General features: G+C 60.2%; 853 protein-coding genes, 22 tRNA genes, 3 rRNA genes, 3 other RNA genes, 3 riboswitches and 3 other annotated features (1 of these 887 only partly in view). Of the genes, 509 read left to right on the top strand and 372 right to left on the bottom strand.

Annotation, left to right across the window (positions count from 1 at the left end):
* Window positions 1–195 precede the first annotated feature (195 nt).
* From thrL to thrC, 4 genes are all read left to right on the top strand, one after another.
* The gene (thrL, locus tag ATE40_RS23940; protein WP_071998276.1) at window positions 196–264 is read left to right on the top strand and encodes a thr operon leader peptide; all 69 of its coding nucleotides are present in this window, start codon (window positions 196–198) and stop codon (window positions 262–264) included.
* Window positions 203–320: a sequence feature (Thr leader region), on the top strand. It overlaps the preceding gene by 62 nt.
* Window positions 321–344: 24 nt before the next feature.
* Complete coding sequence (gene thrA, locus ATE40_RS00005) at window positions 345–2,804, top strand: bifunctional aspartate kinase/homoserine dehydrogenase I (RefSeq protein ID WP_063918132.1); 2,460 nt, start codon at window positions 345–347, stop codon at window positions 2,802–2,804.
* A 1-nt stretch (window position 2,805) separates the two neighbouring features.
* Window positions 2,806–3,735: a homoserine kinase gene (gene thrB, locus ATE40_RS00010; protein WP_063918133.1), complete on the top strand. Its 930-nt coding sequence runs from the start codon at window positions 2,806–2,808 to the stop codon at window positions 3,733–3,735.
* Between the two features lie 3 nt (window positions 3,736–3,738).
* Window positions 3,739–5,028 (top strand): threonine synthase, encoded by a 1,290-nt coding sequence (thrC, locus tag ATE40_RS00015; protein ID WP_063918134.1) that lies wholly within the window; start codon window positions 3,739–3,741, stop codon window positions 5,026–5,028.
* Window positions 5,029–5,074: 46 nt separating this feature from the next.
* Here thrC and yaaA read toward each other — a convergent pair whose 3' ends face one another.
* Both yaaA and ATE40_RS00025 read right to left on the bottom strand, forming a co-directional pair.
* The gene (yaaA, locus tag ATE40_RS00020) at window positions 5,075–5,851 is read right to left on the bottom strand and encodes a peroxide stress protein YaaA (RefSeq protein ID WP_025159625.1); all 777 of its coding nucleotides are present in this window, start codon (window positions 5,849–5,851) and stop codon (window positions 5,075–5,077) included.
* A 105-nt stretch (window positions 5,852–5,956) separates the two neighbouring features.
* Window positions 5,957–7,393 carry an alanine/glycine:cation symporter family protein gene (locus ATE40_RS00025; RefSeq protein ID WP_063918135.1) on the bottom strand — a complete coding sequence of 479 codons (1,437 nt, stop codon included), beginning with the start codon at window positions 7,391–7,393 and terminating at the stop codon, window positions 5,957–5,959.
* A 383-nt stretch (window positions 7,394–7,776) separates the two neighbouring features.
* Here ATE40_RS00025 and tal point away from each other — a divergent pair, with 383 nt between their 5' ends.
* From tal to ATE40_RS00040, 3 genes are all read left to right on the top strand, one after another.
* Window positions 7,777–8,730, top strand: coding sequence for a transaldolase (gene tal / locus ATE40_RS00030; RefSeq protein ID WP_004932982.1), 954 nt, complete (start codon window positions 7,777–7,779; stop codon window positions 8,728–8,730).
* A 151-nt stretch (window positions 8,731–8,881) separates the two neighbouring features.
* Window positions 8,882–9,469, top strand: coding sequence for a molybdopterin adenylyltransferase (gene mog, locus ATE40_RS00035; RefSeq protein ID WP_004932980.1), 588 nt, complete (start codon window positions 8,882–8,884; stop codon window positions 9,467–9,469).
* A 124-nt stretch (window positions 9,470–9,593) separates the two neighbouring features.
* Entirely contained in the window at window positions 9,594–10,901 is a 1,308-nt protein-coding gene (locus ATE40_RS00040; RefSeq protein ID WP_063918136.1) for an MFS transporter, read from the top strand.
* 42 nt (window positions 10,902–10,943) lie between these two features.
* Here the strand turns inward: ATE40_RS00040 and satP are convergent, their stop codons facing one another.
* Entirely contained in the window at window positions 10,944–11,543 is a 600-nt protein-coding gene (satP, locus tag ATE40_RS00045) for an acetate uptake transporter (protein ID WP_025159626.1), read from the bottom strand.
* Window positions 11,544–11,867: 324 nt separating this feature from the next.
* Between satP and dnaK the strand changes: the two genes are divergently transcribed.
* The 4 genes from dnaK (at window position 11,868) to nhaR (ending at window position 17,505) form a co-directional block, all read left to right on the top strand.
* Entirely contained in the window at window positions 11,868–13,781 is a 1,914-nt protein-coding gene (gene dnaK, locus ATE40_RS00050) for a molecular chaperone DnaK (protein WP_004932972.1), read from the top strand.
* 105 nt (window positions 13,782–13,886) lie between these two features.
* Entirely contained in the window at window positions 13,887–15,011 is a 1,125-nt protein-coding gene (gene dnaJ / locus ATE40_RS00055; RefSeq protein ID WP_004932969.1) for a molecular chaperone DnaJ, read from the top strand.
* A gap of 236 nt (window positions 15,012–15,247) precedes the next feature.
* Window positions 15,248–16,414 (top strand): Na+/H+ antiporter NhaA, encoded by a 1,167-nt coding sequence (gene nhaA, locus ATE40_RS00060; RefSeq protein WP_019455019.1) that lies wholly within the window; start codon window positions 15,248–15,250, stop codon window positions 16,412–16,414.
* A gap of 191 nt (window positions 16,415–16,605) precedes the next feature.
* A complete protein-coding gene (nhaR, locus tag ATE40_RS00065) occupies window positions 16,606–17,505 on the top strand; it encodes a transcriptional activator NhaR (protein WP_025159627.1) in 900 nt (299 codons plus the stop codon).
* A 71-nt stretch (window positions 17,506–17,576) separates the two neighbouring features.
* On the opposite strand, the gene rpsT is transcribed toward nhaR, so the two are convergent.
* Complete coding sequence (rpsT, locus tag ATE40_RS00070) at window positions 17,577–17,840, bottom strand: 30S ribosomal protein S20 (RefSeq protein WP_004932960.1); 264 nt, start codon at window positions 17,838–17,840, stop codon at window positions 17,577–17,579.
* A gap of 390 nt (window positions 17,841–18,230) precedes the next feature.
* Here rpsT and ribF point away from each other — a divergent pair, with 390 nt between their 5' ends.
* The 5 genes from ribF to ispH are packed head-to-tail and all read left to right on the top strand — an operon-like array spanning window position 18,231 to window position 23,947.
* On the top strand, window positions 18,231–19,169 hold the full coding sequence (gene ribF, locus ATE40_RS00075) for a bifunctional riboflavin kinase/FAD synthetase (protein WP_019455021.1): 939 nt from the start codon (window positions 18,231–18,233) through the stop codon (window positions 19,167–19,169).
* Window positions 19,170–19,201: 32 nt separating this feature from the next.
* Window positions 19,202–22,018: an isoleucine--tRNA ligase gene (ileS, locus tag ATE40_RS00080; RefSeq protein WP_063918137.1), complete on the top strand. Its 2,817-nt coding sequence runs from the start codon at window positions 19,202–19,204 to the stop codon at window positions 22,016–22,018.
* 13 nt (window positions 22,019–22,031) lie between these two features.
* Window positions 22,032–22,541, top strand: a complete 510-nt coding sequence (gene lspA, locus ATE40_RS00085) for a signal peptidase II (protein ID WP_019455023.1) — start codon at window positions 22,032–22,034, stop codon at window positions 22,539–22,541.
* Window position 22,542: 1 nt separating this feature from the next.
* On the top strand, window positions 22,543–23,013 hold the full coding sequence (fkpB, locus tag ATE40_RS00090; protein ID WP_019455024.1) for an FKBP-type peptidyl-prolyl cis-trans isomerase: 471 nt from the start codon (window positions 22,543–22,545) through the stop codon (window positions 23,011–23,013).
* Window positions 22,994–23,947 carry a 4-hydroxy-3-methylbut-2-enyl diphosphate reductase gene (gene ispH / locus ATE40_RS00095; protein WP_004932946.1) on the top strand — a complete coding sequence of 318 codons (954 nt, stop codon included), beginning with the start codon at window positions 22,994–22,996 and terminating at the stop codon, window positions 23,945–23,947. The genes fkpB and ispH overlap by 20 nt, the downstream gene beginning before the upstream one ends.
* Before the next feature lie 274 nt (window positions 23,948–24,221).
* Here ispH and ATE40_RS00100 read toward each other — a convergent pair whose 3' ends face one another.
* Complete coding sequence (locus ATE40_RS00100; RefSeq protein ID WP_025159628.1) at window positions 24,222–25,148, bottom strand: LysR family transcriptional regulator; 927 nt, start codon at window positions 25,146–25,148, stop codon at window positions 24,222–24,224.
* A 190-nt stretch (window positions 25,149–25,338) separates the two neighbouring features.
* Here ATE40_RS00100 and pvcA point away from each other — a divergent pair, with 190 nt between their 5' ends.
* From pvcA to kefC, 8 genes are all read left to right on the top strand, one after another.
* Window positions 25,339–26,307 carry an L-tyrosine isonitrile synthase gene (pvcA, locus tag ATE40_RS00105; protein WP_063918138.1) on the top strand — a complete coding sequence of 323 codons (969 nt, stop codon included), beginning with the start codon at window positions 25,339–25,341 and terminating at the stop codon, window positions 26,305–26,307.
* A 94-nt stretch (window positions 26,308–26,401) separates the two neighbouring features.
* Entirely contained in the window at window positions 26,402–27,265 is an 864-nt protein-coding gene (locus ATE40_RS00110; protein ID WP_019455027.1) for a TauD/TfdA dioxygenase family protein, read from the top strand.
* 24 nt (window positions 27,266–27,289) lie between these two features.
* Entirely contained in the window at window positions 27,290–28,549 is a 1,260-nt protein-coding gene (locus ATE40_RS00115) for a glycosyltransferase (protein WP_063918139.1), read from the top strand.
* A 262-nt stretch (window positions 28,550–28,811) separates the two neighbouring features.
* Complete coding sequence (gene dapB / locus ATE40_RS00120) at window positions 28,812–29,633, top strand: 4-hydroxy-tetrahydrodipicolinate reductase (RefSeq protein WP_019455029.1); 822 nt, start codon at window positions 28,812–28,814, stop codon at window positions 29,631–29,633.
* Between the two features lie 471 nt (window positions 29,634–30,104).
* The gene (gene carA, locus ATE40_RS00125; protein ID WP_071532848.1) at window positions 30,105–31,253 is read left to right on the top strand and encodes a glutamine-hydrolyzing carbamoyl-phosphate synthase small subunit; all 1,149 of its coding nucleotides are present in this window, start codon (window positions 30,105–30,107) and stop codon (window positions 31,251–31,253) included.
* A 16-nt stretch (window positions 31,254–31,269) separates the two neighbouring features.
* On the top strand, window positions 31,270–34,494 hold the full coding sequence (gene carB, locus ATE40_RS00130; protein WP_019455031.1) for a carbamoyl-phosphate synthase large subunit: 3,225 nt from the start codon (window positions 31,270–31,272) through the stop codon (window positions 34,492–34,494).
* A 171-nt stretch (window positions 34,495–34,665) separates the two neighbouring features.
* Window positions 34,666–35,223 carry a glutathione-regulated potassium-efflux system oxidoreductase KefF gene (gene kefF, locus ATE40_RS00135; protein WP_063918140.1) on the top strand — a complete coding sequence of 186 codons (558 nt, stop codon included), beginning with the start codon at window positions 34,666–34,668 and terminating at the stop codon, window positions 35,221–35,223.
* Window positions 35,216–37,078, top strand: a complete 1,863-nt coding sequence (gene kefC, locus ATE40_RS00140) for a glutathione-regulated potassium-efflux system protein KefC (RefSeq protein ID WP_019455033.1) — start codon at window positions 35,216–35,218, stop codon at window positions 37,076–37,078. Before kefF ends, kefC begins: the two co-directional genes overlap by 8 nt.
* 36 nt (window positions 37,079–37,114) lie before the next feature.
* Here the strand turns inward: kefC and ATE40_RS00145 are convergent, their stop codons facing one another.
* Window positions 37,115–37,729: a LysE family translocator gene (locus tag ATE40_RS00145; RefSeq protein WP_019455034.1), complete on the bottom strand. Its 615-nt coding sequence runs from the start codon at window positions 37,727–37,729 to the stop codon at window positions 37,115–37,117.
* A gap of 127 nt (window positions 37,730–37,856) precedes the next feature.
* On the opposite strand from ATE40_RS00145, the gene ATE40_RS00150 reads away from it, so the two are divergent.
* The 4 genes from ATE40_RS00150 (at window position 37,857) to ATE40_RS00165 (ending at window position 41,815) form a co-directional block, all read left to right on the top strand.
* Entirely contained in the window at window positions 37,857–38,657 is an 801-nt protein-coding gene (locus tag ATE40_RS00150) for a threonine/serine exporter family protein (RefSeq protein ID WP_019455035.1), read from the top strand.
* Window positions 38,654–39,118 carry a threonine/serine exporter gene (locus ATE40_RS00155; protein WP_019455036.1) on the top strand — a complete coding sequence of 155 codons (465 nt, stop codon included), beginning with the start codon at window positions 38,654–38,656 and terminating at the stop codon, window positions 39,116–39,118. Before ATE40_RS00150 ends, ATE40_RS00155 begins: the two co-directional genes overlap by 4 nt.
* A gap of 143 nt (window positions 39,119–39,261) precedes the next feature.
* Window positions 39,262–39,744: a type 3 dihydrofolate reductase gene (folA, locus tag ATE40_RS00160; RefSeq protein ID WP_019455037.1), complete on the top strand. Its 483-nt coding sequence runs from the start codon at window positions 39,262–39,264 to the stop codon at window positions 39,742–39,744.
* Between the two features lie 181 nt (window positions 39,745–39,925).
* Window positions 39,926–41,815 carry a PhoX family protein gene (locus ATE40_RS00165; RefSeq protein ID WP_063918141.1) on the top strand — a complete coding sequence of 630 codons (1,890 nt, stop codon included), beginning with the start codon at window positions 39,926–39,928 and terminating at the stop codon, window positions 41,813–41,815.
* Window positions 41,816–41,863: 48 nt separating this feature from the next.
* Here the strand turns inward: ATE40_RS00165 and apaH are convergent, their stop codons facing one another.
* From apaH to lptD, 6 genes are all read right to left on the bottom strand, one after another.
* Complete coding sequence (gene apaH, locus ATE40_RS00170; RefSeq protein WP_019455039.1) at window positions 41,864–42,712, bottom strand: bis(5'-nucleosyl)-tetraphosphatase (symmetrical) ApaH; 849 nt, start codon at window positions 42,710–42,712, stop codon at window positions 41,864–41,866.
* Window positions 42,713–42,714: 2 nt separating this feature from the next.
* Window positions 42,715–43,092, bottom strand: coding sequence for a Co2+/Mg2+ efflux protein ApaG (apaG, locus tag ATE40_RS00175; protein WP_019455040.1), 378 nt, complete (start codon window positions 43,090–43,092; stop codon window positions 42,715–42,717).
* A gap of 12 nt (window positions 43,093–43,104) precedes the next feature.
* Window positions 43,105–43,923: a 16S rRNA (adenine(1518)-N(6)/adenine(1519)-N(6))-dimethyltransferase RsmA gene (gene rsmA, locus ATE40_RS00180; protein WP_063918142.1), complete on the bottom strand. Its 819-nt coding sequence runs from the start codon at window positions 43,921–43,923 to the stop codon at window positions 43,105–43,107.
* Window positions 43,916–44,917 (bottom strand): 4-hydroxythreonine-4-phosphate dehydrogenase PdxA, encoded by a 1,002-nt coding sequence (gene pdxA, locus ATE40_RS00185; RefSeq protein WP_019455042.1) that lies wholly within the window; start codon window positions 44,915–44,917, stop codon window positions 43,916–43,918. Before pdxA ends, rsmA begins: the two co-directional genes overlap by 8 nt.
* Window positions 44,895–46,196, bottom strand: a complete 1,302-nt coding sequence (gene surA, locus ATE40_RS00190; RefSeq protein ID WP_025159631.1) for a peptidylprolyl isomerase SurA — start codon at window positions 46,194–46,196, stop codon at window positions 44,895–44,897. The genes pdxA and surA overlap by 23 nt, the downstream gene beginning before the upstream one ends.
* Window positions 46,197–46,261: 65 nt before the next feature.
* On the bottom strand, window positions 46,262–48,622 hold the full coding sequence (gene lptD, locus ATE40_RS00195; RefSeq protein ID WP_063918143.1) for an LPS assembly protein LptD: 2,361 nt from the start codon (window positions 48,620–48,622) through the stop codon (window positions 46,262–46,264).
* A 228-nt stretch (window positions 48,623–48,850) separates the two neighbouring features.
* On the opposite strand from lptD, the gene djlA reads away from it, so the two are divergent.
* Window positions 48,851–49,672 (top strand): co-chaperone DjlA, encoded by an 822-nt coding sequence (djlA, locus tag ATE40_RS00200; RefSeq protein WP_019455045.1) that lies wholly within the window; start codon window positions 48,851–48,853, stop codon window positions 49,670–49,672.
* 45 nt (window positions 49,673–49,717) lie between these two features.
* On the opposite strand, the gene rluA is transcribed toward djlA, so the two are convergent.
* The 3 genes from rluA to ATE40_RS00215 form a co-directional block, all read right to left on the bottom strand.
* Entirely contained in the window at window positions 49,718–50,368 is a 651-nt protein-coding gene (rluA, locus tag ATE40_RS00205) for a bifunctional tRNA pseudouridine(32) synthase/23S rRNA pseudouridine(746) synthase RluA (protein WP_004932866.1), read from the bottom strand.
* Between the two features lie 57 nt (window positions 50,369–50,425).
* A complete protein-coding gene (rapA, locus tag ATE40_RS00210) occupies window positions 50,426–53,332 on the bottom strand; it encodes an RNA polymerase-associated protein RapA (RefSeq protein ID WP_063918144.1) in 2,907 nt (968 codons plus the stop codon).
* A 247-nt stretch (window positions 53,333–53,579) separates the two neighbouring features.
* Window positions 53,580–55,946 (bottom strand): DNA polymerase II, encoded by a 2,367-nt coding sequence (locus ATE40_RS00215; protein ID WP_063918145.1) that lies wholly within the window; start codon window positions 55,944–55,946, stop codon window positions 53,580–53,582.
* A 214-nt stretch (window positions 55,947–56,160) separates the two neighbouring features.
* Between ATE40_RS00215 and ATE40_RS00220 the strand changes: the two genes are divergently transcribed.
* Window positions 56,161–56,931, top strand: a complete 771-nt coding sequence (locus ATE40_RS00220; protein ID WP_063918146.1) for a DedA family protein — start codon at window positions 56,161–56,163, stop codon at window positions 56,929–56,931.
* A 29-nt stretch (window positions 56,932–56,960) separates the two neighbouring features.
* Here ATE40_RS00220 and ilvN (ATE40_RS00225) read toward each other — a convergent pair whose 3' ends face one another.
* The 7 genes from ilvN (ATE40_RS00225) to sgrR form a co-directional block, all read right to left on the bottom strand.
* On the bottom strand, window positions 56,961–57,254 hold the full coding sequence (gene ilvN / locus ATE40_RS00225; RefSeq protein WP_016929110.1) for an acetolactate synthase small subunit: 294 nt from the start codon (window positions 57,252–57,254) through the stop codon (window positions 56,961–56,963).
* Window positions 57,255–57,257: 3 nt separating this feature from the next.
* Window positions 57,258–58,952, bottom strand: coding sequence for an acetolactate synthase large subunit (gene ilvB, locus ATE40_RS00230; protein WP_019455049.1), 1,695 nt, complete (start codon window positions 58,950–58,952; stop codon window positions 57,258–57,260).
* Between the two features lie 111 nt (window positions 58,953–59,063).
* Window positions 59,064–59,177, bottom strand: a complete 114-nt coding sequence (ivbL, locus tag ATE40_RS24535) for an ilvB operon leader peptide IvbL (RefSeq protein WP_154747116.1) — start codon at window positions 59,175–59,177, stop codon at window positions 59,064–59,066.
* 88 nt (window positions 59,178–59,265) lie between these two features.
* The gene (gene thiQ, locus ATE40_RS00235; protein ID WP_063918147.1) at window positions 59,266–59,970 is read right to left on the bottom strand and encodes a thiamine ABC transporter ATP-binding protein ThiQ; all 705 of its coding nucleotides are present in this window, start codon (window positions 59,968–59,970) and stop codon (window positions 59,266–59,268) included.
* Window positions 59,957–61,564, bottom strand: a complete 1,608-nt coding sequence (gene thiP / locus ATE40_RS00240) for a thiamine/thiamine pyrophosphate ABC transporter permease ThiP (RefSeq protein ID WP_063918148.1) — start codon at window positions 61,562–61,564, stop codon at window positions 59,957–59,959. Before thiP ends, thiQ begins: the two co-directional genes overlap by 14 nt.
* A complete protein-coding gene (gene thiB, locus ATE40_RS00245) occupies window positions 61,540–62,526 on the bottom strand; it encodes a thiamine ABC transporter substrate binding subunit (RefSeq protein WP_063918149.1) in 987 nt (328 codons plus the stop codon). The genes thiP and thiB overlap by 25 nt, the downstream gene beginning before the upstream one ends.
* A gap of 56 nt (window positions 62,527–62,582) precedes the next feature.
* A riboswitch (TPP riboswitch) is annotated at window positions 62,583–62,701 on the bottom strand.
* Window positions 62,702–62,738: 37 nt separating this feature from the next.
* Complete coding sequence (sgrR, locus tag ATE40_RS00250) at window positions 62,739–64,400, bottom strand: HTH-type transcriptional regulator SgrR (RefSeq protein ID WP_063918150.1); 1,662 nt, start codon at window positions 64,398–64,400, stop codon at window positions 62,739–62,741.
* An 87-nt stretch (window positions 64,401–64,487) separates the two neighbouring features.
* Here sgrR and sgrT point away from each other — a divergent pair, with 87 nt between their 5' ends.
* The 3 genes from sgrT (at window position 64,488) to ATE40_RS00260 (ending at window position 67,631) form a co-directional block, all read left to right on the top strand.
* The gene (gene sgrT / locus ATE40_RS23955) at window positions 64,488–64,664 is read left to right on the top strand and encodes a glucose uptake inhibitor SgrT (RefSeq protein ID WP_019455054.1); all 177 of its coding nucleotides are present in this window, start codon (window positions 64,488–64,490) and stop codon (window positions 64,662–64,664) included.
* 153 nt (window positions 64,665–64,817) lie between these two features.
* Window positions 64,818–66,014 (top strand): sugar efflux transporter, encoded by a 1,197-nt coding sequence (locus tag ATE40_RS00255; RefSeq protein WP_019455055.1) that lies wholly within the window; start codon window positions 64,818–64,820, stop codon window positions 66,012–66,014.
* A gap of 144 nt (window positions 66,015–66,158) precedes the next feature.
* Window positions 66,159–67,631, top strand: coding sequence for a DASS family sodium-coupled anion symporter (locus ATE40_RS00260; protein ID WP_063918151.1), 1,473 nt, complete (start codon window positions 66,159–66,161; stop codon window positions 67,629–67,631).
* Window positions 67,632–67,668: 37 nt separating this feature from the next.
* Here the strand turns inward: ATE40_RS00260 and leuD are convergent, their stop codons facing one another.
* The 4 genes from leuD to leuA are packed head-to-tail and all read right to left on the bottom strand — an operon-like array spanning window position 67,669 to window position 72,351.
* Entirely contained in the window at window positions 67,669–68,271 is a 603-nt protein-coding gene (gene leuD / locus ATE40_RS00265; RefSeq protein WP_025159634.1) for a 3-isopropylmalate dehydratase small subunit, read from the bottom strand.
* A 9-nt stretch (window positions 68,272–68,280) separates the two neighbouring features.
* Window positions 68,281–69,681: a 3-isopropylmalate dehydratase large subunit gene (gene leuC / locus ATE40_RS00270; protein ID WP_044029698.1), complete on the bottom strand. Its 1,401-nt coding sequence runs from the start codon at window positions 69,679–69,681 to the stop codon at window positions 68,281–68,283.
* Window position 69,682: 1 nt separating this feature from the next.
* A complete protein-coding gene (leuB, locus tag ATE40_RS00275) occupies window positions 69,683–70,774 on the bottom strand; it encodes a 3-isopropylmalate dehydrogenase (RefSeq protein ID WP_025159635.1) in 1,092 nt (363 codons plus the stop codon).
* Window positions 70,775–70,776: 2 nt separating this feature from the next.
* On the bottom strand, window positions 70,777–72,351 hold the full coding sequence (gene leuA / locus ATE40_RS00280) for a 2-isopropylmalate synthase (protein WP_004932820.1): 1,575 nt from the start codon (window positions 72,349–72,351) through the stop codon (window positions 70,777–70,779).
* Between the two features lie 871 nt (window positions 72,352–73,222).
* On the opposite strand from leuA, the gene leuO reads away from it, so the two are divergent.
* From leuO to cra, 5 genes are all read left to right on the top strand, one after another.
* Window positions 73,223–74,170: a transcriptional regulator LeuO gene (leuO, locus tag ATE40_RS00285; RefSeq protein ID WP_019455060.1), complete on the top strand. Its 948-nt coding sequence runs from the start codon at window positions 73,223–73,225 to the stop codon at window positions 74,168–74,170.
* Window positions 74,171–74,635: 465 nt separating this feature from the next.
* On the top strand, window positions 74,636–76,444 hold the full coding sequence (locus ATE40_RS00290; protein WP_019455061.1) for an AMP-dependent synthetase/ligase: 1,809 nt from the start codon (window positions 74,636–74,638) through the stop codon (window positions 76,442–76,444).
* A 316-nt stretch (window positions 76,445–76,760) separates the two neighbouring features.
* On the top strand, window positions 76,761–78,479 hold the full coding sequence (gene ilvI, locus ATE40_RS00295) for an acetolactate synthase 3 large subunit (RefSeq protein WP_025159636.1): 1,719 nt from the start codon (window positions 76,761–76,763) through the stop codon (window positions 78,477–78,479).
* A 2-nt stretch (window positions 78,480–78,481) separates the two neighbouring features.
* Complete coding sequence (gene ilvN, locus ATE40_RS00300; RefSeq protein WP_025159637.1) at window positions 78,482–78,973, top strand: acetolactate synthase small subunit; 492 nt, start codon at window positions 78,482–78,484, stop codon at window positions 78,971–78,973.
* Between the two features lie 217 nt (window positions 78,974–79,190).
* Window positions 79,191–80,195, top strand: a complete 1,005-nt coding sequence (gene cra / locus ATE40_RS00305; RefSeq protein ID WP_063918152.1) for a catabolite repressor/activator — start codon at window positions 79,191–79,193, stop codon at window positions 80,193–80,195.
* Window positions 80,196–80,235: 40 nt separating this feature from the next.
* Here cra and ATE40_RS00310 read toward each other — a convergent pair whose 3' ends face one another.
* Window positions 80,236–80,676 carry an L-alanine exporter AlaE gene (locus tag ATE40_RS00310; protein ID WP_019455064.1) on the bottom strand — a complete coding sequence of 147 codons (441 nt, stop codon included), beginning with the start codon at window positions 80,674–80,676 and terminating at the stop codon, window positions 80,236–80,238.
* A gap of 864 nt (window positions 80,677–81,540) precedes the next feature.
* On the opposite strand from ATE40_RS00310, the gene mraZ reads away from it, so the two are divergent.
* The 16 genes from mraZ to lpxC all read left to right on the top strand — a co-directional run bounded on the left by mraZ (window position 81,541) and on the right by lpxC (window position 99,392).
* On the top strand, window positions 81,541–81,999 hold the full coding sequence (gene mraZ / locus ATE40_RS00315) for a division/cell wall cluster transcriptional repressor MraZ (RefSeq protein ID WP_025159638.1): 459 nt from the start codon (window positions 81,541–81,543) through the stop codon (window positions 81,997–81,999).
* 2 nt (window positions 82,000–82,001) lie between these two features.
* Window positions 82,002–82,943: a 16S rRNA (cytosine(1402)-N(4))-methyltransferase RsmH gene (gene rsmH, locus ATE40_RS00320; RefSeq protein ID WP_004932794.1), complete on the top strand. Its 942-nt coding sequence runs from the start codon at window positions 82,002–82,004 to the stop codon at window positions 82,941–82,943.
* Window positions 82,940–83,260, top strand: a complete 321-nt coding sequence (gene ftsL, locus ATE40_RS00325; RefSeq protein ID WP_015376645.1) for a cell division protein FtsL — start codon at window positions 82,940–82,942, stop codon at window positions 83,258–83,260. Before rsmH ends, ftsL begins: the two co-directional genes overlap by 4 nt.
* Window positions 83,261–83,302: 42 nt before the next feature.
* The gene (locus tag ATE40_RS00330) at window positions 83,303–85,066 is read left to right on the top strand and encodes a peptidoglycan glycosyltransferase FtsI (RefSeq protein ID WP_019455066.1); all 1,764 of its coding nucleotides are present in this window, start codon (window positions 83,303–83,305) and stop codon (window positions 85,064–85,066) included.
* On the top strand, window positions 85,053–86,540 hold the full coding sequence (gene murE / locus ATE40_RS00335; protein ID WP_063918153.1) for a UDP-N-acetylmuramoyl-L-alanyl-D-glutamate--2,6-diaminopimelate ligase: 1,488 nt from the start codon (window positions 85,053–85,055) through the stop codon (window positions 86,538–86,540). Before ATE40_RS00330 ends, murE begins: the two co-directional genes overlap by 14 nt.
* Window positions 86,537–87,898, top strand: coding sequence for a UDP-N-acetylmuramoyl-tripeptide--D-alanyl-D-alanine ligase (gene murF / locus ATE40_RS00340; RefSeq protein ID WP_063918154.1), 1,362 nt, complete (start codon window positions 86,537–86,539; stop codon window positions 87,896–87,898). Before murE ends, murF begins: the two co-directional genes overlap by 4 nt.
* A complete protein-coding gene (gene mraY, locus ATE40_RS00345) occupies window positions 87,892–88,974 on the top strand; it encodes a phospho-N-acetylmuramoyl-pentapeptide-transferase (RefSeq protein ID WP_004932782.1) in 1,083 nt (360 codons plus the stop codon). Before murF ends, mraY begins: the two co-directional genes overlap by 7 nt.
* 2 nt (window positions 88,975–88,976) lie before the next feature.
* Window positions 88,977–90,296, top strand: a complete 1,320-nt coding sequence (murD, locus tag ATE40_RS00350; RefSeq protein ID WP_063918155.1) for a UDP-N-acetylmuramoyl-L-alanine--D-glutamate ligase — start codon at window positions 88,977–88,979, stop codon at window positions 90,294–90,296.
* Window positions 90,293–91,495, top strand: coding sequence for a cell division protein FtsW (ftsW, locus tag ATE40_RS00355; protein WP_063918156.1), 1,203 nt, complete (start codon window positions 90,293–90,295; stop codon window positions 91,493–91,495). The genes murD and ftsW overlap by 4 nt, the downstream gene beginning before the upstream one ends.
* A 3-nt stretch (window positions 91,496–91,498) precedes the next feature.
* Window positions 91,499–92,563, top strand: coding sequence for an undecaprenyldiphospho-muramoylpentapeptide beta-N-acetylglucosaminyltransferase (gene murG / locus ATE40_RS00360; protein WP_025159642.1), 1,065 nt, complete (start codon window positions 91,499–91,501; stop codon window positions 92,561–92,563).
* 84 nt (window positions 92,564–92,647) lie between these two features.
* Window positions 92,648–94,123, top strand: coding sequence for a UDP-N-acetylmuramate--L-alanine ligase (gene murC, locus ATE40_RS00365; RefSeq protein ID WP_063918157.1), 1,476 nt, complete (start codon window positions 92,648–92,650; stop codon window positions 94,121–94,123).
* A complete protein-coding gene (locus ATE40_RS00370) occupies window positions 94,116–95,036 on the top strand; it encodes a D-alanine--D-alanine ligase (protein WP_019455073.1) in 921 nt (306 codons plus the stop codon). The genes murC and ATE40_RS00370 overlap by 8 nt, the downstream gene beginning before the upstream one ends.
* Window position 95,037: 1 nt before the next feature.
* A complete protein-coding gene (ftsQ, locus tag ATE40_RS00375; protein ID WP_019455074.1) occupies window positions 95,038–95,889 on the top strand; it encodes a cell division protein FtsQ in 852 nt (283 codons plus the stop codon).
* A complete protein-coding gene (ftsA, locus tag ATE40_RS00380; protein WP_004932758.1) occupies window positions 95,886–97,142 on the top strand; it encodes a cell division protein FtsA in 1,257 nt (418 codons plus the stop codon). Before ftsQ ends, ftsA begins: the two co-directional genes overlap by 4 nt.
* 74 nt (window positions 97,143–97,216) lie before the next feature.
* Complete coding sequence (gene ftsZ, locus ATE40_RS00385; RefSeq protein WP_004932757.1) at window positions 97,217–98,371, top strand: cell division protein FtsZ; 1,155 nt, start codon at window positions 97,217–97,219, stop codon at window positions 98,369–98,371.
* A gap of 103 nt (window positions 98,372–98,474) precedes the next feature.
* Window positions 98,475–99,392 (top strand): UDP-3-O-acyl-N-acetylglucosamine deacetylase, encoded by a 918-nt coding sequence (gene lpxC / locus ATE40_RS00390; RefSeq protein ID WP_025159644.1) that lies wholly within the window; start codon window positions 98,475–98,477, stop codon window positions 99,390–99,392.
* 113 nt (window positions 99,393–99,505) lie between these two features.
* Here lpxC and ATE40_RS00395 read toward each other — a convergent pair whose 3' ends face one another.
* Window positions 99,506–100,021, bottom strand: a complete 516-nt coding sequence (locus ATE40_RS00395) for a DUF721 domain-containing protein (protein WP_063918158.1) — start codon at window positions 100,019–100,021, stop codon at window positions 99,506–99,508.
* A gap of 26 nt (window positions 100,022–100,047) precedes the next feature.
* On the opposite strand from ATE40_RS00395, the gene secM reads away from it, so the two are divergent.
* The 3 genes from secM (at window position 100,048) to mutT (ending at window position 103,854) form a co-directional block, all read left to right on the top strand.
* The gene (secM, locus tag ATE40_RS00400; RefSeq protein ID WP_043128869.1) at window positions 100,048–100,578 is read left to right on the top strand and encodes a secA translation cis-regulator SecM; all 531 of its coding nucleotides are present in this window, start codon (window positions 100,048–100,050) and stop codon (window positions 100,576–100,578) included.
* A gap of 82 nt (window positions 100,579–100,660) precedes the next feature.
* Window positions 100,661–103,369 carry a preprotein translocase subunit SecA gene (secA, locus tag ATE40_RS00405; RefSeq protein ID WP_025159645.1) on the top strand — a complete coding sequence of 903 codons (2,709 nt, stop codon included), beginning with the start codon at window positions 100,661–100,663 and terminating at the stop codon, window positions 103,367–103,369.
* Window positions 103,370–103,449: 80 nt separating this feature from the next.
* Window positions 103,450–103,854, top strand: a complete 405-nt coding sequence (mutT, locus tag ATE40_RS00410; protein WP_019455079.1) for an 8-oxo-dGTP diphosphatase MutT — start codon at window positions 103,450–103,452, stop codon at window positions 103,852–103,854.
* A 39-nt stretch (window positions 103,855–103,893) separates the two neighbouring features.
* Here mutT and yacG read toward each other — a convergent pair whose 3' ends face one another.
* From yacG to coaE, 3 genes are read right to left on the bottom strand one after another with little or no spacing between them, the layout of a single operon-like run.
* The gene (gene yacG, locus ATE40_RS00415; protein WP_025301578.1) at window positions 103,894–104,085 is read right to left on the bottom strand and encodes a DNA gyrase inhibitor YacG; all 192 of its coding nucleotides are present in this window, start codon (window positions 104,083–104,085) and stop codon (window positions 103,894–103,896) included.
* Between the two features lie 51 nt (window positions 104,086–104,136).
* On the bottom strand, window positions 104,137–104,889 hold the full coding sequence (zapD, locus tag ATE40_RS00420) for a cell division protein ZapD (protein WP_019455081.1): 753 nt from the start codon (window positions 104,887–104,889) through the stop codon (window positions 104,137–104,139).
* 5 nt (window positions 104,890–104,894) lie between these two features.
* On the bottom strand, window positions 104,895–105,509 hold the full coding sequence (gene coaE / locus ATE40_RS00425; RefSeq protein WP_063918159.1) for a dephospho-CoA kinase: 615 nt from the start codon (window positions 105,507–105,509) through the stop codon (window positions 104,895–104,897).
* Between the two features lie 362 nt (window positions 105,510–105,871).
* Here coaE and ATE40_RS00430 point away from each other — a divergent pair, with 362 nt between their 5' ends.
* Window positions 105,872–106,915: a GMP reductase gene (locus tag ATE40_RS00430; protein WP_063918160.1), complete on the top strand. Its 1,044-nt coding sequence runs from the start codon at window positions 105,872–105,874 to the stop codon at window positions 106,913–106,915.
* Window positions 106,916–106,969: 54 nt separating this feature from the next.
* Here ATE40_RS00430 and hofC read toward each other — a convergent pair whose 3' ends face one another.
* The 4 genes from hofC to nadC all read right to left on the bottom strand — a co-directional run bounded on the left by hofC (window position 106,970) and on the right by nadC (window position 111,132).
* On the bottom strand, window positions 106,970–108,169 hold the full coding sequence (hofC, locus tag ATE40_RS00435; RefSeq protein ID WP_063918161.1) for a protein transport protein HofC: 1,200 nt from the start codon (window positions 108,167–108,169) through the stop codon (window positions 106,970–106,972).
* Window positions 108,166–109,608, bottom strand: coding sequence for a type II secretion system protein GspE (gene gspE / locus ATE40_RS00440; protein ID WP_019455084.1), 1,443 nt, complete (start codon window positions 109,606–109,608; stop codon window positions 108,166–108,168). The genes hofC and gspE overlap by 4 nt, the downstream gene beginning before the upstream one ends.
* A gap of 5 nt (window positions 109,609–109,613) precedes the next feature.
* Window positions 109,614–110,051 (bottom strand): prepilin peptidase-dependent pilin, encoded by a 438-nt coding sequence (gene ppdD, locus ATE40_RS00445; protein WP_063918162.1) that lies wholly within the window; start codon window positions 110,049–110,051, stop codon window positions 109,614–109,616.
* A 190-nt stretch (window positions 110,052–110,241) separates the two neighbouring features.
* Window positions 110,242–111,132: a carboxylating nicotinate-nucleotide diphosphorylase gene (nadC, locus tag ATE40_RS00450; RefSeq protein ID WP_019455086.1), complete on the bottom strand. Its 891-nt coding sequence runs from the start codon at window positions 111,130–111,132 to the stop codon at window positions 110,242–110,244.
* A gap of 84 nt (window positions 111,133–111,216) precedes the next feature.
* On the opposite strand from nadC, the gene ampD reads away from it, so the two are divergent.
* Both ampD and ampE read left to right on the top strand, forming a co-directional pair.
* Window positions 111,217–111,813: a 1,6-anhydro-N-acetylmuramyl-L-alanine amidase AmpD gene (gene ampD, locus ATE40_RS00455; RefSeq protein WP_063918163.1), complete on the top strand. Its 597-nt coding sequence runs from the start codon at window positions 111,217–111,219 to the stop codon at window positions 111,811–111,813.
* On the top strand, window positions 111,813–112,667 hold the full coding sequence (gene ampE, locus ATE40_RS00460; RefSeq protein ID WP_063918164.1) for a beta-lactamase regulator AmpE: 855 nt from the start codon (window positions 111,813–111,815) through the stop codon (window positions 112,665–112,667). Before ampD ends, ampE begins: the two co-directional genes overlap by 1 nt.
* A 60-nt stretch (window positions 112,668–112,727) precedes the next feature.
* Here the strand turns inward: ampE and hemL are convergent, their stop codons facing one another.
* Window positions 112,728–114,017, bottom strand: a complete 1,290-nt coding sequence (hemL, locus tag ATE40_RS00465) for a glutamate-1-semialdehyde 2,1-aminomutase (protein ID WP_015376661.1) — start codon at window positions 114,015–114,017, stop codon at window positions 112,728–112,730.
* A 174-nt stretch (window positions 114,018–114,191) separates the two neighbouring features.
* Here hemL and clcA point away from each other — a divergent pair, with 174 nt between their 5' ends.
* Together clcA and erpA are read left to right on the top strand one after the other, a co-directional pair.
* Window positions 114,192–115,631 carry a H(+)/Cl(-) exchange transporter ClcA gene (gene clcA / locus ATE40_RS00470; RefSeq protein ID WP_063918165.1) on the top strand — a complete coding sequence of 480 codons (1,440 nt, stop codon included), beginning with the start codon at window positions 114,192–114,194 and terminating at the stop codon, window positions 115,629–115,631.
* 89 nt (window positions 115,632–115,720) lie between these two features.
* Complete coding sequence (gene erpA, locus ATE40_RS00475) at window positions 115,721–116,065, top strand: iron-sulfur cluster insertion protein ErpA (RefSeq protein WP_019455090.1); 345 nt, start codon at window positions 115,721–115,723, stop codon at window positions 116,063–116,065.
* 56 nt (window positions 116,066–116,121) lie between these two features.
* On the opposite strand, the gene ATE40_RS00480 is transcribed toward erpA, so the two are convergent.
* The 4 genes from ATE40_RS00480 to mtnN all read right to left on the bottom strand — a co-directional run bounded on the left by ATE40_RS00480 (window position 116,122) and on the right by mtnN (window position 118,680).
* Window positions 116,122–116,355, bottom strand: coding sequence for a hypothetical protein (locus ATE40_RS00480; protein WP_063918166.1), 234 nt, complete (start codon window positions 116,353–116,355; stop codon window positions 116,122–116,124).
* Between the two features lie 201 nt (window positions 116,356–116,556).
* On the bottom strand, window positions 116,557–117,171 hold the full coding sequence (locus ATE40_RS00485) for a TRIC cation channel family protein (RefSeq protein WP_019455092.1): 615 nt from the start codon (window positions 117,169–117,171) through the stop codon (window positions 116,557–116,559).
* Window positions 117,171–117,926 carry a vitamin B12 ABC transporter substrate-binding protein BtuF gene (gene btuF, locus ATE40_RS00490; protein WP_420819981.1) on the bottom strand — a complete coding sequence of 252 codons (756 nt, stop codon included), beginning with the start codon at window positions 117,924–117,926 and terminating at the stop codon, window positions 117,171–117,173. Before btuF ends, ATE40_RS00485 begins: the two co-directional genes overlap by 1 nt.
* A gap of 52 nt (window positions 117,927–117,978) precedes the next feature.
* A complete protein-coding gene (gene mtnN, locus ATE40_RS00495) occupies window positions 117,979–118,680 on the bottom strand; it encodes a 5'-methylthioadenosine/S-adenosylhomocysteine nucleosidase (protein ID WP_019455094.1) in 702 nt (233 codons plus the stop codon).
* A 128-nt stretch (window positions 118,681–118,808) separates the two neighbouring features.
* Here mtnN and dgt point away from each other — a divergent pair, with 128 nt between their 5' ends.
* Window positions 118,809–120,326: a dGTPase gene (dgt, locus tag ATE40_RS00500; RefSeq protein WP_063918168.1), complete on the top strand. Its 1,518-nt coding sequence runs from the start codon at window positions 118,809–118,811 to the stop codon at window positions 120,324–120,326.
* 181 nt (window positions 120,327–120,507) lie between these two features.
* Window positions 120,508–121,947, top strand: a complete 1,440-nt coding sequence (degP, locus tag ATE40_RS00505) for a serine endoprotease DegP (protein WP_019455096.1) — start codon at window positions 120,508–120,510, stop codon at window positions 121,945–121,947.
* Between the two features lie 66 nt (window positions 121,948–122,013).
* Here degP and barA read toward each other — a convergent pair whose 3' ends face one another.
* On the bottom strand, window positions 122,014–124,740 hold the full coding sequence (gene barA / locus ATE40_RS00510; protein ID WP_019455097.1) for a two-component sensor histidine kinase BarA: 2,727 nt from the start codon (window positions 124,738–124,740) through the stop codon (window positions 122,014–122,016).
* A 66-nt stretch (window positions 124,741–124,806) separates the two neighbouring features.
* On the opposite strand from barA, the gene rlmD reads away from it, so the two are divergent.
* The 3 genes from rlmD to mazG all read left to right on the top strand — a co-directional run bounded on the left by rlmD (window position 124,807) and on the right by mazG (window position 129,292).
* Window positions 124,807–126,156: a 23S rRNA (uracil(1939)-C(5))-methyltransferase RlmD gene (rlmD, locus tag ATE40_RS00515; protein ID WP_063918169.1), complete on the top strand. Its 1,350-nt coding sequence runs from the start codon at window positions 124,807–124,809 to the stop codon at window positions 126,154–126,156.
* Between the two features lie 9 nt (window positions 126,157–126,165).
* Complete coding sequence (relA, locus tag ATE40_RS00520) at window positions 126,166–128,397, top strand: GTP diphosphokinase (protein ID WP_025159647.1); 2,232 nt, start codon at window positions 126,166–126,168, stop codon at window positions 128,395–128,397.
* A 100-nt stretch (window positions 128,398–128,497) separates the two neighbouring features.
* The gene (gene mazG, locus ATE40_RS00525) at window positions 128,498–129,292 is read left to right on the top strand and encodes a nucleoside triphosphate pyrophosphohydrolase (protein WP_063918170.1); all 795 of its coding nucleotides are present in this window, start codon (window positions 128,498–128,500) and stop codon (window positions 129,290–129,292) included.
* Between the two features lie 97 nt (window positions 129,293–129,389).
* On the opposite strand, the gene ATE40_RS00530 is transcribed toward mazG, so the two are convergent.
* Window positions 129,390–129,950, bottom strand: coding sequence for a recombinase family protein (locus tag ATE40_RS00530; RefSeq protein ID WP_063918171.1), 561 nt, complete (start codon window positions 129,948–129,950; stop codon window positions 129,390–129,392).
* Between the two features lie 279 nt (window positions 129,951–130,229).
* On the opposite strand from ATE40_RS00530, the gene xyeA reads away from it, so the two are divergent.
* The 10 genes from xyeA to ATE40_RS00575 all read left to right on the top strand — a co-directional run bounded on the left by xyeA (window position 130,230) and on the right by ATE40_RS00575 (window position 142,272).
* Window positions 130,230–130,385 carry a XyeA family cyclophane-containing RiPP triceptide gene (xyeA, locus tag ATE40_RS23960; RefSeq protein WP_071891933.1) on the top strand — a complete coding sequence of 52 codons (156 nt, stop codon included), beginning with the start codon at window positions 130,230–130,232 and terminating at the stop codon, window positions 130,383–130,385.
* A gap of 65 nt (window positions 130,386–130,450) precedes the next feature.
* On the top strand, window positions 130,451–131,629 hold the full coding sequence (gene xyeB, locus ATE40_RS00535) for a cyclophane-forming radical SAM/SPASM peptide maturase XyeB (RefSeq protein WP_063918172.1): 1,179 nt from the start codon (window positions 130,451–130,453) through the stop codon (window positions 131,627–131,629).
* Window positions 131,626–132,489 carry a hypothetical protein gene (locus ATE40_RS00540; protein ID WP_063918173.1) on the top strand — a complete coding sequence of 288 codons (864 nt, stop codon included), beginning with the start codon at window positions 131,626–131,628 and terminating at the stop codon, window positions 132,487–132,489. The genes xyeB and ATE40_RS00540 overlap by 4 nt, the downstream gene beginning before the upstream one ends.
* Window positions 132,490–132,493: 4 nt before the next feature.
* Window positions 132,494–133,711, top strand: coding sequence for an HlyD family secretion protein (locus ATE40_RS00545; RefSeq protein WP_063918174.1), 1,218 nt, complete (start codon window positions 132,494–132,496; stop codon window positions 133,709–133,711).
* A gap of 3 nt (window positions 133,712–133,714) precedes the next feature.
* Window positions 133,715–135,838, top strand: a complete 2,124-nt coding sequence (locus ATE40_RS00550; RefSeq protein ID WP_063918175.1) for a peptidase domain-containing ABC transporter — start codon at window positions 133,715–133,717, stop codon at window positions 135,836–135,838.
* A 303-nt stretch (window positions 135,839–136,141) separates the two neighbouring features.
* Complete coding sequence (gene pyrG / locus ATE40_RS00555; RefSeq protein ID WP_004932674.1) at window positions 136,142–137,779, top strand: glutamine hydrolyzing CTP synthase; 1,638 nt, start codon at window positions 136,142–136,144, stop codon at window positions 137,777–137,779.
* A gap of 81 nt (window positions 137,780–137,860) precedes the next feature.
* The gene (gene eno / locus ATE40_RS00560; protein ID WP_004932670.1) at window positions 137,861–139,156 is read left to right on the top strand and encodes a phosphopyruvate hydratase; all 1,296 of its coding nucleotides are present in this window, start codon (window positions 137,861–137,863) and stop codon (window positions 139,154–139,156) included.
* 297 nt (window positions 139,157–139,453) lie between these two features.
* The gene (locus ATE40_RS00565; RefSeq protein ID WP_049242070.1) at window positions 139,454–140,644 is read left to right on the top strand and encodes an NAD(P)/FAD-dependent oxidoreductase; all 1,191 of its coding nucleotides are present in this window, start codon (window positions 139,454–139,456) and stop codon (window positions 140,642–140,644) included.
* Complete coding sequence (locus ATE40_RS00570) at window positions 140,641–141,045, top strand: hypothetical protein (RefSeq protein WP_080286892.1); 405 nt, start codon at window positions 140,641–140,643, stop codon at window positions 141,043–141,045. Before ATE40_RS00565 ends, ATE40_RS00570 begins: the two co-directional genes overlap by 4 nt.
* A gap of 30 nt (window positions 141,046–141,075) precedes the next feature.
* A complete protein-coding gene (locus ATE40_RS00575) occupies window positions 141,076–142,272 on the top strand; it encodes a methionine gamma-lyase (RefSeq protein WP_063918176.1) in 1,197 nt (398 codons plus the stop codon).
* A 36-nt stretch (window positions 142,273–142,308) separates the two neighbouring features.
* On the opposite strand, the gene ATE40_RS00580 is transcribed toward ATE40_RS00575, so the two are convergent.
* From ATE40_RS00580 to ATE40_RS00595, 4 genes are all read right to left on the bottom strand, one after another.
* Window positions 142,309–143,703 (bottom strand): amino acid permease, encoded by a 1,395-nt coding sequence (locus ATE40_RS00580; protein WP_025159648.1) that lies wholly within the window; start codon window positions 143,701–143,703, stop codon window positions 142,309–142,311.
* A 102-nt stretch (window positions 143,704–143,805) separates the two neighbouring features.
* Window positions 143,806–145,341, bottom strand: a complete 1,536-nt coding sequence (gene hutH, locus ATE40_RS00585) for a histidine ammonia-lyase (protein WP_019455102.1) — start codon at window positions 145,339–145,341, stop codon at window positions 143,806–143,808.
* Entirely contained in the window at window positions 145,338–147,029 is a 1,692-nt protein-coding gene (hutU, locus tag ATE40_RS00590) for a urocanate hydratase (protein WP_025159649.1), read from the bottom strand. The genes hutH and hutU overlap by 4 nt, the downstream gene beginning before the upstream one ends.
* A 376-nt stretch (window positions 147,030–147,405) precedes the next feature.
* On the bottom strand, window positions 147,406–148,746 hold the full coding sequence (locus tag ATE40_RS00595; protein WP_019455103.1) for an MFS transporter: 1,341 nt from the start codon (window positions 148,744–148,746) through the stop codon (window positions 147,406–147,408).
* Window positions 148,747–149,069: 323 nt separating this feature from the next.
* Between ATE40_RS00595 and queE the strand changes: the two genes are divergently transcribed.
* Entirely contained in the window at window positions 149,070–149,741 is a 672-nt protein-coding gene (queE, locus tag ATE40_RS00600) for a 7-carboxy-7-deazaguanine synthase QueE (RefSeq protein WP_063918177.1), read from the top strand.
* A 30-nt stretch (window positions 149,742–149,771) separates the two neighbouring features.
* Here queE and queD read toward each other — a convergent pair whose 3' ends face one another.
* Window positions 149,772–150,131: a 6-carboxytetrahydropterin synthase QueD gene (gene queD, locus ATE40_RS00605; RefSeq protein ID WP_004932638.1), complete on the bottom strand. Its 360-nt coding sequence runs from the start codon at window positions 150,129–150,131 to the stop codon at window positions 149,772–149,774.
* Window positions 150,132–150,567: 436 nt separating this feature from the next.
* Here queD and cysJ point away from each other — a divergent pair, with 436 nt between their 5' ends.
* The 3 genes from cysJ (at window position 150,568) to ATE40_RS00620 (ending at window position 154,881) form a co-directional block, all read left to right on the top strand.
* Window positions 150,568–152,370 (top strand): NADPH-dependent assimilatory sulfite reductase flavoprotein subunit, encoded by a 1,803-nt coding sequence (gene cysJ, locus ATE40_RS00610; RefSeq protein ID WP_063918178.1) that lies wholly within the window; start codon window positions 150,568–150,570, stop codon window positions 152,368–152,370.
* Complete coding sequence (cysI, locus tag ATE40_RS00615; protein WP_063918179.1) at window positions 152,370–154,085, top strand: assimilatory sulfite reductase (NADPH) hemoprotein subunit; 1,716 nt, start codon at window positions 152,370–152,372, stop codon at window positions 154,083–154,085. The genes cysJ and cysI overlap by 1 nt, the downstream gene beginning before the upstream one ends.
* A 61-nt stretch (window positions 154,086–154,146) precedes the next feature.
* A complete protein-coding gene (locus ATE40_RS00620; RefSeq protein WP_016929052.1) occupies window positions 154,147–154,881 on the top strand; it encodes a phosphoadenylyl-sulfate reductase in 735 nt (244 codons plus the stop codon).
* A 56-nt stretch (window positions 154,882–154,937) separates the two neighbouring features.
* Here ATE40_RS00620 and ATE40_RS00625 read toward each other — a convergent pair whose 3' ends face one another.
* Window positions 154,938–156,008 carry an aminopeptidase gene (locus ATE40_RS00625; protein WP_025159651.1) on the bottom strand — a complete coding sequence of 357 codons (1,071 nt, stop codon included), beginning with the start codon at window positions 156,006–156,008 and terminating at the stop codon, window positions 154,938–154,940.
* Window positions 156,009–156,268: 260 nt separating this feature from the next.
* Between ATE40_RS00625 and cysG the strand changes: the two genes are divergently transcribed.
* From cysG to ATE40_RS00650, 5 genes are all read left to right on the top strand, one after another.
* Window positions 156,269–157,699 (top strand): siroheme synthase CysG, encoded by a 1,431-nt coding sequence (cysG, locus tag ATE40_RS00630; RefSeq protein ID WP_019455108.1) that lies wholly within the window; start codon window positions 156,269–156,271, stop codon window positions 157,697–157,699.
* A 22-nt stretch (window positions 157,700–157,721) separates the two neighbouring features.
* The gene (gene cysD, locus ATE40_RS00635) at window positions 157,722–158,630 is read left to right on the top strand and encodes a sulfate adenylyltransferase subunit CysD (RefSeq protein WP_004932620.1); all 909 of its coding nucleotides are present in this window, start codon (window positions 157,722–157,724) and stop codon (window positions 158,628–158,630) included.
* An 11-nt stretch (window positions 158,631–158,641) separates the two neighbouring features.
* Complete coding sequence (gene cysN, locus ATE40_RS00640) at window positions 158,642–160,069, top strand: sulfate adenylyltransferase subunit CysN (protein ID WP_019455109.1); 1,428 nt, start codon at window positions 158,642–158,644, stop codon at window positions 160,067–160,069.
* Entirely contained in the window at window positions 160,008–160,697 is a 690-nt protein-coding gene (cysC, locus tag ATE40_RS00645; protein WP_080062264.1) for an adenylyl-sulfate kinase, read from the top strand. Before cysN ends, cysC begins: the two co-directional genes overlap by 62 nt.
* A gap of 84 nt (window positions 160,698–160,781) precedes the next feature.
* Window positions 160,782–161,108: a DUF3561 family protein gene (locus tag ATE40_RS00650; protein WP_004932611.1), complete on the top strand. Its 327-nt coding sequence runs from the start codon at window positions 160,782–160,784 to the stop codon at window positions 161,106–161,108.
* 52 nt (window positions 161,109–161,160) lie between these two features.
* On the opposite strand, the gene ATE40_RS00655 is transcribed toward ATE40_RS00650, so the two are convergent.
* From ATE40_RS00655 to ATE40_RS00665, 3 genes are all read right to left on the bottom strand, one after another.
* Window positions 161,161–161,883 carry an amino acid ABC transporter ATP-binding protein gene (locus ATE40_RS00655; RefSeq protein ID WP_063918180.1) on the bottom strand — a complete coding sequence of 241 codons (723 nt, stop codon included), beginning with the start codon at window positions 161,881–161,883 and terminating at the stop codon, window positions 161,161–161,163.
* Window positions 161,867–162,586 (bottom strand): amino acid ABC transporter permease, encoded by a 720-nt coding sequence (locus ATE40_RS00660; protein WP_050487541.1) that lies wholly within the window; start codon window positions 162,584–162,586, stop codon window positions 161,867–161,869. The genes ATE40_RS00655 and ATE40_RS00660 overlap by 17 nt, the downstream gene beginning before the upstream one ends.
* Window positions 162,587–162,700: 114 nt before the next feature.
* Window positions 162,701–163,471, bottom strand: coding sequence for a basic amino acid ABC transporter substrate-binding protein (locus tag ATE40_RS00665; RefSeq protein ID WP_063918181.1), 771 nt, complete (start codon window positions 163,469–163,471; stop codon window positions 162,701–162,703).
* Window positions 163,472–163,874: 403 nt separating this feature from the next.
* Here ATE40_RS00665 and ftsB point away from each other — a divergent pair, with 403 nt between their 5' ends.
* The 8 genes from ftsB (at window position 163,875) to rpoS (ending at window position 170,180) form a co-directional block, all read left to right on the top strand.
* Window positions 163,875–164,195, top strand: coding sequence for a cell division protein FtsB (ftsB, locus tag ATE40_RS00670; protein WP_016929043.1), 321 nt, complete (start codon window positions 163,875–163,877; stop codon window positions 164,193–164,195).
* 3 nt (window positions 164,196–164,198) lie between these two features.
* Complete coding sequence (gene ispD / locus ATE40_RS00675) at window positions 164,199–164,906, top strand: 2-C-methyl-D-erythritol 4-phosphate cytidylyltransferase (RefSeq protein WP_019455114.1); 708 nt, start codon at window positions 164,199–164,201, stop codon at window positions 164,904–164,906.
* A gap of 10 nt (window positions 164,907–164,916) precedes the next feature.
* Window positions 164,917–165,390, top strand: a complete 474-nt coding sequence (ispF, locus tag ATE40_RS00680; protein WP_004932594.1) for a 2-C-methyl-D-erythritol 2,4-cyclodiphosphate synthase — start codon at window positions 164,917–164,919, stop codon at window positions 165,388–165,390.
* A 4-nt stretch (window positions 165,391–165,394) separates the two neighbouring features.
* On the top strand, window positions 165,395–166,441 hold the full coding sequence (truD, locus tag ATE40_RS00685) for a tRNA pseudouridine(13) synthase TruD (protein WP_063918182.1): 1,047 nt from the start codon (window positions 165,395–165,397) through the stop codon (window positions 166,439–166,441).
* Window positions 166,422–167,183 (top strand): 5'/3'-nucleotidase SurE, encoded by a 762-nt coding sequence (gene surE, locus ATE40_RS00690; protein WP_063918183.1) that lies wholly within the window; start codon window positions 166,422–166,424, stop codon window positions 167,181–167,183. The genes truD and surE overlap by 20 nt, the downstream gene beginning before the upstream one ends.
* Window positions 167,177–167,803, top strand: a complete 627-nt coding sequence (locus ATE40_RS00695) for a protein-L-isoaspartate(D-aspartate) O-methyltransferase (RefSeq protein WP_019455117.1) — start codon at window positions 167,177–167,179, stop codon at window positions 167,801–167,803. Before surE ends, ATE40_RS00695 begins: the two co-directional genes overlap by 7 nt.
* Before the next feature lie 325 nt (window positions 167,804–168,128).
* On the top strand, window positions 168,129–169,127 hold the full coding sequence (gene nlpD, locus ATE40_RS00700) for a murein hydrolase activator NlpD (RefSeq protein WP_019455118.1): 999 nt from the start codon (window positions 168,129–168,131) through the stop codon (window positions 169,125–169,127).
* Window positions 169,128–169,181: 54 nt separating this feature from the next.
* On the top strand, window positions 169,182–170,180 hold the full coding sequence (gene rpoS / locus ATE40_RS00705; protein ID WP_019455119.1) for an RNA polymerase sigma factor RpoS: 999 nt from the start codon (window positions 169,182–169,184) through the stop codon (window positions 170,178–170,180).
* Between the two features lie 80 nt (window positions 170,181–170,260).
* Here the strand turns inward: rpoS and mutS are convergent, their stop codons facing one another.
* From mutS to ATE40_RS00725, 4 genes are all read right to left on the bottom strand, one after another.
* Window positions 170,261–172,816, bottom strand: coding sequence for a DNA mismatch repair protein MutS (gene mutS / locus ATE40_RS00710; RefSeq protein ID WP_025159653.1), 2,556 nt, complete (start codon window positions 172,814–172,816; stop codon window positions 170,261–170,263).
* Between the two features lie 310 nt (window positions 172,817–173,126).
* Entirely contained in the window at window positions 173,127–174,119 is a 993-nt protein-coding gene (locus ATE40_RS00715) for a Vgb family protein (RefSeq protein WP_244889060.1), read from the bottom strand.
* Window positions 174,120–174,149: 30 nt separating this feature from the next.
* On the bottom strand, window positions 174,150–175,121 hold the full coding sequence (locus tag ATE40_RS00720; RefSeq protein WP_063918185.1) for an aldo/keto reductase: 972 nt from the start codon (window positions 175,119–175,121) through the stop codon (window positions 174,150–174,152).
* 12 nt (window positions 175,122–175,133) lie between these two features.
* Window positions 175,134–175,934 carry an SDR family NAD(P)-dependent oxidoreductase gene (locus tag ATE40_RS00725; RefSeq protein ID WP_063918186.1) on the bottom strand — a complete coding sequence of 267 codons (801 nt, stop codon included), beginning with the start codon at window positions 175,932–175,934 and terminating at the stop codon, window positions 175,134–175,136.
* Window positions 175,935–176,040: 106 nt separating this feature from the next.
* Here ATE40_RS00725 and ATE40_RS00730 point away from each other — a divergent pair, with 106 nt between their 5' ends.
* The 6 genes from ATE40_RS00730 to chbG all read left to right on the top strand — a co-directional run bounded on the left by ATE40_RS00730 (window position 176,041) and on the right by chbG (window position 182,244).
* Window positions 176,041–176,934 carry a LysR family transcriptional regulator gene (locus tag ATE40_RS00730; protein ID WP_019455123.1) on the top strand — a complete coding sequence of 298 codons (894 nt, stop codon included), beginning with the start codon at window positions 176,041–176,043 and terminating at the stop codon, window positions 176,932–176,934.
* A 415-nt stretch (window positions 176,935–177,349) separates the two neighbouring features.
* Window positions 177,350–177,667, top strand: coding sequence for a PTS sugar transporter subunit IIB (locus tag ATE40_RS00735; RefSeq protein WP_004932561.1), 318 nt, complete (start codon window positions 177,350–177,352; stop codon window positions 177,665–177,667).
* Window positions 177,668–177,679: 12 nt separating this feature from the next.
* On the top strand, window positions 177,680–179,041 hold the full coding sequence (gene chbC, locus ATE40_RS00740; RefSeq protein WP_063918187.1) for a PTS N,N'-diacetylchitobiose transporter subunit IIC: 1,362 nt from the start codon (window positions 177,680–177,682) through the stop codon (window positions 179,039–179,041).
* A 43-nt stretch (window positions 179,042–179,084) separates the two neighbouring features.
* Window positions 179,085–180,470, top strand: coding sequence for a glycoside hydrolase family 1 protein (locus ATE40_RS00745; RefSeq protein ID WP_063918188.1), 1,386 nt, complete (start codon window positions 179,085–179,087; stop codon window positions 180,468–180,470).
* A 15-nt stretch (window positions 180,471–180,485) separates the two neighbouring features.
* Complete coding sequence (gene chbR / locus ATE40_RS00750; protein WP_063918189.1) at window positions 180,486–181,334, top strand: transcriptional regulator ChbR; 849 nt, start codon at window positions 180,486–180,488, stop codon at window positions 181,332–181,334.
* 148 nt (window positions 181,335–181,482) lie between these two features.
* Entirely contained in the window at window positions 181,483–182,244 is a 762-nt protein-coding gene (chbG, locus tag ATE40_RS00755; protein ID WP_063918190.1) for a chitin disaccharide deacetylase, read from the top strand.
* A gap of 9 nt (window positions 182,245–182,253) precedes the next feature.
* On the opposite strand, the gene ATE40_RS00760 is transcribed toward chbG, so the two are convergent.
* Window positions 182,254–183,633, bottom strand: a complete 1,380-nt coding sequence (locus tag ATE40_RS00760; protein ID WP_063918191.1) for an MFS transporter — start codon at window positions 183,631–183,633, stop codon at window positions 182,254–182,256.
* Between the two features lie 243 nt (window positions 183,634–183,876).
* Between ATE40_RS00760 and pncC the strand changes: the two genes are divergently transcribed.
* From pncC to luxS, 13 genes are all read left to right on the top strand, one after another.
* Window positions 183,877–184,365 carry a nicotinamide-nucleotide amidase gene (gene pncC / locus ATE40_RS00765; RefSeq protein ID WP_019455129.1) on the top strand — a complete coding sequence of 163 codons (489 nt, stop codon included), beginning with the start codon at window positions 183,877–183,879 and terminating at the stop codon, window positions 184,363–184,365.
* A 111-nt stretch (window positions 184,366–184,476) separates the two neighbouring features.
* Window positions 184,477–185,541 (top strand): recombinase RecA, encoded by a 1,065-nt coding sequence (gene recA / locus ATE40_RS00770; protein ID WP_004932541.1) that lies wholly within the window; start codon window positions 184,477–184,479, stop codon window positions 185,539–185,541.
* Between the two features lie 60 nt (window positions 185,542–185,601).
* Window positions 185,602–186,114, top strand: a complete 513-nt coding sequence (recX, locus tag ATE40_RS00775) for a recombination regulator RecX (protein WP_063918192.1) — start codon at window positions 185,602–185,604, stop codon at window positions 186,112–186,114.
* Window positions 186,115–186,247: 133 nt separating this feature from the next.
* A complete protein-coding gene (alaS, locus tag ATE40_RS00780) occupies window positions 186,248–188,875 on the top strand; it encodes an alanine--tRNA ligase (RefSeq protein ID WP_025159655.1) in 2,628 nt (875 codons plus the stop codon).
* 252 nt (window positions 188,876–189,127) lie between these two features.
* Window positions 189,128–189,313: a carbon storage regulator CsrA gene (gene csrA / locus ATE40_RS00785; RefSeq protein ID WP_004091602.1), complete on the top strand. Its 186-nt coding sequence runs from the start codon at window positions 189,128–189,130 to the stop codon at window positions 189,311–189,313.
* A gap of 310 nt (window positions 189,314–189,623) precedes the next feature.
* Window positions 189,624–189,716, top strand: a tRNA-Ser gene (locus ATE40_RS00790).
* Window positions 189,717–189,719: 3 nt separating this feature from the next.
* A tRNA-Arg gene (locus tag ATE40_RS00795) sits at window positions 189,720–189,796 on the top strand.
* 61 nt (window positions 189,797–189,857) lie between these two features.
* Window positions 189,858–189,934 (top strand) — tRNA-Arg (locus ATE40_RS00800).
* A 52-nt stretch (window positions 189,935–189,986) separates the two neighbouring features.
* Window positions 189,987–190,063, top strand: a tRNA-Arg gene (locus ATE40_RS00805).
* A gap of 178 nt (window positions 190,064–190,241) precedes the next feature.
* Complete coding sequence (gene yqaB, locus ATE40_RS00810) at window positions 190,242–190,808, top strand: fructose-1-phosphate/6-phosphogluconate phosphatase (protein WP_004932523.1); 567 nt, start codon at window positions 190,242–190,244, stop codon at window positions 190,806–190,808.
* A complete protein-coding gene (locus ATE40_RS00815; protein ID WP_025159656.1) occupies window positions 190,805–191,233 on the top strand; it encodes a YqaA family protein in 429 nt (142 codons plus the stop codon). Before yqaB ends, ATE40_RS00815 begins: the two co-directional genes overlap by 4 nt.
* 82 nt (window positions 191,234–191,315) lie before the next feature.
* Window positions 191,316–192,878, top strand: a complete 1,563-nt coding sequence (gshA, locus tag ATE40_RS00820) for a glutamate--cysteine ligase (RefSeq protein ID WP_025159657.1) — start codon at window positions 191,316–191,318, stop codon at window positions 192,876–192,878.
* A gap of 166 nt (window positions 192,879–193,044) precedes the next feature.
* The gene (gene luxS, locus ATE40_RS00825; RefSeq protein WP_019455133.1) at window positions 193,045–193,560 is read left to right on the top strand and encodes an S-ribosylhomocysteine lyase; all 516 of its coding nucleotides are present in this window, start codon (window positions 193,045–193,047) and stop codon (window positions 193,558–193,560) included.
* A 66-nt stretch (window positions 193,561–193,626) separates the two neighbouring features.
* Here luxS and ATE40_RS00830 read toward each other — a convergent pair whose 3' ends face one another.
* Together ATE40_RS00830 and ATE40_RS00835 are read right to left on the bottom strand one after the other, a co-directional pair.
* Window positions 193,627–194,916 (bottom strand): HlyC/CorC family transporter, encoded by a 1,290-nt coding sequence (locus ATE40_RS00830; protein ID WP_019455134.1) that lies wholly within the window; start codon window positions 194,914–194,916, stop codon window positions 193,627–193,629.
* Window positions 194,917–194,956: 40 nt separating this feature from the next.
* A complete protein-coding gene (locus ATE40_RS00835) occupies window positions 194,957–195,748 on the bottom strand; it encodes a cytochrome C assembly family protein (RefSeq protein WP_004932506.1) in 792 nt (263 codons plus the stop codon).
* Window positions 195,749–195,917: 169 nt separating this feature from the next.
* Here ATE40_RS00835 and ffh point away from each other — a divergent pair, with 169 nt between their 5' ends.
* The 5 genes from ffh to rplS all read left to right on the top strand — a co-directional run bounded on the left by ffh (window position 195,918) and on the right by rplS (window position 199,534).
* Window positions 195,918–197,279: a signal recognition particle protein gene (gene ffh, locus ATE40_RS00840; RefSeq protein WP_004932504.1), complete on the top strand. Its 1,362-nt coding sequence runs from the start codon at window positions 195,918–195,920 to the stop codon at window positions 197,277–197,279.
* A 214-nt stretch (window positions 197,280–197,493) separates the two neighbouring features.
* A complete protein-coding gene (rpsP, locus tag ATE40_RS00845; protein WP_004932501.1) occupies window positions 197,494–197,742 on the top strand; it encodes a 30S ribosomal protein S16 in 249 nt (82 codons plus the stop codon).
* A gap of 18 nt (window positions 197,743–197,760) precedes the next feature.
* Window positions 197,761–198,309, top strand: a complete 549-nt coding sequence (gene rimM, locus ATE40_RS00850) for a ribosome maturation factor RimM (protein ID WP_019455135.1) — start codon at window positions 197,761–197,763, stop codon at window positions 198,307–198,309.
* Window positions 198,310–198,361: 52 nt separating this feature from the next.
* Entirely contained in the window at window positions 198,362–199,129 is a 768-nt protein-coding gene (trmD, locus tag ATE40_RS00855; protein ID WP_004932485.1) for a tRNA (guanosine(37)-N1)-methyltransferase TrmD, read from the top strand.
* Between the two features lie 48 nt (window positions 199,130–199,177).
* Entirely contained in the window at window positions 199,178–199,534 is a 357-nt protein-coding gene (gene rplS, locus ATE40_RS00860; protein WP_019455136.1) for a 50S ribosomal protein L19, read from the top strand.
* A gap of 143 nt (window positions 199,535–199,677) precedes the next feature.
* On the opposite strand, the gene ATE40_RS00865 is transcribed toward rplS, so the two are convergent.
* The 4 genes from ATE40_RS00865 to ATE40_RS00880 form a co-directional block, all read right to left on the bottom strand.
* Complete coding sequence (locus tag ATE40_RS00865; protein WP_063918193.1) at window positions 199,678–199,905, bottom strand: ogr/Delta-like zinc finger family protein; 228 nt, start codon at window positions 199,903–199,905, stop codon at window positions 199,678–199,680.
* Window positions 199,906–199,969: 64 nt separating this feature from the next.
* Complete coding sequence (locus ATE40_RS00870; RefSeq protein WP_019455137.1) at window positions 199,970–200,485, bottom strand: lysozyme; 516 nt, start codon at window positions 200,483–200,485, stop codon at window positions 199,970–199,972.
* Complete coding sequence (locus tag ATE40_RS00875) at window positions 200,469–200,690, bottom strand: HP1 family phage holin (RefSeq protein ID WP_019455138.1); 222 nt, start codon at window positions 200,688–200,690, stop codon at window positions 200,469–200,471. Before ATE40_RS00875 ends, ATE40_RS00870 begins: the two co-directional genes overlap by 17 nt.
* A 246-nt stretch (window positions 200,691–200,936) precedes the next feature.
* A complete protein-coding gene (locus ATE40_RS00880) occupies window positions 200,937–201,701 on the bottom strand; it encodes a DUF481 domain-containing protein (protein ID WP_025159658.1) in 765 nt (254 codons plus the stop codon).
* Window positions 201,702–202,207: 506 nt separating this feature from the next.
* On the opposite strand from ATE40_RS00880, the gene ATE40_RS00885 reads away from it, so the two are divergent.
* Together ATE40_RS00885 and tyrA are read left to right on the top strand one after the other, a co-directional pair.
* Window positions 202,208–203,284 carry a 3-deoxy-7-phosphoheptulonate synthase gene (locus ATE40_RS00885; RefSeq protein ID WP_019455140.1) on the top strand — a complete coding sequence of 359 codons (1,077 nt, stop codon included), beginning with the start codon at window positions 202,208–202,210 and terminating at the stop codon, window positions 203,282–203,284.
* A gap of 3 nt (window positions 203,285–203,287) precedes the next feature.
* Entirely contained in the window at window positions 203,288–204,409 is a 1,122-nt protein-coding gene (gene tyrA / locus ATE40_RS00890; RefSeq protein WP_019455141.1) for a bifunctional chorismate mutase/prephenate dehydrogenase, read from the top strand.
* A 55-nt stretch (window positions 204,410–204,464) separates the two neighbouring features.
* On the opposite strand, the gene pheA is transcribed toward tyrA, so the two are convergent.
* From pheA to bamD, 4 genes are all read right to left on the bottom strand, one after another.
* A complete protein-coding gene (pheA, locus tag ATE40_RS00895) occupies window positions 204,465–205,622 on the bottom strand; it encodes a bifunctional chorismate mutase/prephenate dehydratase (RefSeq protein ID WP_042783716.1) in 1,158 nt (385 codons plus the stop codon).
* 42 nt (window positions 205,623–205,664) lie between these two features.
* Window positions 205,665–205,791, bottom strand: a sequence feature (Phe leader region).
* Window positions 205,743–205,790: a hypothetical protein gene (locus ATE40_RS24545; protein WP_101428074.1), complete on the bottom strand. Its 48-nt coding sequence runs from the start codon at window positions 205,788–205,790 to the stop codon at window positions 205,743–205,745. (Overlaps the previous feature by 48 nt.)
* A gap of 122 nt (window positions 205,792–205,913) precedes the next feature.
* Window positions 205,914–206,255: a ribosome-associated translation inhibitor RaiA gene (gene raiA / locus ATE40_RS00900; protein ID WP_004932457.1), complete on the bottom strand. Its 342-nt coding sequence runs from the start codon at window positions 206,253–206,255 to the stop codon at window positions 205,914–205,916.
* Between the two features lie 311 nt (window positions 206,256–206,566).
* Window positions 206,567–207,298 (bottom strand): outer membrane protein assembly factor BamD, encoded by a 732-nt coding sequence (gene bamD / locus ATE40_RS00905; RefSeq protein ID WP_004932456.1) that lies wholly within the window; start codon window positions 207,296–207,298, stop codon window positions 206,567–206,569.
* Window positions 207,299–207,429: 131 nt separating this feature from the next.
* Between bamD and rluD the strand changes: the two genes are divergently transcribed.
* From rluD to dkgB, 10 genes are all read left to right on the top strand, one after another.
* The gene (gene rluD / locus ATE40_RS00910; protein WP_025159659.1) at window positions 207,430–208,407 is read left to right on the top strand and encodes a 23S rRNA pseudouridine(1911/1915/1917) synthase RluD; all 978 of its coding nucleotides are present in this window, start codon (window positions 207,430–207,432) and stop codon (window positions 208,405–208,407) included.
* Window positions 208,407–209,138, top strand: a complete 732-nt coding sequence (yfiH, locus tag ATE40_RS00915; protein WP_019455144.1) for a purine nucleoside phosphorylase YfiH — start codon at window positions 208,407–208,409, stop codon at window positions 209,136–209,138. Before rluD ends, yfiH begins: the two co-directional genes overlap by 1 nt.
* Window positions 209,139–209,268: 130 nt before the next feature.
* Window positions 209,269–211,842 carry an ATP-dependent chaperone ClpB gene (clpB, locus tag ATE40_RS00920; protein ID WP_004932446.1) on the top strand — a complete coding sequence of 858 codons (2,574 nt, stop codon included), beginning with the start codon at window positions 209,269–209,271 and terminating at the stop codon, window positions 211,840–211,842.
* Between the two features lie 522 nt (window positions 211,843–212,364).
* Window positions 212,365–213,906 (top strand): 16S ribosomal RNA (locus ATE40_RS00925).
* 74 nt (window positions 213,907–213,980) lie between these two features.
* Window positions 213,981–214,057: transfer RNA gene (locus ATE40_RS00930), tRNA-Ile, on the top strand.
* A 38-nt stretch (window positions 214,058–214,095) separates the two neighbouring features.
* Window positions 214,096–214,171: transfer RNA gene (locus ATE40_RS00935), tRNA-Ala, on the top strand.
* A 207-nt stretch (window positions 214,172–214,378) separates the two neighbouring features.
* A 23S ribosomal RNA gene (locus ATE40_RS00940) occupies window positions 214,379–217,286 on the top strand.
* Between the two features lie 175 nt (window positions 217,287–217,461).
* Window positions 217,462–217,577: ribosomal RNA gene (gene rrf, locus ATE40_RS00945) — 5S ribosomal RNA — on the top strand.
* The 16S, 23S and 5S rRNA genes sit together here with 3 tRNA genes alongside, the layout of an rRNA operon.
* Before the next feature lie 93 nt (window positions 217,578–217,670).
* Window positions 217,671–217,747 (top strand) — tRNA-Asp (locus ATE40_RS00950).
* Between the two features lie 213 nt (window positions 217,748–217,960).
* Entirely contained in the window at window positions 217,961–218,764 is an 804-nt protein-coding gene (gene dkgB / locus ATE40_RS00955; RefSeq protein ID WP_063918756.1) for a 2,5-didehydrogluconate reductase DkgB, read from the top strand.
* A 46-nt stretch (window positions 218,765–218,810) separates the two neighbouring features.
* Here dkgB and yafC read toward each other — a convergent pair whose 3' ends face one another.
* Window positions 218,811–219,698: a DNA-binding transcriptional regulator YafC gene (gene yafC, locus ATE40_RS00960; RefSeq protein ID WP_019454339.1), complete on the bottom strand. Its 888-nt coding sequence runs from the start codon at window positions 219,696–219,698 to the stop codon at window positions 218,811–218,813.
* A gap of 347 nt (window positions 219,699–220,045) precedes the next feature.
* Between yafC and ATE40_RS00965 the strand changes: the two genes are divergently transcribed.
* Window positions 220,046–220,840: an endonuclease/exonuclease/phosphatase family protein gene (locus tag ATE40_RS00965; protein ID WP_025160092.1), complete on the top strand. Its 795-nt coding sequence runs from the start codon at window positions 220,046–220,048 to the stop codon at window positions 220,838–220,840.
* Between the two features lie 52 nt (window positions 220,841–220,892).
* Here ATE40_RS00965 and mltD read toward each other — a convergent pair whose 3' ends face one another.
* Complete coding sequence (mltD, locus tag ATE40_RS00970) at window positions 220,893–222,275, bottom strand: murein transglycosylase D (RefSeq protein ID WP_139285506.1); 1,383 nt, start codon at window positions 222,273–222,275, stop codon at window positions 220,893–220,895.
* Between the two features lie 71 nt (window positions 222,276–222,346).
* The gene (gloB, locus tag ATE40_RS00975) at window positions 222,347–223,102 is read right to left on the bottom strand and encodes a hydroxyacylglutathione hydrolase (RefSeq protein ID WP_019454337.1); all 756 of its coding nucleotides are present in this window, start codon (window positions 223,100–223,102) and stop codon (window positions 222,347–222,349) included.
* A 44-nt stretch (window positions 223,103–223,146) separates the two neighbouring features.
* Here gloB and ATE40_RS00980 point away from each other — a divergent pair, with 44 nt between their 5' ends.
* A complete protein-coding gene (locus ATE40_RS00980; RefSeq protein ID WP_019454336.1) occupies window positions 223,147–223,866 on the top strand; it encodes a class I SAM-dependent methyltransferase in 720 nt (239 codons plus the stop codon).
* Here ATE40_RS00980 and rnhA read toward each other — a convergent pair.
* Complete coding sequence (rnhA, locus tag ATE40_RS00985; protein ID WP_019454335.1) at window positions 223,863–224,330, bottom strand: ribonuclease HI; 468 nt, start codon at window positions 224,328–224,330, stop codon at window positions 223,863–223,865. The two genes, ATE40_RS00980 and rnhA, sit on opposite strands and share 4 nt — an antisense overlap.
* A 72-nt stretch (window positions 224,331–224,402) precedes the next feature.
* Between rnhA and dnaQ the strand changes: the two genes are divergently transcribed.
* A complete protein-coding gene (gene dnaQ / locus ATE40_RS00990) occupies window positions 224,403–225,146 on the top strand; it encodes a DNA polymerase III subunit epsilon (RefSeq protein ID WP_063918757.1) in 744 nt (247 codons plus the stop codon).
* Window positions 225,147–225,290: 144 nt separating this feature from the next.
* Window positions 225,291–225,367: transfer RNA gene (locus ATE40_RS00995), tRNA-Asp, on the top strand.
* A gap of 105 nt (window positions 225,368–225,472) precedes the next feature.
* Here the strand turns inward: ATE40_RS00995 and ATE40_RS01000 are convergent.
* Window positions 225,473–227,713, bottom strand: coding sequence for a TonB-dependent siderophore receptor (locus ATE40_RS01000; RefSeq protein ID WP_019454333.1), 2,241 nt, complete (start codon window positions 227,711–227,713; stop codon window positions 225,473–225,475).
* 234 nt (window positions 227,714–227,947) lie between these two features.
* On the opposite strand from ATE40_RS01000, the gene ATE40_RS01005 reads away from it, so the two are divergent.
* From ATE40_RS01005 to hpxK, 4 genes are all read left to right on the top strand, one after another.
* Complete coding sequence (locus tag ATE40_RS01005; RefSeq protein WP_063918758.1) at window positions 227,948–228,826, top strand: siderophore-interacting protein; 879 nt, start codon at window positions 227,948–227,950, stop codon at window positions 228,824–228,826.
* Window positions 228,827–228,962: 136 nt separating this feature from the next.
* On the top strand, window positions 228,963–229,802 hold the full coding sequence (locus ATE40_RS01010) for a MurR/RpiR family transcriptional regulator (RefSeq protein WP_019454331.1): 840 nt from the start codon (window positions 228,963–228,965) through the stop codon (window positions 229,800–229,802).
* A 209-nt stretch (window positions 229,803–230,011) separates the two neighbouring features.
* Window positions 230,012–231,256 (top strand): pyridoxal-phosphate-dependent aminotransferase family protein, encoded by a 1,245-nt coding sequence (locus tag ATE40_RS01015; RefSeq protein ID WP_025160089.1) that lies wholly within the window; start codon window positions 230,012–230,014, stop codon window positions 231,254–231,256.
* Window positions 231,253–232,497 (top strand): allantoate amidohydrolase, encoded by a 1,245-nt coding sequence (gene hpxK, locus ATE40_RS01020; protein ID WP_063918759.1) that lies wholly within the window; start codon window positions 231,253–231,255, stop codon window positions 232,495–232,497. Before ATE40_RS01015 ends, hpxK begins: the two co-directional genes overlap by 4 nt.
* On the opposite strand, the gene ATE40_RS01025 is transcribed toward hpxK, so the two are convergent.
* On the bottom strand, window positions 232,498–233,271 hold the full coding sequence (locus ATE40_RS01025) for an amidohydrolase (protein ID WP_019454328.1): 774 nt from the start codon (window positions 233,269–233,271) through the stop codon (window positions 232,498–232,500).
* The gene (locus ATE40_RS01030; RefSeq protein WP_063918760.1) at window positions 233,259–234,419 is read right to left on the bottom strand and encodes a pyridoxal phosphate-dependent aminotransferase; all 1,161 of its coding nucleotides are present in this window, start codon (window positions 234,417–234,419) and stop codon (window positions 233,259–233,261) included. Before ATE40_RS01030 ends, ATE40_RS01025 begins: the two co-directional genes overlap by 13 nt.
* A gap of 142 nt (window positions 234,420–234,561) precedes the next feature.
* Between ATE40_RS01030 and ATE40_RS01035 the strand changes: the two genes are divergently transcribed.
* Genes ATE40_RS01035 through ATE40_RS01045 form a run of 3 tightly spaced genes read left to right on the top strand, consistent with a single transcriptional unit; the run spans window position 234,562 to window position 236,401 of the window.
* Window positions 234,562–235,176 (top strand): methylthioribulose 1-phosphate dehydratase, encoded by a 615-nt coding sequence (locus ATE40_RS01035; protein WP_063918761.1) that lies wholly within the window; start codon window positions 234,562–234,564, stop codon window positions 235,174–235,176.
* Complete coding sequence (gene mtnC / locus ATE40_RS01040) at window positions 235,173–235,862, top strand: acireductone synthase (protein WP_063918762.1); 690 nt, start codon at window positions 235,173–235,175, stop codon at window positions 235,860–235,862. The genes ATE40_RS01035 and mtnC overlap by 4 nt, the downstream gene beginning before the upstream one ends.
* A complete protein-coding gene (locus tag ATE40_RS01045; RefSeq protein ID WP_063918763.1) occupies window positions 235,859–236,401 on the top strand; it encodes a 1,2-dihydroxy-3-keto-5-methylthiopentene dioxygenase in 543 nt (180 codons plus the stop codon). Before mtnC ends, ATE40_RS01045 begins: the two co-directional genes overlap by 4 nt.
* A gap of 17 nt (window positions 236,402–236,418) precedes the next feature.
* On the opposite strand, the gene mtnA is transcribed toward ATE40_RS01045, so the two are convergent.
* Window positions 236,419–237,447, bottom strand: coding sequence for an S-methyl-5-thioribose-1-phosphate isomerase (mtnA, locus tag ATE40_RS01050; protein ID WP_019454323.1), 1,029 nt, complete (start codon window positions 237,445–237,447; stop codon window positions 236,419–236,421).
* Between the two features lie 146 nt (window positions 237,448–237,593).
* Between mtnA and mtnK the strand changes: the two genes are divergently transcribed.
* From mtnK to ATE40_RS01100, 10 genes are all read left to right on the top strand, one after another.
* A complete protein-coding gene (mtnK, locus tag ATE40_RS01055; protein WP_063918764.1) occupies window positions 237,594–238,793 on the top strand; it encodes an S-methyl-5-thioribose kinase in 1,200 nt (399 codons plus the stop codon).
* A 509-nt stretch (window positions 238,794–239,302) separates the two neighbouring features.
* Window positions 239,303–239,605: an urease subunit gamma gene (locus ATE40_RS01060; RefSeq protein ID WP_025160087.1), complete on the top strand. Its 303-nt coding sequence runs from the start codon at window positions 239,303–239,305 to the stop codon at window positions 239,603–239,605.
* Window positions 239,606–239,655: 50 nt separating this feature from the next.
* Window positions 239,656–240,102: an urease subunit beta gene (locus ATE40_RS01065; protein ID WP_019454320.1), complete on the top strand. Its 447-nt coding sequence runs from the start codon at window positions 239,656–239,658 to the stop codon at window positions 240,100–240,102.
* A gap of 3 nt (window positions 240,103–240,105) precedes the next feature.
* On the top strand, window positions 240,106–241,821 hold the full coding sequence (locus ATE40_RS01070) for an urease subunit alpha (protein ID WP_019454319.1): 1,716 nt from the start codon (window positions 240,106–240,108) through the stop codon (window positions 241,819–241,821).
* Window positions 241,822–241,833: 12 nt separating this feature from the next.
* On the top strand, window positions 241,834–242,430 hold the full coding sequence (locus tag ATE40_RS01075; protein WP_063918765.1) for an urease accessory protein UreE: 597 nt from the start codon (window positions 241,834–241,836) through the stop codon (window positions 242,428–242,430).
* The gene (locus tag ATE40_RS01080; protein ID WP_063918766.1) at window positions 242,427–243,113 is read left to right on the top strand and encodes an urease accessory protein UreF; all 687 of its coding nucleotides are present in this window, start codon (window positions 242,427–242,429) and stop codon (window positions 243,111–243,113) included. The genes ATE40_RS01075 and ATE40_RS01080 overlap by 4 nt, the downstream gene beginning before the upstream one ends.
* A 19-nt stretch (window positions 243,114–243,132) precedes the next feature.
* Window positions 243,133–243,768: an urease accessory protein UreG gene (gene ureG / locus ATE40_RS01085; protein ID WP_019454316.1), complete on the top strand. Its 636-nt coding sequence runs from the start codon at window positions 243,133–243,135 to the stop codon at window positions 243,766–243,768.
* Complete coding sequence (locus tag ATE40_RS01090; RefSeq protein WP_019454315.1) at window positions 243,765–244,712, top strand: urease accessory protein UreD; 948 nt, start codon at window positions 243,765–243,767, stop codon at window positions 244,710–244,712. Before ureG ends, ATE40_RS01090 begins: the two co-directional genes overlap by 4 nt.
* A gap of 19 nt (window positions 244,713–244,731) precedes the next feature.
* A complete protein-coding gene (yut, locus tag ATE40_RS01095) occupies window positions 244,732–245,709 on the top strand; it encodes an urea transporter (RefSeq protein ID WP_063918767.1) in 978 nt (325 codons plus the stop codon).
* A 40-nt stretch (window positions 245,710–245,749) separates the two neighbouring features.
* Window positions 245,750–246,793 carry a HoxN/HupN/NixA family nickel/cobalt transporter gene (locus ATE40_RS01100; protein WP_063918768.1) on the top strand — a complete coding sequence of 348 codons (1,044 nt, stop codon included), beginning with the start codon at window positions 245,750–245,752 and terminating at the stop codon, window positions 246,791–246,793.
* A gap of 73 nt (window positions 246,794–246,866) precedes the next feature.
* On the opposite strand, the gene ATE40_RS01105 is transcribed toward ATE40_RS01100, so the two are convergent.
* Both ATE40_RS01105 and fadE read right to left on the bottom strand, forming a co-directional pair.
* Complete coding sequence (locus tag ATE40_RS01105; RefSeq protein WP_063918769.1) at window positions 246,867–247,019, bottom strand: Hok/Gef family protein; 153 nt, start codon at window positions 247,017–247,019, stop codon at window positions 246,867–246,869.
* 289 nt (window positions 247,020–247,308) lie between these two features.
* The gene (gene fadE / locus ATE40_RS01110; RefSeq protein WP_063918770.1) at window positions 247,309–249,765 is read right to left on the bottom strand and encodes an acyl-CoA dehydrogenase FadE; all 2,457 of its coding nucleotides are present in this window, start codon (window positions 249,763–249,765) and stop codon (window positions 247,309–247,311) included.
* Window positions 249,766–250,011: 246 nt separating this feature from the next.
* Here fadE and lpcA point away from each other — a divergent pair, with 246 nt between their 5' ends.
* Entirely contained in the window at window positions 250,012–250,593 is a 582-nt protein-coding gene (gene lpcA, locus ATE40_RS01115) for a D-sedoheptulose 7-phosphate isomerase (RefSeq protein ID WP_004930220.1), read from the top strand.
* A 97-nt stretch (window positions 250,594–250,690) separates the two neighbouring features.
* Window positions 250,691–251,494, top strand: coding sequence for a class II glutamine amidotransferase (locus ATE40_RS01120; protein ID WP_019454310.1), 804 nt, complete (start codon window positions 250,691–250,693; stop codon window positions 251,492–251,494).
* Here the strand turns inward: ATE40_RS01120 and dpaA are convergent.
* Entirely contained in the window at window positions 251,429–252,196 is a 768-nt protein-coding gene (gene dpaA, locus ATE40_RS01125; protein ID WP_019454309.1) for a peptidoglycan meso-diaminopimelic acid protein amidase, read from the bottom strand. The two genes, ATE40_RS01120 and dpaA, sit on opposite strands and share 66 nt — an antisense overlap.
* 553 nt (window positions 252,197–252,749) lie before the next feature.
* Here dpaA and ATE40_RS01130 point away from each other — a divergent pair.
* Genes ATE40_RS01130 through nqrM form a run of 8 tightly spaced genes read left to right on the top strand, consistent with a single transcriptional unit; the run spans window position 252,750 to window position 259,859 of the window.
* The gene (locus ATE40_RS01130) at window positions 252,750–254,099 is read left to right on the top strand and encodes a Na(+)-translocating NADH-quinone reductase subunit A (RefSeq protein WP_063918771.1); all 1,350 of its coding nucleotides are present in this window, start codon (window positions 252,750–252,752) and stop codon (window positions 254,097–254,099) included.
* Window positions 254,100–254,102: 3 nt separating this feature from the next.
* Complete coding sequence (locus tag ATE40_RS01135) at window positions 254,103–255,344, top strand: NADH:ubiquinone reductase (Na(+)-transporting) subunit B (RefSeq protein ID WP_063918772.1); 1,242 nt, start codon at window positions 254,103–254,105, stop codon at window positions 255,342–255,344.
* Window positions 255,334–256,128 (top strand): Na(+)-translocating NADH-quinone reductase subunit C, encoded by a 795-nt coding sequence (locus ATE40_RS01140; protein WP_063918773.1) that lies wholly within the window; start codon window positions 255,334–255,336, stop codon window positions 256,126–256,128. The genes ATE40_RS01135 and ATE40_RS01140 overlap by 11 nt, the downstream gene beginning before the upstream one ends.
* Window positions 256,121–256,750: an NADH:ubiquinone reductase (Na(+)-transporting) subunit D gene (locus ATE40_RS01145; RefSeq protein WP_004930232.1), complete on the top strand. Its 630-nt coding sequence runs from the start codon at window positions 256,121–256,123 to the stop codon at window positions 256,748–256,750. The genes ATE40_RS01140 and ATE40_RS01145 overlap by 8 nt, the downstream gene beginning before the upstream one ends.
* Window positions 256,751–256,756: 6 nt before the next feature.
* Complete coding sequence (gene nqrE, locus ATE40_RS01150) at window positions 256,757–257,353, top strand: NADH:ubiquinone reductase (Na(+)-transporting) subunit E (RefSeq protein WP_015376732.1); 597 nt, start codon at window positions 256,757–256,759, stop codon at window positions 257,351–257,353.
* Window positions 257,354–257,368: 15 nt separating this feature from the next.
* Window positions 257,369–258,592 carry an NADH:ubiquinone reductase (Na(+)-transporting) subunit F gene (gene nqrF / locus ATE40_RS01155; protein ID WP_025160084.1) on the top strand — a complete coding sequence of 408 codons (1,224 nt, stop codon included), beginning with the start codon at window positions 257,369–257,371 and terminating at the stop codon, window positions 258,590–258,592.
* Entirely contained in the window at window positions 258,593–259,624 is a 1,032-nt protein-coding gene (locus tag ATE40_RS01160) for an FAD:protein FMN transferase (RefSeq protein WP_063918774.1), read from the top strand.
* A gap of 7 nt (window positions 259,625–259,631) precedes the next feature.
* Window positions 259,632–259,859, top strand: coding sequence for a (Na+)-NQR maturation NqrM (gene nqrM / locus ATE40_RS01165; protein ID WP_004930244.1), 228 nt, complete (start codon window positions 259,632–259,634; stop codon window positions 259,857–259,859).
* A 31-nt stretch (window positions 259,860–259,890) separates the two neighbouring features.
* On the opposite strand, the gene ATE40_RS01170 is transcribed toward nqrM, so the two are convergent.
* Window positions 259,891–260,787, bottom strand: coding sequence for a glycerophosphodiester phosphodiesterase family protein (locus ATE40_RS01170; protein ID WP_019454303.1), 897 nt, complete (start codon window positions 260,785–260,787; stop codon window positions 259,891–259,893).
* Window positions 260,788–260,970: 183 nt separating this feature from the next.
* Between ATE40_RS01170 and dinB the strand changes: the two genes are divergently transcribed.
* Window positions 260,971–262,032, top strand: a complete 1,062-nt coding sequence (gene dinB / locus ATE40_RS01175; protein ID WP_019454302.1) for a DNA polymerase IV — start codon at window positions 260,971–260,973, stop codon at window positions 262,030–262,032.
* A gap of 41 nt (window positions 262,033–262,073) precedes the next feature.
* On the opposite strand, the gene pepD is transcribed toward dinB, so the two are convergent.
* A complete protein-coding gene (gene pepD, locus ATE40_RS01180; RefSeq protein WP_063918775.1) occupies window positions 262,074–263,534 on the bottom strand; it encodes a beta-Ala-His dipeptidase in 1,461 nt (486 codons plus the stop codon).
* 339 nt (window positions 263,535–263,873) lie between these two features.
* Between pepD and gpt the strand changes: the two genes are divergently transcribed.
* The 5 genes from gpt (at window position 263,874) to proA (ending at window position 268,828) form a co-directional block, all read left to right on the top strand.
* Entirely contained in the window at window positions 263,874–264,332 is a 459-nt protein-coding gene (gene gpt / locus ATE40_RS01185) for a xanthine phosphoribosyltransferase (RefSeq protein ID WP_019454300.1), read from the top strand.
* 303 nt (window positions 264,333–264,635) lie between these two features.
* A complete protein-coding gene (gene frsA, locus ATE40_RS01190; protein WP_019454299.1) occupies window positions 264,636–265,883 on the top strand; it encodes an esterase FrsA in 1,248 nt (415 codons plus the stop codon).
* Window positions 265,884–265,943: 60 nt separating this feature from the next.
* The gene (crl, locus tag ATE40_RS01195) at window positions 265,944–266,345 is read left to right on the top strand and encodes a sigma factor-binding protein Crl (protein ID WP_025160082.1); all 402 of its coding nucleotides are present in this window, start codon (window positions 265,944–265,946) and stop codon (window positions 266,343–266,345) included.
* A gap of 116 nt (window positions 266,346–266,461) precedes the next feature.
* Window positions 266,462–267,565 (top strand): glutamate 5-kinase, encoded by a 1,104-nt coding sequence (gene proB / locus ATE40_RS01200; protein ID WP_033634090.1) that lies wholly within the window; start codon window positions 266,462–266,464, stop codon window positions 267,563–267,565.
* A gap of 9 nt (window positions 267,566–267,574) precedes the next feature.
* A complete protein-coding gene (gene proA / locus ATE40_RS01205) occupies window positions 267,575–268,828 on the top strand; it encodes a glutamate-5-semialdehyde dehydrogenase (RefSeq protein WP_063918776.1) in 1,254 nt (417 codons plus the stop codon).
* A 108-nt stretch (window positions 268,829–268,936) separates the two neighbouring features.
* Here proA and ATE40_RS01210 read toward each other — a convergent pair whose 3' ends face one another.
* Entirely contained in the window at window positions 268,937–269,185 is a 249-nt protein-coding gene (locus ATE40_RS01210) for a helix-turn-helix domain-containing protein (protein WP_047572523.1), read from the bottom strand.
* A gap of 104 nt (window positions 269,186–269,289) precedes the next feature.
* On the opposite strand from ATE40_RS01210, the gene ATE40_RS23975 reads away from it, so the two are divergent.
* Window positions 269,290–269,514, top strand: a complete 225-nt coding sequence (locus ATE40_RS23975) for a helix-turn-helix domain-containing protein (RefSeq protein WP_071892049.1) — start codon at window positions 269,290–269,292, stop codon at window positions 269,512–269,514.
* 162 nt (window positions 269,515–269,676) lie between these two features.
* Window positions 269,677–269,752: transfer RNA gene (locus ATE40_RS01215), tRNA-Thr, on the top strand.
* Window positions 269,753–269,964: 212 nt separating this feature from the next.
* Here ATE40_RS01215 and ATE40_RS01220 read toward each other — a convergent pair.
* The 7 genes from ATE40_RS01220 to ATE40_RS01250 form a co-directional block, all read right to left on the bottom strand.
* Complete coding sequence (locus tag ATE40_RS01220; protein ID WP_063918777.1) at window positions 269,965–271,071, bottom strand: SAVED domain-containing protein; 1,107 nt, start codon at window positions 271,069–271,071, stop codon at window positions 269,965–269,967.
* A 1-nt stretch (window position 271,072) separates the two neighbouring features.
* Window positions 271,073–271,627, bottom strand: a complete 555-nt coding sequence (locus ATE40_RS01225) for a 3'-5' exonuclease (RefSeq protein WP_063918778.1) — start codon at window positions 271,625–271,627, stop codon at window positions 271,073–271,075.
* Entirely contained in the window at window positions 271,617–272,096 is a 480-nt protein-coding gene (locus ATE40_RS01230; protein WP_244889061.1) for a type II CBASS E2 protein, read from the bottom strand. The genes ATE40_RS01225 and ATE40_RS01230 overlap by 11 nt, the downstream gene beginning before the upstream one ends.
* A 1-nt stretch (window position 272,097) precedes the next feature.
* Window positions 272,098–273,321, bottom strand: coding sequence for a nucleotidyltransferase domain-containing protein (locus ATE40_RS01235; RefSeq protein WP_063918780.1), 1,224 nt, complete (start codon window positions 273,319–273,321; stop codon window positions 272,098–272,100).
* A 132-nt stretch (window positions 273,322–273,453) separates the two neighbouring features.
* Window positions 273,454–273,738: a DUF3892 domain-containing protein gene (locus ATE40_RS01240; RefSeq protein WP_063918781.1), complete on the bottom strand. Its 285-nt coding sequence runs from the start codon at window positions 273,736–273,738 to the stop codon at window positions 273,454–273,456.
* A 693-nt stretch (window positions 273,739–274,431) separates the two neighbouring features.
* Window positions 274,432–274,899 carry a hypothetical protein gene (locus ATE40_RS01245; protein ID WP_063918782.1) on the bottom strand — a complete coding sequence of 156 codons (468 nt, stop codon included), beginning with the start codon at window positions 274,897–274,899 and terminating at the stop codon, window positions 274,432–274,434.
* On the bottom strand, window positions 274,896–275,717 hold the full coding sequence (locus ATE40_RS01250) for a winged helix-turn-helix domain-containing protein (RefSeq protein ID WP_063918783.1): 822 nt from the start codon (window positions 275,715–275,717) through the stop codon (window positions 274,896–274,898). The genes ATE40_RS01245 and ATE40_RS01250 overlap by 4 nt, the downstream gene beginning before the upstream one ends.
* A 413-nt stretch (window positions 275,718–276,130) precedes the next feature.
* On the opposite strand from ATE40_RS01250, the gene ATE40_RS01255 reads away from it, so the two are divergent.
* The 15 genes from ATE40_RS01255 (at window position 276,131) to ATE40_RS01330 (ending at window position 292,044) form a co-directional block, all read left to right on the top strand.
* Entirely contained in the window at window positions 276,131–276,655 is a 525-nt protein-coding gene (locus ATE40_RS01255; protein WP_063918784.1) for a fimbrial protein, read from the top strand.
* A gap of 84 nt (window positions 276,656–276,739) precedes the next feature.
* A complete protein-coding gene (locus ATE40_RS01260; RefSeq protein ID WP_063918785.1) occupies window positions 276,740–277,285 on the top strand; it encodes a fimbrial protein in 546 nt (181 codons plus the stop codon).
* Window positions 277,286–277,338: 53 nt separating this feature from the next.
* Window positions 277,339–279,885, top strand: coding sequence for an outer membrane usher protein (locus ATE40_RS01265; protein WP_063918786.1), 2,547 nt, complete (start codon window positions 277,339–277,341; stop codon window positions 279,883–279,885).
* 7 nt (window positions 279,886–279,892) lie between these two features.
* Complete coding sequence (locus ATE40_RS01270) at window positions 279,893–280,639, top strand: fimbria/pilus periplasmic chaperone (protein WP_063918787.1); 747 nt, start codon at window positions 279,893–279,895, stop codon at window positions 280,637–280,639.
* Between the two features lie 29 nt (window positions 280,640–280,668).
* Window positions 280,669–281,322, top strand: a complete 654-nt coding sequence (locus tag ATE40_RS01275) for a fimbrial protein (RefSeq protein ID WP_063918788.1) — start codon at window positions 280,669–280,671, stop codon at window positions 281,320–281,322.
* Window positions 281,323–281,332: 10 nt separating this feature from the next.
* Window positions 281,333–281,830 carry a fimbrial protein gene (locus ATE40_RS01280; protein ID WP_063918789.1) on the top strand — a complete coding sequence of 166 codons (498 nt, stop codon included), beginning with the start codon at window positions 281,333–281,335 and terminating at the stop codon, window positions 281,828–281,830.
* 14 nt (window positions 281,831–281,844) lie between these two features.
* Window positions 281,845–282,321, top strand: a complete 477-nt coding sequence (locus ATE40_RS01285; protein ID WP_063918790.1) for a fimbrial protein — start codon at window positions 281,845–281,847, stop codon at window positions 282,319–282,321.
* Between the two features lie 14 nt (window positions 282,322–282,335).
* A complete protein-coding gene (locus ATE40_RS01290) occupies window positions 282,336–282,863 on the top strand; it encodes a fimbrial protein (protein WP_063918791.1) in 528 nt (175 codons plus the stop codon).
* Window positions 282,856–283,836, top strand: coding sequence for a reverse transcriptase domain-containing protein (locus ATE40_RS01295; protein WP_063918792.1), 981 nt, complete (start codon window positions 282,856–282,858; stop codon window positions 283,834–283,836). The genes ATE40_RS01290 and ATE40_RS01295 overlap by 8 nt, the downstream gene beginning before the upstream one ends.
* A gap of 2,201 nt (window positions 283,837–286,037) precedes the next feature.
* Window positions 286,038–286,250 carry a hypothetical protein gene (locus tag ATE40_RS01305; protein WP_156785394.1) on the top strand — a complete coding sequence of 71 codons (213 nt, stop codon included), beginning with the start codon at window positions 286,038–286,040 and terminating at the stop codon, window positions 286,248–286,250.
* Between the two features lie 489 nt (window positions 286,251–286,739).
* On the top strand, window positions 286,740–287,321 hold the full coding sequence (locus tag ATE40_RS24460; RefSeq protein WP_177342833.1) for a helix-turn-helix transcriptional regulator: 582 nt from the start codon (window positions 286,740–286,742) through the stop codon (window positions 287,319–287,321).
* Between the two features lie 176 nt (window positions 287,322–287,497).
* Window positions 287,498–288,484: a fimbrial protein gene (locus ATE40_RS01315; RefSeq protein ID WP_156785395.1), complete on the top strand. Its 987-nt coding sequence runs from the start codon at window positions 287,498–287,500 to the stop codon at window positions 288,482–288,484.
* Between the two features lie 73 nt (window positions 288,485–288,557).
* Window positions 288,558–289,889 carry a polymerase gene (locus ATE40_RS01320; RefSeq protein WP_156785396.1) on the top strand — a complete coding sequence of 444 codons (1,332 nt, stop codon included), beginning with the start codon at window positions 288,558–288,560 and terminating at the stop codon, window positions 289,887–289,889.
* Window positions 289,890–290,591: 702 nt separating this feature from the next.
* The gene (locus ATE40_RS23980) at window positions 290,592–291,371 is read left to right on the top strand and encodes an alpha/beta hydrolase (protein WP_071891938.1); all 780 of its coding nucleotides are present in this window, start codon (window positions 290,592–290,594) and stop codon (window positions 291,369–291,371) included.
* A gap of 454 nt (window positions 291,372–291,825) precedes the next feature.
* Window positions 291,826–292,044, top strand: a complete 219-nt coding sequence (locus ATE40_RS01330) for a TM2 domain-containing protein (RefSeq protein WP_019454291.1) — start codon at window positions 291,826–291,828, stop codon at window positions 292,042–292,044.
* Between the two features lie 51 nt (window positions 292,045–292,095).
* Here ATE40_RS01330 and ATE40_RS01335 read toward each other — a convergent pair whose 3' ends face one another.
* Window positions 292,096–292,629, bottom strand: a complete 534-nt coding sequence (locus ATE40_RS01335) for a hypothetical protein (RefSeq protein WP_019454290.1) — start codon at window positions 292,627–292,629, stop codon at window positions 292,096–292,098.
* 493 nt (window positions 292,630–293,122) lie between these two features.
* Between ATE40_RS01335 and ATE40_RS01340 the strand changes: the two genes are divergently transcribed.
* Window positions 293,123–294,223 carry a hypothetical protein gene (locus ATE40_RS01340; RefSeq protein ID WP_063918799.1) on the top strand — a complete coding sequence of 367 codons (1,101 nt, stop codon included), beginning with the start codon at window positions 293,123–293,125 and terminating at the stop codon, window positions 294,221–294,223.
* Between the two features lie 3 nt (window positions 294,224–294,226).
* Here the strand turns inward: ATE40_RS01340 and ATE40_RS01345 are convergent, their stop codons facing one another.
* The 5 genes from ATE40_RS01345 to ATE40_RS01365 form a co-directional block, all read right to left on the bottom strand.
* Window positions 294,227–294,931 (bottom strand): hypothetical protein, encoded by a 705-nt coding sequence (locus tag ATE40_RS01345; protein WP_063918800.1) that lies wholly within the window; start codon window positions 294,929–294,931, stop codon window positions 294,227–294,229.
* Between the two features lie 16 nt (window positions 294,932–294,947).
* Window positions 294,948–296,123, bottom strand: a complete 1,176-nt coding sequence (locus tag ATE40_RS01350; protein WP_019454285.1) for a hypothetical protein — start codon at window positions 296,121–296,123, stop codon at window positions 294,948–294,950.
* A complete protein-coding gene (locus ATE40_RS01355) occupies window positions 296,120–297,406 on the bottom strand; it encodes a hypothetical protein (protein WP_063918801.1) in 1,287 nt (428 codons plus the stop codon). Before ATE40_RS01355 ends, ATE40_RS01350 begins: the two co-directional genes overlap by 4 nt.
* A gap of 53 nt (window positions 297,407–297,459) precedes the next feature.
* The gene (cybB, locus tag ATE40_RS01360; protein ID WP_019454283.1) at window positions 297,460–297,984 is read right to left on the bottom strand and encodes a cytochrome b561; all 525 of its coding nucleotides are present in this window, start codon (window positions 297,982–297,984) and stop codon (window positions 297,460–297,462) included.
* 276 nt (window positions 297,985–298,260) lie between these two features.
* Window positions 298,261–299,862, bottom strand: a complete 1,602-nt coding sequence (locus ATE40_RS01365) for an ABC transporter substrate-binding protein (RefSeq protein ID WP_019454282.1) — start codon at window positions 299,860–299,862, stop codon at window positions 298,261–298,263.
* A gap of 174 nt (window positions 299,863–300,036) precedes the next feature.
* On the opposite strand from ATE40_RS01365, the gene ATE40_RS01370 reads away from it, so the two are divergent.
* Window positions 300,037–300,618, top strand: coding sequence for a flavin reductase family protein (locus tag ATE40_RS01370; RefSeq protein ID WP_019454281.1), 582 nt, complete (start codon window positions 300,037–300,039; stop codon window positions 300,616–300,618).
* Here ATE40_RS01370 and ATE40_RS01375 read toward each other — a convergent pair.
* Complete coding sequence (locus ATE40_RS01375) at window positions 300,615–300,995, bottom strand: winged helix-turn-helix transcriptional regulator (protein ID WP_063918802.1); 381 nt, start codon at window positions 300,993–300,995, stop codon at window positions 300,615–300,617. The genes ATE40_RS01370 and ATE40_RS01375 overlap by 4 nt on opposite strands.
* Before the next feature lie 84 nt (window positions 300,996–301,079).
* Between ATE40_RS01375 and ATE40_RS01380 the strand changes: the two genes are divergently transcribed.
* Window positions 301,080–301,847, top strand: a complete 768-nt coding sequence (locus ATE40_RS01380) for an NAD(P)H-dependent oxidoreductase (protein ID WP_063918803.1) — start codon at window positions 301,080–301,082, stop codon at window positions 301,845–301,847.
* Here ATE40_RS01380 and ATE40_RS01385 read toward each other — a convergent pair.
* On the bottom strand, window positions 301,844–302,092 hold the full coding sequence (locus ATE40_RS01385; protein ID WP_019454278.1) for a hypothetical protein: 249 nt from the start codon (window positions 302,090–302,092) through the stop codon (window positions 301,844–301,846). The genes ATE40_RS01380 and ATE40_RS01385 overlap by 4 nt on opposite strands.
* A 195-nt stretch (window positions 302,093–302,287) precedes the next feature.
* Here ATE40_RS01385 and ATE40_RS01390 point away from each other — a divergent pair, with 195 nt between their 5' ends.
* Window positions 302,288–302,692: an Exc2 family lipoprotein gene (locus ATE40_RS01390; RefSeq protein WP_019454277.1), complete on the top strand. Its 405-nt coding sequence runs from the start codon at window positions 302,288–302,290 to the stop codon at window positions 302,690–302,692.
* Between the two features lie 108 nt (window positions 302,693–302,800).
* Entirely contained in the window at window positions 302,801–303,442 is a 642-nt protein-coding gene (locus ATE40_RS01395) for a protein disulfide oxidoreductase DsbA (RefSeq protein WP_019454276.1), read from the top strand.
* 35 nt (window positions 303,443–303,477) lie between these two features.
* Here the strand turns inward: ATE40_RS01395 and ATE40_RS01400 are convergent, their stop codons facing one another.
* Window positions 303,478–304,200: an acid phosphatase gene (locus ATE40_RS01400; RefSeq protein WP_019454275.1), complete on the bottom strand. Its 723-nt coding sequence runs from the start codon at window positions 304,198–304,200 to the stop codon at window positions 303,478–303,480.
* A gap of 225 nt (window positions 304,201–304,425) precedes the next feature.
* Between ATE40_RS01400 and feaR the strand changes: the two genes are divergently transcribed.
* Window positions 304,426–305,325, top strand: a complete 900-nt coding sequence (feaR, locus tag ATE40_RS01405; protein WP_019454274.1) for a transcriptional regulator FeaR — start codon at window positions 304,426–304,428, stop codon at window positions 305,323–305,325.
* 33 nt (window positions 305,326–305,358) lie between these two features.
* Here feaR and ATE40_RS01410 read toward each other — a convergent pair whose 3' ends face one another.
* On the bottom strand, window positions 305,359–306,858 hold the full coding sequence (locus tag ATE40_RS01410) for an aldehyde dehydrogenase family protein (RefSeq protein WP_019454273.1): 1,500 nt from the start codon (window positions 306,856–306,858) through the stop codon (window positions 305,359–305,361).
* A 159-nt stretch (window positions 306,859–307,017) separates the two neighbouring features.
* Window positions 307,018–307,656, bottom strand: coding sequence for a leucine efflux protein LeuE (leuE, locus tag ATE40_RS01415; RefSeq protein WP_016928933.1), 639 nt, complete (start codon window positions 307,654–307,656; stop codon window positions 307,018–307,020).
* Window positions 307,657–307,893: 237 nt separating this feature from the next.
* On the opposite strand from leuE, the gene ada reads away from it, so the two are divergent.
* Entirely contained in the window at window positions 307,894–308,949 is a 1,056-nt protein-coding gene (gene ada, locus ATE40_RS01420) for a bifunctional DNA-binding transcriptional regulator/O6-methylguanine-DNA methyltransferase Ada (protein ID WP_063918804.1), read from the top strand.
* Window positions 308,946–309,659 carry a 2OG-Fe(II) oxygenase gene (locus ATE40_RS01425; protein ID WP_063918805.1) on the top strand — a complete coding sequence of 238 codons (714 nt, stop codon included), beginning with the start codon at window positions 308,946–308,948 and terminating at the stop codon, window positions 309,657–309,659. Before ada ends, ATE40_RS01425 begins: the two co-directional genes overlap by 4 nt.
* Here ATE40_RS01425 and tehB read toward each other — a convergent pair.
* The gene (gene tehB, locus ATE40_RS01430) at window positions 309,654–310,517 is read right to left on the bottom strand and encodes an SAM-dependent methyltransferase TehB (RefSeq protein ID WP_063918806.1); all 864 of its coding nucleotides are present in this window, start codon (window positions 310,515–310,517) and stop codon (window positions 309,654–309,656) included. The two genes, ATE40_RS01425 and tehB, sit on opposite strands and share 6 nt — an antisense overlap.
* A gap of 179 nt (window positions 310,518–310,696) precedes the next feature.
* Here tehB and ATE40_RS01435 point away from each other — a divergent pair, with 179 nt between their 5' ends.
* On the top strand, window positions 310,697–311,803 hold the full coding sequence (locus ATE40_RS01435) for a DUF1615 domain-containing protein (protein WP_063918807.1): 1,107 nt from the start codon (window positions 310,697–310,699) through the stop codon (window positions 311,801–311,803).
* Between the two features lie 11 nt (window positions 311,804–311,814).
* Here the strand turns inward: ATE40_RS01435 and ATE40_RS01440 are convergent, their stop codons facing one another.
* On the bottom strand, window positions 311,815–312,657 hold the full coding sequence (locus ATE40_RS01440) for an alpha/beta fold hydrolase (protein ID WP_063918808.1): 843 nt from the start codon (window positions 312,655–312,657) through the stop codon (window positions 311,815–311,817).
* Window positions 312,658–312,726: 69 nt separating this feature from the next.
* On the opposite strand from ATE40_RS01440, the gene ATE40_RS01445 reads away from it, so the two are divergent.
* Complete coding sequence (locus ATE40_RS01445; RefSeq protein ID WP_244889062.1) at window positions 312,727–313,635, top strand: LysR family transcriptional regulator; 909 nt, start codon at window positions 312,727–312,729, stop codon at window positions 313,633–313,635.
* Between the two features lie 19 nt (window positions 313,636–313,654).
* On the opposite strand, the gene ATE40_RS01450 is transcribed toward ATE40_RS01445, so the two are convergent.
* Window positions 313,655–315,334, bottom strand: a complete 1,680-nt coding sequence (locus ATE40_RS01450; RefSeq protein ID WP_063918810.1) for an alpha-keto acid decarboxylase family protein — start codon at window positions 315,332–315,334, stop codon at window positions 313,655–313,657.
* A 675-nt stretch (window positions 315,335–316,009) separates the two neighbouring features.
* On the opposite strand from ATE40_RS01450, the gene ATE40_RS01455 reads away from it, so the two are divergent.
* The 4 genes from ATE40_RS01455 to ATE40_RS01470 all read left to right on the top strand — a co-directional run bounded on the left by ATE40_RS01455 (window position 316,010) and on the right by ATE40_RS01470 (window position 318,171).
* A complete protein-coding gene (locus ATE40_RS01455) occupies window positions 316,010–316,438 on the top strand; it encodes a universal stress protein (RefSeq protein ID WP_019454264.1) in 429 nt (142 codons plus the stop codon).
* A gap of 207 nt (window positions 316,439–316,645) precedes the next feature.
* A complete protein-coding gene (pagP, locus tag ATE40_RS01460; RefSeq protein WP_025160075.1) occupies window positions 316,646–317,236 on the top strand; it encodes a lipid IV(A) palmitoyltransferase PagP in 591 nt (196 codons plus the stop codon).
* 126 nt (window positions 317,237–317,362) lie between these two features.
* On the top strand, window positions 317,363–317,854 hold the full coding sequence (locus ATE40_RS01465; RefSeq protein ID WP_063918811.1) for a YjjA family protein: 492 nt from the start codon (window positions 317,363–317,365) through the stop codon (window positions 317,852–317,854).
* A 53-nt stretch (window positions 317,855–317,907) separates the two neighbouring features.
* On the top strand, window positions 317,908–318,171 hold the full coding sequence (locus ATE40_RS01470; protein WP_019454261.1) for a putative hemolysin: 264 nt from the start codon (window positions 317,908–317,910) through the stop codon (window positions 318,169–318,171).
* 35 nt (window positions 318,172–318,206) lie between these two features.
* On the opposite strand, the gene ATE40_RS01475 is transcribed toward ATE40_RS01470, so the two are convergent.
* Window positions 318,207–318,824: a hypothetical protein gene (locus tag ATE40_RS01475; RefSeq protein ID WP_019454260.1), complete on the bottom strand. Its 618-nt coding sequence runs from the start codon at window positions 318,822–318,824 to the stop codon at window positions 318,207–318,209.
* Between ATE40_RS01475 and ATE40_RS24845 the strand changes: the two genes are divergently transcribed.
* Complete coding sequence (locus ATE40_RS24845) at window positions 318,730–318,951, top strand: hypothetical protein (RefSeq protein ID WP_162136464.1); 222 nt, start codon at window positions 318,730–318,732, stop codon at window positions 318,949–318,951. The genes ATE40_RS01475 and ATE40_RS24845 overlap by 95 nt on opposite strands.
* On the opposite strand, the gene ATE40_RS01480 is transcribed toward ATE40_RS24845, so the two are convergent.
* Window positions 318,931–319,620 carry a ZIP family metal transporter gene (locus ATE40_RS01480; RefSeq protein ID WP_019454259.1) on the bottom strand — a complete coding sequence of 230 codons (690 nt, stop codon included), beginning with the start codon at window positions 319,618–319,620 and terminating at the stop codon, window positions 318,931–318,933. The two genes, ATE40_RS24845 and ATE40_RS01480, sit on opposite strands and share 21 nt — an antisense overlap.
* A 138-nt stretch (window positions 319,621–319,758) precedes the next feature.
* Between ATE40_RS01480 and ATE40_RS01485 the strand changes: the two genes are divergently transcribed.
* On the top strand, window positions 319,759–320,541 hold the full coding sequence (locus ATE40_RS01485) for a DeoR/GlpR family DNA-binding transcription regulator (RefSeq protein WP_063918812.1): 783 nt from the start codon (window positions 319,759–319,761) through the stop codon (window positions 320,539–320,541).
* Window positions 320,542–320,543: 2 nt separating this feature from the next.
* Window positions 320,544–320,927, top strand: a complete 384-nt coding sequence (locus tag ATE40_RS01490; protein WP_063918813.1) for a glyoxalase/bleomycin resistance/extradiol dioxygenase family protein — start codon at window positions 320,544–320,546, stop codon at window positions 320,925–320,927.
* Here the strand turns inward: ATE40_RS01490 and ATE40_RS01495 are convergent, their stop codons facing one another.
* Entirely contained in the window at window positions 320,928–321,836 is a 909-nt protein-coding gene (locus ATE40_RS01495; RefSeq protein ID WP_019454256.1) for a LysR family transcriptional regulator, read from the bottom strand.
* A gap of 125 nt (window positions 321,837–321,961) precedes the next feature.
* Here ATE40_RS01495 and ATE40_RS01500 point away from each other — a divergent pair, with 125 nt between their 5' ends.
* From ATE40_RS01500 to ATE40_RS01520, 5 genes are all read left to right on the top strand, one after another.
* The gene (locus ATE40_RS01500; RefSeq protein ID WP_019454255.1) at window positions 321,962–322,843 is read left to right on the top strand and encodes a pirin family protein; all 882 of its coding nucleotides are present in this window, start codon (window positions 321,962–321,964) and stop codon (window positions 322,841–322,843) included.
* A gap of 117 nt (window positions 322,844–322,960) precedes the next feature.
* Window positions 322,961–323,587, top strand: a complete 627-nt coding sequence (gene ycaC / locus ATE40_RS01505) for an isochorismate family cysteine hydrolase YcaC (RefSeq protein WP_004928476.1) — start codon at window positions 322,961–322,963, stop codon at window positions 323,585–323,587.
* Between the two features lie 154 nt (window positions 323,588–323,741).
* Complete coding sequence (locus ATE40_RS01510) at window positions 323,742–324,071, top strand: hypothetical protein (protein ID WP_019454254.1); 330 nt, start codon at window positions 323,742–323,744, stop codon at window positions 324,069–324,071.
* A gap of 75 nt (window positions 324,072–324,146) precedes the next feature.
* Window positions 324,147–324,599, top strand: coding sequence for a thiol-disulfide oxidoreductase DCC family protein (locus tag ATE40_RS01515; RefSeq protein WP_019454253.1), 453 nt, complete (start codon window positions 324,147–324,149; stop codon window positions 324,597–324,599).
* Window positions 324,600–324,685: 86 nt separating this feature from the next.
* A complete protein-coding gene (locus ATE40_RS01520) occupies window positions 324,686–324,937 on the top strand; it encodes a hypothetical protein (RefSeq protein WP_063918814.1) in 252 nt (83 codons plus the stop codon).
* Here the strand turns inward: ATE40_RS01520 and ATE40_RS01525 are convergent.
* From ATE40_RS01525 to ATE40_RS01535, 3 genes are all read right to left on the bottom strand, one after another.
* Window positions 324,928–325,473: a GNAT family N-acetyltransferase gene (locus tag ATE40_RS01525; RefSeq protein WP_019454251.1), complete on the bottom strand. Its 546-nt coding sequence runs from the start codon at window positions 325,471–325,473 to the stop codon at window positions 324,928–324,930. The genes ATE40_RS01520 and ATE40_RS01525 overlap by 10 nt on opposite strands.
* Window positions 325,474–325,570: 97 nt before the next feature.
* A complete protein-coding gene (locus ATE40_RS01530) occupies window positions 325,571–326,320 on the bottom strand; it encodes a DUF2076 domain-containing protein (protein ID WP_063918815.1) in 750 nt (249 codons plus the stop codon).
* 125 nt (window positions 326,321–326,445) lie between these two features.
* Window positions 326,446–327,231 (bottom strand): helix-turn-helix transcriptional regulator, encoded by a 786-nt coding sequence (locus tag ATE40_RS01535; RefSeq protein ID WP_063918816.1) that lies wholly within the window; start codon window positions 327,229–327,231, stop codon window positions 326,446–326,448.
* Window positions 327,232–327,348: 117 nt separating this feature from the next.
* On the opposite strand from ATE40_RS01535, the gene ATE40_RS01540 reads away from it, so the two are divergent.
* Window positions 327,349–328,119 carry a class I SAM-dependent methyltransferase gene (locus ATE40_RS01540; RefSeq protein WP_063918817.1) on the top strand — a complete coding sequence of 257 codons (771 nt, stop codon included), beginning with the start codon at window positions 327,349–327,351 and terminating at the stop codon, window positions 328,117–328,119.
* Window positions 328,120–328,175: 56 nt separating this feature from the next.
* On the opposite strand, the gene aqpZ is transcribed toward ATE40_RS01540, so the two are convergent.
* Complete coding sequence (aqpZ, locus tag ATE40_RS01545; protein WP_004940529.1) at window positions 328,176–328,871, bottom strand: aquaporin Z; 696 nt, start codon at window positions 328,869–328,871, stop codon at window positions 328,176–328,178.
* A 427-nt stretch (window positions 328,872–329,298) separates the two neighbouring features.
* Between aqpZ and ATE40_RS01550 the strand changes: the two genes are divergently transcribed.
* Window positions 329,299–330,660, top strand: coding sequence for an esterase-like activity of phytase family protein (locus ATE40_RS01550; RefSeq protein WP_063918818.1), 1,362 nt, complete (start codon window positions 329,299–329,301; stop codon window positions 330,658–330,660).
* A 199-nt stretch (window positions 330,661–330,859) separates the two neighbouring features.
* Here the strand turns inward: ATE40_RS01550 and ATE40_RS01555 are convergent, their stop codons facing one another.
* Complete coding sequence (locus tag ATE40_RS01555) at window positions 330,860–332,035, bottom strand: low temperature requirement protein A (protein WP_063918819.1); 1,176 nt, start codon at window positions 332,033–332,035, stop codon at window positions 330,860–330,862.
* 309 nt (window positions 332,036–332,344) lie between these two features.
* Between ATE40_RS01555 and ATE40_RS01560 the strand changes: the two genes are divergently transcribed.
* Entirely contained in the window at window positions 332,345–332,629 is a 285-nt protein-coding gene (locus ATE40_RS01560) for a YdgH/BhsA/McbA-like domain containing protein (RefSeq protein ID WP_019454243.1), read from the top strand.
* A 241-nt stretch (window positions 332,630–332,870) separates the two neighbouring features.
* The gene (locus ATE40_RS01565; protein WP_025160073.1) at window positions 332,871–333,428 is read left to right on the top strand and encodes a class I SAM-dependent methyltransferase; all 558 of its coding nucleotides are present in this window, start codon (window positions 332,871–332,873) and stop codon (window positions 333,426–333,428) included.
* Here the strand turns inward: ATE40_RS01565 and ATE40_RS01570 are convergent, their stop codons facing one another.
* A complete protein-coding gene (locus ATE40_RS01570; RefSeq protein WP_019454241.1) occupies window positions 333,429–333,890 on the bottom strand; it encodes a GNAT family N-acetyltransferase in 462 nt (153 codons plus the stop codon).
* A 217-nt stretch (window positions 333,891–334,107) separates the two neighbouring features.
* On the opposite strand from ATE40_RS01570, the gene ATE40_RS01575 reads away from it, so the two are divergent.
* From ATE40_RS01575 to aroL, 4 genes are all read left to right on the top strand, one after another.
* Window positions 334,108–335,223, top strand: coding sequence for an ABC transporter substrate-binding protein (locus tag ATE40_RS01575; protein ID WP_019454240.1), 1,116 nt, complete (start codon window positions 334,108–334,110; stop codon window positions 335,221–335,223).
* Complete coding sequence (locus tag ATE40_RS01580; RefSeq protein WP_063918820.1) at window positions 335,216–337,339, top strand: TonB-dependent siderophore receptor; 2,124 nt, start codon at window positions 335,216–335,218, stop codon at window positions 337,337–337,339. Before ATE40_RS01575 ends, ATE40_RS01580 begins: the two co-directional genes overlap by 8 nt.
* Before the next feature lie 53 nt (window positions 337,340–337,392).
* Complete coding sequence (locus ATE40_RS01585) at window positions 337,393–337,911, top strand: GNAT family N-acetyltransferase (protein WP_019454238.1); 519 nt, start codon at window positions 337,393–337,395, stop codon at window positions 337,909–337,911.
* A 109-nt stretch (window positions 337,912–338,020) separates the two neighbouring features.
* Window positions 338,021–338,545 (top strand): shikimate kinase AroL, encoded by a 525-nt coding sequence (gene aroL, locus ATE40_RS01590; protein ID WP_063918821.1) that lies wholly within the window; start codon window positions 338,021–338,023, stop codon window positions 338,543–338,545.
* A 36-nt stretch (window positions 338,546–338,581) separates the two neighbouring features.
* Here the strand turns inward: aroL and ATE40_RS01595 are convergent, their stop codons facing one another.
* Window positions 338,582–339,322, bottom strand: coding sequence for a helix-turn-helix domain-containing protein (locus tag ATE40_RS01595; RefSeq protein ID WP_063918822.1), 741 nt, complete (start codon window positions 339,320–339,322; stop codon window positions 338,582–338,584).
* 98 nt (window positions 339,323–339,420) lie between these two features.
* On the opposite strand from ATE40_RS01595, the gene ATE40_RS01600 reads away from it, so the two are divergent.
* The 10 genes from ATE40_RS01600 to ppnP all read left to right on the top strand — a co-directional run bounded on the left by ATE40_RS01600 (window position 339,421) and on the right by ppnP (window position 349,658).
* Window positions 339,421–339,825 carry a nuclear transport factor 2 family protein gene (locus ATE40_RS01600; protein ID WP_025160072.1) on the top strand — a complete coding sequence of 135 codons (405 nt, stop codon included), beginning with the start codon at window positions 339,421–339,423 and terminating at the stop codon, window positions 339,823–339,825.
* A 47-nt stretch (window positions 339,826–339,872) separates the two neighbouring features.
* Window positions 339,873–340,073, top strand: a complete 201-nt coding sequence (locus tag ATE40_RS01605) for a YaiA family protein (protein ID WP_004940491.1) — start codon at window positions 339,873–339,875, stop codon at window positions 340,071–340,073.
* A 144-nt stretch (window positions 340,074–340,217) separates the two neighbouring features.
* Window positions 340,218–340,718, top strand: coding sequence for an RNA polymerase sigma factor (locus ATE40_RS01610; protein WP_019454234.1), 501 nt, complete (start codon window positions 340,218–340,220; stop codon window positions 340,716–340,718).
* A 76-nt stretch (window positions 340,719–340,794) separates the two neighbouring features.
* Window positions 340,795–341,748 carry a FecR family protein gene (locus tag ATE40_RS01615; protein ID WP_063918823.1) on the top strand — a complete coding sequence of 318 codons (954 nt, stop codon included), beginning with the start codon at window positions 340,795–340,797 and terminating at the stop codon, window positions 341,746–341,748.
* A gap of 156 nt (window positions 341,749–341,904) precedes the next feature.
* On the top strand, window positions 341,905–344,592 hold the full coding sequence (locus ATE40_RS01620; protein ID WP_063918824.1) for a TonB-dependent receptor: 2,688 nt from the start codon (window positions 341,905–341,907) through the stop codon (window positions 344,590–344,592).
* Window positions 344,593–344,670: 78 nt separating this feature from the next.
* A complete protein-coding gene (locus tag ATE40_RS01625; RefSeq protein ID WP_004940479.1) occupies window positions 344,671–345,237 on the top strand; it encodes a heme acquisition protein HasA in 567 nt (188 codons plus the stop codon).
* Between the two features lie 72 nt (window positions 345,238–345,309).
* Window positions 345,310–347,094, top strand: coding sequence for a type I secretion system permease/ATPase (locus ATE40_RS01630; protein ID WP_063918825.1), 1,785 nt, complete (start codon window positions 345,310–345,312; stop codon window positions 347,092–347,094).
* Entirely contained in the window at window positions 347,091–348,422 is a 1,332-nt protein-coding gene (locus ATE40_RS01635) for an HlyD family type I secretion periplasmic adaptor subunit (RefSeq protein WP_019454230.1), read from the top strand. Before ATE40_RS01630 ends, ATE40_RS01635 begins: the two co-directional genes overlap by 4 nt.
* Before the next feature lie 2 nt (window positions 348,423–348,424).
* The gene (locus ATE40_RS01640; RefSeq protein WP_063918826.1) at window positions 348,425–349,216 is read left to right on the top strand and encodes an energy transducer TonB; all 792 of its coding nucleotides are present in this window, start codon (window positions 348,425–348,427) and stop codon (window positions 349,214–349,216) included.
* A 151-nt stretch (window positions 349,217–349,367) separates the two neighbouring features.
* Window positions 349,368–349,658 (top strand): pyrimidine/purine nucleoside phosphorylase, encoded by a 291-nt coding sequence (gene ppnP, locus ATE40_RS01645; protein WP_004940463.1) that lies wholly within the window; start codon window positions 349,368–349,370, stop codon window positions 349,656–349,658.
* Between the two features lie 65 nt (window positions 349,659–349,723).
* Here ppnP and rdgC read toward each other — a convergent pair whose 3' ends face one another.
* Window positions 349,724–350,635 carry a recombination-associated protein RdgC gene (rdgC, locus tag ATE40_RS01650; protein ID WP_004940461.1) on the bottom strand — a complete coding sequence of 304 codons (912 nt, stop codon included), beginning with the start codon at window positions 350,633–350,635 and terminating at the stop codon, window positions 349,724–349,726.
* Window positions 350,636–350,852: 217 nt separating this feature from the next.
* On the opposite strand from rdgC, the gene mak reads away from it, so the two are divergent.
* The 3 genes from mak to ATE40_RS01665 all read left to right on the top strand — a co-directional run bounded on the left by mak (window position 350,853) and on the right by ATE40_RS01665 (window position 352,485).
* A complete protein-coding gene (gene mak / locus ATE40_RS01655) occupies window positions 350,853–351,767 on the top strand; it encodes a fructokinase (protein ID WP_063919577.1) in 915 nt (304 codons plus the stop codon).
* Window positions 351,768–351,868: 101 nt separating this feature from the next.
* Entirely contained in the window at window positions 351,869–352,102 is a 234-nt protein-coding gene (locus ATE40_RS01660; RefSeq protein WP_019454227.1) for a type II toxin-antitoxin system Phd/YefM family antitoxin, read from the top strand.
* Window positions 352,099–352,485, top strand: a complete 387-nt coding sequence (locus tag ATE40_RS01665) for a type II toxin-antitoxin system VapC family toxin (protein WP_019454226.1) — start codon at window positions 352,099–352,101, stop codon at window positions 352,483–352,485. The genes ATE40_RS01660 and ATE40_RS01665 overlap by 4 nt, the downstream gene beginning before the upstream one ends.
* Here ATE40_RS01665 and licT read toward each other — a convergent pair.
* The 3 genes from licT to sbcD all read right to left on the bottom strand — a co-directional run bounded on the left by licT (window position 352,482) and on the right by sbcD (window position 358,043).
* Entirely contained in the window at window positions 352,482–353,330 is an 849-nt protein-coding gene (licT, locus tag ATE40_RS01670) for a BglG family transcription antiterminator LicT (RefSeq protein WP_063918827.1), read from the bottom strand. The two genes, ATE40_RS01665 and licT, sit on opposite strands and share 4 nt — an antisense overlap.
* Before the next feature lie 232 nt (window positions 353,331–353,562).
* Entirely contained in the window at window positions 353,563–356,814 is a 3,252-nt protein-coding gene (gene sbcC, locus ATE40_RS01675; protein WP_063918828.1) for an exonuclease subunit SbcC, read from the bottom strand.
* Entirely contained in the window at window positions 356,811–358,043 is a 1,233-nt protein-coding gene (gene sbcD, locus ATE40_RS01680) for an exonuclease subunit SbcD (RefSeq protein WP_063918829.1), read from the bottom strand. Before sbcD ends, sbcC begins: the two co-directional genes overlap by 4 nt.
* Before the next feature lie 215 nt (window positions 358,044–358,258).
* Here sbcD and phoB point away from each other — a divergent pair, with 215 nt between their 5' ends.
* From phoB to proY, 5 genes are all read left to right on the top strand, one after another.
* On the top strand, window positions 358,259–358,948 hold the full coding sequence (gene phoB, locus ATE40_RS01685; protein ID WP_004940438.1) for a phosphate response regulator transcription factor PhoB: 690 nt from the start codon (window positions 358,259–358,261) through the stop codon (window positions 358,946–358,948).
* 24 nt (window positions 358,949–358,972) lie between these two features.
* The gene (gene phoR, locus ATE40_RS01690; protein WP_019454221.1) at window positions 358,973–360,289 is read left to right on the top strand and encodes a phosphate regulon sensor histidine kinase PhoR; all 1,317 of its coding nucleotides are present in this window, start codon (window positions 358,973–358,975) and stop codon (window positions 360,287–360,289) included.
* A gap of 14 nt (window positions 360,290–360,303) precedes the next feature.
* Complete coding sequence (locus ATE40_RS01695; protein WP_019454220.1) at window positions 360,304–361,266, top strand: PstS family phosphate ABC transporter substrate-binding protein; 963 nt, start codon at window positions 360,304–360,306, stop codon at window positions 361,264–361,266.
* Window positions 361,267–361,751: 485 nt separating this feature from the next.
* The gene (brnQ, locus tag ATE40_RS01700; protein WP_038873241.1) at window positions 361,752–363,068 is read left to right on the top strand and encodes a branched-chain amino acid transport system II carrier protein; all 1,317 of its coding nucleotides are present in this window, start codon (window positions 361,752–361,754) and stop codon (window positions 363,066–363,068) included.
* Between the two features lie 73 nt (window positions 363,069–363,141).
* On the top strand, window positions 363,142–364,548 hold the full coding sequence (gene proY, locus ATE40_RS01705; protein WP_063919578.1) for a proline-specific permease ProY: 1,407 nt from the start codon (window positions 363,142–363,144) through the stop codon (window positions 364,546–364,548).
* A gap of 31 nt (window positions 364,549–364,579) precedes the next feature.
* Here proY and ATE40_RS01710 read toward each other — a convergent pair whose 3' ends face one another.
* Window positions 364,580–364,843, bottom strand: a complete 264-nt coding sequence (locus tag ATE40_RS01710; protein WP_063918830.1) for a hypothetical protein — start codon at window positions 364,841–364,843, stop codon at window positions 364,580–364,582.
* Between the two features lie 132 nt (window positions 364,844–364,975).
* Window positions 364,976–366,232 carry a mechanosensitive ion channel family protein gene (locus ATE40_RS01715; RefSeq protein WP_063918831.1) on the bottom strand — a complete coding sequence of 419 codons (1,257 nt, stop codon included), beginning with the start codon at window positions 366,230–366,232 and terminating at the stop codon, window positions 364,976–364,978.
* Between the two features lie 246 nt (window positions 366,233–366,478).
* On the opposite strand from ATE40_RS01715, the gene malZ reads away from it, so the two are divergent.
* A complete protein-coding gene (malZ, locus tag ATE40_RS01720; protein WP_063918832.1) occupies window positions 366,479–368,302 on the top strand; it encodes a maltodextrin glucosidase in 1,824 nt (607 codons plus the stop codon).
* Between the two features lie 53 nt (window positions 368,303–368,355).
* On the opposite strand, the gene ggt is transcribed toward malZ, so the two are convergent.
* The 3 genes from ggt to ATE40_RS01735 form a co-directional block, all read right to left on the bottom strand.
* Complete coding sequence (gene ggt / locus ATE40_RS01725) at window positions 368,356–370,119, bottom strand: gamma-glutamyltransferase (protein ID WP_063918833.1); 1,764 nt, start codon at window positions 370,117–370,119, stop codon at window positions 368,356–368,358.
* Window positions 370,120–370,352: 233 nt separating this feature from the next.
* Window positions 370,353–370,955: a peroxiredoxin C gene (locus ATE40_RS01730; protein WP_019454212.1), complete on the bottom strand. Its 603-nt coding sequence runs from the start codon at window positions 370,953–370,955 to the stop codon at window positions 370,353–370,355.
* A gap of 229 nt (window positions 370,956–371,184) precedes the next feature.
* Window positions 371,185–371,766, bottom strand: coding sequence for an acyl carrier protein phosphodiesterase (locus tag ATE40_RS01735; RefSeq protein ID WP_019454211.1), 582 nt, complete (start codon window positions 371,764–371,766; stop codon window positions 371,185–371,187).
* A 120-nt stretch (window positions 371,767–371,886) separates the two neighbouring features.
* Here ATE40_RS01735 and queA point away from each other — a divergent pair, with 120 nt between their 5' ends.
* The 5 genes from queA (at window position 371,887) to secF (ending at window position 377,371) form a co-directional block, all read left to right on the top strand.
* Window positions 371,887–372,957 (top strand): tRNA preQ1(34) S-adenosylmethionine ribosyltransferase-isomerase QueA, encoded by a 1,071-nt coding sequence (gene queA / locus ATE40_RS01740; RefSeq protein WP_004940394.1) that lies wholly within the window; start codon window positions 371,887–371,889, stop codon window positions 372,955–372,957.
* 72 nt (window positions 372,958–373,029) lie between these two features.
* Window positions 373,030–374,154 (top strand): tRNA guanosine(34) transglycosylase Tgt, encoded by a 1,125-nt coding sequence (tgt, locus tag ATE40_RS01745; RefSeq protein WP_016928877.1) that lies wholly within the window; start codon window positions 373,030–373,032, stop codon window positions 374,152–374,154.
* 33 nt (window positions 374,155–374,187) lie between these two features.
* The gene (gene yajC, locus ATE40_RS01750) at window positions 374,188–374,520 is read left to right on the top strand and encodes a preprotein translocase subunit YajC (protein ID WP_004940391.1); all 333 of its coding nucleotides are present in this window, start codon (window positions 374,188–374,190) and stop codon (window positions 374,518–374,520) included.
* 24 nt (window positions 374,521–374,544) lie between these two features.
* Window positions 374,545–376,392 carry a protein translocase subunit SecD gene (secD, locus tag ATE40_RS01755; RefSeq protein ID WP_025160068.1) on the top strand — a complete coding sequence of 616 codons (1,848 nt, stop codon included), beginning with the start codon at window positions 374,545–374,547 and terminating at the stop codon, window positions 376,390–376,392.
* Between the two features lie 10 nt (window positions 376,393–376,402).
* Entirely contained in the window at window positions 376,403–377,371 is a 969-nt protein-coding gene (gene secF / locus ATE40_RS01760) for a protein translocase subunit SecF (protein WP_019454209.1), read from the top strand.
* 64 nt (window positions 377,372–377,435) lie between these two features.
* Here the strand turns inward: secF and ATE40_RS01765 are convergent, their stop codons facing one another.
* Window positions 377,436–377,996, bottom strand: coding sequence for a SadB/YajI family lipoprotein (locus ATE40_RS01765; RefSeq protein WP_063918834.1), 561 nt, complete (start codon window positions 377,994–377,996; stop codon window positions 377,436–377,438).
* Window positions 377,997–378,172: 176 nt separating this feature from the next.
* Between ATE40_RS01765 and nrdR the strand changes: the two genes are divergently transcribed.
* From nrdR to pgpA, 6 genes are all read left to right on the top strand, one after another.
* The gene (gene nrdR / locus ATE40_RS01770) at window positions 378,173–378,622 is read left to right on the top strand and encodes a transcriptional regulator NrdR (protein WP_004940387.1); all 450 of its coding nucleotides are present in this window, start codon (window positions 378,173–378,175) and stop codon (window positions 378,620–378,622) included.
* A 10-nt stretch (window positions 378,623–378,632) separates the two neighbouring features.
* On the top strand, window positions 378,633–379,742 hold the full coding sequence (ribD, locus tag ATE40_RS01775) for a bifunctional diaminohydroxyphosphoribosylaminopyrimidine deaminase/5-amino-6-(5-phosphoribosylamino)uracil reductase RibD (protein ID WP_033642057.1): 1,110 nt from the start codon (window positions 378,633–378,635) through the stop codon (window positions 379,740–379,742).
* A 107-nt stretch (window positions 379,743–379,849) separates the two neighbouring features.
* A complete protein-coding gene (ribH, locus tag ATE40_RS01780) occupies window positions 379,850–380,320 on the top strand; it encodes a 6,7-dimethyl-8-ribityllumazine synthase (RefSeq protein ID WP_004940385.1) in 471 nt (156 codons plus the stop codon).
* Between the two features lie 20 nt (window positions 380,321–380,340).
* A complete protein-coding gene (nusB, locus tag ATE40_RS01785; protein WP_063918835.1) occupies window positions 380,341–380,757 on the top strand; it encodes a transcription antitermination factor NusB in 417 nt (138 codons plus the stop codon).
* A 51-nt stretch (window positions 380,758–380,808) separates the two neighbouring features.
* The gene (thiL, locus tag ATE40_RS01790; protein WP_063918836.1) at window positions 380,809–381,801 is read left to right on the top strand and encodes a thiamine-phosphate kinase; all 993 of its coding nucleotides are present in this window, start codon (window positions 380,809–380,811) and stop codon (window positions 381,799–381,801) included.
* Window positions 381,794–382,288 carry a phosphatidylglycerophosphatase A gene (gene pgpA / locus ATE40_RS01795; protein ID WP_019454205.1) on the top strand — a complete coding sequence of 165 codons (495 nt, stop codon included), beginning with the start codon at window positions 381,794–381,796 and terminating at the stop codon, window positions 382,286–382,288. The genes thiL and pgpA overlap by 8 nt, the downstream gene beginning before the upstream one ends.
* Window positions 382,289–382,321: 33 nt before the next feature.
* On the opposite strand, the gene ATE40_RS01800 is transcribed toward pgpA, so the two are convergent.
* The 4 genes from ATE40_RS01800 to xseB all read right to left on the bottom strand — a co-directional run bounded on the left by ATE40_RS01800 (window position 382,322) and on the right by xseB (window position 386,493).
* Entirely contained in the window at window positions 382,322–383,296 is a 975-nt protein-coding gene (locus tag ATE40_RS01800; protein ID WP_063918837.1) for an aldo/keto reductase, read from the bottom strand.
* A 107-nt stretch (window positions 383,297–383,403) separates the two neighbouring features.
* The gene (dxs, locus tag ATE40_RS01805) at window positions 383,404–385,269 is read right to left on the bottom strand and encodes a 1-deoxy-D-xylulose-5-phosphate synthase (RefSeq protein WP_063918838.1); all 1,866 of its coding nucleotides are present in this window, start codon (window positions 385,267–385,269) and stop codon (window positions 383,404–383,406) included.
* 34 nt (window positions 385,270–385,303) lie between these two features.
* A complete protein-coding gene (gene ispA, locus ATE40_RS01810; RefSeq protein ID WP_019454202.1) occupies window positions 385,304–386,224 on the bottom strand; it encodes a (2E,6E)-farnesyl diphosphate synthase in 921 nt (306 codons plus the stop codon).
* A gap of 5 nt (window positions 386,225–386,229) precedes the next feature.
* The gene (xseB, locus tag ATE40_RS01815) at window positions 386,230–386,493 is read right to left on the bottom strand and encodes an exodeoxyribonuclease VII small subunit (RefSeq protein WP_015376838.1); all 264 of its coding nucleotides are present in this window, start codon (window positions 386,491–386,493) and stop codon (window positions 386,230–386,232) included.
* Window positions 386,494–386,653: 160 nt separating this feature from the next.
* On the opposite strand from xseB, the gene thiI reads away from it, so the two are divergent.
* Entirely contained in the window at window positions 386,654–388,102 is a 1,449-nt protein-coding gene (gene thiI / locus ATE40_RS01820; protein ID WP_004940377.1) for a tRNA uracil 4-sulfurtransferase ThiI, read from the top strand.
* Window positions 388,103–388,168: 66 nt separating this feature from the next.
* Here the strand turns inward: thiI and yajL are convergent, their stop codons facing one another.
* Complete coding sequence (gene yajL / locus ATE40_RS01825; protein ID WP_063918839.1) at window positions 388,169–388,759, bottom strand: protein deglycase YajL; 591 nt, start codon at window positions 388,757–388,759, stop codon at window positions 388,169–388,171.
* A complete protein-coding gene (gene panE / locus ATE40_RS01830) occupies window positions 388,722–389,633 on the bottom strand; it encodes a 2-dehydropantoate 2-reductase (protein ID WP_063918840.1) in 912 nt (303 codons plus the stop codon). The genes yajL and panE overlap by 38 nt, the downstream gene beginning before the upstream one ends.
* Window positions 389,634–389,815: 182 nt before the next feature.
* Between panE and ATE40_RS01835 the strand changes: the two genes are divergently transcribed.
* Window positions 389,816–390,307 (top strand): YajQ family cyclic di-GMP-binding protein, encoded by a 492-nt coding sequence (locus tag ATE40_RS01835; RefSeq protein ID WP_019454198.1) that lies wholly within the window; start codon window positions 389,816–389,818, stop codon window positions 390,305–390,307.
* Between the two features lie 34 nt (window positions 390,308–390,341).
* Here ATE40_RS01835 and ATE40_RS01840 read toward each other — a convergent pair whose 3' ends face one another.
* The 8 genes from ATE40_RS01840 to ATE40_RS01875 form a co-directional block, all read right to left on the bottom strand.
* Entirely contained in the window at window positions 390,342–391,706 is a 1,365-nt protein-coding gene (locus ATE40_RS01840) for an MFS transporter (protein WP_063918841.1), read from the bottom strand.
* A 198-nt stretch (window positions 391,707–391,904) separates the two neighbouring features.
* Window positions 391,905–392,795, bottom strand: coding sequence for a heme o synthase (cyoE, locus tag ATE40_RS01845; RefSeq protein WP_019454196.1), 891 nt, complete (start codon window positions 392,793–392,795; stop codon window positions 391,905–391,907).
* Window positions 392,796–392,812: 17 nt separating this feature from the next.
* A complete protein-coding gene (locus tag ATE40_RS01850; protein ID WP_019454195.1) occupies window positions 392,813–393,151 on the bottom strand; it encodes a cytochrome o ubiquinol oxidase subunit IV in 339 nt (112 codons plus the stop codon).
* Window positions 393,151–393,765 (bottom strand): cytochrome o ubiquinol oxidase subunit III, encoded by a 615-nt coding sequence (locus ATE40_RS01855; RefSeq protein ID WP_019454194.1) that lies wholly within the window; start codon window positions 393,763–393,765, stop codon window positions 393,151–393,153. The genes ATE40_RS01850 and ATE40_RS01855 overlap by 1 nt, the downstream gene beginning before the upstream one ends.
* Window positions 393,755–395,746, bottom strand: a complete 1,992-nt coding sequence (gene cyoB / locus ATE40_RS01860) for a cytochrome o ubiquinol oxidase subunit I (RefSeq protein ID WP_004940366.1) — start codon at window positions 395,744–395,746, stop codon at window positions 393,755–393,757. Before cyoB ends, ATE40_RS01855 begins: the two co-directional genes overlap by 11 nt.
* A 3-nt stretch (window positions 395,747–395,749) precedes the next feature.
* Complete coding sequence (gene cyoA, locus ATE40_RS01865) at window positions 395,750–396,700, bottom strand: cytochrome o ubiquinol oxidase subunit II (RefSeq protein ID WP_004940365.1); 951 nt, start codon at window positions 396,698–396,700, stop codon at window positions 395,750–395,752.
* A gap of 440 nt (window positions 396,701–397,140) precedes the next feature.
* Complete coding sequence (gene ampG / locus ATE40_RS01870; RefSeq protein WP_063918842.1) at window positions 397,141–398,619, bottom strand: muropeptide MFS transporter AmpG; 1,479 nt, start codon at window positions 398,617–398,619, stop codon at window positions 397,141–397,143.
* Window positions 398,620–398,670: 51 nt separating this feature from the next.
* On the bottom strand, window positions 398,671–399,249 hold the full coding sequence (locus ATE40_RS01875) for a lipoprotein (RefSeq protein ID WP_025160064.1): 579 nt from the start codon (window positions 399,247–399,249) through the stop codon (window positions 398,671–398,673).
* Window positions 399,250–399,563: 314 nt separating this feature from the next.
* Between ATE40_RS01875 and bolA the strand changes: the two genes are divergently transcribed.
* The 9 genes from bolA (at window position 399,564) to ATE40_RS01920 (ending at window position 410,205) form a co-directional block, all read left to right on the top strand.
* Window positions 399,564–399,878 carry a transcriptional regulator BolA gene (gene bolA / locus ATE40_RS01880; protein WP_004940361.1) on the top strand — a complete coding sequence of 105 codons (315 nt, stop codon included), beginning with the start codon at window positions 399,564–399,566 and terminating at the stop codon, window positions 399,876–399,878.
* Window positions 399,879–400,245: 367 nt separating this feature from the next.
* Entirely contained in the window at window positions 400,246–401,550 is a 1,305-nt protein-coding gene (gene tig, locus ATE40_RS01885; RefSeq protein ID WP_025160063.1) for a trigger factor, read from the top strand.
* Window positions 401,551–401,988: 438 nt separating this feature from the next.
* Window positions 401,989–402,612, top strand: a complete 624-nt coding sequence (clpP, locus tag ATE40_RS01890) for an ATP-dependent Clp endopeptidase proteolytic subunit ClpP (protein WP_016928858.1) — start codon at window positions 401,989–401,991, stop codon at window positions 402,610–402,612.
* Window positions 402,613–402,755: 143 nt separating this feature from the next.
* Complete coding sequence (clpX, locus tag ATE40_RS01895; RefSeq protein ID WP_004940354.1) at window positions 402,756–404,027, top strand: ATP-dependent protease ATP-binding subunit ClpX; 1,272 nt, start codon at window positions 402,756–402,758, stop codon at window positions 404,025–404,027.
* Window positions 404,028–404,221: 194 nt separating this feature from the next.
* Complete coding sequence (gene lon / locus ATE40_RS01900) at window positions 404,222–406,576, top strand: endopeptidase La (RefSeq protein ID WP_004940352.1); 2,355 nt, start codon at window positions 404,222–404,224, stop codon at window positions 406,574–406,576.
* 216 nt (window positions 406,577–406,792) lie between these two features.
* Window positions 406,793–407,065: a nucleoid-associated protein HU-beta gene (hupB, locus tag ATE40_RS01905; RefSeq protein WP_004940351.1), complete on the top strand. Its 273-nt coding sequence runs from the start codon at window positions 406,793–406,795 to the stop codon at window positions 407,063–407,065.
* Window positions 407,066–407,243: 178 nt separating this feature from the next.
* Window positions 407,244–409,127 (top strand): peptidylprolyl isomerase, encoded by a 1,884-nt coding sequence (ppiD, locus tag ATE40_RS01910; protein ID WP_063918843.1) that lies wholly within the window; start codon window positions 407,244–407,246, stop codon window positions 409,125–409,127.
* A gap of 138 nt (window positions 409,128–409,265) precedes the next feature.
* The gene (locus ATE40_RS01915; RefSeq protein WP_019454187.1) at window positions 409,266–409,649 is read left to right on the top strand and encodes a ComEA family DNA-binding protein; all 384 of its coding nucleotides are present in this window, start codon (window positions 409,266–409,268) and stop codon (window positions 409,647–409,649) included.
* A gap of 154 nt (window positions 409,650–409,803) precedes the next feature.
* Window positions 409,804–410,205 carry an acyl-CoA thioesterase gene (locus ATE40_RS01920; RefSeq protein WP_019454186.1) on the top strand — a complete coding sequence of 134 codons (402 nt, stop codon included), beginning with the start codon at window positions 409,804–409,806 and terminating at the stop codon, window positions 410,203–410,205.
* Window positions 410,206–410,252: 47 nt separating this feature from the next.
* Here the strand turns inward: ATE40_RS01920 and queC are convergent, their stop codons facing one another.
* A complete protein-coding gene (gene queC, locus ATE40_RS01925; RefSeq protein WP_063919579.1) occupies window positions 410,253–410,951 on the bottom strand; it encodes a 7-cyano-7-deazaguanine synthase QueC in 699 nt (232 codons plus the stop codon).
* A gap of 115 nt (window positions 410,952–411,066) precedes the next feature.
* On the bottom strand, window positions 411,067–412,782 hold the full coding sequence (locus ATE40_RS01930) for an SgrR family transcriptional regulator (RefSeq protein ID WP_063918844.1): 1,716 nt from the start codon (window positions 412,780–412,782) through the stop codon (window positions 411,067–411,069).
* 104 nt (window positions 412,783–412,886) lie between these two features.
* On the opposite strand from ATE40_RS01930, the gene cof reads away from it, so the two are divergent.
* A complete protein-coding gene (gene cof, locus ATE40_RS01935) occupies window positions 412,887–413,711 on the top strand; it encodes an HMP-PP phosphatase (RefSeq protein ID WP_019454183.1) in 825 nt (274 codons plus the stop codon).
* 60 nt (window positions 413,712–413,771) lie between these two features.
* Here cof and ATE40_RS01940 read toward each other — a convergent pair whose 3' ends face one another.
* On the bottom strand, window positions 413,772–414,812 hold the full coding sequence (locus tag ATE40_RS01940) for a PLP-dependent cysteine synthase family protein (RefSeq protein ID WP_004940335.1): 1,041 nt from the start codon (window positions 414,810–414,812) through the stop codon (window positions 413,772–413,774).
* Between the two features lie 122 nt (window positions 414,813–414,934).
* Between ATE40_RS01940 and ATE40_RS01945 the strand changes: the two genes are divergently transcribed.
* From ATE40_RS01945 to amtB, 5 genes are all read left to right on the top strand, one after another.
* Window positions 414,935–415,396, top strand: coding sequence for an Lrp/AsnC family transcriptional regulator (locus tag ATE40_RS01945; RefSeq protein WP_004940330.1), 462 nt, complete (start codon window positions 414,935–414,937; stop codon window positions 415,394–415,396).
* A 92-nt stretch (window positions 415,397–415,488) separates the two neighbouring features.
* Window positions 415,489–417,264: a multidrug efflux ABC transporter permease/ATP-binding subunit SmdA gene (gene smdA, locus ATE40_RS01950; RefSeq protein WP_063918845.1), complete on the top strand. Its 1,776-nt coding sequence runs from the start codon at window positions 415,489–415,491 to the stop codon at window positions 417,262–417,264.
* On the top strand, window positions 417,257–419,035 hold the full coding sequence (gene smdB / locus ATE40_RS01955) for a multidrug efflux ABC transporter permease/ATP-binding subunit SmdB (protein WP_063918846.1): 1,779 nt from the start codon (window positions 417,257–417,259) through the stop codon (window positions 419,033–419,035). The genes smdA and smdB overlap by 8 nt, the downstream gene beginning before the upstream one ends.
* Window positions 419,036–419,313: 278 nt before the next feature.
* Window positions 419,314–419,652, top strand: coding sequence for a P-II family nitrogen regulator (glnK, locus tag ATE40_RS01960; RefSeq protein ID WP_004940327.1), 339 nt, complete (start codon window positions 419,314–419,316; stop codon window positions 419,650–419,652).
* 36 nt (window positions 419,653–419,688) lie between these two features.
* Entirely contained in the window at window positions 419,689–420,975 is a 1,287-nt protein-coding gene (gene amtB / locus ATE40_RS01965; protein WP_063918847.1) for an ammonium transporter AmtB, read from the top strand.
* Between the two features lie 95 nt (window positions 420,976–421,070).
* Here the strand turns inward: amtB and tesB are convergent, their stop codons facing one another.
* Window positions 421,071–421,934, bottom strand: a complete 864-nt coding sequence (gene tesB, locus ATE40_RS01970) for an acyl-CoA thioesterase II (protein ID WP_063918848.1) — start codon at window positions 421,932–421,934, stop codon at window positions 421,071–421,073.
* Window positions 421,935–422,165: 231 nt separating this feature from the next.
* On the opposite strand from tesB, the gene ATE40_RS01975 reads away from it, so the two are divergent.
* Entirely contained in the window at window positions 422,166–422,657 is a 492-nt protein-coding gene (locus ATE40_RS01975; protein WP_004940318.1) for a YbaY family lipoprotein, read from the top strand.
* Between the two features lie 64 nt (window positions 422,658–422,721).
* Here ATE40_RS01975 and ATE40_RS01980 read toward each other — a convergent pair whose 3' ends face one another.
* Window positions 422,722–423,036 carry an MGMT family protein gene (locus ATE40_RS01980; protein WP_019454177.1) on the bottom strand — a complete coding sequence of 105 codons (315 nt, stop codon included), beginning with the start codon at window positions 423,034–423,036 and terminating at the stop codon, window positions 422,722–422,724.
* A 156-nt stretch (window positions 423,037–423,192) separates the two neighbouring features.
* Here ATE40_RS01980 and ffs point away from each other — a divergent pair.
* An RNA gene (gene ffs, locus ATE40_RS01985) (signal recognition particle sRNA small type) lies at window positions 423,193–423,289 on the top strand.
* A 322-nt stretch (window positions 423,290–423,611) separates the two neighbouring features.
* Here the strand turns inward: ffs and ATE40_RS01990 are convergent.
* From ATE40_RS01990 to ATE40_RS02000, 3 genes are all read right to left on the bottom strand, one after another.
* On the bottom strand, window positions 423,612–423,815 hold the full coding sequence (locus ATE40_RS01990; protein WP_004940313.1) for an HHA domain-containing protein: 204 nt from the start codon (window positions 423,813–423,815) through the stop codon (window positions 423,612–423,614).
* A 50-nt stretch (window positions 423,816–423,865) separates the two neighbouring features.
* Window positions 423,866–424,234 (bottom strand): Hha toxicity modulator TomB, encoded by a 369-nt coding sequence (gene tomB / locus ATE40_RS01995; RefSeq protein ID WP_004940312.1) that lies wholly within the window; start codon window positions 424,232–424,234, stop codon window positions 423,866–423,868.
* Between the two features lie 158 nt (window positions 424,235–424,392).
* Complete coding sequence (locus tag ATE40_RS02000; protein ID WP_019454176.1) at window positions 424,393–424,746, bottom strand: hypothetical protein; 354 nt, start codon at window positions 424,744–424,746, stop codon at window positions 424,393–424,395.
* Window positions 424,747–425,152: 406 nt separating this feature from the next.
* Between ATE40_RS02000 and ATE40_RS02005 the strand changes: the two genes are divergently transcribed.
* Genes ATE40_RS02005 through ATE40_RS02015 form a run of 3 tightly spaced genes read left to right on the top strand, consistent with a single transcriptional unit; the run spans window position 425,153 to window position 427,624 of the window.
* The gene (locus ATE40_RS02005; RefSeq protein WP_063918849.1) at window positions 425,153–425,866 is read left to right on the top strand and encodes a metal ABC transporter ATP-binding protein; all 714 of its coding nucleotides are present in this window, start codon (window positions 425,153–425,155) and stop codon (window positions 425,864–425,866) included.
* The gene (locus ATE40_RS02010; protein WP_019454174.1) at window positions 425,863–426,720 is read left to right on the top strand and encodes a metal ABC transporter permease; all 858 of its coding nucleotides are present in this window, start codon (window positions 425,863–425,865) and stop codon (window positions 426,718–426,720) included. Before ATE40_RS02005 ends, ATE40_RS02010 begins: the two co-directional genes overlap by 4 nt.
* 25 nt (window positions 426,721–426,745) lie before the next feature.
* On the top strand, window positions 426,746–427,624 hold the full coding sequence (locus tag ATE40_RS02015) for a metal ABC transporter substrate-binding protein (RefSeq protein ID WP_019454173.1): 879 nt from the start codon (window positions 426,746–426,748) through the stop codon (window positions 427,622–427,624).
* A 106-nt stretch (window positions 427,625–427,730) separates the two neighbouring features.
* Here ATE40_RS02015 and ykgO read toward each other — a convergent pair whose 3' ends face one another.
* The 4 genes from ykgO to sdeX form a co-directional block, all read right to left on the bottom strand.
* A complete protein-coding gene (ykgO, locus tag ATE40_RS02020; RefSeq protein WP_004940304.1) occupies window positions 427,731–427,871 on the bottom strand; it encodes a type B 50S ribosomal protein L36 in 141 nt (46 codons plus the stop codon).
* Between the two features lie 12 nt (window positions 427,872–427,883).
* The gene (locus ATE40_RS02025) at window positions 427,884–428,138 is read right to left on the bottom strand and encodes a type B 50S ribosomal protein L31 (protein WP_004940303.1); all 255 of its coding nucleotides are present in this window, start codon (window positions 428,136–428,138) and stop codon (window positions 427,884–427,886) included.
* Between the two features lie 186 nt (window positions 428,139–428,324).
* On the bottom strand, window positions 428,325–431,471 hold the full coding sequence (gene sdeY, locus ATE40_RS02030) for a multidrug efflux RND transporter permease subunit SdeY (RefSeq protein WP_019454172.1): 3,147 nt from the start codon (window positions 431,469–431,471) through the stop codon (window positions 428,325–428,327).
* A 17-nt stretch (window positions 431,472–431,488) separates the two neighbouring features.
* The gene (gene sdeX, locus ATE40_RS02035) at window positions 431,489–432,676 is read right to left on the bottom strand and encodes a multidrug efflux RND transporter periplasmic adaptor subunit SdeX (RefSeq protein WP_025160059.1); all 1,188 of its coding nucleotides are present in this window, start codon (window positions 432,674–432,676) and stop codon (window positions 431,489–431,491) included.
* Window positions 432,677–432,818: 142 nt separating this feature from the next.
* On the opposite strand from sdeX, the gene acrR reads away from it, so the two are divergent.
* The 3 genes from acrR to mscK all read left to right on the top strand — a co-directional run bounded on the left by acrR (window position 432,819) and on the right by mscK (window position 437,370).
* Entirely contained in the window at window positions 432,819–433,502 is a 684-nt protein-coding gene (acrR, locus tag ATE40_RS02040) for a multidrug efflux transporter transcriptional repressor AcrR (protein WP_025160058.1), read from the top strand.
* Between the two features lie 30 nt (window positions 433,503–433,532).
* Entirely contained in the window at window positions 433,533–433,886 is a 354-nt protein-coding gene (locus ATE40_RS02045) for a DsrE/DsrF/TusD sulfur relay family protein (protein ID WP_004940282.1), read from the top strand.
* A 100-nt stretch (window positions 433,887–433,986) separates the two neighbouring features.
* Window positions 433,987–437,370: a mechanosensitive channel MscK gene (mscK, locus tag ATE40_RS02050; protein ID WP_019454169.1), complete on the top strand. Its 3,384-nt coding sequence runs from the start codon at window positions 433,987–433,989 to the stop codon at window positions 437,368–437,370.
* Between the two features lie 42 nt (window positions 437,371–437,412).
* On the opposite strand, the gene rsmS is transcribed toward mscK, so the two are convergent.
* Window positions 437,413–437,592 carry a pleiotropic regulatory protein RsmS gene (gene rsmS / locus ATE40_RS02055; RefSeq protein ID WP_016928837.1) on the bottom strand — a complete coding sequence of 60 codons (180 nt, stop codon included), beginning with the start codon at window positions 437,590–437,592 and terminating at the stop codon, window positions 437,413–437,415.
* Window positions 437,593–437,698: 106 nt separating this feature from the next.
* On the bottom strand, window positions 437,699–438,235 hold the full coding sequence (gene priC, locus ATE40_RS02060; RefSeq protein ID WP_063918850.1) for a primosomal replication protein PriC: 537 nt from the start codon (window positions 438,233–438,235) through the stop codon (window positions 437,699–437,701).
* 134 nt (window positions 438,236–438,369) lie between these two features.
* Between priC and ATE40_RS02065 the strand changes: the two genes are divergently transcribed.
* From ATE40_RS02065 to ATE40_RS02120, 12 genes are all read left to right on the top strand, one after another.
* Entirely contained in the window at window positions 438,370–438,750 is a 381-nt protein-coding gene (locus ATE40_RS02065) for a DUF454 family protein (RefSeq protein ID WP_019454167.1), read from the top strand.
* 153 nt (window positions 438,751–438,903) lie between these two features.
* Window positions 438,904–439,455: an adenine phosphoribosyltransferase gene (apt, locus tag ATE40_RS02070; RefSeq protein WP_019454166.1), complete on the top strand. Its 552-nt coding sequence runs from the start codon at window positions 438,904–438,906 to the stop codon at window positions 439,453–439,455.
* A gap of 92 nt (window positions 439,456–439,547) precedes the next feature.
* On the top strand, window positions 439,548–441,506 hold the full coding sequence (gene dnaX, locus ATE40_RS02075) for a DNA polymerase III subunit gamma/tau (RefSeq protein ID WP_063918851.1): 1,959 nt from the start codon (window positions 439,548–439,550) through the stop codon (window positions 441,504–441,506).
* Window positions 440,839–440,903 (top strand) — a sequence feature (DnaX frameshifting element). It overlaps the preceding gene by 65 nt.
* A 41-nt stretch (window positions 441,507–441,547) precedes the next feature.
* Entirely contained in the window at window positions 441,548–441,877 is a 330-nt protein-coding gene (locus ATE40_RS02080) for a YbaB/EbfC family nucleoid-associated protein (protein WP_004940264.1), read from the top strand.
* Complete coding sequence (gene recR / locus ATE40_RS02085) at window positions 441,877–442,482, top strand: recombination mediator RecR (protein ID WP_004940263.1); 606 nt, start codon at window positions 441,877–441,879, stop codon at window positions 442,480–442,482. The genes ATE40_RS02080 and recR overlap by 1 nt, the downstream gene beginning before the upstream one ends.
* Before the next feature lie 235 nt (window positions 442,483–442,717).
* On the top strand, window positions 442,718–444,583 hold the full coding sequence (gene htpG / locus ATE40_RS02090; protein ID WP_019454163.1) for a molecular chaperone HtpG: 1,866 nt from the start codon (window positions 442,718–442,720) through the stop codon (window positions 444,581–444,583).
* Window positions 444,584–444,785: 202 nt separating this feature from the next.
* Window positions 444,786–445,430 (top strand): adenylate kinase, encoded by a 645-nt coding sequence (gene adk, locus ATE40_RS02095; RefSeq protein WP_004940261.1) that lies wholly within the window; start codon window positions 444,786–444,788, stop codon window positions 445,428–445,430.
* A 166-nt stretch (window positions 445,431–445,596) separates the two neighbouring features.
* Complete coding sequence (locus ATE40_RS02100) at window positions 445,597–446,730, top strand: sugar diacid recognition domain-containing protein (RefSeq protein ID WP_063918852.1); 1,134 nt, start codon at window positions 445,597–445,599, stop codon at window positions 446,728–446,730.
* Between the two features lie 119 nt (window positions 446,731–446,849).
* A complete protein-coding gene (locus ATE40_RS02105; RefSeq protein ID WP_016928831.1) occupies window positions 446,850–448,115 on the top strand; it encodes a GntP family permease in 1,266 nt (421 codons plus the stop codon).
* A 9-nt stretch (window positions 448,116–448,124) separates the two neighbouring features.
* A complete protein-coding gene (locus tag ATE40_RS02110) occupies window positions 448,125–449,288 on the top strand; it encodes a glycerate kinase (protein WP_019454161.1) in 1,164 nt (387 codons plus the stop codon).
* A gap of 119 nt (window positions 449,289–449,407) precedes the next feature.
* Window positions 449,408–450,370, top strand: coding sequence for a ferrochelatase (gene hemH / locus ATE40_RS02115; protein WP_019454160.1), 963 nt, complete (start codon window positions 449,408–449,410; stop codon window positions 450,368–450,370).
* A 90-nt stretch (window positions 450,371–450,460) separates the two neighbouring features.
* Window positions 450,461–451,765 carry an inosine/guanosine kinase gene (locus ATE40_RS02120; RefSeq protein ID WP_019454159.1) on the top strand — a complete coding sequence of 435 codons (1,305 nt, stop codon included), beginning with the start codon at window positions 450,461–450,463 and terminating at the stop codon, window positions 451,763–451,765.
* A 56-nt stretch (window positions 451,766–451,821) separates the two neighbouring features.
* Here ATE40_RS02120 and ybaL read toward each other — a convergent pair whose 3' ends face one another.
* Entirely contained in the window at window positions 451,822–453,513 is a 1,692-nt protein-coding gene (gene ybaL, locus ATE40_RS02125; protein ID WP_025160055.1) for a YbaL family putative K(+) efflux transporter, read from the bottom strand.
* 246 nt (window positions 453,514–453,759) lie between these two features.
* Entirely contained in the window at window positions 453,760–454,980 is a 1,221-nt protein-coding gene (locus tag ATE40_RS02130; protein ID WP_063918853.1) for an MFS transporter, read from the bottom strand.
* A gap of 178 nt (window positions 454,981–455,158) precedes the next feature.
* On the opposite strand from ATE40_RS02130, the gene ushA reads away from it, so the two are divergent.
* Window positions 455,159–456,811 carry a bifunctional UDP-sugar hydrolase/5'-nucleotidase UshA gene (gene ushA, locus ATE40_RS02135; protein WP_063918854.1) on the top strand — a complete coding sequence of 551 codons (1,653 nt, stop codon included), beginning with the start codon at window positions 455,159–455,161 and terminating at the stop codon, window positions 456,809–456,811.
* A gap of 78 nt (window positions 456,812–456,889) precedes the next feature.
* Here ushA and ATE40_RS02140 read toward each other — a convergent pair whose 3' ends face one another.
* Window positions 456,890–457,657 carry an AraC family transcriptional regulator gene (locus tag ATE40_RS02140; protein WP_019454155.1) on the bottom strand — a complete coding sequence of 256 codons (768 nt, stop codon included), beginning with the start codon at window positions 457,655–457,657 and terminating at the stop codon, window positions 456,890–456,892.
* Between the two features lie 100 nt (window positions 457,658–457,757).
* On the opposite strand from ATE40_RS02140, the gene ATE40_RS02145 reads away from it, so the two are divergent.
* Entirely contained in the window at window positions 457,758–458,921 is a 1,164-nt protein-coding gene (locus ATE40_RS02145) for an MFS transporter (RefSeq protein ID WP_063918855.1), read from the top strand.
* A gap of 85 nt (window positions 458,922–459,006) precedes the next feature.
* Window positions 459,007–460,473, top strand: coding sequence for a D-alanyl-D-alanine carboxypeptidase/D-alanyl-D-alanine endopeptidase (gene dacB / locus ATE40_RS02150; RefSeq protein ID WP_063918856.1), 1,467 nt, complete (start codon window positions 459,007–459,009; stop codon window positions 460,471–460,473).
* A gap of 10 nt (window positions 460,474–460,483) precedes the next feature.
* Here the strand turns inward: dacB and ybaK are convergent, their stop codons facing one another.
* The 17 genes from ybaK to pigA all read right to left on the bottom strand — a co-directional run bounded on the left by ybaK (window position 460,484) and on the right by pigA (window position 485,988).
* The gene (gene ybaK, locus ATE40_RS02155; RefSeq protein ID WP_019454152.1) at window positions 460,484–460,963 is read right to left on the bottom strand and encodes a Cys-tRNA(Pro)/Cys-tRNA(Cys) deacylase YbaK; all 480 of its coding nucleotides are present in this window, start codon (window positions 460,961–460,963) and stop codon (window positions 460,484–460,486) included.
* A 228-nt stretch (window positions 460,964–461,191) separates the two neighbouring features.
* The gene (locus ATE40_RS02160) at window positions 461,192–461,998 is read right to left on the bottom strand and encodes a TraB/GumN family protein (protein ID WP_063918857.1); all 807 of its coding nucleotides are present in this window, start codon (window positions 461,996–461,998) and stop codon (window positions 461,192–461,194) included.
* Between the two features lie 131 nt (window positions 461,999–462,129).
* Complete coding sequence (gene copA, locus ATE40_RS02165) at window positions 462,130–464,841, bottom strand: copper-exporting P-type ATPase CopA (protein ID WP_063918858.1); 2,712 nt, start codon at window positions 464,839–464,841, stop codon at window positions 462,130–462,132.
* 205 nt (window positions 464,842–465,046) lie between these two features.
* Window positions 465,047–465,775 (bottom strand): DUF1295 domain-containing protein, encoded by a 729-nt coding sequence (locus ATE40_RS02170; RefSeq protein ID WP_019454149.1) that lies wholly within the window; start codon window positions 465,773–465,775, stop codon window positions 465,047–465,049.
* Between the two features lie 18 nt (window positions 465,776–465,793).
* Window positions 465,794–466,852, bottom strand: a complete 1,059-nt coding sequence (locus tag ATE40_RS02175) for a nitroreductase family protein (protein ID WP_019454148.1) — start codon at window positions 466,850–466,852, stop codon at window positions 465,794–465,796.
* A complete protein-coding gene (locus tag ATE40_RS02180; RefSeq protein WP_019454147.1) occupies window positions 466,849–467,496 on the bottom strand; it encodes a 4'-phosphopantetheinyl transferase family protein in 648 nt (215 codons plus the stop codon). Before ATE40_RS02180 ends, ATE40_RS02175 begins: the two co-directional genes overlap by 4 nt.
* Window positions 467,480–467,794, bottom strand: a complete 315-nt coding sequence (locus ATE40_RS02185) for a RedY-like protein (protein ID WP_004940233.1) — start codon at window positions 467,792–467,794, stop codon at window positions 467,480–467,482. Before ATE40_RS02185 ends, ATE40_RS02180 begins: the two co-directional genes overlap by 17 nt.
* 13 nt (window positions 467,795–467,807) lie before the next feature.
* Entirely contained in the window at window positions 467,808–470,096 is a 2,289-nt protein-coding gene (gene pigJ / locus ATE40_RS02190) for a prodigiosin MBC biosynthesis protein PigJ (protein WP_063918859.1), read from the bottom strand.
* Window positions 470,093–471,568 carry an L-proline--[L-prolyl-carrier protein] ligase PigI gene (pigI, locus tag ATE40_RS02195; protein ID WP_244889063.1) on the bottom strand — a complete coding sequence of 492 codons (1,476 nt, stop codon included), beginning with the start codon at window positions 471,566–471,568 and terminating at the stop codon, window positions 470,093–470,095. The genes pigJ and pigI overlap by 4 nt, the downstream gene beginning before the upstream one ends.
* Before the next feature lie 4 nt (window positions 471,569–471,572).
* Window positions 471,573–473,519, bottom strand: coding sequence for an aminotransferase class I/II-fold pyridoxal phosphate-dependent enzyme (locus ATE40_RS02200; protein ID WP_063918861.1), 1,947 nt, complete (start codon window positions 473,517–473,519; stop codon window positions 471,573–471,575).
* A complete protein-coding gene (locus tag ATE40_RS02205; protein WP_004940224.1) occupies window positions 473,516–473,779 on the bottom strand; it encodes an acyl carrier protein in 264 nt (87 codons plus the stop codon). The genes ATE40_RS02200 and ATE40_RS02205 overlap by 4 nt, the downstream gene beginning before the upstream one ends.
* Window positions 473,780–473,802: 23 nt before the next feature.
* Complete coding sequence (locus ATE40_RS02210) at window positions 473,803–474,819, bottom strand: methyltransferase (RefSeq protein WP_063918862.1); 1,017 nt, start codon at window positions 474,817–474,819, stop codon at window positions 473,803–473,805.
* Window positions 474,820–474,829: 10 nt separating this feature from the next.
* Window positions 474,830–477,391: a prodigiosin MAP biosynthesis aminotransferase PigE gene (pigE, locus tag ATE40_RS02215; RefSeq protein WP_019454142.1), complete on the bottom strand. Its 2,562-nt coding sequence runs from the start codon at window positions 477,389–477,391 to the stop codon at window positions 474,830–474,832.
* Window positions 477,388–479,991: a prodigiosin MAP biosynthesis protein PigD gene (gene pigD / locus ATE40_RS02220; RefSeq protein WP_019454141.1), complete on the bottom strand. Its 2,604-nt coding sequence runs from the start codon at window positions 479,989–479,991 to the stop codon at window positions 477,388–477,390. The genes pigE and pigD overlap by 4 nt, the downstream gene beginning before the upstream one ends.
* 170 nt (window positions 479,992–480,161) lie before the next feature.
* Window positions 480,162–482,828, bottom strand: a complete 2,667-nt coding sequence (gene pigC, locus ATE40_RS02225; RefSeq protein WP_019454140.1) for a prodigiosin ligase PigC — start codon at window positions 482,826–482,828, stop codon at window positions 480,162–480,164.
* Window positions 482,825–484,834: a prodigiosin MAP biosynthesis oxidoreductase PigB gene (gene pigB / locus ATE40_RS02230; RefSeq protein ID WP_244889064.1), complete on the bottom strand. Its 2,010-nt coding sequence runs from the start codon at window positions 484,832–484,834 to the stop codon at window positions 482,825–482,827. Before pigB ends, pigC begins: the two co-directional genes overlap by 4 nt.
* Window positions 484,831–485,988, bottom strand: coding sequence for a prodigiosin MBC biosynthesis dehydrogenase PigA (gene pigA / locus ATE40_RS02235; protein ID WP_063918864.1), 1,158 nt, complete (start codon window positions 485,986–485,988; stop codon window positions 484,831–484,833). Before pigA ends, pigB begins: the two co-directional genes overlap by 4 nt.
* A 406-nt stretch (window positions 485,989–486,394) precedes the next feature.
* On the opposite strand from pigA, the gene cueR reads away from it, so the two are divergent.
* On the top strand, window positions 486,395–486,796 hold the full coding sequence (gene cueR, locus ATE40_RS02240; RefSeq protein ID WP_019454137.1) for a Cu(I)-responsive transcriptional regulator: 402 nt from the start codon (window positions 486,395–486,397) through the stop codon (window positions 486,794–486,796).
* Here cueR and ATE40_RS02245 read toward each other — a convergent pair.
* From ATE40_RS02245 to allS, 3 genes are all read right to left on the bottom strand, one after another.
* On the bottom strand, window positions 486,793–487,254 hold the full coding sequence (locus ATE40_RS02245) for an NfeD family protein (RefSeq protein WP_019454136.1): 462 nt from the start codon (window positions 487,252–487,254) through the stop codon (window positions 486,793–486,795). The two genes, cueR and ATE40_RS02245, sit on opposite strands and share 4 nt — an antisense overlap.
* Before the next feature lie 2 nt (window positions 487,255–487,256).
* Entirely contained in the window at window positions 487,257–488,162 is a 906-nt protein-coding gene (locus tag ATE40_RS02250; RefSeq protein ID WP_004940203.1) for an SPFH domain-containing protein, read from the bottom strand.
* A 72-nt stretch (window positions 488,163–488,234) separates the two neighbouring features.
* Complete coding sequence (gene allS / locus ATE40_RS02255; RefSeq protein ID WP_019454135.1) at window positions 488,235–489,149, bottom strand: HTH-type transcriptional activator AllS; 915 nt, start codon at window positions 489,147–489,149, stop codon at window positions 488,235–488,237.
* A gap of 354 nt (window positions 489,150–489,503) precedes the next feature.
* Between allS and ATE40_RS02260 the strand changes: the two genes are divergently transcribed.
* The 7 genes from ATE40_RS02260 to ATE40_RS02290 all read left to right on the top strand — a co-directional run bounded on the left by ATE40_RS02260 (window position 489,504) and on the right by ATE40_RS02290 (window position 497,238).
* The gene (locus tag ATE40_RS02260) at window positions 489,504–489,989 is read left to right on the top strand and encodes an ureidoglycolate lyase (protein ID WP_063918865.1); all 486 of its coding nucleotides are present in this window, start codon (window positions 489,504–489,506) and stop codon (window positions 489,987–489,989) included.
* A 70-nt stretch (window positions 489,990–490,059) separates the two neighbouring features.
* Entirely contained in the window at window positions 490,060–490,875 is an 816-nt protein-coding gene (allR, locus tag ATE40_RS02265; RefSeq protein WP_015376892.1) for an HTH-type transcriptional repressor AllR, read from the top strand.
* A gap of 119 nt (window positions 490,876–490,994) precedes the next feature.
* Entirely contained in the window at window positions 490,995–492,776 is a 1,782-nt protein-coding gene (gene gcl / locus ATE40_RS02270) for a glyoxylate carboligase (protein WP_063918866.1), read from the top strand.
* 11 nt (window positions 492,777–492,787) lie between these two features.
* A complete protein-coding gene (gene hyi, locus ATE40_RS02275; RefSeq protein ID WP_019454133.1) occupies window positions 492,788–493,567 on the top strand; it encodes a hydroxypyruvate isomerase in 780 nt (259 codons plus the stop codon).
* 10 nt (window positions 493,568–493,577) lie between these two features.
* The gene (gene glxR, locus ATE40_RS02280) at window positions 493,578–494,459 is read left to right on the top strand and encodes a 2-hydroxy-3-oxopropionate reductase (protein ID WP_063918867.1); all 882 of its coding nucleotides are present in this window, start codon (window positions 493,578–493,580) and stop codon (window positions 494,457–494,459) included.
* Window positions 494,460–494,713: 254 nt separating this feature from the next.
* On the top strand, window positions 494,714–495,967 hold the full coding sequence (locus ATE40_RS02285) for an MFS transporter (protein WP_232094001.1): 1,254 nt from the start codon (window positions 494,714–494,716) through the stop codon (window positions 495,965–495,967).
* 128 nt (window positions 495,968–496,095) lie between these two features.
* Complete coding sequence (locus ATE40_RS02290) at window positions 496,096–497,238, top strand: glycerate kinase (protein WP_019454130.1); 1,143 nt, start codon at window positions 496,096–496,098, stop codon at window positions 497,236–497,238.
* A 53-nt stretch (window positions 497,239–497,291) separates the two neighbouring features.
* Here ATE40_RS02290 and allE read toward each other — a convergent pair whose 3' ends face one another.
* From allE to allD, 4 genes are all read right to left on the bottom strand, one after another.
* Window positions 497,292–498,077 carry a (S)-ureidoglycine aminohydrolase gene (gene allE, locus ATE40_RS02295; RefSeq protein ID WP_019454129.1) on the bottom strand — a complete coding sequence of 262 codons (786 nt, stop codon included), beginning with the start codon at window positions 498,075–498,077 and terminating at the stop codon, window positions 497,292–497,294.
* Between the two features lie 57 nt (window positions 498,078–498,134).
* Complete coding sequence (locus ATE40_RS02300; RefSeq protein ID WP_019454128.1) at window positions 498,135–499,394, bottom strand: MFS transporter; 1,260 nt, start codon at window positions 499,392–499,394, stop codon at window positions 498,135–498,137.
* Window positions 499,391–500,638, bottom strand: coding sequence for an allantoate deiminase (gene allC / locus ATE40_RS02305; protein ID WP_019454127.1), 1,248 nt, complete (start codon window positions 500,636–500,638; stop codon window positions 499,391–499,393). Before allC ends, ATE40_RS02300 begins: the two co-directional genes overlap by 4 nt.
* A gap of 172 nt (window positions 500,639–500,810) precedes the next feature.
* A complete protein-coding gene (allD, locus tag ATE40_RS02310; RefSeq protein ID WP_063918869.1) occupies window positions 500,811–501,860 on the bottom strand; it encodes an ureidoglycolate dehydrogenase in 1,050 nt (349 codons plus the stop codon).
* A 358-nt stretch (window positions 501,861–502,218) separates the two neighbouring features.
* Here allD and ATE40_RS02315 point away from each other — a divergent pair, with 358 nt between their 5' ends.
* The 5 genes from ATE40_RS02315 to cfa all read left to right on the top strand — a co-directional run bounded on the left by ATE40_RS02315 (window position 502,219) and on the right by cfa (window position 508,318).
* Window positions 502,219–503,886: an acyl-CoA synthetase FdrA gene (locus tag ATE40_RS02315; RefSeq protein ID WP_063918870.1), complete on the top strand. Its 1,668-nt coding sequence runs from the start codon at window positions 502,219–502,221 to the stop codon at window positions 503,884–503,886.
* Between the two features lie 9 nt (window positions 503,887–503,895).
* On the top strand, window positions 503,896–505,161 hold the full coding sequence (locus tag ATE40_RS02320; RefSeq protein WP_015376903.1) for a YlbE family protein: 1,266 nt from the start codon (window positions 503,896–503,898) through the stop codon (window positions 505,159–505,161).
* 16 nt (window positions 505,162–505,177) lie between these two features.
* Complete coding sequence (locus ATE40_RS02325) at window positions 505,178–506,047, top strand: oxamate carbamoyltransferase subunit AllH family protein (protein WP_063918871.1); 870 nt, start codon at window positions 505,178–505,180, stop codon at window positions 506,045–506,047.
* A 21-nt stretch (window positions 506,048–506,068) separates the two neighbouring features.
* Window positions 506,069–506,971, top strand: a complete 903-nt coding sequence (locus ATE40_RS02330; RefSeq protein ID WP_019454123.1) for a carbamate kinase — start codon at window positions 506,069–506,071, stop codon at window positions 506,969–506,971.
* 195 nt (window positions 506,972–507,166) lie between these two features.
* Entirely contained in the window at window positions 507,167–508,318 is a 1,152-nt protein-coding gene (cfa, locus tag ATE40_RS02335; RefSeq protein WP_019454122.1) for a cyclopropane fatty acyl phospholipid synthase, read from the top strand.
* Between the two features lie 281 nt (window positions 508,319–508,599).
* Here the strand turns inward: cfa and ATE40_RS02340 are convergent, their stop codons facing one another.
* The 3 genes from ATE40_RS02340 to tesA form a co-directional block, all read right to left on the bottom strand.
* Window positions 508,600–509,454, bottom strand: a complete 855-nt coding sequence (locus ATE40_RS02340; protein ID WP_025160052.1) for a co-chaperone YbbN — start codon at window positions 509,452–509,454, stop codon at window positions 508,600–508,602.
* A 78-nt stretch (window positions 509,455–509,532) separates the two neighbouring features.
* Window positions 509,533–510,309: an SDR family oxidoreductase gene (locus tag ATE40_RS02345; RefSeq protein ID WP_063918872.1), complete on the bottom strand. Its 777-nt coding sequence runs from the start codon at window positions 510,307–510,309 to the stop codon at window positions 509,533–509,535.
* A gap of 26 nt (window positions 510,310–510,335) precedes the next feature.
* Window positions 510,336–510,974 carry a multifunctional acyl-CoA thioesterase I/protease I/lysophospholipase L1 gene (gene tesA / locus ATE40_RS02350; RefSeq protein ID WP_177342846.1) on the bottom strand — a complete coding sequence of 213 codons (639 nt, stop codon included), beginning with the start codon at window positions 510,972–510,974 and terminating at the stop codon, window positions 510,336–510,338.
* Here tesA and ybbA point away from each other — a divergent pair.
* Window positions 510,945–511,631, top strand: a complete 687-nt coding sequence (gene ybbA, locus ATE40_RS02355) for a putative ABC transporter ATP-binding protein YbbA (RefSeq protein WP_004940192.1) — start codon at window positions 510,945–510,947, stop codon at window positions 511,629–511,631. The two genes, tesA and ybbA, sit on opposite strands and share 30 nt — an antisense overlap.
* Window positions 511,628–514,060 (top strand): putative ABC transporter permease subunit YbbP, encoded by a 2,433-nt coding sequence (gene ybbP / locus ATE40_RS02360; protein ID WP_019454119.1) that lies wholly within the window; start codon window positions 511,628–511,630, stop codon window positions 514,058–514,060. The genes ybbA and ybbP overlap by 4 nt, the downstream gene beginning before the upstream one ends.
* Window positions 514,061–514,129: 69 nt before the next feature.
* Here the strand turns inward: ybbP and purK are convergent, their stop codons facing one another.
* From purK to ppiB, 4 genes are all read right to left on the bottom strand, one after another.
* Entirely contained in the window at window positions 514,130–515,197 is a 1,068-nt protein-coding gene (purK, locus tag ATE40_RS02365) for a 5-(carboxyamino)imidazole ribonucleotide synthase (RefSeq protein ID WP_063918874.1), read from the bottom strand.
* The gene (gene purE, locus ATE40_RS02370) at window positions 515,194–515,718 is read right to left on the bottom strand and encodes a 5-(carboxyamino)imidazole ribonucleotide mutase (RefSeq protein ID WP_019454117.1); all 525 of its coding nucleotides are present in this window, start codon (window positions 515,716–515,718) and stop codon (window positions 515,194–515,196) included. Before purE ends, purK begins: the two co-directional genes overlap by 4 nt.
* A gap of 149 nt (window positions 515,719–515,867) precedes the next feature.
* On the bottom strand, window positions 515,868–516,590 hold the full coding sequence (locus tag ATE40_RS02375; protein WP_019454116.1) for a UDP-2,3-diacylglucosamine diphosphatase: 723 nt from the start codon (window positions 516,588–516,590) through the stop codon (window positions 515,868–515,870).
* 10 nt (window positions 516,591–516,600) lie between these two features.
* The gene (ppiB, locus tag ATE40_RS02380; RefSeq protein WP_004940183.1) at window positions 516,601–517,095 is read right to left on the bottom strand and encodes a peptidylprolyl isomerase B; all 495 of its coding nucleotides are present in this window, start codon (window positions 517,093–517,095) and stop codon (window positions 516,601–516,603) included.
* A gap of 309 nt (window positions 517,096–517,404) precedes the next feature.
* On the opposite strand from ppiB, the gene cysS reads away from it, so the two are divergent.
* Window positions 517,405–518,790 carry a cysteine--tRNA ligase gene (gene cysS / locus ATE40_RS02385; RefSeq protein ID WP_063918875.1) on the top strand — a complete coding sequence of 462 codons (1,386 nt, stop codon included), beginning with the start codon at window positions 517,405–517,407 and terminating at the stop codon, window positions 518,788–518,790.
* Window positions 518,791–518,856: 66 nt separating this feature from the next.
* On the opposite strand, the gene ybcJ is transcribed toward cysS, so the two are convergent.
* Window positions 518,857–519,069 carry a ribosome-associated protein YbcJ gene (gene ybcJ / locus ATE40_RS02390; RefSeq protein ID WP_019454114.1) on the bottom strand — a complete coding sequence of 71 codons (213 nt, stop codon included), beginning with the start codon at window positions 519,067–519,069 and terminating at the stop codon, window positions 518,857–518,859.
* A 10-nt stretch (window positions 519,070–519,079) separates the two neighbouring features.
* Complete coding sequence (gene folD / locus ATE40_RS02395; protein ID WP_004940177.1) at window positions 519,080–519,946, bottom strand: bifunctional methylenetetrahydrofolate dehydrogenase/methenyltetrahydrofolate cyclohydrolase FolD; 867 nt, start codon at window positions 519,944–519,946, stop codon at window positions 519,080–519,082.
* A 206-nt stretch (window positions 519,947–520,152) separates the two neighbouring features.
* Here folD and ATE40_RS02400 point away from each other — a divergent pair, with 206 nt between their 5' ends.
* The 6 genes from ATE40_RS02400 (at window position 520,153) to ATE40_RS02420 (ending at window position 523,184) form a co-directional block, all read left to right on the top strand.
* Window positions 520,153–520,362, top strand: a complete 210-nt coding sequence (locus tag ATE40_RS02400) for a hypothetical protein (protein ID WP_025160050.1) — start codon at window positions 520,153–520,155, stop codon at window positions 520,360–520,362.
* Complete coding sequence (locus ATE40_RS02405; RefSeq protein ID WP_156785397.1) at window positions 520,341–520,667, top strand: hypothetical protein; 327 nt, start codon at window positions 520,341–520,343, stop codon at window positions 520,665–520,667. Before ATE40_RS02400 ends, ATE40_RS02405 begins: the two co-directional genes overlap by 22 nt.
* A gap of 96 nt (window positions 520,668–520,763) precedes the next feature.
* Window positions 520,764–520,840, top strand: a tRNA-Arg gene (locus tag ATE40_RS02410).
* A 133-nt stretch (window positions 520,841–520,973) separates the two neighbouring features.
* Window positions 520,974–521,300 (top strand): gamma-glutamylcyclotransferase family protein, encoded by a 327-nt coding sequence (locus tag ATE40_RS02415; protein WP_025160048.1) that lies wholly within the window; start codon window positions 520,974–520,976, stop codon window positions 521,298–521,300.
* Window positions 521,301–521,382: 82 nt separating this feature from the next.
* Window positions 521,383–521,526: a hypothetical protein gene (locus ATE40_RS24850; RefSeq protein ID WP_015376917.1), complete on the top strand. Its 144-nt coding sequence runs from the start codon at window positions 521,383–521,385 to the stop codon at window positions 521,524–521,526.
* A gap of 125 nt (window positions 521,527–521,651) precedes the next feature.
* Window positions 521,652–523,184 (top strand): glycosyltransferase family 39 protein, encoded by a 1,533-nt coding sequence (locus ATE40_RS02420; protein WP_063918877.1) that lies wholly within the window; start codon window positions 521,652–521,654, stop codon window positions 523,182–523,184.
* A gap of 180 nt (window positions 523,185–523,364) precedes the next feature.
* On the opposite strand, the gene ATE40_RS02425 is transcribed toward ATE40_RS02420, so the two are convergent.
* Window positions 523,365–524,429: an aldo/keto reductase gene (locus ATE40_RS02425; RefSeq protein ID WP_019454107.1), complete on the bottom strand. Its 1,065-nt coding sequence runs from the start codon at window positions 524,427–524,429 to the stop codon at window positions 523,365–523,367.
* 97 nt (window positions 524,430–524,526) lie between these two features.
* Here ATE40_RS02425 and ATE40_RS02430 point away from each other — a divergent pair, with 97 nt between their 5' ends.
* From ATE40_RS02430 to ATE40_RS02445, 3 genes are all read left to right on the top strand, one after another.
* Window positions 524,527–525,432 carry a LysR family transcriptional regulator gene (locus tag ATE40_RS02430; RefSeq protein ID WP_063918878.1) on the top strand — a complete coding sequence of 302 codons (906 nt, stop codon included), beginning with the start codon at window positions 524,527–524,529 and terminating at the stop codon, window positions 525,430–525,432.
* A gap of 118 nt (window positions 525,433–525,550) precedes the next feature.
* Entirely contained in the window at window positions 525,551–526,102 is a 552-nt protein-coding gene (locus ATE40_RS02435; protein ID WP_019454105.1) for a flavodoxin family protein, read from the top strand.
* Window positions 526,103–526,736: 634 nt separating this feature from the next.
* Complete coding sequence (locus ATE40_RS02445) at window positions 526,737–528,185, top strand: GGDEF domain-containing protein (protein WP_063918880.1); 1,449 nt, start codon at window positions 526,737–526,739, stop codon at window positions 528,183–528,185.
* Window positions 528,186–528,208: 23 nt separating this feature from the next.
* Here ATE40_RS02445 and ATE40_RS02450 read toward each other — a convergent pair whose 3' ends face one another.
* Window positions 528,209–528,688 (bottom strand): cold-shock protein, encoded by a 480-nt coding sequence (locus tag ATE40_RS02450; RefSeq protein WP_019454102.1) that lies wholly within the window; start codon window positions 528,686–528,688, stop codon window positions 528,209–528,211.
* Window positions 528,689–528,853: 165 nt separating this feature from the next.
* Here ATE40_RS02450 and ATE40_RS02455 point away from each other — a divergent pair, with 165 nt between their 5' ends.
* Window positions 528,854–529,363, top strand: coding sequence for a VOC family protein (locus ATE40_RS02455; protein ID WP_063918881.1), 510 nt, complete (start codon window positions 528,854–528,856; stop codon window positions 529,361–529,363).
* 33 nt (window positions 529,364–529,396) lie between these two features.
* On the opposite strand, the gene ATE40_RS02460 is transcribed toward ATE40_RS02455, so the two are convergent.
* The 6 genes from ATE40_RS02460 to ATE40_RS02485 form a co-directional block, all read right to left on the bottom strand.
* A complete protein-coding gene (locus tag ATE40_RS02460) occupies window positions 529,397–530,224 on the bottom strand; it encodes an amino acid ABC transporter ATP-binding protein (protein WP_019454100.1) in 828 nt (275 codons plus the stop codon).
* Between the two features lie 9 nt (window positions 530,225–530,233).
* Window positions 530,234–531,121 (bottom strand): amino acid ABC transporter permease, encoded by an 888-nt coding sequence (locus ATE40_RS02465; protein ID WP_019454099.1) that lies wholly within the window; start codon window positions 531,119–531,121, stop codon window positions 530,234–530,236.
* A 30-nt stretch (window positions 531,122–531,151) separates the two neighbouring features.
* A complete protein-coding gene (locus tag ATE40_RS02470; protein WP_063918882.1) occupies window positions 531,152–531,679 on the bottom strand; it encodes a GNAT family N-acetyltransferase in 528 nt (175 codons plus the stop codon).
* A 9-nt stretch (window positions 531,680–531,688) separates the two neighbouring features.
* Entirely contained in the window at window positions 531,689–532,609 is a 921-nt protein-coding gene (locus ATE40_RS02475) for an ABC transporter substrate-binding protein (protein ID WP_047728556.1), read from the bottom strand.
* 26 nt (window positions 532,610–532,635) lie between these two features.
* Entirely contained in the window at window positions 532,636–533,961 is a 1,326-nt protein-coding gene (locus ATE40_RS02480; RefSeq protein ID WP_063918883.1) for an LLM class flavin-dependent oxidoreductase, read from the bottom strand.
* 189 nt (window positions 533,962–534,150) lie between these two features.
* Window positions 534,151–535,314, bottom strand: coding sequence for a M20 peptidase aminoacylase family protein (locus tag ATE40_RS02485; RefSeq protein WP_063918884.1), 1,164 nt, complete (start codon window positions 535,312–535,314; stop codon window positions 534,151–534,153).
* A 345-nt stretch (window positions 535,315–535,659) separates the two neighbouring features.
* Here ATE40_RS02485 and cspE point away from each other — a divergent pair, with 345 nt between their 5' ends.
* Window positions 535,660–535,869, top strand: a complete 210-nt coding sequence (gene cspE, locus ATE40_RS02490) for a transcription antiterminator/RNA stability regulator CspE (RefSeq protein WP_004940030.1) — start codon at window positions 535,660–535,662, stop codon at window positions 535,867–535,869.
* A gap of 57 nt (window positions 535,870–535,926) precedes the next feature.
* Here cspE and ATE40_RS02495 read toward each other — a convergent pair whose 3' ends face one another.
* From ATE40_RS02495 to crcB, 3 genes are all read right to left on the bottom strand, one after another.
* Entirely contained in the window at window positions 535,927–537,117 is a 1,191-nt protein-coding gene (locus ATE40_RS02495) for a multidrug effflux MFS transporter (RefSeq protein ID WP_019454094.1), read from the bottom strand.
* A 6-nt stretch (window positions 537,118–537,123) separates the two neighbouring features.
* On the bottom strand, window positions 537,124–537,720 hold the full coding sequence (locus ATE40_RS02500; RefSeq protein ID WP_063918885.1) for a TetR/AcrR family transcriptional regulator: 597 nt from the start codon (window positions 537,718–537,720) through the stop codon (window positions 537,124–537,126).
* Between the two features lie 288 nt (window positions 537,721–538,008).
* The gene (crcB, locus tag ATE40_RS02505; RefSeq protein WP_019454092.1) at window positions 538,009–538,392 is read right to left on the bottom strand and encodes a fluoride efflux transporter CrcB; all 384 of its coding nucleotides are present in this window, start codon (window positions 538,390–538,392) and stop codon (window positions 538,009–538,011) included.
* A gap of 79 nt (window positions 538,393–538,471) precedes the next feature.
* Window positions 538,472–538,534: riboswitch (Fluoride riboswitch) on the bottom strand.
* Window positions 538,535–538,617: 83 nt separating this feature from the next.
* On the opposite strand from crcB, the gene ATE40_RS02510 reads away from it, so the two are divergent.
* A complete protein-coding gene (locus ATE40_RS02510; RefSeq protein WP_063918886.1) occupies window positions 538,618–539,043 on the top strand; it encodes a GNAT family N-acetyltransferase in 426 nt (141 codons plus the stop codon).
* Window positions 539,044–539,047: 4 nt separating this feature from the next.
* Here ATE40_RS02510 and ATE40_RS02515 read toward each other — a convergent pair whose 3' ends face one another.
* Window positions 539,048–540,115: a diguanylate cyclase gene (locus ATE40_RS02515; RefSeq protein ID WP_063918887.1), complete on the bottom strand. Its 1,068-nt coding sequence runs from the start codon at window positions 540,113–540,115 to the stop codon at window positions 539,048–539,050.
* A gap of 218 nt (window positions 540,116–540,333) precedes the next feature.
* Here ATE40_RS02515 and tatA point away from each other — a divergent pair, with 218 nt between their 5' ends.
* Window positions 540,334–540,552, top strand: coding sequence for a Sec-independent protein translocase subunit TatA (tatA, locus tag ATE40_RS02520; RefSeq protein WP_019454089.1), 219 nt, complete (start codon window positions 540,334–540,336; stop codon window positions 540,550–540,552).
* A 94-nt stretch (window positions 540,553–540,646) separates the two neighbouring features.
* Here the strand turns inward: tatA and lipA are convergent, their stop codons facing one another.
* The 13 genes from lipA to leuS form a co-directional block, all read right to left on the bottom strand.
* Window positions 540,647–541,612: a lipoyl synthase gene (gene lipA, locus ATE40_RS02525; protein ID WP_025160046.1), complete on the bottom strand. Its 966-nt coding sequence runs from the start codon at window positions 541,610–541,612 to the stop codon at window positions 540,647–540,649.
* Window positions 541,605–542,273 carry a lipoyl(octanoyl) transferase LipB gene (gene lipB / locus ATE40_RS02530; RefSeq protein ID WP_025160045.1) on the bottom strand — a complete coding sequence of 223 codons (669 nt, stop codon included), beginning with the start codon at window positions 542,271–542,273 and terminating at the stop codon, window positions 541,605–541,607. The genes lipA and lipB overlap by 8 nt, the downstream gene beginning before the upstream one ends.
* Window positions 542,274–542,407: 134 nt before the next feature.
* The gene (gene ybeD, locus ATE40_RS02535) at window positions 542,408–542,674 is read right to left on the bottom strand and encodes a DUF493 family protein YbeD (protein ID WP_004940012.1); all 267 of its coding nucleotides are present in this window, start codon (window positions 542,672–542,674) and stop codon (window positions 542,408–542,410) included.
* Window positions 542,675–542,778: 104 nt separating this feature from the next.
* Window positions 542,779–543,990, bottom strand: a complete 1,212-nt coding sequence (gene dacA, locus ATE40_RS02540; protein ID WP_019454086.1) for a D-alanyl-D-alanine carboxypeptidase DacA — start codon at window positions 543,988–543,990, stop codon at window positions 542,779–542,781.
* Between the two features lie 180 nt (window positions 543,991–544,170).
* Complete coding sequence (gene rlpA, locus ATE40_RS02545; RefSeq protein WP_019454085.1) at window positions 544,171–545,256, bottom strand: endolytic peptidoglycan transglycosylase RlpA; 1,086 nt, start codon at window positions 545,254–545,256, stop codon at window positions 544,171–544,173.
* Window positions 545,257–545,266: 10 nt separating this feature from the next.
* Window positions 545,267–546,379 carry a peptidoglycan glycosyltransferase MrdB gene (gene mrdB / locus ATE40_RS02550; protein ID WP_004940006.1) on the bottom strand — a complete coding sequence of 371 codons (1,113 nt, stop codon included), beginning with the start codon at window positions 546,377–546,379 and terminating at the stop codon, window positions 545,267–545,269.
* Window positions 546,380–546,387: 8 nt separating this feature from the next.
* Window positions 546,388–548,283: a peptidoglycan DD-transpeptidase MrdA gene (gene mrdA / locus ATE40_RS02555; protein WP_019454084.1), complete on the bottom strand. Its 1,896-nt coding sequence runs from the start codon at window positions 548,281–548,283 to the stop codon at window positions 546,388–546,390.
* Between the two features lie 38 nt (window positions 548,284–548,321).
* Window positions 548,322–548,792 (bottom strand): 23S rRNA (pseudouridine(1915)-N(3))-methyltransferase RlmH, encoded by a 471-nt coding sequence (gene rlmH / locus ATE40_RS02560; RefSeq protein ID WP_004940002.1) that lies wholly within the window; start codon window positions 548,790–548,792, stop codon window positions 548,322–548,324.
* A 3-nt stretch (window positions 548,793–548,795) separates the two neighbouring features.
* Window positions 548,796–549,113, bottom strand: a complete 318-nt coding sequence (gene rsfS, locus ATE40_RS02565) for a ribosome silencing factor (protein WP_016928774.1) — start codon at window positions 549,111–549,113, stop codon at window positions 548,796–548,798.
* A 194-nt stretch (window positions 549,114–549,307) separates the two neighbouring features.
* A complete protein-coding gene (nadD, locus tag ATE40_RS02570; protein ID WP_063918888.1) occupies window positions 549,308–549,970 on the bottom strand; it encodes a nicotinate-nucleotide adenylyltransferase in 663 nt (220 codons plus the stop codon).
* Entirely contained in the window at window positions 549,960–550,994 is a 1,035-nt protein-coding gene (gene holA, locus ATE40_RS02575) for a DNA polymerase III subunit delta (RefSeq protein WP_063918889.1), read from the bottom strand. Before holA ends, nadD begins: the two co-directional genes overlap by 11 nt.
* The gene (lptE, locus tag ATE40_RS02580; protein ID WP_063918890.1) at window positions 550,991–551,551 is read right to left on the bottom strand and encodes an LPS assembly lipoprotein LptE; all 561 of its coding nucleotides are present in this window, start codon (window positions 551,549–551,551) and stop codon (window positions 550,991–550,993) included. The genes holA and lptE overlap by 4 nt, the downstream gene beginning before the upstream one ends.
* 14 nt (window positions 551,552–551,565) lie before the next feature.
* Complete coding sequence (gene leuS, locus ATE40_RS02585; RefSeq protein WP_025160042.1) at window positions 551,566–554,148, bottom strand: leucine--tRNA ligase; 2,583 nt, start codon at window positions 554,146–554,148, stop codon at window positions 551,566–551,568.
* A gap of 285 nt (window positions 554,149–554,433) precedes the next feature.
* Between leuS and ATE40_RS02590 the strand changes: the two genes are divergently transcribed.
* Window positions 554,434–554,916 carry a zinc ribbon-containing protein gene (locus ATE40_RS02590; protein ID WP_019454079.1) on the top strand — a complete coding sequence of 161 codons (483 nt, stop codon included), beginning with the start codon at window positions 554,434–554,436 and terminating at the stop codon, window positions 554,914–554,916.
* A gap of 40 nt (window positions 554,917–554,956) precedes the next feature.
* Here ATE40_RS02590 and ATE40_RS02595 read toward each other — a convergent pair whose 3' ends face one another.
* The 12 genes from ATE40_RS02595 to miaB form a co-directional block, all read right to left on the bottom strand.
* Window positions 554,957–555,661 (bottom strand): FMN-dependent NADH-azoreductase, encoded by a 705-nt coding sequence (locus ATE40_RS02595; RefSeq protein ID WP_063918891.1) that lies wholly within the window; start codon window positions 555,659–555,661, stop codon window positions 554,957–554,959.
* A 148-nt stretch (window positions 555,662–555,809) separates the two neighbouring features.
* The gene (gene rihA / locus ATE40_RS02600; RefSeq protein WP_063918892.1) at window positions 555,810–556,742 is read right to left on the bottom strand and encodes a pyrimidine-specific ribonucleoside hydrolase RihA; all 933 of its coding nucleotides are present in this window, start codon (window positions 556,740–556,742) and stop codon (window positions 555,810–555,812) included.
* Between the two features lie 113 nt (window positions 556,743–556,855).
* Window positions 556,856–557,581: an amino acid ABC transporter ATP-binding protein gene (locus tag ATE40_RS02605; protein WP_019454076.1), complete on the bottom strand. Its 726-nt coding sequence runs from the start codon at window positions 557,579–557,581 to the stop codon at window positions 556,856–556,858.
* On the bottom strand, window positions 557,581–558,255 hold the full coding sequence (gene gltK, locus ATE40_RS02610; protein ID WP_019454075.1) for a glutamate/aspartate ABC transporter permease GltK: 675 nt from the start codon (window positions 558,253–558,255) through the stop codon (window positions 557,581–557,583). Before gltK ends, ATE40_RS02605 begins: the two co-directional genes overlap by 1 nt.
* Window positions 558,255–558,995: an amino acid ABC transporter permease gene (locus ATE40_RS02615; protein ID WP_019454074.1), complete on the bottom strand. Its 741-nt coding sequence runs from the start codon at window positions 558,993–558,995 to the stop codon at window positions 558,255–558,257. The genes gltK and ATE40_RS02615 overlap by 1 nt, the downstream gene beginning before the upstream one ends.
* A gap of 213 nt (window positions 558,996–559,208) precedes the next feature.
* On the bottom strand, window positions 559,209–560,105 hold the full coding sequence (locus tag ATE40_RS02620; protein ID WP_019454073.1) for an amino acid ABC transporter substrate-binding protein: 897 nt from the start codon (window positions 560,103–560,105) through the stop codon (window positions 559,209–559,211).
* Window positions 560,106–560,496: 391 nt separating this feature from the next.
* Complete coding sequence (lnt, locus tag ATE40_RS02625) at window positions 560,497–562,026, bottom strand: apolipoprotein N-acyltransferase (RefSeq protein WP_063918893.1); 1,530 nt, start codon at window positions 562,024–562,026, stop codon at window positions 560,497–560,499.
* Window positions 562,027–562,033: 7 nt separating this feature from the next.
* Window positions 562,034–562,912 (bottom strand): CNNM family magnesium/cobalt transport protein CorC, encoded by an 879-nt coding sequence (corC, locus tag ATE40_RS02630; RefSeq protein WP_004939973.1) that lies wholly within the window; start codon window positions 562,910–562,912, stop codon window positions 562,034–562,036.
* Window positions 562,913–562,996: 84 nt separating this feature from the next.
* Window positions 562,997–563,470 (bottom strand): rRNA maturation RNase YbeY, encoded by a 474-nt coding sequence (ybeY, locus tag ATE40_RS02635; RefSeq protein ID WP_063918894.1) that lies wholly within the window; start codon window positions 563,468–563,470, stop codon window positions 562,997–562,999.
* Window positions 563,467–564,522 carry a PhoH family protein gene (locus tag ATE40_RS02640; protein ID WP_004939969.1) on the bottom strand — a complete coding sequence of 352 codons (1,056 nt, stop codon included), beginning with the start codon at window positions 564,520–564,522 and terminating at the stop codon, window positions 563,467–563,469. The genes ybeY and ATE40_RS02640 overlap by 4 nt, the downstream gene beginning before the upstream one ends.
* Window positions 564,523–564,756: 234 nt before the next feature.
* On the bottom strand, window positions 564,757–565,092 hold the full coding sequence (locus tag ATE40_RS02645; RefSeq protein ID WP_004939967.1) for a zinc ribbon domain-containing protein YjdM: 336 nt from the start codon (window positions 565,090–565,092) through the stop codon (window positions 564,757–564,759).
* 120 nt (window positions 565,093–565,212) lie between these two features.
* Window positions 565,213–566,637 (bottom strand): tRNA (N6-isopentenyl adenosine(37)-C2)-methylthiotransferase MiaB, encoded by a 1,425-nt coding sequence (gene miaB / locus ATE40_RS02650; protein WP_038877474.1) that lies wholly within the window; start codon window positions 566,635–566,637, stop codon window positions 565,213–565,215.
* A 197-nt stretch (window positions 566,638–566,834) separates the two neighbouring features.
* Here miaB and ubiF point away from each other — a divergent pair, with 197 nt between their 5' ends.
* Entirely contained in the window at window positions 566,835–568,016 is a 1,182-nt protein-coding gene (gene ubiF / locus ATE40_RS02655; RefSeq protein WP_063918895.1) for a 3-demethoxyubiquinol 3-hydroxylase, read from the top strand.
* A gap of 87 nt (window positions 568,017–568,103) precedes the next feature.
* Here ubiF and ATE40_RS02660 read toward each other — a convergent pair.
* From ATE40_RS02660 to nagB, 12 genes are all read right to left on the bottom strand, one after another.
* Window positions 568,104–568,178: transfer RNA gene (locus ATE40_RS02660), tRNA-Gln, on the bottom strand.
* Window positions 568,179–568,182: 4 nt separating this feature from the next.
* Window positions 568,183–568,259 (bottom strand) — tRNA-Met (locus ATE40_RS02665).
* A 41-nt stretch (window positions 568,260–568,300) separates the two neighbouring features.
* A tRNA-Gln gene (locus ATE40_RS02670) sits at window positions 568,301–568,375 on the bottom strand.
* Window positions 568,376–568,419: 44 nt separating this feature from the next.
* A tRNA-Gln gene (locus ATE40_RS02675) sits at window positions 568,420–568,494 on the bottom strand.
* Between the two features lie 30 nt (window positions 568,495–568,524).
* Window positions 568,525–568,609, bottom strand: a tRNA-Leu gene (locus ATE40_RS02680).
* 16 nt (window positions 568,610–568,625) lie between these two features.
* Window positions 568,626–568,702: transfer RNA gene (locus tag ATE40_RS02685), tRNA-Met, on the bottom strand.
* Between the two features lie 218 nt (window positions 568,703–568,920).
* The gene (gene asnB, locus ATE40_RS02690) at window positions 568,921–570,585 is read right to left on the bottom strand and encodes an asparagine synthase B (protein ID WP_019454068.1); all 1,665 of its coding nucleotides are present in this window, start codon (window positions 570,583–570,585) and stop codon (window positions 568,921–568,923) included.
* 284 nt (window positions 570,586–570,869) lie between these two features.
* Window positions 570,870–572,312: a chitinase ChiC gene (chiC, locus tag ATE40_RS02695; protein ID WP_063918896.1), complete on the bottom strand. Its 1,443-nt coding sequence runs from the start codon at window positions 572,310–572,312 to the stop codon at window positions 570,870–570,872.
* 189 nt (window positions 572,313–572,501) lie between these two features.
* On the bottom strand, window positions 572,502–573,254 hold the full coding sequence (locus ATE40_RS02700; protein WP_019454065.1) for an HAD-IIA family hydrolase: 753 nt from the start codon (window positions 573,252–573,254) through the stop codon (window positions 572,502–572,504).
* Between the two features lie 67 nt (window positions 573,255–573,321).
* A complete protein-coding gene (nagC, locus tag ATE40_RS02705) occupies window positions 573,322–574,542 on the bottom strand; it encodes a DNA-binding transcriptional regulator NagC (RefSeq protein WP_019454064.1) in 1,221 nt (406 codons plus the stop codon).
* Window positions 574,543–574,569: 27 nt separating this feature from the next.
* On the bottom strand, window positions 574,570–575,709 hold the full coding sequence (nagA, locus tag ATE40_RS02710) for an N-acetylglucosamine-6-phosphate deacetylase (RefSeq protein ID WP_025160041.1): 1,140 nt from the start codon (window positions 575,707–575,709) through the stop codon (window positions 574,570–574,572).
* Window positions 575,710–575,727: 18 nt separating this feature from the next.
* Window positions 575,728–576,528 carry a glucosamine-6-phosphate deaminase gene (gene nagB / locus ATE40_RS02715; RefSeq protein WP_004939952.1) on the bottom strand — a complete coding sequence of 267 codons (801 nt, stop codon included), beginning with the start codon at window positions 576,526–576,528 and terminating at the stop codon, window positions 575,728–575,730.
* A 334-nt stretch (window positions 576,529–576,862) separates the two neighbouring features.
* On the opposite strand from nagB, the gene nagE reads away from it, so the two are divergent.
* The 5 genes from nagE (at window position 576,863) to ATE40_RS02740 (ending at window position 585,827) form a co-directional block, all read left to right on the top strand.
* Window positions 576,863–578,899 carry an N-acetylglucosamine-specific PTS transporter subunit IIBC gene (nagE, locus tag ATE40_RS02720; RefSeq protein WP_025160040.1) on the top strand — a complete coding sequence of 679 codons (2,037 nt, stop codon included), beginning with the start codon at window positions 576,863–576,865 and terminating at the stop codon, window positions 578,897–578,899.
* 240 nt (window positions 578,900–579,139) lie between these two features.
* Entirely contained in the window at window positions 579,140–580,804 is a 1,665-nt protein-coding gene (gene glnS, locus ATE40_RS02725) for a glutamine--tRNA ligase (protein WP_019454061.1), read from the top strand.
* A gap of 575 nt (window positions 580,805–581,379) precedes the next feature.
* Window positions 581,380–582,783 carry a chitoporin ChiP gene (chiP, locus tag ATE40_RS02730; protein WP_063918897.1) on the top strand — a complete coding sequence of 468 codons (1,404 nt, stop codon included), beginning with the start codon at window positions 581,380–581,382 and terminating at the stop codon, window positions 582,781–582,783.
* Window positions 582,784–582,829: 46 nt separating this feature from the next.
* On the top strand, window positions 582,830–583,156 hold the full coding sequence (chiQ, locus tag ATE40_RS02735; protein WP_004939944.1) for a ChiQ/YbfN family lipoprotein: 327 nt from the start codon (window positions 582,830–582,832) through the stop codon (window positions 583,154–583,156).
* A gap of 13 nt (window positions 583,157–583,169) precedes the next feature.
* The gene (locus tag ATE40_RS02740) at window positions 583,170–585,827 is read left to right on the top strand and encodes a beta-N-acetylhexosaminidase (protein ID WP_019454059.1); all 2,658 of its coding nucleotides are present in this window, start codon (window positions 583,170–583,172) and stop codon (window positions 585,825–585,827) included.
* A 248-nt stretch (window positions 585,828–586,075) separates the two neighbouring features.
* Here the strand turns inward: ATE40_RS02740 and fur are convergent, their stop codons facing one another.
* The 4 genes from fur to ybfF all read right to left on the bottom strand — a co-directional run bounded on the left by fur (window position 586,076) and on the right by ybfF (window position 588,973).
* Entirely contained in the window at window positions 586,076–586,522 is a 447-nt protein-coding gene (gene fur / locus ATE40_RS02745; protein WP_019454058.1) for a ferric iron uptake transcriptional regulator, read from the bottom strand.
* 329 nt (window positions 586,523–586,851) lie between these two features.
* Window positions 586,852–587,391 (bottom strand): flavodoxin FldA, encoded by a 540-nt coding sequence (gene fldA / locus ATE40_RS02750; RefSeq protein ID WP_004939938.1) that lies wholly within the window; start codon window positions 587,389–587,391, stop codon window positions 586,852–586,854.
* Between the two features lie 264 nt (window positions 587,392–587,655).
* Complete coding sequence (gene ybfE / locus ATE40_RS02755) at window positions 587,656–587,943, bottom strand: LexA regulated protein (RefSeq protein WP_004939936.1); 288 nt, start codon at window positions 587,941–587,943, stop codon at window positions 587,656–587,658.
* Between the two features lie 256 nt (window positions 587,944–588,199).
* Window positions 588,200–588,973 (bottom strand): esterase, encoded by a 774-nt coding sequence (ybfF, locus tag ATE40_RS02760; RefSeq protein ID WP_019454057.1) that lies wholly within the window; start codon window positions 588,971–588,973, stop codon window positions 588,200–588,202.
* A gap of 224 nt (window positions 588,974–589,197) precedes the next feature.
* On the opposite strand from ybfF, the gene seqA reads away from it, so the two are divergent.
* The 4 genes from seqA (at window position 589,198) to ATE40_RS02780 (ending at window position 592,598) form a co-directional block, all read left to right on the top strand.
* Window positions 589,198–589,740 (top strand): replication initiation negative regulator SeqA, encoded by a 543-nt coding sequence (gene seqA / locus ATE40_RS02765; RefSeq protein ID WP_019454056.1) that lies wholly within the window; start codon window positions 589,198–589,200, stop codon window positions 589,738–589,740.
* A 76-nt stretch (window positions 589,741–589,816) separates the two neighbouring features.
* Window positions 589,817–591,460, top strand: coding sequence for a phosphoglucomutase (alpha-D-glucose-1,6-bisphosphate-dependent) (gene pgm, locus ATE40_RS02770; RefSeq protein WP_063919580.1), 1,644 nt, complete (start codon window positions 589,817–589,819; stop codon window positions 591,458–591,460).
* Between the two features lie 191 nt (window positions 591,461–591,651).
* The gene (locus ATE40_RS02775) at window positions 591,652–592,299 is read left to right on the top strand and encodes a PadR family transcriptional regulator (RefSeq protein ID WP_063918898.1); all 648 of its coding nucleotides are present in this window, start codon (window positions 591,652–591,654) and stop codon (window positions 592,297–592,299) included.
* Window positions 592,299–592,598 (top strand): DUF3861 domain-containing protein, encoded by a 300-nt coding sequence (locus ATE40_RS02780; protein ID WP_019454052.1) that lies wholly within the window; start codon window positions 592,299–592,301, stop codon window positions 592,596–592,598. Before ATE40_RS02775 ends, ATE40_RS02780 begins: the two co-directional genes overlap by 1 nt.
* A gap of 27 nt (window positions 592,599–592,625) precedes the next feature.
* Here the strand turns inward: ATE40_RS02780 and kdpE are convergent, their stop codons facing one another.
* From kdpE to ATE40_RS02810, 6 genes are all read right to left on the bottom strand, one after another.
* Complete coding sequence (gene kdpE, locus ATE40_RS02785) at window positions 592,626–593,315, bottom strand: two-component system response regulator KdpE (protein ID WP_019454051.1); 690 nt, start codon at window positions 593,313–593,315, stop codon at window positions 592,626–592,628.
* Window positions 593,316–593,331: 16 nt separating this feature from the next.
* Entirely contained in the window at window positions 593,332–596,034 is a 2,703-nt protein-coding gene (kdpD, locus tag ATE40_RS02790) for a two-component system sensor histidine kinase KdpD (RefSeq protein ID WP_063918899.1), read from the bottom strand.
* 73 nt (window positions 596,035–596,107) lie between these two features.
* Complete coding sequence (gene kdpC, locus ATE40_RS02795) at window positions 596,108–596,677, bottom strand: potassium-transporting ATPase subunit KdpC (RefSeq protein WP_063918900.1); 570 nt, start codon at window positions 596,675–596,677, stop codon at window positions 596,108–596,110.
* Between the two features lie 18 nt (window positions 596,678–596,695).
* Window positions 596,696–598,765: a potassium-transporting ATPase subunit KdpB gene (kdpB, locus tag ATE40_RS02800; protein WP_063918901.1), complete on the bottom strand. Its 2,070-nt coding sequence runs from the start codon at window positions 598,763–598,765 to the stop codon at window positions 596,696–596,698.
* A gap of 26 nt (window positions 598,766–598,791) precedes the next feature.
* Window positions 598,792–600,480: a potassium-transporting ATPase subunit KdpA gene (gene kdpA / locus ATE40_RS02805; RefSeq protein WP_019454047.1), complete on the bottom strand. Its 1,689-nt coding sequence runs from the start codon at window positions 600,478–600,480 to the stop codon at window positions 598,792–598,794.
* On the bottom strand, window positions 600,480–600,569 hold the full coding sequence (locus tag ATE40_RS02810; RefSeq protein WP_016928742.1) for a K(+)-transporting ATPase subunit F: 90 nt from the start codon (window positions 600,567–600,569) through the stop codon (window positions 600,480–600,482). The genes kdpA and ATE40_RS02810 overlap by 1 nt, the downstream gene beginning before the upstream one ends.
* A 441-nt stretch (window positions 600,570–601,010) precedes the next feature.
* Here ATE40_RS02810 and ATE40_RS02815 point away from each other — a divergent pair, with 441 nt between their 5' ends.
* From ATE40_RS02815 to nei, 12 genes are all read left to right on the top strand, one after another.
* Window positions 601,011–601,220, top strand: a complete 210-nt coding sequence (locus ATE40_RS02815) for a YbfA family protein (RefSeq protein WP_004939916.1) — start codon at window positions 601,011–601,013, stop codon at window positions 601,218–601,220.
* 141 nt (window positions 601,221–601,361) lie between these two features.
* The gene (locus ATE40_RS02820) at window positions 601,362–602,318 is read left to right on the top strand and encodes a YbgA family protein (RefSeq protein WP_063918902.1); all 957 of its coding nucleotides are present in this window, start codon (window positions 601,362–601,364) and stop codon (window positions 602,316–602,318) included.
* A 15-nt stretch (window positions 602,319–602,333) separates the two neighbouring features.
* Complete coding sequence (phrB, locus tag ATE40_RS02825) at window positions 602,334–603,764, top strand: deoxyribodipyrimidine photo-lyase (protein WP_063918903.1); 1,431 nt, start codon at window positions 602,334–602,336, stop codon at window positions 603,762–603,764.
* A 22-nt stretch (window positions 603,765–603,786) separates the two neighbouring features.
* A complete protein-coding gene (locus ATE40_RS02830; protein WP_063918904.1) occupies window positions 603,787–604,767 on the top strand; it encodes an MBL fold metallo-hydrolase in 981 nt (326 codons plus the stop codon).
* A gap of 18 nt (window positions 604,768–604,785) precedes the next feature.
* Window positions 604,786–605,529 carry a type 2 GTP cyclohydrolase I gene (locus ATE40_RS02835; protein WP_063918905.1) on the top strand — a complete coding sequence of 248 codons (744 nt, stop codon included), beginning with the start codon at window positions 604,786–604,788 and terminating at the stop codon, window positions 605,527–605,529.
* A gap of 158 nt (window positions 605,530–605,687) precedes the next feature.
* Complete coding sequence (pxpB, locus tag ATE40_RS02840; protein ID WP_156785398.1) at window positions 605,688–606,344, top strand: 5-oxoprolinase subunit PxpB; 657 nt, start codon at window positions 605,688–605,690, stop codon at window positions 606,342–606,344.
* Window positions 606,338–607,270: a 5-oxoprolinase subunit PxpC gene (pxpC, locus tag ATE40_RS02845; RefSeq protein ID WP_063918906.1), complete on the top strand. Its 933-nt coding sequence runs from the start codon at window positions 606,338–606,340 to the stop codon at window positions 607,268–607,270. The genes pxpB and pxpC overlap by 7 nt, the downstream gene beginning before the upstream one ends.
* A complete protein-coding gene (pxpA, locus tag ATE40_RS02850) occupies window positions 607,260–608,000 on the top strand; it encodes a 5-oxoprolinase subunit PxpA (protein ID WP_063918907.1) in 741 nt (246 codons plus the stop codon). The genes pxpC and pxpA overlap by 11 nt, the downstream gene beginning before the upstream one ends.
* Window positions 608,001–608,054: 54 nt before the next feature.
* Complete coding sequence (locus ATE40_RS02855) at window positions 608,055–608,786, top strand: DUF969 domain-containing protein (RefSeq protein ID WP_016928734.1); 732 nt, start codon at window positions 608,055–608,057, stop codon at window positions 608,784–608,786.
* The gene (locus ATE40_RS02860) at window positions 608,783–609,802 is read left to right on the top strand and encodes a DUF979 domain-containing protein (RefSeq protein ID WP_019454039.1); all 1,020 of its coding nucleotides are present in this window, start codon (window positions 608,783–608,785) and stop codon (window positions 609,800–609,802) included. Before ATE40_RS02855 ends, ATE40_RS02860 begins: the two co-directional genes overlap by 4 nt.
* A gap of 8 nt (window positions 609,803–609,810) precedes the next feature.
* Window positions 609,811–610,455 carry a pyroglutamyl-peptidase I gene (gene pcp / locus ATE40_RS02865; protein WP_019454038.1) on the top strand — a complete coding sequence of 215 codons (645 nt, stop codon included), beginning with the start codon at window positions 609,811–609,813 and terminating at the stop codon, window positions 610,453–610,455.
* A 54-nt stretch (window positions 610,456–610,509) separates the two neighbouring features.
* A complete protein-coding gene (gene nei, locus ATE40_RS02870) occupies window positions 610,510–611,301 on the top strand; it encodes an endonuclease VIII (RefSeq protein WP_063918908.1) in 792 nt (263 codons plus the stop codon).
* Between the two features lie 56 nt (window positions 611,302–611,357).
* Here the strand turns inward: nei and ATE40_RS02875 are convergent, their stop codons facing one another.
* A complete protein-coding gene (locus ATE40_RS02875; RefSeq protein WP_016928730.1) occupies window positions 611,358–612,650 on the bottom strand; it encodes a citrate synthase in 1,293 nt (430 codons plus the stop codon).
* A gap of 729 nt (window positions 612,651–613,379) precedes the next feature.
* On the opposite strand from ATE40_RS02875, the gene sdhC reads away from it, so the two are divergent.
* From sdhC to sucD, 8 genes are all read left to right on the top strand, one after another.
* On the top strand, window positions 613,380–613,769 hold the full coding sequence (sdhC, locus tag ATE40_RS02880; protein ID WP_004939893.1) for a succinate dehydrogenase cytochrome b556 subunit: 390 nt from the start codon (window positions 613,380–613,382) through the stop codon (window positions 613,767–613,769).
* Complete coding sequence (gene sdhD / locus ATE40_RS02885; RefSeq protein WP_004939891.1) at window positions 613,763–614,110, top strand: succinate dehydrogenase membrane anchor subunit; 348 nt, start codon at window positions 613,763–613,765, stop codon at window positions 614,108–614,110. Before sdhC ends, sdhD begins: the two co-directional genes overlap by 7 nt.
* The gene (gene sdhA, locus ATE40_RS02890; protein WP_015376974.1) at window positions 614,111–615,877 is read left to right on the top strand and encodes a succinate dehydrogenase flavoprotein subunit; all 1,767 of its coding nucleotides are present in this window, start codon (window positions 614,111–614,113) and stop codon (window positions 615,875–615,877) included. It abuts the gene before it with no gap.
* 16 nt (window positions 615,878–615,893) lie between these two features.
* On the top strand, window positions 615,894–616,610 hold the full coding sequence (locus tag ATE40_RS02895; RefSeq protein ID WP_015376975.1) for a succinate dehydrogenase iron-sulfur subunit: 717 nt from the start codon (window positions 615,894–615,896) through the stop codon (window positions 616,608–616,610).
* 275 nt (window positions 616,611–616,885) lie between these two features.
* Entirely contained in the window at window positions 616,886–619,693 is a 2,808-nt protein-coding gene (sucA, locus tag ATE40_RS02900; RefSeq protein ID WP_004939884.1) for a 2-oxoglutarate dehydrogenase E1 component, read from the top strand.
* A gap of 64 nt (window positions 619,694–619,757) precedes the next feature.
* A complete protein-coding gene (gene odhB, locus ATE40_RS02905; protein WP_015376977.1) occupies window positions 619,758–620,975 on the top strand; it encodes a 2-oxoglutarate dehydrogenase complex dihydrolipoyllysine-residue succinyltransferase in 1,218 nt (405 codons plus the stop codon).
* Window positions 620,976–621,097: 122 nt separating this feature from the next.
* Window positions 621,098–622,264, top strand: coding sequence for an ADP-forming succinate--CoA ligase subunit beta (gene sucC, locus ATE40_RS02910; RefSeq protein ID WP_063918909.1), 1,167 nt, complete (start codon window positions 621,098–621,100; stop codon window positions 622,262–622,264).
* Window positions 622,264–623,136, top strand: a complete 873-nt coding sequence (sucD, locus tag ATE40_RS02915; RefSeq protein ID WP_004939878.1) for a succinate--CoA ligase subunit alpha — start codon at window positions 622,264–622,266, stop codon at window positions 623,134–623,136. The genes sucC and sucD overlap by 1 nt, the downstream gene beginning before the upstream one ends.
* A gap of 72 nt (window positions 623,137–623,208) precedes the next feature.
* Here sucD and ATE40_RS02920 read toward each other — a convergent pair whose 3' ends face one another.
* Window positions 623,209–625,107, bottom strand: coding sequence for a bifunctional metallophosphatase/5'-nucleotidase (locus tag ATE40_RS02920; RefSeq protein WP_063918910.1), 1,899 nt, complete (start codon window positions 625,105–625,107; stop codon window positions 623,209–623,211).
* 683 nt (window positions 625,108–625,790) lie between these two features.
* Here ATE40_RS02920 and cydA point away from each other — a divergent pair.
* The 21 genes from cydA (at window position 625,791) to pnuC (ending at window position 637,969) form a co-directional block, all read left to right on the top strand.
* Window positions 625,791–627,359: a cytochrome ubiquinol oxidase subunit I gene (gene cydA / locus ATE40_RS02925; RefSeq protein WP_019454034.1), complete on the top strand. Its 1,569-nt coding sequence runs from the start codon at window positions 625,791–625,793 to the stop codon at window positions 627,357–627,359.
* Between the two features lie 14 nt (window positions 627,360–627,373).
* Entirely contained in the window at window positions 627,374–628,513 is a 1,140-nt protein-coding gene (gene cydB, locus ATE40_RS02930; protein WP_019454033.1) for a cytochrome d ubiquinol oxidase subunit II, read from the top strand.
* Window positions 628,514–628,530: 17 nt separating this feature from the next.
* Window positions 628,531–628,644, top strand: a complete 114-nt coding sequence (gene cydX / locus ATE40_RS02935; protein WP_004939868.1) for a cytochrome bd-I oxidase subunit CydX — start codon at window positions 628,531–628,533, stop codon at window positions 628,642–628,644.
* On the top strand, window positions 628,644–628,940 hold the full coding sequence (gene ybgE / locus ATE40_RS02940; protein ID WP_019454032.1) for a cyd operon protein YbgE: 297 nt from the start codon (window positions 628,644–628,646) through the stop codon (window positions 628,938–628,940). The genes cydX and ybgE overlap by 1 nt, the downstream gene beginning before the upstream one ends.
* Window positions 628,941–629,070: 130 nt before the next feature.
* Window positions 629,071–629,475, top strand: coding sequence for a tol-pal system-associated acyl-CoA thioesterase (gene ybgC, locus ATE40_RS02945; protein WP_025160034.1), 405 nt, complete (start codon window positions 629,071–629,073; stop codon window positions 629,473–629,475).
* Window positions 629,472–630,155: a Tol-Pal system protein TolQ gene (tolQ, locus tag ATE40_RS02950; RefSeq protein ID WP_063918911.1), complete on the top strand. Its 684-nt coding sequence runs from the start codon at window positions 629,472–629,474 to the stop codon at window positions 630,153–630,155. The genes ybgC and tolQ overlap by 4 nt, the downstream gene beginning before the upstream one ends.
* Before the next feature lie 12 nt (window positions 630,156–630,167).
* Complete coding sequence (gene tolR / locus ATE40_RS02955; RefSeq protein WP_004939859.1) at window positions 630,168–630,596, top strand: colicin uptake protein TolR; 429 nt, start codon at window positions 630,168–630,170, stop codon at window positions 630,594–630,596.
* 81 nt (window positions 630,597–630,677) lie between these two features.
* Window positions 630,678–631,901: a cell envelope integrity protein TolA gene (gene tolA, locus ATE40_RS02960; protein WP_063918912.1), complete on the top strand. Its 1,224-nt coding sequence runs from the start codon at window positions 630,678–630,680 to the stop codon at window positions 631,899–631,901.
* Between the two features lie 136 nt (window positions 631,902–632,037).
* Window positions 632,038–633,330, top strand: a complete 1,293-nt coding sequence (gene tolB, locus ATE40_RS02965; protein ID WP_004939856.1) for a Tol-Pal system beta propeller repeat protein TolB — start codon at window positions 632,038–632,040, stop codon at window positions 633,328–633,330.
* A gap of 44 nt (window positions 633,331–633,374) precedes the next feature.
* Window positions 633,375–633,884 carry a peptidoglycan-associated lipoprotein Pal gene (gene pal / locus ATE40_RS02970; protein WP_025160033.1) on the top strand — a complete coding sequence of 170 codons (510 nt, stop codon included), beginning with the start codon at window positions 633,375–633,377 and terminating at the stop codon, window positions 633,882–633,884.
* A 9-nt stretch (window positions 633,885–633,893) separates the two neighbouring features.
* Complete coding sequence (gene cpoB, locus ATE40_RS02975) at window positions 633,894–634,688, top strand: cell division protein CpoB (RefSeq protein WP_063918913.1); 795 nt, start codon at window positions 633,894–633,896, stop codon at window positions 634,686–634,688.
* Between the two features lie 178 nt (window positions 634,689–634,866).
* Window positions 634,867–634,942, top strand: a tRNA-Lys gene (locus ATE40_RS02980).
* Between the two features lie 29 nt (window positions 634,943–634,971).
* Window positions 634,972–635,047, top strand: a tRNA-Val gene (locus ATE40_RS02985).
* A gap of 7 nt (window positions 635,048–635,054) precedes the next feature.
* A tRNA-Lys gene (locus ATE40_RS02990) sits at window positions 635,055–635,130 on the top strand.
* Between the two features lie 15 nt (window positions 635,131–635,145).
* Window positions 635,146–635,270, top strand: a non-coding RNA gene (locus tag ATE40_RS02995) — RtT sRNA.
* A 153-nt stretch (window positions 635,271–635,423) separates the two neighbouring features.
* Window positions 635,424–635,499: transfer RNA gene (locus ATE40_RS03000), tRNA-Lys, on the top strand.
* A gap of 13 nt (window positions 635,500–635,512) precedes the next feature.
* Window positions 635,513–635,635, top strand: a non-coding RNA gene (locus tag ATE40_RS03005) — RtT sRNA.
* Window positions 635,636–635,680: 45 nt separating this feature from the next.
* Window positions 635,681–635,756 (top strand) — tRNA-Val (locus ATE40_RS03010).
* Window positions 635,757–635,762: 6 nt separating this feature from the next.
* Window positions 635,763–635,838: transfer RNA gene (locus ATE40_RS03015), tRNA-Lys, on the top strand.
* Window positions 635,839–636,161: 323 nt separating this feature from the next.
* Window positions 636,162–637,223, top strand: coding sequence for a quinolinate synthase NadA (gene nadA, locus ATE40_RS03020; protein ID WP_019454028.1), 1,062 nt, complete (start codon window positions 636,162–636,164; stop codon window positions 637,221–637,223).
* A 20-nt stretch (window positions 637,224–637,243) separates the two neighbouring features.
* Window positions 637,244–637,969, top strand: a complete 726-nt coding sequence (pnuC, locus tag ATE40_RS03025) for a nicotinamide riboside transporter PnuC (protein ID WP_063918914.1) — start codon at window positions 637,244–637,246, stop codon at window positions 637,967–637,969.
* A 35-nt stretch (window positions 637,970–638,004) separates the two neighbouring features.
* On the opposite strand, the gene zitB is transcribed toward pnuC, so the two are convergent.
* From zitB to ATE40_RS03040, 3 genes are read right to left on the bottom strand one after another with little or no spacing between them, the layout of a single operon-like run.
* Complete coding sequence (gene zitB, locus ATE40_RS03030; RefSeq protein ID WP_025160031.1) at window positions 638,005–638,967, bottom strand: CDF family zinc transporter ZitB; 963 nt, start codon at window positions 638,965–638,967, stop codon at window positions 638,005–638,007.
* Window positions 638,967–642,167, bottom strand: coding sequence for an ATP-binding protein (locus ATE40_RS03035; protein WP_063918915.1), 3,201 nt, complete (start codon window positions 642,165–642,167; stop codon window positions 638,967–638,969). Before ATE40_RS03035 ends, zitB begins: the two co-directional genes overlap by 1 nt.
* On the bottom strand, window positions 642,164–642,769 hold the full coding sequence (locus ATE40_RS03040; RefSeq protein WP_063918916.1) for a response regulator: 606 nt from the start codon (window positions 642,767–642,769) through the stop codon (window positions 642,164–642,166). Before ATE40_RS03040 ends, ATE40_RS03035 begins: the two co-directional genes overlap by 4 nt.
* Before the next feature lie 212 nt (window positions 642,770–642,981).
* On the opposite strand from ATE40_RS03040, the gene aroG reads away from it, so the two are divergent.
* From aroG to ATE40_RS03055, 3 genes are all read left to right on the top strand, one after another.
* Complete coding sequence (gene aroG / locus ATE40_RS03045; RefSeq protein ID WP_019454023.1) at window positions 642,982–644,034, top strand: 3-deoxy-7-phosphoheptulonate synthase AroG; 1,053 nt, start codon at window positions 642,982–642,984, stop codon at window positions 644,032–644,034.
* A gap of 265 nt (window positions 644,035–644,299) precedes the next feature.
* Entirely contained in the window at window positions 644,300–645,490 is a 1,191-nt protein-coding gene (locus ATE40_RS03050) for a YjgN family protein (RefSeq protein ID WP_063919582.1), read from the top strand.
* A gap of 7 nt (window positions 645,491–645,497) precedes the next feature.
* Window positions 645,498–646,538, top strand: a complete 1,041-nt coding sequence (locus tag ATE40_RS03055) for a M48 family metallopeptidase (protein WP_063918917.1) — start codon at window positions 645,498–645,500, stop codon at window positions 646,536–646,538.
* Window positions 646,539–646,590: 52 nt separating this feature from the next.
* On the opposite strand, the gene gpmA is transcribed toward ATE40_RS03055, so the two are convergent.
* The 9 genes from gpmA to modE form a co-directional block, all read right to left on the bottom strand.
* The gene (gpmA, locus tag ATE40_RS03060; RefSeq protein ID WP_019454020.1) at window positions 646,591–647,343 is read right to left on the bottom strand and encodes a 2,3-diphosphoglycerate-dependent phosphoglycerate mutase; all 753 of its coding nucleotides are present in this window, start codon (window positions 647,341–647,343) and stop codon (window positions 646,591–646,593) included.
* A gap of 215 nt (window positions 647,344–647,558) precedes the next feature.
* The gene (locus ATE40_RS03065) at window positions 647,559–647,906 is read right to left on the bottom strand and encodes a PsiF family protein (protein ID WP_025160028.1); all 348 of its coding nucleotides are present in this window, start codon (window positions 647,904–647,906) and stop codon (window positions 647,559–647,561) included.
* Window positions 647,907–648,103: 197 nt separating this feature from the next.
* Window positions 648,104–649,147 (bottom strand): galactose-1-epimerase, encoded by a 1,044-nt coding sequence (galM, locus tag ATE40_RS03070; RefSeq protein ID WP_063918918.1) that lies wholly within the window; start codon window positions 649,145–649,147, stop codon window positions 648,104–648,106.
* Window positions 649,141–650,292 (bottom strand): galactokinase, encoded by a 1,152-nt coding sequence (gene galK, locus ATE40_RS03075; protein ID WP_019454017.1) that lies wholly within the window; start codon window positions 650,290–650,292, stop codon window positions 649,141–649,143. The genes galM and galK overlap by 7 nt, the downstream gene beginning before the upstream one ends.
* Complete coding sequence (gene galT, locus ATE40_RS03080; protein ID WP_063918919.1) at window positions 650,289–651,341, bottom strand: galactose-1-phosphate uridylyltransferase; 1,053 nt, start codon at window positions 651,339–651,341, stop codon at window positions 650,289–650,291. Before galT ends, galK begins: the two co-directional genes overlap by 4 nt.
* Before the next feature lie 285 nt (window positions 651,342–651,626).
* Window positions 651,627–652,448: a CPBP family intramembrane glutamic endopeptidase gene (locus ATE40_RS03085; protein WP_063918920.1), complete on the bottom strand. Its 822-nt coding sequence runs from the start codon at window positions 652,446–652,448 to the stop codon at window positions 651,627–651,629.
* 167 nt (window positions 652,449–652,615) lie between these two features.
* Entirely contained in the window at window positions 652,616–653,188 is a 573-nt protein-coding gene (locus ATE40_RS03090) for a cysteine hydrolase family protein (RefSeq protein ID WP_019454014.1), read from the bottom strand.
* A 95-nt stretch (window positions 653,189–653,283) separates the two neighbouring features.
* Entirely contained in the window at window positions 653,284–654,771 is a 1,488-nt protein-coding gene (gene modF, locus ATE40_RS03095; protein WP_063919583.1) for a molybdate ABC transporter ATP-binding protein ModF, read from the bottom strand.
* Window positions 654,772–654,861: 90 nt separating this feature from the next.
* Complete coding sequence (modE, locus tag ATE40_RS03100; protein WP_019454012.1) at window positions 654,862–655,653, bottom strand: molybdenum-dependent transcriptional regulator; 792 nt, start codon at window positions 655,651–655,653, stop codon at window positions 654,862–654,864.
* Window positions 655,654–655,841: 188 nt separating this feature from the next.
* Here modE and ATE40_RS03105 point away from each other — a divergent pair, with 188 nt between their 5' ends.
* The 9 genes from ATE40_RS03105 to modC all read left to right on the top strand — a co-directional run bounded on the left by ATE40_RS03105 (window position 655,842) and on the right by modC (window position 664,541).
* Window positions 655,842–658,004 carry a TonB-dependent receptor gene (locus ATE40_RS03105; RefSeq protein ID WP_063918921.1) on the top strand — a complete coding sequence of 721 codons (2,163 nt, stop codon included), beginning with the start codon at window positions 655,842–655,844 and terminating at the stop codon, window positions 658,002–658,004.
* Window positions 658,005–658,008: 4 nt separating this feature from the next.
* Complete coding sequence (locus tag ATE40_RS03110; protein WP_084799105.1) at window positions 658,009–659,004, top strand: ABC transporter substrate-binding protein; 996 nt, start codon at window positions 658,009–658,011, stop codon at window positions 659,002–659,004.
* A gap of 1 nt (window position 659,005) precedes the next feature.
* The gene (locus tag ATE40_RS03115) at window positions 659,006–659,761 is read left to right on the top strand and encodes a class I SAM-dependent methyltransferase (protein WP_019454009.1); all 756 of its coding nucleotides are present in this window, start codon (window positions 659,006–659,008) and stop codon (window positions 659,759–659,761) included.
* A gap of 1 nt (window position 659,762) precedes the next feature.
* A complete protein-coding gene (locus ATE40_RS03120; RefSeq protein WP_063918922.1) occupies window positions 659,763–660,776 on the top strand; it encodes a FecCD family ABC transporter permease in 1,014 nt (337 codons plus the stop codon).
* Window positions 660,773–661,561 (top strand): ABC transporter ATP-binding protein, encoded by a 789-nt coding sequence (locus ATE40_RS03125; RefSeq protein ID WP_063918923.1) that lies wholly within the window; start codon window positions 660,773–660,775, stop codon window positions 661,559–661,561. Before ATE40_RS03120 ends, ATE40_RS03125 begins: the two co-directional genes overlap by 4 nt.
* Window positions 661,562–661,705: 144 nt before the next feature.
* Window positions 661,706–661,855, top strand: a complete 150-nt coding sequence (locus ATE40_RS03130) for an AcrZ family multidrug efflux pump-associated protein (protein WP_004939813.1) — start codon at window positions 661,706–661,708, stop codon at window positions 661,853–661,855.
* Between the two features lie 158 nt (window positions 661,856–662,013).
* Window positions 662,014–662,787 carry a molybdate ABC transporter substrate-binding protein gene (modA, locus tag ATE40_RS03135; protein ID WP_063918924.1) on the top strand — a complete coding sequence of 258 codons (774 nt, stop codon included), beginning with the start codon at window positions 662,014–662,016 and terminating at the stop codon, window positions 662,785–662,787.
* The gene (gene modB, locus ATE40_RS03140) at window positions 662,784–663,473 is read left to right on the top strand and encodes a molybdate ABC transporter permease subunit (RefSeq protein WP_019454005.1); all 690 of its coding nucleotides are present in this window, start codon (window positions 662,784–662,786) and stop codon (window positions 663,471–663,473) included. Before modA ends, modB begins: the two co-directional genes overlap by 4 nt.
* Entirely contained in the window at window positions 663,474–664,541 is a 1,068-nt protein-coding gene (modC, locus tag ATE40_RS03145) for a molybdenum ABC transporter ATP-binding protein ModC (protein ID WP_063918925.1), read from the top strand.
* 31 nt (window positions 664,542–664,572) lie between these two features.
* Here modC and ATE40_RS03150 read toward each other — a convergent pair whose 3' ends face one another.
* Complete coding sequence (locus tag ATE40_RS03150) at window positions 664,573–665,391, bottom strand: pyridoxal phosphatase (protein ID WP_025160025.1); 819 nt, start codon at window positions 665,389–665,391, stop codon at window positions 664,573–664,575.
* A gap of 96 nt (window positions 665,392–665,487) precedes the next feature.
* A complete protein-coding gene (locus tag ATE40_RS03155) occupies window positions 665,488–667,458 on the bottom strand; it encodes an acyltransferase family protein (RefSeq protein ID WP_063918926.1) in 1,971 nt (656 codons plus the stop codon).
* Window positions 667,459–668,155: 697 nt separating this feature from the next.
* Here ATE40_RS03155 and pgl point away from each other — a divergent pair.
* The gene (gene pgl / locus ATE40_RS03160) at window positions 668,156–669,151 is read left to right on the top strand and encodes a 6-phosphogluconolactonase (RefSeq protein WP_063918927.1); all 996 of its coding nucleotides are present in this window, start codon (window positions 668,156–668,158) and stop codon (window positions 669,149–669,151) included.
* A 64-nt stretch (window positions 669,152–669,215) separates the two neighbouring features.
* On the opposite strand, the gene ATE40_RS03165 is transcribed toward pgl, so the two are convergent.
* On the bottom strand, window positions 669,216–669,698 hold the full coding sequence (locus ATE40_RS03165; protein ID WP_063918928.1) for a kinase inhibitor: 483 nt from the start codon (window positions 669,696–669,698) through the stop codon (window positions 669,216–669,218).
* Between the two features lie 32 nt (window positions 669,699–669,730).
* Window positions 669,731–670,702: a CDF family Co(II)/Ni(II) efflux transporter DmeF gene (gene dmeF, locus ATE40_RS03170; protein WP_071891942.1), complete on the bottom strand. Its 972-nt coding sequence runs from the start codon at window positions 670,700–670,702 to the stop codon at window positions 669,731–669,733.
* 78 nt (window positions 670,703–670,780) lie between these two features.
* Between dmeF and ATE40_RS03175 the strand changes: the two genes are divergently transcribed.
* Together ATE40_RS03175 and ATE40_RS03180 are read left to right on the top strand one after the other, a co-directional pair.
* On the top strand, window positions 670,781–671,056 hold the full coding sequence (locus ATE40_RS03175) for a metal/formaldehyde-sensitive transcriptional repressor (RefSeq protein ID WP_019453999.1): 276 nt from the start codon (window positions 670,781–670,783) through the stop codon (window positions 671,054–671,056).
* Between the two features lie 2 nt (window positions 671,057–671,058).
* Complete coding sequence (locus ATE40_RS03180) at window positions 671,059–671,460, top strand: YkvA family protein (RefSeq protein WP_019453998.1); 402 nt, start codon at window positions 671,059–671,061, stop codon at window positions 671,458–671,460.
* A gap of 3 nt (window positions 671,461–671,463) precedes the next feature.
* Here the strand turns inward: ATE40_RS03180 and bioA are convergent, their stop codons facing one another.
* Entirely contained in the window at window positions 671,464–672,738 is a 1,275-nt protein-coding gene (bioA, locus tag ATE40_RS03185; RefSeq protein ID WP_019453997.1) for an adenosylmethionine--8-amino-7-oxononanoate transaminase, read from the bottom strand.
* A gap of 88 nt (window positions 672,739–672,826) precedes the next feature.
* Between bioA and bioB the strand changes: the two genes are divergently transcribed.
* The 4 genes from bioB to bioD are packed head-to-tail and all read left to right on the top strand — an operon-like array spanning window position 672,827 to window position 676,439.
* Complete coding sequence (bioB, locus tag ATE40_RS03190; RefSeq protein ID WP_025160023.1) at window positions 672,827–673,864, top strand: biotin synthase BioB; 1,038 nt, start codon at window positions 672,827–672,829, stop codon at window positions 673,862–673,864.
* On the top strand, window positions 673,864–675,015 hold the full coding sequence (gene bioF, locus ATE40_RS03195) for an 8-amino-7-oxononanoate synthase (RefSeq protein ID WP_019453995.1): 1,152 nt from the start codon (window positions 673,864–673,866) through the stop codon (window positions 675,013–675,015). The genes bioB and bioF overlap by 1 nt, the downstream gene beginning before the upstream one ends.
* The gene (bioC, locus tag ATE40_RS03200; RefSeq protein WP_063918930.1) at window positions 674,999–675,766 is read left to right on the top strand and encodes a malonyl-ACP O-methyltransferase BioC; all 768 of its coding nucleotides are present in this window, start codon (window positions 674,999–675,001) and stop codon (window positions 675,764–675,766) included. The genes bioF and bioC overlap by 17 nt, the downstream gene beginning before the upstream one ends.
* Entirely contained in the window at window positions 675,759–676,439 is a 681-nt protein-coding gene (gene bioD, locus ATE40_RS03205) for a dethiobiotin synthase (protein WP_063918931.1), read from the top strand. Before bioC ends, bioD begins: the two co-directional genes overlap by 8 nt.
* 53 nt (window positions 676,440–676,492) lie before the next feature.
* Here bioD and ATE40_RS03210 read toward each other — a convergent pair whose 3' ends face one another.
* Together ATE40_RS03210 and ATE40_RS03215 are read right to left on the bottom strand one after the other, a co-directional pair.
* A complete protein-coding gene (locus tag ATE40_RS03210) occupies window positions 676,493–678,127 on the bottom strand; it encodes a hypothetical protein (protein WP_063918932.1) in 1,635 nt (544 codons plus the stop codon).
* 129 nt (window positions 678,128–678,256) lie between these two features.
* Window positions 678,257–678,967, bottom strand: a complete 711-nt coding sequence (locus ATE40_RS03215; protein WP_063918933.1) for an ATP-binding cassette domain-containing protein — start codon at window positions 678,965–678,967, stop codon at window positions 678,257–678,259.
* A 1,103-nt stretch (window positions 678,968–680,070) separates the two neighbouring features.
* Between ATE40_RS03215 and uvrB the strand changes: the two genes are divergently transcribed.
* Both uvrB and ATE40_RS03225 read left to right on the top strand, forming a co-directional pair.
* Complete coding sequence (gene uvrB, locus ATE40_RS03220; RefSeq protein WP_063918934.1) at window positions 680,071–682,083, top strand: excinuclease ABC subunit UvrB; 2,013 nt, start codon at window positions 680,071–680,073, stop codon at window positions 682,081–682,083.
* Window positions 682,084–682,182: 99 nt separating this feature from the next.
* Window positions 682,183–682,449 (top strand): VF530 family protein, encoded by a 267-nt coding sequence (locus ATE40_RS03225; RefSeq protein WP_063918935.1) that lies wholly within the window; start codon window positions 682,183–682,185, stop codon window positions 682,447–682,449.
* 6 nt (window positions 682,450–682,455) lie between these two features.
* Here ATE40_RS03225 and yvcK read toward each other — a convergent pair whose 3' ends face one another.
* Window positions 682,456–683,373, bottom strand: a complete 918-nt coding sequence (gene yvcK / locus ATE40_RS03230) for a uridine diphosphate-N-acetylglucosamine-binding protein YvcK (RefSeq protein ID WP_063918936.1) — start codon at window positions 683,371–683,373, stop codon at window positions 682,456–682,458.
* Window positions 683,374–683,632: 259 nt separating this feature from the next.
* A riboswitch (molybdenum cofactor riboswitch) is annotated at window positions 683,633–683,777 on the top strand.
* On the opposite strand from yvcK, the gene moaA reads away from it, so the two are divergent.
* From moaA to ATE40_RS03260, 6 genes are all read left to right on the top strand, one after another.
* Entirely contained in the window at window positions 683,764–684,750 is a 987-nt protein-coding gene (gene moaA, locus ATE40_RS03235; protein WP_063918937.1) for a GTP 3',8-cyclase MoaA, read from the top strand. It overlaps the preceding riboswitch by 14 nt.
* A gap of 24 nt (window positions 684,751–684,774) precedes the next feature.
* Complete coding sequence (moaB, locus tag ATE40_RS03240) at window positions 684,775–685,290, top strand: molybdenum cofactor biosynthesis protein B (RefSeq protein WP_019453987.1); 516 nt, start codon at window positions 684,775–684,777, stop codon at window positions 685,288–685,290.
* Window positions 685,291–685,293: 3 nt separating this feature from the next.
* Window positions 685,294–685,773 carry a cyclic pyranopterin monophosphate synthase MoaC gene (gene moaC / locus ATE40_RS03245; protein ID WP_019453986.1) on the top strand — a complete coding sequence of 160 codons (480 nt, stop codon included), beginning with the start codon at window positions 685,294–685,296 and terminating at the stop codon, window positions 685,771–685,773.
* On the top strand, window positions 685,770–686,015 hold the full coding sequence (gene moaD, locus ATE40_RS03250) for a molybdopterin synthase sulfur carrier subunit (RefSeq protein ID WP_019453985.1): 246 nt from the start codon (window positions 685,770–685,772) through the stop codon (window positions 686,013–686,015). Before moaC ends, moaD begins: the two co-directional genes overlap by 4 nt.
* Before the next feature lie 2 nt (window positions 686,016–686,017).
* A complete protein-coding gene (gene moaE / locus ATE40_RS03255) occupies window positions 686,018–686,485 on the top strand; it encodes a molybdopterin synthase catalytic subunit MoaE (protein WP_019453984.1) in 468 nt (155 codons plus the stop codon).
* Window positions 686,486–686,615: 130 nt separating this feature from the next.
* Window positions 686,616–687,326: a Bax inhibitor-1/YccA family protein gene (locus ATE40_RS03260; RefSeq protein ID WP_063918938.1), complete on the top strand. Its 711-nt coding sequence runs from the start codon at window positions 686,616–686,618 to the stop codon at window positions 687,324–687,326.
* Between the two features lie 70 nt (window positions 687,327–687,396).
* On the opposite strand, the gene ATE40_RS03265 is transcribed toward ATE40_RS03260, so the two are convergent.
* Genes ATE40_RS03265 through ATE40_RS03285 form a run of 5 tightly spaced genes read right to left on the bottom strand, consistent with a single transcriptional unit; the run spans window position 687,397 to window position 693,115 of the window.
* Window positions 687,397–688,503, bottom strand: coding sequence for an ABC transporter permease (locus tag ATE40_RS03265; protein ID WP_019453982.1), 1,107 nt, complete (start codon window positions 688,501–688,503; stop codon window positions 687,397–687,399).
* 12 nt (window positions 688,504–688,515) lie between these two features.
* Window positions 688,516–689,670 (bottom strand): ABC transporter permease, encoded by a 1,155-nt coding sequence (locus tag ATE40_RS03270; protein ID WP_063918939.1) that lies wholly within the window; start codon window positions 689,668–689,670, stop codon window positions 688,516–688,518.
* Window positions 689,667–691,403 carry an ATP-binding cassette domain-containing protein gene (locus ATE40_RS03275; RefSeq protein ID WP_063918940.1) on the bottom strand — a complete coding sequence of 579 codons (1,737 nt, stop codon included), beginning with the start codon at window positions 691,401–691,403 and terminating at the stop codon, window positions 689,667–689,669. The genes ATE40_RS03270 and ATE40_RS03275 overlap by 4 nt, the downstream gene beginning before the upstream one ends.
* An 8-nt stretch (window positions 691,404–691,411) precedes the next feature.
* On the bottom strand, window positions 691,412–692,398 hold the full coding sequence (gene hlyD / locus ATE40_RS03280) for a secretion protein HlyD (RefSeq protein WP_019453979.1): 987 nt from the start codon (window positions 692,396–692,398) through the stop codon (window positions 691,412–691,414).
* 18 nt (window positions 692,399–692,416) lie between these two features.
* Complete coding sequence (locus ATE40_RS03285; RefSeq protein ID WP_019453978.1) at window positions 692,417–693,115, bottom strand: CerR family C-terminal domain-containing protein; 699 nt, start codon at window positions 693,113–693,115, stop codon at window positions 692,417–692,419.
* Window positions 693,116–693,412: 297 nt separating this feature from the next.
* On the opposite strand from ATE40_RS03285, the gene rhlE reads away from it, so the two are divergent.
* The 3 genes from rhlE to dusC all read left to right on the top strand — a co-directional run bounded on the left by rhlE (window position 693,413) and on the right by dusC (window position 696,876).
* Window positions 693,413–694,786, top strand: coding sequence for an ATP-dependent RNA helicase RhlE (gene rhlE, locus ATE40_RS03290; RefSeq protein WP_063918941.1), 1,374 nt, complete (start codon window positions 693,413–693,415; stop codon window positions 694,784–694,786).
* Between the two features lie 113 nt (window positions 694,787–694,899).
* Complete coding sequence (locus tag ATE40_RS03295) at window positions 694,900–695,859, top strand: D-2-hydroxyacid dehydrogenase family protein (protein ID WP_019453976.1); 960 nt, start codon at window positions 694,900–694,902, stop codon at window positions 695,857–695,859.
* A gap of 84 nt (window positions 695,860–695,943) precedes the next feature.
* Entirely contained in the window at window positions 695,944–696,876 is a 933-nt protein-coding gene (gene dusC, locus ATE40_RS03300) for a tRNA dihydrouridine(16) synthase DusC (RefSeq protein WP_025160021.1), read from the top strand.
* A gap of 42 nt (window positions 696,877–696,918) precedes the next feature.
* On the opposite strand, the gene ATE40_RS03305 is transcribed toward dusC, so the two are convergent.
* The 8 genes from ATE40_RS03305 to ATE40_RS03340 all read right to left on the bottom strand — a co-directional run bounded on the left by ATE40_RS03305 (window position 696,919) and on the right by ATE40_RS03340 (window position 706,111).
* Window positions 696,919–697,185 carry a hypothetical protein gene (locus ATE40_RS03305; RefSeq protein WP_049201133.1) on the bottom strand — a complete coding sequence of 89 codons (267 nt, stop codon included), beginning with the start codon at window positions 697,183–697,185 and terminating at the stop codon, window positions 696,919–696,921.
* A 246-nt stretch (window positions 697,186–697,431) separates the two neighbouring features.
* Window positions 697,432–698,478: a ferric ABC transporter ATP-binding protein gene (gene fbpC / locus ATE40_RS03310; RefSeq protein ID WP_063918942.1), complete on the bottom strand. Its 1,047-nt coding sequence runs from the start codon at window positions 698,476–698,478 to the stop codon at window positions 697,432–697,434.
* Between the two features lie 11 nt (window positions 698,479–698,489).
* A complete protein-coding gene (locus tag ATE40_RS03315; RefSeq protein WP_025160020.1) occupies window positions 698,490–700,568 on the bottom strand; it encodes an ABC transporter permease in 2,079 nt (692 codons plus the stop codon).
* Window positions 700,569–700,635: 67 nt separating this feature from the next.
* Entirely contained in the window at window positions 700,636–701,667 is a 1,032-nt protein-coding gene (locus ATE40_RS03320) for an ABC transporter substrate-binding protein (protein WP_016928667.1), read from the bottom strand.
* Window positions 701,664–702,992, bottom strand: coding sequence for an MFS transporter family glucose-6-phosphate receptor UhpC (gene uhpC, locus ATE40_RS03325; RefSeq protein ID WP_275507219.1), 1,329 nt, complete (start codon window positions 702,990–702,992; stop codon window positions 701,664–701,666). The genes ATE40_RS03320 and uhpC overlap by 4 nt, the downstream gene beginning before the upstream one ends.
* A gap of 60 nt (window positions 702,993–703,052) precedes the next feature.
* On the bottom strand, window positions 703,053–704,594 hold the full coding sequence (locus tag ATE40_RS03330) for an MASE1 domain-containing sensor histidine kinase (RefSeq protein ID WP_063918944.1): 1,542 nt from the start codon (window positions 704,592–704,594) through the stop codon (window positions 703,053–703,055).
* A complete protein-coding gene (locus ATE40_RS03335; protein WP_063918945.1) occupies window positions 704,594–705,223 on the bottom strand; it encodes a response regulator transcription factor in 630 nt (209 codons plus the stop codon). The genes ATE40_RS03330 and ATE40_RS03335 overlap by 1 nt, the downstream gene beginning before the upstream one ends.
* A 123-nt stretch (window positions 705,224–705,346) precedes the next feature.
* Window positions 705,347–706,111 carry an arylamine N-acetyltransferase family protein gene (locus ATE40_RS03340; protein WP_063918946.1) on the bottom strand — a complete coding sequence of 255 codons (765 nt, stop codon included), beginning with the start codon at window positions 706,109–706,111 and terminating at the stop codon, window positions 705,347–705,349.
* Window positions 706,112–706,262: 151 nt separating this feature from the next.
* On the opposite strand from ATE40_RS03340, the gene ATE40_RS03345 reads away from it, so the two are divergent.
* On the top strand, window positions 706,263–707,015 hold the full coding sequence (locus tag ATE40_RS03345) for an SDR family NAD(P)-dependent oxidoreductase (protein WP_019453967.1): 753 nt from the start codon (window positions 706,263–706,265) through the stop codon (window positions 707,013–707,015).
* Here the strand turns inward: ATE40_RS03345 and ATE40_RS03350 are convergent.
* The gene (locus ATE40_RS03350; RefSeq protein WP_019453966.1) at window positions 707,000–707,896 is read right to left on the bottom strand and encodes a LysR substrate-binding domain-containing protein; all 897 of its coding nucleotides are present in this window, start codon (window positions 707,894–707,896) and stop codon (window positions 707,000–707,002) included. The genes ATE40_RS03345 and ATE40_RS03350 overlap by 16 nt on opposite strands.
* Before the next feature lie 116 nt (window positions 707,897–708,012).
* On the opposite strand from ATE40_RS03350, the gene ATE40_RS03355 reads away from it, so the two are divergent.
* The gene (locus ATE40_RS03355) at window positions 708,013–708,792 is read left to right on the top strand and encodes a HalD/BesD family halogenase (protein ID WP_019453965.1); all 780 of its coding nucleotides are present in this window, start codon (window positions 708,013–708,015) and stop codon (window positions 708,790–708,792) included.
* 37 nt (window positions 708,793–708,829) lie between these two features.
* Here the strand turns inward: ATE40_RS03355 and ansP are convergent, their stop codons facing one another.
* Window positions 708,830–710,296, bottom strand: coding sequence for an L-asparagine permease (gene ansP, locus ATE40_RS03360; RefSeq protein ID WP_019453964.1), 1,467 nt, complete (start codon window positions 710,294–710,296; stop codon window positions 708,830–708,832).
* Between the two features lie 435 nt (window positions 710,297–710,731).
* A complete protein-coding gene (locus ATE40_RS03365) occupies window positions 710,732–711,169 on the bottom strand; it encodes a PACE efflux transporter (protein WP_019453963.1) in 438 nt (145 codons plus the stop codon).
* 112 nt (window positions 711,170–711,281) lie between these two features.
* On the opposite strand from ATE40_RS03365, the gene ATE40_RS03370 reads away from it, so the two are divergent.
* A complete protein-coding gene (locus ATE40_RS03370; RefSeq protein WP_019453962.1) occupies window positions 711,282–712,175 on the top strand; it encodes a LysR family transcriptional regulator in 894 nt (297 codons plus the stop codon).
* A gap of 16 nt (window positions 712,176–712,191) precedes the next feature.
* On the opposite strand, the gene ATE40_RS03375 is transcribed toward ATE40_RS03370, so the two are convergent.
* Together ATE40_RS03375 and ATE40_RS03380 are read right to left on the bottom strand one after the other, a co-directional pair.
* Complete coding sequence (locus ATE40_RS03375; RefSeq protein ID WP_063918947.1) at window positions 712,192–712,755, bottom strand: DedA family protein; 564 nt, start codon at window positions 712,753–712,755, stop codon at window positions 712,192–712,194.
* A gap of 50 nt (window positions 712,756–712,805) precedes the next feature.
* Window positions 712,806–713,483 carry a DJ-1/PfpI family protein gene (locus ATE40_RS03380; protein WP_019453960.1) on the bottom strand — a complete coding sequence of 226 codons (678 nt, stop codon included), beginning with the start codon at window positions 713,481–713,483 and terminating at the stop codon, window positions 712,806–712,808.
* A gap of 91 nt (window positions 713,484–713,574) precedes the next feature.
* Between ATE40_RS03380 and ATE40_RS03385 the strand changes: the two genes are divergently transcribed.
* The 3 genes from ATE40_RS03385 to pbpG all read left to right on the top strand — a co-directional run bounded on the left by ATE40_RS03385 (window position 713,575) and on the right by pbpG (window position 716,749).
* Entirely contained in the window at window positions 713,575–714,519 is a 945-nt protein-coding gene (locus ATE40_RS03385) for a GlxA family transcriptional regulator (RefSeq protein WP_063918948.1), read from the top strand.
* A 45-nt stretch (window positions 714,520–714,564) separates the two neighbouring features.
* A complete protein-coding gene (locus ATE40_RS03390; RefSeq protein ID WP_019453958.1) occupies window positions 714,565–715,668 on the top strand; it encodes an adenosylhomocysteinase in 1,104 nt (367 codons plus the stop codon).
* A gap of 151 nt (window positions 715,669–715,819) precedes the next feature.
* Window positions 715,820–716,749 (top strand): D-alanyl-D-alanine endopeptidase, encoded by a 930-nt coding sequence (pbpG, locus tag ATE40_RS03395; protein WP_025160019.1) that lies wholly within the window; start codon window positions 715,820–715,822, stop codon window positions 716,747–716,749.
* Window positions 716,750–716,783: 34 nt separating this feature from the next.
* On the opposite strand, the gene ATE40_RS03400 is transcribed toward pbpG, so the two are convergent.
* Complete coding sequence (locus ATE40_RS03400; RefSeq protein ID WP_063918949.1) at window positions 716,784–717,239, bottom strand: GNAT family N-acetyltransferase; 456 nt, start codon at window positions 717,237–717,239, stop codon at window positions 716,784–716,786.
* A 76-nt stretch (window positions 717,240–717,315) separates the two neighbouring features.
* On the opposite strand from ATE40_RS03400, the gene ATE40_RS03405 reads away from it, so the two are divergent.
* The 5 genes from ATE40_RS03405 (at window position 717,316) to ATE40_RS03425 (ending at window position 721,896) form a co-directional block, all read left to right on the top strand.
* Complete coding sequence (locus ATE40_RS03405; protein ID WP_019453955.1) at window positions 717,316–717,720, top strand: VOC family protein; 405 nt, start codon at window positions 717,316–717,318, stop codon at window positions 717,718–717,720.
* Window positions 717,721–717,836: 116 nt separating this feature from the next.
* On the top strand, window positions 717,837–718,757 hold the full coding sequence (locus ATE40_RS03410; RefSeq protein WP_063918950.1) for an alpha/beta fold hydrolase: 921 nt from the start codon (window positions 717,837–717,839) through the stop codon (window positions 718,755–718,757).
* A gap of 169 nt (window positions 718,758–718,926) precedes the next feature.
* Window positions 718,927–719,931, top strand: a complete 1,005-nt coding sequence (locus tag ATE40_RS03415) for a TauD/TfdA family dioxygenase (protein ID WP_019453953.1) — start codon at window positions 718,927–718,929, stop codon at window positions 719,929–719,931.
* A gap of 11 nt (window positions 719,932–719,942) precedes the next feature.
* Window positions 719,943–720,860 (top strand): AEC family transporter, encoded by a 918-nt coding sequence (locus ATE40_RS03420; protein ID WP_019453952.1) that lies wholly within the window; start codon window positions 719,943–719,945, stop codon window positions 720,858–720,860.
* Between the two features lie 115 nt (window positions 720,861–720,975).
* On the top strand, window positions 720,976–721,896 hold the full coding sequence (locus ATE40_RS03425) for a DUF808 domain-containing protein (RefSeq protein ID WP_025160017.1): 921 nt from the start codon (window positions 720,976–720,978) through the stop codon (window positions 721,894–721,896).
* A gap of 33 nt (window positions 721,897–721,929) precedes the next feature.
* On the opposite strand, the gene ATE40_RS25080 is transcribed toward ATE40_RS03425, so the two are convergent.
* The 7 genes from ATE40_RS25080 to ATE40_RS03455 form a co-directional block, all read right to left on the bottom strand.
* Window positions 721,930–722,013: a small membrane protein YohP gene (locus ATE40_RS25080; RefSeq protein WP_016928643.1), complete on the bottom strand. Its 84-nt coding sequence runs from the start codon at window positions 722,011–722,013 to the stop codon at window positions 721,930–721,932.
* Window positions 722,014–722,116: 103 nt separating this feature from the next.
* Window positions 722,117–722,656 (bottom strand): GNAT family N-acetyltransferase, encoded by a 540-nt coding sequence (locus ATE40_RS03430; protein ID WP_063918951.1) that lies wholly within the window; start codon window positions 722,654–722,656, stop codon window positions 722,117–722,119.
* A 314-nt stretch (window positions 722,657–722,970) separates the two neighbouring features.
* The gene (locus ATE40_RS03435; RefSeq protein WP_063918952.1) at window positions 722,971–723,420 is read right to left on the bottom strand and encodes a type II toxin-antitoxin system PemK/MazF family toxin; all 450 of its coding nucleotides are present in this window, start codon (window positions 723,418–723,420) and stop codon (window positions 722,971–722,973) included.
* 152 nt (window positions 723,421–723,572) lie between these two features.
* Complete coding sequence (locus tag ATE40_RS03440; RefSeq protein ID WP_019453948.1) at window positions 723,573–724,385, bottom strand: MetQ/NlpA family lipoprotein; 813 nt, start codon at window positions 724,383–724,385, stop codon at window positions 723,573–723,575.
* A gap of 131 nt (window positions 724,386–724,516) precedes the next feature.
* Window positions 724,517–725,359, bottom strand: a complete 843-nt coding sequence (locus ATE40_RS03445; protein WP_063918953.1) for a DUF1460 domain-containing protein — start codon at window positions 725,357–725,359, stop codon at window positions 724,517–724,519.
* Between the two features lie 104 nt (window positions 725,360–725,463).
* Window positions 725,464–726,006 carry a GNAT family N-acetyltransferase gene (locus tag ATE40_RS03450; protein ID WP_019453946.1) on the bottom strand — a complete coding sequence of 181 codons (543 nt, stop codon included), beginning with the start codon at window positions 726,004–726,006 and terminating at the stop codon, window positions 725,464–725,466.
* A complete protein-coding gene (locus ATE40_RS03455; protein WP_019453945.1) occupies window positions 726,003–726,473 on the bottom strand; it encodes an acyltransferase in 471 nt (156 codons plus the stop codon). The genes ATE40_RS03450 and ATE40_RS03455 overlap by 4 nt, the downstream gene beginning before the upstream one ends.
* Window positions 726,474–726,678: 205 nt before the next feature.
* Here ATE40_RS03455 and ATE40_RS03460 point away from each other — a divergent pair, with 205 nt between their 5' ends.
* Window positions 726,679–727,269, top strand: a complete 591-nt coding sequence (locus tag ATE40_RS03460) for a Yip1 family protein (RefSeq protein WP_019453944.1) — start codon at window positions 726,679–726,681, stop codon at window positions 727,267–727,269.
* Window positions 727,270–727,326: 57 nt separating this feature from the next.
* Here ATE40_RS03460 and ATE40_RS03465 read toward each other — a convergent pair whose 3' ends face one another.
* The gene (locus ATE40_RS03465) at window positions 727,327–728,178 is read right to left on the bottom strand and encodes a DMT family transporter (protein WP_063918954.1); all 852 of its coding nucleotides are present in this window, start codon (window positions 728,176–728,178) and stop codon (window positions 727,327–727,329) included.
* Window positions 728,179–728,793: 615 nt separating this feature from the next.
* On the opposite strand from ATE40_RS03465, the gene ATE40_RS03470 reads away from it, so the two are divergent.
* From ATE40_RS03470 to ATE40_RS03480, 3 genes are read left to right on the top strand one after another with little or no spacing between them, the layout of a single operon-like run.
* Window positions 728,794–729,510, top strand: a complete 717-nt coding sequence (locus ATE40_RS03470) for an ABC transporter ATP-binding protein (protein ID WP_063919585.1) — start codon at window positions 728,794–728,796, stop codon at window positions 729,508–729,510.
* Window positions 729,511–729,526: 16 nt separating this feature from the next.
* Window positions 729,527–730,483 carry an ABC transporter substrate-binding protein gene (locus tag ATE40_RS03475; protein ID WP_063918955.1) on the top strand — a complete coding sequence of 319 codons (957 nt, stop codon included), beginning with the start codon at window positions 729,527–729,529 and terminating at the stop codon, window positions 730,481–730,483.
* The gene (locus ATE40_RS03480) at window positions 730,480–731,487 is read left to right on the top strand and encodes a FecCD family ABC transporter permease (RefSeq protein ID WP_063918956.1); all 1,008 of its coding nucleotides are present in this window, start codon (window positions 730,480–730,482) and stop codon (window positions 731,485–731,487) included. The genes ATE40_RS03475 and ATE40_RS03480 overlap by 4 nt, the downstream gene beginning before the upstream one ends.
* A 3-nt stretch (window positions 731,488–731,490) precedes the next feature.
* On the opposite strand, the gene ATE40_RS03485 is transcribed toward ATE40_RS03480, so the two are convergent.
* The 5 genes from ATE40_RS03485 to ATE40_RS03505 all read right to left on the bottom strand — a co-directional run bounded on the left by ATE40_RS03485 (window position 731,491) and on the right by ATE40_RS03505 (window position 736,495).
* A complete protein-coding gene (locus ATE40_RS03485) occupies window positions 731,491–733,014 on the bottom strand; it encodes a flavodoxin domain-containing protein (RefSeq protein ID WP_063918957.1) in 1,524 nt (507 codons plus the stop codon).
* A 5-nt stretch (window positions 733,015–733,019) separates the two neighbouring features.
* Complete coding sequence (locus ATE40_RS03490) at window positions 733,020–733,445, bottom strand: PAS domain-containing protein (protein ID WP_063918958.1); 426 nt, start codon at window positions 733,443–733,445, stop codon at window positions 733,020–733,022.
* Window positions 733,446–733,668: 223 nt separating this feature from the next.
* The gene (gene dld / locus ATE40_RS03495) at window positions 733,669–735,375 is read right to left on the bottom strand and encodes a D-lactate dehydrogenase (RefSeq protein WP_063918959.1); all 1,707 of its coding nucleotides are present in this window, start codon (window positions 735,373–735,375) and stop codon (window positions 733,669–733,671) included.
* 125 nt (window positions 735,376–735,500) lie between these two features.
* The gene (map, locus tag ATE40_RS03500) at window positions 735,501–736,295 is read right to left on the bottom strand and encodes a type I methionyl aminopeptidase (RefSeq protein WP_063918960.1); all 795 of its coding nucleotides are present in this window, start codon (window positions 736,293–736,295) and stop codon (window positions 735,501–735,503) included.
* Entirely contained in the window at window positions 736,292–736,495 is a 204-nt protein-coding gene (locus ATE40_RS03505) for a ParD-like family protein (protein ID WP_006324220.1), read from the bottom strand. Before ATE40_RS03505 ends, map begins: the two co-directional genes overlap by 4 nt.
* A gap of 168 nt (window positions 736,496–736,663) precedes the next feature.
* Here ATE40_RS03505 and ddlA point away from each other — a divergent pair, with 168 nt between their 5' ends.
* Window positions 736,664–737,767 carry a D-alanine--D-alanine ligase gene (gene ddlA / locus ATE40_RS03510; RefSeq protein WP_015377061.1) on the top strand — a complete coding sequence of 368 codons (1,104 nt, stop codon included), beginning with the start codon at window positions 736,664–736,666 and terminating at the stop codon, window positions 737,765–737,767.
* 34 nt (window positions 737,768–737,801) lie between these two features.
* On the opposite strand, the gene ATE40_RS03515 is transcribed toward ddlA, so the two are convergent.
* Both ATE40_RS03515 and ATE40_RS03520 read right to left on the bottom strand, forming a co-directional pair.
* Window positions 737,802–738,581 (bottom strand): ABC transporter substrate-binding protein, encoded by a 780-nt coding sequence (locus ATE40_RS03515; RefSeq protein WP_063918961.1) that lies wholly within the window; start codon window positions 738,579–738,581, stop codon window positions 737,802–737,804.
* Between the two features lie 34 nt (window positions 738,582–738,615).
* Complete coding sequence (locus ATE40_RS03520; RefSeq protein WP_063918962.1) at window positions 738,616–739,770, bottom strand: pyridoxal phosphate-dependent aminotransferase; 1,155 nt, start codon at window positions 739,768–739,770, stop codon at window positions 738,616–738,618.
* A 118-nt stretch (window positions 739,771–739,888) separates the two neighbouring features.
* On the opposite strand from ATE40_RS03520, the gene ATE40_RS03525 reads away from it, so the two are divergent.
* From ATE40_RS03525 to ATE40_RS03535, 3 genes are all read left to right on the top strand, one after another.
* A complete protein-coding gene (locus tag ATE40_RS03525) occupies window positions 739,889–740,809 on the top strand; it encodes a LysR substrate-binding domain-containing protein (RefSeq protein WP_063918963.1) in 921 nt (306 codons plus the stop codon).
* Window positions 740,810–740,921: 112 nt separating this feature from the next.
* Window positions 740,922–743,219: a beta-glucosidase BglX gene (gene bglX, locus ATE40_RS03530; protein ID WP_063918964.1), complete on the top strand. Its 2,298-nt coding sequence runs from the start codon at window positions 740,922–740,924 to the stop codon at window positions 743,217–743,219.
* A gap of 72 nt (window positions 743,220–743,291) precedes the next feature.
* The gene (locus ATE40_RS03535) at window positions 743,292–744,215 is read left to right on the top strand and encodes a DUF7916 family protein (protein ID WP_063918965.1); all 924 of its coding nucleotides are present in this window, start codon (window positions 743,292–743,294) and stop codon (window positions 744,213–744,215) included.
* On the opposite strand, the gene ATE40_RS03540 is transcribed toward ATE40_RS03535, so the two are convergent.
* Complete coding sequence (locus ATE40_RS03540; protein ID WP_019453930.1) at window positions 744,212–745,240, bottom strand: methyltransferase; 1,029 nt, start codon at window positions 745,238–745,240, stop codon at window positions 744,212–744,214. The genes ATE40_RS03535 and ATE40_RS03540 overlap by 4 nt on opposite strands.
* 345 nt (window positions 745,241–745,585) lie before the next feature.
* Between ATE40_RS03540 and ATE40_RS03545 the strand changes: the two genes are divergently transcribed.
* From ATE40_RS03545 to ATE40_RS03565, 5 genes are all read left to right on the top strand, one after another.
* Window positions 745,586–745,978: a hypothetical protein gene (locus ATE40_RS03545; RefSeq protein WP_019453929.1), complete on the top strand. Its 393-nt coding sequence runs from the start codon at window positions 745,586–745,588 to the stop codon at window positions 745,976–745,978.
* Window positions 745,979–746,162: 184 nt separating this feature from the next.
* On the top strand, window positions 746,163–747,212 hold the full coding sequence (locus tag ATE40_RS03550) for an ABC transporter substrate-binding protein (protein ID WP_063918966.1): 1,050 nt from the start codon (window positions 746,163–746,165) through the stop codon (window positions 747,210–747,212).
* Window positions 747,209–748,210: a FecCD family ABC transporter permease gene (locus tag ATE40_RS03555; protein WP_019453927.1), complete on the top strand. Its 1,002-nt coding sequence runs from the start codon at window positions 747,209–747,211 to the stop codon at window positions 748,208–748,210. The genes ATE40_RS03550 and ATE40_RS03555 overlap by 4 nt, the downstream gene beginning before the upstream one ends.
* Complete coding sequence (locus ATE40_RS03560; protein ID WP_063918967.1) at window positions 748,203–748,982, top strand: ABC transporter ATP-binding protein; 780 nt, start codon at window positions 748,203–748,205, stop codon at window positions 748,980–748,982. Before ATE40_RS03555 ends, ATE40_RS03560 begins: the two co-directional genes overlap by 8 nt.
* A complete protein-coding gene (locus tag ATE40_RS03565) occupies window positions 748,975–749,700 on the top strand; it encodes a substrate-binding domain-containing protein (RefSeq protein ID WP_080356215.1) in 726 nt (241 codons plus the stop codon). The genes ATE40_RS03560 and ATE40_RS03565 overlap by 8 nt, the downstream gene beginning before the upstream one ends.
* Before the next feature lie 28 nt (window positions 749,701–749,728).
* Here the strand turns inward: ATE40_RS03565 and ATE40_RS03570 are convergent, their stop codons facing one another.
* Window positions 749,729–750,529 carry an alpha/beta fold hydrolase gene (locus ATE40_RS03570; RefSeq protein WP_084799109.1) on the bottom strand — a complete coding sequence of 267 codons (801 nt, stop codon included), beginning with the start codon at window positions 750,527–750,529 and terminating at the stop codon, window positions 749,729–749,731.
* A gap of 236 nt (window positions 750,530–750,765) precedes the next feature.
* Between ATE40_RS03570 and ATE40_RS03575 the strand changes: the two genes are divergently transcribed.
* Complete coding sequence (locus ATE40_RS03575) at window positions 750,766–751,521, top strand: CDP-diacylglycerol diphosphatase (RefSeq protein ID WP_025160012.1); 756 nt, start codon at window positions 750,766–750,768, stop codon at window positions 751,519–751,521.
* 48 nt (window positions 751,522–751,569) lie between these two features.
* Here ATE40_RS03575 and ATE40_RS03580 read toward each other — a convergent pair whose 3' ends face one another.
* The 7 genes from ATE40_RS03580 to lsrK form a co-directional block, all read right to left on the bottom strand.
* Window positions 751,570–751,872 (bottom strand): hypothetical protein, encoded by a 303-nt coding sequence (locus tag ATE40_RS03580; protein WP_063918969.1) that lies wholly within the window; start codon window positions 751,870–751,872, stop codon window positions 751,570–751,572.
* Window positions 751,869–752,504: a division plane positioning ATPase MipZ gene (locus ATE40_RS03585; RefSeq protein WP_019453916.1), complete on the bottom strand. Its 636-nt coding sequence runs from the start codon at window positions 752,502–752,504 to the stop codon at window positions 751,869–751,871. Before ATE40_RS03585 ends, ATE40_RS03580 begins: the two co-directional genes overlap by 4 nt.
* A 270-nt stretch (window positions 752,505–752,774) precedes the next feature.
* Complete coding sequence (gene yajD, locus ATE40_RS03590) at window positions 752,775–753,116, bottom strand: HNH nuclease YajD (RefSeq protein WP_004939576.1); 342 nt, start codon at window positions 753,114–753,116, stop codon at window positions 752,775–752,777.
* Between the two features lie 54 nt (window positions 753,117–753,170).
* The gene (locus tag ATE40_RS03595; RefSeq protein ID WP_019453915.1) at window positions 753,171–753,635 is read right to left on the bottom strand and encodes a GNAT family N-acetyltransferase; all 465 of its coding nucleotides are present in this window, start codon (window positions 753,633–753,635) and stop codon (window positions 753,171–753,173) included.
* A gap of 54 nt (window positions 753,636–753,689) precedes the next feature.
* Window positions 753,690–754,583: a LysR family transcriptional regulator gene (locus ATE40_RS03600; protein ID WP_063918970.1), complete on the bottom strand. Its 894-nt coding sequence runs from the start codon at window positions 754,581–754,583 to the stop codon at window positions 753,690–753,692.
* Between the two features lie 59 nt (window positions 754,584–754,642).
* On the bottom strand, window positions 754,643–755,827 hold the full coding sequence (locus tag ATE40_RS03605; protein ID WP_063918971.1) for an MFS transporter: 1,185 nt from the start codon (window positions 755,825–755,827) through the stop codon (window positions 754,643–754,645).
* A 220-nt stretch (window positions 755,828–756,047) separates the two neighbouring features.
* A complete protein-coding gene (lsrK, locus tag ATE40_RS03610) occupies window positions 756,048–757,613 on the bottom strand; it encodes an autoinducer-2 kinase (protein WP_063918972.1) in 1,566 nt (521 codons plus the stop codon).
* A gap of 193 nt (window positions 757,614–757,806) precedes the next feature.
* Between lsrK and lsrG the strand changes: the two genes are divergently transcribed.
* The 3 genes from lsrG (at window position 757,807) to ATE40_RS03625 (ending at window position 759,767) form a co-directional block, all read left to right on the top strand.
* Window positions 757,807–758,100 (top strand): (4S)-4-hydroxy-5-phosphonooxypentane-2,3-dione isomerase, encoded by a 294-nt coding sequence (gene lsrG, locus ATE40_RS03615; protein ID WP_063918973.1) that lies wholly within the window; start codon window positions 757,807–757,809, stop codon window positions 758,098–758,100.
* An 87-nt stretch (window positions 758,101–758,187) separates the two neighbouring features.
* Window positions 758,188–759,093: an EamA family transporter gene (locus ATE40_RS03620; protein WP_063918974.1), complete on the top strand. Its 906-nt coding sequence runs from the start codon at window positions 758,188–758,190 to the stop codon at window positions 759,091–759,093.
* A gap of 83 nt (window positions 759,094–759,176) precedes the next feature.
* Window positions 759,177–759,767: a LysE family translocator gene (locus tag ATE40_RS03625; RefSeq protein ID WP_063918975.1), complete on the top strand. Its 591-nt coding sequence runs from the start codon at window positions 759,177–759,179 to the stop codon at window positions 759,765–759,767.
* Here ATE40_RS03625 and ATE40_RS03630 read toward each other — a convergent pair.
* Window positions 759,743–760,570 carry an AraC family transcriptional regulator gene (locus tag ATE40_RS03630; protein ID WP_063918976.1) on the bottom strand — a complete coding sequence of 276 codons (828 nt, stop codon included), beginning with the start codon at window positions 760,568–760,570 and terminating at the stop codon, window positions 759,743–759,745. The genes ATE40_RS03625 and ATE40_RS03630 overlap by 25 nt on opposite strands.
* Before the next feature lie 69 nt (window positions 760,571–760,639).
* On the opposite strand from ATE40_RS03630, the gene ATE40_RS03635 reads away from it, so the two are divergent.
* A complete protein-coding gene (locus tag ATE40_RS03635) occupies window positions 760,640–760,858 on the top strand; it encodes a DUF7661 family protein (protein WP_019453902.1) in 219 nt (72 codons plus the stop codon).
* A gap of 9 nt (window positions 760,859–760,867) precedes the next feature.
* Here ATE40_RS03635 and ATE40_RS03640 read toward each other — a convergent pair whose 3' ends face one another.
* From ATE40_RS03640 to ATE40_RS03660, 5 genes are all read right to left on the bottom strand, one after another.
* Complete coding sequence (locus ATE40_RS03640; protein WP_019453901.1) at window positions 760,868–761,716, bottom strand: PA4780 family RIO1-like protein kinase; 849 nt, start codon at window positions 761,714–761,716, stop codon at window positions 760,868–760,870.
* A 120-nt stretch (window positions 761,717–761,836) separates the two neighbouring features.
* A complete protein-coding gene (amyA, locus tag ATE40_RS03645) occupies window positions 761,837–763,327 on the bottom strand; it encodes an alpha-amylase (protein WP_063918977.1) in 1,491 nt (496 codons plus the stop codon).
* A gap of 112 nt (window positions 763,328–763,439) precedes the next feature.
* Window positions 763,440–764,096: a DUF799 domain-containing protein gene (locus ATE40_RS03650; protein WP_060421088.1), complete on the bottom strand. Its 657-nt coding sequence runs from the start codon at window positions 764,094–764,096 to the stop codon at window positions 763,440–763,442.
* Window positions 764,093–764,449, bottom strand: coding sequence for a DUF4810 domain-containing protein (locus tag ATE40_RS03655; RefSeq protein ID WP_060421091.1), 357 nt, complete (start codon window positions 764,447–764,449; stop codon window positions 764,093–764,095). The genes ATE40_RS03650 and ATE40_RS03655 overlap by 4 nt, the downstream gene beginning before the upstream one ends.
* Before the next feature lie 18 nt (window positions 764,450–764,467).
* Entirely contained in the window at window positions 764,468–765,139 is a 672-nt protein-coding gene (locus tag ATE40_RS03660; protein WP_004939528.1) for a CsgG/HfaB family protein, read from the bottom strand.
* Between the two features lie 481 nt (window positions 765,140–765,620).
* Between ATE40_RS03660 and ATE40_RS03665 the strand changes: the two genes are divergently transcribed.
* Both ATE40_RS03665 and ATE40_RS03670 read left to right on the top strand, forming a co-directional pair.
* Window positions 765,621–766,526 carry a bifunctional helix-turn-helix transcriptional regulator/GNAT family N-acetyltransferase gene (locus ATE40_RS03665; protein WP_084799111.1) on the top strand — a complete coding sequence of 302 codons (906 nt, stop codon included), beginning with the start codon at window positions 765,621–765,623 and terminating at the stop codon, window positions 766,524–766,526.
* An 85-nt stretch (window positions 766,527–766,611) separates the two neighbouring features.
* On the top strand, window positions 766,612–767,910 hold the full coding sequence (locus tag ATE40_RS03670; protein ID WP_063918979.1) for an SLC13 family permease: 1,299 nt from the start codon (window positions 766,612–766,614) through the stop codon (window positions 767,908–767,910).
* On the opposite strand, the gene dapF is transcribed toward ATE40_RS03670, so the two are convergent.
* The 3 genes from dapF to bhsA (ATE40_RS03685) all read right to left on the bottom strand — a co-directional run bounded on the left by dapF (window position 767,885) and on the right by bhsA (ATE40_RS03685) (window position 769,582).
* Entirely contained in the window at window positions 767,885–768,760 is an 876-nt protein-coding gene (gene dapF, locus ATE40_RS03675) for a diaminopimelate epimerase (protein WP_063918980.1), read from the bottom strand. The two genes, ATE40_RS03670 and dapF, sit on opposite strands and share 26 nt — an antisense overlap.
* Before the next feature lie 113 nt (window positions 768,761–768,873).
* Entirely contained in the window at window positions 768,874–769,131 is a 258-nt protein-coding gene (gene bhsA, locus ATE40_RS03680; RefSeq protein WP_004939517.1) for a multiple stress resistance protein BhsA, read from the bottom strand.
* Window positions 769,132–769,324: 193 nt separating this feature from the next.
* The gene (gene bhsA, locus ATE40_RS03685; protein WP_019454708.1) at window positions 769,325–769,582 is read right to left on the bottom strand and encodes a multiple stress resistance protein BhsA; all 258 of its coding nucleotides are present in this window, start codon (window positions 769,580–769,582) and stop codon (window positions 769,325–769,327) included.
* Window positions 769,583–769,758: 176 nt separating this feature from the next.
* Here bhsA (ATE40_RS03685) and ATE40_RS03690 point away from each other — a divergent pair, with 176 nt between their 5' ends.
* Window positions 769,759–770,403: a TetR/AcrR family transcriptional regulator gene (locus ATE40_RS03690; protein ID WP_019454707.1), complete on the top strand. Its 645-nt coding sequence runs from the start codon at window positions 769,759–769,761 to the stop codon at window positions 770,401–770,403.
* Between the two features lie 35 nt (window positions 770,404–770,438).
* Here ATE40_RS03690 and ATE40_RS03695 read toward each other — a convergent pair whose 3' ends face one another.
* The 4 genes from ATE40_RS03695 to ATE40_RS03710 all read right to left on the bottom strand — a co-directional run bounded on the left by ATE40_RS03695 (window position 770,439) and on the right by ATE40_RS03710 (window position 773,674).
* Window positions 770,439–771,257 (bottom strand): MetQ/NlpA family ABC transporter substrate-binding protein, encoded by an 819-nt coding sequence (locus tag ATE40_RS03695; protein WP_019454706.1) that lies wholly within the window; start codon window positions 771,255–771,257, stop codon window positions 770,439–770,441.
* A 19-nt stretch (window positions 771,258–771,276) separates the two neighbouring features.
* On the bottom strand, window positions 771,277–771,945 hold the full coding sequence (locus tag ATE40_RS03700; RefSeq protein ID WP_019454705.1) for a methionine ABC transporter permease: 669 nt from the start codon (window positions 771,943–771,945) through the stop codon (window positions 771,277–771,279).
* Window positions 771,938–772,963 (bottom strand): methionine ABC transporter ATP-binding protein, encoded by a 1,026-nt coding sequence (locus tag ATE40_RS03705; RefSeq protein ID WP_019454704.1) that lies wholly within the window; start codon window positions 772,961–772,963, stop codon window positions 771,938–771,940. The genes ATE40_RS03700 and ATE40_RS03705 overlap by 8 nt, the downstream gene beginning before the upstream one ends.
* Before the next feature lie 267 nt (window positions 772,964–773,230).
* Window positions 773,231–773,674: an acetyltransferase gene (locus tag ATE40_RS03710; RefSeq protein ID WP_004939500.1), complete on the bottom strand. Its 444-nt coding sequence runs from the start codon at window positions 773,672–773,674 to the stop codon at window positions 773,231–773,233.
* Between the two features lie 241 nt (window positions 773,675–773,915).
* Here ATE40_RS03710 and ATE40_RS03715 point away from each other — a divergent pair, with 241 nt between their 5' ends.
* From ATE40_RS03715 to ATE40_RS03725, 3 genes are all read left to right on the top strand, one after another.
* Complete coding sequence (locus ATE40_RS03715) at window positions 773,916–774,788, top strand: oxygenase MpaB family protein (RefSeq protein ID WP_025160004.1); 873 nt, start codon at window positions 773,916–773,918, stop codon at window positions 774,786–774,788.
* A 163-nt stretch (window positions 774,789–774,951) separates the two neighbouring features.
* On the top strand, window positions 774,952–776,055 hold the full coding sequence (locus ATE40_RS03720) for a suppressor of fused domain protein (RefSeq protein WP_063918981.1): 1,104 nt from the start codon (window positions 774,952–774,954) through the stop codon (window positions 776,053–776,055).
* 25 nt (window positions 776,056–776,080) lie between these two features.
* Window positions 776,081–776,608 carry a cysteine hydrolase family protein gene (locus tag ATE40_RS03725; protein ID WP_063918982.1) on the top strand — a complete coding sequence of 176 codons (528 nt, stop codon included), beginning with the start codon at window positions 776,081–776,083 and terminating at the stop codon, window positions 776,606–776,608.
* 33 nt (window positions 776,609–776,641) lie between these two features.
* On the opposite strand, the gene ATE40_RS03730 is transcribed toward ATE40_RS03725, so the two are convergent.
* Window positions 776,642–777,517 carry an NAD(P)-dependent oxidoreductase gene (locus ATE40_RS03730; RefSeq protein ID WP_063918983.1) on the bottom strand — a complete coding sequence of 292 codons (876 nt, stop codon included), beginning with the start codon at window positions 777,515–777,517 and terminating at the stop codon, window positions 776,642–776,644.
* A 290-nt stretch (window positions 777,518–777,807) separates the two neighbouring features.
* Here ATE40_RS03730 and trpS point away from each other — a divergent pair, with 290 nt between their 5' ends.
* From trpS to ATE40_RS03815, 16 genes are all read left to right on the top strand, one after another.
* Window positions 777,808–778,815, top strand: a complete 1,008-nt coding sequence (gene trpS, locus ATE40_RS03735) for a tryptophan--tRNA ligase (RefSeq protein ID WP_063918984.1) — start codon at window positions 777,808–777,810, stop codon at window positions 778,813–778,815.
* Between the two features lie 117 nt (window positions 778,816–778,932).
* A complete protein-coding gene (phnC, locus tag ATE40_RS03740; RefSeq protein ID WP_019454697.1) occupies window positions 778,933–779,766 on the top strand; it encodes a phosphonate ABC transporter ATP-binding protein in 834 nt (277 codons plus the stop codon).
* A gap of 41 nt (window positions 779,767–779,807) precedes the next feature.
* Window positions 779,808–780,740, top strand: coding sequence for a phosphonate ABC transporter substrate-binding protein (gene phnD / locus ATE40_RS03745; protein ID WP_019454696.1), 933 nt, complete (start codon window positions 779,808–779,810; stop codon window positions 780,738–780,740).
* A 78-nt stretch (window positions 780,741–780,818) separates the two neighbouring features.
* The gene (gene phnE / locus ATE40_RS03750; protein WP_019454695.1) at window positions 780,819–781,682 is read left to right on the top strand and encodes a phosphonate ABC transporter, permease protein PhnE; all 864 of its coding nucleotides are present in this window, start codon (window positions 780,819–780,821) and stop codon (window positions 781,680–781,682) included.
* Window positions 781,679–782,578 carry a phosphonate ABC transporter, permease protein PhnE gene (gene phnE, locus ATE40_RS03755; RefSeq protein ID WP_019454694.1) on the top strand — a complete coding sequence of 300 codons (900 nt, stop codon included), beginning with the start codon at window positions 781,679–781,681 and terminating at the stop codon, window positions 782,576–782,578. The genes phnE (ATE40_RS03750) and phnE (ATE40_RS03755) overlap by 4 nt, the downstream gene beginning before the upstream one ends.
* A gap of 109 nt (window positions 782,579–782,687) precedes the next feature.
* On the top strand, window positions 782,688–783,152 hold the full coding sequence (locus ATE40_RS03760) for a YehS family protein (protein WP_019454693.1): 465 nt from the start codon (window positions 782,688–782,690) through the stop codon (window positions 783,150–783,152).
* Window positions 783,153–783,342: 190 nt separating this feature from the next.
* Window positions 783,343–786,486, top strand: a complete 3,144-nt coding sequence (locus tag ATE40_RS03770) for a right-handed parallel beta-helix repeat-containing protein (RefSeq protein WP_071891945.1) — start codon at window positions 783,343–783,345, stop codon at window positions 786,484–786,486.
* Between the two features lie 253 nt (window positions 786,487–786,739).
* Window positions 786,740–788,569 carry an allophanate hydrolase gene (atzF, locus tag ATE40_RS03775; RefSeq protein ID WP_063918987.1) on the top strand — a complete coding sequence of 610 codons (1,830 nt, stop codon included), beginning with the start codon at window positions 786,740–786,742 and terminating at the stop codon, window positions 788,567–788,569.
* Between the two features lie 2 nt (window positions 788,570–788,571).
* On the top strand, window positions 788,572–792,192 hold the full coding sequence (uca, locus tag ATE40_RS03780; RefSeq protein ID WP_063919586.1) for an urea carboxylase: 3,621 nt from the start codon (window positions 788,572–788,574) through the stop codon (window positions 792,190–792,192).
* 14 nt (window positions 792,193–792,206) lie between these two features.
* Window positions 792,207–792,917 carry a GntR family transcriptional regulator gene (locus ATE40_RS03785; RefSeq protein WP_063919587.1) on the top strand — a complete coding sequence of 237 codons (711 nt, stop codon included), beginning with the start codon at window positions 792,207–792,209 and terminating at the stop codon, window positions 792,915–792,917.
* A gap of 35 nt (window positions 792,918–792,952) precedes the next feature.
* Window positions 792,953–794,221, top strand: a complete 1,269-nt coding sequence (urtA, locus tag ATE40_RS03790; protein ID WP_019454688.1) for an urea ABC transporter substrate-binding protein — start codon at window positions 792,953–792,955, stop codon at window positions 794,219–794,221.
* A gap of 56 nt (window positions 794,222–794,277) precedes the next feature.
* Window positions 794,278–795,858 (top strand): urea ABC transporter permease subunit UrtB, encoded by a 1,581-nt coding sequence (gene urtB, locus ATE40_RS03795; protein WP_063918988.1) that lies wholly within the window; start codon window positions 794,278–794,280, stop codon window positions 795,856–795,858.
* Entirely contained in the window at window positions 795,858–796,934 is a 1,077-nt protein-coding gene (gene urtC / locus ATE40_RS03800) for an urea ABC transporter permease subunit UrtC (RefSeq protein WP_063918989.1), read from the top strand. The genes urtB and urtC overlap by 1 nt, the downstream gene beginning before the upstream one ends.
* Window positions 796,931–797,737 (top strand): urea ABC transporter ATP-binding protein UrtD, encoded by an 807-nt coding sequence (gene urtD / locus ATE40_RS03805; protein WP_019454685.1) that lies wholly within the window; start codon window positions 796,931–796,933, stop codon window positions 797,735–797,737. Before urtC ends, urtD begins: the two co-directional genes overlap by 4 nt.
* Window positions 797,738–797,749: 12 nt before the next feature.
* Window positions 797,750–798,448 carry an urea ABC transporter ATP-binding subunit UrtE gene (gene urtE, locus ATE40_RS03810; RefSeq protein ID WP_063918990.1) on the top strand — a complete coding sequence of 233 codons (699 nt, stop codon included), beginning with the start codon at window positions 797,750–797,752 and terminating at the stop codon, window positions 798,446–798,448.
* Window positions 798,449–798,566: 118 nt separating this feature from the next.
* Window positions 798,567–799,079 (top strand): DUF2165 family protein, encoded by a 513-nt coding sequence (locus tag ATE40_RS03815; RefSeq protein WP_019454683.1) that lies wholly within the window; start codon window positions 798,567–798,569, stop codon window positions 799,077–799,079.
* A 22-nt stretch (window positions 799,080–799,101) separates the two neighbouring features.
* On the opposite strand, the gene ATE40_RS03820 is transcribed toward ATE40_RS03815, so the two are convergent.
* The 3 genes from ATE40_RS03820 to ATE40_RS03830 form a co-directional block, all read right to left on the bottom strand.
* Window positions 799,102–799,614, bottom strand: coding sequence for a GNAT family N-acetyltransferase (locus ATE40_RS03820; protein WP_019454682.1), 513 nt, complete (start codon window positions 799,612–799,614; stop codon window positions 799,102–799,104).
* A gap of 41 nt (window positions 799,615–799,655) precedes the next feature.
* Window positions 799,656–800,873 carry an FAD-dependent oxidoreductase gene (locus ATE40_RS03825; RefSeq protein WP_025159999.1) on the bottom strand — a complete coding sequence of 406 codons (1,218 nt, stop codon included), beginning with the start codon at window positions 800,871–800,873 and terminating at the stop codon, window positions 799,656–799,658.
* Window positions 800,874–800,955: 82 nt separating this feature from the next.
* The gene (locus ATE40_RS03830; RefSeq protein WP_019454680.1) at window positions 800,956–801,519 is read right to left on the bottom strand and encodes a DUF4865 family protein; all 564 of its coding nucleotides are present in this window, start codon (window positions 801,517–801,519) and stop codon (window positions 800,956–800,958) included.
* A 105-nt stretch (window positions 801,520–801,624) separates the two neighbouring features.
* Between ATE40_RS03830 and ATE40_RS03835 the strand changes: the two genes are divergently transcribed.
* Window positions 801,625–802,494 (top strand): LysR substrate-binding domain-containing protein, encoded by an 870-nt coding sequence (locus ATE40_RS03835; protein WP_063918991.1) that lies wholly within the window; start codon window positions 801,625–801,627, stop codon window positions 802,492–802,494.
* Here ATE40_RS03835 and sseA read toward each other — a convergent pair.
* Entirely contained in the window at window positions 802,491–803,336 is an 846-nt protein-coding gene (gene sseA / locus ATE40_RS03840) for a 3-mercaptopyruvate sulfurtransferase (RefSeq protein ID WP_063919588.1), read from the bottom strand. The genes ATE40_RS03835 and sseA overlap by 4 nt on opposite strands.
* A gap of 106 nt (window positions 803,337–803,442) precedes the next feature.
* Between sseA and ATE40_RS03845 the strand changes: the two genes are divergently transcribed.
* A complete protein-coding gene (locus tag ATE40_RS03845; RefSeq protein ID WP_063918992.1) occupies window positions 803,443–803,865 on the top strand; it encodes an NUDIX hydrolase in 423 nt (140 codons plus the stop codon).
* Between the two features lie 10 nt (window positions 803,866–803,875).
* Here ATE40_RS03845 and ATE40_RS03850 read toward each other — a convergent pair whose 3' ends face one another.
* The 4 genes from ATE40_RS03850 to ATE40_RS03865 all read right to left on the bottom strand — a co-directional run bounded on the left by ATE40_RS03850 (window position 803,876) and on the right by ATE40_RS03865 (window position 807,976).
* A complete protein-coding gene (locus tag ATE40_RS03850; protein WP_019454676.1) occupies window positions 803,876–804,541 on the bottom strand; it encodes a Rossmann-fold NAD(P)-binding domain-containing protein in 666 nt (221 codons plus the stop codon).
* Window positions 804,538–805,563 carry an AraC family transcriptional regulator gene (locus tag ATE40_RS03855; protein ID WP_063918993.1) on the bottom strand — a complete coding sequence of 342 codons (1,026 nt, stop codon included), beginning with the start codon at window positions 805,561–805,563 and terminating at the stop codon, window positions 804,538–804,540. The genes ATE40_RS03850 and ATE40_RS03855 overlap by 4 nt, the downstream gene beginning before the upstream one ends.
* A gap of 10 nt (window positions 805,564–805,573) precedes the next feature.
* Window positions 805,574–806,458 (bottom strand): oxidoreductase, encoded by an 885-nt coding sequence (locus ATE40_RS03860; RefSeq protein WP_063918994.1) that lies wholly within the window; start codon window positions 806,456–806,458, stop codon window positions 805,574–805,576.
* Window positions 806,459–806,539: 81 nt separating this feature from the next.
* Complete coding sequence (locus ATE40_RS03865) at window positions 806,540–807,976, bottom strand: aminotransferase-like domain-containing protein (protein ID WP_019454673.1); 1,437 nt, start codon at window positions 807,974–807,976, stop codon at window positions 806,540–806,542.
* Window positions 807,977–808,152: 176 nt separating this feature from the next.
* Here ATE40_RS03865 and ATE40_RS03870 point away from each other — a divergent pair, with 176 nt between their 5' ends.
* The 3 genes from ATE40_RS03870 to ATE40_RS03880 all read left to right on the top strand — a co-directional run bounded on the left by ATE40_RS03870 (window position 808,153) and on the right by ATE40_RS03880 (window position 810,333).
* Window positions 808,153–808,341 (top strand): DUF1127 domain-containing protein, encoded by a 189-nt coding sequence (locus ATE40_RS03870; RefSeq protein ID WP_019454672.1) that lies wholly within the window; start codon window positions 808,153–808,155, stop codon window positions 808,339–808,341.
* Between the two features lie 9 nt (window positions 808,342–808,350).
* Window positions 808,351–808,974: a glutathione S-transferase family protein gene (locus ATE40_RS03875; protein ID WP_063918995.1), complete on the top strand. Its 624-nt coding sequence runs from the start codon at window positions 808,351–808,353 to the stop codon at window positions 808,972–808,974.
* Between the two features lie 228 nt (window positions 808,975–809,202).
* Complete coding sequence (locus tag ATE40_RS03880; protein WP_063918996.1) at window positions 809,203–810,333, top strand: Gfo/Idh/MocA family protein; 1,131 nt, start codon at window positions 809,203–809,205, stop codon at window positions 810,331–810,333.
* Window positions 810,334–810,435: 102 nt separating this feature from the next.
* Here ATE40_RS03880 and ATE40_RS03885 read toward each other — a convergent pair whose 3' ends face one another.
* Genes ATE40_RS03885 through ATE40_RS03895 form a run of 3 tightly spaced genes read right to left on the bottom strand, consistent with a single transcriptional unit; the run spans window position 810,436 to window position 813,568 of the window.
* The gene (locus ATE40_RS03885) at window positions 810,436–812,307 is read right to left on the bottom strand and encodes an amidohydrolase (RefSeq protein ID WP_063918997.1); all 1,872 of its coding nucleotides are present in this window, start codon (window positions 812,305–812,307) and stop codon (window positions 810,436–810,438) included.
* Between the two features lie 21 nt (window positions 812,308–812,328).
* Window positions 812,329–812,874, bottom strand: coding sequence for an antibiotic biosynthesis monooxygenase (locus tag ATE40_RS03890; protein ID WP_019454668.1), 546 nt, complete (start codon window positions 812,872–812,874; stop codon window positions 812,329–812,331).
* A gap of 49 nt (window positions 812,875–812,923) precedes the next feature.
* Window positions 812,924–813,568: a hydrolase gene (locus ATE40_RS03895; RefSeq protein ID WP_004939390.1), complete on the bottom strand. Its 645-nt coding sequence runs from the start codon at window positions 813,566–813,568 to the stop codon at window positions 812,924–812,926.
* Between the two features lie 140 nt (window positions 813,569–813,708).
* On the opposite strand from ATE40_RS03895, the gene ATE40_RS03900 reads away from it, so the two are divergent.
* From ATE40_RS03900 to ATE40_RS03940, 9 genes are all read left to right on the top strand, one after another.
* A complete protein-coding gene (locus ATE40_RS03900) occupies window positions 813,709–814,620 on the top strand; it encodes a LysR substrate-binding domain-containing protein (RefSeq protein WP_063918998.1) in 912 nt (303 codons plus the stop codon).
* Window positions 814,621–814,663: 43 nt separating this feature from the next.
* Window positions 814,664–815,038 (top strand): cell envelope integrity TolA family protein, encoded by a 375-nt coding sequence (locus ATE40_RS03905; protein ID WP_025159996.1) that lies wholly within the window; start codon window positions 814,664–814,666, stop codon window positions 815,036–815,038.
* 140 nt (window positions 815,039–815,178) lie between these two features.
* A complete protein-coding gene (locus tag ATE40_RS03910; RefSeq protein ID WP_019454665.1) occupies window positions 815,179–815,655 on the top strand; it encodes an OsmC family protein in 477 nt (158 codons plus the stop codon).
* 90 nt (window positions 815,656–815,745) lie between these two features.
* Complete coding sequence (locus ATE40_RS03915; protein WP_019454664.1) at window positions 815,746–816,804, top strand: fatty acid desaturase; 1,059 nt, start codon at window positions 815,746–815,748, stop codon at window positions 816,802–816,804.
* Between the two features lie 13 nt (window positions 816,805–816,817).
* Window positions 816,818–817,747, top strand: a complete 930-nt coding sequence (gene osmF, locus ATE40_RS03920; protein ID WP_063918999.1) for a glycine betaine ABC transporter substrate-binding protein OsmF — start codon at window positions 816,818–816,820, stop codon at window positions 817,745–817,747.
* A gap of 61 nt (window positions 817,748–817,808) precedes the next feature.
* A complete protein-coding gene (locus ATE40_RS03925; protein ID WP_063919000.1) occupies window positions 817,809–818,969 on the top strand; it encodes an ABC transporter permease in 1,161 nt (386 codons plus the stop codon).
* Window positions 818,966–819,901 carry an ABC transporter ATP-binding protein gene (locus ATE40_RS03930; protein ID WP_019454661.1) on the top strand — a complete coding sequence of 312 codons (936 nt, stop codon included), beginning with the start codon at window positions 818,966–818,968 and terminating at the stop codon, window positions 819,899–819,901. The genes ATE40_RS03925 and ATE40_RS03930 overlap by 4 nt, the downstream gene beginning before the upstream one ends.
* On the top strand, window positions 819,898–820,671 hold the full coding sequence (locus ATE40_RS03935) for an ABC transporter permease (protein ID WP_019454660.1): 774 nt from the start codon (window positions 819,898–819,900) through the stop codon (window positions 820,669–820,671). The genes ATE40_RS03930 and ATE40_RS03935 overlap by 4 nt, the downstream gene beginning before the upstream one ends.
* A 28-nt stretch (window positions 820,672–820,699) precedes the next feature.
* Window positions 820,700–821,461 carry a phosphate/phosphite/phosphonate ABC transporter substrate-binding protein gene (locus ATE40_RS03940; protein ID WP_019454659.1) on the top strand — a complete coding sequence of 254 codons (762 nt, stop codon included), beginning with the start codon at window positions 820,700–820,702 and terminating at the stop codon, window positions 821,459–821,461.
* Between the two features lie 6 nt (window positions 821,462–821,467).
* Here the strand turns inward: ATE40_RS03940 and ATE40_RS03945 are convergent, their stop codons facing one another.
* From ATE40_RS03945 to ATE40_RS03955, 3 genes are all read right to left on the bottom strand, one after another.
* The gene (locus ATE40_RS03945) at window positions 821,468–822,187 is read right to left on the bottom strand and encodes an SDR family oxidoreductase (RefSeq protein WP_019454658.1); all 720 of its coding nucleotides are present in this window, start codon (window positions 822,185–822,187) and stop codon (window positions 821,468–821,470) included.
* A gap of 106 nt (window positions 822,188–822,293) precedes the next feature.
* Window positions 822,294–822,671 carry an HVO_A0114 family putative DNA-binding protein gene (locus tag ATE40_RS03950; protein WP_043128674.1) on the bottom strand — a complete coding sequence of 126 codons (378 nt, stop codon included), beginning with the start codon at window positions 822,669–822,671 and terminating at the stop codon, window positions 822,294–822,296.
* Between the two features lie 2 nt (window positions 822,672–822,673).
* Entirely contained in the window at window positions 822,674–823,039 is a 366-nt protein-coding gene (locus ATE40_RS03955; RefSeq protein WP_019454656.1) for a toxin-antitoxin system TumE family protein, read from the bottom strand.
* 98 nt (window positions 823,040–823,137) lie between these two features.
* On the opposite strand from ATE40_RS03955, the gene ATE40_RS03960 reads away from it, so the two are divergent.
* Window positions 823,138–824,049 (top strand): LysR family transcriptional regulator, encoded by a 912-nt coding sequence (locus ATE40_RS03960; RefSeq protein ID WP_019454655.1) that lies wholly within the window; start codon window positions 823,138–823,140, stop codon window positions 824,047–824,049.
* Here the strand turns inward: ATE40_RS03960 and ATE40_RS24855 are convergent.
* The 4 genes from ATE40_RS24855 to ATE40_RS03975 all read right to left on the bottom strand — a co-directional run bounded on the left by ATE40_RS24855 (window position 824,037) and on the right by ATE40_RS03975 (window position 826,676).
* The gene (locus ATE40_RS24855; protein WP_016928550.1) at window positions 824,037–824,213 is read right to left on the bottom strand and encodes a hypothetical protein; all 177 of its coding nucleotides are present in this window, start codon (window positions 824,211–824,213) and stop codon (window positions 824,037–824,039) included. The two genes, ATE40_RS03960 and ATE40_RS24855, sit on opposite strands and share 13 nt — an antisense overlap.
* Window positions 824,214–824,319: 106 nt before the next feature.
* Window positions 824,320–825,240 (bottom strand): drug/metabolite exporter YedA, encoded by a 921-nt coding sequence (gene yedA, locus ATE40_RS03965; protein ID WP_025159994.1) that lies wholly within the window; start codon window positions 825,238–825,240, stop codon window positions 824,320–824,322.
* Window positions 825,241–825,348: 108 nt separating this feature from the next.
* The gene (locus tag ATE40_RS03970; protein WP_063919001.1) at window positions 825,349–825,843 is read right to left on the bottom strand and encodes a DUF2878 domain-containing protein; all 495 of its coding nucleotides are present in this window, start codon (window positions 825,841–825,843) and stop codon (window positions 825,349–825,351) included.
* A gap of 179 nt (window positions 825,844–826,022) precedes the next feature.
* A complete protein-coding gene (locus tag ATE40_RS03975; RefSeq protein ID WP_025159993.1) occupies window positions 826,023–826,676 on the bottom strand; it encodes a helix-turn-helix transcriptional regulator in 654 nt (217 codons plus the stop codon).
* A gap of 103 nt (window positions 826,677–826,779) precedes the next feature.
* On the opposite strand from ATE40_RS03975, the gene ATE40_RS03980 reads away from it, so the two are divergent.
* From ATE40_RS03980 to ATE40_RS04005, 6 genes are all read left to right on the top strand, one after another.
* Window positions 826,780–828,234, top strand: a complete 1,455-nt coding sequence (locus tag ATE40_RS03980; RefSeq protein ID WP_063919002.1) for an MFS transporter — start codon at window positions 826,780–826,782, stop codon at window positions 828,232–828,234.
* A 30-nt stretch (window positions 828,235–828,264) separates the two neighbouring features.
* Complete coding sequence (locus ATE40_RS03985) at window positions 828,265–829,113, top strand: AraC family transcriptional regulator (protein WP_063919003.1); 849 nt, start codon at window positions 828,265–828,267, stop codon at window positions 829,111–829,113.
* Window positions 829,114–829,184: 71 nt separating this feature from the next.
* Window positions 829,185–829,895 (top strand): AzlC family ABC transporter permease, encoded by a 711-nt coding sequence (locus ATE40_RS03990; protein ID WP_063919004.1) that lies wholly within the window; start codon window positions 829,185–829,187, stop codon window positions 829,893–829,895.
* Complete coding sequence (locus tag ATE40_RS03995) at window positions 829,892–830,203, top strand: AzlD domain-containing protein (RefSeq protein ID WP_019454648.1); 312 nt, start codon at window positions 829,892–829,894, stop codon at window positions 830,201–830,203. Before ATE40_RS03990 ends, ATE40_RS03995 begins: the two co-directional genes overlap by 4 nt.
* A gap of 69 nt (window positions 830,204–830,272) precedes the next feature.
* Window positions 830,273–830,842 (top strand): helix-turn-helix domain-containing protein, encoded by a 570-nt coding sequence (locus tag ATE40_RS04000; RefSeq protein WP_063919005.1) that lies wholly within the window; start codon window positions 830,273–830,275, stop codon window positions 830,840–830,842.
* Window positions 830,843–830,844: 2 nt separating this feature from the next.
* Window positions 830,845–831,363, top strand: coding sequence for a GNAT family N-acetyltransferase (locus ATE40_RS04005; protein ID WP_019454646.1), 519 nt, complete (start codon window positions 830,845–830,847; stop codon window positions 831,361–831,363).
* 3 nt (window positions 831,364–831,366) lie between these two features.
* Here ATE40_RS04005 and ATE40_RS04010 read toward each other — a convergent pair whose 3' ends face one another.
* From ATE40_RS04010 to ompC, 3 genes are all read right to left on the bottom strand, one after another.
* Window positions 831,367–832,197, bottom strand: coding sequence for a 5'-nucleotidase, lipoprotein e(P4) family (locus ATE40_RS04010; RefSeq protein WP_063919006.1), 831 nt, complete (start codon window positions 832,195–832,197; stop codon window positions 831,367–831,369).
* A gap of 16 nt (window positions 832,198–832,213) precedes the next feature.
* Window positions 832,214–833,062, bottom strand: a complete 849-nt coding sequence (locus tag ATE40_RS04015; RefSeq protein ID WP_019454644.1) for a GNAT family N-acetyltransferase — start codon at window positions 833,060–833,062, stop codon at window positions 832,214–832,216.
* A gap of 179 nt (window positions 833,063–833,241) precedes the next feature.
* Window positions 833,242–834,339: a porin OmpC gene (ompC, locus tag ATE40_RS04020; protein WP_019454643.1), complete on the bottom strand. Its 1,098-nt coding sequence runs from the start codon at window positions 834,337–834,339 to the stop codon at window positions 833,242–833,244.
* A gap of 241 nt (window positions 834,340–834,580) precedes the next feature.
* Here ompC and ATE40_RS04025 point away from each other — a divergent pair, with 241 nt between their 5' ends.
* The 4 genes from ATE40_RS04025 (at window position 834,581) to dinG (ending at window position 838,341) form a co-directional block, all read left to right on the top strand.
* A complete protein-coding gene (locus ATE40_RS04025) occupies window positions 834,581–835,237 on the top strand; it encodes a glutathione S-transferase family protein (protein WP_063919007.1) in 657 nt (218 codons plus the stop codon).
* 124 nt (window positions 835,238–835,361) lie between these two features.
* Window positions 835,362–835,694 (top strand): carboxymuconolactone decarboxylase family protein, encoded by a 333-nt coding sequence (locus ATE40_RS04030; protein WP_019454641.1) that lies wholly within the window; start codon window positions 835,362–835,364, stop codon window positions 835,692–835,694.
* Window positions 835,684–836,076: a tautomerase family protein gene (locus tag ATE40_RS04035; RefSeq protein ID WP_063919008.1), complete on the top strand. Its 393-nt coding sequence runs from the start codon at window positions 835,684–835,686 to the stop codon at window positions 836,074–836,076. The genes ATE40_RS04030 and ATE40_RS04035 overlap by 11 nt, the downstream gene beginning before the upstream one ends.
* A gap of 66 nt (window positions 836,077–836,142) precedes the next feature.
* On the top strand, window positions 836,143–838,341 hold the full coding sequence (gene dinG, locus ATE40_RS04040; protein ID WP_063919009.1) for an ATP-dependent DNA helicase DinG: 2,199 nt from the start codon (window positions 836,143–836,145) through the stop codon (window positions 838,339–838,341).
* Here dinG and ATE40_RS04045 read toward each other — a convergent pair whose 3' ends face one another.
* A complete protein-coding gene (locus ATE40_RS04045) occupies window positions 838,342–838,776 on the bottom strand; it encodes an Lrp/AsnC family transcriptional regulator (protein WP_038880548.1) in 435 nt (144 codons plus the stop codon). It lies immediately after the preceding gene.
* 136 nt (window positions 838,777–838,912) lie between these two features.
* On the opposite strand from ATE40_RS04045, the gene ATE40_RS04050 reads away from it, so the two are divergent.
* Window positions 838,913–839,821 (top strand): DMT family transporter, encoded by a 909-nt coding sequence (locus ATE40_RS04050; RefSeq protein WP_063919010.1) that lies wholly within the window; start codon window positions 838,913–838,915, stop codon window positions 839,819–839,821.
* Window positions 839,822–839,824: 3 nt separating this feature from the next.
* Here ATE40_RS04050 and prpR read toward each other — a convergent pair whose 3' ends face one another.
* A complete protein-coding gene (prpR, locus tag ATE40_RS04055) occupies window positions 839,825–841,423 on the bottom strand; it encodes a propionate catabolism operon regulatory protein PrpR (RefSeq protein ID WP_063919011.1) in 1,599 nt (532 codons plus the stop codon).
* A gap of 245 nt (window positions 841,424–841,668) precedes the next feature.
* Between prpR and prpB the strand changes: the two genes are divergently transcribed.
* From prpB to ATE40_RS04075, 4 genes are all read left to right on the top strand, one after another.
* Window positions 841,669–842,559 carry a methylisocitrate lyase gene (gene prpB / locus ATE40_RS04060; protein ID WP_063919012.1) on the top strand — a complete coding sequence of 297 codons (891 nt, stop codon included), beginning with the start codon at window positions 841,669–841,671 and terminating at the stop codon, window positions 842,557–842,559.
* Window positions 842,560–842,592: 33 nt separating this feature from the next.
* Window positions 842,593–843,756, top strand: coding sequence for a bifunctional 2-methylcitrate synthase/citrate synthase (gene prpC / locus ATE40_RS04065; protein WP_063919013.1), 1,164 nt, complete (start codon window positions 842,593–842,595; stop codon window positions 843,754–843,756).
* Between the two features lie 50 nt (window positions 843,757–843,806).
* A complete protein-coding gene (locus ATE40_RS04070; protein WP_063919589.1) occupies window positions 843,807–845,258 on the top strand; it encodes a bifunctional 2-methylcitrate dehydratase/aconitate hydratase in 1,452 nt (483 codons plus the stop codon).
* Window positions 845,259–845,337: 79 nt separating this feature from the next.
* Window positions 845,338–845,967 (top strand): LysE family translocator, encoded by a 630-nt coding sequence (locus ATE40_RS04075; RefSeq protein ID WP_063919014.1) that lies wholly within the window; start codon window positions 845,338–845,340, stop codon window positions 845,965–845,967.
* Here ATE40_RS04075 and ATE40_RS04080 read toward each other — a convergent pair.
* Complete coding sequence (locus ATE40_RS04080) at window positions 845,964–846,803, bottom strand: helix-turn-helix transcriptional regulator (RefSeq protein ID WP_063919015.1); 840 nt, start codon at window positions 846,801–846,803, stop codon at window positions 845,964–845,966. The genes ATE40_RS04075 and ATE40_RS04080 overlap by 4 nt on opposite strands.
* A 99-nt stretch (window positions 846,804–846,902) precedes the next feature.
* Between ATE40_RS04080 and ATE40_RS04085 the strand changes: the two genes are divergently transcribed.
* The 4 genes from ATE40_RS04085 to ATE40_RS04100 are packed head-to-tail and all read left to right on the top strand — an operon-like array spanning window position 846,903 to window position 851,915.
* Entirely contained in the window at window positions 846,903–848,327 is a 1,425-nt protein-coding gene (locus tag ATE40_RS04085; protein WP_063919016.1) for an MFS transporter, read from the top strand.
* A 57-nt stretch (window positions 848,328–848,384) separates the two neighbouring features.
* The gene (locus tag ATE40_RS04090) at window positions 848,385–849,014 is read left to right on the top strand and encodes an FMN-binding negative transcriptional regulator (protein WP_019454631.1); all 630 of its coding nucleotides are present in this window, start codon (window positions 848,385–848,387) and stop codon (window positions 849,012–849,014) included.
* Window positions 849,015–849,052: 38 nt separating this feature from the next.
* A complete protein-coding gene (gene ybiB, locus ATE40_RS04095) occupies window positions 849,053–850,012 on the top strand; it encodes a DNA-binding protein YbiB (protein WP_063919017.1) in 960 nt (319 codons plus the stop codon).
* 46 nt (window positions 850,013–850,058) lie between these two features.
* A complete protein-coding gene (locus ATE40_RS04100) occupies window positions 850,059–851,915 on the top strand; it encodes a M3 family metallopeptidase (protein ID WP_063919018.1) in 1,857 nt (618 codons plus the stop codon).
* Window positions 851,916–851,977: 62 nt separating this feature from the next.
* Here ATE40_RS04100 and ATE40_RS04105 read toward each other — a convergent pair whose 3' ends face one another.
* The 3 genes from ATE40_RS04105 to ATE40_RS04115 all read right to left on the bottom strand — a co-directional run bounded on the left by ATE40_RS04105 (window position 851,978) and on the right by ATE40_RS04115 (window position 853,959).
* Window positions 851,978–852,613, bottom strand: a complete 636-nt coding sequence (locus ATE40_RS04105) for a carbonic anhydrase (protein ID WP_004939270.1) — start codon at window positions 852,611–852,613, stop codon at window positions 851,978–851,980.
* Between the two features lie 288 nt (window positions 852,614–852,901).
* Window positions 852,902–853,162 carry a multiple stress resistance protein BhsA gene (bhsA, locus tag ATE40_RS04110; RefSeq protein ID WP_060432705.1) on the bottom strand — a complete coding sequence of 87 codons (261 nt, stop codon included), beginning with the start codon at window positions 853,160–853,162 and terminating at the stop codon, window positions 852,902–852,904.
* Between the two features lie 167 nt (window positions 853,163–853,329).
* Window positions 853,330–853,959 (bottom strand): flavin reductase family protein, encoded by a 630-nt coding sequence (locus ATE40_RS04115; RefSeq protein WP_019454627.1) that lies wholly within the window; start codon window positions 853,957–853,959, stop codon window positions 853,330–853,332.
* Window positions 853,960–854,077: 118 nt separating this feature from the next.
* Between ATE40_RS04115 and rlmF the strand changes: the two genes are divergently transcribed.
* The 5 genes from rlmF to ATE40_RS04140 all read left to right on the top strand — a co-directional run bounded on the left by rlmF (window position 854,078) and on the right by ATE40_RS04140 (window position 859,041).
* Window positions 854,078–855,043 (top strand): 23S rRNA (adenine(1618)-N(6))-methyltransferase RlmF, encoded by a 966-nt coding sequence (rlmF, locus tag ATE40_RS04120; protein ID WP_177342834.1) that lies wholly within the window; start codon window positions 854,078–854,080, stop codon window positions 855,041–855,043.
* A 293-nt stretch (window positions 855,044–855,336) separates the two neighbouring features.
* Entirely contained in the window at window positions 855,337–856,641 is a 1,305-nt protein-coding gene (locus ATE40_RS04125) for a methyl-accepting chemotaxis protein (RefSeq protein WP_063919019.1), read from the top strand.
* Between the two features lie 182 nt (window positions 856,642–856,823).
* Window positions 856,824–857,393: a TetR/AcrR family transcriptional regulator gene (locus ATE40_RS04130; protein ID WP_019454624.1), complete on the top strand. Its 570-nt coding sequence runs from the start codon at window positions 856,824–856,826 to the stop codon at window positions 857,391–857,393.
* A gap of 11 nt (window positions 857,394–857,404) precedes the next feature.
* Complete coding sequence (locus ATE40_RS04135) at window positions 857,405–858,043, top strand: GNAT family N-acetyltransferase (protein WP_063919020.1); 639 nt, start codon at window positions 857,405–857,407, stop codon at window positions 858,041–858,043.
* Window positions 858,031–859,041 (top strand): alpha/beta hydrolase family protein, encoded by a 1,011-nt coding sequence (locus ATE40_RS04140; protein ID WP_063919021.1) that lies wholly within the window; start codon window positions 858,031–858,033, stop codon window positions 859,039–859,041. Before ATE40_RS04135 ends, ATE40_RS04140 begins: the two co-directional genes overlap by 13 nt.
* Here ATE40_RS04140 and ybiO read toward each other — a convergent pair.
* The 6 genes from ybiO to dps all read right to left on the bottom strand — a co-directional run bounded on the left by ybiO (window position 859,038) and on the right by dps (window position 864,893).
* Complete coding sequence (gene ybiO / locus ATE40_RS04145; protein WP_063919022.1) at window positions 859,038–861,263, bottom strand: mechanosensitive channel protein; 2,226 nt, start codon at window positions 861,261–861,263, stop codon at window positions 859,038–859,040. The two genes, ATE40_RS04140 and ybiO, sit on opposite strands and share 4 nt — an antisense overlap.
* A 153-nt stretch (window positions 861,264–861,416) precedes the next feature.
* Window positions 861,417–862,139 (bottom strand): glutamine ABC transporter ATP-binding protein GlnQ, encoded by a 723-nt coding sequence (gene glnQ, locus ATE40_RS04150; protein ID WP_025159986.1) that lies wholly within the window; start codon window positions 862,137–862,139, stop codon window positions 861,417–861,419.
* Entirely contained in the window at window positions 862,136–862,795 is a 660-nt protein-coding gene (glnP, locus tag ATE40_RS04155; protein ID WP_019454487.1) for a glutamine ABC transporter permease GlnP, read from the bottom strand. The genes glnQ and glnP overlap by 4 nt, the downstream gene beginning before the upstream one ends.
* Window positions 862,796–862,898: 103 nt before the next feature.
* On the bottom strand, window positions 862,899–863,642 hold the full coding sequence (gene glnH, locus ATE40_RS04160; RefSeq protein ID WP_019454486.1) for a glutamine ABC transporter substrate-binding protein GlnH: 744 nt from the start codon (window positions 863,640–863,642) through the stop codon (window positions 862,899–862,901).
* A 338-nt stretch (window positions 863,643–863,980) separates the two neighbouring features.
* On the bottom strand, window positions 863,981–864,247 hold the full coding sequence (locus tag ATE40_RS04170) for a DksA/TraR family C4-type zinc finger protein (protein ID WP_019454484.1): 267 nt from the start codon (window positions 864,245–864,247) through the stop codon (window positions 863,981–863,983).
* Between the two features lie 142 nt (window positions 864,248–864,389).
* On the bottom strand, window positions 864,390–864,893 hold the full coding sequence (gene dps / locus ATE40_RS04175) for a DNA starvation/stationary phase protection protein Dps (RefSeq protein WP_016928514.1): 504 nt from the start codon (window positions 864,891–864,893) through the stop codon (window positions 864,390–864,392).
* A 368-nt stretch (window positions 864,894–865,261) separates the two neighbouring features.
* Between dps and ATE40_RS04180 the strand changes: the two genes are divergently transcribed.
* Entirely contained in the window at window positions 865,262–865,813 is a 552-nt protein-coding gene (locus tag ATE40_RS04180; protein ID WP_019454483.1) for a shikimate kinase, read from the top strand.
* On the opposite strand, the gene ATE40_RS04185 is transcribed toward ATE40_RS04180, so the two are convergent.
* Together ATE40_RS04185 and rhtA are read right to left on the bottom strand one after the other, a co-directional pair.
* Window positions 865,795–866,262: a YhcH/YjgK/YiaL family protein gene (locus ATE40_RS04185; RefSeq protein WP_063919023.1), complete on the bottom strand. Its 468-nt coding sequence runs from the start codon at window positions 866,260–866,262 to the stop codon at window positions 865,795–865,797. The two genes, ATE40_RS04180 and ATE40_RS04185, sit on opposite strands and share 19 nt — an antisense overlap.
* A gap of 131 nt (window positions 866,263–866,393) precedes the next feature.
* Window positions 866,394–867,281, bottom strand: coding sequence for a threonine/homoserine exporter RhtA (gene rhtA, locus ATE40_RS04190; RefSeq protein ID WP_019454481.1), 888 nt, complete (start codon window positions 867,279–867,281; stop codon window positions 866,394–866,396).
* A 400-nt stretch (window positions 867,282–867,681) separates the two neighbouring features.
* On the opposite strand from rhtA, the gene ompX reads away from it, so the two are divergent.
* Window positions 867,682–868,200 (top strand): outer membrane protein OmpX, encoded by a 519-nt coding sequence (ompX, locus tag ATE40_RS04195; protein ID WP_019454480.1) that lies wholly within the window; start codon window positions 867,682–867,684, stop codon window positions 868,198–868,200.
* An 87-nt stretch (window positions 868,201–868,287) separates the two neighbouring features.
* On the opposite strand, the gene ATE40_RS04200 is transcribed toward ompX, so the two are convergent.
* On the bottom strand, window positions 868,288–869,271 hold the full coding sequence (locus ATE40_RS04200) for a nitrilase family protein (RefSeq protein WP_063919024.1): 984 nt from the start codon (window positions 869,269–869,271) through the stop codon (window positions 868,288–868,290).
* Between the two features lie 91 nt (window positions 869,272–869,362).
* Here ATE40_RS04200 and ATE40_RS04205 point away from each other — a divergent pair, with 91 nt between their 5' ends.
* A complete protein-coding gene (locus ATE40_RS04205) occupies window positions 869,363–870,235 on the top strand; it encodes a LysR family transcriptional regulator (RefSeq protein WP_063919025.1) in 873 nt (290 codons plus the stop codon).
* Window positions 870,236–870,239: 4 nt separating this feature from the next.
* Here ATE40_RS04205 and ATE40_RS04210 read toward each other — a convergent pair whose 3' ends face one another.
* Window positions 870,240–870,770, bottom strand: coding sequence for a GNAT family N-acetyltransferase (locus ATE40_RS04210; RefSeq protein ID WP_063919026.1), 531 nt, complete (start codon window positions 870,768–870,770; stop codon window positions 870,240–870,242).
* A 690-nt stretch (window positions 870,771–871,460) separates the two neighbouring features.
* Between ATE40_RS04210 and ATE40_RS04215 the strand changes: the two genes are divergently transcribed.
* The 7 genes from ATE40_RS04215 (at window position 871,461) to ATE40_RS04245 (ending at window position 879,730) form a co-directional block, all read left to right on the top strand.
* Window positions 871,461–872,300, top strand: a complete 840-nt coding sequence (locus tag ATE40_RS04215) for a winged helix-turn-helix domain-containing protein (RefSeq protein ID WP_063919027.1) — start codon at window positions 871,461–871,463, stop codon at window positions 872,298–872,300.
* A 165-nt stretch (window positions 872,301–872,465) separates the two neighbouring features.
* Window positions 872,466–873,095: a helix-turn-helix transcriptional regulator gene (locus tag ATE40_RS04220; RefSeq protein WP_019454475.1), complete on the top strand. Its 630-nt coding sequence runs from the start codon at window positions 872,466–872,468 to the stop codon at window positions 873,093–873,095.
* 427 nt (window positions 873,096–873,522) lie between these two features.
* A complete protein-coding gene (ecpA, locus tag ATE40_RS04225) occupies window positions 873,523–874,110 on the top strand; it encodes a common pilus major fimbrillin subunit EcpA (protein ID WP_004939148.1) in 588 nt (195 codons plus the stop codon).
* Between the two features lie 76 nt (window positions 874,111–874,186).
* A complete protein-coding gene (locus ATE40_RS04230; protein ID WP_063919028.1) occupies window positions 874,187–874,855 on the top strand; it encodes an EcpB family pilus assembly chaperone in 669 nt (222 codons plus the stop codon).
* A 17-nt stretch (window positions 874,856–874,872) separates the two neighbouring features.
* Window positions 874,873–877,425, top strand: coding sequence for a CS1-pili formation C-terminal domain-containing protein (locus ATE40_RS04235; protein WP_275507220.1), 2,553 nt, complete (start codon window positions 874,873–874,875; stop codon window positions 877,423–877,425).
* Window positions 877,415–879,052, top strand: coding sequence for a fimbrial adhesin EcpD (ecpD, locus tag ATE40_RS04240; protein WP_063919030.1), 1,638 nt, complete (start codon window positions 877,415–877,417; stop codon window positions 879,050–879,052). Before ATE40_RS04235 ends, ecpD begins: the two co-directional genes overlap by 11 nt.
* Window positions 879,053–879,061: 9 nt before the next feature.
* Window positions 879,062–879,730 (top strand): fimbrial biogenesis chaperone, encoded by a 669-nt coding sequence (locus ATE40_RS04245; RefSeq protein ID WP_063919031.1) that lies wholly within the window; start codon window positions 879,062–879,064, stop codon window positions 879,728–879,730.
* Here ATE40_RS04245 and ATE40_RS04250 read toward each other — a convergent pair.
* Window positions 879,727–881,193, bottom strand: coding sequence for a sensor histidine kinase (locus tag ATE40_RS04250; protein WP_063919032.1), 1,467 nt, complete (start codon window positions 881,191–881,193; stop codon window positions 879,727–879,729). The genes ATE40_RS04245 and ATE40_RS04250 overlap by 4 nt on opposite strands.
* A 3-nt stretch (window positions 881,194–881,196) precedes the next feature.
* The gene (locus ATE40_RS04255) at window positions 881,197–881,910 is read right to left on the bottom strand and encodes a response regulator transcription factor (protein ID WP_019454469.1); all 714 of its coding nucleotides are present in this window, start codon (window positions 881,908–881,910) and stop codon (window positions 881,197–881,199) included.
* A gap of 150 nt (window positions 881,911–882,060) precedes the next feature.
* Between ATE40_RS04255 and ATE40_RS04260 the strand changes: the two genes are divergently transcribed.
* The 4 genes from ATE40_RS04260 to ATE40_RS04275 all read left to right on the top strand — a co-directional run bounded on the left by ATE40_RS04260 (window position 882,061) and on the right by ATE40_RS04275 (window position 884,345).
* On the top strand, window positions 882,061–882,672 hold the full coding sequence (locus tag ATE40_RS04260; protein ID WP_063919033.1) for a cytochrome b/b6 domain-containing protein: 612 nt from the start codon (window positions 882,061–882,063) through the stop codon (window positions 882,670–882,672).
* A 10-nt stretch (window positions 882,673–882,682) separates the two neighbouring features.
* The gene (locus ATE40_RS04265) at window positions 882,683–883,459 is read left to right on the top strand and encodes a molybdopterin-dependent oxidoreductase (RefSeq protein WP_063919034.1); all 777 of its coding nucleotides are present in this window, start codon (window positions 882,683–882,685) and stop codon (window positions 883,457–883,459) included.
* Window positions 883,460–883,518: 59 nt separating this feature from the next.
* Window positions 883,519–883,809 carry a pentapeptide MXKDX repeat protein gene (locus tag ATE40_RS04270; RefSeq protein ID WP_019454466.1) on the top strand — a complete coding sequence of 97 codons (291 nt, stop codon included), beginning with the start codon at window positions 883,519–883,521 and terminating at the stop codon, window positions 883,807–883,809.
* Between the two features lie 65 nt (window positions 883,810–883,874).
* On the top strand, window positions 883,875–884,345 hold the full coding sequence (locus tag ATE40_RS04275) for a YkgB family protein (RefSeq protein ID WP_019454465.1): 471 nt from the start codon (window positions 883,875–883,877) through the stop codon (window positions 884,343–884,345).
* Between the two features lie 43 nt (window positions 884,346–884,388).
* Here ATE40_RS04275 and ATE40_RS04280 read toward each other — a convergent pair whose 3' ends face one another.
* Window positions 884,389–886,428, bottom strand: a complete 2,040-nt coding sequence (locus ATE40_RS04280; protein ID WP_025159984.1) for a choline transporter — start codon at window positions 886,426–886,428, stop codon at window positions 884,389–884,391.
* Window positions 886,429–886,828: 400 nt separating this feature from the next.
* Here ATE40_RS04280 and betI point away from each other — a divergent pair, with 400 nt between their 5' ends.
* The 3 genes from betI to betA all read left to right on the top strand — a co-directional run bounded on the left by betI (window position 886,829) and on the right by betA (window position 890,722).
* Window positions 886,829–887,431, top strand: a complete 603-nt coding sequence (gene betI, locus ATE40_RS04285; protein WP_025159983.1) for a transcriptional regulator BetI — start codon at window positions 886,829–886,831, stop codon at window positions 887,429–887,431.
* Window positions 887,432–887,445: 14 nt separating this feature from the next.
* Window positions 887,446–888,918: a betaine-aldehyde dehydrogenase gene (gene betB / locus ATE40_RS04290; protein ID WP_063919035.1), complete on the top strand. Its 1,473-nt coding sequence runs from the start codon at window positions 887,446–887,448 to the stop codon at window positions 888,916–888,918.
* A gap of 136 nt (window positions 888,919–889,054) precedes the next feature.
* A complete protein-coding gene (gene betA / locus ATE40_RS04295) occupies window positions 889,055–890,722 on the top strand; it encodes a choline dehydrogenase (protein WP_063919036.1) in 1,668 nt (555 codons plus the stop codon).
* 110 nt (window positions 890,723–890,832) lie between these two features.
* Here the strand turns inward: betA and ATE40_RS04300 are convergent, their stop codons facing one another.
* The 3 genes from ATE40_RS04300 to ATE40_RS04310 form a co-directional block, all read right to left on the bottom strand.
* Window positions 890,833–892,458: an FMN-binding glutamate synthase family protein gene (locus ATE40_RS04300; protein ID WP_063919037.1), complete on the bottom strand. Its 1,626-nt coding sequence runs from the start codon at window positions 892,456–892,458 to the stop codon at window positions 890,833–890,835.
* A 183-nt stretch (window positions 892,459–892,641) separates the two neighbouring features.
* Window positions 892,642–893,232 (bottom strand): LuxR family transcriptional regulator, encoded by a 591-nt coding sequence (locus ATE40_RS04305; protein ID WP_025159982.1) that lies wholly within the window; start codon window positions 893,230–893,232, stop codon window positions 892,642–892,644.
* Window positions 893,233–893,253: 21 nt separating this feature from the next.
* A complete protein-coding gene (locus tag ATE40_RS04310) occupies window positions 893,254–893,970 on the bottom strand; it encodes an EAL domain-containing protein (RefSeq protein WP_019454458.1) in 717 nt (238 codons plus the stop codon).
* Between the two features lie 514 nt (window positions 893,971–894,484).
* On the opposite strand from ATE40_RS04310, the gene ATE40_RS04315 reads away from it, so the two are divergent.
* Genes ATE40_RS04315 through ATE40_RS04330 form a run of 4 tightly spaced genes read left to right on the top strand, consistent with a single transcriptional unit; the run spans window position 894,485 to window position 899,451 of the window.
* A complete protein-coding gene (locus ATE40_RS04315) occupies window positions 894,485–895,027 on the top strand; it encodes a fimbrial protein (protein ID WP_033647475.1) in 543 nt (180 codons plus the stop codon).
* 48 nt (window positions 895,028–895,075) lie between these two features.
* Window positions 895,076–895,762, top strand: a complete 687-nt coding sequence (locus ATE40_RS04320) for a fimbrial biogenesis chaperone (protein ID WP_063919038.1) — start codon at window positions 895,076–895,078, stop codon at window positions 895,760–895,762.
* Between the two features lie 12 nt (window positions 895,763–895,774).
* Window positions 895,775–898,369, top strand: coding sequence for a fimbria/pilus outer membrane usher protein (locus tag ATE40_RS04325; RefSeq protein ID WP_063919039.1), 2,595 nt, complete (start codon window positions 895,775–895,777; stop codon window positions 898,367–898,369).
* Between the two features lie 14 nt (window positions 898,370–898,383).
* Window positions 898,384–899,451 (top strand): fimbrial protein, encoded by a 1,068-nt coding sequence (locus tag ATE40_RS04330; RefSeq protein ID WP_370520183.1) that lies wholly within the window; start codon window positions 898,384–898,386, stop codon window positions 899,449–899,451.
* A gap of 76 nt (window positions 899,452–899,527) precedes the next feature.
* Here ATE40_RS04330 and ATE40_RS04335 read toward each other — a convergent pair whose 3' ends face one another.
* From ATE40_RS04335 to ATE40_RS04355, 5 genes are all read right to left on the bottom strand, one after another.
* Complete coding sequence (locus ATE40_RS04335) at window positions 899,528–899,986, bottom strand: helix-turn-helix domain-containing protein (protein WP_019454454.1); 459 nt, start codon at window positions 899,984–899,986, stop codon at window positions 899,528–899,530.
* 205 nt (window positions 899,987–900,191) lie between these two features.
* Window positions 900,192–901,772, bottom strand: coding sequence for a malate:quinone oxidoreductase (locus tag ATE40_RS04340; protein ID WP_063919041.1), 1,581 nt, complete (start codon window positions 901,770–901,772; stop codon window positions 900,192–900,194).
* 461 nt (window positions 901,773–902,233) lie between these two features.
* Window positions 902,234–903,661, bottom strand: a complete 1,428-nt coding sequence (gene phoA, locus ATE40_RS04345; RefSeq protein ID WP_019454452.1) for an alkaline phosphatase — start codon at window positions 903,659–903,661, stop codon at window positions 902,234–902,236.
* A gap of 130 nt (window positions 903,662–903,791) precedes the next feature.
* Window positions 903,792–904,499: a glutathione S-transferase N-terminal domain-containing protein gene (locus tag ATE40_RS04350; protein ID WP_063919042.1), complete on the bottom strand. Its 708-nt coding sequence runs from the start codon at window positions 904,497–904,499 to the stop codon at window positions 903,792–903,794.
* A gap of 74 nt (window positions 904,500–904,573) precedes the next feature.
* Window positions 904,574–905,257: an ArsR/SmtB family transcription factor gene (locus ATE40_RS04355; RefSeq protein WP_063919043.1), complete on the bottom strand. Its 684-nt coding sequence runs from the start codon at window positions 905,255–905,257 to the stop codon at window positions 904,574–904,576.
* Between the two features lie 80 nt (window positions 905,258–905,337).
* Between ATE40_RS04355 and ATE40_RS04360 the strand changes: the two genes are divergently transcribed.
* A complete protein-coding gene (locus ATE40_RS04360; RefSeq protein WP_063919044.1) occupies window positions 905,338–906,357 on the top strand; it encodes a cytochrome P450 family protein in 1,020 nt (339 codons plus the stop codon).
* 12 nt (window positions 906,358–906,369) lie between these two features.
* Window positions 906,370–906,717, top strand: coding sequence for an antibiotic biosynthesis monooxygenase family protein (locus tag ATE40_RS04365; protein WP_063919045.1), 348 nt, complete (start codon window positions 906,370–906,372; stop codon window positions 906,715–906,717).
* Between the two features lie 33 nt (window positions 906,718–906,750).
* Here the strand turns inward: ATE40_RS04365 and ATE40_RS04370 are convergent, their stop codons facing one another.
* The gene (locus tag ATE40_RS04370) at window positions 906,751–907,482 is read right to left on the bottom strand and encodes an isochorismatase family protein (RefSeq protein WP_084799113.1); all 732 of its coding nucleotides are present in this window, start codon (window positions 907,480–907,482) and stop codon (window positions 906,751–906,753) included.
* A 132-nt stretch (window positions 907,483–907,614) separates the two neighbouring features.
* Here ATE40_RS04370 and ATE40_RS04375 point away from each other — a divergent pair, with 132 nt between their 5' ends.
* On the top strand, window positions 907,615–907,875 hold the start of the coding sequence (locus ATE40_RS04375; protein ID WP_025159980.1) for a LysR family transcriptional regulator. 636 nt of this gene lie beyond the right edge of the window; the window shows 261 of its 897 coding nt (coding positions 1–261); it begins with the start codon at window positions 907,615–907,617; the stop codon falls past the right edge of the window.

Below are 907,875 nucleotides of genomic sequence, written 5' to 3' on the forward strand. Positions count from 1 at the left end.
GGTTACTCAGTGTGATCTACTGGTAAATTGCCGCTAAGTCGTGTTTTTGTTCTGTCATCTTGCTTTTTACCTGCGATATCGCGCAATGATGCCGTTGAACGGAAAATAAGCAAAAAAAAGAAATCGTTTGACTTGGGATAGCGATTGCTTTAACCAATAGAGGGGACAGAACATTTCATGAGACAGACAGACAACATGCGCAACATCAGCCTGAATACCACAATTATTACCACCACCGATACCACAGGTAACGGGGCGGGCTGACGCGCACAGGAAACACAGAAAAAAGCCCGCACCTAATCAGTGCGGGCTTTTTTTTCGGCTTAAATTCGGAGAGATCACAAATGCGAGTGCTGAAATTTGGCGGAACCTCGGTAGCGAATGCAGAACGTTTTCTGCGCGTCGCCGACATCATGGAGAGTAACGCGCGTCAGGGACAGGTAGCCACGGTCTTGTCCGCCCCCGCAAAGATCACCAACCATCTGGTGGCGATGATCGACAAAACGGTGGCGGGTCAGGACATTCTGCCGAATATCAGCGACGCAGAGCGGATCTTTGCCGACCTGCTGAGCGGCCTGGCGCAGGCGCTGCCGGGCTTTGAGTACGATCGCCTGAAAGGCATGGTCGAGCAGGAGTTCGCGCAGCTCAAGCAGGTGCTGCACGGCGTCTCGCTGCTGGGGCAGTGCCCGGATAGCGTCAATGCGGCGATCATCTGCCGCGGCGAAAAGCTCTCCATCGCCATCATGGAAGGGGTGTTCCGCGCCAAGGGCTACCCGGTCACGGTAATCAATCCGGTGGAGAAACTGCTGGCGCAGGGCCACTACCTGGAGTCCACCGTGGACATCGCCGAATCCACGCTGCGCATCGCCGCCGCGGCGATCCCGGCTGACCACATCGTGCTGATGGCCGGTTTCACCGCCGGTAACGACAAAGGCGAGCTGGTGGTGCTGGGCCGCAACGGCTCCGACTATTCCGCCGCGGTGTTGGCCGCCTGCCTGCGCGCCGACTGTTGCGAGATCTGGACCGACGTCGACGGCGTTTATACCTGCGATCCGCGCACCGTGCCAGACGCCAGGTTGCTGAAATCGATGTCGTACCAAGAGGCGATGGAGCTCTCCTATTTCGGCGCCAAAGTATTGCACCCCCGCACCATCACGCCGATTGCCCAGTTCCAAATCCCTTGCCTGATTAAAAACACCTCCAACCCGCAGGCCCCCGGCACGCTGATCGGTCAGGACGGCACCGATGACGCGATGCCGGTGAAAGGCATCACCAACCTGAACAACATGGCGATGATCAACGTCTCCGGGCCGGGCATGAAAGGCATGGTCGGCATGGCCGCCCGGGTGTTCGCCGTGATGTCGCGCGCCGGCATTTCGGTGGTGCTGATCACCCAGTCCTCTTCCGAATACAGCATCAGCTTCTGCGTGCCGCAAGGCGAGCTGCAGCGCGCCCGTCGGGCGCTGGAAGAGGAGTTTTATCTGGAGTTGAAAGACGGCGTGCTGGATCCGCTGGATGTGATGGAACGCCTGGCGATCATCTCGGTGGTCGGCGACGGCATGCGCACCCTGCGCGGCATCTCCGCGCGCTTCTTCTCCGCGCTGGCGCGCGCCAACATCAATATCGTCGCCATCGCCCAGGGGTCTTCCGAGCGCTCAATCTCGGTGGTGGTCAGCAATGACTCCGCCACCACCGGCGTGCGCGTCAGCCACCAGATGCTGTTCAATACCGATCAGGTGATCGAAGTGTTCGTCATCGGCGTCGGCGGCGTCGGCGGGGCGTTGATCGAGCAGATCTACCGCCAGCAGCCGTGGCTGAAGCAAAAGCATATCGATCTGCGGGTGTGCGGCATCGCCAACTCGCGCGTGATGCTGACCAACGTGCACGGCATCGCGCTGGACAGCTGGCGCGACGAGCTGGCCGGCGCGCAGGAGCCGTTCAATCTCGGCCGCCTGATCCGGCTGGTGAAAGAATATCACCTGCTGAACCCGGTGATCGTCGACTGCACCTCCAGCCAGGCGGTGGCCGATCAATACGCGGACTTCCTGGCGGACGGCTTCCACGTGGTGACGCCGAACAAAAAGGCCAACACCTCGTCGATGAACTATTATCAGCAACTGCGCGCGGCCGCCGCCGGTTCGCATCGCAAGTTCCTGTACGATACCAACGTCGGCGCCGGTCTGCCGGTGATCGAGAACCTGCAAAACCTGCTGAACGCCGGCGATGAGCTGGTGCGTTTCTCCGGCATCCTGTCCGGTTCGCTGTCCTTTATCTTCGGCAAGCTGGACGAAGGGTTGTCGCTGTCGGCGGCGACTCTGCAGGCCCGGGCCAACGGTTACACGGAGCCGGATCCGCGCGACGATCTGTCCGGTATGGACGTGGCGCGCAAGCTGCTGATCCTGGCGCGCGAGGCCGGTTACAAACTGGAGCTGAGCGATATCGAGGTCGAGCCGGTGCTGCCGCCGTCCTTCGACGCCTCGGGCGACGTGGATCAGTTCCTGGCGCGGTTGCCGGAACTGGATAAAGAGTTTGCGCGCAACGTGGCCAACGCCGCCGAGCAAGGCAAGGTGCTGCGCTATGTCGGCCTGATCGACGAAGGGCGCTGCAAGGTGCGCATTGAGGCGGTGGACGGCAACGATCCGTTGTATAAAGTGAAGAACGGCGAGAACGCGCTGGCCTTCTACAGCCGCTACTATCAGCCGCTGCCGCTGGTGCTGCGCGGCTACGGCGCCGGTAACGATGTGACCGCAGCGGGCGTGTTCGCCGATCTGCTGCGCACACTGTCATGGAAGTTGGGAGTTTAATATGGTTAAGGTGTATGCACCGGCCTCGATCGGTAACGTCAGCGTCGGTTTTGATGTGCTGGGCGCGGCGGTTTCGCCGATCGACGGCACGCTGCTGGGCGACTGCGTCAGCGTGGAAGCCGCCGAGACGTTCAGTCTGCAAAACGCCGGGCGCTTCGTCAGCAAGCTGCCGGCCGATCCGAAAGAGAACATCGTCTATCAATGCTGGGAGCGTTTCTGCCAGGAGATCGGCCGCGAAGTACCGGTGGCGATGCGTTTGGAAAAGAATATGCCGATCGGTTCGGGGCTGGGTTCCAGCGCCTGTTCGGTGGTCGCCGGGCTGATGGCGATGAACGAATACTGCGATCGCCCGCTGGACAAAAACACGATGCTCGGGTTGATGGGCGAGCTGGAAGGGCGCATTTCCGGCAGCGTGCATTACGACAACGTAGCGCCTTGCTACCTGGGCGGTCTGCAGCTGATGCTGGAAGAAGACGGCATTATCAGCCAGGAAGTGCCGTGCTTCGACGATTGGCTGTGGGTGATGGCCTATCCGGGCATCAAGGTCTCCACCGCCGAAGCGCGCGCTATTTTACCCGCGCAGTACCGCCGCCAGGATTGCATCAGCCATGGCCGTTATCTGGCCGGCTTTATTCACGCCTGCCACACCCGGCAGCCGCAGCTGGCCGCCAAATTGATGAAGGACGTGATCGCCGAACCGTACCGCACCCGGCTGCTGCCGGGCTTCGCCGAAGCGCGCAAGGCGGCGCAGGAGATCGGCGCGCTGGCCTGCGGCATCTCCGGCTCCGGCCCGACGCTGTTCGCCGTCTGCAACGACGGCGCCACCGCGCAACGCATGGCCGCCTGGCTGCAACAACACTATCTGCAAAACGACGAAGGTTTTGTTCATATTTGCCGTCTGGATACCGCAGGCGCTCGACTACTGGGATAACGCATGAAACTGTACAACCTTAAGGATCACAACGAGCAGGTCAGCTTCGCGCAGGCGATCAAACAAGGCCTGGGCAAGCAGCAGGGGCTGTTTTTCCCGCTGGAGCTGCCGGAGTTCGAACTGACCGAGATTGACCAGCTGCTGGAGCAGGACTTTGTCACCCGTAGCAGCCGCATTCTGTCGGCCTTTATCGGCGAAGAAGTGCCGGAGGCGGCGCTGAAGAAACGCGTGCAGGCCGCCTTTGAGTTTCCGGCACCGGTAGCGAAAGTGACCGAGGATGTCTCTTGCCTGGAGCTGTTCCACGGCCCGACGCTGGCGTTCAAAGACTTCGGCGGCCGCTTTATGGCGCAGATGCTGGCGGAAGTGGCCGGCGATCAGCCGGTGACCATTTTGACCGCCACCTCCGGCGACACCGGCGCCGCCGTGGCGCACGCCTTCTATGGCCTGAAGAACGTTCGGGTGGTGATCCTCTACCCGCAGGGCAAAATCAGCCCGCTGCAGGAAAAGCTGTTCTGCACCCTGGGCGGCAATATTCACACCGTGGCGATCGACGGCGATTTCGACGCCTGCCAGGCGCTGGTGAAGCAGGCGTTCGACGATCAGGAGTTGAAAGAGGCGCTGCACCTGAACTCGGCCAACTCGATCAACATCAGCCGCTTGCTGGCGCAGATCTGCTACTACTTCGAAGCGGTGGCGCAGTTGCCGCAGGAAGCGCGCAATCAGCTGGTGATTTCGGTGCCGAGCGGCAACTTCGGCGATCTGACCGCCGGGTTGCTGGCCAAATCGCTGGGCCTGCCGGTGAAGCGCTTCATCGCCGCGACCAACGCCAACGACACCGTGCCGCGCTTCCTGACCAGCGGCCAGTGGCAGCCGCACGCCACGGTAGCGACGCTGTCCAACGCCATGGACGTGAGCCAGCCAAACAACTGGCCGCGCGTGGAGGAGCTGTTCCGTCGTAAGGTCTGGCAACTGAAAGAGCTGGGGCACGCGGCGGTCAGCGATGAGACCACCCAAGACACCATGCGTGAACTGGCTGAGCTGGGCTATATCTCCGAACCGCATGCGGCCATCGCTTACCGCGCGCTGCGCGATCAGCTGCAGGAAGGGGAGTTCGGGCTGTTCCTCGGCACCGCGCATCCGGCCAAGTTTAAAGAGAGCGTGGAAGCGATCCTCGGCCAGGAACTGCCGTTGCCGAAAGCGCTGGCGCTGCGGGCCGATCTGCCGCTGCTGTCGCACACGCTGCCGGCCAATTTCGGCGAGCTGCGCAAATTCCTGATGGGGCTGCCGGCCTGACGTTCGGCCGGCTAAAATGCGAAAAGCCGTCTTGCGACGGCTTTTTTTATGCCTGTTCCGGGCGTTTGAACACCAGCTCGTTGCCCTGCGAGGCGGCTTCGTCGAAGGCGTAGCCTTCCAGATTGAAGTCCACCAGCTGCTCGCTGCGCGTCAGGCGGTTTTTGATGATAAAGCGGCTCATCAACCCGCGCGCTTTTTTGGCGTAGAAGCTGATGACCTTGTACTTGCCGTTCTTCTCGTCGAGGAACACCGGCTTGATCAGCGCGCCATGCAGTTTGGCCGGCTTCACCGCCTTGAAATACTCGTCGGACGCCAGGTTGACCACCACGTCGTCGCCCTGCTGCTCCAGCGCTTCGTTGAGTTTTTGGGTGATCTGATCGCCCCAGAAGCTGTACAGGTCTTTGCCTTTCGGGTTTTCCAGCTTGATGCCCATCTCCAGCCGGTACGGCATCATCAGATCGAGCGGGCGCAGCACGCCATACAGGCCGGACAGCATGCGCAAATGCTGTTGGGCGAAGTCGAAATCGGCTTCGTTGAAATCCTGCGCCTGCAGGCCGGTATAAACATCGCCCTTGAAGGCCAGCAGCGCCTGGCGGGCGTTGTCCGGGGTAAATTTCGGCTGCCATTCGCTAAAGCGCGCGGCGTTGAGCCCGGCCAGCTTGTCGCTGATGCTCATCAGGCTGGCGATTTGCGCCGGCGTCAGCTCGCGGCAAATTTTGATAAGCCGCTGAGACTTGTCCAGCAGTTCGGGCTGCGTGAAGCGTTGTGTCGCCAGCGGGCTTTCGTAATCGAGCGTTTTTGCAGGGGAAATAATAACGAGCATGGCCAGATCCTGTTTATCCAAGTGCGCATACTGTAGCAAAAAGCGCGTAAAAAAGGGGCAATCGGTCCAATAGGCGGGGCGCGCATCGCACACGCCCCGGAAAATTCAGCGCGGCGGCTGTTGATCGTCCCACACGCCCGGCTCCAGCTGCGACTTCAGCTCCGGGTAGCGGTTGGCATCGAAGGTCGGCAGTTTGCCCAGGCGGCGCTGACGGTGGTAATCGTCGGCCAGCTTCAGCGCCACCCGCGACAGCAGCAGGATCGCCGTCAGGTTGGTGATCGCCATCAATGCCATGGAGGTATCCGCCATTTTCCACACCAGCGGCAGCTCCGCTAGCGCGCCGAACATCACCATGCCCAGCGCCACGCAGCGGAAGATCAGCAGGCCGCCCGGGTGGTTGTGCTCGAGGAACACCAGGTTGCTCTCGGCATAGGCGTAGTTGGCGATGATCGAGGTAAAGGCGAAGAAGAAGATGGCGATGGCGACGAACGGCGCGCCCCAACTGCCGACGGCGGTCGACAGCGCGCGCTGGGTCAGATCGATGCCGCTGATGCTGTCGGTCGGCTGATCGAGAATGCCGGAGGAGAGGATGATCGCCGCGGTGGCGCTGCAGATGACGATGGTATCGATAAACACCCCGAGCATTTGCACGTAGCCCTGTGAGGCGGGATGCGGCGGATAAGGCGAGGCGGACGCCGCGGCGTTGGGCGCCGATCCCATGCCGGCTTCGTTGGAGAACAGGCCGCGCTGCACGCCCTGAGTCATCGCCTGAGAAATGCCGTAACCGACCGCGCCTGCCGCGGCTTCCTGCAGGCCGAATGCACTTTTGAAGATCAGCGTCAGGATCGCCGGCATGTGTTCGATGTTATGACCAATCACCCAGAGGGCCAGCAGCAGGTAGGCGCCGGCCATCAGTGGCACCACCAGCTCGGCCACTTTGGCGATGGAGCGGATGCCGCCGAAGATCACCACGCCGCTCAGCACCACCAGGCCGATGCCGACATGCAGCGGCTGTAAGTGGAAGGCGACGGCGGAGGCCTGCGCGATGGAGTTGGCCTGTACGGCGTTGAACACCAGACCGAAAGCGATGATCAAGAAAATGGAAAACAACACGCCCATCCAGCGCATGCCAAGGCCTTTTTCCATGTAGTAGGCCGGGCCGCCGCGGTAGTTGCCGTTATCGTCCTTGGTTTTGTAGAGCTGCGCCAGCGAGCTTTCCACAAATGAGGTGGCCATGCCGATAAACGCTACCACCCACATCCAGAAGATGGCGCCGGGGCCGCCGGCGGTCAGGGCGATGGCGACGCCGGTCAGATTGCCGGTGCCGACGCGCGCGGCCAGCGTGGTGCACAGCGCCTGGAAAGAGGAGATGCCGGCGCTGTCGCTTTTATTGCTGTTTTTCAACACCGAGAACATGTGGCTGAAGTGGCGGAGCTGAATAAAGCGGGTGCGCAACGTGAAGTAAATGCCGGTGCCAAGCAGCAGATAAATCAGCACCGACCCCCACAAAATGTTGTTTATAAAATTCATCAGGTCCGTCAAGGGATCCCTCCTCTTATCGAAATTTAATGCGCACCTGGCAGCATCCACCGCAGGTGAAAAACATTGGCCTATTTTTTACAAGAGCTTAGCTGGAATCGGTCCGGCGTCAGTCGATTAAGATTTTTCGCAGATTAGCGGACGAATTGCATCAATTTTTTCGAATTTAACATAATTTATTCGGGTGATAGCACGTTATTGCCTTTTCATCCGCTCGGTAATGGCGAAAGATATCGGCGTAAACGGTTGCTCGCCCAAGGATAAAACAGATGCTTGCGCGCCGCGGTTTTCCAGCCTTGCACCGGGCTTGGCGCATGTTATTATCAGGGCAGGGCATGGTTGAACAATGCCAAAAGTTCATGCACAAACGATGAGATAATGCCAACATGACCGACAAATTAACTTCCCTGCGCCAGCTGACTACGGTGGTTGCAGATACGGGTGATATCGCGGCAATGAAGCTGTATCAACCGCAGGACGCCACAACCAACCCTTCGCTGATCCTCAATGCAGCCCAAATTCCTGAATACCGCAAACTGATTGACGAAGCCATCGCCTGGGCGCGCGGCCAGAGCAGCGATCGCGAGCAGCAGATCGCCGACGCCGCCGACAAGCTGGCGGTCAACATCGGTCTGGAGATCCTCAAACTGGTTCCGGGCCGCATCTCCACCGAGGTGGACGCGCGTCTGTCTTACGACACCGTGGCCAGCGTGGCCAAGGCCAAGCGCCTGATCAAGCTGTACAACGAAGCCGGCATCAGCAACGATCGCATCCTGATCAAACTGGCTTCTACCTGGCAGGGCATCCGCGCGGCGGAGCAGCTGGAGAAAGAAGGCATCAACTGTAACCTGACCCTGCTGTTCTCCTTCGCTCAGGCTCGCGCCTGCGCCGAAGCTGGCGTTTACCTGATCTCGCCGTTCGTCGGCCGTATCCTCGACTGGTACAAAGCCAACGGCGACAAGAAAGAGTTTGCGCCGCATGAAGATCCGGGCGTGATCTCCGTGACCGAGATTTACCAGTACTACAAACAGCACGGTTACAACACCGTGGTGATGGGCGCCAGCTTCCGTAACGTCGGCGAAATCATCGAGCTGGCCGGCTGCGACCGCCTGACTATCGCCCCTGCGCTGCTGAAAGAGCTGGCGGAGAGCGAAGGCGCGCTGGAGCGCAAACTGTCTTACACCGGTGAAGTGAAGGCGCGTCCTGCCGCACTGACTGAACCTGAGTTCTACTGGCAGCACAACCAGGATCCGATGGCGGTTGAAAAACTGACCGACGGCATCCGCAAGTTCGCCGTAGACCAGGGCAAACTGGAAAAAATGATCGCCGACCTGCTGTAATCGCCGCAGATCGCACAGTAAAAAGGTGGCTCAGGCCACCTTTTTTTATGCCCGGCGCTCCCGCCGGCGGGGGAAGCCCTTATACTCTCGGCAATGACAACAGAGCGGGGGACGAACCCGTTCGGACCCCATCAGGCAGTAGAGGTTACGCATGGATATTTTACGTATTGGTTTGGTTTCCGTTTCCGACCGCGCTTCCGGCGGCGTTTACCAGGATAAAGGCATCCCGGCGCTGGAAGAGTGGCTGAGCGGCGCGCTGGCAACGCCGTTCAAGCTGGAAACCCGACTGATCCCCGATGAGCAGACGCAGATTGAACAAACGCTGTGTGAGCTGGTGGATGAAATGGGCTGCCATCTGGTGCTGACTACCGGTGGCACCGGGCCGGCGCGCCGCGACGTCACCCCCGACGCCACGCTGGCGATCGCCGATCGCGTGATGCCCGGCTTCGGCGAGCAAATGCGTCAGATCAGCCTACACTATGTGCCAACGGCAATTCTTTCTCGTCAGGTGGGCGCGATCCGTAAACAGGCGCTGATCATCAACCTGCCCGGTCAGCCGAAGTCGATCAAGGAGACGCTGGAAGGGGTGAAGGATGAGCAGGGCAATGCGGTGGTACACGGCATCTTCGCCAGCGTGCCTTATTGCATTCAACTGCTCGACGGGCCTTACGTCGAAACGCACGCCGCGGTGGTAGCAGCATTTCGGCCAAAGAGCGCGCGCCGCGAGATAAACCTCTAAATTTCAGCGTTCTGCGACATCGGCTTCAGTCCGTCTGGTGTGAAAATAATTTGCCGCTATAGTAAGGATTCTTTTACAAAAAGCCTGCGGCTTTTATTTTTACAGCCTTTACCGACGGTGCCCTATGCCTCACGACACTAATCGCCGGCTGAACCGGCAAGACTACAAAACGCTGACGTTGGCCGCGTTGGGCGGCGCGCTGGAGTTTTACGACTTCATCATCTTCGTGTTCTTCGCCGCCGTGGTCGGCGATCTGTTCTTCCCGGCGGACATGCCGGAGTGGCTGCGGTTGGTGCAGACCTTCGGCATTTTCGCCGCCGGCTATCTGGCCCGCCCGCTGGGCGGCATCGTGATGGCGCACTTCGGCGATCTGGTCGGCCGCAAAAAGATGTTTACCCTGAGCATTCTGCTGATGGCGTTGCCGACGCTGGCGATGGGCCTGCTGCCGACCTACGCCAGCATCGGCATCGCCGCGCCGCTGTTGTTGCTGTTGATGCGCGTGCTGCAAGGGGCGGCGATCGGCGGGGAAGTGCCAGGCGCCTGGGTCTTCGTCGCTGAACACGTGCCGCGCCGGCGCATCGGCTTCGCCTGTGGCACGCTGACCGCCGGGCTGACGGTCGGCATCCTGCTGGGTTCGGTGGTAGCGACGGTGATCAACACCACGCTCAGCCCGCAGAGCATCGCCGGCGGTGGCTGGCGCATTCCTTTCCTGCTGGGCGGCATGTTCGGCCTGGTGGCGATGTACCTGCGCCGCTGGCTGCAGGAAACGCCAATTTTCATCGAGATGCAGGCGCGTAAAGCGCTGGCCGAAGAACTGCCGTTGAAATCGGTGGTGCTCAACTACAAACGGGAAGTGGCGGTATCGATGCTGCTGACCTGGCTGCTCTCCGCCGGCATCGTGGTGGTGATCCTGATGACCCCGACCTATCTGCAAAAACAGTTCGGCATCGCGCCGGCGTTGACGCTGCAGGCTAACAGCATCGCCACCGTCATGCTGATCGCCGGCTGCATCGTCGCCGGCGTGTCGGCCGATCGTTTCGGCGCCAGCAAAACGCTGGTGGTCGGCAGTTTGCTGCTGGCCGGCTGCAGCTGGCTGTTTTATCAAACGGTGGGCGTACGCCCGGAAATGCTGTTCGCCTGCTATGCCCTGGTGGGGTTCAGCGTAGGCGTGGTGGGGGCTGTGCCGTACGTGATGGTGCGGGCATTCCCGGCGGAAGTGCGGTTTACCGGCATCTCGTTCTCATATAACGTCTCGTACGCTATTTTCGGCGGTTTAACCCCTATTTTTGTGACGCTGATCATGAAATTAACCCCGTTAGCGCCCGCTTACTACGTACTGGCGCTGTCGCTGATCGGGCTGCTGCTCGGTGTCTACCTGCATCGCGACCTCAACAGCGAAGCCGGAGAGCGGCAAGCCGATTCTTACAGCTAAAAAAAAGCCCTGCATCGCAGGGCTTTTCGTTAAGGGGGGCGATTACGCCGTGACCGGCGATGCCGCGACGCGAGCCGTAGCCGGTTCGCCAATCGGCAGCACGGTGCGGCCATACTGCTCGTTGAGCACTTCTGCCATCGCCAGGTAGATGGCGCTGGCGCCGCAGATGATGCCTTCATAGCCGGCGAAGGTCAGCAGCGCGTGGTTGCCGGTGATGTTGCCGACGGCCAGCAGGGCGAACAACAGCGTCAGGCTGGCGAACACGAACTGCAGCACGCGGTTGGCGCCGAGAGTACCGAAGAACATGAACAGGGTGAAGACGCCCCACAGCGCCAGGTAGATGCCCAGCACGTGCGCCTCGGTGGCTTCAGCCAGGCCCAGGCGCGGCAGCAGCAGCAGGCCGACCAGGCTCAGCCAGAAGCTGCCGTAGGCGGTAAACGCGGTCATGCCGAAGGTGTTGCCCTTCTTGTATTCCAGCAGACCGGCCAGGATCTGGGCCAGGCCACCGAAGAAAATTCCCATGCTGATGATGGCGGAGTTCAGTGGGAAAAAGCCCGCGTTGTGCAGGTTCAGCAAGACGGTGGTCATCCCGAAGCCCATCAGGCCGAGAGGGCCGGGATTCGCCAACTTGTTGGTGTGCATAAGTCCTCTGCGATAACAGAAAATTAACGGAAACAGCGAAGTAAAATAATAAATGGTCTGAATGGCCAAAAAATCGAAGTTTTCCATCAGAGCGCGCGCATCATAATGATCCCCGCAGCCGGAAACAATGATCTGAATGACGATAAAAAAAGAAATTTTTTTCGCCTTGCCCCTTGATGCCGGATTGTATGGCCCCATCTTATTTGCAACCGCAGTTGCTAACCGCGGGTCGCACTGAGATATCGGGCAGTTGAAAAGTAAAAAATCGCCCGCATATAGGTTAGCAACCTGACTGATTATGAATTTTTTAGTGGAGACGTTTAGATGGGCAAAATTATTGGTATCGACCTGGGTACTACCAACTCTTGCGTAGCAATTATGGATGGTGCCAAGGCACGCGTGCTGGAAAACGCCGAGGGCGACCGCACTACTCCTTCTATTATCGCATATACCCAGGACGGTGAAACTCTGGTTGGCCAGCCGGCTAAGCGTCAGGCAGTGACCAACCCTGAAAACACCCTGTTCGCCATCAAGCGCCTGATCGGTCGCCGCTTCCAGGATGAAGAAGCGCAGCGCGACAAAGCGATCATGCCGTACAAAATCGTCGAAGCCGACAACGGCGACGCCTGGCTGGAAGTGAAAGGCCAGAAAATGGCTCCGCCGCAGATCTCTGCGGAAGTGCTGAAGAAAATGAAGAAAACGGCGGAAGATTACCTGGGTGAACCGGTAACTGAAGCGGTTATCACCGTACCGGCTTACTTCAACGACGCCCAGCGTCAGGCGACCAAAGACGCCGGCCGCATCGCGGGTCTGGAAGTAAAACGCATCATCAACGAACCGACCGCTGCGGCCCTGGCCTACGGTCTGGACAAAGAAGTCGGCAACCGCACCATCGCGGTTTATGACTTGGGCGGCGGTACTTTCGATATCTCCATCATCGAAATCGACGACGTTGACGGCGAAAAAACCTTCGAAGTGCTGGCGACCAACGGTGACACCCACCTGGGCGGCGAAGACTTTGACAGCCGTCTGATCAACTATCTGGTGGAAGAGTTCAAGAAAGATCAGGGCATCGATCTGCGCAACGATCCGCTGGCGATGCAGCGTCTGAAAGAAGCCGCTGAGAAAGCGAAGATCGAGCTGTCTTCCGCGCAGCAGACCGACGTCAACCTGCCGTACATCACCGCAGATGCGACCGGTCCAAAACACATGAACATCAAAGTGACTCGCGCCAAACTCGAGTCGCTGGTTGAAGATCTGGTGGCGCGCTCCATCGAGCCGCTGAAAGTGGCACTGAAAGACGCAGGCCTGTCGGTTTCCGACATTCAGGACGTGATCCTGGTGGGCGGCCAGACCCGTATGCCAATGGTGCAGAAGAAAGTTGCAGACTTCTTCGGCAAAGAGCCGCGTAAAGACGTGAACCCGGACGAAGCGGTTGCCGTGGGCGCTGCGGTACAGGGCGGCGTGTTGGCCGGTGATGTGAAGGACGTTCTGCTGCTGGACGTGACCCCGCTGTCGCTGGGTATCGAAACCATGGGCAGCGTGATGACACCGCTGATCACCAAAAACACCACTATCCCGACCAAGCACAGCCAGGTGTTCTCTACCGCTGAAGACAACCAGTCTGCGGTAACCATCCACGTGCTGCAGGGTGAGCGTAAGCGCGCCAGCGATAACAAATCTCTGGGCCAGTTCAACCTGGACGGCATCCAGGCGGCACCGCGCGGCATGGCGCAGATCGAAGTGACCTTCGATATCGATGCCGACGGCATCCTGCACGTGTCTGCCAAAGACAAGAACACCGGCCGTGAGCAGAAGATCACCATCAAGGCATCTTCTGGCCTGAACGAAGACGAAATCCAGAAAATGGTGCGCGACGCCGAGCTGAATGCTGAAGCGGACCGCAAGTTCGAAGAGCTGGTGCAGACTCGTAACCAGGCGGATCACCTGATCCACGGCACTCGCAAGCAACTGGAAGAAGCGGGCGACAAACTGCCGGCGGAAGACAAAACGGCGATCGAAGCAGCGCTGAAAGATCTGGAAGCGGCGGTGAAAGGCGAAGACAAAGCCGAGATCGAAGCGAAGACTCAGGCGCTGGTGCAGGTTTCCGGCAAACTGCTGGAAATGGCTCAGGCGCAGCAGGCTCAGCAGGGTGCTGACGCCGGCGCGGACAACGCGGCGCAGAAAGACGACGACGTGGTTGACGCCGAGTTCGAAGAAGTTAAAGACAAAAAATAATCGCCCTTAAGCGGGCACGGGGCGGCGAGATGCCGCTCCCGGAAACCAGCACGGGCGTCGAGGCAACTCTGCGCCCGTGCACGCATGTTAAGGGTAAGCGAAAGAATGGCGAAGAAAGACTATTACGAGATTCTCGGCGTCAGTAAGACGGCGGATGAACGTGAGATCAAAAAGGCGTACAAGCGCCTGGCGATGAAATACCATCCTGACCGCAACCAGGAACAAGACGCCGAAACCAAGTTTAAAGAAGTTAAAGAAGCTTACGAAGTCCTGACCGACGATCAGAAACGCGCGGCCTACGACCAGTATGGGCACGCGGCCTTTGAACAGGGCGGCATGGGCGGCGGCGGCTTTGGCGGCGGTGCCGACTTCAGCGATATCTTTGGCGACGTGTTTGGCGACATCTTCGGCGGAGGCCGCCGTCAGCGCGCCAGCCGCGGTTCCGATCTGCGCTATAACATGGAGCTGACCCTCGAGGAAGCGGTACGTGGCGTCACCAAAGAGATCCGCATCCCGACGCTCGAAGAGTGCGACGTCTGCCACGGCAGCGGCGCCAAGCCGGGCAGCTCACCGGTTACCTGCCCAACCTGTCATGGTCAGGGGCAGGTGCAGATGCGCCAGGGCTTCTTCACCGTGCAGCAGGCGTGTCCGCACTGTCATGGTCGCGGTCAGATCATCAAAGATCCGTGCAACAAGTGCCACGGTCATGGCCGGGTAGAGAAATCCAAAACGCTGTCGGTGAAAATTCCGGCCGGCGTGGATACCGGTGACCGCATCCGCCTGGCGGGTGAAGGCGAAGCCGGCGAGCACGGCGCACCGGCGGGCGATCTGTACGTTCAGGTGCAGGTGAAAGCGCACCCGATCTTCGAGCGTGAAGGCAACAACCTGTACTGTGAAGTGCCGATCAACTTCGCCATGGCGGCGTTGGGCGGCGAGATAGAAGTGCCGACGCTGGATGGCCGGGTGAAACTGAAGGTGCCTTCGGAGACCCAAACCGGCAAGCTGTTCCGCATGCGCGGTAAGGGCGTGAAATCGGTGCGTGGCGGCAGCCAGGGCGACCTGCTGTGCCGCGTAGTGGTGGAAACCCCGGTCAATCTGAACGACAAGCAAAAGCAACTGCTGCGTGAGCTGGAAGAGAGCCTGGGTGGCCCGTCCGGTGACAAGAACAGCCCGCGTTCGAAGAGCTTCTTCGACGGGGTGAAAAAGTTCTTTGACGATCTGACTCGCTAACCTTCTGTTTATGTTGGCTTATGTGCGAACCCCGGGCTTTTGTCCCGGGGTTTTTATTTGTGCGCCAAACCGCTAATTCCCTAATATAAATGTGACTTATTCGTGCTTTCGGTCGGTTTTTTCGAGTTATTTAGCATTTATAAACTTATTTTTTCGAACTAAAACGCCATCTATACTCACTTCATGACTGTGGTTCGCAGGGCGCTGCGCCTTGCACAGATTTGGAGAGACGTATTGTGACCAACATTATTCGTCAATTTTTACGTCAGGAAGCCGCGGGCGGCATCATCCTGATCGCGGCGGCGATCGTCGCCCTGATTATGGCCAACACCCCGGCGCAAGGGATCTATCAGGCCTTTCTTAATCTGCCGGTGATGGTGAAGGTCGCTTCGCTGGAGATCGCCAAGCCGCTGCTGCTGTGGATCAACGACGGGCTGATGGCCATCTTCTTCCTGGTGGTGGGGCTTGAGGTCAAGCGCGAGCTGATGCAAGGTTCGCTGTCCGGACGCGACAAGGCGGTGTTTCCGGCGATCGCCGCGCTGGGCGGCATGCTGGCGCCGGCGCTGATTTACCTGCTGTTCAACGGCGCGGACGAAGTCACCCGCCAGGGCTGGGCGATCCCGGCCGCGACCGACATCGCCTTCGCCTTGGGCGTGATGGCGTTGCTGGGCAATCGCGTCCCGACCAGCCTGAAAGTGTTCCTGCTGGCATTGGCGATCATCGATGACCTGGGCGTGATTATCATCATCGCGCTGTTCTATACCCACGAAGTGTCGATGGTGGCGCTGGGCGTGGCGGCGGCGGCGACCGCGCTGCTGGCGGTGATGAACTGGCGTGGCGTCGGCAAGACCTCGCTGTACATGATGGTCGGCCTGGTGTTGTGGGTGGCGATCCTCAAGTCCGGGGTGCATGCGACGCTGGCCGGGGTGATCGTCGGCTTTATGATCCCGCTGAACGTGAAGAAGGGGCCATCGCCGTCGGAGACGCTGGAGCATGAGCTGCACCCGTGGGTGGCGTTTATGATCCTGCCGCTGTTCGCCTTCGCCAACGCCGGGGTGTCTCTGCAGGGCGTATCGCTGGAAGGGTTGACGTCGCTGCTGCCGGTAGGGATTGCGGCCGGCCTGTTTATCGGCAAGCCGCTGGGTATTTTCCTCTTCAGCCTGCTGGCGGTGAAGATGGGTATCGCCCGCTTGCCTGAGGGCATCGGCTTCAAACAGGTGTTTGCCGTTTCGGTGCTCTGTGGTATTGGTTTCACCATGTCGATTTTCATCGCCTCGCTGGCGTTCGGCGATGCGGATGCGGCGCTCAGCACCTATTCCCGTCTGGGGATCCTGTTGGGCTCCACCGCTGCGGCGGTGGTCGGGTACGGATTACTGCGATTGGCGTTGCCGCGCGTGCGTTAATCCTGAATGCGCCCGACAGGGGCGCATAAAAAATGGCTGGTCGGAGCTGTGCGGTATAAAATATGTGCAGCTTCGGCCGTTCTTCGTTGGGACTAATGGGGTTATACGTTGTCTGAAGCAGGGAAAGGAAGTTTGTCGCTCGTCACGGCACACCGTTTGCCGCTGCGAAACGTTGTTAAGGAGAGCCGCTCGTGAGGATGTCGCATATCAACTTTAATCACCTTTACTATTTCTGGCAGGTCTGCAAGGCCGGCTCCGTGGTCGGCGCCGCCGAAGCGTTGTTCCTGACGCCGCAGACCATCACCGGCCAGATCAAAGCGCTGGAAGAGCGGCTGGACGGCAAGTTGTTCAAGCGCCAGGGGCGCGGCTTGGTGCCTTCGGAACTGGGGCAACTGGTGTTCCGCTATGCCGACAAGATGTTTATGCTCAGCCAGGAAATGCTGGATATCGTCAACTACCGCAAAGAGTCCAACCTGCTGTTCGACGTCGGCGTGGCGGATGCGCTGTCGAAGCGGCTGGTCAGCCAGGTATTGGAGGCGGCGGTGGTGGTGGACAACGAACAGATCCACCTGCGCTGTTTTGAATCGACGCACGAGATGCTGCTGGAGCAGCTCAGCCAGCACAAACTGGATATGATCCTGTCGGATTGCCCGGTGGACTCCAGCCAGCAGGAAGGGCTGTTTTCGCTGAAGCTGGGCGAGTGCGGCATCAGTTTCTTCTGCCGCCAGCCGGCGCCGGAGCTGCCGTTCCCGGCCTGCCTGGAACAGCGCAAGCTGCTGATCCCCGGCCGCCGTTCGATGCTGGGGCGCAAGCTGCTCAACTGGTTCAATACGCAGGGCATCCAGGTGGAGATTCTGGGCGAGTTCGACGATGCGGCGCTGATGAAGGCCTTCGGTATGTACCACAATGCGATTTTCGTGGCGCCGACGCTGTATGCGCAGGATACCTACAACGATGACAACGTGGTGGAGATCGGACGCATCGACAGCGTGCAGGAGGAGTATTACATCATCTTCGCCGAGCGCATGATCCAGCACCCGGCGGTGCAGCGCGTGTGCAACAAAGATTTCTCGGCGCTATTTTCCTGCTAGCGGTTCGCTGAACGCAGGGCGTAAAAAAACCGGCCTGAGCCGGTTTTTTTATCAAGCAGATAACGAAATGCTTATTGCATTGCGTTGATGCGTGCAGTCAGGTTTGACTTATGACGCGCTGCTTTGTTTTTGTGGATCAGGCCTTTAGCTGCCTGACGGTCCACCAGTGGCTGCATTACCAGGAATGCATTTTGTGCTGCTTCTTTGTCGCCAGCTGCGATAGCTGCGTCTACCTTCTTGATGAAGGTACGCACCATTGAGCGACGGCTTGCGTTATGCTTGCGGCGTTTCTCAGACTGTACGGCGCGTTTCTTAGCTGATTTGATATTAGCCAAGGTCCAACTCCCAAATATATTCTATTGAGGACAATTCAAAGGCCGAGGAATATGCCCTTTTAGCCTTCGTTTGTCAATGGATTTGTGCAAATAAGCGCCGTTTGTACAGGCGGCACTCGCTACGTTGTGATGGCGCAGGATTTTACCAGCTTCGCTCTTGGGAATACAGTGTTTCGCGAGAAAATTCGCCAATGTTTTGCCGCACCGGGCGCAAGCCGTTGGCCGCGGTCGAGAATCGGCCCGGCGGCGCCGGATAAACTGCGGCGAAGCCGTTTCACGCGCAGATTATCTCCGGTATGGTATGTCTATTACATAAAGGCACCAATCGCGGGTTAACCTTACCGGCTGTACAAGGTATAATCCGCCGATTTCCACTGTTTTGAGCCAGCTATGGAGCTAATTCGCGGCATTCACAATATCCGGGCGCGCCACCATGGTTGCGTGCTCACCATCGGCAACTTTGACGGCGTGCATCGCGGCCATCAGGCGTTGCTGGAACAGTTGAAGCAACAGGGGAAACGCCTCGGGCTGCCGGTGATGGTCATGATCTTTGAGCCGCAGCCGCTGGAGATGTTCGCCGCAGACAAGGCGCCGGCCCGTTTGACGCGCCTGCGCGACAAGGCCAACTACCTGGCGCAGGCGGGTGTCGATTACCTGCTGTGCGTCAAATTCGATCCGCGTTTTGCCGCCAACACCGCGCAGGCGTTCGTCGCCGAGCTGCTGGTGGAAAAACTGGGCGTCAAATTCCTGATGGTGGGGGATGATTTTCGCTTTGGCGCCGGGCGTCAGGGCGATTTCCCGCTATTGCAGCAGGCCGGAAAAGAGTACGGCTTCGAGGTGGTCAGCACCCCGACCTTCCGCGAGGGCGAGCGGCGCATCAGCAGCACCGCGATCCGCACCGCGCTGAGCGAGGACGATCTGCCGCTGGCGGAGACCCTGCTGGGCCACCCTTACAGTATTTCAGGGCGGGTGGTGCATGGCGACGAGCTGGGGCGCACCATCGGCTTCCCGACCGCCAACCTGCCGCTCAAGCGCCTGGTGGCGCCGGTGAAAGGGGTATATGCGGTGGAGGTGTACGGCCTGGGGCCGCAGCCGCTGCCGGGCGTGGCCAACATCGGCACGCGCCCGACCGTCGCCGGCGTGCGCCAGCAGCTGGAAGTGCATCTGCTGGATGTCACAATGGATCTTTACGGGCGCCATATTGAGGTGGTGCTCCGCGCAAAATTGCGCAATGAACAGCGGTTTGCTTCGCTCGATGCCCTGAAGCAGCAGATCGCCAATGATGTGGTGACGGCCCGGAAGTTCTTCGGGCTACAGACACCGGTTTAATCTCTATAGCCGAAAACGGAACCGAGAATCTAATGAGTGACTACAAGAATACCCTGAACTTGCCGGAAACAGGGTTCCCGATGCGCGGCGACCTCGCCAAGCGTGAACCTGGCATGCTGCAACGTTGGTATGAACAGGATCTGTACGGGATTATTCGTACTGCCAAAAAGGGCAAAAAAACCTTCATTTTGCATGACGGCCCTCCGTATGCGAACGGCAGCATTCACATTGGTCACTCGGTTAACAAGATTCTCAAAGACATTATCATCAAGTCGAAAGGGATGGCCGGCTTCGACTCGCCTTATGTGCCGGGTTGGGACTGCCACGGCCTGCCGATCGAACTGAAGGTTGAACAGCTGTATGGCAAGCCGGGCGAGAAGCTGACGGCGGCCGAGTTCCGCCAGAAGTGCCGCGAATACGCGGCCGAGCAGGTTGAGGGCCAGAAGAAGGACTTCATCCGTCTGGGCGTGCTGGGCGATTGGGATCGTCCTTACCTGACCATGGACTTCAAAACAGAAGCCAACATCATCCGCGCGCTGGGCAAGATCATCAGCAACGGCCACCTGTTGAAAGGCGCCAAGCCGGTTCACTGGTGCACCGACTGCGGATCGTCGCTGGCGGAAGCGGAAGTGGAGTACTACGACAAGACTTCGCCGTCGATCGACGTGAGCTTCCATGCGGCCGATGCGGCTGCCGTGGCGGCCAAGTTCGGCGTGAGCAACTTCAGCGGCTCCATCTCCCTGGTTATCTGGACCACCACCCCGTGGACCCTGCCGGCCAACCGCGCGATCTCGCTGCACCCGGACTTCACCTATCAGCTGGTGCAGGTTGACGGCCAGTGCCTGATCCTGGCGGCCGAGCTGGTGGAAAGCGTGATGAAACGCGCCGGCATCACCGAGTGGACGGTGCTGGGCAGCTGCAAAGGCGCCGATCTGGAGCTGCTGCGCTTCAAACACCCGTTCATGGACTTCGACGTGCCGGCGATCCTCGGCGAGCACGTGACGCTGGACGCCGGTACCGGTGCGGTGCACACCGCGCCAGGCCACGGCCCGGACGACTTCGTGATCGGTCAGAAATACGGTCTGGAAGTGGCCAACCCGGTGGGGCCGAACGGCTGCTACCTGACCGGCACCCACCCACTGCTGGACGGCAAGTTCGTCTTCAAGGCCAACGATCTGATCGTCGACCTGTTGCGTGAGAAAGGCGCGCTGCTGCACGTCGAGAAGTTCCTGCACAGCTATCCGTGCTGCTGGCGCCACAAGACGCCGATCATCTTCCGCGCCACGCCGCAGTGGTTCATCAGCATGGATCAGAAAGGCCTGCGTCAGCAGTCGCTGGAAGAGATCAAGGGCGTGCAGTGGATCCCGGATTGGGGCCAGGCGCGCATCGAAATGATGGTCGCCAACCGCCCGGACTGGTGCATCTCGCGTCAGCGCACCTGGGGCGTGCCGATGTCGCTGTTCGTGCATAAAGAGACCGAGCAGCTGCACCCGCGCAGCGTCGAGCTGATGGAAGAAGTGGCCAAGCGCGTCGAGCAAGACGGCATTCAGGCCTGGTGGGATCTGGACGCGGCCGACATCCTCGGCGCGGAAGCCGCCGACTACGTGAAAGTGCCGGATACGCTGGACGTGTGGTTCGACTCCGGCTCCACTCACGCTTCGGTGGTTGACGTGCGCCCTGAGTTTAACGGTCACGGCGCCGACATGTATCTGGAAGGCTCCGACCAGCATCGCGGCTGGTTCATGTCATCGCTGATGATCTCCACCGCGATGAAGGGCAAAGCGCCTTACAAGGAAGTGCTGACCCACGGCTTCACCGTCGACGGCCAGGGCCGCAAGATGTCCAAGTCGATCGGCAACACCGTCAGCCCGCAGGACGTGATGAACAAGCTGGGCGGCGACATTCTGCGTCTGTGGGTGGCGTCGACCGACTACACTGGCGAGATCGCGGTGTCCGACGAGATCCTCAAGCGTTCCGCCGACTCTTATCGCCGCATCCGCAACACCGCGCGCTTCCTGCTGGCCAACCTGAACGGGTTCGAGCCGAGCACCGATTGCGTGGCGCCGGAAGACATGGTGGTGCTGGATCGTTGGGCGGTCGGCCGTGCGCTGGCGGCGCAGCGGGATATCGAGCAGGCTTACGCCAACTACGATTTCCACGAAGTGGTGCAGCGTCTGATGCAGTTTTGTTCGGTCGAGATGGGCTCGTTCTATCTGGATATCATCAAGGATCGCCAGTACACCGCCAAGAGCGACAGCGTCGCCCGCCGCAGCTGCCAGACCGCGCTGTATCACATCGTGGAAGCGCTGGTGCGCTGGATGGCGCCGATCATGTCGTTCACTGCGGACGAGATCTGGGGCTTCATGCCGGGCAAACGCGCGCAGTACGTGTTCACTGAAGAGTGGTACGACGGCCTGTTCGGGCTGGCGGAAGGCGAGCCGATGAACGACGCTTTCTGGGCCGAGTTGCTGAAAGTGCGCGGCGAAGTGAACAAGGTGCTGGAGCAGGCGCGTGCCGACAAACGCCTCGGCGGTTCGCTGGAAGCGGCGGTGACGCTGTATGCCGACAGCGAGTTGGCGGCGCGTCTGAACAGCCTGCAGGATGAGCTGCGCTTTGTGCTGCTGACCTCTGCGGCAAGCGTTGCGCCATTGGCGGATGCGCCGGCCGACGCACAGGCTTCCGAGCTGCTGAAAGGGCTGAAGATCGCCTTCAGCACGGCGCCGGGTGAGAAGTGCCCGCGCTGCTGGCATTACACCACCGATATCGGTCTGGTGGCGGAGCATGCAGACATCTGCGGCCGCTGTGTAAGCAACGTCGCCGGTGACGGCGAGAAACGTAACTTTGCCTGAGAATTCGCGCCTGATGAGTAAACCAATTTGTTCGACCGGCCTGCGTTGGCTGTGGGTTGTGGTGGCGGTGCTGGTGCTGGATTTCGGCAGCAAACAGTGGATCCTCGCTAACTTTGCGCTGGGCCAGTCCCAGCCGTTGATCCCGTCGTTCAACCTGTTTTACGCGCGCAACTACGGCGCTGCGTTCAGCTTCCTGGCCGACCATGGCGGCTGGCAGCGCTGGTTCTTCGCCGGCATCGCCATCGCCATCGTCGCGGTGCTGCTGGTGATGATGTATCGCAGCACTGCGCAGCAGAAGCTGAACAACATCGCCTACGCCTTTATTATCGGCGGGGCGTTGGGCAATCTGTTTGATCGCCTGTGGCACGGTTTCGTGGTCGACTTCATCGACTTCTACGTCGGTGATTGGCACTACCCGACCTTCAATCTGGCGGACAGCTTTATCTGCGTGGGTGCGGCGATGATCGTGCTGGAAGGTTTCCTGTCGCCGGCGAGCAAAGGCGCAAAGAGTAAAGGTGAGTAATATGACGGCTCAGGTTATCAGTGACAGCGCGGTGCTGGTTCACTTTACGCTGAAACTGGAAGACGGTTCGACCGCCGAATCCACCCGCAGCAGCGGCAAACCGGCGCTGTTCCGTCTGGGTGACGGCAGCCTGTCGGCGCCGCTGGAAGCGCATTTGCTCGGCCTGCGCGCGGGCGACAAATGCGCCTTTACCCTGCAGCCGGAAGCGGCGTTCGGCGCGGAGAACCCGGATCTGGTCCAGTTCTTCTCGCGCCGCGACTTCGCGGAAACCGGCGTGCCGGACGTGGGCACCATCATGCTGTTTACCGCCATCGACGGCAGCGAAATGCCGGGCGTGGTGCGCGCGGTGGCGGAAGACTCGATCACCGTCGATTTCAACCATCCGCTGGCGGGTCATCCAGTGACCTTCGATATCGAAGTGCTGGAGATCGATCCGCAGCAGGAGGAGACGCATGCAAATATTGCTGGCTAACCCGCGCGGCTTCTGCGCCGGGGTCGATCGTGCGATCAGCATCGTGGAACGCGCGCTGGAGCTGTATGGCGCGCCGATCTACGTGCGGCATGAAGTGGTGCACAACCGCTACGTGGTCGACAGCCTGCGTGAGCGCGGCGCGGTGTTTATCGAAGAGATCGCCGAAGTGCCGGACGGTTCTATCCTGATCTTCTCGGCGCACGGCGTTTCTCAGGCGGTGCGCGCCGAAGCCAAGGCGCGCGATCTGACCATGCTGTTCGACGCCACCTGTCCGCTGGTGACCAAGGTGCATATGGAAGTGGCGCGCGCCAGCCGCCGCGGCACCGAAGCTATTCTGATCGGTCACGCCGGGCACCCGGAGGTGGAAGGCACCATGGGCCAGTACAGCAACCCGCAGGGCGGCATGTACCTGGTCGAGTCGCCGGATGATGTGTGGAAGCTGCAGGTGAAGGACGAAAATAACCTGTGCTTCATGACGCAGACCACGCTGTCGGTAGATGATACCTCGGACGTGATCGACGCGCTGCGGCAGCGTTTCCCGAGTATTATCGGCCCGCGCAAGGATGATATCTGTTACGCCACCACCAACCGTCAGGAAGCGGTGCGCAATCTGGCCGGCGATGCGGACGTGGTGCTGGTAGTGGGGTCGAAAAACTCCTCCAACTCCAACCGTCTGGCGGAGCTGGCGCAGCGCGTCGGCAAACCGGCTTATCTTATCGACTCGGCGGCGGATATTCAGGAAAGCTGGCTGAGCGAAGCGCGCAACATCGGCGTCACCGCCGGTGCTTCAGCGCCGGACGTGCTGGTGCAGGAGGTGATCTCTCGCCTGAAAGCGCTGGGCGGCCTGGACGTGCATGAGATCAGCGGGCGTGAAGAGAATATCGTGTTTGAAGTGCCGAAAGAGCTGCGCGTGGATGTGCGTCAGATCGATTAAGGTGCGTGAATAGCGATAACCACGGGGAGCTCAGGCTTCCCGTTTTTTTTTGGCAGGCTGCGGCGTTAAAAATAAAATCCTGCGAATATTCAAATTTTCTGCTAACTAAAGCCAAATTTATTCTGAGTATTTGAAATAGCTTCTGCGTAATTAATTATATGGTCTGATAATAAAGTCATTAATCAGAATATCATTAGCCTGCAATCTAAATGAGCCTGGTGTTGGCAGCGCGATTACAATAATTACAATAGTGGTGTTGCAGATGTTTCTTATTTTATTCTTGGCGAATCTGTTCTAGAGCGTTTAATCCTTTCTTCTGTAAATAGATCTTCATATGCTCCAGTAATCGTCGCACTTTTAATGGCTGAATCTCCCTGCGCGGCATTATGGCATAGCAATTAATTTCCGGTAATCGCCAGTCGGGCAATATTTCTATCAGTTCGCCGCTGCGCAATTCTCGCTCAACGTTGGCGAAGAAATTGCGAATGATGCCTTTGCCGGTCAGCGCCAGTTCCTTCATCGCCATGCCGCTGTTGGTGAACAAGCGACCGGTCATGCGCATGCGGTGCTCGCCGCCGTCGCGGTGGATCAGACGAACAAACTGCGGGTTGCCGAGCGGTGTAAAGGTGACCCATTGGTGGTGCGTCAGCGCCTGTGGCGAATCCGGCACGCCGTGATGCGCCAGGTAAGCCGGCGAGGCGCACAGCACTTCGCGGCAGCGCGCCAGCCGCGTGGAAACGTAGCTGGAGTCCGCCAGCACGCCGCCGCGTATCGCCAGATCGATGCGCTGCGTGATGAGATCTATCTTCTCATCATGGATTTCCAACCGCAGCGTGAGGCGGGGATGTTCGTCGAGAAAACTTTGCAGCGCCGGCACCAGGTAGTGAGTGGCGAATTCGGTGGAGGTGGCGACGCGCAGCTCACCGACCAGTTCGCCGCGCAGCGCGGCGATCCGTTGTTGGCCTCGTTCGGCGGCGTGGATCATCAACAGGCAATCTTCATAAAAGCACAGCCCGGCTTCGGTCAGACTCAATGAGCGCGTCGAGCGCAGCAGTAATTGAATGCCCAGATGTTCTTCCAACTGGCGAATATGCTGGCTAACGGCGGAAGTCGTCATGCCCAATTCTTTTGCCGCCATGCTGAATGCGCCGCAATCGACCACTTTTGAGAAAATGGCCATACGTCTTAAAATATTGCTCATAGTTTGTTAAGCACAAATTAACCAAGATTGTGAGTTATACGGGCTAATAATATAGCACCATCTCTTCTATATTGCCTGAAGCATATAAACGCCGGGCTGGTTATTATTCCGCAGGGATTTTTCTCTTTTTGATAAATCTTATTGCGCTTATCAATAATACACCCGCGCCACATCGCAACAGGAGCTCATTGTGGACAGCGCTCAGAAAGAAGAAATATCGTTAAAGATACTACGTGAATTATTGCAATACCGTCGCCGCTTCCCCGGCGGTGATGGCACCTCGATTGCCGATGAAGAGCGGCGGGTCACCCAGGTGCAATTGCCGCGCATTCGGGCATTCATTGAAAACGAACAGCGCATCGAGTTCGTGCTGCCCGCCTTTCCGACCAAATCGCCTAATGCCAACAAGGTGATCGGCGCGGTGCCGGACATGGCGGAGCGTCTGTCGCTGATCTTCCTCAATTCGCTATGCCAGCGCATTCAACTCTACTACCCGCCGGGCGCGCATATCGTTATCTGCTCCGACGGCCACGTGTTCGGCGATCTGATCCGCGTCAGTGACGAAGCGATCAACCACTACCAGCGCGAAATTGAAAACCTGCTGCATGAAGTGGGCGCGACGCATCTCAGCGTATTCAACCTCGGGGATGTCAAAGGCCTGGCCGAACATACCGATGATTACGATCTGCTGCGCCAACTGTTGGTGGAAGGCTATGCCGAACCGGAGGAGGCGATCAAGCAACAGCTGATGCAGGACGAACAGGGCTTACTGCTTTATCGCGCCATCACGCGCTTCCTGTATGAAGATAGCCAACTGCCGGGTTACAGCGGTTCCAACGCCGCACTGCAGAAAGACGCCAAACAGCGCGCCTGCGGGGTTATTCAGCGCAGCTGGGCCTGGGGCAACCTGCTGGCGCAGCACTTCCCGGCGGCGATCCGCCTGTCGATTCACCCGCAGCCGGTCGACAGCCTGAAGATGGGTATCCACATGATGCCGACCAAAGACGACTGGTTGACGCCGTGGCACGGCGTGGCGGCCAACGTGAACGGCCAGTTCGTGCTGATGAAGCGCAAAGACGCGCAGAGCCTGGACGGCGAACTGGTGGAAATCCGCGGCACGCCGAGCCATTACCTGATCGAACAGCCGCAGATGGCCTGAGCCTCTGCAGGCCTTGCGCCCGAAATCCTGGCGGGCGCGTTTTTGACGGCACGTTGCCGTGTGAGCAGCACATTCGATGCAAGGAGAATCACCGATGAACAACCAACCGCTTGATTGCCACATTCAACTGAATACCCCGTTCGGCGCGATCCTGACGCCGCAGCACCCGGGGCAAAAGATCGGCGAACTGCCGGTGGCGGCACTGCGGGCGCTGGCGCAGGAGCACCACTTGCTGGTGCTGCGCGGATTCGACTCCGGTTTCAGCGACGCGGATGTCCTGACTCGCTATGCCGAACGCTGGGGCGAGATCATGATGTGGCCGTTCGGCGCGGTGCTGGACGTGAAAGAACATCCGGACGCCAAGGATCATATCTTCGACAGCAGCTACGTTCCGCTGCATTGGGATGGCATGTATAAGCCGACCATCCCCGAGTTCCAGCTGTTCCACTGCGTGGCGGCGCCATCGCAGGATGAAGGCGGATGCACCACCTTCGTCGATACCACGCGACTGTTGGCCAACGCGGACGAAGCGCTGCTGGATCAGTGGCTGTCGGTGTCGATCACTTACCGCATTAAGCAGGTGGTGCACTACGGCGGTGAAGTCTGTTCGCCGCTGGTGGTGCAGCACCCGAACGGCAGGGGATTGATCATGCGCTACAATGAACCGCCGACGGAAGGCAAAAAATTCCTCAACCAGCATGCGCTGGAATATCACGGTGTGCCGGAGCAACAGCAGGAACAGTTCCACCACACCCTGCAGCAGCACCTGTACGATCCGCGTCACTATTATGCCCACCAGTGGCAGCAGGGCGACGTGGTCGTGGCGGACAACTTCTCGCTGCTGCACGGCCGTGAGGGCTTTACCGCCCGTTCCGCGCGTCATTTGCAGCGCGTGCATATTCAGAGCAACCCGGTGTGCGCCAATCTGGCGCTGAAGCCGGCCAACGCAGAAGCGTAAAGGAGCATTATGGCAAGGATACTGATGGCGGCGGTCGCCACTCCGGGGCACGTCTACCCGATGTTAGCTATCGCTCGTCACCTGATCGCCCAAGGGCATCAGGTGCGGGTGATGACCGGCGCGCTGTTTCGCGAACGCGCCGAAGCGGCTGGGGCGAACTTCGTACCGTTCGACGCGCAGGTGGACTTCGATTATCGCCACCTGGAAGAGCACTTTCCGCAGCGCGCCGCGCTGCCGCCGGGCAATGCGCAGATGGCGCTGGCGCTGAAGGATTTCTTCGCCGCGCCGATCCCGCTGCTGGATCGGCAGCTGCGTGCGGCCATTGCCGCCGAAAAGACCGATTTGTTGATGGTGGAGAACTGCTTCTACGGCGTATTGCCGCTGTTGCAGTCCGCCGAACGGCCACCGGTCTTCGGTATCGGCGTTACGCCGCTGTCGTATTCTTCGCGTGACGCCATTTTTTACGGCCCGCGCATCCCGCCGGCGCTGTTGCCGCAGGCGCTGACCCGCGAGCAATTGGTGGATGAAGAGACGCGCGTGTTGCTTGATGAGGTGCAGCGGAGCTTCGATGCGGCGCTGGTGCAAGCGGGCGGGCGGGCGCTGACTCGCCCGTTTACCGATGCGCTGATCGGCGGCTGCGAGCGTTTCCTGCAGTTGGCCACCACGGCGCTGGAATATGAGCGCGACGATCTGCCGAGCGGCGTGCGCTTCGTCGGTCCGCTGCGTAGCGGCGGTCAACCGGCGGCGGAAGAGACGCTGTGGGAGGCGGACGATGATCGGCCGCTGGTGATCGTGTCTCAGGGCACGTTGGCCAACGTCGATCTGCATCAGCTGATCGTGCCGACGCTGCAGGCGCTGGCGCATCTGCCGGTGCGGGTGTTGGCCACCACCGGCGGGCGGGCGACGGCAGGGCTGATGGACGCGTTGCCGGACAACGCCAGAGTGCGGGAGTTTATCTCCTTCGAACGCTGGCTGCCGCATGCGTCGCTGCTGATCACCAACGGCGGTTATGGCTCGATCAACTATGCGCTGGACAGCGGCGTGCCGCTGATCGTCGCCGGCACCGGCGAGGATAAGCTGGAGGCGGCGGCGCGCGTGGTCGCTGCCGGTTGCGGCATCAGCCTGCACACCAGCACGCCGAGCGCAGAACAGATCCTGGCGGCGGCGTCGCGTATTCTGCAGCAGCCGATCTACCGCCAACGCGCGGCGCTGGTGCGTGAAGATTATGCCCGCCACGATGCGCTAACGGCGATAGCCAACGAAGTGGCGGCTATTACCGCCTGATCTCGCTGCACCTCCTTCCCAGGCGCCGTTTTCGGCGCCTTTTTTCTGCATTTTTTCTCAATGGAAACTGCATGATTATGTACAATCGCCGCAGGCCGCCAAATCGGTTGAATGTTAATCTTATGACAGCGCCGCTGATGGAAGCGGGGGAATATCATCATTTTCTAATGATGTCATGAATCCTCTGGCGGCGCGCAAGCGGGGCAGTTACCCTGAATCGATGGATTAATGGGATACGCGTTAAATCAAGAAGAGAGCAAGCATGAAAGATTCACAAATCCGCATTGCGATTGCGGGCGCCGGCGGCCGGATGGGCCGTCAATTGATCCAGGCGGTGCAGCAGGCGGAAGGCGTAGTGTTGGGCGCGGCGCTGTCGCGACCGGGCTCCAGCCTGATCGGCGTCGACGCCGGTGAGCTGGCGGGCATCGGCGCGCTGGGTGTCAAGGTAAGCGACAGCCTGGAGAAAGTGGCGAGCGAGTTCGACATTCTGATCGACTTCACCCGTCCGGAAAGCACGCGGAGCTACCTGGATTTTTGCGTGGCGCACCACAAGGCGATGGTGATTGGCACCACCGGCTTCGATGACGCCGGCAAGCAGGCGATCCGCGATGCGGCGCAGCATATCGGCATCGTGTTTGCCGCCAACTTCAGCGTCGGCGTCAACCTGGTGTTGAAACTGCTGGAGAAGGCCGCGCAAGTGATGGGCGACTATACCGACATCGAAATCGTTGAGGCGCACCACCGCCACAAAGTGGATGCGCCATCGGGCACGGCATTGGCGATGGGCGAAGCGATCGCCGGCGCGCTGGGGCGCGACCTGAAAAGCTGCGCGGTCTATGCGCGCGAAGGCCATACCGGCGAGCGCGATCCGAAAAGCATCGGCTTTGCCACCATTCGCGCTGGCGACATCGTCGGCGAGCACACCGCGATGTTTGCCGACATCGGTGAGCGGGTGGAGATCACCCATAAAGCTTCCAGCCGCATGACTTTTGCCAGCGGCGCGGTGCGTGCGGCAGTCTGGCTGTATAATCGAGATAAAGGCCTGTTTGATATGCGAGATGTGCTGAATCTCGAGCAGTTATAATTGATTTGCATACCATAGTGATGTGGGTGTATTGATCATAATGCTATGATAATCGGACAATAATTTTATTGTCCTTTTTTTTTAACATGATAAATGTGGCTTTGGTTTATTTTTTGTTTTAAAGGTTGTGTTTGTTGATGTTTATCTTGCTAATTACCTTGTTTTTCTCCGCCTGAGGCTATTTTAACGTCTATTTTAGCCCGTTCCGGCGCCGTTTTCCGTCATTCGGCCTCGCAACCGTTTTCCAGCCCCGGTTTTCTGTGTTTTTATCGCCGCTCAAGCCGCTTGGGCACCGAAAACTGCAAAAATAAAACAAAAAATGGCAGTTTGGGTAGACAAGCCGAACACTCATCATTAAAATGCGCCCAATTTGCCAAAAATTGGCCTCGCGGACGGTTTTTGCATTGATTTAGATCGCGATATCTGAATTAATATGCAAATATTGTGATTGATTATTCCTCGGAGGATGTTTTGATTAAGTCAGCGCTATTGGTTCTGGAAGACGGAACCCAATTCCACGGTCGGGCCATCGGGGCAGAGGGAACGGCAGTGGGGGAAGTGGTCTTCAATACGTCGATGACCGGTTATCAAGAAATCCTCACTGATCCTTCCTATTCCCGCCAGATCGTTACTCTTACTTATCCTCATATCGGCAATGTCGGCACCAATGCTTCCGACGAAGAATCCTCCGCAGTACACGCCCAAGGCCTCGTCATTCGTGACCTCCCGCTGATCGCCAGCAACTACCGCAACGAAGAAAGCCTGTCCGACTACCTCAAGCGTCACAACATCGTGGCGATCGCCGATATCGATACCCGTAAATTGACCCGCCTGCTGCGCGAGAAGGGCGCCCAGAACGGCTGCATCGTCGCCGCCGATACGCCGGACGCCGCGCTGGCCCTGGCCAAGGCGCAAGGTTTCCCGGGGTTGAAGGGCATGGATCTGGCGAAAGAAGTCACGACCCAAGAGGCCTACAGCTGGCAGCAAGGCAGCTGGACGCTTGAAGGCGACCTGCCTGAAGCCAAAACCGCCGCGGAACTGCCTTTCCACGTGGTGGCTTACGACTACGGCGCCAAGCGCAACATCCTGCGCATGCTGGTGGATCGCGGCTGCCGCCTGACCGTGGTGCCGGCGCAGACCCCGGCCGACGAGGTGCTGAAAATGAATCCGGACGGCATCTTCCTGTCCAACGGCCCGGGTGACCCGGAGCCGTGCGACTACGCCATCGCCGCCATCAAACAGTTCCTGGAAACCGACATTCCGGTGTTCGGCATCTGTCTGGGCCACCAGCTGCTGGCGCTGGCCAGCGGGGCGAAAACCATGAAGATGAAGCTCGGCCACCACGGCGGCAACCACCCGGTGAAGGATCTGGACAACAATACCGTGATGATCACCGCGCAGAACCACGGCTTTGCGGTAGACGAGAATAACCTGCCGGCGAACCTGCGCGTGACGCACAAATCGCTGTTCGACCACACGGTGCAGGGCATTCACCGCACCGACAAGGCGGCGTTCAGTTTCCAGGGGCACCCGGAAGCCAGCCCTGGCCCGCACGACGCCGCGCCGCTGTTCGATCACTTTATCGAACTGATTGAGACTTACCGTTCTAACGCCAAATAATCAGGAGCAGTAAAAAATGCCAAAACGTACAGACATAAAAAGCATCCTGATCCTCGGCGCGGGCCCGATCGTTATCGGTCAGGCGTGTGAGTTCGACTACTCTGGCGCCCAGGCGTGTAAAGCGCTGCGCGAAGAGGGCTACCGCGTCATTTTGGTCAACTCCAACCCGGCGACTATCATGACCGACCCGGAAATGGCCGACGCTACCTACATTGAGCCGATCCACTGGGAAGTGGTACGCAAGATCATCGAAAAAGAGCGCCCGGATGCGGTGCTGCCGACCATGGGCGGCCAGACGGCGCTGAACTGCGCGCTGGAGCTGGAGCGTCAGGGCGTACTGGCCGAGTTCGGCGTCACCATGATCGGCGCCACCGCCGATGCGATCGACAAGGCCGAAGACCGTCGCCGTTTCGACGTGGCGATGAAGAAGATCGGTCTGGATACCGCGCGCTCCGGCATCGCGCACACCATGGAAGAAGCGCTGGCGGTTGCCGCTGACGTCGGCTTCCCGTGCATCATCCGTCCTTCCTTTACCATGGGCGGTACCGGCGGCGGCATCGCTTACAACCGTGAAGAGTTCGAAGAAATCTGCGAACGCGGTCTGGATCTGTCGCCGACCAACGAGCTGCTGATCGACGAATCGCTGATCGGTTGGAAAGAGTACGAGATGGAAGTGGTGCGTGATAAGAACGACAACTGCATCATTGTTTGCTCCATCGAAAACTTCGACGCCATGGGCATCCACACCGGCGACTCGATCACCGTCGCGCCGGCCCAGACCCTGACCGACAAGGAATACCAAATCATGCGCAACGCCTCGATGGCGGTGCTGCGTGAGATCGGCGTCGAAACCGGCGGCTCCAACGTGCAGTTCTCGGTCAACCCGAAAACCGGCCGCCTGATCGTCATCGAAATGAACCCGCGCGTATCGCGCTCTTCGGCGCTGGCGTCGAAAGCCACCGGCTTCCCAATCGCCAAGATCGCCGCCAAGCTGGCGGTGGGTTACACCCTCGATGAGCTGATGAACGACATCACCGGCGGCCGCACCCCGGCGTCGTTCGAGCCGTCCATCGACTACGTCGTCACCAAGATCCCGCGCTTCAACTTCGAGAAGTTCGCCGGCGCCAACGATCGCCTGACCACCCAGATGAAGTCGGTCGGTGAAGTGATGGCCATCGGCCGCACCCAACAGGAGTCGCTGCAGAAAGCGCTGCGCGGCCTGGAAGTGGGCGCCACCGGTTTCGACCCGAAAGTGAGCCTGGACGATCCGGAAGCGCTGACCAAAATTCGCCGCGAGCTGAAAGACGCCGGTTCCGACCGCATCTGGTACATCGCCGACGCCTTCCGCGCCGGTCTGTCGGTCGACGGCGTCTTCAACCTGACCAACGTCGACCGCTGGTTCCTGGTGCAGATTGAAGAGCTGGTGCGCCTGGAAGAGCAGGTGGCCGACGCGGGCATCAACGGCCTGAACAAAGAGTTCCTGCGCACCCTGAAGCGCAAAGGCTTCGCCGATGCGCGCCTGGCCAAGCTGGCCGGCGTCGCCGAGAGCGAAATTCGCAAGCTGCGCCACAGCCACGGTTTGCACCCGGTGTACAAGCGCGTGGACACCTGTGCGGCGGAATTCGCCACCGACACCGCCTACATGTACTCCACTTATGAAGAAGAGTGCGAGTCCAATCCGACCAACGACCGGCCGAAAGTGATGGTGCTGGGCGGCGGGCCGAACCGTATCGGCCAGGGCATCGAGTTCGACTACTGCTGCGTGCACGCCTCGCTGGCGCTGCGCGAAGACGGCTACGAGACCATCATGGTCAACTGTAACCCGGAAACCGTCTCCACCGACTACGACACCTCCGACCGTCTGTACTTTGAGCCGGTAACGCTGGAAGACGTGCTGGAAATCGTGCGCATCGAGAAGCCGAAAGGCGTTATCGTACAGTACGGCGGCCAGACTCCGCTGAAGCTGGCGCGCGAGCTGGAAGCCGCAGGCGTGCCGATCATCGGCACCAGCCCGGACGCCATCGACCGCGCCGAAGACCGCGAACGCTTCCAGCAGGCGGTAAACCGCCTGGGCCTGAAGCAGCCGGCCAACGCCACCGTCACCGCCATCGAGCAGGCAGTGGAGAAGGCGGCGGGCATCGGCTATCCACTGGTGGTGCGCCCTTCCTACGTGCTGGGCGGCCGGGCGATGGAAATCGTCTATGACGAAACCGACCTGCGCCGTTACTTCCAGACCGCGGTCAGCGTGTCCAACGATGCGCCGGTGCTGCTGGACCGCTTCCTGGACGATGCGGTGGAAGTGGACGTCGACGCCATCTGCGACGGCGAGCGTGTGCTGATTGGCGGCATCATGGAGCACATCGAACAGGCGGGCGTGCACTCCGGCGACTCCGCGTGTTCGCTGCCGGCATACACCCTGAGCCAGGAAATTCAGGACGTGATGCGTCGCCAGGTGGAAAAACTGGCGTTCGAGCTGCAGGTGCGCGGCTTGATGAACGTGCAGTTCGCGGTGAAAGACAACGAAGTCTACCTGATTGAAGTCAATCCGCGCGCCGCGCGTACCGTGCCGTTCGTGTCCAAAGCCACCGGCGTGCCGCTGGCCAAGGTGGCCGCGCGCGTGATGGCGGGCAAAACGCTGGTTGAGCAGGGTGTGACCGAAGAGATCATCCCGCCGTACTACTCGGTGAAAGAAGTGGTGCTGCCGTTCAACAAATTCCCGGGCGTCGACCCGATTCTGGGGCCGGAAATGCGCTCTACCGGGGAAGTGATGGGCGTGGGCCGCACCTTCGCGGAAGCCTTCTCCAAAGCGATGCTGGGCAGCAACTCGGGCATGAAGAAACAGGGCCGCGCGCTGCTGTCGGTGCGCGAAGGCGATAAAGCCCGCGTGGTCGACCTGGCCGCCAGCCTGCTGAAGCAGGGCTTCGAGCTGGACGCAACCCACGGCACCGCGGTGGTGCTGGGCGAAGCGGGCATCAACCCGCGCCTGGTCAACAAGGTGCACGAAGGGCGTCCGCACATTCAGGACCGTATCAAGAACGGCGAGTACACTTACATCGTCAACACCACGGCCGGCCGTCAGGCGATTGAAGACTCCAAGCTGATTCGCCGCAGCGCCCTGCAGTACAAGGTGCACTACGACACTACGCTGAACGGCGGCTTCGCCACCGCGATGGCGCTGAAAGCGGATCCGACCGAGCAGGTCACTTCGGTGCAGGAAATGCACGCGCGCATCGGCAAGTAACCGTGCGATAACGCTATGTCAGGGGCGCTGCAATGCAGCGCCCCTTTTTTATTCAGCAAATTTGTCGGCTGGCGTTAAAAATTTCCGCTATCAATCAGTGGGCAAACTGTCACTCTGTGTGATTGGTATATGCTTGGTGTATTGGCAAGGAACGAAGGAACGACGATAACAATGATTTTGATAATTTATGCTCACCCGTATCCCCGGCATTCGCATGCCAATCAGCGCCTGCTGCAGGCGGTGAAGGATCTCCCCGAGGTAGAGGTGCGCTCGCTGTATGAGCTGTATCCCGATTTCAATATCGACATCAATGCCGAACAGCAGGCGCTGGAGCGCGCCGACATGGTGGTGTTGCAGCATCCGATGCAGTGGTACAGCTTTCCGCCGCTGTTGAAGCTGTGGATCGATAAAGTGCTGGAGCACGGCTGGGCCTATGGCCACGACGGCAATGCGCTGGTGGGCAAAGACTGCCTGTGGGCGGTAACCAGCGGCGGTGACGAGCACCATTTCGAACTGGGCGATTTTCCCAACTTCGCCGCGCTGGCGCAGCCGCTGCAGGCCACGGCGATCTATTGCGGCATGAACTGGCAGCCGTATTTCGCCCTGCACAACACCTTTACCTGCAACGAACCGGCGTTGCTCGCCGCCGGTGAAGCCTACCGGCAGCGGTTGGTCGACTACCTGATGGAACACGCCGAAGCGGAAACCGGGGAGGCCAGCCATGGATAATCACCATATGATGATCGAGGGGCTGATCTATCTCGGCTCCGCCGCGTTATTTGTACCGATCGCGGTGCGGCTGGGGCTGGGCTCGGTGCTCGGTTACCTGATCGCCGGCTGCATCATCGGCCCCTGGGGGCTGAAACTGGTGTCGGACGCCGAGTCGATCCTCACCTTCGCCGAGATCGGCGTGGTGCTGATGCTGTTTATCATCGGTCTGGAGCTGGATCCCAAGCGGCTGTGGACGCTGCGCGCCTCGGTGTTCGGCGGCGGCAGCATTCAGATGGTAGGCTGCGGCCTGGCGCTGAGCGCTTTCTGTTACTTCCTTGGCCTCAACTGGAAGGTGGCGCTGCTGATCGGTTTGACGCTGGCGCTCTCATCCACCGCCATCGCCATGCAGGCGATGAGTGAACGCAATTTGACGCCGTCTCCGATCGGCCGCAGCGCGTTTGCGGTGCTGCTGTTCCAGGACATCGCGGCGATCCCGCTGGTGGCGATGATCCCACTGCTGGCCAGCAGCGGCGCCAGCACCACGCTGGGCGCATTCGTGCTGTCGGCGGCCAAGGTGGTGGGCGCGCTGGTGATGGTGGTGCTGCTCGGCCGCTACGTCACCCGCCCGCTGCTGCATTTCGTCGCCCGCTCGGGCATGCGCGAGGTATTCAGCGCCGTGGCGCTGTTCCTGGTGTTCGGCTTCGGCATCCTGCTGGAGATGGCCGGGCTGTCGATGGCGATGGGGGCGTTTCTCGCCGGGGTACTGCTGGCGAGCTCGGAATACCGCCACGCGCTGGAGAGCGATATTCAGCCGTTCAAAGGACTGCTGCTGGGGCTGTTCTTCATCGGCGTCGGCATGTCGATCGATTTCGGCACCCTGTTCCATCATCCGCTGCTGATCGCCTCGCTGCTGCTGGGCTTTATGCTGATCAAAGCGGCGCTGCTGTGGCTGATCGGGCCGCTGCTTGGGGTGCCGAAACGCCAGCGCGGCCTGTTCGCCATTTTGCTGGGCCAGGGCAGTGAGTTCGCTTTCGTTATCTTCAGCGCGGCGCAGCTGGCCGGCGTTTTGCCGGTCGAGTGGGCCAAGTCGCTGACGCTGGCGGTGGCGCTGTCGATGGCGGCCACGCCGCTGCTGTTGGTGATCGCCGCGCAGCTGGAGAAAAATGCGCCGAAAGAGGAGCGCCCGGCTGACGTCATTGACGACGAAAATGCCAGCGTGATCATCGCCGGTTTCGGCCGTTTCGGTCAGATCGCCGGTCGTCTGCTGTTGGCCAACGGCGTGCACACCGTGGTACTGGATCACGATCCGGATCATATCGAAACGCTGCGCAAATTCGACACCAAGGTGTTCTACGGCGACGCCACGCGGGCCGATCTGCTGGAGGCCGCCGGCGCCGCCCATGCCAAGGTGCTGATCAACGCCATCGACGATGTGGAGGACAGCCTGGCGTTAACCGAGCTGGCCAGGCAGCACTTCCCGCATCTGAAGGTGGTGGCGCGGGCGCGCGACGTCGACCACTGGTATCAGCTGCGGCAGCTGGGGGTGGAAAAACCGGAGCGCGAAACCTTCGAAAGCTCGCTGCGCATCGGCCGTGAAACGCTGGAATTGCTGGGACTGGACGCCTATGAAGCGCGCGAGAAAGCGGACACTTTCCGTCGCTATAACCTGAAGATGCTGGAAGATACGCTGGAGAATTATCAGGACACTGAATTCCGTATCGCCAGCCTGCAACGGGCCAAGGAGATGCTCAGCGCGGCCATCGAGCAGGATCAGAATCGGTTGGCGCGGGTGCAGCAGACCGGTTGGCGCGGCAGTATCGACGGCAAGGCGCCGGAAGACGAAGTGGTGGAAGCCAAAGAAGCCAAAGGATAACAACAGGGGCGCCGCGATGGCGCCCCGTTTTTTTGTTCAGCTCAGCGCGACCTTGATGCCTAAGGCGATCAGCATGCCGCCCAGCAATTTGTCGACGACCTTCTGTGCCTTCTCCAGCCCGCGGCGTACCGGTCCGCTTTGGATCAGGAATACCAGCAGCGGCCACCAGATGACCGACAGGCCGAGAATAATCCCCGCGTACCACAGTTTGTCGCCCAGGCCAGAATCGATCTGCAGCACCTGGGTGAACACCGCCAGGAAGAACAGGGTGGCCTTTGGGTTCAGCAGATTGCACAGGTAGCCTTGCGCAAAGGCGCTCTTCAGGCTGACCTGCTGCTGCGGCAGATTGCTGACGTTCATTTTGCCGCCGCCGCGCGACAGCAGCGCCTGGATGCCGATCCACACCAGATACACCGCCCCAGCGTATTTCAGCAGGTTGAACAGCCACGGCGTAGTGGTGATCACCACCGCCAGCCCGGCGACGCAGTAGGACATGTGGGTGGCGACGCCGCAGATCACGCCGAAGGCGGTCATCATGGCGGCCAGGCGCGGGTAGCGGGCGGCGTTTTTAATCACCAGGAAAAAATCCGGGCCGGGGGAGAGCATGCCAAGGGTGGCGATGCCGGCGACGAACAGCGAAGTTTCAAGCATGGGAGCGTCTCGCGCAAAAGGCAGAATTCTGGCGATAATAACGCCGCTTCCTCTGATGCGCATCAACCCAATGAGGTATTGTTAGGCTCTATGATAATAATTCATCTACCACCCGCGACGGAGCACCATGCAGCAGACTACCGCCACAGACATGCCGGAACCGCATCGGCAACAGCGTGAAATCACCCGCCTGTGCATTCAATGCGCGTTGCTGCTGTTGCAGCACGGCGCCGAGAGCACGGTGGTGGAACAGCTGTCGACCCGCCTGGGGTTGGCGCTGGGGATGGACAGCGTGGAAAGTTCGATCTCCGCCAATGCGGTGGTGCTGACCACCCTCAGCCACGGCGCTTGCCTGACCACCACCCGCAAGAACGTCGATCGCGGCATCAATATGCAGGTGGTGACCGAAGTGCAGCATATCGTGATCCTCGCCGAGCACCACTTGGCGGATGCGCACGACGTGGCGCGCCGCTTTGAAAGGATCCGGCCGCTGCGCTATCCGCGCTGGCTGGTGGTGCTGATGGTGGGGTTGTCCTGCGGGTGCTTCAGCATGCTCAACGGCGGCGGTGGCGACGCCTTCCTGGTGACCTTTATCGCCAGCGGCACGGCGATGTTGGTGCGCCAAATCCTCACCGCCCGCCATATGAATCCGTTGATCAATTTCTGCCTGACGGCGTTTGTCGCTACGTCGATCTCCGGATTGCTGCTGCGCCTGCCGGCGTTTAAAGACACCTCGAGCGTGGCGATGGCCGCCAGCGTGCTGCTGCTGGTGCCGGGCTTTCCGTTGATCAACGCGGTGGCCGACATGTTCAAAGGGCATGTGAATACCGGGCTGGCACGCTGGGCGATGGCCAGCCTGTTGACGTTGGCGACCTGTATCGGCGTGGTGATGGCGATGTCGCTGTGGGATCTGCGGGGGTGGTCATGAATCTGCTGTGGGCCTTGTTGCAGGAGATGCTGTTGGCGGCGGTGCCGGCGCTGGGCTTCGCCATGGTGTTCAACGTGCCGCTGCGTGCGCTGCGCTATTGCGCGTTGCTCGGGGCTATCGGGCGCGGTTCGCGCATGCTGATGATGCACGGCGGCATGAACATCGAGTGGGCCTCGTTGCTGGCGGCGATCCTGATCGGCATCATCGGCATCTATTGGTCGCGCTGGCTGCTGGCGCACCCGAAGGTATTCACCGTGGCGGCGGTGATCCCGATGTTCCCCGGCATTTCCGCCTATACCGCGATGATAACTGTGGTAGAGATCTCGCATCTGGGCTACAGCGAGGCCTTGATGGAGACCATGATCACCAACTTCCTTAAGGCCAGTTTCATCGTCGGCGCCTTGTCGATCGGCCTGTCGTTACCGGGTCTGTGGCTGTACCGCAAACGCCCCGGCGTGTGAAATTTCCCGGCGGAAGAACGTTGGTTATTAGATATGCTGATAAGAGCTATCTTATATATTCATCTTGCTTGATTAGCCTATCGACGGCACTCAGGCCTTTACGTATAGTGTCACCAATTTTGCTGCCTACACAGGGTTAAACAATGATTATCAGCCTGATCGCTGCCTTGGCGGCGGATCGCGTTATTGGCATGGAAAACGCCATGCCGTGGCACCTGCCGGCGGACCTTGCGTGGTTTAAACGCAACACGTTGAATAAGCCGGTTATTATGGGCCGTAAGACCTTCGAGTCCATCGGCCGCCCGCTGCCGGGCCGCCACAATATCGTTTTGAGCAGCCGCCCGGGCAGCGAAGCCGGGGTGACCTGGGTGACTTCGCTGGATGAGGCGCTGGCCGCCGCCGGCGACGTGGAAGAAGTGATGGTGATCGGCGGCGGGCGCATCTATACCCAGCTGCTGCCGCGCGCCGATCGCCTGTACCTGACGCACATCGACGCCGAAGTCGGCGGCGATACCCACTTCCCCGACTACGAGCCGGACGAGTGGGAAACCACCTTCAGCGAGTTCCACGACGCCGACGATCTGAACTCGCACAGCTACTGCTTCGAGATCCTGCAGCGCCGCTGATTTCAGCGCGTTAGCCAGGCTATCCCCGGGGGCGCAAGCAATTGCGCCCCCGGTCTTTTTGCGTCCGTCATGCGTAACCTTTCCGTCACATTACCTGATTAGTATGAAGCCCAACTCCGAGCGCCTCGGCAACTCTGGTGAATCTTGATCGCGGCGCCATAACTAAAAAGGTAACCACGCTATGACCAAGCAAATTGAGCAATTAGACGCCGATCGCCTGATCGATCCCACTCGCCGCAAACTGCTGCTCGGCAGCGCCGGCGCCGTCGGTCTGGCCGGTTTTCTCGGCGGCGGCATCTGGTCGGTCTCCGCCGAGGCGTTGGCCGAGGATCTGCCGCCGAACAGGCTGCTGGGCTTTCAGGGCATCGCCGCGTCGACCGCCGATGAGGTGACCATCACGCCGGGCTACCGGGCCGAGGTGCTGATCTCCTGGGGCGAGCCGTTGGTGGACGGCGCGCCGGCCTTCGATCCGCAGGGCAACAACAGCGCCGCCGATCAGGAAAAGCAGTTTGGCGACAACAACGACGGCATGAGCTTTTTCCCGATCGATGACAATCACGGCGTGATGGCCATCAACAACGAATACGTCAACGAGCAGTACCTGTTCGCCCACGGCGGCACCAAGGCCACTAGCCTGGAAGAAGTGCGCAAGTCGCAGGCGGCGCACGGCGTCTCTATCGTGGCGGTCAAACGCGTCGGCGATGGCCAGCGCTGGGAAGTCGAGCGCCCGTCGCGCTATAACCGCCGCATTACCGCCAACAGCGACATGCAGTTCAGCGGCCCGGCTGCCGGGCATCCGCTGCTGCAGACCGCCGCCGATCCGAGCGGCCGCAAGGTGTTGGGCACCTTCGGCAACTGCGCCAACGGCAAGACGCCGTGGGGCACTTACCTGACCTGTGAAGAAAATTTCGATACCTACTTCGGGACTCACCAGGCCGATTACCCAACCACCCCGGAACAGAAACGCTACACGCTGAAGGCCAACGAGCCGGAGCGCAACTGGCCGGACTACGACGAACGCTTCGACGTGGCGAAGAACCCCAACGAATTCAACCGCCACGGCTGGATCGTGGAGATCGATCCGCTGGATCCAACCTCGACGCCGATTAAGCACACTGCGCTGGGCCGCTTCAAACATGAGAACGCGGCGGTGACCGTCGCCAAAGACGGCCGTCTGGTGGTGTATATGGGGGACGACGAGCGCGGCGAGCATATCTATAAGTATGTCTCCAAAGGCGTGGTCGACATCGCCAATCCGGCCAACAATCGCACGCTGCTGGACGAAGGGACGCTGTATGTGGCGCAGTTCGACGGCGACGAAGCCGGCACCCCGCTGAAGGGCAAAGGGCGCTGGATTGCGCTCGAGTTCGGCACGAACGGCCTGACGCCGGAGAACGGTTTCCGCGATGAGGCTGAAGTGCTGATCTTCGCCCGTAAGGCGGCGCAGCAGGTCGGCGCCACTAAAATGGATCGCCCGGAGTGGATCGCGGTGAACCCGCATGATGGCCGCGCGTACTGCACGCTGACCAACAACAGCAAGCGCGGCGAGGAAGGGATGCCGTTGAACGCCGCTAATCCGCGGCCGAACAATGTCTATGGCCAGATTATTCGCTGGGACGAGGGCGGCGACGCCACCGCCGACGCTTTCACCTGGGATATCTATGCGCTGTGCGGCAACCCGATCGCCCACCCGGAAGGCGTTAACCGCGGCACGCCGAACATCACGGCGGATAACACCTTCAACAGCCCGGACGGGCTGGGATTCGATCGCGCCGGCCGCCTGTGGATCCTCACCGACGGCAAGTACAGCAACAAGGGCGACTACGTCGGGCAGGGCAACAACCAGATGCTGGTGGGCGATCCGGTCAGCGGCGAAATTCGCCGCTTTATGGTGGGGCCGAAGTCCTGCGAACTGACCGGCATCACCTTCACTCCGGACTACAGGACGATGTTCGTCAACGTGCAGCATCCGGGAGAAGAGGGCGATTCGCACTTCCCAAACAACAGCCCGCGCCCGCGTTCATCGGTATTGATGATCACGCGTGAAGATGGCGGGGTGATTGGGGCGTAAGGCGATAATATAGAAAACAAAGGCGGCCACGGGGCCGCCTTTGTATTTTCAGGATGCGGCTAATCTGCCGGCGTCAGGCGCTTCGCTGCGATTAGCTGGCTGGGTGAAATAACGACGGTCTTCCCAGCGCAGCATCGTCAGATCGCCGCCCCAGCAGCAGCCGGTATCCAGCCCGATCACGCCTTCCGGCGTGCCCTTGCCTTCGAGCGAGGCCCAATGGCCGAAGATGATGGTGTATTCGGGGTCGATCAGGCGCGGCAGTTCGAACCACGGTTTCAGCGGCGCAGGTGCGCTGCCCGGCGCATCTTTGCAGATCATGTCGAGCTGGCCGTTGGGGAAGCAGTAGCGCATGCGCGTGAACGCATTGGTGCTGAAACGCAGGCGCGCCAGGCCGCTCAACTCCGGCGCCCAGTTGTTCGGCATATCACCGTACATGGCGTCGAGGAACAGCGGGTAGCTGTCGCTGCTCAATACCGCCTCCACTTCGCGCGCACACATTTTCGCGGTGTCGATATCCCACTGCGGGGTGATGCCGGCGTGCGCCATCACCAGCTTTTGCTCATCATCCACCTGCAGCACCGGTTGGCGGCGCAGCCAGTTGATCAGCTCGTCGGCGTCAGGCGCTTCCAGCAGCGGTGTGATGCGATCTTTGGGTTTGTTGCGGCTGATGCCGGCGTAAACCGCCAGCAGGTGCAGATCGTGGTTGCCCAGCACCATGCGCACCGCCGGGCCGAGCGAGCGCACGTAGCGCAGCACGTCCAGCGAGGCGGGGCCGCGCGCCACCAGATCGCCGGTCAGCCACAGTTGATCGCGCTCGGGATCGAAAGCAGCCTGAGCCAGCAGCGACTTCAGTTCATCAAAACAGCCGTGAACGTCGCCGATAAGGTATGTCGACATAATTAATGGATCAGCGTTGGAATGGCTAAGCGGAACACGGGAATAGCGGTGCGGAACGGCTGACCCTGATGATCAACCATTTCGTAATGGCCTTCCATGGTGCCCAGCGGCGTTTCCAGAATGGCGCCGCTGGTATACTGAAACTCTCCGCCGGGCGGAATGACGGGCTGTTCGCCGATCACGCCTTCGCCCTGGACTTCGGTTTGGCGGCCGTTGCTGTTGGTGATCAGCCAGTAACGGCCCAGCAGTTGCACGTCGCTCCGCCCCAGATTGCGGATAGTGATGGTATAGGCGAAGACGTAACGCTCTTCTTCAGGGATCGACTGTGATTCCACATAGATGCTCTGAACCTGAATACACACGCGGGGCGAATCAATCATGACAACAACTCCTTATTGCTGCGGCGCCGGATTGGCTGACAGCCAGTTCGCCAGCTTGCAGTACTGCGCCACAGAAATATTCTCTGCTCTGAGCGAAGGATCGACACCCAGTTCCGTCAGCTGCTCCGGCGTGAACAGGTCGCCCAGGCTATTGCGGATGGTTTTCCGCCGCTGGTTGAACGCCTGCGTGGTGATGCGGCTCAGCATACGCACGTCGCCCACCGGGTTTGGCAGCACGCGGTGCGGCACCAGGCGCACCACGGCGGAATCGACCTTCGGCGGCGGCGCGAACGCGGTCGGCGGCACTTCCAGCACCGGAATGACGTTGCAGTAGTACTGCGCCATCACGGTCAAACGCCCGTAGGCCTTGCTGTCAGGGCCGGCCACCAGACGGTTGACCACCTCTTTCTGCAACATAAAGTGCATGTCGCGGATTGCCTGAGTATAGCTGAAAAGGTGGAACATCAGCGGCGTCGAAATATTGTACGGCAGGTTACCAAATACGCGCAGCGGTTGGCCAGCTTCCTCGGCCAGTTCGGCGAAATTCACCGTCATGGCGTCCTGCTGGCGGATGGTCAGCTTGTCTTTCAGCTGCGGATGATTCTCCAGCCGGGTGGCCAGATCGCGGTCCAGTTCGATCACCGTCATGCGGTCCATGCGCGCGCCGACCGGCTCGGTCAAGGCGCCGAGACCGGGGCCGATCTCAACCACCGCTTCGCCCGGCTGCGGGTGAATGGCGGAGACAATGCTATCGATGACAAACTGATCGGTTAAAAAGTTTTGTCCAAAGCGTTTGCGGGCAAAGTGCCCTTGGTGGACTCTGTTATTCATTACAATTAATTATCATTTTAATGGCGAGATTCAGGGCCGTTTGGAAACTGCCGACATCGGCGGTGCCGGTGCCGGCCAGTTCCAGAGCGGTGCCGTGGTCGACCGAGGTGCGTATGAAAGGCAAACCGAGGGTGATATTCACCGCGCGGCCGAACCCTTGGTATTTTAGCACCGGCAGCCCCTGATCGTGATACATCGCCAGCACCGCATCGGCATCTTGCAGATATTTGGGCTGGAACAGGGTGTCCGCCGGCAGCGGGCCGACAAGATGGATGCCGTCAGCGCGCAGCGCATCGAGCGCCGGGATGATGGTGTCTATCTCTTCGCGCCCCATATGGCCGCCTTCCCCGGCGTGGGGATTCAGACCGCAGACGTAAATGTGCGGCTGGGCGATGCCAAATTTGGTTTTCAGATCGTGGTCGAGAATGCGGATGACTTCGAACAGGCTCTGCTGCGTGATGGCGCCCGGCACCGCCAGCAGCGGCAGGTGGGTGGTCGCCAGCGCCACGCGCAGCTCTTCGGTCGCGAGCATCATCACCACGCGATCGCAGCGGCTGCGATCGGCAAAGAATTCGGTATGGCCGATAAACGGCACGCCGGCGTCGTTGATCACGCCCTTGTTCACCGGGCCGGTGATCAGTGCGGAAAACTCGCCGTTCAGGCAGCCGTCGCAGGCGCGCGCCAGGGTTTCCACCACGTAGGCGCTGTTGCCGACGTTCAACTCACCGGCGGTAACCGGGTGAGCGAGCGGCACCGGCAGCACGGTCAGCGTGCCGGCGCGTTGCGCTTCGGCCGGTTGCTGCGGTTGGTAGTCGCGCAGCGTCAGCGGCAGGCCCAGGCGTTCGGCGCGTTCAAGCAACAAGGCCGGATCGGCGCACACCACCAGCTCAACAGGCCAATCCTGTTGCGCCAGGGCAGCTACCAAATCCGGCCCCACCCCGGCGGGTTCGCCGGGGGTAATGACGACGCGTTTATTGCTGTGCATCGCTGCCATCGAGGATCTTCACGTAGGCCTGGGCGCGCTGTTCCTGCATCCAGGTCTGCGCTTCTTCGGCGAACTTGCGGTTGAACAGCATGCGGTAAGCGCGATCTTTCTGCGCGGCGTCGGTTTTATCCACCTGACGGGTATCCAGCAGCTGAATCAGGTGCCAACCGAAGGAAGAGTGTACCGGCGCGCTGATTTCACCCTTGCTCAGCTTCAGCAGCGCATCGCGGAAGGCCGGATCGTAGATGTCCGGAGAAGCCCAGCCCAGATCGCCGCCCTGCATGGCGGAACCCGGATCTTGCGACAGCTGTTTGGCTTCGTCGGCGAATTTGGCGCGGCCGCTCTTGATGGCTTCCGCCACGGATTGCAGCTTGGCGCGCGCCTGATCGTCAGTCAACACCACGGAAGGCTTCAGCAGGATGTGACGGGCGTGCACTTCGGTGACCGAGACCGACTGGCTGGCGCCGCGGATGTCGTTCACTTTCAGAATGTGGAAGCCGACGCCGGAACGGATTGGCCCGACGATGTCGCCTTTCTTGGCGCTCACCAGACGTTCCGCGAACAGGGTCGGGATCTCTTGCAGTTTGCCCCAGCCCATGTTGCCGCCTTTCAGCGCCTGAGAGTCAGCGGAGTAGGTGATCGCCAGCTTGCCGAAGTCGGCGCCGCTGTTGATCTCGCCCACCAGACGTTTGGCCAGTTCTTCGGCTTTGTCGACCTGCTGCTGCGACGGGTTCTCAGGCAGCGGGATCAGGATGTGGCTGATGTTCATTTCGGTGTCGCTGCCGTTCTGCGCACCCACCTGTTTGGCCAGCGAGTCCACTTCCTGCGGCAGGATGGTGACGCGGCGACGCACTTCGTTGTTACGCACTTCGGAGATCAGCATCTCTTTGCGGATCTGCGCGCGATAGGTGTTGTAGTTCAGCCCTTCATACGACAGGCGGCTGCGCAGCTGATCGACGCTCATGCGGTTTTGCGCGGCGATGTTGGCGATCGCCTTGTCCAGATCGGCGTCGGACACGGTGATGCCCATTTTCTTGGCCATCTGCAGCTGGATGTTATCCATGATCAGACGTTCGATGATCTGATGGCGCAGCGTCTTGTCGTCCGGCAGCTGTTGGCCGGCCTGCTGGGCGTTGAGTTTCACCGACTGCAACAGTCCGTTGACGTCGCTTTCGAGTACCACGCCGTTATCCACGACGGCGGCGACTTTATCCACTTCTTGGGGTGCTGCGAACGCGGCATTGGCGCAAACCACCAATCCGAGAATAAGCGTTCTCCAGTTCTTCATACATTTCCCATTATGTAATCCGCAAATGCGGGTGAAAGTTCTCGTTTTCAAAGTGTTGCAAAGCGTCAGAATGCGCGCTGATACGGCAGAATGCCGGAGCGCAGCATTTCCGCGGAGCCGAGACTATGATCGCTGCTCAGGCCACGCAGTTCGACGTTGAACGAAACTCTGTTGTCGTAAACGCTGGTATTGTTGCTGGTGTTCCAGTCGGTGATCTTGCGCTCATAGCCCAGGGTCACTGCCCAGCAGCAGGTGTTGTACTTCAGCCCCACCAGCTGATCGGCGGATTGTTTGGCGCGGGTGTCGTAGTAATACGCCCCGACGACCGCCCAACGATCGGCGATCGGCCAGCTGCCGGTAATGCCCACCTGCGAGATGCCGTCCTGGAAGGCCGGAACCGTCTTGGTGTTCAACGCCGTCTGGATGTATTCCGGCGTGGCGTAACGGTAGTTCAGCTGCACCACGCGCTCGGCGTCCTGGCGGTATTCCACCACGCCGTTGCCCAGCGAGACGCTGCTCAGGCGGGTGTCGTACTGCAGGCCGCCGCGCAGACCCCAACGATCGTCGATCTTCCAATAGGTATCGCCGGCCCAGGCCACGCTGCCGGTATTATCGTTGTTATCGAAACTCGTCATCTGGTCGCCGGTACGCGAACGGCTGAAGTAGTAGATTTGACCCACGGAAGCGTTAAAACGTTCAACCAGCGCGTCATCATAAATACGGGTGGTCAAACCGGTGGAGACACGGTTCTGCGAAGCGATGCGATCCAGGCCGCTGTAGGTGCGGTCGCGGAACAGGCCGGAGTAATCGGTCTGCAGCAGCGTAGTGTCGTAGGTGTAGATGTTGCTCTGATCGCGATACGGCACGTACAGGTACTGCACGCGCGGCTCCAGGGTCTGGGTAGCGCCTTCTGCCCAGATCATCGGCCGCTCGAACACCAGCTTGCCGTCGACCTTGAACTGCGGCAATACGCGGTTGACCGAATCGTCAAGATCCGGCGCGGCGGCGCCTTTGCGGCTCTGGTAGTTGGCGGCGAAACCGTCAGGAATATCCTGCTGGTAGTGGGTCGCCATCACCTTGGCTTCGGTGTTCAGGCTGGCCCAGCCGTTGGTTAGCGGCAGGTTGAGCGTCGGTTCCATATGCAGACGGGTGGCGTCCGGGCTATACGGGTTGACGCTGGTGAACTTGGCCGCCTGGCCGTAGATATGGAAATCGAACGGGCCGAGGTCGTTCTTGTAGTAGTTCAGGTCCAGCTGCGGCTGCACCTTGTAGGTCTGCGACCAGGTACGATCGGTATTGTCGAAGATCTGGAACTGCTTGGAGCTCAGCGTGGCGTTCCAGTTCTCGTTGGCGTAGCCGAGGCTGAATTTTTGCGTGGCGTAGCCGTCGGTGGTGGACCCGTACTTGGAGTCCAGATCGGTGAAGTATTTGTAATCGCTGACCTTGGTGTAGTCGACGTTGAAGCGCCACACCTGGTCCATGACACCGTTGTGGTTCCAGTAGAACAGCCAGCGTTTGCTGTCGTCATTGTCTTTGCCGTATTCCCGATCTTTCGGCAGCCAGTCCAACTCCATCAGGCCGAGACCCGGCTGCACCAGGTAGCGGAATTCGGTCTGCCACTGCAGGCCGCGCTTGGACATATAGTGCGGCGTGATGGTGGCGTCGTAGTTCGGCGCGATGTTCCAGTAGTACGGCAACATGAATTCGAAGCCGTTGTTGCTGCCGTACTTGGCGTTCGGGATCAGGAAGCCGGAGCGGCGCTTGTCGCCGACCGGCAGCTGCAGATACGGGCTGTAGAACACCGGCACGCCGCCGATGCGGAAGCGGGCGTTCCACACTTCTGCCACTTGTTCTTCACGATCGTGGATCACTTCGGAGCCGACTACGCTCCAGCTGTCGTCACCTGGCAGACAGGAGGTAAAGGTGCCGTTTTCCAGAATGGTGTAACGGTTGGCGCCGCGCATTTTCATCTTGTCGGCGTCGCCGCGCCCCTGACGACCTACCATCTGGTAGTCGCCCTCATAGACGTCGGTATCTTTGGTGTTCAGGTTCGACCAGGCCTTCGGGCCTTTCAGTTTGATCTGATTGTCGCTGTAGTGCACGTCACCGGTGGCCGTGACGGTGCGCACGGGCTCCGTCTGACCCGGGTTTTGCGTCTGGTTCAGCTCAACTTCTTTGGCGGTCAGGGTGCTGTTGCCCTGCTCGACACGCACGTTGCCGCTGAACAGGGCGCTTTTCGGGTAGTCGGCGCGCGAGTCGTCGGCATTGATGGTCACAGGCTGGCTGTTTGGATCGCCGCTGACCAAAGGCTTGTCGTAAACGGGAACGCCAAGCATGCATTGCTCGGCCAGATCAGCCAGCGCATGCTGACTGTAGAGTGCCGTCCAAATCATCGTGGCCAGCAGGGTTGGGAAACTTTTTTTCATACGCGGTTTTGGTGTTCCGTCATCAGAGGCGTCGTGTCCGGCAAACGGTCAGAGACTATATTACTCATCTGCGTTGCGCTAGTGCTAAATCCAGCCGTTTACTTGCGTCGTCGTTAGGCGCAAAGATAAATGACAGGTATGATAATCCAAATTCTGGGAAAAATCGCCTGCGCCCTTTCCTGAAACGGAGGAGAGCGGGCGGCTTTCGGCATGATAATTGAGGAGTATATGCAGTATTGGGGAAAACTGCTCGGCGTCATCGTCGCCATCTGGTCTGGCGCGGGATTCTGGGGTGTAGTTCTGGGGCTGATTATCGGTCATATGATCGATACGGCGCGCAGCAACAAGCGCAGCCGGGGTTTTTTCACCGACCAGCAAACGCGGCAAACGCTGTTTTTCCGCACCACTTTTCAGGTGATGGGCCACCTGACCAAATCCAAAGGACGCGTCACCGAGGCGGATATCCAGATTGCCAGCCTGTTCATGGATCGCCTGCAGCTGCACGGCGAAGCGCGCACCGCGGCGCAGCAGGCGTTCCGCGAGGGCAAACAGAGCCAGTTCCCGCTGCGTGAGACGCTGCAGCAGTTCCGCAGCATCTGCTTTGGCCGCTTTGATTTGATTCGGATGTTTCTGGAAATTCAGATTCAGGCGGCGTTCGCCGACGGCTCGCTGCATCCGAATGAACGTCAGGTACTGTACGTCATCGCCGAAGAGCTGGGCATTTCGCGCGCGCAGTTCGATCAGTTCCTCAGCATGATGGAGGGGGGGCGCCAATTCGGCGGCGGTCAACAGGGCGGGTATTCGCAGGGCGGCTATCAGCAGGCTCAGCGCGGCCCGACGCTCGACGATGCGTGCAAGGTGCTCGGCGTGAACAGCAGCGACGATGCCGCCACCATCAAGCGCGCCTACCGTAAGCTGATGAGCGAACACCATCCGGATAAGCTGGTGGCGAAAGGCTTGCCGCCGCAGATGATGGAAATGGCCAAGCAAAAAGCGCAGGAGATTCAGGCTGCGTACGACCTGATCAAACGCGAGAAAGGTTTTAAATAGGCGATGAAAGCGGGCCCGGCATGCCGAGCCCGTTTAACATATGATTCAGAAATCCGGCTCGGCGCGAAAGTGCATCGGCGTCTGGAAGGCGGGATGGGTGATGCGCAACTCTTGCGCATGCAGCTGCAATCGCGGCGCCATCGCCTTGGCTTCCGGCGGGGCGTAGAAACCGTCGCCGAGTATCGGGTGCCCCAGCGCCAGCATGTGCACCCGCAGCTGATGTGAGCGGCCGGTGATCGGCGTCAGCTTCACGCGCGTGCTGCCATCGGCGTCGCGCGACAGCACCAGATACTCGGTTTGCGCCGCTTTGCCGGTGTCAAAACACACCTTTTGCAGCGGCCGATTCGGCCAGTCGCAGATCAGCGGCAAATCCACCAACCCCTCGTCATGTTCCATATGCCCCCAAACGCGGGCGATATAGGATTTCTTCGGTTCGCGTTCGCGGAACTGCCGCTTCAGCTCACGCTCGGCGGCCTTGTTGAGCGCCACCACGATCACCCCGCTGGTGGCCATGTCGAGCCGGTGCACCGATTCGGCGGCCGGATGATCGGCCTGAATGCGGGTCATCAGGCTGTCTTTGTTTTCCGGCGCGCGGCCGGGCACCGACAGCAAGCCGCTGGGCTTGTTGACCACCATGATGTGTTCATCCTGATACAGGATGTGCAGCGGGTCCTGCGGGGGATTATAGGGTTCCATCTTGGCTCCGCGAAAAGGGCCGAACGGGGAGGCGGCTGCCTCCCCGCGTCGCGCCGGTTACTGGTGGGTGACCACCACCAGACGAATGGCATCCAGGCGCCAGCCGGCTTCATTGAGGTTGGCCAGCACCTGACGGCGGTTGAACTCCAGCGTTTCGACTTCGTCGTCGCGAATGTTCGGGTTGACCGCTTTCAGCGCTTCCAGACGCGTCAGCTCGGCGCTCAGCTTGTCGTCCGCCTCTTGTTTGGCTTGCTCGATAAGCGTGCGCGCCTGTGCTTCGACCAGGCTTTCCGCCTGCTGCAGCATGGCGTGCACGTCTTGCTGCACGGCGTTGACCAGCTTGCTGGAGGTGTGGCGGTTGACCGCGTTCAACTGGCGGTTGAAGCTTTCGAACTCGACCTGCGCCGCCAGGTTGGTGCCCTTGCGATCCATCAGCATGCGGATCGGCGTCGGCGGCAGGAAGCGGGTCAGCTGCAGGTGCTTCGGCGCCTGGGCTTCCACCACGTACACCAGCTCAACCAGCAGGGTGCCGACCGGCAACGCTTTGTTTTTCAACAGGGACACCGCACAGCTGCCGGTATCGCCGGACAGGATCAGATCCAGGCCGTTGCGAATGATCGGGTGTTCCCAGCTGACGAACTGCGCGTCTTCGCGCGACAGCGCCTGATCGCGGTCGAAGGTGACGGTGCAGCCGTCCTGCGGCAGGCCCGGGAAGTCCGGCACCAGCATATGGTCGGACGGCGTCAGCACGATCAGGTTGTCGCTGCGGTCTTCCTGATTGATGCCGACGATGTCGAACAGGTTGAGCGCAAAGCCCACCAGGTTGACGTCGTTATCCTGCTCGGCGATGGCGGCGGCCAGCGCCTGGGCTTTATCGCCGCCGTTGGAGTGCATCTCCAGCAGGCGGTCGCGCCCCTGTTCCAACTGCGCTTTCAATTGATCGTGCTGTTGGCGGCAGGCGTGGATGAATTCGTCCAGCCCTTCCTGCTCGGTCGGCGCGGCCAGAAAACCGATCAACTGCTCATAGCAGCTGTCGTAGATGGTGCGGCCGGTCGGGCAGGTGTGCTCGAAGGCGTCCAGCCCTTCGTGGAACCAGCGGCCCAGCACCGCCTGCGCGGTGTGCTCCAGGTAAGGCACCATGATCTGGATGTCGTGCATCTGGCCTATACGGTCCAGACGGCCGATACGCTGCTCCAGCAGGTCCGGGTTGAACGGCAGATCGAACATCACCAGCTGGCTGGCGAACTGGAAGTTGCGGCCTTCGGAACCGATCTCGGAACACAGCAGCACCTGCGCGCCTTCCTCTTCGGAGGCGAAGTAGGCGGCGGCGCGGTCGCGCTCGATGATCGACAGCCCTTCGTGGAACACCGCGGCGCGGATCGCTTCACGTTCGCGCAGCACCTGCTCCAGCTGCAGCGCAGTGTCGGCCTTGGCGCAGATCACCAGCACTTTTTCGTTGCGGTTGGCCAGCAGGTAATCCAGCAGCCATTCGACGCGCGGGTCGAAGTTCCACCAGGTGGCGTTTTCGCCTTCGAATTCCTGGTAGATTTGCTCCGGGTACAGCATGTCGCGCGCACGGGCTTCGACGGACTTTTTAGCGCCCATGATGCCGGAGACTTTGATCGCGGTCTGATACTGGGTCGGCAACGGCAGCTTGATCTGGTGCAGGTTGCGGTGCGGGAAGCCCTTCACGCCGTTACGGGTGTTGCGGAACAGCACACGGCTGGTGCCGTGGCGATCCATCAGCATCGAAACCAGCTCCTGGCGCGCCTGCTCGGCGTTGTCGCCTTCGCTGTTGGCGGCTTTGAGCAGCGGCTCGATGTCCTGCTCGTCGATCAGCTCGCCCAGCAGGTTCAGCTTGTCGTCAGCCAGGCGCTCACCGCTCAGCAACAGGGTGACGGCGTCGGCCACCGGACGGTATTTCTGCTGCTCGGCGACGAACTCGCCGTAGTCGTGGAAACGGTTTGGATCGAGCAGGCGCAGGCGCGCAAAGTGGCTCTGTTGGCCGAGCTGTTCCGGGGTGGCGGTCAGCAGCAACACGCCGGGGATATGCTCGGCCAGCTGTTCGATCACCTGATATTCGCGGCTCGGCGCTTCTTCGCTCCAGGCCAGGTGGTGCGCTTCATCGACCACCAGCAGGTCCCACTGGGCGTCCGCCAGCTCTTCCAGACGCTGCTTGTTGCGGCGCACGAAGTCCAGCGAGCAGATCACCAGCTGTTCGGTCTCGAACGGGTTGCTGCTGTCGAGCTTGGCTTCGGCGTAGCGGCTGTCGTCAAACAGCGAGAAGTAGAGGTTGAAGCGGCGCATCATCTCCACCAGCCACTGGTGCTGCAGCGTTTCCGGCACCACGATCAGCACGCGCTCGGCGCGGCCCGCCAGCAGCTGCTGGTGGATGATCATGCCGGCTTCGATGGTTTTGCCGAGGCCGACTTCGTCCGCGAGCAGAACGCGCGGCGCATGGCGCTGGCCGACTTCATGGGCGATGTGCAGCTGGTGCGGGATCAGACTGGCGCGCATGCCGCGCAGGCCGGCGAACGGCAGGCGATACTGCTCGCTCTGGTATTTGCGCGCGCGAAAACGCAGCGCGAAACGGTCCATGCGGTCGATCTGGCCGGCGAACAGACGATCCTGCGGTTTGCTGAAGGTCAGTTTGCTGTCCAGCAGCACTTCGCGCATCGCCACGCCGCTTTCCTGGGTGTCCAGACGGGTGCCGATATAGGTCAACAGACCGTTTTCCTCTTTCACCTCTTCCACCTGCAGCTGCCAGCCCTCGTGGCTGCTGACGGTATCGCCCGGGTTGAACATCACGCGGGTGATCGGCGAATCGTTTCTGGCATAGAGGCGGTTTTCACCGGTGGCGGGGAAAAGCAGGGTAATCATGCGCGCATCCAGCGCCACGACGGTTCCCAATCCTAATTCGCTTTCCGTGTCGCTGATCCAGCGTTGACCAAGAGTAAAAGGCATATATTGTCGGCTCGATTCTTTGTAAGTAAGTCTTGTTACCGGGCGGGAAAGGCCGCGGCACCTGTACTGAACGTCAGCTAATCCCGGTTTGTTTTAAATTTGGCGGGCAATAGCCGTTCACGCCATGCAGACGTCGCGAGACGGCAGGGCTAAGCGTGGTTCAGTTTTGGGAAGGGCGCTATGGTAATGGAAGGCGGCGCGTTCGTCACCTGCAAAACCCGATGATTTTTCTTAACCTGGCGCAATCTCAAAACAGCCCCATTTGCCCGGTGACCAGCGTGGTGAAATCGTCGTGCAAGAAAGGGAGTATAGCGTCTGCCACCGGTTGCAGCTGACGTTCGAGGTAATGCTGATAGTCGATGGGCGAATGGCGGGTTTCCAGCGGTTCCGGCCCGGCCACGGTCATCACGTAGCTGATCCAGCCGCCGTTCTGATACTGCAGCGGCCGCCCTTGTTGGCGGTTGTAGTCGTCGGCGATGCGCGCGGCGCGGGCATGTGGCGGCACGTTGCGCTGATAGTCGTCGAGCTTTCTGCGCAGGCGTTTGCGGTACACCAGCTGATCGTCGAAGTCGCCGTTCAGGGTTTTGCCGACGTAGTCGCGCACATAGTCCTGATAGGGCTGCCGTTTGAAGATGCGCTGATAGAGCTGTTGCTGGAACTGCTGCGCCAGCGGCGTCCAGTCGGTGCGCACCGTTTCCAGCCCTTTGTACACCATCTCTTCCTCGCCGTCGGCGCGTGCGATCAGGCCGGCGTAGCGTTTTTTGCTGCCCTGTTCGGCGCCGCGAATGGTCGGCATCAGGAAACGGGAGTAGTGGGTTTCGAACTCCAGCTCCAGCGCGTTCTCCAGCCCGAACTGCTGCTGCAGCTGTTGCCGCCACCAGGCGTTGACCCGTTGCACCAGCGCCCGGCCGATCTGCGCCGCCTGTTGCTCGTCATGCGGCTGTTTCAGCCACACGAAGGTGGAGTCGGTATCGCCGTAAATTACCTGGTAGCCTTCGGCTTCGATCAGCTCGCGGGTTTGCCGCATGATCTCGTGGCCACGCAGGGTGATCGACGACGCCAGCCGCGGATCGAAGAAGCGGCAGCCGCTCGATCCCAGCACGCCATACAGCGCGTTCATGATGATTTTCAGCGCCTGCGACAGGGGCTTGTTGTGCTGGCGTTTGGCGGCCTCGCGGCCCTGCCAGATCTGCTCGACGATCGCCGGCAGGCAGTGTTTGCTGCGCGAGAAGCGGGCGTTGCGAAAGCCGGGCACCGAGTCGGCGTCGCCTGGATGGCGCATGCCCTCCACCAGCCCGACCGGATCGATCAGGAAGGTGCGGATGATCGACGGGTACAGGCTTTTATAGTCCAGCACCAGCACCGAGTCGTACAGGCCGGGCCGCGAATCCATCACGAAGCCGCCGGGGCTGTGCTCCTCCGGCTGTTCGCCGAGGTTGGGGGCGACAAAGCCCAGGCGATGCATACGCGGCATATAGAGGTGGCTGAAGGCCGCCACCGAGCCGCCGCTGCGATCGGCCGCCAGCCCGGTGACGGTGGCGCGCTCCAGCAGGAAGTTCAGCAGATCGGCCTTGGCGAAGATGCGCGTCACCAACTCGCAGTCCTTCAGGTTGTAGCGGGCCAGCGCCGGCTTGTCTTCAGCGAAGCGCCGGTCGATCTCCGCCATGCGCTGATAAGGGTTGTCGATCGCCTTGCCTTCACCCAACAGTTCCTGTGAAACGTATTCCAGGCTGAAGGAGGGAAAGTTCCAGGTGGCGGATTTCAGCGCTTCGATGCCGTCGATGATCAGCCGGCCGGCGGCGGCGGCGAAAAAGTGGTTCTGTTTGAAGCCGTGCTCGCGCCACTCCAGCAGGTTGCCGCCGCGCCCCAGCCGCAGCGGGATCTGGTAGCGCTCGGCGTGCTTTTGCAGCACCCGCAGATCGAACTGCACCAGGTTCCAGCCGATGATGGCGTCGGGATCGTGGCGTTCCAGCCAGGCGTTCAACCGTTCCAGCAGTTGGGGGCGGCTGGCGCAATATTCCAGATCGAAATCCAGCGGCTCATCGCCGCCGTTGGCCGGCCCCAGCATGTACACCTGCCGCTGGCCGCAGCCTTCCAGCGCGATGGAGTAAAGTTCGCCGTGGGCGGTGGTCTCGATATCCAGCGATACCAGCTTGAGCGTTGGGCGGTACTCCGGCGCCGGCTTCATCTGGCCGTTGAGCAACAGGCCGCCGCCGTTGGGGTTGCCGTTGAACCACACCGGCGCGGTGATGAAGCGCTCCATCAGGTAGCGCTCCGGTGGGCGAATGTCGGCCTCGTAGACCGCAACGCCGCCTTCCCGCAGCAGTTTTTCCAGCTTGATGAGCTGACGGTGCTGGCGGCAGTAAAGCCCCAGCATCGGGCGGTGGTGAAAATCCGTCAGTGCCAGCGGTTTCAGTTCGACTTGCCGCTCTTCCCGCAGCAGCAGTTCCGCGCGCTGCCGGTGTTCGGCGGGGATAAACGCCACCGAGGTTTGCGGCGACAGACGCAGCTGACGCGGGCCCGCGTCGGTCGCCAGCCAAAATTCGACCTCGGTGCCGGTGGGCGTGTCGCGCCAGTGGCGAGTGAGCAGGAAACCCTGTTGCAGTGCTGTCATAACCCCTTCGTCTTCCGCCGGGTGGCGTGCGCGACATTCAGCGAGATGTCGGTTTTGGCGCTAATATAGATAAATTATAGTATGGGTTTTTATACAGTGATTGTCCATTGCCGCGCGGTGTTGCCAAATACGCATACAATTCATCGATTGACTCGTCTGCGGCGGCACTGGAAAATCCTCCGCCCGTTTGGCCCGAATAATCCACAGAGGTGTAATGGAAGCCTATTTACAAGATTTGATCACCCAGTCACTGGCTTTCACCCTGATGGTCGTCCTGCTGGTCGCTTTTCTGGAGTCGCTGGCGCTGGTGGGGCTGCTGCTGCCCGGCACGGTGATGATGGCCAGCATCGGCGCGTTGATCGGCAGCGGCAAGGTGGACTTTTACTACGCCTGGGCGGCGGGCATCGTCGGCTGCCTGCTCGGCGACTGGATCTCTTATTTCGTCGGCCGCGCGTTCAAGGGGCCTTTACACCGTTGGTCTTTCCTGAAGAAGAACAAGGCGCTGCTCGATAAAACCGAGCACGCCTTGCACCAGCACAGCATGGCGACCATTCTGATCGGCCGTTTCGTCGGCCCGACGCGCCCGCTGGTGCCGATGGTGGCCGGCATGCTCGATCTGCCGCCGTACAAGTTCGCGCTGCCGAACATCATCGGTTGCCTGACCTGGCCGCCGGTTTATTTCTTCCCCGGCATTCTGGCGGGCGTGGCGATCGATATTCCCGCTGGTGCCGACAGCGCGATGTTCAAGTGGCTGCTGCTTGCGGCGGCGCTGCTTGTCTGGCTGGCGGTATGGTTGAGCTGGCGCTGGTGGCGTGAGGGCAAGCGCAACGCCGATCGGCTGAGCCGTTGGCTGACGCCGCTGCGGCTGCGCGTGGTGTGCGGATTGAGTTGGCTGGTGGCACTGGTGGCCGGTTATGCGCTGAGCCAGCAGCCGCTGATGCCGGTGTATCGCCACCTGCTGTGGAAGGTGTTGTCGGGTCAATGACAAAAGGGGGGCGAAAGCCCCCGTTCGCCTTACTGGAAGAACGCTTCCAGCTGTTCAAATACCCGCACGTCTTCGCTGTGGCGCTTCACCTGCAGCACATCCTCCAGCTTTTCCACCTGGCTTATCATCTGCTCCAGCCGCTGATCGTCGGCGACCAGTAGCCAAATGCGGCTTTGCTGGCCGTCTTTCAACGGCAAACACAAAATGCCTTCGACGTTGAACGCGCGGCGAGCGAACAGCCCGCAAACGTGCGACATCACGCCGGGATGGTTGCGCACCGCCAGCTCCAGGATCACCTGGGGTTTATCTTGTGGTTGCAGCATGGCTTATTCTCCAATCATGTCGATGTTGGCGGCGCCCGGCGGCACCATCGGGAACACTTTTTCATTAATATCTATCAGCGCGTGGATCAGACAGGGGCCCGGTCGTTGGATCGCCTCGGCCAGCGCCGCCTGCGGATCTTCCGCAGCATTCAGATCGCAGGTATCCAACCCGAATCCGGCGGCGATTTTCAGGAAGTCGGTGCGCTTCGGATAGGCGGCGGCGAAGATGCGCTGCTGGTAGAACAGGGTTTGCTGCTGGTGCACCAGCCCCAGCGCCTGGTTGTTCATCAAAATGATTTTCACGTCCAGATCGTGCTCGACCGCGGTGGCCATTTCCTGAATGTTCATCATCAGGCTGCCGTCGCCGGAGAAGCACAGCACTTTGCGCTCGGGCTCCGCCAACGCCGCGCCGATAGCCGCCGGCAGGCCGAAGCCCATGGTGCCCAGGCCGCCCGAAGTCAGCCACTGGCGCGGCCGGCTCAGCGGATAGGCCTGCGCCACCCACATCTGATGCTGGCCCACGTCGGTGGTGATGATGGCGTTGTCGTCCACGCAGCGCGCGGCGGCCAGCACCAGGCCGTAATGGCTCAGCGGATCGTCGGCGTTCGGCATGTTGAACGGGAATTCGCGCTTCAGGTCATTGACGGTGTTCAGCCACGCGCTGCGCGGCTGCGTGTCGATCTGCGGCAGCAACTGTTGCAGCACCTGGCCGACGTCGGCATGGATCGCCACGTTGGCCTGTTTGACCTTGCCCAGCTCGGCGCGATCGATATCCACGTGAATGATGGCGGCGTTAGGGCAGAACTGCTCGGTTTTGCCGATTGCCCGGTCGTCGAAACGCGCGCCCAGCACGATCAGCAGATCGGCCTCCTGCAGAATGAAGTTGGTGCTGCGCGCCGCGTGCATGCCCAGCATGCCCAGCGACAGCGGGTGTTCCACCGGCATCGCGCCCAGCGCCATCAGCGTCATGGTGGTGGGCAGGCTGGCGCGCTCGGCCAGTTCCAGCGCCTGCCGGTGGGCGTCGGCGCAGATGATGCCGCCGCCTAGGTAAAGGATCGGGCGTTTTGCCTGATTGATCATCGCGGCGGCCTGCGAAACCAGTGCCGGATCGAAGCTCGGGGCGGCGTCCGGCACGGCGATCGGCGGCAGCTCTTCCAGCGTGATGGTGGCGGTTTGCACGTCTTTCGGCACATCGATCCAGACCGGGCCTGGGCGGCCTGACTCGGCGATGCGGAACGCGTCGCCGATCACCTGCGGCAGCTCGCGGATATCACGCACCAGATGGTTGTGCTTGGTGATCGGGATGGAAATGCCGTAGGTGTCCACTTCCTGGAAAGCGTCGGTGCCGATCATTGAGGAGGGCACCTGCCCGGTGATGCACACCAGCGGAATGGAATCGAGCTTGGCGTCGGCGATGGCGGTAACCAGGTTGGTGGCGCCCGGCCCGCTGGAGGCGATGCACACCGCCGCCTTGCCGTTGGCGCGCGCCATACCCTGCGCCATAAAGCCCGCGCCCTGTTCGTGGCGCGCCAGCACGTGGTGAATGCGGGTGCTTTGGCTCAGCGCGTCATACAGCGGCAGCGCGGCGCCGCCGGGAATGCCGGCGACGGTAGTGATGCCCTGACGCTCCAGCAGATGAACGATCAATTGTGCGCCGGTAAAGCTGGTGCCCGGTTGAGGCGTGCCCGAAGTTGCCATGTTCCTGTCCTTTCTCAAGGCCGGTGAGCTTTGCTGGGCAGGGTGCTAAAACAAGAAACCCCGCCCGGTTTGCGCCGGCGGGGTTTGGGAATCGATGCGTTGATTCGGACCCTACGGCGCATTGCCGACGACCACCACCACACGCACGACGACCACCGCGGCTGGTAGCGCGGTAACTAGTAGGGTCGAAGTCAGCGAGGATGCGATCACAGGGAACCTTATCATCAGTAAAAAAAGTCAGGTTTTTATAAAAACACAGGCGCAAAATTCGCACAACAGGTTTATTGGCGCAGCATAAAAAACGAGCGTCAGATCACGCTTTACCCGAAATGCCCAGCACGCGCGCTTCGGGCGCGCTGCCGTCCAGCAGGGCCTGCGTCGGGCCGTCGTAGTAGATGCGGCCGTCGACCACCAGCAGCGTGCGCGGCGCGATGCGCGCGGCGTCGTCGAGGTTGTGCGATACCATCAGCAGCGTCAGGTTGCGCTGTTCGCACACCGTCCGCAGCAGTTGCAGCATCTCGTTGCGCAGCGCCGGGTCGAGCGCCGAGAAGGGTTCGTCGAGCAGCAGGATCGGCCGCTGGCGAATCAAACAGCGCGCCAGCGCGGCGCGCTGACGCTGGCCGCCCGAAAGTTGCGACGGCAGGCGTTCCAGATGCTCTTCCAGGCCGACTTGCCGGGCGATTTGCGCCCGCTGTTGGCGCTGCTGCGCGTTCAAGCGCAGGCCGGGATCCAACCCCAATCCGATGTTCTGCGCCACCGTCAGGTGCGCGAACAGATTGTTTTCCTGAAACAGCATCGACACCGGCCGTTTGGCCGGCGGTGTGGCGGTGTGATCCTCACCGTTCAGCAGCAGCCGGCCGCTGGCCGCCGGCAGAAAACCGGCGATCAGGCTCAGCAAGGTGCTTTTGCCGGCGCCGCTGGGGCCGAGCACCGCGACGCGCTCGCCCGGCTGGATGCGCAGGTCAAAGCGCATCGGCAGGTGGTCATACAGATAGGTCAGTTTTTCAAGCGTCAGCATGGCGGCCCGGTAAGCGTTCGATCAGGGTAAACAGCAGGAAGCATAACAGCAGCAACAGCAGCGCGGTCACCGCGCCGTCATGGCTGCGGTAGGCGCCAATCTGCTGATACAGATAAAAAGGCAGGGTACGGAAATGCTCGTTGCCAAACAAGGCGACCACGCCGAAATCGCCGATCGACAGCACGCAGGCGAAGGCCAGCGCCTGCGCCAGCGGGCGGCGCAAGGCGCGCAGCTCAATCAGCCGCAGCCGTTGCCAGCCGCGGATATCCAGCGACAGGCACAGCGGGTTGTAACGTTCGGCGAGGTCGCGCATCGGATTCTCCAACACCTTGAGCGCATAGGGCACCGCCATCAGCGCATTGGTGAGGATCACCAACGCATAGGGCGACTGCGGCAACCCGATGGTATCGCTCAGCAGCAGGAAGAAGCCGGTGGCCAGCACGATGCCCGGCATCGCCAGGATCACCATGCCGCTCAGCTCCAGCGCCTGGCCGCCGCGCAGCTGCTGCCGCAGCTTCAACTCGCGGCTGCTCCACAGCAGCATCAGGGTGAGCGCCACACACAGCAGCCCGGCGCCGAGGGCGATGCGCAGCGACGTGAACAGGGCCTGCCACAGCACTGGCTGGCGCAGTACGCTGAGGATAGCCTGGTTGGTGCCATCGGCGATCACCGCCAGCAAGGGCGGCAGCAACAGCAACAGCGCGGCGGCGATCAGCAGGGAATCGCCGATGCGTCGCCACAGGCTGTCTTCCGGATTGCGCCAGCGCTGGGCGTGGGTATGCCCTACCGGCAATGCCTGGCTCAGGCGCTGACTGATCAACACCAGCCCGAGACAACAGCCCAGCTGGATCAGCGCCAGCATGGCGGCGCGTCCCAGATCGTAGTCGTAACTCAGCGCCTGGTAGATCGCCAGTTCGATGGTGGTGGCCTGCGGCCCGCCGCCCAGCGACAGCACGGTGGCGAAGCTGGCGAAGCACAACATGAAGATCAGCGCGCCGCTCGGCAGGATTTGGCGGCGCAGCGCCGGCCATTCGACGAAGCGGAACTGCTGCCAGCCGCTCATGCCCAGTTGGGCGGCCAATTGGCGCTGTTCCACCGGAATATTCTCCAGCGCCTGCAGCAACAGGCGGGTCGCCAGCGGCAGGTTAAAGAACAGGTGCGCCAGCAGAATGCCCTGCAGGCCGTAAGGCGAGAAGCCATACTCCACGCCCAGCCAGCCGCACAGCGTCGCCAGCCAGCCCTGGCGCCCATAGACGCTGAGCAGGCCGAATACCGCCACCAACACCGGCAGCACCAGCGTCATGGCGCACAGCCGCAGCAGCAGTTGCCGGCCGGGGAAACGGCGGCGATAGAGCGCGCGCGCCAGCGGGATGGCGGGCAGCACCGAGATCAGCGCCGACAGCAGCGCCTGCCAAAAGGTGAAGCGCACCACGTGCCACAGATAGCTGTCCTGCCAAAGGCCGCGCCAGTCGCTGTCCGGCGCGTGACGCCACAGCGAACCCATCGCCAGCGCGGCGACCAGCAGGATCACGCTGGCGGCCAGCAGCCCCGGCCAGAGCCAGCGGGGGATCAGCGGCTGACGGCGGTTTGCCATGCCCGGATCCAGCCGCCGCGTTGTGTGGCCACCTCTTCGGCGCTGTACTGCAGCGCGGTATGCGGTACGTTCATCTGTTCAAAGCCGACGGGCAGCGGAGTGTTGATCACCGGGTACATCCAGTTGCCGGTCGGGATGGTGTTCTGGAATGCCGGCGTCACCATGAACTGCATGAAACGTTCCGCCAGTTCGGGCTGTTTGGCGGCCTTCAGCTTGCCGGCCACTTCCACCTGCAGGTAGTGGCCTTCGCTGAACATGGCGGCGGCGTAGAGGTCTTTTTTCTCTGCGATCAGGTGATAGGCGGGAGAGGTGGTGTAGCTGAGCACCAGATCGCCTTCGCCTTTCAGGAACAGGCCGTAGGCTTCACTCCAGCCTTTGGTGACGGTAACGGTCTTCTTCGCCAGCTGCTGCCAGGCGGCCGGCGCCTTGTCGCCATACACTTTCTGCATCCACAGCAGCAGGCCGAGCCCCGGCGTGCTGGTGCGCGGATCTTCGTAGATCACTTTCCAGTTACGATCGCTGCTGACCAGCTCCTGCAGGCTTTTCGGCGGGTTCTTCAGTTTTTCTTTGTTGTAGACGAAGGCGAAGTACCCGTAGTCGTAAGGCACGAAGGTCGCGTCCTGCCAGCCGCCCGGCACCGTCAGCCTGGCGGTGTCGACGCCGCTCGGCGCGAACAGGCCGGTTTGCTGCGCCGCCTGCAACAGGTTGTTGTCCAACCCCAGCACCACGTCAGCGGCGCTGTTCTTGCCTTCCATACGCAGGCGGTTCAGCAGCGAAACGCCGTCTTCCAGCGCGACGAACTTCAGTTCACAGTCGCACTCGGCCTCGAAGGCTTTCTTCACCGCCGGGCCAGGGCCCCAGTCGGCGGCGAAGGAATCGTAGGTGTAAACCGTCAGCGTTGGCTTGGCGAACACCGGCGCGGCGCACAGCAGCAATAAGCAGGGCAGATATGTTTTGACCACGTTGCACTCCTGAGAAATAAGGGGCAAGGGCATCTGAGGGGGCGAGGCGGCGTCGCCGGTTCGCTGGGCTCAAATCCCTCCGCCGGTATTGACCGGATCAGGTTCGACGGGTGTGCTCTCAGCGGAAAATCGGGCGTGTGATACGCAGCGAATTTCCGCACCCCGTTGAGACGGCGCTATTGTAAAGATTAACCGGCCTTGACGAAAGGCGCTTATGCCTCCGGCGGGGCAAACCAGGCGGACTTGAAGTCGAACCAGCCGAGGGTGTTCATCCGCACGCCGCGCATGCTGCGCTGGCCGTGCAGCTGCAGCCAGTGGTGGAACAGCGGATGCAGTTGATGATCGCTGACCAGACGTTGGCAAAACTCCGCCAGCGGCAGGCGGTTGGCTCGCCACAGCGCGGCGTCCTGCGCCAGATCCTCGTTCATGCAGTGCTGCATCAGCGGCAGTTCATACAGTGTGGCGAACAGCGAAAACTCCAGCGGCAGATAGAAGTTGGCGCTGCCGAGCCACAGATCGCTGCGCGCGTCCCCCTGGTGCCAGGTGGCGTAGTCCACGCTTTGCACGATCAGGCGGATGCCGTGCTGCGCCAGCAGCGGCTCGATCGCCTGACGGATGGCGTGAAACTCCGAATGCTCATTGAAGTGGGTCATCGTCAGTTCGGTCAGACCCGGCGGCTTGGGCTGCTGCGCCAGCGCGCGGTTGTGGTGCCAGCGCGGCAGCAGGCCGTACGCCGGCGACCAGTAGCGCTGATAGAGCGGCCCGGCGTGGCTCAGCAGCGAAATGGGATTGATCAATTCGCACAGCCAGCTGCGAATGGCGGGATCGGCCGCCAATGGGGAGCGCCGATCGAACAGCAGGAAATAACAGCCCTCTTCCAGCCGGCTTTCCAGTTCATTGTTGGCGGTTTCATCGCCCTGCAGCTGTACGCCTGAGTGCACCAGCTCTTCGGAGAATTCCGGCAGCACCCAGATATTCACCTCATCGATCAGCGCCCGGTAGCCGAAATAGTCGTCGAAGGCGTGGATCTTCATCTGGCTGGGGAGATTGCGCACCACGCGGTATGGGCCGGTGCCGATCGGATGGCGGGCGAAGTCCGGCAGCTCGCGCCATTCGCGCGGCAGGATCATGGCGTGTACGCTGCCTAATAGCCAGGGCAGCCAGTGATCGGCGCTGCGCAGATGCACGTCGACAACGAACGGCGTCGGCGAGGTGACGCTTTCGATATGCGAGAACAGCGGTTGCGAGGTCAGACGCGAAAGCGAACTGATGACGTCCGCCATCTCCAGCTCGCGGCCGTGATGAAAATGGATCGCCGGGCGCAGGTAAAACCGCCAGTGCAGCGGCGTCAGCATTTGCCAATGGTGGGACAGGTCGGACTCCAGTTCCCCGTTTTCCTCATTTATGCGCGTCAGGCCGTTGAAGATCTGGCGCGCCAAATGGGTCTCCGAACGCCGCAGCGCCGAGCCGGGCAGCAGGTTGTACAGCTGCCGGTAGTAGAGCACCCGCAGGATGTGTTTCCCCTGGCGGAAGCTGCGCCCCAGCTGCGACAGCAGCATCTGGCGTACCACGTCTTTGTCGCCTACCAGTTGCACCAACTGATCGATGCGATCCTGTTCCAGCAGCTCCTCGGCCCGCTGTTGCTGCAGCGCCAGGCCGGTGTAATGGAAGGTGAGCCGCGAACGCTTGCCGCGCCCCGATTCCGCCTGCCAGGTGAGCCAACCCTCCCGTTGCATGGCACTCAGCAGGGAGCGCACATGCCGCCGCGAGCAGCTGAGCGCCTCCGCCAGCGCCTGCAGCGTGGTGTCGGTGGTTTCACCGTGGCAGCGCTGCCACAGACGGATGAACTGCTGCTGCAATCTGGACGTGGACATAAAAGAGGAACACTCCCGCCTCAAGTCGTCAATTTTTCTTTCCCTATATTACGCCGATAATTTTCATCAATGAAAGGGGAGGGCGTAATGATGAAAGCTTTCTTATCCAAACAGTTCTATCAGCGCTATTTCCGCGCGGTGCGCCGTCAGCATGCCGACTGGCTGAGCGTGGTGCCCGAACAGGCGCGGCTGGCGATGCTGGCGCACCTGACGCAATGGGACATCAAAGAGATGACCGACAAGCAGTACCGCGAGCACCTGTAGGGGCTGCGGTGACAAGTTTCTGAGTAATGGTGCTGTTTCACCAGCCAGTGGGGCGACCCACTGGTTTTTTTATGCGTGGTCAGGGCGATGCGCTTGCATTTTTCTCGCCGTGGCCTAAGGTTTCACTTTCGTTTTGAGGTCAGGGAAGACGATATGCAACGCCTGAGCCGGCTGACACTGCGCATCAACCCCATCTTTGCCGCATTCCTGCTGATCGCTTTTCTTTCCGGCATCGCCGGCGCGTTGCTGACGCCGACGCTCAGCCTGTTTCTGACCACCGAGGTGAAAGTGCGGCCGTTGTGGGTCGGGCTGTTTTATACCGCCAATGCGGTGGCCGGCATCCTGGTCAGCTTCCTGCTGGCCAAGCGCTCCGACACCCGCGGCGATCGACGCCGATTGATCCTGCTGTGCTGCCTGATGGCGGTCGGCAACTGTCTGTTGTTCGCTTTCAATCGCGATTATCTGACGCTGATCACCGCCGGGGTGTTGCTGTCGGCGATCGCCAACACCGGCATGCCGCAGATTTTCGCGTTGGCGCGTGAATACGCCGACAGCGAGGCGCGTGAAGTGGCGATGTTCAGTTCGGTCATGCGTGCCCAGCTTTCGCTGGCGTGGGTGATTGGCCCGCCGCTGTCGTTTGCGTTGGCGCTGAATTATGGGTTCACCGTGATGTTTCTGATCGCCGCCGCCACCTTCGTGATTTGCGCGCTGCTGGTGTGGTTCACGTTGCCATCGGTGCCGCGCGCGGCGGAGCGCAATGAGCTGCATGGCGGTGCCTCTGCGCCGATCGCGCCCGCCGGCGCCTGGCGCAATCGCGACGTGCGGCTGCTGTTCATCGCTTCGATGCTGATGTGGACCTGCAACACCTTGTACATCATCGACATGCCGCTGTATATCACCGCCGATCTCGGGCTGCCGGAAGGGCTGGCCGGCGTGTTGATGGGCACCGCCGCCGGGTTGGAAATCCCGGCGATGCTGCTGGCCGGTTACTACGTCAAGCGCTTCGGCAAACGCAATATGATGCTGTTGGCGGTGACGGCGGGCGTGCTGTTCTACCTTGGGCTGACGATGTTGGCGACCAAGCCGGCGCTGCTCGCTCTGCAGCTGCTCAACGCGGTGTTTATCGGCATTGTCGCCGGTATCGGCATGCTCTATTTTCAAGATTTGATGCCGGGCCGACCGGGCGTCGCCACCACGCTGTTCACCAACAGCATCTCCACCGGGGTGATCCTGGCCGGGGTGCTGCAGGGCGCACTGGTGGAGAACCTCGGTCACTACTCGGTGTACTGGCTGGCGGCGCTGCTGGCGCTGGCGGCGCTCTGGATGAGCGCCAAAGTGCGTGAAGTGTGAGGTCAAACGGCGGCATTCTTGATGCAAGTCATTGAGAATGCTAAACCGGACGCCCAAGCTGAAGGCATATGGAGCGCGATCGTTGCGTCCACGCCCGTCTCGCTATTGAGACGCCGCCTCGTTGTTTAGAACAGTGGGAACGTTATGGATAAACTCACACCGCTCAAACCGCTTCCTTCCCTGTGCGCGCTCGCCGCCACGCTGATCATCTGGTTCCTCATTCCCGTCCCCGAAGGCGTTGCGCCCAACGCCTGGCAGCTGCTGGCGCTGTTTATCGGTACCATCATCGCCATCATAGGCAAGGCGATGCCGATCGGTGCGGTCTCGGTGATCGCCATCGCTCTGGTGGCGGTGACCGGCGTCACCAACCCCGGCAAGCCGGGCGCGGCGCTGGACGACGCCCTCAGCGGCTTCTCCAACCAGCTGATCTGGCTGATCGGCTTTTCGATCATGATCTCCCTCAGCCTGAACAAAACCGGACTGGGCGCGCGCATCGGCTACTATTTCATCTCGCTGTTCGGCAAGAAAACGCTGGGCATCGCCTACGCGCTGACGCTGGCGGAAACCACGCTGGCGCCGGTGACGCCGAGCAATACCGCGCGCGGCGGCGGCATCATTCACCCGATCATGAAGTCGATCGCCGACAGCTTCGGCTCTAAACCCGAACTTAATACCTCCGGCAAGATTGGCCGCTATCTGTCGCTGGTGAACTACAACATCAACCCGGTCACCTCGGCGATGTTTATCACCGCCACGGCGCCTAACCCGCTGATCGTCAGCCTGATCGCCAAGGGCACCCACGGTAACTTCGAACTGTCCTGGTCGATGTGGGCGGTCGCCGCCCTGGTGCCGGGGCTGTGTTCGCTGATCGTGATGCCGCTGGTTATTTACCTGCTGTATCCGCCCGAGGTGAAAAGTACGCCGGACGCGCCGCGCTTCGCGCGCGAAAAACTGCAGGCGCTGGGGCCGGTGACGCTGCCGGAAAAAATCACCCTCGGGGTGTTCGCGCTGCTGCTGGTGCTATGGGCCGGCATCCCGGCGATGATCTTCGGCCCGGCGTTGGCGGTTAATCCCACCACGGCGGCGCTGATCGGCCTGGCGGTGCTGCTGGCCACCGGGGTGCTGAGCTGGGAAGACGTGCTGAAACATAAAGGCGCCTGGGATACCGTGGTGTGGTTCTCGGCGCTGGTGATGATGGCCAGTTTCCTCGGCAAGCTGGGGCTAATAGGCTGGCTGTCGCAAACCGTGGGCAACGGCATCGACCATATGGGCATGAGTTGGGTGGGCGGCACGATCTTGCTGACCATTATCTATTTGTATTCTCACTATTTCTTCGCCAGCACCACCGCGCACGTGACGGCGATGTTCGCCGCCTTCTTCGCCGCCGGCATCGCGCTCGGGGCGCCGCCGGCGTTGCTGGGCCTGATCCTGGCGTTCTCTTCTTCGCTGATGATGTCGCTGACCCATTACGGCACCGGCACCGCGCCGATCATCTTCGGCTCCGGCTATGTGACGCTGGGGGAGTGGTGGAAAGCGGGATGGGTGATGAGCGTGGTTAACCTGCTGATCTGGATGCTGATCGGCGGGGCATGGTGGAAGCTGCTGGGCTACTGGTGAGGAAAAAATTCACCCGCCGGGCGGCGGGTGAAAGGGATCAGTTCAGAAATGCCGGCTGCTGCGCTTCGTAGCGGGAGATGTCCGCTTCGTGCTGCAGCGTCAGGCCGATGCTGTCCAGTCCGTTGATCATGCAGTGGCGGCGGAAGCTGTCTATTTCGAACGGATAGCTTTTGCCGCCGGCGTTGACCGTCTGGTTCTCCAGATCCACCACGAACTCTGTTCCCTCGTTGGCGTCCACCAGTTTGAACAGCTCGTCCACCTGCTGCTCGCTCAGCGTCACCGGCAACAGCTGGTTGTTGAACGAGTTGCCGTAGAAGATATCGGCGAAGCTCGGCGCGATCACCACTTTGAAACCGTAGTCGGTCAGCGCCCAGGGGGCGTGTTCGCGCGAGGAGCCGCAGCCGAAGTTTTCGCGCGCCAACAGGATGCTGGCGCCTTTATAGCGCGGTTTGTTCAGCACGAACTCCGGGTTCGGTTGCTGGCCGGCGTCGTCGAGGAAGCGCCAGTCGTTGAACAGGTGCTGGCCGAAACCGGTGCGGGTGACCTTCTGTAAAAACTGCTTGGGAATAATGGCGTCGGTGTCGACGTTGGCCGCATCCAAAGGCACCACTAAGCCGGTATGTTGAGTAAATTTAGCCACGTTAGCCCCTTAGTGAATATCACGGATGTCGGCGAAGTGACCGGCGACGGCGGCCGCGGCGGCCATCGCCGGGCTGACCAGGTGGGTGCGCCCACCGCGGCCCTGACGCCCTTCGAAGTTACGGTTGCTGGTGGATGCGCAGCGCTCGCCCGGATTCAGGCGGTCGTTGTTCATCGCCAGGCACATCGAGCAACCCGGCAAACGCCATTCGAAACCGGCTTCGATAAAGATTTTGTCCAACCCTTCGGCTTCCGCCTGGGCCTTCACCGGGCCGGAGCCAGGCACTACGATAGCCTGCACGCCGCTGGCGACCTTGCGCCCCTTGGCGATAGCCGCCGCCGCGCGCAGATCTTCGATGCGTGAGTTGGTGCAGGAGCCGATGAACACTTTGTCGATCGGCACCTCGGTCAATTTGATGCCCGGTTTCAAATCCATGTAGGCCAACGCTTTCTCGGCGGAGGCGCGCTCGACCGGATCGCTGAACGATTCCGGCGCCGGGATCGCCTGATTGACGGCGATCACCTGGCCGGGGTTGGTGCCCCAGGTGACCTGCGGCGCGATCTCTTCGGCGTGCAGCGTCACTACGGTATCGAATTGGGCGTCGGCGTCGGACTTCAGCGTACGCCAGTAAGCGACCGCCTGCTCCCAGTTTTCGCCGGTTGGCGCAAACTGGCGCCCCTTCAGGTAGGCGAAGGTGGTGTCGTCCGGCGCCACCAATCCGGCTTTGGCGCCCATTTCGATCGCCATGTTGCACAGGGTCATGCGGCCTTCCATGCTCAACGCTTCGATCGCCTTGCCGCAGAATTCCACCACGTGGCCGGTGCCGCCGGCGCTGCCGGTTTTGCCGATCACCGCCAGCACGATGTCTTTGGCGGTAATGCCCTCGGCGGCGTCGCCGGTCACTTCAATCTTCATGGTTTTGGCGCGGCCCTGCTTCAGGGTCTGGGTCGCCAGCACATGCTCCACTTCCGAGGTGCCGATGCCGAACGCCAGAGAGCCGAAAGCGCCGTGGGTGGCGGTGTGCGAGTCGCCGCAGACGATGGTCATGCCCGGCAGCGTCATGCCTTGTTCAGGCCCAATCACGTGCACGATGCCCTGGAACGGGTGGTTCAGGTCATACAGCGAAACGCCGAATTCCGCGCAGTTCTTGATCAGCTCCTGCATCTGGATACGCGCCATTTCGCCGCTGGCGTTGATGTCTTTGGTCTGGGTCGACACGTTGTGATCCATGGTGGCGAAGGTTTTGCCGGGCTGGCGTACCTTGCGGCCCATGGCGCGCAGGCCGTCGAACGCCTGCGGCGACGTGACTTCGTGCACCAGGTGCCGGTCGATATACAGCAACGGCGTTTCGTTCGGCGCTTCGTGCACCACGTGGGCGTCGTACAGCTTCTGGTATAAGGTCTTGGCCATGTTATGCCCCCTGAGCTACAAAGCGAGCGATGATGTCGCCCATTTCATCGGTGCTGACGGCTTTGCCGTCACCGGCCAGATCGGCGGTGCGGTAGCCCTGTTCCAACGCCTGGTTGATGGCGCGTTCTACGGCGTCGGCCGCTTCATCGGCGCCCAGGCTGTAACGCAGCAGCAGGGTGGCGGACAGGATTTGCGCAATCGGGTTGGCGATGCCTTTGCCTGCAATATCCGGCGCGGAACCGCCCGCCGGTTCGTACAGGCCGAAACCTTGTTCGTTCAGGCTGGCGGATGGCAGCATGCCCATCGAGCCGGTGATCATCGCGCATTCGTCGGACAGGATGTCGCCGAACAGGTTGGAGCACAGCAGCACGTCGAACTGGGACGGATCTTTGATCAGCTGCATGGTGGCGTTGTCGATATACATGTGCGACAGCGACACGTCCGGGTAATCCTTGGCGACCTGATTGACTACTTCACGCCACAGGATGGAGCTTTGCAGCACGTTGGCCTTATCGATCGACGTCACCTTGTGGCGACGCTTGCGGGCGGACTCGAAGGCGATGCGCGCGATGCGCTCAATCTCGAAACGGTGGTACACCTCGGTGTCGAAGGCGCGCTCCTGCATGCCCTGGCCTTCACGGCCCTTCGGCTGGCCGAAGTAGATGCCGCCGGTCAATTCGCGCACGCACAGAATGTCGAAGCCGCGGGCGGCGATGTCGGCGCGCAGCGGGCAGAACGCCTCCAGCCCTTGATACAGGCGCGCCGGGCGCAGGTTGCTGAACAGTTTGAAGTGTTTGCGCAGCGGCAACAGCGCGCCGCGTTCCGGTTGCTCGGCCGGCGGCAGATGTTCCCATTTCGGGCCGCCCACCGAGCCGAACAGGATGGCGTCGGCCTGCTCGCAGCCGGCGACGGTCGCCGCCGGCAACGGGCTGCCGTGGCGATCGATGGCGATACCGCCGACGTCGTACTCGGCGGTGGTGATGCGAATGTCAAAGCGTTGACGCACTGCGTCCAACACTTTGCGCGCCTGAGCCATTACTTCCGGGCCGATGCCGTCTCCGGGCAAGACGGCAATGTGATAAGTCTTCGTCATGTTCACACCGTTTCCTGATTATTTTGATGTTTGTTTTGCTGCAGGCGCTGCTTTTCTTTTTCTACCTGCTGTGAGCGCCAAATATTGTTCAACACGTGCACCATCGCCTTGGCGGAGGATTCGACGATGTCGGTCGCCAACCCCACGCCGTGGAAGCGGCGGCCATTGTAAGAGACCACGATATCCACCTGGCCCAGCGCGTCGCGGCCATGGCCTTTGGCGGTCAACTGGTACTTCACCAGCTCGATCGGGTAGTCGGTGATGCGATTGATCGCCTGATAGACCGCATCGACCGGGCCGTTGCCGGTGGCGGCTTCGGCTTTCTCTTCGCCGCCGCAGATCAGTTTCACCGAGGCGGTGGCCATGATGCTGCTGCCGGATTGCACGCTGAAGTAACCCAGGCTGAAGTGCTCAGGCTCTTCCTGTTGTTTGTTGATGAAGGCCAAGGCCTCCAGATCGTAGTCGAACACCTGGCCCTTTTTGTCGGCCAGCTTCAGGAAGGCGGCGTACAGGGTATCCAGGTTGTAATCCTGCTCCTGGTAGCCCATCTCTTCCATGCGGTGCTTCACCGCCGCGCGGCCGGAGCGGGAGGTCAGGTTCAACTGCACATCCTTCAGGCCGATCGACTGCGGGGTCATGATTTCGTAGTTTTCGCGGTTCTTCAGCACGCCGTCCTGGTGAATGCCGGAGGAGTGGGCGAAGGCGTTGGAGCCGACGATCGCCTTGTTGGCCGGGATCGGCATGTTGCACAGCTGGCTGACGATCTGACTGGTGCGGAAAATTTCCTGGTGATTGATGTTGGTGTGCACATTCATGATGTCCTGGCGCACTTTAATCGCCATGATCACTTCTTCCAGCGAACAGTTGCCGGCGCGTTCACCAATGCCGTTCAGGGTGCCTTCCACCTGGCGGGCACCGGCCTGCACTGCGGCGATGGAGTTGCCGACCGCCATGCCCAAATCATCGTGGCAGTGCACGGAGATGATGGCTTTGTCGATGTTCGGCACGCGGTCATACAGGGTAGTGATGATGCCGCCGAACTGGTTCGGGGTGGTGTAACCGACGGTGTCCGGGATATTGATGGTGGTGGCGCCGGCGTTGATGGCGGCTTCAACCACGCGACACAGATTGTCGATCGGCGTGCGGCCGGCGTCTTCACAGGAGAATTCCACGTCGTCGGTGTAGTTGCGGGCGCGTTTTACCGAGCGCACCGCCATCTCCAGCACTTCATCGAATGAGCGTTTCAGCTTCGATTCGATGTGCAGGGTTGAGGTCGCCAGGAACACGTGGATACGGAAAGCTTCGGCGACGCGCAGCGCTTCGGCGGCCACGTCGATGTCTTTGTCCACGCAGCGGGCCAGGCCGCAGACACGACTGTTTTTGATTTGGCGAGCGATGGTTTGCACCGATTCGAAGTCGCCCGGTGAAGAGACCGGGAAGCCGACTTCCATCACGTCTACGCCCATTCTTTCCAGCGCCAGCGCAATCTGAATCTTCTCTTTTACGCTCAGGCTGGCCTGCAGCGCCTGCTCGCCATCACGCAGCGTGGTATCGAAAATAATGACTTGTTGGCTCATCGGTGCATTCCTTATCGTGTTGATTTCACGCTAAGCGGGCAAAAAAAAACCCGCGCAGTAGCGCGGGTTTCTTATGGGTGATCGGCTGAGTCAGCTCCGAACGTCGTCCACAGGCATACCGCGCAAGCAAGATGCGTTGAGTAGTAGGCCTAGTAGACGGTGAGTACGGATCATAATGGTTCAGCTTCTCTTAAATTGGGTGTCTGCCTAATTTGATACGTGATTGGTCTGGCGATGTCAACACCTGATTGAATGCGGGGACAATGCGCCGGTTAATCTGCCGGACAGAGGATCCTTCGGCAAAAAAGCAGTGCGACAGAGAAAAAACGAAGGGCAGTTTGCGCGTTGCTTAGCATAAACGAATCGAATATATACTGCGCTAATTGCTTCTGGATTTCGTTGAGTTAAAATTCATGATGAAAAAATAAGCGGGTTAATCACGGAGGGCAATAAAATAACATTTTTAATACAAATGGTTTGCGTTGAATTCATATGATTAATTGATTGTTTTGGCCTTAAAATAACAAAATAATGCGATTTAACACAAAGTGAGCGATGTTTTTAGATGGTTTGATGGCTTGCGATGTGTTTTTATAGTTTGTCTCACACGGCACGGTTACGTTGTTTAATTGTATTAATCATTGTTGATACCTAATTATTAGTACCACCCAGGTAGCATTCTTCCTCTGGCGGTAGAAGCTGCTGACATGCATTCCATATACGACTTATATCGTGTCGGTAACACGAGGTTTTTTATCGGCTGATGGCGGTAATGGCAGGATTTTTCGTGCAAAGATAAGACAATGCGGAGTTTCATTGTTTGTCGAGCATAAGGATTAGATTATCTACACAGGATTTAGTGGAGTGAAATATGGCTGAATATGATTCAGAAATCGCCATGGTCAAAGAGCCGGCGGACATCCATTTGCGCAGTGTCGATCTTAATTTGCTGACGGTGTTTGACGCCGTAATGCAAATGCAAAATATTACGCGAGCCGCTAATTCGTTAGGCATGTCGCAGCCGGCGGTGAGCAACGCGGTGGCGCGCCTGAAGGTGATGTTCAACGACGAGCTGTTCGTGCGCTGCGGGCGCGGGATCCAGCCCACCATGCGGGCCAGGCAGCTGTTTGGCCCGGTGCGGCAAGCGCTGCAGCTGGTGCAGAATGAGCTGCCGGGCGCAGAGTTTGAGCCGTTGACCAGCACGCGGGCGTTCTCGCTGTCTTTGTGCAGTCCGCTCGATTTGCGTCTGGGGGCCGGGATAATCAATCACGTCAAACAGATCGCGCCGCAGCTTAATCTGCAAGTAAAGTCATATATTAACAATAATATTGAACACCAATTACGCTATCAGGATGTTGAATTTGTCATTGGCTACAGCCGTTTCGAATCGGCGGAGTTCCGCAGCCTGGCGATGTTCGACGACGAATTAGTGCTGGTGGCCGCGCAGGCGCACCCGAGAATAGGTGAAGAGACGACGTCGGAACTCATGTTGGCCGAACAGCATGCCGCGGTTTCCCTGGAAAGTTTTGGATCGTTCAGTAAACCTTTTTATTCCGAGGAGCCGATGCTGCGCGCCGTGACGCAACAGTGCACCGATCTCTATAGCGTACTGAATATGGTGTCGCAAACGGACATGGTGGCGATTGCGCCCGCCTGGTTGGTGCGGCAACAGACGGAAACGTTGAAAATAAAGGCGGTTCCTTTATGCGGCAATGACAATAAAGCCACTTGCTATCTTTCCTGGCATGAATCTTCCGAACGGGATAAAGGGCACCAGTGGATGAAATCTGTTCTGATTGAGGCGGGAAGCCAAAAGTAACGCGATAAAAAACCGGGATTATATAAAGATAATATTTAACCGAGCGATTTTTCTCATGATGAAAACTAAGAACTATCTGTGTTTTTATTAAGATGTTTCTTGGTTTTACGGCGATTAAATAACTTATTTTCAGGGTGAGTTGGTTCGTTTGCCAAAAATAATTAATATAAATTTATATTCTGATTTTGTCTTTCCGACTGGAATTTTAAACTAATCTGATGCGGCGGTCCGAATGGACCGCATTTTATCGGCATCACCCCCTCTTTTCCCCGCCGTTTTGTCCTGGCGATGAAAGCGACGAAGTTAGCCCGTGTTTTAGCTCACACTTCTACGCTGAAATCGCTTTTCCCTCTGTCTGAGAGTAGGTAGACTGCGCAGAAAAAAGTAAACACGTGTAAGCTGAGATGAGAACCGCAAGGCGTCGTTCTGGCTTAACTGTTTGATTCATTTCAGGCTTAGAGCACTATGATCAATAATCTGCTGCAATACCATTTGATCCATCGTATACAGCATCAAATTACCCACCGCGCGGATCGCACAGCGTTTCGCCAATGGTCGCCCAACGGTGAGCTTCAACTGACCTGGGGAGAGGCCGCTGCCCGTATTGATCGCATTGCCGCTGGGCTGCTGGCCCTGGGGGCCGAAGTGCAAGAGCGCATCGGCATTTTCGCCAACAACACCATGGCCTGGTCGCTGGCCGATCTCGCGATCCTGCATCTGCGCGGCGTCAGCGTACCGCTCTATTCCACCAATACGCCGGCGCAGGCGGCGTTCGTCATCAATGACGCCGACATCCGCATCCTGTTCGTCGGCGAGCAGGCGCAGCTGGATGCCGCCATCGCGTTGCGCGGCGTCTGCCCGCAGCTGAGTCATATCATCGTGTTCGACGAGGGCGCCGATCTGCGTGGCTGCGAGATCGCACAACATCTGAGCGCCTTCGAGCGCGCTGCCGATCCGGCGGCTTTTACCGCTCAACGTCAGCAGCGCATTGAAGAGTGCGACCTGCAGGATCTCTTTACCCTGATCTATACCTCGGGCACCACCGGCGAACCGAAAGGGGTCATGCTGGACTACCGCAACCTGGCGGCGCAGCTCTACCTGCATGATGAACGACTGACGGTCGGCGAAGAGGATGTGTCGCTCAGCTTCCTGCCGCTGTCGCACGTATTCGAGCGAGCCTGGAGCTTCTTTGTCATGCATTCCGGCGCGCAGAACGTCTTCCTGCCGAACACCGACTGGGTGCGGGAAGCGATGGGCCAGGTGCGCCCGACGCTGATGTGCGCGGTGCCGCGATTCTACGAGAAGATTTTCAGCGCGGTGCATGAGAAAGTGGCGCGCGCCCCTTGGCTGCGCCGCGCGCTGTTCCACTGGGCGATCGTTTGCGGCGAACGCAAGTTCCTGCAGGAGCGCGCCGGCAAACCGTTGGGCAAACTGTTCGAACTCTCCCACCGCTGGGCCGACAAGCTGGTGTTGAGCAAGCTGCGCGGCATTCTCGGCGGCCGGGTGCGCTTCTTGCCGGCAGCGGGTGCCAAACTGGATGACAATGTGATCCTGTTTTTCCAGGCGATGGGCGTCAACATCAAGTACGGCTACGGCATGACCGAAACCTGTGCGACCGTGTCTTGCTGGGAAGAGGGGCATTTTCGCTTCGGCTCTATCGGCAAGCCGCTGCCGGAGGTTGAGGTGCGCATCGGCGAGGAAAATGAAATCCAGGTGCGCGGGCCGATCGTGATGCGCGGCTATTTCAACAAGCCGTTGGAAACCGCCGCGACCTTTACCCAAGACGGCTGGCTGAAAACCGGCGACGCCGGGGCGATCGATGAAGAGGGCAATCTGTTCATCACCGAGCGCCTGAAGGATTTGATGAAAACCTCCGGCGGCAAATATATCGCGCCGCAGATGCTGGAAGGCACGCTGGCGCAAGATCGCTTTATCGAGCAGGTGGCGATCATCGCCGATGCGCGCAAGTTCGTTTCCGCGCTGATCGTACCGTGCTTTGAGTCGCTGGAAGAGTACGCGAAGTCAGTCAACCTGAAATACCAGGATCGCCTGGAGCTGCTGCGCAACGGTGAGATCCTTGAGATGTTCGAGAAGCGCCTGCGCGAGATGCAAAAGGAGCTGGCGCGTTTCGAGCAGGTGAAGAAGTTCACTTTGCTGCCGGCGGCCTTTTCCATGGAGCTGGGAGAGCTGACGCCAACGCTTAAGCTGCGTCGCAAAGTGATCCTGCAGCGCTATCAGAGCGAAATCGACTCGATGTACCGGGAACAGGCCTGAGGCCGATGCCAGGCCGCGAGCCCGGCGAAAAAATCGGCATATTCTTCGCCTGATTTAGTTCTGTAATTTCCCCTCTGTTCGAAACAATGCCTAGCCTGACAACCCCAGGGCTAGCGCATTGTTTTTATAAAGCCGCGATCTCCAGCCGCTTGGCAATAACCCCGCTGCGGTTAAGCCATTTTGCCGTTTGCCTGCCCCATATTCTGACGTTATGTTAATTCGATAGCGACAACCCATAAAAATTTTGGGGCATTGCCCCGCAGTAGGCGCTACGTTCCAGCGCCAGAGAAGAATAAGCAAGCCTGGAGGCAAACCCATGGAGATGTTGTCAGGAGCCGAGATGGTCGTCCGATCGTTGATCGATCAGGGCGTTAAACATGTATTCGGCTACCCCGGCGGGGCGGTGCTCGATATCTACGACGCCCTGCATACGGTCGGCGGAATCGATCATATTCTGGTGCGTCACGAGCAAGGGGCGGTGCACATGGCCGACGGCTACGCGCGCGCCACCGGCGAGGTGGGCGTGGTGCTGGTGACGTCCGGCCCGGGCGCCACCAACGCCATTACCGGCATCGCCACCGCCTATATGGATTCTATCCCGATGGTGGTGCTGTCAGGGCAAGTGCCCAGCTCGCTGATTGGCTACGACGCCTTCCAGGAGTGCGATATGGTGGGCATTTCACGGCCGGTGGTGAAACACAGCTTCCTGGTGAAACGCACCGAAGACATCCCGGCGGTGTTGAAGAAGGCATTTTACCTGGCTTCCAGCGGCCGGCCCGGCCCGGTGGTGATCGACCTGCCGAAAGACATCGTCGGCCCGGCGGTGCGGATGCCTTATGCCTACCCGCAGGACGTGAGCATGCGTTCTTACAACCCGACGGTGCAGGGCCACCGCGGGCAGATCAAACGTGCGTTGCAAACCATTCTGGCGGCCAAAAAGCCGGTGATGTATGTCGGCGGCGGCGCGATTAACGCCGGTTGCGAAGCCGAACTGCTGTCGTTGGCGGAGCAATTGAATCTGCCGGTGACCAGCAGCCTGATGGGGTTGGGGGCCTTCCCCGGCACTCATCGTCAGAGCATCGGCATGCTTGGCATGCACGGTACCTATGAAGCCAATAAAACCATGCACCATGCCGATGTGATCTTCGCCGTCGGCGTGCGTTTCGACGATCGCACCACCAATAATCTCGCCAAATACTGCCCGGATGCCACCGTGCTGCATATCGATATCGATCCGACCTCGATCTCCAAAACGGTGGATGCCGATATCCCGATCGTTGGCGACGCCAAACAGGTGTTGGTGCAGATGCTGGAGCTGTTGGCACAGGATGACAAGGCGCAGGATCACGATGCGCTGCGCGACTGGTGGCAGTCTATCGAGCAATGGCGTGCCCGCGACTGTTTGGGGTACGACAAAAACAGCGGCACCATCAAGCCGCAGGCGGTGATCGAAACCCTGCATCGTCTGACCAAAGGCGACGCCTATGTGACCTCGGACGTGGGGCAGCACCAGATGTTCGCCGCGCTTTATTATCCGTTCGATAAACCGCGCCGTTGGATCAACTCCGGCGGCCTCGGCACCATGGGCTTCGGCCTGCCGGCGGCATTGGGCGTCAAGCTGGCGCTGCCGGAAGAAACCGTGGTGTGCGTTACCGGCGACGGCAGCATCCAGATGAACATTCAGGAGCTGTCCACCGCCCTGCAATATAACCTGCCGGTGGTGGTGGTGAACCTCAACAACCGTTATCTGGGCATGGTGAAGCAGTGGCAGGACATGATTTATTCCGGCCGCCACTCGCAGTCTTACATGGATTCGCTGCCGGACTTCGTCAAGCTGGCCGAGGCCTATGGCCATGTCGGTATCGCCATTCGCACGCCGGATGAGCTGGAAAGCAAGCTGGCGCAGGCGCTGGCGGAAAAAGAGCGGCTGGTGTTCGTCGACGTGACCGTCGATGAAACCGAACATGTTTACCCGATGCAGATCCGCGGCGGAAGCATGGACGAAATGTGGCTTAGCAAAACGGAGAGGACCTGATCATGCGCCGTATTTTATCTGTCTTGCTGGAAAACGAATCCGGCGCCTTGTCGCGCGTGGTCGGGCTGTTCTCCCAGCGCGGTTATAACATCGAAAGCCTGACGGTGGCGCCGACCGACGATCCGACGCTGTCGCGCATGACGATCCAGACCGTCGGCGACGAGAAAGTGCTGGAGCAGATCGAAAAGCAATTGCACAAGCTGGTGGACGTGCTGCGCGTCAGCGAACTGGTGCAGGGCGCTCACGTCGAGCGCGAGATTATGCTGGTGAAGCTGCAGGCCAGCGGCTATGGCCGTGAAGAGGTGAAACGCTGCGCCGACATCTTCCGCGGGCAGATCGTCGATGTGACGGCAACGCTGTACACGGTGCAATTGGCCGGCACCAGCGACAAGCTGGACGCCTTCCTGAGTGCGGTGCGTGACGTGGCGGAAATCGTGGAAGTGGCGCGCTCCGGCGTGGTCGGCGTGTCGCGCGGCGACAAAATCATGCGCTGAGCGCGGTCTGCTGGCGAATAATCGGGGCGCGGCGTGGCTGCGCCCTTTGTTTTTCGGTATTTTTTGCCCGATTGCTGGCACCTTTCGGCAAAAGCGGTTGCTAGGCAGTGTTTTCTGCTGTTAGATCGCAGAGGCTGGATTGAATAACCGCACGGGATGTCATGGTTAATCCGAGCACAGCCTTCACTTCTATTTTCAGCGTCATTAAGGGGTTAATGTGAAACTGGATGAAATCGCGCGTCTCGCGGGCGTTTCGCGCACGACGGCCAGTTACGTCATCAACGGCAAGGCGAAGCAGTATCGTGTCAGCGATAAAACCGTCGAGAAAGTGATGGCCGTGGTCAGGGAGCATAACTATCACCCGAATGCCGTCGCGGCGGGGCTGCGCGCCGGGCGTACCCGTTCTATCGGTCTGGTGATCCCGGATCTGGAAAACACCAGCTATACCCGCATCGCCAACTACCTGGAGCGTCAGGCGCGCCAGCGCGGTTACCAATTGCTGATCGCCTGTTCCGAAGATCAGCCGGACAACGAAATGCGCTGCATTGAACACCTGCTGCAGCGCCAGGTGGACGCCATCATCGTTTCCACCGCGTTGCCGCCGGAGCACCCTTTCTACCAACGCTGGGCCAACGATCCGCTGCCGATCATCGCGCTGGACCGCGCGTTGGATCGCGAGCATTTCATCAGCGTCGTGGGCGCCGATCAGGAAGACGCCTTTGCGCTGGCGCAAGAGCTGCGCACCTTCCCGGCGGAATCGGTGCTGTATCTGGGCGCCTTGCCGGAGCTATCGGTCAGCTTCCTGCGTGAGCAGGGCTTCCGCCAGGCCTGGCAAGAGGACCCCCGCCACGTCGATTACCTGTACGCCAACAGCTACGAGCGTGAAGCCGCCGGAGCGCTGTTTGCCGAATGGCTGAAAACTCACTCGATGCCGCAGGCGTTGTTCACCACCTCGTTCTCTTTGCTGCAGGGTGTGATGGATGTGACGTTGAAGCAACGCGGCCGTTTGCCGACCGATCTGGCGATCGCCACCTTCGGCGATCATGAACTGTTGGATTTCCTCGAGTGCCCGGTGCTTGCGGTGGCGCAGCGCCATCGCGACGTGGCCGAGCGCGTGCTGGAGCTGGTGCTGGCCAGCCTGGACGAACCGCGTAAACCTAAACCGGGGCTGACGCGTATTCGTCGCAATCTGTTCCGCCGCGGCAGCCTGAGCCGCAAATAGTTCGCCGTCGAGCAGGGGCCCGCATGACCGGGCTCCTGTCTTAGACGTAACCCGTCACCCGAAACAATCGCCGGCAATACTCCAGGAAGTAGCCATACACCACACCCATCGCCATGGAGACCAGCGCATTGCTGGTTACTGCCGCCAGCATTTGCTGGCCGTCGGCACCGACGCTCCACAGAATGGCGGCATAAACCGGCGACTGAAAGCTGACATAGGCCAGCAAATCGGCGAGATTGCGCAGCAGGAACTGGCCGCGCGGGCTGCGGCGCGCCGTGCGAATAAACAGATCGCGATAGCGGCCATAAGGCCAGGCGATCAGGATGTTGACCGGGATCGACAGCAGGCGGGAAGAGAGGGATTGCTGGAAGCTCATGCCGGAGATCAACACCTCGATCGCCATGCCGGCGATAAAGCAGTACACCACCAACGCGAACGTATCGGCGGCGGCGCTGCGCCAGTGGGCGGCGGGCGAAAGCATGAGTGTCTCCTTTTATGGTTAAAATACCGTTAAATTATTATTTTTTGGTTGTTAATTCTGAGTTTTTGCTTTTTTAGTAGTTTACTAATCTACATTGTGTTTTTTAACTAGTTTTATATTTTTATTTTTAACATTTGTTCGGTTTTTGTCCCGCAGAACCGGGGGGCAGGATGGGGCGGAGAGATTAAAATCGGTGTTTTTAAATAAATTCATTAAAAACATAGTGTTGCGATTTTTCGGGCCGGGTGGGGATTTTTTCCGGGAAAAATTGTGGAAATAAAGGTGTAAGAAAATGAAACCATAATTGTAAACAGGTATTTTGGGAATAATCTTACCAAATTGATTTAAATAGAAATTGCTTCTGCTCGTAATATCCGAGCCATTTATTTTTGTCGCGGCCTCATCATTGGTGCACGAATTGAAGTAAAATAGCGCGCGGTTTGACGGTGAATAACGATTGAGCGTTATTAACTCAAGGAGTTATGGCCTTATTCCGCGAACGGTTCGCCAAACGCCGAGCCTTGGCGGGCGCGGCTCGCCAGCGGTTACAGCCCTGAGATTGCCGAGCTGAAAAATGAGACATGGCTTGCAGAAGGAAGTAATGAGTTAATTAATCGCCAGTTCGTCAGGTTTTTAATCAGATTCTTTCCGCTTAGAAAATTCTCTCCGTTTATCATGGTGTTAATTTTTAATCGTCGAATAATCAGAGTTTCTTTCGCGAGTCAGCTCCCAAAATGACCAGAGAAATATTGCCAAAGCGCTGCCGCTCTGGCTTGACAAGGTTTTCATACCCTCCGTAAACTCCATTGTGTGGGAATTTGTGGGGTAAAGTGGTGAAAACGGTCACTAAGGGGTAGCTCAGGAATGTTCCGTGGAGCGACGATGGTCAACCTCGACAGCAAAGGGCGGCTCGCCGTACCTACCCGATATCGGGAATTGCTCAACGAGGAATCGCAAGGCCAAATGGTCTGTACCATTGACCTCCATCAGCCCTGCCTGCTGCTTTATCCTTTGCCCGAATGGGAAATTATTGAACAAAAATTATCACGTCTGTCGAGCATGAATCCCGCCGAGCGCCGCGTTCAGCGCCTGCTGCTGGGGCATGCCAGTGAGTGTCAGATGGATAGTGCCGGTCGTTTGCTGCTCGCCAATACGCTGCGGCAACACGCCGGGCTCACGAAAGAAGTGATGCTGGTCGGTCAGTTCAACAAGTTTGAACTGTGGGATGAACAGACCTGGTATCAACAAGTCAAGGATGATATTGACGCTGAACAGTCGACTCAGGAACCGTTGTCTGAGCGGCTACAGGACTTGTCGCTATAAGCATGTTGGAAAACTATAAACACACCACCGTCCTGCTGGACGAAGCCGTCAACGGCCTCAATATCCGCAGCAACGGCATATATATCGACGGTACTTTTGGTCGCGGTGGCCATTCTCGTCTGATTCTGTCCCAGCTGGGGCCGGAAGGGCGCTTGCTGGCGATTGACCGTGACCCTCAGGCGATTGCAGCCGCCAAATCTATTGAAGATCCTCGTTTTACCATCGTACACGGCCCATTCTCCGAGTTGTCGCACTATGTGCGGGAGCGCGAACTGGTGGGCAAGATCGACGGCGTTCTGCTCGATCTGGGCGTTTCCTCGCCGCAGCTTGACGACGCAGAGCGCGGGTTTTCCTTTATGCGCGACGGTCCGTTGGACATGCGCATGGATCCGTCCACCGGCCTGTCTGCCGCAGAATGGCTGATGAAGGCTGAAGCGGACGACATCGCCTGGGTGCTGAAAACCTTTGGCGAAGAGCGCTTCGCCAAGCGCATCGCGCGCGCCATCGTGGAAAGAAACCGCGTGGAGCCGATGACGCGCACCAAAGAGCTGGCGGATCTGATCGCCGATGCCAGTCCGTTCCGGGAAAAGCATAAGCACCCGGCGACGCGCAGCTTCCAGGCGATCCGCATCTATATCAACAGCGAGCTGGAAGAGATCGAGCGTGCGCTCGACGGCGCGCTGGAAGTACTGGCCCCACAGGGCCGTTTGTCGATCATCAGCTTCCACTCGTTGGAAGACCGCATCGTCAAACGCTTTATGCGTCACCATAGCCGCGGCGCTCAGGTGCCGGCCGGCATTCCGTTGACCGAAGAACAACTGCGCGGCATGGGCGGCCGGACGCTGAAAGCGCTGGGCAAAATGATGCCGTCGGAAGCGGAAGTGGCGGACAACCCGCGTGCGCGCAGCTCGGTGCTGCGTATTGCTGAGAGGATGCCCGCGTGATCGGCAACGAACGTCACGGTCTGGTTGGGGTCATTGGCGGCGATCTGCTGCGCAACGCCAAGATCCCTCTGATTTTACTGATTGCGTCACTGGTCTCCGCGATTTTCGTGGTGACCACCGCGCACCGCACCCGCCTGCTGACCGCCGAGCGCGAGCAGCTGGTATTGGAGCGCGATGCGTTGGACATCGAGTGGCGCAACCTGATTTTAGAAGAGAACGCCCTCGGCGATCACAGCCGGGTTGAACGTATCGCGACAGAAAAACTGCAGATGCAACATGTTGATCCATCGCAGGAAAATATCATCGTTAAACAATGAATGGTTTAACCGGAATAATGACACGGAGTAGAAAGGAAACGCATGAAAGCAGCGCGCCCCGGTAAGATGAGACGCCAGGAAGATCAGGCCAGCTTTGTCAGCTGGCGTTTTGCGTTGCTGTGCGGCTGTATTTTGCTGGCGATGGTCGGTCTGATGCTGCGCGTCGCTTACCTGCAGGTTATCAATCCCGATCGCTTGGTGAAAGAAGGCGACATGCGTTCGCTGCGCGTACAGGAAGTGCCAACCGCGCGCGGCATGATCAGCGATCGCGCCGGCCGCCCGTTGGCGGTCAGCGTGCCGGTCAATGCGGTGTGGGCCGATCCGAAAGAGCTGAACGAGCGCGGCGGCATCACGCTGGACAGCCGTTGGAAAGCGCTTTCCGATGCGCTGAACATCCCGCTGGACCAACTCTCCAACCGTATCAACGCCAACCCGAAAGGGCGCTTCGTTTATCTGGCTCGCCAGGTTAACCCGGCGATCGGCGACTACATCCACAAACTCAAGCTGCCGGGCATCTACCTGCGGCAGGAATCGCGCCGTTACTACCCGGCGGGGCAGGTGACGTCGCACATCATCGGCGTGACCAACATCGACGGACAAGGCATTGAAGGCGTCGAGAAGAGCTTCGACCGCTGGCTGACCGGGCAACCGGGCGAGAGAACGGTGCGCAAGGACCGCTTCGGCCGCGTGATCGAAGATATCTCCTCCGTCGACAGCCAGGCGGCGCACAACCTGGTGCTGAGCGTCGATGAGCGCCTGCAGGCTCTGGTGTATCGCGAGCTGAACAACGCCGTGGCGTTCAACAAGGCCGAATCGGGCACCGCGGTGCTGATCGATGTGAACACCGGCGAAGTGCTGGCGATGGCCAACAGCCCGTCTTACAACCCGAACAACATGGCCGGTACGCCGAAAGAGACCATGCGTAACCGCGCTATCACCGATATTTTTGAACCCGGTTCAACCGTGAAGCCGATGGTGGTGATGACCGCGCTGCAAAACGGCGTGGTGCGAGAAAACAGCGTGCTGAACACCATCCCGTACCGCATTCAGGGCCACGAAATCAAAGACGTGGCGCGGTACTCGGAGCTGTCATTGACCGGGATCTTGCAGAAGTCGAGTAACGTCGGTGTTTCAAAGCTGGCGTTAGCGATGCCGTCCTCAGCGTTAGTAGATACTTACTCTCGCTTTGGGCTGGGAAAAGCGACCAATTTGGGGCTGGTCGGAGAAAGCAGTGGCATATACCCAAAAAAACAACGGTGGTCTGACATAGAGAGGGCCACCTTCTCTTTCGGCTACGGGCTGATGGTAACTCCGTTACAGTTGGCGCGAGTCTATGCAACGATCGGCAGCCTGGGCGTGTATCGCCCATTGTCGATCACCAAGGTTGACCCTCCGGTCGCCGGCGAACGCGTTTTCCCTGAACCTCTGGTGCGCACCGTGGTGCACATGATGGAAAGCGTGGCCTTGCCGGGCGGCGGCGGCGTGAAAGCCGCCATCAAGGGATACCGTATCGCCATCAAGACCGGTACCGCGAAAAAAGTGGGCCCGGACGGCAAATACGTCAACCGATACATCGCTTATACCGCCGGCGTTGCGCCGGCAAGTAACCCCCGTTTTGCCCTGGTGGTCGTCATCAACGACCCGCAGGGTGGGAAGTACTATGGTGGCGCAATCTCCGCGCCGGTGTTCGGCGCGATCATGGGCGGCGTATTGCGCACCATGAACGTCGAGCCTGACGCGTTGCCTACCGGTGACAAAAGCGAATTAGTGATTAACAAGAAAGAGGGTTCAGGTGGCAGATCGTAATTTGCGCGACTTACTCGCCCCGTGGGTGCCGACGGCACCCGGGCGCGCGCTGCGGGAAATGACATTAGACAGCCGTGTGGCGGCTGCCGGGGATCTGTTTGTCGCCGTTGTCGGCCATCAAACGGATGGGCGCCGCTATATTCCGCAGGCCATCGCGCAGGGCGTCGCCGCTGTGATCGCCGAGGCTGACGGTCAGGCCGAAGACGGCGCCATCGTTGAGATGCACGGCGTGCCGGTGATCTACCTGAGCCAATTGAACCAGCGACTTTCCGCGCTGGCCGGGCGTTTTTACCACCAGCCGGGCGAGCGCCTGCGCCTGGTCGGCGTGACCGGCACCAACGGCAAAACCACCACCACGCAGCTGCTGGCGCAGTGGAGCCAACTGCTGGGCGAAACCAGCGCGGTGATGGGCACCGTCGGCAACGGCCTGCTGGGCCAGGTGTGTCCGACCGAGAATACCACCGGTTCTGCGGTGGATGTTCAACACGTATTAAACGATTTGGCGGAACAGGGCGCGACCTTCGCCGCCATGGAAGTTTCTTCCCACGGTTTGGTGCAACACCGGGTGGCGGCGCTGCCGTTCGCTGCGGCGGTCTTCACCAACCTGAGCCGCGATCACCTGGATTACCACGGTGATATGGCCAATTACGAAGCGGCCAAATGGTCGCTGTTCGCCGCCCACAACGTGGGGCAGGCGATCATCAACGCCGACGATGAAGTCGGTCAGCGCTGGCTCGGCAAATTGCCGGATGCGGTAGCGGTGACGATGCAGGACAACCTGCAGCCGGGCTGCCACGGCCGCTGGTTGAAAACCACGGCGGTCGACTATCACGACAACGGCGCGACTATTCGTTTCAGCTCCAGCTGGGGCGACGGCGAGATTGAAAGCCGCCTGATGGGCGCTTTCAACGTCAGCAACCTGCTGTTGGCGCTGGCGACGTTGCTGTCGCTGGGCTATCCGCTGGCGGCGCTGGTGGAAGCCGGCAACCGTCTGCAGCCGGTCTGCGGCCGCATGGAAGTGTTCAACGCGCCGGGCAAACCGACGGTAGTGGTGGATTACGCCCACACGCCGGATGCGCTGGAGAAAGCGTTGGAAGCCGCGCGCCTGCACTGCCAGGGGCAGTTGTGGTGCGTCTTCGGTTGCGGCGGCGATCGCGACAAGGGCAAGCGCCCGCTGATGGGCGGCATCGCCGAGCAGTTCGCGGATCGCGTGGTGATCACCGATGACAACCCGCGCACCGAAGAGCCGCGCGCGATCATCAACGACATCCTGACCGGATTACTGGACGCCGGGCAGGCGTTGGTGATCCACGGCCGCGCCGAAGCGGTGACCAGCGCCATCATGCAGGCGCAGGAGCAGGATGTGGTGTTGGTGGCGGGCAAAGGCCACGAAGATTATCAGCTGGTGGGCAACCGCCGCCTGGATTACTCCGACCGCACGACGGTCGCCCGACTGCTGGGGGTGCTGGCATGATCCCTGTCTCTCTTCAGACACTGGCTGAGGTATTGAGCGCTGAACTGATTGGCGCCGATTGCCAAATTGTCGAGGTGACGACAGACACCCGCAAGGTGACCGCCGGTTGCCTGTTTGTGGCGCTGAAAGGCGAGCGTTTCGATGCGCACGACTTCGCGGCGGATGCCGTAGCCGCAGGCGCCGGGGCGCTGCTGGTCAGTAAGCGCTTATCAGTGGACGCACCGCAGCTGGTGGTGAAAGACACCCGTGTGGCGCTGGGCCAGCTTGGCGCCTGGGTGCGTCAGCAGGTGCCGGCGCACGTGGTTGCGCTGACCGGTTCCTCGGGCAAGACGTCGGTGAAAGAAATGACCGCCGCCATTCTGCGTGAATGCGGCGAAGTGCTGCATACCGCCGGCAACTTCAATAACGATATCGGCGTGCCGCTGACGCTGTTGCGTCTGGAGCCGCAGCATGATTTTGCCGTGATAGAGCTGGGCGCTAACCACATTGGCGAAATTGCTTACACCACCGCATTGACGCGTCCGCAGACCGCTTTGGTGAACAACCTGGCGGCTGCGCACCTGGAAGGCTTCGGCTCGCTGGCCGGCGTCGCCCAGGCGAAAGGTGAAATCTTTACCGGCCTGCCGGCCGACGGCGTGGCGATCATCAACGCCGATAACAATGACTGGCCGCACTGGCAGAGCATGCTGGACGGCAAAACCGTCTGGCGCTTCTCACCGCAGGCCGCCGAAGGCGTGGACTTCTTCGCGGACGAGGTGCGGGTGAACGGCGCAGGCACGCAGTTCACGCTGCACAGCCCGTTCGGCAGCGCCGAGATCGCACTGCCGCTGCCGGGGCGCCACAACGTGGCCAACGCGTTGGCGGCCACGGCGCTGGCGATGTCGGTAGGCGCCACTCTGGAAGCGGTGCGTCAGGGGTTAAAACAATTGCAGGCGGTGCCGGGACGTTTGTTCCCGGTGGCGCTGGCCGAAGGCAAGCTGCTGCTGGACGACAGCTATAACGCCAACGTCGGGTCGATGACCGCGGCGGCGCAGGTGCTGGCGGAAATGCCGGGCTACCGCGTGATGGTGGTCGGCGATATGGCCGAGCTGGGCGCAGAAGCGGAAGAGTGCCACCGTCAGGTGGGCGAAGCCGCCCGTCTGGCCGGAGTCGACAAAGTCATCAGCGTCGGCGGTTTGAGCCGCGTACTGAGCGAAGCCTCCGGCAACGGCGAACATTATCAGGACAAGACAGCAGTGATCGCGCGCGTGGCGGAATTACTGTCGGAACATGCGGTCATCACCGTGTTAATCAAAGGTTCACGTAGTGCCGCAATGGAGCAGGTAGTACGCGCGTTACAGGAGAAAGCACCATGTTAGTTTGGCTGGCCGAGCATTTGGTCAAATATTACTCAGGCTTCAACGTCTTTTCTTACCTGACGTTCCGAGCCATTGTCAGCCTGCTGACCGCGCTGTTCCTGTCGCTGTGGATGGGCCCGCGGGTGATCAAGCGTCTGCAAGAAATGTCCTTCGGCCAGGTGGTGCGCAACGACGGCCCCGAGTCGCACTTCAGCAAGCGCGGCACGCCGACCATGGGCGGCATCATGATCCTGACCTCCATCACCATTTCGGTGCTGATGTGGGCTTACCCGTCCAACCCCTATGTCTGGTGCGTACTGTTCGTGCTGGTGGGTTACGGTATCGTCGGTTTCGTCGACGACTACCGCAAGGTGGTACGTAAGGACACCAAGGGGCTGATTGCCCGTTGGAAGTATTTCTGGCAGTCGGTGATTGCGCTGATCGTCGCATTCGCCATGTACGCCGTAGGAAAAGACACGCCAGCCACCGAGCTGGTTGTGCCGTTCTTTAAGGACGTGATGCCGCAGCTGGGCCTGCTGTACATCCTGCTGGCCTATTTCGTCATCGTCGGCACCAGCAACGCGGTCAACCTGACCGACGGTCTGGATGGCCTGGCGATCATGCCGACGGTATTCGTGGCGGCCGGTTTTGCGCTGGTGGCCTGGGCGACCGGCAACATGAACTTCGCCAACTACCTGCATATCCCGTATCTGCGTCATGCCGGTGAATTGGTGATCGTGTGTACCGCCATCGTCGGCGCCGGCCTCGGGTTCCTGTGGTTCAACACTTACCCGGCCCAGGTGTTTATGGGCGACGTCGGTTCGCTGGCGCTGGGCGGCGCGCTGGGCACCATTGCGGTGCTGCTGCGCCAGGAGTTCTTGTTGGTGATCATGGGCGGCGTGTTCGTGGTAGAGACGCTGTCGGTGATCCTGCAGGTGGGATCGTTCAAGCTGCGCGGGCAACGCATTTTCCGCATGGCGCCGATTCACCACCACTATGAATTGAAAGGCTGGCCGGAACCGCGCGTGATCGTGCGCTTCTGGATCATTTCGCTGATGCTGGTGCTGATTGGCCTGGCAACGCTGAAGGTGCGTTAATCATGGCAGACTATCAGGGTAGAAAAGTCGTCATCATCGGGTTGGGCCTCACCGGCCTGTCCTGTGTCGATTTCTTCATGGCGCGCGGCGTGACGCCGCGCGTGATGGATACCCGTATCGCGCCGCCAGGGTTGGACAAACTGCCTGAAAGTGTGGAGCGCCATCTGGGCGATCTGAATCAGGACTGGCTGCTGGCGGCGGATCTGATCGTCGCCAGCCCGGGCGTCGCGTTGGCGACTCCGGCATTGAGCGCTGCGGCGGATGCTGGCGTGGAGATCGTCGGCGACGTCGAGCTGTTCTGCCGTGAGGCGCAGGCGCCGATCGTGGCGATCACCGGCTCCAACGGCAAAAGCACCGTCACCACCCTGGTGGGCGAGATGGCGAAAGCCGCCGGTTGGGCGGTAGGCGTGGGCGGCAATATCGGCCTGCCGGCACTGAGCCTGTTGCGCCAGGAATGCCAGCTGTATGTGCTGGAGCTGTCCAGCTTCCAGCTGGAAACGACGTATAGCCTGCGGGCGGCGGCGGCGACCATTCTGAACGTGACCGAAGACCATATGGATCGCTATCCGTTCGGCCTGCAGCAGTACCGCGGCGCCAAGCTGCGCGTTTATGAAAACGCCGCAGTGTGCGTGGTGAACGCGGACGACGCGCTGACCATGCCGGTGCGCGGCGCCGACGAGCGCTGCGTGAGCTTCGGCGCGGATGTGGGCGACTATCACCTGAACCGTCAGCAGGGGGAAACCTGGCTGCGGGTGCGCGGTGAGAAGGTGTTGAATACGCGCGAGATGAAGCTGACCGGCCGCCACAATTACACCAACGCTCTGGCGGCGCTGGCGCTGGCGGATGCGGTCAACATTCCGCGCGCGTCCAGCCTGAAGGCGCTGACCACCTTCACCGGCCTGGCGCACCGCTTCCAGCTGGCCTGGGAGCACAACGGCGTGCGTTGGATCAACGATTCCAAAGCCACCAACGTCGGCAGCACCGAAGCGGCGCTGAACGGCCTGCAGGTGGACGGTACGCTGCATCTGCTGCTGGGTGGCGACGGCAAGTCCGCCGATTTCTCGCCGCTGGCGCGTTATCTGCAGGGCGACAACGTGCGTCTGTACTGCTTTGGCCGCGACGGCGCCCAGCTGGCGCAGCTGCGGCCGGAAGTGGCGACGCTGACCGAGACTATGGAGCAGGCGATGCGCGCCATCGCCGGCCACGTACAGCCCGGCGATATGGTGTTGCTGTCGCCGGCCTGCGCCAGCCTCGATCAGTTCCGTAATTTTGAAGTGCGCGGCGACGAGTTCGCCCGCATGGCGCAGGAGCTTGGCGGATGAAACTACGCTTGCCGAACTTCGGGCTGACTGAACGGCTGAAAGACTGGGTGACCGGCGCGCGCGACAACGACGCGGTCAACATGGTGCTGTACGACCGCACCCTGCTGTGGCTGACCTTCGGGTTGGCGATCATCGGCTTCGTGATGGTGACCTCGGCGTCGATGCCGATCGGCCAACGCCTGGCGGACGATCCGTTCCTGTTCGCCAAACGTGATGCGCTGTATCTCGGCCTGGCGTTCGGCCTGTCGCTGGTGACGCTGCGCGTCCCGATGGAAGTTTGGCAGCGCTACAGCAACATTATGTTGCTGATGTCGATAGTGATGCTGCTGATCGTACTGGTGGTGGGGAGCTCGGTGAACGGGGCATCGCGCTGGATCGCGCTCGGCCCGTTGCGTATTCAGCCGGCGGAGCTGTCCAAGCTGTCGCTGTTCTGCTACCTGGCGAGCTACCTGGTGCGCAAGGTGGAAGAGGTGCGCAGCAACTTCTGGGGCTTCTGTAAGCCGATGGGCGTGATGGTGGTGTTGGCGGTGCTGCTGCTGGCGCAACCGGACCTCGGCACCGTGGTGGTGCTGTTCATCACCACGCTGGCGATGCTGTTCCTGGCCGGCGCGAAAATGTGGCAGTTCCTGGCGATCATCGGTTCCGGCGTGTTCGCCGTGGTGCTGCTGATCATCGCGGAACCGTACCGTATGCGCCGCGTGACCTCGTTCTGGAACCCGTGGGCCGACCCGTTCGGCAGCGGCTACCAGTTGACCCAGTCGCTGATGGCGTTTGGCCGCGGCGAGTTCTGGGGACAGGGGCTCGGCAACTCGGTGCAGAAACTGGAGTATTTGCCGGAAGCACACACCGACTTCATCTTCTCCATTTTGGGGGAAGAACTGGGCTATATCGGTGTGGTTTTAGCCCTGTTAATGGTATTCTTCGTCGCTTTTCGCGCGATGTCCATCGGGCGCCGCGCGTTGGAGATCGACCAGCGCTTCTCCGGCTTCCTGGCCTGTGCGATCGGCGTATGGTTCAGTTTCCAGGCGCTGGTTAACGTCGGCGCCGCCGCGGGTATGCTGCCGACCAAAGGTCTGACGCTGCCGCTGATCAGTTACGGCGGTTCGAGCCTGCTGATTATGTCGACGGCCATCGTGCTGTTGCTGCGAATTGATTATGAAACGCGCCTGACCAAGGCTCAGGCGTTTGTGAAGAGGTAAGGGATGAGCGGGAAACCTAAGCGTTTAATGGTGATGGCAGGCGGTACCGGCGGGCACGTGTTCCCGGGGCTGGCGGTCGCGCATCATCTGATGGCGCAGGGCTGGCAGGTGCGCTGGCTCGGAACCGCAGACCGAATGGAAGCCGATCTGGTGCCGAAGCACGGGATCGAGATTGATTTTATCCGTATCTCCGGCTTGCGCGGCAAAGGCCTGAAGGCCCAACTGACCGCGCCATTGCGCATCTGGCAGGCGGTGCGCCAGGCGAAAGCCATCATGCGCAGCTATCAGCCGGATGTGGTGCTGGGGATGGGCGGTTACGTTTCCGGCCCCGGCGGCCTGGCGGCCTGGCAGTGCGGCATCCCGGTGGTGTTGCACGAGCAGAACGGCATCGCCGGCCTGACCAACCGCTGGTTGGCGCGCATCGCCGCCAAAGTGATGCAGGCCTTCCCCGGCGCGTTCCCGAACGCCGAGGTGGTGGGCAACCCGGTGCGTACCGACGTGCTGGCGCTGCCGTTGCCGGCGGAGCGGTTGCAAGGGCGCGAAGGCCCGATCCGCGTGCTGGTCATTGGCGGAAGTCAGGGCGCGCGCGTGCTGAATCAGACAGTTCCTGAAGTCGCGGCGCGTTTGGGCGATAGAATTACGCTCTGGCATCAGGTGGGCAAGGGCGCGCTGGAAACGGTGCAGCGTGACTACGAAAGGGTAGGGCAGACGCAGCACAAGGTGACCGAGTTCATCGACGATATGGCCGCCGCCTATGCCTGGGCCGATGTGGTGGTCTGCCGTTCCGGCGCGTTGACCGTCAGCGAAATCGCGGCGGCGGGGCTGCCGGCGATCTTCGTGCCGTTCATGCATAAAGATCGTCAGCAGTACTGGAACGCGCGTCCGCTGGAACAAGCCGGCGCGGCGAAGATTATCGAACAGCCGCAGTTCAACGCCGATGTGGTGGCCGAACTGCTGGCGAGCTGGGATCGCAAGACGCTGCTGGCCATGGCCGAGAAAGCGCGCGCGGTCGCCATTCCTGACGCCACCGAGCGCGTGGCGGCGGAGCTGGTGCGGCTCGCCAAGTAACGAGTGCAGGGGTTCGGTGCGCCGAACCTGAATAAAAGCAATGTGATGTAGGGCCGGGATACCGGGTCCGGATTAGAGAGAGTGATGAATACACAACAACTGGCGAAACTACGTACTATCGTGCCCGAGATGCGTCGCGTCCGGCACATTCACTTTGTCGGCATCGGTGGCGCCGGCATGGGTGGTATCGCCGAAGTGTTGGCAAACGAAGGGTATCAGATCAGCGGCTCCGACCTGGCGCCGAATCCGGTCACCCAACAGCTGAGCGCGCTCGGGGCGACGATTTACTTCAATCACCGCCCGGAAAACGTGCTGGATGCGAGCGTGGTGGTGGTTTCTACCGCCATCTCTGCCGACAACCCGGAGATCGTCGCCGCTCGTGAAGCGCGTATCCCGGTGATCCGCCGCGCTGAAATGCTGGCGGAGCTGATGCGTTTTCGTCACGGCATCGCTATTGCCGGCACGCATGGCAAAACCACCACCACGGCGATGGTCTCGAGCATTTATGCCGAAGCTCGCCTGGACCCGACCTTCGTCAACGGCGGGCTGGTGAAGGCGGCGGGCACCCACGCGCGACTGGGGTCCAGCCGTTATCTGATCGCGGAAGCGGATGAGAGCGATGCGTCGTTCCTGCATCTGCAGCCGATGGTGGCCGTGGTCACCAACATTGAAGCCGACCATATGGACACGTACCAGGGCGACTTCGAGAACCTGAAACAGACGTTTATCAATTTCTTGCACAACCTGCCGTTCTACGGCCGCGCGGTGATGTGCATCGACGATCCGGTAGTGCGTGAGCTGTTGCCGCGCGTGGGTCGCCATATCACCACCTACGGCTTCAGTGAAGATGCCGATGTGCGCATCGAAGACTACCGGCAGATTGGGCCGCAGGGGCACTTTACCCTGAGCCGTCAGGACAAGCCGTTGCTGACGGTAACGCTGAACGCGCCGGGCCGCCACAATGCGTTGAACGCGGCGGCGGCGGTGGCGGTAGCGACCGAAGAAGGCATCGACGACGCAGATATTCTGCGCGCGCTGGCGGGGTTCCAGGGCACCGGGCGCCGCTTCGACTTCCTCGGCGAGTTCCCGCTGGAGCCGGTCAACGGCAAAGCGGGCAGCGCGATGCTGGTGGACGATTACGGCCACCATCCGACCGAGGTGGACGCCACGTTGAAAGCGGCGCGCGCCGGTTGGCCGGACAAGCGTCTGGTGATGATCTTCCAGCCGCACCGCTATACGCGTACCCGCGACCTGTATGACGATTTCGCCAACGTGCTGTCGCAGGTGGATGTGCTGCTGATGCTCGACGTGTACGCCGCCGGCGAAGCGCCGATCCCTGGCGCGGACAGCCGTTCGCTGTGCCGCACCATCCGCAGCCGTGGCAAGCTGGATCCGATTCTGGTTTCCGATGCCGACACCGTGCCGGAAACGCTGGCGCAGCTGCTGCAGGATGAAGATTTGGTGCTGGTGCAAGGCGCCGGCAACGTGGGCAAAATCGCGCGTAAACTGGCTGAGCTGAAGCTGCAGCCGCCGAAGAAAGAGGAGGAGCACCATGGCTGATAAAGTTGCAGTTCTGCTGGGCGGCACCTCCGCTGAGCGTGACGTTTCCCTGCAATCCGGCGCCGCCGTGCTGGCCGGGTTGCGCGAAGCCGGTATCGATGCGCACGGCGTCGATACCCGCGATTTCCCGGTGACCCAGTTGAAAGAGCAGGGATTCACCAAAGTGTTTATCGCGCTGCACGGCCGCGGCGGCGAGGATGGCACCCTGCAAGGGCTGCTGGAGTTCCTCGAGCTGCCTTATACCGGCAGCGGCGTAATGGCCTCGGCGCTGACCATGGACAAATGGCGTACCAAGATGGTGTGGCAGTCGATGGGCTTACCGGTGGCGCCTTACGTGGCGTTGAATCGCCAGCAGTACCTTGGCGCCGATAAAGCGGCGCTGCTGACGCGCGTGGCGGATCTCGGCCTGCCGCTGATCGTCAAGCCGAGCCGCGAAGGCTCCAGCGTCGGCATGAGCAAGGTCACCGAGAGCGCCGCGTTGGAAGCCGCGTTGGAAGAGGCCTTCCGCCATGACGACGACGTGCTGGTGGAGAAGTGGCTGAGCGGCCCGGAATACACCGTAGCGATGCTGGGCGACCAGGTGCTGCCGTCGATCCGCATCCAGCCGGCCGGCGTGTTTTACGACTACCAGGCCAAGTATATTTCGGACGACACGCAGTACTTCTGCCCGAGCGGTTTGAGCGCCGAGCAGGAAGCCGAGATGGCAGCGTTGGCGCTGCGCGCTTACCGCGGTCTGGACTGCAGCGGCTGGGGCCGCGTCGACGTGATGCAAGACAGCGATGGCAGCTTCTATCTGCTTGAGGTGAACACCTCTCCGGGCATGACCAGTCATAGCCTGGTGCCGATGGCGGCGCGCCAGTTTGGATTAAGCTTCTCGCAGTTGGTGGCGAGAATTTTGGAGTTGGCCGACTGATATGTCGCAAGCTGCCCTGAATGCGCGCGATCGCGAGGTGGATAACGGCCCGCGCCGCAGCAATGGAACCCAGTTGGCGGGGATGATTTTCCTGCTGATGGTGTTGGGAACGGTCGTGTGGAGCGGTTGGGCGGTGCTTGGCTGGATGAAAGACGCCAGTCGCCTGCCGCTCTCAAGGCTGGTGGTGACCGGCGAACGCCATTACACCACCAACGATGATATTCGTCAGGCGATCCTGGCGCTGGGCGCGCCCGGCACCTTCATGACGCAGGATGTGGACGTTATCCAGCAGCAGATCGAACGTCTGCCGTGGATCAAGCAGGCCAGCGTGCGCAAACAATGGCCGGATGAGCTGAAGATCCATCTGGTGGAGTACGTCCCGGTGGCGCGCTGGAACGATTTGCACATGGTGGACGCCGAAGGCAAAGCGTTCAGCGTGCCGGCGGAGCGGGCAGGCAAACAGAAGTTGCCGCTGCTCTACGGGCCGGAAGGGAGCGAGCAGGATGTGCTGGACGGCTATCGGGCGATGAGCGCCACGTTGGCGGCCAGCAAATATACGCTGAAAATGGCGGCGATGACCGCGCGCCATTCCTGGCAGCTGGCGCTGGACAACGATGTCCGGCTTGAGCTGGGGCGCGATGACCGCAACGGGCGTTTGCAGCGGTTTATCGAGCTTTACCCGGTATTGCAGCAGCAGGGCCAGGCGGAGAGCAAGCGTGTCAGCTATGTCGATCTGCGCTACGAGTCCGGCGCTTCGGTAGGGTGGGCTCCGGTGTTGGTCGATCCGCAGGCGCTTGGCGGTCAGCAAAACAGTAATCAGCAACAGAATCAGGCACAGGCAAAACAACAATGATCAAGTCGACGGACAGAAAACTGGTAGTTGGACTGGAGATCGGTACTGCAAAAGTCTCCGCGTTGGTAGGGGAAGTTCTGCCCGATGGCATGGTCAACATTATCGGGGTGGGCAGCTGCCCGTCTCGCGGCATGGATAAGGGCGGCGTAAACGACCTGGAGTCGGTGGTGAAGTGCGTGCAGCGCGCCATCGATCAGGCCGAGCTGATGGCGGACTGCCAGATCTCTTCGGTGTACCTGGCGCTGTCGGGCAAACACATCAGCTGCCAGAACGAAATCGGCATGGTGCCTATTTCGGAAGAGGAAGTGACGCAGGACGACGTGGAGAACGTGGTGCATACCGCCAAATCGGTGCGCGTGCGCGACGAACACCGTATCCTGCACGTGATTCCTCAGGAATACGCCATCGATTATCAGGAAGGCATCAAAAACCCGGTTGGGCTGTCCGGCGTGCGCATGCAGGCCAAGGTGCATCTGATTACCTGCCATAACGATATGGCGAAGAACATCGTCAAGGCCGTGGAACGTTGCGGCCTGAAAGTTGACCAACTTATTTTTGCCGGTCTGGCCGCGAGTTACGCGGTGCTGACCGAAGATGAACGCGAACTCGGCGTTTGCGTGGTGGATATCGGCGGCGGCACCATGGATATGGCGGTGTACACCGGCGGTGCGCTGCGCCACACCAAAGTGATCCCTTACGCCGGGAACGTGGTCACCAGCGATATCGCTTACGCCTTCGGCACGCCGCCGACCGACGCGGAAGCGATTAAAGTTCGACACGGCTGTGCGCTTGGGTCGATTGTTAGCAAGGATGAGAATGTAGAGGTGCCTAGCGTCGGGGGACGTCCTCCGCGCAGTCTGCAAAGACAGACGCTGGCTGAAGTCATTGAGCCACGCTACACCGAACTGTTGAATCTGGTTAACGATGAAATTTTGCAATTGCAGGAGCAACTGCGTCAGCAAGGGGTGAAGCATCATCTGGCGGCAGGTATCGTGCTGACCGGTGGTGCCGCCCAGATTGATGGCCTGGCAGCCTGTGCGCAACGGGTGTTCCACACTCAGGTACGCATCGGCCAACCCTTGAACATCACGGGTCTGACGGATTATGCGCAGGAGCCTTACTACTCAACGGCGGTAGGTCTGCTGCACTATGGAAAAGAGTCTCACCTGAGCGGTGAGACAGAAGTAGAAAAACGCGCCTCGGTGGGCAATTGGTTTAAACGCATCAATAGCTGGCTGAGAAAAGAGTTTTAATGTTTCAACAAAGAGATCATGCTGAGTAATCTTTTTATGATCTCGCAGCGACAGGCACAAAACGGAGAGAAACTATGTTTGAACCAATGGAACTAACCAATGACGCGGTGATTAAAGTCATCGGCGTCGGCGGCGGCGGTGGCAACGCCGTTGAACACATGGTGCGCGAGCGCATCGAAGGTGTTGAATTCTTCGCTGTGAACACGGACGCCCAGGCGCTCCGCAAAACGGCGGTTGGCCAAACCATCCAGATTGGTAGCGGTATTACCAAAGGTCTGGGTGCGGGCGCGAACCCTGAAGTGGGTCGCAATTCAGCGGAAGAAGACCGCGAAGCCCTGCGCGCAGCGCTGGACGGCGCAGACATGGTCTTCATCGCGGCCGGCATGGGCGGCGGTACCGGTACCGGTGCGGCGCCAGTGGTGGCTGAAGTGGCTAAAGATTTGGGTATTCTGACCGTGGCCGTGGTGACCAAGCCTTTCAACTTCGAAGGCAAAAAGCGCATGGCATTCGCGGAGCAGGGTATCGCTGAACTGTCCAAACACGTGGACTCGCTGATCACCATCCCGAACGACAAACTGTTGAAAGTTCTGGGTCGTGGCATCTCTCTGCTGGACGCGTTCGGCGCGGCCAACGACGTGCTGAAAGGCGCGGTGCAGGGTATCGCCGAGCTGATCACCCGTCCGGGCCTGATGAACGTCGACTTCGCCGACGTGCGCACCGTGATGTCCGAAATGGGCTACGCGATGATGGGTTCCGGCGTCGCTTGCGGTGAAGACCGCGCCGAAGAAGCGGCCGAAATGGCGATCTCCAGCCCGCTGCTGGAAGACATCGATCTGTCTGGCGCGCGCGGCGTGCTGGTCAACATCACCGCCGGCTTCGACCTGCGTCTGGATGAGTTCGAAACCGTGGGTAACACCATCCGCGCGTTCGCCTCCGACAACGCGACCGTGGTTATCGGTACCTCGCTGGATCCGGAAATGAACGACGAACTGCGCGTCACCGTGGTGGCGACCGGTATCGGCATGGACAAGCGTCCTGAAATCACCCTGGTGACCAATAAGCAGGCCAGCCAGCCGGTGATGGATCACCGTTACCAGCAGCACGGTATGTCGCCTCTGCCGCAGGAAGTGAAACCTGCCGCCAAGGTGGTCAACGACCAAGCTGCGCAGCCGAATAAAGAGCCCGACTATCTTGATATTCCAGCCTTCCTGCGTAAACAGGCAGACTAAGAATATCCTGAGAATTTGGAATCTCCGCTCTTTGTGCTAAACTGTCCCGCCAGCCTTGCTGTATGCTTGGCTGGTAGGATGGATAACATTGCGAGATAAAACGATGATCAAACAAAGGACATTAAAACGTATTGTTCAGGCGACTGGTGTCGGTTTGCATACCGGCAAGAAAGTCACGCTGACAATGCGCCCAGCGCCGGCTAATACCGGGGTCATCTATCGTCGCACTGACTTGAATCCACCGGTTGATTTTCCGGCTGATGCAAAATCCGTGCGTGATACCATGCTCTGTACTTGCCTGGTGAATGAGCATGACGTGCGTATTTCGACCGTTGAGCACCTCAACGCCGCGCTGGCTGGGCTGGGCATCGACAACATCGTCATTGAAGTCGACGCCGCTGAAATCCCAATCATGGACGGCAGCGCCAGTCCGTTCGTGTTCTTGCTGCTGGATGCCGGCATCGAAGAACTGAACTCGGCGAAGAAATTCCTGCGTCTGAAAGAGACCGTGCGCGTTGAAGATGGCGACAAGTGGGCCGAGCTGTCCCCGCATAACGGGTTCCGCCTGGACTTCACCATCGACTTCAACCACCCGGCTATCGACGCCAGCTCTCAGCGCTATCGTCTCGATTTCTCGGCTGAGTCGTTCGTGCGTCAAATCAGCCGCGCGCGTACCTTCGGGTTCATGCGTGACATCGAATACCTGCAGTCCCGCGGTCTGGCCCTGGGCGGCAGCTTCGATTGCGCCATCGTGGTGGATGATTACCGCGTGCTGAACGAAGACGGTCTGCGTTTCGAAGACGAGTTCGTACGTCACAAAATGCTGGACGCCATCGGCGACCTGTTCATGTGCGGCCACAACATCATTGGCGCGTTCACCGCGTACAAGTCTGGCCACGCGTTGAACAACAAACTGCTGCAGGCCGTGCTGGCCAAGCAGGAAGCGTGGGAATACGTGACCTTCCAGGACGAAGCCGAAATGCCATTGGCATTCAAGGCACCGTCTACCGTATTGGCGTAAGGTCTGAATTCCTCGCCTGCGAGTAACGGCAGGCGTATCCCCTGAGAGCCTGAGCATTCAGGCTCACGAGGGTGTGATGTCGGCTGCCCGATGTTTTGCAGTTGTGTCGCTGATTACTTATCACGACTGGTTGTGTTGGTACCCTCTCCGGCCAATGCAGCCAGCCGTTCCAATATCTTGCGCAGTTTCTCCGGGCTACGGCTCGCCAATCCCCTCAGCTCTTCTGCACTTTCCAGACTCAAATGGCGCATCGTCACGGGTTTTTCCGGCGCTTTTTCGGCGCTTTGCACTTGGTTGCTGCCTTTCGCCATCAAGGCCGGATTAATCCTGATGTCGATCGACGACAATGATGGTAGAATTTGCGCTCGTAGTGCAGACAGCAAAGCGGGTTGTTCGTAGCGCAAGCGCATCATCCAACTGGCATTTGCTGTTTCGAGCACTAAAATACCCTGTCGGAAATTCGCGACGCGGCACCAGGGATGCAGGGGAGCGGGCAACAGGCCCTTCACTGCACGGTTAAGCTTGAGCAGCGCCACCGCGCGTTGCTGGACGTTATGCAGCGGCCCTTTGCTGCCGGCAGACGCGTCGTCGAACAGGACATCTAATAATTGTGGACGGCTATCGCGCATAATGGGCTCCGGCGGATTATAAACTCGTGATCGGTATTCTAAATCGTTGGCGACAATTTGGCAGACGTTATTTCTGGCCCCATCTCCTGTTAGGGATGGTTGCGGCCACGCTTGGCGCGTCTTCCAATTTGTCCGGCGCTCCCGATCAGGCCGCACTGCCGAGCACATCGTCCAGCCTTAACCGGCAAAATTCGGCCAACGGCGCCTTCAACAGCCTGGCCCTGCTGCAGGACGCGCATCGCCGCCCTACCTTCAGCGTAGATTACTGGCAGCAGCATGCGCTGCGCACCGTCATTCGTCACCTCTCTTTCGCGCTGGCGCCGCAGGCGGTTTATGCGCGGGTGCAGGAGAGCGAAGCCGAAGCGGAACCCCCTTTGCAGGTGGCGCAACTGGCGCTGCTTTCTACTCTCAACGCGCTGCTGACGCACGAGCCGAAGCCGCCGACCATCATTCGTCACACACACCTTGAGGTGCTGCCAACGCTGGCGCGGCACCAGACCGGCCTGTGGGTGGCGCAGGTACAGGGCATTCGTGCCGGGCCTGCCGCGCTCGTCTGACTCCGCCCTTAGGGCACAAAAACCATAAATAATAGCAAGTTGACTGCCGTATTCGGCCGTCATGACAGAGATATCAAACATCATGTTAGTGAAATTATTAACCAAAGTTTTTGGTAGCCGTAACGATCGTACCCTGCGCCGCATGCGCAAAGTGGTTGAGCAGATCAACCGCATGGAACCGGACATGGAAAAACTGTCCGATGACGAGCTGAAAGCGAAAACCAACGAGTTCCGCGCGCGCCTGGAAAAGGGCGAGTCGCTGGAAAGCCTGATCCCCGAAGCCTTCGCCGTGGTGCGTGAGGCGAGCAAGCGCGTGTTCGGCATGCGCCACTTCGACGTGCAGCTGCTGGGCGGCATGGTGCTGAACGACCGCTGCATCGCCGAGATGCGCACCGGTGAAGGTAAAACCCTGACCGCGACGCTGCCGGCTTATCTGAACGCCCTGAGCGGCCGCGGCGTGCACGTCGTGACCGTCAACGACTACCTGGCGCAGCGCGACGCCGAAAACAACCGTCCGCTGTTCGAGTTCCTCGGCCTGAGCATCGGCATCAACCTGCCGGGCATGCCGGCGCCGGCCAAGCGCGAAGCTTACGCCGCCGACATCACCTACGGCACCAACAACGAATACGGCTTCGACTACCTGCGCGACAACATGGCGTTCAGCCCGGAAGAGCGCGTGCAGCGCAAACTGCACTATGCGCTGGTGGATGAGGTGGACTCCATCCTGATCGATGAAGCGCGTACGCCGCTGATCATCTCCGGCCCGGCCGAAGACAGCTCCGAGATGTACATCAAGGTCAACAAGCTGATCCCTAAACTGATCCGCCAGGAAAAAGAAGACTCCGACACCTTCAAGGGTGAAGGGCACTTCTCGGTGGATGAAAAGGCGCGTCAGGTGCACCTGACCGAACGCGGCCTGATCCTGATCGAAGAGATGCTGGTGGAAGCCGGCATCATGGATGAAGGCGAGTCGCTGTACTCACCGACCAACATCATGCTGATGCACCACGTGACCGCCGCGCTGCGCGCCCACGTGCTGTTCACCCGCGACGTCGATTACATCGTGAAAGACGGCGAAGTGATCATCGTTGACGAACACACCGGCCGTACCATGCAGGGCCGCCGTTGGTCCGATGGTCTGCACCAGGCGGTGGAAGCCAAAGAAGGCGTGGAGATCCAGAACGAGAACCAGACGCTGGCTTCGATCACCTTCCAGAACTACTTCCGTCTGTACGAGAAGCTGGCCGGCATGACCGGTACCGCCGATACCGAAGCCTTCGAATTCAGCTCGATCTACAAGCTGGACACCATCGTGGTACCCACCAACCGTCCGATGATCCGTAAGGACATGCCGGATCTGGTGTACATGACCGAGAAAGAGAAGATCGGCGCCATCATCGAAGACATCCGCGAGCGCACCGCCAAAGGCCAGCCTGTGCTGGTGGGCACCATCTCAATCGAGAAATCCGAAGTGGTTTCCCATGAGCTGACCAAAGCGGGCATCGAGCACAAGGTGCTGAACGCCAAATTCCACGCCATGGAAGCGGACATCGTCGCCCAGGCCGGCCAGAGCGGCGCGGTGACCATCGCCACCAACATGGCGGGCCGTGGTACCGATATCGTGCTGGGCGGCAGCTGGCAGGCCGAAGTGGCGCTGCTGGAAGCGCCGACCGAAGAGCAGATCGAAGCCATCAAAGCCGCCTGGAAAGTGCGCCACGACGCGGTGCTGGCGGCGGGCGGCCTGCATATCATCGGTACCGAGCGCCATGAATCGCGCCGTATCGATAACCAGCTGCGCGGCCGTTCCGGTCGTCAGGGCGACGCCGGTTCATCCCGCTTCTACCTGTCGATGGAAGATGCCCTGATGCGCATCTTCGCCTCGGATCGCGTGTCCGGCATGATGCGTAAACTGGGTATGAAAGAAGGCGAAGCGATTGAGCACCCGTGGGTGACCAAGGCGATCGCCAACGCCCAGCGCAAGGTGGAGAGCCGCAACTTCGACATCCGTAAGCAACTGCTGGAATACGACGACGTCGCCAACGATCAGCGTCGCGCCATCTACAGCCAGCGTAACGAATTGCTGGACGTGTCCGATGTGAGCGAAACCATCGCCAGCATCCGTGAGGACGTGTTCAAGAGTACCATCGACAACTACATCACACCGCAATCGCTGGAAGAAGAGTGGGACATTCAGGGGCTGGAAGAGCGCCTGAAGAACGACTTCGATCTGGAGATGCCGATCGCACAATGGCTGGACAAAGAGCCGGAGCTGCACGAAGAAACGCTGCGCGAACGCATTTTGGAGAACGCCAAAGAGCAGTACCAGCGTAAGGAAGAAGTGGTCGGCAGCGAAATGATGCGCAACTTCGAGAAGGGCGTGATGCTGCAGACGCTGGACTCCCTGTGGAAAGAGCACCTGGCGGCGATGGACTACCTGCGTCAGGGCATCCACCTGCGCGGTTATGCGCAGAAGGATCCGAAGCAGGAGTACAAGCGTGAATCCTTCAACATGTTCGCCACCATGCTGGAATCGCTGAAATACGAAGTGATCAGCGTGCTGAGCAAGGTACAGGTGCGGATGCCGGAAGAGGTGGAGGCGCTGGAACAGCAGCGTCGTGAAGAGGCTGAGCGCCTGGCACAGCACCAACAGCTGAGCCACCACGACGAAAACGCGCTGGTGACCGAAGATCCGAATGCCCCGGCGATCGCCGAGCGTAAAGTGGGCCGCAACGATCCTTGCCCATGCGGCTCCGGCAAGAAGTTCAAGCAGTGCCACGGCCGCCTGCAGTAATGCCGGCCGCGGTTAACCGATAACATCCAGGGGTTCAGCTTGCTGAGCCCCTGTTTTTTGGCACCCATCAGGAGGGTGAGATGAAACATCTGAATATCGCCGTGGGCATTATCCGCAATGCTCAACAGGAGATCTTTATTACCCGCCGCGCCGCCGATGCGCACATGGCCGGTTTTTGGGAGTTTCCCGGCGGCAAGATCGAACAGGGTGAAACACCTGAACAGGCGCTGAGCCGTGAGCTGCGTGAAGAGACCGGTATCGAAGCCGAGCGCGCCGAACTGCTGGAGGTGGTGGAGCATCGCTTCAGCGATCGCATCGTGACGCTGAATTTTTATCTGGTTGAGCGTTGGGCGGGCGAGCCGTTTGGCCGCGAGGGGCAACCGATGCGCTGGGTCAAACAGGCGGAGCTGCAAGAAGAGGAGTTCCCGGAAGCCAACGCCGGTATTATCCAACTGCTGGTGGCACAGGCGAACGCCGCGCAATAACAAGATTGGCCTGGCGGGCGCCAGGCCTTCAACCGGCGACTAGCGGTCGTCGAGTTCGCTCCAGTCTTCGCTTTCCGACAGATCGCTGTTGCTCGGAATACGCTTCTCTTCATCGGCCCATTCGCCAAGATCGATCAGCTGGCAGCGCTTGCTGCAAAACGGCCGGAACGGGCTGACTTCGCCCCAAACCACGCCGGTGCCACAGGTTGGGCATTTCACTACGGTCGTCATAACGGTTCCTTACGCCTTCTGACAGTGCTGAGAAGGCTTTCTTTCACGGGTTCAACAACAGGCCAGTTCGAACGTCAGGCGTTCAGGCACCACGCCGTTTTCACTGTCGAGCGGCAGGAAACGGATGGCGTAACGCGTCTTGTGGCCGGAAATCTGCGGATAAAGCTGCGGCGCCAGATGGAGACGCAGACGCAGCAGATCCGCCCCTTCGGCGTTGTCCTGGAAAAAGCCGTTCAGGCTGATTTGGTTGCGGAACGGCCCGGATTGACGGATCAGATCCAACACCATGATCAACGCTTGATTCAGCGGCTCCAGCGATTGCAGCCAGGCGGCGACGTCGGCGTCGCGATCCTGCTGCGGCGCGTGCATCCACATGTGCAGGGTCGGCAGATCGAAGCTGCAGCAGCCGCCAGGGATGTTCAGCCGCTGGCGTACCAGGGCGATCAGCCGATCTTCACGCAGCGCCTGACCGAGGCGCGGTGCCGCCATCAGCGCTGATGAACGCGACTTCAGCTGGCCGCGCAGCTGATCGATCAGCGCCATATCCACGCCCGGCACATCGGCCCAGGCCAACAGTTTCTGCTGCTGACGTTCCAGCTCCTTGAGCAGTTCGGTGCGCACCTCGCCACGCTCCAGTACGTCCAGCAAATCGGAGACGGTACGGAAAAAGGTGAGGGCGATGGCGGTTTCACTCAGGGCACGTTGGCCGTGCAGCTGTTGCAGCAGAAATTCGATGCGCAGCCAGGTGCGCATCTTCTCATTCAGCGGGTGTTCAAAGAGAACGGTTGGGGAAACATCACTCATGCAGTTTAATCCTGTTGGGGCGCTGTTGCCGCCAGTTCAAGGTAGCGACGATGCAGTGCGGCGACCCGTGGCTCTATCCCCTGAGCGGCGCCGCTGTTGTCAATAATGTCATCCGCCACGGCGAGGCGCTGCTGGCGCGTGGCCTGGGCGGCGAGAATGCTTTGCGCTTGCTCACGGCTGACGCCGTCGCGCGCGATGGTGCGAGCCAACTGGGTTTCGGCATCGACGTCGATCACCAGTACGCGATCGGCATGATCCTGCAGGCCGTTTTCCACCAGCAGCGGCACCACCCACAGCGCGTAAGGGCTGGCGGCCTGCGCCAGCTGGCGCTGGGTTTCGCGGTGTATCAGCGGATGCAGCAGTTGGTTCAGCCAGGCTTTGTCATCGGGGTGGCTGAAAATGCGCTGGCGCAGCGCAGCGCGGTTCAATGCGCCGTCGGGCAGCAACATTTCATTACCAAATCGTTCGGCGATCGTGGCCAAAGCAGGGGTGCCCGGCTCGACGACCTGACGGGCGATCACGTCGGCATCGACGATGGTTGCGCCGTGGCGCGCGAAGGCGTTTGCGACGGTCGTTTTGCCGCTGCCTATGCCCCCGGTCAACGCAACAATGTAGGCCATGGTGTTAGGTGCATCCGATGTTCATAAAAAAATAATAGACGAATCATAAAGCGATCGCGCAGAAGTGCAAGTCGACAGGCGGCGCTTGCGCGTCGGGCCTGCCAGGATGGCGAGAAAAAGCGCAGCGGCACGGCAAAAATGAGCGGACAATCACACTGCGGTTATGCAGGTAAATTTGTCGGATTGTAGCGTAAATAAAGGCGAATTCGCAGTCTTGTTCGGCGATTATTAGCGCGTATTATAACGTCACTGGAACTGGCATTAATCTCGCCGCCGCCTTTCCGCGTCACTGGAAAGCCGTCGGGCAGAGGTGCGAATATCCTCCTTGCGATCCGTCGCCATTAACCAGGAAATCATGAGTCATGCGTATTGAAGAAGATTTGAAGTTAGGCTTTAAAGACGTGCTGATCCGCCCTAAGCGTTCCACGCTGAAAAGCCGTTCAGAAGTTGAACTGGAACGCCAGTTTACCTTCAAGCATTCAGGTTGCAGCTGGTCCGGCGTGCCGATTATCGCCGCCAACATGGACACGGTAGGCACCTTCCGCATGGCCGAGGCCCTGGCTTCTTTCGACGTTCTCACCGCCGTACACAAACATTACAGCGTCGAGCAATGGGCTGACTTCGTGCAGCGCATGCCGGAATCGGTGCTGCGCCACGTGATGGTGTCCACCGGCACCTCCGAAGCCGATTTCGCCAAAATGCAGCAAATCCTGGCGCTGTCTCCGGTGCTGAAATTCATCTGTATCGACGTGGCCAACGGCTATTCAGAGCATTTTGTCGCCTTCCTGCAAAAAGCGCGCGAAGCCTGTCCGAATCACGTGATCTGCGCCGGCAACGTGGTGACCGGCGAGATGGTGGAGGAGCTTATCCTTTCCGGCGCCGACATCGTTAAGGTCGGCATCGGCCCGGGTTCAGTATGCACCACTCGCGTGAAAACCGGCGTGGGCTACCCACAGCTGTCGGCGGTGATCGAATGCGCCGACGCGGCCCACGGGCTGGGTGGCCAAATCGTCAGCGACGGCGGCTGCTCGGTGCCGGGCGATGTCGCCAAAGCCTTCGGCGGCGGCGCTGACTTCGTGATGCTGGGCGGCATGCTGGCCGGTCACGACGAATGCGAAGGCACCGTCGTGGAAGAGAACGGCGAGAAGTTCATGCTGTTCTACGGCATGAGCTCCGAGTCGGCGATGAAGCGCCACGTCGGCGGCGTCGCGGAGTATCGCGCGGCCGAAGGCAAAACCGTCAAGCTGCCGCTGCGTGGCGAGGTGGAGTTTACCGTGCGCGATATCTTGGGCGGCCTGCGTTCCGCCTGTACCTACGTCGGCGCCGAGCGCCTGAAAGAGCTGACCAAGCGCACCACCTTCATCCGCGTGGCGGAGCAGGAAAACCGCGTCTTCGGCAGCAAATAAACCGCACCTTGCATTCGGGCGTCGCACAGCGCGGCGCCCGCTATCCTTTTTCCCTTATCCCAACACGCTGCCCAGTTGAAAGATAGGCAGGTACATGGCGATCACCAAAGCGCCGACAATGCCGCCTACCACCAGCATCAGCAGCGGCTCCAGCGTTTGCGCCAGCGTATCGGCCAACTCGTGGGTCTGCTGTTCATACCACTGCGCCAGTTTATCCAACAAGGCGTCCAGCGAACCGGACTCCTCGCCCACTCGCACCAACTGCCGACACAGCGGTGGAAACAGCGGTTGCAGGCCCAGGGCATGATGAAACGCTTCGCCTTCGGCGATCTGGCGCTGCACCTGTTCCAGCGCCTGCCGGTACAGCAGGTGGTCTGCCGCCAGTGCCGCCGCGTTCAAGCCTTCTACTAGCGTCAGCCCTGCGCGTTGGGTCATGGTCAGGATGCGAAAGGTTTGGCTCAGTGCGCCGCCGCTCACCAGCCGGGCGAGCAGCGGCAGCTTCAGCAAGGCCGCCTGTTCACGCCGGCGCCACGGCGGGCGCGGATGCAGCCAGCGACAATAGCCGAACAGCAACGCGCCCAGCAGCAGCGCCAGATAGGGGCCGACGGCGATCAGTTGCGCAGACAACGCCAATAGCCCCAGGGTAAACCAGGGCAGCGGCGCATCGAACGACTGATAAACCTTGGCGAATTCCGGCAGCACCATCACCAGCATCAGCACGCTGACCAGCAGCGCCACTGCGCAGATGAACAGGGGATAACGCAGCGCTTTGGTCACTTTGCGGCGCAGCAACAGCTGGGCTTCCTGCTGCTGTGCCAGCTGCAGACAACAGCCATCGAGGTTGCCGGTCAGTTCACCGATGGCGATCAACTGGCGATAGATAAGCGGAAAAATCCCCGGTTGTTCGGCGAGGGTTTCGGAAAGCGGTTGTCCTTCTCGCACCTGTTCCGTCAACTGGCGCAACAGGCAACGCCAGGCTGCCGAGGGATGTTCTGCCGCCAGCAGCCGCAGCGCATCGACCAGCGATAACCCGGCCTGCAGCAGAGTGGCGAGCTGGCTGGTGAAGTGGATTAAGGGCTCTCCGCGCCACTGGCCGGGCGGGACGCGTTTGCCGTGCCCAATCCGCCAGGGTTGCAGGCCTTGTTCGATCAGCCACTGGCTCACCTGGCGTTTTTCATCACTCATCAGTTCGCCACGGCGTAAGGCGCCCTGAGCGTCGAGAGCCTGCCAAAGGAACAGCCGGCGCGCTTTCATGGCGCGATTGCGCCGGGCTGGACGACGTCGATCACGCGGTACAGTTCTTCCAGTGAAGTCGTGCCTTCGGTGGCCAGCGCCAGACCCGCCTGCAGCAGCGAAAGCTGCCCCTGCTCGCGGGCGATATCCGCCAGCAGAAGAGGGGCGGCGTTCGCCAGCAAGGCCGCCTGTATTTCCGGCGTAATGGCCAGCAGCTCATACACGCCGATGCGACCATAGTAACCGCCGAAGCAGTGCTCACAGCCATCGGCGCGCCAGGCGGTCAGCGGTTCCGGCCAGATCGAGGCGGGAAAATGCGCCGGCTGGCTGTGCGGATAGCGGCAGTGGCGACACAGCCTGCGTACCAGCCGCTGCGCGACGACCAGCTTCAGGCAGCCGGCGAGCAGGTAGCCGGGGATCCCCATATGCATCAGCCGCGTCAGGGTTTCAGCCGTGGAGTTGGTATGCAGCGTCGACAGTACCAGGTGGCCGGTTTGTGCGGCCTTGACTGCGATCTCGGCAGTTTCCGCATCGCGGATCTCGCCGATCATGATGACATCCGGATCCTGGCGCAGCAGGGCGCGCAGCACCCTGGCGAAGCTCAGATCCGTTTTGGCGTTGATCTGGGTCTGATTGACGCCGAACAGCGGGATCTCGACCGGATCTTCGACGCTGCACAGGTTGCTTTGCGCATCGTTCAACTGGCGCAGCCCGCTGTACAGCGTTACCGTCTTGCCGCTGCCGGTTGGGCCGGTCACCAGGATCAAACCTTGCGGGCAGGCTAACGCCGCCGCGTAGCGCGCCAGATCCGCCCGACTCATGCCCAGTTGATCCAGCGGCAGATCCTGTTGCTCTCCCTGTTGAACGCGCAGCACCACCTTCTCGCCATGCAACGTCGGCAGGGTGGCGATGCGCATGGCATAGCGCGCACCGTCCAGCGTCAGGCTGAGCTGCCCGTCCTGAGGCTGCCGGCGTTCGGCGATATCCAACTGGCCGAGGATCTTCAGCCGGGCGATAAGGCGCGCGGTCAGCTGCGGCGGCGGTGAGGCGAAGGTTTGCAGCACGCCGTCGATGCGCAGGCGCAGGCGAAAATGCTGCCGAAAGGGTTCGAAGTGGATGTCCGAAGCGCGGCGTTGGATGGCCAGGCGCAGCGTCTGGTTGATGAACTGCACTACCGGTGCATCGCCGTCGTCGGCGTAGGCGATGTCGGCGGCGTCCTCTTCGGCCGCCAGCGGCGCCGGGAGCGGCTCGTGGCGTTGGTTCAGCGCCAGCTCAAGCCTGGCCGCCGGCCACTGTTCCAGGTGGATGCGTTTGCCGGTAGCGAAGCGCAGCGCCGCCAGCAATCCTTGCGGCGCTTCTTCGCTGAGCGCGACCGTCAGGGTGGTCGGGTCTTCGTTCAGCGCCAGCGCCTGATAGCGCCGGCACAGGGCGTGAACCTCCTCGCTGATTTGTACGCTCATCGCCGTTACTCCGCTGCGTTATCGAAGCGGAAGACTTCCTGGCACACCTCAACCAGCGTGGCGTTTTCGCTGCTGCACAGTCGGCTCCAGCGGGTCAGCCCTTCGGCGTTCGCTGTGGGGGTTAACGCCACCGCCAGCCCCTGCAGCGTCTGAGCGCCGGTCAGCGTGATCACGCCTTTGACGACCTTCACTCCGCTGACGTAACGCGATGTGCCGCCGGTGGGAATGCCTTTGCTGCCGGCCTCGCAGCCGGCGGGGGCGCCTTCATCCAGCACGCACAGCTCAACCGCCAGCTTATACGGCGCCATGGTTTGCAACATGTCGGTCATCGCCGCTTTCTGAATGTAGCGCTGGTAGGCGGGAATGCCGATGGCGCTGAGGATGGCGATGATGGCGATCACCACCATCAGTTCTATCAGGGTAAAGCCGCGTTGCGTTTCCATACGTTGTTTCCTCCATTGGGGTGTGGAAGGCAACGGTAGCGGCTTGCTTGGGGGCACGGCGAGGGGCTTTTGCGCGTTTCTCGGCGCGCTTCCATCAGTAATGACGTTGTTTGCAGCGGTAAATAAAACAGTGCGAGGGGGGTCGCAATTTTACGGTAACGCCCCCGACAGCGGCCGGGGGCGAGGGGGATCACTTGAAGCGCATCGACAGATCGAGCGCGGTCACATGCTTGGTCAGCGCGCCGACCGAAATGTAATCCACGCCGGTTTCGGCGAAGGTGCGCAGCGTCTCGCTGGTGACGTTGCCGGACACTTCCAGCTGGGCGCGTCCCTGGGTCTGGGCGACCGCCTGGCGCATCATCTCGACGCTGAAGTTGTCCAGCATGATGATGTCGGCGCCGGCGTCCAGCGCCTGCTGCAGTTCATCGAGCGATTCGACCTCCACTTCCACCGGCACATCGGCGTGCAGCCAGAAGGCTTTTTCCACCGCGTTCTTGATAGAACCGGAGGCGATGATGTGATTTTCCTTGATCAGGAAGGCGTCGGAGAGCCCGAGCCGGTGGTTGCTGCCGCCACCGCACAGCACGGCGTATTTCAGCGCGGTGCGCAGGCCGGGCAGGGTCTTGCGGGTATCGAGCAGGCGAGTCCGGGTGCCTTCCAGCAGGGCCACATAGCGGCTGACCTCGGTCGCCACGCCGGAGAGCGTCTGCACGAAGTTCAGCGCGGTGCGCTCGCCGGTCAGCATCACTCGCGCGGGGCCGCGCAGCCGGCAAAGCGGCTGGTTTGGTGTCAGACGATCGCCGTCCGCCACCAGCCACTCCACCTGCACCTGATTGCCCAGTTGAATAAAGACCTCATTCAGCCAACGGCGGCCGCAGAACACACCGGCTTCGCGGGTGATGACGGTGGCTTCGGCCTGCTTGTCAGCCGGTAACAATTGCGCGGTAATATCGCGCCCGGCGTCGACTTCACCCCCCAGGTCTTCGCGCAGCGCCTGGGCGACGGCATAGGGAATATCACTTTCAATTCGTTCAAGAAGCTCGGTGCGGCGACTGTCGGCACTGTAGCGGCGTGTCGGCATGGAAAACTCCGAAATGGACGGTTAGATCGTAGGGGAACATGCTACTCTGTTGCAGGAATAAGTACCACCGCAGAGAGGTGTCTGATGCAGTTGGAAAATGGCTGGATTGTCGGGGCGACGCGAGTGGTCTCGCCGCACTGCGATCGTCGCCCGGATGATGAGCTCCCCTCGCTGCTGGTCATCCACAATATCAGCCTGCCGCCCGGCGAGTTCGGCGGCCCCTATATCGACCAGCTGTTCACCGGCACGCTCGATCCTGCGCAGCATCCTTATTTTGCTGAAATCCATCAGCTGCGGGTGTCGGCGCACTGTCTGATCCGCCGCGACGGGACGATCGTGCAGTATGTGCCCTTCGACCAGCGCGCCTGGCACGCGGGCGTGTCCCTGTATCAGGGGCGCGATCGGTGCAACGATTTCTCCATCGGCATCGAGCTGGAAGGCACCGATCGGCTGCCCTACACCGAGGCGCAATACCGCGCGCTGCAGGCGGTCACCGCGCTGCTGGCCGAACATTATCCGCCGCTGGCGGAAAATATCGTCGGGCATTGCGATATCGCCCCCGGGCGCAAGACCGATCCCGGGCCGGCGTTCGATTGGGATCGCTATCTGGCATCTCTGGAACAACGCGGCGCGCCCGCCGACGCTATGCTTGAGACAAGAAAAAGGGAGAGGAATCGCTAATGACGCTGTTTACGCTGTTGCTGGTTTTGGCCTGGGAGCGCCTGTTTAAGCTGGGTGAACACTGGCAGCTGGATCACCGTCTCGAAGTGGTGTTTCAGCGGCTGCATCGGGTTTCGCTGGCGCAGACGCTGGCGATGACGGCCGCCTGGATGGTGATCGTCTGGGGCATTCTGTGGTTGTCGCACGGGTTATTCTTCGGCGTGGTGACACTGTTGCTGTGGATCGTCATCGATCTGCTGTGCGTCGGCGCCGGCATCAAGCGTAAACACTACCGGGCTTATCTGAAAGCAGCGCGGCAGGGGGATACTCACGCCAGCGATCAGATGGCGGAAGAGCTGGCGTTGATCCACGGCTTGCCGGTGGACTGCAGCGAAGAGCTGCGCCTGCGCGAGCTGCAAAATGCGCTGCTGTGGATCAACTTCCGTTATTACCTGGCGCCGCTGTTCTGGTTTGTGGTGTTTGGGCCTTATGGGCCGATAGCGCTGGCGGGTTATGCTTTCCTGCGCGCCTATCAAACCTGGCTGGCGCGCCACAATACACCGCTGGAGCGTTCGCAGTCGGGCATCGATCACCTGTTGAACTGGCTGGACTGGATCCCGGTGCGTTTAGCCGGGGCTGCCTATGCGCTGTTCGGCCATGGCGAGCGCGCGCTGCCGGCCTGGTTCGCTTCGTTGGGGGATCTGCACTCGTCGTCGTATCAGGTGTTAACGCGGCTGGCGCAGTTCTCGCTGGCGCGCGATCCGCATATGGATCCGGTGCAAACGCCGCGGGCGGCGGTGACGCTGGCGCGCAAGGTGACGATGATCATCGTGGTGGTAGTGGCGCTGCTGACCATTTACGGCACGCTGCTTTAAGCCGCTGCGAAAAGCAAAACGGGCGCCGAGGCGCCCATTTTTTTGGCCATTCGGCCGGGATTACAGCTTGGCGAAACAGCGACGCGCGGCGTCGATGGTGCGCTGGATGTCTTCCTTGCTGTGCGCCACGGACATAAAGCCCGCTTCGAAGGCGGACGGCGCCAGATACACCCCTTCTTCCAGCATCAGGTGGAAGAAGCGCTTGAAGCGCTCCACGTCGCACTGCATGACGTCCTGGTAGCAGGTGACCGCCGGCGCGTCGGTGAAGAACAGGCCGAACATGCCGCCGACGTTGTTGACCACCAACGGGATGTTCTCTTCCTGCGCCGCGTGCAGCAGGCCCGCGGCCAGCATTTCGGTCAGTTCGGTCAGCGTCTGGTGCACGCCGACCTGCGACACTTCGGTCAGGCAAGCGTAGCCCGCCGCCATGGCGATCGGGTTGCCGGACAGGGTGCCCGCCTGGTAGACCGGGCCGGTCGGCGCCAGCGCGTCCATCACCTCGCGACGGCCGCCGAAGGCGCCCACCGGCATGCCGCCGCCGATGATTTTGCCGAGGCAGGTCAGATCAGGCTCGACACCGTAATAGGATTGCGCGCCGGCCAGCGCCACGCGGAAGCCGGTCATCACTTCGTCGATGATCAGCAGCGCGCCGTATTTGTCGCACAGGGCGCGCAGGCCCGGCAGGAATTCCGGCAGCGGCGGCACGCAGTTCATGTTGCCGGCGACCGGCTCGACGATGATGCAGGCGATCTCGGACGGGTATTGCTCGAAGGCGGCGCGCACCGAGTCCAGATCGTTATAGGTGCAGGTCAGGGTGTGTTTGGCGAAATCGGCCGGCACGCCCGGTGAGTTCGGCTGGCCGAGGGTCAGTGCGCCGGAACCGGCTTTCACCAGCAGGCAGTCGGCATGGCCGTGGTAGCAGCCTTCGAACTTGATGATTTTATCGCGGTTGGTGTAGCCGCGCGCCAGACGAATAGCGCTCATGGTGGCTTCGGTGCCCGAGTTCACCATGCGCACCATATCCATGGTCGGCACCAGTTCGGTGACCAACTGCGCCATTTTGACTTCCATCTCGGTCGGCGCGCCGAAGCTCAGGCCGCGCTGCGCCGCTTCGATTACCGCGTCGCGGATAGCCGGGTGGTTGTGCCCCAGCACCATCGGCCCCCAGGAACCGACATAGTCGATATAGGCCTTGCCGTCGGCATCGAACAGGTAAGCCCCGTCTGCCCGCTCGATAAACAGCGGCACACCGCCCACGCCGGTGAATGCACGCACCGGAGAGTTCACCCCGCCGGGGATCAACTGTTGCGCCTGGGCGTACAGACTTTCGGACTTGCTGTGTAGGCTCATAAATCGGCTCCTGGATTCTCTTTTGAATGATTTGACCGCGCTATTCTAGAGGAGAGCGCCGCGTTATGAAACGATCACAGTCAGATACCATTAACGGCAGCGCCCGCCGCCGGGTTGGGGTAGAATAACCGCCTTGCCTATTTGTATTACAAATTACCTGACGAATCACTCGCGATGACTGAATCACAATCACAGCCTGCAGGGGCATTGAGCCCGCGTCTTAGCCGCAGCGATGCGGTGCGCCAGTTTATCCGCCGCGATAAAACGCCGGTGGCGATCCTGTTGATGGCCGCGCTGGTGGGTACGCTGGCCGGCTTGCTCGGCGTGGCCTTCGATAAAGCGGTGGAGTGGGTGCAGCAGCAGCGGCTGGCTTCACTGGCGCAGGTCGCCGATTCCTGGCTCCTGGTGTGGCCGCTGGCGTTTATCCTGTCCGCCGCGCTGGCGGCGCTGGGTTATTACCTGGTGCGCCGCTTTGCGCCGGAAGCGGGCGGCTCGGGCATTCCGGAGATCGAAGGCGCGCTGGAGGAGCTGCGGCCGGTGCGCTGGTGGCGCGTGATCCCGGTGAAATTCATCGGCGGCATGGGCACGCTGGGGGCGGGTATGGTGCTGGGGCGCGAAGGGCCCACGGTGCAGATGGGCGGCAACGTCGGGCGCATGGTATTGGACATGCTGCGCATTCGCGGCGCCGAGGCGCGCCATTCGCTGCTGGCGACCGGGGCCGCCGCCGGCTTGTCCGCCGCGTTCAACGCGCCGCTGGCCGGCATCCTGTTCATCATCGAAGAGATGCGGCCGCAGTTTCGCTACAACCTGATCTCGATTAAAGCGGTATTCATCGGCGTTATCATGTCGAGCGTGGTGTTCCAGCTGTTTAACGGCCAGGGATCGGTGATCGAAGTCGGCAAGCTTTCTTCGGCGCCCATCAATACCCTGTGGCTCTATCTGGTGCTGGGGGCGATCTTCGGCGCGGTGGGCGTGGGATTCAACGCGTTGATCTTCCGCACCCAGGACATGTTTGCGCGCCTGCACGGCGGCAGAATGCGCAATGTCTTGCTGATGGGCGGGCTACTCGGCGGCGTGTGCGGCATTCTGGGGCTGATTCAGCCGGAGGCGGCGGGCGGCGGCTTTGGGCTGATCCCGATCGCCGCGGCGGGCAATTACAGCGTCGGCATGCTGATGTTTATCTTTATTACCCGTATCTTCACCACACTGCTGTGCTTCGGTTCCGGCGCGCCGGGCGGCATCTTCGCGCCGATGCTGGCGTTGGGCACGCTGTTCGGCACCGCCTTCGGGCTGGCGGGGGCGCACCTGTTCCCGCAATACGGCATCGAGGCGGGCACCTTCGCCATCGCCGGCATGGGGGCATTGTTCGCCGCGACGGTGCGCGCCCCGCTGACCGGCATCGTGCTGGTGCTGGAAATGACCGACAACTACCAGCTGATTTTACCGATGATCATCACCTGCCTCGGCGCCACGGTGGTGGCGCAACTGCTCGGCGGCAAGCCGCTGTATTCGTCGATCCTGGCCCGCACGTTGCAAAAACAGGAGGCGCAGCTGGCGCGAGAAGCGGCGGAGAAAACAGGTAAGGAAAATACAACAAATGCGGTGAATACTTGAACGCAACACTCAGGTATCGGATAATCGTTAATATTAATCAGGCGGCCATAGTAGCGATCTGATGCTGAACAATGTTGGGAGTAAAGACTATGAGTGATGAAACGGCACTGCCCCTGCAATTTACCGAGGCAGCAGCAAACAAGGTGAAGTTCCTGATTGCTGACGAAGAAAACCCGAACCTGAAGTTGCGGGTTTACATTACCGGTGGCGGCTGCAGCGGATTCCAGTACGGCTTCACTTTTGACGACAAGGTCAACGATGGCGACATGACCATCGAGAAGCAGGGCGTAGCGCTGGTGGTCGATCCGATGAGCCTGCAGTATCTGGTGGGCGGTTCGGTGGACTACACCGAAGGGCTGGAAGGGTCGCGCTTCGTGGTGACCAACCCGAATGCCAAAACCACCTGCGGTTGCGGTTCTTCGTTCAGCATCTGAGTTCGCCTGTCAGAATATCAACCCGCTCGCCTGCCGGCCGGCGGGTTTTTTTATGTCTACCATTCCACCAGGATCACTTCCGCGCCGTTCTCCTGGGTCGGTGGGGTGCGGATGACCTTGGGCTGCGCCGCCGCATGGCTGCATTCGGCCTGTGGCGCAGCGGCTTCGAGGCGCACGGCGCATTGCGGTTCAATGGTCAGGGTAACGCCGATCTGGCCGCTGACGGCATCGGCATAGACGGCGCCACTCAGCAGAGCGCCACAGCAGGCAAGCAGAATTTTTTTCATCATTGCGGGAATAGCCATCCGTAAGCAATCTTGTGATGACTTATCGGCAAAAAGTTAAAAAGTTTTAACAGCGCGGGGAAAGCCTTAACCTGAGGGTTACAGAATTTTACATCGTCACTACGCTATTTTTCGGGCGAAAATAATACCAACAAACACGTTTTTAGTCTAATAAATCACCAGGCCGCCGTCCCGAAGGACGACGGCTCAGCGTTCGAGGATAAAGGCGGGCAGTTTGAGATGCCAACGAATGGCCGCCAGCCGAATGGCCAGGGTGATGAGCATGCCCAGCATCATGGCCTGCTGCAGTGGCATGCCGAAGGTATAAAACGCCGTGGCGTGCACGATACCGCCGATGATGCAGGCGGTGGCGTAAATTTCGGTGCGCAGGATCATCGGGATCTCGCGCGCCAGCACGTCGCGGATAATGCCGCCGCCGACGCCGGTGATCACCCCCATGCAGATCGCCACCAGCGGGCCGGTGCCGGCCGCGAAGGCCTTGTTGACGCCGATACCGACGAACACCGCCAGCCCGACGGCGTCCAGCACCGGCAGCACCCACTTCGGCAGGCGGCGCGGCTGGCGTACCAGCAGCAGCGTCAAGACGCAGGTGATCATCGCCACCACCAGGTCGGTGGGATCCTTGACCCAGAATACCGGGCCGTTGGCCAGCGCCATATCGCGGATGGTGCCGCCGCCGACCGCGGTGACCACGCCCAATACCAGCACGCCGAACGGATCCATGCGCAGCTTGCCGGCCAGCAGTACGCCGGAGACGGCGAACACCGCGGTGCCGAGAATATCCAGCCAGAACACCAACATCAGCGGATCTCCGCCAACGGGTGGCACAGCTGCTGCGCTGCCAACAGGATGCGCGGCCCGCCGCGATTGAACCAGTCTTCGTTCAGCGCGATCACCGGCACCTGCAGCTGCGGCGCCCAGAAGGCCTTCACATTGGCGGCCTCTTTTGCGCCGCCGGTGATGACGATGGCCTGCGGTTGACGCGCCAGCACCTGCTCGCGGCTGATCTGCGGCCAAGGGGTGCGGCTGTCGGCGAAGACGTTCTGCGCGCCGCACAGCGCCAGCACCTGGCTCTGCAGCGTGGCGCCGGAGCTGGTGAACAGCGGCTGGGTGCCGAACTGTAGCAGCACCCGCCGCGGCGGGTTGGCGGCGTACTGTTGCTTGAGAGCGGCGAACTGGCGGCGAAGGGCATCCGCCGCCTGATGCGCCTGGTCCGGGTGCGGGCTGTAGCGCGCCAGCTTGTCCAACAGGCCGGCGAGCCCCTCGAGATTGTCGGCGTCCGCATAGAAGATCGGGATGCCGAACGCGGCGAGCTGATCGAGCACGCGCTGCGGATTGCCGCCGCGCCAGGCGAGGATCAGGTCCGGCTTCAGCGCCAGCACCCGTTCCAGATTGATGCCCTGCCAGGAAGCTACCTGCTCCAGCCTGGCGGCCTGTGGCGGATAATCGGAATAGGCGCTCGCCGCCACCAAGACATCGCCCATGCCGGCGGCATAGGCGAGTTCGGTGGCGTTGGGCGCCAGGCTGATCACCCGCTGGGCGGCGCCGGCCGGCATGGCCAGCCAGAGCGCCAGCAGCCAGAACGCCGAGGTGAAGCGCAGCCTCACATCAACCGCGCTTGGCCAGGGTTTGCAGCATGGCGTTGACCATCAGCGTAGACTGTTTGGCCGCCACCACCAGGAACTCGTCAAAGCTCATGTGCGACTCGCTGTCGGCGACGTCGGAAATGGCGCGCACCACCACGAACGGCGTGCCGAACAGATGGCAGACGTGGGCGATCGCTGCGGCTTCCATTTCCACCGCGGCGACGCGCGGGAAGGTAGCGCGAATGCGCGCCAGCGGCTCGGCGCCGTTGATGAAGGCGTCACCGCTGCAAATCAGGCCGCGCACCGCGTGCAGATCCAGCTGTTTGATGCAGCTTTCCGCCAGCGCGATCAGCGCGTCGTCGGCGACGAACGCCGCCGGGCAGCCGGCCATCTGGCCCGGCTCGTAACCGAAAGCGGTAACGTCGGCGTCGTGGTAGCGTACTTCTTCCGATACCACGATATCCCCCACGCGCAGCGTGCTGGCCAGGCCACCGGCGGAGCCGGTGTTGATCACCACGTCCGGGCTGCAGTGTTCCAGCAGCAGGGTGGTGCCCATGGCGGCAGAGACTTTGCCGATGCCGGATTTCAGCAGGGCCACTTCAACGCCGCCGATCTGGCCGGTGTAGATTTCGCAGCCCGCACGTTGGATGGTTTGACGGTTTTCGATTTGATCGCGCAGCAGGGTGACTTCCTGCTCCATTGCGCCGATGATGCCTACTTTCATAAATAACACTCGCTGATTGGCCGTGAGAATTGCGGCATAGTCTATCATGGCTGTGTGTGAGAGATAATGCGTTGCATCCGCCGCCGGGAATTGTTATCACGGGGCAGGGCGTAACGGCGGAGGAACAGATGTCCGGGATCGACTTCAAGCAAAAAATCAGTTTCCAACGGCCTTTCAGTAAACCGATCGAGGCTGAGGAAGAGTACGACATCGTGCGGCAGTTCGAGAGCGATCGCGGTCGCATCGTCAACTCGGCCGCCATTCGCCGTCTGCAGCAAAAAACCCAGGTGTTTCCGCTCGAGCGCAACGCGGCGGTACGCAGCCGCCTGACGCACTCGATGGAGGTGCAGCAGGTCGGGCGCCACATCGCCAAAGAGATCCTCAACCGCTTCAAACAGGCAGGGAAGATCGATGAACTCGGCCTGGCTCGGCTGCTCGATCCGTTTGAAAGCATCGTGGAAATGGCCTGTCTGATGCACGATATCGGCAACCCGCCGTTCGGTCACTTCGGCGAGTCGGCGATCAACGACTGGTTTGCCCAGCGCCTCGATCCCGCCAGCTGCGGCAGCGAACCTGGCAGCCACGATCGCTGCCAGGTGGCGGCGCTGCGCCTGCATGAAGGGGAGAGCGATCTGAACCGGCTGCGCAGCCGGATCCGTCAGGATCTCAGCCACTTCGAGGGTAACGCCCAGGCGATTCGCATGGTGTACAGCCTGTTGAAGCTCAACCTGACCTACGCTCAGGTCGGCTGCATTTTGAAATACACCCGCCCGGCTTATTGGGCGGGCGATATTCCCGCCAGCCACAGCTATCTGATGAAAAAGCCCGGTTACTATCTGGCGGAAGAGGCCTTTGTCGATCGGCTGCGGCGAGAGCTGCACATGGGCGAGTTCGATCGTTTCCCGCTGACCTATATTATGGAGGCCGCCGATGATATCTCTTACTGCGTGGCCGATCTGGAAGACGCGGTGGAGAAGAGCATTTTCACCGTCGAGCAGCTGTATCAGCACCTGATTCAGGAGTGGGGCGAGGTGGTGCCGGGCGATCTGTTCGACAAGACCGTCGCCAGCGCGTTTCGCAAGATCGATCGCGGCGGCGCGCGGCGCAGCGCAGAAGATCAGTTCTTCATGTATCTGCGGGTGTTTACCGTGGCGCGGCTGGTGCCGCACGCGGCGCAGCGCTTTATCGACAATCTGGACGCGGTTTATCAGGGCAGTTTCAATCAGGCGCTGCTGGAGGATTCCAGCCCGGCCTATCGGCTGCTGAAAATATTTAAAAATGTGGCGTTCAAGCATGTGTTCAACCACCCCGAGGTCGAGCAGCTCGAGCTGCAAGGCTACCGGGTGATCAGCGGCCTGCTGGACATTTACAGCCCGCTGTTGGCGATGTCGCTGGCGGACTTCAGCCAGCTGGTGCGCGAGGACAGTCATCGCGCTTACCCGATCGAAACGCGCCTGTTCCACAAGCTGTCCACCAAGCATCGGCTGGCGTATGTGGAGGCGGTAGAAGGGCTGCAGCATTTATCGCCGGAGCAGCAAGCCATTCGGGAATATTATTTCCGCGCGCGTTTATTGCAGGACTATATCAGCGGAATGACCGACCTGTATGCCTATGATGAATATCGTCGATTGATGGCGGCGGAATAATTAAGCTGAGGAATAATTGTTAGCAATTCCAACCGGTTGGCTGTCTCGAGTTTTGTAAAGACGGACAATATTTGTTTACTATTGCCAATCATCTGTGCCGGAACTTCAGGCTATTAATTAACTCTGAATAAGCACGCAAGACGGCCATTCTTTTTTGAACGACTTTATAAGAGACACACAGATGAAAAAAACCGCATTAGTTCTGAGCGCACTGGCATTCAGCATCGGTATGGCGATCGGCCCGGTCACGGCCAGCGCCGCTGAAACCGCCTCTTCCAGCACCCAGCAGTTGCCGAGCCTGGCGCCGATGCTGGAAAAGGTGATGCCTTCCGTCGTGAGCATTAACGTTGAGGGCAGCACCACGGTCAATACGCCGCGCATGCCGCAGCAGTTCCAACAGTTCTTCGGCGAAGATTCGCCGTTCTGCCAGGACGGTTCGCCGTTCCAGGGTTCGCCGATGTGCCAGGGCGGCGAACAGCCCGGGCCGGATGGCCAGCCGCAGGGTACGCAGCAGAAATTCCAGGCGCTGGGCGCCGGGGTGGTCATCGATGCCGCCAAGGGCTATGTGGTGACCAATAACCATGTGGTGGACAACGCCAACAAGATCCAGGTGCAGCTGAGCGACGGCCGCCGTTTCGACGCCAAGGTGATCGGCAAGGATCCGCGTTCCGATATCGCGCTGATCCAACTGAAAGATTTCAAGAATCTGACGGCGATCAAGATGGCCGACTCCGATCAGCTGCGCGTCGGCGATTACACCGTGGCGATCGGCAACCCGTACGGGCTGGGTGAGACCGCCACCTCGGGCATCGTTTCCGCCCTGGGGCGCAGCGGCCTGAACATCGAAAACTACGAGAACTTCATCCAGACCGATGCGGCGATCAACCGCGGCAACTCCGGCGGCGCGCTGGTTAACCTGAACGGCGAACTGATCGGCATCAACACCGCGATCCTGGCGCCGGACGGCGGCAACATCGGCATCGGCTTCGCTATTCCGAGCAACATGGTGAAAAACCTGACGGCGCAAATGGTTGAGTATGGCCAGGTGAAACGCGGCGAGCTGGGCATCATGGGCACCGAGCTGAACTCCGAGCTGGCCAAGGCGATGAAGGTCGACGCGCAGCGCGGGGCCTTCGTCAGCCAGGTGATGCCGAAGTCCTCCGCCGCGAAGGCGGGCATCAAGGCCGGCGACGTGATCGTCACCATGAACGGCAAGGCCATCTCCAGCTTCGCCTCGTTCAGGGCGGAGATCGGCACGCTGCCGGTCGGCAGCAAAATGTCGCTGGGCATTATCCGCGACGGCAAGCCGGTAACGATTGACGTTACGCTGGAACAAAGCGCGCAGACCCAGGTGGCCTCGGGCAATATTTACACCGGCATCGAGGGTGCCGAGCTGAGCAACACCCAGGTCGGCAACCAGAAAGGCGTCAAGGTCGACAGTGTGAAAGCCGGCAGCGCCGCGGCGCGCATCGGCTTGAAAAAAGGCGATGTGATCCTGGGAGTGAACCAACAGCCGATCCAGAACCTGGGCGAGCTGCGTAAGATTCTCGACAGCAAGCCGTCGGTGTTGGCGTTGAATATTCAGCGCGGCGAGAGCCAATTGTACCTGCTGGCGCAGTGATAAGCGTCCGGCTTTAAAAAATAAAGGCACGCTGCGGCGTGCCTTTTTGCGTTATGGCCTGCGGATTCAGGCGGGCTGCGTCAGATGCGCGCGCGCCGCGTGGATCACCAGTTCAATCTCATCCAACAGCTCCAGCCACTCCGGCTCCAGCTCGTCGTTGGTGACGCCCTGGCGCAGCTGCCGCTCGAGGTAGAAACACAGCTGTTTGAGACGCGGCACGCCGCTGTAGCTGCAGCTGCCGTGCAGCTTATGCACCAGATCGAGGATCTCGTCGTCATGCTGTCCGTCGAGCAGCGTCTGCACCCGTTCGCGCACCTGCGGCAGGAAATCGAGCAGCATTTGCAGCAGATCGCGCGCCAGATCCGGTTTGTTGGCCGCCTGGCGCAGCGCCAGCGGCCAGTCGAGCGACAGCGGTGCATCGTCGGCGACGGCGCTTTCCGCGTCGCCGCTGTGGTAGCGCGACAGCACGCGGGTCAGCATTTTCTCGTCGATCGGTTTGGCCAGGTAGTCGTCCATGCCAGCCTGCAGCAGGTGCTCGCGCTCGCCGCTGGCGGCATGGGCGGTGACGGCGACGATCGGCGTGGAGTTGTGATGCGGCAGTTGGCGAATCAGCTCGCTGGCGTGAATGCCATCCATCTTCGGCATCTGAATGTCCATCAGGATCAGATCCAACACGTTGTCGCGCGCCAGCTCCAGCGCTTCCTCGCCGCTCTCGCAGAGCAGGGTTTTCTCCACCTGTTCACCCAGCAGCGTGCCGATCAGCTTCAGGTTGGCCGGATTGTCGTCAACCGCCATCACCGTCAGCGGCAGGCGTTTACGCTCCGGCTGCGCGGTGAGGCGCGCCGGCGCCTCCATCCTCAATAGCGGGAACAGCCGGGTGCTGGTGATCGGTTTGATCAGACAGCCGAGCGCGCCTTGCTGCTTAAGCAGCTCGGCGTCGATCTGCGCCTGGCACGGCAGCGCCAGAATCACCCTATCGGCCAGCTTCAGCGAGGCCAGCAATTTGTCCTCGTGCTGCGCCATGTTGTCGCGGAACGGGATCGGTACGCCGGCCAGCAGGAAGTCATAGTGGCCTTGCGGCAGCTGGCCCAGCGTCGGCGAGTGGGTGATCACCAACTGCGTGACGCTGAGCATGTTGAGCGTCGCCTGCGCCGCCGTCGGGTTGGACTCGATATAGGCCAGCGTTTTGCCGTTCAGATCCGGCAGGCTCGGTGCCAGCGACAGCATGCCCTCGTTCAGATCCAGCGTGATGTGGAACCAGAAGGTCGAGCCGCGATTCAGCTGGCTGTGGAAGCAGATGTCGCCTCCCATCTCCTTCACCAGTTTTTGTGTGATCACCAGCCCCAGCCCGGTGCCGCCGTGGCGGCGGGAGATGCTGGCGTCCGCCTGGCGGAATGCCTGGAACAGCTGCGACTGCTGGCGTTCGGAAATGCCGATGCCGGTGTCGTGGATCTGCACTTCCACTTCTACCCGGCGCTCCAGCTGTTTGCGCAGCTCGACGCGAATGTCGATATTGCCGGTTTCGGTGAATTTGATGGCGTTGCCCAGCAGGTTGGTGATGATCTGCTGCAGGCGCAGCGAGTCGCCGATCACCTGCTCCGGCACGTCGTTGTGCACATCCAGCGTCAGCTCAAGACCCTTGTCGTGGGCGCTCGGCGCCAGCAGCACCACCACTTCGTCCAGCGTTTCACGCAGGGCGAACGGAATGTGTTCCAGCACCAGCTTGCCGGCCTCCAGCTTGGAGAAATCCAGCACGTCGTTGATGATGGTCAGCAGGTTGTTGGCCGAGCGTTCGATGGTCTGCAAATAATCGGTCTGGGTCGCGCTCAGATCGGTTTTCAGCATCTGGCGGGTGAAGCCGATCACGCCGTTGAGCGGGGTGCGCAGCTCGTGCGACATGTTGGCCAGGAATTCGGACTTGATGCGCGCCGCCTCCTGCGCGCGTTTTTTCGCCAGATCCAGCTCGACGTTTTGGATCTCCATCTGCTCCAGCGTTTCGCGCAGATCGGACGTGGCCTGATCGATATTCTGCTGCATCTCTTCGTGGTAGGCGGTGAGCGACATCGCCATCGAGTTGATGCCGTTCTTCAGCATGTGCAGCTCGCCGAGCATGTAGCCCTCCACGCGGCTGTCGAGCTGGCCGCGGCGGATGCGGTCGACGGTGTTCACCATGTTGCGGATCGGGCCGGTCACGTCGCGCATCAGCCGGTAGGCGAACAGGATGGCGATGCACATGCACAGCAACAACAGCAGGGTAGAGACAAAGACCTCTTTATATTGCTGCAGCCGCACCGACTGCAGATCCAGCTCGATCGCCACATAGCCCAGGTTGTTGTCGGGATGGCTGCCGCCGTCGGCGTTTTCATCCGGATATTGGTTTTCCGACAGGATCGGCGTGCGCAGGATCAGCGAATCGCCGCGCCGGGTGAGCATCAGGTCGGTGGGCAACGGTACGCCTTTCGGCAGCTGCAGCTGGGCGAAGTTGTGATGATAATTGGAGGTGACGAACAGGTTGTTCTGCGCATCGAACACGGTGATCGAACGCACGATGTCCGAATGGCGGCGATGCAACAGACTGACCAACTGCCTGACCGACTCGCGGCTGCGGAACGTCATGCCGTACTCGCTGGCCACCGCCAGCGGCTCGATGATGCTGGCGCCGGCGTCGACCAATTGCTCCTGCAGCTCGTTGTAGCGATGCACCACGAAGAAGGTGCTGAGCAGCAAACCAATCAGCAAGGTCGGGGCCAGAATCAGGATCATCATGCGCGCACGCAGGCTGTATTTGGTCATGGGATTCCAATGTGGGAGAATTGACAGCTGACACTAGCTTAATGAACCAGCACACAATCGACAAATATGGCGCAATTCTACTCTCCCAAACGCCGCGTGACGACCCGGCAGAGCTCACAAATCTTCACCGTGACGGTGAGCGATCTCGATCCTTTCGGCCAGGGCGTGGCGCGCCACGACGGCAAAGCGGTGTTCGTGCCGGGCGTACTGCCGGGCGAGCAGGCAGAAATTCAGCTGACCGAAGACAAGCGCCAGTTCGCCAAAGGCAAGCTCAAGCGCCTGCTGAGCCGCAGCCCGCAGCGGGTGGAACCGCGCTGCCCGCATTTTGGCGTATGCGGTGGCTGCCAGCAGCAGCACGCGGATGAGGCGCTGCAACAGCAGAGCAAGGCGGCGGCGCTGGTGCGCATGATCGCCCGCGAAACCGGGGTAACTCCCCAGCAGGAACCGGTGATCGCCGGCCCGGAATACGGCTATCGCCGCCGCACCCGCCTTAGCCTGGCGTGGCAGCCGAAGCAGCAGCGCCTGATGATGGGTTTTCGCCAGGCGGCCTCCAGCGAGCTGGTGGCGGTGGCGCACTGCCCGGTGTTGCGGCCGGAGCTGGAACAGCTGCTGGCGCCGGTGCGCACCTGCCTGAGCGGGCTGCAGGCGGTGCGGCGGCTGGGGCATGTGGAGCTGGTGCTGGCGGATAACGGTCCGCTGCTGGTGCTGCGCCATCTCGATGCGCTGAAGGACGCGGATCGGCAGGCGCTGTTGGCGTTTGGCGAGCGGGAAAACGTCGCCGTTTACCTGGCGCCGGACAGCGAGCGGTTGGAAAAACTGTGCGGTGACGCGCCGTATTATCAGGTTGACGGGCTACGCTTAGACTTCAGCCCGCGCGACTTTATTCAGGTCAATGACGCCGTAAACCAACAAATGGTGGCGCAGGCCCTTGAATGGCTCGACATTCAACCCAATGATCGGGTGCTGGACCTGTTCTGCGGCATGGGCAACTTCACTCTGCCGCTGGCGCGCCGCGCTGCTGCGGTGGTGGGCATCGAAGGTGTTGCCACGCTGGTAGCGAATGGGCAATATAATGCACATAAGAATAAGCTGAATAATGCGTCGTTTTTCCATGAGAATCTGGAGGACGACGTGGAGCGGCAACCTTGGGCAGCACAAGGGTTTGATAAGGTGATGCTGGATCCCGCCCGCGCCGGTGCGGCCGGGGTGATGTCACATATTGTAAAACTGGCGCCGGCGCGGGTGGTTTATGTTTCCTGTAACCCCACCACGCTGGCTCGCGACAGCAAAGTGCTGTTGAGCGCCGGTTATCGTCTTGCGCGCGTGCGGATGTTGGATATGTTTCCGCACACGGGGCATCTTGAATCAATGGCGCTGTTTATCAACGAGCGCGCGCCAGAGGTCGCTGCAAAGTAGGGAGAGGTTATGGTTGCGGTAAGAAGTGCACATCTGAATACGGCGGGTGAGTTCGCTCTCGATGAGTGGATCGCCAGCTTGGGGCTACCTAACCCGCAGTCATGTGAGCGATTGGCCGCAACCTGGCGTTATTGTGAGCAGCAGACCCAAAACCATCCCGACGCCTCGCTGCTGCTGTGGCGCGGCCTGGAGATGGTGGAAATCCTCTCGACGCTGAGCATGGACAACGACAGCATGCGCGCCGCGCTGCTGTTCCCGCTGGTGGACGCCGGTATCGTGCAGGAAGAGATCCTGACCGAAGCGTTCGGCAAGGGCATCGTCGCGCTGGTGCACGGCGTGCGCGACATGGACGCCATTCGCCAACTGAAAGCCACCCAAAACGACTCGATGGCCTCCGAACAGGTCGACAACGTGCGCCGCATGCTGTTGGCGATGGTAGAGGATTTCCGCTGCGTGGTCATCAAGCTGGCGGAGCGCATCGCCCATCTGCGCGAGGTGAAAGACGCGCCGGAAGACGAGCGCGTGCTGGCGGCGAAAGAGTGTTCCAATATCTACGCCCCGCTGGCTAACCGGCTCGGTATCGGTCAGCTGAAATGGGAGCTGGAAGATTTTTGCTTCCGCTACCTGCACCCGGAAGAATACAAGCGCATCGCCAAGCTGTTGCACGAGCGCCGCATCGATCGCGAACAGTTCATCGACGATTTCGTCGCCGGGTTGCGCGCCGAGATGGCCAGCGAAGGCATTCGGGTAGAGATCTACGGCCGGCCGAAACACATCTACAGCATCTGGCGCAAGATGCAGAAAAAGCACCTGGCATTCGACGAACTGTTCGACGTGCGCGCGGTGCGCATCGTGGCGGAGCGTCTGCAGGATTGTTATGCGGCGTTGGGCATCGTGCATACCCACTTCCGCCATCTGCCGGACGAGTTCGACGACTACGTCGCCAACCCGAAACCCAACGGCTACCAGTCGATCCATACCGTGGTGCTGGGGCCGCGCGGCAAAACCGTCGAGATTCAGATCCGCACCCGGCAAATGCACGAGGACGCCGAGCTGGGCGTGGCCGCGCACTGGAAGTACAAAGAGGGCGCGGGGGTTACCGTGCGCTCCGGCTACGAAGAGCGCATCGCCTGGCTGCGTAAGCTGATCGCCTGGCAGGAAGAGATGGCGGACTCCGGCGAGATGCTCGACGAAGTGCGCAGCCAGGTGTTCGACGATCGGGTCTATGTGTTTACCCCGAAAGGCGACGTGGTGGATCTGCCGGCCGGCTCCACGCCGCTCGACTTCGCCTACCATATTCACAGCGACGTCGGTCACCGCTGCATCGGTGCCAAGATCGGCGGCCGCATCGTGCCGTTCACCTATCAGCTGAAGATGGGCGATCAGATTGAGATCATCACCCAGAAGCAGCCGAACCCGAGCCGCGACTGGCTGAACCCGAACCTGGGCTACGTCACCACCAGCCGCGGGCGCTCGAAGATCCACAACTGGTTCCGCAAGCAGGATCGCGACAAGAACATTCTTGCCGGCCGCCAGATGCTGGACAACGAACTGGAACACCTCGGCATCAGCCTGAAAGAGGCCGAAAAGCTGCTGATCCCGCGTTACAACATGAACTCGCTGGACGAAGTGTTGGCGGCGATCGGCGGCGGGGACATTCGCCTGAACCAGATGGTGAATTACCTGCAGGGCAAGTTCAACAAACCGAGCGCCGAAGAGCAGGATCGCGAGGCGCTGCGCCAGCTGGTGCAGCAAAAAGCGCCGCCGCCGACCCGCAACAAGGACAACGGCCGAGTGGTGGTGGAGGGGGTGGGCAATCTGATGCACCACATCGCCCGCTGCTGCCAGCCGATCCCGGGCGACGACATTGTCGGCTTTATCACCCAGGGGCGCGGCATCTCGATCCACCGTGCGGATTGCGATCAGCTGGTCGATTTGCAATCCCACGCGCCGGAACGCATTGTCGACGCGGTATGGGGCGAAAGCTACTCCAGCGGCTATTCGCTGGTGGTGCGTGTGATGGCCAATGACCGCAGCGGCTTGCTGCGCGATATCACCACTATTCTGGCCAACGAAAAGGTCAACGTGCTGGGCGTCGCCAGCCGCAGCGACACCAAGAAACAGCTGGCCACCATCGACATGGATATCGAAATCTACAACCAGCAGGTGCTGGGGCGGGTGTTGGCGAAGCTGAACCAGCTGCCGGACGTGATAGACGCCAAGCGTCTGCACGGCAACTAAGCCCACGGCACTTTTCGGGCCGCATCCGATGTCGATGCGGCCCGAACTCCATCAGTTCCGGCGGGCATATCAGCACGCCCTTTTTTCTCAGAGATTTTTTATGACCCAATCCACTCCGCTGCAGCGTCTGTTGAACATCATGAAAACGCTGCGCGACCCACAGGTCGGTTGCTCGTGGGACCGCAAGCAAACCTTCGCTACCATTGCGCCCTACACGCTGGAGGAAACTTACGAGGTGCTGGACGCCATTGAGCGGCAAGATTACGCCGATCTGCGCGACGAGTTGGGCGATTTGCTGTTCCAGGTGGTGTTCTACGCCCAGATGGGGCAGGAACAGGGGCTGTTCGATTTCGATGAGGTGTGCACCGCCATCAGCGATAAGCTGGAGCGTCGTCATCCGCATATCTTCGGCGACGCCGAGGGCGGAGACAGCGAAACCGTCGCGGCGCGTTGGGAGCAGCTGAAAGCGGGCGAGCGCGCCGAAAAAGCGCTGCACTCGGTGCTGGACGATATTCCGCAGGCGCTGCCGGCATTGATGAAAGCGCACAAGATCCAAAAACGCTGCGCCTCGGTCGGCTTCGACTGGAACACTCTGGGCCCGGTGCTGGACAAAGTGTACGAAGAGATCGATGAAGTGATGCACGAAGCCCGCCAGGCGGTGGTCGACGAGAGCAAGCTGGAAGAGGAGATCGGCGATCTGCTGTTCGCCACGGTGAACCTGTCGCGTCATCTGGGGCACAAGGCGGAGAACGCGCTGCAGGCGGCGAACCGCAAGTTCGAACGCCGCTTCCGCCAGGTGGAAGAGATCGTTCAGCAACGCGGGCTGCGGTTGGAAGACGCCACGCTGGAGCAGATGGAAGAGGCCTGGCAGCAGGTGAAAAAATCTGAAATCTGAATGGATGGAGGCACACGGCGAGTGAGTTTCTTGACCCGCCGGTTCAACATCAGTCGATATCGCTCTTCTGCGTAGGGGACCTGTCGCAGAAGAGCCATTAACCGCATCTTTTCAGGTATTGGTAAAGCGTCTCTCTGCTGATGCCAAATTCGCGAGCAAGCTGCGTTTTCCTCTCACCGTTTGTTGCGCGTAACCGCAATTCAGCCTGTTGCTCGGAGGACAGCAATTTTTTTCTACCCCGGTAAGCGCCGCGCACTCTGGCCAGCGCGATGCCTTCGCGCTGGCGTTCACGAATTAAAGCTCGTTCGAATTCGGCAAATGCGCCCATGACAGACAGCATTAGCTTATCCGCTGATGAATCTTTACCGGTAAACGTCAAACTCTCTTTCACAAACTCAACGGTGACGCCTTTATCGGTCAGTCTGTGGACCTGACGTTGCAGATCATTCAGGTTGCGTGCCAATCTATCCATGCTCTGAACCACCACGGTATCGCCGTTGCGCACTGCCGAGAACAGGGCATCCAGCTCTGGGCGTTGTAGATCCTTGACTGACGCGTTATCAATGAAAGATTTATCTACCAGAGTTCTTTCCAGTTGCTGTTCGGGACTCAGTTCACAGTGACTAATCCGAATGTAGCCAATACGTTGACCGTTCATACGCCTCCGATGCTGAATATGTCATGAATAATCTATGACTTTAATTTCCTGTGTCAGTAAATAATATTTAAACCTTATTCTGACACTTTTAGTTTTTGGCTTTATATTGCGTTAGAGGTATAGCTCAACTTTTTGAAATAGTCTTTAAATTATCAATCCAGTAACAAAAAACTTATCCTGTGTAACATTTTTGGTTTTTTCTTCTTTATCTTTAACAATGTTTAAGTAAAGGTAATTGCGCACATCAATTCCGGTGTGCAATACAAAAAGGATTATGTGATGTCTAAATTAGCCAAAGAAATTAGCATGAATAAAGCAGCCGTCACCGTTGCAGCTGATAAAAAAGACGCACGAAAAGCACTGGCTCAATCTATGCTGGATAGCGTTTCTGGCGGTTGGGTCAACGCCTTTGCGCGTTGGTCTAAGAGTTTCTAATTAGTCTTGGTGCAGGGTGGGAAACCACCCTGCATTTCCTCATTTGTTGAACCGTGGTGCAGGCAATGACGAATAAGAAAAAAATAAAGCATCTTGAAATAATTCTAAAGGTTAGTGAACGATGCAACATTAACTGCACGTATTGCTATGTATTCAACCTGGGCAATGATTTGGCAATAAATTCAAAACCAATTATTTCTCATAACATCATTAAAGACCTGAGGGGGTTCTTCGAGCGGGCCTGTCAGGAGTATGAAATAGAAACGGTACAGGTTGATTTTCATGGTGGCGAACCATTAATGATGGGGAAAGAGCGTTTCGATAACGCCTGCAAAGAGCTTATTTCAGGTGATTACCAAGGCGCCAGGCTCAACCTGGCCTGCCAAACAAACGCTATCCTTATTGATAATGAGTGGATTGATATTTTCTCGAAATATAATATCAGCGTGGGTATTTCTATTGATGGTCCTAAGCACATTAACGACAGGCACCGTCTGGATAGAAAGGGCCGCAGCACCTACGAAGGTACGGTAAAAGGGCTGGAGATGCTACAGGCAGCCTGGAAGGCGGGTCGGCTTATCGATGAACCCGGTATCCTGTGCGTCGCCAATCCCTCGGTAAAAGGTGCTGAGATTTATCGCCATTTTGTTGATGTGCTGAAATGCAAAAAATTTGACTTCCTCATTCCTGATGAAAGCCATGATACGTGTACCGATCCTGACGGACTGTCAGATTTTTATTGCTCAGCGTTGGATGAGTTCTTTTTGGATGCGGATAAAGAGGTGTATGTACGCTACTTCCATACGCACATTCAATCCATGTTGAGTTCAGAATTCAGTCCAGTAATGGGGGTGAGTAAAGCCGGAAGCGACACTCTCGCTTTCACGGTGAGCTCCGATGGCGATCTGTATGTGGATGATACGCTCAGAACGACTAATGACGCTATATTTACGCCTATTGGCAATGTTCAGGATTTAATGCTGTCAGGCACGTTGGCTTCATGGCAGATGAAAAAATATATGGCGGTGAATAATCAGCTTCCTACCGTTTGCGCTGATTGCGTATGGCAAAAAGTTTGCGGCGGTGGCCGCCATATTCAACGCTATTCCTCAGGCGATGATTTCAACCGTGAAACCGTGTTCTGTCCGTCGATAAGAAAGATTATGAGCCGCGCGGCTTCGCATTTGATTGAATCGGGTGTGAGTGAAGATATAATCATGAAAAACCTAGAGGTTAACTCATGATCAAACGGCTATCCTTGTTGGCATTCTTTTTTTCCGGCATTAGCATGGCGGATCCACCCGCTGATTTTGGGCGTTTGCGGTATGATGAGCGTGGGTTGCCGCTAATTGATGTGCGGATCGATAACCGCCTTCATACCTTAATGCTGGATACCGGCAGCGGGGAGGGGATGCATCTTTATAAACACGATCTTGACAACTTGGTGGCTAATCCGAGTCTGGAAGTGTCGAAACAAGCGCCTCGTCGGTTGATGGATGTTTCCGGTGGAGAAAATAATGTCTCCGCCTGGAAAATTAGCCGGTTATTTATTTCAAACATTCCTTTCGATAATGTTGAAACGGTCAGTTTCAAACCATGGGGATTAAGCATTGGCGGTGATGTCCCCGTGAATGAAGTTATGGGATTGGGGCTTTTTCGAGAGCGCCGGGTGCTGATGGATTTTAAAAACGATCGGTTGCAACTGTTGGCCGATTTGCCTTCTGACATAAAGAAATGGTCATCTTACCCTATTGAACCCACCGCCTCTGGGCTACGCGTTATCGCCTCTGCAGGCGATACGTCTTTGCATCTGATTGTCGATACGGCGGCCAGCCATTCTCTGTTGTTTTCCGACCGTTTGCCGCCAGGCCTCCTGTTTTCTGGCTGTCGCGATATTGAACCTGAAGCATCAAACCTGGATTGCAGGGTGACAAAAATCGCTTTTACGGATCGTGAAGGGACGACTCGTGATGATCTGGCCGTTGTCACCCTTGGCGCAACGCCTCAGGAACTGGATTTCGACGGCTTGTTGGGAATGAAGTTCATGCGGGGACATCAGGTGATCATCGATATGCCTGAGCGCCTGCTCTATATCAGCCGTTAGCGCGATGGACAAAGAAAACTCTCTTTTCCGCCCGGAGGCGTTGCAGCATAAAAAAAATGCCTGGCTGGGCGATTTTACCGTGTCGGCACCATCAGTGTTGCCAATTGCCTTATGGAGCGCCGCTGCTGTTTTGCTGGTGGCTATTCTCCTGTTATTTACCACCTATGCCAAAAGGGTCCCTGTCACCGGGCGAGTGATCTATACCCCCTCCGCAGCGGAGGCGGTATTCAATCATGAAGGCATCATCGGCCGCATCGAAGTCCGCCAGGGAGAAAGGGTGAAAAAAGGCGATGTTATCGCAACGTTTTCACGCGACGTCGCCTATGCGGGGGGAGGAATGAATCAGGCGTTGCAAGATGCGGCTCAGCGTCAACTTACTGAATTGCAAAAGCGTGCGGAAGAACGGCGTAAAGAGGGGGAAGAAGAACGCCTGCGTTTGCGTGAGAAAGTCGGCGCCAAAGAACGGGAAATGGTGGCGATTCAAGCCGCGGCGGCGGCAGAGTCGGAGCGTGTCGCCGGTTTGAAGAAGCGCATGGAGCTTTATCAACAGCTGTTACAGAAAGGTATTACGACCGTACAAGAGAAAATTGAGCGGGAGAACGAATACCATGATTCCATCGCGCAGTTGAACACGCATCGAATCAATATCGCGCGGGTGAAAGGCGAGCTGCTGCAATTCCTGGATGAGCTGGCTCGCTCTGAATCGCAGGAAAAACAGTCTATTACTGACATTCAACAGCAGAAGGTTACGCTGCAACAACAGGTGATTAATGCTTCTGCGGTCGTGGAGTCGCGGGTAGTGGCTCCACTTGATGGCGTCGTCGCTTCAATGAGCATTTTGGAAGGGCAGAGAGTGGCTGCGGGTGCCGTTGCTGCGGTCGTGGTGCCGGAAAACGCGCGCCCATTCGTGGAAATGTGGATCCCGCCTTCCGCGTTGCAGGAAGTGAAAGCGGGTCAGCATGTTTTCATGCGTGTCGCATCATTGCCTTGGGAGTGGTTTGGGAAAGTGTCCGGTACGGTTGCTGCCATCAGCGCAAGTCCTGAGGCCCTAACGGGAAACAACCGGCGCTTTCGCGTGTTGATAACGCCCGATGTGGGCACGCGTGCGCTCCCGGTGGGCGTGGACGTCGAGGCCGATATCTTGACGACGCATCGGCGCATCTGGGAATGGCTGTTTTTACCATTAAAACAAAGTATTAACCGTATGACGGCTGAGAGTTGACACATGGTTTTTTCCTGGCAAAAAACGCCGCTTATCCTGCAGTCGGAAATGAATGAGTGCGGGCTGGCCTGTTTGGCCATGATGGCCGGCTATTTCGGCAAACGCATCGATCTCGCCTCGGCGCGCACCCTCCACGGCGCAAGCAGCCATGGGATGACGCTGCGGGATCTCATTACGGCGTTTGAACGGGTGGGGATGACGGCTCGCGCTTCGCGCGTGGAGCTCGATGAACTGCGTTCGCTGACCCGCCCCGCAATTCTTCATTGGTCATTCAATCATTTTGTGGTGCTGGTGAAAGTCACGCGTCGAGGCGCCGTGATCCTCGATCCCGCCATTGGTCGGCGCAGTATCTCCCTGCGCGAACTTTCCGATAAGTTCACCGGCATTCTGATGGAGGCCTGGCCGGCGGAGACCTTCGATAAAAAACCGCTGGAAATGAATGTTACCGTATCCGATCTTTTTCGTGGCGTACGGGGCTTAAGACGCATTTTTACCGGCGTTCTGATGCTTTCGGTTTTGGTGGAACTGCTCTCAATTGCCGTGCCGGCCGCTTCGCAATTTACTATCGATACATTAGTGCGTTCATCGGATCGTGAAGGGATATTTTTTGTCGGTATCGTGGTCATTGCAGCATTGCTGATTAAGTCCGCCTTTTCCGTGGTACGTGCCTGGATTTTGATGAACCTTCGCTATACGCTGGGCGTCAAATGGGCCGAAATGTTCTTTAACCGGCTTATCAGGCTCACGCTGTCATTTTTTGAAAAGCGCCATACCGGCGATATCGCGTCGCGTTTCCAATCGTTGACCGCCATTCAGGAAGCGTTCACGGCCGATATGGTTGCCTCGCTCCTTGATGCGATTGTGATTGTTATTTCGATGGCGATTATTTTTACCTATTCTCCTGTGCTCGCTATCGGTCCCCTGATCGCCGCCTGTGCATATGCCGCCTTAAAAGCGGGCCTGTTCTCGACATACCGCAATCGTAAAATCGAACATATCGCTTTTGAAGCGGTGCAATCCTCCCACTTCCTTGAGACGGTTAGAGCGATAAGCGCGATCAAAATGTTGAATTTGACGCCGGTTCGCCGCCGCGAATGGGTCAACCATGTGGTCAACAGCACACATGCAGGGAACCAACTGTTTAAACTTGATTTGCTGACCAATACGGCGGCTGTATTGCTTGTGGGTTTTTCCGGGATTTACGTACTTAGCGTCGGCGCCATCGGGTTCGATAAAGGCATTACGACTGGCGCCTTGTTGGCTGTGATGCTTTATGCCGATATGGTGATTACCCGCACGGTGAAGTTAGTCAATGCGGTTTCCGACTTCTGTCTGGTATCCATGCATAGCCAGCGTCTGACAGACGTGGCGGTTTCACCTGTGGAACGGGATGAAGGGGAGCATGTATCGCCACAGCTGAATGGGCATATCGTGATCCGCAACTTAGCGTTCCGCCATTCCCAGGCCGAGCGCAACATCTTCGAGGGGATCAATCTTGAGGTCATGCCAGGGGAAAACGTGGCGATTGTCGGGCCGTCCGGGTGTGGCAAGTCAACATTCCTCCATGTGTTGGCGGGGTTGTACGAATCTACCGAAGGGGATGTTTTCATCAATAATGTGGGGATGTCCGGCATGGGCAAACGAGACATTCGTGAACATGTCGCTTTTGTCATGCAAGACGACAAACTCCTGGCCGGAACCATACAGCAGAATATTACCGGTTTTACCGCATCACCCGATATGGAACGCATGGCTGAGTGTGCCAACCATGCGTCCATTGACGAGGAGATCAGCGCATTTCCGCAGGGATACGATTCGATGATTGGTGATATTGGCAGCACGCTTTCTGGCGGGCAACGCCAGCGTATTTCTATCGCCAGAGCGCTGTACCGGCAACCTCATGTGCTGTTGCTTGATGAGGCAACCAGCGATCTTGATATTGATAACGAAAAAAGGATCACTCGCGCTATCGGGCAATTGCCAATAACCCGCATTTTTGTTGCCCATCGCCCGGAAATGATCAAGTCAGCGGATAGGGTCTTTAATCTTCATTTGAACGCTTGGGTAAAGCAGGAAAGCCGGGGGACCGCTACAATGTTGATCGCCGACAAGGTTCACTCAAGCTGAAACGGTTAAGCTCGTGGTCAGGTCAGAGGCGCATGGCTGCCGTCGGCAGCAAAAGGCCAACAAACTGAAATCTAAGGCGTTTTATCGCTCCTGAGGGGCGGTAAAAAGAAATATTCTCCGCTAACTCTTTGTATTTCCTGGAGGGTTTGCGGGGCGCCGGCGGAGTAAACCCTGATGAACACGGGAGGGCGGCCGAGATGATGGACAGCAAAACGATCGTTTGTAGGTCAGGAGAGGTTCGGGTATACTACTTTCCCGTCCTGGTTCTTCCATCGTCTTTAAACCTAAACTCTCAGGTTCAGCATGACAACTAATTATATTTTTGTGACCGGCGGGGTCGTATCCTCTCTGGGTAAAGGCATTGCCGCAGCCTCTCTGGCGGCTATTCTTGAAGCCCGTGGCCTCAACGTTACCATCATGAAACTGGACCCGTACATCAACGTGGATCCGGGCACCATGAGCCCGATTCAGCATGGGGAAGTTTTCGTCACCGAAGACGGCGCAGAAACCGATCTGGATTTGGGTCACTACGAGCGCTTCATCCGCACCAAGATGTCGCGTCGCAACAACTTCACCACCGGCCGCATCTACTCCGACGTGCTGCGTAAAGAACGCCGCGGCGACTATCTGGGCGCGACCGTGCAGGTCATTCCGCACATCACCAACGCGATCAAAGAACGCATCATCGAAGGCGGCGAAGGCCACGATGTGGTGCTGGTGGAGATCGGCGGCACCGTCGGCGATATCGAATCGCTGCCGTTCCTCGAAGCCATCCGTCAGATGGCGGTGGAAGTGGGCCGCGAGCACACCCTGTACATGCACCTGACGCTGGTGCCATACATGGCGGCGGCCGGCGAAGTGAAAACCAAGCCGACCCAGCATTCCGTAAAAGAGCTGCTTTCCATCGGTATCCAGCCTGATGTGCTGATTTGCCGTTCCGATCGCGCTGTTCCTGCTAACGAACGCGCTAAAATCGCACTTTTCTGCAACGTGCCGGAAAAAGCGGTTATCTCTCTGAAAGACGTTGATTCTATTTATAAAATCCCAGGCCTATTGAAATCTCAGGGGCTGGACGATTATATTTGTAAACGATTCAGCCTGAACGCGCCGGAAGCCAACCTGGCCGAATGGGAACAGGTGATCTACGAAGAAGCCAATCCGGGCGGCGAAGTGACCATCGGTATGGTCGGCAAATACGTTGAGCTGCCGGATGCTTACAAGTCGGTGATCGAAGCGCTGAAGCACGGCGGGCTGAAAAACCGTTTGACCGTGAACATCAAGCTGATCGACTCGCAGGACGTGGAAACCCGCGGCGTGGAAGTGCTGAAAGGGTTGGATGCGATCCTGATCCCGGGCGGCTTCGGTTACCGCGGCGTGGAAGGCAAAGTGATGACCGCACGCTATGCGCGCGAGAACAACATTCCTTACCTGGGCATTTGCCTGGGCATGCAGGTGGCGTTGATGGAGTTCGCTCGTAACGTGGCCGGCATGGAAAACGCTAACTCCACCGAGTTTATGCCAGACTGTAAGTACCCGGTGGTGGCGTTGATCACCGAATGGCGCGACGAAGACGGCAACGTCGAAGTGCGCAGCGAAGAAAGCGATTTGGGCGGCACGATGCGCGTAGGTGGCCAACAGTGCAACCTGAGCGACAACAGCCTGGTGCGTCAGCTGTACGGCGAACCGACCATTGTCGAGCGTCACCGTCACCGTTACGAAGTTAACAACATGCTGTTGAAGCAGATCGAAGCCGCAGGGCTGCGTGTCGCCGGCCGTTCCGCCGACAACAAGCTGGTTGAGATCATTGAACTGCCGAATCACCCGTGGTTTGTAGCCTGTCAGTTCCACCCGGAATTTACATCTACTCCGCGCGATGGGCATCCGCTGTTCGCCGGCTTCGTGAAAGCCGCTGGCGAGCATCAGAAGCGCCAGGTGAAATAAAATATTTGGTAGGCGGCGCGCGGTGAGAACCGCGCGCTGTTTGTCTGGAGTTTTAGTTTAACTTGTACTGAGGAAAACCTAATGTCCAAAATCGTTAAAGTCATCGGTCGTGAAATCATCGACTCCCGCGGTAACCCGACTGTAGAAGCCGAAGTTCATCTGGAAGGCGGTTTCGTCGGCTTGGCTGCTGCGCCGTCAGGTGCTTCTACCGGTTCCCGCGAAGCGCTGGAACTGCGTGACGGTGACAAGTCTCGTTTCCTGGGTAAAGGCGTACTGAAAGCCGTTGCTGCAGTAAACGGTCCGATTGCTCAGGCAGTACTGGGTAAAGATGCCAAAGACCAGGCGAACATCGACAAGATCATGATCGAGCTGGACGGCACCGAAAACAAATCCAACTTCGGCGCCAACGCCATTCTGGCGGTTTCTCTGGCAGCAGCGAAAGCAGCCGCAGCCTCTAAAGGCATGCCGCTGTACGAGCACATCGCTGAACTGAACGGCACCCCAGGCAAATTCTCCATGCCACTGCCGATGATGAACATCATCAACGGCGGCGAGCACGCTGACAACAACGTCGACATTCAGGAATTCATGATTCAGCCGGTTGGCGCGAAAACCCTGAAAGAAGCGGTGCGCATCGGTTCTGAAGTGTTCCACCACCTGGCGAAAGTTCTGAAAGCCAAAGGCATGAACACCGCTGTGGGCGACGAAGGCGGCTACGCGCCAAACCTGGGTTCCAACGCCGAAGCGCTGGCGGTTATCGCTGAAGCGGTAAAAGCGGCGGGCTACGAGCTGGGCAAAGACGTTACTCTGGCGATGGACTGCGCGGCTTCCGAATTCTACAAAGACGGTAAATACGTGCTGGCTGGCGAAGGCAACAAAGCCTTCACTTCCGAAGAGTTCACTCACTTCCTGGAAGAGCTGACCAAACAGTACCCAATCGTGTCTATCGAAGACGGCCTGGATGAATCCGACTGGGCGGGCTTCGCTTACCAGACCAAAGTACTGGGCGATAAAATCCAGCTGGTTGGCGACGATCTGTTCGTGACCAACACCAAGATCCTGAAAGAAGGCATCGAGAAAGGCATCGCTAACTCCATCCTGATCAAGTTCAACCAGATCGGTTCTCTGACCGAAACCCTGGCAGCTATCAAGATGGCGAAAGACGCCGGTTACACTGCGGTGATCTCTCACCGTTCCGGTGAAACCGAAGACGCGACCATCGCTGACCTGGCGGTAGGGACTGCGGCTGGTCAGATCAAAACCGGTTCCATGAGCCGTTCTGACCGCGTTGCCAAGTACAACCAACTGATCCGTATCGAAGAAGCGCTGGGTGACCGTGCGCCGTTCAACGGCCTGAAAGAAGTTAAAGGCCAGTAAGTTCGACCGATTCGGTTGCTAAATAAAAACCCGCCGCGGCGGGTTTTTTTATGTTTTAAATTCGTGATGATTGTCATTTTAATAATAAGTTTTTTATTGAAAGCGTGGTTTTGTTTAACCCGATAATTTCATTAAAGATAGTAAACGCGATTATTTTATATTCCCATTTTGTTTGCTTTATAACTATTCGTTACTAGACTGCCAATAAGGCAGTTTATTTTCGCCGTTCTGCCGTAGACCTTGAACATCACCATACCTTAATACTGCCGGCTTGCTGGCCGGTTGAGCGAGGGCTTGATGCGACAACGAATCATCATTGTCGGCGGTGGAACCGGCGGCACCATCCTGGCCAATTTATTGGCTGCAAAATTACACCGGGAAATTATTAATAATAAAGTCGAGTTATTAATGATATCGGATTCACCGCTGCATTATTACAAACCGGCGTTTATGTATGTGGCATTCAATTCTTTTTTCAAGCAGGAGCTTACGCGCTCACAGCGGAGTTTATTGCGGCCTGAAATACAGTTTATTATTGATAAAGCAGAATCTTTCGATTTAAAACAGCGAAGTATAGCGACACAAAGCGGTAAATTTTATTCCTATGATTTTCTGGTTTTCGCCACCGGCTGCGTACCCTGGCCAGAGCGCATCGAAGGGTTGGCGCAGGCGGGCGATCATTTCTACCAGTATCAGGCCGCGCAGCAGTTGGCGCATAAGCTGGCGACGATCGAGAAAGGCCGCATTTTCATCACCGTGTCCTTCCCTGAAACGCCCAACGTGCCCCACCAGTGCGGCATCGCCCCGATCGAAACCACCCTGATGCTGGACGACTACCTGCGGCGGCGCGGCGTGCGCAAGGCGGTGGAGATCGTTTATACCTACCCAACCATTTCTCAACTGCTGCGTAACTGCCTGTTTTTACAGCGCCCGACCGGCGAAGCGTTGCCCGCCATTTTTGCCGCACGTGACATTCTCCACCAGCGTGGGTTTACCCTCAGCCGGGTAGACGCCCAACGTAACATCGCCTATTCCGCTGAGGGGGAAGAGCAGTCGTTCGACATTCTGATGGCAACGCCGCCGATTCGCGCAGTCGAAGCGGTGCGCAATACAGGGTTGAGCGAGAGTCAAAACGGTGAAGGCTGGCTGCCGACCGATCATCAAACGCTGCAGGTCTACGGCCAGCAGGGCGTGTATGTCATAGGCGATACCGTGGATTTGCCGGTCAGCAAGGCCGGCGGCTCTTGCCATAATCAGGCGCCGGTCATTGCCGACAACATCGTGGCGGAAATGCGGCTGGGCCAAACCGTGAGCCATTATGACGGCAAGGTGCAGGCGGTCGCGCAAATGGGGCTGAATGCCGGCATGCCGCTGGTGTACGACTACCGTCACGACGTGCTGCCGACGCCCGCCACCAAGGTGGGCGGCATGCTGCGCAATGGGTTTAACCGCGGCCTTTACTGGGCCACGGTAAGGGGGCTGATATGACGGAAAGCACGGTGCATGCGGCTGACCTGCAATCATTGGCGGCGTTGCTCGAGAAACTGCAGCCGCTGCTGGCGGGTGGCCGGTTGGATAACGTGGTCGATCTGTTGTCGCTGTTGTCGGACGTGGTGGATATTGCCGACAACGCGCTGGTGGAGAAATTAGCCGGCGTCTTTGAAGGTTTGGTGACCCTCGGCTGGGAAGGCGGAACGGCGCTGCAGATGGCGCACAGCGAGCTGCAGTTGAATCCACCACCGGCCAGTTTTCGCGCGCTGTACGCCTTGCTGAAGCAGCCGGATACCCTGCTGGGGTTAACGTTGCTGCTGCGTACTTTACAAATCATCGGCCAGCGCACGCGAGACAGCGCGTTGCCGTCAGCCCTGCCAGATGAATCGTCGAATTAAGCTTCACCCACTCAGGTAAGGAGTTGTGTTATGTCCGCTACAGCAGTTGGCCACGACTTTGCCACCCGGGCTATTCATTACGGCTACGATCCTCAGCGGTATCAGGGGGCACTGTCTCCGCCGGTGTTTATGAGCTCTACGTTTGCTTTTCCCACGGCGGAATACGGCGGCGCCTGCTTTGCCGGCACCGAGCCGGGGTACTTTTATTCGCGTATCGCCAACCCGACGTTAAACCTGCTCGAGCAACGCATCGCCAACCTGGAGGAAGGGGAAGCTGCGGTGGCGTTCGCTTCCGGTATGGGGGCGATCACCGCGTGTTGTTGGACGCTGCTCAGACCGGGTGATGAGCTGATTGTCGACGAAACCGTCTATGGTTGCACCTTCAGCTACTTTCATCATGGTCTGGCGCGCTTTGGCGTCAAGATAACCCACGTTGATCTGACCCGGCCGGAGCGGTTGGCGGCGGCTATTGGACCGCGTACCCGCCTGGTGTATTGCGAAACGCCGGCCAATCCCAATATGCGTTTGATCGATATCGCCGCCGTGGCGGAGATTGCCCATCGGCATCAGGCGCTGTTGCTGGTGGACAACACCTACTGTACGCCCTATCTGCAGCGGCCTTTGGCGCTAGGCGCCGATATCGTGGTGCACTCGGCGACCAAGTACCTCGGCGGGCATGGGGATCTCCTGGCCGGGATCGCGGTGACGCGTCAGGCGTTGGCCGAGGCGATCCGTCTGGAGGGGCTAAAGGACATGACCGGGGCGGTACTGTCGGCGCAGGATGCCGCGCTGGTGCTGCGTGGGATGAAAACCCTGCCGCTGCGCATGGATCGTCATTGCGATAATGCGCAGCGCCTGGCGGAGATGTTGGCGGAGCATCCGGCGGTCGAGCGGGTATATTACCCCGGCCTGGCGAACTTCCCGCAGCATGCGTTGGCGCAGCGGCAAATGGCGCGCCCCGGCGGCATGCTGGCGTTTGAGCTGCGGGGTGGCCTGCATGCAGGCATTCGTTTCCTCAACGCGCTGCAGCTCATCTTGCGCGCGGTCAGCCTGGGCGATTGCGAAAGCCTGGCGCAGCACCCGGCCAGCATGACGCACTCGGCCTACACGCCGGAAGAGCGGAAACGGCACCATATCAGCGAGGGGCTGGTGCGGCTGTCCGCCGGGCTGGAGGCGTTTGACGATCTGCAGGCGGATATCCTGCAGGCGTTGGCGCAGGCGCAATAAAAAACCCGCCGCAGCGGGTTTTACCTTCAGCGAACGCTACATCTGCTGCGTTGCCGCAGTGACCGGCGAGCCACCGCCTTTCTTGCGCACCCACAGCCAGTAAGCCACGGTGAGGAGGGCTATCCATACCAGCCCGACGTACAGCGCGATGCGGCTCTCTTCGAAGTAGCCGAGCAGGCCGATGACGAACGCCATAAAGGCGGTCGCCAATGCCGGCGCTACCGGCCACCACGGTACCGGGAAGCTTAACTGACGAGCTTCTTCCGGCGACAGCGTGCGGCGCATGACGATCTGCGACAGCAGGATCATCAGCCATACCCAGACGGTGGCGAAGGTGGCGATCGAGGCGATGATCATGAAGACTTTCTCTGGAATCAGATAGTTGAGCACTACCGCCAGCAGCAGAGCGACCGACATCACCAGCACCGTCATCCACGGCACGCCGCTGGCGGTCAGTTTGGTGAAGCTGCGCGGCGCCTGGCCGTCCTGCGCCATGCCGTACATCATGCGGCCGGCGCCGAAGATGTCGCTGTTGATGGCCGAGATGGCGGCGGTGATCACCACCACGTTCAGCACGTTGGCGGCGGAGCTGATGCCGAGGTTGCTGAAGATCTCAACGAACGGGCTGCCGTTCTGGCCGATGCTGTTCCACGGGTAGATCGCCATCAGCACCGTCAGCGTCAGCACGTAGAACAACAGAATGCGCACCGGCACGGCGTTAATCGCTTTCGGCAGCACTTTGGCGGGGTCTTTCGCCTCGCTGGCGGTGATGCCGATGATCTCGATGCCGCCGAAGGCGAACATCACTACCGCCAGCGACGCGACCACGCCGCCGATGCCGTTAGGCATAAAGCCGCCGTGTTGCCACAGGTTGCTGATGCCGGTGGCGTGCTGGGTCTGTCCGAAACCGAACAACATCACCGCCGCGCCGCCGACGATCATCGCCACGATGGCGGCGACCTTGACCAGCGACAGCCAGAATTCCATTTCACCGAAGACCTTGACGCTGCACAGGTTGAGCGCGCCGATAAACAGGATGATGCTGAGTACCCAGACCCACTGAGCGACGTCCGGGAACCACAGCCCCATATAGATGCCGAAGGCGGTGACGTCCGCCAGGGCGACGATCACCATTTCAAAGGTGTAGGTCCAGCCGGTGAGGAACCCGGCCAGCGGGCCGAGGTAGTGGCTGGCGTAGTGGCCGAACGAGCCGGAGACCGGTTGGTGCACCGCCATTTCACCCAGCGCGCGCATCACCATGAACACCGCCGCGCCGCCCACCAGGTAGGCCAGCAGCACGGCCGGACCGGCCAGCTGAATGGCGCCGGCGGAGCCATAGAACAGACCGGTGCCGATCGCCGAGCCGAGAGCCATGAAACGGATATGCCGCGCGTTTAGTCCGCGTCTGAGTTGTGTTGTTTCGTTACGCATGTTGCTTCCCGTTAAGTGTTTGCCGAACAGGCACGCGCTGCCCGCGCCGGGTGGAACGCACCCGGCGGGGCAGAACAAACTGCGTGATTCAGTGTGTGATGATTATGCCTGGCTAGGCAGCAGCGCCGCAGGCAGCAGCGATGTCAGGTGACCGGCCGCCAAGAGTTGGCTGGCGGCTTCAATGTCGGGGGCGAAGAAACGATCCTTGTCATAGAAACTGACATGCTCGCGCAGCAGACGGCGCGCCTGCTCCAGACCTTCCGAGGTCTTCAGGCCGTTGCGGAAATCCAGGCCCTGGCAGGCGGCCAGCCATTCGACCGCCAGAATGCCGCGTACGTTGTCCGCCATGCTCCACAGGCGGCGGCCGGCGGCCGGTGCCATGGAGACGTGGTCTTCCTGGTTGGCGGAGGTTGGGATGCTGTCGACGCTCGATGGATGTGCCAACGCTTTGTTTTCGCTGGCCAGCGCCGCGGCGGTGACCTGGGCGATCATGAAGCCGGAATTCACGCCGCCGTTCTCCACCAGGAACGGTGGCAGCTGCGACATGTGTTTGTCCATCATCAGCGAGATGCGGCGTTCGGACAGCGAACCGATTTCGGCAAACGCCAGCGCCAGATTATCGGCGGCCATCGCCACCGGTTCGGCGTGGAAGTTGCCGCCGGACAGCACGTCGCCCTGTTCGGCGAACACCAGCGGGTTATCGGAGACGGCGTTGGCTTCGATCTCCAGCACCTCGGCGGCCTGGCGGATCTGCGTCAGGCAGGCGCCCATCACCTGTGGCTGGCAGCGCAGGGAGTAAGGATCCTGCACTTTTTCACAGTTGCGGTGTGAGTCGGAGACTTCGCTGCGTGCGCCGAGCAGGTGGCGGTAGGCGAGGGCGGCGTCGATCTGGCCGCGCTGGCCGCGCACCTCGTGGATACGCGCGTCAAACGGGCTGCGGGAGCCCAATGCCGCTTCCACCGTCAGGCTGCCCGCCACGGTCGCGGCGGCGAACAGGTCTTCCGCATCGAACAGGCCGCGCAGCGCGAAGGCGGCGGAGACCTGGGTGCCGTTCAGCAGCGCCAGGCCTTCTTTCGCCGCCAGCGTCAGCGGTTTCAGGCCGGCTTTGGCCAGTGCTTCGGTCGCCGGCAACCATTGGCCCTGATGGCGCGCCTGGCCTTCACCCAGCAGCACCAGGCTCATGTGTGCCAATGGCGCCAGGTCGCCGGAAGCGCCGACCGAGCCTTTCAATGGGATATGCGGATAAACTTCGGCGTTGACCAGCGCGATCAGCGCCTGAATGACTTCCAGACGAATGCCGGAGAAGCCGCGCGACAGGCTGTTGATCTTCAGCACCATGATCAGGCGCACCAGATTGTCGTCGGTCGGCTCGCCCACGCCGGCGGCGTGTGACAGCACGATCGAACGCTGCAGGTTTTCCAGATCGTCGCGGGCGATGCGCGTCGAAGCCAGTAGGCCAAATCCGGTGTTGATGCCGTAAGTAGTGCGGTTTTCTTCAACGATGCGCTCTACGCAGGCCACGCTCTGCTGGATAGGGGCATAGGCGTTGTCGTCCAGCGTCAGCGTCACCGGATGTTGGTAGACGTCGCGTAGCTGGGCCAGCGTCAGTTTGCCTGGGCGAATAGTCAGCGCTTTCATGCTTTTTCTCCTTGGGTGGCGGCAACCATCGGCAGGTTCAGGCCTTGCTCGCGGGCGCAGTCGATAGCGATATCGTAACCGGCGTCGGCGTGACGCATGACCCCGGTAGCCGGGTCGTTGTGCAGGACGCGGGCGATGCGCTCGGCGGCCTCATCGGTGCCGTCGCAGACGATCACCATGCCGGAGTGTTGGGAGAAGCCCATGCCGACGCCGCCGCCGTGGTGCAGGGAAACCCAGGTGGCGCCGCTGGCGGTGTTCAGCAGGGCGTTCAGCAGCGGCCAGTCGGAAACTGCGTCGGAGCCGTCTTTCATCGCTTCGGTTTCACGGTTCGGGCTGGAAACGGAGCCGGAATCCAGGTGGTCGCGGCCGATGACGATCGGGGCGGACAGTTCGCCGCGGCGCACCATCTCGTTGAACGCCAGGCCCAGTTTGGCGCGCTGGCCGAGGCCAACCCAGCAAATGCGCGCCGGCAGGCCCTGGAAGCTGATGCGCTCGCGCGCCATGTCCAGCCAGCGGTGCAGGTGTTCGTCATCCGGGATCAGCTCTTTCACCATGGCGTCGGTTTTGTAGATGTCCTGTGGATCGCCGGACAGCGCCGCCCAGCGGAACGGCCCGATGCCGCGGCAGAACAGCGGACGGATGTAGGCCGGCACGAAGCCCGGGAAGTCGAAGGCGTTGTCGACGCCGGTTTCTTTTGCCATCTGGCGAATGTTGTTGCCGTAGTCGAAGGTCGGCACGCCCATCTGCTGGAAGGCCAGCATGGCTTTGACGTGATCGGCCATCGACTGTTTGGCGGCGGCGACCACTTTAGCCGGCTCGGTCTGGGCGCGCTGGCGATACTCTTCCCAGCTCCAACCCTTCGGCAGGTAGCCGTTCAGCGGGTCGTGGGCGCTGGTCTGGTCGGTGACCATGTCCGGGCGCACGCCGCGGCGCACCAGCTCCGGCAGGATTTCCGCCGCGTTGCCGCACAGGGCGATGGAGATGGCTTTGCCTTCTGAGGTGTATTTTTTGATGCGGGCCAGCGCGTCGTCCAGATCTTTGGCCTGCTCATCGACATAGCGGGTTTTCAGACGGAAATCGATGCGGCTCTGCTGACATTCGATGTTCAGCGAGCAGGCGCCCGCCAGCGTGGCGGCCAGCGGCTGCGCGCCGCCCATGCCGCCCAGACCGGCGGTCAGCACCCAACGGCCCTGCAGGCTGCCGTCGTAGTGCTGGCGGCCCGCTTCGACGAAGGTTTCGTAGGTGCCCTGAACGATGCCCTGGCTGCCGATGTAGATCCAGCTGCCGGCGGTCATCTGGCCGTACATGGCCAGGCCTTTGGCATCCAGTTCGTTGAAGTGTTCCCAGGTCGCCCAGTGTGGCACCAGGTTGGAGTTGGCGATCAGCACGCGCGGCGCGTTGCTGTGGGTTTTGAATACGCCGACCGGCTTGCCGGACTGCACCAGCAGGGTTTCGTCTTCTTCCAGCGTTTTCAGGGTTTCGACGATCTTGTCGTAGCAATCCCAGTCGCGCGCGGCGCGGCCGATGCCGCCGTACACCACCAGCTCGTGTGGGTTCTCCGCAACTTCAGGATCGAGGTTGTTCATCAGCATGCGTAACGGCGCTTCGGTCAGCCAGCTTTTTGCGTTTAATTGTGTGCCGCGTGGCGCGCGTACATCGACATTGCGAACTTTGTTATTTGTAGTCACAGCATTTTCCTCAAACAGTATCGGTGCAGATTCCATGCCGCGGTGGGGATGAGAACCACGGCATAACAATGCGTAGGGCTTATTAACATATACTTGTATGTACAAGCATATGCAACACTGACCAGTTGCCGCTGAAAAGTGGCATAAGAAAAAGTTATTTTCTTTTTATATCAGGTTGATATGCGTTTTTTTATCACCGGCCTCATGTGCACAAGGCCGGAGAAAAGTGAGCTATTCGGCAAAAATGAATTAAAAATGACTCATTTTTGGGCGGCTAGTCACAATATTTTTACAGACTGATTACAGTTGGCGGCGGAGGATAAACAACCCCTATCACCGCAGGAAAAAAAGCCCGCCATGAGCGGGCTGGCAAGGATCAGGCGGCCGGTTGCAGCGTCGGTTTGCGGCTCATCTTGCATACCGTCGCGATGGCGGCGATCAGCGCCGGCACGCACAGGAACATCAGGATGCTCTGCACTTCCCATTGCATGGCCAGCAGTTGAGCCCCCATCATGGTGCCGGCGACGCCGCCGAAGCGGCCGATGCCCTGCATCCAGGCGATGCCGGTGGCGCGGCTGTGGGTGGGGTAGAAGGTGGCCGCCAGCGTTTGCAGGCCGGACTGCGCGCCGTTCATGGTGACGCCCATCAGGAAGATGAAGGCGCCAAGCAGCACGATCTGCTTGTCTTCGGTGGCCATCGCCACGATCAGCAGGGCGGTGACGACAAAGCCGCTCGAGACCACCTTATGCGCATTCCAGCGATCCATCAGCCAGCCGGCCACCAGAATGCCCAGCGTGCCGCCGAAGGTGAACAGCGAGGTGAGCATCGCCGATTGCTCCAGCTGATAGCCCAAGCCCTGCATCAGGATCGGCATCCAGCTCAGCAACACGTAGTAGATCACCAGCCCCATGAAGTAGGTCACCCACAGCATCAGCGTGCCGAGCAGGTAAGGGCGACTGAACAGCAGGCCGATGCTGGTCTTGGTCTGCGCCAGCTTCTCTTCGTACAGGTAAAAACGCGTCACGCCGTCGAGGCTCTGGCTGACGAAACGCTGCGCGATGCGTTTGATCTTCGCCGCTTCCTGTCCACGGTTAACCATATACTTGACCGATTCCGGCAGCAGCAGGATCAGCAACACCGTCAGCGCCAGCGGCGCGATGGCGCCGAGCAGCAATACGCTGTGCCAGCCGTAGTTCGGGATCAGCCACGACGAAATGGCGCCGCCGCCGGCCGCGCCCAGCGGAAAGCCGCAGTACATGGTGTTGATCGCCAGCGAACGGCAGCGCTGCGGCGCGTATTCGGAGATCAGCGTGATGGCGTTGGGCATCGCCGCTCCCAGCCCGAGGCCGGTGAGGAAACGCCACAGCGTCAGGCTATTGAGCGAACCGGCGTAGGCGGTGGCCAGGCTCGACAGGCCGAAGAACAGGCAGGAAAACACCAGCACGCGCTTGCGGCCGATGCGGTCGGAGATCGGCCCGGCGATCAGCGCGCCGAGCGATAGCCCCAGCAGCGCGGCGCTCAGCACCGGCCCCAGGTCCTGTTTCACTATGCCCCAGTCTTTGGCGACCGACGGCGCGATATAGCCCATAGCGGCGGTATCAAAACCGTCGATGGCGAGGATCAGGAACCCGAGAATGATCAGTGTCCAGTGAAACAGCGAAAACTTGCTGTCGTCGATGGCCTGTTGAATGTTTAACTCGCTGGTGGAATGAGTCATGGCACCCTCTAAACGCAGATGTAGTCGTGATGGAACGTGGCCGGAACTGTCGCCCGGCTTGTGTTTGCTTGTATATACATCTGCGCGTCGGCGCTTTATGTCAAATATAATTATCTTATTTGTTAACTGCGTGTTGTTTTCTGTGGAGCAGCTTGCACCGCCGATGAAATGCCGAAGGCCGGTTAACAAATTAAATGAACGCCATTAGCGGTGAGATATGCTGACGGCGGCGCCGAGGATAAAATTTAATACATTTTTGGCCGTTTGGTCGCCGGGCCGGAATCTGCGATAATCGCTTTTTACTTTTCCAGATTGAGAAACCGATGCAGTACCCGATCAATGAGATGTTCCAAACCTTGCAGGGCGAAGGCTTTTTCACCGGCGTGCCGGCCATTTTCATCCGCCTGCAGGGCTGCCCGGTAGGGTGCAGCTGGTGCGACACCAAACATACCTGGGAAAAGGAAGCCCATCGGGAAGTAGACCTGCAACGGATCCTGGTCAAAACAGAAGAGAGCGACGCCTGGGGCAACGCCACCGCCGAACGGCTGTTGGCGGTAATGCGCCAGCAGGGCTACACCGCGCGCCATGTCGTGATCACCGGCGGTGAACCCTGTATCTACGATCTGACGCCGCTGACCGAGCTGTTCGAACAGCATGGCTACAGCTGCCAAATTGAGACCAGCGGCACCCACGAAATCCGTTGTTCCGCCAACACCTGGGTGACGGTTTCGCCGAAGGTGAACATGCGCGGCGGCATGAAGGTGTTGGATCAGGCGCTGCGGCGCGCCGACGAGGTGAAACATCCGGTGGCGCGTGAGCGCGACATCGAGGCGCTGGATGCGCTGCTGGCGACGTTGCAGGACGACAAGACCCGCATTATCGCGCTGCAGCCGATCAGCCAAAAAGAAGAGGCGACCCGCCTGTGCATCGAAACCTGCATCGCGCGCAACTGGCGGCTGTCGATGCAGACCCACAAGTATCTGAACATCGCCTAAAATCAGGGCGCCATTGCGGCGCCCTTTCTTTTAACCTTTATATACGCATCCCGCAGTACAGGTCTCTTTCACCATCACCGCCGTCAATTCCGGCAGCTGGGGCTTGAGCTGCTGCCAAATCCAGGCGGCGAGCACTTCGCTGGTGGGATTTTCCAATCCTGGAATATCGTTCAGATAATGGTGATCCAGCCGTTCCCAGATCGGGGAAAACACAGCCTTGAGCTCGGCGAAATCCATCACCCAACCGGTGTGGGGATCCACTTCACCGGTCACTTCCAGACGCACCATAAACGAATGCCCATGCAGACGGCCGCATTTATGGCCCTCCGGCACGTGCGGCAAACGGTGTGCGGCTTCAAACTGAAAATCTTTAAACAGCGTGGTTGCCATTATTACGGCCTCATTGACTCAAAAACCGCCGCATAGTACCGGAAAGCGCGTCTGCTTGCCATTTATACCGTTATGGTCTACCGCCACGGCCAACGCGCCCGGTTAACACTTTTTTTGTTTGGTGTTTGCGGCACCTATCGGCTGGGGTTATGAGCCGAAATGTTGAACGGTGAAAAAATGATGAAAAAAAGTGCTTTATTTTCATCTGGATAAAAAACTTTGTTTAACGGTTTAAGCGTTATCCCTTACCGGAAAAACAGCTTAGTCATTTTGGTTATGATTTATTGCTATCCCTTATTTAATCGTTGCTATTCTGCTCGGTAACCTTACAAACTCTCCTGATCTTTTCCGCACACCCGACGCAGCGAAGAGACAGCGACTGACACTGGCGCGCGCCTGGCAGCAAAGGCGCTAAGTATAGGAAATAAGTACAGCAATGACGACTCAGGCTCCTCCAACATCTTTGCTCCCGCTGACGCCCGAACAGCTGGCGCGCCTGCAGGCGACGATCGGCGATTATTCGCCGACGCAGCTGGCGTGGCTGTCCGGCTATTTTTGGGGAATGGTCAATCAACAGCCCGGAGCCGTGGGCATTGCGCCTGTCGCCCCAGCGGCGGCTGCCGGCATCACCATCATTTCCGCATCGCAGACCGGCAATGCGCGCCGCCTGGCGGAGCAGCTGCGAGACGATCTTTTGGCCGCCAATCTGAGCGCCACGTTGGTCAGCGCCGGCGACTACAAATTCAAACAGATAGCGCAAGAGCGCCTGCTGGTGATCGTCGCCTCTACGCAGGGGGAGGGCGAACCGGCGGAAGAAGCGGTGGCGCTGCATAAATTCCTGTTCTCGAAGAAGGCGCCGAAGCTGAATGATACCGCTTTTGCGGTGTTCGGGCTGGGCGACACCTCTTATGAGAATTTCTGTCAGTCTGGTAAAGATTTCGACGGCAAACTGGCCGAACTGGGCGCCGAGCGCCTGGTGGAGCGTGTGGACGCCGACGTGGAGTACCAGGAGCTGGCCGCCGCCTGGCGCAAACAGGTGGTGTCGGTGCTGAAGGCGCGCGCGCCGGCGGAAAGCGCCGCGCCGGGCGTGTTGGCCAGCGGCGCGGTCGATCTGATCGACAGCAGCCCGTACAGCAAGGAACAGCCGCTCACCGCCCAACTGGCGGTCAATCAGAAAATTACCGGCCGTGCGTCGGATAAAGACGTGCGCCATATCGAGATCGATCTGGGCGACTCCGGCCTGCGCTATCAGCCGGGCGATGCGCTCGGCGTATGGTTCGACAACGATCCGGCGCTGGTGGACGAACTGGTGCAGCTGTTGTGGCTGAAAGGCGACGAGCCGGTCGAGGTGGAAGGGCAAACCCTGCCGCTGGCGCAGGCGCTGCGCAGCCATTTCGAACTGACGCAGAACACCACGCCGATCGTCGATAAATACGCCGCGCTGTCGCGCGACGAAACGTTGATCGGCCTGCTGGCGGATAAAGCTGCGCTGCAGCATTACGCGCACAACACGCCGATCGTCGACATGGTGCGCCAGGCGCCGGCGGATCTGAGCGCCGAACAGCTGGTCGGCCTGCTGCGCCCGCTGACGCCGCGCCTGTACTCCATCGCCTCTTCGCAGGCGGAGAACGAAAGCGAAGTGCACATCACCGTGGGCGTGGTGCGTTACGACATCGACGGGCGCGCCCGCAGCGGCGGCGCCTCCGGTTTCCTGGCGGATCGCCTGGAGGAGGACGGCGACGTGCGAGTGTTTATCGAACACAACGATAACTTACGCCTGCCGGCCAACCCGGAAGCGCCGGTGATCATGATCGGCCCGGGCACCGGCATCGCGCCGTTCCGCGCCTTTATGCAGCAGCGCGATGCCGACGGCGCCGGCGGCAAAAACTGGCTGTTCTTCGGCAACCCGCACTTTACCGAAGATTTCCTGTATCAGGTCGAATGGCAGCGCTACGTGAAAGACGGCCTGCTGACCCGCATCGATCTGGCCTGGTCCCGCGACCAACAACATAAAATATACGTACAAGACAAACTGCGCGAACAGGGCGCGGAAGTGTGGCGCTGGATTCAGGAAGGCGCGCACATTTACGTCTGCGGCGATGCCAATCGCATGGCAAAAGACGTGGAAAACACATTACTGGAACTGGTGGCCGAGCACGGTGGCATGGATACCGAGCAGGCGGATGAATTTTTAAGTGAGCTGCGCCTTGAGCGCCGTTATCAGCGAGATGTTTACTGATGAGTGATAAACACCCCGGGCCTTTGGTAGTCGAAGGCAAACTGGCCGATGCGGAGCGCATGAAGAAGGAGAGCAACTTCTTGCGCGGCACCATCGCCGAAGATTTGAACGACGGCCTGACCGGCGGCTTCAACGGCGACAACTTCCTGCTGATCCGTTTTCACGGTATGTACCAGCAGGATGACCGCGACATTCGCGCCGAACGCGCCGAGCAGAAGCTGGAGCCGCGCCACGCCATGATGCTGCGCTGCCGCCTGCCGGGCGGCGTCATCAGCCCGCAGCAGTGGCTGGGCATCGACAAGTTCGCGCAGGAAAGTACGCTGTACGGCAGCATTCGCATCACCAACCGCCAGACGTTCCAGTTTCACGGCATTCTGAAAGGCAACGTCAAACCGGTGCACCAACTGCTGAACCGTCTGGGGCTGGACGCGCTGGCGACTGCCAACGACGTGAACCGCAACGTGCTGTGCACCTCCAACCCGGTGGAGTCCGAGCTGCATCAGGAAGCCTACGAGTGGGCGAAGAAGATCTCCGAACACCTGCTGCCGCGCACCCGCGCCTACGCAGAAGTGTGGCTGGATCAGGAGAAGGTGGCCACCACCGACGAAGAGCCGATTTTGGGATCGACCTACCTGCCGCGTAAATTCAAAACCACGGTGGTGATCCCACCGCAAAATGACGTCGATCTGCACGCCAACGACATGAACTTCGTGGCGATCGCCGAAAACGGCAAGCTGGTGGGCTTCAACCTGCTGGTGGGCGGCGGGCTGTCCATCGAGCACGGCAACAAGAAAACCTACGCGCGCCAGGCCAGCGAGTTCGGCTACATTCCGCTCGAGCATACGCTGGCGGTGGCGGAAGCGGTGGTGACCACGCAGCGCGACTGGGGCAATCGTACCGATCGCAAGAACGCCAAGACCAAATACACGCTGGAGCGCGTCGGGGTGGACGTTTTCCGCGCCGAAGTGGAAAAGCGCGCCGGCATCACCTTTGCACCGATCCGGCCGTATGAATTCACCGGCCGCGGCGATCGCATCGGTTGGGTGAAGGGCATCGACGATCAGTGGCACCTGACGCTGTTTATCGAGAACGGTCGCCTGCTGGACTATCCGGGGCGCCCGCTGAAGACCGGTATGGCGGAGATCGCCAAGATCCATAAAGGCGACTTCCGTCTGACGGCGAACCAAAACGTGATCATCGCCGGCGTGCCGGAAAGCGAGAAGGCGAAGATCGAAGCCCTGGCGCGCGAACATGGCCTGATCGACGACCAGATCAGCGAGCAACGCAAAAACTCGATGGCCTGCGTGTCTTTCCCGACCTGCCCGCTGGCGATGGCGGAGGCCGAGCGCTTCCTGCCGCAATTCGTCACCAAGGTGGAAGGGATCATGCATCGGCACGGGGTGGGCGACGAGCATATCGTGCTGCGCATCACCGGCTGCCCGAACGGCTGCGGCCGCGCGCTGCTGGCGGAGCTGGGGCTGGTGGGCAAGGCGGTCGGCCGCTATAACCTCCATTTGGGCGGCAACCGCGAAGGCACGCGTATTCCGCGCATGTACCGCGAGAACATCAACGAAGACGAGATCCTGAGCGAGATTGACCTGCTGGTGGGGCGCTGGGCGAAGGAGCGCAACGCCGGCGAAGGCTTCGGCGACTTCACCGTTCGCGCGGGCATCGTCAAACCGGTGCTGGATCCGGCGCGGGATTTCTGGGAGTGAGGCCGGGCGGCCTCTGGGCAGAGGGGCCGCACAGGCAATTTCAAGTAGCAGGAGAGACAACATGGCTGAATTCGATCTGGCGGCGCTGAACGCGTTGCCCAAATCCGGGCAGGCGCTGGCATTGGCGGTGGTCAACGGCCAACTGGAGACCCTCAGCGCCGAACAGCGCGTTGCATGGGCGCTGGAGCATCTGCCCGGCGAGTTCGTACTCTCGTCCAGTTTCGGCATTCAGGCGGCGGTATGTCTGCACCTGGTGACGCGCATCCGGCCGGATATCCCGGTGATCCTGACCGACACCGGTTACCTGTTCCCGGAAACCTATCGCTTTATCGATCAACTGACCGACCAGCTGAAGCTGAATCTGCAGGTGTTCCGCGCCGAACAGTCTCCCGCCTGGCAAGAGGCGCGCTACGGCAAGCTGTGGGAACAGGGCGTGGAAGGGATTGAAAAGTACAACCAGATCAACAAGGTTGAGCCGATGAATCGCGCGCTGGAGACGCTGGGCGCGCAGAGCTGGTTCGCCGGCCTGCGGCGCGAACAGTCCGGCAGCCGCGCCAATCTGCCGGTGCTGGCGGTGCAGCGCGGGGTGTTCAAGATCCTGCCGATCATCGACTGGGACAACCGCAAGATTTACCAGTATCTGACCGAGCACGGACTAAGCTATCACCCGCTGTGGGAGCAGGGCTACCTGTCGGTAGGCGATACCCACACCACCCAGAAGTGGGAGCCGGGCATGAGCGAGGAAGAGACGCGTTTCTTCGGGCTGAAGCGCGAGTGCGGTCTGCACGAAGGCTAAACGAGGCGAATCACACGACAGGGCTCAGCAATGCTGGGCCCTGTTTTTTTTGCGGGCTACTTTTTCTTTTTCGCTTTCGGCGGGTGCGCCTGCGCCAGCTCTTTGATCAGCGGCAGCAGGATCTGCACGCTGTCGCGGCTGCGTTTATCGATCCGCCCCGGCAGGTAGCGATCCAGATACTGCAGGTTGTCATACTGCGGGCGGTGCCAGGTGACGCCCTGCGGGAAGTGCGGGCTGACGGCGCGTTGCTGGTAACCGTCCTTGTCGCCCAGCGACCAGTTGGTGGCTTCCACCGACAGCACCGGGATGCCCGCCGCATCGAATACCTCTTGATCGGAGCAGCAGCCGGTACCCTGCGGATGCTGTGCATTGCCAGGGTTGGTGGCGGCGGCGATGCCGTAGCGGTGGGCGATATCCAGCGCGCGATCGCGGGAGCGCTTCGCCATCTGCGGCGGCGTGTTGCGCCCGGCGTTGAAGTACAGGCGATCGCCGGTGATCAGACTGTCGAGGTTGATCACCAGTACGGTGTTGCTTTTCTCTTCCGCGCTCATGCGCTGCAGGTAGTTCTGCGCCCCCAGCGAACCGATCTCTTCGGCGCTGGTGGCGACGAAGCGCAGGCCGTAGGCGGTGGGGATGTTCTTCAGGCGTTCCGCCAGTTCCAGCATCACGCCGATGCCGGAGGCGTTGTCGTCGACGCCCTGCAGCGTCAAGCCGCCGAGATTGTTATCCAGATCTTCGTCGCTCTGCGGCGTATAGGTGTCGAAGTGGGCGACGATCACTATCTGTTTCGGGCTGTCGCCGTTGCGGGCGGCGATCACCGAGCTGGCGGTGACGTTGTTCCAGTTCTTCTTGCCGTCTTTGCTGGTGTAGAGATAGCGCGTATTGACGCTGCGAATATCGCTTTGGTAGCCCATCTTGCTGAACTGCTGCTTCAGGTAGTCGGCGGTGAGCAATTCGGCCGGGCTGCCCGCCATGCGGCCGGGGAAGTAAGTGGCGATGTGGCGGGTCTGTTCGGCGGCGAAGCGGCCCATTGGCGCGTCTTTGGCGGGCTGTGCGGCACACACGCTGAAGACGCCGCCGAGTGCGAGGGCCAGCAGGCTGGTCTTCAGGTAAAAACGGGAAAACATACCGAAAAATCCTTCTTTGCTATCGGCGCTGCCGATCATTTTTCTGCGGCACCCAGTATGAGACGCCGGGCGGCATTACACAATTTCCCTGTCTCTTAATTTCGCGCGAACGCGCAAAGCATCGCCTCGATTATCACCGTTTGCCTCCTGCGCTGCGGCCTATATTCCATAAAGGAACTAATCATTCCTTTTCGTCATTTCAGAGGCTAAATCTCAGCCCGTATAGTCACACTATCTTTCTGTTATATGAAAAGGCTGTTGTGGACTATCTACCAATATTCGCCGACCTGAAACAACGTCCGGTGCTGGTCGTTGGCGGTGGTGACGTGGCTGCGCGCAAAGTCGATCTGCTTCAGCGCGCCGGGGCTGAAATACGGATAGTTGCGCAGTCGCTCTCACCGGAACTGGAACAACAACGTCAGCTGGGGCGGGTGCTCTGGCTGGGGGAAAGCTTTGACCCGCAGCAGTTGGACGACGTGTTTCTGGCGATCGCCGCCACGGACGACAACGCCCTGAACGCCGCGGTGTTCGCCGAGGCGGATAAGCGCCGGGTGTTGGCCAACGTGGTGGACGATCAGCCGCGCTGCTCGTTTATCTTCCCGTCGATCATCGATCGCTCGCCGCTGGTGGTGGCGGTGTCGTCCAGCGGCCAGGCGCCGGTGCTGGCGCGCCTGCTGCGCGAAAAGCTGGAGGCGTTATTGCCCGCCAGTTTGGGGCAGATGGCGCAGGTAGCGGGCCGCTGGCGCGGCCAGGTCAAACAGCGGTTGGCTTCGATCGGCGAACGTCGCCGTTTCTGGGAGAAAACGTTCGGCGGCCGTTTCGCCACGCTGGTGGCCAACGGCCAGACGGCGCAGGCGGAACGGCAGCTGGAGCAGGATTTACACCACTTCGCCGCAGGCGATGAAGGCGCACAGGGCGAGATCGCCCTGGTGGGCGCCGGGCCGGGCGACGTGGGGCTGTTGACCCTGCGCGGGCTGCAGGTGATGCAGCAGGCGGACGTGGTGCTGTATGACCATCTGGTCAGCGGCGAGATCCTCGATCTGGTGCGGCGCGACGCCGAGCGCATCTGCGTGGGCAAGCGCGCCGGCGCGCACTCGGTGATCCAGGAAGAGACCAACCGGCTGCTGGTGGAGCTGGCGCAGCAGGGCAAACGGGTGGTGCGCCTCAAGGGCGGCGATCCGTTCATCTTTGGCCGCGGCGGCGAAGAGCTGCAGGTGGCCGCCGCCGCCGGCATTCCGTTCCAGGTGGTGCCTGGCGTCACGGCCGCCGCGGGCGCGACCGCCTACGCCGGCATTCCGCTGACGCATCGCGATCACGCGCAGAGCGTGACCTTTATCACCGGCCACTGCCGCCCCGACGGCGATGGCCTGGACTGGGCCGATCTGGCCCGGGCGCGGCAAACGCTGGCTATCTACATGGGCACCATGAAGGCGGCGGACATCAGCCAACGCCTGATCGCCCATGGCCGCGACGCTGCGACGCCGGTGGCGGTGATCAGCCGCGGCACGCGCGCCGATCAGCAGGTGCAGATCGGCACGCTGGATCAATTGGAACACCTGGCCCAACGGGCGCCGTTGCCGGCGCTGTTGGTGATCGGCGAGGTGGTGGAACTGCACCATCAAATCGCCTGGTTCGGGCATCAATCGCAGACGGAAGGGGCCGCGCGCCCGGCCGTCGTGAATTTGGCATAGGCAAGGCTTTTAAGGACCTGTTATGGACGAAAAACGACTCACTCATTTGCGGCAATTGGAGGCGGAGAGTATCCATATCATCCGTGAAGTCGCCGCTGAATTCGCTAACCCGGTGATGCTGTACTCCATCGGTAAAGACTCTTCCGTGATGCTGCATCTGGCGCGCAAGGCGTTCTTCCCCGGCACGCTGCCGTTCCCGCTGCTGCACGTCGATACCGGCTGGAAATTCCGCGAAATGTACGAATTCCGCGATCGCACCGCGAAGGAGTACGGTTTCGAGCTGTTGGTGCACAAAAACCCGGAAGGGGTGGCGATGGGCATCAACCCGTTCGTGCACGGCAGCGCCAAGCATACCGACATCATGAAGACCGAGGGCCTGAAGCAGGCGTTGAACAAGTACGGTTTCGACGCCGCCTTTGGCGGCGCGCGGCGCGACGAGGAGAAATCGCGTGCCAAAGAGCGCATCTATTCGTTCCGCGATCGCTTCCACCGCTGGGATCCGAAAAATCAGCGGCCGGAGCTGTGGCACAACTATAACGGCCAGATCAACAAAGGGGAGAGCATCCGCGTCTTCCCGCTGTCGAACTGGACCGAGCTGGATATCTGGCAGTACATCTTCCTGGAAAAGATCGACATCGTGCCGCTGTACCTGGCGAAACCACGCCCGGTGGTGGAGCGCGACGGCATGCTGATGATGGTGGACGACGATCGTATCGATCTGCAGCCGGGGGAAGTGATCAGCCAGCGCATGGTGCGTTTCCGCACCCTGGGTTGCTGGCCGCTGACCGGCGCGGTGGATTCGCAGGCGCAAACCCTGCCGGAGATCATCGAAGAGATGCTGGTCTCCACCACCAGTGAACGCCAGGGGCGGATGATCGACCGCGATCAGTCCGGCTCGATGGAGCTGAAAAAGCGTCAAGGGTATTTCTAAGGAGCCGCCGGATGAACAACGCAATTGCACAACAAATCGCTGACCAGGGCGGCGTCGAATCCTATCTGCACGCGCAGCAGCACAAGAGCCTGCTGCGCTTTCTGACCTGCGGCAGCGTCGACGACGGCAAAAGCACCCTGATCGGCCGCCTGCTGCACGATACCCGCCAGATCTACGAGGATCAGCTGTCGACGCTGCACAGCGACAGCAAACGCATCGGTACCCAGGGCGAGAAACTCGATCTGGCGCTGCTGGTGGACGGCCTGCAGGCCGAACGCGAGCAGGGCATTACCATAGATGTGGCCTATCGCTATTTCTCGACCGAAAAGCGTAAATTTATCATCGCCGATACCCCGGGACACGAGCAGTACACCCGCAACATGGCCACCGGTGCCTCCACCTGCGATCTGGCGATCCTGCTGATCGACGCGCGCAAAGGGGTACTGGATCAGACTCGCCGCCACAGCTTTATCGCAACCCTGCTGGGCATTCGCCATCTGGTGGTCGCGGTAAACAAAATGGATCTGGTGGATTATCAGGAAGCGGTGTTCGAACAGTTCAAACAGGATTACCTGACCTTCGCCCAGCAGCTGCCGGGCGATCTGGATATCAAATTCGTGCCGCTGTCGGCGCTGGACGGCGACAACGTGGCGAGCGAAAGCGCCCATATGCCGTGGTACAGCGGCCCGACGTTGTTGGAAGTGCTCGAGAGCGTCGACGTGGTCAGCGAGCGTGAAAACCAGCCGCTGCGCTTCCCGGTGCAGTACGTCAATCGCCCGAACCTCGATTTTCGCGGCTATGCCGGCACGCTGTCCGCCGGCGTGGTGCGGGTGGGGCAACGGGTCAAGGTGCTGCCTTCCGGCGTGGAGTCCAGCGTGGCGCGCATCGTGACCTTCGACGGCGATCTGCAAGAGGCGGTGCCGGGCGAGGCGATTACGCTGGTGCTGAAGGATGAGGTGGACATCAGCCGCGGCGATCTGCTGGTCGATGCCGGCGAAAGCCTGCAGGCGGCGCAGAGCGCGCTGGTGGACGTGGTGTGGATGGCCGAACAGCCGCTGGTGCCGGGCCAGAGCTACGACATCAAGATCGCCGGCAAAAAGACCCGCGCTCGCGTGGAGAGCATCCGCCATCAGGTGGAGATCAATACGCTGGCGCAGCACCCGGCTGACACCCTGCCGCTCAACGGTATCGGGTTGGTTGAGCTGACCTTCGACGAACCGCTGGTGCTGGACAGCTACCAGAGCAACCACGACACCGGCGGGCTGATCTTCATCGATCGCATGAGCAACGTTACGGTCGGTGCCGGTCTGGTGCGTGAAACGCTGCAGGCCGCCTCGGCGGCGCGCGGCGAGTTCAGCGCCTTCGAGCTGGAGCTGAATGCGCTGGTGCGCAAACACTTCCCGCACTGGGGTGCGCGCGATCTGCTCGGTGGCCAGTAAGGTGGCCGTGGAACTGAGGGCGAGCGGGCCGGACGATGAGAACGTGGTTTGGCATCCGCATGCGGTGACGCGTGCGGATCGCGAAGCGCGCAACGGCCACCGCGGCGTGGTGTTGTGGTTTACCGGGCTGTCCGGCTCGGGCAAATCCACCGTCGCCGGCGCGCTGGAGCAGGCGTTGCACGGTCTCGGTGTCAGCACCTATCTGCTGGACGGCGATAACGTGCGGCACGGCCTGTGTCGCGATCTCGGCTTCTCCGACGAGGATCGGCGCGAGAACATTCGCCGGGTGGGGGAGGTGGCCAAACTGATGGTGGACGCCGGGCTGGTGGTGCTGACCGCGTTCATTTCGCCGCACCGCGCCGAGCGGCAGATGGTGCGCGAGATGCTCGGCGAGGAGCGCTTTATCGAGGTGTTCGTCGACACGCCGTTGGCGATCTGCGAGGCGCGCGATCCGAAGGGATTGTATAAGAAAGCGCGCGCCGGCGAGCTGCGCAATTTCACCGGCATCGACGCGGTTTACGAGGCGCCGCAACAGCCGGAAATTCACCTCGATGGCCAACAATTGGTAACAAATTTGATTGCGCAATTGTTAGACGTGTTGCGTGGTCAGGCTATTATCAAACCCTGAATTCAAAAAAAGCGTGTGGCGTTTTTCGCCATGCGCTTTTTACTCTAAGCCGCCGCAGAGCGAGCCGAATAACCAGGGATCACTATGCAAAATGTCACGCCTATCTTGATCGACTCCAAGCAGTCAAAACAGGAGAGAGAGGAGCCGTCTTATTCTTTCCTGGGCGGCGTCAGCGGCTTTGTTTTCTACTGGCTGGCATTCGCGTTGCCGTTTCTGGTTTACGGTTCCAACACGCTGTTTTTCCTGCTCTATACCTGGCCGTTCTTCCTGGCGCTGATGCCGCTGTCGGTGCTGATCGGCATCACCCTCAGCATGCTGTTGCGCGGCCGTCTGATCCTGACGCTGCTGCTGACCGGCGCGATCGTGCTGTGCTTGTTCTGGCTGGTGTTCAGCTTCCTGACCGGGTGGTGAGAGAGCGGGCGCCGATGCCGGCGCCCGAAGGATTGCAAAGCCGTGCCGAAGGTTACAAAACTTTGCTCAGAAACGCCTGAGTGCGCGGATTGGCCGGCTGGCTGAAGATCTGCTGCGGCGCACCCTCCTCCTGAATGATCCCCTGATCGATAAACAGCACCCGGTCGGCCACCTCGCGGGCAAAGCCCATCTCATGCGTCACCACCACCATGGTCATGCCCTCGTGGGCCAGTGATTTCATCACCGCCAACACTTCGCCCACCAGCTCAGGATCGAGCGCGGAGGTCGGTTCGTCGAACAGCATGATCTTCGGCTCCATCGCCAGCGCGCGGGCGATCGCTACCCGCTGCTGCTGGCCGCCGGACAGGCTGTTGGGGTAGGCGTCGAGCTTGTCGAGCAGGCCGACCTTGAGCAGCAGCTGTTCTGCTTGCGCGATAGCTTCGGCGCGCGGCTGTTTCTTCACGCTCATTGGCGCCATGATGATATTTTCCAACACCGTCATGTGCGGGAACAGGTTGAAACGTTGGAATACCATGCCCACGCTTTCCCGCATCTTGTTCAGGTCGGTTTTCTGATCGTGGACGGCGAAACCGTTGACCTCGATCTCGCCGCCGGAGAGCGTCTCCAGCGCATTGATGCAGCGCAGGAAGGTGCTTTTGCCCGAGCCTGAAGGGCCGATGACGCACACCACTTCGTTGGCGGCGATCCGGCAGGAAATGCCGCGCAGCACGTGGCTTTCGCCGAACTGTTTTTGCAGATTATGTACGCGAATCACTTTTACCGAACCTCTTTTCCATGTGTTGCACCAGCAGCGAGAGCAGGAAGGTGATGACCCAATAGACCAGCGAAATGGTCAGATAGGGCTCCCAGTAGGTGGCGTAGGCGCCGGAGACGGTACGGGCGGCATAGGCCAGATCCGCCAGGCCGATGGCGGAGGCCAGCGACGAATCCTTGACGATGGCGATGGCGTTGTTGCCCAGCGGCGGCAACATGCGGCGGAAAGCCTGCGGCAGGATCACCTGGCGCATGGTCTTGCCATAGCTCATGCCCAGCGAACGCGAGGCCTCCATCTGGCCGCGGTCGATCGACTGGATCCCGGCGCGAAAGATCTCCGAGACATAAGCGCCGGCATTGAGGGTGATCGCCACCACGCAGGAGAGAAAGGCGCCGTAGTCGGCGCGCAGCGCACGGGCGAAATCGACGCTCATCAGGCCGCTGGTGACCAGCAGGCCGTCGCGCGGATTGATGAACAACGGCACCAGCGCAAAGTGCACCACCATGATCTGTACAAACAGCGGCGTGCCGCGAAAGGCGCTGATGTAGATGCGCACCGGCCACTGAACGCCGTAACGCAGGATGGGTTTCCAGATGCCGTGCGGCGCCTGCGCCAGGCGGCCCAGCCCGAGGATCAATCCCCAGGTGGTGCCCAGCAGCACGCAGATAATGGTGCATTTGATGGTCATCCAGGCGCCTTCCATAAACAGCGGCGCGTATTCCTGGATGATCTCCCAGCGGAAGTTCAAGGGGTATTCCTTCTTGGTAGGCTGAAACGGTGGTGCGCCGGCGGCCTGGTGGGCGCCGGCAACAGGGGATTATTCCGCCGGCAGCGTCGGTACGTTGCTGTCGAACCAGGTTTGGTAGATCTTGGCGTAGGTGCCGTCGGCGACGATCTTCTTCAGACCGGCGTTGATCTTGTTGCGCAGATCATCGTTGCCTTTGGCGACGGCGATGCCGAAATACTGGCGTTCGAACTTGGCGTCGGGCACCAGCTTGAAGGCTTTCTCCGGGTGAGTTTTGATATAGAACTTGGCTACGCCGACGTCGCCGACCGCCGCGCCGATGCCGTCTTCATACAGCTCCTGCAGCATCAGCGGGGTATTGTCGAAGCGTTTGATGGCGGTGCTGTTCTTACCCAGCACGTCGGACACCACGATGTCGCCGGTGCTGGAGTTCACTACGCCGACCTTCAGCGCTTTCAGCGCGGCGATGGAGTCCACTTTCGAGTCTTGCGGCACGACGATGGCCTGTTCCGCCGGGAAGTAAGGCGCGGAGAAATCAACCATCTGCTTGCGCTTATCGGTGATGGTGATGCCGGAAATGATGATATCGCGATCGCCGGAGTTCAGCGTGGCGAAGATGCCTTCCCACGGCGTATTGATCAGTTTGATCTGGAAACCCTCGGCCTTGGCTACCGCTTTGATGATGTCGATGTCGAAACCTTCCAGCTGCTTTTGACTGTTTTCAAATTCGAACGGCCGATAGGTGCCGCCGGAGCCGACGACATAGGTAGGCTCAGCCGCCAACGCGGCGGTGGAGAAGGTGGCGGCCAGGCAGGCGCCGATCAGAACTAAACGTTTTAACATCGCGATCCCCGATAATGAAAGGTTATATATTGGAATTATTTATGCACTATGAGTGCATAAAAATAAGCTTATGTGAATGAAAGTGCAACCGCTGCATGATGATTATTATTTCTATGGTGTTAAATATTCACTTTTGGCACGGTAACGGTGAAAGCGATGGGGCAGAGGGCGGCGGTATAGTGATTCTTGCTGCATAATGGGAAAAAGACAGTGTGCGCCTTACCGGAAAACACGTCGCGCACGCCGGGCAAAAGGGGCTTTTTTTGCCGCTTTGGCAGCGGAATTAGGCTATAAACTCGAGAACCCTTCATCCGTATTCTGAATTTGGCGTTGAAATGCCGCTCTCAGTGTGGAGTCCAACGAGAAGTTGTGGGATGATTGGTCGGTTTTTCAGGGGGCGGAGATGGGAAAACTTACGCTGCTATTGCTGGCATTGCTCGGTTGGTTACAGTATTCACTGTGGCTGGGCAAAAATGGTATTCACGATTACGTGCGGGTCAATGAAGACGTTGCGGTCCAACAGGGCAACAACGCTAAGTTGAAAGCGCGTAACGATCAGCTGTTTGCCGAAATCGATGATTTGAACGGCGGTCAGGAAGCGATCGAAGAGCGAGCGCGTAATGAACTGGGCATGATCAAGCCCGGTGAGACTTTCTATCGTCTGGTTCCTGACCAATCCAGACGCAACGCGGCGTCTTCCTCGCAAAATAACGCACAAAAATAACGCATGAATCACTCCGCAGGCACCTTTCCCTCGGTGATTGCCGTCTTGCCCGCTGCCGGTATCGGCAGCCGCATGCAGGCGGAATGCCCGAAGCAATATTTAACCATCGGCCGGCACAGCATCGTCGAACACGCCATCCACGCCCTGTTGCGCCACCCGCGCATTGAGCGGGTGATCGTGGCGATCGGCCCGGAAGATCGTCAGTTCGAACGGTTGCCGATCGCCCAGGATCCGCGGGTGATCGTCACCGAGGGCGGCAAACAGCGCGCCGATTCGGTGATGGCCGGGCTGAAGCTGGCGGGCGATGCGGACTGGGTGCTGGTGCATGACGCCGCGCGCCCCTGCCTGCACGCCGACGATCTTGAACGCCTGCTGGCGATCACCGCGCACAGTAAGGTCGGCGGCATACTCGCCGCGCCGGTGCGTGACACCATGAAGCGCGCCGAACCCGGCCGCGAAACCATCGCCCATACCGTCGAACGGCAGGATCTGTGGCACGCGTTGACGCCGCAGCTGTTTCCGCTGCCGCTGCTCAAACAGTGCCTGCAACGCGCGCTGGATGAAGGCGCGAACGTCACCGACGAAGCCTCGGCGCTGGAGCATTGCGGTTATCATCCGCTGCTGGTCGCCGGGCGGGCGGACAATATTAAAGTAACGCGGCCGGAGGATTTGGCGCTGGCGGCGTTCTATTTGACCCAGTTAGACAATTAAGGAGCGCACCATGCGTATCGGTCACGGTTTTGACGTACATAAATTCGGCGGCGAAGGCCCGTTGGTGATCGGTGGCGTTCGCATCCCTTACGATAAAGGTTTGCTGGCCCATTCCGACGGCGATGTTGCGCTGCACGCCGCAACCGACGCCTTGTTGGGCGCGGCGGCGCTGGGCGATATCGGCAAGCTGTTCCCCGATACCGATCCGGCGTTCAAAGGCGCCGACAGCCGCGAGCTGCTGCGCGAAGCCTGGAAACGCATTCGTGCCAAAGGCTATCGCCTTGGCAACCTCGATATCACCATCATCGCCCAGGCGCCGAAAATGGCGCCGCACATCCCGCAGATGCGCGTGTTCCTGGCGGAAGATCTGCAGTGCCATATGGATGACGTCAACGTGAAGGCCACGACGACCGAGCAGCTCGGCTTCACCGGGCGCGGCGAGGGCATCGCCTGCGAAGCGGTCGCCTTGCTGATCAAGGAATAACGGTATGGATATGGCGAATCTGACCTGGCTGCATGGCCGCCCGCAGAGCACCGGGGTGCTGAAAGCCAATCCGGAAGATTTCGTGGTGGTGGAAGACCTGGGTTTTGCACCGGACGGCGAAGGCGAGCACGTGCTGGTGAACATCCGTAAAAATGGCTGCAATACCCAGTTCGTGGCCGACTATCTGGCGCGCTTCGCCGGCATTCACGCCCGTTCCGTCAGCTATGCGGGCTTGAAGGATCGTCACGCGGTGACCGAACAGTGGTTCTGCCTGCATATGCCGGGCAAGGAAACGCCGGACTTCTCCCGCTTTACGTTGGAAGGCTGCGAGGTGCTCTCGTATGCCCGTCACCTGCGCAAGATGCGCATCGGCACTCTGAAGGGCAACCACTTTACGCTGGTGCTGCGCCAGATTTCCGATCGGCAGGACGTGGAGCGCCGCTTGCAGGCGATCGCCGCACAGGGCGTGCCGAACTACTTTGGCAGCCAGCGTTTCGGCCGCGGCGGCAACAACCTGGTGATGGCGCGCCGCTGGGCGAATGACGAAATCCGCGTCAAAGAGCGCAGTAAACGCAGCTTCTACCTGTCCGCCAGCCGCAGCGCGCTGTTCAATCAGATTGCCGGCCGGCGCCTGGCCGATGGACTGCAGCGCACCGTGCTGGAAGGGGATGCCCTGCAGCTGAGTGGGCGCGGCAGCTGGTTCGTTGCCAAAGCCGATGAGCTTGAGACGTTGCAGCAACGGCTGGATGCCGGCGAGCTGGCGATCACGGCGCCCTTGCCGGGTGACGGCGAGCCGGGCACCGCCGGCCAGGTATTGGCTTTTGAACAACAATGCTTGGCGGAACAACCGGAATTGCTTACGCTTTTAAAGCGCGAGCGTGTCGAACCCGCTCGTCGGGCCCTGCTGCTGCAGCCGCAAAATATGCTGTGGAACTGGTGGGATGACGTTACCGTGGAGCTGCGTTTCTGGTTGCCGGCAGGCAGCTTCGCGACCAGCGTGGTTCGCGAGATCATGCAGCAGGATGACAGCGATGCGGATATTACTGAGTAACGATGACGGCGTTAGCGCCCCGGGCATTCAGGCGTTGGCGGCGGCGCTGCGGGAGTTCGCCGAGGTGCAAGTGGTGGCGCCGGATCGTAACCGCAGCGGCTCTTCCAATGCCCTGACGCTGGAGTCGCCGCTGCGTACGCAGACGCTGGCCAACGGCGATATCGCGGTGCTGCAGGGGACGCCGACCGACTGTGTCTATCTTGGCGTCAACGCGCTGATGCGCCCGGCGCCGGACATCGTGGTCTCCGGCATCAACGCCGGGCCGAATTTGGGCGACGACGTCATCTATTCCGGCACCGTCGCGGCGGCGATGGAGGGGCGGCACCTGGGGCTGCCCGCGCTGGCGGTGTCGCTGAACGGCCATCAGCACTATGCGACCGCCGCCGTCATTACCTGCCACATCCTGCGCGCGCTGCAGCGCGAGCCGTTGCGTACCGGAAAAATCCTGAATATCAACGTGCCGGATCTGCCGCTGGCGGAGATCAAAGGCCTGCGCGTCACCCGTTGCGGCAGCCGCCATCCCGCCGATAAGGTCTTCTGCCAGCAGGATCCGCGCGGACAAAATCTCTACTGGATCGGGCCGCCTGGTGATAAATTTGATGCCGGGCCGGATACCGACTTTGCGGCGGTGGAACAAGGCTATGTGGCGATCACGCCGCTGCAGGTGGATTTGACTGCCTACGCGGCGCAGGAAGTCGTAAAAACATGGTTAACCAAGGCAGAGGTTAGCGGGGAATGGTGAACAAGCGTATGCAAACATTGCTGACGCAGCTGCGGCAGCAGGGGATCCGGGACGAAAAGTTGCTGCAGGCGATCGAAGCGGTGCCGCGCGAACGTTTTGTCGACGAGGCGCTGGATCACAAGGCCTACGAAAATACCGCGCTGCCGATCGGTTCCGGCCAGACCATCTCCCAGCCTTATATGGTGGCGCGCATGACCGAACTGCTGAACCTGACGCCCACTTCGAGGGTGCTGGAGATTGGCACCGGTTCCGGTTATCAAACCGCCATTCTGGCGCATTTGGTGCAACACGTTTGTTCCGTCGAACGCATCAAAGGGTTGCAATGGCAGGCCAAGCGCCGTCTGAAGCAGCTCGATCTCCATAATGTTTCTACCCGCCACGGCGACGGCTGGCAAGGCTGGGCGTCGCGCGGTCCGTTCGATGCAATCATCGTCACTGCCGCGCCGCCGGAAATTCCGCAGGCGCTGGTGGAGCAATTGGACGACGGCGGTATTTTGGTGCTGCCGGTCGGCGAACAGGCCCAAACCCTCAAACGCATTCAGCGTCATGGCAACGAATTCGTTGTCGACGCGGTGGAAGCGGTGCGTTTTGTGCCGCTGGTGAAAGGCGAATTGGCCTAGCGATTGTCTGATTTTTAGACCGCCCGCAAAATCTGTTGCACTTTCATCACGTCCAGATAAGGTTTTCTCGTTCCAATCAGGCTAATTTTCACTAGAATTGGCCTTTCTACGTAGTTGTCTTATGGTGCGACATCGCCAATGTGGTTAGCATTGGCGCGCATTTTGATGCTCCGGCGGGAGATAACCTGGCGTTCAGGGATCGGCCGGCGGCGCCTTTGCATCGCAGAAACTGGGAAGTGGCAAAAGCTCGGCTACGATGTAAAGGGTATTTTGGATATATCACTGATATTGCTGTCATGGGGGAAGCATGAGCACGGGAAGCCCAATGATTACGTTACGCCGGGTAGCGGTGTGTACGATGGTAAGTTTGTGGTTGGCGGGGTGTACGAATACTGCCTCGACGTCGGCCCCTATCAGCAGCGTGGGCGGCGGCGGCGCCGTTCCATCCGGCAATAATAATGGCGGAGCGCAGCAGGTCAGCCCAGAAGGCCGCATTGTCTATAACCGCAGTTATAACGCCATCCCTAAAGGGAGCTACAGCGGCGGCGACACCTATACGGTCAAGCGCGGCGATACGCTGTTTTACATCGCCTGGATCACCGGCAACGATTTCCGCGACCTGGCGCAGCGCAACAATATTCCCGAGCCGTACAGCCTGAATGTTGGCCAAACCATTCAGCTTGGTAATGGTTCTGCCAACGGCGGCGGCGGTATGCTGGCGACGACAGACGCTACCAAAGGCGGCGTTCCGAAGCCACCTTCCACTACCCAGATCCAGACGGCAACGGTTGATTCTCAATCAACTAACGCGTATTCTGAAAACTCGGGTAAACAGAATGTAGGTAAGATGTTACCTGCAGCGGGTGCCGCAGCGGTTGGGACCGCGACTGCGCCTGTTACCGCACCGGAAGCCGCTCCACCAGTGAGCAGCACCGTCAGCAACAGTTCTCCGGTCAGCACTTGGAGATGGCCGACTGACGGTAAGATTATTGATAACTTTTCCTCATCAGAAGGTGGGAATAAGGGCGTCGATATCGCCGGTTCCCGTGGGCAGCCTATCTTCGCTACCGCCGATGGCCGCGTAGTGTATGCAGGCAACGCTTTACGGGGTTACGGTAATCTAATCATCATCAAACACAATGATGATTACCTGAGCGCCTACGCTCATAACGACACAATGCTGGTCCGGGAACAACAAGAAGTGAAGGCGGGTCAAAAAATAGCCACCATGGGTAGCTCCGGTACCAGTTCAGTACGTTTGCATTTTGAAATTCGTTACAAGGGGAAATCCGTAAACCCGCTGCGTTATCTTCCGCAGCGATAGATTGGGCAGAATACGCTGAGATTCTGCTCGCGGTATCACGGGTAGGAGCAGCATATGAGCCAAAATACGCTGAAAGTTAACGAGTTACATGATGATGCGGATTTCGACGAGAATGGAGCTGAGGCTGAGTCGTTTGATGAAAAAGCGCTGGTAGAAGAAGAGGCCAGCGAGAACGATTTAGCGGAAGAAGAGCTGTTGTCTCAAGGCGTTACGCAACGCGTATTGGATGCGACGCAGCTCTATCTGGGCGAGATCGGTTATTCCCCTCTGCTGACCGCAGAGGAAGAAGTCTATTTTGCGCGGCGTGCTCTGCGCGGTGACGTGCCGTCCCGCCGCCGCATGATTGAAAGCAACCTGCGGCTGGTAGTGAAAATTGCCCGCCGCTACAGCAACCGCGGTCTGGCGCTGCTGGATCTGATCGAAGAGGGTAACCTCGGTCTGATTCGCGCAGTGGAAAAATTTGACCCGGAACGCGGTTTCCGCTTCTCCACTTATGCAACCTGGTGGATCCGTCAGACGATTGAGCGGGCGATCATGAACCAAACCCGTACCATTCGTTTGCCTATCCATATCGTCAAAGAACTGAATGTCTATCTGCGCACCGCGCGCGAGCTTTCTCATAAACTGGATCATGAACCGAGCGCTGAAGAGATTGCCGAGCAACTCGACAAGCCGGTAGATGACGTCAGCCGCATGCTGCGCCTGAATGAGCGCATCACCTCGGTGGATACGCCGCTGGGCGGGGATTCGGAGAAAGCGCTGCTGGACATTCTGGCCGACGAAAAGGACAACGGGCCTGAAGACACCACGCAAGATGACGATATGAAGCAAAGCATCGTCAAATGGTTGTTCGAACTGAACGCCAAACAGCGTGAAGTGTTGGCGCGTCGTTTCGGCCTGCTGGGCTATGAAGCGGCGACGCTGGAAGACGTGGGCCGGGAGATTGGCCTGACGCGTGAACGCGTCCGTCAGATTCAGGTTGAAGGTCTGCGCCGCCTGCGTGAGATCCTGCAGATGCAGGGTCTGAGCATTGAGGCGCTGTTCCGCGAATAATGCCGGTTGTTGAACCGCATCAAATAAAAACGGTGAGCATGATGCTCACCGTTTTTTTATGCCTGCGTTTATCGCCTCAACTACACCATATTTTTCAGCCGATAGAGCCATTCCAGCGCCTGACGCGGCGACAGGGAATCCGGATCCAGCGCCTCCAGTGCTTCTACCGCCGGCGAAGTCTCTTCCTGCAGCAGCGTCATCTGGGTGGCATCGACACTGCCCGATGCGGTGTGGCTGGAGATAGACTCCAGTTCGCGCAGCTTCTGGCGGGCGCGCTTGATGACGTCGCGCGGCACGCCGGCCAGCGCGGCGACCGCCAGGCCATAGCTTTTGCTGGCGGCGCCGTCCTGCACGGTGTGCATGAAGGCGATGGTGTCGCCGTGTTCAAGCGCGTCCAGATGCACGTTGACCACGCCTTCCATTTTCTCCGGCAGGGTCGTCAGCTCGAAGTAGTGGGTGGCGAACAGCGTCATTGCCTTGATGCGGTTAGCCAGGTTCTCGGCGCAGGCCCAGGCCAGCGACAGGCCGTCGTAGGTGGAGGTACCGCGGCCTATCTCATCCATCAACACCAGGCTGTGCTCGGTGGCGTTGTGCAGGATGTTGGCGGTTTCAGTCATCTCCACCATGAAGGTGGAGCGGCCGGAAGCCAGATCGTCCGCCGCGCCGACGCGGGTGAAGATGCGATCCACCGGGCCGATGGTGGCCTTGGTAGCCGGCACATAGCTGCCGATGTGCGCCATCAGCACGATCAGCGCCGTTTGCCGCATATAGGTACTTTTACCGCCCATGTTTGGGCCGGTGATGATCAGCATGCGACGCTGTGGCGACAGGGTGAGCGGGTTGGAGATAAACGGCTCGCTCAGCACCTGCTCCACCACCGGGTGGCGGCCTTCGGTGATGCGGATCCCCGGCTGCTCGCTCATGGTCGGGCAGGCGTAGTTCAGGGTATCGGCGCGCTCGGCCAGGTTGGCCAGCACGTCCAGCTCGGCCAGTGCGGCGGCGCTTTGTTGCAGTTCCGCCAGGTGCGGCAGCAGCAGGTCGAACAGCTCGTCGTACAGGCTTTTCTCGATCGCCAGTGCCTTACCCTTGGAGGTGAGCACTTTGTCTTCATACTCTTTCAGTTCCGGGATGATGTAGCGCTCGGCATTTTTCAGCGTCTGGCGGCGCACATAGTGGATCGGCACCAGGTGGCTTTGGCCGCGGCTGACCTGAATGTAGTAGCCGTGTACGCCGTTGAAGCCGACCTTGAGCGTATCCAGCCCCAGCTTTTCACGCTCGCGGATCTCCAGCCGGTCGAGGTAGTCGCTGGCGCCGTCCGCCAGCGCGCGCCACTCGTCCAACTCGCTGTTGTAGCCGGGGGCGATCACGCCGCCGTCGCGCACCAGCACCGGCGGTGATTCAATGACCGCGCGTTCCAACAATTCGCGCAGTTCGTCGAACTGGCCCACCTGCGACAGTAGCTGCTGCACGTGCGGCGTCTCTACGTCTTGCAGCAGCGCGCGGATGTCCGGCAACTGTTGGAAAGCATGGCGCATGCGCGCCAGATCGCGCGGACGGGCGGTGCGCAGCGCCAGACGCGCCAAAATACGTTCCTGATCGCCCACCTGACGCAGCGAAGGCTGCAGATCCGCGAACAGTTCCTGCAATGCGCCGATCGCCTGCTGGCGGGCAGTCAGGACCTTGATGTCGCGGGTTGGCATGTGCAGCCAGCGTTTCAGCATGCGGCTGCCCATTGGCGTCACTGTGCGATCGAGGATCGCCGCCAGCGTGTTGTCGCTGCCGCCGGATAGGCTCTGCGTCAGCTCCAGATTGCGGCGGGTGGCGGCGTCCATGATGATGCCGTCCTGCTGGCGCTCCATGGTGATGCCGCGAATGTGCGGCAGCGAAGTGCGTTGGGTATCTTTGACGTACTGCAGCAGACAGCCTGCGGCACGCAGCGCCTGGTGCGCCTGCTCGACGCCAAAGCCGGTCAGATCGCGGGTGCCGAACTGCAGGTTGAGCTGCTGGCGTGCGGTCTCCAGTTCGAATTCCCACAGCGGGCGGCGGCGCAGGCCATGGCGCTGTTCGATCAGCGTCATCTGTTCGAAGGTTTCCGGGTAGAGCAGCTCGGCCGGATTGGTGCGCTGCAGCTCGGCGGCCATGGTTTCCAGATCCTGCGGCTCGGCGACGCGGAAACGGCCGGAGCTGACGTCCAGGGTGGCGTAACCGAAGCCGCGCGCGTCTTGCCAGATCGCCGCCAGCAGGTTGTCCTGGCGTTCTTGCAGCAGCGCTTCGTCGGTGATGGTGCCGGGGGTGACGATGCGCACCACTTTGCGCTCGACCGGCCCTTTGCTGGTGGCCGGATCGCCGATCTGTTCGCAGATCGCGACGGATTCGCCGAGCTGCACCAGCTTGGCCAGGTAGTTCTCTACCGCGTGGTGTGGCACGCCGGCCATCGGGATCGGCTCGCCCGCCGAGGCGCCGCGTTTGGTCAGCGAGATATCCAGCAGTTGGGAAGCGCGCTTGGCGTCGTCGTAAAACAGCTCGTAGAAGTCACCCATGCGGTAGAACAGCAGGATTTCAGGATGCTGGGCCTTGAGGCGCAGGTATTGCTGCATCATCGGCGTGTGCGAATCGAGTTTATCGGTGCTATTCATACGATTATTTTTCCAATCCATTGAATGTAAAGGTCACTGTGATTTTCATTGTCGTCATTCGCTATCACATTGTTTCAGCAGGCGTCGCCCCATTCAGCGCTTTGGCGGGCGGCGCAAATCAAGTCATCAAAACGCCAAACGGCGTGTTCAAACCCAAGGTTTGCACAGACGCTTATACTAGCCCAGCGGGCAATCGGCTGTCACAGGTAAAAATGGGAAGCGCTGCGCAAGGCGGGTTGGTAACGAAGCGAGATTGTCGTTCGTCTGCGGGCAACAACACAAGTCGCCGCCCGCAGTAGTGGTGGAGAGGTTATTGCGCGGTGGTGAGAGGCAAGGGCAGTTGATAGAGACGGAAGCTGTCGGGCACGTCAGTTTCATGGCCGGGCAGCAGGCGGTGGCGGATGCGCGACTCGCTGACGAAGGCGCAGCCTTGCGGGGTGATAGTCAGGTTGACCGGCGATTCCATACCTTCGCGCAAGACCTCAAGTTGGTGCATGCCTGCCGCCTTCGGCAACGCGATCCGCAGGATCCGCCCGTGGCCGCTCTGGATCGCGTTTTCCAGCACGATCAGCGCGCCGTCCGGTGCCAACCCCATTCCGTCCGGGTTTTCGATGAGGCGCGGCAGCTGCATTTCCGTCAGCTGCGGCTGGGGATCGTTATAGCTGAGGGTGTAGAGCTTACCGGTACCGAAATTGGCGACTGCCATCAGCCGATCGTCGAGCAGCACGATCCCGGCGGCGCCCAGCCCGCTAGGGGCCGCTAACTGCGGATCCTGAAACAGCGTACTGAATGCCGTCTCGCCTGGCCGCAGGCGCAGGATGCCGCCGCCGCGGGTTTCCGTCACGTACACCGTACCGTCTGCGCCGAGCACGATATCGTTGCCCATTTCGCCCGCCGGCAGCGCCAGGCTGCGGTCGAGCGTGCCATCCGCGACGTTCAGCGCGTAGATGCGGTTGGCTCGCGCTTTGCCGCCGGAGAGGAAGTCCGGCGAATTGCCCCACAGCAGCCCGCGTTTTTCGTCCAGCCTCAGCGCGTTTGAGGCGAACACCGTGTCAGCGCCGGGGAAAAAGGTTTCCCACGCTTTACCCGGCCGTTTACGCAGCACATTGCCGCTGGTGACAAAGCCGACATACAGGGTGCCGTCCGCCGCGCGGGCGATGCCGTTGGGGTAAAGCGCGCCGGGCGGCAGCGTCATGCTGCTTGCGGCGCAGGCTGCGCTGATGGCGGCCTGTGCCGGAACGCTAAGGGGAAGTGTGGTGGCGAGGGTGAAAAACACCGCTCGCACGGTAACAGCGTATGACATGTCTTCTCTCCTGCAATGAAGGCAAATGGGCTACCAGCGCTCGGGGCGGGCAACGCGCGCGATAGGCGCCTCCAGCGCGGCCACGTCTTCCGGCGATAGCCTGAGGGTGAGCGCTGCCAGGGCATCCTGCAGATGATGCGGCTTGGACATGCCCACCAGCGGCGACGCCACGCCGGGTTTGGCCAACAGCCAGGCCAGCGCGATCTGTGCCGGAGGAACGCCGTGCGCGGCGGCCACCTCCGCTACCGCAGCGACGGTACGCTCAACTTCGTCTCTGCTGCCGTACCAACGAGGTGCCTGTTCGTCGGTGGCGGCGCGCAGCGTGCCGGCCGTACCTGAACCGGCCAGCACGCCGCGCGCCAGCGGCGACCAGGGCGTCAGGCCGAGCCCTTCTTCCAGACACAGCGGGATCAGCTCCTCTTCGTCTTCACGCGTCACCAGGTTGTATTGGCTCTGCAGCGAAATAAACGGCGCCAGGCGGTGCTGACGTTGAAAGGCCAGCATTTTCATCAGGCGCCAGGCGTGCAGTGAAGACGCGCCGAGATAGCGGATCTTGCCCGCCCGCACCAGGGCGTCGAGGGTGTCGGCGGTTTCTTCGATCGGCGTTTCGGTATCGAAGCGGTGCAGCACGAACAGATCCAGGTAATCCGTTCCCAATCTCTGCAAAGAGGCGTCGACGCTGTGCAGCAGGTGCTTGCGCGACAGCCCGCGGCTGTTCGGCTGCGCATCCATCGGGAAGTAGGCCTTGGTGGCGATCACCACGTCTTCACGACGGGCGAACGCTTTCAGTGCGCGACCGAGGAGACGCTCGCTTTCTCCGCCGGAGTAAATGTTGGCGGTATCGAAGAAATTGATGCCCGCTTCCAGCGCTTCGCGAATAAAGGGGCGCGCCTCGTCTTCCTTCAGCACCCAGGGGCGCCAGGCCGGATCGCCGTAGGTCATGCAGCCCAGGCAGAGGCGGGACACCTTCAGGCCGCTGTCGCCAAGCCGAACGTAGTTCATGGCGTCGCCTCCTCAGCGCATGCCGGCGATGGTGTAACCGCCGTCCACCAGCAGGCTTTGGCCGGTGATGAAGCGGGCCTCGTCCGTCGCCAGCCACAGTGCCACATCGCCGATATCTTCCGATTCGCCCAGGCGGCCGGCGGGCGTATGGGCGATAAAGGGCGCGAACGCCGCGCTGTCGGCCACGCTGCTGCGCGCCATCGGCGTGTCGATGATGCCGGGGTTGATGTTGTTGACGCGGATGCCCTGGCCGCTGTATTCGAGCGCCACTGCGCGGATCATCGCATCGAGCGCCCCTTTGCTGGCGGAGTAGCTGGATGAACCGGCCAGTGCGCCGTGGGTCAGCCAGGAGGAGGTGTTGATGATCACGCCGCCCGAGCGTTGAGCCAGGAAGGTTTCAATCTCGTATTTCATCGCCAGCCAGACGCCTCTGAGGTTAATGGCGATAACCCGGTCAAAATCTTCGCTGGTCTGTTCGGTGATGGGGGCGAAGTTGCCGATGATGCCGGCGTTGTTGAGGGCGACGTCGAGTCGGCCGTAATGGGCGGTCACCGCGGCGAGCAGCCGGCGGATATCACCCTCCTGGGCGACGTCGGTCACGATGGGCAGGGCGTCGCCGCCGGCCAACGCGATATCGCGCGCCGTGGCTTCGATCTCCGCCGCGCGCCGGCCGGCCAACGCCACTTTGGCGCCCTCGCGGGCATAGGCCAGCGCTGCGGCGCGGCCGATGCCGGTGCCGCCGCCGCTCACCAGTACGACTTTACCCGCCAGCCTGCGCGGCGTTTCATGAGTTGGAGCTGTAGCATTAATCATCGCATCGATACCTGGTAATGGGTTCGATCGCAATGCTATGTTGTTAGATGACGGATAACTATCCGCTAAAAATTCATCTCACTATTAGATAATTTATATCAATAGCATGAAGAAACCCGAACTGTCCGGCCTGGCGGCCTTCGTGGCTATCGCCAGTGAACGCAGCTTCCGCCGCGCCGCCGCTCGGCTGGGCGTAACGCCGCCGACGCTGACCCACACCCTGCGCGAACTGGAGGCGCAGGTGGGCATTCGCCTGCTGAACCGCACCACCCGCAACGTCTCGCCGACGGAGGCCGGTGAGCATCTGTTGGCACAGCTGGTGCCGGCCTTTACCGATATCGACGCCGCGCTGGAAAGCCTGAATGCGTTTCGCGACGGGCCGCGCGGCCTGGTGCGCATCAACGCGCCGCGTTCGGCCATCGAGCTCGCCATCGTGCCGCTTCTGGGGCGCTTGGCCAGCGAGTACCCCGGCATTACGCTGGAAGTGGTGGCGGACGAGGGGTTCGCCAACATCGTCGAACAAGGCTTTGACGCCGGTATCCGACTCGGTGAGGATCTGCACAACGATATGCGCGCGGTGCGCGTGACGCCAGATCTGCGTTTTGCCATCGTCGCCACGCCGGACTATTTTCAACGGCATGGCGAACCGGCGCATCCGCAGGATTTGCTGCAGCATCGCTGCATCGGTTGGCGCAAGGCCTCTTCGGGCGAGCGCTACAAATGGGCGTTTCAGCAGGGCGAGCAGCGATTTTCCGTGGCGGTCAACAGCCCGCTGATCGTGGATGACGCCAGACTGTTGCTGCAGGCGGCGTTGGCGCACGTCGGCATCGCTTTCGCCATCGAGCAGGAGGTGGAAGAACACCTGGCGAGCGGGCGGCTGCGGCGAGTGTTGGCCGACTGGTGCGCGCCGTTTCCCGGTTTTTACCTCTATTATCCCAATCGTAGAAATCACCCCGTGGCGTTGACCACGGTGATCGAGTTGCTGCGTCTGCCCACGTAATCCTCCCCACGCCACCGCGTGCGGGATGGCAGGGGGGAATCAAGCCTGAACTATTTTTATATCCTCTCCATTTGTTCCGGCTCAAATAAACCCTTAAATTCTCAGCGCGTTCATAACTGGCTGTTTATAATTGCTATTTGAGTATTTATTGCGAATATTCTGAGTTTTTATCGGTTATTTGAGAGCCCGGTCACACTATTTTTTTGTGCGAAATGTGAAGAGGGTCAATCCGCCAGGTCAATGAGAGACGGTTATGTTACCTCCTGGCTTACCGATCCGTTTTTCATGCTCCGTATACTGTCCGTAACCAGGGCAACGTGACGGAAATTTTCATAAGGAATGTGCGTGAAGCAATCGTGATTGCATCTGGCATACAAATAACACGGGGTTTTTTTGATTATCTGAGGTGCTTGGTATGGAAAAGAAAAAAATCTATCTGTTTTGTTCTGCCGGTATGTCCACTTCCCTGTTGGTATCAAAAATGAAGGCGCAGGCCGAGAAATATGAAGTGCCGGTGATCATCGCCGCTTACCCGGAAGCGCTGGCCGCCGAGAAGGGCGTTGAAGCGGATCTGATCCTGCTGGGGCCGCAGATCGCCTACACCTTGCCGGAAGTGCAAAAACAGCTGCCCAACAAACCTGTGGAAGTCATCGATCCGCTGCTGTACGGCAAGGTCGATGGGCTGGGCGTACTGAAGGCCGCGGTGGCCGCCATCAAGAAAGCCAACCAATAACAGGAGGCCGCCGTGAATACCCTCATTGCCTCGCTCGAGAAGGTTATCCTGCCTTTCGCCGTAAAAATCGGTAAGCAGCCCCACGTCAACGCCATCAAGAACGGCTTTATCCGCCTGATGCCGCTGACCTTGACCGGGGCGATGTTCGTGTTGATCAACAACGTGTTCCTCAGCTTCGGTGAGGGATCGTTCTTCTATTCGTTGGGCGTGAGGTTGGACGCCTCCACCATCGAGACGCTTAACGGCCTGAAGAGCATCGGCGGCAGCGTTTACAACGGTACGCTGGGGATCATGTCCCTGATGACGCCGTTCTTTATCAGCATGGCGTTGGCCGAAGAGCGCAAGGTCGATCCGCTGGCCTCGGCACTGCTGGCGGTGGCGGCCTTCATGACCGTCACGCCGTTCAACGTCGGCGAGGCCTATGCGGTGGGCGCCAACTGGCTGGGCGGCGCCAACATCATTTCCGGTATGGTGATCGGGTTGGCGGTGGCTGAGATGTTTGCTTTCATCGTGCGGCGCAACTGGGTGATCAGCCTGCCGGACAGCGTGCCGGCTTCGGTGTCGCGCTCTTTCTCGGCGCTGATCCCCGGCTTCATCATCCTCTCCATCATGGGGCTGGTGGCGTTCGCGCTGGCGCATTGGGGCACCAACTTCCACCAGATCATCATGGACGGCATTTCGGCGCCGCTGGCCAAGATGGGCAGCGTGGTGGGTTGGGTGTACGTGCTGTTCTCTTCGCTGCTGTGGTTCTTTGGGGTGCACGGCTCCATGGCGTTGGCGGCGCTGGACAGCGGCATCATGACACCGTTCGCGCTGGAAAACGTGGAGCTGTACAACAAATACGGTTCTGTCGAAGCGGCGGTGGCCGCCGGTAAAGAGTTCCACATGTGGGCGAAACCGTTCGTCGACTCCTATATCTACCTCGGCGGCACCGGCTCGACGCTGGGCCTGATCATCGCCATCTTCATCGCCTCGCGCCGCGAGGATTACCGCCAGGTCGCCAAGTTGGCGACACCATCCGGCATTTTCCAGATCAACGAGCCGATCCTGTTCGGCCTGCCGGTGATCATGAACCCGGTGATGTTCATTCCGTTTATTCTGGTACAGCCGGTGCTGACCATTATCACTTCGCTGGCTTATTACTCCGGACTGATCCCGCCGATCACCAACATCGCGCCCTGGACCATGCCGGTCGGCCTGGGGGCGTTCTTCAACACCAACGGCAGCATCATGGCCATGTTGCTGAGCCTGTTCAACCTGGCGGTCGCCACCGTGATTTACCTGCCGTTCGTGGCGATCTCCAACAAGGCGCAGAGCCAGATCGATGCGGCGACAGAAAGCGAAGAAGACATCGCCAACGCGCTGAAATTCTAACTGTGGAACGGGGCGGCGTGGCCGCCCCGCGAGGGACGCGAGTATGGAATATCAATTTGCCGACGGGTTCTGGTGGGGCAGCGCCACCTCCGCGCCGCAGTCTGAAGGGGCGGCCGCGCGGGACGGCAAGAGCCGCAACATCTTCGACTATTGGTACGAGATCGCGCCTGAGCGCTTTCACGATCGGGTGGGGCCGGCTGAGGCCTCGACCTTTTATGACCATTTCCGCACCGACATCGGACTGCTCAAAACGTTGGGCCACAATACCTTCAGAACGTCGATCTCGTGGTCGCGGCTGATCCCGGACGGCGACGGCGAGGTGAACCCGCAGGCGGTGGCTTTCTATAACGCGATGATCGACGAGCTGCTGGCGCAGGGCATCACCCCGTTTATCAATCTCTATCACTTCGATATGCCGCTGTGCATGCAGCAGCGCGGCGGCTGGGAAAGCCGGGCGGTGGTCGAAGCCTACGCGCGTTACGCCGATATGTGTTTCGCTCTGTTTGGCGATCGGGTCACCCACTGGTTCACCTTCAACGAGCCGATCGTGCCGGTGGAGGCCGGTTACCTGAATGACTTGCACTACCCTTGCGTGGTGGACTTCAAACGGGCGGTCACCGTGGCGTATCACAGCGTACTGGCGCATGCCATGGCGGTGCAGCGTTTCAGAGCGCGCGGGTTGCCGGGGAGCATCGGCATCATTCTGAATCTGAGCCCGACCTATCCGCGCTCCGATGCGCCGGAGGATCTGCAGGCCGCACACGACGCCGATCTGCTGCTCAATCGCAGCTTTCTCGAGCCGGTCGCCAAGGGACGTTATCCGACGGCGCTGCTGCACCTGTTGGAGCAGCATGGGCTGATGCCGCACTGCGAGCCGCAGGACGCGCAGCTGATCGAAGGCGGCGTGGTGGATATCCTCGGCGTCAACTACTACCAGCCGCGCAGGGTGCAGGCGAAAGAGGGGCGTTGCGCCGCGGGGCCGATCGCATCGCCGGAGGATTTGTTCAGCTACTATGCAATGCCGGGCCGCAAAATCAATCCGCATCGCGGTTGGGAGATCTATGAGAAGGGGCTGTACGACATCCTGATGGATCTGAAAGAGAACTACGGCAATCTGCCTTGTTATATTTCGGAAAACGGCATGGGCGTCGAGGGCGAAGAAGCGTTTATCGGCGCAGATGGGCGGGTGGAAGACGACTACCGCATCGACTTTATTCGCGAGCACCTGAAGTGGTTACACCGCGCGCTGGCGGAAGGTTCGCAATGCAAGGGCTATCATCTGTGGACCTTTATCGACTGCTGGTCCTGGTTGAACGCCTACAAGAATCGGTATGGGCTGGTGCGGCTAGATCGGGCGGATCAGCGGCGCACCATCAAGAAAAGCGGTTACTGGTTTGCCGAGGCGGCCAGACGCAACGGATTTGACTAACGGGAGGCCGGCGCCGTGTCCGATAACCAAATTTCACTGAGCGCAAACGACGTGAAGCTGATTCGCGAGCAGGATTTCTTTAACTGCAAAGATTTTCACCTGTTTATCTACAACAAGGTGGAAAGCGCCACCGGGCTGCATCAGCACGACTATTACGAGTTCACCATCGTGCTGAGCGGCAAATGCTATCAAGAGATCAACGGCAAACGGGTACTGCTGGAACGGGGGGATTTCGTCTTTATTCCTATCGGTTCCTACCACCAGAGCTTTTACGAGTTCGGCGCGACGAAAATCTTCAACGTGGCGGTCAGCAAAGCGTTCTTTGAAGAGCATTACTTGCAACAGCTGCCGCGTTGTTTCGTCGCCTCGCAGGCCTATAGCCTGAGAAGCGAGTTTTTGGCCTATATCGAATCGGTGGTGAGCTCGCCGCAGTTTCGCGAGGACGACTTCGCCGAATTCCTCGAAACATTGACCTTCTACGTGATCAGCCGCATCCGACATTATAAAGAAGAAAACGACGGCGGCGATGATATCCCGCAGTGGCTGAAGAACACCCTGGCCGGCATGCATGACAAGGCGATGTTCGGCGAAAAGGCGTTGGCGAACATGGTGGCGCTGTCGGGGAAAACTCAGGAGTACCTGACCCGAGCGATGCGGCGCTACTATCAGAAGACGCCGATGCAGGTGATCAATGAGATTCGCATCAACTTCGCCAAGACGCAGCTGGAGGTCACCAACTATTCGGTCTCCGACATCGCTTTTGATTCCGGCTATGGCGATGTCAGCCTGTTCATTAAAAACTTCAAGCGGCTCACCGACGTGACCCCAGGTAACTACCGAAAAAAGTGTTACGGCCCTCTTTAGGGCCGCTCCCGATCAGTATCAACGCCGATATGCCGATGAGCTTCAGGGCGCCGGTCGGTTAATCATTTGATTTTTACCTTAACGAAGGGGAATGCCGCGCCGAGCGGTCGGCCTTCCCTCGCCAAAAATCTATCCCGCGGGAGCCTCTATGGAAAAACTACTGATCGTGAATGCCGACGATTTCGGCCTGAGCAAAGGGCAGAACTATGGCGTCATCGAGGCGTATCAGCATGGCGTCGTTTCCTCCACCACGGCGATGGTGAACGGCGGCGGCGCGCAGCATGCGGCGGCGCTCAGCCGGCAATATCCGGGGTTGCCGATCGGGCTGCATTTCGTTTTGACCCATGGCAAGCCGCTGGGCGCCATGCCTTCGCTGGTCAACGAACATGGCGAACTGGGCAAATGGCTGTGGCGCCGCGCCGAGGCCGGCGAGCTGCAGCTGGACGAAATTCACGAGGAGCTGCAGCGCCAGTTCGCGCGGTTTGTGACGCTGTTCGGCCGAGCGCCGACGCATATCGATAGCCACCACCATGTGCATATGCAGCCGCAGATTTATCCGCTGGTGGAGGCGTTCGCGCAGGCGCAGGGTCTGCCGCTGCGCCTCGATCGCGAAGAGGCGAAACGGCGCGATATTACGTTGCAGATGCCCTGCAGCACCGATGCCTTTGACGCGGGATTCTACGGTGAGGCGATCTCCGAAGCCTTGTTCCTGCAGAGGTTGGCGCGTGCCGACGAGCAGGGCGTCGAGTCATTGGAAATAATGTGCCACCCGGCGTTTCTCGATGCGACCATTCTGCAGAGCCAATACTGCCACCCGCGTCTCGTCGAGCTGGATGTGTTGACCGCGCCGACGCTGAAAGCGGCGATCGCCGAACGCGGTTTCCTGCTGGGCTCCTTCCAGGATCTGTAACGCCGCCGTTTACAGCATGGCGTGCGCCTTTTTCAGGCCGGTGTCCTCTTCCGGATCGGCGCCCTGAGGCAAAGGCTCCACCTCTTGTTCTTCGGGCTGCGGATCGTCGACCTCGGGCGCCACTTCCGGCGGCGGCATGGTGTCGTGAATGATCTGTTCATCGAAGGTCGGGTTGAGCGCCGGCGACAGCGGCGAGCTGGCGAGGCTGTCCGGCAGCGGGATGTGCGGCACCGGCGCGTCCTGCGCCAGCTGCGGTTCCTCCGCTTTCGTCGTGCGGCTGAGGGCCGCCAGCAGCACGCCGCACAGGGCGAAGAAGGCGTACAGGATATTGCCGCCCAGCGGTTCGATCAGCGCGCCGACCGCCAATGGCCCGATGCTGGCGCCGACGCCGAACGCCATCAGCAGACAGGCGGCCAGCGAGACGCGGCGCTCCGGCTCTATCAGATCGTTGGCCAGCGCCACCGCCAGCGGGTAGAGCGTAAATTGCAGCATGCTGACGACGAACCCGACTGCCAGCAGCAGCGGGAAATCGATGTGCGGCAGCAGCGCCAGCGGCAGCGCCGCTACGATCAGCAAAATGGCGTTGAGGCGCATCAGCAAGGGGCGGTTGTAGCGATCCGACAGCCAACTGAGCGGAAACTGCGCCACCAGCCCGGCGAAGATGGACAGCGCCATGAACAGGCCGGTTTGCTGAGTGGTTAAGGATTGCAGGCTGGCGTAGACCGGCGCCAGGCCGTAAAACGAGCCGACCACCATGCCGATCACCAGCGTGGTGGCCAATACTTTGGGGATGGCGCCGACGAAGTAACGCAGTTCCATCGGTGCCGGCGACATGTGGCGCGCATTGGTGCGGGTAGTGAGGGCGATCGGCACCAGGCAGAGCGCGAAGCACAGTGCGATCACCAGCAGCGTGGCGATACCCAGGTTGCTTTGCAGCATCAGCACGATTTGGCCCAGCGACATGCCGAGATAGGTTGCCGCCATATAGAAACCGAACACCATGCCGCGCTGGTTGGATTCCGCCTGGTCGTTCAGCCAGCTTTCCAGCACCATGTACTGGCACATCATGCACAGCCCGATCACCAGACGCAGCGCGACCCAGGCGGGAATGAACTCCGTCAGGCCGTGCCCCAGCACCGCGGCGGTGATGATGCCGGCGCAGGCTACGTAGGCGCGGATATGCCCGACGCGGGCGATGAGAAAGTGGCCGACCTTGCCGCCGATCACCAATCCGATGTAGTTGGCGGCGATGATGGCGCCGATCAGCGCGCTGCTGACATGGATGGAGGTCAGCCGCAGCGAAACGTAGGTAGTGAGCAGGCCCGAGCCCAACAGCAGCAGCAGGGTGGTGGTGTACAACGGCAAGAATACGCCCAACGTTTTTTTCACTCTATCATCCTAATCTCTTCGGGTGCGCCCTGAGGCCGCCGCCGCAGCGTGCCGCCTCCGTGATGTTCCTTGTGCTGGTGCGCCGCCGCTCGATGGGGCGCTTCTTTTGATACTAGCAGCTTGACCGGGCGCTTAAAACCGCACCGCCTGCGAGGCGCTGCGCATTTCCACGCGCCGGCCGCCGCGTCGCCTTGATAAATGCTACTATCGGGCGCATATACCTGAATTCGCGAAGGAGGGGTTATGAGTGAAAACCAACTGCGCCGGCTCAGCGTGCTGGCGGGGGAGAAGCTGAAGGCGCAGAACCGCTGGATCACCTGCGCGGAATCCTGCACCGGCGGCGGTATTGCCAAGGCCATTACCGACATCGCCGGCAGCTCTGCCTATTTCGATCGCGGTTTCGTCACCTACAGCAACGCGGCGAAGCATGATCTGCTGGGGGTGAGCGAAGCCACGTTGACGGCGCACGGCGCGGTCAGTGCAGAGGTGGTGCGCGAGATGGCGATAGGGGCGCTGCGTGCGGCGCGGGCCGATCTGGCGCTGTCGGTGAGCGGCATCGCCGGCCCGGACGGCGGCAGCGAGGAAAAGCCGGTTGGCACCGTGTGGTTCGGCTTCGCCAACAGCGATGGCCGGGGGCTGGTGCGCAAGATGCAATTCAAGGGCGACCGCGATGCGGTGCGGCTGCAGGCGACGATCTTCGCGCTGCAAACCGCCATTGACGAATTTTTGTAAATTAGGCTTGATACTGTATGACCATACAGTATAATTAGTGACATTTCCTGCACAACATACATTCAGTGGCAGTGTGGGGTAACACCGGCATTGCGAAACGAAGGAGCAAAAATGGCTATTGATGAGAACAAGCAAAAGGCGTTAGCTGCGGCACTGGGCCAGATTGAGAAACAGTTCGGCAAAGGCTCCATCATGCGTCTGGGTGAAGACCGCTCCATGGACGTGGAAACGATCTCCACCGGCTCACTGTCACTCGATATCGCCCTGGGCGCCGGCGGCCTGCCGATGGGCCGCATTGTAGAAATCTACGGCCCGGAATCGTCCGGTAAAACCACGTTGACGCTGCAGGTGATCGCCGCTGCGCAGCGCGAAGGCAAAACCTGTGCGTTCATCGACGCCGAGCACGCGCTGGATCCTATCTATGCGAAAAAGCTGGGCGTCGATATCGACAATCTGCTGTGCTCTCAGCCGGACACCGGCGAGCAGGCGCTGGAAATCTGTGATGCTCTGACCCGCTCCGGTGCGGTTGACGTTATCATCGTCGACTCCGTGGCGGCGCTGACGCCGAAGGCGGAAATCGAAGGTGAAATCGGCGATTCGCACATGGGCCTGGCGGCGCGCATGATGAGCCAGGCGATGCGTAAGCTGGCCGGCAACCTGAAAAACGCCAACACCCTGCTGATCTTCATCAACCAGATCCGTATGAAAATCGGCGTGATGTTCGGCAACCCGGAAACCACGACCGGCGGTAACGCCCTGAAGTTCTATGCTTCGGTGCGTCTGGATATCCGCCGCATCGGCGCCATCAAAGAGGGCGATGAAGTGGTGGGTAGCGAAACCCGCGTGAAAGTGGTGAAGAACAAAATCGCTGCGCCATTCAAGCAGGCTGAGTTTCAAATCATGTACGGCGAAGGCATCAACAGCCGCGGCGAGCTGGTCGATCTTGGCGTTAAGCACAAGATGATCGAAAAAGCCGGCGCCTGGTACAGCTATAACGGCGAGAAGATCGGTCAGGGCAAGGCGAACGCCTGTAACTTCCTGAAAGAAAATCCGGCGATCGCCGCCGAGCTGGACAAGAAGCTGCGCGACCTGCTGCTGCACAGCGGCGGTGAACTGGTGGCCGCTTCCGGTGACGACTTCGAAGACGACGAAGCGGAAACCAGCGAGCAGTTCTAATCGCTGAAGGTATGCGCCGCCGCTTGTGTGGCGCATATCCCATAAATTCAGGCTTGAATGATGAATGATTTGCTAAGCCGCGCCATGCGCCTGCTGTCGCAACGCGATCATAGTGAAGCTGAACTGCGCCGCAAACTTGCGGCGCAGCCGTTTGTGGCGAAAGCCCGTTTTGGTGGCAAGGGGCCACATGCGCCGGCATCATCGCCGGTGGCTGAAGAGCCGGTGGATCCTGCGCAGATCGAGCAGGTTATCGCCTACTGTTATCAGCATAACTGGCTGGACGATCGGCGTTTCGCTCACAGTTACATCGGTAGCCGCAGCCGCAAGGGTTATGGCGCGCAGCGTATCCGCAGCGAACTGATGCAAAAGGGCGTGGATAAAGCGCTGGTGCAGGACGCGCTGGCGGAATGCGACATCGACTGGTGTGAACAGGCTAAACAGGTGGCGCAGCGAAAATTTGGCGATGTATTGCCAACCGACTGGAAAGAGAAAGCCAAAGTGCAGCGTTATCTGCTCTATCGCGGCTTCTTCCAGGAAGAAATTCAGTCAATTTACCGTGATTTTGCGCAATGAGCGCACACGGGGTTTTACTTCCCTCTGAAGAAAATTTATCTTATCCCCACTTTTTGTTCGTGAGCTGGTTGTCATCGTCGGGATGACGCGTCGCCGGCTCACGTGTCGTTATTCTAGCCTTTCCAGGAAAATTATGAGCAAGAGCACCGCTGAGATCCGTCAAGCGTTTCTCGATTTCTTTCATAGTAAGGGTCACCAGGTTGTAGCAAGCAGCTCCCTGGTGCCTAACAATGATCCGACATTGCTGTTTACCAATGCCGGCATGAACCAATTTAAGGATGTTTTCCTGGGGCTCGACAAACGCGCCTATTCCCGCGCCACCACCTCGCAGCGCTGCGTGCGCGCAGGCGGCAAGCATAACGACCTGGAAAACGTCGGTTATACCGCTCGTCACCACACCTTCTTTGAAATGCTGGGCAACTTCAGCTTCGGCGATTACTTCAAGCACGACGCTATCAGCTACGCGTGGGAACTGCTGACCGGTGAAAACTGGTTCAACCTGCCGAAAGAAAGACTGTGGGTCACCGTATATGAAACCGATGACGAAGCCTTCGACATCTGGCAGAAGCAAATCGGCGTTCCGGCCGAGCGCATTATCCGCATCGGCGACAACAAGGGCGCGCCTTTCGCTTCCGATAACTTCTGGCAGATGGGCGACACCGGCCCATGCGGCCCGTGCACCGAGATTTTCTACGATCACGGCGATCACATCTGGGGCGGCCCTCCAGGCAGCCCGGAAGAAGACGGCGACCGTTACATAGAGATCTGGAACATCGTTTTCATGCAGTTCAACCGTCAGTCCGACGGCACCATGCTGCCGTTGCCGAAACCTTCGGTGGATACCGGCATGGGTCTGGAGCGCATCGCGGCGGTGTTGCAGCATGTGAACTCCAACTATGAGATCGACCTGTTCCGCACCCTGATCGCCGCCGTAGCGAAAGTGACCGGCGCGACCGATCTGGACAACAAATCCCTGCGCGTTATCGCCGACCACATCCGTTCTTGCGCCTTCCTGGTGTCTGACGGCGTGATCCCGTCTAACGAAAACCGTGGCTACGTGCTGCGTCGCATCATTCGGCGCGCGATCCGTCATGGCAACATGTTGGGCGCGAAAGACACCTTCTTCTACAAGCTGGTGGCACCGCTGATTGAAGTGATGGGCCCGGCGGCCGACGAGCTGAAACGCCAGCAATCCTTGGTTGAGCAGGTGCTGAAAACCGAAGAAGAGCAGTTTGCCCGCACGCTGGAGCGTGGCCTGGCGCTGCTGGACGAAGAGCTGGCCAAGCTGCAGGGCGATACCCTGGACGGCGAAACCGCTTTCCGTCTGTACGACACCTACGGCTTCCCGGTCGATCTGACCGCTGACGTTTGCCGCGAGCGCGGTCTGAAAGTCGACGAAGCAGGCTTTGAAGAGGCGATGGAAGCGCAGCGCCGCCGCGCGCGTGAGTCCAGCGGTTTCGGTGCCGACTACAACAGCCTGATCCGCGTGGACGGCAGCAGCCAGTTCAGCGGCTACGATCACGACGAGCAGCAGGCGACGGTCATCGCACTGTTCCGCGACGGCCAGCCGGTCGATCAGATCAGCGCCGGCGAAGAGGCGGTGGTGGTGCTGGATGAGACGCCATTTTACGGTGAGTCCGGTGGCCAGGTCGGCGATAAAGGCGTGCTGAAAGCCGCCGGCGCAGAATTTGTGGTCAACGACACCCAGAAATACGGCCAGGCTATCGGCCATCAAGGCAAGCTGGCGCAAGGTTCGCTGAAGCTGAACGATCGCGTTGACGCGCAGATCGATACCGAGCGTCGCAACAGCATCCGTCTGAACCACTCCGCAACCCACCTGTTGCACGCCGCGCTGCGCCAAACGTTGGGCGACCACGTTGCGCAGAAAGGCTCGCTGGTTAACGACAAATACCTGCGTTTCGACTTCTCGCATTTCGAAGCGATGAAACCAGAGCAAATCCGCGCGGTGGAAGATCTGGTGAACCAGCAGGTGCGCCGCAACCTGCCGGTACAGACCGAGCTGATGGCGTTGGAAGATGCCAAAGAGAAGGGCGCGATGGCGCTGTTCGGCGAGAAGTACGATGACAACGTGCGCGTGCTGACCATGGGCGACTTCTCCACCGAACTGTGCGGCGGTACCCATGCCAGCCGCACCGGCGATATTGGCCTGTTCCGCATTCTGAGCGAGTCGGGCACTGCGGCGGGCATCCGTCGTATCGAAGCGGTGACCGGCGCAGGCGCTATCGCCACGCTGCACCAGCAAAGCGATTTGTTGCAAGACGTTGCGCAGCTGGTCAAGGGCGACAGCAACAACCTGACCGATAAAGTGCGCTCGGTGCTCGATCGCACCCGCGCGCTGGAAAAAGAACTGCAGCAGTTGAAAGATCAGCAGGCGGCGCAGGAAAGCGCGTCGCTGTCCAGCCAGGCGAAAGTGGTTAACGGCGTGAAGCTGTTGGTCAGCCAGTTGGATAATGTCGAAGCCAAAATGCTGCGCACCATGGTGGATGACCTGAAAAACCAATTGGGTTCGGCCATTATCGTGTTGGCAACGACGGCTGACGACAAAGTCAGCCTGGTCGCAGGCGTGACCAAGGATCTGACTGACCGCGTAAAAGCCGGCGAGTTGATCGGCAACGTGGCGCAGCAGGTAGGCGGCAAGGGCGGTGGCCGCCCGGATATGGCGATGGCGGGGGGGACGGATATCAACGCCCTGCCAGCGGCGTTAAACAGCGTAGAAGCCTGGGTGGCCTCGAAGCTGTGAACATAAATAAATAGCACGGACAAACGCCATAATACTTTGTTGATTATGGCGTTTTCATACTGTGCTAACACAATTTAGTTACAATTGCGGGAACAAAGTTTTTCAGGTCGGCTAAACTTACCATTATCTGAGGTGGGACCAAGTCTGCTTACACTTATTGTGGATTGCGCGGCTTACGTTTTCACCACATATGATGGATAATGACGGGGAAACTGAGAGACCCGACTCTTTTAATCTTTCAAGGAGCAAAGAATGTTAATTCTGACTCGTCGAGTTGGTGAAACCCTCATGATTGGCGATGAGGTTACGGTCACTGTGCTAGGGGTAAAAGGCAACCAGGTGCGTATTGGTGTGAACGCCCCCAAAGAGGTTTCGGTTCACCGTGAAGAAATCTATCAGCGCATTCAGGCAGAGAAGTCTCAGCAGACGACTTACTGATTCCGAAGCAGCGTCTCGTTGCCAGACGAGACGCTACTGCATCGTTTTAGCCACTTCTTTCGTTCTCCCCTCTTTTTTTCGTGATTATTTTCCCGGTTAGTTTCCTGCTTTGTTGCGACAAACGCTGCGGTTGCCTGTTGATAAAACGCCCTTTTTGCCGTGAAATCGCCCATGTTGGGTGTGAATTGTGCAAACGCGCATGAGTTGGGAAAAATTGTTTGACTTAAAAGTCGGAGAAAGTAATATGTGCGCCACGCAGTGCCGATGAGCTTCTCTAAAGCAAGTTAGGCACAATTCGAAAGAAGCGTATGGTGAGGTGGCCGAGAGGCTGAAGGCGCTCCCCTGCTAAGGGAGTATGCGGTCAAAAGCTGCATCCGGGGTTCGAATCCCCGCCTCACCGCCATTTGCATCCATAGCTCAGCTGGATAGAGTACTCGGCTACGAACCGAGCGGTCGGAGGTTCGAATCCTCCTGGATGCACCATATTTTGCAGTATGGTGGGGTAGTAACAACATACCATACGGTATCAAAAAAGAATTCCTGTGCATCCATAGCTCAGCTGGATAGAGTACTCGGCTACGAACCGAGCGGTCGGAGGTTCGAATCCTCCTGGATGCACCATTCTTTCCGTCATGCTTCGTTAGTGAAGCAGGCGAGCAGTAAAAATAGACATGCATCCATAGCTCAGCTGGATAGAGTACTCGGCTACGAACCGAGCGGTCGGAGGTTCGAATCCTCCTGGATGCACCATCTAAGAGAAACCCGCTTCGGCGGGTTTTTCGCTTTTCAGCATTCAGCCATTCTCTCTTCACTCCTTTCCTTCTTTGCACCCGAACGCTCACAGCACATTCCGCTATGACGCAGTCAGCGACAACCCAACGGCTTTACGCTAAAGTAGTTTTCTTTCCTCAACGATCATGGAGTAACGATGTACGACCGCTATCAGGGTCTTATTTTCGACATGGACGGCACGATTCTGGACACCGAGCCAACGCACCGTAAAGCGTGGAGTGAAGTGCTGTCCCGTTATGGCATGACGTTTGATGAAGCGGCGATGGTGGCGCTGAGCGGTTCACCAACCTGGCGCATCGCTCAGGCGATTATCGCCAGCCATCAGGCCGATCTCGATCCCCATCACCTGGCCGCGGAGAAAACCCGCGCGGTGGAGGCGATGCTGTTGGACAGCGTGCGCCCGTTGCCGCTGATCGAGGTGGTAAAATCCTATCACGGTCGCCGTCCGATGGCGGTCGGTACCGGCAGCGAGCACCGCATGGCGGAAATGCTGCTGCGTCATCTCGGCCTGTTCAACTGCTTCGACGCGATCGTCGGGGCGGACGACGTACAGCGCCACAAACCGGAGCCGGACACCTTCCTGCGCTGCGCTGAACTTATCGGCGTGCCGCCGGAAAAGTGCGTGGTGTTTGAAGACGCCGAGTTCGGCATTCAGGCGGCAAAAAGCGCCGGTATGGACGTGGTAGACGTTCGCACGCTGTGAGTAGTACGCTAGCCGTAATATCGTTATTTGGCAGCAGCTTCCTCAGTGCGACGCTGCTGCCGGGAAATTCAGAAATCGTTCTGGTCGCTTTGCTGACCCAGAGTCGCGTCTCGCCGGAATTGCTGGTGCTGGCCGCGACCCTGGGCAACACGCTGGGCGGCTTGACCAATGTCATTATCGGGCGCCTGTTACCGGCGTTGAAACCACAGCGGGGGCTGGCAACGGCGCTCGGGTGGCTGCAACGCTTCGGCCCGGCTGCGCTGTTGCTCAGCTGGGTGCCGGTGGTGGGCGATTTGTTGTGCGTGTTGGCAGGTTGGCTGCGCATGCCCTGGGGCTCTGTCGCGCTGTTTCTGTGTATCGGAAAGGCGCTGCGTTACATCGTTTTGACTATGATAACGGTACAGGGCATCGCCTGGTGGCAGTAACCAAGTGAATATAACTCAATATTCTCTCGGGTGCGGATTCAGTATGCTTACGAGTTATTGTTTTTAGAAGCGGGAGGTCAATTTGATCCCGGACGTATCACAGGCGCTTTCTTGGTTGGAAGCCCATCCTCAGGCATTAAAAGGCATTCGTCGCGGCATCGAGCGTGAAACGCTGCGAGTCACGCCGAACGGCACCTTGGCGACTACCGGGCATCCGGAAAAGCTGGGGGCGGCATTGACGCACCACTGGATTACCACGGATTTCGCCGAGGCGCTGTTAGAGTTCATTACGCCGGTTGATGACAATATCGATCACCTGCTGACGTTCTTGCGCGATATTCATCGCTACGTGGCGCGCAATATTGGCGATGAACGCATGTGGCCGCTCAGCATGCCGTGCTTTATCGAAGCCGAACAGGATATCGAGCTGGCGCAGTTCGGTTCGTCGAACATCGGCCGCATGAAGACGCTGTACCGCGAAGGGCTGAAGAATCGCTATGGCGCGCTGATGCAGACCATTTCCGGCGTGCACTACAACTTCTCGCTGCCGCTGGAGTTTTGGCAGGCCTGGGCCGGCGTGCAGGATGCCGAAAGCGGTAAAGAGCAGATCTCGGCGGGCTATTTCCGCCTGATCCGCAACTACTACCGTTTCGGTTGGGTGATCCCATATCTGTTCGGCGCATCGCCGGCGATCTGTTCTTCGTTCCTCAAAGGGCGCGAGACCAATCTGCCGTTCGAGCGCACCGAACAGGGCATGTGCTACCTGCCATACGCCACCTCGTTGCGTTTGAGCGACCTGGGTTACACCAACAAATCGCAGAGTAATCTGGGCATTACCTTCAACGATCTGCACAGCTATGTGGCCGGTCTGAAGCGGGCGATCGCCACGCCTTCGGAAGAGTTCGCCAAGCTGGGCGTGAAAGAGGGCGATCGCTATCTGCAGCTGAACAGCAACGTGCTGCAAATCGAGAACGAGCTGTATGCGCCGATCCGGCCGAAGCGCGTGACCAAAAGCGGCGAGACGCCGTCGGACGCGTTGCTGCGCGGCGGCATCGAATACATCGAAGTGCGCTCGCTGGACATCAACCCGTTCTCGCCGATCGGCGTGGATGCGGTGCAGGCGCGTTTCCTGGATCTGTTCCTGGTGTGGTGCGCGCTGGCGGATGCGCCGGAGATGAGCAGCGATGAGCTGCTGTGCACGCGCAAAAACTGGAACCGAGTGATCCTGGAAGGGCGCAAGCCGGGCCAGACCATCGGCATCGGCTGTGGCGCCAGCCATGAGCCGCTGGAGAAAGTCGGCAAGGCGTTGTTCGCCGATCTGCGTCGGGTAGCGGAAGTGCTGGACGGCGAAGCCGGCAATCGTCAATACCAGCAGGTGTGCGATGAGTTGGTCGCCGCGTTCGACGATCCGGAACTGACTTTCTCCGCACGCATTCTGAAGGCGATGAAGGCGGAAGGCACCGGGCGCGTCGGTCTGCAGTTGGCTGAACGCTATCGCGAGATGCTGCTGGAAGAGCCGTTGGAAATTCTGAACGAAGCTGAGCTGGATAAAGAGCGCGAGGCTTCGTGGCAGCGCCAACGCGACATAGAAGCCAATGATACGCTAAGCTTTGAAGCGTTCCTGAAGCAAAACGGCGGAAGCTGAAAAAGAAAAAGGCCACATCAATGTGGCCAAATATGCATCTCTGATGACAGGGATGATGATAACAAATGCGCGTCTTTCACATACTCAGACTCGCAGGGTTGGAAAAGGTTTCCCGGTTAGGAAAAAAAGTTTCGAAATAAATGCTCTTTTACGAGGAGGTAGCGAAATGCCATTGCTGGATAGCTTTACCGTCGATCATACCCGTATGGCAGCTCCGGCTGTCCGCGTTGCAAAAACCATGAAAACGCCTCATGGCGATACCATCACGGTGTTTGACCTGCGCTTTTGCCGCCCGAACCTGGAAGTGATGCCCGAGCGCGGCATTCACACGCTGGAGCACCTGTTCGCCGGCTTTATGCGTGACCATCTGAACGGCCAGGGCGTGGAAATTATCGACATCTCTCCGATGGGCTGTCGCACCGGTTTCTACATGAGCCTGATCGGCGTGCCTGAAGAGCAGCGCGTTGCCGATGCCTGGAAAGCGGCGATGGCCGACGTGCTGAAAGTGACCGATCAGCGCAAGATCCCTGAGCTGAACGAGTATCAATGCGGCACTTACCATATGCACTCGCTGGAAGAAGCGCAGGAGATCGCCAAGCACATTCTGGATAACGATGTGGTGGTGAACCACAACGACGAGCTGGCGCTGCCGAAAGAGAAGCTGCAGGAACTGCATATCTAGTCGTACGTGGCCCGCAGAGATAAAAAAAGACGCGATTTCGCGTCTTTTTTACGTTCAGGCCGACGGTCAGTGATGACCGACGCTGGCCTGCAGCGAGGTGATTGGCGTGACCCGCACCTGTTTGATCATGTTGCCCTGTACGTCGAGAATGTCGATATCGTAATGGCCGATGCGCACTCGAGTGCCGGTTTCGGGGATCTCTTCCAGCTCTTCCAGCAGCATGCCGTTGACGGTGCGCGCCTCGTTGGCCGGCAGAGTCCAGTTGAAGGCCTTGTTCAGCTCGCGCACGTTGGCGGTACCGTCGATCAAGACCGAGCCGTCGCTCTGCGGCGTGACTTCTTCCGCCAGCGTCGGCGACATCGAGGTGGTGAAGTCGCCGACGATCTCTTCGAGGATGTCTTCCACCGTGACCAGCCCCTGAATGTCGCCGTACTCGTCGACCACGATGCCGACCTTCTCTTTGTTGCGCTGGAACTTCACCAGCTGCACGTTGAGCGGCGTGCCTTCCGGCACGAAGTAGATCTCATCGGCGGCGCGCAGCAGGTTTTCTTTGTTGAACTCTTTTTTCTCGGTCATCAGACGGTAGGCTTCGCGCACGCGCAGCATGCCGATCGCATCGTCCAGAGAGCTGCGATACAGCACGATGCGGCCGTGCGGCGAGTGGGTCAGCTGACGCATGATCGACTTCCAGTCGTCGTTGACGTCGATGCCGACGATCTCGGTGCGCGGCACCATGATGTCGTTGACCGTCACCTTTTCCAGATCCAGCACCGAGATCAGCATGTCCTGATTGCGACGGGAGATCTGCGACTGGGATTCGCGCACGATGGTGCGCAGCTCATCTTTGCTGACGGCGTCGCTGATGCGCACATTGGTGCGAATGCCGAACAGACGTAGGGTCAGGCTGGTGATGCCGTTGAGCAGCCAGACCAGCGGGAACATCACCTTTTGCAACGGCGCCAGCAAGACGCTGCTGGGGAAGGCGATGCGTTCCGGGTAAAGCGCGGCGAAGGTTTTCGGCAGCACTTCAGCGAACAGCAACACGGCGAAGGTCAGCACACCGGTGGCGATCGCCACGCCGAGATCGCCATACAGCCGCATGCCGACGATGGTCGCCAGCGCCGAGGCGAGAATGTTGACCAGGTTGTTGCCGATCAGCACCAGACCGATCAACCGATCCGGTTTTTGCAGCAGTTTCTCCACCCGACGCGCCGAGCGGTTGCCCTGTTTGGACAGATGACGCAGGCGATAACGATTGAGCGTCATCATGCCGGTTTCGGAGGCGGAGAAGTAAGCAGAGACCACGATCATGATCACCAGGATAATGATGAGGGTCCCCGTCGACACATGCTCCAATGCAGTATTCCTTATATAGGGAGAATTGAACCGGGCTGGCTTAGCGCACCATCACCTGCTGAATCAGACGGCTGCCGAAATAGGCGAGTGTCAACAGGAAGGCGCCGGCGAAGCTGAACCAGACGACGCGGCGACCGCGCCAGCCCTCATGGTAGTGGCCCCACAACAGCACGATATACACGAACCAGGCCATGATCGACAGCACGGCTTTATGCACGTTCTCTTTACTGAACAGATTATCCATGTACAGCAGGCCGGTGCACAGGGTGAGCGTCAGCAGCACCACGCCGATCTGGGTGATATGGAACATTTTGCGCTCGATGCTCATCAGCGGCGGCATGTCGGCGCTGAAGGTCAATTTCTTGTTTTTCAACAGGTAGTCGAGCCAGGCGAGCTGCAAGGCATAGAGCGCGGCGATGATCAGAGTAGCGTAAGAGAACAACGCCAGGCCGATATGCACCATCAGTTCCGGGCTGGCTTCCAGATGAGTGATGAACTCGCCGGGCATGAAGCTGGCGAAGGCCAGGTTGATCATCGCGAAGCTGTAGACAATCGGCAGCAGGAACCAGCCGCGATCGCGCGAGGCGACGAAGGTCATCACCGAGCAGATGATCAGGCTGACGATAGAGCCAATGTTCAGCAGGCTGAGATTTTGCCCGGCGCTGACGTCAAAGATGCGCTGCTGCAGTGCGATGGCGTGGCAAATCAGTGCCACCACCGCCGAGACGAGGGCAAGCCGACGGTATGCGCTGTTCTTCCGCAACAAACTGGGAATGATCAGTCCAAGGCTGAGCAGGTAGGCCATCAAAGCCACAATGGAGAAAACTGGCATAGCGTTTAATTTTGCTTCGGCGTGGTTAATTGGAGTGTCAGTATAACGTTGCGCGCGTTTCACTCCAACCGATCTCCAACGCTGAGGCAGAGATCCTGCGCGCTTCGTGTTATCATCGGCGCAATTGTGTCGCCGGAGCGGCCTGTCATTACACGTTGAGCATGAGACGATGTTTGAAAATTTAACCGATCGATTGTCGCGCACGTTGCGCAATATCAGCGGCCGCGGGCGGCTGACCGAAGAGAATATCAAGGAAACCCTGCGTGAAGTGCGCATGGCATTGCTGGAGGCGGACGTTGCGCTGCCGGTGGTGCGCGACTTCATCAACCGCGTCAAAGAGAGCGCGGTCGGCCATGAAGTCAACAAAAGCCTGACGCCGGGGCAGGAATTCGTCAAGATCGTCAAAGGCGAGCTGATCGCCGCGATGGGCGAAGTGAATACCGAGCTGAACCTGGCGGCACAGCCGCCGGCGGTGGTGCTGATGGCGGGCCTGCAGGGCGCCGGTAAAACCACCAGCGTCGGTAAGCTCGGCAAGTTCCTGAAAGAAAAACAGAAGAAGAAAGTGTTGGTGGTTTCCGCGGACGTTTATCGCCCGGCGGCGATCAAACAGCTGGAAACGCTGGCGGAAGGCGTCGGCATCGACTTCTTCCCGTCTGATGTCAAAGAAAAACCGATCGACATCGTCAATCGCGCGCTGCAACAGGCCAAGCTGAAGTTCTACGACGTGCTGATCGTCGATACCGCCGGCCGCTTGCACGTTGACGAAGCGATGATGGACGAGATCAAACAGGTGCACGCGGCGATCAAGCCGGTGGAGACCCTGTTCGTGGTCGACGCCATGACCGGGCAAGATGCCGCCAATACCGCCAAGGCGTTTAACGAAGCGCTGCCGCTGACCGGCGTGGTGCTGACCAAGGTCGACGGCGACGCGCGCGGTGGTGCCGCGCTGTCCATCCGCCACATCACCGGCAAGCCGATCAAGTTCCTCGGCGTGGGCGAGAAGACCGAAGCGCTGGAACCGTTCTATCCGGATCGCGTGGCATCGCGCATCCTGGGCATGGGCGACGTGCTGTCGCTGATCGAAGATATCGAAAGCAAGGTCGACCGCGAGCAGGCGGAGAAGCTGGCCAACAAGCTGAAGAAGGGCGACGGTTTCGATCTGACCGACTTCCTGGAGCAGCTCAAGCAGATGCGCAACATGGGCGGCATGGCCAACATGTTGAGCAAGCTGCCGGGCGCGGGCCAGCTGCCGGACAACGTCAAGTCGCAGATGGACGACAAAGTGCTGGTGCGCATGGAGGCGATCATCAACTCGATGACGCTGAAAGAGCGCGCCAAACCGGAAATCATCAAGGGCTCGCGCAAGCGCCGCATCGCGATGGGGGCCGGCATGCAGGTGCAGGACGTCAACCGCTTGCTGAAGCAGTTCGACGAAATGCAGCGTATGATGAAGAAGATGAAGAAAGGCGGTATGGCGAAGATGATGCGCGGCATGAAAGGCATGATGCCGCCGGGCTTCCCAGGCCGCTGACGGGCCCCCGCACGCCGAGTGCGGGCGCTTTCAGCATTCGCCGTTCGCGGTGAAAACCGCCCGAAATTTGACAGGCTGCAAAAGTTGTCCCCTGCGATTGACGCTTTAGATTGCTTTTTGCGCCAAAATGAGTAAAATTTTCGGGCTTTTTATATTGCAACCGGGCCCCGTCCCTCAATGGGGCCCGGCTGTTTTATTAACTAAAGAGGATGTTATGGTAACAATTCGTTTGGCACGTGGCGGCGCTAAAAAGCGTCCGTTCTATCAAGTAGTAGTGACCGACAGCCGCAACGCTCGTGATGGTCGTTTCATCGAGCGCGTAGGCTTCTTCAACCCGATCGCTTCCGGTCAGGCTGAAGCACTGCGTCTGGACCTGGACCGCATCGAGCACTGGGTTGGTCTGGGTGCAACCGTTTCTGATCGCGTTCACGCGCTGATCAAAGACGCTAAGAAAGCAGCTTAATCTGTCGCGGTGGTGGCAATGAGCAAGCAACTCAAACCGGTAGCGCCTAAGCAGCCGATTGTACTCGGTAAAATGGGGTCCGCTTACGGCATTCGTGGTTGGCTCAGAGTGTTTTCATCCACCGAGAACGCCGAAAGCATTTTTGACTATCAGCCGTGGTTTATCCAGCAGGCGGGTCAGTGGCAGCATATCGAGTTGGAAGACTGGAAGCGCCACAGTCAGGATCTGATCATCAAGGTCAAAGGCATTGACGATCGGGACGCGGCGAATCTGCTGACTAATCGCGAGATTATGGTGGATTCTGAGCAACTTCCTCCGCTGGAGGGTGACGATTACTACTGGAAAGACCTGATGGGCTGCCAGGTAGTCACCACCGCCGGCTACGAGCTGGGTAAAGTCATCGATATGATGGAAACCGGTTCGAACGATGTGATGGTTGTGAAAGCGAACCTGAAAGATGCGTTCGGCATGAAGGAGCGGTTGATTCCGTTTCTTCATGGGCAGGTTATCAAGAAAGTCGATCTCACTGCCCGCGTGATTGAGGCAGATTGGGATCCTGGTTTTTGACCTCCGGATCATACGGTCGAAGCAAGTGGAATAACGGTAAGGGGATTGGCTTGTGTTCATCGGTATTGTAAGCCTGTTTCCTGAGATGTTCCGCGCTATCACCGATTACGGGGTGACTGGCCGGGCAGTAAAAAATGGCCTGCTGAGCGTGCAGTGTTGGAGTCCTCGCGACTTCACCTACGACCGGCATCGTACCGTGGACGATCGCCCATACGGCGGCGGCCCGGGAATGCTGATGATGGTGCAACCTTTACGGGAAGCCATTCATGCAGCGAAAGCAGCGGCAGGCGAGGGAGCAAAGGTGATTTATCTGTCACCTCAGGGGCGCAAGCTGGATCAAACCGGCGTGTGCGAACTGGCGGCCAATCAGAAGATGATTCTGGTGTGCGGCCGTTACGAAGGGATAGATGAGCGCGTAATCCAAACCGAAATTGACGAAGAATGGTCAATCGGCGATTACGTTCTCAGCGGCGGGGAACTGCCGGCGATGACCCTGATTGATTCAGTCGCCCGTTTCATACCGGGTGTGCTGGGCCATCAGGCCTCAGCGGAGGAAGACTCCTTCGCCGACGGATTGCTGGACTGCCCGCACTATACCCGCCCAGAGGTGTTGGAAGGGATGGAAGTACCGCCGGTTCTGCTGTCGGGCAACCATGCCGAGATACGTCGCTGGCGCTTAAAGCAGTCGCTGGGCCGAACCTGGCTTAGAAGACCTGAACTTCTAGAAAGCCTAGCTCTGACTGACGAGCAAGCGGTGTTGCTGGCTGAGTTCCAACGGGAACATCAGGCCAGGCAACAGGACTATGAAGGAAACGTCTGACATCAGACGGGACCGATATATCAGTTTACCTAGGGTAAGAGACATATTATGAGCAACATTATTAAGCAACTTGAACAAGAGCAGATGAAACAAGACGTACCTGCATTCCGTCCGGGTGATTCCGTGGAAGTGAAGGTATGGGTCGTTGAAGGTAGCAAAAAACGTCTGCAGGCATTCGAGGGCGTGGTTATCGCTATCCGTAACCGCGGTCTGCACTCTGCATTCACTGTTCGTAAGATTTCCAACGGCGAAGGTGTTGAGCGCGTATTCCAGACTCACTCCCCAGTAATCGACAGCATTACTGTTAAACGTCGTGGTGCCGTTCGTAAAGCTAAACTGTACTACCTGCGTGAACGTACTGGTAAGTCTGCTCGTATCAAAGAGCGTCTGAACCGCGTTAACTAACGCTGCATCCAAAAGTTAATAGTTATCAGGGGTTGGCCTATGCCAATCCCTTTTTTTATCCGAAAATTCTATCGCGCTGTATTTGCGAGAGTCCGTCTGCGTAGTACCGACATGAAAAAGCCTGCATCAGCAGGCCTTTTACCCTACAGCACGGCGGCGCTTTGTTTATGCTGATTCTCCGGCGGGTGCGGCTGCGCCGGGACAATATCATCGCCAGGTTTAACGATCACCCGTGCAACGGACTCGTGCGTGGCGAACGTGCAGCTGCAGTTGATGTTGCGACATTGATGGTAACGCTCTTTGGTCGACTCGCTCAGATAACGGCTGGAGCGAGTGTGGGCCACGTGACCGCATAGTGGACAGTGCATCATAAGAACCCCCTTGAACAAATTAAGTGAAATTGTTGTGGCATCACCACTTCGGTGTGCGAGCCCGTCATGTCGAGGCCATGCCTTGCAAACACAGTGCGCGTTCCTTGGCGCGTCGCTGTTCCAGCCCCTTGTTTTTCTTTCCATTTACGTAAACCCAGCGCGGCAACTGATCGCAGGCCTGCCGCCACTGGCTTTGTTGCAGCAGCGCGACCAGCGTGGAGTGGCAGGCGGCGCTGATGCCGACGTTGAAGGCGAAGGCAATCACCGCGTCATAGGTTTCTTGCGAGAGCGTTTGCGGTAGGCAGGTGGCCATGCCGCGCTCGGTACGGCGAACATCGTCCACCAAGTCCACAGCGGCTTTCCGTTCATCAATCGCCTCAGCTGGGATGACGCCGGCGGTGTGTCCAATACCCCGCGTCCATACTCCGGCGCTGCACTGGTAAGGCGACAGGCGGCAACCTTCGAGATCGGCGATCAGCCTGAGGCCGGCCTCTGAGGTTTGCAGTTCGCCGAAAGAGGGCAACAGCACGGCGATGGCCAAAACGGCGGCGACGCTGCAGCGTTTAACGATTGCACTCATCGTAAATTTTCCTCCGTAATGCCGCATTGCGTTCAATGGCCTTCAAGATCTGCAGGCTTTTACGGCGGTAGTACCAATTCACCAGAAAAGTGCCGATTCCTACCGCTGCACCAACTAAAAAGGCAATGTCCTGCGGTGACAGTTTGCCCAGCCAGGCGAGAAACAGCGCCATGGCATAGGTGATGAATGAGGTAATTTTCTCCATAGCTGATGCTCGCTTTGTGTACAGAACCTTGGGACAGGAGGTATCGATGCTTTGTTGACTGCTCTCTATCGATATCCGTCATGCTCCTGGCCTGTATAATAATTACTGTATATGCATACAGTATTAAGCTATTTGCTAAAGTCGTCAATGGGTGGGGTGAATATTTTTAGCAAATTGTGCAAAGGGTGACGACAGGCATAAAAAAAGCCCATCGATGATGGGCTTCGTGAAAGGGGGGCGGGGAGATTACAGGCCGTAAACCAGCGTGACCGAAGTAGTGGTGTCGGTGTTCTTCGGCGCCGAGGCCGGCGGTTTGCTGTTGTAGGTCACGGTGTAGGCCACGCGCAGTGAGAAACGATCGTTGATCGCCACGTTCAGCGCGCTTTCCGAGTTCAGCGTAGTTTCTTCGTTCGCCAGTGCGGAGACGCCCTGAATGAACTTGGTGTTGTCGGTCAGCTGGTAGGAATAGTTGGCCGCGCCGTAAGCCAGGCCTTTGGTTGAACGGCCGCCGCCGTGGTATTCGTCATGGCGCACGCCGGGGCCGAATTCCACCCGCAGGTCGCTGAGAGGCCCATTGAGGATTTGACGGCCGTAGCCGCCGGTCAGCGTGGAACGCGAGTCGTAACCATTGAAACGGTCGCTCAGCCAGCTGGCCTGGCCGAACAGGTAGTTGCGATCGGTCAGGTTATAGCGCGTACGGCCGCCGGCCTGGTATTTCTCGGACGAGCGCACGTTGGAGGAGGTGGTGTTGTTGGCCGCACCCCATAGGCTGTACGCCGCATCGGTGTTAAACCAGGTCATGTTGGTATTGGCCAACAGGGTGGAGCTCTGCGAATTGCCGGACTGGGCGTTATAGCCCGCCTGCACGTTGCCTTCGAACGGTTTCTTGGCGGTGGCCGGATCGTCCATCGCGGTGAAAAGCGTATTGTCGGCAAGGGCTGAAACACTGGTGAAAGTCGTTAAGCAGCAAATATACAGCGGAAAAGCGCGACGAGCGCGAGAAGAGAGCATCTTGGATCCAGTTGTTAAGGGTGGTTATTGTTGATGACGGTCACATTATATCGGTTCATTTCGGCGACAAAAATAGCCGCCATTAGCTTAAGTTTTTAATTTTTATTCCTTATTTATTCGCTTTTCTTCTACATAAATTCATCGCTTTCGGCGGTATTTCGTGCTGGGTCTGGCGGAGATCCTCCTCTGCCTATTTGCCGGCGTCTAATCGGATGGGGCCCTTCTTTGTAAATTCGATTGTGAATTTATGTTTACAGATTGGAGCCTTTGTCAGAAAGGTGTGTAACAGTGTGAATATGGATTGGGTTTTAATTTAGTTGTTTGTATTTATTGTATTTTTGTTTGATTTTGTGATGCTGACACAAAGCGGTTTCAATGAAAAATATCACGGTAATTTTTTATTTACGGAAAATGGATTGAAAACTTTACATATCGTGATAGGGTAGAGCCTTGAAACGCTCAATGCTCCATTTCAACGCATAACGCCAAACGACAGGAATTGCATCATGCAAAAAGACGCGCTCAATAACGTACATATCAGTGCAGAACAGGTTCTCATCACGCCAGAGGAACTGAAAAACCAGTTCCCGCTCAGCGCCAGCGACGAAAATGAAATCGCCGCCGCGCGCAACACCATCGCCAACATTTTACAGGGGCGCGATCATCGCCTGTTGGTGGTGTGCGGGCCTTGTTCGATCCACGATCCGGATGCGGCGCTGGACTACGCCCGTCGTTTGAAAACCCTGGCGGCTGACTTGAGCGATCAGCTGTATATCGTTATGCGCGTCTATTTTGAAAAACCCCGAACCACTGTCGGCTGGAAAGGTTTGATCAACGATCCGTACATGGACGGCTCGTTTGACGTTGAAGCAGGCTTGCATATTGCGCGTCGCCTGTTGCTGGATTTGGTGGGCATGGGCTTGCCGTTGGCCACCGAAGCGTTGGATCCGAACAGCCCGCAGTACCTGGGGGACTTGTTCAGCTGGTCGGCAATCGGTGCGCGCACCACCGAATCGCAGACGCACCGTGAAATGGCCTCCGGCCTGTCGATGCCTGTCGGATTTAAAAACGGCACCGACGGCAGTCTGGGCACCGCCATCAACGCTATGCGCGCCGCCGCCATGCCGCACCGTTTTGTCGGCATCAACCAGGCGGGGCAGGTTTGCCTGCTGCAGACTCAGGGTAACCCGGACGGGCACGTTATCCTGCGTGGCGGCAAGACCCCGAACTACAGCGCCGAGCACGTTGCGGCCTGTGAAAAACAGATGCTCGAGGCGGGACTCCACCCGTCCTTGATGATAGATTGCAGCCATGGCAACTCGAATAAAGACTATCGCCGTCAGCCGGCGGTTGCCGAGTCCGTGGTGGAGCAGATCAAAGCGGGCAATCGCTCGATCACCGGCATTATGCTGGAGAGCCATCTGCATGAAGGCAATCAGTCTTCCGAACAGCCGCGTGCAGACATGCGTTACGGTGTGTCCGTTACCGACGCCTGCATCGACTGGGAAAGTACGGAAACGCTGCTGCGCCACATGCATCAGGAACTCGGCGCTGCGCTGACGGCACGCACGGGAGAAAAGTAAGTTATGGTGGCAGAACTGACCGCGCTGCGCGATCAAATCGACGAGGTGGATAAAGCGCTGCTGGACCTGCTGGCGAAGCGCCTGCATCTGGTAGCGGAAGTGGGGGAGGTGAAAAGCCGTCACGGTCTGCCGGTCTATGTGCCGGAGCGCGAGGCGGCGATGCTGGCCTCGCGGCGCCAAGAGGCGGAAAACCTCGGCGTGCCGCCGGATTTGATCGAGGACGTTTTGCGCCGCGTGATGCGCGAATCCTACGTCAGCGAGAATGATAAAGGCTTTAAAACCCTGTGCCCGCAGCTGCGACCGATCGTCATCATCGGTGGCAATGGCCAGATGGGCCGGTTGTTCAACCGCCTGCTGACGCTGTCGGGTTATCAGGTCAGGGTGTTGGATCAGGAAGATTGGCCGCAGGCGGAACAGCTGTTGGCGGATGCCGGCATGGTGATTGTCAGCGTGCCGATTCACGTGACCGAGCAGGTGATAAGCCGCCTGCCGCCGCTGCCCGCCGACTGCATTCTGGTGGATCTGGCCTCGGTGAAAAATCGCCCGTTGCATGCGATGTTGGCGGCGCACAGCGGCCCGGTGGTCGGCTTGCACCCGATGTTCGGCCCGGACGTGGGCAGCGTGGCCAAGCAGGTGGTGGTTTACTGCGACGGCCGCCAGCCGGAGGCTTACCAGTGGCTGCTTGAACAGCTGCAGGTGTGGGGCGCGCGGCTGCATCGCATCAGCGCAGTCGAGCACGATCAGAATATGGCGTTTATCCAGGCGCTGCGGCACTTCGCCACCTTCGCCTACGGCTTGCACCTGGCGGAAGAGAACGTGCAGCTGGAGCAATTGCTGGCGCTCTCCTCGCCAATCTACCGGCTGGAGCTAGCGATGGTTGGCCGCCTGTTTGCGCAGGATCCGCAGCTGTACGCCGACATCATCATGTCGTCTGAAGAAAACGTGGCGCTGATCAAGCGCTACTACCAGCGTTTTGGCGAGGCGATAAAGCTGTTGGAGCACGGTGATAAACAGGCGTTTATCGACAGCTTCCGCAAGGTAGAGCACTGGTTCGGCGATTACGCCCAACGCTTCCTGGTGGAGAGCCGCACGCTGTTGCGGCAGGCTAACGATAGTCGGCAGTAACGCGCGGGCAGCAGATATGGAGGGTTCGGCTTGGCCGAACCCTTTTTTTATGGTTTCACGACGGGTTGACCGGCACCACGGTGTCGCTCGGGTAACAACCCAACACCTTCAGTGAGCGGGTGATCGGCGCCAGATCGCGCAGTGCTTTTTGCATCGCGTCGGCGCGCAGGTTGGCCTGCACATCGATATAAAACATCTCTTCCCATGGATTGCCATTGATCGGGCGTGACTCCAGTTTGGTCATGATAATGCCGTTGTCTCGCAGTACCAGCAGCGCTTCGACCAGCGCGCCGGATTGCTGGCCGGTCGCCATGATCAGCGTGGTTTTGGCCGGCACCTGTTCGGAGACGTCGATCGCTTTGCGCGCCAAGACGATGAAACGGGTGATATTTTGTTGCTGGTTGGCGAGGTTGTGCTCCAACACTTGCAGCCCGTACAGCGCGCCGCCGGCTTCGCTACCGAGCGCAGCCACCTTCGGTGAATTCAGCTTGGCGACTTTCTCCATCGCGGCGGCGGTGCTTTCGGTATATTCAATTTTCCAGTGCGGGAAGCGATTCAGGAACTGGCTGCACTGCTGGAACGGCTGCGGGTGGCTATAGACGGTTTCAATCTGGCTAAGATCGCTGTCGCCAGCGATCAGAACGCAGTGGTTGATCGGGTTAGTCAGCTCGCCGACGATCGACAGGCTGGTATGTTGCAGCAGATCATACACCTCGTTAATCGAGCCGGAGCTGGTGTTCTCGATCGGCAGAATGGCATAGTCCGCCTGGCCGGTTTCCACCTGGGCGAAGATATCCTGAAACTTCTGGCAGCCGCATTCGATCAGCCGATCAAAATGACGGGCGGCGTATTGGCGCGCCGCCAGATGCGAATAAGAGCCTTTAGGGCCGAGGAAGGCGATGCGGGCGGAGTGTTGGCTGACGGGGTTGAGCTGGTGCTGCAGCAGCGCCTGTTGGGTCAGGACGGAATCTTCGATAATCAGTTGAAACAGACGGGTGACGTAGAAGCCATCCAGGTCGTAAGGCTTGGCGGCGGCGATCAGCGCATCCAGCAGATCGCGCTCGCGCTCTTTATCGCGGATCGGGCGGTGAGAGTGCAGCTTGGTCTTGCCGACTTCGATCGCCAGCTCACGGCGTTCCGCCAGCAGAGCCAGCAGTTTCAAGTCCAGTGCGCTGATGCGCTCGCGCAGCACCAATAACGGGTTGTCAGTCATAATCAGCTTCCGCCTTCTGTTCTTATTCGTTGTAAAACAGCCATAAAAAAAGCCCCCTGTCTCCAGGAGGCCTTGTTGTTCGTCTTCGCATTCTTTCTCACACGACGAAACGCCTCCCAGTCAGGGGAAGGTAAAAAAGAATGCGAAGAAAAACGGTGTGCGTGGCATGGTCTACCTAAGGTTGTTGTGAACAGGTTTTAAAGTAACCGCTGGCTTTTAGCCCGTCAACAAAAATACCCGACAAAAAACGCGCCCTCGGGCGCGTTTGATGCGGCAATCGCAGTCGGACGGTTATTCCTGCTCTTGCGTGACTTCCGGCACGATGTCTTTCACGCTGGCATTGCAGCGGCGTGCTTCGCCTTTGTGCTGCACCTTGTTCAACTGGCGCTCCAGCTTGGCGATAAGCTCATTAACGGCGGTATACATGTCGTCATGCTTGGCGCTGGCGACCAGCGGGCCGTTAGGCGTGGTAATGGTAGCGTCGGCGACAAACCCTTGCGGCTCTTTGGATAAGACGATATGCGGGTTAATCAGCTGGGTCTGCCATTTTTCCAGTTTGGTGAGACGGTCTTCGACGTGATTGCGGATGGCGGGAGTGATATCCATTTGTTTGCTGGTAATGTTCAATGTCATATAACTTACCTCTCTGTCTTTCCGTCTTGGTGAGTCCAGCATACCCCGCTTTTTGTTTAAATGCGTGATGTGAATCACGATTTTTTGTCACTTTTTGCAAAGTTAGTTCAATCTGTGATTCAGCATCTGAATTGATTATCTAATGCTTGAGAGTTGCCGCCGGATGGCGCATTATCGATGAGTTGACCGGTGAATAGCGCTCGCTAACACCGTGTTTTTACTTGTGTATTTTTCCAGTAAAACCCGGTCGACGCCAATGAAAACGGCAGCCTGGGCTGCCGTTTGGTTTTTCTATCGTTGCCGATGCGCGATTATTGCGGGTTGGCGGCGATCACTTTGGCCACTTTGTCAGCCTGGCCGTTCAGCTGCAGCTGCTTGTAGGCATTTTCCATCAGCGGCAACACGTCGTGCGTCGCTTTGGTATCCGGGAATTCACGCAACATCTGCTCGGCGCGATTAACGACCGCGACGTAAGCACCGCGTTTAGTGTAGTATTCCGCCACCGAAAGCTCATACTTGGCCAAGCGGTCTTTCAGATACACCAAACGCTTGTTGGCGTCGGTTGCGTATTGGCTGTTCGGATATTGCTGAATCAACTGGCTGAAGTCGCGGAACGCAGCGCGAGCGTGCTGAGGATCGCGGTCCGAACGGTCAACCCCGAAGAAGCCCTGCAGCGCGCTGTCATCGAGCGCCATGTCGGTCAGACCACGCATGTACATCACGTAATCGATGTTCGGGTGCGTCGGGTTCAGGCGCATGAAGCGATCGATCGATGCCTGAGCCATCGGCAAGTCGGCAGCCTTATAGTAGGCGTAAATCAAATCCAGCTGGACCTGCTGGGAATACGGCCCGAAAGGATAGCGGTTGTCTAACGCTTCGAGTTGCGTAATCGCGCCCTTGAAGTTACCGTCCTGCAGTTTTTGCTGCGCGGTAGCATAGATTTCCGAAGGTGGGTTGTCGGGAACCGCATCCTTGGATGTGGAGCAACCTGCCAGCGCCAGGCTCAACGTGGCTGCCGCCACCAGATATTTCATACGCGTCATGACGTTTTGATTATCCTCAGGGTGTTATTCCGGGAGACTGTCCGTTAAGCTCCCGACAAAGACCAGGTACAATAGCACATTATATTAAACGGCATCGCCGTGAAAACCCAACGTTAACGAAGAAGCTGCATATGGCACAACAAGTACAACTCACCGCAACGGTGGCCGAATCTCAACTCGGACAACGTTTAGATCAGGCTTTGGCCGAATTGTTCCCTGATTATTCACGATCTCGCATAAAAGAGTGGATCCTGGGCGATCGGGTGAAGGTCAATGGCAAAACGTCAAACAAACCGAAAGAGAAGGTGCTGGGCGGAGAGGCGGTCGCCATCGATGCACAGATAGAAGAAGAAGCGCGTTGGGAGCCGCAGGACATTGCGCTGGACATCGTCTATGAAGACAGCGACATCCTGGTGATCAACAAGCCGCGCGATTTGGTGGTGCATCCTGGCGCCGGCAATCCGGACGGCACGGTGCTCAATGCGCTGCTGCATCACTACCCGGAAATCGCCGACGTGCCGCGCGCCGGCATCGTACACCGTCTGGATAAAGACACCACCGGCCTGATGGTGGTGGCGAAGACCGTACCGGCGCAAACTCGGCTGGTGGAAGCGCTGCAGGCGCGTGAAATCACCCGTGAATACGAAGCGGTGGCGATCGGCACCATGACGGCAGGCGGCACGGTAGAGGAGCCTATCGCGCGCCACTCCACCAAACGCACTCACATGGCGGTGCATCCGATGGGTAAACCGGCGGTGACGCATTATCGCATTATGGAGCACTTCCGTGCGCATACCCGCCTGCGTTTGCGCCTGGAAACCGGCCGTACTCACCAGATCCGCGTGCACATGGCCTACATCAGTCATCCGCTGGTGGGCGATCCGCTGTACGGCGGCCGTCCACGTCCGCCAAAGGGCGCTTCGGAAGCCTTCATCAACACGCTGCGCGGCTTTGACCGCCAGGCGCTGCACGCCACCATGCTGCGTTTGTACCATCCGATCAGCGGCATCCAGATGGAGTGGCATGCGCCGCTGCCGCAGGACATGGTCGATCTGATCAATGCGCTGAAGGCGGACACCGAAGAATTCAAAGATCAGATGGACTGGTAATGAACTCGCTCATTCTGCCCGACTGGCCGTTACCTCCCGGCGTTAAGGCCTGCAGCACCACGCGCGGTGGCGGCGTCAGCCTGCCGCCTTATGACTCGCTGAATCTCGGCGCCCACGTCGGCGACGAGGTGCAAGCGGTGAAGCGCAATCGGGAACGGCTGGTTATCGCCGCCGGTTTGCCGCAAATGCCGGTGTGGCTCGAGCAGGTACACGGCACTCGCGTGGTGACGTTGGCCGGGCAAGCGCCCGCCGATCTGCGGGCGGATGCGGTGTACAGCAATGTGCCGGGGCAGGTGTGCGCAGTGATGACGGCGGATTGTCTGCCGGTGCTATTCTGCTCGCAGCGCGGCGACGAAGTGGCCGCCGCTCACGCCGGTTGGCGTGGGTTATGCCACGGCGTGCTGGAGCAAACCGTAGCGGCGTTCAACGCCGCGCCGGGCCAGATCAGCGCCTGGTTGGGGCCGGCGATCGGCCCACAGCAGTTTGAGGTCGGGCCGGAGGTGCGCGCCGCTTTCATGGCGGAAGACGCCGAAGCCGCGGCGGCGTTTACGCCGCACGGCGATAAATTTTTGGCTAATATCTACTTGCTGGCTCGCCAACGTTTGTTGCGAGCGGGCGTGCAGGCCATCTATGGCGGCGACCGCTGTACGGTTAACGAAACGAGTCATTTTTTCTCCTATCGACGCGACGGAATAACCGGACGTCTGGCAAGTTTAATCTGGCTGATATAACCTATTGAATTAGGACGATCCAACGACGCATGGCGTTGTACCGAAAATTTAGCGTCGAGATAACCTTGAAAATTTGAGGGATGACCTCATTTAATCTCCAGTAGCAATTTCGACCCATCTTGGAGGTGTTATGCGTCTGGATCGTCTTACCAACAAATTCCAGCTTGCCCTCGCCGATGCCCAGTCACTAGCCCTTGGGCACGACAACCAGTTTATTGAACCGCTACATCTGATGAGCGCCCTGCTCAATCAGGAAGGGGGCACGGTTCGTCCATTATTAACTTCCGCAGGTATCGATGCCGGGCGCGTGCGCACCGAGATCGAACAGGCGCTGTCCCGTTTACCGCAGGTAGAAGGCACCGGTGGCGACGTTCAACCGTCCCACGAGCTGGTGCGCGTTTTGAACCTGTGCGACAAGCTGGCGCAGAAGCGTGCGGACAAATTCATTTCTTCCGAGCTGTTTGTGCTTGCGGTGCTGGAAGACCGCGGCTCGCTGACCGACTTGTTGAAAGCGGCTGGTGCGACGGCCGACAAAATCAGCAAAGCCATTGAACAAATGAGAGGCGGTGACAGCGTGGAAGATCAAGGCGCCGAAGACCAACGGCAAGCATTGAAGAAATATACCATCGACCTGACCGAGCGCGCCGAGCAGGGCAAGCTTGACCCGGTGATCGGCCGTGACGAAGAGATCCGCCGCACCATTCAGGTGCTGCAGCGCCGTACCAAAAACAACCCGGTGTTGATCGGCGAACCTGGCGTGGGTAAAACCGCCATCGTCGAAGGCCTGGCGCAACGCATCATCAACGGCGAAGTGCCGGAAGGGCTGAAGCACAAGCGCGTATTGTCCCTCGATATGGGCGCTTTGATCGCCGGTGCCAAATACCGCGGCGAGTTTGAGGAGCGCCTGAAAGGCGTGCTCAACGATTTGGCCAAGCAGGAAGGCAGTGTGATCCTGTTTATCGACGAACTGCACACCATGGTCGGTGCCGGGAAGGCGGATGGCGCGATGGATGCGGGCAACATGCTGAAGCCGGCGCTGGCGCGCGGCGAACTGCACTGCGTCGGTGCCACCACGCTGGATGAGTACCGCCAATATATAGAGAAGGATGCGGCGCTCGAACGTCGTTTCCAGAAAGTGTATGTAGCGGAGCCGAGCGTGGAAGACACCATCGCTATCCTGCGCGGCCTGAAAGAGCGTTACGAACTGCACCACCATGTGCAGATCACCGACCCGGCCATCGTAGCGGCGGCAACGCTTTCGCACCGTTATATCGCCGATCGTCAATTGCCGGACAAGGCTATCGACCTGATCGACGAAGCGGCGTCCAGCATTCGCATGCAGATGGACTCCAAGCCGGAATCGCTCGACAGGCTTGAGCGCCGCATCATTCAATTGAAGCTGGAACAGCAGGCGCTGAATAAAGAGTCTGACGATGCCAGCAAGAAACGCCTGGAAATGCTCAGCGATGAGCTGGGGCAGAAAGAGCGCGAGTATTCGGAGCTGGAAGAAGAGTGGAAAGCGGAAAAAGCGTCGCTCTCCGGCACCCAGAATATCAAGGCTGAACTCGAACAGGCCAAAATCACTCTGGAGCAGGCGCGACGCGTCGGCGATCTGGGGCGGATGTCGGAACTGCAATACGGCAAAATCCCTGAGCTGGAGAAACAGCTCGCCGCCGCCACGCAGGCCGAAGGCAAGAGCATGAAGCTGCTGCGCAACCGGGTGACCGATGCGGAGATTGCCGAGGTGCTGGCGCGCGCCACCGGGATCCCGGTAGCCAGAATGCTGGAAGGGGAGCGTGACAAGCTGCTGCGCCTGGAGCAAGAGCTGCATTCGCGGGTTATCGGCCAGGACGAAGCGGTCAGCGCGGTTTCCAATGCGATTCGCCGCAGCCGCGCCGGGTTGTCCGATCCCAACCGGCCGATCGGTTCATTCCTGTTCCTCGGCCCGACCGGGGTGGGTAAAACCGAGCTCTGCAAGGCGTTGGCTTCGTTCTTGTTCGACAGCGACGACGCCATGGTGCGTATCGATATGTCCGAGTTTATGGAGAAGCACTCCGTCTCTCGTCTGGTCGGCGCGCCTCCGGGCTATGTCGGTTATGAAGAGGGTGGCTATCTGACGGAGGCCGTACGCCGTCGGCCTTATTCGGTGATCCTGCTGGATGAAGTCGAGAAAGCGCACCCGGACGTGTTCAACATCCTGCTGCAGGTGTTGGATGACGGCCGCCTGACCGATGGTCAAGGCCGCACCGTCGATTTCCGCAATACCGTGGTGATCATGACGTCCAACTTGGGTTCGGATCTGATCCAGGAGCATTTCGGTCAGATGAACTACGCGCAGATGAAAGAGTCGGTGATGGAGATGGTGAGTCACCACTTCCGTCCGGAATTTATCAACCGTATCGATGAAGTGGTGGTGTTCCATCCGCTGGGCGAGAAACATATTGCTGCGATCGCCAAGATTCAGCTGTCGCGTCTGTACAAGCGTTTGGAAGAGCGCGGTTACGAAGTGACTATGACCGAGCCTGCTCTGGCGCTGTTGAGCAAAACCGGTTACGACCCTGTCTATGGCGCGCGTCCGTTGAAACGCGCTATTCAGCAGGAGATCGAGAACCCGTTGGCGCAGCAAATCCTGTCCGGCAAGCTGATCCCCGGCAAGCTGGTGACGCTGGATGTGGAAAACGACCATATCGTCGCACGCCAATAACGGCGATTAAGCGTAATAAAGATAAAAGGGAGCGGGCGACCGCTCCCTTTTCTTTATCTTCGTTTGCTCCTGTTTGCTCCTGTTTGCAGCGTTTGCCGCTATTACTGCGCTAAAACCGGTATTTTTTGACTAATAAACATCCTAAAAAGGCGTTTTTGGTGATTATTTGAACGCTTGAAAAGTTTTTTGCAATTAGTGGTTGCGGCCCGCCGAGAACTCCCTATAATGCGCCTCCACTGACCGGGAACAACGACTGACAAGCCGCCGGGTCAGCGAGAAGAAAGCGAAATAAACGCTTGACTCTCCGGGCGAAAAGCGTAATATACGCAGCCCGCGCCGATGAAGTTTCTCGGCACTGCTCTTTAACAATTTATCAGACAATCTGTGTGGGCACTCCACAAGACGATATCCAGCATCTTCGGATGCAAAAAAATATCAAGTCTTGAAGAGTGACTAACTGAAGTAAAATTCATGCAGTAAATCTTTGAGCATCGCTTCTCGAGTGGAAGCAAATCAAGCTTTTAATTGAAGAGTTTGATCATGGCTCAGATTGAACGCTGGCGGCAGGCTTAACACATGCAAGTCGAGCGGTAGCACAAGAGAGCTTGCTCTCTGGGTGACGAGCGGCGGACGGGTGAGTAATGTCTGGGAAACTGCCTGATGGAGGGGGATAACTACTGGAAACGGTAGCTAATACCGCATAACGTCGCAAGACCAAAGAGGGGGACCTTCGGGCCTCTTGCCATCAGATGTGCCCAGATGGGATTAGCTAGTAGGTGGGGTAATGGCTCACCTAGGCGACGATCCCTAGCTGGTCTGAGAGGATGACCAGCCACACTGGAACTGAGACACGGTCCAGACTCCTACGGGAGGCAGCAGTGGGGAATATTGCACAATGGGCGCAAGCCTGATGCAGCCATGCCGCGTGTGTGAAGAAGGCCTTCGGGTTGTAAAGCACTTTCAGCGAGGAGGAAGGTGGTGAACTTAATACGTTCATCAATTGACGTTACTCGCAGAAGAAGCACCGGCTAACTCCGTGCCAGCAGCCGCGGTAATACGGAGGGTGCAAGCGTTAATCGGAATTACTGGGCGTAAAGCGCACGCAGGCGGTTTGTTAAGTCAGATGTGAAATCCCCGGGCTCAACCTGGGAACTGCATTTGAAACTGGCAAGCTAGAGTCTCGTAGAGGGGGGTAGAATTCCAGGTGTAGCGGTGAAATGCGTAGAGATCTGGAGGAATACCGGTGGCGAAGGCGGCCCCCTGGACGAAGACTGACGCTCAGGTGCGAAAGCGTGGGGAGCAAACAGGATTAGATACCCTGGTAGTCCACGCTGTAAACGATGTCGATTTGGAGGTTGTGCCCTTGAGGCGTGGCTTCCGGAGCTAACGCGTTAAATCGACCGCCTGGGGAGTACGGCCGCAAGGTTAAAACTCAAATGAATTGACGGGGGCCCGCACAAGCGGTGGAGCATGTGGTTTAATTCGATGCAACGCGAAGAACCTTACCTACTCTTGACATCCAGAGAACTTTCCAGAGATGGATTGGTGCCTTCGGGAACTCTGAGACAGGTGCTGCATGGCTGTCGTCAGCTCGTGTTGTGAAATGTTGGGTTAAGTCCCGCAACGAGCGCAACCCTTATCCTTTGTTGCCAGCGGTTCGGCCGGGAACTCAAAGGAGACTGCCAGTGATAAACTGGAGGAAGGTGGGGATGACGTCAAGTCATCATGGCCCTTACGAGTAGGGCTACACACGTGCTACAATGGCATATACAAAGAGAAGCGACCTCGCGAGAGCAAGCGGACCTCATAAAGTATGTCGTAGTCCGGATTGGAGTCTGCAACTCGACTCCATGAAGTCGGAATCGCTAGTAATCGTAGATCAGAATGCTACGGTGAATACGTTCCCGGGCCTTGTACACACCGCCCGTCACACCATGGGAGTGGGTTGCAAAAGAAGTAGGTAGCTTAACCTTCGGGAGGGCGCTTACCACTTTGTGATTCATGACTGGGGTGAAGTCGTAACAAGGTAACCGTAGGGGAACCTGCGGTTGGATCACCTCCTTACCTAAAGATATTAGTTCGAGTGGCGTGCTCACACAGATTGTCTGATAGAAAGTAACGAGCAGAAATACCTTTATAGGCTTGTAGCTCAGGTGGTTAGAGCGCACCCCTGATAAGGGTGAGGTCGGTGGTTCAAGTCCACTCAGGCCTACCACTTCTCAGAAGTGGAAAAGGTACTGCACGTGACTGTATGGGGCTATAGCTCAGCTGGGAGAGCGCCTGCCTTGCACGCAGGAGGTCAGCGGTTCGATCCCGCTTAGCTCCACCATATAGTCCGGTATTTCAATACTTCAGAGTATATTGGCGACAGTATGCTGCGAAGTATTTTGCTCTTTAACAATCTGGAACAAGCTGAAAATTGAAACATGACGGCTGAAATTTATCCCTCCGTAGATGTATTGGGATGAAGAGTAACCTGTCATAGAGTCTCTCAAATGTTTGCAGCACGAACGATGGAAACATCTTCGGGTTGTGAGGTTAAGTGACTAAGCGTACACGGTGGATGCCTAGGCAGTCAGAGGCGATGAAGGGCGTGCTAATCTGCGAAAAGCGTCGGTAAGGTGATATGAACCGTTACAACCGGCGATACCCGAATGGGGAAACCCAGTGTGTTTCGACACACTATCATGTCATGAATACATAGTGGCATGAGGCGAACCGGGGGAACTGAAACATCTAAGTACCCCGAGGAAAAGAAATCAACCGAGATTCCCCCAGTAGCGGCGAGCGAACGGGGAGGAGCCCAGAACCTGAATCGGCTTGTGTGTTAGTGGAAGCGTCTGGAAAGTCGCGCAGCAAAGGGTGATAGCCCCGTACACTAAAATGCACAGGTCGTGAGTTCGATGAGTAGGGCGGGACACGTGACATCCTGTCTGAATATGGGGGGACCATCCTCCAAGGCTAAATACTCCTGACTGACCGATAGTGAACCAGTACCGTGAGGGAAAGGCGAAAAGAACCCCGGCGAGGGGAGTGAAATAGAACCTGAAACCGTGTACGTACAAGCAGTGGGAGCACCTTCGTGGTGTGACTGCGTACCTTTTGTATAATGGGTCAGCGACTTATATTTTGTAGCAAGGTTAACCGTATAGGGGAGCCGTAGGGAAACCGAGTCTTAACTGGGCGAATAGTTGCAAGGTATAGACCCGAAACCCGGTGATCTAGCCATGGGCAGGTTGAAGGTTGGGTAACACTAACTGGAGGACCGAACCGACTAATGTTGAAAAATTAGCGGATGACTTGTGGCTGGGGGTGAAAGGCCAATCAAACCGGGAGATAGCTGGTTCTCCCCGAAAGCTATTTAGGTAGCGCCTCGTGAACTCATCTTCGGGGGTAGAGCACTGTTTCGGCTAGGGGGCCATCCCGGCTTACCAAACCGATGCAAACTCCGAATACCGAAGAATGTTATCACGGGAGACACACGGCGGGTGCTAACGTCCGTCGTGAAGAGGGAAACAACCCAGACCGCCAGCTAAGGTCCCAAAGTCATGGTTAAGTGGGAAACGATGTGGGAAGGCATAGACAGCCAGGATGTTGGCTTAGAAGCAGCCATCATTTAAAGAAAGCGTAATAGCTCACTGGTCGAGTCGGCCTGCGCGGAAGATGTAACGGGGCTAAACCATGCACCGAAGCTGCGGCAGCGACGCTTATGCGTTGTTGGGTAGGGGAGCGTTCTGTAAGCCGTTGAAGGTGGCCTGTGAGGGTTGCTGGAGGTATCAGAAGTGCGAATGCTGACATAAGTAACGATAAAGCGGGTGAAAAGCCCGCTCGCCGGAAGACCAAGGGTTCCTGTCCAACGTTAATCGGGGCAGGGTGAGTCGACCCCTAAGGCGAGGCTGAAAAGCGTAGTCGATGGGAAACAGGTTAATATTCCTGTACTTGGTGTTACTGCGAAGGGGGGACGGAGAAGGCTAGGCTAGCCGGGCGACGGTTGTCCCGGTTTAAGCGTGTAGGGGGTGTGACCTGGTAAATCCGGTTGCATACTAACCCTGAGGCGTGATGACGATGCACTACGGTGCAGAAGTAGTTGATGCCCTGCTTCCAGGAAAATCCTCTAAGCATCAGGTAACATTAAATCGTACCCCAAACCGACACAGGTGGTCAGGTAGAGAATACCAAGGCGCTTGAGAGAACTCGGGTGAAGGAACTAGGCAAAATGGTGCCGTAACTTCGGGAGAAGGCACGCTGGCATGTAGGTGAAGTCCCTCGCGGATGGAGCTGAAGCCAGTCGAAGATACCAGCTGGCTGCAACTGTTTAATAAAAACACAGCACTGTGCAAACACGAAAGTGGACGTATACGGTGTGACGCCTGCCCGGTGCTGGAAGGTTAATTGATGGGGTCAGCCGCAAGGCGAAGCTCTTGATCGAAGCCCCAGTAAACGGCGGCCGTAACTATAACGGTCCTAAGGTAGCGAAATTCCTTGTCGGGTAAGTTCCGACCTGCACGAATGGCGTAATGATGGCCAGGCTGTCTCCACCCGAGACTCAGTGAAATTGAACTCGCTGTGAAGATGCAGTGTACCCGCGGCAAGACGGAAAGACCCCGTGAACCTTTACTATAGCTTGACACTGAACATTGAGCCTTGATGTGTAGGATAGGTGGGAGGCTTTGAAGCGTGGACGCCAGTCTGCGTGGAGCCATCCTTGAAATACCACCCTTTAATGTTTGATGTTCTAACTCTGCCCCATAATCTGGGGTGAGGACAGTGTCTGGTGGGTAGTTTGACTGGGGCGGTCTCCTCCCAAAGAGTAACGGAGGAGCACGAAGGTTAGCTAATCACGGTCGGACATCGTGAGGTTAGTGCAAAGGCATAAGCTAGCTTGACTGCGAGAGTGACGGCTCGAGCAGGTACGAAAGTAGGTCTTAGTGATCCGGTGGTTCTGAATGGAAGGGCCATCGCTCAACGGATAAAAGGTACTCCGGGGATAACAGGCTGATACCGCCCAAGAGTTCATATCGACGGCGGTGTTTGGCACCTCGATGTCGGCTCATCACATCCTGGGGCTGAAGTAGGTCCCAAGGGTATGGCTGTTCGCCATTTAAAGTGGTACGCGAGCTGGGTTTAGAACGTCGTGAGACAGTTCGGTCCCTATCTGCCGTGGGCGTTGGAAGATTGAGAGGGGTTGCTCCTAGTACGAGAGGACCGGAGTGAACGCACCACTGGTGTTCGGGTTGTCATGCCAATGGCATTGCCCGGTAGCTAAGTGCGGAAAAGATAAGCGCTGAAAGCATCTAAGCGCGAAACTTGCCTCAAGATGAGTCTTCCCTGGACCTTTAAGGCCCCTGAAGGAACGTTTAAGACTAAGACGTTGATAGGCTGGGTGTGTAAGTGCAGCGATGCATTGAGCTAACCAGTACTAATGATCCGTGAGGCTTAACCTTACAACACCGAAGGTGTTTTTAGAGAGACAAAATCGTCGGGAACGATTTTGAACAACGCGGAGCGTTGGCCCCGAAGGGGTGAGTATCAGGATGATACGAATAATTTTCAGCGAAGTTCCGAGATTGGTTCTGATGGCGACACGAGAGTGAAGCGGTTGGAATAAAACAGAATTTGCCTGGCGGCAATAGCGCGGTGGTCCCACCTGACCCCATGCCGAACTCAGAAGTGAAACGCCGTAGCGCCGATGGTAGTGTGGGGTCTCCCCATGCGAGAGTAGGACACTGCCAGGCATCAAATAAACGTTATCAGCGTGACGGCTGGTAATGCGCAAATCGCAGAGCGCGATTTGCCGGCATTGACAGATGCAACGTAAAAGAATCGGTGGAGCGGTAGTTCAGTTGGTTAGAATACCTGCCTGTCACGCAGGGGGTCGCGGGTTCGAGCCCCGTCCGTTCCGCCACTTAATTGATAAGCCCTGAGTCTCTGACTCAGGGCTTTTTCATATCTGCATTTTGCGCTTTTCAGGCCGAAATCCTTCTCCTTTACCGTCTTATTTCCCCATATTGTTGCTGGAAAATCAAAAGTCTTATGCCGAACCAGGCGTTTCTGATCAATAAAAAAGTTGCCATAATCTTCCGCATACCGCATCTACCCGCTAATGAGAGAAAATATTATGAGCATCCCTGCATTTGGTTTAGGTACTTTCCGCCTTCAGGATCAGGTTGTTATCGATTCCGTAAGCACCGCACTTGAGCTGGGTTATCGTACTATCGATACCGCACAGATCTATGAAAACGAAGCGGCTGTTGGTCAGGCTATCGCTGCCAGCGGCGTGAAACGCGAAGACCTGTTCATCACCACCAAGATTTGGATCGCGAACCTGGCGAAGGGCGCGCTGATCCCAAGCCTGCAAGAAAGTCTGAAAAAACTGCAGACGTCCTACGTCGATCTGACGCTGATCCACTGGCCATCGCCAAACGATGAAGTGCCGGTTGCCGAATTTATGGCTGAGTTGTTGGAAGCGAAAAAGCTGGGGCTGACTCGTCAAATCGGTGTATCTAACTTCACCATCGATTTGATGCAGCAAGCGATTGACGCGATTGGCGCAGATGAAATCGCCACCAACCAAATCGAGTTGTCACCGTTCTTGCAGAACCGCAAGGTGGTAGAATTCGCACAGCAGCACGGCATCGCCATCACCTCTTACATGACGTTGGCCTACGGCAAAGCGCTGCAGGATGAAACGATCAAAAGCATCGCCGCACGTCACAAGGCGACCCCTGCACAGGTAGTCCTGGCCTGGGCGCTGAAGCTGGGTTATGCGGTGATCCCGTCTTCGACCAAGCGTGAAAACCTGGCGAGCAACCTGTTGGCGCAGCAACTGACGCTGACCGACGAAGATATGGCGCAGATCGCCGCACTGGAGTGCAACGGCCGTCTGGTGAGCCCGGAAGGTCTGGCGCCAAACTGGGATTAATCATTCCTCACGGCATCAGCTTAAGGCGCCCCTCGGGGGCGCCTTTTTATCGTTTGAGGTATTCGCTCACAAAATCAATGAAGCTGCGCAGGCGGTTGCTGACGGCGCTGTCGCTGTAATACACCGCGTTGATCGGCATAGCGACCGGCAGTGTCGCTTCCACCAGAATCGGGACTAAATCTCCACGTTTGATATCTTCGTCGCTCATAAAGTCCGACAGGCAGGCGATGCCGTTGCCATGCAGGCAGAGATGACGCTGGGTCTCTCCGCTGTTGGTGGTCAATCCCGGGGTGATTTCCAGCTGGCTGCCGTCTGAACAAGCCAGCGGCCAGCGGTTCAGGCTGGGCAGGTCGTTGAAGCCTATGCAGCAGTGATGTTCAAGATCTTCCACCGTTTGTGGCGTGCCGTATTGGGCCAGATAGGCGGGGGAGGCGAGCACATGCCGGTAGCTGGTCATCAGTTTGCGCGCTTTCAGCGTGGAATCGGTCAGTTCGCCGACGCGGATTGCGATATCCACTTTTCGCTCGATCAAGTTGATAAAGTTTTCCGAAGACACCAGTGATAACGACATTTCAGGATAACGCTCGCGGAACTCCGCGACTAACGGTGTCAGCAAGTGCAGCACCACCGGTGTTGCCGCATCGACACGCAGCAGGCCTTGCGGGCGCTGACGGCTTTCCAATAGCGCATTTTCTGCCGCGGCCATATCGTTCAGTACCTTCTGCACCTGGCGAAAGTAATTTTCCCCTTCTTGGGTCAGACTGATTTGGCGCGTGGTTCGGTTGAGCAACGTCACGCCCAGTTTGCTTTCCAGCTTTTTCACCGTTCTGCTGACCACGGAGTTCGCTTGTTCCAGGCGCTCCGCCGCCCGGCTGAAGCTGCCGCTCTCCACTACCGTGACGAAAGTGATAAGTTCATCAGAATTCGCTTTCATTTTTGCTCCGCAGGCAAACTCTATTTTCGATTATTCGCGATCCTGTCATTTAAACACGATAGGCGCAGGGCCGCTATTCACTTGAATACAACAGACTGTAAAACGCTGGGGCACACACCATGCGTTTACGCGCAGGTTTTGCGGCCCTTTTCGCATTTTTCATCCTCCATGCCCAACCTTTACACAGCTATACCGTCAGAAGATTGAAATCGCCGCAGGCGGCCCCTATAACTGAAAAGGTTATGCCTGTAAAAGCCATGCCCTCCGCATGGCTCAGGCGTATAATCAATTCATCGTTGGCGAGTATTCATCGCCAGTTTCATGTTAATGGGTAATAGGCGAATCGCGTGCCGAAACGAACTTATGCAATGAGGTATGTTGCAGGTCAGCCAGTTGAGCGAATCTTTCCTGGCGCCGTTAACCAGCCGCTGCCGCCTGGGGCGGCGCTGCCAACGACCGGCGCCTTGCGCGTCATGGTATGGAATATCTTCAAGCAGCAGCGAGCCGACTGGCTTTCGGTGCTGAAAAATCATGGCAAAGACGCACAGTTGGTATTGTTGCAAGAGGCGCAAACCACGCCGGAGCTGGTGAGCTATGCGACCGCCAACTATCTGGCGGCCGATCAGGTGCCGGCCTTTGTCTTGCCGCAGCATCCTTCCGGCGTGATGACGCTGGCGGCCGCTCACCCGGTTTACTGTTGCCCGTTACGCGAGCGTGAGCCGTTGCTGCGGTTGTCCAAGTCGGCCTTGATAACCGTTTATCCGCTGTACAATGGCGAACTGTTGATGGTGGTGAATATCCATGCGGTGAACTTTAGTCTTGGAGTCGACGTCTACAGCAAGCAGCTGGGGCCGATCGGCGAACAGATCGCCAGCCATCGGGGGCCGGTGATCATGGCGGGAGATTTCAACGCCTGGAGCCGCAAGCGCATCAATGCGCTGTATGACTTTGCCGGCGAGATGGCGTTACGTGAGGTGAGCTTCACCGATGATCATCGCCGCAAGGCCTTTGGCCGCCCGTTGGACTTCGTGTTTTACCGTAACCTGGGCGTCGTGGAGGCTTCGGTGCTGGTGACCAGCGCGTCGGATCACAATCCGTTGTTGGTGGAGTTTCATCCGGAAAAAGACTCGCCCGTCTGGTGAATCGCAGATAATAAAAAAGCACCCCGAGGGGTGCTTTTTTTGTGCCGGAAACTTAGGTGTCCGGCGTGAGCTTGTTGCCGACAAACAGGGTCAGCTTCAGACCAGGTTGCAGGTTGCCTTTGGCGAGCGTTGAATTCCAACGCATCACGTCGTTAATATCGACGCCGTGACGACGTGCGATACTGGCGAGCGAATCACCTTTACGAACCTGATAGGTGATACTGCTGTTACTGCCAGTATTGCTGGCCACTTGCAGGGTTTGCCCAACTTTCAGAGCGCTCTTGGCGCGTAAGTTGTTCCAACTCTGCAAATCGCTGGTCTTAACGTTCAGCCGCTTGGCAATGCCCGATAAGGTGTCGCCTGAGCGCACTTTATACGAACTGCCGCCGGACAAACCGCTGTTCTTCGCCAACTGCGTCGTTGGCTGAGTCACGGCGATCTGGCCATCGGCCAGCGAGTCTTTCAGCTGATCGGCATGACCTTTGGGAACCATAATGTAATGGGGCCCGTTGGGTGCCGTAACGCCTTTCTTGTAGCCTGGGTTATACGCTTTCATCTTGGTGACCGAAAGCCCTGCCATCTCAGCCGCCTGAGTCAGCTGGATCTGCTGCCCAACATCGATACGAGCCAGCGCACGGGTTTCATCCGTTTTCGGGAGTTTCACGCCGTACTTCTTGCTGTTCTTGATGATGTCGCTCAGCGCCAGCATTTTCGGGACATAGATTGACGTTTCACGCGGAAGCGACAATGCCCAGAAATTGGTTGGCTTACCCTGACGTTTGTTTGCCTTCACCGCTTGCATCACGCGGCCTTCACCACTGTTATAGGCGGCTACGGTCAGTAACCAGTCGCCGTTAAACATGCGGTTCAAGCGTTGCATCATGTTAAGCGCAGCGGTTGTCGAAGCGACGACATCACGTCGACCGTCATACCACTGATTGTTTTTCAAACCATAATTGCGACCCGTTTGCGGCACGATTTGCCATAGCCCTGCGGCGTTGGCACTTGACGTGGCGTGTGGGTCAAAAGCGCTCTCCACTATGGGTAGCAGTACCAGTTCCATCGGCATATTACGTTTCTTAATCTGCCCGACTATCCAGTACATGTACGGCTCTGCCCGTAATGTTACATCGTGGAGATAGCTCTTACTTTTTAAGTACTTTCTTTTCTGATCACGGATCCGGGAATTTTCCGGAACCTCCATCTTCAGCTCGTCGCTAATGAAGTTCCACAGGTCCTGTTGCGCGGCGGGACTATTGTTATCTAGCCACCGCGCCGAGCTCGCTCGGCCATTTGCTGTGTACTCTCCTGCTTCACCATCTTGACCAGCCGAAGACAAACTCTGTGCATGCTGTTCTGGCGCCGGTGCGTCCTGCCTGGACGACTGGCAACCCACTAGCAAGACTGAGGCGAGAAATATCGCTTTAGCCTTCATGTGTGTGTCAATGTAGTTGCTTAAAAGACGAGCAATAATACTTTGCTTCGCCAAATAACACAACTAAAAGCTTAGAAGTTATCTTTCCGCAGGCGTAATTCGGAAAAAACTGAATGAAGGCTTTCCGGTGGTGAATTAAAGCCTAATTTCTTTTGTAAATCAGCGTCATGGCAACGTAAAAACAGGTTAATTTTACGCTCTAATTGCAACGTGGTCGGCACGCTGGCTTGGCCTTTTGCCCTTAACGCTTCAACATGTTGTTGATATGTTTCAATCTCTCGATCTTCCGGCAAAATAGCCCGCGCAAACTTAAGATTTGAAAGAGTATATTCATGCGCGCAGCAAATTAAAGTGTTATCGGGAAGTTGCGCGAGTTGTTGAAATGAGTCGTACATTTGTTTGGCGGTGCCTTCAAACAGCCTGCCGCAGCCGGCGGAGAAAATTGTGTCGCCGCAGAACAGATAAGGGGCGCTATAGAATGCTACGTGGCCCAGCGTATGGCCGGGAACGGCGATGGTCCGGTACTGACGGCCATCGATGTTAAAGGTGTCGCCGTCACGGACGATGTGGTTAGCGCCTTTATCCGCGGTTTCCTGCGGTCCGTAGACCGCAAGATCCGGGTATTGCGCTACGATTTGGGCCACGCCGCCGACGTGATCGTGGTGGTGGTGGGTCAACAGGATCGCCGAAGGTGCCAGCTGCAGGCGCTGCAGCGCCTCGAGCACCGGCCGCGCCTCACCCGGATCGACAATAACGCAGCGCCCCTGCCGGTCATCCAATAACCAAATGTAATTGTCCTGGAAGGCGGGAATGCTGATAAGATTCATGGTGTACCTCTCGTTGGCAACGGCTTGAAAGAAGATAATAAATCATGAAACCAGCCCATACTCTACAAAAGCTTACCGGCCCGCAGTCCTGGGCTGAGCTGCCGTGGGGGGAGTACTATCGTGAAGCGCTCGAACGGCAGTTGCAACCCTGGTGGCCGAAGCTGTTTGGTTTTCATCTGCTGAAGATGGGGATGCTTAGCGCCGAGCTGGCCACGGACAAATGCGCGATTTCCCACCAGGTCAACGTCGGGCTGGAGGGGGAAGGGCTGCAGGTGATCGCCGATGCCTATCAACTGCCGTTTGCCGCCAAGTCGGTGGATGCCTGCCTGCTGGCGCACACGTTGTCCTACGCGGACGATCCGCACCGCATGCTGCGTGAAGTGGACAGGGTGTTGATCGACGACGGCTGGCTGGTGATCAGCAGTTTCAACCCGTTCAGCCTGTTGGGACTGGGCAAGTTGGTGCCCGGATTACGCCATCGCCAGCCCTATGTCAGCCGCATGTTTACCCAAATGCGACTGCTGGACTGGCTTAGCCTGCTGAATTACGAGGTGTTGTACCAGGCGCGTTTTCACGTGCTGCCGTGGCACCGCAAGGGCGGCAAATTTTTATGCACCCATTTGCCGGCGTTGGGCTGTATGAGCGTGATTGTGGCGCGCAAGCGCACCCTGCCGTTGACGCCCACGCCGATGAAATTGGGGGCGAGAAAACCGTCTCTCAGCCGCGCGGTGGGCGCGACCAAGAGCTATCGCAAGCTGCCTTAGGCTTCCGGTTGGTAACCGACGTCTTCCTGCGTCGGCTTACCGGCCGCTTCGCGCGCCAACACGTCGCAACGTTCGTTCTCCGGGTGGCCGGCGTGGCCCTTGACCCATTCCCATTTCACGTCGTGGCGTTGAATGGCCAGATCCAGGCGCTGCCACAGATCGACATTCTTGACCGGCTTTTTGTCGGCGGTTTTCCAGCCGCGCTTTTTCCAGTTATGGATCCAGCTGGTGATGCCCTGGCGCACATACTGGCTGTCGGTGCTGAGCGTCACGGCGCAAGGCACGGTCAGCGCTTCCAGCGCCACGATCGCCGCCATCATTTCCATGCGGTTATTGGTGGTCAGACGAAAACCCTCGCTGAAGGTTTTTTCCGTCTGCTTATAGCGTAATATCGCGCCGTAGCCACCGGGGCCGGGGTTGCCAAGGCAGGAGCCGTCGGTGAAAATTTCTACCTGTTTGAGCATCTCTGGTAGACTCTTCCTATTAGTTTTACAAAAGCCAAGTCTGACATAAACGAGCGCTGTGAGCACTGCAATATGATCTCTACAACCACCAGACAGATTGTCCTCGATACCGAAACCACCGGTATGAACAAGCTTGGGGTGCACTACGAAGGGCACCGCATCATCGAAATCGGTGCGGTGGAAGTGATTAACCGCCGCCTGACCGGGCGCAACTTCCACGTTTACATCAAGCCGGATCGGCTGGTGGATCCGGAAGCGTACGGCGTACACGGCATCAGCGACGACTTCCTGGCCGACAAACCGACCTTCGATCAGGTTGCCGACGAATTCCTCGAGTTTATCCGCGGCGGCGAGCTGGTGATCCATAACGCGGCGTTCGATATCGGCTTTATGGATCACGAATTCCGCATGCTGCAGCAGGGGATCCCGAAAACCGAGACCTTCTGCACCATTACCGACAGCCTGTTGATGGCGCGTCGCCTGTTCCCGGGCAAGCGCAACAATCTCGATGCCTTGTGCAGCCGCTATGAGATAGACAACAGCAAGCGTACGCTGCACGGCGCATTGCTCGATGCCGAGATCCTGGCTGAAGTCTATCTGGCGATGACCGGCGGTCAGACCTCGATAGCGTTCCAGATGGAAGGCGACTCTCAGCAAAACGACGATGCGCAAGAAATCCAGCGCATTGTCCGCCCGGCGACGGCGATGAAAGTGGTCTATGCCAGCGATGAAGAAGTGAAGGCGCACGAAGCGCGTCTGGATCTGGTGGCAAAGAAGGGCGGCAGCTGCCTGTGGCGTGGGGCGCCGGCCGAATAACGGCGTTTTTGCGCGAAAAAAACTCATCGGGTGATGCTTCGTTGAAAAACTGTGCAAACGGTTCATTTGCGGAGAAAAAGGCGTTGACGGAACCGAGAGGCGTCCGTAATATGCGCCTCGTTCCCCCGCAAGAGGGAATGGCGCGGAGCGGTAGTTCAGTTGGTTAGAATACCTGCCTGTCACGCAGGGGGTCGCGGGTTCGAGCCCCGTCCGTTCCGCCACTATTCAGAAGCCCTGAGTTAGCGATAACTCAGGGCTTCGTCGTTTCTGCGCTCGGCAAAACGGCGCGGCCCAATCAACGGGGCCGGCAGGCCGGCCCCTTATTCTCAGAACAACACCGAGTAGTTCAAACCGAAGGTGCGTCCGCGGCCCTTATAGCTGTATAGCTCAGGCGAACCGTAAGTCGGGCTGTACAGGATCGGCGCGCGCTGGCCCCAGACAGTGGTATACTCCTTGTCCAGCAGGTTTTCCACGCTGAAGCTGATTTTCCCTACCGGCAGGGCATAGCTGCCGAGGAAGTCGAGGGTGTTGTAGCCCTCGATCTTGCGGCCCTGGGTGGCGTTGGCCTTGGTGTAATCGCCATCGTCCGACACGTCGAAAGTTTGCTGAGATTGTAAGCGCAGATTCCAGTCGCCCGGCGCCCAGCCGACATAGGCGGTAACTTTGGATGGGCTGGCGGTATCGACCACCAGTTTCTTCCATTCGCCGTTGACCTTGGTTTCGGAGCGGATGAAGTTGAAGTTGGTGCCGGCGCTCCAGTCGCTGTCTTCAAAGAAATAATCCACCGCGCCTTCCAGCCCGTAGATACGGCGCTTATCCGCATTGACGTTGATGGTCATGTCGGTTTTATTGATAGCGATGCTCTTGTCGGACAACGAATAGTAGGCGGCGATCTGCGTGCGCAGGTTATCGCCGGTATAGCGCCAGCCCAGTTCGTAGGAATTGACTTTGATGCCTTCCAGTTTGGAATCGCCGACGTTAACGCTCTTCAGCAGCCGGTAGTGGCCGCCGTTCAGCGCGTAGGTGCCGTTGCCGTAATACTTGCCCGGATCAGGGATCTCGAAACCCTGAGAGAAGTTGAACCAGGTTTGCTGGCGCTCGGTCAGGTGCGCCAGCAGGCCGGCGTTGAACAACGCATTGTTGTAGTCGGTTTTCCCTCCCGGTATGGCGTCGGCGGAGGCGGCGGCGCCGGTGGCGATCGCCTGCTGTTGATTGTAGCCGATAAAGTCGTCGATCTTGTTTTCGGTGTACTGATAACGCACGCCGCCGCTCAGGGTGAAGATCGGGTTGATGTCGTAGCTGGCCTGCAGGAACGACGCCAGGTTGCTGGTGGTATAGCTGGGGTAGCGGCCGGTGTTGTAAGCGTTCTCCAGCGTCATGCCGCCGGACTGTTGGGCCTTCGCCAGATTGAAGAACTGTTGGTTGGCGTTGAAGCTCTCATGCTCGGCGTCGATGCCGTAAGTCAGCGTCAGCGCGTCGAGCGGCTTGCTGTTCAGCGTCAGTTTGCCGCCGTAGAAATCGGTTTTTTGCTGTGAAGCGCCAATGCTGCTGACGTAATAGTTCGGCGCTTTGCCCGCCAGCGTCGGGAACGGATAGAAGGTCAAGGTTTCGTCACGGTAATAGACCTGAGCCACCAGATCCTGGCCGAGGAAATCGGTGTTGGAGTACTGCAGGTTGATCAGGTGGCGTTCGGTGCCGGGGATGCGGTCGGAGTTTAAGTTGCCGCTGTTGTAAGCCTTGGCGTTGCCGGTCACCGCTGCGAAGTTTTCCCCCAGGAACAGGCCATGATCGCCGTCGGACTGGCTTTTGTAATATTGGGTGGTCAGTTGCAGCTGTTGGTGGTCGTCGATGTTGAGGGTGCCGGTGCCCATGACGTCAAGGCGATCGGAATACTGCAGGCCGGTTTGGGTATTGTCGATCAGCACCTCGTTGCCTTTGCCGTCGTACCAGCCGCCATAGCGCTGGTAAGAAACGGACAGGCGTCCCGAGGCGTTGTCGTTGCCGCCGCTGACCGCCGCCGCGACGTTCTCGTCGTGATCGCTATGGCCGCCAAAGCCGGTTTTGCCGCCGACCTGCAATTCGACCTGCTGCTCTTTCTGCCCTTTTTTGGTCACGATGTTGATCAGGCCGCCGGTGCTGCCGCCACCATAGAGTGCGGTGGCGCCGGAGATCACCTCAATATGATCGATATTGAACGGATCGATCGAATCCAGTTGGCGGCTGTCGCTGCGCGATGAGTTCAGACGTACGCCGTCGATCATCACCATCATCGAACGGCCGCGCATATTCATGCCATAGTTGGTGCGGCCCTGGCCACTGACGTCCATGCCGGGGATCAGCTGCGCCAACATGTCCTTGATCTCTTTGCCGCCCTGAACCTGCTGTTCGATCTCCTGGCTTTCGATCACCCAGGTGGTCTGCGCCATTTCCGCCGTGCTGCGGTGTGAACGGCTGGCGGAGACCACCATCTGCTCTTCGGCGCCGGCTTTCTGATCTTCTGCCCAAGCCGTCGGCGCAAGCATCGCCAGCAGACAAGGGTTCAAAACCCAAAGGTGTTTGCGTTTCATCGTTATTTATTTCCCAGGTGATATTGTTATTGCGTTATTTTTGAGAATGATTCTTTTATCAATAACGTTTCTTGTTATCAATAAAATCGTGATATGATTTTTTGCGATACATTAACGTAATTAATTAGTTTTATTAACATTTTACCCGCTGCGCGATCGAGCAACCCACGCCGTCAACACGGCAGCCGATCGGCCATAGGTGCAAGCGACAGCCGTTGCCGGAGAATCGAGAACATGTCCGCCAGCTATAGAATTTTTGATATCACCTTGAAAAGCAAAACGCTGATTTCACCTTCGCTGGTGCGCTGCGTGTTTGAAGGTGCGGATATTCATCGGATGAAGTTGGAAGCGCCGGATCAGCGCATCAAACTGCTGTTCCCGGCGGCGGACGGCCAGATCCCGCAGTTGGCCAATAGCCCGGACTGGTACGGCGATTACATGGCGATCCCCAAAGAGCGGCGCCCGGTGATGCGCACCTATACGCTGCGTGCGCTGCGCCGCGAACAGAATCAGATGGACGTCGAGTTCGTGCTGAATGGTGTGAACGGCCCGGCCTCCGCCTGGGCGACTCACGCCGAGCCGGGCGATGCCATCCAGACGGTCGCCCCCAACGCTGACTTCGATGGCGATAGCGGCGGCTACGAATGGGCGCCGCCGGCGCAGTTGCAGCAGGCGCTGTTGATCGCCGATGAAACGGCGGTGCCGGCGGCGATGGGCATTCTGGAGCAATTGGCGCAGCAGGCCAATCCGCCGCGCGTGCAGGCGTTCTTCGAAGTGCCGCAGGCGGGGGATTGTCTGGATTTGGTCCGTTTCCCGTTCGCCGAGGTTTACTGGCTGCCGCGCGACGTGGGCCGCCAGCTGGCGCACGGCACGTTGCTGGTGGAAGCGGTGCGGCAGCGGGTGGATATTCCCGCTTCGGCGTGCGCGCAAGCGCAGTCTTTGGCGGAAAGCAGCCTGAGCGATGAAGTCTTGTGGGAGCGGGCAGCGGGCGGCAACGCTTTTTATGCCTGGGTGGCGGCCGAGTCTTCGGCGGTGAAAACCCTGCGCCGTTATCTGATCGGCGAACGCGATCTGGACCGCGCTACCGTTAACTTTATGGCCTACTGGTGCTGAACGCGCCGCCCTTTTCCGGCGACGCTGCCGGAGAGGGGCAGGCCGCTGTTATTTCCCATCAACGAAGAATCGCTTGCCAGCGGGTAGTTCGGCCGTGCTATGTTCCGCTGAAACAAAGGTTACAGCGAGAACGATAATGCAACGGTTCGACGAACGCCTGCGCCGCGACTACCCACAGCTGACGCCGCAGGAGCAGCGGGTGGCCGACTTCATCTTCGATCACTATGACGATTTGATCGGCTACAACAGCGCCGAGCTGGCGCGCCTGAGCGGCGTTTCCAAAGCCACGGTCAGCCGCTTGTTCAAACGGCTGGGCTACCCCAACTATCGCGCCATGCGCGATGAGCTGCGTACCTTGCGCCAGAGCGGCATGCCGCTGACCGATAGCCGCGATGCGGTGCAGGGCGATACGCTGCTGGCGCGGCACTATAAGCAGGAAATGGCCAATCTCACCCGCTGGGTAAAACATATCGATGCCGAACAGTTCAGTGCGACAATCGCCGCGCTGGCGCGAGCGCGCGGCGTGATGCTGTTGGGGCTGCGCAACAGCTATCCGGTGGCGATGCACCTGCGTCAACAACTGATGCAGGTGCGTGAACAGGTGCTGCTGGCGCCGCAGCCGGGGCAGACGCTGGCGGAAGATCTGGCGGGCCTGACACCGCAGGACATGGCGGTGGTGGTGGCGTTCCGCCGCCGGCCGCGCCAGATAAAGGCGGTGCTGACGCTGTTGCAAAGCCGCGGGGTACCGACGCTGCTGATCTGCGAGCCGCAGGCGCAGGCGTTGTTTTCGTTGGCCGACTGGCAATTGACCGTGCCGCTCGACAGCGTGTCGGCCTTCGACAGCTATGCCGCCGCCATGAGCCTGGCCAGTTTGCTCAGCAATGCGTTGCTGCATGAGAGGCTGGCGCAGGGGCGGCAGCGCATTCATCACGTCGCTGAACTGTTCCAGACGCTGGACGAACTGGAGCTGCGTTAAGCACGGCAGATCATTTCCCTTCCTTCCCCCCTCCGCCGTTTAAGGCGGATCGGTCATCTCATTGTGTTACTTTGGTTTCATTAATTGATCATAAGAATCTTTTGTTTCAACTGAATCCCTATCGGGAGTAGGCTGTTGGGCAGCAAACAAACGTCATGTCGACGCTGAAGGCATAACTCAATAACTTACTAAGCTGACAGGGAATGAACATGTTGGATATCTCGCAATTCGATCAGATTAACCCGCCGGCGCGCCTGCTGATGGGGCCGGGGCCGATCAACGCCGATCCGCGCGTGCTGCGTGCCATGTCGAGCCAGCTGATCGGCCAGTACGATCCGGCGATGACCGGCTACATGAATCAGGTCATGGCGCTGTATCGCGCGCTGTTCCGCACCGAAAACCGCTGGACGATGCTGGTGGACGGCACCTCGCGCGCCGGTATCGAAGCGCTGCTGGTTTCCGCCATTCGCCCGGGCGATAAGGTGCTGGTGCCGGTATTCGGCCGCTTCGGACATCTGCTGTGCGAGATCGCTCGCCGTTGCCGTGCCGAGGTGCATACGATCGAGGTGCCGTGGGGTGAGGTGTTCAGTGCCGATCGCATCGAAGACGCGATTAAGCGGGTTCGTCCGCGCCTGCTGCTGACGGTGCAGGGCGACACCTCCACCACCATGCTGCAGCCGCTGCATGAGCTGGGCGATATCTGCCGCCGTCACGGCGTGCTGTTCTACACTGATGCAACCGCTTCCTTCGGCGGCAACCCGCTGGAGACCGATGCCTGGGGGCTGGATGCGGTCTCTGCCGGGCTGCAGAAGTGTCTGGGCGGCCCCTCCGGCAGTTCACCGGTCACCCTCAGCCCGCAGTTTGAAGAAATCGTGCGCCGCCGTAAATGCGTGGAGCAGGGGATCCGCACCGCCGAGCACGCCGACGGCGACGACGAGATGATCTACTCCAACTATTTCGATATCGGCATGATCATGGATTATTGGGGGCCGGAACGCCTGAATCACCACACCGAAGCCACCAGCATGCTGTTCGCGGCGCGAGAATGCGCACGGGTGATCCTCGAAGAAGGGCTGGATCGCGCCATCGCCCGCCACCGGCTGCACGGCGCGGCGCTGCTGGCGGGCATCCTGGGCATGGGGCTGGCGGTGTTCGGGGATCTTGAACACCGCATGAATAACGTGCTCGGCGTGATGATCCCGCCGCAGGTGCATGGCGAACAGGTGCGGCAGATGATGCTGAACGACTTCGCCATCGAAATCGGCACCTCGTTCGGCCCGCTACAGGGAAAAATCTGGCGCATCGGCACCATGGGCTACAACGCGCGCAAGGATTGCGTGTTGCAAACGCTGGCGGCGCTGGAGGCGGTGTTGAACCGCCTCGGTTTCGTCAGCAAGCAGGGCGAGGCATTGCAGGCCGCCTGGAACGTTTATGATGCAGGACATCATGGATGACGCCACTGGAGGCGCAACAGGCCGCCGCGCGGGTGATGGCGCGCTGTGACGAGCTGGCGGCGATCAGCGCGGAGCCCGATCGGCTCACGCGCCTTTATCTTTCTGCGGAACATCGGCGCGCCAACCGCCTGGTTGGCGAGTGGATGCGCGAGAGCGGCATGGCGGTTTGGCAGGACAGCGTCGGCAATATCTGCGGCCGCTATGAAGGGCTCATGCCCGGCGCTCCGGCGCTGCTGCTCGGCTCGCATCTGGACACGGTGCGTAACGCCGGGCGCTATGACGGTATGCTCGGCGTGCTTACGGCGCTGGAAGTGGTGGCGCGCTATCACCGCCAGGGGCGCCGATTGCCGCTGGCGCTGGAGGTGATCGGTTTTGCCGACGAAGAGGGCGCGCGCTTCGGCGTCACGCTGCTGGGCAGCCGCGGCCTGACCGGCCAGTGGCCCGCAGAGTGGCTGGCGCGCACCGATGCCGACGGCGTCAGCATCGCCCAGGCAATGCGCGAATTCGGGCTGGATCCGGCGGCGATTGCACAGGCGCACCGTGCGCCGCAGGAAATCTGCGCCTATCTCGAGCTGCATATCGAACAGGGCCCGTGCCTGGAGGCGGCCGATTTGGCGCTGGGCGTGGTGACGGCGATCAACGGCGCGCGTCGCCTCAACTGTATCTTTAGCGGGGAGGCGGGCCACGCCGGCACGGTGCCGATGGGGCAGCGCAAAGATGCGCTGATGGCCGCGGCGGAATGGATCACGGCGCTGGAAACTTTGACCTGCAACGCCGATCCGCACCTGGTGGCCACCGTGGGCTGCATCGAGAGCCTGCCGGGCGCGGTCAACGTGATCCCCGGCGAGGTGCGGTTGACGCTCGACGTGCGCGGCCCGCAGGATGCGCCGCTGACGGCGCTATTGGCGACGTTGCTGGCGCAGGCGCAGGCGATCTGTGCGCGGCGCGGATTGCGCTTCGCCAGCGAGGAGTTTTATCGCATCGACGCCACCGCCTGCGACGTGGACCTGCAGCATCGTTGGCTGGCGGCCGTCGCACAAGTACAGGGCCGCAGCCTGACGCTGCCGAGCGGCGCCGGGCACGACGCCATCGCTGTGGCGGCGCACTGGCCGGTCGGCATGCTGTTTGTGCGTTGCGCCGGCGGCGTCAGCCATCATCCGGCCGAAGCGGTGCGGCAGGCGGACGTGGCGCTGGCGATCCAGGCCTATTGCCTGATGATCGCCGGCTGGGAGAGCGGTTGATCAGTCCAGGCGCAGAAAACTGTCGGCGTCGCGCCAGGCCGGGAAGGCGCTGCGGTAACTCTGCAGACTTTCCAGCGACAGCTCGGCGTCCAGCCGCGCGGCTGCGCCGGGCTCCGCATCTGCCAGGATCTCGCCCTGTGGGCTGATGATCAGGCTGTCTCCGCTGTAGTTTAGGCCGTTGGCATCTTCGCCCACCCGGTTGCAGCCCGCCACATACACCTGATTTTCAATCGCCCGCGCCGCCAGCAGCGTTTGCCAATGGTTGCTGCGCGGCGCCGGCCAGTTGGCGACGTACAGCGCCAGATCGTAATCCTGCTGATAGCGCGCCCAGACCGGGAAACGCAGGTCGTAACAGATCTGCGGCAGGATGCGCCAGCCGCGCCACTCGAAGATTTCACGCCGGTTGCCGGCCTGGTAGTGCAGATGTTCGCCGGCCATGCGGAACAGGTGGCGTTTGTCATAGGCGTGTACCTGGCCGCCCGGTTCCACCAACAGGAAGCGGTTGACCGCCCCCTCGTCAGTTTTCAGCGCCACGCTGCCGCCGATTAACGCATGGCTTTTCACCGCCCAACCGTGCAGCCAGTCGATCACCTGCTGTTCGGGCAGGGCGCTCTCGCCGGCATCCATGGCAAATCCGGTGGTGAACATTTCCGGCAAGACGATGAGATCGCGCCCGACGATCGGCGCCAGCAACGCGTCGAAGGCGGCCAGGTTAGCGAGGCCGTCGCGCCAGACCAGCGGTTGCTGCAACAGGGTAATTTTTAAAGTCGACATAACCGCTCCGCAGCTGCATCCAGCGTGGCGTCCTGTTTAGCGAAGCACAGCCGGATCAATTTATGGGGGAAAGGATCGGCACAGAAGACCGACAGCGGAATGGCCGCCACGCCCACGTGCTCGGTTAACCAATGGCAGAACGCCACATCGTCCAGATCGGAGATGGCGCTGTAGTCCGCCAGCAAGAAGTATGTACCCGCGCAGGGTAAAATTTCCAGTCGGCTGCTCGCCAGCGCCTGCACAAAGCGATCGCGCTTGGCGCGATAGAACGCCGGCAGCTGTCGCCAGTGCTCCGGCTCGGCGCGCAGGCTATCCGCCAGGGCCAGCTGCGCCGGGGTATTGACCGAAAAGGTCAGGTATTGGTGCACCTTGCGCACTTCGGCGCTCAGCGCGGCGGGCGCCACGCAGTAACCCACTTTCCAGCCGGTCATGTGGAAGGTTTTGCCGAAGGAGGACACCGTGATCGCGCGCTGGCGCAGCTGCGGGTGGGCCAGCACGCTGGCGTGGCCGCCTTTGGCGAAGCAGATGTGTTCGTAAACCTCGTCGCTGAGCACGTAGATTTCGCGTTCGGCAATGGCGTGCCACAGCTGCTGCAGGTCTTCCGCCTGCCAGGCGGTGGCGGACGGATTGTGCGGCGTGTTGACGATCACCAGACGAGTGCGCGGCGACAGCGCGGCGGCGAACCGTTGCCAATCGACGGCAAAGGCCGGCGGCTGCAGGGCGATGCGTTTGAGGACGCCGCCGGCCAGCGTTACCGCCGGCGCATAGCTGTCGTAGCTGGGATCAAAACAGACCACCTCATCGCCGGGGCGCACCAGTGCACTGATGGCAGCGAACAGCGCTTCGGTGGCGCCGGCGGTGATGGTCACTTCGCTGTTGGCGTCCGGCTGCCAGCCATACAGCTCGGCGGTTTTGTCGGCGATGGCTTCACGCAGCGGCGCCACGCCGGTCATCGGCGCATATTGGTTGGCGCCCTGGGCGACGTGCCAGGCCAGACGTTCTTTCAGATAGTCCGGCCCGTCGAAATCGGGGAAGCCCTGCGACAGATTGATCGCCTGGTGCTGCTGCGCCAGTGCGCTCATCTGGGTGAAAATGGTGGTGCCCAGAGCGGGCAGCTTACTGTCGGGAATCAATGCGGAAGTGCTCATAGCAGGTGAATACTCCAGGCGCTTATATTGCCGTCAATATAACACGATGCTAGTATTTGGCAATCAAGACGCTTAGATGGCTAAATGCGAAAAAGTGCTTAGCCTGCCTGCTGACTGCTTTAGCGAACGGGAAACGATAATAATGACGGAGAATCCGCAACTTGCCGCGTTACTGGCGGCCTGCCACTGGATTGGCGACAAAGGCTGGTGTCCGGCGACCGGCGGCAACATGTCGCTGCGCCTCGACGAACGTCAATGCCTGGTTACCGAGTCCGGCAAAGACAAGGGCAGCCTGAGCGCCGCCGATTTTCTGCGGGTGAATATCGCCGACAATCACGTGCCGAGCGGCCGCACGCCATCGGCGGAAACCGGGCTGCACACGCTGCTCTACCGCCTGTCTGCGCACATCGGCGCGGTGCTGCATACCCATTCCGTTAACGCTACCGTCCTGTCGCGGGTGGAACGCGGCGATGCGCTGGTGCTGCAGGGGTACGAAATGCAAAAGTCGCTGGCCGGCCAATGCAGCCACCTGGACAGCGTGGCGATCCCCATTTTCGACAACGATCAGGACATTCCCCGGCTGGCGGCGCGGGTGGCGGCCTATGCCGAGGCTACGCCGCTGCGGTACGGTTTTCTGGTGCGCGGGCACGGTCTCTATTGCTGGGGAAGTCAGGTGGCGGAAGCCCGCCGCCATCTCGAAGGGCTGGAATTCCTGTTCCAGTGTGAACTGCAACGTCGCTTGCTGGAGGCGAAATGATCCGCGCTATCGTGACCGATATTGAAGGCACCACCAGCGATATTCGCTTTGTGCATCAGGTGCTGTTTCCCTATGCCCGTGAACGGCTGGCGGATTTTGTACGCCGTCATGCCTCAGAGGACGAAGTCGCCGCGCCGCTGGCCGCGCTGCGCGCTGAAATTGGCGAGCCGCAGGCGGATCTCGATGCACTGATCGCCGCGCTGTACCGCTTTATGGATGAAGACCGCAAATCCACCGCGCTCAAGGCGCTGCAAGGCATCATCTGGCGCAGCGGTTATCACGAGGGCGACTTCCGCGGGCATCTTTATCCGGAGGTCGCCGGGCAATTGGCCGCCTGGCAGCGGCAGGGGCTGAAGCTCTACGTCTACTCTTCCGGTTCGGTGGAGGCGCAGAAGCTGCTGTTTGGCTACAGCGACGCCGGCGATCTGCAGCCGCTGTTCAGCGGCTATTTCGATACGCACGTCGGCGCCAAGCGTGAAACTGCGTCGTACCGCAACATCGCGCAGGCTATCGGCACCGCGCCTGACGAGCTGCTGTTCCTGTCCGACATCCGCCAGGAACTGGACGCGGCGCAGGCCGCCGGCTGGCATACCTGCCAGCTGATCCGCGATGAGGGGGATACGCAGAGCCGGCACCCGCAAGTAGGCCGTTTTGATCACATCGATTTAAGGGAGTTCGTCTCATGAGTGGATTGACCATTTTCAGCGATAAAGCGCCGCAGCAGCCGTTGTGGCAGAGCCGCGATGCGCTGGAGATCCAGCAGCAGTTGGCGCAGATCGGCGTACGCTTTGAGCGCTGGCAGGCGGATCGTGAGCTGGGCGACAACCCGCAGCCGGAGGCGGTGATCGCCGCCTATCAGCATGAGATAGACCGGCTGGTGGCGGAAAAGGGTTACCAGAGCTGGGATGTGATCAGCATGCGGCCGGACCATGAGCAGCGCCACGCGCTGCGCGAAAAATTCCTGTCCGAACATACGCACGGCGAGGATGAAGTGCGCTTTTTCGTTGAAGGGGCGGGGCTGTTTTGCCTGCACCTGGATGGCAAGATCTTCCAGATCCTGTGCGAAAAGAACGATCTGATCTCAGTGCCGGCCAATACCCGACACTGGTTCGATATGGGATCGGCGCCGCATTTCACCGCGATCCGGGTGTTCGATAACCCGGAAGGCTGGGTGGCGCATTTCACCGGCGACAAGATCGCCGATGCTTATCCGCGCCTGGACTGAGCGCCGACGGGCGGGCGTTAACCCAACGCCCGCTGGAAAATCCCCGCTTTAACCTGCTGCGGCGTAATCACGCCGCTGTCGAATACCCACCCGCTGATGAGTGCCGCCGGCGTGACGTCGAACGCCGGATTGTAGACCGGCGCATCAGTCGGCGCCCACTGGCAGGCACCGAAGCTGCCTGAAACGCCGGTCACCTCGGCCGCGGCGCGTTGTTCGATCGGGATGGCGGCGCCGTCCGGGCAGTGCGGATCGTGGGTGGTGTGCGGGGCGGCCACGTAGAACGGGATGCCGTGATAGTGCGCCAGCACCGCCAGGCTGTAGGTGCCGATCTTGTTGGCGACGTCGCCGTTGGCGGCGATGCGATCCGCGCCGACCCATACCGCATCGATCTGGCCCTGCGCCATCAGGCTGGCAGCCATCGAATCGCAGATCAGGCGATAGGGAATGCCCAGCTCGCCCAGTTCCCAGGCGGTCAGGCGGCCGCCCTGCAGCAGCGGCCGGGTTTCATCGACCCACACCTGCTGCACTTTACCCTGCTGGTGGGCGCGCAACAGCACGCCGATGGCGGTGCCGACGCCGGCGGTGGCCAACCCGCCGGTATTGCAGTGGGTCAGCAGGCGGCTGTCGGGCTTGACCAGTTCCGCGCCGTGTTCGGCGATGCGATTGCACAGCTGACGATCTTCTTCCACTAACCGCAGCGCTTCGTGCGCCATTGCCGGCGCCCAGTCAGGCGCCGCCAGCGCCAGTTTCATGCGATCCAGATTGTTCATCAGGTTGACCGCCGTCGGGCGCGCAGCGCGCAGCGTGTGCAGCGCCTGTTCCAGTTCGGCGCGCGGCAGACCGCGTTCCGCGAGCAGCGCCAACAGCAGGCTGGCGGATAGCCCGATCAGCGGCGCGCCGCGTACCCGCAGGCTGTGAATGTGGCCCACCAACTCCTCCACGCTGTCGCAGGCGCGCCACCGCTTTTCCTGCGGCAGGGCTTGCTGATCGAGGATCCAAAGGCGGTTGTCTCGCAGGGTCAAACTGGTGGTGTTAAGCGCTTGCATCGGCGGTTAATTCCTTGTTGCGTGGTTATTGCATCTGAAACGCTATTCTGCCAACATGACTTCCAGATGTATAGACGTCCAAATGCTTTTACGTCTAAATAGATAAAATCGCTGGGGCCAGTGAGAGAGAACAGAGGGGTTGGGGAATGTCGCTTTATCGTACGTTTACGGCTGCCGATGCCGTTGAATACGCCCGTCAATACGGACAGGTGGCCGATCCGCAGGCGCTGGTGAGCGCCGACGAGATCGGTGACGGCAACCTGAACCTGGTGTTCAAGATCCGCGATCGCGAAGGCGTGAGCCGGGTGATCGTCAAACAGGCGTTGCCGTACGTGCGCTGCGTGGGCGAATCCTGGCCGCTGACGCTGGATCGGGCGCGCATCGAAGCGGAAACGCTGCTGATCCACGGTGATTTCTGTCCGCGACATACGGTGAAGGTGCTGCATCACGATCCCGAGTTGGCGGTGATGGTGCAGGAAGATCTCTCCGATCACCGCATTTGGCGCAGCGAGCTGGTACAGGGGCATTACCACCCGCTGGCGGCTGGGCAGCTGGCGGAATACCTGGCGCAGACGCTGTTCCATACCTCCGACTTTTATCAATCGGCACAACAGAAAAAAGCGGAAGTCAGTCGCTTCACCAACCCCGAGCTGTGCCAGATCACCGAAGATCTGTTCTTTACCGACCCTTACATCGACCATGAACGCAATCAGTTCGAGGCGGCGCTGTTGCCGCAGGTGCAGGCGCTGCGTGAGGATGCGCCGCTAAGACTGGCGGTCGCCGGCCTGAAACATCGCTTCCTCAGCAAGGCGGAGGCGCTGCTACACGGAGATATTCACAGCGGTTCGATCTTCGTGGCGGAAGGACGGTTAAAAGCGATCGACGCTGAATTCGGTTTCTACGGCCCTATCGGCTTCGATATCGGCACGGCGCTAGGTAACCTGCTGCTCAACTACTGCGGTCTGCCGGGGCTATTCGGGCCGCGCGACGCCGCCGCCGGGCGCGAGCAGCGGCTGCAGGATGTGCGCGAGCTGTGGTTGATTTTCGCCGATCGTTTCCTGGCCCTGTGCCACCAGCAAAGCCGCGATGCGGCGCTGGCGGCGCCGGGTTATGCCGAGCAGTTTCTGCAGCAGGTCTGGAGCGACGCGATAGGGTACTGCGGCACCGAACTGATTCGGCGCACTATCGGCCTGGCGCACGTCGCCGATCTGGACAGCATCGCCGACGCCGATATGCGCCTCGACTGCCAGCGCCACGCACTGGGATTGGGGCGCACGCTGATCGTCAATGCGCCACATATAGAGCATATTGACGCGCTGTTGGCGCGTATTCGTCAGCAAGGCTGAAAGTCTTGGCAATGAGGCAAACCCGGCTGCGGCCGGGTTTTTTATTTTTTAATAACTTATAGGTATCAGCAATAGAATAGATAAATTCTTTTTAACTAAAAATATATTTTTCTCGCGTCTAATTTGTAAATTTAATTATATTTTTTGACCGTTGGTTACATGTCATTAATATTGTGCGAGACGTATCATTGATGATTATTTTTCAGGCCTCTGTTGAGGTGGCAAAAATAATAAATGGTAGCCTGTGCTTTTTTTGATCGTTTTATTGTGGGGGCGCAAAGAGAAAATAAGATTTTTTATAGATAAAATCTATCACGCCGCCGTTACTTTTTTGTGGCGTGGGTGCGTCTTGTTTTTGCATGAATAAAGTTGCGGCTTGATTATCTCAATATTACCTCCTAGATTGTTCGAAGGTCAGATAAGCAAAAATAAATAACGCAAGGTTATTAACTATTAATCACCTTTGGCCTCGGTTTGTCTGATTATTTCTATTAAGACTGGAGTCCTCCATGCAATTAACGCCTAGAGAAATCGAAAAGCTAATGGTCTATACGCTGGCCGACGTCGCCTTAAAGCGAAAGTCCAGAGGGATAAAGCTTAATTACCCCGAGGCGGTGGCGATTATTACCACCGCGGCACTGGAAGGCGCCCGCGAGGGCAAAACGCTGGAAGAGGTCATGAACGACACGCGGCAGGTGTTAAGCCGCGACGACGTGATGGATGGCGTGGCGGATCTGATCCCGCACGTGCAGGTTGAAGCGATTTTCAGCGACGGTAGTCGTCTGGTGACGGTGCACGATCCGATCCAATAAGCGCGTCCCCTGAGAGCCACGGATAAACTTTATCAGCGCAGGTATTTTCGATGAAAAAGCATGACCAAGAAAAGCACGTGCCGCCGGGCGGCTATATCCTGTCCGAAAGTCCCATCACCTTCAATGAAGATCGCGAGGCCATTATTTTAACGGTGCGTAATACCGGCGACAGGCCTATTCAGGTCGGCTCGCATTTTCATTTCTTTGAAGCCAACAAAGCGTTGCAGTTCGATCGTGCTGCCGCCTTTGGTAAACGTTTAAATATCACCGCTACGACGGCGATCCGTTTTGAACCCGGCGATGAGATCGAAGTGGCGCTTATTGCCATCGGCGGTAAACAAACGGTGTATGGCTTTAATAATCTGGTGGACGGCTGGGCGGGGGATAGCCCGGTAGCCGCCGGTGAAAGAGTAAAGAAAACTGTAGATGTAAAGCGAGCTATTGAACTGGGTTATAAAAATTTCGAACAGACGCCGACGAAGACGAACGGGGAATAAAGCATGCCAACCATTTCCAGGCAGGAATATGCCGGGCTGTTCGGCCCGACCACCGGCGATAAAATTCGCTTGGGCGACACGCAGCTGTTTATTGAAATAGAAAAAGACCTGCGCGGTTACGGTGAGGAATCGGTCTACGGCGGCGGCAAGTCGCTGCGTGACGGCATGGGTGCCGATAACCGATTAACCAGCGATAACGTTCTGGATCTGGTCATTACCAACGTGACCATCCTGGATGCCCGGCAAGGGGTGATCAAGGCGGACGTCGGCATTAAAAACGGCCTGATCGCCGGCATCGGCAAAAGCGGCAACCCGGCGGTGATGAACGGCGTCACGCCTGGCATGGTGGTGGGCGTCAGCACTGACGCCATCTCAGGGGAGCACCTGATCCTGACCGCCGCCGGCATCGATACGCATATCCATTTCATTTCGCCGCAGCAGGCCGCACACGCGCTCTCCAACGGCGTGACGACCTTCTTCGGCGGCGGCGTCGGGCCGACCGACGGCTCTAACGGCACCACCGTGACCGCCGGCCCCTGGCATATCCATCGCATGCTGCGCGCCTTCGAAAATATGCCGGTCAACGTGGGGATGCTCGGCAAAGGGCATGCTTCCCATGCCGCGCCGTTGATCGAACAAATTACCGCCGGCGTGGCCGGATTGAAAGTGCACGAAGACTGGGGCGCCACCAATTCCGCACTGCGCCATGCGTTGCGGGTGGCCGATGATATGGATATTCAGGTGGCGGTGCACACCGACAGCCTGAATGAGGGCGGCTACGTCGAGGACACCATCGACGCCTTCGAAGGGCGCACCATCCACACCTTCCACACCGAAGGCGCTGGCGGCGGGCACTCGCCGGATATCATCAAAGTCGCCGCGCAGATGAACGTTTTGCCGAGTTCTACCAACCCCACGCTGCCGTTCGGCATCAACAGCCAGGCCGAACTGTTCGACATGATCATGGTGTGCCACAACCTCAATCCCAATGTGCCGGCCGACGTGGCGTTCTCCGAAAGCCGGGTGCGCCCGGAAACCATCGCTGCGGAAAACGTGCTGCATGACATGGGCGTGCTGTCGATGTTTTCCAGCGATTCACAGGCGATGGGGCGGGTCGGTGAAAACTGGCTGCGGGTGATGCAGACGGCGCATGCGATGAAAGTCGCCCGCGGCAAGCTGCCGGAGGATGCGGCGGAGCACGATAACTTCCGCGTGTTGCGCTACGTGGCGAAGATCACCATCAACCCGGCGATCGCGCAGGGGATCAGCCATGTGCTGGGCTCGGTCGAGGTCGGCAAGATGGCCGATCTGGTGCTGTGGGAGCCGCGTTTCTTCGGCGCCAAGCCGAAGCTGGTGATCAAGGGTGGCATGATCAACTGGGCGGTGATGGGCGATCCCAATGCGTCGCTGCCGACGCCGCAGCCTACCTTCTACCGCCCGATGTTCGGCGCCATGGGCAAATCGCTGCAGGAAACCTGCGTCACTTTCGTCTCCGGCGCTGCGTTGCACGACGGCATCAAAGAGAAACTGGGGCTGGAGCGGCAGGTGATGGCGGTGCATAACTGCCGGGCGATCTCCAAGCAGGACATGGTGCGCAATGCGGAAACGCCGCACATCGAGGTGGATCCCGAGACCTTCGCCGTCAAGGTTAACGGCGAACATGCCACGGTGAAACCGATCGCCACCGCCGTGCTTAATCAACGCTACTTCTTCAGCTAGGGATCGCCGCTCATGATCGTGATTGAAAAGATACTCGGCAATATCAAACGGGATGCCGACTGGCGCGAGCGCTTGCAACACGCCTCGCTGGACATGCTGGCGCTCTCGCAGTGGGAAGCGCAAAAAAGCCGGTGCCGCAAAACCACCCGCGACGGTCGGGACCTCGGCATTTCCCTCGATCGTCATCAGGTGCTGGCTGACGGCGACGTACTGCTCTGGGACGAAGCGAACCGCAGCGCGGTGGTGGTGCAGATGAACCTGCGCGACGTGATGGTGATCCATCTGCAGTCGCTGCTGGCGACCGATATGGCAACGGTGCTGAAGACCGCGTTCGAACTGGGGCACGCGCTGGGCAACCAGCACTGGAAATCGGTCATCAAGGGGGACCGCATTTTTATTCCACTGACGGTGGCGACCAAGGTGATGGATTCGGTGATGAAAACCCACGGTTTCCATGCGCTGCCTTATTCGTTCGTGAAGGGCGAGAGCATATTGCCGCATTTGACCCAGCCCGAAGCGCGCCTGCTGTTCGGCGGCGCGGAGGATTCCGCCACCCATGTGCATGTCGACAGCCCGTTCCTCGGTCAGCATGTGATCAAACTGAAATGAACGCCGTTCAGTTGATACGCATCCTGCAGTTTGCCGACTCGGTGCTGCCGGTGGGGGCGTTCGCCTTTTCCAACGGCGTCGAGTCGGCGATCCAGGCCGGCATCGTGCGCGATGCCGACACGCTGCAATCGTTCACCCGCACCGCCTTGCAGCAGGCGGCGGGCGGCGACGGCAGGGCGGTGGTGGCGGCCTGTCGGGCGCTGCAGGCGGACGATCGCGAGGCGGCTCTCGGCCACGACTGGGCGCTGTTCAACCGCAAGCTGAACGAAGAAGGGCGCAGCATGGTGGTGCGAATGGGAAAAAAGCTGGCGGAAATGACGGCGGCCATCTGCGATGAGCCCCAGGTGCTCTGGTGGCTTGAGCAGATCAAAACCGGCCGCGCCGCCGGCACCTATCCGGTGACGCAGGCGGTGGTGATGACGGCGCTGGGCGTCGGCCCGCGCGAGGTGGCGGTGATGCACCAGTACGGGGTGGCGATGACCATTCTCAGCGCCGCCATGCGCCTGATGCGCATCACCCATATCGACACCCAACGCATCCTGTTTCAACTCAACCGCGACATCGATGTTTTTTGTGACGAAGCCGAACGCGGCGGCGTTGAACAAATGGCCTCTTACGCGCCGGTGACCGATGTCCTGGCCGCGCTGCACGTCGGCGCATTTACCCGACTGTTCAGCAACTAATGAATAAGGAACGATCAGAGTGAAAAAAATTACCCGCATTGGCATCGGCGGCCCGGTAGGTTCGGGCAAAACCGCAATCATTGAAGTCATCACGCCGCGCTTGATCGAACGGGGCATCAGCCCGTTGATCATCACCAACGACATCGTCACCACCGAAGACGCCAAACAGGTCAAGCGCACGCTCAAGGGGATTCTGGACGAGGAAAAAATCCTGGGCGTAGAAACCGGCGCCTGTCCGCATACCGCCGTGCGTGAAGATCCGAGCATGAATATCGCGGCGGTGGAGGAGATGGAGGCCCGTTTTCCGGAAAGCGACGTGGTGATGATCGAGAGCGGCGGCGATAACCTGACGCTGACTTTCAGCCCGGCGCTGGCGGACTTTTACATCTATGTCATCGACGTCGCCGAAGGGGAAAAGATCCCGCGCAAAAACGGCCCCGGTCTGGTGCAGGCCGACATTCTGGTGATCAACAAAATCGATTTGGCCCCCTACGTCGGCGCCAGCCTGGCGGTGATGGAGCACGACACCCGCGTGGTGCGCGGCGAGCGGCCCTATATTCTCACCAACTGCAAAACCGGCGAAGGCATCGATGAACTGGTGGACATGATCATGCGTGATTTTCTGTTTACCCACGCGCCGTCGGCGGCGGTATGACAGCGGTCAGCGAAGCGGCGAGGCGCGTTGCCCAGCTCGGCGCCGACGCGCCGGAGTTGGCCGACTATCAGGATGAGCCGCCGCAGATGGCCAGCGGCGGCGTAGGAAAAACCGGTTATCTGCGGCTGGAGTTTGCACTGAACGGGCATCGCAGCGTGCTGCGGCGGATGGAGCGGCGGGTGCCGTTTCTGGTACAGCGGGCGCTGTATTGGGATGAAGCGCTGCCGCAGATGCCGTGCGTGTTCGTCATCTCCACCTCGGGGTGCATCTTGCAGGGCGATCGCCTGACGCTCGAGGTGCAGGTTGCCCCCCAGGCCTGCGGGCATATCACCACCCAGTCGGCGACCAAGATCCACGCCATGGAAAATAACTACGCGGCGCAGATGCAAATGCTGAGGCTGGAAGCCGGCAGCTATCTGGAGATGATGCCCGATCCGGTGATCCCCCACTGCGGTTCGCGCTTCATTACCGATACCCGCATTACGCTGCATCCGACGGCAACGCTGCTCTACGGCGAGATCCTGATGTCCGGGCGCAAACACCATCAGGCGGATCGCGGGTTCAGATTCGACGTTTACTCCTCACGCATCAGCGCCTGCAGCCCCGATGGCAAGACGCTGTTTGTCGAACGTTATGTGCTGGAACCGCATAAGCATCCGTTGCACGGCGTTGGCGTGATGGGGCCGTTCGATGTGTTCGGCAATGTCATCCTGCTGACGCCGCGCGAGCATCATCAGCGGATCCTCGATCGCATCGCACCCCGCTATGACGAGGTTGAAGGGATCGCCAGCGGCGTCAGCCGATTGCCCAACGAGTGCGGCCTGATCTTTAAGGCATTGGGCAAAGAGGCGCGTCAGGTGAAGGCGGCCATTCGCGTTTTTTGGCGCGTCGCGCGGGAAGAGATCCTGGGCGTGACGCTGCCCGAGCCCTTTATCTGGCGCTAATCTGCAGCGGGAAACGGTCATGACGACAAAGTGGGATTGGGCGGGGCTGTGCGTTCGCTGCCGGGTGGTGGCGGCGACGGATGCGGTGCTGCGCGGCTGTTCGCAGGTGATGTTTCAAAATAATCCGTTGACCGGATTGCTGTTTTTCATCGCCATTTTCGTCGGTGCCTGGGAGGAAGGGCTGCCGCAGGTGGCCTTCGGCTGCCTGTTGGGCACCGCCGCGGCGACGCTGAGTGCGGCGTGGCTGGTGGACGACCGCGCTGCGTTGCGTTCCGGCCTGTATGGCTATAACGGCTGCCTGGTCGGCGCCGCGCTACCGACTTTTTTGTTGCCTTCCGCCTGGCTGTGGGTCGGCGTGATCTTCTGCGGCGCGATCTCGGTGATCGTCACCGTCGGCCTCAATCGGCTGCTGCGCACCTGGCAGATCGCCGCGCTGACCGCGCCTTTCGTGCTGACCACCTGGACGGTGCTGCTGGCCAGCTATCCGTTCAGCCATCTGCGACATGTGCGGCTGCCACCGGCGACCATTCCGGCCGATGGCGCGGTGTTCAACGCGCATCTCGAGATGATGGAGATGCTGAACGGCGCGTTGCACGGCGTCTCCCAGGTTTTTTTGTGCAGCAGCGTGAGCGGTGGTCTGCTGCTGCTGCTCGGGCTGGCGGTTTCGTCGCCGCGCGCGATGCTGCTGGCCTTTTCCGGCGCTTTGCTGGCGGTGGCGACCGCACTGGCGATCGGCGCCGATCCGCAGGCGGTTTTCGCCGGCCTGTACGCCTTCAGCGCAGTGTTGACGGCGGTGGCGCTGGGCTCCGTCTTCAATCCACCCGGCTGGCGGGTGCTGATCTATACGCTGCTTGGCGTGATTTTCACGGTGCTGGTGCAGGGGGCTTTCAATACCTTGCTGGCCCCGCTGGGTATGCCGTCGCTGACCATGCCGTTCGTGATCGCATCCTGGCTGTTCTTGAGCGCCAATCCGGCGGTGATCGCGGCGCGGCGTTAATCCCTCGATTTGAACATAACGATAAAACAGGAGTGTGGGTATGACGGTAGTTTCTGAAGGATTGCACGGTGCGGCCCGGCGGCGGGCGGCATATCTGCTGCTGGGGCTGTTGGCGGTCAACGTCGGCGTCTGGCTGCTGGCGCTGGCGGTGTTCAAAGACAACGCCGCGCTGATGGGCACCGCCTTGCTGGCCTACAGCTTTGGTCTGCGCCATGCGGTGGACGCCGACCACATCGCCGCGATCGACAACGTGACCCGCAAGCTGATGCAGCAGGGCAAAACGCCGGTGGCGGTCGGCACCTTCTTCTCGCTCGGCCACTCGACCATCGTGGTGCTGGCCTCCGCCGCCATTGCCGCGACGGCGATGATGTTCAGCCGCCAGATGAGCTGGTTTCACGAGACCGGCGGCTTGATCGGCACGCTGGTATCCGCGCTGTTTCTGCTGACGGTGGCCTTTATCAATCTGCTGGTGCTGATCTCCGTGTGGCGCGCTTTCCGGCAGGTGAAAGCGGGGGCGCTGCCTGCGCATCAATCGCTGGATGCGCTGATGAGTGGTGGCGGTGCGCTGGCGCGCTGTTTCCGCCCGCTGTTCAGGCTGGTGAATAAGAGTTGGCACATGTACCTGGTGGGCTTCTTGTTTGGCCTGGGCTTCGACACCGCCACCGAGGTTGGGTTGCTGGGCATTTCGGCCGCCGGCGCCGGCCACGGCATGAATCTGTGGAGCATCATGCTGTTCCCGGCGCTGTTCGCCGCCGGCATGGCGCTGATCGACTCCATCGACAACTTCGTGATGATCGGCGCTTACGGCTGGGCGTTTTCCAAACCGATCCGCAAGCTGTACTACAACATGACGATCACGGCGGCATCGGTGCTCATCGCGGTGTTTATCGGCGGCATCGAAGCGCTCGGGCTCATCGCCGACAAGCTGACGCTGTCCGGCCCGCTGTGGGACGCCGTCGCGCGGCTCAACGATCATCTGGGGGAGATGGGGTATTGGGTGATCGCCGTGTTCATCTTCTGCTGGCTGGTGTCGGTGGTGAATTACCGCCTGCGCGGCTATGACAAATTGACGGTCAGCGGCTGAAAAGACGGGTGCTCGTGGATCCTGCCTGACACCATCGGCCAACGGGCGGGGCGAACCCCGCCGTTGGGTTGCCTTACAGTTCGGATTCGTAAGCCAAAGTGGCCGCAACCTCCGAGTCTCCCAGCCTGATGCGCAGTTCGCATAGAGAACCGCGGGTTAGCCAGATGAACGCGATCAGCGTCATACAGACGATCACCAGCTTAAGCACGACCCGTTTTTGCTGCATTTTTGACCTCCCTATCCTTGCCTTGCGGCGGGTAAGAGGCTAACCTGATGTTGCTAGGCATCAGAGTGGCCTCGGGTTGATAATATCGACTCGGGGCCTTTCTCTTTCTTTCCTTTGCCAAGGCTCCGGACAGAAAGATCCAGAGCACCCGCCGCGCAGTCTACTCGAACTTCCTTCCGGTGAAATCCGCCGCTGCGCCAACCTGCGGCGCGGTGCGCAGTTTGTGATGCAAGAAAAGAAAAAGGGGCGATGATGATCGCCCCTTGGATGCGTGGAGTTGGACTTGGCGTTAAGCCGCTTCGGTCTGCTGTTGGCGCTTAGACTGCGCCGCCGGCTTTTCCGGCTTGGCGGCCGCCAGCGCGTCCGGCGCGAAGTCGTCCACGTTGATGGAGCGCAGGCGGCTCTCTTCGGCTTTCACCAAGATCTTCGCCTCGTCGGCGCTGATCTTGCCTTCTTCCAGCGCGCGTTCCGCCAAACGATTCAGACGGGTGAACGGCAGATTTTTGCCGGCCGCCTTGCACAGGCGTTCGTGAATCGGCTCGGCGGCCATCACGTCGGCCAGCGCCGCTTCCAGCAGGCCGATTGGGTTATGCTCGCTCGGCGTCAGATACTGACCGCGCCCCAGACGGCTGCGGGTGGCGGAAGGCACCTGCAGGATCTTGGCCAGCTGATGGTCCAGACGATCGGACGGTGCGGTATGCACGCGGCCGAGCGGGAAGACCACGAAGCGCATCGCGCCGGCGATAAAGCGGTTCGGGAAGTTGCGCAGCAGGTCATCCAGTGCCTGTTCAGCTTTATGCAGGCTGTCTTGCACGCCCCAATGCACCAGCGGCAGATCTTCTTTCTGACGGCCTTCGTCGTCAAAGCGTTTCAGCACGGCGGAAGCCAGGTACATCTGGCTGAGGATATCCCCCAGGCGAGCGGAGATGCGCTCACGGCGCTTCAGGCTGCCGCCCAGCACGCCCATGGAAACGTCCGACAGCAACGCCAGGTTGGCGCTCAGACGGTTCAACTGCTGATAGTAACGACGGGTCGCGTCCTTGGTCGGCGTGGCGCTGGTGCGGCCATTGGTCAGGCCCAGCCAGAAGCTGCGCACCTTGTTGCTGCCGACGTGGCCCAGGTGGCCGAACAGCGATTTATCGAAAGCGTTCAGATCGTTGTTTTGCGCGGCCGCCATTTCATCCAGCACATAAGGATGGCAGCGGATCGCGCCCTGACCGAAGATCATCATGGTGCGAGTCAGGATGTTCGCGCCTTCCACCGTGATGGCGATCGGTGCGCCCTGATAAGCGCGAGCCAGGAAGTTGGATTCGCCCAGCATGATGCCTTTACCGCCGGCGATGTCCATGGCGTCAACGATCGACTGCTGGCCGCGGTGCGTACAGTGGTATTTGACGATGGCCGACAGTACGGCCGGCTTCTCGCCCTGCACCAGCGCATAGGTGATCAATGAAGCGGCGGCGTCCATCACATAGGTGTTGCCGGCAATGCGCGCCAACGGCTCTTCGATCCCTTCCATCTTGCCGATGGAGATCTTGAACTGACGGCGAATGTGCGCGTAGGCGCCGGTCGCCAGGGCAATGGATTTCAGGCTGCCGGTGGAGTTGGACGGCAGGGTGATGCCGCGACCGACCGACAGACATTCAACCAGCATGCGCCAGCCCTGGCCGGCCATTTTCGGGCCGCCGATGATGTAATCGATCGGCACGAATACGTCGGTGCCGCGGGTCGGGCCGTTCTGGAACGGCACGTTCAGCGGGAAGTGGCGGTTGCCGATCTCCACGCCCGGCGTGCTGGTCGGGATCAGCGCACAGGTGATGCCCGGGGATTCGTTGTCGCTCAGCAGGCGATTCGGGTCATGCAGTTTGAACGCCAGGCCCAGTACGGTAGCGACCGGTGCCAGCGTGATGTAGCGCTTGTTCCAGGTCAGGCGCATGCCCAGCACCTGTTTGCCTTGCCATTCGCCCATGCAGACGGTGCCGACGTCCGGGATCGCACCGGCATCGGAACCCGCTTCCGGGCTGGTCAGCGCGAAGCAAGGGATCTCGTCGCCGCGCGCCAGGCCCGGCAGATAGTGATTTTTCTGTTCTTCAGTGCCGTAGTGCTGCAGCAGTTCGCCCGGGCCGAGGGAGTTCGGCACGCCGACGGTGATCGCCAGGATGCCGGAAACGCCGGCCAGTTTTTGCAGCACCTGCGCCTGAGCATAAGGCGAGAATTCCAGGCCGCCGTACTCTTTCTTGATGATCATCGCGAAGAAACGGTGTTCTTTCAGGTACGCCCACAGTTCAGGCGGCAGATCGGCCAGTTCGTGGGTGATTTGGAAGTCGTTGGCCATGCGGCAGGCTTCTTCCACCGGGCCGTCGATAAACGCCTGCTCTTCTGCCGTCAGGCGCGGTTTCGGGTAGTTGTGCAGCTTGTTCCAGTCCGGCGCGCCGCGGAACAGATCGCCTTCCCACCAGGTGGTGCCGGCGTCGATCGCCTCCTTTTCGGTGGTGGACATCGGCGGCATCACTTTGCGGAATGCGCGCAGCGCCGGCGCGGAAAGCAGGGAACGGCGCACGGAGGAAAGGTTCAGCGGCAGCAGCACGATAGCCAACGGCAGCAACAGCCAGAAGCTCCACAGGCCGATAGCGCCCATGGCGGCGGTGTACGCCACCAGGATCAGGCTGCTGAGGGTAAGGTTCACCCGGTGGTAGAACACCACGCCGAGGAGAGCCAGTAAAACGACAATACTAAGAACCATCATAAGAAGCTCCGAAGTAGTAAGAGGTCTGACCTGTTGTGTGTATGTAATAGGTTTTAGTACAAGGCAGAATTTTTATCAATGCGTTTACAGTTTAATTACAACTCAGGTCACAAACTGACAGCACCAATCATCAAAAACCTCTCCGCTTCCTTAACCGGCGCGCTGTTTGGCTGAGAATGCTTCTCGCTGTTTCCGCGATCCGGTACACTGCGGAGCGGAAGATTTGACGATAACAAGAGGTTCCTCATGTACCACGACCTTATTCGCAGTGAACTGAACGAAGCGGCTGATACCCTGGCGAAATTTATCAATGACGACGCCAACATCGACGCCATCCAACGCGCGGCGGTGCTGCTGGCGGATTCCTTCAAAGCCGGCGGTAAAGTGATTTCCTGCGGCAACGGCGGTTCCCATTGCGACGCGATGCACTTCGCCGAAGAGCTGACCGGCCGCTACCGCGAAAACCGCCCGGGCTACCCGGCGATTGCCATCTCGGACGTCAGCCACCTGTCCTGCGTCAGCAACGATTTCGGCTATGAGTATGTGTTCTCCCGCTATGTGGAAGCAGTGGGCCGCGAAGGTGACGTGCTGTTGGGCATTTCCACCTCCGGCAACTCCGGCAACATCATCAAGGCCATCGACGCGGCGCGCGCCAAAGGGATGAAAGTGATCACCCTGACCGGCAAGGACGGCGGCAAGATGGCGGGTTCTGCCGATGTGGAAATTCGCGTGCCGCACTTCGGTTACGCCGACCGCATTCAGGAAATCCACATCAAAGCGATCCACATCTTGATTCAGCTGATCGAAAAAGAGATGGTTAAGGCGTAATAGCCTTCGGGGGGCCGCGGCTCCCCATGAATAAGACGGCGGGCGCCGCATGTTGCGCCCGCTCGGCGTGTGTCAGTGTGGTTAAGGAGTGCTGGCGATGTGTGAACTGCTCGGGATGAGCGCAAACGTACCGACCGATATCTGCTTCAGCTTTACCGGTTTGGTTCAGCGCGGCGGCCGTACCGGGCCGCATAAAGATGGCTGGGGCATTACCTTCTATGAAGGGAACGGTTGCCGCACCTTCAAGGATCCGCAGCCGAGCTTCAACTCGCCGATCGCCCGCCTGGTGCAGGACTATCCGATCAAGTCCTGCGCGGTGGTGTCTCATATTCGTCAGGCCAACCGCGGTGAAGTGGCGCTGGAAAACACCCATCCGTTCACCCGCGAACTTTGGGGCCGCAACTGGACCTACGCGCACAACGGTCAATTGAAAGGCTATCGTCAGCTGGATACCGGCACGTTTCGTCCGGTCGGTCAGACCGACAGCGAATATGCGTTCTGTTGGCTGCTGCATCAGCTGGCGCTGAAATACCCGCGCACCCCGAGCCAGTGGCCGGCGGTCTTCCGCTATATCGGCCTGTTGGCGAGCCAGCTGCGCAAGAAAGGGGTGTTCAATATGCTGTTGTCGGACGGGCGCTTCGTGATGGCCTATTGCTCCACCAACCTGTATTGGATCACGCGCCGCGCGCCGTTCGGCAAGGCGACGCTGCTCGACCAGGACGTGGAAATCGATTTTCAGCAGCAGACCACACCAAACGATGTGGTCACGGTGATCGCCACCCAACCGCTAACCGCCAACGAAACCTGGCACAAGATTGAGCCAGGCGAGTTCGCGTTATTTCACTTCGGTGAGCGGCTTGTTCTGAGCGAAGGGATTGGTGTTGGGCGTCGGGCTGGCTGACGCGTACTGCGTCATCTGGCCGCTGCTCATCAACGGTTGACCCAGCACATACTGGCCGTTGTCTACGGTCATCATCGGCGGCTGGTGGTTCTTGGCGAAGTAATCGTAACCCGGTTTCAGCTGGCGCCAGAAGGCGATATAGCTGGATGACGCATGGCGCTTGAGGTTCTGATCGGTCATGCGGAACGGGTAGATGCTGATGTCGACGCGGCTTTGGCCATAGGCGAAGGCGGCTTCGACGTAGCGATAGATTTCATCCATATAGGTGTTGGTCATCGCGTAACAGCCAATCGATTTGCATTCACCGTGGATCATCAGATAAGCGCCGGAATAGCCCTGCGATTTATCGTAATCATTAGGGAAACCGATATTGATCGCCCGATAATACTTGCTGTCGGGTTTCAGATGGCGCGCGTCAACGCTATAAAAGCCTTCAGGACTTTTAAAGTCGCCTTCACGACGTTTAGGACCCAGCCCGCCGGAGAAATTACAGATCGGGAACGTGTTGACCAGACGGAATTCATTGCCCATTCTGGCATACAATTCCAGCTTGCGTTCCTCTTTGAAGATCTGAATATAGACCGGTGAACCTAATAATTGCTGTTTAACTACCGGCGCTTCGGGTACCTGCTCGCTGGCGCTGCAGGCCGTGATCATCGGCATAGAAACAAGCATCGCAAACAACAGCGCGATTTTGCTCATTATAATTCCTGCTTATATTTATCTGCCGGCGCAATCAAGCTGGCCAGCATGCCACTGATTATTGTTTTTACTGCTGCAAAACACCGCCAGATTACCAGCGCGTTTATTTTTAGCAATACGTGATATGTATAAAAAAACGACAAAGCTCGATAAAAGTGAAATGACCGGCAGATTTTAACGATAAGTAGTGAAAAACAGGCGAAATTTAATTGCGTTTGCTTGACCCAAGTCACGACGGAACGCAGAACAATGTTGCGAACAATGTTAATATTCCCTCTTCAATTTAACGCGCTGTGGCGATTGAAGCTGCAGGGGTTATGGCATATAACCCGGTTGCTTTGAAGGTTATTTGGCTACAGGCCGTTAACACATCGACTGTCGCGCAAACAACGGAAAGGGGGAATCAAAGGAATGCGCGTTACCCCATATATTCACTGCGAGAAAGTTCATGTTGGGCGTGCCGTCGTGCGCACTGCCCGGCAATCCTGGCATCGTCAGCACCCGCCTCTGGGGCCGGGCAGACGTGTAAACCAAACTACATCGTATAAATCCTATGATTAAGATCAGAAAAGGGTTAGATCTGCCGATAGCCGGGGCTCCGGTTCAGGCGATCCAAGACGGCCCGAACATTCAGCATGTCGCCCTGCTTGGGGAAGAGTATGTCGGAATGCGCCCCTCCATGCTGGTGCAGGAAGGCGATACCGTTAAGAAAGGCCAGGCGTTGTTCGAAGACAAGAAAAACCCCGGGGTTTTCTTCACGGCTCCCGCCAGCGGCCGCATCGCCGCGATTAACCGCGGCGAGCGGCGCGTATTGCAATCGGTGGTGATTGCGCTGGAAAACGGCGGCGACGATCAGCTCGAGTTCGCGCACTACCCGCTGGGTGAACTGGCCCAGCTGCCGCGCGAGCAGGTCGAGAGCGAACTGATCGCCAGCGGCCTGTGGACCGCGCTGCGCACCCGCCCGTTCAGCAAGACGCCGGCTCCCGGCAGCGAACCGCGCGCCATTTTCGTCACCGCTATGGACACCCAGCCGTTGGCCGCCGATCCGCAGGTGATCATCGCCGAGCAGCAGGCGGCGTTCAACGCCGGGCTGGTGGTGCTGGCGCGCCTGACGGCGGGCAAGGTGCACGTGTGCCATGCCGCCGGCGCTTCGGTTGGCCAGCAGAGCGGCCCGCAGATCGCTTACAGCGAATTCGCCGGCCCGCATCCCGCCGGGTTGGCAGGCACTCACATTCACTTCCTCGAACCGGTCAGCCTGAAGAAAACCGTTTGGCACATCGGCTACCAGGATGCGATCGCCATCGGCACGCTGTTCACTACCGGCAAGCTCGACACCCGCCGGGTCGTGGCGCTGGCCGGGCCACAGGTGGCGAAGCCGGCGCTGCTGCGCACTCGTCTGGGGGCCAGCCTCAATGAGCTGACTGCCGGCCGCCTGAAAGGCGGCGAGAACCGGGTGATCTCCGGTTCGGTGCTGAACGGCATGCACGCCGCCGGGCCGAACGCCTGGCTCGGCCGCTTCCACTCGCAGGTGTCGGTGCTGGAAGAAGGGCGCGACAAAGAGCTGTTCGGTTGGATCGTGCCTTCGCCGAACAAGTTCTCCATTACCCGCACCACGCTGGGCCACTTCCTGAAGAACAAACTGTTCGCCTTCTCGACCACCACCAACGGCGGCGAGCGGGCCATGGTGCCGATCGGCAACTACGAGCGGGTGATGCCGCTGGATATTCTGCCGACGCTGCTGCTGCGCGATCTGCTGGCGGGCGACAGCGACAGCGCGCAGGCGCTGGGTTGTCTGGAGCTGGACGAGGAAGATCTGGCGCTGTGCACCTTCGTTTGCCCCGGCAAATATGAGTACGCGCCGGTGCTGCGCGAGGTGCTGACCAAGATTGAGCAGGAAGGATAACCGATGGGCCTGAAGAATTATTTTGAGAAGATAGAGCATCACTTCACGCCGGGCGGCAAATTGGAAAAGTGGTATCCGCTGTATGAAGCGACCACCACGGTGTTTTACACCCCCGGCACGGTGACGCGCGGCGCTTCGCACGTGCGCGACGCCATCGATTTGAAACGCATGATGATCCTGGTGTGGCTGGCGGTGTTCCCGGCGATGTTCTGGGGCATGTACAACGTCGGCCAGCAGGCGATCCCGGCGCTGCATCATCTGTACAGCGGCGACGAGCTGCAACAGGTGTTGGCGGGCGACTGGCATTATCGTCTGGCGCAGTGGCTCGGCGCCTCGCTGGCGGCCGACGCCGGCTGGATCAGCAAAATGGTGCTGGGCGCCTGTTACTTCCTGCCGATCTACGCCGTGGTGTTCATCGTCGGCGGTTTCTGGGAAGTGCTGTTCGCCATCATCCGCAAGCATGAGGTCAACGAAGGTTTCTTCGTCACCTCTATCCTGTTCGCGCTGATCGTGCCGCCGACCCTGCCGCTGTGGCAGGCCGCGCTGGGTATCACCTTCGGCGTGGTAGTGGCCAAAGAGATCTTCGGCGGCACCGGGCGCAACTTCCTCAACCCGGCGCTGGCCGGCCGCGCCTTCCTGTTCTTCGCCTATCCGGCGCAGATCTCCGGCGATCTGGTGTGGACTTCCGCTGACGGTTTCTCCGGCGCGACGCCGCTGGCGCAGTGGAGCGCTGGCGGGGCGCACAGCCTGAGCAACGTAGCCACCGGCCAGTCCATCAGCTGGATAGACGCTTTCCTCGGCAACATTCCCGGCTCGATCGGTGAGGTGTCCACGCTGATGATCCTGATCGGCGGGGCGATTATCCTGTTTGGCCGCGTGGCCTCCTGGCGCATCGTCGCCGGCGTGATGCTCGGCATGGTGGCTTCCGCCATGCTGTTCAACGCCATCGGTTCCGACACCAACCCGATGTTCGCCATGCCGTGGTACTGGCACCTGGTGCTGGGCGGTTTCGCCTTCGGCATGATCTTTATGGCGACCGACCCGGTTTCCGCCTCCTTCACCAACAAGGGGAAATGGTGGTACGGCATTCTGATCGGCGTGATGTGCGTGCTGATCCGGGTGGTCAACCCCGCCTATCCGGAAGGCATGATGCTGGCGATCCTGTTCGCCAACCTGTTCGCGCCGCTGTTCGATTACCTGGTGGTGCAGGCCAACATCAAGCGGAGAAAAGCCCGTGGCGAATGAAGCGAAAAACGACGGCATCGGTAAAACGCTGCTGGTAGTGCTGCTGCTGTGTCTGGTGTGTTCAGTGGTGGTGGCGGGCTCCGCCGTCGGCCTGAAGTCCAAACAGCAGGAGCAAAAGCTGCTCGATAAGCAGCGCAATATTCTCGACGTAGCCGGCCTGTTGCAGCCGAAAATGGAGAGCGAGCAGGTCAAACGCCTGTACAGCGAGCGCATCGAGCCGCGTTTGGTGGATCTGAGCAGCGGCGAGTTTGTCGCCGGCAAGGCGGCGGCGTTCGATCTGGGCGCTGCGCTGCGCGACGACGCCAAAAGCGTGGCGCTGGCGGCGGGCGACGATCCAGCCGGCATCAAGCGCCGCAGCAACCAGGCGGAAATCTATCTGGTGCGCAATGAAAGCGGCCAGGTGAACAAGATTGTGCTGCCGGTATACGGCACCGGTCTGTGGTCGATGATGTACGCCTTCGTGGCGCTGGATAACGATGGCAACACGGTCAAGGGCATCACCTACTACGACCAGGGGGAAACCCCGGGGCTGGGCGGTGAGGTCGAGAACCTGTCCTGGCGCCAGCAGTGGGTCGGCAAGCAACTGTTCGACGACAACGGCCAGCCGGCGATCCGCGTGGTGAAAGGCGGCGCGCGCCAGGGAGATGTGCACGGGGTGGACGGCCTGTCCGGCGCCACGCTGACCTCCAACGGCGTGCAGCATACGTTTGATTTCTGGTTGGGCGAGCACGGCTTCGGCCCGTTCCTGAAAAAAGTTCGTGAAGGAGCGCTGAAAAATGGCTGATTCCAAAGAGATAAAGCGGGTCCTGCTGGGGCCGCTGTTCGACAATAACCCGATCGCCCTGCAGGTGCTGGGCGTTTGCTCCGCGCTGGCGGTGACCACCAAGCTGGAGACGGCGGTGGTGATGACCATTGCGGTGACGCTGGTGACGGCGTTCTCCAGCTTCTTCATCTCGCTGATCCGTCATCACATTCCCAACAGCGTGCGCATTATCGTGCAGATGGCGATTATCGCTTCGCTGGTGATCGTGGTCGATCAGCTGCTGCGTGCCTATGCGTTCGAGATCTCCAAGCAGCTGTCGGTGTTCGTTGGCCTTATCATCACCAACTGTATCGTGATGGGACGCGCCGAGGCCTACGCCATGAAATCGCCGCCGATCGAGAGCTTTATGGACGGCATCGGCAACGGGCTGGGCTACGGGGTGATCCTGGTGCTGGTCGGTTTCCTGCGCGAGCTGATCGGCTCCGGCAAGCTGTTCGGCGTGCCGGTGCTGGAAACGGTGCAGAACGGCGGCTGGTACCAGCCGAACGGCCTGTTCCTGCTGGCGCCGAGCGCGTTCTTCATCATCGGCCTGCTGATCTGGGTGCTGCGCACCCTGAAGCCGGCGCAGATCGAAAAGGAGTAAAGGCCGATGGAACACTATATCAGCCTGTTTGTGCGCGCGGTGTTCGTTGAGAACATGGCGCTGGCGTTCTTCCTCGGGATGTGTACCTTCCTGGCGGTGTCGAAGAAGGTCTCGACCGCCTTTGGCCTGGGCATCGCAGTGACCATCGTGCTCGGCATTTCGGTGCCGGTGAACAACCTGGTCTACAACCTGATCCTGCGCGACGGCGCGCTGGTGGAAGGCGTCGATCTGAGCTTCCTCAACTTCATCACCTTCATCGGCGTGATCGCGGCACTGGTGCAGATTCTGGAGATGATCCTCGATCGCTTCTTCCCATCGCTGTATAACGCGCTCGGCATCTTCCTGCCGCTCATCACCGTGAACTGCGCCATCTTTGGCGGCGTGTCCTTCATGGTGCAGCGCGACTACAACTTCGCCGAATCGGTGGTGTACGGCATCGGCTCCGGCACCGGCTGGATGCTGGCGATCGTCGCCATGGCGGGGATCCGCGAAAAACTCAAATATGCCAACGTGCCGGCGGGACTGCGCGGCCTGGGCATTACCTTTATCACCACCGGACTGATGGCGCTGGGCTTCATGTCCTTCTCCGGTGTTCAGTTGTAAAGGCGGGAAGAATTTATGGAAATTATTTTAGGCGTAGCAATGTTCACCACCATCGTGATGGTGCTGGTGTTGCTGATCCTGTTTGCCAAATCGAAGCTGGTGAATACCGGCGACATCGCGGTGGAGATCAACGGCGATCTGGATAAGAGCTTCCATGCGCCGGCGGGCGACAAGCTGCTCAACGTGCTCTCCAGCCAGGGGATCTTCGTCTCCTCGGCCTGCGGCGGTGGTGGCTCCTGCGGCCAGTGCCGGGTGGTGATCAAAGAGGGCGGCGGCGATATCCTGCCGACCGAGCTCTCGCACATCAACAAGCGCGAAGCGAAAGAGGGTTGCCGCCTGGCGTGCCAGGTGAACGTGAAGCAAAACCTGAAGATCGAGCTGCCGGAAGAGATCTTCGGCGTGAAGAAATGGGAGTGCGAGGTTATCTCCAACGATAACAAAGCCACCTTTATCAAAGAGCTGAAGCTGAAGATCCCCGATGGCGAAGACGTGCCGTTCCGCGCGGGTGGCTTCATCCAGATCGAAGCGCCGGCGCACGACATCAGCTACGCCGACTTCGACGTGCCGCAGGAATATCGCGGCGACTGGGACAAGTTCAACCTGTTCCGCTACCGCTCGACGGTAAACGACACCACGGTGCGCGCCTACTCGATGGCCAACTACCCGGAAGAGAAGGGCATCATCATGCTCAACGTGCGTATCGCCACGCCGCCGCCGAACAATCCGGAGGTGCCGCCGGGCATCATGTCTTCCTATATCTGGTCGCTGAAGGCCGGCGATAAGGTGACCATCTCCGGGCCGTTCGGCGAGTTCTTCGCCAAGGACACCGACGCCGAAATGATCTTTATCGGCGGCGGCGCGGGCATGGCGCCGATGCGCTCGCATATCTTCGATCAGCTCAAGCGCCTGAACTCGAAGCGCAAGATCACCTTCTGGTACGGCGCGCGTTCGCTGCGCGAGATGTTCTATGAAGACGACTTCAACCAGCTGCAGGCGGAGAACGACAACTTCACCTGGCACGTGGCGCTGTCGGATCCGCAGCCGGAAGATAACTGGACCGGCTACACCGGCTTTATCCATAATGTTCTGCTGGAGAACTATCTGAAGAACCACCCGGCGCCGGAGGACTGCGAGTTTTACATGTGCGGGCCGCCGATGATGAACGCCGCGGTGATCAAGATGCTGAAAGATCTGGGCGTCGAAGACGAAAACATCATGCTGGATGACTTTGGTGGCTAAATGCGCGCATTGGCGATGAAGAACTGGCTGACGGGCGTGGCGCTGAGCGCCACCCTGCTGCTGACCGGCTGCGGGCCGGAACAGGTGAACCTGGCGGGTAAAACCATGGGCACCTCGTATTCGATCCGTTATGTGACCGGCGACGATACGCCGTCGGCGCGCGAGATGCAGGCGGAGATCGACAAACGGCTGGAGCAGGTGAACGACCAAATGTCCACCTACCGGCCGGATTCCGAGCTGAGCCGCTTCAACGCCAGCCGCGACATTGAGCGGCCGTTCCCGGTTTCACCGGCGACCGCCGAGGTGGTGCGCGAAGCGCTGCGCATCAACCGTGTCACCGACGGCGCGCTGGACGTGACCGTCGGGCCGCTGGTCAATCTGTGGGGCTTCGGCCCGGAAGGGCGGCCGGACAAAGTGCCTAGCGAGGCAGAGCTGGCGCACCGTCGCGCCTGGACCGGCGCCGACAAGCTGTCGGTGCAGGGCAGCGCGCTGGTGAAAAGCATCCCCGAGCTGTATGTCGACCTGTCGTCGATCGCCAAAGGGTATGGCGTAGACGTGGTGGCGGAATACCTGCAATCGCAGCACGTGCAAAACTACATGGTGGATATTGGCGGCGAAGTGCGCACCCGCGGGCGCAACGGCGAGCAAAAGCCGTGGCGTATTGCCATCGAACGCCCGACCGCCGGCGCGCAGCAGCAGGCGCAGCTGGTGATCCAGCCGGGAGAGATGTCGATCGCCACCTCGGGTGACTATCGCAACTACTTCGAGCAGGACGGGGTGCGCTATTCGCACACTATCGATCCGGTCACCGGCCGGCCCATTCATCACCGTTTGGTGTCGATCACCGTGCTGAGCCCGACCTGCATGACCGCCGACGGCCTGTCCACCGGCCTGAACGTAATGGGGCCGGAGCGCGGGATGGCGCTGGCCAACCTGCTCGGTATCCCGGTGTTCATGATCGTGAAAACCGCCGACGGGTTTGAGGAGCGTTATTCGGATGCGTTCAAACCCTATCTGAAAAAGAGTTCGTGAGGTTGTTATGTTGACGGTATTCGCCGCCACCTTCGTGTTGTTCCTGCTGATCGTCGGCGGCATGTCGCTGGGCTATGTGTTTAAACGCAAAAGCCTGCAGGGCAGCTGCGGCGGCATCACCGCGCTGGGGATGGAGAAAGTCTGCGACTGCCCGGAACCCTGCGATGCGCGCAAAAAGCGCGAAGCCAAAGCGGCGCAGCGGCGCGAGCAGTTGGACAAGCACCGCATTCTGTAGCGAAGCGAAAACCCGGCCTTGGCCGGGTTTTTTATTTTGCCTTGCGGAAGCTTTTCGCCTCGGCCGGCGAGTTGACCATCACGCCGTCGGCGCCCAGCGCCAGCGCCTGCTGATACTCCTGCGGCGTGTTGACGCCGAACAGAATGATGTGTGCCAGGCCCTGCGAGCGGAAACAGTCCATCGATTCTTTATCCCAGGTCAGAAACGCCTTCGAGCGCCCTTCGCCGAGGGTGTACTTCTCTACCACTTCCACCTCGCGCTTCAGCTCCAGCCCGTACCAGCGCGGCTGTCGGTTGTCCGGTTTGACATCGCACTGGTGCGCCATGGTGACGTTGGCCAGCAGCGTGCGGGTCTCGTCGCGGCTTTCGAAGCGCGGGATGGCCGGCGGCAGCGCCTGCAGGTATTTGGCGTCGGTAGAGTAAACGCGGGTGCGGTTCAGGCTGTCGGTGCTTTCCAGCGTCGCCAGCAGCGCCTGGCCAAACTGCGCCGGATCGGCGTCCGGGGATTTGATGTCCAGATAGAAGGTGACGTGCGGAAACGCTTTTAGCACCTCGTCCAGCCGCGGAATGCCGATGCCCTGGCCGCGGAACGGATGCGCATCGCCTTTGGCGAACGCCCAGCCGGCATCGGTCTCGGCCAATTGTGCGGCGGTATACGCAGAGACCGGGCCCTGCCGGTTGGTCAGCGCCGTCAGATCCGAGGGGCGATACAGCACGATGACGCCGTCTTTGGATTCTTGCAGTGTGATCCAAACGGCGTCGGCACCGTTTTTCAGCGCGGTTTCGATGGCGATGCGGGTGTTTTCCGGCGCATCGGCGGTGCCGCCGCGATGGGCGACGATCGCCGGCGCGTGACCGGCGGCGGCGCTGGCCGCCAGCGCGCTCAGCGACAGCGCGGAAGCCAGCAGCCAATGAGAAAATCTGATCATGTAGAGTACCTTGTCGTTATCGTTGTGGTGAGCCGCACGGGATAGCGGAGATCATACTATTGAAAAATTAAGCTTTTTTAACAACGCGGAAATATCTGACGGAAGCGGTGCTTTCATCGAAGCCTGCGGCCTTGAGCTTTCGGTATTTGACTGTATACTTATACAGTGTTACTGGAGGGTGCGATGCGTAAAATCATTCATGTCGATATGGACTGCTTCTTCGCGGCGGTGGAAATGCGCGACGATCCCAGCCTGCGCGATATCCCATTGGCGATTGGCGGCAGCGCCGATCGGCGCGGGGTGATCAGCACCGCCAACTACCCGGCGCGGCGCTACGGCGTACACAGCGCCATGTCCACGGCGATGGCGCTAAAGCTGTGCCCGCATCTCACCCTGCTGCCGGGGCGCATGGCGGCCTACAAAGAGGCTTCGCTGCATATCCGTGAAATCTTCGCCCGCTATACCCCGTTGATCGAGCCGCTGTCGCTCGATGAAGCCTATCTCGACGTGACCGACAGCCCGCAATGCAACGGCTCGGCGACGCTGATCGCCCAGGAGATCCGTCAGGCGATCGCCGACGAGCTGAATCTCACCGCGTCGGCCGGTGTCGCGCCGATCAAGTTTCTTGCCAAAATCGCTTCCGAGATGAACAAGCCGAATGGGCAATACGTGATCACCCCGGCGCAGGTGCCGGCGTTTTTGCAGCAGCTGCCGCTCAGCAAGATCCCCGGCGTCGGCAAGGTGACCGCCAAACGGCTGGAGGAAGTGGGGCTTATCACCTGCGCCGACGTGCAGCAATACGATTTGGCGCAGCTGCTCAAGCGCTTCGGCAAGTTCGGCCGGGTGCTGTGGGAGCGGTGTCAGGGCATCGATCGGCGCGAAATCTCGGCGGAGCGGCTGCGTAAATCGGTGGGCGTGGAGCGCACGCTGGCGGAAGACATTCACGACTGGGAAGATTGCGAAACGCTGATTATCGACAAACTCTACCCCGAGCTGGAGATGCGGCTACGTAAGGTGAAGCCGGATCTGCACATCGCCCGGCAGGGCGTGAAGCTGAAGTTTCAGGATTTTCAGCAAACCACCCAGGAGCACGTGTTCCCGGTGCTGAATCAGCAGGATTTGCTGGCGGTGGCGCGGCAGGCGTGGCGCGAACGGCGTGAAGGGCGCGGCGTGCGGCTGGTGGGGCTGCACGTGACGCTGCTCGATCCGCAGCTGGAGCGGCAGCTGGCGCTGTCGTGGGAATAAAAAAGCCGGCGATCGCCGGCTTTTTGCGTTAAGCGCGCAGATTACGCGCGCTCAGGGATCGCTTTCAGCAGCGAGGTCAGCAGCTTCCAGTACAGACCGACGCTTTCGATATGTACCTGCTCATCCGGCGAGTGTGGGCCGGTGATGGTTGGCCCGATCGATACCATATCCATGTTTGGATACGGTTTTTTGAACAGGCCGCATTCCAGGCCGGCGTGGATCACCATGATGTTAGGCGTCTTGTCGAACAGATCCTGATACAGCTCGCGCACCAGGTGCATCACCGGTGAGTCGGCGTCCGGCTGCCAGCCCGGGTAGCCGCCCTTCGGCGCCACTTTGGCACCGGCCAGCTGGCCCAGCGCGGTCAGCATTTCGACCACGTAGTCTTTGCCGCTGTCGATCAGAGAGCGGATCAGGCAGATGATTTCCGCTTCGTTTTCGCTGGTGGTGACCACGCCGACGTTCAGCGAGGTTTCCACTACGCCTTTTACCGCGTCGCTCATGCGGATCACGCCGTTCGGCGTGCCGTTCAGCAGCGCGAGGAAGCGCTGCTGGCTGTCGGCGCTCAGCGCCTGCGAAGCGCTGGTGGTCGGCTCCAGCAGCACGGTGATGTTCTTCTCTTTGGCGGAGAGTTCGTTCTGCAGCACCGCCAGGAACTCCTGGCTCAGCGCTTTCAGCGCGTCGGCTTTGTCCGCCGGCACCGCAACCACCGCAGAGGCTTCACGCGGAATGGCGTTGCGCAGGGTGCCGCCGTTCAGATCCAGCACGCGCAGGTTCAGCGCCGCCGCATGGACGAACAGGAAGCGCGCCAGCAGTTTGTTGGCGTTGCCCAGCCCGACGTGGATCTCGGCGCCGGAGTGGCCGCCTTTCAGGCCCTTGAGGGTCAGCTTCAGGGTTTGGTAACCGGCCGGCACCGCTTCGCGCTGCAGCGGCAGGGTGGTGATGAAGTCGATACCGCCGGCGCAACCCATGTAGATTTCGCCTTCTTCTTCGGAATCGGTATTGATCAGGATGTCCGCCTGCAGCCAGTTCGGCTGCAGCCCGAAGGCGCCGTCCATGCCGGCTTCTTCGGTCATGGTCAGCAGCACTTCCAGCGGGCCGTGCTCAACGCTGTCGTCGGCCAGCACCGCTAGGGCGGAGGCCATGCCGATGCCGTTGTCGGCGCCCAGCGTGGTGCCGCGCGCTTTCACCCACTCGCCGGCGATATAAGGCTGGATCGGATCCTTGGCGAAGTCGTGCACGGTGTCGTTATTCTTTTGCGGCACCATGTCCAGGTGCGCCTGCAGCGCGACCGGCTTGCGGTTTTCCATGCCTTTGGTGGCCGGCTTGCGCAGCAGGATATTGCCGACCTGATCACGCTCGGCGTGCAGGTTCTTCTCTTTGGCCCAGGTGAGGATGTGCTGCGCCAGCGCTTCTTCATGATAAGAAGGGTGCGGGATAGAACAGATCTTGGCGAAAATATCCCACAGCGGCTGTGGCGAAAGCTGAGACAATTCAGACACTATAAGTCTCCTGTGACGGCAGGCTCCGACAGGACGGGCGTGCCGCGCGGTTGAGGTGAGCGGGTATCTGTGCGTCGTGGCACGATCATCAGAGAATATCACTTTATTTCCGGCGGCGCGCGCCCCGTATTGTGCGGTTTAAGCGCTTGATCACACGGCTTCGCGGCGGGAACGTTCGCTTTTTCAGCATCAATCACCGAAAAGCCGCGCGGCGGAAATCGCGAGGTTTTCCTCGGTACAGCTGGAATTCAACGCGGCCAGTCTCTATAATCTCGCGCAACCTTTTTTCCCCTGAACTATAAAGTAAGCCGCTTCACCAGCCGGCTGGGACACGATTCTATGAGCGAAAAATACGTTGTTACCTGGGATATGCTGCAAATACATGCACGCAAGCTGGCGCACCGCCTGCTGCCTGCCGACAAATGGACCGGCATCATTGCCGTAAGCCGCGGCGGTCTGGTGCCGGCGGGCCTGCTGGCGCGCGAACTGGGAATTCGCTATGTGGATACCGTCTGCATTTCCAGCTACGACCATGACAACCAGCGCGAAATGAAAGTGCTCAAGCGCGCCGAAGGCGACGGTGAAGGCTTTATCGTAGTAGACGATCTGGTGGATACCGGCGGTACCGCAAAAGCGATCCGCGATATGTACCCGAAAGCGCATTTCGTCACCATCTTCGCCAAGCCGGCGGGCCGTCCACTGGTGGACGACTATGTGGTCGACATCCCGCAGGACACCTGGATCGAGCAGCCGTGGGACATGGGCGTCAGCTTCGTTCCCCCTATCGGCGGTCGCTAAGCCCAGCCAGTTCCAAATCAACGCCCGGTTATGCCGGGCGTTTGTTTAATGATAAACGTGATGGCGTTGTCTGGCTTGCCGAAGGCAAAATATAAAAAATAAGGAAAATCAATTTATTGATTTTCGGCCGTTGACCACAAAGGAGGAAAAACCACGCTTTTTCCTTCTTTGTCAGCCGCCTGACGCCCGGTTATGCCGGGCGTTTGCGTTATCTTGGTTTATCCCGCCAGAGTTAGGTACACTACCTCCAGTTAAGTAGGCCTGTTGCGGCCTATCGCCAGATTTACGGAGGCTGTTGTTACCATGGCACAGGCCAACCTTTCTGAAATTCTTTTCAAGCCTAAATTCAAACACCCTGAAACCTCGACGCTGGTGCTGCGCGCGCGCAACAAAGTGAGCGCCGCCATGCATTCCGCGTTGGAAGGCGACACCACCGGCAGCTGGTACCGTATGCTGAATCCGCTGCTGTGGGCCTGGCGCGGCGTCAGCCCGATCGAAATCCACGAAGTGCTGGCGCGCATCGCCGCCTCGGACGCCGAGCGCAGCAATCCGCAGCGGCTGGATACCGTGGTGGGCTACCGCAACGGCAACTGGATCTACGAGTGGATCCATCAGGGCATGCAGTGGCAGCAGAGGGCGACGGAGCAGCAGGATCCGCTGCTCGGCGGCGAGTACTGGCTGAAGGCCGCGAGCCTGTACAGCATCGCCGGTTACCCGCACCTGAAGGGCGACGAGCTGGCCGAACAGGCGGAGATGCTGGCTAACCGCGCTTACGAAGAGGCGGCGTTGCTGCTGCCGTATCAGCTGAAAGAGCTCGAATTCCGCATCGAAGGCGGCGGCAGCGTCACCGGTTTCCTGCACATGCCGGAGAAGGGCGAGGCGCCGTTCCCGACGGTGCTGATGTGCGGCAGCCTCGATACGCTGCAGACCGACTACCACCGGCTGTTCCGCGACTACCTGGCGCCGCACGGCATCGCCATGCTGACGCTCGACATGCCGTCGATCGGCTCCTCCTGCAAATGGAAGCTGACGCAGGATTCCAGCTACCTGCATCAGCAGGTGCTGATCCAGCTGGCCTCGGTGCCGTGGGTGGATCATCAGCGGGTGAGTGCTTTCGGCTTCCGCTTCGGCGCTAACGTGGCGGTGCGACTGGCCTATCTGGAGCCGCAGCGGCTGCGCGGCGTGGCCTGCCTGGGCCCGGTGGTGCATCGCCTGCTGTGCGACGGCAGCACCCAGTTGAACGTGCCGGACATGTATATGGACGTGCTGGCCAGCCGCATGGGCATGGCTAACGCTTCCGACAACGTGCTGAAGGTGGAGCTGAACAGCTACTCGCTGAAAATGCAGGGGCTGCTGGGGCGCCGTTGCCCGACGCCGATGATCTCAGGCTACTGGGAGCGCGATACGCTCAGCCCGAAAGAGGAGTCGCAGCTGATCGTCACCTCCTCGGTGAGCGGCAAGCTGATCGCCATCCCGCGCACCCCGGTCTACGACAGCTTCCACCGGGCGTTGCTGCAGATGTCCGGCTGGCTGAAGGACAAAATGCGTTAATTAGTTGCTAAATTTTAACAGTTTGTTAAAAAGAGTGGTCTACATTGAGGAGGTTAGAGAATGACGTTACCGAGTGGTCACCCTAAAAGCCGACTAATGAAACGTTTTGCCAGCTTGGGGCCGTACCTGCGTGAAGGGCAATGTGAAAACGACCGTTTTTTCTTTGATTGTTTGGCCGTCTGCGTCAATGTAAAGCCCGCTCCGGAGAAGCGCGAGTTCTGGGGCTGGTGGATGGAGCTGCAGGCGGAAGAGGCGCGCTTCACCTATTCGTACCAATTCGGCCTGTTCGACAAAGAAGGCGACTGGACGGCGCAAAACATTAAGGATGATGAAGTGAGCGCCAAGCTGGAAGACACCCTGCGCGACTTCCATCGCCGCCTGGGCGAGCTGCTGGCGACCATGGATCTGGGGCTGGAACCCGCCGACGATTTCAAAGAAAAACTGATCAAACTCTCCGCCTGACCCCGTTTGACCACGTATTGTGCTGATTTCGCGTTGTGCCTGTTGGCATAACGCGTCTCTCCTGTTACAAAGACCTTTGCACTCTTCTTCTCATCATTACACACGGCAGAAATACTATGAACGGCAGCCAGACATTGGTTGTGAAATTGGGCACCAGCGTGTTGACCGGCGGATCGCTGCGTCTGAACCGCGCCCACATCGTCGAATTGGTGCGCCAGTGCGCGCAGCAACACGCCGCGGGCCACCGCATCGTCATCGTCACCTCCGGCGCGATCGCCGCCGGGCGCGAGCACCTGGGCTACCCCGAGCTGCCCGCCACCATCGCTTCCAAGCAGCTGCTGGCGGCGGTGGGGCAGAGCCGACTGATCCAGCTGTGGGAACAGCTGTTCTCCATTTACGGCATCCACGTCGGGCAGATGCTGCTGACGCGCGCCGATCTGGAAGACCGCGAGCGCTTCCTCAACGCGCGCGACACCATGACGGCGCTGCTGGACAACCGCATCGTGCCGGTAATCAATGAGAACGACGCCGTCGCCACCGCCGAAATCAAGGTGGGCGACAACGATAACCTGTCGGCGCTGGCGGCCATTCTGGCCGGGGCCGACAAACTGTTGCTGCTGACCGATCAGCAGGGCCTCTACACCGCCGATCCGCGCAACAACCCGCAGGCCGAACTGATCCGTGAAGTGCACGGCATCGACGACGCGCTGCGCGCCATCGCCGGCGACAGCGTTTCCGGTCTGGGCACTGGCGGCATGGGCACCAAACTGCAGGCGGCCGACGTGGCCTGCCGCGCCGGCATCGACGTCGTGATCGCCGCCGGCAGCAAGCCGGGCGTGGTGGCGGACGTGATCGAAGGCAAGCCGGTGGGCACTCGTTTCCACGCGCTGGAAACCCCGCTGGAAAACCGCAAGCGCTGGATCTTCGGCGCGCCGCCGGCCGGTGAGATCACCGTCGACGACGGCGCGGTGGAAGCCATGATGGCGCGCGGCAGCTCGCTGCTGCCGAAAGGCATCCGCGAAGTGAAGGGCGACTTCTCGCGCGGCGAAGTGATCCGCATCCGCAACCTGGCGGGGCGCGATCTGGCGCACGGCGTCAGCCGCTACAACAGCGATGCGATGCGCATGATCGCCGGGCACCACTCGCAGGAAATCACCGAAATCCTCGGTTATGAATACGGTCCGGTGGCAGTGCACCGCGACGATATGATTGTCAGTTAAGGAGTGAGCATGCTGGAGCAGATGGGGAAGGCCGCCAAGCAGGCCTCCTGGCAGCTGGCGGTGCTGAGCACGGCGAAGAAGAATCAGGTGCTGTCGGTGATGGCCGACAGGCTGGAAGCCAACAGCGAAGCGATCCTGCTGGCGAACGAACAAGACATGGCGCAGGCGCGCGCCAGCGGCATGAGCGAAGCGCTGCTCGATCGCCTGCTGTTGACCCCGGCGCGGCTGGCGGCGATCGCCAATGACGTGCGCCAGGTGTGCCGCCTGAACGATCCGGTCGGCCACGTGCTGGACGGCAACCTGCTGGACAGCGGGCTGAAGCTGGAGCGCCGCCGGGTGCCGCTCGGCGTGATCGGCGTGATTTACGAGGCGCGGCCGAACGTCACCATCGACGTCGCCAGCCTGTGCCTGAAAACCGGCAACGCAGTGATCCTGCGCGGTGGTAAAGAGACGCACAACACCAACCAGGCGACGGTGAAAGTGATCCAGCAGGCGCTGGAACAGTGCGGCCTGCCGGCGGCGGCGGTGCAGGCGATCGACAGCCCGGATCGCGCATTGGTGAATGAACTGCTGCGCCTGGATCGCTATGTCGACATGCTGATCCCGCGCGGCGGCGCCGGCCTGCACAAGCTGTGCCGCGAGCAATCGACCATCCCGGTAATCACCGGCGGCATCGGCGTGTGCCACACCTATGTGGATGCCGACGTCGATTTCGACAAGGCCCTGACGGTGATTGAAAACGCCAAGATCCAGCGCCCGAGCGCCTGTAACTCGCTGGAGACGCTGCTGGTGAACCGCAGCATCGCCGCCGAGTTCCTGCCGGCGTTGAGCGCCAAAATGGCGGCGGTGGGCGTGACGCTGCACGCGGCGGAAAATGCGCTGCCGCTGCTGCAGGGCGGCCCGGCGACGGTGGTGCCAGTGAACGCGGAAGATTACGACGACGAATGGCTGTCGTTGGATCTGAACGTGCTGCTGGTGGACGATATCGATCAGGCCATCGACCACATCCGCACCCACGGCACCAACCACTCCGACGCGATCCTCACCCGCTCGCTGAGCAGCGCCGAGCACTTCGTGCGCGCGGTGGACTCCTCGGCGGTGTACGTCAACGCCAGCACCCGCTTCACCGACGGCGGCCAATTCGGCCTGGGCGCAGAAGTGGCGGTGAGCACCCAGAAACTGCACGCCCGCGGCCCGATGGGCCTGGACGCGCTGACCACCTACAAGTGGATCGGCTACGGCGACGATCTGGTGCGCAGCTAGGGCCGGATTGCGGTCAGAAAGAGGTCAGGGCGCAGCATGCTGCGCCCTGATTGTTTTTGGGGAAGAGAACTTAAGCTAAGAATCCGTTTACCCGAGAGGGGCTCCCCTTCATGCCAGCTTTTTAGCGTTACGCCCAATGCGTTCCATAATTGGCCCGGTATTCACATCCAGTAACCGCGCGATCAAGGCAAATTCCACGACATCCAATTTCCTTTCACCATTTTCAACTTTGGCGATAAAGGATTGTGGGCGACCAAGTGCTTCGGCTAACTTGACCTGAGTGATGCCTTTTTCTATACGAGCGTCTCGAAGTATTTTTATAACCAATTGATATTCTGCTGAATAAACTGAGGTCATGACGTTTTCCGCGAGTGATATCCCAAAATCGAATATCTACGATTGTCGTAATTATCCCAAAACGGGATAATTACGGAGCAAGGTAATCAGGAGGATTAAACATGATGGATAAACAAGATTGGCATCCGGCGGACGTCATCGCCGCTTTGAAGAAGAAGGGCACGACTTTGGCGGCAGTTTCCAGAAAAGCCGGATTGGCATCGTCTACGTTAGGTAATGCTTTGACTCGACATTGGCCAAAAGGGGAGCGACTGATCGCTGAAGCATTGGCGCTAGCGCCGGCGGAAATATGGCCTTCAAGATATGGCGCTATGATGCACCGTGAGTGAATGACGGGAGCTACACGAGCCGCGTTGATGCTCGTGTGGTACGGCCTTCAAATCGCCGCTGATGATAAAACAACCAAACGCCCCGGCGGCTATTGACTCATTTCGTGCACAGGTCTACCTTGTTCAACGCACTTCCGGCTTGCCCCGCAGGCCCGGCTCGATGCCGATATAGCTCAGTTGGTAGAGCAGCGCATTCGTAATGCGAAGGTCGTAGGTTCGACTCCTATTATCGGCACCATCTCTTCTTCAGATTCTCTCTGTTTCTCTTGCAAGCATTGCAATGCAGCGTTGTGTACCACGCCAGCTTGCGTTGATGCTGGAAAAGGCTCACGGCATATTACGCACCTGACGGCCTTCGGCTATGTGGTGCCGTAAACGCTGAGAGAATGTAATAACACTCTCCCAGCACAGCGACGTTATTTTCCTCTCAACCGCATGACACTCTGACAGTCAGCCGGATGAGGAAACGGCGGGAGGCTTAACCACCGCGCCCCGTCGCTGAGCCTGCGTGGGCATCACGACCCCCCAAGGATAGGCCGGCTGCTGTTCTTTCTCATACTGATAAACAATGAGTTGCGCCAGGTTGCGGTGGTCATAACGGCGGCCAAAATTGAGCGCAATGCTGCTGGGGGCGGCCAAAATCACGTGGATGCGTTCGGCGCCGCACGCCGTCAGCATTTTGACCTGCTCGATAAATTGCAGCGCCAGCCGGGTTTGTTTGGACAGCGACCAGTGATTACCGAGCGTTGTGGAGCTCAGGGAGAGATGCGACAGCGGGTAGGCCGGGAAGGTTTGGCGTATGGCCGCAATGTCCGCCTGGTAGGACACCGAGACCGCCAGCACCACATCTTTGGCCGCTGAGGTGACGAGGCTTTCCATCAGGGTAAAATCGTCGCCGTCGTCGTCGGCCTTGTTGTCAATCAACCGCCAGGCCTCTTGCGCTCTGTCCCAGTCATAGACGCAGACCGGGCCATTGTCATCGAGAATGGCGCCAATGTAGAAGGTGAACGGAACCGGCAATTGCCCGCCATACACCAGCGTCAAGTCCTGATGGTCGATACCGTCAATGCGGGTGGCGATATTGCTGGCCAGCGTGCTGATATTGTCGTCAAAGGCCTCTTCCGGGTGACTGATTGCGCCATCCCGCATCCGCTGCGTCATATCGAGGGTTAATGCGTCTATCTTTCCGTTGAAATGACGCGAGACCGTTTTGTGCAGCGGCGTTGTCGCGACTTTGCGCAGCGCTCTCCCTTCGATGACCACCCCCTTTTTGCGCACCGTGATTTTAGCCTCCCGGTAGGCGTCGACCAGCAGCCAGACAAATCCCCCCAGAATGATAAACACCGCCACAAACGTGACGGCAGAGTCCGAGATGACATTCCCCTCCGAGACGGCCAGCGAAAAGCGGGCATCGCCTTTCTCCAGCGTTAACGCCTTCCCCAGCAAGTTGTTCCCCCCCAGGAGCCCGGCACCCAGCAGCATGATGAGGTACTGGATTTTCCGTTGGCGCGTTTTCCAGTCGACCAGCTTGATCAGAATGTATTTTACCGTTTCCATGTCAGCGTTTTTCCCTCATGTGTGCGTTGATTTTCACAAACATCTCGGCCTGATACAGTGCGTCATCCAGCGCGTTGTGGCTGCCGTGGTTTTTGAGATTAAATCGGGCGTCGATACGGCTGGAGCGGGTGTCCTGCCAGTCGCAGCCGGTGGCGCCCATGTACAGAGCCTTGATATCGAGGGCGGCAAAGCCAAACGGGTTATGGCCGAGATAAACGTGAAAGTAGTAATTGATGAATGACCAGTCGAACGCCGCATTGAAACCGACAAAAATCGGTTTGCTCCTGGCGTCGGTGACGGAAGTTACCCAGTGGGCAAATTGCTGCATGGCCTCTTCCGGGTCAGTGCCGCGCGTTATTTGGGTATGCAGATTGAAACCGGTGACGGCCAACGCCTCAGGATCGTAATGCAGATTCAGCGGCTGCACTTCAATGTAAAAGCGTTCCGCCGGGCGGTCGATGACGCAGGCGCCGATGGAGAGCAGGCTGCACACGCCGGGTATGGGCCCGGCGGTTTCAATATCGACCGAGATAAAGCCTTCATGTTCAACGCTCATTTTTAACCTCGCTGGGGCGTGGATGCTTGCCGCCGCCTTCCCAGCGGCCGGTGTGCAGCCACTGTTCAAAATAAAACAGCCAGAGCGACGCCCAGGGAATGATGGTGTCGCTGATTTTTAACTGGGCGCGCCATTCGCTGAGCCCGTCGTCGGCCTGTGAACGGGGCAAAAACAGGCACAGCCTGGCGCCGGGAATATGCTTGTCGGCGGGATACAGGTGCGGGATGGCCCGCGTGTCGGCCAGTGCGAAAAGGTCAGGCTCTGTCACCACGCAAATCGGTGGGGTGCCGAGGCTGTACCGGACCGCGACCTTGTAGCGGCGGCTGAACAGCGAGGGTTGCAGCCACCCTTCCCACAGCAGGGTGCGGTCGTGATGGATAATGCGCAGCCGTTCATACGGGCCGCCGGCTTTCAACGCGTGATATTGCTGAGCGAGGGGCAGCGGTTTGCAGTGATGCCTGATAACCACGTTATTCACCGTAGAAGGTGTTTTTAGGCACGCCGGCCTGGGCCGCCGTACCGGCGAGGCCGGTGGCAATCAGCCCGCCGGTTTTCTTATCCAGATGCAGGCTGCCTTGTTCTCTGGCTGACTGCATATGCTCCATCAGACGTTGCCTGACGACATCGACCGGGTCTTTGCCGAAGCTGTCTTCGAGGCTCAGGAACAGGTTATCTTCCCCCACGCTGGCGGCGATGGTGTTAAACGTCGCCTGGGCCGCGGCATGCCACTGGTAAAAGGCTTCGCTGCGCTGAGGGCCCTCATCCTGCTCTGAGCGGTTCCACTTCTCCGCAAAGTTCTCCTCCGGCATGTGCGGGTTGCTGACCTGTATCTCTCCCTGTGTCGACACGATGAAATCCGGCATCAGTTCCAGTACGTCTAACAGAATATCCAGGTCGTTGTCGTAGGCGCGCCTGTCAGCAATGATGTGGTTGTAGGCATGGCACGCCAGCGTGGTGATGATGACCGAAATTGGGCGGCAGCGCTGCTGGACCTCATCCTGCTCTGCGGCCCATTCGTCACGGTGGCGTTTGAGAATTTGTACGATGCGATTCAGCAGTTTTTTATTGCTGCTGTCCGGCAGCGGGAGCAGCGCCTCGGTGCCGACGCGGCTCGCTGAATCCATGACCAAAATGGTACGCAGGGGCTGCACGCTGGCGCTGCTCTCGAACCACTCGGCGTAGCCGCTGGGGTTGGACTCCTTCCAGGCGGTTTGTGCATCCACGACCCACAGCGGCTGGCCCGGATGTGCTGCGCCGGTGTGATCGCGCCCCGGCGTGATATCCAGATGGTAATCCCCGGCGTAATTGATGCGAAACCCGCGCGGTAACTCACTTAATAGCGTTTTGTAGGTTTTATGTGATTCCAACCGTTGGCGAATGGCCGATATCACGCCGGTATAATCCGCCTGGGTGGCATGTGGCAGATAACAAATCAGGTCAATATCGTATTGCTCTTCATTTTTGGGCTTAACGGTGGTGTTGAGCCGCACGCTGCCCTGCGGGTAAATAACGGCGTCTTGCAGCAGCGGATCGTCGCCTTCAGCCAGGAAGGTGCCGACCCCGTTATAGGCACTTTCGATGTTGGCATATTGGGTTTTGGTGAGATCCAGCGTTTCAATAATTTGCGATAATAAATCGGCGATACGCTGCTTTTTTCCTGCCGGCAGGTTTCTGGCGGTAGTGGAACCGTACATAGTATTTCCTTATGCTATGGGGCCGCTGTACTGCGGGCGTGAGAACGCCACAGCGGCCAATAATAAAAAGGGGTGAAGCGATGGGCCGCAAGCGGGCCCACAAACCTTATCAGTCATGAAACTCGGGTGACGTCAGGGACATTCCGGCAGGCTCAGCAGGTTATTAGGCTGTTCACCGTCATTTTGCGTTTTGAGGTATTTATTGCCCGCCGCGCTGGTTGAGACAATCACCCAGACGGAATGGCCATTGGCAGTGACCCAAAAACGCCAGGTGCCTGCCTCGATACCGGCAATGGCATCTGCCTGGGGCAGTGACCAGCGGGTGCCATCAGCATTGACGCCGCCGATAGCCTGAATGCGCTCATGCGCATTTTGACGGTCGGATTTTTTGATACAGGTAACTTGATGGTCTGACATAGAAACTCCTTGATTCTCGGAATATTTACGCATAGGCGCAATGGTAAGGTTTAACTATGAGGCTTGATGTGTTTTTAGATAATCTGTGCGAAACAGCCGTAATGAATCCATAGTAAACTAATGATAAGTTGGCTTTTATTGATGGTGAGGCTAATTATATTAGCCGTGTTAATCATGTTTTTTGTTTTTATTAAAGTCAATATTAAATAAGGTTTTTTTATTTTTGAGTGCGTTATTTTATAATTTTGATGAATAATATTTGTAAATTATATTTTTAGGCGAGGTTTTCTTAGCGTTTTCGCTATGAGATTAATAGGGCGTGTTTCTGTTGATGCGAATGGCTTTAGCCAGCAATGAACTGAAAAAATAAGAAATGTTATTGTTTACTTGGCATATGGCAGCCTGCTTTCTCATAAACTATGAGAGGCACCTCTGGTCAAGCGACTGAGCTAACCATGTCACAGCCATTTGCGTCTCAGTTACATGAGCGGCACCATCGTACAGATGGCGTCTGATGGATTCGCTAGAGCCAAGCAAACCCGATATATGCTGCTCGTCAGGCGGCTGATTTATAAATAAAAATAGGATGATATGATCTGGCGGTTTTGTGGTGTGGGATCTACACAGGTGAACGGCCGCTAAGCATCGGTCATCCAGGCGATCACCGATGCTAATTTAGCTATTTGAGATAAATTACCGGTCCGCCGCGCAGATAAGATAGCCGGTATTGATGGATTTTACCAATATCAGGTTATCTTTCAGGCGCCATATCTCTATCTGAAAATCGATGCCGGGCAATGCCGGTAAGATGTCCGCCAGCCAAAGGTCTTCTGGCGTGGTGTCGCTCGGATGCGTAATCACCTTGCTGATATTCGCCTGTTTGACCTGATTTATCTTCTGCGGCGCCAGAGTAAAATAGCTGAATCTGGAAAGCAGGTAGCTGTTCTCATCGGTTTTGACTTTCCCCAGCAGGCTAAAAAAACCTTCGTGTTCATTTTTCAGGAACAGGGTGAGGCGGCCATCAAACAGCGTGAATCCTTTGTCTTTTTGTATGAACGTTTTGTAGTGTGAGGTGCACTTAAAAGGTTCTTCCGCATGCATGCCGAACGAAAAAAATAACAGAAACAACAGGGTATTGACCGTTATAAGCAGTTTTTTCATTTTGATGTGTTTCTCTGGCTTTTGATATTGAAGCACGTATCGTAATGGTGGCCACCGGTTTTGCTGCAAACGGATACCAGGTCGGCCCGAACGGAGTTTTTATTGATTCGATCCTCCAGATAGAAAACATCGCTGGGGATGTTCTTACAATCTACCTCTTCGTGCTTTAGGATCCCACTTATGCGTACAGTTAACTCATTATTGAGACTGTGCCGCAGTTTCCCCAGCCCATAAATTTCACATTGGTCGAGGGTGGCGATCTTCTGGTAAGGATAGCCGTCTTGATTTGTCATCTTCAGGATAACGATAGCAACTATAATGCCAAGGATAATCACGGCTGAAAAGATAATGACTCTCTGGCGCAAGAATGAAGGGGAACGTTCAGGAATAGAGTGTTCTTCCAGCGTGGTGTCCAGAGCTACATCATTATTTTCAGAAGAAGCCTTTTCATCTGCAACGGTCGCTAATCCGCTAGGTACGATATTGGAATCAAACAGGTCAATCTCTGCCTCCAGCCTGAAACCTAACTTAGGGATAGTGATAATGATTTCGTGATCGCAGCCCAATAAAGAGAAGGCCTTGCGTAACTCGCTAATGTAATTATTCAATCCGGCGTTGGAAGCCGCGAATCCATACGTCAGCCATACCTTTTCAAGTAAATCATCTCTGGCCATGCTGATTCTGTTGTTTTGTATTAGCTCCAACAGCAAACGGGTGGCAGGTTTAGTCAGTCGGGTAACTACCTGGCTGTTCTCATAAAGATGAAGCGTCAGTTCATTTGAATCAAAAACAACGAATTTATTTATTATGTATTTCATTTTTATCGATTTCGCGTAAGGGGGCTGGTGTTTGAATTAGTCAATATCCTATCGCACGGCATAAAGTTTTCAAGAAAAATCTTATCTTGAGTTGAGTTAAATATAAAAATAGAAAAATTATATTTTTCCTGTTTGTTTTAAATTCCTTAACCTGTCGTTTTCTTGATAAAAATTGGAATATAAATATAAATATATTGTTATTTTTGGGTTTTAATATCGTATTTTAATGTTTATTTAGTTTATTTTGCTAGCTTGACGGTTGAGCGTTAGCATTTACACATCGCCGAATCAGCGGGGAAAACGTCTCCCGACTGCGCCGGTGAAGAAGGTGAAACAAAAAGAGAGAGTAGGGCGTTTGCCGTTTGCGCAGGGCTCTTTTCTATTAAATTTATTGTATATATGGAATTAACACGATGAAACTGAACAAAATCATGCTGGCGGCTGTAATGACTCTGGGCACTATCTCTATGGCTAACGCGGCCAATCAGGGGGGCGGTACCGTTACCTTTAAAGGTTCCATCATTGATGCGCCTTGCTCTATTGAGCCAGGCTCTCTGGATCAGACCGTTAAACTGGGTGATATCGCTTCCGCACAGCTGAAAAACGGCGGCAAGTCTACTCCGCAAGATATCCTGATCAAACTGGTCGGTTGCGATGTGGAAACTGCTAAAACCGTAACCACCACCTTCAGCGGCACAGAGTCTGAAGCGGCGCCTGGCCTGCTGGCCATGAAAGGCACCGCACGCGGCGCCAGCATCGCCATCAACGACCTCGACGGTAAACTGCTGCCGCTGACCACCGCCAGCAAGGCACAAAAAATTGAAGACGGTCAGGCCACCCTGCGCTTCAGCGCCCACCTGCAGGGCGACGGTGCCTCGGCTGCCATCGTCCCGGGTGAGTTCAACTCTGTTGCCGACTTTACCCTGGCGTACCAGTAAGTCCACGGCGATTAATTCGCACGGTTAATTGCATGCGGGGTAACCCGCATGCTGCTTATTAACGCGTTATGTGGAGATGTGGGTATGCACTCACAGCGTGGCAAAAGGATATTGCACAGCGCGGTGTTCGTTAATCTGTTGCTGTGTTCCTCCCTGGCGCACTCCGCCAATCAGGGGCGTGGCGAAGTGACCGTGAATGGCAGGATTATCGCCTCGGCCTGCGCCATTGATACCGACAGCCTTGACCAGACCATCACCCTGGCGACATTGCCCGTCAGCCAGATTATTCGCGACGGCCAGAGCGAACGGCATGAGTTCAATATTAAGCTGGTGAACTGCACATTAGAAAGATTTAATTCTGCGCTGGATGACTGGCGCTATTTTGCCGTGACGTTTGACGGCAGAGACGATGCCGGATTATTTGGTATAGACGGTAATGCGAAAGGTATTGCCTTGCAAATTACCGATAAGCAGGGAAATATCGCCATGCCGGGAGTACCCATGGCAAAAAATGACATTCAACCCGGCACGATGGAATTTAATTATGGTCTGCGGCTGATGGGAAATAACCAGGTAATGAAAGCCGGGAGTTATTACTCCACCGTGCGCTTTAAAATGGATTACTACTGAATCAGCCTGGCGCTGCCACGGCGAGTTAAATAATTATTGATAAGGGTCTGCGGATGTTAGTTACTCCGTCATATGGCTGTATAGGGAAAATACGACCGCAAATATTGGGGCTGTTGATCGCCTTTATTCTGGCGGGGAACGCTGTTTGCGCTGTAGCGGCTGATATTGAATTCAATACCGACGTGTTGGATGTGACGGATCGCGCCAATATTGACCTGGAGCAGTTTTCTCGCGGCAATTTTATCATGCCCGGCGATTATCTCTTTGCCGTACATATCAATAAGCAAACATTACCCGATCAGCCGGTGGTGTATTACCCACCGGATGATGACGCCAAAGGCAGTGAAGCCTGCATAACGCCGCAGCTGGTTGAACAGCTGGGGCTGAAAGAGAGTGCCCTGCAAAAAATCACCTGGTGGCACCAGAACCAGTGCATGAACCCTGAGAGCCTGGAAGGGATGGAGGTGCGGGGCGATTTGGGGGCGGCGGCCTTATACCTGAGTATTCCGCAGGCGTACCTGGAGTACACCGCCGAGAACTGGGACCCGCCGTCGCGCTGGGACGAGGGTATTCCCGGCCTGCTGTTCGACTACAACCTGAACGGGCAGGCCCAGCGCCAGCAAAAGCAGGGTACGCAGAGTTATAACCTCAGCGGCAACGGCACGCTGGGTGGCAACCTGGGGGCCTGGCGGCTGCGCGCCGACTGGCAGTCGCGGCTGGACCGCCAGAGTGGCGCCGTAAAATCGGCCCGCTCCAGCTGGGACTGGAGCCGTTACTACGCTTATCGCGCACTGCCGAAACTGGGCGCCCGGCTGACGATGGGGGAGGACTATTTAAACTCCGACATCTTTGACAGTTTCCGCTTTGCCGGCGCCAGCCTGGTGACTGACGACAACATGCTGCCGCCCAACCTGCGCGGCTATGCGCCGGAGGTGACCGGCGTGGCGCGCACCAACGCCAGGGTGGTTATCCGCCAGCAGGGGCGCGTGCTGTACGAGACCCAGGTGGCGGCGGGGCCGTTCCGTATTCAGGACATCAACGACGCGGTCAGCGGCCAGCTGGACGTGCGGGTGGAAGAGCAGGACGGCAGCGTGCAGGAGTTCAAGATGGACACCGCCAGTATCCCGTACCTGACCCGTCCCGGCTCGGTGCGTTACAAGCTGGCGGCCGGCCGACCGGCGGACTGGGAGCATCACAGCAACGGGCCGATGTTTGGCACCGGCGAGTTCTCCTGGGGCGTGAGTAACGGCTGGTCGCTGTACGGCGGCGGCGTGGCGGGCGGCGATTACAACGCGCTGGCGCTGGGGGTGGGGCGCGACCTGATGATGTTCGGCGCGCTCTCCTTCGACGTCACCCAGTCGCGCGCCACCCTGCCGGAAGAAAGCACGCTGCGCGGCGGCTCGTACCGGCTGAGCTACTCCAAGCGCTTTGACGACTACGACAGCCAGGTGACCTTCGCCGGCTACCGCTTCTCGGAGCGCAATTACATGTCGATGAGCGAGTACCTCGATGCTCGTACGTACGGCACGCGCCATAACAGCAGCAAGGAGATGTACACCATCACCTTTAACCAGCAGTTCCGGGACCTGGGGTTGAGCGCCTATCTCAACTACAACCACCAGACCTACTGGGACCGGCCGGCGAACGACCGTTACAACCTGACGCTGTCGCGTTATTTCGACCTGGGGCGTTTTCGGAACATCAGCCTGTCGCTGACCGGTTACCGCAACAAGTATAACGGCACCAACGACGACGGCATGTACCTGTCACTGTCGCTGCCGTGGGGCCGCAACGGCTCGCTGAGCTACAGCGGCAGCTACAACCGCAACGATTCCACCCAGCAGGTGGGGTACTACGACCGGCTGAATGAGCGCGACACCTATCAGGTGAGCGCCGGCAGCGCGCGCAGCGGCGCCACCGTCAGCGGCTACTACAGCCACAGCGGTGATATCAGCCAGATGAACGCCAGCGCCAGCTACCAGGCCGGCCAATACAGTTCGTTCGGGTTATCGCTGCAGGGCGGTGCGACCGCCACCCTGAAAGGGGCGGCCCTGCACCGCAGCAGCATCAGTGGCGGTACCCGCATGCTGCTGGATACCGACGGCGTGCCGGGCATTCCTGTGCGCGGCTACAGCACGCCGACCCTGAGCAATGCCTTTGGCAAGGCGGTGGTGGTGGATGTAGGCAGTTACTACCGCAACCAGTTCAGCATCGACCTGAACACGCTGCCGGAGAATGCCGAGGTCAGCCAGAGCGTGGCGCAGGCCACGCTGACCGAAGGCGCCATCGGTTACCGCCGCTTCGAGGTGGTTGCCGGCGAGAAGGCGATGGCGGTGATACGCCTAGCGGACGGCAGTTCGCCGCCGTTCGGCGCCACGGTGCGCAACGGCAAGAGACAAGAGGTGGGCATCGTCAACGACAACGGCGAGGTGTACTTGAGCGGCATCAATGCCGGTGAAGGGATGCGCGTGAGCTGGGGCGGCGCCGAGCAGTGCGGCATTACCCTGCCGCAGACGCTCTCGCCGAGCGAATTAACCAACCTGTTACTGCCTTGCGGCCCGGTGGCCGACGGTAAGGCGTTAAACACGAGTGAAGAGTAGAGAAACAATGAAAACCAAACATGCAGTGACATTAATTGCCGGTGGCCTGGCGGGCCTGCTGGTCGCCCAGCAGGCGAGTGCAGCCATCGCGCTGGACCGCACCCGGGTGATTTTCAACGGCGGCGACAAGTCGGTGAGCATGAGCATCAGCAACGAGAACAAGCAGCTGCCTTACCTGGCGCAGGGCTGGATTGAAGATGCCGACGGCAAAAAAATCAGCAGCCCGCTGACGGTGCTGCCGCCGGTGCAGCGGCTGGAGCCGGGCGCCAAAAGCCAGGTGAAGGTACAGGGGCTGCCGGCGGCCAATACGCTGCCGCAGGACCGGGAAACCCTGTTCTACTTCAACCTGCGTGAAATTCCGCCGAAGAGTGACAAGCCCAATACGCTGCAGCTGGCGCTGCAAACGCGCATCAAGCTGTTCTACCGGCCAAAGGCGATTGCGGTGACTAACCCGGAATCCGCCGCGCCGTGGCAGGAGAAGCTGACGCTGACCAAACAGGGCGATGGCTATCAGGTGAATAACCCGACGCCGTACTACGTGACGCTGGTTGACGCCGGCAGCAAAAAGGGCGCCAGTGCGCCGGGCTTCGAGCCGCTGATGGTGCCACCGAAGGGCAGTGCGCCGCTGAAGGTGTCCGCCTCTGCGCTGGGGAGTGCGCCGGTGCTGACCTATGTCAACGACTACGGCGGCCGCCCGCAATTGACGTTTAGCTGTAACGGCGCGAACTGCCAGGCGGTGGCGGGCAGTAAATAAGGTTCACGGAACTCACAGGTGGGGAAGCGATGCGAACAAGAGCCCGACGATGGAACGGCGGTTATCACCGTCATGAATGGTTGTATGCCCTGGTGGTGACGCTGGTGGCGCTGATGGTACCGCTGTGCCTGACGGTGATGCTGTGGCTGCTGCCGCCGGCACAGGCGGCGGACAACTGGCAGGTGGACGGCGCCCACGGTGTGCTGCATGTGCGCGGTGAGCTGACCGAAAGCGCCTGCCGGCTGGAGATGGCCTCTGCGTACCAGGCGGTCTCACTGGGGAATACCGCCACGGCGCAGTTGGCGCAGGCCGGTGACCGCGGCGTGCCGGTGAACGTGCAGCTGCACCTGCGCGACTGCCTGCGCGCGGCGTCGAACAACCGCGATGCGCGTTCGGGTAACTTGGTGTGGAGCCCGCAGCAGCCGGCGGTGTCGGTCAGTTTTATCGCCCCGGCGGATGCTGACAATCCGGCACTGGTGAGGGTACGCGGCGCCGCCGGACTGGCGCTGCGTATCATCGACGAGCACGGCAGGGATATCCGCCTTGGCAGTCGTGGGGTACCACTGGCGCTGGCGGTGGGACAAAGCGCGCTGAATTACCGCATTACACCGGAACGTACCCGCGCGCCGTTACTGCCCGGTGCCTATGCGGCGGTGGTGGATTTTCAGCTCAGCTATGACTAGGGGAAGCAGCATGACGGCAACGTTCAGACGGTACTGGCCCGGCTGCGGTCTGGTGATGTGGGTATTGATGTTCGGCCCGCAGGCACAGGCGGCGACGACCATCAAAGTGACGGTGACGATTGTCGCGCCACCGCCCTGCGTGATTAACAACAACAACCTGATTGAAGTGAATTTCGGCAATGACGTCATGACCACCCGCATCGACGGCAGCTACAAGAAGCAGGAGGTGGTGTACTCAGTGGAGTGTAAAAATGCGCCGAACAACGCGATGAAACTGCAAATCCAGGGCACCGGCGCCGGCTTTGATAGCGAAGTGCTACGAACCGACAAGGAGGGCCTGGGCATCGCGCTGCTGCGTAACGGCAATCCGCAGCCGATCAACAGCTGGATCAATTTTACCTATCCAAACCTGCCGCAATTTGAGGCAGTGCCGGTGAAACAGGCCGGAGCGACCCTAAGCGGCGGCAAGTTTACCGCCGGGGCGACCATGAAGGTGGAATACCAGTGAAAGGGGCAGAGGCAATGGCAGGTTATGGCGGTATTTTACTGTTGATGGCGCTGAGCGGCGCCGCAGGGGCGGCGGACAACATGAGTTTTTCCGGCACCCTTATTGAACCGCCGCCGTGCACCATCAACGACGGCGGCGAGGTGGAGGTTGATTTCGGCAACCGGGTCGGCGTGACCAAGGTCGACGGCGTTAACTATCTGCAGCCGGTTAACTATCGGGTTAGCTGCACGCCGGGTGCCAGCGCCTGGAGTATGACCCTGGAGGTGGTCGGCACGCCGGCGGATTACGACGAGGCGGCGATCGCGAGCAACGTAGAGGATTTGGCGGTGCGTCTGCTGCAAAACGGCAAGCGGCTTATCCTCAATCAACCGATCGCCGTCAGGCTGGATGCGTTGCCAACGCTGGAGGCGGTGCCGGTCAAGCGGCCGGGGGCGACGTTGAGGGAAGGGGCGTTTGAGGCTACCGCTACGCTGCTGGCGGTATACCAATGAGGCGGAGAATCAGCATGGTTGGCAAAGCGGTTAGCTGTGCCGCAGCTGTGTGGCTGCTGTGCGGGCAGCCGGGTATGGCGGCTGAGAACATGCGCCTGCACGGTGCATTGGTGGCGGAGCCGTGCGTGATCCCGCCGGGGGATGAAACGGTGGAACTGGATTTTGACACGGTGATCGACAAATACCTGTACCTGAACACCCGCACGCCCGGTCAGGCATTTGAGCTGCACCTGGCGCAGTGCGATCTTAGCCTGGGCAAAACGGTGAAGGTGACCTTCAGCGGCACGGAAAGCGCCGTGTTGCCGGGGTTGTTGGCGCTGAACGGCGCCAGCCAGGCCAGCGGTATTGCCATCGGGATGGAAACCCCGCAGGGCGAGCTGTTGCCGGTGAACCAGCAAGGTAAGGCGCAGACGCTGGTGAGCGGCGCCAACACCCTGACGGCGCGGGCCTATGTACAGGGCGAGCCGGAGGCGCTGAAGCACAAAACCATCGAGCGCGGGCCGTTCAGTGCGGTGGCGACCTTTAGCCTGGAGTATGAATAACCGCACTGAGGCATGGCAGGCCGCGTATCGCTGGCTGTGCCAACGCCGCCGCCATGCGCCGCCCAATGCGGATATCTGGCATCTGCGCTTTCACTGGGCGCAGCAGAGTGAACGCCTTTGGCGGCAACTGCAAAACGGGCATTACCGCCTGGCGCCGATGCAGGTATTGCGGCGTGGTGGCCGCAGCTGGGTGCAGTGGTGCGCGCAGGATGCGCTGATATTGAAGTGGGCTGCGCTGCAGGCGGAACCGCTGTTGCCAAAACCGGCTCGTTGCCTGCATTTGCGCGGGCATGGCGGTAGCGCGGCGTTGGTGGCGGAAGTCCGGGAAGCTCTGGCCGGTGGAGAATACACCTTTGTCTACCGAACGGATATTCGCGGCTATTACCGGCACATTCGTAAACAGCAGGTGATTAATCAGCTGAAATGGCAGGTGGCCGACCCGGTGCTGTTCGATGTGATGCAGCAATACGTGCATTACAGCGTCGAAGACGGCGGTGAGTTTTATACCCCGCCAAGCGGCATTTGCCGAGGTTGTGCGCTGAGTCCGCTGATTGGCGGCAGCTTATTGCACCACGTAGACAGTTTTTTTAACGCTCAGGAGGGCGTGTGGTATGCGCGCTATATGGATGACTTTTTGTTGTTTACCCGCACCCGCTGGCAACTGCGGCGCAGCGTTAAGCGGCTGCATGAATTTTTTGACCTGGGCGGCTTTGAAACCCACCCGGACAAGACCCAACTGGGCAGGATTGCGCAGGGTTTTGACTGGCTGGGGGTATGGTTTACCCCCACGGGGTCCACCCTAGCGCCCAGAGCGCTGGAAAACCACCGTGCACGACGCGCGCGGCTTTACGAGCAAGCTTGTAGACAAGGGCTGTCATCGACAGACACTGCGGAACGAGTGCGAACGTACGAGGCACGGTGGACAATATGGGCAGAGCGTATGCTGGGTCATCCACTGGATGATATTTGCTGATTTTCGCTCTGCCGGACGAATGAAATTATGCGAGCTCGACCGACGATGAACGATAACAGAAACGCCTGGCCTGCACGCGGCTTTTTAGCTCTCCTCGCCGTGACCCCCGCAGCATCGGGGTACGATTTGCCATTTGCGCTTCCCTCCTTCGTGCCCCAGTCTCTAGAAGTGGACGTGCAGTACGATTATCCCTCTAAGTGGCATGCGTATGTGAATACGGTACAGACCCTCGGGTCCTCCCCCGACTCCGTCTCCGGTGCCCTGTGGGGGAACGCCGAATGCGACCGCGATGAGTCCTGTCTGACTGTGCGTGCCAGTGACGGTCGCACAACCCGCCGGTGGTTAAAAAAAGTTCGCAAATGCCTGCCTACTCAGGGCCCGGGGTGGCTGTCCGAAGCAGTAAGCCGGTTCGTGCACGAGAACTTCGACAATTCCGCAATGGAATATCTCGGAGAATACACCGTCCTACGCACATCCAATGACCTCCAGATCTGCATCGGGGATGGATCGTGGCCTTACAGTCTGGGGTACTCGGAAGTGGGCAGCCCTACCCAGCCCATCACGTGCAGTCTGCGCATGCCTGGGCAGGTGGATCTCGGTGTGATTGCAACGTCGGTGTCACGCGAGGTCCTGGGGACGATCAGCTGCCGTGGAACCAGTGAAACTGATGTCCGCATTTCGATCAACGGACCCTCTACCATCCAGCCCGTCCCCGGCCTAGAATTGTGGACAACGACACCTGAATGGACCACGCATGTGACAGGAGACGGTAATCCTGTGGGGGTTACGATCAATGTTGGTGCGGATATTCGTGGCCCCGCACCCGGACCCTACTCTGGGGTATTTGTTTACCAAGTCGAATATCCGTAACGCACCGGACCCCTCTGCACGTCCCCCCCGGTGCTACACGGATCCCGGGATGCAGTCGGGTCCTGGTGAGAAACCGCGCTAGGACACCGATACACGTTCACCCCACCGCGATACACTGCCACTCCGCAAGACCGACTTCGTCAGGGACGGCAAATCGCGGATATGATACCGTTTACAGCTGCCTTGCTTCTCATATCGACGCGCCCTCGGCGCTGGCGCGGCGCGTCCACCACGTTTTCCATATAGGGGGGGGTTATTGTTTGTTAATGAGTACGGAGTATTTTTAGTCCTGACCGGTTTTTTGGGGTTCGACTAGCGGGCTCATGCACCTGGGCGATATCTACAATCTGTCTATAAACATACAATGAGCAGATCGCAACCGTCGTAGACAGGTTTAGCGGGAAAAAATACCTAAATATTTACTTTCCGGTAATTATACAAAAATAAACTATGTCGATACACGGAATAATAAAAACTCATTAAAAGCTCGTTTTTATTTGCTCTGACTTCTATAACCTACAGTCAAGTTGTTAGCGTGAAGGCCAATGTTTCTGTCTTTGTGGCGCCTCGCCGGGGCCTAAAGTTGGTTTAGAACAACGGTAGCTATATGCGTGTGATATGACCTCGACCTATGCTTTCACATCACCGATTGCAATTTTTTGTTTTACATCATCAGCGAATTGTGACTAGAAGGCGGCATACACAACTATTCAGCCGACGATTCCGGGAGAGGGGGAGAAAACGTATTTCTTTATGGCATTCTCGTTAATTGTTGGCAATCAGTAAAAAACAAGAAAGTGTGGGAACCGATTGTAAGCACACTCATTTTAGTTCCACGCACTTTTTTATTTCAGCCATCAGTTGATCCCTTCCCAATATCGGTGCCAGGGTAACTCAGAGATCCCGGGCATTTTTGCTCTTCTCCCGTGATCAGCCCACAATATATATCCGTAGCCTCGAATATGGGGGGGACAACCCGGGCGCGCGGAGCATATATCTCCTACCAACCCTGGCAAGCGTTTGGGATCAGATTATCCCTGCTTTCCGACAGACGGGCCGGGAGATCTCGATGCTGCGATACGGCAACACATTAACGCCTATGTCCTGAATGTTCCATTACCCTATATGGGAGTTGGCCAAACGTGGGGAAATGGGCTTTCGATAAATATTAAGCTGTGCAAGTCTGCATATGGCTGGGTAAGTGCCTCCTATTCAGGAACGCCTCAAACTTCAAATATCCAATGTATCTGTTGGGGCTTACTGAAATCACGCTGACGCAAGCAATTCCGGTCATTGATGCCTCCTATGGATTATCGTGCGTTGGAGTGGGAATGACAAACGTGCGTTTGTCGGTCGTTGGGGCGTCGATGGTTTACCCCACACCCGGCCTCAGCCTATGGACCCAGCCTCCGGCAAAGCCGATCCTGGGTGTTGCCGGCGTGTCTATGCCTTTGGTTATCCGCTTCGGGATGGATACCCCACTTCCAACCATTCCGGCTGGCAAATACCAAAGTACCTTCGTTTACGTGGTGGAGTATCTCTGATTATCCAGGCTCCATGCCACTACGGTATCGTTGCACGGTAGCCTGCGGGTTGCGAGGTGCAGCTGGAACAGATTGCTATAGTGGCTAATATCCTATTGATTATCCACTGATTCATCCGCCGGAAGCTAAGTTGGTCAATGTGATACGGTTATTGCCCTCTATATCGAATGTTCAGTTGTTATCTATTGATTTTTCTATGTTATTTTATTTTTATGCTGGAGGGTACATTGCTTCGTGGAAAAAATAAATTATTGCTTGAATAGCGCAGAAAAAATCAGGGCTGAAAGCCATAAAATAGATGGATACACTGAATGGTGAGGTGATTTATTGCTTGTCTTAGATTTAAATTCTGAATTATTCGATTTTTTATATTTATTTTGCTGTCTTTGATTAACCATTCTTATCATAAAACCATGAGTTGATATGCCATCAGGCTCTGTTTCTTCAAAGAACATGCCGAAATCGGCAGGAGATAATCAGGAGATAATAATGCCAACTCTGTTAGAGCATGATCCCGCAGCCCTATGTCGCCACCGGCATGCGCCCAATCTCGGTTTGGACAGTGTGCCCCGTTCAGCAACGGTATCGGTATCTGCTGCGGATAACTATTTTGCCCAAGGTTTGCAGACCGTGGCTGCCGATATTGTGCGTGTGTCAGGCAGGGCGCTGAGCGAAGCGGTGCGGGTGATCTACCGGCGTGGCATGGTTTGCGTGGTAATGGAAAGAAGAGCATCACAAATAAAAGGAGTCGTGTCGCCCTGGCGGGTGCTGCCCGTGTGGGCGTCGCTGGAACAGGCGCGCCGCGTGTTATCGGCGTTGCTGGAAATGCCAGAAATATCCGCAACTCAGAACGTCCCTAATGAGCCGCACACTAGCCCGGTGGCGTTTACATGGCGGGAACAGCGGGTGTTGCAGCTGCTGCGCAAAGGGCGTTCGCAAACTGAAGCGGGCATCATATTGGGCCTCAGCGTAAAAACGGTAAATGCTTATAAACAACGAGCCTTGCGCAAGCTGGGGCTGAAGAATAACCGACAGCTGCAATATTGGTTGCTGGAGAATTTATCAGAATAAAATAGATTGGCAATATTCTAAAGCAATAACAAATTATTAACATAACTTCTTTCTTATTTCATCCAGGGGCTGATATTAAGCCTTAGCGTGTGTATCGCATTTTCGTTACGCGCGTTAGTCGCGGCTGGTCATATTAGGCCGCAGGTTTTTGGACGTTCGGCATTGTAGATGCCGATGTGAATAAAACCACTGGAGATAGCGTGATGAAAACAGGGAGAAAGCGGATTAGCCCATTGGCATTGAGCCTTTGCGGCGTGTTATGGGCCTGTGCGCAGGGAGCGTTGGCGCTCGAATGCCATCTGGACAGTGAAAACGGCATCACGGAGGAAACGGAAAACATCGGTGCACTAACCGTAGCCGCCGATCTGCCGGTGGGCAGCCGGCTATGGACCTCGCGAACCATGACCCGCAGCGTGGTGTGCTGGGCGACCGGCAGCACGAAGGAGGAGTGGGTCTATTTTTATGGCAATCCGGTGGGCGATGTGGTGCGCCCCGGCATTGGCATGGGGCTGATTTATAACGATGCGGATCTTGGCATCGTCAAGGCCGGCAGCAAGGTGCAAACCGATATGTGGCGACTGAATAACAAACCGGAAAAGGGCCTGGTGAAATATCAGGTCTACCTGGAGAAAACGGGCGAAATCAAGGAGGGTGGGAACGACTCGGTGGCGGTGTTTCAGCTGGACGGTTGGCGCGGGATTAACTCTACGCCGGGTAAAAACTATCGATATATTTTGCAGGGATTGGGAGCGATCAAAGTCTCAACCTGCTCCGTGACGATCGATGCGCCGCGGGAAATTGATTTTGGCGTTATTACCTCCATTGCTGCTCCAGGAGTGATTGGCACCCGCGATCTTACCGTCACCGCAACCAAGAGCCCTGCCTGTCACGCAGGCAGCAAGCTGGGCGTCGCCTTAATATTTTCTGCTCCGGGCGGCGGTGTGGTGGAGAACAATACCGCATTAGATATGGGCAACGGCACCTATTTCAGCATCCGGGAAAAAGGCGTGAAGGTTGCCTTCGAGACCCCCGTGAGTTTTTGGGACAATGTGCAAAGCGGCAATCAATTTCAGGCCACTTATAAAACCGAGCTCAACGTAAAAAATACGCTGCAGATGGGGGCAGCGAGTAAAAGCATCATACTGAACGTCAACTATCGCTAGCTATATCAACACTCTCATGGCGCGATATGGCGCCATGAGGCATCAACTCGCTCTATTTTTTGGCGGTACAACTATGCTGTTTGAGCGTATATTTTTTATATTTATATTTCTGCTGTTTATTCCGGCGGTAATTTATATTCCCCAGGCTAGCGGATTGGGGCTGGCACTGCCGCTCAATTTGCTGGTCTGTAGCGGTGCCGCTCTGTTGATGGCGGTATGCTGGGGGGCTGTATCGCTGCGTTGCATGGTGATAACCCCCCTCTGCCGTACAATGTTGCTCGCAGGTCTGCTGTTGGTGCTGCCGATGTTTTTTGCTCAGGCTGAGTGGCGAAACGCCGCCATCTGGCGGTTGGCTGGCATAGTGGCAGGGATGATGTTCTATTTCACCTGGCTGCAGGTGAGCATGACCGCGTGGCAACGTTATGCCGTGCTGTATTTGATCCTTTTTGCGGTAACGGCGCAGGCGATGGTTGTCTTGTCGCAACTGTTTGCTTTATCGAACGTGCAAGGCGCCTTCGGTATTCTTCAACAGCCCGATTTGCTGGCCAGCTTGTTCGCCACCGGTCTAGCGCTTGCGCTAATGGCGTTTTTGCTGCCAGGATTTCGCCTGCCGCAGGCCCGTGCCGAAGGTTGGCGTCGCCGGGCTCTGGCCGCGATGTTGGCGTTGCTCTCAATGGCGCTGGTATGGGTGCAGTCCGGCATCGGTTGGTTGGCGGGAGGGGCCGTGTTGGGGGGCGTTGTCCTGCTCCTGTGGCGGCGTTATCCGCGGGATGTTGTCACGGTTTCCTCATGGGTGAGCTGCTCCGCGCTGGTGGCGGTAGTGATATTGCTTATAAGCAATGAATCCGGAGGTATGCTGCATTATACCAGTTATGAGGGCGTCGACGACGATCGCTGCAGCCAGCTGACGATGATTGCCAAAAAGCCGCTGTTCAGCTGGGGCTATGGCGGGTTTGAATACGGCTTCCAGTCTGTTCGTGAAGATCAAACTCAACCAAGGAGAGCGGCCGAGATTGTTCGTCATCCCCCAGGCGAGCCGGTCCTGTGGAGAGCAGAAGGCGGTGTGGCGGCGTGGCTGGGCATGGGAATGCTGGCATGGGAAGGTTTGAAGCTGGTTACCCGTGCTCGCTGGCGCGACCGATGGGCCTTCGCAAGCAGTAAGGAAACGGCGGGGGAGGCGCTGGCTCTGTGCCTGGCGCTACTGCCGATGGCGCTGAATATCCTAACTAAAAGCCCGTTTCACCTTTCGGCGCTGCATGGATTGGTGTTTTTGATGTTGCTGGCTATGCTCGATCGCCTGGTCAGCCCTCGTCTGGCGCGTGGCGCGTTGCTACGGCATTGGCGTTGGCCGATGTTGGCGCTTTCTTTGGCGATACTGTCTGTCATGGCGGCAGAATATATGTGAAATGCCGAGGTTGTCGGGGTAAGTGAGCAGGGTAAAAAGAACTTTTACGTAATAGCTTTAGCGGTAATGTGGCGGTGATTTAGCTATAAAGCTTCACGTAATTATCACATCTGTAGCCTAAGTGAGCTGTAACAGAACGACGGCGGTTCCCCACATTGGCACCGGTTTCTGTCCGTAGAGCTAAACCATTTAGTTACAGATGAATAGCAGTGCACAGGTAAATGTTCATAGCTAAGTTCATATTAAATTGAAACAAAAGGAAAAGTTATAAGTTGTGAATAGGGTGCACAGTTTCTCTGTAAATCTTTTTTATGCTACCCATCAACTCGTAAGACAGCCGGGAGTTAGGCTATTGGCCTTAAGACGATGTTAGTGTGTATCTTTGAGTGTAAGTTGGTTTTTTGTTTTTTTTTAAATCATTATGAATCAATGCGATAGTTTTGTTTTTTTGACTCCTATTATCGGCACCACCTCACTTTTTAACTTTCCCTTTCGTACGCTCCGTCACCGACTCTGTCAGCAACGCTAAAGCCTATTAATCCGGCGCATGATGCAATACCTGGGCTTGCGTGCCATAAATCGCACAACACACAAACGTCGTAAACGGGAATATGCGTTGCTACGTTGGGACCTCACCGTCTTTTTCTTATCTGAGAAGAAAGGCATTAACGCGATTAATTCATTTAAACAAGTGAGGTTGTTATGTGTGAAGATTTAATTTCAAGAACGAAGTGTTTTGTCTTTAATGGTCAAAGATACAGAGTCTTTATCTCTCATCGCAGGGGGATTGGCGGTAATTTGAACCCGCTGTATCTTTTGGATGCTAACTCCCAGTTTTCGGTCGTGACGGAACGTAACAACAGAAAACGCGATGGGGATATTCTTTATGTCGGCATTGGCTATCAAGACGGGGTGGATGTCTTGAAGGCAAGAACCCGCGATTATACGGTTCCCTCAGGAGAGAAAGAGTTTGCGGAAGGGGGCGGAGCGGCAGCGTTTTATCAGTTTATTGCCGCATGCGTTAAACCATGGGTCGAAGCGCATTATCCTGTCAACGTAGATCGGCAAACGCTGGCAGGCCATTCGCACGGTGGTCATTTTGTGTTGTATACCCTGTTTAATCATCCTGATGCATTTCAAAATTATTTAGCGGCCAGTCCATCCATTTGGTGGGGCAATGGGGCGTTGATTCCTGACGGCAAGTTAGCCATTGATGAACATGTCAATCAGGTCACGCTGATGGTGGGAGAGTATGAAGAAAAGCTTCATCCCCAAAGTAATGAAACAGAGAAAATGCAGATCCTTAGAATGAACGCCACGCCTAAGCTGCGAGCCAGAAATTTGGCGGAGAAGTTGATCGGTAATGAACAGCGCTGTAGCTTTGTTTTTTGCACCGGACGGCGCCACCCCGGCGTTATTAAGGATTATGCACAGGTGGCAAACCTGATCGCTGGGCATCGTCCACAATATGACGGGCTTTAGAATAGACATAGCGTTATTCAAGATCGATTTTATTGCTGTTAGTCCGGGCTGACGCTGCGAATCCTATCAATGCGAGTCACCTAGATTGTCAGTGGGAAGTCACCAGGGAAAATAAAATAGTCGACAAGGATATGGCCCCCTAGGGGCAACACGCTTAGCGCGGCGTCAACGGCTGGCATGATAGTCATGAATACATGCACATTATCCACTTTAAAAACAACAAGATATTAAAGTGTTGAGCCTTCGCCGCAGGAATATTCCTCCTCTTGCCGTACGTCTTTTTCCTGCCTTTCCCCGGTTAAACAACCGTTTAATTAATCACTGTTATAATTACCCCTGTTGAGCCTTGATGGGTGAATGTTTCTTCCTCAAGCATTGCGATGCGGCGCTCTGTGGAGCGGCATCCGTTTTTGGACATGCCGGTGGTTCGGTGAGAAGTTAGGAGAAGTGCACTATGAGCAGAAAAGACAAGCTCGCGGCGGCCCTGCTGGCCATCTTCCTGGGTGGGCTGGGCATTCACAAGTTTTACTTAGGGATGAAGTGGTGGGGGCTGTTCTACCTGCTGTTCTGCTGGACGGGGATCCCGGCGATTGTCGGCTTTATCGAAGGTATTATTTATCTGTTCCAGTCGGAAGAGAAATTCAACCAGAAATACAATTCTGGTCTGATTTAATGCTTTTTCTGGCGGCGCTTCCTGTTAAGGGAAGCGCCGTTTTTCATTCCGTTACTGTTTCTTCATCATCATCTTGCCGCGCATTTCTTTGCTCATCATTTTATTCGAGCTGGAAATCACGCAGTTATATTGCTTGCCTTGGTTAATGATCATAAAGGTGCTGACCGGATCTTTAAAATTCTTGTCGATGGTGAAATAAATATACGCCTGTGGCAGCGCCGCCGGTTTAAAGGCGCCGAAGGCATACACATCCGCCAGGCCCAGCGCGGAGAGATCGACCGTCAGCTCCATCGGTTTCATGGAATCCGGCGATGGGAACATCGACTTGGCCGACATCATCATGGTGCTGCTGTTGATGGTGTAATCGGTTTTGACCTTCATGCCCATATATTTCGATTCCGGCATGGAAAGTTCTTTTTTGCAGGCGGCGTCATGCTGCGGCGCCGGGCTGCCATTTTCCATCACGGCGTGCACGTGTTCCAGCATCACCGCCGCGCTGCCGGTGGTAGGCTGCGCATCGGCCGCGTAAGCCACGCCGCTGAAGGCGGCCACAGAGGTAAGGATAATGCCTGTAACGATTTTCATTGTCGCTCTCCGGAATGCTAATAATGATATTAATTGCGGTGTGTAGCCTATTGGCTTGATAAAACGCAAAGTTACCCCGTTCCATGGAGATAAAGCCTCCTCGGAATATTGTCGATAAAATATTTCCTCGCCCGTTAAAAAGCGGACTTTTTTAATTGCTGTCAGTGTCTTTGCCTGTGTCCAACTGCATATAAATAGTATGTCTAAACATAGTCAATGTTTGGAATATGCACAAATTATTGCAGTTTTTTTCCGCTTTCCTTTTCCGGTTTTTAACAAGGGGTAAATATTATATTGATATACAGGCAGTTATCTTTTTACGTTAAAGGCACTCTGTGAAGCGTTATTTATGTGATCTTTATAGTCACAGAAATAACTCTGAAATTATTATCTTTCTATTTAACGGCTAATTATTCATGGCATAGGCTTCAACCCCTGACGTTTCCTGCGCTAGAATCAGGCGGCCGCTCTCTGTTGAAACAAGGATATCGCCATGGCCGCCTGGGCCCTTTTGATCGTCGGTTGGTTGCTGATTTGGCAGGATTACCCGATTCTCGGCGCGCTGTGCATCGCGCTGTTTGCCCTGCTGCAGTGGACGAAATACGCCGCTAAAGGCGCGCAACAACCCGAGGGGCAGGCCGCTGAGTGGCGCAAGACCGACTGGCGTTCGCAACCGATTGAGATGGCGCACGCCGGTGACAGCGACCGGCAGATCGGCGGCGTAGGGGAGCTGGGCATGGGCGGCCCCAACTTTTGGACGCTGCTGCTGCGCGACGGAGCGATTGTGCAGGGCGCCTGTGCGGCGCCGCAGGACGTGGATGATGGCAAGCTGCGCCTGATCCCGACCCGCAGCCGCGAGGGTGAGGGGCTGACGGTATACGAACCCGCCGCCCGGGCGATGTACGCGCTGCCTGCGCTGACCGATCGCGAACAGAAAGCCTTGGCCGCCGGTGCCGCTGAGGCGCTGGTGCGGCTGCGGGCGAGGTGTCGGCAGGTGGAGGCTACGCCGTTGCATCCGGTGCGTGGCCTGTGGGTGCCGCAGTGGGTGGAGGATCCGGCGGATCGTCTGGAGATCGCCTTGCCCAGCGGCCGCACGCTGGCGGCGCGTTCGCGGTTACCGGCGGATCTGCGCCAGGCGGACGATCCCGCCGCGCTGCTGCACGCGCCGCCTTATGAGCTGTTGTTGGATAACCGGCCGACCGATCTCTTGGTACGCGATCTCGAACGCGTGACGGAATCCCCGACGGGCGACGGCTTGAGCGTCGGCGGCTGCCAGTTCCGCGGCGAGCAGATCGTTGACGGTCTGTACCATCTGTATTTTGCCGGCGAGTGGTTCAGCCTACTCTCTTACGCGCATAAACCGGCGGGCGGGCGCGGGGCGGACACCACCTTTTTCGTCGAGCGGGTAGAGCCGCAGGATGGCGGGGTGTTCGTGATTGAATGGGATGCCTACAGCGTGGGGCCGGACGGGCGCGAGCCGCGCGTGGCGGCTCCGCCGGTTCTGGTTGTCGCGGTAAGCTGGCAGGACGCGCCACTGCAGCTGCCCACGGCCAATAACCGCATGACCGTGCGCTTGCCCAACGCCACGACATGATGCTTAAGGCAGCACCCTGACTTCGCCGTTCTGCAGGGTCAGCACGGCGATCGGGCTGCCGGAGAAGCATTCCCTGAACGTCCAACCGCTGGGCCGAAACGCCGCCGCTGGCAGCCCGGCTTGCCACTCCTCCCACTGCACGGCCGGCTGATCCGGCGGCAAAAAGAAGGTGACCAGCCAACCGGCTTCGCAGCGCACCGTTTGGCCGCTCGGGCGGGTAAAGGTATGCGCGCTCGCCAGCTCCATCACCGGCGGTAAAACCTCGAAGGCGACGATCGGCACGCCGGCCACGTTTTGCGGCTGAGGGAAGCGCACTGCGGTGACACCGTTCATCGTAACGGGGCTGTTTTCGCTGCCGGGCAGGCGCGGATCCTGCCGGTTTACCCAGCTTCCTTTTGGCAGCGCGATCTCACCAAACGGCCTGGCCTCGTCGAGCGTCAGGTAGCTGCGTTGGTTCCAACGATCTTCAGCTCGTTGGCTTTTGATATCCTGGATGAGGGTGCCGATCAGCGCCAGCATGCATGCCACCGGGTACACCGCCAGCGCCGAGGCGAGCAGATAGCCGCCCCAGGAGAGCGGCGGACGCGGGCGGCCGCAGCGGGCGGCGACGTAGCGCCAGCCCCACCAGGCGATCAGGATGCCGGCGAGCAGCAAGGCCAACAACAGCGCCAGCAGCCCCGCGACGCCGGCGCCATAACCTAACAGCATGGCAAGTTCCTCATGTTCACGGCGTGGTGGCGCGGTAGCGAACGAAGTAAGGCAGCGCCGGGGTATCCCGGGCGTCGTCGTAGTGGCTTTCCGGTTCGACCACGGTCTGGCGTGCGTCGTCGCGCCCGTTGTAGCGATACTCCAACGGTTGCCGGTAGCGCACGTCGGATGAGCGCAGATCGAAAATCAGCGAGAGACGCGCATCGCCGTTATCCGTTTGGGCAACCAGCTTGTCGTTGCCCGCCCACAGCTGATACAGCGATTTATCGCCATTTTCCAGCAGCGCCGTCAGCTGCCCATCGGGCTGATAGCGCAGGAGCTGATACAGCCCTCTGTCCAGCGTCTGCGCGATCAGGTAGATGCCGCCATCCGGGGCCTGCGCGCTTTCGTTCACGCGCACCAGTAGCCAATGCCATTCAGTCATCTCGCCGGTTTTGCCGTTAACGGCGATGTGCAACGCGCCGGATCCGAGCACCGGGTTCATCCAGAACAGCACGCGATCTCCATCAACGGCGGTAAAGATCTCGGGCATGGATTTGCGAGCAGCTTTGCCGAAACGCGTCGATGACTCTTCCTCGCCGCGCTCAAAGCCCAGCAGCTGCCGCTCGTCCAGCAGTGCCGGCAGATTCAGCGTCTGTCGCCAATGGGCGCCGAAGTCCGGGCTGTAGAAAATGCCCTCGGTACTGATGAAATACAGCGCGCGTTTTCCCGGCAGCGCCACCAGTTTGCCGCCGATCAAGGACGGGAGATTGTCATCGCCTTCCGCCCAGGGGAGCAGCGGCCCGATGGTGCCCCGCTGCACATCGACCAGCCGGCGCCCCTTGGACAGAAAAAGCACGCACTCTTGCGCGCTGCAAACCGCATCGTGGATCGACTCGTCGAGCTCCCCCAGCATTTGCAATCCCTTTGGGCCGACGAACAGCACCTGGCTGAGGTAGTTGGCCGCCCAGCCGTAAAAGCTGTTGTAGGCGCTGGTCTCACTTCTTTTGCTGGTGAGCAGCAGAGCGCCGTCCTGTGCCGGGTAGCTGTGGATGAGATCGTAGCGGGCTATCGTCGGCAACGCCTCGTCGCCCTGGGTCCATTGCCACTGTGCGTAGCGTTGCTCAGGAGCGAGGAAATAAAAGCCCAGCGCGCTGGCCAAAAACAGCGTCAGGATGAGAAGAGGTCTTTTATAAAGCGCTAACGTCATCATTTCAGCTCCGTCACCTGTTCCTGCCGCCATAGCCTGCGGCGCAGAGTGCGCAGGTATTTGAACGTCTTAAACGTGCGGTGCTGGTCAAAAGCGTAGAGGCGGCAGATCTGGGCGAAGCCCTCGATCAGCAGCGCCAGGCCGCTGACCATCAGCATCATCAGCAGCAGAATCGGCGGCAATTCGCTGCCGAGGCGCTTCAGGGTCCAGGCATCCAGGTGAAAGCCGGCAGGGGTATCGGCGTTATCCCACACTATCAGGGCGAGCATAATGCACATCATGATCGCGCCGAGAATGAAGACGGCGCGTGCGCACAGGTTAAGGCCGGCTTCGGTGAAGTAGCGATTGCTGCCGATGAGATAGGTCTGGCGGTCGCGGTGATTGATGATTCCACGCACCTTGGGCAACTCGGGAATGACGTCATTCTCGCAGTACAACACCTGCAGCGGGTCGCCTTTGGCGATGAAAAGCGGATGTTGCCGACGAAATACCGGATGCAGTTTGGTATTGGGGACGTTGAGCGCGCGGGTCGTCAACGCGAAGTGCGTATCCTTCTGACGCCACGCATAAGTGTCCAAATACTGTACCTGCCGCGGGAGCTCATATTGGCAGAGTTCGTAGCTCAGGGCGTTGACCGTCTCGATGCCGGAGGCCTCGACGCCGTTCGGAAGGGGAGGCGCGGTCTGCAGCGGTGCGGTCGTCGGCACGGTGTCTGCGCGGGCGGCCCGGTATTTGATGCCGGGGATTTTCAGGCTGAGTGAGCCGGGCGGCGTGACGTCTTGCCCCTGCAGCACGCGATCCAGCGCCCTGAGCAGGCGCCTGCGGCCGCGGTGCCCGATCAGCAGCAGCTCTGAACCGACGAACAACACCATGCCGACACCGATAAGACCGGCGATGATGGCGATAAAGAACAGGACGATGGTCAGCCAGGAGTCTTCCCGGTCCATGATGAAAAAGCCCGCCGGGAAACCGCCGGCCAGCACGATGCCCAGCAGCAGCAGGGCAAAGTATTTCAGCTTGTATTTCAGCGTTCTGTCGGGCTCCAGCCGGCCTTTCGTGCCGTGCAGCAGCCAGTGCAGCCAGTAGCTGCCGTCCCGCAGGCGGTGAGCGCCGATCTTCACCCGATCGCCGGCGGCGAGCGTGGCCAGCAGGTTTTCGCTGTCGCTGAAGTCGTCGCGGTAAAAAAAGAACGTTTGGCCGGAAGCGATGAGCCTCACCAGGTTGTCGGGCGCCGTCTGTTGGCAGGCGCATTGCTCGACGGTCACATGAAAAAATTGGGTTTGCATGTCATTCCCTGTCAGCGGGCGTGGCCCGAAAATTCATCCCTGGCGCCGGGTATTCAGCGCTTTTTCATCAACGGCAGCATGCGCACCAGCGCATTGTCCTTGACGATGTAGTGGTGGAACAGCGCGGCGGCGGCATGCAGGCCGATCAGCCAGTAGCCGAATGACGCCAGCGTTTTGTGCCAGCCGATAATCATCCGCGCCTGCGGCCGATCGGCCACCTCGGCGAACGGCATCGGCAGGCCGAACAGGTACCACTCCTTGCCACCCAGATAGCGCGAATACACTCCCAGCACCGGTAGCGTCAACAGCAGCAGGTAAATCAGGGTATGCGTCAGATGCGCCAGGCCGGTTTGCCACTTCGGCGGCTTGGGCGTGATAGCGGGAGTGGCGTGACGCCAGCGCAGGAACAGGCGGGCGATCATCAGCGCAAACACCGTCACGCCGCAGCTGAAGTGGGTGACGACCAGCACGTACCACGGCGCGCTGCCCGGCTCGGCAAAGCCCCGCAGCTCGATGGCGGCGCAGGTGATGACCAGCAGGATCGCCACCAGCCAGTGCAGGCGGATTTGCCACGGCATGTAGGTGTTTGGCACCGGGTTACCTTCTGATGTTAAAGGGTCTGTACGCCGATGGTAACGAAATGTTACAGGCGAGGAAAGCGCCTGCATGCAGTTTAAGCAAAATGCCAGGGGGATAGGCTTATTAAGCTATGAATTTAATGGGTTAAGTGCCTGGCGACAGGGGAGACAGTTAGCATCGTAAGTTGTGAAGTTAATGCGCGGTAGGTTCAGAGGCTGGCAGCTTATTAAGCGATGAGACGGGGGGCGCCGCAGCCCCGCTGCGGCGCCCTGGGGTCAGTTTAATTTGGCCTTGGCGAAATCGCTGCCGTTCACGTCCACCACATAGCCGCTCAGGTTGCTGCGGGTGGCGTAGAACACCTTGCCGGTGGCCAACGGCAGCCACGGCGCCTGTTTGGCGAAGATCACCTGCGCCTGTTGATACAGCTTGGCGCGCGCCTGCGGCTGGTTTTCCTGGATCGCCTGCTGGATCAGTTTGTCGTAATCCTTATCGCACCAGCGCGCCACGTTGGCGCCGCTCTGCACGCCGGCGCAGCCGAGCAGGGTGGCGAAGTTATCCGGATCGCCGTTGTCCGACACCCAACCGTAAAGCGCGCTCTGCTGTTCACCTTTGCGCAGCCCGGCCAGATACTGGCCCCACTCCCAGGTGACGATCTTGGCCTTCACGCCCACCTTCGCCCAGTCGCTCTGAATCATCTCGGCGATGCGCTTCGAGTTCGGGTTGTAGGGGCGCTGTACCGGCATCGACCAGATGTCGGTCTCAAAGCCCTGCTCCAGCCCGGCCTGCTTCAGCAGTTCGCGCGCCTTCTGCGGATCGTAGGCGTACTCCGGCAGTTTATCGTTGTAGCCCAGCATGCCCGGCGGCAGCAGCGAATTGGCCGGGGTGCCGCTGTCTTTGAACACGGCGGCGACGATCGCTTTCTTGTCTACCGCGTAGCTCAGCGCCTGGCGCACCAGCAGGTTGTCGAACGGTTTTTTCTGGGTGTTGAACGCCAGATAGCCGACGTTCAGCCCGGTAATATCGTGCAGCTGCAGGTTACTGTCGGCCTTGATGGCGGCGAATTGTTCCGGCAGCGGTGCCGGGATGATCTGGCATTCGTTGGTTTTCAGCTTGGCCAGCCGGGTTTGCGGATCCGGCGTAATGGAGAAGATCAGGTGCTTGCTGGCCACTTCGCCCTGCCAGTAGTGCGGGTTGGCGATGTAGCGGATCAGCGAATCCTGCTTGTACTGCTGCAGCGCGAACGGCCCGGTGCCGATCGGCCAGTTGTCGACGTATTCCGGCGTGCCCTTTTTCAACATCGCGTCGGCGTACTCGGCGGACAGGATCGAGGCGAAATCCATCGCCCAATCGGCGACGAAGGCGGCGTTGGGCTGGCTCAGCGTGAAGCGCACGTGATGCTCGTCCACCGCTTCCACCTTGGTGATCAGTTTATCCAGCCCCATGTCGGTGAAGTATTCATAGTTGCCGCCGGAAACCTTGTGGTAGGGGTTAGCGGGATCCTTCTGCCGCATTACGGTGAACACCACGTCTTCGGCATTGAAGTCGCGCGTTGGGGTGAAGTATTTGTTGCTGTTGAATTTCACCCCCTGGCGCAGGGTGAAGGTGTAGGTCTTGCCGTCTGGGCTGACACTCCACTCGGTGGCCAGCGAAGGAGCGGGCGTTTTATCGCTTTCACGCAGCGTTACCAGCCGGTTGTACAGCACCTGTGAGGTGGCGATAAAGGTCGGCCCGGAGCTGGAAAGCTGTGGGTTGAACGATTCCGGCGAGGCGACGGTGCAGTACACCAGCGCATCGGAAGCGGCCAGCGCGCCGCCCGCCGACAACAGGCCGCAGCCGGCCAGCGCCAATCCGGCGATAGGGTGTTTTAAAAACGTCAAGGCAAGATCCTCAGGTGGAATGGGCCGTTACCGGCGAATTGATTTAACTATAGATAACGGATGGCGAGACGGGGAACAAGCCTCTCATCTGCGCATTCTGTGCGCCCCGCATTGCTTGCCTTTACGGCGTAGATCTACACTGCGGGACAATCACTCACTCGCAAGGATTTCCCGATGAGCCACTTTCGCCCTGTCGCCCTCGAACACGCCAGCCGCCTGCTGAACCACGGGCCGACGGTCTTGATCACCAGTCGCAGCCGCGACGGCGCCAAACGCAACGTGATGGCCGCCGCCTGGTCGATGCCGGTGGAGTTCAGCCCACCGCGCATCGCCATCGTGGTCGATAAAGGCGCACACAGTCGGCAGATGATCGAAGAGAGCGGCGCATTCGGTATTTGCGTGCCGGCGGCGATGTTCATCGACGCCACCTACGCGGTCGGCAGCGTGTCCGGGCTGGACGACGACAAGTTCTCCCGCTTCCACATCGCCGCAGCGCCGAGCGCCACGCTGCAGGTGCCGCTGATCGAACAGGGCTGCGTGGCGTGGCTGGAGTGTCGGTTGCTGCCGGAAAGCGGCGCGCAGGAAAAATACGACACCTGTTTCGGTGAGGTGCTGAGCGCGGCGGCGGACGAACGGGTATTCCAACAGGGGCGCTGGCACTTCACCGCCGCCAATGCGGATCTGCACACCATTCATCATCTGGGGGCGGGCAATTTCGTGCGCAGCGGCGAGACGCTGCGGGCCAAACCGCTTTAATCGGCCTTGCGCCTGCGGTCAGCATCATAGCGCTCGCGGGCGGCGTCCAGCTCGGGGAAATGGTATTCCGCCCACTTATCCAGCGCCGCCAGCGTCTCGACCAGCGAGCAGGCGACGGCGCTGAGCCGGTATTCCACATGCGACTGATTCTTTTCACTTAAATCCAGCCGTTCGAGCAGCCCATTGCGTTCCAATTGACGCAGCGTTTGTGTCAGCACCTTCTGCGAAATGCCGTCGATGCGGCGCAGCAGCTCGCCGTTGCGCATCGGGCGTTGTGCCAGCGCAGGCAGGATCAGCATCACCCACTTGCCGGAAATCAGCGCCAGCGCATCGCGCGCGGAACACTTGCTCGAATAGACGTCGCCGGGATAAGCCATTGGGGGTTACCTTCAGGTGCGTAATTGCCAAGGGGGTGAGAAAGCCACAGCATAACAGCACCACCTTACAACGGGAGAAACAGGATGAACGTGCTGATTGTGCTGGCTCACCCCGAGCCGCATTCTTTCAATGCTCATTTGGCTGAACAGGCGCGGCAGGCCTGGCTGACGCAGGGGCACCAGGTGAAGACGGTCGATCTGTATCAGGAGGGGTTTGATCCGCGCGAGGGCGCCGGCCACTACCCCAGCAGAAAGCAGGCGGACAGATTTGATGCGATGCAGGAGCAGCGCCATCACTGGACGATCCAGGCGCTGCCGGCGGAGATCCGGCGACATATCGAGCTGCTGCGCTGGGCGGATACGCTGGTACTGCAGTTTCCTTTCTGGTGGTTCGGCGCGCCGGCCATCATCAAGGGCTGGATGGATCGGGTGTTCGTTTACGGCGGGATCTACGACAGCCGCCACCGCCATGAGAACGGCGTGATGCGCGGCAAGCGGGCGCTGCTGACCGTCACCGCCGGCGCTTCCGCTCAGGCCTGTGCGCCGGACGGGCGTGACGGCGATATGCGGCTGATGCTGTGGCCAATCATGCATGCGCTGCACTATATCGGCTTTAGCGTGCTGGAGCCGTTCCTGGTCTATGGCGTGCGCGGCGGGTTGACGGACGAGGCTCTGCAGGCGCAGAACGCCGCTTTGGTGCAGGTGACGCAGGCGTATCGGGACGGTTTGAACGCGTTTCCCGCCTGGCCGGCGGTGCCGTTCAACCGCAATGAGGATTTTGACGCCGATCTGGCGCTGAAACCCGATGCGCCGGTCTACAGCCCGTTCGTGCGGCACCGCGATCCGGATTAAAACCCGGCCTTCAGCAGCTCCTCGCGCAAATCGTCGATAATCGCCGGTTCGATGTCGGGGAACTGCTGCTGAATATCGGCGATGGCTTCGGCAACGCTGGGGCCGGCGAAGGTGCCGGAGAAGGGCAGCAGCGGCAGATTGGCGTCGCTGTCCGGCAGTTCACCGCGGATCGTGCCGGTGATCATGCCCGCTTTTTTTTCCGCCGTGAGGTCGTACTCTCCCACGTTTTTGTCGATCGGTTTCATTGGCCACCTCGCTGTCGGTGAGTGTTTTGCCCTGTCTGTTAAAGCATAGTGTTTCAGGCAATGAATACCAATCAATGTATATAATATTAATATAAAACAATAAGATGACTCTCTCCTGCCGTTTGACGTTCGCGGGCGTTCAGCGCTATGCTCGTGGCGCTGAAGGAACCTTCCTCACTGACAGGGATAGACGATATGAAAAGACTGAAAAGCGCGGCGCTGTTGCTGCCGCTGTTGGCGCTCAGCGCCTGCACCCAGCATCTCAGCAGCGCCGAGCTGCATGCCAAGCACTACATTTATCAAACCCGCGACGACTTCGAGCCGGGGTTCCGCACCGACGTGAACGGCAGCATTAAAAACGCCGTGCCGATGTTCGAACAATTCTACCAAATGGGGAAAAAGGATCGCGCGGCGGGCGTGGCGCGCAGTGAAGCGCAGAAAAAAGCCGACTATCTGGCCAGCCCGGAATTCCAGCAGAACATGGAACACAAAACCATCTTCATCAACCGCGCCTACAGCGGCTCCGACAATCCTAAACGCCGTCAGGTGCTCTCGCAGGAGGCGGTAGGCGCCTATTGGGACGGCTACGAAGGGCGCTGAACATAATCCCTCACAAATAGAAGGTAATAAAAACTGGTCTTCTGGCGGTTATTTGATTATAAAAACCGCCGCTAAGGACGATGTTCATAGATGAAACCAGGAGTGTTTATGTTGGCAAAAGTTAAGCGTTCGTTCGCCGCCGCCGTCGTATTGATGTTGGCGTTACCCGCGGTTCAGGCCGCGGATTACCGTGCGGGCGAGCAATACACCCGGCTGGATAAGCCGGTGGCCACCGCGCCGGCGGTGGTGGAATTTTTCTCCTTCTACTGCGGCCCTTGCTATCAGTTCGCCGAAACCTATCGCGTAGGCAGCACTGTCGCGCAGGCGCTGCCCGCCGGCGAGAAGCTGACCAAATATCACGTCAGCCTGATGGGCAAACTGGGCAATGAGCTGACCGAGGCCTGGGCGGTGGCGACGGTGCTGGGCGTGGAAGACAAGATTGAAGGGCCGATGTTCGAAGCGGTGCAGAAACAGCGCGCCGTCAACGGCGCCGAGGATATTCAGCGGGTGTTCACGGCGGCCGGCATCGATGCCGCCACCTACGAAAACGCGCGCCACAGCCTGCTGGTCAAAGGATTGATCGCCAAGCAGAACGAAGCGGTGAAAGCGTTCGAGGTGCGCGGCACCCCGTCGTTCTACGTGGCAGGCAAATACAAGATAGACAATGCCGGCATGGCCAGCACCAGCGTTGAAGGCTACGCCAAAGAGTATGCGGCGGTGGTGCGTTACCTGTTGGACAAACAGCCGTAAACTGGGCCGCCTGGGCCCGGTGTTAGCCGCCGGGTCTATTTCGCCGCGGGCAAATCCAACGCCTGACGCAGCTCGTCGCGCGCTTGCCGATACTGTTGCTGGAAATCCTGCTGCTGTGAAAGCTGCTGGCTGATCACGCTGCCGGCGATGCGGCCCATCTCGATATCGGAAGGGTAGTGAATGCCCGCCACTACCCGGTTGTCGCCGTATTGCCAGGCGCGCGTCATGATGGCGGCGCGCTTCTCCGGCACCATGTTGGCCAGGGTAATGCCCATCAGCGTGCCCAGCGTGGTGTGGCCGGAAGGCCAGGAGCCGGAGCTGGAGCGTTTGACGATCGGCTCGATGCGGCTGTCCAGCATATGCGGGCGCGGGCGCTTCCAGAAATCTTTCGCCGGATCGACCACCGCCGCTTCGGTAGCGACGATGCGATCGAAGAAGGCGCTCACGGCCGGCAACGCCTGGGCGTTGAACTTCGGCCCTATCACGTTGCTGTACACCCAAACGTTCTCTTCCGCATCCGCTTTGGCCTGGCTGGCCATCTCCGGCGTGCGTTTCTGTTGCATGTCGAGCACTTCCCGCAGTTCGCGCTGGGTCTGAGCCGAGTCGTTGGCCGGCGGCGGCGGCAGAATGTGGGTCAGATCCACCTGCTGCGCGGTGGTGAACGGTTGGGCTTCCTCTGCCGCCTGCGCGTGGAACGCGGCCAGCGCGCTGGCGGTAAACAAGCACAGCGCCAAAGCGGATTTTTGCAATGATTTCATCGGATCAGGTCCAGGGTGTCAAAGTGAAGGGAACAGCAGCCTTGTATCTTTGATGAGGGTTGTGATGATGCGATGACGGTTTCGTGGCGAATTGATGACAACGCGCCCGGTGAATTGTGATCGCGGCGCCAAATCCCCCGTTGATCATTGATTGTGTGTTAACGGATTGTTATGGTGTTTTTCTGTTCAACGGCGCAGCGCTGCTGCTGTTCGAAGGGAGAGATCATGACGGCATTGGCAACGCTCCGGGACGCCGGCTTCGAAGAGTGGCTGGGGAAAATCAACACCGCCTGCGGCAGGTTCTGCGCGAAAACGCTGGGGCCGGGCTTCAGCGGAGCGATGCAGGAATTCCGCGCCCATGCGCTGCGTCTGAGCGTGGTCGATGTGTCCCAGGCCCGGCTGTACCGCACGCCGCGCGAGATCGCCCGCAGCGACGGCGCGCACTTTTTTACCGTTTTCCAGCTGCGCGGCAGTGCGTTGATGGAGCAGGGCGACCGCCAGACGGTGCTCTCTCCCGGCGATATGACGCTGATTGACGCCTCACAGCCCAGCAGTTTCACCTTCCAGCGCGATTCGCGCCAAATTTCTCTGCTGTTGCCGCGCGGCTGCCTGCCGTTGCCGCCGCCGTGCGCGCGGCGTCTGGGGGCGGAGCTCAGCGCGGTGCGTCTCAGCCGCCAACTGGTGCTGAGCAGCATGCAGGATCCGCTGCTCGCCGCGGCGGAAAGCGAGGCGGTGCTGAATGCATTGGCGGCGCTGCTGCGTCCGGCGCTGGCGCTCGAACAGGCGCGGCCGGAGGGGCCTCCGTCGGTTTTCGACAAGGCGTTGGCATTGATCGACAGGCATATCCAGTCGGCGCAGCTGCGCCCGGAATGGGTGGCGGCCGAGTTGGGAGTCTCGTTGCGCAGCCTGTATCGGCTGTTCGCCCGACAGGGGCTGGTGGTGGCGCAGTACATCAGGAACCGCCGGCTGGATCTGTGTGCGCAGGCGCTGCGCAGCGCCGCCGGTCAGGAGAAGTTGGCTGGCATCGGCCTCGACTGGGGCTTCACCGATCACAGCCATTTCTCGACCGCTTTCAAGCAGCGCTTTGGCATGTCGCCGAGCGAATACCGCCGGCAATATCAATAAGTCTGGGCGCGGGGCAGGCCCGCGCCGCTTCACTCAATAGCGGATGCAGACCGATTTCGATTCGGTGTAGGCATCCAGCCAATCCGGGCCGAAATCGCGGCCGCTGCCCGACTGTTTAAACCCGCCGAACGGCATGTTCGGATCGATCAGCGTATGGGTGTTGACCCACACGGTGCCGGCCTGAATGCGCGGCGTCAGCGCCATCGCTTTCTGCAGGCTGGTGGTCCACAGGCTGGCGGTCAGCCCGAAGTCGGTGTCGTTGGCCTTGCTCAGCGCCTCTTCGGCGCTCGCCACCCGGATCAGGTTGACCACCGGGCCAAACACTTCTTCGCGCGTCAGGTTCAACCGATCGTCCGGGTTGATCACCAGCGTCGGCGGAATGTAGAAGCCGTTGGCGTCCGGCCCGGCCGCGCCGCCGATGAGCTCGGCGTTTTTCGCCCGGGCGTCGTCCAGGTAGGCCGCCACCTTGTTGCGGTGCGCAAGCGACACCAGCGGGTTGATTTGCGCGCCGGCATCCATCCCCGGCCCGACCGACAGCGATTTCACCGCCTGTTCAAAACCGGCTACCAGCTGGTCGTAAATCGGCGCTTCGATATAAATCCGCGAGCTGGCGGCGCACACCTGCCCCTGGTTGAGGAAGCTGCCGAGCATCAGGCCTTCGATCACCTGCTGCGGATCGGCGTCTTTCAGTACGATAGCCGGGTTTTTGCCGCCCAACTCCAGCGTCACGCGGGTCAGGCGATCCGCCGCAGCGCGCGCAATGCTTTTGCCGACCGGCGTGGAACCGGTAAAGCTGACTTTGGCGATCAGCGGATGTTCGGTCAGCGCCTTGCCGCACACGGTGCCGCGGCCGGTGACCACGTTGAACACGCCCGGCGGCACGCCGGCTTCGCTCGCCAGCTCGGCCATGCGCAGCAGGGTGAGCGGGGTGGTTTCCGACGGTTTGATGACGATGGAGCAGCCCGCCGCCAGCGCCGGCATCACTTTCCACATGCCGATCATCAGCGGGAAGTTCCAGGGCACGATGCCGGCGACCACGCCAATCGGCTCTTTGCGGGTATAAACCTGATATTTGGCGCCCGGCGGAATCGGAATGGACACGTCCAGCGTCTGGCCGGTGATTTTGGTCGCCAGCCCGGCGGTGTAACGCATCCAATTCAGGGTGTTGCCGACTTCTAAGCCGCGGGCGATGTTGATCGATTTGCCCTGTTCTAGGGTTTCGAGCTGCGCCAGCTCTTCGGCATGCTGCTCCACCAGATCGGCGAAGCGCAGCAGGATGCGCTCGCGTTCTACCGGCAGGCGCTGCGCCCAGACGCCTTCGCTGAAGGCTTTATGGGCGGACTGCACCGCCAGTGCGACGTCGTGTTCATTGGCGTCGGCGGTCGTGGCGATCTGCTGGCCATTGGCGGGGTTATACACCGCCAGGCGGCCTTCCGCGGCGGACGCGCGCCACTGGCCGTCGATATACAGCCCATGCTGACGATCGAGAAAACGCGATACGCTATCCAGCACGGCTACGGTATTGTCAGACATACATCCTCCGATCAGGCTCATCAGGTTAGGGTTAACCCTGAAAGTCTATATCAGCGGGAAAGCGGCGGCTTTGGTCTGCCTGACATTCGGTTTGCCCTGCGTGTCATTTTGCCGTGACGGACGAGTAAACTGCGGCCGGCGGGCGCCGGCCGAGAGGGATTACGAACTCAGCGTCGCCAGACGGGTGGCGAAACCGAGGAACAGCAGGCCGATCAGGCCATTGCCGAGCTTCGCCAGGCCTTTCTTGTGATTGAAGAAATGCGCCAGCATCGCGCCGGAGAAGATCAGCGTGCTCATGTAGATAAAGCTGACGGCTTCGAGGATCAGCGCCAGAATGGTGAACGACAGCCCGGTGTGTGCGTAGTTGAAGTCGATGAACTGCACGAAGAACGACACGTAAAACAGGATCGCTTTCGGGTTGGTCAGGCTCAGCGTCAGCGACTTGCGCAGAATGCTGTGGCCGCCTTCAATTTGCTGCTGTTGCGCCTGCGCCTTCTGCACGAAGGTGGCGTAGAGGATTTTTGCGCCGAGGAACAGCAGATAAATCGCGCCGAGAAAACGCACCAGGGTAAACAGGAACGGCGTGGTGCGGATCAGCGAAGCCACGCCGATATAGGCGCAGAAGATCAGGATCGCATCGCCGATAAACACGCCCAGTGCAGCGGTGTAGCCGGCGCGCACGCCGCGCGATACGCCGGTTTTCAGCACGTACAGCGTATTCGGCCCCGGCAGAATGATGATGAAGACCACCCCGGCCAAATAGGTCCATAAATTCAGGACGCCAAAACTCTCTAACACAATAACCTCTCCATGCGCACAACTAACAGGCAAAAACACTGGCCACGCCCGTGGCCGGCCGAGATCCTAACGCCGTGCAAGCGGGTTGGCAACGTAATAAACTTCATGTTGTTGGTTAAAAATTGTCGAAAGATTGTTGAAAACGTCGGCGCCGAATTAAAAAGCAAGAGTCGGCGTGTTTCGCTAACGGCCCGTCACTATGCTGGTTAACACCGAAACCGCAGTGAGGAACGGATGATGAAAAACTTAATCGACAGCGCCGATCCGCGCTGGCTGGCGATTGTCAGCCGCGACAAACACGCCGACGGCCGCTTTATCTACGCGGTGAAAACCACCGGCGTGTATTGCTCGCCTTCTTGCCCGTCACGCCAGCCGAATCGGCAAAACGTGGAGCTGTTCGACGACGCGGCGCAGGCGGAGGCTGCCGGCTATCGGCCGTGTAAACGCTGCCGACAGGGGCTAACGCCGCTGTCTGAGCAGCATGCGCAGCAGATCGCCGAGGCCTGCCGCTATATCGAACGAGCGGAGAAAGCGCCGTCGCTGCAGATACTGGCGCGCCACGTCGGGTTGAGCCAGTACCATTTTCACCGGCTGTTCAAGGCGATCACCGGCCTGACGCCGAAAGGCTATGCCGACGCGCAGCGCAGCCAGCGGTTGCGCTGCGGTCTTAAGCAGCAGGAGACGGTGACCGACGCGATATTCGACGCCGGCTATGGCGCCAATGGCCGCTTTTACCAGCAAGCCAACGCCGCGCTGGGCATGACACCGAAAGCCTACCGGGCGGGCGGCAAAGGCATGCGCATCCATTTCGCCGTCGGGCGCTGTTCGCTGGGCGAGATCCTGGCGGCGCAAAGCGAAGTCGGCATCTGCGCCATTTTGCTGGGGGACGATGCGCAGCAGCTGGTACAGGATCTGCAGGACAAATTCCCCAACGCCGAACTGATCGGCGGGGACGCGCAGTATGAAACGCTGATGGCGCAGGTGGTGGGCCTGATCGAAGCGCCGGAGAGCGGGCTGGCGCTGCCGCTGGATATTCGCGGCACTGCATTCCAACAGCGAGTCTGGCGGGCGCTGCAGACGATACCGGTCGGTGAAACCGTCAGCTACGCCGATATCGCCCGGCGCATCGGCGCGCCGAAGGCGGTGCGCGCAGTAGCCGGCGCCTGCGCCGCCAACATGCTGGCGGTGGCGATCCCCTGCCACCGGGTGGTGCGCAACGACGGCGCCTTGTCCGGTTATCGCTGGGGCGTCGAGCGCAAGCAAGCCTTGCTGGAAAAAGAGGCGCAGCGATGAGCGGCGCGCTGGCGGCGCGGTTGGTCGAATTGGACTGGTCGGCGATCGAACGCGAACTTGATGCGCAGGGAAGCGCGCGCCTGCCGGGCGTGCTCAGCGCCGAACTGTGCCGGCAATTGGCGGCGCTTTATCCGCATGGCGAACATTTTCGCAGCCGCATCGTCATGGCGCGTCACGGTTTTGGCCGCGGCGAGTACCAGTATTTTGCGTATCCGTTACCGCCCCCGGTGGCCGAAGCGCGCAGCCTGCTGTACGCGCGGTTGGCGCCGTTGGCCAATCGTTGGAATGCCATGCTGGGTCTGGAGACGCGTTATCCCGCCGAACACGAGGCCTACCTGGCTGAATGCCATCAGGCCGGCCAGCGGCGGCCAACGCCGCTGCTGTTGCGTTACACGGAGGGGGATTACAACTGTTTGCATCAGGATTTGTACGGCGAACGGGTGTTTCCGCTGCAGGTGGCGTTCCTGCTTTCCGCCCCCGGGCAGGACTTCACCGGCGGCGAGTTTGTGCTGACCGAACAGCGGCCGCGCATGCAGAGCCGGCCGGAGGTGGTGCCCTTGCAGCAGGGGGACGCGGTGGTGTTCGCGGTGCACCATCGGCCGGTGGCCGGGGCGAGAGGCTACTATCGGGTCAATCTGCGCCACGGCGTCAGCCGGATACGCACCGGGCAACGCCACACGCTAGGGGTGATCTTTCACGACGCGTTATAGCTTGCGCGCCAGCAGGGTGGCGAAGCGCAGCGAGATGCGGTTGCCGGCGGCATCGGTCTTGTGCAGTTGCCCGACGTCCTCGTTGTATTTGAGGATCTGCCAGTCGCGATAATAGTGCTTCAGCTCGCCCGGCTTGAAGGTGAACGGGAACGGCAGCGGGCAGGGATAATCCTCGGTATCCATCGCCGCCACGATCAGGTTATGGCCGCCGGGTACGGTGCTGTCCTGCATGTTTTGCACGATATGCGGGATCTGCTGACGCTCGAGGAACATCAACACCACGGTGGACAGGATGAAGTCATACTCGCCGCTGAAGCGGTGGATATTGAGATCCTGCACCCTGGCGCTCAGGCGGGTCAATTGCTCGGCGTCGATGATCTGGTTGAGGCGCGCTATCGACGGCGCGTGCTTGTCCCAGGCGGTGACGTCGAAGCCTTTCAGATTGAGATAGAGCGAGTTGCGCCCGCCGCCGCAGCCCAGATCCAGCGCCTTGCCCGGCGCGATGCGTGCCGCCGCCTCGATCACTTCGGAATGGGTGCGCGTCAGTTGGTATTTCTTGTGGTAGTACTCTTCCGGCGAGCAGTAAAACGCCAGCCGACAGGTCATGTCGTCTGAGAAGGAAACGATGCGATGCCACTGCTGCGGTTCGATAAACGGCGGCTGGCTTTCGGGGCTGAACTGCCAGGTCTCGGTGGTGGCGCCATCCTCGGTCATCATGGCGAACGTCAGGCTGCCGCTCAGCACGGTGAGTTTCGCCCAGGTGCCGCTCTGGGTGTTGTGGCGCTGGCGAAAGGCTTCCGGCAGCGTGTCGCTGTTCCATTCCGGCAGGGTTTTATAGCAAAGCAGCTGCTGCTCCATAGGGGGGCTCCTCTGGCTGGGCGAGCAAAGTGATTTATATGATGCATATAAAATACATCTTTATCGGTCGTTTGAACATAGCGGCCTGACGGAAAGACGCGACGAGATCTTTATACTGGATTGTGCGCGGCGGCTGGGCTAATTTCAGTGCTGTTGATGTCATTACGTTCAGGGAAAAGATGCCGATACGCCGTTTATGCCACCCGATGCCCTTCCGTTTGCTGAGCCTGGCCGCGCTGCTGGCGCTGGCGGGCTGCACCAGTAAAACCACCACCACGGCGCCGGCGGCGCGCCCTGCCGACGTCAAAGCTCAACTGATGAAACTGATCCCGGCCAACGCCGGCGACCGTCAGGGCTGGGCCACCGATATCGCCGCCGCCTTCGCCGCGCAGGACATCGAACCGAGTAATGAAAACCTGTGCTCAGTGTTGGCGGTGACCGAACAGGAATCGACGTTCCAGGCCAACCCGCAGGTGCCGGGGCTGCCGAAGATCGCCTGGAAGGAGATCGACCGCCGCGCCGATCAGATGCACATCCCGAACTTTTTGGTGCATACCGCGTTGAAGATCTCGTCGTCGAACGGCCAGAGTTACAGCGAGCGGTTGGATAAGGTGCGCACCGAGAAGGATCTGAGCGATATTTTCGATGACATGATTGACCGCGTGCCGATGGGGCAGAAGCTGTTTGGCCATTTGAACCCGGTGCATACCGGCGGCCCGATGCAGGTGAGCGTCGCCTTCGCCGAGGCGCACGCCAAAGGATACCCTTATCCGGTAGACGGCTCTATTCGCCGCGAAGTCTTCAGCCGGCGCGGCGGCATGTATTTCGGCATTATGCATTTGCTGGGATATCCGGCCGATTACAGCCGGCCGATTTATCGCTTCGCCGACTTCAACGCCGGGTGGTACGCCAGCCGCAACGCGGCGTTCCAAAATGCGGTCAGCCGGGCGAGCGCCATTCCGCTGGCGCTGGACGGCGATCTGATCGACTTCGGCAGCGACAAGCCCGGTGCCACCGAATTGGCAGTGCGCACGCTCGGCAAGCGTCTTAACATGAGCGACAGCGCCATTCGCCGGGCGTTGGAGAAAGGCGATACCGCCGGCTTCGCCGACACCGACCTGTATAAGAAAGTCTATGCGTTGGCGGGCGGCAAACTGCCGCGCGAGATGCTGCCGGGCATCCAGCTGGAAAGCCCGAAAATCACCCGCAAGCTGACCACCGCCTGGTTCGCCAAGCGGGTGGACGAACGTCGCCAGCGCTGCATGGCGCGCGCCGGCGGCGGGTAACGGCTGCGCCGTCAGAGCGAGTGAATAAAGTCGATCGCGGCTTGCGCCACCGCCTGTGGCGCATCCTCCATCAGAAAATGCCCGGCCTGGGGAAACACCTGCAACCTGGCACCGGGAATATCGCTTTGCAACCGATGAGCGTAGCTGAGCGGTTGCCACTCGTCGTCGGCTCCCCACAGGATCTGCACCGGCAGGTGCAGCGCCGGCAAGCACTCGGAAAAATCGGCGGTATAACGGGCATCGTAGTGGGCGATCTGATGCCGGTAAAACGCCGGTTGGCCGATGACGCCGACGATCGGCGTCAGATAGTGGCGTAGCAGTTCGCCCTCCATCAGCGTTTTGTCGAACACCGCCATTTTCAATTGCCGCGTCATCGCCTGTTCATGCTGTTCCGGCGCCATGACTGCATAGTGTTGATAATGGTCGCGCATGTCGCGCCAGGACGGCGAAGGCCAGGAATCGTAACTGCAGATGTCCGCGATGGTCAGCGAGCGAAAACGCGCGGCATGGCTGAAGGCCGCACGCAGCGACAGCGCGCCGCCGATGTCATGACCGAAGATGTGCGCCGTTTCCAGCTCCCAGTCATCCAGCAATGCGATCAGCAGTTCCGCCTGCGCGGCGATGGAGGTATCCGCCGTCAGCGGCCGCTCCGAGGCGCCGAACCCCAGCAGATCGTAGAGATGAACCCGAAATCCCGCCGCAATCAACGACGGCAGCAGGTGCCGCCAGACGATCGCGTGCGCTGGGGTGCCATGCACTAGCACCAGCGGTTCCCCCGCGCCGTGGACGCCGGCGGCGATGCGATGGCCGTTGATGATCCGGTGTTGGTTAAGCAGATTGGGAAAAGCATTCATGACGAATCTCCAGAGAAGGGATGTTTTTCTACCCTAACCGGCGCCTTTTCATGACGCCAATGACAAGTTATGGTGAGCTCATCCCAGTTTTGTCATGGTGGAAACATGAACCAGCGTTTGTCGATAGATGCCTTGCGTGCGCTACTGTGCGTGATTGACACCGGCAGCATGACCCGAGCGGCGCAGCAGCTTAATCTCAGCCAGTCGGCGGTCAGTTGGAAAATCAAACGGCTGGAGGCGCAACTGGGGCGCACATTGCTGGATCGCCAGGGGGCGGCATTGGCCGTCACCGCAGACGGTGAAGTGTTGGCCGAACACGGGCGGCGCATTTTGAGTGCGCACGATCGGGCGCTGGCGCATTTTGCGCCTTCAGCCCTGCAGGGCGCGGTGCGGCTCGGCGCCACGGAGCAGACGCCGTTGCCGCCGTTGGCAGCCCTGTTGGCGGCGTTCAGCGATCGGCACCCGCAGGTTGACGTGCAGTTGGTTATCGGCCAAAGCCAGTCGCTGCGCCGCGGATTGGCACAGGGAGAACTCGACCTGATCCTGCACCAGAGGTTTGACGGCCCGCATGATGAGGCCGAGACGTTGCTCGGTAGGGAACGTTTGCATTGGTGTTCGTCGCCTGGCTGGCACTATCGGCAGGGGGAATCCATCAAATTGGTGAGCTACGGACCGGACTGTTTTTATCGTAGCCTGGCGGAGCGGTTGCTGAGCACTGCTGGCATAGCCTGCAAAATAACTCTGGAATGCCCTTCAGTTACCGGGATGTTGACGGCGATTGCCGCCGGCATGGGGGTCGGCGTGCTCAATCAGCGATGCCTGGATCGGCGAGTGCGAATCGATAGAACGCTGGAACGTTTGCTGCCGCTGCCGACGGTGGTGAATGCGCTGCGTATCGGGGAGGGGCCCCGGCGTTCGCTGGCGCAAACGCTGGGGAGCGAGATCGCGGTGGCGTTGCAAACCGACACCGCTTCCTGAGAAGCGGCGCGGTAGCGCCTCAGGCACGGCGCCGTGGGTTGGTCAGGCCGAAGTTAAAGCTGTTGCAACGGTTGCAGAACTCTTTCATCACCGGCGGCGTGTCCATCATCGGCACTTTCACCTCGATAAACGCCAGCCGATCCTGCCGCGAGGCGTGTTCCAGCGCCATTTCCAGCTGTTGTGTGGTTTCCACCGCCACGCTGAACGGCTGCGCCTGGGTATTCAGCACCGCCGGCAGTTTGGCGTAGTCCCACGGGCTGATATCGTTGTAGGACGAGCTTTCGCCGAGGATATAGCGCTCGATGGTGTAGCCATCGTTGTTGATCAGAAAGATGATCGGCTTTTGATCGCAGCGCAGCAGGGTGGAGATTTCCTGGGCGGTGAGCTGGAAGGAGCCGTCGCCGATGAACAGCAGGTGTCGGCGCTCCGGGGCCGCCATCAGGGTGCCGAGCAGCGCCGGTAGGGTATAGCCGATCGAGCCCCAAATCGGTTGGTTGACCACCTTGACGCCGTCGGGCATGCGCATGCCGCCGATGGCGGCGCCCGAGGTGCCGTTTTCGACCACCACCACGTCATCCGCCCGGATGAAACGTTGGATCCGTTGCCACAGATAGGCCTGGTCGATGGGGGCGTCGCTCGGCGTCGCCAGCTTGTCACGCGGATCGGCCAGCGGCGGCAGGCGTTGCGCCGGCGCATCTTCGCTCAGCTCCAGCAGCGCCTGCAGCAGATCCGCCGTCGATACCGCCGGGTAGGAGGTGTTGTCCAGTTTCATCGAGAACGGCTGAATGTCCACCTGAGCGGCGGCGGGAATTTGCTGCGAGAAATAACCGGTGGTGGAATCCACCAGACGCACGCCGAAGCTCAGCACGCAGTCTGAGTGGGCCATGCGGTCATACAGTTCGGGGCGCGACAGGTTGCCGCTGTAGCCGCCCATCCAACCGGCGGTGTTTTCCGGGATAATGCATTTGGCGGTTGGCATATTGGTCAGGGGAATGGCAAAGCGGTGAGCGACATCGATAACCAACTTCTGTAGCCGATAACGATCCACCATTTGGTCGACCAACATGATCGGGCGCTGCGCGCGTTTTATTTTGGTTAACAGCGCCATCGCCGCTAATTGCACATTGTATTTATCGCTGGCCGGCAACTGCGGTGCCTTCGCCGCTTCGGCGACTTCAATTTCGACATCGCAAATATCTGACGGCAGCTGTAAATACACCGGTTTCTTCTCTATCCAGGCGCGGGAAATAACGCGTGGGATTTCCTGCGCGGCATTTTCCGGCGTAATCAGAGCCTGAGCGACGGTGAATTGTTTAAAGCAGTTCATGACGTTGTCGAAATTGCCGTCGCCAAGGGTATGGTGTAAGAGCTGATGATTTTTCATCGCGTGCAGCGGCGGCGTGCCAGCGATGCAGATCACCGGCGAGGATTCGGCATAGGCCCCGGCAATGCCGGACAGCGCGGCCAGATCGCCGACGCCATAGGTGACGATCAGCGCGCCGGCGCCCTTCATCCGGGCGTAGCCGTCGGCGGCGTAGGAGGCGTTCAACTCATTGCAGTTGCCGACAAACGCCAGCCGTTCATCGCTTTCCAGCAGCTCCAGCAGGCTGAGGTTATAGTCGCCGGGCACGCCGTAAATGCGATCGACGTCCAGGGCGTGCAGCTGTTGCAGAATGAATGACCCGATAGTTATTTTCATTGATTGCTCCGGATTATTTATCTTTATTTTGTCAGGCGAAAATCAGCAAAAATAAATTGCTGGCGATGTTGTGTCGTTAGCATTAACAGTTATTTAAAGTGGCGGCTTGTTCAAGATAGGGGGAGCAGGCGATGAATAGGCGGTTTGTATTCGGCGCTTTACGCGATGGCTTTATGTATAAATAGTGTGGTTATTGTGTGTCAGGGCCGAGCGGTATTTTTCATTGACGGTATATCGGCGGAAAAATGGCGGCGTAGTGGCATTTGGCATGATGCAGGACGAATGATCCGGTACTTCTGACGCCGCGTAAAATCCCATTGGGCGCTGCAGCGTGTTTTGCCTGAGAAAGAAATGCATAACCTCACGCAAGGACGCATTTTGGTGATCCGCCGCACGCTTATTTCACGAAACCATTCCGTAACTATCCAAAAACAAAAATTTAACAATGAGGTTTTTTTATTCGGGCAGGGTTGTCAGTTTTGCTTTACGGATGCCGCAATGCGCGCGGCGTCGGGCCGGGGTAAAAATGTGCCGTCACGGGCGCTAATATAACGTGGCGGCCATCACATTCCGTGCGAACTGATACGTAAACTTTTCTCTACGTGCGCGCAGATGGCGTATACCTACCAGAGAGGGCGGCGCCCCAGGGGCACTGACCGGCGGGGAGAAAGAGCGATGAAAAGCTATCGACATATTCTGGTGCTGATTCATGATGAGCATGATGGGCTGCCATTGCTGCGTCAAACGGTGGCGATGGTGCGCGGGCTGCCTGTCGCCATCACCGTCGGCCACCTTAACGCCGACTACGCGGAGCTGGAATACGGCAGCGACGCGTTGGTCAAGGATCGTCAGGCGCAGGAAGTGATCGCCGCCAAGGCGATGCTGAGCCGGCTGGTGAGCGCCGTCGATGCGCCGGTTGCGGTTAAAGAGATCGTCACCATTCGGCGCTTTAAGGACGTGAGCGATTTTATTCGCCAGGCCGGTATCGATCTGGTGGTGGTCGGGCACCAAAACCGCCTGTTCGGTCTTTACTCCTCCTATTCCCTGGAGTTTGTGAACCGTCTCGATGTCGATGTGCTGGTCAAGCACCTTGCTCGTGAGTAGCGTGCGACAAAGCGGACTTTTCCCACGGTTTTGCCGCCCGAAAGGCGATAATATGCAGCTGCCGGTGCAAGCTGTTATAAACCAAAGTGAATTTTCCGGTGCTAAGCTTAACCAAAACACAACGGGCGTTGGATAAATTAGATACAGCTTGATCTTGCCTGGGCTATCGGTAAAAATCTGCGGCCGTATTTTTACAGGAGCTTTACGATGTTTCTCAAACGGACTCTTTTGGCATGTTCTCTGGCGTTGATATTTCCTGCACTGCCTTCTTACGCTGAGGTTAGTACAGAAAGTGGCAATACCGCGCAAGCTGAGAAACCGGGTCTATGGCAGCGTTTTACCCATAACGTGGCGGAGACCTGGAACAATTCGCCTAACCACGATCTCTATATCCCGGCCATCACCTGGCACAACCGTTGGACTTACGATGATGAACATATCGATAAGTACAACGAGCGCCCGTGGGGCGCCGGTTACGGCATCTCCCGCTACGACAGCGACGGTGACTGGCACGGCATCTACATCATGGCGTTCAAGGACTCCTTCAACAAATGGGAGCCGATCGGCGGCTACGCCTACGAGAAGATCTGGCGCCCGCTGGACGACAAGGATTTCCGCCTGGGGCTGGGCTTCACCGCCAGCGTCACCGCACGCGATAACTGGAAATACATTCCTATCCCGGCGCCGCTGCCGTTGGCCTCTATCGGCTATCAGCGGCTGACGTTCCAGGCGACCTACATTCCCGGCACCTATAACAACGGTAACGTGTTCTTCGCCTGGCTGCGCTGGCAGTTCTAAACTTCCTGGATTCCGAAAAACGGCGCGGCGGCGAGATAAAAGGAACTTGTCGCCGCCGGCGGCGTCGGAAAGGTATCCCGGCGCGCTGCGCCGATCGCATGCCGTTCTTACAGGAGTTTTACCACTATGATCACCAAACATCCTTTACTGCTGGCTTTGGCGCTGTCCGCGACCCTGGCCAGCGGCGCCACCCAGGCCGCCGGTCTGATGGATTCTCTCAGCAGCGCGGCGGGCGAACTGAGCAAATCGGGCGGCGACAGCGGCGGCGGCGGCATGTCGCTCTCCTCGTTGACCGGCCTGCTGAACGGTGGCGACAAAGCGTTGAGCTCCAGCAGCATGACCAACGCCGCCGGCATCCTGCAGTACTGCGTGAAAAACAACGTGCTGTCGGCTAACGGTGCCGAAGGGGTGAAAGATCAACTGCTCAGCAAGCTGGGCATCACCAGCACTGAAAACGCCAAGAGCCAGGATTATCAGCAGGGCCTGGGCGGCTTGCTGCAGACCGGGGAAGGCAAGAGCCTGGATCTGAACAGCCTGGGTACCTCGCAGATCACCGAGAAGGTGAAACAGAAAGCCTGCGATCTGGTGCTGAAACAGGGCAAATCCTTTATTTCATGATCAGCGAATGGCGGAGCGCGCTCCGCCGTTCGTTTTTTGCATAAGCTGGAAAAATGAAAAAAACGTTGATGCTTTCCCTGCTGGCAGGGATGACGATGTTGCAGGGGTGTTCCGTGAAATCCAACGATGCGCCGCCACCGCCGCAGGTGAAACCGATCGGCATGGCGAACCCGGCTGACGTGTATTGCACCAAAATCGGCGGCAAGCTGAACGCCAAAGAGAACGCGGCGGGCCAGTATTCCACCTGCACTTTGCCGAATGGGCAGGAAATAGAAAGCTGGGAGCTGTTCCGGCGCGATCATCCGGTGAAAAAGTAACCCGCGCGGCGCCGGTTTTTCTGCCCGGCGCCCGATCAGAATTGGCGATCGCCTATCGGCTGCAGCTGCAGGCTGCCGTCCTTTTGCAGCGATAGCGGCAGGCGCCAATCGCTCTGCTTATCCAGGTTGAACGGCCTGGAGCGGAACATGCAGCCGGTCTTGATGTTCTTGATTTTCATCACGTGTTCCGCATCCGCATTGATTTTCACCTCGAAGCTGCCGGCGGCCGGGATAAAAACTTCCGCCAGCTGTTGCGGCGCCGCCGGCGTTTCCAGCTTGACCAGCACCGCGAAACCGTTGTCCCGGTTGTCCAGCGTCAGCCGATGAAGGCCGGTGGCAGGCAGCTGAGTCGGCTGATGCAGATAGCCGGCTGACGCAGGCCAAGCTTGCCCGGCATTATCATGCAGCGGTCCGCCGCACTGCTCACGCGCTTCGCGCTGCGGCAGTTCGCGCTTGATCGCGCGGTTGTAATCGGTGGGCGCGGCGAGGCTGAATTCGTCGTCATACTGGTGGGCGCGCAGATAGCGCTTGGCGCCGAGCACCCCGACGGCAACCAGCATGAAGAACAGAAATATCCTCAGGCGATTTTTAAAAATCAGCCCAAACAGCTTCCCGGGTAATTGGAACAGCCACCTTGCGATCGTCAATAACATCGTTTTCCCTTTGCGCCCAAGCCGTTACGTCTGCGGTAACTTCGCTTGCCTCAGTATAGCCAAAGCGTTGCCACCGGGCGGCATGCGCCATGAAATTCCTGTTTTTTTACCCCAAACCTTCCTCTAACAGCAACAGCAGCAGGAAGCCGGCAAAGAACATCGCGGTGGCGAACGGGGTCTCTTTCCCGCCCTCATGCGCTTCGACCAGCAGCTCCTCGGTCACCAGGTAGAGCAGGGCGATCAGGCCAAAGGCCAGGAAGGCGGTCAGCCAAAATGCGCCCAGCATGGCCACCGGGGCCCCCAGCAGGCCGCCGATGGGCAGCAGCAGCGCCAGCCCGACGATCGCCGCCATGGCGCGCAGCCGTCTGCCGAGGAAATCTTTCAAATCGCCGACGATCGACAACCCCAGGAACAGCACCTCCAGCGTTAACGCCAGCGTCAACAGCAAACCGGCTTTGGCGCCGGCCGCGAAGGCAATGCCCAGCACCAGCCCATCGATGAAGATATCGACGCCGACTGCGGCGATAAAGCCGACCGGCCCCTGTGCTTTTTCGCCCAGCCGGCGAACTAACAACATCAACAGCACCCCCGCGGCACCGCCCAGCAATACGGCCACGGGCGACTGCTGTTTGAGATCGGGCAGGATCTCAGTGGCTGCGGCGGCGAAAACGATGCCGGCGGTAAAGTGATGGATGACGCGCATCGTGGCGTCGCCGGGGCGACGATAGAGCGCCACCGCCGCGCCGATGACGGTAGCTGCGGCGGGAAACAGGGTATAAAGCACGGCGGAGGTCATCGCGTAATAATCCCTTTATCTGTGATGTCTCTCTCAGTCTAGATGAGCGCCGTCGATTCAGCGTGGTGAAAAAATGTTTGTACGATTTTGTTCATTTATGTACATTTGTGATCACTTTAGCATCGGCGGGCTTATGTGATGTCCAAATTGTTACCGAATGAACGCCACCAGGCTATTCTCGAAACGCTCCGCCAACAGGGGCGGGTGCTGGCTCTGGAGATGGCGCAGCGGCTGAATACGACTGAAGCGACTATCCGTCGCGATCTGCGCCAGCTGGCGGCGCAAAACCTGTGCAAGCGCATCTATGGCGGCGCGTTGGCGCCAACGCCGGCCGATGGCCCGGTTGCGGCGCGCATGGCGCTCAGCGGCGATGAGAAGCTGGCGCTGGCGCAGACCGCGCTGGCGCTGATCGGCGAAGAACAGCTGATTTTCCTCGACGCTGGCAGCACTCACCTGTATCTGGCGGAGTTGTTGCCGCGCGATCGGCGTTTGACGGTGGTGACCAATGCGTTGAGCATCGCCGGGAAGATGCTGGAACGGCCGGGGATCCGCACCATTCTGATCGGCGGTGAACTGGATGAACAGGTCGGCGGCTGCGTGGACGCCAAGGCGGCGGAAGAGATCGACGGCTTTCATTTCGATCTGGTGTTCACCGGTATCTGCGCCTATGACCCGGACGGCGGTTTTTCCGCGCTGAGCTATCAGGACGCCACCTTCAAAAAGCGGCTGCTGAGGCGCGCCGGCAGCGTGGCGGTGCTGTGTACCCGCGACAAACTCAATACCTACGCCCCTTATCCCTTCCTGCCCGCCGGGCGGGTGGACCATCTGGTGACGGCGCGCGGCGCGCACCCGCAGCTCGAGTTGCAGGTGGCGCAGGGCGGCGGCCAGGTTTGGCACAGCGACTTATCGACCGGAGAATGATGATGAAAATAGCCCATGTTGCCCTGTGGACCCGCGACATCGACGCGCAGCTGACGTTCTGGCAGCGTTATTTCAACGGTGAGGCGGGCGAGGAGTACGTCAGCCGCAATCGGCCGGGGTTCGTTTCCCGTTTCGTCAGCCTGGCGGCCGGGCCGACGCTGGAGATCATGCGCGTGCCGACGTTATTGCCGGCGCAGGCTCAGGAGGAACGGGTGGGCTGGGCGCACATCGCGCTGTCGCTGGGGGATGAGCGGCAGGTCGATCTGCTGGCGCAGCGCGCACAGCAGGAAGGCATCTTGCTGTCCGCGCCGCGCTGGACCGGCGATGGCTTCTACGAGGCCGTCCTCCGCGATCCGGACGGCAACGCGATCGAAATCACCGCCTGATCACTCTTCTTCGATGCTGGCGAACTGCTCGCCCAGATAATCGAGCAGCAGCCGCACCGCCGGCAACAGGCCGCGGCGCGACGGGTAGACCGCATGCACCACGCCGCCCTGCGGCTGCCAGCCCGGCAGCAGCTGCACCAGCTCGCCGCGCAGCATATCGTCGCGCATCATCATCGCCGGCAGCTGAACGATGCCGGCGCCGGCGATGGCGGCGGTGCGCAGCATCAGCATGTCGTCGGTGACCAGCCGCGGCGTGTGCTCCCATTCCACCTGTTCACCCTGCGGGCCGGTCAGCCGCCATTGGTGCTGAGCGCGCGCCGGGCCGAGATCGAGCGTCGGGTATTTGCGCAGGTCTTCCGGCGTTTGCGCCGGCCCGAGAGTGCGCACCAGCGCCGGGCTGGCGGCGACGCACCAGGTGCGTTGCGCCAGGATCTTCAGCACCAGATCGCTGTCCTCCAGCGGTGGCGGCCGCACGCGGATCGCCAGATCGAGCCCTTCACCTACCACGTCCACCCGGCGGTTAGTGGCCTCCAGATGTACCGTCACCTTGGGGTAATCGGCCATAAAGGCCGCCACCATGCTGCCGACGCGGGTGTGCAGGATCGCTACCGGACAGGACATGCGCACCGTGCCGCAGGGTTCGGCGCGCGTCTGTTCGATCGCCTGCTGTGCCGCTTCCGCTTCCACCAGCATCGCCTTGCAGTGCGCATAATAGGTTTGGCCGATCTCGGTCACCGAGAAACGCCGCGTCGAGCGCTGGATCAGGCGCACGCCCAGCCGCTCTTCCAGCAGTGCCACGCGGCGGCTGAGTTTGGATTTGGGAATGCCCAACGCCCGGCCGGCGGGGGCGAATCCCTGGTGATCGACCACGCTGGCGAAGAAAAACAGGTCGTTCAGATCGGTCTGCATCGTAGCCCTTATCGTTCCACCAGTAGAACGCTGAGTGTACATCTTGCCTACTACTGCAGCAAACCCCGGCAGATTAAACTTCTGGCATCAACTTAAGGCCGTGAGGTCTGAAACGGGAGTTCAAGATGAAAAAAATCCTCGGTATTCACAACAGCCCGGAAGCGCACTGGGTCGGTAACGGTTTCCTGGTGAATTCGCTGTTCTCTTATAACGATTTGGGGGCGGAAATGAGCCCGTTCCTGCTGCTGGATCACGCGGCGCCGACCAAATTCCGCTCCGCCTCCGGCACCCGCGGCGTGGGTCAGCACCCGCATCGCGGTTTTGAAACGGTGACCATCGTCTATCAGGGCGAAGTGGAGCATCGCGACTCGACCGGCAGCGGCGGGGTGATTGGCCCCGGCGACGTTCAGTGGATGACCGCCGCCTCCGGCATCCTGCACGAAGAGTTCCATTCGCGGGACTTCTCGCGCAACGGCGGCACCATGGAAATGGTGCAGTTGTGGGTCAACCTGCCGGCCAAGGACAAAATGGCCGAGCCGGGTTACCAGACGCTGCTGAACGCCGACATTCCGGTGGTTCCGCTGGCGGACGGCGCAGGGCAGGTGCGGGTGATCGCCGGTGACTTCGGCGGCCATGCCGGACCGGCGCGCACCTTCAGCCCGCTCAACGTGTGGGACATGAAGCTGAATGCCGGCCACACCACCACGCTGACGGTGAAAGAAGGCCATACGCTGGCACTGGTGATGTTGCACGGCGCGATCCTGGTCAACGGCGAAGAAGTAGTGCGCGAAACCCAAATGGTGCGTTTCGACCGGGCGGGGGACTCGATCACTATCGAAGCCAACAACGACGTCGCGCTGCTGGTGCTGAGCGGTGAACCGATCGATGAGCCTATCGTCGGCTACGGCCCGTTCGTGATGAACAGCGACGCGGAAATCCAGCAGGCGTTCCGCGACTTCAACAGCGGCAAGTTCGGCAGCATGAAGGCCGAAGCGAGCGTCGGTTGATGCCTGCGCCTGGGGCGGGAAGTGCTCCCTGGCTCAGGCGCTACACTTAAATCTCAATGCCCCGTCACACCGGCGGGGCATTTCATCCGCAACATCAAACCCCACAGGAGTAAAACCATGACTGCAAATTACAAACGCCTCGACAAGGACCAGGCTGCCGTATTGCTGGTGGATCATCAGGCAGGGCTGCTTTCGCTGGTACGCGATATCGATCCCGATCGGTTTAAAAACAACGTGCTGGCGCTGGGTGATTTAGCGAAGTATTTCAACCTGCCGACCATTCTGACCACCAGTTTTGAAAACGGCCCCAATGGCCCGCTGGTGCCGGAACTGAAAGCCCAATTCCCCGATGCCCCCTTCATTCCGCGTCCTGGCCAGATCAATGCTTGGGACAACGACGACTTCGTCAAGGCGGTGAAAGCCACCGGCCGCAAGCAGCTGATCATCGCCGGCGTGGTGACCGAAGTGTGCGTGGCATTCCCGGCGCTGTCTGCGCTCAATGAAGGTTTCGAGGTATTTGTCGTGACCGACGCCTCCGGCACCTTCAATGAACTGACCCGTCAGTCGGCCTGGAGCCGCATGGAGGCCGCCGGCGCGCAGTTGATGACCTGGTTCGGCGTCGCCTGCGAGCTGCACCGCGACTGGCGCAACGATATCGAAGGCCTGGGCACGCTGTTCTCCAACCATATCCCGGACTACCGCAACCTGATGACCAGCTACAACACGCTGACCAACGGTAAGTAACGCGACGGCCCTTTACCCAACCTTTCGCCTTTCATCACGTTAGACGCGGGATGTAAGCAAAGCGCAGCGGGGCGAAAAGGTAGCGAAAAGCGGCTTTCTCATTGGCCGGGGGCGGGGTAGCGTAATCCCGAACCCGGCAAATGAGGCTAATTCAATGAAACAAGCAATCAAGATCCTGGCGCTGCCCTGTATGGGGGCGGCGCTGCTGTTCAGCGCGAGCGCGATGTCGGCGCCTGAGAAGCCTGCGGCCAATGCGTTGCCGCCTTTGATGGACGCGCCGATGCGCATGCCGCCTTTCCCGGGCGGGCACCCGCCCAAGCCGGGTTTCTGCCGCGGCGGCGAGCTGTTCTGCGCCACCTCGGCCAGCGATAATCCGGTGGAGACCATCAACAAACTGACGGCGGTGATCCCAGCCGGCACCGCCAAACACTATGAAGTGCGCATCGCGGTAGTGGCCGTGCCTGACGCGCCGCCTGCGCCTTAACGGGCCTTGTCATCCCGCTCTGGCCCGTACGCTCAAGGCGCGTTAGGCTAAGGCGAGCGTTTATCGGGAGGCGGGATGACCCCTTTATCACAGCTGCCTTATCTCCAGCCCGGCGATCGCGCGCTGTTGTTCGACGGCGAATGCAATCTGTGTCATGGGCTGGTGAGATATTTGATTCGCGCCGATCGGCAACGGCGCATTTTGTTGGCGACGGTGCAATCCGTCGAAGGACAGGCGATCCTGCAGGCGTTGGGATTGCCGACCGATCGTTTCGATTCCGTGGTCTATGTTGAGCAGGGGCGTTATTGGCTGCGTTCGGCGGCGTTGTTTCAGGCGCTGCGCCAATTGGCTTGGCCATACCGCGTGCTGGCGCTGGGGCGTTATCTGCCGTCGAAGCTGGCGGACAAGGTGTACGACGCGGTCGCCGGCAATCGCTACCGGCTGTTTGGCCGTAATGACGGCGCCGGTCTGCCGGGTGCCGATCAACCCGGGCGCTATCTGCCGCGGCGACGGGAACCGCCGGCCTGAACTTTACGCTTCTTTACCATCCAACCGCTTGAAATATCAGCACTCCAGCTCCATATAATGGAACGTTCAGCCAACAAGGAGCGCGTATGGGAATCAGTGAAGAAGAGCACATCCGCCGTTTGACCCAGGAGAAAAACGACATGGGCAATACGGCGAAATGGGTGGCGATCGTTTCCGCCGTGTACTTTGCCTTGATGGTATTTTACGGCCATCCGACCGGCGTGCTGGCGATGTCGGGCGCGGTGTTCATCGTCTCTGCCACCACCTGGTTGAAAAAACGCCAGAAGGTCAAATCTTATCGCCTGGCGTTGGCCAAAATCAGCGACGATCAGCCCTGATAGTCGCAGCGCCTTAGCGTATACACCAGGCTCGGCGCCGCGCCGGGCACGTCATCCAGCGTATCCGCCCGCTGCATACCGATCTTTTCCAGCACTCGCCACGATGCCTGATTCTCCGCCCGCACTATGGCGGAAATCTCCTCCAGCCCTAATCCGATAAAACCGTACCGCAATGAAGCGCGCGCCATTTCGGTGGCTAGCCCCATGCCCCACACGCGGGTGTCGAAGCGATAGCCGAGGTTCACGGTGCGCTGCGCGCCGAGCGGTTTCCAGGACAATCCGCCAAAGCCGATAATCCAATCCGGCCGTTCGCGCAGCGCGAGCGCCCAGGAGCCGTAGCCGTGTTGATGCCAGCCGGCGAGCCGGTCTTGCAGCGCCGAAGCGGCCTGCGCTTCGCTGGTAAGCGGGCCGGCGGGGTTAAAGCGCTGGGTTTGCGGATCGCCGAAGATGGCGTAGAAGCGTTCGAGGTCCGCCATCACCGGCGGGCGCATCTGCAGGCGTTCACTGAAGAACGGATCTGAAGGCGTAAAGCTCATCGTCGTTTCTCCTGACTGGATAAATGAACAGCGTTCACTGTAGTCCAGATCGGCGAAACGGGAAATCCCCCTCTCAGGGCGAGAGGGGGAACGGGTATTACAGGAAGGAATCGTCGTCGTCGTTGTAATCGTCGTCGGCGTAGTCCGTGTCGTCCTGATAGTTGGCGTTTTGGAAGCCGTTGTCCTGGTTCAGGAAGCTGCCGCCGTCGCCATTGTTGAAGGTATCAAGGTTGTTGGAGGCGTCGAAATTGCGCATCGCGCTGTCGTCCAATTGCGCCGGGGTCTCTTCGATAATGTTCACGATTTCCTGCGGCTGCGAATGGCGGAACAAGCCGGTCAGCATGTCGGCCAATACCACGCCGCCGGCGACGCCGGCCGCCGTTTGCAAGGCGCCTCCCAGGAAGCCGCCGGCGCGTGAAGGCGCCGCCTGCTGAGGTTGGGCATAGGCAGGCTGCTGCTGCTGCTGCGCGTAGCCCCCCTGCTGCGCGTTGTTCCAGGCCGCCGTATTTTGCTGCTGCGCCTGATACTGTTCACGCGGGCTCGGCGTGCTGCGGTTGCCGCCGCCGAACAGCCCGGCCAGGAAGCCGCCGCTGCTCTGCTGGCCGTTGGCGTTTTGCTGCAGCTGCGCCACCTGGGCCTCGAGCTCTTTGACCCGCTGGTCCATCTGCTTGAGCGCCGCTTCCTGAATGATCATCGCCTGCGTCATGTAATAAGGGGCGGAAGGTTGCTCGCGAATATGCTGATTGATTTGCTGCTCTGCCTGGAGATCCCGTGGGCCAGTCTTGGTCTCGGCTTCTTTCAGGCGGCCAAACAGACCATCGATAAGGCGTTGTTCTTCGGATTGCATAGGAGTACCTCAGGAGATAAATAACGGTGCTGGATGATCACTATCATCGGTAACAATCACCCTAGCGCGTTTGCGTGAACCAATAAATAAATGGTGGGTAAACCTGTCTATGAATTTGTTACCAATTACGGCAGCGGGATCAGCATCACCAGCTTCAGGCCGCCGTGTTCCGCCGGGTGAAAGGTGAGCTGGCGATAGCGCAGCGCGCCTTGCTGAGGATGCTCGAAGGTTCTTTCGCCGCCTTCGCGCGCCATCACGTCATGCTGCTTCCACCAGTGATTAAAGTCCGCGCTGTTGTGCGTCATGTTGCGCACAAAGGCGCGCATCTCTTCGGTATTTTGATGATGGCTGGTCTCGGCGCGAAACTCGGCCACCACGCGGCGCGCACGTTCTTCCCAATCGCTGACCAGCGTTTTCGCCAGCGGGTGGAAGAACATGAAGTGCAGCAGGTTGGGGCTGTTGGCCGCATCCAGCCAGCCGCTGAACAGCGTCGCCGCCTGCGGGTTCCAGGCGACGACGTTCCAGGTCACGTCCAACAGATAGCAGGGCACCGTCATCTGATGCACGCTTTGTAGCACCGCGTCATTGGCGGTTTCGCGGTGCGTTTCCTGCTCAGGATCGGCGACGCGCGCCAGGGTAAACAGATAGTGGCGTTCGGCGGGGCCGAGCTGCAGCGCCCCGGCGATGCGCGCCAGCGTGAAGGGGGAAATGGACACCTCGCGCCCCTGTTCTATCCAGGTATACCAGGTGGCGCTGATGCCGCTGATCTGCGCCAGCTCTTCGCGCCGCAGGCCGCTGGTGCGGCGCCGTGAAGAGCTGGGCAGGCCGATCATTTCCGGCGTGATGCGTTCGCGGTGCGCGCGCAAAAACGCACCGAGGGCTTTTGGCCCGGATAAGGCTTCTGATGACATTGCATGGTACCTATTTATACCAGGATAACTGCTCATATTGTACCCGTATATCAGCCTGATTATAGTAGCCGAAAGCCTTCAGGCACAGGCGCAAGCCGGATAATAACGGGAGCAAACATGAGCATCAGCAACAGTCACAAAAACGCGGTAGACCGGCAGTTCGGCGAGCAGGCCAGCGCTTATTTAACCAGTGCGGTGCATGCGCAGGGCAAGGATTTGCAACGTCTCACGCAGTTGCTGGCGTCGCACGCCGACGCGCGCCTGCTCGATCTGGGCTGCGGCGCCGGGCACGCCAGCTTCACGGCGGCGGCCAGGGTGGCGCAGGTGGTGGCCTACGATCTGTCGGCGCAAATGCTGGCGGTGGTGAAGCAGGCGGCGGCGGAAAAAGGTCTGGGCAACATCCAACTGCAACAGGGGGTGGCGGAGTCGTTGCCGTTTGAGGACGCCAGTTTCGATCTGGTGATCAGCCGTTATTCGGCGCACCACTGGCACGACGTTGGCCAGGCATTGCGCGAAGTGCGGCGGGTGCTCAAACCGGGCGGCAAAGCGATCTTTATGGACGTGGTTTCACCGGGGCATCCGCTGTTGGATATCTATCTGCAAACCGTGGAAGTGCTGCGCGATACCTCGCACGTGCGCAACTATGCGCCGGGCGAATGGCTGACGTTGCTGACCGAGGCCGGGCTGGTGGTGCGTGAGGTGACGTCGGATCGGTTGGTGCTGGAGTTCGGCAGTTGGGTGGCGCGTATGCGCACGCCGGCGCATTTCGTTACCGCGATCCGCGCGCTGCAGCAAAGCGTGTCGCAAGAGGTGGCGGCGCATTTCGCCATTCAGCCGGACGGCTCCTTTACCAGCGATATCATGATGTTTGAAGCGACGAGAGGCTGAAAGCAACGGGGCAGCCGATAAAGGCTGCCCCGCGAAACGCTATCGACAAGATGCGCTTATTTTTTGTCTTCCAGCAGGCAGCGGTAGATCAGGCCGCCGATAATGCCGCCGACCAGTGGCACCAGCCAGAATACCCACAGCTGCTGCAGCGCCCAGGTGCCCTGGAAGATCGCTACGCCGGTGCTGCGCGCCGGGTTGACGGAGGTATTGGTCACCGGGATGCTGATCAGGTGGATCAGGGTCAGCGTCAGGCCGATCGCCAGCGGGGCAAAGCCTGCCGGCGCGCGCTTGTCGGTTACGCCGTGAATAACGATCAGGAAGAAGGCGGTGAGCACCAGCTCAATCACGATCGCGGCTTGCAGAGAATAACCGCCTGGTGAGTGTTCGCCGTAACCGTTGGAGGCGAAACCGCCTGCGGTGGCGTCGAAACCGGCTTTGCCGCTGGCGATCAAATACAGCACCGCCGCTGCGGCGATACCGCCGATGACCTGAGCGATAACGTAAGGAATAACGTCTTTCGCCGCGAAACGGCCGCCGGCGAATAAGCCGACGGTGACCGCCGGGTTAAAATGCCCGCCGGAAATATGGCCGACGGCATAGGCCATCGTCACTACAGTCAGACCGAAAGCGAGCGCGACGCCGAGGAAACCAATACCCAGCTGTGGGAATGCCGCTGCTAATACTGCGCTACCACAACCACCAAACACCAACCAAAATGTGCCAAAAAATTCAGCAAAAAGTCGCTTTGACATAGATTCCATCCTGCGGAATAGACTAACGGGCGTTAGCACTAAAAACTATAGAACAGCTTTTTCAGTTCATGCAGATATTCTATAGAATTTTCTTAATGCACCTTGAATAACGGCGGTATTAAATCCCCGGTATTTTATTTTGTCTATGGGAAAAACACCGTTTTTCACCGCACTGGCGCGCGTTTGCCGATTTTTTTATCTTCGCTATGAGAATTTACCCTAAGCGAAATGACGGGCTATTTCCGGGCATTTTTTTCCAGCGGTTTTCTCCATTCAATACGCTCGGGTTAATTGCTAATTTCTATTTGCCAGCCAATCATATTGCCTGTTTTACATTTGACGAAGCGCCTATTGTCATCTAAGTGTCATGCTAAATTAATATCGTCTTCTGCCTGACAATGCTTCATTCAACCTCGGGTAAAAAAACATGAAAATAAAATCGCTCTCCCTGCTGTTGGCTTCACTGTTTCCTGTATTGGCTCATGCTGCTGATATTGAGGTGGCGCGTTATGTGGTCGGCTTCCCCGGCGGGGAACGCGTCGCCTATCAGGGGGCGTTCGCCAAAAATTTCCCGCAGGGATTGCCGGTGGGAATCGGCTCCGGGCTGACGTTCAACCGGAAACAGGGCGACGATCTGGTGCTGACGACGCTGACCGATCGCGGCCCTAATGCCGATGCCCCGGCGGTGGGCAAGCAAGAAGCCAAGATTTTCGCCAATCCGCAATTCACGCCTCTGTTGATGGACATCCGCATCGGCGGCGGCAAGGCCGTGGCCGAGAATGCACGGCCTTTGCATGACGAAAAAGGGCCGATTAGCGGACTGCCGCTGCCGAGCGAGCTGATTGGTTCCACGAACGAAGTGGCGTTGAATGACGCATTGCAGGCGCTGTCGGGCGATCGCCGCGGGTTGGATACCGAGGGCATTACCAGTGACGGCAACGGCGGTTACTGGCTGTGCGATGAGTACGGCCCGTTTCTGATCCATATCGACGGCAAAGGTAAAATTCTCGCCAAATACGGCCCAACGCCACAGGCCGGCGAGCAGGCGGTGGCGGGCGGTTTGCCGAACATCCTGAAGTGGCGCCAGCCTAATCGCGGTTTTGAGGGGCTGACCCGGATGCCGGATGGGCGCATTTTGGCGGCGGTGCAGAGCACGCTGGATGTCGATGGCAAAAGCAAAAACAAGGCGCAGTTTACCCGGTTGGTGAGCTTCGATCCGCGTAGTGGCAAAACCGCCATGTACGGCTATCCCATCGATGTCGACAGCTATAAAAAAGCCAAAGACGCCAAGATTGGCGATGTGGTGGCGTTGGACAATCAGCGCATCTTGTTGATTGAACAGGGCAGCGGTAAAGACAAAACGATGATCAACAAAATCTACCTGGTGGATCTCGCGCAGGCCAGCGATCTGAGCGCGTTTGACGGCCAGGGGAAAGCGCTGGAGTTCGACGACGCGAAAGATCTCGCTAAACGCGGCGTGAAGCTGGCGCAGAAACGGGAAGTGGCGGATCTGCGCCAGTTGGGCTGGCGTCAGGAGAAAGCGGAAGGGTTGGCGCTGATCGACGATCGCACGCTGGCGGTGATCAATGACAATGATTTCGGCTTGCAGGCGAAGCTGGTGGATGCGTCGCCAAAGAGCAAGAAAATCGGCGACTATCAGCTGGAGAAAGAAGGGCGGTTGAGCCTCGACGGCGACAAGACCGACGCCCGCATCGAATTGCGCCCGCTGGAGCAGCCGGAATCGCTGAGCGAGCTCTGGGTGCTCACCTTGCCGCAACCCTTGCAGTGACCAATATCGGGGGCGACAGCGCCCCCGTCAGACCGTTGACAAAGGAGGAAAAAACGTGGTTTTTCCTCCTTTGTGGCCATCAGCCGAAAATCAATAAATTGATTTTCCTTGTTTTTTATCCGCTGCTCTTTGCAAACCCGGCAATGGCATGAGTTTTGTCATCAATCTCACAGCGGGGGCGACAGCGCCCCCGTTTGCTTCAGGCTTCCGCCTGCCGCTGCGGCGCTCTGCCGCGCGAGATGCTCTCCCACACCGCCACCATCACCATGATCAGCGTCGTCAGGCCATTGACCATCAGCAGATCGGTTAAATAGGCGAAAGGGGCCAATACCGCCAGCGCCAGCAGCCCGACCAGATGCGACAGCGGGAAACGGTGATACACCAGCCGTTTGTACAGCGCATTGGCGAGCAGGTAAATCGCCGGGCCGAGCAGCAACACCGCCGCCGTGGCGTGTTGGATGCGGCCGTCGGGATGGGCGATCACCAGCTCGTTGGCCACGGCGCAGACGATGATCGCCCCCACCAGCGCAACGTGGACGTAATGGAAGTAAGCGCCCAGTTGGCCGGGGTTTTCCGCCTGGCTGATGGCGTGGCTGCCGGCTTTGCTGCTGGTGTCGAAGTAGACCCACCACATCGCCAGGCTGCCGAGAAAGGCCACCAGCGAGGCGATAAGCACCGGCGGGCTCCAGCTTTCCATCTCGCTCAGGGTGGCGCCGGTGATCAGAATGGTCTCCCCCAGCGCCACGATCACGAATAGCTGGCAGCGCTCCGCCAGATGGTGGCCTTCGATGGTCCATTCGCTGCTGCTGTCCGAGCGCCCCAGCACCGGCAGACGGAAACCGAACATCGGCGAGACGTATTCGCACAGTACGGCGATCGCCCACAGCGCCGGGCGCGCGCTGCCCTCCGCCAGCCCGCCGGCGATCCAGAAGACGGCGGAGATGCACAGCCAGCCGAGGATGCGGCGAAAGTTTTGCTTTAACGGGTGGCCGGGTTCCAGCAGGCGCAGCACGGTAATGGAACGCCCGACCTGGATGGCGACGTAGAACAGGGCGAAGATCAGGCCGCGTTCGCCAAACGCCTGCGGCAACGCGGCGGCGGCGAACAGCCCCAGCAGCATGATCGCGAACAGCAGCAGGCGGATCTGACGGGTATCCGGGTTAAACCAGTTGGTGACCCAGGCGGTGTATTGCCAGGCCAACCAGACGGCGAACCACAGCAGCAGGGTTTCCAGCGCCCCGGTCAGCGTCAGGTGATGCAGCAGATAGTGGGAGAGTTGGGTCACGGCGAAAACGTAGATCAGATCGAACAGCAGCTCGGAGAATGAGACCGAAGCGCCATGACCGTCACGCACGCGCAGCAGGTTTTGCGACATAAGCGTTCTTCCTTAAAAGGGTAAGCCACAAAATCAGCGTAGCTCAGCGCGCTCCGGCGGGTAAAAAATCTTAAATAGCGACGACGCCCATTCTTTATCTCGCACCGTCTTTAATTGTTCATCAAATAGGGGTAAGGTGAGGTCTATAAAGTCATTCCCGCCTGAAAATACACACTCGCTCTCACTTCCTCCTTATTCTCCTCACAATGATTGATGTTCTTTACGTTGCATGACGTCCGTTTTCATTGGCTAGCGGATAATTAACATCACTGACCACGAGCTAATAAACAAGAACACCTGGAGTCAATCATGAAACTTATCCCAAGCATCGCAGCAGTCTTGATCGCCGCCGCCTCATTCTCCACTTTCGCCGCGCCGCTGTCGTCGGTGAAACAGGTTAACAGCGAGCAGGCCGCCAATCTGCAAAGCCTCGGCGTGGTGTCGGTTTCCGGCATTAGCGGCTCACCGCATGACGCCATTCACGCCCTGAAAGAAAAAGCCGCGGCGGACGGCGCCAGCCATTACCGCATCATCGGTCTGGACACCCCCGGGGACTCCAGCAACTGGCGCGGCAATGCGGAAATTTATCGCTAAGCGTTGACTTTTTACCCTTTGGCCACGGCAACGTGGCCAATAAAATAAACGGTCGTAATAATTATCTGGTAAGTCGGCGTATAAGCGGCTTATTTTCAGGTCATTATTACGACCGTTTTTATTTGTGCCGCTGCCGCGGAGGTTGCATTTGATTACAACTGTGTTCGCCGCTTTCGGAATCATGTTAATGAAGACTTAAGAAATTCGGTTCACATTGGGGGCTTAACCCAAGGAGGCCTCAATGTTAAATGCGACCCGGCTACAACTGATGAATCACTTCGCTTACCTGCAGCAATTTATGGCTTCACCGCGCACCGTCGGTACGCTGGCGCCTTCCTCCCCGTGGCTGTGTCAGGCGATGTTGAACCAGGTGGAGTGGACCCGGGCGCTGTCGATCGCGGAGCTGGGCGCGGCGGACGGCGTACTGACCAAACGCATCCTGGGGCGGATGCGCGCCGACGCGACTCTGGAGGCTTTCGAGATCCAACCCCATTTCGTGCATCGGCTGCGCGGGATTGACGATCGGCGGCTGCAGGTGATGGCCCATTCGGCGACCCGGATGGCCACGGATTACGACGTGGTGTTTTCCTGTCTGCCGCTGCTGTCGATCCCGCTCAGGATCAGCGCGCGCATTCTTCAGCAGGCCCGGCAACGGCTGCTGGCGCGCGACGGCACGTTGGTGCTGTTCCAATACAGTCACCTGTCGGAAAAATTGCTGTCACGCTATTTTCACTGGAAACGCCTGCGGGTAGTGCGCAACTTCCCGCCGGCGCTGGTGTATGTTTGTACCCCGCGTTAACTACAGTTTCTTCGCCATCACCACCACCTCTTCGTCGTGCTGCCGGCGGCGTTCAAGGGGATGCCAACCCCAGCCGGCGTACAGCGCTTCCGACTTGTCGGTGATCAGATGCAAGACGGGATGATGGCGCTGCCGCGCCGCCTCGACGATCGCCATCTCCAGACGGTGGGCGATGCCCTTGCGGCGGTGATCGGGATGCACGAAGACGCCGGCCAGCCACGGGGTGAGGTCCTGGCGCTGATGATCGTCGCTGGGCCACAGGCTGGCCATGCCCACCGGGCGATCGCCGTCGATCATCATCAGCGTCAGGTGATCGTCGCTCGGCCGGCTGCATTGGGCGAAGCGCAGCTGGGTGCGCTCCAGCGAGCCGCCGCGCTGTGAGCCCCACTGGCCGAAGGCCCAGGCGGCGCACACATCGGCAAACTGCGGGCAATCCGACAGCGGAATGATGCGTTGAGTCATGGATGTCTCCCGATTCTTTTCTGGGTTCCTACCCCATTTAACCTATTTTTCGGCCATTTTTTTAACTTTTTAAAGCCGTTCTTTTAGCGGTTTCGCGGTGTTTCGCCCCGCGTCCGGCGTCGTTTCCCTGATTTCTTTTGGCAATCGCGGTGCAGGATTGCAAGTGCTAATGAGAGTGATTATCATGCGCACACTATTTCTCCGTTTCGGCTCAATCATGCGCAATTCCCTCATTTTACTGCTGCTTTCCCTGTGGTTCGGCCTGTTCCCCGCCCAGGCGAAAACGGTCACCGACATCACCGGCCGTCAGGTCGTGGTGCCGGATAACCCGCAGCGTATCGTGCTGGGAGAGAGCCGCATGCTGTATACGCTGGCGCTGCTGGAGCCGGGCAACCCGGCGCAGCGCATCGTCGGCTGGCCGGCGGATCTGGCGCGCTTCGATGCGCAAAGCTGGCAGCTTTATACGCAGAAGTTTCCGCAGATCGCCGCGATCCCCGTTATCAGCGGCAACAATTTTCGCCAGGTCAATATCGAAAGCCTGCTGCAGCTGAAGCCGGATCTGGTGATCCTGGCGCGCTACGCGCGTGAAGACGGCGACAACGATCTGCTGGTTTCCGCGTTGAACAAGGCCGGCGTGGCGGTGATCTATGTCGATCTGCGCATCGATCTGCTGAACAACACCGTGCCGAGCGTGCGGCTGCTGGGCGACGTGCTCAATCGCCAGGAGCGCGCCGAGCAGTTCATCGAATTTTATCAGCAGCATATGGCGGTGATTCAGCAACGGCTGGCGGGCTATCAGGGGGCGAAACCCAAAGTGATGCTGCACCTGCATCTGGGGCGACGCGACACCTGCTGCACCACCGCCGCGCACGGTAATCTCGGCGATCTGCTGACCTTCGCCGGCGGTGACAACATCGCCAACGCCAGCGTCAAAGGCGTGTATGGCGAACTGAACCCGGAAACCATTCTGAGCGCCAATCCCGACGTTTACCTCGCCACCGGCATGGCCGGGCCGCAGGGCAAACGGCTGTCCGACTTGCGCCTCGGGCCGCAGGTCAGCCCACAGGAGGCTGCCGCCAGCTTCCACCAGTTGATCGCCAAACAGCCGATGCTGGCCAGCCTGCAGGCGGTGAAAAACCACCGCGCCTGGAGCGTCTGGCACAATTTTTACCTCAGCCCGTACCACGTGGTGCTGGTCGAGATGTTCGCCAAAGCGTTTTACCCGGATCTGTTCGCCGACATTAACCCGCAACAGACCTTCCAACAGCTGTATCAGCAGTTTTTGCCGTTACCTTTTTCAGGGACCTATTGGAGTCAGTTAGATAATGAATAACAACAAGCGCGGTTGGTGGTGCGCATTGCCTTTGGCGGCCTGCGCGACATCGCCGACGTGGGCGGCGGAAAAAGCCGCGTCGCAGGATGAGAACCTGGTGGTGATCGGCCGTAAAGACACCGACGGCGTGCAGAGCTATCAGCCGTTGACCAGCGTCACCGGCACCCGCAGCGAAACCAACCTGCTGAACGTGCCGCAGGCGATCGACGTGGTGCCGCAGCAGGTGATTACCGATCAGGCGGTCAGCAGCCTGGACGAAGCGTTATACAACGTCAGCGGCATTACCCAGGCCAACACGCTGGGCGGCACTCAGGACGCGGTAATGAAGCGCGGCTTCGGCGACAACCGCGACGGCTCCATTCTGCGCGACGGCGTGCGCTCGGTGCAGGCGCGCAACTTCACGCCGACCACCGAACGGGTGGAGGTGCTCAAGGGGCCGGCCTCGATGCTGTACGGCATGGGCGAGCCGGGGGGGATGATCAACATGATCACCAAAAAGCCCCAGCTGCAGCAGCATACCCACGTGGAGGGCTGGGGCAGCAGTTTCAACGGCGGCGGCGGCCAGCTCGACGTTACCGGGCCGCTCGGCACGTCGGGATTCGCCTATCGGATGATCGTCGATCACGATGAAACCGACTACTGGCGCAACTTTGGCCGCAATCGTCAGACGGTGATCGCGCCCTCGCTGATGTGGTACGGCGAGAACACCACCGTGCGGCTGGCCTACGAGCATATGGAATATCTGGTGCCGTTCGATCGCGGCACTATTATCGATTCGCGCACCGGCAAACCGGTGAATACGCCGCGCGATCGCCGTTTCGACGAGGCTTACAACGCCACCCGCGGCGATCAGGACAGCGTCACTTTGCAGATCGATCAGACGCTCAACGAGCGCTGGAAAAGCTCGCTGACCTACGCCTATAGCCGCAACAGCTACAGCGACAACCAGGCGCGCGCCACGGCGTTGAACCCGGAGAACGGTAAATTGAGCCGCCAGGCCGATGCGACTGCCAACGCCGTCAGCCATGCCAACGCGGTGCAGCTGACGCTCAATGGCGACGTGGACTGGGGCAGCATCAACCACCAGATGCTGTTCGGCTTCGATTTTGAGGATAACCGCACCTACCGCGGCGACATGATCCGCGGCAAAAAGAACGGCGATTTCAATATCTATCATCCGGTATACGGCCTGATGCCGCCGTCGACGGCGGTCAGCGCCAAAGACAGCGACCAGCGGGAAAACCTCACCAGCTACGGCTGGTTTATGCAGGATTCTATCCAACTGACCGATAAATGGCTGGTGATGGGCGGGCTGCGTTACGACGCTTTCGACGTCTATGCCGGCAAGGGGCGGCCGTTCCAGACCAACACCGACAGCTCGGACGGCAAGCTGGTGCCGCGCGCCGGGGTGGTGTACAAGCTGACGCCTTATGTGTCGCTGTACAGCAGCTATACCGAGTCGTTCAAGCCGAACTCCTCCATCGCCACCCAGATCGGTTCGCTGCCGCCGGAGCAGGGCAAATCCTGGGAAGTCGGCGGCAAGCTGGCGCTGCCTAACGGCGTCACCGGCACCCTGGCGCTGTTCGACATCACCAAGCGCAACGTGATGGTCAATGAGCTGGTGGAGGGCGAAACCGTGACGCGCACCGCCGGGCGCGTGCGTTCGCAGGGCGTGGAGCTGGACGTGGCCGGCAATCTCACCGATTCGCTGAGCCTGATCGGCTCCTATGCTTATACCGACGCCCGCGTGGTGGACGATCCGGACAACAAGGGCAAAGAGATGACCAACGTGGCGCGCCACACCGCCTCGCTGTTCCTGACCCAGAACCTGGGCAGTCTGGGCCTGTACAGCGGCGATGAGGTGCGCATCGGCGCCGGCGCGCGCTATGTCGGCCGCCGCCCGGGTGACGCTGCCAACAGCTTCTACCTGGATAATTACACCGTTGCCGATGCGTTCGCCGCTTACACCATGCCGATCAACGGCTATCGGGTGAAATGGCAGCTGAACGTGAAGAACCTGTTCGATAAAACCTATTATCCGTCCAGCGGGGGCAACTTGCGCGTGGCGGTGGGGGAACCGCGTGAGGTGGTGCTGCGCGGCAGTATCGATTTCTAAGCCACGGGCGGTGAAATTTGCTTAAATAACCGCCCCAACGTTAAGGAGAACGCATGAGCCTGCAGATTCGTTTGGCGCAGCAGCGGGATATCGCGCATCTGATGGCGGTTGAACGCTCGGCGGCGCAGCTGTTTCGCCAGCAGCCGACATGGCGCTTTATCGCTGAAGGCGAGGTGATGACCCCGCAACAGCACGCCGCATTTATTGCCGATCGCCGTGAATGGCTGGCGGAAAGCGACCACGGCGAGTGCGCCGGTTTTATCGCCGTGCAGGCTCAGGGGGAAGATTGGCACATCGCCGAATTGTCGGTCGCCGGCACCTGGCAGCGGCAGGGCGTCGGCCGCCGCCTGATCGGGGCGGTGGCGGAAGAGGCCAAACGGCAAGGCGCCTGTCGCCTGACGCTCACCACCTTTATCGACGTGCCGTGGAATGCGCCTTACTACCGGCGGCTGGGATTCCGGCCGCTTGAGGGCGCGCAGCTCACGGTCGCCCTGCGGCGGCATCTGGATGAGGATCTGGCGCATGGCTTTGCCGCCGGCAGTCGCTGTGCCATGGAATTTACACTATCGTAAATATTGAAATACAGAGCGGGCAGGGTATGATGCTGCCACCACGCCATCGCACCCGTTCGGTATTTTGGTATGCAATGCACTCAAGTCACCGTATAAGGGACAACCCGTAATGACACAAACCCTGTTCATGGTAGGCGCTCGCGGAGCCGGCAAGACCACGGTAGGCAGCGCATTGGCGCTGGCGTTGGGCTATCAGTTCGTCGATACCGATCTGTTTATGCAGCAGGCGGCGCAGATGAGCGTGGCGGAAATGGTCGAGCGCGAAGGTTGGCTGGGGTTCCGCCGCCGCGAGACTATCGCGTTGCAGACCGTGACCAAACCGTCAACCATAGTTGCCACTGGGGGCGGCGCGATCCTGGCGGAGGAGAACCGTCAGTTTATGCGTCAGCATGGCACCGTTATCTACCTGCGCGCGCCGGCCAGCGTGTTGGCGCAGCGGTTGGAAGCCTATCCGGAAGATGCGCAGCGCCCGACGCTCACCGGCAGGCCGATCGCCGAGGAGATGCTCGAGGTACTGGCGGCGCGCGAAGCGCTGTATCAGGACGCCGCGCATTACGTGATGGATGCGGCGGCCGATCCGCAGCGGGTGGTGGAACAAATCCTCGCGGTGCTACCGCGTGAGACGGTGAAATAACCTTTTCTTCTCTTCGGGCGCCGTGCGCCCGTTTCCCTATTCCGTTAGCCGAACTGCCGCAAAGTAGGCGCCGGGCGTGACGCCGAAGCGGCGGCGGAAGGCGGCGATATAGGCGCTGACGTTGTCATAGCCACAGGCGTCGGCCACCTCGCCGACCGCTTCGCCGCGTGATAATCCCTCCAGTGAACGCAATACCCGCGCCTGCTGGCGCCACAGCGCGAAGCCGATGCCGGTTTCCTGCAGAAAGCGGCGGCTCAGGGTGCGCGGGCTGAGCCCGGCCCAGACGGCCCAGTCGCGCTGGCTGCGCAGGTTGGCGGGATCGTTCAGCAGCGCGCGGGCGATGTTCAGCAACCGGGCGTCCTGCGGGAGCGGCAGTTGCAAAGGGGCGCCGCTCGCCGCGTGCATTTCGTCCAGCAGCACCTGCAGCAGCCGCCGTTGCGGCGCACTCAGCGGGCCGGCAGGGAACTGCGCGATGCGTTCCACCAGCGCCTGCAACAGCGCAGAGGCCGTGAACAGCTGCGGCTGCAGCGGCATCTCCGGCGCGCTTTCCACCGGCAGATACAGACTCCAGCCCGCCACATCGCCGCAGGCCAGCGCCTGATGGGCGCACCCCGGCGGCAGCCAGCCCAGCGTGCCGCCGGTGATCGCCCATTGCCGGCCGGGCAGTTCCAGCGCCAGCATGCCGCGCGTCAAGAGATAGATCTGGCCGCCTTGGTGCTGATGCCAGGGCGTCAGGTGCTTTTTTTCATGCTGAAGGCGTTGGCTGCGGATCTGCATCGTGTTGGCCGTTTAACGTTATTGAAAGTCCTGATACGGTTATTATGCCATCACCCGACCGAGATAGGATCGCCATTCACCCTATTCGGAGAAACGTGATGACTCAACTTACCCCATTGAATCTGGTGCTCGATACGCTGCGGCAGATCGTCGCCAACCCGGAGCATCGGCCGGCCCAGCTCGCCGCCCGCTTCAGCGCGGACTACCGCCAGCAGGTGGATGGCAAGGTGCTGCACTTCGAGCAGTTTGAGCAGCATATGGCGCTGCTGAAGCGGCAAACCCGCCGCATGACGCTGAGCATCATCGCGGCGGCGGAGCAGGGCGAGGCGGTGCTGACCCACCATCTGGTCGAGGTGGAAAAGCGCGACGGCACCTGCAGCCGCGTGCGGGTGCTGGCGCACTTCACCGTGCGTGAAGGCCGCATTTGCGCCTGCGAAGAACTGACCGAGCTGCTGGCGGGCGATCCCGGCGATCGCGATCTTGGCTCGCGCGTGTCGGAATGAGGGCGGCTGCTATACTTGCTACTGTGTGAAACACACGGGAGAACGGCATGCGCGAAAATGATCAACCTGCTTATCCACGGAGTGCCCGCGTCGTAGAGGTGTTTCGAGGCGACCCGAACCTGCATCTGCGCCGCTTTGAGGTGCGCACCGACGACATTGAGCCGAATACGTTGCTCAGTGAACATGAAACCGAGCAGGAAGCGCTCGACGCCAAGCATCGCTATGAAGACGAGGCGTTAGAGCTCTGACCTGCAGCCCAGCGGAAACCGGCGTCAGGCCGGTTTCCTGTTTATCCCCGCCTTAGCACATATTTCCCAGAACAATATTGATAATGATAATCATTTATGTGATTTTTATCGCCCCTATTGGGTGTTTCACTTCTGGGAAAAGAGATGTCCAATTCCGAGTTGCAGGCGCTGTTTCTGCGCCATATGCGGCCGCTGCAAGCCTACTTGAACGCCAAACTGCGCGACCCTCAGCTGGCCGCGGATTTGGCGCAGGAAAGTTTTACCCGCCTCACCGAGCAATACCCGCAGGGCAATATTCTCGATATCGAGGCTTACCTGTATAAAACCGCCAAGAATCTGATGCTTGACCATCTTCGGCAACAGCAGCGGCGACAGACTGATGCGGTAGAGGATGACATTCTGGCGCAGTATCCCTCCGGCGAACCGGCGCTCGAGCAGCTGGCGATTGACAGCCAAATGCTGCAGCTGTTGCAACAGGCGCTGGCGGGCATGCCGCCGCGCACGCAGCAGATTTTCCGGCTCAACCGGCTCGACGGGCTGACCCAGGCGCAGGTGGCGGCTCAACTGAGCGTATCGCTCAGTACGGTGGAGAAGCATCTGGCCAGCGCGCTGGAGCGGCTGATGACGTTGATGGACGATCAATAATGACAATTTTTTTACGGGTTTATCCGCCTTCAGACGTCTTAACCTATAACCAGAAAAAACAGGGGTCTATGCCATCATGAATCCGCTAACCGCGCAGTCGCGGCAACAGGCGGCCGCCTGGGCCGTGCGCCTGGCCGAAGGGGCGCTGGCCGCCGACCAGCGGCGAGCGTTGGAGGCCTGGCTGGCCGATGATCCGCAGCATCCGGCGGCGCTGCGTCAGGCTCGCTTGCTGTGGGCGACGCTGGGGCAACTGCCGCCAGAACAGCGACAGGCGCTGCAGCCGCAGGTAGCGGCGCTGAAAACGCCATTTCGCCGTAGAGGAGCCCGCTGGGCGATGGCGGCGGCGGTGGCGATCGCCGTTTCCTTCGGCGTTTATCGCGGGCCGGATATATGGATCGGCATGCAGGCGGATTATCAAACCGTTCGCGGCGAGGTGCGCGAAGTCACGTTGCCGGACGGCAGCCGGGTGGCGCTGGACAGCGGCAGCGCGATCGCGCTGGCCTATTCCGCCAACGAACGCAAGGTGCGACTGCTGAGCGGCGCTGCCTATTTTATCGTCGCACCGGTGAACGGGCCGGAAAAGCGCCCGTTCAGGGTAGAGGCGGAAAACGGCGTCACCCAGGCGCTGGGCACCGAGTTCAGCGTGGCGCGCACCGGGCAGGGCGTCGACGTCAGCGTGCATCAGCACAGCGTGCGGGTGACGCTCGAGCGCGGTGAGCGCTCGCTGGTGGTCGCGCAACGCCAGGCGGCGCATTACCGCAGCGGCCTGCTGTGGCTGACGCGGCAAACGGCCGGCGATGATGCCTGGCGGCGCGGCTGGCTGGTGATCGACCGCCAACCGCTGACGCAGGCGCTCGCGCAGCTCAACCGCTATCGCGAGACGCGCATCGTGGCTGTCACCCCTGTGCTGAGAGCGCGCACGGTAAGCGGCGTGTTCGCGCTCAATAAACTCGACGACGGTGTCAGCGCCATTCGTCAGGAACTCGCCGCCCGCCAACTGAATCTCCCCGGCATCACGCTGCTTTACTGATCGGCGCAGGTGGGCCGGGACGCCCGTTTCGCCGCTATTTTCACTTTCTGTAAAAAATCTTTACGGGTTTTCACCCTCCGGAACGTCCTTATGTTTAAACGAGATTGATTTCCATTATCACTTGGTTTGGCATTCTTTCGGGTGGAACACACACGCATGTTTATTCACAAGGGAACCACGCCGGCCGGCCGCTTGGCCACGGCGGTACGCGCTGCGTTGGCGGCGATGGTGTTGACTCAGCCTGTTGTGGCGATCGCCGCGCAGGCTGAAGCGAGCGGCGCGCAGGCCGCACAGCAAAAGAATTTCAACATTGAGGCGCAGCCTCTGCAGAGCGCCATGCTGCGCTTCGCCGAGCAGGCCGGCATGCAGGTGTTTTTCGACGAGGTGAAGCTCGACGGCATGCAGGCGGCGGCGTTGAACGGCAGCATGAGCGTTGAACAGGGCCTGCGGCGCTTGATCGGCGGCAATCCGGTGGCTTTCCGCCTGCAGCCGCAGGGGCAGATCGTATTGAGCCGGCTGCCGACGGCGAACGGCGATGGCGGCGCGCTGGCGCTGGATAGCCTGACGGTGCTGGGGGCCGGCGGCATGAGCGTCAACGACTGGGTTTACGACGAACCGCGCTCGGTCAGCGTCATCAGCCGCGAACAGATGGACAACCGCCCGGCGCGGCACGCGGCCGATATTCTGGAACAGACCACGGGCGCCTATTCCAGCGTCAGCCAGCAAGATCCGGCGCTGTCGGTCAACATCCGCGGCATACAAGACTATGGCCGGGTGAACATGAATATCGATGGCATGCGGCAGAATTTTCAAAAGAGCGGTCATGGCCAGCGTAACGGCACCATGTATATCGATTCCGAGCTGCTGTCCGGCGTAACCATCGACAAGGGCACCACCGGCGGCATGGGCAGCGCCGGCACGCTTGGCGGCATCGCGACGTTCAATACCGTCAGCGCGAGCGATTTCCTGGCGCCGGGCAAAGAGCTGGGCGGCAAGCTGCACGCCAGCACCGGCGATAACGGCACCCACTTCATCGGCAGCGGCATACTGGCATTGGGGAATGAAACCGGCGATATCCTGTTGGCCGCCAGCGAACGCCACCTCGGCGACTATTGGCCCGGCAACAAAGGCGATATCGGCAACATTCGCATCAATAACGACACCGGCAATTACGATCGCTACGCCGAGAGCATCAAGAACAACAAAATCCCCGACACTGATTACCGCATGCACTCGCGACTGGCCAAGGTGGGCTGGAACCTGCCCGCCAACCAGCGCCTGCAGCTGAGTTATCTGCAGACCCAGACCGCGTCGCCGATCGCCGGCACGCTGACCAACCTGGGCACCCGGCCGCCCTATGAACTGGGCTGGAAGCGCACCGGCTACAGCGACGTGATGGCGCGCAACGCGGCGTTCGACTATAGCCTGGCGCCGGAAGGCGTCGACTGGCTCGATTTTCAGGCCAAGCTGTATTACGTCGATACTCAGGACGACAGCGATACCTACAGCACCAGCACGCTGCTGAACAACGGCTACGCGACGCGCACTCGCCTGCGCACCTATGGCGCACAGGCGCAAAACACCTCGCGTTTCAGCCTGGCACCGGGGCATGACTTCCGCGCCAACTACGGGCTGGAGTTCTATTACGACAAGGCCACCAGCGACTCTTCCCGTCAGGGCATGGAAGGGGTAACACCGGCTGGCAACCGCTCGGTCGGCAGCCTGTTCGCCAACCTGACCTACGACTACGACGGCTGGCTGACGCTGGAAGGCGGGCTGCGTTACGACCGCTATCGCCTGCGCGGCCAGACCGGTCTGAGCTACGCCGACTTCCCGTATACGGCGGAGAATCCCTGCAAACAGCTGCGGCTGCGCAACTGTCTGGCGACCACCACGCAGCAGGAGTGGAACGTCGATCGCGATCAGGGCAAGCTGTCGCCGACGCTGGCGCTGGCGGTGCGTCCCGGCGTGGAGTGGCTGGAGCTGTATACCACCTACGGCAAATCCTGGCGGCCGCCGGCGATCACCGAAACGCTAACCAACGGCAGCGCTCACAGCACTTCTACGCAATATCCCAACCCCTTCCTGCAGGCCGAGCGCTCGCGCGCCTGGGAAGTGGGGTTCAACGTGCAGCAGCCGGATCTGTGGTTTGAGGGCGATCGGTTGGCGGCCAAGGTGGCCTATTTCGACACCAAAGTGGATAACTACATCAACCTGGCGATTAACCGCGACAAGCCGGGGCTGGTGCAGCCGAGCATCGGCAACGCCGCCTACGTCAACAATCTGTCGAAAACCCGTTTCCGCGGGCTGGAGTACCAGCTCAACTATGACGCCGGGGTGTTTTACGCCGACCTGACCTACACCCACATGATCGGTAAAAACGAGTTTTGCTCCAGGAACGCCTGGCTGGGCAATCGCCTGCGTTACGGCGCCAACTCCCGGCCGGGCAACTTCTACGCGGAGCAGGATCCGACGGCGAATGACGCCGTGTCCTGCGACGGCGGCTCGCAGTTCGGCACCGCCGCTTACCTGCCGGGCGATCGCGGCTCGGTGACGCTGGGCGGCCGCGCTTTCGATCGCAAGCTGGACGCTGGGGTGACCGTGCGCTTCGCGCCGGGCTATCAGGACAGCTCGGTACCGTCCAACTACCCGTATCTGGCCGACTGGCCGAAATACACCCTGTTCGATCTGTACGCCAGCTACAAACTGACCGACAGCCTGACGCTGCGCGGCTCGGTGGAGAACCTGACCAACCGCGCCTACGTCGTCAGCTACGGCGAGACGCTGGCCAATACCCTGGGGCGCGGCCGCAGCGTGCAGGGCGGGGTGGAGTACCGTTTTTAAGCAGTAAAAGGGCGTTGCTCATCGTTGAGCACAGAGGTCGCCTCGCAAGGGGCGCCGTTCATCAATGGAGATAGAGAAATGGCATTTTCAGTCAATTATGACAGCAGTTTCGGCAGCTACAGCATCCATAACTATCTGAACGAGTGGGCGTCGTCGTTTGGCGATATCAACCACACCAACGGTAATGTCACCGACTCCAACAGCGGCGGTTTCTACGGCGGCAGCCTGTCCGGCAGCCAATATGCCGTGACCAGCACCGCCAATAACATCACCTCGTTCGTGGCGGGCGGCAACCTGACCTACACCCTGTTCAACGCACCGGCGCACACCCTGTACGGTCAACTGGATTCCCTGTCGTTCGGCGACGGCCTGAACGGCGGCGGCTCCACGCCGTACAACATCCAGGTGCCTGACGTCAGCTTCGGCGGCCTGAATCTCAGCAGCCTGCAGGCGCAGGGCCACGATGGCGTGGTACACCAGGTGGTGTACGGCCTGATGTCCGGCGATACCGGCGCGCTGGAAACCGCGCTGAACGGCATCCTCGACGACTACGGTCTGAGCGTCAACTCCACCTTCGATCAGGTGGCGGCGGCGACGGCGGTGGGCGTGCAGCACGCCGACAGCCCGGAATTGCTGGCGGCCTGATCGCGGCCGTTTGCCCGCCGGCGCCGCGTGCCCCGGCGGGCGTTTTCTCGTTTTTAGCCGATGGAAAACGCCATGAAAAACGCCGTCAGGCGCGGAGAAGTGATGAGCGTGCTGGGCGCATACCGGCGCGGATTTTGGGGCATTGCGCTGTTTACCGCAGTGATCAACCTGCTGATGCTGGCCCCGGCGCTGTACATGCTGCAGGTCTACGATCGCGTGTTGCCGTCGGGCAACCGCATGACGCTGGCGATGCTGACCCTGATGGTGGTCGGCCTTTATCTGTTTATGGGGCTGCTGGAGTGGGTGCGCAGCCAGGTGGTGATCCGCCTTGGCGCCCAGATGGATATGCGCCTCAATCAGCGGGTCTACGACGCCGCCTTCGAAACCAACCTGAAAACCGGCAACCCGCTGGCGGGGCAGGCGCTGAACGATCTGACCAACCTGCGCCAGTTCGCCACCGGCAATGCGCTGTTCGCCTTTTTCGATGCCCCCTGGTTCCCGGTTTATCTGCTGGTGGTTTTTCTGCTCCATCCCTGGCTTGGCGCGTTGGCCAGCGCCGGGGTGATCGTGCTGGTGCTGCTGGCCTGGCTCAACCAGCGGGTGTCGCAGGCGCCGCTGGCGGAGGCCGGCCGCGTCGCGCTGAGCGCCACGCAACAGGCCAACGGCAACCTGCGCAATGCCGAAGCCATCGCCGCCATGGGCATGTTGACCGACTTGCGCCTGCGCTGGCTGCGGCAGCATCAGCAGTTCCTGCTGCTGCAGAACCGCGCCAGCGAGAAAATCGCCGCGGTCACCGCCTGGTCGAAAACCGTGCGGCTGGCGCTGCAGTCGCTGATGTTGGGCTGCGGCGCGCTGCTGGCGGTCAACGGCGACATTACGCCGGGCATGATGATCGCCGGATCGATCCTGATCGGCAGGGTGTTGGGGCCGATCGATCAGCTGATCGGCGCCTGGAAGCAGTGGTCATCGGCGCGCCAGTCCTTGCAGCGGCTGGAGGTGATGTTGGCCGCTAACCCGCCACGAATGCCGAGTCTGCCGCTGCCGGCGCCCGGCGGTACATTGGCCGTGAATCAGCTGACCGCCAGTGCGCCAGGCGGCACGGCGCCGGTGTTGCACGGCGTCAGTTTTCGTCTGGAGGCCGGCGAGGTGCTGGGCGTGATTGGCGCGTCCGGCTCCGGCAAAACCCTGCTAATGCGCCAACTGGTTGGCGCGCTGACGCCGCTCAGCGGCGACGTGCGGCTGGACGGTGCAGACATTCAGCAGTGGGACAAGCAACAACTCGGGCCGCATATCGGTTACTTGCCGCAGGATATCCAGCTGTTCGCCGGCACCCTGACGGACAACATCGCTCGCTTTGGGCAGGTCGACGCCGAGAAGGTGGTGGCCGCGGCGGCGCTGGCCGGCGTGCATCAGCTGATCCTGCATTTACCGAAAGGCTATGAGACCGAGCTGGGTGAAGGCGGCAGCGGCCTGTCCGGCGGCCAGCGTCAGCGGGTGGCGCTGGCGCGCGCGCTGTATGGATCTCCGGCGCTGGTGGTGCTGGACGAACCGAACGCCAACCTCGATCGCGAAGGGGAAGGGGCGCTGCAGCAGGCGATCGAAGCGCTGAAGGCGCGTGGCACCACCATCGTGTTGGTGACCCACAAACCGGCGATCCTGGCGGCCACCGACAAATTGCTGGTGCTGAGCGCCGGCCAGATACAGCACTTCGGCCCCAGCGACGCCATCCTGAAAAAACTGCCTGGTTTTGCGCCCGCCGCTGCCGCTGCATCGGCCAATGCCGGGTGCAGCAACGGCGGCTTCAACGTCAATTACGCCAACTTCGCCAAAACGGCCAGCGGTGAACGAAAAGTATGAGCAATCAGAGTGTGATTCCCGGCGATATCGACACCCTTTCCCGGCAGTTCGACGAAGGTCGCTACCTGCGGCTGGGAGGCTGGCTGGTGGTGCTGGGGTTTGGCGGTTTCCTGCTGTGGGGGCTGTTGGCGCCGCTGGACAAAGGCGTGCCGGTTTCCGGCAGCGTGGTGGTGGCGGGCAATCGCAAGGCGGTGCAGCACCCGAGCGGCGGCGTGGTGTCGCAGATTCAGGTGCATGAGGGCGACCGGGTCAGCGCCGGGCAGGTGCTGTTGTTGATGGATACCGTCGACAGCCGCACCCAGCGCGATGCGCTGCGCAGCCAGCAGTTGAGCAATGCCGCACAGCAGGCGCGGCTGCAAGCCGAGCGCGACGGCCTGCAAGCGATCGCTTTCCCGCCATCGCTGCAAGCGCGGCGAGAAGAGCCGGAAGTGATGTCACTGATGCTGCTGCAACAGCAGCTGTTCACCAGCCGCCGTGCGGCACTGCAGAGCGAGCTGGCGGCGATCGCGGAAAGCATCGCCGGATCGCAGGCGATGTTGGAAGGGGTTCGGCAGTCTTACGCCAGCAAACAGCGGCAAAAGGCCATGCTGCAGGAGCAGCTGGGCGGCATGCGCAAGCTGGCGGCGCAAGGGTATGTGGCGCGCAATCGGCTGCTGGATCTGGAGGGGCAGCATGCGCAGATCGATGGCCAGGCGTCCGAGGACAGCGGCAATATCGGCCGTCTGGGGCGCCAGATCCTGGAGCTGAAACTGCGGGCGATCCAGCGGCGGGAAGAGTATCAGAAAGAGGTCAGCAGCCAGCTGGCCGAGGTGCGGATGAAGCTGGACGAGCTGGATAACCGCCTGGCCAAGGCGGAGGCCGATTTGGGGCATACGCAGGTGAAAGCGCCGGTGGCGGGCACCGTGGTGGGGTTGAGCGTGTTCACCGAAGGCGGCGTGATCGGCGCCGGTCAGCAACTGATGGAGATCGTGCCCAGCGATCGCGGGCTGCAGGTAGAAGCGCGCATCCCGGTCGAGTTGATCGATAAAGTGCAGGTGGGGTTGCCGGTCGAGCTGTTGTTCTCGGCGTTCAACCAAAGCACCACGCCGCGCGTCGAGGGCGAAGTGACGCTGGTCGGGGCCGATCGCCTGACCGACGAGAAAAGCGGCGCGCCTTATTACAGCGTGCGCGCCAAGGTCAGCGAAGAAGGATTGCGACGCTTGAGCGGGTTGGAGATCCGCCCGGGGATGCCGGTCGAAGGCTTCATCCGCACCGGTGAGCGTTCGATGATGAACTATCTGTTCAAACCGCTGACCGATCGCCTCCATTTGGCGCTGACGGAAGAGTGAGCATGTCGGTTTCGCCGCTGCCTTTCGCCGCGCCCGGTGCCACCATGCCCTGGCGCCGTTGTCTGGTGTTGGTGCTGGCGCTGCATCTGCTGGTTGCAGCGCTGTTTTGGCCCTGGCGAGACAAGGCCGAGCCGCCGTGGGTACCGCCACCGGCGGTGATGGTGCTGATGGCCGCCGCACCGCAGGCCCCGGCCGAGGCGAAACAACCGCCGGGACAAAGGACGCCGCCGCCTCAGGTTGAACCGCCGGCGCCACCGGAGCCGTTGCCGCTAGTGAAAGTGCCCGACGCCGCGCAGCCGAACATCGCCGTGCCGCCGAAACAGAAAAAACCGCCTAAGCCGGTGAAAAAAAACAACCTGCCCCGCACGCCGCCGCAGGAGAGAACCATCGCGCCGCCGAGGGTTCAGGATCACAACGTCGGCGCGCCGCCGCCGGGCCGCGCGGATAAAACGGCCGCGCCGCAAACTCGCCTGACTCCCTATGCTCAGGCGGGGGAGGACAACTGGCGCAGCCGCATCAGCAGCCGCCTGAATCGCTTTAAGCGTTATCCTAAAGACGCATTGCGGCTGAAGCGCCAGGGCGTCGGGCAGGTGCGTTTCACGCTGGACAGACAGGGCCACGTGCTGGCGGTGACGCTGGTCAGCAGCGCCGGGCTGCCGTCGCTGGATCGCGAAATCCAGGCGCTGGTCAAACGCGCTTCGCCGCTGCCCACGCCGCCGGCGGACGCCTACGTCAACGGCTCGGTGGAATTGACGCTGCCGATCGATTTCAGTTTGCGCGGCGCGGGTTTTTGACGCGGTTGTTTCATGGCGATGGCCTGAGCGTGACGTACGGAAACCTTTGCCTCTGCGCCGCGATCGCATTTCGCGCGAAAAACCAGTGACAGATCAACCGCAATCCCCCAATATGGATTTTCCATCAAGATGATTACGCGGGTGCCAGTCTATGCTGAAAGTGAATGAGTATTTTGCCGGAAAAGTGAAGTCTATCGGTTTTGACAGTAGCAGCATCGGTCTTACCAGCGTGGGTGTGATGGAAGAGGGCGAATACACCTTCTCCACCGCGCAGCCGGAAGAAATGACAGTGATCACCGGGGCGCTGAAAGTGCTGCTGCCGGGAGCGCCGGACTGGCAAGTGTTTACGCCGGGCGAGAAGTTCTTCGTGCCGGGGCACAGCGAGTTCAACCTGCAGGTGGCCGACGCCACCGCCTATCTGTGCCGCTACCTGAGCAAATAAATTTTGTTCGCTAGGGGAACGCAGGGCTCAGCGGATGCTGGGCCCTGGTCATTTCTGAGGCGAGATTAACGCTGGGCTTCGCCGCCGAGCGCTTCGATGGTGTTTTTGATCAACGCCGCCAGCTCGCTGGTCATCAGGATAAAGTCGGCGTCAAAGCGCTGGGCGAAGTCGTCGCGATCGATGTCGTCGTTCTGTTCGCGCAGCGTGTCGGCGAACTTCAGGCGCTTGAGCGAGCCGTCGTCCGACAGCATCAGCTGGATGCGCTCTTGCCAGTCCACCGCCAGCTTGGTCACCAGCTTGCCGGCTTCGATGTGCACCGCGATTTCGTCGCTGATCAGATTCTGCTTCTTGCAGCGGATTACGCCGCCTTCTTCCAGAATCGCTTTCAATTCCGCTTCATCCTGAATGGCGAAGCCAGCCGGCATCTCACCGGAACGCACCCATTCGGTCAGCGTCAGTTCGATCGGGCTTTCCATGGTCAATGGCACCACCGGCAGCGAGCCGAGGCTCTTGCGCAGCAGCGCCAGCGTGTCTTCGGCGCGTTTGGCGCTGGCGGCGTCGACCATGATCAGATCGTTGACGGTGTCTATCCACATGAAGGTCTGGTTGAAGCGGCTGAACGCGCGCGGCAGCAGGCTGTGCAGCACTTCATCCTTCAGCGCGTCCTTCTCGGTTTTCTTCAGTTTGCGGTGTTGCTCCGCTTCCAGGCGCTCAATCTTGGCCTGCAGCTCTTGCTTGATCACCGGCGACGGTAGGATTTTCTCTTCCTTGCGCGCGCAGATGACGATCTGGCCGTTGACCGCGTGCGTCAGCGCATCGCTGTGCGAGCCCATCGGGGAGACCCAGCCGGTCTTCGCCATGTCCTGGCTGCCGCACGGCGTGAAGGCGAACGCGCTGAGTTGTTTTTCCATTTCATCCGCGTTTAACGCCACTTCGCGGCTCAAACGGTAAACCATCAAATTCTTAAACCACAGCATAATGTTATCCCTGGCTGGGCGTGCGTTCGGCACGCTGATTCGTCAAAAGCAGGGCGGCATGATAACGAATTGACGCTGAAAAATCGCCCCATTCTCTCCGAATTGCGTCGCTTTGCGCATCGGGAAAGGACGGGACGGAGAATGGGAAACAGGTGATTCATTCGCGCGCTTACATTAGGCTGTGACAACGCTGCGCGGCATCGAGGAGAAAAAATACGTGCGCATTGGCATCGACTTGGGTGGAACGAAAATTGAAGTGATCGCGTTGGCGAATGACGGGCGGGAGCTGTTTCGCCATCGCATCGCCACGCCGCGCCATGACTACCGGCAAACCCTGGCGGCGATCGCCGGACTGGTGAAACTGGCGGAGGATCATACCGGCGAACGAGGATCGGTCGGGATCGGCATTCCCGGCACGCTGTCGCCGTTTACCGGGCGAGTAAAGAACGCCAACTCGGTGTGGCTCAACGGCCAGCCGCTGGATAAGGATCTGTCGGCGCTGTTGGCGCGCGAGGTGCGTATCGCCAACGACGCCAACTGCCTGGCGGTGTCGGAAGCCACCGACGGCGCCGGCGCCGGCGCGAAAACCGTGTTTGCGGTCATCATCGGCACCGGCTGTGGCGCCGGCGTGGCGCTGAACGGCCAGGCGCATTCCGGCGGCAATGGCATCGCCGGCGAATGGGGCCACAATCCGCTGCCGTGGCAGGATGACGATGAGCTGCGCTATGCCCGCGAAGTGCCGTGCTACTGCGGCAAGCCGGGCTGCATCGAAACCTTTATTTCCGGCACAGGTTTCGCCACCGACTATGCGCGCCTGAGCGGCAACGCGCTGCAAGGGCATGAGATCATGGCGCTGAGCGAGCGGGGCGATGCGCTGGCGGTGCAGGCGATCGAACGTTACGAAATGCGCTTGGCGAAATCGCTGGCGCACGTGATCAACATTCTGGATCCGGACGTGGTGGTGCTCGGCGGCGGCATGAGCAACGTGGATCGTTTGTACCGCACGGTGCCCGCGTTGGTGAAAAGTTGGGTGTTCGGCGGCGAGTGTGAAACGCCGATCCGCAAGGCGGTCCACGGCGACTCCAGCGGCGTGCGCGGCGCGGCCTGGCTGTGGCCGCAGCAGCAGCGCTAAGCGTTGCAACAAAGCGCGAGCAAGCTCGCGCTTTAAACCCTTCCCTGTACAAAAACTGGACGGCGCTTTATGCTTTAGCTAACTTAGCTAAGGAGGACGCGATGGCAATTCAGGCCAATATGCATGAAGCCAAATCCAATCTGAGCCAGCTGGCGGACAGAGCCGCGGAGGGAGAAACCGTGATTATTGCAAAAGCAGGGAAGCCGTATGTACAGCTGGTCGCCATCAAGGGCGAAGCGCGCCGCCCTGGCGCCGCCAAGGGTAAGTTCACCGTGCCGGCGGATTTCAACGCGGGGGACGCGGCCATTGCGGCGCTGTTTGAGGGCGATGAATGAAGCGCTTGCTGCTGGATACCCACGCATTGCTGTGGTGGCTGATTGATGACGCCTGCCTGGGCGCGAACGCCAAAAGGCAGATCGCCGATCCGGGCAATGCGGTGTACGTCAGCGCGGCCAGCATTTGGGAGATCTCGATCAAGCAGGCGCTGGGTAAACTGGCGCTGCCGGAAGATATCTTTGCGATCATCGAGGCCGAAGATTTTCTGTCGCTGCCGATGGACGCCTTTCACTGCCAACAGGCCGGGCAGTTGCCGCCCTATCATCAGGATCCTTTCGATCGCATGCTGATCGCACAGGCGCAGGCCGAAGGGCTGACGCTGATCTCCGCCGACGCGGTGTTTCCGCAGTACGGCGTGCGGGTGGCGGACGCCCGCCGTTAAGCCGGCTTTTCCTCACTTTCGCTGCGCACCCGTTCGATATGAATGGTCAGGAACATCATCTCTTCCGTGGTGAGCTGATGCTGATAGTGCTTTTCGATGTGGCGGTTGATCTTGCCGGCGCAGGCGAAAGACTCGCGGTATTTCTCTTTCACCACCTGATACAGCGAGTCGTCGTCGCTATCGACGTAGTTTTTCCCCAGCAGGCGCTGAGCGAAGAACTTCAAATGGGTGACGAAACGGTGGTAGCTCAGGGCTTCCTCGTTGTAATCAAAGCGGAAATGGTATTTAACCAGGTTAAGGATCTCTTGCATCACGCGGGTGATGTGCAGCGTGTTGTGCATCTCGTCGTTAAGCTGGGCGTTGACCAGGTGCAGGGCGATAAATCCGGCTTCGTCTTCCGGCAGCGCGGTATCCAGCCGTTGGGCGATCAGGGCCAGCGCCTCCAGCCCGACGGCGAACTCGGCCGGGTAGAGCTTTTTAATCTCCCACAGCAGCGCATTTTTGATATCCAGCCCTTGCGCATGGCGCTGCAGGGCGAAGTGGATGTGATCGGTCAGCGTGATGTAGACGATGTTATGCAATTTGCCCGGCAGGCGTTCGCGGGCGAGAGTGATAATCCTGTCGGCAGTGGTAACGCAGGCCAGCGGGATCTCGGCGAGCAGCTCTTTATAGCGTTCGGCGATTTCACCGCCGTTATGGGTGAATACCTTTTCGATCAGGCTTTCGTCCAGCGTATCGCCGGGCTTCTTTTTAAAGCCGATTCCTTTTCCCATCACCACCGTCTCTTCCTGACGGTCGTCCAGCGTAATCACCACGTTATTATTGAGTATTTTAGCGATTTTCATGGTTTTTCCCGGTGTTTCAGCATCCTGAAAACGAAAAAACCTGACGCCCGGAAGCGATCCCGGGCGTCAGGTTTTGCCTGTATTTTATGTTTCTGCCCTGCGGCCCTGAGCGGCGGAGGGGATACAGTAACAATCCTATTATGTTGGCATAATAACCCGTGCCCGCTGCGGCTCAACGCTTTTCACCGCGGAGTGCCGCCGCGGTCACACTTCTACGCCGCGCGCCGCGGGATCATTCCAGCCTGAAGTGCGCTTCCAGCCGGCTGACGCCAAGCCCGTTAACCTTCTTCACCTTGATCTGCACCGGAATACGCTCTTTCATCGCCTCGACGTGGCTGATCACGCCGATGGTTTTGCCGGAGGCGTTCAGGCTGTCCAGCGCATCCAGCGCGGTATCGAGGGTTTCGGCGTCCAGCGTGCCGAAGCCTTCGTCGAGGAACAGCGAGTCGATGCTGGTTTTATGGCTGACCAGATCGGACAACGCCAGCGCCAGCGCCAGGCTGACCAGGAAGCTCTCGCCGCCGGACAGGGTGCGGGTATCGCGCAGCGCATCCGCCTGCCAGGTGTCGACCACCTGCAGTTCCAGCGCATCGCTGGTCTTGCGCTGCAGCAGATAACGTCCGTGCAGCCGGCCGAGCTGGTTGTTGGCCAGGTAAACCAGATGATCGAGCGTCAGCCCCTGAGCAAAGCGGCGGAACTTGTCGCCTTCTTTTGAGCCGATCAGCTGGTTGAGGTAGCTCCAGTCATCGTAGTCTTGCTGGCTGCGGGCGATCTGCTCGAACAGCGCCTGCTGATTGAGGCGGCGGGCGGCGTCGCTTTCCAACTGATTGCGCAGTTCGCCCTGGCGCAGCTGCAGCACCTTCAACTGCTGCGCCAGCTCGGCCAGCGATTGGGTGAGCGCGTCGATATCCGCGTTGGCTTCATCCAGCCCTTCAGGGCGGTTCTGCCGATGCTGCTCCAGCGTTTGCGTCGCCTGTGTCAGCAGGGCGGTGGCCTCTACCTGCCGCTGCTGCAACTGCTCTTTGCGCTGCTGCAATTCGCGGCGCAGGGCGTCGTCCAGCAGCGCGGCGGCGAAGGCGGTTTCATCGACGAATTCGCTGTCGGCCAGCGCCTGCTGCCACTGCTGCTGCGCCTGCTGCAGCCGTTCCTGCATTTGGGCGTGTTGCTGTTGCAGCCCGGCCTGTTGGCCTGCCAGGCGTTCGCGCAGTTCCTGCGCCTTTTGCCACTGCTCGGCAGCCTGAACACTGGCCTGTTCGCAGGCGGTTTGTTTGGCGCGCAGCTGTTCGCGCACCTCGGCGACCCGCTGTTCGCCGAACAGCGCCAGCCGCTGCGCACGCCGTTCGGCGAGGATTTTCTCGCCTTCTTGCCAGCGTTGTTGCAGGTCTTGTTGCTGTTGCAGGCTATCGGCGTGGTTTTTTTGCAGCAGCGTAAAGCGCTCTTCGAGCAACGCCAACTGTTGCTGCGCCTGCTGCTGCTGCGTTTGCAGCGCCGCGAGCGCGTCTTTCGCCTGCTGTACCGCCTGCGCCGATTGTTCATGCTGCTGCAGCGCCTGTTGCCCGCGCCGCTCTTCATCGTCGCAGCCACTCAGCCAGGCACTGAGCGGTTCGTCATCCGCCAGCGTAAAGTCGAACGCCAGCGGCGCGCTGAGCTGCTGCCACTGCTGCTGTTGGCCGGCCAGCTGCTGTTCATCCTGCGCGATGGTTTGCTGCTGGCGCTGCTGCTGTTCCAGCAGGCTTTCGCAGCGGGTGCGCAGTTCGGTACCCTGGGTTTGCAGTTTCTCTGCCAGGGTGCGCATCTCAACCAACCGCCGCTCCGTCGCCGAAGGCTGCACCGCCTGATATTGCTCCACCGCCGGGTGGGTGGTCGAGCCACACAGCGGGCAGGGGGCGCCACTTTGCAGCAGGGCACGCTCCGCTTCCAGGCTGACGATGCGTTTTTCCAGCTCGTGGATCCGCTCTACTTCCTGCAGCTGCGCCTTGTGTTGTTTGAATTGCTGGCGTGCGCTCTCCAGCTGTTGTTGCAGCTCGGCGAGTTGCGTTTGTCGTCCGGCGTGCTCCGCTTGCTGCCGGGTCAGCCGCTCGCGGGTCTGACGGTGGAGGGTGGCGAGCGTGGACAACTGCTGACGCGTTGGACGCAGATCTGCCAGGGCACTCAGGCGCTGGCGCAACGGGGCCAGCGGCGTTTGCGCCTCCAGCGCTTGCTGCTGCTGCTGTTGAACGGCCAGCGCTTGGGTCAGCGCGTTCAATTGCTGCTGATGCTGTGCGCCCTGCGTCGTCAGTTGATTGCGTTGAACGGTGAGCTGCTCCAGCGCCGCCTGCTGTTGGGCGCACTGCTGCGCGGCAGCATCGCCGGCCTGTCGCCGTTCGGCCTGTGTCGATTGCAGTTGGGCGATCTGATGATCGAGCGGGGCGACCTGCTCATCGATCAGCTGTTGCTGTTGCCGCATGTGCTCGGCATGGGCTTGCTGCGCCAGGCGGGTCTTTTCTACCGCCTGCTGCAGCGGCGCCAGCTGCGCCGACTGCTGTTCCTGCTGCTGCGTCAGCAGGGCCGCTTGCTGCTGTATCGTCTGCAGCTCGGCGCGGCAGCGATCGCGTTCGCCGCGCAGCGGCCGCAATTTTTCGGCCGGTTCGCTGAGCGCCAGCCGCTGGAGCTGCGGGGCGGCCTCGGCCTGCTCGCGTTGGGCGTTTTCCAGCCGTTGCCGCCCCTCGTTTTGCTGTTGCCGGAATCGCTGCCATTGTTGTAACCAGCTCAGCGCCTGTTGCTGTTGCCGGGTTTGCTCGCCGAGAGCGCTTTCCTGCCCGCTCAGCGCCGTCAGCTGTTCGGCCAGGGAGTGGCGCTGTTCGTCGTTCAGCAGCTCGATACCGCTGGCGCGCTGATGCAGCCCATCCAGATCGGTTTTGGCCTGTTTGTGGGATTCGAACACCTGTTCGGACAATCGCCCGTAGATTTCGGTGCCGGTCAGTTCTTCCAACAGCTCGGCGCGATCGTTGGCGTCGGCGTTGAGGAAGGCGGCGAACTGCCCCTGAGACAGCATCATCGACTTGGTGAAGCGGCCGAAGTCCAGCCCGGTGATGGCGGCGGTGATCTCCAGCTTGTCGCGCACTTTGTCCGCCAGGATCTTGCCGTCTTCGCGGCGGGCCAGTTCGACTTTCGGCGCCTGCAGGTTGCCGTCCGGCGCGTTTTTGGCGCGGCGCTGACTCCAGAAGGCGCGATAGCCGACGCCCTTGACCTCGAACTCGACTTCCGCCAACGATTCGGCGGTATGGCGGGTCATCAGTTCATTCTGGCTTGGCGTGACGTTGAGGCGCGGCGTCTGGTGGTATAGCGCCAGGCAGATGGCGTCCAGCAGGGTGGTTTTGCCCGCGCCGGTCGGGCCGGTAATGGCGAACAGGCCGTTGCTGGCGAACGGCTCGGCGGTGAAGTCAATCTTCCATTCGCCCTGCAGCGAGTTGAGGTTTTTTAAGCGCAGGCTGAGGATTTTCATGGGTTGTTCTCCTCGGCGTTGTGCTGCACCGCATCGACCACCTGGCGGAACATTTGGCGCATCCGCTGTTGGCGCGTTTCGGGCAGCTCAGTCTCCTGCGCCAGGCGCCGCTCGAACACTTCATTGACGCTCAGTTCGTTGAGCGTTTCCTTATCCTGCTGTGCGATCGCCTGGCGGCGCTGTTCTTTGCTGCGCCGCAGCAGCAGCACTTCCACCGGCAACTCGTCCGCCAGCAGCTGAATGCGGCGCTGGATGTCGCTGAGGTAGTCCTGCGTCGCCACTTCGATATCCAGCCACACCGGCAGCTCACCGTCATAATCGGCAAACTGCCGCAGCTGCCGTTCGATCTCGGCCAGATCGCCTTTGATCAGCTGCATGGGCTGAAACTGCGGGATCGTTAACGCTTCCACTTGCTGCAAAGCGCCGTCGGCGAAATCGACCATAAAGACGCTTTTGGCTTTGCCCAGTTCATCGAAGCTGAGCGGGATCGGCGAGCCGCTATAGCGAATGTGCTCCGATTTGGCGACGTTCTGCGCGCGGTGGATGTGGCCCAACGCGATATAGTCGGCGGGAGGAAAGGCCTGCGCCGGAAAGGCGTCGAGGGTGCCGATATAGATGTCGCGCACCGAGTCGGAGGTGGTGACGCCGACGGTGGTCAGGTGGCCGGTGGCGACGATCGGCAGCGGCAGGCCCAATTGGTCGCGGCGCTCGCAGGCCGCCTGATACAGCGTTTGGTAATGTTCGGCGATGGCTTCCTGTAACGCCTGCTGTTTCTGCGCGCCGGATTCGCCGGCGCGGCTGGTGAGCAGATCGCGTGGCCGCAAGAACGGGATGGCGCACAGCACCGCGCCCGGCTGGCCGTCGCGCCGGTTCAGCACCAGGATCTGCTGTTCGGGGGCGCCTTGCGCGCTCGCGATCACCGTGGTGTTCAGGCAGGAGAGCAGTTCACGCGATTCGTTCAGCGTCGCCACCGAATCGTGGTTGCCGCCCAGCACCACCAGTTGGCAGCCGGTGCGCTGCAGTTCCACCACAAAGCGGTTGTACAGTTCGCGGGCGTAGCTGGGCGGCGAGCCGGTATCGAACAGATCCCCGGCGACGATCAGCGCATCCACCTGCTGCTGCTCTACCTGTTCGATCAGCCAGTTCAGAAAAGCCTGGTGCTCGGCGGCGCGGCTTTTGGTGAAAAAGTACTGGCCAAGGTGCCAGTCAGAGGTGTGGATCAGGCGCATGACACTCCCGGGTGCAAAGGTAATGGCGATGATTATAAAGGCCGCGGCGCCGGCTGTCCCGGCGCAATGGCGAGGGCAGCGGAATGATTTTTCTTTACTGCGGGAAATAATCGCTATGCTTACTGCCTATAACAGCCGCTTTTTTTCATAAAAGTGTCACAAAACTGACGCATAATGGCGCCCGCAAAGTCGCTAACACATTGGCAGGATTGACGATGGCAAGACGCATACTGGTGGTGGAAGACGAAGCGCCGATCCGTGAGATGGTGTGCTTTGTGTTGGAACAGAATGGTTACCAACCGTTGGAAGCCGAGGATTATGACAGCGCCGTGACGCGCCTGTCTGAGCCGTTCCCTGATTTGGTGTTGCTCGATTGGATGCTGCCCGGCGGTTCCGGCATTCAGTTTATCAAGCATATGAAGCGCGAAGCGCTGACCCGCGATATCCCGGTGATGATGTTGACCGCGCGCGGCGAAGAGGAAGACCGGGTGCGCGGCCTGGAAGTGGGGGCGGATGATTACATCACCAAGCCGTTCTCGCCCAAGGAGCTGGTGGCGCGCATCAAAGCGGTCATGCGCCGTATTTCACCGATGGCGGTGGAAGAAGTGATTGAAATGCAAGGGCTGAGCCTGGATCCGTCCTCTCACCGCGTGATGGCGAACGATCAGGCGCTGGACATGGGGCCGACCGAGTTCAAGCTGCTGCACTTCTTTATGACCCACCCGGAGCGGGTTTATAGCCGCGAGCAGTTGCTTAATCACGTCTGGGGCACTAACGTTTATGTGGAAGACCGTACCGTTGACGTGCATATCCGTCGGCTCCGCAAGGCGTTAGAAACCAGTGGGCATGATAAAATGGTTCAAACCGTTCGGGGCACCGGCTACCGGTTCTCAACGCGCTACTGATCGCGCCGCGCTGGAGAATATGCCGTGTTAGAACGTCTGTCGTGGAAGAGGCTGGCTCTGGAGCTGGCTCTTTTTTGTCTGCCCGCCTTACTGCTGGGGCTGATTTTCGGTTATCTGCCCTGGTTCCTGCTGGCCTCTGCGCTGGCTGCGCTGGTGTGGAATTTCTACAACCAGCTCAAACTCTCCCATTGGCTGTGGATCGACCGCAGCATGACGCCGCCGCCCGGCCGCTGGAGCTGGGAGCCGCTGTTCTATGGCCTGTATCAGATGCAGCAGCGCAACCGCCGCCGCCGCCGCGAGCTGGCGCTGCTTATCAAGCGCTTTCGCAGCGGGGCCGAATCGCTGCCTGACGCGGTGGTGATGACCACCGTCGAAGGCAATATCTTCTGGTGCAACGGTCTGGCGCAGCATCTGCTCGGCTTCCGCTGGCCGGAAGACAACGGCCAGCACATCCTCAACCTGCTGCGTTATCCGGAGTTCAGCCACTATTTGCAACAGCAGGAGTTTTCGCGCCCGCTGACGCTGCAGTTGAACAACGAACATTACGTCGAATTCCGCGTGATGCCCTATTCCGAAGGGCAACTGCTGATGGTGGCGCGCGACGTCACCCAGATGCGCCAGCTGGAAGGGGCGCGGCGCAACTTCTTCGCCAACGTCAGCCATGAGCTGCGCACGCCGTTGACGGTGCTGCAGGGCTACCTGGAAATGATGGGCGACGAAGAGCAGGACGGCTCGCTGCGCAGCAAGGCGCTGAGCACCATGCAAGAGCAGACCCGCCGGATGGACGGGCTGGTCAAGCAGTTGCTGACGCTGTCGCGCATCGAGGCGGCGCCCAATGTCGACATGAACGAACGGGTGGATATTCCGCTGATGCTGCGGGTGTTGCAGCGCGAGGCGCAATCGCTGAGCGGCGGCAATCACGAGATCGCTTTCCGGGTGAACGAACAGCTCAAAGTGTTCGGCAATGAAGACCAGTTGCGCAGCGCGGTGTCTAACCTGGTGTACAACGCGGTCAATCACACGCCGAAGGGCACCCATATCGAAGTCAGCTGGCAGCAGACGGCGCATGGCGCGCAGTTCCAGGTCAGCGACAACGGGCCGGGCATCGCCGCCGAGCACCTTCCGCGCCTGACCGAGCGTTTTTATCGCGTCGACAAGGCCCGTTCGCGCCAGACCGGCGGCAGTGGGCTGGGGCTGGCGATCGTCAAACACGCGCTCAGCCATCACGACGCGCGGCTGGAGATCCTCAGCGAACCGGGGATCGGCACCCGCTTTATCTTTACCTTACCCAACCGGTTGATTGTTCCGGCCGCTTTATCAGAGAATGCGGTGAAAAATTAACGCGAGACACCGGTATGACCCGAATTACCCGAGGGCTGTTGCTTTGCCTGGCGCTGCTGGCCGGACGTGGCGCGCTGGCGCAGCCCGACGGCATGCTGGCGGGCAATCTGTCCAGCGTCGGCTCCGACACCCTGGCGAACCTGATGGCGCTGTGGGCGCAGGACTTCAGCCAGCATTACCCCAACGTTAATCTGCAGATCCAGGCCGCCGGTTCGTCGACCGCGCCGACCGCGTTGGCGGCGGGCGCCGCGCAGCTGGGCCCGATGAGCCGGCCGATGAAGGCGGCCGAGGTTTCGGCGTTCGAACATCGTTACGGCTATGCGCCGCTGGCGGTGCCGGTGGCGGTGGATGCGCTGGTGGTGTTGGTGCATCAGGACAATCCGCTGCGCGGCCTCAATTTGCAGCAACTCGATCGTATTTTCTCCGCCACCCGGCGCTGCGGTGAAAGCCAGCCGCTGACGCGCTGGGGCGAACTGGGGCTGAGCGGCGACTGGGCGACGCGCTCGCTGCAACGCTTTGGCCGCAACTCGGCTTCCGGCACCTACGGCTATTTCAAACTGCGCGCGCTGTGCGGCGGCGATTTTATGCCGCGCGTCAATGAGTTGCCCGGTTCGGCCTCGGTGGTGCAGGCGGTGGCCGGTTCGCTCAACGGCATCGGCTACGCCAGCATCGGTTTTCGCGCCAGCGGCGTGCGGCTGCTGCCGTTGGCGGAGTCGGGGGAGGACTATGTCGCGCCTACCGCCGCCAACGTGCGCAACGATCGCTACCCGCTGTCGCGCTACCTGTATATCTATATCAACAAAGCCCCCAATCAACCGCTGGAGCCGCTGACCGCGGCGTTCCTCGATCGCGTGCTGTCGACCGCAGGACAGAGCCTGGTCAACCACGACGGCTATCTGCCTCTGCCGCCGGCCGCTCTGCAGAAGACCCGCCAGGCGCTCGGGCTGCAGCCGCTTGCGCCGGCCATGATGCAATAAGCGACAAAAAGCGACGTAATTTTCGCCTTTTCTCACGCCGAAATGGAGCTTATGCCACGCGAAAACCGGGCTTTTATTGGCGTTTTCGCGCGGTAAAGTGATATATGCTTCACGTTTCGTGAATTGGCTGTTCAAAAATGATACAAATCATGTAGTGTATATTTATTGATAGCCAATATGATCGACTGGTGGCTAAAGTTTATATGGTCGATAGCTCTGCTTTTCGCCGTGCGTCTTGCCTTGAAGCGCTATAAACGTTTACCTTAGCCCTCGTTGTCGGATTAAACCTCCATTTTTATAACTCCTAAAACTTTGCCCATCTTCATGAGCGGCCACTTTCGAATAGGGACATAAACGCCGGAACGATTGCGTTTAGGGTGCTTCTTTGGCGCTGCGATGGTCGGGCATGCCGGCAACCGGGTGGGGCGTCACGCCACCACGCTATCGGACAATTTTTTTCATTTGAACAGGCAACACGACATCGTATGAGTCATCGTTTAACGTCAAAAGATATCCTGGCATTGGGCTTTATGACCTTTGCCTTATTCGTCGGGGCCGGGAACATCATCTTCCCGCCGATGGTCGGTTTACAGTCCGGTGAACATGTCTGGACTGCGGCGCTGGGCTTCCTGATCACCGCCGTCGGCCTACCGGTCATCACCGTCATCGCGCTGGCGCGCGTCGGCGGCGGCATCGACGCCCTCAGTTCGCCGATTGGCCGCGGCGCCGGCCTGCTGCTGGCGACCGTCTGCTACCTGGCCGTCGGCCCGCTGTTCGCGACGCCGCGCACCGCCACCGTCTCCTTTGAAGTGGGCATCGCCCCGCTGACCGGCGACGGCGCCATGCCGCTGTTCATCTACAGCCTGGTGTATTTCGCGCTGGTGATTGGCATCTCCCTGTATCCGGGCCGCCTGCTCGATACCGTCGGCCACGTGCTGGCGCCGCTGAAGATCGTCGCGTTAGCCGTACTGGGCATCGCCGCGTTGCTGTGGCCTGCCGGCGCGCCGATTCCGGCGACGGCGGCTTACCAGAGCGTGCCTTTCTCCTCCGGTTTCGTTAACGGCTATCTGACCATGGATACGCTGGGCGCGCTGGTATTCGGCATCGTTATCGTCAACGCGGCGCGCTCGCGCGGCGTGAAAGACGCCGGTCTGTTGACCCGTTACACCATTCTGGCCGGTTTGATCGCCGGCGTGGGCCTGACGCTGGTTTATCTGAGCTTGTTCAAGCTGGGTTCCGGCAGCGGCGCGCTGGTGCCGGACGCTACCAACGGCGCGGTGATCCTGCACGCTTACGTTCAGAACACCTTCGGCGGCCTGGGCAGCTTCTTCCTGGCGGCGCTGATCTTCATCGCCTGCATGGTGACTGCGGTAGGCCTGACCTGCGCCTGCGCTGAGTTCTTCGCGCAATACCTGCCGTTCTCCTACAAGACGCTGGTGTTTATTCTGGGCCTGTTCTCGATGGTGGTGTCCAACCTCGGTCTGAGCCACCTGATCCAGATCTCCATTCCGGTGCTGACCGCGATTTACCCGCCGTGCATCGTGCTGGTGGTGCTGAGCTTCACCCTGCGTTGGTGGCACAGCGCACCGCGCATCATCGCGCCGGTGATGCTTGTCAGCCTGTTGTTTGGTATCCTTGACGCAGTGAAAGCGTCCAGCTTCCAGCAGCTGCTGCCGGCCTGGACCACTCACCTGCCGCTGGCGGAGCAGGGGTTGGCATGGTTGCCGCCTTCGCTGCTGATGCTGGTGCTGGTCGCGATTTATGATCGGGTGTGCACGCGTTCTCAAGTGACCGCGCACTGATAATCCCCCGGCTTAATCTAGGGCCACGGACATGTCCGTGGCTTTTTTACGTTTAAAACTATGGGTCATCTTCATGCAACAACAGTCACCCACCACTGCCCCCGACAATAAGCTGAAACGCGGCCTCAGCACGCGTCACATCCGCTTTATGGCGCTGGGGTCGGCCATCGGCACCGGGTTGTTCTACGGCTCGGCGGACGCCATCAAAATGGCCGGCCCGAGCGTGCTGCTGGCTTACCTGATCGGCGGCATCGTGGCCTTTATCATCATGCGCGCGCTGGGGGAGATGTCGGTCAACAACCCACAGGCCAGCTCGTTTTCCCGTTACGCGCAGGATTACCTCGGCCCGATGGCGGGCTACATCACCGGCTGGACTTACTGCTTTGAAATCCTGATTGTCGCCATCGCTGACGTGACCGCTTTCGGCATCTATATGGGCGTCTGGTTCCCGGAAGTGCCGCATTGGATCTGGGTGCTGAGCGTGGTGCTGATCATCGGCGCCATCAACCTGATGAGCGTCAAGGTGTTCGGCGAGCTGGAGTTCTGGTTCTCGTTCTTCAAGGTCGCCACCATCATCATCATGATCGCGGCCGGCATCGGCATCATCATCTGGGGTATCGGCAACGGCGGGCAACCGACCGGCATTCATAACCTGTGGTCGAACGGCGGCTTCTTCAGCAACGGTTTTATCGGCATGATCCTGTCGCTGCAGCTGGTGATGTTCGCTTACGGCGGCATTGAAATTATCGGCATCACCGCCGGCGAAGCCAAAGATCCGAAAAAATCGATTCCGAAGGCCATCAACTCGGTGCCATGGCGCATTCTGGTGTTCTACGTCGGCACGCTGTTCGTCATCATGTCGATCTACCCGTGGAATCAGGTGGGCACCAACGGCAGCCCGTTCGTGCTGACCTTCCAGCATATGGGCATCACCGTGGCAGCGGGCATCCTCAACTTCGTGGTGATCACCGCTTCGCTGTCGGCGATCAACAGCGACGTGTTCGGCGTCGGCCGCATGCTGCACGGCATGGCCGAACAGGGGCACGCGCCGAAGATGTTCAGCAAGATATCGAAACGCGGCATTCCTTGGGTGACGGTAGTGGTGATGATGCTGGCGCTGTTGCTGGCGGTGTACCTCAACTACATCATGCCGGAGAGCGTGTTCCTGGTGATCGCTTCCCTGGCGACTTTCGCCACCGTGTGGGTGTGGATCATGATCCTGTTCTCCCAAATCGCCTTCCGCCGCAGCCTGAGCAAAGAGCAGGTGAAGCAGCTGGCGTTCCCGCTGCGCGGCGGGGTGTTCACCTCGGTGGTGGCGATCGTGTTCCTGGTGTTCATCATCGGCCTGATCGGCTACTTCCCGACCACGCGCGTCTCGCTGTACGCCGGCCTGGTCTGGGTGGTATTGCTGCTGGCGGGGTACTGGTTCAAGGTCAACCATCAGAAAAAACGCGCGCCGTTGGCGACGCAGCAAGACTAAATGGAAAACACCGGCTAAGGCCGGTGTTTTTTTAGGGTTTATCTTCCACTTCATCCTCCCCGGCGGCGCGCGCTTCGATGCGTATGCCGCCGTCGTTCAGGCGTTCCTCCTCTTCCTCGCCGGCGCAGCGCGCCAGCACTTCGCGAATGTCCTGCAGGTTGCTGCTCAGAGCGCTCAACGAAGGTTGCAGGTTGCGGGGCATGCGGCTTTCATCCAGCGAAGCGCTGTGCAGGCAGCCGATAAACAGCAGGGTGGCCATCAGGGTGAACAGCCGATGACGTAACCGTTTCAGCAAGGGCTTTCCCTCTCGGTGGTGAAGGTGATGGCGCATTAACGCCGTTTTCGCTGGGGAAAAGAAGGGGATGGAGATATCTGCTGGCAATTGAAAGAACATCATTACCAGCAGACATCTTTACGTCAGCCGATGTCAGGAAGCGTTCGCGCTTTGTAGCAGCATGCCGCGCAGATCGTTACCGGTTGGCGTCTGGTGCACGCGCAGGCCGAATTCGTCGATCACCGCCAGGATATGGTCGAAAATATCCGCCTGAATGCTTTCATACTCCGCCCAGACCGTGGTGTTGGTGAAGGCGTAGATTTCCAGCGGCAGGCCTTCCGGCGTCGGCGCCAGCTGGCGCACCATCAGCGTCATGTTCTGGTGAATGCGTGGGTGAGCGCGCAGATAGGCTTCCAGATAGGCGCGCAGCGTGCCGAGGTTGGTGAGGCGGCGGCCGTTGAGCGGCGAGGCCAGATCGATGGCGATCTCCTGGTTGTGCTGGCTCAGCTCCTGGGTTTTGTTATTCAGATAGCTGTGCAGCAGCGGGTTGCGCTGCAGGCGGCGCTGCTCTTCTTCCGACAGGAAGTGCACGCTGCCGGTGTCGATATTCAGGCTGCGCTTGATGCGGCGCCCGCCGGATTCCGACATCGACCGCCAGTTTTTGAACGAGTCGGAGATCAGCGCGTAGGTGGGGATGGTGGTGACGGTGTTGTCCCAGTTACGCACTTTGACCGTGGTCAGGCCGATGTCGGTGACCGCGCCGTCGGCGCCGTATTTCGGCATTTCCAGCCAGTCGCCGATCTTGAGCATATCGTTGGCGGAAAGCTGAATGCCGGCCACCAGCCCGAGGATCGGATCCTTGAACACCAACATCAAGACCGCGGTCATGGCACCCAGTCCGCTGAGCAGCAGCAGCGGCGATTTGCCCATCAGCAGCGAGACGATCATGATGCCGATCAGGATCGCCGCCACCAGTTTCAGGCCCTGGAAAATGCCGCGCAGCGGCAGCTGATTGGAAATCGGGCTTTGGCGCAGCAGCGCCAGCAGCGTATCCAGCAGTGAGAACAGCGACAGCAGGGTAAAGGCGAGGATCCATACCTGCGCGGCGGTGACGATCACCGCCTGGGTCTGGCTGCCACTTTGCAGCCACAGCGTCGCCTGGATGCTGATGATCACCCCTTGCAGCAGCAGCGCCACGCGCTGGAACAGTTTGTATTGGGTGATGGCCTGTTGCCAGACGCGCTGCGATTGCTGGCCACGGCGCTGAAGGGCAGCCAACACCACCCGATGCAGCACCAGGTGGATCGCCACCGAGATCAGAACAATCAACCCCAATACCATCAACAGCGACATCACTCCGCCGAATTCCAAACCAAATTGTTCCAGCCAGCGCGTTATCTGTTGTTGCATTACCGCTCCTTAAAAAATGCGCAAAAAATATCCTGTAAACTTAAAACGCGTTAGCCTAAGGGGTAACGTGCAGGATTTGTGCCTGTTTACCTTTTTTTACATCAAGTTAGCGTTATTTTTCAGTCTCCGCCCCCCGGCTCATCCCCGGGTTTTGCGGCCAGAGAGGAGGGGGAGTTGCACTTAACGTGGCATTGTTCGCTTCTTGAAGAACGCCGTCGATTTCGTTTGGTACAGCAGGAGAACAGTATGCTTAACGCCTGGCATCAACCGGTCCCGCCTTTTGTCGTGAAACAAGGGCAACGTTTGGATATCACGCTGTGGTTACAAGGGGATGAACTGCCGGAACGGGTATTTTTGCGCGCCGAACCGGACAACGAAGAGTGGCTGCTGGCGATGAAAGCGCAGCGCCACGAGGGGATGCGGCGCTACCAGGCCAGCCTGACGCTGAATGAGGGCGAGCCGACGCGGCGTTACTGTTTCAAGCTGCTGTGGGCCGATCGCCAACAGTGGTTCGGGCCGCAGGGCTGGTCGCCAACGCCGCCGGGCCAGCTGGCGCAGTTCGCCGTCGACGATCCTGACAATGGCCCCGAGTGGGTGGCGGATCAGCTGTTCTACCAGATTTTCCCCGATCGCTTCGCCAGTAGCGGCGGTGAGCACGGTATCCAGAGTGGCAGCTACCGCCATCACGCGGCCGGCGCCGAGGTGATTCGGCGCGACTGGCAGCATCCGCTGGAGGACTGCCACGCCGCCTCGACCTTTTACGGCGGCGATCTGGACGGCATTTGCACCAAACTGCCATACCTGCAGCAGCTGGGCGTGACGGCGCTGTATCTGAACCCGATTTTTACCGCGCCGAGCGTGCACAAGTACGATACCGAGGATTACTACCAGGTCGATCCGCACTTCGGCGGCAACGCGGCGCTGCAGCGTTTGCGAGTGAGTACTAACAAGGTAGGCATGAAACTGGTGCTGGACGGGGTATTCAACCACACCGGCGACTCGCATCCGTGGTTCGACCGCCATCGTCAGGGTGAAAATGGCGCCTGCCACCATCCCGATTCGCCGTATCGCGGCTGGTTCAACTTCTACCCGGACGGCCGCGCGCTCGACTGGAAGGGCAACGCCAGCCTGCCGAAGCTCAACTTCGCCGAGCCGCAGGTGGCGGAAGCGATTTATCAGGGCGAAGGCAGCGTGGTGCGCCACTGGCTGCGCCCGCCGTACAGCATCGACGGCTGGCGGCTGGACGTGGTGCACATGCTGGGGGAGAACGGCGGCGCCGCCGGCAACCTGCGCCATCTGGCGGGTATCTATCAGGCGGTGAAACAGGAGAATCCGCAGGCCTACGTGTTGGGCGAGCATTTCGGCGACGCGCGTCGCTGGCTGCATGCCGGCGTGGAGGATGCGGCGATGAACTACATGGGATTCGCGCTGCCGGTGCGGGCATTTTTAGCGGGGCTGGACGTGGCCTATCACCCGGTGCGGCTGGACGCCGCCGGATGCGCACAGTGGATGGACGGCTACCGCGCCGGGTTGCCGCATGGCCGCCAGCTGATTCAGTTCAACCAGTTGGACAGTCACGATACCGCGCGTTTCCTCACGCTGTTGCAGGGGAACGCGGCGCGCATGCAGATGGCGGCGGTGTGGCTGCTGAGCTGGATCGGCGTGCCTTGCCTCTATTATGGTGATGAGATTGGGTTGGACGGCGGCAACGATCCGTTCTGCCGCAAGCCGTTCCCGTGGGACGTCGCCGACTGGGACCGGCCGCTGCTGGCGCTGTTCCAGCGCATGGCGGCGCTGCGTAAACAGAGCCTGGCCTTGCGCCGAGGCGGCTGCCAGGTGTTGTACGCCAGCGGCGAAACGCTGGTGTTCGTGCGCCTGTATCAGCAGGAGCAGGTGCTGGTGGCGCTGCAGCGCGACGGCAGCGGCCAGGCGCAGCTGCCGCATAACCCGCTGCTGGCGCGCGGCCCGTGGCGGCGTGTGGAAGGGCGGGGAGAGTTGAGCGAAACGGCGGGCGGGTTGCGCCTGCAGTTGGCAGAAGAGTCGGCCACCGTATGGCGCTGCGAAGGTTAAAGAAACTGCGGGGGCCAAAGGGCCCCCGCGATTAAGGTAAGTGGGCGTTTACATCAGTAACCGACCGCGGAGCCTGCCGGGCGGCGCACGTCGTTGGCGCCGTACAGATAGCCTTCGCGCACTTTGCCGGAAACCGCCGAATCGTTGCCGGAGTTGGCCGGGGTGACGCCCGCCGCGCCCGGCAAGCCGACCAGAATCAGTTCGGCAGCGCCCCACGGCGTTTGCTCGACCATCTTGTAGCCCATGCCGCTCAGCAGCTTCAGCGTATCGGCGGAAACGCCACGCTGTTCGTAGTACACCTCATCCGGCAACCATTGGTGATGGATGCGCGGCGCGTCCACCGCTTCCTGCGGCGCCATCCCGTGGTCGATCACGTTCAACGCGGTCTGCAGGGTGATGGTGATGATGCGCGAACCGCCCGGCGAACCCAGCACCATAAAGATCTTGTTGTCCTTGGTCACCAGCGTCGGGCTCATCGACGATAGTGGGCGCTTACCGGGGGCAATGCTGTTGGCGGTGCCTTGCACCAGCCCGTACAGGTTTTTCTCACCCACTTTGACCGTAAAATCGTCCATCTCGTCGTTGAGGAAGAAGCCGGTGCCCGGTGCGATCACCACGGCGCCGAAGCGGCCGTTGACGGTATAGGTGGTGGAGACCGCGTTGCCGTCATGGTCGACAATCGAATAATGGGTGGTTTCCGGTTTCTCATGCGGCTCCATGCCGGGCTGCACGTTTTCCGACGGCGTGGCTTTGTCCGCGACGATTTTCTTGCGGATCTGCTCGGCGTAGCTCTTGCTCACCAGCCGATCGATCGGGTTCTTGATGAATGCCGGGTCGCCGAGATAGGTGTTGCGGTCCATGTAGGCATGGCGCATCGCCTCGGTCATGGTGTGAATGGCCGCCGCCGAGTTGAAGCCCATGCTTTTCAGGTCGTAGCCTTCCACCACGTTGAGGATTTCGCACAGCGTCACGCCGCCGGAGCTGGGAGGCGGCGCCGACACGAACTTGTAGCCGCGATAGCTGCAGGTGATCGGCGGGGTTTCGGTGACCTTGTAGTTGGCGAAGTCGGCCGCCGTCAGAATGCCGCCGCCCTGTTTGGCCGCCGCCTCCACCGCCTGCGGGATCTTGCCTTTGTAGAAAGCGTCGGTTCCCCCTTTGGCGATGGCTTCCAGCGTGTTGGCCAGATCGGTTTGCACCAGCTTATCCCCTGGCTGCAGCGGGCTGCCGTCCGGGCGCAGGAAGATTTTGGCCGACTCGGGATCCTGTTTGAAGCGCGCGATGGTGGTGTCGAGGATATCGGTGTCGGCGCGGGTCAGCACAAAACCTTCCCGCGCCAGCTTGATCGCCGGTGCCAGCACCTGTTCGCGGCTCAGTTTGCCGTACTTCTCGCGCGCGGTTTCCATCCCCAGCACGGTGCCCGGCACGCCCGCCGCCAGATAGCCGTACAGGCTGGCGTCTTTCTTCACCTTGCCGTCGGCATCCAGATACATGTTGGCGCTGGCCGCGGCCGGCGCGGTTTCGCGGAAGTTGATGAAGGTGTCGGTGCCGTCCGCCAGGTGGACGGTCATAAAGCCGCCGCCACCGATGTTGCCGCAGCAGGGGTTAACCACCGCCTGCGCATAGCCGACCGCCACGGCGGCGTCGATGGCGTTGCCGCCCATTTTCAGGATATCCACACCGACCTGCGAGGCCAGGTGCTGCGAGGTGACCACCATGCCGTTTTTGGCTTCCACCGCCGGGTTAGACGCCGCATACAGGCTGCCGCTGACCAGCAGCGCCGCCATGGTCAGGGGTTTGCTCCATTTCTGTAAAAACATAGTTATTCCTACCCTGTCAGTTTTTTATTGTGTTGTGTTTGCTTGCCGTTACTCGCTTGCAAAGCGCGAGCCAGCGTTATTGATAGTAGCCGCAGATGGGCGCACGCGCGGCGATCGGGATAGGAAATGTGAGCGGAAACAGGGAAATAAAGCACAGAAGGTGGGCATGTTGCCCCAAAAAGGGGCACAAAAAAACCGGCCCGTGGGCCGGTTGATTCACTATCAGGCTGAAATTACAGCTTGGCAGCGTTTTCAGACAGGTATTTTGCTACGCCGTCTGGGGAAGCGCCCATACCTGCTTTGCCTTTTTCCCACTGAGCCGGGCACACTTCACCGTGCTCTTCGTGGAATTGCAGTGCGTCAACGGTACGGATCATTTCGTCGATGTTACGGCCGATTGGCAGGTCGTTAACAACCTGAGCACGCACGATGCCGTCTTTGTCGATCAGGAAGGAGCCGCGCAGCGCAACGCCGGCTTCCGGGTGTTCGATGCCGTAAGCTTTCTGAATTTCACGCTTGATGTCAGCAACCATTGCGTATTTCACTTCACCGATGCCGCCTTTGTCGACAGGGGTTTTACGCCATGCGTTGTGAACGAATTCTGAGTCGAAGGAAACGCCAACCACTTCAACGCCACGCTTCTGGAACTCTTCATAGCGGTGATCGAAAGCGATCAGCTCGGAAGGGCATACGAAGGTGAAGTCCATTGGCCAGAAGAACAGGACGGCTGGTTTGCCGTTCAGGTGCTTCTTCAGGTTGAAGTTTTCAACGATTTCGCCGCTACCCAGTACGGCAGCTGCAGTGAAGTCAGGGGCTTGACGAGTTACCAGGACCATAATTACTCCTGTAATAGGTGTTAAAGGGTGGATGTAAAAACAAGGGCCAGTATAGGGGCCGTGACTTGGTGAATAAAGGGTAAAAGACCAATCGATGAGATAGCTTTCACCTATCAAAGTCGTTGATATAATTTATCGAGCTTTAAAAATAACCTTTTCCCACAAAAGGGCAAGCGGCAAAACGTAAATTCTTGCAAGGCGCTGCAATTTCAAACGCTTGGGCTTGACCTCAGAGCCTTTTATCCTTCGCCTGCCGCATCATTTGCGGGTAAAACTGCCAGAACTGTGTTTCAAGCTGATGATAATGTTGCTCGACGTCGGCGAACGAGCCGGCCAGCGCCTCAAGGCGCGGGCGGCGGCTGGCCATGCCCTGCAGCACTCGGGCGATGAACGGCAATTCGGCGTAGCGTTCCAGCCAGCGCTCCGGCCACAGATAGCCATTCAGGTTCTGAAAACGCGGCGGCGTGAGCGGCAGGTAAGGTTCGATCTGGCTGCGGGCTTCCTGGGTGAACTGGTGCAGATCGCGCGAGGGCTCCAGCTGCTGCCAGTGGCGCGCCAAAAAATGGTCCCACACCACGTCGAGGGTGATCGGCGCCACGCGGCGGTAAGGGGCGCTGAAATAGTCGCGGCAGGCTTTGACCTGCGGCAGGCTGTCGGTCAACACGTCGACGCGGCGATGCATCATGATGCCGGCCACCACGTCGGGCTGGTAGTCGGCGGCGGGGTTGCCGCGCACGAAATCGGCCAGCAGGTTGCCCAGCAGCGAGCTGTCCGCCAGCATGGCCAGATGGAGATGAGCGAGAAAATTCATCCCTCAACTATACCCGAAGTCAGGCAAATCCTCCTTATTTCTTGCCGCTGACCGCCCCCGGCTTTAGACTAGGCCGCCTGTTTTTTACCAACCAGCCTTAAATTGAAGAAGTGAATACCCATGCGCGTCGCTGATTTTTCGTTTGAACTTCCCGAATCCCTGATTGCCCACTATCCCCAGGCCGAGCGCAGCGCATGCCGCCTGCTGCAGCTGGACGGGCCGAGCGGGGCGCTGACGCACGGCGTATTCACCGATCTGCTGGACAAGCTGGAGGCCGGCGATCTGCTGGTGTTCAACAATACCCGCGTGATCCCGGCGCGCATGTTCGGCCGCAAGGTCAGCGGCGGCAAGATTGAAGTGCTGGTGGAGCGCGTGCTGGACGACCATCGCGTGCTGGCGCACGTGCGCGCGTCGAAAGCGCCGAAGCCGGGCGCCGAGCTGCTGCTGGGGGATGACGAGAGCATCGCCGCCACCATGGTGGCGCGCCATGAGACGCTGTTCGAGCTGCGTTTCAACGACGAGCGCGACGTATTCACCATTCTCAACGCGGCCGGCCATATGCCGCTGCCGCCGTATATCGCTCGCCCGGATGAAGACGCCGACCGCGAGCTGTATCAGACGGTCTACAGCGAGAAGCCGGGCGCGGTCGCCGCGCCGACCGCCGGCCTGCATTTCGACGAACCGCTGCTGGCGGCGCTGCGCGCCAAGGGCGTGGAAATGGCGTTCGTGACGCTGCACGTCGGCGCCGGCACCTTCCAGCCGGTGCGCGTGGAAACCATCGAAGATCACGTGATGCACGCCGAATACGCCGAAGTGCCGCAGGAGGTGGTCGATGCGGTGCTGGCCTGCAAAGCGCGCGGCAAGCGCGTGGTGGCGGTGGGCACCACCTCGGTGCGCTCGCTGGAGAGCGCCGCGGCGGCCAGCAAAGAGGCGCTGATTGCGCCGTTCTTCGGCGACACCAGCATCTTTATCTATCCGGGTTACCACTACCAGGTGATCGACGCGCTGGTGACCAATTTCCACCTGCCTGAGTCGACCCTGATCATGCTGGTGTCGGCCTTCGCCGGCTATAAAAATACCATGAACGCCTATCAGCAGGCGGTAGCCGAGCAGTATCGCTTTTTCAGCTACGGCGATGCGATGTTCATCAGCCGTAACCCGCAGGCGGAAAACGAATCCGTCGGCGGCTAAATTCCCGGGCTGCGCGCATGGCGCGGCCCCGTTTCAACGACATCAGACTGTTTCTCTGATGCTGGAGGCTTTGTGAAGTACGAATTACAAACTACCGATGGCCGCGCGCGTCGCGGCCGCCTGATCTTCGACCGCGGCGTAGTGGAAACCCCGGCCTTTATGCCGGTCGGCACCTACGGTACGGTCAAGGGCATGACGCCGGAAGAAGTGAAAGAGACCGGCGCGCAGATCCTGCTGGGCAACACCTTCCACCTGTGGCTGCGCCCGGGCCAGGAGATCATGAAACTGCACGGCGATCTGCACGACTTCATGCAGTGGCCGGGCCCGATCCTCACCGACTCCGGCGGTTTCCAGGTGTTCAGCCTGGGGGCGATGCGCAAGATCAAAGAGGAAGGCGTGTACTTCCGCAATCCGATCAACGGCGACAAGGTGTTCCTGAGCCCGGAAAAATCGATGGAAATCCAGTATGACCTGGGTTCCGACATCGTGATGATCTTCGACGAATGCACGCCGTACCCGGCCGACTGGGACTACGCCAAGCGTTCGATGGAAATGTCGCTGCGTTGGGCGCAGCGCAGCCGCCAGCGTTTCGACGAGCTGGAAAATAAAAATGCGCTGTTCGGCATCATTCAGGGCGGCGTTTACGAAGATTTACGTGATGTTTCAGTAAAAGGGCTGGTGGATATCGGCTTTGATGGGTACGCTGTGGGCGGCTTGGCTGTAGGCGAGCCGAAAGAGGATATGCATCGCATTCTTGAACACGTTTGCCCGCAAATTCCGGAAGATAAGCCACGCTATTTGATGGGCGTCGGCAAGCCGGAAGATTTGGTGGAAGGCGTGCGCCGCGGCATCGACATGTTCGACTGCGTCATGCCGACCCGCAACGCCCGCAACGGCCATCTGTTCGTGACTGACGGTGTGGTAAAAATCCGTAATGCCAAGCACAAGGATGATACTTCTCCGCTGGATAAGGACTGTGATTGCTACACTTGTCGCCATTACAGCCGCGCCTACTTGCACCATCTCGACCGTTGCAACGAAATATTGGGTGCTCGACTGAACACAATTCATAACCTGCGTCACTACCAGCGCCTGATGGCGGGTTTACGCCAGGCTATCGAAGAGGGTAAATTAGAGCAGTTTGTTGCGGATTTCTATGGTCGGATCGGCAAGCCGATTCCGCCTTTAAACGCTTGATCTAATAATTGATAACTTAATGAGGGAATTTCAATGAGCTTTTTCATTTCTGACGCCGTCGCATCCGCAGGGGCTCCGGCTCAGGGAAGCCCGTACTCTCTGATCATTATGCTGGTGGTGTTCGGCCTGATCTTCTACTTCATGATCCTGCGCCCACAGCAGAAACGCGCGAAAGATCACAAGAAGCTGATGGACTCCATCGGTAAAGGCGACGAAGTGCTGACCACCGGCGGCCTGATCGGTCGCGTGACCAAAGTGGCCGACACCGGCATCATCGCCATCGCGCTGAACGACACCACGGAAGTGATGATCAAGCGTGACTTCGTGGCGGCCGTTCTGCCGAAAGGTACCATGAAGGCCCTGTAATCTTTTTTCCCGAAGGGAATTGCCGTGCTAAACCGTTATCCTTTGTGGAAGTATCTGATGTTGATCGTCGTGATCCTCGTCGGTCTGCTTTATGCGCTTCCCAACATCTACGGTGAGGATCCGGCCGTACAAATCACTGGCGCGCGCGGTGTCGCCGCCAGTGAAACTACGCTGGACCAGGTCCGTACCGTATTAGAAAAAGACAACATCGCGAGCAAGTCGATTGCGCTGGAAAACGGCGCCATCCTGGCTCGCTTTAAAGATTCCGACGTTCAGCTGCGCGCCCGTGAAGCGCTGATGACCGAGCTGGGTGACAAATTCGTCGTGGCGCTGAACCTGGCGCCGGCCACGCCGACCTGGCTGGCCATGCTGGGCGCTGAGCCGATGAAACTCGGCCTGGACCTGCGCGGCGGCGTGCACTTCCTGATGGAAGTGGACATGGACACCGCGCTGAGCAAGCTGCAGGAACAGACCATGGATACCCTGCGCAGCGAGCTGCGTGAGAAGGGCATTCCTTACGCGTCTATCCGCAAGCTGGACAACAACGGCGTGGAAGTTCGTTTCCGCGACGATGCGGCCCGCGACCAGGCCATTAGCTACATCGGCCCGCGTCAGCGCGATCTGGTGCTGTCCGCCAACGGCGCCAACACCATGAAAGCCAGCCTGACGGACGCCCGTCTGAGCGAAGCGCGCGAATACGCCGTCCAGCAGAACATCACTATCCTGCGTAATCGCGTCAACCAGCTCGGCGTCGCCGAACCGCTGGTGCAGCGCCAGGGCTCCGACCGCATCGTGGTCGAGCTGCCGGGCATTCAGGACACCGCGCGCGCCAAAGAAATTCTGGGCGCCACCGCGACCCTGGAATTCCGTCTGGTGAACACCAATGCGGACGCCACTGCGGCGGCCAACGGCCGCGTGCCGGGCGATTCCGAGGTGAAGTACACCCGTGACGGCCAGCCGATCGTGCTGTACAAGCGCGTGATCCTGACCGGTGACCACATCACCGACTCCACCTCGAGCACCGACGAATACAACCAGCCGCAGGTTAACATCTCGCTGGACAGCGCCGGCGGCACGTCCATGTCCAACTTCACCAAGGACAACATCGGCAAGCCGATGGCGACCCTGTTCGTGGAGTATAAGGACAGCGGCAAGAAAGACGCCAACGGTCGCGCGGTGCTGGTGAAACAGGAAGAAGTGATCAACGTGGCGAACATTCAGTCGCGTCTGGGCAACAGCTTCCGTATCACCGGTATCGGCAACCCGAACGAAGCGCGTCAGCTTTCGCTGCTGCTGCGCGCGGGGGCACTGATCGCGCCGATTCAGATCGTTGAAGAGCGCACCATCGGTCCAACCCTGGGTCAGCAGAACATTACCCAAGGCCTGGAAGCCTGTCTGTGGGGCCTGGTGGCATCCATCGTCTTCATGGTGGTCTGGTACCGTAAATTCGGCGTGATCGCCACCACGGCGCTGGTCGCCAACCTGGTGCTGATCGTCGGCGTGATGTCCCTGTTGCCGGGGGCGACGCTGACCATGCCGGGTATTGCCGGGATCGTGTTGACGCTGGCGGTGGCGGTCGACGCCAACGTACTGATTAACGAACGTATCAAGGAAGAGCTGAAGAACGGCAGGTCCGTTCAGCAGGCGATCCATGAGGGCTATAAAGGCGCGTTCTCCAGTATCGTCGACGCCAACATCACCACCCTGATCACCGCGGTCATCCTGTACGCAGTCGGCACCGGTTCGATCAAGGGCTTTGCGATCACCACCGCGATCGGTGTGGCGACGTCCATGTTCACCGCGATTGTCGGTACCCGTGCCATCGTCAACCTGCTTTACGGCGGCAAACGCATTAACAAGCTGTCTATCTGAGGAGTGCGTTGTGGCACAGGATTATACTGTTGAGCAACTCAACTACGGCCGTAAAGTCTACGACTTTATGCGCTGGGACTACGTGGCCTTCGGCATCTCGTTGGTGCTGTTGGTCGCGTCGATCGCCACCATGTCGGTGCGCGGCTTTAACTGGGGTCTGGATTTCACCGGCGGTACGGTGATTGAAATCAACCTGGAGAAGCCGGCTAACCTTGACCTGATGCGCGATACGCTGGAGAAGGCCGGGTTCCAGGATCCGATCATCCAGAACTTCGGCAGCAGCCGCGACGTGATGGTGCGCATGCCACCGGCGACCGGCACCGCAGGCCAGGAGCTGGGTAACAAGGTGATCGGCGTGATCAACGACTCGGTGGATAAGAACGCCACCGTGAAGCGCATCGAGTTCGTCGGCCCGAGCGTGGGCAGCGAACTGGCGCAAACCGGCGGCATGGCGCTGCTGGTGGCGTTGATCTGTATCCTGATCTACGTCGGTTTCCGCTTCGAATGGCGCCTGGCGCTGGGGGCGGTTATCGCGCTGGCGCACGACGTGATCATCACGCTGGGCGTGCTGTCGCTGTTCCACATCGAGATTGACCTGACCATCGTCGCTTCCCTGATGTCGGTTATCGGTTACTCGCTGAACGACAGCATCGTGGTATCCGACCGTATTCGTGAGAACTTCCGCAAGATCCGCCGCGGCACGCCTTACGAGATCATGAACGTGTCGTTGACCCAGACGCTGAGCCGTACGCTGATGACCTCCGGGACCACCCTGATGGTGGTGCTGATGCTGTACATCTTCGGCGGCGCGATGCTGCAAGGCTTCTCGCTGGCGATGCTGATCGGCGTGTCGATCGGTACCGTTTCCTCTATCTACGTCGCGTCCGCGCTGGCGTTGAAACTGGGGATGAAACGCGAACACATGCTGCAGCAAAAAGTGGAAAAAGAGGGCGCCGATCAGCCTTCGATTCTGCCTTAACCGCCGCAGTATTCAGCGAAATGAGAAGGAGCGCCGATGGGCGCTCCTTTTTTTTGCCTCGGTTTCAGCGCGGCTGCACCACCGCCGGCTGGGCGGTCGAAACCAGGCTGTGCAGACGGATGTAGCCCAATTGTTCCGGCGTCAGGCCGCTGAAGCGCAGCTCGAAGTCCTGGCCGGGTTTCGGCAGCAGCGAGTCGGCGCTGGCGATCGGTTGCGACAGCGCCTCGGCGGTCAACGGCCGGCCGGTAGCCTCGTCCAACTGGCCCCATTCCACCACCGCTTTGAACGGCGGCAGCGTGGCCTGTGAGAGGATGCGCACATGTAGTTGCGCCTGCGTGCCGTTGGCTTCGCTCTTGATGTGGCTCAGTGAAACGCTCAGCTCGCCGATGCCGCTTTGCAAACGGGCGGCGCTGCGGGCCGCCGGCAGCAGGTAGACGCCGTTGTCGGAGTGCTGATTGAGCAGATTCTGTCGCTCCAGCGCGGTGGTTTGGTCGGTCAGCACGCTCACTTTCTGGTTCAGTGCGGCGACCTGATGGCGCAGCTGTGGCACGGCGGGGTTGTGCGCGCAGCCCGCCAACAACAGGGCGATGGCGAGCAGGCCGATTTTGGGGTAACGGGTTGTCATGAGGGCGATGTCCTATGCTGAATCTCCTGCTATCAAGCTTAGCCCGCATGGAGGTGAAAGTCATATCGACGCCGCCTTCCCGCCGCCTGTCGCAACAAATCGCCGCCGCCCTTTGTTGTGGCTGCACTTCGGGTTAAACTGCATTTATCTATAAAAAAAGTTTATCAGGACGTGTTATGCATTGCCCTTTCTGCGCCGCCGTTGATACCAAAGTCATTGATTCCCGCCTGGTGGGGGACGGTTCGCAAGTGCGCCGCCGCCGCCAGTGTCTGGTGTGCAATGAACGCTTCACCACCTTCGAGGTGGCCGAGTTGGTGATGCCGCGAGTGATTAAAAGCGATGAGGTGCGCGAGCCGTTCAACGAAGACAAGCTGCGTCGCGGCATGCTGAAAGCGCTGGAGAAGCGCCCGGTAAGCTCGGACGACGTGGAAAACGCCCTTAACCATATCAAATCCCAACTGCGCGCCACCGGCGAACGCGAAGTGCCGACCAAATTAGTCGGCAATCTGGTGATGGACGCGTTGAAAAAGCTGGATAAGGTGGCCTACATTCGCTTTGCGTCGGTATACCGCAGCTTCGAAGACGTGCGCGAGTTCGGCGAAGAGATCGCCCGCCTGCAAGACTAAAGGATCTTTCATGCATCACGACGAATTTTACATGGCGCGCGCCTTCGAGCTGGCGCGGCTGGGGCGTTTCACCACTGCGCCTAATCCGAACGTCGGCTGCGTTATCGTGCGCGACGGCGAAATTGTCGGTGAAGGCTATCATCTGCGCGCCGGCGAGCCGCACGCGGAAGTGCATGCGCTGCGCATGGCGGGCGACAAGGCGCGCGGCGCCACCGCCTATGTCACGCTCGAACCGTGCAGCCATCACGGCCGCACGCCGCCCTGCGCCGATGCGCTGGTGGCCGCCGGCGTGACGCGGGTGGTCGCGGCGATGCAAGATCCCAATCCGCAGGTGGCGGGGCGCGGGCTGTACAAGCTGCAGCAGGCCGGCGTCGAGGTGCGTCATGGCCTGATGCTGGCCGAAGCCGAAGCGGTCAACCTGGGCTTCCTCAAACGCATGCGCACCGGTTTCCCCTATGTACAGCTGAAGCTGGGCGCGTCGCTGGACGGCCGCACGGCGATGGCCTCCGGCGAAAGCCAGTGGATCACTTCACCTGAAGCGCGTCAGGACGTGCAGCGCCTGCGCGCGCAAAGCGCCGCGATTCTCAGCACCAGCGCCACCGTGCTGGCGGACGATCCGTCGCTGACGGTGCGTTGGGATGAGCTGGACGCCGAAACCCAGCGCCTCTATCCGCGCGAAAATCTGCGTCAGCCGCTGCGCATCCTGCTGGACAGCCAGAATCGCATTACCCCGCAACACCGCGTGGTGCAGCAGCCGGGCGCCACCTGGCTGGCGCGCCTGCAGGCGGATGAACAGGCCTGGCCGCAAGACGTCGAGCAGTTCATCTGCCCGGCGCACGGCGGCGGGGTCGATCTGGTGGTGATGATGATGCTGTTGGCCAAGCGCCAGGTGAATTCAATCTGGGTGGAGGCGGGGGCGACGCTGGCCGGTGCGCTGCTGCAGGCCGGCCTGGTGGATGAGCTCATTTTGTACATCGCGCCAAAACTGTTGGGCGATAATGGCCGCGGCCTGTGTCATTTGCCGGGCCTGGAGCGTTTGGCCGACGCGCCGGAATTCGTCTTTAGCGACGTGCGGCAGGTTGGCCCCGATCTGCGTTTGCGCCTGCGGGCGAAACACTGAATCTCGCGCCCGCGCGCCGGTTTTACAAAAGCGCCGCGCAGGCGATGAAAGAATATGATAGAATCCGCCCCCCTGCGGGGTATTGAACCCATTTTTAAGGAAAGCCCATGAAAGTTATCGAAGGTGTTGTTGCTACTCCAAATGCCCGTGTGGCGATCGCAATTGCACGTTTTAACAATTTCATCAACGACAGCCTGCTGGAAGGTGCCATCGACGCGCTGAAACGCATTGGTCAGGTTGCTGACGACAACATCACCGTTGTCTGGGTCCCGGGCGCTTACGAGCTGCCGTTGACGGCGAGCGTATTGGCCAAAACCGGCAAATACGACGCGGTTATCGCGCTGGGCACCGTTATCCGTGGGGGCACCGCGCACTTCGAATATGTGGCGGGCGAAGCCAGCTCCGGCATCGGCAACGTTGCGATGAATGCCGAAATCCCGGTTGCCTTTGGCGTGTTGACTACCGAAAGCATCGAACAGGCGATCGAACGCGCCGGCACCAAAGCGGGCAACAAAGGCGCTGAAGCTGCGCTGACCGCACTTGAAATGATTAATGTTATCAAAGCTATTAAAGCCTGAATTTAGTTAAGGGGAATTCCGTGAAACCTGCTGCTCGTCGCCGCGCTCGTGAGTGCGCTGTTCAAGCGCTTTACTCTTGGCAGTTGTCTAAAAACGACCTTGCCGATGTTGAACACCAGTTCCTGACGGAGCAGGATGTCAAAGATGTTGACGTCGCCTATTTTCGCGAGTTGCTGTCCGGCGCGGCAGTGAATGCAGGTATGCTGGACGAACTGATGGCGCCATACCTGTCGCGTCAGCTCGAAGAGCTGGGCCAGGTGGAGCGCGCAGTGCTGCGCGGCGCGCTGTTTGAACTGAAAATGCGCGAGGATGTCCCTTACAAGGTGGCGATCAACGAAGCGATCGAACTGGCGAAAACCTTCGGCGCGGAAGACAGCCACAAGTTTGTGAACGGGGTGCTGGATAAAGTGGCGCCAACCCTTCGCAAGAAAAAGTAAAACATTAAGGCCGGTATCCCCGGCCTTAATTTCTTCTAGTGGAATATCGATATGGCATGCGGCGAATTTGACCTCATTGCCCGCTATTTTGACCGGTTTAAGCGCGTGCGCCGGGATGTACAGTTGGGCATTGGAGATGACTGCGCACTGCTGGCAGTGCCGGAAAAACAGCTGGTGGCCGTCAGTACCGATACGCTGGTGGCGGGCATTCACTTCCTGCCGGACATCGATCCGGCCGATCTTGGTTACAAAGCACTGGCGGTCAATCTCAGCGATCTGGCGGCGATGGGCGCCGATCCTGCGTGGCTTTCGCTGGCCCTGACGCTGCCGGAGGTGGACGAACCCTGGCTGAAGGCCTTCAGCGACAGCCTGTTCGATCAGCTCAACTATTACGGCATGCAGCTGATCGGCGGTGATACCACGCGCGGCCCGCTGAGCATGACCTTGACCATTCAGGGGCTGATCCCGGCCGGCCGGGCGCTGACCCGCAGCGGTGCGCGCATCGGCGACTGGATCTACGTGACCGGCACGCTGGGCGACAGCGCCGCCGGTTTGGCGATCCTGCAGGATCGTCTGGCGGTGACGGATACGGCGGCGCGCGATTACCTGATCGCTCGCCATCTGCGCCCGCAGCCGCGGGTGTTGCAGGGGCAGGCGCTGCGCGATCTGGCCAGCTCGGCGATCGACATCTCCGACGGCCTGATCTCCGATCTGAAACACATCCTGAAGGCCAGCGACTGTGGCGCACGCATCGTGCTGGACGAGCTGCCGATGTCGCAGGCGCTGAGCAGCCACGCGGATGCCGAGCAGGCGCTGCGTTGGGCGCTGGCGGGCGGCGAAGATTACGAGCTGTGCTTCACCGTGCCGGAAATCAACCGCGGCGCGTTGGAAGTGGCGCTGAGCCATCTCGGGGCCGACTACACCTGTATCGGCCAGATTGGCCCGCTGTCTGAAGGCATTCGCTATTATCGCAACGACGAGGCGGTGGAGCTGGGCTGGGTCGGGTTCGACCATTTCAATGCGGAGCCGGGCAACCATGGATGAAGCCAAGCGTCGGCTGCGGATGAGCAATCCGTGGCACCTGCTGGCCACCGGCTTCGGCAGCGGTTTGTCGCCGATCATGCCGGGCACCATGGGATCGCTGGCGGCGATCCCGTTCTGGCTGTTGCTGATCCAACTGCCGTGGCAGCTCTACTCGCTGGCGGTGATGTTCAGCATCTGCATCGGCGTCTATATTTGCCATCGCACGGCGAAAGACATGAAGGTGCACGATCACGGCAGCATCGTCTGGGATGAGTTCGTCGGCATGTGGATCACGCTGATGGCGCTGCCGGTCAACGACTGGCGCTGGGTCGCCGCCGGTTTCGTCATCTTCCGCATTTTGGACATGTGGAAGCCGTGGCCGATCCGCTGGTTCGATCGCAACGTGCATGGCGGCATGGGCATCATGGTCGACGACATCATCGCCGGCGTGTTGTCCGCCGGCATCATCTACCTGATTGGGCACCACTGGCCGATCGGGTTGTTCTGACAGACGGGCGCGGTGTTTCGCGCCCGCTACTCTTTATTCAAACCCCGTCACCCGATGCGGCACGTAAGCCGTCTCCAGTTCTGCCACCTCTTGCGGCGACAAACTCAAATCGACCGCGGCGATGGCGTCGTCCAGCTGTTCGCTGCGCGAGGCGCCGACGATCGGCGCGCTGACCGCCGGTTTGTTCAGCAGCCAGGCCAGTGCGATCTGCGCCCGCGAGACGCCGCGTTCTTCGGCGAGGCTGGCGACGCGTTCGGCGATGATGGCGTCGATGCCTTCGGTTTCCTCATACAGGCTCTTGCCGAACTGGTCGGAAACCAGCCGCGCGGTGGTTTCGCCCCAGGGGCGGGTCAGGCGGCCGCGCGCCAGCGGGCTCCACGGCAGCACGGCGATGCCTTCGGCGGCGCACAGCGGGTGCATTTCGCGCTCTTCTTCGCGCTGGATCAGGTTGTATTGATCCTGCATGCTGACGAAGCGCGTCCAGCCGTGCAGATCGGCGGTGTACAGCGCCTTGGCGAACTGCCAGGCGTACATCGAGGAGGCGCCGATGTAACGCGCCTTACCGGCTTTCACCACCTCGTGCAGCGCTTCCAGCGTCTCTTCCAGCGGCGTTTCGTAATCCCAGCGGTGGATTTGCAGCAAATCGACATAGTCGGTGCCCAGGCGCCGCAGACTGTCGTCGATGGACTGCATGATGTTGGCGCGCGATAAACCGCGCTTCAGATTGCTCAGCGGGAAATAGACCTTGGTGGCGACCATCACGTCTTCGCGCCGGGCATAGTCGCGCAGCGCCCGGCCGAGGATCTCCTCGCTGCTGCCGTCGGAATAGCTGTTGGCGGTGTCGAAAAAGTTGATGCCGGCTTCCAGCGCCTGTTTCAGCAGCGGGCGGCTGCTCTCTTCCGGCAGCGTCCAGGCGTGATTGCCGCGGTTCGGTTCGCCATAGGTCATGCAACCCAGGCAGATGCGTGAGACGTTCAGATCGGTGTTGCCCAGTTTCAGGTACTTCATGCTTGCCTCCCATTCACAACTCAGACAGTAACTGTAGCGCGGATCCCGGAGGGCTGAAACGAAAACGCCCCCGGGAGCGGAGGCGTTTTTTCAGGCGCGGGCGGCGATTACTGCGCCAGCCAGGTTTCGATTTGGCGTTGGATGCCGGCGGCGTCCAGCCCCAGATCGGTGCGCAGCTCTTCCTGGGTGCCCTGCGAGACGAAGCTGTCCGGCAGGCCGAGGTTCAGCACCGGCACCGGACGGCGTTTGGCCATCAGCAGTTCGTTGACGCCGCTGCCGGCGCCGCCCATGATGGCGTTCTCTTCCAGCGTGACCAGCGTTTCATGGCTGGCAGCCAGTTCGAGCACCAGCTGCTCGTCCAGCGGTTTGACGAAGCGCATGTCGACCAGCGTGGCGTTGAGCGCTTCCGCCGCTTGCGTGGCCTCCGGCAGCAGGGTGCCGAAGTTGAGAATGGCGATCTTTTCCCCCTGGCGGCGCACCACGCCTTTGCCGATCGGCAGCAGGCTGAGCGGCTCCAGCGCCGCGCCGGTACCGGTGCCGCGCGGATAACGCACGGCGCTCGGGCCGGCATTGTAGTGATAGCCGGTATACAGCATCTGGCGGCATTCGTTCTCGTCGCTCGGCGTCATGATCACCATGGTCGGGATGCAGCGCATGAACGACAGATCAAACGCCCCCTGGTGGGTCTGGCCGTCGGCACCGACGATGCCGCCGCGATCGATGGCGAACATCACCGGCAGGTTTTGGATCGCCACGTCGTGGATCAACTGATCGTAGGCGCGCTGCAGGAAGGTGGAGTAGATCGCCACCACCGGCTTGTAGCCGCCGATCGCCAACCCGGCGGCGAAGGTGACCGCGTGCTGCTCGGCGATCGCTACGTCGAAGTACTGCTGCGGATAGTCGCGGGAGAACTGCACCATGCCGGAGCCTTCGCGCATCGCCGGGGTGATCGCCATCAGCGAGCTGTCTTTGGCGGCGGTTTCACACAGCCAGTCGCCGAAGATTTTCGAATAGGTCGGCAGACCGCCGGCGCTTTTCGGCAGCGTGCCGCTGGCGGGATCGAACTTCGGCACCGCGTGGAAGCTGATTGGGTCCTTTTCCGCCGGCGCGTAACCGCGGCCTTTCTTGGTCATGATGTGCAACAGCTGCGGGCCTTTCAGATCGCGCATGTTTTTCAACGTGGCGACCAGCCCTTGCACGTCGTGCCCGTCTACCGGGCCGATGTAGTTGAAGCCCAGCTCTTCGAACAGCGTGCCAGGCACCACCATGCCTTTCAAGTGCTCTTCGGTGCGTTTCACCAGCTCCTTGATCGGCGGCACGCCGGCCAGCACTTTTTTGCCGCCTTCGCGCAGGGTGGAGTAAAGTTTGCCGGACAGCAGCTGCGCCAGATGGTTGTTCAGCGCGCCGACGTTTTCCGAGATCGACATCTCGTTGTCGTTCAGCACCACCAGCATGTCCGGGTTGATGTCACCGGCGTGGTTCATCGCTTCGAACGCCATGCCGGCGGTGATGGCACCGTCGCCGATCACGCACACCGTGCGGCGGCCCTTGCCCTCACGCTCCGCCGCCACCGCCATGCCGAGGCCGGCGCTGATCGAGGTCGACGAGTGGCCGACCGACAGCACGTCGTATTCGCTTTCGGCGCGCCACGGGAAGGGGTGCAGGCCGTTCTTTTGCCGGATAGTGGCGATGCGGTCGCGGCGACCGGTCAGAATTTTGTGCGGGTAGGCCTGGTGGCCGACGTCCCACACCAGATGATCGAACGGCGTGTTGTAGACGAAATGCAACGCCACCGTCAGTTCGACGGTACCCAGCCCGGAGGCAAAGTGGCCGCTGGAACGACTGACGCTGTTCAGCAGGTATTGCCGCAGCTCATCGCACAGCTTCGGCAAGCTCTCTTTGGGCAGCGAACGGAGTTCCTCGGGGTTTTCCGCTAGCGCCAGGGTTGGGTATTTGGCTATATCAAGACTCATTCGATACTCATATCAGAGGAGTTAACGTCACACGTTAATTGTCGCGTTCAATAATGAAGCTGGCTAACGCTCGCAATGGCGCTGTGTTATAAGATTGCGCTGCCAAAGTGTCTAATGCAGCTAATGCTTCCTGATAGAGATCCCACGCTTTTGCTTTCGCGCTGTCAAGCCCGAGTAACGCCGGGTAGGTACTCTTTCCGTGTTGTTGGTCCGCTCCCTGGCGCTTGCCGATTTTCTCAGTTTCGCCGACAACGTCCAAAATGTCATCCTGCACCTGGAACGCCAGGCCGACCGCAGCGGCGTAACGATCCAGCTGCGGTAGCGCCGCTCGTCCGGCTTCGCCGGCGCTCAGCGCGCCCAGTCGCACCGCCGCGCGGATCAACGCGCCGGTTTTGTGGCGGTGGATCTGCTCCAGCGCCTGCAGGTCGACGTGCTTGCCTTCGGCTTCCAGATCCAACGATTGGCCGCCGCACATGCCGGCTACGCCGCTGGCGCTCGCCAGTTCGGAGACCATCGCCAGCCGATCGCGCAGCGCCACGTCGGGCATCTCGGCATCGGCCAGGATTGAAAATGCCAGCGTTTGCAGCGCATCGCCGGCCAGGATAGCGTTGGCTTCGCCGAATTTAATGTGACAGGTCGGCTGGCCGCGGCGCAGATCGTCATCGTCCATCGCCGGCAGATCGTCGTGGATCAGCGAGTAGGCGTGAATGCATTCCACCGCCGCCGCCGGCGCGTCCAGGTTGGTCAGCGACACGCCGAACATCTGGCCGGTGGTGTACACCAGGAACGGGCGCAGGCGCTTGCCGCCCAGTAAGGCGCCGTGACGCATCGCCGCCACCATGTTGCCGTCGTTGAACGGCAGCGGGGCGATGAAATCCAGCAGCGCGCGATCTGCGCGCTGGCGGAACATCTGCAATTGATCGGCAAAAGCGGCCGATGGGGCGATCTCAGACATGTCGGTTACTCGGCATCCGGTGTGAAAGGCGCCAGCGCCGCGTCATCGGCGCTGTCGTTAAGGAGTATCTGCACACGCTGTTCCGCCTGCTGCAGTTTTTGCTGGCCTTGACGCGCCAGCTGCACGCCGCGTTCGAATTCGTTCAGCGCGTCTTCCAGCGGCAGTTCGCCTGACTCCAGACGCGTCACGATGCTTTCCAGCTCGCCGAGGGCGCTTTCAAAGCTGGCAGTTTGCTCTGTACTGGCTGATTGTGCTGGTTTTTTCGGCATAATTTTCTTTTTACGTCATCATGTGAACCGTGGCGCCAGAGCCTATCCTAGCGGATCTTGATTAGCAAATCATGGCGCTCATGTGTGGTTTTGTGCGCAGAGCACGGCGATATGGTGATATACTCCGCGCCGTAATTCTTATCTGACAACAAAGACCGCCATGAAGTTTATCATTAAATTGTTCCCGGAAATCACCATCAAGAGCCAATCTGTGCGCTTGCGCTTTATCAAGATTCTCTCGACCAATATTCGCAACGTCCTGAAGCAGTATGATGAAACGCTGGCGGTCGTCCGTCACTGGGATCATATCGAAGTTCGCGCCAAAGATGAAAACCAGCGGCCGATCATTGCCGACGCGCTGACGCGCATTCCCGGCATCCACCATATTCTGGAAGTGGAAGATCGTGCTTATACCGATATCCACCACATCTTCGAGCAGACGCTGGAAGCCTACCGCGCCCAGCTGGAAGGCAAAACCTTCTGCGTGCGCGTCAAGCGCCGCGGCAAGCAGGCGTTCAACTCGCAGGACGTGGAGCGCTACGTCGGCGGCGGTTTGAATCAGCATATCGAGAGCGCGCGCGTTAACCTGACCCGCCCGCAGGTCACGGTAAACCTGGAGATCGAAGACGACAAGCTGATGCTGGTCAAACGCCGTCTCGAAGGCATCGGCGGTTACCCGGTCGGCACCCAGGAAGACGTGATGTCGCTGATTTCCGGCGGTTTCGACTCGGGCGTGTCCAGCTATATGCTGATGCGTCGCGGTTGCCGCGTGCACTTCTGCTTCTTCAACCTGGGCGGCGCCGCGCACGAGATCGGCGTGAAGCAGGTGGCGCATTATCTGTGGAATCGCTTCGCCAGCTCGCACAAGGTGCGCTTCGTCGCCATCGACTTCGAGCCGGTGGTGGGTGAGATCCTGGAGAAAGTCGACGACGGTCAGATGGGCGTGGTGCTCAAGCGCATGATGGTGCGTGCCGCTTCGCAAGTGGCCGAACGCTACGGCGTGCAGGCGCTGGTGACCGGTGAGGCGCTGGGGCAGGTCTCCAGCCAGACGCTGACCAACCTGCGTCTGATCGATAACGCGTCCGACACCCTGATCCTGCGTCCGCTGATTTCGCACGATAAAGAGCACATCATCAAGCTGGCGCGCGAAATCGGCACTGAAGACTTCGCCAAAACCATGCCGGAATATTGCGGCGTGATTTCGAAGAGCCCGACGGTGAAAGCCGTCAAGGCCAAGATTGAAGAGGAAGAGAGCCACTTCGATTTCAGCATTCTCGATCGGGTGGTGAGCGAGGCCAAGAACGTCGATATTCGCTCTATCGCCGAGCAGGCGCAGGAGCAGGTGACCGAGGTGGAAACCGTCGCGGCCTTTGGTGCCGACGAGGTGATCCTGGATATCCGTTCCAACGACGAACAGGAAGAGAAGCCGCTGCAGCTGGAACAGGTTGAAGTGAAAGCGCTGCCGTTCTACAAGCTGAGCACCCAGTTCGGCGATCTGGATCAGAGCAAAACCTATCTGCTGTACTGCGAGCGCGGCGTGATGAGCCGTCTGCAGGCGCTGTACCTGCTGGAGCAGGGTTTCAGCAACGTGAAGGTTTATCGCCCGTAACGCGTGGAGCGCCATAAACGATAAGGGCTGAACCGGTGTTCAGCCCTTTTTTTATCGGCAAATCGTTCAGTCGCGGAAATCGTACATCCCAGGGATCAACACCAGCTGCGCGGCGATCTCCGCCGCCTTGGCCTTGCCAAGCAGCAGATCGATCAGTTTCAGCGCAAACTCCATTGCGGTGCCCGGCCCCTGGCTGGTGAGCAGGTTAACGCGAGCGTCGTACACCACGCGGCGTTCCATCCATTTATCCGCCGGTATCTGGTCTTTCAGGCCCGGGAAGCCGGTCATGTTGCCGACCGGGAACAGATCGTGGTGCTGCAGCACCAGCGCAGGCGCTGCGCAGATGGCGGCGACGATGTTGCCCTGCAGGTGCATTTGCCGCACCTTTTCCACCAGCAGCGGGCTGTCGCGGAAGCATTCCGCCCCCTTCAGGCCGCCGGGCAGCACGATGGCGTCGAAAGGCTCATCGACGATCGCCACCAGCGGCGCATCGGCCAGCAGTTTGACGCCGCGCGAACAGACGATAGTCAACTCGCCGTCGCCGGCAACGCTGGCGGTGGTGACTTTTACGCCCGCCCGCACCAGCAGATCGATGGCGGTGACGGCTTCGGTTTCTTCACTACCAGGTGCCAGGCAGACCAGCGCCGATACGCTCATATTCATTTTCCTTTCGTTTAATCAGTTCAAACAGCCGCGCATTCTCCGGCAGCGTGAGGCCGTGGCTGCGCGCGCGGCGCAGCAGGTAGCCGGTGATGTAGTCGATCTCGGTGTGCCGCTGGCTGCGGATATCCTGCAGCATCGACGAAACGTTGTCGGCGGTGCTGTGGATCACGTCCATGACATATTGCATCAGGCCTTCGCAGGAGGTGTGGTAACCCTCCATCGCCATCACGCTGGCGACTTCACGACACAGCGTTTCGATCTGCTCCGGGTAGCGCTGCAGATCGCCGTTGTGGCAGCCGTACAGCGCCGTCAGCGGGTTGATCACGCAGTTGACCGCCAGCTTGCGCCAGTTGGCCGAGGCGATGTTGTTGTGCCAGGCGACGTCGGGCAGCGCCTGATGCAGCACTTCCGCCAGGTGGCTGAGGCGTTGGGCGGCCGGCGAGGTCGGCCCGATGTGGGTGATGCCGGTGGCGACGTGAATAATGGTGCTGCCTTCGTGGCGCGCGGCGTGGGTGGTGGTGCCCTGCAGAATGGGCTGGCTGTTCGGCGGCAGCTCCTCCTGAGTGCCCATACCGTTGTGCAGCAGCAAGATGGCGCACTGGGGGTTAAGCTTCGGCAGCAGCGCGCTGACCGCGCTGGACACTTGCCAGGCTTTCAGCGTCACCAGCAGCAGCTCGCTTTGCGCCAGATGCTCCGGATCGTTGGTGGGCAGATTGCGATTGAACGAGACGCCTTCCGGCTCTATCACGTTCACGGCGCAAAAAGGCTGAGGCACTCTTAGCCATCCCTGTACATCGTGGCCCTGCTGATACAGCCGGGAGAGCCACAGTTGTCCGAGCGCGCCGCAACCAAGAATGGTTATTTTCATTCAGTCTCCTTGGAAACACGGGAATACCGCTCAATTACCGTGAATTAACTATAGGCTTTATGGCAGCCCGAAGCGCTATCCCTGCGTGCGTTCAGCAGATTTTGTCTGAGGCGGTAAAGCGGTTATCATGCTCGGCATCAAAATCGCCTAAGCTATTAGGCACTCATTCAGGAGGAAGAAGTATGCCATCTTTCGACATCGTTTCCGAAATTGATATGCAGGAAGTGCGTAACGCCGTTGAGAACGCCACCCGCGATCTCGGCACCCGCTGGGATTTTCGCAACGTGCCGGCCAGCTTTGAGCTAAACGAGAAAGACCAAAGCATCAAGGTTGCCACCGAGTCTGATTTCCAGGTGCAGCAGCTGCTCGACATTCTGCGCGAAAAGCTGAGCAAGCGCAGCATCGACGGCGCCGCGCTGGAGATCCCGGAAGAATTTACCCACAGCGGTAAAACCTACAGCGTGGAAGCCAAGCTGAAGCAGGGGATTGAAACCACCGTGGCGAAGAAAATCGTCAAGCTGATCAAAGACAGCAAGCTGAAGGTGCAGGCGCAGATCCAGGGCGAAGAAGTGCGGGTGACCGGCAAGTCGCGCGACGATTTGCAGAGCGTGATGGCGCTGGTGCGCGGCGGCGATCTGGGGCAGCCGTTCCAGTTCAAGAACTTCCGCGATTAATCTCTACAGGGCCGGCATTGCCGGCCCTGATTCTTTACAGCGAATTGACCAGCGCTTCCAGCTGACCGCGATTGGTCTGCTTGGTATCCACCTTGACGTAGGCGCTGCGCTCCTCCGGCACCACGATCGCCTCGGCCACGCCGGGCTGCGCCTTCAGGCGGCTTTCCAGCGCCGAATCCTTCACCGCCAGTTCCGACAGCGTAATGCGCAGGCTGCTGACATACGGCGGCTCTTTCATCGTGCTGCTGACCAGGAACCAGACTGCAGCCAATACGGCGCCGGCGATAAACACCAAGCCTGCCCCCTGCAAACCGTAAAGCCAGCCGCCAAGGCTGCCGCCGATCGCCACGCCGATAAACTGGCTGGTGGAGTAGACCCCCATCGCCGTGCCTTTGTAGCCGGCCGGTGATTCTTTGCTGATCAGCGAAGGCAGAATGGCTTCCATCACGTTGAAGGCCATAAAGAACAGCTGCACGCCGGCGATGATGCCCCACAGGTGCATGCCGGAGAGCCACAGCAGCACTTCGGCACAGAACAGCACCGCCACGCAGCCCATAAATACCTGCTTCATGCGGCGATATTTTTCGGCATAGATGATGAAAGGCACCACGGCAGCGAACGACACCAGCATGGTCACCAGATAGACGATCCAGTGCTCGCTGGCCGCCAGCCCGGCTTTTTCCATCGCCAGCGGCAGCGCCACGAAGCTGGACATCAGCAGGATATGCAGACACATGATGCCAAAGTTGAGCTTCAGCAGGCGCGAATTGCTCAGCACTTTGCGGAAGCTGCCGCGCACGATGCTGGACTCGCGATTCAACAGATGGGTGTCGGCGGAAGGCACCACCGTCAAGGTGATGACAATGCCGGCCAGCGCCAGCACGGCGATCATCCAGAACAGCGCGTGCAGGCCGAAGGCGTGGGTGATGACAGGCCCCACGACCATGGCGATGGCGAAGGTGATGCCGAAGCTGACGCCGATAAACGCCATCGCCTTGGTGCGGTTCTGCTCGCGGGTCAGATCGGAGAGCAGCGCCATCACCGCGGCGGCGATGGCGCCGGAGCCCTGCAACGCGCGGCCGAGGATCACGCCCCAGATAGAGTCGGTGACGGCGGCGATCACGCTGCCGAGGGCAAAGATCAGCAGGCCGCCGACGATCAGCGGCTTGCGGCCGATGCGATCGGACACCAGGCCGAATGGGATCTGAAACACCGCCTGCGCCAGGCCGTAGATGCCGATGGCGATGCCGATCAGCGCTTCGCTGGCGCCGTTGAGCGCCATGCCGTAGGTAGTCAGCACCGGCAATACCATAAACATGCCGAGCATGCGCAGGGAAAATACGGTGCCCAATCCCCAGGTGGCGCGGCGCTCCTGCGGGGTCATTGAATTATCGTTCACATCAAACCTCGGTAAAAACCATGCCATCAGACGTTGAGACAGCGCCTGATGGCATGATTTCTGTAAAGCTGCGTCATTTTAGTGTGCAGGGCAGGGGGGGTAAATCGAATGTTGTTTAACAGATATTACAGTTCGAGCGCTTTTCGGCGTGACAAATAAAATGGGCCGCATACGCGGCCCATTCACAGATGATTTGGCTTACCAAACGTAGGTCACCAGCGCTTCAGGCGCCGCCGTGGCGCTGAAGTCGATCGACATCATCACGCTCAGCGAGGTGATGGCGACGATGGAGAACACGAACAGTTTACGCGCCCAGACGCTGTCGTTTTCGGTTTTGTAACCGCGCAGCGCCATGCCGAGCCACCATACGCTCACCGCCGCAGCGACGATCAGGTATTTGTAGCCGGCATAACCCACCAGGGTCAGCATCAGCGTGGCGATCATAAACGCCAGGATGTAGACCGTGATGTGGTTCTTGGCGACGGAAATGCCTTTCACCACCGGCAGCACCGGAATGTTGGCCGCCTGGTAATCTTTAAAGCGGAAGATAGCGATCGCATAAGAATGCGGCATCTGCCACAGGCTAAAGATAGCCAGCAGGATCAACGCGCCGGCGTCGAACTCGTTGGTCACCGCGCAGTAGCCGATAACCGGCGGCGCAGCGCCCGACAAGCTGCCGATCAGCGTGCCGTAGACCGAGTGGCGTTTCATGTACAGGCTGTAAACGCCGACATAAACCACGAAGCCCATCACCGCCAGCCACATGGCCAGCGGGTTGGCCGCGATATACAGCAACGCGAAGCCCACAATACCCAACACGGTCGCATAAACCAGGGTGACACTCGGCGCGATCAGGCCTTTTACCAGCACCCGATTCTTCGTTCTCTCCATTTTCTTGTCGATGTCGCGGTCGATGTAGTTGTTAAACACACAGCCCGACGCGACCACCAACGAGACACCCACCAGGGTGGCGAGAAACAGGGGATAGTCGATGCTCCCTTTGGAAGCGAGCAGGAACCCCCCAACGACAGAAATTAAATTGCCGAAAATAATTCCTGGTTTAGTGACTTGCAGGTATTGCTTAATCATCACGTGCAGCTCAGCTCTTAATCGACCATCATATTGATGTTGAGGTTGTACATAATCCAGAGTGAACCTACAACAACGATACCGATGATCATAGCGGTGAACAGCAATGCCACCAGGTTCCAGCGCTCTTCCGATGAGGTGTTCATGTGCAGGAAGTAAACCAGGTGAACAATCACCTGGATAACCGCCATACCGACAACAACCGCCAGGATGGTGGAATGAGAGGCTGTGCCGTTCATTACCATCGCAAATGGAATTACCGTCAGGATGATCGACAGGATAAAGCCGACCAGGTATGACTTCACGCTGCCGTGGCTTGCGCCGCCGTGAGAGGTTTCATGGGATGAATGGCTCATTACATAACCCCCAGCAGGTAGACAACGGTAAATACGCAGATCCAGACCACGTCCAGGAAGTGCCAGAACAGGCTCAGGCACATCAGGCGGGTTTTGTTGGTCGCGGTCAGGCCGAACTTGCTCACCTGAATCATCATCACGATGATCCAAATCAGGCCGGAAGTTACGTGCAGACCGTGGGTGCCGACCAGCGCGAAGAAGCTGGACAGGAACGCGCTGCGATCCGGACCGAAGCCTTCGGCGATCAGGTGATGGAATTCATAGATTTCCATCGCCACGAAGCCCAGACCAAACAGGAAGGTCAGGAACAACCAGGTGTTTACACCGCCAACTTTACCCTTGTTCATGGCGATCATCGCCATGCCGTAGGTGATGGAGCTGAACAACAGCAGGAAAGTTTCGACCAGGACAAACTTCAGGTCGAAGATGTCTTTGCCGGAGGGACCGCCCGCGGTCCCGTTCACCAGGACTGCATAAGTCGCGAACAAGCTCGCAAACAAAATACAGTCGCTCATCAGGTAGATCCAGAATCCGAAGACCTTGGTCTCACCCGCGTCGTGGTGCCCATGCTCTGCATGGGCTGCGTTATGATTGGTCAGAGTTTCAGTTGACATGGTTCACGCCTGCTTTACGGATTTGTTCGTAGTGTTGGTTCTCAATGCGCTCGATTTCATCAACCTGCACATAGTAGTCAACATCGTGATCGAAGCTCTTGCCGATCCAGACAACGATCATACCGATGAAGCCAGCCAGAGCCATCCACCAGATTTCCCAAATCATTGCGAAACCGAATACCAGGCTGAAGAAGGCGATGATAACGCCAGCGCCGGTGTTCTTAGGCATATGAATCGGTTCGTATTTAGCCGGTTTCTTATAGGCTTCGCCTTTTTCTTTCATGTCCCAGAACTCGTCACGGTCATGAATCTGAGGCACTACGGCAAAGTTATAGAACGGCGGTGGAGACGAAGTTGACCACTCCAGAGTACGAGCACCCCATGGGTCACCGGTCAGATCGCGGTTCTGTTCGCGGTCACGGATACTGACGAAGATCTGGGTCAGCTGGCACAGGATGCCGCAGGCGATCAGCGCCGCACCGCCGGCTGCAACCAGCAGCAGAGGGTGGAACTCAGGGTTGATGTTCTGGCTGATACGACGGGTCATGCCCATAAAGCCCAATGCGTACAGCGGCATGAAGGCGGTGAAGAAGCCGATGATCCAGAACCAGAAAGCGCGGATGCCCCATTTTTCGTTCAGCGTGAAGCCGAAGGATTTCGGGAACCAGTAGGTCAGGCCCGCGAAGCAACCGAACACCACGCCGCCGATGATGACGTTGTGGAAGTGAGCGATCAGGAACAGGCTGTTGTGCAGCACGAAGTTCGCGCCCGGCACCGCCAGCAGAACGCCGGTCATACCACCCACGGAGAAGGTGATGATGAAGCCAACGGTCCACAGCATCGCGGAGTTGAGCTTGATGCGGCCCTGATACATGGTGAACAGCCAGTTGAAGATTTTCACCCCGGTCGGGATGGAAATGATCATGGTGGCGATACCGAAGAAGGCGTTAACGTTCGCGCCGGACCCCATGGTGAAGAAGTGGTGCAGCCAGACGATGAACGACAGAACGGTGATCGCGATGGTTGCCCATACCAGTGAGGTATAGCCGAACAGGCGTTTTCTGGAGAAGGTCGCGGTGACTTCGGAGAACACGCCGAACACCGGCAGAACCAGGATATACACCTCTGGGTGACCCCAGGCCCAAATCAGGTTGATGTACATCATCATGTTGCCGCCCATATCATTGGTGAAGAAATGGGTGCCCAGATAGCGATCCAGGGTCAGCAACGCGATGGTGACGGTCAGAATTGGGAAAGAAACGATGATCAGGACGTTAGTACACAGCGCCGCCCAGGTGAACACCGGCATCTTCATCATAGGCATGCCAGGGGCACGCATCTTCAGAATGGTGGCGAAGAAGTTCACGCCGGTCAGCAGGGTACCCAGACCGGAAATCTGCAGACTCCAGATCCAGTAATCGACCCCGACGCCAGGACTGTACTCTTTACCCGACAGCGGCGGATACGCCAGCCAACCGGTCTGAGCGAACTCACCGACCCCCAGGGAGATGTTGATCAGCACAACGCCCACCACGAAGAACCAGAAGCTCAGGGAGTTCAGGAACGGGAAGGCGACGTCGCGCGCACCGATTTGCAGCGGCACCACGACGTTCATCAGGCCGACCACGAAAGGCATCGCCATGAAGAAGATCATGATAACGCCGTGCGCGGTGAAGATCTGGTCGTAGTGGTGCGGCGGCAGGAACCCGGCTTCGCCGGCGGACGCCAACGCCTGCTGGCTACGCATCATGATGGCGTCGGCGAAGCCGCGCAGCAGCATGACCATCGCCACGATGATGTACATGATACCAATTTTTTTATGGTCGACCGAAGTCAGCCATTCGCTCCACAACCACTTCCATTTGCCGAAATACGTCAGCAGCGCCAGCACTGCCAGGCCCCCGACGATAATTGCGGCTACGGTGACCATGATGATCGGTTCGTGGTACGGAACCGCATCAAGTGTTAATTTTCCCAACATCAGTTATTCCTCGGCTCCGGCGTGAGCAGCATGTTCACCCATGTCCATACCTTGGCTCATGTCCATGCCTTCGTGCGCGCCAGCGCCCTTGTGCATATCCATGTCGCCCATGAATTTGGCAATTGTTTCTTTGAACAAATTCGGTTTGACAGCGGCAAAGTACTCAACCGGGTTGTTTTCACTCGGCTCTGCCAGTTTGTTAAAGTCGTCGGTGGTGTTCAGGTTTTTAGACGATGCCTTCACCTTGGCCACCCACTGATCGAAGTCGCCTTCGGTCGGGGTAACGATCGCGGTGAATTTCATACCGGAGAAGCCTGCGCCGCTGTAGCTGCTCGAGATGCCCTTGTAGGCACCGGCTTCGTTGCCGATCAGGTGCAGTTTGGTCTGCATGCCGGCCATCGCATAAATCTGTCCACCCAACTGCGGGATAAAGAACGAGTTCATTACCGAGTTAGAGGTGATCTTGAATTCGACTGGAACATCTTTCGGGAAAGCCAGCTCATTAACAGTCGCAATGCCTTGTTCCGGGTAGATGAACAGCCATTTCCAGTCGAGCGACACCACTTCGATCGTCATCGGCTTCTTGTCGGTGACAATCGGCTTGAACGGGTCGAGTTCGTGGGTGGTCTTCCAGGTAATGGTGCCAAGGATGGCGATGATAATGATAGGAATGGTCCAGACGACCGCTTCGATCTTGTTGGAGTGGGCCCAGTTCGGACTGTACTTGGCGTCTTTGTTGGAAGCGCGATACTTCCAGGCAAAGGCGAACGCCATGAAGATAACTGGCACCACCACGATCAACATCAACGCGATTGCAGTGATAATCAGTGTCCGTTGCTCAACACCAATTGCTCCTTTGGGATTCATCAAAACCATATCGCAGCCACTGAGCAATACAGTGCCTGCGATTAATGACAGCATCCCAATACTTTTATTGTATTTCTTAAGTCTCATCTAACGACCTCAATAACAAAGGCTCAATTGTCGTTTCATGTGTGCGGGCATTTTACGGGAAGGTTGCAGTACTGTAAACATGCTTAAGGGAGTGTCAGCGGCTTGTTGACACTTTCTGTTAAGGGGGTCACAGATGTAACCCTGCGTGACAATTTACCAATGACAACAACGCGTTGGCACGCTGAATCGTGACGAGCAGCCCGTATGTTAAGGAAAACTAAAGGTATGATGAATTTGGCGAAGAAATGCACGGCGGGGAAATACGCAGAAAAGGTTTATTTAATGTAAAATAATTGTGTCTTAAAGGTGAATTTAATTTTATTTCCGAGTGCGGCAGTCGGATAAAAAAATAATTTCCGCGCCGATTATCTTTTTTTACCAAAATAAATATATCCGCGGATCGCTTTTTTTTTGGCCGGCGCAATCGCCGGCCGGTCAGATTATGCCAAACGGGTGCGGCGCAGCGCCAGGTAATCCAACGTACTGCCCATTGCGACGCCGAGCAGGCTCAGCGCGGCGCCGGCCTGCAGCAGCCGATCGGCCAACTGTGGGGCCTGGGTCCAGTCCAGCGCATTGGCGATCAGCAGCAGCAGCCATAGGCCTAGCAGCGAACAGCCTAGCATCAGCAGGCGCAGCGCCCAGCGGTAAGATCCTGAAAACTCGGTGCGCGGCATAAAGTCGCCATGCTGCTGGGTGTGCTCCAGCGTTTGGCGGCAGACGCCGAGCAGCAGCAAGCCGGGCAGGGCGGCGGCGATCGAGAACAGGTAGAACAGCGGCCAGCCGTGAGCTTCGACGAACCAGCCGGCGATCGGGCCGACATAAACGCGGCCCACGGCGGACAGCGCCGACAGCAGAGCGAACTGGGTAGCGGAGAACGACCGGTTGCACAGCGTCATCAGCAGCGCGACGAAGGCCGCGGTGCCCATGCCGCCGCAAAGGTTTTCGAGGAAAATGGCGCTGCCCATGGTGAGCAGGCTCTTGTCGGTCACCGCCAGGATCCAATACCCGAGGTTGGACACCGCCTGCAGGATACCGAACAGCATCAGGGCGCGGAACAGGGTAAGGCGCTGCATCAGCACGCCGCCGAACAGGGCGCCGACGATGGTGGCGAACAGGCCGAGGGTCTTGTTCACCAGCCCCACTTCACCGGCGTCGAACCCCACGCCGCGGATCAGGAAGGTGGTACTCAGGCTGCCGGCGAAGGCGTCGCCCATTTTGTACATCACGATCAGCAGCAGGATCAGCCAGGCGTTGTTGCGGCCAAAGAAATCGCGCAGCGGCGCGACGACCGCCTGTTCCATGGTGCGCGGCGCCGGGATGCTTTCATCCGGCTCCGGCGCCAACAGCGTGGCGGCCACGCCGATCAGCATCAATCCGGCCATCAGCCAATAGGTGGTTTGCCAGCCGAAATAGCGATCCGCCAGCCACAGCGCCAGGCCGCCGGAAACCAGCATCGCCAGCCGGTAACCCAGCACCGAGATCGCCGCGCCCGTGCCGCGTTCTTCGGCTTTCAACAGATCGGTTTTATAGGCGTCGAACACGATATCTTGCGAGGCGGAGCAGAACGCCACCAGCACCGCCAACGCCGCCAGCCACCACAGATGCTGCGCGGGCTGCATAAAGCCCATCGCCACGATCGCCGCCACCAGCAGCAGCTGGCTGATCAGCAGCCAACCGCGCCTCCGCCCAAGGAACGGGGGGGTATAGCGGTCCATGAAGGGTGACCAGAGGAATTTGAAGACGTAGGCCTGGCCCACCAGCGAGAAGATGCCGATGGTTTTCAGATCGATGTTTTCGACGGTCATCCAGGCTTGCAGCGTGCCGGAGGTCAATGCCAGCGGCAGACCCGACGCGAAGCCCAGCAGCAGCAGAATGGCGGAGTTACGCTGGGTGAAGATGTTCAGATAGTGTTTCGACATGAGTTCCCTGTCTGCGCCGCCCGATCCGCCGGGCGGCGCAAGGCGCGTCGATTAACGCGCGTTTTGCTTGATAAAGTCGTTGACGCTGGTGTCCTGCGCCATGTCGGCGATCACGTCGCCCAGCACGGAGTTGACGGCGTCGGTGATCTTCTCATTGGTGGCCGTGAAGGCGCCCTGCACGTTATAGGTAGAGCGGTAATTTTTCACCTGCTTGTTGCCGTTCTTCGCCTGGGCGATGATCGAGATGTCGGCTTTGGTGGTGATGTTGTAGCGCAGGTTGCCTTCGGAGACGTCCGCGTACAGGTTATTGACGACGATCTGCAGCGCGACCGGGCCGTCGGCGCCGATCATGTAACCGCGAGCGCCCATCTGTTTCTCCAGCACTTCCTGCAGCAGGAAGCGCAGATCGCGCGATGGCGTCAGCGTGACCAGCTGGCCGTCGCGATTCACCTTGGCCAGCGCCTGATCGGTGCGCTGATCCGCGCCGTTGATGCTGATGGTGATGCCCTGCAGGGTTGGATCCTGCTGCGGCAGAACGATTTTCGGCGTGACGTTCAGGGTGTTGCTGCTGGTCGCGCAGCCGGCCAGCAGCAGGGCGGCCAGCAAAGGAAGACAAAGTTTCTTTAACATGTTTTCTGTCTCATTCTCGATGGATTTAGCAATAATCAGAGCGGGATAGCCGACAACAAATTGCCGACATCATAGCATCGCCGCCGTGCGGTGGAAGCGCGGAAGGCGCCTGAGTGACAAATTTTTACCTGCCGTTGATAAAAACACGCTTTTTTGGCCCGCTCAATCGGATAATCCCCCAAGCGGCGGGGATGGCGCTCATCCTCTGACCGCAGAAAAGAGAAATTTGTCCAGGTGATGGTCTAAACGGGGGAAAACCGGCTAATATTGAACTAGATGGGCACGGTCCTCTGCCGGTGTTGTAAGGAGATCCTATGATTCGCGAGCAAATAGAAGCAAAGTTAAGGGCGGCGTTTGAGCCCGCGTATCTGGAAGTCGTTGATGAAAGCTATCGTCATAACGTTCCGGCGGGTTCAGAAAGTCATTTCAAAGTGGTATTGGTTAGCGATCGCTTCGTCGGCGAACGGTTTCTGACGCGTCACCGCTCCATCTACGGCGTACTGTCGGAAGAGCTGGCCGATGGCGTACACGCGCTGGCGCTGCACACCTATACGCTCAAAGAGTGGGAAGGATTGCAGGATACCGTGCCGGCCTCGCCGCCGTGCCGCGGCGCCGGGACGCTGGCCTGAGGGGGAAAATTTCAGGTATCAGTGGAACTTTGCCCTCGAATTAGGGTATTACTACTGACGAATTTTGAAACGGCCTGCGGGCCGTTTCTGTTTTTGACGACGACGCGGCCGATGCGCAATATGGCCAACGTTCGGTCTGTTTTGGCGGCCTTTTGGCGATTGAATCGACAAAAGTGTGAGTTTTAGCGCGCCTGCGCCGCCTAGCTTTCCTCGACTCGCCATGCATGCGCCGCTATAATGTCGCGTCTTATTTTTCCGGAATGGTTTCGGGACGCTTCTGTCATCAGGGAACTCGGTTCTTATTTGTAGCCGTCCTGGTTCTTGGAACGGAGTTGACCGAGCACTGTGATTTTTTTGAGGTAACAAGATGCAAGTTTCAGTAGAAACCACTCAAGGCCTTGGGCGCCGTCTCTCTATTACTGTACCGGCTGATACTATCAAGCAGGCGGTGAAGAAAGAGCTGATCAACGCAGCGAAAAGCGTGCGTATCGACGGCTTCCGCAAAGGCAAAGTGCCGATGAACATCGTGGAACAGCGTTACGGCGCCTCTGTTCGTCAGGACGTGCTGGGCGAAGCGATGCAGCGCAGCTTCGTTGACGCGATCATCAAAGAAAAGATTAATCCGGCCGGCGCACCAAACTACGTGCCGGGCGAGTACAAAGAAGGTGAAGACTTCACTTTCGCCGTTGAATTCGAAGTGTATCCAGAAGTTGAGCTGAAAGGCCTGGAAAACATCGAAGTTGAAAAACCAGTGGTTGAAGTGAACGACGAAGACGTCGACGCGATGCTGGACACTCTGCGCAAGCAGCAGGCGACCTGGAAAGAAACCGATCGCGCAGCGGAAGCTGAAGATCGCGTGACCGTTGACTTCACCGGTTCTATCGACGGTGAAGAGTTCGAAGGCGGCAAAGCGTCCGACTTCGTGCTGGCAATGGGCCAGGGCCGCATGATCCCAGGCTTCGAAGAAGGTCTGGTCGGCCACAAAGCGGGCGAAGAGTTCTCCATCGACGTGAACTTCCCGGAAGATTACCACGCGGAAAACCTGAAGGGCAAAGCGGCCAAATTCGCTATCGTGCTGAAGAAAGTTGAAGAGCGCGAGCTGCCGGAACTGACCGAAGAGTTCATCAAGCGTTTCGGCGTGGCGGACGGTTCCGTTGCCGGCCTGCGCACCGAAGTTCGCAAGAACATGGAGCGCGAGCTGAAAGGCGCCGTGCGTAACCGCATCAAGTCTCAGGCGATCGAAGGCCTGGTGAGCGCGAACGAAATCGACGTGCCTGCTGCACTGATCGACGGCGAAATCGACGTGCTGCGCCGTCAGGCTGCACAGCGTTTCGGCGGCAACGAGAAGCAAGCGCTGGAACTGCCACGTGAGCTGTTCGAAGAGCAGGCGAAACGCCGCGTAGTGGTTGGCCTGCTGCTGGGCGAAGTGATCAGCACCAATGAGCTGAAAGCTGACGAAGACCGCGTGAAGACGCTGATCGAAGAAATGGCTTCCGCCTACGAAGATCCGAGCGAAGTCATCGAGTTCTACAGCAAAAACAAAGAGCTGATGAACAACATGCGCAACGTGGCTCTGGAAGAGCAAGCGGTTGAAGCCCTGCTGGCCAAAGCGAAAGTGACTGAAAAAGCCACTACCTTCAGCGAGCTGATGAACCAGACCCAACAGGCGTAATGCCTGCGTGACGGGCGCGATGAACGGCGCCCCCGGTTTCGCCTGGCGAACCGGCGCGCGATGAAAAAGCCCGCAACCCCAGGTTGCGGGCTTTTCTTTTGGCCACGTTGCTGATTAATCTCAGGTTAAGCGGGGCAATATGCACTATATTTACCCTGTTGCCTGGGGAACTGGCTGGCATGATAAAGGTCAGAATAACGGCATCGTTTCCGGCGCGCGGAGAAAATCGGCTTCTGGGCTTGAAATCGCGCCGGGCTCCCCCCATCTGTAAAGAATAATTCTGGGGCTGTTTGCCAAAGTGCGCGGGATGAAATAACCGTCGGGTACGTGTGGCGCGGGTCGAATGCTTGAGCATAGTCATCATGGCCGTTCTCAAGTAGAATCGGCGTATTAGGGTGACACCCTGGCCGCCAAGGCAATTTCTATTAGGAGACGGTAATGTCATACAGTGGCGAACGAGATCAATTTGCACCGAACATGGCGCTGGTGCCGATGGTGGTAGAGCAGACTTCACGCGGGGAGCGTTCTTACGACATCTATTCCCGCCTGCTGAAAGAGCGCATCATTTTCCTGACCGGCCAGGTGGAAGATCACATGGCCAACCTGATCGTGGCGCAAATGCTGTTCCTCGAGGCGGAAAGCCCGGAAAAAGACATTTTCCTCTATATCAACTCGCCGGGCGGGGTGATCACCGCGGGCATGTCGATTTACGACACCATGAAGTTCATCAAGCCGGACGTCAGCACCATCTGTATGGGCCAGGCGTGCTCGATGGGTTCCTTCCTGCTGACCGCAGGCGCCAAAGGCAAACGTTTCTGTCTGCCGAATTCGCGCGTGATGATTCACCAGCCGCTGGGCGGCTACCAGGGCCAGGCGACGGACATCGAAATCCACGCGCGCGAAATCCTCAAGGTGAAAGCGCGCATGAATGAACTGATGGCCGAGCATACCGGCCAGCCGCTGGAGCAGATCGAGCGCGACACCGAGCGCGATCGCTTTATGACCGCGGAAGAAGCCGTGGAATACGGCCTGGTTGACGGCATTCTGACACACCGCAGCTAGAACCACGCGGCGCCGATGGACTATAGTAATCAGAGTGGGCGGGGGCTCGCTCTGTTGTGGCCCCTCGGCGTTCCCGATATGAGTTTGGGCGCACTGCCGCCGTGATTTTCCTGCGGGACAAGACTAAAGAAGAGGTTTGACTGATGACAGATAAGCGCAAAGACGGTTCAGGAAAGCTGCTGTACTGCTCTTTTTGCGGCAAAAGCCAGCATGAAGTGCGTAAGCTGATTGCCGGGCCGTCAGTGTATATCTGCGATGAATGTGTCGATCTGTGTAACGACATTATTCGCGAAGAGATTAAAGAAGTTGCCCCGCATCGTGAGCGCAGTGCGCTGCCGACGCCGCACGAGATCCGCCACCACCTGGATGACTACGTCATCGGCCAGGAGCAGGCGAAGAAAGTGCTGGCGGTTGCGGTGTACAACCACTACAAACGCCTGCGCAACGGCGATACCAGCAACGGTATCGAGTTGGGCAAGAGCAACATCTTGCTGATCGGCCCGACCGGCAGCGGCAAGACCCTGCTGGCGGAAACGCTGGCGCGCTTCCTGGACGTGCCGTTCACCATGGCCGACGCCACCACGCTGACCGAAGCCGGTTACGTGGGCGAGGACGTGGAAAATATTATCCAGAAGCTGCTGCAAAAATGTGACTATGACGTGCAGAAAGCGCAGCGCGGCATCGTTTATATCGATGAAATCGATAAGATTTCCCGCAAGTCCGACAACCCGTCGATCACGCGTGACGTTTCGGGTGAAGGCGTGCAGCAGGCGCTGCTGAAGCTGATTGAAGGCACCATCGCCGCGGTTCCGCCGCAGGGTGGGCGCAAGCATCCGCAGCAGGAGTTCCTGCAGGTCGACACCTCCAAGATCCTGTTTATCTGCGGCGGCGCATTCGCCGGCCTGGATAAGGTGATCGGCCAGCGTGTCAACACCGGTTCCGGCATCGGTTTCGGCGCGACCGTCAAGGGCGAATCAGAGAAGGCCACCGAAGGCGAACTGTTGCTGCAGGCCGAGCCGGAAGACCTGATCAAGTTTGGTCTGATCCCTGAGTTCATCGGCCGTCTGCCGGTGGTGGCGACCCTGAGCGAGCTGAGCGAAGACGCGCTGATTCAGATCCTGAAAGAGCCGAAGAACGCCTTGACCAAGCAGTATCAGGCGCTGTTCAACCTGGAAGGCGTGGAGCTGGAGTTCCGCGACGAAGCGCTGAATGCCATCGCCAAGAAAGCCATGGCGCGCAAAACCGGCGCCCGCGGCCTGCGTTCCATCGTGGAAGGCGCGCTGCTCGATACCATGTACGATCTGCCGTCGATGGACAGCGTAGACAAAGTGGTGATCGACGAGTCGGTCATCGCCGGCCAATCCAAGCCGCTGCTGATTTACGGCAAGCCGGAGGCGCAGGCTTCTGGCGAATAATTAGCCAGTTAAACCAGAGCGTTATCAGCAAAATGGGGGATTTCATCCCCCATTTCTTTTTCCTGCATTCTTGCCGTTGAATGTAAGAGATTCATCCCCATATACTCATTAACCAGATTTTATGAAACGTTAGATGCTTGCGTCTCATGAGATTCCCCCTCAACCTGGCGGAAATTAAACTAAGAGAGAGCTCTATGAACCCTGAGCGTTCCGAACGCATTGAAATCCCCGTCTTGCCATTGCGCGACGTGGTGGTTTATCCGCACATGGTGATCCCGTTATTTGTTGGCCGGGAAAAATCGATTCGGTGCCTCGAAGCCGCAATGGATCACGATAAGAAGATCATGCTGGTGGCACAGAAAGAGGCCTCAACGGATGAACCTGGCATTAACGACTTGTTCTCGGTTGGCACCGTAGCGTCGATCCTGCAGATGCTGAAGCTGCCGGACGGCACGGTAAAAGTGCTGGTCGAGGGGCTGCAGCGCGCACGCATCACTACGCTGTCCGACAGCGGTGAGCATTTCGCCGCGCAGGCGGAATACCTCGAGTCGCCGGCGATTGACGAGCGCGAGCAGGAAGTGCTGGTGCGCACCGCGATCAATCAGTTTGAAGGCTATATCAAACTGAACAAGAAAATCCCGCCGGAGGTGCTGACTTCACTGAACAGCATCGACGACGCCGCGCGCCTGGCGGACACCATCGCCGCCCACATGCCGCTGAAACTCAGCGACAAGCAGTCGGTGCTCGAGATGTCCGATATCACCGAGCGTCTGGAATACCTGATGGCGATGATGGAGTCGGAGATCGACCTGCTGCAGGTTGAGAAACGCATCCGCAACCGCGTCAAGAAGCAGATGGAGAAGAGCCAGCGCGAGTACTATCTGAATGAGCAGATGAAGGCGATTCAGAAAGAACTGGGCGAGATGGACGACGCGCCGGACGAGCACGAAGCGCTGAAGCGCAAGATCGATGCGGCGAAGATGCCGAAAGAGGCGCGCGAGAAAACCGAAGCGGAACTGCAAAAGCTGAAGATGATGTCGCCGATGTCGGCGGAAGCGACCGTGGTGCGCGGCTACATCGACTGGATGCTGCAGGTGCCGTGGAATGCGCGCAGCAAGGTGAAAAAAGACCTGAACAAGGCGCAGGAAGTGCTCGATACCGATCACTACGGCCTGGAGCGCGTCAAAGATCGCATCCTCGAGTACCTCGCGGTGCAGAGCCGCGTCAGCAAAATCAAGGGGCCGATCCTGTGTCTGGTGGGGCCGCCGGGCGTGGGTAAAACCTCGCTGGGGCAGTCGATCGCCAAAGCGACCGGTCGCCAGTACGTACGCATGGCGCTGGGCGGCGTGCGTGACGAAGCGGAAATCCGCGGTCACCGTCGTACCTACATCGGTTCGATGCCGGGCAAGCTGATCCAGAAGATGGCCAAGGTGGGGGTGAAGAACCCGCTGTTCCTGCTGGATGAGATCGACAAGATGTCTTCCGACATGCGCGGCGATCCGGCCTCCGCTCTGCTGGAGGTGCTGGATCCGGAACAGAACGTGGCGTTCAACGACCACTACCTGGAAGTGGATTACGATCTGTCCGACGTGATGTTTGTCGCCACCTCGAACTCGATGAACATTCCTGCGCCGCTGCTGGACCGTATGGAAGTGATCCGCCTGTCGGGTTACACCGAGGACGAGAAGCTCAATATCGCCAAGCAGCACCTGCTGCCGAAGCAGCTTGAGCGCAATGCGCTGAAAAAAGGCGAACTGACGGTCGACGACAGCGCCATTATCGGCATCATTCGCTTCTACACCCGCGAAGCCGGGGTGCGCAGCCTGGAGCGCGAAATCTCCAAACTGTGCCGTAAAGCGGTGAAAACGCTGCTGATGGACAAAAAGCGCAAGCATATCGAGATCAACGGCGACAACCTGAAGGATTACCTGGGCGTGCAGCGCGTCGATTACGGCCGTGCGGATACCGAAAACCGCGTGGGCGAAGTCACCGGGCTGGCGTGGACTGAAGTGGGCGGCGATCTGCTGACCATCGAAACCGCCTGCGTGCCGGGCAAAGGCAAGCTGACCTATACCGGTTCTCTGGGTGAAGTGATGCAGGAATCGATTCAGGCTGCGCTGACCGTGGTGCGCGCGCGCGCGGAGAAACTGGGCATCAACGCCGATTTCTACGAGAAGCGCGACATCCACGTGCACGTGCCGGAAGGGGCGACGCCGAAAGACGGCCCGAGCGCCGGTATTGCGATGTGCACCGCGCTGGTCTCCTGCCTGACCGGCAACCCGGTACGCGCCGATGTGGCGATGACCGGCGAGATCACGCTGCGCGGTCAGGTGTTGCCGATCGGCGGCCTGAAAGAGAAGCTGTTGGCGGCGCATCGCGGCGGCATCAAAACCGTGCTGATCCCTTATGAGAACAAGCGCGATCTGGAAGAGATTCCGGACAATGTTATCGCCGATCTGGAGATTCATCCGGTGCAGCGAATCGATGAAGTTTTGAACATTGCGTTGCAAAACCCGGCCTTCGGCGCACTGCCGGTAGCGGCAAAATAGTGACGAATCGCAAAAACCATTGATAAAACTTATACTGGCAAGCCATTTCGGACTTGCCAGTATTTTTTTGTACCGCTAAGTTAGATCTCTGTCGGCCCGCGTTTTGCCACCCAGTCGGTGGCTTGCCAAGGTTCGATGGGATTGATATAACAGCTGCGCTGTCGCAACCGTAGGGATTTTTCGGTGCGACGATAGAATTCTAGAGGGGATGATAGAGTGAATAAGTCACAACTGATCGACAAGATTGCCGCAGGTGCTGATATTTCCAAAGCGGCAGCTGGACGTGCTTTAGACGCAGTAATCGCTTCCGTTACCGACTCTCTGAAAGCAGGGGATGACGTGGCTCTGGTAGGTTTCGGTTCCTTCACCGTGCGTGAACGTTCGGCTCGTACCGGCCGTAACCCGCAGACCGGTAAAGAAATCAAGATCGCGGCAGCCAAAGTACCGGCCTTCCGTGCAGGGAAAGCGCTGAAAGACGCTGTAAACTGATTTGGCGTCTAACCGTTTAGCGTAACAGGGTTTTGTAATAAACAATCACCTGACGCAGCGGTGCTGGTAAGGTAAGATACAAGGCGCATCGGACTGATGCGCTTTTTTTATTTTTGTCGCAGGGAACGCGCCTGCACAAGGGTTGTTAATCCACATCACAGCGGAGTGTTGTCACACTATGATGGACAATTTACGCGCGGCTGCTAATCACGTCGTGCTCAAAATCATCCTGGCCCTGATCATCCTGTCATTCGTTCTGACCGGGGTGGGTAACTACCTGATCGGCGGCTCCGGCGATTATGCTGCGAAAGTAAATGGTCAGACGATCGAACGCGCTCAGCTGGAACAGGCTTTCCAGAGCGAACGCAGCCGCATGCAGCAGCAGCTGGGTGACCAGTTCTCCGCGCTGGCCGGCAACGAAGGCTACATGCAGCAGATGCGCCGTCAGGTGTTGTCCCAGTTGATCGACAACATGCTGCTCGACCAGTACGCCAAGAAGCTGGGCCTGGCGGTCAGCGACGATCAGATCAAGGACGCCATCCGCAAGGCGCCTTACTTCCAGACCAACGGCCAGTTCGATAACGCCAAATACCTCGACCTGATCGGCCGCATGGGCTACACCGCCGACAACTTCGCGCAGTCGATGCGCCAGCAGTTGGTCAATCAGCAGCTGATCCAGGCCTTCGGCGAATCCGGCTTCGTGCTGCCGTCCGAATCGCAAGCCATGGCGGCGCTGGTGCTGCAGGAGCGCGACGTGCGCCTGGCGACCATCGATCTGAAGGCGCTGCAGGCGAAACAGAGCGCCGGCGACGACGAACTGAAGGCGTATTACGATCAGAACAAAAACAGCTTCATCGCACCGGAGCAGGTGAAGGTGAGCTATATCCCGCTGGACGCCGCGTCCATGCAGGACAAGGTGAAAGTGAGCGAAGAGGACATCAGCGCTTACTACGACCAGCACAAGAGCAGCTACGGCCAGCCGGAGCGTAAAAACTACAGCGTGATCCAGCTGAAAACCGAGGCGGAAGCCAACGCGGCGCTGGATGAGCTGAAGAAGGGCGCCGATTTCGCCACCCTGGCGAAAGAAAAATCCACCGACATCATCTCACGCCGCACCGGCGGCGAGCTGGGTTGGCTGGAGCCGGAAACCACCGCCGACGAGCTGAAGCAGGCCAACCTGACTGAGAAAGGGCAGCTGTCTGGCGTAGTGAAATCCTCCGTCGGTTACCTGATCGTGCGTTTGAACGACATCGAACCTGAGAAACTGAAGCCGCTGAGCGAAGTGCACGACGCTATCGCCAAGCAGGTGCAGCAGGAGAAAGCGGTAGACGCCTATTATGCGCTGCAGCAGAAGGTGAGCGAAGCGGCGACCAGTGATAACGAATCTCTGGCCTCGGCCGAAGAAGCGGCCGGCGTGAAAGCGGCGCAAAGCGACTGGTTCACCCGCGACAACATCCCTACCGCGCTGAACTTCAAGCCGGTGGTGCAGGCGATCTTCGACGGCTCGCTGATCGGCGAGAACGGCGCGCCGGGCAGCAACTCCGACGTGATCACCGTAGACGGCGACCGCGCCTTCGTGGTGCGCGTGAGCGGCCACAAGCCGGAAGGCATTGAGCCGTTCGACCAGGTGAAAGATCGCGTAGCGGATCTGGTGAAACGCAACAAGGCAGTGCAGGAAGCGAAGCTGCAGGGCGAGAAGCTGCTGGTTGAGCTGAAGCAAGGCAAGGGCGATGAGGCGATGAAAGCCGCCGGCCTGAGCTTTGGCGCCGTGCAGAAGATGGCGCGCGCACCGGAAGACAGCCAGCTGGTGGAAAGCGTGTTCGCGCTGCCGCACCCGCAGGACGGCAAGCCGGTTTACGGCATGTCGCAGGATCGCCAGGACAACGTGGTGTTGATCGCACTCGATGCGGTGAAGCCAGGCACGCTGCCGGAAGACGAAATGAAAACCTTCGTCGGCAAGATGGAAGAGGGCGCGACCGGCGTCTCCTTCGATTCGCTGCTGGCGAGCCTGCGTAAAGAAGCCAAGATCAAAATGGGCGCCGCTGAGCAACAGCCGCAGTAATCGCCGCATTTTTCTGCAACGCAGTGCAACAAACAAAGGCCGCTTTCGCGGCCTTTTCCACATCTGGCATCCGCCGATTGCTGAATATCCCCCGCCGCGGCAAGGTAGCCGTGCTGTCACACACAAGGAGGATACAGCATGCAACCTACAGAGAAAAAAACGCTTTCCGGTTACCGTCATCACGTTGCAGCCGCGCTGACCGCGCTGTTGTTATGTCTGGCCGCAGGGCCGGCCGCCGCGGCGGAAAAAGCCGAAGCGCCGGCGCCGATGCTTTCGGCCCCGGCGAGCAACGGCGGGCAACCGGCGATAACCAAGGCGGCTGAAGAGGCGGCGGTCAGCATCAATCAGGCCACCGCCGAGCAGTTGGCCGCCGCCTTGAGCGGCGTCGGCCTGAAGAAGGCGGAAGGCATCGTGCGCTATCGCGAGCAGAATGGGCCGTTCACTCAGGTGGAACAATTGCAGGAGGTACCGGGCATCGGGCCGGCGCTGTTTGAGAAGAATCGCACCCGGTTGAAAATGTGATCCCGGTCGCGGCTGCGTGGCAAAATACCGCTGAGGCCGCGCGTCCTCTGCTACATTTTACAGGTCTTACCAGTTTGGCGCATTGACCAAACGGGCGAGGGAGCCAGCGCGGCTCCCTTTTTCTGTAATCACCAGGCAGGAGCGATCGTTCCCTATGCAAACCTTTATCAAAGTTCGCGGTTATCACCTTGATGTCTATCAGCACGTCAACAACGCCCGCTATCTGGAGTTTCTGGAAGAAGCGCGCTGGGAGTGGCTGGAGAACGAGGCCGGGTTCCGCTGGATGACGGAAAACAACATCGCTTTCATCGTGGTGAACATCAATATCAACTACCGCAGCCCGGCGGTATTGGGGGATAAGCTGCGTATCGACAGCCAGATGGTACAGCTCAATGGCAAGAGCGGGGTGCTAAGCCAAAAGGTAACGCAGGATCCGGCCGGGACGGTGGTGGCCGACGCGCTGCTGACTTTCGTGTGCGTCGATCTGAAAACGCAGCGGGCGCTGCCGATTGAAGGGGAGCTGCGCGAGCACCTGGAAGCGCTCACGCCAAGATAACATTCGCAATCAACTCACCGGCGGCAGGGGCTGCCGCCGTCACTGCCTCAGGCCAGACCGGCCTTCTGTTTCAACGCCGCCATCACTTCCGCCTGGTTGGCTCGATACTGCGTCAAGCCATTGGCGCGCAGGTTGCAGGCGGCGCATTCGCCGCAGCCGTCGCCCTTGATGCCGTTGTAGCAGGTCAGCGTATCCTGGCGCACGCGATCCAGCTGGTGGTAATAATCCGCCAACGCCCAGGTTTCAGCCTTGTTCAGCCACATCAGTGGCGTTTCGAAGCGGATATCGCGGGCGATGCCCAGCACTACCGCCTGGTTCAGCGCTTTGACGAACTCGTCGCGACAGTCCGGGTAGCCGGAGAAATCGGTTTCACACACGCCTGTGATCACCGCTTCCGCTTCCACCTGGTAAGCGTAGATCGCTGCCAGCGTCAGGAACAGGATGTTGCGGCCCGGCACAAAGGTGCTCGGCAGCGCGTTTTTCTGGTTGGGATCGTAGGCGGGAACCGGGATATTGTCGCGCGTCAGGCTGCTGACGGCCAGCTCATTGAGCAGCGTGACGTCCAGCACCTTATGCGCTTTGGCGCCGAGAGCCACCGACAGCTCTTGAGCCACTTCAATTTCGGCGCGATGACGCTGGCCGTAATCGAACGTGACGCAGTGAACTTCGTCATATTGTTGCAATGCCTGGATCAGGCAGGTCGTAGAGTCTTGTCCACCGCTGAAAACGACAACCGCGCGCTTCATAAAATCACCTTTTTGGACTTTGGCCATTCCCGATACACATTCGGGCGGCAGAATAAAAATTGCGTTGCGGCGACAATAGTAGCAGAAAGGGCCGTCAGACGCAGGGCGGTTCGGTTCAGGCCGCTCCGTCGTCTACCGGCGGCGGCAGCCACGCCTGGCAAAAATCGAACCAGCCGTGGGCGGTCAGCGTCACGCCATGCATGCGCGGCGGCGCGCTGATCTGATACTGGTAGTGAAACAGCGGCGTGATGATGGCGGCGGCCATCAGCTGTTGATAATAGGCCTGCAGCCGCTCGAAGCGCGGTTGCTGCGCCTGCAACTGCTGGATCTGCCGCAACGTATCCTGTTGCTGCTGCCAGCGGCTTTCCGCCAGGATGCCGCGCCACAGCGTATCCTGCCGTAGCCAGCTCTCCAGCGTCGCCTCCGGCGCCTCGCCGATCAGGTTGTCCGCCAGCAGCAGGTCGGCCTGGGCGATCTGCGCCTCGCTTTGCCAGCGCTTGCCGGCATAGTAGCGCACCTCCAGCTCGCAGCCGTGCTGCGCCAGCAGCCGTTGCAGCGCGACCGTCACCGTTTCCAGCTCGACCGGCGGCCGATACAGCAGCGTCAGCCGCGCGGGCAGGGGGACGTCCTCCTCGATCCGTTGGCTGGGAATACGCCAGCCGGGCAGCATTTCATGGCTTGGGATGATCACGCTGTTGGGAATCGGCAAATGGCTCAGCAGGCCGGACTGCTGGATCAGCATCAGCAGTTTTTGCCCCTGGGCTTCGCTCAGCACGCCGTGGCGCAGGTTCAGCGCCAGGTAACACCAGCCCAGGCTCATGCTGCGCTGCACCGGCCGGGCCTGCGCCAAATCCTCTTGTTGGCCGATGGTGATGCGCACCGGATGCTGGCAGCTGGTGCCGGAATCGGCGGTGGGCAAATCGGGGGTGATCCAGTATTCGATGGTGTCCAGATACGGATGCTGCAGATGGTAACCGGCGTGCTGCTCCAGCCGCACCAGCTGCGGTTCATTCAATGCCAGTTTGAACGGACCGGCGCCGATGGCGGGCAGTTCCGGGTGCGTCATCAGACAAGGCAGTTCCGCCAACCGGTGGGCCAGCCAATAGTCCGGCAGGCGCAGATCGAACTGAAGGCACAGCGGATGCGGCAAACTTATGTTGGCGACGTTGGCCAGGCTGGGTTGGCTGCGTGGGTGGTGCTGCAGTTTTTCCAGCGTTTGCAGCAGCTGTTGGCCGGTTAACGGTTCGCCGTTGTGCCAGCGCAGCTGGCTGCGCAAAAAGAAGCGCCAGCGCAGGCCGTGCTCGCCAATCTGCCAGTGGTGCGCCAGATCGGGCTGTGGTTCCGGGTTGCCGGTCATCAGGCGCGTCAGCCCGGCGTGCAGGGTCGACACCAGATGTTGTTCGGCACGGCCGGTCAGCGTAAGCGGGTCGAGCGCCTCCAGCGTGCGGTAATAGGGAATGCGCAGCGTCGGGCTGCCGGCCTGCCATTGCCCGCCGAGGTGCGGGCTGAGCAGATCCTGCAGGTGCTGCGGATCGAGCTGCGCCATCTTCAACGCCCCCTGATGGTTGCCCTGTTGCAGCAGCTGTTGCAACAGCTGGGCGCGCAACTCATCCGGGGTTTTCAGGCAGTGCAGGCTGGCGCGTTTGCCGCGGCCCGGCTGCGAATGCCAGCTCAGCCAGCCCTGATCCTGCAACTGCTGCACCAGCGTGCGGGCGTGGCGTTCGCTGCAGTAGAACATCGCCGCCAGCTCGCCGATGGTCACGGCGACCGGCGCGCTGCCGAGCTGTTGGTACAGACGTTGATATTGGCTGAGACGATGAACCAGGCGCATGAGCAGAAATCCGGAACAGTTTTCTCAAATTGTTCACTATTACTTCCGCAAATACCATCTCATACTGCACGGATTGTAATCGCGTTCACATCCAAGAGGTCTTTATGTATCGCCTGGCAGCTTTCGACATGGACGGCACGCTGTTGATGCCGGATCACCGGGTTGGCCCGGAAACGCTGGCGGTATTGAACCAGCTGGTGGAACGGGAGATGGTGGTGACGTTCGCCACCGGGCGCCACTACCTCGATGCGCAACCGATCATGGCACAGCTGGGGTTGCAGGGCTATCTGATCACCGGCAACGGCACGCGGGTGTACGACAATCGAGGTCAACAGCTGCACGCCACCGATCTGCCGGCGGCGGTCGCCGAAGAGGTATTGCATCACCATTGGCGCACCAGCGCCAGTATGCACGTGTTTCGCGACGAAGGTTGGCTGACCGAATTTCCCGTGCCGGAAGAGATGCTGCGGGCGCATCACCTGAGCGGCTTTCGTTTTCAGCTGGCCGAGGTGCGCCGCCTGCCGGCGTTCGGCAACAGCAAGGTGTGCTTTGTTGCGCCGCACGAGGAATTGCTGGCGTTACAGCTGCAGCTGCGGGCGCAGCTGGGCGGCGAGGCCGATCTGTGCTTCTCCGCCTACGACTGCCTGGAAGTGTTGCCGCTCGGCTGCAACAAGGGCGCGGCGCTGGAGCGGCTGAGCCGCCATCTGGGGCTGACGATGGCCGACTGCATGGCGTTCGGCGACGCGATGAACGACAAAGAGATGCTGGGGGCGGTGGGGCATGGCGTGGTGATGGGCAACGCCCTGCCGCAGCTGAAATCCCTGTTGCCGCAGCTGCCGGTTATCGGCCATTGCCAACAGCAGGCGGTGGCCCACTATTTACAACATTGGCTGCGTTCACCTTGCCTCACCTATTCCCCCGAAGAATGAGGTTCTCCTTACAGCCGGCCGGGTATGACTACCCGGCTTTTTTTTATCCGGAGCCTGGCGTTATAAATCCGCCAGCTGCGCCAGATAGGGTTGCAGGTCGCCGATGTTGTTGCTGACCCACTCCGGGTTGTAGTAGGTATCCAGGTAACGTTCGCCGCTGTCGCACAGCAGGGTGACGATCGCCCCTTGCTCGCCGTTTTCCCGCATCTGTTTCGCCAGCTGCAGCGCACCCCAGACGTTGGTGCCGGTGGAAGCGCCAACCTTGCGGCCGAGCACGCCTTCCAGCCAGTGAATGGTGGCGACGCTGGCGGCGTCCGGCACCCGCAGCATGTTGTCGACCACCGATGGGATGAACGACGGCTCGGCGCGCGGGCGGCCGATGCCTTCGATACGGCTGCCGCAGCTGCCGATCAGAGTGCGATCGCCGTGGTGGAAGCAGTCATAGAACACCGAGTTTTCCGGATCGACCACCGTCAATTGAGTGTCGTGCCCCTGATAGCGGATGTAGCGCCCCAGCGTGGCGGAGGTGCCGCCGGTGCCGGCGCTCATCACGATGTGCTTCGGCACCGGGAAGGGCTCGCGCGCCATCTGGCGGAAAATGCTGTCGGCGATATTGTTGTTGCCGCGCCAGTCGGTGGCGCGTTCGGCGTAGGTGAACTGATCCATATAGTGGCCGTTCAGCTCTTTCGCCAGCTGTTCGGAGGCGGCGTAGATCTGGGCGGCGTGATCGACGAAGTGACAGCGGCCGCCATAGAAGGCGATCTGCTCTACCTTGCGGCGCGCGGTGCAGGACGGCATCACCGCGATGAACGGCAGGCCGATTAGCCGCGCGAAGTAGGCTTCGGACACCGCCGTACTGCCGGAAGAGGCCTCGATGATGGTGGTGTTCTCGGTGATCCAGCCGTTGCACAGGCCATAAAGGAACAGCGAGCGGGCCAGGCGGTGTTTCAGGCTGCCTGTCGGGTGAGTGCTCTCATCTTTCAGGTACAGACAGATGCCGGGAAACGCCGGCAGATTCAGGCGGATCAGGTGCGTATCGGCGGAGCGCTGAAAATCCGCTTCTATTTCGCCGATAGCATATTTTACCCAAGAGTTTGTCATGATTTGGCCTCAGAATAGGGGGCAGGTTTATGGCGTAGCATAGCCTGTCGGCAGGAAAAAAGGATTGCCATTTTCCCTGTTTAATCGCCTAATGAGAGAAAAATTTTCTCCTGGTGGCCGCTATGTTAGATAAAACAGACCGTAAGCTGCTGTGCATGCTGCAGCAAGATTGCACCCAGTCGTTGCAGGCGTTGGCCGATGCGGTCAATTTGACCTCCACGCCATGCTGGAAACGTCTGAAGCGCCTGGAAGACGAAGGCTATATTCGCGGCCGGGTGGCCTTGCTGGATAACGAAAAGCTCGGGCTGGGGCTGACGGCGTTCGTGCTGATCAAGACCCAGCAGCACAGCAGCGAGTGGTATCAGGCGTTTGTACAGCTGACCAGCCAGATGCCCGAGGTGCTGGCGTTCTACCGTATGGCGGGAGAGTACGATTACCTGATGCAGGTCGAAGTGGCGGACATGAAAAGCTACGACGGCTTTTATAAGCGCCTGGTGAACGGCGTACCGGGCCTCATCGATGTCACCTCGAGCTTTGCCATGGAAAAAATCAAATACACCACCGCGCTGCCGGTGCCGGAGTGAAAAGTTCACCAGACGGGCGGGGCAACGGTGGTATCCTGCTCCGCTAAAGCAGAAAAAGAGACAAATCCCATAAAACCCTGGAATCAAACTGCGTGAGATTATTTGCACAAATCGGCTGGTACTTCCGCCGGGAGTGGCGCCGCTACCTGGGCGCGGTGGTATTGCTGATCGTCATCGCCATCCTGCAACTGCTGCCGCCTAAGCTGGTCGGCATTATCGTGGACGGCGTCACCGGAAAACAGATGTCTACCGGCGTGCTGATGGCCTGGCTTGGGCTGATGATCGGCACCGCGATCGTCGTTTACCTGCTGCGCTATGTGTGGCGGGTACTGCTGTTCGGCGCCTCCTACCAGCTGGCGGTCGAGCTGCGGGAAAACTTTTACCGCCAGCTCAGCCGGCAAAACCCGGCGTTTTACCTGCGTCACCGCACCGGCGATCTGATGGCGCGCGCCACCAACGACGTGGACCGCGTGGTGTTCGCCGCCGGTGAAGGCGTGCTGACGCTGGTGGATTCGCTGGTGATGGGATTGGTGGTGCTGGTGGTGATGAGCACCCAAATCAGCTGGCAGCTGACGCTGCTGGCGTTGATCCCGATGCCGCTGATGGCGATCGCCATCAAATATTACGGCGACCAGCTGCACCAGCGCTTTAAATCGGCGCAGGCGGCGTTTTCCAGCCTGAACGATCAGGCGCAGGAAAGCATGACCAGCATCCGCATGATCAAGGCCTTCGGGCTGGAAGATCACCAATCCAACCGTTTCGCCGAGGTGGCGGCGCAGACCGGCGCCAAAAACATGCACGTGGCGCGGGTGGATGCGCGCTTCGATCCGACCATTTATATCGCCATCGGCGCCTCCAATCTGTTGGCCATCGGCGGCGGCAGCTGGATGGTGGTGAACGGTTCGCTGACGCTCGGGCAACTGACCAGCTTTGTGATGTACCTTGGCCTGATGATCTGGCCGATGTTGGCGCTGGCCTGGATGTTCAACATTGTCGAGCGCGGCAGCGCGGCCTACGGCCGTATCCGCAGCCTGCTCGACGAGGCGCCTGCGGTGCAGGACGGCCCGCAGGCGTTGCCGGCCGGGCGCGGCGTGCTGGAGGTGGATATCCGCGCGTTCCACTATCCGGAAAATCCGCACCCGGCGCTGCATGACGTGGCGCTGACGCTGAAGCCGGGGCAGATGCTGGGGCTGTGTGGGCCGACCGGGGCCGGCAAGTCGACGCTACTGTCGCTGATCCAGCGTCAGTTCGACGTCGATGAAGGGCAGATCCGCTATCACGGTCTGCCGCTGCCGCAGGTCAAACTCGACGATTGGCGTTCACGGCTGTCGGTAGTGAGCCAGACGCCGTTCCTGTTCTCCGATACCGTGGCGAACAATATCGCGCTGGGCCAGCCAGGGGCGACGCAGGCCCAGATCGAACAGGCGGCGCGGCTGGCCAGCGTCCATGAGGACATTCTGCGGTTGCCGCAGGGCTATGACACCGAAGTTGGCGAACGCGGCGTGATGCTGTCGGGCGGGCAGAAACAGCGTATCTCCATCGCGCGCGCGCTGCTGCTGGATGCGGAAATTCTGATCCTCGACGACGCGCTGTCGGCGGTGGACGGCCGTACCGAACATCAGATCCTGCACAACCTGCGCAGCTGGGGGCAGGATCGCACGGTGATCATCAGTGCGCACCGGCTGTCGGCATTGACCGAAGCCAGCGAGATCCTGGTGATGCAGCACGGCGGCGTGGCGCAGCGCGGCGATCCGGCGGCGCTGGCGGCGCAGCCGGGCTGGTATCGCGATATGTACCGTTATCAGCAGTTGGAAGCGGCGCTGGACGAAGCGCCGGAAAACGGTGAGGAGGCGTTGGCCGATGAATAAAGTGCAAAAGCTGTGGCCGACTCTGAAGCGGCTGCTGGCCTATGGCTCGCCGTACCGCAAACCGCTGGGGCTGGCGGTGCTGATGCTGTGGGTGGCGGCGGCGGCGGAAGTCGCCGGGCCGATCCTGGTGAGTTATTTTATCGATAACTACGTTGCCAAAGGGCAACTGCCGATGATGATCGTCGGCGGGCTGGCGGCGGCCTATATTCTGCTGGAGCTGCTGGCGGCGGCGCTGCACTACTTTCAGGCGCTGCTGTTCAACCGGGCGGCGGTGGGCGTAGTGCAACGGCTGCGCACCGACGTGATGGACGCTGCGCTGCGCCAGCCGCTCAGCGCTTTCGACACGCAACCGGTCGGGCAATTGATCTCGCGCGTTACCAACGACACCGAAGTGATCAAGGATCTGTACGTGATGGTGGTTTCCACCGTGCTGAAAAGCGCCGCGTTGATCGGCGCCATGCTGGTGGCGATGTTCAGCCTCGACTGGCGCATGGCGCTGGTGGCCATCTGCATCTTCCCGGCGGTGTTTGTGGTGATGGGCATCTATCAATACTACAGCACGCCGATCGTGCGCCGGGTACGCAGCTATCTGGCGGACATCAACGATGGCTTCAACGAAGTGATCAACGGCATGGGCGTGATTCAGCAGTTCCGCCAGCAGGTGCGCTTCGGCGAGCGCATGAGCGCCGCCAGCCAGTCGCACTACCTCGCGCGCATGCAGACTCTGCGGCTCGACGGTTTCCTGTTGCGGCCGCTGCTCAGCCTGTTTTCGGCGCTGGTGCTGTGCGGCTTGCTGATGTTGTTCGGCTTCAGCGGTGAAGGCGTGATTGGCGTCGGCGTACTCTACGCTTTCATCAACTACCTGGGGCGCTTGAACGAACCGCTGATCGAGCTGACGTCACAGCAGTCGATTCTGCAGCAAGCGGTGGTGGCCGGCGAACGTATTTTCGAACTGATGGATCGCAGCCAGCAGAGTTACGGCGCCGACGATCGCCCGTTGGCCGGCGGGCGTATCGACATCACCGACCTGAGCTTCGCCTACCGTGCGGACAAAAAGGTGCTGCAGCATATTTCGCTGGCGGTGCCTTCGCGCGGCTTTGTGGCGCTGGTCGGTCACACCGGCAGCGGCAAGAGCACGTTGGCCAACCTGCTGATGGGCTATTACCCGGTCAGCGAGGGGGAAGTGCGCCTCGACGGTCGCCCGCTTGCCAGCCTGTCGCATCGCACGCTGCGCCAGGGCGTGGCGATGGTGCAACAGGATCCGGTGGTGATCGCCGATTCGGTGCTGGCCAACGTGACGCTGGGGCGCAACATCGATGAAGAGGCCGTTTGGCGGGCGCTGGAAACGGTGCAGCTGGCGGATCTGGTCCGCGGCTTCCCGCAGGGGATCCATACCCGGCTGGGGGAACAGGGCAATAACCTGTCGGTCGGGCAGAAACAGCTGCTGGCGATGGCGCGAGTATTGGTGCAGGCGCCGCAGATCCTGATCCTCGATGAGGCGACCGCCAATATTGACTCGGGCACTGAACAGGCGATTCAGCGGGCGCTGCGCGTGATCCGCGAGCACACTACGCTGGTGGTGATCGCCCACCGGCTGTCGACCATCGTCGACGCCGATTCCATTCTGGTGCTGCATCGCGGCCAGGCGGTGGAGCAGGGCAACCATCAGCAGCTGCTGGCGCAACAGGGACGCTACTACCAGATGTACCAACTGCAGCTGGCGGGCGAGCAGCTGGCGGAAGCGGTGCGTGAGGAGAGCCAACCCGCCTGAACATGGGCCGCGATCGCGGCCCATCTTTCTTCCTAACGCACCACCAGCAGGCAACTCGCCAGCGCCATGCCCTCTTTCTGCACTTTTTCGACGCGATGCGCACCAAATCAGTGCGCATTATTTAACCCATTCAAGGTATCGGTGCCGCGCTGCGTCGCGGCGGCACCCGCCTGCCCGCTAATCTGCTGAATCGCCATGGAAAATTAAATTTGGCACAGCCCTTGCTACATATGACGCGTACCAGGGGTGAGTTTGGGCTTAATTCGTGGAGGGGCAATATGAAGCTGGTGACCGTGGTAATCAAACCGTTCAAGTTGGAGGACGTGCGCGAGGCCCTGTCCTCCGTGGGCATTCAAGGGTTGACCGTAACCGAAGTGAAGGGCTTTGGCCGCCAGAAGGGGCATGCCGAGCTGTATCGCGGCGCCGAATATAACGTCAACTTCCTGCCCAAGGTCAAAATCGATATCGCCATCGCCGACGATCAGTTGGATGAAGTGGTTGATGTGATTAGCAAAGCCGCCTACACCGGCAAAATCGGCGACGGCAAAATTTTCGTTGCCGAGTTGCAACGCGTGATCCGCATTCGCACTGGCGAAACCGACGAATCGGCACTGTAACCGCGAACTCAGTTAAGTAATGGGGATGGATTGATAATGAAAAGACTGTTATCCATGTTGGGCCTGAGTTCGGTAACCCTGGTTCCTTCTTTGGCTCTGGCCGCCCCGGCGGTCGCCGATAAGGCCGACAACGCCTTTATGATGATCTGCACCGCGTTGGTGCTGTTCATGACGCTGCCGGGCATCGCGCTGTTTTACGGCGGCCTGCTGCGCGGCAAAAACGTGCTGTCGATGCTGACGCAGGTCACCGTTACCTTTGCGCTGGTCTGCGTGCTGTGGGTGCTGTATGGCTACAGCCTGGCGTTCAGCGAGGGCAATGCGGTGTTCGGCGGGTTCGAAACCGCGATGCTGAAAGGCATCGGCATCGACAGCGTTACCGGCAGCATCAGCCAGATGATCCACGTCGCCTTCCAGGCCTCCTTCGCCTGCATTACCGTGGCGCTGGTGGTGGGGGGCTTCGCCGAGCGCATTCGCTTCTCGGCGGTGCTGATCTTCGCGATTGTGTGGTTCACCCTGTCTTATCTGCCGATCGCGCACATGGTGTGGGGCGGCGGCTACCTGGCCACCGACGGTGCATTGGACTTCGCCGGCGGCACCGTGGTGCACATTAACGCCGCCAGCGCCGGGCTGATCGGTGCCTACCTGATCGGCAAACGCGCCGGCTTCGGTAAAGAGGCGTTCAAACCGCACAACCTGCCGATGGTGTTTACCGGGGCGTCCATCCTGTATATCGGCTGGTTCGGCTTCAACGCCGGCTCCGCCAGTGCGGCTAACGGCATTGCGGCGCTGGCGTTCCTCAACACCGTCGTCGCCACCGCAGGCGCCATTCTGTCCTGGACCTTCGCCGAGTGGGTGTTGCGCGGCAAGCCTTCGCTGCTGGGCGCCTGCTCCGGTATGATCGCCGGACTGGTTGCGGTGACGCCGGCGGCGGGCACCGTGGGCGTGGGCGGGGCGTTGATCATCGGCCTGGTGGGCGGCGTCGCCGGCCTGTGGGGCGTGGTGACGCTGAAGAAATGGCTGAAGGTGGACGACACCTGCGACGTGTTCGGCGTGCACGGGGTGTGCGGAATCGTCGGCTGCCTGCTGACCGGCGTGTTCACCGCCTCTTCGCTGGGCGGCACCGGCTATGCCGAAGGGGTGACGATGGGCCATCAGGTCTGGATCCAGCTGGTGAGCGTGCTGATCACGTTGGTGTGGTCGAGCGCCGCCGCCTTTATCGCCTTCAAGATAGCGGGCGCCATGGTGGGGTTGAGAGTACCGGAAGAGCAGGAACGCGAAGGACTGGACGTCAACAGCCACGGCGAGAGCGCCTACAACCAGTAAGACTCGAAGCAGGGCAGTGCGCTAAACAGTAAAATAATGATGAAGCAAAAAGGGGCGATGGAAACATCGCCCCTTTCTTTATGTCATGTCGCGGTTCAAGCGTCGCGCTGGCGAATTACCCCTTCCTGCACGGTAGTGGCGACCAGCACGCCGTCGCGGGTGTAGATCTGGCCGCGCACGAAACCGCGTGCGCCGGAAGCGGAAGAGCTCTCCACCGCATACAGCAGCCAGTCATCCATGCGGAACGGACGGTGGAACCACATCGAGTGATCGATAGTAGCAACCTGCATCCCCGGCTCGAGGAAGCCGACGCCGTGCGGCTGCAGCGCCGTCGGCAGGAAGTTAAAGTCCGACGCGTAGCCCAGCAGATATTGGTGGATGCATTGATCGTCCGGCATGCTGCCGTTGGCGCGGAACCACACGTAGCGATGCGGTTCCTCCACGCTGCCTTTCAACGGGTTGTGGAATTTTACCGGGCGCATTTCAAGCGGCTTCTGGCCGATAAATTTATCGCGCACTTTTTCCGGCAGCATATGCGCCAGCTTCTGGGCGATCTCTGATTCGGACAGCAGCCCTTCCGGCGGCGGCACTTCCGGCATCTGGTTCTGGTGTTCGAAACCTTCTTCCGGGCTCTGGAAGGAGGCGGTCATATAGAAGATGGGTTTGCCGTGCTGAATGGCGCTGACGCGGCGTGCGCTGAAGCTGTTGCCGTCGCGCAGGGTTTCCACGTCATAGACGATCGGCCTGCTGCTGTCGCCCGGACGCAGGAAGTAGCTGTGGAACGAATGCACGCTGCGCTCATCCGGCACCGTCTGTTTGGCGGCGTAGAGCGCCTGGCCAACCACCTGCCCGCCGAACACCTGGCGCAACCCCAGATCTTCACTCTGGCCGCGGAACAGCCCTTCTTCGATTTTCTCCAGATCCAGCAGATCGAGGAGGTTTTGCAATGCCTGGCTCATAAAATTGTTACCTTTCTAATAATCATTTTGTTCAGTGTGCGGAATATCACGGCGCGGCGTCAACATCCGGCGTTAAAGCGGTGATGAGAATGCTCTTAATAGTGAGCGTTTTCGGCGGGCTAAGTGATTAATAGGTGGGGTAAAGTGGATTTATCAGTGTTTTGTGCTAAGTTTAATGGGTGCGGTGGTTAAAGCCACCAACATGTTGATAATAAAAAAGGAGACCGATCCATGAAACTCTGGCAAATCGTAGGCGGTGCCGCGGCACTGACGATCACGCTGGCAGGATGCGCGCAAAAGAGTGCTGATGTGCCTACACAGACGGCCGGCAACCCGGCGGCTGCGCAAACGCAGATTCAGGGCCCGGCGGTGACAGGTTCGGTTAATATACGTCAGCGCATTGCGCTGCCGCCGGACGCCGTACTGACGGTCACCCTCTCTGATGCCTCGCTGGCGGATGCGCCGTCTAAAGTGATTGCACAGCGCGCGGTACGCACTGAAGGGCAACAGGCGCCGTTCAGCTTTACGCTGCCGTATAACCCGTCCGACATTCAACCGAATGCGCGCATCATTCTGAGCGCGGCGGTGACGGTCAACGGGCGACTGATGTTTATTACCGACACCATCCAGGAAGTGGTCAATCGCAACGGCACCCGTGCCGATCTGTTGCTGGTTCCGGTTCAGGGTGTGCCGATTCAGGCTGCGCCAACCGCCATGCAGTAATCTTACTGCAGTACAGCAAGATGAAATCAACAGCCTTTGCGCTTCGGCCAAAGGCTGTTTTGTTTTACCAGCGCCAGCCGTAGCGATCGAAATCGACCGTGCTGTGCGGGCCGAAAATGATGCCCTCCGCCAGCAAGGCCTGCCGCTGCCGTTGAAAATCCTCTCCCTGCTGCGAGATCTGGCCGTGGCGGTTGATCACCCGGTGCCAGGGCAGGGTGCTGCCTTCCGGCAAACGGCGCAGTACGCCGCCGACCTGACGCGCGGCGCGCGGTGAACCGGCCAGCCGGGCGACTTCGCCGTAGGTGGTGACTTTGCCGTAAGGAATGGCGGCCACGACATGGAATACCCGCTGGCTGAAAGAGGCATCTTCTGGTTGCATGTTGCTGTTCCTGCGCGAATCAAAATCCAGGCGAAGAGTGTGCCACAATGCAGGTGGGCAAGAAAACAGCGGTTGGCCCCGGTTGGCTTGCTATTTGGTGGGGCATCGCCGATAATGCCCACCGCTTCGGAGTACAGAAGCCGTCAATGGGGGCCCTGTTGGTTCTCCCGCAACACTAACTTGTGAACTCGGTCAGGTCCGGAAGGAAGCAGCCGCAGCAGGTGACGTGTGTGCCGGGATGTAGCTGGCAGGGCCCCCACCCATTTGAGCTTCTGCTCGTTGTCTGTTCCTCGTGAATCGCTTCATTTCTCCATGCCCTTTTCCGCCTGGCAGTGAGCGTGCGTTACTTTCCGCCGTTGCCTCCGGCACTTTCCAGATAATGAATGAGTGGCTATTAGGCGAGAGCATATTGGGGCACAGTGACATAACACGCCCTATTTAAAAGAAAATTGTTTCTATTCATTATTACTGACGAGCGGGAACGTAAATGACATTTTGTTGTCAATAGGAAAAATACGTATTCAGTTTTGACATTGAGGCCGATAAAGGCATCGGCTCAACGCGTTGGGGGCTGATTATCTGACATATTTCCAAACGGAGGTGGGGATTTTGTCATACAGTTTGTTCATGGTGAGCTCTGCCAGACGGTGATCGGCGGCTGAGTAAAACAGCTCCAGTTCATCATCGGAAAGCTCGTACTTATTTTTCTCGATAACACGTTCGAGAGTATCAATCGTGGTGCATTTACGTAAACGCATCAGATAGTCGGTTTTAGTCATGATGGCCTTTTAGTTTAATAACCGTAAAATAGCTCGGGAATAATTATCCCCTAAGTTTTCATTGTCGTACAGATGTCCTCTCCTGAGAACATTCTGAATAATCTCGCCTTGGTTTTTTGCCAACGGCGCAGGTCGGAATCATTGATACCGTAGCTGCTGAACAACGTATAGGTATCGTCGAGATATTCTTCGACTAACTCCGACAGGTCGGATTCGTCCATGTATTTAATTTTATAGCTCATCACAAACGAAGCGATATGTTCAATCAACTCATTCAGCTGCAGGTTGACGGAAGATGTCGGATCGTTAACCCAGCCATGGTGACTGTCTCCCAGGGTGGCGATACCTTCATCATACAAATTTTCGCACAAGAATTTGAGCTGAGCAATATCGTGTCGCTTAGGCGAATACTCATCCATATCATCCCCTCCGTAAGTCTTAATTGCGGTGTGATAACACTATGTGAGTAAGCTGATTTACATCATGAACGGAGGCAGCTTAACGGTGGTTAAATAAACTTCCCGTAAAATTAATATAAATCATTTTTTCGCGTTTGGCCTGCAGTTATTACGTAAACTTACAATTCATCCGCAGTTGATGGCCGTGAGTTATCAATGATGTCGAAGATTAAACCCCGCTCTGTCACACTGAACCGGACGCTATCGCTGAGAGTGTCTTCGCTGTTGATATCCAGGCAGGCATTAAAAATTCCCCACTTATAGCGATAACGCATTGAATAATCGCTCTCGCTTTGTCGCACTATATCAAGTATTTCTAATGAATCTTCGGCGTAACGTGCGCTTTCGGAATAAAAATCGAGTCCGCTGGTCAGCGCAGGTACTAACTCCGCAATATTGTCATTAATCACTTTCTTTAATTCTTTAACAGAAAGTGCGTTGACGTCCAGGTTACAGGCAAGGGTAACACGCATTAATCTTGGCCAACAGCAATGTTATCCGCTTATCTTACTCCTTTTCCGCTCTCGTCGGTAAAATTTTCGATTTACTTCGGTTTTTTACCTTAAAACAACATTTGCGCAGAATGGGAATATCCCTGTTTTTGATATGGATGACAGTGGCGGAGGGCGGTGTCTCGTCGGTTGTTACGTTCCGTTGCATTAATGGGCACGGTAGGACTTGAGGTGTCACGGTGATTGTGATGTTATATTATAACCATTAACTTACCTTGCTGGCCACGACATTGACCCCCACTTCGCAAGATGACGCCGCGCCGTCACTGAATTCACTGTTTACCACTTCCGCTGCTGTGCGTTGTGCGGGTGCCGCTGTTTTATTGGCTCTGTTGTGGCTCGGCATTTTTTGGGCGGTGTCGCTGCCATGATCACATTACGCCAACTGGCGATAGGTTATGGCACTACGCCGCTTTTCCCGCCGCTGAACGGGCAGTTTAGCGCCGGTTCGTTAACCGCGGTGGTGGGCGTCAACGGGGCCGGGAAGTCGACGTTGCTGAAAACCCTCGCCGGTTTGTTGCCGCCGTTGGCGGGCTGCCTGAGTTTTAACGATGCAAAGCCGCCGCGCAGGGCTTATTTACCGCAGCAGGCGGAACTGGATCGGCAATTCCCGATAGCGGTGAGCGATCTGGTGGCGATGGGCTGTTGGTCGCAAAGCGGCATGTTCGGCGGCATGAACAAGCGCGCCGCGAGTCTGGTTAATGAGGCGTTGGCGAACGTCGGCATGAGTGCGCTGGCGCACAGCCCTGTGGGCGAGCTGTCTGGCGGCCAGTTGCAGCGGGTGCTGTTTGCGCGCCTGCTGGTGCAGCAGGCGCCGTTGATCCTGCTGGATGAGCCTTTTACCGGCATCGACAGCGCCACCACGCAGATCCTGCTGCAGGCGATTGCGCAACTGCACCGGCAGGGGAGAACGGTAATCGCCGTTCTGCACGATATGTCGATGGTTGCCGAGCATTTTCCGCAGGTGCTGTTGCTGACCCCGCAGGCGTGCCATTGGGGCGCGGCCGAGCGCGTGCTGGAACAGGTACCGCGGTATCAGGCCGCCGAACGGCAGCCGGGTCTGCGGGCGGTGGCGCCATGATGCTGTTGCATGGGCTTATCGATCCTTTCCTCTCTTTCGGTTTTATGCGCCGCGCGCTGATGGCGTGCCTGGCGCTGTCGCTCAGCGCAGCCCCGCTGGGGGTGTTTCTGCTGCTGCGCCGCATGAGCCTGGTGGGGGATGCGTTGTCCCACGCGGTGTTGCCTGGCGCGGCGATCGGTTATCTGATTTCCGGCATGTCGCTGGTGGCGATGGGCGTGGGCGGTTTTATCGCCGGGCTGGCGGTGGCGATGCTGTCCGGCCTGGTGAGCCGCCGCACGCCGCTGAAAGAGGACGCCAGTTTCGCCGGGTTCTATTTGGGGTCGCTGGCGCTCGGGGTCACGCTGGTCTCGCTGCGCGGTTCCAGCGTGGATCTGCTGCACGTGCTGTTTGGTTCGATCCTGGCGGTGGATGCGCAGGCGATGCTGATGGTCGGCGCGATCGCCACGGTTTCGCTACTGGCGTTGGCGGCGCTGTACCGCGCGTTGGTGATCGAATCTTTTGACGTCACCTTTCTGCGCGTCAACGCGCCGCGCCGGTTAGCGTTGATCCACGGCCTGTTTTTGGCGCTGGTGGTGGTCAATCTGGTGGCGGGGTTCCAGATCCTCGGTACCCTGATGTCGGTCGGTCTGATGATGCTGCCCGCCGCCAGCGCGCGCTTCTGGGCGCGCAACCTGCCGCAGACGCTGGCGGCGGCGATGGGCATCGGTGCGCTTTCCAGCCTGATTGGGCTGGTGTGGTCCTATTACGCTTCGCTGCCCGCCGGCCCGGCGATCGTGCTCAGCGCCAGCGTCATCTTTTTCGTTTCGATCCTGTTTGGAACGCGCGGCGGCATTTACGCCTTCGCGCGCCGTTGAGAAGTGCCATTTGCAAGGAGAAAGTATGAAACGTTTACCTATATCGCTGGCGGTCGCTGCTCTGCTGGCCAGCCCATGGGCGATGGCGAAGACCGTTGACGCCGTCGCCAGCTTTTCCATTTTAGGGGATATCGTCAAGCAGGTGGGGGGCGATCACGTCAAGGTCAGCACGCTGGTGGGGCCGGATGGCGATCCGCACAGCTTCGAGCCTTCGCCGCAGGACGGCAAAAAGCTGGCGCAGGCCGATGTGGTGTTCGTCAGCGGCCTGGGGCTGGAAGGGTGGATCGATCGTCTGGTCGGGGCATCGGGCTATAAAGGGCAGGTGATCACCGCTTCACAGGGCATCAATACCCGCCAGATGGAGGAGGACGGCAAACCGATTACCGATCCCCATGCCTGGAACAGCATGAAAAACGGCGTGCAGTACGCCACCAATGTGATGAACGCCCTGATTGCCGCCGATCCCGAGGACGCCAACTATTTCCGCCAGCGCGGCGCGGAATACATCCAGCAGTTGCAAAAGCTCGACCTGTGGGCCAAAAACCAGTTCGCCGCAGTGCCGCCGCAGAAACGCAAGGTGCTGACCAGCCATGATGCCTTTGGCTACTTTGGACAAGAGTATGGCGTCACCTTCCTCGCCCCGGTCGGATTTTCCACCGAAGCGGAAGCCAGCGCCAGCGACGTGGCGAGCCTGATTAAGCAGATTAAACAGGAGAAGGTTAACGCTTACTTTATCGAAAACCAGACCGATCCGCGGCTGGTAAAACAGATCGCTGCCGCGACCGGTGCCAAGGCGGGCGGTGAGCTGTACCCGGAAGCGCTCTCCCGCGCCGGCGGCCCGGCGGCCACCTATGAGCAGGCGTTCAAACACAATGTCGACACGCTGCTGAGCAGCATGAAGTAATCACTGCCCCCGCCCGCGGGTGGGGGACAGCTTGCAGGCACTTTCTCGTCATAAAAAAAGCCCCGTTGAGCAGCAACGGGGCTTTGCGACAGATGACACTTTGGAGTTAACGCTTTTTCTTACGTCCCTGTACCGCTTTGAATCGCGGATTGCTTTTACAGATCACATAGATGCGGCCACGACGACGCACGACTTTGCAATCCGGGTGGCGGTTTTTCGCCGAACGCAATGAACTCAATACCTGCATGGGGTTTCCTTGTTACTTATTGCCGATAAAGCGGCCAAAGCGCTGCTGGAAGCGCGCCGTGCTGCCTTCTTTGGAGTAGTCTTTCTGCTTGCCGGTGTAATACGGATGCGAAGCGGAAGAGACGTCGAGGGTGACATACGGCCAGCTTTCACCGTCCAGTTCGATGGTGCGATCGGTTTTGATGGTCGATCCCACTTTGAAGTAGGCGTTGGCGCTGACGTCGTGGAATACCACGGTGCGGTAATCGGGATGGATGCCGGGTTTCATGATGGCTTTCTCGTGTAATGTTATACTATAACAATAATTATGCGCCGACCCGGCGTCGCGATCAAGCGTAAATTGTACTCATGAGTGAATTAATGAGAACGGTTTGCATTAAGCAACTGAAGCAAAAGAAAAAGGCCGCATGCGCGGCCTTTTCGATTATCAGGTGGAGCTCACATCACTGAGCGATCAGTGGTGCTCTACCGGATGGCTGTGTTCCAGATCTTCGCTCTTCTTGCTGAAGCGGCGGCGAACCACCACGAAGAACACCGGTACGAAGAAGATCGCCAAGACGGTAGCGGTGATCATCCCGCCCATTACGCCGGTACCCACCGCGTTCTGTGCGCCGGAGCCCGCACCGCTGCTGATAACCAGCGGCAGAACCCCGAGGATGAAGGCCAGAGACGTCATCAGGATTGGACGCAGACGCATACGCACCGCTTCCAACGTCGCTTCGATCAGGCCTTTGCCTTCTTTCTCCATCAGATCCTTGGCGAATTCCACGATCAGGATGGCGTTCTTCGCCGATAGACCTATGGTGGTCAGCAGCCCCACCTGGAAGTACACGTCGTTGTTCATGCCGCGCATCGTCGCGGCCAACAAGGCACCGATAACCCCCAGCGGCAATACCAGCATGACCGAGAACGGCACCGACCAGCTTTCATACAACGCCGCCAGACACAGGAACACCACCAGAATCGAGATGGCGTACAGCGCCGGCGCCTGGTTGCCCGACAGACGTTCCTGATAGGACATGCCGGTCCAGTCGTAACCGATGCCGCTTGGCAGTTTGGACGCCAGCTGTTCCATCAGGTTCATCGCTTCACCGGTACTCTTGCCCGGTGCGGCCTGGCCGAGAATTTCCATCGACGGCAAGCCGTTATAGCGTTCCAGACGCGGTGAGCCGTATTCCCATTTCGCCGAAGAGAAGGCGGAGAATGGTACCATCTGGCCGCTGGTTCCGCGCACGTACCACTTGTTGATGTCTTCCGGCAGCATGCGGAACGGCGCCTCGGCCTGTACGTACACCTTCTTCACACGACCGCGGTCGATGAAGTCGTTGACGTACGAACCACCCAGCGCGGTGCTCAGCGTGCTGTTGATGGTGGTGATGCTGACGCCCAGCGCCTTGGCTTTCTCCTGATCGACGATCAGTTTGAACTGCGGCGTATCTTCCAGGCCGTTCGGGCGCACACCCACCAGCACGTCCGGATGCTGAGCAACCATGCCCAACAGCTGGTTACGCGCTTCGGTCAGTTTTTCGTGCCCCAGGCCGCCCTGGTCGATCAGTTCGAAGTCGAAGCCGGTTGCGGTACCGAGTTCGATGATCGCCGGCAGGTTGAACGGGAACACCAGGCCTTCTTTAATCTGCGAGAACGCACCCATTGCGCGACCCGCGATCGCTTCGACCTTGTTTCCGGCCCCTGGGCGCTCGCCCCAGTCTTTCAGGCTGACGAACGCCAGACCGTTGTTCTGGCCGTTACCGTTGAAGCCGAAGCCCGCGACGGTAAACACCGAGACCACGTTGTCCTTTTCCTTGTTCAGGAAGTAGTCGGAGACTTCTTCCAGCACTTTGTTGGTGCGGGATTCGGTGGCGCCGGCAGGCAGCTGCACCATGGTCAACAGGATGCCCTGGTCTTCATCCGGCAGGAACGAGGAAGGCAGGCGCAGGAACAGCAGGCCCATGCCAACCACGATCAGCAGGTAGATGATCAGGTAGCGACCGGTGCTGCGCAGGATGTTGCCCACGCTGTCGGTGTAGTGATGCGTGCTCTTCTCGAACATGCGGTTAAACCAGCCGAAGAAGCCTGTTTTAACCCCGTGATCGCCTTTCGGGATCGGTTTGAGCATGGTGGCGCACAGCGCCGGCGTCAGGATCAAGGCCACCAGCACTGACAGCGCCATCGCGGACACGATGGTGATCGAGAACTGGCGATAGATGGCGCCGGTTGAACCGCCGAAGAACGCCATCGGCACGAATACCGCCGACAGCACCATGGCGATACCCACCAACGCGCCCTGGATCTGGCCCATCGATTTACGGGTGGCTTCTTTCGGCGGCAGCCCCTCTTCGGACATCACGCGCTCGACGTTTTCCACCACCACGATGGCGTCATCCACCAGCAGGCCGATCGCCAACACCATACCGAACATCGTCAGGGTGTTTATCGAGAAGCCGAACGCCGCGAGTATCGCAAAGGTCCCCAGCAGTACTACCGGCACCGCGATGGTTGGGATCAACGTCGCGCGGAAGTTCTGCAGGAACAGATACATCACCAGGAACACCAGGATGATGGCTTCGATCAGCGTTTTCACCACTTCGTTGATGGAGATTTTAACGAACGGGGTGGTGTCGTACGGATAAACCACTTTCATCCCTTGCGGGAAGAATGGTGCCATCTTGGCCAGCTCGTCTTTCACACCTTTGGCGGTGTTCAAGGCGTTGGCACCGGTAGCCAGTTTGATACCCAGACCGGCGGCAGGCTTGCCGTTATAGCGAGCGGTAACGGCGTAGCTTTCCGCGCCGCGCTCGATGTGAGCGACGTCGCGCAGGCGCACCTGGGAACCGTCGGTATTGACCTTCAGCAGGATCTTGCCGAACTCTTCCGGCGAAGTCAGACGGGTCTGCGCGATGATCGAGGCGTTCAACTGCTGCCCCGGCACCGGCGGCAGGCCGCCCAGCTGCCCTGCGGCGATCTGGTTGTTCTGCTCGGTGATGGCGGAAGTCACGTCCGTGGTCGTCAGCTGGTAGTTGTTCAGCTTGTTCGGGTCCAGCCAGATACGCATCGCGTACTGGGCACCGAACAGCTGCACTTCACCCACGCCGGACGAACGGCTGATCGGGTCCTTGATGTTGGACGCCACGTAGTCCGCAATATCGTCCTGAGTCATGTTCGGATCGTCGGAAACGAAGCCGGCCACCATCAGGAAGCTGCTGCTGGATTTTTCTACTTTCAGGCCCTGCTGCTGAACTTCTTGCGGCAGCAGCGGGGTGGCCAACGACAGTTTGTTCTGGACCTGAACCTGCGCGATGTCAGGATCGGTGCCGGATTCAAACGTCAGGGTAATGGTGACGCTACCAGAGGAATCACTGGTGGAGGACATGTACATCAGGTTATCGATACCGTTCATGTTCTGTTCGATAATCTGTGTGACGGTATCCTGCACCGTTTTGGCATCTGCGCCCGGGTAGTTGGCGGAAATGCTCACCGCCGGCGGTGCAATAGTGGGATACTGCGCAATTGGCAGTTTCATTATTGCAAGCACCCCCGCCAACATGACGATGATGGCGATAACCCAGGCGAAAATTGGGCGATCTATAAAGAACTTAGCCATGTATTACCGGCTCCTTTTTATGACTTCTGCGCTTCAGACTGCGGCTGTTTTTGCGCCTGAGTGTCAACTTCCTGCACTTTTACCTGCGCGCCCGGATGCACTTTCATCAGGCCGGTGACGATCACGCGATCGCCGGCTTTCAGGCCATCGGTAACCAGCCATTTGTCGCCAATCGCCTGGTCCGCCTTCAGCGTGCGCAGTTCAACTTTGTCGTCTGCCCCTACCACCAGCGCCGTCGCGTCGCCGCGCGGGTTGCGGGTTACGCCTTGCTGAGGTACCAGCAGCGCATCGCTGCGCACGCCTTCGTCCAGACGAGCGCGCACGAACATGCCCGGCAGCAGCGTATCGTTCGGGTTAGGGAACAGAGCGCGAATGGTGATGGAACCGGTGGTCTCATCGACGGTGACGTCAGAGAACTCCAGCGTGCCTTCCTGCGCGTATTCGGCGCCGTTTTCCAGCATCAGTTTCACTTTAGCCTTGCCGTTTTCCTGTTTCAGCGCGCCGCTGGCCAATTCTTGCTTCAGGCGCAGGAAGTCGGTGCTCGACTGGGTGACGTCGACATACATCGGATCCAGCTGCTGCACGGTGGACAGGGCGGTCGCCTGGCCGTTGCTGACCAGCGCGCCTTCGGTCACGGCGGATTTGCCGATGCGGCCGGAGATCGGAGAGGTCACCTTGGTGTACGCCAGGTTGATGCGCGCGGTTTCCACGGCGGCCTTGGCGGCCACGACGGCGGCATCCGCCTGCTGCAGCGTGGAGACGGCGTTGTCGTAGTCCTGCTTACTGATATAGCTGGTACCCAGCAATGGTTTGTAGCGGTTTACCGTCACGCGCGCGATCGAAGCGCTGGCCTGCGCTTTGGCCAAATCGCCTTTCGCGCTGTCGTAGCTGGCCTGATAGGTGGCGGGATCGATTTGGTACAGGGACGTCCCGGCCTTGATATCGCTGCCTTCAACGAAGTTGCGCTTCAGGATGATGCCGCTGACCTGAGGGCGAACTTCGGCGATACGATACGCAGCGGTGCGGCCAGGAAGATCGGTAGTGATGTTGAGAGGCTCGGCTTTCAAGGTCACTACGCCCACTTCAGGTGCCTGTTGATGAGCGCCTTGCTGTTGGGTTTCTTTATCGTTACATCCTGTTAGCACTAAGCTGCCTGAAAGCATCAGAACGGCCGCCAGAGGCGTTAACCCTCTGTTTTTGTTCATAGAAAAACCTCAAGTGTCCGATTTCAAAATGATCAATGGATCACAAGCTTTAAAACCCATTGCTGCGTTAATTATATGTGCGTGCTATGGTACATACATTCGCGAATGTATGTAAATCACACTCCCCCTAAATAACAATGCCATGGCACGAAAAACCAAACAGCAGGCACAAGAAACCCGACAGCAAATCCTTGATGCTGCGGTGAGAGAGTTCTCTGAACGTGGCGTTGCTGCAACGTCACTGACAGATATTGCCACCGCTGCTGGGGTTACGCGTGGAGCTATTTACTGGCACTTCAAGAATAAGGTAGACCTGTTTAATGAAGTTTGGGAATCTACCGAGCCGAAAATTGACCAGCTCGAGACAGAGTATCAGGCAAAGTTTCCCGATAATCCACTGCGGGTTATCCGAGAAATTCTGATTTACATTCTGACGTCTACGGTGGAAGACTGCCGCAGGCGGGCGTTGATGGAAATTATATTCCACAAATGCGAGTTTGTCGGTGAAATGATGCCGCTGCTGGATTCGCGCAAAGTGCTGTATCTCGCCGGTTATGAACGCATCGAGGCCGTGCTGTATAACTGCATACATCACGGGCAATTGCCCAGCGATCTGCACACTCGCCGGGCGGCGATCATCCTGCGCGGTTATATCACCGGCCTGATGGAAAACTGGCTGTTTATGCCGGAAAGTTTTGATCTGCGGGCCGAGGCCGAAGCGTTGGTGGACGCGTTCCTGGACATGCTGCAGTTTTGCCCCACCCTGCGCCTCAAACCCGATGCGCCGACGCCAACAACGCCAGACGCCGGCCGCCTTCCTTTATAATAAGTCTTGATAAATATAAGGAGAGACTTCATGTCATCAGTCGTTCTTATCGCCAACGGCGCCGCCTATGGCCATGAATCCTTGTTCAATGCGCTGCGGTTGGCTATCGCGATGAAAGAGCAGCAGAGCAGCCTCGACCTGCGGCTGTTTCTGATGTCCGATGCGGTGGTGGCCGGGCTGGCCGGGCAGCAGCCGCACGAAGGATACCATCTGCAGCAGATGTTGGAGATCCTCACCGCGCAGCAGGTGCCGGTCAAGCTGTGCAAGACCTGCGCCGACGCGCGCGGCGTCAGCCGCCTGCCGCTGGCGGACGGCGTGGCGATCGGCACGCTGGTCGAGCTGGCGCAGTGGACGCTGGCGGCGGAGAAAGTGCTGACTTTCTGATTTCGCGACAACGGGACATCACCGGCAACGTTTTTGTTGTTCGTTGCCCGCCGGCGATCGTGATAATCTTCAGGCTTCTTTACCGATCCGAAGCTAAATCATGCATCGCTGGTTGACTCTGCCTTCTCTGGCGCCGCTCTCGTTTGTCGGCGCATGCCGGCGGCGCATCGCCGCCGCGACACTCCTTTTCCTGATTTGCGCGTTCATCTTTCCGGCGCAGGCGGCGCTGAACGGCGATCTGCCGCAGCGTAGCGAAGTGCAAAGCCAGTTGGAAGCGCTGAACAAACAGAAAGCTCTGACGCCGGTCGAAAAGCTCTCCCAACAGGATTTGACCCGTACGCTGGAGCTGCTGGACGCCATCGAGCGCAACCGGCAGGACGCTGCGCAGCTCAAACAGCAGGTGCAGCAGGCGCCGGCGAAGCTTAATCAGGTCACCGCCGAGCTGGATGCGCTGAAACGGCCTGAAGACAGCGCTGCGGCGCGCGCCGCCCTATTGCCGCTGTCGCTGCGCCAGTTGGAAAGCCGGCTGTATCAAACGCTTGATGAACTGCAAAGCGCGCAGGAGAGCCTCTCCACTTACAACAGCCAACTGGTGTCGCTGCAAACTCAGCCTGAACGGGTGCAGAGCACCATGTATGCCGCTTCGCAGCGTCTGCAGGAGATCCGCAGCCAACTCAGCGGCCAGACGCCGGGGCAAGATTCGCTGCGCAACAGCCAACAGGTCATGCTGGCCACCGAACAGGCGCTGCTCAACGCGCAGCTGGAGCTGCAGCGCAAAAGCCTGGAAGCCAATACCACTTTGCAGGATCTGCTGCAAAAGCAGCGCGACTACACGACGGCGCATATCGACGCGCTGGATCGCTCGGTGCAGCTGCTGCAGGAGATCGTCAACAGCAAGCGGTTGACGCTGTCTGAAAAGACCGCCAAAGAGGCGCAGAACCCGGAAGACGCCACCGATATCCAGCACGATCAGCTGGTCAGCAAGCAGCTGGACGTCAACCGTCAACTGAGCCAGCGGCTGATCGCCGCTACCGAAGAGAGCAACACGCTATTCCAGCAGAACATTCGGGTCAAAAACTGGCTCGATCGCGGGCTGCAGGCGGAGCGCAACCTGAAAGAGCAGATCCAGGTGCTGAAGGGCAGCTTGGTGTTGTCGCGCATTTTGTATCAGCAGCAGCAAAGTTTGCCGCAGGGCACGCTGTTGGCGGACATGGACACGCGCATCGCCGATCTGCGGCTGGAACAGTTCGACATTAATCAGCAGCGCGACGATCTGTTCAAGGGCGAGGATTACATCAACCAACTGGTGACCGAGAGCAAGGAAAAGGCCGGCCCGGAGGTGATCGACGCGCTGAACGAAATTATCGATATGCGCCGCGAGCTGCTGGATCAGCTGAATAAGCAGCTCAGCAACCAGCTGTCGCTGTCGATCAATCTGCAGATCAACCAGCAGCAGCTGACCAGCGTCTACGGTTCGTTGCAGGATACGCTGACCCAGCAGATTTTCTGGGTCAACAGCAACAAACCGGTCGATCTGGCGTGGCTCAAGGCGATGCCCGAGGCGGTGCGCGATCAGCTCGCCGGGCTCGATATCAAATTTGACGGCGGCAAGCTGGTGCAGGGCGGGTTGAATGCGCTGGTGTTCCTGATCCCGCTGCTGTTGGCGATCGGCGTGTTGCGCTGGCGCTACCGGCTGATCGACAACCATTTGCAAAAGCTGGCCAACGACGTGGGGCAACTGAAGCGCGACAGCCAACTGCACACGCCGAAGGCCATCGCGCTGACCTTGTTGAAGGTACTGCCAGGCGCCGCGCTGCTGCTCGGCATCGGTTTCTGGATGTATCGCGCCGATTTCGGCATCAGCGACTTTATCTGGGCGCTGTCGCAGCAGCTGGCGCTGTCGTGGCTGGTGTTCGGCTTCAGCTATCGGATGCTGAAACCGGGCGGTATCGCCGAGCGGCATTTCAACTTCGGGGCCAATCTGTGCGCGCATTACCGCCGTCAGACGCTGCGTCTGGGGCTGGCGCTGCAGCCGTTGATCTTCTGGTCGGTATTGGGCGAGAAGGCGCCGCTGCGCCTGGTGGAAGACGTCATCGGCCAGATCGTGGTGATGCTGACGCTGGCGCTGCTCGCGGTGCTGGTGTTCCCGCTGTGTCGCGACAGCTGGCGCGAAAAGGGCTCGCACGCCGTGCGGCTGGTGGTGGTTACCGCCATCGCCGCCACGCCGCTGATCCTGCTGGGGCTGATGTTCGCCGGTTACTTCTATACCACGCTGCGATTGGCCAGCCGTTGGATAGACAGCCTGTACCTGTTCTTCCTGTGGAATATCGTGTATCTGACCGCGCTGCGCGGCCTGAGCGTGGCGGCGCGGCGCCTGGCCTACCGGCGCGCGTTGGCGCGGCGGCAAAACGTAGCGAAAGAGGGGGCTGAAGGCGGCGAACCGGTGGTGGAAGAGCCGCCGCTGGCGCTCGATCAGATCAACCAGCAATCGCTGCGCCTGACCACCCTGGTGCTGTTCGCCATCTTCGCCAGCGCCTTCTACGCCATTTGGTCGGATTTGGTGACGGTTATCGCTTACCTGGACAGCATCACGCTGTGGCATTACACCAGCACCGTGGCGGGCAGCAGCGTGGCGCAGGCGGTGACGCTGGGCAATATGATGGTGGCGATCGCCGCGGTGATCGTCGCTTATGTTCTCACCCGCAACCTGCCCGGTCTGCTGGAAGTGGTGGTGCTGTCGCGGCTGCAGCTGCGGCAGGGGACTTCCTACGCCATCACCACCGTGCTCACCTACCTGATTACCGCCGTGGGGGCGGTGGTCGCTCTGGGATCGCTCGGCGTAGCCTGGGACAAACTGCAGTGGCTGGCCGCCGGTTTGACGGTCGGGTTAGGCTTCGGGTTGCAGGAGATCTTCGCCAACTTCGTCTCCGGTCTGATCATTCTGTTCGAACGCCCGATCCGCATCGGCGATACCATCACTATCGGCACTTTCTCCGGTTCGGTCAGCCGGATCCGCATTCGCGCCACCACCATTACCGACTTCGATCGCAAAGAGGTGATCATCCCGAACAAGGCGTTCGTCACCGAGCGGCTGATCAACTGGTCGCTGTCCGACACCATCACTCGTGTGCTGATCAAGGTGGGGGTGGCTTACGGCTCCGATCTCGATAAGGTGAAAAAGGTGTTGCTGCAGGCGGCGCACGACAATCCGCGGGTGATGACCGATCCCGAACCGCAGGTGTTCTTCCTCAACTTCGGTGCCAGCACGCTGGATCACGAACTGCGGCTGTATGTGCGCGAACTGCGCGATCGCAGCTATACCGTGGACGAATTGAACCGCTCAATCGATCGCCTGTGCCGGGAAAACGGCATCGATATTGCCTTCAATCAGCTGGAGGTGTATCTGCATAACCAGCAGGGCAATGAAGTGCAGGAAGTGAAGAGAACGCTGTCGCCGGATGAAGGCGGCCAGACGGCGGGCTGATGAAGAAAGAAGAGGCGAAAGGGACAGCGGCGCTGTCCCTTATTACTGTCCGGCGGGCAGATAGGGGGAGGTGACGCCGGCGCGCTGCAGCTTTTCCTGATAATCCCGTTTGACGATATCCAGCGCCGCCAGTGCGGTAGCCGGATCGATTTCGTTGCATTCCAACAGGTAGATCAAGTCTACCGCCAGCTGCAGTTCGGGTGAGGCGTTTTCCAGAGACATGGCACCTGCGCTTATTGATTAATGAGATGAAAAATTCACGTATCGGCAAAGTATAGTGAACCCGGCGCGCAACCGGGAATAATCATTAAAATATTGTGATAAATCTTCAAAAACCGTTTTCTTTGCGTTCGATATTGCGCTCGATGCGCGCCAGCGCCTGACGACAGCGCATCAGCCGCCCCTCCAGCGCCGCCAGCTCGTGCTGCAGCTTTTGCTGCGCCGCCAGCGTGGTCTGGCGCCCCAGCAGGCTTTCCCGATCCTGAATCATGGCGATCAGCCGGCGTTCGTAGTCCTGATGCTCGGCCAGCTTGTGGTACAGATCGGCCTCGGGGGCTTCTTTCGGCTGGTTCTTGCGCCGCAGCGCCTGGGTCGCCAGTTCGCGATGCAGGGCGGCGATCTGGGCTACCAGCTTTTCGGCCAGAAAGGCCACCTGACTGGCGCGGCTGTCGTTGGCTGCGTGTTGCAACTGGGCGAAGTTTTTCTCCACCTCGGCCAGATAGTCGCGCAGCCGCGTGCCGCGGTTGGCGAACAGGGCGGCGTCGAAGCGCGCCTGCGGGATCGGAACATCGCCGCGCGGGGTGACCTCGGCCGCCAGCGCCGCGATCTGCTGTGCCAACACCTGTAATAGACGCTGAGTGCTCACATAAGCTCCCTCTTGATTTCAACAGGCGTAAGCTTGCCCGCGATCCTGCCGTGAAACAAGCGCCGCACGCATATTCCGCCGGCGCGGCGCCGATGCTACAGTAGGCGGCAACCGATTGAGGAGCGAAGAGCCGCATGACGCGTGGGTTATTGATCATTTTAGGCTGGCTGGCGGTGGTGCTGGCGACGTTGGGCGTGGTGCTGCCGCTGCTGCCGACCACGCCGTTCCTGCTGTTGGCCGCCTGGTGCTTCGCCCGCTCTTCGCCGCGCTTTCATCACTGGCTGCTGCACCGCTCCTGGTTCGGTCCTTACCTGCGCCACTGGCAGCAGCATCGCGCGCTGCCGCCGGGGGCGAAGTGGAAGGCGGTGCTGGTGATCGTGCTCACCTTCGCCTGTTCGCTGTGGCTGGTGAAAATCTGGTGGGTGCGCGGGCTGTTGCTGCTGATGCTGGCTATTTTGCTGACCTTTATGCTGCGCCTGCCGGTTATTGACCTGTCGCAACAAAAACAGCGCTGATTGTGCGCCGCCGGTTGCATTTGTCCGCCAGTTTGCATAGATTTGGGCGTTTTCGTGCGCGGATCGCCTACCATTTCTTCTCCGGTGTGTTTCTCCCGGAGGCGGTGGGTGAGCGGCGCACCGGTTTTCAGGCAGTTTTATCAGGCAACAATTATGACCGCTACTGCGCAGCAGCTTCAGTTTATTAAAGACAGTATCAAAACCATCCCGGATTATCCGAAGCCGGGCATCCTGTTCCGCGACGTGACCAGCCTGCTGGAAAACCCGTTGGCCTACGCCGCCAGCATCGAGCTGCTGGTTGAGCGCTATCGCGAAGCGGGCGTGACCAAGGTGGTGGGTACCGAAGCGCGTGGTTTCCTGTTCGGCGCGCCCGTCGCGCTGGCATTGGGCGTCGGTTTCGTGCCGGTGCGCAAACCGGGCAAACTGCCGCGCGCCACGCTCAGCGAAAGCTATGAGCTGGAGTACGGCACCGACAAGCTGGAGATCCATACCGACGCCATCACCGCGGGTGACAAAGTGCTGGTGGTGGACGATCTGCTGGCGACCGGCGGCACCATCGAAGCGACCACCAAACTGATCCGCCGCCTGGGCGGTGAAGTAAAAGACGCCGCGTTCATCATCAACCTGCCGGATCTGGGCGGGGAAGCGCGTCTGAACAAGCTGGGCATCGATTGCTACTGCCTGGTGGATTTCGCCGGTCATTGATGCGGCATCGCCCCTCGGGCACAACGGCCTCGCGGATCGCCGCGGGGCTGTGTTAGCATGACCCTCCAGATTACTCGACTTCTCCGGTATTAATGAGCTATCAGGTTCTCGCCCGTAAGTGGCGCCCTCAAACGTTCGCAGACGTGGTCGGCCAGGAACATGTCCTGACCGCGCTGGCCAACGGCCTCTCGCTGGGGCGGATCCATCACGCCTATCTGTTCTCGGGCACGCGCGGCGTGGGGAAAACCACCATCGCGCGCTTGCTGGCCAAAGGCCTGAACTGTGAAACCGGCATCACCGCCACGCCGTGCGGCCAATGCGACAACTGCCGCGAGATCGAGCAGGGCCGCTTCGTCGATCTGATCGAGATCGACGCCGCTTCACGAACCAAGGTGGAAGATACCCGCGATCTGCTGGACAACGTCCAGTACGCGCCGGCGCGCGGCCGCTTCAAGGTCTATCTGATCGATGAAGTGCACATGCTCTCGCGCCACAGCTTCAACGCCTTGCTGAAGACGCTGGAGGAGCCGCCAGCACACGTCAAATTCCTGTTGGCCACCACCGATCCGCAAAAATTGCCGGTGACCATTCTTTCCCGCTGCCTGCAGTTTCACCTCAAAGCGCTGGACGTCGATCAGATCCGTCAGCAGCTGGAAACGGTGCTGACGGCGGAACAGATCACCAGCGACGCCCGCGCGCTGCAGCTGCTGGCGCGCGCCGCCGACGGCAGCATGCGCGATGCGTTGAGCCTGACCGATCAGGCGATCGCCATGGGGCAGGGGCAGGTGACCGCCACCACCGTCAGCCAGATGCTCGGCACGCTTGATGACGAGCAGCCGCTGGCGATCCTCGAAGCGCTGGTCAGCGCCGACGGCGAAAAGGTGATGGCGCAGGTCGCGCAGGCCGCTTCGCGCGGCGTGGACTGGGAAAATCTGCTGGTGGAGACGCTGGCGCTATTGCACCGCATTGCGATGGTGCAGCTACTGCCTTCGATGCTCGACAACCACTACGCCGCCGTGGAACAACGGCTGCGTGAGCTGGCGCGCACCCTGCCGCCGGCCGATGTGCAGCTCTATTACCAGACGCTGTTGGTGGGCCGCAAAGAGCTGGCCTATGCGCCGGATCGCCGTATGGGGGTTGAGATGACCCTGCTGCGCGCGCTGGCGTTTCATCCGAAAGCGGTGATCCCGGAGCCGGTGGCGTTGGTGCAGACCGCGCCGGCGCCGATGGCGCAGCCGCAGGCCGCCGCATCGCAACAGCCGCCGCAGTTTCAGGACGCACCGCCGCCGCTAGGGCAGCCGGCCGCGCCACAGCGACAATCATCGACTCCGTTACCGGATGCCACCGCCCAGCTGTTGAAAGCGCGGTCCCAGCTGCAACGGCAGCAGGGAGCATCCACACCAAAAAAGAATGAGCCGGCGGCGCCAGGAATAGCGCGGCCGGCAAACTCGGCGCTGGGGCGTTTGGCTTCCGTGACCGAGCGTAGCCAGCAGCGCCTGGCGGAGAAGAAGGTGCCGGAAAAACCGGCGAAGCCGGAAGCCTATCGCTGGCGCGCGCAGACCGAGCCGGAAGCGGCGCCGGAACCGCTGGCGACGCCGAAAGCGCTGCGCACGGCGTTGGAACACGAGAAAACGCCGGAGCTGGCCGCCAAGCTGGTGGTGGAGTCGCTGGAGCGCGATGCCTGGGCGGCGGAAATCGATAAGTTGAAGATCCCGAAACTGGTGCAGCAGCTGGCGTTAAACGCCTTCAAGCAGCAGCCGGAGCCGGGCAAAATTAGCCTCCATCTGCGGTCTTCGCAGCGCCATCTGAATTCGCCTTCGGCGCAGAAGACGCTGGCCGACGCGCTCGGTGAGCTGTATGGCAACCCGGTTGAGCTGACCGTGGTGGAGGACGATAATCCGGCGGAGCGCACCCCGTTGGAATGGCGACAAGCCATCTATGAAGAAAAACTGGCGCAGGCGCGCCAGTCCATCGATGCGGATACCAACATTCAGACGTTGCGCCGGTTCTTCGACGCGGACCTGGATGAAGAGAGTATTCGCCCCCTTTAAACGCTGCGCAACGTGCGCGGCCCTAGCGACGAGAGACGACTATGTTTGGTAAAGGCGGTCTGGGCAACCTGATGAAGCAAGCCCAGCAAATGCAAGAAAAAATGCAGCAGATGCAGGAAGAAGTCGCCAAATTGGAAGTGACCGGCGAGTCTGGCGCGGGCCTGGTGAAAGTGACCATCAACGGTGCGCACAACTGCCGCCGTGTGGAGATCGATCCAAGCCTGATGGAAGACGACAAAGAGATGCTGGAAGATCTGATCGCCGCTGCGTTTAACGACGCCGCGCGCCGCATCGAAGAGACTCAGAAAGAGAAAATGGCCTCCGTTTCCAGCGGCATGCAGTTGCCGCCTGGCTTCAAGATGCCGTTCTGATGCAAACCAGCCCGCTCCTTGAATCCCTGATGGAGGCGCTGCGCTGCCTGCCGGGCGTCGGCCCGAAATCGGCGCAGCGCATGGCGTTCCAACTGCTGCAGCGCGATCGCAGCGGCGGCATGCGCCTGGCGCAGGCGTTGACGCGCGCGATGTCGGAGATCGGCCACTGTGCCGACTGCCGCACCTTCACCGAACAGGACGTCTGCACTATCTGCGCCAATCCGCGCCGTCAGCAAAACGGCCAGATTTGCGTGGTAGAAAGCCCGGCGGATATCCACGCCATCGAGCAGACCGGCCAGTTCGCCGGGCGCTACTTTGTGCTGATGGGGCATCTGTCGCCGCTGGACGGCATCGGGCCGGGCGATATCGGTCTGGATCGCCTGGAGCAACGGCTGGAAAAGGAAAGCATCACCGAAGTGATCCTCGCCACCAACCCGACGGTGGAAGGGGAGGCGACCGCCAACTACATCGCCGAGATGTGCGGCCAGTATGGCGTGCTCGCCAGCCGCATCGCCCACGGCGTGCCGGTGGGCGGCGAGCTGGAGATGGTCGACGGCACCACGCTGTCGCATTCTCTGGCCGGGCGCCACGCCATAAAGTTCTGATGTTTTCCCGGGTGGGGCCATTCGGCCCCGTCCTATCGCGAACAAAGGAGGAAAAACGTGTTTTTTCCTCCTTTGTTGTTATCAGCCGAAAATCAATAATTGGGCGCGGCCGTTCGGTCCCAGCGTTTTTTGCCAAAAATTTCCCACCGTCCGCTTGAAAAACAACACCCTGACCCTCATCTGATCCTCATTGTTCGATTTTGGTAGCCATTGTCTTTTGAGGTAATCAATGAGTATGAAAGGTCAAGAAACCCGCGGGTTCCAGTCTGAAGTAAAACAGCTGCTTCATTTGATGATCCATTCGCTGTACTCCAACAAAGAAATTTTCCTGCGCGAGCTGATTTCCAACGCCTCTGACGCCGCCGACAAGCTGCGCTTCCGCGCCCTGTCTGCGCCAGAGCTGTACGCCGGCGACGGCGAGCTGCGCGTACGCTTGTCCTTCGATAAAGAGCAGCGCACCCTGACCATCGCCGACAACGGCATCGGCATGCGCCGCGAAGAAGTGATCGAGAACCTCGGCACCATCGCCAAGTCAGGCACCAAAGCATTCCTGGAATCCATCGGTTCCGACCAGGCGAAAGACAGCCAGCTGATCGGCCAGTTCGGCGTCGGTTTCTACTCGGCGTTCATCGTGGCGGACAAAGTGACCGTGCGCACCCGCGCCGCCGGTGCCGCCGATGACGAAGGCGTGTTCTGGGAGTCCGCCGGCGAAGGCGACTACACCATCGCCGACATCACTAAAGAGACCCGCGGCACCGAAATCACCCTGCATCTGCGCGAAGGCGAAGATGAGTACCTCGACGCCTGGCGCCTGCGCTCGGTGATCGGCAAATATTCCGATCACATCGCTTTGCCGGTGGAGATCGAAAGCAAGAACGAAGAAGACGATACCGTCACCTGGGAGAAGATCAACAAGGCGCAGGCCCTGTGGACCCGCAGCAAGGCTGACGTGACCGACGAAGAGTACAAAGAGTTCTACAAACACATCGCTCACGACTTCACCGATCCGCTGAGCTGGAGCCACAACCGGGTGGAAGGCAAGCAGGAGTACACCAGCCTGCTGTATATTCCGGCCCAGGCGCCGTGGGACATGTGGAACCGCGATCACAAGCACGGCCTGAAGCTGTACGTGCAGCGCGTGTTCATCATGGACGACGCCGAGCAGTTCATGCCGAACTACCTGCGCTTCGTGCGCGGCCTGATCGATTCCAACGATCTGCCGCTGAACGTGTCGCGCGAGATCCTGCAAGACAGCCGCGTGACGCAAAACCTGCGCGGCGCGCTGACCAAGCGCGTGCTGCAGATGCTGGATAAACTGGCCAAAGACGACGCCGAAGGCTACCAGAAATTCTGGCAGCAATTCGGTCTGGTGCTGAAAGAGGGGCCGGCGGAAGACAACGGCAATCAGGAAGCGATCGCCAAACTGCTGCGCTTCGCCACCACTCACGGCGACAGCTCGGCGCAGACCGTGTCGCTGGAAGAGTACGTCGGCCGCATGGCGGAAGGGCAGGAGAAGATTTACTACATCACTGCCGACAGCTACGCCGCCGCCAAGAGCAGCCCGCACCTGGAGTTGTTCCGCAAGAAAGGCATCGAAGTGCTGCTGCTGTCCGATCGCATCGACGAGTGGATGATGAGCTACCTGACCGAGTTTGACGGCAAGGCGTTCCAGTCGGTCAGCAAAGCGGATGAAGCGCTGGACAAACTGGCGGATGAAACCGAAGAGCAGAAAGCCGCCGAGAAGCAGCTGGAACCGTTCGTCGAACGCGTGAAAACCCTGCTGGGCGAGCGCGTGAAGGATGTGCGCCTGACGCACCGCCTGACCGATACGCCGGCGATCGTGGTGACCGACGCCGACGAAATGAGCACCCAGATGGCCAAGCTGTTCGCCGCCGCTGGTCAACAGGCGCCGGAAGTGAAGTACATTTTCGAGCTTAATCCCGAGCATGCGTTGGTCAAACGAGCATCCGACGTGGGCGATAACGAACATTTCGCCGAATGGATCGACCTGTTATTGGATCAGGCGCTGCTGGCTGAACGCGGTACGCTGGAGGATCCGAACCTGTTCATCCGTCGCATGAATAAGTTGTTGTCCGCCTAAAGTTGAAGATATGCGCCCTTAACGGCACAGTTAGGGGCGCGTTTTCGTTTTTTCCCCGCATTTTCTCGCCTTTTGTTCGTCTGTTTTTTTGCACATTCCGCAATCGATTTCCTTCGCGCGCCTTGAGCCTGCCCCCCCTGAAATGGTATCGTTGAGCGTTTTCGCAATTTTATAAAAACTACATAGCAAGGGGATTTACGCAATGCGTATCATTCTGCTGGGCGCTCCGGGCGCTGGTAAAGGTACTCAGGCTCAATTCATCATGGAGAAATACGGCATTCCGCAAATCTCCACCGGTGATATGTTGCGCGCAGCCGTGAAGGCCGGCAGTGAACTGGGCAAGCAGGCGAAAGAGATCATGGACGCCGGCAAGCTGGTGACCGATGAGCTGGTGATCGCGCTGGTCAAAGAGCGCATCGCTCAGGAAGATTGCCGCAAGGGCTTCCTGCTGGACGGTTTCCCACGCACTATTCCGCAGGCTGACGCGATGAAAGAAGCCGGCATCAACGTGGACTTCGTGCTGGAGTTCGACGTGCCGGACGAGCTGATCGTTGACCGCATCGTTGGCCGCCGCGTGCACGCGCCGTCCGGCCGCGTATACCACGTGAAGTTCAATCCGCCGCAGGTGGAAGGCAAAGACGACGTGACCGGCGAAGAGCTGACCACGCGCAAGGACGATCAGGAAGAGACCGTGCGCAAGCGCCTGGTGGAATACCATCAGATGACCGCGCCGCTGATCTCTTACTACAGCAAAGAAGCGGCGGCGGGCAACACCCAATACCGCAAAATCGACGGCACCCGCAAGGTTGCCGAAGTGAGCGCAGAGCTGGCGACCATCCTCGGTTGATCGCAAGCGGGTTGTGCATGACGCCGGGCCAGTGGCCCGGCGTTTTTTTTGGCCGTTTTCCCGCCAAACTGTGATCGCGGCGGCTTGTTGCGGCCGTGCCCATTAATCGCCCGTGCCAAATGGCGTATAACAAGCCTGCGTTTTCACCACCAGCAGGGAGCCGGCCATGCTCAGACAAACCAATCTTCTGGCGGAAGCCACCGCGCGCCAGATCGTCCAGCGGGCGATGGGCATCATCAGCCATTCCGTCAACGTGATGGACAGCAACGGCGTGATCATCGCCTCCGGCAATCCGCAGCGTCTGTTTCAGCGCCATGAGGGCGCGGTGCTGGCGTTGGCGGAGAATCGGGTGGTGGAGATCGATCGCGCCACCGCCGAGCATCTGAAAGGGGTGCGGCCCGGCATCAACCTGCCGTTCAGCTTTCGCAATCAGCGGGTGGGAGTGATCGGCATTTCCGGTGAGCCGGCCGAGGTGCGCGCTTACGCCGAGCTGGTCAAGATGGCGGCGGAGATGATGGTGGAGCAGGCGGCGCTGCTGGATCAGCATCAGTGGGAAAAACGCTACCGGGAAGAGCTGGCGAATCAGCTGCTGCAGCCACAGCCGAACACCGCATCGCTGGAAGCGATGGCGGCGTATCTGGGGTTGGACCTGCGCCAGGCGCGCATGGTGTGGATCGTCGAGCTGCAAGAGGCGCAGCCGCACCTGCTGCGTGAGCTGCTGGCGGAGCTGGAAGCCACCCAGCGCGATGCGTTGATCGCCATTACCGGCTTCAATGAGATGACCCTGCTGCGCCCGGCCTGTATGGCGCAGGGCGAATGGAGCCTGAAGCTGGAGCGCCAACAGGCGCAGCGTTTGCAAAACCAGCTTAAACACCGTTTTCGGGTGCGGCTGATCGTCGGCGGTTTTTATGACGATCCGCAAAGCGCCTACCGCTCCAGCCTGACGGCGCGCGCCACCCAGGCGATGGCGCAGCGCCTGAAACTGCGCCATGCCACGCTGTTCTACCACGACTATCCGTTGCCGTCGCTGTTGTGCGATCTGGGGGAGGACTGGCGTGCTCAGGAGCTGGGGCGCCCCTGGCGAACGCTGGGCGAACAGGACGAAAAAGGCGTGCTGCGCGGTACGCTGCGCCACTATTTTTCGCAGAATTGTGATCAGACGCAGACCGCCGCGCAGCTGCATATTCACGTCAATACCCTGCGTTATCGCCTGCAGCGCATCGAGGCGATAACCGGCATGAAAATCAATCAATTAACCGATGCTCTGCGGCTGTATATCGGCATGCTGATGCACGACTGAATTGTGCCAACCCACAAATTCCGCGCCGTTCCGCCGGCGATTTTTTGTTGTTTTCCCTCAGGTCTGCGCCGGGCGCGCGCGATATGTTGGCCTGCACATCAACCACGGAGAAAACAACAATGACAACCGTATCCACTCTGGGGGCGCTGGTGGCGTTAGCCGTCGCCATCGTCCTGATTCTACGCAAGGTTCCGCCGGCTTACGGCATGATTGCCGGCGCGCTGGCGGGCGGGCTGTGCGGCGGCGCCGATCTGGTGCAGACCGTGACGCTGATGATTGGCGGGGCGCAGGGCATCACCAACGCCGTGATGCGCATTCTGGCGGCGGGGGTGCTGGCCGGGGTGCTGATCGAATCCGGCGCGGCACACACCATCGCCGAAACCATCGTGCGCAAGGTGGGCGAAACCCGCGCGCTGCTGGCGCTGGCGGTGGCTACACTGATCCTGACGGCGGTGGGGGTGTTCATCGACGTGGCGGTGATCACCGTCGCGCCTATCGCACTGTCGATCGCCCAGAAGGCCGGTATTTCACGCGCGGCGATCCTGCTGGCGATGATCGGCGGCGGCAAGGCCGGCAACGTGATGTCGCCCAACCCGAACACCATCGCGGCAGCGGACAATTTCCACGTGCCGCTCACCTCGGTGATGATGGCCGGCATCGTGCCGGGGCTGTGCGGCCTGGTGGTGGCCTATCTGCTGGCGCGCCGCCTGAGCGATAAAGGCAGCAGGGTGATGGCCGAAGAGTTGACTCAGCATGCCGAAGGGGCGCGGCCGGGCTTTGCCGCGGCGATCAGCGCGCCGCTGGTGGCGATCCTGCTGCTGTCGCTACGGCCGATCGCCGGGATCGCCGTCGATCCGCTGATCGCGTTGCCGGCCGGCGGTTTGGCGGGCGCGCTATTGATGGGGCGCATTCGCCAGTGCAATCAGTTTATGGTCTCCGGCCTGTCGCGCATGGCGCCGGTGGCGATCATGCTGCTCGGCACCGGCACGCTGGCAGGCATCATCGCCAACTCGGCGCTGAAGGATGTCCTGATTAACGGCTTAACGCATACCGGGCTGCCGGCCTGGTTGCTGGCGCCGCTGTCCGGCGCGCTGATGTCGATGGCAACCGCGTCGACCACCGCCGGCACCGCCGTAGCGTCCGGGGTATTCAGTTCCACGCTGCTGGAACTGGGGGTGAGCGGGTTGGCCGGCGCGGCGATGATCCATGCGGGCGCGACGGTGCTGGATCACCTGCCGCACGGCAGCTTCTTCCACGCCACCGGCGGCAGCGTCAATATGGCGGTGCACGAGCGGCTGAAGCTGCTGCCGTATGAGACGCTGGTGGGGTTCACCATCGCGGCAATCTCGGCGCTGATGTTTGGCGTATTTAACCTGGCGGGATAAGGAACAGTGATGAAAACGCTGAAAAAAGTGGTTATTGCCCCGGATTCTTTCAAAGAGAGCCTGAGTGCGCTCGGCGTCGCCGACGCTATCGAGCGGGGATTCCGTCAAATCTACCCGCAGGCGCACTACGTGAAGTTGCCGATGGCGGACGGCGGTGAAGGGACTGTGGAGTCGATGGTGGCGGCCACCGGCGGCGAAATCGTCCAGGTGACGGTCACCGGGCCGCTGGGCGAGTCGGTGCAGGGATTTTATGGCCTGCTGGGCGACGGTGAAACCGCGGTGATTGAAATGGCCGCCGCTTCCGGGCTGCATCTGGCGCCGCCTAATCGGCGCGATCCGCGCATCACCACCAGCTACGGCACCGGTGAACTGATGTTGGCGGCGTTGGAGCGCGGCGTGAAGGCGATCATTCTCGGCATCGGCGGGAGCGCCACCAACGACGGCGGCGCCGGGATGATGCAGGCGCTGGGCGTCAAACTGCTGGATCGGGATCGCCGGCCGCTGCCGGTGGGCGGAGCGGCCCTGGCGCAGCTGGCGCATCTCGATCTCGCCGGGCTGGATGCGCGTTGGCAACGGGTGAGCGTGACCGCCGCCTGTGACGTCGATAATCCGCTGTGCGGCGAAAAGGGCGCGTCGGCGGTGTTCGGGCCGCAGAAGGGGGCGACGCCGGAGATGGTGGCGCAGCTCGATGCGGCGTTGCATCACTATGGCGAACTGCTGGAGCGGGAAACCGGCCGCGCCGTGCTCACCCAGCCGGGCGCGGGGGCGGCGGGCGGCATGGGGGCGGCGCTGCTCGGCATGCTCGATGCGCGCTTGCGGCCGGGCATCGAGATCGTCACCGAAACCCTGCGCCTGGATGAGGCGGTGCGCGATGCCGACTTGGTGATCACCGGCGAAGGGCGGTTGGATAGCCAGTCGATCCACGGCAAAACGCCGATTGGCGTGGCGCGGGTGGCCAAGCGTCACGGCGTGCCGGTGATCGCCATCGCCGGTAGCCTGACGCCGGATTATCAGGTGGTGCATCAGCACGGCATCGATGCGGCGTTTTCGGTGCTCGATCGCATCGTGACGCTGGAAGAGGCGTTGGCGGACGCCGATCGCAATCTGCAGGTGACGGCGCGCAACGTGGCGGCGGTATGGCAGCTGGCGCAAGGGAGAGGCTCACAGGCATAGCCTGTTGCTGTTATCGGTTTCGACGCAGGACTTTTCCGTTACAATAGCCGGCATTAATGGCTGCTGACATCCCGACCCAGAACGGAATGCCGGCCGGAAAGGAAATGAGGGGAACTGAGATGAAGCAAGAGAAACACGGCGTATTGCTGGTGAACCTGGGCACGCCAGATGCGCCGACCTCGTCGGCGGTCAAACGCTATCTGAAGGAATTCCTCAGTGACGATCGCGTGGTCGACACGGCGCCGCTGATCTGGTGGCCGATCCTCAACGGCGCGATCCTGCCGATCCGTTCGCCGCGCGTGGCGAAGCTCTACCAATCGGTGTGGATGGCAGAAGGCTCACCGCTGCTGGTGTACAGCCGCCGCCAACAGCGGGCGCTGGCGGCGCGCATGCCGAATACGCCGGTGGAGCTGGGCATGAGCTATGGCTCGCCGAGCCTGGCGGAAGCCATCGACAAGCTGCTGGCGCAAGGCGTGACTAACCTGGTGGTGTTGCCGCTCTATCCGCAATATTCCTGCTCCACCAGTGCGGCGGTATGGGATGGCGTAGCGCGGGTGCTGAAAGGCTATCGCCGCTTGCCGTCGGTGGCCTTCATTCGCGATTATGCCGAACACCCGGCCTATATCGCCGCGCTGCAGCAAAGCGTGGAGCGTTCATTCGCCGAACACGGCCAGCCGGATCGGTTGGTGCTGTCATTCCATGGCATCCCCAAACGCTATGCGCGTCTGGGCGACGACTACCCGCAGCGCTGCGAGGATACGCTGCGTGCGCTGAGCGCCACGCTGCCGCTGGCGCCGGAGCGAGTGATGATGACCTACCAGTCGCGCTTCGGCCGCGAGCCGTGGTTGACGCCGTACACCGATGAAACCCTGAAGGGGTTGCCGGCGCAGGGCGTGAAGCACATTCAGCTGATCTGCCCCGGTTTTTCGGCGGACTGCCTGGAAACGCTGGAAGAGATCAAAGAGCAGAACCGCGAGATCTTCCTCAAGGCCGGCGGCGAAAAGTTTGAGTACATCTCTGCGCTGAACGATGAACCGGCGCATATCGATATGATGCAGCAGTTGGTGGCGCAGCGTCTGTAATCATTCATAATCTGTATATTAGGTGCATCATGATCGGGCGGGGATGTGTTAACATTCTCCGCTTGTTAAACCGTCACCACCGCCAATCACATGAAATTTCCTGGTAAACGCAAGTCCAAACACTATTTTCCGGTGAGCGCCCGCGATCCGCTTCTGCAGCAGGCCCAGCCCGAAAGTGAAATCAGCACCTCGTATATCGTCGGCATCGACCAGACGCTGGTGGATATCGAGGCGAAAGTGGACGACGCTTTTGTCCAGCGCTACGGCCTGAGTCTGGGCCACTCTCTGGTGATCGAAGACGACGTCGCCGAGGCGCTGTATCAGGAACTGAACGAAAATAATCTGGTCACCCATCAGTTCGCCGGCGGCACCATCGGCAATACCATGCACAACTATTCGGTGCTGGCGGACGACCGTTCGGTGCTGCTCGGCGTGATGTGCAGCAACGTGAAAATCGGCAGCTACGCCTACCGTTACCTGTGCAATACCTCCAGCCGCACCGATCTTAACTATCTGCAGGGCGTAGACGGCGCCATCGGCCGCTGCTTCACGCTGATCGGTGAAAGCGGCGAGCGCACCTTCGCCATCAACCCCGGCCAGATGAATCAGCTGCGCCCGGAAAGCATTCCGGAAGAGGTGATCGCCGGCGCGTCGGCGCTGGTGTTGAGCTCTTATCTGGTGCGCTGCAAGGAGGGCGAGCCGATGAAGGCCGCCACCCTGCAGGCGATCGAATACGCCAAAAAACACGATGTGCCGGTAGTGCTGACCCTGGGCACCAAGTACGTGATCGCCGACAACCCGCAGTGGTGGCGCGACTTCCTGAAGGAAAACGTGTCGATTCTGGCGATGAACGAAGACGAAGCGCTGGAGCTGACCGGGCTGAGCGATCCGCTCACCGCCTCGGACATGGCGCTGGACTGGGTGGATTTGGTGTTGTGCACTGCCGGGCCGAGTGGCCTGTATATGGCGGGCTATACCGAAGAAGCCAACAAACGCCAGACGCAGCACCCGCTGCTGCCGGGGCATATCGCCGAGTTCAACCGCTACGAGTTCAGCCGCGCCATGCGCCGCGAGCACTGTGAAAATCCGCTGCGCGTTTATTCGCACATCGCGCCGTATATGGGCGGGCCGGAGAGGATCATGAACACCAACGGCGCCGGCGACGGCGCGCTGTCGGCGTTGCTGCACGATATCGCCGCCAACGGCTACCACCGTCACAACGTGCCGAACTCCAGCAAGCATGTGCGCAGTTACCTGACCTATTCCTCATTGGCGCAGGTGTGCAAATATGCCAACCGCGTCAGCTACCAGGTGCTGAACCAGCATTCGCCGCGCCTCACGCGCGGCCTGCCGGAGCGCGAAGACAGCCTGGAAGAGTCCTACTGGGAACGTTAACCCATTGAAAAGAAAAGGTCCGGCATGCCGGACCTTTTTTATGCGCGCGCGGCGCTTCAGATCGGGCAGCCGCCCATTTTTTCTTCTTCGCTCAGGGTATCCAGCTGCAGGATGTTCAGCATGCTGTTGGCGATCTCGCGTTCGCCCATCACCACCTGATTGGCGCCGCGATCGGTGATGTAGGCCACCTCGTCGTCGTAGTGGGCGCGGGCGATGATCTCGATGTTCGGCCGCTTGGCGCGCGCCGAGGCGACGATCTCGCCGGCCTCATAGCCGTTTGGGATGGTCAGCAGCAGCCAGCGCGCACAGTCGAGCCGCGCCAGATCCATCACTTCCGGATTGGCGGCGTTGCCCAACACCGTCTTTATGCCCTGCTCGCGCAGCGCTTCCACCCGCGGGCGGGAGTTCTCGATCACCACCAGCGGGATGCCCGCCTCGGCCAGTTTTCCGCCCAGCAGACTGCCGACGCGGCCATAGCCGACCACCAGCGCATGGTTGCACATGTCCACTGGGATCTGCTTTTCTTCTTCCACCGCCTCTTCGAGGATTTGCTCTTCGATGGTTTCGGTCTTGGCCAGATAGCGCTCCAGCAGGGTGAACAACAGCGGGTTGAGCATGATGGACAGGATCGCGCCGGCCAGCACCAGGTTGCGGCCGTGTTCCGACATCATGCCCAACGCGATGCCGAGGCCCGCCAGAATAAAGGCGAACTCGCCGATCTGCGCCAGGCTGGCGGAAATGGTCAGCGCGGTGCGCTTGGAATGGCCGAACATTTTCACCAGCAGGAACGCGGCGGCGGATTTGCCGAACACGATAATCGCCAGCGTCGCCAGCACCGCCAGCGGCTCGTTAATCACGATCATCGGATCGAACAGCATGCCGACCGAGACGAAGAACAGTACCGCGAACGCGTCGCGCAGCGGCAGGGTGTCGTGCGCCGCGCGGTGGCTCAGTTCGGACTCGTTCAGCACCATGCCGGCGAAGAAGGCGCCCAGCGCGAAGGAAACGTCGAACAGCTTCACCGCGCCATAGGCGATGCCGAGCGCCAGCGCCAATACCGCCAGGGTAAACAGCTCGCGTGAGCCGGTGCTGGCGGTTTTCGACAGGATCCACGGCACCAGGCGGCGGCCGACCACGATCATCAGCGCGATGAAGGCGATGACCTTACCGATGGTCAGCGCCAGCTCCATCAGCAGCTGACCGCTGCTGGCGTTGTCGTTGCCCAGCATGTTGCCGAAGGCCGGCAGCAACACCAGCGTCAGCACCATCGCCAAATCTTCGACGATCAGCCAGCCGATGGCGATTTGCCCGCGTTGGCTGTCGATCAGTTGCCGTTCCTCCAACGCGCGCAGCAATACCACGGTACTGGCGGTAGAGAGGCAGAGGCCAAACACCAGACCGGAGATCAGATCCCAGCCGAGCAGCTTGGACAACCCCATGCCGAGCAGCGTGGCGACGGCTATCTGCGCTACGGCGCCGGGAATGGCGATAGATTTTACTGCGAGAAGGTCTTTCAGGGAGAAGTGCAGGCCAACACCGAACATCAACAGGATAACGCCGATTTCCGCCAGTTCCGGCGCCAGTGAGGTATCGGCGACGAAACCGGGGGTGAACGGGCCGGCGAGCACCCCTGCGGCCAGATATCCCACCAGAGGGGAGATGCGCAGGCGGTTCGCCAGCATACCGAGGAGGAAGGCGAGTACTAACCCTCCGACGATGGTGGTGATGAGCGGTGTTGAATTATGCATCCATACTCCTTCTGGCTATGCATCGCGGCACGGGAGAAACGCAACAAAGTTACGAAAAGATACATTTAGTTTATTGCATTTGTTCGCGGCTTGCTTGGCTAATTTGGCCTTTTTTGTAAAAAAGCAGAGGATTTCGCTTAAGGTGCGGCAATGAGGGGGTTTTGTGCCAGATAAACCAAATAACATTGATTTATCCGTAGGATAAACCCGGATGAATAAATGGTTTCATCCGGGCCGTTCGCGGGGTTATTGCGTTTTATGCTCCATATTGGGCAGTAACGCGGTGATAATGCCGATCAGCGGCAGGAAAGCACAGATTTGGTAGACCAGTTCAATACTGGTCAAATCAGCGACATAACCAAGAACTGCCGCGCCTAATCCGCCCATACCGAAAGCAAAACCGAAGAATAACCCGGAAACCATACCGACTTTTCCGGGGATAAGCTCCTGCGCGTAAACCAGAATGGCGGAGAACGCCGAGGCGAGAATTACCCCGATAATTACCGTCAAAATGCCGGTCCAGTACAGTGATGCATAGGGTAAAACAAGCGTAAATGGCGCCGCACCGAGGATGGAGCCCCAAATAACATATTTACGCCCTATCTTGTCACCGAGAGGCCCGCCGATAATGGTGCCGGCCGCCACCGCAAACAAGAAGGCGAACAGATGAATTTGCGCGTTCTGCACCGAAATGCCGAACTTATGTATCAAATAAAAGGTGTAATAGCTGCTGATGCTGGCCAGATAGAAATATTTAGAGAAAATCAGCACCAGCAGAATGCCCATCGAGTAGGCGACGGTACGTTTTGGCAGCGGTTTCAGCATTGACGGGCTTTTGGGTTGCCCTTTAGCCACCCGATGCTGATGTTGGTACCATTTGCTGACCTGCAGCAACACCACGATCGCCAGCAGGGCCGCCAGCGAAAACCAGGCGACGTTGCCTTTGCCGTAAGGCGCGATGATCAGCGCGGCCAGCAGCGGGCCAAGCGAGCTGCCGAAGTTGCCGCCGACCTGGAACAGCGACTGCGCCAGACCGTGCCGCCCGCCGGAAGCCATGCGCGCCACGCGCGAGGACTCCGGGTGGAACACCGATGAACCGGTGCCCACCAACGCCGCCGCCAGCAGCACCAGCGGGAAGGTGTTCGCCACCGACAGCAGCAGCAGGCCGGTCAGGGTAAAGCCCATGCCGATCGGCAGAGAATAAGGCTGCGGGTGTTTATCGGTGTAATACCCAATCAGCGGTTGCAGCAGGGAGGCCGTCAGCTGATAGGTCAGGGTGATCATGCCGATCTGCACGAAGCTGAGGTGGAAATCGGCTTGCAGGATCGGGTAAATCGCCAGGATCAGCGACTGGATCATATCGTTGAGCAGGTGAGACACGCTGATGGCGCCGAGGATGGAGAAAGCGGTCCCCTTTACCGTACTGCCCTTGGCGGGCGGCATCGCGCTTTGGCTACTGTCGGTCATATTATTATTAGCCTGATAAGGTGTTGAGCACAGAGATGACATCTTAGGCAGCCCGCTCAGTTTTTACCATATCTGAAATAATCAGACTCACCTCGCAAAAATTTGAAATCAACTGTCATTGATTCGCGCTACAATTTCGCCCTCATCATAAAAGCCATTTAATACACGGAGATCCGCCATGCGTTTTTCGCTGAAGACCACCGCATGCGCGTTGGCCGTTTCCCTGACCTTGCTGTCGGGGGCCGCCAGTGCCTGGGAAAAGGATAAGACCTACGCCATCACCATTCTGCATACCAACGACCATCACGGTCACTTCTGGCAGAACGATCACGGCGAATACGGCCTGGGCGCGCAGAAAACGCTGGTGGACGGTATCCGTCAGGAAGTGGCGGCGCAGGGCGGCAGCCTGCTGCTGCTGTCCGGCGGCGATATCAATACCGGCGTGCCGGAATCGGATCTGCAGGACGCCGAGCCGGACTTCCGCGGCATGAACCTGGTGGGTTACGACGCGATGGCGATCGGCAACCACGAATTCGACAACCCGCTGAGCGTGCTGCGCCAGCAGGAGAAATGGGCGACCTTCCCGCTGCTCTCCGCCAACATCTACCAGAAAAGCACCGGCCAGCGGCTGTTCAAGCCTTACGCCTTGTTCGACAAGCAGGGCATCAAGATTGCGGTCATTGGCCTGACGACCGACGACACGGCCAAAATGGGCAACCCGGAGTACTTTACCGACATTGAATTCCGCGTGCCGGCGCCGGAAGCGAAGCGGGTGGTGGAGCAATTGCGCCAGGACGAGAAGCCGGACGTGATCATCGCCGCCACCCACATGGGGCACTACGATAACGGCCAGCACGGCTCCAACGCGCCGGGCGATGTGGAGATGGCGCGCAGCCTGCCGGCCGGGTATCTCGATATGATCGTCGGCGGCCACTCGCAGGATCCGGTGTGCATGGCCGGCGACAACCGTAAACAGGTGGATTACGTGCCGGGCACGCCATGCGCGCCGGATCGCCAGAACGGCACCTGGATTGTGCAGGCGCACGAATGGGGCAAATACGTGGGTCGCGCCGATTTTGAATTCCGCAACGGTGAGCTGAAGCTGGTGCATTATCAGCTGATCCCGGTGAACCTGAAGAAAAAGGTGGAGAAGGCGGACGGCACCAGCGAGCGGGTGTACTACACCCAGCAGATCGCCGAAGATCCGACCATGATGAAATTACTGACGCCGTTCCAGGAGAAGGGCAAAGAACAGCTGAGCGTGAAAATCGGCAGCGTTAACGGCAAGCTGGAGGGCGATCGCAGCAAAGTGCGCTTCGTGCAGACCAACCTGGCGCGGGTGATGCTGGCCGCGCAGATGGAGCGCGCCGATGCCGATTTCGCCGTGATGAGCGGCGGCGGGGTGCGTGATTCCATTGAGAGCGGCGATATCACTTACAAGAACGTGCTCAAGGTCCAGCCGTTCGGCAACACCCTGGTGCATGTCGATATGAAAGGCAGCGAGATTGAGCAGTACCTGGCGGTAGTGGCCAACATGCAGCCGGATTCCGGCGCCTACGCCCAGTTCGCCAACGTCAGCCTGGTCGCGGACGGCAAGGGCGTCAGCGAAGTGAAGATCAACGGCCAGCCGCTGCAGGCGGATAAAACCTACCGCATGGCGACGCTGAACTTCAACGCGCTGGGCGGTGACGGCTATCCGAAGCTGGATGGGCTGCCGAGCTACGTCAACACCGGCTTTATCGACGCCGAGGTGCTGAAGCAGTACATCGAGAAACACTCGCCGCTGGATGCGGCAGCCTATGAGCCAAAGGGCGAGATCGTGTATCAATAACGGCGTATCGACGCGGCGCTTCCCACGGCAAACGGGAAGCGCCGTTCGCCACGCTCCGCATCAAACCTTCTCACCGATTTATTTTCTTCTCTCCATATACGCCCTCGGCGGGCAGCCCACCCTATTCTTGAAGAAAGTGGCGAAGGCGCTATCGCTGGAAAACGCCAGCCGGCTGGCGACGTCGGATTGACTCAGCCCTGCGGCCAGCATCTCGATAGCCTTGATCAATCGCCATTGCTGGCGCCACTGCTGGTAACCGAGGCCGGTTTCACGGCGGAAGATCCGGCTGATGGTTTTCTCTGAAGCGCCGCTATAGCGCGCCAGCTGATGCAACGGCGGAAGCATGTCCCGATCGGCGAGGTGGCGCAGGCGCCGGTCGCAAGGCAGCGGCAGCAACGTCAACTCGCGCGGCGCGGCGGCGATTTCATCCAGACAGACCGCCAGAATATTGGCGTAGGGCCCATGTTGCCAGTCGGTGTCGAAGGCGGCGAACGCGATGCGTTCCAACACCTCGCGCAGCAGCGGTGAGGCTGTCAGTACGGCAAGCTGTGCGGGCAGGCAGGGGTAGCGACCGGCGTCGAGATAAAGCGAACGGTAACCGACCACGCCATTGACCTGAACGCGATGCGCCACCCGCGGCGGGATCCAGGCCACTCTGCCCGGCGGCAGCATGCAGATGCTTTGGTTGAGCGTGATGCGCATGCTGCCTTGCTGGCAAAACAGCAACTGCCCCTTCTCATGCCAATGCGTGCCCGAGTCGTGCTGCGCCAGTTCGGCGGCGATCCCGAGCACGCTGTTGTTGAGTGCATCCGGATTAAAGCTGTCCTGCGCCTGAAGCCATGCCATAGGATGTCCGATTTTGTAAATTTATTGTCTTTTATATTGTAATCGTCGCCGGGGAGCAGATGCTACCTTGTGCAGCTTATTCTTGGCTGCGGGATCTGTTATGCAACGTAAACTGACGCTGACCTTGGCGACGTCGATGATGATGTTTCCCCAGGTGGTGGAGACCATCTACAGCCCGGCATTGACGCACATTGCTCACGGTTTCCGGGTAAGTGCGGAGATGGCGGCGCAAACGCTCTCTTGTTACTTTTTCGCCTTTGCGCTCGGCGTGGTGGTATGGGGACGGATGTGCGACGTCATCGGACGCCGTCCCGCCATTTTGGCCGGGCTGATGCTCTATCTGCTGGCTTCGATCGTCGCGCTGTTCAGCGGCAGTTTCAGCGTGCTGCTGGCGGCACGGGGGCTGGCCGCCTTTGGCGCGGCGGTCGGTTCGGTCGGGACGCAAACGGCGATTCGCGATCGCTTCGACGGTTATGAATTGGCGCGAGTGTTCTCGGTGATGGGGATCGCCATGGCGATCGGCCCAGCGGTTGGCGTGTTGAGCGGCGCCGTGCTGACTCACTATTGGGGCTATCAAGGCGTGTTTGGCGGTTTGGCGCTGCTGGCGGCGCTGTTGCTGGGCTATGCCGGTTGGCAACTGCCGGAAACGCGTCCGCAACAGGTGGTGAAGAATTCATTTTTCGGCACGTTGGGGCGGATGATCAAGGACGGGGATATTTGGCTCAGTGCGCTGTTGGTGGCGTTGTTCAATATTTGCATGTTCAGCTATTACCAGCTGGCACCATTCCACTTCTCGGCGTTGGCACTGCCGGCGCAGTGGTTCGGTTATACCGGTTTGGTGTTGGCGGCCGGGGTCGGCATCGGCGCGGCGATCAACAAGTTTTTGATCGGCAAGCACTGGCTGTTCCCCGCGCTGTTGATGCTGGCCTGCGCGCTGTCGCTGACCGGCGGCTTGCTGGTACTGCTGCTGGAAGGGACCTTGTGGTTCGTTCTGCCGATGATGCTGGTGGTGATGGCGTACGGCATCGCCATTCCCAATATTCTGGCGCGCGCGCTGCGCCATTATAAAGACTGCATGGGCACCGCCGGCGCCATCCTTGGCCTGATGTATTATCTGATGCTAGGCGGTGGCCTGGTGCTGGCCGGGTTGTCGCAGCACCTGGGCGCTGTGCTGTCGCTCTGCAGCCTTGGTGCGCTGCTGTTGGCGTGGCGGGTGGCGTACAGCGAGCGGCGTCTGGCGTTGCCGAGCGTATCTGAGCGATAAGCACGTCGGACATTCTCGCCACCGCCGCCTTCCAATGATAGCCTGAGCGACAATTTGGTTTTGATAACGCAAACAGGAAGATGACATGTTGAAAACCGCAGGCTGGCTGCTGCCCGCCATCGTGGCGCTGGCGGGGTGTTCGTCATCCGGCGAACGCCATGGACAAACCCTCGGCCAGGCGCTGGCGGCCATCGGCCAGGACAAGGCGTTGGTCGGGGCGTCGAGTGGCGTGATGGTGCGCGACGTCGATAGCGGCAAGGTGCTGTATCAGGCGCACGCGGATCAGCGTCTGGCGCCGGCGTCCAACATGAAGATGTTCACCTCTCTGGCGGCGTTCGGCGTGCTGGGTGCCGATTACCGCTTTGAAACCCGGCTGCTGACCAACGGCAAACAGCGCGGCGATACGTTGCACGGGGATCTCTATCTGCAGGGTAGCGGTGACCCTACGCTGCACCCGGACGATCTCGATACCTTCGCCGCCACCTTGGCGCAGCGCGGCATTCGTCATATCCAGGGGCGGCTGATCCTGGACGCCGGCGCCTTCGATCAGACACCATTCGGCCCCGGCTGGAGCTGGGACGATGAACCCTTTGCCTTCGCCGCGCCGATTTCGGCGCTGAACTACGCCTTTACACCCGGCGGCGATATCAACGTGGTACAGGTGGAGGTGCGGCCGGGCGCCCGCGCCGGTGCGCCGGGGCAGGTGAGCTTCTATCCCGCCAATGACGCGGTGACGCTGGTCAATCGCACCACCACCGGCGGTGATACCGCGCTGACGTTCGATCGCCAGCCTGGCGGCAACCGGATCGTGGTCAGCGGCACCATCGCCGCGCAGGCGGAGGCCAGCTCGCGATTGATCACCGTCGATCAACCGGCCATCGTCGTCGGCGCCTTGTTGCAAAATGCCCTGCGCGCGCACGGCATCATCCTGCGCGGCGCCGCTGAAGAGGGCGTGACGCCGGCCGACGCACGGTTGCTGGCCGAAAAAACCTCGCCGCCGCTTTCCCGTCTGGTCGTCACCTTCCTGAAAGTGTCCAACAACGGCTACGGCGAGATATTGACCAAAGCGATGGGCCGCAAGACGCAGAGTAAAGGGGATTGGGCCGCCGGCCTGCAGGCGATAAGCCGGTTTGTGCAAAGCCAGGGCATCGAGGCCGGCGCGTACCGCCAGGTGGACGGTTCCGGGCTGTCGCGCATGAACCAGATCACGCCGCAGCAGCTGACGACGCTGTTGCTGGCGGCCAGAAAACAGCCGTGGTTCGCCGATTGGTATCACGCCTTGCCCGTCGCGGGCGAGCCGGGGTTGCTGGTGGGTGGCACGCTGCGAAGCCGCATGGTGAAAAGCCCGGCGGCGGGGCGCGCCCACGCCAAGAGCGGTTCCATGACCGGGGTATCGTCGCTCAGCGGCTATGTCGACTCGGCGACCGGGCGGCCGCTGGCGTTCGCCATCATCAGCAACAACTATCTGGTGCCCGGCGCGCAGGTGAAGGCGCTGGAGGACCGCCTGGTGGAGACGCTGGCGGCCTGTGACGCCACGGTGGTGTGCCGCTAGGAGTGCGGCGTCAGTCGCGTTTGGCGATGTCGGCGAAGCTGCCGGCCAGCAGGCGGCACAGATCGGCGGCGGCCAGCTCGATGTCCAGCCCGCGTTTGCCGCCGGAAACGTAGATGGTGGCGAACGCCTGCGCCGGGCTGTCGATCACCGTCGGCAGCCGTTTTTTCTGCCCTAATGGGCTGATGCCGCCGACCAGATAACCGGTAACGCGCTGCGCCAGCTGCGGATCGGCCATTTCGGCTTTTTTGGCGCCGAGGGCGCGGGCGACCTTTTTCAGATCCAGCTGGGTGGCGACCGGCGTGACCGCCACCGCCAGGTGTTTGGCGTCGCCGTTCAGCGCCACCAGCAGCGTTTTGTAAACCCGATCGGCATCCAGCCCCAGCTTTTTCACCGCTTCGTCGCCGAAGTTGGTTTCGTCGCTGTCGTGGTGGTACGGATGAAGGGTAAAGGCGACCTTTTGTTTCTCAAGCAGAACGACTGCGGGCGTCATGATATGTTGTCCAAAATGTCCCCAGCGGGGAAAGGGTGATAATCAGCTTTAAAAATACAAAAATCCAACCTGCCCGGCAACCTGAGCGGCTGTTACATAAAGCGGGTTGCCAAGATATTCACCGGGTTGCTACCCTGTTTACTGTAACCGTTAACACGGTTGCTATGCGTATAACTAGAATACAAGAAATTCCTCTTTGACTGGCCAATAGCGATATTGGCCTCTTTTTTAACCCTGCGGCTGCAGCATCGCCGGCAGGTTATCCTCGCCATACAGGTGCAACGCGCCGACCGCCACCACATAGTCACCGGCCGGCAGCGCCTCCAGCTGACGCCGCCAGTCGCGATTGCGCTGATGCATCAGCACGTCGTACAGCCCGGCGCTGAAGGTGGCGGGCAGGGTGTCCAGCGCGCCGCGCGGTTTGGCGTTCAGCCACCAGCTCACCATGGTTTGCAGCAGCCGCGCGTTGGTATGCCAGTGCTCCAGGGTATCGCGCAGCAGCGCGATGCCGCCTTCCGGCAATTGTTCCAGCATCGCCAGCTGCTGCTGCGCTCCTTCCAGTTCGATCACCGGTTTGGCCTGTGCCCGGGCGGCCTGCAGCAGCTGATAGTCCACGCCATATTCCGCGCGCAGCCCCAAACGCTGGGCCTGGCGCGCCTGCATCATCAGCGCCACCTGCCAGCCGGGTAGAGTGGTGAAGGTGTGCGGGTCGGCGCCCAGCTCATGGCACAGCGCCAACAACTGTTGATATTCTTCGGCGGACAGGCGCTGTTCCAGCTCCGGCTGCAGTTCGGCGTGGTCGAAGGGCGAGGCGGCGCCGGTGATATCGGCTTCGACGATCAGCGCGTCGGCCTGTTGCAGCCGGGCGGCCAACCGCGCCGGCAACGGCGACATATCGACGGTACCCATATGGATGCTGCCTACCAGATGCAGCCGACGATCGCCCGGCAGGGTGATGTCCAGCGCCGGATAAGCGTAACTCTGGGGCGAGATCAGGCCGAGAAAGGCGGCGAGGCGGCGTAACAATTGACCCATACGGCGTGGCTCCTGAATAACGGGTGCGCGTTTTGCGTGAAAGGCGAGGGAAATCGCCATTCATGCTAAACGCTATCCGCCGCGCAGGAAAGCCCGGAAAACAGCGGGGCGCCATGACGGCGCCCCGGCGATCACTTCCTGGGTTTAAAACGCAGCAGCCGGTTGGCGTTGCTGACCACGGTAATGGACGACAGCGCCATCGCCGCGCCCGCCACCACCGGGCTGAGCAGCGTGCCGGTCAGCGGGTAGAGCACGCCGGCGGCGATCGGAATGCCCAGCGTATTGTAGATAAAGGCGCCGAACAGGTTCTGCTTCATGTTGCGCAGCGTGGCCTTCGACAGCTCCACCGCATCCGCCACGCCGTGCAGGCTGTGGCGCATCAGGGTGATGGCGGCGGTCTCGATGGCGATATCGCTGCCGCCGCCCATCGCGATGCCCACGTCGGCCTGCGCCAGCGCCGGGGCGTCGTTGATGCCGTCGCCGACCATCGCCACGCGTTGGCCCTGTGCCTGCAGCTGCTTGATCGCTGCCGCTTTGCCGTCCGGCAGCACCCCGGCAATCACCCGATCGATACCGGCCTCTTTGGCGATGGCGTTGGCGGTCACCGGGTTGTCGCCGGTCAGCATTACCAACTGATACCCCTGCTGGTGCAGGCGCTGCAGCGCCGCAACGCTGTCCTCGCGCAGCGGATCGCGAATGGCGAACAGCGCGGCCGGTTTCCCGTTAACGGCCAGCAGCACCGGCGTCACGCCGCGCTCGGCCTGGGCGCGCATCGGCGCTTCCAGTTCGGCGGTCGCAACCTGATGCTGCTCCAGCAGCGCGGCATTGCCCAGCAGCACCTGCACGCCGTCGATCTCTCCGCTGACGCCGGCGCCGCGCAGGGTGCGGAACTGCGCGACCTGCGGCAACGTTTGCCCGGCGGCGCGTTCCATGATGGCGCGCGCCAGCGGGTGGTTGGAGCCTTGTTCCAGCGCGGCGGCCCAGCCGATCGCCTGCTGTTCGCTGACCTGATTGAAGGTCAGGATCTCCACCACCTGTGGTTTCCCTTCGGTCAGGGTGCCGGTTTTGTCGAATACCAGGGTGTCCAACTGGCTGGCTTGCTGCAGGGCGTCGGCGTCGCGCACCAGCACGCCGAACTCCGCCGCGCGGCCGACGCCGGAGATGATCGACATCGGCGTCGCCAGGCCCAGGGCGCACGGACAGGCGATGATCAGCACCGTGGTGGCGATCACCAGCGTATAGACCAGCTGCGGCTGCGGGCCAAAGAAGTACCATATCGCTGCGCTGAACAGGGCGATCGCCACTACCGCCGGCACGAACACCGCCGAGACGCGGTCAGCCAGTTGGCCAATCGCCGGTTTGCTGCTCTGCGCCTGACGCACCAGTTTGATGATGCGCGCGAGCGTGGTTTGGCTGCCGATGGCGGCGGCGCGGAACAGCACGCTGCCGTCGTCGACCACCGTCCCGGCATGCACCGTGTCGCCGGCGCCTTTCTGCTGCGGCACCGCTTCGCCGGTCAGCATCGCTTCATCAAGCCAGACTTCACCCTGTACGATTTCGCCGTCGACCGGCACGCGATCGCCGGTAGTCAGCCGCAGCGTCATGCCGAGCTGCACCTCCGCCAGCGGGATATCGCGTTCGCCGTCGTCAGTCACCAGCCGGGCGGTGGGCGGCGTTAGATCCAACAGGCGCTCCAGCGCCTGCGAAGAACGCTGGCGAGCGCGCTGCTCCAGCGCATGGCCGAGGTTGATCAAACCGATGATCATCGCGCTGGCCTCGTAATAGAGGTGGCGCGCTTCCATCGGGAAGAAATCGGGCCAAATGTTGACGGCGATCGAGTAGAGCCAGGCTGCGCCGGTGCCGAGCGCCACCAGAGTATCCATGGTGGCGCTGCCGTTCATCAGCGCGCGCCAGGCGTTGCGGTAGAAGTGCCCGCCGGCGAATACCATCACCGCCAGGGTGATGACGCCGACCAGCAGCCAGGGGCGCTGGGTTTCCGGCGTCAGCGTCATGCTGCCGCCGAACAGCCCCCAGGCCATCAGCGGGATCCCCAGCGCCAGACCGAGCGCCGCCTGCCAGCTAAAGCGCTTCATGTTGGCGCGAGCGGTCTGCTGTTGCCGTTCGCGACGTTCGGTTTCGTCCTGGATCATCTCGGCGCCGTAGCCGGCTTTTTCCACCGCCGCCACCAGCGCCTGCGCATCGGCGGCGCCGGTCACCAGCGCGCTGCGCTCCGCCAGATTGACGCGGGCGTGCTCCACGCCGGGGACGCTTTGCAGGGCCTGCTGCACTTTATTGACGCAGCTGGCGCAGGTCATGCCGCTGAGCAGCAGCTGTACGCTGTCGTCCGCGCTGTCGGTTGCCGGAAGGGAAGGTTGCGCCGCTGGCTGAACGTCCGGCAACGAAGGTGTTGCGTCAGTCAACGGCTCAGTTTTTGGGATGACGGTACCCGCCACGCTGGCGTGATAACCGGCGTGTTCTACTGCGGCGATCAGCGCCTGTGGATCGGCATCGCCGTACACTTTCGCGCTGTCGATCTCGACGTCGGCGGCGAACACGCCCGGTACCGCTTCCAGCGCCTTGCGGGTGCTGCCGACGCAGTGCATGCAGCTCAAGCCGCTCAGCTGCAGTTCGGTATCGGCGCGCGGCGCGACTTTGGCCTGATAACCGGCGGCGATCACGCTGTCGATCAGCGCGCTGTCCGGCGCTTCACCGGTCACTTTGGCGTATTGGACGTTAACCTCGGCCTGTTCGACATCGCTGCGGCTTTCCAGGGCTTTTTTCACCCGCTGCGCGCAGTTCATGCAGGACAACCCCTGTAATGCCAGCATAGTGGTGTGTGACATGATTGGACTCCTTGCTTAAGGGCGGTGTTTAAAGGTTGACCGCCTGACCTGTTTTCACTAAGAAGGGAGCTTAAACCTTCCAGCAAGGGTAAGGTCAAGGCGGTTTTTACTTGCGCGGGCGTGGCGGTCGTTTTGTGTTGTATAACAAGGTGTTTTATCGGCGGCAGCGCGGTCGGCTTGCCCGAACCGCGCTGCCGCGTTGGGGTTACAGCACGAAAGGAATGAAACATTTAACCTGACGTTTATAGTTGCGCCAAACCTCGCCGTAGCGCTTCTCGGCCATTTTCTCGCTTTTGGGAATGGCGTCGGCGAAATACTGCGCCAGGTTAGTCAGCGGTGCGATCAGGCCAAACAGGTTGCCGGCAAGCAGCCCGAAGCTGACGAAAATAAGAAAGTCGCCGAAATAATTCGGATGGCGCGCCAACCCCCAAAAGCCACTGTTCAGCAGCCGGCCTTTATTGTTCGGATCCTGTTTGAAGCGCCGTTTTTGATAATCGCTGCCGAAGTGGAACAGCGTGCCTATCAGGTAGACCCCAATGGCCAGCCATTGCAGCGCGCCCCACGGCCCCTGCAGTCGGCTGGCCCAGTAGAAGGGCAGGCAGTACAGGCCGCCGAAGATCATGACCATCATCACCGCCAGCCATGGCACCTGCTGCGTGGGCATCACGTCCTTGAGTTTGGCCGCGGCGGTGTTGCCGTACCAACGTGTCAGCACGATGTTCATGCGCAGCAGGTACAGGCCGACCATGACAAGGATCAGGGCTTTGTGGCTCAGATCGCCCTCGCCGAAATAGCAATAGACCAGGGTAACCGGCCCCATGGCGTTGAACCCCCACAGAAACATCGGGCGAGTGTCCTGAGCGCCGCGGCTGGTAATAAACGCCAGCAGGGCAAGGATCAACAAAACAGCGGCCAAAGCAATCCATACGTTCATTGTGTTCTCCTCAGCGGATTAAGGGGAATCGTTCCCCGGGGGCGCGCATTCGCCGGATGGCGGCGCGGTCAAAATGCTTTGCCAGCTGCGTCTGGGTGCTGCGCTGCCCCATTGTTGCAGGTGGCCGAAGCGAGCAAAAAATACCGGGGGAGCACTGAGCGCCAGGGTTGCTGCGAGCTCGCGACGCGCCTCGGCGTGTTGCACCAGAACGCTGATCGGATGCAATCCCCAACCCCAGTGTTGCAGCGTGAGCCACAGACGTCCAAGCCGCATGCCGGTGGCGAACAGGTGCTCGGCACTTTCGTCGTTCAGACACAGCGCCAGGTATTGCGGGCCTTCCGCGACGCGTTGCGCCAGCCCTTGCGCCATATAAGCCGGCAAGCGCAGCCCGGTCGCCAGCCGGCTTAAGCGAGGATGAAACGCCACTTGGAAGAAGCGCTTGAATGCTGGGGATACCGGGCCAAACAGGTGGTGCAGGTGAAAACCGTCGTCGGTAGGCTGCCGTTCGTTGAAGCGGATGTATTGATAGGTTTCGCGCCAGGCTTGGCGATCCGAGAAATCGAGCGCGGCGTGACGAGCGGTGAGCTGCGCGACCCGACGGCGAGCGCGTTCGTCACCTGCGATACTGAGCGAACTCGCCGTTCCGTCGAACAAGGTCTGCAGCTGCATCCGTTGCGCTTCATTGATTGGCGTAGGCTGATAGGCCGCCCGTGCGGTATGCCGCTCGCCGATCAGCTGCGCCAATTGGCGATGGGTGGCTCGATCGGGCGCGGCAGGCGCGGCGGGGGCAAAGCTCAGTAAATGCGTGGGGCCATGCTCCCAACGCCAGGCGAGAGGCGAGCCTGCACAGTAGAGCAGCGCGCTGAGGTACTCGAAGAAAATCCCGCAGCTCATCAGCATCTCGCGTTCCAGCGAAGGCAGGCTCTGCAAGGCGCGACGGCGGTCGATAGCCAATCGGCCACATCGGGCGTCGGCGTCATAGTGGAGAGACCAGGGTTGGCAGTTGTGTGAAGAGGGCGCCTGCCGCGCGATGTCCACGGCCTGTTGCAGCGCCGCGGCGAAAAGGTCTTGGGTCATGATAAGGCTCCGAAAGCGGAAGGGGCGGGCAGGGAAAATACGGTAACGTTCGCTCTGAACGACATGCTTTCCTCCGCAGGAAAGCAGAGTGCGCATGCCCAGTCCAGGCTGCGCCACAGCCAGAAGCGTCTGCTCGCCAAACTGCCGTCGGCGCTTGAGACCAACCCGGTGTGCCAGTCGATGCCGATCGTCCGCAATTCGTAGGGCAGGCCGCGGCCGTGGCTTTTTAAAAATGCTTCGCGAATGGCCCAGACGGCGCAGGCCTGTATGCGTCCCAATCGCTGTTCCGCCTCGCCAAAGGCCCAGCGCAGCGCAGCGCCGGAGAAGGGGCGATAATGCTGCAGATCGATGCCGAGCGGAATATCGCCGGTGGCGCTGGCGTACCAGGCATGCGAATGGCTGAGAGAAACGTGGCGGCGTCCCAGCAGGAGGTGTTCGCCGAACGGTTGTCCACTCGCCTCATGGCGCAGCGTAAAGCCGGTCGCGTCCCGCCGGCACCATGTCCGGTTCAGCAGCGCGACGGCCTGCGCCCGCGCGTGTTTTTTCACCGCCGACAGATGCCGCAATCCCCGAACGGCGGCGCAGCGGTGGGGGCCGCCCAACGCGATGACGATACGCGGCGCCACGCTAAGCTCGATAACCATCGGCGATGCGTTCTCCGCTGATTTCGTCAACGACTTCCGCCAACTGATTAAAGCGTTCAACCAGGCTTTGAAACAGCGGGGTTTGCATCTCGCGCTCGAACATTTTCAGCGAGTTCAGCTGAATGATTTCGATAAAGTGAAACGGCGCCTCCGCCGAAGGGCTGACTTCGATGACATCGAAGGCGCGTACCGCGTCGAGGTGGCGGCAAGCCTGGTAATCGGTCGTCTCCACCCAGTCGCGAAACGCGGCGCGGTGGGCGATGTCTTTTAGCCGAATCTTATGGACGATAATGTGCATCTGGGCGGCCTTTTTAAATGGGTTGATGGATAAGCAAATGGTAATTGATGCCACCGGTGCCAAAGCCGTTGATCGCCGCCCGACGCCCGTCTTCACCCTGTGGCCAGTCGAGCGCGATTTGCGGGATTTCGGCCGGGATCGCCACCAGCGGCAGTTCGGCATTCAATGTCGCCACCGGCGTGGGCGGGATTTGACCGTGTTCGAAAGCGCTCAGCACTTTGCACAGACTGAGCGCGCCGGCACCGGCGAAACAGTGGCCGAAGTTGTACTTCACCGAACCGATGTACAAAGGGGCGCGCGCGGCGCGGCGATACCCCTGATGCAATGACGCGACTTCTGCCCGATCGCCCAGTTCGGTGCCGGTGCCGTGCGCTTCGAGATACTGTATCTGGCGCGCTTCGACGGCGCTCAGGCTCTGGGTTTTTTCGATTGCCAACGCCTGGCCCTCGGGATCGGGCGCGGTCATGGAATAGCTGTCGCAAGATCCCGATATCGCTTCGATGGTGGCGATGGCCCGCGATGTCGCCTGGCCGGTCAGAATGAAGAAGCCGCCACCGTCGCCGGGAGTAAAACCGTCGGCTTGTCGGGCGAAAGGTCGCATACGCGAAGCGGAAAGCATCATTTGCGCGCTGCACAGCACCATATCGCGTTCGAGCGTCGCCGTTTCTATGCCGCCGACGAGCACCGCATCGTAGCGGCCGGCCTGTAACGCCCTGACCGCATTGTGCAAGGCGGCCAGCGAACTGGCGCAGGCCGCCTCGACCGCGTAGCAGTCCGCCTCGACGCCGAGCTGTTGCGCCAACAGCTGTGCGGTGCCGAGGCCGCAGGCGCCATGCCAGCTCCAGCGGTTGATCGCGGGTTGGGGCGGTGGCGAAAGGGGGACGCCGGCGGAAGGCAATGCCGGCCACAGCGCGCTCATGGCCTGCTGTCGATCGGCGCTCAAAGACAGGTTGCTGGCGACGATAATGGCGATGCGTTCAAAGCGTCGCAGGCTGTCGGGCCACGCCGCGCAGCCGTTGAGGGCGTGCAGTTGTGTGACGTCGAGGCGCTGCTTTTTGGCCGGCATCATAGGCCGCGTCAGCTCAAGCCGCACCGGATCGTGCGTTGGGAAGCACATGGCGTGAGCGGTGTAGGCGCTGAGCTTTTGCGGCGTGGGTCGCACGAAGGCCCCGGGGTGCAACTGCTCGGGGCTGTGATCGCGCAGGGCGTCCTCACCGTTGCGCAAGGCCTGCCAGAAACGCGCTTTATCCAGCCCCTGCGCGGTGATGGGCTGATAGTCGATGATGCTGATGCGTGGCGAAGCCGTCGGTTTTAATGAGGGGGGAGACGCCGCGTCAATCCGCCAGCGATAGCCGGTGAACGAGTGGCCGGCGCACGTCTGTTGCCGTTGCAACAGCATGTCGAGGAGATGGCAGAAAATCTGATTGGCGCCGGCAAAATAGCCGGCGCTCGGCGCGGCATCCTGTCGTTCGGCGATCAGGGTCGACAATTGCGCGATCGCTGGCCATCTCTGTTCCTTAGCGACGTCCAGCGGGCAAACGACCAGGCTGATCGCCCCCTCCAGCCAACAGGCCGAAGAGGAAACGCCCTGCGCCAACAGCATGTCCGCCTGGGGTTGATGGTGGAAGCATTGTACGGCGGTCAGTACCGCCATGCGGCTGTCGGCATGGCGAAAACAGTCTTGCGCCAACTGCAGCAAGCGCAGGCCGCCCAGATCGGCGCCGTCGAGGGTTTGGCATTTACCGCGCGTGCGGGCGAAATGGGCGATGCGCGCGGGAATACTGGAGGCCATTTCCCCTACGCGATCGTGGGATGAACTGCCGAATGCCTGGGCTAGCGGCTGTTTGTAATCGTCAATCCGGCGCATGACCGCCGCCGGTGAGAGCCCCTGAGCGTCAAGCCGTTCGGCCAGCCTGCGCAGCGCGCCGATTTTGGTGGCGTTGCGATAGGCCGCATCACTGCCCAAATGGGTGGCGCAAAATTGATCGCAGCGGTCGCGTAACGCGTCGGATAACGTCAGATGCTGCATGGCGGCGGAGGCGGCCTGCAGCGCCAGGCGGGTCTCGCGGCTGACCGCCAGTCGAAACAGCGGCGGGATGGCGAATTTTTTGAAATCAAACGCGGCGTCGTCGATCTGGCGACCGCGGATCGGCGCGGCCGCATCGCTCCACGGCATGGGCGGCGGGGCGTCGAACAGCGCCGACCAGGCGGCGCCGTTGGACAGATCGATACGATCGATGCCGGGCAGTGCGCAGCCGATGCCGACCAGCGCCAGCGGCGCGGCATGAATTTCCTGGTTCATCGCGCGTTCACCTCGGACAAACGTCCTCTGTCCACCTTGCCGTTCGCGTTGGTGGGCAGGCTGTCGGCGACCACCAGTTGGCTGGGGAGCATATAGGCGGGCAGCCTGGGCTGCAGGAACTGCTTGAGCTCCAGCAGGTTGGGGCGGAGCGCGCCGGGATGGAGGGTGATCACGGCGATCAGTTTTTGCTTCAGCTCGCCGAGCTCGACATACAGTGCGGCCTGGCTGACCGAGGGATGGTGATGAAGGATCGATTCAATCTCACCCAATTCCACCCGGTAGCCGTTGATTTTCACCATGTCGTCCAGCCGGCCGCGGTAGACCAGCCCATTCGCCGTCGTCTCCACCCAGTCGCCGGTCGCGTGGCATTGGCGCGGATGCCATTCCGCTTGCCGCGATGAGGCGACGTTGCTGTAGCCGGGGGTAACGCACGGCCCGCCGATCAGCAATTCTCCGCGTCGGCCCGGCGTATCGTCAATCGGCTGCAGGCGCCCCTGTTCATCGACCAACTGCGCCGTCAAGCCGGGCAACGGATGGCCGATGGGGATCTGCTCCAGCGTCGCCAACTGCGTTCGATCCAGCGCGTAGGCGGTGCAGACATTGGTTTCCGTCGGGCCATACCAGTTGCTGATGCGGCACCGGGCCGGCAGATGCGCAACCAGACGCCTCAGCGCGGCGGCCGGATAAGGCTCCCCGGCGAATGTGACCTGGCGCAGCGTTTTCACCGTCGACGGCGCCAGCAACGCGCTCTTTTCCAGCATGGCTAAAATCGAAGGCACGCTGTACCACAGGGTGACGCCGTGCGTTTGCAATCCGCGAACGAGAGCCTGGCAATCTTTCTGTTCATCTTCGCGCACGATCCAGGTCGCGGCGCCGGCGCAAACGCCGGCGAACAGATCGAAGGTGCTCAGATCAAAGGCGAAACTGGCATGGTTGGCCAGCACGTCTTGCGCCGTCAGTTGTGTATCGCTGACGGCCCAGCCGATGAAAAACCTCAGCATGTCATGGGTGATTTGCACCCCTTTCGGGGTGCCTGTGGAGCCTGAAGTATAGAGAATGGCGGCGAGGGGAGAGCCGAGCGCGGCGATCGCTTCCGGCCAGGCGCCATTGAGATCGGTGCGGCCATCGAGCGCGCTCAACCAGTCCTCATCGACGATCAGCGCGGGTGAGGCGGCGGCGATAATGCGTTCGATGCGCGCCGTCGGTTGGCTGAAATCGATAGGGACATAGTGGTTGCCGCTCAGCCAACACGCGTACATGGCGGCGACGGCGTCGGGCCCTTTCTGCAGGTTGAGCAGCACGGCCTGCTGCTTCAACCCGGCATGTCGCAGCGCCGCCGCCATCATACAGGCGCGATCGGCCAGGCGACGATAGCTCCAGCGCCGATCGCCGCACAGCAGAGCGGTGCTTTCCGGCGCTTGGCGGGCGTGCCGGAACAGGGCTTCCAGTATCGGTGAAATGAAGGTTGCCATGATGTCAGGCCTCGGTGGCGCGCGCGCGCTCTTCCCGTCGGACATCGCCGTTGACCGGCACGCCGGTCTCCAGCGCCGCCGCCACCAAAATGGCGTAGGCTTCATCCAGATCTTCACGCGTGTGTTCACTGGTCACGCTGATGCGTAAGCGGGCGTCACCCACGCTGACGCCCGGGAAGACCACGGTCTGGCAGAATAGCCCGCGCGCCCGGACGGCGCGGCCGAACAGCAGCGTTTTGGCGTCGTCGCCCACCACCACCGGAATGATGGCCGAGTCGGAATGCTCAAGGTCAAAACCGGCGTTAAGCAGCAGCGTGCGGAAGTAGTAGATGTTGTCCCACAGCTTGGCCAGTCGCTCGGGTTCACGCAGCATCACGTCGATGGAGGCGATCACGCCGGCGGCGACTGCGGCGGGGATGGTGGCGGCGAAAACATAGGAGTTGGAGTAGAAACGCAGATATTCGACCACTTCGCCATCGGCGCAAACGAAGCCGCCTAACCCCGACAGCGCCTTGCTCATGGTGCCCAGCTCGAGATCCACCTGGCCTTTCATATTGAAGTGTTCCGCCGTGCCCGAGCCGGTTTTGCCCAAGACGCCGGTCGCGTGCGCGTCGTCGACCAAGACGCGTGCACCGTAGCGTTCGGCCAGCTTCATCAGGCGCGGCAGATCGACGATATCGCCGTGCATGCTGAAAACGCCATCGGTGACGATCAGCTTGCCGCCGGGGTGATCGGCGTATTTGGCCAGCGATTTTTCAAGGCTGGTCAAAGAGTGGTCATAAATTTTCCGCTGCGCGCCCGCCAATTTGCAGCCGTCCTGGATGCTCATGTGGTTAATGGCGTCGGTGAACACCAGGTCGTGTCGGCTGGTCAGAGCCGAGATGCATCCCAGGTTGGCCGAGTAGCCGGACGGATAGACGATGCAGTCTTCGCGCCCTTTGAGCTTGGCCAGTTTGCGCTCCAATTCCAGATGCAGCACGTTGCTGCCGGCGATGATGCGGCACCCGGTATTGGTGGCGCCGTATAGGCCAGCAGCGTCCTGGATGGCGTGGATCACTTCCGGATGGTTCGACAATCCCAGATAGCTGTTGGAGCCGAACATCAGAAATTCGCGGCTTTTGCCGGTGACCTCGTCGAACATGACCGCGCGGTTTTTGCACGGCGTTTCAAGCGGCATGCCGTACCAGTAAAGCTGACGCTGTTTTTTATCGCGATAAAAAGCGCCGAATTCACGCGTTTTATGGAACAAATCCGGGTGCTCAATGCCGACGAAGTCCCGCATGGTGCGCGGATCGCCGAGCTCATCGCGCGCGTCCGGCGACGCGGGCGCCTTGGTGGGCTGCGGCGCGGCGGACGCGGCGGTGTGCTGGCCAAAGCGGCTGAACCACGCTGCGCCCTGTTCCTGAACCAGTCGCGCCGCCAGGTTGTGCTCCAGTTCAGCCAACGTGCGGCACTCCGCCAGCGCTGCGCTATCGTCCAGGCCCAGCGTTTTGAGCAGCTCGTTGCGCGCCATCACCACCGCTACGGAGTCGATGCCCAGGTCGCCTTCGATGGCGGCGTCGGGGGACAGATCACGCACTTCATATCCGCTGTGGGTGGCGAACACCTGGCGCACGAGAGCGCTCAACCAGGCCTGAGGCGTCTCGGGGGCAGGTTGCGCGGCGGCGTTCGACGTCGGCAGCGTGAAACCGCGCTGCAAAATACCGTCGAGCGCATCCTGAATGGTTTTGATCTCCTGGATCTCCAGCGGCGTATTTAATTGAAACTGACGATTCAGCACCATGGCAATTTCCGCCAGCGCGATGGAGTCGACGCCCAAATCGTTTTCCAGATGGCTGGTCAGGGCCAGTGCCGACGGTTCATACTCGGTCAGCCGGGCGAAGGTGTGCAGCACCGACTGCCGGACGGCTTCATGCGCGTTTGCGGCGCTATCGACGGCGTGAACGCTCATGCGACACCCCCTGCGGCGACTTGCGCTTGCAACCGTTGCACCAGCGCGACCATCGCCTGTACCGAGGCGAAGTTCGCCGGATGGATCTCATGCATGCCGATGGCGACATGAGACTCCTGACGCAGAAAATCCACCAGATCGAAAATGGAGGCGGAATCGACGACGTTCAGTTCAAACAGCGGGGTTTGAGCGTTCAGGCCGTCGTGATCGCCATCCAGATACTGGGTGGCGATATGCTGGATCAATTTGCTTTCTAACATTGCGAGCTCCCGTTGCTAACTGGTTATTTTTCGCCGACGATCAGGGTGCGTGGGCCGGCTATTTTCATGATGCGCGCGTTGCTGAACCCCGCCAGACGGAACCTGTCCAGGTATTCCTGCGCGCTGCTCTCTATGCCACCGTCGGTGGAGACCAGCATGTTCAGCGACAGCAGGGCGGTAAATTCCGGCCCTGATTTGTCTTCGTTCAGCGGCGTTTCGGAAGCGATGAAGCGGCTGCCGGCCGGCATCGCCCGATAGATGTTGCGCAGGATGGTCAGTTGGGTTTCCGGGGCGTAGTCGTGCAGCATCCATCCCAGGTGGATCAGGTCATAGCCGCCGATCGGCAGATCGCCGCTGATGACATCGCCCTCCACGACGTCAATGCGTTCGCCATAGCCTTGCAGCGTCAGCTTGTCGCGCAAAAACGCCGAGGCTTGCGGCAGTTCGCAGATCGCCAGTGCGATCCCCGGATAAGCGTCGGCGATCGCCATCGGCAGGCTGCCGATCCCGCTGCCGATATCCAAAAACGCACGGTGTTGCGAGAAGTCGTAATCGCGAACAAAGCCGGCGATAAAGGGCGCGGCGAATTTACCGAGAAACTCCTGGAAGTCCGCCACGTCGTCCGGATTTTGGTACAGGATGTCGAACCAACTGCGGTCATCGCCGAATACCGTGCGGCGCTGGTGGGCATCGTTTCGCACCGCCGTTTTCAGCTCGCCCCACAGCGGATACAGGAAGGTATCGATGTGGCGGCCCAGCCATCCCAGCCACTGCGGTTCGTCGCTCAACAGAAAAGCCCGGTGGGCGGCGGGCAGATGATAAAGGCCGTCTCGTTGGTCGAGATACCCCATGGCCCGCAGCGCGATGAGCAACTGCTCGGTCGAACGCGCCGGGCAGTCAAGCCGCGCGGCAATGTGCGCCGCGTCGGCGTCCCGATCGCGCAGCTGATCGAACAGCTTCAGCGCCAGCGCGGCGGTCAGCGCCTTGGCCTGGAAAAAGCCCATCATCTGATTGACGGCATCTTGCTTGGTTAAAGGCATTGCTGGCTCCCTAGTCTAAAAAGGTGGAGAGTTCCTCGCACACCGTGGCAAAGGCGCCGACGAAACGGTCGATCTCGGCTTTGCTGATGATGAGCGGGGGTTGAATACGGATCACCGTCGAGCTGTTGGCGGTAATGAAGGTCAGGATCTTGTGGTCCTGGCACAGCTTGGTGACGAATTTCATGCAGAACATTTCGCCGAGCGCCTGTTCCATGCGATCCATCGCCGCCCGCAGATGGGCTTGCACCGGATCGGGCAAGAATTTCCAGGTGGTGTGCCAATCGCCCGGCAGCCGGGTGGCGAATTCGCGGGCGGAGGCGTTGACCGCGCCGGTGAACGCCTGGTCGAACTGGATCCCCAGCATCAGGCCGCGGCCGCGCACCTCGCTGACGAACGGATAGCGGGCGGCGATCTCGCTCAGTGCCTGCTTAAAGTAGGCGCCCATCCGTTCGGCATGGCCGACCAAATCCTGCGCCAGGATCTCGCGCAGCGCGCTGAGGGCGACAACTGAGGCGAGGTTGCCGCCGCCGTAGGTGGAGCTGTGCACCAGGAAGCGATCCGCCGTGCCATAGGCTTTTTGCCAAAGATCGGCTCGGCACAGCGTGGCGCCGATGGGGATCAGGCCGCCGGACAGGGATTTCGACAGCATCAGCACGTCCGGCTCGATACCGTCCCATTCGCAGGCGAAAAGTTTGCCGGTGCGCCCAAGCCCGGTTTGCACTTCGTCCACCATCAGCAGCACACCGGTCTCGCGGCAGAGCTGCTGCACCGCCTGCAGGTAACCGGCGGGCGGGATATGCACGCCGCCTTCGCCCTGGATCGGTTCGATCATCAGCGCGCCGACGTCTTCACGGTTCAGCGCTTCCCGCAGCGCGGCGAGATCGCCGAACGGCACTTCCACCATTGCGTCCAGCAGCGGTGTGAAATAGCGGCGGTGTTTGTCTCGTCCGGTGATGGACAACGCGCCCAGCGTTTTACCGTGGTAACTGTTGCGCAGATAGGCGATGCCCGGCTTGCCCGTCGAGGCCTTGGCGATCTTCATCGCGGCTTCGACGGCTTCGGTGCCGGAGTTGCTGAAGAACACCCGGCCCATATTGCCCGGCGCCAGACGACAGAGCACTTCGGCCAACTTGGCGGTCTGTTCGGGAATGGAAATGTATTGAATGAAGTTGGGACCTTGAGCGTCGAGGTAGTTTTTCAGCGCGTTGACCACTGGCTGCGGGTTGTGGCCCAGGTTTAGGCACCCGTAGCCCGCCACCATGTCCAGGAAAGCCTCGCCCGCATCGTCATACAACTGGGTGCCGGCGGCGCGGCGGAAAACGTTGTCGCAGCGCTGCAACTTAAGGAAGTCCACCATCATGGGGTTGATGTATTGATGATAGCGGTCGAGGGTGTCTTCCCTGGCGGGCGTTTGGGCGATGACCGCGTCGATAAACGCCAGGCGCGATGCGGGCAGCGCCGCATCAGCCGATTCCCCGGCATAGATGTCATGGTGGTAGTAGCGCTTGAGATTGGTCACGCTCTGCCGATCGATGCGCTCGCCGTACGAGGCCAGCGGATAGGCGAAGAACCCGTGGCGCTCGGCGATTTCACCGATCTCCAGCACTTTTTCCGGCGCCAGATAGCGGCCCAGCGAAAAGTTTTCCCGCCGGTTTTCCAGCGCCAGCACAATGGTTTCCGCCATGCAGCCGTTCAATTGTTGCTTGATGGTGACGTTGAGCGATTCTCCACCCAACTTGACCGCATCGGTGGCGGTGACGCAGCCGCCGTCGATGATCAGAATGTCATCCCGCGCCGGGCGCGTTTCCGAAGCGATATCCCGCGGCAGCGCCACGTCGATGAAGATCGAGCCGGGTTGCAGTCTGGCGGGGTCGATCACGCCGCCGGCGGAGGTCGCGGCGGCAAACAGTTTGCAGCGCGGGTAGAGATCTTCGGGATCGCTGGTCAGGGTGACGCGCGAGTGATACTCCTCGGGCAAATGGCTGAGCAGTTCGCTGCGATCATGGTTGCCGGCGCGGTGCAGCAAATGGAGAGAGAAACCGTGCGCCAGCAGCAGACGGCTTAGCGCCAGGCAGATCGATCCCGGATAGCCGACGATGGCGACGGGTTCCTCCTCCGGGCGGATTTCCAGCCAGGACTGGATCTGCATCAAGGCCTTGTAGCCGGCGTAGGTGGTCAGAGAGTTGCCGGAGGTGACCGGTACCGGCGACTTTTCCGCAGTGGCTTCGCCGCGTCGCCCAACGATAGAGGTAAAACCGCCGAGACCGACCAGTTCGGCGCCATCGCCGGCCAGCTCTTCGATGCCTTGGACCACCCTGGCGGCGATACCGCGTGCGTCGGCCAGCATTTCATCCGCCACCAGCGGCATGTATTTGATCACCCCTTCGCAAGTGGCGCCGGTCGCCGAGGTGATCCTGGCGAAGTTCATAAAGGGAACCAGGTTTTGTCGTTCCCACAGTTCACGCGTATAGCCGCTGTGCTGCTCGGTCGAGTTGCGTTGCAGCAGATCGAGCATTTTGACGTAACGTTTCAACCCCAGCGAGGTGGGATGAGCGATGAATCCGAATTTCATGAGGTGGCTTCCTGTGTAGGATCTTGGTCGAAGGCGGTGCTGGTCGATTCGGGCTGTTGGGCCGCCCAGGCTTTGCGCTCCTGCAGGGCGTCGTGGTCGCTCGGATCGCGCTGCCAGCCTTTGGCAGTGGCCAGCGAGATACCGTCGCCTTCATTGTTGTGCCCCAGCACCACGGAGAACAGATTGAGTCGGTGCGGCGTGGTCAGCGCCTGGCGAATGACGTCTTCGTCGAAATGCGTAAGCGTTTTGCTCTGGATATGGAAGTTATTGACCGTTTGTTCGACGTCCGGCTGTTCGACGTTCACCAACCGCATTTGCCGCGAGGTGCGATTGAACAGAATGCGTTCCTGATAGGTATTGATGACGGACAGCCCGCCGTTGCATAAATAGAAGACGGTGATGCTTTTATTCAGCAACTGCGGATGGGTGAGAATGTTGTCGATAAAAGCCGGCAGGATGTCCGGTACGATCCCTTTAGCACCGTCGCCGATAAACGCCATCACGTGGCTTGGGCTGGTGTAAGCCAGGTAGCCGGTGGCCAGCAGAGCGTCGCCCATCAGGGCGCGGCCATACCAGCCGGAAAAGCCGCGGCGCGTTTTAGCGACGTTGCGCGCGGCGGAGATGCCGCACCGGCCGACGTCATATACGCCGGTAAAATCGAACCCCTCCGTTTCGATCAGTTCTTCAATCACTCGGTTCAACTGGCAGAAGAAGTAGTTGGCCGACATGGGCAGACTGGGAAGCTGGCTGACCACGTCGGAAGGCGAATCGAGATAGGCGGCGATCAGCGCGCGGCGTCTTTCCCGCAATGCCGGATCGACGTCGAGATGCGCTTTCACCGTGCGCAGGAACGCCAGACAGTTCATATGCAGGTGCAGATCGGCATAGGGCGACAGATGGCGCTCATCGTGCGTGACCTGCACCAGGTGAACCTTGCGTTCCAGCCTGCCGTCGGAGAAGGGGGTGGTGATCTGAGCGACGCGGCTTTTGATCATAAACAGGCTCTGCTCGCTCATGGCGTTGAGCTTGTCGTTGGTGTGCAGGAAGTTGTAGACGCGCGGGCTGTAGCCGTAAATCGCCAGGGTGCCCAGGTAGTGGGGATTGCGCCGACCCTGATAATATTTCGGCGCCGAGCCTGGATGGGCCAACGAGTCCACCAGGGCGATGCCGGCGGCGTCGGCGATGTCATGGATCAGGGCGTATTCGTCGTCGCTGACCGGGCCCAGCTGCCACACCAGCCGTTCCGGCCCGCGGTTGATCAGCGCTATCGCCTGTGCCAGGCTTTCGCTCATCGGCAGCGGATCGTCCGCCGACAGAACCGGGATCGGCGAGGGATCGCAGACGGCGCCCTCCAGCGACAGGGTCGACTCAAGCACGTTTTGCGTCGCCAGAATCACCACCGGCCCCTGGCCTTGATGATAAAGGCGGAAGGCTTCCGTCAAACCGGTGCCGATCGTTTCGACGTCATCGATATAAACGAACGGGATGCGGCGGGCGACAAGTACTTCACGCATGTCTTCCGTCGGCGTCAGCGTTCCCTGGAAGCTGTACCATTGATTGTCGCGGTTTTCCGCCGCGACGATGATGCCCTGGGCGGCGGTTTCCTTGAGGTTGGCCAGCGTACCCTTGAATTCATCCATCATCCCGGAGGTCACTACGCCGAGGAACGGCATGCGATACAGCTGCCAGTTGGCCATGGCGCCGCAGGCGATGGCGTGTTCGTTAGGTCCGCGCAGGATCAGCGCGCCGCGCGCCTCCGCATGCCGATCCAGATAGCCGATCAGATTGGAGATGATCGACCCGGTGTAATAGGACACCAGCCAGCGTTCGGCGGCGGTACGCTCGAAAAATTGAATCAGCTGCTCACCCAACGTGTTGTGCAGCGCCAGCGCGCCGATCGGCTTGACCCGGCGGTTGGTGTAGTTCATCTCGAAGAAGTCCATCCACAGGCACAACAGCTCGGTTTGGAAGATCGCCGGATCTTCGCTGCGCACGATTTCGCGGTATTGCTGCGGCAGGTAGCGGAAGGGCGATCGCAGCTGGCGAATGAACGCAACGGTGGAGAAGGTGGTGTAAAACGCGGGAATGCCGCTGCGCTGCAAGGCGCTGTAAAAGGCGTCCAGATCGCGATCGATCTGTTCGATGCTGTCATCGACGCCGGCCGGCGTGGTCTGATCGTAGAACAGCATGCCCAAATGAAATTCGGGACGCTGTTCCAGCGCATGGGTATAGATGATCTTGCCGGTGGCCTCTGCCAGGCTGGCGCATTGGATGATGCGAACGTTGATAGCCTTGTTTTGGCCTTTGAGAAAGTGCAACGCCTTTTCGCGCGCGGCCAGATAAAGCGAGTCCGCCGCCAGATCCAACAGTTTCAGCGGCATTTCGGACTGGATATGCACGCGGTTGAAAACATAATCGCGGATATCGTTCAGTACGCTGAGTCCGGTTTGGAAAAACGCCGGGTTGCGCGTCACCACCACCACGCCGACCGTCAGGGTATCGGGATCTGCGTCGGTGCGGCAGGCCTGGCGCTCCGCTTGCCACACTTGCTCGTAGGCGGCGGAGTTGGTGAGTCTTGCTTGTCCTGTCAGGGTCGTCATGATGAGTTCCTTGTGCAGCCAAAATGGAGTGACGGCTTCAGCCAGGCGGGCAAATTCGGCACGACAAAGCCCGCGACGGTCTCTGCAGGCGGCGGTTGCCGCGCGCATCACCTTCGTTGAATTGTGCTGTTTTCAGGCGGATGGTTTACCTTCGCCGGATGTGGTGCTGACTAGCCATCGGCACGTTCTCCGCGTTGAATAATGACCGTCCCGCTGTCGCCGTCGAGAATCAAGGTGTCGCCGCTGTTGATCAACTGGGTGGCGTTCTTGAGATTGACCGCCGCGGGGATGCCGAATTCGCGTGCGACGATGCAGCTGTGGGACAGCGCAGAGCCGATATCGGTGACGATGCCCGCCGCCAGCGCGAAGAGCGGGGTCCAGCTGGCGTCGGTAAAGCGCGCTACCAGGATTTCGTTGGGCTGCAGCTCGCCGGCCTGCGCCAGCAGATCGGTGATGACGCGCGCTTTCGCCACCACTTTGCCGGGGCTGGCCGCCAGGCCGGACAGCATGCCGGCGGCGTTTTCCGCCGTGGGGGCTTTCATCCTGGGCTGATACCCCCCGACGATCGCCATCGGCGGTTCTTCCGCATGCAGGTTCAGCAGATGCTGGTGGCGATTGCGCTCGATCAGATCGGCGGCGAACGCCTCCTGTGCCGACTGTTCCCCCGCCATAAACGCGCGGAAGCGCTCGAAGTCCACATAGGGCAGATCGGCCTGTTTGACCAGGCCTTGTGCCTCCAGGCGCCGCAGCACTTCCAACATGATGCGGCGGTAGAACCAGGTTTCGGTGACGAAGGTTGGCCGGGTCGCTTCGCGGCGTTCGGCCATCACGCCATACAGTTTGGTGATGAACTTCAGCTTCATCCGGCCAAACCAGGGCATCGCTTTAAGCAGCGTCGCGCTGTCTTCATGGCGCAGCCGCTCTGTTTCCCGCAGTTTCGTGTGCAGATCCACCGGATGTTGCAGATACATTTTCATCACTTGCAGCAGGTAGCTGGGATCGTCGTTCCAGCGCGGAAGACTCAATTCGAACTCCTGACGGCCACGGGCGCCGAACTCGAATAGGAAGGCGCTGAAATCGCTTTGCCAGAAGGCGCGCGATTCGGGATCGGTGGGCAGGACGGTGACCAGTTCCTGTGCGCTGTGTCGCTCGAACAGGGCCTTCAACGCCGGTTGACGATTGACCGTCTCCACCAGGCTGAGAATGCCCAGCGTGACTTCGATGGTGCGCAGGTTGTTCATCGACGCCTTGATGCGATTTTGCAATCCGTTGCCGCGGCCTTTGAGGTAACGTTCGCAGGTCAGCGCCAGCGCATCGTAGAGCGCGAACGACTGAAGGAAGAAGGGCATATAGGCGGCGCAGCTGTCGAGGAAGTAACCGTCGATGCGGCTGAGTTCCCGCTCCAGCTCCTGATGCGTCATGGTGGTCAGATCCAGCGCCAGAAAGCGGCGCGTCTCGCGCTGGCGCAGGGCGATCATGGCATCGACGGTCGCGCCGGCGCTGCGCAGGTTATGCTTCTGCTGTTTCAGCCAATGCCAGGCGCTCTTGAGATAAGCCCATCCCTGTACGCCGGGGCCATAGGGGTTTTTGTACCCGCTGAAATCGATATCGGTGGTGGCGTAGCGGGTCGTGAACTTCATTTCGTCGCGGGTGGGCGGGCATTGGCGGAGCATGTAGGCCGATCCGGAGATATTCAGATAGACGTAGCCTTGCAAATACCCCATATAAATCTGCCAATTGCCGATATCCGCCAGCCCCATGGTTTTGATCGCCGGGCCATGAATATGCTTTTGGTAGAACTGGCAAAACGACAGCCCCAGCGGCGTCATCAAGCCGGTGACGATCTCGCCGGTGTCCATTCGGGAGAAAAAGGCCCGTTCCTTGATCGTCGGATCGCTTTCCCACGGGTTGGCGTAAAGCATCTGAACCGGTTTGGCCTGCGAGGTGATCGGCCGCGCCTGCAGGAGCCACACGCGATCGTCTTTCACCGCCCATTCGATATCCAGTTCCGCGCCGTAAATCATCCGCGTTTGCCTGGCCAGCCTGGCAAGCTGTTGCAGCTGTTCCGGGGTTAGGCTGGGGGCGTCTCGCCTGGCTTCGGGCGTTTGCAGCAGCGTAACCTGTCCCTGAGGATCGCGTTGGCAATAGTGCGGTTTGTGACGAATTTGCCGCTCGCGGATCTCGCCGCTCGCCTTATCCAAAATGAAGCTGTCGGTGGTGACCTGTCCGGAGACCACGCCTTCCCCCAGCCCCCAGCAGCTGTCGATGACGATGTGGTTGGCATCGCCTGTCAGCGGATCTTGGGTAAACATGACGCCGGCGGCGTCTGCATCCACCATGATTTGCAAGACGACGGCGATATCGCTCTGCGCCGCCGATGTCCGGCTATACTGGGCGGCGCGTTCCGCCCAGAGCGACGCCCAGCAGGATTGCACCTTGCGCACCACCTCGTCATCCCCGCGCACGTGCAGGTAAGTGTCGTATTGCCCGGCGAAAGAGTGGGTCAGGCCGTCTTCTTCCAGCGCTGAAGAGCGCACGGCGAGCGAGGCGCCGTCGCCCAACTGTTTGCAGGCGTGACGGATCGCCAGATCGAGCGGGGCGGGGATGGCGGCGCTCAAAATCATATCGCGCACGTTGCCCGGCGCACCCGTGTCGAGCAGCGCTCCCGGCACGGCGAACTCGATAAACTGCCGGTAAGCCTGCGCGGTGATGCAAAACGCCGGCGGTACCGGCAAGCCCGCCTGAATCAAATGATTCAACGAATGGGCTTTGCCGCCCAGGCGATGGGGTTCCAGCGTTTTATCGCCGGAAAGTTCAACCACCAGGGTAGGATTCATGACATCACCTCCGCAGGCGTAACGGGCATTGCGAGGCGTTCTCTCACCGCTTTGGCGGCGTTCAGCCCGGCTAACACCGCGCTTTCGATATTACCGATGCCCACGCTGTCCTGATTGGCGAAGTGAATATTCTCAAACGGCCTGCTGGCCTGGTGAAACACGCCCTGAGCCTGTTGTCCGGCGACCGAGGTCACCAGACCCGCGGGCCAGAACCAGATTTGAATGTCTTCAATGATGTCGGCGTCAATGCCCATGTTGCCCAGCACTTTGGCGATTTCGACATAGGTCTGTTGCTGCAGCGCCGGGAACTCGTTCTGCGCGGTGCGACCTTGCCGCTCTGGGCGAGTGGTCGGTTTGAGCAGGGTTAATACCCCGGCTTCCGCGCTGAGGTGATTGTCCATCCAATTGGCGATCAGACAGGTGCCGGCTTTGCTCCAATAGTAAGGTGTGCGGGTGTTTTCCGGCTCGATCAGATAGCCGCCGAACGAGTGTTCGAGGATCGGTTTTTTCAACAGCACGTTCGCCAGGTAGTAATCTTCATGGCGGATCTGACGGATCGCCGCCAATTGCTCTTTGGGCAGTGTGGGCAACCAGGTGGGCAAATGCGTTTTGGGGGCAGCCCAGATCACTTGTTTGGCTCTGATTTCGCTGGCCGCGCCATTGACGCTGAACCGGATCACCGTTTCGTCGCCGCCGGGTGTGATGCTTTGAAGCTGTACGCGGCTTTGCAGCCTGACGTTGTTTTGCTCCTCAAGATAGTCGAGCAGCCCGGCGCTGATGCTGCCGTTACCGCCCGGCAGCGTGACCAGATTGCCGCGTAAATACCCCACCAGGAAGTGCAATCCGACATAGGCGGAGACTTCGCGAATATCGAGACATTCCACGCGCAGCGTGGTGCTGACGGCATTCTCTACCAGCTTGCCGAATTTTCTCGGCGGCCGCAGATCCGCCGGGATCTGATCCAGTTTGTGCGGTTCGAACAGATAAGTGTACAGCGGGATAGTGTCGAGCAGCGCCATATTCGCTTTGCTCCAGGCGCTCTGCGGCGTCCAGGGCAGGCTGGGGTACCGCTCGCCGCGCGGCGAGAAGGTATCGAGGAAGGCGTACAGATCGGCAAAGATCGGATCGCCCAGCTGTTTTGCCGCGATAACATAAGGTTTACCGATCAAGGCATGCAGGAATAGTTGTCCCGTCAGGCGCCAGACGGCGGGTTTCAGCAGGTAGACCGGCTGTTTGAAAAAACCAACGACGACTTCACCCAGGCATCGGAGCAGCAAGAAGGTGTCGAAAAACACCAGCGTGTCCTTTTCATTGGACTTGTAGGCGCCGCTCAGACCGATTTTCTTCAGCAGTTGCAACATGAACGAACCCGGCAATGGCTCCTGGAAGCAGACGCCGGCGATGGGAAACTTCAGACGATTCACCGCGTGGTAGCGCGCGTTGCCGCCAAAGGAAGCGCTTTTTTCCAGCACCAGAACCCGGCGTTCGGTCAGTTCGCTGGCCGCGGCCAAACCGGAGACGCCGCCGCCGATGATCACCACGTCATACTCGCCGTCCAGCGTGGGGGTTACCGAGCCGCCTGACGCCGGCGTGGAAAAGTCGCGCGTGGGGAACGTGCGCGGCTTGGGTTTGCGGTGGTGTTGTTGCCGCAGCATGTACAGCGCCGCCATCGCGAAAATCGCATCGAGCAATATGACCTGCGGCTGGGCGCGGTGCAGGATCGTGACAAATCCCGCCATCATCAGCAGCTGGCAGTAGATGATCAATGTCGTCCAACGCGGGTTGAACATCAAGACCGCACCGGAGACAAACAGCGCCACGCCGATCAGCGCGTTAACCGCTGTACCCTGCGCCGCCAGCCAAGCCGTCACCCCGGCGTACCAGGTGCCCTGGTTCGCCACGGCCGCCTGCTGCAGAATATCGGCGACGTTTTCCAACTGAGGGAAGGCTTTCGCCAGGCCGGCCAACATATAGAGCACGGCAAAAACGCGTTGAACGATCATCATGCGACTCCCCGCAGACCCAGCTTGCGGGCGACAATTTCTTTTTGTATCTCGTTGGTGCCGGAGAAGATCCGGCTGGGGATCACGTTCAGCAAGTGGCGCACCAGACCGAGTTCTTGATCCATGCCGGCTCCGCCGAAGATTTGAATCGCGTCCAGCGCGGACTGCACGGCATATTCGGAAATCAACAGTTTGCTCATGGCGATGTCGATCTCGGCGTCCTGGCCCCGATCGTGTTTCCAACAGGCGCGGTAGAGCATTAGCCGACACTGTTCCAGACGCAGTTTCATCTCGATGATGCGGTTGGAGACGGACTGAAATTGGCCGATCGCTTTGCCGAATTGTCGGCGTTGTTTGGCGTAGTCCAGCGCGCTGTCGAGCACGCGCTCCATTGCGCCGATAAACAGAGCCGACAGGCAGCCCTTTTCCCAGATCATTGAATCGTGGAAGATGGCGCCGCCGGCGCCCGGCATGCCGAGCCGTTGGGCCTCTGGAATGAAGACGTCGTTGAAGGTCAGTTCGCTCCACGGGCAGTTGGAGAGGCAATCTTTCGGGCTGACGGCGCCTACGTTTAAGCCTGGCATCCCTTTCTCGAGCACAAATGCGGACACGCCCATAAAGCCATGTTCGGGATGGGTTTTCGCATAGACGATGAAGATGTCGGCAATCGGCGCGTTGGTGATGAAAATTTTGTTTCCGTTGAGCCGGTAGCCGCCTTCACAGGGTTGAGCGGTTGATTTCATGGCATAAATATCGGAACCGGCGTCCGGCTCCGTCGCCGCATTCGCCGCGATCAGTTTTCCGGCCGCCAACGCTTCGAGATACTGCGCTTTTAATGCTTCGGAACCGAAGCGGGAAAGCGGGATCACGCAGGCGCACAGATGAGCGCAGAGCGAAAAGGACATGCCGATGTCGCGGCTGCCTTTACCCAGCGCCTCAATCATCAGCGCAGTATCGAGCGCGCTAATGCCCAATCCGCCGAACGCGGTCGCCACGGGGGCTCGGGTAAAGCCATAGGCGGCGGCTTGTCGCCACAAATCCAGGCTTAATACCTGCCGTGAAAGCCGATCATGCGCATCCTGATCCAGCACCTCGCGGGCAAAACGCTGAGCGGATTCGCTTAGAGCCTGCTGCTCGCTTGATAAGTTAAAATCCATGACGAACTCCGCCATCGGGTTGAGAGATTAAATTAGCTAATATTTCTAGTTTGGAGGTGGCCAAAACTCAAACAGGCGAAGTAATGGTAAATGTAAATAAATGTTTATTTATGTGGTTTATTATTACAATTTTGTTAATTTGTGTTTTTATTTTGTTGTTTTAATTGTGTTTTATTTTGTGTTATTTATACACAAAAATTTACATATAATAAAAATCTTAATTTGATCAAATTTTAATAGGTTAGATTGTCTATTGTTTTTTGATGAATACTTTGCAAGTGAAGTATCTATCTTTTGGCTGTGGCTATCGGTTTCTCATCGCTATCGACGGTAGGGCGTTGAGGCTTGGTGAGTGGCGTAAAGCGGCTTAAGATAGGAGGTGAGCAGGAGCATTCCGGAGGAAAAAATGAATATTAGCGACGTCGCGAAAAAAACCGGTTTAACCAGCAAGACGATTCGTTTTTACGAAGAGAAAGCGCTGATTACCGCCCCGATTCGCAGCGACAACGGTTACCGCCACTATTCCGCCAGGCATGTCGAAGAGTTGACGCTGCTGCGCCAGGCGCGGCAGGTGGGCTTCAACCTGGACGAGTGCCGCGAGCTGGTGGCATTATTCAACGATCCGGCTCGCCACAGCGCCGACGTGAAGGCGCGCACGCTGCAGAAGGTGGCGGAGATCGAAAAGCACATCAGCGAACTGGGTGAAATGCGCCAGCGTCTGCTTACGCTGGCGGAACAATGCCCGGGTGACGAGGGAGCCGAGTGCCCCATCATCAATAATCTGGCGGGGTGTTGCCGTTCGAATTAACGGTTGATGGCGCGGATCACCAGCGTGACGCCTTCCACTGCCACCACTTCCACCTCGGTGCCGGCGGGCAGATCTTCCGCCGCCTGCGCACGCCAACTGCTGTCGCCGATATTGATGCGCCCCATGCCGTTGTGCATCGGCTCCGTCAGCGTGGCGCGGGTGCCGATCAACTGCCGGTTGCGCTGGTTGAGCACCGGCGAACCGCCGGATGCGGCCGCCGGGCGCCGGCGCAGCCAGTACCACCACAGGTAGGCGACGACGACGGTCAGGACGGCGAAGATCACGCCCTGCCATTCCCAGGTGAGCGTCGGCAGTAGCCAGATCAAGGCGCCGACCAACAGCGCCGCCACGCCGCTCCACAGCAGGTAGCCACCGGCGCCGAGCATTTCCGCCGCCAGCAACAGGCCCCCGAGGGAGAGCCAGAACCACAGCGGATTCGCCGCGATCAGTTCGAGCATGATTATTTGCCTTTGCTTTCTTTCAGCAGTTCGGTAATGCCGCCGATCGAGCCGAGCAGGCTGCTGGCGTCCAGCGGCATCATCACCACCTTGCTGTTGTTGGAGGAACCGATCTTCTGCAGCGCGTCGGTGTATTTCTGCGCCACGAAGTAGTTCACCGCCTGAATGTTGCCGCTGGCGATGGCGTCGGACACCAGCTGGGTAGCGCGCGCCTCGGCCTCGGCGGCGCGTTCACGCGCTTCCGCCTGCAGGAATGCCGATTGGCGCTCGCCTTCGGCCTTCAGGATCTGCGATTGTTTCTCCCCTTCGGCGCGCAGAATGGCCGCCTGACGCACCCCTTCTGCCTCCAGGATGTCGGCGCGCTTGGTACGCTCGGCCTTCATCTGGGCGTTCATCGAGGCGATCAGTTCCGCCGGTGGGCGCACGTCGCGGATCTCGATACGGGTGATTTTCACCCCCCACGGATTGGTCGCTTCATCGACGATGTGCAGCAGACGGCTGTTGATGCTGTCGCGCTGCGACAGCATTTCGTCCAGTTCCATCGAGCCGAGCACGGTGCGGAAGTTGGTCATGGTCAGGTTGACGATCGCCTGTTCGAGGTTGCTGACCTCGTAGGCGGCGCGCGCCGGGTCGACCACCTGGATAAAGCACACCGCATCGATGGCCACGTTGGCGTTATCGCGGGAAATCACTTCCTGCGAAGGGATGTCCAGCACCTGCTCCATCATATTGATTTTGCGGCCGATGCGGTCCATGAACGGCACCACCAGGTTCAGGCCCGGCATCAGCGTTTTGGTGTAGCGGCCGAAGCGTTCTACCGTCCATTGGAACCCCTGCGGCACAATTTTGACGCCGGCGAACACCACAATCAGTGCGACGACGATCACGATGGGAATAAAAGTAAGCATGCAAACCTCCTGTCAGACATATGTAAACAGATATTACGTCAGCGCCGGAAAAATGCCTACTGATACCGCGACTTAATCCAGGGCGCCGACAAAACCCGCGATCAGCGGATCCCGCGTCTGGAACAGGCTGATAAGGGTGCGCACCGCTTCGCCGCAGCGAGCATCGGACCAGGCCAGCGACAGGGGAGAGGGCTGGCGCGGATATCTGAGCTGCTTGGCCACCAACTCGCCGCTATCAAGATAAGTTTGGCACAGTTGACGCGGAAGGAAACCGATCCCGAGACCGCGCAGATGGCACTCCAGCTTGGTGCGCAGATCCGGCACCTTGATCTCCTGCTGGCCCGACAGCAGCCAGGCGGTGCGCTTGGCCAAATGGCGGGCGGTATCTTCGACGTTGATTGCGGCGTAAGGGCGCAGCTGCGTTTCGCTCAGCGGATCGGCGGCAGCGGCCAGCGGATGCGTCGGCGAAATGGCGAACACCCAATCGATCTTGCCGAGCGGCAGCACCTTGATGCTGTTTTCCAGCGATTCATTGCCCGCCGCGCCGATCGCCAGATGGCAATCCTCATTCAGCAGTGCGTCCCACACGCCCATGTACACCTGGCGGGAAATGTGGAATTGGGTGAACGGGTATTTGTCGTGCAGGTGAGTCAGCAGCCTGGCCACGGCGGCGGCGTCGTACAGCAGGTTGTTGATCACGATATTCACCTGATGCTCTACGCCGTCGTTGATTTGCCGCAGTTCGCCCGGCATGGCGTCCAGCCAGGTGTGCCATTGGCGGCAGCGCTCCAGCAAATACTCCCCGGCCGGCGTCAGGTTGACGGTGCGGGTGGTGCGGATAAACAGCTGCGTGCCGATGCTCTCTTCCAGCGTTTTAATGCGGTAGCTGATGGTGGCGGTGGTTTTGTGCAGCAACTCTGCCGCGCGCGAGAAGCTTTGGCACTCGGCAACTTTGATAAACGAACGAATGGTTTCGTGATCCAGCATGTGGGGTCCTTGGCTGACACCGCCTTTTCGGTTATCGGTGAGAAGAATCTACTTGATGTTGCGGCGCGATAGGCAGTGGCAAAGCCCAACCCCACGATCCCGGTCACAGAATCACCGGATAGCGATGAACATACGCAGCCCTATTATTGTCGATAGTGGATCAGGTGGTTTTTTAATTCATTGATTTCAAGCAATTAATATGGTCTGCCGATCGTGAAATGTGCGGGTGATCTTGTTATGGAAAAATTTTCCAAAAAATTGCTGTCAAATTCGCCATGCGCTGTCTAGAGTGAAGGCGTTGGGTGAAATATCGCCGTTTAATCGTCGTCTGGGTCATGCGCTTTGGAGAATCACATGGATTTAGTCATCGAAGAATTAACGCCGGCGGCCTTTGCGCCTTATGGCGACGTATTGCAGATAGAGGGCTCGCGTTTCTTTCATATCAATGACGGGAAAACCGAGCGTTATCACGATCTCGCCAAGATTGAGGTGTCGGACGGCAACCGGGTGCTGGCCAGCATCAACCGGGCAGAACCCTGCGAGCTGCCGATGACCTTTTCCCTGTTGGAAAAGCATCCGCTCTCGTCACAGGCCTTTGTGCCGATGAACGGCGAACGCTTCGTGGTGATCGTCGCCGAACCGGGCGAAACCATCCCCGTCGGCACGATGCGCGCCTTTATCACCAACGGCAAGCAGGGGATCAACTATCATCGCAACGTCTGGCATCACCCGCTGTTCGCCTATGCGAAAGTCACCGACTTTTTCACCATCGATCGTGCAGGCGCCGACAACTGCGTGGTCAGCCGCTTGCCGGAGCCGTATCGCATAGTTTTGGCATAGCGCTGGCCGCACGCCGCGCAGGGCGTTTATCATAGCGTCAACCATGCCGTCACTGACAAAGGAAGCTTGAATGACCGAATTACGCAGGAAAGGACGACCCGCCACCGAAGCCGGCGCTACCAAAGGGGCACAGGCGTTGGATCGCGGGCTGGAGATCCTCCAGTACCTGGCCAACGCCGGGGGAAGCTCGTCGGTTTCCGTGCTGTCCGAGAAGCTGGAGTTGCCGCTGTCCACCACCTTCAGATTGTTGAAAGTGTTGGAGAAATCGGAATTCGTCTTTCAGGATCCTCAGCTGGGCTGGTGGCATATCGGTATTCAGTCGTTCACCGTCGGCTCCGCCTATATGAACGATCGCGACGTGGTATCGGTGGCTGGGCCGTTCATGCGGCGGCTGATGCTGCTGTCCGGCGAGACCGCCAACCTGGCGATCCGCAACAATTTCGATGCGGTGCTGATTCGCCAATGCGAATGCCAGGCGATGGTGCGCATGTGCGCGCCGCTGGGCAGCCGCTTGCCGCTGCACGCATCGGGCGCCGGCAAGGCGTTGCTGTACCCGCTGGCGGAAGAGGAGATGCTGGATCTGATCGTGCGTTCGGGGCTGCAATCCTACACGCCGAAGACGCTGACCAGCGTGAACCTGCTGCGCAAGGATCTGCATCAGTCGCTGGAGCAGGGCTACACCATCGACGATGAAGAGCACGCGCTGGGCCTGAACTGCCTGGCTTCGGCGATTTTTGATCGCAACAACAACGTGATCGCCGCCATTTCCATTTCCGGGCCCAGTTCGCGGGTCGGCAAGGAGCGGTTCAAAGAGCTGGGTGAACTGGTGGGGGAAGTGGCCAGAGATATCAGCGCCGCGCTGGGTGAATCGCGCAGCAAGGCGTAATCGTCACGCGCCGGGGTGAGCCGGCGCGGAACAAGACTCCCCGTTTGATGAGCAGACGGGTTTTTTTGACGGTATTTTAAAGTTGGAAAAATTTTCCAATAAATTAAGGAGAGCATCACATGGCAATTATGCGAGCGGTAGACGCGGCAATGCACGTGCTGGAAAAAGAAGGGATCACCACCGCGTTCGGCGTGCCCGGCGCGGCGATTAACCCGTTCTACGATGCGATGCGGCGACACGGCGGCATCAAACACTATCTGGCGCGGCACGTGGAAGGGGCATCGCACATGGCGGAAGGCTATACCCGCGCCGCTGCCGGCAATATCGGCGTATGCATCGGCACCTCCGGCCCGGCGGGCACTGACATGATCACCGGCCTTTACTCCGCCTCCGCCGATTCGATTCCGATCCTGTGCATCACCGGCCAGGCGCCGCGCGCGCGTTTGCACAAGGAAGATTTTCAGGCGGTGGACATCGAGTCGATCGCCAAGCCGGTGACCAAGATGGCGGTCACCGTGCAGGAACCGGCGCTGGTGCCGCGGGTGCTGCAGCAGGCGTTTCACCTGATGCGCTCCGGCCGGCCGGGCCCGGTGCTGATCGACCTGCCTTTCGACGTGCAGATGGCGGAGATCGAGTTCGATCCGGATACCTACTCGTCGCTGCCCGCCTATAAGCCGGCGGCCACCCAGGCGCAGATCGACAAAGCGCTGGATCTGTTGTGCGCGGCGAAAAAGCCGCTGATCATCGCCGGCGGCGGCATTCACAACGCCGATGCGGCGGATCTGCTGCAACGGCTGGCGGAGATCTGCAATGTGCCGGTGATCCCGACGCTGATGGGCTGGGGCGCCATTCCGGACGATCACCCGCTTATGGCGGGCATGGCGGGCCTGCAAACCTCGCACCGCTACGGCAATGCCAACCTGCTGGACTCGGATCTGGTGTTCGGCATCGGCAACCGCTGGGCCAACCGCCACACCGGTTCGGTGGACAAGTACACTGCCGGGCGCAAGGTGGTGCATATCGATATCGAGCCGACGCAGATTGGCCGGGTGATCTGCCCGGATCTGGGCATCGTTTCCGACGCGCGCATCGCGCTGCAAATGCTGGTGGACACGGCGCAGCGCCGTTTCGAACGCGGCGAGTTGCCGAATCGCGACGCCTGGTGCGCCGCCTGCCTGCAGCGCAAGCAAACGCTGCTGCGCAAGACCCACTTCGACAACGTGCCGGTCAAGCCGCAGCGGGTGTATGAAGAGATGAACCGCGCCTTCGGCCGCGACGCCTGCTATGTCACCACCATCGGGCTGTCGCAGATCGCCGCCGCGCAAATGCTGCACGTTTTCGAACCGCGTCACTGGATCAATGCCGGTCAGGCCGGCCCGCTGGGTTGGACGCTGCCTGCGGCGCTGGGCGTATGCGCCGCCGATCCGCAGCGCAAGGTGGTCGCGCTGTCGGGCGACTATGATTTCCAGTTCATGATCGAAGAGCTGGCGGTCGGCGCGCAGTTCAAGCTGCCGTATATCCATGTGCTGGTGAACAACGCCTATCTGGGGCTGATCCGTCAGGCGCAGCGCGGGTTCGATATGGATTACTGCGTGCAGCTGTCGTTTGAAAACATCAACAACGCGGAGATTGGCGAGTACGGTGTCGATCATGTCAAGGTGGCGGAAGGCCTGGGTTGCAAGGCGCTGCGGGTGTTTAAGCCGGAAGAGATCGCGCCGGCGTTCCATCAGGCCCAGGAACTGATGCAGCAGCACCGGGTGCCGGTGGTGGTGGAAATCATCCTGGAGCGCGTCACCAATATTTCCATGGGCACCGAGCTGGATAACGTCAACGAGTTCGAACCGGTGGCGGCAACGCCGGAAGACGCCCCGACCTCGGTCAACTTCTTTGATTACCGTTGAGGAACCTTACCATGCCGAAATTTTCAGCCAACCTGTCGATGCTGTTCACTGAAGTCGATTTTATGCAGCGTTTCCGCCGGGCGAAGGAGCAGGGCTTCAGCGCGGTGGAATACATGTTCCCTTACGACTATCCGATCGCGGCGCTGCGCAGCGAACTGGAGGCGCATCGTCTGAGCCAGGTGCTGTTCAACCTGCCGGCCGGCGACTGGGCGGCCGGCGAACGGGGCATCGCCTGCTTGCCGGGGCGCGAAGCGGAGTTCCGCGACGGCGTCGGGCGCGCGATCGAGTATGCGCAGGCGCTGGGCTGCGATCGCATCAACTGCCTGATCGGCAATCCGGATCCTGCCGTCAGCTGCCACACCACTGACGAACGGGTGAAGGAGAATCTGAGCTACGCCGCCGATACCCTGGCGCGGCAAAATATCCGCCTGCTGATCGAACCGATCAACCGCTACGACATGCCGCAGTTCTACCTGCAAACCTCCCGGCAGGCGATCGAACTGATCGAGGCGATCGGCAGCCCCAACCTGTATCTGCAGTACGACCTCTACCACATGCAGCGCATGGAAGGAGAGCTGACGCAGACCCTCGAGCGCCTGCTGGCGAAGATCGACCACATCCAGGTCGCCGACAACCCGGGGCGGCATGAGCCGGGCACCGGTGAAATCAACTGCGAGTTTATCTTCGCGCAGCTGGATCGTATGGGGTATCGCGGCTGGATCGGCTGCGAATACAAACCGCTTACCACCACGGAAAGCGGCCTGTCATGGATTAAAAAATACCTGTCTTGAGGAGATGAAAATGAAAGTGGGATTTATCGGTCTGGGCATCATGGGCGCGCCGATGGCGGAAAAACTGCTGGCGGGCGGGCACACGCTTTACGCCCACACCCGGCACGAGGTGCCGGCAACGTTACTGCAACAGGGGGCCATCGCCTGCCGCGATCCGCAGCAGGTGGCAGATGAGACGGACGTGATCTTCATCATGGTGCCGGATACGCCGCAGGTGGAGGAGGTGCTGTTCGGTGAACGCGGCTGCGCCGCCGGCAAGCTGAACGGCAAAGTGGTGGTGGACATGAGCTCCATTTCACCGCTGGAGACCAAAGTATTCGCGCAGCGCATCAACCAGCTGGGCGCCCAGTACCTGGACGCGCCGGTTTCCGGCGGCGAAGTGGGCGCCAAACAGGGCACGCTGACCATCATGGTGGGCGGCGAGGAAGCGACCTTCGAACGGGTGAAGCCGCTGCTGGCGCTGATGGGCAAGAACATCACGCTGATCGGCGGCAACGGCGACGGGCAAACCTGTAAGGTCGCCAATCAGATCATCGTGGCGCTGACCATTGAAGCGGTCAGTGAAGCGTTGGTGTTCGCCTCGCGCGCCGGCGCCGATCCGGCCCGGGTACGTGAAGCCCTGATGGGCGGCTTCGCCTCGTCGCGTATCCTCGAGGTGCACGGCGAGCGGATGATCAAGCGGGCGTTCGCGCCGGGGTTCCGCATCTCGCTGCACCAGAAGGATCTCAACCTGGCGCTGCAGGGCGCGAAGGCGCTGGCGCTCAGCCTGCCGAACACCGCCACCTGCCAGGAGCTGTTCAACGTCTGCGCCGCCAATGGCGACGGCGAACTGGATCACTCCGCGCTGGTGCGGGCGCTGGAAATCATGGGCAACCACCGGGTAGCCGGCTAAGGCGCCCGCCGGCATTTAATTTGCCGGCTTATCATTAGAATCAGAGATGTTCGACATTAATAACGCCCTCTTTATGATAAATAAAGAGGGTCCCCGCCAATCCAATAAAAATGATTCAGCACAATAAAAAGTAAAAAGCAGGATGCCAACCCAAGGAGATACTGAATATGGCAACCGATAATGCTGTTATTGATAAAGATATTCTTACCGTCCCTGACAAAAGTCGTTTATATCGAAAAATCGCCTGGCGCATTATGCCCATTCTATTAGTGAGCTATATCGTCGGTTATCTCGATCGGGTGGGGATTTCGTTTTCGAAATTCCAAATGATGCCCGATATTCTGAACGGCAACGTCTCGATGGCCGAAGCCGTTTACGGACTGGGGGCCGGGGTATTTTTCATCGGCTACATCATCGCCGGGGTGCCCAGCAATATTCTGCTGAGCCGCTACGGCGCCAGAAAGATTATCGCGCTGCTGATGGTGGTGTGGGGGGCGATATCGATGCTGAGCATCTTCATCACCAACCCCTGGCAATTCTACCTGGCGCGTTTTCTGCTGGGGCTGGCGGAAGCCGGCTTTTACCCCGGCGTGATCCTCTACCTGACGCTGTGGTTCCCCTCCAGCCAGCGGGCCAAGATGACGGCGCTGTTCGTGTGCGGCATCCCGGTCAGCAACATCATCGGCGGCCCGCTGTGCGGCTGGATCATCGAACACATGAACGGCCTGATGAACCTCTCCGGCTGGCAGTGGCTGTTCTTTATCAGCGGCCCGCGCGCGCTGTTGATCGCCATCGTCATTTTTTGCTTCCTGGATAATACCTATCAGAGCGCCAAGTGGCTCAGCCCGCAGGAGAAGGCGCTGATCAAGGAGGATATGGAGCAGAGCGCGCCGCGTCAGGGCGCCGCCGGCGGGCAGGAGTGGACGATGAAAAGCATGCTGAGGTCGTCCGCGTTCACCAAAATGTGGCTGATTTGCTTCTGTACGGTGATGGGGCAAGGCGGGCTGGCGTTTTGGGTGCCCACCATCATTCGCGACACCGGCGTGACCTCGGTGATGGATATCGGGCTGCTGACCATGCTGCCGTACATGCTGGCGGTGGTGGCGATGCTGGTGGCCGCGCGCAGTTCGGACAAGCATCGCGAGCGGCGCTGGCACATTATCGTGCCGTTCTGCATCGCGGCGGTGTCGCTGATCTTTATCGGCCTGTTCCCGGACAACAAGCATGTGGTGATGGCGGCGCTGTGCGTGGCGGTGGCCTCGAGCCTGGTGCCGTCGCCGCTGTTCTGGAGCTTGCCGAATGCCATCTTTACCGGCACCTGCGCCGCAGCGGGCATCGCGCTCATCAATTCCATCGCCAATATCGGCGGATTTATTTCGCCTTACATCATCGGCTATTTCAAACAGCTGACCCACAGCAATTTGGCGGCGATGTGCGTTTTGTCGGCGATGATGATCGTGGGCGCATTATTAACCTACAGCGTGCCGGCGAAATGGGTCAACAAATAACACTTTCCTTCATCTTAATTAAATAGTCGGCAACAGTTTTATTTTATTTCGCCATGCGTTTCTCCTCTGATTAATTCAGCGGGGGAAGGCATGGCCGTTTTTATTTCTGTTCGAATAAAGGATGCGTCATGAAAATTGTTATTGCACCGGATTCATTTAAAGAAAGCGTCAGCGCGGAATTGGCGGCGCGGGCGATCGCGCGCGGCTTTCACGAGGTTTATCCCGATGCCGAGTGCGTCTGCCTGCCGATTGCCGATGGCGGCGAAGGCACGGTGGACGCGCTGGTGGCCGCCACCGGCGGGCGCAAGGTGAGCGTGACCGCCACGGGCCCGCTGGGGGAACGGGTGGCGGCGTTTTACGGCGTCAGCGGCGACGGCAAGACGGCGGTGATCGAGATGGCGGCGGCCAGCGGATTGATGCTGACGCCGGCGGAACGCCGTAACCCGCTGCTGGCCACCAGCTACGGCACCGGCGAACTGATCCTGCATGCGCTGGATCAGGGCATTCGCCACCTGATCCTCGGCATCGGCGGCAGCGCCACGGTGGATGGCGGCGTCGGCATGGTGCAGGCGCTGGGCGGCCGCTTTTATCGTCCGGACGGCAGGGCCCTGCCGTGGGGCGGCGGCGAGCTGGCGACGCTGAGCGGAATCGATCTCGGCGCGCTGGATGCGCGCCTGCGGCAGTGCCGGATAGAGGTCGCCTGCGACGTAGACAATCCGCTGGTGGGGCCGCGCGGCGCGGCGGCGGTGTTCGGGCCGCAGAAGGGCGCGACGGCAGCGATGGTGGCGCAGTTGGAACAGGGCCTGACGCAGTATGCCGAGGTGATCCGCCAGAGCACCGGCCGCGACGTGCGACAGGTCGCCGGCGGCGGGGCGGCGGGCGGCATGGGGATCGCCTGCCAGGTGTTTCTCGGCGCAACGCTGAAGCCGGGTATCGAGATCGTGATGGCGGCGCTGGGCCTGGAGCAGGCGCTGGAGGAGGCCGATTTGCTGATCACCGGTGAAGGGCGCATCGACAGCCAAACGCTGGGCGGCAAGGCGCTGTCCGGCGTCGCTCGTCTGGCGCGGGCGCGCGGCCTGCCGGTCATCGCGTTGGCCGGCGTGGTGGAGGACGGGGCGGAAGCGTTGCACGCGCAGGGAATCGACGCGATGTTCAGCATTCTGCCGCGCCTGAGCACGCTGGCGGTCGCGCTGTCGCAAGGGGAACTCAACCTGCAGCGCAGCGCCACCAACGTCGCCCGCGCGATGCGTATCGGCCGGCAATTGAGATAAAAAAGAAGGCCACGCTGCGCGAGCAGGTGGCCTGGGTTTTGGCGGCGAAGCGCTTACGGCTCTACGTCGCGGTTGCAGTCCTTGGAGTAGATGTAGCTGAAGGTTTCCTGGCCAACCGCATAGCCTGCCTGCTGCACATAGGCGCCCATGAAGATGTAGTCGCCTTGTTTCACCGGCATCCATTCATTGTCCAGGTTGTACACGCCTGCGCCGCTGAGAATGTAGGCGCCATGCTCCTGCACGTGGGTCTCGATATAGCCGTGGCTGGCGCCGGGGGCGAAGGAGAGGATGTGCATATTCATGTCGAAGCCCAGATCTTTCGGCAGCAGATCCTGCAGGATCACCTCGCTCATGCCCTCGTAGTGGATCTGCTCCAGGTTGGCGACGTTGTTGCTGACCACGTGCGCCTCGTAGCCCTTGATGCGCTGGTAGCGGCGCTTGTAGAGGAACAGGCGGCTGGATTGGCCGCCGTTGGCGTTTTCCAGCCGCATGGTGACGCCCGCCGGGCAGTAAAGATAGCCGCCGGCGGTCAGCGGGTAGTCGGTGGCGTCGGCGGAAGCGGTGATGGCGCCGTCGATGACGTACACGAAGGTTTCGATCTCTTCGCCGCCAAAGCCTTTGGTGTTGCGGCCGCAGTCGTGCAGCGTAACCAGATAGTCGACGAAGGTGGCGCCCAGTTTCGGCGTCGACAAGATGGTGACGTCGCAGTTTTCAAAACCGGGAATGACGTTGCGCACCAGGCCGTTCGGCGGGATCAGCGCATAGTTGCCGCGTTTGATGATGGCGCGCGTTGACAGAATGTCGGTTGGATAACCGGTTTGATTGTTGAAGTAACCCACGTTGATTCTCCTGATCGTTGAAAGGGCGCCGCGGCGGCGCCCGGTAAAAAAGCGCCGTCAGGCCTCGGTGGCCGTTCGGGTTGGCGTAGTGCGTTTCATCAAGACGTTGACGGTAAAGAAGATGGCGGTGCCCACCAGCAGGATGGCGGCGGAGATGTAAAAGCCCATCACCTTGGAGCCGGTGCTGTCGGAGATTACGCCGGTCAGGAAGGGGGCGATTACCGACGAGGACATACCAAAGAAGTTGAACACGCCGAAGCTGGTGCCATAGCCTTTCTTCGGCGCGTTGTCGGCGACGAAGGAGATCATGATCGGATCGACCGCCAGCTTACCCAGCAGCCCGTACAGGATCAGGCTTATCAGCAGCATGGTGGAGTCCGGCGAAATGACGGTGCAGACCAGCATTACCGCCGCGCACAGCTCGAGGAAAATGATCAGCTGCACTTTCTTGTTGCGGAAACGGTCGGACATGCGGCTGAAGAACAGCGCACCCGGCACCGACGCGAAGGCCACCAGGGCGGAGGAGAAGCCGATGGCCACCCCTTCAAAGCCGCGCTCTTGCTGCAGGAACGAGGGCAGCCAGGTGACTATCATGTAGTAGCCGTAGCAGGTGGCGAAGTACATCGCGTAGGCGGAGATCATGCGCAGGCTGAACAGGCCGCTGGCCTGACCGTCCTCTTCGGGCTCGAGCGCCGCCGGTGCAACGGTCTGGCTGACGGCTGCCGGCGCTTGAGGCTGCGAGCTTTTGATGACCACGGCGAACACCAGCGTCATCACTACCAGCAGGCCGGTGATGATGAACAGCATGATCTGCCAGTTCATGTTAAAGCTTTTCACCAGCAGGCTGGAGGCGATCAGGCCGATGGCCATGCCGAGCGCCGAGCCGCTGTTGATCACCGCGGTCGCCAGGCCACGGCGCTCCAGCGGGATATTCTCCGACGACAGGGAGTAAGCCGAGCCGTAATAAGAGCCGCAGCCCATGCCCGCCAGCAGGCTGCCGGCATAGACCATGGTCAGGCTGGTGGCGTTGCCGATCAGCAAGGTGGCGATGATGAACAGGCAGAAGCCCGGGATCAACACCACCTTCTTGCCGAATTTGTCCACCAGGATGCCCGCCGGGATCTGCATGCCGGTATAGGCGAAGAAGTAGAAGCTGGCGATCAGTCCCATTTCCGCATTGGAGTGCGCGCCGATGGTCTGTTGGATCTCGGGGAAGATCGGCGTCAGAACGGTGCGATAGATCCAGATCACCGCCCAGCCCAGACAGAGCACGACGACGATCTTTTTCCAGTAGCGCGGGTCGATGTCGTTGCTCATGCCTCGGCCCCCTGTTCGGTGTAGGCCAGCTGATACAGCGTCTGCGCCAGGATTTTCACCCCTTCGTTCAGATCGGCGACGGCGGTTTTTTCCGCCGGGTTATGGCTGATGCCGGCGATGCTCGGCACGAACATCATCACCGTCGGCACGCGCGGGGCGAAAATTTGCGAGTCGTGCCCGGCGCCGCTGTGCATCATGCGGTAATTCAGCCGCTGCGTTTCACACAGGCGGCTGACGCAGGCCACCAGCTGTTCGTTCATCGGGATCGGCGCTTCGTCCATCCACAGATCGATCTCGGCCTCGATGCCCATCTCGGCGCAGATGCGCTGGATATCCTGCTCGATCTCCTGCGTGAAGCGCAGCAGCGCGGCCTGATCGGTGTGGCGGCAGTCGAGGGTGAAGTGGGTGAAGCCCGGCACCACGTTGACGGTGTTCGGCTTCGGCTCCACCTTGCCGAAGGTCAGCACCAGCGGATCGCCCTCGGCGCGCGCCTTGGCGATCGATTCGCAGCAGATGCGGCTGAAGGCGTGCACGGTATCCCGGCGGTAGCTCATCGGGGTGGTGCCGGCGTGGTTGGCTTCGCCCTGCAGCCGCACGTCATAGCGCCGTTGGCCGACGATGCTGGTTACCACGCCGAGGGTTTTGCCTTCGGTTTCCAGCACTTTGCCCTGCTCGATATGGATCTCGACGAAGGCCGCGATATCGCTGCGCAGCGGCTGATGCGGCGGCGGGAAATCGAAACCGGCGTCGCGCATGGCGTTGACGAAGCCGACGCCCTTGGCGTCCGTAATGTGCTGCACATCTTCCCGCCGGGCCAGGCCGACGATGTTCTTGCTGCCCCAGAACACATAGGGGAAGCGGCTGCCTTCTTCTTCCGCCAGCGCGATGACTTCCAGGCTGCGCAGCGGCGGGCCGTAGGTATCCTTGAGGTATTTGATCGCCATAAAGGCGGCTTCGATACCGAACTGGCCGTCGAGGTTGCCGCCGTTGACCACCGTGTCGATGTGCGAACCGGAGAGAATCACCTGGTCGGGGTATTTGCTGCCCTCCAGCCGCCCGAACAGGTTGCCGACCGCATCAAAATGGGTGCTCAGCCCGGCGGCGTCGAAGGCGTTTTTCAACGCGTGCTGCGCCTCGATCCATTCCGGGGTATAAAGCAGACGCGTCATGCCGCCGCTGGGGTCGGCGCCGATTTTCGATAACCAGCCGGAAATATCACGGATTTCTTGTTGGAAGTCTTTCATGTTTACCTGCCCGCATGTTGTGTCTCAGCGGCGATGCGGCCAGGGCGGATGATATTCGCCGCCGGCCGACCTATTGCGCTGAGCGCGCTGATGAAGGTTTTCTTTTTTCTCCCCGGCTCTGCAATATCAACCGCGAGCCGCGGCGGAAAAAGCCCACGATAATAAGATTGCGTTAACTGGCGAAGGGGTCTTTGTGGTCGTAAGAACGCTGGTAAATATCATTTGAAATTAAGTATTGATAAATGTCGTCGACGATTTCGATACCGTTTTTCTCGCTTTCCATTTCACGCGCATGGCTGTTCTGTCCCGGGTAAAGCACTTTACTGACACCCGGCGCCGGTTTAACGGCGTTCAACTCTTTCATGACCTGGCTGATATTTTTACGGAACGCCGACTCGTTGGTGAAATAACCTGGATTCAGCACGATATGCAATTGGCCCAATTCCCGGCCGGCGCTGAGATCGTGATACATCGAGCTGACGTGTTTGCCGAACGGCAGGCCGAGCAAAATGCCCGACAGCACGTCGACCATCATCATCAGGCCGTAGCCTTTCGGCCCGGCGATCGGCAGCAGGCCGCTGACGGCGAACGGATCGGTGGTGTGCTTGCCCTCGGCGTCCACCGCCCAGGTGTCGGGAATGACGGCGTTGCGCGAGCGGGCGTCCAGCACTTTGCCCCAGGCCTGCACGGTGGTGGCCATGTCGAAGGTAATCAGCTCGTCGCCTTCACCCGGCGCGGAGAAGGCGATAGGGTTGGTGCCGTAATAGACTTCGGCGCCGCCGTACGGCACCACCATCGGATCGGATTGGCACAGCGAGATGCCGACCATGCCGGCGCGCGCCGCCTGCTGCACGAAGTACGACAGCGCGCCGCTGTGGCCGATGCGGCGAACGCCCACCACCGCAACGCCGCTCTCTTTCGCCATCTCGATGGCGCGATCCATGCTCAGCTTGGCCGCCACGTGCCCGGCGCCGTTGTCGCCGTCGAAAATGGCACTGCAGGGGCCGGTTTTTTCAAAGGTGAAATGCGGGTGATTGTTGGTGCCGCCTTTACTGATACGTTCGGAATAGTATTCGACCCTGACCGCGCCGTGGGAGTGGATGCCGCGCGCATCGGCATGAACCAGCACGTCGGCGACGATGCCGGCGTGCTCCTGGCTCAGGCCGGCGGCGTGAATTTTTTGCTGGATAAGCTGGTGTAATTGTTGTTTAGAGACCTTCATATACAGTCCTTTTATCACTACGGTTTATTTAATTCGCCTCTGCGTTGTAATGTATAAATACCGGGGGGGAATAATGTGATCCAGATGCGTTTTATTCGATTGGATTAAAAATTCGTTGAATTAAATCGTCATTGTTAGAAGTTTTTTATAAATGAATTCCTCGCGTCTGGATTAACTAATATTCAAGGGATTAAGTTATTTTTTCTAACAATGAATAAAGTGTGACCGCACTCACCTCTGGGCGTGATTTTAATTTGTAGCTTGATAATTAACCTTTTCGCTGGATTCAATGCATCGCCGTGCTGCCGGTACGGGAAATATTGCCGATATTATTAAATGCTGTCTTAAGGATATCACCATGATCCATGCTTTTATTAAAAAGGGGAGCTTTCAGGATTCCGTCAGCCTGATGTTGATCTCCCGCAAACTCAGTGAGTCTCCCAAGGTCGAGGAAATATCCGTCATGATGGGGACACCGGCCAATAAATCCTTATTGGAGGTGACCGGTTTCTGGCACCCGCAGTTTAGCGAAGCGACGCCGAACGATATTTGCGTGGCGATCAAAGCGGAGTCCGCCGACGAGACGATCGCCGAGGAGATCGGCGCGGCGCTGGAGGCGGCGCTCAAGGCGATTGCGCAGGGCAGCCAGGGCGGCAAAAAGCTGCTGCGGGCACGCAGCTGGCGCACAGCCCGGCAGAAGCTGCCGGCCGCCAATCTGGCGCTGATCTCGATCGCCGGCGAATACGCGGCGGAGTTGGCGGATCGGGCGCTGGAAGACGGCTGCAACGTGATGATGTTCTCCGACAACGTCAGCCCGGCGCAGGAAGTGGCGCTGAAAACCAAGGCGCGCGAGCGTGGGCTGATCGTGATGGGGCCGGACTGCGGCACCGCCTGCATCGCCGGCGCGCCGCTGGCGTTTGCCAACGTGGCGCCCGCCGGATCCATCGGCGTGGTCGGCGCCTCCGGCACTGGCATTCAGGAGCTGATCTCGCAAATTACCCTGGCGGGACAGGGCATCTCGCACGCTATCGGCCTGGGCGGGCGGGATCTGACGGCGGAGATCGGCGGCATCAGCGCCATCAGCGCGCTGCGCATGCTGGCGGCGGACCCGCAGAGCCAGGTGCTGGCGTTCGTGTCCAAACCGCCGGCACCCGAGGTGCGTCAGCGGGTGATCGACGAAATGAAAGCGCTCGGCAAGCCGGTGGTGGCGCTGTTCCTCGGCGCGCAGTCCGCCGTGCGTCAGGATGGCAACATCACGTTCGCCGCCACGCTGGATGAAGCGGCGCGCCTGGCGGCGATGCTGGGCTGCGTGCAGCAACAGGCGGCGCAACAGCCCGCGGTGCCCGGCGGCAAAATCGCCGGACTGTACGCCGGCGGCACGCTGGCGGCCGAATGCGCGATGTTGCTGGCGGAAAAACTGCGCTTGCCGGTGGATAGCGAGCACCCGCGCGGCGCCATGCTGGTGGCCGATGGCCATCGCATCATCGACATGGGCGATGACTTTTATACCCAGGGACGCCCGCACCCGATGATTGACCCGACCGCCCGCAATCAAGAAATCGCCCGCCTGGCGCAGCAGCCGCAGACCGGCGTGTTGCTGCTGGACGTGGTGATCGGCTTCGGCGCCCAAGACGATCCGGCGGCGTCGCTGGCGGACGAGGTGGCCAAGGTGCACGCGGCGCGCGGTGCGGCCCAGCCGCTGGCGGCGATCGCTACCGTCACCGGCACCGAACAGGATCCGCAGCAGCGCTCGCGGCAAATCGCCACCCTGCAGGAGGCCGGCATCGCGGTGATGCCGTCGCTGCCGGCGGCGGTCGCGCTGGCGCATCAGCTGATTACCCCCGCCTTACCCGCACCTGAACGCGAACGGCCGGCCTTGCTGGACGGCGTCGCGGTGATCAACGCCGGGCTGCGCAGCTTCGCCGATGACCTGCAAACCAGCGATATTCCGGTGGTGCATTACCAGTGGGCGCCGGTGGCCGGTGGCGATCAACGATTAGCCAACATCTTGAAAAAATTAAAGTAAGGAACCGCTATGTACGCAACGATTGAGCAAGCAAACGCCGCCGTTATCGCCCGTATCCGCGAGGCGCGCCCGCACTGGCAGGATGTGGATCTGGCGCATCGGTTGATCCCGCAGCTGGCTGAAGGGCGCAAGCTGTTGCACGCCGGGCCGCCGGTCACCTGGCAAGAGATGAGCGGTCCGGTGCGCGGTGCCTGCATCGGCGCCTGCCTGTTCGAAGGCTGGGCGCAGGATGAGCAGCAGGCACTGGCGCTGCTGGAGCAAGGGGAAATCGAGTTTATCCCATGCCATAGCGTGAGCGCGGTGGGGCCGATGGGTGGCATTACTTCGGCCCACATGCCGATGGTGGTGGTCAGGAACACTGTCCACGGCAACTACGCCTACTGCAACATGAACGAAGGCATCGGTAAGGTGATGCGCTTCGGCGCCTATGGCGAGGATGTGCAGCAGCGCCTGCGCTGGATGCGCGACTCTTTGGCCCCGGTGCTGAAAGCGGTGCTGGCGACGCTGGAGGAGGGGATCGATCTGACCGCGCTGATGGCGCAGGCGATCAGCATGGGGGATGAGTTCCACCAGCGCAATATCGCGGCCTCGGCGCTATTGATGCGCAGGTTGGCGCCGGAGATTAGCCTGCTGCCTCGCGATAAGGCGGAGCTGGCGCAGGTGATGCAGTTCCTCAGTATCACCGATCAGTTCTTCCTCAATCTGGCGATGGCTTACTGCAAGGCGGCGATGGATGCGGGAGCGGAGATTGAGCAGGGCACCATCGTCACGGTGATGACCCGCAACGGCAAGAACTTCGGCATCAAGATCAGTGGCATGGGCGATCGTTGGTTCACCGCGCCGGTGAACACGCCGGAGGGGCTGTTCTTCTCCGGCTTCAGCCAGGCGGACGCCAACCCGGACATCGGCGACAGCGCGATCACCGAAACCTTCGGCATCGGCGGGGCGGCGATGGTGGCGGCCCCGGGCGTGACGCGATTCGTCGGGGCTTCCGGCGGCATGAGCGCCGCCACCGACATCTCCGAGGAAATGGCGGAGATCTATCTTGAGCGCAACATGATGCTGCAGATCCCGACCTGGGACTTCCAGGGCGCCTGCCTGGGGCTGGATGCACGCCGGGTAGTGGAAACCGGCATCACGCCGCTGATCAACACCGGCATAGCCCACCGCGAAGCCGGGGTCGGGCAGATCGGCGCCGGCACGGTGCGCGCGCCGCTCGGTTGTTTCGAGAAGGCGATCGAAGCGCTGGCCGATAAGCTCGGCATCACGGCGTAAGCGAACGGAGGGGCGTATGGACATTGTCGCGCTGGCCGGCAGCCTCCATGTGACGCAGGACTATGGCGCGCTGCGCTGCGTCGGCAGCTTCAACAACGCGATCAATTTCCTGACGGAAAATGCGCGGTTGCTGACGCTGCACCGCGCCGGCAGCGGCCTGAGCCCGATGGGGTGGCAGCTTGGCGCGCGGGATTTCGACCGCGTGCGTCATGCGATACCGTCCGTACGGCACTGCGCTTTCTCCACCACTGGCATCTTGCTGGATGCGCTTCTTGTCCGGCCCGCCGTGATGGCGCGGGATCTGGCGCTGGCGCAGCGGGCGGCCATTGCCGATTGGCCGCTGACGGCGGTGTTGCAGCACAGCACCGCACTGTGCGGATTACACGGTGAAATCGGTCGGCTGGTGAAGCGGCCATTAACGCCGGAGCCGGCCGGGCTGGCGCGGGATTTCTCTCGTTGGCTGCGGGGCGGGGCGGTCGACTGGCGCCATACGCTGGGCAAAGGGCCGGGGCTGACGCCCAGCAACGACGACACCTTGCTCGGTCTGTTGTTGAGCGCGCACCTCGACAGCCGCATCCAGGTCGCCAGGCTGACGCCGTTTTTCGCCCATACGCCACCGCTGGACACGCTGACCACGCTGGTGAGCGCGCACTACCTGCATTACGCCGAGCAGGGCGTGTTCGCCACGCCGCTGCATACGCTGGCGCAGGGGCTGCAGGTGCCTGAAGACGTATCGGCGGCGGTGGCGGCGGTGCTGAGCCTGGGGCATTTCTCGGGGGCGGACACGCTGCTGGGCGTGTGGCTGGGGGTGACGACGATTAACGCACTGTGCGGCGCGCGGTGTGAACACGAGGGCCGGATCGCGGATTCGGCCGGGACGGTATGATTTCAACTACGGGTGCAAACCATGAAAACCTTGGTCATTGCGTTGGGCGGCAACGCCCTGTTGCAGCGCGGAGCCGTGCTCTCTGCGGAAAATCAGTATAAGAGCATCGCCCTCATCGCCGACGCCATCGGCAAGCTGGCGCAGAAGTACCGCATCGCCATCGTGCACGGCAACGGCCCGCAGGTGGGGCTGCTGGCGTTGCAAAACCTGGCGTACCGCGATGTGCCTCCCTATCCGCTGGATATTCTGGTGGCGGAAAGCCAGGGCATGATCGGTTATATGCTGACGCAACAGCTGAATGCCAGCCATCCGCAGCAGCCGGTGTCCACGCTGCTGACGCGGGTGCTGGTGGATGCGCAGGATGCGGATTACCAGGCGCCGAGCAAGTTCATCGGGCCGGTGTATGCGCCGGAACAGCGGCAGGCGCTGGAGGCCAGGTTCGGCTGGACGCTGAAGGCGGACGGTAACTACATTCGCCGGGTGGTGCCTTCGCCGGCGCCGCAGAAGATCCTCGACATCGAGGCGATCACCTTGCTGCTGTCGCAGCGGCATATCGTGATCTGCAACGGCGGCGGCGGCATCCCGATGATTGCCGGCGAGGATGGGCTGACGGGCAGCGAAGCGGTGATCGACAAAGATCTGGCGGCGGCGCTGTTGGCGGAACAGGTGGGCGCCGATCATCTGGTGATCCTCACCGACGCCGACGCGGTGTACCAGGAGTGGGGCACGCCACGCCAGCGCGCCATTCGTCGCGCCACCACGCAGGAGCTGGCGCCGATGGCGGTGGCGGACGGCGCCATGGGGCCGAAGATCATGGCGGTCAGCCGCTTCGTCGATCGCACCGGGCGGACGGCGCATATCGGTGGCCTGCAGGATATCGACGCGGTGCTGGCGGGCCAGGCCGGCACCGCCATTTTGCCTTAGTTGCCGTCGGTTTATCCGCGCCCGCGTTGGCGCGGATAAGTATGCCAAAACGGCATGATTTCAATAATTTTTATTCATTTCATGATGTTGCTCACCTTGGCTAGAGTAAAAACACCCCCTGTGTTTAACGTCAAAAATTTGTCATTTTTATTTGCGACTATGCTTTTTGAAATGACATTTCGGCCAAGGATTGTTATGGATTCGCTCAGTGTTGATGAACTCGCCCAGAAGAACGACCGCTGGTATCGCATTGTAGAGGAGATGCTGGCCGAAGCCGGCGTCGCCATCAATGGCCCGCGCGCCTGGGATATTCGGGTGCACAACCCGGCGCTGTTCAAACGCATTTTGCAGGAAGGCTCGCTCGGCTTCGGCGAAGGTTATATGGACGGTTGGTGGGAGTGCGAACGGCTGGACGTGTTGTTTACCCGCATTCTGCAGGCCGGCGTCGACGAGCGGCTGCCGAAAAGCCTGAGCGACATCGCGCGCATCGCCTATGCCCGGCTGTTCAACCGCCAATCGCGCAAGCGCGCCTGGCAGGTGGGCAAAGAGCACTACGACATCGGCAACGATCTGTTCCGGGCGATGCTCGATCCTTACATGCAATACTCCTGCGGCTACTGGAAAGAGGCGCAGACGCTGGAGCAGGCGCAGCAGGCCAAGCTCAGGATGATCTGCGAAAAGCTGCAGCTGAAACCGGGCATGACGTTGCTGGATATCGGCTGCGGCTGGGGCGGGTTGGCGCAGTTTGCGGCGCAAAACTACGGCGTCTCGGTGCACGGCGTGACCATTTCTGCCGAGCAGCAGAAGCTGGCGCAGGAACGTTGCGCCGGGCTGGACGTCGAGATTTTACTGCAGGACTATCGCGATCTGGACCGCCAGTTCGACCGCATCGTGTCGGTCGGCATGTTCGAGCACGTCGGGCCGAAGAACTACGATACCTATTTCAGCGTCGCGGCGCGCAACCTGAAGCCGGACGGCCTGTTTTTGCTGCACACTATCGGTTCCAATCAAACCGACCTTAACGTCGACGCCTGGATAGACAAATACATCTTCCCCAACGGCTGCCTGCCTTCGGTGCGGCATATCGCCGAGGCCAGCGAAGGGCGTTTCGTGATGGAGGATTGGCATAACTTCGGTGCCGATTACGATCGCACGCTGATGGCCTGGCTGGAGAATTTCAAACGGGCGTGGCCGGAATTGGCTGGCGGTTATTCCGAGCGCTTCGAACGGATGTTCACTTATTACCTGAACGCCTGCGCCGGCGCGTTTCGTTCGCGCAACATTCAGCTGTGGCAGGTGTTGTTCAGCCCGGCGGGCGTAGAGGGTGGGGTGCGGGTCTATCGCTAATCCCCGTCATATTTCAAGCTGCATCTGTGTTGGTTGCATTTGCGCGCCCCGGTCGCTTACTTGAGTAAGTTCCCGGGGACTTACAAACTTGCCGCCTTGATGCAACTCGAACTATTTAGGGGATACCCTTCAATATTTACTTTGGGACAACACATATACCCAATGGATTTCCAGTTGCGTCTAGGCGGCAAACGTGAGAAACCCCAGGAGCTTAGATAACTAAGTGACTGGGGTTCGAACGTGCAGCCAACAACGATGCGGCTGGAAAGACGAAGGGTATATCAGTACAGCAGGGAGTACAGCTGGCGGCGATATTTAGCGGCCAGCGCGTCGCCGGTGCCGAGCGCGGCCAGAATATCCATCAGAGTCTTGCGCGCGTTGCCGTTGGCGGCGGCCAGATCTTTCTTCAGATGCCCCATCAGCAGTTCCAGCGCTTCTTCGTTACGCCCGACCTGATGCAGCTGCAGCGCCAGCTGCACCGCCAGCTCGACGTTGTCCGGCTGCTGCTGCACCTGCTGTTGCAGCTGTTGGATCTCCGGCGTGTCCGCTGCCTGCTTCAACAATTCAATCTGCGCCACCAGGCCTTGATAGCGAGTATCGCGATCCTGCAGCGGGATGGTTGCCAGTACCGCTTCGGCGTCTTCACTGCGGCTGAGCGCGATCTGGGTTTCAGCCAGCGTCAGGCCGATGTCGCTGCGCTGCTGGCTGCTCTGCCAGGCGTCTTTCAGCAGCGGCAGCGCTTCGGCGGCGTTGCCGGCGGCCAGCAGTTCCTGCGCCTGCGCCAGTTTCAGATCTTCTTCCTTCGGCAGGAAACGCTGCAGCAGGTCGCGGATCGCTTCTTCCGGCTGCGGGCCCTGGAAGCCGTCGACCGGCTGGCCGTCTTTGAACAGATAAACCGTCGGGATAGAACGCAGCCCGAACTGGGAGGCGATCATCTGCTCGGCGTCGCAGTCCACCTTGGCCAGAATGAACTGACCGGCGTATTCCGCCGCCAGCTTGTCCAGCACCGGCGTGAGCTGCAGGCAGTGTTGGCTGCGCTCGGACCAGAAGTAGAACAGCACCGGAATGGACATCGACTGTTCCAGCGTCTGGTGCAGGTTAGTTTCGTTAATATCAACAACAGCTTGAGCTAGCATCTCTTTTTCTCTCTGATCGTGCGGAGCCATGGGGTGTAGATGGGGGCGCGCCGCCATTCTTCAACCCCGACGGGCGAATTAAGCGTTGCTGCGCAGCAGCCAATCCAGGCAGCGGCCCGGCAAAATGCGGCGCAGCACGCTCATCGCGTGCGCCAGCAGGGTCACCGGGTAGCGCAATTTGGCGCGCGGGCTTTCCAGCGCGTGGCGCAATTTGGGCAGAATGGCCTCCGGCGTCAGCGTCAGGCGTTTGGCGATGCCGGGATTGTGCACCGGCTTGTCGCTCTGCGCCTGGTTGACGTTCTGGCTAAAGTGGGTGGAGATCGGCCCCGGCTCGATCAGGCTGACCTGAATGCCGCTGCCGTGCAGCTCCATGCGCAGCGCGTCCGACCAGGCTTCCAGCGCGAACTTGCTGGCGGCATAGGCGCCGCGTCCGGCGCTGGAGACCAGGCCCATCACCGAACTGGTCTGAATGATGCGCCCTTCACCGTGCGGCAACATCGCCGGCAACAGCAGCTGGGTCAGTTGGTGGGTGCCGAACAGGTTGGTGGAGAACTGCCGCTCCAGCTGGCTGCGCGAAATGCGGCTGAGCGGGCCGTAAACGCCGAACCCGCCATTGTTGAACAGGCCGTACAGGCGGCCGCCGGTCAGCGCGATCACTTCGGCGGCGGCGCGCTCGACGCTGGCGCTGTCGTCCAGATCCAGCTCGATGCCTTCCAGCCCGAGCTGGCGCATGTTTTCCACGTCCTGCGGCTTGCGGCAGGCGGCCAGCACCCGATAGCCGCGGTTGCGCAGATCCTGCGCCGCAATCAACCCAATCCCGCTGGAACAGCCGGTTATCAATACCGCTTTTTGCATAACTTTACCTAGTGTACGACCCTAATTTAGTTAGACTCATGTTTTACTAGCGGTTCCAGACGCTCCGCCATCCAGGTGGCGATAAACGGCTGGGCGTCCCCATTGGGGTGCAATCCGTCATCCTGCATCCATTCCGGCTTCACCACCACCTGTTCCATATAGAACGGCAGCAGCGGAATGTTGAACTGTTTGGCCAACGCCGGATAGACGGCGCTGAACGCCTCAGTATAGCGGCGGCCGTAGTTCGGCGGGATGCGGATCTGCATCAGCAGCGGCTGTGCGCCGGCCTGCTGCACCCGCGTGATGATTTGGCCGAGATCGCGCTGTACGTCCTGCGCCGGGAACCCGCGCAGGCCGTCGTTGGCGCCCAGCTCGATCAGCACCCAGCGCGGCCGATGTTGTTTCAGCAGCGCGGGCAGGCGTGCCAGCCCCTGCGCGGCGGTGTCACCGCTGATGCTGGCGTTGACCAGCTGTGGCGCGCCCGGCTTTTTTTGCCACTGTTCGGCCAACAGCGTCGGCCAGGCCCGCTCGATCGGCAGGCGGTAGCCGGCGCTTAAACTGTCGCCCAAAATCAACAAGGTATCGGCGGCGGCAGCGCGTAAACTGAATAATCCCAACAGCAAAAGGAAGGGAAGATGCCAGCGGAAAACGTTCTTGAAGTTCATCATCTTAGTAAACACGTTGGTCAGGGTGAGCATCAGCTCACCATCCTTACCGGAGTCGAGCTGCTTGTCAAACCCGCGCAGACGATCGCCCTGATCGGGGAATCCGGCTCGGGCAAGTCGACCTTACTGGGCATATTGGCCGGGCTGGATGACGGCAGCGAAGGCGAAGTGCGCTTGCTGGGCGAGTCGCTGACCGCGCTGGACGAAGAGGGGCGTGCCGCGTTGCGCGCCAGAAATGTCGGCTTCGTGTTTCAGTCGTTCATGCTGGTGCCGACGCTGAACGCGCTGGAGAACGTGCAGCTGCCGGCGCTGCTGCGCGGCGAGAGCGACAGGCAGAGCCGCGAGCAGGCGGTGCAGCTGCTCGAGCAGTTGGGGCTGGGCAAGCGGCTCGATCACCTGCCGGCGCAGCTGTCCGGTGGCGAGCAGCAGCGCGTGGCGCTGGCGCGCGCCTTCAGCGGCCGGCCGCGGGTGCTGTTCGCCGATGAGCCGACCGGTAACCTCGATCGTCAAACCGGCGATCGCATCGCCGATTTGCTGTTCTCTCTCAACCGCGATTTCGACACCACCCTGATCCTGGTGACCCACGACGAAACCCTGGCGGCGCGCTGCCAGCGGCGGCTGCGGCTGCGCGAAGGCAAGCTGTGGGAGGAAGCATGATCTGGCGCTGGTTCTGGCGCGAATGGCGCTCGCCGTCGCTACTGATCGTTTGGCTGGCGTTGACGCTCTCCGTGGCCTGCGTGCTGGCGCTGGGCAGCATCAGCGATCGCATGGACAAAGGACTCAGCCAGCAGAGCCGCGACTTTATCGCCGGCGATCGGGTGCTGCGCAGCGCGCATCCGGTGCCGGAAGGCTGGTTGCTGGACGCGCAGCAGCAGGGGCTGAAGGTGAGCCGCCAGCTGTCGTTCACCACCATGACCTATGCCGGCGATCGGCCGCAGTTGGCGGACGTGAAAGCCACCGATCTGGTCTATCCGCTGTACGGCAAGCTGGAAACGCGCCCGGCCAACATCAAGCCTGAACCGGGCAGCGTGCTGGTGGCGCCGCGCTTGCTGGCGCTGCTGAACGTGAAAGTCGGGGATTCGCTCGAGGTGGGTGACACCACGCTGCGCATCGCCGGTGAAATCATTCAGGAGCCGGACGCCGGCTTCAATCCGTTCCAGACCGCGCCGCGCATCATGATCAACCTGGCGGACGTCGATAAGACCGGCGCGGTGCAGCCGGGCAGTCGCCTGACCTACCGTTATATGTTCGCCGGCGCCGAGCCGGATATTCAGCGTTACGAAGCGCGGCTGACGCCGCAGTTGACGCCGGACCAGCGCTGGTTCGGGCTGCAGGAGTCCGGCAGCGCGCTCGGCAAGTCGTTGCAGCGATCTCAACAGTTCCTGCTGCTGTCGGCCTTGTTGACGCTGCTGTTGTCGATCGCCGCCGTGGCGGTGGCGATGAGCCACTATTGCCGCAGCCGTTACGATCTGATCGCGGTGCTGAAAACCCTCGGCGCCGGGCGCGGCGCGCTGCGTAAGCTGATCGTCGGCCAGTGGCTGGCAGTGATGGCGCTGGCGGCGGTATGTGGCGGGGCGATCGGGCTGGCGTTCGAAGCGCTGCTGATCCGCCTGCTGAAGCCGGTGTTGCCGGCCGCGTTGCCCGCCGCCGGCGCCTGGCCGTGGCTGTGGGCGCTCGGCGCGCTGGTGCTGATTTCGCTGCTGGTCGGGCTGCGGCCGTATCGCCAGCTGCTGGCGACCCAGCCGCTGCGGGTGCTGCGCCGCGACGTGACGGCCAACGTCTGGCCACTGCGCTACTTCCTGCCGGTGACGGCGGCGATCGTGGTGGCGCTGTTGGTGGTGCTGATGGGGGCCAGTACGCTGCTGTGGGCTATTTTGGCCGGTATGGCGGTGCTGGCGTTGCTGTTGGGCGGCATGGGTTGGGGCAGCCTGCTGCTGCTGCGCCGCATCACGCTCAAGAGCCTGGCGCTGCGGCTGGCGGTCAATCGCCTGCTGCATCAGCCGTGGGTGACCATCAGCCAGCTGGCGGCGTTCTCGCTGTCGTTCATGCTGTTGGCGCTGTTGCTGGTGCTGCGCGGCGATCTGCTCGAACGCTGGCAGCAACAGCTGCCGCCGGACAGCCCGAACTTTTTCCTGCTCAATATGACCGAGGCGCAGGTGCCGCAGGTGAAAACCTTCCTGCAGCAGCACCAGATCAAGCCGGAAACCTATTACCCGATCGTTCGGGTGCGTCTGACCGAGATAAACCAGCAGGTGGCGACAGAACGGGTGCATGAAGACGATCCGGGCGGCGAGGCGGTGAACCGTGAACTGAACCTGACCTGGCTGGCAGCGCTGCCGGATCATAATCCGCTGGTGGCGGGCAGCTGGCCGCCGAAAACCGGCGAGGTTTCGATGGATGAAGGCATTGCCGGGCGGCTGAAGATCAAGCTGGGCGACACGCTGACCTTCAGCGGCGATACCCAGGCGTTCAGCGCCAAAGTCACCAGCCTGCGCCAGGTGGATTGGGAGAGCCTGAAGCCGAACTTTTACTTTATCTTCCCGCCGGGCGCATTGGACGGCCAGCCGCAGACCTGGCTCACCAGCTTCCGCTACGACGGCGACGGCCAGATGCTGACCCAACTCAACCGTCAGTTCCCGACGCTCAGTCTGCTGGACATCGGCGCGATCCTGAAACAGGTTGGCGGCGTGCTGCAGCAGGTCAGCCGCGCGCTGGAGGTGATGGTGGTGCTGGTGGTGCTGTGTGGCGGCCTATTGCTGCTGGCGCAGGTGCAGGTCGGCATGCGTCAACGCCGCCAGGAGCTGGTGGTGTACCGTACGCTGGGGGCCGGCAAACGGCTGCTGCGCCGCACGCTGTGGTGCGAGTTCGCCCTGCTGGGGCTGGTGGCGGGCATCGCGGCGGCGGTGGGCGCCGAGGCGGCGCTGTGGCTGTTGCAGAGCCGGGTGTTCGACTTCCCGTGGACGCCGACGCCGGTGCTGTGGTGGGCGCTGCCGCTGGCCAGTGCGCTGCTGCTGTCGCTGTGCGGCGGCTGGCTGGGCGTGCGCCTGCTGCGCGGCCGGGCACTGTTCCGCAGTTATGAGGGGTAATGTTGACTTAGCGGGATGAAAAAAGGGGTTAGCCTAAGGCTAACCCCTTTTACTTTCGGTGGCGGTGCCTTAGGCCAGCTTCTGCTGTGCCCAGGCCAGCCCGCTTTGGTATTCGCCCGGCAGCAGCGGCGCCAGCGTCTGCAGCGCCTGGCGCAGATCGGCGGCGCTCGGGTCGTTCAGATTGAGGTGGCCGACCTTGCGGCCAGGGCGCACCTCTTTCTCATACCAGTGCAGATGCACCAGCGGCAGTGACAGCCACTGTTCGTTGACGGCGGTGCCGATCAGGTTGACCATCACCGACGGCGTGCTCACTACCGGCTGCGGCAGCGGCAGGCCAAGGATGGCGCGCAGGTGCAGCTCGAACTGGCTGATGGACGCGCCGTTTTGCGTCCAGTGGCCGCTGTTGTGCACGCGCGGTGCCAGTTCGTTGATCAGCAGCCGATCGCCGACGATAAAGCACTCCATCGCCATCACGCCGACGTAGTTCAGTTCGTTCAGGATCGCCGCCAGCATCCGCTCGGCCTGTTGCTGCAGCACCGGGTTGGGCTGCGGCAGCGCCACGCTGGTGCGCAGGATGCCGTCTTCATGCAGGTTATGGGTCAGCGGGTAGAATACCGAACGCCCGTCGTGGCCGCGCGCGCCTACCAGCGACACTTCGCCGGAGAAATTGATGCCTTGCTCGACGATGCACTCGCCATAGGCGTCGGCCGGCAGTTCGGCTTCCTGGCCCGGACGCAAGCGCCATTGGCCGCGGCCGTCATAGCCACCGACTCGGCGTTTGACGATCGCCAGCTCGCCCAGCGAAGCGAACACCTGCGGCCATTCGGCGGCGCTCGCCAGCAGCTGCCACGGCGCGGTCGCCAGGCCGAGCTGGTCGAGCAGCTGTTTTTGCGTCAGGCGATCCGCCAGACGCGGGAAGATGTCGCGGTTGACGAAGGCGCTGTGGGTCGCCAGTTCGCGCGTCAGCGCAGTTTCCGGCCAGCGTTCGATCTCGGCAGTAATGACGCTGTTCTGATACGGCACCGCCTCGGGCTCGGCATCGATACCGACGGGGTAAACGGCGATGCCCAGCGGTTCGCCGGCCTGGCGCAGCATGCGCCCCAGCTGGCCGTTGCCCAGTACGCAAACCGGCTTCATGCGTCCTCCCGCGGATCGGGGTGGTTCAAGACGTCGTCGGTCTGCGCCTGACGCCAGTTCGCCAAACGCTGCGCCAGCGCGGCGTCGTGCAGCGCCAGGATCTGCATCGCCAGCAGCCCGGCGTTGGCGGCGCCGGCTTTGCCGATCGCCAACGTGCCGACCGGGATGCCGCGCGGCATTTGCACGATGGAGTAGAGGCTGTCCACGCCGCTCAGCGCGGCGCTTTGCACCGGCACGCCCAGCACCGGCACCAGGGTTTTCGCCGCCAGCATGCCCGGCAGGTGCGCCGCACCGCCGGCACCGGCGATGATCACGTCAAAGCCGTTGGCGGCAGCCTGCTCGGCGAAGCTGAACAGCTTGTCCGGCGTGCGGTGAGCGGAAACGACTTCGACATGGAAGGGGACATCGAGCTGGGTCAGGACTTCTGCGGCGAACTGCATGGTGGCCCAGTCACTTTTCGATCCCATTACAATTGCGATTTTAGCCCCGATATTGGCGGCTGAAGCGGCGTTGGCTCCCATGGGTGTAAGGCTCCTGTGGTTTGTCTGGCGTCGGCTGAGGGCCGAATGAGGGCGTAGAGCATACCATGAGCGCACGGCGAGGAAAACGGTTGCGTCGCCGGTTTTCACCGGCGAAAGCGCGAATTTTCACTCGCGCGCCAGTCCGGAACTCAGAATGGGAATTGAATCAGCTCGACGGCGTCGGCGCTGACTTTGATCATCGATCCTTCGACGTGCCAGGCGCCCAGCACCGCGCGATGGGCTTCGCCGTTGCTCAACGCCAGCCGGTGCACCGCCGGGCGATGGGTATGGCCGTGGATCATCCAGTGCACGTCGTGGCGCAGCATCGTTTGCTCGACCGCCTGCGGGTTGACGTCCATGATGGCTTCCGACTTGTACTGGTTGGATTGTTGGCTGCGGGCGCGCATTTTAGCGGCGATCTTCAGTCGCCAGCGCAGCGGCAGCGCCAGGAACAGTTTTTGAATCAGCGGGTTGTGCACCTTGCGGCGGAATTGCTGATAGGCCTGATCGTCGGTGCACAGCGTGTCGCCGTGCAGGATCAGGATCCTGCGGCCGTACAGCTCCAGCACTTTTTCTTCCGGCAGCAACTGCATGCCGCTGGCGCGGGCAAAGCGTTTGCCGAGCAGAAAATCACGGTTGCCGTGGATGAAATAGCAGGGCACGCCGGCCTGTTGCAGCGCCTTCAGCGCCGCGGCGATCTCCGCGTGCAGCGGCTCGGGATCGTCGTCGCCGATCCAGGCTTCAAACAGGTCGCCGAGGATGTACAGCGCGTCGGCGTGAATCGCTTCGCGCCGTAAAAAACGCAGAAAACCGGCAGTGATTGCCGGTTCCTGTGCGCACAAGTGCAGATCTGCGATGAACAGCGTACTCATGCAGCCGCGATTACTCGCTGACGGTCACGCTGTTGATCACAACGTCTTCTACCGGTACGTCCTGGTGCATGCCGCTGCGGCCGGTTTTCACGCCTTTGATCTTGTTGACCACGTCCATGCCTTCAACCACTTCAGCAAACACGCAGTAGCCCCAGCCCTGCACGTTTTCGCCGCGGAAGTTCAGGAAGTCGTTGTCGGCCACGTTGATGAAGAACTGTGCGGTGGCGGAGTGCGGATCGTTGGTGCGCGCCATTGCCAGGGTGCCGATGGTGTTTTTCAGACCGTTGTTGGCTTCGTTCTTGATGGTCGCGTTGGTCGCTTTCTGGTTCATGCCTGGTTCAAAGCCGCCGCCCTGGATCATGAAGCCGTTGATCACACGGTGGAAGATGGTGTTGTCGTAGAAACCGGCGCGGCAGTAGTTCAGGAAGTTTTCAACGGTAACCGGCGCTTTGTCAGCAAAGGTCTTGATAACGATATCGCCGTGATTGGTGTGGAAAGTAACCATAGTTTTAATCCTAACAAGGTGAAGTGAGACGTCACGTAAAGCGAGTGAACATTCAGACCGCCCTTATAACATATCCGCCCCAGCGAGTCAGCAGCGGCTCAACCGCGCACTGTCTGTGGTAATTGCACTTGTGTTATATTATAACAATTATGCCAACCGCCGAATTTTGCGCATTTTATTCGCGTGAAGTCAGCAAAGCATGGCCTTAACCTTGCAATAGATCAGGCTTCAGGTTTCAATACGCTACCGGGCGGAAAACCTGAGGCCCGGTTATCTTTTTTGTTATCACGCACACCACGGAATCTCCCGATGCTAAAGATTTTTAATACCCTGAGTCGTCAAAAAGAGGAATTCAAACCCATTCATGCCGGGAAAGTGGGCATGTACGTGTGCGGGGTAACCATCTATGACCTGTGTCACATCGGCCACGGTCGTACCTTTGTCGCTTTCGACGTGGTGGCGCGTTACCTGCGCTATCTCGGCTATTCGCTGAACTACGTGCGCAACGTCACCGACGTGGACGACAAAATTATTCGCCGCGCGGCGGAAAATCATGAGACCTGCGACCAGCTGACCGAACGCATGCTGGCGGAAATGCACGCCGACTTTGACGCGCTGCTGATCGACCGCCCGGACAGTGAACCGCGCGCGACCCAGCATATCGCCGAGATCATCGAGATCACCCAGCGCCTGATCGATCGCGAACACGCCTACGTGGCCAGCAACGGCGACGTGATGTTCTCCATCGACAGCGATCCGCAATACGGGCTGCTGTCGCGCCAGGATCTGGATCAACTGCAGGCCGGCGCGCGTGTGGAGATCGACGACGTGAAGCGCAACCCGATGGACTTCGTGCTGTGGAAGATGTCCAAGCCGGGCGAGCCGAGCTGGCAGTCGCCGTGGGGGCCGGGCCGCCCAGGCTGGCATATCGAATGCTCCGCCATGAACTGCAAGCAGCTGGGCACCCACTTCGATATCCACGGCGGCGGTTCCGATCTGATGTTCCCGCACCACGAGAACGAGATCGCGCAGTCGAGCTGCGCCCACGATGGCCCGTACGTCAATTACTGGATGCACTCCGGCATGGTGATGATCGACAAAGAGAAGATGTCCAAATCGCTGGATAACTTCTTCACCATCCGCGACGTGCTCGGGCATTACGATGCGGAGACGGTGCGTTACTTCCTGATGTCCGGCCACTATCGCAGCCAGCTGAACTACAGCGAAGAGAACCTCAAGCAGGCGCGTACTGCGCTGGAGCGTCTCTATACCGCGCTGCGCGGCACCGACGCCAATGCCGCGCCGGCCGGCGGCGAAGCGTTGGAAGCCCGCTTCCGCGAAGCGATGGACGACGACTTCAACACCCCGGAAGCCTACTCGGCGCTGTTCGATCTGGCGCGCGAAGTGAACCGCCTGAAAGGGGAAGACATGGCGGCGGCCAACGGCATGGCGGCGGAATTGCGCAAGCTGGCGAACGTACTCGGCCTGCTGCAGCAGGAGCCAGAGCAATTCCTGCAAGGGGGCGCTCAGGTTGACGACGGCGAAGTGGCGGAGATCGAAGCGCTGATCAAGCAGCGTAACGAAGCGCGTGCCGCCAAGGACTGGGCGCTGGCGGATGCCGCTCGCGATCGCTTGAACGAGATGAACATCGTGCTGGAAGACGGCCCGCAGGGCACCACCTGGCGTCGCAAGTAATCCGGCCGCAGGAAAAACAAAAAAGGCGCTGAATTCAGCGCCTTTTTCTATTGCGACAACCGAGGGTTATGGCTTGACCACGACCTTGCCGCCGTCGAACTCCACCACCTGATCGGCGACGATCTTGCAGCGTTTGCGGGTTTCGACCTTGCCGTCGACTTTGACCCGCCCTTCGGCGATGACTTCTTTGGCGGCGCCGCCGCTTTCACACCAGCCCTGGAACTTCAGCAGATCGCACAGTTCGACGTGGGGATGATTGTCCAGATTGAAAATTTCCATACTGCCTTACTTATTTAGGTTGAACGTCGTGATATTCCTCGCAGGCCTGCAAGGTATTTTGGATCAGTGTAGCAACGGTCATCGGGCCAACGCCACCCGGCACCGGGGTGATGTAGGCGGCGCGTTCGCTGGCGGCGTCGAAATCGACATCGCCCACCACTTTACCGCTTTCCAGACGATTGATGCCGACGTCCACCACGATGGCGCCCGGTTTGATCCAGTCGCCCGGAATGAAGCCCGGCTTACCGACCGCCACCACCAGCAGATCGGCGTTCTCGACGTGATGACGCAGATTTTTGGTGAAGCGGTGGGTGACGGTGGTGGTGCAGCCGGCCAGCAGCAGTTCCATGCTCATCGGGCGGCCGACGATGTTGGACGCGCCGACCACCACGGCATTCAGGCCGTAGGTATCGATGTTATAACGCTCCAGCAGGGTAACGATGCCGCGCGGGGTGCACGGGCGCAGCTTAGGCGCGCGCTGGCACAGGCGGCCGACGTTGTACGGGTGGAAGCCGTCGACGTCTTTATCCGGATGGATGCGCTCCAGCACCTTGACGTTATCAATGCCGGCCGGCAGCGGCAGCTGCACCAGAATGCCGTCGATTTCCTCATCGGCGTTCAGCTGGTCGATCAGCGCCAGCAGTTCGGCCTCACTGGTGGCAGCGGGCAGATCGTAGGAGCGGGAAAGGAAGCCGACTTCATCGCAGGCGCGGCGCTTGCTGGCGACGTAAATTTGCGAAGCCGGGTTCTCGCCGACCAGCACAACCGCCAGCCCTGGGGCGCGTTTTCCGGCCGCCAGACGTTGTTTCACTTGCTCAGCCACTTCGTTTCTAACCTGCTGCGCAATCGTTTTACCATCAATAATCTTTGCTGACATCAGTGTGGAAATCCATCAATTAAGAAAAGCGGGGGATGCCGCTATTCTGGCAGAAGCTGAGCGCGCTGTCAGGCGCAGAATCACCCTCGCCGCCGTTGCCGAGACCGATTTACGCTTTTTTTATGCCGACTTCAGGAACCTCTACGCCATTTTTACCTGCATTTGGATACGCTGAGGCCGTTCACAGGGCGAAAGAGGGCAGGATCATGAGAGCGATAACCCGGCTTTATCCGTTGCATCACCAGCCTGACCAGCAACCGGCGGAGCTTAAACACGTGGGAGAAACGGTGTTCGATTCTTCACTGCATCCGGCGGACAGCGCGCAGCTGATTGCGCTGCATCAGCTTGGCCAACACCCGCTGGCGCCGTCGTGGCGGGCGCGCCTGAGCGCGCTGTGGCGGAAGCTGTGCGCATGAACGGCAATACGTTGATGATCTGCGTCTTGCTGCTTGGCTGGGCGCCGTGGAGTCAGGCCTCTTTGAACAGCACGCCCCCCGACGCCGCGCTGGCGGCGAGACTGGCGGCGACCTGCAACACGCAGGCGGTTGAGCATGCCGACTGGAGCGATATCACGGCGGTCGTTCAGTCCGCACGCGTTTGCCTGCAGCGAGACACCGCGCGGCAGCATTCTGAACGCTCGCCGGGCGACACCGCGGTCGGCCTGGTTCAACGCAGCGTTGCCAGGGCCGCCGTGCGGGTGCTGGCGGAAAAAACGCCATAAAGCACGGCCGCCGCCGTAACGTCATGAAAAGGCATTGACTCGCTAACCTCTGACCGTATAATCCCATCCCGCAGCCGCAGGTTGCCGCATCTCAATGCGCCCTTAGCTCAGTTGGATAGAGCAACGGCCTTCTAAGCCGTAGGTCATAGGTTCGAATCCTATAGGGCGTGCCATTAATTCTCCCTGATTTTTTCCCCATATTCTTTCCCGCGAAAATTCGATCGTGTAACCCATACTCCCGTTGGCTCGCCGCTGAGCGACATGTTATGTTCGTTCGCTAACTTTCAGTCAGTGGCAGAGAGAAAAATGCAAAGCTTATTCGTTTACGGCACCCTAGGGCCGGGCAGACCCAACGCGCACGTGATGGAAGCTATCGGCGGCAGCTGGGAAGAAGGCAGCGTTGGCGGATCGTTGCTTAACCAAGGCTGGGGTGCCGAGATGGGCTACCCGGGCATCGTGCTGGATAACAGCGGCAATCGGGTGAACGGTTTTCTGTTCCGCTCCGCCAACCTCGTCAATCATTGGCCTGCCCTCGACGCCTTCGAAGGTGACGGTTATGAACGGGTGGCGGTCAGCGTCACCACCGCCGGCGGTGAAACCGTCGATTCGTTTATCTACATGCTGAAAAAATGACCTTTAGACGCTTCGCCGGCAATTGAACTTTCGTTTATTTTGCCGCGCTACAATAGGCGAAAATTTCCCCATGGAGCCTATCGTGCGCAAATCCAGATTCTTTCTCGTGACCTTGCTGTGTCTGTGTGCCGCCGCCGTGCTGTACGTCATGGCATATCGGGCGCTGGGGCATTACCTCAGCGACGGCGAGAAGGCCTACCCGGATATCAGCGTTGAAATTCGCTGAGGGCCGGTCGGCGCGGTGGTGATCGCGCCGACTTTTTTGCACTGATTTACCCGCCATTTACCCGCCGTCGGCAATGATGACGCAGCGTCTCCACATTGTGTGGTTCTCTTGGGCGGAATGCGGTTATGTCACTGCAACAGGTTTCGAATGTCTCGTTGAGCAACAACGGCTTAAAGGGCATCGGCTATAAACATTACGCGTTGGCGATCGTGGCGTTTGCGGCGGTCGTGCGGTTTATTTCCTTAACGGACAGGTATTTTTGGTGCGATGAGGCCTCCAGCGTGCTGACCAGCCGCTATGACGTGGGCGCTTTGCTGTACCACGCTTCCTTCGATGTTCACCCGCCGCTGTATTACCTGTTGCTGCATGGCTGGATGGTGCTGTTTGGCGACAGCATCATGGCGGCCCGTTCGCTGAGCCTGGTGCTCGGCGTGGCGACAGTGGCGCTGGCGATGCGCTTTACGCGTTGGCTGGCCAACGAGCGGGCGGCGCTGATAGCGGGCTGGCTGATGGCGATCATGCCGATGGCGGTGCGTTACAGCCAGGAGGCGCGCATGTATGCGCTGATGGGGCTGCTGGCGATCGCCGCCGCTATGGCGTTGGCGAAGTGGCTGAAAACGCCGGATAACCGCCGCTATCTGGCGCTGTATGCGCTGTTGATGACGCTGAGCTTTTATACCCATTACTTCACGATTTTTACCCTGATCGCGCATTGGCTGGTGGTATTGGCGCTGTCGTGCCGCCGCGAAGGCGAGTGTTATATCAAGCAACCGGCGTGGTGGCTGGCCAATGCGGCGATCGGGGTGGCCTACATTCCCTGGCTGCTGGTGTTGTTCAATCTGCTGGCGCATATCGCCGAGCTGCGGGTCGGCGGCGACGTCGGTTGGATCCCTCAGGTTTCCTGGAGCGATCTGCCGGCGATGTTCTGGCGTTTTCTCACGGGCCATGATGGCAGCAACTATCCCACGATCATTCTCTGGCTGTTGCCGGCGATGTTTGTTGCTTTATGTTCACTGTTGCTGTGGCGGCGCCAGATGCCGAGAAAATACGCTCTGCTGCTGCTCGGCGGCATGCTGATTCCGGTAATGTTGGTATTCGCCATTTCCTGGCGCTCGCCGCTGTTTGTCGATCGCTATCTCTATTCCGCCGCGCTCGGCATTCCGCTGGTGTTGGGTGTGCTGATCGCCGGAACGAAAAACCGGGTGCGCGGGATCTCTTTGCTGCTGTTCTTCAGCCTGCTGTTCGGCTGCGGCGTGCGCAATGATTACCCGGTCGAGAAAGATGAGTTCAAGGTGATGGTGCACTATATCAACAGCCACTATCAGCCTAACGATGCGGTGGTGGTCAGCAACATGTTCAACTACCTGAGCTATGTGTATTACAACAAACAGGGCTATCGCGCCTTGCTGTATACCCCCGCCAGGCCCAACGGCATTTCGGGCAAGCCCAACGCCTATGGCTTCGGCACCTTTTTCCACGATCGGGCGGCGCAGACCTACGTCGATAAGCTCAGCGTTTTATCGAAAACCCACCGCCGAGTCTGGCTGGTCAGCGGCGGGGATTTCAATCAGGACTTCGGCCGTTCGCCGCCGGGGTGGGTCAATACCGGCACCTTCAAGAGCGGCGGTTTCGAATCGCGCCTGTTCGTGGTGCATTGAGCGAAATGTCATATTTCCCATTCGGCGTTACATCTGGCCGAGCAAACTTACGCGGGGATGACAGTTCTATACATTGGGATTGGTACTGTAGCTCTACCCGATGATGTTGTGTGTTATCCATTCCCTGTAGTGTATTACCCCATCCCTGTTAAGTTTATCCCGCCTTGCGCGGGATTTTTTTTACCTGCGCCGGGCGAGATGCAGGCCGCCGCTCATGATGCTGCGGGTGGTCGGCAGGGCGAGAAAATCGTGCGGGAATCCGAGCTCGATGGCGCTGAGATCGTCCAACCGCCGCCAATGTTCTTGCGCCAATGTCACGTTCAATGCACCGAGGTTATCTTCCAGTTGCGCCAGAGTGCGGGCGCCGACGATCGGCGCGGTGACCGTCGGGTGGCGCAGCGTCCAGGCCAGCGCGATTTGCGCTGGGGTATATCCCGTTCCTTGAGCTATCTGGTTGACGGCGTCGGCGATATCGAGATTGCGCGTGTTCAGCATCCCCTTGGCGCGCACGGTTTCACGCCGAGTGCCCGCTTCATCGGGCGACGGCTGCAGATCCTGCCGCCGATATTTGCCGCTGAGTACGCCGCCGGCCAGCGGCGACCATGGGATCACGCCCAGCCCCAATTCTTGCGCCATCGGCATCAGTTCGCGCTCGACGGTGCGTTCCAGCAGGCTGTATTCGATTTGCAGCGCGATCAGCGGCGACCAGCCGCGCAATTCCGCCAGCATTTGCATTCTCGACGCCTGCCAGGCGGGGAGGTCCGATACCGCCACATACAGCACTTTCCCGGCGCGCACCAGGTCGTCCATGGCGCGCATGATCTCTTCCACCGGCGTGGTGAAATCCCAGGCGTGCAAATAGAGCAGGTCGATGTAATCGGTATTGAGCCGTTGCAGGCTGGCTTCAACCGATCGCAGCATGCTTTTGCGATGATTGCCGCCGGAATTGGGGTCGTCCGGCTGCATCGGCAGGGTGTACTTGGTGGCGATCACCAGCCGATCGCGGCGTCCGGCGGCGAATTCCCCGACGAAACGTTCGGCGCTGCCTTCGGTATAGCGGTTGGCGGTATCGATAAAATTGCCGCCGCGTTCGACGTAGACGTCGAACAGCCGGCGGGCTTCAGCCAGCTCGGCTCCCCAACCCCAGTCGGCGCCGAAGGTCATGGTGCCGAGCGCCAGCGGTGAAACGCGCAGGCCGGAACGGCCCAGCAGACGATAGTGATCCAGCGACAGTGATGTGTTCATAGGCATTCTCCCGTGTAGATGGCGTTTACGATAGCGCCCGCAGTCTGTTTAAAGAATGCACTATAATCTTCATGAATTATTAAGGAGGATGAGCATAATGAGAGGCAGTGATTTTGCCGAGTTGCGCGCCTTTGCCGCCATCGTCGAACACGGCGGTTTCGCGCGCGCCGCCGCGCATTTGGGCATGTCCGCTTCGGCGCTCAGCCAAACGCTGCGCAACCTGGAGACGCGGCTGGGCGTGCGTTTATTGAATCGCACGACGCGCAGCGTGGCGCCCACCGAAGCCGGCGCGCAGATGCTGGCGCGTTTGTTACCGGCCATGGGGGAGATCGACGCGGCGGTGGCGCAGGCGGTCGCACGGCGACAAAATCCGTCAGGTCGGTTGCGATTAAACGTTACGCGCGTGGCGGCGCTGCATTATTTGGCGCCATTGATCGCGCCGTTTCATCGGCAATATCCGGATATCGTTCTCGATCTCAGCATTGAAGAGAGGCTGGTGGATATTGTCGCCGGCGGCTTCGATGCCGGTGTGCGGCTGCATGAGAAGCTGGCGAAAGATATGGTGGCGGTCACGCTGGGCGGGGAGGTGCGGATGCGCGTGGTCGCCTCGCCGGCGTATTTGGCTCGCTACGGCCGACCGCTGACCCCGGACGATCTGCGGCAGCATCGCTGCTTGAACTACCGCTGGCCGACCAACGGCAATCTGTATCGCTGGGAGTTTGAATGTGACGGAGTGAAGCGGGACATCGCCGTGGAAGGGCCGGTGATCGTCGATGAACCGGAAGTGTTGGTGCGGGCGGCGTTGGATGGCGCCGGCATCGCCTATCTGTTCGAGCAGCAGATCGCCACCGGCTTGGCCGACGGCAGGCTATTGCCGTTGCTCGATGCCTGGACGCCGCCGTTTCCCGGTTTTTATCTGTACTATCCGGCGAACCGCCAAACGCCGCGCCCGCTGCGCGCTTTTATCGATTTTGCCCGCCAATGGGCGGAACAAGGCGCGTAGCGCGATTTTTTTGAATAACACCGTCAGTTTTATTCAGTATTCAGCCGTGGCGCGCTTGATTAGATTGAACGCGAGAGGGGCGCCGCCGGCGCCTCTGAGCAATGAGTGGAGAATTTCTATGGCGAAGACAGTAGTGGTGTTTCATTCCGGCTACGGCCATACCGAGCGTTTGGCGAAAGTGGTGGCGGAAGGGGCCGGGGCGGAACTGATCGCCATCGATCAGGAAGGCGATATCAGCGATGAGGCCTGGCAGGCGCTGGATGAGGCGGACGCCATCATCTTTGGTTCGCCGACCTATATGGGCGGCCCGTCCTGGCAGTTCAAAAAATTCGCCGACGCCAGCTCCAAGGCCTGGTTCGGCCGCAAGTGGCAGGACAAAGTGTTCGGTGGCTTTACCAACAGCGCCAGCCTGAACGGCGACAAGCAGGTGACGCTGATCGCGCTGCAGACGCTGGCTTCGCAACATGGTGGCCTGTGGGTCAGCCTGGGGCTGCTGCCGGCCAACACCAAATCGGCGCAGCGCACCGACGTCAACAATCTGGGCGGTTCGGTGGGGCTGCTGGTGCAAACGCCGGCGGATGCCAGCGTGGATGAGATGCTGTCGGGCGATCTGGCGACCGCCAAGCTCTACGGTCAGCGCGTGGCGGGTTTTGCCGCCAAACTGGCGTAAGGCCTGACCTCGTTCAGAAGGGATTGGGGCGAGGCGAAATCCGCGTCGCGTTCATTTTCTCTGCACAATTGGCGCGTAAGCTGCGAAATGTTATTAGCCTGCTTGGGCTAACACTGCATTTCGTACAAATATTCCCGGTTCCTAGGCCGGGTTTTTTGTTGCTAAGGTCGGCTTAAGCTTTCACCGCTATACTGCGCGACGGCACAGGCAGGCAATGCATGGCTGTGTCGTAACTGTCGATTTGCTGTTGTTCAAGCAAGCCCGCTTCACGCGGGCTTTTTTTGGCTTGTTATTGCACGGGCGGCTCAGTTGCAGGAAAATAACCGCGCAGTTATTCCAATATCATTCAACGACCAATAACCATAAACTTATTAATGTCATTAACGCCTTCACGGGTATATTGCGGTTTTGCGCTATGCTGACAGCTGGGATGGGTATAATTTCCCGGCGGTTTACCGTGGCTGTAACCGATGCCGCATTAGGTTAAGAAAAGTCTGTTAATTAAATGTTAATGTTTTTCATTGTTGATTTGTCTGGCTTTTTTGGTTGAAATCCGGGTTGACAATCCCTCACTGGCCGGGCGAGAGCGTATGCACATTATTATTCTGGTTATTAGCAATATACGGGCGAGGCGATGAACGCCAGAATAAACGCCAGGCATGGCCTGCCGCTTACGGTTCAGCTGATCAATCTTTTCATGCTGGCCTTTTTACTTTCCCTGGTGGGTATTCTTAGCCGGCCGATTGGCTCGCTTTCTTTATTTTGGCCGGTCAACGCGATTCTGCTCGGGCTGCTGCTGCGCAAACCCGTTTACGCTACGCCGCTCGGCTGGCTCACCACTTATCTGGGCATGGTCGCCGCCGATCTCAGTACCGGCGAGGGCTGGTCCCTGGCGCTGTGGCTGAACGCCTGCAACATGTCGCTGATCGCCGTCGGTTACGGCATCATGCTGATGCTGCCACAATCTCAACGGCGCATGGGCAAACCCCAGGCGATACTCTATATGTTCAGCGCCAGTCTGGCCGGATCGGCAGTGGCGTCGACGCTGTCGGTGCTGCGCAACGACAGCCTGTACAACAATACGGTGGTCGTCGCCTGGTTGGCCTGGTTCAGTGAGCAGTTCTCGACGACGTTGCTGCTGTTGCCGGTGCTGATGGCGGCACCGCGGTTGAAACAGCTGTTTCGCATGCAGGTGCGTTGGCGCCTGAAAGGCTGCCTGCCGCTATTGGCGCTGCTGCTGTCGCTGGCGTTTAGCGTCTATATCGGCGGGCCGGGCGCCATTGCTTTTCCGATCCCGGCGCTGCTGTGGTGCGCCGTGCGCTACCAGTTGTTCCCCGTGACGCTGCTGACGTTGTTGACCGGCATGACCGAGATCAGCAACATTTCAGCCAACCTGGTGCTGTATGAAACGCCGAACAATCACAATGCCTTCCTCGATACCCTGATGTCCGCCCGCTTGGGCATCGCCATGCTGGTGATGGGGCCGCTGATCCTCGCCAGCTCTATCGCCGCCAATCGCAAGCTGATGCGGCGTCTGGAGCACAGCGCCAACCACGATTTCCTGACCGGGGTGCTGGCGCGCAGCGCGATGACGCGCAAAGCGGGCGAGCTGCTGGAGCATAAGCACCGTTCAAAGGAGGCGGTGTCGTTATTGCTGATCGACATCGACCATTTCAAACAGATCAACGATACGCATGGCCACAGCGCCGGCGATCAGGTGTTGGCGTCGTTCGCGCACATCGTGCGGCGCGAGCTGCGGCACGATCAGCTGTTCGGCCGTTTGGGCGGGGAAGAGTTCGCCATCATGCTGCCGCGCGCGCTGGCGGCGCAGGGCGTGGCGTTGGGGGAACATCTTCGTCGGCTGGTGGAGCAGACGGAGCTGCAGGCAGATGGCAAGCAGGCCTTGAAAATCACCATTAGCGTCGGCGTCGCCAGCCTGGCGATGAACGAGGTGAAATCGCTGGAGCAGCTGATGAATATGGCGGATATCGCGCTGTATCGCGCCAAATCGCAGGGGCGGAATCGGGTGGAGTCGTTCAACGTGGTGAACGGCAACAGCGTCGAGCATATTCTGTTCCGTTAAGCTCGACGCTGGGTGAGCGGCGTTTACAGGCTTTTCAGCGCCTTGATGGTCTCATCCATATCGATCTCGTGCTCGGAGAAGGTATGGGTGGTGTTCTGGAAGGTGGTGATGGTCAACATGCGCAGCGTTTGCATGGCCTGCGCTTGATCTTCCGACTGCGGGCGAATGCGGTTCATCAACAAACCGACCGACAGCACGGTGTTCTCCTTATCCACGTCGGCTTTGACCGGTACGTCCTTGGTGAAGGTGTTGAAAGACTTGATGCTGGTGATCTTGATTCTTTCATTGGCGATGATGATGTATTTGCTGGGTGCCAACACTTTGACCGCATAAGCCGACGGACCTTTGGTGTTGTTGGTCGGCTCGAAGGTCACCGCCGCGTTTTTCTTAATCAGCTCCGGGTTTTGCACTTTAATCACGTGAAAATAACGATTTTCTCCGTTCTCGTCGGTAATAAAGCCGAAGCCTTTGTCTTCAAAAAAAGTCGTTATCTTGCCGTTCATCGCTATTCTCACAAAAGGGTTCTATACAGCGCTTATGATAGCGCGGAATGCCTGGCAGCGACAGATTGCGCGCGCGGCATTTAGTCATGCGATAACGGCATTTAGCGGCTTCCCGCCCACATGCTATGTTCATGCTGACTTCATTCACTGCGAAAAGGAATATCGATGGGCATCAAACGTCTCAATCACGCCGTGCTGTATGTGAGCGACGTGCGGCAGAGCGCCGAGTTTTATCATCAGGTGTTGGGCTTCAAGCTCAAGCCGTCCGACAGCCCCGATCGGGCGGTATTCACCCAGGCCGCCGACTCGGATAACGATCACGATTTGGCGCTGTTCAGCAAGAACCTGGGCCAGCAGCGCGCCGGGGTGTTTCGCGCCAACGGCGAGCCGCCGGCGGAGCATGAGCCAGCGGCCGGGCTGTACCATCTGGCCTGGGAAGTGGACAGCCTGGAAGAGCTGGAGCGCATTCGTCACCAGTTGGCCGAACGCGGTATTCTCGGGCTGGAAGAGGATCACGGCGTGCACAAAAGCATTTACGGCCACGATCCGGACGGGCTGCTGTTCGAGGTGACCTGGTTTATTCCCCCGGCGTTGCTGACCGAAGAGGACAAAAACCAGCAGAATATTCGTCCGCTGGATTTCGCCGCCGAGAAGCGACGTTTCGCCGGCCGGTAAGCGGCCATGCGGGGCGCTGCGGCGCCCCGACCATCACAATACCTTGTTGAGGAAATTGACGGTGCGCGGATGCTGCGGTTGGGCCAGCACCTGCCTGGCGTCGCCTTGCTCGACGATCTGGCCGTCGACCATAAACACCACCCGATCCGCCGCTTCGCGCGCAAAGCCGATTTCATGCGTCACCACCACCAGCGTCACCCCCAGATCGGCCAACCCCTTAATCACATCCAGCACTTCGCCGACCAATTCGGGATCGAGCGCGGAGGTCGGCTCATCGAACAGGATCACCTTCGGGTTCAGCGCCAGCGCGCGGGCGATGGCGATGCGCTGCTGTTGGCCGCCGGAGAGGTGGCGCGGGTAGGCGTCCGCCTTGTGACGCAGCCCGACGGTGTCCAAAAGCTCATAGGCCACCGCCTTCGCCCGCTCGCGGGAATGAATCTTGTGCACCACCGGCGCTTCGATGATGTTTTCCAGCACCGTCAGATGCGGGAACAGATTGAAGTTTTGGAACACATAGCCGACGTTGATGCGTTGCCGCAGAATGGCCTTTTCCTTCAGCTCATACAGCCGGTTGCCCTTGCGGCGATAGCCGACGTAGTCACCGTCGATGCGAATAAAGCCCTCATCGACGCGCTCCAGGTGGTTGATTGCCCGCAGCAGCGTCGATTTGCCGGAGCCGGAAGGGCCGAGGATCACGGTCACGGTGCCCGGTTGCAGCGTCAGGCTGACGTCGTCCAGCGCCTTATGCTTGCCGAAGAACTTGCTGACGTTGCTGATTTCGATCAGGCCGCGCGCCGGCACCGGGGTGAGGTTACGTGTCGGCTGCTCGGACAAGGCGTAATAATCAATGGCTTCAGACATGCGGGGCTCCTAACGTTTTAACCAGCCGGCCAGTTTCTGCCAGGGTGTCGGCGGCAGTTCGCGCACCGCGCCGCGGGCGAAATAGCGCTCGATGTAGTATTGGATCACCGACAGCGCGGTGGTGATGAACAGATACCAGACGGTGGCGACCATCAGCAGCGGTATCACCTGCTGGGTGCGGTTATAGATCACCTGAATGGTGTAAAACAGCTCCGGCAGCGCCAGCACATAAACGATAGAGGTACCTTTCGCCAGGCTGATGATCTCGTTGAAACCGGTCGGAATAATGGAGCGCAGCGCCTGCGGCAGAATGATGCGGAAGGTGCGGCGGTAGCCCGGCAGGCCCAGCGCCGCCGCCGCTTCGTGCTGGCCGTAATCCACGCCCAAAATGCCGCCGCGGATGATCTCGGCGGTGTAGGCGGACTGCACCAGCGTCAGGCCCAGCACCGCCACCGCGAACTGGCCGAGAATGTCGATGGTGGGGAAGCTGGCGAACACCACGGAGGTGAAGGGGATGCCCAGCGAGATGGCGTCGTACAGGTAGGAAAAGTTGTACAGGATGATCAGCACCAGGATCAGCGGCAGTGAGCGAAACAGCCAGATATAGCCCCAGGCCAGCGACGCCAGCAGGTAAGAGCGCGACAGCCGCGCCAGCGCCAGCAAGGTGCCGAACAGAATGCTGAACAGGGTACCGAGCAGCGTCAGCAGCAGAGTTTGCCCCAGCCCGGCCAGCACCGCCGGCGCGAAGAACCACTCGGCGAATACGCCCCATTCCCAGCGCGCGTTGCCTGCCACCGATTGCACGATGGCGGCCAGAATGAACAGCGAAAACAGCGCGCCGATCAGCCGCAGCGGATAGCGGGCGGGCACCACTTTCAAGACTTCTTGTTTGGACATGTCATGTCTCCTGCTACAGATAAAAAAGGGTTAGGCGATTTTCCTTTCCGACGCGCAACAACACGCGTCCTCTGCAATCAGGCTCTTGCGGAACGGCAGGCGGCCGTCGTAGGGCGGGCGGCTGTAAACCTCGCTGTCGACGGCCGGATCGAACTGCGGCTGATAGCCGTTGTTCAGATACAGGCCCACCGCTTCAGGCTGGCGAAAGCCGGTGGTCAGATAGAGCCGGCAATACCCCTGCGCCAGCGCCAGCGCTTCCAATTGCTGCAACACCCGCTGCGCCAGGCCTTGACGGCGCAGATCGCTCCGCGTCCAGATCCGTTTCAGTTCGGCGGTTTGCGCGTCGTAGCGCTTGAAGGCGCCCATGGCGATCGGTGCACCGGCGCGCAGCAGCACGATAAAGGCGCCCTGCGGCGGCGCGTACAGATCCAGCGGTTCCGGTTCCTGGTCACCAAAATAATCGCCGTAACGCTGGCGATATTCACCGAACAGCCCCTCGATCACCGGGGCGATCAGCGGGTCGGTCGGCAGCGTCTGAATGAAGGTGTCTGCTGTCATCGCACGCTCCTAGTCGCCCAGGCCGGGCGGGTTGATTTCCGACTGTGCAAGGCGTTCGACGCTCTCGCCCCAGCGGTTGAGCACCCGATCGTATTGCCCGCCGCGGATCGCGCCGTTCAGCGCTTCGTTCACCGCCTGCACCAGGCCGTTGCCTTTGCGGGTGGTGACGGCGATGTGCGCCGCCTTCGGCCAGCCGCCTTCCACCGTGCCCGCCAGCCGAGTACGGCCATTCAGCGCCGCTTTATAGGCGCCGAGCACGTTCGGCCCAAAGTAGGCGTCGGCCCGGCCGGACTGGATCGCCAGCGTGGCGGCCGCATCATCGGTCACGTAGATCGGTTGGAAGGGTTTGAGCCCCTGCTGCCGGTTCTGTTTATCCCACGCCAGCAGGATCGCTTCCTGATTGGTGCCGGAGCCGACGATGATCTTTAATCCGGCGATATCGGCGGGTTGTTTGATCGTCGCGATCTTGCCGCCGGTTTTGACGTAAAAGCCGAGCGAATCGATGCGGTAGGTGGCGAAATCGAAGCGGGTTTTGCGCTCTTTAGTGACGGTAACGTTGGTGATGGCCGCGTCATACTTGCCGGAGACCACCCCCAGCGGCCAGTCTTCCCACGAGGTTTGCACCACGTTAAGCGTTAGGCCCAGGCTGTCGGCCACCAGCTGCGCGATATCCACTTCGCTGCCGATAAGCCGCCGGTTGTCGGCGGCGAACAGCGCCAGCGGCGGCGTGTTGAGCGCGGCGATCGCGACGGTGAACTGGCCGGGCTTCACGAAGTGGAAATCGGCCGGCAGTTTGGCGATCGCCTGCGGGTTTTTCGGCGCGTGGATCGGGGTTTCATTGGCCTGCAAATCGATGCCGGTGCCCGCCTGCGCGGCGCCGGTCAGGCTCAACAAGGCCGCCACGAGGGCGGCGGTAACGGTTTTCTGCATAGCGGGTATCCCTGAAAGCGATCTTATTATTGGGTGAATCTGTTCAATGGGCGTTTCAGGCCCAGGTGTTCGCGCAGCGTGTCGCCGCGGTACGCTTGGCGGAACAGGCCGCGCCGCTGCAGGACGGGCACCACCCGCTCGACGAAGTGACCGAAAGCGTTGGGCGTACCGCCGCTGATGATGAAGCCATCGGCGGCTTCGCTGTCGAACCAGCTCTGCAGGCCGTCGGCCACCGCTTCCGGCGTGCCGCTGAACACCGGGCGCGGCGAGGCGGCTTCCAGCGCCACCTGGCGCAGCGTGAGGTTACGCTCACGGGCGTTGCGCTTGATGGCGTCGGTGGTGCTGCGGAAGCTGTTTTGCCCCAAATCGCCGATGTCCGGGAACGGGGCATCCAGCGGATGGCGAGCGAAGTCGTAATGTTCGAAGTAGCGGCCAAGATAGTTGAGGGCGTTTTCGATGCTTACCAGGCGAGCGGTCTCCTGATACTGGCGCTCGACGTCCGCGTCGTCGTCGCCGACGATCACGGTGACGCCCTGGAAGATACGCAGATCGTCCGGTTCGCGCCCTTGTTCCACCAGTTGCCGTTTCACGTCCTGATAGAAATCCTGCGCCTGTTCCAGCGTGTCGTGATGGGTGAAAATCGCATCGGCGTGCCTGGCCGCCAGGCGTTTGCCGTCTTCAGAAGCGCCGGCCTGGAACAGAATCGGGCGGCCCTGCGGCGTGCGGCCGATGTTCAGCGGCCCTTGTACCGAGAAGAACTCACCCTGGTGGTTGAGGGTGTGCAGTTTCCCGGCGCGAAAGAATTCGCCGCTGGCTTTGTTGCGCACGAAGGCGTCCTCTTCCCAGGAGTCCCACAGTCCTTTGGCGACGTCAAGAAACTCATCGGCGATGCGGTAACGCAGGCTGTGCTCCGGGTGTTCGGCGCGCGAGAAGTTTTTGGCTGAGCCTTCCAACGGCGAGGTCACCACGTTCCAGCCGGCGCGGCCGTTGCTCAGGTGATCGAGGCTGGCGAACTGACGGGCGACGGTGAACGGATCGCTGTAGGAGGTGGAGAGGGTGCCCACCAGGCCAATTTTGTCGGTGGCGGCGGACAGCGCGGCCAATAGGGTCAACGGTTCGAAGCGATTAAGAAAATGCGGAATGGATTTTTCGTTGATATATAAGCCATCGGCGACAAACACGAAATCGAATTTTCCCTGCTCGGCTTTTTTCGCCGTGGCGATATTAAATTCGAGGTTGATGCTGGCGTCGGCAGTAGCGTCCGGGTGGCGCCAGGCGGACATATTTCCCGACGCGCCATGCAGAATGGCGCCCAGCCGTAATTGACGTTGATTATTCGCGCTGTTGCTCATCGTGATTATCCCATCATGCGCCGCAGAGGCGCGCAGTGTCTGATGGAACCACTATTGATGAGCGGCGGCGGGATGTAAAACAACAAAACAGCATATTCAAATGTTGAAAACGGCAAATATCACGGTAGGCGAAAATAATAATCCCCGGCGCGGCATCAGCAGCGTCGGGGAAATAATATTTGTTGTTATTCAGGCGTTGCTGAGGGTTTTTTCCGGCGCGGTGGTTAATTGTTGCAGCGTGCGTTCCGCCAGCAGCGTGAAATATTGCGCCGCCGGGAACAGAGCGCGTTCATCGGGATTGAAACGCGGATGATGCAAGCCGAACTCGCTGGCGGATCCGATGCTGACAAACACGCCTGGAACATGGTGCAGATAAAGCGCGAAATCTTCGCCGCCCATCTGCAGTTCCGCCTCTTCAACCCGGTAACCGGCCTCGGCGGCGACGGTTTTGCTGAATGCCGCCCAATGTGCGTCGTTGATCACCGCCGGCGGCCCCGGCTGCCAGTGCAGTTCAGCCTGGGCACCCAGCGCGGCGGCGACGCCGTCGATCACCTGACGAATCTTGTCCGGCACCTGGCGGCGCACCGCGTCGCTGTGGGTGCGCACCGTGCCTTCCAGCTCCACGGTTTGCGGCAGTACGTTCCAGGTATTGCCGCCTTCGATGCGCGTCACGCTCACCACCAGCGATTCCAGCGAGCTGAAGCTGCGGCTGGGCAGCGTCTGCAGCGCGCCGACGATCTGGCTGGCGGTGACGATGGTGTCGACGCCCTGTTCCGGTTTGGCGGCGTGGGCGCCTTTGCCGGTGATCTGGATCTGGAAACGATCGACGTTGGCGTAAAACGGCCCGGCGCGGGTGGCGAAGGTGCCGGTGGGCAGTTCCGGCGCATTGTGCAGGCCAAACACCGCCGCGACGTTATCCAGCGCGCCGGCGTCGATCAGGTGCCGGGCGCCGTTGAAGGTCTCTTCCGCCGGCTGGAAGAAGATGCGCACCGTGCCGGGCAGCTCGGCCTCACGCGCCTTCAGCAGGTGTGCGGCGCCGAGCATCACCGAAGTGTGAAAGTCGTGGCCGCAGGCGTGCATCACGCCGCGGTTTTGCGAACTGAAGGGCACATCGGCGATCTCGTCGATCGGCAGCGCGTCAATGTCGCCGCGCAGCGCGATGATCGGCCCTTTGCCGCTGCCTATCTCCGCCACGACGCCGGTTTTCAGCGCCAACGGCAGCAGGCGAATACCCGCCTCTTGCAGCCAGCAAGTCAGCCGGGTGGTGGTGGCGAATTCGTGATTGGAAAGCTCGGGGTTTTGGTGCAGCTCACGCCGATAGGCGATAATTTTGTCTGCCAACTGGCTGGTCATAGGCTTGGCTCACAGTGGGAAATAAACCCTAACCCTAGTGCAGCGGGCGCCGAAGCAAAAAGACCATCTGGTTATATTTCATAGCGATTGCGTCTGCACGGGGGCGTCAACGATGGAGAAATGGGCAAGTTTGGGCGTTCGCTCGTTGTTTGCCGACGCCTGAAGAGGATTGACCTGAAACGGTAACTTATCGCAACCGGTGCAATCAATTTACACCGGGCAACACGGATTTTTTCACTCTTTATCGGATTTCTGTGATCGCGGTGGTGGACAAAATCCTGCCTGCTTGCTGTACTGTGATCGACACAGGTTTTGTGTCTTTCATTCACGTTAAAGGTAAGTTTGATGTCTAAGATTAAAGGTAGCGTTAAGTGGTTTAATGAATCCAAAGGCTTCGGTTTCATTACTCCGGAAGATGGTAGCAAGGACGTTTTCGTTCACTTCTCTGCCATCGTTAGCAACGGTTTCAAAACGCTTGCTGAAGGCCAGCGTGTAGAATTTGAAATCACGAACGGTGCCAAAGGCCCATCTGCCGCTAACGTTACTGCTATCTAAGCTGCGTAGCTGAATTTCTTAAAACCCGCTCATTGAGCGGGTTTTTTATTGGGCGCATTATGCTTCGCTGCGGCGGGCCAACAGGCTGAATAGCAGGATGGCGACGGCGTAGCAGCCGACGATGGTCAGCGCCATCGACAGGCTCGAGGTGCCGCCCAGCCCGGTGAGCGGCACGGCGCAGGCGCCGAGCGCGAACATGCACACGCCGATCAAGGCTGAGGCGCTGCCCGCTTTGTCACCCTGGCTTTGCATCGCCAGCGAAGAGGCGGTCGGGCCGACGATGCCGATCACCGCCACCGAGAAGAACAGCGGCACCAGCAGCAATACCAGCGGCGCGTGCAGCGCGGCGGCCAACAGCAGCAACAGCGACGCGACGGCTGCCAGCGTCAGCCCGCTCTTCAACACCCGGCGCTCACCCCAACGAGAACTGAGGCGGCTGGCCAGCTGCGCCGCAATGATCAGCCCGACGCCGTTAATGGCGAAGCACAGGCTGAACATCTGCGGGCTGAGGCCGTAGATCTGCTGCAAGACGAAAGGCGAGGCGCCGATATAGGCGAACATGCCGGCCATCACGAAGCCCTGCGTCAGGCACAGCCCCATGAAATAGCGCTGGGTCAACAGACTGCCCAGCGACATCAGCATCGCCAGGATGCCGCCCTGGCTGCGGCGCTCGACCGGCAGGGATTCGCGTAGCTTCAGCGCCGACAGGCTGAACAGCAGCACCGCGATGGCCGCCAGCACGCCGAAGATGCCGCGCCAGTTCATCACCTGCAGCATGACGCCGCCCAGCACCGGCGCGACGATCGGCGCCAGGCCGTTGACCAGCATCAGCAAGGCGAAGAAGCGGGTCAGCTCATGCCCGGCATACAGATCGCGGGCGATGGCGCGGGAAATCACCGCCCCACCGGCGCCGGCGATGCCCTGCAGCAGGCGGGCGATCAGCAACTGGTCGATGGTGGGCGCCAGCGCACACCACAGCGAAGCGCCCAGCAGCAGGATCAGCGACAGCAGCAGCGGGCGCATGCGGCCCAGTTTGTCGCTGTAAGGGCCGAAAATCAGCTGGCCGACGCCCAGACCGAGCAGCCCGGTGGTCAGACTGAGCTGCGCGGCGGCGGTGGAGGTATTCAGCTCGCCTGCCATCTCCGGCAGGGCGGGCAGGTAGAGATCGGTGCACAGCGGCCCCAGCGCGGCCAACAGGCCAAGCACGACGGCGTACACCAGACGTTGTCTGGCTAAGTGTTTGGTCATGAGAGATTAGGATTTCCTGAACAGATGAGAAATGGCCTGCTGATACAGATCGCGCAGCAGGGACGCATCGGCTTTTTGCGTGGTAAGGATCCGGTAACCGGTGCCTTCGCTCATGACGGCGATAAACTCCACCCGCGCGGCGATCTCTTCCGCGCTGAAATGGGGATACAGCCGCTGCAGGTTGTGGCACACGTGGCGAAACAGCCGCGCTTCAGCGTCGCTGAGCATTTTGGCCACCACCGGATTGCGCGTGGCCTCGGCGGTCACTTCCAGCATCAGCATGTGGTCGGTTTCGCTCTCGCCCGGCTGCTGGAACAGCGTGCGCGCCGCCAGCACGCCGGCGATCAGATTGATGTGATCGCCAAGGTTTTCCAGGCGCTGCATCTTGTTGGCGATGATGCGGTTGACGATCTCCTCGATAATCGCGTCTTTATTGGCGAAATAGCGATAGATTTGGCCGACGCTGAGCTGTGAGCCCTGGGCGATTTCCGCCATGCTGGCGGCGTGGAAACCGTGGCGGCGGAAGCTGATTTTCGCCGCTTCGACGATCTGATCGCGGCGCGCCTGCACCTTGGCCTGTTTAGTGTCGTTGGGGGAGAGCATCTGCCCGATCCTTTGCTACGCGTGAGCCGGGTTCACATTTTTGGGTGTGAACGTTCATTCTCAATTGTAGTGCAACCGACGGGAAGGGTGCAAGATGAACGCGTGCTGCGGGAAAAGGCGTTTAAGCGAACAGGTAAGATTTGATAAAGGCGGCGACGATCAGCACGCACAGCGCAACGGCGATCGCTTCGGCGGCGGTTTTCGGCAGGCTAAACATAGCGGTTTCTCATCCAGTCAGGGGTACTGGATGAGATTATGCGCATGCAAGATTAAGGAAACATTAAGGACTTAGCGCCCGTTGACCCACATGACCAGCATGAAAGCCAGCAGCGTCATCGCCAGCGAACCGGCCAGGTTGAGCAGCATATTGGCCAATGCCCAGCCGAAGCGGCCATCCTGCATCAGGTACACCACCTCCAGCGAAAAGGTAGAGAAGGTGGTCAAGCCGCCGCAAAACCCGGTGGTGATCAGCAATTTCCAGGTGGGATCCAGGTGCGTCATGCGGGTGAAAATCGCCATCGCCAGGCCGATGATAAAACCGCCGACCAGATTGACCATCAGCGTACCGAGCGGAATGTGGGCGTTCAACGGATTCATTTTCATGCTTACCGCCCAGCGCAGTACGCTGCCGACGCCGCCGCCGATAAATACGGCCAGTAAAGAGCTCAACATGGGGCAACTACCTTTCAATCAGAGAAATTCACGGGACTCGGAAAGGGACAGGCGTAACGCTACGCGCCTCTCTCCGAGAGGTTACGTAGACATCATCAGCCTGTGAAGGCGGTTAGGGAGGAATGTCATCTCCAGCGTGCCGCACGGCCTTTTTTGCCGTACCCGTTGGATGTTACACCTAAAGCCGCCTATTTTGTAGTATCGACACTCTGCGAGGTAAAACGGATGGAAATCAGAACGGTGCGTCTGAGCGACCGACATGCTATCGCCGAATTAATGACGGCGCTGGATTATCCCGGCACCGAGGCGTTTCTGACGCAGCGAATGCAGCAACTGTTGGCGCATCCGGATGAGGCGCTGCTGGTGGCGGTTGAGGAGGAGCAAGTGCTGGGCGTGTTGTCGCTGCATTTTCTGCCTCAGCTGGCGTTGGCCGGCGATATTGCCCGCATCAGCTATTTTTGCGTCGACGATCGGGCGCGCGGCGCGGGCGTAGGGCGGTTGCTGTTGGCGGAGGGCGAGGCGCTGGCGCACCGTCGCGGCTGCGATCGGTTGGAAGTTCATTGCCACAGCCGCCGTGAGCGGGCCCATGCGTTTTATCGGCGCGAAGGCTTTGTCGAAGCGCCAAAGTATTTTGCCAAGCTATTAAGTTAGTAAGCTAGCCACCCGTCGGCGTCGCCGTTTCCAGCCGGTTGCGGCCGTTTTGCTTCGCCCGGTAGAGCGCGCCGTCGGCGGCTTTCAGCCAGTCCAGATAACCGCCCAACTCAGGGTGGTAGTTGGCGATGCCTGCGCTGATCTGCAGCCGTAGCTGAGGCGCCTCTTTGAAGCTGACGGCGTCCAGCCGTTGCTGAATGCGCTGCAGGACGGTTGTCGCCTGTTCGGCGTTGGTGTTCGGCAGTACCGCGCCAAATTCGTCCCCGCCGTAACGCCCGACGATATCCACGTTGCGTAAGCCGATCAGCAGCTCTTCCGCCAGCGCCGCCAGGGCTTCGTCCCCCAGCGCATGGCCGAAGGTGTCGTTGATGGTTTTGAAGCGATCGATGTCCATCAGAATCAGCGTGGCGCTGTCCTGATAGCGGCGGCAGCTGTCAAACTGGCGATGCAGCAGATGCTCCCAGTGGCGGCGATTGTACAAACCGGTCAGCCCATCGCGGGTGCTGATGCGCTGCAGCTCCTGTTTCTTTTCCGCCAGCCGCTTGGCGGTGCGGTAGGTCACTAACCCAAGCAGCGTCGGATACAGATAGATCATCGGCAGGCACAGATAGATTTGCAGCGGGGTGCTTTGCGGGCGAAACGGGAAACCGAGCAGCGCGCCGGCGATCGCCGCGGCGGCCAGCTGAATCATCAATCCTTTCACAAACAGCGTTTTGCCGGCCGAGGCGATGTTGTTCATGCCCATCATCGACAGGATGACAATCGCAGGCAGCGCATTGAACGCCATCATCGCCGCCCAGACGCCGCCGAAAGCGGAGTCGATCAACAGGTTGCGAATTTCGGCTTTGAACGGATCTTTGGCGCGGCAGGCCAGGCGGTAGGCGAGATGCGGCCAGAGAAAGCCGTGAAAGGCCAGCAAGAGCCAGACTGCCGTTGGCGGAGCCAGCGGGTAGAGCGCGGCGCAGACGCAGATAAAGCCAAGTCCCAAACCGGCCACGCGGGGCAGATAGGTGCGCTTGGCGAAGCTGAGGCCGGATTTTCGGGCATCGAAAATGGGTGGGGCAATATACATCCGGCATCTCCCTGATGAGTCTCACGGCAGCGTATCATGCGGGTGATAAACTAAGAATAGTCTGGTATTCACGCCGTGAAACCGTGTGGCATGCCTGCGACGGATCTCACTCTGTTACATGTTGCGGTTGTGCGAGCCGGGGGAAAGTCGCTAAATATTCGTAGGCAAGGTCAGTTTTTCTCGCTGTTCACGCAGCGCTCTATGATAAGAAGGTGAGTATGGAAGGTATCAGCATTACCAAACTTCTGGTGATTGCGGTGTTGGTGATTTTACTGTTCGGCACCAGCAAACTGCGCACGCTCGGCGCCGATCTTGGCGCGGCGCTGAAAGGCTTTAAAAAAGCCGTGGGCGACGACAGCACACCACCGCCGGCCGCCGGCAACAACGCCGCCGAGAGCCAATCCGCTCAGCAGAGCGTCGAAAAGAAAGACGTTTAATCCCGTCTGATGGCGCGCAATAAAAAAACGGATGCCTTGCGGACATCCGTTTTTTGGCGTTTCCGCCGTTTTTAGCGTAACAAACTATTACGCGTTATTTCACTTCCATCCCTTTGGCCTGCAGATCGGCGTGGTAAGACGAACGCACGAACGGACCGCAGGCGGCGTGGGTGAAGCCCATCGCCATCGCTTCTTCTTTCATCTCGTCAAACTCGGCCGGGCTGACGTAGCGCTGCACCGGCAGGTGGTGACGACTTGGCTGCAGGTATTGACCCAGCGTCAGCATGGTCACGCCGTGGCGACGCAGATCGCGCATCACTTCGACGATTTCCGCGTTGGTTTCCCCAAGGCCGACCATCAGGCCGGACTTGGTCGGAATATTTGGGTGCGCTTCTTTAAAGCGTTCGAGCAGCTTCAGCGACCACTCGTAGTTGGCGCCCGGGCGCACCTGGCGGTATACGCGTGGCACGTTTTCCAGGTTGTGGTTGAATACGTCCGGCGGCGTGGCGGTGAGGATCTCTAGCGCGCGGTCCATACGGCCGCGGAAGTCCGGCACCAGCGTTTCGATTTTGATGTTCGGGCTCTTGGCGCGGATGGCCGAGATGCAGTCGGCAAAGTGCTGAGCGCCGCCGTCGCGCAGATCGTCGCGGTCAACCGAGGTGATCACCACGTAACGCAGCGCCATGTCGGCGATGGTTTGCGCCAGCTTTTCCGGCTCGTTGGCGTCCGGCGCGATCGGGCGGCCGTGGGCCACGTCGCAGAACGGGCAGCGGCGGGTACAGATGGCGCCGAGGATCATAAAGGTGGCGGTGCCGTGGTTGAAGCACTCGGACAGGTTAGGGCACGAGGCTTCCTCACAGACGGAGTGCAGGCCGTTCTTGCGCATCGCGGCTTTGATGCCCTGAATGCGCGTTGAGTCGGCAGGCAGTTTGATCTTCATCCACTCGGGTTTACGCAACAGCTCCTGCCGTTCGGTGACCACCGTTTTGACCGGGATCAGCGCCATTTTGTCAGCATCGCGGTATTTGACGCCGCGTTCCATCTGAATTGGTTTACTCATAATCGTGCAGGTTCCAGTTACGAAGCTCGACCGTCTGGTAGCCGAGTAAATGAACAAATTCCTGTACCAGGATTGGGTGTATGTCTTCAATGCCAACGCCGGGCGCCAGCGCGCTGACCTGCGTCATCTGCATGCCGGCGTAACCGCAAGGGTTGATGCGTTGGAAAGGGCTGAGATCCATCGCCACATTCAGGGCCAGGCCGTGGAATGAGCTGCCTTTACGGATCCGCAAACCCAACGAACAGATTTTCTGCTCCCCCACGTACACGCCCGGCGCATCCGGACGGGCGCGCGATTCGAGACGGAAGTGGGCGAGGGTGTTGATAACCGTATCTTCTATCGCCGTGACCAATTGGCGTACGCCGACCTTGCTGCGTTTCAGATCGACCATCACGTACATCACCTGCTGGCCCGGCCCGTGATAGGTCACCTGGCCGCCGCGATCGCTCTGGACAACCGGGATATCGCCGGGCATCAGTACGTGCTCGGCTTTGCCGGCCTGGCCCTGGGTGAACACCGGGTGATGCTGCACCAGCCACAGTTCGTCCGGCGTGCTCTCGGTACGACCGTCGGTGAAGTTATGCATGGCTTGGGATACAGGCGCGTAGGGCTGCAACCCCAGCTGACGCAAAATGATCTTGTCTGGTTGCAAAAGAGTCATCGTCAGGTTACAGAAGTGGTAAAGCCATTATACCGGGCGCTCCGGCCTGCGACCAGCCTTTCGCTGACCAAAAATGCGCAACCCGGGAAGACGCTGCGCCATCCCGGGTTGATAAGCAGGGGTTTATGCTGGAATTACAGCACCATGCGAACAATTTCAATGTTGCCCAACTCTTCGTACAGGGTTTCGACCTGCTCGATGTGAGTGGCGTTGATGGTGATGGAGACGGAGTGGTAGTTGCCTTTGCTGCTTGGCTTAACCTGCGGGTTGTAATCGCCCGGTGCATGGCGCTGCACCACTTCAACTACCTGGTCAACCAGCTCAGGCTGCGCCAGGCCCATCACCTTGTAGGTAAACGAGCAAGGGAATTCGAGCAGTTCGTTCAGTTTAGTTTTTTGCATGTGCGTGCGCTCCAGAGTGCTAGCTAATCTATAAATTATAACTCCCGCCGGGGCGGGAGTTAATGTTATTCAGTATATGGGGGCAATTTTGCCCGTTTCAACCGTTAACCGAACCAGTGGTGGAACATCAGTTTGATATAGTCCACGATGCGGCTGAAGAAACCACCTTCTTTCACTTCGTTCATCACCACCAGCGGACGCTGATCGATGGTTTTGCCGTCCAGTTGGAAGTTGATGGTGCCGACCACCTGATTTTTCGCCAGCGGCGCGTGAATTTCCGGCGTGTTCAGCACATAGCTGGCCTTCAGATCTTTCATGCGGCCACGCGGGATGGTCAGGTAGACGTCTTTGTCCACGCCCAGCTCAACGCGATCGGCGTCGCCGAACCAGACCGGCTCGGAGGCGAACTCTTTACCGACTTTCAGTGGCGCCACGGTTTCAAAGAAGCGGAAGCCCCAGGTCAGCAGTTTCTTGCTCTCGGTTTCACGGCCTTTGTAGGTGCGGCCACCCAGCACAGCGGAGATCAGACGCATCTGGCCTTCGGTCGCCGAAGCCACCAGGTTGTAACCCGCCGCGTCGGTGTGGCCGGTTTTGATGCCGTCGACGTTCAGGCTGGTGTCCCACAGCAGACCGTTACGGTTCATCTGGCGGATATTGTTGAAGGTGAACTCTTTCTCTTTATAAATCGCGTATTCGTCCGGCACGTCGCGGATCAGCGCCTGGCCGATCAACGCCATGTCGCGCGCCGAGCTGTATTGCCCTTGGGCATCCAGGCCGTGCACCGTCTGGAAGTGGGTATTCTGCAGGCCCAGCTTGTTGACGTAGGTGTTCATCAGGTTGACGAACGCGTCCTGGCTGCCGGCGACGTAGTCGGCCATCGCCACGCAGGCGTCGTTACCGGACTGCAGGTTGATGCCGCGGGTCAGTTTGGAGACCGGCACGCGATCGCCTGGCTTCAGGAACATCAGCGAGGAGCCTTTGAACACCGGGTTTCCGGTTGCCCAGGCGTCCTGGCCGACGGTCACCATGTCGTCCTGGCCGATTTTGCCGGCTTTCAGCGCCTGGCCGATGACGTAGCTGGTCATCATTTTGGTCAGGCTGGCCGGATCGCGACGCGCGTCGGCGTTCATCTCGGCCAGCACTTTGCCGGAGTTGTAATCAATCAGGATGTACGCTTCCGCATCGATCTGCGGGACACCTGGGATCATGGTTTTGAGGTTAACGTCATCGGCATGCGCGACGGAGGCTGCGCCCATTGCGATAACGGTGCCGAATGCGATGCTCTTGATTAAGCGAAAAGAAGTTACTTGTTTCATGATCGGGACTACAACATCCGTGAAAGTAAAGTTAAAAAACGAGCCACACTATAGCAGATGCGATCCCGGCAGGCATTACCCATTCATCTGCCTAATTGCGGTTAGTGCACTTTTAGCTGCAAGAAAATGTTTCAGCTAAATAACCGCTTATCGGCCGTGAATGCCCGCCGGGCTTAATGCTCAGGGTGCAGCAGTAACGAAAGACTGTTGTTGCGCTTCGCTGGCCAGGCGTTGTTGCAGCTGGGCCGCCTGCTGACGGCTGCTGAATGGGCCGAGCTGAACGCGATAAACGTTGCCGTTGGCCGCCACTTTGCCTGGGACGCCAAACTGCTGGCTCAGGCTTTGCTGCCAGCTTTGGGCGCGCTCGGCGCTGCTCAGCGCGCCGACTTGCACCACATAACCGCCTGAGGAAGAGGCGGCAGCCATGCCGGCAGCGGCGGTGGCGCCGGCCGCAACCGGTGCGGCCACCGAAGCGGCTTCAGGCTCGGAGCCTTCCAGCACGCCGGCCGGTACTGCGCTTGGCGCGCCGAGGAAACCACCGCGGCCGTTTGCGGCGTTGCCGCCGGCGGCTGGGGCATTGTCGTCGGTGCGCAGAGTGCTGTTATCGATCGGGCGCACCGCCGCGCCGCTGGCGACCGGCACGTCCTGCTGGATCGGGGTGCCCATGCCGCTGGAGCCGAGATCCGGGCGCGCCGGCAGGGCGTAGCTCTGTTTCGCCACGATGGTGCCGATGGTGCCAGGGCCGCTCAGCGTGCCATCCGGCGCCACGTTGATGAAATCTACCTTGACCTTGGTGTTGTTGGACAGGTTGAGGCGGTCGGCGGCGGCTTTCGACAGATCGATGATGCGGCCTTTGGTATAAGGCCCGCGATCGTTGACGCGTACCACCAGCTGACGGCCGTTGGCCAGGTTGGTGACGCGCACATAGCTAGGGATCGGCAGGGTCGGGTGCGCCGCGGTCAGGCCGTTAGGATCGAACTGCTCGCCCAGCGCCGTGGTGTTGCCGTTGGCCTCTTCGCCGTACCAGGCCGCCAGGCCGGTCTGCGAGAAGTTCTGCGGATCTTTTACGATGCGGTAAGTATCGCCATTAACCTTATAATCCTGCATGTTATTAGGGTTATAGGGTTCATATTGAGGCTCGACGCCACCGATTTCCACCACCGGGCCGTTGTACGGCTGCTGTGGCGCCTGCTGTTCCGTGGTCGGGGCGGTACAGGCGGAGAGCAACACCGCCGCGACGCCGATCCAAAGCCATTCCTTACGCATTACTCACCTCTTATAAACTTTTAGACAGCATTTTCCGATGCGTGTGGATCGACATGATGATGCCGAAACCGGCCATCAACACTATCAGCGCCGAACCCCCGTAACTGACCAGAGGCAAAGGTACGCCAACTACCGGCAAAATGCCACTGACCATACCGATGTTAACAAAGACATAAACGAACAAAATCAGCATCAAGCCGCCGACCATCACGCGGCCGAAGGTGGTTTGCGCCTTGGCGGCGATCATCAGCCCGCGAATGATCACCAGCAGGTAGAGCGCCAGCAGCACCAACACCCCGATCAACCCCAGCTCTTCGGCCAGAACGGCGAAGATAAAGTCGGTATGGCGCTCCGGCAGGAACTCCAGCTGCGACTGGGTGCCGTGCAGCCAACCCTTGCCGGACAGGCCGCCGGAGCCGATGGCGATCTTCGATTGAATAATGTGGTATCCGGCGCCGAGCGGGTCGCTCTCCGGATCGAGCAGCATCATTACGCGGTCGCGTTGATAGCCGTGCATCAGGAAGAACCACAGCACCGGGATAAAGGCCGCCAGCGCGACGGCGGCGACGGCGATCAGCTTCCAGCTCATGCCGGACAGGAACAACACGAACAGGCCTGAGGCGGCGATCAGGATAGACGTGCCCAGATCCGGCTGCGCGGCCACCAGCAGCGTCGGCAGGAAGATCAGCACCAGCGCGATGGCGGTGTTTTTCAGTGAAGGCGGGCAGACGTCGCGGTTCATAAAGCGCGCCACCATCAGCGGCACGGCGATCTTGGCGATTTCCGACGGCTGGAAGCGTACCACGCCGAGATCCAGCCAGCGCTGGGCGCCTTTACTGATCTGCCCGAAGGCGTCCACCAGGATCAGCAAAATCACGCAGAAGATATACAGATAGGGCGCCCAGCTTTCGTAGACGCGCGGCGGGATCTGCGCCATGACGGCCATCACGATCAGCCCCATGACGATCTGCCCGATCTTGCGCTCCATCATGCCGATGTCCTGGCCGCTGGCGCTCCACATCACGAAGGCGCTGTAGACCAGCAGGGCCAGGATCAGCAGCAGGAACGTCGGGTCGATGTGGATTTTGGTCCAGATCGAGCCTTTTTGTTGGCTTTCAGTCATGTTCTACCTTAGTCACCTTCTACGCCAGGCGGCAGCGGAGCCTCGCTTGGCAATTGCGTATTGTTGTCGCCCAGCATGATGTGGTCGAGGATCTGGCGGGTGATGGTGCCCACCGCCGGACCGGAGCCGCCGTTTTCCAGGATGATGGCGACCGACACCGTCGGGTTGTTGAACGGCGCGAAGGCGGTCATCAGCTTGTGATCGCGCAGGTGTTCCGCCAGTTTGTGGGCGTTGTAGGTTTCGTAACCGAAGACCTGTGCGGTGCCCGATTTCGCCGCGGCTTTATAAGGTGCGTCCGCAAAGTATTTGCGCGCCGTCCCGTTCGGACGGTTGGCCACACCGTACATGCCGTCTTTGGCGATTTCCCAGAAGCCGGAGTGAATATCGCCGATCTGCGTGTCTTCTTCCTGTTTGAACGGCACCAGCGCGCCGTTGACGCGGGTACTCTGCAGCAGGTGCGGCGTTTTGACCGTGCCATCGTTGATCAGGGTGTTCAGCGCCTTGGCCATCTGGATCGGCGTGGCGGTCCAGTAACCCTGGCCGATGCCCACCGGAATGGTGTCGCCCTGATACCACGGTTTCTTATAGCGTTTCAGCTTCCATTCGCGCGTCGGCATCAGGCCGGAGCGCTCTTCGGCCAGATCGATGCCGGTGTACTGGCCGTAACCGAATTTGGTCAGCCAGCTCGACAGCCGATCGATCCCCATGTCATAGGCGACCTGATAGAAGTAGGTATCTGCGGATTCTTCCAGCGCCTTGGTGACGTTCAGGCGGCCGTGGCCCCATTTTTTCCAGTCGCGGAAGCGTTTTTCCGAGCCGGGCAGCTGCCACCAGCCGGGATCGAACACCACGGTATTCTTGGTGATCACTCCGGCGCTCAGCGCCGACACCGCGATGTAAGGTTTCACCGTCGAGGCGGGTGGGTAGACCCCTTGCGTAGCGCGGTTGATCAGCGGGCGATTCGGATCGTTCAGCAGCCCCTGATAGTCCTTGCTGGAAATGCCGTCGACGAACAGGTTCGGATCGTAGCTCGGGTTAGACACCATCGCCAGGATGGCGCCGGTGCGCGGATCGCTCACCACCACGGCGGCGCGGCTGCCGACCAGCAGCTGTTCGATATAGCGCTGCAGGTTGAGATCGAGCGTCAGGTAAACGTCCTGACCGGCGGAAGGCGGCTGCTCGTGCAGCTGGCGGATCACCCGGCCGCGGTTGTTGACCTCGACCTCTTCATAGCCGGTTTTGCCGTGCAGCGTGTCTTCGTAGTAGCGTTCGATGCCCAGCTTGCCGATATCGTGGGTGGCGGCGTAGTTGGCCAGCTTGCCGTCTTTGTCCAGGCGCTCGACGTCACGGTCGTTGATCTTCGACACGTAGCCGGTAACGTGGGTGAGGGCGGAACCGTAAGGGTAGTAGCGGCGCTGGTAGCCTTTCACTTCCACGCCGGGAAAGCGGAATTGATTGACCGCAAAGCGGGCGACCTGTACTTCGGTCAGCGCGGTTTTCACCGGAATCGAGACGAAACGGCGCGAGCGCTTGCGCTCTTTTTCGAAATTGGTGATGTCGTCGTCGGTCAGATCGACCACCGGGCGCAGCGCCTGCAGCGTGGCTTTGAGATCGTCGACTTTCTCAGGCATCAGCTCCAGCTGATAAATGGTGCGGTTGAGCGCCAGCGGGGTGCCGTTGCGATCGTAGATAATGCCGCGGCTGGGCGCGATGGGCACCAGCTTGATGCGGTTTTCGTTGGAGCGGGTGCGGTAATCCTCGACGCGGACCACTTGCAGATTATACAGGTTGGCGATCAGGATGCCGGACAGCACCAGGATGACCAAGAACGCCACCAGGGCGCGGCGTACAAACAGGGCGGATTCAGCCGTATAGTCGCGAAAAGGGTTACGTTCTATTTTCATCCCGCTGCTTTATTTCACTCTGTCACGGTCACCACCGGCTATTCCCGGTGGTAAGGATGATTTGTAGTAATACTCCAGGCGCGGTAGAGGCTTTCGGCCACCAGAACGCGCACCAAAGGATGCGGCAGTGTCAACGGAGAAAGTGACCAGCTCTGCTCGGCAGCGGCTTTGCAGGCGGGCGCCAGCCCTTCCGGGCCACCGATCAGCAAGCTGACGTTGCGGCCATCCTGCTTCCAGCGTTCAAGCTGCTGCGCCAGCTGCGGCGTTTCCCACGGCGTGCCTGGGATATCCAGCGTAACGATGCGGTTGCCTTTGCCCACCGCCGCCAGCATCTGTTCGCCTTCCTTGTCCAGAATGCGTTTGATGTCGGCGTTTTTGCCGCGTTTGCCCGCCGGGATCTCGGTCAGCTCAAACGGCATATCTTTGGGAAAGCGGTGCAGGTAATCCATAAAGCCGGTTTGCACCCAGTCTGGCATTTTGGTGCCGACCGCCACCAATTGCAGTTTCACCGCTTAGCTCCAAAGTTTTTCCAGCTCGTACAGGCGACGGCTCTCTTCTTGCATCACGTGCACGATCACTTCGCCCAGATCGACCACGATCCAGTCGGAGGCTTCCTGGCCTTTCATGCCGTACAGTTCCATGCCTGCGGCGCGGGATTCCTGCACCACGTGGCTGGCGATCGACATTACGTGGCGCGTCGAGGTGCCGGTGCAGATGATCATGCAATCGGTGATGCTGGATTTGCCCTGTACGTCCAGAGCGATAATGTCTTGGCCTTTCAGGTCATCGATTTTATCGATGACGAAATCTTGGAGCGCTTTACCTTGCAAAGGTTCCCCCTCGGGTGTGTTCTGTTCAGTCGGCTGCGGCGGGCAAAATGCGCGCGCTGCGGCGTAACCGGATAATGGTTTCGGCAGGCTGCCGCTGAAAGCCAGCTAACTGGTGACTGCCCGGCCAGCTAAGGTTTCCGGGGTTTTCAGCGGATACCTGAAAAATAGCGGCGCAGTATATCACGCACCTTTCGCTAGCGATATAAACCCTGCAACTCGATATAGCGCTGCACCGAGCGGGGCAGCAGGTCGTCGCAGTTGAGGCCCTGATGGCGGCGCTGGCGGATCTCGGTGGCGGAAATTTCCAGCTCCGGCGTATCGGCCAGGTAGATATGGCCATGCGGGCGGCGGCTGAGCTGCGCCGGGTCGGCGGTGCGGTGGCGTTCCAGCCACTGCTGCAGCTCCGGCGTGTCCATGCGATCGTTATAGCCTGGGCGCGCCAGCACCAGCAAATGACAGACGTCCAGCAGCGCCTGCCAGCGGTGCCATTTATGCAGCGTCAGCAGCGAGTCCTGGCCAATAATAAACGCCAGCGGCTGGGCGGCGCCACGCTCTTTACGAATCGTTTCCAACGTCTCGATGGTGTAGGAGGGGGTGGTGCGGTGCAGTTCGCGATCGTCGACCGCAAACAGCGGGTTGCCGGCGATCGCCAACTCGACCATCTTCAGGCGCTGCTGCGCATTGGCCTCCGGCTGCGGGCGGTGCGGCGGCACGTGGTTAGGCAGCAGCGTGACGCGATTCAGGCCCACTTCGGCGGCCAGCGCCTCAACCGGCCGCAGATGGCCATAGTGGATCGGGTCAAAGGTGCCGCCGAACAGCGCGTGCAATACGGTGGGGTGTTCCGGATTAGTGGGCATCGGTAAAACTCGTGGCCAGGGGTTTGCCGCACAGCAGCATCGACAGGGTTTCCAGTTCCGGCCAGACCGACTGGCCATAGTCCTGCTTGAGCGTCAGCTCGATTTGCGTCAGCAGCTGTACCGCCTGCTGCAACTGGGGACCGGACAGGCGTTGCAACGCCTGGGTCACCAGCGGGCGGCGGTTCTGCCAGACCTTGTGCTGATCGAACAGCGTGCGCAGCGGCGCAGACGCCATGCGGCGCTGCAGCGTCAGCAACAGCAGCAGTTCGCGCTGCAGAGTGCGCAGCAGGATCACCGGCTCCGCGTCCTCTTGCTGCAGCTGCTGCAGAATATGCCAGGCGCGCTTGCTCTTGCCGGCCAGCAGAGCGTCCAGCCAGTGGAACGGCGTGAAGTGGGCGGCGTCGTTCACCGCCTGTTCGACGCGCGGCAGCGTGAGCTTGCCGTCCGGGTGCAGCAGCGACAGCCGCTCCAACGCCTGCGACAGCGCCAGCAGGTTACCTTCGTAGCAGTAGCACAGCAGCTGATTGGCGGCGTCGTCCAACTCCAGCTTCATCGCTTTGGCGCGTGCGGCGACCCAGCGCGGCAGCTGCGCCTGTTCCGGTGTCTGGCAACTGACGAGGGCGCCGTGCGGGCTGAGCGCCTTGAACCAGGCACTGTTTTCCTGCGCTTTGGTGAGGCGCGGGCCGCGCAGGATCAACAGAATATCGTCGTGCAGCAGCGTGGCGAGTTTGCTCAACTGCTCGCCGATCGGCGCCGTTGGGCCGTTTTCCGGGAAGATCAGCAGCAGCGTCTGGCGGCTGGCAAACAGGCTCATCGCCTGACAGATGCCGAAGATGGCGTCCCAGTCGGTATGGGCGTCGAGGGAAATGCTGTAGTGCTCGCTGAACTGCTGCTGTTGCGCAGCCTGCCGGAGTAAATCCTGGCTTTCCTGCAGCAGCAGCGGTTCATTGCCGCTCAATAAATAACAAGCGCGCAGCCCCTCTCGGAGCTGCGCGGCAAGTTGTTCCGGGTAAATGCGGATCATTGTGCGGTTTGGCTTGCCGCTCGTTCGCCGACGGCAGCGGCTTTCTGCCGGTTCTCTTCTTCCGCCGCATGCACGGTCAGCAGTTTGCGCACCAGTTGTTGCGCCGCCTGCTCACGCATTTCCTGGCGAATGATCTCCTGTTCGGAGTCCTTGGCCAGCGCGGTCAGCGGGTTGTCGAAGAACGAACGGAACACTTTCACCGACAGCGGATACAGGTCATGCCCCGGGATCAGCACCTGGGCCTGTACGGTCAGCACCAGCTGGTACTCGGCGGTTTTACCGTCCTGGAAGATCGAGGCGGTATCCTGGCTTTCCGTCGCGCCGAGGATGCGCAGGGAAGGCACGTCTTTACGCTTCGGATCGCTGACGATAGTCACGTCGTTCAGGCGCAGTTGCTCACGCACCGCACGCGTCAACGGGCCGTAAGGGTCGGCGCTGTCCAGGATCAGCGTTTTCATTTCATTAGGCACCTGCGTGGTGCCACGCAGGTGAAAACCGCAGCCGGCGGTGACCAGCACCGCCAACCCCAGCAACAGCGTTAGAATACGTTGTCGCACAACTCCTCCTTGTGTTAACCCACAACCAGGTTAAGCAGTTTGCCCGGAACGTAGATCACTTTGCGAATCGTGACGCCGTCCAGATATTTAGCCACCAGATGCTCTTCGGCAGCGCGCGCGCGCACTTGCTCTTCGGTCGCATCGGCAGATACGGTGATTTTAGCGCGAACCTTGCCGTTCACCTGCACCACCACCAGCTTGGAGTCTTCGACCATCGCCTGCTCGTCGGCAACCGGCCATGGCGCGGTGTCCACGTCGCCTTCGCCGCCCAGCGCCTGCCACAGGGTGAAGCACACGTGCGGGGTGAACGGATACAGCATGCGAACTACAGCCAGCAGCGCTTCCTGCAGCAGCGCGCGATCCTGCTCGCTCTCCTGCGGCGCGCGGGCCAGTTTGTTCATCAGCTCCATCACGGCGGCGATCGCGGTGTTGAAGGTCTGACGGCGGCCGATATCGTCGGTCACCTTGGCGATGGTTTTGTGCAGATCGCGGCGCAGCGCTTTCTGATCTTCGTTCAGCGCCGCCACGTCCAGCGGCTGTACCGCGCCTTTTTCCACGTGATCGTAGGCCAGTTTCCACACGCGTTTCAGGAAGCGGTTCGCCCCTTCCACGCCGGATTCCTGCCACTCCAGCGTCATTTCTGCCGGTGAAGCGAACATCATGAACAGACGCACGGTGTCCGCGCCGTATTTTTCCACCATCTCCTGCGGGTCGATGCCGTTGTTCTTCGACTTCGACATTTTGCTCATGCCAGCATAGACCAGTTCACGGCCTTGCGGATCGGTGGCCTTGGTGATGCGGCCCTTGTCGTCGCGCTCGACGGTGGCGTCAACCGGGGATACCCAGACGCGCTCCCCGCTGTTGCCGGTGTAGTAGAAGGCGTCGGCCAGCACCATGCCCTGACACAGCAGGCGTTTGGCCGGCTCGTCCGAATCCACCAGGCCCGCATCGCGCATCAGCTTGTGGAAGAAGCGGAAGTACATCAGGTGCATGATGGCGTGTTCGATGCCGCCGATATATTGATCGACCGGCAGCCAGTAGTTGGCGGCGGCCGGATCCAGCATGCCCTGGTCATACTGCGGGCAGGTGTAGCGCGCGTAGTACCAGGAGGACTCCATAAAGGTGTCGAAGGTGTCGGTTTCGCGCAGCGCCGGCTGGCCGTTGACGGTGGTTTTCGCCCACTCAGGGTCGGCCTTGATCGGGCTGGTGATGCCGTCCATGACCACGTCTTCCGGCAGGATCACCGGCAGCTGGTCTTCCGGCGTCGGCATTACGGTGCCGTCTTCCAGCGTCACCATCGGGATTGGCGCACCCCAGTAACGCTGACGGGAAACGCCCCAGTCGCGCAGACGGTAGTTGACCTTACGCTGGCCCACGCCCTTGGCGACCAGTTTGTCGGCGATGGCGTTGAAGCCCGCTTCATTATCCAGGCCGTCGAACTCGCCTGAATTGAACAGCGCGCCTTTGTCGGTCATCGCTTCGGCGCTCACGTCAGGCTGGCTGCCGTCGAGGTTCAGGATCACCGGCTTGATCGGCAGATCGTATTTGGTGGCGAATTCCCAGTCGCGCTGGTCGTGCGCCGGTACCGCCATCACGGCGCCGGTGCCGTATTCCATCAGCACGAAGTTGGCGACCCACACCGGCAGCTTCTCGCCGCTCAGCGGATGGACAACGAACAGGCCGGTCGGCATGCCTTTCTTCTCCATCGTCGCCATTTCGGCTTCGGCGACTTTGGTGTTGCGGCATTCGTCGATGAACTCGGTCAGCGCCGGGTTGTTGCGCGCGCCCTGTTGCGCCAGCGGGTGGCCCGCGGCGACCGCCACGTAGGTGGCGCCCATGAAGGTGTCCGGGCGGGTGGTGTAAACCGTCAGCTTCTCTTCGCTGTCCGCCACGTCGAAGGTGATTTCCACGCCTTCGGAGCGGCCAATCCAGTTGCGCTGCATGGTTTTCACCTGCTCCGGCCAGCTTTCCAGCGTGTCCAGATCGTTCAGCAGCTGATCGGCGTAGGCGGTGATTTTGATGAACCACTGCGGGATCTCTTTACGCTCGACCTTGGTGTCGCAGCGCCAGCAGCAGCCGTCGATAACCTGTTCGTTGGCCAGCACGGTCAGATCGTGCGGGCACCAGTTCACCGCCGAGGTCTTCTTGTAGACCAGGCCTTTTTCATACAGCTTGGTGAAGAACCACTGTTCCCAGCGGTAGTATTCCGGCTGGCAGGTGGCGATTTCGCGATCCCAGTCATAGCCGAAGCCCAGCAGTTTCAGCTGATTCTTCATGTATTCGATGTTGTCGTAGGTCCACGGGGCCGGCGCGGTGTTGTTTTTCACCGCTGCGCCTTCCGCCGGCAGGCCGAACGCATCCCAGCCGATCGGCTGCAGTACGTTTTTGCCCAGCATGCGCTGATAGCGCGAGATCACGTCGCCGATAGTGTAGTTACGAACGTGGCCCATGTGCAGTCGGCCGGACGGGTAAGGCAGCATGGATAGGCAGTAGTACTTTTCCTTGCTGTCGTCTTCGGTAACTTTGAAAGTCTGCTTCTCTTGCCAGTGAAGCTGTACGTTCGATTCTATGTCTTCTGGACGGTATTGCTCTTGCATGGCGGCCGGTGGTCCTGTAGGTGTAAACCGTTGCCCCGGTCAGAGGCAACGCAATGAACATTTAGTATTCGTAGATCCGCATAGCATAGCTGATAAGACCTCCCGGCAACAACTCCAAGCGCCTGACTCGGCGCATTTAAAAAAAACGCCGCCATGACGCGGCTCACAACCTGCGGATCCCGCGTCTTGCCAAGTGACATCAGTCATTTACGGCTAAAATAAGAACAAGTAGCTTAGGGGTATCCCTACAGCCAAGTCCGGCGCAGCGTTTATCGAGGAGAGTCTATGAACAAGGTTGCTCAGTATTACCGCGAATTGGTGGCATCGCTGACCGAACGCCTGAAAAACGGTGAACGAGATATCGACGCCCTGGTGGCCAGCGCGGAGCGGCGGTTGAACGAGGCCGAAGGTCTGACCCGCGACGAGGTGCGGCAGGTGACGCAGGCGGTGCGGCGCGATCTGGAAGAGTTTGCCCGCAGCTACCAGGAGAGCCGGGACGAATTTACCGACAGCGTATTTATGCGGGTGATCAAAGAGAGTCTGTGGCAGGAGTTGGCGGATATCACCGACAAAACCCAGTTGGAGTGGCGCGAGGTGTTCAAGGACGTCAGCCACCACGGCGTTTACCACAGCGGTGAAGTGGTGGGGCTGGGCAATCTGGTGTGCGAGCAATGCCACTATCACCTGGCTTTTTACACCCCGGAAGTGCTGCCGCTGTGCCCGAAATGCGGCCACGACCAGTTCCAGCGCCGGCCGTTTGAACCTTGATGACGTTCCCCGTCAGGGCGGGGAACGCTAAGGCCGGCGTTTAACGGAACAGTTTCTTCAGCAGGTTGCTCAGGAAACCGCCGCTGACGGTTGCCGGGGCAGCTTTCGCCTGCGCCGGCGCGCTAGCCGCTACGGCGACGCCGGCCGGGATTTTCTGCGCGACCGCGATGCGGCTGTCCTGAGCGGCTTTTTCCGCCGCTTCCGGGCCGTAGGCAAAGCCTTCTGCCAGCACGAATTCAACGTCGGTGATGCCGATAAAGCCCAGGAACAGCTTCACGTACGGCGTGATCAGATCCGTCGGCGTGTCGGCGTGGATGCCGCCGCGGCTGGAGATGACGATCGCTTTCTTGCCCGTCACCAGCCCTTCGGCGCCGGCGGAGGTATAGCGGAACGTCTGACCGGCGCGGGCGATCAGATCGAAGTAGATCTTCAGCTGCGTCGGGATATTGAAGTTGTACATCGGCGCGCTGATGATCAGCGTGTCGTGTGATTTCAGTTCGGCAATCAGCTCGTCGGACAGCGCCAGGGTGCTTTGCTGGTGCGGCGTCAGCGGTTTGTCGCCGGCGGAAAAACCGGCCATCACTTCGCCATCCAGCTCCGGCAGCGTCGGGTTGGCCAGATCGCGCACGGTAAAGGTGTCTTCAGGGTGAGTTTCACGCCATTGTTCAACAAAAAAATCGACTAATTTTCCAGACTGGGAATATTCACCCAGAATGCTTGATTTCAGGACCAGTACGCGGCTCATTGGCTTATCTCCAGGCGAAGTTTAATCGGTAACGATGTCAGTCGGTGTAAACGCATGGTAGAGGCAAGCCATGAACAGTGATAGCGCAAAAATTCGCTGAGTTAAATCAAAAAAGTTGAATGAGGGGCGCGAGCGCGCCCCGAAGGGATTAATAACGCGCTACGCGCTCGGCCAGCAGATCGATAAAGCCTTCGCGGTTGATGCCGGTCAGCACTTCCACGTTGGCCGCTTTGCCGGTTTGCTGGAAATAGTCCACCACCGTCATGCCGACGGTGTATTCCCCTTTGGTTTCCACACCCACCCAGCGTTCTACGCCGGTAAACAGCTGCGGCGCCAGCAGCCAGGCGATGGTGCAGGGATCGTGCATCGCCGCGCCGGGCAGGCCGCGCGGATGGCTGAGGTACAGCGGCAGATAAAAATCGAGCATCTCCGCCACCGCCTGGGCGACCGGATTGTCTATCTGACGAATGCGCTCGATATCCTGCGGCAGCACCAGCGCCTGATGGGTGACGTTCAGCCCGGCCATGGTCAGCGGCACGCCGGATTTCAGCACCATTTCGGCGGCTTCGGGATCGACGAAGATATTGAATTCCGCCACCGGCGTGGTATTGCCGGCGTTCATGCCGCCGCCCATAAATACGATGCGTTCGATGCGGCTTTTCAGCTCGGCATGCTGGGCCAACAGCAGGGCGATGTTGGTCATCGGGCCGGTCACCACCAGGGTGATCGGCTGGGGGCTGGTGCGCAGCAGGTCGGCGATCAGCTCAACGGCGCCGCGGGGGTCGGGCTTGAGGGTCGGTGTCGGCAGGTGGGTGTTGCCCATGCCGGTTTTGCCGTGGACATAGTCGGCGATCACCAGCTCGCGCATCAGCGGGCCGCTGGCGCCGGCGGCGACCGGAATGTCTTCGCGCTGCATCAGGGTCAACAGACCCAGCGCGTTATGCAGGGTTTTCTCCGGCGTCTGGTTGCCGGCGGAGGTGGTGATGGCTTTGACGTCCAGCTCCGGCGAACGCAGCGCCATGGCCAGCGCGATGGCGTCGTCGAGGCCGGGATCGCAATCGATGATAATAGGGCGGGGCATGTTCTTTCTCCTCTGTTTGTTATCCTGCGAGCATCGGATCAAAACCGGGGAGAAACAAGCGCTTTTAGTGCCGGGAGAAAAGATGCGCCCCTGGCGGGGCGCATAGAGGGAACTTAGTGCAGGATCTTGGCCAGGAAGTCCTTGGCGCGCTCGGATTCGGGGTTGTTGAAGAAATCGTCTTTGTTGCGGTCTTCGACGATTTTGCCTTCGTCCATAAAGATCACCCGGTTCGCCACTTTGCGGGCGAAGCCCATTTCGTGGGTCACCACCATCATGGTCATGCCTTCGTTCGCCAGCTCGACCATCACGTCCAGCACTTCATTGATCATTTCCGGATCGAGCGCCGAGGTCGGTTCATCGAACAGCATGGCGATCGGATCCATGCACAGCGCGCGGGCGATGGCGACGCGCTGCTGCTGGCCGCCGGACAGCTGACCGGGGAACTTGTTGGCGTGGGCGGAAAGGCCGACGCGTTCCAGCAGCTTCAGCCCCTTCTCGCGTGAGGCGGTTTTGTCGCGCTTGAGCACTTTCACCTGCGCCAGCGTCAGGTTGTCGATGATCGACAGATGCGGGAACAGCTCAAAGTGTTGGAACACCATGCCGACCTTGGCGCGCAGCTGCGCCAGATTGGTTTTCTTGTCGTTGACCGGCGTGCCGTTCACCAGGATATCGCCCTGCTGGATCGGCTCAAGGCCGTTGACGGTTTTGATCAGGGTGGACTTGCCGGAACCTGAAGGACCGCAGACGACGACCACTTCGCCTTTTTTCACTTCGGTGGTGCAATCGGTCAACACCTGAAAGTGACCGTACCACTTAGAAACATTTTTCAGGGATATCATCAAACAGTCCTTTTCTTCAAATAGCTTACCAGCGCCGAGGCGGCGAGGCTGATAACAAAATAGACAAAGCCGGCGAACAGGATCATTTCAACCTGGGTGCCGTCGCGTTCGCCGATGGTCGATGCGGTGCGGAAGAAGTCGGCCAGGCTCAGAACGTAAACCAGCGACGTATCCTGGAACAGCACGATGCCCTGAGTCAGCAGCAGCGGCACCATGGCACGAAACGCCTGCGGCAGGATCACCAGCCGCATGGATTGCCAGTGGGTCATGCCCAGCGCCAGCGCGGCGGAGGATTGGCCGCGCGAGATGCTGATAATGCCGGCGCGGATGATTTCCGAGTAATAGGCTGCTTCAAACAGGGAAAAGGCTACCATAGCCGAGATCAGGCGAATATCGGTTTTCGGCGACAACCCTAGAACCTGTTGTAATAAGCTTGGAACCACCAGATAGAACCACAGCAGCACCATCACCAGCGGCACCGAGCGGAACAGGTTGACGTACAGGGTGGCGAACCAGCTGATCGGCTTGAACGGCGACAGACGCATCACCGCAAGCACGGTGCCCCACAGGATGCCGACCACGATGGCGGTCACGGTGATCTTCAGCGTGATCGCCATGCCCTGCAGCAGGAAAGGGAAGCTTGGGACGATCGACGCCCAGTCAAATTCGTACATTATTTACTCCCCAGGTTGCCAGGCAACTGCACTTTCTTTTCGACCAGACGCATAAACAGCATGATAACGGCGTTGATGCCGATATAAGCCAGCGTGATGGCGGTAAAGGATTCATAGGCGTGTGCGGAGTAATCCAACAGCTTGCCGGCCTGTGCGGCCATGTCCACCAGCCCGATGGTTGAGGCGATGGCAGAGTTTTTGACCAGGTTGAGCATCTCCGAGGTCATCGGCGGCACGATCACCCGATAGGCGTTCGGCAGCAGCACGTAGCGGTAGGTTTGCGGCAGCGTCAGGCCCATCGCCAGCCCGGCCGCTTTCTGACCGCGCGGCAGGGATTGAATGGCGGCGCGCACCTGCTCGCAAACGCGGGCGGCGGTAAACAGCCCCAGGCAGAGCATGGAGGAGACGAAGAACTGCACGTTGGGATCCAGCTCGCTTTTAAACCAGGTGCCGATATTGGCCGGCAACAGTTCGGGGATCACCAGATACCAGGTAAAGAATTGCACGATCAGCGGCACGTTGCGGAACAGTTCGACGTAACAGGTGCCGAGGGCGGAAAGAAAGCGGTTGGGTACGGTACGTAAGATACCGAACAGCGAACCGACGAAGAAAGCGATAATCCATGCACAGACGGAGAGGGCCACCGTGACCTGAAAGCCGGACCAGATCCAGCCGAGGTATGTGGTGTTCCCAAACGGGGCCTGCTGCAGGAAGATACCCCAGTTCCAATCTATTGACATAACAAACTCCGGTAAACGGGCGCAGAGCGCCGAAGATTGATGACTTGATGAGCGCCGATCGCCGCGCGGCCAGTCTGGCTGGCTTATTGTGTGCGGAGGTCGGTGATGCGCCTTGGGGAAAATGAGGGAGGGGAACGGCCCCCCTCATACCTGTCTGTCCCAGTCATCAACTGGGCCGGTTTGGCCTGGCGGCCGCTCCGGCTGTCATTCTATTTAGTTCAATGCCTTGTCGTTAGGTTCTTTGAACAGCTGCTTCATGTCGTCCGACAGTTCGAAGTTCATGTTGAGGTTTTTCGGTGGAATAGGCTGCTTGAACCATTTATCAAACCACTTGGCCGCTTCGCCGGAGGTTTGCGCCTGGACGATGGTGTCATCGACCAGTTTCTTGAACGCAGGATCGTCTTTACGCAGCATGCAGCCGTAAGCTTCTTTCGACTGCGGCGTGCCGATGATTTCCCACTGATCCGGCTTCTTGGCCTTGGCGCGCTCACCCGCCAGCAGGGCGTCATCCATCATAAAGGCCACCGCGCGGCCGCTTTCCAGGGTGCGGAAGGAGTCGCCGTGGTCTTTGGCGCTGATGATGCGCATGTTCATTTTGTCGCTGTCGTTCAGCTTGTTCAGCAGCACTTCGGAGGTGGTGCCGGAGGTAACGACCACCGGTTTGCCGGCCAGGTCTTTAAAGTCTTTGATGTCGGAGCCTTTCTTCACCAGCAAGCGGGTGCCGACCACGAAAATGGTGTCGGAGAAGGCGGCCTGTTTCTGGCGCTCGAGGTTATTGGTGGTGGAGCCGCACTCGAAGTCATAGGTGCCGTTTTGCAGCAGCGGAATGCGGTTCTGCGAGGTAATCGGCAGCATTTTCACCTGCAGATTCGGTGCATTAAGCTTTTTCTTAACAGCTTCAACGATTTGGTTGGAGTAGTCCTGAGAGTAGCCCACAACTTTTTGTTGGTTGTCGTAGTAGGAAAAGGGCACTGACGATTCGCGGTGGCCGACAACGATCACGCCATTGTCTTTGATTTTCTTCAGCGTACCGGTCAGGTCTTCCGCGTGCGCCACGCTACCTGCCGCACCGAGCAGCAGTAACGATAACGCCAATTTACGCATTTGCATGGTCCAACTCCTTTGCTGTTGTGGTGGCTCTGACTAAAGAGCGTCAGGTTAAATCGACTATTTATTGCTCAAATTATAAAGATAGTCTTAGAACAGATAGCCGTTAAAAAATAACCGATTGTGAATACCTTGAAACTAAAATGTTTCATTTTTTGAGACGCCGCGCGCACCAAATCAATGCAACAAAACCCTGAAGCACCCGTGCGGTGCGTCAGATGCACCCAAAATGTGCACGGGTGCGACAAAACGTCAGCAAAAGTAAACCGGCGCGCGAGGTCGCCATAGATAAAGCAAGGAGTGTGCCAGCCGCGTTGATTTAACGGCGTTTTCTAACCGGGGAGGAATATTGACGGGAACGCGGGGCGCGGCGGGCGCGCCCCGGCGAAGAGGACTATTTGCGGCGCAGGCCCAGCATCAACGCCCAACCGCCCAGCAGCAGGGTGATCACCCACAGCGGCGTGCCGCCGAAACGCGCGTAAGGCGTGACGCCGGTGGTCGGCGTGACCTTCACTTCGAGCACCTTGCGGGTGAACTGCGGGATTTCGGCGATCACCTCGCCGTTGGCGTCCACCGCGGCGGTAACGCCGTTATTGGTGCTGCGCAGCAGCGGCCGGCCGAGCTCCAACGCGCGCATGCGCGCCATCTGGAAGTGTTGCCACGGACCGATGGAGTGGCCGAACCAGGCGTCGTTGGAGATGGTCAGCAGGAAGTTGGTGTCCGGGCGGAAGTTATCGCGCACCTGCTGGCCCAGCACGATCTCGTAGCAGATCGCCGCCGTCAGGTTGTAACCGCGCACGCTGAGCTGCGGCTGCACATAGTCGCCGCGGCTGAAACCGGACATCGGCAGATTGAAGAACGGTGCGATAGGGCGCAGCAGCTCACCCAGCGGCACGAATTCGCCAAACGGCACCAGGTGGTGCTTGTTGTAGCGATCTTTGGCCGGATAGCTGTACGGCGTCGGTTCGCCGAGCACGATGGCGCTGTTGTATTCCTGCACGCCTTGCGGGGTGGCGCGCGCATCGACAATCCCCGTGATCAGGCTGCTGTTCTTCGCCCGCATCAGGTCATCCATCATGGTCAGGAAGCCGTTCTGACGCGGCTCGAAGTCAGGGATGGCGGATTCCGGCCAGATGATGATCGGCGCTTTGCCCATATAAGGGCGCGTTTCATCCAGATAGGTTTGCAGCGTGCTGAGCAGAATGCTCGGATCCCACTTCATCGACTGGGGAATGTTGCCCTGCACCATGGCGACGTTCACCGCTTTATCCGGCTGCGGAGTAAACCAATGCAGCTGGCGCAGCGGCCACGGCAACAGCAGCAGCGCGGCGGCGATCACCGCAGCCGAGAGGCGGCGCTGATTGACGGCGTATACCAGCAGGCCGGCGATGGACATCAGCATAAAGGTGATGGCGTCGACGCCCAGCAGCGGCGCGATGCCCTTCAGCGGGCCGTTGATCTGGCTGTAGCCGAACTGCAGCCAGGGGAAGCCGGTCAGCACCCAGCCGCGCAGGAATTCGGTTACCTGCCACAGCGCCGGTGCGGCGAGGGCCAGCCGCCACCAGCGGGTAGCCGGCCACAGGCGCGTCAGCAGCCCGGCGAACAGCCCGGTATACAGCGACAGGTAAGCGGCGAGCAGCACCACCAGGAAGACGTTGACGGCGAACGGCATGCCGCCGAAATCGGCGATGCTGACATACACCCAGTTGATGCCGCTGCCGAACAGCCCGAAGCCCCAGATAAAGCCGAGCAGGGCGGACTGTTTGGTGGTGCGATTGAGGGTAACGGCCAGCAGGCCGAATAGGGAGACGATGGCTGCAGGCCAGAAATCGTAGGGGGAGAACGCCAGCGTCCCGCCGGCGCCTGACAACAGCGCCAGCAGGGCGCGAACCCGCTGGCGTTCAAGCAATGAGGCTTTAGCCATGTTGGATTTAATCTTCCAGTTTCGGTGGTGGAGAATCGTCCGGAATTTTTACATGAACCTGGATGATACGTCGACTGTCGGCCATGGCAACTTTAAATAGGTAACCTTCGATTTCAATGGTTTCCCCGCGCGCCGGCAGGTGACCGAAGGCCTGCATCACCAAACCGCCGATGGTATCGACCTCGTCGTCGCTGAAATGGGTGCCGAAGGCTTCGTTGAAGTCTTCGATCGGCGCCAACGCCCGCACGGTATACATGTGGCGGCTGAGCTGGCGGATATCCAGATCGTCTTCGTCGTCGTATTCGTCTTCGATCTCGCCGACGATCAGTTCCAGAATATCTTCGATGGTGACCAGGCCGGACACGCCGCCGAATTCGTCAATGACAATCGCCATGTGGTAGCGCTGGGAGCGGAACTCTTTCAGCATGCGGTCGACGCGCTTGCTTTCCGGCACCACCACCGCGGTGCGCAGCACCTTGTCGATGCTGAACGGCTCGGAGTCTGCGCGCATGAACGGCAGCAGATCCTTGGCCATCAGGATGCCTTCGATGTGATCTTTGTCTTCGCTGATCACCGGGAAGCGCGAGTGGGCGGAGTCGATAATCACGTCCAGGCACTCTTCCAGCGTTTGGTTACGCTTGAGCGTCACCATCTGGGAGCGGGGGATCATGATGTCGCGCACGCGCTGCTCGGCGATATCCATCACGCCTTCCAGCATGTCGCGGGTATCGGGATCGATCAGGTCGTTTTGTTCGGAATCACGGATCAGCTCGACCAGATCGCCACGGTTTTTGGGCTCGCCGTGGAACAGCTGGTTAAGGATAAGAGTAAAGAACCCCTTCTTGGGACTGGGGCTGTCATTGCTTTGTGAATGGTCGTCGCTCATGGCGTTTTCGTTACTGTCACTCATGTCAGAGTTAAGGGGCGTCAGCGACAGCCCCGCAGGGGGCTGTGGGATACACGGCTGACGTCAGACGGGGTCTTTTTCCGCCAGGTACGGATCAGGATAGCCCAGTCCGTGCATGATTTCGGTTTCCAAAGACTCCATTTCTTCGGCTTCATCGTCTTCGATGTGGTCATACCCTAGCAGATGAAGGCTGCCGTGGACAACCATATGCGCCCAGTGGGCCTCCAGCGCCTTGCCTTGCTCAATCGCTTCCTGTTCAACCACCTGGCGGCAGATGATCAGATCGCCGAGCAGCGGTAGCTCGATGCCCGGCGGGGCCTCGAACGGGAAAGAGAGCACGTTGGTCGGCTTGTCTTTGCCGCGGTAGGTCAGGTTCAGCTCGTGGCTTTCCGCTTCGTCCACCAGACGCACGGTCACCTCGGCTTCTTCCTGAAATTGCGGCAGCACGCCTTCCAGCCAGCGCTGGAAAGTGGCTTCATCCGGCAGGCCGCCGCTGCTTTCACAGGCAATCTGCAGATCCAAAATCACCTGACTCATGGTGTCTCCTGCTCGGAGGCGGCGAGCGCCTCGCGCTTACGTTGTTCGGCAATCGCGTCTTTGCGCTTCTGTTCGGCCGCTTCCCAGGCCTCGTAGGCGATGACCACGCGGGCCACCACCGGGTGGCGCACCACGTCTTCGCTGTGGAAGAAGTTGAAGCTCAGCTCTTCCACGTCCGACAGCACTTCCACCGCGTGGCGCAGGCCGGATTTCTGGTTGCGCGGCAGGTCGATCTGGGTGACGTCGCCGGTGATGACCGCCTTCGAGTTGAAGCCGATGCGCGTCAGGAACATCTTCATCTGTTCGATGGTGGTGTTCTGGCTCTCATCCAGAATGATAAAGGCGTCGTTCAGCGTGCGGCCGCGCATGTAGGCCAGCGGCGCGACTTCGATCACGTTGCGCTCGATGAGCTTCTCCACGCGCTCGAAGCCCAGCATTTCGAACAGGGCATCGTACAGTGGGCGCAGGTAAGGATCGACCTTCTGGCTCAGATCGCCCGGCAGGAAGCCCAGCTTTTCGCCGGCTTCGACCGCAGGGCGGGTCAGCAGAATGCGGCGAATTTCCTGACGCTCCAGCGCATCCACCGCAGCGGCGACCGCCAGGTAGGTTTTGCCGGTACCCGCCGGGCCGATGCCGAAGGTGATGTCGTGATCGAGAATGTTGGCGATGTATTGCGCCTGGTTAGGCGTGCGCGGTTTCACCATGCCGCGCTTGGTTTTGATGGTGACCGCCTTGCCGTAATCCGGCACGCTGTCGGCGACCTGTTCCAGCACCCGGCTCTCTTTGATAGCCAGATGGATTTGCTCCGGATCGATATCCGGGATCACGCCGCGAATCGGCGCGGTATCCACGTACAGATGGCGCAGGATATCGGCGGCGGCGACCACGCACAGGTTCTTGCCGACCAGCTTGAAACGGTTGTCGCGGCGATTGATTTCGATGCCCAATCGGCGCTCGAGCTGCTTGATGTTGTCATCAAACGGGCCGCACAGGCTGAGCAAACGCTGGTTGTCTGCGGGCTCTAACAAAATTTCTTGTGTTGCGACGTTCAAACTATTCCTCTAGGTCACATCGGGCCTGGTTGATGTCACATAGCGCGTCCGGGACGCGCGCGTTCAGGACGAGCCTGAATACTCTCTTTCTTGAATTATTCATGGTGCGCCGCAACGGCGCAAGTTTACCGCTGATCTATCTGTGCGCCGCCGGCGAAATTCAAGGGAAGATAAGGAAAAAACGCGGCACGGCGCAAAGCCCGCCGCGTCATCACAGAACAAGGCCGGCGGAAATCAGTTCTTTTTCACGAACTCGGATTTCAGCTTCATCGGGCCGAAGCCGTCGATTTTGCAGTCGATGTTGTGATCGCCTTCCACCAGGCGAATGTTTTTCACCTTGGTGCCGATCTTCAGCATCGAGGAGCTGCCTTTAACCTTCAGGTCCTTGATCACGGTGACCGCGTCGCCGTCCGCCAGCAGGTTGCCGTTGGCGTCTTTGACGATCAGCGCGTCCTGGTCTTCCGCCGGGGCGCTGTCGCTCCACTCGTGGGCGCACTCAGGGCAGATGAACAGGGCATTGTCCTGGTAGGTGTATTCGGAGTTGCACTTCGGGCAGTGTGGGAGTTGCATGTTATGTCGCCTCTTCAACAATAAAAAAATAAAAAAAGAAAATCACCGGGCGCGGGCGCCCGGCGGAGAAACGGTAAGGAGTAGCGCGAATGGGCGGCGATAAGGCGAGCCGCCGCGGCGTCAGGGCTGGTAAATGCCGACGCCCAGCGCGTTTTCTTTGCGGGTACGGGCGATCACCGACTGCGGGGATTCATGTACGCGCAGATCCATCTGCTGCTCGGTGCGCACCACTGCGCCACGCAGGGTGTTGGTCAGCACCTCGGTAATTTCCACGTCGACAAACTGGCCGATCATGTCGGGCGTGCCTTCGAAGTTTACCACACGGTTGCATTCGGTGCGCCCGGCCAGCTCCATCACACTTTTGCGCGAGGTGCCTTCCACCAGAATGCGCTGCACGGTGCCGAGCATGCGGCGGCTGAACTGCAGCGCCTGCTGGTTGATGCGATCCTGCAGAATGTACAGCCGCTGTTTTTTCTCTTCTTCGCTGACGTCGTCGACCATGTCCGCCGCCGGGGTGCCCGGGCGCGACGAATAGATGAAGCTGAAGCTGACGTCGAAGTTGACGTCGGCGATCAGATTCATGGTCTGTTCGAAGTCGGCCTGGCTCTCGCCCGGGAAACCGACGATGAAATCGGAGCTGAGCTGAATGGCCGGCCGCGCCTTGCGCAGCTTGCGGATAATCGCCTTGTACTCCAGCGCGGTGTGGGCGCGTTTCATCATGGTCAGGATGCGATCCGAACCGCTCTGCACCGGCAGGTGCAGGAAGCTGACCAGCTCCGGCGTGTCTTCGTACACCGCGATGATGTCGTCGGTGAACTCGATCGGGTGGCTGGTGGTGAAGCGAATGCGATCGATGCCGTCGATGGCCGCCACCAGGCGCAGCAGTTCGGCGAACGAGCAGATCTCGCCGTCATGCGTGGCGCCGCGGTAAGCGTTGACGTTTTGGCCGAGCAGGTTGACTTCACGCACGCCCTGCGCCGCCAGCTGGGCGATTTCGAACAGCACGTCATCGCTCGGGCGGCTCACTTCCTCCCCGCGGGTGTAAGGCACCACGCAGAAGGTACAGTATTTGTTGCAGCCTTCCATGATAGACACGAACGCGGTCGGGCCTTCGGCGCGCGGTTCCGGCAGACGGTCGAATTTTTCGATCTCCGGGAAGCTGATGTCGACCACCGGGCTGCGGGTGCCCTGGACGTGGTTGATCATTTCCGGCAGGCGGTGCAGGGTCTGCGGGCCGAATACCACGTCGACGCAAGGCGCGCGGCTGCGGATAAGTTCGCCTTCTTGCGAGGCCACGCAACCGCCGACGCCGATGATCACCGACGGGTTCTTCTCTTTCAGCAAGCGCCAGCGCCCCAGCATGGCGAAAACTTTCTCCTGCGCTTTTTCGCGGATCGAGCAGGTGTTCAGCAACAGCACGTCCGCTTCTTCGGCGTTTTCGGTCCACTCGAAGCCGTGCGTGCTGTTCAACAGGTCGGCCATTTTCGATGAATCGTACTCATTCATCTGGCAGCCCCAGGTTTTGATATGTAGTTTTTTCGTCATTGACTTGCCATTACTCAGTGCGGAGCGAAAGTTGCGTTACGCGACATGCAGGGCGCGTATTGTAATCATTTGCCGCCGTTGTGACCAGCGCGGGGGAAAATGGCACGCAACCTGAAGCCGAAGCGAAAATCCGGTACACTGCGCAAAACGCCATGCCGGGTGGGATGGCGAGCATTCACACAGAAAACATAGCCAATATGAAGACATCTCAAAATCGGTATGACGCGGTGGTGGTGGGCGGCGGCATGGTCGGCGCGGCGGCGGCTCTCGGGCTGGCGCAGGCGGGCTGGTCGGTGGCGTTGCTGGAACATCAGGCGCCGCAGGCGTTCGAGGCGCAAAGCCCGCCGGACCTGCGCATTTCCGCTATCGGCTGCACCTCGGTGGGGCTGCTGAAACAGCTTGGCGCCTGGCCCGCAGTGACGGCGATGCGCACGGCGCCGTATCGCCGGCTGGAGACCTGGGAATGGGAATCGTCGCGGGTGGCGTTCGATGCGCTGTCACTGGGGCTGCCGGAGCTGGGCTTCATGGTGGAAAACCGCATTCTGCAGCTGGCGCTGTGGCAGCAGTTCGCGCAGTGCGCCAATTTGACGCTGCTGTGCCCCGCCAGGCTGCAATCGCTGCAGCGGGTGGACAAGGCGTGGCAGCTGACGCTGGACAGCGGTGAAACGCTGCAGGCGCGTCTGGTTGTCGGCGCCGACGGCGCCAACTCGCAGGTGCGCAAGCTGGCGGCGATCGGCACCAACGGCTGGCAGTATCGCCAGGCGTGCATGTTGATCACCGTCGATACCGGCGCGCCGCAGCAGGATGTGACCTGGCAGCGCTTCTTCCCGTCCGGGCCGCGCGCCTTCCTGCCGCTGTACGACAGCTGGGCGTCGCTGGTGTGGTATGACAGCCCGCAGCGCATTCGCCAACTGCAGGCGATGCCGCCGGCGCAGCTGGAGCGTGAGATCGTCGCCGCCTTCCCGCCGCGGCTGGGGCCGGTCAAGGTGCACGCCGCCGGATCGTTCCCGCTGACGCGCCGCCATGCGCAGCGTTACGTGCTGCCGGGGCTGGCGCTGTTGGGGGATGCGGCGCATACCATCAATCCGCTGGCCGGGCAGGGCGTCAATCTGGGGTATCGCGACGTGGATGCCTTGCTGAACGTATTGAGCGAGGCGCGGGAGCAGGGAGAGGACTGGAGCAGCGAGGCAGTGCTGCTGCGCTATCAGCGCCGCCGCCGTACCGACAATCTGCTGATGCAGAGCGGCATGGATCTGTTTTATACCGCCTTCAGCAATAACCTGGCGCCGCTGAACGTGGCGCGCAATTTGGCGCTGATGGCCGCGCAGCGGGCGGGCAAGCTGAAAGAGCATGCGTTGAAATACGCCTTGGGATTGTAACCGGCAGGGCTCAGCGGCGGCTGAGCCCGTTAGGCTTGGCTGAACGCCAGACAGCAAAAAGCCCGCCGAAGCGGGCTTTTCTAAATATGGCTGGGGTGCCAGGATTCGAACCTGGGTATGCTGGTATCAGAAACCAGAGCCTTACCGCTTGGCGACACCCCAATTATGGTGGCTACGACGGGATTTGAACCTGTGACCCCATCATTATGAGTGATGTGCTCTAACCAGCTGAGCTACGTAGCCGATGTTACTTTTTACTTCTTTGATTTGCAAGCAGTTTGTTATGGCTGGGGTACCTGGATTCGAACCAGGGAATGCCGGTATCAAAAACCGGTGCCTTACCGCTTGGCGATACCCCACCTGCAAACAAATCTTATGTTGAAACCCCATTCCCGAAAGAATATGGCTGGGGTACCTGGATTCGAACCAGGGAATGCCGGTATCAAAAACCGGTGCCTTACCGCTTGGCGATACCCCATCAACATACTGCGCCGACGATGAAGAGAAATGGTGCGGGAGGCGAGACTTGAACTCGCACACCTTGCGGCGCCAGAACCTAAATCTGGTGCGTCTACCAATTTCGCCACTCCCGCAAATGCAAAAAAGAGATGGTGGCTACGACGGGATTCGAACCTGTGACCCCATCATTATGAGTGATGTGCTCTAACCAGCTGAGCTACGTAGCCCTCTTTTTTTGCTTTGCCTTCATCGGCGTTGCGGGGCGCATTATGCGTATATGACCGATTTGCGTCAACAAGTTTTTTCCCGAAAAAGCGCCCGGAAGCGCCGTTTGTCTGGGTTGTGAACATTATGGCGATAAAATCGGCAATTCAGGCAGTTGGCGGGCGGAAAAGGCAACAAAAAGGCGGGCCAAAAGGCCCGCCCCGGGGAGAATGCCGCGCGATTATTTATAGGCGGCCTGGTGCACGCCGACGGCGCGGCCGGAAGGATCGTCCATCTTCTTGAACGATTCATCCCATTCGATGGCCTTGGCGGACGAGCAGGCGACGGATGGGCCGCCCGGTACGCATTCGGCGGCGCTCGGCAGCGGGAACAGCTCCTCGAAGATTTCGCGGTACAGGTAGCCTTCTTTCGAGGTCGGCGTGTTGTACGGGAAGCGGAAACGCGCGGTTTCGAGCTGTTGATCGCTAATTTGCTGCGCAGCGACCTCTTTTAGCGTGTCGATCCAGCTGTAGCCGACGCCGTCGGAGAACTGCTCTTTCTGGCGCCAGGCCACGCTGGCCGGCAAATAGGACTCGAAACATTCGCGGACGATGTGCTTTTCCATTTTGCCGTTGCCGCACATTTTATCTTTCGGGTTAATGCGCATCGCCACGTCGAGGAATTTCTTGTCCAGGAATGGCACGCGGGCTTCAACGCCCCAGGCGGACATCGCCTTGTTGGCACGCGCACAGTCGAACATATGCAGCGCCAGCAGTTTGCGCACGGTTTCTTCGTGGAATTCGCGGGCGTCCGGCGCCTTATGGAAGTAAAGGTAGCCGCCGAACACTTCGTCCGCGCCTTCGCCGGACAGCACCATCTTGATGCCCATCGCCTTGATTTTGCGCGACATCAGGTACATTGGCGTCGATGCGCGAATGGTGGTGACGTCGTAGGTTTCGATGTGATAAATCACGTCGCGGATGGCATCCAGGCCTTCCTGCACGGTGAAGTGGATTTCATGGTGCACGGTGCCCAGATGGTTGGCCACCTCCTGCGCGGCGCGCAGATCCGGCGAGCCCTCCAGGCCGACGGCGAAGGAGTGCAGCTGCGGCCACCAGGCCTCGCTGCGTTCCTGATCTTCCACGCGGCGCGCGGCGTACTTCTTGGTGATCGCCGAGATGACCGAGGAATCCAGCCCGCCCGACAGCAGCACGCCGTAAGGCACGTCGGACATCAGGTGGCTTTTCACCGACTCTTCCAGCGCGGTGCGCAGGGCGGCGGCGTCGGTCACATTGTCCTTGACGCTGTCGTAATCGAACCAGTCGCGGCGATAGTATTCACGAATCTCCCCGTCCTGGCTCCACAGGTAGCTGCCGGCCGGGAATTCCTTGATGGTGCGGCATACCGGCACCAGCGCTTTCATTTCCGAGGCGACGTACAGGTTGCCGTGCTCGTCGTGGCCCATGTACAGCGGGATGATGCCCAGATGATCGCGGCCGATCAGGTAGGCGTCTTTCTCGGTGTCATACAGGGCGAAGGCGAACATGCCTTGCAGATCGTCGAGGAAGTCCGGGCCCTTCTCCTGATACAGCGCCAGGATCACTTCACAGTCGGAGCCGGTCTGGAAAGCATAGCGCTCGCTCAGCTGCTGGCGCAGCGCCTGATGGTTGTAAATTTCGCCGTTGACCGCCAAAACGTGGGTGTGCGCAGCGTTGTACAGCGGTTGAGCGCCGTTGTTGACGTCGACGATCGACAGGCGTTCGTGAGCCAGAATGGCTTTATCGCTGGCGTAAACGCCGGACCAATCCGGGCCGCGATGGCGCATCAGGCGCGACAGTTCCAGCGCTTTCTTGCGCAGTTCAACGGGATCGGACTTCAGATCGAGCACACCGAAAATAGAACACATACAACTCTCCTAACGGGCTTTTATGACTGTGATGTTGTTTTTTACTGTTATGGGCAGCATTGCCGATTCATTAGCGATAACGCGGTTTTGCTGCGCTGTGGTTATGAAAATGCGCCTAAAGCTGCAGGAGATGCAAGCGTTTTAGCCCTACGCTGAGAAATAGTTGTTTGTGTGGCGATGGTTTTTGACGGATTTTCAGTTATCGGCGTTAAAAATTATCGATTATGCAATTTTTAACGCGATAGCAGGATTGCCGGCCAGTGCGACCGGCAATCGATTAGCGATTAGGCGATGAGTTGCCACAGGGTGAAGGCGACGTCCGGCGTCCAGGCGACGTTTGAGGTGTGCGCCTGAATGCAGGTGTATTTCTTGCCTTTATAGCTCACCACATCGCCGGCTTTATAGCTGTGGCTGTTCTGCCACTCGGGCGCGCCCGGATCGGGCGGCGTTCCGTCGTTGGCGGTTTTGACCGCCAACGCGCTGCTGGGCAGCGAGGTATTGCCCTGGGTATCGGTGGCGGTAACGAAGTAGCTGTATTGGGTGGCCGGGGTCAGGCCGCTGTCGGCCAGCGACAGGCCGGCGGTCTGGCCGATCGGGTTGCCGTTGCGGTAGACGGTGTAGCTGGCGATCGGGAAAGCGCCGGTGGCGGCGGCCCAGCTCAGTTTCAGCGAAGTGGCGCCCAGTTCGGAGACCGTCAGCGCCGTCGGCGCATTAGGCTTTCCCGGCGGCGGGGTAACGCCACCCTGAATCAGCGGCGCATAGCGGGTTTTGAACTCCCAATTGTAGGCTACGCCGGCTTTGCTCTTGCCGTTGTCCCAGTTGATTGACCAGGTCATCAGACCCTTGATCGACAGGTTTTTGGCGTCGAGACGCGAGAAGGCGTTATACACCGCCTGTTTGTTGACCACGTAGCCGGTAGCGGCGGCGTCGTTGTTGCTCGGCAGGCCGATGACGAATTTCGCTGCCGGGATCTTCGCATAGCCGCGGGTGCCGGTGACCAGGCTTTCCGTCAGATAGTAGAGGAAGTCCTCTTTCATGGCGTCATTATTCTGCGTGATCCAGGCGTTGAGTTCATCGACCCAAATACCGTCGCCGCCCTGGTTGTAATATTGTGGCGCGATAAAGTCGTAATAGCCTTCAAGGGCGTTGATATAATCCAGATAGGTGCCGTTAGTGCGTAAATACGGGAATTCCGGCGCCATGCTGATAATAAAGTTTTTTCCCTGCGCGGCGTAATAGTCTTTTACTTTTTTCAACGCCGCAGGCAAGACGGTTTTATTATTGGCGGCGCCGATCGCCGCCTGTTCCAGATCGATATCCAGACCGTCGAAGCCATAGACTTCCACCAGGCGAATAATCTCGTCTTTCAGCTTGTCTTCGTCGCCGGCCTTCAGCTCGATGTGCGCGTCTGCGCCGCCGAGGGAGATCAGCACCGCGCGGCCCTGGCTGTTCAACACGCCCACCTGGCGGCGAAACTCGGCGTCGGACAGGTTGTAAGGCTTGAAGGTCGGGATGCCCTGGCCTTTCATAAAGGCGACGGCCACCACGTTGTACTCGGCGGGAATATCGGTCAGGTTCATATTGGCGAACTGGCCCTGCTGATAGCCGTCACTGGCGCCGGCGGCCCAGTTGTGCCAGAAACCCATCAGGATTTTTTTATTGGCGATCGTCGGCATAGTGGCCGCGTCATCGGCGGCGAGGGCATTAATACTGTTATTTGTGCTCATGGTAGCCTCATTAATCAGGGGTAAGGGTTTTCCGCTCGCCGGCAATATCCTTTATTGGCGGGGCGTAAAGTTATAATGAGGATTTTTAACGCAGGCAGGCTGAAACCTTTTACGGCCATGCGCGAATTAAATTCACGCTGGCGATAAAGAGAGGGAAATAATGGCGGCCGGGCAGCCGCCATGGCCGTATCAGAAAAGGGTGATATCGGCGACGGAAGGGTAGACGTAGCTCGGGCGGAACGGCATGGTTTCGATGTCGCTCAGCGTGGAGACGCCGGACAACACCAGAACGGTTTCCAGGCCGGCCTGGAAGCCTGCCAGAATATCGGTGCGCAGGTTGTCGCCGACGATCACCGTCTCTTCCGAGTGCGCCTGCATTTTGTTCAATGCGGCGCGAATGATCCACGGGCTGGGCTTGCCGACGTAAAACGGTTTGCGGCCGGTGATCTTCTCGATGGGGGCGCACAGCGCGCCGCAGGCCGGCGAGAAGCCGTGGCCGTGGCTATCCGGGTTGGTGGCGATAAAGCGCGCGCCGTTGCTGACGAAGTAGGCGGCTTTGTGCATCATTTCCCAGTTGTAAGAGCGGGTTTCCCCGACGATCACGAAGTCCGGGTTGATATCGGTGATGGTGAAGCCGGCTTTGTACAGCTCATGGATCAGGGCGCCTTCGCCGACCACGTAGGCCTTTTTGCCTTCCTGACGGCGCAGGAAATCGGCGGTGGCCATCGCCGAGGTGTAGAACGCGCTCTCCGGCACTTCCAGCCCGGCGGAGGCGAAGCGGTTCGCCAGATCCTGCGCGGTTTGCGACGGATAGTTGGTCAGCACCACCAGCGGCATGCCTTGTTCCTGGATGCGCGCCAGGAACAGGTCGGCGCCGGGTACCGGCGTATTGTCATGCAGCAGCACGCCGTCGATATCGCATATAACGTTTTTGATTTTCATTTGTCGCTGTTTCTCATGATTACGGCAGGCAAGGGGTGACGATAACACACCTGCCAGAAGCGGCGGATCAGCTTTCCAGCAATCGCTGCAAGAGCACGCCGTTGAGCATCGCGCGTTTGGCCAGGGCGAAAGCGCCGATCGCCGAGCGATGATTGAGTTCGGAGGTCACGACCGGCAAGTTTTTGCGGAAGTCCTTCAGCACCTGGGTATTGATGCAGCTCTGGATGGCCGGCAGTAGCACCTTGTCCGCTTCGGTGATCTCACCGGCGATCACCACCTTCTGCGGATTGAACAGGTTGATGGCGATGGCCACTGCCTTGCCCAGATAGCGGCCGACGTGTTCGATCACTTCGCTGGCCAGCAGATCGCCGCGGTTGGCGGCCTTGCAGATGGCGTTGATGCCGCAGTCTTCCAGCGTCAGTTTGCTCGGGTAGCCCTGGCTCAACAGCTGGCGCACGCGCTGTTCGATCGCCGCGTTGGCGGCCACCGTTTCCAGGCAGCCGAAGTTGCCGCAGTGGCAGCGTTCACCCAGCGGATCGATTTGGATATGGCCGATCTCGCCGACGTTGCCGTTGTTGCCGAGAAAAATCTGCCCGTTGACGATGATGCCGGCGCCGGTGCCGCGGTGCAGGCGCACCAGAATCGAGTCTTCGCAGTCGCGGGTGGCACCGAAGTAGTGCTCCGCCAGCGCCAGGCTGCGGATGTCGTGGCCGACGAAGCTGGTGACGTTGAAGCGCTGCTGCAGATTATCCACCAGCGCCCAGTTGCTGACGCTGATGTGCGGCATGTAGCGCACCACGCCCAGCGCCGGATCCACCAGGCCAGGCAGGATCACCGCGATGGCGATCAGCTCGCGCAGGCGGCGCTGGTTAGCGTCGATGAATTGGGCGATGGCAGCGAACAGCGCATTCTCCAGCGTTTCCTGGGTGCGTTCCGGCAGCGGATAGTGTTCTTCGCTGAGCGATTTACCGCTCATGTCATACAGGGTGATGGTGGCATCGTGACGGCCGAGACGCACCGCGACGGTATGGAAATGACGGGTTTCCGACACGATGGAGATCGCGCGGCGGCCGCCGGTGGAGGCTTGCTGATCGACTTCTTTGATCAGCCCGCGCTCCAGCAGCTGGCGAGTAATTTTGGTGACGCTGGCGGGGGCAAGCTGGCTGAGTTCGGCAATTTGAATGCGCGAGATCGGGCCCTGCTGGTCGATCAGGCGGTAAACTGCCGCGCCGTTAAGTTGTTTGACTAAGTCAACGTTCCCTATTTGTGCTTGTCCGCCAGTGCTCATCAATAATGTTACTCGCTGTTCATTGAATTAAACCTCGTTACCGTTAACGAGCGTTTTGGTGATCTTGAAATCACGGGTGAAGGCGGTCAGGTTAGCCACCTTGCCGGCTTCGATGGTGCCCAGACGGTGCTCGACGCCGATGGCGCGCGCCGGGTACAGCGTCGCCATGCGCAGCGCTTCGTCCAGCGCGATGCCGATATGCTCGACGCTGTTTTGCACCGCTTCGATCATGGTCAGTGCGGAACCGCTCAGGGTACCGTTCTCATCCACGCACAGCCCGTCCCGATAGTATATTGTTTTACCGGCGAAAATAAATTGGTCAATATCTGCACCCGCCGGCGCGGTCGCGTCGGTGACCAGCACCAATTTATCACCTTTCAGGCGTTTGGCGTTACGGATACTCGCCCAAGCCACGTGATGGCCGTCGGCGATGATGCCGGTATAGACCTCCGGCGTATCGAAGATCGCGCCCATCAGCCCCGGTTCGCGGCCGGTGATATACGGCATGGCGTTGTACAGGTGGGTGGCGAAGCTGATGCCGGCGGCGAAGCCGGTGCGCGCCTGATCGTAGGTGGCGTTAGAGTGGCCGGCGGAGACCACGATGCCGGCCTCGGTCAGCTGCTTGATAAAGTGCGGTTCAACCATTTCCGGCGCCAGCGTCACCTTGGTGATCACGTCGGCGTTGGCACACAGGTAATCGATCATTTCCTGAGTTGGCTTGCGAATGAACGCCGGGTTATGGGTGCCTTTTTTCACCGGGCTGAGATACGGCCCTTCCAGGTGCAGGCCCAGCGCCTGGTTTTGGTGCTTTTTCAGATAAGCGCGCATCACGTCGACGCTGTGCTTCATGAATTCGTCGCTGCTGGTGATCAGCGTCGGCAGATAGCTGGTGCAGCCGGATTTCTCGTTGGCGCGCTGCATGATCTCCAGCGTTTCCTCCGAAATCGCTTCCAGCGAATCGTTGAACTGTACGCCGCCGCAGCCGTTCAGCTGCACGTCGATAAGCCCGGGGGCCAGGATGGCGCCACCCAGGTCGCGCGTTTCGATGCCGGCGGGCAATTCAGCCGCCGGGCAGACTCTCTCGATCAGCCCATCAGCGATAATGACTGCATGGTCATCAAGTACGTCGTGGCCGGTATAGATTCGGCCGTGGGTTAAAGCGAACATCGTAGCCCCCTGCAAAGATTAAAGACTTTTAACGCTTTCCGCTTCTAACTCGCGGAAGTATTTGACGGTTTTGACTTTCAGCTCCATGGTGGCCGGTTCGTCGCACACCACCACTGCTTTGGCGTGCAGCTGCAGGCAGCTGATGGTCCACATGTGGTTGATGTTGCCTTCCACTGCGGCTTCCAGCGCCTGCGCCTTGGCGTGGCCGGTCACCAGGATCATCACTTCTTCCGCGTCCAGCAGCGTGCCCACGCCGACGGTCAGCGCATATTTCGGCACCAGGCTGACGTCGCCGCCGAAGAAGCGCGAGTTGGCGATGCGGGTGTCTTCGGTCAGCGTTTTGATGCGGGTGCGCGAAGCCAGGGACGAAGCCGGTTCGTTGAACGCGATGTGGCCGTCGATGCCCACGCCGCCCATGAACAGGTTAATTTTGCCGTAAGACTTGATCTTCTCTTCGTACTGGCGGCACTCGGCGTCGACATCCGCGGCGTTGCCGTTCAGCAGGTTGATGTTTTCACGAGGAATATCAACGTGGTCAAAGAAGTTGCGGTACATGAAGGTGTGATAGCTTTCCGGGTGTTCCTGCGGCAGGCCAACGTACTCGTCCATGTTGAAAGTCACAACATGCTTAAAGCTTACTTCACCTGCTTTGTGCATCGCAATCAGATGTTTGTAGGCTTCCAGCGGCGTGCCGCCGGTAGGCAGGCCGAGCACAAACGGGCGCTCTGCGGTTGGCTTGAATGCGTTGATGCGTTGAACGATATGACGCGCGGCCCATTTGCCGACTTGTGCGGTATCTTTCAGTGGGATAAGTCTCATCTAACACCTCTTGGGATAAGTAAACTAAAGCTATACTGTACGGGCCTGCGGGAGTCGTAAGCGTAACCCAGCTTTATGATTCTCGCGTGAATCGTCCGTCCGGTTGATTTTTTGAATGATAAAATAAGTTTTGTGTGATGGCCAGCAATCTGGGAGGTAAAGACTACTTTTTGGTGATATTTATCACAAAAAGGGAGGTTTTAATTTGCGATACAAAATAAATTTTTTACACTCGGCATGAGTGATACGTGCCATGCGTTGTTTCTAAAAAGGTAGTGAGAGCTCCAAATAAACTACTAATAGGGTCCGTCCGCGGACAACATAGGGGGAAAAGGTGAACATTCTTAGTTATTTGCAAAAGGTGGGACGGGCGCTGATGGTGCCGGTCGCCACGCTGCCCGCCGCCGCCATCTTGATGGGCGTCGGGTACTGGATTGACCCTGTTGGTTGGGGCGGCGACAACGCGCTCGCCGCTTTCTTCATTAAATCCGGCTCCGCTATCATCGACAACATGTCGGTGCTGTTCGCTATCGGCGTGGCCTACGGCATGTCCAAAGACAAGGACGGCGCCGCCGCGTTGACCGGCTTCGTCGGCTTCCTGGTGCTGACCACCCTCTGTTCACCGGCCGCCGTGTCGATGATTCAGAAGATCCCGCTGGATCAGGTGCCTGCCGCGTTCGGCAAAATCCAGAACCAGTTCGTCGGTATTCTGGTGGGTATCATCTCCGCCGAAGTGTACAACCGCTTCAGCGGCGTCGAGCTGCCTAAGGCGCTGTCGTTCTTCAGCGGCCGCCGCCTGGTGCCGATCCTCATCTCCTTCCTGATGATCCTGGTCGCTTTCATTCTGATGTACATCTGGCCGGTGATCTTCAACGGTCTGGTGAACTTCGGTGAACACATCCAGAAAATGGGCTCGGTCGGCGCGGGCATCTATGCCTTCTTCAACCGCCTGCTGATTCCGGTTGGCCTGCACCACGCGCTGAACTCGGTGTTCTGGTTCGACGTGGCCGGCATCAACGATATCCCTAACTTCCTCGGCGGCCAGCAGTCGATCGAAGCCGGTAAAGCGGTTGTCGGCATCACCGGCCGTTATCAGGCGGGCTTCTTCCCAATCATGATGTTCGGTCTGCCGGGTGCGGCGCTGGCCATTTATCACTGCGCGCGTCCTGAGAACAAAGCCAAAGTGGCGGGCATCATGCTGGCGGCCGCTTTCGCCGCCTTCTTTACCGGTATCACCGAACCGCTGGAATTCTCCTTCATGTTCGTGGCGCCGGTGCTGTACGTAATCCACGCCGTGCTGACCGGTATCTCGGTGTTCATCGCTGCCAGCATGCACTGGATCGCCGGTTTCGGCTTCAGCGCCGGGCTGGTGGATATGGTGTTGTCGTCCCGCAACCCGCTGGCGACCCACTGGTACATGCTGATCCCGCAAGGCCTGGTGTTCTTCGTTATCTACTATGTGGTGTTCCGCTTCACCATCAATAAGTTCAACCTGATGACCCCGGGCCGCGAACTGGCGGTTGCCGGTGACGAAACCGACGGCTACGACGTCAACGTCGACAGCAACGCCGGTAAAGACGAGAACGAAACCACCACGCTCGCCCGCCGTTACGTCGGCGCGATCGGCGGTTCCGACAACCTGACCGGCATCGATGCTTGCATCACCCGTCTGCGCCTGAACGTGAAAGACTCCGCGCTGGTGAATGACGCATTGGCGAAACGCCTCGGCGCATCGGGCGTTATCCGCCTGAACAAGCAAAGCGTGCAAGTGATCGTCGGCACGCGTGCCGAACTTATCGCCAGCGCGATGCGCAACGTGATCGCGGCCGGCCCGGTAGCGGCAGCGGCGGCTCCGGCGGCTGCGCCTGCAGCGGAAGCCAAACCGCAGGCGGTGCCGAACGCGCCGAAAGCCGCGTTTGAAACGCTGGTGGCACCGGTAACCGGTGAAGTGGTGGCGCTCGATCAGGTGCCGGACGAAGCCTTCGCCAGCAAGGCGGTGGGCGACGGCCTGGCAATTCGCCCGACCGATAGCATCGTCGTGGCGCCGGCTGACGGCACCGTGGTGAAAATCTTCAACACCAACCACGCATTCTGCCTGGAAACCGACAAGGGCGCCGAGATCGTGGTGCACATGGGGATCGACACCGTCGCGCTGGAAGGCCAGGGCTTCAAACGCTTGGTGGAAGAGGGCGCGGAAGTGAAAGCCGGTCAACCGATTCTGGAACTGGATCTGGATTATCTGAACGCCAACGCACGTTCGATGATAAGCCCGGTGGTGGTCAGCAACTCTGACGACTACGCCGGCCTGGCGGCACTGGCCAGCGGCTCGGTGGTCGCCGGTCAGACCAAGCTGTACGAGATCCAGAAATAAGGCTGTTTTTACCTGAGTAGTACCTGGGGCCGGTCACGCATCATGGCGGAGTTTGCCCCGACTTGGCGGGAAGAGAGCGATCTCTTCCCGCTTTTTTTATCCCGTTTCGCCCCACGACGGTGCGCTGCGCGTCGATGGTGCAATGCGCCGCATTTTTCGTGAAACAAACGGTTGTTTCCAGACGTGGCTTGTTGGATCATAGGCGGTTATGTGTAGCGCTTTGCATTGAGGAACAGTGAAATGAGTGAGGCTGAAGCCCGCCCAACCAATTTTATCCGTCAGATCGTCGATGAAGATCTGGCGTCGGGGAAACACACGTCGGTTCATACCCGCTTCCCGCCGGAGCCTAACGGCTACCTGCATATCGGTCACGCCAAGTCCATCTGCCTGAACTTCGGCATCGCCAAGGACTATCAGGGCCAGTGCAATCTTCGCTTCGATGACACCAACCCGGTGAAAGAAGACATCGAGTTCGTGGAGTCAATCAAGCATGACGTGGAGTGGCTGGGCTTTGAGTGGAGCGGCAACGTTCGTTACTCCTCAGACTATTTTGATCAGCTGCACCAGTATGCGGTTGAACTGATCACCAAGGGCCTGGCTTACGTCGACGAACTGTCGCCGGAGCAGATCCGTGAATATCGCGGCACCCTGACCGCGCCGGGCAAAGACAGCCCGTACCGCGGCCGCAGCGTTGAAGAGAACCTGGCGCTGTTCGAGAAGATGCGCAACGGCGAGTTCGCCGAGGGCGCCGCCTGCCTGCGCGCCAAGATCGATATGGCTTCGCCGTTTATCGTGATGCGCGATCCGGTGCTGTACCGCATCAAGTTCGCCGAACACCACCAGACCGGCAACAAATGGTGCATCTACCCGATGTACGATTTCACCCACTGCATTTCCGATGCGCTGGAAGGGATCACCCATTCGCTGTGCACCCTGGAATTCCAGGATAACCGCCGTCTGTATGACTGGGTGCTGGATAACATCACCATTCCTTGCCACCCGCGTCAGTACGAGTTTTCGCGTCTGAACCTCGAATACGCCATCATGTCGAAGCGCAAGCTGCACCAGCTGGTGGCCGAGAAGATCGTCGAAGGCTGGGATGACCCGCGCATGCCGACCGTTTCCGGGCTGCGTCGTCGCGGTTATACCGCCGCTTCGATTCGCGAGTTCTGCCTGCGCATCGGCGTGACCAAGCAAGACAACAACGTTGAAATGATGGCGCTGGAATCCTGCATTCGCGACGATCTGAACGAAAACGCGCCGCGCGCCATGGCGGTGCTGGATCCGGTGAAAATCGTTATCGAGAACATGGGCGACGCGGTGGAAATGGTCACCATGCCAAACCATCCGAACAAGCCGGAAATGGGCAGCCGTGATGTGCCGTTCAGCCGCGAGATCTATATCGATCGCGCCGACTTCCGCGAAGAAGCCAACAAGCAGTACAAGCGTCTGGTGTTGGGCAAGGAAGTGCGTCTGCGCAATGCGTACGTGATCAAGGCCGAGCGCGTCGAGAAAGACGAAGCGGGCGAGATCACCACCATCTTCTGCAGCTACGATGCGGAAACGCTGAGCAAGGATCCTGCCGACGGCCGCAAGGTGAAGGGCGTGATCCACTGGGTGTCTGCGGCGCACGCGCTGCCGGCGGAAATTCGCCTGTACGATCGCCTGTTCAGCGTGCCTAACCCGGGCGCGGCGGAGGATTTCCTCTCCACCATCAACCCGGAATCGCTGGTGATCAAGCACGGCTTCGTCGAGCCGAGCCTGGCGGCCGCACAGCCGGAGAAGGCCTATCAGTTCGAACGTGAAGGCTACTTCTGCGCCGACAGCCGTTACTCTTCGGCCGAACATTTGGTGTTTAACCGCACTGTCGGCCTGCGTGACACCTGGGCGAAAATCGAAGGCTAATCTTAATCGCCTCGAAAATTAATGTATCAGCGCGGCTTAGGCCGCGCTTTTTTATGCCTGCGATTGAGCAAACAACCCATTCCTCTCCCATTTTCTGGCGGGCGCTAAATTAATTGCGGCGCGTTAACCAATAAGCTTCTTGATATTGATCTTAATAGTGTTAACTTTTCTTATATATTCGTGATGCGAATTAATTTCATTTAGAGAGCGCTCTCAGATTTTATCTTCTGACTGACGAATTAGCTCAGGCTGAAACCATTAATCGTCTCTGGTTGACCTTATATCTGTGTTTATTCTGATTTAATTGAATTTTTTATTCGACACCCTCCATGATCACTGGCGTAACAAATTATCACTGATATGTGCTCCTTGTCATACTTTGACAAATCTTCCGCATTTTTCATTTGATAATTCGCGTCGCGAAAAATAGTCTGTCTGTAGCAATTAGTGCTGTGGGAATAACATCTCGTCGGCAATATTTTTTACCCGTTCGGGTTTTTTATTGGCAGTCGTGCAGGGCAGTGGTGAACACAGGCGGCTGCAACTTTTAAGTTAAGTCAAAGAGGAATTTCAATATGGGTACGCACGGTGCTCAGCGTAAAACGCTGGCGCTCGCAGTCGCGGGCGCGCTGTTGGGAACAGGGTTTGCCATGGCGCCTGAGGCGAAAGCCGCAGGGTTTATCGATGATTCCACGCTGACCGGCGGCATCTATTACTGGCAACGTGAGCGCGACCGTAAAGATCTCAATCCGGACAGCAAGGATTACAACCAATACACCACCAATCTGTCGCACTCTACCGCCAACCTGAGCCTGGATTTCGCCTCGGGCTACGCCTGGGACATGTTCGGCCTGGATGTCGGCGCCTTCACCGCCATCGAACTGGCTGAATCCAGCGCCAGCGGCCACCCGAACGAGATCGCGTTCTCCTCGAAGAACCGTACCTACGACGAAGACTACTCCGGCGACAAAGGCGGCGTCAGCCTGTACAAAGCCGCCGCCAAGTTCAAATACGGCCCGGTCTGGGCGCGCGCCGGCTACATTCAGCCGAGCGGCCAAACCCTGCTGGCGCCGCACTGGAGCTTTATGCCGGGCACCTATCAGGGCGCCGAGGCCGGCGCCAAGTTCGACTACGGCGATGCCGGTGCGTTGAGCTTCTCCTACATGTGGACCGACAAATACAAAGCGCCGTGGCATATCGAGATGGACGATTTCCGTCAGAACGATAAGAAAACCCGCGTCTCCTACCTGCACTCGCTGGGCGCCAAGTACGATTTCAAAAACGATCTGGTGCTGGAAGCCGCTTTCGGCCAGGCCCAGGGTTACGTGAATCAGTACTTCACCAAGGCGTCTTACAAATTCGATGTGCTGGGCAACCCGCTGACTACCAGTTACCAGTTCTACGGTGCGGAAGACCGCATCAGCAACAAGAACGATCCGAACAGCATCTACGACGGCCTGGCCTGGCTGCAGGCCCTGACCTTCGGTTACACCACCGGTCAGTTCAACTGGCGTCTGGAAGGCACCATGGTCAAGGCGGAAGGCAATCAGGGCTTCTTCCTGCAGCGCATGACCCCGACCTACGCTTCGTCTAACGGTCGGCTGGACGTGTGGTGGGACAACCGCTCCGACTTTAACGCCAACGGCGAGAAAGCGTTGTACGCCGGCGTGATGTATGACCTCAGCAACTGGAACCTGCCGGGCATGGCGGTCGGCGGCTCTTATGTCTACGCCTGGGACGCCAAGCCGAGCACCAACCCGATCTACGATCAGAGCCAGCGCCTGAAAGAGAGCGCCTGGAGCCTGGACGCGATGTACACCATCCAGGAAGGGCGCGCCAAGGGCACGCTGATCAAGCTGCACTACACCCAGTATGACAACCACACCAACATCCCGAGCTGGGGCGGCGGTTACGGCAACATCTTCCAGGACGAGAAAGACGTCAAGTTCATGGTCATCGCGCCATTCACCATCTTCTGATGCGTTCCCCGGCCTTGCGGCCGGGGGCAGTTAAGGGAATTCAACGATGAAAAAAATCATGCTGATGTTGGCGGCCGCCGCGGCCTTGAGCGCCTGCGCGCAACCCGCCGCGCCGCCGGAAGACGCCAAATTGAAGCAGGCTTACAGCGCCTGCATCAACACCGCCGAAGGTTCGCCGGAGCGTCTGCAGCCCTGCAAGGCGGTGCTGAACGTGTTGAAACAAGAGAAGCAGCACCAGCAGTTCGCCGCGCAGGAAACGGTGCGGGTGATGGATTATCAGAACTGCATTATGGCGGTGCACAGCGGTAACGGTCAGGCTTACGACGCCAAGTGCGGCAAGCTGTGGCAAGAAATTCGCGATAACAATAATTAAGAAGGACGAGAACATGAACGCATTCAAACTGAGCGCGCTTGCCGCCTTGACGGCAACGATGGGATTCCTGGGCGGCATGGGAAACGCCATGGCCGATCAACAGCTGGTGGATCAACTGAGCCAGCTGAAGCTGAACGTGAAAATGCTGGATAACCGCGCCGGCGAAAACGGCGTGGATTGCGCGGCGCTGGGCGCCGACTGGGCCTCTTGCAACCGGGTGTTGTTCACCCTCAGCAACGACGGCCAGGCTATCGACGGCAAGGACTGGGTCATCTATTTCCACAGCCCGCGCCAGACCCTGCGGGTGGATAACGATCAGTTCAAGATAGCCCACCTCACCGGCGATCTGTACAAGCTGGAACCGACCGCCAAATTCAGCGGTTTCCCTGCCGGCAAGGCGGTGGAAATCCCGGTGGTCGCCGAATATTGGCAGCTGTTTAGAAATGACTTCCTGCCGCGCTGGTATGCCACGTCCGGCGACGCCAAACCGAAAATGCTGGCGAATACCGACACCGAAAACCTGGACCAGTTCGTGGCGCCGTTCACCGGCGATCAGTGGAAGCGCACCAAAGACGACAAAAACATTCTGATGACGCCGGCTTCGCGCTTTGTCAGCAATGCCGAGCTGCAGACGCTGCCCGCCGGCGCGCTGCGCGGCCAGATCGTGCCGACGCCGATGCAGGTGAAGGTCCACGCGCAGGACGCCGATCTGCGCAAAGGGGTCTCGCCGGATCTGAGCACGCTGGTCAAGCCGGCGGCGGACGTCGTCAACCAGCGCTTTGCGCTGCTGGGCGTGCCGGTTCAGGCCAACGGCTATCCGATCAAGACCGATATCCAGCCGGGCAAGTTTAAAGGCGCGATGGCGGTGCCGGGCGCCTATGAGCTGAAGATCGGCAAAAAAGAGGCGCGGGTGATCGGCTTCGATCAGGCCGGGGTATTCTATGGGTTGCAGTCGATCCTGTCGTTAGTGCCGACCGACGGCAGCGGCAAGATTGCTACATTGGACGCCAGCGACGCGCCGCGCTTCCAGTATCGCGGCATTTTCCTCGACGTGGCGCGCAACTTCCATAAGAAGGATGCGGTGTTGCGTCTGCTGGATCAGATGGCGGCCTACAAGCTCAACAAATTCCACTTCCACCTGAGTGATGATGAAGGTTGGCGTATCGAGATCCCCGGTTTGCCTGAGCTGACGGAAGTCGGCGGCCAGCGCTGCCACGATCTGAGCGAAACCACCTGCCTGCTGCCGCAGTACGGCCAGGGGCCGGATGTCTACGGTGGTTTCTTCAGCCGTCAGGACTATATCGACATCATCAAATACGCCCAGGCGCGCCAGATTGAAGTGATCCCTGAGATCGACATGCCGGCGCACGCCCGCGCCGCGGTGGTGTCGATGGAGGCGCGCTATAAAAAGCTGCATGCCGCCGGAAAAGAGCAGGAGGCCAACGAATTCCGCCTGGTGGATCCGACTGATACCTCCAATACCACCTCCGTGCAGTTCTTTAACCGCCAGAGTTACCTGAACCCGTGCCTGGATTCTTCCCAGCGCTTTGTCGACAAGGTGATCGGCGAGATCGCCCAGATGCATAAAGAAGCCGGGCAGCCGATCAAAACCTGGCACTTCGGCGGCGACGAGGCGAAAAACATCCGCCTGGGCGCCGGCTATACCGACAAGGCGAAACCGGAGCCGGGTAAAGGCGTCATCGACCAGAGCAACGAAGACAAGCCGTGGGCCAAGTCGCAGGTTTGCCAGACGATGATCAAAGAAGGCAAGGTGGCCGACATGGAGCACTTACCGAGCTACTTCGGCCAGGAGGTCAGCAAGCTGGTGAAGGCGCACGGCATCGACAGAATGCAGGCCTGGCAGGACGGCCTGAAAGACGCCGAGAGCGCGAAGTCGTTCGCCACCTCGCGCGTGGGCGTCAACTTCTGGGATACCTTGTACTGGGGCGGTTTCGACAGCGTCAACGATTGGGCCAATAAAGGGTATGAAGTGGTGGTCTCCAACCCGGACTACGTCTACATGGACTTCCCTTACGAGGTGAACCCGGACGAGCGCGGTTACTACTGGGGCACTCGCTTCAGCGACGAGCGCAAGGTGTTCAGCTTCGCGCCGGACAACATGCCGCAGAACGCGGAAACCTCGGTCGATCGCGACGGCAACCACTTCAACGCCAAGAGCGACAAGCCGTGGCCGGGAGCCTACGGGTTGTCCGCTCAGCTGTGGAGCGAAACCCAGCGCACCGATCCGCAGATGGAATACATGATCTTCCCGCGCGCGCTGTCGGTGGCCGAACGCGCCTGGCACCGCGCCGGTTGGGAGCAGGACTATCGCGCCGGCCGCGAATACAAAGGCGGGGAGACCCACTTTGTCGACACCAAGGCGCTGGAGAAAGACTGGCTGCGCTTCGCCAATATCCTGGGCCAGCGTGAACTGGCCAAGCTGGACAAAGGTGGCGTCGCTTATCGTCTGCCGGTGCCCGGCGCACGCGTAGCGGGCGGCAAGCTGGAGGCGAATATCGCGCTGCCGGGATTGGGCATCGAGTATTCCACCGACGGCGGCAAGCAGTGGCAGCGTTATGACGCCAAGGCCAAGCCGGCGGTATCGGGTGAGGTGCAGGTGCGTTCGGTCAGTCCCGACGGTAAACGTTACAGCCGCGCCGAGAAGGTCTAAGCCCGGCGCATCGGCCTGTCGTCATGGCGGCGGGCCGCTTAACGAAGGGGGAATGCGTCCGCCTCTGCGCGTGTCGGCGTGAAGCGGACGTGAAAGTGAGAGCAGTACGTGGAGTCGCAGTGCCGCTGCAATTGTAGTATTTCATGACATGATCTTTCCCCGGCTGGTCCGGGGATTTTTTTGCTCACCGTTCAGCAAGCATAAAAAAACCGCCTCAGGGTGAGGCGGTTTTTCATAGCCAGTCAGGCTTATTTCTTGTCGTGCAGCGTTTCGTCTTCGCGGCAGTCACCGGTTTCACAGTGGCCGTACAGGTACAGGCTGTGGTTGGTGAGCTTGATGCCGTGCTGCTTGGCGATATCACGCTGGCGCACTTCGATGGATTCGTCACTGAATTCGATCACTTTGCCGCAGTCCAGGCAAATCAGGTGATCGTGGTGATGCTGTTGGGTCAGTTCGAACACGGACTTGCCGCCTTCGAAATTGTGACGTGTCACAATGCCCGCATCGTCAAACTGGTTCAGTACGCGATAAACCGTTGCCAGGCCGATCTCTTCGCCCATATCAATCAGTTTTTTGTACAAATCTTCCGCACTGACGTGATGGCATTCCGGATTTTGCAGTACTTCCAGGATTTTGAGTCGCGGAAGCGTGACTTTTAAGCCGGCCTTCTTCAATGCGATGTTGTTGTCGGTCATGCGAATTCAGTCCTGTTACTATGCTAATCAAGTTGAGGCGTACTCGCCTGTGGCATCGGTCGGCACAAAGAGTTAATGCGTCTCATTATAGAACCGGTTGTACTAAATGGAAACCGCCGGTTGTTAACAAAGATATAATTGCACTATTGCATGTTTTGCATGCAACGCCTTGATGGGTGGGATAAACCGATAACTCAGTCTACCTTGACGGGGTGGGAAGTTACAAATCTGTAGCTTCTATCGCAGCAATCCCTGCTGCCGATGATGGCCCTGTGCGCACACTATGCACTTTACAGGGCCTTTGTTCAACCTTTCGCCAGTTGCGGCGTTTAGCCGACGATATCGGCCAGGCTCAGCTCTTCGACGATCTGTTTGACCCAGGCATCGACGCGCTCGTTGGTCAGCTCCGGCTGGCGGTCTTCGTCGATCGCGAGACCAATGAAGTGGTTGTCGTCCGCCAGGCCTTTGGAGGCCTCGAAGTGGTAGCCTTTGGTCGGCCAGTGGCCCACGATGGCCGCGCCGCGCGGTTCAATGATGTCGCGGATGGTGCCCATCGCGTCACAGAAGTATTCCGCGTAGTCTTCCTGGTCGCCGCAGCCGAACAGCGCCACCAGTTTGCCGTTGAAATCGACTTCTTCCAGCGTCGGGAAGAAATCATCCCAGTCACACTGCGCTTCACCGTAGTACCAGGTCGGGATACCCAGCAGCAGGATATCGAACCCTTCCAGGTCTTCTTTGCTGCTTTTAGCGATGTCGTGTACTTCAGAGACGTCGTCGCCAAACTGTTTCTGGAGAATTTTCTGGATCATTTTGGCAATGTTTTCGGTATTGCCAGTGTCGCTGCCAAAGAAAATGCCTACAGTAGCCATATCGCGTATAACCTTTAAATTCAAGTAATTGCATTACTCGATGCCAGCACTGCCGCCGCTGACGCCGATTAAAATGATGCCATGACAAGAGCCTTTCGCCACGGGGGCGGGCGCCGACAGGCGCAGTCTCTTGCCGGTAAATGCGTATCATGCCAGAAAGTGGCGCCGGGGTTTTATCGCATTTATGCGATGCCGGAGAATGAAGAAAAGCGTGGTCGATCCGGCGTTGTCCTTAACGCCGCGCCGCGCGTGCGGCCGAAGAGATCAATGTTCCGGCTGTTCTTCCGCCAGTTGCGCCAACAGCATCTGCTCGATGAGTTCGCTGCGGCTAATGTTGCGCTGTTCCGCCAATTTGTTCAGGGCGTCCACCGCATCCGCGTTGATTTTCAGCTCTACGCGCCGCAATCCACGCACTTTATCGCGCCGTAACTGATTGCGCTTATTGATTCTAAGCTGTTCATCGCGGGAAAGCGGGTTGGTTTTCGGGCGCCCCGGACGGCGTTCATCTGCGAACAGATCCAGCGTCGTGCGATCCGTTTGTTCTTTTGCCATAGGTAGCGGTACTGCAAGGGAGTTTGCATCAAAAAGCGCTCGCACGCTTCCGGAGGCATCGGTTAACACACTTCGGGCCAATAAACCCTAACCCAAATTCACCCCCGAACCGGCGTTCGCGAACGCGCTGGCGCGGCGGCAAAATTATAGCGCGCCATATTACCCCAGCAGATGGAGCGGCGACAATGCCTAACTGCGGGCTAAACGCGCTAAGCCGTTATCTTTAGCGCGTTTTTTCGCCAGATGAGCGTATTTTTCAGGCTTCGTCGAGGAAACGGTGGATGGCGCGCAGCACCGCGTCCGGTTTTTCGGCGTGCACCCAATGGCCGGTGCCGGCGACGACATGGGCGCGGGCCTGCGGGAACTGGCGGGCGATGTCCGCACGATAGCTGTCCTGCACGTACGGCGACAGGCCGCCGCGAATGAACAGCGTCGGGTGCGGCCAGGCCGGCACGTCCTGCCAGCCGGTGATGTCTTCGTAGCGTTCGATCAGCACCGGCAGGTTGAAGCGCCATTCGCCATTGTGGAAGGACTTCAGCAGGAACTGGATCACGCCTTCTTCCTGCAGATAGTCGCGCATCAGCTGGGCGGCCGCCTGGCGTTGGGTGATGCCGGCGGCGCTGACGGCCTTCAGCGCGGCGAAGATCTCATCGTGGCGGCGAGTCTGGTAATCCACCGGCGCCACGTCGATGACGATCAGCTTAGCGATGCGCTCCGGCGCGATGGCGGTCAGCGCCATCGCCGCTTTACCGCCCATCGAATGGCCGATGACGATCGCTTTATCCAGCTGCAGTTCGTCGAGCAGCGCCAGCAGATCCTGCGCCATGGCGGGGTAGTTCATGTCGTCGGCGCGCGGGGAGAGGCCGTGGTTGCGCAGATCGACTTTGATCACGCTGTGCTGCTGGTGCAGATCGCGTGCCAGCACGCCCAGGTTGTCCAGATTGCCGAACAGCCCGTGGATCAGCAGCACCGGCAGCGCATCTGACTCGGCGGCCAGCAGTTGATAATGTAATTTCATGGCGAAGTTCATACTGAGAGAGATTCAGATTAGGGTATCATGATTGAATCGCACGATGAATCATGCGGAATTTTCGCGGCGCGGGCTTGGCAGTGCCGGCTATAGGTATTAGTCTGCATTTGCCGTCCGGAGGCACATTGTTGTGTTCGCTCCAGCGCTTTTAACCTTATAATCCCATGGCTTGAATGCAGGATCTGGCTTCAGGTTCTAAGTAGAAAAAACAGTATTGGATAAAGATGAAAACTATTGAAGTCGACGAAGAGCTTTACCGTTATATTGCCAGCCACACGCAACACATCGGTGAAAGCGCGTCCGATATTTTACGCCGCATGTTGAAATTCACCGCCGGTCAGCCGGTGCGCGCGTTGCCTGCCGCCAGTGCGTCGCAGTCCGTCGAGCTGGAAAAGGCGGCCCCGGCGCAGCGTCCGCGCGATCGCGTGCGCGCCATGCGCGAACTGCTGCTGTCGGATGAATACGCCGAGCAGAACAAAGCGGTCAACCGTTTCATGCTGGTGCTGTCCACGCTGTACACCCTCGATGCCGCCGGTTTCGCCGCTGCCACCGAGGCGTTGACCGGCCGTACCCGCACCTATTTCGCCGGCGATCAGCAGACCCTGCTGGCCAACGGCACGCACACCAAGCCGAAGCATGTACCGGGCACCCCTTACTGGGTGATCACCAATACCAATACCGGCCGCAAACGCAGCATGATCGAACACATCATGCAGGCCATGCAGTTCCCGGCGGAACTGATCGAGAAAGTTTGCGGTACCGTCTAATTTAGCGAACAGCCCGTCATGATGGCCGTGCGCGACATATTGCCCGGTCACCGACAGGGATGAGGGAGATATGTCGATGGCGAATAATCCACGTGCCGGGCAGCCCGCCCGCCAAAGCGATCTGATCAACGTAGCCCAGCTGACGTCGCAGTACTATGTGCTGCAACCGGAAGCCGGCAATCCCGCACATGCGGTGAAATTTGGCACCTCCGGCCACCGCGGCAGCGCGCAGCGCCACAGCTTCAACGAAGCGCACATCCTCGCCATCGCCCAGGCGATCGCTGAAGTTCGTCATCAGCAGGGCACTACCGGCCCATGCTATGTGGGCAAGGACACCCATGCGCTGTCCGAACCGGCCTTCATTTCCGTGCTGGAAGTGCTGACCGCCAACGGCGTCGATGTGATCGTGCAGGAAAACAACGGCTTCACGCCAACGCCAGCGGTATCGCACGCCATTCTGTGCCACAACCGCCGTGGCGGCGCGCAAGCCGACGGCATCGTCATTACGCCGTCCCATAACCCACCGGAAGACGGCGGCATCAAGTATAACCCGCCGAACGGCGGCCCGGCCGACACCAACCTGACGTCGGTGATCGAAAAGCGCGCCAACGACCTGCTGGCGCAGCAGTTGAAGGGCGTTCAGCGCCAGTCGCTGGACAAGGCCTGGAACAGCGGCCATCTGCACGCCAAAGATCTGGTGCAGCCTTATGTCGAAGGGCTGGTTGAGGTGGTCGACATGCCGGCCATCCAACGCGCTGGTCTGAAGCTGGGCGTGGATCCGCTCGGCGGTTCCGGCATCGCCTATTGGCAACGCGTGGCGGAGCACTACAAGCTGGATCTGACGCTGGTGAACGATTCCATCGATCAGACGTTCCGCTTTATGCACCTGGACCACGACGGCATCATCCGCATGGACTGTTCGTCCGAGTCGGCGATGGCCGGCCTGCTGGCGCTGCGCGACAAATTCGATCTGGCGTTCGCCAACGATCCGGATTACGACCGCCACGGCATCGTCACGCCGAAAGGCCTGATGAACCCGAACCACTATCTGGCGGTGGCCATCAACTACCTGTTCCAGCACCGCCCGCAGTGGGGCGCCGATGTCGCGGTAGGTAAAACGCTGGTGTCCAGCGCGATGATCGACCGCGTGGTGGCCGATCTGGGCCGCAAGCTGGTGGAAGTGCCGGTCGGCTTCAAGTGGTTCGTGGACGGCCTGTTCGACGGCAGCCTGGGCTTCGGCGGCGAAGAGAGCGCCGGGGCCTCGTTCCTGCGCTTCAACGGCCAACCTTGGTCGACCGACAAAGACGGCATTATCATGTGTCTGCTGGCGGCTGAAATCACCGCGGTAACCGGTGAAAATCCACAGCATCACTATGACGATCTGGCCAAGCGCTTCGGTGCGCCAAGCTACAACCGCATCCAGGCGCCGGCGACGGCGGCGCAAAAAGCGGCGCTGTCCAAGCTGTCGCCGGAGATGGTCAAGGCCAATACCCTGGCGGGCGACCCGATCACCGCGCGTCTGACTGCTGCGCCGGGCAACGGCGCTTCGATCGGCGGCCTGAAAGTGATGACCGACAACGGCTGGTTCGCGGCCCGTCCTTCCGGTACCGAAGAGGCATACAAGATCTACTGCGAGAGCTTCCTCGGGGCGGAACACCGCGAGAAAATCGAGCACGAAGCGGTCGAAATCGTCAGCGAAGTGCTGGCTTCCGCCAAATAATCGCTGTTCTTGTCTGATAAAAAGCGCTGTTTTTACAGCGCTTTTTTTATGCCTGTAATTTAGATATATCTTTTTCTCGGCGCAGGCTTGCGAATTTAGATATATCGATCTAGATTAGCGTTATCGACGCTGTTTAGATATATCTAAACAACCTCGTATTGATGTTCACTGTTAAAGCGAGGTATCACACCATGTTTCATCGATTAGGTTTGCACCGGCATCACCACCACCACCATGAATGCGAAGCAGGCGATGGCCGCCATCATCGCGGCGGGCGCCATCACTTCGGCGGCGACGGCGAAGAGCATGGCCGAGGCGGGCGCGGTGGCCGCGGCGGGCGTCATCGCCTGTTCGAACACGGCGATCTGCGCCTGGTACTGCTGGCGCTGGTGGCGCGCAAGCCCAGCCACGGGTACGAATTGATCAAAGCGATCGAAGAAGCCTCTTCCGGCCTGTACGTGCCGAGCCCGGGGGTGATTTACCCCACGCTGACGCTGCTGGAAGAGCAGGACTTTCTCGAACCGCTCACCACCGGCAACGGCCGCAAAAGCTACCGCATCACCACGGCGGGCGAGGGCGAGCTGCAAAAGCATCAACAGGTAGTTGAAGTCATTCTGGCGCGTCTGGCGGGCGCCGGCCGCGAGCATCATCGGCACGGCAACCTGGCGGAAGGCATTTACGACGCCATGAACCGTCTGCGCAGTCTGCTGCGCGGCAACGTGATGCGCGCCGATCTTACGCCGCAGCAGGTGGAGCGCATCAACGCCGCGCTGTTGACCGCCGTGGCGGCGATCGAAAGCGAAATGCAAATTCAACCCACGCAGCAGGAGAAGAACTGATGCCCGGCCACCGTTTTAACATTACCGTTGAAGCCCTGAGCGATCGCCAGGGCAACCCCGTCGAGAAAACACCGCTGAGTTTTGAGGTGACTAACCACGACGATATTCTCGAGATCGTCGAGCGCATCCGGGCGCGTGACGATCTGAACTTCGGCCCTGAACAGAGCGCGGCCTTCGCGGTAGGGTTGAAACTGTTCTCCGAAGTGATGATTGAAAACCGCAAACATCCGGTGTTCGCTCCGCTGCGCGAGGCGTTTAAAGAATTTATGGTTGGCTTGAAGAAGGGCCCGGCGGCGTAAAGGCGCGGCAAACCGCGCCCGTCGGGGTTAAGGCATGAAACGATAGCCGACGCCGGTTTCGGTCAGCAGATGTTTGGGCCGGGCCGGATCGGCTTCCAGCTTCTGCCGCAGATGGCCCATGTAGATGCGCAGGTAGTGGCTGTGTTCCACGTAGTTCGGCCCCCAGACATGGCTCAACAGCTGGCGTTGGGTAATCACCTTGCCGGCGTTGGCCAGCAGTTCCGCTAACAGGCGAAACTCTATCGGCGTCAGGTGCAGATCTTCGTCGTTGCGTAGCACCCGGCGGTTGACCAGATCGACGGTGATTTCCGAAAAGCTCACCAGCGGGCTTTCCTGCTGGCTGGCGGAGTGGCGGCGCAGCGCGACCCGCACCCGCGCCAACAGTTCGCCGATGCCGAACGGTTTGCTGAGATAGTCGTCGGCGCCGGCGTCCAGCGCGGCGATTTTGTCCTCTTCGGCGTTGCGCGCAGACAGCACGATCACCGGAATGGCGCTCCACTGCCGCAGATCGCGGATGTAGCTCAGCCCGTCGCCATCCGGTAAGCCCAAATCAAGGATGATCAGATCCGGTTTGCGCGTACCGGCCTCAATCAGCCCGCGTTGCAGGGTTTCACTTTCAAACACCCGCAGGCCTTCGCTCTCCAGCGCGGTGCGCACGAAGCGGCGGATCTCTTTTTCATCTTCAACAATCAGAATGTTGGTTGGCGTTATGCTCACGTTTCCCCTGCGTTGATTACAGATCGAAGGCATCGCCGTCGATCTCGGGCGGTTTTTCCAGCGGCAGCACGAAGCGGAAGCTGGCGCCGCCGTTGGCGCCGTTTTCCGCCCAGATGCGGCCATCATGTACTTCAATAATGGCACGGCAAATGGCTAACCCCAAGCCGACGCCAGGGATCGCCGACTCTTTATTGCCGCGTGAAAACTTGTCGAAAATCAGCTGCAGCTGATCGGCGGGGATGCCGGGGCCGTTATCCCAGACCTCGACTTCCAGCCACTCGGGCAGCGTGCGGGCGCGAATGCCGATGGTGGCCTCGGCGCCGGCGTATTTATTGGCGTTTTCCAACAGGTTGGTGAACACCCGTTCCAGCAGGCTGCCGTCGCAGTTGACCAGGATCTGTTCCGGCGGCAGCTCGACCACGATCGGATGCTGGCTGAGCAGCGGCTCCAGCATGTGCAGCGAGGCGCCGACGATCTCTTCCAGCGACTGCCACTCTTTACGCAGGCTGAAACCGCCGGATTGGATGCGCGCCATATCCAGCAGGTTGTTCACCAGCCGGGTGGTGCTCAGCACCTGCTGGCGGATCTGGCTGGCCTGGGTGGCGTGATTGGAACCTTCGGCCGCCAGGTCCAGCGTGAGGATTTCCGCCTGGCCGAACAGCACGGTCAGCGGCGTGCGCAGATCGTGCGACAGCGCCGCCAGCAGTGAGTTGCGCAGCTGTTCGCGTTCGGCGTCCAGCTTGGCTTCTTCGGCGCTGCGCGCCAGGTGCAGCCGCTCCAGCGCGCTGGCGATCAGCACCGCGAAAGTCTGCAGCAGCCGCTGCTGTTCCGGCACCATCAGCTGGCGCAAGTTGTTGGGCTCGATCGCCAGCAGGCCGAAGGTCTGCTTGGGGGTATTGAGCGGCAGCAGCTGATAAGGCACGCCGGGCAGGGTGTCGGTGCCAGCGCCGGCCGGCAACCCTTTGTCGAAGCTCCAGCGCGCGATGGCCTCGTCTACCGACAGCAGGCCGCCTTCTTCGCCGACCATTTGCTGCAGCCGGCCGTCCTCCTGCGGCAGCAGCAGTACGGTTTTCGCCTGGAAGCTGCTGGAGAGGAAGTGGCGGCTGGTATTGGCGATGTCGGCCACGGTCAGCGCGCGGCTCAGCCCGCGCGACATTTCGTACAGGTGGCGCGCCCGCTGCTCGCGGTAGCGCGCTACCCGGGCCTGATAACGCACCCCGGCGGTCAGGTTGCCGATGATGATGCCGACGGCGAGCATCACGCCGAAGGTCAGCAGATATTGCATATCGCTGACGGCGAACGACCATTCGGGCTGGACGAAGAACAGATCGAAGCTGGCGACGTTGATCACCGCCGCCAGCACCGATGGCCAACGGCCGAAGAACAGCGCGACGATCGCCACGCCGAGCAAATAGACCATCACCAGGTTGGCCTGATCGAAGCCCGGCAGCAGCCACTGGGAGAGCAAGGTAATCAGCGCGCACAGCGCCACAGCGACCGCGCAACCGCGCAGCTGCATGCGCCATTTCTCGTTGAAGCCGCGGCCGTCGTGCTCTTTGCCCGGCGGTGGCTGCGCGTTGTCGCTTTCCAGCGCGACGATCACCAGATCGAGATCCGGGCCCAGCCGGCCGAGGCGATCGGCGAAGCTGCCGCGCAGCTTCCAGCGCTGCTCGCTGCGGCGGCCGATGATGATTTTGCCGAGGTTATGCTCGCGAGCATAGCGCAGCACCGCCCGCTCTTCGGACGGATCGGCCAGGGTGGCGGTTTCAGCGCCCAGCTCCTGCGCCAACCGCAGCGCGCGCAGAATGGCGCGGCGCTGGTTTTCCGGCAGCCGGTGCAGCTTGGGGGTTTCCACATAGACTGCATGCCAGTGGCAGCCTAGCCGCGCAGCCAGCCGGGCGGCGATGCGTACCAGCTTTTCGTTGCCGCTGTTGTGGCCGACGCACAGCAGAATGCTGTCGCGGGTGTGCCACACTTTCTCGCGCCCTTGCGTATCGCGAAACTCGCGCATCTGGTCATCGACCCGATCGGCGGTGCGACGCAGTGCCAGCTCGCGCAGGGCGATCAGGTTGCCTTTACGGAAGAAATGCTCGATGGCGCGCTCGGCCTGGCCGGGAATGTACACTTTGCCTTCGTGCAGCCGCCGGCGCAGATCGTCCGGCGGCAGATCGACCAGCACCACTTCGCTGGCCTCGTCAAACACGTGGTCAGGCACCGTTTCGCGCACCCGCACGCCGGTCACGCCGCCCACCACGTCGTTAAGGCTTTCCAGATGTTGTACGTTGACGGTCGTCAGCACGTCGATGCCGGCGTCCAGCAGTTCTTCCACATCCTGCCAGCGTTTGGGGTGACGCGAGCCGTGGGCGTTGCTGTGCGCCAGTTCGTCCATCAGGATCAGCGCCGGGTGGCGCGCCAGCGCGGCGTCGAGATCGAATTCATGCACCAGTCGGCCGCGATGCTGAATGCGTTTTTGCGGCAGCAGCGCCAGGCCGTCGAGCAGGGCGGCGGTCTCGCTGCGGCCGTGGGTTTCCACCACGCCGACCAGCACGTCCAGCCCCTGAGCGCGTAAGCGCTGGGCCTCCTGCAGCATGGCGTAGGTTTTACCCACGCCGGCGCAGGCGCCGAAGAATACCTTCAACCGTCCGCGCGGTTTTTCATTGGCCAGCGCCAGCGCCAGCAGGCTGTCGGGATCGGGACGCTGCTGTTCTTCTTCGACCATGACAATTCCTTGTGTTACCAAGCAAAAAGGGGTTCGGCATGCCGAACCCTATCACTATGCTGAATCCGACGCGTTACTTCAACGCATCCAGCGCCAGGTTCAGCTTCAGTACGTTGACCACCGATTCTCCCATGAAGTTGGGCGTGGCCCGTTCGACGTTGTCGTCGATCAGTTTGGCGACCTGCTCCGGCGGCAGATGGCGCGCCGCCGCGACCCGCGCCAGCTGATACTGTGCGGCGGCGATCGAAATCTGCGGATCCAACCCGCTGCCGGAGGCGGTCAGCAGATCCACCGGGATCGGGCCGCTCATCGCCGGATTGGCCTGGCGCAGCTGCGCCGCGCGTTCGGCGATAGCCTTATCCAGCGCCGGGTTGGTGGCCGCCAGGTTGCTGCCGGCAGAGGCCAGTGGATTATAGGCCGAATCACCGGTGGCCGAAGGACGGCCCCAGAAATAGTCGGCGCGCGTGAAGTTCTGGCCGATCAGCGCGGAGCCGACCGCCTTGTCATCCCGGTACAGCAACGAACCGTTGGCCGCGCCCGGAAACAGCAGCTGCGACAGCCCGGTGGTCAGCAGCGGATAGGCGATGCCGGTGATCAGCGTCAGCAGGATCAGCATCACCAGCGCAGGTCGTAAATAAGTCATGTTCATTTCCCTCAATGGTTAACCGGTGACGTGCAGCGCGACCAGGATCAGGTCGATCAGTTTGATGCCGATGAACGGCACCAACAGACCGCCGACCCCATACAACCACAGGTTGCGGCGCAGCAGGGCCGCGGCGCTCATCGGTTTGTAGCTCACCCCTTTCAGCGCCAACGGGATCAGGAATACGATCACCAGAGCGTTGAAGATCACCGCCGACATGATGGCGGAGGCCGGGGAGTGCAGGTGCATCACGTTCAGCGCGTTCAGCTGCGGATAGGTGGCCGCGAACGCCGCCGGAATGATGGCGAAGTATTTGGCCACGTCGTTGGCGATGCTGAAGGTGGTCAGCGAGCCGCGCGTCATCAGCATTTGCTTGCCGATGTGTACCACTTCGATGAGCTTGGTCGGGTTGGAATCCAGATCGACCATGTTGCCCGCCTCTTTGGCGGCCTGGGTGCCGGAGTTCATCGCCACCGCCACATCGGCCTGCGCCAGCGCCGGGGCGTCGTTGGTGCCGTCGCCGGTCATCGCCACCAGGCGGCCTTCCGCCTGATACTGGCGGATCAGCGCCAGCTTGGCTTCCGGCGTGGCTTCCGACAGGAAGTCGTCCACCCCGGCTTCGGCGGCGATCGCCGCTGCGGTCAGCGGGTTATCGCCGGTGATCATCACCGTTTTGATGCCCATCTTGCGCAGCTCATTGAAGCGCTCCTTGATGCCGCCCTTGACGATATCCTTCAACGCCACCACGCCCAGCACCCGTGCGCCTTCCGCCACCACCAGCGGCGTGCCGCCGGTGCGCGCCACGCTTTCCACCAGATCGTCCACCGCCCGCGGGAAGTGCCCCTGATTGGATTCGACGTGACGGCGAATGGCATCCACTGCGCCTTTGCGGATCATGCGCTCCTGCACGTTGACGCCGCTCATGCGGGTCTGGGCGGAGAAGGGCACGAAGGTGGCGTTCAGCGCCTGCAGATCGCGTTCGCGCAGGTTGAATCGCTGTTTGGCCAACACCACGATGCTGCGGCCTTCCGGCGTTTCGTCCGCCAGCGAGGCCAGCTGCGCGGCATCCGCCAGTTCCTGTTCTTTCACGCCCGGCGCCGGCAAAAACTCCGAGGCCTGACGGTTGCCCAGCGTGATGGTGCCGGTTTTATCCAGCAGCAGCACGTCCACGTCGCCGGCGGCTTCCACCGCGCGCCCGCTGGTGGCGATCACGTTGGCGCCGAGCATGCGGCTCATCCCGGCCACGCCAATGGCGGACAGCAGGCCACCGATGGTGGTGGGGATCAGGCAGACCAGCAGCGCGACCAGCACGGTGATGGTGACCACGCTGCCGCTGCCGGCCGCTTCGACGCTGTACTGCGAGAACGGGAACAGGGTGGCGGTGGCCAGCACGAACACGATGGTCAACGCCACCAGCAGAATGGTCAGCGCGATCTCGTTCGGCGTTTTGCGGCGCTTGGCGCCCTCCACCATGGCGATCATACGATCGAGGAACGTTTCCCCCGGATTGACGCTGCACTGCACCACCAGCCAGTCGGACAGCACGCGGGTGCCGCCGGTGACCGAGGAGAAGTCGCCGCCGGACTCGCGGATCACCGGCGCGGATTCGCCGGTGATGGCGCTTTCATCCACCGAAGCGCCGCCTTCCAGCACCTCGCCGTCGCACGGGATGGTGTCGCCGGCTTCCACCAGCACGATATCGCCTTTGCGCAGGCTCTCGGCGGCCACTTTCTCCGTGGCGCCGTCACGGCGCGGGCCGGCCAGCTTTTTCGCCCAGCTGGTTTTCTTGGTGCCCTTCAGGCTTTCCGCCTGGGCCTTGCTGCGGCCTTCGGCCAGCGCTTCGGCGAAGTTGGCGAACAGCACGGTGAACCACAGCCACAGGGAGACGCTGCCGGTAAAGGCGGCGGCGCCGTCGGTCTGGCCGGTGAGGATCGCCAGCCAGATGGCGGTGGTCAGAATGCTGCCGATATACACCACGAACATCACCGGATTGCGCCATTGAACACGAGGGTCCAGTTTTTTCAGCGCATCGATCAGCGCGGTGCGCACCAGAGCCGGTTCAAACAGCGCGCGTTGTTTGCGAGTCATCTCTTATTCTCTCTCTGTGACGTCGGTTAGTTTGCCAACCAAAGTTGCAAATGCTCGGCCACCGGGCCCAGCGCCAGCGCCGGCACGAAGGTCAGCGCCCCCACCAGCAGCACGGTGCCGATCAGCAGACCGATGAACAGCGGCCCATAGGTCGGCAGGGTGCCGTTGCCCGCCGGCTGACGTTGCTTGGCGCTCAGTGAACCGGCGATCGCCAGCACCGGCAGGATCACCCCGAAGCGGCCGACGAACATGGCGAAGGCCAGCAGCAGGTTGTAGAACGGCGTATTGACGCTCAACCCGGCGAAGGCGCTGCCGTTGTTGTTGGCGGCGGAAGACAGGGCGTACAGCACTTCGCTGAAGCCGTGAGCGCCCGGGTTGAGGATGCCGGCGCGGCCCGCGTCGGTGCCGATGGCCAGCGCACTGCCCAGCAACACCAGCGTCGGCGTGACCAGGATCGCCAACGCGGTCATCTTCATGTCATAGACGTCGATTTTCTTGCCCAGGTATTCCGGGGTGCGGCCGATCATCAGACCGGCGATAAACACCGTCAGCATCACGAACAGCAGCATGCCGTACAGACCGGAGCCGACGCCGCCGAACACCACTTCACCGATCTGCATCAGCCACATCGGCACCATGCCGCCCAGCGCGGTGAAGGAGTCGTGCATGGCGTTGACCGCCCCGCAGGACGCGGCGGTGGTCACCACCGAGAACAGGCTGGTGGCGAGAATGCCGAAGCGCGACTCTTTGCCTTCCATATTGATGTTGCTGTCGGCGCCCAGCGCGCTCAGGTGCGGGTTGCCCGCCAGCTCGGCATACATCACCACCACCACCGCCACCACGAAGATCAGCGCCATCGCCCAGATCAGCGCATGGCCCTGGCGGTTTTCACCGGCCAGCTGGCCGAAGGAGAAGCACAGCGCGCAGGGGATCAGGAAGATGGCCAGCATCTGCACGAAGTTGGTCAACACGGTTGGGTTTTCGAACGGATGCGCCGAGTTGGCGCCGAAGAAGCCGCCGCCGTTGGTACCGAGCATCTTGATCGCTTCCTGCGAGGCCACCGGCCCCATCGGCAGCGTCTGCTGCGCGCCTTCCAGCGTGGTGACGTGGAGGTAAGGCAGGAAGTTTTGCAGCGTGCCCTGGCTGACGAAGAACAGGGCGATCAGCAGCGCGATCGGCAGCAGCACGTACAGCGTGATGCGGAACAGATCGGCCCAGGCGTTGCCGACGGTCTTGCCGGCGCGGCGGGTAAAGGCGCGGATCAGCGCAAAGGCCACGGCGATGCCGGTGGCGGCGGAGACGAAGTTCTGCACTGCCAGCCCGGCCATTTGGCTGAAATAACTGAGGGCGCTTTCGCCGCTGTAGGCCTGCCAGTTGGTGTTGGTGACGAAGCTGACGGCGGTGTTGAGCGCCAGATCCCAGGAGAGGCCCGGGAAGCCTTGCGGGTTGAGCGGCAGCGAGCCCTGCGTCATCAGCAAGGCGAACAGCAGCGCCAGGCCGAGCAGGTTGAACGCCAGGATCGCCAGCGCGTACTGCCACCAGTTCATCTCGGTGGCGCGAATGCCGCAGGCACGCCAGACGCCGGCTTCCACCCCGCGTAGCGCAGGCAGCGGCTCACCTTCGATCAGGCGCGCCATAAAGCCGCCCAGCGGCCGGGCCAGCAGCAGAAGCACCAGCAGGAAGCTGGCGATCAGTAAAAAGGCTGAAGCCGCCATCAGAAATCCTCCGCGTTAAACAGGGCGTAGACCAGATAGGCCAACAGCAGCAGAACCAACAGCGCACCACCAATAACGCTGAAACTCACGGGACACCTCCAGAGGTGTTGTTTTTGATAGAGGCAGTGTAGGGAGAGGGGTAGAAAGAAGATGAAAAAATCGCGCGGGCGGGTGTAAAAAAAGTATAAAAATGGCTGAAATTTCAGCGGAAATTGGGCGTTTCAGGCATCAGGCTCGCGGCGAGATTGCGCCTGATGCCTGAATGAGAACGGGCAGAGGTGGGAAATAACGAACCAGGAAATAACCACAATGTAACCCATGTTTAGTTAAAAATTAACTTGGCTGTAACAAAATTACGGATCACTGAGGTGATTAGCGATTTTTTGTGCGATTTAGTGGTCGGATGAGTAGTAAACTTTCATCAAGTGCGCTAAAATTTTGTCCAGTTACCAAATTACCGATTGTTCATTTGATACGCCGACGCCGTTTTCCCTGACAAATCAACGGCAGGCGTTTTTAAGGAGGTTCGCATGTCTACTACCTATCACGCTTATTCACTGCATCGGATTCTCCTGCGCCGCAGCGCAGTGGTCATCGCGGGCATTTTGGCCCTGCCGGTGATGCTGTTCCGCAGCGATCGCGGGCGTTTTTACAGCTACCTGCACCGCGTCTGGTCAAAAACCAGCGACAAGCCGGTCTGGCTGCAGCAGGCGGAATTGGCGTCCTGCGATTTCTACTGAGTCACTGCCGATTCACGAAAAACCCTCGCCCTGCGGCGGGGGTTTTTTTATGCCTCTGGCCGCCCCTACCCAACGTAAGGTCGTATTCGGCAAGCCGTTCTTCTACACTTTCCTCATCGGCCAACAACACGGGAGAGCGGTATGAGCGACAAGATCCCTATCGGTATCAGCGCCTGTTTACTGGGCGAGACGGTGCGTTTCGACGGCGGCCACAAGCGGCTGGCCTTTGCGGTGGAACAGTTGGCGCCCTATGTGCGCTTTGAGCCCGTTTGCCCGGAAATGGCGATCGGCCTGCCGACGCCGCGCCCGGCGCTGCGCCTGGTGAAGCAGGCTCAGCCCTGGCCGGCGATGCGTTACAGCAATGACGCGAGCGTGGATCTGACCGAGGAGATGCGCCGCTTCTCCGCACAGCGCGTGGCGGCGCTGCAGCATCTGTGCGGCTATATCGTCTGCGCCAAGTCGCCGAGCTGCGGCCTGGAGCGAGTGCGGGTCTACAGCGAAAACGGCAAGGACTCGCGTAAAAACGGCGTCGGGCTGTTTACCGCTGAACTGCTGCGTCAGATGCCGTGGCTGCCGGTGGAAGAAGACGGACGATTGCAGGATGCGGCACTGCGGGAAAACTTCATTGAACGGGTGTACGCGCTGTACGAGCTGAATATGCTGTGGCGTCAGGGGCTGACCCGCGGCGGGCTGATCGCGTTTCACAGCCGCTACAAGCTTTCACTGCTGGCGCATTCGCAGCCGGCGTATCGCGAGCTGGGGCGCTTCGTCGCCGATATTCACCGCTGGGACTCGTTGGAAGCCTTCGCTGTGGAATACCGCAGCCGCCTGATGGCGCTGTTGGCGCACAAGGCGACGCGCCGCAACCACACCAACGTGTTGATGCACGTGCAGGGCTATTTCCGCCGTCAGCTCAGCGCGGCGCAACGCCAGGAGCTGGCGCACCTGATCGACCGTTATCGGCAGGGCATGCAGCCGCTGTTGGCGCCGATCGCGCTGCTTAAACATTACATGGCGGAATACCCCGACCGCTATCTGGCGGAACAACGCTATTTCGAACCTTACCCGGAGGCGCTGCGTTTGCGTTACGGCCATTGATTGACAAGGAGTTTTATGACCACTCATCTGGTCTGGTTGCGTAACGATCTGCGTATCACCGACAACAAAGCGCTGCACGCTGCCTGCAGCGATCCCGAAGCCCGAGTGTTGGCGGTGTTTATCGCCACCCCGCAGCAGTGGCGGCAACATGAGATGGCGCCGCGGCAGGCGGCGCTGATCCATGCCAGCCTGCGGGCGGTGCAGCAGGCGCTGGCGCAAAAAGGCATTGCGTTGCATTGCCATGCCGGCACGGATTTTGCCGCTTCGATCGACTGGCTGGCGGACTATTGCCGGCGGGAGCAGGTGGATGCGCTGTTTTACAATCGCCAGTACGAACTGAATGAACGGCGACGCGATGCGTGGCTGGAGCAGCAGTTGAATGGGCGGGTAAGGTGCCACGGTTTTGATGACAGCCTGCTGTTGCCGCCGGGCAGCGTGCAAACCGGCGGCGGGGAGATGTACAAGGTCTATACGCCGTTTCGCAACGCCTTCATTCATCGCCTGACCGAGTCCGATCTCAACTGCTTGCCGGCACCGAAAACCCGTGCCGGTGGCGCGTTGCCTGCGCCTGAGGCGCCAGCGGCGTTCGATTACCCTACGGCAGACATCGGGGATGGCTATCCCGCCGGCGAGGAGGCCGCGCTGCAGCGGCTGCGCGCCTTTTGCCGCGAGCAGGTGCAGGATTACCTTCGCCAACGCGATCTGCCGGCCCTCGCCGGTACCAGCAGCCTGTCGCCCTATCTGGCGATCGGCGTGCTGTCGCCGCGCCAGTGCTTCAACCGCCTGCGTGCAGAATGCCCACAGCTGTTGGAAGATCGCGAAAGCGGCGCCTTCGCCTGGCTCAACGAGCTGATTTGGCGCGAGTTCTACCGCCATCTGCTGGTGGCCTATCCCGAGCTGTGCCGCCATCGGCCGTTTATCGCCTGGACGGACAAGGTGCGCTGGTGCGATGACGCGGAGAAACTGCAGGCCTGGCAGCGGGGCGAGACCGGTTACCCGATCGTCGATGCCGCCATGCGCCAGCTGAACGCCACCGGCTGGATGCACAACCGGCTGCGCATGATCAGCGCCAGTTTCCTGGTGAAGGACCTGCTGATCGACTGGCGGGCCGGTGAGCGTTATTTCATGTCGCAATTGCTGGACGGCGATCTGGCGGCCAACAACGGCGGCTGGCAGTGGGCGGCTTCCACCGGCACCGACGCCGCGCCGTATTTCCGCATCTTCAACCCGACAACGCAGGGTGAACGTTTTGATCCACAAGGCACTTTTATCCGTAAATGGTTGCCGGAACTGGCGGATGTGCCCGACAATGACATCCATTATCCTCACCGTTGGGCGGAAAAGCAGCCATGCGTGCTGAATTACCCGCTGCCGATCGTCGATCATAAGCAAGCCCGTCTGGAGACGCTGGCGGCGTTCGAGGCGGCGAAACGGGGAGAGTCTTGAGGCAACTGCAAGGAGCGACGCAATGATGAAAAAGGTGTTGGCCCTGTGCCTGAGCGGCTATTCCGCGCTGGCGATCGCCGGCTTTGACGTGGTGGCGCTGGGCGTCGACGGTGGCGTCAGCGACGGCAACCTGACTTCCTACCTGATCCGCAGCGACAATCAACCGCAGTATGTGGCGCTGGACGCCGGTTCGCTGCTGCCGGGCATCGCCAAAGGGCTGGAGAAGGGCAGCTTCCCGCAGGTGACGCCCGAGCTGGCCGCGCCTTATACGCCGCAGGGCTATGTGTTCCGGCAGTTGATCGGCAGCTACTTTATCAGCCACGGCCATCTGGACCACGTGGCGGGGCTGATCGTCGGCTCGCCGGAAGACAATAAAAAAACCGTTTACGCCCAGGCGGACACCGTGCTGACCTTGCGTAATCACTACTTTAACTGGAAGGCCTGGCCGAACTTTACCGACGCCGGCAACGGCGCGCGGCTGGGCACCTACCGGCTGCAAACGGTGCGGCCGCAGCAGCGGTTTACCCTCGGCCTGACCGGGTTGACCGGCGTGATGTACCCGCTCAGCCACGATCGCTACCCGTCGTCGATGCTGCTGATTTCCAACGGCAAGGAGTTCTTCGCCTATTTCGGCGATACCGGGCCGGATAAGGTGGAGCAGTCGCGCGATCTCGATACCGTCTGGCGCACGCTGGGGCCGCTTGTCGAGCAGAAAAAGCTCAAAGGCATGATTATCGAAACCTCTTATCCCAACGGGGTTGAGGACAAACATCTGTACGGCCATTTGACGCCGGCCTGGCTGCTGAAGGAGCTGAAGAACCTGACGCAGTACAGCGGCGGCGAAGGCTCGCTGAACGGTCTGCCGGTGGTCATCAGCCACATCAAGCCCAGCCTGAAGCAGGGCGAAGACGCGCGCGCCGCCATTGCGCAGCAGCTGGCGCAGGGCAACGATCTGGGGGTGAAATTCATCCTGATGGCGCAGGGCGACCGACAGACATTTTGACTATGAAGAGAGAAGAGAATGCGTAACCTCGATCTGGAACAACTGATCAACACGGAACTGAACGCTGCGGCGTTTCAGGACTACGCCCCCAACGGTTTGCAGGTAGAGGGGCGTGCGCATGTACAGCGTATCGTGACCGGCGTCACCGCCTGTCAGGCGCTGCTGGACGCCGCGGTGGCGCATCAGGCCGACGCGATTATCGTACACCACGGCTATTTCTGGAAAAACGAGGCGCCGGCGGTGCGCGGCATGAAACGCAATCGCCTGAAAACGTTGCTGACCCACGACATCAACCTGTACGGCTATCATTTGCCGCTGGACGCGCATCCGGTGCTGGGCAACAACGCGCAGCTGGCGCAGGCGTTGGGCATTCGGGTGATTGGCGAAGTCGAGCCGCTGGTGCCGCACGGCGAATTTGAACAGCCGCTGACCGGCGAAGCGCTGCAGCAGCGTATCGAAAGCCGGCTGGGGCGCGCGGTGTTGCACTGCGGCGATAACGCGCCTGAGCACATTCGCCGGGTGGCCTGGTGCACCGGCGGCGGCCAGGGCTTTATCGACAGCGCGGCGCGCTTTGGCGTCGATGCTTTTATCAGCGGTGAAGTCTCTGAGCAGACCATCCACAGCGCGCGCGAAATGGGCGTTCACTTCTTCGCCGCCGGCCACCACGCCACCGAGCGCGGCGGCGTGAAAGCGTTGGGAGAGTGGCTGGCTCAGTACCACGGCTTTGATGTGACCTTTATCGATATCCCGAATCCCGCCTGATTTCTTCTTCCCCGGATCCAGCCCGGCCTGTGCGCCGGCTGAATCCTTTTACCGCGCTATTTCCTTATTTTCCCTATGGTTGCGTTCTATTGACAGCCGGGGCCGCGTCACGCATAACTGGTGTGTTTTTCATCGCGATAATAATAAGGAGAATAAGGGTGCAACAAGCACGATGTTACCTGTTGGGTGAAAGAGCGGTGGTGCTTGAACTGTCGCCGCCGGTGACGCTGCCCAGCCAGCGGCGCATTTGGGCGTTGGCGGAAAAGCTGAATCACCATCCCGACGTGCGGGAAGTGGTGCCGGGGATGAATAACCTGACGCTGTTGCTGCATACGCCGCAGGCCGATGCCGAAGCGATGCTGGCATTGCTGCAGCAGGGGTGGGAGAGCAAAGAGAGCCTGACGCCGGAATCGCGTCAGGTGGATATTCCGGTTATCTACGGCGGGGAACAGGGCCCCGACCTGGATGAGGTGGCGCGTCATACCGGCATGACGCCGCAACAGGTGGTGGAATGCCACGCGGCGGCGGCCTATGTGGTCTATTTCCTCGGCTTTCAGCCGGGCTTCTCCTATTTGGGCGGCATGCCGGAACAACTGGCGACGCCGCGCCGCGCTGAACCGCGTCTGGCGGTGGCGGCCGGCTCCGTCGGCATCGGTGGCAGCCAGACCGGCATCTATCCGCTGGTGACGCCCGGTGGCTGGCAGCTGATTGGCCGCACGCCGCTGGCGCTGTTCAATCCGCATGAAATGCCGCCGACGTTGCTGCGCCCGGGCGATAATGTACGCTTCGTGCCACAGAAGGAGGGCGTATGCTGATTATTCTGCGTGCCGGCATCTATACCACGGTGCAGGATTTGGGCCGCGAGGGATTCCGCCGTCTGGGCATCAGCACCGGCGGAGCGCTGGATCAACCGGCGCTGAAGATAGCCAACCTGCTGGTGGGCAATACGCCGGAGGCCGCCGGGCTGGAGATCACCCTCGGCCAGTTCAGCGCCGAGTTTACCCGCTCTGGCTGGATCGCCCTGACCGGCGCCGGCTGCGACGCGCAGCTGGACGGCAAACCGCTGTGGACCGGCTGGCGCTATCCGGTGAGAAAGGGGCAGCGGCTGGCGCTGGGCACGCCGAAACGCGGCATGCGCAGCTACCTGGCGATCTCCGGCGGCATCGCCGTGCCGGAAATGCTGGGCTCGCGCAGCACCGATATGAAAGCCGCCTTTGGCGGATGCGAGGGGCGTAATCTGAAGGACGGCGACCGGTTGCCGCTCGGCAAATCTGCCGCTCAACCGCAGCATTCCTGCGGCGTGAAGCAACTGCTGTTCACCAATCGCATCCGCGCGTTGCCGGGGCCGGAGTACGCCGAATTCAGCGAAGAGGCACAGGAGACGTTCTGGCGCGCCGCCTGGCAGCTCAGCCCGCAGAGCAACCGCATGGGTTACCGTCTGCACGGCGGCACGCCGCTGGAGCGCACCACCGACCGCGAGATGCTGTCGCACGGCCTGTTGCCCGGCGTGGTGCAGGTGCCGCACAACGGCCAGCCGATCGTGCTGATGGCCGATGCGCAAACCACCGGCGGTTACCCGCGTATTGCCTGCGTGATCGAAGCCGATCTCTACCATTTGGCGCAGATCCGACTCGGCGAACCGATCCACTTCGTTCTCTGCTCACTGGCGGAGGCGCAGCGCGCCAAGGCCGAGCAGGATCTCTTCCTTCGACAGATTGCCTGGGGGTTACATGATCGTTGATTTGAACGCCGATCTCGGCGAAGGCTGCGCCAACGACCAGGCGCTGCTGCAATTGGTGAGCTCGGCCAACATCGCCTGCGGCTTCCACGCCGGCGATGCGCAGACCATGCGTCAGTCGGTGCGCTGGGCATTGGAGTACGGCGTGGCGATCGGCGCCCACCCGAGTTTTCCCGATCGGGAGAACTTCGGCCGCACCCGCATGCAGCTGCCGCCGGAAACGGTGTACTCGCAGGTGGTGTATCAGCTCGGGGCGCTGGCGGCTATCGCCCGCGCCGAGGGCGGAGTGATGGTGCACGTCAAGCCGCACGGCATGCTGTACAACCAGGCGGCGGTTGAGCCGGCGCTGGCGGAAGCGATCGCCCGGGCGGTGCAGGCGGTCGATCCGGCGCTGCGGCTGGTGGGGCTGGCCGGCAGCGAGCTGATCCGCGCCGGGGAAAAGCTCGGTCTGACCACCCGGCAGGAGGTGTTCGCCGATCGCGGCTACCAGGCCGATGGCACACTGGTGCCGCGCGGCTTGCCGGGGGCGCTTATCGAGGACGACGAGCAGGCGCTGGCGCAAACGCTGGAGATGGTGCGCCATCACCGGGTGCGCAGCGTGGATGGCGTCTGGACCGCGGTTCAGGCGGAAACCGTCTGCCTGCATGGGGATGGCGAGCATGCGCTGGCGTATGCGCGCAGGCTGCGGGACAGTTTTGTTCAGCAGGGGATCCGCGTCAGCGCGGAGCAGTAAAGCAAGACACAACATCACAAGCAAAAAACTATTAGAAAATATCGAGGGAAGACTATGGAACAGGCCGTGAATCTCTGGCCACTGATCGGCATCGCCGCTATCGTGGTCGGGTTTGTATTGCGTTTCAACCCGGTGCTGGTGGTCATCGCCGCCGGCATCATCACCGGTCTGGCGGCGCTGATGCCGCTGGACGTCATTCTGGAAAAGCTCGGCGAAGGCTTTCTCAACACCCGTAACCTGCCGCTGATCCTGCTGCTGCCGCTGGCGGTGATCGGCCTGCTGGAGCGCCACGGGTTGAAAGAGCGGGCGCAGGCGTGGATCGCCAAGATCAAAAGCGCCACCGCCGGCCGGCTGCTGATCGTGTACCTGTTCGTGCGCGAGATTACTGCGGCGATGGGCTTGACCAGCCTGGGCGGGCACCCGCAGATGGTGCGGCCACTGCTGGCGCCGATGGCGGAAGGGGCGACGGAAAACCGCTACGGCGAGCTGCCGGAGCGCACTCGCCACCGCCTGCGCGCCATGTCGGCCGCCACCGACAACGTCGGGCTGTTCTTCGGCGAAGATATCTTCGTGGCCTTCGGCGCGATCATCTTCATGCACAACTTTATGCTGGAGTCCGGCGGCATTCAGACCGAGCCATTGCATATCGCGCTGTGGGGCATTCCGACCGCCATTTTCGCTTTCCTGATCCACGCTTTCCGGCTGTATCGGATGGATAAACAGCTGAGCGCCGAGCTGGCGCAGCTGAATCAGGCGGCGCTGCAGGCGAAGGGGGAAGCACGATGAACTTCCAGCAACAATATCTCTACTGGCTGGCCGGCGCGGTGCTGCTGATTGTGGCGGTGATGTCCTTCCGCGATCGCGCCAACCCGCGCCGCATCACCACCGGGCTATTTTGGGGGCTGTACGGCCTGGTGTTCCTGGTCGGCGACTGGACTTACCGCCTGCTGGGCGATGTGCTCGGCGAAGGCAGCAACGAGAAACGCATGCTGCACATCATCGTTGGCGTGGTGGTGGTGGTGATGGCCCTGATCGCCGGCTTCGGCGGCGTGCGCCTCGGCAGCTATCATCAGCGAACGCCGCAGGAGCGCGAGGCCAGCGCCAAGCGGTTGGGCAACAGGCTGTTTATCCCCGCCCTGGCGATCCCGGTGGTGACGGTGATCGGCGTGCTGCTGTTCAACAACATTCCGGCGTTGCAAAGCGCAGTGTTCGGCAGCGGTAACCACGCGACGCTGATCACGCTGTTCTCGATGACCGTCGGCTGCCTGATTGGCCTGGCGATCGCGGTGAAAATGACCCATGAGAAGGCGTTGCAGCCGGTGCAGGAAGCGCGGCGCCTGCTGGATTCGATCGGCTGGGCGTTCATTCTGCCGCAGATCCTCGCCACGCTGGGCCTGCTGTTTACCGTCGCCGGCGTCGGCACCGCGATCTCGCATTTAACCCAGGAGTATCTGGCGGTGGATAACCGCTTTATCGCCGTGGCGGTCTACGCTATCGGTATGGCGGTGCTGACCATGGTGATGGGCAACGCCTTCGCCGCGTTCCCGATCGTCACCGCCGGCATCGGCATTCCGATCCTGGTGCTGCAACACGGCGGCAACCCGGCGGTGATGGCGGCGATCGGCATGTTCTCCGGCTATTGCGGCACCCTGATGACGCCGATGGCGGCGAACTTCAACATTGTGCCGGCGGCGCTGCTGGAGCTGCCGGACAAGAATGCGGTGATCAAGGCGCAGGTGCCGACCGGCGTGCTGCTACTGTTGGTTAACGTGTTCCTGCTGTATTTCCTGATGTTCCTGTAGGAGTAAGGATGCAAAAAGTATTAATTACCGGCTTCGAGCCGTTTGGCGGTGAGCGCCTCAACCCTTCCTGGGAAGTGGTGAAGCAGCTCAACGATCTGGAACTGGTCGGTACGCGCATTGTGGCGCGCCAGCTGCCGTGCGTGTTCGGTGCGGCGCTGGAGGCGCTCAACGCGGCGATCGATGAGGTGCAGCCTCTGATGGTGTTGGCTGTCGGCCAGGCCGGCGGCCGCACCGATATCACGATTGAGCGGGTGGCGATCAACGTCGACGATGCGCGCATTCCCGACAATCAGGGGCAGCAGCCGGTGGACGAGCCGATCGTCGCCGGCGGCCCGGCGGCCTATTTCAGCACTTTGCCGATCAAGGCGATGGTCAGTTCGATGCGCGAGGCCGGCATTCCGGCCTCCGTTTCGCAGACCGCCGGCACCTACGTGTGCAACCATGTCATGTATGGCTTGTTGCACCGGCTGAGCGGCCAGCGCGAGGTGAAGGGTGGGTTTATTCATATCCCGTACCTGCCGGAACAGGCGGCGGCGCACCCCGGCGCGCCGAGCATGGCGGCCTCGACGGTGCTGTTTGCGCTGGAGCTGGCCGTTTCCATCGCTTTGCAGGTGGAGCACGATCTGAAAGTGGCGGGCGGTGCAACGCATTAAGCCTGATAATCCCCGGCGCATCGGGCTGCGCCGGGTCTATGTAAGGAGTGGTCTATGCCGGAAGGACCGGAGATTCGCCGGGCGGCGGACAAACTGGCGGCGGCGGTGATCGATCAGCCGCTGACCGCCGTCGATTTCGCTTTTCCTCAGCTGAAACATTATCGCCAGCGTTTGCTCGGCGAGCGCATCGTCGCCATCGAGCCGCGCGGCAAGGCGCTGTTGACCCACTTTTCCAACGGGCTGACGATGTACAGCCATAACCAGCTGTACGGCGTGTGGAAAGTGGCGGCGGCGGGGGAGACGCCGGAGACCAAGCGCGATCTGCGGGTGCGGCTGGAAACCGCCCACCGCGCGATATTGCTCTACAGCGCTTCCGATATTACCGTCGGGCCGCGCGAGGAAATAGAGCAACACCCGTTTTTGCAACGCATCGGCCCCGATGTGTTGGACATGTCGCTGACGGTAGACGATGTGGCGGAGCGGTTGCTGACGCCGCGTTTCCGTCGCAGGCAACTGAGCGGCATGCTGCTCGATCAGGCGTTTCTTGCCGGATTGGGCAACTATCTGCGCGCCGAAATCCTGTGGCAGGCCGAACTGGCGCCGCAGCACAAACCGCAGGATCTGACGCCAGAGGCGCTGCGCCACCTGGCGGAGGCATTGCTGGCGGTGCCGCGCCTTTCCTACCAGACGCGCGGGCAGGCGGATGACAACCGTCATCACGGCGCGCTGTTTCGCTTCAAGGTGTTTCATCGCAGCGGCGAGCCGTGCGAACGCTGCGGTGGGATGATCGTGCGTACCGACCTGTCATCGCGGCCGTTCTATTGGTGCCCGGGCTGCCAGAAATAGCCAAAAAAAACGCCGCCCGAAAGGGCGGCGCTGTACGTTTCAGCCGGGAAGGCGGCTTACTTGTTTTTCAGCTGGGATTTGAAATCACGCTCGGCATAGCCGGTGTACAGCTGACGCGGACGGGCAATTTTGATGCCTTCGTCGTGCATTTCGTTCCAGTGGGCGATCCAGCCGATGGTGCGCGCGATGGCGAAGATCACGGTGAACATGGAAGAAGGAATGCCCATCGCCTTCAGGATGATGCCGGAGTAGAAGTCGACGTTCGGGTACAGTTTCTTCTCGATGAAGTACGGGTCGTTCAGCGCGATGTGTTCCAGCTCCATCGCTACCTGCAGCAGGTTGTCGTCCTTCTTGTTCAGCTCTTTCAGCACTTCGTGACAGGTTTCGCGCATCACGGTGGCGCGCGGATCGTAATTCTTGTACACGCGGTGGCCGAAGCCCATCAGGCGGAAGGAGTCGTTCTTGTCCTTGGCGCGCTTGATAAACTCTGGAATGTGCTCGACGGTCTTGATCTCTTCCAGCATTTTCAGCGCCGCTTCGTTGGCGCCGCCGTGCGCCGGTCCCCACAGGGAGGCGATGCCGGCCGCGATGCAGGCGAACGGGTTGGCGCCGGAAGAGCCGGCGGTACGCACGGTCGAGGTGGAGGCGTTCTGTTCATGGTCGGCGTGCAGGATCAGGATGCGATCCATGGCGCGCTCCAGCACCGGGTTCACCACGTACTCTTCGCACGGGGTGGCGAACATCATGTGCAGGAAGTTGCCGGCATAGGACAGATCGTTGCGCGGGTAAACGAACGGCTGGCCCAGGGAGTATTTGTAGCACATCGCCGCCACGGTCGGCATTTTGGACAGCAGACGGAACGCGGTGATTTCACGGTGACGCTCGTTGTTGACGTCCAGCGCATCGTGGTAGAACGCCGCCAGCGCACCGGTCACGCCGCACAGCACCGCCATCGGGTGCGAGTCGCGACGGAAGCCACGGAACAGATGGGTGATCTGGTCGTGGATCATGGTGTGGCGGGTCACGGTGGTCTTGAAGGTTTCGAATTCTTCCGGCGTTGGAGTCTCGCCGTACAGCAGGATGTAGCACACTTCCAGGTAGGAAGATTCTTTCGCCAGCTGCTCGATAGGGAAGCCGCGGTGCAGCAGCACGCCTTTGTCGCCGTCGATGAAGGTAATCTTGGATTCGCAAGAAGCGGTGGAGGTAAAGCCGGGATCAAATGTGAAATAACCTTTGGAACCCAGAGCGCGGACATCGAGGACATCGGGGCCCAGTGTCGGTGTTAATACGCCCAGTTCGATCGGAGCTTCGCTGTCATTAATGGTTAGCGTCGCTTTCTTATCAGTCATTTACTGTCTCCTTAGCGCCTTATTTTAAAAATCACTAACAACTGAAATACCTTAAATCTCTGCAGGTTGCCCGCAAAAAAATGGTGCGGACGCTAACTCTGTGAGCGACTGCGCAACTGTGCGCGGGTAGGGTACAGAGTGCTGACCAGGCGAACGAGACGGGTGACCAGTTGTTAACGATTCATAGTAATTCGTTATAGTCTGTTAATCTTACCTATGAGCTGTTCGAAGAGATGTGAACCTATCCCAATAATCTGTTTTTATGTGCTTTATTTGCTTTTGACGCCGGCAAACTCGAGCGGGAAACAACGGCTATTGGGATAGGTTCGCCAAATACACTGTTGCATAACTCGAACCCGGGAGGAAGTGTATCTGCTGACCCATAGCGCATCATAGGACCGTTTGTGCCCCTATATGTAATGGAAATGTTGATCTCTTGTCAAATCAGATAATTAATTTTGCACTAATTGTGAAATCCGTGATCTGAATCACTGTTCGGGGGAAATGTTATCAAAGCGGTTGTATGAGAATTGTAATCAGAATGTGATCCTCCTATACTGCCGCCAGGTCTCCGGATTACCCTGAAGTAGGAGCACCCAGCGTTATAAATGCGCGCCGTTTGAGCACAGAGGATGTTGATGTTTGAGCGCGTGACGTGTAAGGGTTTTAGGCTCTTAACGCTGTCTGATCCCCGCCCAGGCCCGGAGGAAGGAAAATAATAAGAGCTGTGTGGGCAAATACGTGAAAAAACAACGACCTGTCAACTTGGATCTGCAAACGATCCGGTTCCCCGTAACTGCGATAGCGTCTATCTTACACCGAGTCTCTGGCGTAATTACCTTCGTTGCCGTGGGTATCCTCCTCTGGCTGCTGGGCCTGTCACTCTCTTCCCAAGAGGGGTTCCTGCAGGCGGCCGCCATCATGAATAGCTTCATCGTCAAATTCATATTCTGGGGCATCCTCACGGCGCTGGCCTATCACATTTGCGGTGGCATCCGTCACTTGTTAATGGATTTTGGCTATATCGAAGAGAGTTTGGCCGCCGGCACCCGTTCCGCCCAGGTGGCGATCGGTCTGACCGTCGTGCTGTCAGTTCTGGCTGGAGTCCTCGTATGGTAAACAACGTTTCTGCATTAGGGCGCAATGGCGTGCACGATTGGCTGCTGCTGCGCGCTTCCGCTATCATCATTACCCTGTACGTCCTGTATATCCTGGGCTTTTTCGTCACGGCTCCGGAACTCACTTATGACATCTGGCGCGGTTTCTTCGCCACTTCCATTACGAAAGTGTTCACTCTGCTGACCTTGCTGTCGATTCTGGTGCACGCCTGGATCGGGCTGTGGCAGGTGCTGACGGACTACGTCAAGCCGCTGGCGGTTCGCCTGGTGTTGCAGCTGGCTGTCGTGGTCGCGTTGCTGGTCTATTTACTGTACGGAACAATCGTAGTGTGGGGTGCTTAAATGAAACTGCCAGTCAGAGAGTTTGATGCCGTCGTAATCGGCGCCGGCGGTGCGGGCATGCGTGCCGCGCTGCAAATTTCCCAAGCGGGCTCGACCTGTGCCCTGCTGTCCAAAGTTTTCCCGACCCGTTCCCATACCGTGTCTGCACAGGGCGGCATCACCGTCGCGCTGGGCAACAGCCACGAGGACAACTGGGAATGGCATATGTACGACACGGTGAAAGGTTCCGACTATATCGGTGACCAGGACGCCATCGAATATATGTGTAAAACCGGCCCGGAAGCGATTCTGGAACTGGAACACATGGGTCTGCCGTTCTCTCGTCTGGACGACGGTCGCATCTATCAGCGCCCGTTCGGCGGCCAGTCGCTGAACTTCGGCGGCGAGCAGGCGGCGCGTACCGCAGCCGCAGCCGACCGTACCGGCCATGCGCTGCTGCACACCCTGTACCAACAGAACCTGAAAAACCACACCACTATCTTCTCCGAGTGGTATGCGCTTGATCTGGTGAAAAACCAGGACGGCGCGGTGGTCGGCACCACGGCTATCTGCATCGAAACCGGTGAAGTGGTTTACTTCAAAGCCAAGGCCACCGTGTTGGCGACCGGCGGCGCAGGCCGTATTTACCAGTCCACCACCAACGCCCACATCAACACCGGCGACGGTGTCGGCATGGCGCTGCGCGCCGGCGTGCCGGTACAGGACATGGAAATGTGGCAGTTCCACCCGACCGGCATCGCCGGCGCGGGCGTGCTGGTGACCGAGGGTTGCCGCGGCGAAGGCGGTTACCTGCTGAACAAACACGGCGAGCGCTTCATGGAGCGTTATGCGCCGAATGCCAAAGATCTGGCGGGCCGCGACGTGGTTGCCCGTTCGATCATGATCGAAATCCGCGAAGGCCGCGGCTGTGACGGTCCTTGGGGCCCGCACGCCAAGCTGAAGCTGGATCACCTGGGTAAAGAGGTGCTGGAATCCCGTCTGCCGGGCATTCTGGAACTGTCCCGCACCTTCGCGCACGTCGATCCGGTGAAAGAGCCGATCCCGGTTATCCCAACCTGTCACTATATGATGGGCGGCATTCCGACCAAGGTGACCGGCCAGGCGCTGACCGTGAACGAGAAAGGCGAAGACGTGGTGATCCCGGGGCTGTTCGCCGTGGGCGAAATCGCCTGCGTATCGGTGCACGGCGCCAACCGTCTGGGCGGCAACTCGCTGCTCGACCTGGTGGTGTTCGGCCGTTCCGCCGGTATGCACCTGCAGGAATCGCTGGAAGAGCAGGGCGTGAGCCGTGACGCCAGCGACTCCGACGTGGAAGCCTCGCTGGACCGTCTGAACCGTTGGAACAACACCCGTTCCGGCGAAGACCCGGTTGAAATTCGCAAAGCGCTGCAGTCTTGCATGCAGCACAACTTCTCGGTATTCCGCGAAGGCGATGCGATGGCCAAGGGCCTGGAAGAACTGAAAGTGATCCGTGAACGACTGAAGAACGCACGCCTGGACGATACCTCCAGCGAGTTCAACACCCAGCGCATCGAGTGTCTGGAGTTGGATAACCTGATGGAGACTGCGTATTCCACCGCCGTGTCGGCCAACTTCCGTACCGAGAGCCGTGGCGCACACAGCCGCTTCGACTACCCGGAACGCGATGACGCCAACTGGCTGTGCCATTCGCTGTATCTGCCGCAATCGGAAAGCATGACGCGCCGCGAAGTGAACATGCAACCGAAGCTGCGCCCGGCATTCCCGCCGAAAGTGCGTTCTTACTAATTGCGGAGATCGACAGATGAAACTCGAATTTTCCATTTATCGCTACAATCCGGATGTCGACGACGCCCCGCACATGCAGGACTACACCCTGGAAGCGGAAGAAGGCCGTGACATGATGCTGCTGGATGCGTTGATCCAGCTGAAAGAAAAAGACCCGACCCTGTCGTTCCGTCGCTCATGCCGCGAAGGCGTGTGCGGTTCCGACGGCCTGAACATGAACGGTAAAAACGGCCTGGCGTGCATCACCCCGGTTTCGTCGCTGCGTAAAGGCAACGGCAAGATCGTGATCCGTCCGCTGCCGGGCCTGCCGGTGGTGCGCGATCTGGTGGTGGATATGGGCCAGTTCTATACCCAGTATGAAAAGATCAAGCCTTACCTGCTGAACGACGGCAAGAACCCGCCGGCGCGCGAGCACTTGCAGTCGCCGGAGCAGCGCGCCAAGCTGGACGGTCTGTACGAGTGCATTCTGTGCGCCTGCTGCTCGACCTCTTGCCCATCGTTCTGGTGGAACCCGGACAAGTTCATCGGCCCGGCCGGTCTGCTGGCGGCGTATCGCTTCCTGATCGACAGCCGTGACACGGAAACGCAAGAACGTTTAGATGATCTGGACGACGCTTTTAGTGTTTTCCGCTGCCATAGCATTATGAATTGTGTCAGTGTATGTCCTAAAGGCTTGAACCCGACGCGTGCTATCGGGCATATCAAGTCCATGCTGCTGCAACGCGGCGCATAAACGGAATGAGATGCTGCGCCGGGCTCTTTTCCGGCGCACGTCCCATAGGGGAGGGAACCTCTAAAAACTGACCCGCGGCTGCGGCGCTATGCAGCCTGGTTCTTCCGCCGGTTTTTAGAGGTTCCTTGTAAGGGACCGCAAGGTCCATAACAGAACGTATCGGGCCGTCATGGCCGCAAGTACGTCGAGTGAACCGTTTTACGGCAAACCGTATTCATCACGGTAATTATGTTAACCACGGCGAAAACTAAAGCTTCAAAGCTTAAGGGATCATGATGCAGAACGGCGCAATGAAGGCCTGGCTGGATTCCTCCTATCTGGCGGGCGCGAACCAGTCTTACATAGAGCAGCTCTATGAAGACTTCTTAACCGATCCGGGTTCCGTTGAAGATAGCTGGCGTTCCATTTTTCAACAGCTACCAACCGCGGGTGTCAAACCCGATCAGCTTCACTCTCAAACGCGCGATTACTTCCGCCGCCTGGCGAAAGACTCCGCGCGCTACAACACCACCATCACCGATCCGGAAACCGACGCCAAACAGGTCAAGGTACTGCAGCTGATCAACGCCTTCCGCTTCCGCGGGCATCAGCATGCCAACCTCGATCCGCTTGGCCTGTGGCAGCGCGAGCAAGTTCCTGACCTTGATCCCGCTTACCACAACCTGACCGAAGCCGATTTCCAGGAAACCTTCAACGTGGGCTCTTTCGCCATCGGCAAAGAAACCATGAAGCTGGGCGATCTGTACGCTGCGCTGAAGCAGACCTACTGCGGTTCGATCGGTGCGGAATACATGCACATCACCAACACCGAAGAGAAACGCTGGATCCAGCAGCGCATCGAGTCGGTGGTGGGGCGCGCCAGCTTTACCGCCGACGAAAAACGCCGTTTCCTGAACGAGCTGACCGCGGCGGAAGGCCTGGAACGTTACCTGGGCGCCAAATTCCCGGGTGCCAAACGCTTCTCGCTGGAAGGCGGCGACGCGTTGGTGCCGATGCTCAAAGAGATGGTGCGCCACGCCGGTAAGAACGGCACGCGCGAAGTGGTGTTGGGCATGGCCCACCGCGGCCGTCTGAACGTGCTGATCAACGTGCTGGGCAAAAAGCCGGCCGATCTGTTCGACGAATTCGCCGGCAAGCATAAAGAACACCTCGGCACCGGTGACGTGAAATATCACCAGGGCTTCTCCTCCGACGTGGAAACCGAAGGCGGCATGGTTCACCTGGCGCTGGCGTTCAACCCGTCGCACCTGGAGATCGTCAGCCCGGTGGTCATGGGCTCGGTACGCGCCCGTCGCGATCGTCTGGACGAAGCGCGCAGCAACATGGTGTTGCCGATCACCATCCACGGCGACGCCGCCATCACCGGCCAGGGCGTGGTTCAGGAAACCCTGAACATGTCTCAGGCTCGCGGTTACGAAGTGGGCGGCACCGTGCGTATCGTCATCAACAACCAGGTTGGTTTCACCACCTCCAACCCGCTGGATGCGCGCTCTACCGAATACTGCACCGACATCGCCAAAATGGTTCAGTCGCCGATCTTCCACGTTAACGCGGACGATCCGGAAGCCGTGGCCTTCGTCACCCGTCTGGCGTTGGATTTCCGTAACACCTTTAAGCGTGACGTGATGATCGATCTGGTCTGCTACCGTCGCCATGGGCACAACGAGGCCGACGAGCCGAGCGCCACCCAGCCGGTGATGTATCAGAAGATCAAGAAACACCCTACGCCGCGCAAAATCTACGCTGACGTTCTGACCGAGCAGAAAGTGGCCAGCCTGGAAGATGCCACGGAAATGGTCAACCTGTACCGCGACGCGCTCGACCGCGGCGATTGCGTGGTTGAAGAGTGGCGTCCGATGAACCTGCACTCCTTCACCTGGTCACCGTACCTGAACCATGAGTGGGACGAAGAGTACCCGAGCAAGGTTGAGATGAAGCGTCTGCAGGAACTGGGCCGCCGCATCAGCACCGTGCCGGAAGCGATCGAAATGCAGTCGCGCGTGGCGAAAATCTACGCTGACCGCGCCGAGATGGCCGCAGGCAACAAGCCGTTCGACTGGGGCGCCGCCGAAACGCTGGCCTACGCCACCATGGCGGATGAAGGCATTCCAATCCGCATCTCCGGCGAAGACGCCGGCCGCGGCACCTTCTTCCACCGTCACGCGGTGGTGCACAACCAGAAAAACGGTTCGGTCTACGTTCCGCTGGCGAACATCCACAGCGGCCAGGGCGAATTCAAAGTCTGGGACTCCGTGCTGTCTGAAGAAGCGGTGCTGGCGTTCGAATACGGCTACGCGACGGCGGAACCACGCACGCTGACCATTTGGGAAGCGCAGTTCGGCGACTTCGCCAACGGCGCACAGGTCGTTATCGACCAGTTCATCAGCTCCGGCGAGCAAAAATGGGGCCGTATGTGCGGCCTGGTGATGCTGCTGCCGCACGGCTATGAAGGCCAGGGCCCTGAGCACTCTTCCGCGCGTCTGGAACGCTATCTGCAGCTGTGCGCAGAGCAGAACATGCAGGTGTGCGTCCCGTCCACGCCGGCGCAGGTTTACCATATGCTGCGTCGTCAGGCGCTGCGCGGTATGCGCCGTCCGTTGGTGGTGATGTCGCCGAAGTCGCTGCTGCGTCACCCGCTGGCGATTTCTTCGCTGGACGAGCTGGCCAACGGCACCTTCCTGCCGGCGATCGGCGAGATCGACGACTTGGATCCGAAAGCGGTCAAGCGCGTCGTGCTGTGCTCCGGCAAGGTCTACTACGACCTGCTGGAACAGCGTCGCAAGAACGAGCAGAAAGACGTGGCCATCGTGCGTATCGAGCAGCTGTATCCGTTCCCGCATCAGGCCGTTCAGGCCGTGCTGGAGCAATACTCGCACGTGCATGATTTCGTCTGGTGTCAGGAAGAGCCGCTGAACCAGGGCGCCTGGTACTGCAGCCAACACAACTTCCGTGAAGTGGTGCCGTTCGGGGCTTCTTTACGTTACGCAGGACGTCCGGCCTCCGCTTCTCCGGCGGTGGGCTATATGTCCGTACACCAGAAGCAGCAGCAGGCTCTGGTGAACGACGCGCTGAATATTGACTAATGTTCGCTCGCTTGCCGGCCGAGGGGCCGGCAAGCAGATGATAAAAAACTTAAGGGAAAGCTAAATGAGTAGCGTAGATATTCTGGTTCCTGACCTTCCTGAATCGGTTGCCGATGCGACCGTAGCCACCTGGCACAAAAAACCGGGCGACAGCGTGCAGCGTGATGAAGTCCTGGTTGAAATCGAAACCGACAAAGTGGTGTTGGAAGTGCCGGCCAGTGAAGCGGGTATTCTCGATGCTATCGTGGAAGAAGAGGGCGCGACCGTACTGTCTCGCCAGCTGCTCGGCCGCATCCGCCCAGGCGACAGCTCCGGCAAACCGACCGCCGAGAAGAGCCAGGAGAAAGAATCCACTCCTGCACAGCGCGCTACCGCGAGCCTGGAAGAAGAAAGCAATGACGCGCTCAGCCCGGCGATTCGCCGCCTGATCGCCGAACACGACCTCGATGCCGGCGCCATCAAAGGCACCGGCGTGGGTGGCCGCATCACCCGTGAAGACGTGGAAGCGCACCTGGCCAAAGGCGGCGCCGCTGCCAAACCGGCCGCCGCCGCTGAAGCCGCACCGCAGCCTGCTCTGGCCGGCCGCAGCGAAAAACGCGTGCCGATGACCCGCCTGCGCAAACGCGTCGCCGAGCGTCTGCTGGAAGCGAAGAACAGCACCGCGATGCTGACCACCTTCAACGAAATCAACATGCAGCCGATCATGGACCTGCGCAAGCAGTACGGCGAAGCCTTCGAGAAACGCCACGGCGTGCGTCTGGGCTTCATGTCCTTCTACATCAAGGCGGTGGTTGAAGCGCTGAAGCGCTTCCCGGAAGTGAACGCGTCGATCGACGGTTCCGACGTGGTTTACCACAACTACTTCGACATCAGCATCGCGGTTTCTACCCCGCGCGGCCTGGTGACGCCGGTACTGCGTGATGTGGACGCCATGAGCATGGCTGACATCGAGAAGAAAATCAAAGAGCTGGCCGTTAAGGGCCGCGACGGCAAACTGACCGTGGAAGAGCTGACCGGCGGTAACTTCACCATTACCAACGGCGGCGTATTCGGCTCGCTGATGTCCACCCCGATCATCAACCCGCCGCAGAGCGCCATCCTGGGCATGCACGCCATCAAAGATCGCCCAATGGCGGTCAATGGTCAGGTGGTGATCCAGCCGATGATGTATCTGGCGCTGTCTTATGACCACCGCCTGATCGACGGTAAAGAATCCGTCGGTTATCTGGTGACGGTCAAAGAGATGCTGGAAGATCCGGCTCGTCTGCTGCTGGACGTCTAGTAACCCTTGCCGGGCGCGGCGTGCCGCGCCCGCACTCTGTGCTATGTGGCCGGAAAACCATGCGGTTTGCCGCGGAATAATGGTCCGGCTAAAAACCTTCAGAACTGAATGGATAGAACATCATGAATTTACACGAATATCAGGCAAAACAGCTGTTTGCTCGGTATGGCATGCCGGCACCAACCGGTTACGCCTGTACCACTCCGCGTGAAGCAGAAGAAGCCGCATCCAAAATCGGCTCCGGCCCGTGGGTGGTGAAATGTCAGGTTCATGCTGGCGGCCGCGGTAAAGCGGGCGGCGTTAAAGTCGTCAACAACAAAGAAGATATCCGTGCTTTCGCGGAAGCCTGGTTGGGCAAGCGTCTGGTGACTTACCAGACTGACGCGCTGGGCCAGCCGGTTAACCAGATCCTGGTTGAAGCGGCGACCGACATCGATAAAGAACTGTACCTGGGCGCCGTCGTAGACCGCGCGACCCGTCGCATCGTATTCATGGCGTCTACCGAAGGCGGCGTGGAAATCGAGAAAGTGGCGGAAGAAACCCCTGAACTGATCCACAAAATGACCATCGATCCGCTGGCGGGTCCACAGCCTTATCAGGGTCGTGAGCTGGCCTTCAAACTGGGCCTGACCGGTAAGCAAGTCAGCCAGTTCGCCAAGATCTTCATGGGCCTGGCGACGCTGTTCCTGGAGCGTGACCTGGCGATGGTTGAGATCAACCCGCTGGTGATCACCAAGCAGGGCGATCTGGTGTGCCTGGACGGCAAACTGGGCGCCGACGGCAACGCCCTGTTCCGTCAGCCGGAACTGCGTGAAATGCGTGACCCTTCTCAGGAAGACGAGCGTGAATCCCGTGCGGCTCAGTGGGAGCTGAACTACGTTGCCCTCGACGGCAACATCGGCTGCATGGTTAACGGCGCCGGTCTGGCGATGGGCACCATGGACATCGTTAAACTGCACGGCGGCGAACCGGCCAACTTCCTGGACGTGGGCGGCGGCGCGACCAAAGAGCGCGTGACCGAAGCGTTCAAAATCATCCTGTCCGACGACAAGGTGAAAGCGGTTCTGGTTAACATCTTCGGTGGTATCGTACGTTGCGATCTGATCGCCGACGGCATCATCGGCGCAGTGGCTGAAGTGGGCGTTAACGTCCCGGTCGTGGTGCGCCTGGAAGGGAACAATGCCGAACTGGGCGCCAAGAAACTGGCGGACAGCGGCCTGAATATCATTGCTGCGACCAGCCTGACTGATGCGGCTCAGCAAGTTGTTGCAGCAGTGGAGGGTAAATAATGTCCATTTTAATCGATAAGAACACCAAAGTAATTTGCCAGGGCTTCACCGGTAGCCAGGGGACTTTCCACTCCGAACAAGCTATCGCTTACGGCACCAAAATGGTTGGCGGCGTAACTCCGGGCAAAGGCGGCACTCAGCACCTGGGCCTGCCGGTGTTCAACACCGTGCGCGAAGCGGTTGAAGCGACCGGCGCGACCGCCTCGGTCATCTACGTTCCAGCACCGTTCTGCAAAGACTCCATCCTGGAAGCGATCGATGCCGGCATCAAACTGATCATCACCATCACCGAAGGCATCCCGACGCTGGACATGCTGACCGTGAAAGTGAAGCTGGACGAAGCCGGCGTGCGCATGATCGGGCCGAACTGCCCAGGCGTTATCACTCCGGGCGAGTGCAAAATCGGCATCATGCCTGGCCATATCCACCTGCCAGGCAAAGTGGGCATCGTTTCCCGCTCCGGCACCCTGACCTATGAAGCGGTGAAACAAACCACCGATGCCGGTCTGGGCCAGTCCACCTGCGTGGGCATCGGCGGCGACCCGATCCCGGGTTCCAACTTCATCGATATCCTGAAGATGTTCCAACAGGATCCGCAGACCGAAGCGATCGTGATGATCGGTGAGATCGGCGGCAGCGCTGAAGAAGAAGCGGCGGCTTACATCAAAGAACACGTCACCAAACCGGTTGTCGGCTACATTGCCGGCGTCACCGCGCCGAAAGGCAAGCGTATGGGCCACGCGGGCGCCATCATCGCCGGCGGCAAAGGCACGGCGGACGAGAAGTTTGCTGCGCTGGAAGCGGCGGGCGTGAAAACCGTTCGCAGCCTGGCGGACATCGGCGACGCGGTAAAAGCGGTGCTGAAGCGCTAAGAGTTTAGTACGAAATAACAATATCTCGACATGTTTGGCCACCCATTGGGTGGCCTTTTTTATGGGCGAAGATCAGAACTCGTTGAGCGCCTTGATCAGCGCGATCCGATCCTGCAGGCGGCGCTGTTGCACCGGATCCGCCGCGGTCTGCCGCTGCTGATCCAGCGAGGTGAGGGCGGCGCGGCAATCGTCGGCGTTGCTGAACAGCGCATCTTTGACGTTGATCGACGCAACGTTGGTGTAGCGGCCGTCGTCGGTGGTCGGCACCTGGATAACGCCCTCATTGAGCAGCCGTTTGACGATCGCCCGCTGCGGTTCGTATCCCTCCATGCCGATCAGTTTCCAGCGCTGCGGCACCACGCCCTGATAGTGGCCGTGTTTCACCTCCGTCAGGTAGCGCAGTGTCAGGTGGCGAATGGTGCCTTCTTCTTCACCGTAATGCGCTTTGCTGTCGAACAGCACCGGGAAGGATTGCCCCTCCAGCGCGCCGCCCTTTTGCGTCAGATGACCCATGCGGTAACTGTTCATGCCCAGGCGGATCGGCATGTCGTCGGTGACCGGCGTGCCGTCCGCCAGGCGCAGATCGACGATGCGCGAACCGGCGGGTTGGCGCAGATCGATGGTGTAGGTGACGCCGTCGAAGAAATCGTTGGTGGAATATTTGGACGAACGTCGCGCTGGGTTAAAGCTGTAGGTGACGTCGCCCGGCTGCAGCTGATTGAAGTAGCCGGCGGACCATTCCATGTAGCGTTTAAGCGCTTTGCCGTTGAGCTGATAAACGGTGATCTCGCCGCCGGCGTATTGGTAGTTAAAGGCGATATCTTTGGCCTTGATATCGCCGACGTCCAGCTTGGCGCGATCGTTGTCGATCTGCAGGGCGATCACCTGCGCCAGCGGCGCATAGTGCCGGGCGGCCTGCTGGAATAACTCACTGATGCCGGTATCCTGCACGTGCACCTGAGGAATGCCGCGGAACTCGTCGGCAGGTACCAGATCGCTGCCGCTCAGCTTCGCCACCACCCGATTGGCGTTGGCGCGCAAAATGTCGTGATACGGCTGGTAGAGCGCCTGCATGGCGCTGTCCGGCGTCAGCCCTTTGATGGGGTAGGTGTAGCTGTTTTTGTCGATCAGCGTGAATTTGCCGTCACGGCGTTCAAATTGCAGATCGATGCGCGACAGCGCGCGGCCGTATTTATCCGGTTCGGTGATGATGACGCCGTTGACCACCGCTTTGTCGATCTTCACATGCATGTGGCCGGCGACGATCGCCGCCAGCTCCGGGTTGGCGTTAGCGATGTCGGCCACGCCGGTGCCCGGGCGCTGGTTCTCGTTGTCGATGCCCATGTGCGCCACCAGCACGATGGCGTCGACCTGGCCATCAATTTGCCTGATGACCTGTTTCACCGCCTGCACCGGATCGGTGAAGTTCAGCCCTTTGATGCGGTCGGTGCCTTTGGCGAATTCGGCGGTCATCGGCGTGTCCATGCCGATAATGCCGATCTTCACGCCCTGGCGTTCAACGATGGTGTAAGCGGGCAGGTAGGGTTTGCCGCTGTCCCAGACGATATTGCCTGCCAGCGCCGCCCCCTTGAACTGTTTGAGCGGCGTAGCCAGCACCGGCAGACCGAAGTCGAATTCGTGGTTGCCCATCACCCAGACATCGTAATTGAGCGCGTTGAGGCCCAGCATCATCGGGCTGACGGCTTCATGCTTGAAGGTTTCGACGAAGTTGCCCTGGATAGTGTCGCCGGCGTCCACCAGAATCAGATTGGGCTGTTCGGCGCGCACCTTTTTGACCTGGGTGGCTATCTGGCTCAGGCTGCCCGCCAGGTTTTCCGTATCGCTGGCGTAGTCCCAGGGCACGAAGGTGCCGTGCAGATCGGAGGTGCCCAATAGGGTGATGTTTACCGTGTCGGCGGCCATGACGTTTCCCGAGAGTCCCAAGACAGAGGCAAAGATGATTTTTTTCATAACTTATTGTCGCTCAATGCAATTTTAACATAAGTGGTCATTTTGCTACAAAATCGCAACCTTTACGATCCAATAGCGAGAAATAGACTAATATAGGAGGGAGATTTGTTGTTTTGTGACTGCAATCACTGTCATGGCTTAATGGAAATAAAAGGTTAATTATGTCGCAGAATAAGCGCGTAATAATACAATGGCGGCTCTTTTAAATTACATTTATTTAACACAAAAATATCATTAAAAAACAATTAAACCATTGCGCAACATGACCCTAAGAAAATTATGCGAAATGTGCTGATGAATATGGAAATAATATGCGGATAGGCTTAAATTGTCTCAGATCAAATTAGGCCGAAGTACCTCTTTCGGCTAAGATTTGACCTGTAACCAAAAGTCCAACCCACGTCACGTAAAAACCTATTTATTGTGTGGGATTGGGCGAGTATCATCCATGTTGTGATTATGGATGGTTGATCTTGTTGCATTTGTTACCCGTTGTCGGTTTTCAGTGGCGCGCTTGTCGACGGCCCAAGAGGCTATTGGCCGAGTGTGCGGTTGAAAGCGGAGAAGCTGGATCAAATTTGTTGTGTTTAAGGGCATTCACTGCGGGGCGTTACTGGCGGCTTTGAAAGAAGCGTGCCGATAACCGCGTGTCGGAGTCTTCCTGCGAGGAGCAAGGAGTCAAGATGTTTGATATTGTCGAACTGTCGCGCTTACAGTTTGCTTTAACGGCGATGTACCATTTCTTATTTGTCCCATTAACGCTCGGTATGGCGTTCTTGCTGGCAATTATGGAAACGGTATATGTCCTGTCTGGCAAACAAATCTATAAAGACATGACCAAATTCTGGGGCAAGTTATTTGCGATTAACTTTGCTCTGGGTGTGGCCACCGGTTTGACCATGGAGTTCCAGTTCGGGACTAACTGGTCGTATTTCTCTCACTACGTCGGCGATATCTTCGGGGCCCCATTGGCTATCGAAGGTCTGATGGCGTTCTTCCTTGAATCGACGCTGGTCGGCCTGTTCTTCTTCGGCTGGGATCGTCTGAGCAAGGTGCAGCACATGGCGGTAACCTGGTTCGTGGCCCTCGGCTCCAACCTGTCCGCGCTGTGGATCCTGGTCGCCAACGGCTGGATGCAGAACCCGATCGCGTCGGATTTCAACTTCGAAACCATGCGCATGGAGATGGTCAGCTTCTCCGAGCTGGTGCTTAACCCGGTTGCGCAGGTGAAATTCGTTCACACCGTGGCTTCCGGCTACACCTGTGGCGCGATGTTCGTTCTGGGCATCAGCTCCTACTATCTGCTGAAAGGCCGCGACATCGCCTTCGCCAAGCGCTCCTTCGCCATCGCCGCCAGCTTCGGTATGGCTGCCATTCTGTCCGTTATCGTTCTGGGTGATGAATCCGGTTACGAAATGGGCGACGTGCAGAAAACCAAACTGGCCGCCATCGAAGCGGAGTGGGACACTCAGCCGGCGCCGGCGTCCTTCACCCTGTTCGGCATTCCCGATCAGGACAAGATGGAAAACTCCTTCTCTATTCAGATCCCGTATGCGCTTGGCCTGATCGCCACCCGCTCCACGGACACTCAGGTCACCGGCCTGAAAGATCTGATGGCGCAGCATGAAGTGCGTATCCGCAACGGCATGAAAGCCTACCAGCTGCTGGAAGAGCTGCGTGGCGGCAACACCGATCCTGCAGTGCGCGCCGAATTCAACAAAACCAAGCAAGACCTGGGCTACGGCATGCTGCTGAAGCGCTATACCCCGAACGTCACCGACGCGACGGAAGCGCAGATCCAGCTGGCGACCAAGGACTCCATTCCGCGCGTGGCGCCGCTGTACTTCGCCTTCCGCATCATGGTGGCCTGTGGCGTAATCATGCTGTTGATCATCGGCCTGTCGTTCTGGAACGTGATCCGCGGCCGCATCGGCCAGAAAAAATGGCTGCACCGCGCGGCGCTGTACGGTTTGCCGCTGCCTTGGATCGCGATCGAGTCCGGTTGGTTCGTGGCGGAATACGGCCGTCAACCGTGGGCGATTGGTGAGGTGCTGCCGACGGCGGTCGCCAACTCTTCGCTGACCGCGGGCGACATTCTGTTCTCGATGGGGCTGATCTGCGGCTTGTACACCCTGTTCCTGGTGGCTGAATTGTACCTGATGTTCAAGTTTGCACGTCTGGGTCCAAGCAGCCTGAAAACCGGCCGCTATCACTTTGAACAACCGACTGCCGCCGTGCAGGAAGCGCGCTAAACAGGAGTCCACGTATGTTTGACTATGAAGTACTGCGATTTATTTGGTGGGTCCTGGTTGGCGTACTGCTGATCGGCTTCGCCGTCACCGACGGTTTCGACATGGGCGTCGGCATTCTGGTGCGCATCATCGGGAAAACCGATACCGAGCGCCGGGTGATGATCAACTCCATCGCCCCGCACTGGGACGGTAACCAGGTATGGCTGATCACCGCCGGCGGCGCGCTGTTCGCCGCCTGGCCGATGGTGTACGCAGCGGCCTTCTCCGGCTTCTACGTCGCGATGATCCTGGTGCTGGCCGCCTTGTTCTTCCGCCCGGTCGGTTTCGACTACCGTTCCAAGCTGGAGAGCAGCCGTTGGCGCAACATGTGGGACTGGGGCATTTTCATCGGCTCCTTCGTGCCGGCAGTGGTGTTCGGCGTGGCGTTCGGCAACCTGCTGCAGGGCGTGCCGTTCCACATGGACGAGTACATGCGTCTGTTCTACACCGGCAACTTCTTCCAACTGCTGAATCCGTTCGGTCTGTTGGCGGGCGTGGTCAGCCTGACCATGCTGGTCACTCAGGGCGCGACCTATCTGCAAATGCGCACCACCGGCGAGATCCACCTGCGTTCACGCGCCGCGGCACAAATCGCGACGCTGATCATGGCAGTGTGCTTCCTGCTGGCGGGCGTATGGCTGGTGAAGGGCATTGACGGCTTCGTCGTGACGTCGGCTCTGGACACCCTGGCGGAATCCAACCCGATGCGTAAAGAAGTGGCGCATCAGGCCGGCGCATGGTTGATCAACTTCAACAAGTATCCGCTGCTGTGGGCGTTGCCTGCACTGGGCGTGGTGCTGCCGTTGTTCACCATCCTGTTCTCGCGTCTGGAGAAAGGCGCGCTGGCGTTCGTCACCTCGTCGCTGACCATCGCCTGCGTCATCCTCACCGCCGGGGTCACCATGTTCCCGTTCGTGATGCCTTCCAGCACCGTGCCGAACGTCAGCCTGACCATGTGGGACGCGACCTCGAGCCTGTTGACGCTGAAAGTGATGACCGTTGTGGCGGCGATCTTCGTGCCTATCGTTTTGGCGTACACCAGCTGGTCGTACTACAAAATGTTCGGTCGCCTCGACAAGAACTACATCGAAAACAACAAGCATTCGCTGTACTAAGGATAAGGAGCTAAACCATGTGGTATTTTGCCTGGATTCTCGGAACGCTTCTTGCCTGCGCCTTCGGCATCATCACGGCGCTGGCGCTTGAGCAGAGCGAAGCGACCAAAGCTCAGCAAGACGGTAAGTGATGAGCTCGTCCGTGATTGACAAGCTGTACGCTGTCACCGACAAGGGCCCGATCCGGGCCCTTTCCCTGGTGCTGGCGTTGATTTTGGCGGGGTGCGTGTTCTGGGATCCGACTCGTTTCGCCGCCAAAACCAGCTCGCTGGAGATTTGGGAAGGGTTGCTGCTGATTTGGGCAGTGTGCGCCGGGGTGATCCACGGTTTCGGATTCCGCCCGCAGCGCAGCGTCTGGCGCGCCTTTTTTGCGCCGCTTCCCGCAATTGTGATCTTGTGCGCAGGATTACTTTACGTTTCTTTATAATCTCCCTGATGTCCCCACGTTATGGGCCCTCACGGCCCATAATTATTTTCATTCCCATCTTGTAACCCATTCCCAACCCGATCCGTCTTGCGTATAGTAGCAGCGTTAAATTGCATTGCTGGGAAGTAGAGTGAGTAATACGTTGTTTCGATGGCCGGTTCGCGTTTACTACGAGGATACCGATGCCAGTGGTGTGGTCTATCACGCCCGCTACGTCGCCTTTTTTGAAAGAGCGCGCACAGAGATGCTGCGTCAGCACAACTTTCATCAACAGCAGCTGCTCAGTGAACAAGTCGCTTTTGTCGTCCGGCGCATGACGGTGGATTATCTGGCTCCGGCTCGTCTCGACGAGCAACTGGAGGTCCAGAGCGAAATCACCTGTCTGCGCGGGGCTTCTCTCACGTTTGCTCAACGCATTGTCAATTCTGACGGGGCCCTACTGAGCCAGGCAGATGTCCTGATTGCCTGTATTGATCCACACCAAATGAAGCCAAGAGCGCTTCCTAAGTCTATTGTCGCGGAGTTTAAGCAGTGACTGACATGAACATCCTAGATTTATTCTTGAAGGCGAGCCTGCTGGTTAAGCTTATCATGTTGATTTTGATATGCTTCTCGGTGGCCTCTTGGGCGATCATCATTCAGCGTACCCGCATCCTCAATGCGGCGACGCGCGACGCCGAAGCCTTTGAAGACAAATTCTGGTCCGGTATCGAGCTTTCCCGTCTGTACCAGGAAAGTCAGGCGCGTCGCGATAGCCTGACCGGTTCCGAGCAGATCTTCCATTCCGGGTTCAAAGAGTTCGCCCGCCTGCACCGCGCCAACAACCATGCGCCGGAGTCGGTGATCGAAGGGGCGTCGCGCGCGATGCGCATCTCGATGAACCGCGAGCTGGAAACGCTGGAAACCCATATTCCGTTCCTCGGCACCGTCGGTTCGATCAGCCCGTATATCGGTCTGTTCGGCACCGTGTGGGGGATCATGCACGCCTTTATCGCGCTGGGCGCGGTGAAGCAAGCCACGCTGCAGATGGTGGCGCCGGGTATCGCCGAAGCGCTGATCGCCACCGCGATCGGTCTGTTCGCCGCAATCCCGGCGGTTATGGCCTATAACCGTCTCAACCAGCGCGTCAACAAGCTTGAGCAGAATTACGACAACTTTATGGAAGAGTTCATCGCTATTCTGCATCGTCAGGCCTTCTCCAGCGACAGCAAATAAGTAGGAGGTAGCATGGCGAGAGTACGTGGACGTAGTCGGCGCGAGCTGAAGTCCGAAATTAACATCGTTCCGCTGCTCGACGTGTTGCTGGTGCTGCTGCTGATCTTTATGGCAACCGCGCCAATCATCACGCAGAGCGTGGAGGTTGACCTGCCGGACGCCACCGATTCCAAAACGGTGTCCAGCGATGACAATCCGCCGGTGATCCTCGAAGTTTCCGGCGTAGGTCAATACACCCTGGTGGTGGATCACAACCGTATGGAGCTGCTGCCGCCTGAGCAAGTCGCGGCCGAGGCCAAGTCGCGTTTGGCGGCTAACCCGAAAACGGTCTTTTTGATCGGCGGTGCGAAGGAAGTCCCTTACGATGAGATTATCAAGGCATTGAATATTCTCCATCAGGCGGGCGTGGCTTCCGTGGGGCTGATGACCCAGCCGATCTGACCGTAAGGCGAACGGCAACCCGGTTCCTGCGCTGCGGCCCAGGAACCCCGTATAAGCAACACCAGTTTTTGGGAATCTATTTTGGTAAAGGCAACTGAGCAAAACGATAAGCTGAACCGCGCCGTTATTGTTTCGGTCGTTCTGCACTTCATATTGATTGCCCTGCTGATTTGGGGATCGCTGCAGGAAAAGGTCGACATGGGCGCCGGCGGCGGTGGCGATGGCACCGTGGTGGGTGCGGTGATGGTCGATCCCGGCGCGGTGGTGGAGCAGTACAACCGCCAGCAGCAGCAGAGCAACGATGCGCAGCGTGCCGAAAAGCAGCGCCAGAAAAAAGCGGAGCAACAGGCCGAAGAGCTTCAGCAGAAGCAGGCGGAGCAACAGCAGCGCCTGAAAGAGCTGGAGAAAGAGCGTTTGGCGGCGCAGGAGAAAGCCGCGCAGGACGCCAAGGCGCAGGCTGAACAACAGCAGAAGGCGGCGGAGCAGCAGAAACAGGCTGCCGAGCAGCAAAAAGCGGCGGAAGCCGCCGCAGCCAAGGCCAAAGAGCAACAGAAGGTTGCCGAAGCCGCCGCCGCCAAGGCGAAAGCCGAAGCGGAAAAGATAGCGAAGGCGCAGGCGGACGCGCAGAAGAAAGCTGAAGCGGAAGCCAAGAAAGAAGCGGCCGCCGCTGCCGCCGCCAAGAAACAGGCGGAAGAGGCGAAGAAAGCCGCGGCCGCCGCCGCAGAGCAAAAAGCCGCAGAGGCCGCAGAGAAGAAAGCGGCCGCTGAAGCCGAGAAAAAAGCCGCAGCGGAAGCCGAGAAGAAGGCCGCCGCCGAGGCAGAGAAGAAAGCTGCGGCCGAGAAAGCGGCAGCCGCCAAAAAAGCCGCTGCGGACGCCAAGAAGAAGGCTGCCGCTGAGGCTGCGAAACAATCGGAGGAAGTTAGCGATCTGTTTGGCGGCCTGGCGGACGGCAAGAACGCGCCGAAGGGCGGCGGTGCCAAATCGAAAGGTGATGGTAAACCGGCCGGGCAGGGCAATGCCAAGGCGGCAGGCGCCAACGGGGCGGATATCAACGGTTATATTGGGCAGGTTAAAAGCGCGATTGAAAGCAAGTTCTATGACGCCAGTTCATTCGCCGGCAAAACCTGTGACCTGCGTATCAAGCTGGCGCCGGACGGCCTGCTGATAAGCGTACAAGCGGCAGGGGGCGATCCGGCATTGTGTCAGGCCGCGGTATCTGCCGCCAAGTTGGCGCATATACCGAAGCCGCCGAGCGATGCCGTTTATCAGCATGTTAAGAATGCTACCCTTGAATTCAAACCTTAATAATGGTTGTTTGAGCTGAGTGATATCACAGGGATGTACTAAGGTAACCAACAGGGATTATGTAGTTTTACGTGAGTTGGTTTGTTAAAATTCTGCTAATTTATCGCAGGCATCCCGCCTGGATAAGGGAGATGAGATGAAGCAGGCATTTCGAGTAGCGCTAGGTTTTTTAATTCTGTGGGCGTCCGTGCTGCACGCGGAAGTTCGCATTGAAATCACCCAAGGGGTCGACTCCGCTCGCCCGATTGGCGTGGTGCCGTTTAAATGGGCGGGCCCAGGCACGCCGCCGGAAGATATCGGCAAGATTGTCGGTGCGGATCTGCGCAACAGCGGCAAATTCAACCCGATCGACGTGGCGCGTATGCCGCAGCAACCGACCTCCGCGTCTGAAGTGACGCCGGCGGCCTGGACTGCATTAGGCATCGACGCCGTGGTTGTCGGCCAGGTTCAACCTGGTGCCGACGGCAGCTACCTGATCTCCTACCAGCTGGTGGACACCTCGGGTTCGCCGGGCACCGTATTGGCGCAGAATCAGTATAAAGTGACCAAACAGTGGTTGCGTTATTCTGCTCATACCGCCAGCGATGAAGTGTTCGAGAAGCTGACCGGCATCAAGGGCGCATTCCGTACCCGTATCGCCTATGTCGTACAGACCAACGGCGGGAAATTCCCGTACGAGCTGCGCGTAGCGGATTACGACGGTTACAACCAGTTCACGGTGCACCGTTCGCCTGAGCCGCTGATGTCACCGGCCTGGTCGCCGGACGGCAGCAAACTGGCTTACGTGACCTTCGAGAGCGGCCGTTCCGCGCTGGTGGTGCAGACCTTGGCTAACGGCGCTATCCGCCAGATCGCTTCGTTCCCGCGCCACAACGGTGCGCCGGCGTTCTCGCCGGACGGCAGCAAGCTGGCTTTCGCGTTGTCCAAGAGCGGCAGCCTGAATCTGTATGTGATGAACCTCGGCTCCGGCCAGATCACGCAGCTGACCGATGGCCGCAACAACAACACCGAACCGACCTGGTTCCCGGATGGCCAGTCTCTGGCGTTTACCTCCGACCAGGGCGGGCGTCCGCAGATTTATAAAATCAGCGCCAGCGGCGGTGCCGCACAGCGTCTGACGTGGGAAGGCTCTCAGAACCAGGATTCTGAAGTCAGCTCCGATGGTAAATTCCTGGTGATGGTGAGCACCAACAGTGGTGCACAACACATCGCCAAACAAGATCTTGGATCGGGCGCCGTTCAGGTTTTGACCGGCACCTTCCTGGATGAAACGCCTAGTATTGCGCCAAACGGCACCATGGTGATCTATAGCTCCACGCAAGGTATGGGCTCCGTGTTGCAGTTGGTGTCAACTGATGGGCGTTTCAAAGCGCGTCTTCCGGCAACTGATGGACAGGTCAAATTCCCTGCCTGGTCGCCGTATCTGTGATGCATGTGTAAATATGTATGGCAAACTATAAAAGGATCAAAGAAATGCAACTGAACAAAGTGCTGAAAGGGCTTCTGCTGGCACTGCCAGTTCTGGCTGTAGCAGCTTGTAGTTCTAACAAAAGCGCAAACAACGACCAATCTGGTATGGGCGCTGGCACTGGTATGGAAAACGGCAGCAGCAACCTGTCTTCCGAAGAACAAGCTCGTCTGCAGATGCAAGAACTGCAGAAGAACAACATCGTTTACTTCGGTCTGGACAAGTATGACGTAAGCTCCGAATTCGCTCAGATGCTGGACGCGCACGCTGCATTCCTGCGTAACAACCCGTCTTACAAAGTGACCGTTGAAGGCCACGCTGACGAACGCGGCACGCCGGAATACAACATCGCTCTGGGTGAGCGCCGTGCTAACGCCGTTAAAATGTACCTGCAAGGTAAAGGCGTTTCCGCTGACCAGATCTCTATCGTTTCTTACGGTAAAGAAAAACCAGCAGTACTGGGCCACGACGAAGCGGCTTATGCTAAAAACCGTCGTGCCGTTCTGGTTTACTAAGAGAATCGCATGAACAGTAACTTCAGACGTCACCTGTTGAGTCTGTCGTTACTGGTTGGCGTAGCGGCCCCCTGGGCCGCTACTGCCCAAGCGCCAATCAGTAATGTCGGCTCCGGCTCGGTCGAAGACCGCGTCACTTCACTTGAGCGTATCAGCAATGCTCAAGGCCAGCTTTTAAACCAACTCCAGCAACAACTCTCTGATAACCAACGCGACATTGATTCTCTCCGTGGGCAAATCCAGGAAAGCCAGTATCAGTTGAATCAGGTCGTTGAACGCCAGAAGCAAATCTATCAACAGATGGATAGCCTCGGCCAGAGCGGCGCTCAGAGCGCCTCTGCGGCGGCGGGCGCTGCCAGTGGGGCAGCCGCAGGCGCATCTTCCGATGCGGGCGGCAGCACGCCTGCGGCCGCTTCTGCGACGCCGAGCGGTGGTGATGAGAACAGCGACTACAACGCCGCTGTTTCTCTGGCGCTGGAAAAAAAACAGTATGACCAGGCGATTTCCGCCTTTCAGTCCTTCGTAAAACAGTACCCGAAGTCTACCTATCAGCCCAACGCCAACTATTGGCTGGGTCAGTTGTTCTACAACAAGGGTAAAAAAGACGACGCGGCCTACTATTTTGCGGTGGTGGTGAAGAATTACGCTAAATCACCGAAGGCGCCGGACGCCATGTACAAGGTGGGTATCATCATGCAGGAGAAAGGGCAGGCCGATAAAGCCAAAGCCGTGTTCCAGCAGGTGATTAAACAATACCCAACCAGTGCGGCGGCCAAACAGGCGAAAAGTCGCGTAGGCGGTTAATAGTCAGAAAAATGAGCCCAGAAGTTAGTCGATTTGACCGATTTCTGGGCTCATTCGCGTGAAGAACAAGCAGTTGAACGCATCAGTAAAAAATTTAGGTTGCGCTGCCAAGATAAATTAGTAATATATGCCGCCGTTGCCAAGACATCTTGCAAGATGTTAAAGCGGCAGGGAAATTGGGTCGTTAGCTCAGTTGGTAGAGCAGTTGACTTTTAATCAATTGGTCGCAGGTTCGAATCCTGCACGACCCACCAATTTCTGAAGTAGCAGTAACCACAACAGTGGGTGATTAGCTCAGTTGGTAGAGCATCTCCTTTACACGGAGGGGGTCGGCGGTTCGAGCCCGTCATCACCCACCACTGTTATGGGTCGTTAGCTCAGTTGGTAGAGCAGTTGACTTTTAATCAATTGGTCGCAGGTTCGAATCCTGCACGACCCACCATTCTTCGAGAATGGCTGCGATAGAGAATCGTAAAGGATGAGAACCGTAAAGGTTCGAGTCTCGCGAAGCGAGACAACATCACTCCGGTGATGGCCCGCAAGGGCGAGGCCAAAGGCCGAGTTATCCTGCACGACCCACCATTCTTCGAGAATGGCAGCTTCAGAATCGGTTTGATGTGGCAAAGTAAAGGTCCGAGTCGAGTACCCGTCGAGTTGTCCTGAACCTCCCCATCCTTGTTTTCCGCGAGTCGGTTTTTTGTAACCTATTCGCCATCAGCAGTAAACCACATCAGTGGGTCGTTAGCTCAGTTGGTAGAGCAGTTGACTTTTAATCAATTGGTCGCAGGTTCGAATCCTGCACGACCCACCACTCTTTAATAGAGTAAGGTGTTAAATCGTCAGGATGAGAACCTTAGAGGTTCGAGCCTCGCAAAGCGAGACAACATCACTCCGGTGATGGCCCGAAGGGCGAGGCCAAAGGCCGAGTTATCCTGCACGACCCACCACTCTTTAATAGAGTAAGATGTGAAAAATAGCAGTACTACAGCAGTGGGTGATTAGCTCAGTTGGTAGAGCATCTCCTTTACACGGAGGGGGTCGGCGGTTCGAGCCCGTCATCACCCACCACACTGCGGGTCGTTAGCTCAGTTGGTAGAGCAGTTGACTTTTAATCAATTGGTCGCAGGTTCGAATCCTGCACGACCCACCAATTCAGGAAAAAGCGCCTTTTGGCGCTTTTTTCGCATCTGTAATCCCGCACCCGAATCTTCTGCTTTCTCGTTTCAACACCGCAACGTTCTGCATCTCGTCCTTCTCTGAACGCTATACGTTCTCACCGGGGCATTATCTGCAGCGATTTGCGTGGTCAACGTCTATGTTTTTTAATCCATTAAACACTGAGTGCGCAAATATGAAAATATCAGCGGACTTTTCGCGCGACTTTAGGTATTTTGTTTAGTATATAAAACTAAGGGCGTTGCGGCAGGGAGATATTCACGCGGCAGGCGCCTAGCCTAGCATGAGATTGCAGCGATGAGTGAAATGTTTGATGTCAACGCGGCGGTGTATCCCTTCCCGCCGAAACCGGTACCGCTGGACGTAGCGGAAAAAGCCTTTTATCGCGAGAAGATCAAAACCCTGCTCAAGCAGCGCAACGCGGTAATGGTCGCCCATTATTATACCGACCCGGAAATTCAGGCGCTGGCGGAAGAAACCGGCGGCTGCGTGGCGGACTCTCTGGAAATGGCGCGCTTCGGCAGCGCCCATCCGGCTTCCACGCTGTTGGTGGCCGGCGTGCGTTTCATGGGGGAAACCGCCAAGATCCTCAGCCCGGAAAAGCAGGTGCTGATGCCGACCCTGTTTGCCGAATGCTCGCTGGACTTGGGCTGCCCAGAAGAAGAGTTCCATGCGTTTTGCGACAGTCATCCCGATCGCACCGTGGTGGTCTATGCGAACACCTCGGCGGCGGTCAAAGCGCGCGCCGACTGGGTGGTGACCTCCAGTATCGCCGTCGAACTGATCGAGCATCTGGATAGCCTGGGCGAGAAGATCATCTGGGCGCCGGATCGCCATCTCGGCAGCTATGTGCAAAAGCAGACCGGCGCCGACGTGTTGTGCTGGCAAGGCGCTTGCATTGTCCATGACGAGTTTAAGACCCAGGCGCTGCGGCGCATGAAGGCGCTCTATCCGCAGGCGGCCATCCTGGTGCATCCCGAATCGCCTCAGGCGGTGGTCGAGCTGGCGGATGCGGTGGGATCGACCAGCCAGTTGATTCAGGCGGCGAAAACATTGCCGCATCAACAGCTGATCGTCGCCACCGATCGCGGTATCTTCTATAAGATGCAGCAGGCCTGTCCGGATAAGGAGCTATTCGAGGCACCGACCGCCGGAGAAGGCGCGACCTGCCGCAGCTGCGCACATTGCCCGTGGATGGCGATGAATGGCCTGAAGGCGATTGCCGAAGGGTTGGAGCAGGGGGGCGCACAGCATGAGATCCACGTGGCCGCCGCGCTGCGTGAAAAGGCGCTGGTGCCGCTGAACCGCATGCTGGATTTCGCCGCTCAGCTTAAGATGCAGGTTAAAGGCAACGCTTAACCGTTTAAAAGGATGACCTCATGAGCTTCTTCAGTACCAGCAATATTCTGGTGCATATTCCGCTTGGCGCAGGCGGTTACGATCTGTCGTGGATCGAAGCCATCGGCACGCTGTTCGGATTGCTGTGCATCTGGTACGCCAGCAAGGAAAAGATCATCAACTACCTGTTCGGTCTGATCAACGTCACGCTGTTCGCGGTGATTTTCTTCCAGATCCAGCTGTACGCCAGCCTGCTGCTGCAGCTGTTTTTCTTCGGCGCCAATATTTACGGTTGGTATGCCTGGAGCCGCCAAACCCAGGATAACCAGGCCGAGCTGCAGATCCGTTGGTTGCCGCTGCCGAAAGCGTTGGCCTGGGCGGCGATTTGCGTCATCGGCATCGGCCTGATGACCTTCAACATTGACCGCGTGTTCGCCTGGCTGACGCAGATTGCGGTGGCGGTGATGCAAGGGCTGGGGCTGAACGTACAGATGCCTGAGCTGCAACCGGATGCGTTCCCGTTCTGGGATTCGGCAATGATGGTGCTGTCCATCGTGGCGATGATCCTGATGACGCGCAAGTATGTAGAAAACTGGCTGCTGTGGGTGGTTATCGATGTCATCAGCGTGGCGATTTTCGCCTACCAGGGCGTGTACGCGATGGCGCTCGAGTATGTCATTCTGACGCTGATCGCCCTGAACGGCTCCTGGCTGTGGATCAAGAGTGCCGGGCGCAACCATTCCAATCCGTTGTCTTCCGCTCCCTGACAACGCAGAGGGCGCCGTGATGGCGCCCTCTTGGTTTAATGGCGATGTCCCAGGTGGGAGTGCGCTTCGGCATGTGAGTGTTCACTCGGCTCCGGCGCCCGGTTGATGCCGCAGTCCGGCGTCTCGCAGTGCCGGTATTCCATCTGAATGGTCACGTGGCCAATCTTGTAGTGCTCCAACAGATAAGCCTGAATGCGTTGCAACAGCCCATCGTGGTCATGCGGCGGGATCACCTGTGCATGCAACGTCATCAGCTTCTGTTCGCCGATCTGCCAGACGTGCACGTGATGGATGTTGCGCACTTCCGGGATGTTCAGGCACAGATCTTTTTGCAGCTTGGCGATATCGACTTCCTGCGGCGTGCCTTCCAGCAGCTCGTGGAAGCTTTCCTTCAGCAGCCGCCAGGCGCTGCGCAGCACCAGACAGGAGACCAGCACCGACAGGATCGGGTCAATCGGCGTCCAGCCGGTGGCGAGAATAACGATGGCGGCGGCGATGGCGCCCACCGAGCCGAGCAGATCGCCCAGCACATGCAGCGCGGCGGCGCGCACGTTGATGTTCTTCTCTTCGCTGCCGCGATGCAGCAGCCAGAAGGCGAACAGGTTAGCCAGCAGCCCCGCTATGGCGATGATCAGCATCGGGGTACCCATCACCGGCTGCGGTTCAAAGAAACGCTGTATCGCTTCCCACAGGATGAATACCACGATCACCAGCAGCGCCGCGGCGTTGAGGAAGGCCGCCAGCGTAGTCAGACGCAGATAACCGAAGGTGTGGCGCGCGTTGGGTTTGCGTTGGGAGAAGTGCACCGCCATCAGTGCCACCAGCAGCGCGGCGGCATCGGTCAGCATGTGGCCGGCGTCGGCCAACAGCGCCAGCGAGCCCGACCAGAGACCGCCAATCACTTCGGCCACCATAAAGACGGCGGTGACTAAAAAAGCGGTCAGTAGGCGTTTACTATTACTGTCTTTCGGCAGGTGTTGGTGTGGAGTGTCCGACATTATTCATCCTTATGCATAGCGAAAGAGGGGGCGGCAGTGAGCAGAGCATCCAGCTCCGGCAATATCTGCGCCACTAACGCCTCTAATTTAGTATAAGCGGTGCCGGCAAGCTCGCCCCGGCGTGCGGTTTCCACCAGTTGCTGGCACAGCTGCGCGGCTTCCGGCAGCTGCAGCATCAGCAGGCTGCCCTTGATACGATGCGCAGCCTGCTCCAGGTGCTGCCAGTCGTTTGCGGCGACGGCGCCCGCGAGCCGCTGGCGGTCTTGTCGTAGCGTATCGCTGAGCGTCTGCGCCAGCCGCTGCATCATGGCGCGATCGCCACCCGCCATCTCTGCCAGCGTTTGCCGTAAGTCAGTAAGGACTGACTTTTTCTCCTGAGCCTGTGGTTGCTGAGCCAGTATCTGGCCGATCGCCGCCAGTGAAATCGGCTTGGTCAGGAAGTGGTCGATCGCCACCAGCGCAGGCGGGATGCGGGTGAACTCCTGCACATCCGCCGAACAGAGCACGATGCGGCAAGGCGCGCGTTGCAGCCGCTGTTCGTCGCGCCGGATCAGCCTGGCGAGCGTCAGGCCGTCGGGGCGTGGCATGTTATAGTCGATAAACAACAGATCGAACGGCTGACGACGCTGGGCCTTCAGCAGCGCATAACCTTGCTCAAAGCGGGCGGGCTGCAGCCCGAAATGGCGCAACTGGCGCTCCATCAGCAACAGATTGGTGGGGTGATCGTCGATCAACGCGGTACGCAACGAGGAAGACGGCAGGGCGAGGGGCCGCTCCTCCGGGGCGATAACCGGCGACGCGCCGCTCAGCTCAACCGGTATCGCTACCTCGACGCGGGTGCCGATGCCAGGCTGCGATTGCAGCTCGATGCGGCCACCCATCTGCTCGACGATCTCCTTGCAGATCGATAGCCCCAGGCCCGTGCCTTGCACCGAGATGCGCTGCGCGCCGCGCGCGCGGTAAAACGGTTGGAACAGCTTGCCGAGCTCATCGGCGGCGATGCCGCAGCCGCTGTCGTTCACCGTCAGATGCAATACCCCCCGCAGCTCATCCTGCGCGCGCCAGCCGACGCCGACCTGAATGGCACCGCGTGGCGTAAACTTTATCGCGTTGTTTATCAGGTTGTTAGCTACCTGAAGTAAACGCTCACCATCAATGACCACCGCCTCCGGCAGCGCCGGATCCGCCACCACGCTCAACGTCAGCGGCCGTTCGCCGATCAGCGGCCGGTAGAGAGCGTCAATGCGCGCGACCCAGGGGCGCAGCGCCACCGGTTTCGGCGCCAGCGTCAGCGAACCGGTTTCCAGCCGGGCGTGATCCTGCAGGTCGTTGAGCAGGTTGAGCAGCGAAGAGGCAGAACTGTAAATCACCGGCAGGCCTTCCGGCGCGGGTTGGCGTTTGAGCTCCAGCTCCAGCAGGCCGAGAATGGCGTGCATCGGCGTACGCAGTTCGTGGCTGACGGTGGCGAGGAATTTGCTCTTCATGCGGTTTTCCGCTTCGGCGCGGCGGCGCGCCTGCTCAAGCTCTTCGCGTTCGCGTTTTTCTCGGCGCTGCAGCATGAAACGGCGCAGCGTCAGCGCCAGCAGCAGCACGGTAGCGGCGGCCAGCAGCGCCAGCAGCCAGGTGGTTTGCGGCGGCATGCGGTTGTCGTTCACCGCGTCTATCAGGTTGCTGCGATCGACGATCCATTCGTCGCGCAGCGATTGCAGAGTGTCCGCCGGGATCTGCATCAGGTTCTTATCGAGGATCGCCAACAGCAGCGGCTGATCGCGGCGTACGCCGAAGGCCACCGGATAGGGAATGTTGTTGGCGGCGAAGGCCAGCTTGATGGCGCCGGAATAGCGCGACAGCGCCAAAAAGTTGGCGGAGATGACGTTATCCACCAACGCATCCAGCTGACCGTTGGCCAGCGCGTCATACATGGATTTGCTGTCGGCGAAGCTGATGGTCTGTTCCCGCCCCGGCACCAGCCCCTGAGCCAAATCGCCCTGCAGCACGCCGATGCGCTTACCGGCCAGATCGTTCCAGGTCGAGATGCCGTTGGCGTACTGGCCGACGTAAACGCCCCACAGCGAACGGTGGATAGGCATGCTGGCGCCGTAGCGCGCCTTGACGCCGCGCGCCAGCGGCAGGGCGGCGCGGAAGCTGGCCTGGCCGGACTGCACCAGCTGATCGGCTTGCTCGGCGTTGCGCGCCCACAGCGGCGCGAAACGCAGCCCGGTGTTTTGCGCGATGATGTTGAGAATATCGATGGCGTAGCCGCGCGGCTGGCCGTCGGAACCGCGATAGGCGAACGGGAAGTTGTTCTCGATGGCGGCGTAGTAAACCACGCGGTGGCTCGCCACCCAGTTTTTCTCCATCGTCGTCAGATCGGCATTGCCGGTGTCGAGGTAGCTGGGGATCTTTTTACTCCAGCGGCTCTGCAGGGCGTTCATCAGTTCCATCGGCGCGTCGGCGATGGCGGTGTCCAGCGTGTCTATCAGCCGTGGGTCGGCGGCGGCGAACACGAAGGACAGATTGCCCAGGTTCTCGTTGCTTTCAATCTGATAGAGCTGGCCGAGCTGCAGCTGGTCGATGATAAAGCTGGCGCTGGCCTCGTCGGCGATAAAGTAGTCGCTGCTGCCGTTGAGCAGCGAATAGACCGCCTGCAGGTTGTTGTCGTAGCGCTGGATCTGCGACGCCACCGCCTGCAGGGCACCGCCGGACTGCATGTCGGTCAGCGCGCCGATCGCGACGCGGGCGTTGGCGGAATTGAGCATCACCGGCCGATCGTTGCTGCGATCGCGCAATACGCGCAGGTTGCTGACGTAATAGGGCTGGGAAATTTCCAGGCCGTGCAGCGCTTCACTTTGCGGGATGCCGTACAGCAGATCGACCTTGCCGTCGTGCAGCGCCTGCTCCAGCTGCGTCAGGTCGGCGAAGCCGTAAATGGCGAAGCGGATGCCGGTCACCTGCTGGATATAGCCGAGGTAGTCGGCGTTCAATCCGTACAGATCGTCGTCCACGATGATGTTGTACGGGCTGGTGTTCTCGCTGATGATGCCGACGCGCAGCGTACGATCGCGCCAGGGGTTCTTCTCGCCGACGATCAGCATGTTCTCGGGGGTATTCAGGTTGCTGACCAGCTGATAGCGCACCGGTTCCGCCGCCTGCGCCAGGCCGCACCACAGCAACAGCAGCAGCAGGGCGCGGCGCATCATGGCGCCAGCTCTTTAAACACCGCCGCCAGTTCCAGCAGGTTGCCGGCGCCGGTTTTGCGCTGGATATTTTTCTTGTGGGTGCTGACGGTCTTGTTGCTGATGTGCAGCAGGTCGGCGATCTGCAGGTTGGACAGCCCCTGGCTCAGCAAACCCAGCACCTCGAGCTCCTTGGGCGTGAGCTGCCCGCCGTCCGCCGTCGGCGCTTCTTCGGTCAGCGCGGCGGCGGGGAAGTGGGTTTCTCCGTCCAGCACCTGCTCGATCGCCTGTACCAGGTGCGCCAGCGAGCTGCCTTTATTGACGAAACCGTTGGCGCCGGCAGCATGGGCCATGCGCGCATAGACCTCGGCTTCCTGCGCGGTGTAGATCAGGATCGGCTGCTGCGGGTAGCGGCGGCGGATTTTTTTCAACAGCTGCAGCCCGTCGACCTGCGGCAGGCCGATATCCAGGATCACCAGGCCGAAAGCGGCCTCGGCCAGCAGGGCCAGCGCCTGAACGTCGTCCTGCGCCGCCTGCAGGCAGTAGGCGCGGGCTGATTTCATTAGCGCCGCTTCCAGTGCGACATGAACCACCGGGTGGTCATCAACTAATAACAGAGAGGGCATGTTCAACTCGGGTCACTTTATATTCCGATCGCTAGCATAGCGAAAAAGGAGGCTCTGCGCTCCCCTGATGAAACAGCACAATCTGCTGTTAATTTGGCGGTTCCAGCGGCGGGGGGCAAAGGTGATTTACAGCGCCATTCTCACAGGCTAGATTGTTGGGATCTACACCGTTACGCACTGCGAAAGACCCCACGATACCGAATGGAAAAGCTATGAATTACCAAAACGACGATTTACGCATTAATGATATTAAGGAACTCCTGCCGCCGGTGGCTTTGCTGGAGAAATTCCCGGCCACTGAACGCGCGGCAAAGACGGTGTCCCAGGCCCGCAGCGCAATTCACAATATCCTACGCGGCAGCGACGATCGCCTGCTGGTGGTGATTGGCCCTTGCTCTATCCATGATACCCAAGCCGCCAAAGAGTACGCGGGGCGTCTGCTGGCGCTGCGTGAAGAGCTGAAGGGCGAGCTGGAAGTGGTGATGCGCGTGTACTTCGAAAAACCGCGCACCACCGTGGGTTGGAAAGGCTTGATCAACGATCCGCAGATGGACAACAGCTTCAACATCAACGACGGCCTGCGCCTGGCGCGCAAACTGCTGGTGGAAATCAACGACAGCGGCCTGCCGGCCGCCGGCGAATTCCTTGACATGATCACGCCGCAGTATCTGGCGGATCTGATGAGCTGGGGCGCCATCGGCGCGCGCACCACGGAGTCGCAGGTGCACCGCGAACTGGCCTCCGGCCTCTCTTGCCCGGTCGGCTTCAAGAACGGTACCGACGGCACCATCAAGGTGGCGATCGACGCCATCAACGCCGCCGGCGCGCCGCACTGCTTCCTGTCTGTAACCAAGTGGGGCCACTCGGCGATCGTTAACACCAGCGGTAACGGCGACTGCCACATTATCCTGCGCGGCGGCAAAGAGCCGAACTACAGCGCGGCGCATGTGAAAGACGTCAAAGCCGGCCTGAGCAAGGCCGGGCTGCCGGCGCAGGTGATGATCGACTTCAGCCACGCCAACAGCAGCAAACAGTTCAAAAAGCAGATGGACGTGAGCGCGGACGTTTGCGGGCAGATTGGCGGCGGTGAAAAAGCGATTATCGGCGTGATGATCGAAAGCCACCTGGTGGAAGGCAACCAGAACCTCGAAAGCGGCGAACCGCTGGTTTACGGCAAGAGCGTAACCGACGGCTGCATCGGCTGGCAGGACACCGAAACCGTGCTGCGCGATCTGGCGGCGGCGGTGAAAACGCGCCGCGGTTAATCGCCAATATGAGAAGGGCCCGGCCGCGGGCCCTTGTTTTTTCCAGCCACTGTGTTCCTCCCTGCCGCCGGCTAATTTAAGGCTTACAGTTAACAGGCCAATTAAATCATTAAGCAGCCGTCTTCGCATTATTCCTATTTAATAAAAGAGTCATTGTCACTGCTCGCGGCATTGTGCTTATATAAGACGCTTTTTTATTCCGCAAACCCCACATGACTAATAAGTGGGGAGCGGCATGACCTATTCCTTTCAGGACGAAAGAATTATGACAAGCAATACCTCGCAGCCGCTGGGGCTGCACAGAATTAAATTCCATGGGAAAGGTGGCGAGTACTTCGCTATTTGGTTGGTCAACGCATTATTGACCATCGTGACCCTGGGCATCTATTCCGCCTGGGCGACGGTGCGTCGCCGTCGTTATTTCTACGGCAACACGGAATTGGACGGCGATCGTTTCGATTACCATGCGCAACCGCTGCAAATTCTGAAAGGGCGGCTGTTGGTGATCGGCGGCATCATCGTGTTTTATATCCTGCTGGCGGTGACGCCACTGCTGGGGCTGCTGGCTTTGCTGGTGTTGCTTGCCCTGCTGCCGTGGATCGTTATCCGCAGCTGGCGCTACAATGCGATTATGTCGAGCTATCGCGGCGTGCGTTTTAATTATGTCTGTCGCACCGGGCGCGCTTATTGGGCGTTGCTGTTCTGCCCGCTATTGCTGATTATCGGGCTTTATGTCGGCTTAATCATTTTACTCAGCATTGGCAGCGGTTTTGACAGCATCAACGCCATCAGTCTGATGCTGGTGTTGACGCTGCTGTTGGCCGTGCCGGCATTCGCCGCCGTCAACGGTATTATTAGCGCGCTGCAGCACGATCTGTACGTCAATAATCTGTTCTTCGGCCGCACGCCGTTTATTGCCGAGCTGAAAAAGTCGGCCTTTATCAAATTTGCCTTGATCGGCCTGCTCATTTTCCTGCCATTCATGTTGGCAGCGCTGGTGTGCATGGGGTCGTTCATCCTGTCCCTGTACCAAATGGTATTGATGGGTATATTGACGAATGAAACTGCCGATTTGCTGGTGCTGGAGAATATTGGCAGCCTGCTGCTGATGATGGTGGTGCTGCTGATTGGTGCCTTGATCGCCGGCAGCTATCAGGTTGTCGCCCAACGCAACTATCTGTTTAACCAGACAGCGTTGAACGGCAACATCAAACTGCGTTCTTCCATGCAAACGCTGCCGTATATGGGGCTGCTGATCACCAATACCCTGATCACCCTGTTCTCGCTCGGTTTCGCGGTGCCGGTGGCGGAAGTGCGCCACGCCCGTTATCTGGCGGAATGCACGGCGGTTGAAGGCGATCTGGCGTTGCTGGACATCACGGCGCATCAGGAAACCGCCAACAGCGCGGTGGCCGAAGAGGCGGTGCAGGCGCTGGATCTGGGCGGCAGTTTCTGAGGCGCCGATGATCCTCGAGGGCGCCTACCAGTTGCCGGGGCGGGCCGCGCGCGAAGCGGCCCGCCTGCTGGTGAACGAAAACGGCGAGGGCGTAACGCTGCAGCGGCAGGATGAGCAGCGCTACATTCCTTTGGCGGATATCGCCGTTTCTGACGCGCTGGGCACGATTCCCTTGACGCTGACCTTCAAGGGCGGCGGGCGGTTTGTGCCGGACGACGACGCGGCCTTCCGCCGCTGGTTTTATCAGCGCCGTTCGCCGGGTTGGGTGCATCGCCTGGAGCGCCACAAACGCGGCGTCGCGCTGGCGCTGCTGATGACGCTGCTGGCGGTCGTGGCTTACGTTTACGTGGTGCTGCCGTGGGCGAGCAGCGAGATCGCTATGCGTATCCCCACCTCGGTGGAACAGACGCTGGGCGAACACACGCAGACGTTTTTGAGCCAGAGCGGCTTCAAGCCCTCTGCACTTCCGGCCGAGCGGCAGCGGGCGTTGCAGCAACTGTTCCGGCAGGTGATGCCGGTCGAAATGCGCCAGGAGCGCACGCCGCTGTCGCTGAAACTGATGGCGGCCCCCGGTGCGCCAAACGCCTTTATGTTGCCGGACGGCACGCTGGTGATCAGCGATGGGCTGGTTGCGTTGTCGAAAAACGACGATGGGCTGGCGGCAGTCATGTTGCATGAGATGGGGCATCACGCCCATCGCCACTCGATGCGCATGCTGGTGCGCTCGTCACTGGTGGCGTTGACGCTGATGTGGATGACCGGCGACGTCAGCGGCATTGGCGACACGCTGCTGCAGTCCGCGTCCTTCGTAAATGAGATGCAGTTTTCCCGCGGGATGGAGCGCGAGGCGGATGGCTTCGCTATCGCGCAAATGCAGCAGCAGGGGCGTTCGCTGGCGGAAATGGCGGCAATCTACCGCGCGTTGGCGCAGGCGCCTGAACGAGAAACGAACGATGGCTGGGCGCTGCCGGCCTGGCTCAGCACCCATCCGGCGATGCAGGAGCGGCTGGAGGCGGTGAACGAGGCGATGGCGCAGCAGCAGAAATAAAAAAGCCCCCGGTGAAAACCGGGGGCTTTTTCGTTACCGGGAACGGGCGAAATTACTTCGCTTTGCCCTGGTTTGCCACGGCCGCCGCTTTTGCAGCGATCTCGTCGGCGTTGCCCAGGTAGTAACGTTTGATTGGTTTGAAGTTCTCGTCGAACTCATACACCAACGGCACGCCGGTTGGGATGTTCAGCTCGAGGATTTCGTCTTCGCTCAGGTTATCCAGGTATTTCACCAGCGCGCGCAGCGAGTTGCCGTGCGCCGCAACGATCACGCGCTCGCCGCTCTTGATGCGTGGCAGGATCTCTTCGTCCCAGTAAGGAATAACGCGATCGATGGTCAGCGCCAGGCTTTCGGTCAGCGGCAGCTCTTGCTCGGTCAGCGAAGCGTAGCGCGGATCGTGGCCAGGGTAACGTTCGTCTTCTTTGGTCAGCTCCGGCGGGGTCACCGCGAAGCCGCGACGCCATTGTTTCACCTGCTCGTCGCCGTATTTCTCAGCGGTTTCCGCTTTGTTCAGACCCTGCAGCGCCCCGTAGTGACGTTCGTTCAGCTTCCAGGATTTTTCGGTCGGCAACCAGGCCTGATCCAGCTCGTCGAGGATGTTCCACAGGGTGTGGATCGCGCGCTTCAGTACGGAGGTGTAAGCGAAGTCAAAAGTGAAGCCTTCATCTTTCAACAGCTTGCCTGCTGCTTTCGCTTCGGTACGGCCCTTGTCGGACAGATCAACATCATACCAACCGGTGAAGCGGTTTTCTTGGTTCCACTGGCTTTCGCCGTGACGCACCAGAACCAGCTTAGTTACAGCCATAGCTTAACTCCTTAATAATCTGACATTTCAATGATAACGAAAATCATTATATTGCCGCGGGCCGGGGCTCGGCAATCGATAGTGTCTAACCATAGCCAATTTCTTGCCGCAAAGTAAGGGCTGGCGAAAGGAAAAAGCTGAATCGTTCAGGCTGGCGCTGCGAGGGAGAAACGGCGCGCCGAAATCGCTTCGGGCGCGCCGTGGCGTGGGGTAAATCAGGCCGATTTTTTCAGGCAGTTGCTCATGAAGGTTTTACGCGCGTCGCCCTTCAGATTCTTGGTCTTGGCGTCGGCGTTGCAGGTTTTCATTTTCTGCTGCTGCGGCGTCAGGGTTTTGCCCGTCGCGGCGGTGCCTTCAGATTTCAGGCAGGTGCTCATAAAGGTAGAGCGATCCGCGCCTTTCAGCGACTTGGTGGATGCTTGCTGGTTGCAATCGGTCATGCGTTTCTGCTGGGCCGCCTGCGCCGGCGAAGGCGTTTTCGTCGCCGTCGTCGCGTCGGCCGCCATCAGATTGGTGCTCAACATTAAGCCCGCCAGCAATGGAAGTGCAGTAATCAGACGCATAGGTGTTCCTTCAGCTATTGATTGGCCGCCATCGGCCGAAAATTGTGACGTTGCACAAGGCGTTGTGCTTATCACGGTAGCCTGAGTGTAGTGCGCACTTTGGAATAAGGAAAGGTGGGTGCCGGCGGGGGGAGAGCGCTAAAAGGTAAGCATTTATAACAAATCGCCCCCGGCCGCACGGCGAGGGGCGTGGCGGGTCAGATAGGATAAAACTGATAATGCGTGGCGCTGCGGTAGCGGTTCCCCGGTTGCAGCCAGCAGTCCGGCTGCGGCCATTCAGGATGGTGCGGGCTGTCCGGCAAAAATTCGCTTTCCAACGCCAGGCCGGCGTGGTTGGCGTAGCTGCCGCCGTCGCGCGCCGGCGTGCCCGCCAGATAATTACCGCTGTAGAGTTGCAGCGCGGGCGCGTCGGTAAACACGCTCATCTGCACTTGCCCGTCGGCGGACCATAAATGGGCCGCCGGGCACTCCAGCGCGCCGCAGGTACGGTGCAGCAGAAATGCGTGATCGTAACCTTTGACCCGCTGCTGGTCGCGATCGCGCAGAAAATCCTGCAGCAGCGTTTTCGGCTGGCGAAAGTCCATGCCGCTGCCGTCCACCGCCGTCAGCCCGGCGCAGGGAATGCCCTCGGCGTCGACGGGCAGATAGCGATCGGCGAACAGCTGCAGCCGCTGGGCGCGGGCGTCGGCGTCGGCGCCGTCCAGGTTGAAATAGGCGTGGTTGGTCAGGTTGACCGGGCAGGGGCGATCGACCTGCGCCAGATAGCTGATTTCTACACGATTGTCGTGAGTCAGGCGGTAGCATACCTGCACGTCGAGGTTGCCGGGGAAGCCCTGATCGCCATCCGCTGAATGCAGCGCATAGCAGACCTGCTGCGCATCATGCTGCACCCGGCGCCAACGGCGGGCATGAAAACTGTCGGGGCCGCCGTGCAGCTGGTGGGCGCCCTGATTGGCGGCCAGCGCATGGGGTTTCCCGCCGATGGACAGACTGGCGTTGGCGATGCGGTTGGCGTAACGGCCGACGGTGGCGCCCAGATAGGCGCCCTGTCGTTGGTAGTCCGCCGGGCTGCGGCAACCCAGCAACAGCTCGCGCTTTTCACCGGATTTGAGCGGCAAGACGGCGGACAACCAGGTGGCGCCCCAGTCCATCAGCGTCACCGTCATGCCGCCGGCGTTTTGCAACTGCGTCAGTTGGTAAGGCTGCCCATCGGGGGCGGCTGCCGCCGTTGCCGTCAGCATGGGCCGGCGCCTTGCGAAGCCTGGCAAACATAGAACGTTTCCCGCAGCCCGCCGGTTTGCCGCGGATACTCGTGCGCCACGGCGGCACGCACCGTCTCCACGAGATCCTGCGGCATCAGCGCGACGATGCAACCGCCAAAGCCGCCGCCGGTCATGCGTACGCCGCCGCGCGGGCCGATCGTCGCTTTGACGATCTCGACCAGCTTATCGATAGGTGGCACGGTGATTTCAAAGTCGTCGCGCATTGAGGCGTGAGACTCCGCCATCAGCCGCCCCATGCGTTGCAGATCGCCGGCCGCCAGCGCGTCGGCCGCCGCCAGCGTGCGGGCATTCTCGCTGATGACATGGCGCGCGCGTTTGGCCACCAGCGGATCCAGCTGATGTTGACGCGCTTCGAACTGTTCGGGGCTGACGTCGCGCAGCGCCTTGACGCCAAAGAAACGCGCTGCTTCTTCACACTGTTTGCGGCGGGTATTGTACTCGCTGTCCACCAGCCCGCGTTGCACATTGGAGTTGATGATCACCACCGCGACGTTGTCCGGCATCGGCACCGCACGGGTTTCCAGCGAGCGGCAGTCGATCAGCAGGGCGCTGCCGCGCCGGCCGAGCGCGGAGATCAGCTGGTCCATGATGCCGCAGTTGCAGCCGACGAACTGGTTCTCCGCTTCCTGACCGTTCAACGCCAACGCTACGCCGTCCAACGGCAGCTGATAAAGCGCCTGCAGCGCCTGACCCACCGCGACTTCCAGCGCGGCGGAGGAGCTGAGCCCCGCGCCCTGCGGCACATTGCCGGCGATCACCAGATCCGCGCCGCCGAAGTCGGCGCTGCGGCGCTGAAGATGCTTCACCACGCCGCGCACATAGTCAGACCAGCGCTGATCGGGATGGCTGACGATCGGATCGTCGAGCGAGAATTGATCCTGCTGATTCTGGTAATCGGCGGCCAGCACCCGGATCTGGCGGTCGTCGCGCTTGGCGCAGGCGATGACGGTTTGGTAATCGATGGCGCAAGGCAGCACGAAGCCGTCGTTGTAATCGGTATGCTCGCCGATCAGGTTCACCCGCCCCGGCGCCTGGATGGTCAACGCCGGCGCGTAGCCGAAGTGTTCGGTAAACAGGGAATGGGTAAGCGGTTTCAGGCTCATGCTTGGGCTCCGGCTTCACGGTAATGAATATCGCTGACGGCGCGCAGACGCGCTGCGGCCTGTTCGGCGGTCAGGTCGCGCTGGGTTTCCGCCAGCATCTCGTAACCGACCATAAATTTGCGCACGCTGGCTGAACGCAGCAGCGGCGGGTAGAAATGGGCGTGCAGCTGCCAGTACCGGTTGTCGGCGCCGTTGAACGGCGCACCGTGCCATCCCATCGAATAGGGGAAGGAGCACTGGAACAGGTTGTCGTAACGGCTGGTCAGCTTCTTGAGCGCTAGCGCCAGATCTTGGCTTTGCGCCGCGCTGAGATCGGTGATGCGCTGCACCGCCGCCTTCGGCAGCAGCAGCGTTTCAAACGGCCAGGCGGCCCAGTAGGGCACTACCGCCAACCAGTGTTCGGTGTTCACCACGATGCGTTCGCCTGCGGCCAGCTCGCGCTGCGCATAGTCCAACAGCAGTGGGGACGCGTATTGCTGGAAATAGTCGTGCTGCAGGCGATCTTCGCGCTCGGCCTCGTTCGGCAGGAAACTGTTGGCCCAGACCTGCCCGTGCGGGTGCGGGTTGGAGCAGCCCATCGCCGCGCCTTTGTTTTCAAACAGCTGCACCCAGGGATAGTGTTTGCCCAGCTCAGCGGTTTGCGCCTGCCAGGCGGCGACCACCTGCTCCAGCGCCGGCAGCGTCAATTCGGGCAGAGTCTTGCTGTGATCGGGAGAGAAGCAGATCACCCGGCTGACGCCGCGCGCGCTCTGGCTGCGCATCAGCGGATCCTGGCTGTCGGGCGCTGGCGGCGTATCGCTCATCAGCGCGGCGAAATCGTTGGTGAAGACGTAGGTGCCGCGGTAATTTGGATTGCGATCGCCGGTGACGCGTGCGTTGCCCGGGCACAGGAAGCAGTCTGGATCGTGCGCCGGCAGCGTTTCCGTGGGGACTGCCTCCTGCTGGCCCTGCCAGGGGCGTTTGGCGCGGTGCGGTGAGACCAGCACCCACTGACCGCTCAGCGGGTTGTAGCGGCGGTGTGGATGATCGATAGGGTTGAATTCCGTCATACGGTTCCTTTCTTGGCGTCGACGAGGGTGTAATCGCTTCCAACTGCCGTCTTGACACGCCCGTTGCTGAACAGGGAGAGGACAATGCGCAAAAAGATAGCATGGCTACTGCGATAAAAAGGTGATCTAACGCGAAAAATGGAATCGTTTACACTTCAATGGAAAGCACCCGACTTGCGGACAGAGGCTGATTGTTGAGTGGCTCGAGACGTTGTGGTGCGATATTGATGATAGCGTTTTCACCCGCTTGGCCGGCAGAGAGGAGATCTCTGCCGGCGTCGGGCGTTAAGGGTGCTGATACAGCGGGTAGGTGAAGAACAGCAGGTGAGTCAGGTTAAGCCCGAAGTGGAACAGAATCGGCACCCACAGGCGGCCGCTCCACATCCACGCCAGGCCGTAGATCAACCCGGCCAGGGTGGCGAAGATCACCATCAGCATGCCGCCGGCCAGATGCGCGGCGCCGAACACCAGGGCGGCGACGATCAGCGCTGGCCAGGCGCCCAGCCATTGGCTGAGACGTTGCTGCAGGTAGCCGCGAAACAGCGCTTCTTCGGCCATGCAGACGAAGAACAGGTTCGCCATCACGAACGGCAGGATCCAGGCGGGCGCATGCAGTTCGATTTTTAAACCGCCCAGCGCTACGGCCAACAGCAACAGCGCCGGTACGCTGACGATCAATGCAATCCAGGAACCCGAGGCGGCGTTTTTTTCCGCTTTATCGGTTCTGAACAGCGTTGGCAAGCAGGCGAACAGCAGGAAAGGCACCATTGCCTTATCGAAGTTGTAATACATGGTGAACGGCGCGCTGAGCGGGCCGGCTTTTTCGCCGTCGATCATCAGCTGGTTGTGGATGCCCGGTACCAGATGCAAGAACAGCGCCACGCAGCCGGCGACCACCAACCCTTCCAGCGCGATTGCCAGATTGCGTTGCGCGCGAAAATGGTGACGCAACCCCGCCAGCGCCACGATCGCCAGCAGATAACTCAGGCTGAGCGGCGTCAGCACCCCATGATAAAGCCCCATGCCCGCCGAGGCGGCCAGGATCACCCAGGCTATCAGCCGGTTATACGGCAAGAAAAATAACGAAGCAGCCAGAACGCCCCACATAATATGTCCCTTTAAAATATGTACACGGCGCTCAGCGCCTTTGCGGCGTGCGATGATGGCGAAATTGAGCGCTAAAGCGGATAGTAGCACACCAGAATGACGCTAAAGGTCGGGGCAGTGATGGATTTGTGCATGTTGCCGGCCCACACGACCGGCGACAACGCGGGTTAGCCTTTCATCCAGGCCTGCGAACGGGTGATTTCGGCCAGGTTTTGCAAGGTATCGAGGCTTTGCTGGTGGATCTCCTGCGTGGGGGCCGCGCACAGGTCTTGCAGCACGGTCACCTGGAAACCGGCGTCGTGCGCCTGACGCGCAGTGCTCTCGATGGCGAGCGGCGTGCTGACGCCCGCCAGCAGCAGATGATGGCACCTATGCTGGCGCAGCCAGGCTAACAAATTGTTACCGGAGAAAGCGCTCACCGCCGTTTTTTCAAACTGCAGATCGCTCTCTTCCTGATGCAGTTCGGGCGACCAGCGGCAGCCCGGGCTGTTTAACCGCAGCGCGCCGATCTGTTTGAGATGGTTGAACAGCGGCGAGTGGGGCGGAATGTCGTGATAATCGTCGGCGAATCCCACCCGCACCCAAATCACCGGGATTTTTCGCACCCGGGCATAGGCCGCGGCGGCATTGACGTTGGCGAGCAGGTGGGTCGCCGCCACCTGTTCGCGGCAGTGGTTGGCGCGCCCTTTGGGCCCGATCAGATCCTCGATCAGGTCGATGATAATCAACGCAGCGGACATGGCGTCTCCAGAAAATGGCCTTCTTTCTTTCTATGATAAAAGGCCAAATGTGATGTGCTGCGGTGAAGTGTTGCCGGATATGTTTCCGCCACGTCCTAGATGGAGGCTGCCGCCAGCCGCTGATGTTGGTAGCCGTAGCCGCCCTCGCCATCGGGCACGAAGCTGAGGCGATGAGTGATGCACTGCGGCGCGTCTTCGGCATGGTGCGAGACGAACAGCAGCTGGGTGGCGCCCTGGCCGATCAGCACATCGATGAAGCGGCGCACCAGTTGGCGATTGAGCGGATCCAAGCCTTGCAGCGGCTCGTCGAGGATCAGCAGCGCCGGATGCTTCACCAGCGCGCGGGCGATCAGCGCCAACCGCTGTTGGCCCCAGGAAAGGCTGTGGAACGGGGCGTCACCGTGGGCGCCGTCGAGCCCGAGCAGCGCCAGCCATTGTTCGGTCAGTTGCCGCTGACGATCCGAAACCGCCTGATAAATGCCGATCGAATCGAAGAACCCTGACAGCACCACGTTGCGCACGCTGGTGTTGACGCGATAATCCAGGTGCAGGCTGCTGCTGACATAGCCGATATGGCGTTTGATTTCCCAGATGGTTTCCCCGCTGCCGCGCCGGCGGCCGAACAGCGTCAGATCGTTGCTGTAACCCTGCGGATGATCGCCGGTGATCAAACTGAGCAGGGTGGATTTGCCGGCACCGTTCGGGCCGACGATCTGCCAGTGTTCGCCGGGATTAACCTGCCAATTGAGGTGGTTGAGGATCGGCCGATCGTCATAACTGACCACGCCGTCGCGCAGGACGATCAGCGGACGATCCGTCGGCAGGGCGATCTTCTGTGTCGGATCCTCGGTCTCCGGCAGGGCCAGCCCGCTGAGATTTTCGCTGTGCGCCAGCTGCGCCACCAGCGCATCCGCCATCACCTGCCGGCGTGGCCCGCGGCTGGTCAGGGTGCAGTCAGCCAGCACGCCTACCTGCTGGACAAAGTCCGGTATCTCGTCAAAACGGTTGAGCACCAGCACCAGGGTTTGGCCCTGGGCGGAAAGCTCGCTCAGCAGCGCGGCGAGCTGCGCGCGTGAGTGCACGTCCAGTCCGTCGAAGGGTTCGTCGAGGATCAGCAGGTCGGGCTCGGGCATCAGCGCCCGGCACAGCAGGGTCTTGCGCGTTTCACCGGTAGACAGGTATTTGAAGCGGCGCGTCAGCAGGCCGGTGATGCCGAACTGCGCGGCCAGCCGCTCACAGCGAGCGGCGTCTTTCACCTCTTCCTGAATGATCTCCGCCGCTGTGCGGCCGGTGTCGTCTTCGTCCGCGCTGAGCAGGTCGGTGTTGTTGCGTTGCCATTCGTCGCTGACCATTTTCTGCAGCTGCTCGAAGGAAAGGCGCACCGCATGTTGAAAATCGCTGCGGCGCTCGCCGCTCAGCAGAACCAGTTCGTCAGCCAGCGCGCGCGCCAGGGCGGATTTGCCGCTGCCGTTGGCGCCGACGAAGGCCCAGCTGTCGCCGGCCTGGATCGCCAGCGCGTCCAGCGTCAGGATGCGGGTATCGCTTAAGCGGAATGAACCTTGCGAAATGTGCAACGACGACATCACCTGTTCCTTTTTTTGCAATTATTTGCCTTAGAAATAGGCGCATTGCAGGGGGATGTCAATCAACAAAAACGCAACGTCACGTTGCGCTTAACACAACGTGGCGACAATCACGCGATCGGCGTTGAACAGGGCGTGTACGGCGTCGCCGACGCTCAGCCGCAGACGCTGCAGCTCCGTCGTCGTCAACGTGGCGCACAGGGTTTCGCCGCCCGCCAGCGTCACCAGCACCTCGCTGTGTTCAGCGCCCGGCTGAATGGCGGCCACCACGCCCGCCAGGGCGTTATCCGCGTCGGCGTTATCGGCCGCATCGACGCTTAATCGCACCCAGGGCGCCTTGATCAGCGCCAGCACCTCTTTGCCGGGCGCCAGCTGCAGCCGGTCGGCGCTTTGCTGGGTAATGGCCGCCGTCAGACGGGTGCTACCGTCGTTCAACAAAATCGCCAGATGCTGCTGCACCTGCTGATGATCGCGTTCGATCACGGTGCCGAAAAACTGATTGCGCGCGCTGGTTTGCAGCGAAAAGCGCGAGATGGCCGCCAGCAGGCTGTCGAGCGGCAGATCGTCCTGCTGCAACACGTCGAAGGCTTTTTGCTGCACCTGGCCCAGCAGGTCATACAGTTGGATCAGCCGCTGGCCATAGTGCGTCAGCTGCGCGCCGCCACCGCCTTTCCCGCCGGTGGCGCGCTCCACCACCGTTTGTTCCGCCAGCTGATTCATCTCATTGATGGCGTCCCAGGCGCTTTTGTAGCTGATGCCCGCCAGCTTGGCGCCCTGGCTGATGGAGCCAGTGTGCTGCACCTGTTTCAGCAGCGCGATGCGGCGCGGATCGGCGAACAGCTTTTGCTGGAGTTTGAGAGTCAGAAGAATTTCGGCCTGCATAGCGCATCCTGTCGGCGGCAAAAATCTTATTGTCGCCGATTTGGTGGCAAAGCGCCAAATGCAGTGCGCTGGAGAGCGAGGTAATAAAGACTGGTATTGCTTTGTTGTTATAATATAACATAACAGAAAAACGATAAGGCTTTACGCCGGCTGCGGCCGGTTTTTATTTCACCACAGGGATGCTCCACATGAGTACGACACGCCGGCGTCTTAGCGCGCCCAGAAAATCTTTATGCCTTGCCGCCGCATGGGTCGGCAGCGCCTTGGCGGCGCCGTCGGCTTTCGCCGCCGACTGCGATAAAGCCCGCAATGCCACGGGATGCGAAGAACATCTCACCGTGGAGGCGGCGTCCCCCGCCGGGCGCTACGATGCGTTGAACGCCGTGAGCCGCAGCGCGTCGCAGCTTGGGCTGACCGCTCAGGAGACGCCGCGCAGCGTCGACATCATCAGCGCGCGGGCGATCCAACAGCGGGGCGACCGCTCGCTGGCCGCCGCCGTCGAGCACGCCACCGGCCTGTCCGGCGTGGCCTCGCCGACGTTATCCAATAACTTTTCCGCCCGTGGTTTCCGGCCGATCGCCTGGCTGTATAACGGCGTGGAGATGCCCGGCAGCACGTTGCAGCTGGGCGATCCGGCGCATTACGACAGCATCGAGGTGCTGCGCGGGCCGGGATCGGCGCTGAACGGCCTGAGCGCAGCGGGCGGCAGCGTCAACCTGATCTCGCGGCGGCCGACCTTCAGCCGCCAGCCGTTCGAGCTCGATTATGGCCTCGGCAGCTACCGCAGCCAGCGCTTGCATCTGGGAGCCGGCGGTGCGCTGGTGGACGATGCGGTGGCGTACCGGCTGGACGTCAGCGGAAACGACAGCGGTAGCAACGTGCAGGACGAACGCGATCGGCAGAAACGGGTTTCCGGCTCGTTGCTGTTTAAGCTGACGGACGATGCGCTGTTGACGCTGAGCCTGGACCGCATGCTCAATCGTACCAACAACCCTTATTACGGCACGCCGCTGCTGGACGGGCGCATCGCCGGCGAGCTGCGCGACATCAATTACAACAACCTGACCGACAGCCGCATCCAGAGCAACGCCACCGCATTTCAGGCCGGTCTTGACTGGTTTATGACGCCCGAAGTGGAATGGCATAACCAATTCTATTACTACAGCGGCTTTCGCGAATGGCGCAACGTCGAGCGTTTTCGCGTCGCGGCGGCGGCCCGGCTCGGCGACGTCAACCGCGACTCCTTCGGCGCCCTGGCGCATGACGACGATCTGATCGGCAACCGCAGTTCGCTGGTGTTCGACCGCGCCATCGTCGGTTTCGATAACCGGTTGCTGGTCGGCTTCGACCTGAGCAAGCGGCATTTCCAGTACTACTCCAACGGCTTCCCCGGCTCGGAAGATGTGCCGCTCGGCGCGCCGCCCAGAGAGCCGTTCGCTCAGGGTACTGACCGCCAACGCGCGCCGGTGCGCCACGTCACCCAGAACCAGTACGCCGCCTTTCTCGAGGATCGCTTCAGCCTGACCGAGCGTTTAGCGTTGCTGGGCCAGCTGCGCTACAACCATATGAACATGGACTGGCGCTTCCAGGGGCCGCAGGAAGAGAGCCGCGCGCATACCTACGTGTTCAGCACCTGGAGCCTGGGCCCCAGCTATGCATTGACCGATAACCTCAGGCTCTACGCCAACTACACCACCGGCCAGGAGCCGGGCAACGATCTGTTCTTCCTCGGCCCAACGCAGACCGACCTGCCGTTGACGCGGGCGCGCCAGTGGGAGGCCGGCGCCAAAGGGCAGTTCTGGGGTAACAAGGGCCAGGCGACGCTGGCGCTGTACGAACTGCGCAAGGACAACCTGTTTGTGCCTGACGCGCAGCGGCCGGATGCGTTGAACGCGGTAGGCAGGCAGACGTCGCGCGGCATCGAGCTTGGCGTGGTGCTGCGCCCCGACGAGCGCTGGGAGTTGGCCGGCAACGCCGCCTACACGCACGCCCGCTACGACGACTATCGCGGCGGCAGCCCGCTGCGCAGCTACAACGGCAATCGCCCGGCCTATATCCCGGACTGGACCGCTAATCTCAGCGTGCATTATCAGGCGACGGCGCGCCTGGGGCTAGCGTCTTCGCTGCGCTACGTTGGCAGCAGTTACAACGACGACGCCAATCAGCGCAAGATGCGCGCGTACACCACGCTCGATCTGGCGGCGGACTATCAGCTTACGCCGATCGTCGATGTCGGTTTCCGTATTCGCAACGCCACCAACCAGCTGTACGCCTATCAGCGCACTTACCCGGATCAGGCGCTGATCGCGCCGCCGCGCAGCTATGAAACCTTCGTGTCGGTCAGGTTCTGACGGCGTGAAACATTCGTTTTACTCGCTGCTGTATGCCCTGGGCTTGATGTGGGGCGTTTCGCTGCCCGCCAATGCCGTCAGCCTGCACAATTGCGGAGCAATGCGCGATTACCCACAGGCGCCGCAGCGGGTGCTGGTCTACGCCAATCCGGCGCTGGAAAACCTGCTGGCGTTGGGGCTGGTTGACCGGGCGATTGGCGTGGTCGGGTATGACCGCGCACGCGATCCCGCGCCGACGGCGTCGGCCGATGCGCTGCGGGCGCCCATCAGCCCGGCGCCGCCCACGGCGGAAGCGTTGCTGCTGATGCGGCCGGATTTTGTCTATTCTGCCAGCTATTACTGGCTGCACAGCCCGGAAACGCCCGATCGGACGCGGCTGGCGGAATGGGACATCGGCACCTACCTCTCTCCCGGCGCCTGCAGCGGCCAGCAAAGCGCGATCGCCGCCGCGTTGACGTTCGAAGACATTTTCACCGAGCTGCGGGAACTGGCGCGCATTTTCAACGTCAGCCGCGCCGGTGAAGCACTGATCGCGCGGCTGCGTGGGCAGCTGAGAGCGCTTGAGGCGCAGCGCGCACAGCTGCCGCATTTGCGGCTGCTGTGGTGGTATGCCGGCGCGCAAACGCCCTACGTGGCGGGCTGCTGCGGCGCGCCAGGTTTGCTGAGCCGCAGCATCGGCAGCGAGAACCTGTTCGGCGATCTGCCCGAGCTGTGGCCGATGGTGTCCTGGGAGGTCATCGCCGCGCGCGATCCGGATGCGATCGTGCTTGGCGATCTGCCGCGCGGCGGCCTCGGCGACAGCGCGGCCGACAAGATCGCCTTTCTGGAACATCACCCGCTGACCGCCAGGCTGCGCGCCGTGCGTCAGCGGCGCTACGTGATCCTTCCCGGTTACGACATGGACCCTTCCGCCCGCACCGTGGCGGCGCTGGGCCGTTTGATTCGGGGCCTGGCGGCGTTGCCGCCGCAGGCGCCGACTTTTTCCAACAAGGAACCTTGATATGACTGCCGTTTCATTCTCTTCGCTGCTGGACTCCTGGGATCGCCAGCAGGCGGCCTACATCGCCGAACGCGAAGCGCGTTTTAACGCCCAGCTGGAGGTGCTGGCGCTGGCCGCCGGCCAGGATTTTCACGTGGTGGATCTGGCCTGCGGCCCGGGGTCGCTAAGCCTGCGCATTTTGCAGCGTTTTCCGCAGGCCAGGGTCACCGCCATCGATCTCGATCCGCTGCTGCTGGCGGTGGCGCGCGGCGCGTTGGCGGCGTACGGCGATCGGATCCGCATTCTGCAGGCCGATCTGGCGGATCCTGCCTGTTTTTCCGCGTTGTCCGGCCCCGCGCCGCAGGCGGCGGTGTCCAGCACGGCGCTGCACTGGCTGATGCCGGAACAGCAGCTGGCGCTGTTCCGCAACGTCGCCGGGCTGCTGGCCGACGGCGGCGTGTTCCTCAATGCCGATCATCAGCGCTATGACCATCGCCATCCGCGGCTGAAAGCGTTGGCGGAGCGGCATGATGAGCAGACCCAACAGCGCGCCTGGGACAACGGCGTCGAGGATTGGGATCGTTGGTTCGCCGGTGCGCTGCAATCGCCGGCCTTGGCCGCTTATCAGGCCGAGCGCGAAGCGCTGTTCGCCGGTCGTCCGGTACCGCCGCCGACGCCGGTGGGCTTCCAGCTTGCGGCCCTCAGACAGGCCGGTTTCAGCGAGGTGGGGACGGTATGGCAGCTGTTGGACGACTATGTGATTGCAGGCTGGAAATAGCATGAGCCGGCGGTTACTGCCCGGTCGTGAGGCGAGTTGGCTGTTGCTGCTGGCGGCGGCGTTGCCGCTGGCCCTGCTGGGGGCCACCTTGTCGGGGCCTGCGCCGATCGCGTGGCGCGACGTCTTCGGCGTCAGCGGCGGCACGGCTACCGATGCCGAAGTGTATCAGCGCATCATCTGGTCGCTGCGCATACCGCGCGCGCTGTTGGCGGCGCTGGCCGGCGCCGGGCTGGCGTTGGCGGGCACCGTGCTGCAGTCGCTGACCCGCAACCCGCTGGCCGATCCCTGGGTGCTGGGGATCTCCTCCGGCGCCGGTGTGGGGGCGGTAACGGTGTTGGTATTGGGGCTGGGGGGCGGCCTGCTGTCGGTGTCCGGCGGCGCGTTTATCGGCGCGCTGGGAGCGTTTGCGTTGGTAATGCTGCTGGCCGGGCGTTCGCTGCAGGGGGAGTCCACGCTGTTTATTCTGGCCGGGGTGGCGGTGACGCAGCTGCTCTCCGCGCTGACTTCGCTGATCACCCTCTGGCAGGCGGACGCCAACGCCACGCGCGGCGTGATGTTCTGGCTGCTGGGATCGTTCAGCGACGCGCGCTGGCCGCAGGTCGGGCTGTGCGGGCTGGCGCTGGCGGCGGTGCTGCTGCTTTGTTGGCTGCGGGCCGGTGAGCTGGACGCGCTGGCTTTCGGCGGCGTGACCGCCGCTTCGCTGGGTGTGGCGGTAGCTCCGTTGAAGCTGCTGCTGTATGTGGCGACCACCGCGCTGACGGCGGCGATCGTCGCGTTCAGCGGCGCGGTGGGATTTATCGGGCTGACGGTGCCGCACGTCGCCCGGCGGCTGGTCGGTTCGCGGCATCGGCTGTTGTTGCCAGCCAGTGCGCTGTGCGGCGCGCTGTTCGCCGTGGCGGCGGACACGCTGGCCAGAACGTTGTTTGCTCCGCGCGAGCTGCCGGTCGGGGTGCTGACCGCACTGCTGGGGGTGCCGGTATTCCTGCTGTTGCTGTATCGGAAGGTCAATGCATGACGATTGAAAAAACGTGCTCTGGCCTGTGCGCCGAGGCGGTGAGCTGGCGAACGGGCGCCCGCACGGTGCTGGAAAATCTCAGTTTCTGCGCCTTGCCCGGTGAGGTCACCGGCGTGCTCGGCGTCAACGGCAGCGGTAAATCCACGCTGCTCAAGCTGCTGGCCGGGCTGCAGCCCGCCGCCGGGGGCCGCGTTTGGCTGGAAGGGCGCGAAATTACCGCGTTTTCCGGGCGGGAGCGCGCCAGGCGCATCGCCTTTCTCGAGCAATCCGCCCCCGGCGGCTTCGCGCTGCCGGTGAAGGAGGCGGTGCTGCTGGGGCGCCTGGCCCATACCGGCCGCTGGCGCGGTTTCGGCGCCGAGGATCGCCGCCTCGCCGAACAGGCGATGGAGCAAGTGGGCATCAGCCACCTGGCCGATCGCGATTGGCAGCGGCTGTCCGGCGGCGAACGGCAGCGGGTGCATCTGGCGCGCGCACTGGCGCAGCAAACGCCGTGGCTGCTGCTGGACGAGCCCGCCAATCATCTGGATATCGCCCATCAGCAGCAGTTTATGGCCTTGCTGCGGCGGCTGAAACTCAGCGTGGTGGTGACGCTGCACGATCTTAATCTGGCGGCCTGTTATTGCGATCGGGTCGCGCTGCTGCAGCGGGGCGGGGTCTGTGCGGCGGGCGCGCCGCGGCAGGCGCTGACGCCGGAGAACATACGCGCGGTATACGGTGTGGAGGCCAGGCTGGCGGCGCCCGCCGGCTATGCGCCGCCGTTGATCTATTACCCCGCGCCGGGATGAGGGAGGCTGAAAGGGCACGTTTGGCCGATCACAATTTCACCCCGTTGGCTAAAATAACTCCGGTTTTATCGATTTTTTGGGTTAGAATAACCCTTATGCGGTGAAAGGCATTTGCCGCTCAATGGGCAGTTAAGCGAGGCTATCATGTTGGAATTATTGAAAAGTCTGTTGTTTGCCGTGGTGATGGTGCCGGTGGTGATGGCGCTGATTCTCGGCCTGATCTACGGTTTTGGCGAAGTGTTCAACGTCTTCTCCAAAGTGGGGCGTTCGAAAGAAAACCGCACCCAGCACTAACCGTTCCCCATCCCGATACCCGCCGGCATCCCCTGGCGGGCATTCCTCAAGTTATCTCACGCTTTGCCGATAAACCGCATGACAAGCTTTCGCGCAACGTTATATTATTTTTTATATAACGAAGAGTGATAATGCACGTTAACTTGCGGAGAAAAACAATGAAACAGCAATGGACTAAATGGGTTGGCGGGATCGTTCTGGCATCGGGTCTGGTGGCTCAAGCTTCGGCGGCGGAAAAGATCACCGTGTTCGCCGCCGCGTCGCTGACCAATGCGCTGCAAGACATCGCCACCCAGTATCAAAAAGGCAAGGACGTGCAGGTGGTTTCCTCCTTCGCTTCGTCCTCGACGCTGGCGCGCCAAATTGAGCAGGGCGCCCCGGCCGATTTGTTCATCTCCGCCGACCAACAGTGGATGGATTACGCCATCGACAAGCAGCAGATGGTGAAAGACACGCGTTACACGCTGCTGGGCAACGAACTGGTGCTGATCGCCGCCAAGAGCGATAAGCAAGATAAGATCGCCATCGACAAGCAGACCGACTGGGCCAAGTTGCTCAACGGCGGCCGCCTGGCGGTGGGCGATCCGGATCATGTGCCGGCCGGCATCTACGCTAAGGAAGCGCTGGAACACCTGGGCGCCTGGAGCGCATTGGAGCCGAAACTGGCGCGCGCCAACAACGTGCGCAGCGCCATGGCGCTGGTGGAGCGCGGTGAAGCGCCGCTCGGCATCGTCTACGGCTCCGACGCGGTCGCCAGCGACAAGGTGAAAGTGGTGGGCGTCTTCCCGGAAGACAGCCACAAACCGGTTGAATATCCGATGGCGATTGTGAAAGATCGTCAAAATCCGACGGTCAGCGCTTTCTATACCTATCTGAAGAGCCCGGAAGCGGCCGCTATTTTCGAACATTATGGATTCACCCCGCGTAAATGATTTTGAGTGAGTACGAGTGGCAGGCGGTTGAGCTGAGCCTGAAAGTATCCGGTTTGGCGGTGGTCTGCAGCCTGCCGTTCGGCATTCTGATGGCCTGGGTGCTGGTGCGTTGCCGCTTCCCCGGCAAGGCGCTGCTGGACGGCGTCATTCACCTGCCGCTGGTGCTGCCGCCGGTGGTGGTCGGCTATTTGCTGTTGATCGCCATGGGGCGGCGCGGCGTTATCGGCGAGTGGCTGTACGACTGGTTCGGTTTCAGCTTCAGTTTCAGCTGGCGCGGCGCCGCGCTGGCGTCGGCGGTGGTGGCGTTTCCGCTGATGGTGCGCGCCATCCGGCTGGCGCTGGAGGCGGTGGATACCCGGCTGGAGCAGGCGGCGCGCACGCTGGGCGCCAACCCGTGGCGGGTGTTTTTCACCATCACGCTGCCGCTGTCGCTGCCCGGCGTCATTGTCGGCGTGGTGCTGGCCTTCGCCCGCTCGCTGGGGGAGTTCGGCGCCACCATCACTTTCGTCTCCAACATTCCCGGGGAAACCCGCACCATTCCGCTGGCGATGTATACGCTGATCGAAACGCCGGGGGCGGAGGCCGCCGCCGCGCGCCTGTGTGCGATCGCCATCGTGCTGTCGCTGGCTTCGCTGATGGTGTCCGAATGGCTGGCCCGCTGGGGCCGCAAACGGATGGGGGTGTAAATGCTGGAGCTGGATTTCTCGCAGCAGCTGGGCGATCTCAATCTCAACGTCCGCGCCGATTTACCGGCGCAGGGCATCACCGCGATTTTCGGCCTGTCCGGCGCGGGCAAAACCTCCCTGATCAACGCCATCGGCGGCCTGACTCGCCTGCAGCAGGGACGCATCGTGCTCAACGGCCGCACGTTGGCGGATACCGCCACCGGCCAGTGCCTGCCGCCGGAAAAGCGCCGTATCGGCTACGTGTTTCAGGATGCGCGGCTGTTTCCGCATTATCGGGTGCGCGGCAACCTGCAGTACGGCATGGCGGCCGGCATGCGCGCGCAGTTCAACACCATCGTCGAGCTGCTGGGCATCGGGCCGTTGTTGAACCGGCTGCCGCTGACGCTCTCCGGCGGTGAAAAGCAGCGGGTGGCGATCGGCCGAGCGCTGCTGACCGCGCCGGAACTGCTGCTGATGGACGAACCGCTGGCCTCGCTCGATCTGCCGCGCAAGCGCGAGCTATTGCCGTATCTGGAGCGGTTGGCGCAGGACGTCAACATCCCCATCCTTTACGTCAGCCACAGCCTGGACGAGATCCTGCGCCTGGCCGAGCAGGTGATGGTGCTGGATCGCGGCGAAGTGCGCGCATTCGGCGGGCTGGAAGAAGTCTGGGCCAGCAGTGCGCTGCGGCCGTGGCTGCAGCGTGAAGATCAGAGCAGCGTGCTGCGCGTCAGCGTGATCGAGCATCATCAACGTTATGCCATGACGGCGTTGGCGCTTGGCGATCAGCGGCTGTGGGTCAGCGGCATCGACGCCGAATTGGGCACCCAACTGCGCATCCGCATCAACGCCGCTGACGTTTCGCTGGTGCTGCAACCGCCGGTCAACAGCAGCATTCGCAATGTGTTGCCGGCCAAGGTGAGCGAGTGTCTGGACGTGGACGGGCAGGTGGAAGTGAAACTGGCGGTCGGCGAACACGTGCTGTGGGCGCGAATTACGCCGTGGGCGCGCGATGAACTGGCGATCCGCCCTGGGCAGTGGTTGTATGCGCAGGTGAAGAGTGTATCCATCAGCCGCGAGAGCCGCTAAGGCAGGCCCTCCCGATGGGAGGGCGAAAAGATTACAGCACGCGGGTGCGGATCACCTCGGCAATGCCCGGCTGCAGGTTATCGGCGATCACCAGATCGGCGCGTTCCTTGATGGCGTCATCGGCGTTGCCCATCGCCACCCCCAACCCAACCGCTTCCAGCATGCTGATGTCGTTGTAGTTGTCGCCGAACGCCACCACCTGATCCATGCTCAATCCCTGTGACTCTACCCATTGGCGCAGGCGCTTGCCTTTGCTGTTGCCGCCTTTGGCGATATCCACCTGATCGTGCCAGGACCATTCGCACGCCAACCCCAGCTCTTTCTCCACCGTGTCGGCAAACTCGCGCAGCGCGGGGATATCGGCATGCGAGGTGGCGAATTTCCAGATCGCCTGCGCGTCGTCGGCCGCCTGCGCCAGACTGCCGACCTGCAACAGCGTCGGGCGCTGTGCCGCCGGCAGTGTCTCGGCCCAGGCCAGCGATCGGGTCACGTGGCCGCTCGGTTCCTGATACAGCATGGCGTCGTCGACGTACATCAGCCCGTGAATGTCGGTCTGCTTGAGCATCTGCAGCACCTGCTTGGCCTGATCTTTCGCCAGCGGATCGGCAGCCAGCACCTTTTTCTGCTGAAAATCATACAGGTAGGTGCCGTTGCAGCAGATGGCCGGGGTATCTATCTGCAGCGCCTGGTAAAACGGATGGATGGCGACGTGGTGGCGGCCGGTGACTACCACCACCTGGACGCCGGCGGCGCGCGCCTGCGCCAGCGCTTCCAGCGACTGCGGTAAGATGCGTTTTTGGTTGTCCAACAGGGTGCCGTCAAGATCGAGGGCGATGACGCGGTAGCTCATAGGGTTCTCGTTATCGTTAGCCATAAAATTAATCCGATGGTACCTCTTCACCCTGATGCAAACAAATCGGCCGACTCGTTACCGCTGGGCGATGATTTAATCGGATGCCGGTGAGAAGAGGGTTTTGAACATTGGCACTAACAGTTTGTTGCCATACTCGCTCAGATGATTATCGTCAAAATAGATGGGGCGTCCATTATAGGTGCCTGGGCACTTGCCGTCTTGGCAGAGGTAAGGAAGCGGATCCAAAATTTTTACGCCGCATCTTTTCGCCGCTTCGTTCTGCGCTTGCCAAACAAATGCATGGCGTTGTCGATAATCTGTTTCGGAGATGAAGATGCCGGGCTCAGAACCGCCAAAGCTCAGTGCCCGCGACAGCGTTTTCGGTACATTGACGCGCATTTCTGGCACTGGGCGCATAACATAAACTTGCCTTTCTGCTGCCATTTCGCACAGGGTGCCGACGAGCGATGTTTTGAACTCGGACAGAAAAGCCGGCTCAGGGCTGCGATACACCGTCGAAAAGTACACTGACGGTTGGTTCAGCTTAGCGCCCGCAATTTGTTGGCCGAAAGCATAGGCGCTGGTTCGGTTAATCACCACCACGGGGATATTGCTGTCCAGCGTGAAAAGTTTTTCTTTTATCCACTGATTGAATTCTTTGCATTGAATATTATCGTCAAGTGCGCCGGGAACAACCTTCGCTCCGGACAGCGTCGGGCAGCCGGCATAAGTGAGATTGAGAAGTCCATCGGTTTGATTGGGCAGGGCGGACTCGACAGCAGAGATCATCGCATCGCCGTGGCTATCGCCAACGACGATAACCCTGATATTTTTGCCGCCATAGAGACAGGATGGCGAGCTGATACCGGATTTGGCGAAGCATTCATCTCTGTTGGCGAGCATGTTGGTGCTTTCGTTGGCGATCAGATCGATTTGCTGCGGTAACCTGATGGAAAAATTAACAGTAAACAGTGTGACGCACAGCGCAGCAACCAGCAGGGTGGCGATACTGATTGAACACGCAGATTGACGATTTGTTTGCCTTGAAAGCCATTTGCGGGCGGGGTTTTCTATAAGGCGAAGCGACAACTCGCCAAGCAACAGGCTGGCCAGTAATCCCGTCGCTACCCATTTCATGTCGGATTGCGTATTGGTGTAGACCAGCACCACCACGATCGGCCAATGCCAAAGATAGATAGAGTAGGATGACGCGCCGAGACGTGCCGCGATGGGGTTTGAGGTAAAGCGTGAATCCTGACGGGCCGCGGCGAGCACCAGCATGGCGCCGATCACCGGCAACAGGGCGTTGTAACCGGGCCAGGGCATACTGGAGTCAAACGTCGTTATGGCTATCACAATACACAGTATGCCTAGCCATTCGGTATAAATACGGGTTTTTCTGCTGAAGGCTAGGTTTTGCGTCAACCGCCAGACAATCCCACCTGCCAGCATTTCCCAGGCGCGGGTTGGGATAAGGAAAAAACCGGCGGAGGGCGCGATGTATGACAAGATGACTGATAAGCCAAAGGAGAGCGAGCCGGCTAACACGATGACGCACAGGAGTCCGTGTTTGCCCCACAGTCGCCAGACCAGCATGAAAGCCAGCGGCAGAATAATGTAGAACTGCCATTCAACGGATAGCGACCAGGTGTGCAGCAGCCATTTTTCATGGGATGCGCTGTCAAAATAGCCGGCCTCTTTCCAAAACTTCACGTTAGACATGAAGAGAATAGTGGTGAAGGCGTGTTTTGCCAGTTGAACATAATCTGGAGTCGGCAACCAAAACCAACCCAGACACAGCAAGGTCAGACAAAGCGCCAACATGGCGGGAATGATGCGTCTGGCCCTGGCAAGGTAAAATTGCCAAAGTGAGAACCGACCTTCTTCCTGACCGGAAACGATGATTCGCGTCATCAGGAAACCGGATATGACGAAGAAAATATCCACGCCAACAAAACCACCGGCAAAACCCGGGAAGCCGAAATGAAAAAGTACGACGGCGATTACTGCCCAAGCTCTAAGCCCGTTGATGTCATGTCTGAAATTCTGTGAAGAAGAAAGCATATCTATTACTCATTAAATGTATTTTTGGGTTTTTTATAGTCATCCATAAGGCGTGCGGGCACGCTTTTCCATGGTGTTATTGCAATCGCGATTGACGTGTTTTTTATTAATCCCTCTTAATTATTTTTCATTTTTATTTATGTATGTAGCCAAATGCATTCATCATGAGAATTATTAAAGGGCACGCCACTGGCATAGGTGGCATGCCAGAGCCGACATAACTGTTATGTTCAGCGAGTCATAGGCGTGTCTGTACCGACCGTGGGCGGCAATATGTTATATATCGATTAATTAATGTTTGTTATTTTCTTAATTTTATCTATGTATATTAATTATGATAATCGCTTTGGTTATTTATATTAATTATGTTTTTAATGACGCCAGGTGGTTATGTGTATTGCTAATGTAAAGGTGACTAACCGTGCGGCGGCAAATTCTATTTTAAATCTTGAGCAGGCTTATTAATCTATCAATAATTCGTGAGTCTGTCTCTCATTCTCTATGACTGCTCGTTTTCGATAAGAAAATCGCAGCAGACGTTAGGATAATGGCTTTTGGTATTTTGAAAGTGGATGAACGAATGTGGCTGGGGGATTTAAGCGTAATGCGGTAGTGCCATGCGACGGATGTGCGGTAAGCTAGGGGCAATCGAACGGCCTGAAACCGGTTCCTCTTTTACCCTTTGCAAGGAGAACACATGAAGCAAATCGTTTATGTCGCCAGCCCGGAGAGCCAGCAGATCCACGTCTGGCAGTTGGACGACGCCGGCGCGCTGACGCTGCTGCAAACCGTTGACGTGCCGGGCCAGGTGCAGCCGATGACCCTTCATCCGGACAAGACCCACCTGTACGTCGGCGTGCGTCCGGCGTTCGGCATCGTCAGCTACCGCATCGAGGCGGACGGCACGCTGCAGCAGGCCGGCATGGCGCCGCTGCCGGGCAGCCCGACCCATATCTCCACCGATTTGCAGGGGCGTTATCTGTTCTCCGCCTCCTACAGCGGCAACTGCGCCAGCATCAGCCCGATCGGCCACGACGGCGTGGTAACGGCGCCGATCCAGCAGATCGACGGCCTGAACGCGCCGCACTCGGCGAACATCGATCCGACCAACCAGCTGGTGCTGGTGCCGTGCCTGAAAGAAGACCGCATCCGCCTGTTCAATCTGAGCCTGGCCGGGCAGCTGACGCCGCACGCGCAGGACGCGGTGGATATCGCCGCCGACGCCGGTCCGCGCCATATGGCGTTCCACCACAACGACAAGTTCGCCTACTGCGTCAATGAGCTGAATGGCACGGTAGACGTGCTGGCCATTTCGGAAAACGGCGGCAAGTACAGCGTGACGCAGACGCTGGACATCATGCCGAGCGATTTCGACGGCACCCGCTGGGCGGCGGACATTCATATCACGCCGAACGGCCGCTTCCTGTACACCAGCGATCGCACCGCCAGCATTCTGACCATCTTCAGCGTTTCCGAAGACGGCGGCACGCTGAGCCTGGTCGGCTATCATCCGACTGAAACGCAGCCGCGTGGTTTCAATATCGATCACAGCGGCCGCTTCGTGATTTCGTCCGGCCAGAAATCCGATCACATCGCGGTGCATGAGATTGACCAGAGCAGCGGCGAGCTGACCACGCTGGCGCGTTATCCGGTGGGCAAAGGCCCGATGTGGGTGAGCGTGCTGGCGAAGTAATTTGTCGGCCAGACTCGAGTGGAAAGCGCGGTGCGGTTGACCGCGCTTTTTTATTGGCGGGGGATCAGTTGAACATCACCGTCAGCGTGGCGCTGCCGAGACTGTGGAAATGGACGTTGAAGCCCACCAGCGCGCCGCTGGAACCCTCATCCACGTCAATGCGCTCCACGTCCAGCGCATGCACGGTGAACTGGTAGCGGTGGCTCTCGCCCGCTGGCGGCGCCGCGCCGCCGTAACCGGCCGAACCGAAGTCGGTGCGGGTCTGCAACGCGCCGGCGGGCAGCGGCGCTTTGCCGGAGCCCGCGCCCTGCGGCAGCTCGCGCACGTCGGCGGGAATGTTGGCCACCACCCAGTGCCACCAGCCGGAGCCGGTCGGGGCATCGGGATCGTAAACGGCGATCACGAAGCTCTTGGTGCCGGCCGGCACGCCGTCCCAGGCCAGGTGGGGCGACAGGTTATCGCCGTGGTAGCCCATGCCGTTGAAAACCTGCTGCTGCGGCAGCTTGCCGCCGTCCTGCAGATCGTTGCTGTACAAACGAAAAGCCATAGTGACTCCCAGTTGCGATAAAAGCAGAGCCCTTAAGCTAGATCTTTTTGGTGGAACAATACAAGCCCTTGCGCCAGCGGCGGGCGGTTGATCTCGACGGTGACATGCACCAGTTCGGGATGAACGGCCAACAGTCGACGTATCCTGTCGGCGGTGAGGGCGCGATCGGCGCTGCTCAGGGCGATGACGCAATGATATTTTCCTTTGCCGATACGGCCTAAATGCAAATCGGTCAGCGTGAGCGAGTGGCCGGAGGTGGCCAGCGTTTGACGAATCTCTTGTGCAACGGGAGCGTCCATTTCGGCATCCAGCAAAATCTTCCCGCTATCGCGCATCAGGCTATAGGCCCAGGCGGCAACCATCATCGCGCCGACGATGCCCATCAGAGGATCGAGCCAAACGGCGCCCCAAAGCTTGCCGCCGAACAGTGCGACGATCGCCAGTACCGAAGTGGCCGCGTCGGCGATGACGTGGATATAAGCGGAACGCAGGTTGAGGTCATGATGATGGTCATCGTGATCATCCCCGTGATGATGATGGTGGTGGCCGCCGCCGCGCAACAGCCAAGCGCAAAGCAGATTGACGGCCAGCCCGATCGTACCGATGGCGATGGCTTCGTTGTAATGAATCGGGCTGGGATTCATCAGCCTCTGCGCAGACTGGAACAGCATCAGCGCTGCCACCAGCACCAACAACACCGCGCTGGTGTAGCCGGCCAGCACTTCTATCTTCCAGGTGCCGAGGCTGAAGCGGCGATCTTTAGCCAGCCGTCGTGCGGCGCCGTAAGCCAGCACCGACAGGCCCAGAGCCAGCGCGTGCGAGCTCATGTGCCAACCGTCGGCCAGCAATGCCATCGAGTTAAACAGCCAGCCCGCGGCTATCTCGATGACCATCATACTGGCGGTGAGTATCACCGCCCATCTGGTGTTTCTTTCAGCCAATGGGTTACCATCGTCAAAAACGTGGCTGTGCTCGCGGCGCAAAGCGGGCGCGTGAGAAGTCATGGTGAAGTTCCTCAGCAAAAGGTAGTGTGCTGAAATATACTATACCCCAGTATAGTAAATAACAATCAGGCGGAAATGATGAGTCATACCATCAGAGATCAAAAGAAGCTGTTGGCGCGGGTGCGCCGCATTAAAGGGCAGGCCGAAGCGCTGGAGCGCGCGCTGGAAAGCGGCGGTGAGTGTTCTGCTATTCTGCAGCAGATTGCGGCGGTGCGCGGCGCGGTCAACGGTTTGATGGCGCAGGTGCTGGAAGGGCACGTGCGCGAACACTTGGCTGCTGCGGACGCCACGCCGCAGCAGCGTGAGCAAGACATCGAGCAATTGATGACCGTCTTACGTTCCTATATGAAATAACCATGATTTCACTGAAAAAACGCACGCCGTGGTTTGGCTGGCTGCGCCGTTGGGCCAAAAGCATCAAGCGCGATATCTATGCGCTGTGGCTGGCGGCCCGCGATCGCCGCACCCCGTGGTACGCCAAGCTGATCGCGCTGCTGGTGGCCGGCTATGCGATCTCGCCGATCGATCTGATCCCGGACTTCATTCCGGTATTGGGCTATCTGGATGATGTGATCATTGTGCCGTTGGGCATCATGCTGGCGGTGCGCCTGATCCCCAAGCCGCTGATGGCCGAGCTGCGCGAGAAGGCGCAACAGCGTGTCGATAATCCCACCGGCCGCATGGCGGCGGCGATGATCATTTTACTCTGGCTGCTGTGCCTGGGGCTGCTGGCCCGCTATCTGGACCAGCATTGGTAGGGGTCAGCGCGCGGCTGCGGCCACGGCTGCGGTCAGGCGGCTGAGCTGTTCCGCTTCGATGATGTAAGGCGGCATCAGGTAAATCAGTTTGCCGAACGGCCGGATCCACACCCCGCGCTCGACGAAACCGCGCTGCAGTTCGGCGACATCCACCGGTTCGCGCATCTCCACCACCCCAATCGCCCCCAGCACCCGCACGTCCGCCACCTTCGGCAGCGCCGCTAACGGCAGCAGTTCCTGCTTCAGCTGGGCTTCGATGGCGCTCACCTGTGCCTGCCAGCGATTTTCCGCCAGCAGCGCCATGCTGGCGTCCGCCACCGCGCAGGCCAGCGGGTTGCCCATAAAGGTCGGCCCGTGCATGAAGCAACCGGCTGCGCCGTTGCTGATGGTCTCCGCCACGTGGCGGGTGGTCAGAGTGGCGGAGAGGGTCATGTAACCGCCGGTCAGCGCCTTGCCCAGGCAGAGAATGTCCGGCACCACCTGCGCGTGTTCGCAGGCGAATAGCTTGCCGGTGCGGCCGAAGCCGGTGGCGATCTCGTCGGCGATCAGCAGCACCTGATGGCGATCGCACAGCTCGCGTACCCGCTTGAGGTAGGTTGGGTGGTAGATGCGCATGCCGCCGGCGCCTTGCACCACCGGCTCCAGGATCACCGCCGCCACCTCACCGGCGTGCTGCTCCAGCAGCGCGGCGAACGGGGCGATGTCCTCTTCACGCCATTCTTCGTCGAAGCGGCACTGCGGCGCGGTGGCGAACAGATGCGGTGCCAGATAGCCCTGATAGAGGCTATGCATCGAGTTGTCCGGATCGCAGACCGACATTGCGCCGAAGGTATCGCCGTGATAGCCGTGGCGCAGCGTCAGGATGCGCTGCCGCCGCTCACCGCGCGCCTGCCAGTACTGCAGCGCCATCTTCAGCGACACTTCCACCGCCACCGAACCGGAATCCGCCAGGAACACGCACTGCAACGCTTCCGGCGTCATATCCACTAACCGGCGGCACAGCGAGATGGCGGCCGGATGGGTAATACCGCCGAACATCACGTGCGACATCTTTTCCAGCTGCTGGCTGGCGGCCTGATTCAGGTGCGGATGGTTGTAACCGTGGATCGCCGCCCACCAGGAGGACATGCCGTCCACCAGACGCCGGCCGTCGGCCAGCTGCAGCTCGACGCCGCTGGCCGACTCGATCGGATAACAGGGCAGCGGGCGGCTCATGGAGGTGTAGGGGTGCCAGATATGACGTTGGTCGAACGCCAGGTCGGAAGCGGTCACGGACATACTTGTAAACCAAATTGAATTAAGATTGGTTGACAGTATATCCACAATATTTAAACTGGCGACACTTTTTCGTTTTGGAGACGCCATGATGGCCGACCGCATTCACTGGACAGTAGGGCAAGCCCAGGCCCTGTTTGATAAACCTCTGCTTGAACTGCTGTTCGAAGCGCAAACCGTACACCGCCAGCACTTCGACCCGCGTCAGGTGCAGGTCAGCACGCTGTTGTCGATCAAGACCGGCGCCTGCCCGGAAGACTGCAAATACTGCCCGCAGAGCTCGCGCTACAAAACCGGCCTGGAGTCGGAGCGGTTGATGCAGGTTGAGCAGGTGCTGGAATCGGCGCGCAAGGCCAAGGCGAACGGCTCGACCCGTTTTTGCATGGGCGCGGCGTGGAAGAACCCGCACGAGCGCGACATGCCTTATCTGCAGCAGATGGTGCAGGGCGTGAAAGCGATGGGCATGGAAACCTGCATGACGCTGGGTACGCTGGATGGCACCCAGGCCGAGCGGTTGGCGGAGGCCGGGCTGGATTACTACAACCATAACCTCGACACCTCGCCGGAGTTCTACGGCAGCATCATCACCACCCGCAGCTACCAGGAACGTTTGGATACGCTCGACAAGGTGCGCGACGCCGGCATCAAAGTCTGTTCCGGCGGCATCGTCGGGCTGGGAGAAACGGTGCGCGATCGCGCCGGGCTGCTGGTGCAGCTGGCCAACCTGCCGAAGCCGCCGGAGAGCGTGCCGATCAACATGCTGGTGAAGGTGAAAGGTACGCCGCTGGCGGATAACGACGATGTCGATCCATTCGATTTCATCCGTACCATCGCAGTCGCGCGCATCATGATGCCGGCCTCTTATGTCCGTCTCTCCGCCGGTCGTGAACAGATGAATGAACAGACGCAGGCGATGTGCTTCATGGCCGGCGCCAACTCGATCTTCTACGGCTGCAAGCTGCTGACCACGCCGAACCCGGAAGAAGACAAAGACCTGCAGCTGTTCCGCAAGCTGGGGTTGAACCCGCAGCAGACCGCCACCGAACACGGCGACAACCAGCAACAGCAGGTGCTGGCTAAGCAGCTGCTGAATGCCGATACCGCCGAGTTTTACAACGCGGCGCCGTGATGAGCTGGTCACAACGTATCGAGCAGGCGCTGGCGGAGCGGCGTTTGAACGCTGCCTACCGTCGCCGACAGGCCACCGAGGGCGGCAATGGTCGCCAGATCCGGCTTGGCGATCGTCTCTACCTGAATTTCTCCGGCAATGACTATCTGGGGCTGAGCCAGGATGCGCGGGTGATCGCCGCCTGGCAGCAGGGCGCGCAGCGTTACGGCGTCGGCAGCGGCGGTTCGGGCCACGTTACCGGCTTTTGCGCGGCGCATCAGGCGCTGGAAGAGCAGCTAGCGGAGTGGCTCGGTTATCCGCGCGCGCTGCTGTTCATTTCCGGCTATGCCGCCAATCAGGCGGTGTTGGCGGCGCTGATGCAGAAAGGCGATCGCATTTTGGCCGATCGTCTCAGCCACGCCTCGCTGCTGGAGGCGGCGGCGCAGTCGCCGGCCGAGCTGCGCCGATTCCAGCACAATCAGCCGCAGGCATTGGCGGATCTGTTGGCCAAACCCTGCGACGGGCAGCGGCTGGCGGTGACCGAAGGGGTGTTCAGCATGGACGGCGACGGGGCACCGTTGGCGGAACTGCATCGTTTAACCCGTGCGGCGGGCGTCTGGCTGATGGTGGACGATGCCCACGGCGTCGGCGTGCGCGGCGAGCAAGGCCGCGGCAGCTGCTGGCAGCAGGGCGTGCGCCCTGAACTGCTGGTGGCGACCTTTGGCAAGGCGTTCGGTGTCAGCGGCGCGGCGGTGCTGTGCGATGAGGCGACCGCCGAGTACCTGCTGCAGTTCGCCCGCCATCTGATTTACAGCACCGCGATGCCGCCGGCGCAGGCCTGCGCGCTGCAGGCGGCGCTGGCCTGCATTCGAGAGGGCGATGAACTGCGCGCCCGACTGCAGGACAACATTCGGCGCTTCCGCCAGGGGGCGGCGCCGCTGGCGCTGACCCTGACGGACTCCGACACCGCCATCCAGCCGCTGCTGATAGGGGACAATCAGCGCACGCTCGATTTGGCGACAAGGCTGCGCGAGCGCGGATTGTGGGTGAGCGCCATTCGTCCGCCGACGGTGCCGCCGGGCGGCGCGCGGCTGCGCATTACCCTGACGGCGGCGCATCAGCCGCAGGATATCGATCGTCTGCTGGAGGTATTGCATGACGTCAGCCAATGACAGGGTGAACAAACAGGCGGTCGCCTCGGCTTTCAGCCGCGCGGCAGGCAGCTACGACGCCGCCGCCGCGCTGCAGCGTGACGTTGGCGAGCGCTTACTGAGGATGGGGAACGCTCATCCGGGCGAACGCCTGTTGGACGCCGGCTGCGGCACCGGCTATTTCAGCCGCCGGTGGCGCGAGCGCGGCAAGCAGGTGACGGCGCTTGATCTGGCGCCGGGGATGTTGGCATTCGCCCGCCAGCAACAGGCGGCGCACCATTATCTGCTGGGCGATATCGAGCAGGTGCCGTTGCCCGACGCGGCGATGGACATCTGTTTCAGCAGCCTGGTGGTGCAGTGGTGCAGCGATCTGCCCGCAGCGTTGGCGGAGCTGTATCGCGTCACCCGGCCCGGCGGCGTGATCCTGTTCTCCACGCTGGCGGCGGGATCGCTGCAGGAGTTGGGGGACGCCTGGCAACAGGTGGATGGCGAGCGCCACGTGAACGCCTTCCTGCCGCTGGCGCAGATCCGTGCCGCCTGTGCCGACTATCGACACGAGCTGGTGACGGAGCTGCGCACCCTGAATTATCCGGACGTGATGACGCTGATGCGTTCGCTTAAGGGCATCGGGGCGACGCATCTGCACCAGGGACGCGAGGGCGGCCTGATGTCGCGCGGCCGTCTCGCCGCTTTGCAGGCGGCTTACCCGTGCCGGCAGGGGCAGTTCCCGCTCAGCTATCATCTGGCTTATGGAGTGATTTATCGTGATTAAACGTTGGTTCGTGACCGGCACCGACACCGAGGTCGGGAAAACTGTCGCCAGCAGCGCCTTGCTGCAGGCCGCCAATCTGGCGGGCTACCGCAGCGCCGGCTATAAGCCGGTGGCCTCGGGCAGCGAGATGACCACCGAGGGGCTGCGCAACGGCGACGCGCTGGCGCTGCAGGCCAACAGCGGCGTGGCGCTGGAGTACGACGAAGTGAACCCTTACGTTTTTGCCGAACCGACTTCGCCGCATATCGTTAGCGCCGATGAAGGCCGGCCGATCGACGCGGCGCGGCTGTCCGACGGCCTGCGCCGGCTGGAACAGCGCGCCGACTGGGTATTGGTCGAGGGCGCCGGCGGGTGGTTTACTCCGTTGTCGGCGCAGTACACCTTCGCCGACTGGGTGCAGCAGGAGCAGCTGCCGGTGATCCTGGTGGTGGGTATCAAACTGGGCTGCATCAACCATGCGGTGTTGACGGCGCAGGCGGTGCAACAGGCGGGGCTGACGCTGGCCGGTTGGATCGCCAACGACGTGGCACCGCCGGGGCGACGGCATCAGGAATACCTGGCCACGCTGCGCCGCATGCTGCCGGCGCCGCTGCTGGGCGAAATCCCGCACCTGCCGCAGGCCGAACGGGCGCCGCTGGGGCAATATCTGGATATCAGCCTGCTGGCGCAGTGAGAGGCTCTGGCTGATTGGTAACAACGCCGGGTCTTATAGCCCGGCGTTGGCTTTTACATGGCGGTAATGCAGGCGTTATCGAGATAAAGTACGCCATTTTTCGCTAGGGCAAACAGGTTGAACGTCAGGATGACATGGGTCGCCCAGACCGGGACTTTTCGTCGATTGGTGTTGAAACGATATTCGGTAAATTCGGTGTAAGCATCGGCTTTCATGACGGCATCCCAGGCTGCCGGCGCGGCTTTGGCGACGATCGAGATGCCGTTGTCCGCATGCTCCTGAATACAGGCGTACTGTAGCGTCGCAAACAGATTGCCGGTGCCGCCGTTGACCGTTTTCAGGGTAAAACAGGCACCCAACTGTTCATATTGCGCGACGGGCACGCTCACTCTCACCCCGGCGTTGGTATTGGCGTTGCCCAATTTGCTCACTTTCAGGGCGTTGCCGCCGCCGATGCCCGCGCCGGCTTCGATACCGATAGTCACCGCGTCTGAGGTAAAGGGATCGTCGATCGTGCCGCCGGTCACTTCCCAGCCGAACGGTTTGGCGGAAAAGGCGAAATCGCCGTCTTTGAGTTTGTTATTCACGGCGCCGACCAGCGTCTGGATCCCGGCGCCACCCCCACCGCCATCCAGTCGGCTATTGGCGATGACAAAGTCACCGGTACCGCTGAAGTAGCGACCGCTGGCGGTTCTTACGCCATAGAACTTCACGCTGTCGACGATAATCCCGCTACTGCCGGTCTCGGCATAAAACAGCGACGTTTGCGCCAGCCGGCCGCCGGCGACGATGATTTCGCCACCGTGAATCAACAGCGATGCGTTTTGATTGGCGCTGCAGCGGAAGGGGATATCCGTGAGCGGGCTATTGCCGTTGTTGAATTCCATATGGCAGCCATGCAGCTCAATGCTACCGGCTTCGACGTAGGCTATCGAACCGGCATAGTCGATCGAGGTGCCGAACAGGCGGAAGGCACCGTTGGGGTTGGCATTGCGAACGGCCAGCCCCTGGGAATTGCCGAGGGTGCCGCCGAAGAAGTTGATACCTTCACCGAAGTTTTGGGCTCCGCTGCTCGTTGAGGGCATATGCAGACTTTCAAAACAGCGAATGACTTCACAGGCATAGTGGTGGGCGATATAGGCATTGGTACCATAGTACAGGCCGTAGTAGAAGCCGGAAACATAGACGTTATTGACCGAGAAGTTGCCCAGCGACCCTTCAGGCGAATGGAAACGGATACCATCGGTGTAGTTGTATTCGGTCGGGGTTTCATCCTTGCCTTTGTTAATTTTGGCGCCAATGCCTTTGACGGTGAAATCTTTTAAGATAGGCGCCGGTCGAATAGGAACGTTGTTATCCAGCGCGCCGCTGCTGGTATAGCAACGCAGGAAATAGTTATGGTCGCTTTCCGTGCCGTTGGGGATGGTGGCGTTGATGCTGATGCCGTTGCCGTCGAGATAAACGAAGCCGACATTGATATCGGTTTTCGGCGCGGTCCAGGTGGCAAAAGGCGCGGCGAATCTGACGATCGTCGGGCGTTTTAACGTGTTGATGATGAAATCCTGCGCACTGACCAGCTCATCACGTGAGCTGACATAAATACCTTCAATATTCAGACGTTCCTGCAGACTCCAGTTTTTGTTGCGTAAATCCGCGTATTGAATAAATGCTGCGTTGTTGTCTGTCATGCTTACATCCCTCGATATTATGGTGTCGGTGTGACCCCTATCGAGTATGAAAAGACGGCGGGCCCATGCCTATTAGGTACAGACCGGCCGTGACTGATACAACAGCAACTTAATCGGTAACCCGAACGCTCATTCTGCCAGACCGACGCCGATCAGCGCCTCATCCAGCTGCGCCAGCGCGCCGTGCGCCACTGTGCGCCCGCTATCCAGCAGGCAAAAGCGATCCGCCACCCGGCGCACGAACGGCAGCTGATGTTCTACCAACAAAATGGTCATGCCCAACTCATAGTTGAGCCTGCGGATCACGTTGCCGATGTCGGCGGCGATCGAAGGCGGCACGCCCGCCGTCGGTTCGTCGAGGATCAGCAGCGCCGGTTCCTGGGCCAACGCACGGCCGATGGCCAGCTGGCGTTGGGCGCCTGCGCACAGATCGCCGGCGCGGCGGGCGCGCATCTGGCGCAAGTTGGGGAACAGGCTGTAGATCAGCGGCGGAATGCGGCGAGGAGCGCCGCGCACGGCCATCTGCGCCACCTGCAGATTCTCTTCCACGCTCAGCTGCGAGAAGAGTTGCCGCCCCTGGGGCACGTGGCTGATGCCCAGCGCGGCCCGGCGCTCCATCGGCTGCAACAGCAGGTTTTGCGGCGGCTCATCCGCCGGCTGCCAGGTCATGCTGCCGCTCACCACCGGCAAGTGCCCCACGATACAGTTGACCAGCGTGGTTTTGCCCACGCCGTTGCGCCCGAGCAGCACGGTGCACTGGCCGCGCGGCAGCTCCAGATTGATGTCCCACAGGATGTGGTTCTGCCCGTAAAATTGATTGACCGATCTCAGGCTCAGCATTTGGCATTCTCCTCATCGACGCCCATTCCACCCGTTGGCGGGTTGCTGCAAAGGCCGCTTTGGCGGCTGATTTCCCGAGTGTGGCAATGCCTGGAACAAAATGCCGTCCGTCCGATGCCCGAACACGGTTAGCGGTGGACGGAATGACAGTCAATATGTCGTGAAAAGCGACGCTTATGACGACTTGGTGTCGTTCTCGCGCTTTTACGAAGGATAGTGCGACGCCGGGATGGGGCACTGGGCAGCGCATTATGCTGCCGCGCCCGGTATGCACGCAGAAAGATAAAGCAACTCCCAGGCCAGTTTTGTCGTCGGATGAAAATGGCAGGTTGTTATCGTCTTGTTAACCGCCGGTCGGGCCTGACGGGCGGCGCCGCGGCGGCTCGAAAATACGCGGGGAAGTTAACCCGAACGTTTTTTGCACTCTTGTGGTGCTCCCCGAGGTGGGCGTGGTGCAAGGCGTTGCGCCGCCGTCAAGAACGATCGGGGCGAAAGGGGACAATGCGATTTTGGCAATGGGGATTTTTAGTATTAATCGGCATAAACAAAGCGATATTTTTATGAAAAAATAACTAAAAAAGGCATTTTGGCGAGTGTAAAGGGCGAAAAGCTTTCTTTCTGTAACTCCCGCCACGGGCGGGGCGGTGAGAGTTATCCACTATTCCTGTGGATAACCTTGTGTATTAGATTTAGAAAAACGCTGTAAAGCGAGAGCGGACGCGGGTTCTGTTCGCTTTGTCCGCATTCTCGTCTTTTTATTAAATTAATTAAATATCAATAGGTTAATTAAAATCAAGACGCAAGGGTATTGTTCGCGCTTCTATGTATGATTTTTCGCCGCGGTGCTATCAATAAGTTAATTTGCGGCAAGTTCTGGGGATAAATCTGTTATTGACAATAAAAATGTCACCCGACTGTAACGCCACGGTGCAATGACGCGCTCGCCACGCCGGGCGCAGCGACGAATCCGCTTGAAGCTGGTTTTATATCCAGTATCATGGGCACTGGCGCAAATCGCCGACACTTTCCATAATTAGGGGCCATGCCCGGCGCAGAGCCGGCTGGCCGCCTGAGCGCGCGCATCTCCACAGGGTAGCCGAGCCATGAGTAAACTGTTCAAACTGCATTCTGAATTCAAACCGGCCGGCGATCAGCCGGAAGCCATCCGCAAGCTGGAAGAGGGGCTGGAAGACGGCCTGGCGCACCAGACGCTGCTGGGGGTCACCGGTTCGGGCAAGACCTTCACCATCGCCAACGTGATAGCCGATTTAAATCGGCCGACCATGGTGCTGGCGCCGAACAAGACGTTGGCGGCGCAGCTGTACGGCGAGATGAAAGAGTTTTTCCCGGAGAATGCGGTGGAGTACTTCGTCTCCTACTACGACTACTACCAGCCGGAAGCCTACGTGCCGAGCTCCGACACCTTCATTGAAAAAGACGCGTCGGTGAACGAGCACATCGAGCAGATGCGTCTTTCCGCCACCAAGGCGCTGCTCGAACGGCGCGACGTGGTGGTGGTGGCGTCGGTGTCGGCGATCTACGGCCTGGGGGATCCGGATCTTTACCTGAAGATGATGCTGCATCTGACCCAGGGCATGATCATCGATCAACGCTCCATTTTGCGCCGGCTGGCGGAGCTGCAGTATTCCCGCAACGATCAGGCCTTCCAGCGCGCCACCTTCCGCGTGCGCGGCGAGGTGATCGACATTTACCCGGCGGAATCGGACGAGCTGGCGCTGCGCGTCGAGCTGTTCGACGAAGAAGTGGAACGGCTGTCGCTGTTCGATCCGCTGACCGGGCAGATCGAGCAGGTGGTGCCGCGTTTTACCATTTACCCTAAGTCGCACTACGTCACGCCGCGCGAGCGGATCATACAGGCGATGGAAGAGATCAAGGTCGATCTGGCGGAGCGCCGCAAGGTGTTGCTGGCCAACAACAAGCTGCTGGAAGAGCAGCGCCTGACGCAGCGCACCCAGTTCGATCTGGAGATGATGAACGAACTGGGTTACTGCTCGGGCATCGAAAACTATTCGCGCTACCTGTCCGGCCGCGCCGAGGGTGAACCGCCGCCGACGCTGTTCGATTACCTGCCGGCGGACGGCCTGCTGGTGGTCGACGAATCCCACGTCACCATTCCGCAGATCGGCGCGATGTTCAAGGGCGACCGCGCGCGTAAGGAAACGCTGGTGGAATACGGTTTCCGCCTGCCGTCGGCGCTGGATAACCGCCCGCTGCGCTTCGAGGAGTTCGAGGCGCTGGCACCGCAGACCATCTATGTCTCCGCGACGCCGGGCAAATATGAGCTGGAGAAATCCGGCGGCGATCTGATCGATCAGGTGGTGCGTCCGACCGGGTTGCTGGATCCGATCGTCGAGGTGCGGCCGGTCGCCACCCAGGTGGACGATCTGCTCTCCGAGATCCGCAAGCGCGCGGCGATCAACGAGCGCGTGCTGGTGACCACCCTGACCAAACGCATGGCGGAAGATCTGACCGAATACCTGGAAGAGCATGGCGAGCGCGTGCGCTATCTGCACTCGGACATCGATACCGTGGAACGGGTCGAAATCATCCGCGATCTGCGTCTGGGCGAGTTTGACGTGCTGGTGGGCATCAACCTGTTGCGTGAGGGGCTCGACATGCCTGAGGTGTCGCTGGTGGCGATTCTGGACGCCGACAAGGAAGGCTTCCTGCGCTCCGAGCGTTCGCTGATCCAGACCATCGGCCGCGCGGCGCGTAACCTGAACGGCAAGGCGATCCTGTATGGCGATCGCATCACCGATTCAATGGCCAAGGCGATCGGCGAAACCGAGCGGCGCCGCGCCAAGCAGCAGGCGTACAACGAAGCCAACGGCATCGTGCCGCAGGGGCTGAACAAGAAGATCGGCGATATCCTGCAGATCGGCCAACCGGTCAACCGCGCCAAGGGCAAAGGCAAGGGCAAGGCAGTGGAAAGCGGCACTCAGCTTCAGAACCTTACGCCGAAAGCGTTGGATCAGAAGATCCGCGATCTGGAGGCGCAGATGTACACTCACGCGCAGAACCTGGAGTTCGAACAGGCGGCGGCGCTGCGCGACGAAATCCATCAGCTGCGCGAGCAGTTCATCGCGATTTCCTGATCGTTTGGCGGCGCCTGCGCTGCGGGCGTCAAAATTCCTTGTCGGCCGCGTCAAAGCTGTTATGGTGTGCGGCCCGATCTGACCGCGAGAGTACCGAACATGAACCAACACCAGTCTAAAGACCCGCTGCACGGCATAACGCTGGAGCAACTGCTGAATAAACTGGTGGATCACTACGGTTGGTCCGAGCTGGGCGAGCGTATTCGCATCAACTGTTTCCGCAGCGATCCGAGCATCAAGTCCAGCCTGAAGTTTTTGCGCCGTACGCCCTGGGCGCGCAAAGAGGTGGAAGATTTGTATATCGATATGGTCAGCCATCCCGCCCCGGCCAGCGATAACCCCTGGCTGCGCGGGCGCGACGGCTAAATTCGGTCAGCGGCGGGCGGCCAGCTCCACCAGCGCCTGATCCAGCGCCTGACGCAGCAGCTGGCGATCGTGGCGGTAGGGGATGTCGCTCGCTTCCAGCGGCTGTTGAATCACCACCCGATCCTGCACTTCACTGGCGTCCACCGCCGGGCCGACGATCAGCGCGTCGATCATAGGGCGGCCGATCTTATCTTCCATCAGCGTCAGCTTATCCTTTAACGACAGCGCCGCGGCGGCCACGCTCAGCTCGCGGCCGAGGTTGCCGATATAGATCATGCTGGCGCTGCTGCGGCGCAGCGCCTGGGTGAGATCGTCCAGCAGCAGCAGCGGCATCAGGCTGGTGAGGAAACTGCCTGGCCCGATCAGGATCACGTCGGCCTGCGCGATGGCGTCCAGCGCTTCGCGCGTGGCGTTGACCGGCGGCGACAGCATCAGCTCCTGCGGCATATGGGTCAGCTGATCGACATTCACTTCACCGTAAACATGGTTGCCTTCGTGATCGTGCGCCATCAAATCCACCGGCTGTTCCGACATCGGGATCAGCGCGGCGTCCACCTTCAGCAGGCTGCGCACCAGGTTGATCGCTTCCAGCGGGCGCACGCTCAGGTGATCCAGCGCTTTCAACATCAGGTTGCCGAGGTTGTGGCCGGCCAGTTCGCCGTTGCCGCTGAAGCGGTATTCGAACATCGCCGAGGCGACGCTCGGTTCGGTGATCAGCTGGTTGAGACAGTTACGGGTATCGCCCCAGGCAATGCCGCCTTCCGAACGACGGATACGGCCGGTGGAGCCGCCGTTGTCGGTGGTGGTGACGATGCCGGTCAGGCGTGAGCCTAAGGACGACAGGGCCGACATGACACGGCCCAGGCCGTGTCCGCCGCCTAACGCCACCACGCGGTCGAGATCGGCCAGGGTACGATTGAGCATAAATTTCCTTACAAAGGGGCTGAACTGCCCGCATAAGGTAGCGGATCCGGCGTAAAAACGCGATAAGAGTGTCATTTGCGTGATTCCGGTCAATTCGTCCGCGCAAGCGATGTTTATCATGGTTTACCAGAATACGCGGCGTCCAAAAACGCTGTATAGACAATTATATAGCGAATTTACGCGTTGGCTATCGTTACCGATTAGCGCTAGAATTCTGTTGAAAACCACGGTTTCGTTCCGGCTACTTAAGGTAGCGGAAAGAGAAATCAAACTCCTAGCCCCTGCGCCTACGTTGTTCATCATGAACGATATGGCGCCTGGGCCGTGGCGAAGTCAGCCACCAGGGTGCAGAGGGGAAACGCTCGCATCTCCCGACTTTGGAAAGGTGTTATGGTACCGCAACTCATTGATGCTTATGAGCGCAAGTTCTATTACCTGCGCTTATCGATCACCGACGTGTGCAATTTTCGTTGCACCTATTGTCTGCCCGATGGCTACAAGCCGAGCGGCAGCCCGAAAAGCTTCCTGTCGCTGGATGAAATCCGCCGCGTCAGCCGCGCGTTCGCCGAGCTGGGCACCGAAAAGGTGCGCCTGACCGGCGGCGAGCCTTCGCTGCGCCGCGATTTTACCGAGATCATCGCCGCCGTGCGGGAGAACCCGGCCATTCGCACGCTGGCGGTCACCACCAACGGCTACCGGCTGGCGCGCGACGTCGCTGCCTGGCGTGACGCCGGTTTGACGGCGATCAACGTCAGCGTCGACAGCCTGGATCCGCGCCAGTTTCACGCCATCACCGGCCAGGATAAGTTCCGCCAGGTGATGGACGGCATCGACGCCGCCTTTAGCGCCGGTTTCAGCAAGGTCAAGGTCAACGCGGTGCTGATGCGCGACGTTAACCACCAGCAGCTCGGCGCTTTTCTCGCCTGGATCAAGGATCGGCCGATCCAGCTGCGCTTTATCGAACTGATGGAGACCGGCGAGGGCGGCGAGCTGTTTCGCAAACACCACGTCTCCGGCGAAGTGATTCGCCAGCAGCTGGAGCAGCAGGGCTGGCAGCGCCAGGCGCGCGGCCGCAGCGATGGCCCGGCGCAGGTGTTCAGCCACCCGGACTATCAGGGCGAGGTGGGGCTTATCATGCCGTACGAAAAAGACTTCTGCGCCAGCTGCAACCGGCTGCGCGTTTCCTCCATCGGCAATCTGCACCTGTGCCTGTTCGGCGAGCAGGGCGTGCCCCTGCGCGATCTGCTGGCGGACGACGGCCAGCTCGACGCGCTGAAGGCGCGCATCCAGAGCGGGCTGCTGAGCAAGAAGCAGACCCATTTCCTGCATCAGGGCAACAGCGGGATTACCCAGAACCTGTCGTTTATCGGCGGCTGACAGCCAATAGGAGCTTATTGAACCATGAGCCATGCGAGCAGCGAATTTATTGCGGCGCACATCGCCATACTGACCGTGTCCGACAGTCGCGGCGCGGCGGAGGATACCTCCGGCCAATACCTGCAGGAAGCGGCGCAGGAAGCCGGCCATCAGGTGGTGGATCGCGCCATCGTCAAAGATGACATTTACCAGATCCGCGCGCGGGTTTCCGCCTGGATCGCCGATGACAACGTGCAGGCGGTGCTGATCACCGGCGGCACCGGTTTTACCGCCCGCGACAACACGCCGGAAGCGCTGTTGCCGCTGTTCGACAGAGAGGTGGAGGGGTTCGGCGAGCTGTTCCGCATGGTGTCGTACGAAGAGATCGGCACCGCGACGATCCAGTCGCGCGCGCTGGCCGGCCTGGCCAACCGCACGGTGATTTTCGCCATGCCGGGATCTACCCGCGCCTGCCGCACCGCCTGGGAGCGGATTATCGAAGAGCAGTTGGACGCGCGCCATCGGCCGTGCAACTTCCAGCCCCATTTGAAGAAGCCCTGAGTCATGACACAGCTAACCCACATTAACGCCGCCGGCGAAGCCCATATGGTCGACGTTTCCGCCAAGGCGGAAACGGTGCGCGAGGCGCGCGCCGAAGCCTTCGTCGAGATGCTGCCCGCCACGCTGGCGATGATCGTCGACGGTAGCCATCACAAGGGCGACGTGTTCGCCACGGCGCGCATCGCCGGTATTCAGGCGGCCAAGCGCACCTGGGAGCTGATCCCGCTGTGCCATCCACTGATGCTGAGCAAGGTCGAAGTGCAGTTGGAGGCGCAGACGCAGCACAACCGGGTGCGCATCGAAACCTGCTGCCGGCTGACCGGCAAAACCGGCGTCGAGATGGAGGCGCTGACCGCCGCCTCGGTAGCGGCATTGACCATCTATGACATGTGCAAAGCGGTGCAGAAAGACATGGTGATCGGCCCGGTGCGCCTGCTGGCGAAAAGTGGCGGCAAATCCGGCGATTTTAAGGTGAACGCATGATCGATATTCTTTTCTTCGCGCAGGTGCGCGAACTGGTGGGCACCGGCGGTCTGTCGATGCCGGCGGATTACCCCACCGTTGAGGCGTTGCGTCAGGCGCTGTGTGCGCGCGGCGATCGCTGGGCGTTGGCGCTGGAGTCCGGCAAGCTGCTGGCGGCGGTCAATCAGTCGCTGGTGGCGGCGGACCATCCGCTGCGCGCCGGCGATGAAGTGGCTTTCTTCCCGCCGGTCACGGGGGGGTAAACATGGAAAACACCCGCATTCGCGTGGGCGAAGCGCCGTTCAACGTCGGCGACGAGTATCAGTGGCTGGCGCAGTGCGACGCCGACGGCGCGGTGGTGACCTTCACCGGCAAGGTGCGCAACCATAATCTGGGCGACGACGTCAGCGCGCTGACGCTGGAACACTACCCCGGCATGACTGAGAAGGCGCTGGCGGAGATCGTGGCCGAGGCGCGCAGCCGTTGGCCGTTGCAGCGCGTGACGGTGATCCACCGCGTCGGCGCGCTGTATCCCGGCGACGAGATCGTGTTTGTCGGCGTGACCGGTGCGCACCGCAGCATGGCGTTCGCCGCCAGCGAGTTCATCATGGACTACCTGAAGACCCGCGCGCCGTTCTGGAAGCGCGAAGCCACCGGCCAGGGCGATCGTTGGGTGGACGCCCGCGACAGCGATCGTCAGGCGGCGCAGCGCTGGCAAAAAGCGGCTAAATAGCGCGTCAACAGCGGAAACAAATCAATACCTTTGCCGCTTTCGCGCGGCATATTCTGTGGTACGCTTATAGCAGGCGAAGCCCCGCTCGCGGGGCTTCGGAATCTTGTTTACAACGCAAAAGGTAACCGTCATGGACCGATATCCACGCTCTAATGGTTCAATCGTCGAACGTGCCAACAGCGGCATTCAGGCCTACATGGCGCAGGTTTACGGCTGGATGACCTGCGGTCTGCTGCTGACGGCGTTCGTTTCCTGGTATGCGGCCAACACGCCCGCGATCCTCAACTTCATCTTCTCCAGCCAGATCACCTTCTTCGGTCTGATCATTGCTCAATTAGCGCTGGTGTTTGTGATTTCCGGCATGGTCAATCGCCTGAGCGGCACGGTGGCTACTTCTCTGTTCATGCTGTACTCGGCGCTGACCGGGCTGACGCTGTCGAGCATCTTCATCGCTTACACCTACAGCTCGATCGCCAGCACCTTCGTGGTTACCGCCGGCATGTTCGGCGCCATGAGCCTGTACGGCTACACCACCAAACGCGATCTGAGCGGCTTCGGCAGCATGCTGTTCATGGCGCTGATCGGCATCGTTCTGGCCTCGCTGGTGAACATCTGGCTGAAGAGCACCGCGCTGATGTGGGCGATTACCTACATCGGGGTGGTGGTGTTTGTCGGCCTGACCGCCTACGACACGCAAAAACTCAAGGCGGTGGGCGAGCAGCTGAATGCCGATGATAAAGACGGCTTCCGCAAGTACGCCATCGTTGGCGCGTTGACGCTGTATCTCGACTTCATCAACCTGTTCCTGATGTTGCTGCGTATCTTCGGCAACCGTCGCTAAATCCTTTGTTTTTCAAACTATAGGGTATCTGGCGATCAAAAAGCTCTGTATGTGACATACAGAGCTTTTTTTATGCGATTTTGCGGCGGAACAGCGCATAGGCGGCACTGCCGGTGGTGGCGGTGATCACCAGCAGCGGCCACAGGCTGTGCCAGATGATGTCGAAGCTGGCGTCCTTCAGGTAGATCTGCTTGGTGATGTCGGTGAAGTGGCGTATCGGGTTCACCCAGGTCAGATCCTGCAGCCATACCGGCATGTTCTCCACCGGCGAGACGTAACCCGAGAGCAGGATCGCCGGCATCATGAACACGAACACCCCGATGAATGCCTGCTGCTGAGTGGCGCACAGTGACGAAATCAGCAGGCCGAATCCCACCAGCGACAGCCCGTAGATCAACATGGTGGCGTAGAACAACAGCAGCGATCCGGCGAATGGGATCCGGTACAGGAAAATGCCGATCAGCAGCACGATTGAAGCCTGGAACATCGCGACGATCTGCGCCGGCACCGCCTTGCCGATAAAGATTTGCCAGGTGGTAAGCGGTGAGACCAGCAGCTGTTCCAGCGTGCCCTGTTCACGTTCGCGCGCCACCGATAGCGAGGTGACGATCAGCACGCCGATGGTAGTGATCATGGCGATCAGCGACGGCACCACGAACCATTTGTAGTCCAGATTCGGGTTATACCAGTTGCGCACCATCAGCTCGCTGTTGTTGGGTTTGGCGCGGCTGCCGAGCAGCTCGTTCTGATATTCCTGCACGATCTGCTGTACGTAGTTGGCGGCGATTTGCGCGCTGTTGGAGTTGCGCCCGTCGAGCAGCAGCTGCAGCGGCGCGGTGTTGCCGGCGGCGATATCGCGCGAGAACTGCGCCGGGAAGCGGATCAGCAGCAGCGCCCGTTGGTTATCAATGGTAGCTTTTATCTCCTGCGGGCTGCGCAGCAACAGCACGTGTTGAAAGGCCTTGGCCTTGGCGAAGCGTTGGGTCAACTCCACCGAGGACTGGCCGCTGTCCTCGCTGTAGACCGCGATGGTGGCGTTGGTGACTTCCAGCGTCGCGGCGAACGGGAACAGCAGCACCTGCAGGATCACCGGCATGATTAAAATGGCGCGGGTTTGCGGATCGCGCAGCAGCGCCTGCATTTCCTTGATGATGAGCGTCAACAGACGATGAAACATCGCTCTTTCTCCTCAATCCAGCCGGCGCTGGGTTTTCCAGGCCGTCAGGCCGATGAACACCACGGCGGAAGCGATCAGGAACAGCAGATTGATCGCCAGCACGGTGCCGACGTTACCCGCCAAAAACAGCGTTTGCAGCGTGCTGACGAAGTAGCGCGCCGGAATGATGTAGGTCACCGCGCGCACGATGGCCGGCATGCTGTCGATCTGGAAGATAAAGCCCGACAGCATGATCGAAGGCAGGAAGGCGGCGTTCAGCGCCACCATCGCCGCGTTGAACTGATTGCGGGTGAGGGTGGAGATCAGTAGGCCCATGCCGAGGGTGCTGGCGAGGAACAGGCTGCTTATCAGCAGCAGAATGGGCAGCGATCCGCGGTAGGGAACGCCGAGCACCCAGACTGCCACCGCCATGCACAGCGCCATGGCGAACATGCCGAGGAAATAGTAGGGAATAAGCTTCGAGAGCAGCAGTTCGCTGCGGGTCACCTGGGTGGACAGCAAGGCTTCCATGGTGCCGCGCTCCCACTCGCGGGCGATCACCAGCGAAGTGAGGATGGCGCCGATCACCGTCATGATGATGGTGATGGCACCGGGAATGATGTAGTGCCGGCTGATGGCCGCCGGGTTGAACCAGTAACGCATTTGCACGTCGATCAGCGGTTTGTCGCTGTTGCCCCGATCGGTGGCGCGCTGCTGCTGCCAGACTTGCCATACTCCTTGGGCGTAGCCCTGCACGAAGTTGGCGGTGTTCGGTTCGCTGCCGTCGGTGATCACCTGAATCGGTGCGCTGTCGTGCGGGCGCGCCATGCGCTGGTCGAAATCCACCGGGATCACCACCAGACCGCGGATCGTACCGGCCTGCATTCGCTGGATCAGCTGCTGGCGGTTATCGCTGATGGTTGGTTCGATATAGGGCGAGCCGGCGAAGGCATGGGCCAGATCGCGCGCGTCTTCGCTCTGTTGCTCCATCAAGATACCCAGATGCAGTTTGCTGGAGTCGAGATTGATGCCGTAGCCGAAGATAAACAGCAACATCAGCGGGATGACGAAGGCGATCAAACCGCTGCTGGGATCGCGCAGTATTTGCCGCGTCTCCTTCAGGCACAGCGCGCGCAGCCGGCGCCAGGAGAAGCCGCCGTCGTCGATTGGGGATCGGTTGTCGCTCACCGCGTTTCCTCCTTGTCGTAGCCCTGTACCAGCTCGATAAATGCCTGTTCCATTGAAGGATTGGGATTATTGTCGCGCGCCACCTGCTGTTTGAGGTCGTCCGGGGTGCCGGCGGCGATGATCTTGCCGCGGTACACCAGGCCGATGCGGTCGCAGTACTCCGCCTCGTCCATAAAGTGGGTGGTCACCATCACCGTGACGCCTTTGTCGACCATGCCGTTGATGTGCAACCAGAACTCGCGTCGCGTCAGCGGATCGACGCCGGAAGTCGGTTCGTCGAGGAACAGAATGTCCGGTTCGTGCATCAGCGCGCAGGCCAGCGCCAGGCGTTGCTTGAAGCCGAGCGGCAGCGCGTCCGGCGTTTGAGCGAGGATCGGCGCGAAGTTAAAGGCGCGGGACATTTCATCGATTTTATCGCGTTGCGCCTTGCCGCTCAGGCCGTAGACGCCGGAGAAGAATTTCAGGTTCTGCGCCACCGTCAGGTTGCCGTACAGCGAGAATTTTTGCGCCATGTAGCCGAGCCGTTGGCGCGCCTTGCCGGAGCTGGTCTTCAGATCCATCCCCAGCACCAGCGCCTTACCTTCGGACGGCACCAGCAGACCGCACATCATTTTAAAGGTGGTGGACTTACCGGCGCCGTTCGGGCCGAGCAGGCCGAAAATTTCACCGCGCCGCACCTGAAAGTCGACGTGATCGGTGGCGGCGAAGTCGCCGAATTTTTTGGTCAGCTGCACCGCTTCGATCACGGTTTCGCCGCTTTCACCGTTGACGGTCGGCATGATCTCCGCCAGCGCCGAGCGGTGGTTGGGGCCGCCGCCGAGCAGATCGATAAACGCATCTTCGAAGCGTGGATCCGCCTCGTCGAGTTCGGCGTCCGGCAGATCCAGCGCCTGCAGCAGTTGGCGGTGATCCTCGCCCTCCTTCAGGATCAGGCGCAGAGATTTTCCCTGGATCACCCCGTCGGTGACCGACGGCAGGCAGATCGCCCGCTGCAGCAAGGCGCGATGACTGCCGGGCGGCGCGGCGATCAACACCGTGCGCCCGGCCATGCGTTGGGTCAGATCCTGCGGCGCACCGCTGAACAGCAGTTCGCCCTCGTTGAGCAGCAGCACCTCGCGGCACTGCTCGGCCTCATCGAGATAGGAGGTGCTCCACAGGATCAACATGCCGTCGTTGGCCAGTTCGTGCACCATGCGCCACAGCTCGCGGCGCGAGATCGGATCGACGCCGACGCCCGGCTCGTCCAGCAACAGCACCTGAGGTTCGCCTACCAGCGTGCAGGCCAGGCCGAGCTTCTGTTTCATGCCGCCGGACAGCTTGCCCGCCAGGCGCTCGGTGAAGCGCGTCAGATCGGTGAATTTCAACAGCCGTTCGAAGGTCTGGCGGCGAAGATCGCCGGTAACGCCGCGCAGATCGGCGTACAGCGTCAGGTTCTCCATCACCGTCAGATCCTCATACAGCCCGAACTTCTGCGGCATGTAGCCGAGGATCGCGTGCAGTTGGCGATCCTGGGCGATCGGATCCAGCCCGGCGACCCGCAATTTGCCGCTGCTGGGCTGCAGCAGCCCGGCCAGCATGCGCAGCAGGGTGGTTTTGCCGGCGCCGTCCGGCCCGACCAGCCCGATGACCGCGCCGCTGCGCAGGGTGGTGGTCAGGCTGGCGACCGCCGGTTTTTCAAGCGACGGGAAGCGTTTTTCCAACCCTTCCAGTTCGATGGTATGCGCCTGTTCCATGGCCGGCCTCAGGGTTTGGCGAAGCGCAGGGTAACCGGCATGCCCTGGCGCAGCGCATCGTCGGCATCGGTGACGATCACCCGCAGGCGGTACACCAGATCGGTGCGCAGATCCGGCGTTTCAACGCTTTTCGGCGTGAATTCCGCGGTCGGCGAGACGAAACCGATCTTGCCGTGGTAAGGCTTGTCGGGCCGGCCGTCGGTGTAAATTTCCAGCTCGGTGCCGGGCACCGCCTGGTTCAGGCTGGTCTCGTTGACGTAGGCGCGCACCCACACCGGCCGGGTCAGCGACAGGGTGAACACCGTACCGCCGGCGCCGAGCATGGTGCCCGGCTCCACCGCGCGGGTCAGCACCGTGCCGGCGGACGGGGAGACCAACGTGGCGTCTTGCAGGTTCAATTGCGCCTGCGCCAGCGCCGCTTCGCTCTGCGCCACGTCGGCCTTGGCCTGTTCAATCTCTTGCGGGCGATTGCCGCTGCGGTATTGCGACAGCTTGTCCTTCGCCGCCTGCAGGTTGGCCTGCGCCTGATTGCGGGCGGTGCGCGCATCCTCCAGCGCGTCGGCGGACGTGGCGTTTTTCGCCCACAGCCCTTGCTGGCGCTTCAGGAAGCTGTCGGCGTAGGCGAAGGCGGACTGACGTTGCGCCATTTCTGACTGTACCTGGGCGATCTCTTCAGTGCGATAGCCGGCCTGCAGCAGCGACAGTTTGGCGCGCGCGCTGCCGACGTTGGCCTCGGCCTGCTGCAGCGCGTTGCGGTAGGGGGCATCGTCCAGCTTGCCGAGCAGCTGGCCCGGCTGAACGGCATCGCCTTCATCCACCGTCAGCGACGCCAGGCGGCCGTCGACGCGAAAACCGAGGTTGACCGTGCGGATATCGACGTTGCCGTACAGCGTCAGCGGCTTATCCTGCTGCTGTTGGTAATGCCAGACCGCGTAAGCGGCGGCCACGATCAGCAAAATTAACAACACGATCAAGGCACTGCGTTTTTTGTTCATAACACTCCCTGCCTGAATTTACGCGCCATGGCGTTGGCGCAGCCCAATAACCAAAATCTCGATATGCTCGCTCAGCACCGCTGCGATCTGCGCGGCTTCACTTTCACCAATCTCTTGCCAGCCGGCCTGACGACGGATGGTCTCTCGCGCAACGCGGAACGACAGCACCTCGCCGATCAGCGCGTGGGTATGCAGCACCAGGCGAGTGGCGTGCTCGTCAATGCCGGTCGCGGCAGACAGCAGGCGGCACAGCCGCTCGTGCATCGGCGCGATCACCTGGCTGTGGATCAGCGGGTAAGCGTCGGTCGGGGCGAGCTGTTCGCGCGACATGATTTTGCTCAGGTTCAGCGTGTGCGGTTGAGTCATCAGCGCGCTGAAGGCCAGCAGTCCGCGTTGCAGCAAGCGCAGCGCGGCGTCGGGTGTGTGGTGTTCGGGGGCTTCTTGCCCAAAGCGATCGGCTTCTTCGGCCAGCGGGGCGAAGGCCTGCTGGATGAAATCGGCGAGCGACTGCGCAACGGCCAGATACAGCCCCTCTTTGGAACTGAAGTAATAGGTGATGGCGGCGATGTTCTGGCCGGCGCGCTGAGCGATATCGCGCGTGGTGGCGCCCTGCAGGCCGTATTCGCCGAACAGTTCGGTCGCCGCGGCGAGCAGCTGCCGGCGCGTTTGCTCGCCGCGCGCCCGGCCGGCGGCCTGATGAGGTACGGAAGCTGGCATGGGTCACGCTCAAAGTTAATCAATCATATGATTAACTTTATGCCAGATTGTCTAAAACGCAACCGCTAACCACAATGAGTTATGTGATCGGTCTCAGACAATGCTGAATTTACGGCAGATTGTGCTTTCTACGCGTAAAAGTGCTTTTTATTGCGCGACTTCTGTTACAATCGCCGCCTGGTGCACTGCAGTTTGTGCCAATCCCTCGTGGTCATGCTTAATGCCCCGTCTGATCATCCTCCCAGGAAACTGCACCGAACACCGTTAGGTTAGGGGGGATCTGGAGTTTTTCTCTTTATGTCATTTGAAACCCTCGGCTTAAGTGCTGAAATTGTGCGCGCTGTTGAAGAACAGGGCTATCGCGAACCGACGCCAATTCAGCGTCAGGCTATCCCTGTCGTGCTGGAAGGTCGTGACCTGATGGCCAGCGCCCAGACCGGCACCGGTAAAACCGCCGGTTTTACCCTGCCGTTGTTGCAGCTGCTGAGCAAGCATGACCATCCGGTCAAAGGCCGCCGCCCGGTGCGCGCGCTGATCCTGACGCCAACCCGCGAGCTGGCGGCGCAGATCGGCGAAAACGTCGATGCCTACAGCAAACACCTGCGCCTGCGTTCGCTGGTGGTGTTTGGCGGCGTGAGCATCAACCCGCAGATGATGAAGCTGCGCGGCGGCGTCGACATCCTGGTGGCGACGCCGGGCCGTCTGCTGGATCTGGAGCATCAGAACGCGGTTGACCTGTCCAAAATTGAAATTCTGGTGCTGGACGAAGCGGATCGCATGTTGGACATGGGCTTTATCCACGACATTCGCCGCGTGCTGGCCAAGCTGCCGGCCAAGCGCCAGAACCTGCTGTTCTCCGCGACCTTCTCCGACGACATCAAGGCGCTGGCCAACAAGCTGCTGCACAACCCGGCTTCGGTGGAAGTGGCGCGCCGCAACACCGCGTCCGAGCAGATCGAGCAGAGCGTGCATTTCGTCGACAAGAAGCGTAAGCGGGAACTGCTGTCGCAGATGATCGGCGAAGGCGATTGGAAACAGGTGCTGGTGTTCACCCGCACCAAGCACGGCGCCAACCACCTGGCGGAACAGCTGAACAAAGACGGCATCACCGCCGCGGCGATCCACGGCAACAAGAGCCAGGGTGCCCGTACCCGCGCGCTCGCCGACTTCAAAGACGGCCGCATTCGCGTGCTGGTAGCGACCGACATCGCGGCGCGCGGTCTGGATATCGACCAGCTGCCGCATGTGGTGAACTACGAGCTGCCTAACGTGCCGGAAGACTACGTACACCGCATTGGCCGCACCGGCCGCGCGGAGCGTACAGGTGAAGCTATCTCGCTGGTGTGCGTGGATGAACACAAACTGCTGCGCGACATCGAACGTCTGCTGAAGCGTGAAATTCCACGTATCGCGCTGCCGGGTTACGATCCGGATCCGACCATCAAGGCCGAGCCGATCATCAACGGCCGTCAGGGTGGCGGGCGCGGTGCACCGCGCGGCAACGGCGGCGGCCAGCGTTCCGGTAACGGCGGCGGTCAGCGCAGTGGCAACGGTAACGGAGGCCAGCGTGAAAACCGTGGCAACGGTAACGCCCGCCCGCAGGGTGATGGCCAGCGTCGTTCCGGCGCGCCATCTTCGCGCCGCCCGCGCAGCCGCAAACCGGCCGAATAAGCCTGATTGCTCAAAGAGTAAGCCGCCGATACGGGCGGCTTTTTTTTTGCCTGGCGGAACGGCATTTTCGTACTAGGCTGGACGGTGGCTAAACCTAATTCCAGGAGACGGAGATGAAATTGAAGTGCGCAATTCTCGATGATTACCAACAGGTGGCGCTCAAAATGGCGGACTGGTCGGCGCTGGCCGATCGGGTGGAGGTGTCGGCCATCAGCTCGCACTTTACCGATGAAGCGGAGCTGGCGGTGCATCTGCAGGAGTGCGACATTCTGGTCATCATGCGCGAGCGCACGCCGATGACCGCCTCGCTGTTGGCGCGGTTGCCGAAGCTGAAGCTGCTGATCACTTCCGGCATGCGCAACGCCTCTATCGATCTGGCCGCCGCCGCCGAGCGGGGCGTGGTGGTGTGCGGCACCGCCAGCGGGTCGGCCGCGCCGATGGAGCTGACCTGGGCGCTGCTGCTCGGGCTGGCGAAGCATATCGTGCCGGAAAGCGTCGGGCTGCGGAACAACGGCCCGTGGCAGCTGGGCTTAGGCGTCACGCTGCAAGGAAAAACGCTGGGGCTGCTGGGGCTGGGCAAGATCGGCGGCCAGATGGCCAGGGTAGCGCAGGCGTTTGGCATGCGGGTGCTGGCCTGGAGCCAGAACCTGACGGCGGAGCGGGCGGCGCAAGAGGGTGTCCTGCTGGCGCCGTCCAAACGGGCGCTGTTCGAACAGAGCGACTTTGTCTCCATTCACCTGGTGCTGAGCGATCGCAGCCGCGGGTTGGTGGGGCGTGATGAATTGGCGGCGATGAAACCCACCGCCTACCTGATCAACACCTCGCGTGCGGGTATCGTCGATCAGGCGGCACTGGCGGACGCCCTGCAACAGCGGAAGATCGCCGGCGCCGGGCTGGACGTGTTCGAGACGGAGCCGTTGCCGGCCGACGACGTGTTTCGCCAGCTGCCCAACGTGCTGGCGACGCCGCATGTGGGTTACGTGGCGGACGACAACTACCGCGCCTACTTCACCGAGGCGGTCGAGGATATCGCGGCGTTCCTCGCCGGCCAACCGATCCGCCGGCTGGGCTGACGGCATTTTTAATGCCCGCTGAGGCTTGTCTGGCGCGGGCATTCACCCGTATCATTGCGGGTCTTTTTTTAGCTGGGATTGGTCATGCGCGTATTATTGGCTCCGATGGAGGGCGTTCTCGATTCTTTGGTGCGTGAGTTACTCACTGAAGTGAACGACTACGATCTGTGCATCACCGAATTTTTGCGCGTGGTCGATCAGCTGCTGCCGGCCAAGTCATTCTACCGGCTGTGCCCGGAGCTGCGTCATGCCAGCCGCACGCCGTCGGGTACACAGGTGCGCGTACAGCTGCTGGGGCAGTACCCGCAGTGGCTGGCGGAGAACGCCGCGCGTGCAGTGGAACTGGGCTCTTACGGCGTCGATCTCAACTGCGGCTGCCCGTCCAAGCTGGTGAACGGCAGCGGCGGCGGGGCGACGCTGCTCAAAGATCCGGAACTGATCTACCAGGGCGCCAAAGCGATGCGCGCGGCGGTGCCGGCCCATCTGCCGGTCACGGTGAAGGTGCGTCTGGGCTGGGACTCTTCGAACCGCAGTTTTGAAATCGCCGATGCGGTGCAGCAGGCGGGCGCCAGCGAGCTGACGGTGCACGGCCGCACCAAAGAGGATGGTTACAAGGCGGATCGCATCAACTGGGCGGCGATCGGCGAGATCCGTCAGCGGCTCAGCATCCCGGTTGTCGCCAACGGCGAGATCTGGGATTACCAGAGCGCGCAGGATTGTCTGCAGGCGACCGGCTGTGATGCCATCATGCTGGGGCGCGGCGCGCTCAACGTGCCGAACCTGAGCCGGGTGGTGAAGTATAACGAGCCGCGCATGCCCTGGCCGCAGGTGGTCGAACTGTTGCAAAAATATGTCCATCTGGAAAAGCAGGGTGACACCGGTCTCTACCACGTGGCGCGCATCAAACAGTGGCTGGGGTATTTGCGTAAAGAATATGACGAAGCCACCGAACTGTTCAGCGAAATACGTGCGCTGACGACATCCGGGGATATTGCGCGAGTCATCTGCCGCAGCTAAAAATAAACCCGCACACGGCGGGTTTATTTAAAATCGGCATTATCAGGCGGCTTTATCTAGGCGGTTTAATTCTATCTCAATATCCTGAATGGTTTTTTCCAGCCCTTCCAGGCAGGCGCCCTGTTTATTCAACAGGTCGTTGATGGCTTCGGCGAATGCCTTATTTTTGCATTCCCCCTGATCGAAGGCCAGCCAGTGTGCGGAGAGCGTCTCGGTATTCGACTGCGCATAGTGGCGCATTTCCTTCAGCTGGGAAGCGACGTTACGTAAATTATCCAGCTGCGCCTGTGCGTTTGCATTGTTGCTCATGAATTTCTCCTTGAGTTGGCCGTTAAATAATTTCGACTGCGGGATTAAGCTTACCCCATCTAAATAAAAATATCACCCTTGGTGGCCCTGGTGGTTATTTTTTAATGGACGAGATAATATTTATTTCTCGGTTGAACAAGGACTTGGGTGTAATTGTAAAAATAGATAAATACGGTTTTTTTGTCGGTTATTTCCGGCCATTCCATGCGGAATGACCGTTATTCTAACGCTTAAGAGTGATGCTTATTATGCCGCATCCGCCAGCATAAACATGCCGTAGGGGTGTATTTCCAGATAATAGTGCTCGCCGACGTTGGGCTGCAGGCGAGTGGCGTTAACCTGCAGCAAAATCTGCTGCCCATGCCACGCCACCGTGACTTCATACTGCGGCCCCATGTAGGCGACATGCTGGATCACGCAGCGCTGGTTTTCCTCGCCGTGCTCGCTCAGCGTGATCGCTTCCGGCCGCACACCCACCGTGCCGGCGCCCTCGGCGGCAAAGTGCGCGGGGCGCGGCAGGCGATAGCCGCTGATATCGACATGATCGGCGCCGAAGCTGGCCGGGAACAGGTTGGCGTCCCCCATAAAGCTCGCCATAAAGCGCGACGCGGGCTGCCGATAGAGATCCTGCGGCGAACCGATCTGCATGATATGCCCCTTGTTCATCACCAGCACGGTGTCTGAGACCGCAAAGGCCTCGCTCTGATCGTGGGTGACGTACAGCGACGTGATATCAAACTGCTTCTGCAACTCGCGGATCTTTTCGCGCATGCTGCGGCGCAGGTTGGCGTCGAGGTTGCTCAATGGCTCATCGAACAGCAGCACTTTCGGCTTGAGGATCAGCGCACGCGCCAGCGCCACGCGCTGTTGTTGGCCGCCGGAGATCTGATCGACGTAGCGATCGTCGAACCCCGCCAGATCCACCATCGCCAGCGCTTCCTGCACGCGCGCTTTCACTTCGGCGCGCGGAATGCCGAGCATCTTCAGCCCATAGCCGACGTTTTCCCCCAGCGACATATGCGGGAACAGGGCGTAAGACTGGAACACCATGCAGATATCGCGCTGCTGGATGGAACGATGGGTGACGTCTTCGCCATCGATGAAGATCTGCCCGTCGCTCGGTTTCTCCAGCCCGGCGACCAGGCGCAAAATGGTGGTCTTGCCGCAGCCGGAAGGGCCGAGCAGCGTCACCATTTGCCCCCGCGGGATGCTGAGCGTGATGTTATCGATAACCGTGTTGCTGCCGAACCGTTTGGAGACGTTGCGCAGTTCAACAAAATTTTTCTGACTCATAGTGCGCTCCATTACGCCTGGTTTTTGGCTTTTGAACGGGAGATGCGAGCCTCGCCGATCAGCCAGTCAAAGAGGAAAATAATCGCCAGCATCACCACGATCAGAATTGAACCGTAGGCGATCGCTACCCCGTATTCGCCGTCTTCCACGCGGTTGAGGATGTAGGCGGTGGCCACGCGGGTATCGGGCGTCACCAGGAAGACGATGGCGCTGACGGTGGTGATGGCGCGCACGAAGCTGTAGATCAGCGCCGACAGGATAGCCGGGCGCAGCAGCGGCAGCAGGATGTGCGTGATGGTGCGCAGCGAGCCGGCGCGCAGGCTGAGCGAGGCTTCGTCCAGCGATTTGTCTATCTGGCCCAGTCCGGCGATCCCGGCGCGAATCCCCACCGGCACGTTGCGCATCACCATCGAGATAATCACGATGGCGGCCGTTCCGGTGAGGTACACCGGCGCGCTGTTGAAGGCGAGAATGTAAGAGACGCCCGCCACGGTGCCCGGCACCGCAAAGCACAGCATGGTGGTGAACTCGATGGTCTTTTTGCCCCTGAACTGCTGGCGCACCACGATCCAGGCGATCAGCAGGCCGAACGCGGCGGTGATCGGCGCGGCGATCCCGGCGTACAGCAGCGTATCGAGCAGCGAAGGCCACGCGCCGTCGCTCATGCCCTGGCCGAACAGCTTGATGAAGTTATCCAGCGTCAGCGTGTAATCCACGCCCCAGTTGACGGTGAAACTGCCGTAGAAAATGCTGCCGTAGAGCAGGGCGTTAAAGGCTACCCACACTGCCAGCAACGCCATCACGCTCCAGACCAGCGTGACCGGCAGCGGCTGCACGTCGCCGCGATAGGATTTGCCGGACACGGTGACGTAGGAACGCTTGCCGATCCACAGGTATTGAATGCAGAACACCAGCAGCGAGAACAGCAGCAGGAAGGCGCCGAGGGTGCTGGCGGCCTGATAGTCGAGCTGTGAGCCGGTGATGTAGAAATAGATTTGCGTCGCCAGCACGTCGAAGTTGCCGCCAAGCACCAGCGGGTTGCTGAAGTCGGCCAGCGATTGCACCACCACGATCAGAAACGCGTTGGCCAGCGCCGGTTTCAGCAGCGGCACGAACACGCCGTTAAAGGTTTGCCAGCGGCTGGCGCGCAGGGTGTAGGAGGCCTCTTCCAGCGAAGGATGAATGGTCTTGATCGCGCCGTCGAGAATCATGAACGCCATCGGCGTGAACGCCAGCACCTGCGCCAGCCAGATGCCGGTAAAGCCGTACAGCCAGTTGGTGTTGGTCAGGCCGAACCAGGCCACCATCCACTCGGTGACGTAGCCGGAGCGTCCCATCATCAACGTCACGCCCAGGCCGACGACGAACGGTGGCGTGACGATGGGCAAGATGGAGAAGATGCGGCCGATAATGGCGCTGCGCTTGGCGATGCGGGTGGTGTAAATCGCCAGCACCAGGCCGAAGAAGGTACAGCCGGCGCCGACCGCGATCGACAGGGCGATGGAGTTGAGGATCACCTGAACGATATGCGCCTGCGACAGCACGTTCATAAACGCCAGCGGCGCGAAGGCGCCCGCCTGGTCGGTGAACATCGGAATGAAAATCGCGATGCTCGGCCAAACGATGAAGACGCCGATCAGCGCCACGATGGTGACCAGCGCGCCGATAACGAAACGGTCGCCGCCCAGCCATTCGAGGCGGGTCAGCGCCAGCGTCATGATGGCGCCCAGCGCGATAAACTGCACCAGGGTGGCGTAGCCTAAACCGCGTCCCGCCAGCGTGGCGCTGACGACGATAAAGGCCATGCACAGCAGCGCCCAGCCGGCGTCGAACGCGTGGCGCCGCCGCCGTTCACCGCCCGCCGCGGCGTGGGGACGCAGCAGCAACAGGCTTGGCAACAGGCACCAAAGCCAGCTGACATTGCGATTTGACCAGCCGTAGGCCGTGAGGATCTCTTCGCCGGTGGACTCCAGCAGGCCGTAATCCAGGCTCCAGCTCGGCAGCAGGGCGAACGCCAGCCAGCCAAGCAAGACCCAAAGGGATATCGCATCTCGTTTATTCACGAGATGGAGTGCGTGTGTATGTGACATAAGTTTCCCGGATGTTCAGGCCGGGTAAGGTATGAGGCTTACCCGGCAACAGGCGCAGAATGTGGGCTTATTTACCCATCTTGACTTCGCTGACCCACTTGTTGATCAGCGCCTTGCGGACCTCGGTCGAGCCGTACTTGTCCATGTCGTAGTTGATCAGCTTCAGATCGTCGAGCTTCAGCGAGTTCGGCGAGGTATCGGCGGTAGTGTTGGTCAGGATCTGATAGGACTTGCCTTTCTTCCACGCCAGCTCCTGCGCCTCTTTCGACAGCACCCAATCCACGAACAGCTTGGCGTTGTCGAGGTTGCGCGCGCCTTTGAGGATGCTGACGCCGCCGATTTCGTAGCCGGTGCCTTCACAAGGCGAGATCAGCTCCAGCGGCGCGCCCTGTTCTTTTTCGAGCGAATAGTCATGCAGGAAACCGATGCCGATCGCCGTTTCGCCGCGGGCGGCGTTGCGCGCCGGGGCAATGCCGGACTTGGTGTACTGCGAGACGTTGGCGTTCAGCTGCTTCAGGTAATCGAAGGCCTGATCGTCTCCCCACAGCTGGGCAAAGGTCGCCAGCGCGGTGTAGGCGGTGCCGGAGCTTTGCGGATCGGCGATTTGAATCTCGCCTTTGTATTCCGGTTTGGTCAGGTCTTTCCAGCACTTGGGCACCGGCAGGTTTTTCTCTTTCAGGCGCTGGGTATTGACGCCGAAGCCGAGGATGCCGACGTAGACCGCCGAAGAGTAGTTGCCTTTCAGCTTCGCCGGGTCGCGGAATTGCGTCATCACCTGTTCGAGGTTCGGCGATTTGTACGGCTGCAGCAGCCCCATTTCACCGGCCTGGGATTGCGGATCGAGCGTGCCGCCATACCAGACGTCCGCCTGCGGGTTTTTCTTCTCGGCGTCCACTTTCGCCAGCGTGCTGCCGGAGCCGTTGCGGATGAACGAGGTTTTCACGTCATATTTCTCGCCGAAGGCTTTGGTTTCCGCTTCGCACATTTCATTGGTGGCGCTGCAGTAGACCACCAGGCGGCCCTTGGCGTGCGCGGCGCCGCTCAACGTCGCCAGCGCGATGCCGGAAGCTATCAGGGTAGTGACCCACGTTTTTTTCATTGTTTTATCCTTCTCTCGGTAGAGGTGGTAACGCTCGCCATCAACAGCGGCATCAGCAATAAACCCATAAGAACGGCGGCGATCGACAGCAAACTGAACATGCCTGACCAGCCGTAGCCTTCGATGACCTGCGACAGCGGCCAGCCCGCCAGCGCGGCCCCCAGATAGGCAAACAGGCCGAGAAAACCGGTGATGGAGCCGGCCGCGCCTTTGTGCCCGCATTCCACGGCGGCGAGGCCAATTAGCATCTGTGGGCCGAAGACAAAAAAGCCCACCGTAAAGAAACAGCCCGCCAGCAGCGCGTAGTGGTGCACCGGCGCCAGCCACAGCGCGGCGACGGAAACCATCAGCCCGAGCGTGAACAGCAAAATCATCGGCGCGCGCTGCCCGCCGAACAGCAAATCCGAGCCCCAGCCGGCGAACAGCGCGCCGAGCAGACCGCCTGCCTCGAACAGCATCACCGTCGCGTTGGCGCTGAGCAGGTTGACGCCGTGGCTTTCCGTCAGCCAGAGATTGCCCCAGTCGTTCAAGGCGATGCGGATCAGGTAGACCAGCACGTAAGAGACGCCCAGCAGCCAGATCATCGGGTTCTTCAGCATCGTGGTGCGTAACATCCGCCACAGTCCCATCGGCGGGCTTTGCTGTTCCTGACGCAGCTCCAGCGGATCGTGACGCCATTGGCCGACCGACGGCAGGCCTTCTTCTTGCGGCGTGCCTTTCAGCCGCCGCGTGAGCCAGATGCCCAACACCATGCTGACGGCCCCCGGGATCAGCATCGCCGCCTGCCAGCCCCAGCGCTGGGCGGCGAAGGCGCTGATCAGCGGCACGATCGCGCCGCCGAGGTTGATCGACATATTCCAGCAGCCCCACCAGAAGCCGCGCTCGTTGCGCGAATACCAGTGGGTCAGCAGCCGCGCGCAGGGCGGCCAGCCCCAGCCCTGAAAGAAGCCGTTCAGCGCCCAGACCACCAGCAACAGCGTAAGCGATTCGCCAAAGGCGAACACCAGGTTCAGCAGGCCGGTGGCGAACAGGCCGATCCCCATAAACCTGCGCTGTCCGTGGCCGTCGTGCCACAGTCCGGCGGCGAATTTCGACAGGCCGTAGCTCAGGTAAAACAGCGAGCCGAGCAGGCCGATGTCCCCTTTGTCCAGCCCCAAATCCGTTTGCAGCGCCGGCAGCACGTAATTCACGCTTTTGCGCGTCAGGTAAAAGGCGGCGTACCCGATGACCATGTACAGCAGCAGTCGCGGGCGCAGCGCGCGGTAACGATGATCGATTTCAGATGCCGAGCGTGCCTGCATAGCCGCCTCCCTGGTGGTGACTATAAGAAGGTGAAAGGGAAAGGGGATGAGAGAAAGTCCGGAGTGGCTAAGACTTTTTCCTAGTTAGTCGGCGGTTTGTGGCAAATTTGTGGGCAGGTTAACAATTACCCGCGTGCCGCAATGCGTTTCCAGCGTCAGCTCGCCGCCCAGCGCGCTGACCCGCTCGCGCATCCCCTGAATGCCGAGGCCGGGCAGCTTGTCCGCGCGGATGCCGATGCCGTTGTCCCGCACCTCGAGGTGCAAAAGCGGCCCCTGTTGATACAAGACGATGGCGACCTCGCTGGCTTCGGCGTGTTTGCACACGTTGTTGAGCAGCTCTTGCAGCAGCCGGTAGAGGGTGAAGCGCACCGTTTCGCCGGCGGGCGTGTCGCTCAGCCGGTAATCGAAACGGCAGTGGATGCCCCGTTCGGCAAAGGCGAATTCGTTCAGCAGGTGGTGCAGCGCCTCTTTGAACGCCAGCTCGTCCAGCGCGGGCGGCCGAAGCTGGCGCAGCAGCTGGCGCGTGGAGTGATGAATGCGCCGGGCGAGCTCGCCTATCTGGTGCGCGGCGGCCTGGGTTTGCGCCGGATCGCGCGCCCGTTTGACCAGCTGCGACTGGATTTGAATCGCGGTGATGTTCTGGCCGATTTCATCGTGCAGCTCGCGCGCCAGGTTTTTCCGCGTGTCTTCTTCGGCGTGGATCAGTTTTTCGGTCAGCGCCTGCCGCGCCGCCAGCTCCTCTTCCAGGCGTCGCCGATAGTGGTGCAGGTTTTGCGCCAGGTGCTGCTGGCGGCTGATGGCGATGCCCAGGCCGATGCCGAGCAGCGCCTGCGTCGCCAGAAAGATCTCCAGCTCGACCAGATTGCCGAACCCTCCGCCGACCTGCCGGGCGAGGGTGATCATCATGCTGCCGAGCAGGCCGGACAATACGCCGCCCTGCCAGCCGAACTTCCACGCCATCACCACATTCGGCAGAAACACCACGATCAGCAGCAGGCGTTCGATTTCCGGCGACAGCACCATCTGCGTGCCGATGCCGATAACGAAAAACAGGCTGCACCAGATGATTAAGGACGCGCGCAGCGGCGGGTTGGTGGTGTCCAGCCCCAGCAGATGGTAACGGTGCTGCTGGTGCAGAAATTCAAAGATCAGGTAGACGAACGGGGTCAGCAAGACGCCGCCGGTAAACGACGCCAGGCCGAGCAGCATCGCCGGGTTTGGCACTAATGGCGTAAGCAGGGCGGTATTGAGCAGCGAGGCGGCGGTCACCGCAGCCAGCAGCAGCGTCAGCCGCTGCCAGTAGAGCGGAAAACGGCACCAGACTCGTTGCGCGAGCGCCGCCGGGATCAGGGTGATAAACGGTGCGGCCAGCAGGCCGTAGCCGCTCAGCAGGCGCTCGCTGTGCAGCCAGAGCAGCAGCAGCACCGGAGGTACCAACAAGGCGGGCCAATAGCGGCGCGCCAGCAGGATCAGCAGTGCGAGATAGACGCCGTGCGGCAGAAACAGCGCCGCCTGATTGCCGTTGTGGGTCAGATAGAAACCGAGCGTCCACAGCGCTAGCCAGCCGCTGCCCCAGGCCAACAGGATAAACAGCGAGATAACCCAGGGGCGGAAGCGGGGCGACATCAATGCCCCGCCAGCAGCTGATGGTCGAGGGCGAAATGCACCAGCTCGATGGTGCTGTTGCACTGCAGCTTACCCAGGACGTTGGCGCGATGCACGTGCACCGTTTTGTGGCTGAGATCGAGCTTGAAAGCGATCTCTTTGACGCTGTCACCCCTGACCAACAGATCGAAGACCTCGCGCTCACGCGGGGTCAAGGCTTCCAGCGCCGTGTTCGGTTGCTCGCCGCCGCGCAGCGCCCGCAGCGCGTCGGCGCACAGGTAATGGCCGCCCATATTGACGGAGCGTACTGCCTGCACCAGTTCTTCCGGCCCGCAGCGTTTGGTCAGATAGCCGCTGGCACCGGCATCCAGCGCGCTCTGCACGAAGGTGGGAGAGTCATAGATGCTGAGGATGATCGCGCGGAACTGCGGCTTGTGCGCCCGCAGGCGCTTCAACAGGTTCAGGCCGTTTTCATCCGGCATGGCGATGTCCATCACCGCGACGCTGACGTCTTCGCGCAGCAATGCCGGCCAGGCCGCCGCCGCGCTGCTGTATTGCCCCACCACGTCGAGATCGTCCTCGAGGCTGAGCAACTGGGCAAAGCCGGAGCGCACCACCACATGGTCATCCACCAGTATCACACGGATCATTTTTCGCACTCTGCTGCCGAATCATGACCCTATGATGCCTGCCGCCGCGGGGCTGGCAATCAGCCAAGCGCGGTTATGCAATCGATGTAACAGAATCGTAATAAAAGGGCGCCGCCGGCGCCGTTAACGATCCATATCGAAGGCGAAGTGCCGCCACAGAGCGGCGCGCCGTTCCTCTTCCGAATGCAGCGTCGTTTCGTGGCGCTGGTGATCTTCGGTCACGATTAGCTTCATGTCGCTGAGGGTGACCCGGCCGTGGTCCGTCGGCCGTGAACATACCAGACGTTGGGTGAAGTGCGACTGCGGCGAGGTGCTGTGGAAGTGGCACATCTCGTCGAACTCATGCAATTCGCGCGGCTGAACGGTAAAGCGATACAGCGTTTTGGCATGCGAACGCTGGTCGCCGTTGCGGCGCTCCAGCAGGTAATACTCGCCTTCCCGCTCCAGGTGGAAGGTGCCGCTGGCCTGCGGTTGCGGCTCGGCGACGACGATCTTCAGCGGCGTCAGGAAGGAATCGCCGAAACCGACGTCCACCAGCCAGGCCTGGTCCGCCAGATCCACCCGCAGCGCCAGATGGTCGTAGCGCGGGCCGAAATGGCCGTCGCGCTCGCGGATCTCGCCGGAGATGAAGCTCACCTTGAAGCCGAGCTCTCGCAGCAGTAGGGCGAACAGCGTGTTCAACTCATAACAGAAACCGCCGCGGTTACGCTCGACCACCTTGCTGAACAGCGCCTCCGGCGCCAGCTGAATGCCCTGATGATAAATAATGCTCAGGTTCTCGAACGGGACGCTCAGCATGTGGCGATGGTGCAGCTGTTGCAGCGTGGGGAGGTCAGGGCGGGCGACGCCGGTAAAGCCGATATGCTGCAGGTAGCGTTGGGTATCCACAGGGTGTCTCGCATGAGAAAAAGTAGGCATAAAATAGCGGGCTTTGCGGCTTTTGTGAGCGCATTACGTGCTGCGCTGTCGCTGCTGCCGCAAACTGTCACTGGTCGGCGCTAGCCTGTTCCCCGGAGTTCAACATTGCAGGAGAACGGCTATGCAAGATTTCAAACATCGGGTGGCGCTGGTGACCGGCGCTTCCACCGGCATCGGCGAAGCGATCGCCGCCGAGCTGTTTCGGCGCGGAGCCACGGTGGTGATGACCGGCCGCCACGCCGCGCCTCTCGCCGCCGCCGCCGCGCGGCTCGATCCCGACGGTCGACGGGTGATGACGTTGCGGATGGACGTGCGCGATGCGCCGTCGGTGCAGCAGGGCATTGAAGAGACGGTGCGGCGCTACGGCGCGCTGCATCTGCTGGTCAACAACGCCGGGATCACCGGCCCGCACGAGGTGGGTATCGATCGGTACGCGGTCGACGATTGGCATGAGGTGATTGCCACCTGCCTGAGCGGCACGTTTTTCGGCATGAAGTACGGCCTGCCGGCGATCGTCGCCGGCGGCGGCGGGGCGGTGGTGAACCTCTCTTCCGCCAACGGGGTGGTGGGCATTGCCGGGATCGCGCCCTATACTGCCGCCAAACATGGCGTGCTGGGCTTGACGCGCTCGGCGGCGCTGGAATTCGCCACGCGCGGCGTACGCGTCAACGCCGTCGGGCCGGGCTATGTGGATACGCCGGCGATGGGGGCACTGCCAGCGTCGGCGCGGGCGCAGATGGCCGCTTCGCACCCGATGGGGAGAATGGCGACGCGGGAAGAGGTGGCGAAAACAGTGGCCTTTCTGCTTTCGGACCACAGCAGTTTCACCACCGGCGCGTTCTACAGTATCGACGGCGGTTATACCGCGTGCTGAGCCAGCGTCTGCAGCCAGGCCAGAAACGCCGCCGCGCCGGGCTTTTCCAGCGTGCGCGCCGGGTAAACCACGTAGTAGGGTTTGCTGAGCGGCAGCGCCGGTTCGGCCAACGTGACCAGCCGGCCTGCCGCCAGTTCGCGGGCGATCAGCCGCCGCTGGCCGAGCAGCACCCCGCGCCCTTGCACGGCGGCGTCGATGGCCAGTGAAGTCAGGTTATAGGTCAGCCCGCGCCGCGGTGGCGGCATGCGATCGGCGGCGGTGAACCACTCGTGCCATCCCGGCAGAAACTGGCTCTCCTTGCCCCAGTCAACGTGGAGAAGCGGCTGCTGCGTCCAGTCGCCGCGATCGCGCAGCGCCGGGCTGCACACCGGCTGTACCCGATCCTGAAACAGCCGCGCTTTTTCCAGCAGCGGGTAATCCTGATCGCCGAAGCACAGGGCGAAGTCCGCCGCCGAATGGGCGAAATCGACCGCCGCATGGGTGGCGTGCAGCCGCAGATCGCCGTCGGGGTATTGCGCCAGCCAGGCGTCCAGCGCCGGGTTCAGCCACTTGGAGGCCAACGCCGGCAGGGCGAACACCGTCAGCGCCTGCTTGCCGCGCTGGCGTTCGACGTGCTGCTGCGCCACACGCAGCGTTTCAAACGCTTCCTGAACATATGCCAGGTAGTCCGCGCCCTGTTCGGTCAGCGTGACGCCGCTTTTGGCGCGGATGAACAGCGTGATGCCCAGATGCTGTTCGAGCTGGCGGATCTGCTGGCTGACGGCGGCGGCGGTCAATGCCAGCGCATCCGCCGCGCGGGCCAGGCTGCCGGTGCGGGCGGCGGTTTCGAACGCCAGAATGGCGCTCAGTTTGGGCAGGCGAGCGCGAGACGGTGAGTGCATGGGCAGGGTTATCGCTAAGAATTGGTTAACTTATCCATAACGTATTTTTGTTATGGCGGCAATGCGCCATTCGCTACAGTGAGAGGCATCCGGCTATCGCACTCGAGGGGAACGTCATGCCGCAACTTGCCGATATTATCGATCTGTCCGCCCATCCCATTGGCGACGCCGCGTTTCGCGCCCGCTGCAGGCAAACGCTGGAGAGCGCAGGCGCGCTGGTGCTGCCGGGATTTTTGCGCGACGCCGCGCTGGCGACGGTGCGGCTGGAAGGCGCCGAACAGCACCATGCGGCGTTTTACGCCACCAGCAAGCACAACGTGTATCTGCGGCCGCAGGACGACGCGCTGCCGGCCGATCACGCGCGCAACCGGCTGGTGGTGTCGTCCAAGGGCTGCATTACCGACGAGGATATTCCGCCGCAGTCGCCGCTGCGCGCGCTGTACGATGCCCCGGCGTTTCGCGAGTTCCTTTGTGCGGTGCTGGATGAGGCGCAGCTCTATCCCTACGCCGATCGGCTGTCGTCGATCAACCTGCATTACGCGCGCGCCGGCCAGGAGTTGGGTTGGCACTTCGATAACTCATCGTTCGCCATCACGCTGCTGATCCAGAAACCGGCGGCGGGCGGGCGTTTCGAATATGTGGAGAAGCTGCGCGACGCCGACCGCGGCGAGATGAACTATGCCGGGGTTGCGCAGGTGCTGGACGGGGAACGAGCAGCCAAGCGGCTGGCGATCGAGGAGGGGGATCTGGTGCTGTTTCGCGGGCGCAATGCCCTGCACCGGGTGACGCCGACCGAAGGCGACGCTACGCGCATGCTGGTGGTGCTGGCCTACAATGCGCAGCCGGGCGTGATGCTGTCGGAAAGCGCTCGAATGACGTTTTACGGCCGGTTATAACGGATAAAAAAACCGCCCCGGAGGGCGGCTTGTCGATTTAGCGTTGGCTCTGTTCTTCGTGAGCCTGCTGTTCCAGTTTCACTTCCTGCGCCCGTTTGCGCAGGCCGAACCAGCCCAGCGTCAGCAGCACCGCCAACACCGGAATGGTGGCGATGGTCCAGGTGCCGTTCGGGTAGTCGAACGCCATCATCACCACCACGGTCAGCAGGAACGCCAGCGTCAGCCAGGAGGTGAACGGCGCGCCCGGCATTCTGAACGAGACAGGCTGAGCGCGGCCTTCGCGGATGGCTTTGCGCAGGCGCATCTGGCAAACGATGATAAACGCCCAGGAGGCGATAATGCCCAGCGAAGCGATGTTCAGCACGATCTCGAATACCCGCGACGGCACCAGATAGTTGAGCACCACGCCGATCACGTAGATGCCGCAGGTGACCAGAATGCCGGCGTAAGGCACCTGTTGGCTGCTCATCTTGGCCATCAGCTTCGGCGCGGAGCCACCCATCGCCAGCGAGCGCAGGATGCGGCCGGTGGAGTAGAGGCCGGAGTTGAGGCTGGAGAGCGCGGCGGTCAATACCACGATGTTCATCACGGTGCCGATATAAGGCACGCCCAGCTTGCTGAAGAAGGTGACGAACGGGCTTTGGCCGGCCTGATAGGCATTCCACGGCAGCAGCAGCACCAGCAGCACCACGGAGCCGACGTAGAACAGACCGATGCGCCAGATCACGCTGTTGATCGCTTTGGGCATCATTTTGGCCGGATCCTTACACTCGCCGGCGGCAGTGCCGATCAGCTCAATGCCGGCGAAGGCGAAGATCACCCCTTGCACCAGCACCAGCGCGGGCAGCAGGCCGTGCGGGAACATGCCGCCGTTTTCGGTGATCAGATGCAGACCGGTGGTATTGCCCGCCACCGGAGTGCCGGTACCGAGGAACACCACACCCACAATCAGGAACAGCGCGATGGCGGCCACTTTGATCAGCGCGAACCAGAACTCCATTTCGGCGAACCATTTCACGCCGATCATGTTCATGGTGGCGACGATGCCGAGCGCGCCGAGGGCGAACAGCCATTGCGGCACGTCGGCGAAGGTGCCCCAGTAGTGCATGTACAGCGCCACCGCGGTGATGTCGACAATGCCGGTCATCGCCCAGTTGAGGAAGTACATCCAGCCGGCGACGTAAGAGGCTTTTTCGCCGAGAAACTCGCGGGCGTAAGAAACGAAGCTGCCGCTGGAAGGCCGATGCAGCACCAGTTCGCCCAATGCGCGCAGAATGAAGAAAGAGAAGATCCCGCAGACCAGATAGACCAGCGCCAGGGCCGGCCCGGCCAGCTCGAGACGGCCGCCGGTACCGAGGAACAACCCGGTGCCGATCGAACCGCCGATGGCGATCATTTGGATCTGCCGCTTACCCATGCTTTTGTGGTAACCGGATTCATGGGAGTCCAGCCAGCGTCTTCTGGCGGCGTGTTTGTCATCCGCCGACTTGTTTTGTGAGTGCATTATCCGTCCTGTTTACCTGTCTGTGATTAACTCCGCCCTGAGCTGCAGAGCAATCGATTGCCATCAGCAATCGTAATGAGAATGAGGTCGTGGCATCATTCCGCTGTTTATTGTGTATACAGCCGCCGTTAAATAACGGCGTGGCATGCTACCGTTTCCCGTTAAATGTGGCAAAAAAACCTGTGTGCAAATAGTGATCAAGTGTGTTTGTTTTTTAAACTGAAAACAAAAGCGCATATTATTCAGTAAGATGAGTCTCATTATCAACACGGAAATATCGAACGATAAAAGTGATTGAAATCACAGAATAATAATTACCTCGCAAATTAAAGGGATTTGGCGGTTATTTGGCTCGGAGGAGAAGGGGGGGAAAAATAAAGCGGTGGCGCCTGCGCAGCGATGGGCGTGCGCAGGCGAATAGGACGAGGGTTATTCTCAGGCGGATTCACCGGCCGGCAAAGCCGAAGCCGGCAGGCCGAATAGCTTGTCGAACGCCCAGTTAAACAGGAAGGTGTAGCAAGGAATGATGACGATCAGCGCCATATCCAGCAGCAGCGCTTGCCACAGCGTGATGCCCATCCACCAGGCGATCAGCGGGATCAGATACACCACCAGCGTCAGCTGAAACCCGACCGCGTGCAAAATGCGGCGCTTGAGGGTGCGGGCGCGCGATGCCTGGCGGCTCTCCCACCACTCGAATAAGTAGTTGTAAATGAAGTTCCAGCTGACGGCGATAGTGGTGATCACCACCGCCAGCGGTCCGGTGCTGGTCGGCGCGTGGCCCGACAGCAGCGCCAGCCCCAGCGCCGAGATCGTCATGCCGATGATTTCATAAGCGGTGACATACACCAGTTTGCGTTTGACGCCCTGCATTGTTTTCTCCCGATCTGTTTTTAGTTGCCTCTGCGGCGACGGCGGCTAAGATAACGTCAATCACATTGATAGAAAAAGTCAGGAGCTATCAGTTTTACTGATAGATTGAACGATGAATTTTTCCAGCGACAACATCGAGCTGTTTCTGGCGGTGCTCGATCGCGGTTCGTTTTCCGCCGCCGCCCGCGCGCTGCGGCGCGTGCCTTCCGCCGTCAGCATGGGCATCGCCAACATGGAGGCGGAGCTCGGTTTTGCCTTGTTCGACCGTTCTCACCGCGAACCGACGCCGACCGCGCTGGCCCTGGCCCTGGCGCCGCATGCCCGACTGATCGCCGGGCAGCTCAAGCAGCTGCAGGTGCACGCCATCGAACTGTCCCAGGGGCTGGAGAGCACGCTTTCGATCGGCGTGGCGTCGGATATCAACGGCGCCGGGCTGCTGGCGGCGGTGAAAACGCTGTCGCAGCGTTATCCGCTGCTGAACATCGAAGTGCTCAGCGCGCCGCAGGACGACGTGTTGCACATGTTGCACCAGGGGCGCATCGGCGTTTGCCTGGCGTTCGGCGGGCTGAACGTCAACAGCGCGGAACAGTTCCACTTCGTCGGCGCGGAATCGCTGGTGGCGATGTTGTCGCCGCAGCATCCGGCGCTGGACGGCGCTGCGGGCGAGCTGTTTCTCGAGGATCTGGTCAACGTGCGACAGATCATGGTGGCCAGCCGTGACCTGCCGATCGGCGATCTGCGTCCGCAGGTGGCGGAGGCTTACTGGCGCACCGATAGCCTGCCGATGGCGCTGAATATGGTGGAAGCGGGGCTGGGGTGGGGGAATTTCCCGCTGTCGCTGGCCGAGCCGCTGCTGGCGCAGGGCCGGCTGGTGCGGCTGAAATTCAAAAATACCAAGAACGAGCTGCGCTTGCCGATGCATTTGATCTGGCAGAAGAACCGCCCGCTGGACAAGGCGGCGCGCGAGCTGGTGGCGCTGATGCGCGCGGCGCCGCAGAAAAGCTGACGCCGGGTGCGCTTGCTCACTCCGCGTGACGTTTGCGCCACCAGAAGCGCACCAGCAGAATGGCGGCGATCGCCAGCGCGACAAACAGCAGGCTGGAGAGTTTTTTGTCGAAGCCGGTAACGAAGCTTTCGATCGCCTGGCCGCCAAAATAGCCGAGCATGACGAAGATCGTCGCCCAGAGAATGGCGCCGAGGATGTTAAGCGGCACGAAGCGCGAGGGCGGCAGGCGGCTGGCGCCGATCAGCACCGGGCCGATGATGCGGAAACCGTACATAAAGCGCACCCCGATAACGAACAGCATCGGGTGGCGGGCGATCAGCTTTCTGGCGCGCGCGATGCGCTTTTCCTGCCCTTTAAGGCGTGAGATCACCCGGCCTTCGAACCGGCGGCCGGTGAAGAACAGCAGCTGATCCCCCAGCGTGCCGCCGAGCGCCACCACCGCAATCACCCACGGCCAGTGCAGCAGCCCTTCGTGGGCGGCGATGCCGCCCAGCAGCGTGATGGTCTCCCCCTCAGCCAGGCAGCCGATAAACAACGCCCAGTAGCCGTAGTCCGTAATGTAGTGGGCCAAATCGGTCATTCCTTACTCCTTATGTGACTGACGCATAAGGGCAAGTATACGCCCGATCGCTAGCCTTGGGCGATCTGGGCCACCAATGCTCTGCGCCGCTGCAGGCTTTCCGCCATCTGCGCCTGCACTCTGGCGTAAATATGCGGCGGGGCCAGCTCCGGCGTGCCGCCCGCGAACGGTGGCGCCGGGGCGTATTCCAGATAGAGCTGGATCATCTGGGCGGTGTCTTCGCCGTGCAGTTCGGCGATCAGCGCCAGCGCGAAGTCGATACCGGCGGTGACGCCGCCGCCGCTGATCACGTGGCCGTCGCGTTCCACGCGCGCTGCGCTCGGCACGGCACCGAACAGCTTCAAGCTGTCGCGCATCGACCAGTGGCAGGCGGCGCGTTTGCCTTGCAGCAGACCGGCGGCGGCCAGGATCAGCGAACCGGTGCATACCGAGGTCAGGTAGCGGGCATCGGCGCCCAGCCGACGGATCTGCTGCATGAACGCCTGATCCTGCAGCGCCTGCGTGCAGCCGCTGCCGCCCGGCACGCACAGCACGTCGCAGCGCGCGATCTCCGGCAGCGGGCGCAGCTGGGTGAAGTGCAAGCCTTCAGACTCGACATCTGCGCCGTCTACCGAGGCGACGATGATTTCCGCGCCCGGCATGTGGCGCAAAAACTGCAGCGGGCCGGTAAAGTCGAGCTGAGTGACGCCTTGATAGATGGGAAATACAATCACTAATGGTTCAGACATGATATTCGCCTCATTTTTATCGTTGGACCTGGGTCATAATAGCCGCCCTGTTTTTGGCTGATATGACAGATAACCCTCAAAAAGCGCCATCATGAAAACGATCGGTTTTGTGGTTTTTCCCGGTTTTAACCTGCTGGATTTTGCCGGGCCGCTGGCGGCGTTCGATAACGTCAACCAGTTCACTGACCCGCCGGCTTACCGCTGTGTGGCGATCTCGCCGCAGGGCGGCATGGTCGCCAGCTCGGCCGGGGTGGCGATCGCCACGCAGCCGTGCGGCGACGAGCGTTTTGATACGCTGGTGGTGGCCGGCGGCAGCGGCAATGTGATGGCGGCGCAGTCACCGGCGTTGGCGGCGTTTCTGACGGCCCACAGCCGGCGAGCGCGGCGCATCGCCAGCGTGTGCACCGGGGCGTTTATTCTGGCGGCCTGCGGTTTGCTGGACGGCAAACGCGCCACCACCCACTGGTATCACGCGGCGCGCTTGCAGCAGAACTACCCGCGCATTCGCGTCGACAGCAACCGCATTTTCATCCGTGACGGCGATATCTGGACTTCGGCGGGCATCAGCGCCGGCATCGATCTGGCGCTGGCGCTGATCGAGGACGATCTCGGCGCTACGATAGCGGCGGGCGTGGCGCGGCAGCTGGTGGTGTACCACCGTCGCCCCGGCGGGCAGTCGCAATATTCTCTGTTGCTGGCGTTGAATCCGCCGTCGGATCGCATGCGCGCCGCGCTGTCGTACGCGCGCGAGCACTTGCATCTGCCGCTGTCGGTGGCGGATCTGGCCGACGCCGCCTGCCTGAGCGAGCGGCAGTTCGGCCGGTTGTTCCGTGCTGAAACCGGGCAGACGCCGGCCAAGGTGATCGAGCAGCTGCGGGTCGAGGCGGCCAGGGTGCGCATCGAAGAGAGCGCCGAGCCGCTGGAAGCGATCGCCCGTTCGGTGGGGTTCAGCGATCCGGAACGCATGAGGCGGGCGTTTATCCGCGTATTTGGCCTGTCGCCGCAGGCGATCCGCCGGCTCGGCCGCGCGGTATAACTTTTTTGCCACGCCTGGCGGCGGGGCACACCAGAGGAGCAACGGATGTATCAGGATTTTGACAGTGAATTGAACTGGGCGATGCGCCATATGCCGCGCACCCGGGCGGCGGTGGCGGCACTGCCGGACCTGCACGGGGTGCGGTTGGCGTGCAATATGCACCTGGATCTGAAAATGGCGCCGCTGGTGGCCGGCCTGCTGGATAAGGGCGCGGCGATCTTCCTGACTACCTGCAATCCCACCACGGTGCAGAACGACGTGGTGGCCTGGCTGGAACGGCGGGGGGCGCAGGCCTATGCCTGGCGCGACATGAACGCCAGCGAGTGGTCGGAATCTTTCGATCGCGCGCTGGACTGGCAGCCGACCCACCTGTGCGAAATGGGGGCGGATCTGACCACCCGTCTGCACCAATCGCCGAACGGCCCGCAGATCGTCGCCGGGCTGGAAGCCACCGGATCGGGCATCAGCCGGTTAAACGGCGTGGCGCCGCGTTACCCAATCTTCAATTGGGACGATCTGCCGGTGAAAGAGGGGTTGCATAACCGGCACATGGTTGGGCTGACCGCCTGGCACACCTTCTTCCAGACCACCCATTTGACGCTGCACGAAAAGCGCGTGCTGGTGATCGGCTACGGCTTGGTCGGGCAGGGAACGGCGGCGGCGGCCAGGGCTTACGGCGGCCAGGTGATGGTGGCGGAAATCGACCCGGCGCGCGCGCTGCAGGCGCGTTATGACGGCTGGCAGGTGGTGGATCTGGCGAGCGCGGTCGCTCAGGCGGACGTTATCGCCACGGCGACCGGCGCGAAAAACGTGCTCTCGGCGCAGCATCTGCAACAGTCGCAGGACGGCGTGTTTATCCTCAACGTCGGCCACGTGGCGGAAGAGATCGACGTCGGCTTCCTGAAAAGCCTGCCGCACCACGAGCCGATGCCTTATGTAAATGCTTACCAACTCAATGAGAAGACGGTCTATTTGCTGGCCAATGGCTCGATGTTCAACCTGACCGCCGGCTATGGCGATAGCCTCAACGCCTTCGACGTGACGTTGGCGGTCATGGCGGCCGGCATCGGCCATATCGTCGGTGCAGGGGCGCGGCAAACGCCGGGGCTGTACCTGCTGCCGCAATCGGCGTGGCAGCCGGCGCTGTAACTTTTTCTACGCGGGCGCTCATCCCAGAGCGCCCGCGGGCTGTACCGTTTTTCGGCCGACAGAATTTGTCACAAATCCGCCCTACAATCCCAGTGCCAAGCGCAGCACCCTCACATATAATTCGCTGAGTTCAAGCCCCCATTTCAGAGTAATGCCTGTGAAAATACGTGTTTTGGTTCTGACCCTGCTCGCTTTGCAGGCGGGCGCAGGCTTTGCGCCGCGCGCGCTGGCCAGCGACAACGCCGCCGCTCTGCACGCCACCCAGCCGGAGCTGGCTTCCGGCAGCGCGATGGTCGTCGATATGCAAACCCATAAAGTGATGTATGCGCGCAACCCGGATGAAGTGGTGCCGATCGCCTCGATTACCAAGCTGATGACCGCCATGGTCACGCTGGACGCACACCTGCCGCTCGACGAGATGTTGTCGGTGGATATCCACCAGACGCCGGAGATGAAAGGGGTCTATTCGCGGGTGCGGCTGAACAGCGAAATCAGCCGCAAGGATATGCTGCTGCTGGCGCTGATGTCGTCGGAAAACCGCGCCGCCGCCAGCCTGGCGCACCACTATCCGGGCGGCTACAACGCCTTTATCAAAGCGATGAACGCCAAGGCCAGGGCGCTCGGCATGACCAATACCCATTACGTCGAACCGACCGGGCTCTCTATCCACAACGTGTCGACGGCGCGCGATCTGACCAAGCTGCTGATCGCCACCAAGCAATATCCGTTGATCGGCCAGCTCAGCACCACCACCGAGCGCATGGCCAGCTTCAAGGATCCCAACTACACGCTGCCGTTCCGCAACACCAACCACCTGGTGTACAACCCGAAATGGAATATTCAGCTGACCAAGACCGGTTTCACCAATCAGGCGGGACACTGCCTGGCGATGCGCACCGTGATCGGCAACCGTTCTGTGTCGCTGGTGGTGCTGGACGCCTTCGGCAAATATACCCACTTCGCCGATGCCAACCGGCTGCGCAGCTGGATTGAGACCGGCAAGGTGACGCCGATCCCGGCCGCCGCCCGCGACTATCGCCGCCAAAAAGACGCCAGCCTGGCGAAAAACGCCACCGAATGACCCGCCTGGCGGCCTGCCCGTTGGCGGCAGGCCGCTATCGGCCCTCGGGCCGCCTGATGACAAATCCCCGCTCGCGATCGCCGTCGAACCCGGCTTTGAGATAAAGCTGGTGCGCGCCGGTGCGTTGCTGCCCCGACAGCAGCATCACCTTGTAACAGCCCTTGCGCCAGGCCAGCTGCAGCGCGTATTCAATCATGGCGAGCGCCACGCCGTGGCCGCGATAGGGCTCCGCCGTCACCACGTGTTCGATGACGCCGAACGGCTGTGCCTGGTGCGCCAGCCCTGGGATCAGCGCCATCATGCAGGTGGCGATCGGTTGTTCTTCCTTTGCCGCCACCACCAGACGGATCGCCGGATCGTCCAGCAGGTGCTGCAGGGCACGGCGCGCATCGTCGGTGCGCAGCGGCGCGTCCTGCGGACGCAGCTCGCGATACAGGGCCAACAGGCCGTTGAGATCGTCCGGCTGCGCCAGACGATGAATGATGCTCATGGTTGCTCCTTTCCGCCGCTTCAGCGGTAATCCGCTATCCTCCATTAATACCACAACGTTTGTCGGAGGGGATGTTATGAGTCAGGTGTCGACTTTTGTCATGTTCCAGGGAGAGGCGCAACAGGCGATCGACCTCTACAGCCAGGTGTTCGAGCGTTTTCGGCTCATGCAGGTGCAGCATTACGACCCGACACCGGACGGCCGGCGGTTGATCAAGCATGCCACCATCGATTTCGACCGGCAGAACCTGGTGTTTATCGACAGCCCGATCAGCCATGACTTCAGCTTCACCCCGGCGGTGTCGCTGTTCATCAACTTGCCTAACGAAGAGGCGCTTGAACAGGCCTTTCACCGCCTGGCGGAAGGCGGCAAGGTGCTGATGCCGCTCGATGATTACGGCTTCAGCGCCCGTTTCGGTTGGCTGAACGATCGTTTCGGCCTCTCCTGGCAGCTCAATGTGCCAGCGGGCGATCTGCCCTGACGCCAGGGGCGTGCAAAAGACATGGTAGTGCCTGCGGTTGTTTCATATGCTTACCCCCGTGGTGGCAGGGAATTCTGCCGTGGGCAATACCGACAACATTCATGGAAAGGTGCGCTTTGATTGATTTTGACCGCTATGTTGAGCAAGCGAAGTCTTACGGCGAGTGGCCGGGCGGGCACGTGGAGATGTCGTCCGGTCGCGTTGAGGGATTGAGCTATCGCCTGTATCGGCAAACTGCCGCGAGTGAAGACGTGATGGTGGTGTATCACGGCGGCGGGGTTAACAGCGCTGCCGGGTATGACGTCCTGGCGCGCCAGTTGGCGGCCGAGCCAACGCTCGCGGTGTGCCTGGTCGATATTCGCGGACATGGCGATTCCGCCGGAGAGCGGGGAACGGTTGAGCGGCCTGAGCGTATTTGGCGCGATGTCGATGTCATCCTGGCGGAAATGCGCCTGCGTTTTCCGTTGGCGCGCAGGCACCTGCTTGGTCATTCCAGCGGCGCCGGGATGTTGCTCAACTACCTGACCCGTTATCCTTGCGAGCAGCAGGCGGATAGCCTGATCATGCTGGCGCCGGAGCTGGGGCCATTTTCCGGGATAGCCCGCGATCTGACGGCGGCGGCCCGTTTTGCTCAGGTGCGCCAATGGCCCTTTGTGGCCAATGCGTTCAGCGGTGGTCGCTGGTTCGGGCAATCTCGGGCGGTCAGCCTGAATTTTCCCCCGGCCGTGCTGGCCACCTCCCCCGATTTTGTCTGCCAATACAGTGTCAATATGGCTAACGCGTTGACGCCGCGCGCCCCGGCAAAGCAATTGGCGGCGTTGCGATTACCGACTTTGCTGCTGGCGGCCGCCCAGGACGAGTTGTTCAATGCGCAATCGATGCAGCGCTTTGTCGAACAGCATGGCAGCGTGCATGTGGCATTTGGTTTGCTTGAGGGCAGTACGCATTTATCCTGCGTATTTGATGCCCATCGCCCGGTCCTTCAACATATTTCGCGTGCGTTCACGATCGCCTCCGATTGCGACGCACCTATTTAACTGCTTGTTTATTACACACTTCTTCTCCGTCATTAACTGGACGGAGGAGTAGTGATTGAGATCACGAAACTGGTTAATAAATCTTTATGATTTTGAATGCAAAATGTTAACATCCCGCCGCTTTCATTAGGCTTGCTAATGATATTCTTATTGTCAAGGAATGCTCAGGATGGATTACCAAAACGTCTTTCAATTGACGGATCAGGAACGAAACGAGTTATTTTCGGCATTAGATAGAATTGCTTACGATCCCGCCGGCGGCGATGCTTATATTCACGCCATACGCTCGACGATGATCACCCATTTGCCCCACAGATTAAGCGCCGCATTAAGCCAGCAAAAGGCGTCAATCAAACCACGGCCTTATCTTATTTTAAAAAATGTGCCGGTGGATAAAGAAGTGTTCTTTTCCCCTTGTCCGAACCAATATACGCCTTCGGCTAAATCCGGTAATATCAGCGAAAACCTGTTGGTCGGTATCTCTTCGCTCATTGGCGAACCCTATTCGATGTATTTCGAAGGGAAAGAACTGATCAATAATCTGATCCCTAAACGCGAAGCTAAAAAAGAATATACCGGTCTGGGATTCGATGTTGAACTGGACTTCCATATTGAAAATGCGGCCCTGAAACACCTGGAGCAGTTCAACGTTTCGCCGATGGGCCTGCTGTTGGCCGGCGTGCGCCGCGATCCGCACAGCCCGATGACGCGCATCTCCGACTCGCGTCTGGCGATCGCTCAACTGAGCCGCGAGGACGTCGAAACGCTGGCCAGCCCGCTGTATAGCATCAAGCTGCCGTACCGCTGGCGCCAATCCACGCAGGCCGGGCGTGAAGAAACCGCGCTGGTGCCGCTGATTTCGCAAAACCACGTGTTGCCGGATGTGAGCGCGGTCTTCTATCCCGGCATGATTGCGGCCAGCACACCACGGGCGGAAGCCGCGCTGGAACGTTTCTATGGTCTGGTGAAAGAAAACGCCATCGGTATCGATATTTGCCCGGGCGATTTGGTTTACATCGACAATCGCTTTGCATTGCATTCGCGCGATAAGTTTACGCCTTCCTTCGATGAAAAAGATACGCCGTTGCGCTGGGTGCAACGGGTCTTCATTTCGGCAAGCTTGTGGAATCACCGCAACCTCAATCAGGTTGAAGAGCGTATTTTCTCGATTTAAGGTTATTATTCATGCTGAACGTTTTTCTTTCTATATTGCCGATTTTTTTGTTAATTGTGCTGGGCTATTTGTCAAAGCTTTATGTTAAAGATGTCGCCGTTTTTTGGGGCTTTTCTGACAAATTCGTTTATTACCTGTTTTTTCCGGCGCTGTTGATATTGGATATCAGCGAAGCGGACTTTAGCGGCGCGGACAGCTTCTATCCCGTTGTGGCGACCATTATTTCCACATTGGCCATTGCGTTGATTATTTTCGTTGGCAAGCTGTTTTTCAATACATCGGCGGATCTGTTTACCTCCATTTTTCAGGGGGGAGTCAGGTATAACTCTTATGTATTCATCGCGCTGTCGCAATCGCTGTTCGGCAGTGAGGGGGTGGCGCTGTCCGGCTTCTTCGTGGCGTACATGATCATTCTGACCAACATCATGAGCGTGTTGGTGATGAACCACTACGGCACCGGCAGTAAGAAAAGCCTGAGCGGCGCGCTGCTGGCGCTGACGAAGAACCCGCTGATCATCGGCGCGTTGTTCGGGGTGTTGATGAATCTGTGCAACCTGCATATCACCGGTGCGCTAAAACAGCTGTTCGTTTATCTCTCCAACGCCGCCACGCCGCTGAGCCTGATGTCGGTCGGTGCAGGGTTGATCGTCAGCATGCATATCCGCAAATTGGTTTCCATCTCTTATGCGACCGTGCTGAAATTGGTGGCCATGCCGCTGATTACCATCGCGCTGGTGCACTATTTTGGCGCCACCGGCGTGCCCGCCAGCATCGCCATTCTCTATTCCGCTGTGCCTTGCGCCGGCAACGCCTATATTCTGGCGCGGCAAATGGGGGGCGACCATGAAGCGATGGCTTCCATCATCACCTGGACGACGCTGCTGTCGGTCATTACCGTCACCTTCATTCTGGGCAGCGTAGCGCTGTAACGCCGGCGCCGGGCGGCAAGCGCCCGCCCGGCGTTTTCCGATATCCTCCCATATCCTTTCATCACGCTTTACCGCTATGCTAAACGGATAGTGAATGTGAAAAGGATGAATCATTTTGGCAGGAAGTAGCTTACTTACCCTTATCGACGACATCGCTTCGTTGCTGGACGATGTCTCTTTAATGACCAAGATGGCGGCCAAAAAAACCGCCGGTGTGCTGGGGGACGATCTGGCGCTCAACGCGCAGCAGGTGACCGGCGTTAAAGCCGATCGCGAGCTGCCGGTAGTGTGGAGCGTTGCCAAAGGGTCGCTGATCAACAAGGCGATCCTGGTGCCGTTGGCACTCTTGATCAGCGCCTTCGCGCCCTGGGCGATTACGCCGTTGCTGATGGTGGGCGGCGCCTACCTATGCTACGAAGGGTTCGAAAAGGTGTTCCACAGCCTGAGCCCCGGCAAGCCGGCGCAGGAAGATAAATCCGACGGGCCCGGCGCCAATGAGGACGCTGCAGCTTATGAGAAGCGCAAGGTGAAAGGGGCGATACGTACCGACTTTGTGCTCTCCGCCGAGATTATCGCCATCACGCTGGGCACCGTCGCCGGCGCCACCTTCAGCCAGCAGGTGATCGTCTTGTGCGGCATCGCCGTCGTGATGACGCTCGGCGTGTACGGCATCGTCGCCGGCATCGTCAGGCTGGACGATCTGGGGTTGTATCTGAGCCGCAAAGGCAGCGCGTTGGCGCGCTCCCTCGGCGGCGGCATCGTGCGCGCCGCGCCTTATTTGATGAAAACGCTGTCGATCGTCGGCACCGTCGCCATGTTTATGGTCGGCGGCGGCATCCTGACCCACGGTTTGCCGCCGGTACATCATCTGTTCGAAGACTGGGCCTCGTACACCACCGTGGTGCCGACGTTTGGCCATATTCTGCAGGGTGTGGTTCCGGCGCTGTTGAACGTGGCGTTCGGTCTGGTGGCCGGCGGCGTAGTGCTGGCGGTGGTGTCGGCGCTGGGCGCAGCGCGCGCGCGTTTCAAGGCATGATGAAAAGTCTCGCCCCGGGAGGGGCGAGGCGTTTTAAAAAATCAGTTTGAGAACGCCGGTAATCGTCAACAAACCCACGATAAAGATGATGGCGACAATCCACAGAATAATTTTCATTTGATTCTCCCTTACCCGTTAAATGTGGCGCGCGGTTGGCGCTAACTCAATGAAATCATTCTTCACTATAGACGCTATCTCCCCATCGCGCGTCGCCACGCATTCAGGGATGCTGTTTATCACCCGCGCCCAGCGCGCGCTGCATGATGTGGGTGTCGCGCCACTCCCCCAGCTTGAACCCCACCGCCTTTAACGTCACGACGCTGGTGAAGCCGAGCGACTGGTGCAGCGCCAGCGAGCCGCGGTTGGCGGCGGAGTCGCCGACGATCGCCAGCATCTGGCGCCAGGGGCCTTGCTCGCAGCGGGCGATCAGCGCGCTCAGAAGTGTTTTGCCGACGCCTTTACCCTGTTGCCCCTCGGCGATGTATACCGAGTCTTCTACGGTAAAGCGGTAAGCCGGCCGGGGGCGATAAGGCGTGGCATAGCAGTAGCCCACAATACGGCCTTCGCTTTTCGCCACCAGCCAGGGCAGGCCGGCTTCCTGCACCTTGCTCAGCCGCAGCTGCATTTCCGCCAACGTCGGCGGCTGTTCTTCAAACGAAGCCGCGCCTGTCAGCACGTGGTGGGTGTAAATACGCAGCACGGCGACCATATCGTCCGGCGTGGCGTCGAGGAGGCTGAGTGCGGGGGCTAAGAGCGTCATGGCAAGTCTGTTTACCTTGAAAATCAGCGGATAAACGGCATTATGCGCGCCGCCCGCCGTCGGGGTAAATCGGGTTTTGTTATGGTGAGATAAGACAACCCTATGGGAACGTTCGCCGCGTATCGGTCAGGGTAGAAAGGCTGAGGGGGCAAGAGCGGAAAGATAAGAAATCAGTGGGCGCTTGATAGGCAAAAGCCCAGCTTGGTGGCTGGGCTTCGCAGGTCCCTGAAAGGGAGGGTATAGCATAAGGGCCTTTATCGGCTACGGCGACAATTTCACCTGATTTGTCTGTTTTGTCAACAACAGCGTACTGGTCAGAACAGCATATTGCGGGCATTGATCGACTTAATGACGGCGCGTTGGATGTCAGCAACAAGCTCGCGTGACAGACACTGGGTAAGAAAACCTCTCTCTTTACGGGCTCTGCTCAGCCGTTGACGGCTGACTTGCTGCACCAGATCGCCCTTTGCCCAACGCGTTTGCGGATGAAAGAATCTCATATCTTCGATGAGTTCTCGTGTGATCTCTATGTGCAACCCTTGTTGGATCTTATTCGAATCTCTGGTGGTCGACAGCGGTACGATAATGCAGGCATTGCCGTTAATTTTGCCATTTAACACAACAACTAAACGGTTCTTCACCATTTCTGGCGGAATGTGGCCATCATAAAAGCCGGCTTCATGCGGTTGGCGGAGTGATAGTGGGTAGTTGCCATAGCTGCACTCAAGAATTTCCCCGACCTTGGGGGAAAATTTGATCGGCATCGATACACTCCTTTGTTGCGAACAATCCGTGTTATGGAGGAATGAGCATGCGGGCGTTTTGCGTTGAGAGAAAGGTGTGGCGTAAGGAAACGGCAAATGAAAGTGAAAAATTGCGGATTCGTACGCAGAATCCGCCTTGATGGTGGCCGAATTTACCAGCCTTTCACCGCGCCGCCGTTGAAGATTTTCTCGGCGGCCTTGGCCACTTCGTCCGACTCATAGGCCTTGATGAAGTTCTGCACGTTCGGCGCGTCCTTATTGTCTTCGCGGGTGACGATGATGTTGGTGTACGGCGAGTTTTTATCCTCGATGAAAATGCCGTCTTTGGTCGGCGTCAGGCCGGTTTGATTGATGTAGGTGGTGCTGATAACGGCGACGGTGACCTTCGGATCGTCCAGCACGTGCGGCAGCTGCGCGCCTTCCAGCTCCATGATCTGGTAATGATGCGGGTTGGCACTGATGTCCAGGGCGGTGGGCAGCAGCCCCTTGCCTTGTTTCAGGGTAATCAGGCCGGTTTTTTCCAGCAGCAGCAGGGCGCGCCCCAGGTTGGTCGGATCGAGCGGAATAGCGATCACCGCGCCGTCCGGCAGCTCTTTGAGCGATTTTATCTTTTTGGAGTAGCCGGCCATCGGGAAGACGAAAGTGTTGCCGACCGCTACCAGCTTATAGCCGTGATCTTTGTTTTGCTGTTCGAGGAACGGGCGGTGCTGGAACACGTTGGCGTCCAGTTCGCCTTTGTCGGTGGCGTCGTTCGGCAGCAGCGAACCGCTAAAACCCACCAGCTCGACCTCCAGCCCGTATTTTTCTTTCGCCACCTGTCTGGCGACCTCCGCCACGTCCTGTTCCGCGCCGTTGATGACGCCGACTTTGATATGGTTTTGGTCGGTTTTTTGATCGCAGCCCTGAAGCGCCAATACGGCGGCGAAGGCCGCCGCCAGAGGGGTGATACGCCAGCGTAAGGTCATCGAAGTCTCCCTGAAAAGAACAATAAAATCAGTTGTTTTTTGTTCTTACAGCTAAGCCTGAACTGCCGATGAAGTCAAACGCTCGTTCAGCATAAACGGCTATAGCTTATAGCCGTTATGCGGCGGGGGGATTATCGGCTGAGCGAACGCAGCACCACGATGCCCGGCGTAGCCATCACGTAATCCATAAAGGGCGAATCGACCACCTGCATGTTGGCCTTGCGCGAGGAGGCGTTGCGCAGCACCGGGCCGTTGTCGGTCATCACGTAGATGCCGGTGTGGGTGACATCCAGCCCGTCCAGGTTGGTGTAAATGCCGATATAATCGCCGGTGCGCAGTTGGGCCAGCACCTTGTCGTCGACGTTGTCGCTGGGGATATAGGTCACGCTGCGCTGTACGTTGGGTAAACCGGGCAGGTAGCTGCTGCCGTCCGCCTTCTGGTTGAGGTTTTTCACGAGGGTGACGGCGTGCGGGCTGAGCTGCGCGGTGATGTCTTCGGCCACCTTGTGCGGCCGCTGCGCCCAGTCGGTGAAGAAGTGCTTGCGCTGCGGGAAGGCGATTTTGCCGTCGACGTAGCGGATGTCTATCAGCCGCTGTACGAACTCGCCCTCGCTGCGGGCGGTGCTGAGCGCTTCCACATAATCGATGTAGGTGAAGCAATCCAGCCCGCGGAAGTCGATCACCAGCTGCTCGGGCGTGTTCTGCGAGCCGATCAGGCGATTGGCGAGATAGGGGGTGCCGAGAAACTCGCGCGAAATCAAATCGACGGTGCGGCCATGTGGCTGAGCGGCGGGCCAACCGGCGCGCAGCGCGAGGATCTCACGCAGCTTGCTGCGGGTGCTGGCGTCCATCTCCGGCTGCACGCTCGGCGGCGCAACGGTGACGTCGGGCGGCGGCGTTGCCGGGGTGGGGCGCTCGGCGCATCCGCTCATGGCGATAGCTAACATCAGTAAAACAACCTTGTTCTTGTTCATACGGCCCTCCATGGGTGTCGCTGGGTTATCATAGTAAGTGATAACAGTTCTCATCCGATGGTAGGGGTTAAAAAGTAAACATAACCTCAATGAGGCCCGATAAATCAGTAACCGATTTCGTTATTGAACGGCAAATACCAGAACAGTGCGATCTCGTGATCGGCGATCTCCGGCTCGGCGCGATACAGTAAACGATCGATGCCGCCGAGGATAAACCCGTAATGCTGGTAGCAGCGGCAGGCCGCCAGATTGTTGTTCTGCGTTTCGAGCATCATACCTGAGGTTTCCTGCAGCCGTGCCCACTGTTTGGCGCAGTCCAGCAGCGCCCCGGCGATGCCCTGACGGCGCGCGTGAGCGCTGACGGCGATCTCATCGATCAGGGTGTAACCGTTCCAGTTTTTGCTCAGCGTGATATGGCCAACGGCTTCGTTCTGGCGATACGCCAGGAAGGTGACGCTGTCGTCGTTGGCGAGCGGCGCCAGCGGATACTGTTTGCGAAACGGCGCGACCGGGCGGGTTGGCCAGCTGTCGACCGGGCTGTCGAACTGCGGCAGGGCGTAGCTGGCGACGGTAAAGCTGAAATCGCCGCAGGCCAAATAATCGGCGGGCAACGCCTCAATGGCCGTGATGCGGATGGCCGGGTTCATGACGGCAGCTCCCGCAGCAGGCGCGCCGGGTTGCCGGCATAGATCCCCTTGCGGGTGATATCGCGGGTCACGACCGCCCCGGCGCCGATCACCGCGCCACTGCAGATCTCCACCGCCAAGACCGTGGCGCCGGAGCCGATGGACACCCGATCGCCGATGCGCGTGCGCCCCCAGCTGGCTGGATCGGCATTGGGCGCACCGTCTTTGAACAGATCGTTGGCGAAGGTGACGCCGTGGCCGACAAAGCACTCTTCGCCGAGCGTGACGTATTCGCAGATAAAGCTGTGCGACTGAATTTTACTACGCGCGCCAATGCTGACGTGGCGCTGGATCTCGACGAACGGGCCGACGAAGACATCGTCGCCGAGCCGGCAGCCGTACAGATTGCAGGGCTCGACAACGGTGACGTTGCGCCCGGCGTCGACGTCGACGATCCCCGCCTGGCGGGTGGTGATAACGGATGGCATAACCTTCCTCACAGTCTGGATTTGATGGGGGGAGTATAAGACAAAGCGCCGCGGCGTTGCGCTTTCCGCACGTTTTTTCGCCGAAAGACTATAATTAGTACAGGGGAGAGAGCCCCGTGGCCGCAATCCTCGCACGGGTAGCTGTCCGTCGGAGGTGTGAAATTCGTTCGCCGATCGCGGCCTACGGCGAGATAGGAGGTGTCTCATGGTCAGTCATGTTTGGGGACTTCTGGCGCATCCCAGCGCCGAGTTCGAACAGATCAAAAGCGAGAATGAAAGCGTCTCGCACCTATACACCCATCACGTGTTGCTCTTGGCAGCAATCCCGGTGGTCTGCGCCTTTATCGGCACCACCCAGTTGGGCTGGCTCTCCGGCGAGGGACATGCCATCAGGCTCGACATGTTTACCGCGTTTTATACCGCCGTGGCGTTCTACCTGCTGATGCTGGCGGGCGTAGCGGCCATGGGGAAAGTCATTCACTGGATGGCGCGGCGTTATGAATCGCGCCCAAGCCTGCACCGCTGCATGGTGTTCGCCGGCTACGTGGCGACCCCGATGTTCCTCAGCGGGGTGGTGGCGCTTTATCCGGTTGTCTGGCTGTGTCTGTTTGTCGGCATTATCGGCCTGTGCTATTCGGGCTATCTGCTGAATCTGGGGATCCCGCACTTCCTGAATATCGACAGTAAGGAAGGGTTCATCTTCTCCAGCTCGACCTTCGCTATCGGCATCCTGCTGCTCGAGCTGCTACTTGGGGTGACGGTGCTGCTGTGGGGGTACGGTTCCTGGTTGTTCTGAGTTAACGGTAGTTGTTGTCGCCCCCGCGCCGGTGGAACGGCGCGGGGGCTTTTGCTTTTATGCGCGGCGGAAAACCAGCATCACGCCGAGCACGATGCCCGCCATGCCCAGCAGGCTCAGCGCGGCTAACGCGTGGCCGAGCAGCAGGTAATCCAGCAGGGCGGTGACCGCCGGGATCAGATAGAACAGGCTGGTGACCTGCACCAGGTTGCCGCGCTGGATCAGGCGATACAGCAGGAAAGTCGCCAGCACCGAGATCACCACCGCCATCCACAGCAGCGGCAGCACGAACTCAGGCCGCCAGTCGACCCGCAGCGGCTCAAACGGCAGCGCCAACGCACACATCAACAGACCGATAGCATACTGCAGCGGCAAGACCGCCAGCGGCGGCTGGGCCATGCCCTTTTGCAGCAGGGTGCCGGCGGTCATGCAGCCCAGAGCGATAAAAGCGAACAGCATGCCGCTCGGCGAGAAGTTGGCCACCATCAGGCTTTGGTACACCACCAGCGTCAGCCCGGCCAACGCCAGCACCAACCCGCAGGCGCGCAGCCCGGCGCAACGCCGTTCGGTGATGAACTGGGTGAGGATCGGCTGTACGCCGAGCAGCGTCGCCAGCACCCCGGGCGTAATGCCCTGTTCCAGCGCCAGCAGATAACAGATCTGATAGCCGCCGATCATCAGCACGCCGATCAGCGCGACGCGTCGACGGGTGCCGGGGGCGGGCAGGCACTGGCGCCGCCACAGGCCGATAGCCAACAGCACCGCCAGTGCGATGGCGCAGCGGAAGAACAGAAAAGCGAAGGCGGAAGCGTGTTCCAACCCCCAACGGGAGAAAATAGCGCCGCTGCTCCAAAGCAGGACGAACAGCGTAGCCAGGCCGGCATTGGCCCAGAGAGAAGGTAATCGCATATCAATTTCACCTGTCGTGAAAATTACAGGCTCCGGCGCGCGCGGCGGTCTACGCCTGAACGCAACAGATCAACATAAGCCGGAGGTAAAAAGTCGGTTTGGCTTAGCGCACGACCACAATGCGTGGTGGGTAAGCGGCAACCGCTGAAACGACAGAGGAAACGGCGGGTGGAGCGGAGGAAGCACACAGCAAAACGACGGCCGGGGCGGTCGCGTTGGTGGGATCTGTGCTGTGCGCAAAGTGAGCCATTTAGGTTCCTGAACATCGGGAATGAAATTAACCGTTTCAAACATAACCAAGTTCACCGTGGGACGCAATCGTAAATCGCAGGTACTTTAATGATAATGAAAATCATTATCATTAATTAAAGGATATGTTATGTTGCTTTAACGGCGCAATTTTGACGCAAAAGCAAGCCGCAGCGGAGTGGATACCCTGTTCCGGCTTGCGCGCTGAGTGCGTATGGCAAGAGACGTTGCGATTCGCTTTTGCAGAGGGCGGGCAATCGTGATAGAAATAATGATATGTTATAATATAACAAATGATGCATGATGAACCCAATTCACGACATCCTCCACGTTGATGGGGTGAGCCTGGCCGGTCACGGCGGGGCATTGATACTCGACAACATTCATTTCGCGCTCCGCCCCGGTGAGAAGCTGGCGGTGATCGGCCCTAACGGCAGCGGCAAGTCGAGCCTGTTACGCACCCTGATCGGCGAAACGCGGCCAGACAGCGGCGACATTTACTGGCGCGGGCGCGCCTTGTCAAACTGGTCGGCGGCGGAGCGCGCCAAAAGCATCGCCTTTCTGGCGCAAAACGATCTGCCGGATCTAAGGCTGTCGCTTGAGGATTATGTCGCCTTAGGGCGTTTGCCATTTGGTGAGCAACCGGCGGCGGCGAAGCGCATCGTTGACCAGGCCATCGAAGAAACCGGGCTGGGGCCGCTCAGGCGCCACCCTCTGGGGCGGCTCTCGGGCGGCCAGCGTCAGCGCGCTGCGCTGGCCCGGGCGTTGGCGCAGTCTCCCGACCTGTTGCTGCTGGATGAACCGACCAATCACCTCGATCCGCCCGGGCGCTCGGCGCTGCTGTCGTTAGTAAAAAATAAAGATATTGCCGTGATTGCGGTGCTGCACGATCTGCCCGTGGCGGAGGCGTTTGCCGATCGGATCCTGGTGCTCAACGAAAGCCGCCAGGTGGCCTGCGGTTCGCCCGAGGCGGTGTTGCAAACGCCGGTGATTTTGCCGGTGTTCGGCATGCAAAGTTTCAATGTAGCGCATCCCGTCAGCGGGAAAACGCTGCGTATTTTTGACGTTCCCCATTGCGCTTGATAAACCAGAGAGAAACATGAACACACGCGTATTCATCCTGCTTATGCTGTTGGCCGCCAGGTCGGCGGCGGCCGAAAGTTTTCCCGTCACCGTAGACAGCTGCGGTACGCCGGTCACCTTTAACCAAGCGCCGCAGCACGCCGTTATCAACGATATCAACATGGCCGAGATGGCCTTTGCGCTCCACCTGCAGGATCGGATCGTCGGGCTGACCGGCATCACCGGTTGGTACAAACTGACACCTGACTTCAAGGCCGCGATGGGCGCGATTCCCGAACTGGCACCGAAATATCCCGCTTTGGAAACGTTACTGGCGGCGCAGCCGGATTTCTTCTTCGCCGGCTGGAATTACGGCATGAAGATCGGCGGCGACGTCACGCCGGAGAAGCTCGCCCCGTTCGGCATCAAAACGCTGGTGCTGAGTGAGAGCTGCGTACAGGCCGGTGGCCGGCCGCAGAAGGCCGATATGAACCTGCTGTATGACGATGAGCTGAAGCTCGGCAAGATTTTCGGCAAGCAGCGAGAGGCCGCCGCGTTGGTTGAGGGCTGGCAGCGCCGGCTAGCTACGCTTCCCGCCAGGCCGGCGGGGCAGGCGCCGCTCAAGGTATTCGTCTATGACTCGGGAGAAGAGAAACCTTTCACCAGCGGCAGATATGCCATGCCGACGGCGATCATCGAGGCGGCGGGGGGCCGCAACGTGATGGACGGTTTGCCGGCGAGCTGGACGACGGCTTCCTGGGAGGCGGTGGCGGCGGCAGAGCCCGACTTCATCATTCTGCTGGATTATCAGACCGGGTCAGGCGCCGATGCGCTGCGGCGTTTCCTCGAGTCTCATCCGTTGATGAAATTGACGCCCGCGGTACAGCATCATCGTTATCTGAAACTGCAGTATGCGGAGCTGACCCCGGGGCCGGCCAACATCGGCGCGGTTGAAAAGCTGGCGCGGGCGCTGTACGTGCCGGCTAGCGAATGAACTCGCCGACCGGGCGGTTTATGCTGCTCGCGCCGTTGGCATTGTTGGCATTGTGCGGGTTAATGATCTGGAGCCTGCAGCTGGGCAGCGTCGTACTGTCATGGCGGCAAACGATGGCGGCATTGGGGCTTTCATCTGCGCCCCTCTCCGGCATGTTGGACACCATCGTCGTGCAGTTGCGCGTGCCCAGGGCCCTGTTGGCGGCGCTGACCGGCGCCGGGCTGGCGATGACCGGCGCACTGCTGCAGACCACCACCCGCAACGAACTGGCCGATCCTTTTCTGTTTGGGCTCTCCTCCGGCGCTTCCGCCGGGGCGGTGCTGGTCATCACGCGCTTCGGCGATGCGTTGGGCGCGCTGACGTTGCCGCTGTCCGCTTTCGTCGGCGGCATTCTGTCCGCGATGGCGGTGATGATCCTGTTTCGCGTCAGCCGGGTCAGGCGCGCCGATCAGCTCATCGTCTGCGGCCTGGCGGTCTCGTTTTTGTTCAGCGCGCTCACCAGCTACCTGGTGTTTTCCGGCGATCAGCGAGCGGCCGGCTCGGTGTTGTTCTGGTCGCTCGGCGGATTGGGGCTGGCGCGTTGGGATAACCTGGTCATTCCGCTGGTGAGTTTCGTGCTGCTGGCCGGGTTTACGGCGCTGCGTTGGCGGGCGCTGGACTCGCTTCTGGCGGGCGAGCAAACCGCCCACTCGATGGGGGTCAACGTGGCGCGCCTGCGCACCGAGACCTTTCTGTGCTGCGCGCTGTCTACGGCGTTCCTCGTATCGCTGACGGGGGTGATCGGTTTTGTCGGGCTGATGGTGCCTTATCTGGCCCGGCGCCTGGTGGGCGTGCGCCACCGCTTGTCCGTGCCGATGTGCGGCCTGCTAGGGGCGATGCTGCTGACCGGCGGCGACATGCTCAGCCGCAGCCTGATCCCCAATCAGGAGCTGCCCATCGGCATCATTACGGCGGGGCTGGGGGGCGCGTTCATCGTCTCCTTGCTGCTGCGCGCGGAACGATGAACTTCAATAGAGTTCCAGATGCAGGCGCTGCTGCTCAATCAGCGTCTGCCAAAGGTTTTCCGCCCCGCAGGCTTGTTCCAGCGCCGTCGCCACGGCATGTTCCAGATATTGGCGATTGCCGCACAGGTAGACATGTGCTCCCCGTCGCAGCAGGCCGCTGATGGCATCGGCATGATCGTCGATCGCATGCTGCACATAATATTTGGCGGCGGCGTCGCGAGAGAAAGCGGTGATGAGACGCGTGAGTACGTCCGCCGCATTCAGTGCAGCCAATTCCTCGTGATACAGAAAATCTTCATCGCGCCGTTTCTCCCCGAAGATCAGTACGGTTTCGCGCCGTTCGCTCTGGGCGGCCATTTCGCGCAGTAAGCCTATCAAGGGCGCGATGCCGGTACCGGTAGCGATAAGCAGCACCGGTACGGTGGTATCGCGCGGCAGGTAAAAGCCGGGGTTGGCGCGGCAGAAGAGGCGGAAAGGGCCAGAGTGGCTGAGCAGCCATCCGGTCGCCGTGCCGCGCCGCGTGCGGCCGCCGCGTTCATAATGGATGTCGCGCACGCACAGATCGAGGCTCTCTTTCCGCGCAGCCGAAGCGATGGAGTAGGCGCGCGGCAGGCAAACGGGCAGCAGCGCCAGCAGGTTCTCCAGTGTGATCGCGTGCGGCGGGCAAAAATCGTGCAGCACGTCCAGCAGATCGGCGCCGTACAGATAGTTCTCCAGGGCTTTGCGCTGACGGATCTTAAGCAGGCCTTTGAGATCTTCGCTGTCGGCCAACTGTGCCAGTTCGCGCAGCGTCGTTTTGCTGAGCTGGCGCAGCTCCCGGCGACGCAGCGCGTCGACGGCCTCCGGCCTGCCCAGCCAGTCAGCCAGCCGGATCAATAATCCTTCGTCGTTTTCCGGCAACAGATAGACGGTATCTCCCGCCCGGTAAACGATGCCGCTGTCGGCGATATTCAGCCGCAGATGCCAGGCTTGCGGCGTGCGTGCACTGAGCGGCCGTCGTTCGAGAAGGGCGGCGCTGAACGCATGGTCTTCACCGTAGGCGGTTACGCGCAGATGCAAGTCTCGGCCGGCCTGGGCATCGCCGGCCAGCACCTTATCCAGCGTCGTCAGCCAGGTCGTGAAGAACGGTTCGAAGTTAACGTCGGCGTCGACGCGATTGATAATGGCACGGGCGCCGTATTGCGTCAGGCGCGTATCCAGCGCCTGCGTGAAGCCACAGAAATGCGGGTACGCGGTGTCGCCAAGACCGAAGATGGCGTAGCGCAACCGATGGTGATCCGGCCATTGCGTCAGCGTGTCGGAAAAACGTTCGGCGTTGGCGGGCGGCTCGCCGTCGCCAAATGAGCTCGAGACGATCAGCAGGGTATCATGCTCGCCCACATCGGCGGGCTGGATGGCGTTGAGTTCTTTCACGACGGGATGGTAGGGTTGCAGGCTGCCTTGTTCACCCAGGCGCATCGCCAGCGCCCGGGCGTTGCCCGACTCCGAACCGTAACCAATCAGGATGCGTTCGATGAGGTCGGCCATAGTGGTCACTTGTCGTAGTGGTTGTCGAACTGTTCTTTGGCAAATTCCACCGATTCGAAGTCGGTCATCAGATCGTTGATCACGCGGCGGATGCTGATATAGGCCTCGATATTGCCCTGGGCGTCATACAGCGGCTGCACCGTGGTGTCGACCACGTACAGCACGCCGCCCTTGCCGATGTTCGGAATGATGCCGGTCCAGATGCCGCCCGCCTTGATGGTGTCCCACATCGCTTTGTAAACCGCTTTCGGCACGGAAGGGTGGCGTACGATGCTGTGGGGCTGGCCCACTAGCTCCTCCCGGGAAAAGCCGGTCAGCTGACAAAACAGATCGTTGACGTAGGTGATGGTGCCCTGCAGATCGGTGGTGGAGATCACCATCACTTTATCGAGCGCGGCCAACAGTTTGGCGGAATTGAGGGGCTGACTCATGGTAGGTTCCTTCTCATTAACAACTTCGCGGTGAATGCCACGGCGGATGTCATGTATCCGTCATGACAGCTTTGTAATTGATTCTCATTTGCGATGAATGGTAATCGGGAAATTTATAAGTTGCAATAAAAATGCATCTTTAAAGGCGCAGAGAGATCACGATGAGGCAGGCGGGGGGAGAGTAGGCCCGCGCCGGGTGCTGCGGCAGGCCGGGGTACGCCGTTTAGCGGGGGCCTTCGGCCCAGCCCTTGCGTTTGCTGGTTTTGCCGATGCCGGGGTTGAAGCTGTTGGTCGGATCGGCGGTGCGGTAGAACGCCTGCAGATCCGGTTTGGCGTGGTAGAGATGGCCGACGTTATGCTCCGCCGGATATTCGGCGCCGCGCCGGTTGAGGATCTCGAGCATCTTTTCTTTCAGCGCGTGGCTGTCGACGCCTTTTTTCACCACGTAATCCTGGTGGAACACGTGGCACATAAAGTGGCCGTAATACAGCTTGTGCACCAGTTGGCTATCGATCTCCGGCGGCAACGTTTCGAACCAGTCGGTGTCGTTACGGCGCAGGGCGATGTCCAGCGCCAGAATATCCTCTACCTTGTCGGCGTGTACCGCATGGTAGCGCACGGCGGCGCCGGCGGCGGCGAAGCGGTGCAGGAAGGCCTTTTTGCCCTCGTCAGGCGTGCAGGCGAAGAAAGCCCCCTCGGCCTGGGTGAAGTACTCGGTCAGGTAGCGCTGCGCTTCGTCTACGCCGGGGCCGGCCATCTTCAGCAGCAGGTGATGCTCGAAACGTTCGCGGTATTCTTTCATGCGTTTCGGCAGGTGGCTCGGCGCCAGATGGCTCAGGCCCTGCATCAGCCGGTCGGTCAGGTTGTGCGGCAGCAGCGGCAGCTTGTTGAGGCTGGCGTCCATGCGGCCTTTCAGGGTGAAGAAGCGCGGCATCTGATCGGTGCCGAGCTTGTCGATCATCATAAAGGTGTCTTTGCCGTAGACCTCGGCGATGTCGAAGATATCGCGGTGCATGTATTCACCGGCCACCGGCAGGTTGTCGAACTGGCTCAGCATGTGGCGGCGCAGTTCGGTCAGCACCGCGGTGTCGTTGGTGCCGATATAGAACACCTGCTCTTTGCCTTCCTTCTCGAAGGTGTCGAGCCGCACCGCGAACACCGCCAGCTTGCCGGCGCAGCCGGAGGCTTCGTACAGACGGCGTTTATCGGCGTTGAAGCGGGAAGGGGTGTCGGCGTCGACGTCGCGCACCCGGCTGGCGTACTCGTTATCCGAGGCGCGCAGCTCGCCGAATTCGACGTCCTCCGGGCGGTAATCGCCTTTTTCCAGCCGGGTGAGGATCTCTTCAGGCGTGTCGCCGAGGCGGATGCCCAGATGGTTCACCAGGCGCAGCTGGCCGTCTTCACCCAACTGAGCGTACAGCGCCATTTCGGTATAGGCCGGGCCGCGTTTCACCAGCGAGCCGCCGGAGTTGTTGCACACGCCGCCGATCACCGACGCGCCGATACAGGAGGAGCCGATCACCGAATGCGGCTCGCGGCCGTAAGGCTTGAGCAATTTTTCGAGGTGATGCAGGGTGCTGCCGGGAAAACCAACCACCTGCTTACCGTTATCCAGCACCTGAATATGATCGAGGCGCAGGGTGCTGACGATGACGATATCGCGATCATAGTCGTTGCCGCTGGGGGTTGAACCTTCGGTCAGGCCGGTGTTGGCGGCCTGCATGATGACGATTTTGTCGGCGGCCACGCAGGCCTGCAGAATGCGCCACAGCTGCAGCAGGCTGGTGGGAAACAGCACCGCCAGCGCCTGGCCTTCGCCGGAACGGAAGCCCTTGCGATACCGTTCGGTGTTGCGATCGCCGGTCAACAGCTGCGGGCCGCCGACGATGTCTTTAACCTGGTTGAGAAATGCCTGATTGCCTGACTGCATGCTGCCTGTCTCCCTGTCATTCCCGTCGCTTTAACCGCGGCGCCGGAGTGCCGCATATAAGCTAAGAGGTTATCAATTAAATAACTTATTAAGCTATCAGCTTGCTAGGCTAATGGCCTGCGGGTTTAGTAGCGCTCGGCGTAGCCGGCCCGACGCTCTTCGTCGCGCAGCGTCAGGATCTCCACGCCGTCGGCGGTGACCGCCACGGTGTGCTCCCACTGCGCCGACAATTTTTTGTCGCGCGTCACCACCGTCCAACCGTCTTTCTTCTGCTTGATGCGGCGATCGCCCTGGTTGATCATCGGCTCGATGGTGAACACCATGCCTTCCTGCAGCACCATACCGCTGCCGGGTTGGCCGTAGTGCAACACCGCCGGCTCTTCGTGCATGTCGCGGCCGATGCCGTGGCCGCAATATTCCCGCACGATGCTATAGCCGGCCTGTTCGGCGTGCCGCTGGATGGCGTGGCCGATATCCCCCAGAGTGGCGCCCGGTTTTACCGCGCGAATGCCTTGCCACATCGATTCATAAACGTTGTTCACCAGCCGTTTGGCCAGCGGCGTCACCTGGCCGATGCAGTACATCTTGCTGGAGTCGGCGATGTAGCCGCCGTTTTCCAGCGTGATGTCCACGTTGACGATCATGCCGGAACGCAGGATTTTGCTGGCCGACGGCACCCCGTGGCACACCACGTCGTCGACTGAGGTGTTGAGCACATAGGGGAAATCATACTGCCCCTTGCTGGCCGGGCGCGACTTCAATTCTTCGACGATAAACGCCTCGGCGCGGTCGTTGATCTCCATGGTGGAGATGCCTTCGACAATCACCTCATCGAGCATAGCGAACACTTTAGCCAGCAGGGCGCCGGAATTGCGCATTTTGGCAATCTCTTCCGGCGTTTTAATCACAATCTGTTTCACCCGACAATCTCCTTCAGCGTCAGCGCGTTATCTTTCATCATTTTTTTTACCAGTTGCGGGTAGGTCAGCTCCGGATGGAACTCCGCCAGCATACCGATCTTGATCCAGTACTCGGCCTGCGCGTTGATCGAACGCGTCATGGTCAGGCTGGCGAGGCGCAGATCGTCATGCAGCGCGTCTGAAATTTTTACGATGCCCATCGGCGTCTCCATAAATGAACAATATATGAAGTGTATACGTTTAGGATGGCGACGATGTGGCATTCTGTGGCGTAAGAAGATTCTGGCAACAACGATTGCCGCCGCCAGGCAATGCGTTTATTGTGATGAACGACTTTTTTGCCATGATTTTTCAGAAGGATTTAAGGCGTGACTAAACTACGTGTTGGGGTGATTTTTGGCGGTAAATCGGCGGAGCATGAGGTGTCGCTGCAGTCGGCCAAAAACATTGTGGATGCAATCGACAAAGAGAAGTTCGATGTCACGCTGCTGGGGATCGACAAACAGGGGCAGTGGCACATCAACGACGCCTCCAACTATCTGCTTAACGCCGAGAATCCGGCGCTGATCGCGCTGAACCGCTCGAACAAGAACGTGGCGCTGATCCCGGGCCAGGAAAAGCAGCAGCTGATCGAAGCGGGCAGCGCCGGCGCGCTGGGCCAGCTCGACGTCATCTTCCCGATCGTGCACGGCACGCTGGGGGAGGACGGCTCGCTGCAGGGGCTGCTGCGCATGGCCAATATGCCGTTCGTCGGTGCTGGGGTGCTTGGCTCGGCGGTCAGCATGGATAAAGACGTGACCAAACGCCTGCTGCGCGACGCCGGGCTGGCGGTGGCACCGTTCGTCACCCTGACGCGCGCCAACCGCGCCGGGTTTACGTTTGAGCAACTGAGCGAGCGCCTCGGCCTGCCGCTGTTCGTCAAGCCGGCCAACCAGGGCTCGTCGGTCGGGGTCAGTAAGGTGGAAAACCGCGCCGAGTTCGATGCGGCGGTGGCGTTGGCCTTCAGTTTCGATCACAAGGTGCTGGTGGAGTCGGCGATCGTCGGCCGCGAGATCGAGTGTGCGGTGCTGGGCAACGACGACCCGCAGGCCAGTGTGTGCGGCGAGATCGTGCTGAGCGATGCCTTCTACTCCTACGACACCAAATACATCAACGAGCAGGGCGCTCAGGTGGTGGTGCCGGCGGCGATCGCGCCGGAAGTGAGCGACCACATTCGCGAGGTGGCGCTGAAGGCGTTCCGCGCGCTGGAGTGCTTCGGGTTGGCGCGGGTTGATGTGTTCCTGACGCCGGACAACCAGGTGGTAATCAACGAAATCAACACGCTGCCAGGCTTCACCAACATCAGCATGTATCCCAAGCTGTGGGCCGCCAGCGGCGTCAGCTATCAGGCGCTGATCACGCGTCTGATCGAATTGGCGCTGGAGCGTCATCAGCAGGATCGCGCGCTGAACAGCTCAGTGTTCGATCGCTAAACGCGCTGGGGGGCGGCGGTGCCGCCCCCGTCCATCACTTCACCGTCACGTCGATATCGCCGAAATACTTCTTCGACAGCGCCGCCACCGTGCCTTGCTGTTTCACTTTGGCGATGGCGGCGTCCAGTTTTTTCTTCAGCGCCTCATCCCCTTTGCGCAGGCCGAAGGCGATGCCTTCACCGAGGATCTTGTCGTCGTGCACCGCCGCGCCGACGAAGGCGAAGCCCTTGCCATCCGGCTGCGACAGGAAGCCGCTTTGCCCCGACGGTGCCATTACCAGCGTGGCATCGAGCCGACCGGCCGCCAGATCGAGATAAACCTGATTCTGATCCTGATACGACACCACGTCCACGCCCGCCGGCGCCCAATGGGTTTTGGCGTAAATCTCCTGAATCGATCCTTGCAGCACGCCCACGTGTTTGCCCGCCAGCGTTTTGGCGTCCGGCAGCAGGCCGCTGCCCGCTTTGGCGATCAGGCGGTTCGGCACCTGATAGATGGCGTCGGTAAAGGCGATCGCCTGACGCCGCTGTTCGGTCACGTTCATCGCCGAGTTGATGGCGTCGAATTTGCGTGCCTGCAGCGCCGGGATCAGGCTGTCGAACGAGGTTTCCACCCAGCTGCATTGCAACTGCGCGGCGGCACATACCGCGTCGCCCAGTTCAATGTCGAATCCTTCCAGTTTGCCGCTGGTGGATTTGGATTCGAACGGCGGATACAGTGCTTCCACGCCGAAGCGCAGGCTGTTTTCCGCCGCCGACGAAGCGCCGGCGGCCAGCAGGCATCCGGCGGCGAACAGCGTTTTCAGAGCTTTCATAGGCAGTGCCCCTTTCCCATGGTCGGACAAAAAATTACACCTGGCTCAGGCGGCGCGCGCCTTCCAGCAGGGTCTCGTTATCTTTGGAAAAACTCAGCCGGATTAGGCCGGTATCGGTGCCGTCGCTGTAGAACGCCGACAGCGGGATCGTCGCCACCTTCGCTTCGCGGATCAAGCGCACGGCGAAATCATTGTCGCTTTCGTGACTGAAGCCGCTAAAACGGGCCAGCATGAAGAAGCTGCCGCGGCTGGGCAGCAGCTCAAAGCGTGAATCCTGCAGGGCGCTGGCCAGCAGATCGCGTTTTTGTTGGTAAAACGCCGCCAGCCCCAGGTAGCTCTGCGGGTTGGCGAGCGCGGCAGCGAAGGCGTGCTGCATCGGCGTATCGGCGGAGAACACCATGAACTGGTGCACTTTACGGATCTCGTCCATCAACGCCGCCGGCGCCAGGCAATAGCCGACGCGCCAGCCGGTGACGTGGTAGGTTTTACCGAACGACGACACGATCACGCTGCGTTCCGCCAGCTGCGGGTAACGCGCCATGCTGTGGTGAATATCGCCGTCGAACACCACGTGCTCGTAGACCTCGTCGGACAGGATCACGATGTCGGTGTCGCGGGTCAGGGCGGTCAGGCGTTCGATGTCGTGCTCGTCAAACACCGCGCCGGTCGGGTTGTGCGGCGTGTTGACGATGATCATGCGCGTTTTGCCGTTGATGGCGGCGGCCACTTCGTCCCAGTCGACGCGAAAGTCCTGCAGCGACAGCTTGATCGCCACCGGCGTGGCGCCCTGCAGGCGCACGATCGGCGCATAGCTGTCGAACGCCGGTTCGAAATAGATCACCTCGTCGCCGGGGTGCACCAGCGCGCTGATCGCCGAGTACAGCCCTTCGCTGGCGCTGGCGATCACCGTGATTTCTTCGTCGGCGTCATAGCGCGCGCCGTACAATCGTTCAGCTTTTTCCGCCAGGGCAGCACGTAACGCCGCCACGCCGCTCATCGGCGCGTATTGGTTATGACCTGCACGCATGGCTTGCGCCGTTGCCTCGATCAGTTGCGGATCACCGGCGAAGTTGGGCGCGCCCTGCGACAGATTGAGGGCCTGATGTTCGGCGCTGAGTTGGCCAATGACGGTGAAAATGGTGGTGCCGACGTCCGGCAGCTTCGAGCGGGAAGAGCAGGCGCTCTGCATGATGGGCTCCAGGCAAACAGGGAAGTGTTGAGCGATTAAGCATCAGCCGGCGTAGGCGGACAAGGGAAAGTTTGTCATACTTGCCATGCATTCAGATCATGGCTAATCGAGGCACGCTATGCCGATATCCCTGCCGTCGCTCGACGTGTTGAAAACCTTTGTGGTGGTGGCGCAACGCCTCAACTTTACCCATGCCGCCCGGCAGCTGCACCTGACGCAGGGGGCGGTCAGCCGGCAAATCCTCGGGCTGGAGCAGCGCCTGGGCTATCCGCTGTTCAGCCGCCAGGCGCGCGGTCTGGCGCTGACGCCGCAGGGCGCGCAGTTGCTGGCGCCGGTGCAGCAGGCGCTGGGGCAGTTGGATGAAGCCCTGACGCGGGCTGCCGCCCCGCCAGGGGCGCTGCGCATCAAATGCCCGACCTGCGCCATGCGCTGGGTGTTGCCGCGTATCATTCGCCTGCAGAATGAACGGCCGGACATGCACATCGAGCTGACCGCCTCGGTGTCGCACGGCCTGGATTTCAGTACCGAGCAGTTTGACGCCGCGGTGGTGTTCGGCCGGCCGCCGGGTAAAAAGCTGACCGCGCACCTGCTGTTCGATGAAATTCTCACGCCGGTCTGCACGCCGACGTTTCTGCCGCCGACGCCCCGGCTGGCGGATTTGACGGACCAAACCCTGCTGCACCCGACGCGCGATCGGCGCGACTGGCTGCGCTGGCTGAAGGCGGCGGGCGCCGATGCGCTGCCGCCCGGCAAGGCTCAGCATTTCGATACCCTCGATCTGGCGATGAGCGCCGCGCTGCAGGGGTTCGGCATCGCCATCGGCGATCTGTGCCTGCTGGAGGAGGATATTCAGGCGCAACGCATCGTCACGCCGTTCCCGCTCTGCGTCAGCAGCGGCGCGGCCTATTATTTGGTCTATCCTGAACGCACGGTGGCGCCGCCGGCGTTGACACAGCTTATCGATTTTCTGACGGTTGAGGCCGCCGGCAGCCGCGCCCGGTTACAGAATTACCTGCCGATAACCTGTAATGCTTTGTAAACATTACCGATGCGAATTCCCTTGGCGATGAAACAGAGTGTGGCAAACTGTTTCTTCACTCCGATTAAACTCCGCGGCGTTGGCGGCGGAAACACGCCTGAGATAAAACAAGATGAAATGGCTTTGTGTGGTGAGTATGTTGTCCGGTCTGGCCCTCAGCCCGGCTTTTGCGCAGGAAACGCCGATAGCGCAGGGCATTCACGCCCAGCAGCGCGACGCCTTCGTGTCCCATTTGATGAAGCAGATGACGCTGGAAGAGAAGATCGGCCAGCTGCGGCTGATCAGCGTCGGGCCGGATAACCCGAAAGAAGCGATCCGCGAGGGCATCCGCAACGGGCAGATCGGCGCCATCTTCAATACCGTCACCCGGCCGGATATCCGGGTGATGCAGGATCAGGCGATGCAGCTCAGCCGCCTGAAAATTCCGCTGTTCTTCGCCTATGACGTAGTGCACGGCCAGCGCACGGTGTTCCCGATCAGCCTTGGGCTGGCGGCCAGCTTCGATCTGGAGGCCATTGCGCTCAGTGCCCGGGTGGCGGCGCAGGAGGCCAGCGACGACGGCCTCAACATGACCTTCGCGCCGATGGTCGATATCACCCGCGATCCGCGCTGGGGCAGGGTCTCCGAAGGCTTCGGCGAAGACACCTGGCTGGTATCGAAAATCGCCAAAGTGATGGTCGACGGTTTCCAGAACGGCGATCCGGCCAAGCCCGGTTCGGTGATGGCCAGCGTCAAGCACTTTGCGTTGTACGGCGCCGTCGAAGGCGGCCGCGATTACAACACCGTCGACATGAGCCCGCTGCGCATGCATCAGGACTATCTGCCGCCTTACAAAGCGGCGGTGGATGCCGGCAGCGGCGGGGTGATGGTGTCGCTCAACTCGGTGAACGGCGTGCCGGCCACCGCTAACCCGTGGCTGCTGAAAGATCTGTTGCGCGACCAGTGGGGCTTTAAAGGCATCACCATCAGCGACCATGGCGCAATTAAAGAGCTGATTAAACACGGCGTGGCCGCCGACGCGCGTGACGCGGTGCGCCTGGCGATCACCTCCGGCGTCGATATGAGCATGAGCGACGAGTTTTACGACAAATACCTGCCGGGTCTGGTGAAAGACGGGCTGGTGCCTGAAAGCGACATCGATCGCGCCTGCCGCGACGTGCTGAACACCAAGTACGACATGGGGCTGTTCAAGGATCCGTATGTGCATCTGGGGCCGGTGGGTTCCGATCCGCAGGACACCAACGCCGAAAGCCGCCTGCACCGCGCCGAAGCGCGGGTGGTGGCGCGCAAGACGATGGTGCTGCTGAAGAACGATAAGCAGACGCTGCCGTTGAGCAAGCAGGCGACCATTGCGCTGGTCGGGCCGATGGCCGACAGCCAGCGCGACGTGATGGGCAGCTGGTCGGCTGCCGGGGTGGTCAAGCAGTCGGTCACCCTGCGCGAAGGGCTGGAGCGGGCGGTGGGCGACAAGGCGCGCATTCTTTACGCCAAGGGCGCCAACGTCACGCAGGATAAAGGCATCATCGACTATCTCAACGAGTATGAACCGGCGGTGGCGTTCGACACCCGTTCGCCGCAGCAGATGATCGACGAAGCGGTGCAGGCGGCGAACAAGGCCGACGTGGTGGTGGCGGTGGTGGGCGAATCGCAGGGCATGGCGCATGAGGCCTCCAGCCGCGCCGACATTACGATTCCGCAGAGCCAGCGCGATCTGATCGCCGCGTTGAAAGCCACCGGCAAGCCGCTGGTGCTGGTGCTGATGAACGGCCGGCCGCTGGCGCTGAGTTGGGAGAGCGAGCAGGCGGACGCCATGCTGGAAACCTGGTACAGCGGTACCGAAGGCGGCAACGCGGTGGCTGATGTGCTGTTCGGCGACTACAACCCGTCGGGCAAGCTGCCGATGACCTTCCCGCGCTCGGTCGGCCAGATCCCGATGTACTACAACCACCTGAACACCGGCCGGCCGTTCGGCAAGGAGAACCCCGGTAAGTACACCTCGCGCTACTTCGATTCGCCTAACGGCCCGCTGTATCCGTTCGGTTACGGCCTGAGCTACACCACCTTCAGCCTGTCGGATCTGAAATTGTCCAGCCCGACGATGGCGCGCAACGGCAAACTAACTGCCAGCGTCACGCTGAAGAATACCGGCAAGTACAACGGCGCCACGGTGGTGCAGCTGTACCTGCAGGACGTGACCGCCTCGGTCAGCCGGCCGGTGAAAGAGCTGCGCAACTTCAAGAAAGTGACGCTGAAGGCCGGCCAGTCGCAACAGGTTGAGTTGCCGATTAGCGAAGAGGATCTGAAGTTCTACAACGCCAGCCTGAAGTGGGAGGCGGAGCCGGGTAAATTCAACGTGTTCGTTGGCCTGGATTCCGACAACGTGCAGGCGCAAAGCTTTACGCTGAAGTAAGTCTTCCCCCTCTTTCACTGCGGTGGGAGAGGGGTACCATCCATTCCCGCCAACGTCATCGGAGCCTGTCTCATGAAACGTTATCTGGACTGCAGCGCCAGCGATCTGGCCGATATCGGCAAAGCCGATCTGCTCTATGCCATCCGCGCCAGTGAAGGACGCATTCTGGTCAGCGAAACCATTGCGGTCACTCAGCCGCTGCTCAATAACGTCACCAACGCCGAACTGGCGGCCAGCCAGGGCGCCGACCTGCTGCTGTTGAACCTGTTCGACGTCGATCAGCCGCATATTGCGGGCCTGCCCGCCGACGTGCCGCCGCAGGAGGCGCTGCGCACGCTGCAGCGGCTGACCGGGCGGGTTATCGGGGTGAATCTGGAGGCCGTCGATCCGGCCTTCGCCACCGAACATAACGATTTCTGGCAGATGACGGCGGGCCGCGCCGCCACCGCCGAGAATGCGCGCAAGCTGTATCAGCTCGGCGCGCGCATGGTGGTGCTGACCGGCAACCCGAACAACGGCGTCAGCAATCAGGCGATCGCCGCCGCGCTGAAAGCGATCCGCGACGAAGTGGGCGACGAGATGGTGCTGGTGACCGGCAAGATGCACGGCGCCGGCATCGTGCGCGAAAGCGGCAGCCAGCTGATCGGCGAGCAGGATATCGCGCTGTACGTGGAAAACGGCGCGGACATCGTGTTGTTGCCGGCGCCGGGCACCATTCCCGGCATGTCGCAGGAGAAAGTCGCGGCGTTGATCGCTTTTGCCCAGCGGCAGGGCGCGCTGGCGATGACGGCGATCGGCACCTCGCAAGAGGGCGCCGACGTGCAGACCGTGCGGCAGATCGCGCTGATGAGCAAAATGGCCGGGGCGGATCTGCACCATATCGGCGATACCGGCTATCTGGGGCTGGCGCTGCCGGAAAACATCTTCGCCTACAGCGTGGCGATCCGCGGCGTGCGCCACACCTACAGCCGCATGGCGCGCTCGGTGAACCGCTAAGCCTGGGGTTTTTGCGCCGTTACGATGCTGTAGTAGCCGAGCGACGGTATCACCTGCGGCGTAGTGAAGCCGACGTCGCGCAGCAGGTCGCTGATTTCCCTGCCGGAGTATTGGCGGCCCTGCGTCGTCCAACTGAGCATCAGAAGATTGTAACCGGCGAGAGTTGGCGGGCCGCCGTCGTCGTCGAATAGCGCCTCGTGTATCACTATTCTCCCGCCGACGGGCAGCGCGTCGTAGCTTTTCTGCGCCAGAAAACGGTTTTTATCCGGCCTCCAGTCGTGGAAAACATTGGAATACACATGCAGATCGGCGGCGGGATAAGGATCTTGCCACATGTCGCCGCAGCAGCTGGTGATACGCGAGCTTAAACCGTATTGCCGGGCGTAGTCGTCCGCCAGTGGGCCTATTTCCTGCAGGTCGAACACGATACCCATCAGCTCGGGCCAATGAGTTACCAGGCCGATGGCGTGTGCGCCGGAAGCGCCGCCGATATCCAACGCCACGCGATGCGCTGCCAAAGGAAGCCGCGTCGGCCAAACGCAAGCGGAACCGATGCTCAGGCTGTGCATGGCGCGCGTGAATTGGCGCGCTTTTTCCGCATCGAACTCGTGCGTGGCGAAGACTTCTGGTTCGCCATAGGCCTGTGAGGTGTTTTTCCGAATGGCGCACTCCATATTTTTTAACGAGAAGGTTTCACTGTTTTCATACAGTAAATCCCAATAGTAACCAAAGTAATGAGGGCTCTTTTTTAGCAGAAAGCTTTCGGTTTCGGGGGCGAGAGTCAATTTTCCGCCGATGGGGATAATTAATTTTAAAGATTGCAACGCCGTCATCAAGGCTTCAGCCGGTCGTCTCTCCAGATGCGCTGTGAAACAAATGTCTGTTAACGTGCGGGGATATTCAGCGATAAACTCAAATATACCCAGGCGATGCGCGATAAGCACCGCCGGATAAAGATATAAATTCATCGTGATATCGAGAATGCTCTGGTTGTCGCATTGCGGCGGCAGGATGGCCTGTTGCATGTGAGCCCTCTCTCACTGTGCCATGGGGCGTTCTAACAGGCTATGCCATGCCAGTGGTTTTCGCAAAGCGCGGCGCGGAGACGAACGCTTTCGTTGAAAATAATCTCTTCATGAAATTATTTATTATTCGTATTTTTAACGATAATGCCTGACGAGAGAGAAATAGCGCAGAGCCGGGGATTATTACCCAATCATGCGTTTTTATTTTATCAGAGGTTAACTTAATCACAGTTATTAACGCGTTAGGGTTGTGTTAATCTAGGCCGTCGTTATACCGTACCGGTATTCACATTCTTTTTGTGAATAATTCAAACTTAAATACTTCATTATTAAAACGAGTTAACAATGAAAAAAACTATTCTGACCGGCGTGATTGCCGCGACCCTGGGCCTGTTCAACACCGCTAACGCCGAAGGGATGGACCCTGCCGCATTGAAAAACGTCTATGACATTACGCGTAATACCAGCGGGCTGATGTCTTACTGCGTCGATAAAGGTTTCCTGAAAGCGGACAGCATCGACAACGCCAAGAAAATGGTGGCCTACGTGGCCGCCATTCCCGGCGGTGTCGACACCCGCGATGGCGACAAGCGTGAAGCGATGGGCCGTGAAGGCAATGTGCTGAACGACGACGGCAAAGTGGTTGCGTTGGAAAAGGAAGCGCCACAGGGTCTGCAGGCGTGGTGCCAACAGGCTGACGAAGGCATTCGTCAGGGGCTGACCTCTATCGGCCAATAAGCGTTTTTCACGCATTCTTTGCGCTCTCAGGCTCCGCCGGCGTTACGGCGGAGCGCTGCTTTAGTCAACGTTCCCCCTCACTTTTCTTCCTGTACTCATGGCGTGAGGCTTGATCTCGCTGATTGTTTCGCCATGCTCATCGCTATATCATTAGCTATATAACGATAGTCAACCGGTCACTGCCATGTTTAACTCTCTCCCGCGCCTGCTGTTGGCGCTTGCGTTGTTTTCCACCGCCGCCCTGGCGGATCGCCAGGTTACCGATCAGCTCAACCGCCAGGTCACGCTGCCCAATCACATCACCCGCGCCGTGGTGCTGCAACATCAGACGCTGAACCTGCTGGTGCAGCTTGATGCGATGCCGCAGGTGGTCGGAGTGCTCAGCAGTTGGAAAAAGCAGCTGGGGCCAAACTACCTGCGGCTGGCGCCGACGTTGGCAACCTTGCCGATGCCGGGCGACCTGACTTCGGTGAATATCGAAAGCCTGCTCGGCCTGCATCCGCAGGTGGTGTTCGTGGCCAACTATGCGCCGCCGGAAATGATTGCGCAGATCGAACGGGCGGGGATTCCGGTGGTGGCGATCTCGCTGCGTCGCGAAGCGGCCGATCAGGCGGGCAAAATGAATCCACAGCTGAGCGATGAGGATCGGGCCTATACGTTGGGCCTGCAGGACGGAATTCGCCTGATTGGCGAGGTGATGGAGCGGCAGCCTCAGGCTGAAGCGCTGATCAAGGACGTCATTCAACAGCGCGCGTTGGTCGCCGAACGGCTGCGCGATCTGCCGGAAGACCAGCGGGTGCGGGTGTATATGGCCAACCCCGATCTCACCACCTACGGCGCCGGTAAATATACCGGGCTGATGATGCGGCACGCCGGTGCGCTCAATGTGGCGGCGAAAGATATTCAGGGGTTTAAGCAGGTCTCTATCGAAGATGTATTGCGCTGGGATCCGGCGGTGATCTTCGTGCAGGAGCGTTACCCGGACGTGGTGAAACAGATCCTGACGGCGCCGCAGTGGCAGCCGATCGACGCGGTGAAGAATAAGCGGGTCTACCTGATGCCGGAGTACGCCAAGGCCTGGGGATATCCGATGCCGGAGGCGATGGCGCTGGGTGAATTGTGGATGGCGAAAAAGCTTTACCCGCAGCGTTTTGCCGATATCAATCTGCAGCAACGGGTCGACGCTTATTATCAACGCTATTATCGCGCCACCTGCTGCCAGAGCGGGCAATGAGGCTGGGGTGGCTGGCGCTGCTAACGCTGTGCTGCGCGCTGTTTTCGCTTGGCGTCGGCCGCTTTCAGGTGCCGATGACGCACAGCCTGATGATCCTGCTGGAGCCGTTCACTGGGCAGCATTATGCAGGCATCGACGCCATTCAGCGCCAGGTGATCCTCGGGGTGCGCGTGCCGCGGGTGCTGTTGGCGATGGGCGCCGGCGCGGCGCTGGCCCTGTGCGGCGCGGCTTTGCAGGGCGTCTTTCGCAACCCGCTGGTCGATCCGCATATTATCGGCGTGTCGTCCGGCGCCGCCTTTGGCGGCACGCTGGCTATCCTGCTCAGCCTGCCGTTGGCGGCGCTGCTGTTGTCGGCTTTTGTTTTCGGCATGGCGGCGCTGCTGCTGATTTTCACTCTCACCAGCGCCATTGCGCGGCGCAATATTCTCTCTTTGGTACTGGCGGGGGTGATCCTCAGCGGCTTTTTCTCCGCCTGCGTCAGCCTGATGCAATATCTGGCGGATACCGAAGAAAAGCTGCCGAGCATCGTGTTCTGGCTGCTCGGCAGCTTTGCCACCGCCGATCGGCAAAAGCTGCTGATGCTGTTTGTGCCTTTGCTGTTGGCCGGCGGTTTGCTGCTGGCGCTGCGTTGGCGCATCAATCTGCTGTCGTTGGGCGATGAGGATGCCGGTGCATTGGGCATCAACGTTGAGCGTACCCGCTGGCTGATTTTGACGCTGTGCGCCGCCATTGTGGCCGCCCAAGTGGCGGTCAGCGGCAGCATCGGTTGGGTCGGTCTGGTGATACCGCACGTGGCGAGGCGGCTGGTGGGGCCGGATCACCGGCGTCTGCTGCCGGCTTCGCTTTGCCTGGGTGCCCTGTACATGCTGTTGATCGACGATTTGGCGCGCACGCTGAGCAGCGGTGAAATCCCGCTGGGCATTCTGACCGCGCTGATTGGCGCGCCGCTGTTCGCGCTGCTGCTGCGCCGCGCGCAAGTGAGAGGCTGGCATGACTGACACCTTATTGGCCGCCAGGGGGGTGAGCTTCGCCTGGCCGGGTGAGGCACCGCTGTTCCAACACCTGGACATTCAGCTGCGGCGCGGCGAAGTGCTGGCGGTATTGGGCCCCAATGGGCGCGGCAAGAGCACGCTGCTGCAGCTGTTGTTAGGCAGCCTGACGCCGCAATCCGGCGAGATTGAGCGCTACGGTGAGATTGGCTTTGTCCCGCAGCACTTTTCGCCGCCGTTTGCCTATCGGGTGCTGGATATCGTATTGATGGGGCGGGCGCGCCATGTCGGCCTGTTCCGTTCACCGTCAGCCAAAGATCATCGACTGGCGAGAGAAGCGTTGCAAACGTTGGGTTTACAAGAGCTGGCGGCGCGAGAGTTCGGCAGCCTATCTGGCGGTCAACGTCAATTAGTGATGATCGCCCGCGCGTTGGCGATGCGCTGCGAGGTGTTGATTTTGGATGAACCGACTTCGGCGCTGGATCTGCATTACCAGGATCGGGTGTTGAGCCTGATGGCGCGCCTGGCGCGGGAGCAGCAGTTGGCGGTGGCGTTCTCCACCCATCAGCCCAACCATGCTCACGCGGTGGCCGATCGGGCTTTGCTGCTGGGCAAGGAAGGGCGTAGCCAGCTCGGTGCCTGCCGCGAGGTGTTAACGGCGCAATCCCTGTCGCCCTTGTTTGAACTGGCGATCGAACGGGTGCCGTTGACGGTGGCGGGCCGCCGTTACGCGACGCTGGTGCCGTTGTATCGCAGCCAATTGGAGCGACATGATGAGTGATATCCTGCTGTTTGCCGCCGGCAGCCTGCGGCTGGCGTTTGCGCCGCTGCTGTCGGCGTTTCAGCGCGACACCGGGCAAAAGGTCTCGGCGGAATTCGGCCCGGCGGGGCTATTGCGCCAACGGATAGAGAACGGTGAGCGGCCGCAGCTGTTCGCCTCGGCCAACGTGGCGCATCCGCAAAGGTTGGCGGATCTCGGTATCGCGGGCGCGGTGCAGATTTTTGCGCACAATCGGCTATGCGCCACGGTGCGCAACGTGCCGGCATTAACCGAGCGTCCGCTACCTGAGGTGTTGTGCGATCCGCGCTGGCGGCTTGCCACCTCGACGCCGGGAGCCGATCCCTCCGGCGATTATGCGCAGCGGCTTTTCGAACGCTGTGAACAATCCTGGCCGGGGCAAGGGGAAGCGCTGCGCCGGCGGGCGTTGCCGCTGGTTGGCGGGATAGATTCCGCACCGGTACCGGCGGGCCGACTGGCGGCGGAGTATCTGATAGCCAGCGGGCAGGCGGACATTTTTCTCGGCTACGCCAGCTATGCCCCGGCGTTGGCGGCCTACCCGACGTTGGTGGTGCGAACGTTGCCGCCGCCGCTGGACATCGAGGCGGATTACGGCCTATGCCTGCTGGATGAAGAAGCGCAGCGGTTGGCCGCATTTATCTTGAGCGAACAGGGGCAGGAAATATTGAGCCGGCACGGGTTTATGCGGCGCCAGGCATGACTCGCCGGGCCTGACGGCCCGGAGAATCTCACCAAAACAGCGGAGTGGTGTTTTCAGCTAAAAACGCCAGCAGCGTTTCGTTGACCGCCGTCGGGTTTTCTTTGTTGCTGATATGGCCGGCGTTGGGGATCAGCACATGCTGACAGCCGAGAAGATCCGCCATGCGCTGGCCTTCCGTCGGTGGACGCGGTTTATCCTGCGCGCCGGTGATGACGATACTGGCGGCGGTGATGTTTTCCAGCAGCGCCAGCTTGTCGGGGCGACCGAAGATCATCCTGCCCAGCGGCACGATGCTGTCGCGCAGCCGATCGGCGGGCAGGTTCTGCAGGTGGGCCAGCAATGGCTGTGACAGCGCATCGGGCACCTCGTCGGAATAGAACTGCGCGGCGATATATTCCAGCAGAGGCGACGTGATGGCACCGGCCTGTTCCACGGCGGCCAGCATGCCCATATAGCGCTGCCGTGCCTCCGGCGTTTCGTCGCCCAGGTAGCTGTCCAGCAGCGCCAACACTTTCACCCGCTCCGGTGCCAGCGCCGCCAGTTCCGCGCCCCACATGCCGCCGACGGACAGGCCGACGATGCCGAACTCTGCGATATCCAAATGATCCATCAGCGCCAAATGATCAGCGGCGATATCCGACAGGCTGTTTCGCTCAGGCGGCAGCGCCGGGGAGTCGCCGTGGCCCCACAGATCAGGCACGATCAGGCGGTAACGTTTGGCCAGCGCCTCGAACTGCGGTGCCCACATGTTCAGATCGAACAGATAGCTGTGGCCCAGCAGCAACGGAAAGCCTGAGCCCACGTCGAGATAATGCAGGGATTTGCCCATCGTTGGCATCTTGTCGGTTCCTTATATAAAGAGAGTTCGGCTGCTTATATCACACTCATATTCAACCTGCGGTATTAATTTACCTTAAATTACTTAGGTAAACCCTTATTTTTAATTTCTCTTGATAACAAGACGTCAATGAAAGGTGACGCTAAGGATAATATTCTGGTGACGATAAGCGCCTTGGTTTATGCTGGCGCTCCTTTCGGTATGGAATAGATAAACAGGACGTCGCGATGAAAAGACTTTTCAGACTATTAATTATTTTGCTTGCCATTTTGCTGCTGGCGGCGGTGCTGTGGTGGTTTTTCGGGCGCGGCAATCCGAATGCGCTGTGGCAAATCGTCAGCCAACAGTGCGTGCCTAATCAGCAGCAGAACAACGATCCGGCGCCCTGCTTAAAGGTTGATTTAACCGAGGGTTATGTGCTGTTCAAGGATAGCAAAGGCCCTTACCACGATCTGGTGATGCCGACTGAAAAGGTCAGCGGTATCGAGAGCCCGGCATTGCAGACGGAGCACGCGCCGCCTTATTTCGCTCAGGCCTGGAATAACCGTGAACATATATCCGGCGAGCTGGGTAAACCGTTAAAAGATGCGTGGATGTCTCTGGCGGTCAATTCGAAATATGGTCGCTCTCAGGATCAGCTGCATATTCACGTTGCCTGTTTGCGCCAGGATGTCTATAACGCGTTGGGTGAGCAGGCGCAGCAATTAGATCAACAGTGGCGGCCGCTGGCGGTGAAATTGGTCGGCCATCAATACCTGGCCAGAAAATTGGCGGGCACCGATTTAACCCAGGAAGATCCTTTCCGTTTGCTGAACAACTATGTGGTCGAACAGGGTGACAGCATCGGTAACTATGGCCTGGCGCTGGCGGTCAGCCCACAGGGCGAGATGCTGCTGTTGGCGAACCGTTTGAAGCTGACCGACCTGAATCTGGGCTCGGCCGGTGAAATTCAGGACTACCACTGCGCGGTGGCGGGGAACTGAAGATGATGACAACCCGCCGGCTGTGGCTCGCCGGCGGCTGCCGTGCGGTCAGAGCTTTTTCAGCAATGCCAGCAGTTGCGCTTCGCTTTTTTCTGCCAACCCGTCGATCGCCAGCTTGATGATGTCTGAGCGGGTGATGCGCACGATGCCGCTGCGCGCCGCCTGCACGATCACCTCATCGATAGCTTCGATGTGGTTGTCCGTCAGGCTGACGGAAATCGCTTTGTAGGTGCGTTTGCGGCCGGCCGGCTTGGTTTCCGGCGCGGGCGCCGCGACCGGCAACGTGTGCGAGGTGGCGCTGTTGATGAATTCGTCTTCCGACATGCGGTGGGTGGGGGTGCGCTTCTTCACAGGATCACCTCTTTCACCAGGCATTCGATCTCGGCCTGCGCCTTTTCGTTGTTCGCCTCATGCACGGTGATGGCTTCGCCCCAGGCGTCGCGATAAATTTTGCGGTCGCACAGGCGGTTGCCCACCAGGGTGAATTCCGGGTATTCGCTCAGTACCTGCGCCGCTTCGTTGGCTTCATTAATGAAGATATTGGTCGGGCACATGTTCAGCACGATATAACCTTTAACTTTCTCGTTATATTCCTGCGCGGTGGAGAACATCTCCGACAGATAGCCGATGGTGTCGAGATCCATCTGCGAAGGGCGCAGCGGCGAGAGGAACAGGTCGGCGGCCAGCAGGCCGGAGCGCAGTTCGGCGCTGTCGCGGCCGGCGGTGTCGACGATCACGTAGTCGTAATGGCGATCGAGCTCCAGCAGCGTTTCCTTGATTTTGCCCGATGCGGCCACCACCGGAATATGCGGCAATCCCTCGACGTTCTGACGGTCGTTGTACCAGGTCATGATCGATTTCTGGTCGTCGGCATCGACGATGATCGCCGTCTTGCCTTGCTTAAGAATCAGATACCCGGCGATATTCACCGCTTTCGTCGACTTGCCGACACCGCCTTTTTGCGAGCCAATCAGAACAATCATGCTGCCATCTCTCAAGTTATTAAGCTGATAACTTATTAAGTTAATGCGCTTATTAGGTTGATAATCAAACAGGTTAACAAGAACAACTCGCGAACAATATGCACCAACTGCGGCGGCTTGCCAAGCCAGTATGTCGTTAACTGCGCAGCTTATTTTGCGGTGAATTGCCCGGGTGGGTAAGTAGGAATTCTCTGGGAAGTCGCGGAGCGGATAAGAGGATATTAATTTAACAGCTTAATAAGTTATTTTCTTATTAAGCTGTTTTTGGCATTACTTCTTCATCATCGCCTTCAGATTGGCGAACGGATTGTGGGTGGCGACGCCGATATCTTTCTGGGCGTCTTCACCCGCCACTACCGTAGAACCGTATTGATCGGCCTCGGTGTATTTCGAGTGTTCATGGTCGTGACAATACAGGCACAGCATCTCCCAGTTGCTGCCGTCTTCCGGGTTGTTGCTGTGATCGTGATCGATATGGTGCACCGTCAGTTCGCGCAGGTTGGAATACACGAACTCGCGCGAGCAGCGCCCGCACACCCAGGGGAACAGTTTCAGCGCTTTTTCGCGGTAGCCGGTTTCCAGCTTCGCATAGTTTTTGGGGATGTAGGCCATGGTGGTTGTCCGTCGGGAATCAATATGCGGTAAATAATACCACACTGCATGCGGCTACAACGTGCGGCTCATCACCGTGACGGTTTCACCGGCGACCCGGCGCTGCTCCAGAGGGCGCCAGCCGAGCTTTTGATACAGCGCCTGCTGGTCGGGCGTGTACAGATAGAGCTCGTCGATGCCTTGGCTTCGGCCGTGCTCAATGCAGCGCGCGATCAGACTGCGGGCGATGCCTTGACCGCGGTGCTGCGGGTGGGTGAAGACTTCGCTCAGCCAGTATTGGCGCTCCGGTTTATCCGCCAGCTCATAAAGCGTCAAACTGGCGGTGCCGAGGATCTGCCGTTGCGGCGACAGCGCCAGCAGCACGATGCCCCGATGATGTCCGGGCTCGCTGCGCTCAGCCAGACGCCGGCTGATGGCGTCGCGGTTGCTCCACTGTGCAAAGGCGCCCCATTCCTGATGCAGTAATTCGGCCAGTTCGTCAATGCGCTGACGATGTGCGAGCAGCGGTTCGATATGCATGGTTTGCCCGTTTTTATTGTCCGTAAGAGAAGCCACTATAGCCGGGGCGATCGGTTAATGAAACGTCTCCATCGCCCAGTCGATAAACGCCCGCAGCTTGCCGCTGAGGTGGCGATTGGACGGATAGACGACATACATCTGTTCCGGCGGCGGCTGCCAGTCGTGCAGCAGGCTGACCAGCTCGCCGGCATCGAGGTGCGGCTGCGCCATAAAACGATAGGTCTGGATGATGCCCAGGCCGGCCAGGCTCGCCGCCAGCAGCGCGTTGCCTTCATTGATGCTGACCGGGTAGCGTTGTTGGATGGCGATCTCTTTGCCGCGTTCGACGTAGCGCTGCGGATGGATGCGGTCGTTGAGCGGGTGGCGATAGTGCACCATCGGAAAACCCTGTTCCAGATCGCACGGGTGGCGGGGCGTGCCGTGGCGCGCCAGGTAGTCTGGGGTGGCGCAGCTGACCCAGTCCAGATCGAACAGGCGCCGCGCGATCAGGCTGGAGTCGGCCAGCGGACCGCTGCGGATCACGCAGTCGGCGCTGTCGCTGATCAAATCGATAACGCGATCGCCGACGCTCAGATCGATCTGTATCTGCGGGTAGCGCGCCAGAAAGTCGGGAAGGGCGGGCAGCAGCAGCCGGCGGGCGGTGCCGCCGCCGGTATCGATGCGCAGCACGCCCTGTGGAGAACTTTGCGATTCGGTCAGGCAGCCTTCCATCTGCTCCAGATCCGCCAGCCATTTCACCGTGCGCTGGTAATAGCATTCGCCCTCACGGGTGACCGAAACGCTGCGGGTGGTGCGCTGGAACAGCTTGGTCTGCAGGTGATCTTCCAGGCTCTGGATCAGCTTGGTGACCGTGGCTTTCGGCATGCCCAGCGACTCGGCGGCGCGGGTAAAGCCGCCGGTTTCCACCACGCGGTTGAACACCCGTATGGCGAGTAAATGATGGTCCATAGGCTCTCAGCGTAGTGCGCCGGCTGCCGCCGGCGCGTGTTTATGCGGGTAAATAATGATTAACACTGTTTAGCGCCAATCACGCCGGCGCGCAAGCTGAGACCGAACACCAGCGCGGCGGAGAGGATCAGCGCGCCGCCGAACAGCATGGCGCTGCTGACGCCCTGCCAGTCCACCACCTCGCCGCCCAGCAATGCGCCGGAGGCCAGCGCGATTTGGACGACGCACACCAGCAGCGCCTGGCCGGCCTCCGGCGCCTGCGGCACCGCGGCGAACATCCAGTTGGTGGCGCACACCGGCACGGCGCCAAAGGCCAGTCCCCAGACCATCACCATCAGCGTGGCGCCGCCGAGGCCGCTGAGCAGCGGTGAGACGATCAGGATGCCCGCCAACATGGCGGCGATCAGGATAAAGGTGGCGCGCAGGCTGTATTCCCCCAGGCGTTCGCCGAGGAACGTGCCCAGCAGGCCGACGGCACCATAGGCCAACAGCTGCAGCGAGATGGCCGACGGGCTGAGCACGAACACCTGCTGCAGCAGGGGGCGCAGATAGGTATAGGCGGCGAAGTGGCCGATGAACAGCAGCACGATGGCGATAAGGCCGATGCGCGCCATCGGCAGGCGCAACGGCAGCACCAGATCGCGCGGCGTGACCGGCCGGGACGGCGGCACCGACGTCAGTAAGCGCAGTTGCGCCAACAGTACGCCGACCGCCAGCGCCGCGCCGCCGAAGAAGGCGGCGCGCCAGCCGAACAGATCGCCGACCAGTGCGCCGATCGGCACGCCGCACACCGCGCCGACCGAAACGCCGCTGAGAATCAGCGCGGTGGCTCGCCCCTGGCTGGCTTCCGGCACCAGATGGCGGCCATAGTTGGCGGCGAACGACCAGAAGCCGCCGACGCAGACGCCCAGCAGCACGCGGCCGAGCAACATCATCGGAAAGTTGACGGCCAGCGCCGCCACCAGATTGGATACCACCAGCAGCAACGATAGCCCCAGCATCAATAAACGCCGATCCAGGCGGCCGGACATCAGGCTCAATGCGGGGGCGGCCACCGCCGCCACGATGCCGGGCATGGTGACCATCAGCCCGGCGCTGCCGGTACTGACGCCGAGCGAGGGGGCGATGTTGGTCAGCAGACCGATCGGCAGAAACTCGGTGGTGACCATGACAAAACAGGCAACCGTCAGCGAGAAGATCGCCAACCACGGGGATGATGCAGGGTTATCTTTATGATTCAGCATAATGCCGCTCTTCTCAGGTGAATGCGCAGGCCGCGCGAGGGGCGCAGTGTGACCGAAATCACAATTTACGGCAGGCGAGAGCGGCGGATAAATCCATCTGCGGTGGTTACACTGTTTCTGAGGGGGAACAATCGCGGCAGTGAGTTAAAGCGCGGCTTGCGCCGCGCCGAGGGGAAAGGAATAAAACGGCATAAGGTTATGACCGAATGCCGCGAGGCGCTTACAGCCCCGGCGCTTTCCACAGCGAGGTGGTCAGGCCGTTGTCCACCAGCGTCAACTGATCGGCGTAGATCCGCCGCCAGTTTTCCTTCTGCTCATGATACGAGGCGTGGTTGGTCATGTCCGGCTGATGTTCGCGCTCCCAGCGCACCAGGCGCTCGCCGGTTTCGGCCAGCGATTCGTACAGCCCGGCGCCGACGCCGGCGGCGATGGCGCAGCCCAGCGCGGTGGCCTCTTTTACCACCGGTACCCGTACCGTCAGCCCGGTGACGTCGCTGAGGATCTGACTCCACAGTTTGCCCTTCGCACCGCCGCCGGCGAACACCAGCGAGCGGGCCTGCACGCCGGAGAAGGCGGCGATCTGCTCCAGATTGCAGGCGGAGACGATGGCGGCATTCTCTTCCAGCGCGCGGAACAGCGTCTGTTTGTTGCAGCGTTCCGGATCGATCGACAGGTTGATGAACGACGGCGCGGCGTGATACCAGGTTTTGAAATGCATAGCGTCGGAAAAGATTGGCATCACGCCGTAGGCGCCCGGCGGCACCCTGGCCGCCATCTCTTCCAGCAGGCTGTAGGCGTCGACGCCCAACCGCTCCGCCAGCAGCTTCTCTTCGGCGCAGAACGCGTCGCGGAACCAACGCATGGTCAGGCCGGTAAAGAAGCTGATGGATTCCGCCTGCGCCATGCCGGGAATGACATGGGGGTTGATGCGGATATTCATCTCCGGATCGATGGCGGGTTCCGGCAGGTTAACGATTTGCTGCCAGAAGGTGCCGCCGAGCACCGCCGTTTGCCCGGCACGCACGATGCCAAGCCCCAGACTGCCGAGTTGCACGTCGCCGCCGCCCATCACCACCGGGGTGCCGAGCAGCAGCCCGCTCTCCTGCGCCGCCTGTTCGGTGACGCGCCCCAGCACGCTGCCGGTCTCTTTCACCGGCGACAGAATATCTGCGCGCAGGCCGGCCATATCGAGCAGCGCCGGCCGCCAGTCGCGGCTGGTCAGATCCAGCATGCCGGTGGTGCCGGCGTTGGAAGGATCGACCGCCAGCTCGCCGCTGAGCATGTTGGCCAACCAGTCGCTGATCATGGTCAGCGTCGCCGCCTGGCGGTAGATGTCCGGCCGATGGTGCGCCAGCCACAGCAGGCGCGGCATGGCGCTCAACGCCAGCGTCTGGCCGGAATAGTGATACACCTCGCGTTCGAAACCGTGGTTGTGCAGCTCTTTCAGCTCGCTGACTTCGTGGCTGGCGCGCGCATCGACGTTGGCGCAGGCCCAGATCGGCACGCCGTTGCGATCGTACAGAACGATGCCTTCACGCATCGAGCAGCAGGCCACCGCGCGGATCGCCTGAGCGCTCAATCCCGCGCGTTGCATCGCCTGGCGGATGCACTGACAGGCCAGCTGCCAGTTGCGGCTGAGGTCGAACTCCATCGAGCCGGGCACGCCCGGCACCGCCAGATGCTGCCACTCCGCCTGGCCGTGCGCGATCTGATTGCCCGCCAAATCGAAGATCACCGCGCGAATACTGCCTGTTCCTGCGTCCAGCGCCATCAAGTAGTTATCCATAGCCTATGCTCTCAGGGGGAGGAGTGTTAACTATAGATGCCGCCGCCTTGCCCCGCCGGGGAAGGTATGGGCACCGCCGGTGCGATTTGTGAGCCAGGCGGCAAAATTGCCGTTGCGGCAGGGCAATCGACGGGAATGAACCTATGGTTGGAAAGCGCCATGTTACGGCGCGCCGTTTAAACAAGGAGCTGTCATGCACGTCACATTGGTTGAGATCAACGTTAAACAGGACAAGATCGACGAATTTGTCGAGGTTTTCCGCGCCAATCACCTGGGGGCGATCGAAGAGCCGGGCAATCTGCGCTTCGACGTGCTGCAGGATGAGCATATTCCAACGCGGTTTTACATCTACGAAGCCTATCGCGACGAGCAGGCGGTGGCGGCGCACAAGCAGACTCCGCACTATCTGCAGTGCGTGGAGAAGCTGGAAGCGCTGATGACCGGTCCGCGCAAGAAAACCACCTTTATCGGCCTGATGCCGGAATAATCGACGGATTTTGCCGGTGTCCATACGCCCGGTTTGGCTGTAACCTGCAAGCTAAAGTGAATTTTCAATGGGATAAGCGGGGCGAGGATGACATTGCGCGATCGGCTGTTGGCGCTGTTGGTGGTGGTGATCTGGGGCGTGAATTTCGTCGTGATCAAGTTCGGTTTACAGGGCATGCCGCCGTTTCTGCTGGCCGGAATGCGTTTTTTGCTGGTGGCGTTGCCGGCGATCTTCTTTATCCCGCGCCCGACCATTCCGTGGAAATGGCTGTTGCTGTACGGCATGACCATGAGCTTCGCGCAGTTCGCTTTTCTGTTCGTCGCCATCAAGGTGGGCATGCCGGCGGGATTGGCTTCGCTGGTGCTGCAGGCGCAGGTGTTCTTCACCCTGCTGCTGGGGGGCGTGCTGATGGGCGACAAGCTGCGCGTCAATCATTTCGTCGGCATCGCTATCGCCAGCGGCGGCATGCTGGTGCTGGCGCAGGCCAGCCTGCATAAGCCGGGCAGTGGCGCGGTGCCTCTGGCGGGCCTGTTGCTGACCCTGGCGGCGGCGTTTTCCTGGGCGCTGGGCAACCTGACCAACAAGAAGATCCTGGCCGGTTTCCCGCAGCGTAATATCTTATCGCTGGTGGTGTGGAGCGCGCCGATCCCGGTGGTGCCGTTCCTGGCCTGCAGCTGGCTGTTCGACGGCCCGCAGGCGGTGCTGAGCAGCCTGAGCCATGTGCAGCTCGGCACCTGGCTGGCGGTTGCCTACCTGGCGTTCGCCGCCACGCTGTTCGGTTATTCGGTGTGGGGCAGCCTGCTGGGGCGCTACGAGACCTGGCGCGTTGCACCGCTGACGCTGCTGGTGCCGCTGGTCGGGCTGTTCGCCGCCTGGTTGCTGCTGGACGAAGCGCTGTCGCCGGCTCAGTTCGGCGGCGCATTGCTGGTGCTGGCCGGCATGGCGGTCAATACCTTCGGGCTACCGCGCCGCCGGGCGGCGATCGCGCGTTAAACCGAACAGGGCAATTCTGTTCAATACCGGGTTGGCGCGGCCCGGCACTCTGGTGCCTGTGAATATTTTCTCAGGTGCCTATCATGAACATTTACCTCTCTATGGCCGCGTTTGCGCTGGCGGCCTCCATCACCCCCGGCCCGGTCAACATCGTCGCATTGAGCGCCGGGGCGCAATTCGGCTTTGGCGCGACCCAGCGTCACGTGTTCGGCGCCACGCTGGGGTTTACCCTGTTGTTGGTGCTGCTGGGATTGGGCATGCACCAGCTGCTGATCCTGTGGCCGGCGTTGACCCGCTTGATCCAGTGGGCCGGCGTGGCCTTCCTGCTGTTTATGGCTTATCGCCTGGCGTTTGATGATGGCAATTTGGGCCGCGGCGCGGCGCGGCCGCCTTCCTGGCGCTACGGTGCGCTGATGCAATGGCTGAACCCCAAGGCGTGGCTGGCGTCGGTGGCCAGCCTCGGCGCCTTTGTCGGCGACGGCGATTGGCTGCTGCTGTGGCAGTTCGCCGGGCTCTACTTCGTGATTTGCTATGTTTCGGTGGCCTGCTGGGCCTATGTCGGCGCGATGCTGCGCGGCCTGCTCAGGCAGGCGCGCAACGTGCAGCGTTTCAACCGCGCGATGGCGCTGCTGTTGGCGGCCAGCGCCTGCTATCTGCTGGCTGAGGGTTTTTGATACTGGCCCGGCGTGGCGGCCAACAGCTGTTTGAAGGTGCGCTGAAAGTGCGCCTGATCGGCAAAACCGCTTTCGCTGGCGGCGGCGGCGATCGGCAGGCCGCTTTTCAACAGGCGGTGGCCGTGCTGCACGCGGCGATTGACCAGATAGGCGTGCGGCGTCATGCCGTAACGCTGGCGGAAGGCGCGGATCAGGTAAGAGGGCGACAGGGCGGCGGCGCGGCAAATGTCTTCCAGCGTCAGTGCCTGGGTGCAGTGCGCGTCGATGAACGCCGCCGCCGCTTCCAGCCGGGGATGCGGCGTTGTTTCGGGATGGCGGATGTCACCCAGCGCGCGCAGCAGGGCGCTGAAATACTCCACCATGGCGATCTGCTTTTCCAGCGCGCCGCACTGCGGAGTCGTCAGTAGCGCGTACAGCCGGTTCAGGCCGCTGAACAGCTCTGGATCGCGGCTAAGCGGTTGGCTAAAGGGGACAAAACGGTCGCCGTCGCCGCCGAGCAGTTCCTGCTGCAGTGCGCCGATCCAGGCGAGATCGAGATAGAACATGATGTACGACCAACGGCGGTCGGCTATCGGGTTGCAGGCATGCGCCTGCTGCGGGTTGATGATCACCAGATCGCCGGCGCCGACCTGCATGCGCCGCTCGCCGTTGACATAGGTGCTGATGCCGCCGGTGATGGCGCCGATGGAAAAGAATTCGTGGCTGTGCAGGCTGTAGCACACCTGGCGGCCATCCTCGATGGCGCGTGCTTCGACAAACGGCAACTGCGGATCGCGCCAGAACTGCGGCGTTTTTTCACTCATACGCTTTCCTTTTCACTGCGGCGGCATCACAGTGTTATAGCCTGAAAGCGACGAGAGGGGGAATGGCGGATGATGATTTTTAACGTGTTCGGCCGCCTGGTGGGCGTGAAGCGCATCGGGGACGAATGGCGGCTGTTCCGCGTGACGCTGCCGGAGCGCAAGTATTCCCCCAACTACGATATCGTGCTGCCGGCCGAACTGCGCGAAGAGGAGATCGCCGGCTATCTGGGGGATATCTATCACGAGGCGGCGACGCCGCAGCGGCCGGACGTGTTTCGCGTCGAATAGCGCGGCGCGTTACTCTTCCGTATTGCGCGCCATCATCCGGCGTTGGTGCTCCTCGCTGGCGGCCTGGATCTCTTCCAGCACCGAGCCGACGTCGGCGCGCTTCTGGATTTCGCTGAACCGGCCGCTGAGCACGCTGTCCGGCGTCAGGTTGCCTTCCTGATACAGCGCCCAGATCTCTTTGGCGTATTGGCTGTCGCGCAGCTCCGGTGCGAACTGACCGTAATACTCCGCCAGATTGCCGATATCGCGCTCGAACATGCTTTTGGCGTGGTTGTTGGCGGCGGCGTCCACCACCTGCGGCAGATCGATGATCACCGGCCCGTCTTTATCCATCAGCACGTTGAATTCCGACAGGTCGCCGTGCACCAGCCCGGCGCACAGCATGCGCACCGCGTAGTTCATCATCAGGGCGTGATCGGCGCGCGCCTGTTCCGGCGTCAGGGTAACATCGCTCAGGCGCGGCGCCACCAGGCCTTCTTCGTCGGTGATCAGCTCCATCAGCAGCACGCCGTCCAGGCAGATATCTGGCTGCGGCACCCGCACTCCGGCCTTGGCCAGCAGATACAGCGCGTCCACTTCGGTGTTTTGCCAGGCTTCCTCTTGCTGCTGGCGGCCGAATTTGGAGCCTTTGCTCATGGCGCGCGCGTCGCGGCTGTTGCGCACCTTGCGCCCTTCCTGATAGTGAACGGCCTGCTTGAAGTTGCGCTTCTCGGCCTCTTTGTACACTTTGGCGCAGCGGATCTCATCGCCGCAGCGCACGATAAACACGTCGGCTTCTTTGCCGCTTTTCAACCGGCGGATGACTTCGTCGATTAACCCGTCATCAACCAGCGGCTGGAGTCGTTTTGGAATTTTCATGCAGCCTTGTACCCTATTTAGGCTCCGGTGTGAATGGCTTGCGCAGTTGATAGCGTAAGTTAGACCCGAAAGGCAAACATTAGTTTTGCCGCCGCGTCATCATTACGCGGCGGCGGGCGCTCACAGGCTGGCGGCCGGCACCCAAACGCTGACGCTGCCGGCATTGACCGGGAAATGGGCGCTGCCCTGATCGTCGGTAGTGATTTCTTCCTGGCGGTTGCCGAGGAAATCGCGCCAGGCGGTGTGCGCCAGATCGGCGCCGAGCGCGACCGTCTTGCCGCTCTCGCCGCCGTTGGTCAGCACCACCACGCAGCCGGGGGCCTCGGCGGTGCCGGCGCGGCTGAAGGCCACGCAGTGGCTGTCGTCGAAGTAGTCGGTTTGTGGGCCGTTGGCGAAGCGCTGGCGAGCGGCGATCAGTTTCTCCAGCTCCGGGATCGCCGGCATGTCTATTTGGTATTCGCCGCCGTCGCGCCCTTTGTCGCGGTAGCTGGCGCCATACAGGTCTGGGTAAAACACGCAGGGCACGCCCTGTTCGCGCAACAGGATCAGCGCGTAGGCCAGCGGTTTGAACCAGGGTTCCACCGGCGCTTCCAGCGACTGCAGTGGCTGGGTGTCATGGTTGGCGACCAGCGTCACCGCATGGGCCGGAGCGGCGGCGGTCAGGGTATCGGTGAAGATCTGTGCCATGTCGAAGCCGTCGCCCTGTTTCGACGCCTGATGAAACTTCAGGTGCAGCGCCACGTCGAACAGCATCACCTTACCGTCCACCAACTCGATGTATTGTTGCAGCGCGCTGAGATCGTGCGACCAGTATTCGGCAACGATAAACAGGTCGCGTTGCGCACTGCCGCGCACGTGATCCGCCCACTCTTTGAAAAACCAGGCGGGAATGTGTTTGGCGGCGTCGAGGCGGAAGCCGTCGCACGGCAGGCTGTCCAGCAGCCAGCGCGCCCAGTATTTGAGCTCCTCCGTCACGGCGGCGTTGCGGAACTCGACGTCGGCGCCCATCAGATAGTCGTAGTTGCCTTTCTCGTCGTCGACCTGATTGTTCCAACCGTCGTCGCCATAGTCGTTGGCGATTTTGAATACCCCTTTGTCGTCCGGTTGCTCAACGTAGTCGACGCCGCCGAAGCATTTGTAATCCCAGATGAATTCGGAGTGCATGCCCCGGCGGCCGGGGAAGGTGAAGCGGGTATAGGCCAGCGCGTCGAAGCCCTGGTCGTCGATGTTATTGCGGTTGTTGGCATCCACTTTGAACACGTGTACCCGTTCTTTTTCGTCCGCGCCGAGCTTGTGGTTGAACACCACGTCGTAGATCACCCCCACGCCGTGTTCGCGCAGGGTAGTGGCGGCATGTTCGAGCGCCGCCCTGTCGCCGTATTTGGTGGCCACGCTGCCTTTCTGGTCAAATTCGCCCAGGTCGAACAGATCGTAAGTATCGTAGCCGACGGAGTAGCCGCCGGAAGCGCCCTTATAGGCGGGCGGCAGCCACAGGGCGGTGATGCCCAGTTCGGCGAGGTGCGGGGCGCGTTCGGCGGCCTCCCGCCACAGTTTGCCGCCGTCGGGGTAATACCAGTGGAAAAATTGCAGCAGGGTGGTTTTTTGCGTCATGAGCCAGCGTCCCGGTTAGCCAGAAGGAGAGGAGCAGTTAAAGCATGGGCTACTTTTGGCAAAAGGGACAAGTTTGGCATAGGCGGCCCGAGAAGGCCGCCCGAGAGACTGCTTAACGCTGGCTGGCGTAATGAGGTGAACGTGGGCCATAAAGAATGGCGCCGTTCTGACCTGTCGCCGATAACAGACGGGTGTTGGCGATGGCGCCAACATCAAATCCTTTGTCGCTGATGGTATCGGCGATTTGTGAAATCGCGGCGCTGATCACCATGCCCAGTAGGCCGCCGGAGTTGTTGTTGCCTTCGTTGCTGGATGCGGTGGCGGTGCCGGCCCATAACTGTTTACCGTTGCGCAAATCGACCAGACGAGCGGCGACGGTAACGCGGGTTTCGCTGCTGATCACCATGTAGCTGGTGCCGTATTGCGTGACATCCAGGTACAGCACGGTGTCGGCGCCGAAAATCTGGTGCAGTTTTTTCGGACTGACGGCGCGAATGTCGTTGGCGTTGGTTAGACCGTTTTGCAGGAAGGTTTCTTCCACCACGGCGACCGGCAGCACATAGTAACCGGCCTCGGCTAACGGCAGGGTGGCGCTGGCGAGTACGCTGTGGCTGGCTTTGATATCCGGCGACTGGTTAACCGGCGGCAAGACCAGGATCGACTTCGGTTTGCTCTCATGGAACGCCGCATAATCATAAGGCGTCTGCTTGGCACAGCCGCTTAGCAACAGGGTGGCGGCAACGCCGAGTAAAGTGAGTACACGCTTCATTTAAAACTCCCCTTATCCCTGGCCATCAGAAAATTCATAAACGGCGCCGATTCCGGGAACAGCGTTTTTTCCGTGTTGAATTCACTCATTGCTTGTCCGTCGTTGCCGGTTTTGCTGTACAGCAGCCCCAGTTGCGCATGCAGACCTGGTGGTACGGCTTTATCCTTGGCGCGGGATTTCTCGACGATCTCTTTCAGCGTGGCGATCTGCTGCTCAGGGCTTTGCCCCTCCTGCTGGTAGTATTGATAGAGAGAAGTTTGGTAGCCATCCCAATTATAAAGCGTTTTCGGCGCGGCGCAGCCGGCCAGCAGGGTCGCTGCAAACAGCGCCCCGCCCATTTTTTTAGTTATCATCTTTCTGCTTCTATTCCGTTAGTTAGCAGGGCGCCATGCGCCGTTTTCGATACCGGTGACCAGGTTATTGACGGCTTCACGCACGGCCAGGTCCAGCACCTTGCCGTTAAGGGTGGAGTCGTAGCTGGCGGTGCCCCCGAAACCGATGATTTCGCGATTGGACAGTTCGTATTCACCGGCGCCCTGAGAGGAAAAGACGACTTCTGAGGTCTGTACGTTTACGACGTTCAGATTGACTTTGGCGTAAGCGACTTGTGATTTACCACGGCCCAAAATCCCCCACAGCTGATGATCGCCGACTTCTTTACGGCCGAATTCGGTGACATCGCCGGTAATCACATAATTGGCGCCTTTCAGCGTTTGTGCCTTCCCTTTAATGCCGGCTTCAGTTTTCAGCTCTTCCATGTTGGCGCGATCCAGCACGTTGAAACGGCCAGTCTGCTGCAAATGCGTGATCAGGATAGTCTTGGACTGATTGCCCAGTCGATCGACGCCATCGGAGAAGATGCCGTTCATGTAGCTGGAGCGGTTGTCGAATTTACCGACGGCGATAGGGCTGCGTGGGCCCTGATAAGTGGTGTTGTAGGAAGCTACTTTTGGCACTTCCAAAGTGCGAGAGGATTCGGTCGCACAGCCCGCCAGCAAAGTGACGGAAAGGGCGACGGAACAGACGGCGAGTGATTTTTTCATTGGCATGCAATCTCTCCATGAGCATAAAACAGCGCGGGAGCAACCCGCGCCCGACGTTGATATAACGAGCGTTGTCGTCGTTATAGAAACGCCGCGATCCTGCCATGAATATGTAACAAATTACAACAAGATATCGGCATTAATGCTGCTATTAACATTGTTGTAACCTGTTGGAATGCAATGGATTAGTATCGATTTTCTCTCTTCATTACAGCGTTTTTCACGATTGTGTATTTTTTGTCTGGGTTATTGTCTTTTTAATCGTAAATACATGGCTATTAATCCTGAAATATTTTAACTAACCAGTTTGTTGTATTGATTAATGTTACGTTTTGCATCAGCTCCTGTGTTATTCCGGGGTTCATGGCGGCTTGATGATCCGGTAAGGTAGTAAAAATTAGGTAACACTATCAACTAAGTGTTATTTTTCATCGGTAGAGAATCGGGGATATCAATTGTGAACATCAGGGATTTCAGAGCATTGGCGCGCAGTTTGGTCAGAGAATTCGGCATGTTGAACAAGCAGAGCAACGGCTCGCGCTTTTCGCCGCTGCAGATCCATCTGATGATCGAAGTCAGCGAGCAGCCGCTCGGCGTCACGGAGTTGGCGGCCCGATTGTGCATTGACAAGGCCAGCGCCAGCCGGGCGTTGCGCAGCCTGGTCGCCGCCGGCGTGATAGAGACGGTGGATCATCCGGATGACAAGCGGCACAGCCTCCATCGGTTGAGTAAACCGGGCGGCAAGACGCTGGCCGGCATCGAGAACGACGCCGACGGTTTTATGCAGGCGGCGCTGGCGCAGTTGGACGACGATGAGCTGGCGAGCACCACTGCGGCGATGAAAAAGATGACCGCGGCGCTGCGCAGCGCGCGCAAACAGCGCGACGCCAACCTGCGGGTACGGCCGATCGCCGCGCGCGACGATGCGGCGATGGCGGCGATCATTCGCGGCGTGTTTCGCGAGTACGGTATGGACAAGATGGAGGGGGTCAGCCTGCACGATCCGGATCTCGATCGGTTGACCGGCCTGTATCGCGACAACGGCGGCCGCTATTGGGTGCTGGAGCGGGACGGGCAGGTGGTGGGCGGCGTCGGCATGGCGCCGCTGGCCGGCGAAGAGCCCGGCTATTGCGAACTGCAGAAACTGTTCTTCAAACCCGGCGCGCGCGGATTGGGCATGGCGCGCCATATGGTGGTGCAGGCGCTGAAGGCGGCGCGGGCGGCGGGTTATCGCTACTGTTACCTGGAAACCACCGAGCAGTTGAAAGAGGCGATCGGGTTGTACTACGCGCTCGGTTTCACGCTGCTGACGGAGCGGCGCGGCAATACCGGCCACCACGGCTGCAACGTGTGCATGCTGAAAAATCTGCAGAACGACGATATGTGAGCGGTTTCAAGGTTAGCGCCCGCGCCTTGTGTCACCCTGTTAACCGTTTGATAACAATCATAACGTTTTATCAGGGAGGAGAAGGATGTTGGGGGATCCGATGGCGCTGTCTGCGCTGGTTACGCTGGTGGTCATTGTGCTCTGGGCCAGCGCCCGTTTACCGGAGTATGTGGTCGCGCTGCTGTTCTTCGCGGCGGTGATGGTGTTGCAGCTGGCGCCCGCCGCGGTGACCTTTTCCGGTTTTGCGTCTTCCGCATTCTGGCTGGTGCTCAGTGGCTTCGTACTGGGCACCGCCATCCGCAGCACCGGGCTGGCGGATCGCCTGGCCAACCGACTCTTGCCGCATCTGTCCGGTTCCTGGCTCCGCCTGGTGGGCGGCGTAGTGGCGATAAGCTATGCGTTGGCGTTTGTCATGCCTTCCAATATGGGGCGCATCACGCTGCTGATGCCGATCGTCATGGCGTTGGCCGAGCGCGCCGGGCTGGCGGAAGGGTCACGCGGCCGTATCGGTTTGGCGCTGGCGGTGGGGTTCGGCACCTTCCAGCTCTCCGCCAGCATTCTGCCGGCCAACGTGCCCAACCTGGTGATGAGCGGCGCGGCGGAAAATGCCTACGGCAGCCACTTCGCTTATCTCACTTATCTGCTGCTGCACGCCCCGGTTCTCGGGGTAGCCAAAGGCGCGCTGCTGACGCTGTGCATTTGCGGCCTGTTTCGCGCCCGGCCGCAGCCGGTGGCGGCCATGGCGGCGCAACCTCCGCTCAGCGCCGCCGAATGGCGGCTGATCGCGCTGTTGGGCGTCACGGTGCTGCTGTGGATGACCGACAGCTGGCACGGCATCGCTCCCGCCTGGGTGGGGTTGGCGGCGGCGTGTTGCTGCCTGCTGCCGCGCATCGGTTTTCTCAACGGCGAGCAGTTCGCCGTCGGGGTCAACGTGCGCACCTGCATCTATGTCGCGGGGATCTTGGGCCTGACCGCGCTGGTCAGCCATTCGGGTCTTGGCGATCGGCTGGGCGGCGTGCTGTTGACGGCGATACCGGATCTGCACGGCAAGCCGTTCACCGCGTTCGGCGCGTTGGTGGGGATCACCGCATTGCTCAATTTCGTGGTGACCGCCAATGGCGTGCCGGCGCTGTTTACCCCGCTGGCGGAGGCGCTGTCGGCGGGCAGCGGTTTACCGCTGCTGACGGTGCTGATGACCCAGGTGATCGGTTACGCCACTCCGCTGCTGCCGTATCAGGCTGCGCCGATCGTGGTGGCGATGGGGATGGGCAAAGTGCCGGCGCGCGAGGGGCTGAAGCTGTGCCTGTTGCTGGCGCTGCTCAGCTTCGCGCTGCTGGTGCCGTTGGACTATTTGTGGTTCAGGCTGCTGGGGTGGATCCCGTAAACAACCCCGCGCCGCCGGCAAAACAATCTTCGTCCAGCGTCAGGGTAGCGATTTTATGCACCGGCCCGCGCATGCTGACCTGAAAGTCGCCGCTGAAGGCGATCTGCAGCTCGCCGCCCGGCATCCGTACGCTGACCCGATCGTCGACTCGTCCCAACTTGCGCATCACGCTGGCGGCGGCGCAGCTGCTGCTGCCGGAGGCCAGGGTGAAACCGGCGCCGCGCTCCCAGATGCCGATGCGCAGCGTCTGGCGATCGACCACTTCCACCAGTTGTACATTGGTGCGTTTCGGGAACAGCGGATGGCGTTCAATCTGCGGCCCCAGCCGGCGCACCTGTGCCAGATCCAGTTTTTCAACCGGCACCACGCAGTGCGGGTTGCCCATCGACACCAGCGACACCCTCAAGGTCTCTTCCTCCAGCGGCAACGGGTAGTTCAGCGCCTCCGGCAGATCGATCAACGCCGGCAGGGCCGCCGGGCTGAAATTGGCGCGCCCCATCTCCACGGTGATCTGATGCGGGTCTTCCGCTACCTGGCAGCGCACGTCGCCGCCGGCGGTGTGCACCAGAAACGGTTGATGCCCTATGCGGCCGCTGTCGAACAAATAGCGCGCGTAGATGCGCAGACCGTTGCCGCTTTTCTCCGCTTCGGATCCGTCCGGGTTGATGATGCGCAGGGTGGGATTGACGGCGTCGCCGCTGTCGATCAGCAGGCCGTCGGAACCGACGCCGTAATGCGGATGGCACAGCAGACGAATTTGCTCCTGATTCAAGCGGTCGGCGACCGCACGGTGACACACCAGGTAGTCGTTGCCCAGCCCGTGATATTTGTGGAACAGCAGGGGAGTCATGGCGTTGCTCGGCTCAGCAAGAAAAGGTGGCTACAGCTTACAACAGAATGTTGGCGTCAAAACAAACAAAAGGCGGCCTAAGCCGCCCTTTTGCACTATTGCCGGTCTGGCAATTAATTGTAGATGATCGCGGTGCCGTGCAGCTTGTTGTCACCGGTGGTCGCGATGATCTGGAAGGATTTTGCGCCCGCCGCGTCGGCTTTGGCCGCCAGTTTGTTCTCCAGGCTGCTCAGGTCGGATGCCCCGCTGACGGTGACGACGCCGGCTTTTTGCAGATCGGCCGGTTGAGCGTTGACCAGTTCGGCGGCGAAGCTGCCGAAGGAGACGGAGGCCAGTGCGATGGCGGCGATGGTCATTTTCAGGTTTTTCATGGTCTTATTTCCTATCTATGTTCTTTACAATGTTTGTTTGGTAAGGTCGTTAAATTAATTAACGATCGATAATTTAATGTTAGATGCCGGTTTGACGGATTGCAAGTATTTTTTTAACGCTCGTTAATTAATTTTTTCTTACGCCCTGGCGTGGTGAGCAGAAAGTCGTGCAGTCCGTGAGTGTAATGCTTTGTTATTGATAGATTTCAGCAGTGCCGTGTAGCTGGTTGTTACCACCGGCGCCGATGATGCGGAAGGATTTTGCACCGGCCTGATCGGCTTTCGCAGCCAGGCTGCTTTCCAGTGAGGTCAGATCGGACGCGCCGCTGACGGTGATGACGCCCACTTTCTGCTGGTCGGCCGGTTGGCTGCTGACTAAATCAGCGGCGAAACTGCCGAAGGAAACGCTGGCCAGGGCGAGGGCTGCTAGAGTTAATTTTAAGTTTTTCATGATGTTAATTCCTTTCCGATAACGGTGAATAGAGGGTGTTAATCCGGTTCGCTAATTTTTCTTAACGATCGATAACTAAATGCTAATCGGTTCTCGACGAGCGCGCAATATTTTTTTATAATGATCGTTAAGTTATTTGTGCTAACCCTGCCGTGGAGCGGGATAGGAGAGGAGCGATGAGCATCAATGAAACGGTCTGCGGCAAGAAAAGCCGTGGCAGACCGAAACAATTTGATCGCGACCGGGCGCTGGAAAGCGCGCTCGATCTGTTCTGGCGGCACGGTTATGAAGCCACTTCGCTGGCCGATCTGGTGGAAGTGACCGGCGCCAAAGCACCGACGCTGTATGCGGAGTTCGGCAACAAGGAAGGGATGTTCCGCGCGGCGGTGGAGCGCTATCTGCAAAAATATACCGCCTGCACCAACCAACTGTTGGAACAGGCGTTGCCGGTGGCCGAGATCGTCGAGGCCTACGTGCGTTCTTCCGTCGAAGTGTTTACCGACCCCGATACGCCGTCAGGCTGCTTTATGGTGTGTGCCTCCGCCGCGCTATCGTCCGCTTCCGACGACGTCGCCCAGATGCTGCGCAAGAAACATCATGCGCAGGAAGCGGCGCTGAAAGCCTGCTTCGATCGCAAGGTGCAACAAGGCGAACTGCTGGCGAAAACCGACACCGCGCTGCTGGCGAAATACGTGATTTGCACCATTGAAGGCATGTCGGTGCAGGCGCGCGAAGGGGCAAACCGGGGCGATCTGTTGCGGTTGCTCGAGGCGCTGATGCTGGTGTGGCCGCGGCTCAGCCAGATAGGCAATAAGGTGTAATAACGGGCCCGGTTTTCACCGGGCACCGTAAAGCATTACTGATTGACCGGGATCACCGCGCCCTGGTACTTCTCGCGAATAAAGTCCTGAATCGGCTTGGAGTGCAGCACCTTCACCAGTGCCACGATCTCCGGTTTGTTCACGTCGGCTTTATGCACGGTGATGATGTTGGCGTACGGGTTGTTTTCGCCGCTTTCGACCGCGATCGGGTCTTTGGTGGGATTCAACCCGGCGTCGATGGCGTAGTTGGCGTTGATCACCACCGCGTCGCCTTCGTCGTTGTTGTACATCTGCGGCAGCAGCGCGCCCTCAACGTTGGCCTGGAACTTCAGGTGTTTCGGGTTTTCCACCACGTCGGCGATGCGCGCGTCCACCTTGCTCACCCCCGGTTTCAGCTTGATCACGCCTTGCTGTTCAAAGATTGACAGGATACGGCCTTCTTCCGCCACCGCGTCGCGCATGATGATTTTGCCGTTGTCCGGCAGATCTTTCAGGCTTTTGTACTTCTTCGAGTAGATGCCGATAGGCTCGATATGGATCGCGCCGGCGCTGACGAAGTCGTAGCTCTTGTCATCGGCATGGTCTTTCAGCACCGAGTTCAGGTAAGGCACGTGCTGGAAGTAGTTGGCGTCGATGTCGTGGCTGGCCAGGGCGGTGTTCGGCAGAATGTAATCCTGAAAGCGCTTGATCTGCAGATCGATGCCTTCCTTCGCCAGTATCGGTTTGGCCTGTTCGAGGATTTCGGCGTGCGGCACGTTGGAGGCGCCGACCACCAGCTTGGTCGCCGCGGCGGCGCCATAGGAGGCGAGGGTGGCGACGGAGGCGAAAGCCAACATCAGTAGGTGCTTTTTCATCATCGTTTTCCTTGGTTAATTAACGTTTGTCGAGCGTTCTTGTCAGGGTGTCGCCAATAAACTGAATGACGAAAACGATCAGCAGAATCGTCAGCGTCGCCACCAGCGTCACGTCACTGTGGTTGCGTTGGAACCCTTCCAGATAGGCCAGGTTGCCCAGGCCGCCGGCACCGATCACCCCGGCCATCGCGGTGTAGCTCACCAGTGCGATCAGAGTGACGGTGATGCCGGAAACCAGCGCCGGCGAGCTCTCCGGCAGCAAGACGCGGAAAATCAGGGTGCGGTTTTTGGCACCCATCGAGCGCGCCGCCTCGATCACCCCTTTGTCAACCTCGCGCAGCGCAATCTCCACCAGCCGGGCGTAGAACGGCGCCGCACCGACGATCAGCGCCGGCAGGGCGGCGTCGGCGCCGAGAATGGTGCCGATCAGCGACTTGGTGAACGGAATCAGCAGTACGATCAGAATGATGAACGGAATGGAACGGAAGACGTTGACCAGCACGGAGATCAGCGAGTAGACCGCTCGGTTCTGCAACAGCTGCCCTTTCGAGGTTAAAAACAGCAGCACGCCGAGCACCATACCCAGCACCAGCGTGGCCAAACCGGCGAGACCGGTCATGTACAGCGTTTCCCAGGTGGCGTCCCACAGTTGATCCAGACGCAGGTGGGGGAACAGGGATTCAATCATGTTGGATAACCTCGACGGCGATGTTTCTTTCGTTCAGCAACTTGAGCATGTCGGCGACCTGTTGTTCGTTGCCTTCGGCGTGGATGTACAGTTCGCCGTACGAACCGTTGAGGGTGTGGCTGATCTTGCCGTGCAGAATGTTGACGGTCAGGGCGTAGCGTCGGATCACCTCGGAAATCACCGCCTGATGGGTTTGCACGCCGACGAAGGTCAGCTTGAAGATCGCGCCCGGTAGGTGGGCGGTGAGCCGTGGGTTGAAGCTCTCTTCGGCGTCCGCATATTGCGACACCTGTTTGACGAACTGCCGGGTGATCGGCTGCTGCGGTCGGGTGAAGACGTCGAGCACCGGGCCTTCTTCGACGATGCGGCCGTTCTCCATCACCGCCACGCGGTGACAGATCTTGCGCACCACGTGCATCTCGTGGGTGATCAGCACGATGGTCAGTTTCAGCTGGCGATTGATGTCCAGCAGCAGATCGAGAATGGCGTCGGTGGTCTGCGGATCGAGGGCCGAGGTGGCCTCGTCGCACAGCAGTACGCTCGGGTTATTGGCCAGCGCGCGGGCGATGCCGACGCGCTGTTTTTGGCCGCCGCTGAGCTGCGACGGGTAGGCGTCTTCGCGCCCCTGCAGGCCGACCAGCGCGATCAACTCCGCCACGCGCGGCGCAATCCGCGCCTTGGGCACGCCGGCGATCTGCATGGAAAACGCGATGTTCTGGCTGACTGTGCGCGACCACAGCAGGTTGAAGTGCTGAAACACCATGCTGATTTTCAGCCGCGCCTGGCGCAGATGGCTGCCTTTGGCGCGGGCGATGTCGAAACCGCCCACCTCAATGCGGCCGCGGGTCGGTGTTTCCAACCCGTTGAGCAGGCGGATCAGCGTGCTTTTACCGGCGCCGCTGTAGCCGATGATGCCGTAAATTTGCCCGGCGTCTACCGCCAGACTGACGTCGTCTACCGCCACGACGGGGCCCTGAGTGCTGTCAAAAGTTTTGCAAACGTTCGAAAGAACGATCATAGCGAAGCGAATCCTTATCGATACATCACAGCATTCCGTCCGGAACGCGTTGCGCCGGACAGGGATAGTTCGGCTTATCGGCGGGGCACAGCCCGGCGGGAAGTGGCGGACGGAACCGCTGTTGCGGGTGAATACCGGGCAATCCTACCGAGGGTTTATAGTGACAGGAAGAATGTAAAATCTATTACTTATTCTTGTTTGATATATATAACGGCGGGCGAAAGGTGGAGGGGAAAAACCGGCCGCAGGGCGGCCGGCGATGGCGGGCTAGCGTTTGTCCAGCTTCATGTGCAGCAGCGGGAACGGGTTGCCCTGGCCGTCGAGCGGCGAGCGGCCGGTGATGACAAACCCATAGTGGCGGTAAAAGCCGCTGGCCTGCGGATTTTGCTCGTTCACGTCCAGCTGCAGCTCATCGTGCAGCGTTTCCGCGTGGGTCAACAGCGCTTTGCCCACGCCTTGGCCGCGCTGATCGGCATCGATAAACAGCATCTCCACCTTGTTGCCGTTCAGGCCGATAAAGCCGCAGGGATGCCCCGGTCGGTCTTCGGCCACCCAGACGTTCACCGCGGGCAGGTAGTCATTCAACACCAGCGGGAACAGCTGCGCGATGTTGTCTTCGGTTAAAAAATGGTGGGTGGCGCGCACCGAACGCAGCCAGATATCTGCCAATTGCGCGTTGTCTTCCGCCGCGCGTGCTCTGATGGTAATCATCGAACTCTCTGCTATCTAAGTTGAAGGAAAAGAAACTAGATAGAGGTTTTGTGGGGTTAGTGCCGAATTAACGTGGGTTAACGCCCTGCAAAGCGCCTCTGCAGTGGATCGAATAAGCCCGCCTTCTTGCAAGCGGTATAACAACTGTAATTCAGCAAGTTAATGCTTTCAACCGCCCATGGCGCAATGAGGCGTTCGCCGCATGATACACTGGCCGCTGAACCAGCAAGAGGGCGGCAGGATGGAAGCGGTACGCGCAGCGATAGAAAAACAGGTACTCAGCCTGACCGGGCTGGCGCTCGGCGGCGTCGACTTCGAGAACCCGCCGGGCGATCCGGGGTTGTTCGGCCCGCAGTCGGTCATCTGGCAGGTACACCGCGATTTCACCCCGATGCTGTGCGGCGGCGTCAGCGCCTTGCTGCTGCAAATGCTGCATCCGCTGGCGCTGGCCGGGGTGTGGGATCACTCCAACTTCCGCGAAGATATGATTGGCCGCCTGCGCCGCACCAGCCAGTTCGTGTCGGTCACCACCTTTGGCCCGACCGCCGAGGCGGAGCGGCTGATCGCCAAAGTCAAAGCCATCCATCTGCGGGTGACCGGCGTCGGCAGCGACGGCACGCCTTATGCCGCCAGCGATCCGGCGCTGCTCACCTGGGTTCACGTGGCGGAGAGCAGCCGTTTTCTGGCCAGCCACCTGCGCTACCGTAATCCCCATCTTTCCCGCGATTTACAGGATCAATACTATCGCGAAGCGGCGCGGATAGCCGCTGCGTTGGGGGCGACCGCCATCCCCCAGTCCTGCGCGGAGGTCGAAGAGTACCTGCAGACGATGCGGCCGCAGTTGGTGTGCGACGAACGGACTCAAGAGGTGGCACGCATTCTGCTGAAGGCGCCGGCGCCGAGCGCATTGGCGCGCCCGCTCGGCAGGGTGGTGATGCAGGCGGGCATCGATCTGTTGCCCGATTGGGCGCAGCGGCAGTTCGGTTTTCAGCCGGGCGCGCTGCGGCGGCGGCTGGTGCGAACGGGCGCCGCAGGCCTCGGCAAGGTGCTGGGCGCGTCGATGCGCAACGGCTCCTATCAGCGCGCGGTGCGGCGCATTACTCAGCCGTCATAAGCCACAGCCGCTATAATTAGTCTTTGTTTATCTTCGTTTACGGCCGCTTTTGAGACTTTTACGGGTGATCCGGCCAGTAATGCGTTTTACACTTGGGGGCAAAGCCACATTCCATTTTTGGCGCGCAGCCGATTCTGCCGCGCCCTGACCCTATTGAGGTGATATGAACGAATCATACGTACTTGCTGAAGTCAGCAATGAGAACCAGACGCTGGTCGCGGTGGTTCAGCAAGATCACCGGGCAGCCTATTTTTACATCTATCCCGCCGAAGCCTACAGCGATCGCTATCAGGTGCGTGCCTGCTGGCTGCGCAATCTGGCCGCCGCGCCGCTGCAGGAAGATCGCGCCGCGCTGGAGCAAGGGCAGCCGCCGATGTTGGCGGCGGAGTTTTGCCGCAACCTGGAAGGGGAAGCGCCGCTGAACCCGGAAGGGTTGATGGTGGTGTGGAGCGAAAGCGACGACGGCGCAGCCCTGTGGTATTACGGCCAACTGCTGGCGGTGATCCCCGGCTGGAGCCTGTATATCGACCATTCGGTGTGCTATTCCGCCAGCTGCATCAAGGAGAGCCCGTTGGCCTATCCGCTCGGCTCGGCCTCGACCAACACGCAATATGCGCAGGCGGAGAGCACCCGCCAATTCTGGCGCAGCTGGCAGCGTGAAGAGGGCAATCCGTGGCCGAAGATGCAGCGCGATTTTCAGGCGCGCTATGAGCAGCATTTCGGCCCCTCGGTAAAATACTACGCCATCGATCAGGGCAAGTGGCCGCCGATGGCCATCACCCAGCACGAGCGCGACGGCATTTATTACTTTCTCACCATGGGGGTCAGCATCCGGCCGATGCCGTGGGTGGAGATCCTGTTCAACGACGAGGCTTCGCGCTATCGCCGCATGGAGATGGCGATCGCCATCGACAGTCAATACATGACCGAAGACAACGCGGTGCAGATGGCCAGCGCGCTGGCCGGTTTCGCGCACGCGCCGTGGGCGCGGCTAACCTGGATCGGCGAAGGGCATACGCTGGAGTCGGACGTGGCGCCGCTGGGCTACGAGGGCTATATTTTATCGTCGTCCTTCTACCCATATAACGCGCACCTGGCTTTGCCGCAGCAGTACGGCGACCCGGTGAACCTGTTCTGGGCCAGCCCGGTGTTTACCGCCGAACGCCAACTGGCGCACGCCACGCCGAACGGCGGGCACGATCTGGTGAACCGGCTGCGCGAGCAGGGCGTCGACCATATTTTCCGCCCGCGCCAGCCGGTGTGCTGATGCGATTGACTCTTCAGGAGCTGCCATGACCGCCGCGCTGTTGATTATCGATGTGCAGGAAGGGTTGTTTACGCCGCCGCCGGCGGATGCCACGGGCACCGTTGCGCGCATCAATCTGCTGAGCGAGCGCGCCCGTCGGGCCGGCGCGCCGGTTGTCGTGATTCAGCACCACACGCCGGACGACGAACTGCCGCACGGCAGCGCCGCCTGGCAAGTGCTTGCGGCGTTGACGGTGGCGCCGGGCGACCACCGGGTGGAGAAAACCACGCCGGACTCCTTCCTGCGCACCTCGCTGGGCGCATTGCTGATCGCCAACGGCGTTTCGCAGCTGGTGGTGTGCGGCTACTCCACGCCGTTTTGCATCGATACCACGGTGCGTAGCGCGGCGGCGCGCGGTTATCCGGTGACGCTGGCGGCGGATGCTCATACCTGCCACGACAAATCCTATGCCGACGGCCTGCTGATCCGCACCCACCATAACGAGACGCTGTCGAATATCGACAGCTTCGGCGTGCCGATCCGCGCCGTGCCTGCGGCGGACATCGTGTTCTGATTACGGAAAAACGGGGGCCTCGGCCCCCGTTCGTTATTTCAGTCCCGCCCGCCGCGCCGCCACCTTGGCCAGCGCCGCCCAATCCAGATCCGCATCCCCCTGCGCCATCGCGTCGAGGAAGTTGTCTTTCAGCACCCCGGCGAACGGCATCGGCGTATGGCTGTCGGCGCCGGCGGCCAGCGCCAACCCGACGTCCTTCAGCCCCAGCGCCAGCCGGAATCCAGCCGGGGAATACTTCTCGGCGGCGATCAGCGCGCCATAGCCCTGATAGGCCGGGGCGGCGAAGACGGTGCTGCTCAGCATCTGCAGATAGTCGGCGCCGGACACGCCATAGTTGCGCACCAGCGCACTGCCTTCCGCCATCGCTTCAATGGCGCTGGCCAAGGTAAAGTTGGTGGCGATCTTGACCACGTTGGCCTGCGCCGGATCGGCGCCGAAGTGCCAGGTTTTCTGGCCGAGGGCATCGAACAGCGGCTGCGCTTTCTTCAGCAGCTCGCTCTCGCCGGCCGCCAGAATATTCAGCTTGCCGGCGGCGGCCACGTCGACCCGGCCCAGCACCGGCGCGGCGAGATAGCCGATGCCGTGTTCCGCATGCAGCGCCGTCAAACGCTGGGCGAGTTCGACCGAGATGGTCGCCATGTTGATATGCAGCGCGCCCGGTTTCATCCGTTGCAGCAACCCGCTGTCGACCACCACCTGTTGCGTGGCGGCATCGTCGGCCAGCATGGTGATCAGCACATCGGCATCGGCCAACTGTTCCGGCCGCTCGGCCTGCCGCGCGCCGGCGCTGACCAGTGGCTGCGCCGCCTGCGGCGAGCGGTTCCATACCGTTAATGCGAAGCCCGCCTGCAACAGGTTGGCCGCCATGGCGCTGCCCATCCCACCCAGTCCGGCAAATCCGATCTTCATCATGCGCTCCTTTTTCAGGTTGAAGGTTTTACCCTAGCGCGCCGGGCCAGGAACGCAAATGCCGGAGTGTAACGCCTTCTTACGCACCGGCGGCGGGCTATTGACGTGCTGCCGCTGCGGGTATACCTTGATGGCATGAATATATCGATGCCTTCCACCCACAATCAGTCATGGTGGCGCCTTTTCTGAGGCGGCACGAGTATTCACATCTCTTTTTAATGCCGCCGGTTTGGCGGCATTATTTTTTGTGGCGTTGATCCGGCGGTGTACTGACCTTCAGGAGCACTGCCATGAGTTACACCATTCTTACCGGCGATCGCGCCACCGGCCCACTGCATTTAGGCCACTTCGTCGGCTCGCTGCGCCAGCGCGTCGAACTGCAGCACCAGCATAACCAAACGGTGATGGTGGCGGATCTGCAGGGCCTGACCGACAACGGCAACAACCCGCAAAAAATCAGCGCCAACGTGCTCAACGTAGTGGCCGACTATCTGGCGGTGGGCATCGATCCGCACCAGACCACGATCTGCCTGCAGTCGGCGCTGCCGGCGTTGGCCGAGCTGACGATGTACTATCTCAACCTGGTCAGCGTGGCGCGGCTGGAACGCAACCCGACGGTGAAAAATGAAATCGCCGAGAAGGATTTCGCCCGCAGCCTGCCGGCCGGCTTTTTGATCTATCCGGTCAGCCAGGCGGCGGACATCACCGCCTTTGGCGCCACCCACGTGCCGGTCGGCGAGGATCAGCTGCCGATGCTGGAGCAAACCAACGAGATCGTGCGGCGTTTCAACCATATCGTCGGCCAACCGGTACTGACGGAGTGCCAGCCGCTGCTGAGCAACGTCGGGCGTCTGCCGGGGCTGGACGGGCAGGGCAAGATGTCGAAATCGCGCGGCAACGCCATCCAGCTTGGCGCCAGCGCCGACGAGGTGCACAAGGCGGTGATGAGCATGTTCACCGATCCCGGTCATCTCAACGTCAGCGATCCCGGCCGGGTGGAGGGCAACATGGTGTTCACCTATCTTGACGCCTTCTGCGACGACGCCGCGCTGGTGGCTGATCTGAAGGCGCATTACCGCCGCGGCGGGTTGGGGGACGTGAAAATCAAACGGCTGCTGGAGGATTGCCTGCAGAGCCTGCTCGAGCCGATCCGCACCCGCCGCGCCGAATTCATCGCCGATAAAGGCGAGCTGACGCGCATCCTGCAGCACGGCACCCGCCGCGCGCATCAGGTCAGCCAGCAGACGCTGCAGCAGGTCAAGGCGGCGCTGGGGCTGGACTTCTTTAGCCTGGAATGATGCGCACGCCGGGGCGTCACGCGTCACGCCCCGGCCATAAAACCATCATCCCACTGTCATAAACTTATTCGTTAATAGGTGCCCATAATGATTAGCCACTGAAACCAGAGAAATCATATGGCTCAGGCACTGTTAAAATTGGCACAGCACGACTTCCCAGGGCAGCACGCCGCCGCATCCCGCAAAGTGTTATCGGTAAAGGGACTCGGCAAGGCCTACAAAGCGCAGCAGCGCGTGCTGGATGACATCAACTTCGATCTGCACGCCGGCGAGTTCGTGGCGGTGATCGGCCGTTCCGGCGCGGGCAAGTCCACGCTGCTGCACACCCTGAACGGCACCATCCCTTCCAGCTGCGGCGAGATGTTGCACTTCGAAGACGATGGCGTGGCGCAGGATATCGCCCAGCTTGCCGGCCGCCAGATGCGCCAGTGGCGCGCGCGTTGCGGCATGATCTTCCAGGACTTCTGCCTGGTGCCGCGGCTGGACGTGATGACCAACGTGCTGCTGGGTCGTCTGAGCCACACGTCTACCCTGAAATCCTTCTTCAAACTGTTCGATGACGCCGACCGCGCTCGCGCCATCGAGCTGTTGCAGTGGCTCAACATGCTGCCGCATGCGCTGCAGCGCGCCGAGCACCTCTCCGGCGGCCAGATGCAGCGCGTCGCCATCTGCCGTGCGCTGATGCAAAACCCGCAAATCCTGCTGGCCGATGAGCCGGTGGCGTCGCTCGATCCGAAAAACACCCGCCGCATCATGGACGCGCTGCAGAAAATCAGCGAAGACGGCATCGCGGTGATGGTGAACCTGCACTCGGTCGAACTGGTGAAAGAGTATTGCTCGCGGGTGATCGGCATCGCCCACGGGAAGATCGTGTTTGACGGGCATCCTTCGCAACTGAACGAACGGATCCTGCACCAGCTGTATGGCGAAGAAGCCAATCAGATCCATTGAAGCACTTTTGACCTTTACCCTTTACACACAAGGCACACCTAATGAAAAAAGTATTGAGTCTGACCACCCTGATGGCCGGCGCGATGATGGTCTTTAATGCTGCCGCAGCGGATGCGCCGAAAGAGCTGAACCTGGGCATTCTCGGCGGCCAGAACGCCACCCAGCAGATCGGCGATAACCAGTGCGTGAAGCAGTTCCTGGATAAAGAGCTGAACGTCGATACCAAGCTGCGCAACTCGTCCGACTATTCCGGCGTGATCCAGGGCCTGCTGGGCGGCAAGATTGATCTGGTGCTGAGCATGTCGCCGTCCTCGTTCGCTTCGGTCTATATCAAGGATCCGAAAGCGGTGGACATCGTCGGCATCGCGGTCGACGACGTCGACCAGTCGCGCGGCTACCACTCGGTCGTGGTGGTGAAGGCCGGTAGCCCGTACCAGAAGTTGGAAGACCTGAAGGGCAAGGCCATCGGCTTCGCCGATCCGGACTCCACCTCCGGCTTCCTGATCCCGAACCAGGCGTTTAAAAAGCTGTTCGGCGGCACGGTCGACAACAAATACAACAACACCTTCTCCAGCGTCACCTTCTCCGGCGGCCACGAGCAGGACATCCTCGGCGTGCTGAACGGCCAGTTCGAAGGTGCGGTAACCTGGGCGTCGATGATCGGCGATTACAACACCGGCTACACCAGCGGCGCGTTCACCCGCATGATCCGCATGGATCACCCGGACCTGATGAAACAGATCCGCATCATCTGGCAGTCGCCGCTGATCCCGAACGGCCCGATCCTGGTGAGCAACTCGCTGCCGGCCGACTTCAAGGCCAAAGTGGTCACCGCCATCAAGAAGCTGGATAAAGACGATCACCAGTGCTTTATCAAAGCGATGGGCGGCAAGCAGCACATCGGCGACACCACCCTGGCGGAATACCAGAACATCATCGATATGAAGCGCGAGCTGACCAAAGGCGACCGTTAATTCCCGGCTGCCTCGGCCGTCCGAATGAAGGGGTTCAGCGTGCTGAACCCCTTGTTCCATAAAGATGGAAGACCTGTTTTGAATACCGATTTCGCACACTATTACCAACGGATCCGCAGCAAGCAAAAGCGCGAAGCGCTGTTGTGGTCGCTCGGGCTGGTGGTGTTGTACCTGGGCGCCGGCAACCTCGCCGAGTTCAACCTGCACACCGTCTGGGTGTCTATTCCGCACTTCTTCGACTACCTGGCCGAAACCATTCCGACGCTGCACTGGCACCTGCTGTTCGCCGACGGGCGCACCGAAGGCTCGCTGGCCTATTGGGGTTACCGCCTGAACATTCAGCTGCCGCTGATCTGGGAGACCCTGCAGCTGGCACTGGCGGCGACCATTTTCTCGGTGCTGGTGGCGACCGTACTGGCGTTCCTGGCGGCCGGCAACACCTATACTCCGGCCTCGGTGCGGCTGGCGATCCGCACGCTGGTGGCGTTTCTGCGCACCATGCCGGAGCTGGCGTGGGCGGTGATGTTCGTGATGGCGTTCGGCATCGGCGCCATTCCCGGCTTCCTGGCGCTGGCGCTGCACACCATCGGCAGCCTGACCAAACTGTTCTACGAATCGATCGAAACCGCCTCCAACAAGCCGGTGCGCGGGCTGGCGGCCTGCGGCGCGACGCCGCTGCAGCGCATGCGCTTCGGCCTGTGGCCGCAGGTGAAACCGGTGTTTCTCTCCTACAGCTTCATGCGGCTGGAGATCAACTTCCGCCAGTCGACCATTTTGGGACTGGTGGGGGCGGGTGGCATCGGCCAGGAGCTGATGACCAACATTAAACTCGACCGCTACGATCAGGTCAGCATGACGCTGCTGCTGATCATCGTGGTGGTTTCCGTGCTCGACTATGTGTCGGGCGAACTGCGCAAGCGCGTAGTGGAGGGGGCAAAATGACAGCGGGCACTCCGGCGTCGGCGGAAACGCTGCGCCAGCTAAAACAGCAGCATCCGGCGATCTTCGCGCAGCAGGGGCGTTACCTGCGCACCGTCGGCCTGATCGCGCTGGCGATCGTGCTGTACTACGTGTTCTTCTTCCTGGTCTTCGGCATTAGCTGGCCGCAATTTATCAACGGCTGCCAGCAGCTGGGGCGCTATTTCCTGCGCATGTTCGTCTGGCATGACTTCGTCAACTGGCCGTTCATGTATTACTTCCAGCAGATTGGCATCACCATCGCCATCGTGTTCGCCGGGACGATCACCGCGTCGCTGATCGCGCTGCCGCTGTCGTTCTTCGCCGCGCGCAACGTGATGTCGACGCCGCTGCTGCGGCCGATTTCGGTGCTGGTGCGCCGCTTGCTCGACGTGCTGCGCGGCATCGACATGGCTATCTGGGGGCTGATCTTCGTGCGCGCCGTCGGCATGGGGCCGCTGGCCGGGGTGTTGGCTATCGTGATGCAGGACGTCGGGCTGCTGGGCAAACTGTACGCGGAAGGGCACGAGGCGGTGGACAAGTCCCCCAGTCGCGGCCTGACGGCGGTGGGCGCCAACGGGTTGCAGAAGCACCGCTACGGCATCTTCACCCAATCGTTCCCCACCTTCCTGGCGCTCAGCCTGTACCAGATCGAATCCAACACCCGCTCTGCGGCGGTGCTGGGCTTCGTCGGCGCCGGCGGCATCGGCCTGGTGTATGCGGAGAACATGCGGCTGTGGAACTGGGACGTGGTGATGTTCATCACCCTGATCCTGGTGGTGGTGGTGATGATCATGGATAAGGTCTCTTCGCTGCTGCGCAACAAGTACATCATCGGCGAAGATATCCCGCTGTATCAGCAAAAAAGCCAAATCGATTGAGAAACCCCTTGCCGATCCCTATACTGCCGCACATTCAAGGTGTGTGGCAGTCATTTCGTTTCGCAATGTGCGCACGTCCCCGTTAGACAAGTAAAGGCAATGCAATCCCATGATGAACAACGACGTGCTGCGCAGCGTGCGCTATATGCTGAGCATTAACAACGCCAAAATGGTCGAGATTATCAAACTGGACAATTTCGAGGTGGCGGTGTCGGCGATGGACGCTTACGTGATCAAAGAAGGTGAGCCGGGCTACGAGAAGTGCCCGGACGAAGTGATGGCGCACTTCCTCAACGGCTTGGTGTTCTTCAAACGCGGCAAGGACGACAAGTTCCCGGCGCCGGCGGTTGAACTGCCGATCACCAATAACCTGGTGCTGAAAAAGCTGCGCGTGGCGTTCGAGCTGAAAGACACCGATATGCACCAGATCTTCACCGCGGTGGATTTCCGCATCTCCAAGCCGGAACTGAGCGCGCTGTTCCGCAAAGAGGGCACCAAGAACTACCGCCCATGCGGCGATCAGATGCTGCGCTACTTCCTCAAAGGGCTGGCGCAGCGCGTTCGCGGCGAGTAACGCGCAGCGTTCACCGAGCATCAGGCGCAATCGCAAGGTTGCGCCTTTTTTATTATCTCTCTCTCCCGCCCGCCGTTGTTGTACAGGCCCTCAGCCATCCATCATCGATGGAGGGGGCGCCGCCTATCCGGTTACTTTTTCATGGTTTGTTCAATGTTGATTGAAACGTAAAATCCAGAGGAGTAATTCAATGGCTCAAATGTCAAAAGAAGATCTGCTGTTCAACGCAAAAAATGCCGCCGCTGAGACCAATGACGGCGGTGAATTTGCTGAATATACCCCTGAACAGTTTGGCGCCGTGGGCGATGGCCTGGCCGATGATCGAGAAGCTGTCAGCGCCATGTTCGCTAAAGTGGCTATTGATGCCGCTAAATCGATAAAAAAACGCCAGGTCAGAATGGCGAATGTCTATCGGTTGACGCTGGGTCCGGCTTGGCAACCTCTGCAGATCCCCAGCAACTGCCATATTTATGGCGGTGGTGAAATTCACCTGGATGACGATACGCCTCAAATCAACATTTTTAATACCGTTGAACAGTCGAATTTCCTCGTGGAGGATCTCAGGATTACGAGAAAGGCGACACAGAAAGATGCCGATCCTATTTGGTGGTATGCCACTCGCGCGTGTACCGGCATGGCTTTCATCCGTTGTGAAAACTTCACCGTGAGAAATTGCGTCATCAGCATGCATACCGATGCTTTGGGCCTTTCTGACTGCACGTCCGTTACTCTTGAGAACAATTTGCTTAAGGATCTGGGAGAAGAACCTATCGCCGTTCGTGGCGGACGCCATATTACGATCCAGAATAATGAACTGACGAATCACCAGGGTGACGGGATCCTGCTGAAAACGGGCGTGAACCGAGATGCTTATGACGTCTTGATTGTGAACAATCATATTCATGATGGACATAAACCCGCTAAACCTGCTGGGGCGGGGCATACGCAAAGAGGGGGTGGGGTGACATTGAATAATGAAGTGACCGGCACGCCTTATTCATTCACTGACCTGACCGTTGCCAATAACCATATTGTTAATACCAGCTATGGCATCGCACTGGGTGGAATCAGTGACATTAATATCTCTAATAACTACATCAAAACGATCGAAAGGTTCGGCATTCAGATCGACTATTCCTTAGTAAATAACCCCACTAAAATCCCTACGAATAATTCCCGAATCATGGGGAATCACGTTGAAGATACCGTTGAAAATGGCATCGATTATCACGGTAACAACGATATTTCTGTCGCTGAGTCTGTTATCGCAGATAACTTTTTAAACTTCTGTGGTACTTCCACGGCATCGGCCTTCAATGGCATTGCCGCAACGGAGGCGACCCTTTCAGGCAATATTATCAATAACTGTAAGGTAGCCTTGTTCGCCAATAGCTGCGTGATGACCGGTAACAAGATAACCAATTCCGGATGGAGCAGCAGCCAGGTATGGATCAAGCTGTATGGCGAGCGCACAGTGTTTTCCGGCAACCGGGTAACGGACGCCGGCTTTGGTTATATCCGCTTTTTGAATGGGAAGAACACCATTATTGAAGGGAATGTGATCAAGCTTGCTGCTCCTGCTCGGGCACTGGAGTTAGGCGGGGCATTTGACGAAACGACCCTGATTGGCAAGAACGTCTGGGATTGCGCTTTTAAACCGATTCTCTCTACGATTGCTGGGGTGACGGGCAATAGGCTTATTCAGTATTCCTTCCCGAATGAAGGTGTGGCCCACATTACCCCTCAGATGTTCGGCGCAAAGGGCGATTGGAATGATGCGACTGGCGTTGGTACGGATGATACGCAGGCGTTTAAACAGGCTATTGCCTATGCGATTAACCAGGGCTACAAGAAGCTCTATGTTCCGGCGGGCAACTATTACATTACGGATACGTTAAATTTAGGTGGAGAAAACTACACCGGAGATAAAGGCATTGCGATAGAGGGGGAAAATTGGATTAGTACGAAATTCTTCTTTAAGCCGACGTCTAATGATCATGCGTGTTTTGAGTCGAAAGGCGGTTCCGGGATCCATACCAACAGGTATATCAGCGATGTGACGATTACGCCGACCAAGGGCGCGTTATATACGGGTACCGGCTATCGGATCAATGGTTCCTGTTTCATGCGGCATGAACGATTGCTGATTATGAAGTTTTTTGTGAACTTACATCTGTTGAACGGCTATACCGGGGCGTTTACCGAGTTCGTAAGTTTTCACTCTTGCCGGTTTCATCGCGGGCTGTCGAATATATTGCTGGAGAGCAATGGCGGTGATAGCTCCTTCCATGGCGTGGGGTTCCACGAAATTCAATGTCAGATAAAAGTCTCCGGCAATCCGGGGGATGGTGGCACAAATACGGATGCCGGCGTGGGGCTGGAGCTGAGAGGAAGCGCCAATACGGTGCGCTGGTACAACGGTTTCTGTTATATCCACCTGTTCGGCGGCGTCGGCGCGACGGCTATTAAACTCACCCGAACCAACACCGATAACATCCTGGGGCAGTTTACTTGCGAAGGTGAAACCATTCTTCAGAGTGATGGAAGCCTCTTTGAATGCCGAGGCGGTTTCTACAACGTGAGTAATACCACTTACAATGTGGCGGCAGAGCCGGTAAACGGCATCGTGGCGGCATTTGTGTTTGATAACATGATGAGTAATACGACAAGGTTCTCCAACGCGGCAATCGCTGATATGACCCCGAGACAGCTTCCGTGGTCCTTGGCGGACAGGGCCAGTAATGGCGCTTATCCGGCCATTTTTCATGGCATCAAGGACGACTCCGATAACCTGTGCTATGCCGCCAGAGGGGGGAATACCAACTACCATTACTTTGGCGGTATTGCTCCAGGCAATAACCTTCAGGGGTTTGAACCGGGCGTCAGGTTGGCGCAGGACGGAGCTTCTTTCATTAGTTTCGCACCTAAGTTTACGCTTGGCGCTAATAACAATACGACCAGCAGCGGCGTATCCATTTCCCCTGCGGATTTTTCCCCGCAGAAGGATCTCGCGACTGCCTTAGGGCAACCTTCATTCAAATGGAGCGGGTTGTACACTAAGCAATTAACGGTTGCGGATAACGGTATCTACCCGGCCGGCAATGGCGCTTACCCTATTGGTGGGCCGAATAACCAATTCTCCTCTGGCCACATAAAAGTGTTGAATATTTATGATTCAGCAAACGTGAAAGGAGATCCCGTAGGTGTCAGAGTCGCTGTCCCCATTTCGGCTGCCGCCCCCGGTAACGTCGGCCAATGGTCGGCAGATTCCGCATTCTTTTATGTTTGCACGGCGGTCAATACCTGGAGAAGGGTGGCTCTAACCACATGGTAGACACAGGGCTTGTGGTTGATAGCTGATCTATCCACATAGTCCTTCCGGGGCGGTGAGTTTCGCCGCTCCGGTTTTCCTCTGAATCATTCCCTTACTGCACTCTTTTTGTTCTCCCGTTGCGCGCCGCTGGTGCAGCCCGTTCGCCGGGGCTGTCATAAGTTTTAATTATAATTTATTGAAATCATGAGATTAAAAATTGGCACGCCGGTTGCTCTGTTGAATCCCATCTTGTGTACCAGATGGAATTCAGCCGATGAGCGAACCTGTTGAAGCGTGCGGTTTTACCCTCAGTGAATGGCAGCACCATTATCAAACCCGTCCGGCGGGCGAGCGCCTCGCCTGCGTCAGTGCGACGATCGAAAGGCTGATCGCCGGCCTGAAGCCGGACGATAACGCCTGGCTGTATCTTGCCACGCCGGCGCAGCGCGAGCAGCAGTATCGGCAGCTGGCGCAGAGGCTAGAGGCGGTCGCCGGCGATCTCAGTTGCTTGCCGCTGTTCGGCGTACCCTTTGCCATCAAAGACAATATCGACGTCGGCGGCTGGCCGACCAGCGCCGCTTGCCCGTCGTTCACCTATCAGGCCGCGGCGGACGCCACCGTGGTCGCCAGGCTGCGCGCCGCCGGGGCGATCGCCCTCGGTAAAACCAACCTCGACCAGTTTGCTACCGGGTTGGTGGGCACCCGCTCACCTTATGGCGCGGTGGTCAACAGCTTCGACAACCGCTACGTCAGCGGCGGTTCCAGCTCCGGCTCCGCTTCGGTGGTGGCGCGCGGCCTGGTGCCGTTCGCGCTGGGCACCGATACCGCCGGTTCGGGGCGCGTACCCGCCGGGTTCAACAACATCGTCGGGCTGAAGCCGACCAAGGGGCGGTTGTCCAACCGCGGCGTGGTGCCGGCCTGCCGGTTGAACGACACCGTTTCGATCTTCGCGCTGACGGTGGCCGATGCGGCGCAGGTGGCGGAGCTGGCGAGCGGCTTTGACGCGGCAGATCCGTATTCCCGCGCCGATCCGCATACCGCGCCGGCGGATATTCCCGCCGCGCCGCGTTTCGCCGTTCCCGCCCAGTTGGAGTTTTTCGGCGACGTGCAGGCCGAGCGGGCGTTTCATCGTGCGCTGGCGCAGCTGCAGGCGGGCGGCGCCACGCTGGAGCCCCTCGATTTCGCGCCGTTTCGCACCCTGGCGGAACAGCTGTATTACGGCCCCTGGGTAGCGGAGCGCACCGTGGCCATTGAGCAGGTGCTGGAAGCGAACCCGCAGGCCATCGATCCGGTGGTGCGCGGCATCGTCGGCAACGGCCTGAGCTACAGCGCCTGCGACGCCTACAAGGCGGAATACCTGCGCGCCGAATTGGCGCGGCAAATCGCCCAGCGGCTGGCGCCGTTCGACGCGCTGGTGGTGCCGACCGCGCCCACTATCCGCACCCTGGCGGAGATGGCGCAAGAGCCGGTGCTGTTCAACTCGCAATTCGGCACTTACACCAATTTCACCAACCTGGCCGATCTGAGCGCGCTGGCGCTGCCGGGGCCGCTGCGCGAAGACGGGCTGCCGGCGGGCATCACCCTGATTGCGCCCGCCTGGCATGACCGGGCGCTGGCGGCGTTTGGCCTGCGCTGGCAACGGCAAAGCGCCTTGCCGCTCGGGGCTATCGGCCGGGTATTGCCGCCGCAGCCTGCGCCGGCACCGTCCACAGGGCACGTGCGTCTGGCGGTAGTAGGCGCTCACCTCAGCGGCATGCCGCTCAACGTCCAGCTGACGCAGCGCGACGCGGTGCGGGTAGAGCAAACCGTTACCGCTCCCTGTTACCGCCTCTACGCGCTGGCCGATACCGAGCCGCCAAAGCCGGGGCTGGCGCGCACGGCACAGGGGGCGGCGATCCACCTTGAGCTGTGGGACATCCCGCTGGCCCGTTTCGGCGAGTTTGTAGCGGAAATCCCGGCGCCATTGGGCATCGGTACGCTGCTGCTGGCGGACGGCCGGCGGGTAAAGGGGTTTATCTGCGAAGCCTGGGCGCTGGAAGGCGCCACGGATATCACTGAGTTTGGCGGCTGGCGTGACTATCTCGCCAGCGTTAAGGGGGCATGAACATGTTTACTACCGTACTGATCGCTAACCGCGGCGAAATCGCCTGCCGCGCCATTCGCACCCTGAAACGCCTGGGCATAACCAGCGTGGCGGTCTACTCCGACGCCGACCGCAATGCGCCGCATGTCACCGAAGCCGACAGGGCGGTGGCGCTCGGCGGCGACAAGGCCGCCGACAGCTACCTGCGCATCGACAAGATCCTTGCGGCGGCCGCCGCCACCGGCGCGCAGGCGATCTACCCCGGCTACGGCTTTTTGTCCGAGAGCGCCGAGTTTGCCGAAGCTTGCGAGGCGGCGGGCATCGCCTTTATCGGCCCGACGGCGGCGCAGATCCGCGAGTTCGGCCTCAAGCACCGGGCGCGCGAGCTGGCGGCGTTGGCCGGGGTGCCGATGACGCCGGGCACCGGCTTGCTGGAGAGCGTTGAGCAGGCGGTCGCCGCCGCTGCGCGCATCGGCTACCCGGTGATGCTGAAAAGCACCGCCGGCGGTGGCGGCATCGGCCTGACGCGCTGTGACGACGAGGCGGCGCTGCGCGACGCGTACGACAGCGTCAAACGGCTGGGGGAGCAGTTCTTCCGCGACGCCGGCGCCTTTATCGAACGCTTCGTCGATCGGGCACGCCACGTCGAGGTGCAGATTTTCGGCGACGGCCAGGGGCGGGTGGTGGCGCTCGGCGAGCGCGACTGCTCGCTGCAGCGCCGCAACCAAAAGGTGGTGGAAGAAACCCCGGCGCCGCACCTGCCGGCGGCGACCCGCCAGGCGCTGCATCGGGCGGCGGTGGCGCTGGGCGAGTCGGTGAATTACCGCAGCGCCGGCACGGTGGAATTCATTTACGACGCCGCACGCGACGAGTTTTATTTCCTGGAAGTGAACACCCGCTTACAGGTAGAGCACCCGGTTACCGAGATGGTCACCGGTCTGGATCTGATCGAATGCATGTTGCAGGTGGCGGCGGGCGACGCGCTGGATTGGGCGGCATTGCACCGCGCGCCGCAGGGCGCAGCGATTGAGGTGCGCCTCTATGCCGAAGATCCACTGAAAAACTTCCAGCCCAGCCCCGGCGTGTTGACCGAGGTGCATTTCCCGACCGACGTGCGCCTCGACGGCTGGGTGGCGACCGGCAGCGAAGTCTCTGCGTTTTACGACCCGATGATCGCCAAGCTGATCGTCCACGGCGCCGATCGGTCGCACGCGCTGGAAAAACTGCGCGTGGCGCTGGCGGCGACCCGTCTGCACGGCATCGCCACCAACCTCGACTATCTGCGGCAGGTGATCGCCACGCCGCAATTTCAGCGCGGTGACGTCTGGACGCGCCTGCTGGACGATGTGCGTTTCCAGCCGCATTGCCTCGAAGTGCTGCAACCCGGCACCTACAGCAGCGTGCAGGACTATCCCGGCCGCCTCGGCTATTGGGATATCGGCGTGCCGCCGTCCGGCCCGATGGACGACTTCGCGTTCCGGCTGGCCAACCGCATCGTCGGCAACCATCCGGCGGCCGCCGGGCTGGAATTTACCCTGCAGGGGCCGACGCTGCGTTTTCACTGCGACGCCACCATCGCGCTGACGGGCGCCAGCTGCCCGGCCGATCTCGACGGCGAAGCGGTCGCTTACTGGCGGCCGATTACGGTGCGGGCCGGGCAGGTGCTGACGCTGGGGCGCGCTACGCACGGCTGCCGCACCTATCTGGCAGTGCGTAACGGCTTCGACGTGCCGGTATATCTCGGCAGCCGCTCTACCTTCGCGCTCGGGCAGTTCGGCGGCCACGCCGGGCGCACCTTGCGCGTGGCGGACATGCTGGCGATCGCTCAACCGGCGCTGGCAGCCAGCACCACCCCGGCACCGATCGCCGCGCCGCAGGCGATGGACAACAGCCTGATCCCGCACTACGGCGATCAATGGCACATCGGCGTGCTGTATGGGCCGCACGGCGCGCCGGACTTTTTCACCACCGAATCGATAGAGGCCTTCTTCGCCACCGACTGGCAGGTGCATTACAACTCCAACCGCCTCGGCGTGCGTCTGGCGGGGCCGAAGCCCGAGTGGGCGCGGGAGGACGGCGGCGAAGCCGGTTTGCATCCTTCCAACGTGCACGACTGCGAGTACGCCATCGGCGCGATCAACTTCACCGGCGACTTCCCGGTGATCCTGACCCGCGACGGGCCCAGCCTCGGTGGCTTCGTTTGCCCGGTGACCATCGCCAAGGCCGAACTGTGGAAAGTGGGGCAGGTGAAGCCGGGCGACCGCATCCGTTTCCATCCGATCGGCTTCCGGCAGGCGCAGTCGCTGGAGCAGGCGCAGCTTGGCAGCATCGAAGCGCTGGCGGCGGTGAAGGCCATCACCCTGCCGCCGCCGGACCTGGCCCCGGCGGATACCGTTTCCGCCGCGGTGGTGGCGGCGCTGCCGGCGGCGGAGGGGCGCCCGGCGGTGGCGTATCGTCAAGCGGGGGACGGCTACATCCTGATGGAGTACGGCGACAACGTGCTCGATCTGGCGCTGCGCCTGCGCATTCATCTGCTGATGCAGTCGCTGCGCCAGGAGGCGATCCCGGGCGTGGCGGAGCTGGCGCCGGGCGTGCGTTCGCTGCAGATCCGCTACGACAGCCGGCAGATAAGCCAGGCCGACCTGTTGCAGCGCCTGCTGGCGCGCGAACGGGCGCTGGGGGACGTCAGCCGGCTGAAGGTGCCGACGCGCACCGTCTGGCTGCCGATGGCGTTCGAGGATTCGGCCACGCTGGGGGCGGTGGATCGCTATCAGCAGACGGTGCGCGCCTCTGCGCCCTGGCTGCCGAACAACGTCGATTTCATTCAGCGCATCAACGGCCTGAGCCGACGCGAGCAGGTGCGCGACATTCTGTTCGACGCCAGCTACCTGATCCTCGGGCTGGGGGATGTGTACCTCGGCGCGCCCTGCGCAGTGCCGCTTGATCCGCGCCATCGCCTGCTGAGTTCCAAATACAACCCGGCGCGCACCCACACCGCCGAAGGGACGGTCGGTATCGGCGGCATGTACATGTGCATCTACGGCATGGATTCGCCGGGCGGTTACCAGCTGGTCGGGCGCACGCTGCCGATCTGGAACAAATTCCTCAAAAACTCGCAGTTCACCGCCGGTCAACCCTGGCTGCTGCGCTTCTTCGATCAGGTGCGCTTCTACCCGGTCAGCGAGCAAGAGTTGGACGAGCAGCGCGAAGCGTTCCGCGAAGGGCGCATGCAGGTGCGCATCGAAGAGAGCGAGTTCGACTTCGCCGCATACACCCATTTCCTGGCCGACAACGCCGGGGCGATCGCCGATTTCCAGCATCGTCAGCAACAGGCGTTCAGCGCCGAAGTGGCGCGCTGGCGCAGCGATGACGACGAGGCCGAGGCGCAGCTGTTGCCGCCGGTGGAAGAAGACGCCATCGACGGCGATCTGGTCAGCGCCGATCTGAACGGCAGCGTGTGGAAGATCCTGGTGGAGCCGGGGCAGGCGGTGGCGGCCGGGCAGCCGCTGATCGTGGTCGAGGCGATGAAGATGGAGCTGGCGGTCACTGCGCCGCGCGCCGGGATCGTTAAGCGCATCAGCTGCCGGCAGGGGCGGCCGGTCGGGCCGGGCGACGCCCTGCTGTGGCTGGAAAAGGCGGTTTGAACGGAGGATCGATGATGCAAATCACCAACGGAGAGCACAAGGCGCGCCCGGAGGGGCTGGCGGAGCGCATTTATCTGCAGCTCAAGGCCGACATCTTCGAGTTTCGTCTGCTGCCGGGCGATCGCTTCAGCGAAAGCGAGGTGGCGCAGCGCATGGCGGCCAGCCGCACGCCGGTGCGCCAGGCGCTGTTTCGGCTGGAGCGTGAAGGCTATGTCGAGGTGCTGTTTCGCAGCGGCTGGCAGGTGCGGCCGTTCGACTTCGCCTACTTCGAAGAGCTGTACGATCTGCGCATCGTGCTGGAACAAGAGGCGGTGAAACGGCTGTGCGAAGGCCCAGCCGGGGAAACGCAGGGCGCGCTGGCGGCGCTGAGCCATTTTTGGGCCGAAGCGCCGCGACTGGCGGACGGCAAGGCGGTGTCGCAGCACGATGAGCAGTTTCATCAGGCGTTGGTGGCCGCGGCGGGCAACGGCGAAATGGCGCGCATTCACCGCGAACTGACCGAAAAGATCCGCATCATTCGCCGGCTGGATTTCACCCAGCAGGCGCGGGTGGACGCCACCTACCGCGAACACGCCGCCATTTTGCAGGCGATCCTGCAGCGGCGAAGCGGGGAGGCGCAAACGCTGCTCGGCGAGCATATCGCCGTCAGCAAGGCAGAGGTACGAAAAATAACGCTGCACATGTTGCACCAGGCGCGGGCTCATCAGCCTGCGCGCTCGGCGTAACGATTTTGATTTCACACACATCAGGAGTTTGAACTATGCAACGTCGTCGTTTTATCAAAGCTTTTGCGCTGTCCGCCGCCGCGATCGGCCTTGGCCTGGCCTGGAGCGCACAGGCCGCCGACACCATCAAGGTCGGCATTCTGAGTTCGCTCTCCGGCACCATGGCGATATCCGAGACGCCGCTGAAGGATGTGGCGCTGATGACCATCGACGAGATCAACGCCAAAGGCGGGGTGCTCGGCAAAAAGCTGGAGCCGGTGGTGGTGGATCCGGCTTCCAACTGGCCGCTGTTCGCCGAAAAGGCGCGCCAGCTGCTGAGCCAGGACAAGGTGGCGGCGGTGTTCGGCTGCTGGACTTCGGTGTCGCGCAAGTCGGTGCTGCCGGTGTTTGAGGAGCTGAATGGGCTGCTGTTCTACCCGGTGCAGTACGAAGGTGAAGAGATGTCGCCGAACGTGTTCTACACCGGCGCGGCGCCGAATCAGCAGGCGATCCCGGCGGTGGAATACCTGCTGAGCGAGGACGGCGGCGGCGCCAAACGCTTCTTCCTGTTGGGCACTGATTACGTCTATCCGCGCACCACCAACAAGATCCTGCGCGCTTTCCTGCACAGCAAGGGGGTGCAGGACAAGGATATCGAAGAGGTCTACACGCCGTTCGGCTACAGCGATTATCAGACCATCGTCGCCAACATCAAGAAATTCGCCGCCGGCGGCAACACCGCGGTGATCTCCACCATCAACGGCGATTCCAACGTGCCGTTCTACAAAGAGCTGGCCAACCAGGGCGTCAAGGCCACCGACGTGCCGGTGATCGCCTTCTCGGTCGGCGAGGAAGAGCTTCGTGGTATCGACACCAAACCGCTGGTGGGCAACCTGGCGGCCTGGAACTACTTCGAATCGCTGGATAACCCGACCAATAAACAGTTTGTCAGCCAGTGGAAAGCCTACGCCAAGGCGCACAACCTGCCGAATTACGCCACTGCGGTGACCAACGACCCGATGGAGGCCACTTACGTCGGCCTGCATATGTGGGCGCAGGCGGTGCAAAAGGCCGGCACCACCGACGTCGATAAGGTGCGCGCGGCGATGGCTGGGCAAACCTTCGCCGCGCCGTCGGGATTCACGCTGACCATGGACAAAACCAACCATCACCTGCACAAGCCGGTGATGATCGGCGAGATCGAGGGCAACGGCCAGTTCAACGTGGTGTGGCAGACCGAGGCACCGGTGCGCGCGCAGCCGTGGAGCCCGTATATCGCCGGCAACGACAAAAAACCGGATTACCCGGTGAAAGGCGGCAAGTAACGTCACTCAGCGCCGGCGCGGCCCAACGCCCGCCGGCCCAACAGAAGAGGCAGCTGATGCAATCTCCGTTTTTATCCTCTCTGCGCGCCGGGCTGTGGCTGCTGTGCGCCTGGCCCCTGCTGGCGCAGGCCGGGCCGGCCGATGAGTTCGCGGCGGCCAACCGTGCACAGCAGGCCAAACTGCTGCAGGCGTGGGCGGCCGAGCCGGACGCCGCGCGCCTGCCGTTGCTGCAGGGGCTGCAGCAGGAAACCGTGGCGATCGACGGGGCGAAGCGCGCCTTTATCCGCCAGGGCGACCGCTATCTGCCGCTCGAAGGTGCGGCGGCTCCGGTTGGCGAACCGAAGAAGGTATGGCTGAACAACCGGCTGCGCATTCTGATCGCCAACGCGTTGTCGGCGCAGCGATTGGTCAGCGCGGATGCGGCGGTGCGGCTGCAGGCGGCGACCGCGCTGCAGCGTGAGGCGCAGGGCGAGCAGTTGCCGCTGTTGACCCGGCGGCTGGCGCAGGAGAAAGACCCGCAGGTGCACGACGCGCTGAGCATTGCGCTGGCCAACCTGCAATTGACCGACGCCAGCCCGCAGGTGCGTTTCAATGCGGTGCGGCTGCTGGGCGAATCGGGCGAGCCGGAAACCCGCGCGCGGCTGCAAGCGTTGACCGATGCTGCCCACGAACCGGACGCCGCGGTGCGCGCCGAGGCGCAACGCAGCCTGCAGCGCGTGCAGCACCGTCTGATGATCGGCGATCTGCTCGGCCAGGCGTTCAGCGGCCTGTCGCTCGGTTCGATCCTGCTGCTGGCGGCGCTCGGCCTGGCGATCACCTACGGCCTGCTCGGCGTCATCAATATGGCGCACGGCGAAATGCTGATGCTCGGCGCCTATTCCGCTTACCTGGTGCAGGGGCTGTTTCAGCAGTGGGTGCCGCAGTGGCTGGCGCTTTATCCGCTGGCGGCGCTGCCGGTGGCGTTCGCCATCACCGCCGGGATCGGCATGCTGCTGGAGCGCACGGTGATCCGCCACCTGTACGGCCGGCCGCTGGAAACCCTGCTGGCTACCTGGGGCATCAGCCTGGTGCTGATCCAGCTGGTGCGGGTGCTGTTCGGCGCGCAGAACGTCGAGGTCGCCAACCCGGCGTGGCTGTCGGGCGGCGTGCAGCTGTTGCCGAACCTGGTGCTGCCGTGGAACCGCATCGCGGTGATCGCGTTCGTGCTCTTGGTGCTGGCGTTGACCTGGCTGCTCTTGAACAAGACCCGCCTCGGCATGAACGTGCGCGCGGTGACGCAAAACCGCGCGATGGCCGCCTGCTGCGGTGTGCCCACCGGGCGGGTGGACATGCTGGCTTTCGGGTTGGGATCCGGCATCGCCGGGCTCGGCGGGGTGGCGCTGTCGCAGCTGGGCAACGTCGGGCCGGAGCTGGGGCAAGGCTACATCATCGATTCGTTCCTGGTGGTGGTGCTCGGCGGCGTCGGCCAGCTGGCGGGGACGGTAGCGGCGGCCTTTGGCCTCGGCATCGTCAACAAGATCCTCGAGCCGCAGATCGGCGCCGTGCTGGGCAAGATCCTGATCCTGGTGCTGATCGTTCTGTTTATTCAAAAGCGTCCGCAGGGGCTATTCGCCCTTAAGGGCAGGGTGATTGACTGATGAGCCAACCATTGACCGTAACCGGCGTGCAGAAAGCGCCTCGGCTGGCGTTGAGCATCGGCGCGCTGGCGTTGCTGGCGCTGCTGGTCATGCCGTTCATGACGCTGTTGCCGGCGGATCATCCGCTGGCAGTGTCCACCTATACCCTGACGCTGACGGGCAAGATCCTGTGCTACGCGGTGGTGGCGGTGGCGCTCGATCTGGTGTGGGGCTATGCCGGGCTGTTGTCGCTCGGCCACGGGCTGTTCTTCGCGCTCGGCGGCTACGCCATGGGCATGTACCTGATGCGGCAGGCGGCGGGCGACGGGCTGCCGGCGTTTATGGCGTTCCTCTCCTGGACTGAGCTGCCGTGGTTCTGGAGCGGCACCCAGCATTTCGCCTGGGCGCTGTGTCTGATCGTGCTGGTGCCGGGCCTGCTGGCCTTTCTGTTCGGCTACTTCGCCTTCCGCTCGAAAATCAAAGGGGTGTATTTCTCGATCATGACCCAGGCGCTGACCTATGCCGGCATGCTGCTGTTCTTTCGCAATGAGACCGGTTTCGGCGGCAATAACGGCTTTACCGGTTTCACCACGCTGCTCGGCTTTCCCATCACCGCCGCCGGCACGCGGGTGGCGCTGTTTCTGGCGACGGTGCTGCTGCTGGTCGCCAGCCTGGCCATCGGCTTTGCGCTGGCGCGCAGCAAGTTCGGCCGGGTGCTGACTGCGGTGCGCGATGCGGAAAACCGCCTGACTTTCTGCGGCTACGATCCGAAGGGCTTCAAGCTGTTCGTCTGGACGCTGTCGGCGGTGCTGTGCGGGCTGGCCGGCGCGCTCTATGTGCCGCAGGTCGGCATCATCAACCCTGGTGAAATGTCGCCGACCAACTCGATCGAGGCCGCCATCTGGGTGGCGCTTGGCGGGCGCGGCACGCTGGTGGGGCCGCTGCTCGGCGCCGGCATCGTCAACGGCGCCAAGAGCTGGTTCACCATGGCCATTCCCGAATACTGGCAGCTGTTCCTCGGCCTGATGTTTATCGTCGTTACGCTGTTTCTGCCCAAAGGGGTGATCGGCCTGCTGCGGCGGAGGAAAAGCTCATGAAGGCGATGCAAGTGACCGACGAGCTATTTACCCATCCGCTACCGGCGGATAAATATCGGCAGCAAACCGATCCGGTGCTGCAGCTCGACAACATCAACGTCAGCTTCGACGGTTTTCGCGCGCTGACCGATCTGTCGCTGCGCATTGGCGTCGGCGAACTGCGCTGCGTGATCGGCCCCAACGGGGCCGGCAAGACTACGCTAATGGATGTGATCACCGGCAAGACCCGGCCGGACAGCGGCAGGGTGTTTTACGACCAGACCGTCGATCTGACCCGGCTGGCACCGATGCAGATCGCCCACGCCGGCATTGGCCGCAAGTTTCAAAAGCCGACGGTGTTCGAGGCGCTGACGGTGTTCGAAAACCTGGAGATCGCGCAGAAAACCCGTAAGTCGGTGTGGGCCTGCCTGCGCGCCCGCCTGAGCAGCGAGCAGCGCGACCGCATCGACGAGATGCTGAAAACCCTGCGGCTGGGGCATGAGCGCCACCGGCCCGCCGGGTTGCTGTCCCACGGGCAGAAACAGTTTCTCGAGATCGGCATGCTGCTGGTACAGGAGCCGCACCTGCTGCTGCTCGACGAACCGGCGGCCGGCATGACCGACGCCGAAACCGACTACACCGCCGAACTGTTCCGCGAGCTGGCGGGCAAGCATTCGCTGATGGTGGTGGAGCACGACATGGGGTTTGTGGAGACCATCGCCGATCGCGTGACGGTGCTGCATCAGGGACAGGTGCTGGCGGAAGGATCGCTGGCGCAGGTGCAGGCTGATGAACGGGTGATTGAGGTATATCTGGGGCGCTGAGGAGGCGTAATCATGCTGCAGGTAGAGGAATTGAATCAGTATTACGGCGGCAGCCACATTCTGCGCGGCCTGTCGTTTGAGGCGCGCATCGGCGAAGTGACCTGCCTGCTGGGGCGCAACGGCGTGGGCAAGACCACGCTGCTGAAATGCCTGATGGGGCTGATCCCGGCGCGCAGCGGCAGCGTCCGTTGGCAGGGCGAAACCATCACCGGTAAAAAGCCGCACCAGCGGGTGCAGGCGGGCATCGCCTATGTGCCGCAGGGGCGGGAAATCTTCCCGCGTCTGACGGTGGAAGAAAATCTGCTGATGGGGCTGGCGCGCTTCTCCGGCGGCGCCGCGCGCACGGTGCCGGATCCGATCTATGACCTGTTTCCGGTACTGAGGCAGATGAAGGATCGGCGCGGCGGCGATCTCTCCGGCGGGCAGCAACAGCAGCTGGCGATCGGCCGGGCGCTGGCCTGCCGGCCGCAGTTGTTGATCCTCGACGAGCCGACGGAAGGGATCCAACCGTCGGTGATCAAGGAGATCGGTGCGGTGATCAAGCAGCTGGCGGCGCGCGGCGATATGGCGATCCTGCTGGTGGAACAGTTCTATGACTTTGCCGCCGATCTGGCGGACAGCTATCTGGTGATGTCGCGCGGCAGCATCGTGCAGCGCGGCGCCGGCAGCAATATGGAACAGGACGGCGTACGTGGGCTGGTGGCGATTTGAACGAGGCAAAGGGAGCCGCATGTCTGAAAGTCGTGCAGCTGTTTCTCCTTGCGGATGTTATGGACTAATCTAAAAGGCGTTTTTTATTAATCCCTTGCCATGGATAGCTAACATCATCATGAACGAAATCACTGTGTCACGCCTCGCTTGCATCGTCCTGTCCCTGTTTCCGGCCCTGTGGGGGCTGTTCAGCCTGTTGAACAATACGGCGGACTTCGCCGGCACCGCGCGCAATGCGGTGGGGCCGCTGCTCGCCATGCAAGATACCTATCAGACGCCGGGGCTGATGTGGCGCGCCGTCACCGCCGACTGGGCCTGCATGTTGGGGTTGGCGGTCATCACCGCGCTGGAAACGCTGGCCGGGTTGCTGGCGACGGCCGGCGTGGTGCTGATGGTCGGGCGATTGAAAGACCCTTACGCCGCTTTCGCCAAGGGTAAAGCCTGGGCGATGCTGGGGGCGCTTTGCGCGATCGCGGTGTGGGGCGTCGGCTTTATGGTGGTCGCCGGCGACTGGTTTATGGCCTGGCAGGCCAAAGAGAACCCGCTGGCGGTGCAACTGGGGGCGCTGATCTACCTGGCGCCCAATGCGTTTGCCTTGCTGTTCCTGATGCTGCAGCGGGAGCCGCGCTAAACGGCGGCGGAGCGGGGCGCGGTTACAGCGCCTTGCTCATATACCAGATGCCTATCGAGCCTTGGGCGCTGGTGTAGCAGGTCTCGCCACAAATGCTCAATCCCTGACGCTGATAAAAACGTTGGGCGCCGGTGTTGCGTTGCAGCACCTCCAGCCACAGCGTTTTTTGCCGGCGCTCGATGGCCCGCCGCTGCACCTGTTCGAACAGGCGCTGGCCATAGCCGTTGCCGGCGTGGCCCGGCAGGAAATAGATTTTCTGCAGCTCTGCGCCGATTTGTTCGGTTGGTGCCAGCAGGCTGTCGAAGTTCACCCGCGCATAGCCGACGAGGGCATCATTCTCATAGGCCAACAGCCAGCACACGTCGGGATCGCGCAGCGTCCGTTCCAGCGCGGAGACGGAAAAATCCTCGGCCAGAAAGGCCTCCAGCTCGTGCGGGTAGTGCCACAGCTCACCGAAGTGCGAACGATAGGTGCTGATGCCGATATCGCGCACCTGGGTTAAATCTTCTACCAATGCCTGACGGACGGTGAACATGAGTGAACCTCATCGAAGCGAGAACCGATGAGTATAGCGGCTTAATTTTCAAGATGTCGCGGCGTTTCGCGGCGAAAGCCCAGGCCGATGATGCGACCGAACAGGCGCGGCAGCCAACGGCTGTTGCCGACGCGAGCGATCAGGCGCGAACCGCCGGCGGCGCGACGCTGACCCGGCTTGCGCTGGCTCATTTTGATCTGCAAAAACTGGATCGCCCGGGTGGGGAACTCACGCCGGCGCTGCACGCTCAGCAAATGTTTCAGCTGCAGCCGATGTTGGCGCAGCGGCGGTATCAGGGCGTTGGCGGCGGCTACCGCGTCCTGAATCGCCAGATTGACGCCCACGCCACCGATCGGTGACATGGCGTGCGCGGCGTCGCCGATGCACAGCACGCCCGGTTTGGCCCAGCGATCCAGACGATCGATGCGGATGCTCAGCAGTTTCAGCTGATCCCACTCGACGATCTCCTGCAGGCGATCGTCCTGGAATGGCGCCACCTCGGCGAGGTGCAGCAAAAATTTCTCCAGCCCGTTGCGGCGGATCGCGTCGAAGCTGCCTTTGTCGATCGAGTAGCCGCACTGCCAGTAGTCACCGCGATCGATCATGATGAAGTTCTGCTTTGGCCCGGTGTGGCCCATTGACCAGGCCGGATCGCCCGGCTGCTTGCTGAGCTTCATCCACAAGACGTCGCGCGGGGCACCGAAGGATCGGCTGCTGAGCGCCGCCTGCTCACGCACCACCGAGTTGCGGCCGTCGGTGCCGATCACCAACTGGCTGCGCACGCGGATCGGGCCTTCCGGCGTGTCGGCCAGTACGCCGCATACCTGGCCGCGGTCATACAGCAGCTCATGAACCTGCGTTGAGGTCAACAATCTGAAATTGGGAAAAGCGGCGGCCTGCTGTGCCAAAAAATTGAGGAACTCCCACTGCGGCATAAAGGCGATAAATTTGCAGCGCGTCGGCAGGCGGGTGAAATCCGCCAGCTTGATGTCGCGCCCGGCGACTTCGGCGTGCAGGGATTCCGCGCGCTGGTGCGGCAGCGTCAACAGTTCATCGAGTAGGCCCAGCTGATGCATGACTTCCAGCGTCGAGGGATGAATGGTGTCACCGCGAAAATCGCGCAGGAAGTCGGCGTGCTTCTCCAGCACCGTCACGTCGATCCCCGCCCGCGCCAGCAGATAGCCGAGCATCAGCCCGGCGGGGCCGCCTCCCACGATGCAGCAGGCGGTGGCGTAAGGTGTGATCGGTGATGACGACATGGCGGTTGACCCCGGAGAGCGGCCCGCATCCCGCGAACCGCAAATGAGTGTTTAGTATTGATAATGATTATCAATATCACATTTAACTGTCAACCCGCGGCGCAGTGTGGTCAAAGGGAGCGGACAGATGGCCGACGCGGAACAGCTGGCTGTTTTGCGGCCGCGCCTGCGGCGCTTCACGCCAGATATCCAGCCGTACTAACCGCCACTCGGCGGGATCGAACGCCACGATGGAGGCCAGCGCGCCGGGGGCCGCCTGCTGTTGGCGACGCAATGCAGGCAGATCGCTGTAGGGGGCGATGGCCTGTTCCTGACGGGTCGCCCAAGCGGCCTCGGCCAGATGAAGGCGATCGAAATGCGTCAGCCACGGCAGCCAGTGGCTGACGCGCGGCCAGCCGAACGCCTGGCTGAGGCCCCTGAAGCCTTCGCCGGCCAGGAAGTCGCTCATGCCGGCGCTGCTGTTCCACAGGTAAAAAGGAGCGTAGAGATTCTCGGCGCTGCCTTCGCTGCGCTGCGCGTACAGATAGGCTTTGACGATCAGCTGCGGGCAGGCGTCGAGCAGGTGGCCGAAATCGGCAATGCGGCGGCGAACGATCGCCATATCGTAGTCGGCGGGCAGGGTGAAACGGTATTGCATCGCGAGCATAAGGATTCTCCTGAAAGACATTGACCCGGAGAGCGTGACACGCCATCTTTATCAGTAAAATCGGTATTATTTTGATTGATGGTTCAGAAAATCAGGACGGTCAGCATGGGACGAATTACCTTCGATCTCGAGGATTTACGCAGCTTCGTCACCGGCGTCGAGCTGGGCAGCTTCGCCAAGGCGGCGGAACGGCTGGGACGTTCGACGTCGGCGGTCAGCGCCCACCTGAAAAAGCTGGAGCAGCAGGTCGGCGCGCCGATCCTGCGCAAGGCTGGACGCGGCATGGTGATGACTGAGGCGGGGGAGACCCTGCTCGGTTACGCGCGCCGTCTGCTGGAGCTCAATGATGAGGCCGCCGCCGCGGTGCGCGGATTGGATCTGCAGGGCACGGTGCGGCTGGGGCTGCAGGAAGATTTCGGCGAGACGTTTCTGCCGCAGGTGTTGGGCAGCTTCGCGCGCGCCAATCCGAAGGTGCGTATCGAGGCGCGCATCGCCCGCAATGCCGAGTTGATCGACTGGGTGCTGAAAGGCCAACTGGATCTGTCGCTGGCGTGGGATGGCGGTTTGAGCACGCCGTTTCATCAGGCGCTGGGGCAGCGGCAACTGCACTGGATCGCCTCGCCCGGCTTCGCGCTGGCGCCCTGGCGAGAAGGGGATGAGCCGCTGCCGCTGGTGATGTTCGACGCGCCCTGCCTGATGCGCAGCGCGGCGACGCAGGCGCTGGATCGCGCCGGCATCCCCTGGCGCATCGCCTTTACCAGCCGCAGCCTGAACGGCGTGTGGGCGGCGGTGAACGCCGGGTTGGGCGTCACGGTGCGGGCGGCTGCCGGTTTGCCGCCCGGCCTGACGCCGCTGGCGCCCGATTTGCTGCCCGCTCTGGGCCAGCTCGGCGTGGTGCTGCACCGCGCCGAGGATCAGCCTTCTGCCGCCGTGCAGCGGCTGGCGCAGATCGTGGTCGAGCGGATCGAATCTTAATCTTTGGCGATCGGCTGCTTGCCGCTCAGTTGGCCCCATTCGCTCCAGGCGCCGTCATACAGTTTGACCTGCGGAGCGCCGAGCGACAGCAGGCCGAACGCCAGCACCGCCGCCGTTACGCCGGAGCCGCAGCTGGTGATGATCGGGCCGTTGATGTCCACGCCCTTGTCGCTGAAGGTTTGGCGCAGCGCTGCCAGCGATTTGAAACGGCCGTTCTCCAGCAGCTCGCCGTACGGAATATTGATGCTGCCGGGAATGTGGCCGCGATGCAGGCCGGGGCGCGGCTCTGGCGCTTCGGCATAAAAGCGCGGCGCGGCGCGCGCGTCGAGAATTTGCACCGGCGTGCCTAACGCCTGCTCCACTTGCCGCATATCCACTACCGCTTCGGCGTTGAAGCGGGCGTAGAAGGTCTGCGGCTCAGGCTGCGCCGGGCCGGTTTCCAGCGCTTGCCCCAGCGCGGTCCAGCCGTTCAGCCCTTCGTCCAGCACGTAAACACGCTGGGCGCCGAAATTGCGGAAAGTCCACCAGCCGCGCGGCGCGGAGAACTGGTTGCCTTCGTCGTAAATCACCAGGGTGTCGCGCTCGCTGATGCCCAGCTTGCCCGCCGCTGCGCCGAATTCCGCCGCCGTTGGCAACATGTGCGGCAGCGTGGTGTTCTTGTCCGCCACCTCGTCGATATCGAAGTAGACCGCGCCGGGGATATGGCCGCGTTCGAACTCGGCAAGCATGTCTTTTTTCGGCGTCAGCCCGACCGGCGACATTCGCACGTCGAGAACGACCAGATTTTCATCGTTGATATGTTGCGCAAGCCATTGGGGTGTCACCAGAAACGGAGAGTTCATCGTCATTGTTCGCCTGTTGTGAAAACGGGTTTTCACTATACACCAGGCCGCGCGGGGATGAAGTATGATGTTCAGTGACAGGGGATGGACGGGGTGAGGAGAAAATATGACGGAACGGGCGTTTGGCGGAGCCAAGATCGCGCTGCTGTGCGACGGTTTCCTGCTGGTTTACCAACGGGACGATAAGCCGGGCATTCCGTGGCCCGGCCTGTGGGATCTGCCCGGCGGCGGGCGGGAAAACGGCGAAACGCCGCTGCAGTGCGTGCAGCGGGAGACGCGGGAAGAGTTCGGCGTATCGATCGCCGAACGGCAGATCGTCTGGCGGCGGCGCTACGACGGCATTTCGCCCGGCGGTTCGCCGACCTGGTTTATGGCCGGGATGATCACTCCGGCGCAGATCGCCGCGATTCGCTTTGGCAACGAGGGGCAGCGTTGGCGGATGATGCCGGTGGAGCAGTTTATTCACCATCCGCAGGGTATCGAACATCTGCGCCGCCGGGTGGCGGAGTATTGGCGGCAGGGCGGTTAACCCCGTTGTTTCAGGACGCCGCCACTCGGTTGATCTGCGCCGGCTCCAGGATGCGTAAGTCGGTTTCCCGGCGCGCCACCGCCAGCATCGCCAGCCCAACCCGCTCGGTGGTGGTCACCTGAGCGGGAAGCAGCCGCAAAGCGCTAAGCCACAGCGGTTTGAACAGCCGATAGGCCAGATCGTAGAGGCGGGTTTTGGAGCGAATGCCGTGCAGCGGCACAATGGCGCCAGGGCGGAACATCACCGCGTGGAACGGCAGCGTCAGCAAGGCGTTTTCGGTAGCGCCCTTGACCCTGGCCCACATGCTGCGGCCGCGTTCGCTGCTGTCGGTGCCGAGGCCGGAGACGTAAATAAAGACCATCGTCGGGTTCAGCATCGCCAACGGGCGGGCGGCGGTCAGCGTCAGATCGTAAGTCACCGCGCGATACTCGGCCTCGCTCAGGCCGGCGGACGACGTTCCCAGGCAGAAGAAACAGGCGTCGTAGCCGGCGAGCTGCGGCTCCAGCGAAGACAGGTTGCGCAGGTCGGGCAGGGTGAGCTGACGCAGTTTGGCGTGGCTCTGGGCCAACGGGCTTCGGCCGATGCTGAGTACTTCGCTGACCTGCGGATCGCGCAGGCATTCCCGCAGTGCGCCCTGGCCCACCATGCCGCTGGCGCCGAAAATAATCACTTTCATGTTCTGTTCTCCCGTTGGCCGACGGCGCGCTGCGTGCGCCAGCGGCTGGGCGTCAGCTCCTCCCACTGCATGAACGCGCGGCTGAACGAATTCAGTTCTTCAAATCCCAGCACAAAGGCGATTTCTCCCGGCTCGAGATCGGTGTCCGCCAACAGCCGACAGGCGGTGCGGTGGCGGGTTTTGTCCAACAGCTGCTGGTAGCTGTAGCCGTGCTGTTGCAGGCGGCGCTGCAGCGTGCGCGGGCTGAGATAGAGCTCAGCGGCCACGCTGTTGACGCTGGGGCGTTGGCCGCGCATGCTGCGCCCGAGGATCGCCATCACCTGCGTCGGCAGATCGTGTTCCGCCAAAGAGCGGGCCAGCTCCGCCTCCAGCCCCGGCAGCAGCACCGCCAGCATGTCCTGGTTATAGGTGACGAAGGGTTGACGCATCAACGCGCGATCGAACACCAGCACGTCCAGCGGGGCGTTGAATGCCACCGGGCAACCGAAATAGCGCGCCAGCGGGGAGGCGGCATCCGCTCGCCGGGTCAATTCGATCGCCAGCGGCTGCAGGGGCAGGCCGGTGCCGCGTCGACACAGGGTGGTGATGGCGGCGAACATGGCGTCGATCAGCATCGCCGGCGCATGGCCTTCGCTCATGGTCCAGCGAGTGTGCAGGCGCATGCTGTCGCCGTCTTCCACCAGCATCAGCTCCTCCGGGCAGACCAGCCGTTTGTAGCGCGCGATCTTTTGCAGCGCTTCGCCCAGCGTCGCGGAATGCAGCGCGGCGACCGAAGCGATGTCATAGTGTTCCGGCGCCACATCGCCGCCGAGGCGCAGACCGAAACCCGGGTCGTCGCTCAGCTGCGGCAGGGTGCGCCAGACGGAGAAAAATTGCTGCGTGGTGAGTTTCACCTTGTCGCGCTGTTCGCCGAACAGCCCGGCGGGCAACCCGGCCAATCGGCCGAGCTGCTCGATATCGACGCCCAGCGCCGCCAGGCGTACCGCCAGAGCGCTGGAGACCGGAATTTGATCGCTGCTCAATGCAGGCTCCTTAGGGTTTTCCCGTCACCACCGCCGCCATCGCGGCGTGATCCGGCGAGCTGTCGTCGTGGTCGGTGCTCAGGCTGAGAGCGCGAAACGCCGTGTCTTCCGCCTGACGTTCGGCCAGGATCTGCGCTGCCATATGCACCGCGTCGCTGCCGAGCAGCAGGCGCAGCGGAGGGGCTTCCAGCGCCGCCAACTGCAGGATCGCCTGCGCCGCCTTGGCCGGATCGCCGGTTTGGCTGCCGTTATGCTGCTGCAGGAAGGCCAGCATCGGACCCAGCGTCGGCTGATAGGCTTCGCCGATCGGCGCAATGGTCATTGAAGAACCGGCCCAATCGGTGCGGAAGCCGCCGGGCTCGACCATCGTCACCTTAACGCCGAACGGCGCGATCTCTTTGGCCAGCGATTCGGAGAAACCTTCGACCGCCCACTTGGCGGTATGGTAGGCGCTGAGACCGGCAATGCCGAGGCGAGCGCCGATGGTGGCGATCTGGATGATATGGCCGCTGCCCTGCCGGCGCAATATCGGCAACGCCGCGCGGGTGACGTTGAACACGCCGAAAAAGTTGGTCTCGAGCTGCGCGCGGAAGTCCGCCTCATCGGCTTCTTCTATCGGCGCGATATTGCCGTAACCGGCGTTGTTGACCAGCACGTCCAGCCGGCCGAAGCGTTCGATCGCCGTGCGCACCGCGCGTTCGGCGGCCCTGGCGTCGGTGACGTCGAGCGCGACCGTAGCGACCCGATCGCCGTAGCGTTCCACCAGCGGCTGCAGCTGTTGCGCCTGACGGGCGGTGGCGACCAGACGGTGTCCGGCGGCCAGCACCGCCTGCGCCAGCTGTTGGCCCAGGCCGCGGGAGCTGCCGGTGATTAACCATACCTGTGACTGAGACATCATGACCTTCCTGATTGCGAGTGGGTGTGATGCCACTTTAGAGCGCCGGGCCGCACAGCGATAATCCGATCGCGTCAAGATTTAATCCGATTGCGCCAAACTGTCGGCCGGCATCAGCGCCTGGATGGTGGCGCCGACCTTCTGCACCGCTTGCTCTATCTCCGGCGTCAGCGCCGGCGCATAGTTGATGCGCAGGCAGTTGCGGTATTTGCCGGCGGCGGAAAAGATGCTGCCGACGGCGATCTGCACGCCCTGCTGCTCGAGATGACGGTTGAGGCGCAGGGTGTCGAACGCCTCATCCAGCTCGATCCACAGCATAAAGCCGCCGCGCGGGCGGCTGACGCGGGTGCCTGCCGGGAAGTATTTCAGGATCAGATCGGTCATCCGATCGCGGTTCTGCCGGTAACGGGCGCGCATGCGCCGCAGGTGCTGCAGATAGTGCCCGCCGCGAATAAACTCGGCGATCGCCAGCTGCGGCTGGGTGGCGGTGGCGCCGGAGCCGATGAATTTCATATGCAGCACCCGCTCCAGGTAGCGGCCGGGCGCGATCCAGCCCACGCGCAGCCCCGGCGCCAGCGTTTTGGAAAACGAGCTGCACAGCAGCACGCGGCCATCTTCGTCGAACGACTTGATGGTGCGCGGCCGTGGGTAGTGATAGGCGATGTCGCCGTAAACGTCATCCTCGATGATCGCCGCGTCGTGGCGCTGCGCCAGCGTCAGCAACCGCTGTTTGTGGGCGTCGGGCATGATGTAGCCCAGCGGGTTGTTGCAGTTGGGCGTCAGCAGGATAGCCTTGACCGGCCACTGCTCCAGCGCCATTTCCAGCGCTGCCAGGCTGACGCCGCTGAGCGGATCGGTGGGGATTTCCAGCGCCTTGATGCCCAGGCCTTTGAGTGTCTGCATGGTGCCGTGGAAACAGGGCGAGTCGACCGCCACGATGTCGCCGGGTTGGCAAACGGCGCGCAGCCCGGCGGAGATCGCTTCCTGGCAGCCGGTGGTGATCAGCAGCTGATCGGGGCCGATTTGGCAGCCCGAATCCAGCAGCAGGCGAGCGACCTGTTCGCGCAGCGCGGCCACGCCCTGAATGCTGTCGTAATACAGGCTGCGCAAATCGCCGTGGCGGGCGGCGTTGCGCAGGGCGACGATCAGCGGTTTCATCGTCGGTTCGGCGATATCCGGCATGCCGCGGCCTAGCTGAATCAGGCCTTCGCGCGGCCGGCTGCGCACCAGTTCCAGCACCTGTTCCCATTGTGAAATATCCACCGGCCGCTGCACCGGCGCCGTCATGGCAGGCAGCTCGGCCTGCGCGCGGCGCGCGTGCACGAAGTAACCCGACTTCGGCCGCGCTTCCACCAGGCGCTGTTCCTCCAGCAGCCGATAGGCTTGTTGCACCGTACTGATGCTGACGCCGTGCTCCTGGCTCAGCGTGCGCACCGAAGGCAGGCGGTCGCCGGCCGGATACAGTCCTTGCTGGATGCGCTGGCTAAGAATGGCGGCCAGGGCGGCATAGCGTGTCATACAGATGCCTCTCGTTGAGTTGAATGCCGTAAAAACCGGTACAGATGCTTTCAAAGTAAAGCATTCAGCCTGTTTTTGGGTATGGCTGTATGAAAAAAATAACGCTGACGTGAATCTGTATTGTTTTTTGCTCGCACAGCATCATGACGGCAGAGTCAGTTGCCCAGGAGAACATGATGACCGTCTTGTCTATCGTAAAAGCCGCCATGCCGCGGCGAACATGGCTATCCCGCTGGCGTTTGTATCAACTGCGCCAGCGGACGCGAAGAGAGTTGCTGCTGCTGAACGACAGGCAACTGGCGGATATCGGCCTGACGCGAGCGGATGCGCGCCGCGAAGGGGATAAGCCTTTCTGGAGAGGGTGAGGAAAGCGGATGCTGAAATTATTGGGTAAGGCTTCATCGATCAACGTGCGCAAGGTGTTGTGGACCTGCCATGAGCTGGCGCTGCCGCTGGAACGGGAGGAGTGGGGCAGCGGCTTTCGCTCCACGCAGGAACCCGAGTTTTTGGCGCTCAATCCCAACGGCCTGGTGCCGGTGCTGATCGACGGCGCCCGAGTGCTGTGGGAGTCGAACACCATTTGCCGCTATCTGGCGGGGCGGGAAGGACGGCAAGATCTGCTGCCGCAGGCACCCGGCGTGCGGGCGGCGGTAGAGATGTGGATGGATTGGCAGGCCACCGATCTGAACGGTGCCTGGCGCTATGTGTTCATGTCGCGGGTGCGCGGGCATGCGGATTATCAGGATGCCGCCAGCCTGGCCGCCGCCGAGTGCGAATGGAACCGGCTGATGGGCTTGTTGGACGCACATCTGGCGCAGCGCGGCCCTTACGCCGCCGGCGCCGTTTTTACGTTGGCGGACGTGGTGCTGGGGTTGTCGCTGAACCGTTGGTTGATGACGCCGTTCGAGCGGCCGCATTATGCGGCGCTGGCGGACTATCAGCAGCGCCTGCTGCAACGTCCCGGCTACTTGCGGCACGGCGCCAACGGTTTACCGTGATATGAAATAAATGGTTCATTTTATCTCGTCCGGATACGACCTGCCGTGTCCGGACTTTCTCCGTTGCATCATCCCGTCAAGGTTTCATGAACGTCATCACGAATATGAACTTTATTTTCCCGTGTGCTTGTTATTGAAATTTATATTCCATATAAACCCGTTATCAACCGGCGTGTTTCATTGAGCGGCGCCTGGTTCTACGCAGGATTTCGGTCACGGGAGAGAATGATGAAACAGGTACGCGTTGGGTTAATCGGCACCGGCTATATCGGGCGTTGTCACGCTATCGCCTATGCGCAGGCCGCCACGGTATTCCCCCTCAAGGGGGAACTGGTGCTGGAGATGCTGGCGGAGGTTACGCCTGAGCTGGCGGCGCAGCGCGCCGCCGAATTCGGTTTTGCGCGCTCGACCGGCGACTGGCGGCAGCTGGTGGCCGATCCGGCGATCGATGTGGTGGACATCTGCGCGCCCAATTTCTTGCACAAAGAGATGGCGCTGGAGGCGATACGTCACGGTAAGCACGTGTATTCGGAAAAGCCGCTGGCGCTGGACGCCGCCGACGCGGCGGAGATGGTGCAGGCCGCTCGCGCCAAGGGTGTGAAAACGCTGGTCGGTTTTAACTACATGAAAAACCCCACCAGCCAACTGGCGCGCGAAATTATCGCCAACGGCGAAATCGGTGAAGTGGTGCATTTTTACGGCACCCACAATGAGGATTATCTGGCCGACCCGCGCACGCCGATCGACTGGCACTGCCGCCGCGCCAGCGCCGGGCTGGGCGCGCTCGGGGATCTGGCGGCGCACATCGTCAATATGGCGCACTACCTGGTGGGCGATATCGTGGCGGTTTCCGGCGATATGCAGACCGTGATCAAACAGCGCCCGGATCCGCAAGACCCGACACGCCTGCACCCGGTGGAAAACGAAGACCAGGCCAGTGCGCTGCTGCGTTTCGCCGGCGGCGCGATGGGCACTATCGAAACTTCGCGCATCGCCTGCGGGCGCAAGATGGGGTTGACCTATGTGGTCACCGGCACCAAAGGCACGCTGAGCTATACCCAGGAGCGGATGGCGGAGCTGAAGCTGTATCGGCACGATGAACCGGCGGAGCGGCAGGGGTTCAAGACGCTGCTGGTGGGGCCAAAGCACCCGGACTACGCGGCGTTTTGCATCAGCGCCGGGCACGGCATCGGTTTTAACGATCAGAAGACGGTGGAGATCCGCGATCTGGTCAACGGCATCGCCGCAGGCGACCGCATGTGGCCCGACTTTGAAGAGGGGTGGAAGGTGTCCTGCGTGCTGGATGCGATAGCCGCCTCCGCCGAACAGCGGCGCTGGCTGGAGATCAACCGCGATTGAAAATGAAATGGCGCTCTCCCGTGGACAGCGCCATTAATTTATTATGTTGTTAGCTTAACAGCTTATTAAGTTAATTTTATAATAAGTTATTGGCTTGATAGCTTAGAACGAGAAACACGAACAGCCGAACGCGCCCCAGAAGGCATTCTCATCCGACACCGGGATGCTGGAGCGGCGCGCGATGTCATGCTGATGTGCGTGTACGCCGCACGGGCCACAGCATTGGTGCGCCTGGCTCAGCACGCCGACTTTGGCCGCCGCCGACGGCGGCGCGGAGCGGTAATGGCCCGGCACCTGGGTGACCGGCGACCAGTCCGGCAACACCGGCAGCGGTGGCGGCGCCAGCGGCGAGAAGCTGCCGGCGGCGTAGACCACTTTGCCATCCACCACCGTCATGACCGATTCGATGCCTTTGATCTGCTCTTCCCGCACGCTGAAGTAGTCCTGCGACAGCACCGCCAAATCCGCCAACTGGCCGACCTTGATCTGGCCTTTCTTGCCCTGTTCGGTGGAGAACCAGGCGCTGCCCTGCGTCCACAGCATCAGCGCCGTTTCGCGATCCAGCCGGGCGCTGTCGTCGTACATCGCCATGCCGCCGACGGTGCGGCCGGAAACCAGCCAGTACAGCGCCGTCCACGGGTTGTAGCTGGCGACGCGGGTGGCGTCGGTGCCCAGCCCGACCGGCAGCTCGGCCGCCAGCATTTTCGCCACCGGCGGCGTATGTTTGGTGGCTTCGATGCCGTAGCGGTCGGCGAAATACTCACCCTGGAACGCCATGCGGTGCTGCACCGCAATGCCGCCGCCCAGCGCCTTGACCCGCTCGATGTTGCGTTCGGTAATGGTCTCGGCGTGATCGAACAGCCAGTGCAGTCCGTTGAACGGAATGTCGCGGTTCACCTTCTCGAACACGTCCAGCATGCGGCTGATGGATTCGTCATAGGTGGCGTGCAGGCGGAACGGCCAGCGGTGCTCGACCAGATGGCGCACCACCCGCTCCAGCTCGTCTTCGGTGCCCGGCGGCAGATCCGGGCGCGGCTGCAGGAAGTCTTCGAAGTCGGCGGCGGAAAACACCAGCATCTCGCCGGCGCCGTTATGGCGGTAAAAGTCGGTGCCCTGACCCGGCTTGAGCATATCGGTCCACAGCTCGAAGTCTTCCAGCTCCTGCTTCGGCCGCTGGGTGAACAGGTTATAGGCGATGCGGATGGTCAGCTGCTTTTTCTCGTGCAGCTCGGCGATCACCTGATAGTCCTCCGGGTAGTTCTGGAAGCCGCCGCCGGCGTCGATGGCGCTGGTGAGGCCGAGACGGTTCAGCTCGCGCATAAACTGGCGGGTGGAGTTGACCTGCTGCTCCAGCGGCAGCTTCGGCCCTTTTGCCAGCGTAGCGTACAGGATCATGGCGTTGGGTTTGGCGATCAGCATGCCGGTCGGGTTGCCGTTGGCGTCGCGTTGGATCTCGCCGCCCGGCGGGTTCGGCGTGTCTTTGGTGTAGCCGACCACCTTCAGCGCCGCGCGGTTGAGCAGCGCGCGATCGTAGAGGTGCAGAATGAACACCGGCGTGTCCGGCGCCGCCTGGTTGATCTCGTCCAGCGTCGGCATGCGGCGTTCGGCGAACTGGAATTCGGTCCAGCCGCCGACCACCCGCACCCACTGCGGGCTTGGCGTGCGCAGCGCCTGTTCTTTCAACATGCGCAGGGCGTCGGCCAGCGAAGGCACGCCTTCCCAGCGCAGCTCAAGGTTGTAGTTCAGGCCGCCGCGGATCAGGTGCAGGTGCGAGTCGTTCAGGCCTGGAATGGCGGTGTGGCCGTGCAGGTCGATCACCTGGGTTTCCGGCCCGGCGTGTTGCATGACTTCGCCTTCGCTGCCGACCGCCAGAAACTTGCCGTCGCGGATGGCGACCGCCTGTGCGGTAGGATTTTGGCGATCGACGGTGTGAAACTTGCCGTTGGTGATGATCAATGAAGCGTGGTGGTTCATAACATTCTCCCGGCGAACCGCCTAGCGGCGGGTCAGCCATTGATGAAAAACGCGAGTCACGATAGGCATCCACAGGTACACCACCAGGGCGACCACGGTGGCGTCATTGAGAAAATGGCCGAGCAGCGTGCCGTCCAGCTGCGGCAGCACCAGCCCCCAAAACCAGGGCACCAGATTGGTGGATGGAAAGATCACCAGCAGGGTGATGATGAATTGCTTCCACTGGGGCGGCTGGCGCACGCTGGGGTTGGGCGGGGTAAACCAGAACTCCGCGCCGGGGCGGATCTCGATATGGTCGTTCTCCAGCAGCAGCGGGGCGACCTCTTCGATGTATTGCTTGCGCAGCGGCGAGTGGATCCAGCGGTACAGGTTGTCGAGATTGTCGAAGCGCACCAACACCGTATAGGCCTGTTCATCGCCGGAAGGGCGGATAACGTTGACGCCCAGATGGCCGGTGAAGCTTGCGGCATCCGGCATGATGCGGTTCAGCCAGGCCTCATAGGCTTGCTCGTTCCCCGGCGCCAAACGGTGGGTGATCACCAGCGTGACATGCTGCGGATGGGCCATAAAACCAACTCCTGAAAATACCCCGGCACAGGGCCGGGGCAAGGGGGGATTATTTCACCGTGCGCGCCGGTGCGTGGTGCACCATGGTGTAAGCGTAGTCGACGCCCATGCCGTACGCGCCGCTGTGTTCGCGCACCAGCGCCATCACCGCGTCGTAGGTGTCTTTGCGCGCCCAGTCGCGTTGGTATTCCAGCAGCACCTGCTGCCAGGTGACCGGCACGGCGCCGGCCTGCACCATGCGGTCAATCGAACGTTCGTGCGCATCGACGGACGTGCCGCCGGAGGTGTCGGTCACCACATACACTTCATAGCCGGCTTCCAACGCCATCAGCGCCGGGAAGGTCAGGCACACTTCGGTCCACAGCGCGGAGATCACCAGCTTTTTGCGGCCGGTGGCTTCCACGGCTTTGACGAAGGCCGCGTCTTCCCAGGAGTTCATCGAGGTGCGTTCAATCGGGGTGATTTCAGGGTGTACCGCCAGCAGTTCCGGCCAGATGTAGCCGCTGAAGCTTTCGGTTTCGACCGAGGTGAAAAGGGTGGGGACGTTGAAAATCTTGCCTGCCTTCGCCAAACCAACAACGTTGTTTTTCAGTTGCTGACGATCAATATTAGCCACGCCGAAGGCCATTTGTGGTTGATGGTCGATAAAAATCAGTGCGGAATTGTCTTTATCAAGCAGTTGAAACTTGGACATAATTTACCTTCCCAGTGATATTTCGGTTGAACATCTGATGAGTGTAACGCCGATAAAACCCATGGTAGGCAGAGGGCGATTTCAAAGATACCGCAGAATTTTTGCCGACTTGTTGAGTTTTTTTATACACGGGAGAAAGCATGAGATTAAACCTGGAAGCGCTGCTGATTTTGGACGCGCTGGACCGGCACGGATCTTTCGCCGCCGCGGCCGCCGCACTGTTTAAAACCCCTTCAGCACTGAGCTATATGGTGCAAAAGCTGGAGAACGATCTCGACATCACCCTGCTCGATCGCTCCGGGCATCGGGCGAAGTTCACCGATACCGGCAAGCTGATGCTGGAAAAGGGGCGGGTGCTGCTGCGGGCGGCGCAGGATCTGGAACAACAGGCGCGCTATGTCGAAAACGGCTGGGAAAGCGAGATCACGCTCGGGATTGACGCCTCTTTCCCGTTTGCCCGCCTGTTGCCGCTGATCGACGAGTTCTACCAACAGCATCACCATACCCGGCTGCGCTTCAGCCACGAGGTGCTGGCCGGCTCCTGGGAGTCGCTGGTCTACGGTTGCGCCGACATTATCATCGGCGCCATCTGCGAGCCGCCGTCGCGGGTGGGCTATGCGTTCAGCAGGCTGGGGCAGCTGGATTACGTGTTCGCCGTCGCGCCGCTGCATCCGCTGGCGGCATTGCCGGAACCCTTGCCGAAGGACGAAATCCGTCAGCACCGGGCGGTGGTGGTGCGCGACACTTCGCGGGTCAACGCGCCGCAGAGCCTGAATCTGCTGGAAGAGCAGGATACGCTGACGGTGTTCGGCTTCGACGCCAAGCTGCAGGCGCAGCTGGCCGGGCTGGGCTGCGGCTATCTGCCGCGTTCCTTGGCGGAACCTTACCTGAACAGCGGCGAACTGGTGGCGAAACGCGTCGAGTCTGAACGCTGCAGCGACGTCGCCTATTTCGGTTGGCGGGAAAGCGCCAGCGGCCTGGCGGCCAAATGGTGGCGCGAACGGCTGCAGCGCTACGCGGATGACGGCGAGGCCTACCCTTCGGGGCAGTAAGCGCCGTCATATAGGGATCAACAACCCGATAAGGACATAGGGAATGAAAAAGAGACTAAGTCTGTTGGCGCTGCTGCTGTTGAGCGGTTGCGGTACGAGCGCTGGGCGTCAGGCCGGCATACCGTTACCGGCGCCGCAGGCTGAAGCGTTGGCCACGACGCCGCTCAGCTATCCGGTGCGAGTGCATAATGCGGTGAGTCGCGAACTGCGTTTGCCGGAGCACGCGCGCGGGCAACGATGCACCATCGGCATTCGTCTGCTGCCGAACGGCAAGCTGGCGAGTAGCAAGATCGTAAGAGGCGATGCGCCCCTGTGCGCGGCGGCCAGCGCGGCGGTGCAGCAGGCGCAGTTTCCGCCGATGGCCAGCGCGACCGAATACGCGCTGTTCAACGCCGTGGTGCTCGATTTTGTTCCCTGAAAACCTATGACCGACGGGCCGCTTGCGCGGCCCGTTTTTTCTCGTTTCGCCGTTTGCATCTTCGCGCTTTTCCGCCAATAGTGTTCTCCGGACATGCAGCAAGGCGATTTTTCATTGGCCGGTCAACGGGAGAAAAAGGCATGAAAGGCGAGCATCATTATCAGGTGGCGGTCACCTGGCAGGGGAATTTGGGCGCAGGCACCGAAGATTACCGCGCCTATGGGCGCGATCACCTGATCGGCGCCGTGGGCAAGGCAGATATCGCCGGTTCAGCCGATCCGGCCTTTCGCGGTGACGCGACGCGCTGGAATCCGGAGGATTTGCTGGTGGCTTCGCTCAGCGCCTGTCACAAATTATGGTATCTGCATCTGTGCGCTACCTCGGGCATTTCCGTACTGGCCTATCAGGACAACGCCGTTGGGGTGATGCGTGAAGATGCGGCGCGCGGCGGCTTTTTCACCTCGGTGACGCTGCGGCCGCAGGTCACGGTGCGCGACGGCGACGATCTGCGGCTGGCGCAACAGCTGCACGAGAAGGCGCATCACCTGTGCTTTATCGCCAACTCGGTGAATTTCCCGGTGGCGTGCGAGCCGCAGGCCGAGTACGCAACCCGCTGAATTTTCACTTAGCTTTGCCATTTTCGTTATTTTGAACGCCGTTACGGCTCACGGATACTGGGGGGAAAATCCTCAACCGCGAGCCGCAGCATGTCCTACGCCCACTATTTGCATCCCGAACAGCGCGAACGCATCCGGCGGCTTCATCGGCGCTGGTATTGGCGGCTGGAGCTGCCCACCTGGGGAATGATGGCGGCAGTGTATGGCGGCTGGTTCGGCGTGGCGCACTATTGGCAGGCGTTGGGCCCGTGGCTCGGCGCACCGGCGCTTGTCCTGCTGACCACCTGGTACCTGTCGTTGCAGCATGAGCTGATCCACGGCCATCCGACGCGCTGGCCGCGCGTCAATCAGCTGTTCGGCCTGTTGCCGCTGGCGGTGTGGTATCCCTATGGGCTGTATCGCGATTCGCATCTGCGCCATCACCGCAACGATCACCTGACCGACCCGCACGAAGATCCCGAGAGCTACTATTTCAGCGCCGCGCAGTGGCGGCGCTATCCTCGCCTGTTGCCGCGGCTGGCCGCCGTGCGCAATACGCTGATTGGCCGAGTGTTGTTCGGCCCGGCGCTGGATATCGTCGCCACGCTGTTCGGCGCCGTGAAGACGCTTGCGGCGGGCGATCTGCGCGCCTGGGCGATGTGGCTGACGCATCTGTCGCTGTTGGCGATGCTGCTGAGCTGGCTGCAGACGCAGGGCATCGGCGCGGCGTTTTATCTGTTGGCCATCAGCTACCCGGCGCTGGCGCTGACCAAGGTGAGATCGTTTTTTGAGCATCGTGCCGTGGACGCACCGCAGGCACGTTCTATTATTAATGAGGCGGGCTGGCCGTGGCGGCTGCTGTTTCTCAATCTGAACTACCATTTAGTGCATCACGATCTGCCCGGTTTGCCCTGGTATGGCCTGCGCGAAGTCTATCTGGCGGAACGCGAGGCGTATCAGCGCCGCAGCCAGGGATTCGTCGCGCAGGGTTATGGTGAGTGGCTGCGCGATTACGCGCTGACGCCGATCGACGTCGGCGTGCATCCGCTGAGCGCCGGTGAACGGCGTGAGGAACGCGATGCCCTGCCGAAGAAAAAATTTATTGCGCGCTGGAAGCGCGTTTCTCAGGATTTTCCAACCGAACTGGCCCATGAGCCGGAAAACGTATAACCAGAGGAAAAGTATGGCAATCACCTTATCACGCGGACGTTCCTTTGCTGTCGCACTGACGCTGCTGGCCACCAGCGGTCTGGCGCAGGCGGCCGACTCGGTGCGCGTCGGCTCCAAGATCGATACCGAAGGTTCGCTGCTCGGCAACATCATCGTGCAGGTGCTGGAAGCCAATGGCATCAAAACCACCAACAAGCTGCAGCTCGGCACCACCAAGGTGCTGCGTGGCGCCATCACCTCCGGCGAGATCGACATCTACCCGGAATACACCGGCAACGGCGCGTTTTTCTTCTCTGATGAGAAAGATCCGGCGTGGAAGAACGCCCAGGCCGGTTTCGAGAAGGTGAAACAGCTCGACTACGACAAAAACAAAATCGTCTGGCTCGATGCGGCGCCGGCCAACAACACCTGGACCATCGCCATTCGGCAGGACGTGGCGGACGCCAACCATCTCAAAACGCTGGCGGATCTCGGCAAGTGGATCAACGGCGGCGGCAAGTTCAAGCTGGCGGCCTCGGCGGAGTTTATCGAGCGGCCGGATGCGCTGCCGGCATTCCAAAGCGCCTACGGCTTCAAGCTGAATCAGGATCAGCTGCTGTCATTGGCCGGCGGCGACACGGCGGTGACCATCAAGGCGGCGGCCGAGCAGACCTCCGGCGTCAACGCGGCGATGGCCTACGGCACCGATGGCCCGGTAGCGGCGTTGGGGCTGCAGACGCTGGCGGACCCGAAAGGCGTACAGCCTATCTACGCGCCGGCGCCGATCGTGCGCGAGGCGGCGTTGAAAGAACACGCCAACCTGCCCGAGTTGCTGAAACCGGTGTTCGCCTCACTGGACGGGCCGACGCTGCAAAAGCTCAATGCACAGATCGCCGTGGAAGGGCAGGACGCCAAACAGGTGGCGGCCGCTTACCTGAAAGAGAAAGGGTTTGTTAAGGGATAACGCCGAGGTGCCCCCTCTGTCGCCGGGAGAGGGGGTGAACCGATGGAGCCGGAGAGTTTCTTTGATTATCGCCGTAAAACATCGCGTCTTGTTGACGCTGTTCATGCTGTTGCTGCTGGCCGCCTTCGGCCTGCCGTTCCTCAGTTACGCCCCCAATCGTCTGTTGTCGGGTAAAAGCCTTTCCTTGTACTCCCTGCTGCACGGCCCGGCGCTGTGGCTGCTGTTGCCGCTGGCGACATTGGCGATCCTCAGCCTGCTGCCGCCGACGCGGGGGCGTGCGCTGCTGGCGGCGTTGGCCGCCTGTGGTGTACTGACGCTGGCGTTCTGGATCAGCGGCCAGGCCGCCGGGCGTCTGGCGCAGGAGGGATCGCGGCTGGCTCGCACCTCCTGGGGCAGCGGCTGCTGGTTGACGATGGCGCTGAGCCTGCTGATCGCCGCCGACGCCATGGCGCGTCTCACGGTATCGCACCTGCGGCGGATGCTCGGCAATGCGCTGGTGCTGGTGCCGCCGGCGCTGCTGCTGTTCGGCCATCAGCTCGATCAGCTGTCGCTGCTGAAGGAGTACCATAATCGGCAGGAGGTGTTTGACGCCGCGCTGTTGCAGCACCTGACCATTCTGCTGGCGACGATGGCGCCTGCGCTGGCGATCGGTGTGCCGCTCGGGGTGCTGTGCTTTCGTTCCGAGCGCTGGCAGCGGCCGATCTTCTCCGTGTTGAACATTATCCAGACCGTGCCGTCGATCGCGCTGTTCGGCCTGCTGATCGCACCGCTGGCGGGGCTGGCGGTGGCGGTGCCCTGGCTGGCGGAACACGGCGTCAGCGGTATCGGCATGGCGCCGGCGATCGTGGCGCTGGTGCTGTACGCGCTGTTGCCGCTGGTGCGCAGCGTGGTGGCGGGGCTGCAAAGCGTACCGGCCGGCGTGATTGAGTCCGCTACCGGCATGGGGTTGACGCGCGGGCAGATCTTCCTGCGCGTGCAGCTGCCGTTGGCGCTGCCGCTGTTCCTGACCGGCGTGCGTATTCTGGCGGTGCAGACCGTCGGCATGGCGGTGGTGGCGGCGCTGATCGGTGCCGGCGGCTTTGGCGCCATCGTATTTCAGGGGCTGCTCAGCAGCGCGCTGGATCTGGTTCTGCTGGGGGTGATCCCGGTGGTCATGATGGCGGTCATCGTCGATTCGCTGTTTAAATTTTGGGTTTCAATCCTGGACGTATCGCGCCGATGATTCACTTTGAGCAAGTCAGCAAAATTTTTCAGGGCAAGCCGGCGGTGGACGATCTCACGCTGCACATCGCCGAGGGCGAATTCACCGTGTTGATCGGCACCTCGGGCTCCGGCAAGTCCACCACGTTAAAAATGATCAACCGCCTGATCGAACACGATCGGGGCAAGATTTTCTTTGCCGGCGAAGAGATCCAGTCGTTTAAACCGCAGGATCTGCGGCGGCGCATGGGCTACGCGATCCAATCGATCGGCCTGTTTCCGCACTGGACGGTGGAGGAGAACATTGCCACCGTGCCGCAGTTGCTGAAATGGCCGCGCGCGCGCATTCGCGATCGGGTTAGCGAACTGCTGGAGCTGTTGCATCTGGAGCCGGATCTGTTTCGCCGCCGCTATCCGCATCAGCTTTCCGGCGGGCAGCAGCAGCGGGTGGGTGTGGCGCGCGCGCTGGCGGCCGATCCCGAGGTGCTGCTGATGGATGAACCGTTCGGCGCGCTGGATCCGGTCACCCGTGCGGCGCTGCAGGCGGAGATCGCCCGCATTCATCAGCTCTCCGGCCGCACCATCGTGCTGGTGACGCACGACATCGACGAAGCGCTGGGCCTGGCGGATCGTCTGGTGCTGCTCGACCAGGGGCGGGTGGTACAACAGGGCACGCCGCTGGAATTGCTGACCGCGCCGGCCAACGACTTCGTGCGTGACTTTTTCGGGCGCAGCGATCGCGGCATCAAACTGCTGTCGCTGGGGACGGTGGCGGAGCGGGTGCGGCCCGGCGTCGCCGCGGGCGAACCTATCGCCGCCGCCCTGAGCCTGCGCGAGGCGCTGTCGGTCTTTGTGGCGCGCGGCAGCGACTGCTTGCCGGTGGTGGATGAACGGGGCGAAGCGTTGGGGGTCTTGCATTTCAACGATCTGATCGCCGGGCAGGCGCTGTCATGAGCGGGCGCATCGGGCGCCTGCTGCGCGATCCGCTGCTCTGGACGCTGGCGCTGCTGTTGGCGCTGGTATTTGGCATGGATCATTTACGCGGTCTGTTCGCCGCCTGGTTCCCCGACCTGGATCGGCCAATTTACCAGCAAGACAGCTTCATCGCGTTGGTGGCAGCGCACCTGCTGCTGGTGGCGATCTCCAGCCTGATCGCGGTGGCGATCGGCGTGGCGGCCGGTGTCGCCGTGACCCGGCGCAGCGGCCGGGAGTTTCGTTCGCTGGTGGAAACGGTGGTGGCGGTGGGGCAGACCTTTCCGCCGGTGGCGGTGCTGGCGGTAGCGGTGCCGGTGATGGGCTTCAGCGAACAGCCGGCGATCATCGCGCTGGTGCTGTACGGCCTGCTGCCGATCCTGCAGGGCACGCTGGCGGGCATCGAATCGGTGCCGCCCGCCACGCGCGAGATCGCCCGCGGCGTAGGGATGAGCGCCTGGCAAATTCTGTGGCGGGTGGAACTGCCGCTGGCGGCGCCGGTGATTGTCGCCGGGATCCGCACCTCGGTGATCATCAATATCGGCACGGCGGCCATCGCTTCCACCGTCGGCACCAAGACGCTCGGTTCGCCGATCATCATCGGCCTGAGCGGGTTTAACACCGCCTATGTGATCCAGGGCGCGGCGGTAGTGGCGCTGTTGGCTATTATCACCGATATGCTGTTTGAACGTTGGGTGCGTTATCTCACCGCCTGGCGTCAGCAGACGCTGGCGACCACTCCGGCGGGGTAAGGGGGAAATGATGCAGGTGTCTCTACCGATGTACGGCGTTGGCCGGGAGCAGGCCGAATCCTTCTGGCAGGTTCTGCGCGACAAACTGCTGCGGCTGGGGTTGCCGGCCGCGCCGGAGCAGCTCAGTTGGCCGGACGATCTGGCGCAACACTGGCGGCGCGAGGATCTGCTGCTCAGCCAGACCTGCGGTTATCCGTTGGTCAGCAGCCTGCCGCAGGTGCAGCTGATCGGCACTTATCATTACCGGGTTGAAGGGTGCGACGGGCCGAATTATCGCAGTTGGCTGGTGGTGCGCGCCGACGATCCCGGCGAGCGGCTGGCGGATTTTCGCGGCCGGACGGCGGCCTATAACAGCACCGATTCCCAGTCCGGCTACAACGGCCTGCGCGCGTTGATCGCGCCGCTGGCGCAGGACGGGAAATTCTTCGGCGCGGCTATCGCCTCCGGCGCGCATTATCAGTCGCTGAAGCTGATCCGCAGCGGGCAGGCCGATATCGCCGCCATCGATTCCATCAGCATGGAACTGCTGCGCCGCGCACAGCCGCAAGCGTTGGAAGGGCTGAAAATCATCGGCCGCACGGCGGCGGTGCCGGGTTTGCCGCTGATCACCGCCGCGGGCACGCCGCCGGAGCAGCTGGAAATTCTGCGCGCCGGCGCCCGAGCGATGCTGGATGAGGCGGTCAGCGACCGCCTGCTGATCGGCGATTTCAGCCTGGTGCCGCGTTCGGCCTACCAGATTATCACCGTGCTGGAACAGCAGGCTGCCGCGCAGGGCGTGACGGCGCTCTAGCCGCCGTTACAACAGGCCGCCGCCGTCGATGTCGATCACGCTGCCGGTGACGAAGCCATTCTCCATCGCCAGCAGGTAACCCGCCGCGACGTCGGCCGGCTGGCCGATGCGACCGACCGGCAGACTGCCGCCAACCCGTTCGAACAGTGCCTGACGCTGTGCGGCGCTCATGCCGTCATAGGCTTCGGTGGCGGTGATGCCGGGGCTGACCACGTTCACCCGCCGCGGCGCCAGCTCCTTCGCCAGCTGTTTGCCGGCCGCTTCCAGCGCGGCATTGATGGCGGTTTTGACCAGCTGGCCGCCGAGGTATTTACGCGACAGCTGACCGGAGGTCAGGGTGATGGAACCCTGCGGCGCCAGCGTCGGCAGCGCGGCCTGCACCGCGCGCAAACTGCCCCAGAATTTGACGTTGAAGTCGGCCTGCGCCTGTTCAAGGGCGGTCTCCGCCAGCGGTTTCGCCTGCACCAGCGGCCCGGCGGTGATCACCAGATGGTCGAAAGCGCCGACGGCGGCAAACAGCGCCTGCAGCGACGTTTCATCGGCCAGATCGGCCTGCATCAGGCGCAGCGCACCGTTTTTCTCCCCGGCCTGAGGAAGGCGGCGCGAAGCCAACACCACTTCAGCGCCGCGCGCCGCCGCCGCGTAGGCTACCGCGGCGCCAATGCCGCTGGTACCGCCCAGGATCACCAGCTTTTGTCGTTTCAGGGGGGAATCGGGAATCGTCATGTTAAGGCCTCTTTTAGGGTAAGTTTCAACGTGATCTATCTTTCCTGATTGAAAATCACCTAACAATCGGCCTTACTGACAAACACTTGTTAATGAATTTTAAAGATCATGCCGCGCTAAAGCGGGCGTTTAACTTCTGATCCACGATAATTTCGAAATCGGTAAACAGCGCGCGGGGTTTCACCGAACGCCCCTGTTTTTCCAGCGCCACCAGACCGTGCCCGCTCAGCGTTTTCAGCGTGGTTGACAGGTTGCTGACCTGGCGGCCCGACAGTTCGGCCAACTGACTGATGGTCTCTGGGCGGGCTGTGTCGATCAGACGCAGCAGGGCGATATTCTCGTTGCTGAGCACCTGGGCCAGCGCAATCATCGACGTGAACCACACGTTGGGCTCACGCTCCTGCGGCTGATATTCCCCTTTTGCGATCGCCAGTATGCGTTTGCGAATCAGTTCTTCAGGCATCACGCCAATCAGTGCTTTCATCATCAACCTCGATTTTCTCTCTTGCGTATGACTTCATCTATCCGGGTAAAAAAATCCTCCACCAACTGATAAGCGGAATAAAACTCGTAGGGTGAGCCTTCGTCCGTTGGGGAGTCGTGTTGGTGATCGTAAACGACGCGGCCAGAAAACTTTCCTTTGCGGGGCGTTTTAATGGCATGCGCGTTATCTATGCCAAAAATCCGGGTATTGTGGTTATCATGCAGGGTCAAATTGTAACGGATGCCATGAGGGATAAAGGCCGTTTGGGTCACCGTCCAGGCCTCTATTTTCCACCAATAGCCATCCTCACGATTAACCCGCGTGCCATGCAGGCTAAGGATGTAGTCCAGTCCATTGCGTTCATCCATTGCTCAAAACTCCATTTGTTATGATCTAATCATAATCATTGGGCGTTTTATCGTCAACCCGCCATGCCGCGAAGTCGGCTTTCTAAGAAGGGAAATGCATGACCTCATTTGTCGATCTCGAGGTGTTTGTCCGCACGGTGGATGGAGGCAGTTTTTCCGCTGCCGCGCGCGCGCTGGATATGACGCCGGCGGCGGCCAGCATTGCGGTGAAAAGGCTGGAGCAGCAGCTGGGCGCGCGGCTGTTGGTGCGTTCAACGCGCAGCCTGAGGCTGACGGAGGAGGGCGCGCGCTATCTCGACAGCGCGCGCCTGGCGTTGGGGGCGTTGGCCGAAGGAGAGCAGGCGATCCGCGAGAAGCATCAGGGGCTGTCCGGGGTGCTGCAGATTTCCGCGCCGTCGGATTTCGGTCGCAATCTGCTGCTCGGCTGGCTGGATGAGTTTCGGCTTCAGCACCCGCATATTCAACTGCAGCTCCTGATCAACGATCGGCAGGCCGATCTGTTTCGCGAGCCGGTGGACGTGGCGTTGCGTTTCGGATCGCTGGCCGACTCTTCGCTGGTGGCGCTGCCGATCTTGCCACAGCATCGGCGGTTGATCTGCGCCAGCCCGGATTACCTGCGGCGGCACGGCGAGCCGCAAACGCCGGCCGATTTGGCCAGGCACAGCATTCTGGTGTATCAACCCAGCGGCAAACGGCAGGTGGAATGGCGGCTGTGGCGCGGTGAGGAGCTGGTCGAAGTGCCGCTGAACGGCAGCTATTTTACCGATGACGGTGAGGTGGCGCGGCGCTGGGCGCTGGCCGGGCACGGCGTGGTGCGCAAGTCGGCGATCGACGTGGCGGCCGACATTCGTGCCGGGCGGCTGGTGCAACTGTTGCCGGAATGGCGCAGCGACGCGGTGCCGATCAATCTGGTCTGCCCGCATCGCTCGCAGATCTCGGAGCGCGTCAGGCAGCTGCAGCGCTTCTTACAGCAGCGCTGCCAGCGTTGGATGGACGATCACTTGGCCTGAAGGGTTTCGGTTTGCGCCGGCGTGGCGGCGGCGTCCCCGGCAGGCGCGCTTTCTTCGTGCGGGGTGGTGGAACGGGTGTAGATGTTCAGCCCGGCGAGGAACACGCCGCCCAGAGAACCGAAGGCGCACAGGGCGATGACGATGACGAACGCTTTTTTCAGCATAGGAATAATTTCGCAGGTTGCTTGGAACAGCGGGAATTATAGCCCCTTCGCCGGGTGAAACAAGAATCGTTTTTAACTGCGGCCCGCAGACCGCCCTTTGTGATCGCTACCGTTCGCTGTCGATGGCCTGCACGCGGGCCGGGCGGGCGAACAGGTATTTTCCCAGCGTCACCAGCACCACCGCCGCCACGATGATCACCAGCGCCAGCCACTCGCGCGGCGCCAGTGATTCGCCGGCAAAACCGATGCCGAGCAGCACCGCCACCACCGGGTTGACGTAGGCATAGCTGGTGGCGACCGCCGGGCGCACGTTCTTCAACAAGAACATATAGGCGCTGATCGCCAGCATCGAACCGAAGACGATCAGATACCCCAGCGCCAGAAAGCCGCTGGCGCTCGGTATCTGAGTCAGGTGCTCGCCGCTCAGTTGGCTGGCGACCAATAACACTACGCCGGCCACCAGCATCTCCGCCGCACCGGCCATCGGCCCGACCGGCAGCGAGATGCGCGATCCCAATACCGACCCAAAGGCCCAACTGGCCGACGCCAGCAAGATCAGCAGCGCGCCGGTCGGGTTGCCCACCAGGTTGTTGCCGGTGTTAAGCAGCACGATGCCCACTAGCCCGAGCGCGATGCCGGCCCATTCCAGTTTGGTGTTGCGCATGCCCCACAGCAGGCTGAAGCAGAGGGTGAACAGCGGTACCGTCGCCACCATCACCGCCGCGATGCCGGAGGGCACGTGTTGGTGTTCCGCCACCGTCACCAGGCCGTTGCCCACCGCCAGCAGCAGAATGCCGATGACGCCGGCGGCCAGCCACTGCTTCGGCGTCGGCAGCGCGTGACCGCGCCAGGCCAGGAAACCGAACAGCACGATGCCGGCTGTCAGAAAGCGAATGCCGGCCATCATCAGCGGCGGCCACTGCGCGACGCCGAGACGAATGACGAAATAGGTGGAACCCCAAACGATATATAACGTGAACAACGCCCCGATCAACGGCAGGACGCTACGGCTTTGTTGGCTAAGCATAGGATTGTATTTTGCAGGGATGATTATTATTAGAACGCTCAGTAAACCCGATCGGGCAACCGATAAGCAATGGCCTTCGGCATTATTTTTCCGGCTGCCGAAAGCCGTTCAATGGTCCTGCTGTTTCCACCGCAGCCAGCTGACTGCCGGCAGGTAAATCGACCAGCCGATGGCCAACAGCAGCAGCATGAACTCCGGCGGCACGCCGGGCAGCAAGGCGTCCAGCTTCCAGGACACGGCGTAGGCGAAGGGGCCGACGGCGGCGCCCAACACCGCCAGCGGCCAGGGCGCCGCTCTGACCACGTCCAGCAGCCAATACCACCAGCAGCCGAAGCCGATCCACAGCGCGATGGTCCAGAGCGGCAGGCCGTGTTGCCCGCTGTAGTGCAGCACGCCGCTGTAGCTCCACAGCCCATCCATGCCGATACCGCCCAAGGCGGTCAGGGCCGCGCCTTTGCGGCGGGCTGCGGGGGTAAAGATCAATGCCAGCGCCGCGCCGGCCAGCAGTATGCCGTTGAGCCGATCGCGAGTCAGCAGCGCCAGCAGCCAGCAGACGCCCAGTCCCAGCGTCGCCAGCCAGAATCCGGCATGCGGCTTCTTCATCGTTCAACTCCCGTGGGGTTACTCTGCCGCTGCGCGCTAAACGCGCCGACGGATTTGCCAGAGCGGGCGCGAGGCCCGCCGTTTGCCTGAATGTTCGTTAATTAAACCTTAGAAGGGAAGGTGCAGGGTGCACAAGCAGAATAATCTGTACCGGTTGAAAACCGGGGCAAAAATCGGCGTTACAGGAGAGAAATCCGGTAGGCGCAGCGGCGCGAGCCGGCCAGAATGTGCTCGGCGCGTTCCACCTGGGCCTGCAGCACTTCGGTGAAGATGCTCAGTTCCGCCCGGCAGAAGCCCTGGCAGACGGTGGCGGCGGCGCAGATCGGGCAGTGGTTCTCCACCAGCAAGTAGGAACCGTCCTCTTCGCGGCCCCATTCGGCCATATAGCCTTCGCGGCAGCGGATTTCGGTCAGGCGCGCCACGCGCTCTTCCAGGTCAGCGGCGCCGATCATCGCCTGCTTGTAGTTGATGCGGTTTTCCTGCTCGCGGGTCTCGATCAGCACGTCGATCGCCTGTTCGCCCAGCTTGTCGCGCACGGTGCGCAGCAGCTGTACCGTCAGGTCCGCATGGGTATCGGGAAAGCGCGCGTTGCCGGCCGAGGTCAAATGCCACAACTGCACCGGGCGGCCCACGCCGCGCGTTTCGGCTACCGCTTCGACCAGTCCCTCTTTCGCCAGCTTGACGAACTGCTGGCGGGCCGCTTCACCGGTGGTGCCGAGCACCTTTCCTGCATCAGAAGCTTGCTGCGGGCCGCGGGTTTTCAATAGCGTCAGCAATCGGTCACTGACCGATTGTGCGGTGCCTCCGCCATTTTCCAAGTTTATTCTTGACATATTTCTCCGCCTCGCCCTAACTTATTCCAAGATAACTCTTGTTAAATTTAACGCAATCTCATGACCAACTCAATGCCATTCCTCTGAAAACAGGACGACAACCGTGATAACCCATGACGATAGCCGCTGGAGCGACCTTTTCTCCGGCAAAAATGCGGCCAGTGCGATCGCACTTTCGTTCGGCGTAGCGCTGCATGCCATCAATATTCTGGTCGCCACCACCATTCTGCCCTCGGTGGTGCAGGATATCGGCGGGCTGGATCTCTATGCCTGGAACACTACGCTGTTCGTGGTGGCGTCGATCCTCGGCTCCGCGTTGTCTGCCCGCTTGCTCAGCGGTTACGGCGCGCGTAGCGCCTATCTGGTGGCTTCGCTGTTCTTCCTCGCCGGGGCGGCCCTGTGTGCGCTGGCGCCGAGCATGCCGGTGATGCTGATCGGCCGCACGGTACAGGGTTTCGGCGGCGGGCTGATCTTTGCGCTCTCTTACGCGATGATCAACCTGGTGTTCGAGCAGCGGCTGTGGCCGCGCGCCATGGCGCTCATCTCGGCGATGTGGGGCATCGCCACCCTGGTGGGGCCGGCGGTGGGCGGCATTTTCGCCGAACTGCACGCCTGGCGCTGGGCCTTCGGCATTCTGCTGCCGATCATGGCGCTGTACGCCGCGTTTACCTTTGTGATCCTGCCCAAGGGCAAGGCGCAGCAGGCGGCCGCGCCATTGCCGACCGTACAGCTGCTGTTGCTGACCGTGGCGGTACTGGTGGTGTCCGCCGGCAGCCTGGCGCACAGCGCCTGGATCAACCTGGCGGGCATCGCGCTCTCGTTAGCGCTGATGGCCTGGCTGCTGAAACGCGAAGCGCACTCGCGCGCCCGCCTGTTGCCGCACGGCGCGCTGCGGCGCGGCTCATCGTTGGCGGCGTTGTACATCACGACTGCGTTGCTGGTGATCGGCATGACCAGCGAGATCTTCGTACCGTATTTCCTGCAGCTGCTGCACGGCCAGTCGCCGCTGATCTCCGGCTATATCGCCGCCACCATGGCCGCCGGCTGGACGCTGTCCGAGATCCTCAGCTCCGGTTGGCGCGGGGCGGGCATTCGCCGGGCGATCGTCAGCGGGCCGCTGTTCGTGCTGGTGGGGCTACTGGCGCTGGCGATCCTGATGCCGGTACCGTCCGGCGGCCACTGGCAGGTGCTGACGCCGATCGTCATTGCACTGTCGCTGGTGGGGTTCGGTATCGGTTTTGGCTGGCCGCACCTGCTGACGCGCATTTTGCAGGTGGCGCCCGAAGCGGACAAAGATATCGCCGGCGCTTCGATAACCACGGTGCAGCTGTTCGCTACCGCGTTCGGTGCGGCGCTGGCCGGGATGATAGCCAACCTGGCGGGGTTGAACGATCCGGGGGGCGCGGCGGGTGCGGCGTCGGCGGCGCGTTGGCTGTTCCTGGCATTCGCGCTGGCGCCACTGCTGGCGGTATTCAGCGCCTGGCGCTGCGCGGCGATTGCACCACCGGGCGCCGAGACGGGCAATTTTGTACAAAACCCGCCCTCGCGCGAGTGCTAGAATGCCTCTCATTCAGCGGAGGTAGGCAAGATGAAGGCGGAAGGCGCAGCACGCAAAGCATCCCGGGAACAGGCCCATTTCATGCACGTCGACGATCTCGGCGGGCTGGAAGTGCTGCAGGCCACCTACCGCCGCCAGAGCTTCTCGCGCCATAGCCATGAAGGCTTTTGCGTGGGCGTCATCGACGACGGCGCCCAGCGCTTCTACCGTACCGGCGGTGAACACGTGGCGCCGCTGGGCAGCATTATTCTGGTCAACGCCGACGACATCCACACCGGCAGTTCCGCCACCGAAGAGGGCTGGTCATATCAGGCGATGTATCCGACGCCGGAGCTGCTGGCCTTTTTGTCGCGCGATCTGAAAATCGGCGCCGGCGCGACGCCTTATTTCCCCAACCCGGTGGTGCATGACATCGGCCTGGCCGGTCAGCTGCGGATGGCGTTCAGCCTGCTGCGCAGCGATGAGAACCGGCTGATGAAGGAGACCATGGTATTCTCGGCGCTGACCTGGCTGATGCTGCGGCACGGCAAAAGCCGCATCGACCCTGCGCCGCAGAGCCGGGCGCAAAGCCAGGTGGCGCGGGTGAAAGCCTTTCTCGACGATTTTCCCGAGGCGGACATTTCGCTGCTGGAGCTGGCGGAGCGCGTGGCGCTCAGCCCTTATTACCTGCTGCGACAGTTTCAGCAGGCCACCGGTCTGCCGCCGCATGCCTATCAAATTCAGGCGCGGTTGCGCAAGGCGCGCGGCATGCTGAAGGCCGGCAGCAGCGTGCTGGACAGCGCACTGAGCTGCGGTTTTCACGATCAAAGCCATTTCCACCGCCATTTCCGCAAATCAATGGGCGTTACGCCGGGCGACTACGTCAAATCGCTGAAATAGCCGGGCAATCGGGTGCAATACCCGTGTGCACGCGCGCCGTAAGCTGGCTTCTTCAACCCAAGGAGAAGCGCATGACTGATTCAATCCCCCTCATCACACCGCCGTCCGCCCGCCTGCGCCCTGCGCTGCAGGGCGGGGCGGCGATCTTGCCGCTGTGCCTGGCGGTGGTGCCGTGGGGCGTACTGGCCGGATCGATGGCGATGCAAAGCGGCCTGACGCCGGCGCAGGGGCTGGGCATGTCGGCCATCGTGTTCGCCGGCGCGTCGCAGCTGGTGGCGATGGGCATGATCAAGGGCGGCGCCGGGCTGCTGGCGATCTTGTTATCGACCTTTTTCGTCACCGCCCAGCATTTTCTTTACGCGCTGCGGTTGCGCGAGCGCATCGCGCCGCTGCCGCTGCGCTGGCGGCTGGCGCTGGGGTTCTTGCTCACCGATGAGCTGTTCGCGCTGACCGGCGAACAGACGCCGGCGCGTTTTAACCGCTGGTATGCGCTGGGCGCCGGGCTGACCTTCTATTGGTGCTGGTTCCTCTCCACGCTGCTCGGCATTGTGGCCGCCGGCAGCGCCGGGGATCTGGACGGTTACGGGCTGGACTTTTCCATCGCCGCCACCTTTATCGCCATCGTGGTGCCGCTGGTGCGCAGCCTGCCGGTGTTGGCCTGCGTGCTGACCGCGCTGCTGCTTTCCATCGTGCTGCACCATTTTCAGACGCCGGGCGCATTGGTGATCGCCACCGTGGCGGCGATGCTGGTCGGGCTGCTGTGCAGCGGGGGGCGCGGATGATCTGGCTGACGATCGCCTTGATGGGGCTGGTGGTGTTCTTCAACCGCTACTGTTTTCTGGCGCCGGGGTTGCCGCTGCGCCTGTCGCCGCGCGTTAAGACCCTGTTGAGTTTTTCCGTACCGGCGGTGCTGACGGCGATTTGCGGGCCGATTGTCGCCTTCAGCGGCGACCAGCTGCGAGCCGCGCCGGACAATCCTTACCTGTGGGGCGCGGTGTTTGCGGTAATACTGGCATTTTTCCTGCGCAACATGCTGGCGGTGGTGTTGCTGAGCATGCTGATTTTCATCGCGCTGCGCGGCGTTTTTTAAAATCCGCTTGCCATATCTCTAATTTGAGATTATTTCTCTTATATGGGATTTTGACGCGGAGTATGAACGGTGGATAACGGTCTGGATCATGCCGACCTGAGGTTGGCGCAACGGCTGGCGGATTTGCGTCAGCAACGAGGGTGGTCGCTGGAGGTGCTGGCGCAGCGCACCGATCTTAGCCGGGCGACCCTCTCGCGGGTAGAGCGCGCAGAAACCAGCCCGACGGCGTCGTTGCTGAACCGGCTGTGCGCCGCCTACGGGCTGACCATGTCGCGCCTGCTGAGTGAAATCGAAGACGAACCGCCGGAGCTGCTGCGGCTGCAGCAACAGCCGATGTGGGTCGATCGCGCCAGCGGTTTTCAGCGCCGCGCCGTTTCTCCTCCCGCCGCGCTGTATAAGGCCGAGTTTATCGAAGCCCGGCTCGATGCCGGCACGCAGATCGATTACGACCTGCCGTCGATTCCGGCGCTGGAGCATCACCTCTGGCTGCTGTCCGGGCAGCTGGAACTGACGCTGGAAGGGCGCGTTTTCCGGCTGTCGCCCGGCGACTGTCTGCGCTATCGCCTGTTCGGCGCCTCCCGTTTCCATGTCCCCGGCGCTGAGCCGGCCCATTACACGCTCGTTATCTGCAGGCCCTAATCATGATTGAACTGCAACAGTGGGACGCCGGCGCGGCGCAAAGCGCCATTGCCGACTTGGCCGAGATGCTGCACGCCAGCGTAGCGCACGGCGCCAGCATCGGTTTCGTCATGCCCTTTACGCTAGAACAGGCGCAGGCGTTTTGGCAGGGGCTGCTGCCGGCCCTGGCGCGGGGAGAACGCGCGATGCTGGTGGCGCTCGCGCACGGCCGGCCGGTCGGCACCGTGCAGCTGCTGCTGGCGATGCCGGACAACGGCCGCCACCGGGCGGAAGTGGTCAAGCTGATGGTGCACCCGCAGGCGCGGCGGCAGGGCGTCGCGCGGCTGCTGATGCAGGAAGTGCAGGCGCTGGCGGCGCACCATCAACGCAGCCTGTTGGTGCTGGACACCCTGAGCGGCAGCGCGGCGCAGGGGTTATACCGCCAATTGGGATTCGAGGCGGCGGGCGACATTCCGCAATACGCCCGCGCCAGCGACGGCGGGGCGTTGGAGGCCACCTGCTATATGTACAAACTGCTGTGAGGGTTAGCGCCCGCTCCAGGCGTTGATCGCCTGCTGGCGCACCTGCAATTTTTGCTGCGGCGTCAGCTTGTTGTAGTCGCGGGCCAGGCCGCTTTCCCAATCGCCGTACATCGGGTTGGGCAGCACGATGAATTCGGTGCCGAACTTACTCTGGTTCTCGCTGACGAACGCCCGGCGCTGCGCGTTATCCTGGTGGTAAGTCGCGGCGCCGAAGTCGTTCAGGTTGTCGCCCGCGTACACCACGATGTCATAACCGGCTTGTTTGATGGCGTCGAAGCGCGCCTGCTTATTGGAGGTGTCGGTGCTGAGCAGCACGGTTTTTTCCGACATGCCGGTGAAACCGAGTTTCTGCATGTTGGCCACCGTGGCGGCATATTCGCTCTGTTTGCGGTTCGAGACGTAGAACATCGTCCCCTGATGGCCGTTGACGTAGCGGGCGAACGACACCGCGCCCGGCACCGCGCGGGCCTGTTCGGCTCGCGTCCATTGGGCCCAGGTGGCGCCGTCGTACGGCTGGCCCTGCTGCGCCTGCCAGCCGGAGTAGGCGCTGTTGTCCAGCATGGTTTCATCCAGATCGACCACCACCGCCTTTTTGCGGCCCGGTGCGGCCCTGGCCTGATCGAAGGCGCGCTGCGCGCTGTTGAACGCCTGATGCGCCAGCGCCTGGTATTCGCCGGACTGCTGGAACCAGTTCACCGCCAGCACCGATTGATCCGCCAGCCGCTGCTGGGCCTGCGCATCGGTGCGCGGCGGCTGCGCGCAACCGGCCAATGTCAGCAGCGCGACGCCAATCGCCGCGCCGAGGGTGAGTTTTCGTACCTGTTTTCCTGCCATCGTTATCTCTCGCTTTTTATTGTGGACTGTCCAGCAGTATATCCATCTCGAACTGACGCAGAGGATCCTGCCGCCAGCCAAGATGCGTAAAGAAGGGGGCGGCCACCTCCGGCACAAAGACGTTGGCGGTCAGCGGCAAAGGGGCGAACTGCGCCTGCAGCGCGGCCAGCAAGGTGCGGGCATGCCCCTGGCCGCGGTGCTGCGGCGGCACGTAGATCAGGCGCAGCCAGCAGTGCTCGGCGCCGGGCATCACCACGGCGTAAGCCTGACGATTGAGCGTATAGGCTTGCGGTTTGCCCGGCAGTTTGAACAGCGATTCGGGGGCGATCAGCCAGGGCAGGTCGGTGGCGCCTTCCGCCGTCAGGCGATGGCTGACGGTCAACGGATCGACCGCCTGCAGAGTCGCCGTGCCTGGCGGCATTTCCGCCGGCGCCTGGTGGCCGGTCAGGGTGCGCACGATGCGCAGCCCGGCGCCATGATACAGCGCCAGCGCGGCGTCGTTGCCTTCGATCACCTCCAGCGACAGCCGCCGATCGCCGCGCTGGCGGGCATCCGCCACCAGCCGCCGCATCAGCGCCTTGCCCAGCCCCTGGCCGCGCATCTCCGGGCGCACGGAAAAGGCCGCCACCCGGCTGTGCTGGCCGCGGCGGGCGATCAGCGCCACCGCCACCGGTTCATGGCGATGGGTGACGATCAGGCTGTCGTTCAGGCTGAGGTCTTCGGCGCCGAAGCGGGCGGCGAAGGTCGGCCCGTCGACAACGAAGCGCACGATGTAGTTTTCAAAACAGTGGTTGAGGATGTTGGCCAGTTCGTCGCTGCTGTAGCGCAAGGCGTTGTGGTAATCGAAGCGTCCGTCGTTATGCATGGCTGATTCCGCTCGGGGGGAAAGCTATACATGTAGACCCGTTTGTTTGGCAAGGCAAGCCGGGGGATTCGTTGGCGGGAAAATAAAAACAAAAAAGCCGGACGCAGCCGCCCGGCGAAATAAAACTCTGGGTATCAAGTGACGCTAAAGTTTGCAGTGGTGGTTATTCATTCATCACATCAGAACTGATAGGTCAGGGCGACGGCAATCACGTTGTCGTCTTTCAGACCCAGCTTGTTATTGCTGTCGAGCTGGTTGATTTTATAATCGACATAGGTCGACATGTTCTTGTTGAAATAGTAATACGCGCCCACATCGATATATTTAACCAGGTCGGTATCGCCGATGCCTTCAATATCTTTACCCTTCTGCTGAACGTAACCCAGCGATGGACGCAGACCGAAATCGAACTGATATTGTGCAACCAGTTCCAGGCCTTCGGCTTTATTGGCGAAGCCGCTGACGGAGGTGGAACGGTTATTGATGGTGGCAGTGCCGGAAATAGGCGCGATGTTGCGGCTTTCCGAGTAGGTCGCGGCCAGATAGACATCGTTATTGTCGTATTTCAGACCGGCGGCCCAGATATCGGCCTTGTCGCCTTTACCGAAGGTGCCCGCTTTCTGGCTGGCGGTACGGTTGGAAGAGGCATAGGCGGCGCCCACGCTCAGACCGTCGATGATTTCATAGCTGGAGGAAAGGCCCCAGCCGTCGCCGTTTGCCTTGCTGGCGGAGCGGCCGTCGTTTTCGTTTTTGCCCTGGTACTGCACGGCGAATTTCAGACCGTCGACCAGGCCGAAGAAGTTGTTATTACGGTAGGTGGCGACGCCGTTGGTGCGGCCGTTCATGAAGTTGTCGGTTTTGACGTAAGCGTCGTCGCCGAATTCAGGCAGCATATCCGTCCAGGCGCCGACGTCGTAAATAATGCCGTAGTTGCGACCGTAGTCGAAAGACCCGAAGTCTTTATATTTCAGACCGGCGAAGCCCAGACGCGTTTTAGTGTCTTTGGTGCCGTCAGATTCAGAATGGTTGGCGGCGATCTGATATTCCCACTGGCCGTAACCGGTCAGCATGTCATTAATCTGGGTGGCACCTTTAAAGCCGATACGAACGTAGGTTTTATCACCGTCGTTGCCGGCATCATCGGAGAAATAATGCAGGGCTTTCACACGACCGTAAAAATCGAGTTTGTTGCCGTCTTTATTGTAGATTTCTGCTGCCTGTGCCGCTTGCGCAAGTAAAAGTGCCGGAATAATAACGGCCAGAAGATTACGTTTCATGGGTTACCCTGCTTTATTCGATTAAAAGACGCTTATCATCAGTTGCATTGCTGTTTTACTGTGCCGCCTGACTGTTGGCGGCGGAGAATTTTTACCGTAGTAATGTGATCTATTTATGACAAAAAATTCATTTTCATGTCGAACGATTAAAAAAGTCGCGCAAAGGGTGAATTTTTTCTTCAGCCGACGGTCAGCGGCTGGTCTACAGTTACCGATACCTTGTTTCGCTGCAGGAGGAATCATGCACGATACTTATACGTTGTTCGGTACGCAGGGCTGTGGCTCGACGATCGTGGCCGCCGCGTTGGTGTTGACCGCTTTCCCGTGGGGCTATGAGGAAGTGGACTACACGCAGGACGGCCCGGAGCGGGAGCGTCTGTTCGCCCTGAACCCGCTCGGCCAGGTGCCCACCTTAGTGTTGCCCAATGACGAAGTGATGACGGAGAGCGCGGCGATTATTCTGCTGTTGCACGATCGCGCGCCGCACGCCGAGCTGGCACCCCCTGGCGGTTCGCCGCTGTTGCCGCGTTTTCTGCGCTGGCTGTTGTTCATCAACGCGGAGATTTACCCCACCTTCACCTATGCCGACCATCCGCAGCGCTGGCAGCCGCAGGCGGCGGGGGCGGAACAGCTGAAAAACGCGGTAATGGCGTATCGCGAGCGCTTATTGCAGCAGCTGAACGCCGCCGCCGGCGCAGCGGGCCCGTGGTTTCTCGGCAAAAGCTTCAGCGCGTTGGATCTGTACGTGGCGGTGATGTGCAACTGGCGGCCGGGCCGTGCGTGGTTCCGGCAACACTGCCCGCGGCTGTACGCCATCGCCGAGCGGGTGGAGCAGCGGCCGGAGCTGAACGCGCTGTTGAGCGCCCATTTCGACGGCGTTGCCCCGCTGGTATCGTAAAATCCTCCCCGCCGCCGGCGGGGAACCCTCCCGTTTTTCTGAACCGAGCCTGCCGAAAATCCCGATTTTCACTCGCTGCGGCGGCGGGTAGCGTAAGGCTATCCGCAACTGACAGGAGAGTGTGATGCCATCAAAATCCCAGGCCGGGCAACAGGCGTTCGGCGATATCGCCCCTAAGTTGGCGCAGCTCAGCGACAGCGTCTTGTTTGACGATGTTTGGCAGCGGCCGGCGCTGAGCCCGCGCGAACGCAGCCTGATCACCGTCGCCGCGCTGGTGGCGCTTAACCGCGTGGAACAGCTGCCGTTTCACCTGCAGCTGGCGCAGCGCAACGGCGTGGCGCATCAGCAACTGGCCGAGCTCATCACCCATCTGGCGTTCTACGCCGGCTGGCCCGCGGCGGCGTCGGCCGTGGCGCGCCTGCGCGAGCTGGAACAGGAGGACAACCATGCCGTTTAGCCGCATCGCCCTGCATCAGGGCAAGTCCGCCGACTATCTGCAAACCTTGTCCGACAGCCTGCATCAGGCGCTGGTGGAGGCCTTCGAGGTGCCGCCGGCGGACAGGTTTCAGGTTATCGATCAATACCGCCCCGGCGAACTTATCTACGATCGCGATTATCTCGGTGGGCCGCGCAGCGCGGATTTCGTACTGTTTTACATCACCGCCGGGCGGCCTCGCGACACCGACACCAAGCGGCGCTTCTACGGGCGGCTGGCGGCGCTGCTGGTGGAAAACCTGCGGCTGAATCCTGAGGATGTGATGGTGGTGATCACCACCACCCAGCGGGACGAGTGGTCGTTCGGCGCCGGGCGCGCTTCGATGATCGATCCGCAGGCGTAACTCGGGCTGACGTCGCCGGCGGTCTGTGGGACAATAGCGCCATCATTTCGTTTAGATAAGAGTTGAATGGCGCTCTCCTCCGCAGTTAAAGATCAGATTGGCCAGTGGTACAAAGCCCTGCAGCAGCAAATACCGGATTTTATTTCCCGCGCGCCCCAGCGCCAGATGATCGCCGAGGTGGCGAAGACGCTGGCCGGCGACTACCCGCGCCATCTGGCGATCGAGGCGCCGACCGGCGTCGGCAAAACGCTGTCTTACCTGATCCCGGGCATCGCCGTCGGGCGGGCGGAGAGCAAGCCGCTGGTGGTGAGCACCGCCAACGTGGCGTTGCAGGACCAGATCTACAGCAAAGATTTGCCGCTGCTGAAGAAGATTATCCCCGATCTGAAATTTACCGGCGCCTTTGGCCGTGGGCGCTACGTGTGCCCGCGCAACCTGGCGGCGATGAGCACCGACGTCAGCCAACAGGGCGATCTGACGCTATTTCTCGACGACGAGCTGGCGCCGTCCAGCGGTGAAGAGCAGGCGCTGTGCCAGAAGTTGACCAAGGCGTTGGCCCGCTTCGAGTGGGACGGGCTGCGCGATCACTATCAGCAGAGCATCGACGATCCGCTGTGGGCCAAGCTGAGCACCGACAAGGCCAACTGTCTGGGGCGCAACTGCCACTACATCCGCGAATGCCCGTTCTATATCGCCCGCAAAGAGATCGAAAGCGCCGACGTGGTGGTGGCCAACCACGCCCTGGTGATGGCGGCGCTGGAGACGGAATCGGTGCTGCCAAACCCGAAAGAACTGCTGCTGGTGCTGGACGAAGGCCACCATTTGCCGGAGGTGGCGCGCGACGCGCTGGAGATCGACGGGGAAATCACCGCGCTGTCGACCAACCTGCAGCTGGACATGATCGTGCGCCAGGTCGAGCAGTGCATGACGCAGTACCGGCCGAAGAACCCGCCGGGGCTGAGCAACAGCGAGCGGCTGAAGAACCATTGCGAAGAGCTGCGCGAACTGGTGCAGATCTTCGAGCATCAGGTCAGCGCCTACCTGCCCGGCGACAGCGTGGCGGCCGAGCACCGTTTTGAAATGGGCGAGCTGCCGGCGGAGATGGTGGAGAGCTGCGCTCGGCTGTTCAAACTGACCGATGCATTGCGTGGGCTGGCGGAGTTCGTGCTTAACGATCTCACTGAGCAGACCGGCAAGCACGACATCATGCGCCTGCATCGCGCCATCCTGCAGATGAGCCGCACGCTGGGCTATCTGGAGGCGATGAGCAAGCTGTGGCGGCTGGCGGCGCTCGACAAGTCGTCGAACGCGCCGATCTCCAAATGGGTCACGCGCGAGCTGCGCGATAACGTCACCCATCTGTATCTGCACTGCGTCGGCATTCGCGTCAGCGATCAGCTGGAGAAGCTGCTGTGGCGCAAGGTGCCGCACGTGGTGGTCACCTCGGCCACGCTGCGTTCGCTGAACAGCTTCGCGCGTTTGCAGGAGATGAGCGGGCTGAGCGAGAAGGCCGGCGATCGCTTCGAAACGCTCGCTTCGCCGTTCAATCACGTCGAGCAGGGCAAGATTGTCATTCCGCAGATGCGTTATGAACCGGCGCTCGCCAACGAAGCGGAGCACCTCGAGGAGATGGCGCGCTGCTTCCGCGCCGAGCAGGCGAGCGGCAAGCACAAAGGCATGCTGATCCTGTTCAGCAGCCACCGGGCGATGCAGACCTTCCTCAGCTACGTGACCGATCTGCGGCTAATGCTGCTGGTGCAGGGCGACCAGCCGCGCTACCGGCTGGTGGAAGAGCACCGCAAGCGGGTGGAGAAGGGCGTCGCCAGCGTGCTGGTGGGGCTGCAATCGTTCGCCGAAGGGCTGGATTTGAAAGGCGAGCTGCTGACCCAGGTGCATATTCACAAAATCGCGTTCCCGCCGATCGACAGCCCGGTGATCATCACCGAGGGCGAGTGGCTGAAATCGCTGAAGCGTTATCCGTTCGAGGTACAGAGCCTGCCGAGCGCCTCGTTCAACCTGATCCAACAGGTCGGCCGTCTGATCCGCAGCAACCAATGCCACGGCGAGATCGTAATCTACGATCGCCGGCTGCTGACCAAAAATTACGGTTCGCGGCTGCTGGCGTCGCTGCCGGTATTCCCGATCGAACAGCGCGCGGTGCCGGAGGCCGACAAGGCGCATCTGGCGGCGCTGAAATCCGCCGCCGACGCGGCCAAAAAAGAGAAGAAGTGCGGCAACCCGTTCGCCCGCAAGCGTCGGCGTTAATCAGAGCAGCGGCGGCAGGCGGCGTTTAACCGGCGTGGTTTTCACGATTGAGGTGTTGCTCTGCGCATGCTCGGCCAGCCGGTCGAGGGTGTGGTCGAGCTGCTCCATCGAGTGCGCCACCAGCCGCACGATAAAGCAGTCTTCGCCGGTTACCTTGTCGCATTCGACCACTTCCGGGATCGCCTGAATCAGCTGTTCGACCTTCTTCAGCATGCCCGGCAGCGGCTTGATGCGCACCAGCGACTCGAAGGCGTAGCCCACCGCCTGCAGATTGACGTTCAGGGTATAGCCCTGGATCACGCCGCTTTCCTCCAGCCGCCGCAGCCTTTCCGAAGTGCTCGGCGACGACAGCCCCACCTGCGCGCTCAGCGTCTTCAACGACGCGCGCGCGTCCTGCGCCAAAAGAGTCAGGATCTGGCGATCGATATCATCCATAACGCCTCCGTTAGGTATTTTCTTGATTATAGCTACGAGAAAAAGGCAGTTAAGCATATCTGCCTTTTTTATGCCATGGAAAGCCGCCCCGCAAAGCCGCAAGCTATGTCTCTGGACCGATTTGGAGAAACGCACCATGAATGCAGAGATAAAACGCGGATCGCTGGAGATGACGGCGGCGATGTTGATTTCCGGCTCCATCGGCTGGTTTGTGCTGATGTCCGGCCAGCCGGTGGTCAACGTGGTGTTTTGGCGCTGCGCGGTAGGGGCGCTGGTGCTGCTGGCGGTGTGCGGCGTATTGGGGCAGCTGCGACGCGATGCGCTGACGCGCGCCACGCTGCTGCTGGCGATCGCCGGCGGCGTCGCGCTGGTGATCAACTGGCTGCTGCTGTTCGCCGCCTATGCCTATGCGTCTATCTCCATCGCCACCGCGGTGTACAACACCCAGCCGTTTATGCTGGTGGGGCTGGGGGCGCTGTTTCTGGGGGAACGGCTGACCGCCCGCAAGCTGTTATGGCTGGGGCTGGCGTTTGGCGGCATGATGCTGGTGGTGCTGGCGCAGCCACGGCAGGCGGGGGGACAGAGCCATTATCTGGTGGGCATTGCGCTGGCGCTCGGCGCGGCGTTTTTCTACGCCCTGATGGCGCTGGCGGCCAAGCGGCTGAAAGGCACGCCGCCGCACCTTATTGCGTTGATTCAGGTGGCGGTGGGAGCGGTGATGCTGCTGCCGTGGGTGGATTTTCATACCTCGGTAAGCGCTGGGCAGTGGGGAATGCTGGCGACGCTCGGCGTGCTGCACACCGGCCTGATGTACGTGTTGATGTACGGCGCTCTGCAGAAGCTGCCGACCAACCTGATCGGCTCGCTGTCGTTCATCTATCCGATCGCCGCCATGCTGGTGGATCGGCTGGCCTTTGGCCACCGGCTGGCGGTGTGGCAGCTGCTGGGCGCGGCGATTATCCTGCTGGCGGCGGCGGGCATGAACCTGCTGGGCGAACGGCGACCGCGATTGACGCCGCTGCCGGCCAGCCGGCGCGATGGCTGATGCTCAGTTCGGTTTTTTCAGCCGACGCCATAAAGTGGTGCGGCTGATCCCGAGCAATCGGGCGGCGGCGGCGTGGTCGCCGCCGCATTGCGCCAGCGCTGCTTGGGCGGAAAGGGGCGGCTCTGGCGCCTCGGGCGAGGTTGGCGCCGCCAGTTCCGGCAGCAGCCACTGCAGCGTTTCACCGCTTGGCGCGGCGCCGGTGCTCAGCATCAGCGCCAACCGTTCCATCATGTTGCGCAGCTCGCGCAGGTTGCCGGGCCAGGCGTAGTGACTGAGCGCGGCGTAACAGCCGGACATGGCGGTGCGCAGCGGCTCGCTCAGCGGCACGTCGAGCGCCGCCAGCGACTGTTTCAGAAAGTGTTCCGCCAGCATCGCGATATCGTCGCCGCGCGTCCGCAGTGGCGGCAGCTGCAGCCGCAGGGCGCTCAGGCGGTAGAACAGGTCTGCACGAAATTCGCCCAGCTGAATCGCCTGTTCCAGCCGGTTGTGAGTGGCGCTGATGACGCGAAAATCGACCGCCACCGGCTGTTGCCCGCCGACCCGGGTGACGGTTTTCTCTTCCAGCACGCGCAGCAGCCGGGTCTGCAGATGCAGCGGCATTTCGCCGATCTCATCCAGAAACAGGGTGCCGCCGTTGGCGGTCTCCAGCAGCCCGCGCCGGCCGCCGCGCCGTGAGCCGGTAAAGGCGCCTTCCTCATAGCCGAACAGTTCTGCCTCCAGCAGCGATTCGGCGATGGCGCCGCAGTTGATGGCGACGAACGGCGGTGTTGCGCCTCTGGACGGCGCGCCGCGCCGGGAAAAGTATTCCCGGTGGATCGCCTGCGCCGCCAGCTCTTTGCCGGTGCCGGTTTCTCCTTCGATCAACACCGCCGCCGGCGAGCGGGCGTACAGCATGATGGTGCGCCGCGCCTGCTCCATCTGCGGGGAGTCGCCCTGCAAATCGCCCAACCCATAGCGCGGCTGCAGGGTATTGCGCGTGGCGTAGTCGCCGCGTTTGGCGTTGCCCAGCATCAGGCGCGTCACGTCCAGCGCATCGCTGAAGGCGGCGCGCAGGGTGGCAGCGGAATAGAGAAAAATGGCGGTGAGCCCGGCCTCTTCCGCCAGATCGCTGATGAGGCCCGCGCCGACCACGGCCTGAATGCCGGCGGCTTTCAGCTCGGCGATCTGGCCGCGGGCGTCCTCTTCGGTCACGTAGCTGCGCTGCTCCAGCGGCAGATCGAAGGTTTGCTGGAACTCCATCAGCGCGGGCAGCGGCGTTTTGTAGGTGATGACGCCGATCCGATCGGCGGTTCTGCGCGCCTTGCTCAGCGCCTGCAGCAGATCGAAGCCGCCGGGTTTGACCAAAATGACCGGCACCGACAGGCGGCTTTTCAGGTAGGCACCGTTGGAGCCGGCGGCGATGATGGCGTCGCAAGGCTCGGTCGCCAGGCGAGCGCGAATATGCTGCACCGCTTCCTCAAAGCCGAGGCGGATCGGGGTGATGGTCGCCAGGTGGTCGAACTCGAGGCTGATATCCCTGAACAGGTCGAACAGACGGGTGATGGAAACGGTCCAGATCACCGGTTTGTCCGGCGTGCGGGGTGGCGTGATGTGATCGCTCATAGTCTGTTACCGAATGAAAGTGGTTGCAGTAGGTGTAGCCTTGTTTCAGTCATGTTTCAAATATGCCGCGTGAAACAGCGATTGAAACGTTAACTGAAACGTTTTTTATCGCTTGGCCTGCCCAATGGCGACGCGGATTTTATAACTCACTTATTTTTATCGTTTTTAATTTTTTCCTTCACCGAAGTGCAACCTGGCCCGCCCCTTGCTCTGTCTGTTTCATCTAGCTAATCGGAGAGAACGTCATGACGCTGCGCTCACCCGGGCTCGCCTTTCGTCAGGCCCTGAGTAACGAAAAACCCCTGCAAATTGCCGGTGCGATCAACGCCAACCATGCCCTGCTGGCCCAGCGGGCCGGATTCCAGGCCATCTACCTTTCCGGCGGCGGCGTGGCGGCCGGTTCGTTGGGGTTGCCGGACCTGGGCATTTCGACGCTGGACGATGTGCTGACCGACATTCGCCGCATCACCGACGTCTGCCCGCTGCCGCTGCTGGTGGATGTCGACAGCGGCTTCGGCGCTTCGGCGTTCAACGTCGCCCGCACGGTGCGCTCTGTGAGCAAGGCCGGGGCGGCGGCGCTGCATATTGAAGATCAAGTCGGCGCCAAACGCTGCGGCCATCGGCCCAATAAGGCCATCGTTTCCACCGAAGAGATGGTGGATCGCATCAAAGCGGCGGTGGATGCGCGCAGCGATCCGGACTTCGTGATCATGGCGCGCACCGACGCGCTGGCGGTAGAGGGGCTGGAGGCGGCCATCGAGCGTGCTCAGGCCTACGTGGCGGCCGGGGCCGACATGTTGTTCCCGGAGGCGATTACCGAACTGGGCATGTACCGCCGTTTCGCCGAAGCGACCGGGGTGCCGATCCTCGCCAACATCACCGAGTTCGGCGCGACGCCGCTGTTCACCACCGATGAGCTGCGCAGCGCGCAGGTGGATATGGCGCTGTATCCGCTGTCGGCTTTCCGGGCGATGAACCGGGCGGCGGAGCGGGTGTACCGCGCCCTGCGCGAGGAGGGCACGCAGAAAAACGTCATCGACACCATGCAGACCCGCAACGAGCTGTATGAAAGCATCAACTACTATTTGTTCGAAGAGAAACTCGACGCTCTGTTCGCGCGCCAGCGCGACGAATAAGCGCCATTCACGCAATAGCCAAATGAGGACAGTATGAGCCAAGCGATCCCTCCGCAAAGCCCGACTGGCGATAAGCCGAAAAAATCCGTGGCGTTATCCGGCGTGCCCGCCGGGAATACCGCGCTGTGCTCCGTAGGGCGCAGCGGCAACGATCTGCACTATCGCGGTTACGACATTCTCGATCTCGCGCGCCACTGCGAGTTTGAAGAGGTGGCTCACCTGCTGATCCACGGCAAGCTGCCCAACCGCGACGAACTTCATGCCTATAAACATCGCTTGAAAGCGCTGCGCGGCCTGCCGGCCAGCGTGCGCACGGTGCTGGAGGCCCTGCCGGCGGCGTCTCACCCGATGGACGTGATGCGCACCGGCGTCTCGGCCCTTGGCTGCACCCTGCCGGAAAAAGAGCAGCACGGCGCGGCCGGCGCGCGCGACATCGCCGACCGGCTGCTGGCGTCGCTGGGATCGATGCTGCTCTACTGGTATCACTACAGCCACAACGGCGAACGCATTCAGCCGGAGACCGACGATGACTCCATCGGCGGCCACTTCCTGCACCTGCTGCACGGCGAAGCGCCTTCCGCCAGCTGGGAGCAGGCGATGCACGCCTCATTGATCCTCTACGCCGAGCATGAGTTCAACGCCTCGACCTTCGCCGGCCGGGTGATCGCCGGCACCGGATCCGATATCTATTCGGCGATCGTCGGCGCCATTGGCGCGCTGCGCGGGCCGAAGCACGGCGGCGCCAACGAGGTGTCGCTGGAGATCCAGCAGCGCTATGAAACGCCGGACGAAGCGGAAACCGACATTCGCCGTCGCATCGATAACAAAGAGGTGGTGATCGGTTTCGGGCATCCGGTGTACACCGTCTCCGATCCGCGCCATCAGGTGATCAAAGAGATCGCGCTGCGCCTGTCGCAGGAAGCGGGCGCGATGAAGCTGTATGACATCGCCGACCGGCTGGAGAGCGTGATGCGCGACACCAAAAAGATGTTCCCCAACCTCGACTGGTTCTCGGCGGTGTCTTATTACCAGCTGGGCGTGCCCACCGAAATGTTTACGCCGCTGTTTGTCATGGCGCGCGTCAGCGGCTGGTCGGCGCACATCATCGAGCAACGGCAGGACAACAAAATCATTCGTCCGTCCGCCAACTATACCGGGCCGGAAACGCGGGCGTTCGTACCGCTGGATCAGCGCTGAGCGCCGATCGTTATCGTGTCATTTTCACTATGGAGCCTTTGGGAATCATGATGCTTGAGTCTGCCAATACCCGCCGCCCGTCGTTCGATCGCGAAATGGTCGATATCGTCGATTATGTGATGAAAGAGGCCGTCGATACCCCGGCGGCGTATCGCACCGCCCACTATTGCCTGCTCGATACCCTCGGTTGCGGGCTGGAGGCGCTGAGCTACCCGGCCTGCAAGAAACTGATGGGGCCGGTGGTGCCGGGCGCCGAGGTGCTGAACGGCAGTCGGGTGCCGGGCACCCGCTTCCAGCTGGATCCGGTGCAGGCGGCGTTCAATATCGGCGCCATGATCCGCTGGCTCGATTTCAACGACACCTGGCTGGCGGCGGAATGGGGCCACCCGTCAGATAACCTGGGCGGGATCCTGGCGGTAGCCGACTGGCTCTCTCGCCAGGCGGTGGCGGCGGGCAAAGCGCCGCTGACCATGCGGCAGGTACTGATCGCCATGATCAAGGCGCACGAGATCCAGGGCTGCCTGGCGTTGGAAAACGCCTTCAACCGGGTGGGGCTGGATCACGTGCTGCTGGTGAAAGTGGCGTCCACCGCGGTGGTGGCGCAGATGCTCGGCCTGAGCCGCGCGGAGATCCTGAACGCGGTATCGCTGGCGTGGGTGGACGGACAGTCGCTGCGCACCTATCGCCACGCGCCGAACGCCGGCACCCGCAAATCCTGGGCGGCGGGGGATGCGACCTCCCGCGCGGTGCGGTTGGCGCTGATGGCCGCCACCGGCGAGATGGGTTATCCCTCGGCGCTGACGGCGCCGACCTGGGGGTTCTACGACGTTTCTTTCAACGGCAAACCCTTCCGCTTCCAGCGGCCGTACGGCGCGTACGTGATGGAGAACGTGCTGTTTAAAATTTCGTTCCCGGCGGAGTTCCATGCCCAGACCGCCGTGGAGGCGGCGATGACGCTGCATCGCCAGATGCAGGCCGCTGGCAAAACCGCCGCCGACATCGCCAGAGTGAGCATCCGCACCCACGAGGCCTGCCTGCGCATTATCGACAAGCAAGGGCCGCTGGATAATCCGGCGGATCGCGATCACTGCATTCAGTATATGGTGGCGATCCCGCTGCTGTTCGGGCGGCTGACGGCGGCCGATTACGAGGATCGGGTGGCCGAGGATCCGCGCATCGACGCGTTGCGCGGCAAGATCCACTGCCATGAAGATCCCGCCTTCACCCGCGATTATCACGATCCGGAAAAACGCTCGATCGCCAATGCGCTGACGATAGAGTTCACCGACGGCAGCCGTCTGGATGAAGTGGCGGTGGAGTACCCCATCGGCCATGCGCGGCGGCGCGAAGAGGGCATCCCGCTGCTGATCGAGAAGTTCAAAATCAACCTGTCGCGCCAGTTCCCGGCTCTGCAGCAGCAGCGCATTCTCGAGGTGTCGCTGGATCGGCAGCGGCTGGCGCAGATGCCGGTCAACGAGTACCTGGATTTGTGGGTGATCTGACGCGAGCGGCGCTGACAAGCCATGTCGGCGCCGCTATGATGAATGCTCCATTCCCGTTCGTTTTCTTATCAGGTGATTCATGATTGATGCCGCAACGCTGCTGTTGTTTTCCGGCGCCTGCGTGGCGCTGGCGCTCACCCCCGGTCCGGATATGCTGCTGATCGCTTCGCGCAGCGTCAGCCAGGGGCGGCGCGCCGGTTTCGCTTCGCTGGCGGGCATCCAGCTCGGCACGTACTGCCACGCGCTGGCGGCGGCGCTGGGGTTGTCGCAACTGTTCGTCGCCGTGCCGCTGGCCTACGACGCGGTGAGGATGCTGGGTGCCGCCTATCTGCTCTATCTGGCGTGGAAAACGCTGCGATCCGGCAGCAGTCTGCAGGCTTCTTCCGGGTTGCAGGCGGTGCCGACGGCGCGCATTTTCCGTCAGGGATTGTTCACCAACATCCTCAACCCGAAAATGGCGCTGTTCGTGCTGGCGCTGTTCCCGCAGTTTATCGATCCGCGCGCCGGCTCGGTGGTGGTGCAGATGCTGGCGCTGGCGACGGTGTTGAATCTGGTGGGCTTGCTGATTAACGGCGGGATGATCCTGGCGGTCAGCGGCATGAAAAGCCGCTTTGCCGGCCGCCGTTTCAGCGCCCGTTGGCCGAACTACCTGCTGAGCGGGGTATTCGCCGGGCTGGCCTGCAAACTCATTTTCGACAGTCGTCGTTAACCCTCGCGCAGCAGCGCTTCAAACACCGCGCTGGCCGGTTCGTCCGGCAGCGCGCTGTACATCACCAGCCGCAGGTGATTCTCTTCGTCGACGATGAAAGAGGCATGGTCAAAGGTGACCGGGCCGATTTCCGGGAGGGTGAAGCTGCGCCGCCCCTGGCAACGCCCGTGAATGTCATGCTGCCGCCAGAGCTGGCGGAACTGCGGCGATACCCGCTCCAGCGCCTGCACCCGTTGACGCATCACCTCATCCTCCGGCGCACGGGCATAGTCGCGCCGGAAACTGGCCAGGATCTGCGGCGCCTGCGCCCGCCACTCCAGCAGGCGCGCATTGAGCTGCGGATCGGCAAACAGCATCCACAACATGTTGCGCTCTTGCGCCGGGCGCTCGTCGATGGCGAACAGCCGCTGCGCCGCCGGGTTCCAGGCGATGATGTCCCAACTGAGGTTCATGACGTAGGCCGGCCGCAGCGCCAGATCGTCCAACAGCCGCCGCACCAACGGCGAAACCTGGCACCACTGATGTCCGACCGGCACCGGTGGCCGCTGATGCGCCAATAAGAACAGGTGGTAGCGGCCGGCGGCATCGAGCTGCAGCACCCGCGCCAGATTTTCCAAAAACGCCACCGAGGCATTGATTTCCCTGCCTTGCTCCAGCCAGGTGTACCAGGTGAGGCCGACGCCGGCCAGCGCCGCGACCTCCTCACGCCGCAATCCCGGCGTGCGGCGGCGGCTGCCGCTCGGCAAACCGACCGCCTGCGGCGACAGCTGTTCTCGTTTTTGACGCAGAAAATCCGCCAGTTCGTGGCGGGTGCGTTCCAGGGTGCGTGGGGGCATGGCGGCCGTCCTGTTGCTGTTAGTAATAGTATAACTGGCTATATAGTAACAGTTTAAACCCTGTTCCATACTGCGGCCATCATAATCTCTGGAGGTGGTATGGAACATTCATTATCTGGTGAACGGCGGGGATTGCCCGGCCTGCCGGTACTGCTGTTGGGCGGTTTTGTCACGGTGTTCGATCTGTTTGTGGTCAATGTGGCGGCGCCGGTGATCCAGCAACAGTTCGCCGCCGATTTCGCCGCTATCGGTTTGATCGTCGCCGGTTATGAGCTGGCGTTTGGGGTACTGCTGATCGCCGGCGGACGCCTGGGGGATCGCTTCGGGCGTCGGCGTCTGTTCAGCCTCGGCATGTTGGGATTCACGCTGAGTTCCCTGTTGTGCGGGCTGGCGGGGTCGCTTAGCCTGCTGATCGCCGCCCGTGTTCTGCAAGGCGCGGCGGCGGCGCTGCTGTTCCCGCAGATCTACGCCCTGATGCGGGTGCTGTACCCGCCGCAACAGCGGCGGCGCGCTTTCGCCTGGCTGGGGATGACGCTGGGATTGGCGGCGATCTTCGGACAGATCCTCGGGGGTTTCATTATCGAGGCCAATCTGTTCGGCAGCGGCTGGCGCATGATCTTCCTGATCAATCTGCCGATCGGCGCGCTGGCGCTGTGGGCGACGCGCCGCATTCCCGAATCGCGGGTGGCGCAGGCGCAGCGGTTAGACGGCGTTGGCCTGCTGCTGGCGGCGGCCGGCCTGTCGCTGTTGCTGCTGCCATTGCTGGAAGGGCCGGCGCGCGGTTGGCCGTGGTGGATCGCGCCGATGCTGGCATTGGCGCTGCTGACGCTGTGGGGTTTCCTGCGCTGGGAACGCCGCCTGGCAAAGCGCGGTGGCGATGCGGTGCTCGATCCGGCGCTGTTCCGCCAGGCGGGCTTCGCACCGGGCATGGCGGTGGTGTTGGCGATTTATGCCACCGCCTCCTCGTTTTTCTTGTGCTTCGCGCTGCTGCTGCAGGCGGGGGCGGGGCTCACGCCTTTTCAGGCGGGCAGCCTGTTCGCCCCGGCCAGCGCGGCCTTTATGCTGGCCTCGATGCTGGCGCCCCGGCTGGCGCTGCGTTGGGGTAACGATGTGCTGAGCGCGGGCGTGGCGATTTACGCCGTCGGGTTGGCACTATTGATGACGCAGGCGCTGTGGGGGGCGGCGCTGGCACATCCTCTGCGGTTGCTGCCGGGGTTGGTGGTGCTGGGATTCGGCCAGGCGCTGAGTATGACGCCGCTGCTGAATCTGGTGCTCGGTTTGGCGCAGGAGCGGCAGGCGGGCATGGCGGCGGGTCTGGTTGCCACCGTGCAGCAGGTGGGGGGCGCGCTGGGCATCGTGGTCAGCGGCGTCGGCTTCGTTCCGCTGTTGGCGAGCGGCGGCGCGGCGGAGCGCTACGCCCAGGCGTTCGCTGGCGCCATGGTGTTTAATCTGTTGGCGATGGGCGTCGCCCTGCTGTTATTAAACCGGATCAACCGAAATAGCCGGAAAGCGGATCTTAAGTAGGCCGCCGGCGGGTGCTTTACTGTCGTCATCATGAGAGAGCGATAAGGAGCCACACTGATGTTTCAACCCGCCGCATTTCGCGAAGACGATCTTGATACCCAACTGGCGCTGGTGCGCGCCCATCCGCTCGGGCTGCTGGTCAGCCACGGCGAACAGGGATTGACGGCCGATCCGCTGCCGTTTGTGGCCGATGTCGAGCAAGGGCAGCTCCGGCTGCGGGGGCACCTGTCGCGCGCCAACGAACACTGGCGGCGGTTGCAACAGGTGGCCGAATGTCTGGTGATCTTTCAGGGCGTGGAGGGCTATGTGTCGCCCGGCTGGTACCCGAGCAAGCGCCAGAGCGGCAAGGTGGTGCCGACCTGGAACTACAGCGTCGTGCAGCTGTATGGCGTGCCGACGGTGACGGACGACCCGGCCTGGCTGCGCCGGCAGCTGATCGATCTGACCGCGCAGCAGGAAGGGCGGCGTCCTGAACCCTGGCGGCTCGACGATGCGCCGGCCAACTACATCGCCGCACAGCTTAAAGGCATCGTCGGTATTGAGATCGCCGTCACCCGGCGCGAAGGCAAATGGAAGATGAGCCAAAACCGCAGCGCCGACGATGCCGACGGGGTGATCGCCGGGCTGCGCGACGGCGATGAAGCGCAGCGGCGGCTGGCGGCGGAGGTTGAGCGGCGGCGCGGATAGGGTATGCTAACCGAAGAGTGAGCTGAGGGAACCTTCGGATGGATTACACCAAAATTATCAAAGAAATAGGCCGCGGCAAAAACCATGCGCGCGACCTGGACCGGCAGACCGCTTTTCAGCTGTATCAGGCGATGCTGGCCGAGGAGGTCCCCGAGCTGGAGCTGGGCGGCATTCTGATCGCGCTGCGCATCAAGGGCGAAGCCGAAGAGGAGATGCTGGGCTTCTACCAGGCGATGCAGCAGCAGGTGCTGCCGCTGCAGGCGCCGCAGGGGCGGCCATTGCCGGTGGTGTTGCCGAGCTACAACGGCGCGCGTAAGCAGGCCAATCTGACGCCGTTGCTGGCGCTGCTGCTCGCGAAGGTGGGCCTGCCGGTGGTGGTGCACGGCGTGCTGGACGACAGCACCCGCGTGACCAGCGCCGAGATTTTCCGCGCGCTTGGGCTGCCGTGGTCAGAACAGGCCGATCACGCCCAGCGGCGTCTCGATAGCGGCGAGGCGGTATTCATGCCGGTTTCCACGCTGTCGGCGCCGCTGGCGCGGCAGCTCGGGTTGCGTTGGCGCATGGGGGTGCGCAACAGCGCCCATACGCTGGCCAAGCTGGCGACGCCGTTCGGCGAACAGGATGCGCTGCGCCTCGCCAGCGTCTCACACCCGGAGTATGTCGGCCGGGTGGCGTCGTTTTTCCGCCAGATCGGCGCCCGCGGGCTGCTGATGCACGGCACGGAAGGCGAAGCTTACGCCAACCCGCTGCGCTGCCCGCAAATTCACCATATCGTCGGCGGCGAACAGCGCATCTTGCTGGAACGCACCTTACAGGATGAAACGCCGCTCTTGCCGGCGGCGAAAGACGCGGAAACCACCGCGCGCTGGACCGAGCGCTGCCTGGCCGGCGAGGTGGCGATCCCGCTGGCCATTCAGCGGCAGATCGCCTGTTGTCTGGTGGCCACCGGCGAAAGCGAGACGCTGGAGCAGGGGCTGCGGCGCCTGCATCAGGCCTAAGCGAGACTATACTGGGATATTTCCTCATCGGCTGAGAAGGACGGTTATGCAACAGGCTCTCGATTACTTCAATCAATTGAACCAGGATTACCTCGACGTTCACCGTGCCAAAGAAGAGCTGTTCTGGCAAAACTACATGGGCACCGGCGGCGAAGACGTCTCGGCGCGCTTTTCCGCCGCCGAAAGCGCCTATAAGCGCTTTATCGCCGAACCGCGCCGGCTCGGGGAGATCCGTACTCTGCTGGCCGGGTTGGAGGCGTTGCCGCAGGAGGCGCAGCGCGATGCGCTGATCCACGGCCTGCAGGGTTGGCTGCGCTTTTTCGATTGCAACGCCATTGAAGATCCGCAGGCGCAGGCGCTGTTGGATCAGATCATCCACGCCGAGTCCGATCTCTACTCGCGCCGCAAGGGCTATCAGGTCACCCATCTGAACGCCGACGGCCAGCGCGTGGCGGCTTCGCTCGGCGAGCTGCTGACCAATCAGGCGACCAACCCGAATGAAGAGTATCGCCGCAGCTCGCAGCAGGCGCTGCGCGATCTGGAGCAATGGCTGCTGCATAACGGCTTGCCGGAGCTGATTGGCCTGCGCAACCGCTTTGCGCGCCAGATGGGCTATCGCAACTATTTCGACTACAAGGTGAACAAAACCGAGCGTATGACGCCGGAACAGCTGTTCGCCATTCTGGATCGCTTCGAGCGGGAAACCCGCGAGGCCAACGCGCGCAGCCTGCAGCAGCTGGCGGCCGAGAAGGGCAGCCAGGCGCTGGAACCGTGGAACGTGCGCTTCGCCAGCGCCGGCGACGTCACCCGCCAACTGGATCCTTATTTCCCGTTTTCCCGTTCGTTGGAACGTTGGGTCGACAGCTTCAAACGCCTGCACATCGGTTTTGGCGGCGCGGAGATGAACCTCGATCTGCTGGTGCGCAAAGGCAAGTATGAGAATGGCTTTATGCACGGCCCGGTGCCGCCGTTTGTGCGCCAGGGGGAATGGGTGCCGGCGCGCATCAACTTCACCAGCCTGGCGCAGCCGGGGCAGGTAGGCAGCGGTGCTTACGGGCTCAATACCCTGTTCCACGAGGGCGGCCATGCGGCGCACTTCGCCAATATTCGCCAGAACGCGCCGTGCTTCTCGCAGGAGTTCCCGCCGACCTCGATGGCCTATGCCGAAACCCAGTCGATGTTCTGCGACAGCCTGCTCGACGACGCCGACTGGCTGAAACGCTATGCGAAAAACGCTGCCGGCGAAGCGGTGCCCGATGCGTTGATCGAGGCAGGCATTGCGGCGCGTCAGCCGATGCGCGCGTTCAATGAACGCCATATCCTGCTGGTGCCGTACTTCGAATGGGCGCTGTATCAATGGGATGACGCACAGCGCACGCCGGAAGCCATCACCGCGCTGGCGCGCGAGATCGAGCAAAAAATCCTCGGCATCAGCGGCAGCCCGCGCCCGACGCTGGCGATCCCGCATCTGCTGTCGCTGGAGTCAGCCTGTTCTTACCAGGGCTATCTGTTGGCGATGATGGCGGTGGAACAAACTCGCCAGTTCTTCCTGCAGCGCGACGGTTACCTGACGGACAACCCGGCCATCGGCCCGGATCTGGCGCGGCACTATTGGTTGCCGGGCAACAGCGTCAGCCATGACGACACGCTGCGCAGCCTGACCGGCGAAGGGTTCAACCCGGACTATCTGGCGCAGGCCTGCAATCAGACGGTAGCGCAGGCGTGGCATGAGGCGCAGCAGACGATGGCCGCCGCCGCCGCGCGCCCGCAACCGCCGGCGGATTTCGATTTGCAGGCGCATATTCGGGTGGTGGACGGCGAGACGGTATTGGCGGATAACGCCGACGGTGACGAACGAATGTGCCGCGACTTCGCTGCGGCGATAGAGGCGCGCCTGGCTTAAGGCGGATAATAAAATCCACGCCGCGGCGTGGATTTTATTTAATGGCTAAACCGGACGCTATGTTATTCGAAATAGACGTCGGGATTATCCGCCAGAGACACGAAGCTCTTGGTGTTTCTATCCAGCGTGCGAATTTCGCCGCTTTCGATGTCATAGACCCAGCCGTGCAGGCGCAGCCCGCTGTTGCGCAGACCCACAGCCACAGAAGGATGGGTTTTGATATTATTTAGCTGAGCTATAACGTTCTCTTCAACCATAGCGTTAACTTTGTCTGTTTCGCTATTCCAGGTTTTCTTCTCGACCACCGCTTTTGCCGCATCGGCATAGTGCAGCCAGTGGGCCACGGCCGGCATCGGATCGAGGCACTGACAGGAAGCGATGGCTTTCATGGCGCCACAGTTTGAGTGGCCGCAGATAACGATATCAGTCACGCCCAGCGCCACAACGGCATACTCGATGGTCGCGGATACCCCGCCCGGCTCCGGGCCAAAGGAAGGGACAATGTTGCCTGCGTTGCGGATAACGAAAAGTTGCCCCGGTTCTTGCTGGGTCACCAGCTCGGGCACCAGACGGCTGTCAGAACAGGAGATGAAAAGCGCTTTAGGATTCTGGCTGGAGGCAAGGCTGCGAAACAGTTCCTTACGCTGCGGGAAAATCTCTTTCTGGAAACTGAGGAAACCTTCAATGATATGTTGCATACAACGCTCTCTGCATCTGTAGTCTGCGTAACATGATTAATCATCCTTTCCCGTTAGTCCAGCAATGGCTAGGTAAAAAATGTGTGCTCAAGCCACCCTGCAAACCCCATTGAATACAGGGTTTCTGCCGGTTTTCGGCAACATGACCCGGCTCGTTTGCGCGTGGGTTGCCGATAGCGTGGACGGCCAGGAGCGCGCTGTCGTACCCATTCAGCGCCGACGCACGCGAACATAAAAAAAGCCCGCCGGAGTCATATCCGACGGGCTTTCTGACGACTGGAGCAAGGATTATTTGTAGATAACCGCGGTTGCGTGCATCAGGTTATTGCCGCTGGTAGAGGTGATGGTGAAAGCCTTGGCGCCTGCGGCATCGGCTTTGGCGGCCAGCTGAGAGGTCAGGCTGCTCAGGTCGGTCGCGCCGCTGGCGACGATCACGCCGGCTTTTTCGAATTGGGCGGCATCCTGGGCGCTGACGTGTTCAGCGGCGAAAGTGGTGAAAGAAACGGTAGCCAGGGCGATAGCGGCAGCAAAAGTTTTGATGGTTTTCATGTTGGTCATTCCTGTCAAAGTGAATTAGGGAGAAAGGGGTTTGCCTTTCGATGGGAAGATTATTGCGCAGTGACAGGCGGGATGAAATCGGAGAGTGTTGACGGTTTTATTCAGATTTTTTGATTGTTAATTCCCCCGTTCATCTTCTGCATAAACGGGGGAGACGATCAGCGCATCGGGCGCGTCAGGTCGAACCGGTGCTGTTCCGAAATGCCGTAGTAGGCGGTCGGGCCGCCGGCGCGCAGGATAGGTTCGGCGGCGGCGGTCTGATACACGCCGTGTTCGTCCAGCAGCGCCGGGTCGAGATGCACCGCCACCACTTCGCCCAACACCAGCCAGGTTTCCACCTGTGCGCCATCGGCGGTTTGCAGCTGAATGCACTGGGTCAACCGGCATTCGAAGTTCACCGGGCTTTCCGCCACGCGTTCGGCTTTGACCCGCCGCCCGGGCAGCGGCGTAACGCCGGCGAAGGCGAATTCGTCCTCGCCGCGCGGCAGGTTGATGGCACTGTTGTTCATCGCTTCCGCCAGCGGGCGCGTCGCCAGGTTCCAGACGAACTCGCCGGTTTCCACGATATTCGCTACGCTGTCTTTCCAGCCGGTGCTGGCGAAACCGATGATCGGCGGACGGTAGTTGAAGCAGTTGAAAAAGCTGTAGGGCGCCAGATTGCGCTGGCCGGCGGCGCTGCGGGAAGATATCCAGCCGATCGGACGCGGGCCGACGATAGCGTTCAGCGGATCGTGCGGTAGGCCGTGGCCGGCGGCGGGTTCATAATAATAACGAGATTCACGGCTCATGGGGGACCCTGTGGCAATCGATGAAGCTTTCATTGTGCCGGGTTTCCCGCCGCTGCGCCATTGCGGGCCGGATGTGTTATCTTACGCGCCGGAAATACCTTCAAGAGAGCCCGTCACGGTGGAAAAAAAGAAAACCTTCCCGCAGCAGAAAAGCGGCCTGCATCCGCGCAACCGTCATCGTTTGCGCTACGACTTCCCGGCGCTGATCGCCAGCTGCCCGGCGCTGGCGCCGTTCGTAAAACCGAACGCCTGGGGCGATGTCTCGGTGGACTTCGCCGATCCGGCGGCGGTGAAAATGCTCAACCGTGCGTTGCTGCAACACTTTTACGGCATCGAACACTGGGATATTCCGGCTGATTACCTGTGCCCGCCGATCCCCGGCCGCGCCGACTATCTGCATCACCTGGCGGACTTGTTGGCGACCAGCAACGGCGGTGAGATCCCACGCGGCAAGGGCGTGGCGATCCTCGACGTCGGCGTCGGCGCCAACTGCATCTACCCGATCGTCGGCCTGCGCGAATACGGTTGGCGTTTCACCGGATCCGAAATCGATCCGGTGTCGCTCAACTCGGCCAAAATGATCGTCGAGATGAACCCGACGCTGCGCAACAGCGTGCGTCTGCGGCTGCAGAAACAGCCGGAGCTTATTTTTACCGGCATTATCGGCGCGGCCGAGAAATTCGACGCCACCCTGTGCAACCCGCCGTTCCATGCCTCTGAACAGGAAGCGCGCGCCAGCACCCGCCGCAAGCTGCATAAGTTGGGCAAAGGGGAAGTGGCCGACAAGCCGGTACAAAACTTCGGCGGCAAGAACAACGAGCTGTGGTGCGAAGGCGGCGAAGAGGCCTTTGTGCGCAAGATGGTGGAAGAGAGCGTCGGCAAGGCCAACAACTGCCTGTGGTTCACCTCGCTTATCTCAAAGAACACTACGCTGCCGGCCATCTACCATGCGCTGAAGGTGGCGGGCGCGGCCGAGGTGCGCAACATCGAGATGGCGCAAGGGCAGAAGATCAGCCGCTTCGTCGCCTGGACCTTCCATGACGCCGAGCAACAGGCCGCCTGGGCGGCCGAACGCTGGCGTTAATCCTTCCGGCGCCGGCTATCCTGTCGGCGCCGACAAAAATCCGCATTTTACCTTTCAATTTTCATGGCTTACGTTATTCTCAATACGAGTTTAATAATAAAAATCTTAGTCTGTTGGTTTATTTAAAATCGAATAATTACTTTACTGAATAAATAAATTTAATCCGGTTAATAGCAATAACCAGAAGGATCGGCGTTGCCCGCTCCTTCCGCAATGGCACGTCTGCGTGTGGGCGCGGCATGTGGCCAGGAAAATAAGAAAAGCGCCATCATCTGCCACAAGGACTACACCTTATGCTGTTACGATTCAGTCAGTTAACTACCCACACCGGCGCCGAACTGAGCGCGATAGAACACGCCGTGCCAATGATCGTATTCTCGCCAGAGGGCAGGGTATTGCGCGCCAACGATCTTTTTCTCAGCACGCTGGGATTTCAGCGTGATGACGTGATAGGCCAGCATCACCGTATTTTCTGCGATCCGAACTATGTCGCCAGCCCGCTGTATCGCAAACATTGGGAGACGCTGAATCAGGGGCAACCCATCACGGACACCATAAAGCGCATCGCGAAAAACGGCGAGGCGGTATGGCTGCAGGGCACTTACGCGCCGGTACTGAATAAACAGGGTAAGGTGGTGGAAATCGTCAAGATCGCCAGCGAAGTGACCGAGCGAGTGACCCAGGCGCAGGAACATCGCAGCCTGCTGGCGGCGCTGAATCGATCGATGGCGATGATCTCTTTTACGCCGCAGGGCACCATTGTCAGCGCCAACGACAATATGCTGGCGCTGATAGGTTATCGGCTGGACGAGGCGCGTGGGCAGTCGCATGCGGTGCTGTGCCTGCCGGAGTTCGTCGCTTCCGACGACTATCGGCGGCACTGGCAGCGTCTGGCGCGCGGCGAGTTTATCACCGGGCGTTTTGAACGCATCAATCGGCGCGGTGAGCGAGTATGGCTGGAGGCCAGCTATAACCCGATCCTCGACAACGAAGGTCAGGTGGTGAAGGTGGTGAAGATTGCTCAGGACATCACTCGGCTGATGCAACAGCAGCAGCATGAAGAAGAAATGGTGCGCAGCGCCCATCACCTGTCGCTCGATACCGATCGGCAGGCGGCGCAGGGCGCGGCGATCGTGCAGCAGGCGGTGCAGGGCATGCAGCAGGTTGAAGCGGCGGCGCGTGAAACGTCGGCGGTGATCACCGAACTGGGCCAATGCTCTCAGCAGATTGGCACCATCGTCGAAGCCATTCGTAAAATTGCCGCCCAAACCAACCTGCTGGCGATTAACGCCTCCATCGAAGCCGCCCACGCCGGTGAGCACGGGCGCGGCTTTGCGGTGGTGGCCAACGAGGTACGCACGCTGGCGGAACAATCGCGCAAGGCGGCGACCGAGATCGAACGCATGACCAAGTCTATCCAGCAAGGCGTGGCGGCGGCGATCGCCGGCATGGCGACCTGCGTGGAACAGGCCGGCGGCGGTGTGGCATTGACCCATGACGCCGGAGAAGTGATTAACCAGGTCAACATCGGCATGCATGACGTCGTGAAGCTGATGCAGGCGTTTACTTCGGTGAAGCAGGGCGACGCGCTGCACTGAGTTTGCCGGACGCCGCCCCTGAAAACGGGGCGGCATTTGTCCCCTCCCTCCGATCTCTGCGCCGTTGAGCTGCGGTTCAACGTTGCCATCCTATGCTATGCTTAAAAGTGAGCGAACGTTCGTTCATTAATTTATATTCATTTGTGGCGCCAGGCGCCCCTTTCACCGTTTCGGAGCTGCCGATGGGAAACCGAGAAAAGATTGTCGACGCCGCGCTGCACAGCTTTACCGATAAGGGATTTCACCAGACCAGCATGCGGGATATCGCACAGGCGGCGGGCGTCAGCGTCGGCAACCTCTATAACCACTTTACCGGCAAGGAAGCGCTGATCGGCGAAATTGCGCTGCTTGAGAACGACGTATTCACCGAGCTCGCCGCCGGATTGCAGGGGGACAGAAAACGGCCGAAACAGGCGCTGTCGGCCTTTTTTACCGCCTATCACGCCTTTGTCTCTGCCCCCGGCAATGTACAGCTGTCGGCTGAGATCGTGGCCGAAGTGGGGCGCAACCCGGCGTTGGCCGAGCCGTTCAGCGCCAACCAGCGGCAGCTGATTGAGGCGCTGGCGACGACGATCGCCGAGGCTCAGCAAACCGGCGAGATCGCACCGGCGGTCGCGCCGTTAGCGCTCGCGCAACTGGTGCTGGACGTGATCGAAAGTCAGGCCTGGCGGCAGGCGATCTTTGCGTCGCCTTCGCCGGAGGAGACCACGCCGGTGCGGCTGCTGGAACAGCTGCTCTACCGGCATCCTTAGTCGAGGTTGATATGCTGCACATTGAGCCGTATCGCGACGCTGACCGCCTGCAAACGGCGGCGTTGATCTACGCCGCGTTCTGCGACAAGTTCCAGCGTGCGCGCCGTTTGAGCGCCCGCCGGCAGTGGCGTCTGTTTTATCGGTTGTGGAGCTGGAAGCAAAGCGGCAGCCGGGAGCGCAGCTTCGTGGTGAAACAGGACGAGCAGGTGGTGGCGGCCTTTGCCCTCAATGCGGCCGCGGCAGAGGGCGACGCCGGGCCGCGCCCGCGCGCATTGCCGATTTGGCGGCTATGCCGCTGCTACGGCTGGCTGAACGTGTGGCGCATGTATCTGCAAATTGCGGTATTGCAGCATACTCCGGCGGCCGATGAGCTGTATCTCTCTTATCTGGCGGTGGCGGAGAGTCAGCGCGGTAAAGGGGTAGGCAAGCGACTGCTGCAGTGGATGAACGATTATGCCGCCGGACCGGGCGCGGGCCGGCGTCTGAGTTTGCACGTCAGCCGGCGCAACGTCGATGCGCAGCGTTTGTATCAGCGCTGCGGTTTTCAGGTGCGGCGTGAAGAGCACTACGCTTCGCTGGGGCTGCTGTTCGGCCAGGCCGACTGGGTATTGATGGAGAGACGCTGCGGGGAGGCGAGGTGCGAAAAATAGGGCTGTTCATCGTGGCGCTGCTCCTGGCGGCGCTTGGCTGGATAATTTACGTCAATGATTTTCGCTTCGTCACCGAGCCTGTGGCGGTGACCGCCGGCGGCAATCGGTTGACCGGCACGCTGGTGTTGCCGCAGCATGCGCCAGTCAAACCCGGCGTCGTGGTGTTCGTGCACGGTGATGGGCCGGCCAACGCCAGCCGCGACGAAGGTTACTACGCCATTTGGGAGACGATGGCGCAGCAGGGCTACGCGGTTTTATCCTTCGATAAGCCGGGCGTTGGCGGTTCCGGCGGCAACTGGCTGCATCAGACCATGGCGGATCGCGCGCGGGAAACTGCCGATATCATCGATTGGGCCCGGCGGGACGGGCGTTTCGATGCGCGCTGCGTGGGGCTGTGGGGCGCCAGCCAGGCGGGTTGGGTGATGCCGGAGGTGGCGCGCTTGCGGCCTGACATTGCTTTCACGCTTGCGCTCTCGCCGGCGATCAACTGGCTGCGGCAGGGGCGTTATAACACCCGGGCGGCGATGGCGGCGGCAGGGGATGATGAGGCGCTGATCCAGGCGCGCGAGGCGCACTGGCGCCATATCCAAACGCTGCTCGAACAGCCGGACGGCTACGCGCAGTACCGCCGTGACCATGACGGCGGCGCCCCATTGAGCGCCGACCGCTGGCGCTTTATTCGTGCCAACATGGCCAGCGACGCGACGGCGGGACTGCGCTATTTCAACACGCCGGTGCACCTGATTCTGGGCGGCCGTGACGTCAACGTGGACGCGGACGAAACCGAGCGGGTGTACCGGCAGAGGATCCCCGCCTCGCTGCTGACGGTGACGCGCATCGACGAGGCCGATCACGTGATGGTCAAGCCGCTGTTCGCCCGCCATCCGTGGCTGATCAACGCGGTTGGCCTGTTTGCCCCGCGCTCGGTGCAATACGATGCCTACCGGCAGGACGTGGCGGCCTTCCTGGCCGCCCAGCCCTGCGGCAGAGGGCGCTAACCGCCGGGAGCCGCGGGCGGTGTCTGTTCTTCATGCGGCTGCGGCGCGCGAGAGATCTGCATCGCCTGTTGCGGCATGCCGATGCCGGCCCGATCGAAATGGATTTTCACCAGCCGATCGAGGGCGTATTGCACCACCCACTGTTTCAGCGCCTGCGTGCGCACCGTCACGCGGGTGGTGAACGAGCGATCGCCCAGCGCCACCACGCCGTTGAAGACCGGCTCGCCAATCAGGAAATGCTTCACCTGTTCATCCTGCTTCAGCGCCGCGATGGCCTGATGCAACACCTCGTTGACCCGATCGATGTCCTCGTCGCGGCTGACGGTGTAGTTGGCGCGGTATACCCCGAACTCACGGGCATAGTTGGCCAGCGTGGCGATCGACGAGTACGGCACGATGTGATAGACGCCGTAGTCGTCGCGCAGGCCGATCGAGCGGATGGTCATGCGCTCCACGGTGCCGGTGATGCCGCTGACGGTGACGTATTCGCCGGTGTTCATGCCGTTTTCGAACTGGATGAACACGCCGGTGATCACGTCTTTCACCAGCGTCTGGGCACCGAAGCTGATGGCCAGCCCCAGCGCGCCGGCGCCCGCCAGCAGCGGCGCGATATTGAGCCCTACCTGCGACAGCACGATCATCACGGTGATGGTGCTGATAACGATAGCCAGCACGTTGCGAAACAGCGTCAACAGCGTGCGTTCGCGCGCGCTCGGCCGCACGCCGTTGCTCAGCTCCAGCGCCAGGCGATGCTCGATCATGCTGGCCATCAGCGTCCAGCTGAACACGGCGATCAGCAGGATCAGCAGGATATGCACCAGCCCGCCGAGCGCCCGCTGGCCATTTTCGCTGCCCGCCCACTGGTACAGGTTGATCAGGTGCCAGGCGTCGAGCAGGAACAGCGTCACCGCCAGCACTACCATCACCCGCAGTATCTTCAGCCCGTTGGGGATATAGGAATTGATGCGCCGCTCGAGCATCGGGTAGCGCAGATTGACGTCGCTCGGCAGCGAAATGCGGCGAAAAATCCAGCGGGTCAGCATGCCGGACAGCAGGGCGCCGACGCCGATCACCAGCAGGCTTTTCACCGTGGCGCTCATCATAAAGCGCAGGCTGTTGCCGATGTCGAACTGCGACAGCACGAACAACACCAGAAAATAGGCGATCGCCAGCAGGTGCCAGATATGCCCCAGGCCGCGCAGGATCACGCTGAAAAACGCCATCGACCGCTCGGCCAGCAGATTGATCTGTTGCTGTATCTGCTTGCGGTTATGCAGGATTAGCCAGATGGCATACAGCGTCAGCGCCAGCATCACCACCAGGTTGACGGCGGCGGCGGCCGGGTAGCTGATCTGCACCGCCACCACCGGCACCACCACCATCAGGCCATAGCCGATCAGGCCGCTGAGCCAGGCGAGGCGGGTGTTCCAGTAGCGCGCGCTCTGGTCGCTGAAAGGAAAGGGGCGCAGATAGTCGAAGCCGGGGGCGAAAATCAGTCGCAGCACCGCCTTGAAGAATTCAATCACCGCGAAAGCGCTGAGAAACAGGGTCTGCAGCCGCAAAATGGTGGCGCTGTCGGCGTGGACGTGGCGGGCGAACAGGTTGCCCGCCGCCAGCGCCAGCAGCAGCACCAGCAGATCGATGGCGAAAGCGCCGAGAATGGCGGCGGGGCGCTTATACCATGGGCCGCGCTGCAGCCGCGCGTTGTGTCCCCAACTGCCCATGCGTTTATACAGCGGCGCGATCAGCCGCCGGATCAGATGGAACAGGGCAAAGGTGACCGCCACCGTCAGCAGAAAGTAGCCCAGCGCGCGGAAAAAGCCGGCGGGATTGAAAACGCGCTTCGGGCCGGAATCGATCAGCTTTTGCAGCGCGCCGAGCTTCTGGTTAAAGGTGCCGATGCCTTCCTGCGCCAGCGAGTTCAAGCTGTCGCTCAGCGTGGCCGGCGTCGATGCCTCCTGGGCGGCCGGCGCGGCGGCGGGGGCGTCACCGGCGGCCTGTTTCAGATGGTTGATGAGGGCCGCGCGCGCCTGGTCGTCTTGCAGCAGATCGGCCAGCGCGGCATAGGCGGCCTTCTGCTGCTCGCTCTTGTCGGCGGGGGCGGGCGGCGCATTTTGCGCCAGGGCCGGTGGCGCGAAGACGCTCAGGGTCAGCGACAGCAGCAGGAAAAGCAGATGTTCTCGCAGATGAGAACCTCGTCGGGAGTATGCGTTTGGCGGCATTGTTCCTCTCTTTGGCGTTCTGTGATCGGCGGATGTCAGAGCAATACGATGAAAACAATGAATATAGTAGGAAAGGAAGCGCGATGATGCGTGGGAGAGCGTGCGGAATGAAAGCGGCGGGCGCGCGGCGCGCCCGCCATTAATCCGCCGGGATCAGGATACGTGTTGCAGGAACTCCCGCAGGCGCGGGCTCGGCGGATGGTTGATAAGATCGTGCGGGTTGCCGTCTTCGGCAATCCGGCCTTTGTCGATAAAGATCAGGCGCGACGCCACTTTTTCGGCAAAGCCGACTTCGTGGGTGACGATAACCATCGTCATGCCTTCCTCGGCCAGATCCTGCATCACCTTCAGCACTTCGTGGCGCAGCTCCGGATCGAGCGCGGAGGTCGGCTCGTCGAACAGCATCATTTTCGGCTTCACCGCCAGCGCGCGCGCGATCGCCACACGCTGCTGCTGGCCGCCCGACAGTTCGGACGGGTAGTGATGGGCGCGTTCCGCCAGACCGACCTTGGCCAGCAGCTCGCGCGCCAGTTTTTCCGCATCGGACTTCTTCGCGCCACGCACGCGAATCGGGCCGAAGGCGACGTTTTCCAGCGCCGTCAGGTGCGGGAACAGGTAGAACTGCTGGAACACCATGCCGGCTTCCTGGCGGATCAGCCGGTCGTCCACTTTCGGATCGTTGGCTTTCAGGCCGTCGACGATCAGATCGCCGCTGGTGACCTCTTCCAGCTTGTTGATGCAGCGCAGCAGGGTGGATTTGCCGGAGCCGGACGGCCCGATGATCACCACCACTTCGCCTTTGTCGATCTTCAAATCGATGTTGTGCAGCACCTGGGTTTGGCCAAAATGCTTGGAGACGTTTTTAAATTCAATCACAGGATTTTCATCCTTCTTTCCAGACGACGCAGCACGAAGCTCAGCACCAGGGTAATAATCAGATAGATAACCGCCACGGCGCTCCAGATTTCCAGCGCACGGAAGTTTCCGGCAATAATTTCCTGACCCTGACGGGTCAGTTCCGCCACGCCGATCACGATGAACAGCGAGGTGTCTTTGATGCTGATGATCCACTGGTTGCCCAGCGGCGGCAGCATGCGGCGCAGCGCCAGCGGCATAATGACATAGCGGATGGTTTCGCGGCGCGACAGGCCGAGCGCCAGGCCGGCTTCGCGGAAACCGTTATGAATCGACAGCACCGCGCCGCGGGTGATTTCCGCGATGTAGGCGCCGGAGTTGATCATGATGGTCACCACCGCCGCAGTGAACGGGTCGATGCGCAAGTCGCTAAATGCCATCGGTAGGGCGAAGTAGATGAACATCACCTGCACCACGATTGGCGTGCCGCGGATCACTTCGATAAACACCAACGCGATGTGGTTGGCGATCCAACCGCCGTAGGTGCGGGCAAAGCCGGCGACGAGGCCGATGATCAGGCCGCCAATCAGACCGAGGACCGAAATCCACAGGGTCATTTTGGCGCCCTCTAACAAGATAGGAATGGCGGGCCAGATGGCGCTCCAGTCGAACTGCATGATATTTCTCCCGGTGATCCCAAACGTGGGCATCAGATACAACGAAGCGCAGGGGGTTAAGCGACCCCCTGTGCTTAAGTTAATAACTTGCGAAATTCACAGCTTACTTAGGTTCGGTGCCGAACCACTTCTTGTAGATCTCGTTATAGGTGCCGTTCTCGCGCAGGGTTTTCAGCGCGCCGTTCACCTTCTCGCGCAGCGCGTCGCTGCCTTTAGGGAAGGCGATGCCATACTGCTGTGCTTCCAGCGAATCGCCTACGGTTTTGAACTTGCCGGCGCCGGCCGTCTTAATGAAGTATAGGATGTTTGGCGTGTCGTGCAGCACCGCATCGGCGCGCTTGGTGCCCAGCTCCATGTAGGCGTTGTCGATGTTAGGGAACTGACGCAGGTCCTTGGTTTTGATGTGCTGCTTGGCGTAGTCCACCGAGCCGGTACCGCTCTTCACCGCCACCACTTTACCGTTGAGATCGTCGATGCTCTTCACGCTGTTGTTGTCGGCATTGACCATCACCAGCAGGCCGCTTTTGTAGTAGCCGTCGGAGAAGTCGATGGCTTTCTTGCGTTCATCGGTGATGGTGATGCCGGCCAACGCTAGATCGACGTTTTTGGTCTGCAGCGCCGGAATGATGCCGCCGAAGTCCATTGGCTTCAGGGTGTAGTCCAGCTTCAGCTCTTTGGCGACGGCGGCCCACAGATCGATGTCGAAGCCGACGTATTTGTCGCCTTGCTTGAACTCAAAAGGAACGAAAGCGGTGTCGGTGGCGACCACCAGTTTGTCTGCTGCGTGGGAACTTACGGCAAAGGCCAGAGAGAGTGCGGCCAGGGAGACTTTAAAAATCGACTTCATGAGAGGAATTCCTGTACAGGTTGCGGATTACCCATTTTTTATATTGCAGTTGGTGCCATGAAAAAATCGTGCCATGTTTTCAACTACTATAAAAACAAAGAGTTATTGCGTGATGTTGTGCCAGTCAGGCGAATTGTTATGGTTATGCACCACAATGAGGCACCGAAATGGTGCGTAAGAATTATCTTGGTGCACGGGGCTATCATTAACCAAATTTTGGCTGTGAAACAACCGATCTTTAACCTTTTTGCTTCAATATTGATAACTAACTCTAACTTTCATGAAGCACTGACGGTGCAAGCGGGGCCGCGAGAGGGGGAAAAGGGGAGCAGATAATGCTAGCGCAACTGGCTGTCTTTGCTGCCGCGCCGGTTGTACAGGCCGTTGGCCGCGTGTTTTTTGTCCTGCTCGGCCTGGCAGGCCAGGCAAAAACGCACGCCGGCTAGCGCCTTGCGGCGCGCTTCGGGGATCGCTTCCCCACATTCCTGACAATAGCGTTCGCTTTCGCCGTGCCCAAGCGCACCACGCGCGCGCTGCACCGCATCGTCGACGGTGGAATCAATCTGATCTTGTACGGCGCCGTCCGCCGCCCAACCGTTAGCCATCATGACCTCCTTACCAGGTTACCTTAGGGTTAATATGGGGCGTTTTTTGTACAATGCAACGGTCGTGTAAAAGAAAACAGGCCGGGCAAGAGCCCAGCCTGTTTTTCCCGCGATGAGAGGCGGTCTGTAACGCCTTATGGCGTTATTCGATATTGGATTCGATGAACCACAGGAACTTGTCCAGATCGCGTGAGGCGGCGGTGAACATATCGGCGGTGTCTTCGTCTTCCACTTCGGTAATGGCTTTACGGATGTCGTTCGCTACCGCGCCATAGCGATCGGCCAGCGCTTTCAGGTGCTCTTGCACGCTGTGGATATTGGTCGGGTAGCTTTTCAGCGGCGTCCGATCGTTAACGACCTGGACCGTGCCCAGCGCCACGCCGCCCAGTTGCACTACGCGCTCGGCGAAGGTGTCCTGGTGCTCGATGATGGCGGTGCGGAAGCCGTCCAGCATTTCATGAACCGCGATGAAGTTTGCGCCGCGCATGTTCCAATGCGCCTGTTTGGTGATCAACGAGAGATCGATGAATTGCACGACCTGATGGTTCAGCGCCTTAATGGCGGCCAGTTTGATTTTTTCGTCCAGATCGTTACGGGTATACAGCAGATCAGAAGATTTCGTTTTCACCAGTTTAGCGGTACTCATATCAGATATCCTCTTGATTAGTCGTTGTCCTATTTCGTTACGGGATCCATTATAGCAGGAGGATTTATTTTTGCCGTACGAAAATGGCTATTGCACAAATAGGAATAGCCTGGTGTAAATATTTCAACTCGGCTTTTGTTTTTTATTAATGCATTGAATTTTATTGTTATTTTATTTTTACTGTGCCGTAATTATTATTTACCCAGGTGACGGTTTTTCTGGGTTATCTTATTTGCATTGAGCACACTGAGCTCAGGAGAATATCCGTCTTGTTATCGTGGTGTTAAATTTAAGCCGATTCAGATTGATAGCCGCCATTGATGCCGTTACAGTAGTGAGATTATCCCCATTCTTTATATTGGCGAGTGATGAAAATTAACGTCGTCGGCACCAGCGGCAGCGGTAAAAGCACCCTGGCGCGCCAACTTGCGGAACGGCTTGGCGTTCCCTATATCGAGATGGACAGGCTCTATTGGCGGCCCGAGTGGCAGGGAACGCCCGATGACGCGTTTCTGGCGCGGGTTGAGCAGACGCTGGCTGAAGCGGGGGAGGGTTGGGTGCTGGATGGCAACTACAGCCGTTCGCAGCCAATCAAGTGGCGCGAGGTCGACTATATCCTGTGGCTGGACTACGGTTTCTGCCGCACGCTGTGGCAAGCCGTGCGCCGCGCGTGCCGGCGTGCGGCCAGCAAAAGCGAGCTGTGGCCGGGCACCGGCAATCGGGAGAGCTTCCGCCGCTCTTTTTTCAGCCGCGAGTCGATTGTGCTCTGGACGATCCGCACCTATGCCAAAAACCGGCGAAAATACCTGGCGGAGATGGCCCGAGACGATGTCGGGCACCGTTTCGTGCGCTTGCGTTCACCCCGCCAGACCGCCGATTTTCTACGGGCGCTGAGGCAGACTCACAGCAGCAGTCGGTGATGGATTTTCACCACCGCTTTCTTAATTTGCTGCGGCTGCTGCCACAAGCAGCCGGCTTTGTATGGCTCCATCTGGAAAAAAATCGCGAACATGCCGTGTGTCATATGCAGCGTTTGCGGGTGGCGTTTGATGTCCAGCAGCAGCAGGTCGCCGTTTTCCGCGTGGGGATGTTCGCGATGTCCGTCGCCCGCCAGACCGTATTCGATGCGCTCTTCGCCGCTGATCAGCAGGTGCAGAGTAATGTACTCCTGCTGCATTTCGGCCTGTTTCTCCGCCGCCGCTACCGTGGTCAGGGTCATCACGTCCATAAAGATGCTGTCGCCGTCGATCGGGTGTCGTCCCGGTGCCAGTTCGGGCAGGTCGCATCGGCGCAACTCGGTCAGGGTTGAAACCAGCGCCGGCGCGAGTCCACGGCCGAAGCGGGGGTTGAACAGGCTGTTGTGAATCACTGTTATTCTCCATGTGAGCGAAAGTCCAAATAGCCTGCGTGCAGGCCAAGAGGAAGTATGCCGGCTTGTCTCGCGGAAAACAGTTAACCCGCCTGCATTCCCGGCGTTGCGGTATGCAGGCGAGCAGGCGCTCAGGAAAGGCTTTCGAGGCGTGGTTTGGGACGGATGGTCAGGGTGGAGCCCATGGAGGCGGCGATGATGGCCGCCAGCGCCAGCCATTGCACGCCACTCAGGTGTTCGCCGAGGAACAGCATGCCGGACAGCGCCGCCATCGCCGGTTCCAGGCTCATCAGGGTGCCGAAGGTGCGCGCCGGGATTTTGGGCAGGGCGATAATCTCCAGCGAGTAAGGCAGCGCGGTGGAGAGAACCGCCACCGCCAGCGCCACCGGCAGAATATCGATGTTGAACAGTGCGGCGCCGGTTTGCCACGCGCCGATCGGGCAGAACACCAGCGCGGCGATCAGCGAGCCGAGCGCCACCGTGCCGGGGCCGTGATCGCCGCCGGCCTTCTGACCGAAGATAATATAGACCGCCCAGCAGGCGCCGGCCCCGAGCGCGCAGGCGGCGCCGAACGGATCGATCCCGGCCACGCCGTGGCCGAGCGGCAGCAGGAACCACAGCCCGGCGATCGCCAGTGCCACCCACAGGAAGTCGATCGGTCGCCGCGACGAAAACATGGCCACCGCCAGCGGGCCGGTGAACTCCAGCGCCACGGCGATGCCGAGCGGCACCGTGCGCAACGACAGATAGAACAAGTAGTTCATCGCGCCGAGCGACAGGCCGTAGATCAGCAGCGGCAAGCGGCTGCCGGCGGTGATGCGCATGCGCCACGGGCGGAAGATAATGAACAAAATCAGGGTGCCGAGGAAAAGACGCAGCGTGGTGATGCCTTCCGCGCCCACGATCGGGAACAGGCTTTTGGCCAACGAGGCGCCGCTCTGGATCGACACCATGGCGATGATTAATAAACAGATAGGCAGCAGCGCGGAGGGCGCTCTGCCGGAAGTAGATAACGACATCCTTAACGGGCCTTTTATGCGCCGTTCCTCAGCCTTGAGAAAACGGTCGAAACGGGGATGCGAGCAGTGTAAATGAAATGACGAAAATCTGTCTGAGAAAAGCGCGTATCGCGGTGAAATCCGCCGATCCTCGGATGAGATGTGGCGAATTTGGTCAAAAAGTGCGCTTTTTCTTAAGAATTATCTGGATATTAAATAGGTGATTTTTGTCACAGAAAGCCGTAGAATACGGCCGAAAATAGAGCGAAAAGAAGAGGATACACTGTTCTTGAAATCTTCTGTTACACGATATAAAGCATTAGACACTCATTTCAAGGCAGAGTTTCACGCTAATTTTTGTTATATTTTCAAAGCATGAACAAATGGATGTACTTAATAATAAAACGCGTTTGAGGTGGTTATGAAAAAAATTGCATGTCTTTCCGCAGTAGCAGCTTGCGTATTAGCAGTTAGCGCAGGTACCGCATTCGCTGGTCAGAGCACCGTATCCGCTGGCTATGCGCAGGGTGATTTCCAAGGCGTTGCTAACAAGGCCGACGGTTTCAACCTGAAATACCGTTACGAGTTCGACAACAACCCACTGGGCGTAATCGGTTCCTTTACCCACCTGGAAAAGGACGGTTCTCAGGACGGTTTCTACAACAAAGCTCAGTACAACTCTATCTCTGCCGGTCCAGCATACCGCATCAATGACTGGGCGAGCATCTACGGTCTGGTTGGCCTGGGTTACGGTAAATTCACTACCAACGCTCAGAACGGCACTTCTCGTCACGACACCGCTGACTACGGCTTCACCTACGGTGCCGGTCTGCAGTTCAACCCAATCGAGAACGTTGCCCTGGATGTTGGTTACGAGCAGAACCGCATTCGCAGCGTTGACGTTGGCACCTGGAACGTTGGCGTAGGCTACCGCTTCTAAGTGTGTTCGTGCCTGCGGGCATGAACCTGCGGCAAGCTTTGCCGCACTCGATAAAAAATCCGCCTCCGGGCGGATTTTTTTTATCTGTTACTTGCCGCCGCGCTCCGTCGGTTGCGTCGAGAACCGTGCGCTGCGGGCATCGCGCTCGTAGCCCTGCGGCTCGGTCAATAATCCATACAGCTCGGGGCGTCGTCCGTAAATCCAGCGGCGACCGGTGCTGAGCGGGATCAATGTCAGATCGAGTTCTGCGCTGACCATCCGGTCTTCCGCCGCCCAGGTCTCTGCCACGATGCGGCCGTAAGGATCGAGGATCATGGCGTTGCCGGTGCGTATCTCATCATCATCGCGGCCCACGCCGTTGCTGAATAGCAAAAACACGCCATTGTCGTGAGCGCGCGCCGGTAGCCAGCGCATCAGCCAGCCGCGGCCGTGTTCGCCGCGAAAAGCGGCTTCGATCGCCTGCGGATCTTCCGCGCGCCGCTGCCACAGCGCCTGCGGGATCGGCTTCATGCCGTGCGGGCTACGCGAGTGGGTGCCACCGGTCTGGTGCGGGGCGATCAGCACCTCCGCTCCCAGCAGCGCCGTTGCGCGCACATTCTCCACCAGATTATTGTCCCAGCAGATCAACACGCCCACGCGCACGCCCCAGGGCGTATCGAACACCGTATAGCGGTCGCCGCTGGCGATGGCCGGGTGCTCGAAGGCGTGCAGCTTGCGGTGCACGTGCAGTTCGCCGTCCGGCAGGCAAACGGCGTAGGCGTTGTAACAGCGGCCGTCGTCGCCCAGCTCGATCAGCCCGACGCCAATCGCCATGTTGTAACGCTCCGCCAGCGGGCGAATGCGCGCCAGCGAAGGGCTGTTCGCCATCGGTTCCGCCAGCGCCCGCACTTCGGCGTCGGACAGATGGCGCACGTGCCAATAGCCGGTGATGCACATTTCCGGGAAGGCCAGCAGCTGTATCTGCTGCTCGGCCGCCTGGGCGATAAAGCGCTCGATGATCGACAGGTTGTAATTCTTATCGTTGGCGCGATGCTGGAATTGCACCGTGGCGGCGCGTAATGAAGGGGTCATGGTCTCTCTCCGGTTGGGGTCTGCGTTGATTACAGCAGGCAGATTGATTACTGTATAATCAATTAAATTCCCTATTCGATAACTTGATGGAATGGATATAAAACAACTGCGCGCCCTGGTGGCGCTGGCCGAACAGGGCAACTATCGCCAGGCGGCGAGCCAGCTGTGCATCAGCCAACCGGCGCTGAGCAAGCAAATTCAGGCGCTGGAAACCCAGCTCGACGTTCGGTTGTTCGAGCGTGGCCGGCAAGGGGCGGTGCTCACCGCCGGCGGGCAGCGGCTTTACCCGGAGGCGCAGGCGCTGGTGGAGCAGTACCAGCAGTTTCAGCGGCGCGCGCGAAAGGTGGCGTCAGGAGAGGCGGGGCGGCTGGCGCTGGGGTTTGGCCTCTCCAGCTTTCATCTGGCGCCGCAGCTGGTGGCCGCTTTCCGCCAACGCTTTCCCGAGGTGGCCATCGGCCTGGAGGACATGCCGTCGGAGCGGCAGTATCAGCTGCTGCTGCAGGGGGAGTTGCAGGTGGGATTCGTGCGCTTGCCGGTCAATACGCCGCTGTGCGGCGTGGCGTTGCTCTGTGACCGGTTGGTGCTGGCCGCGCCGGGCGCGCTGGCGCTGCGAGCCGACGATCTGATGGCGCGTTTCAATCAGCTGCCGCTGTTGCAGTTGACCCCTAAACGCGGGCGCGGATTGAGCGATCAGTCGCTGCGGTTTATCGCCGCTCACCGCCTGACGCCGAACGTGGTACAGCAAGCAGGCGATATCCAGACGCTGCTGGCGTTGGTCGCCGCCGGCGTCGGCGTCGCGCTGCTGCCGCACAGCATCACGCATATCGCGCCGGCCGGCATCGATATTTTAGCGCTGAGCGGCGAGGAAACGGAGTGGCAGGTCGGTATCGCCTGGGATCCGCAGCGCACCGATGCGCTGCGGGACAACTTCGTGCAGACGGCGCTGGCGGTACAACGCGCTTAGGCATTCAAAGCGGACAATGCATCACCACGATCGGGCTTTGATGGTACTCGCTGCGGTGGCTTTCGCTGAAGCCGACCTTTCTCGCCAGCGCCAGCGAAGCCTGGTTGTCAGGCGAGATGATGCAGACGGTTTTCTCCCCCGGCAGGTGCGTTTTACCCCAGGCCAGCGCCGCCCGCAGCGCCTCGGTGGCGTAGCCTTTGCCGTGCGCCGAGCTCACCAGCGTCCAGCCCATCTCCGGTGCGTCGAGCGCCGGGGCGATGTCGCGCAGGAAGTTGGAGAAGCCGATGCTGCCGAGGTACTCGCCGCTCTGCTTATCGCGCACCGCCCAATATCCGTAGCCTAACAACGCCCAGTGGCCGACGTAGCGCATCAGACGTCCCCAGGAGTCTTCCCGGTCGCGCGGCGTGCCGCCGATATAGCGCACGATCTGCGGATCGGCCCACAGCGCGGCCAGCGAGTCGAAGTCGTCCAGCGTGTGCGCATCCAGCCTCAGGCGTTCGGTGACAAGCGTCGGCGCGGTGTTGATTACGGTCATGTTGCTGCTCCTGCACAGGGTGAAAGGCGATGAAAAACAACGGCGTTCAGTATGCCAGAGAAATCACGCCGCCAGCCACCACCGCCGGATGAACCGGGAGCCACCCAGGCCGAGTTGGGGCGTCAGCGGCCAACGGCGCGCGACGAATCCAAACAACGGTGTCTCAGGCTCGCGTCGCTAATAATATGCCGGGCAGGCATTGCCGATATTCGTAAGCTTTCCCTTTCATTATTATTTACCATCAACCCTGGCTGAACCTAAATTTTAACATTTACGTCGTGACGAGTGCGTCAATTCATCAGGCTAATGCGGGTGGCCTGCAGTATGTGATTATGCTCAACATTCACTTGTTATTATTTTTTTATTAAAATTTAGTTCGGCGGTCTTTTTTTGAGATGATTTTCCTTAAAATTGATAATTTGCGATACAAAAAACTAACTTTATGGTTTTTGGCGTGTCAATATATCAATGGATGTGGTGATTGGTTAACCTTTGGTTATGGTTTGCAAGAAAAATCCTATATAAACGATGGTGAGGTGAAAAAGCGTATTTCGTGGCGTTAATTGAGTGGTTTTTCTTGCCTGTACTTGGGTATTTTCGCGAATTACCTGATTAAATATTTATTTAATATTTCATTAACATTTGACGCCAAACTATAAATGATCGCTATAGTGAAAACATGTGAATAAAATGAAATATAGATTTAATGACCATATTCTCTTTGACGCAGACACCAGAACCCTTAGTCCAACAGATTTTTCTGACGATCCCATATCCATATCCAGTCCTTCCAAACGGTTGCTGCTGCTGTTGATTGCCCACCATGGCGAAGCCGTAGGGCGTGAACTGATATTCAAGAAGGTCTGGGACGATTACGGCATGGTTTCCAGCAATAATAATCTTAATCAATGCGTCAGCAAATTGCGGCGGGTGATTAAAAATCTTGGCGTTGAGGATGAGGTCATTGTTACGGTCCCTAAAGTGGGTTTTATGTTGCGTGATGAGATTACCATCGAGTCTTATGAAGACGCGGAAGATATTAACGACGCAGAGCCTGCCGCGATGTTGCCGGGATCTGCGCCTGAAGCGGCGGTAAATCCGCCGCCCGAAACCGTCATCAATGGGGCCGACTCTCAACCTGGTTATTCCCGCCGCTGGTGGCTGATGCTCAGCGCGTTGGTTCTGGGGGGGCTTTTCGTGGCTATTGCGATGACGACCTATTTCAGCGGTTCGGGGGCCCGGCAGGAGAGCTACCTGGGAAAGTCGGGCAATTGTAAGGTGTTCATGTCGCTGCCTGATGCCTCAAGCTCGGTCAGCGCCAGCCTGAATCGGGACATTCTGGCTTACGCCGCGCACCAAACGGGAGAATGCAGCGGCGATGAGTTTTTGCTGGTAGTGCGCAGCAATCAGGTCAGGGCTTACATTTCCGGCATATCCCGTTTATTCCTGCTGCGCTGCAAGATCTTGCGTGAACATAAGATGGAGATCTGTTCCGGTTTGGAAAGCGACAATGCCGAGTTTATTAATTGACCATTGAAGCCATTGCTCAACGCGATTGAAAGGGCGACGAATATGACAAAAATATTACAGCGTTGAAATAGAACGTTTGATTTCATTTGGCGAGTCGCCGTGTGGCGTTTATCGAGAGGTATTTCCTTTTTTCTACCGCTTACTACCTAATTATGGTGATTATGTATGGTTAAAGCCGATTTCGGTGATGCGTTGCTATTCTTTGAACCCAGCTTTTTAGTGAGAAGAGGAATGAAAGCATTTCTCGTTACCCGATCAAGCGACAGGTATTTTATCGATACTTTGACGGCGCTGGAGAGGGCATTGAAAGAGGGAAAGCCTCATGCGCTAATTATGGAGTTATATCATCATAGCGAATATTTGTATGATGTATTACGGTTCGTTCTGACGGCAAAAAATGTCTGGCCGGAAATCCCCCTGGTGATTTTCACCGCTGTAGAACACCCCGGCATATTAGCGTTGTTGGCGACGGATGCGCGCATAGCTATCGTGGCAAAGGATGATCCTTTGCATTGTCTGAGTGACGCCATTGCGGCTGCCGGTGAGTTCTCCGGCTATCTTTCCCCACATATTCGCGCCCGGTTGACGCATTCGGCCACCGCATTATCTGACAGCGAATGGCGCGTTTTAGCCATGATGGCTGCCGGTGCTTCTCCAAGAAGCATCGCCAATGTGACCCGGCGAAGTTACAAAACCATAAGCTCCCATAAACTGAATATTATGCGAAAGTTGGGTCTCAATCAGGCCGGCTTTATGCGGCTAATTCTTACCTTGAGAACCCGATACCCTTCCTGAAACGTGGCGAAAAGCCACCTTTTCTCTACGGCGGCCGATCTTGATTGGCTGCTGCCCCCCTGTGTGAATCTCATCAATCTTCCCTCCCAACGAATAACGCCGGCGCTGAAATTCTGCGCGGGTATGGGAGTGAGGGACAGGGCTGCCAAATGGCTAAATAATCGCCGCCTGATGGGGTTAAACCACAATGTGATTGTGCTTTCATCAAATGCTTAACCCGCTTTTTAATGTGATTGACGGGGAGGTAAAACATTAATTATGGAATTTAAATCTAAATATTTGAACTTTAATAGTTAATGATTCTTTTTTGATCGGCTGGGGATATTCTTGTGGCGTCAAGCAGACTGGCTAAACGCAGTGATGCAAACGGCTGGCTGAGAATGGACGAAAGAAAGAAAACATATTCAACATTGAAGGGAGTTACACCATGAAGAAAATGACACTGGCTCTGGCGATCGTTTCCGCCTTTGCAGCGGTCAGTACTGCACAAGCCGCCGACGTTACCGCTCAGGCGCTGGCAACCTGGTCTGCAACCGCCAAGAAAGACACCACCAGCAAACTGGTCGTGACGCCGATTGGCAGCCTGGCCTTCAACTATGCAGAAGGCATTAAGGGTTTCAATAGCCAGAAAGGCCTGTTTGACGTCACCGTGGAAGGCGATACCACGGCAACCGCTTTCAAACTGACCTCAAAACTGGTCTCCAATACGCTGACTCAGCTGGATACTTCCGGTTCTACTTTGGAAGTCGGGGTGAACTATAACGGTGCGGTGGTCGGGAAAACGGCTGAAACCACCATGATCGACACCACCGCCGGTATTTTGGGCGGCAATCTGAGCGCCTTGTCCAACGCCTACAACCAGGCCGGCCGCACCAGCGCGCAGGATCAGTTCACCTTCAGCATCATCGGCGCGACGTCAAACGGCACCACCGCCGTCACGGATTTCAGCACGCTGCCGGAAGGTATCTGGAGCGGCGATGTCAGCGTCGAATTCAACGCGACCTGGACTTCCTAATCCCCGAACGATCTGCATCTGGCAGGGGGGAGACCTCCTGCTATTTATCGCCCATCAACGCCAGTGGAATACCGTAATGACACGCTTTTCTCTCGCCGTCACCCTGATGTTAATGCTGCTGCAGCCGGCTTTGGCTCTCGATGTGGGTGAGATCAGCTCCTTCATGCCGGGCGACAGCGCGCGTCTGAGTAAGGAAATCAAAAACACCACCGACAGCGGCCGGCTGGTCAACGTCAGCATCGAACGCATTTCCAGCCCCCTGGCCTCCGGTACGGTGATCCCGATGAGCAGCCGGGATGAAATGCTGCTGTCGCCCGCCAGCCTGATCTTGCCGGCCAACGCCAGCGATGTGATCCGCTTTTACTACAAAGGGCCGAACGACGCGCAGGAGCGCTATTACCGCATCGTCTGGTTTGATCAGGCGCTGAGCGAGGCGGGGCAAAATTCGGCTCGGCGCAATGCCGTGGCCACCACGTCGGCGCGCATCGGCACCATTTTGGTGGTGGCGCCCCGGCAGGATCGCTTCGCCTATCAGTTCGCCAATGGGCGGATCAAAAACACCGGCAATGCCACGTTCAAAGTGGTGGCCTACGGCAATTGCAGGAACAAGCAGGACGGCAGCGACTGCAAGGAAAACTATTTCGTGATGCCGGGGAAGGATCGCGCCTTCAGCAAGGTTGACGTCAACGATAAAAAAGGGCGTGTCGCGCTGTGGCACGGCGAACAGTTTATCCCGGTGAAGTAATGCGCGCGTTATCCACGATGGATGCAAAACAATCACGCAAGGAGTGGCATGTGAACGCTGTGCTGTTGAAAACGCTTTTGGCTGCCGGTGCGCTGGCGCTCCCGACGCTGTTGCCTGAACGTATGGCGATGGCGGCCGGTTTGACGCAGATTAACGGCGTGCTGATCCCGCAAACCTTCAGCCTGGCGTTGCGCGAGGGGATGAGCATTCCGCTGTTGCTGCATTATGAGAAGAGCGATGGCGTCAAAGATGACAGCCGCATCGGTCATGCCTTTCTCTACCTGGATCAGGACAGCCTAAAGATTCGTCGGGTGACGCTGGAGGATAACGACGACGGCGCCCGGCTGACGGCGGCGATCGCCGCTCAGCTGCAGGCTTTGCAGGATGCGCCATTCGATCGCCGGCAGCATATCCGGGTCGCGGACGACGCCTGGCTGGCGCTGGATTTCCGGCAGCTCAACCTGCAGCTGGTGGTCAAGGAATCCGCCTTGGGAACGGTACTGCGCAGCCGCTCCAGCGATATCGGCGCGTCCAGCGTAGATGCAGTGAGCAGCACGCTGGATTATAACCTGGGGGTCTACGACAACCGCGCCCGCGCCAGTGAAGGCAATACCTCCAGCTATTTATCGCTCAACAGCGTCACTGCGCTGCGTGAACACCACGTGGAGTTGAACGGTTCAATCTACGGCATCGGCAGCGGCGATGAAAACGCCACGCTGTACAAAGCGATGTACGAGCGCGATTTCGCCGGCCGCCGTTTCGCCGCCGGCATGCTGGACAGTTGGAACCTGCAGTCGCTGGGGCCGGTCACGACGCTCAACTCGAGCAAGATTTATGGTCTGTCATACGGTAACCGCGCCAATTCGACGGTATTCGATAACACCCAATCGTTGACGCCGATCGTGGTGTTTTTCCCATCGGCCGGCGAAGTGCATCTGTCGCGCGACGGACGGCTGCTCAGCGTGCAGAACTTCGCCATGGGCAACCATGAAGTGGACACCGGCAGCCTGCCCTACGGCATTTATGACGTCGAAGTGGAGGTGGTGGTCAACGGCAAAGTCGTGGATAAACGCATGCAGCGAGTGAATAAACTGTTCAGCCCCAACCGCGGCGTCAATGCGCCGCTGGCCTGGCAATTCTGGGGCGGGATGCTGCGCATGGACGACTGGCGTGGCGAGCGGGAACGCCACCGCCCGGCAAAGGATTCTTATTTGCTTGGCGCTTCGGCGACCGGCAATCTGCAAACGCTGAATTGGGCGCTGTCGGGGTACTCGTTTGACGGCAACGCCGTCGGCGAGAGCCGCATCAGCCTGCCGGTGACCGAGTCGATTCAGTTCAACCTGCAAAATATGGCGGCCTCCGATCGCTCCTGGAGCCTGATCAACAGCGTCAGCGCCGCGTTGCCCGGCGGTTTCAGCAGCCTGTGGGTCAACCAGGAGAAAACGCAGATTGGCGATCGTCTGTTGCAAAATAACGCCTATAACCGCGCCGTTGGCGGCAGCCTCAATTTGGGCGCGCTGTGGTCTCCGCTGGGCACCCTGAGCGTCAGCTACAACGACGATAAAAAGAACGACAGCCACTATTACAACGCCGACTATTACCAGAATATCTTTACCGGCCGTTTCGGCACGCTGGGCGTGCGTGCGGGCGTGCAGCGCTACAACAACGGCAGCAGCAACGCCAATACCGGCAAATACATCGCGCTCGATTTTTCACTGCCGATGGGCAACTGGCTCAGCGCGGGCGTCTCCAACCAGAACGGCTACACCACCGCCAACCTGGCGGCGCGCAAGGACATCAAGGACGGGCCGATTCGCACCCTGGGCGCCAACCTGTCGCGGGCGATTTCCGGTGATACCCGCGGCGACAATAGCTTCAACGGCGGCGGCTATGCGCGCTTCGACACCAAATATTCCACCGGCACGCTCAACGTCAGCAGCTCCGCCGACGGCTACGTCAACAGCAGCCTGACCGCGAGCGGCAGCGTAGGCTGGCAAGGGCGTGATATCGCCATCAGCGGCCGCAACGAAGGCAACGCCGGGATCATCTTCAACACCGGCATCGAAAATGACGGTCTGCTGACCGCGCGGGTTGACGGCCGGATGGTGAAACTGAGCGGCAATAAGAACTACCTGCCGTTGTCGCCTTACGGCCAGTACGACGTTGAGTTGATGAACAACAAAAACTCGGCGGAGAGTTTCGACATCGTGACCAAACGTAAGAGCAAGCTCACTTTGTATCCGGGCAACGTGGCGGTGATCTCGCCGGAGATCAAACAGATGGTGACGGTATTCGGCCGCATCAAGGCGGAGGACGGCACGCTGCTGGCCAACGCCTATATCAAGAACCATATCGGCCGCACCCGCACCGATGAGAAAGGCGAATTTATCATGGATGTCGACAAGAAATTCCCGGTTATCGATTTTACCCACAGCGGCAATCAGACATGCGAAGTGGATTTGGATCTGAGCAAGGCGCAAGGCGCAGTGTGGGTCGGCGACGTGATCTGCACCGGGCTGAAAACCTATGCGGGCAATGTTTCATCCGGGGAGTTTGACCATGAGAGCTAACGTTGCGCTGTTGTTATTGCTGGCGCTGATGGCCCCTGCGCTGCAGGCGGCGGTCAGCCAGACCAACTGGCCGGATGCGGCGGTCATGAAATTTGTCTTCGTGGAAAACAACGCCGACGACAACTTTTTCGTCACGCCCGCCGGCGGGCTGGATCCGCGCATGACCGGCGCCAATAAATGGACCGGGCTGAAATACGGCGGTTCAGGCACTATCTATCAGCAAAGCCTGGGGTATGTGGATAATGGCTACAACACCGGGTTGAATGCCAACTGGCGTTATGACATGTGGCTGGAAAATGCGCCGATCAAGAATCCGTTCCTCGGTTTGCGCTGCATCAACTGGTATGCCGGCTGTAATATGGATACCAGTTTGATCCTGCCGCAGGCCACCGACGAAAAGGGGTTTTACGGCGCGGTGGTCACGACCGGCGGTGCAAAATGGATGCACGGCATGATGTCGCCGAGTTTCTATCAGTATCTGAAACAGATGGCGGCGGGCGAAGCTTTCAGCATGCAGATCAACGGCTGCCAAACGTCGGTGGCGTACGACGCCTCAGCCGGCGGCCGCTGTCGGGATCAGGCCAGCGGCAGCTGGTACAAGCGCACCGTCACGCACAGCAAGGCGGCGCACCTGCGTTTTATCAACACCAACGCCGTCTCGGAAGTGTTCGTCAACAGCGATGGGGTGCCGATCATCGGCGAGGGCAATGCCGATTGCAAGAACCAGACCATCGGCGCCCGCTCAGGCATCATGTGCAAAATGGTCAGCTACGATTTGCAGACCGACGGCAGCGTCAGCAATACTTCGATTCATATTTTTCCGGCGATTAACCATGCGGCGCTGTCTTCAGCGGTGAATGCCGCCGATCTGCAGTTCAGTCTGAACGGCAACACCTGGAAAAATACCTCGGGCACCGGCAGCTACTATACCTTTAACGAGCTGAAGAGCAGCAACGCGGTCTATGTGTTCTTCTCCAGCAACTTCTTCAAGCAGATGGTCGCGCTGGGGATATCCGACAGCGGCACCCGCGATCTGATCAATTTCCGCTTTCAGAACACCACTTCGCCGGAGTCGGGGTGGTATGAGTTTTCCACCTCAAACCAGCTGATTATCAAACCGCGCGATTTCAGCATCAGCATTATTTCCGATGACTACGACAACAGCCCACACCGTGAAGGGTATGTCGGCCCGGCGGAACCGGCGCTGGAGTTCGGCTATTTCGTGACCACCAGCGGCAAAACCGCCGCCGATCAGGTGAGGGTGATGGCGACCGGGCCTACTCAGGCGATCAACGGGGTGAACTATTGTCTTTTTTCCTCTGCGGATAACAGTACCCGGGTGCCGTTCCCCGCCACCCTCGGCATCACCACCAGCACCAACGGCCAGCAGAGCTTCGCCGCCGGCTGCGATGGCCAATGGCACGACATGACCAACGCGCTCTGGAGCAGCACCCCGTGGAATGATATTTCCGGCGAAGTGGGGGTGCTGAACAAGACCCGCGTGACGTTCAGCATTCCGATGAATAATCCGATCTCGCTGAGAACCGTCGACGGCAACGGTTGGTACGGCGACGTCAGCGCCGCCGGTGAAATTCATGTCGAAGCCACCTGGCGCAACATTAATTGAGGACAGCGTGTGAAACGGGTGCTGATAGGATTGCTGTGTCTGTCTTTTCCCTTTACCGTCGCCGCGATCAATGTCGGCACCCTGACGTTCGCCATGGATCAGGACCGTTCATTCACCGCCAAGCGAGTGTTGAATAACAACCGCAGCGCGCGCCTGTATCAGGTGAGCATTCGCGCCATCGATCGGCCGGGAGAGCGCGAGGCGCGCAGCCGGCCGGTGGATGGCGAACTGCTGTTCGCCCCACGCCAGCTGACGCTGCAGGCCGGGCAGGCGGAGTACTACAAGTTTTTCTATCACGGGCCGCAGGATAATCGCGAGCGTTATTACCGGGTCTCATTTCGCGAAGTGCCGACCCGATTGTTCGAGCCGGGGCCGCGTCAGGGCGCCGGCGTCAACCTGGAGCCGATCGTGGTGATGGACACCATACTGGTGGTGCGCCCGCGTCAGATAAACTTTGCCTATCGGCTCGATGCGCAACGCGGCACGCTCACCAACACTGGCAACACCTACTTCAAGTTCCTGCTCAAACCGGGCTGCAACAGCACGGATGAAGAGGGCGTCACAGAATACCTGCGCCCCGGCGATACGCTGACCCATCCCGGCATTCGGCTGAAGGGACAGAAATTCATTATCTATAACGACAAATTTGTCAGCGTAGACCGCAGCTGCCTCGATTAACGCGGCGGAATGGCGAAGCGGAAGCAGGCACCGTTTGGCGCTTGTTCGATCAGCTGAATGTCGCTGTCGTGCAGCTGCAGAATGCGCCGCACGATCATCAACCCCAGCCCGCCGGCAGGGCGCCGGGCGCCGCTGATGATCGACGGGCGTACAAACAGATCGGCGCGCAACGCCTGCGGAATGCCGGGGCCGCTGTCGCTGACCTGCACCATCACCTGGTCTTCCTGCCGCCACAGCCGCACGCCGATATTGCCGCCGGGCGGCGTATGGCGAATGGCGTTGTCCAGCAGGTTGGTCAGCACCCGCTCAATCATGCTGAGATCGGCGAACACCGGCGGAATGCCGGGAGCGATGTCGGCGTGCAGCCGCTGGTTACGCGCCTCCGCCGCCAGCTCGAATTTCTGGAATACGTCCTGCAGCAGTTCGCTGAGGGAGAAGGGCTCTTTCTGCGGTTTCACCACGCCGTATTCCAGCCGCGCCAGTTCAAACAGCTCCTGCGCCAGCTTGCCCACCTTGCGGCTCTGCGCCAGCGCGATCTCCAGATAGCGCCGCCGATCGGCTTCGCTCAGGGTGGCGGCCTTGACCGACAGCGTTTCCAGATAACCGTGCAGCGAGGTGAGCGGGGTGCGCAGATCGTGCGAGACGTTGGCGATGAATTCACGCCGCAGCCGATCCTGCTGCGCCAGCGTTTGCCACTGTTCGGCAAGGCGCTGCGCCATGCGGTGGAAGGCCTGTTGCAGCTGGCTGACCTCGTCACGCCCGGCCGGCGTCGCCGGCTGCGCCGCGTAGGCCTGCACCGCCTCAATGCCGCCGTTGTCCAGCGCATTGACCTGCCGGGTCAGGCGACGGATGGGGCGCGTGACCCAGTAGAAAGCGAAACCGCCGGCCAGCAGGCTGAACAGCACCATCACCCCGGAGGTCCATAGCGCCATCCTGACCGCCGAGTTGAACTGGGCGTTGCTGGCCAGCGCGGTATAGTCTTCCCCGAGCAAGACCACATACAGATAGCCTTCGATTCGGCCGTCGACCTTCAGCGGCGCGACGCTGAACACCTTGCGCCCGTCCGCGCTGCGTGGATCGTCGCCATACACCGGCATCTGCGCGCCATCGAGCAGCGCCTGCAGCGGCGGCAGCGCGACCCGCTGCCGTTTCAGGTGCCCGGCCGGCGCGGCATTGCCGATAATCGCCCCTTGCTTGTCGAGCAGGTATACCTCAACGCTGGGATTCACCGCCATCAGCTGATCGAACAGGGTGTGCACCGCCTGCGGATCCGGGCCGTTCGCCCCCAGCAGCGGGTTGCTGTCGGCGATGTGCTGCGCCAGGCTGCCGGACAGGCGTTGGATCACCGCCTGACTGTATTGGGTGCTGCTGCGCACCTGCATCCAGCCGGAAAAGGCGCAGCCGATGACGATCAGCAGTGCGAAGATCAGCGTAAGGCGTGGCGCTAACGTAAGGTTTTTCATGGCTCACTCTTGCGGCGTGGCCGCGAATTTATAGCCCATGCCCCACACCGTGAGGATGCGCTCGGGTTCCGCCGGGTTGCGCTCGATCTTGATGCGCAGCCGGTTGATATGGGTGTTGACGGTGTGCTCATACCCTTCGTGCTGATAGCCCCAGACCTGATTCAACAGGCTGAGGCGGGAGAACACCTGGCCCGGATGGCGGGCGAAAAAATACAGCAGGTCGAATTCGCGCGGCGTCAGTTCGATCGGCTGCTGCTGCAGGCGCACCTCGCGGGCGATAGGGTCGATGGTCAGATCGTTGAAGCTGAGCACGCCGGCGTCCATGCGCAGGTTGCGGCTCATCGCCTCCTGGCGGCGAAACAGCGCCTTGACCCGCGCCACCAGCTCCAGCATGGAAAAGGGTTTGGCCAGATAGTCGTCGGCGCCCAGCTCCAGCCCCAGCACGCGATGCACCTCGCTGGAGCGCGCGCTGGTGATGATGATCGGCGTGTAGCGCGTCATGGTGCGCGCCCGGCGGCAAATCTCCAATCCGTCTACGCCCGGCAGCATCAGATCGAGGATCAAGGCGTCCCAGCCGCCCTGTTCCAGCATCGCCATGCCCTGATTGCCGTCGGCGGCGTGGCTGATGGCGTAACCCTCGTCACGCAAATGCAGCTGCAGCAGTTCGGCGATGTCGCCATCGTCCTCGACGATCAAAATGCGTTTTGGCTTTTCCATTCTCATTACCGCTGATTGCCCGATTCTCTCTGAAGTCTACACAACCCCCACCGGTGGAGTTATCACATTTTATTTAACTTTGCGTGAGGTCTTGGGGAACAAATCCGGGGAATACTCGGTTCATCGCATCATTAGTCGGCAGGAATCGCCATGAATCTCACTCTCACCCCGGAACCACGCCAGACCGTGCATCCGCTGTGGCTGCGGTTGACGCATTGGCTCAATGCGCTGGCGATGCTGATCATGGTGACCAGCGGCTGGCGCATCTACAACGCTTCGCCGCTGTTCAACTTCAGCTTTCTCAACGAGCTGACGCTTGGCGGCTGGCTGGGCGGCGCGTTGCAGTGGCACTTCGCCGGCATGTGGCTGTTCGGCGTCAACGGGTTGTGCTACCTGCTGATCAACCTGGCCAGCGGGCGTTTCAAACGCAAATATTGGCCGCTCAGCCTGAGGCAGTTTCTCACCGATTTCGGCGCGGCGCTGCGCGGCCGGCTGCAGCACGCCGACTTGCGCCACTACAACATGGTGCAGCGCGTGGCCTATTTGTCGGTGATGGTCATCGGCGTGCTGAGCGCGTTGTCCGGATTGGTGTTGTGGAAGTCGGTGCAGTTTCCCCTGCTGCGCACGCTGCTCGGCGGCTATGAAGCGGCGCGCTATATCCACTTTTTCGCCATGTCGGCGCTGGTGGCCTTCGTGGCGATTCACCTGGTGATGGTGGCACTGGTGCCCCGTACGCTGCTGGCCATGCTGCGCGGACGTTAAGGAGTTCACGATGGAAAAGGATAAAACGATCATGACGATCGGCGAGGGACAGGCGATCGTCAAAGAAGCGCAGCGCTTGTTGACCGCGTCGTCTCGCCGCCGCTTTCTGCGCAATGGCCTGACGCTGGGCGGCATCGCCATGCTCACCGGCTGCGATCTCAGCGACAACGCCAATGTCGAACAGGCGCTGAGCCGCATTTCGCGTCTCAACGATCGGGTGCAGGGCTGGTTGTTCAGCGGCGAGCGTCTGGCGCCGGTCTACCCGGAATCGATGATCACCCGGCCGTTCCCGTTCAACGCCTTTTACGCCGAGGAGGAGGCGCCGGATATCAACGGCGACGACTATCGGCTGGAGGTGGCCGGGCTGGTGCGGGACAAGCGCGCCTGGAGCCTGCCGCAGCTGCACCAAATGGCGCAGGTGAGCCAGGTGACGCGGCATATCTGCGTCGAGGGCTGGAGCGCCATCGGCAAGTGGGGCGGCGTGCCGTTCGCCACCTTTCTCAAGGCGATCGGCGCGGATCTGAGCGCTCGCTACGTCAGCTTCAAATGCGCCGACGACTACTACACCAGCATCGACATGGCCACCGCGCTGCATCCGCAGACGATTATCGCGCTGACCTATGACGGCCAGATCTTGCCGCGCAAGTATGGCTACCCGATGAAGCTGCGCATGCCGACCAAGCTGGGCTACAAGAATCCGAAACACATTCAGGTGATCGAGGTCACCAACCGCTTCCCGGGCGGTTACTGGGAAGACCAGGGTTACAACTGGTTTGGCGGCAGCTGAGGCGGCCGCCGGCCATTCTCCGGCACTCCGGTGCCTTTGACATGACGGAAGGAAATACCATGAAAAAGTTATTCGCAATGATGATGTGCAGCGCGTTGATGCTGGGTGTGGCCGGCGCCAACGCCGCGGACAGCATGAGCAAAGACGCGATGAAAAAGGACGGCATGAGCCAGATGTCGCACGACGGCATGGCGAAAGACGGCATGAAGAAAGATTGCATGGGCAAGGAGTGCATGAAGAAAGACAAGATGGCCAAAGACGCCATGAAAAAGGATGGCATGGCGAAAGACGGTATGGCCAAAGACGGCATGAAGAAAGACGAGATGAAAAAGGACGCGATGGGGCATTAAGCCGCCGCGATCCGCGGCCGGAAGCGGGCGTTCCGCTGCGGCCGCGGACAACATAAGGAGAGGGGATGATGCAGGCGACATGGCTGCGGCGCTTTCAGCGCTCGAACGGGGACGTTATCTTTATGCGCGCGGCGCTGGTGGTGATCTTCGCCGCTTTCGGCTACGCCAAGTGGTTTGATTACGAGGCGCAGGGGCTGGTGCCGCTGATCGGCAACAGCCCGCTGCTCAGCTGGATGCATCAGGCGTTTGGCATTCGCGGCGCCAGCTATGCGCTGGGCGTCGCCGAATGGAGCTTCGGTTTATTGCTGCTGGCGGGATTCTGGTCGCGGCGTCTGGGCCTGCTGGGGGCGATCGGTTCGACGGTGACTTACCTGACTACGCTGACGCTGATCTTTTCCACGCCGGGCGCCTGGGAGCCTTCCGCCGGTGGTTTCCCGGCCATGGCTGGGGCCACCAGTTTTTTAATCAAGGATCTGGTGTTGCTGGCCGGCTCCCTGGTGCTGCTGAAAGCCGATTTGCCGGCCGAGCAGGCATAAAAAAGGGCGTAGCCTGGCTACGCCCTCTCTCCATCGCCGGTTATCACATATCCGGGAAGGTCAGGGTGCCCCCCGGCGCTTCGCGATGAATGTGCAAGAAGTTCAGGTGCTTCTCGTACTGGTCGAGGATATCGCCAATCACCTGTTCCTTGCTGTAGTCCATCAGGTCGTTGCCCTGGGTGCCCTCCATCAGGAAGGTCTCCAGCCGGTAGTAGTGCGACTTGCCGGAACGGGCGCGGTAGGTGAAGCCCGGCACCGAGTAACGCATCGGCCAGATCTGATAGATGAAGTTCTGTTCTTCGCCCAGGTGCACCAGCAGCTCCAGGTGATTCAGGCGTTCGTCTTCGGTCGGCGGCACTTCGCTGAACTCCACCTTCGCGCCGCGCAGCGCCAGCTCGCGCGCCACGTCCTGCATCGCCGGGCGGCAGACCTTATCCAGCATTTTTTGCGTGTACTGAGTACCCGGGTAGTTCATCACCCGCGACAGGCGCTGTTTCCAGTTGAGCACGTCGTGGCTGGAGACCGGCACCGGCGCCAGGGTGCTGAGCGCGCTGGCCTTGCGGTAGTCTTCCACCCGCAGCGATTTATACAGCCCGGCCATCACGAAGAAGATCACGAAACTGAACGGCAGGCCCATGATCACCGTGGTTTTCTGCAGCGCCGGCACGCCGTCGGTCATCAGCATGCCGATGGTCAGCAGGCCGATGGCTACCGACCAGAAAATCCGCAGCCAGTTCGGCGCATCATTATTGATGTCGGCCAGCCGCGAAGTGAAGTTGCCCAACACCAACGAGCCGGAGTCCGCCGAGGTGACGTAGAACAGCAGGCCGGTGATGGTGGCCACCGAGGCGCTGAAGGTGAAGCCGGGATATTGCGCCAGCAGGCTGTAGAAGCCGCGCTCCGGGAACTGCATCACTTCCTGCGCGAATTCGGCGTTGCCGTGAATGATCTGATACAGCGCGCTGTTGCCGAAGATAGACAGCCACAGCAGGGTGAACACGAACGGAATAATCAGCGTGCCGACCACGAACTGGCGAATGGTGCGCCCACGCGAGATGCGCGCCAGGAACAGGCCGACGAACGGCGACCACGCCACCCACCAGGCCCAGAAGAACAGCGTCCAGTTGTTCATCCACTCCACCGGCCGATCGAAGGCGAAGCTGTTGAGCGTCATGCCCATAAAGCGGTTGACGTAATCGCCGACGTTGAGCACCAGCGCATTGAGCAGGAATTCGGTGTCGCCGAAGAACAGCACGAACAGGATCAGGCCCAGCGCCAGCAGCACGTTCAGCTCGGACAAGATGCGGATGCCCTTGTTGACGCCCGAAGTGACCGAGATGGTGGCCATGATCACCGACAGCAGGATCAGCGAGCCCTGTACCGTCAGGTTTTCCGGGATCTCGAACAGCACCTTGAGGCCGTAGTTGAGCTGCACCACGCCGATACCCAGCGTGGTGGCGATGCCGAAGATGGTGCCGAGCACCGCGGCGATGTCCACGCTGTGGCCGATCGGGCCGTTGATGCGTTTACCGAAGATCGGGTACAGCGCCGAACGGATGGTCAGCGGCAGATTGTAGCGATAGCTGAAGTAGCCGAGGGCGATGCCCATCAGCGCATACATCGACCAGCCGGTCAGGCCGTAGTGGAACAGCGTCCAGACCATCGCCTGGCGCGCCGCCTCCAGCGTTTGCGCGTCGCCTTCCGGCGGCATCATGTACTGGGTCACCGGCTCGGCGACCGAGAAGAACATCAGATCGATGCCGATGCCGGCGGCGAACAGCATCGCCGCCCAGCTCATCAGGCTGAACTCCGGTTTGGACTGTTCCGGCCCGAGCTTGATCGAACCGAAGCGCGAGGCGGCGATAAACACCACGAACACGATGTACAGCGTCGCCGCCAGCAGGTAGTACCAACCGAAGGTGGTCGACACCCAATTCAGCGTGCGGGTGATCCACTGCCCGGAGAAGTCGGTGAAAAAGATGGTCATCAGCGAGAAGGCCAGGATCAGCCCCGCCGAGGTGAAGAAAACCACAGGGTTGAGGCGGTCCTGCTGCGGTTTGGAGGAGGTTTCGCGTGTTGTCATCGTCATCCTCTGAACTGAGTAAAATCGTGCCGCTCCGCATTCTGGGGCGCGTTGGCGCCGCCGGAAAACGGGCGAATGAAGGCGGCGGCCATCCCCACGGGGATGGCCTGAGTGATGCCGCTTTCGCCTGTTGCTGAAGCGCCGGAGCGCTTCGCGGCGGGAACCGCTTACAGCCACTGATTTTGGTCAGATTCGTTAATTACCTCACAAAAATCAGCCAGTTCCACAACCAGATAGTACAAATTTTTAACCAGGCGGCAATAAAATATATGCAATTTTTATTGAACGTTCAATCAAAAAAAAGTTTAATAGTCCGCATGATGACCTGAATCACGGGCGAAACGGCAGTGAAATTTGCCCGCTGAGATAAGGCCGAAGTCGGTTTTGTGAGAGTCGAAATATGCCAAAGGTAGGAATGCAGCCAATCAGAAGGCAGCAGTTGATTGATGCCACGCTCGCCGCGGTAAACGAAGTGGGAATGCATGACGCCACCATTGCGCAGATCGCGCGGCGGGCCGGCGTTTCCAACGGCATCATCAGCCATTATTTCAAGGATAAGAACGGCCTGCTGGAAGCCACGATGCGCTACCTGATCAGCCATCTGGGCGAGGCGGTGAAGCTGCGCTTGCAGGCGCTGACCGACCACAGCCCGGCGGCGCGGCTGCAGGCGATTGTCGCAGGCAACTTCGACGACAGCCAGATCAACAGCGCGGCGATGAAGACCTGGCTGGCCTTTTGGGCCAGCAGTTTGCATCAGCCGCAGCTCAATCGGCTGCAACAGGTGAACGGCCGCCGGCTCTATTCCAACCTGTGCGCCGAGTTTCGCCGCGTTATGCCGCAGCCGCAGGCGCGGTTGGCGGCCAAGGGGTTGGCGGCGCTGATCGACGGACTGTGGCTGCGCAGCGCGCTGCGCGGTTCGGCGTTCAATCAGGCGCAGGCGCTGGCGCTCACGACCGAATACATCACGTTCCAACTCCGGGGGCAAACGCCGCCTGGAGGATAACCCAAGGAGATCCTATGTCCCGTTTTGGCTTGCAGAAGCTCTATATTCATGGCGCCTATGTAGACAGCACCGCTGGAAAAACCTTCAACGCCATTAACCCGGCGAATGGCGAAGTACTGGCCGAAGTCCAGTCCGCCGGCGCTGAAGACGTCGATCGTGCGGTGGCCAGCGCGGCCAGCGGGCAGAAAGTGTGGGCGGCGATGACGGCGATGGCGCGTTCGCGCATCCTGCGTCGCGCGGTGGATATTCTGCGCGAGCGCAACGATGAACTGGCGGCGCTGGAAACGCTGGATACCGGCAAAGCGATGTCGGAAACCACCGCGGTGGACATCGTCACCGGCGCCGACGTGCTGGAGTACTACGCCGGCCTGATCCCGGCCATCGAAGGCGAACAGATCCCGCTGCGCGATACCTCGTTCGTTTACACTCGCCGCGAACCGTTGGGCGTGGTGGCCGGCATCGGCGCCTGGAACTACCCGATTCAAATCGCGCTGTGGAAGTCTGCGCCGGCGCTGGCGGCGGGCAACGCGATGATCTTCAAACCGAGCGAAGTCACGTCGCTGACGGCGCTGAAGCTGGCGGAAATTTACACCGAAGCCGGCCTGCCGGACGGCGTTTTCAACGTGGTGACCGGCAGCGGCGCGGAGGTGGGGCAGTACCTGACCGACCATCCGGGCATCGCCAAAGTGTCCTTCACCGGCGGGGTGAAAACCGGCAAGAAGGTGATGGCCAACGCGTCGGGGTCGACGCTGAAGGAAGTCACCATGGAGCTGGGCGGCAAGTCGCCGCTGATTATTTTCGACGACGCCGATCTGGATCGCGCCGCCGATATCGCCATGATGGCCAACTTCTACAGCTCCGGCCAGGTGTGCACCAACGGCACCCGCGTCTTCGTGCCGGCGGCGCTGCAGGCGCAGTTTGAGGCGAAGATCCTCGAGCGCGTGAAGCGCATTCGCCTCGGCGATCCGACCGATCCGCAGGCCAACTTCGGGCCGCTGGTCAGCTTCGCGCACATGGAGTCGGTGCTGCGCTTTATCGAGAGCGGTAAAAACAGCGGCGCGCGCCTGCTGTGCGGCGGCGAACGCGTCACCCACGGCGAGTTCGGCAAGGGCGCTTACGTGGCGCCGACGGTGTTCAGCGACTGCCGCGACGACATGGAAATCGTGCGCGAGGAGATCTTCGGGCCGGTGATGAGCATCCTCAGTTACCAGAACGAAGAGGAAGTGGTGCGCCGTGCCAACGACACCACCTTCGGCCTGGCCGCGGGCGTGGTGACTAACGATCTGGCTCGCGCGCACCGCGTGATCCATCAGTTGGAAGCCGGCATTTGCTGGATCAACACCTGGGGCGAGTCGGCGGCGGAAATGCCGGTCGGCGGTTACAAGCAGTCCGGCGTCGGCCGCGAGAACGGTCTGACCACGCTGGAGCACTACACCCAGATCAAATCGGTGCAGGTTGAGCTGGGCGATTACGCCTCGGTGTTTTAACTATCCCCGTCGTCTTTCGAGCCGCAGCCGCGTTGGCTGCGGCCGACAATCCCCAAAGAGCCAAATACACCGCCTGTTGTGGATCCGCGCTTCGCGTTTTCGTCTCATGCAGGCCTATAAAGTAAGGAGATAATGAATGGAATTTGACTACATCATTATCGGTGCCGGTTCCGCCGGCAACGTGTTAGCCACCCGATTGACCGAAGACGCCGACGTCAGCGTCCTGCTGCTGGAAGCCGGCGGCCCGGATTACCGGATGGATTTCCGTACCCAGATGCCGGCCGCGCTGGCGTTTCCGCTGCAGGGTCGCCGCTACAACTGGGCGTATGAAACCGACCCTGAGCCGCACATGAACAATCGCCGGATGGAATGCGGCCGCGGCAAAGGGCTGGGCGGTTCGTCCCTGATCAACGGCATGTGTTACATTCGCGGCAACGCGATGGACTTCGACAACTGGGCCAAGGCGCCCGGCCTGGAAGACTGGACCTATCTGGACTGCCTGCCGTATTTCCGCAAGGCGGAAACGCGCGATATCGGCCCGAACGATTACCACGGCGGCGAGGGCCCGGTGAGCGTCACCACGCCGAAAGCCGGCAACAACGAACTGTTCCACGCGATGGTGGAAGCCGGCGTGCAGGCGGGCTATCCGCGTACCGACGATCTGAACGGTTACCAGCAGGAAGGCTTCGGCCCGATGGATCGCACCGTGACGCCGAAAGGGCGCCGCGCCAGCACCGCTCGCGGTTATCTGGATCAGGCGCGTTCGCGGCCAAACCTGAAGATCGTCACCCATGCGCTGACCGATCACATCGTATTCGACGGCAAGCGCGCGGTGGGCGTCAACTATTTGCAGGGCGACAGCAATCAGCTGACCCACGCCACAGCACGCCGCGAAGTGCTGCTGTGCGCCGGCGCCATCGCCTCGCCGCAGATCCTGCAGCGTTCGGGCGTCGGCCCGGCGGCGCTGCTGAACAGTCTGGATATCAAGGTGGTGCACGATCTGCCGGGCGTGGGGGAAAACCTGCAGGATCACCTGGAGATGTATCTGCAGTACGCCTGTAAGAAACCGGTGTCGCTGTACCCGGCGCTGCAATGGTTCAACCAGCCTAAGATCGGCGCGGAGTGGCTGTTCAACGGCACCGGCATCGGCGCCAGCAACCAGTTCGAGGCCGGCGGCTTCATCCGCAGCCGCGAAGAGTTCGCCTGGCCGAACATTCAGTATCACTTCCTGCCGGTGGCGATTAACTACAACGGCAGCAACGCGGTGAAAGAGCACGGCTTCCAGGCGCACGTCGGCTCGATGCGTTCGCCGAGCCGCGGCCGGGTGCAGGTGAAGTCGAAAGATCCGCGTCAACACCCGAGCATTCTGTTCAACTACATGGCGACCGAGCAGGATTGGCAGGAGTTCCGCGACGCCATTCGCATCACGCGCGAGATCATGGCGCAGCCTGCCCTGGACGAATACCGCGGCCGCGAAATAAGCCCGGGGCCGGAGGTGCAGACCGACGAGCAGCTGGACGCCTTCGTGCGCGAGCATGCCGAAACCGCTTTCCACCCGTCCTGTTCGTGCAAAATGGGCGAGGATGAGATGGCAGTGGTCGACGGCCAGGGCCGGGTGCACGGCATGGAAGGATTGCGGGTGGTGGATGCGTCGATTATGCCGCTGATCATCACCGGTAACCTGAACGCCACCACCATTATGATCGCAGAGAAGTTAGCCGATCGCATTCGCCAGCGCGCGCCGCTGCCGCGCAGTACCGCCGACTATTACGTCGCCGGCGATGCGCCGGTGCGCAAGCTGTAACCGACACGCCCTCTCGCCGTTGAGGGGGAGGGCCGCCGTAGCAAGCAACCCCTCTCCATATGCTCTTCCCCAAGGCGAGGGGGCAACTCTCTTTTTTATCCCTTATCCCATCATGCCGCCGGCAGCGAGATCGCCTGATCGAAACTGGTGGGCGTCGCCATGCGCCACATGCGGGCGTAGAACTCGCTTTTGATCTCCGGCTGCAGCAGCGCGCCCGGCTCCAGATAGTAATAGATATCGGCGTATACCTTGATCTCGGTCGGCGTGATGCGACGCAGCATATGGTGCGAGGTCAGCTGCTCCGGGCGGCTGACGCCGGCCGCCGCCAGCATGTCCGCCAGCGCTTTCACCGTATTTTGATGGAAGTGATAGACGCGCTCCGCCTTGTTCGGCACCACCAGCGCCTTTTGCCGCAGCGGATCTTGCGTCGCTACGCCGGTCGGGCAGTGGTTGGTGTGGCAGCTTTGCGACTGGATGCAGCCGACGGCGAACATAAAGCCGCGCGCCGAGTTCACCCAGTCTGCGCCGAGCACCAGCACGCTGGCGATGTCGAAGGCGCTGATGATCTTGCCGCTGGCGCCTATCTTGATTTGGTCGCGCAGGCCGCAACCCACCAGCGTGTTATGCACGAACAGCAGCCCTTCGCGCAGCGGCATGCCCATATAGTTGGAAAGCTCGAGCGGCGCGGCGCCGGTGCCGCCTTCCTTGCCGTCCACCACGATGAAGTCCGGCAGGATACGGGTGTGCAGCATCGCCTTGACGATGGCGACGAACTCCCACGGGTGGCCGATGCACAGCTTGAAACCGACCGGCTTGCCGCCGGACAGCTCGCGCAGCTGCTGGATGAACTGCATCATTTCCAGCGGGGTGGTGAAGGCGCTGTGCGAGGCCGGCGAGATGCAATCGACGCCTTGCGGCACGCCGCGGGTGGCGGCGATTTCCGCATCCACCTTTTTCGCCGGCAGAATGCCGCCGTGGCCCGGCTTGGCGCCTTGGCTGAGCTTGATTTCAATCATTTTCACCTGCGGGCTTTGCGCCTGTTCGGCAAAGCGGCGCGGATCGAAATGACCGTCGGGGGTGCGGCAGCCGAAATAGCCGCTGCCCAGTTCCCACACCAGGTCGCCGTTGTTTTCGCGGTGATAGCGGCTGATGCTGCCCTCGCCGGTATCGTGGTAGAAGTTGCCCTTGGCCGCGCCGAGATTGAGCGCGCGAATGGCGTTGGCGGAGAGCGCGCCGAAGCTCATCGCCGAAATGTTGAAGATTGACGCGGAATAGGGCTGGCGGCAGTCGGCGCCGCCGATAGTGATGCGGAAGCTGGTCGGGTCGGCGGCCTCCACCGGCCGCATGGAGTGACCGATGCACTCATAGCCGGTTTGGTACACATCCAGCAGGGTGCCGAATGGCTTGTCGCCCATCTCGTTTTTCGCCCGGCGATAGACCAGCGTGCGCTGGGTGCGCGAAAACGGGATCTCTTCATTATCCTGTTCAAGGAAATACTGGCGCAGCTCCGGGCGGATGAATTCAAAGAAGAAACGCAGGCGGCCGATGATCGGGTAGTTGCGGCAGATGGCGTGGCGCTGTTGCGTGAGATCGTAGATACCCAGCACCATCAGACAGCCGCAGGCCAGGGCCGGCAGCCAGAACCACGGATGGTTGTGCATCATGATCAAGAAAACCAGGGTGAGCAAGATGCTCAGCACAAAGCAGGTATAGCGGCTGAATAAGGACGACTTCATAACATCTCCTGATGTTTATTTTAATCCACACGACATGACTCACGGATAGTCCGTGTGCAAATCGTAGCCAACAGGAGAGGATGTTGTGTGTCTGTTGCTGCTTTGTCGCCGGTTGTTACATTAATTTAACGCGGCGAGGGGGCGGGTTGCCGCGCGGCGCACCGCGCAGCAAGCCAGGGCAGGTTATTTGCCGGCGACGAAGATGGTGCTCATGCTGCGCAGCCGCAGCTTTTTCATCGCGCTGTATTTCTGCGAAAAGATGGTTTTCGGGTGCGTACCGCGCTTTTCCGCAATGTGCAGCAGGCTGTCGCCGCGCAGCAGATTGAAGATCACGTCGCTTTCCGCCGGGCTGAGCTCGCGGGTTTTCTGCACCTTGATGCCGCCCGGTTCTGTGCTTTCCAGCAGCCGCTGGATTTTTTCCTGCAGCGAATAAAGCGGAATGCGGGTGGAGACCAACTCGACGGAAATCCCCAGGATCGACAGCAGTTTCACCACGCGTTCGTCGTCATAGAACACCAGCAGGCGCGTCTTGCTGTTGTACTGCTGGTGCAGGGACACCAGGCTTTCTATCACGTTGACGCTCTGTTCCAGATTTTGCGAGGTGAAAATCAGCGCAATGTCGTGCTTGGTGATCTTCTCTGCTTTGGCGCCGCCGTGCATGAAATCGGAAAACAGGCGGATATCGTAGGCGCCGTAATGTTTCTTCAGCAGCACCGACAGGCCAACATAGCTGTACTTACACTCACTAATCACAAGAACGTTGTTTTTAGACATAGGGCAAACACCAATACCGAGTTAAAAGTATTCAGCTGTAAGAAGCGAGTTCAAATCCTTGATGCTGGATTCCTTCCACAGCTTTCCCTGCAGTGCGTAATATGGCATTTCATCCAGCCATTTCTTGTGTTCGGGAGTTTCAACTCCTTCGATAATTACCTTGTAATGATTAAGGTAAAAGAAGCGCAGCAACGCGCGCATCAAGCCCTCGCCGCCGGACTTTTTCATAAAGTCCCAAAGCAGAAAACGATCGAGCTTAACGAAGCGGAACTGACTGTTGTACAACGCGGAAAAACCCGCATAGCCAGAACCAAAATCATCGAGCCAAAATGAATAACTATTCAATGACGGATCGCCGTGTACGCGATCTTTCACCAGCCGGGTTGAATTCTCACTGATCTCGAAATGAATACAGCGCATAGCATTAATTCTTTCGGCAAAGTGACTATTCGCCAGCGATTGCAGGGAATAATCGTCAACATTCAAAGTGGCTATCACTTGGTTTTCATGAAACCAGTGTTTGTATTTATCGATCAGATTGATCTGATCCATCAAAATCGCAATCCGGGTGGCGCTGTCGGCGTGGCGAAAGAACTGTTCAGGAGAAAAATGGGCATATTCGCTATTAAACGTAAAGCGAGACAGACATTCAACGGCCAGCAATTGTCCCGATTTTGCGAACATTGGCTGAAAAACATAATTAATGCCGTTATTTTTCTCTCTGAAAGAACCGCTCATTTCCCAATCCTTGGATTGATATTTAACTTGTTGATTTTAAATAATAAAAAAGAAAGTTACTCCGGGGTTATTGGTAAATTTCTTATTTAAAGCGCCAGAATGGCCGAAGCGTGTCGACAGACCATTTAACGCGTAATTCGTGCCAAAGTCCAAACGTCGCAATCTGTTACTAAATGTAAATATTCGGGATAATATTCTGATTTTCAGGCCTTATCGCAAAATCTTGAACTCTGCAGCTTTCCCAAACACAGATTATTCCTATTCGTATGAATCGTCAACATCGATCGATAGGTATTCGCCGATAGTTTATTCCTATCAAGAGGGGCCTTATGAATGTTTTAAACGATTTAACATTAAGAATATGCTTAGTCTATATTTCGTCCGGCAATGAGTTCATCGAGGCAACGCTCCTTTTCAGCAAGGGAGTGCTATCGCTGAGTGTATGCTCAGTGGCGGCAATATATATATAAGCCCGCCACTGAATCGATTATTTTATTGTTCTATGGAGCTGGAAATGAAAAAAGTATTATTGCCTTTGGCTGCCCTGGTATTGTCTGCAACTGCTTCCAACGCAATGGCAGCAAACGGCACTGTTAAATTCACCGGTGAAATCAAACAGTCTACCTGCCAGGTAACTAGCGATACTCAGAATAAAGAAGTTTACTTGGGTACTTACCCAACTTCTGCTTTCCCAACCGTGGGTTCTAAATCCGCTTCTAAAGCTTTCCAGATCTCTCTGGAAAAATGTGATGCCGGCGATTACAGCCTGCGCTTCGACGGTAACACCGTTGCTGGCAACCCAGACCTGCTGTCCGTAAGCAACGTTGGCGGTACTGGCGCAGCAGCTACCGGCGTGGGTATCGAAATCACCGATAACAATGGCAAGCCATTCGCTATCGGCGACGGTTCCAACATCAACGACGACGTAGCGAAAGTCACCATCGCTGCTGACGGTAAAGCGACCTTCAACCTGCAGGCTCGTTACCGTTCATTCGATAGCAACGTAACTGCAGGTCTGGCTAACGCTACCAGCCCGTTCACTATCGAATACAAATAATCGTCTTTCAGGACACACACGGCCAAGGATGGCCCGTAGAGGAAACCGATGAAAAAGTTCTTTGCTGCTCTGCTGATGCTGGGCGCCTTTAACAGCTACGCCGGTATCCAGGTAGATGCCACTCGCGTGATCTATAAAGGCGATGACAAATCCGCCTCTCTGCCGATTCATAACGATGCTTCAGAAGCTTATATGGTGCAGACCTGGCTGGACACCGGTGACAGAAACCAAGTGCCGAAAAATCTGCCTGTCGTTGTCGTTCCACCGATTCTGAAATTGGACGCTGCTAAAACTGCAGTTCTTCGCTTTATCTATTCCGGTAATGGCTTACCTCAGGATAAAGAAACCCTGCTGTGGATTAACGTGCAGGAAATTCCACCGGCTCCGAAGCAAGAAAACGTGCTTCAGGTTGCGGTGCGTACCCGAATCAAACTTTTTTACCGGCCGGTGGCGTTGAAAACGACGCTGGACGAGCAAGTGCAAAACTTGCGTTGGCAGCGTGAAGGTTCACGTCTGCAAGTGGTTAACGATGGGCCGCTGCATATTACCTTTGGGGCGCTGCACTTGAAAAACAGCGCAGGCAAGACCGTGGATGTGGACGCCAACATGGTGAGCCCGAAAGATCGCTTATCGATCAACATCCCGGCGGGCGTCAGCGTCGGCAACAAGATTGCTTTCAGTTATATCAACGATTTTGGCGGTAGAACGGAAGTCAAGGACGTTCCAGTACAATAAGAGAGACAGGGAATGGCAAATCAACGAAAAGTAGCAGGCGGAACGACGCGGCTGACACAGCTGATCCGAATTGCAATCATTGCTGCCAGTGCGCCGATGTTATGGAGTGAAGCGGCGCTGGCAGAGTTTAACATGTCGTTTATTCACGGCGATGAAAACCTGAGCAACGCGGAAGCGGTCGCCCAGGGCGATGCTTTGCAACCGGGCGTTTACCCATTCGACATCTACGTCAACCTGACCCAGGTCGATCATAAGGATGTTACTTTTCGTCAGGTTAAAGGCCAGACCGCGTCTCAACCCTGCCTGAAAGTTGAAGACCTGCGCAACTACGGCATCAAACTGCCGGAAACGCTGCAGGCCGGCAGCTGTGTTGATGTGTCTGAGTTGATTAAAGACGCCACCGTCAGCTATGACGCGGCGGTGCAGCAGATCAACATTTCCGTGCCTCAGACCATGATGGATCTGAGCGCGATCGGGGCGATCCCGCCAAGCATGTACGATGAAGGCATCAACGCGCTGTTCGCCAACTATAACTTCAACTACAACAAGAACAGCTATCGCCGAGATGACGCCGACGACAGCGAGTACATGTTCCTCGCGCTGAACAGCGGCCTCAACCTGGGCAGATGGCGCCTGCGCAACAACTCCACCTGGGACAAGCAGAGTGGCAGTAGCAGCAACTGGACCAACGTCTCCTCCTGGGCCGAGACCGATATCGTGCCTTGGCGCAGCCGTTTGGTGATGGGCCAGGCGAGCACCAACAACAGCGTGTTCAACAGCTTCCAGTTCCGCGGGGTGCAACTCTCCAGCGTTGACGACATGCTGCCGGACAGCCTGCGCGGTTATGCGCCGGTGGTGCGCGGCGTGGCGGCGACCAACGCCCGCGTCGAGATCCGTCAGAACGGTTACGTCATCTATAGTACCAACGTCGCGCCGGGTCCTTTTGAGATCCACGACGTCTATCCGCATACTAACAACGGTGACCTGCAGGTCACCGTGAACGAGGCCGACGGTTCGCACAAAACGTTCAGCGTCGCCTACTCTTCCGTGGCCAACATGCTGCGCGAAGGCATTTGGAACTTCCAGCTGACCGCCGGTAAATACCACAACGGTAACGGCGGCTATCAGCCGAAACTGATCCAGGGTACTGCGGCATACGGCATGAACTATGGCCTGACGCCGTTCGGCGGCGCCATCATCGCCGAGCACTACCGTTCTGCTGCCGTGGGTATCGGTAAGAGCCTGGGATCATGGGGTGCCATCTCCGTGGACGGTTCTATCTCTGATACCGAGCTGGCGAATGGCGATCGCAAGCAGGGGCAGAGCTTCCGTTTCCTGTACTCCAAGTCGCTCAACCAGATGGGCACCAACTTCCAGTTGGCGGGTTATCGCTATGCGACTTCCGGTTACTACGATCTGAGCGATGCGGTCCAGGAGCGCAACAGCTGGCGCAACGGCATTTATGCCAACGATTACTGGGATCCGAACGATCTGCAGCCGGGCCAGCCTTCCTGGAGCAACAACCAGAAACGTACCCGATACACCGCGCGCTACGGCAACAAGCGTGAACGCGTCGAGCTGTCGCTCAGCCAGCAGCTGTGGGCGGGCGCCAGCCTGTACGCCAACGTGAGCCACCAGAACTACTGGGGCGTGTCCGGCAACGATCGCACGATTCAACTGGGTTACAACGACGGCTTCAAGCGTATTTCCTACGGGGTTTATCTGCAGGATACGCGCGGCCAGTACGGCTATTCCGATCGCAGCGTGAACTTCACAATGTCGATTCCGCTGGATTGGGGCCAGAGCAACAACTCGACCACCGCCAACTTCAGCGCGGCGCACAGCAAACAGAGCGGCGACAGCTACTCGACCGGCATCAGCGGCACCATGCTGGACGACCGTCGCATGAACTACTCAGTTTCCACCGGGCATACGCAGTCCTCCGGTCAGAGCAGCAACCTGAACCTGGGCTACAGCAGCAGCATCGGTAACATCGACGGTAGCTATGCCTACAGCTCGAAATACCGCCAGGAAGGGCTGGGCGTCTCCGGCGGCCTGCTGGTGCACTCCGGCGGCGCGACCCTGACGCAGCCGTTGCAGAACACCATCTTGCTGGTGGAAGCGAAAGACGCCAAAGGCGTGCGTCTGGAAAACCAGCCGGGCGTGACCATCGATCGCTTCGGTTATGCGGTTGTGCCGTCGGCCAACCCGTACCGCTACAACTATGTAGCGCTGCGCACCGAAGATTTCGGGCCGGGCCTGGATGTGCCGGTGGCCAGTAAGCAAGTGGTGCCGACCGAGAAGTCGGTGGTGAAGGTGAGCTTCGATACCTTCAAGGGCGTCAGCCTGCTGATTCACGCTCGTCTGGGTGACAACGGTTATCCGGCCATCGGCGCCGGCGTGTTCAACGAGTCCGGCCGCAACAGCGGCACCGTGGGCCTGGAAGGCGCAACCTATGTTTCCGGCGTGAAAGCGGGTGAGAAACTGACGATCAAATGGGGTCCGAAAGCCGATCAGCAATGCGTACTGCCGATTCCGGCGGACGTGGGCGACAAACAAGCGGCCATGGGATATCAGGAACTGACCCTGCAATGCCAAAAACTGTAAGGTACACCATGAACTTGAGCAAATTAGCACGTAACACACTTCTGTCGGTGGTGGGGCTGGCGGGGTTGGCGATGGCGCAACAGGCGGCGGCGATGCAGTGCCGCTTCGGCAACTCGACGGGTTCAAAAAACCCGGTTGGCAGCGTAACGCAGGATATCGACGTCGGCCGCCCGATCGTGCTGGCCGCCAGCGACTTCGTCAAAGGCAACCTGATTTGGCGTTCGCAGAACTTTACCTCCACCTTTACCTGCTGGGATACGGATAACTACCCGCGCGGAGAGAACGCTTACATCTATTGGAACCCGCAGAACTCGTTCGGTGCACTGGATAAGTCGCTGGAGATTGGGGTATCGATCAACGGGCGTGATTATGACGCGATCAACCTGAAGCAAAGCTCCAACCGGCCGACGGGCCCTGATTTGGGGCCGGGTACCAAACCGGGTAGTAACAGAAGAAAAGCCGATCCTCAGGCGGTGACTGCCACCTATTCGGTGTATATCAAAGCCACCGGGGTGAAACCGCCGGCGGGTAACTTCCCGCCATTGGCGCGCGCGTCGCTGTTCCAGATCGATGGTGAGTTGGGGCTGAACGCCACCAAAGACAGCAACTTTAACGCCTATATCAAAGGGTTGGACAAGATCCGCGTGATTCAGTGCAACCCGCAGATCACCGTATTGGCCAACAACGGCGCCAGCGTCGATTTCGGCGTGCTGACGACTTCCAGCGCCAAAACCGGCACTATCGCCAAACAGGTGCCGTTCGACATCAAGGCCAGCCTGAGCGGCGGCGAGTGCGCCGGCCAGTCTCTGCAAGCCAGTTTTAGCAGTACCAATGCCGATCCGTCAGACAACACGCAGATCCTGCCGACCACCCAACCGGGCGTGGCAATCTTCCTGACGCAGCAGCGCGACACCAGTAAAAAACCGATCCCTCTGCAAACTAACGTGGATTTCGGCGGTGTGCTGCAGGATAAGCAGAACGAAGTGAAAGAGACCTTTATCGCGAACCTGAAGTGGTTGACCAATACGCCGAAGACCGGGGTGTTCAACGCCACCGCCAACGTCGACGTCACCTTCAAATAATCCGGTGTCTCTTCGATAAAAAAGGGTTCAGTTCTTCGCGAACTGAACCCTTTTTTTGTACTTTGCAGCGTGCCGATTAACGCAGCCCCATCCAACTGGTGCAGACGCCTTCCGGCGGCTTGCCCGCATACCAACGAGGCAGCGTAGGGGCATCATGGCGCGGTTCGGCCTCCGCCTCTACCGGCTGCGCCGGCCATTCCGCGACGTCCCAGCGGGTGGTGCGGCGGTACACTGCCGGGGTTTTGCCGAACTGTTTCTTGAAGGCGCGTGAGAACGAAGGCTGAGAATCGAAGTGGTATTGCAGGGCGATATCCAGGATCGGGCGTGGGCTGGAACGCAGCGCCTGCGCCGCCTGCGAAAGACGCCGCTCGCGGATATAGCTGCCGAGTGCATGGCCGGTGGTGCTGCGGAACATGCGCTGCAGGTGCCATTTGGAGTAGCCCGACTTGGCTGCGACGTTGTCCAGCAGCAGCGGTTGATCCAGATGAGTTTCAATCCAGTCTAGTAAATCGTGAATGATATTGACGCGATCCATGGTTTTAGTTCTCCCGCAAAAACGACATTCAGGTCACAGTGACTTAGCTTAATTATCCAAGAATATACTTTGATAATAGGCGCGAGCACGCCGTTACGCAAGGGTGAAGCGGGGGTAAAAAGGTGGCCAAAAATGCTCTTTGAGCGGCAGGGGTATAGAAAAAAGGCCGCATAAAGCGGCCTTTTCAGCAAGAAATGATGGGAAATCAGTTGGTTTCCGGTTTCACTTCAATGTAGTTCAGACCCAGCACGCTGCTGGTGTAGCCGCGGATCTTGTTGGTCATCTCGATATCGCCGTTCAGCTTGTGGCCGTAAGACGGGATGATCTCTTTCAGTTTGCTCTGCCATTCCGGCGTCGCCACTTTGTCTTTGAACACGGTTTCCATCAGATGCAGCATGATCGGTGCAGCGGTGGAAGCGCCCGGCGAAGCGCCCAGCAGAGCGGCGATGCTGCCGTCTTCGGAGCTGACGACTTCGGTGCCGAACTGCAGCACGCCGCCTTTATCCGCGTCTTTCTTGATGATCTGCACGCGTTGGCCTGCGGTCCACAGCTTCCAGTCTTCCTGCTTGGCGTCCGGGAAGTACTCTTTCAGCGCGGCGAAGCGATCGTCGTCGTTCATCATCAGCTGGCCGACCAGGTATTTCACCAGATCGAAGTTATCCAGACCGACGTGGGTCATCGGCATCAGGTTCGAGGTGCTCAGCGAGTGCAGCAGATCGAACAGCGAGCCGTTCTTCAGGAACTTGCTGGAGAAGGTGGCGAACGGCCCGAACAGCAGCACGCGCTTGCCGTCCAGCATGCGGGTATCCAGGTGCGGCACGGACATCGGCGGCGAACCTACGCTGGCCAGGCCGTACACTTTGGCCAGGTGCTGGTTGGCGATCTCCGGATTGGTGGTGACCAGGAACTGGCCGCCGACCGGGAAACCGCCGTAGCCGTCGGCTTCAGGGATGCCGGATTTCTGCAGCAGGGTCAGGGATGCGCCGCCTGCGCCGATGAACACGAACTTGGCGTTAACGGTGGTTTCTTTACCGTCGCGGTTCAGATCGGCAACGGTCACGCTCCAGGTCTGGTCGGCGTTGCGCTTGATGTCGCGCACTTCGTGGCTCAGGTTCAGCTTGAACTTGTCGCTGGTGCTCAGCGCGTCAACCAGCTGGTGGGTGATCACGCCGAAGTTGACGTCGGTACCCAGCGGCATGCGGGTGGCGGCGATTTTCTGCGCCGGATCGCGGCCGTTCATCACCAGCGGTGCCCACTGCTTGATTTGCGCAGGATCTTCGGAGTATTCCATGCCGCGGAACAGGGTGCTGTGCTGCAGCGCCGCGTAGCGTTTACGCAGGAAGTTGACGTTGTCGTCGCCCCACACGAAGCTCATGTGCGGCACGCTGTTAATGAAGGATTTCGGATCTTTCAGGACATCGTTTTTCACCTGATAAGACCAGAACTGACGGGAGATTTCGAAAGACTCGTTGACCTTCACCGCCTTGCTGATGTCGATGGTGCCATCGGCTTTTTCCGGCGTGTAGTTCATTTCGCTGAAGGCGGAGTGGCCGGTACCGGCGTTGTTCCAGCCGTTGGAGCTCTCTTCCGCCACGCCGTTCATGCGCTCGTACATGTCGATGGTCCAGGTCGGCTCCAGCTCATGCAGATAGGTACCCAAGGTGGCGCTCATGATGCCGCCGCCGATCAACACCACGTCGACGGTTTTATTCTTCTCTTCAGCCGCCGCCTGCTGCGTGACGCTAAACAGGCTGAGACTGAAAATCAGGACGAGTAATTTTCTCATTGAATTAAATCTCTTGTGTGTAAATTCTACTCATTGCAGGTGAAAGAATTTAGCGGGAGTTACCCTGGAAAATAATGAAGCCGACCGCCCGGCGTGAGCCGATAGGCAGCGATAATGCCTTTTTGTTAATAGGGTTTTTAACGAAAAGTGAACTATTGCAGGCCGTCCGGATGCAAATTGATCGGTTCACGTTACTGGCGGGGTATTATTGTTTGCGAGAATGTTAAAAACTACTTTTGTAACTAAAAAAAATGAATATAAGCAAAAAACGGCCGGTTGTTGTCGCAGGAATAAACAGAGAGGGGGGAAGGGCTATATAACCGCGTTATTTCCAAGGGTTAATTGTCGCGTAATTAGACGTTATTTCGTTATCACACAATAATTGCGGTTAAATTGCAAATACGCATCGGTAACCAATAATAAATGGCCGCCATTGCGGGCGGCCAGGATTCACAAGGCGATTACTTGATGCCCATCGCATCGCGCATGGTGAAGAACAGATCGGTCTGATCGGTCAGGCCCACCACGTTGGCGGCGTGCGGGCCATAGGCCGCAACGCGCAGCTGGGTGCCGGTGTGCCCCTGCGACTCCTCTTCCGAGTTGCCGTAACTCAGGGTCATCGGCGCGCCGTCTTTGGTGGTCAGCGTCTGGGTCAGGCCCGGCGCTTTGGCGTCGGCGGCGACGATCTGGCTGGAATGCGCGTGATCGGCGGTGACGATCACCAGCGTGTTGCCGTCGGCGCGGGCGAAGGCCAGCGCTTTTTGCACCGCTTCGTCCAAATCGACGGTTTCGCCAATCTGCCCGCATGGGTTGGCGGCGTGATCCTGCTTATCGATCGACGCGCCCTCTACCTGCAGGAAGAAGCCGTTCGGGTTGTCTTTCAGCAGCGCGATCGCTTTTTCGGTCATCGCCGCCAGCGTTGGCGTGGCGGCGGTGCGCGCCGGGTTGTTTTCGCAGGTTACCGCCGGTTTGTCGAGGTTGCCGTGGTAGCTGGCTTTCGGCCCCAGCCAGCGCACCGGCATGTTGCCGTCGGCGAACAGGCCCAGCAGCGGTTTTTGCTGGTTGGCCAGGGTGACGGCCTGCAGTTCATCCGCGTTGCTGACCCACTGATAGCCCTGCGCCGCCGCCTGGTCTTTCAGCGATTTCCCCTGCCATTCGCCGCTTTTTGCCAGCTGGTTGAAGGATTTCGCGCCGCCTCCCAGCGTGACGTCGGCGCGGGTTTTCAGCAACTGTTCGGTGATGGAGCCGCGGCCGCCGTTTTCCAGCGCGTTAGCGGCGCATTTCTCGCTGGTTTCCTCCGGGCCATAGCATTTGCGCGAGGTGACGTGCGACACCAGCGCCGCCGGCGTGGCGTCCTGCAGTTCGGCGGTGGAGACGTTGCCGGTGGCCTTGCCGGCCGCCTTGGCGATCTCCAGCAGCGTCGGCTGGTCTTTGCCGTTCACGTCCACGCCGAGCGCGCCGTTATAGGTTTTCACCCCGGTGGCCCAGGCGGTGGCCGAGGCGGCGGAGTCGGTCACGTAATCCGGCTTGTGGGTTTTCTTGTCCAGCGAGTAATGCGTGTATTGCCCGGTCAGCGGCAGGGCGTCGATGCCCTTGAAGTAACCGCCCGCGCCCTCAGCGTAGTTGCGCGCGGCGGTGATCTCGGAATCCCCCATGCCGTCGCCGATCAGCAGGATCACGTTTTTCGCTGGTTTGTCCGACAGCGACGCCTTCAGCGCGGCGGTCTGATCGCCGGCCAGACGACGGGCGCCACCCGGTTCGACGAGGTTGCCGCGCGCGGCGCGCTCGGTCAGGCCATCGGCATTGGCCGAGGTTTCTGCCGCGAGGGCGGAGGAACAGAGCAGGGCGGACAGCACGGCGCCGGCGATCAGGGATACAGCAGGTTGCATGGGGTAAGCTCCTTGTCGTAATACAACAATGTAAATAACATCAAATTGTTACGTAAGGAGAGTAGAGCAGAGGGATGACAATTTTATGACAGCGAAAATGGGACGACCCGACGGTCATCCCGTTTGGCATTCAGGCTGCGCGCGCCGGGATCGCGAGCCCGCGCTGCACTGCCGGCCGAGCCAGACCACGCTCCAGCCACTGTGCGACGCGCGGGAAGCTGTCGAACTCCACCAGCTCGCGCGCCTCATAGAAGCCGATCAGATTGCGCACCCAGCCCAGCAGCGAGATATCGGCGATGCTGTAGTCCGCCCCCATGATCCAGTCGCGGCCTTCAAGGCGCGTTTCCAACACGCCGAGCAGGCGTTTCGATTCATTTTTGTAACGCTCCAGTGGCCGCTTGTCTTCATATTCGCGCCCGGCGAATTTGTGGAAGAAACCGAGCTGGCCGAACATCGGGCCGACCGCCGCCATCTGGAAGAACACCCACTGAATGGTTTCATAACGCTGCGCCGGATCCTGCGGCAGAAAGCGGCCGCTCTTTTCCGCCAGGTAGAGCAGAATAGCGCCGGATTCGAATAGCGGCAGCGGCCGGCCATCGGGGCCGTCGGGATCGATGATCGCCGGGATCTTGCCGTTCGGGTTCAGCGCCAGGAATTCCGGCGTCCAGGTTTCGTTGTTGCCGATATCGATCAGGTGCGCTTCATAGGGCAGGCCGATCTCTTCGAGCATGATAGACACTTTGACGCCGTTCGGCGTCGGCAGAGAGTAGAGCTGCAGCCGTTCCGGGTGCTGAGCCGGCCAGCGTTTGACGATCGGGAATTGGGTGGGATCGAGCATGGAAACTCCTCGGGTTGGCGGGATCGTTTAAGCGTACCCCTTGAGTATTGCAGTAAAACTACCCCGACGCAGAGCTACAGCGTGAGTTCAAAATGTGCGGCCAGCGCTTTTTTACCGGCGTCGGTCAGCTGCAGCTCGCGGCTGTCGAGTTGGCGCAGCATCCAACCGCGTTTGATAAAGGCGTTTAGCAGCGCAGCGCCAAGCGCGCCGCCGAGGTGGGCACGGCGTTCGCTCCAGTCCAGGCAACCGCAGGCGAAACGGCGGCGGGTGGGGGCAGGGGAACAATCGACGCCCAGCCGCGCCAGCGCGACCTGACCGGCGTCGCTTAAGCGGTAGTCTTCCTCGCCACTCAACCAGTTCAGCGCATGCAGCCGATCGTGCAGCTTCACCGCTACCTCGCCCGCCATATGGTCGTAGCAGGTGCGGGCATATTGCAGCGAGGTCGGCGTGCTGCTCTTCACCGACGGGCGCGGCACGCCCGTCAGTGCCATCAGGCCTTCCAGCGCGGCGGCCACCGGTTGCCCGGCCAGCCGAAAATAGCGGTAACGCCCCTGTTTGAGGCAGGCGATCAGCCGCTGTTCCAGCAGTTTCGCCAGATGCGCGCTGGCGGTGGAAGGAGCAACCTCGACCGCCGCGCTGAGCTCGGTGGCGGTGTAGGCGCGCCCGTCCATCAACAGGCACAGCATGCGCGCCCGGGTGCGGTCGGCGATGGCGGCGCTGAGTGCCGCTAAACGATCTTCTATCTCGATGTTATGCATACTTCGAGGTTAGACGAAGTATGACGGCGCGTCCATCGTTAGCCTGTGGTTATCGCCATCTGGCTACGAGGGAGAAAACCATGTCCGTGTGTCCTTATGCCGCCGCGCTCGCCGCCGAGCCGCAGGCCCATTATCGCGCTCTGCCGCCCCTGAGCTGGGATAGCGCATGGCAATGTTGGGTGGCCGCGGTGCCGCAGCTAGTGAGGGAAGCGCTGCTCAATGCCGATCTCGGCGTGCGGCCGGCCGATGAGCCGGTGCCGGTGGCCTTGCTGGAGACGCCGATGGCGCCGCTGTTCGCCGGGCTGGCGCGGATGCGCGACGGCGAACAGCACCACGCGCTTAAAGCGGCGCTGCAGCGGGCGCTGGCCGTCTGTTCGGATGCCATGATTCTGCAAACCGCTGCACAATGCGCTGAGTGGTTAGCGCCAAAGGTGCCCGATGCGGCGGCGATCACTCGCTTTAACTATGGATTGCCGCTTTGCAGCCTCGGCGCTTTGTTGGGCGTGCCCAGGGCACAATGGCCATGCCTGATCGACGACGGTCTGGACTTCGTCCGCTGTATCGCACCCGGCAGCACACCACCGCAGCTGGCGCGGGGTATAGCGGCAGCGCAGCGGCTCAGCGCCCAACTGATGGCGGAGCATGGCGTGCTGCGCAAGGCTTTGGAGCGGGAGATTGGCGATGCCCGGCTTGAGTTGGCCAATGTGCTCGGCCTGCTGTTTCAGGCCTGTGAGGCGACGGCGGGCTGGATCGGACAGGCGTATTGGCTGGCTCGGCAGAACGGTGAAGTGGAGATTGCGCTGGATCGGGTACGGGCGCTAACGCCGCCGATCCAAAACACGCGCCGTTTCGTCTTGCGCGAGACGCAGCTTGGCGGTTGCACGCTGCGCGTGGGTCAGACCATTTTGCTGCTGCTCGGTGCCGACGGCGAACTGGCCTTCGGCGCGGGGGCGCACCGCTGCCCGGGCGAACGTTGGGCGAGGATTATCGCGCGCTGCGGCGTTGCGCATCTGTGTTCGCTGGATATTGATGAGCGGGCGTTGAAATCGGTGCAGTGGCGCCGTTCGCTGAATGCGCGCGTGCCGGAATTTTACCGTTGAGAGGAGACGAGGATGATTGCCGTGATTTTTGAACTGCAGGCCGCCGACGGGCAGCGCGATACCTACCTGGCGCTGGCGGTGGAGCTGAAGCCGCTGCTGGCGCAGATCGACGGATTCATCTCCATCGAGCGCTTCCAAAGCCTGGCGGAACCTGCGCGCCTGCTGTCGCTCTCTTTCTGGCGCGACGAGGCGGCGGTGCAGCAGTGGCGCAATCTCGAACAGCACCGGGCGGCGCAGGCGCGCGGCCGTGGCGAGGTGTTGGCGCAGTATCGGCTGCGGGTGGCGGAGGTGATGCGGGATTACGGGCTGGACCGGCGCGAGCAGGTACCACAGGACAGCCGTTGCTATCACCGCACCTGAGTAAAAGCCCGCCGGCGGCGGGCTTTCATCCGCTTATTTCGCCTCGCTGCCCACCTTCATCGCTCCGGCGTAGCTGGCGCCCATTCCCCAGGCGGCGCCGTGGTCGCGGGCGATCTGCAATACGCCTCCCGCCGTGGCCTTGCGGCTCCAGTCTTGCTGCCATTCCAGCATCAGCGCCACCCAATTGATGGGGGTAGCGCCCGCTTGCACCAGGCGCTGCATGGCGTTGTTTTGCGTGTCTGGCGTAATATCGCCGGTGACGTCCGACAGGATATAAACCTCATAACCCTCGCCCAGGGCGGACAGCGCCGGCAGCATCACGCAGCTGGCGGTCCATAGCCCGCCGATGATGATTTTCTTGCGGCCGGATTGCTTGATCAGATCCGCCACGCGCCGGTCCTGCCAGACATTGATGGCGGTGCGATCGTACACCTGCAGGTCTGGGCGCGCCTGCGTCACCTGCTGGAATACCGGTCCGGCGAAGCTTTTGGCGTTGGCCGATGCCAGAATGGTCGGCACATTGAATACCTTGGCGGCCTTGGCGATACCGGCGGCGTTATTCACCAGGTTGGTTTGATCGATAGAAGAAACGGTCATACCGAACATGTCCTGCAGATCGACCAGCAGCAACAGGCTGTTGTCGGCGGTCAGCGGTTGCACATAACCCGCCTGACGGCTGTCGGCGACAGGGGATTGCGCCAGCGCGACGACGGGGGCGGTGGCGGCGCTCAGGCCGAACATCAGGGCGAATAGGGTCTTTTTCATTATTAACTCCAAGATTATCAGTAAATTAAGTTCACTTACCACTCAGGGAAGCGGTTGGATAAAGTCTACTGATGTTGATGGGGTTAATAATCTGTGGTTTATTGAATTTATAATTAACCCGTAGGACATAATATGGATGTGCTACTGACGATGCGCGCCTTTCGCCGCGTGGTCGAACGCAACAGTTTCTATAAGGCGGCGGAGGATCTGGCGATCACACCGGCGGCCTTGAGCAAGCAGATTAAGCAGCTGGAAAATCGATTGGGTACGCTGTTAATCGTGCGCACCACTCGCAGCATGAGTCTGACCGAAGCCGGCCAGCTCTATTACCAGGAAGCCTGCCGGCTGCTCGGCGAATTCGACGCGCTGGAACAGACGGTGGCGGCCAGCACG

This window comes from Serratia surfactantfaciens, assembly GCF_001642805.2.
Lineage (GTDB): Bacteria > Pseudomonadota > Gammaproteobacteria > Enterobacterales > Enterobacteriaceae > Serratia > Serratia surfactantfaciens.

Bases quoted from the DNA above. Each gene is read 5' to 3' on its own strand.
- thrA (WP_063918132.1), top strand. From the start codon at position 345: ATGCGAGTGCTGAAATTTGGCGGAACCTCGGTAGCGAATGCAGAACGT.
- thrB (WP_063918133.1), top strand. From the start codon at position 2,806: ATGGTTAAGGTGTATGCACCGGCCTCGATCGGTAACGTCAGCGTCGGT.
- thrC (WP_063918134.1), top strand. From the start codon at position 3,739: ATGAAACTGTACAACCTTAAGGATCACAACGAGCAGGTCAGCTTCGCG.
- yaaA (WP_025159625.1), bottom strand. From the start codon at position 5,851: ATGCTCGTTATTATTTCCCCTGCAAAAACGCTCGATTACGAAAGCCCG.
- tal (WP_004932982.1), top strand. From the start codon at position 7,777: ATGACCGACAAATTAACTTCCCTGCGCCAGCTGACTACGGTGGTTGCA.
- mog (WP_004932980.1), top strand. From the start codon at position 8,882: ATGGATATTTTACGTATTGGTTTGGTTTCCGTTTCCGACCGCGCTTCC.
- ATE40_RS00040 (WP_063918136.1), top strand. From the start codon at position 9,594: ATGCCTCACGACACTAATCGCCGGCTGAACCGGCAAGACTACAAAACG.
- satP (WP_025159626.1), bottom strand. From the start codon at position 11,543: ATGCACACCAACAAGTTGGCGAATCCCGGCCCTCTCGGCCTGATGGGC.
- dnaK (WP_004932972.1), top strand. From the start codon at position 11,868: ATGGGCAAAATTATTGGTATCGACCTGGGTACTACCAACTCTTGCGTA.
- dnaJ (WP_004932969.1), top strand. From the start codon at position 13,887: ATGGCGAAGAAAGACTATTACGAGATTCTCGGCGTCAGTAAGACGGCG.
- ribF (WP_019455021.1), top strand. From the start codon at position 18,231: ATGGAGCTAATTCGCGGCATTCACAATATCCGGGCGCGCCACCATGGT.
- ileS (WP_063918137.1), top strand. From the start codon at position 19,202: ATGAGTGACTACAAGAATACCCTGAACTTGCCGGAAACAGGGTTCCCG.
- lspA (WP_019455023.1), top strand. From the start codon at position 22,032: ATGAGTAAACCAATTTGTTCGACCGGCCTGCGTTGGCTGTGGGTTGTG.
- fkpB (WP_019455024.1), top strand. From the start codon at position 22,543: ATGACGGCTCAGGTTATCAGTGACAGCGCGGTGCTGGTTCACTTTACG.
- ispH (WP_004932946.1), top strand. From the start codon at position 22,994: ATGCAAATATTGCTGGCTAACCCGCGCGGCTTCTGCGCCGGGGTCGAT.
- ATE40_RS00100 (WP_025159628.1), bottom strand. From the start codon at position 25,148: ATGAGCAATATTTTAAGACGTATGGCCATTTTCTCAAAAGTGGTCGAT.
- ATE40_RS00110 (WP_019455027.1), top strand. From the start codon at position 26,402: ATGAACAACCAACCGCTTGATTGCCACATTCAACTGAATACCCCGTTC.
- ATE40_RS00115 (WP_063918139.1), top strand. From the start codon at position 27,290: ATGGCGGCGGTCGCCACTCCGGGGCACGTCTACCCGATGTTAGCTATC.
- dapB (WP_019455029.1), top strand. From the start codon at position 28,812: ATGAAAGATTCACAAATCCGCATTGCGATTGCGGGCGCCGGCGGCCGG.
- carB (WP_019455031.1), top strand. From the start codon at position 31,270: ATGCCAAAACGTACAGACATAAAAAGCATCCTGATCCTCGGCGCGGGC.
- kefF (WP_063918140.1), top strand. From the start codon at position 34,666: ATGATTTTGATAATTTATGCTCACCCGTATCCCCGGCATTCGCATGCC.
- kefC (WP_019455033.1), top strand. From the start codon at position 35,216: ATGGATAATCACCATATGATGATCGAGGGGCTGATCTATCTCGGCTCC.
- ATE40_RS00145 (WP_019455034.1), bottom strand. From the start codon at position 37,729: ATGCTTGAAACTTCGCTGTTCGTCGCCGGCATCGCCACCCTTGGCATG.
- ATE40_RS00150 (WP_019455035.1), top strand. From the start codon at position 37,857: ATGCAGCAGACTACCGCCACAGACATGCCGGAACCGCATCGGCAACAG.
- ATE40_RS00155 (WP_019455036.1), top strand. From the start codon at position 38,654: ATGAATCTGCTGTGGGCCTTGTTGCAGGAGATGCTGTTGGCGGCGGTG.
- folA (WP_019455037.1), top strand. From the start codon at position 39,262: ATGATTATCAGCCTGATCGCTGCCTTGGCGGCGGATCGCGTTATTGGC.
- ATE40_RS00165 (WP_063918141.1), top strand. From the start codon at position 39,926: ATGACCAAGCAAATTGAGCAATTAGACGCCGATCGCCTGATCGATCCC.
- apaH (WP_019455039.1), bottom strand. From the start codon at position 42,712: ATGTCGACATACCTTATCGGCGACGTTCACGGCTGTTTTGATGAACTG.
- apaG (WP_019455040.1), bottom strand. From the start codon at position 43,092: ATGATTGATTCGCCCCGCGTGTGTATTCAGGTTCAGAGCATCTATGTG.
- rsmA (WP_063918142.1), bottom strand. From the start codon at position 43,923: ATGAATAACAGAGTCCACCAAGGGCACTTTGCCCGCAAACGCTTTGGA.
- pdxA (WP_019455042.1), bottom strand. From the start codon at position 44,917: ATGGCAGCGATGCACAGCAATAAACGCGTCGTCATTACCCCCGGCGAA.
- surA (WP_025159631.1), bottom strand. From the start codon at position 46,196: ATGAAGAACTGGAGAACGCTTATTCTCGGATTGGTGGTTTGCGCCAAT.
- lptD (WP_063918143.1), bottom strand. From the start codon at position 48,622: ATGAAAAAAAGTTTCCCAACCCTGCTGGCCACGATGATTTGGACGGCA.
- djlA (WP_019455045.1), top strand. From the start codon at position 48,851: ATGCAGTATTGGGGAAAACTGCTCGGCGTCATCGTCGCCATCTGGTCT.
- rluA (WP_004932866.1), bottom strand. From the start codon at position 50,368: ATGGAACCCTATAATCCCCCGCAGGACCCGCTGCACATCCTGTATCAG.
- rapA (WP_063918144.1), bottom strand. From the start codon at position 53,332: ATGCCTTTTACTCTTGGTCAACGCTGGATCAGCGACACGGAAAGCGAA.
- ATE40_RS00215 (WP_063918145.1), bottom strand. From the start codon at position 55,946: ATGACAGCACTGCAACAGGGTTTCCTGCTCACTCGCCACTGGCGCGAC.
- ATE40_RS00220 (WP_063918146.1), top strand. From the start codon at position 56,161: ATGGAAGCCTATTTACAAGATTTGATCACCCAGTCACTGGCTTTCACC.
- ilvN (WP_016929110.1), bottom strand. From the start codon at position 57,254: ATGCTGCAACCACAAGATAAACCCCAGGTGATCCTGGAGCTGGCGGTG.
- ilvB (WP_019455049.1), bottom strand. From the start codon at position 58,952: ATGGCAACTTCGGGCACGCCTCAACCGGGCACCAGCTTTACCGGCGCA.
- ivbL (WP_154747116.1), bottom strand. From the start codon at position 59,177: ATGATAAGGTTCCCTGTGATCGCATCCTCGCTGACTTCGACCCTACTA.
- thiQ (WP_063918147.1), bottom strand. From the start codon at position 59,970: ATGCTGACGCTTGAAAAACTGACCTATCTGTATGACCACCTGCCGATG.
- thiP (WP_063918148.1), bottom strand. From the start codon at position 61,564: ATGGCAAACCGCCGTCAGCCGCTGATCCCCCGCTGGCTCTGGCCGGGG.
- sgrR (WP_063918150.1), bottom strand. From the start codon at position 64,400: ATGTCCACGTCCAGATTGCAGCAGCAGTTCATCCGTCTGTGGCAGCGC.
- sgrT (WP_019455054.1), top strand. From the start codon at position 64,488: ATGATGAAAGCTTTCTTATCCAAACAGTTCTATCAGCGCTATTTCCGC.
- ATE40_RS00255 (WP_019455055.1), top strand. From the start codon at position 64,818: ATGCAACGCCTGAGCCGGCTGACACTGCGCATCAACCCCATCTTTGCC.
- ATE40_RS00260 (WP_063918151.1), top strand. From the start codon at position 66,159: ATGGATAAACTCACACCGCTCAAACCGCTTCCTTCCCTGTGCGCGCTC.
- leuC (WP_044029698.1), bottom strand. From the start codon at position 69,681: ATGGCCAAGACCTTATACCAGAAGCTGTACGACGCCCACGTGGTGCAC.
- leuB (WP_025159635.1), bottom strand. From the start codon at position 70,774: ATGACGAAGACTTATCACATTGCCGTCTTGCCCGGAGACGGCATCGGC.
- leuA (WP_004932820.1), bottom strand. From the start codon at position 72,351: ATGAGCCAACAAGTCATTATTTTCGATACCACGCTGCGTGATGGCGAG.
- leuO (WP_019455060.1), top strand. From the start codon at position 73,223: ATGGCTGAATATGATTCAGAAATCGCCATGGTCAAAGAGCCGGCGGAC.
- ATE40_RS00290 (WP_019455061.1), top strand. From the start codon at position 74,636: ATGATCAATAATCTGCTGCAATACCATTTGATCCATCGTATACAGCAT.
- ilvI (WP_025159636.1), top strand. From the start codon at position 76,761: ATGGAGATGTTGTCAGGAGCCGAGATGGTCGTCCGATCGTTGATCGAT.
- ilvN (WP_025159637.1), top strand. From the start codon at position 78,482: ATGCGCCGTATTTTATCTGTCTTGCTGGAAAACGAATCCGGCGCCTTG.
- ATE40_RS00310 (WP_019455064.1), bottom strand. From the start codon at position 80,676: ATGCTTTCGCCCGCCGCCCACTGGCGCAGCGCCGCCGCCGATACGTTC.
- mraZ (WP_025159638.1), top strand. From the start codon at position 81,541: ATGTTCCGTGGAGCGACGATGGTCAACCTCGACAGCAAAGGGCGGCTC.
- rsmH (WP_004932794.1), top strand. From the start codon at position 82,002: ATGTTGGAAAACTATAAACACACCACCGTCCTGCTGGACGAAGCCGTC.
- ATE40_RS00330 (WP_019455066.1), top strand. From the start codon at position 83,303: ATGAAAGCAGCGCGCCCCGGTAAGATGAGACGCCAGGAAGATCAGGCC.
- murF (WP_063918154.1), top strand. From the start codon at position 86,537: ATGATCCCTGTCTCTCTTCAGACACTGGCTGAGGTATTGAGCGCTGAA.
- mraY (WP_004932782.1), top strand. From the start codon at position 87,892: ATGTTAGTTTGGCTGGCCGAGCATTTGGTCAAATATTACTCAGGCTTC.
- murD (WP_063918155.1), top strand. From the start codon at position 88,977: ATGGCAGACTATCAGGGTAGAAAAGTCGTCATCATCGGGTTGGGCCTC.
- ftsW (WP_063918156.1), top strand. From the start codon at position 90,293: ATGAAACTACGCTTGCCGAACTTCGGGCTGACTGAACGGCTGAAAGAC.
- murG (WP_025159642.1), top strand. From the start codon at position 91,499: ATGAGCGGGAAACCTAAGCGTTTAATGGTGATGGCAGGCGGTACCGGC.
- murC (WP_063918157.1), top strand. From the start codon at position 92,648: ATGAATACACAACAACTGGCGAAACTACGTACTATCGTGCCCGAGATG.
- ATE40_RS00370 (WP_019455073.1), top strand. From the start codon at position 94,116: ATGGCTGATAAAGTTGCAGTTCTGCTGGGCGGCACCTCCGCTGAGCGT.
- ftsQ (WP_019455074.1), top strand. From the start codon at position 95,038: ATGTCGCAAGCTGCCCTGAATGCGCGCGATCGCGAGGTGGATAACGGC.
- ftsA (WP_004932758.1), top strand. From the start codon at position 95,886: ATGATCAAGTCGACGGACAGAAAACTGGTAGTTGGACTGGAGATCGGT.
- ftsZ (WP_004932757.1), top strand. From the start codon at position 97,217: ATGTTTGAACCAATGGAACTAACCAATGACGCGGTGATTAAAGTCATC.
- lpxC (WP_025159644.1), top strand. From the start codon at position 98,475: ATGATCAAACAAAGGACATTAAAACGTATTGTTCAGGCGACTGGTGTC.
- ATE40_RS00395 (WP_063918158.1), bottom strand. From the start codon at position 100,021: ATGCGCGATAGCCGTCCACAATTATTAGATGTCCTGTTCGACGACGCG.
- secA (WP_025159645.1), top strand. From the start codon at position 100,661: ATGTTAGTGAAATTATTAACCAAAGTTTTTGGTAGCCGTAACGATCGT.
- mutT (WP_019455079.1), top strand. From the start codon at position 103,450: ATGAAACATCTGAATATCGCCGTGGGCATTATCCGCAATGCTCAACAG.
- yacG (WP_025301578.1), bottom strand. From the start codon at position 104,085: ATGACGACCGTAGTGAAATGCCCAACCTGTGGCACCGGCGTGGTTTGG.
- zapD (WP_019455081.1), bottom strand. From the start codon at position 104,889: ATGAGTGATGTTTCCCCAACCGTTCTCTTTGAACACCCGCTGAATGAG.
- coaE (WP_063918159.1), bottom strand. From the start codon at position 105,509: ATGGCCTACATTGTTGCGTTGACCGGGGGCATAGGCAGCGGCAAAACG.
- ATE40_RS00430 (WP_063918160.1), top strand. From the start codon at position 105,872: ATGCGTATTGAAGAAGATTTGAAGTTAGGCTTTAAAGACGTGCTGATC.
- hofC (WP_063918161.1), bottom strand. From the start codon at position 108,169: ATGAAAGCGCGCCGGCTGTTCCTTTGGCAGGCTCTCGACGCTCAGGGC.
- gspE (WP_019455084.1), bottom strand. From the start codon at position 109,608: ATGAGCGTACAAATCAGCGAGGAGGTTCACGCCCTGTGCCGGCGCTAT.
- ppdD (WP_063918162.1), bottom strand. From the start codon at position 110,051: ATGGAAACGCAACGCGGCTTTACCCTGATAGAACTGATGGTGGTGATC.
- nadC (WP_019455086.1), bottom strand. From the start codon at position 111,132: ATGCCGACACGCCGCTACAGTGCCGACAGTCGCCGCACCGAGCTTCTT.
- ampD (WP_063918163.1), top strand. From the start codon at position 111,217: ATGCAGTTGGAAAATGGCTGGATTGTCGGGGCGACGCGAGTGGTCTCG.
- ampE (WP_063918164.1), top strand. From the start codon at position 111,813: ATGACGCTGTTTACGCTGTTGCTGGTTTTGGCCTGGGAGCGCCTGTTT.
- hemL (WP_015376661.1), bottom strand. From the start codon at position 114,017: ATGAGCCTACACAGCAAGTCCGAAAGTCTGTACGCCCAGGCGCAACAG.
- clcA (WP_063918165.1), top strand. From the start codon at position 114,192: ATGACTGAATCACAATCACAGCCTGCAGGGGCATTGAGCCCGCGTCTT.
- erpA (WP_019455090.1), top strand. From the start codon at position 115,721: ATGAGTGATGAAACGGCACTGCCCCTGCAATTTACCGAGGCAGCAGCA.
- ATE40_RS00480 (WP_063918166.1), bottom strand. From the start codon at position 116,355: ATGATGAAAAAAATTCTGCTTGCCTGCTGTGGCGCTCTGCTGAGTGGC.
- ATE40_RS00485 (WP_019455092.1), bottom strand. From the start codon at position 117,171: ATGTTGGTGTTCTGGCTGGATATTCTCGGCACCGCGGTGTTCGCCGTC.
- btuF (WP_420819981.1), bottom strand. From the start codon at position 117,926: ATGCCGGCCGGCGCCGCCCAGCGGGTGATCAGCCTGGCGCCCAACGCC.
- mtnN (WP_019455094.1), bottom strand. From the start codon at position 118,680: ATGAAAGTAGGCATCATCGGCGCAATGGAGCAGGAAGTCACCCTGCTG.
- dgt (WP_063918168.1), top strand. From the start codon at position 118,809: ATGTCCGGGATCGACTTCAAGCAAAAAATCAGTTTCCAACGGCCTTTC.
- degP (WP_019455096.1), top strand. From the start codon at position 120,508: ATGAAAAAAACCGCATTAGTTCTGAGCGCACTGGCATTCAGCATCGGT.
- barA (WP_019455097.1), bottom strand. From the start codon at position 124,740: ATGACCAAATACAGCCTGCGTGCGCGCATGATGATCCTGATTCTGGCC.
- rlmD (WP_063918169.1), top strand. From the start codon at position 124,807: ATGGCGCAATTCTACTCTCCCAAACGCCGCGTGACGACCCGGCAGAGC.
- relA (WP_025159647.1), top strand. From the start codon at position 126,166: ATGGTTGCGGTAAGAAGTGCACATCTGAATACGGCGGGTGAGTTCGCT.
- mazG (WP_063918170.1), top strand. From the start codon at position 128,498: ATGACCCAATCCACTCCGCTGCAGCGTCTGTTGAACATCATGAAAACG.
- ATE40_RS00530 (WP_063918171.1), bottom strand. From the start codon at position 129,950: ATGAACGGTCAACGTATTGGCTACATTCGGATTAGTCACTGTGAACTG.
- xyeA (WP_071891933.1), top strand. From the start codon at position 130,230: ATGTCTAAATTAGCCAAAGAAATTAGCATGAATAAAGCAGCCGTCACC.
- xyeB (WP_063918172.1), top strand. From the start codon at position 130,451: ATGACGAATAAGAAAAAAATAAAGCATCTTGAAATAATTCTAAAGGTT.
- ATE40_RS00540 (WP_063918173.1), top strand. From the start codon at position 131,626: ATGATCAAACGGCTATCCTTGTTGGCATTCTTTTTTTCCGGCATTAGC.
- ATE40_RS00545 (WP_063918174.1), top strand. From the start codon at position 132,494: ATGGACAAAGAAAACTCTCTTTTCCGCCCGGAGGCGTTGCAGCATAAA.
- ATE40_RS00550 (WP_063918175.1), top strand. From the start codon at position 133,715: ATGGTTTTTTCCTGGCAAAAAACGCCGCTTATCCTGCAGTCGGAAATG.
- pyrG (WP_004932674.1), top strand. From the start codon at position 136,142: ATGACAACTAATTATATTTTTGTGACCGGCGGGGTCGTATCCTCTCTG.
- eno (WP_004932670.1), top strand. From the start codon at position 137,861: ATGTCCAAAATCGTTAAAGTCATCGGTCGTGAAATCATCGACTCCCGC.
- ATE40_RS00565 (WP_049242070.1), top strand. From the start codon at position 139,454: ATGCGACAACGAATCATCATTGTCGGCGGTGGAACCGGCGGCACCATC.
- ATE40_RS00570 (WP_080286892.1), top strand. From the start codon at position 140,641: ATGACGGAAAGCACGGTGCATGCGGCTGACCTGCAATCATTGGCGGCG.
- ATE40_RS00575 (WP_063918176.1), top strand. From the start codon at position 141,076: ATGTCCGCTACAGCAGTTGGCCACGACTTTGCCACCCGGGCTATTCAT.
- ATE40_RS00580 (WP_025159648.1), bottom strand. From the start codon at position 143,703: ATGCGTAACGAAACAACACAACTCAGACGCGGACTAAACGCGCGGCAT.
- hutH (WP_019455102.1), bottom strand. From the start codon at position 145,341: ATGAAAGCGCTGACTATTCGCCCAGGCAAACTGACGCTGGCCCAGCTA.
- ATE40_RS00595 (WP_019455103.1), bottom strand. From the start codon at position 148,746: ATGACTCATTCCACCAGCGAGTTAAACATTCAACAGGCCATCGACGAC.
- queE (WP_063918177.1), top strand. From the start codon at position 149,070: ATGCAGTACCCGATCAATGAGATGTTCCAAACCTTGCAGGGCGAAGGC.
- queD (WP_004932638.1), bottom strand. From the start codon at position 150,131: ATGGCAACCACGCTGTTTAAAGATTTTCAGTTTGAAGCCGCACACCGT.
- cysJ (WP_063918178.1), top strand. From the start codon at position 150,568: ATGACGACTCAGGCTCCTCCAACATCTTTGCTCCCGCTGACGCCCGAA.
- cysI (WP_063918179.1), top strand. From the start codon at position 152,370: ATGAGTGATAAACACCCCGGGCCTTTGGTAGTCGAAGGCAAACTGGCC.
- ATE40_RS00620 (WP_016929052.1), top strand. From the start codon at position 154,147: ATGGCTGAATTCGATCTGGCGGCGCTGAACGCGTTGCCCAAATCCGGG.
- ATE40_RS00625 (WP_025159651.1), bottom strand. From the start codon at position 156,008: ATGTTTTCCCGTTTTTACCTGAAGACCAGCCTGCTGGCCCTCGCACTC.
- cysD (WP_004932620.1), top strand. From the start codon at position 157,722: ATGGACGAAAAACGACTCACTCATTTGCGGCAATTGGAGGCGGAGAGT.
- cysN (WP_019455109.1), top strand. From the start codon at position 158,642: ATGAACAACGCAATTGCACAACAAATCGCTGACCAGGGCGGCGTCGAA.
- cysC (WP_080062264.1), top strand. From the start codon at position 160,008: ATGCGCTGGTGCGCAAACACTTCCCGCACTGGGGTGCGCGCGATCTGC.
- ATE40_RS00650 (WP_004932611.1), top strand. From the start codon at position 160,782: ATGCAAAATGTCACGCCTATCTTGATCGACTCCAAGCAGTCAAAACAG.
- ATE40_RS00660 (WP_050487541.1), bottom strand. From the start codon at position 162,586: ATGGAAGGCGCCTGGATGACCATCAAATGCACCATTATCTGCGTGCTG.
- ATE40_RS00665 (WP_063918181.1), bottom strand. From the start codon at position 163,471: ATGTTAAAACGTTTAGTTCTGATCGGCGCCTGCCTGGCCGCCACCTTC.
- ftsB (WP_016929043.1), top strand. From the start codon at position 163,875: ATGGGAAAACTTACGCTGCTATTGCTGGCATTGCTCGGTTGGTTACAG.
- ispD (WP_019455114.1), top strand. From the start codon at position 164,199: ATGAATCACTCCGCAGGCACCTTTCCCTCGGTGATTGCCGTCTTGCCC.
- ispF (WP_004932594.1), top strand. From the start codon at position 164,917: ATGCGTATCGGTCACGGTTTTGACGTACATAAATTCGGCGGCGAAGGC.
- truD (WP_063918182.1), top strand. From the start codon at position 165,395: ATGGATATGGCGAATCTGACCTGGCTGCATGGCCGCCCGCAGAGCACC.
- surE (WP_063918183.1), top strand. From the start codon at position 166,422: ATGCGGATATTACTGAGTAACGATGACGGCGTTAGCGCCCCGGGCATT.
- ATE40_RS00695 (WP_019455117.1), top strand. From the start codon at position 167,177: ATGGTGAACAAGCGTATGCAAACATTGCTGACGCAGCTGCGGCAGCAG.
- nlpD (WP_019455118.1), top strand. From the start codon at position 168,129: ATGATTACGTTACGCCGGGTAGCGGTGTGTACGATGGTAAGTTTGTGG.
- rpoS (WP_019455119.1), top strand. From the start codon at position 169,182: ATGAGCCAAAATACGCTGAAAGTTAACGAGTTACATGATGATGCGGAT.
- mutS (WP_025159653.1), bottom strand. From the start codon at position 172,816: ATGAATAGCACCGATAAACTCGATTCGCACACGCCGATGATGCAGCAA.
- ATE40_RS00715 (WP_244889060.1), bottom strand. From the start codon at position 174,119: ATGTCATACGCTGTTACCGTGCGAGCGGTGTTTTTCACCCTCGCCACC.
- ATE40_RS00720 (WP_063918185.1), bottom strand. From the start codon at position 175,121: ATGAACTACGTTCGGCTTGGCGACAGCGGCCTGAAGGTGTCCCGCCTC.
- ATE40_RS00725 (WP_063918186.1), bottom strand. From the start codon at position 175,934: ATGATTAATGCTACAGCTCCAACTCATGAAACGCCGCGCAGGCTGGCG.
- ATE40_RS00730 (WP_019455123.1), top strand. From the start codon at position 176,041: ATGAAGAAACCCGAACTGTCCGGCCTGGCGGCCTTCGTGGCTATCGCC.
- ATE40_RS00735 (WP_004932561.1), top strand. From the start codon at position 177,350: ATGGAAAAGAAAAAAATCTATCTGTTTTGTTCTGCCGGTATGTCCACT.
- ATE40_RS00745 (WP_063918188.1), top strand. From the start codon at position 179,085: ATGGAATATCAATTTGCCGACGGGTTCTGGTGGGGCAGCGCCACCTCC.
- chbG (WP_063918190.1), top strand. From the start codon at position 181,483: ATGGAAAAACTACTGATCGTGAATGCCGACGATTTCGGCCTGAGCAAA.
- pncC (WP_019455129.1), top strand. From the start codon at position 183,877: ATGAGTGAAAACCAACTGCGCCGGCTCAGCGTGCTGGCGGGGGAGAAG.
- recA (WP_004932541.1), top strand. From the start codon at position 184,477: ATGGCTATTGATGAGAACAAGCAAAAGGCGTTAGCTGCGGCACTGGGC.
- recX (WP_063918192.1), top strand. From the start codon at position 185,602: ATGAATGATTTGCTAAGCCGCGCCATGCGCCTGCTGTCGCAACGCGAT.
- alaS (WP_025159655.1), top strand. From the start codon at position 186,248: ATGAGCAAGAGCACCGCTGAGATCCGTCAAGCGTTTCTCGATTTCTTT.
- csrA (WP_004091602.1), top strand. From the start codon at position 189,128: ATGTTAATTCTGACTCGTCGAGTTGGTGAAACCCTCATGATTGGCGAT.
- yqaB (WP_004932523.1), top strand. From the start codon at position 190,242: ATGTACGACCGCTATCAGGGTCTTATTTTCGACATGGACGGCACGATT.
- luxS (WP_019455133.1), top strand. From the start codon at position 193,045: ATGCCATTGCTGGATAGCTTTACCGTCGATCATACCCGTATGGCAGCT.
- ATE40_RS00835 (WP_004932506.1), bottom strand. From the start codon at position 195,748: ATGCCAGTTTTCTCCATTGTGGCTTTGATGGCCTACCTGCTCAGCCTT.
- ffh (WP_004932504.1), top strand. From the start codon at position 195,918: ATGTTTGAAAATTTAACCGATCGATTGTCGCGCACGTTGCGCAATATC.
- rpsP (WP_004932501.1), top strand. From the start codon at position 197,494: ATGGTAACAATTCGTTTGGCACGTGGCGGCGCTAAAAAGCGTCCGTTC.
- rimM (WP_019455135.1), top strand. From the start codon at position 197,761: ATGAGCAAGCAACTCAAACCGGTAGCGCCTAAGCAGCCGATTGTACTC.
- rplS (WP_019455136.1), top strand. From the start codon at position 199,178: ATGAGCAACATTATTAAGCAACTTGAACAAGAGCAGATGAAACAAGAC.
- ATE40_RS00865 (WP_063918193.1), bottom strand. From the start codon at position 199,905: ATGATGCACTGTCCACTATGCGGTCACGTGGCCCACACTCGCTCCAGC.
- ATE40_RS00870 (WP_019455137.1), bottom strand. From the start codon at position 200,485: ATGAGTGCAATCGTTAAACGCTGCAGCGTCGCCGCCGTTTTGGCCATC.
- ATE40_RS00875 (WP_019455138.1), bottom strand. From the start codon at position 200,690: ATGGAGAAAATTACCTCATTCATCACCTATGCCATGGCGCTGTTTCTC.
- ATE40_RS00880 (WP_025159658.1), bottom strand. From the start codon at position 201,701: ATGCTCTCTTCTCGCGCTCGTCGCGCTTTTCCGCTGTATATTTGCTGC.
- ATE40_RS00885 (WP_019455140.1), top strand. From the start codon at position 202,208: ATGCAAAAAGACGCGCTCAATAACGTACATATCAGTGCAGAACAGGTT.
- tyrA (WP_019455141.1), top strand. From the start codon at position 203,288: ATGGTGGCAGAACTGACCGCGCTGCGCGATCAAATCGACGAGGTGGAT.
- pheA (WP_042783716.1), bottom strand. From the start codon at position 205,622: ATGACTGACAACCCGTTATTGGTGCTGCGCGAGCGCATCAGCGCACTG.
- raiA (WP_004932457.1), bottom strand. From the start codon at position 206,255: ATGACATTGAACATTACCAGCAAACAAATGGATATCACTCCCGCCATC.
- bamD (WP_004932456.1), bottom strand. From the start codon at position 207,298: ATGACGCGTATGAAATATCTGGTGGCGGCAGCCACGTTGAGCCTGGCG.
- rluD (WP_025159659.1), top strand. From the start codon at position 207,430: ATGGCACAACAAGTACAACTCACCGCAACGGTGGCCGAATCTCAACTC.
- yfiH (WP_019455144.1), top strand. From the start codon at position 208,407: ATGAACTCGCTCATTCTGCCCGACTGGCCGTTACCTCCCGGCGTTAAG.
- clpB (WP_004932446.1), top strand. From the start codon at position 209,269: ATGCGTCTGGATCGTCTTACCAACAAATTCCAGCTTGCCCTCGCCGAT.
- dkgB (WP_063918756.1), top strand. From the start codon at position 217,961: ATGAGCATCCCTGCATTTGGTTTAGGTACTTTCCGCCTTCAGGATCAG.
- yafC (WP_019454339.1), bottom strand. From the start codon at position 219,698: ATGAAAGCGAATTCTGATGAACTTATCACTTTCGTCACGGTAGTGGAG.
- mltD (WP_139285506.1), bottom strand. From the start codon at position 222,275: ATGAAGGCTAAAGCGATATTTCTCGCCTCAGTCTTGCTAGTGGGTTGC.
- gloB (WP_019454337.1), bottom strand. From the start codon at position 223,102: ATGAATCTTATCAGCATTCCCGCCTTCCAGGACAATTACATTTGGTTA.
- ATE40_RS00980 (WP_019454336.1), top strand. From the start codon at position 223,147: ATGAAACCAGCCCATACTCTACAAAAGCTTACCGGCCCGCAGTCCTGG.
- rnhA (WP_019454335.1), bottom strand. From the start codon at position 224,330: ATGCTCAAACAGGTAGAAATTTTCACCGACGGCTCCTGCCTTGGCAAC.
- dnaQ (WP_063918757.1), top strand. From the start codon at position 224,403: ATGATCTCTACAACCACCAGACAGATTGTCCTCGATACCGAAACCACC.
- ATE40_RS01000 (WP_019454333.1), bottom strand. From the start codon at position 227,713: ATGAAACGCAAACACCTTTGGGTTTTGAACCCTTGTCTGCTGGCGATG.
- ATE40_RS01005 (WP_063918758.1), top strand. From the start codon at position 227,948: ATGTCCGCCAGCTATAGAATTTTTGATATCACCTTGAAAAGCAAAACG.
- ATE40_RS01010 (WP_019454331.1), top strand. From the start codon at position 228,963: ATGCAACGGTTCGACGAACGCCTGCGCCGCGACTACCCACAGCTGACG.
- ATE40_RS01015 (WP_025160089.1), top strand. From the start codon at position 230,012: ATGTTGGATATCTCGCAATTCGATCAGATTAACCCGCCGGCGCGCCTG.
- hpxK (WP_063918759.1), top strand. From the start codon at position 231,253: ATGACGCCACTGGAGGCGCAACAGGCCGCCGCGCGGGTGATGGCGCGC.
- ATE40_RS01025 (WP_019454328.1), bottom strand. From the start codon at position 233,271: ATGTCGACTTTAAAAATTACCCTGTTGCAGCAACCGCTGGTCTGGCGC.
- ATE40_RS01030 (WP_063918760.1), bottom strand. From the start codon at position 234,419: ATGAGCACTTCCGCATTGATTCCCGACAGTAAGCTGCCCGCTCTGGGC.
- ATE40_RS01035 (WP_063918761.1), top strand. From the start codon at position 234,562: ATGACGGAGAATCCGCAACTTGCCGCGTTACTGGCGGCCTGCCACTGG.
- mtnC (WP_063918762.1), top strand. From the start codon at position 235,173: ATGATCCGCGCTATCGTGACCGATATTGAAGGCACCACCAGCGATATT.
- ATE40_RS01045 (WP_063918763.1), top strand. From the start codon at position 235,859: ATGAGTGGATTGACCATTTTCAGCGATAAAGCGCCGCAGCAGCCGTTG.
- mtnA (WP_019454323.1), bottom strand. From the start codon at position 237,447: ATGCAAGCGCTTAACACCACCAGTTTGACCCTGCGAGACAACCGCCTT.
- mtnK (WP_063918764.1), top strand. From the start codon at position 237,594: ATGTCGCTTTATCGTACGTTTACGGCTGCCGATGCCGTTGAATACGCC.
- ATE40_RS01060 (WP_025160087.1), top strand. From the start codon at position 239,303: ATGCAATTAACGCCTAGAGAAATCGAAAAGCTAATGGTCTATACGCTG.
- ATE40_RS01065 (WP_019454320.1), top strand. From the start codon at position 239,656: ATGAAAAAGCATGACCAAGAAAAGCACGTGCCGCCGGGCGGCTATATC.
- ATE40_RS01070 (WP_019454319.1), top strand. From the start codon at position 240,106: ATGCCAACCATTTCCAGGCAGGAATATGCCGGGCTGTTCGGCCCGACC.
- ATE40_RS01075 (WP_063918765.1), top strand. From the start codon at position 241,834: ATGATCGTGATTGAAAAGATACTCGGCAATATCAAACGGGATGCCGAC.
- ATE40_RS01080 (WP_063918766.1), top strand. From the start codon at position 242,427: ATGAACGCCGTTCAGTTGATACGCATCCTGCAGTTTGCCGACTCGGTG.
- ATE40_RS01090 (WP_019454315.1), top strand. From the start codon at position 243,765: ATGACAGCGGTCAGCGAAGCGGCGAGGCGCGTTGCCCAGCTCGGCGCC.
- yut (WP_063918767.1), top strand. From the start codon at position 244,732: ATGACGACAAAGTGGGATTGGGCGGGGCTGTGCGTTCGCTGCCGGGTG.
- ATE40_RS01100 (WP_063918768.1), top strand. From the start codon at position 245,750: ATGACGGTAGTTTCTGAAGGATTGCACGGTGCGGCCCGGCGGCGGGCG.
- ATE40_RS01105 (WP_063918769.1), bottom strand. From the start codon at position 247,019: ATGCAGCAAAAACGGGTCGTGCTTAAGCTGGTGATCGTCTGTATGACG.
- fadE (WP_063918770.1), bottom strand. From the start codon at position 249,765: ATGATGGTTCTTAGTATTGTCGTTTTACTGGCTCTCCTCGGCGTGGTG.
- lpcA (WP_004930220.1), top strand. From the start codon at position 250,012: ATGTACCACGACCTTATTCGCAGTGAACTGAACGAAGCGGCTGATACC.
- ATE40_RS01120 (WP_019454310.1), top strand. From the start codon at position 250,691: ATGTGTGAACTGCTCGGGATGAGCGCAAACGTACCGACCGATATCTGC.
- dpaA (WP_019454309.1), bottom strand. From the start codon at position 252,196: ATGAGCAAAATCGCGCTGTTGTTTGCGATGCTTGTTTCTATGCCGATG.
- ATE40_RS01130 (WP_063918771.1), top strand. From the start codon at position 252,750: ATGATTAAGATCAGAAAAGGGTTAGATCTGCCGATAGCCGGGGCTCCG.
- ATE40_RS01135 (WP_063918772.1), top strand. From the start codon at position 254,103: ATGGGCCTGAAGAATTATTTTGAGAAGATAGAGCATCACTTCACGCCG.
- ATE40_RS01145 (WP_004930232.1), top strand. From the start codon at position 256,121: ATGGCTGATTCCAAAGAGATAAAGCGGGTCCTGCTGGGGCCGCTGTTC.
- nqrE (WP_015376732.1), top strand. From the start codon at position 256,757: ATGGAACACTATATCAGCCTGTTTGTGCGCGCGGTGTTCGTTGAGAAC.
- nqrF (WP_025160084.1), top strand. From the start codon at position 257,369: ATGGAAATTATTTTAGGCGTAGCAATGTTCACCACCATCGTGATGGTG.
- ATE40_RS01160 (WP_063918774.1), top strand. From the start codon at position 258,593: ATGCGCGCATTGGCGATGAAGAACTGGCTGACGGGCGTGGCGCTGAGC.
- nqrM (WP_004930244.1), top strand. From the start codon at position 259,632: ATGTTGACGGTATTCGCCGCCACCTTCGTGTTGTTCCTGCTGATCGTC.
- ATE40_RS01170 (WP_019454303.1), bottom strand. From the start codon at position 260,787: ATGATCAGATTTTCTCATTGGCTGCTGGCTTCCGCGCTGTCGCTGAGC.
- dinB (WP_019454302.1), top strand. From the start codon at position 260,971: ATGCGTAAAATCATTCATGTCGATATGGACTGCTTCTTCGCGGCGGTG.
- gpt (WP_019454300.1), top strand. From the start codon at position 263,874: ATGAGCGAAAAATACGTTGTTACCTGGGATATGCTGCAAATACATGCA.
- frsA (WP_019454299.1), top strand. From the start codon at position 264,636: ATGGCACAGGCCAACCTTTCTGAAATTCTTTTCAAGCCTAAATTCAAA.
- crl (WP_025160082.1), top strand. From the start codon at position 265,944: ATGACGTTACCGAGTGGTCACCCTAAAAGCCGACTAATGAAACGTTTT.
- proB (WP_033634090.1), top strand. From the start codon at position 266,462: ATGAACGGCAGCCAGACATTGGTTGTGAAATTGGGCACCAGCGTGTTG.
- proA (WP_063918776.1), top strand. From the start codon at position 267,575: ATGCTGGAGCAGATGGGGAAGGCCGCCAAGCAGGCCTCCTGGCAGCTG.
- ATE40_RS01210 (WP_047572523.1), bottom strand. From the start codon at position 269,185: ATGACCTCAGTTTATTCAGCAGAATATCAATTGGTTATAAAAATACTT.
- ATE40_RS23975 (WP_071892049.1), top strand. From the start codon at position 269,290: ATGGATAAACAAGATTGGCATCCGGCGGACGTCATCGCCGCTTTGAAG.
- ATE40_RS01220 (WP_063918777.1), bottom strand. From the start codon at position 271,071: ATGGAAACGGTAAAATACATTCTGATCAAGCTGGTCGACTGGAAAACG.
- ATE40_RS01225 (WP_063918778.1), bottom strand. From the start codon at position 271,627: ATGAGCGTTGAACATGAAGGCTTTATCTCGGTCGATATTGAAACCGCC.
- ATE40_RS01235 (WP_063918780.1), bottom strand. From the start codon at position 273,321: ATGTACGGTTCCACTACCGCCAGAAACCTGCCGGCAGGAAAAAAGCAG.
- ATE40_RS01240 (WP_063918781.1), bottom strand. From the start codon at position 273,738: ATGTCAGACCATCAAGTTACCTGTATCAAAAAATCCGACCGTCAAAAT.
- ATE40_RS01245 (WP_063918782.1), bottom strand. From the start codon at position 274,899: ATGAAAAAACTGCTTATAACGGTCAATACCCTGTTGTTTCTGTTATTT.
- ATE40_RS01250 (WP_063918783.1), bottom strand. From the start codon at position 275,717: ATGAAATACATAATAAATAAATTCGTTGTTTTTGATTCAAATGAACTG.
- ATE40_RS01255 (WP_063918784.1), top strand. From the start codon at position 276,131: ATGAAACTGAACAAAATCATGCTGGCGGCTGTAATGACTCTGGGCACT.
- ATE40_RS01260 (WP_063918785.1), top strand. From the start codon at position 276,740: ATGCACTCACAGCGTGGCAAAAGGATATTGCACAGCGCGGTGTTCGTT.
- ATE40_RS01265 (WP_063918786.1), top strand. From the start codon at position 277,339: ATGTTAGTTACTCCGTCATATGGCTGTATAGGGAAAATACGACCGCAA.
- ATE40_RS01270 (WP_063918787.1), top strand. From the start codon at position 279,893: ATGAAAACCAAACATGCAGTGACATTAATTGCCGGTGGCCTGGCGGGC.
- ATE40_RS01275 (WP_063918788.1), top strand. From the start codon at position 280,669: ATGCGAACAAGAGCCCGACGATGGAACGGCGGTTATCACCGTCATGAA.
- ATE40_RS01280 (WP_063918789.1), top strand. From the start codon at position 281,333: ATGACGGCAACGTTCAGACGGTACTGGCCCGGCTGCGGTCTGGTGATG.
- ATE40_RS01285 (WP_063918790.1), top strand. From the start codon at position 281,845: ATGGCAGGTTATGGCGGTATTTTACTGTTGATGGCGCTGAGCGGCGCC.
- ATE40_RS01290 (WP_063918791.1), top strand. From the start codon at position 282,336: ATGGTTGGCAAAGCGGTTAGCTGTGCCGCAGCTGTGTGGCTGCTGTGC.
- ATE40_RS01295 (WP_063918792.1), top strand. From the start codon at position 282,856: ATGAATAACCGCACTGAGGCATGGCAGGCCGCGTATCGCTGGCTGTGC.
- ATE40_RS01305 (WP_156785394.1), top strand. From the start codon at position 286,038: ATGACAAACGTGCGTTTGTCGGTCGTTGGGGCGTCGATGGTTTACCCC.
- ATE40_RS24460 (WP_177342833.1), top strand. From the start codon at position 286,740: ATGCCAACTCTGTTAGAGCATGATCCCGCAGCCCTATGTCGCCACCGG.
- ATE40_RS01320 (WP_156785396.1), top strand. From the start codon at position 288,558: ATGCTGTTTGAGCGTATATTTTTTATATTTATATTTCTGCTGTTTATT.
- ATE40_RS23980 (WP_071891938.1), top strand. From the start codon at position 290,592: ATGTGTGAAGATTTAATTTCAAGAACGAAGTGTTTTGTCTTTAATGGT.
- ATE40_RS01330 (WP_019454291.1), top strand. From the start codon at position 291,826: ATGAGCAGAAAAGACAAGCTCGCGGCGGCCCTGCTGGCCATCTTCCTG.
- ATE40_RS01335 (WP_019454290.1), bottom strand. From the start codon at position 292,629: ATGAAAATCGTTACAGGCATTATCCTTACCTCTGTGGCCGCCTTCAGC.
- ATE40_RS01340 (WP_063918799.1), top strand. From the start codon at position 293,123: ATGGCCGCCTGGGCCCTTTTGATCGTCGGTTGGTTGCTGATTTGGCAG.
- ATE40_RS01345 (WP_063918800.1), bottom strand. From the start codon at position 294,931: ATGCTGTTAGGTTATGGCGCCGGCGTCGCGGGGCTGCTGGCGCTGTTG.
- ATE40_RS01350 (WP_019454285.1), bottom strand. From the start codon at position 296,123: ATGATGACGTTAGCGCTTTATAAAAGACCTCTTCTCATCCTGACGCTG.
- ATE40_RS01355 (WP_063918801.1), bottom strand. From the start codon at position 297,406: ATGCAAACCCAATTTTTTCATGTGACCGTCGAGCAATGCGCCTGCCAA.
- cybB (WP_019454283.1), bottom strand. From the start codon at position 297,984: ATGCCGTGGCAAATCCGCCTGCACTGGCTGGTGGCGATCCTGCTGGTC.
- ATE40_RS01370 (WP_019454281.1), top strand. From the start codon at position 300,037: ATGAGCCACTTTCGCCCTGTCGCCCTCGAACACGCCAGCCGCCTGCTG.
- ATE40_RS01375 (WP_063918802.1), bottom strand. From the start codon at position 300,995: ATGGCTTATCCCGGCGACGTCTATTCGAGCAAGTGTTCCGCGCGCGAT.
- ATE40_RS01380 (WP_063918803.1), top strand. From the start codon at position 301,080: ATGAACGTGCTGATTGTGCTGGCTCACCCCGAGCCGCATTCTTTCAAT.
- ATE40_RS01385 (WP_019454278.1), bottom strand. From the start codon at position 302,092: ATGAAACCGATCGACAAAAACGTGGGAGAGTACGACCTCACGGCGGAA.
- ATE40_RS01390 (WP_019454277.1), top strand. From the start codon at position 302,288: ATGAAAAGACTGAAAAGCGCGGCGCTGTTGCTGCCGCTGTTGGCGCTC.
- ATE40_RS01395 (WP_019454276.1), top strand. From the start codon at position 302,801: ATGTTGGCAAAAGTTAAGCGTTCGTTCGCCGCCGCCGTCGTATTGATG.
- ATE40_RS01400 (WP_019454275.1), bottom strand. From the start codon at position 304,200: ATGAAATCATTGCAAAAATCCGCTTTGGCGCTGTGCTTGTTTACCGCC.
- feaR (WP_019454274.1), top strand. From the start codon at position 304,426: ATGACGGCATTGGCAACGCTCCGGGACGCCGGCTTCGAAGAGTGGCTG.
- ATE40_RS01410 (WP_019454273.1), bottom strand. From the start codon at position 306,858: ATGTCTGACAATACCGTAGCCGTGCTGGATAGCGTATCGCGTTTTCTC.
- ada (WP_063918804.1), top strand. From the start codon at position 307,894: ATGAAAAACTTAATCGACAGCGCCGATCCGCGCTGGCTGGCGATTGTC.
- ATE40_RS01425 (WP_063918805.1), top strand. From the start codon at position 308,946: ATGAGCGGCGCGCTGGCGGCGCGGTTGGTCGAATTGGACTGGTCGGCG.
- tehB (WP_063918806.1), bottom strand. From the start codon at position 310,517: ATGGAGCAGCAGCTGCTTTGCTATAAAACCCTGCCGGAATGGAACAGC.
- ATE40_RS01435 (WP_063918807.1), top strand. From the start codon at position 310,697: ATGCCGATACGCCGTTTATGCCACCCGATGCCCTTCCGTTTGCTGAGC.
- ATE40_RS01440 (WP_063918808.1), bottom strand. From the start codon at position 312,657: ATGAATGCTTTTCCCAATCTGCTTAACCAACACCGGATCATCAACGGC.
- ATE40_RS01445 (WP_244889062.1), top strand. From the start codon at position 312,727: ATGGTGAGCTCATCCCAGTTTTGTCATGGTGGAAACATGAACCAGCGT.
- ATE40_RS01450 (WP_063918810.1), bottom strand. From the start codon at position 315,334: ATGAAAATAACTATCGGGTCATTCATTCTGCAACAGCTGCACGCCCTG.
- ATE40_RS01455 (WP_019454264.1), top strand. From the start codon at position 316,010: ATGAAAAGCTATCGACATATTCTGGTGCTGATTCATGATGAGCATGAT.
- pagP (WP_025160075.1), top strand. From the start codon at position 316,646: ATGTTTCTCAAACGGACTCTTTTGGCATGTTCTCTGGCGTTGATATTT.
- ATE40_RS01465 (WP_063918811.1), top strand. From the start codon at position 317,363: ATGATCACCAAACATCCTTTACTGCTGGCTTTGGCGCTGTCCGCGACC.
- ATE40_RS01470 (WP_019454261.1), top strand. From the start codon at position 317,908: ATGAAAAAAACGTTGATGCTTTCCCTGCTGGCAGGGATGACGATGTTG.
- ATE40_RS24845 (WP_162136464.1), top strand. From the start codon at position 318,730: ATGAAGAACAGAAATATCCTCAGGCGATTTTTAAAAATCAGCCCAAAC.
- ATE40_RS01475 (WP_019454260.1), bottom strand. From the start codon at position 318,824: ATGTTATTGACGATCGCAAGGTGGCTGTTCCAATTACCCGGGAAGCTG.
- ATE40_RS01480 (WP_019454259.1), bottom strand. From the start codon at position 319,620: ATGACCTCCGCCGTGCTTTATACCCTGTTTCCCGCCGCAGCTACCGTC.
- ATE40_RS01485 (WP_063918812.1), top strand. From the start codon at position 319,759: ATGTCCAAATTGTTACCGAATGAACGCCACCAGGCTATTCTCGAAACG.
- ATE40_RS01490 (WP_063918813.1), top strand. From the start codon at position 320,544: ATGAAAATAGCCCATGTTGCCCTGTGGACCCGCGACATCGACGCGCAG.
- ATE40_RS01495 (WP_019454256.1), bottom strand. From the start codon at position 321,836: ATGCAGACCGATCTGAACGACCTGTTTTTCTTCGCCAGCGTGGTCGAT.
- ATE40_RS01500 (WP_019454255.1), top strand. From the start codon at position 321,962: ATGAAAAAAATCCTCGGTATTCACAACAGCCCGGAAGCGCACTGGGTC.
- ycaC (WP_004928476.1), top strand. From the start codon at position 322,961: ATGACTGCAAATTACAAACGCCTCGACAAGGACCAGGCTGCCGTATTG.
- ATE40_RS01510 (WP_019454254.1), top strand. From the start codon at position 323,742: ATGAAACAAGCAATCAAGATCCTGGCGCTGCCCTGTATGGGGGCGGCG.
- ATE40_RS01515 (WP_019454253.1), top strand. From the start codon at position 324,147: ATGACCCCTTTATCACAGCTGCCTTATCTCCAGCCCGGCGATCGCGCG.
- ATE40_RS01520 (WP_063918814.1), top strand. From the start codon at position 324,686: ATGGGAATCAGTGAAGAAGAGCACATCCGCCGTTTGACCCAGGAGAAA.
- ATE40_RS01525 (WP_019454251.1), bottom strand. From the start codon at position 325,473: ATGAGCTTTACGCCTTCAGATCCGTTCTTCAGTGAACGCCTGCAGATG.
- ATE40_RS01530 (WP_063918815.1), bottom strand. From the start codon at position 326,320: ATGCAATCCGAAGAACAACGCCTTATCGATGGTCTGTTTGGCCGCCTG.
- ATE40_RS01535 (WP_063918816.1), bottom strand. From the start codon at position 327,231: ATGTCATCAGAAGCCTTATCCGGGCCAAAAGCCCTCGGTGCGTTTTTG.
- ATE40_RS01540 (WP_063918817.1), top strand. From the start codon at position 327,349: ATGAGCATCAGCAACAGTCACAAAAACGCGGTAGACCGGCAGTTCGGC.
- aqpZ (WP_004940529.1), bottom strand. From the start codon at position 328,871: ATGTCAAAGCGACTTTTTGCTGAATTTTTTGGCACATTTTGGTTGGTG.
- ATE40_RS01550 (WP_063918818.1), top strand. From the start codon at position 329,299: ATGAAAATAAAATCGCTCTCCCTGCTGTTGGCTTCACTGTTTCCTGTA.
- ATE40_RS01555 (WP_063918819.1), bottom strand. From the start codon at position 332,035: ATGTCGCAAAACCTGCTGCGCGTGCGTGACGGTCATGGCGCTTCGGTC.
- ATE40_RS01560 (WP_019454243.1), top strand. From the start codon at position 332,345: ATGAAACTTATCCCAAGCATCGCAGCAGTCTTGATCGCCGCCGCCTCA.
- ATE40_RS01565 (WP_025160073.1), top strand. From the start codon at position 332,871: ATGTTAAATGCGACCCGGCTACAACTGATGAATCACTTCGCTTACCTG.
- ATE40_RS01570 (WP_019454241.1), bottom strand. From the start codon at position 333,890: ATGACTCAACGCATCATTCCGCTGTCGGATTGCCCGCAGTTTGCCGAT.
- ATE40_RS01575 (WP_019454240.1), top strand. From the start codon at position 334,108: ATGCGCAATTCCCTCATTTTACTGCTGCTTTCCCTGTGGTTCGGCCTG.
- ATE40_RS01580 (WP_063918820.1), top strand. From the start codon at position 335,216: ATGAATAACAACAAGCGCGGTTGGTGGTGCGCATTGCCTTTGGCGGCC.
- ATE40_RS01585 (WP_019454238.1), top strand. From the start codon at position 337,393: ATGAGCCTGCAGATTCGTTTGGCGCAGCAGCGGGATATCGCGCATCTG.
- aroL (WP_063918821.1), top strand. From the start codon at position 338,021: ATGACACAAACCCTGTTCATGGTAGGCGCTCGCGGAGCCGGCAAGACC.
- ATE40_RS01595 (WP_063918822.1), bottom strand. From the start codon at position 339,322: ATGCAGATCCGCAGCCAACGCCTTCAGCATGAAAAAAAGCACCTGACG.
- ATE40_RS01600 (WP_025160072.1), top strand. From the start codon at position 339,421: ATGACTCAACTTACCCCATTGAATCTGGTGCTCGATACGCTGCGGCAG.
- ATE40_RS01605 (WP_004940491.1), top strand. From the start codon at position 339,873: ATGCGCGAAAATGATCAACCTGCTTATCCACGGAGTGCCCGCGTCGTA.
- ATE40_RS01610 (WP_019454234.1), top strand. From the start codon at position 340,218: ATGTCCAATTCCGAGTTGCAGGCGCTGTTTCTGCGCCATATGCGGCCG.
- ATE40_RS01615 (WP_063918823.1), top strand. From the start codon at position 340,795: ATGAATCCGCTAACCGCGCAGTCGCGGCAACAGGCGGCCGCCTGGGCC.
- ATE40_RS01620 (WP_063918824.1), top strand. From the start codon at position 341,905: ATGTTTATTCACAAGGGAACCACGCCGGCCGGCCGCTTGGCCACGGCG.
- ATE40_RS01625 (WP_004940479.1), top strand. From the start codon at position 344,671: ATGGCATTTTCAGTCAATTATGACAGCAGTTTCGGCAGCTACAGCATC.
- ATE40_RS01630 (WP_063918825.1), top strand. From the start codon at position 345,310: ATGAAAAACGCCGTCAGGCGCGGAGAAGTGATGAGCGTGCTGGGCGCA.
- ATE40_RS01635 (WP_019454230.1), top strand. From the start codon at position 347,091: ATGAGCAATCAGAGTGTGATTCCCGGCGATATCGACACCCTTTCCCGG.
- ATE40_RS01640 (WP_063918826.1), top strand. From the start codon at position 348,425: ATGTCGGTTTCGCCGCTGCCTTTCGCCGCGCCCGGTGCCACCATGCCC.
- ppnP (WP_004940463.1), top strand. From the start codon at position 349,368: ATGCTGAAAGTGAATGAGTATTTTGCCGGAAAAGTGAAGTCTATCGGT.
- rdgC (WP_004940461.1), bottom strand. From the start codon at position 350,635: ATGCTGTGGTTTAAGAATTTGATGGTTTACCGTTTGAGCCGCGAAGTG.
- ATE40_RS01660 (WP_019454227.1), top strand. From the start codon at position 351,869: ATGGCAATTCAGGCCAATATGCATGAAGCCAAATCCAATCTGAGCCAG.
- ATE40_RS01665 (WP_019454226.1), top strand. From the start codon at position 352,099: ATGAAGCGCTTGCTGCTGGATACCCACGCATTGCTGTGGTGGCTGATT.
- licT (WP_063918827.1), bottom strand. From the start codon at position 353,330: ATGAAAATCGCTAAAATACTCAATAATAACGTGGTGATTACGCTGGAC.
- sbcC (WP_063918828.1), bottom strand. From the start codon at position 356,814: ATGAAAATCCTCAGCCTGCGCTTAAAAAACCTCAACTCGCTGCAGGGC.
- sbcD (WP_063918829.1), bottom strand. From the start codon at position 358,043: ATGCGCCTGATCCACACCTCTGACTGGCACCTTGGCCAGTACTTTTTC.
- phoB (WP_004940438.1), top strand. From the start codon at position 358,259: ATGGCAAGACGCATACTGGTGGTGGAAGACGAAGCGCCGATCCGTGAG.
- ATE40_RS01695 (WP_019454220.1), top strand. From the start codon at position 360,304: ATGACCCGAATTACCCGAGGGCTGTTGCTTTGCCTGGCGCTGCTGGCC.
- brnQ (WP_038873241.1), top strand. From the start codon at position 361,752: ATGAGTCATCGTTTAACGTCAAAAGATATCCTGGCATTGGGCTTTATG.
- proY (WP_063919578.1), top strand. From the start codon at position 363,142: ATGCAACAACAGTCACCCACCACTGCCCCCGACAATAAGCTGAAACGC.
- ATE40_RS01715 (WP_063918831.1), bottom strand. From the start codon at position 366,232: ATGCAACAACAGATAACGCGCTGGCTGGAACAATTTGGTTTGGAATTC.
- malZ (WP_063918832.1), top strand. From the start codon at position 366,479: ATGCTTAACGCCTGGCATCAACCGGTCCCGCCTTTTGTCGTGAAACAA.
- ggt (WP_063918833.1), bottom strand. From the start codon at position 370,119: ATGTTTTTACAGAAATGGAGCAAACCCCTGACCATGGCGGCGCTGCTG.
- ATE40_RS01730 (WP_019454212.1), bottom strand. From the start codon at position 370,955: ATGGTCCTGGTAACTCGTCAAGCCCCTGACTTCACTGCAGCTGCCGTA.
- ATE40_RS01735 (WP_019454211.1), bottom strand. From the start codon at position 371,766: ATGAATTTTCTCGCTCATCTCCATCTGGCCATGCTGGCGGACAGCTCG.
- queA (WP_004940394.1), top strand. From the start codon at position 371,887: ATGCGCGTCGCTGATTTTTCGTTTGAACTTCCCGAATCCCTGATTGCC.
- yajC (WP_004940391.1), top strand. From the start codon at position 374,188: ATGAGCTTTTTCATTTCTGACGCCGTCGCATCCGCAGGGGCTCCGGCT.
- ATE40_RS01765 (WP_063918834.1), bottom strand. From the start codon at position 377,996: ATGACAACCCGTTACCCCAAAATCGGCCTGCTCGCCATCGCCCTGTTG.
- nrdR (WP_004940387.1), top strand. From the start codon at position 378,173: ATGCATTGCCCTTTCTGCGCCGCCGTTGATACCAAAGTCATTGATTCC.
- ribD (WP_033642057.1), top strand. From the start codon at position 378,633: ATGCATCACGACGAATTTTACATGGCGCGCGCCTTCGAGCTGGCGCGG.
- ribH (WP_004940385.1), top strand. From the start codon at position 379,850: ATGAAAGTTATCGAAGGTGTTGTTGCTACTCCAAATGCCCGTGTGGCG.
- thiL (WP_063918836.1), top strand. From the start codon at position 380,809: ATGGCATGCGGCGAATTTGACCTCATTGCCCGCTATTTTGACCGGTTT.
- pgpA (WP_019454205.1), top strand. From the start codon at position 381,794: ATGGATGAAGCCAAGCGTCGGCTGCGGATGAGCAATCCGTGGCACCTG.
- ATE40_RS01800 (WP_063918837.1), bottom strand. From the start codon at position 383,296: ATGAAGTACCTGAAACTGGGCAACACCGATCTGAACGTCTCACGCATC.
- dxs (WP_063918838.1), bottom strand. From the start codon at position 385,269: ATGAGTCTTGATATAGCCAAATACCCAACCCTGGCGCTAGCGGAAAAC.
- ispA (WP_019454202.1), bottom strand. From the start codon at position 386,224: ATGTCTGAGATCGCCCCATCGGCCGCTTTTGCCGATCAATTGCAGATG.
- xseB (WP_015376838.1), bottom strand. From the start codon at position 386,493: ATGCCGAAAAAACCAGCACAATCAGCCAGTACAGAGCAAACTGCCAGC.
- thiI (WP_004940377.1), top strand. From the start codon at position 386,654: ATGAAGTTTATCATTAAATTGTTCCCGGAAATCACCATCAAGAGCCAA.
- yajL (WP_063918839.1), bottom strand. From the start codon at position 388,759: ATGAGCGTATCGGCGCTGGTCTGCCTGGCACCTGGTAGTGAAGAAACC.
- panE (WP_063918840.1), bottom strand. From the start codon at position 389,633: ATGAAAATAACCATTCTTGGTTGCGGCGCGCTCGGACAACTGTGGCTC.
- ATE40_RS01835 (WP_019454198.1), top strand. From the start codon at position 389,816: ATGCCATCTTTCGACATCGTTTCCGAAATTGATATGCAGGAAGTGCGT.
- cyoE (WP_019454196.1), bottom strand. From the start codon at position 392,795: ATGATTAAGCAATACCTGCAAGTCACTAAACCAGGAATTATTTTCGGC.
- ATE40_RS01850 (WP_019454195.1), bottom strand. From the start codon at position 393,151: ATGAGCCATTCATCCCATGAAACCTCTCACGGCGGCGCAAGCCACGGC.
- ATE40_RS01855 (WP_019454194.1), bottom strand. From the start codon at position 393,765: ATGTCAACTGAAACTCTGACCAATCATAACGCAGCCCATGCAGAGCAT.
- cyoB (WP_004940366.1), bottom strand. From the start codon at position 395,746: ATGTTGGGAAAATTAACACTTGATGCGGTTCCGTACCACGAACCGATC.
- cyoA (WP_004940365.1), bottom strand. From the start codon at position 396,700: ATGAGACTTAAGAAATACAATAAAAGTATTGGGATGCTGTCATTAATC.
- ampG (WP_063918842.1), bottom strand. From the start codon at position 398,619: ATGTCGAAACACTATCTGAACATCTTCACCCAGCGTAACTCCGCCATT.
- ATE40_RS01875 (WP_025160064.1), bottom strand. From the start codon at position 399,249: ATGTTAAAGAAACTTTGTCTTCCTTTGCTGGCCGCCCTGCTGCTGGCC.
- bolA (WP_004940361.1), top strand. From the start codon at position 399,564: ATGATTCGCGAGCAAATAGAAGCAAAGTTAAGGGCGGCGTTTGAGCCC.
- tig (WP_025160063.1), top strand. From the start codon at position 400,246: ATGCAAGTTTCAGTAGAAACCACTCAAGGCCTTGGGCGCCGTCTCTCT.
- clpP (WP_016928858.1), top strand. From the start codon at position 401,989: ATGTCATACAGTGGCGAACGAGATCAATTTGCACCGAACATGGCGCTG.
- clpX (WP_004940354.1), top strand. From the start codon at position 402,756: ATGACAGATAAGCGCAAAGACGGTTCAGGAAAGCTGCTGTACTGCTCT.
- lon (WP_004940352.1), top strand. From the start codon at position 404,222: ATGAACCCTGAGCGTTCCGAACGCATTGAAATCCCCGTCTTGCCATTG.
- ppiD (WP_063918843.1), top strand. From the start codon at position 407,244: ATGATGGACAATTTACGCGCGGCTGCTAATCACGTCGTGCTCAAAATC.
- ATE40_RS01915 (WP_019454187.1), top strand. From the start codon at position 409,266: ATGCAACCTACAGAGAAAAAAACGCTTTCCGGTTACCGTCATCACGTT.
- ATE40_RS01920 (WP_019454186.1), top strand. From the start codon at position 409,804: ATGCAAACCTTTATCAAAGTTCGCGGTTATCACCTTGATGTCTATCAG.
- queC (WP_063919579.1), bottom strand. From the start codon at position 410,951: ATGAAGCGCGCGGTTGTCGTTTTCAGCGGTGGACAAGACTCTACGACC.
- ATE40_RS01930 (WP_063918844.1), bottom strand. From the start codon at position 412,782: ATGCGCCTGGTTCATCGTCTCAGCCAATATCAACGTCTGTACCAACAG.
- cof (WP_019454183.1), top strand. From the start codon at position 412,887: ATGTATCGCCTGGCAGCTTTCGACATGGACGGCACGCTGTTGATGCCG.
- ATE40_RS01940 (WP_004940335.1), bottom strand. From the start codon at position 414,812: ATGACAAACTCTTGGGTAAAATATGCTATCGGCGAAATAGAAGCGGAT.
- ATE40_RS01945 (WP_004940330.1), top strand. From the start codon at position 414,935: ATGTTAGATAAAACAGACCGTAAGCTGCTGTGCATGCTGCAGCAAGAT.
- smdB (WP_063918846.1), top strand. From the start codon at position 417,257: ATGAATAAAGTGCAAAAGCTGTGGCCGACTCTGAAGCGGCTGCTGGCC.
- glnK (WP_004940327.1), top strand. From the start codon at position 419,314: ATGAAGCTGGTGACCGTGGTAATCAAACCGTTCAAGTTGGAGGACGTG.
- amtB (WP_063918847.1), top strand. From the start codon at position 419,689: ATGAAAAGACTGTTATCCATGTTGGGCCTGAGTTCGGTAACCCTGGTT.
- tesB (WP_063918848.1), bottom strand. From the start codon at position 421,934: ATGAGCCAGGCATTGCAAAACCTCCTCGATCTGCTGGATCTGGAGAAA.
- ATE40_RS01975 (WP_004940318.1), top strand. From the start codon at position 422,166: ATGAAACTCTGGCAAATCGTAGGCGGTGCCGCGGCACTGACGATCACG.
- ATE40_RS01980 (WP_019454177.1), bottom strand. From the start codon at position 423,036: ATGCAACCAGAAGATGCCTCTTTCAGCCAGCGGGTATTCCATGTCGTG.
- ATE40_RS01990 (WP_004940313.1), bottom strand. From the start codon at position 423,815: ATGACTAAAACCGACTATCTGATGCGTTTACGTAAATGCACCACGATT.
- tomB (WP_004940312.1), bottom strand. From the start codon at position 424,234: ATGGATGAGTATTCGCCTAAGCGACACGATATTGCTCAGCTCAAATTC.
- ATE40_RS02000 (WP_019454176.1), bottom strand. From the start codon at position 424,746: ATGCGTGTTACCCTTGCCTGTAACCTGGACGTCAACGCACTTTCTGTT.
- ATE40_RS02005 (WP_063918849.1), top strand. From the start codon at position 425,153: ATGATCACATTACGCCAACTGGCGATAGGTTATGGCACTACGCCGCTT.
- ATE40_RS02010 (WP_019454174.1), top strand. From the start codon at position 425,863: ATGATGCTGTTGCATGGGCTTATCGATCCTTTCCTCTCTTTCGGTTTT.
- ATE40_RS02015 (WP_019454173.1), top strand. From the start codon at position 426,746: ATGAAACGTTTACCTATATCGCTGGCGGTCGCTGCTCTGCTGGCCAGC.
- ykgO (WP_004940304.1), bottom strand. From the start codon at position 427,871: ATGCAGGTATTGAGTTCATTGCGTTCGGCGAAAAACCGCCACCCGGAT.
- ATE40_RS02025 (WP_004940303.1), bottom strand. From the start codon at position 428,138: ATGAAACCCGGCATCCATCCCGATTACCGCACCGTGGTATTCCACGAC.
- sdeY (WP_019454172.1), bottom strand. From the start codon at position 431,471: ATGGCTAAGTTCTTTATAGATCGCCCAATTTTCGCCTGGGTTATCGCC.
- sdeX (WP_025160059.1), bottom strand. From the start codon at position 432,676: ATGAACAAAAACAGAGGGTTAACGCCTCTGGCGGCCGTTCTGATGCTT.
- acrR (WP_025160058.1), top strand. From the start codon at position 432,819: ATGGCACGAAAAACCAAACAGCAGGCACAAGAAACCCGACAGCAAATC.
- ATE40_RS02045 (WP_004940282.1), top strand. From the start codon at position 433,533: ATGTCATCAGTCGTTCTTATCGCCAACGGCGCCGCCTATGGCCATGAA.
- mscK (WP_019454169.1), top strand. From the start codon at position 433,987: ATGCATCGCTGGTTGACTCTGCCTTCTCTGGCGCCGCTCTCGTTTGTC.
- rsmS (WP_016928837.1), bottom strand. From the start codon at position 437,592: ATGTCTCTGGAAAACGCCTCACCCGAACTGCAGCTGGCGGTAGACTTG.
- ATE40_RS02065 (WP_019454167.1), top strand. From the start codon at position 438,370: ATGACGCGTGGGTTATTGATCATTTTAGGCTGGCTGGCGGTGGTGCTG.
- apt (WP_019454166.1), top strand. From the start codon at position 438,904: ATGACCGCTACTGCGCAGCAGCTTCAGTTTATTAAAGACAGTATCAAA.
- dnaX (WP_063918851.1), top strand. From the start codon at position 439,548: ATGAGCTATCAGGTTCTCGCCCGTAAGTGGCGCCCTCAAACGTTCGCA.
- ATE40_RS02080 (WP_004940264.1), top strand. From the start codon at position 441,548: ATGTTTGGTAAAGGCGGTCTGGGCAACCTGATGAAGCAAGCCCAGCAA.
- recR (WP_004940263.1), top strand. From the start codon at position 441,877: ATGCAAACCAGCCCGCTCCTTGAATCCCTGATGGAGGCGCTGCGCTGC.
- htpG (WP_019454163.1), top strand. From the start codon at position 442,718: ATGAAAGGTCAAGAAACCCGCGGGTTCCAGTCTGAAGTAAAACAGCTG.
- adk (WP_004940261.1), top strand. From the start codon at position 444,786: ATGCGTATCATTCTGCTGGGCGCTCCGGGCGCTGGTAAAGGTACTCAG.
- ATE40_RS02100 (WP_063918852.1), top strand. From the start codon at position 445,597: ATGCTCAGACAAACCAATCTTCTGGCGGAAGCCACCGCGCGCCAGATC.
- ATE40_RS02105 (WP_016928831.1), top strand. From the start codon at position 446,850: ATGACAACCGTATCCACTCTGGGGGCGCTGGTGGCGTTAGCCGTCGCC.
- ATE40_RS02110 (WP_019454161.1), top strand. From the start codon at position 448,125: ATGAAAACGCTGAAAAAAGTGGTTATTGCCCCGGATTCTTTCAAAGAG.
- hemH (WP_019454160.1), top strand. From the start codon at position 449,408: ATGAAGCAAGAGAAACACGGCGTATTGCTGGTGAACCTGGGCACGCCA.
- ATE40_RS02120 (WP_019454159.1), top strand. From the start codon at position 450,461: ATGAAATTTCCTGGTAAACGCAAGTCCAAACACTATTTTCCGGTGAGC.
- ybaL (WP_025160055.1), bottom strand. From the start codon at position 453,513: ATGCATAATTCAACACCGCTCATCACCACCATCGTCGGAGGGTTAGTA.
- ATE40_RS02130 (WP_063918853.1), bottom strand. From the start codon at position 454,980: ATGACCGACAGTAGCCAAAGCGCGATGCCGCCCGCCAAGGGCAGTACG.
- ushA (WP_063918854.1), top strand. From the start codon at position 455,159: ATGCGTTTTTCGCTGAAGACCACCGCATGCGCGTTGGCCGTTTCCCTG.
- ATE40_RS02140 (WP_019454155.1), bottom strand. From the start codon at position 457,657: ATGGCATGGCTTCAGGCGCAGGACAGCTTTAATCCGGATGCACTCAAC.
- ATE40_RS02145 (WP_063918855.1), top strand. From the start codon at position 457,758: ATGCAACGTAAACTGACGCTGACCTTGGCGACGTCGATGATGATGTTT.
- dacB (WP_063918856.1), top strand. From the start codon at position 459,007: ATGTTGAAAACCGCAGGCTGGCTGCTGCCCGCCATCGTGGCGCTGGCG.
- ybaK (WP_019454152.1), bottom strand. From the start codon at position 460,963: ATGACGCCCGCAGTCGTTCTGCTTGAGAAACAAAAGGTCGCCTTTACC.
- ATE40_RS02160 (WP_063918857.1), bottom strand. From the start codon at position 461,998: ATGGGTCAATTGTTACGCCGCCTCGCCGCCTTTCTCGGCCTGATCTCG.
- copA (WP_063918858.1), bottom strand. From the start codon at position 464,841: ATGTCACACACCACTATGCTGGCATTACAGGGGTTGTCCTGCATGAAC.
- ATE40_RS02170 (WP_019454149.1), bottom strand. From the start codon at position 465,775: ATGAACGTATGGATTGCTTTGGCCGCTGTTTTGTTGATCCTTGCCCTG.
- ATE40_RS02175 (WP_019454148.1), bottom strand. From the start codon at position 466,852: ATGACCCAAGACCTTTTCGCCGCGGCGCTGCAACAGGCCGTGGACATC.
- ATE40_RS02180 (WP_019454147.1), bottom strand. From the start codon at position 467,496: ATGGTTATCGAGCTTAGCGTGGCGCCGCGTATCGTCATCGCGTTGGGC.
- ATE40_RS02185 (WP_004940233.1), bottom strand. From the start codon at position 467,794: ATGCACATTATCGTCCATAAGATTCGGCTAAAAGACATCGCCCACCGC.
- pigJ (WP_063918859.1), bottom strand. From the start codon at position 470,096: ATGAACCAGGAAATTCATGCCGCGCCGCTGGCGCTGGTCGGCATCGGC.
- pigI (WP_244889063.1), bottom strand. From the start codon at position 471,568: ATGGCAACCTTCATTTCACCGATACTGGAAGCCCTGTTCCGGCACGCC.
- ATE40_RS02200 (WP_063918861.1), bottom strand. From the start codon at position 473,519: ATGAGCGTTCACGCCGTCGATAGCGCCGCAAACGCGCATGAAGCCGTC.
- ATE40_RS02205 (WP_004940224.1), bottom strand. From the start codon at position 473,779: ATGTTAGAAAGCAAATTGATCCAGCATATCGCCACCCAGTATCTGGAT.
- ATE40_RS02210 (WP_063918862.1), bottom strand. From the start codon at position 474,819: ATGCCTTTAACCAAGCAAGATGCCGTCAATCAGATGATGGGCTTTTTC.
- pigE (WP_019454142.1), bottom strand. From the start codon at position 477,391: ATGAAATTCGGATTCATCGCTCATCCCACCTCGCTGGGGTTGAAACGT.
- pigD (WP_019454141.1), bottom strand. From the start codon at position 479,991: ATGACGACCCTGACAGGACAAGCAAGACTCACCAACTCCGCCGCCTAC.
- pigC (WP_019454140.1), bottom strand. From the start codon at position 482,828: ATGAATCCTACCCTGGTGGTTGAACTTTCCGGCGATAAAACGCTGGAA.
- pigB (WP_244889064.1), bottom strand. From the start codon at position 484,834: ATGATGATCGTTCAACGCGTTTTTGCCGTGCTCTATATGTTGGCCGGC.
- pigA (WP_063918864.1), bottom strand. From the start codon at position 485,988: ATGGATTTTAACTTATCAAGCGAGCAGCAGGCTCTAAGCGAATCCGCT.
- cueR (WP_019454137.1), top strand. From the start codon at position 486,395: ATGAATATTAGCGACGTCGCGAAAAAAACCGGTTTAACCAGCAAGACG.
- ATE40_RS02245 (WP_019454136.1), bottom strand. From the start codon at position 487,254: ATGCTCGAACTGATCGCGGCGAATCCGCTGTGGTTCTGGCTCTCCCTC.
- ATE40_RS02250 (WP_004940203.1), bottom strand. From the start codon at position 488,162: ATGCTTACTTTTATTCCCATCGTGATCGTCGTCGCACTGATTGTGGTG.
- allS (WP_019454135.1), bottom strand. From the start codon at position 489,149: ATGCTGGATCACGAAACCATTCGTTCGTTTATCAAAGTTGCCGAGTGC.
- ATE40_RS02260 (WP_063918865.1), top strand. From the start codon at position 489,504: ATGGATTTAGTCATCGAAGAATTAACGCCGGCGGCCTTTGCGCCTTAT.
- allR (WP_015376892.1), top strand. From the start codon at position 490,060: ATGACCGAATTACGCAGGAAAGGACGACCCGCCACCGAAGCCGGCGCT.
- gcl (WP_063918866.1), top strand. From the start codon at position 490,995: ATGGCAATTATGCGAGCGGTAGACGCGGCAATGCACGTGCTGGAAAAA.
- hyi (WP_019454133.1), top strand. From the start codon at position 492,788: ATGCCGAAATTTTCAGCCAACCTGTCGATGCTGTTCACTGAAGTCGAT.
- glxR (WP_063918867.1), top strand. From the start codon at position 493,578: ATGAAAGTGGGATTTATCGGTCTGGGCATCATGGGCGCGCCGATGGCG.
- ATE40_RS02285 (WP_232094001.1), top strand. From the start codon at position 494,714: ATGCCCATTCTATTAGTGAGCTATATCGTCGGTTATCTCGATCGGGTG.
- ATE40_RS02290 (WP_019454130.1), top strand. From the start codon at position 496,096: ATGAAAATTGTTATTGCACCGGATTCATTTAAAGAAAGCGTCAGCGCG.
- ATE40_RS02300 (WP_019454128.1), bottom strand. From the start codon at position 499,394: ATGAGCAACGACATCGACCCGCGCTACTGGAAAAAGATCGTCGTCGTG.
- allC (WP_019454127.1), bottom strand. From the start codon at position 500,638: ATGAAAGACTTCCAACAAGAAATCCGTGATATTTCCGGCTGGTTATCG.
- allD (WP_063918869.1), bottom strand. From the start codon at position 501,860: ATGAAGGTCTCTAAACAACAATTACACCAGCTTATCCAGCAAAAAATT.
- ATE40_RS02315 (WP_063918870.1), top strand. From the start codon at position 502,219: ATGATCCATGCTTTTATTAAAAAGGGGAGCTTTCAGGATTCCGTCAGC.
- ATE40_RS02320 (WP_015376903.1), top strand. From the start codon at position 503,896: ATGTACGCAACGATTGAGCAAGCAAACGCCGCCGTTATCGCCCGTATC.
- ATE40_RS02325 (WP_063918871.1), top strand. From the start codon at position 505,178: ATGGACATTGTCGCGCTGGCCGGCAGCCTCCATGTGACGCAGGACTAT.
- ATE40_RS02330 (WP_019454123.1), top strand. From the start codon at position 506,069: ATGAAAACCTTGGTCATTGCGTTGGGCGGCAACGCCCTGTTGCAGCGC.
- cfa (WP_019454122.1), top strand. From the start codon at position 507,167: ATGGATTCGCTCAGTGTTGATGAACTCGCCCAGAAGAACGACCGCTGG.
- ATE40_RS02340 (WP_025160052.1), bottom strand. From the start codon at position 509,454: ATGCTAGCTCAAGCTGTTGTTGATATTAACGAAACTAACCTGCACCAG.
- ATE40_RS02345 (WP_063918872.1), bottom strand. From the start codon at position 510,309: ATGCAAAAAGCGGTATTGATAACCGGCTGTTCCAGCGGGATTGGGTTG.
- ybbA (WP_004940192.1), top strand. From the start codon at position 510,945: ATGCCAGCGGAAAACGTTCTTGAAGTTCATCATCTTAGTAAACACGTT.
- tesA (WP_177342846.1), bottom strand. From the start codon at position 510,974: ATGAACTTCAAGAACGTTTTCCGCTGGCATCTTCCCTTCCTTTTGCTG.
- ybbP (WP_019454119.1), top strand. From the start codon at position 511,628: ATGATCTGGCGCTGGTTCTGGCGCGAATGGCGCTCGCCGTCGCTACTG.
- purK (WP_063918874.1), bottom strand. From the start codon at position 515,197: ATGAAGCCGGTTTGCGTACTGGGCAACGGCCAGCTGGGGCGCATGCTG.
- purE (WP_019454117.1), bottom strand. From the start codon at position 515,718: ATGGGAGCCAACGCCGCTTCAGCCGCCAATATCGGGGCTAAAATCGCA.
- ATE40_RS02375 (WP_019454116.1), bottom strand. From the start codon at position 516,590: ATGAGTACGCTGTTCATCGCAGATCTGCACTTGTGCGCACAGGAACCG.
- ppiB (WP_004940183.1), bottom strand. From the start codon at position 517,095: ATGGTTACTTTCCACACCAATCACGGCGATATCGTTATCAAGACCTTT.
- cysS (WP_063918875.1), top strand. From the start codon at position 517,405: ATGCTAAAGATTTTTAATACCCTGAGTCGTCAAAAAGAGGAATTCAAA.
- ybcJ (WP_019454114.1), bottom strand. From the start codon at position 519,069: ATGGAAATTTTCAATCTGGACAATCATCCCCACGTCGAACTGTGCGAT.
- folD (WP_004940177.1), bottom strand. From the start codon at position 519,946: ATGTCAGCAAAGATTATTGATGGTAAAACGATTGCGCAGCAGGTTAGA.
- ATE40_RS02400 (WP_025160050.1), top strand. From the start codon at position 520,153: ATGAGAGCGATAACCCGGCTTTATCCGTTGCATCACCAGCCTGACCAG.
- ATE40_RS02415 (WP_025160048.1), top strand. From the start codon at position 520,974: ATGCAAAGCTTATTCGTTTACGGCACCCTAGGGCCGGGCAGACCCAAC.
- ATE40_RS02420 (WP_063918877.1), top strand. From the start codon at position 521,652: ATGTCACTGCAACAGGTTTCGAATGTCTCGTTGAGCAACAACGGCTTA.
- ATE40_RS02425 (WP_019454107.1), bottom strand. From the start codon at position 524,429: ATGAACACATCACTGTCGCTGGATCACTATCGTCTGCTGGGCCGTTCC.
- ATE40_RS02430 (WP_063918878.1), top strand. From the start codon at position 524,527: ATGAGAGGCAGTGATTTTGCCGAGTTGCGCGCCTTTGCCGCCATCGTC.
- ATE40_RS02435 (WP_019454105.1), top strand. From the start codon at position 525,551: ATGGCGAAGACAGTAGTGGTGTTTCATTCCGGCTACGGCCATACCGAG.
- ATE40_RS02445 (WP_063918880.1), top strand. From the start codon at position 526,737: ATGAACGCCAGAATAAACGCCAGGCATGGCCTGCCGCTTACGGTTCAG.
- ATE40_RS02450 (WP_019454102.1), bottom strand. From the start codon at position 528,688: ATGAACGGCAAGATAACGACTTTTTTTGAAGACAAAGGCTTCGGCTTT.
- ATE40_RS02455 (WP_063918881.1), top strand. From the start codon at position 528,854: ATGGGCATCAAACGTCTCAATCACGCCGTGCTGTATGTGAGCGACGTG.
- ATE40_RS02460 (WP_019454100.1), bottom strand. From the start codon at position 530,224: ATGTCTGAAGCCATTGATTATTACGCCTTGTCCGAGCAGCCGACACGT.
- ATE40_RS02465 (WP_019454099.1), bottom strand. From the start codon at position 531,121: ATGTCCAAACAAGAAGTCTTGAAAGTGGTGCCCGCCCGCTATCCGCTG.
- ATE40_RS02470 (WP_063918882.1), bottom strand. From the start codon at position 531,679: ATGACAGCAGACACCTTCATTCAGACGCTGCCGACCGACCCGCTGATC.
- ATE40_RS02475 (WP_047728556.1), bottom strand. From the start codon at position 532,609: ATGCAGAAAACCGTTACCGCCGCCCTCGTGGCGGCCTTGTTGAGCCTG.
- ATE40_RS02480 (WP_063918883.1), bottom strand. From the start codon at position 533,961: ATGAGCAACAGCGCGAATAATCAACGTCAATTACGGCTGGGCGCCATT.
- ATE40_RS02485 (WP_063918884.1), bottom strand. From the start codon at position 535,314: ATGACCAGCCAGTTGGCAGACAAAATTATCGCCTATCGGCGTGAGCTG.
- cspE (WP_004940030.1), top strand. From the start codon at position 535,660: ATGTCTAAGATTAAAGGTAGCGTTAAGTGGTTTAATGAATCCAAAGGC.
- ATE40_RS02495 (WP_019454094.1), bottom strand. From the start codon at position 537,117: ATGACCAAACACTTAGCCAGACAACGTCTGGTGTACGCCGTCGTGCTT.
- ATE40_RS02500 (WP_063918885.1), bottom strand. From the start codon at position 537,720: ATGCTCTCCCCCAACGACACTAAACAGGCCAAGGTGCAGGCGCGCCGC.
- crcB (WP_019454092.1), bottom strand. From the start codon at position 538,392: ATGTTGAGCTCTTTACTGGCCGTATTTATCGGCGGCGGCGTCGGCAGC.
- ATE40_RS02510 (WP_063918886.1), top strand. From the start codon at position 538,618: ATGGAAATCAGAACGGTGCGTCTGAGCGACCGACATGCTATCGCCGAA.
- ATE40_RS02515 (WP_063918887.1), bottom strand. From the start codon at position 540,115: ATGTATATTGCCCCACCCATTTTCGATGCCCGAAAATCCGGCCTCAGC.
- tatA (WP_019454089.1), top strand. From the start codon at position 540,334: ATGGAAGGTATCAGCATTACCAAACTTCTGGTGATTGCGGTGTTGGTG.
- lipA (WP_025160046.1), bottom strand. From the start codon at position 541,612: ATGAGTAAACCAATTCAGATGGAACGCGGCGTCAAATACCGCGATGCT.
- lipB (WP_025160045.1), bottom strand. From the start codon at position 542,273: ATGACTCTTTTGCAACCAGACAAGATCATTTTGCGTCAGCTGGGGTTG.
- ybeD (WP_004940012.1), bottom strand. From the start codon at position 542,674: ATGCAAAAAACTAAACTGAACGAACTGCTCGAATTCCCTTGCTCGTTT.
- dacA (WP_019454086.1), bottom strand. From the start codon at position 543,990: ATGAAACAAGTAACTTCTTTTCGCTTAATCAAGAGCATCGCATTCGGC.
- rlpA (WP_019454085.1), bottom strand. From the start codon at position 545,256: ATGCGTAAGGAATGGCTTTGGATCGGCGTCGCGGCGGTGTTGCTCTCC.
- mrdB (WP_004940006.1), bottom strand. From the start codon at position 546,379: ATGACTGAAAGCCAACAAAAAGGCTCGATCTGGACCAAAATCCACATC.
- mrdA (WP_019454084.1), bottom strand. From the start codon at position 548,283: ATGAAAATAGAACGTAACCCTTTTCGCGACTATACGGCTGAATCCGCC.
- nadD (WP_063918888.1), bottom strand. From the start codon at position 549,970: ATGCCCACTAATCCGGAACACCCCACCGTATTGCACGCGCTGTTCGGC.
- holA (WP_063918889.1), bottom strand. From the start codon at position 550,994: ATGATCCGCATTTACCCGGAACAACTTGCCGCGCAGCTCCGAGAGGGG.
- leuS (WP_025160042.1), bottom strand. From the start codon at position 554,148: ATGCAAGAGCAATACCGTCCAGAAGACATAGAATCGAACGTACAGCTT.
- ATE40_RS02590 (WP_019454079.1), top strand. From the start codon at position 554,434: ATGAACAAGGTTGCTCAGTATTACCGCGAATTGGTGGCATCGCTGACC.
- ATE40_RS02595 (WP_063918891.1), bottom strand. From the start codon at position 555,661: ATGAGCCGCGTACTGGTCCTGAAATCAAGCATTCTGGGTGAATATTCC.
- rihA (WP_063918892.1), bottom strand. From the start codon at position 556,742: ATGCCCCGCCCTATTATCATCGATTGCGATCCCGGCCTCGACGACGCC.
- ATE40_RS02605 (WP_019454076.1), bottom strand. From the start codon at position 557,581: ATGATATCCCTGAAAAATGTTTCTAAGTGGTACGGTCACTTTCAGGTG.
- gltK (WP_019454075.1), bottom strand. From the start codon at position 558,255: ATGTACGAATTTGACTGGGCGTCGATCGTCCCAAGCTTCCCTTTCCTG.
- ATE40_RS02615 (WP_019454074.1), bottom strand. From the start codon at position 558,995: ATGTCAATAGATTGGAACTGGGGTATCTTCCTGCAGCAGGCCCCGTTT.
- ATE40_RS02620 (WP_019454073.1), bottom strand. From the start codon at position 560,105: ATGCAAATGCGTAAATTGGCGTTATCGTTACTGCTGCTCGGTGCGGCA.
- lnt (WP_063918893.1), bottom strand. From the start codon at position 562,026: ATGGCTAAAGCCTCATTGCTTGAACGCCAGCGGGTTCGCGCCCTGCTG.
- corC (WP_004939973.1), bottom strand. From the start codon at position 562,912: ATGAGCGACGACCATTCACAAAGCAATGACAGCCCCAGTCCCAAGAAG.
- ybeY (WP_063918894.1), bottom strand. From the start codon at position 563,470: ATGAGTCAGGTGATTTTGGATCTGCAGATTGCCTGTGAAAGCAGCGGC.
- ATE40_RS02645 (WP_004939967.1), bottom strand. From the start codon at position 565,092: ATGCAACTCCCACACTGCCCGAAGTGCAACTCCGAATACACCTACCAG.
- miaB (WP_038877474.1), bottom strand. From the start codon at position 566,637: ATGACGAAAAAACTACATATCAAAACCTGGGGCTGCCAGATGAATGAG.
- ubiF (WP_063918895.1), top strand. From the start codon at position 566,835: ATGAAGACATCTCAAAATCGGTATGACGCGGTGGTGGTGGGCGGCGGC.
- asnB (WP_019454068.1), bottom strand. From the start codon at position 570,585: ATGTGTTCTATTTTCGGTGTGCTCGATCTGAAGTCCGATCCCGTTGAA.
- chiC (WP_063918896.1), bottom strand. From the start codon at position 572,312: ATGAGCACAAATAACAGTATTAATGCCCTCGCCGCCGATGACGCGGCC.
- ATE40_RS02700 (WP_019454065.1), bottom strand. From the start codon at position 573,254: ATGAAAATCAAAAACGTTATATGCGATATCGACGGCGTGCTGCTGCAT.
- nagC (WP_019454064.1), bottom strand. From the start codon at position 574,542: ATGAGCACTGGCGGACAAGCACAAATAGGGAACGTTGACTTAGTCAAA.
- nagA (WP_025160041.1), bottom strand. From the start codon at position 575,709: ATGTTCGCTTTAACCCACGGCCGAATCTATACCGGCCACGACGTACTT.
- nagB (WP_004939952.1), bottom strand. From the start codon at position 576,528: ATGAGACTTATCCCACTGAAAGATACCGCACAAGTCGGCAAATGGGCC.
- glnS (WP_019454061.1), top strand. From the start codon at position 579,140: ATGAGTGAGGCTGAAGCCCGCCCAACCAATTTTATCCGTCAGATCGTC.
- chiP (WP_063918897.1), top strand. From the start codon at position 581,380: ATGGGTACGCACGGTGCTCAGCGTAAAACGCTGGCGCTCGCAGTCGCG.
- chiQ (WP_004939944.1), top strand. From the start codon at position 582,830: ATGAAAAAAATCATGCTGATGTTGGCGGCCGCCGCGGCCTTGAGCGCC.
- ATE40_RS02740 (WP_019454059.1), top strand. From the start codon at position 583,170: ATGAACGCATTCAAACTGAGCGCGCTTGCCGCCTTGACGGCAACGATG.
- fur (WP_019454058.1), bottom strand. From the start codon at position 586,522: ATGACCGACAACAACATCGCATTGAAGAAGGCCGGCTTAAAAGTCACG.
- fldA (WP_004939938.1), bottom strand. From the start codon at position 587,391: ATGGCTACTGTAGGCATTTTCTTTGGCAGCGACACTGGCAATACCGAA.
- ybfE (WP_004939936.1), bottom strand. From the start codon at position 587,943: ATGGCAAAAGAACAAACGGATCGCACGACGCTGGATCTGTTCGCAGAT.
- ybfF (WP_019454057.1), bottom strand. From the start codon at position 588,973: ATGAACTTCGCCATGAAATTACATTATCAACTGCTGGCCGCCGAGTCA.
- seqA (WP_019454056.1), top strand. From the start codon at position 589,198: ATGAAAACTATTGAAGTCGACGAAGAGCTTTACCGTTATATTGCCAGC.
- pgm (WP_063919580.1), top strand. From the start codon at position 589,817: ATGGCGAATAATCCACGTGCCGGGCAGCCCGCCCGCCAAAGCGATCTG.
- ATE40_RS02775 (WP_063918898.1), top strand. From the start codon at position 591,652: ATGTTTCATCGATTAGGTTTGCACCGGCATCACCACCACCACCATGAA.
- ATE40_RS02780 (WP_019454052.1), top strand. From the start codon at position 592,299: ATGCCCGGCCACCGTTTTAACATTACCGTTGAAGCCCTGAGCGATCGC.
- kdpD (WP_063918899.1), bottom strand. From the start codon at position 596,034: ATGGTCGAAGAAGAACAGCAGCGTCCCGATCCCGACAGCCTGCTGGCG.
- kdpC (WP_063918900.1), bottom strand. From the start codon at position 596,677: ATGACTTATTTACGACCTGCGCTGGTGATGCTGATCCTGCTGACGCTG.
- kdpB (WP_063918901.1), bottom strand. From the start codon at position 598,765: ATGACTCGCAAACAACGCGCGCTGTTTGAACCGGCTCTGGTGCGCACC.
- kdpA (WP_019454047.1), bottom strand. From the start codon at position 600,480: ATGGCGGCTTCAGCCTTTTTACTGATCGCCAGCTTCCTGCTGGTGCTT.
- ATE40_RS02815 (WP_004939916.1), top strand. From the start codon at position 601,011: ATGTCTACTACCTATCACGCTTATTCACTGCATCGGATTCTCCTGCGC.
- ATE40_RS02820 (WP_063918902.1), top strand. From the start codon at position 601,362: ATGAGCGACAAGATCCCTATCGGTATCAGCGCCTGTTTACTGGGCGAG.
- phrB (WP_063918903.1), top strand. From the start codon at position 602,334: ATGACCACTCATCTGGTCTGGTTGCGTAACGATCTGCGTATCACCGAC.
- ATE40_RS02830 (WP_063918904.1), top strand. From the start codon at position 603,787: ATGATGAAAAAGGTGTTGGCCCTGTGCCTGAGCGGCTATTCCGCGCTG.
- ATE40_RS02835 (WP_063918905.1), top strand. From the start codon at position 604,786: ATGCGTAACCTCGATCTGGAACAACTGATCAACACGGAACTGAACGCT.
- pxpC (WP_063918906.1), top strand. From the start codon at position 606,338: ATGCTGATTATTCTGCGTGCCGGCATCTATACCACGGTGCAGGATTTG.
- pxpA (WP_063918907.1), top strand. From the start codon at position 607,260: ATGATCGTTGATTTGAACGCCGATCTCGGCGAAGGCTGCGCCAACGAC.
- ATE40_RS02855 (WP_016928734.1), top strand. From the start codon at position 608,055: ATGGAACAGGCCGTGAATCTCTGGCCACTGATCGGCATCGCCGCTATC.
- ATE40_RS02860 (WP_019454039.1), top strand. From the start codon at position 608,783: ATGAACTTCCAGCAACAATATCTCTACTGGCTGGCCGGCGCGGTGCTG.
- pcp (WP_019454038.1), top strand. From the start codon at position 609,811: ATGCAAAAAGTATTAATTACCGGCTTCGAGCCGTTTGGCGGTGAGCGC.
- nei (WP_063918908.1), top strand. From the start codon at position 610,510: ATGCCGGAAGGACCGGAGATTCGCCGGGCGGCGGACAAACTGGCGGCG.
- ATE40_RS02875 (WP_016928730.1), bottom strand. From the start codon at position 612,650: ATGACTGATAAGAAAGCGACGCTAACCATTAATGACAGCGAAGCTCCG.
- sdhD (WP_004939891.1), top strand. From the start codon at position 613,763: ATGGTAAACAACGTTTCTGCATTAGGGCGCAATGGCGTGCACGATTGG.
- sdhA (WP_015376974.1), top strand. From the start codon at position 614,111: ATGAAACTGCCAGTCAGAGAGTTTGATGCCGTCGTAATCGGCGCCGGC.
- ATE40_RS02895 (WP_015376975.1), top strand. From the start codon at position 615,894: ATGAAACTCGAATTTTCCATTTATCGCTACAATCCGGATGTCGACGAC.
- sucA (WP_004939884.1), top strand. From the start codon at position 616,886: ATGCAGAACGGCGCAATGAAGGCCTGGCTGGATTCCTCCTATCTGGCG.
- odhB (WP_015376977.1), top strand. From the start codon at position 619,758: ATGAGTAGCGTAGATATTCTGGTTCCTGACCTTCCTGAATCGGTTGCC.
- sucC (WP_063918909.1), top strand. From the start codon at position 621,098: ATGAATTTACACGAATATCAGGCAAAACAGCTGTTTGCTCGGTATGGC.
- sucD (WP_004939878.1), top strand. From the start codon at position 622,264: ATGTCCATTTTAATCGATAAGAACACCAAAGTAATTTGCCAGGGCTTC.
- ATE40_RS02920 (WP_063918910.1), bottom strand. From the start codon at position 625,107: ATGAAAAAAATCATCTTTGCCTCTGTCTTGGGACTCTCGGGAAACGTC.
- cydA (WP_019454034.1), top strand. From the start codon at position 625,791: ATGTTTGATATTGTCGAACTGTCGCGCTTACAGTTTGCTTTAACGGCG.
- cydB (WP_019454033.1), top strand. From the start codon at position 627,374: ATGTTTGACTATGAAGTACTGCGATTTATTTGGTGGGTCCTGGTTGGC.
- cydX (WP_004939868.1), top strand. From the start codon at position 628,531: ATGTGGTATTTTGCCTGGATTCTCGGAACGCTTCTTGCCTGCGCCTTC.
- ybgE (WP_019454032.1), top strand. From the start codon at position 628,644: ATGAGCTCGTCCGTGATTGACAAGCTGTACGCTGTCACCGACAAGGGC.
- tolR (WP_004939859.1), top strand. From the start codon at position 630,168: ATGGCGAGAGTACGTGGACGTAGTCGGCGCGAGCTGAAGTCCGAAATT.
- tolB (WP_004939856.1), top strand. From the start codon at position 632,038: ATGAAGCAGGCATTTCGAGTAGCGCTAGGTTTTTTAATTCTGTGGGCG.
- pal (WP_025160033.1), top strand. From the start codon at position 633,375: ATGCAACTGAACAAAGTGCTGAAAGGGCTTCTGCTGGCACTGCCAGTT.
- cpoB (WP_063918913.1), top strand. From the start codon at position 633,894: ATGAACAGTAACTTCAGACGTCACCTGTTGAGTCTGTCGTTACTGGTT.
- nadA (WP_019454028.1), top strand. From the start codon at position 636,162: ATGAGTGAAATGTTTGATGTCAACGCGGCGGTGTATCCCTTCCCGCCG.
- pnuC (WP_063918914.1), top strand. From the start codon at position 637,244: ATGAGCTTCTTCAGTACCAGCAATATTCTGGTGCATATTCCGCTTGGC.
- zitB (WP_025160031.1), bottom strand. From the start codon at position 638,967: ATGTCGGACACTCCACACCAACACCTGCCGAAAGACAGTAATAGTAAA.
- ATE40_RS03035 (WP_063918915.1), bottom strand. From the start codon at position 642,167: ATGATGCGCCGCGCCCTGCTGCTGCTGTTGCTGTGGTGCGGCCTGGCG.
- ATE40_RS03040 (WP_063918916.1), bottom strand. From the start codon at position 642,769: ATGCCCTCTCTGTTATTAGTTGATGACCACCCGGTGGTTCATGTCGCA.
- aroG (WP_019454023.1), top strand. From the start codon at position 642,982: ATGAATTACCAAAACGACGATTTACGCATTAATGATATTAAGGAACTC.
- ATE40_RS03050 (WP_063919582.1), top strand. From the start codon at position 644,300: ATGACAAGCAATACCTCGCAGCCGCTGGGGCTGCACAGAATTAAATTC.
- ATE40_RS03055 (WP_063918917.1), top strand. From the start codon at position 645,498: ATGATCCTCGAGGGCGCCTACCAGTTGCCGGGGCGGGCCGCGCGCGAA.
- gpmA (WP_019454020.1), bottom strand. From the start codon at position 647,343: ATGGCTGTAACTAAGCTGGTTCTGGTGCGTCACGGCGAAAGCCAGTGG.
- ATE40_RS03065 (WP_025160028.1), bottom strand. From the start codon at position 647,906: ATGCGTCTGATTACTGCACTTCCATTGCTGGCGGGCTTAATGTTGAGC.
- galM (WP_063918918.1), bottom strand. From the start codon at position 649,147: ATGCTGACGGCAACGGCGGCAGCCGCCCCCGATGGGCAGCCTTACCAA.
- galK (WP_019454017.1), bottom strand. From the start codon at position 650,292: ATGAGCCTGAAACCGCTTACCCATTCCCTGTTTACCGAACACTTCGGC.
- galT (WP_063918919.1), bottom strand. From the start codon at position 651,341: ATGACGGAATTCAACCCTATCGATCATCCACACCGCCGCTACAACCCG.
- ATE40_RS03085 (WP_063918920.1), bottom strand. From the start codon at position 652,448: ATGTGGGGCGTTCTGGCTGCTTCGTTATTTTTCTTGCCGTATAACCGG.
- ATE40_RS03090 (WP_019454014.1), bottom strand. From the start codon at position 653,188: ATGTCCGCTGCGTTGATTATCATCGACCTGATCGAGGATCTGATCGGG.
- modF (WP_063919583.1), bottom strand. From the start codon at position 654,771: ATGTCGTCGTTGCACATTTCGCAAGGTTCATTCCGCTTAAGCGATACC.
- modE (WP_019454012.1), bottom strand. From the start codon at position 655,653: ATGCAGGCCGAAATTCTTCTGACTCTCAAACTCCAGCAAAAGCTGTTC.
- ATE40_RS03105 (WP_063918921.1), top strand. From the start codon at position 655,842: ATGAGTACGACACGCCGGCGTCTTAGCGCGCCCAGAAAATCTTTATGC.
- ATE40_RS03115 (WP_019454009.1), top strand. From the start codon at position 659,006: ATGACTGCCGTTTCATTCTCTTCGCTGCTGGACTCCTGGGATCGCCAG.
- ATE40_RS03120 (WP_063918922.1), top strand. From the start codon at position 659,763: ATGAGCCGGCGGTTACTGCCCGGTCGTGAGGCGAGTTGGCTGTTGCTG.
- ATE40_RS03125 (WP_063918923.1), top strand. From the start codon at position 660,773: ATGACGATTGAAAAAACGTGCTCTGGCCTGTGCGCCGAGGCGGTGAGC.
- ATE40_RS03130 (WP_004939813.1), top strand. From the start codon at position 661,706: ATGTTGGAATTATTGAAAAGTCTGTTGTTTGCCGTGGTGATGGTGCCG.
- modA (WP_063918924.1), top strand. From the start codon at position 662,014: ATGAAACAGCAATGGACTAAATGGGTTGGCGGGATCGTTCTGGCATCG.
- modB (WP_019454005.1), top strand. From the start codon at position 662,784: ATGATTTTGAGTGAGTACGAGTGGCAGGCGGTTGAGCTGAGCCTGAAA.
- modC (WP_063918925.1), top strand. From the start codon at position 663,474: ATGCTGGAGCTGGATTTCTCGCAGCAGCTGGGCGATCTCAATCTCAAC.
- ATE40_RS03150 (WP_025160025.1), bottom strand. From the start codon at position 665,391: ATGAGCTACCGCGTCATCGCCCTCGATCTTGACGGCACCCTGTTGGAC.
- ATE40_RS03155 (WP_063918926.1), bottom strand. From the start codon at position 667,458: ATGCTTTCTTCTTCACAGAATTTCAGACATGACATCAACGGGCTTAGA.
- pgl (WP_063918927.1), top strand. From the start codon at position 668,156: ATGAAGCAAATCGTTTATGTCGCCAGCCCGGAGAGCCAGCAGATCCAC.
- ATE40_RS03165 (WP_063918928.1), bottom strand. From the start codon at position 669,698: ATGGCTTTTCGTTTGTACAGCAACGATCTGCAGGACGGCGGCAAGCTG.
- dmeF (WP_071891942.1), bottom strand. From the start codon at position 670,702: ATGACTTCTCACGCGCCCGCTTTGCGCCGCGAGCACAGCCACGTTTTT.
- ATE40_RS03175 (WP_019453999.1), top strand. From the start codon at position 670,781: ATGAGTCATACCATCAGAGATCAAAAGAAGCTGTTGGCGCGGGTGCGC.
- ATE40_RS03180 (WP_019453998.1), top strand. From the start codon at position 671,059: ATGATTTCACTGAAAAAACGCACGCCGTGGTTTGGCTGGCTGCGCCGT.
- bioA (WP_019453997.1), bottom strand. From the start codon at position 672,738: ATGTCCGTGACCGCTTCCGACCTGGCGTTCGACCAACGTCATATCTGG.
- bioB (WP_025160023.1), top strand. From the start codon at position 672,827: ATGGCCGACCGCATTCACTGGACAGTAGGGCAAGCCCAGGCCCTGTTT.
- bioF (WP_019453995.1), top strand. From the start codon at position 673,864: ATGAGCTGGTCACAACGTATCGAGCAGGCGCTGGCGGAGCGGCGTTTG.
- bioC (WP_063918930.1), top strand. From the start codon at position 674,999: ATGACGTCAGCCAATGACAGGGTGAACAAACAGGCGGTCGCCTCGGCT.
- ATE40_RS03210 (WP_063918932.1), bottom strand. From the start codon at position 678,127: ATGACAGACAACAACGCAGCATTTATTCAATACGCGGATTTACGCAAC.
- ATE40_RS03215 (WP_063918933.1), bottom strand. From the start codon at position 678,967: ATGCTGAGCCTGAGATCGGTCAATCAATTTTACGGGCAGAACCACATC.
- uvrB (WP_063918934.1), top strand. From the start codon at position 680,071: ATGAGTAAACTGTTCAAACTGCATTCTGAATTCAAACCGGCCGGCGAT.
- ATE40_RS03225 (WP_063918935.1), top strand. From the start codon at position 682,183: ATGAACCAACACCAGTCTAAAGACCCGCTGCACGGCATAACGCTGGAG.
- yvcK (WP_063918936.1), bottom strand. From the start codon at position 683,373: ATGCTCAATCGTACCCTGGCCGATCTCGACCGCGTGGTGGCGTTAGGC.
- moaA (WP_063918937.1), top strand. From the start codon at position 683,764: ATGGTACCGCAACTCATTGATGCTTATGAGCGCAAGTTCTATTACCTG.
- moaB (WP_019453987.1), top strand. From the start codon at position 684,775: ATGAGCCATGCGAGCAGCGAATTTATTGCGGCGCACATCGCCATACTG.
- moaC (WP_019453986.1), top strand. From the start codon at position 685,294: ATGACACAGCTAACCCACATTAACGCCGCCGGCGAAGCCCATATGGTC.
- moaD (WP_019453985.1), top strand. From the start codon at position 685,770: ATGATCGATATTCTTTTCTTCGCGCAGGTGCGCGAACTGGTGGGCACC.
- moaE (WP_019453984.1), top strand. From the start codon at position 686,018: ATGGAAAACACCCGCATTCGCGTGGGCGAAGCGCCGTTCAACGTCGGC.
- ATE40_RS03260 (WP_063918938.1), top strand. From the start codon at position 686,616: ATGGACCGATATCCACGCTCTAATGGTTCAATCGTCGAACGTGCCAAC.
- ATE40_RS03265 (WP_019453982.1), bottom strand. From the start codon at position 688,503: ATGTTTCATCGTCTGTTGACGCTCATCATCAAGGAAATGCAGGCGCTG.
- ATE40_RS03275 (WP_063918940.1), bottom strand. From the start codon at position 691,403: ATGGAACAGGCGCATACCATCGAACTGGAAGGGTTGGAAAAACGCTTC.
- hlyD (WP_019453979.1), bottom strand. From the start codon at position 692,398: ATGAACAAAAAACGCAGTGCCTTGATCGTGTTGTTAATTTTGCTGATC.
- ATE40_RS03285 (WP_019453978.1), bottom strand. From the start codon at position 693,115: ATGCCAGCTTCCGTACCTCATCAGGCCGCCGGCCGGGCGCGCGGCGAG.
- rhlE (WP_063918941.1), top strand. From the start codon at position 693,413: ATGTCATTTGAAACCCTCGGCTTAAGTGCTGAAATTGTGCGCGCTGTT.
- ATE40_RS03295 (WP_019453976.1), top strand. From the start codon at position 694,900: ATGAAATTGAAGTGCGCAATTCTCGATGATTACCAACAGGTGGCGCTC.
- dusC (WP_025160021.1), top strand. From the start codon at position 695,944: ATGCGCGTATTATTGGCTCCGATGGAGGGCGTTCTCGATTCTTTGGTG.
- ATE40_RS03305 (WP_049201133.1), bottom strand. From the start codon at position 697,185: ATGAGCAACAATGCAAACGCACAGGCGCAGCTGGATAATTTACGTAAC.
- fbpC (WP_063918942.1), bottom strand. From the start codon at position 698,478: ATGAGTCAGAAAAATTTTGTTGAACTGCGCAACGTCTCCAAACGGTTC.
- ATE40_RS03315 (WP_025160020.1), bottom strand. From the start codon at position 700,568: ATGTCACATACACACGCACTCCATCTCGTGAATAAACGAGATGCGATA.
- ATE40_RS03320 (WP_016928667.1), bottom strand. From the start codon at position 701,667: ATGAAAAAAACGTGGGTCACTACCCTGATAGCTTCCGGCATCGCGCTG.
- ATE40_RS03330 (WP_063918944.1), bottom strand. From the start codon at position 704,594: ATGTCGCCCCGCTTCCGCCCCTGGGTTATCTCGCTGTTTATCCTGTTG.
- ATE40_RS03335 (WP_063918945.1), bottom strand. From the start codon at position 705,223: ATGATCCGTGTGATACTGGTGGATGACCATGTGGTGGTGCGCTCCGGC.
- ATE40_RS03345 (WP_019453967.1), top strand. From the start codon at position 706,263: ATGCAAGATTTCAAACATCGGGTGGCGCTGGTGACCGGCGCTTCCACC.
- ATE40_RS03350 (WP_019453966.1), bottom strand. From the start codon at position 707,896: ATGCACTCACCGTCTCGCGCTCGCCTGCCCAAACTGAGCGCCATTCTG.
- ATE40_RS03355 (WP_019453965.1), top strand. From the start codon at position 708,013: ATGCCGCAACTTGCCGATATTATCGATCTGTCCGCCCATCCCATTGGC.
- ansP (WP_019453964.1), bottom strand. From the start codon at position 710,296: ATGCACTCACAAAACAAGTCGGCGGATGACAAACACGCCGCCAGAAGA.
- ATE40_RS03365 (WP_019453963.1), bottom strand. From the start codon at position 711,169: ATGCAGGGCGTCAAACGCAAACTGGTGTATGTCACCGCTTATGAAATC.
- ATE40_RS03370 (WP_019453962.1), top strand. From the start codon at position 711,282: ATGAATTTTTCCAGCGACAACATCGAGCTGTTTCTGGCGGTGCTCGAT.
- ATE40_RS03375 (WP_063918947.1), bottom strand. From the start codon at position 712,755: ATGACCGATTTGGCCCACTACATTACGGACTACGGCTACTGGGCGTTG.
- ATE40_RS03380 (WP_019453960.1), bottom strand. From the start codon at position 713,483: ATGTCTGAACCATTAGTGATTGTATTTCCCATCTATCAAGGCGTCACT.
- ATE40_RS03385 (WP_063918948.1), top strand. From the start codon at position 713,575: ATGAAAACGATCGGTTTTGTGGTTTTTCCCGGTTTTAACCTGCTGGAT.
- ATE40_RS03390 (WP_019453958.1), top strand. From the start codon at position 714,565: ATGTATCAGGATTTTGACAGTGAATTGAACTGGGCGATGCGCCATATG.
- pbpG (WP_025160019.1), top strand. From the start codon at position 715,820: ATGCCTGTGAAAATACGTGTTTTGGTTCTGACCCTGCTCGCTTTGCAG.
- ATE40_RS03400 (WP_063918949.1), bottom strand. From the start codon at position 717,239: ATGAGCATCATTCATCGTCTGGCGCAGCCGGACGATCTCAACGGCCTG.
- ATE40_RS03405 (WP_019453955.1), top strand. From the start codon at position 717,316: ATGAGTCAGGTGTCGACTTTTGTCATGTTCCAGGGAGAGGCGCAACAG.
- ATE40_RS03415 (WP_019453953.1), top strand. From the start codon at position 718,927: ATGGATTACCAAAACGTCTTTCAATTGACGGATCAGGAACGAAACGAG.
- ATE40_RS03420 (WP_019453952.1), top strand. From the start codon at position 719,943: ATGCTGAACGTTTTTCTTTCTATATTGCCGATTTTTTTGTTAATTGTG.
- ATE40_RS25080 (WP_016928643.1), bottom strand. From the start codon at position 722,013: ATGAAAATTATTCTGTGGATTGTCGCCATCATCTTTATCGTGGGTTTG.
- ATE40_RS03430 (WP_063918951.1), bottom strand. From the start codon at position 722,656: ATGACGCTCTTAGCCCCCGCACTCAGCCTCCTCGACGCCACGCCGGAC.
- ATE40_RS03435 (WP_063918952.1), bottom strand. From the start codon at position 723,420: ATGCCGATCAAATTTTCCCCCAAGGTCGGGGAAATTCTTGAGTGCAGC.
- ATE40_RS03440 (WP_019453948.1), bottom strand. From the start codon at position 724,385: ATGACCTTACGCTGGCGTATCACCCCTCTGGCGGCGGCCTTCGCCGCC.
- ATE40_RS03445 (WP_063918953.1), bottom strand. From the start codon at position 725,359: ATGAACAAGAACAAGGTTGTTTTACTGATGTTAGCTATCGCCATGAGC.
- ATE40_RS03450 (WP_019453946.1), bottom strand. From the start codon at position 726,006: ATGAACCCGGCCATCCGCATCACGGCCATTGAGGCGTTGCCCGCCGAT.
- ATE40_RS03455 (WP_019453945.1), bottom strand. From the start codon at position 726,473: ATGCCATCCGTTATCACCACCCGCCAGGCGGGGATCGTCGACGTCGAC.
- ATE40_RS03460 (WP_019453944.1), top strand. From the start codon at position 726,679: ATGGTCAGTCATGTTTGGGGACTTCTGGCGCATCCCAGCGCCGAGTTC.
- ATE40_RS03465 (WP_063918954.1), bottom strand. From the start codon at position 728,178: ATGCGATTACCTTCTCTCTGGGCCAATGCCGGCCTGGCTACGCTGTTC.
- ATE40_RS03475 (WP_063918955.1), top strand. From the start codon at position 729,527: ATGAACACACGCGTATTCATCCTGCTTATGCTGTTGGCCGCCAGGTCG.
- ATE40_RS03480 (WP_063918956.1), top strand. From the start codon at position 730,480: ATGAACTCGCCGACCGGGCGGTTTATGCTGCTCGCGCCGTTGGCATTG.
- ATE40_RS03485 (WP_063918957.1), bottom strand. From the start codon at position 733,014: ATGGCCGACCTCATCGAACGCATCCTGATTGGTTACGGTTCGGAGTCG.
- ATE40_RS03490 (WP_063918958.1), bottom strand. From the start codon at position 733,445: ATGAGTCAGCCCCTCAATTCCGCCAAACTGTTGGCCGCGCTCGATAAA.
- dld (WP_063918959.1), bottom strand. From the start codon at position 735,375: ATGCAGTCAGGCAATCAGGCATTTCTCAACCAGGTTAAAGACATCGTC.
- ATE40_RS03505 (WP_006324220.1), bottom strand. From the start codon at position 736,495: ATGGGCATCGTAAAAATTTCAGACGCGCTGCATGACGATCTGCGCCTC.
- ATE40_RS03515 (WP_063918961.1), bottom strand. From the start codon at position 738,581: ATGAAAGCTCTGAAAACGCTGTTCGCCGCCGGATGCCTGCTGGCCGCC.
- ATE40_RS03520 (WP_063918962.1), bottom strand. From the start codon at position 739,770: ATGCAGAGCGCCTGCTCTTCCCGCTCGAAGCTGCCGGACGTCGGCACC.
- ATE40_RS03525 (WP_063918963.1), top strand. From the start codon at position 739,889: ATGCCGATATCCCTGCCGTCGCTCGACGTGTTGAAAACCTTTGTGGTG.
- bglX (WP_063918964.1), top strand. From the start codon at position 740,922: ATGAAATGGCTTTGTGTGGTGAGTATGTTGTCCGGTCTGGCCCTCAGC.
- ATE40_RS03535 (WP_063918965.1), top strand. From the start codon at position 743,292: ATGAAACGTTATCTGGACTGCAGCGCCAGCGATCTGGCCGATATCGGC.
- ATE40_RS03540 (WP_019453930.1), bottom strand. From the start codon at position 745,240: ATGCAACAGGCCATCCTGCCGCCGCAATGCGACAACCAGAGCATTCTC.
- ATE40_RS03545 (WP_019453929.1), top strand. From the start codon at position 745,586: ATGAAAAAAACTATTCTGACCGGCGTGATTGCCGCGACCCTGGGCCTG.
- ATE40_RS03550 (WP_063918966.1), top strand. From the start codon at position 746,163: ATGTTTAACTCTCTCCCGCGCCTGCTGTTGGCGCTTGCGTTGTTTTCC.
- ATE40_RS03555 (WP_019453927.1), top strand. From the start codon at position 747,209: ATGAGGCTGGGGTGGCTGGCGCTGCTAACGCTGTGCTGCGCGCTGTTT.
- ATE40_RS03560 (WP_063918967.1), top strand. From the start codon at position 748,203: ATGACTGACACCTTATTGGCCGCCAGGGGGGTGAGCTTCGCCTGGCCG.
- ATE40_RS03565 (WP_080356215.1), top strand. From the start codon at position 748,975: ATGAGTGATATCCTGCTGTTTGCCGCCGGCAGCCTGCGGCTGGCGTTT.
- ATE40_RS03570 (WP_084799109.1), bottom strand. From the start codon at position 750,529: ATGGGCAAATCCCTGCATTATCTCGACGTGGGCTCAGGCTTTCCGTTG.
- ATE40_RS03575 (WP_025160012.1), top strand. From the start codon at position 750,766: ATGAAAAGACTTTTCAGACTATTAATTATTTTGCTTGCCATTTTGCTG.
- ATE40_RS03585 (WP_019453916.1), bottom strand. From the start codon at position 752,504: ATGATTGTTCTGATTGGCTCGCAAAAAGGCGGTGTCGGCAAGTCGACG.
- yajD (WP_004939576.1), bottom strand. From the start codon at position 753,116: ATGGCCTACATCCCCAAAAACTATGCGAAGCTGGAAACCGGCTACCGC.
- ATE40_RS03595 (WP_019453915.1), bottom strand. From the start codon at position 753,635: ATGCATATCGAACCGCTGCTCGCACATCGTCAGCGCATTGACGAACTG.
- ATE40_RS03600 (WP_063918970.1), bottom strand. From the start codon at position 754,583: ATGGACCATCATTTACTCGCCATACGGGTGTTCAACCGCGTGGTGGAA.
- ATE40_RS03605 (WP_063918971.1), bottom strand. From the start codon at position 755,827: ATGCTGAATCATAAAGATAACCCTGCATCATCCCCGTGGTTGGCGATC.
- lsrK (WP_063918972.1), bottom strand. From the start codon at position 757,613: ATGGATAACTACTTGATGGCGCTGGACGCAGGAACAGGCAGTATTCGC.
- lsrG (WP_063918973.1), top strand. From the start codon at position 757,807: ATGCACGTCACATTGGTTGAGATCAACGTTAAACAGGACAAGATCGAC.
- ATE40_RS03620 (WP_063918974.1), top strand. From the start codon at position 758,188: ATGACATTGCGCGATCGGCTGTTGGCGCTGTTGGTGGTGGTGATCTGG.
- ATE40_RS03625 (WP_063918975.1), top strand. From the start codon at position 759,177: ATGAACATTTACCTCTCTATGGCCGCGTTTGCGCTGGCGGCCTCCATC.
- ATE40_RS03630 (WP_063918976.1), bottom strand. From the start codon at position 760,570: ATGAGTGAAAAAACGCCGCAGTTCTGGCGCGATCCGCAGTTGCCGTTT.
- ATE40_RS03635 (WP_019453902.1), top strand. From the start codon at position 760,640: ATGATGATTTTTAACGTGTTCGGCCGCCTGGTGGGCGTGAAGCGCATC.
- ATE40_RS03640 (WP_019453901.1), bottom strand. From the start codon at position 761,716: ATGAAAATTCCAAAACGACTCCAGCCGCTGGTTGATGACGGGTTAATC.
- amyA (WP_063918977.1), bottom strand. From the start codon at position 763,327: ATGACGCAAAAAACCACCCTGCTGCAATTTTTCCACTGGTATTACCCC.
- ATE40_RS03650 (WP_060421088.1), bottom strand. From the start codon at position 764,096: ATGAAGCGTGTACTCACTTTACTCGGCGTTGCCGCCACCCTGTTGCTA.
- ATE40_RS03655 (WP_060421091.1), bottom strand. From the start codon at position 764,449: ATGATAACTAAAAAAATGGGCGGGGCGCTGTTTGCAGCGACCCTGCTG.
- ATE40_RS03660 (WP_004939528.1), bottom strand. From the start codon at position 765,139: ATGAAAAAATCACTCGCCGTCTGTTCCGTCGCCCTTTCCGTCACTTTG.
- ATE40_RS03670 (WP_063918979.1), top strand. From the start codon at position 766,612: ATGTTGGGGGATCCGATGGCGCTGTCTGCGCTGGTTACGCTGGTGGTC.
- dapF (WP_063918980.1), bottom strand. From the start codon at position 768,760: ATGACTCCCCTGCTGTTCCACAAATATCACGGGCTGGGCAACGACTAC.
- bhsA (WP_004939517.1), bottom strand. From the start codon at position 769,131: ATGAAAAACCTGAAAATGACCATCGCCGCCATCGCACTGGCCTCCGTC.
- bhsA (WP_019454708.1), bottom strand. From the start codon at position 769,582: ATGAAAAACTTAAAATTAACTCTAGCAGCCCTCGCCCTGGCCAGCGTT.
- ATE40_RS03690 (WP_019454707.1), top strand. From the start codon at position 769,759: ATGAGCATCAATGAAACGGTCTGCGGCAAGAAAAGCCGTGGCAGACCG.
- ATE40_RS03695 (WP_019454706.1), bottom strand. From the start codon at position 771,257: ATGAAAAAGCACCTACTGATGTTGGCTTTCGCCTCCGTCGCCACCCTC.
- ATE40_RS03700 (WP_019454705.1), bottom strand. From the start codon at position 771,945: ATGATTGAATCCCTGTTCCCCCACCTGCGTCTGGATCAACTGTGGGAC.
- ATE40_RS03705 (WP_019454704.1), bottom strand. From the start codon at position 772,963: ATGATCGTTCTTTCGAACGTTTGCAAAACTTTTGACAGCACTCAGGGC.
- ATE40_RS03710 (WP_004939500.1), bottom strand. From the start codon at position 773,674: ATGATTACCATCAGAGCACGCGCGGCGGAAGACAACGCGCAATTGGCA.
- ATE40_RS03715 (WP_025160004.1), top strand. From the start codon at position 773,916: ATGGAAGCGGTACGCGCAGCGATAGAAAAACAGGTACTCAGCCTGACC.
- ATE40_RS03720 (WP_063918981.1), top strand. From the start codon at position 774,952: ATGAACGAATCATACGTACTTGCTGAAGTCAGCAATGAGAACCAGACG.
- ATE40_RS03725 (WP_063918982.1), top strand. From the start codon at position 776,081: ATGACCGCCGCGCTGTTGATTATCGATGTGCAGGAAGGGTTGTTTACG.
- ATE40_RS03730 (WP_063918983.1), bottom strand. From the start codon at position 777,517: ATGAAGATCGGATTTGCCGGACTGGGTGGGATGGGCAGCGCCATGGCG.
- trpS (WP_063918984.1), top strand. From the start codon at position 777,808: ATGAGTTACACCATTCTTACCGGCGATCGCGCCACCGGCCCACTGCAT.
- phnC (WP_019454697.1), top strand. From the start codon at position 778,933: ATGGCTCAGGCACTGTTAAAATTGGCACAGCACGACTTCCCAGGGCAG.
- phnD (WP_019454696.1), top strand. From the start codon at position 779,808: ATGAAAAAAGTATTGAGTCTGACCACCCTGATGGCCGGCGCGATGATG.
- phnE (WP_019454694.1), top strand. From the start codon at position 781,679: ATGACAGCGGGCACTCCGGCGTCGGCGGAAACGCTGCGCCAGCTAAAA.
- ATE40_RS03760 (WP_019454693.1), top strand. From the start codon at position 782,688: ATGATGAACAACGACGTGCTGCGCAGCGTGCGCTATATGCTGAGCATT.
- ATE40_RS03770 (WP_071891945.1), top strand. From the start codon at position 783,343: ATGGCTCAAATGTCAAAAGAAGATCTGCTGTTCAACGCAAAAAATGCC.
- atzF (WP_063918987.1), top strand. From the start codon at position 786,740: ATGAGCGAACCTGTTGAAGCGTGCGGTTTTACCCTCAGTGAATGGCAG.
- uca (WP_063919586.1), top strand. From the start codon at position 788,572: ATGTTTACTACCGTACTGATCGCTAACCGCGGCGAAATCGCCTGCCGC.
- ATE40_RS03785 (WP_063919587.1), top strand. From the start codon at position 792,207: ATGCAAATCACCAACGGAGAGCACAAGGCGCGCCCGGAGGGGCTGGCG.
- urtA (WP_019454688.1), top strand. From the start codon at position 792,953: ATGCAACGTCGTCGTTTTATCAAAGCTTTTGCGCTGTCCGCCGCCGCG.
- urtB (WP_063918988.1), top strand. From the start codon at position 794,278: ATGCAATCTCCGTTTTTATCCTCTCTGCGCGCCGGGCTGTGGCTGCTG.
- urtC (WP_063918989.1), top strand. From the start codon at position 795,858: ATGAGCCAACCATTGACCGTAACCGGCGTGCAGAAAGCGCCTCGGCTG.
- urtD (WP_019454685.1), top strand. From the start codon at position 796,931: ATGAAGGCGATGCAAGTGACCGACGAGCTATTTACCCATCCGCTACCG.
- urtE (WP_063918990.1), top strand. From the start codon at position 797,750: ATGCTGCAGGTAGAGGAATTGAATCAGTATTACGGCGGCAGCCACATT.
- ATE40_RS03815 (WP_019454683.1), top strand. From the start codon at position 798,567: ATGAACGAAATCACTGTGTCACGCCTCGCTTGCATCGTCCTGTCCCTG.
- ATE40_RS03820 (WP_019454682.1), bottom strand. From the start codon at position 799,614: ATGTTCACCGTCCGTCAGGCATTGGTAGAAGATTTAACCCAGGTGCGC.
- ATE40_RS03825 (WP_025159999.1), bottom strand. From the start codon at position 800,873: ATGTCGTCATCACCGATCACACCTTACGCCACCGCCTGCTGCATCGTG.
- ATE40_RS03830 (WP_019454680.1), bottom strand. From the start codon at position 801,519: ATGCTCGCGATGCAATACCGTTTCACCCTGCCCGCCGACTACGATATG.
- ATE40_RS03835 (WP_063918991.1), top strand. From the start codon at position 801,625: ATGGGACGAATTACCTTCGATCTCGAGGATTTACGCAGCTTCGTCACC.
- sseA (WP_063919588.1), bottom strand. From the start codon at position 803,336: ATGAACTCTCCGTTTCTGGTGACACCCCAATGGCTTGCGCAACATATC.
- ATE40_RS03845 (WP_063918992.1), top strand. From the start codon at position 803,443: ATGACGGAACGGGCGTTTGGCGGAGCCAAGATCGCGCTGCTGTGCGAC.
- ATE40_RS03850 (WP_019454676.1), bottom strand. From the start codon at position 804,541: ATGAAAGTGATTATTTTCGGCGCCAGCGGCATGGTGGGCCAGGGCGCA.
- ATE40_RS03860 (WP_063918994.1), bottom strand. From the start codon at position 806,458: ATGTCTCAGTCACAGGTATGGTTAATCACCGGCAGCTCCCGCGGCCTG.
- ATE40_RS03865 (WP_019454673.1), bottom strand. From the start codon at position 807,976: ATGACACGCTATGCCGCCCTGGCCGCCATTCTTAGCCAGCGCATCCAG.
- ATE40_RS03870 (WP_019454672.1), top strand. From the start codon at position 808,153: ATGACCGTCTTGTCTATCGTAAAAGCCGCCATGCCGCGGCGAACATGG.
- ATE40_RS03875 (WP_063918995.1), top strand. From the start codon at position 808,351: ATGCTGAAATTATTGGGTAAGGCTTCATCGATCAACGTGCGCAAGGTG.
- ATE40_RS03880 (WP_063918996.1), top strand. From the start codon at position 809,203: ATGAAACAGGTACGCGTTGGGTTAATCGGCACCGGCTATATCGGGCGT.
- ATE40_RS03885 (WP_063918997.1), bottom strand. From the start codon at position 812,307: ATGAACCACCACGCTTCATTGATCATCACCAACGGCAAGTTTCACACC.
- ATE40_RS03890 (WP_019454668.1), bottom strand. From the start codon at position 812,874: ATGGCCCATCCGCAGCATGTCACGCTGGTGATCACCCACCGTTTGGCG.
- ATE40_RS03895 (WP_004939390.1), bottom strand. From the start codon at position 813,568: ATGTCCAAGTTTCAACTGCTTGATAAAGACAATTCCGCACTGATTTTT.
- ATE40_RS03900 (WP_063918998.1), top strand. From the start codon at position 813,709: ATGAGATTAAACCTGGAAGCGCTGCTGATTTTGGACGCGCTGGACCGG.
- ATE40_RS03905 (WP_025159996.1), top strand. From the start codon at position 814,664: ATGAAAAAGAGACTAAGTCTGTTGGCGCTGCTGCTGTTGAGCGGTTGC.
- ATE40_RS03910 (WP_019454665.1), top strand. From the start codon at position 815,179: ATGAAAGGCGAGCATCATTATCAGGTGGCGGTCACCTGGCAGGGGAAT.
- ATE40_RS03915 (WP_019454664.1), top strand. From the start codon at position 815,746: ATGTCCTACGCCCACTATTTGCATCCCGAACAGCGCGAACGCATCCGG.
- osmF (WP_063918999.1), top strand. From the start codon at position 816,818: ATGGCAATCACCTTATCACGCGGACGTTCCTTTGCTGTCGCACTGACG.
- ATE40_RS03930 (WP_019454661.1), top strand. From the start codon at position 818,966: ATGATTCACTTTGAGCAAGTCAGCAAAATTTTTCAGGGCAAGCCGGCG.
- ATE40_RS03935 (WP_019454660.1), top strand. From the start codon at position 819,898: ATGAGCGGGCGCATCGGGCGCCTGCTGCGCGATCCGCTGCTCTGGACG.
- ATE40_RS03940 (WP_019454659.1), top strand. From the start codon at position 820,700: ATGTACGGCGTTGGCCGGGAGCAGGCCGAATCCTTCTGGCAGGTTCTG.
- ATE40_RS03945 (WP_019454658.1), bottom strand. From the start codon at position 822,187: ATGACGATTCCCGATTCCCCCCTGAAACGACAAAAGCTGGTGATCCTG.
- ATE40_RS03950 (WP_043128674.1), bottom strand. From the start codon at position 822,671: ATGAAAGCACTGATTGGCGTGATGCCTGAAGAACTGATTCGCAAACGC.
- ATE40_RS03955 (WP_019454656.1), bottom strand. From the start codon at position 823,039: ATGGATGAACGCAATGGACTGGACTACATCCTTAGCCTGCATGGCACG.
- ATE40_RS03960 (WP_019454655.1), top strand. From the start codon at position 823,138: ATGACCTCATTTGTCGATCTCGAGGTGTTTGTCCGCACGGTGGATGGA.
- ATE40_RS24855 (WP_016928550.1), bottom strand. From the start codon at position 824,213: ATGCTGAAAAAAGCGTTCGTCATCGTCATCGCCCTGTGCGCCTTCGGT.
- yedA (WP_025159994.1), bottom strand. From the start codon at position 825,240: ATGCTTAGCCAACAAAGCCGTAGCGTCCTGCCGTTGATCGGGGCGTTG.
- ATE40_RS03970 (WP_063919001.1), bottom strand. From the start codon at position 825,843: ATGAAGAAGCCGCATGCCGGATTCTGGCTGGCGACGCTGGGACTGGGC.
- ATE40_RS03975 (WP_025159993.1), bottom strand. From the start codon at position 826,676: ATGTCAAGAATAAACTTGGAAAATGGCGGAGGCACCGCACAATCGGTC.
- ATE40_RS03985 (WP_063919003.1), top strand. From the start codon at position 828,265: ATGAAGGCGGAAGGCGCAGCACGCAAAGCATCCCGGGAACAGGCCCAT.
- ATE40_RS03990 (WP_063919004.1), top strand. From the start codon at position 829,185: ATGACTGATTCAATCCCCCTCATCACACCGCCGTCCGCCCGCCTGCGC.
- ATE40_RS03995 (WP_019454648.1), top strand. From the start codon at position 829,892: ATGATCTGGCTGACGATCGCCTTGATGGGGCTGGTGGTGTTCTTCAAC.
- ATE40_RS04005 (WP_019454646.1), top strand. From the start codon at position 830,845: ATGATTGAACTGCAACAGTGGGACGCCGGCGCGGCGCAAAGCGCCATT.
- ATE40_RS04010 (WP_063919006.1), bottom strand. From the start codon at position 832,197: ATGGCAGGAAAACAGGTACGAAAACTCACCCTCGGCGCGGCGATTGGC.
- ATE40_RS04015 (WP_019454644.1), bottom strand. From the start codon at position 833,062: ATGCATAACGACGGACGCTTCGATTACCACAACGCCTTGCGCTACAGC.
- ompC (WP_019454643.1), bottom strand. From the start codon at position 834,339: ATGAAACGTAATCTTCTGGCCGTTATTATTCCGGCACTTTTACTTGCG.
- ATE40_RS04025 (WP_063919007.1), top strand. From the start codon at position 834,581: ATGCACGATACTTATACGTTGTTCGGTACGCAGGGCTGTGGCTCGACG.
- ATE40_RS04030 (WP_019454641.1), top strand. From the start codon at position 835,362: ATGCCATCAAAATCCCAGGCCGGGCAACAGGCGTTCGGCGATATCGCC.
- ATE40_RS04035 (WP_063919008.1), top strand. From the start codon at position 835,684: ATGCCGTTTAGCCGCATCGCCCTGCATCAGGGCAAGTCCGCCGACTAT.
- dinG (WP_063919009.1), top strand. From the start codon at position 836,143: ATGGCGCTCTCCTCCGCAGTTAAAGATCAGATTGGCCAGTGGTACAAA.
- ATE40_RS04045 (WP_038880548.1), bottom strand. From the start codon at position 838,776: ATGGATGATATCGATCGCCAGATCCTGACTCTTTTGGCGCAGGACGCG.
- ATE40_RS04050 (WP_063919010.1), top strand. From the start codon at position 838,913: ATGAATGCAGAGATAAAACGCGGATCGCTGGAGATGACGGCGGCGATG.
- prpR (WP_063919011.1), bottom strand. From the start codon at position 841,423: ATGAGCGATCACATCACGCCACCCCGCACGCCGGACAAACCGGTGATC.
- prpB (WP_063919012.1), top strand. From the start codon at position 841,669: ATGACGCTGCGCTCACCCGGGCTCGCCTTTCGTCAGGCCCTGAGTAAC.
- prpC (WP_063919013.1), top strand. From the start codon at position 842,593: ATGAGCCAAGCGATCCCTCCGCAAAGCCCGACTGGCGATAAGCCGAAA.
- ATE40_RS04070 (WP_063919589.1), top strand. From the start codon at position 843,807: ATGCTTGAGTCTGCCAATACCCGCCGCCCGTCGTTCGATCGCGAAATG.
- ATE40_RS04075 (WP_063919014.1), top strand. From the start codon at position 845,338: ATGATTGATGCCGCAACGCTGCTGTTGTTTTCCGGCGCCTGCGTGGCG.
- ATE40_RS04080 (WP_063919015.1), bottom strand. From the start codon at position 846,803: ATGCCCCCACGCACCCTGGAACGCACCCGCCACGAACTGGCGGATTTT.
- ATE40_RS04085 (WP_063919016.1), top strand. From the start codon at position 846,903: ATGGAACATTCATTATCTGGTGAACGGCGGGGATTGCCCGGCCTGCCG.
- ATE40_RS04090 (WP_019454631.1), top strand. From the start codon at position 848,385: ATGTTTCAACCCGCCGCATTTCGCGAAGACGATCTTGATACCCAACTG.
- ybiB (WP_063919017.1), top strand. From the start codon at position 849,053: ATGGATTACACCAAAATTATCAAAGAAATAGGCCGCGGCAAAAACCAT.
- ATE40_RS04100 (WP_063919018.1), top strand. From the start codon at position 850,059: ATGCAACAGGCTCTCGATTACTTCAATCAATTGAACCAGGATTACCTC.
- ATE40_RS04105 (WP_004939270.1), bottom strand. From the start codon at position 852,613: ATGCAACATATCATTGAAGGTTTCCTCAGTTTCCAGAAAGAGATTTTC.
- bhsA (WP_060432705.1), bottom strand. From the start codon at position 853,162: ATGAAAACCATCAAAACTTTTGCTGCCGCTATCGCCCTGGCTACCGTT.
- ATE40_RS04115 (WP_019454627.1), bottom strand. From the start codon at position 853,959: ATGAGCCGTGAATCTCGTTATTATTATGAACCCGCCGCCGGCCACGGC.
- ATE40_RS04125 (WP_063919019.1), top strand. From the start codon at position 855,337: ATGCTGTTACGATTCAGTCAGTTAACTACCCACACCGGCGCCGAACTG.
- ATE40_RS04130 (WP_019454624.1), top strand. From the start codon at position 856,824: ATGGGAAACCGAGAAAAGATTGTCGACGCCGCGCTGCACAGCTTTACC.
- ATE40_RS04135 (WP_063919020.1), top strand. From the start codon at position 857,405: ATGCTGCACATTGAGCCGTATCGCGACGCTGACCGCCTGCAAACGGCG.
- ybiO (WP_063919022.1), bottom strand. From the start codon at position 861,263: ATGCCGCCAAACGCATACTCCCGACGAGGTTCTCATCTGCGAGAACAT.
- glnP (WP_019454487.1), bottom strand. From the start codon at position 862,795: ATGCAGTTCGACTGGAGCGCCATCTGGCCCGCCATTCCTATCTTGTTA.
- glnH (WP_019454486.1), bottom strand. From the start codon at position 863,642: ATGAAGTCGATTTTTAAAGTCTCCCTGGCCGCACTCTCTCTGGCCTTT.
- ATE40_RS04170 (WP_019454484.1), bottom strand. From the start codon at position 864,247: ATGGCTAACGGTTGGGCGGCGGACGGCGCCGTACAAGATCAGATTGAT.
- dps (WP_016928514.1), bottom strand. From the start codon at position 864,893: ATGAGTACCGCTAAACTGGTGAAAACGAAATCTTCTGATCTGCTGTAT.
- ATE40_RS04180 (WP_019454483.1), top strand. From the start codon at position 865,262: ATGAAAATTAACGTCGTCGGCACCAGCGGCAGCGGTAAAAGCACCCTG.
- rhtA (WP_019454481.1), bottom strand. From the start codon at position 867,281: ATGTCGTTATCTACTTCCGGCAGAGCGCCCTCCGCGCTGCTGCCTATC.
- ompX (WP_019454480.1), top strand. From the start codon at position 867,682: ATGAAAAAAATTGCATGTCTTTCCGCAGTAGCAGCTTGCGTATTAGCA.
- ATE40_RS04200 (WP_063919024.1), bottom strand. From the start codon at position 869,271: ATGACCCCTTCATTACGCGCCGCCACGGTGCAATTCCAGCATCGCGCC.
- ATE40_RS04205 (WP_063919025.1), top strand. From the start codon at position 869,363: ATGGATATAAAACAACTGCGCGCCCTGGTGGCGCTGGCCGAACAGGGC.
- ATE40_RS04210 (WP_063919026.1), bottom strand. From the start codon at position 870,770: ATGACCGTAATCAACACCGCGCCGACGCTTGTCACCGAACGCCTGAGG.
- ATE40_RS04215 (WP_063919027.1), top strand. From the start codon at position 871,461: ATGAAATATAGATTTAATGACCATATTCTCTTTGACGCAGACACCAGA.
- ATE40_RS04220 (WP_019454475.1), top strand. From the start codon at position 872,466: ATGGTTAAAGCCGATTTCGGTGATGCGTTGCTATTCTTTGAACCCAGC.
- ecpA (WP_004939148.1), top strand. From the start codon at position 873,523: ATGAAGAAAATGACACTGGCTCTGGCGATCGTTTCCGCCTTTGCAGCG.
- ATE40_RS04230 (WP_063919028.1), top strand. From the start codon at position 874,187: ATGACACGCTTTTCTCTCGCCGTCACCCTGATGTTAATGCTGCTGCAG.
- ATE40_RS04235 (WP_275507220.1), top strand. From the start codon at position 874,873: ATGGATGCAAAACAATCACGCAAGGAGTGGCATGTGAACGCTGTGCTG.
- ecpD (WP_063919030.1), top strand. From the start codon at position 877,415: ATGAGAGCTAACGTTGCGCTGTTGTTATTGCTGGCGCTGATGGCCCCT.
- ATE40_RS04250 (WP_063919032.1), bottom strand. From the start codon at position 881,193: ATGAAAAACCTTACGTTAGCGCCACGCCTTACGCTGATCTTCGCACTG.
- ATE40_RS04255 (WP_019454469.1), bottom strand. From the start codon at position 881,910: ATGGAAAAGCCAAAACGCATTTTGATCGTCGAGGACGATGGCGACATC.
- ATE40_RS04260 (WP_063919033.1), top strand. From the start codon at position 882,061: ATGAATCTCACTCTCACCCCGGAACCACGCCAGACCGTGCATCCGCTG.
- ATE40_RS04265 (WP_063919034.1), top strand. From the start codon at position 882,683: ATGGAAAAGGATAAAACGATCATGACGATCGGCGAGGGACAGGCGATC.
- ATE40_RS04270 (WP_019454466.1), top strand. From the start codon at position 883,519: ATGAAAAAGTTATTCGCAATGATGATGTGCAGCGCGTTGATGCTGGGT.
- ATE40_RS04275 (WP_019454465.1), top strand. From the start codon at position 883,875: ATGATGCAGGCGACATGGCTGCGGCGCTTTCAGCGCTCGAACGGGGAC.
- ATE40_RS04280 (WP_025159984.1), bottom strand. From the start codon at position 886,428: ATGACAACACGCGAAACCTCCTCCAAACCGCAGCAGGACCGCCTCAAC.
- betI (WP_025159983.1), top strand. From the start codon at position 886,829: ATGCCAAAGGTAGGAATGCAGCCAATCAGAAGGCAGCAGTTGATTGAT.
- betB (WP_063919035.1), top strand. From the start codon at position 887,446: ATGTCCCGTTTTGGCTTGCAGAAGCTCTATATTCATGGCGCCTATGTA.
- betA (WP_063919036.1), top strand. From the start codon at position 889,055: ATGGAATTTGACTACATCATTATCGGTGCCGGTTCCGCCGGCAACGTG.
- ATE40_RS04300 (WP_063919037.1), bottom strand. From the start codon at position 892,458: ATGAAGTCGTCCTTATTCAGCCGCTATACCTGCTTTGTGCTGAGCATC.
- ATE40_RS04305 (WP_025159982.1), bottom strand. From the start codon at position 893,232: ATGTCTAAAAACAACGTTCTTGTGATTAGTGAGTGTAAGTACAGCTAT.
- ATE40_RS04310 (WP_019454458.1), bottom strand. From the start codon at position 893,970: ATGAGCGGTTCTTTCAGAGAGAAAAATAACGGCATTAATTATGTTTTT.
- ATE40_RS04315 (WP_033647475.1), top strand. From the start codon at position 894,485: ATGAAAAAAGTATTATTGCCTTTGGCTGCCCTGGTATTGTCTGCAACT.
- ATE40_RS04320 (WP_063919038.1), top strand. From the start codon at position 895,076: ATGAAAAAGTTCTTTGCTGCTCTGCTGATGCTGGGCGCCTTTAACAGC.
- ATE40_RS04325 (WP_063919039.1), top strand. From the start codon at position 895,775: ATGGCAAATCAACGAAAAGTAGCAGGCGGAACGACGCGGCTGACACAG.
- ATE40_RS04335 (WP_019454454.1), bottom strand. From the start codon at position 899,986: ATGGATCGCGTCAATATCATTCACGATTTACTAGACTGGATTGAAACT.
- ATE40_RS04340 (WP_063919041.1), bottom strand. From the start codon at position 901,772: ATGAGAAAATTACTCGTCCTGATTTTCAGTCTCAGCCTGTTTAGCGTC.
- phoA (WP_019454452.1), bottom strand. From the start codon at position 903,661: ATGCAACCTGCTGTATCCCTGATCGCCGGCGCCGTGCTGTCCGCCCTG.
- ATE40_RS04350 (WP_063919042.1), bottom strand. From the start codon at position 904,499: ATGCTCGATCCCACCCAATTCCCGATCGTCAAACGCTGGCCGGCTCAG.
- ATE40_RS04355 (WP_063919043.1), bottom strand. From the start codon at position 905,257: ATGCATAACATCGAGATAGAAGATCGTTTAGCGGCACTCAGCGCCGCC.
- ATE40_RS04360 (WP_063919044.1), top strand. From the start codon at position 905,338: ATGTCCGTGTGTCCTTATGCCGCCGCGCTCGCCGCCGAGCCGCAGGCC.
- ATE40_RS04365 (WP_063919045.1), top strand. From the start codon at position 906,370: ATGATTGCCGTGATTTTTGAACTGCAGGCCGCCGACGGGCAGCGCGAT.
- ATE40_RS04370 (WP_084799113.1), bottom strand. From the start codon at position 907,482: ATGAAAAAGACCCTATTCGCCCTGATGTTCGGCCTGAGCGCCGCCACC.